Genomic DNA, 918,757 nt, shown 5'->3' with positions numbered 1-918,757 from the left:
CTCCGCGCCCGCCTACTACAAGAGCAAGTGGTGCGTCGACGACTCCGACGGGGACGGCCGCGAGGAGGACACCGGGCTCGCCGGCGTCGGGACGAAGGGCGCCCAGGGCGCCAAGAACACCGACGAGGCCGCGCGGAACGAGGCCGCCAACTGGGTCTGGGCCGCCTACGCCCAGCTCGACCCGAAGTCCAAGGTCAAGATCGGCAAGGCCAAGCCCTTCACCACCAAGTCGGGGCTCTCCGGCAGTGTCGCGGAGGCCACCGCCCTGGAACTGGCGAACAAGGAGAAGTGCGACAGCGACGGGAAGTCCATCGCGTTCTCCTTCAAGAACGCCAAGGGTGACTTCTCGACCTGGGCCCTCTACGCCGCCACCGGCGTCAAGGACGAGCTGCCGGACACGACCATCCAGCAGATCCTGAGCACGGTCCGCCTCGCGGGTGAGCCCACCGGCTGACACCCGCACCGCGCAACGCGTTCCCCCACCACCCCGCCTCGCCCGAACCGCCCGCCGGGAGCCTCAGCCGACGCTGAAGGCCCCGTCGGGCGGTTCGGGCGAGGCGACCGCGTCCGCGTCCGCCACCGGACGGGCCCCGTCGGTGAACCGGGCCAGCGCGGCGCCGTGGGTGACCCGCGCCGGGAAGGCGTCAGCGGCGCAGCGGCGGACGAGCGGGTCCACGTCGATCGGCGCGTACGAGGCGAGCAGGACGACGTTGCCGAAGCGCCGCCCGCGCAGCACGGCCGGTTCCCCGACCAGCGCCAGCTCCGGGAAGACGGCGGCGAAGTTCGCCACCTGCGAGCGGAGGAAGGCGAACGGCGCGCTGTCGGCCAGGTTGGCCGCGTAGATCCCGTCCGCGCGCAGGGCCCTCCCGGCCGCCCGCGCGTACTCGACGGACGTGAGGTGCGCCGGAACCCGGGAGCCTCCGAAGACGTCCGCGATCAGGAGGTCGACGGAGGCGGGAGCCGTCGCCTCCAGCCGCGCACGGGCGTCGGCCGCGTGCAGGGTGATGCCGCTCCCGCCGGGCAGCGGCAGATGTTCCCGGACCAGCCCCAGCAGCCCCCGGTCGGCGTCGACGACGTCCTGCCGCGAGCCGGGGCGGGCCGCCGCCACATAGCGGGGCAGGGTCAGCGCGCCGCCGCCCAGGTGCAGGACGTCCAGCGGCGCGCCCGGCTCCGCCGCGCCGTCCACGACGTGGGCGAGCCGTCTCACGTACTCGAACTCCAGATGGGACGGGTCGTCGAGGTCGACGTAGGACTGGGGCGCGTCGTCGACCGTGAGCAGCCAGGCCCGGTCGCGGTCCACGTCGGGCAGCAGCCGGGCGGTGCCGCAGTCGACCTCGCGGATGACGGGTATCGGCTCGTTCACCTCTCCATTGTCGCCTCCCCCGCACTGCGGCCCGCCACCCCGGACCAGGGGTGACGGGCCGCGTCGGGCTCAGAGCAGCTCGGTGACCGTTCCCGCGCCGACCGTGCGGCCGCCCTCGCGGATCGCGAAGCCGAGGCCGGACTCCAGCGGCACGTCGCGGCCCAGCTCGACGGTCATGGTGACCGTGTCGCCGGGGCGCGCGACCGCGGCCTCGCCGAGGTCGACGTCCCCGACGACGTCCGCCGTACGGATGTAGAACTGCGGCCGGTAGCCGGTGGCGACCGGGGTGGTCCGGCCGCCCTCCCTCGCCGACAGCACGTACACCTGCGCGGTGAACCGGCGGCTGGGCGTGACGCTGCCGGGCGCGGCCACGACGTGGCCGCGCCGGACCCGGTCGCGCTCCACCCCGCGCAGCAGCAGCGCGACGTTGTCCCCGGCCTCGGCGGACTCCATCGGCTTGCCGAAGGTCTCCAGTCCGGTGACGACGGTCTCGACGTCCGCGCCCAGCACCTGGACCCGGTCACCGACGCGGACGGTGCCGCGCTCGACGGCACCGGTGACGACGGTGCCCCGGCCGGTGATGGTCAGGACGTTCTCGACGGACAGCAGGAACGGGGCGTCGGTGTAGCGCACCGGCATCGGTACGTACGTGTCGACGGCGTCCAGCAGTCCTTCGATGGCCGCCGTCCATCGCGGGTCGCCCTCCAGCGCCTTGAGCCCGGAGACCCGGACCACGGGGACGGTGTCGCCGCCGTACCCGTGCGCGGAGAGCAGCTCGCGGACCTCCAGCTCGACCAGGTCGGTCAGCTCGGGGTCTCCCGCGTCGGCCTTGTTGAGGGCGACGACGATGTGGTCGACGCCCACTTGACGGGCCAGCAGGACGTGCTCGGCGGTCTGCGGCATGATCCCGTCGAGCGCGGAGACGACGAGGATCGCCCCGTCGAGCTGCGCCGCACCCGTGACCATGTTCTTGATGTAGTCGGCGTGGCCGGGCATGTCGACGTGCGCGTAGTGGCGGGTGTCGGTCTCGTACTCGACGTGCGCGATGTTGATGGTGATGCCGCGCTGGGCCTCCTCGGGGGCCCGGTCGATCCGGTCGAAGGACACGTAGGAGGTGGAGCTGCCGCCGCGCTCGCTGAGGACCTTGGTGATGGCGGCGGTGAGGGTGGTCTTGCCGTGGTCGACGTGGCCCATGGTGCCGATGTTGAGGTGCGGCTTGGTGCGCACGTAAGCCGTCTTGGACATGGCTCGTTCCTTCTGAAGCACGCGAAGCTGAGAAAAGACTGAAGACCCCAGGGCCCCGCCGACCCTCCCCTTGCGGGGTCCGCCGGACTGTCGGGGGAGGGTCAGCTTCGGGCGCCGTCGAAGGGTGCTGCGGCAGCGGCGAACGCCACTGCGACTGCGACTGCAGCGACTGCGGCTGCGGCTGCGGCGAATGCGGTCGGGGCGAATGCCTCGGCGGCCGCGTCGTTCACGGCAGCCTTCGGCGCGTCCGCGACTGCGGACGGCGCTGCGAGGAAGGCGTACCGGAACATGCCCCTGATCATGGCCGGGCGCGGCGGCCACGTCGAATGGTTTTCCGACGCCCACGGGGTGTTGGGGCTCAGAGATGCTTGAGCGCCTCGCGCACGGAGAGCGGCGACAGCCGGGTCCGCGCGCCGTCGACGAACTCGCGTACGGCGGCGGGGTCGGTCCTGGCGTACTCGCGCAGGGCCCAGCCGATCGCCTTGCGGATGAAGAAGTCGGGGTGGTCCGCGCGGCGCAGGCAGTAGCCGAACAGCCGGTCGGCGTCGGTGGCCTCCTTGTAGCGCAGCTGGTGCAGCAGGGCGGTTCTGGCCGCCCACAGGCTGGGGTCGTCGATCCACCGGTCCATCTCCCGGGCGAGCGCCGGGTCGGCCGTGACCAGCGGGCCCGCGACATGGGCGGCGAGCAGGTCGACCGTGTCCCACCAGGGGACGGTGGTCACCAGGTGGTGCAGGACGGGCAGGAAGCCGGAGGAGCAACGGCCCGCGTGGCGGCGCAGGTAGTCGACGGCGAAGTAGTGGTACTCGCGCTCGGGCAGCCGCCAGCAGCGCAGCGCGATCGCCGTGCAGTCCCGCTCGTCCGGCCGCGCGGTACCCGCCAGCACGGTCCGCGCCAGAGCCCGGCGCTCGGGGGCGGGGATCCCGAGGAAGGGTGCGACGTGCTTCATGTACGCGGCGGCGCCCTCGGCCCGTACGGGGTCGGCGGCGGGGGCATAGGCGGCGACGAGCCGCTCCAGGACGACGTCGGCGAGGCTGCTGACCGGCGGGGCGGGGATGTCGGCGGCGGGGGTCACGGGACGCACATTACGGCGATCACACATCCTTTTCGGTTACTCTCCCCGAATGTTCGACCCCGTCCCCGCCGCCCGGCCCGCCGCCGGTCCGGCCCTGCGCCTCTCCCGGGCGCTGTTGTCGCCGTGGTCCCGTTTCTCCCTGCTCGTCGTCGTCCTGCTCGGGGCCGCGTCGACGATGCTGCTGTTCGAGCCACAGCGGCTGCTGGCGTCCGGCTGGCCGCCCCAGCTGACCGGGGGCACGGCGGCGATGGCCTTCGGCCTCGCGTACGGGGCACTGACGGTGGCGTTCGTGCCGCGCCCGCTGCTCAACATCGCCGCGGGCGCGTTGTTCGGTGCGCAGACGGGGCTGGCGGCGGCGCTCGCGGGCACAGTCCTCGGAGCGGGCGTGTCGTTCATGCTGGGCCGGGTGCTGGGTCAGGACGCGTTGCGAACCCTGCTGCGCGGAAGACTGCTGACGGCTGCGGACGGGGTGCTGAGCCGGCACGGCTTCCGGTCGGTCCTGGCGCTGCGGCTCTTCCCCGGCGTGCCGTTCGCCGCGGCCAACTACTGTGCGGCGACCTCCCGCATGGGCGCTCCGCCGTTCCTGCTGGCCACCGGTCTCGGGTCGATCCCGAACACCGCGGCGTACGTGATAGCCGGCAGCGAGGCCGCGTCGCCGACCTCGCCGGTGTTCCTGGCCGCCATGGGCTTCATCGTGCTGTCCGCTCTCGGCGGGGCGCTGGTGGCCTGGCGCAGACGCCACGGGCTGGGCCGGGACACACCGGACAGCTGAGCGTACGACGGCACGTGGATGACCGGTCCAGTCGGTCTGACGTTCACCTTCAGGCGATACGCTGCCCGCGACCTCGATGTCCTTGACCGCACTCCGCACTTTGCACACAGCTGACGGGCCCAGTCGTCCGTGGCCGATGCACGATCACCTCCGGGATGGCCTAAGCCCCATGAGCTGGTTCGAATCATTCGTCCTGGGACTTGTTCAGGGACTCACCGAGTTCCTGCCGATCTCCTCCAGCGCGCATCTGCGCCTGACGGCCGCGTTCGCCGGCTGGCACGACCCGGGGGCGGCGTTCACCGCGATCACCCAGATCGGCACCGAGGCGGCGGTGCTCATCTACTTCCGCAAGGACATCTCGCGCATCCTGTCGGCCTGGTTCCGGTCCCTGACGGACCGTGCGATGCGCAGCGACCACGACGCCCAGATGGGCTGGCTGGTCATCGTCGGCTCGATCCCCATCGGGGTGCTGGGACTCACGCTCAAGGACCAGATCGAGGGCCCGTTCCGCGATCTGCGGCTGATCGCGACGACGCTGATCGTCATGGGCATCGTGCTCGGCGTCGCCGACCGGCTGGCCGCGCGCGACGAGACGGGCGGCAGGCACCGGGTGGTGAAGGAACGCAAGACGCTCAAGGACCTGGGCGTCAGGGACGGTCTGATCTACGGGGTCTGCCAGGCGATGGCGCTGATCCCCGGCGTCTCCCGCTCGGGCGCGACGATCAGCGGCGGCCTGCTGATGGGCTACACCCGCGAGTCGGCCGCCCGCTACTCGTTCCTCCTGGCCATCCCCGCGGTGCTCGCCTCGGGCGTGTACGAGCTGAAGGACGTGGGCGAGGGGCATGTCTCCTGGGGCCCGACGATCTTCGCGACTCTGGTGGCCTTCTTCGTGGGATACGCCGTCATCGCGTGGTTCATGAAATTCATCACCACCAAGAGCTTCATGCCCTTCGTGTGGTACCGGATTGTACTGGGCATTGTGCTGTTTGCGCTGGTGGGAGCCGATGTACTGAGCCCGCACGCAGGTGAATCCGGCGGCTGACCGGGCCGCCGCACGGGTCGCGATCTAGCATTTCCGTGCACCTGATTGCAGCATCGCGCCATGATCATCTCCCACTTGTCTCCCACTCATCTCCCACCGGGGAGGCGGGATACGCCCCACTAGGACGTGTGCGTCCGCAAAGTAGGGGATGACGCGGAAGGGTCCGCACGGCTGTGCGGACCCTTCCGCACAGCGGGTGGAGCGGGTCAGCTGAGATTCAGGTCCGGCCTAGGCCGGACCTTCGCCACGAGGAAACGCGGCCGCTCATCCACCGTGTCCCAGGCATCGCCGGTGAGGTCGACCGACTGTAGGGCCAGCCGTCCGCGTCCAGGGCGATCCGGGTACTCCGAGCTGTCGACCAGGTCCCGAGCGAGCCGGTCGAGGCCGCGTCCAGCACCAGTTGACGCTCCGCACGGCTCGGCGGAACCCGGGGACCAGCCGCTGCACCGCCGTTCGTCAGGGCACCACTTGCGGGGGCCCTGACCTGTGACGACAAGTACGGGGGGCTCCACTGCGACATCGCGAGCCTGGTGTCGGCCAACCTCGACCCGATGCTCAAGCTGACGTGCACCACTCCGCCGAAGCCGCTCGTCCATGGACCACGTCGTCCGGATCCACGCCCAGATGATCACTGGCGTCCGGCGCGTCGGACCCACACGGGCCGAGTGAGAGGTCCGGTCGCCGACTACGCTGACACCAGCGTTGGGCCCGCGTCCGCGACGATCCGGGATGAAGGCCCCTGACCTCTTCGAGGCGCCTGGAGGAAACCGTGACCGCCGAACTCCCCGACTGGATGATCCCGCCCAGGATCAGCGGCTGGGAAGCCGATGACCTCGACCGCCTCGCCCAGGCGCCGCGGCACACCGAACTCATCGACGGAGCCCTGATCTTCATGATGTCGCCGCAGCGCTCCTGGCACGCCCGGCTGGTGGAGAACCTGACCTTCGCCCTGCGCCAGGCCGCCCCCGACGGGTTCGACGCCGAGCGAGAGATGACCGTCCGGCTCGACAAGAAGAGCCGCCCCGAGCCCGACATCCTGCTCACCACCGCCTCCTACGACCCCGACCGGACCTGGTACGCGCCCGAGGACGTCGCCCTGGTCATCGAGGTCGTCTCGGAGGAGTCGGCGGACCGCGACCGGTCCCTGAAGCCCTTCAAGTACGCACAGGCCAGGATCCCCCACTTCTGGCGCGTCGAGGACGAGGCCGGCGCCCCCACCGTCCACACCTACGAACTCGACGTCATGACCAGCAGCTACGTGGCCACCGGCATCCACCGCAACCGGTTGAAGGTCTCCGTCCCCATCCCCCTCGGCATCGACCTCGACAGCCTCGTACCCTGACTCTCTGCCGGACGCCGGGGCACGGTTTCACGAGCCGCGAGCCGCCTCACGACCCAGCAAGGACGAAGGCGAACGGTTCGCGGGGCTCGTAGCGGCAGGTCACATCGCCGACCAGGCTGTCGCCGGTCGAGTCGAGGCGGGCGGCGCGGGTGAAGTCGACGTGGTCGAGGCGGGTCCAGACGATGTCGGGGCTGAAGGAGGACTCGCAGGCGTAGACGCGGTGAGTGAGCGAGGGTGCGCCGGATTGACATGGAGGTGCTCGGGCGGGCTGCCTCCGTCGTGCCCGGCAGCGTCGGGGCGCCGCCGAACACCTCGTACCGTTTCAGATGGTCGAGCTACTGATCAAGCGGCTGCGGACCGGGCCGCCCGGGGCGCCGCGGTCGACCAGGACTGTCCCTTGAAGGTCTGGTTGATCGACTCTCTGACCTGCCGCAGCGGCTTGAACAGATGCGCCCCGGCCCGCTCGGCTTCTCCCTTGCGGGCCGACCGTAACAGCACCAGCTCACGCTCGGTCAGGTCCCCCTCGAACTCGCGGCCGTAGTAGTTCTCGTCACCGGTGATCGTCTGCCGGGAGCGGGAGGCCGTCACGTCCGGCGCGGTGTCGAGCATGTCGCGCAACGTCTCGCGCTCGTCGGCCTTGGCACCGGTCAGTGCGAACAGCACAGGCAGCCTGCCGATCGTGCACACCTGGTGCAGCCGTAGTCCCCAGAAGTACCGGGAGTGCGACGCGCAGTAGCCGTACTGCGCCCAGCCGGCCAGGTCGGAGCGCTTCGCGGTCTCTCGCGAGCAGCCACAGCCGACCGGGGTGGAGTCGACCACCCAGACATCGTCGCTCCACAGCGTGGTGTCCGCCGCCAGGATCCGGATCATGCGGGTGACCAGCGACGAGGCCGCTGGCAGCCGCTTGTTGTAGCCGGACTGGCCGGGTACGTAGGGGAACATGCCGCGGAAGTCCGCCGCGACACGGCGCAGCCAGCGCCGCTCGGAGGTGTGGCCGAGCAGCGCCGACATTACGGCGAGGGTGAGCAGTTCGGAGTCACTGAGAGTGGGTGCGATCCCGACCGCCGGGCGCCACGGGGCAAGTTCCGGCGAAGCCTGCAACGTGTCGTCGATCCGGACGTAGAGTGCCGTTGCGAGGGTGTTCAGGTCGTTCGTCACAGACTGACCGTGGACACCCTCGCCCCACGTCCGCAGGCGCACCGGATCAGCAGACCGGCTGAGCCGGGGGATGGGCCTCGTGCCAGGCGTCCCAGATGTCGCTGCGGAGTCGGCCTCGCGGTGGCACGTCCATCCCCTGGTCCTTGGCCCACCGCCGCACCTCGGCCACCGGCGGTGTCGGCGCGGATTGTGAGGGCTCCGGTCGGTGGCGCGCGGGGACAACGGGCTGGGCGGGCGGCTGGAGCAGGGTCTCGGGGTTCGTGGCGGTGAATCCGCGGCGTTCGAGGATGCGGCGACGCTTGTGGTGCATGCGTTCCAGCCAGGGCACGTCCGCGTCGAGGTAGTCGTGGGCCTCGACGTGGGACTTCTTCGTCTCGGTGTTGCGCATGATCCGGCCGACCTGCTGAATCACCCGTCCCTTGAAGGAGATCGGGCTGGTGAGGAACAGGGTGTCGAGTCTGGGGGCGTCGAATCCTTCGCCGGCCAGCTTGTCGATGGCCAGCAGCACCGGCGGGGTGGTCGTTTCATCGGCCAGGCGGGTGCGGACCCGGGCTCGCTCGGCCGGCGGCATACCGCCGTGCAGGAGCAGCGGTTCGATGCCGTGCGCGGCAAGGGACGTGGCGAGTTGGTGGAGGTGTTCGACTCGGTTGCTCAGGGCCAGGCTGCACCGTCCGCGCCGAGAGGCGTCGGCGATGTCGGCGGCGATCTGGGTGTTGGGGTCGCAGTTCGCGGCGAGTTCGCTGTAGATCGCCTGGAAGGAGGCGCCGTCGTTGCCCGGCTCGTCGGTGGTGAACGAGGTGGGGTGGACGATGAGGTGCTTGGCGAAGGCGCTGGTGTCGGCGATCTCGTGTCGGATGGGTCCGCACTGCATGGTGATCAGCGGATCCATCTGATCGGCCCGATACGGGGTGGCCGACAGGCCGATCCATCGAGGGGCGCGGGCTTTGCGGATCGCGGCCTCGGCCCCCTGGGCGCCCACGGCGTGGCACTCGTCGACGACCACCAGGCCGTAGCCGTCCAGCAGGCCGTCGGGGGCGTCGCGGTGGCTGAGTGTCTGCAGCATGATCAGGTCGACCACGTGGCTGCGGCGGTCCTTGCCCGCGCCCAAGGAACCGACGCGGCCCTCGCCGAGATCGAGGAACGTGGCCAGACGGTCCTGCCACTGGGACAGCAGCTCGGAGCGGTTGACGATGATCGCGGTGGGCATCTTGTGGTGGGCGATCAGCGCGCAGGCCATCACGGTCTTGCCCGAGCCCGGCGGCGCCACGAGCACTCCGCTGGTGTGACCCTTGACCGCGTCGACCACGCGGGCTTGCACTTCGGTCAGCTCGCCGGTGAAGAATGCGCTGATCAGCGCGGCGTCCGCAAGTTCGCTGGTGACCGTGAGTGTGCCGCCGGCGGCGGCGATGAGCTGGGCCGCTTCGTCGCGCAGCCCGCGCGGCAGCCTCAGCCAGTCCGGGTCGGTGGCGTCGAAAGAGCAGACCAGGCGCGGGGTGTCCCAGGTGGAGTACCGCTGGCTCTGGCGTCGGTAGAACTCCGGGTTGTGGAACGACGCCGTGTGCTTGAGCGCGGCAAGCAAGGCGGCCGGCAGGCCCTTGGTGGAGATCGCGAGCATCGCCGACAAGCGCGCCTCGACGACCTCGGGGGCCTTGCCCAGCGCGCGCCGCCGGGGCTTGGGCGGCAGGACCGGCGCGGTCGCCGACGGGCCCGCCTTGACCTCGCCGAGCTTGTCGACGAGCGCCTCGACCTGAGCCGGGGAGAGCCGCTCGGCCTGGGACAGGTGCGCGAACTGGTCGGGGTACGGCTCCCAGGTGTGCGGGTCGCAGAACACCGTGGTGCCCTTGAGGCGGGAGGCCCCCTGCAGCGGGAGCGCGATCAGGTTGCCGAAACGAGCGTTGCCCTTGGCGTTCGTCGGCAGCAGGTCTTGGGCGGGGAAGAGCCGGTCGTAGCTGGACAACGTCATCTGCCCGCGGACGTCGATCGCCCGGCGCAGCAGCGCCATCCCGAGCGTGCGGGCGGTGACCGCGGCGACGGGGTCAGTGAAGAAGGTCCACACGTGCGCGCCCGCCCCGGAGCGGGAGACCTCCACCAGGGCGGGGACACCGGCGTCGTGACAGGCGGAGGCGTAGGCGGCCGCATCGCCGCGCCAGTCGCTGCCGTCCTTGCCGTCGAAGTCGACCGCCAGAAGCCGGCAGGTGTCATCAGCCAGCAGCGGGTACATCCCCAGGTGGGTCTCCCGGGCGCCGGGCTCGGGGCGGGAGAGGTGGTTGTAGACGGCCCGGTCCGTCAGCGGCCAGAACACCCGCTCGGCATCGGCCTTGTTCTTGGCGAACGGGTTGTCCTCGGCGGGGCTCCAGCCCGTCCGGCCCGACTTCGCGCTCACCCACCGGGTGGCGTAGACGTCCTCGCGGCCGGCGAACAGCGCCCGGAACAGGGCGATCTTGGCCTCCGTCCCGGAGGACGCGTCCGCGTACGGCAGCCCGTGGCCGCCTTCCGTGATGACCGGTGGGGGAGGCTCGGGGACCGGAGCCAGCGCCCGTGGCGCGTCGGGTGCGGGAACTCCCAGCCGGGTGCGCAGACGCCGATTCTCGGCTCGCACCTCGGCGAGCTCCGCGCGTAGTCCGGCGTTTTCTTCGAGCGCCACATCGAGGCGGATGCGCAGTTCGGCCAGGTCGTTACAGTCGTACCAGTCCTCCACCCCTCCATGATCCGGATCCGCGTCCGTGGAGAGGCCGTTTTCGCGTAGATTCCCACGGGGTGATCGAGCCGATGGCCTACCCGTCCGGCGCCGGTCCGCCGGCCGCCCAGGCTTGCGCGGCCGCGAGGTACCGGCAGGTGGCGATGCGCGGCCAGCCGGGACGCGGCGGCATCCGCGTCCCGGGTGCGGACTGCCGTTCCAGGCGCGCGAGCCGCGGGGCTTGTCTGTCCCCTTTCAGCCGCGGGGCCGGGGCCATTTCTCCCGCAGCCACGCCAGGTCGGTCTCGGCGCGGATGCGGGCCGCTTGCTCACGGGTGAACACCGCGTTCGTCTTGGTCAGGACCAGGGTGTAGGGGCGTCTCTGACGCCGGGTGGTGTGGGACACGGGCAGGCCGGCCAGATCGATACGGCTGTGGATGTGGCGGCGCCGGTCCTTCGCGAGCGGCCAATCCATGACCCGACGGGTGCGGGAGGTGAGGAAGGCGTCGAGGTCGGGGCAGAGGCCGCAGCCGGACCGACAGGTACCGGCCGGGGTGAGTGACCAGTCGTCCGCCGCGCGTACGGGGCGAGTGACGGCCGTGGTGAGCCGGGCCTCGCAGTGGTCGGCGAGCGTCTGGAAGGCGTGGGCCGCGGGTGCCCCGTCTCGTACGGTCGTCGGTCGGTGGGCCGCAGTGCGCAGGGCCGGGAGCAGGCATTGCAGGGCGGTGTCCGGCAGGCCGCACAGCGCGGTGCCGATGGTGTCGGCGGTTTTCGGGTCGCACGCCTGCAGGATGCGGGCCAAGGGAGCTCCCAGCCGTTCCATGCCCCCGCGGCGCTCCACCTCGCGGCCCACGTCGAGCCAGCCGGTGAGCTGCTGCTCGGCCGCTTGCCACACGCCCTCCACCAGCAGTGCCGCCACCGCGTCTCCGTCACCGTCAGCGGTCCGCAGCGCGGCACAGAGGCCGGGCAGAGACTCGAGCCACGCTGCGCGATCCGCCCCGGTGTACGCGGCGACCGGGCCGAACCAGCTGCCGACGGCCTCGCGCGACCACGTCCGCCCGTACCGTGCGGCCGCTTCCGCGAGATCGGGGACGTGTCGCTCGCCCAGGGTCTCCACCCCGAAGGGCGCAAGGAGCATCGCGGCGGTGTCCGCTTCCTCCAGTCCCACCGCGACGTGCAGGGCGGCAGTAAAGAGTGGAGCGGCCGCTTCGCCCGAAGCGCGATGCTTCCAGATCGGGGCGAGCGACCGGGCGAGCGTACGCGCCAGCTCCAACTCCCCGGTGTCCAGGTGGCCCTGGAGTTCTCGCAGGGCTCCCTCGGAGCCGGCCTCGGCGCGTGCCGCGAACGAGCGTTGCCGGGGCCAGAGCACCACTGCGGCCCGCCGGTACCAGCGGTCCAGGGTGTTGCCGTAGTTGCCCATGTAGCCCTCGTACTCGGACTGGTAGGGCGTGAGGTCCCTGTTCTCGGTGGTGGCGCACACCTCGGCGTAAGAGACGGGCAGGGAGATCTGCTCACCGTCGGCGCCGTCGGGGCGGGTCCACCAGTCGAGGGTGATCTCGTCGTCGATCAGGTCGCCCAGCTCGTAGTCGGAGAAGTCGCCACTGCGGCGGCGCTCGGCCCCGGGCTCCCCCTCGGGGTCGAGGAGGCACTCACCCTCGCACTCCTCGTCCTCGCAGCCGTCGAAGTGCTCGACATCGCCGTAGTAGTCGTAGCGGTCGTAGGGCGGTACGGCGTCCCAAGTCTCCTTCACCTCGGCCAATGCGAGGACCGCCTCGCAGCCTGCCTGCCCGGCGGCCTGGCGGAGCCGGGTGGCACGCGTGGCGTCGGCACCCTTGAGGCGGTCCCAGTCCAGGCCACGCTGGGTGTACTCGTGGTCCAGCAGGTACACGAGGCGGTTCGGGGGCGCCGTTTTCCGGCGGCCGTAGGCGTAGCGCTCTTCGGCCGGCTCGGTGAAGTGTTCGGTCAGGCAGTGGGCCAGGTCGGCGGCCGGGCCACCGCCGTCCTCGCCGGCCGGGCGGGTGCGTTCGGCGAGGAGGTTCATGGTGAGGGTGACGCGGTAGCCGGACTTGACGGGCTTGACCTCGTGCAGGCAGTCCGCGTAGTAGGCAGCGAAGGTCAGCTTCTCCCGGGACGCCTGGTGGACGACGCTCCGGCCGGCGTGGGAGACGACGAGTTCGCCGCCGGTGTGGTGCGAGGGCAGCGAGACCACCAAGGTGCCCACCATGGAGTCGTCCTTCTCGGAGTCCTGGTGCGGCAGGAAGAACTGGCCCTTGCCGTAGACGAGCAGCGCGTGCGGTTCGGCCCGCAGGACGGTGGTGGGCGGCAGACCGAGCGCGGTACGGACGCCGTCGAGGACGTCGCTCAGGGTGCGGTCCCAGTCGGGGCCGCCCAGGGTGATCCGGTCCGGGGTGATCTCCCAGGTATCTCGCACGCTGGTGTCGGCCAGGGTCTGCTCACCGCGGCCGAAGCGGGCCTGCCGGGCCTGCGCGATCAGCTTCTTGGTGACCGGAGCGCGCAACGGCAGGGGCAGCGCCCCGACGCCGTCGACCTCGATCCGCAGCGCGCGGGCGGACATCTCGATGCGGGTGCTGAAGTCCCCGCATCGCTCCGAGGCATCGAGCAGCTTCGCCAGCTGCTTGCGTGCTCCGTGTCCCATGGTGTTTCGTTCCCCCGGTCGGCAGCGTGCCATTCCCTCTGTCCCGGAAACCCTAGCGCTGCTGGAAGTCCCTGCTCATCGAACAGGGACCCCCATTGCCGCAACGCACTGAGGTCTCCCGGCCGTCAGGCACGCAGCAGGGTGACGGTGCGCCCGGAGGGCGTGGTCTTCTGCGAGAAGGCGGTGCGCTCGTGGACCGGGGCTGCCTGCGGGCGGGTGTCGAAGACGACGAGGGTGCCCGTGGACAGCTCCATGCGGTCCAGGTAGTCGTCCAACTGCGCCAGCCCCTCGGCGAGGGGGTCGGTGCGGCCCTGGCGCCACACCTTCAGCTCCAGCGCCTCGCGCTGCACCGCCCGCGAACCGTCGGCAGCGGTGTACGGCTGGCGAATCAGCAGGTCCACGCGCCGTCGGCCGACCCCGTACTCCCGGTCGATGAAACCCGCCCCGTTCACGATCCGGTGCAGGTAGGCCATCATCACCAGCTGCGCCGCCGCCTCCGGATACGTCGAGCTAGTGGCCAGGATCTCCCCGTTCTCCCGCCAGAACTCCGCGAACGAACGCAACAGCTTGTCCATGTCGATCCGGCCGTCCGGCAACCGGAAACTACTCGGGATGGCGGTGATGACCGATTCCGTCCTGACGCCCAGGACCCGAACGATCACCTCCTTGTAGATCGGGTTGGCCACCCGCACCGGCGAATCCGCGGCGATCAGCCCCAGGTCACGAACGTAGGCCAGATCGTCGTCGTAGGTGCTCGCCTCCTGCGGCAGCTCGCCGGCGATCAGCGGCTCGATCACCCGCCGCACCCGGTCCTCCCCCAGCCGCGCGGCCAGCGAGTCCAGATGCGTCGCACGCGCCAGGATCAATCGCTCCTTCGCCTCATCCACATGCTCCGCCGTGACCGGCGTATCCGATGGGATCGCCATCTCCTCGACGATCTCCCGGGCCAGCGCGTTCACCAGCCACGGCTGGCCCTGGGTACACCAGAAAGCACGCTGGACCGCATCCGGGGTGAACTCCTGCCCCGTCTCCGTGGTGTGCTGCCCGTACAGCTCGACAACCTCGGGCTCAGTGAAGTCACCCAACCGCAGCGAAGCGACCTTGATATTGAACGGACTCGACGTGCCAAGACGTCCCGGGTCCCCACCTGAGGCCGCCTTGTAGTCGCGCACATCCCGCAGCCCGCACAGCACCACCGCATCCGGGAAGCCGCCACGGCTGACAGTGAAGCCGTCGCGCAACTGACGCAGCACACTGCGCAGACTCTGTCCCTGCAGCGCGTCGATCTCGTCGAAGAACAGCACCAGCGGACGCGGACAGTTCCGCACCCACTCAGTCAGCCCCCGCGTGAGCCGGGACCCGGGCACCGCGTCGGGCCAGGAGGCGGGGGGCGCGAGCTCATCAGGAAGCCCAGCGGACTCCGCGGACCGCCGAATCGCCTCCAGCACCAGCAGCTCGGCCTGGCCGTACTCCTCCCCGGCCACCTCCGCGCTCTCGCACGAGAAGTGCAGCGCCGCGTACCGGCCCGACGCCGTCAGTTCCCGGGCCATCGCCGCCAGCACCGTCGTCTTCCCGGTCTGCCGTGGCGCGTGCACCACGAAGTACTGGCCCTGCTCGATGTACCCGCGGGCCCTGGGCAGCCGCTCCTGGGCCGGCACCATGTAGTGACGCGTGGGGACGCACGGCCCGGCCGTATTGAAGTAGCGCATACCTCGCACGCTAGCCGACGGCACCGACAACCTGAGGCGACCGTGCCCCCGACCACCGGCTACACCGCCCCGTACGGGCACGAGTGCCAGAGCAGCGGTGCCCCGGTGCGGAGATCACCCGGCGGGCAGACGCAGAAACGCGGCCAGCGCCCGCTGGGGCGCGGTGACCGCTGGAGCGCCTCCGGAGACCGCCAGGGCATGCAGGTCACCGCGGCACAGCTCTTCACGTGCCGATCAGCTCATCCGGCGCACCGTTGTCGTCCCAGTCGGCCTCATGCATCCTGCCCTTGCCGACAATCTCATCCGGGCTCGTGAGCAACCGGGGCGCGCGCACTGCGGCCAGTGCCTTGTCGGACAGTTCGGCCGCGGGTCAGGGGCCGGTTCCCCGCGACCGCGAACGCCCGTAAGCGGCTGTACCTGCTTCGCCACGGCGGCAAGGAATGGCTGGACGAAGATCGACACAGTCGCATCGCCGTGGAGACCCGCATGGGCCGCGAGGTCGCCGGCGTGGAAGGTCTCTACTCGCACGTTGCCCTGGCCGTGGAGCAGGAGATTGCCGATTCGCTGCAAAGCAGGTGGCTGCGCTTCGCGGCCAGCGAGAGAGCACTGGAAGGCGCCATCTCTCACTGCCCTACTATTCGATCTTGAAAAGTGGTAAAAAACAGCAGGTCAAGACCGCTCAGGACACGTCGACATAGTTGTTCATGAGATTCATCACCACCAAGAGCTTCATGCCCTTCGTGATCTACCGGATCCTGCTCGGCATCGTCATCTTCGCGCTGGTCTGGTCCGGCGCGCTGAGCCCGCACGCGGGCGAAATCCGGTGGCTGAACCGGGGCCTCACAGGTAGCACCGAGGACCTCGCGCTGTACCGGGAGAATTTCCGGTGCCGTCTGCCGGAGTCGATTCCTTGACGTGCGAGTTGTACAGCCGCTCGCGGCGCGGAATCGCGCCCCTCTCGTTCTTGGGCGCGGCGTCGTACTCGGCCACGATCCGCAGCTGTACTCGGGACTGAAGGAGCGGCGCTTCGGCCGGGGGGTCGGGTCCGGCGGGGTTGGTGCTGGTCATGAGGGGGTGGTTCTCCTGTCGTGCCCTCTCAGGCCAACCCCGCGAAGCGGGACGTCTCACTCAAGGCTGACAGAGAGGGACCGCCGACACGAGACTCGTGAAGGCTGCCTCCAGGAGGCTCACCTGCGTGAGGCCGCCGCCAAGGGAGGAGCAGCAGGCGTCGATGCCCTCGTACAGCACCACCAGGCTCAGCTCGCGGCGTGGTCCGCCGCGCTGGACGAGTTCATCGCCTCCGTGCACACCACTGAAGACCTGCCCGGCTGGGCCGAGCAAGTCGTTGCGGAAGAACTCTGGGAGATTCACCAGAGCCGCGAGTTCCTGACGAGCGCCATCATGAAGTACCACCACGGCGACCTCGCCCGCACCCCGACACTGTCCTCGACAAACCGAGCTTCGAGTTGTCGACGGTCACCATCAGGCCGGCCCCGTAGCCTGCTCGACAACCTGACCACCGCTCTCGCCCGGCCCGGCCCGCCGCCTCATACCGCAATGCCCTCGACTCGGTCCCCTGTGCACCGCCGGCCCCGGAGATGCAGTTGGGCCGACCGGCGGCGGAGGGGACCCCGAACTCGGTCCCGTATCGGCCTCGGACACCTACCGGCGTACGCGCCAGGCCATGACCACGACACCGAAACCCGCGTAGCGCCCAGCAGGGCCATGCCCCCGGATGGGGCATCACCGCCAGCTGGACGACGGCCGCCGCTGCGCACACCCGCCGGTCGGACGCCCTCACGGCCGACCGGCCCCGGTCTCGGCGTCCTTCAGGATGCCGATCCATCCAACTCAGAGGACCTGGCGTGTGCGGCCGGGACGATCCAGGTCCAGCGGTCGGCTGCCTGCGAGTCACGGAGCTTCGGCCGGGGCCAGCCGAGGGGCTGCTTCAGGAGGCGGAAGTGTGCTGCACGTCGAAGCGGCGGAGAAACGCCTGCCAGCACCGGTCAACGTCATCCGTGGCAGCGCCAGTGCCCGAACACCACAGCAAGACGGGCTTGTTCACCCCTCCCCCGGGCAGCTTCTCGACTGTCAACCGGATGACGGTGCTCTCGATGACGGACAGCGGGCCCTCGTGGCGAGCCACGCGGCCCGGCGGGTCAGCCCGGGATGGAGCCGGTCCCACGCCTGCGCGGTCGCCGTCCCGTACCGGTCGGTGTTGGTGACGGTCGCCTCGGTGGCCTCGCCCCAGGTCTCGGGCCGCCCGAAGACGTTCCCAGGTACGTCCGTACGGGGGCGAGGCTCAGTCGTCCACCTGTCGCGCCGCCTCCGTCAGAGGCGCAGTCGCCGCCGTCGCGGCGTCGTCCGGAACCGGGCACGGTAGTGGGTGGGGGAGAGACCCAGCGTCGGCTGGAACGCCCGGCGCATCGTCTCGGCCGAACCGAACCCCGCCTCGTCAGCCACCGCCTCGATGGGACCGGTGCCGGAGGTCAGGAGTGCCTGGGCGGCCTCCAGGCGTACGGACTCGACGTACTGGGCCGGCGAGAGTCCGGTCTCGCCGCGGAACGGCCGGCTCAGATGCCGGACCGAGACTCTGCCGAGCCGGGCGAGTGTGGCCGGAGTGTGGGCACCGCCCGGATCGGCGCTCACCGCGGCCATGGCTGCCCGGGCGCGGCCGCCGTGGTGCGGGTGCCGGCCTTCACCGTGCGCAGCTCTCCCTGGGCGCGCTCCAGGTCGGCCCTGGCCTTGGCGACCTTCTCCTCGGCTTGGCGCTGCGCGGCCTCGACTTCCTCTGGATGCACTGGAGATGGCGCGCGTTACTGCCGTCGGCGTTCACTACTCTCGGGCCAGGAGCTTGCCACCATCCGGACGTGGGCGCGCTGCGAACGCGGGCCCCCTCGGAGACCTTCAAGGGATCACCGGGAAGGTATGCCCTCCGCGTTTCCCCCGGTGCCGATTGCAAGATGTATCCCGACCACGACCACCGCGATCCTGTCGCGGTCGTTCACGACCTGATCACCGCGGTCGCCCCGGGCGCCGACTGTGATGCGGTCGGCGAGGCTCTGCGCCGGACGGCGCCCGACCGTCCCCACTATCGCCAGCGAGGGGTCTGGGCCTTGGAGGAGAATCCCCGGCTGCTGACCGGGGACGTGCCATTGCAACCCCACCACGTCAGGGCGGCCGCGTTGATCGCCAGGTGCACCGTGTTCACCAGCGCGTCCACAAGCCCGGACGGGACGGTCACCGGCGATCCTGGTCTGCCTGGTCACAGAGGGACACACCCTCCGAAGCGAAAGTTGCTTTTCCATCACGAACAGCTCCCCGCCGCACCTTGTCCGACGTCGGACTTGCAGGTCCCCCCGAAACTCTCATCCGCTATATGGCGACGCGTCAGTTGCGTTGCATGCGGGAAACGTTCACAGTCGCCGCTCCTCCGACTTCTACGTGAATGTTCCACCGGAGGGTCGGTCTCTATGGCCTGATTTTCCATGACTCCTCATGGTGCGGCACCTCCCTTCCCTGTTACTTGCCTCGACGGTGATCAAGCGGCTTTGCTTCTGCTTCCGTTTTGGGTGAGCGATACATGTGGAGAGTTCTTGTGACCAGGAGGTGGCCTCGCCGTCGGCGGGGCGATAGATCCGGCACCGGCAGACGCGCGATCGCCGGGATGGTGGCCGCGGCTCTCATCGGAGGACTTCCCGCACTGGCGGGGGCTCCGGCCGCGGCGGCGGACGAAGCCGTCCTCTCGGAGGGGCACAAGGCTCTCGCGGAGGCCAAACAAACCGGACAGCGTGTGGAAGTCGTCGGTGAGCGTACGGAACGCGCGACGACTTATGCCAACCCGGACGGCTTCTCCTTCACTCTTGAAGAGTCGTCCGTACCCATCCGCGTGGCCAGGCCGGGCGGAGGCTGGCAGGAGCCGGATGACACGCTGGTCCGCAAGGCGGACGGTTCAGTTGCCCCCAAGGCGGCTGCCGTGGACATCGACTTCTCCGGCGGCGGCGACGGCACCGATCTGGTGATGATCTCCAAGCAGGGCCGCTCCCTTCAGTTCGGCTGGCCGGGGAAGCTCCCCGAGCCCGAGTTGGAGGGTTCGAGTGCGCTCTACAAGAACGTGCTGCCGGACGTGGACCTCAAGATGACTGCCACCGTGGAGGGGTTCCGCCAGGTCCTGGTGGTCAGAACTCCCGAGGCGGCGAGCAATCCGAAGCTCCGTGAGATCGAATACGGGCTCAAGGCTGATGGCCTGACCGTGCGCGGCATGCCGGGTGAGACCATGGCCGCGACCGACGAGTTGGGGCGCACGGTGTTCCGCGCCCCCGCCGCGCAGATGTGGAACTCCGCAGGACTGGCCGATGCCTCCTCCAGTCCGGCAATCCTCCGATCGGCCCCGGCCCCGGCTGAAGGGCCGACCGGCCCCTCGACCACCGGTACGGAGGGCGGGCACTCGGGCGAGGGGTACGTCGACCGCTCGCAGCAGCCGGGCCAGGGCGACCTCGTCGCGGACATGGAGACGAGCATCGACCGGGACTCGGTGTCGGTCGTCCCCGATCCGGAACTGATCCGCGAGACGACTCCCGATCAGTACCCCCTGTACATCGACCCGACGGTGACGTGGGGAGAGTCGGAGCGCACACTTCTGCGCTCCGACGGCTACGAATCGTACGGCTGGGGCAACGGTTCGGACGGCCGCGGCGCGGGCGTGGGTAAGTGCGGCACCTGGAGCGGCTACTACTGCGGCCCCGGCTATGTCCAGAGGCTGTACTTCGAGTTCTCGCCCGCCAACCTCAAGGGCAAGCAGGTCCTGGACGCCACGTTCCGTGCCACGGAGACCTGGTCGTTCACCTGTGACGCCCGCTGGGTTGACCTGGTCCGTACGAACAACATCTCCGCGTCCACGACCTGGTCGTCACGACCCAAGGAACTGGACTGGATGGTCGACCGGCACGTCTCGGCCGGGCGGGGCACGGCGTGCAGCCCCTCGCAGCCGGCGGCGGCCATCGAGTTCAACGACAATCCGAAGGAGACCAACGAGAATCTCACCCCGACGGTGCGGGACTTCGCCGCGGGCAAGTTCTCCCGGCTCACCCTGGAGCTGCGAGCGCATGACGAGTCCGACACTTCCGCCTGGAAGCGCTTCAAGAACGACGCCGTGCTCGCCATCACGTACGTCGGCCTGCCGGACAAGCCGAGCAACATCGGTGTGGTCGCCGGCACCGGACAGGTGTGTTCGACCAGCGAGTCCGCTCCCTCGATCGTCTCCGACCCGACCCCGGCCCTGACGGCCACCCCGCAGACCAAGGCGGGCGGCGAGTCCGGTGCCAAGCTGCGGATCTTCTACGACGTCGACCACAAGAACAGCGACGGCACCTGGTCCGACACCCCGGCGGGCAACGGCGAACTGCGGCCGACCAGTGGCTTCGTGGGCGACAACGTCAAGCAGACGCTGTCGTGGTCGACACTGAGTGAGGGCAAGCTCTACCGCTACCGGGCCTGGACTCGCTCGTACTACGACAATGGGACGGACTACCTGGCCGGCCCGTCGAACGCCTCGACCACCGGCTGGTGCTACTTCCAGGTCGACCCGACCGCCCCCAAGGCACCGAAGATCACGTTCGGCGCGCCGTACAGCGAGTGCACCACCAACACCTGCCAGGCGGCGGGCGGGCCGGGAGCCAAGGGGACCTTCGGCTTCGCTCCGGCGACCGGGGACACCGACATCGTCGCGTACCAGTACCGGCTGACGCAGACCTCCGGCTGGACGCCACTGAGCGGAGCCACGGTGACCGCCACGGTCACCCCGGACCGCTCGGGTACCTACCGGATTTACGTGCAGGCCAAGGACGGCCTGGGTCGCTGGGGTGCGGAGAACGTGGTGGACTTCCTGGTCGCCGCGGGCGCCGGCCCCGTCGCGCGGTACCACTTCGACGAGTCCGCCGGCACCGCGCTGGACGCCACTGCCGCCGGCCATGACGCGTCCCTGGGCGGTGCCGCCACCCGCGACGACCGCGGTCGGCGCGGGCTGGTCACCCACGATGCCGACGGCACGAAGCTGCCCGCGCCGGTCACGGACAGGGGCCTCGCCCTCAACGGCAGCGGCGGGTACGCGGCCAGCTCCGGCCAGGTCCTGGAGACCCGCTCCTCCTACACCGTCTCCGCCTGGGTCCGCATGGATCAGACCGGCCGCAACCGCACGTTCGTCAGCCAGAACGGCACCCACCGCAGCCTGTTCTACCTCGGCTACGAGCAGAGCGGCGGTGCGTGGACCTTCCGGGCAGTCGACAACGACGCTCCCAAGGACGGCAGTTGGGCCTACAGTCGGGTGAAGTCCTCAGCCCCTGCCACCCTGGGCGTGTGGACCCATCTGACCGGCGTGTACGACGCGACGGCCAAGACCGTGGCCCTCTACGTCAACGGCCGGCTGCAGGGCACCGCCCCCTACACGACCGCCTGGGCCTCCACGGGGCCACTCCAGATCGGCCGCGTCCTCTGGTCGGACGTGTACACCGACCCTGCTCTCGGATCCATCGACGAGGTGGCCGTCTGGCAGCGGACGCTGAGCGCCGCCGAGATCGCCGACGAGGCGAAGCTGCTCACCTCCGACGGTTTCGCCGGCGCCGAGCTGGTGGCCGACTGGTCGGCCGCCCAGGGCAGCGGCACCACCGTCCCGGACGGCGCCTCCGGCTACGGGCGCACCCTGACCCTCTCCGGCGGGGCCACCGTCTCCGGCGGCCAGATAGTGCTCGACGGCACGGACGACGCGGGTACAGCCCCCGGGCCGGTGGTGGACGACACGGGTTCGTTCACCGTCACCACCCTGGCCGAACTCGACAGTGCCGCACTGTCGGCCAAGAACGTCGGGTACACCGGCCAGGTACTCGGCCAGCGCACCGCCGACGGCTCCGCTGGGGCCTGTGGTTCAAGCTGACAGGCAAGGAGACGGTCCTCGACGAGGAGACCTTCGAGGAGCGCACGGTCCCGGTCGGCACATGGCACTTCGGACGTCTCAACAGTGACGGCACCCTCACCTCGGCGGCGTCGAGCGCCCCCGCTGCGCTCGACAGCCCGGTCCGGCTGACCGGTGTGTTCGACACCCATGACGGCGGAGAACCGAAGGTCGGCCTGTACCTCGGTCACAACCGCCAGGGCGACGCCGCCCCGTTCACCCCGGCGCCCGGCTCCGGCGAGTTCGCCGTCGGCACGGCGTTCGACGACGGCTCCTGGCAGCACCACCTGCCTGCCCGCCTGACGGACCTGCGTGTGTGGGCCGGTGCCATGGCCTCGCCGACGCAGATCACCGAGTTCATCGGCGACTGACCCTCCTCGAAGGGCCGTCGTCGTCCGACGGCCCCTCGAGGGGCTGCGTACCCCATGCACAGCCTCGGCGGTACGCCCCTGCGGCAGGCCCAGGTCGGGCCTGCTCCGGTTCGCCCGGTCCGCGCACGCTGCGCCTGCCGCCGACTCCACCTGTCGTCCCCCGCTTCAGGGACCTGACGAAGAAGGCACTCATGACATTCGGCATACCCGCTCCGACGAGGCCACCGGGCAGAACGGAGCGGCGCAGAGCCCGCTTCCGGGCCCGACCGGTGGCGACCGTCCTGTCGCTGTTGCTCGCCATCCCGGCCGGTCTGACCCCGGTTGCCGCGGCAGCGGAGGCCCTCGGCCGTCCCGATGTGCCGGACACCCGGCCGAGCAAGGTCGAGGAGGTGTCCGGGCGCGGGGCGAAGAAGGACCGCGCGCGCGTGGCCAAGGAGAGGAAGGCGGACGGCACACTCGCCCGCAAGGCATCGGCCGAACGCAGGGCCTCCTGGCCCTCCGGCGGAAAGGCGACCGTCGACCTCGTCCCGGGCGAGTCCGGCGCCGCCAAGCCGGGCGGACTGCCCGTCAGTGTCTCCGCCGGCAAGAACAAGACCAGCGCGAAGAACGCCGGCGGCGCCGTCGAGGTGACGGTGCTGGACCAGGACGCGTCCCGGCGTGTCGGCATCACCGGCGTCCTGCTGACCGCCGCCGCCGAGAAGCCCGGCCAGGCCGATCTACGCATCGACTACCGCACCATCGCCAGCGCCGTGGGCGGCGGCTGGGGCGGCCGGCTCCGGCTCGTCCAGCTTCCCGACTGTGCGCTGACCACGCCGGAGAAGGCGAAGTGCCGGGCGCAGACCCCCGTGAAGTCTGCCAACGATCTCTCCGCGCACACCCTGACAGCGGCCGTTTCGCTCGACCGCGCCGACGTGGGCGGTGTGTCCACGCAGAGCGTCGAGAGCGGCTCCGTTTTCGCCCTGACCGCTTCCGGCGGCTCGGGCCCGTCCGCGTCCGGAACAGGAAACTACGCAGCCACCCCGCTGGCGGCTTCATCGTCGTGGGAGGCCGGCAAGAGTTCGGGATCGTTCTCCTGGTCCCATGACTTCCCGCTGCCTTCGGCGGCCGCCGGACCCGCCCCGTCGCTCTCCCTCTCCTACGACTCGGGCAGCATCGACGGACGCACCGCCACCAGCAACAACCAGGGCAGCGCGACCGGTGAGGGCTTCAGCATCACCGAGTCCTACGTCGAGCGGGCCTACGGCAGCTGCGACAAGGACGGCCACAGCGGCTTGTACGACCAGTGCTGGAAGTACGACAACGCCAGCCTGGTGCTGAACGGCAAGTCCTCGAAGCTGGTGAAGGACGCCACCACCGGGGCGTGGCGGCTGTCCGACGACGACGCGTCCAAGGTGATCCGTTCCACCGGCGCCGACAACGGCGACGACAACGGCGAGTACTGGACCGTCACCACCGGCGACGGTACGAAGTACGTCTTCGGCCTGAACAAGTTCGACGGCGCCACCACCCAGCGCACCAACTCCGCGTGGACCGTGCCGGTGTTCGGCGACGACTCCGGCGAGCCCGGCTACTCCAAGGGCTCCACGTTCGCCGACCGCTGGGCCACCCAGGCCTGGCGCTGGAACCTGGATTACGTCGAGGACCCCTACGGCAACGCCGCCACCTACTGGTACACCACCGAGACCAACCACTACCCCCGCAACAAGGCGACCACGGCGAACGCGTCCTACACGCGCGGCGGTTACCTGAAGGAGATCCAGTACGGTCTCCGCGCCGACGCCCTGTTCACCGACAAGGCCGACGCGAAGGTCACGTTCGCGCACGCCGAGCGCTGCACCGCCGCCGACTGCGGCACGCTGACCGAGGCGACCGCCGAGAACTGGCCGGACGTCCCCTTCGACGCGCTCTGCGCCAAGGACGCCGCCGACTGCTACACGACCTCGCCTTCCTTCTTCTCCCGCAAGCGGCTGACCGGCGTCAACACCTTCACCTGGAACGCCTCGACCACCGCCTACGATCCGGTCGACTCCTGGAAGCTCACCCAGCAGTACCTCGACGGAGGTGACATCGGCGATTCCTCCGATCAGGTGCTGACCCTGAAGTCGCTCCAGCGCACCGCCAAGGCCGGCACCGCCAAGGCCGTGACTCCCGTCACCTTCACCTACCAGCTGCTGCCCAACCGGGTGGACGCCACCGACGACATCCTGCCGCTGACCCGGCCCAGGATCTCCACCGTCACCTCCGAGACCGGCGCCATCACCACGGTCACCCTGTCCGCACCCGAGTGCGTCCGCAGCGAGGTCCTCGGTGCCGCCGAGGACACCAACAGCCGCAACTGCTACCCGCAGTACTGGAACATCAACGGCGCACAGGAAGCCTCCATCGACTGGTTCCACAAGTACCGCGTCCTCGCCGTGACCACCTCCGATCCGGCCGGTCACAACGAGACGGTCGAAAACTCCTACTCCTACGCGGGCGCCGCCTGGCACCACAGCGACTCCCCCTTCACCCCGAAGGCCGAGCGCACCTGGTCCGACTGGCGCGGCTACCGCCAGGTCACCGTCCACAGCGGCGCGAAGGGCACCACTCAGCCGCAGCACAAGACAGTCTCCCTGTACATGCAGGGCATGAACGGCGACAAGAACAAGGACGGCACCACCAAGTCGGTGAAGCTCGCACCGCTGACCACTCCCTCGGTCGGCCTCGCCACCCTCACCGACAGCGACCAGTACTCCGGACAGCTGCGCGAGAAGGTCGTCTACAACGGCACCCAGCCGATCTCGGTCACCGCGAACCAGCCCTGGTCCAAGGAGACCGCGCGCCAGACCGGCGTACCGGACTCCGCCGACCACGTCGCCCGGTACGTCCGCACAAAGCAGACCACCACCTACACGTATCTGACCGCCTCGGACTCCTGGCGCCGCCGGGCCGTCCAGACCACCTTCGACGGCTACGGCATGCCGGTCACCGTCTACGACTCCGGCCTGTACGGCACCGCCGGGGACGAGACCTGCACCCGCACCTGGTACGCCCGCAACACCGCTGCCGGACTGACCGACCTGGTCTCCCGCAGCCGCACCGTGGGCGAGAAGTGCACCGTCGACGACGCCGACCTCGACCTGCCCGCCGACACCGGCACCCGCGGCGACGTCCTCTCCGACACCGCTACCGTCTACGACGACCCGAACGCCACCACCTGGACCGAGGACCAGACCCCCACCAAGGGCCTCGCCACCTGGACCGGCCGCGCCAAGAGCTACACCAGCACCGGCGCGCCGAGTTGGCAGACGCTCGCCACCGAGACGTACGACGTCCTGGGCCGCACCCTGTCGACCACCGACTCCGCAGGCCACACCTCGTCGACGGCCTACACCCCCGCCACCGCGGGCCCACTGACCCGGACCATCAAGACCGACGCCAAGGGCTTCCGCACAGTCGACTTCCTCGACCCGCGGCGTGCCGTCCCCGTCCGCTCCTACGACGCGAACCTGAAAAAGACCGAGCGCACCTACGACGCCCTCGGCCGACTGACCGCCGTCTGGGGCCCCAACCGCTCCAAGAGCGGGGGCCAGGCAGCGACCACCACCTTCACCTACCGGATGCAGGCGAATGCCCCGTCGTGGGTGGCGTCCTCGTCCCTCAAGGCCGACGGCACGAGCTACAACACCAGCTACGCGCTGTACGACGCACTCCTGCGTCCGCTGCAGACGCAGGCGCCCTCCCCGCAGGGCGGCCGGCTGCTGACCGACACCCGTTACGACTCGCGCGGCCACGCCCACGAGACGTACACGGACATCTTCGACCCCACCACCTTGCCGAACGGGACGTACACCCGCGCAGAGTACGGCGAGGCACCGACGCAGACGGAGACCGTCTTCGACGGCGCCGGCCGCACCGTCTCCAGCACGCTTCTCGTCTACGGCGTCGAGAAATGGACCACCACGACGAGCTACACCGGTGACTCCACCGCCACCAGCGCCGTCCAGGGCGGCACGGCCACCCGTACCATCACCGACGCCCGCGGACGGATGGTCGAGTCCCGCGAGTACACGTCCACCAGCCCCGCCGACCCCCAGTACGGCGGCACGCTCGGCAACGGCTACGCCTCGGTGAAGTACACCTACACCCTCGACGACAAGAAGAGGTCCATCACCGGCCCCGACGGCGCCAAGTGGACGTACGGCTACGACCTGTTCGGCCGCCAGACCACCACCGGAGACCCGGACAAGGGCACCTCGACGACCGCGTACGACGCCCTCGACCAACCCGTCAAGACCACGGACGCCCGTGGCACGGCCGTCGTGACCGCCTATGACGAGCTGGGCCGCGAGACCGGCACCTGGAAGGGCTCCAAGACCGACGCCAACCAGCTGACCGCCCGCACCTACGACGGCGTTTTCAAGGGCCTGCCCGACAGCACGACCCGCTACGTCGGCGGCAAGACCGGCGCCGCGTACACCAAGTCCGTCACGGCCTACGACAGCCTGTCCCGGCCGACCGGAACCCGCCTCACGCTGCCGTCGAACGACCCGCTCGTCACCGCAGGCGCTCCCGCGACCGTCGACTTCACCAGCTACTACAACATCGACGGCACTCTGCAGAACAGCTCCGAACCGGCGCTCGGCGGGCTGCCCTCCGAGATCGTCGACTACGGCTACAACGGCCTCGGCAACGTCACCTCGGTCACCGGCACCACCGGCTACCTGCGGGCCGCCGACTACTCGGCCCTGGGCCAGGTGCAGCAACTCACACTCGGCACCGGCGGCTCGGGCGCCAAGAACGTCTACGTCACCAACACCTACGAACAGGGCACCGGCCGACTCACCCGCAGCCACGTCACGGACCAGACGCACCCCTACATGCTGCAGGACCTGACCTACGGCTTCGACGACGCCGGCAACATCACCTCCATCGCCGACCCGACCACGCTCGGCGGCAGCGCCGCCGCCGAGACCCAGTGCTTCGCCCACGACGGCCACCGCCGCCTCACCGAGGCCTGGACCCCGTCATCGCAGAAGTGCTCGGACACCCGCAGCGCCACCGCCCTCGGCGGCCCAGCACCCTACTGGACCAGCTGGTCGTACAACGACGCGGGACAGCGCACCCGCCAGACGCAGCACACCGCCGCGGGAGTCACCGCCACCGACTACTGCTACACCGGTGCGAAGCCCCATACCCTCACCGGCACCAGCAGCAACGGCTGCGCGCTGTTCACCCCCGGCTACGCGTACGACGCCACCGGCAACACCACCAAGCGCCCCGGTACGACCGGCAGCCAGGACCTCGCCTGGTCGCCCGAGGGCAAGCTCACCAAGGTCACCGAGAGCGGGAAGGACACCGACTACCTCTACGACGCCGACGGCACCCTGCTGATCCGCGCCACCGAGAGCGGCGAGCGGGTCCTCCACCTCGGGGCCACCGAACTGCACCTCAAGGCCGACGGCACCACCTGGGCCAAGCGCACCTACGACGCGGCCGGCCAGACCATCGCCGTCCGCACCAATGAGTCGGGCACACACAAGCTGTTCTACCTCGCGGGCGACCACCACGGCACACAATCCCTGGCGATCGCCTCCGACACCCAAGCTCCGCTCAAGCGCCGCAGCACCCCGTTCGGCGCTCACCGTGGCACCACCACGGGCGGCGACTGGCCCACGGACAGCGGCTTCCTCGGCAACACGGCCGACAAGCGCACAGGTCTGACCCACATCGGGGCACGCGAGTACGACCCGTCGACCGGCCAGTTCATCAGCGTCGACCCGCTCCTCGCCCTCGACCAGCCCCAGTCGCTGAACGGCTACAGCTACGCCAACAACTCCCCGGTCACCTTCTCCGACCCGGACGGACTCCGCCCGCTCGGCCCCACCGGCGAGGGCATCGACCGTGACAACCAGTGGGCCAAGGACCGCGGCATGGACGCCGGGTACACCTACGACAACGGCAAGTGGAACTGGAAGCAGACACCCAAGTCCGACCCCGAGTCCCAGAAGAAGTACGCGGCCTACCAGGCCAACCCCACCCACTACCTCATCGACGACAACCACGCCCAGCAGCGCGCCGCACAGCAGCGCGACGACCGCCAGAAAGCCCTCGACGAGGCCAAGGCCAAGGCGGACCGAGAACAGCGCAAGAAGGACGGCGTCTGGGTCAGCCTGATGAAGGGCAACTTCAGCAACGCCTGGGACAACACGAAGGACAACGTCAGCAACGCCTGGGGCAGCGTCAGAGACTCCGCGTTCGGCCAGTGGGTCGGTGACAACTGGCGGACCATCGCCGATGTTGCTGCCTTCGCGGCCTGCTTCGTCTCACTCGGGATCTGTGCCCTGGCCGCCGCCGTGGTGATCACCGCCAAGGCACTGGCGGACTTGAAGACGCACGGGCTGGACTACGCAGGAGAACAGTTCTCGAACAACCTGCTCATGGGCACGGTCGGTCTGGGCGCCGGAGCCGCCGCCGCAATGTCCTGGAAGGCGGGCGTAAACTCAGGACGAATCACCGAGTACCTGTCCAGAGGTCGCCACGCAGCGGGAAGAGGCAGGCACGCGGCGCCTGGCCGTGATCCGTTCGTCCGCGGTACGGAATTCGTCGTCGGGGGCAGCGCGGGTGTCGCAACCTGCGCCATACCGTCCATCGCCGGCCCGAGCTACTGCTGACATGAGGCGGGAAGAACACATGACGGACGACGTCGTAACGGTCTCCTATCGGGAGATGGCCGAGGCCGCCACAAGTCAGGCCGCCTACCGCAAGCTGGAAAAGCCGACCCTCCGACCGGAGGCCGACGTCCGGCGAGTCGCCTGGTGGCGCGTGCGAGGACTACAAAGAACCGCCCACGCACCCATCCTGCTCACGATCCTTGGCACGGACGCCCTCGCGGTCTACGCGACCCAGGTGGTTCCGGACGACGACCGGCCGTTCTGGTTTGCACTCGTGCCTCTCATATCGCTGGGGGTCCTGGCATTCGTACTCACCGGAGTCCGGCGCGCCCGGCACCTGGCCAGGGTCGCGCGACAGGAGCCGGGCCGGACCATGCGGTACCTATTGCTCCACAGCTACGTGTCGGGAGCCCCCTGGCTGGTGTTCTTCCCGCTCACCGGAGGTGACGAGGCCGAGCCGATCGGGACACTGCCCCTGAAGTACGGGCCGACCCGGGACCTGTACCGCGACCTCCCGGCTCCGGTCGGCGAGGCCACGCTGTGCGGGGACGCGACGTACCGTTCCGTGACCGTGCCCTGGATCGACGGCCAAGTCGTATGGCCGTCCGCCGGGTACGGCGAGATTTGCCTGGGCAGCGACCACGACATGCGCTTCGTCAGTGAGCTCATCCGCCCCGAGTAGCAGGACCCACCCAGGCCCCGCCCCTTCGCCGGACCAGGCGGAGGGGCGGGGCCTGGGGCCCACCCGTTCGTCCGCGGAATCGAGTTCGGCGTCGGAGGTGGCATGGGCATCGCGACCTGCGCCATATCGTCCGTCACCGGCTCGAGCTACTGCTGACATGAGGCTGGGAGAACACATGACGGACGACGTCACAGCGGTTTCGCACCGGGAGATGGCCGAGGCCGCCACCAGTCAGGCCGCCTACCGCAAGCTGGAGAAGCCGACCCTCCGGCCGGAGGCGGATGTCCGGCGGGTCGCCTGGTGGCGGGTACGAGGGCTGCAGAGGGCCGCGCACGCGCAGACCCTGCTGATCGTCCTTGTCATGGATGCCATGGCCATCTACGCGATCCAGGTGTATCCGGACGATCTGCCGGTCTGGTTCCCCACCCTGCCTCTGATCACCCTCATCGGGGTTGGGTTCGTCGCCATCGGTGTACGGCGCGCCTGGCGCATGGCCAGGGTCGCGCGCCGGGAGCCTGGACAGACGGTGCGGTACCTGTTGCTGCACAGCTACACCTCAGAAGCCCCTTGGCTGGTGTTCTTCCCGCTCACCGGTGGTAAGAACGCCGAGCCGATCGGGACGCTGCCCTTGCAATACGGGCCGATCCGGCACCGGTTCCGGGACCTCCCGGCACCGATCGGCGAGGCCACGCTGTGCGGGGACGCGACGTACCGTTCCGTGACCGTGCCCTGGATCGATGACCAGGTCGCGTGGCCGTCTCACGGGTACGGCGAGATCGACCTGGACAGCGCGCATAGAATGCGCTTCGTCACGGAGCTCATCCGCCCCGAGTAGCAGCACCTACCCGAGCCCCGCCCCTTCGCCGTACCAGGCGGAGGGGCGGGTTCGGTCCTCTCCGCATCCCTGGGACCTCCATCAAGATCAGCAAGAGCGTATTCCCCATGTCACGCAAAAATTCCGACGAGACTCTGCGGCGGATCTCTCAGAAGATCCTTTCCTGGTCCCTCACTTTCATTTTCGGGGCCGTGGCAGCCGGACTCGTTGCGGCGGGTTTCTCCACGGGCTTCGCAGCAGGTCCGCTGTCAGGCGTGGCCGTCTCCCTCGGAATCGTCGCCCTCACACAGCGTGTCAGCGGCTCTCGTATCACACTGCGCACGGACAGCCTCGTCGTCATCAATCCGCTGATGACCTATGCGGTCCCTTACGCGGACATCGCACGGATAGGCGGAGGCGGAGGCGGGACGCTGAACATCCTCACGCGCGCGGGACACGAGATCCACGCGACCTCCTTCGGAGGCTCCTTGATCGACAATTTCGTTGGCTCCGCAGACCGGGCGGTCGAACGCATCGAGGCGCGTGTCAGGCAGCACCGCTCTCATGCAAGCACTGCCCCGATGTCGAAGAAGTTCAGGATCTCCTGGTTCGCCGACCTCTGCACCCTGGGCGCCGTGGTCTGCGGGGCGGCGGCCGGCCTCGTCGGGACCTGAGGGCGGAGCCCTCAGACCCCCTGCCCCAGTCCGCGACACCTGTCGCGCATCCGACACTCACCAGTGCATACCGCTGAGCTGGGCATTCGCAGTGCCGTCCGGGCTTGCACGTCTCCCACCCCCGAAACAAGCGACGTGGCGGGTTCGTACTCGACGGTCGAGTCGGCGCACGGCTCGGCGAGTTCGAGGAGGGCCGCGTGTTCGGTCTCGTCGGCGGTCAGGCCCCAGCGGAGTCTGGTGGCGGTCCAGTCGGCGAGGTAGGTGCACGTTGCGGACTGGGCGGGCGGCATCCAGGCGGCCGGGTCCTTGTCTGGTTTCGACCTGCTGGTCTTCGCGGTCACCACGACCAGGGAGCGCTCCGCGTCGAGGTCGTTGGCGTAGGCCTCGCGGCGTTCGGGCGTCCAGTCATGGGCGCCGACTGGCGGGGAGCGTCATTGCAGAGGTGCGGTATTCGAGGCTGCCCCCTGGGTCGTCGTACACCACGCGGGCGAATCCGGCGGCTGAACCGGGGCGGCGGACCTGTTCGAGGAGAGTGCGGGGGCCTGCTTCCAGCCGGGCAGCGCCTCGGGTCCGTGGCGTCGGTGAGGCATCACGAGCGCGGTGCCCGGACAGCTGCCGTCGGCGACGGTGATGGGTCGGGCCGGCGTGGATGACGGCCTGGCGAGCTGCCGCATCGTCACATGCGGACGTCGGCAAGCCGCGTCCGGGAGCGCCTGACGCACCGATGAGTTTTCTGCGCTGCGGGAGTCCTAGGGGCGGTAACGCACACCACGGTGGTACGGCCCCCAGATGAACCGGAGAGATGAACATGGCAACAGCGCGAGACCAGTCACCCAGCACCGAGGCCCGTGTCGTCTCGGCGGACGGCACCGAGATCGCCTTCGAGCAGTCGGGCAGCGGTCCGGCCGTGGTCCTGGTCGCCTCGGCGCTGGCGGACCGCTCGGACACGGCCAGACTCGCGGCTCTCCTCGCCCGGCACTTCACTGTGATCAACTACGACCGGCGGGGACGGGGGGCCAGCGGTGACGCTCCTGCCTACGCCCCCGACCGCGAGATCGAAGACATCGCCGCGTTGGTCGAACACGTCGGCGGCTCAGCGTCACTGTTCGGCTCGTCCTCCGGAGCGGTCCTCGCCCTGCGCGCGGCCGCTGCCGGGGTGAACGTCGAACGCCTGGCTCTCTACGAGCCGCCGTTCGTCGTCGCCGAAGGCGACGACGGGCCGCCGAGGGATCTCGCCCAGCAGATCAGCGCGATGCTCGCGGAAGGCCGGCGCAGTGACGCGGTCAGGTACTTCATGACCAGAGTGCAGGGCATGCCCGGCATCGCCGTGTTCTTCATGAAGCTCATGCCGAAGATGTGGGCCAACCTCACCGAGCTGGCCGGCACTCTTCCCTATGACATCGCGGTCATGGGCGACACCCAGCAGGGCAAGCCGCTCGACACCGAGGAGTGGAAGGGGGTGGCCGCACGCACCCGCGTGCTGACCGGGGGGAAGAGCCCGGCCGCGTTCCGGCGCGCCGCCCTCGCCGTCACCGAGATCCTGCCGCAGGCCGACCACCGCACTCTGCCCGGACTCAACCACGGCGCCGTCGTCATGGCCCCGAAGAAGATCGCCCCGGAGATCATCGAGTTCATCAAGGGATGAGCTGATCGTTCGAGCAGTTCGGCGCCCCTCCAGGCGCTCGGAGCGGAACGCGTCCCACCTCCGACCGGCCGCCGAACCCCGAACGACCAGAACGTACGAGACGGCCCTCTGGCCCTGTCCCGGCGGAGCGGGTGCGGCTTGAGCCGCACCCGCGCGTTCGCCGTGGTGGGCGTCGGCCCGATCACGCGGCGGGCCCGCCGGCAGGCGGCCGGGGAAGCACGCCTTACGGTATGCCCCCTGCCGCACGCATGGCCCGGCGACCGCGACACCGAGGCAGGAGGGAGGAGCCTGCGGCCCCGCCCGAAGCCCTCACCCAGGTCTACGCCCGCACCTGGATCAGCGCGTGGGTACCGCTCGTACGCCAGGCATCCCCATCCCGTTCGAGATCATCCACGGTCCCCTGCTCCAGGCCGACGATGACATCGGACTTCAGGGTCCGGAGCGCCGCGACGGCCCCGGGGAAGTACCGGGTGCGTTCGGCGAAGGGGGTCGTGGGGTGCCACTGCTGGTCGCCCACCAGACGGCGGTAGTTGAGGTCGCCCTTCAGGATCGTGAGCGCGGCGCCCTCGAACGCGGCGCGCAGGTCCTCGGGCATCTGCCCGTACGGCAGCGGAGCGCAGAAGAACGGGTGGGTGCGGACCTCCAGGATTCCGACGGCCATGGCTGTCCAGAGGCGGCCGCCGATGCGGCCGGCTTCGCCGGGGGCCCGGGTGAGGCGCCGAAGGCAGTCGACCACGTCAGCCGTCATCGCGTCGGAGACGTAGTACGGGTCGGGCTTGACGTAGAGCACAGCCCCCTCGGCGTGCCCGTGTTCGAGGAGATGGTCGATGAGGATGAGGTCGGGAATCAGCTCACGTCCCGCGTTGTCGGCCACCACGGCTACGGTGGCCGAGGCGCCGGCGGGCAGGAGCTGCCACAGCGTGGCCCCGTCGTCGGCGACCAGCCCTCGGTTCGCGGCGCCGGTCGTTGCCGCCTCCCCCGCCGAGATGCTGAAGCCGAGGTCCGCGCGGTTGCCCCAGAGCGACGCGTGCAGCAGCGCCGTGGCCCGCTCCTGGACCGGAACGTCGGCGAGCGCGTCCAGGGCCCGCAACTCCTCCTCCACTGCCCCGCCTCGCAGTTCGGCCTGCTTGAACGGGGCGAACGGGTCCACTCCCTGCCACGGCCCGTCGCCGAAGTACCCGACCGCGCCGAGCAGCTTGCGGTAGAAGTAGCTCTCCGCCCACAGGAACGGGGCGTCGTACCACGAACGCCCGAAGTGCTCCCGGCCCCAGTCCGCCCAGCGCTCGCAGTCGTGCTCCGAGGGGCCGAGCGGCTCGATCACACCGTTGGTGATCTCGTCCAGCAGGGCGTCGAGGGCCTCGCGCTGTCGGCGGCCGTACGGGAAGGCGTCCCGTACCTGCTGGATGAGCGCAGGGTGGCGCTCGGCCAGCACGCCCCGGGAGAACGAGCCGGGCTCGTTGCTCAGGATGACCGGTGCGCCGATCGCACCGCCCGAGTCACGGGAAGTCTTCTCCGTCATGGTGTCCCAGCCCTTCGGTTCTCGTCCACGTCTCCATGATCCCCGGGCTCACGACGCCGGCCGCACTGGCCACCAGCACCTCGCCCGTCGTCGGCTCGAAGGCCGCGCAGTGCAGTGCGGCGTCCGCCCGGGTCGTGGCGATCTGGCCACTGCCCGCCGGGCGACCACACACGCAGAAGCTGGTTCGGCACACGGGTGAGTCGGCGGGCCGAGCCACTCGCCGTGCGTCGACCGGGACTCCGGAAACCGGCATCAGTTCGAGTACAGAACGGGCGATCGGGACTTCCTCCACCTTTTTGTCACACCTCCGTCACCACCAGAACAACCAGCCCCTCCCTCGCCGACGAGTCGCTACGGTCATGCCTCCACGAACCGCACAAGGGGGACACATGACGTACCAGCAGCCGCAGCCCGGTCAGCCGCAGCAGCCCGGGTGGGGGCAGCAGCCGCCTCCGCCGCGGAAGAGGAAGACCGGAAAGATCATCGGATTCGGGTGCCTCGGGATCGTCGGCCTGATCGTCCTCATCACCGTGATCGCCATGGTCGCCAGTGGCGGGGGCGACGGCAACGAATCGTCGACCATGAAGCCGTCGGCCGCCCAGGGGGAAGCGACGAAGGACGAACCGAAGGAAGAGGAACCGGCCGAGAAGGCTCCCGTGACCGTCACCGCGAAGGCCGTCGCGTTCAAGAAGAGCGTCCTCGCCCAGGGCGACGACTACACCAGCGTCCGGGTCACCATCACGAACAACAGCAAGAACGACATCGAAGTCAACCCGCTGTACGTCACCATCACCGACACCGACGGCAGCAAGCACACCGTCGAACTCGGCGTCGACGAGGACCAACTGGACGCCATGACGCTCTCCCCCGGCGAGAACGTCACCGGAACCGTCACCGCCGAGGGCACGTTCGACGCCCAGTACGTGACGTACACCGACGGTCTCATCGGCGACAGCGTCCGCGGCGACGTCTCCTGACCCGACGGATGTGCGCCCCGCCCGGGAGCAGCCGGGCGGGGCGATCCAGCAGCGCAGCAGCCAGCAGCGCGGATAGATGGTTCCACCGTACGGCGGGGGTCTGACAACGCCGGTGATGTCAGGGCGCCGTGGGCATCAGGGCACCGTGGGCATCAGGACACCGTCGGAGTCAGGCCGGTGGCGGACAGGACCGCGTCGACCGTCTCGTCCACGGTCGGGGCCGCGCTGTCGATCCAGATCTTCTCGTCGGCCAGCTCGTCGCGCATCGCCGTCTCCAGGAACGACCAGTCCGTCGTGAGCCTCTTGTCCCGGGCCAGGTTGCGCTCCCGGGCCTTCTCCGCGCCCGGGGCCAGGATGACGCGGTGCAGCGGTCCCGCGGTGAGCGTGGCGCGGTAGAAGTCGAGGTGGGCGCGGCGTACGACGACATCGTCGATGACCGGGAGGAAGCCCGCGGCGACGAAACTGTCCGCCAGCAGGCACGCGTTGCGGGCGCGCAGGAAGATCTGGCGGTCCGCCTCCTCGTCCGGGTCGGGCGAGGGCCACCGGCCGCCGGAGACGATGAGTTCCTGGAGGGCGTCCACCTCGATGTGGGCGGAGGCGGCGAACCGGGCGGCGAGCGCCGCGGCCACCGTGCTCTTGCCGCTGCCGGGAATGCCCGTCAGCAGGACCGCGCCCGCCGCCGGGGGTTTCGTGTCCACCGGCACTTCCGCCCACGCCATCCCCGTACTCCCTCGTCCCGTCAGTACACGTCCCGTACGTATCTGCGGTCCGAGGCTAGCTGTTTGACCTGGGCGGTCGCGGCGTCGGGGTCGAGCCCCCCGTGGGCGACGGCGATGTCACGCAGCGCCCGGTCGACGTCCTTGGCCATACGGGAGGCGTCACCGCAGACGTAGAGGTGGGCGCCCTCGCGGAGCCAGGACCAGAGCTGGGCTCCGTGCTCGCGCATCCGGTCCTGGACGTAGACCTTGGCCCGCTGGTCGCGGGAGAAGGCGGTGTCCAGTCGGGTGAGGGTGCCCGAGCGGCTCATCGCGTCGAGCTCCTCCCGGTAGTAGAAGTCCGTGGCGCGGTGCTGCTCGCCGAAGAACAGCCAGTTGGCGCCGGGGTGGCCGAGTGCGCGGCGTTCCTCCAGGAAGCCCAGGAACGGGGCGACTCCCGTGCCGGGGCCGACCATGATCATCGGGGTGGCCGGGTCGGCGGGCGGGCGGAAGCGGTCGTTGCGCTGGACGAAGACCGGGACGGGGCTGTCCGGTCGGCCGTCCGCGAGGAACGTGGAGGCGACGCCCTTCCGCGTCCGGCCGCGGTCGCTCCCGAAGCGGATCACGGAGACCGTGAGACGCATCCGGTGCGGGTCCTCCAGCGGGCTGGAGGCTATCGAGTACAGCCGGGGCCGCAGCGGTCCCAGGACCTCGGCCCAGGTGGCGGCCGTGGCCCGGACCGGGTGCTCGGCCAGCACGTCGACCGCCTGGCGCCCCCACGTCCACCGGTCCCGCTCGCCCTTGTTGCCGGGGCGCAGCAGCTTCTTGAGGGACCGGTCCCCCGTGCGCTCGGCGACCAGGCGCAGCAGGTCCGGGGTGATGCGGGTGATGTCGAGGTGGCGGTGGAGGGCCGTCTCCAGCGCGACCGTGCCGTGCCCCTCGACGTCCACCTCGGCCGCGGGGTCGAGCCCGGTGACGGCAAGCCACTCGGCCACCAGGTCGGGGCAGTTGCGCGGCTGTACGCCGAGGGCATCCCCGGCCGTGTACGTCAGGGGCGTGTCGGCGTGACGCGTGTCGATCGTGAAGGCGCGGACCTCCTTCGTGGCGCCGGGCCGGCTCAGGAGGCGGTTCGCGGTGAGGAGGGCGGTGACGGGTGCCGCCCTGGAGGGGCGGGCGGGCTGGTTGCCGGCCGGGGGCGCCGTCGCCGCTGCGGGCCTCGTCGGCGGCGCCGTGGCCTCCGGCCCCGAGGTGCCCTCCGGTGGCGTCGCCTCCAGTGCCACCCTGACTTCCTTGAGCCACTGGCCGAAGGGCTGCTCGTACTCCGGTTCGCAGTCGGTGCGCGGGACCAGCCGCTCGGCGCCCAGTTCGCCCAGGCGTTCGTCCAGGCGGCGGCCGTGGCCGCAGAAGTCGTCGTACGCGGAGTCGCCGAGCGCGAGTACGGCGTAGCGGACGTCTTCCAGCCGCGGGGCTTCGGGGGCGTTCAGCGACTCCCAGAAGCCGGAGCCGTTGTCGGGGGCGTCGCCGTCGCCGAAGGTGCTGGTGACGACGAGGACGTCGGCCGGGCTCGGCAGTGCGGCGGGCGTGCCGTCGTCCATGCCGAGGAGCGTGGTGCGGTACCCCTCGGCGGCCAGCGTCCGGGCGGCCGTCGCTGCGGCCTCCTCGGCGTTGCCGGTCTGCGAGGCCCACAGGACGACGACCGGGCGGCCGCCCTGTTTCTCCGGGGTGCTCTCCGGTGGCGCGGTCCCGCTCCCGGGTCCCGGGGGGTCCGGGAGCCGGGAGTAGGCGCCGGCCAGCACTCCGTCGACCCACAGGGCGTGGTCCGGGGCGAACGGTGCGTCGGCCGGAAGCACCGGGGTGCCTGCCGGGCGGGCGCCGAGGCCCGCCAGGAATCCGGCCAGATAGCGGCGTTCCGCGTCCGTCAGGTCCGGTGGGGCGGTCTCCGGCAGCCCCAGGGCTCCCGCCAGCCCCGTCAGATCGGCGAGCCCCGTCCGCTCTCCCGATCGCGTGGGCCGCCCCGTAAGCCCCATCCGGTCCGCGAGCCCCGCAGCGTCCGCACGAGCCGTCCGGTCCGGCGTGGCGGGAGCCGGCCGCACCGCCGGAGCCGCGACCTTCGCCAGCCGGACCGCGCACACCTTCAGTTCCGGCTGGAACGAGATCGGATCGACCGCGTCGTTCGTCACGGCGTTCACGCCGAGGTACTCGCCGAACAGGTCGTTCCAGTGGAACGGCGCGAAGCACTCCCCCGGCGCGACCCGGTCCGTGATCCGGGCCGGGAGCACCGCGCGGCCGCGGCGCGAGGCGACCTCGACGCCGTCGCCCTCGGCCAGTTCCAGGGCCGTCGCGTCGTCGGGGTGGATCTCCACGAAGGGGGCCGGGTCCAGCCGGTTCAGTCTGGTGATCTTCGCGGTCTTGGTGAGGGTGTGCCACTGGTGCTGGAGCCGCCCGGTGTTGAGGAGGTGAGGGAAGTCCTCGTCGGGCAGCTCGGCCGGCGGCAGGTGCGGGCGGGCGTGGAAGACGGCTCGGCCGCCGGGCAGCGGGAAGGCGAGCCTGGGCACGCGGCCGTCGGACCGTACGGTCAGCTCCTGGCTGACGCCGTCGTTGAGGTAGCGCACCGGGTTGCGGGCGGGCCCTTCGACGTCCGCGCTCGGCCACTGGACGGGCGTCTCACGCAGCCGCTCGTACGTCACGCCCCGCAGGTCGTAGCCGGTGCGCGGGTTCCAGGCCCGGGTGATCTCGGCGAAGACCTCCTCGGCGCTCGTGTAGCCGAAGGCGTCCTCGTACCCCAGGGCGCAGGCGACCTCGGCGATGATCCGCCAGTCCGGCCACGCCTCGCCGGGAGGGTCGGTGGCACGGCGGGAGAGGGTGAGGGTGCGCTCCGAGTTGACCATCACGCCCTCGGACTCGGCCCAGAGGGCGGCGGGCAGGACGACATCGGCGTACGCGTTGGTCTCGGTGTCGGCGAACACGTCCTGGGTGACGACGAATTCGGCGGCCTCCAGGCCCTCGATGACGGTCCGGCGGTTGGCGACCGAGGCGACCGGGTTGGTGCAGATGATCCAGCAGGCCTTGATCTCCCCCTCGGCCATGCGCCGGAACATGTCGACGGTGCCGCTGCCCGAGCCGTCCGCGCGCAGGGTGCCGGTCGGGACGCCCCACAGCTCCTCGGTGAAGGCGCGGTCCTCGTCGGACAGGACCGATCGCTGGCCGGGCAGTCCGGGTCCCATGTAGCCCATCTCGCGGCCGCCCATGGCGTTGGGCTGGCCGGTGAGCGAGAACGGTCCGCTGCCGGGGCGGCAGATCGCGCCGGTCGCCAGGTGCAGGTTGATCAGCGCGTTGGTGTTCCAGGTGCCGTGGGTGGACTGGTTGAGCCCCATCGTCCAGCAGCTCATCCACTCCCCCGCCTCGCCGATCCAGCGGGCCGCCTGCCGGATGTCGTCCTCCGCGATGCCGGTGATCCCCGCGACGACGGCGGGCGGGTAGTCGCGGAGGAAGGCGGGCATCCGCTCCCAGCCCTCGGTGTGCTCGGCGATGAAGGCGGGGTCGGTGTGCCCGTTCTCGACGAGGAGGTGCAGCAGGCCGTTGAGGAGGGCCAGATCGGTACCGGGCCTGATCCGCAGGTGCAGGTCCGCCTTGGCGGCGGTCGCGTTGCGGCGGGGATCGACGACGATCAGCTTCGCTCCCGCCTTGACGCGCTCCATCATCCGCAGGAAGAGGATCGGGTGGCAGTCGGCCATGTTGGCGCCGGTGACGAGGAAGACGTCGGCGTGGGCGAAGTCCTCGTACGATCCGGGCGGCCCGTCCGCGCCGAGGGACAGCTTGTAGCCGCTGCCCGCGCTCGCCATGCAGAGCCGGGAGTTCGACTCGATGGTGTTGGTCCGCAGGAACCCCTTGGCCAGCTTGTTGGCGAGGTACTGCGCCTCCAGCGTCATCTGGCCGGAGACGTACAGGGCGACCGCGTCCGGGCCGTGGGTGTCCAGCACGGACCGCAGCCGGCGCGCCGTCTCCGCGATGGCGGCGTCCCGGCCGAGCGGGGCGGGCTGCTCGCTGCGGTCGGCGCGGGCCAGGGCGGTGGTCAGCCGGCCGGGGGCGGCGAGGAGGTCCGCCCCGGTCGCCCCCTTGGTGCACAGCCGTCCGGCGTTGGACGGGTGCGCTTGGTCGCCGGACGCCTTCACGACGGTGCGGCGGCCGTCGGGTCCGGCGGCGACGTCGAGGACGATCCCGCAGCCGACACCGCAGTACGAGCAGACCGTACGCACCCGGTCGGTGGCGGGGGCGTCCGGCGGCGGGGGCGGCACGGTCATGTGCGGGGCCCTTCGGGGGCGGGCGTTCCCGGAGGGACGCGGGGCGGGCGGTGGTCGCTCCCGAATCTAGGAAAGGCCCGTTACCCAGGGATGACACCGGGCTGACGACGCCGGTTACGTCGCCTGCACACCGGCCGGGAACCGCCCGTGAGGCCCTTCCCGCGCGCCGTGGGGCCCGGTCCGTCGGGCCCGGTCCGTCGGGCCCGACGGACCGGCCGGTGATCACCCGGGAACTTCCCGGCCGGGGCGGCCGACTACTGAAGAGACACCGGGTGCGGACGGCCTCCCGGTGACGCAAGCGGCGGCCGGTGCGACGGCACGGCCGCCGGAACGACCGCCGCAGTACACCCACGGGGCCCGGGCCCGGGAGGAGACCGCGAGGCATGCACTGGTACGAGGACGACGCGCTCTGGTCGGATTTCGCCGCGACGATGTTCCCACCGGCACGGGCCGGGTCCGCCGCCGCCCTGGTCGCGTCCTCCCCGCTGCTGGACTTCCCGCCGGGCACGAGAGTCCTGGACCTGTGCTGCGGCCCCGGCCTCTTCGTGGTGCCGCTGGCGGGCCGCGGGTACGAGGTGACGGGCGTCGACCTGTCCCCGTCGATGCTGGAGAGGGCCCGTACCGCCTGCGACGCGGCGGGCGCAGCCGTCCGGCTGGAGCGCGCCGACATGCTCACGTACCGGGAGCCGGGCGCCTTCGACGTGATCCTGAACGTCTTCACGTCCTTCGGCTACTTCGACGAGGCCGAGGACAACCTGCGGGTGCTGCGCAACGCCCGTGAAAGCCTCGCACCGGGCGGGCAGCTCCTGGTGGACGTGATGGGCAAGGAGGTGCTGGCGGGCTGGATCGGGCGGCCGAAGGCGGTCGACCTGCCCGACGGCGCCTACGTCGTCCAGCGCGACACCGTCCTCGACAGCTGGCGGCGGCTGCGCACCGACTGGACGCTGGTGCGCGGCACGACCGCCCGCACCGCCTCCATCACCTCCTGGCTCTACTCGGCGGCCGAGCTGCACGCCCTCTTCGAGAGCGCGGGCTTCACCGACGTGGAGTGCTTCGGCGGCTTCGACGCGTCCGGCTACGACCAGCACTCGGACCGGCTCGTCGTGCGCGGGCGGCGCACGTGAGGGCCGGGGCGGACGCCCGTCCGCGCAGTTCCACCGCCGCGGTGGTCCACGGCCACATCACCGACGCGGTGAAGACCCCCGACCTGGTCCGGCTGACCGACGACGTCGTCCTCGCCCGCTTCGAGACGATGAAGGTGTACGCGGCGCTCGGCGCGGTCCGTTCACTGCTGCGCCGGGGCCGGGTGGTCCCCGGGCAGACCCTGGTCGACAGCTCCAGCGGGATCTACGCGCTGGCCCTCGCCATGGCCTGCCACCGCTACGGGCTGCGCTGCCACATCGTCGCCTCCACCACCGTGGACGCCACGATGCGGGCGCAGTTGGAGATCCTCGGCGCGACGGTCGACGCGATGCCGCCCTCGCAGAGCCTGCGTCTGGACCAGGAGCTGCGCGTCCGGCATGTGCGCCGGCTGCTGGCCGAACGGCCCGACTTCCACTGGATGCGGCAGTACCACGACGGGATCCACCACGAGGGCTACCGGGAGTTCGCGGAGCTGCTGGCCGGGGCGCTGCCGGAAGGTCCGCTGACCGTGGTCGGGGCGGTGGGCACGGGTGCGTCGACCGGTGGACTGGCGCGTGCGCTGCGGGAGTCGGGGCGCCCGGTGCGGCTGGTGGGCATCCAGCCGTTCGGCAGTGTGACCTTCGGGAGCGAGCGGTTCGAGGACCCGGAGGCGATCATCGCGGGCATCGGCAGCTCGATCCCGTTCGGGAACGTCCGCCACGAGCTGTACGACACGGTCCACTGGCTGGACTTCCGCCATGCGATGGCCGGGGCGGTCGGACTGCTGCGGGAGCACGCGGTGTTCGCGGGACTCTCCACCGGAGCGGCCCATCTGACGGCCTCCTGGGAAGCGGCCCGCGACCCCGGGCGGCTGCATCTGGTGCTGGGCGCAGACACCGGACACCGGTACGCGGAGCGGGTGTTCGCCCGGCACGCCGAGGCCCTGGACCCGGCGGGACTGCGGCCCCGGACGATCGCTTCGCCGGACGACCTGCGGCCGCCGTGGTCGGTGATGGAGTGGGCCGGGCGGGGCGCTCCGGAGGCCGCCAGGACCGCCGAGGGGACGTGGGCCTCCGAGGGGGCCCGGACCGCCGAGGGCGATGTCCCTTCCCCCTCCTCGTCCCCTTCCTCCCCGTCGCCTTCCCCGTCTCCCTCCCCTTCCTCCGTACCGAGCGTGGAGCTGCTGCCATGACGATCGTCGCACTGGAGTCCCTGTCCTTCGGTCTGGGGCGGATGGCGGAGGCCGCCGCACGGGCGGGGCACCGGCTGTGCCTGCTGACCGGTGACCGTGCGGTCTACCGGCACGAGTTGGCGGTGCTGCCGCCGGACGCGCTGGACGTCGTCGATACCGACACGTGGGACCAGGACGCCGTCCGCCGGGCGCTGGCCGCCGTGCCGGACCTGGCCGGGCTGATCAACACGACGGACACCTGGAGCCTGCCGGCCGCCGAACTCGCCCGCGAACGCGGACTGCCGGGGCCGGATCCGACGTCCGTGGCGCTGCTCCGGGACAAGCGCCGGGTCCGGGAGACGCTCCACGCGCGCGGGCTGAGCCGCAGCACGGCCGTAGCCGTCCCGCCGGGTCCCGAAGGCGCCGGGGAGGTGCTGCGGGCAGTGGGGCTGCCCGCGGTCCTGAAGGACTCGGCGGGCACCTCGTCGCGCCACGTGTGGGTCGTGCACGACGAGGAGGACCTGCACCGGGCCCTGGCGGACGCGGCCGGACAGCGCCTGACGGGAACGCTGTTCGCCGAGGCGTTCCTCGCCGGTCCGCTGTACAGCGCGGAGACCCTCAGCTGGGACGGGACGACCCGGCTGCTCGGGGTGCTGAGCCGCCAGACGTCCCGGGCCGCGGTGGTACGGGAGGAGGCGGCGGCGTTCCCGGTGGCGCTGCCGGAGGCCGAACGGGCCGGGATCGAGACGTGGGTGGGCCGGGTCCTGGCGGCGGCCGGGCACGAACGGGGCTTCGCCCATGTGGAGTTCATCCTGACCGCCGACGGACCCGAACTGGTCGAGATCAACCGGAGGATCGGTGGTGCGCTGGTCGGCGAGGTGCTCTGCCGCACACTGGGGACCAATGTCTACACGGCGATGACGGACGAGGCGCTGGGCCGCCGCCCGGCGCTGCTGGACGCCCCGCTCGACGCCGAAGGCCCCGCGTACGGCTTCGTGTTGGTGTACCCGGAGCGGCCCGGAGTGCTGAAGGGCTGGCTCGGTCTCGACGAACTCGCCGCGTTTCCCGGGTCGGTGGAGTGGTTCCCGGTGCGTGAGCCCGGCGAGAGCGTGGTCCACGTCGGCGACCAGCGCGGCTGCACGGGCATGGTGCTGGCCGAGGGGCGGACGGCGGAGCTGGCCCAGCACCGGGCGTGGAGCGCGGCCGTGCGGGTGCGCCCGGTCGTGGCCGCGGCGCCGTGAGCACGGTGCGGTGAGGCCGCTGCCCGCGAAGGCGTCCCCCGAGTCGCGTGTGCGGCGGCCGTTCTCCGGTCCTCAGCGGTTCCTGCTGGCGGGCTCGTTCCTGATCACGCTGGGCAGCTTCGCCGTGCTGCCCTACGTGTCGGTGCTGCTGCACCAGCGGCTGGGCATCGGCCTCGGCACGGTCGGCCTCGTGCTGGCGGTGGCCTCGCTGATCCAGTTCGCCGGGGGTGTGGTCGCGGGTCCGGTGGTGGCGCGGATCGGGCTGCGGCACTCGATGCTGCTGGCGCTGGCGCTGCGTACGGCGGGGTTCGCGGCGTTCGTCCCGGGGCTGACGCGCCCGGTGCTCGCCGTCGGGGCGCTGCTGCTGGTGTCGGCGGGCGCGGCCCTGTATCTCCCGGCGAACAAGGCGTACTTGGTGGAGGGGGCTCCTGAGGGGGGCCGCCCGCGGCTGCTGTCGGCGAGCAGTTCGGCGTTCAACGCGGGGATGGCGCTCGGCCCGCCCGCCGCCGCGCCGCTCGTGCTGGGCTCCCCCGGGGTGCTGTTCGCCTGCGTCGCGGGGCTGTTCGCGCTCGTCGGGGCCGGGCACGCGCTGCTGCCGCCGGGGCGGCGGACCGGGGCGAGGTGCCCCGGTCCGCCGCCCCGGACCGGGTGCCGGACGCGCCGCGCCCGGGGCCCTCGCCGTTCGTGGTGACCGTGCTCAGCGTGTACGCGTTCATGTTCTTCCAGCACTATCTGGCGCTGTACGCGGTCCCGCGGACGTCGGCCGCCTTCTACGGGGCCGTCCTGACGGGGTACGCGGCGCTCCTCGTCGTCGCGCAGCCGCTGCTGGCGGAACGGGTCGCCGCGCTGAGCTACCCGGCGGCGCTGCGGTGGGGGTTCGGGGCGATGGCGGCGGGCATGGCGGCGATCGGCGCGGGAGGGCACGCGGGGATCGCCGTGGGCGGGGTGCTGCTGTGTCTCGGGGAGATCGTGCTCTTCCTGAAGAACGACCTGGAGGCGCTGGCCCGTTCGGTCGCCGCCCCGGCGAGCGTGTTCGGGCGGCAGCGGCTGGCGGCGGGCATCGGCGCGTTCGTCAGCGGGGTGGTGGGCGGTCAGCTGTACGGGGCGGCGGAGGCGGCGGGTTCGGCGCGGGGGTTCTGGGCGGTGGTGTGCCTCCAGTGCCTGGTGCTGCCGTCGGCCCTGCTGCTCCGCCGCCGTACCGCCCGGGACCGTGCGGGGCCCCGGGCGGAGGGTGCTTGAACCGGAGGCCCCCTAACCTGCTGTGACGAGGTCGGCCGGGCCGGCCGGTTCCCCGCGCCACAGTCCGGCGAGTTCGCGGCGGGCCCGCGCCACGCGGGAGCGGACCGTGCCGACCGGGCAGCCCGCGGCGGCCGCGGCCTCCTCGTAGGACGCGCCCAGCAGTTGGGTGAGGACGAAGGCCTGGCGGCGGGCCGGGTCCAGCCGGCGCAGGGCGTCCAGCACGGCCGCGGACTCGTCGAAGCCCGGCAGATGACGGGGCTGGGCGCGTTCCGCCGCGGTCTGCCAGTCCGCGGTGTCGGCGGCCCGGGGGCGTACGGCGGCGGCCCGGTGCCGGTCGATGACGACGCGCCGCGCGATCGACATCAGCCAGGTCCGGGCACAGGAACGCCCCGCGAACCGGGCCAGTCCGCTCATCGCCCGCAGGTAGGTCTCCTGGGCCAGGTCGTCGGCGCCCGGGGAGTCGGAGCTGAGGTAGGCGACGAAGCGGCGCACGTCCTCGTAGGTCGCCCGGACGAAGCGGTCGGCGGCCTCCCGGTCCCCGCCGCCCGCGGCCAGCGCCCAGTCGGTGATCTGGCCGTCGTTCCGGCGGGCGGCCGGGACCCGGGGGCGGGGCGTACGAGTGGCGGACGCGCGGAGGACCGGCGGCCGGGAGACGGGGGGCCGGGCGGTCGGCGCGCCGGCCGGCGGTGGTGCGGGAGCGGCGGCGGACCGTACGCCGGCCAGGGGTACGGCGGGTTGCGCTGCGGTCGGTGGTGCGGGTGCGGGAGGTGTCACGGCAGTCCTTCGCGTCCTTGCGGAGCCGGGGCAGCGGTCGCCCGGCTCCGGTGACCGGTTCCGCTCCGGACGCGCCGCGGGGGCGGGGCCCGGTGAACCGGCATGCCTGTCACGGGTGTGCGCGAGGGCGCACACCCGTACCGCCTCCGGCGCGCGGAGGACGGATGAGGTCAGAGGGAGCGGAGGCCCGGCGGGGGCCCGCGCCGCGACAGGGTGTGCAGGGCGAGAAGTTCCGGGGACGGCGGCCGGCCCGACGCCGGGTGCGCCGCCGGGCGGGCGGTGCCGGGGCGGGCGGCGTCGCGGCCCACAGGCGCCAGGCCGTCCGCAGCGGGGCGCGGACGAAGAGCACCAGGCAGCGGCCCAGCCGGGTGATGGCGACCTCGCCGCGCCACAGCCACCAGCCGCAGACCAGCCCGGCCAGCGCGTGGGCGAGGGCCATCCCGAGCGTGAACACGGCCCCGTCGAACGCGGCCAGAAGGCCCATCAGGTCCGACGGGCCGCCGATCGGGACCTCGTGCGCGGAGTGGTCCATCGCGCCCGCCGCGTGATGCCCGCCGCCCGCGTGCCGCGCGCCCGCGCCGGGCGGCGCCCACGGTCCGGCGCCGGAGAAGACAGCGTGCAGTCCCAACTGGCCCAGGACATGGGCGGCGACGGTCACGGGAGCGCTTCGCCGCCGCGCGGCGAGCCACCATCCGGCCCCGCACACCGGCAGCAGCGAGGCGGCCTGGACGAGCAGGGGCAGGGGCGCGCCGGACATCAGCGCATGTCCGAGTCCGGACACGGCGACGCACACGACCGCGAACAGCGCCGTGCGCCCGAGTCGGAGTGCGGTTCCGGCCCCCATGGCGGTCATGGTGCCAGCCGCACCCGCCCCGGCGAGAAGGGCACCAGATGCCGAAACAACGGGAGTTCACCTCGTTTGCCCCACCGGCACCGCAGCGTGATCCATGTCACACGACAATGGAGGGAACTTTTCTCTCCCGCCGCCCGACTGCTCCAACAACGCGTCTGCGTGCGCCTCGTGGCCCGGGGCCGCCGCACCCGCCCCCCCACCCCCGCACCGAAGAGGCCGCATGACGAATCCGCCCCCCGCCCCCGAACCGGCAGCGGCCGCAGAGACGTCCGAAAGCACCGCACCCGGCGACCGCCAGGTCCCCGGGCCCCGCCTGCCGGGAGAGCCGAGACGGCCGACGCTCCGCTCGGATCTCCGGTCCTCGTGGCCCGACGGGCTGGTGGCGCTCGTCATCACCGCGGCGCTCTTCGTCCTGCTCTACGTGCGCATCCGCAACAAGACCTCCTCCACGGTCACCGTGATGCCGTTCATGGCCGACGCGGGCGGCTTCTGGATGTACTTCCTCAGCCAGGCGTTCGGCTGGTCCGCGCTGCTCTGGGCCTGGGGCACGGTCATCCTCGGGCTGATGCTGTCCGGGCCGCGGCCGGGCCGCCTGCCGCTGTCGGGCCCCCGGCTGGAACGCCTGCACCGCACCACCAGCCTCAACACCATCGCGCTGATCGCGGCCCACGCCCTGCTCTTCGCCGCCGAGCTGGTCCGCCACGACACGGCCGCCTGGAACTCCGCCGTCGCCACCGCCTTCGTGGAGGCCTTCGTCCCCGGCGGCTACGACTCCGGGACCGGGCAGGTCGCCATCCCCGTCGGCCAGGCCGCGCTCTACCTCGCGATCCCGCTCGGTCTGCTCTTCTACGTGCGCCACCGCATCGGCCCCAAGACCTGGCGGGTGCTGCACCGCTGCGTGATCGTCGTCTACGTCCTCAGCGTCTGGCACACCCTGCTGTACGGGACCAACGTCTGGTACGACGGCTGGTTCCGCACCAGCGTCTGGCTGCTCCAGCTGCCGATCGCCGCGCTGCTGCTCCTGCGGCTGCTGCGGCCCGCCCGCCGCTCCGAGAAGCTGCCCGGCCGGCCCGGGACGACCGCCGGGGCCCGTACGGGGTGGACACTGCGGCTGGGCGGGCGGCTCGTGGTGGCGGCGATCGTGGTCGCCCTGGTCGCCGTGGTGGCCAGTGGCAGGGACGGCGGGCGCAGCGTGCCCCCGCAGGACACCTCCTCCACCCACAACCACGACTGACGGACCACCGGACCACCGGCCGCGGAGGGCGTGGGGTACCACGGGCGAGCGCTGTCGGCCCGGCGACGTACGCTCAGGGCATGACCACGCATGATCTTCCCGTGATCGCCGCCGTCGACGGCTCCACGCACAGCCGGCAGGCACTGGACTGGGCCACCCGCGAAGCCGTACGGCGCGGACTGCCGCTGCTGATCGTCCACGTCCGCCCGCTCACCCGGCAGGTCGACGAGGAGACCGGGCGGCGCGAGGCCGATGCGCTCCTGGCCGAGTCCGTGCGCCGCAGCGCGCTCATCGCCCCGGAGCTGCGGCCGTCGACGCTGGCCCCGCTGGACTTCCCGTCGGCGGCCCTGGTCTCGCTGGGCCGGGACGCGTCGATGATCGTGGTCGGCTCACGCGGACTCGGCGGCTTCCGCTCCCTGATGATCGGTTCCAACAGCCTCGCCACCGCGTCGATGGCGAGCTGTCCCGTCGTCGTGGTGCAGGACGACCGCCCCGAGGGGGACGACGGCAGGGGCGCGGACGCGGACGCCTTCACCGACATCGTGGCGGGGGTGGCCGCCGACGAGAGCAGCGAGGCGGTCCTGGAGTTCGCCTTCGCCACCGCGGCCTCACGGCCGGGTGCCCGGCTGCGGATCGTCCACGGCTGGACGATGTTCTCCTCGATGCTCGCGGGCGGCCCCGTCCTGGACCGACGGGAGGCGGCGGGGTCCGCCGCCCGGACCCTGGCCGAGCTGACCTCGGGCTGGCACGAGAGGTATCCGCAGGTGGAGATCGTCCGCGAGCCGGTCAACGGCTCCGCCTCGCGCACCCTGGTGACCGCGTCGGCGACGGCGGCCCTGACGGTGATCGGCCGCCGGAGGGGCGGCGAATCGCTCGGGCTCGGGCTGTCCCCGGTGGCGCAGACGGCGGTCACGCATGCGCTGGGGCCGGTCGCCGTCGTCCCCTGCTGAGGCTGTTCCGCCTCCGTGGACGCAGGCCCCTTGGCGTGGCGGGCGGCTTGACCGAGACTTGACCGATGACTCAGCGTGCGGCGCTCGCGACCGTGATGGACCGGCTCGCCATCGACGCGGTGATCACCGGATACGCGGTGGCCGTCGACGACGGGGCCTGGTCGGACTACGACGCCCTGTTCACCCCGGACGGCCGCGCGGACTACCGGGGCGCGGGCGGGGTGGAGGGCCCGGCCGGGGAGGTCGCCCGGTGGCTGGAGGAGACGATGCGTCTCTTCCCCGTACGCCAGCACCTGATCGTCAACCGCCGGATCGACCTGGAGGACCTGGGCGGTTACGCGGGTGACCGGGCCGAGGTGCGGGCCGACTACCTCAACCCGATGTGCCTGGCCCGGCAGGCGGCGGACCGCCCGGACGGAGCCCCTCCCGGCCGGTCCGGCACCGCCACGCCCGACTTCGTGACCGGCGGCCGCTACACCTTCACGCTGCATCGAGCGGAGGCGGGCTGGCTCATCCGTACGGTCACCGTCCACGAGAAGTGGCGCCGGGCACCGGGCCCGTAGAGCCGCACGCCGTGCCCCGCTCGGCCCGCGTCCTGTGTCCGGCGGGGATCACCTCCCCCACACTGGGTACCCAGGGGTCGACGCGGCGGTGGCGGTCGCCCGCCCGCGCAGGACCGAGGAGGGCACGGCATGCGAATCCGCGGCGGGCGTCTCCGGGTCGGCCGGAACGCGGCCGACACCTCCGGAAGCAACGGCTCCGGCGGTGGCGGGCCCGTCGGCGGGCCGTCCGGGGGCGCCCCCACCGGGAGCCACACGACCGGAGGACCCACGCCCGGCGGCGGGCCGCCCGGTGACAGGCCGCCCGGAAACGACACGACCGGGAGCGACCCGACCTGGGGCGGCGCGGCCGGGGGCGACACGGCCGGGAGCGACGCGGCCGGGAGCGAAGCGGCCGGAGGACGCACGTCCGGACCCACCTCCGGAGGCCGGTCCTCGGCGGGCGGCCCGGACTCCGCCGGCGCGGGCCGGCTCGTGTCCCCCTGGCCGCGGGCCGCCGCGCTGCTGCTCGCCGGGGCGCTGCCCGCCCTGGCCTTCCCCGCACCCGGGCTCTGGTGGTTCGCCTACCTGGCGCTGGTCCCCTGGCTGTTGCTGATCCGCACGGCACGCTCGCCGCGCCGCGCCGTGCTGGACGGATGGATCGGCGGGATCGGGTTCGTCATCGCCGTGCACCACTGGCTGGTGCCGAGCCTCCATGTCTTCATCGTGCTGCTGGCCGCCCTGCTCGGGCTGCTCTGGGCCCCCTGGGGGCTGTTGGTGTCCCGGCTGCTCGGCGGCTCCCCCTCCGCGCGGCGCGCCGTGGCCGCCGTGGTCGTCGTGCCCTCCGGGTGGCTGCTGATCGAGCTGGTGCGGTCCTGGGAAGGGCTCGGCGGGCCCTGGGGGCTCCTCGGCGCGAGCCAGTGGGAGGTCTCCCCCGCCCTGCGGGTCGCCTCGGTGGGCGGGGTGTGGCTGGTCAGCCTGCTCGTGCTGGCGGTGAACACCTGCGTGGCGCTGCTGATCGCCGCTCCCCCCGCCCGTAGGACCGCCGGGGTCCTGCTCCTGCTGTGCGCCCTGTCCGTCACCGCGATCTGGGCCTGGGCGCCCCGGCCCGGATACGCGGACACGGTCAGGATCGCCGTCGTGCAGCCGGGGATCGTGGCGGGGCCGGGAAGCGTCGCGCGCCGCCTCGACCGGGGCGAGGAGCTGACCCGCGCACTGGCGGGCCGGGGGGTCGACCTGGTGGTGTGGGGCGAGAGCAGCATCGGGGCAGGAGTGTGGGAGCGCCCGGAGACCGCTCGGCGGCTGGCGGAGCTGTCCCGCCGGGTCGGCGCGGATCTGCTGGTCAATGTGGACGCCCGGCAGACGGACGGCTCGGGGCGGTCGGGGATCTTCAAGTCGGCGGTGCTCGTCGGTCCCGACGGGCCGACCGGCGACCGCTACGACAAGATGCGTCTGGTCCCCTTCGGCGAGTACGTCCCGGCCCGCTCCCTGCTGGGCTGGGCGACGTCCGTGGGGAAGGCGGCGGGCGAGGACCGGCTGCGCGGCGACCGCCAGGTGGTGATGACCGTGCCGGACGGGGAGCGGGGGCTGCGGATCGGCCCGCTGGTCTGCTTCGAGACGGCCTTCCCCGACATGAGCCGCAGGCTGGTGCGCGACGGTGCGCAGGTGCTCGTGGCCCAGTCCGCCACCTCGACGTTCCAGGACAGCTGGGCCCCGGCCCAGCACGCGTCGCTGGGGGCGCTGCGGGCAGCCGAGAACGGCCGCCCGACGGTCCACGCCACACTCACCGGGATCAGTGCGGCGTACGGGCCCCGGGGTGAGCGGGTGGGCCGCCCGCTCGGCACGGGCGCGAGCGCGGCGGAGGTCTTCGACCTGCCGCTGGCCCGCGGGGAGACGCTCTACGGACGGTTCGGCGACTGGCCGGTGTACGGGGCGTTCGCGGCGCTCGCCCCGGCGGACGGCGTCGAGGAAGGCGTGCACGCAGGCCTCGATGCCGCGCTGCCGGGCCACCGGCACCCAGTCACCGCGCCGGCGCACCGAGGGCCGCCCCTTGTGGTCGACGATGTCGGCGAGGTTGAGTACCTGTCGTTTGGTGTCCTGGCCGGAGACTTCGAGGATCTCCTCGGTCGATCCGTTCAGCCGGTTCATCATGCCGATCGCGGTGAACCCGTCGCCGGACAGCTGGAGCACCACGTGGTGCATCAGACCGTCCACGATCCGGGCCCGCACAGTGGTGTGGTCGACGGTGCCCGGGGCCAGGAAGCGCAGGGTGTCGACGACATGGATGAAGTCGTCGAGGATCATCGTCCGGGGGTCCTCGGGCAGCCCGACCCGGTTCTTCTGCAGGAGGACCAGTTCACGCGGGTGCTCAGCGCACTGCGCGTAACCCGGGGCGAAACGGCGGTTGAAGCCGACGGCGAGGCTCACCCCGCGTTCCTCGGCGAGGTTCACCAGCCGTTCGGACTCGGCGTACTCGTAGGCGATCGGCTTGTCGACATAGGTGGCGACACCGGCGTCGAGGAGGCGTTCCACGATCTGCGGGTGCACGGCGGTCGGGGCGTGGACGAAGGCCGCGTCCAGCCCGGCGCCGAGAAGGGAGTCGAGGGTCTCGTGCCGTCCCTCGTCCGGAACCCGGTGGGCGTCACCGACCGCCCGGAGCGTGGCGGGGGTACGGGTCTGCAGGTGCGGTTCGACCCCCGGTACGGCGGTGAGCACCGGCAGGTACGCCTTCTGCGCGATATCGCCGAGTCCGATGCAACCGATCTTCACGAGGGTCTCCCTGTCGCCGTGCCGGGCCGCTGTGCGCGGCTGTGCGCGCCCGGGCAGCATACGTCGCCGCCACCTCGGGCCCTGCTGCCGGCCGGCCCGCAAAACCCCTGGCCAGGCCCATGTTCAAGGACCACCCTGTCCCCATGACTTCTGCCGGACGCCCAGAAGCCGCGATCAACGCCGCCGAGGACCCGCTGCCGGAGGGCCGGCCGGACCACCACCGCGAGACGCCCATGGCGCAGTGCGCGGGGCTCGCGGACACGCGACCGGGCCGGGCGTCCATGCCGCCCTCCGCGTTCAGAGCCACCGGGCCCGGATTCTCCCCGGGCCTCCGACGGGCCCGGTCCGACGCCGGTGGCGCCGTCCCCGGTCGGCACGGTGCGGTGCAGTGCGGGGTGCTGTGCACGGTCGGAGGCGCAGGAGGCCGTGCACGGTCGGCACAGTGCGGTGCACCGTCTCTGGTCCGTGGGGTGCGCCGCCCCCGGTCCGTGCGGTGCGCCGGCCCCGGTCGGCACGGTGCCGGGGCGTCGTGCTGACCGGGTCACTCGTGCGGGCCATTCCCCGCCCACCGGGTCCCCCGGAGCGGGCTCGCAGCGCAGAGTTACCCGGGTGCAGAGAACCAGAATCACCGCGCGGCTCCTGGCCGGGTTGGCGGTCACCGCCGTCTCCGGATGCGTCTCGGTGGGGCCCGGGACCGCTCCGTCCCCGCCTCCCGGTCCGGGAACCACCGGGTCGGCCCAGGACGTGGCTCCGCAGGTCGTGCAGCCGCCCGGCCACGAGGAGCTGGCGGTCGTACCGGATGCGAGCAGGCCGTCCGCCCGCGCCGCCTCCCCCGCGCCTCCGGCCGCGGGTTCCCCCTCGGAAGCCGGGCGTGCCGGACCCGCGGGTGCCGCCCGGCCGCCCGGGCGCGCGGATCCGCCGCGGCGGCGGGCACCCGACCGGGCTCCGGGGGTCCCGTCCGTCGCCGTGCCGGACCTGCCAGGCGTCCCCGGCGGCGCTGACGTGTGCGCGCTCGGCCGCGGATACGGCGGCTGGCCCGCGGACAGCCCGCAGGCCCGCATCTGCTCGGAGGCGTACGGCCACTGACACTCCTGCCCGCCTGCCCGCCTGCCTGCCCGCCTGCCCGCCTGCCTGCCCGCCTGCCCGCCTGCCCCGGGGATCCTGTCGGCTCCCCGGGGTCACTGCTCCCGCAGACGGAGCTCCAGGCGGTCGATCGCCGCGCGGACCCCGCCGCCGTACCCGTCGTCCGCGAGGGCTTCGGCGGCGGCGCGGGCCCGCTGAAGGTGGATGCGGGCGGAGTCGGGGCGCTGAAGCTTGAGGTAGTCCGCCGCGAGGTTGAGATGCAGTGAGGGGTAGAACGCCCGGACGGCCGGAATGTCCTGGTGCTCCGCCGCCCATCCGCATGTCGCCCCCTCGGCGGCCGTCAGGGCGCGCAGGTCCCAGGCCAGCTCGTCGCCGGGATCGTCCTGGGTATCGGCCATGTAGTGCGCGAGGGTGCAGCGGTGGAGCGCGTCGCCGTCCGCTCCGAGCTCCGCCCAGAGCGCGCCGAAGCGGTTGCGGGCCTCCTCCCGGTCGCCTCCATGGAGCAGCATGATCGCCTGGCCGATCCTGGTCATGACGGCGTCCTCGGACGCCTCCTGCTGCTCCACCACTGCGGTCTCCTCGTCGCGCGTCCAGCCCGTCCAGCCCGGCCCCCGTCCGGCCGGCCACCCGTCCGCCCAGCGCCAGGCCCCTGGCAGCGGGCTTCCGTACCCGACGCTAGCGCCTGTCTGACAAATGATTACCCGTGGACTCGCGGAGCCAGAGGATCAAGGAAGCCAGGACAACTCCGGCACGGTAGCGGTCGCCGGGCTTGTCGAACCGGGTCGCGATCGCGCGGAACTGCTTGAGGCGGGCGAAGCATCCTTCGACGACGTTGCGGTCACGGTAGGTGACCTTGTCGGAGGCCGGCGGTCGGCCGCCGAGGGCTCCGCGTCGGTGGCGGTTCGCCGCCTGGTCCCGGCGCTCGGGGATCGTGGCAGCGATGCCCCGGCGCCTCAGCAGATGGCGGATGGCCCTGCTGGAATATGCCTTGTCACCCAGCACACGGTCCGGTGTCGTGCGCGGACGGCCCGTGCCGAGGCGCGGGGTGCGAATGCCGTCGAGGACCTGGCCGAACGCCGTCGCGTCGTTGACGTTGCCGGGCGTGAGCACAATCGACAGGGGCAGGCCCCGGCCATCGACGGCGAGATGGACGTTGGTGGTCAGTCCGCCTCGGGAGCGGCCGATGGCCTGGCGCGCCTGCGAGCGGCCCGGATCTTCCAGTTCGTCCCCGTTCGCATCCCCTTTTTGCGGGCGCCGACTGCGTGCTGGTGGACTCGGTTGATGGTGGAGTCGACGGAGACGCTCCATTCCACCCGGCCCACCGCGTCATCGCGGACCTGAACGTGCTCCAGCAACCGTGCCCAGGTGCCGTCCGCCTCCCAGCGGGCGAACCGCTCGTAGACGGTCTGCCAGGGCCCGAACCGGTCGGGAAGATCCCGCCACGGAGCCCCGGTCCGCAGCCGCCACAGCACCCCGTTGACCACCTGCCGGTGATCACGCCACGGACGGCCCCGTCCGTCCACCTGAGGCTAAAGGGGCTCTATCCGCCTCCATGCCGCATCCGTCAACTCACCTCGACCTGCCACAAGATCAATTATCAGACCGGCTATATAGTCCTGCCCGTGGCGAATCGTCAGGACGAGACCAGGACGGCCTACGACGGTGTCGTCGAGCTGTACTCATCGCTGTTCGCAAACCGGCTGGAGACACAGCCCTTCTCCCGGGCCATGATCGGCACCTTCGCCGAACTGGTGCGCGCGACGGGCAACCTGCGGACAGCGGACGTCGGGTGCGGGCCCGGACATCTGACAGCCATGCTGCACGAACTCGGCCTGGACGCCTTCGGACTCGACCTTGCCCCCGGCATGGTCGACCACGCCCGGCAGGCCCATCCGGCGCTGCGCTTCCAAGAGGCGCGGATGGAATCCCTGCCGATCGAGGACGCCGCGCTCGGCGGCGTACTGGCCCACTACTCAATGATCCACACCCCTCCGGGAGAACTACCGGAGCTGCTCGCCGAACAGGTACGCGTCCTGGCACCGGACGGTCTGATCCTGGTCTCCTTCTTCGGGACTGACGAACTAGAACCGGTCCGGTTCGACCACAAGGTGGCGCCCGCCTACAGCTGGCCGGTGGATCGCCTCGCCGAACTGCTGGGCGATGCTGGGCTCGATCCCTTCGCCCGGCTGCTCCACGATCCAGCCTCTGATCGGGGCTTCCTCGACGCCCATCTACTGGCCCGCCGTTCGTAGCCACTGCCCAGTCCCCCCCAGCCGATCGGCGCACCTCCGGATTGCCAGCTCAGCCGAATCTCGCTGATCAGACCGGAATTGTCAGTCACCCCCTAGAGATCGTCTTCAAAGGTGATCAGGTGATGAGGGATCATGCTTGTCATGGTGCGTCGTCATGAGCTTTCGGATGCCGAGTGGGCTGTGCTGTCGCGGTTGCTGCCGAGTTCGGGGACTGCGGGGCGGCCTCGTTCGGACGACCGGCTGGTACTGAACGGCATCGTGTGGAAGCTGCGGACCGGATCAGCCTGGCGTGATGTGCCGGAACGTTATGGCTCCTGGCAGACCTTGTACACACGTTTTCGCAGGTGGGCGCTGGACGGGACGTTCTCGCGCATGCTGCGGGCCGTCCAGGCGGAGAAGGACGCGGCCGGGGACATCGACTGGCTGGTGTCGGTCGACTCCACCATCGTTCGGGCCCACCAGCATGCCGCCGGCGGCAAAAGGGGGCGGTCGACAGGGACGAAGCGGGTGATCACGCCCTCGGCCGATCCGTGGTGGACTGAGCACGAAGGTCCACCTGGCCTGCGACGGGCGCGGCCGTCCTCTCGGCTTCGTCCTGTCGGGCGGCAACGCCAACGACTGCACCCGCCTCGAGAAGGTGATGGACTCGATCAGCGTGCCCAGAGTCGGGTCCGGGCGTCCACGCTCCCGGCCCGACCACGTGGTCGCCGACAAGGGCTACAGCTCTCGAAAGATCCGCGCCTACCTGCGACGACGCGGCATCCCCCACACGATCCCCGAACGCGCCGACCAGATCCTGGGCCGGCTGAACCGCAGCACACGCGGCGGACGGCCGCCCGGTTTCGACCGGTGCATCTACCGCCGCCGCAACGTCGTCGAGCGCTGCTTCAACCGCCTCAAGCAGTGGCGCGGACTGGCCACCCGCTATGACAAAACCCGCGAGTCCTACCAGGCGGCCGTCACCATCGCCTCCATCATGCTCTGGATCTGACCTTTGAAGACGATCTCTAGCGCCGGGCTTCCCCGCAACCGGTCAGACACGGGCGCGGGGATGCCACCGCGGGGGATTCCGTCAGCCGAGGTCGGGGATCCGCCAGTCGATCGGCTGGTGGCCCTGGGCGGCCACGGCCTCGTTGATCTGCGTGAAGGGGCGGGAGCCGAAGAACTTCTTGGCGGACAGCGGCGAGGGGTGCGCGCCCTTCACCACGATGTGGCGCTCCTCGTCGATCAGGGGCAGCTTCTTCTGCGCGTAATTGCCCCAGAGCACGAAGACCGCCGGGTCGGGCCGGTCGGCGACGGCGCGGATCACGGCGTCGGTGATCTTCTCCCAGCCCTTGCCCTTGTGGGAGTTGGCCTCGCCGGCCCGGACGGTGAGCACGGCGTTGAGCAGGAGGACGCCCTGCTCGGCCCAGGGCATCAGATAGCCGTTGTCGGGGATGGGCAGGCCCAGCTCCTGCTGCATCTCCTTGTAGATGTTGCGCAGCGACGGCGGCGTCCTGACGCCGGGCCGCACGGAGAAGCAGAGCCCGTGCCCCTGGCCCTCGCCGTGATACGGGTCCTGGCCGAGGACGAGGACCTTCACCCGGTCGTAGGGCGTGGCGTCGAGGGCGGCGAAGACCTGCTCGCGCGGCGGATACACGGGCCCCCTGGCCCGCTCCTCCTCGACGAAGTCCGCCAGCTCCTTGACGTACGGCTTCTGCAGTTCTTCGCCGAGGACGCCGCGCCAGGAATCGGGCAGCAGGTCGATATCGGTCACGTCCACAACCTCCGGTGAGCAACAGGTTCTTGATCCAAGAACCTACCGGCCACCACTGACAACGGGCCCCCGAGGAGGCCCGTCGTCGCTTCCGCCGGGCCTCTACCAGCTGGCCTTGCGGTACAGCTCCCACATCTGCATGACCGTCTGCGGGTCGAGGGCCCGCTCACCGCCGCCGATGTCCTCGCCCGCGGCGATGTACAGCTTCCCCTGCCACAGCGGCAGCAGGCGGACGTCGTCGACGAGGATCTCCTGGGCCCGCTCGAACTGCTTGCTGACCGCGCCCCGGTCGCTCTCCTGCCGCGAGGCGGGGATCAGCTGCTGGGTGATCTCCTTGTTGATGTACGGGCTGCCGGTGACGGGCTCCTGGCCCACGAACGGGGCGACGAAGTTGTCGGGGTCCGGGAAGTCGGGGAACCAGCCGCGGCCGAAGACCGGGTACTCGCCCTTGTTGAAGCCTTCCTGGAACTTCTGCCAGGGTTCGCCCCGCAGGGTGATCTTGAAGAGTCCGGATGCCTCCAGCTGCCGCTTGAGCTCCTCGAACTCGGGCTCCGTGGCGGAGCCGTAGCGGTCAGTGGTGTACCAGAAGGTCATCTTCACGGGCTCGGTGACACCGGCCTCGGAGAGGACGCTCTTCGCCTTCTTCACATCCGGGTCGCCGTAGGCGTCGAAGAAGCTCGTAGTGTGCCCGGCGATACCCTTGGGGATCATGGAGTAGAGCGGCTCGGCGGTGCCCCGGTAGACCTTGGCGACCAGCGCGTCGCGGTCCACGACGTGGGCGATGGCCTTGCGGACGGCGGGGTTCGCGGCGGCCGGGTCCTTCGGGTTGAAGACCAGGAAGCGGATGTCCGCGCCCGTGCTCTCGACGATCTGGAGGCCCGCGTTGTCGTCCTTGTTGTCCTCCAGGCTGACGACCTCCTCGGCGGTCAGACCCCGGTAGGTCGCGTCGATCTCGTCGGCCTTGAGCGCGCTCACCATGTCGGCGGACTTCTCGAAGTAGCGGATGGTGACCGCGTCGTTCTTCCGGTTGGCGAAGCCCTTGTAGTTCGGGTTCTTCTTCAGCTCGGCGGTCTTCCGGTCCGCGTAGGACTCCAGGAGGTACGGGCCGGAGCCGGTGACCTTGCCGTCGTCGCGGATCTTGTCACTGCGGTAGTCGCCGGGGGCGACGAGCGACATGGCAGGCGTGGCCAGGATGAACGGGAACGTGGCGTCGGACTTGTTCAGGTGGAAGACGACCGTGTCGTCGCCCTTGGTCTCGATCCGGTCCAGCGAGCCGAGCATCCCGGCCGGGCCGCCCTTGAAGTGGATGTCCACGATCCGGTCGATGGAGTACTTCACGGCCTCGGCGTCGAGCTTCTCGCCGTTGGAGAACGTGAGGTTCTTCTTGAGCGTGCACCGGTACGCCATGCTCGTGGCGTCGGTGAACTTGCACTCCTCCGCCGCGTCCGGCTCCGGGCTGGTGCTGCCGGTGGGGAAGCTCACCAGGGTCTGGTAAACGTTCCGCATCAATTCCCAGGAACCGTCCCAGGCCGCCGCCGGATCGAGCGTGGACGGGGAGCTGGTCGTCCCGACGGTTATCCTCTGGTCCGTTTCCGATCCGCTGTCGGAAAGGAGACCGCAGCCGGCCAGCAGAGAAAGGGAAGCTAGGGCTGCAGCAGCCTGCAGACTGGCCCGGTAGAACACGTGCACGCTCCTCGATCAGCCATGGGTCGGCAGACCATACCGCAGCGCCCCACCAGGTCAATCCGCGGACCCGGCGGGGCACTTGGCTCAATCAGGGCCAAATCGGGCCAGGCCGCTCTCAGCCCACGCCCGCGTTGAGGAAAATTCCTCCGTCGACCACAAGGGTCTGCCCGGTGATCCAGTCGGACTGCGCGGAGGTCAGGAAGGCCGCCGCACCTCCGATGTCCTCGGGCACGCCGAGCCGGCCCAGCGGGTAGGCGGCGGCCGCCTCCGCTTCGCGGCCCTCGTAGAGCGCCTCGGCGAACTTCGTCTTGACCACGGCCGGGGCGATCGCGTTGACCCGCACGACCGGGGCGAACTCGTGCGCCAGCTGGGCGGTCAGATTGATCATGGCCGCCTTCGACATCCCGTACGCGCCGATGAACGGCGACGGGGCCACGCCGGCGACCGAGGCGATGTTGACGATCGCCCCGCCGTTCTCCTTCTGCCAGGCCTTCCAGGTCTGCTGGGCGAAGCCGAGCGCCGAGATCACATTGGTCTCGTAGACCTTGCGGGCCACGTTGAGATCAAGCTCGGCCATGGGCCCGAAGACCGGATTCGTCCCGGCGTTGTTGACCAGGTAGTCGACCCGGCCGAACGCCTCCATCGTGCGCTCCACCGCCGCGGCCTGGTGCGCCTCGTCGTGCGCCTTGCCGGGAACGGCGATGACCCGGTCGGCGCCGAGCCGCTCGACGGCCTCCTTGAGGGCGTCCTCGCCCCGTCCGGTGATGGCGACCCGGTCGCCGCGGGCGACGAGCGCCTCGGCGATCCCGTAGCCGATGCCCCGGCTGGCGCCCGTGACGAGGGCGACCTTTCCGCTGTCCTGCACCGTCATGATGTCCGCCGCCCTTCGGCTCAGTTGAGGGGTCCGCCGGCCACGTACATGACCTGGCCGGAGACGAAGCCCGCGTCGTCGCCCGCGAAGAAGGCGATGGCGTTGGCGACGTCCTCGGGACGGCCGACGCGCTGGACCGGGATCTGCGTGGCGGCCGCCGCCTGGAACTCCTCGAAGCCCATGCCGACGCGCTCTGCGGTCTGCGCGGTCATCTCGGTGACGATGAAGCCGGGCGCGACGGCGTTGGCGGTGACGCCGAACTTGCCGAGCTCCTTGGCGAGCGTCTTGGTGAGGCCCTGGAGCCCCGCCTTGACCGCGGAGTAGTTCGCCTGGCCCCGGTTGCCGAGGGCCGAGGAGGAGGAGAGCGAGACGATCCGGCCGAACCCGGCCTCGACCATGTGCGCCTGGACGGCCTTGGCCATCAGGAACGCGCCCTTGAGGTGCACGTTCATCACGATGTCCCAGTCGGACTCGCTCATCTTGAACAGCAGGTTGTCGCGGAGCACGCCCGCGTTGTTCACGAGGATCGTCGGCGCGCCCAGCTCGGCGGCGACCCGCGCGACGGCGGCTTCCACCTGACCGGCGTCCGACACGTCGCAGCCGACGGCCAGCGCGGCCCCCCCGGCGGCGGTGATCTTCTCGACCGTGTCCTTGCAGGCCGCCTCGTCGAGATCGAGTACGGCGACGGCGCGGCCCTCGGCCGCGAGGCGTACGGCGGTGGCGGCGCCGATGCCCCGCGCCGCTCCCGTCACGATGGCGACGCGCTGCTCGGTGGTGGACATGCTTGGTTCTCCTCGCCCTTGGATAGCGGCCCAGCGGACATCGGGGTGTTCCCGGCCGGCCCTGACACTTCCCGGCGGAAAGGAGCCCTCGACGGCTGAGCAACCGCTTAGTACCTTCAGCAGTCGAGACGCTAGAAGCCCTGGCACCCGGTGTCAACGGCGCACGCCCCGGCGGGCCGTACGTCACACCGGGCGGGAGGGCCCGCCGGTGGGCCGCCGAGGTCCCGCCGGGGCGCGGATCAGCGCACGAGGAGGTCGAGCAGCCGTTCCACCTCACCGGCCGGGTCGGCGGTCAGCCCGCTGTGCACCGCCCCGGGCTGGACGACCGTGGAGCGCGGGGCGATCAGCCACCTGAACCGCCGGCCGGCGTCGTCGCCCGCCGCCTGCCCGGCTTCCGCGCCTCCTCCGCAGACCCCTTCGACAGCCCGCAGGGCGGCCCGGACCCCGATGACGTCGGCGTCCGGGTCCAGTGCCCTCAGCTTCGCCTCGTCGAGATGCGTCCGGGCGGCGACGAACGACCGGGCCCGGCAGTAGACGAGCACTCCGGCGTTGAAGCACTCACCCCGCTCGACCCGGGGCACGACGCGCAGGAGCGCGTACTCGAAGACGTCGCGCCGCGTCATCGGCCGCCCTCCTCACCGGTGCGGGCGACCGCTGCCGCGCGGTCGTCCTCCGCGGCCCGGTTCCGCCGGGGCGGCAGCCGGTCGGTGAGCCAGCCCGGGGCCTGGGAGGGCCGGGTCGCGGTGGGCGCGTCCAGCGTGATCCGCTCGTGGATCGTCGCGGCCCGCGCGAGCAGCGGGGCGACGTAGGCCCGGCGCACCGCGTCGGCGGAGTCGAAGCCGGGCTCGTCGGCCAGCCAGACGTCCGGCACATCGGCGGCCACCTCGGTGAGCAGCTCCTCGGTGACCAGCGGGGCGAGCTCGGCGGCCGCAGCGGCGATGTCCGGGCCGAACGGGGCCAGAACATGATCCGAGGCGTTGTACGGCTTGGCCGCGGACGCCTGGGCACCCGGCCAGTTGTGGTGCCAGATCATGGTCGCGCCGTGGTCGATGAGCCAGAGGTCGCCGTGCCAGACGAGCAGGTTGGGGTTGCGCCAGGAACGGTCCACGTTGTTGATCAGCGCGTCGAACCAGACGATCCGGCCGGCCTCGGCCGCGCCGACCTCGTAGGCGAGCGGGTCGAAGCCGAACGAGCCCGGCAGGTAGTCCATGCCGAGGTTCAGTCCGCCGCTCGCCTTGAGCAGTTCCTGCACCTCCTGGTCCGGCTCGGCCAGCCCGATGACCGGGTCCAGCTCGATGGTCACCAGCTCCGGCACCCGCAGTCCGAGCCGACGGCCCAGCTCGCCGCAGATGACCTCGGCGACGAGCGTCTTGCGGCCCTGTCCGGCCCCGGTGAACTTCATGACGTACGTGCCGGAATCGTCGGCCTCGACGATTCCGGGGAGCGAGCCGCCCTCACGCAAAGGCGTGACGTAACGGGTCGCTACGACCTCTTCCAGCACTTTCCCAGGCCACCCATCTCTTCAGCCTTGCCATCCACGGACCATTTTCCGGGGCGTCGGGCAGGGATCAGCGGTCGGCGGCGCCGGGGAGCATCCGGGGAGCTTCGGCCGCGGGCCTGCCTCCCCCGCTCCCCCAGCAGACCGTCGATGACGCCGCGCCGTTGCCGCCGGCCTCCGGCATGAAGTGAGCATAGTAACCGAGGGTGATCACCGCCGAGGAAATACCCGGGCCACCGAGCCACCGACGCAACCCACATGAGTGGTCGAACACGGCATCACAGCCGGTCCCATCAGACCGCAGAAGGGGAAAGCCCGGCGTTCGCATACGAGTTCGAGATTTCGCCCGCCTCCACCCGTTACGGGGACACGGGAACGCCCGTTACCCGATCACCAGTCCGCATCCGCCTTCGAGGAGTCCCCATGATTCCCGTACACCTCCCCGCCCTCCTTCGTCCGGCGTTCGAACACTCCACCGGCTCCTCGGGCGCCACCCCGCTCTCCGTCGTGGGCGACTGCTTACGGCCGGGCGAACCGCTTGTTCACGCTGCGCGGCGCGAAGCGAAGGAGGAGACGGGGGTCCGGCTCAGCGCGGACCAGGAGTTCTGCGGCCTCACCCACCACCACGCCGAGCCGGACAGGAACGAAGGGCTCTTCCGGGTGCTGACGGAGCGACCGTCACGCGACTGCCGTCCCTCTACGGCCACGATCTCGCACACGCTCACCCACGGCCCGTCCTGCCGGACCGTCGACCGGCCTGCGGGAGGCGCCCGGTGAAGAGGTTCTTCGGGCCCGTCAGGATGGCCGACCCGCAGGTGTCCGACGCCGAGCGCGAGCTGTTCGGCGGCCCCCTGCGCTATGACATGGGCTGGTCCCAGCACGAGCACGCCACGTTGGACCTGACCATGATGTCCGCGCTGCGCTCCATGCCGTCCCTCGTCGGCGCCACGCTGCGCATGGCGTGGCAGGCCGACCGGCGTGCCCTGCTCGCCGTCGGGGTGAGCGAGGTCGGCCAGGGCATCGCCGCCGCCGCCGGCCTGCTCGCCGTGAACGCCGTCATGCACGCCCTGCTCGCCGGCAGCGGCAGCGTCGGCGAGCGTCTGCACGCCTTGCTGCCCGCTCTCCTGGCCGCCGCGGTCATCGGTGCCGTCAACTCCGCCCTGTCCGCATGGTCCACCTCCCGCGCCGGACGGCTGGAGCCCAAAGTCGAGCGGATCGCCACCACCCAGTACCTGGCCGCCGCCGCCAACGTGGAACTGGAAGCCATCGACGACCCCGACTTCCGGCGCCTGGTCGACATCGCCCAGCACGGCCCCGGCGCCGCCCGCCGCATGATCGGCGCCTGCGTCGCCGCACTGAACGGCCTCATCTCCCTGGTCACCATCGCCGGCGTGCTGGCCGTGCTCCACCCGGTGCTGCTGCCCCTGCTGTTCCTCATCGCCGCCCCGCGCGGCTGGGGCGCGATGCGCGTGGCACAGGAGCGGTACGTGTCGGTGATGAGCTGGATCGAGCACGTACGGGCCGGCCGTCTGATCGGCAGTCTGCTCACCGAACGCACCGCCGCCCAGGAGGTCCGCCTGCACGCCGTCGGCGCCTTCCTCCTGAGCCGCTACGAGCGGATGGCCGAGAGCGCCGAGGCCGAACAGGAACGCCTCGCCTCCAGCAAGGCCCTGACCGAATGGGTGGCCTCCGCTCTCTCCGGCCTGGCGATGGCGGCCACCTACGGCGCCATGTTCTGGCTCATCACGGCCGGGCACATGAGCCTCGCAGTCGCCGGGACCGCGGTCATCGCCGTACGTACCGGTTCGGCGAGCCTGGGTGCGCTGGTGATGAACATCAACCAGCTCCACGAGGAAAGCCTCTACGTCCGCGACCACGGCCGCTTCCTCACCCAGGCCCGCCGGCGGACGCTGCCCACCGGCGGTGCGCCCGTCCCGGAGCGCGTCGCGGAGGTCGTTCTGGATGAGGTCACCTACCGCTACCCCGACCGTGACACCCTCGCGCTGGACCGGGTGTCCCTGACCCTGCCGATGGGGTCGGTGACCGCGGTGGTGGGCGAGAACGGCTCCGGCAAGAGCACCCTGATGAAGATCCTTTCCGGCATGCTGCTGCCCACCTCCGGAAGTCTGCGCTGGGGCGGGGAGGATGTCACCGGCCTCGACCGGGCCCAGGTCTTCTCGCGGGTCTCTCTGCTCACCCAGGATTTCCAGCGCTGGCCCGTGACCGCCGCGATGAACATCCGTCTCGGCCGCCCCGACCACCCCGCGGCGGAGGAGGACCTGGAGCCCTCGGTCGCCTATGCCGCCGCCGGCCCCGTCATCGCCAAACTCCCCGACGGCCTGCGCAGCCTGCTGGCCCGCGTGTTCCGCGGCGCCATCGAACTCTCCGGCGGAGAATGGCAGAAAGTCGGTCTGGCCCGCACCCACTGGCGCAGTTCGACATCAGAAGCCGACGGCGTCCTGATCGTCGACGAACCGACCTCCGCCCTCGACCCCGAAGCCGAGATCCGAGCCTTCGACCGCATCCGCCGGCTCGCCGCTCCCCACCGAGCCGTCGTCCTGGTCACCCATCGTATGTCCGGCGTCCGCCACGCCGACCAGATCCACGTCCTCGACAACGGACGCCTCACCGAACACGGCACCCACGACCAGCTCATCGCAGCCCGCGGCCGGTACGCCGCCATGTTCGACGCCCAGGCCGCCCAGTATGCCCCGAGCGCGACCATCCCACGCCCCACCGCGCCCACCGTGCCGGACCAGGGATGACCCACTCGACCGGAAGGCCGGCTGCGACCGGGCCACCGACCACGGACCTCGATGAGGCCACCGCCCCGCGCCACCAGCCGGCCGACCGGCCCACCACCGGCGGACACCTCCGCACCCCCGCGGTCGACCGCGGGGGTGCGCACCGAGCCCCGGCACGCCTTCGCCCGGCCCTGCCGATGCAGCCCCACGCCGTTGTCGCACCACGACATCCGCAGCACCGTCGATGCCTACCTCGCTCGCCGCCCTCACGAGCGCGAACAGCGCGGTGTCCTCCCGGACACTGCCGGCCGAGCTCACGCGACCCTGCTCACCTCACGACACGGATGTCGGCTATTCTCCGATCCGCTCAGGGCATCCGAAGCGGAGACCGCGTCACTGCACAGACGCCGCACCCGGACGGCGGTCACGTTGCGGGGCAGCGCAAGCCGGCTTCTGAGAGCACGGCGGATTCACGGCGGCCGTAAGCCGCCCTACGAATGGGGTGGGGATTGTCCAGACATCGGCTGTCCAAGAAGGGCCGCTACATCACCTGGGCGACGACGGGTGTCGTCGCGGCTGCGGGCGCCGGGATCGCAGCGGAGACATCCATGGCGGCCGGCGTTTGGCCCGCCCAGAAGACGTACACCGGTCGAGCCTTCGATACGTGCGCTGCACCCTCGCTCGCGGCGATGAAGGCGTGGAACACGAAGTTCTACGGTGCCGCCGCTGTCTACATCGGCGGTAAGAACCGTGGCTGCGCCCAGCCCCATCTGACGAAGTCCTGGGTGAAGTCGGTCAATTCGACCGGCTGGAAGCTCATCCCGCTCTACGTGGGGGCGCAGCCTCCCTGCCAGAAGAGCGCGAATCCGGAGAGGTTCACCGCTTCCACGGCGGCCTCCGTCGGTGCACGTAACGCGAAGGACGCGGTGGCCAAGGCATCAGCGCTCGGGATGAAGGCGGGCAGCCCGATCTACCTGAACATGGAGTCGTACGACATCACCGACAAGGCGTGCAACGACGCCACCCTCACCTACGTACGCTCCTTCACCAAGACGCTGAGGAACGCAACCTACCGAAGCGGCCTCTACGGCTTCAGCAGCTCCAGCGCCAAGGCCATCGCCACCGCCCCGAACAAGACGGACCTGCCAGGCAACCTCTGGTACGCACTGTGGAACAAGAAGAACACGACCACCACCGACTGGCCGTGGAACCCCGCTCAGTACACCAACCACAGCCGCGGCCATCAGTACATGGTCAACAGCAGGGAAACACGGGGCGGTTACACCATCACAGTCGACCGCAACGCATGGGACGCCCCGGTCGCGATCATCGGCTGAGCCTGGATCCGCCGCGCGAGTTCCGATCTTCGGTCCTGGGTGGGCCCGGCTTGACCCTTCGGGTTGAGGGCCGCGCGTTGGACCGGGTGGCTGTCCGGTGCGAGATCTCCGAGGTGTCCGTACGGGCGCTCCACGGCAGGTAGTGGGGCGCTGTCGGGCGCCTGACGCGCTGCCGGGGTTGCGTCGTGCGGTCCGTTGGCATTTCTGGCGCCGTTGACGCGTAGGCGCGCACGCCCGACCACGGCTACGGCCTGGCGGGCCGGGTCTCCGCCGTGAGGGCGCGGTCGTCGGCGTGAACATCGCGGTCGCAGGGCACGTACCTCTGACCGACGTACCCGACACGGGGACACCGACGAAGGGAAGGCCGCGATGAGCGCAGCGCAGGAGCACCGGAGCCTCCTCGGACGCCGCAGGGTCATCGCCGCGGCGGGAGCGGCCGGAGCGGCTGCCGCCCTCACCGCGTGCGGCGGATCGGACGATGCGAAAGGGTCCGAGACGGTCGAGCAGCCCGGGAGCGGGGGCGAGGAGCAGGGCGGTGCGGTGCTCGCCGCCACCGCCGACATCCCGGAGGGCGGCGGAGTGGTCTTCGCGCAGCAGAAGGTGGTGGTGACCCAGCCGAAGCCGGGCGAGTTCAAAGCCTTCTCGTCCACGTGCACCCACCAGGGCTGCGCGGTCAAGGACGTGTCGGCCGGGACGATCACCTGCCCCTGCCACAACTCCACCTTCGACGCCGCCACGGGCAGTCCGACCGGCGGGCCCGCCACGCAGCCGCTGCCCGCCCGCGAGATCACCGTCGAGGGCGACTCGATCAGGCTGGCGTAGCCGCGCCCTGTCTGCGGGGTCGCCGCCAGCCGCCGAGGACCGCGTCCGTGGTGGTGACGGTGGCGACCAGGGCCAGGGTGTTGCGAACCATGGCGGGGGTGTACTCGGCGGGCACCCCCGCGATGGCGTCGGCCGGGACGACGGCCGTGTAGCCGAGGTTGACCGCGTCGAAGACGGCGTTGGGGATGGCGATGTTGGCCGAGACGCCGGTGACGACGAGCGTGCGGCAGCCGAGGTTGCGCAGCAGCGGGTCGGCATCGGTGCCGGTCAGGGGCGAGAGTCCGTGCAGGCGGCGGACGACGAGATCCTCGTCGGCCACCTCGATGGGGGGTGCGACCCGGACCGCGGTGCTGCCGGTGTGCTGCTGCACGGGCAGCCGGGCGGCGGCGTGGAACAGACGGGCGTTGCGGTTGCCGCCGCGCCCGTCGGGCCGGCTCTCGGCGATCGCGTGCATGACCTGGACGCCGCTCGCGTGGGCGGCGGCGACAAGGCGGGCGATGTTGGCCAGCGCGCCCGACGAGCGTGCGACGGCGGCGAGTTCGGGCAGGGCGCTGTCCGGCCCCACGACGCCCTGCTGGCATTCGACGGTCAGCAGGACCGTGGTGGCGGGGGCGAGCAGCGCGGTGAGCCGCTCGTGCGATTGCCTCGACGGCACCAGCACTCCTCTCCTGTGTCCCCGGCGGGTTCCGGGGACGGACCGGGCGCGCGAGAGTAGCGGCCATTGCGTCATGGAGGAAGAGCGTCCATGATTCCTGGATTCCTGACACCCGGTCAGCAGCGTGGACATCGAGGAGAGGGCGGCCATGACCGACACCCAGCGACGAGGCCGCCGGATCATGATGACGCCCGAGGAGCGGGACGCGTATCTCGGCCAACAGCGTACCTGCCGGGTGGCGACACTCGGCGCGGACGGCGCCCCGCACATCGGCGCGCTGTGGTTCGTCTGGGACGGCGGCTCGCTCTGGCTGTACTCCATCACGCGCAGTCTGCGCTGGTCCCAGCTGCGCGAGGACGCCAGGATCGCCGTGGTCGTGGACGACGGCGAAGCGTACGAGCAGCTGCGCGGCGTGGAGCTCACCGGCCGGGCGGAGTTCGTCGGGGAGGCGCCCCGGACGGGCGAGCCCTGCCCCGAACTGCTGGAGCCGGAGCGGCTGTTCCCGGCGAAGTACTTCGGTTTGACGGAGATGCCGCACGACGGGCGGCACGCCTGGCTGCGGCTCACTCCGGAGAAGATCACCTCCTGGGACTTCCGCAAGCTCGCCGGCCTCCGCTGAGCACCGGCCCCGGAGATCATCGCGCTCCGAGCGCGACCCGGAGGTCGTCCCGGCCGGGGCTCCCCCCAGCCCGAAGGCTCATGCGCCTCCGGCCGCCACACCCGCCCCCGCCGCACGCAGTGCCGCCACCGCGGCACGGACCGACGGGCGGCGGTCCGCGTCCGTGCGCCACACCGCGTGGACGTGCCGCCGCATGGTCTGCCGCACCGGGACCAGGCGCACCCCGTCGGGCACGGGGCCGCGCCCCAGCCTGGGGGCCACGCAGACGCCGAACCCGGCCGCGATCAGAGCGAGTTGCGTGTGGTGCTCACCGGCCAGATGGGCGATACGCGGTTCGATGCCCCGGGAGCGCAGGGTGAACATCAGCCAGTCGTAACAGAATTCGCCCTCCGGCCAGGAAACCCATGGATCGTCCGCGAAGTCCTCCAGGTCCACTTCGTCGCGGTCCGCCAGCGGGTGCTCCACGGGCATCGCGATGTCCGGTGCGTCGTCCAGGAGTTCGGCCTTGGTCAGCCCACCGGGCACGGGCAGCCGCTTGTTGCTCCAGTCGAGCACCACGGCCAGGTCCACGTCCCCGCGGAACACCGCCCGCACCCCTTGCTCGGGCTCCAACTCCAGCGTACGGACGGTGAGATCGGGGTGATCCGTGCGCAGGGAGGTGAGCGTGGCGGGGAAGAGCCCCCGGGCCGCGGTCGGGAAGGCGCAGATCCGCACCTCGCCGACGACCTCGCCCCGCTGGGCCTCGATGTCGGACTGGGCGAGCTCCACCTGCGACAGGATTCGCGCGGCATGGTCCGCGAGCAGCCGGCCGGCGTCGGTGAGGCGGACGCCTCGGCCGTTCCTGGCGAGCAGCCGCTGCCCCACCTCGCGCTCCAGCTTGGCCATCTGCTGCGAGACCGCCGACGTCGTGACGTGCAGCCCGTCGGCCGCGCCGCTCACCGAACCGTGCCGGGCGAGGGCGTCCAGGGTACGCAGCCGCTCCAGGTTCAACATGTAAGCGATGCTACATGGTCCACCGCAGAAACATTCGCTTGTTCTACGACGTCTCCTTCGTCAGGGTGGACCTCATGAGCGCTCCCTGCGAGCCGAGGGCCACCGCCCCGGCATCCGCCCCGCCCCCTCCCGTCCCGACCGCACCGTCGGCGCCGGGCACCACACCGGCGCCGGCCGCCCGGCGCCCGGCTCTCGACTGGCGGATCCGGTTCGCCGGGCTCTCGCTCATCTGGGGGTTCAGCTTTCTGCTGATCAAGGTCGGGACCGAGGGGTACGCCCCGTTCCAGGTCACTTTCGGCCGTCTGCTGGCGGGTACGGCGGTACTGGTCGCCGCCATGGCGATGCGCCGGGAACGACTGCCGCGTTCGGCCCGGACCTGGGGGCACCTCACGGTCGCGGCGCTTCTCCTCAACGCGCTGCCGTTCTCGCTCTTCTCCTACGCGGAGCTGACGATCCCCTCCACGCTGGCCGGGATCTGCAACGCGACCTCGCCTCTGTGGGGCATGGCGCTCTCGGTGGTCGCCCTGTCGGAGGACCGCCCGACCCGCCGCCGGGTGGCAGGTCTGGGCGTCGGCTTCCTCGGTGTCCTCACGGTGCTGGGCGCCTGGCAGGGCTTCTCCGGCCTGGATCTCCCGGGCACGGGCATGGCCCTGCTCGCCTCGCTCTGCTACCCGGTCGGCTGGATCTACGTCCGGCGTACCCTGGCGGGGACCGGATCGTCGACGCTGGCGCTGACCGGCAGCCAACTCTGCCTGGCCACGCTGCAACTGGCCGTGGTGACCCCGCTGTTCACCACGGCCCCCGCTTCCTTCCCTCTTCTGCCCACGCTCTCCGTCATCGCCCTGGGGGCGCTGGGCACGGGCCTCGCGGTCCTGCTCCAGTACGGCCTGGTCCAGGAGGTCGGTCCGACGACGGCACAGATGGTCACGTACTTCATCCCGGTGATCGCGACGGCGGCGGGCGTCGCACTCCTCGGCGAGCGGCTGAGCTGGAACACCCCGGTCGGAGCGCTGGTCGTCCTCGCCGGGGCGGCCCTCACCCAGAGCCGCCCCCTCCGGACCACCGCCCCGGCGCGGGCCCCGGGCCAAAACCCGAGCCCGCCGGACGCGGACCCCGCCCGCCTCAGCCGTAGCTGACGGGCCGGGCGGGCCCCGCGGCGGCGGCCACCGCGTCCGCCAGGGGACCGATGTCCGCCGCGGCCAGCGGGGAGACGGTGAGCCGGACGGCCTGGGGCGTGTCCAACCGGAAGCGGGCCCCCGGGGCCGCCGCCCAGCCCGCGTGGAGCAGCCGGGCGACGGCCCCGGTCTCGTCGCTCACGGGCACCCACACGTTCATCCCGCTGCGGCCCCGGGCACTGACCCCCCGCTCCGCCAGTGCCTGGATGAGCGCGTCCCGGCGATCACCGTAGGAACGCGCGACCGTACGGGTGTCGACGGCGCCGGACGTCCACAGCTGGAGCACGGCGCGCTGCAGCAGCCGGCTGACCCAGCCGGGCCCGAGCCCCTGCCGGCCCTCCACCCGGTCGACCGTGACGGCGTCCCCCGTGAGCGTGGCGACCCGCAGATCCGGGCCGTACGCCTTGGCCACGGAGCGGATGAACGCCCAGTGGTCGCTCACCCCGGCGAGCGGGCACAGCGGCAGGTCGACGATGGCGTGCCCGTGGTCGTCCTCGATCAGCAGCACGTCCGGGTGGCGGGCGAGGACCGCGCGCAGTTCGCGGGCGCGCGGGGCGTCCACCGACGCACCGGTCGGGTTCTGTGCCCGGCACGTGACGACGAGGGCCCGCGCCCCGGCCCGCAGCACCCGCTCCACCTCCGCGGCCAGCGGCCCGGAGTCGTCCACGCCGACCGGCGCGACGCGGAGCCCGAGCGCCGGTACGAGGTCGAGCACGCTGCCCCAGCCGGGGTCCTCCACGGCCACCGTGTCGCCCGGCCTGAGATGCGCCGCGAGAACCCGCTCGATCCCGTCCAGGGCGCCGGAGGTCACGGCGACCGGCCCGGCGGGCACCCCGTCGGCGTCCAGCGCCGCGCGGGCGTACGCGGCGAACTCCGGGACCACCGGAGCCTGCCCGTACAGGCCGCGGCTCTCCGCATCTGCGGCGGCGGCCGCGGCGAGCGCCGGTCCGAGGCCGGGCAGCAGCTCCGGATCGGGATTGCCCGTGCCGAGGTCCCGGACGCCCGGCGGCGCCTCGATCCGCAGGGAGCCGCGCGAAGTGCTGGCCGGGGCGTCGCGCACCCGGCTCCCACGGCGGCCCGCCGTCTCGATCACCCCGCGCTCGCGCAGCGTCCGGTAGGCGGCCGCCACGGTGTTGGGGTTGACCTCCAGACGCGCGGCCAACTCCCGCATGGGCGGAAGCACATGCCCCGGCGGGAGGTCTCCGGAGCCCACCCCGCGCTCGATGGCGGCAGCGATCTCCGATGCACGCCGCCCTGTGATCCGATATTCTCCTAGCACAAACAATATTATGCACTAATGCAATGGAGATGGCCATGTCGCACACCGCAGTGCCCGAAGGCACCGCTTCCGGGGCCCCGGGATCCGGCGTCCCCGCCCCCTACACGCCCACCGACCGCACGGTCCCCACCCGGGCCAGGGACCGTGCCTCCTACGACCGGGAGCTGGTCCACTCGATCCTCGACGAGGCCTACCTCTGCCACCTGGGCTTCGTGCGCGACGGCGCTCCGGTCGTCCTGCCGACCCTCTTCGGCCGGGTGGGCGAGCGGCTGTACGTCCACGGCTCTACGGGTTCGCGACCGCTGCGGGCGGCGAACGGTGCGGATCCGGGGCTGCCGGTCTGCCTGACGGTCACCCATGTCGACGCGCTGGTGCTGGCCCGGTCCGCCTTCCACCACTCGCTGAACTACCGCTCGGTGGTGGTGCACGGCACGGCCGTGACCGTGACCGACCCCGAGGAGCTGCGGCTCGCCCTGGACGCGATCGTGGACCAGGTGGTGCCCGGCCGTTCCCGGGACTCACGCCCGGCCAACGGCAAGGAGCTGGCCGCGACCGCGGTGATCCGGCTGGACCTGAACGAGGTGTCCGCGAAGGTCCGCACCGGCGGCCCCAACGACGAGCCCGAGGACGGCGCCCTCCCGCACTGGACCGGCATCGTGCCGCTCACCCGGGGCTACGCTCCGCCGGTCCCGGCGGACGACCTGGACCCTGCCGTCGGCATACCGGACTATCTGTCAGCATTCTGACGACGGCGGAGACCGGCCGTCACGACGTCACCGACGCGGAAGCCGGCCACACCCCGGCCACACGGGCGCAGGCCCCCCGCACGCCACAACCACGCAGGCGGAGGCCGACCAGACCCCCACCGGCGCACAGGCGCGGGCCGGCCACACACCAGGGACAGACGCAGGCCGGCCAAGCGCCACGGGCACGCCAGGCGGAGACCGGCCGCCACAGGTACGGGGCCTCCGCCGACGCCTTCCGGCTCTCGCCGGAAGAAGCCCGTCACACCACCGCGGGCTCCTTCCGGCGGGCGACCGCCGCGCCGCGCGCCTCGGCGAGGGCCAGTCCGGCCACGGCGGTCAGCAGGAGCAGCGTGCCGAGGACCGTGGCCACCGTCAGCCGCTCCCGCAGGACGGTCACCGCGATGACGGCCGCGCTCACCGGCTCCAGGAGCATGATCACGGAGACGGTGGCCGCCCGGACGACGGCCGCTCCCGCGAAGTACAGCGCGTAGGCGAGGGCCGTGGGGACCGCCGCCACATAGACGATCAGCCACAGCACCTGCCCGGTCTCGGCGGTGTGCGGCACCAGCCCTTCGGCCAGGGCCATGGGGAGCAGGCCCACCGCTCCGATACCGAACGCCCAGGCGCTGGTCGTCAACGGGTCGCCGCCACCACCGTCCCGCCCGAGCCACCGGGTGAGCAGGGTGATCGCCGCGTACCCGGCGGCGGACAGCAGCGCGAGCAGCACCCCGGCCGGCACCACGTCACCGCCCTCGCCGCCCAGGACCAGCACGACGAGTCCGGTCAGAGCCCCGGTCACGGCGGCGAGACCGCCCCGGCCGAGGCGTTCGCCCAGCAGCGCCCGCGCCCCGACGGCGATCAGGACGGGCCCGGCGCCGAGCGTCACGACGGTGCCGACGGCGAGGCCGGTGACCTCGACCGCCGCGAAGTACGCGCTCTGGAACACCGTGAGCCCGATGCCGGTTCCGAGGATGCGGAGCACCCGGCGACGCCGGGGCTCGGGCTCACGGGGCGTACGGCGGGGACGCAGCGCGAGCGCGCCCGCGAGCAGGACGAGACCGCCCGCGCAGCGCCAGAAGGACAGGGCGAGGGGGCCGAGATCACTGACCCGGAAGATCAGGGACGCGGCCGCGCCGGCGGTGCCCCAGGCGACTCCGGCGACGACGAGATACAGCAGGCTCCGCCCGACGGGCAGCGCGGATGAAGCGGAAAAGGGCATGTGACTTCTCCAGCGGAAGACGGGGTGACAGGTCGCTCGGCTCCGCACGCGGGCAGCGACGAGCCGCTCGGGGACTGCCCGAGCCCGGTCTTCGTCAGGAGTGGCCGCGCGCGCTAGGCGGCAGGCGGCGGCAGCACAGTCAGATGCATGGCGATCACACTAATGCGGGGCCCGGCCGTGCGACAACTCCCCCTCGACCGGCCCGGCCACCGCCCCGGTTCCGGCTCCGGCGGCCACCGGACCCGAGGGCGGCTTCGGGGCGGTGGACTGCGCGATGAACGCACCGGACAGCACGACGAATCCCCCGATGAGCTGCGGCGCGGAGAGGTGCTCGCCGAGGAGCACCCAGGCCAGCCCGGTGGCGATGACCGCTTCGAGGCAGGCGACGACCCCGGCCACCTGCGGCGAGAGCATCCGGACCGAGACGACCCCGGTGACGTACGCGAGGACGGTGGCGAGCAGCACGATCCAGCCGAGCAGCAGCCAGGCGGGAACGTCGGTGCCGTTCATGCGCGCGCTGCCGCCGAGCAGCGCCCAGTCCATGCCCCAGGGGCGGGAGACGACCGTGAGGACGGCCGCGCCGGTGATCAGTCCGTACGCGATGACACCGACGGGGTGCGGGGGTTCGGCCTGTTCGCCCTCACCCTCCCCGGACCGGCCGTCCTGTCCGCCGTGGTCGGACAGGACGAAGTACCCCACCTGGCAGCAGGCGGCGCCGAGGGCGAGCAGCAGTCCGAGGAGATCGAAGCTGAGCCCGGCCCAGACCTCGACGACACAGGCGAGTCCGCCGACGGCCAGCACGACACCGACGGCGGCGGCCCTGGTGACGGGCCTGCGCTGCACGAAGCGGACCCAGCCGAGGACCAGCGCGGGGGCGAGATATTCGACCAGGAGCGCCACCCCGACGGGAATGCGGGAGATCGAGGCGAAGTAGAACGCCTGGACCCCGGCCACCGCGAAGAGACCGAACCCGGCGAGCAGGGCGGGACGTTCCCGTACGAGATACCGGTGGCGCCAGGCGACCGGCAGCATGACCACGGCGGCGCCGGCGACACGGAGCCAGACCACGTGCAGCGGGTCGAGCCCCGCCTCGATCAGCGGCTTGGCCGCCACTCCCGAACCACCGAACGCAAAGGCCGAAAGCAGGGCGAGCCCCAGCCCTGCGCTTCTGCCCTGAAACCTCGAAGACGCGTGCATCGGCACATCATGGCACCGGCCGACAGCACCGTCATCCTCGTGACACCTGTCGAGACGGCGCCCCGGGGCGCGAGCACCAAGCGCCTCAGCCGCGCCGCGCCTCCCCGGCCGCGAGCACCCCCGCCACACGCCCGGACAGCCACCCGGCGTCCACGCCCCCGCGGGCGAGCACCTCCACCGCGCGGGACTCGGCGTCGGCGGCCAGCGCGGCGAGCAGGTCGAGACCGGCGGCCCGGCCCTCGCCGCGTGACGCCGCGCGGTACAGCGCGTCGTCCATCGCGGCCAGCGCCGAGGGCGACCAGCCGTCGGCGGCCGGTGCACGCACCACGGGCACGGCCCCGGAGTCCTCGACGGAGCCCTGCCAGCGGAGTCCGTAGCCGATGCTGCGCTGGACGAGATAGCCGAGCACCCTGGCCAGCTGCGGCCCTCCGTCGAATGCCTCACGGACCTCGGGGTCCGTCTCGATCAGGGAGTGGAGGAGGTGGGCGGTGTCGACCTGACGGTCCCCGTCCCGCAGCGCGCGCCTGCGCGCACCGGTCAGCACCGCTGCCAGTTCATGGGTGAAGCGGGCATCGAGTTCGGGATGGCTCGGTGCGGGCTGTTCAGGGATCCGCGGCGTCCGGTTTTGCACCCCTCTACCCCATCAGTCCCCGGGCCGAAAGGCATCGCCGGAGCGACCCATTACGCATCCCACCGAAGTTGGGCACGGCAGAGCGATCCGTCATCCTTGCGGATGAGATCGCGCCCGACGACGCAACCCTGCGGCCTGCGGGGCGCGCGCCGCCTTGCATCGCACGCCCCGCAGGCAACCGCGGACCGCCGCACACACGTCCCACACGCCACAACGCACACAGCGGGGAAGGAAGGGGAGGAACGGGTGTTCTGGATGGTCGCGCTGCTCGCCCAGGACGGGCTGCAGTACGTCTACCGCGTACACGCACCCGACGACGCCCTGCCCGCCGATCTCTTCTGGACGGCCTTCCACTGCCACGACGACGGACCCCACCCCCGGGCGTCGGACCGCTTCGACGCCGCGGTGATCTGGTGGCACCGGCAGCCCCAGCAGATCTGACGGTTCATCAGTATTGAAGGTTGGCGCGGCCCCCGCTACGTTCCACGCCACCGATACCGGACGGACCAGGGGTGGTCGCATGGCCGAAGTCAGCGCCGAGGCACGCATCGAGGCACCCGCCGGAAAGGTCTGGGACCGCCTGACGGACTACGCGTCGTACGGGGAGTGGAACGCCACCCACACCGACTTCCCCGGGGGCGGCCCGGCCGAACTGAAGCCCGGAGCCGCCTACGAGGAGAACATGAGGCTCATGGGCTTCCCGGCCGAGGTGTCCTGGACGGTCGACGCCCTAGAGCGGGGCCGCCTGCTGGCGACCCGGGGCAAGGGCCCGATGGGGGTCAACCTGGCCATGCGGTACTCACTGACCCCGGAGGGCGACGCCACGACGGTACGCATCGACGGGGAGTTCACCGGCGCGGCGGTCTCCCTGATGGGCGGCAAGCTCACGGACTCCGCGACGGCGGCGCTCCAGGAGTCACTGCGCAAGCTCGGCGGGCTCGTGACTCCGTGAGCCACACCCGGACGCTACGCACAGGGACCCCGCGGCATTCGTCACCGCGGGGCCCCGCACGCACCGTCCGCCCGTCCGCCGCGCCGCACCGCCTGCCACGCGGAGCCCGGCGCTCACCTCAGTGCTCGCCAGTGCTCGTCAGTGCTCGTCAGTGCTCGTCGGCGAGGATCAGGTAGAGCTTCTTACGCGCGTCGTTGATGACGGTCAGCGCCTTCTGCCGCTGATCGGCCGAGCCGGTCTTCCAGACCTGCCCGAACGCCTCCATCAGACCGAATCCGGCTTGCCGGATCTCATGAACGCCCTCCCAGTCGACACCGCGCCCGGCCTCCTCCCACGGAGCCTCGGGGCCGGTCTCGGCCTCACTCCGCCCGGATTCGGTGAGCGTGAACAGCTTCTTGCCACCCTCGCTGGCACTGACGATCAGCCCCTCGTCCTCCAGCAGCTGAAGCGTCGGGTAGACGGAGCCGGGGCTGGGCCGCCAGGCCCCGCCGCTGCGCTCGCCGATCTCCTGGATCATCTCGTAACCATGCATCGGACGGTCCTTCAGCAGAGCCAGGATCGACGCACGCACGTCACCGCGCCGCGCTCGCCCCCGACCGCCGCCGCCACGGCCGCGCCCACCACCGAAGGGACCACCACCGAAGGGCGGCCCGAACGGCCCGAAAGCGGCCCGCCGGCCGTCCCCCTCGCCTCGACCGTGATGACCGGGCCCGCCGTGCCCCGGCCGGTGCTCGTATCCATGTCCGTGTGAACGCATCGCTACGCCCCTTTCCATCATTGATCTGTCGCGATGCGTCAACGATATATCGGAAACTATCGGACGGCAAGGCTGCGGGATCACGCATGGCCGATGCCCTGTGTCGTGGGTGTCGACGACCGCAGACGACGCTCACGCCGTTCGACGGGCCGATACTGTGCGGCGATGACAAGAAGCGAGCGGCTCGCCGAGCAGCTGGACTGGCACTGGCGCGAGAACCTGCGGCCACGGCTGGACGGCCTCACGGACGAGGAGTACTTCTGGGAGCCGGTGCGTGACTGCTGGAGCATCCGCCCGCGCGGCAGATCGACCGCCCCCGGGCCGACGGGCTCGGGCGAATGGACGATGGACTCCGCGCCCCCCGCCCCGGCAACGGCGCCGACCCCGGCACCGGTGACCACCATCGCCTGGCGGCTGGCACACATCATCGTCTCGTGCCTGGGCTATCGGGTCGCATGGTACTTCGGCGGCCAGGACGTCGACTCCCGGACTTTCGCCTACGCAGGGACCGCGGGCGAGGCGTTGAAGCAGCTCGACGAGATGTACGGGAGATGGAACGCGGGAGTCCGCGGGCTCTCGGACACCGACCTGGACCATCCGCCCACGGTGGGCCCTGAGCGGTTTCCCCTGGAGAACAGGGTCCTGCACGTCAACAGGGAGCTGATCCATCACGGCGCCGAGATTTCCCTGCTGCGCGACCTCTACCGCCGGCAGGACGGAGCCGTACCGCGCCGCATATGACCTTCGACGACCGGCGATCGGGCTTCGGAAACCTACGGGACCGCGGTGGCGGCCTGTGGCTGATGCCACCGCGAAGCCGTACCGCTTGGCCCACGCTCTTGTCGCCTGACGCGGCCACGTCGCCTTCCCCGGCCCGGCCCGGCGCACGAACCGGGCCGGGGAAGGCGGAGCGGGCCTGACCTGACCGGGCAGGCCTGGGCGGTGGGCGGGACAGCTTCGTTCGTTCCCCTGCGAACGGCCGACCGAAGCGCTACCGCTCCCTGCGGCGGCCGCCCCGCCGAAGCGCTCGCGCTATGACCTGCGCCACAAGGCCACGAGCCGCGGGGGTCGCCACCGGTGCCGCCGTACGGACAACCCGCCTCCCTCCCCCGCCAGTCCATCCGGCACGGCCCCCGGGACGGCGCGTCCCCCCACCGCCGGGCGACTCAGGTCACCCTTCCCCGCTGCCGCGCACCCCTGGTACAGATGGTGAGAATTCACCCCCCGCACCGGAAGCGCAGCCATGCACCAGGACAGGACAGCCGAGCTCATCCCCTTCACCATCGACCTGACCTTCGAGGAAGCCCGGCGACGGGCCGAGGTGGTCGCCGCGCTGGGGCCCGACTGGGATCCGGCGGCCGTCCTCCGCAGCGAGAACGAGGCCTACGCCCTGCTGTACTCCGGCCTGGACGCCGAGCAGCAGCGCACCTACGACCGGCTGGTGGCCGCCGGTGTCCTGCCGGAGGAGGATCCCGGCCGTGCGGCTGCCCGTTGACCCGCAGGCGGACCCGGCCCGCCGCGCCTGGGTGGCCTGCCCCGCCTGCGACGACGCCCGCCACTGCACGATCTGCGCGGACCGCCGCACCTGCGGCGAGCACTGGCGCCACCTGATCGCCAACAGCGGCCCGGTCCTGCACCTCCAGTGCCCAGGCTGTGCGCACATCTGGTCGCTGGACACCCGGCCCGGCCTCCCCCACCGCAACGGCGGCACCCCCAGCCGCTGAGGCCCCGGCCGCCTCCGGAGCCGCCGGAGAGCCAGGGGCCAGACACCGTGAATTGGCCTTGGCCGCTCTCCGCGCGGCCGTCCTACGGTCGGCGTATGAGGATTCGCATCGTCGACGCGTTCACCGACCGCCCCTTCTCCGGCAACCCTGCCGGTGTGCTCCTGCTGGAGAGCGGCGCGTACCCGGCCGCCGAACGCCTTCAGGAGATCGCCGCCGAGGTCAACCTCTCCGAGACGGCCTTCGCCCACCCGCTGCCGCCGGGCGGCCCGGCGGACTGGGCGCTGCGCTGGTTCACCCCGGTCACCGAGGTCGACATGTGCGGGCACGCGACGCTCGCCACCGCCCACGTCCTGCACACCGCGGGCCTGGTAACCGGCCCGGTGCGCTTCATGGCGCGGTGCGGGATCCTGAGCGCGACCGCCCACGGGGCCGGCGGCATCACCCTCGACTTCCCCACCGCCCCGCTGTCCGAGGAGCCGGTGCCGTACGGACTCGCCGACGCCCTCGGGGGCGACCCCGTGTCGGTGCACGACACCGGCGAGCTCATCGGTGACCTGCTGGTCGAGCTCCGCGACGAGGCGACCGTACGCGCGCTCGCCCCGGACTTCGCCGCCCTGGCGACGCACTCCCGGCGCGGCGTCATCGCCACCGCCGCGGCCGAGGAACCCGCCCGGGGCTACGACTACGTCTCGCGCGGCTTCTTCCCGCGCGTCGGCGTCGACGAGGACCCGGTCACCGGCAGCGCCCACACCGCGCTGGCCCCCTTCTGGTCGGCCCGCCTCGGCCGCGACGACCTCATCGGGCTCCAGGCGTCGGCCCGCTCGGGGCTGGTCCGCACCACCCTGCGCGGTGAGCGCACCCAGCTGACCGGCACCGCGGTCACCGTGATCGACGGCGAACTGCTCACCTCGCTCTGACGCCGGTCGGCAGCGGCTGCCGACCGGCGTCCGAGAAGGTCCGCCGACCGGTATCGGCGGACGGCGAGCGCGACGTCCACCACGGCGGCAGGGCGACGGCCGCGACGTTCGTCTTGGCTCAGCAGCTGTTCTCAAGGCTCGGCAGAGGCTTTACCTCGCGGGCTTCCCTGGTCGCGCCTGCCTGCCGAGGCCCAGAAGGCGCAGGGCACACCGTGCCCGGGGGAGAGATCGAAGCTTTTCCTGCTTGGCCCGGAAATGAGACGGCCGACCCCGGCCTGGCCGGGGTCGGCGATCGCTGCCTGTCTCTTCGTCTTTCGGTCGCGCCTTCCAGTCTGTCGGTGGGGCCGGGGTGAACGCTGGGACGACTGGATCGGTCTTGTCAGTGTCCTCTGTTGCCGTATCCGTCGTCCCCGTGGCCGTAGCCGTAGTCATCTGTGGGGTGCGGGGTCGGGGTGGGTGAGGGAGGTGTGCTGTGTTCCTTGTTGGTGAGGGTGCAGGTGACGGCGTCTCCTGCTTCGAGGGTGACCTGGTCGTTGGTGACCGGTACGTCGTCGCCTTCGGAGTCCTCACATTCCCAGCCGGTCGGCCGGTAGCCCTCGGGGCCGCCGGTCTCGCCGAGCGTGTAGGTGCCGGAAGGCACCGTCACGTCGGTGACGGCCGCGCTGCCGCTGGTGCCGGAGAGATTTTCGGGGCCGTCGGCGGACAGGGTCCAGTCGCCGGGTTGCGCGGTTCCGCCGTGCTGGTTGATGACGCGCTTGACCAGGGTCAGCCGGGACTCGTCCTCGTCGAGACAGCTCACGGTGTTGCGTACGGTGAACGTGTTCTCGGTCTCGGTGAGCTGCGCCTCGTAGGGCAGGGGTTCGTCGGCCGGGCTGCCGTTGGCTGAGACGATGCGGCTGCTGTCCAGAGTGCACGCGTTGGGTACCGTGACGGTCTCGGCGATCGTCGTGGTGTCGCCGAGGGTGTAGCCGTCACGGTCCGCACCCCACTCCTGGGAAGTGGGGCCGTCGGCACCAGGGCCGGTCAGGGTGAGGTTCGCTTCGTAGCCGTCCGGGCGGTCGTCGTGCTCGTACGGCACTCCGTCGATGAGCCATTCCTTCTCGACGGTGATCTCGGCTTCCTCGTCCTGCTGAGGCCGGTTGTACATGGTGCAGCTGACTGCGGAGAGGCGGGGGACGTCCACGCCGAAGCCGGGGTTTCCGGTCGTTCCGGTGTTGGTGACCTGTACCGGTTCGCCGGTGTCGAGATCCGTGCAGACGGCGTTGAGTCCGCCCTGGGTGATCAGGTCGTAGCCGGGGCGCTGGTCCTCGGTCACGGCGATGTCCGCGGAGTCGGTGCCGGCCGGGTAGGTGGGGTTGAAGGAGACAGCACCCGTACGGTCGGCTGTGGTCTCCTGGGTGTCGGGGAGCCCGCCGATGCCGGGGGTCGTGGTGGTCGCGGTGAACTCCCAGCCCTCGCCGGCAGGTGTGGACCCGGTGACGTCCTCACCGGTGTTGTCCTCGGGCACGATCTGCTTGACCACCGACAGCGTCCCGGCGCAGTTGCTGAGTGCGAGTTCGGTGAGTGCCTGGCCGGCGCCGGCGAAGTCGGCGGTCTGGTAGTGGTCGGCGGTGAGCGGATTGCTGCCGTCGAAGGCTTCCGGTCCCGAGATGGCTCGGAGGTTGAGTCCGGACACGCCTTCGACGCCCCGGCCGACGCCCACGGCGACGACGCGGGAGCCCTTGGCCTTGACCGCGTTGGCGGCGAAGATCCCGCCTTCGACGTCGGCGAAGTGGGTGTGGGATCCGTCGCCCTGACGAGGGTTGTTCCAGTAGGTGGGGTTGCCGTCGGTGAGGACGACGACCGCGTCGTACCGCGGGTCGGCGTTGGCGACCGCGTACAGGCCCTGGTCCCAGTTGGTGCCCGAGCCCAGGGCCCAGTCGGCGTACAGGTCCTTGAAGGCGTCGGCCCCGGATTGCGTGGAGACCGGCATCAGCTCGGGGTGGTTCGCCGTGCCTGTGCTGGGTGAGCCGCGGTCGAAGGAGAAGAGCGCCATCCGGGAGGGGGTCTGGGCCAGCGCATCGGTGAACCCGTTCGCCGCCGCCTTCAGATCGGGCAGCGCGCTTCCCACGGAAGCGGAGAGGTCCAGGACGAGGGCGACGTCCAGGCCGCACTGCTCGGGGAGTTCCGGGTTGTTGCGGGACTGCTGCCAGATCCCGCCGGAGGCTACATACGGGGTGGCCGCGTAGTCGCTGCTGAACATGAAGTCGCCGGTGGAGGAGTACGTCCGACCGTCCTCCAAGGCGGGCGTCGGGAACCGGTACGAGGACTGCACCGACCCCGACCCGCTTCCCGCCCCGGTCCGCAGGGAGGTGTTGGTGTACCAGCCGGCCGGCGCCCCGTTCTCGGGCTGACCGACGTAGTAGCGGGCACCCTCGTTGGCGCCGCCGCCATCCGTGTCCGGTACGACGAAGCTGCAGTCGCCATCCGCGTCAGATGTGCACTGGGCCCACGGCGCGGCGATGGGTGTGGCGGCATCTTCCGACGAGTACAGGGCCAGACTCACCCCGGCCAGCGGGCCGACTGCCGAGCCCCCGGTCCGGTCACCGCCCGTCTTCACCGTGATGACGGAGCTGCCGGGCACAGGTGGTGGGACCGTGGCATAGGCGGCGGCCCCCAACGACGCGGCGAGCGCCAACACACCCGCCAGCACGCGGCCGCCGGACCGGCGTCTTCCGGCATGGCGGCCCGGCTCGGCCAGGCCCTTCCCGGGCACACGCATGAGTTCCCCTTTTTACGAAGAATGAGAAGAGACCTCATGCAAACAAGCTTCAGGAGCGGGACAGCCGAATTAACCCATTGGTCGGCGGTGCGGGGACGGACCATCGGCCCCACTGCCAACCCGGGTGGCCACTCTGCTGCCCCCTGACACTTCCAGCGAACTTTCGCCGGCCGCTCCCGCACGCCCGGGCCTGAGCGAAGGAGGAGCTTTCAGGGCGTCGGCAGCCAGTCCACCCGGCCCGCGAGCAGCGCGTACCCGACGAACGCCCCGATGTCCAGGAGCGCGTGCGCGACCACCAGTGGACCCACCCGGCCCCAGCGCCGGTAGAGCAGCACGAAGACGACGCCCATCACCACGTTGCCGAGGAAACCGCCGATCCCCTGGTACAGGTGGTACGACCCGCGCAGTACGGAGCTGGCCACCAGGGCGGCCGTCGGCGTCCAGCCCAACTGCCCGAGTCTGCGGAGCAGATACCCGACGACGATGACCTCCTCCACCACGGAGTTCTGGATGGCCGACAGGATCAGTACGGGGAACTTCCACCAGACGTCGGGCAGGGATTCGGGAACGACCGTCAGATTGAACCCGGTGGCGCGGGCGACCAGGTAGAAGGCGAGGCCGGCGCTGCCGATGCCGGCCGCGACCAGGGTTCCCCGGCCGAGATCGGACCAGGGCCTGTCCCGGTCGAAGCCGATGGCCCGCAGGCCCGCTCCCTCCCTGATCAGCAGATGCGCGACCAGCGCGACCGGCACCAGAGCCGTTGCGATCCCGAACATCTGCCATGCCAGATCAAGCCATGGACGGCCCGGGGCGTACGAACCGTTGAGCGTCGCCGCCTGGTCCTTCAATCCTCCCGGTTTCGTCAGCGATCCGATGAAACTGATGAGGGCCGACAGTACGCTGGCCCCCAGAGAGAGCGCCAGGACCAGCACCACCTCGGACCGCAAGATCGTTCGTGACACGGCCTCTTGGGAAGAAGAATCAGCCACGCGCCCGGCCTCCACCTGCACACCTGCCTTCTGTTCTGCCATCGCGTCTCATGCCACCGACCATCCCGCCAGGGTCTCGAATACAGGTACGAAGATCATGTGCGACAGGCCGGGGGACGACCACTCATCGCTGATGGCCGGGTCCCCCATTCCCTTCTCTGATCCTCCAGGAGGGGTGTCACCGACATGGGACGTCATAGCTTGCCCGACAGCCACATGGCGGAGGCACGCCGGGTCACCCGAGCACGCGGCATCGGCGTCGTACGGTCGCCGTCGCCACCCTGCTCGTGCTGGCCGTGGCGACGGGGACGGCCGTCGCGGCCTCGGACGGCCTGTCGTCGTTCTCCGAGTCCTGCGAGGACTCCGCGGTGCACCTGTCCGTGGTCGCGTCCCCGGACATCGCCCCGCCGTACGTTCCCTGGCCGAGCAGGCCCGCGCCGACGAGGTGAAGGCCGACCGCCTCTGCCCGGCGGTGCAAGTGCGGGCCCGCGGTGCGCACGAGGGCGCCGAGGCCCTGGCGGCGGGGGGCGAACCCGACTTCCAGATCCGGCTGCCCGACTCCGGCCTGTGGCTGGAGCGGGCCAAGGGGTTCGGCGAGGGCATCCCCGTCTCCCCGTCCGACCCGGTGGCCACCTCGCCGGAGGCCGTGGCCGTGGTGCCCTCCGCCTCGCGGGACCTGGGCCGGCCCCGTAAGACGTACCCCTGGGCCGAGTTGGTGGCCGGGGTCCTCGGGTCGGACCGGGTGCGCCTCGGCGCCGCGGACCCGGCGCGACCCTGGTGACCCTCACCGACGGCTCCCACTCCGACTCCGACGAGGACGCGAACAGCGTGACGCGCAGCGGGCTCGTCACCGAGCTGCTCGTCGCCGAGCTGAAGGAACTCGCCGACCCCCGAGCGCCCCGTCCCGGTCATCACGACCGCAGTCGGACCCGACGCGGACCGCGACGACGTCGCCGGGATCGCCCGGGTCACCGGCGGCGACGGCTACGAGGTGAGCGACCCCGTGGAGATCCGGGCGGTGATCCAGGCCGATATCCGGGCGGCGATCCGGGCGGTGATCCTCCAGGCGATCATGGCGCCGGGACGGAACCGCCATGCCGCCCGCGAGTGACGGTCCGGGACCAGCCGCAGCGCCCGGGAGAGACAGTCCGCGGAGCAGCCACAGCACCCAGAAGTGACGGCCCCGGGACCAGCACCGCACCACCCCTGAGCGGCGGACGCAGGGCCAGCCGCACCGGAGCGGCGGGCCTCCTGCCGGTCCCGTCCGCTGCCCGCTCACGCCGCCGCCTCAGGGTGCCGGGAACCCCACCGGCCAGGTGTGCACCGGCTCCCCGGCGTGCATCAGCTCGGCGTAGCGCCGCGTCATGGCCGCGAGTGCCGCGTCCCGTCCGAGCCCGGCCTCCAAGGCCCGGTCGTACGTGGCGACCTGCCACGAGGCCCCGTTGACGCGCCGCTTGCACCGCTCCTCGATCACCCCGAGACAGCGGTCCCGGTCCGCCGGCTCGATGTGCCAGGCGTCCAGTCCGGCGGCGGCCAGCGGCAGCAGCTCCTCCAGCACCAGCTGCACGGCGGGAACCCTGGCCAGTCCACCGGAGCGGCCCGAACGGGGCCAGAGCATCTCGGCCTCGATGCCGTGCCGGCAGGCCTCGGTGAAATTCTCCTCGGCTGCCTCGAACGGCAGCCGGCTCCACACCGGCCGGGACTCCTCGGCGAGCGCCCGTACGAGCCCGTAGTAGAACGCGGCGTTGGCGACCACGTCGGTGACCGTCGGACCGGCGGGCAGGACGCGGTTCTCCACCCGCAGATGGGGAACACCGTCGGCGATCCCGTACACCGGGCGGTTCCAGCGGTAGACGGTGCCGTTGTGCAGCACCAGCTCGCCCAGCTCGGGCACCCCGCCCTCGTCCAGGACCTTCAGGGGGTCCTCGTCGTCGCAGATCGGCAGGAGCGGCGGGAAGTACCGCAGGTTCTCCTCGAACAGCTCGCGGGCGGAGCTGATCCAGCGCTCCCCGAACCAGGTCCTGGGGCGTACGCCCTGGTTCACCAGCTCCGGCGGCCGTACGTCGGTGGCCTGCTGGAACAGCGGCGGCCGGGACTCGCGCCAGAGCTCCTTGCCGAACAGGAACGGGGCGTTGGCACCCAGCGCGATCTGGACGCCCGCGATCGCCTGCGCGGCGTTCCAGACGTCGGAGAACCGGGCCGGTGTCACCTGGAGATGCAGCTGGACCGAGGTGCAGGCCGACTCCGGGGCGATCGAGGGCGACGTACAGACCAGTCGCTCGACGCCTTCGATGTCCAGGGCGAAATCCTCCCCCCGGGCGGCCGCCATTTGATCGTTGAGCAGGGTGTAGCGGTCCACGTCCGAGAGATTCGCCGACACCACGTCGTGCTGCCCCAGCGTGGGCAGGATTCCGATCATCACGATCCCCGCGTCCACCTCACCCGCCTTCCGGTGGGCATAGGCGAGGCCGGTCCGCAACTCCTCCGAGAGCTGATCGAATACCCGGCCGCCGAGACGGTGGGGGACTATATTCACTTCGAGATTGAACATCCCCAGTTCGGTTTGGAAATCCCGGCTCGCGATGCGCTGGAGCACTTGCTGATTCATCATCCGGGGCATCCCGTCGGAACCCGCGAGATTCAGCTCTATCTCCAGCCCCATCAAGTTCCGCGGACGGTCGAACCTCCGCTCCTCGAGAAGTCTCCCCAGCCCCTCCAGGCACCGGTTGAGCTTCGTCCGGTACGCCTGTCGATCGGACAGGTCAACGGCTCCCGCCACGACCTTCTCCCCCATCGAGGGGTCCCTCCTCCAGTGGGCGGCCCGCGACCCGGGCCGCTCGCATCACGATCGATAATGCCCAGCGGGAGTGATCCGTAACGCCCCCGCGGGCCTCCGAAACCCGATAGTCTGGTTGCAGGAGACCGGGGGCACATTCCCGCGGCATGCGGCGCGGGGCATTTTCGGCCGGATCATGCGTGGCGAAAACACCGATGAGTTTCGGCCGTCCGTGCCACCGGAAGGTCCCCAGGTCGGCGTCGGCCGCGCCCGATCAAATCCTCAGGAATACCGCGATTCGAAGGCCGGATGGCGCCTTGCGGGACATATCCCCGACTGCTAGCGGAAACACCGTGTGAACACGCGTCATATAAACTGCGCTCAACGAGGCAGAGAGTTGATACGACTCGCCCGTCACCGGCCTTCTCCGGCCCGTACGCCGACAGCGCCGTCTGCACCCGCCCAAGCTCCACCGTGTCTCCGAAGTGAGAGGCGACCCACTATGCCGCTGCATGTTCCCCCGGCTCCCGCGCCCGCCCTGCGCAGCGTTCTCGCGGCCCTCGGTTCTCCCACCGCCGTCCGCGAAGCCCGAACCCCCGCCCTGCGGTCCGTCCAGGGACCGCTGAGCCCCGAACTACCGCTTCCCGTGCACGTGCTGGACCGGATCGCTCCCACCGGGACGGCGCCGCTCACCCGGCTGGCGGCCTGGCGGTTCCTCATCCGGAGCGAGGGCCGCGCGGTCGCTGCGGCGGACACCGTGCTCACGCCCGACGGCTGGACGTTCTCGCACTTCTTCGAGGGCCCCTATCTCGCCTCGACCGAGCTGGCCGTCCGGCAGGCCGAGGCGTCGTCCACGGGCTGCCAGGCGCGGCTGCTGTCGATCCCGGAGCTGTACATGCTCACCCTGTGGCTGCACGGCGACACCACGGCGGATCCCTCCGGCGGAGTGCTCGCGCCTACGGACGTCCTGGTGCCCCTGGCGCCGGCCCCGCCGGGCATCGCGGCCCACCGCCCGCACCGGGTCGCCGATCTGCTCCCCGTGATCTCGCTGCGGGTGTCCCCGGGGCCGCTCCTCAGCTCGGCCTGAGCGACGTCGGCAGGACCCGGGCACGGCGCCCCCGCGGCGCCTCTTTCCGCCCCCGCACTCCGGGCGGCGGGGAAGGGGCCACCGCGGGGGCGCCGTGCTGTCCGTTCGGACTAGTCCCATCCGGCCACCCCGAACCACCCGGAGGGACAGTGCAGTTGCGGTGAACCGTCCGCGCGGGTGATGCGTCATGGGAGGAGTACGGGTGCTGCGGCGAAATCCCTGCGGATTCTTCCTCGTGGGGCAACACTGGGACCGGACCGACTGATACGGGGGCGGCCATGAACGACTCATCCAGCCGCAGGACCTTCGACTCGACGCAGCGAAAGAACGCATCCATGTGCCAGCACCAGCCACCCTGCCCCACCGCCGATTCGCCCGACCGGGAGGCCGCCCGTCTGACGGCCCACCACCCCGAACAGGGATGGAGTCTCCTGTGCAACGGCGTCCTGCTCTTCGAGGACACCGGCGAGCTGCTGCCCGACGGGCAGATCATCGCGCCGCACCGGCCGTCGGCAGCCGGCCGCGTGGTGAAGGCCGCCTGAGAGCGGTCGTACCGAGAGAGCCGACGGCCCTGCGGGAAGCGGTACGAAAATAAGGGGCCGGCCCGGAGAGATCTCCGCACCGGCCCCGACGCGTGTCCGGCGCGCACCGCTCACGGCGCGCGCCCTGCGACAGGCGGATTCAGTTGTCGTACTCGTCCAGCGGCGGGCAGGAGCAGACCAGGTTCCGGTCGCCGAAGGCCCCGTCGATGCGGCGCACCGGCGGCCAGTACTTGTCGGCGGCGGACACTCCGGCGGGGAAGACGGCCTCCTCACGGCTGTAGCCGTGCTCCCAGTCACCGCCGAGCACGGCGGCGGTGTGCGGGGCGTTGGACAGCGGGTTGTCGTCCGCGCTCCACTCCCCCGACGCGACCTTCTCGATCTCGGCGCGGATCGCGATCATGGTGTCGCAGAACCGGTCGAGCTCCGCGAGGTCCTCGCTCTCCGTCGGCTCGATCATCAGCGTGCCGGCCACCGGGAACGACATGGTCGGCGAGTGGAAGCCGTAGTCGATCAGGCGCTTGGCGACGTCGTCGATGGAGACACCGGTCGCCTTGGAGATCGGGCGCAGGTCCACGATGCACTCGTGCGCGACCAGTCCGGCCGGGCCGCTGTACAGGATCGGGAAGTGCGGCTCCAGGCGCTTGGCGATGTAGTTCGCGGCCAGCACGGCGACCTGCGTGGCCCGCTTGAGGCCCTCGTCGCCCATCAGGCGGACGTACGCCCACGAGATCGGCAGAATGCCCGCGGAACCCCACGGGGCGGCGGAGATCGGGCCCACACCGGTCTCCGGGCCGGCGCCGGGCTGGAGCGGGTGGTTGGGGAGGTACGGGGCGAGGTGGGCGCGGACGCCGACCGGGCCGACGCCAGGACCGCCGCCGCCGTGCGGGATGCAGAAGGTCTTGTGCAGGTTCAGGTGCGAGACGTCGCCGCCGAACTTGCCGGGCTTGGCCAGCCCGACCAGCGCGTTGAGGTTGGCGCCGTCGACGTACACCTGGCCGCCCGCGTCGTGCACCTCGCCGCAGATGTCGGCGACGTGCTCCTCGAACACTCCGTGCGTGGACGGGTAGGTGATCATGAGCACGGCCAGCTCGTCGCGGTGCAGCTCGATCTTGGCGCGCAGGTCCGCGATGTCGACCTCACCGTCGTCGGCGGTCTTCACCACGACGACCTTCATGCCGGCCATGACGGCGCTGGCGGCGTTGGTGCCGTGCGCGGAGGACGGGATGAGGCAGACGGTGCGCTGGTCGTCGCCGTTGGCCCGGTGGTAGGCGCGGACGGCCAGCAGACCCGCGAACTCGCCCTGGGAGCCGGCGTTGGGCTGGATGGACACCGCGTCGTAGCCGGTGACCTCCGCCAGGCGCTCCTCCAGCTCACGGATGAGGGTGAGGAAGCCCTGCGCCTGCTCGGCCGGTGCGAAGGGGTGCAGCGCGCCGAACTCGGGCCAGGTGATGGACTCCATCTCGGCGGTCGCGTTCAGCTTCATGGTGCAGGAGCCGAGCGGGATCATGCCGCGGTCCAGCGCGTAGTCGCGGTCGGCGAGCCTGCGCAGGTAGCGCAGCATCGCGGTCTCGGAGCGGTGCTGGTGGAAGACCGGGTGGGTCAGGATGTCGTCGGAGCGCAGCAGCGCCTCCGGCAGCGTGTCGGCCACCGTGGCGTCCAGCGCCTCGACGTCGCCCTCGGCGCCGAAGGCCGCCCAGACGGCGGAGATCTGGGAGCGGGTGGTGGTCTCGTCGCAGGCGACGGAGACGTGGTCGGCGTCGACGAGGCGGAGGTTGACCCCGCGCTCGCGGGCGTCGGCGACGATGCCGGCGGCCTTGCCGGGAACCCGGACGGTCAAGGTGTCGAAGAACGCGCCGTGCACGACGTCGGCGCCCGCGGTGCGCAGACCGGCGGCGAGGATCGCGGCGTAGCGGTGGGTGCGGCGGGCGATCGTCCGCAGCCCCTCGGGACCGTGGTAGACCGCGTACATCCCGGCCATCACGGCGAGGAGGACCTGCGCGGTGCAGATGTTGCTCGTGGCCTTCTCGCGGCGGATGTGCTGCTCGCGGGTCTGGAGGGCCAGGCGGTAGGCCTTGTTGCCGTCCGCGTCGACGGAGACGCCGACGAGGCGGCCGGGCAGGGAGCGGGCGAACTTCTCGCGGACCGCCATGTAGCCGGCGTGCGGGCCGCCGAAGCCCATCGGGACGCCGAAGCGCTGGGTGGTGCCCACCGCGATGTCGGCGCCGAGCTCGCCGGGCGAGGTGAGCAGGGTGAGAGCCAGCAGGTCGGCGGCGACGGTGACGATCGCACCCAGCTCGTGGGCCTGCTCGATGACGGGCTCGATGGCGCGCACGGCACCGGAGGCGCCCGGGTACTGGAGCAGCACACCGAAGACACCGCGCTCGGCGATCTCGGCGGGGATGCCCTCGCTCAGGTCGGCGACGACGACCTCGACGCCGGTGGGCTCGGCGCGGGTCTCGATGACCGCGACGGTCTGGGGCAGGGTGTCGGCGTCGACCAGGAAGACGCCCTTCTTGACCTTGCCGACGCGCCGCGCGAGGGCCATCGCCTCGGCGGCCGCCGTGCCCTCGTCGAGCAGGGAGGCGCCGGAGGTGGGCAGCCCGGTCAGCTCGGCGACCATCGTCTGGAAGTTCAGGAGTGCTTCGAGCCGGCCCTGGGAGATCTCCGGCTGGTACGGCGTGTAGGCCGTGTACCACGCGGGGTTCTCCATGACGTTGCGCAGGATGACGGGCGGCGTGAAGGTGCCGTAGTAGCCGAGGCCGATCATCGGGGCCAGGACCTCGTTGCGGTCGGCCAGCGAGCGAAGCTCGGCCAGCACCTCCGCCTCGGTGCGCGCCGAGGGGAGGTTCAGGGCCTCCGCACTCTTGATCACGTCGGGCACGGCGGCGGCGGTCAGCTCGTCGAGGGAGCCGTAGCCGACCTGGGCGAGCATCTTCGCCTGCGCCTCGGCATCGGGGCCTATGTGGCGCTGCTCGAACGGAATGCCCTGCTCCAGCTGGGAGAGCGGAGTGCGACGGGGGGTCATGTGGAGGCCTCCTGGTCTGTCACGACCTGCGAGGGGCACCGCGGCGCGGGTGCCCGGACGGCCTCCCCCTCTGTCATCTCAACCTGAGAGCTTCACCGGCCCGCCCGGGGCGAGCCGATTTTCACCGTCGGTGAGGGTCGGGTCCACTTGGGCCTGCGCCCGCACGGATCCGCCCTGCTTTCCAGAGTGACCTCGTCCGTGCGGTACGGGGGCCTGAGAGATTCCGGGGAGGAGTTGCTCCTTCGGCGCCTCCGGCTTCTCCACCGGAGGACTCTCCCGCACGGGGTCAGCAGCCACTGCCAGCCTACCAGCGGCCCCCGCGCCGGAGCTCTCGAGTGGCCGACACCACGGATCTGCATTTGTCTGGTGCTGTGGAGCGACAGGGACCGCCGTGAGCAGTCCGCGACCAGTGGGAGGCACCGTGCAGACGGATATCGATCCACGCCGCCTGATCGGCCGCAAGGCGTTCGATCGCAAGGGCGCCAAGATCGGAACGGTGGATGAGGTCTATCTCGACGACGCGACGGGTGTGCCCGAGTGGGCGGCCGTGCGCACCGGACTCTTCAGCAGGGACGCCTTCGTCCCGCTGGAGCCCAGTGAATTCGTCGAGGACGCCCTGCGCGTCCCCTTCGACCGGGCGTTGATCAAGGGCGCCCCGGACTTCGGCGTCGGCCGGCACCTGTCGCCCGAGCAGGAGCTGCAGCTCTACCGGCACTACGGGCTGGACTCCTCTCCCCCGGAGAAGGCGGCGCCGGACGACCGGGACTTCGGCAGGCTGGCGGGCCAGGAGGAGTAGTCGGGCGGCTCGCGGACGAGCGGCAGCGGGTCGGCGGGCCGCAGCAGGGGGTCGTCGGTCCGGAAGGTGAGGACCCGGCCGGGTGCGCTCCACGGTTTTTCGAACCGGACGGTGACCCGGCCGATCCCGCTCCCCTGTACCCAGCCGTGTCCGTGCTCCTCGTGGTGCACGTCGTGTCCGGCGGGCCAGCGCCGCGCGGCGAGCTGCTCGGCGCCGTCCGCCGCGGGCTCCGGGACGGTCTCCTCCGCGCCGCCCTCCGCGGCCGGCGCCTCGTGTTCCGCGGCCCGCCGCGCGAGCTCCCGGGCGTCGGCGGCCTGGGCGAACAGGTCCTCCTGGGTGTAGTCGGCGAGCCCGGTCACGCCGACCCCGAGAAGCCGTACGCCACCCGTGGTGTCGACGGACTCCAGCAGCCGCCCCGCCGCCTCGCGGACCACGGTGGGGTCGTCGGTGGGGCCTCTGAGCGTCTCGGAGCGGGTCAGCGTGGAGAAGTCGTAGCGGCGCACCTTCAGCACCACCGTGCGGCCGGACCGGTCGGCGGCGCGCAGCCGCTCCACGCACCGCACGGCCAGTCGCTCGACCTCCGCGCGCACCCGCACCCGGTCGTGCAGGTCGACGTCGAAGGTGTCCTCCACCGACACGGACTTGGCGTCCCGCTCGGCGACCACCGGCCGGTCGTCGAGCCCCAGCGCCATCCGGTGGAGCCCGTGGCCGTGCGCCTTGCCGACCAGCCGTACGAGCTCCGCCTCGCCCGCCTCGGCCAGGTCGTGGACCGTGGTCATCCCGGCACGCCGGAGATGGTCACCGGTGGCCGGACCGACCCCCGGCAGGATGCGTACGGACAGGGGGGCGAGCAGCTCGCGCTCGGTGCCCGGCTCGATGAGGACGAGTCCGTCCGGCTTCGCCTGCTCGGAGGCGATCTTGGCGAGCATCTTGGAGCCCGCGAGTCCGACGGAGCCGCTCAGACCGGTCACGGCGCGGATGGCCGTGCGCAGCCCCTCCCCCGTGGCACGGGCCGAGGCCGGGTCGTCGGCTGTCCCGCCGGCTTCCAGGTCCACGAAGGCCTCGTCCAGGCTGAGCGGCTCCACGAGGGGAGAAAGCCGCCCCAGCAGCTCCATGACCTGGTCGCTCACCGTCCGGTACAGGGAGAAGCGGGGCACCAGGTAGGCCGCGTTCGGCGCGAGCCTCCGGGCCTGGGCGGTGGGCATCGCCGAATGCACGCCCAGCCGCCGGGCTTCGTACGAGGCGGTGGCGACCACTCCCCGGGGACCGAGACCGCCCACCACGACCGCCTTGCCACGCAGACTCGGTTTGGCCGCCTGCTCCGCCGACGCGTAGAAGGCGTCCATGTCCAGGTGAAGGATGGTGGGCGCGGGTCTCACACCGTCGATGCTGCCCTACGGCACTGACAACGGGCCGGTCCGGCACCCCGTGGGGCACCGGACCGTCCCGTGTCCGCCGCAGGGCCGCGTCGTGCGCGCCGCCCGCCCGGGGCGCTCAGCCCGCGCGGTTACGCCGCCGGGCCAGCTCGTCCGCGGGGTTGTGGCCGATGAGCGTCTCGCCGGTGTCGACGCGCTCGCCGTGCAGCTGGGAGAGCGCCGCGTCCACGTCCTGCCACACGACGCCGACGGCGATTCCGAAGACCCCCTGCCCGCCCTGGAGCAGGCTGACGACCTCGTCGGGCGAGGAGCACTCGTAGACCGAGGCCCCGTCGCTCATCAGCGTCATGCGTTCGAGATCCCGGAAGCCACGGTCCCGCAGGTGCTGGACCGTGGTGCGGATGTTCTGCAGTGCGACCCCGGTGTCCAGGAACCGCTTGACGATCTTGAGGAGGACCACGTCCCGGAAACTGTAGAGACGCTGGGTGCCCGACCCGTAGGCCGGGCGCACACTGGGCTCCACCAGTCCCGTACGTGCCCAGTAGTCCAACTGGCGGTAGGTGATCCCCGCCGCTGCGCACGCCGTCGGCCCGCGGTAGCCGATGTCCTCGGCACCGCTCGCCGCCTTGCCGCCCCCTGCCACCACCGCCGGCTGAACCGGCTGCCTGATGGCGTGGTCGGCTCCACTGCCGTGCTGCGGATACGGCCCACCCGCCGCCGTACCGTCGCCGCTGCTTCTCACGCCGACCTCCGTCCTTGACCTGCCCACTCGAAGGTAGGCAGTCACCCGGGGTGCGTCAACGATCGCCACACTCGGCACGCCGAGTGATAATCACCCTGAGAGTGGTTTCCCGTGTCTCGTTTCCGGGAAAGGCTTGTCGGATGCGCTGACGGCACCGCCTCGCGGGACGGTCACTGACTGTTCGTACCGAAGTCCTCCGGAGAGATCTGGTCGAGGAATTCGCGGAACTTCTCCACCTCGTCCTCCTGCTCGTCGGGGATCGCGATACCCGCATCGTCCAGCACGCCGTCACTGCCGTAGATGGGCGTGCCGGTCCGCAGGGCGAGCGCTATGGCGTCGGAGGGCCGGGCGCTCACCTCGACTCCGCTGGCGAAGACGAGCTCCGCGTAGAAGACCCCTTCGCGCAGGTCCGTGATGCGGACCTCGGTGAGCTCCTGGCCCACGGCCTCGAGCACATCCTTGAACAGGTCATGGGTCAGCGGCCTGGCGGGAGCCATGCCCTGCTGGGCGAAGGCAATCGCGGTCGCCTCCCCCGGACCGATCCAAATGGGGAGGTACCGGTCGCCTCCCACTTCACGCAGGAGAACGATCGGTTGGTTGGAGGGCATTTCCACCCGGACACCGACAACGTCGAGCTCGTTCACACAGCAACCCTAGGACGTGCTCGCCATGTTTGGGTAGTCGGGCACCGCCGAGGTCAGTGCAGACGGGTGCGCAGGGCACTCTGCACGAGCGCCGCGTGCAGCCGTACGGACAGCTCGGCGAGCTCGTTCGCGGTGGCCTCGGCATGGGCTCTGGTCTGCGGATTACGGTGCCGCCGCAGGGGCGCGACCACCTGCTCCACCAGGCCCGCCTCCCGGTCAGCAGCGGCACGCATGGCCCGAAGATGACGTGGTTCCAGACCGAAACGACCCAGATCCGCCACCAGCTTGGCCACGGTCACCATCTCGGCGTCGTAGCCGCCGTCCGGGGACGGCACGATGAGCCCGTAGGACTCCCACTCGGTCAGCCGGTCATCGTCGACCTCGGCGGCCGCGAGCAGCTCGGCCCTCCCGATCCGGGCGGCGGTCGTGGCACCCGGGCCGGCCTCCCACACCCCGTCGCCGAGGTCCCGCTGCGCACCGGGCGAGGGCAGAGCGGGCTGCTCCCCCCGGGCCAGCGCGTCCAGGTGCTCCCGGATGACCTTCAGCGGCAGATAGTGATCCCGCTGCATCCGGAGCACCTGGGCGAGGCGCTCCACATCACGCGGAGCGAACTTCCGGTATCCGGAAGGAGTGCGCTGCGGCTCGATGAGCCCCTCGGCCTCCAGGAACCGGATCTTGGAGATGGTGACTTCGGGAAACTCCTCACGCAACTGGATGAGCACTGTCCCGATGCTCATCGGTCGCGCTTCCGCGGTGGCGGTGCCGTGTCCGGCACCGCCTGTCGGTGTTCGCAGCATGGGCCTTCCTGGGGGTCCCCCCGGACGGCGTCCGGGGGCCGGTCACACGCCCCGCGGGCTGGCGTAGAAGACCAGGCGGTACTTTCCGATCTGGACTTCGTCGCCGTTGGACAGCGGGACCGAATCGATGCGCTCACGGTTGACGTAGGTGCCGTTGAGGCTGCCGACATCGCCCACGGTGAAGCTACCTTCCGGGCTCCTGTGGAACTCCACATGGCGCCGCGACACGGTCACGTCATCGAGGAAGATATCGCTCTGCGGGTGACGGCCGGCCGTGGTCAGATCGCTGTCGAGCAGGAAGCGGCTGCCGGAGTTCGGGCCGCGCCGCACGACCAGCAGCGCCGAGCCCGCGGGCAGGGCGTCGACCGCGGCCTGGGCCTCCGGAGAGAGCGAGGGCAGAGCGGTCTGCCCGGTCGCCTCCGCCTCGTACGCCTCAAGGCCGGAGATGGAGATCGTGGACGTCGTCTCCGAGGGGCGCTCGGGAACGCCGCCCCGCAGCGGCGCACCGCAGTTGGAGCAGAACTTGCCGGTCTCCGCGTTGCGGTGACCGCACCTCGTACAGACCGGCATCGACGAGCCCTCCGGGGTGAACCCTCCACCCGCAGTCGAGGCTGATGGTGCGCCGAAACCTATGCGTCCGGCACCGGCAGGGTCAACAGCCGACACGCCGTCACCCCCCGGGGCTCCGGACACCTCGTCGCGGAAGAGCGGACGCTCCGCCTCCTGCTCCTCGCCCTGAGCGTGGCGCGGAGCGCGATGGCGGGCAGCACTGTTGCTGTCCTCGCGTGCACTCTTCCCGAACAACTTCGCAAACAACTTCACGGGCGATTCCCCTTGACCGACATAGACCCGCCCGTGGGGCAGGACGAACCCTGATTGAACACACCTGCCGACCCGGACATCTTCACAACGTCCGTATCCACCCGACAGTTTCCACCACGCACCACCAATCCGGTGCGGCGACCCCCCGCAACCGTCCGACCTGGTCGAGCGGCCCCCACGCTCACCCCGTTCACGGGGAGGACGACCGAGCGTAGTCAGGCTGCTGCGCAGGTCGCAAGGCGTCGACGACGATGTCGTCGGACCTCTCCACGAGCACGGTGGCCTGCTCCTTCTCCAGTGTCTGGACCACACCGCCGGGGATGTTGAGGGCGGGCTCCAGATCCTGCGGCTTGCCGATCACCGTGAACTCGTACGGTGCTTCGATCTTCTTCCCGTCGACCTGGACGTTACCGGCCTCCCCGGAGAAGTAGGTGTTGGCGACCACCCGCACCCCGTTGACCTGAATCGCCTCGGCCCCCGCCGCCCTCAGCTCCTGAAGGGCGTCGAGCAGCATGTCGGGCGCGACCGCACGCGCGGGGTCGGTGATGGTCAGCGTGATGCCGGGACCCTGCGCCGCGACGGTGCCCGCGAGGATGCCGAGCTGGCGCTCCTTCTCCAGCGTCTGCTTCCGGGCCTCCTCCGCCTGGTCGGAACTGTTCTCCAACTCGGTGCGCTGGTCGTCCAGGCGCTGCTTCTCGTCCTCCAGGCGCTGGGTCCGGTCGTCGACCTCGTCGAGGATACGGACCAGGTCCTCCTGCCGGGCGCCGCGCAGCGCGCTGTCGTCGCTGGTGGACCGCACCTGGATGGCAAGCCCCAGGCCGAGCCCGAACAGCAGCACGGCGACGATCAGTTGGGCCCGGCTGAGCCGCGGCGGCCACAGGCCCGCCTTGAGCCGCTGCCGGCCGGTCGCCTCCGTGGCCGGGGGCGGCGTCGCGGGGGCGTCCGGGACGGCGGACGCGCCGCCCTCGGGCCGTTCGCTGCGGGGGGTCTCGTCGTTGTTCATCGGCTCGTTGTTCATCGGCCTCACGCCCGGAAGACGTGCCGGCGGATCGCGGCGGCGTTGGAGAAGATCCGGATACCGAGCACGACCACCACGCCCGTGGAGAGCTGCGCGCCGACGCCCAGCTTGTCGCCGAGGAAGACGATCAGCGCGGCCACCACGACGTTGGAGAGGAACGAGACCACGAAGACCTTGTCGACGAAGATGCCGTCGAGCATGGCCCGCAGACCGCCGAACACGGCGTCGAGCGCGGCGACCACCGCGATCGGCAGGTAGGGCTCGACCACCGCCGGCACCTCGGGCCGGACCAACAGTCCGACCACGACTCCCACGACGAGGCCCAGTACGGCGATCACGATGTGCCCTTCCCTGTGTCTGCCGCACCACTGCCGGCGGCCTTCGGTTCTGCTGTACGGACGATCAGGCTCGGCGCCGCCGGAAGCTGGACCTTCGCCTGGTCGGAGATGCTGGTGCGGATGTCGAAGCTCTCCTTGAGCGCCTGCAGGTACTGGCCGTCGGCGCTGTCCTGGAACGCGGTCGCGAGCTTCTTCCCGTCCCCCACCGCGAGCACCGTGTACGGCGGTACGAGCGGTCTGTTGTCGACCAGTATGGCGTCGCCGGCGGCGCGGATGGCCGACAGGGCCGTCAACCTTTGCCCATTGATGGCGATGGCCTCGGCACCGGATTCCCACAGGCCGTTGACGACGCGCTGCATGTCGCGGTCGCGCACCCTTCCGGTGTCGGCGAAGCCCGAGGACTCCCGGGGGCCACCGCCTCCCTGACCGGCCTTCTTCGCGTCGTCGACGATCAGCTTCACGCCGGGGCCCTCGACGGGGGTCGCCCCGGCGAGCAGGGCCACCAGGTGTCCCGTGTCCCCGCCGTGCCGCTCAAGTGCCTTGCGCTGGCGTTCGCTCACATCGGCGCGGAGCTTGTCGACGTTCGACTCCAGGGTGTCCGCGGCCTCCGTCTCGGCATTGATCCGGTCGATCAGCTCCTCGCGCTCCTTGGCCACGACCGGGGCCGAGATCCGCGCCTCGGCGGCGCCGAGGGTCACGACCAGGGCGGCCACCACCAGTCCGGCCGCCAGGCCGAGCTTCGACGTGAGCGTCCGGGGCAGCCCCGCACTCCCGTCGGCCTTGCGCCGCGCCGAGGCCTCCGCGTAGCCGTCGTCGAGGCTGTGGTCCATCACGTTGTTCAGCAGCGACATGGAGGCGTCGGGGCGCGCGGACGGCGGGGCGGTGCTCCGATCGGGGGACTGCTGCGACATGCCGCACATCGTCGCACGTCATCACGGCTGCCGCCGAATGGCCCCACCGGTGCGCCGCGTCCCCTGCCCGGGGGACGCGGCGCACCGGCGCTCACCTCAGTCTCCGGCGCTGTCCACGACGGCGGCCCACTCGTCGAGGAGGGCCTGGGCCGAGGCGTCGTCCGGACCCTCCGCCCACAGATGGGTGACGGCTTCCGCCCGGTCGGGCAGGACCATGACCCACCGACCGTCCGCCTCGACCACCCGGACCCCGTCGGTGGTGTCCACACTGCGGTCCCCGGCCGCTTCCACGACCCGGCGCATGACGAGCCCCTTGACGGCCCAGGGCGTCGCCAGGTCGCGGCGCAGGACGTGCGCCCGCGGGATGCGGGCGTCGATCTGGCTCAGGGTGAGCTGGGTACGCGCGACGAGGCCGATGAGCCGGACGAAGGCGGCGGTCCCGTCGAAGACGCTGCTGAATTCGGGAACGATGAACCCGCCGCGCCCGTCTCCTCCGAAGATGGTGTCTTCTTCACGGCCCACCCGGGTCAGGTCGTCGGGCGAGGTGGTCGTCCACTCCACCTGGGTGCCGTGGTAGGCCGCCACCTGCTCGGCGACGCGTGTGGTCGTCACGGGCAGGGCGACACGACCGCTGCGCCGCTCGGCGGCAACGAGATCGAGGAGGACCAGCAGGGCCCGGTCGTCCTCGATGATCCGGCCGAGTTCGTCGACGAGGGAGAGCCGCTCGCCGACCGGGTCGAACCGCACCCCGAAGGCCGCTCGCGCCGAGGACACGATCTCCCCGAGGCGGACCAGACCGGCCCGCCGGGTGTCGGCGGACTCGGTGGGCCGCGCCTCGTCGAGCCCGGGGTTGATCGTCAGGGCGTCCACTCCGAGCCGTCCGAGCAGGCTGGGCAGAACGAGCCCGGCGCTTCCGTTGGACGCGTCGACGACGACCTTGAGCCCGGATTCCGCGATGCCCTCGACGTCGACGTTCCGCAGGAGGGAGCCGGTGTAGGAGTCGAAGACGCTGGACGGGAAGTGCAGGTCACCGATCTCCCCGGGGAAGGCACGGCGGTACTCCTGACGTGCGTAGACCCGGTCGAGCTTGCGTTGCTGCGCCTGCGAGAGGTCCGCGCCCCGCTCGTCGATGAACATGATGTCCACGGAGTCCGGCACGCCGGGCGACGTACGGATCATGATGCCGCCGGCGCTGCCCCGGGCGGTCTGCTGGCGGGCGACGGGCAGCGGTACGTTCTCCAGGTCGCGTACGTCGATGGCGCTGGCCTGGAGGGCCGAGATGACGGCCCGCTTGAGAGCACGGGCGCCTCGGGAGTGGTCACGGGCGGTCGTGACCGTGGAGCCCTTCTTCAGGGTCGTGGCGTAGGCCCCCGCGAGCCGCACGGCCAGTTCGGGGGTGATCTCGACGTTCAGGATTCCGGAGACCCCGCGCGCCCCGAAGAGGTGCGCCTGTCCCCGGGACTCCCAGATGACCGAGGTGTTGACGAACGCGCCGGCCTCGATGGTCTTGAACGGGTACACCCGGACGTTGCCCTGGATGATCGACTCCTCGCCGACCAGGCATTCGTCACCGATGACGGCGCCATCCTCGATGCGGGCCGCACGCATGATGTCGGTGTTCTTGCCGACCACGCAGCCGCGGAGGTTGCTGTGCTGTCCGATGTAGACGTTGTCGTGCACCACGGCCTTGTGGAGGAAGGCCCCCGTCTTGACGACGACGTTCGATCCGACGACCGTGTGCTCGCGGATCTCGACGTCGGCCTCGACCTTGGCGTAGTCGCCGATGTACAGCGGACCGCGCAGCACGGCGTCGGGGTGGACTTCCGCTCCTTCGGCGACCCACACCCCGGGGGAGATCTCGAAGCCGTCGATCTCCACGTCGACCTTGCGTTCCAGGACGTCGGCCTGGGCTTTCACGTAGCTCTCGTGGGTGCCGACGTCTTCCCAGTAGCCCTCGGCGACGTAGCCGTAGATGGGCTTGCCCTCCTTCATGAGCTGAGGGAAGACGTCGCCGGACCAGTCCACCGAGGTGTCAGCCTGGACGTAGTCGAAGACTTCGGGCTCCATGACGTAGATGCCCGTGTTCACGGTGTCCGAGAAGACCTGCCCCCAGGTCGGCTTCTCCAGGAACCGTTCGACCTGCCCGTTCTCGTCCACGATGGTGATGCCGAATTCCAGCGGATTGGGAACCCGGGTGAGACAGACCGTGACGAGCCCGCCCTTTTCCTTGTGGAAGGCGATGAGGTCGGTGAGGTCGAAGTCGGTGAGCGCGTCACCGGAAATGACGAGAAACGTGTCGTCCTTCAACGCCTCCTCGGCGTTCTTCACACTGCCCGCGGTGCCGAGCGGCTTCTCCTCGTTGGCATAGGTGAGCTCCATTCCAAGCTCCTCGCCGTCCCCGAAGTAGTTCTTGACGAGGGAGGCGAGGAACTGGACGGTCACTACGGTTTCGCTGAGCCCATGCCGCTTGAGCAGCCGCAGGACGTGCTCCATGATCGGCCTGTTGGCCACGGGCAGGAGCGGCTTGGGCATGCTCGAGGTCATGGGGCGAAGACGTGTGCCTTCGCCACCAGCCATCACGACGGCCTTCATGTCGGAAACGTCCTCCTAGAAGAGACGACGGTCAGCCGACTTCGCCCGTCGGGGCATCATTCACACCATCTGCCGCGGGCCGGCCACATTGCGCGGCACCGCATCAACGAGCTCAATCGGCTACTGCGTCCGCCTTCACGAGTCGGCGGACCTGAACCACATAGAGGATTCCTGCCCACCAGTAGAGCGTTGTACCCCATCCTGCGAACGCCCATCCGAAAACGGCAGCCAGTGTGGACAGCCAACCACTCCCGTCGCTGAGCAGCAACAAGGGGAAGGCGTACATCAGGTTGAAGGTTGCAGCTTTCCCGAGGAAGTTGACCTGCGGCGGCGGATAGCCGTGACGGCGCAGGATGGCCACCATCACGAGAAGCATCAGTTCCCGGGCCAGAAGCAGCGCGGTGACCCAGAGGGGCAGGATCTCCCGCCAGGTGAGGCCGACCAGGGTGGACAGGATGTAGAGACGGTCGGCCGCCGGGTCCAGCAGCCGGCCGAGGCTGCTGATCTGGTTCCACTTGCGGGCGAGCTTCCCGTCGAGGTAGTCGCTGATGCCGCTGAGCATCAGGACCAGCAGCGCCCAGTTGTCGCTGTTGGGCCCTCCGAAGACGGGGCGAAGAATCAGCCACAGGAAGAGCGGTACCCCGACAAGGCGAGCCATGCTGAGGATGTTGGGGATGGTGAGGACCCGGTCCGTCTGGACCCGGGTCTCCTGGACCTCCACCCGGGAGCCTCCTGTGAAGAACGTGCCAATGATGCCTCCTGACCTTACCCTCAGCTTCCGCCGTCGGATGCAGGGGGGTGTGCGGGCGGGTGGCCTGCTGGTTGGGCCCGGAACGCAGAAAAGCCCCGCACCATCACGGTGCGGGGCTCTCCCACAATAATTGTTCGGCGGCGTCCTACTCTCCCACAGGGTCCCCCCTGCAGTACCATCGGCGCTGAAAGGCTTAGCTTCCGGGTTCGGAATGTAACCGGGCGTTTCCCTAACGCAATGACCACCGAAACACTATGAAACAATCAAACCAACCGGACAACAACACAGCCGTTCGTTATTTCAGAACTAACACAGTGGACGCGAGCAACTGAGGACAAGCCCTCGGCCTATTAGTACCAGTCAGCTCCACCCGTTACCGGGCTTCCACATCTGGCCTATCAACCCAGTCGTCTACTGGGAGCCTTAACCCCTCAAAGGAGGTGGGAACACTCATCTCGAAGCAGGCTTCCCGCTTAGATGCTTTCAGCGGTTATCCTTTCCGAACGTAGCCAACCAGCCATGCCCTTGGCAGAACAACTGGCACACCAGAGGTTCGTCCGTCCCGGTCCTCTCGTACTAGGGACAGCCCTTCTCAATATTCCTACGCGCACAGCGGATAGGGACCGAACTGTCTCACGACGTTCTAAACCCAGCTCGCGTACCGCTTTAATGGGCGAACAGCCCAACCCTTGGGACCGACTCCAGCCCCAGGATGCGACGAGCCGACATCGAGGTGCCAAACCATCCCGTCGATATGGACTCTTGGGAAGATCAGCCTGTTATCCCCGGGGTACCTTTTATCCGTTGAGCGACAGCGCTTCCACAAGCCACTGCCGGATCACTAGTCCCGACTTTCGTCCCTGCTCGACCCGTCGGTCTCACAGTCAAGCTCCCTTGTGCACTTACACTCAACACCTGATTACCAACCAGGCTGAGGGAACCTTTGGGCGCCTCCGTTACTCTTTAGGAGGCAACCGCCCCAGTTAAACTACCCATCAGACACTGTCCCTGATCCGGATCACGGACCCAGGTTAGACATCCAGCACGACCAGAGTGGTATTTCAACGACGACTCCACAACCACTGGCGTGGCCGCTTCACAGTCTCCCACCTATCCTACACAAGCCGAACCGAACACCAATATCAAACTGTAGTAAAGGTCCGGGTCTTTCCGTCCTGCTGCGCGAAACGAGCATCTTTACTCGTAGTGCAATTTCACCGGGCCTATGGTTGAGACAGTCGAGAAGTCGTTACGCCATTCGTGCAGGTCGGAACTTACCCGACAAGGAATTTCGCTACCTTAGGATGGTTATAGTTACCACCGCCGTTTACTGGCGCTTAAGTTCTCAGCTTCGCCACCCCGAAGAGCAGCTAACCGGTCCCCTTAACGTTCCAGCACCGGGCAGGCGTCAGTCCGTATACATCGCCTTACGGCTTCGCACGGACCTGTGTTTTTAGTAAACAGTCGCTTCTCGCTGGTCTCTGCGGCCACCCCCAGCTCAAGCAGCACGTGCTATCACCAGAAATGGCCCCCCTTCTCCCGAAGTTACGGGGCATTTTGCCGAGTTCCTTAACCATAGTTCACCCGAACGCCTCGGTATTCTCTACCTGACCACCTGAGTCGGTTTAGGGTACGGGCCGCCATGAAACTCGCTAGAGGCTTTTCTCGACAGCATAGGATCATCCACTTCACCACAATCGGCTCGGCATCAGGTCTCAGACTCCATGCACGACGGATTTACCTACCGTGCGTCCTACACCCTTACCCCGGGACAACCACCGCCCGGGCTGGACTACCTTCCTGCGTCACCCCATCGCTTACCTACTACAAGTCTGGTTCATCGGCTCCACCACTACCCTCAACTCCGAAGAGATCGGGCCGGCTTCACGGACTTAGCATCGCCTGATTCAGTACTGGGCGTTTCAAAGCGGGTACCGGAATATCAACCGGTTGTCCATCGACTACGCCTGTCGGCCTCGCCTTAGGTCCCGACTTACCCTGGGCAGATCAGCTTGACCCAGGAACCCTTAGTCAATCGGCGCACACGTTTCTCACGTGTGTATCGCTACTCATGCCTGCATTCTCACTCGTGAACCGTCCACAACTCGCTTCCGCGGCTGCTTCACCCGGCACACGACGCTCCCCTACCCAACCCAACGGGCGTTGGCCCTCATGCTGGATTGACACGACTTCGGCGGTACGCTTGAGCCCCGCTACATTGTCGGCGCGGAATCACTTGACCAGTGAGCTATTACGCACTCTTTCAAGGATGGCTGCTTCTAAGCCAACCTCCTGGTTGTCTCTGCGACTCCACATCCTTTCCCACTTAGCGTACGCTTAGGGGCCTTAGTCGATGCTCTGGGCTGTTTCCCTCTCGACCATGGAGCTTATCCCCCACAGTCTCACTGCCGCGCTCTCACTTACCGGCATTCGGAGTTTGGCTAAGGTCAGTAACCCGGTAGGGCCCATCGCCTATCCAGTGCTCTACCTCCGGCAAGAAACACACGACGCTGCACCTAAATGCATTTCGGGGAGAACCAGCTATCACGGAGTTTGATTGGCCTTTCACCCCTAACCACAGGTCATCCCCCAGGTTTTCAACCCTGGTGGGTTCGGTCCTCCACGAAGTCTTACCTCCGCTTCAACCTGCCCATGGCTAGATCACTCCGCTTCGGGTCTAGAGCGTGCAACTCAAACGCCCTGTTCGGACTCGCTTTCGCTACGGCTTCCCCACACGGGTTAACCTCGCTACACACCGCTAACTCGCAGGCTCATTCTTCAAAAGGCACGCAGTCACGACTGACAGCACAAGTGCTGCCAGCGACGCTCCCACGGCTTGTAGGCACACGGTTTCAGGTACTATTTCACTCCGCTCCGCGGTACTTTTCACCATTCCCTCACGGTACTATCCGCTATCGGTCACCAGGGAATATTTAGGCTTAGCGGGTGGTCCCGCCAGATTCACACGGGATTTCTCGGGCCCCGTGCTACTTGGTGTCTCTCAAACAAGCCGCTGATGTTTCAGCTACGGGGGTCTTACCCTCTACGCCGGACCTTTCGCATGTCCTTCGCCTACACCAACGGTTTCTGACTCGTCTCACAGCCGGCAGACCATGACAGAGAGATCCCACAACCCCGCATACGCAACCCCTGCCGGGTATCACACGCATACGGTTTGGCCTCATCCAGTTTCGCTCGCCACTACTCCCGGAATCACGGTTGTTTTCTCTTCCTGAGGGTACTGAGATGTTTCACTTCCCCTCGTTCCCTCCACACTGCCTATGTGTTCAGCAGCGGGTGACAGCCCATGACGACTGCCGGGTTTCCCCATTCGGAAACCCCCGGATCACAGCTCGGTTGACAGCTCCCCGGGGACTATCGTGGCCTCCCACGTCCTTCATCGGTTCCTGGTGCCAAGGCATCCACCGTGCGCCCTTAAAAACTTGGCCACAGATGCTCGCGTCCACTGTGCAGTTCTCAAACAACGACCAGCCACCCACCACCCCGTCCGAAACCGGACGAGTTCACTGGGACCGGATCAGAAGGCTGCCTTACGGCCGTACCCTCAGACACCCAACAACGTGCCCGACACAACCGATCCCTCACCACGTTCCACGCCGAAGCAGTACTAGCAGTGATCAACCTGTCGTGCCGAATAGTCAACGTTCCACCCATGAGCTGACCACCGTCGGACATCTGCCGACGTAGTGGCTCTGGATTCCTTGCGGAATCTAGATGCTCCTTAGAAAGGAGGTGATCCAGCCGCACCTTCCGGTACGGCTACCTTGTTACGACTTCGTCCCAATCGCCAGTCCCACCTTCGACAGCTCCCTCCCACAAGGGGTTGGGCCACCGGCTTCGGGTGTTACCGACTTTCGTGACGTGACGGGCGGTGTGTACAAGGCCCGGGAACGTATTCACCGCAGCAATGCTGATCTGCGATTACTAGCAACTCCGACTTCATGGGGTCGAGTTGCAGACCCCAATCCGAACTGAGACCGGCTTTTTGAGATTCGCTCCGCCTCGCGGCATCGCAGCTCATTGTACCGGCCATTGTAGCACGTGTGCAGCCCAAGACATAAGGGGCATGATGACTTGACGTCGTCCCCACCTTCCTCCGAGTTGACCCCGGCAGTCTCCTGTGAGTCCCCATCACCCCGAAGGGCATGCTGGCAACACAGAACAAGGGTTGCGCTCGTTGCGGGACTTAACCCAACATCTCACGACACGAGCTGACGACAGCCATGCACCACCTGTATACCGACCACAAGGGGGGCACCATCTCTGATGCTTTCCGGTATATGTCAAGCCTTGGTAAGGTTCTTCGCGTTGCGTCGAATTAAGCCACATGCTCCGCTGCTTGTGCGGGCCCCCGTCAATTCCTTTGAGTTTTAGCCTTGCGGCCGTACTCCCCAGGCGGGAACTTAATGCGTTAGCTGCGGCACCGACGACGTGGAATGTCGCCAACACCTAGTTCCCAACGTTTACGGCGTGGACTACCAGGGTATCTAATCCTGTTCGCTCCCCACGCTTTCGCTCCTCAGCGTCAGTAATGGCCCAGAGATCCGCCTTCGCCACCGGTGTTCCTCCTGATATCTGCGCATTTCACCGCTACACCAGGAATTCCGATCTCCCCTACCACACTCTAGCTAGCCCGTATCGAATGCAGACCCGGGGTTAAGCCCCGGGCTTTCACATCCGACGTGACAAGCCGCCTACGAGCTCTTTACGCCCAATAATTCCGGACAACGCTTGCGCCCTACGTATTACCGCGGCTGCTGGCACGTAGTTAGCCGGCGCTTCTTCTGCAGGTACCGTCACTTGCGCTTCTTCCCTGCTGAAAGAGGTTTACAACCCGAAGGCCGTCATCCCTCACGCGGCGTCGCTGCATCAGGCTTTCGCCCATTGTGCAATATTCCCCACTGCTGCCTCCCGTAGGAGTCTGGGCCGTGTCTCAGTCCCAGTGTGGCCGGTCGCCCTCTCAGGCCGGCTACCCGTCGTCGCCTTGGTAGGCCATTACCCCACCAACAAGCTGATAGGCCGCGGGCTCATCCTTCACCGCCGGAGCTTTCAACCCCGTCCCATGCGGGACGAAGTGGTATCCGGTATTAGACCCCGTTTCCAGGGCTTGTCCCAGAGTGAAGGGCAGATTGCCCACGTGTTACTCACCCGTTCGCCACTAATCCACCACCGAAGTGATTTCATCGTTCGACTTGCATGTGTTAAGCACGCCGCCAGCGTTCGTCCTGAGCCAGGATCAAACTCTCCGTGAATGTTTACCCGTGATCGGGTGCACACACACGAGAGCGGAACAACCGGTCGGAATGAGACCGGTTGTTCACAGCGTCCTCGCTGTGTATTTCAAAAGGAACCGCGTCCCGACCAAAACGGCCGGAGACGGGGTATCAACATATCTGGCGTTGACTTTTGGCACGCTGTTGAGTTCTCAAGGAACGGACGCTTCCTTCGGTCCCGTATCACCGGGCCCCTCCGGGCGCTTCCCTTCATTTTTTCTTTGTCTTGCTGTCTTGCGTTTCCGACTCTATCAGACTCTTCCGTGTCCGATTCCCGGTCGAAGCGGGCCGTGCAGTTTCGCTTTCCAGGTCCACCGCTTTCGCGCTTTTCCTTTCCGGCGAGTCCGACTCTATCAGGCCTTTTCCGTCTCCTTGACCACGGCCTGCGGGCATGCCGAAGGAGGGTTCATGGTTAGGATCTGGCTTGAAAGTCGCCGCCGACCCCCGACTCAGAGTCGCGTTGGGGTCAGGCAGGGGTACGACAGTACAGGCCGTCGGGGACCGAGGCAAATCGTTTCTGGTGCACCCCTAGGTCTGCCAAGCGGTAGGTCTCGGGCGGAACCGGGACTTCATATGACTTACTCTGCTGAGCAGTACGCCGTCCCCCATCAGTCGCGGCGGCGACACCTGAATCTCCACCCCCTGGGAGGCTCCCCATGACCAACGTGACGTCCCCTCTTGCTGGACGCGCCATCGGACTCACCGCGGTTCCCGACCCGGTCTTCTCCGGCGCGATGGTCGGTCCCGGCACCGCCATCGACCCCGTACGTGAGCCCTCCGAGGCCGTGTCCCCGGTCGACGGCATCGTCGTCTCCCTTCACCCCCACGCGTTCGTCGTCGTCGACGCCGACGGGCACGGGGTCCTGACGCACCTCGGTATCGACACCGTCCAGCTCAACGGCGAGGGCTTCGAGCTCCTCGTGAACAAGGGGGACACCGTGACCCGGGGTCAGGGCATCGTGCGCTGGGACCCGGTCGCCGTCGAGGCCGCCGGCAAGTCACCCATCTGCCCGATCGTGGCCCTGGAGGCCACTGCCGAGTCGCTCTCCGATGTCCGTGAGGACGGGGACGTGAAGATCGGCGACACGCTGTTCGGCTGGCAGTAGCGCTCGGGCGCAGTCACCAGCCAGTTGCACAACCACCGCGGTGACTCGGTCACCGCACAACCGGAGACGGGTGAAATGGAGACAACGCTGCGAGGCGTCGGCGTGAGCCACGGTGTGGCCATCGGCGAGGTTCGGCACATGGGTACGGCGGTGCTGGAGCCGCCCGCCAAATCGATTCCCGCCGAGGAGGCCGAGCGCGAACAGGGGCGGGCTCGGCAGGCGGTGGAGGCCGTGGCGGCCGATCTGGTCGCGCGCGGCAATCTGGCCGGTGGTGAGGCACAGCACGTGCTCGAGGCGCAGGCCATGATGGCGCAGGACCCCGAGCTGATGTCCGATGTCGAGCGGCGTATCGCCGTGGGCAGCACCGCCGAGCGCGGGGTGTACGACGCGTTCGCCGCGTACCGGGCGTTGCTCGCCAATGCCGGGGAGTACCTGGCGGGACGGGTCGCGGACCTCGACGACGTACGGAACCGGATCGTGGCCCGGCTGCTCGGCGTGCCGATGCCCGGCGTGCCGGACAGTGACGAGCCGTACGTGCTGATCGCGCGGGACCTGGCGCCGGCCGACACCGCGCTCCTCGACCCGACGCTGGTGCTCGGTTTCGTCACCGAGGAGGGCGGTCCGACGAGCCACAGCGCGATCCTGGCTCGGGCGCTCGGAGTTCCGGCCGTGGTGGCACTGCCCGGCGCCGGGGAGCTGGCCGAGGGCACGGTCGTCGCGGTGGACGGCAGCACGGGTGAGATCTTCGTCGACCCGAGTGCGGAGAAGCGGGCCGAGATGGAGGCCGCCGCCGCCGCTCGTCAGGCCGCGCTGTCCGCCGCGACCGGTCCCGGTGCCACGTCGGACGGGCACAAGGTGCCGCTGCTGGCCAATGTCGGCGGTCCGGCCGATGTGCCCGCTGCGGTCGAGGCGGGGGCCGAGGGCGTCGGGCTGTTCCGTACCGAGTTCCTGTTCCTGGACGACAGCAAGCAGGCTCCTTCCGAGGAGAAGCAGGTCGCGGCCTACCGCGCGGTGCTGGAGGCGTTCCCCGAGGGGCGTGTCGTCGTGCGCGTGCTGGATGCCGGCGCCGACAAGCCGCTGGACTTCCTGACCCCGGCCGACGAGCCGAACCCGGCGCTCGGCGTCCGTGGCCTGCGGAGCCTGCTGGACCACCCCGAGGTGCTGCGTACCCAGCTGACCGCGCTGGCGAAGGCCGCCGAAGGGCTGCCGGTGTACCTGGAGGTCATGGCCCCCATGGTGGCCGACCGCACCGACGCCAAGGCGTTCGCGGACGCGTGCCGTGAGGCCGGGCTGCGGGCGAAGTTCGGCGCGATGGTGGAGATTCCGTCGGCCGCTCTGCGGGCGCGGTCGATCCTCCAGGAGGTCGAGTTCCTGTCGCTGGGCACCAACGACCTGGCGCAGTACACCTTCGCGGCGGACCGTCAGGTCGGCGCGGTGTCGCGGCTCCAGGACCCGTGGCAGCCGGCGCTGCTGGATCTCGTGGCGCTGTCCGCCGAGGCCGCTCGTGCCGAGGGCAAGAGCTGCGGTGTCTGCGGGGAGGCCGCCGCCGATCCGCTGCTGGCGTGTGTGCTGACGGGTCTGGGTGTCACCTCGCTCTCCATGGGGGCGGCGTCCATTCCTTATGTGCGGGCCACGCTGGCCAAGTTCACGCTGGCGCAGTGCGAGCGGGCGGCGAACGCCGCTCGGTCGGCCGACTCGGCCGACGAGGCGCGCAGCGCTGCGCAGGCCGTGCTCTCGGGCGAGTAGGCGCGCTGGGGCAGCGGTTCTTGAGGGAGGGGTCTTCCGCCGTCGGCGGGAGGCCCCTCCCTCTTCTTTGCCGCTCGTCGTGTCTTCGTGTCGGTGTCAGTGGTGGGTTTCCGGTGGCTCGGCTCCGATGTCGAATCCCGCGCAGTACTCCACGCCGGATTCCGGGGAGACGGGCTCCCCGGTGTCCGCGTCCGTGCAGTAGGCGTTGAAGACCTCGCCTGCGGTGAGCGGGGCGAGGCCGCCGTGGGCCAGACGCCAGCCGTGGACGCGGTCGGGGCTGTCGGGGGCGCTGGTGCGCAGGACCACTCCCCCGCGTGATGCGAGGGCGACGGCCACCGCGAGGACGGTGGCGAACTCGGCGCCCTCCGCGCTGTCGAGACGGGCCGGTCCGGCGCGGTCGCGGTGGGCGTGGAGCACGGCCAGGAGCTGGTCGCTTTCCGTCGGGACGCTGCACACCAGGTGGTGGGTGCCCGGCCCCGATGTCTCCAGCAGCCGCATCAGCAGGTGCGAGGCGCGGTCGAAGGCGGCCCTTCTGATGTCCTGGCCGCAGTCGGCGCAGGTGCCGAGGTCGGCGAGGAGGAGGGTGGCGTACTCCCAGGTGGCCTGGCGGACCGCGCGGGAGACCAGGACGGGGATGAGGTCGCCGATGTCCTGGCCGGTGTAGGTGACGGTGGCTCCGGCGGCGGCGATCTCAGCGGTGAAGCGGCTGCGGCTCGCCCCGGTGTCGGCGTCGAGGCCCGACTCGGCGCAGAACTCCTCGTAGTCCTCCGGGTCGAAGAGGGCCACGGTGGTGTGCACGCCTTGGGCCGTGAGCGCTTTGAGCAGGGCCTCGACCTGCTGGAGGTAGACGGTGTGGTCGTCGAAGGGGAAGGTGCCGTAGCGCCGCATGGCCGCGAAGTCCTGGGCGTCGACGAGGAGGCCGACGGTGCTGGGTGCTTCGCGGCGCAGGGTGCGTCGCAGGGTGGTGGTGTGCGGGGTGCCGTGCCTCCTGCCGCGTTTCTTGCCGTGTGCCGCCTGGTGCGAGGCGTTGTGCTGGGTGCTGCGCCTGGTGTTGTCGGTCTGCGCCATGTGTCCCCCTGTGCGCGGTGAATCCTTGCTCACTCAGCGTAATCAGGGGGACTGACAGTGACGTCACGCGCGGCGCTTGGCCGCCAGGTCTGCGTAGAAGTGGAGGAGGTCGAGGTTGTCGACGGAGCCCGGGTTGACCGCCTTGGCCAGCTCGGTGCCCTGGAGCAGGCGCTTGACCGGAACTTCGATGCGCTTGCCGGTGAGGGTGTGCGGGATGGCGGGGACCTCGATGACCTCGTCCGGGACGTGGCGCGGGGAGAGGTTGTCGCGGATGGTCTGCTTGATCGCGGCGCGCAGGTCGTCGTCGAGGGTGGCGCCTTCGGTGAGGTGGACGAAGAGCGGCATCCAGTAGCCGCCGTCGGGTTCTTCCAGGCCGATGACGAGGGACTCGCGGATCTCGGGGAGCCGTTCGACGGCTTCGTAGATGTCGGCGGAGCCCATGCGGACGCCCTGGCGGTTCAGGGTGGAGTCGGAGCGGCCGTGGATGATCACCGAGCCGTGGTCGGTGATGGTGATCCAGTCGCCGTGCCGCCAGACTCCGGGGTACATGTCGAAGTAGCTGTCGTGGTAGCGGCTGCCGTCGGGGTCGTTCCAGAAGCGGATGGGCATGGAGGGCAGCGGGTTGGTGACGACCAACTCGCCGACCTCGTTGACGAGGGGTTTGCCCGCCGGGTCCCAGGACTGGAGGTCGGTGCCCAGGCACGGGGCCTGGAGTTCGCCGATGTGGACGGGGAGGGTGGGGACGGCTCCGGCGAAGCAGGAGCAGACGTCGGTACCGCCGCTGACGGAGGCGATCCAGAGATCCTCGGCCACCTCGTCGTGGAGCCAGCGGAAGCCGTCGGGCGGGAGCGGGGAGCCGGTGGTGGCCACGCACTGGACGCGGGAGAGGTCGAAGTCGCGGCCCGGGTGGATGCCGGCCTTCCGGCAGGCCATGACGTAGGCGGCGGAGGTGCCGTAGAGGGTGGCGCCGGTCTGTTCGGCGACCCGCCACTGGGCGCTGACGTCCGGATGGCCGGGGCTGCCGTCGTACAGGACGACGGTGGTGCCGGTGAGGAGGCCGGAGACGAGGAAGTTCCACATCATCCAGCCGGTGGACGTGTACCAGAAGAAGCGGTCCTCGGGGCCGAGGTCGCAGTGCAGGCCGAGCTGCTTGAAGTGTTCGAGCAGGATGCCGCCCTGGGACTGGACGATGGCCTTGGGCAGGCCGGTGGTGCCGGAGGAGTAGAGGACCCAGAGCGGGTGGTCGAAGGGGACCTGTTCGAAGACCGGTTCGGTGTCGGCGGAGGTGAGGGCGGCCCAGGCGAGGGCGCATTCGGGGGCGTCGGTGCCGAGCAGCGGGATGTGGACGACGGCGCGCAGGGTGGGCAGTTCGCGGCGGAGCTCGGCGACGGTCCCGGTGCGGTCGTGTTCCTTGCCGCCGTAGCGGTAGCCGTCGACGGTGAACAGGACGACGGGCTCGACCTGCTGGAAGCGGTCCAGCACGCTGCGGGCGCCGAAGTCGGGGGCGCAGGAGGTCCAGACGCCGCCGACGGCGGCGGTGGCGAGGAAGGCGACGACGGCCTGGGGGATGTTGGGGAGGTACCCGCTGACGCGGTCGCCGGGGGTGACGCCGAGGGCGCGGAGTTCGGCGGCCAGGGCGCCGACCTGGCGGCGGAGTTCGGCCCAGCTGATGGGGACCTGGGTGTGGGTCTCGTCGACGTACAGCAGGGCGGGGGTGTCGGCGCGGGCCGGGTCCTCGGCGGTGCGCAGGGCGTGCTCGGCGTAGTTGAGGGTGGCGCCGGGGAACCAGGTGGCGCCGGGCATCGCCCGGTCACCGAGGACGTTCTCGTACGGAGTGGAGAAGCGGATGTCGAACCACTCGGCCACCGCGCGCCAGAAGGTGTCGAGCTCGTCGACGGACCAGCGGTGCAGGGCGGCGTACCCGCCGTCGGCCGGGGCGCCGTACCGGGTGGCGGCCCAGTTCTGGAAGCGGGTGACGGCCGCGGCCTCGATGCGGTCGGGGCCGGGCTGCCAGAGCGGGGCGTCGGGCGTGGCTGCGGTCATGAGGGCTGCTCCCTGGCTGTACGGGTCCGCGGGGTGGGCGTCGGCGCGCACGGGCTGGGGTGTGCGCGTGAGCGGCTGACACGGACGATGCCATGTGATCGTCTGCGGCACCAGGGTGGCCCCCGTCCGCGGGGCCGGCGAGGAGCGGCGGCCGACATGGGTGAACGGGAGTTGAACGGAGGGTTCTGCGGTCGGGCGGGGTGGCAGGGTGTGCGCCATGGACGGTCGTGACCTGGTGCGTCGGGTGAAGTTGGTCGGTTCCGTGCGGGGGCTGCGCACGGTGCGTTCGGCGTGGCGGCGCAGGGCCGCGGACGCGGCGGCGCTGCCGGCGCGCGGGGCGGAGCGGGCCCGGGTGCCCGGAGCGGCGACGGGTGCGGAGCCGGAGCCCGGTGGGGGTGTGGTGCGGTTCGCCCGTTCGGAGCTGCGCATCCGTGTGTCGGTGGGCGGTGCGGTGTTCTGGGCGTGGGACGGCGCGGAGCCGCTGCCGTCGTACGCGGTGGCGGGCGAGGCTCCCGCGCCGGACGAGCGGGCGCTGCTGGAGCCGGGCAAGGACGGCGGCTGGCAGGTCGTCGCGGAGCGGCTGACGGTGGAGGTGTCGCGGACCGGGGCGGTGGAGCTGCGGACGCCGGGCGGGGTGCTGTTGCGGCGTGAGCTGCCGCCGCGCTGGTGGGAGCCGGAGGGCGGGGGGCCGGTGCGGTGGGTGCAGCGTTCGGAGGTGCCGGCGGACGCGCGGTTCTTCGGGCTGGGCGGGCGTGCGGGCGGGCCCCGGTTGCGGGACGGGGTGTACCGGCTGTGGAACACCGATCCGGGCGGGCGTTTCGGTCCTGGTGACGACCCGCTGTATCTGACGATGCCGGTGCAGATGGTGGTGTCGGACGCGGGGACGCATCTGGCGTTCCACGACAACAGCTGGGCGGGGCGGGTGGTCCTGCGGGAGGGTGAGGAGGGTGCCGGTTCGGGGCATGACCGGCCGGGCGCCTGCGAGGTGCGGATGGAGGGCGGGCCGCTGCGCTGCTGGGTGGTGGTGGGGACGCCGGCCCGGGTGCTGCAGGGGTGGACGGCGCTGACGGGCGCGCCGGCGCTGCCGCCGTCCTGGGCGCTGGGTCCGCAGCACGCCCGGTGGGGGTTCGGTGGCCAGGAGGGGGTGCGGCGGGTCGTCGACGGGTACCGGGAGCGGGGGCTGCCGCTGTCGGTGCTGCACCTGGACATCGACCACTACGACCGGCACCGGGTGTTCACGGTGGACCGGGAGCGGTTCCCCGATCTGCCCGCGCTGGCGAAAGAGCTGCGCGAGGACGGGGTCCGGCTGGTGTCGATCGTGGATCCGGCGGTGAAGGCGGAGCCCGGCGACGCGGTGTTCGACGCGGGCCGGCAGATCGGTGAGCACGGTGCCTATGTCCGGGACGCGCGGGGTCGGGTGGTGGTCGGGGAGGTGTGGCCGGGGGCCTGCGCCTATCCGGACTTCACTGATCCGCTTGTGCGGGATTGGTGGGGATCTCTGTACGAGGAGCGGCTTGCGCAGGGCTTCTCGGGGGTGTGGCACGACATGAACGAGCCGGTGTCCTTCGCGGCGTTCGGGGACCCTTCGCTGCCGCGTTCGGCCCGGCACGTCCTGGAGGGCGCCGGGGGCGATCACCGCGAGGCGCACAACGTCTACGCGCTGGCGATGGCGCGGGCCGGGTACGAGGGGCTGCTCCGGCTGCGGCCCGAGGAGCGGCCGTTTCTCTTCTCGCGGTCGGGCTGGGCGGGGATGCAGAGGTACGGGGGTACCTGGTCCGGTGATGTGTCGACGGGGTGGCAGGGGCTGCGCGCGTCGTTGTCGCTGGTGCTGGGGCTCGGGCTGTGCGGGGTGCCGTACTCGGGTCCGGACGTGGGCGGGTTCGACGGGTTCCCGTCGCCCGAGCTGTATCTGCGGTGGTTCCAGCTGGGGGCGTATCTGCCGTTGTTCCGTACGCACTCGGCGATCGACGCGGGGCGGCGGGAGCCGTGGGAGTTCGGGCCCGAGGTGCTGGAGCACGCGCGGGCGGCGCTGGTGGAGCGGGAGCGGCTGCACCCGTACTTCGTGTCGCTGTCGCAGGTGGCGCGGCTGACGGGTGCGCCCTATGTGCGCCCGGTGTGGTGGGGTGCGCCGGGCGACCGGGCGTTGCGGGAGTGCGAGGACGCGTTCCTGCTGGGCGATGCGCTGCTGGTGGCTCCGGTGCTGGAGCCGGGGGTGCGGCGGCGGGCGGTGCGGCTGCCGCGGGGGCGGTGGTACGACACGGTGACCGGGCGGGCGTACGAGGGGGCGGGCCAGGTGCTGGTCGACGCACCGCTGTCGGGGGTGCCGGTGCTGGCGCGGGCGGGCGCGGTGCTTCTGGTGCGGGGGGCGGACGGAGAACCGGAGCTGGAGGTGTGGGCGCCCGCGCCGGGGCGTACGGGCGGGGGCCTGGTGGTGCGGGATGCCGGCGACGGGTGGGCACAGGCGGAGGTCGAGCGGTACGCGACGCGGTGGGAGGGGGATCGCGTGGTGGTGGAGCGGGACGGCGGGGAGAGGGAGGTCGACTGCCGGGTGCGCGTGCGGGGACTCGGGCGGGCGGACGGCCCGGGGACGGCTTCCGGGGCTTGAGTCCGCTGCCGGGGCTTGTCCGGCCCGGGGCGGCGGGCGTGACGGGGTGCTCCACTGCCGGGGCCGGCGTCCGTGCGGGCCGGGCCCCGGTCCGGCGGCCCTGGACGGAACGCCCGGCGCCCTCCTCAGCCGTAGCGGCCGGTGAACCAGGCGCCGGCGGCTTCCGTGTGCAGGGGGAACGCCAGGGGCCGGGGGGCGTAGAGGATCTCGTAGCCGGATGTCTCGCCGGTCGGGACCGACGGCGGGAGGCTCGCGAGGGGGCGGGCCGGCAGGAGGCCGAAGACCAGGAGGTGGCCTGCCGTGTCGCTGAGGACGTCGGCGAGCCGGACGTCCCGGGCGGTGGCCTCGATGCCGGTCTCCTCGTGGAGTTCGCGGGCGACGGCCGTACGCCAGTCCTCGGCGTGGTCGACGAATCCGCCGGGCAGGGCCACACCGCCCTTCTGCGGTTCGATGGTGCGGGTGATGACGACGAGTCCGGTGGCGCTCGGGCCGTCGACCGGGAGCAGGGCCACCGCGACGGGGAACGGGTTGCGGTAGGCGGTGGTGTCGCAGCGCGTGCAGGTGCGGGGCCAGGCGTCGTGGGACGGGAGGGCGGGGTAGGGGCGCCGCAGGTGCCGCAGTGGGAGTCCCGTGTGTACGGGGGGCGCGGCTGCTGCGGGGCGGTCGGTGAAGGGCGGTTGCCGGGTTCGGACACGGGCGGGACTGTAGCGGACGGGTTCTTCCGTGCGGACCGCCCAGCTGATAGACGGTGTGCCCATGACAGGAATGCGTACCGCTCCGCGCGCCCTGGCCATGGCGGCCGCCGCCCTCCTCGCCGCCACCGCCCTCTCCCCCACGGCTCAGGCGCGTCCCGGACCGCGAGCGCCCGAGGGGTTCGTGGCGCTGCGTTCGGTGGCTCCGACGATCATCCAGGAGATGCGTTACACCACGGCGCACACCTTCATGGGTGAGCGGGTGGACGGGTACCGGCAGCCGGTGTGCATCCTGACCCGGCCCGCCGCGCGCGCCCTGCACCTGGCACAGAGAAGGCTGTTGCGTCAGGGGTACGCGCTGAAGGTGTACGACTGCTACCGGCCGCAGCGGGCCGTGGACCACTTCGTACGGTGGGCGAAGGATCTCGACGACCGTTCCATGAAGCGGGAGTTCTATCCGCGGGTCGACAAGTCCCGTCTGTTCGAGGACGGTTACATCGCCGAGAAGTCCGGACACAGCCGGGGCAGCACGGTGGATCTGACCCTGGTCCGGCTTCCCGCCCTGCCGACCAGGCCGTACCGTCCGGGTGAGAAGCTGACGCCCTGCTTCGCGCCGAAGGACGAGCGGTTCCCCGACAACTCGGTGGACATGGGGACGGGGTACGACTGCTTCGACACCCTCTCGCACACCGACGACCCCCGGATCCGGGGCGCCCAGCGCACCAACCGGCAGTTCCTCAAGCGGACGTTGACCGAGGTGGGCTTCGTGAACCTGCCGGAGGAGTGGTGGCACTTCACCTACCGGCCCGAACCGTTCCCGGACACCTACTTCGACTTCCCGGTGGACCGCAGGGTGGCAGGCAGGTCCCGATGAGGAACAGGCGACCGGGACCACCCCCGTGGGCTCCGGCCGCCCGTTCTTCATCTCGGACGCGAAAGGGGCGTGTTCGGTTGCCGGTCGGGCGGCTACCGTGCCCGTATGTCACAGCAGACGTTCGACACGTACGAGGAATTCTGGCCGTACTACGTCGCGATGCACTCCCGGGCCGCGACCCGGTGGGTGCACCTGACCGGCACACTGACCGGACTCGCGCTGACCGCCTACGGGCTCGCGCGGGGCCGGAAGCGCTACCTGGCCGCCCTGCCGCTGATCGGGTACGGCACGGCATGGCCCGCGCACTTCCTGATCGAGAAGAACAACCCGGCCACGTTCGGGCATCCGGCGTGGTCGCTGCGCGGCGACGCGCAGATGATCGGGATGATGCTCGCGGGGCGGGACGCGGAGCTGGCGGAGACCGCGGCGAAGTGGCTGGCCAAGCACGGGGAGCGTGGAGAGGACCTGCTCGGCTGAGGTTTCCCCGGGCCGGCCCTCTCGCCCGTCGCGGTCGCCCGTGGCACACTTCTGACGTTCCGTCAGATCCAGTGCCGGGAGGGGCCTTGTCGCGCACGCGTACACCCGTGGTGGCCGGCTGGTTCACCGAGGACGCCGCGGAGGAGGACTTCCGGCTGCTGGGCACCCGCTGCTCCGGCTGCCGGACGGTCCACTTCCCCCGGGAGGACGGCCACTGCCGCAACCCGGGCTGTTCCGGCGGGGAGTTGGAGGAGACACCGCTGTCGAAGCGGGGCACGGTGTGGTCCTGCACCGACGGGCGCTACCGGCCGCCTCCGCCCTACGTCAGCGATCCCGGCACCCCCTGGACCCCGTACACCCTGGTCGCCGTCGAACTGGCCGCCGAGCGCATGGTGGTGCTGGGGCAGGCCGCTCCCGGGGTGGGTGTGGCCGATCTCCCCGTGGGCTCGGTGGTGGAGGTGGTGCCGGGCGTCCTGGACGAGGACCCGGCGACGGGCACCGTGCACACGACCTGGCACTGGCGGCCCCTCGCGGCGGGCGGGGACGCCTCATGAGCGGCGACGTGGCCGTCCTCGGAGCCGGGATGCACCCGTGGGGCAAGTGGGGGCGCGGCTTCGTCACGTACGGCCGGATCGCCGCGCGCGCCGCGCTCGCGGACGCGGGCATCGGCTGGCCGGAGGTCCGGTCGGTGGTCGGCGCCCAGACGGTGCGCGGGGGCTATCCGGGGTACGTGGCGGGCGCGACGTTCGCCCGGGCGCTCGGGTGGCAGGGGGCGCGGGTGGCGTCCGTGTACGCCGCGTGCGCCTCCGGGGCCCAGGCCGTCGACACGGCGCGGGCGCAGATCCTGTCGGGGCTGGCGGAGGTGGTGCTGGTGGTGGGGGCCGACGCGGCGCCCAAGGGGTTCTTCGCCCCGGCGGGCGGGGAGCGGCCCGACGATCCGGACTGGCTGCGCTTCCGGGTGCTCGGCGCGACGAACCCGGCGTACTTCGGGCTCTACGCCCGCCGCCGCATGGCGCTGTACGGGGACACCCCGGAGGACTTCGCGCTGGTCAAGGTCAAGAACGCGGCGGCCGGGGCGCTCAACGAGTACGCCCGCTACCGCGCCCCGGTGACGGCCGAGGAGGTCGCCGCCTCCGCCATGGTGGCCGATCCGCTGCGGTTGCTGGACATCTGCGCCACGTCCGACGGGGCGGCCGCGCTGGTGCTGTGCAGCATGGAGTTCGCGCGGCGCCGCGGGGTGCGTGACCCCGTGCGGATCCGGGCCGTGTCCACCGTGACGCCGACCTTCCCGAGGGCCGTCCTGGACCTGCCGGACATCGGCACGGACTCGGCGGTGGCGGTGGATCCTTCCCCCGTGAGCTTCCGCTCCTCGATCGCACGGACCGCGTACGAGGAGGCCGGGATCGGGCCGGAGGATCTCTCCCTGGCCGAGGTCTACGACCTGTCCACGGCCCTGGAGCTGGAGTGGTACGAGGACATCGGGCTGTGCGCCCCGGGCGAGGGGGCGAGGCTCCTGCGTTCGGGGGCGACCGGGCCGGGCGGCCGGGTCCCGGTGAACGCGAGCGGGGGTCTGGCCTCGTTCGGCGAAGCGGTCCCCGCCCAGGCCATCGCGCAAGTGTGCGAGCTGACACGGCAGTTGCGGGGGCGGGCCGGGCAGCGGCAGGTGCCGGGCGCACGGGTCGGCATCACGGCGAACCAGGGTCTGTTCGGGCACGGGTCGGCGGTGGTGGCGGTCCGCTGAACCCGGCGCCCCACCAGGTTTTCCCCGTCCTTGACTTGACTGTCCGTCATCGCGGCAGAACACTCGGGACCCGGCGCGCCGGGCGACGTGCGGCTCGTACCCCTGTCGGCGGGGGTACGGGCCGTACGCGTACCGGGTTGGCTCCCCCGCTCAGGTGGCGACGGGCTCGCGGGCCCGTAGCGCACGCTCCTGGGCGTGTTCCACAACCGTGACCAGGACGTCACGCACGGAGGACCGGTCCCGGGCGTCGCAGACGAGGAGCGGCACCTCGGGGTCGAGGTCGAGGGCGGCCCGTACGGTCTCGGTGGGGAACCGCTCGGCCCCCTCGAAGGTGTTGACGGCGACCGTGAACGGGATCCGCCTGCGCTCGAAGTAGTCGACCGCGGCGAAGCAGTCCTCAAGACGCCGGGTGTCGGCGAGGACGACCGCGCCCAGGGAGCCCTGGGCCAGCTCGTCCCAGAGGAACCAGAAGCGGTCCTGGCCGGGCGTGCCGAACAGGTAGAGGACCAGGTCCTCGCGCAGCGTGATCCGCCCGAAGTCCATCGCGACCGTGGTGGTCGACTTCGACTCGACCCCGGCGAGATCGTCCAGCGGGCGGCCCGCCTCGCTGAGGTGTTCCTCGGTGCGCAGCGGTCTAATCTCGCTGACCGAGCCGACCGCGGTGGTCTTGCCGACGCCGAACCCTCCCGCCACCAGGATCTTCAGGGTGACGGGCTCGACGGGCCGCTGCTTGGCGCGGCTAGAGCGCCCGAAGGCCATTGATTACCTCGCGAAGAATGTTCACGTCCGGCAGTTCGGCCGGCGGAACGGGACGGGTGACGTGCACCAGCTCGTCCTCGACGAGATCGCCGACCAGGACCCGTACCACCCCTACGGGAAGGTCGAGTTCGGCGGCGATCTCGGCGATCGACTGGGGCCTGTCGCTGCAGAGTTCGACGATCGCCACGTGTTCGGGGGCGAGCGTCTGGTCCCGGCCGGGGTCGTCGGCCGCCGGTTCCGGCACGACGAGCGCGATCAGGTCGAGGCGGTGACGGGATGCGCTGCTGGTCCGCCCGCGGGTCATCGCGTACGGGCGGACCACCGGCCCGGCGTCCGCGTCGTACCACCGGGAGGCCTGGGGGTCGGCGGTCCCGTCCGGGGATCCGGGGCCGGCGCCCCGCGGGGAGTCGGCGCTCATGCCCGCCACACTCAACCTCCGGCGGGCATACCGGTCGTCCGTGGGGCGTTGGCGAGATGGGCCCCCACGCGCTTGACCATCAGGGTCATCTCGTACGCGACCTGGCCCACGTCGGAGTCGGCGTCGGCCAGCACCGCGAGACAGCTGCCGTCGCCGGCCGCCGTGACGAAGAGGAACGCCTCGTCCAGTTCGACGACGGTCTGGCGCACCCGGCCCGCGTCGAAGTGGCGGCCGACGCCCTTGGCGAGGCTGTGGAACCCGGAGGCGACGGCGGCGAGATGCTCGCTGTCCTCGCGGGTCAGGTCCGCCGAGGCGCCGGTGGCGAGTCCGTCGCTGGAGAGCACCAGCGCCTTGCGGATACTGGCGACGCGCTGGACGAGCTCGTCGAGCAGCCAGTTCAGTTCGCCCGAGCCGTGGCGGGCGGGGTTGTGTGCTGCGGCGTTCGGTGCGGTCATCGACCGTCCCCTCCCGGAGTGGTTCCTGGTGCTGTGCCGCCGGGAACGCCGGTGTTCTCGGCGTCCTCGGCGGTTTCGGTGGGCGTGGTGTTCGCGGTGCTGCCGGCTGTCCTGGGGTTCGCGGCTTCGATGGGTTCGGTGGTCGCGGTGGAGCCGGTCGTCCTGGGGGTCCCGGCGGGTTCGGAGGTCGTGGTGCTGCCGGCCGTCCCGGGGTTCGCGGCTTCGGTGGGTTCGGCGTTCTCCCGGCGGCCGCGCTGCCAGCCTCGCTGGAGCGAGGCCATACGGTCGCGCACCTCGTCCGCGTCGCGCTCGGCGTCGTCGTCGGCCGTGTCCACCACCCCCACCCGCTGCACCGTGCGCTCCGCGGAGTCCTCACGGAGCCGGCGGGCGAGGCTGGCCTGCCGGACCCGCCGCGGGAGTCCGCCGATGGTGTCGGGCGCCGCCGGGGCGTCCGGCGCCGGGGCCTCCTCGCGCCCGCGCGCCGGCGTGCGGGGTCGCTCGGGTGCGTACGACGGCTCGGTCGAACGGGACGGCCCGGCGGGGCGGGGATCCTCGGGCGTACGGGAGACGCCCGACCCGCGGGAGACGTCCGACGGACGCGACGCGACGTCCGGCGTACGGGAGACCCGCGGGGCGCGGTGGGCGGCCGCTCGCACGGTCCAGGGGGCGTCGGCGGAACGTGTCCCGCCGGCCGCCTCGGGCGCGCGGTCCGCGGTGCGCGGAACCGGGCCTGTGGCACTGCCGGACGGCGTGACCGCGTCGTCGTCCGGTGCGTCGACCCGGCGCCCCCGGTCGGTGACCAGCGTCGGCGGGGTGCGGCGGGGCAGCGGTGCGGGACCGGCCGGGCGCATCGGACGGACCTGTGCGGTCGGCCCGTCGCCGTGGTCGCCGGCCTGCTGGTGCTGGTCCCGGTCGGTGTCCCGGCGCGGACGGCCGCCGTGCTTGTCGCGGCGGGGACCACGGTCGCCGTGCGCGTCACGGCCGGGACCACGGTCGCCGTGCTTGTCGCGGCGGGGATCACGATCGCCGTCGCGGGGTACGTCCCGGGCTCGGAAGATGCCGCCGCGCTCGCTCTCGGTGTCCTCCAGGTCGGACACGCCGTCCAGGACGGGTCCGAGGGCCGGGTCGAGGGCCGGATCGGGTGACCGGTCCAGCGGGTCGCCGGTGAAGTCCAGCGGACCGACCGGGGCTTCCAGCTCGACCGGCCCGTCCAGGACGCCCGGTCCGGTGAGGCCGGTGGGTACCGGCGACAGGACCGTGGACCTGCCGTTGACACGGCGCTCCCCGCCGGGGGCCGGGCCGGACGCGCCCGGCTCCGCCCCCGGGTTCGGGCCGCTGCCGATGGCCCGCTCGGCCCGGCGGTCCAGGCGGAAACCCGTGCCGTGGGTGTCGGGGGCGTCGGTGAGCAGGGCCGCCGGGATGAACACGACCGCGGTGGTGCCTCCGTACGGCGACTTCTGCAGGGAGACCCGGACGTTCTGGCGCTGGGCCAGCCGGCTGACGACGAACAGGCCGAGCCGGTCGGTGTCGGAGAGCTCGAAGTCGGGGGTCTCGGCGAGCCGCAGGTTGGCGTCGAGGAGGACCTCGGGGGCCATGCCGAGACCGCGGTCGTGGATTTCGAGCGTGAAGCCGTTGGAGACCCGTTCACCGTGCACCTGGACCGCCGTGTGCGGAGGTGAGAAGACGGTGGCGTTCTCCAGGAGTTCGGCGATCAGGTGGGTGAGGTCGGCCACGGCGGGGCCGCCCACCCCGATCCGGGCCAGGCGGCGGACCTCGATGCGTTCGTAGTCCTCGACCTCGGCGACGGCGGCCCGCACCACGTCCATCAGCTGGATGGGCTTGCGCCACTGGCGGGAGGGGGCGGCGCCGGAGAGGATCACGAGCCCTTCGGCGTGCCGCCGCATGCGGGTGGTGAGGTGGTCGAGGCGGAACAGGTCGGCCAGTTCGTCGCTGTTCTCGGTGCGGCGCTCCATCGCGTCCAGCAGGGTGAGCTGGCGGTGGAGGAGGACCTGGTTGCGGCGGGCGAGGTTGACGAAGACCTCGGAGACGCCGCGCCGCATGTCCGCCTGCTTGACGGCGGCCTCGACGGCGGCCCGCTGGAGGGTGTTGAGGGCCTGGCCGACCTGGCCGATCTCGTCGGGCTCGTAACTGAGGTGCGGGGCCTCGGTCTCGACGTCGACCTGTTCGCCCGCGGCCAGCCGGCGCATCACGCTCGGCAGCCGGACACCGGAGACCTCGTGGGCGTCCTTGCGCAGCCGGGAGAGGTCCCGGACGAGTTCACGGCCGATGCGGACGGAGACGAAGACCGAGACGACCAGGGCCAGGAAGCCGAGGATCCCGGCGATGCCGGCCTGGGCGAGGACCCGGTAGGCGGCCGGTTCGGCCCGGTCCTGGAAACGGTTGCCCATCTCCGTGGAGTCGCCCGCGAGCCGGTCGAGGACGGGCACGGCCGCCTCTTCCCAGCGTTCGGCGTCCACGGCGCCGGGGCGCTTCGCCGGCCCGGCGTCGATCAGGGCGTCCTCGGCGGTGCGCAGGGGTTCGGTGCCGGGGCTGGCCCAGAACTGCTCGACGCGGCGGCGTTCGGCGGCGGGGAGGTTCTCCAGGCTCACCTCGTAGAGCAGCTCGCGCTGCGCCACGAGGCCGGATATCCGGCGCAGTTCGGCGGTGGTGAAGCGGCCCGTGATGAGGCCGGAGGCGACGAGCGCGTCCTCGCGCGACAGCATCTCGCGGGCCCGTGAGACGCCGACCAGGGCCCGCATCTGCTTGTCCATCGACACGTTCTCCAGGGTGTGGAGTCCGTTGAGGAAGCGGTACGAGGGATCGACGAGACCGTTGTAGAAGTCCAGCGCCTTGGCCCGGCTGATGGTGCGCTTCTCGACCGATTCGCGCAGCGCCTCCAGTCCGTCGACAGCGCTGAGGATCGCCTCCAGGCGGCTGCTGTCGGCGGCGCTCAGCGCGTCCCGGACGTCCTCGGCCCGGGCGTTCGCCCGGACTTCGCCCACGATGCGGTCGGTGGCGGCACGTCGGCCCATGAGGACGGGAAGCGCGTCGGAGGCCCGGGGGTCGGCCAGGAAGACCAGGGTCTGCCGTCGCTCTGCCTGGACGGCGCGGACGGTGTCCTCCAGCGGTTCGCTCACCTTCTCCACGATGGATCCGGCGCTCATCAGTTCGTCGGCCTGGCGGCCGGTGATGTAGGTGGCGAAAACCCAGAGGCCCGTGAGGGAGACGAGCGGCACCAGCAGCAACGCCACGATCTTCCTGCGGATGGACTTCCCGCGAAAGCGCATGGCCTCCCCCAGATCGGCCCCGCACGGAGACAGCGGGGGTTGTCTTCTCCGTCAATAAACGGCGCGAGCCTACTACTGACACCGAGACAACTCGAAGACACGTCCGGATGATTTTCAGCCGTACACCCTTGATTTGATCATGAGTTGTCACGGTTTTCCCGGCGATGAAATTCGCGAAAGCGGCAGAGAGCACGGGCCCGGCTGCGCGACTCCGGCACATATCAGTTGGCTGGAATTCTTCGCTCCGTGAGCTCTTGTGCCCTCCGCGTGCTTTTTCGGGGGAATCTTCGGCACGGGTGGTTCGTCCGTATGTACGGGGCAGACGCACGGTGGGGTCGTGCGCGGCAGGACGGACGTGTCCGCCCGCGTAGAACCGGCGCAAGCCGGGCAGCCACCCTGAAGTCGGACAGTGGCGGGGAGATGAAGACCGTGAGTACGCAGGAACGCGGGAGTGCCGCGGCATCGGGTGCCGCGCGGACGGAGGCCGGCGAGGGGGCACGGGTTCCGCGGCCGTTGTGGGTGGAGGAGCCGGCCGCGAAGTGGCGGATGCCCGATGCGGTGCGGACGGCCGCCGTGCGCGCCGTTCTGATCATGTCGGTGACGATCATCCAGGCGATGGTCGCGTTTCTGAGCACGCTGACCGGCTCCTGGCTGGCCTTCCCGATGGTGCTCAGCAGTGTGGCCAGCACGGTGGTCGCCACCTGGGCGGTGCTCGACGTCTGGGTCACGAGGCAGGTGTGGAACCAGCGCAACGGCGTGGTGTCGGTGCCGAGCAGCACAGCCCGCCGGATACGCCGTGAGCGGCGCCGGTCCCGGCGGGCCGAGCGGGCGGCCGAGCGCGACGGCACGGGCGGCGGCATAGGCGGCCGCCACAGCACCGGCGGCCTCTCCCGCGCCTGACGGGCTCGGCCGGCGACGGCGGCCGTCCCCTCCCGAGCGCGAACGACCGGGACGGCTCCGGGTCCGGTCGAGCGCCCGGGGCTCAGGCCTCGGGCTCCGGTGCTTCCGGGAGCTCGGCCGCGGCCTGCTCGTCCCGTTTGAACATCCGGGTCGCCGTGATCTCGCCGTGGATGCTCTCGCCCTCCGGGTCCTGCTGCGGCAGACCGGGCCGCAGGTGCTCCTCCACGCTGATGTACTTCAGCCCGGCCCGCAGATCGGCGTCGTTGCGCAGCCGGATGACGAGGGGGAATTCGGCCAGGGCGGTCGTGTCGAACAGGCCGGTCGTGTAGAGCAGTTGGACGCCCAGAGCGTCCGAAACGGCCCGCTGGAGCTCCAGCAGATACGTGGCGTTGGCGCGGCCGATGGGGTTGTCGAGGAAGAGGGTGCCCGCGTGCCGGTGGCGGTCGCGGCCCCGGTCGTTGCTGCGCAGGGCCGCCATCGTGCAGTAGAGGGCGATGGCGGCGGTGAGCAGCTGACCGCCGGAGAAGACGTCGCCCATCTGCCCGACCGGGACGCGCTCGGCGCGCAGCACGGCGTCCGGCTTCAGGATCTCCACCGCGATGCCCTTGGGCCGCAGGGCCGCCTCGACCCCTCTCAGCAGCAGGGACATGCCGTCCCGGCGCAGATCGGAGTTCTTCTTGAGGGCGGCGCTGGTGGCCTCGTCGATGACCTCGCCGAGGCGTTCGGTGAGAGTGGCCTGGTCGGGTTCCTCGAAGCGGATACGGAGGAACTCCTGCCCCGACCACTCCCCCAGTCCTTCGGGGAGCTGGGAGAGTCGCTGGGCGGAGCGCAGGGTGGTGAGCGCCGACTCGACGAGTCCGCGCAGCCGGTCGACGATCGAGTCGCGGTTGCGCTCCAGCTGGACGAGCTCGTCGGTGAGGACACGCAGCCGGGGGGCGAAGGCGTCGGCCCACTTCCGGGCGTGCTCGGGCAGCGCGGAGGCCGGGAGTTCGCGGATCTGCTGGCGGGCGGGGGTGCGGACCTGTTCGTAGCGGGTGGAGTTGGCGTGCCGGACGAGGATGTCGCTCGCTTCCCGTACGGCGCTCTCGGCGGCCGAGAGGTCGGCGTTGCAGCCGCGCAGGGAGCGGCGGGACTCGGCCGCGGACTGCCGGGCCTCTTCCAGGCTGCCGGGGTACGGGCCGGGGTCCTCGGCGCCCTCCTCCGCGCCGTGGTCGCGCAGGAGGTCGCGCAGGAGGGCCGCGGTCTCGTCGAAGCCGCCGGCGGAGTCCTCAGCGGTGCGGTGGGCGTGCAGCAGCTCGCTGTGGGCGGCGCGGGCGCTGTCGAGAGTGGCGGTCGCGTCGGCCAGTTCGGCGTTGGCGGTACGCAGGAGGGCCTGGGCGCTCTCGGCGTCGGCCGGGACCAGGTCGTCCGGCAGCTCGGTGTGATGGGGGCGGTCGTCGTCGGGGGCGAGCCGTTCGGCTTCGCCGCGCAGCCGTCCCAGGTGCTCGCTGGCGGTGGAGGCGCGGGTCTCCAGGAGCTGGACATGCGCTTCGGCGCGGGCGGCGGCGGCCTGGCGGGACGGGCCGTCGGCCCCGTCCGTGCCCTCCAGGAGCTGGGCGGCGCGGGTGCGGACCTTGTTGGTGAGGCGGTCCAGTTCGGCCAGGGCCGCGCTCTCGTCGCTCTCGGCGCGGGCCTGTTCGGCGCGCAGATCGGCGCCGACGCCGACCTTCTCGTAGAGCTGGGACGCGGCCCGGTAGGCCTCGCGCAGGGTGGGCAGGGCGGTGCGGTCCTTCGACGCGTCCTCCTCGGGGAGGACTTCGGGGACTCCGGCGATCTCGGCGCGCTCGGCCCGCAGGGCCCGGGCGGTGCGGCGGGCGTCGTCCCCGGCACGCTGGGCGGCACGGCGGTCCTCGTCGGCGGCGCGGGCGAGGTCGAGGCAGACGGCGGCCCTGGCCTCGGACTCGGCGGCCTCGTCGGCCAGCTCGCGCAGGCGGGCCTGCCAGCCGGAGCGCTCGCGCAGCCGGTGGGCCAGGCCTGCCAGGGCGTCGGCGGCGCGGCGGGCCCGCTGGGCGGCCTCCTGGCGTTCGTCGCGGACCCGGGCGGTGTCGGCGGCGGACTCGTCGGCCTCGGCACGGGCGGTGCGGACCTCTGCGAGGGCGGCTTCGGCGCTTTCGGCGGCGGTACGGGCCGTGGCGGCGGCCTCGGCCAGTTCGGCGAGCATGCCGGGCGGGCAGTCGGCGCGCCAGGACCCGATGCGGGACGCGAGGGCGCGGTCGCCGGAGAGCCGGGCGGCCAGCGTCCTGATGTCCTCGTCGCGGGCGGCGGCGCGGCTGCGCAGCGCGTGGCGCTCCTCGTCGGCGGCGTGTTCGTCGTGCATGGCCGGGTTCGGCGGGACGAGGAAGACGCCGTCGCCCGGGGTCTCGGCGCCGGGGGCCGGAACGGGGGCGAGGAGGGCGGCGGCGGTACCGACGGCCACGGCCGAGCGGGGCAGCAGAGCGGCGCCGGCGAGGACTTCGCGGGCGCGGGTGTGGGCGTCGGGGTCGGTGATGACGACGCCGTCGACGAGTTCGGGGCGGGCGGCGAGGACGGCGGCGTGATCGGCCGGGTCGACGGCCTGCGCCAGGTAGCGCCAGCCGGGCAGGGCGGGGATGCCGTGTTCGCCGAGGTACTCGACGGTGGCCAGGACGTCGGGGCCGGGCGGGAGCAGTCCGCCCTCGCCGAGCGCGCCGAGGATGCGGGCGTCGTCGGCGGCGGCGGTGCGCAGGTCGAAGAGGCGGCGTTCGGCGGCGGCGACGGACTGGTCGAGGAGGTCGCGCAGTTCGTCGGCGCTGCGGTCGAACTCCTCGGCGGTCAGGGGCTGCTGGGCGGCCGGCTGGTCGGCGAGGGCGACGGCGCGGTCCGGGGAGGCGTCGGGCGCGGTGCCCGTGCCGTCGCCGCGGTGGCCGGTCGTGGTGTCGTCTCCGGTGGGGGTGGCGCGGGCGGCGCCCTGGTCCGGGCCCGGCGCCTCGTCGCCGGACTCCCGGCGGGGGTGCGGGACGCCGGTGCCGGTGGGCAGGCCGAGCAGGTCCGCGAGGCGGGGTCGGCGGCGATCGACACGGCGGCCAGGTACTCGTCCTCGTAAGCCCGCTCGGCGGCCTTGGCCCCGTCGGCGGCGCGGGCGGCGGCCAGCTCGGCGCGGCTCTCGGCGGCGGCCGCCTCACGGGCGGTGTCGGCGGCGGAGCGGGCGGCTTCGCGAGCGGTGTCCCAGGCGGCGACGGCGGATTGTTCGGCGTCGCTGGCGGCGAGCGCCGCGCGGGCGGGGTCGGCGTCGGGCGCGGTGTCGTCGAGCCAGCCGGCCCGGACGGCTTCGGCGGTCTCCTGGCCGACCTCCGCGAGGCGCTGGCGCAGGTGTCCGGCCTCGCTGCGGGCGCGCTGGGCCTCGGTGGCGGCGACGGTGGCGTCGCGGTGGGCGCGCTCACCGGTGGCCTGGAGGGTGCCGGAGCGCTCCTCCTCCTCGTTGGCGAGGCGTTCGCCCTCCTCGGCGGCCCTGTGCAGGGCGCGGACGAGGTCGGTGGCGGCGGCGGAGCGGGCGGCGAGGGCGGGGGCGGCGTCGCGTTCGGCCTCGCGGATGGCGGCGGCGACCCTGGCCGAGCGGTCGGCGGCGGCGCGGTGGCGCAGAACGGCTTCGGCGGCCTGCCAGGCGGCGTGCAGGGTGCGGGCCTCGACCAGCTCCTTGCGTCCGGCGGCGGCGCTCTTCTCGGCCGCGGTCAGGGCCAGCGAGGCGTGCCGGTAGGCCAGTTCGGCGGCGATCAGGGCGCGGCGGCCCCGGGTGGACTCGGCTTCGGTGACGGTGTGCGCGGCGGCGGTGACGCGCTCGGCCAGCTCGGCGGTGCGGCCGCGCTCCTCGGCTGCGCGGACGGAGAGGCGGCGGGCCAGCGTGCGGGTGCGTCGTTCGGCCCCGGCGTGGATGTCGCGGGCACGGGCGCGGGTGTCGGTGGCCTCGACGATCCGGCCGAGGAGGTCGACGGAGCCTGCGGTGAAGTCGCGTTCGGCGGTCAGCTCGGCGCGGCGGCCCAGCTTGTTGCCGAAGCCGCTGACCAGGTCGGCCAGTCCGTCGGTGTCGCGGGTGTCGGTGACGGCGCGCAGCAGGAGGTCGGTGAAGTCGGAGTCCTTCTTCACCGCGAAGAGGCCGGCGGCCTCACCCTCGTCGGCGTTCATCTCGCGCTGGTAGCGGAAGAGTTCGGGGTCGAGGCCGAGGTCGCCGAGGTGTTCGTTCCAGCGGTCGTGGATCTCCTCCCAGTGCACGTCGAGGTGCGCGTAGAACTTGCCCGCGTCCATCAGCGCGTCGCGGAAGCCCTTCATGGTGCGCCGCCTGCCGCGGGCGCCGGAGGCGCCTTCGGCGGGGCGGCCCACGGCGGAGGCCTCGGCGACGGGCAGGCTGTCCAGGCTGAGCCCGGGGCCGGGGCGGAACGAATACCAGGCCTCGGCGAACTTGCGCGGGTCGTTGGAGACCTGGCGGCCCCGCCATTCGCTGACCTTGCCGACGACGACGCACTCACCGGTGAGGGTGTGCTGCCACTCCAGGGCGACGTGCCCGCAGTCGTCGGCGAGGAGGAACTTGCGCAGCACGCCGGAGCTGGCTCCGCCGAGGGTGTTGCGGTGGCCGGGGAGCATCACCGAGAAGATCAGCTTGAGCAGGACGGACTTGCCGCCGCCGTTCTCCAGGAAGAGGACGCCCGCGGGCGCGGGGCGGCGGGGCGGGCCGACCGGCTCCTCCTCGAAGAACTCCGCCTGGGCCGGAGCGGGGTTGGGGACGGGTGCGCCGACGCCGCGGAGGTCGAGGACGGTGTCGGCGTAGCGCGCACCGGCAGGCCCGATGGAGTAGAGACGGACCCGGGACAACTCGTACATGGCGGCGGACTCTCGTCGTTCGGTGAGCGGGGGTGAAGCGATGGGGGGGGTGCGGGGTGTTCGGGGTCAGGAGTGGAAGGGCAGGCCCGCGTCGGCGGCCAGCTCCACACTGTCGGGGTCCGGCGGCGGCAGGAGGGTGGCGGAGCCGTCGGTCACGGGGACCACGCCGAGCTCCAGCAGCTCGGCCATGGCGGCGCTGCCCGCGAGGTCGCGGACCTGGAGCTGGTAGCGGGCGGTGGTGCGGTAGGCGCCGCCCGCGTCGTCGCCGGTGCGCTGGAGGAAGCCGGAGTCGGTGAGGAAGGCGACGGCCTTGCCGATGATGCCGGTGGTGGATCCGGCGAGCCGGCGGGCGTCCTTGGTGGCACCGGTGGCGCTGCGGCGGGCGTAGATCCGCCAGCCGGCCTCCAGCCCGGGGGCGTCGCTGGCGGGGTCGGTGTTGTCGCCCTGTTCCTCGGCGCGTTCCTCCAGCCGTCGGCAGGCCTGGCGTACGAAGGCGTCGACGCCGTTGACCGTGATACGGCCGATGTAGGCGTCGTCGGCGAGGTCCTCGGGGCGGGGGAAGGCGAGGGCGGCGACGGCCAGGTGGGCGAGGCCGTGCAGGAACCGGTCGGCGGCGTCGGAGGAGGCACGGCGGGCGTAGTCGCCCATGCGGACGGCGAAGACGGAGTCCTCGCCCGCCGTGACGGCCATCCCGGCCCGCGGGGAGACCTCCAGGACGACGAGGCCGAGGCCGGTGGCGACGGCGTCGGCGAGCCGGGCGAAGGCGCTCTCCTCCCGGTAGCGGCGCAGCAGGTCGGCGTACTCGGCGTCCCGGGCGGGCAGCAGCTTGGGCTGGAGCCCGAAGGAGACCAGGCGGGCGGCGTCGGCGGCGTCGGCCGGGGTGACGGGGGCCGGTCCGGCCGGCTCGGCGGTGAGCGGAGAGCTGTGCGCCGCATCGGCGGCGTAGGGCGTGGCGGGAGCCCCGTACGGCGTGGCGGACCCGGCGTGCGCCGGGGGCTCGGTCCACGCGTCGGGGTGCTCGGCGTCGTGGTCGCTCACGGCTGGGACTCCTCGGTACGGATGTGGTGCGGGTGCGCGGGGCGGACGGAGCTCGGGACGGGAAGGGCGGTGGCAGGAGCGGGCCCGACCGCGACGGGAAGGGCCGCACGGGGCGCGGGGCGGCGGGTCACGAGGCCTCCTGGCGGTCGGCTGCCATGCCGACGGCGTCCAGCAGCGCGGTGCCCACGATGAGGTCGGCACCGCCGAACTCGGGGTCCTCCAGCTCCGCGCCGTCGTCCACGGCGAAGAGCAGGCGCCGCTCACCCTGGCGGTAGGCGGTGCCGACGGGCGGACTGGCGGCGTGGACGGCGAGGAGGGCGACCAGATACGGCAGATCGGCGTCGCCGGTGCGGCGGGCCTCGGCGAGCAGTCCGGAGAGCCGGCGCGGGGCGTCGTGCTCCAGGTCGAGCAGGGTCATGGCGCGGGCGAGCTGCTCCTCGCTGAACCGGCTGTCGTCGGGGGTGGCGATCAGGTCGGGCTCGGGCATCTCCGCGCCCAGGTGCTCGCGCTCCAGCGGCGGGGTGAGCAGCAGGTCGACCAGGTCCCCGACCCGTACGGACGTGGGGGTGCGCAGTCCGGTGCCGTGGGCGAAGAAGGCGTCGGTGGCCCTGGTGGACTGCTCGACGGGGAGCGGGAGGAGCGGGGCGAGGAGCTGCCCGTACAGATCGAGCCCCGCGTGGCGGGCGGGCGGGGCGAAGGCCTGCCGGTCCTGCTCGGCCCGGAAGAGCGGACCCGCTTCCAGCAGCCGGGACTGGAGCTGGGTGTGGCGGCGGATGCAGTCCTTGACGATGTCGACGAGCTCGGCGGCCCGGCGCTTGTGCTCGGGGTCCTCGGCCTCGTCGCGGGCCTTGCGGATGTTGGTGAGGATCGCGTTCTCGTGGCGGTAGCGGTCGGCCACGTGGTCGAGGGCCTCGGCGATCATGTCCGGGACGGTGTGGAGCCAGTCGACCGCGCGGACGTTGCGCCGGGTGGCCTCCAGGGTGCGGCGCAGGGTCTCGGCGTACTGCACGGTGCGGTAGCGGGCCTGTTCGGCGGCCAGCTGGGCGTCGGCGAGGCGGCCCCGGCTGATGAGGACCTCCAGCTTGACCTCGGCGGCGATCTGGGCACTGGTGACATCGGTGTCCAGCGCTCCGACGAGGACGTTGACCGCTTCGTCGGTGGCGCGGAGGTAGACCGTGCCGCCGTAGCCGGGGACCTCTTCGACGAGCTTGAAGTCGTAGTCGCGGCGGACGTAGACCCCGGCGGTGTCGAAGGTGCCGTAGACCGCGCGGAAGCCGCGGTCGACGCTGCCGACGTTGATCAGGTTCTCCAGGACCCAGCGGGCGACCCGCTCGTGCTCGGCGGCCGGGCGGTCGGGGGCCTGCGCGGCGATGCGGGGCAGCAGCCTGGCCACTATCTGGTCGTGGTCGGCCCCGGTGTCGAAGTCCATGTTGAGCGTGACGTGGTCGATCGCGGCGAGGGCGACCTCCGCCATGGCGTACACCGTGTACTCGCCGGCCAGATTCGCCTTGCGGACGTCCAGGTCGTGCAGCGGCGCCGTGCACGCCAGGGCGCGCAGCCGCCGCGCGAGCCCCTCGTCGGCGGCGGGGCCCGGGGCAGGCCGCGGCCCCGCGCTGAGCTGCGGCGCAGCGGTGTCCGTGTTGGCAGGCGAAGTCACGTGGGACAGATTAGGTCCTCGCACGGACAACGGTCGAAACGGCGTTTATGCGACCGGCGTCAGGCAGCCCCGGCACGGCTTCCGGGCGGCCCGGCGCCCCCTGCCCCGCACGCGGGTCACGCCCCCGGCGGCCCGTATCCCCCGCCGCCCGGTGTGCGCACCACGAGCACGTCCCCGGCGTCCAGTTCGGCGGTGTCGCACCCTTCCAGCGGGACCACTCCACCCCCGGCCCGCTCGATGTACTGCTCGCCGAGCGCGCCCGGTTCCCCGCCGCCCGCTCCGTACGGCGGGACGCGGCGGTGGCCGGAGAGCAGGGCGATCGTGACGGGTTCCAGGAAGCGGATGCGGCGCTCGACACCGTGGCCGCCGTGCCACCGGCCCGCTCCCCCGCTGTCCTCCCGTACGGCGAAGGACTCCAGGCGGACCGGCAGCCGCCACTCCAGGATCTCGGGGTCGGTGAGCCGGGAGTTGGTCATGTGGGTCTGGACGGCGTCGGCGCCGTCGAAGCCGTCCCCCGCTCCGGAGCCGCTGGCGATCGTCTCGTAGTACTGGACGTGGTCGTTGCCGAAGGTGAGGTTGTTCATGGTCCCCGAGCCCTCGGCCTGGCCGCCGATCGCGCCGTACAGGGCTCCGGTGACCGCCTGGGAGGTCTCCACGTTGCCCGCGACGGTCGCCGCCGGAAAGGCCGGGTCGAGCATCGAGCCGGGCGGAATGGTCACGTGCAGGGGCTTGAGGCAGCCGCTGTTGAGCGGGATGTCCTCGCCGACGAGGGTGCGGAAGACGTAGAGGACGGCGGCCATGACGACGGAGCGGGGCGCGTTGGTGTTGCCGGGCTGCTGGGGGGAGGTTCCGGTGAAGTCGAGGTGGGCGCTGCGGGCGTCCCGGTCCACGGTCAGGCGGACCTGGATCACGGCTCCGCTGTCGGTCTCGTAGCGGCAGTGGCCGTCGTGGAGTCCGGCGACGATGCGGCGTACGGACTCCTCGGCGTTGTCCTGGACGTGACCCATGTAGGCGTCCACGACGTCGGCCCCGAACTGGTCGGTCATCCTTCGCAGTTCGGCGATGCCCTTCTCGTTGGCGGCGATCTGGGCGCGGAGGTCGGCGAGGTTGGTGTCCGGGGCGCGGGAGGGGTGGGGCGCGGAGGTGAGCAGAGCGCGGGTCTCCTCCTCGCGCAGCCGGCCGTCGCGGACGAGCAGCCAGTTGTCGAAGAGGACGCCCTCCTCGTGGATCGTCCGGCTGAAGGCGGGCATGGAGCCGGGGGTGATGCCGCCGATCTCGGCGTGGTGGCCGCGCGAGGCCACCAGGAACCGCAGCGTCCCCTCGTCGAAGACGGGCGTGACCACCGTGACGTCGGGCAGGTGGGTGCCACCGTGGTACGGGTCGTTGACCGCGTACACGTCGCCGGGGCGCAGGGCGCCCCCGTTGCGCCGGAGCACCTCCTTGATGGACTCCCCCATGGAGCCGAGATGGACCGGGATGTGCGGGGCGTTGGCGATCAGGTTGCCCTCGGCGTCGAACAGCGCGCAGGAGAAGTCGAGGCGTTCCTTGATGTTGACGGAGTGGGCGGTGTTCTCCAGGCGGACGCCCATCTGCTCGGCGATGGACATGAAGAGGCTGTTGAAGACCTCCAGCATCACCGGGTCGACCCGGGTGCCGACGGCGGTGCGTTCGGGGCGGGGGCCGCGGCGGGTGAGGACGAGGTGCCCGGTGGGGGCCGCTTCGGCCTGCCAGCCGGGGTCGACGACGGTGGTGGCGTCGTCCTCGGCGACGATCGCGGGCCCGGTGACGGTGGCGCCGGTGTGCAGCTCCGCCCGCCGGTGGAGAGGGGCGCGCTGCCACCTCCCCCCGGCGTACAGGTCGACGGTGTCGGCCGGGCGCGGTGGGGTGTCGCTGGCATCGGGGCCGGCGGCGGGCTCGGTGCCGGCGGCCGCGCCGGCGGCCCCCGTGGCGTCCACGGCACCGGTCGCGCCGGTGGCTTCGACCGAGACCGTCTCGACGACGACGGGCTTGTCCATCGTGAAGCCGAACCGGGCCCGGTGGGCGGCGGCGAACGCCTCGGCCATGGCGCTCTCCGTGTCCAGGTCCACCGGCAGCGCCGCGTCCGTCCCCGCGTACCGCAGCAGGACCCGGGCCCGGGTGGTGATCGCGGAGTCGGGGACGCCGTCGGCGCGCAGGGCTTCGCGGGTACGGTCGGCCAGTTCGGCGCAGAGCCGCTCCACACGCTGCCGGCAGACCGCGTCGAGCTGTTGCTCCACCGACTGTTCACGCATCGCGGTCGCGTCGGCCAGGCCGATGCCGTACGCGGAGAGCACCCCGGCGAGCGGGGGCACGAGGACGGTGCCGATGCCGAGGGCGTCGGCGACCGCGCACACGTGCTGGCCGCCCGCGCCGCCGAAGCCGGTGAGCGCGTAGCGGGTGACGTCGTGGCCGCGCTGCACGGAGATCTTCTTGACGGCGTTGGCCATGTTGAGCACGGCGATCTCCAGGAAGCCCGCCGCCACCTCGGCCTCGTCCGGCCGTCGTCCGGTGGCGTTCCCCACCTCGTCGGCGAGGTGGGCGAACCGCTCGCGTACGTGGCCGGCGTCGAGCGGAAGGTCCCCGTCCGCGCCGAAGACGGCCGGGAAGTGGGCGGGCTGGACGCGGCCGAGCATCACGTTGGCGTCGGTGACGGTGAGGGGGCCGCCCCGGCGGTAGCAGGCGGGACCGGGGTCGGCGCCGGCCGAGTCGGGGCCGACGCGGTAGCGGCTGCCGTCGAAGTGCAGGACGGAGCCGCCGCCGGCCGCGACGGTGTGGATGCTCATCATCGGGGCCCGCATGCGGACCCCGGCGACCTGGGTTCCGAGCTCGCGCTCGAACTCCCCGGCGTAGTGCGAGACATCGGTGGAGGTGCCGCCCATGTCGAAGCCGATGACGCGGTCGTGGCCGGCCTGCCGCGAGGTGCGGACCATGCCGACGACGCCTCCGGCCGGTCCGGAGAGGACGGCGTCCTTGCCGCGGAAGCGGGCGGCTTCGCGCAGGCCGCCGTTGGACTGGAGGAACATCAGCCGGATCCCGTCGAGGCGGGCGGCGACCTCGTCGACGTAGCGGCCGAGGACGGGTGAGAGGTAGGCGTCGACGACCGTGGTGTCACCGCGGGGGACGAGCCTGATCAGCGGGCTGACCTCGTGGGAGCTGCTGACCTGGGTGAAGCCGGCCTCCCGGGCGGCTGCGGCGACGGCCCGTTCGTGGGCGGGGTTGCGGTAGCCGTGCAGGAGGACGACGGCGGCGCTGCGCAGGCCCTCGGCGCGGGCGGCGCGCAGCTGTTCTCGTACGGGGCCGAGGTCCAGCGGCCGTACGGTGCGGCCGTGGGCGTCGATGCGTTCGGGGACCTCGATCACGCGCGCGTGGACGGTCCCGGGCAGGACGATGTGCCGGTCGAAGAGGCGCGGCCGGTTCTGGTACGCGATCCGCAGCGCGTCCCGGAAGCCCTCGGTGATCAGCAGGACGGTCGGTTCGCCCCGCCGCTCCAGCAGGGCGTTGGTGGCGACGGTGGTGCCCATCCGGACGGCGGCGACCCGGTCGGCGGGAACCGGTTCGCCGGGGCCGAGGCCGAGGAGCAGCCGGATTCCGGCGACGGCCGCGTCGTCGTAGCGGCCGGGGTCGTGGGAGAGGAGCTTGCGGGTGATCAGCCGGCCGTCGGGACGGCGGCCCACGACGTCGGTGAAGGTGCCGCCCCGGTCGATCCAGAACTCCCAGCGTCCGGTCATGGCGCCATTCTGTGCCCGCGCCCATGACCTCGCAGGGGCGGGAATCCCTCCGCGTGACCGGCCGGGGCGCTCTCCGGCAGGCGGAATCGGTCACCCCGACCGCCGTGACGGCGAACGCCGTTATCCGGTCCGGCTCCAGGGCGGCGAGCACGTCCGTCAGCGCGCCCGGCAACGGATCGTCGGGCGCGTCCCGGTCGTCCGCCCGGCCCCCGACCGCCTCACGAGCCCGTTCGACGAGCCCCCACCACTCGTTGCCGTCCATGGTGAAAAGCCCAGGAGGAGGGTCTGACAACGGCCCTCCTCCCAGCGTCCTCGAGTTCCGGCCTCAGACGGCCGACGCGTCCGGCCCGATCCGGCTGCGTACCGCCGTCTGGACCTCGGCCTCCTCGGCCGGGTCGGCGGCGAGGCGGCGCAGGCGTTCGGCGACGCGGATGTCGCCGGTCTCGGCGTGCAGAGCGGCCACCTCGCGGGTGGTCTCCTCGCAGTCCCAGAGGCACTCCACCGCGAATCCGGTCGCGAAGGACGGGTCGGTGGCGGCCAGTGCGCGGGCGGCCCGGCCGCGCAGATGCGAGGAGGACGTCTCGCGGTAGACGTGGCGCAGGACCGGGGCGGCGCAGGCGATGCCCAGGCGGCCGGTCCCGTCGACGAGGGTCCACAGCCGGGGGGCGTCGGGTCCGTCGCCGCGTACGGCCTCCCGGAGCGCGCCGAGGACTTGGGGAGCGTCCTGGGCGGTGCCTCGGCAGGCGAGCACTCCGGCGGCCGAGGCGCCGAGTGCGTCGGGGCGGTGGGCCCAGCGCCGGGCCCGCTCGACGACGTCGTCTCCGGTCATCCGCTCGAAGGCGGCGATGGCCGTGTGGGCGACGGTGCGCGAGGGGCTGGCGGCGGCGGCCTCGATGAGGTCGAGGACGACGGGGTCGGCGGCTTCCGCGAGGTAGTGCAGGGCGGCGCAGCGCGCGCCTTCGGGGCCGCTGCGGGCGGCTTCGACGATCTGGGGGAGGTCGTCGGGTCCGGCGACGGCGGTGAGGCAGCGGGCCGCGGGGACGTGCAGTTCGCTGCCGCGTTCCAGGGCCTGCTGGGCCCAGTCGAAGACGGCCTGGACGCTCCACCCGGGGCGGGGCCCCCCGGGGCGCATCTGGCGCTGCCATCGGTCGAACGAGCCCTGTTCAGCGGCGGCCCGGACGCGGGCGCCGACCGCTTCGCGCGGGTCGTCGGCCCACAGCCGCCAGGGGCGGGGCTCGAAGGCGTCGCGTACGGCGGCGGCGAGGTCGGCCGCGCCCTCGTCGGTGGCCGGGAAGCGGGCGAGGACGGGCAGGGCGAGGGAGCGCAGGCCGGCGTCGTCGTCGCGCAGGGCCAGCTCGTCCAGGGCCCAGGCCCAGTTGGCGCCGGTCGCCGCGTAGCGGCGGAGCAGGGCCAGGGCGTCGTCGCGCCCGTAGGAGGCGAGGTGGCCGAGGACGGAGAGCGCCAGACCGGTGCGGGAGTCGTCGGTGTCGATGTGGTCGTCGGGATCGGCGAGGTGCCGCTCGATCTCCTCGATACCGCCGTCGAGGTCGAGGTAGAGGCGCGCGTAGTAGAGGGAGCGGTTCTCCACCTGCCAGTCGTGGCGGGGGTCGCTCACGACGCAGTGGTTGAGGGCCGCGAGGGCCTCGGGGCGTGGTGCGGCGAGCGCGTGGAGCGTGCCGTCGCCGCGGCCCCTCTGCAGCAGACCGAGCAGGGTGCCGCTCGGCGCTATGAACGGATCGAACATGGGAGAAAGCCTCACATCAAGCTGTCGACGCGACCGGGACTGTGCAGTGCCCCGTGCCTCTCGGCACGTGGGGGGTGTCCGGGGACACCGCTACGCCGCGCAGTGACATGATCGGCCGACCGCCGTCTTTCGCCTGGTGTAGAGCATCTTCCTCTGCCTCTCGTCGGTGGCCCTGAGCGGGCCCGCGACGTCATGATGACCCAGCCATTTCGCCACCGCGACCACATTTACGACGGACCGGTCAGCAAAGCCCACGGCGGACGCGCCCAGCGGCGCCCCCGCCGGCGTCTCACCGCACACCGAAGCGTTCCAGCAGGTCGGACTTGCCGAACATCCGGGCCGTGTCCAGCGCGGACGGCGTTCCGGCGGCCGGGTCGGCGCCGGCGGCGAGCAGGGCCTCGATGACGGCGTCCTCCCCCTTGAAGACGGCTCCGGCCAGCGGCGTCTGGCCCCGGTCGTTGGCCCGGTCCGGGTCGGCCTCGCGGGCGACGAGGGCGGCGACCGTGGCGGCGTGCCCGTGGTAGGCGGCGAGCATGAGCAGCGTGTCGCCCCGGTCGTTGGTGAGGTTGGCGGGGACTCCGGCCTCGACGTACGCGGCGAGGGTCTCGGTGTCGCCGGCGCGGGCCAGGTCGAAGACCTTGGTGGCCAGCTCGACCACCTCGGGATCGGGGGTTTCGCTCATCGGGGCGGGCCGCCTTCCTTGACTGCCTCCACGACGGCTCACCGCCGCGGTCGACCTGGTGGGGAGTACGGCGGGGGGACCGTACGAGTGAATCGACAGGGTACTGCTCCCGGGCCGACATGACCCGGCCCGGATACGGCAAGGGATCACCGCGGCTGATCCTGCCCGGCACGGGCCGGGTGATGCCGCTCCCCGGGAGCCGACTTCTGTGAGCCAGTCAAGTGAAAGCGCGAGATATTCACTCGATTGCACCTTTTGTCGTATAGATACTTCCCGTGATCCTGGAAGGACTCATGGTGACTGTCCCCTTCAACCAGGAGAGAACCGCTCATGATCCTTTCCATCTCCGGCGTGGTCCTGCTCGCCATCATCGTCTTCCTGTTCTTCAAGAAGGACGGGCTCAAGGCCTCCCACGCCATCGTCTGCGCCCTGTTCGGCTTCTACCTGGCCGGCACCGCCATCGCGCCGAGCATCACGGCGGGCGGGGCGAGCCTCGCCGGCCTGCTGGGCGGGATCAAGTTCTGACGCTCCGCAACCGCTCCCACCCCTTCAGGAGACCGACGTGGCCCGGCGACCACTCCCCCGCATTCTGAGCAGCGGCAGCGCTTCGATCACTCGCAGCAGAGAGATCGCGCGCACGGCCGCCGACAGCGCCACCGATGTCCTCCATCCGCTGATCACGGTGGTCCGCGGCCTGCGGCTGCTGGCCGTGTCCGGCCGGCAGAAGTGGGTCGCCACCCCCAAGGAACGGCGTGGTCCCAAGCTGTTCCTCGGCGCGGCCTGCGTGCTGGCGGTGGCGCTCGTCCCGTACGGGCCGATCCTGGCCCTGATCACGGTGATGGGCGCCGCCGCGTGGAAGGGGCGGGAGCGGACCCCGGCGCCGACCGGGCCCGACGAGTCGGAGACCGCACGGCTGCGGTCGCTGTACGAGGCGCTCGTGCCGTACTTCTCCACGGCCGAGGACCCCGATCCCCTGTTCGCCCACGGCGGCGACTGGTCGAAGGCCTTCGACGCGTACACCTTCGACGAGGACGGGCGGCTCACCCGCCTCCGGATCTCCTACCCCGCGTACTTCGCGGACGGCGAGGCCGCGGCCCGCTCCCGGATCGAGCAGTTGCTGCACACCAAGTCCGGCCGGGGACGCGAGTACCGCTTCGGCTGGGACGAGGAGGCCAACCGGCTCGTCATGACCGTGCTGGACGCGCTCCCCACGACGATCGCCGCCCAGCGCTTCGTCGCCGCACCCGGCGAGACGGTCCTCGGCTTCACCGATCCGGACTCCGTCTCCCGCACCGTTCCCGTGCGCGACGGCGTCGCCACGGTGGACGCCTCGCCGGTCGTCTGGCGGACCGGCGGCCGCTCCACCGAACCGCATCTTCTGGCCGTCGGACAGCCCGGCGGCGGCACCACGACCCTGATCCGCTCGATCGCCCTGCAGGCCCTCCAGAACGGCGACGTGATCATCGTCGACGGCGGCGGGGCCGGTGAGTACGCCGCTCTCACCGGCCGTGACGGCGTCCTCGCCGTGGAGTCCGGGCTCAGCGGGGCGCTGTCCACACTGGAATGGGCGGCGCACGAGACGGAGCGCCGGCTGATCACGGCCAACCTGGCCCGCCAGAGCGGCCGTCCGGCGCCGGACGACATCCGCCGCCCGCTGTGGATCCTGCTGGACCGACCCGGCGTGCTGGGCCACCTGGCGGCGGCCGAGGGCAGGACCGACCCGCAGGAGATGCTCCGGATCCCGCTGCGGCACGGCCGGGCCGCGCAGGTCACCGTCGTGCTGGCCGAACAGTTCGACGCACTGGACGGCCTCTCGGAGACCGTCCGGAACCACACCCGCGCCCGCGCCGTCCTCGGGACGGCCTCCCCCGAGCAGATCGAGGCCGTCCTGGGCTCCGGACCGCACACCACTCCCCCGCCCGAGGTCCCGGCGGGGCGCGGCTACGTCCGGCTCGGCGCGGGCCCGGTGCTGCGGCTCCAGGTGCCCGCCACCCCGGACCCGTACGACGACGCCACGAGCGATGCGCACCGGCAGGCGGTGCTGGACCTGCTGCCCGGCCGGGGCGACCCGGTGGAGACGCCGCCCGCGCGGGATGCCGCCGACGAGGGCCCGGCCACCGCACCGGTGCCCGTGGCCGCGGAGACGACGGCCGTTCCGGTGGAGGCGTTGGTCGCCGAGGCCCGGCCGTCCGAGCGGCTGGCGAAGGCGCAGCCGGCGGGCGCCGAGAGCTGACCCGGCACCCGCGAACGGCGCGGCGGGCGGGGAGCGGACCGGACGGCCCACTCCCCGCCCGCTCCTGTCACGTCGGTCCTCGGTGCACCGCGTCGCTGTCACACCGGGTCCTCAGCGCCCGCGCGACGCCGTAACGCCCGGCCCTCGGCGCACCGCCGACGCCGTCACGCCCGGCTCTCAGTGCCCGCCCGACGCCGCCACGCCCGCCCCTCAGGCCACGAAGGAGCGCGGGGTGTCGGCTCCCGCACCCGCCCCGGAGCGCACCAGGTCGACCGCCGCGGCCAGGCGTACCGCCGCCTCGTCGGCGACCGGCCCGCTCACCGTGAACGGCAGCCGTACGTAGCCCTCGAAGGCCCCGTCGACCCCGAAGCGGGGGCCCGACGGCACACGGACTCCGACGCGTTCACCCGCCACGGCCAGCCGCGATCCGGAGATCCCACCGGTGCGCACCCACAGCGTCAGCCCACCGCGCGGCACGGTGAACTCCCAGTCCGGCAGCTCCCGGCGAACCGCCGCGACCAGGGCGTCCCGGTTCTCCCGGGCCTGGCTCCGCCGGACGTCGACGGCCTGCTCCCAGCCACCGGTGCCCATGAGCCAGTTGATGGCGAGCTGCTCCAGGACGGGTGTGCCCATGTCGGCGTAGGCACGGGCGGCGACCAGACTGCGGATGACGTCGGGAGCCGCGCGCACCCAGCCGATGCGCATGCCGGCCCAGAAGGCCTTGCTGGCCGATCCGACGGTCAGGACCGTGCCGCCGGCCGGATCGAAGGCGCACACCCGGCGCGGCATGTCGGTGCCGGTGTCCAGGCGGAGTTCGTTCATGGTCTCGTCGACGACCAGGACCGTTCCGGCGGACCGGGCGGCCTCCACCAGGTCACGGCGCTGCTGCTCGTCGGCGAGCGCGCCGGTGGGGTTGTGGAAGTCGGCGACCACGTACGCGAGGCGGGGCGCGGCGTCCCGCAGCACCTGGCGCCAGCGGTTCATGTCCCAGCCGCCGAGCCCCTCCTCCATGGCGACCGGGACGAGGCGGGCGCCCGTCTCGCGCATCAGCTGGAGGATGTTGGCGTAACTGGGCGACTCGACCGCGATCCGCTCACCACGGCCGGCGAAGAGGTGGCAGATCGCGTCGATGGCTCCCATCGCGCCGGTGGTGACCATGATCTGCTCGGGCATGGTCGGGATGCCGAGGGAGGTGTAGCGGTCGGCGATCATCTGACGCAGCGCGGGCAGCCCGGCCGGGTAGTCGCCGTGTGTGTGGGCGTACGGCGGCAGCTCCTCCAGCGCCCCCTGGACCGCCCGGGTCAGCCACGGCTCGGGCGCGGGCAGGGCCGCGCAGCCCAGGTCGATCATCGAGCCGAGCGACTCCGGCGGCAGCGGTTCGAGGCCGCGGGCGGGCAGCGGATTGCCGGCCGGGACGGCGGTCCAGCTGCCCGCGCCGCGCCGCGACTCCAGGAAGCCCTCGGCACGCAGGGCCTCGTAGGCGGCGGCGACCGTCGTGCGGCTCACGGACAGGGCGAGGGCCAGTTCGCGTTCGGCCGGGAGCCGGGCGGCGACCGGGACCCGCCCTTCCAGGACGAGCAGCCGTACGCCGTCGGCGAGCGCGCGGTACGCGGGCGGCTTGCGGCCACCGGGCCCGGTGGGCCGGGCCTGTTGTGAGCGGAGCTGCCGGGCGAGCTGGGCCGCTCCCACCGTCGATGTCCACTGCGCCATCGAAATCAGTCCACCTTCCTCGAATTGGCCATCGTTGGTGGCCGATCCCCTGCCACAGAGTGACACGAAGCAGTCCACCACCACTACTCCAGGGGGCACGACGTGGCCAGGACCACCGACCGGAGCACCACTCGTCTCACCCGGCGGCTGGTCCAGCTGTACGCGGGGCTGGCGCTGTACGGGGCGAGTGCCGCGCTCCTGGTGCGCGCGGGGCTGGGCCTGGAGCCGTGGGGGGTGCTGCACCAGGGTCTCGCGGAGCTGACCGGGATCTCGATCGGCGTGGTGTCGATCATCGTCGGTGCGGTGGTGCTGCTGCTGTGGATCCCGCTGCGTCAGCGGCCGGGGCTCGGCACCGTCTCGAACGTCTTCGTGGTGGGGCTGGCGATGGACGGCACGCTCGCGGTCGTCGGCGACCTGGACGGGTTCGGTGTGCGCATCCCGGTGATGGTGCTCGGCATCGTCCTCAACGGCGTGGCGACCGGGCTGTACATCGCGGCCCGGTTCGGCCCCGGCCCGCGGGACGGTCTGATGACCGGGCTGAACCAGCGCACCGGCCGCTCCATCCGGCTGGTCCGTACGGCGATCGAGGTGGCGGTCGTGGTGACCGGCTTCCTGCTGGGCGGTTCGCTGGGGGCCGGCACGGTGCTGTACGCGCTGGCCATCGGCCCGCTGGCCCAGCTCTTCCTGCGGCTGTTCGCGCTCCCCGAGGCCTGCGGCCCGGGTCCCGTCGTCGCCTCGGGCGATCCGGACACCCCCGCGCCGGCCGCCGGTTCCGGGCCCGTTGCCGCTCCGGCATCCGAACAGGCCATACTGCCGCAGTGAATCCGAGCCACCCCTATCTGGACCACCCGACGCCGATCGCCTTCGCCCATCGCGGCGGGGCGGCGGACGGCGTGGAGAACACCGTGACCGCCTTCCGCCGGGCGTCGGACGCGGGCTACCGCTATTTCGAGACCGATGTCCACACCACGGCGGACGGCCGGCTGGTCGCCTTCCACGACGCGACACTGGACCGGGTCACCGACGCCCGGGGCCGGATCGCCGAACTGCCCTGGAGCGAGGTGAGCCGGGCCCGGGTCGGGGGCGGCGAACCGCTCCCGCTCTTCGAGGAGCTGCTGGAGGAGTTCCCCGAGGCACGGTGGAACGTGGACCTCAAGGCCGAGTCGGCGCTGGAGCCGCTGCTCGGCCTGATCCGCCGGACCGGCGCGTGGGACCGGATCTGTGTCGGCTCGTTCTCGGAGGCGCGGGTGGCCCGCGCGCACCGGCTGGCGGGCCCCCGGCTGGCCACGTCGTACGGGGTGCGGGGCGTCCTGGCGCTGCGCCTGCGTTCCTTCGGGATCCCGGCGGCGCTGCGCGCGGGCGCGGTCTGCGCGCAGGTCCCCGAGCGGCAGGGGTCCGTCCCGGTGGTGGACGCCCGCTTCGTGCGCACCGCGCACGCGCTGGGGCTCCAGGTGCACGTCTGGACGGTGAACGAACCGGAGCGGATGGCGGCGCTCCTGGACCTCGGGGTGGATGGCATCATGACCGATCACATCGAGACGCTGCGTACGGTGCTGAGCGAGCGGGGGGCCTGGTCCTGACGCCCGGTCCGTCCACGTCCACCGGGGACGAACGAGGGGACGCGGGATGAGCACCGGGACCGCAGGGAAGGCCGATCCGTCCGGACGGCCGCCGGACGGCACGACCGCCGCCGCGCGCAGGCGCGAGCAGCAGGGCTGGTACTTCTACGACTTCGCGTGCTCCGTCTACTCCACCAGTGTGCTGACCGTCTTCCTCGGTCCGTATCTGACCTCGGTCGCCAAGGCCGCGGCGGACGGGGACGGATTCGTCCACCCGCTGGGCATACCCGTGCGCGCGGGCTCGCTGTTCGCCTACTCGGTCTCGGCGTCGATCGTGGTGGCCGTGGTCCTGATGCCGATCGTGGGCGCGGCGGCGGACCGTACGGGGCGCAAGAAGCCGCTGCTGGCGGCGGCCGCGTACACCGGGGCGGCGGCGACGGCCGGGATGTTCTTCCTGGACGGCCACCGCTATCTGCTGGGCGCGTTCCTGCTGATCGTGGCGAACGCGTCGATCTCCGTGTCGATGGTCCTGTACAACGCCTATCTGCCGCAGATCGCCGGGCCGGAGGAGCGCGACGCGGTCTCCTCGCGCGGCTGGGCCTTCGGCTACACCTCGGGGGCCCTCGTCCTGGTCCTCAACCTGATCCTGTACACCGGTCACGACTCCTTCGGGCTCGCGGAGTCCGAGGCGGTACGGATCTGTCTGGCCTCGGCCGGTGTGTGGTGGGGGGCGTTCACCCTCGTACCGCTGCGCCGGCTGCGCGACCGGCGGGTGCGGCCGGACGGCGAGGGGGCGGTCGGCTCGGGCTGGAAGCAGCTGCGGGCCACCCTGCGCGACATGCGGCGCCACCCGCTCACGCTCTCGTTCCTGCTGGCCTACCTCGTCTACAACGACGGGATCCAGACGGTGATCTCGCAGGCCTCCCTGTACGGCTCCGAGGAACTGGGCCTGGATCAGACGACGCTGATCGTCGCGGTGCTGCTGGTGCAGATCCTGGCGGTGGCGGGGGCGCTCGGCATGGGGCGGCTCGCCCGGACGTACGGCGCGAAGCGCACGATTCTGGGGTCGCTGATCGTGTGGACCCTGATCCTGCTCTCCGCGTATCTGCTGCCCGCCGACGCGCCGGTGTTCTTCTTCGTCCTGGCGGCGGCGATCGGCCTGGTGCTGGGCGGGAGCCAGGCCCTGTCCCGGTCGCTGTTCTCGCATCTGGTGCCGCGCGGCAAGGAGGCGGAGTACTTCTCCGCGTACGAGATGAGCGACCGCGGGCTGAGCTGGCTCGGGCCCCTGGTGTTCGGTCTGGCGTACCAGCTGACCGGCAGCTACCGGGACGCGATCATCTCGCTGGTGGCGTTCTTCGCCCTCGGCGCGGTGCTGCTCGCGCGGGTCCCGGTGCGGCGTGCCGTGGAGGCCGCGGGCAACCCCGTGCCGCAACGGATTTAGACGTTGAAGTCAAAGGCCGGTAGTATACGTCTTTGGCCTGCCCGGAGGACCGTTACTGCCAGTGGAAACGGCTCAACCATTGGGTGACAACAGCCACCAGAGGTGACAAACCGGGCATGGGCGGGTACTCAACCCAGACAAAGCAGCGGCACGACGGGCGACGTATGACCCGCAACGGGAATCTTTACCGCCGACCGGACGTTGACCGGATGACGACGACAGCGACATTTTGTCCTGTGGGCGACAAGCCCGGGAGGCACGATTCATGAGTGAGCGAGCTCTCCGCGGCACGCGACTTGTGGTTACCAGCTACGAGACGGACCGCGGCATCGATCTGGCCCCGCGCCAGGCGGTGGAGTACGCATGCCAGAACGGACATCGATTCGAGATGCCGTTCTCGGTAGAGGCAGAGATTCCGCCGGAGTGGGAGTGCAAGGCGTGCGGCGCCCAGGCACTCCTGGTGGACGGGGACGGCCCCGAAGAGAAGAAGGGCAAGCCGGCGCGCACGCACTGGGACATGCTCATGGAGCGGCGCACCCGCGAGGAGCTGGAAGAGGTGCTGGCCGAGAGGCTGGCGGTTCTCCGTTCCGGAGCCATGAACATCGCCGTGCACCCGCGGGACAGCAGGAAGTCTGCCTGACCGCCGGCACAGCAGCACAGCACCAAGAGCCGCGGGCCGTGACACAGAATCTGTGTCACGGCCCGCGGCTCTGCGCGTGCACCCCTCGGGAAGTGGGGCCCGCGGGCCGGCCCGCGTCAGGGCGTGAGGGGCGGACGCCGGTCCTGGGGGCCTTCGGGGTTCTCGCCGGGTCCGCCGGGCGGCCGGGGGTCGTCGTCGCGGACGACCTCGCCCTGGACGACCTTTCCGTCCGGGCGGTGCATCCGGGCCTGCTGGAACGCGTCGCCGAGGCTGCCGGGCGTCGCCGCCCGCATCCGGCGTTCCAGCGAGCGTTCCGCGTACCGGCTGATCATGGTGCGCACCGGCGGTACGAGCAGGAGCAGCCCGGCCGCGTCCGAGATCAGGCCGGGGATCAGGAGCAGCAGCCCGCCCAGCATCAGCAGCCCGTTGCCGCGGGTGCCCTTGCCGCCCGCGGGGACCGTCGGCGGCGTGGCGGAAGCACCGGGCTGTCCCGGCATCTGCTGGAGGGTCTCGGTGAGGTTCCTGAAGGCGCGCCGGCCGGCGCTCTTGATGACCACGGCGCCGAGCGCGGCTCCGGCCACCAGGATCAGCAGAACCGTGAGGCCGCCCGCGGCCGAGGCGACCAGGGTCAGCAGCCAGATCTCCAGGACCAGCCAGGCGGCCAGGGCCAGCGGCAGGAATCGACGGGCGCGCGAGCGCCGGGGACGGGTCGGGGGCGGAGTGCCGGTCGTCATGCCCCCAGTGTGCCCGTACCGGCGTGCGGGCGGCGTAAGGGGGTGATCATGAAGCGGACTGTCGGCGAACCCCGGACGCGCCGCCCTCGGTCACGGGCCCGGGGCCGTCAAGGGTTCTTGCGGCCCAGGACCTTGTTCGCACGGGAGGTGATGCCCCAGCCGGTGACCCGCCAGAGCGCCTCGACGAGGATGTCCCGGCTCATCTTCGAGTCGCCGACCTCCCGGTCGACGAAGGTGATGGGGACCTCGACCACGTGGTAGCCCGCCTCGACCGCGCGGCGGGCGAGGTCCACCTGGAAGCAGTAGCCCTGCGAGGCGACCTCGCCGAGCCCGAGGCCGTTCAGCGTCTCGGTGCGGAAGGCGCGGTAGCCGCCGGTGACGTCGCGGACGGAGAGGCCGAGGGCGAGCCGGGAGTAGAGGCTGCCGCCGCGCGAGATGACCTCGCGGCTCCGGGGCCAGTTGACCACGCGGCCGCCCGGCACCCAGCGGGATCCCAGGACCAGGTCGGCGCCCTTGAGCGCGGTGAGCAGCCGGGGCAGTTCCTCGGGCTGGTGGGAGCCGTCGGCGTCCATCTCGACGAGGACGCCGTAGCCGTGCTCGGAGCCCCAGGCGAAGCCCGCGAGGTAGGCGGCGCCGAGCCCTTCCTTGCCCTTGCGGTGCAGGACGTGGACGTGGTCGTCGGCGGCCGCGAGCTCGTCGGCCGCCTTGCCGGTGCCGTCGGGGCTGTTGTCGTCGGCCACCAGGATGTCGGCGTCCGGGACGGCGGTGCGCACCCGGTCGACGATCGGCTTGATGTTCTCGACCTCGTTGTAGGTCGGAATGATCACCAGAACCTTGCCGAGCGGGCCGAACTGCCTCTGACCGCCGTCGTTCACTACTGCCCCTTAGAGTCCGTACACAGAGGGACACCATATCCAGCGCACGAGCCGGAAGGTCGCGCCCCCACGGGGGAACTGCGGATCGGGGCCCGGCGCCCTTCGGGCCGGCCCGGGGCCCGCTGGCTGCGGGTCGACCGAAAGCCGTTGTCTACTGAACGTCCGGGCCCCACCCGGATCCCACCCTCCGTCCGGCTGAATCCTTCCCTCGCCCCCGAGGCGCGGGCGCTGAACCTGGCTGTCAGCGGTGGTGCGCCGGTGCGGCACACCACCCCATGACCCAGCGGCGTTCGACGACTGCGTGGAGGTTTAACCGGTCGGACGTCCTGTGGTGGACCCGGCCGAACCTACCGGCCCGTGGGCGCTTTCTGTCAACAGCCGTGCGACCTGCGACTTTTTCCGAAATAGCCTGGTCAGTGCCGAAGGGTCGCAGGTCGCGGACCAGCGAGCGGGCCATCGATCGGCGGTACGAAATGTCCCGACGTCACTCGTTCGGTCGCACGTAGACCGTTTGTCCGAGGACGACGGTCCGCAGGCAGACGGGCAGGTCGGCGCCGGGCGTCAGGTCCGGCAGGCCGGGCGTGCCGGACCGGGGGTCGGTGGACCAGCGGGCGACCCGGTCGTCGGGGGCCTGGACCAGCAGTTCGGCGGTCCGCCAGACGGCGTAGTCGGCCGGGGCGCCGGGCACCAGGAGGCCCGCGTCGTCGCGGCCGATGGCGCGCCAGCCGCCCCGGGTGTGGGCGGTGAACCCGGCGCGGACCGAGACGCGGTGCTCCGGGGTGCGGTGGTGGGCGGCGGCCCGCACCGTGCCCCAGGGGTCGAGCGGGGTGACGGGGCTGTCGGAGCCGAAGGCGAGCGGCACTCCGGCACGCAGCAGCGCGGCGTACGGGTTGAGGGACGCGGCCCGTTCCGCACCGAGGCGTTCGGCGTACATCCCGTCCGGGCCGCCCCAGGCGGCGTCGAAGGCGGGCTGGACGGAGGCGGTGAGGCCCAGCTCCGCGAAGGCCGCGATCGTCTCGGGGGTGAGCATCTCGGCGTGCTCGACGCGGTGCCGGGCGGCCCGGATCCGGTCGAGGCCGAGCGTCCCGGCGGCGGCCCTGACCCCGTCCACCACGGCGGTGACCGCTGCGTCGCCGATGGCGTGGAAGCCCGCCTGGAGTCCCGCCTCGGTGCAGGCGGTGACATGGGCGGCGATCCGGGCGGCGTCCAGATGGGCGGCGCCGGTGTGCGGGGCGTCCGTGTAGGGCTGGTGCAGGCAGGCGGTGTGCGAGCCGAGCGAGCCGTCGACGAACAGGTCTCCGGCCGCTCCGATCGCACCGAGTTCGCGGATGCGACGGGCGTCCTTCTCGTCCGCGATCTCCTCGGCCCACAGACCGAAGACACGGGGTCCGGGCCGCTCGGCGGCCAGCGCGAGGAGGGCGGCGAAGTCCTCCTCGTCGGAGATCTCGGGCCCGCCGCACTCATGGACGCTGCCGATGCCGAGGGAGGCGGCCTGGTCGAGGGCGGCGCGCTGGGCGGCGGCCCGCTGGGCGGCCGGGAGCGCGTCGTGGGCGGCGGCCCGCACCGCGTGGTGGGCGTCCCCGGTCAGCGGCCCGTCCGGGTGGTACCCGCTCATCGCGGTGACGCCGGGGACGAGGTCCAGGAGGGCCGTCGTGACGACGGCGGAGTGCACGTCGACGCGCGGCAGGTAGAGGGCCCGGCCGCCGGCCGCCTCGTCGAGCTCGGCGCGGGAGGGGTGACGGCGCTCGGGCCAGCGGGCGGCGTCCCAGCCGTGCCCGAGCAGCACGTCCCCGGGGGCGCGACCGCGGCCGAACGCGCGGACGAGGGCGAGCGCATCGGCCAGGGTGCGGGCGCCCGAGAGGTCGAGCCCGGTCAGGGCCAGACCGGTGGCGGTGGTGTGCACATGAGCGTCGGTGAACGCCGGGGTGACCAGGGCGCCTTCGAGGTCGACCACCTCGTCCACGCCGCTCGCGAAGGCGTCGGCGGCCCCTTCGGACCCCACCCAGGCGACATGCCCGCGTTCGACGACCATCGCGGTGGCGAACGGGTCGGCGGGGCTGTGGACGTCTCCGCCGCGCAACAGGACGGTGCGCTGGTCGGGGGTGCTCCGGGGAGCGGTGCTCTGGCTCATGGGACCAGTCTCGCGCCTGGCGTCCGACGCCCGGACCGCGGCCCCCTCCCCAGGGTGAGGGCCCGCGCCCGTCGGCACGGCGGGCGGGGCCCGGACGCGCGGTCCCCGAGGCACGGATCCGCGGGACAGCCGCCCCGCACCCGGGCCCGGGGCTTCAGATCCGCGGGGGGCGGGCCTCGTACGGGGTGGACAGGACGACGGTGGTCCGGGTGGACACGCCGGCGAGCGTACGGATCCGGGTGAGCAGGTGCTCCAGCTCCAGGGGGGTCGACACCCGCACCTTGAGGATGTAGTTCTCGTCCCCGGCGACGCTGTGGCAGGCCTCCAGTTCGGGCACCCCGGCGAGCCGCTCGGCGATGTCGTCGGGGGCGCTCGGGTCGAACGGCTTCACCGAGATGAACGCGGTCAGGGGCAGCCCGACGGCCTCGGGGTCGACGACCGCGGCATAGCCGCGGATCACCCCGCGCTGCTCCAGCCTGCGGACACGCTGATGAACCGCCGAGGTGGACAGGCCCGTGGCCTTGCCCAGGTCGGTGTAGCTCATCCGCCCGTCCTTGACGAGCAACTCCACGATCTGACGGTCCAGCTCCTCCATGCGGATCAACCTATGGCCCCGGGCACCGCTCGGCACAGTCGCGCGGGTCACGGAACGGCACCTGCGGGCGACATGTGACGAACGCCACAGAGTCACGGGTCGGTAGCGGGGTGCCTCGCGATTACCGGCCACGCGCGGCGGGAAGTGCTTGCTGTGGTCGAGGCCGTGGCGCCTTGTCGGCCCACCCGAGGGGGGAATTTCCATGCAGAGCCTGAAGCTCACCGAACGCAGCGAACCGGAGCCTGTCGATCCGGACGACGACGGCGGCTTTGACGCGTACGACATGTTCGAGATGGTCCGGGTGATCTGCCCGGACTGCGCCCAGCCCATCGCGCTGCTGGCCGACGAGGACGTCCTGCCGGAGCACGCCCGGTGCCCCACGCCGTGGAACCCCTTCGTCCTGACGGTCTGCGCCGGAACCGGCCGGGCCGCGGCCGAGGCCCGGCCCGCCGACGAGACGCTCGAACTCCAGGAGCAGGAGGCCGGGCTGCTGCTGACGCTGCCCCAGGGCCTCGACTGGCGGATGCAGCCCTTCTCGCACGCCGGAGGCCCCGGCTCCCGCCCGCTGCGGGTGCCGCGCATGCGGCGCGAGGCCGCCTGACCCGCACCCGCACGCCCTGCCCGGCACCACGACGGCCCGCCGCCGTGGTGCCTGCGGCGCTTCCGCTCCCCGTACGCCGGTCCGGGGTGCGGACCCCGCGAACGAGCGCTCGAATCGGCAGGGCAGTGACCCGGGCCCGCCCCGCGGCGTTGGCCCCGTATGACCACACTGCGTTCACCCGTCGGTTCGGGTCGCCGCCGACTCGCCGCGCCCACCGCTGAAGAATCGGTTCGGCAGACGGGAGCACCGGCACAGCCACTGCCCCGCTCCACGGGGAACTCGCCCCTGGGCGCCCCCGCGGATCCCCCGATCTACAGCGCGCTGCTCAGACAGTGGGAGAGCGCCGGAAGAACCGTGCCGGGGCGCCGCGACCCGGAGTGGAACCAGGCCGCGGCCCTTCCCGCGTGGCCCGATGGGCCCCTGCGGTTCAGCGCGTCTCGGGACCCGCGAGGTGGCGTGCGATGACCATGCGCTGGATCTGATTGGTGCCCTCCACGATCTGGAGCACCTTCGCCTCGCGCATCAGCCGTTCGACCGGGAAGTCGAGTGTGTAGCCGTATCCGCCGAGCACCTGGACGGCGTCGGTGGTCACCCGCATGGCCGCGTCCGTGCAGAACAGCTTCGCCATGGCGGCCTGCCGGGAGAAGGGCTGCCCCGCGTCCCGCAGCCGTGCCGCCTCCAGATACAGCGCCCGGCCGGCCTCGACCTGGGTGGCCATGTCGGCGAGCATGAACCGCAGCCCCTGGAAGTCCGCGATGGGGCGGCCGAACTGGCGCCGGTCGGTGGCGTAGCGGACGGCCTCGTCCAGGGCTGCCTGGGCGACCCCGATGGCGCACGCGGCGATGCCGAGCCGCCCGGAGTCGAGGGCGGACAGGGCGATGGCGAACCCCTGGCCCTCCTCGCCGATGCGCCGGTCGCCGCCGACCCGTACGCCGTCGAAGTGGAGCTGCGCGGTGGGCGAGCCCTTCATCCCCATCTTCTTCTCGGGAAGAGCGGCGCTCAGCCCCTCGGCGTCGCCGGGGACGAGGAAGGCCGTGATGCCGCGGGCGCCCTCGACGCCGGTCCTGGCCAGCACGGTGTAGAAGTCCGCGACGCCGCCGTGGGTGATCCACGCCTTCGTCCCGGTGATGACCCAGTCGTCGCCGTCCCGTACGGCCTTGGTGCGCAGCGAGGCGGCGTCGGAGCCGGAGGCGGGCTCGGAGAGGCAGTAGGCGCCCAGCAGGCCGCCGGAGAGCATCGCCGGGAGGTGCGCGGCCCGCTGCTCGCCGGTGCCGTATCCGGCGAGTGCGTGGCAGGCGAGGGAGTGGACGCTGACGCCGAGTCCCACGGTGAGCCGGGCGGCGGCCAGCTCCTCCAGGACCTGGAGGTAGACCTCGTAGGGCTGGTCACCGCCGCCGTGTGCGGAGTCGTACGGGAGTCCGAGAAGTCCGGACTCGGACAGGAGGGTGAAGACCTCCCGGGGGAAGACGCCCGCTTCCTCCTCCTCGGCCGCCCGGGGAGCGATCTCCTTGGACACGATGTCGCGGACGAGCGCGACGAGCTGCCGGGACTCCTCGGTGGGCAGACGGCGTTCCACCGGCTGCGGGGCACGGTCGGACATGACGGCGCTCTCCTCCCTGTCGGGCGTTGCGGCGGTCGCGCGCTCGGGGTGGGAGAGGCGCCGCCGGGTGATCCCCCGGAAGTGACCCCGGGAAAAACAGACTGCACAGCTGATCCTGCCCTCCCGGGTCACGGGGGGCACGGTCATCGGCTGTGGCGGTTGAGTATGCCCGATCGGACGCCTCCCGTCACGGGGGCAAAGGGCAGGTCGGAGGGGTGAAGGGGCCGGGAACGATCAGTGAATTGGTCCGAACCATTGACCCAACTGGTCTAGTCCTTCTACGGTTCCACCGAACGCCTACCGCGTCCATGTCAAGCCGGACACGGTCGCCCGGAGCGCCGGGCACAGTCGCCCGGCGTTCGGCGGGCACCCCCCACCCACGCACCAGCCCTCCCCCACGAGGAGCCACGATGCTCAAGCCCCACCGTCCCCGCGCCCGGCTCCGGGCACTCGCCGCGGCCGCCTGCACCGCGGCCCTCGGCGCCACCCTGCTCGGCGTCGCGGGCACGTCCCCGGCGGGCGCGGCCCCCACCGCCCGGCCGGCCACCACCGCACAGGAGGCGGCCCCCACGGCCGCTGCGGGCGGCAAGGTGATCGGATACTTCACCAACTGGGGTACGTACGACCGCGATTACCACGTCAAGGACATCGAGACGTCGGGTTCCGCGGACAAGCTGACCCACATCAACTACGCCTTCGGCAACGTGACCGGCGGCAGGTGCCGGATCGGCGACGCCTACGCCGACCACGAGAAGGCGTACACCGCCGAGCAGTCCGTCGACGGGGTCGCCGACACCTGGGACCAGGAACTGCGGGGCAACTTCAACCAGTTGCGCAAGCTGAAGAAGCTCCACCCCGACCTCAAGGTGCTGTGGTCCTTCGGCGGCTGGAGCTGGTCCGGCGGCTTCGGTGAGGCCGCGCAGAACCCGGCCGCGTTCGCGAAGTCCTGCTACGACCTGGTGGAGGACCCCCGCTGGGCCGACGTCTTCGACGGCATCGACATCGACTGGGAGTACCCCAACGCCTGCGGGCTCACCTGCGACACCAGCGGCCGCGACGCGTACGGCAACCTGCTGGGCGAGCTGCGCAAGGCCTTCGGGAACGACAACCTCATCACCTCGGCGATCACGGCGGACGGCTCCGACGGCGGCAAGATCGACGCGGTGGACTACGCGGGGGCGGCGAAGCACCTCGACTGGTACCTGCCGATGACCTACGACTTCTTCGGCGCGTTCGCGGCGCAGGGCCCCACGGCCCCGCACTCCCCGCTGACCTCCTACCCGGGCATCCCCTCGGAGGGGTTCAACTCCGACGCCGCGATCTCCAAGCTGAAGGGGCTGGGCATCCCGTCGGAGAAGCTGCTGCTGGGCATCGGCTTCTACGGCCGCGGCTGGACCGGCGTCACCCGGTCCGAGCCGGGCGGCACCGCCACCGGGGCGGCGGCGGGCACGTACGAGCCGGGCATCGAGGACTACAAGGTCCTCAGGAACAGCTGCCCGGCCACGGGCAAGGTCGCGGGCACGGCGTACGCGCACTGCGGGAACGACTGGTGGAGCTACGACACCCCGGAGACCATCGGCACCAAGATGGCCTACAAGAACGAGCAGGGCCTCGGCGGCACGTTCTTCTGGGAGCTGAGCGGTGACACGGCGAACGGCGAGCTGATCAAGGCGATCGACTAGCGGGCACCGCAGGCACCAGCCGTGGGGCGCCCCGGACCACCTGGTGGTGGTCCGGGGCGCCGTCCGTTGCCCGGTAGGGCGCTCAGTGCCCGCTGCTCTCGTAGTGGCGGGACTGCCGCTGCCAGAAGCGGTACGCGACGTACATGAGCACGGCTCCGATGGCCGGAGCGCCCCAGGCGAGCCATTCCGGTACGGCGAGTTCCTCTTCCCGGTCCATCAGCACGGTCGCCGGCAGGTAGGCGACGAAGGCCAGCGGGAAGACGAAGGTCAGCCCGAAACCGGCCACCGGACCGAAGATCTTCAGCGGATAGTTGCCGAAGTCACTGAAGATCATGTCGATGGCGAACTTGATGGGGGACACCCGCTTCATCCGGAAGACCAGTGCGGAGGCTGCCAGTTGCAGGGAGCCTTCCACCAGCGCACCGCCGACGACCGCCAGCAGGAGGAAGCCGACGGCACCCGGCGACCAGTCGACCGGCGCCGAGGCCGAGGCGATGGCCAGGAGCACCGCCCCGCCCGCCAGGTCGCCGAGCGAGCTCAGCCGCACCCTCCGGGTGAGGAGCTGGACCAGGGGCGACACCGGGCGGACCAGGTAGCGGTCGTACTCCCCCTCGATGACGACCTCGTCGACGTGGACGAGCTGGTGACCGGGGAGCAGCCACAGGCCGTGGGCCGTGAGCCTCATTCCGTAGAGGAAGGCGATCTCCCCGAGCCCCCAGCCGCCGACCTGCCCGAAGCGGTCCAGCACCGCCCAGATGAAGGCCAGCCCGACACCCTGGTAGAACAGGCCGCCGATGATGTTGATGAACAGGTTTCCCCGGTACTGGAACTCGGCCCGGAACGCCGCACCGGCCAGCAGCAGATAGACGCGCGGTCCTCGCACAGCCCCTCACCCCCCCTGCGACATGACGCGGCGCCGGGCGCGCGACCACACGAACGCGGCCAGGGCGCCGAGCGCGGCGATCCAGACGAGCTGCACCCCGAGGGCGGCCACGATGCCGGCGCCCTCGATCCGGCCCAGGTAGACGGCGGCCGGGGTGTACGCGGTGGCCTGGAAGGGCAGCCACTCCGCGGCCGCCCTGACCGGGCCCGGCATGAACCACAGCGGGACGAGGGCTCCCGAGAAGAACTGCGCGACGAAGCGGTAGGCCATGAGGGCGCCGCTCACCTCCAGGGTCCAGAAGGAGACCATGCCGAGCAGCAGCCCGAGCAGCTGGTTCACGAGCAGCGCGCCGATCAGTGCCACGGGGTAGGCGAACCCCGCGGCGGCGGAGGCGGGCGCCTCGCCGGCGCCCAGCAGCAGGGCGAACGGCAGGGCCACCACCAGGACCGGGACGGCGGCCGACGCCCACCCGAGCTGGCCGGCGAGCATCTGCCCGGGGAAGCCGACGGGCCGCAGCAGGTCCACGGCGACCTTCCCCTCCCGGACCCGCTGGTCGATGGGTGAGGACCGCCACGGGCTGACGAGCTGGTACTGGAGCGTCGTCAGGGTCGCGTACGCCGTCATGGTGGTGAGGCCGAGCCCGTCCACCTCCTCACGGCCGTCGTAGAGGGCCTTCCAGACCACCGTCAGCAACCAGATCTGGAGCAGCATCATCACGAAGGACGACAGATAGGCCGTGCGGTAGGTCAGAGCGGCGCGGAACTCCATCCGGGCACAGGCGAGATGGGCCTTCAGCAGTGTCCCCCGCGGCTGGCCCGCGCTCGGGCGGGCCTTCGAGATCGCCGGGGCCGTCATCCGCGATCCGCGTAGATCCGGTGGATGACGCTCTCCAGCTCGGGTTCCACGATCGACAGATCGCTCACGCGGTGCCGGGCCAGCACCGCCGCCACCAGTTCGGCGGGCGGTGTGCGGACGGGGTCGAAGCGCAGCCACACCTTTCCGCCCTCCCGGCGGACGATCTCCGCTCCCTCGACGCTCTCCAGCCGGTCGGTCTGCACCACGAGTTCACGGTGCGGGGCGTAGCGGGTCTTCAGCTCGTCCACCGCCCCGTCGTAGGCGACCCTGCCGTGGTCGATGAGGATGATCCGGTCGCAGAGTTGCTCGACGTCGTCGAGGTCATGGGTGGTGAGGACGACCGTGGTCCCGGATGCCCGGTTCAACTCCCCCACGAAGGTGCGGATGCGCCCCTTGGCGACGACGTCGAGCCCGACGGTCGGCTCGTCCAGGTAGAGGATCTCCGGGTCGTAGAGCATCGCGGCGGCGAGGTCGCCGCGCATCCGCTGCCCCAGGGAGAGCTGGCGGACGGGCGTGTCGAGGAACGGGCCGAGGCCGAGCACCTCGCTGAACTCCCGCTGCTTCTCGCGGAACCGGGCCTCCGGCACGTCGTAGAGGCGGCTGATCAGCCAGAGCGAGTCACGCAGGGGCAGGTCCCACCAGAGCTGGCTGCGCTGACCGAAGACCACGCCTATCCGGCGGGCGTTGCGGGAACGGTCCCGCCAGGGCGTGTCCCCGGCGACCGTGACCGTACCGGACGTGGGGACGAGGATGCCGGTGAGCATCTTGATGGTGGTGGACTTGCCCGCCCCGTTGGGGCCGAGGTAGCCGACCATCTCCCCTTGCCGGACCGTGAAGTCGATGCCGTCGACCGCCCGCTTGACGACCTGCTCCCGGGTCAGCAGCGTACGGATGCCCGCGAAGGCGCCCTCCTGCCGCTTGGGCCGACGGAACTCCTTGACGAGGTCTGCCACCTCGATGACGGGCATGTGCGCCTCTCCTGGATCGGCCGGGCCCCGTCCGGGCGGGGTCGAGCTGAGAGTGTGCACACGGGGACTTGGTCCAGTCCAATCAATTCCCGCTGGGCGGGCCTTGCTTGGGCGGCGGGAAGGGGCTCCCGCCGCCCGCGCTCACAGCCGGGGCGGGGCGCTCTACAGCAGCCCGAGCCGGGTGACCAGCATCGCGAGGACGACGACGAAGGCCCAGCCGGCGTTGTGCTCCATCACCTTCGGCCCGTCTCCGGGGCCACCGGTACGGGCCCGGCGGGCGTGGTGTGCGTGTGCTGCGGCGCTGGTCGCGGTCATCGGCGTCTCGCTCTTCGTCCGGCTGTGGCAGGGGCCCCGCCCCCTGGTGACCCGACCAGCGTGCCAGCACCCCGGGGCGTACAGAACGAGATCCCGGTCACGGCCCGGTGCGGCCCGAGCGACCGGGGCCTGCCGCTCCCCCGTCACCGCACGGAGAACGCCGCCGGGGCCGGGTCGCGGGCCCAGGTCCGGCGTGGCCGACGCCACAGCGTGCCGCCCCGCGGTCCCGGCCCGCGGGCCCGTGCCGCACGCCGAACCCGCCGCCGAGACCTCCGGGGCGGCTGGCTACCTTGTGTCCATGCGTGCACCGGGCGGCCTGCCGAGGCGAGCGGCCAGGGGCCTGCTCTGCGGTTCGGCGTGCCTGGTCCTCGGTGCCACGAGCCACGTCGCGGCGGGCGGACACCTGCCCGGCGCGGGGGTGCTCGCGCTCCTGCTCCTCGCCCTGACCGTGCAGGGCGCCCTGCTGCTCGGCGGCCGGAGGCGTCGCTTCGACGTCGTGGTCCTGGTGCTCGGGGCGACCCAGTTCGCCCTGCACAACGCGTTCCACTTCCTCCCGGCCCCCGGTGGAGGCCCGCACGCCGCGATGCCGGCCGGGCACGGGCACCAGCACCACACGGCCGGGGTCTCCACAAGCCCCGGCCCGGACTCCGGGCACGCCATGGACGCCGGGATGCCCCTGGCCCACGCGGCGGCCACACTCGGGGCGGCCCTCTGCGTGCTGTACGGGGAGCGGGTGCTGCGACGCCTCACGGCTCTGCTCGCCCCGCGCGTCGTCCTCCGGACGGCCCCCTCGCTCCCCTGCCCGCCCCGGTCGCGCCCCCTACCGCCGGTGGTGGTGCGCATCAGGTTCGGAACACTCCTCGCCCGGTCCCGGTCGCGGCGCGGGCCGCCCGTGACGTCCTCGGCCTGACCCACCTCCTCATCTGCCACGACGCCGGAACCGGTCCGGCGTCCCTCAGGCATGCGTGCGGGAGCGGTCGGGCGCGCGTCCGTCACCGTCCGCCTCCAGAGGAGCGCCCATGTCCCACAGAACCGAAGAAGTACCGCAGTGCGAGCAAGAGCCGAACGAGCAGGAGGGGAAGGCCCGTGTCGCTGCCGCCGGGAAGCCGGAGGGCCCCGCGGCATCCTCGTCCGAGCGGCCCGGCCCGGCCCGCTCCTGGGGGGAGCTGCGGCACCTCCTGCTCCGGCTGCACTTCTACGCCGGGGTGCTCGTCGCCCCCTTCCTGCTGGTCGCCGCACTGACCGGGCTGGCCTACACCCTGACCCCGCAGCTCGACCGGCTCGTCTACGGCGACCAGCTCCGGGTCGACCGGGTCGGGGACCAGGTGCGCCCGCTGGCCGAGCAGATCTCCGCCGCGCGGTCCGCGTACCCCGAGGGCACACTGGCGTCGGTCATCACCCCGCCGGGTCCCCAGGACACCACCCGGGTGGTGCTCACGGTGCCGGAGCTGGGCGAGAACCAGCGCACGGTGTTCGTCGACCCGTACACCGCCGAGGTGCGGGGCGAGCTGACGACCTGGTTCGGGTCGACACCGCTCACCACCTGGCTCGACGACCTGCACCGCAATCTGCACCTCGGCGAGACGGGCCGCCTGTACTCCGAGGTCGCGGCGAGCTGGCTGTGGGTGGCCGTCGCGGGCGGCCTGGTGCTGTGGCTCGGGCGCGCCCGCGGTCGGCGCGCCACGTCCGCCCGGGGTGTGCTGCTCCCGGACCGCAAGGCCAAGGGGGTGCGGAGGACCCGGGGTCTGCACGCGGCCACCGGTGTGTGGCTGGCGCTGGGGCTGCTGTTCCTGAGCGCCACGGGACTCACCTGGTCGCAGTACGGCGGGGAGCGGTTCGGGCGGCTGCTGGACGCGGCGAACGGCAGCGCCCCGGCTCTGGACACGGCGCTGCCGGGCGCCGGGGCTCCCGCCGGGGACCACGCGGAGCACGCCGGGCACGGCGGTTCCGGCCCGGCGACCGCCGACGCGGATCCGGCGGAGTTCGACGCGGCCCTGGCGGCGGCCCGGGGCGCGGGACTCGGCGGGACCGTGGAGGTGACGCCGCCGGCGGACGCGGCGAGCGCGTGGGTCGTGGCGCAGACCGACAACACCTGGCCGGTGCACTACGACCGGGTGGCCGTGGACACCACGAGCGGAGAGATCACCTCGCGCACCCGCTGGGCCGACCACCCGATCCTGAACAAGCTCAGCAAGCTGGGCGTGCAGGGCCACATGGGGGTGCTGTTCGGGGTCGCCAACCAGATCGTGCTGGCGCTCACGGCCCTCGGTCTGACCGCGGTGATCGTCTGGGGCTACCGCATGTGGTGGCAGCGCCGACCCACCCGGGGCGACCGGCCCGCGCCGGTCGGCAAGGCCCCCGAGCGCGGGGCGTGGCGGCGGATCCCGCTGCCCGCCCTCGTCCTGGGCGTCCCCGCCGTGGCCGCCCTGGGCTGGGCGCTGCCGGTCCTGGGAGTGACCCTGGCGGGGTTCCTGGTGGTCGACGCGGTGGTGGGGGCGGTGCGCCGACGCCGTACCGCGTGACGGTTGCGGGGTGAGGCTCCCGGGGCGGGCGGCGAGGAACGCCGGCCCCGGGGGCGAGCCGTCACTTGCGGCCGACGCCCGCGTACATCGCGACGTCCGGCGTCGGCGCCGGGGCCCGCCACGCGGAGCACGACACCACCCCGGGCGCCAGCAGTTCCAGTCCGTCGAAGTAGCGGGCGACGGCGTCCGGGGTGCGCTGCGTGAGCTTCGGGGTGCCGTGCTCGTTCCAGAACGCCACCGCCTCGTCGACGTCCGGCATGTCGGGGTGGGTGACCGTGTGGGACAGGACGAGGTGGCTGCCGGGCGCGAGGGCGTCCATGAGCCGGCGCACGATCGCGTACGACTGCTCGTCGTCCTCGATGAAGATGACGACTCCGAGCAGCATCAGTGCCACCGGCCGCGAGAAGTCGAGCGTCTTCGCGGCCATGGCCAGGATGTCGTCGACGTCCCGCAGATCGGCGTCCAGGTAGTCGATGCGCCCTTCGGGCGTCCCGACCAGCAGCGCCTGGGCGTGCGCCAGGACGAGCGGGTCGTTGTCCACGTAGACGACGCGCGAGTCGGGGGCGACGCGCTGGGCGACCTCGTGGGTGTTGTCGGCGCTGGGCAGCCCCGTTCCGATGTCCAGGAACTGCCTGATGCCCTCCTGCTCGGCCAGATGGCGCACCGCCCGCCCCAGGAACAGCCGGTCCGCCTTCGCGTACGCGCCGATCCCGGGGTGCAGCCCCCGGATCTCGTCACCCGCCGCCCGGTCGACGGGATAGTTGTCCTTGCCGCCGGTCCAGTAGTTCCATATCCGGGCGGTGTGCGGCCGGGTGGTGTCGATGCGCGATTCGATGTCGGTCACGCGTTCAACATAGCGCGCCCCTCCGGCAACTCCGTTGCTCCGGGGGCGCTTTGCCCCTGCCCGGTCCGTCCGCGGCCGCCGCCCGGACGGCCACGGCGTCCGGCGGGCTCACAGCAGCCCGAGCGAGCGCAGCACGCGTTGCCGGCTCGGCGCGGGCCGGTCGGGCCAGTAGACGTAGCAGACGCCGCCCGTGCCGCTTCTGACCTTGCCGTTCGCGTCGTAGCGCTTGGTCCTGAGCCAGATGTTCTCGAACTCGCGCCTGCGGTAGACCCGGCGTACCGCGTCGTTGTCGGGTGACGCGGGGTCGTTCGCGACGACGTCGCCCCCGGGGGTGAAGCCGATGACCGTCATCAGGTGGCCCGACGTGCCGTATCCGGCGCCGGTCAGCTCCTCCTCCAGGAAGGACTGGGAGGTGATGACGGGGATCCCGGCACGGACCAGCCGCTCCACGTCGGTGAGCGATCCGAGCCGGGTGACGACGGCGTTCATGTCGCGGTACGTGGCGGCGTAGGCGGCGTTGAACGGCCAGTTGCCGCAGCCCTCGTACTGGTAGTCGTAGGTGTGGCGGGCGGCGTGGCAGACCTGGGGGTCGGGCAGGCCGGGCTTGACCCAGGCCAGGTCCTTCGGGGTGGGCTTGCGGCCCCAGTACTCGATGATCATCTGCGAGGAAGTGGGGCTGCACCACGCCTCGCCGCCGTTGTCGTACTCGGGGTACTGCCCGATGTGGATGTTCTGCGAGTAGCGGGGCACGGGCAGTTCGCGGGCCGGGCCGGGGGCGCTCGCGGGCACGGTGAAGCGGTCGGGCACGTCGGAGGCCATCGCGCCGACCCGCCACACGGTCGGGCTGAGACGGCTGCCCGGAGCCCGGTACAGCGTCAGCCGCAGCCGGAAGGAGACCAGGCGTACGCCGCTCGCCGGGTCGTCCACCGAGAGGGTGTCGGTCCACACGGTGCTGTGCGGGTCGCCCTGGCCGTCGACCGAGGTACGGCGGATGTCGCCGTCGCCCGCCGCCCAGCGGCCCATCACGAACCAGGGGGTCGCGGTGCCGTCGGCGTACCGGCCGCTCAGCTCGACCTGGATCCAGGTGCCGGCCGGGGTACGGGCGTTCCAGGAGGCGATCACCTCGGTGGCCGGGACGGCGGAGCGGTGGACGGGCGAGGTCCAGGTGGCGTAGTCCCAGGCGGCCGTCCGCCCGGTGTGCGGGTCGGTGTGGTCGATGCGGCCGACAGGGGTGGCGATCACCAGGCCGGGGCGGGCGCCGTGGAGGATGCGGGTGCCGTCGCCGGCGCCGCGGCGCCAGTCGGTGCGGGTGTGCCAGAAGCGGTTGTCCACGAGGGCCGCCGGGGTCGCTGAAGGGGCTGCGGGCGCGGACGGGGCGGCGGACGAGGGCGCGGCGGCGGAGACCACCGTGCCGGCGCTCGCCGCGGCGGCGAGCGCGGCGGTCAGAACGGTTCTGCGCGAAGTCGGACTGGTCATGGGTCGTGACCCCCGGTCGGATGCGGAAGGTGGTCTGCGGGTGCCGTGCGGTGCGGTGCGGTGCGGTGCAGTGCGGTGCGGTGCGGTGCGTCAACTATCCCGTTCCCGGGCCGGATCGGGCCAGCGGTTCGGCAGCCGTCGCCGCACCCGTAAGGGTCTGGACCACTGGCATGACCTGCGGCGGTTCCCCGGCGCCCGCGTGCCGGAACGTACCCTGGGGCCATGGACGACCTGGCCCGCCACGCCGATGACCTCACCGCACTGCCCCCCTCCTGCGGGCCGGTCCGGCTCGTCGCGGTGGACGGGCACGCCGGTTCGGGCAAGAGCACCTTCGCCGACCGCCTCGCGGCGGCGCTGGGCGGCGCCCCGGTCCTCCATCTGGACGATCTCGCCACCCACGAGGAGCTCTTCGGCTGGACGGGGCGGCTGCGCGAGCAGGTGCTCTCGCCGCTCTCGCGCGGCGAGCGGGCCCGCTACGCCCCGTACGACTGGACGGACCGCCGCTTCGGGCCGGCGCGGGTGCTGGAGCCGGCCCCGGTGGTGCTGGTGGAGGGGGTCGGTGCGGGACGGCGGGAGGTACGGCCGTGGCTGGCGGCGCTGTGCTGGATGGAGCTGGACCGGGAGACGTCCTGGGAGCGGGGCCGCCGCCGGGACGGGGCCGGGCTCACCGCATTCTGGGACGGGTGGACCCGCGCCGAGGAACGGCACTTCACCGAGGACCCCTCGCGGCCGTACGCCGACACTCTGGTACGCCAGTTGCCCGAGGGGTACGCGTGGCTGCCGGGGCCCCGCGCAACATCGGGAGCGAACCGGAACGTCACATACCGTAGCCAGGGCGTCCCGCCATACTGAGCAGTCGGAAATCGGCCCGGAAGTGCCCCAACTCTGCTTGACCGGGGAGCCGTGCTGGTCTTACGTTCTCATTGTGCGGCTTTTCGGAGCCCCCGCAGACGCGAAGCCCCCGGTTGTTCCCCCGTGATCGGGGGCTTCGCCCTGTGCTCTCCACACCGCTCCGGCGACCACACAGAGCGATGCACTCACCCTCGGTGACCACCCCTGAGGGTCGGCTGTCGCGCGCCCCCCGCCTCCGTGCGCGGGTACGATGCACCTCGGTGTGGTCAATTCCCTTCCTCCACGCCGTGATTCAGCACGCTCAGATGGGCATGCTGTGCGGGCGGGACATCCTGGGGGCACGGTTTGTGGGGGACCTGATGGACATCGGCACACAGGGCGCTGGAGCCCCCGCCGACCTCGCCTGGCTGCGTGGCCTGGACGCCTACACGATGGGCGCCTACCCGCAGGCCGAGGAGGAGTTCAGGGCCGCGGTGCGGCTCGATCCCGGCATGGCGGACGGCTGGCTCGGCCTCCACGCGCTGCGCATCGACACCACCACGGCCCTGTTACGCATGTACCGGCACCGCGACCGGTTCGGCGAACAGCGCGCCCGCCACCGTCGCACGCTCAACTCCTGGTACTGGCTCGGCTGGTGGGTGCAGCCGGTGCTGGAGAGTCCGCGCGACCTGCTGCTGGCGCACGCATCGCACTGGCTGGACGGGCGCCATGTACCGGAGCTGGACCGGGCGTTGGCCGGACTGCCGCCGGTGGACGCGGACCCGCAGGTGCGGTTCCTGCACGCGTGCCGCTCGTATCTCGTCAAGGACTGGGAGCAGTTGGTGCGGTGCACCGAGCAGCTCGTGGACGATCCGATCCTGGGTATCGAGGCGGGCCTGTTCGGCGGGATGGCCCGGGTGCGGCTGGAGATGTTCGGGCAGGCGGAGCCGCTGCTGTCGGCCGCGCTGATGCGCTGTCGCAGCGAGCAGCCGCAGCGCAAGGAGCTGCGCTACTGGCTGGCGCGGGCCCACGAGGGCACCGGGCGCAGCGCCGCGGCCCTGCCGCTGTACCGGGCGGTGCACCGGGTGGACCCGGCGTTCATGGACACCTCCGCCCGGCTGGCGGCGCTCGTGGAGGGTGACGGGTTCGACGAGTCGGCGGATCTGGCCGCCGTGTCCCTGACGGGCTTCGGCGCGGGGGCCGGGGCGCAGCCGGAGGGCGACACGCCGCTCGGCACCGACCTGGTGGACGGTCGCGAGTCCTGGCCGGTGGGCGAGGCGGGGCTGCTCGGCGACGATCCGGGCTCCGGTCCGCCCGTCCCGCCCGGGGGAGCCCGGCGCACCAGGACCCGCAAGCCGCCGCCCTTCCCGGCCGGGCCCAGCGACCCCGCCCTGCTCGCCGAGGCGCTGGCGCAGCTGGAGCGGATGGTCGGCCTCGAACCGGTGAAACGGCAGGTCAAAGCGCTCTCGGCGCAGTTGAACATGGCCCGGTTGCGGGCCGAGCAGGGCCTGCCCGTGCAGCCGCCGAAGCGTCACTTCGTCTTCTCCGGCCCCTCCGGCACCGGGAAGACCACGGTGGCCCGCATCCTGGGCCGGGTCTTCTACGCCCTCGGGCTGCTCGGCGGCGATCATCTCGTCGAGGCCCAACGCTCCGATCTGGTCGGGGAGTTCCTCGGCCAGACGGCCGTCAAGGCGAACGAGCTGATCGATTCGGCGCTCGGCGGGGTGCTGTTCGTCGACGAGGCGTACAGCCTGGCCAACTCCGGTTACAGCAAGGGCGACGCGTACGGCGACGAGGCGCTGCAGGTGCTCCTGAAGCGGGCGGAGGACAACCGGGACCACCTCGTCGTCATCCTCGCGGGGTATCCGGAGGGCATGGACCGGCTGCTCGCCACCAACCCGGGGCTCTCCTCCCGGTTCACCACCCGGGTCGACTTCCCCAGCTACCGGCCCCTCGAACTCACCGCGATCGGCAGCGTCCTGGCCGCCGAGAACGACGACGTGTGGGACGAGGAGGCGGTGGACGAGCTGCGCTCCATCAGCGGCCATGTGGTGGACCAGGGGTGGATCGACGAACTGGGCAACGGCCGCTTCCTGCGGACGCTGTACGAGAAGAGCTGCGCCTACCGTGATCTGCGGCTCTCCGGATATCAGGGGGAGCTGACCCGGGAGGACCTGTCGACGCTGCGGCTCGCGGACCTGATGCAGGCCTACGGCGAGGTGCTGTCGGGGCGCGGTCCGGTGGGCCGGGGCAGACAGGAGCCGGGCACGGTGTGAGGGCCGGGCCGGGCGTTCCGCTGCCGGCCCCGGGAGGGTGTCCGACGCCGCCCGCCCGCGCGGAACCGTCGGACGCCCCCCCCAGCCGCCTCAGTGCACGAGGGCCCCGGGCGCGGGCCGCCCGGGTGTCCCGGGGACGTCCACCGTACGGCGGGGCACGGACACCGGCCCGGTCGGCGACCCGCGATCGGCGCATCCGATCCGTCCAGCGAGTGCGTACATCACCAGGGCGGACGTTCGGCCCCGGTCGCCATCGGACGCCAGGTCTGCTGCGGGACCGCGCGGTCGGCGTCCTCCAGTTCCAGGACGTCCTTGACGTGAAGGTAGCCCATGAAGGGGCCGCCGCCCTCGGCGCAGACCGGGAAGCGGGAGAAGCCGGTGCGTACGGTCAGTTCCTCGATCCGGCGCGGGGTCACCGACGGGTCCACGGTGACCAGGGACGCCCGCTCCAGCAGGACGTCGGCGACGGGCCTGCTGCCCAGTCCGAGGGCGTCCTCCAGGCGTTCCGCGGCCTCCGGTCCGAGGAGGCCGGCCTGTCCGGAGTCCTCGACCAGCCGGTTGAGCTGCTCGCTGGTGAAGACGGCCTCCACCTCGTCCTTCGGCTCGACGCCGAAGAGCCGCAGCACCAGGCCGGCGCAGGCGCCGAGCGCGGTGGTGACCGGGCGGCAGAGCCGGGCGAAGGCGACCAGGCCGGGGCTGAGCAGGAGCGCGGTCCGCTCGGGCGCCGCCATCGCCAGGTTCTTCGGGACCATCTCGCCGATGACCAGGTGCAGGACGACCACGGACAGCAGCGCGAGAGCGAAGCCGAGGGGGTGGACGAGCCCGTCGGGGACGTGTGCCGCGTGGAAGACCGGCTCCAGGAGGCGGGCGACGGTCGGCTCGGCGACGGCTCCGAGGGTGAGGGAGCAGACGGTGATGCCGAACTGGGCGGCGGCCATCATCTGCGGCAGGTTCTCCAGGCCGTGCAGGACCGTGCGGGCCCGGCCCGACCCCTGGGCGGCCAGCGGTTCGATCTGGCTGCGGCGGACCGAGACGAGGGCGAACTCCGCACCGACGAAGAAGCCGTTCGCCAGCACGAGGAAGACGGCGAGGAGGAGTTGGAGCAGGCTCATCGCGCGGCCTCCAGCGGGCCCCGTGCGGCCGGTCGGGGCAGCGGGCCGGGCGCCCGGGTGAACCGGACGCGTTCGGCGCGGTTGCGGCCGACCTGGCGGACGGTGATCCGCCAGCCGGGGAGTTCGGCCCGGTCGCCGGGGGCGGGGATGCGGCCCAGGAGCTCCGCGACGAGCCCGGCGACGGTCTCGTACGGTCCGTCGGGGACGTCCAGGCCGCCGCGGCGCAGGGTGTGGACCCGGCAGCTGCCCTCGGCGTCCCACGCGGGGCGGCCGTCCTCGGCGGTGGCGGCGGTCAGCTCGGGGCGGCCGGCGCCCTCGGCGTCGTGCTCGTCGCGTACCTCTCCGACGAGCTCCTCGATGATGTCCTCCAGGGTGACGACGCCGGCGGTGCCGCCGTACTCGTCGACGACCACGGCTATCGGCTGTTCGTGGCGCAGCCGCCGCAGCAGGTGTTCCACCGGCAGCGTGCCGGGCACCAGGAGCGGGGCGACGGCGATGCGGCCGGCCGGGGTGCGCAGGCGCTCGTGGACGGGGACGGCGAGGGCGTCCTTGAGGTGGACCATGCCGATGACCTCGTCGATGCGGTCCCGGTAGACCGGGAAGCGGGAGAGGCCGGTGGCACGGGTCAGGTTGAGGACGTCCGCCGCGGTCGCGGAGGAGTGCAGGGCGCTGACCTTCACCCGGGGGGTCATGACGTGCTGGGCGGTGAGACCGGCCAGCGAGAGGGTCCGGACGAACAGGTCGGCGGTGTCCTGTTCCAGGGCCCCGGCCTCGGCGGAGTGCCGGGCGAGGGAGACCAGCTCGCCCGGGGTGCGGGCGGAGGCCAGTTCGTCGGTGGGCTCGACGCCCAGGAGGCGCACCAGCCGGTTGGCCAGGGCGTTGAGGAGGGTGATGACCGGTCGCAGGAGGGCCGCGAAGCGGGCCTGCGGTCCGGCGACGAAGCGGGCCACCTGGAGCGGCCGGGAGACGGCCCAGTTCTTGGGCACGAGTTCGCCGACGATCATCTGGACGGCGGAGGCCAGCAGCATCCCGACGACGACCGCGACGCCGGAGACGGCCCCGGCGGGCAGTCCGGTGGCGGTGAGGGGTGCGGCGAGCAGCTGGGCGAGGGCCGGTTCGGCGAGCATGCCGACCACCAGGGAGGTGATGGTGATGCCGAGCTGGGTGCCGGAGAGCTGGAAGGAGAGTTCGCGCAGGGCGCGGACGACGGTACCGGCCCGTCGGTCGCCCTCGGCGGCGGCGCGTTCGGCGTCGGGCCGGTCCACGGTGACGAGACCGAACTCGGCTGCCACGAAGAAGCCGTTGGCGAGGATGAGGAGGAAGGCCGCCGCGAGGAGCAGCAGGGGGGTGGTCATGAGGCCGCCGCCTCCGGGAAAGGGGCGGCGCAGGTACTACCGGACGATCCGTCCATTGCTGGAGGGAGTCACTCCTTGGGTCGCAGGAAGAACCCCGCGGGCCCGGTGGGGCCGTGGTACGGGCGGGGCGGGGCGCACGGGGCGCCGCCGCCCACCAGAGTAGACAAGAAGGCCCCGCGCCGGGCAGGGGATCAGCCGGCGGAGGGAGTGTCGCCGCCGGCGGCGCCGCGCGTCTCGGCGAGGGAGCGCAGGGCGCGGGCGTCGCGGATGGCCTGCTGCTTGGCGAGGCCGGGCTGGATGCCGAGGGCGGGCAGGCTGGTGCCGTCGCTGAGGTCGAGGAAGACCCAGGGGTCGCCGGAGCGCAGGTTGACGCGGAGGATCTCCTCCCAGGCCAGCCTGCGGGTCCGGGTGAGGTTGACGACGGTGACCCCGGTGTCGTCGGCGGACACCCGCGGCCTGCTGAGCAGGGCCAGGACGCCGAAGAACAGCGCCGCGACGAAGACGAAGCTGGCCCGCTCCCCCGGGTTGAGCCGCTCCAGCATCAGTGCGATGACGGTGATGACCAGGAACATCGCCAGGCCCACGCTCAGCAGGACCACCCGGGTGAGGGTGGGCCGGAAGGTGACCGGCAGGGTGGGGGTTTCGGGCCTGGGCGCGGACATGGGGTCTTCTCTCGGGAGGTGCGGGCGGCCGGGAGCCGTCAGAGGCGGCAGGCGTGGATGGCCGTGGTGAGGATGGCGCGGGCGCCGAGCTCGTACAGGTCGTCCATGATCCGCTGGGCCTCCTTGGCGGCGACCATGGAACGGACGGCGACCCAGCCCTCGTGGTGCAGCGGGGAGATGGTCGGGGACTCCAGGCCCGGGGTGAGGGCGACGGCGCGCTCCAGGTGCTCGACGCGGCAGTCGTAGTCCATCATCACGTAGGACCGGGCGACCAGGACGCCCTGGAGGCGGCGGAGGAACTGCTGCACCTTGGGGTCGTCCGCGGGGGCGCCGGTGCGGCGGATCACCACGGCCTCCGACTTCATGATCGGCTCGCCGATGATCTCGAGGCCCGCGTTGCGCATGCTGGTGCCGGTCTCGACGACGTCGGCGATGACCTGGGCGACGCCGAGTTCGATGGCGGTCTCGACGGCCCCGTCGAGGTGGACGACGGAGGCGTCGACGCCCTCCTCGGCCAGGTGCTTGGCCACGATGCCCTCGTAGGACGTGGCGATCGTCATGCCGGTGAAGTCCTGGGGGCCGCTCGCCGTGCCGGGCTTCGTGGCGTAGCGGAAGGTGGAACGCGCGAATCCGAGCTGGAGGATCTCCTCGGCGTCGGCTCCCGAGTCCAGCAGGAGGTCACGTCCGGTGATGCCGATGTCCAGCTTGCCGGAGCTGACGTAGATCGCGATGTCGCGCGGCCTCAGGTAGAAGAACTCGACCTCGTTCGCCGGGTCGACGAGGACCAGTTCCTTCGACTCCTTGCGCTGCCGGTAGCCCGCCTCATGGAGCATCGCCATCGCAGGCCCGGAGATTGCACCCTTGTTGGGAACGGCGATGCGCAGCATGAGGTCAGGTTTCCTTTGGGCGAAGGGGGTGTGGGACGGGCGGGGTGTGCTCAGAGATGGGCGTAGACGTCGTCGAGGGAGATCCCGCGGGCGACCATCATCACCTGGACGTGGTACAGCAGCTGGGAGATCTCCTCGGCGGCGGCTTCCTTGCCCTCGTACTCGGCGGCCATCCAGACCTCGGCGGCCTCCTCGACGACTTTCTTGCCGATGGCGTGGACGCCCTTGTCGACCAGTTCGGCGGTGCGGGAGGTCGCGGGGTCGCCCTCGGCGGCCTTGAGCTGGAGCTCGGTGAACAGCTCTTCGAAGGTTTTGTTGGCCATGATGGTGCTCAGAATACGGGGTCGCCGGAGCGCACTCAGCGCCAGGGTTCGCTGACGGTGCGCAGCGTGGCGGCGGTGGCGACGGCGGCGGTGACCGCTTCGTGCCCCTTGTCCTCGTTGGACCCTTCGAGGCCGGCCCGGTCGAGCGCCTGCTCCTCGGTGTCGCAGGTCAGTACGCCGAAGCCGACGGGAACACCGGTGTCGACGGTGACCTGGGTGAGGCCGAGGGTGACGCCCTGGGAGACGTACTCGAAGTGGGGGGTGCCGCCGCGGATGACCACGCCGAGGGCGACGATCGCGTCGTAGCCGCGTCCGGCGAGCACCTTGGCCACGACGGGCAGCTCGAAGGAGCCGGGGACCCGGAGCAGGGTCGGCTCGTCGATGCCCAGCTCGTGCAGGGCGCGCAGCGCGCCGTCGACGAGCCCGTCCATGACCTTCTCGTGCCACTGGGCCGCGATCACGGCCACGCGCAGGTCGCCGCAGTTGCGTACGGACAGTTCGGGTGCACCCTTGCCGCTCATGTCTCTCCTGTTGCTGATCAGAAAATGTTCGTCACTGGTTGGCGCAGGTCGACGCCGGGGTTCCGTCGAGCCACGGCAGATCGTGGCCCATCCGGTCGCGCTTGGTGCGCAGGTAGCGCAGATTGTGCTCGCCCGCCTGCACGGGCATGGGCTCGCGTCCGGTGACGGCGAGTCCGTGGCGGACGACGGCCTCGGTCTTCTCGGGGTTGTTCGTCATCAGTCGCAGGCTGGTGACGCCGAGGTCCGCGAGGATCCGGGCGCCCGCCGCGTAGTCGCGGGCGTCGGCGGGCAGGCCGAGCTCCAGGTTGGCGTCGAGGGTGTCGACGCCGCGCTCCTGGAGTTCGTACGCGCGGAGCTTGGAGAGCAGACCGATGCCGCGTCCCTCGTGGCCGCGGAGGTAGACGACGACGCCCCGGCCCGCCTCGGTGATGCGCCGCATGGAGGCGTGCAGCTGGGGGCCGCAGTCGCACCGCTGGGACTGGAAGATGTCGCCGGTCAGGCACTCGGAGTGGATCCGGACGAGGACGTCCTCGCCGTCGCCGATGTCGCCGTGCACCAGGGCGACGTGCTCGACGCCGTCGGCGATGGAGCGGTAGCCGTACGCGGTGAAGTCGCCGAACGCGGTGGGCAGCCGGGTCCGCGCCTCGCGGCGGACGGTCGGCTCGTTGCTGCGGCGGTAGGCGATCAGGTCCTCGATGGAGATGATCGTCAGGCCGTGCTTGCGGGCGAACGGGATCAGCTCGGGCAGCCGGAGCATCACACCGTCCTCGCCCGCGATCTCGACGATCGCCCCGGCGGGGCGCAGTCCGGCGAGCCGGGCGAGGTCGACGGCGGCCTCGGTGTGGCCGTTGCGGACGAGGACGCCGCCGGAGCGGGCGCGCAGCGGGAAGATGTGGCCGGGCCGGACGAAGTCACCGCTGCCCGCGACGCCGCCCGCGAGCATCCGCAGCGTGGTGGCGCGGTCGGCGGCGGAGATGCCGGTGGTAACGCCGTGGGCGGCGGAGGCGTCGACGGAGACCGTGAAGGCGGTCTGCATCGACTCGGTGTTGTCCTCGACCATCTGCGGCAGTTCGAGGCGTTCCAGTTCGTCGCTCTCCATGGGCGCGCAGATCAGCCCGCGGCACTCGCTCATCATGAAGGCGACGATCTCGGGCGTGGCCTTCTCGGCGGCGATGACGAGGTCGCCCTCGTTCTCACGGTCCTCGTCGTCCACGACGACGACGGGACGGCCCGCGGCGATGTCACGGACGGCCTGCTCGACCGGGTCCAGGGAGAGGTTCTCGGGGAGCGGGTCGTGGTCGGGGTGCAGCCAGGTGGGCTGGGCAGTCATGCCGTGGCTCCTTCCAGAGCGGGGGTCCGCGTACGCAGCCACCAGTCGCGCATCCCCCACAGGACGAGGGCGCCGTAGATGACGTAGACGAAGCCGGAGAAGGCGAATCCGTTGGCGAAGTTCAGGGGGACGCCGACGAGGTCGACGAGCAGCCAGGCGAACCAGAACTCGACCATGCCGCGGGCCTGGGCGTACATCGCGACGACGGTGCCGACGAAGATGTAGGCGTCCGGCCAGGGGTCCCAGGACAGGGTGGGGAAGGCGGTGAACAGGCCGCCGACGGCGAGGGTGCCGAGCGCGGCGGCGCCGATCAGCACGCCCCGCTCGCGCCAGGTGGCGAAGCGGACGGCGATGGAGCCGTCCTGCGCCTGCTGCCTGCCGCGGTTCCAGGACCACCAGCCCCACAGGGCGACGACGATGACGACAAGCTGCTTGCCCGCGCTGCCGGAGAGGTGTGCGGAGGCGAAGGCGACGAGCAGGATCACGCCGGAGAGGAGCTGGGCGGGCCAGGTCCAGATGGAGCGCCGCCAGCCGAGGGCCAGGGCGATCAGGCCGATGATGTTGCCGATCATGTCCGACCACTTGATGTGCTGGCCGAACACGGTGAAGGCCTCGGAGTTGAGCCAGGACGCGGCGTTCATCGGGGGTCCTGTCCGGCCCGGTCGCCGAGCATCCGCTCGACGTACTTGGCGATGACGTCCACTTCCAGGTTGACCGGGTCGCCGGGCTGCTTGTGGCCGAGCGTGGTCAGGGCGAGGGTGGTCGGGATGAGGCTGATGGTGAAGAACTCGGCCGCCGCGTCGACGACGGTGAGGCTGACGCCGTCGACGGTGATGGAGCCCTTCTCCACGACGTAGCGGGTCAGCTCGGGCGGCAGGGAGACCTTGACGATCTCCCAGTGCTCAGAGGGGGTGCGCTCGACGATGGTGCCGGTGCCGTCCACGTGGCCCTGGACGAGGTGCCCGCCGAGCCGGCCGCCGAGCGCCATCGGGCGCTCCAGGTTGACCCGGGAGCCGGGGGCGAGCGCGCCGAGGCTGGAGCGCTTCAGCGTCTCGGCCATCACGTCGGCGGTGAACTCGCCGTTCTCGGTGTCCACGACGGTGAGGCAGACGCCGTTCACCGCGATGGAGTCGCCGTGCTTAGCGCCCTCGGTGACGAGGGGGCCGCGCAGCCGGAAGCGGGAGGCGTCGGCGAGCTGCTCGACGGCGGTGACCTCACCCAGTTCTTCGACAATTCCGGTGAACACTCAGTTTCCCTTCCGAGCAGGGGCCGGGGCGGCGGGGACGGCGGTGACGCGGAGATCGGGGCCGATCGCCGCGGTCTCGGTCACGTCGAGGCGCAACGCCTGGGAGATGGTGGAGATTCCGGCGTCGGCGAGGGCGGCGGGGCCCGCGCCGAGCAGGACCGGGGCGAGATAGCCGACGACCTTGTCGACCTTTCCCGCGGCGACGAAGGAGCCCGCGAGGGTGGGGCCGCCTTCGAGGAGTACGGAGCGGACGCCCCGGGTGTGCAGGGCTGCGAGGAGCGCGTCGAGGTCGAGGCCGGGTCCGGTGGCGGCGCGGGGCAGCCGCAGCACGGCGGCCTCGGGGAGGTGACCGGCGGGGGCGTCGTCGGCGACGGCGATCACGGTGGGCGCGGTGGCGTCCAGGACCCGGGCGCCGGGCGTGACGGCGGCGGCGTTCGTGTCGACGACGACCCGCAGCGGCTGGGTGGCGCCGTCGATGCCGCGTACGCCCAGCTGGGGGTCGTCGGTACGGGCGGTGCCGGAGCCGACGAGCACGGCGTCGGCCTCGGCGCGCAGCCGGTGGACGTCGGCGCGGGCCTCGGGAGAGGTGATCCAGCGGCTGGTGGCGTCGGCGGCGGCGGTACGGCCGTCGAGGGTGGCGGCGTACTTCCACAGGACGTACGGCCGGCCGAGGCGCACGGAGGTGAGCCAGGCGGCGTTGCCCGCCTCGGCCTCGTCGGCGAGGAGGCCCTGCTCCACCCGGACACCGGCCGCGCGCAGGGTGTCGGCGCCGCCGGTGGCCTGCGGGGTGGGGTCGCCGACCGCGTACACGACCCGGCTGATCCCGGCGGCCAGGAGGGCCTGGGCGCAGGGGCCGGTGCGGCCGGTGTGGTCGCAGGGTTCGAGGGTGACGTAGGCGGTGCCGCCACGGGCCCGGTCGCCGGCCGCGCGCAGGGCGTGGACCTCGGCGTGCGGCCCTCCGGCGCGCTGATGGAAGCCGTCACCGGCCACGGCTCCGGCGGCGTCGGTGATCACGCATCCGACGACCGGATTGGGGCTGGTGGAGCCGAGACCGCGGGCGGCGAGGGCGATCGCTCGGCGCATGGCGGTGATGTCGGCTGCGGTGTCCACCGGGTCCTCCTGCCTCTTCGGGCACGGACTCCGGGGCCTGTCGATGACGACAGAGAGAGCGGATCTCCAGCGGGAACGCCGTACCCGAGGACGGGAAACGCCAGGAACGCACGGCGTCCGGGAGTCCTCCCGGCCATGCGTCCGCCGACGGCGGCGTACCGATGACGAACCGCCGCGCACTGCCTCCCATCCGGACTTTCACCGTCGGTCCAGGAATTTCACCTGGTCAACCGGCCGCTGGCTGCGGACGGGTCGCGGACTGTAACCGCCGGTTCGGAATTGCACCGACCCCGGAGTGCGCTGCTACTGGTACGGAACCAGTCTGCCACGGACAGCTCTCGGCCATGCGGGTGAGCAGTGTGGGCTGGGTCACAGAAGTCCGGGGCGGACCCCGGAACGGGTGGCTCATTCTCGTCGGAGATGAGCACGACAACGTCGTCATGCGCGAAGTTGAGCCCTGAAGGTCCGTACCTATTGACGCACTGGTCTAGTCCTTTTAATCTCTGCGTCACCTCGGAGGTTCGGTCCCACGGTGGGCGCACACCGGGACCCCGACAGACCCACCCCCTTTTCGCCAGTTGTGTTCTGCCGACCTCCCCAGGAGGAACGACCACATGCTGTCCCCCACCCGAGCGAGAGCCACGCTCCTCGCCGCCGGCGCCGCCGTCGCCGGACTGCTGCTGAGTTCACTCGCCGCAGGCCCCTCGGCCGCGGCCGACCAGAACTCCTGTCGCCCCGACGGGCTTTACCAGACCCCCGGCGTCAACGTCCCGTACTGCTCCGTCTACGACGCCGACGGACGCGAGAAGATGGGCGCCGACCACCAGCGGCGCGTCATCGGGTACTTCACCAACTGGCGTACCGGCAAGGACGGCAAGGACGCCTACCTCGTCCCGGACATCCCGTGGGACAAGGTCACCCACCTCAACTACGCCTTCGCGCACGTCGACGGCTCCAACAAGCTGTCGGTCGGTCCGGACAGCGCGGACAACGCCTCCACCGGGATGACCTGGCCCGGCGTCGCGGGCGCCGAGATGGACCCGACGCTCCCCTACAAGGGGCACTTCAACCTGCTGACGAAGTACAAGAAGCAGCACCCGAACGTGAAGACCCTGGTCTCCGTCGGCGGTTGGGCCGAGACCGGCGGCTACTTCGGTCCCGACGGCAAGCGCGTCGACTCGGGCGGCTTCTACTCGATGGCGACCAACGCCGACGGCTCGGTCAACCAGGCGGGCATCAACACCTTCGCCGACTCGGCCGTCGCGTTCATCAAGAAGTACGGCTTCAACGGCGTCGACATCGACTACGAGTACGCGACCACGATGAAGGACGCGGGCAACCCGCTGGACCACACGCTGGCCAACGGCCGCCGCGCGGGCCTGGTCAAGGGCTACGACGCCCTGATGAAGACGCTGCGCGAGAAGCTCGACCGCGCGGGCGAGGCCGACGGCAAGCACTACCTGCTGACCGTCGCGGCCCCCTCCTCCGGCTATCTGCTGCGGGGCATGGAGACGTACCAGATGCAGAAGTACCTGGACTACGTCAACATCATGTCCTACGACCTGCACGGCGCCTGGAACGAGTACGTCGGGCCCAACGCCTCGCTGTTCGACGACGGCAAGGACAACGAGCTGGCACAGGCGGGCGTGTACACCACCTCGCAGTACGGCGGCGTCGGCTACCTCAACACCGACTGGGCCTACCACTACTTCCGCGGCTCGATGCCGGCCGGCCGCATCAACATCGGCCTGCCGTACTACACCCGCGGCTTCAAGAACGTGCAGGGCGGCACCGACGGCCTGTGGGGCAAGGCGGCCACGACCGACTGCCCGGCGGGCGCGGGGCTGACCAAGTGCGGTGACGGCGCGGTCGGCATCGACAACCTGTGGCACGACAAGGACACCAACGGCAAGGAATCGCCCGCCGGTTCCAACCCGATGTGGCACGCGAAGAACCTGGAGAAGGGCATCGTCGGGGACTACGTCACCGACTACGGCTTCCCCGCGAACACCCAGCTGACCGGCACGTACGCCCGCAAGTACGACTCCACGCTGGTCGCCCCGTGGCTGTGGAACTCCGAGAAGAAGGTGTTCCTCTCCACCGAGGACGAGCAGTCGGTGAAGGCCAAGGCCGACTACGTCGTGGACAAGGGCATCGGCGGCACGATGATCTGGGAGCTGGCGGGCGACTACCAGTGGAACGCGGCGAAGGGGCAGTACGAGACGGGCTCCACGCTGACCACCGCGATGTACGACGCGTTCAAGTCGGCCACCCCGTACGGCGCGAAGCGCTCCACCATCGACCTGCCGTCCGAGGCGCTCAACATCGACGTCTCCTTCGGGCAGTTCCCGCTGGGCGACTCCAACTACCCGATCAGCCCCAAGCTGACGATCACCAACCGGACCCAGGCCACGCTGCCCGGCGGTACGGAGTTCCAGTTCGACTACTCCACCTCCGCCCCGGCCAACGCCAAGGACCAGTCCGGCTTCGGCACGAAGATCATCCGCAGCGACCACACGGCGGCCAACAACATCGGCGGCCTGAAGGGCGACTACAACCGCGTCTCGCTGAAGCTCCCGTCCTGGCAGAGCCTGGCCCCCGGCGCCTCGGTGCAGCTGGACTTCGTCTACTACCTGCCGACCTCGACCCCGTCGAACTGGACCGTGAACTTCGGCGGGAAGACCTACGCGCTCGCCGGTGACCTGGCCCGCGGCACCACGGTGGTCGAGCCCGGGACCGGCCCGACCCCGACCCCGACCCCGGACCCGACCGGACCCACGCCGACCCCGACGCCCACGGAGCCGGGCGGCAGCTGCTCGGCCCCGGCGTGGAACGCGACGACCGAGTACGGCGGCGGCTCCGTCGTCAGCCAGGACGGCCACCAGTGGAAGGCCTCCTGGTGGACGAAGGTTGAGAAGCCCGGCACCACCGGTGAATGGGGCGTCTGGAAGGACCTCGGCGCCTGCTGATCCCCGCTGTGCCCGTCCCGGCCCGGCGTGAGCGGTTCTCCCCGCTCGCGCCGGGCCGTGGGCCGTTCTCCCGGCCGGCCCCGGATCCCCCGCCCTCCCGGACGGCGTACGGGGGCGAACCGGCCCGGTCAGCCCTCCGGGGCGAAGAGCGCGTCCTGCGCCGCGTCCCGGGCCGCGATCAGCGCACCGCGCAGCACCGCCCCGTCGCCCAGCGAACCGGCGCGGACCTCGGTGCGCAGAGGTGACAACGCGGCCAGCCGCTCCTCGACCCGGGCGGCGAGCGCGTCCCCGCCCGCGTGGCCGACGGCCCCCGCGAGCAGCACGCAGCCGGGGTCGAGCACCGAGACGACGGCGGCCAACCCGAGGGCGAGGCGGTCGGCGACCTCCTTCAGGAAGGGATCGCCCGCCTCCCCCGCCGCCAGGGCGGCCCGCACCGCGTCCACGGCGGCCGCCTCCTCCTCCCGCCCCCCGGCCACGGTCCCGCGGTCCACGAGTCCGTGCGCGGCGGCGAGTTCGCAGAGCGCGGCGGAGCCGGCCAGCGAGTGGAACCCGCCCTCGCAGTTGACCGCGGACGGCAGCCCGCCCACCCCGGGGACCGGCAGGAAGCCGATCTCCCCCGCGCCGCCGGACGCCCCCTGGCGCAGCTTGCCGTCCAGCATCACGGCGGCCCCGACCCCCTGGCCCAGCCAGAGCAGGACGAAGGTCTCCCGGTCGTGGGCGGCGCCCTCCCGGTGCTCCGCGACGGCCGCGAGGTTCGTCTCGTTCTCCACCAGCACGGTGGCCGGAAGCCGCCGCTGGAGCTCCCGGACGAGGCCCCGGTGCCAGTCGGGCAGACCGGAGCTGTCACGCAGTTCGCCGGTGCCGGGGTCGATCAGCCCCGGCGCCCCGATCCCGACGCTGTGCAGGGGAACCGCCCCGGCGGCCCGGGCGGTGCGCTCCAGCAGGGCGGCGGCCCGCTCGACGGCGGGCCCGGTGGCGGTGTCGCTGCCGATGGGCAGCGAGTCCTCGGCGAGCGTCGCCCCCAGCAGGTCGGTCACGACCACGCTGACGCTGCCGAGGCGCACGTCGAGCGCGGCGAGATGGGCCCGGTCGGCGACGATCCCGTAGAGCTTGGCGTTGGGACCGCGACGGACGGCCCCGGACTCGCCGACGACCCGGATCAGACCGGCGTCGCGCAGCCGTTCGACGAGGTCGGCGACGGTGGGCCGGGAGAGTCCGGTCAGCGTCTTGAGCTGGGTGGCCGTCAGCGGGCCGTCCTGCTGGAGGAGCCGCAGGGCGAGCCGGTCGTTGATGGCCCGAGCCGTGCTCGGAGATGCGGGCATACCGGGATCCTTCCAGATGGCCGCCCCGCCGCTTTTCCGGGCCGACGCGTACCGACTATTTATCAGGCAGGGTTCCTGATAGTTTACGCCACGCATGGTCGCGGAAGCGCCGGGAGAGCCGGAACCGCCGGCATCAGAGGATTCCCAGGGGAGGGCTCGACGGCATGACGAAGGACTCGACCGTCACGGTCTGCAGCACACAGCGGGTGAAACGGGCGCGCATCGCCACCGCCGCGGTCTTCACCGTCCACGGGGCGGTGACCGGCAGCTTCGCGACCCGGGTGCCGTGGATCCAGGACCACGCCGGGGTGAGCGCGGGGCAGCTCGGTCTGGCGCTGGCCTTCCCCGCGATCGGCGCGTCGGTCGCGATGCCGCTCGCGGGCCGGATCAGCCACCGGTTCGGCGCCCGGACCGCGCTGCGGGGGCTGCTGGCGCTCTGGACGCTGGCGCTGATCCTGCCCGCGCTGGCACCGGACCTGCTCACTCTCTGCGCCGCACTGTTCGTCTACGGGGCGACGGCGGGAATGTCCGACGTGGCCATGAACGCGCTCGGCGTCGAGGTGGAGAACCGCCTCGACAAGTCGATCATGTCGGGGCTGCACGGCATGTGGAGCGTCGGCGCGCTGGCCGGTTCGGCGGCGGGCACGGTCGCCGCCCACACCGGGACGGACGCCCGGACCCACCACCTTTTCGCGGCCCTGGTGCTCACGGCGCTGGGCCTGATCGCCTGCCGGGACGTCCTCGACATCCGGAGCCGCACGGACGAGGAACCGCCGCCGAGGTTCACCACTCCGCCGAAGTCGGCCCTGGTCATCGGGGCGGTCGGCTTCTGCGCGGTGTTCGCCGAGGGGGCCAGCCTGGACTGGTCGGCGGTCTACCTGCGGGACGTCCTGGACGGTTCGGCCGGCCTCGCGGCCGCGTCCACCACGGCGTTCGCCCTGATGATGGCGGTGGCCAGGATCGCCGGAGACCGGATCGTCGACCGGTTCGGCGCGGTCCGCACGGTGCGGACCGGCGGGATGACGGCCACCGCGGGCGGGCTGCTGGTCGTGTTCGCCCCCTCCCCCGCCGCCGCGATGTGCGGCTTCGGGCTGCTGGGCCTCGGGGTGGCGGTCGTGGTCCCGCTGGCCTTCGCCGCGGCGGGACGCAGCGGGCCGAACCCCAGCCAGGCCATCGCGGGCGTCGCCACCATCACGTACACCTCCGGTCTCATCGCCCCCTCGGCGATCGGCTCGCTGGCCGAGGCGACCTCGCTGGTGGTGTCGTTCGGCGTGGTGACGGTGCTGGCCCTCGGCCTGGTGCTGGGCGCCGGGGTGCTCCGCTCGGCCGACCGGAAGGTCGCGGGGTCCCGGATCGGCGGGGGTACGAAGGCGACGAGCGCCACCGGCAGCTGACCCGGGGCCGGGGTGCGCGAGAGGGAGACCGCTCGGCGCCGGCCCGGCGTGACGGCGTGCGACGGGCGACCTCCGCGCGGCCCCCGCCGGGCGCACCACTACCATGGCGCTGATCTTTTCCGCAGGTGAACTCCGAACCCCGGGTCGCAGACCGGTCGGCACACCGAGCAGACCTTCAGGGAGCAACCATGAGCCTCGGCGTGCGCTGGACCTTGCACGGCGACGGGAAGACCCCCGCGCCCGGGGCGGTGGTCCGCCCCGACGAGCGGCTCTCCTGGCCCCGTACGTTCGGGCTCGGCGCCCAGCACGTCGTCGCGATGTTCGGGGCGTCGTTCGTCGCCCCGGTCCTGATGGGCCTCGACCCGAACCTCGCGATCATGATGTCCGGGGTCGCGACCGCGATCTTCCTGCTGGCGACCAGGGGCCGGGTGCCGAGCTATCTGGGCTGCTCGCTCTCCTTCGTCGGTGTCGCGGCCACGATCCGGGCGAGCGGCGGGGACAGCGCGACCGTCACGGGCGCGGTGCTGGTGGTCGGCGCGGCGCTGTTCCTGGTGGGTCTCGCCGTGCAGCGGTTCGGCGCACGGATCATCCACGCGGCGATGCCGCCGGTGGTGACGGGTGCGGTCGTGATGCTGATCGGCTTCAACCTGGCACCGGTGACCGCCTCCACCTACTGGCCGCAGGACCAGTGGACGGCACTGGCGGTGATGCTGTTCACCGGCCTCGCCGTGGTGTGCCTGCGCGGTTTCCTCTCCCGGATCGCGATCTTCCTGGGGCTGGTCTTCGGGTACGTGCTGTCCTGGGTGCTCGACCTGGCGTTCGGGAAGATCCACTCACCGGCCGGCGGGGCGGAGGCCGTGGACCACTGGCGCCTGGACCTCTCGGCCGTCGGACAGGCCGACTGGATCGGGCTGCCGTCCTTCCACGCGCCCGCGTTCGAGTGGTCGGCGATCCTGGTGGCGCTGCCGGTGGTGATCGCGCTCGTCGCGGAGAACGCCGGGCACGTCAAGGCCGTCGGCGAGATGACCGGCGACCCGCTGGACGACAAGCTCGGCACCGCCATCGCGGCGGACGGCGCGGCCTCCATGCTCTCCACCGCCGTGGGCGGTCCGCCCAACACCACGTACTCCGAGAACATCGGCGTGATGGCCGCGACCCGGGTCTACTCCACCGCGGCGTACTGGGCCGCGGCCTGCTTCGCCCTGCTCTTCGGCCTGTGCCCGAAGTTCGGCGCGGTCGTCGCCGCGATCCCGGGCGGGGTGCTCGGCGGGATCACCGTGATCCTGTACGGTATGATCGGCCTGCTCGGCGCGCAGATCTGGCTCAACGGCCGGGTGGACCTGCGTAATCCGCTCAACCTCGTCCCGGCCGCCGCGGGCATCATCATCGGAGTCGGCGGGGTCAGCCTGAAGATCACCGACACCTTCGAACTGGGCGGCATCGCGCTCGGCACGATCGTCGTGATCACCGGCTACCACGTGCTGCGGGCCTTCGCCCCGGCCCACCTCAAGCCCCAGGAACCGCTGCTGGACTCGGGCACGTCGGCGTACGACGAGAAGCCGGGCGCCGAGAAGAGCTGAACCGTCACGGGTCGGGCCCCGGGGCCGGACCGCACGGGGACCGGACCGGGGACAGGCCCTGTGCGAGCCCGCCCCGGGAGCAGTCCGCACGGGGACCGGCCCCGCGATCGGACGGTACGGGGACGGCCGGGGCTCACCCGGTGGCCAGGGCGTAGGCGTACTCCGGGGTGAAGGAGCCCGCCGCGCCCGAGCAGCCGTCGGACTCCCCCGGCAGCTTCACCCACAGGTACGCGTCGATCCGGGCCTCGCCGGTGCGCGTCGTCGGGGTGCGCCCGAGAGCGCGGCCCGCCGGGTCGCACCACTGGCCGGCGGCGGGCGCCCCGTTGCCGTTGCGGCTGGTGTCGATCACCGCTCCGAGTCCGGCCGGGCCGCCGAGTGCGGCGAGGACCGCGCGGGCGTAGGCGGTCTCGTCGGCGGTGCGGTGGAAGTTGGACACGTTGGTGAAGATGCCGTCGCCGTCGGTGGCCGCTCCGGCGGCCCGGAGGGCGGCGGCCTGCTTCTCGGGGGTGTGCCAGCCCGAGTGTCCGCCGTCGAAGTAGACCCGGGCCCGCGGGCCGGCGGCGCGCAGGACCCGGCCGGCGCGGGCCAGGGAGGCGAAGCGGGCGGCCCGGCCGGAGGCGCTCAGGCAGTCGGAGAGGGCGATGGCGTCCGGCTCCAGGATCACGATCGCCGCACCCGCCCCGAGCCCCTGGGCGAACTCCCGTATCCAGGCGTCGTACGCCGCGAGGTCCGGGGCGCCGCCCTTCGACGCACCGCCGCAGTCCCGGTCGGGTATCGCGTACGGGACGAGTACGGGAATCCGGCCCGCGGCGGCCGCGCCCCGGGTGACGTCGCGGACCTGCCCGGCTATCTCGCCCGGGTTGTGGGCGGCGAACCAGACGGCGGCGGGCTGCGTCGCGATCCGGGACTCGATGACCGGGCGGCGCGGATCGTCGGGGTGGGCCCGCACCCAGTCCAGCACCTGGGAGCGCGGGTGCCGGAAGAGGCGGCTGCGCGGTGCGGGGGCGGGTGCCGTCGTCCGGGCGGGCGGAGGCGCGGGGGCGGCGCTCGGGCGGGCCGGGGTGTCCGAGGGGACGGCGCCGGAGCGGAGCGCGCGGAGGAGGCGGACGGGGCCGGGGCCGCGGGCGTGGGCGTGGGCACGGCGGGGAGGGGCTGGAGGACCGGCGAGGGCGACGGTTCGGGGCGGGCCGTGTCGCGCCCCTCCTGGTGGCCCGCGTCGATCAGTCCGGCGGTCGCGCCGATCGCCACGACCGCCGAGGCGACGGCCAGCAGGGCGTGGCGGTGGGCCGCGCGGCGGCGTTCACGGTGAGCGGTGCGACGTCGTACCCGGGTGCCCGGCACTCCTCGATCCCCTTTTCCGGCACCGCTGTTCGCCCGTTCCGATGAATACCCGGCCGGTCGGCGCCGTGGCGAGCCTACGGCTGGGACGCTCCGCGCATGACGCAGATCGAGCAGTCCGCAGTACCGGCCCCGGCCGGCGGCCCGACGACGGGCGGCGCCCGGATGATCGAACGTATGCGGGAATTGCGGTCGAGGTGGCCGTCGGGGGACGGGGTGGCGGTCTTCCACCGGCTCTATCTGGAGGCCCTGGAGACGGCCGGTCCGGAGCCGGGCAGGGGCGGCCCCGGTGGCCGGGAGGCCGCCGCCCTGCTGGGCGGACGCTGCGCCGGGCGCTATCTGTCGGCCGCCGAGACCGCCATGGCGGGCGGGCGGCCGCCGGAGTGCTGGCGGCCGTTGCTCCCCTGCCGCCGCCATCCCGGCGTACGTCCGCTGCAGTTCGCGCTCAGCGGTCTCCAGGCCCACGTGGGCCACGACCTGGTCCTCGCCGTGGTGGACACCTGTCGTACGCTCGGCTGCGATCCACCGGACCTGGAGGGGGAGTTCGAGCGCGTCGGTGATCTCCTCGCATTGCTGGAGGAGCTAATCCACGACGAGCTGATGCCGGGACCCGACCTGCTGCGCATCGCGGATCCGCTGACCCACCTGGTGAGTTCCTGGAGCCTGGAACGGGCCCGCGAGGCGGCCTGGTCGGCGGCCCGGACGCTCTGGCGGCTGCGCGGATTCCCTTCGCTGGCCGAGGAGTTCCGGCAGCGTACCGACGCGGGCGCGGGTCTGGTGGGGCGGCTCCTGCTCACCCCCTGCCCCTGACGCCCGCGCCGGCGCGGCTCCGGCTCAGTCCTCCGGCAGCTCGACCGGGGCGATCTCGTCGAAGACGTCGCCGGGGCCGGGGTTGGTCGCGTCCGTGGCCCCGCCGAACTGGTGCATGACGCCCCACACGGCGTTCAGCGCGGTCTGCACGGCGCCCTCGGCCCAGCCGGCCGTCCAGGAGATGTCGTCCCCGGCGAGGAAGATGCCCCGCTTGTCCTCGGGCAGCCGGTCCTGCATGAAGTGGGTGAACAGCCGCCGCTGGTAGCGGTAGTGGCCGGGCAGGTTGGCCTTGAACGCGCCCATGAACCAGGGCTCGTTCTCCCAGGAGACGGTGACCGGGTTGCCGATGATGTGGCTGCGGATGTCGACGTTCGGGTAGATCTCGCCGAGCGACTTGAGCATGACCTCCATGCGCTCCTTCGGGGAGAGCGGCAGCCACTTCAGGCTGTCGTCGCACCAGGTGTAGGAGAGGCAGATGACGGCTGGCCTGTCCGGTCCGTCGTCCAGGAGGTACGTCCCCCGGGTCATCCGGTCGGTCAGCGTCATCGACAGGGTGTCGCGGCCGGTGGTCGCGTCCTTGTCCAGCCAGAACGGGCGGTCGACCGGCACGAACAGCTTGGACGACTCCATGTAGTGGGTGCGCTCCATCGCCGTCCAGTGGTCGATCGGGAAGAGCGCGTCATCGCAGTCGATCTTCGAGAGGAGCAGCCAGGACTGGCCGGTGAAGACCGCGGCGCGGAAGGTGCGGATGTCGCCGGTGGCGTCGGTGACCGTGATGCGGTTGCCCGCCGTACGGGTCAGCCGGGTGACCGCGCCGCGCGGCTCGCCGTCGTGCAGGGAAGACAGCGAGGTGCCGAGCGGCCAGTGGACGATCTTCTGCGGCTCGCGGTCCCACAGGCGCAGCGGGAGCTGCTGGCTGCCGCCGACGATGCCGCGGTGGTGGTCGTCGGCCTCGGTGTAGACGACGCGCAGGATCTCCAGGATGGAGTTGGGGAAGTCGGTGTCCCAGCCGCCGGTGCCGAAGCCGACCTGGCCGAAGATCTCGCGGTGCCGGAAGGACGTGAAGGCCTCGGACTCGCAGAGGAAGCCGTAGAAGGTCTGGTTGTCGAGCCGCTCGACGAGCTGCGACCAGATCTCCCGGATGCGCGGGACGTCCCGCTCGCGCAGCGCCCGGTTCATGTCGGAGAAGTCGGCGCCCTCCTCCAGACAGGCGTTCCAGGCCTCGGCGACGTCGCGGTAGACCTGCGGCAGGTCGTCGATGGTCTCGGCGTAGTGCGACTCGCCCTTGAGGTCCACGACGGTCGAGGGCGTGGCCGGGGACAGCGGGTTGGGGAAGGGCCGGGTCTCCAGCCCCACCAGGTCGATGTAGTGCTGGAGCGCCGTGGAGGACGGCGGGAAGCGCATCGCGCCCATCTCGGCGGTGAGGTCGCCGTCGCAGCCGTCGAAGCCGACGGTACGCAGCCGGCCGCCGATCCGGTCGGCCTCGTAGACGACGGGCTTGAGGCCCATCTTCATCAGTTCGTACGCGGCGATGACGCCCGAGAGTCCGCCGCCGATGACGGCGACCTCCTGGCCGTGCTCGGTCGCCGGAATCTGCCCGAGTCCGGCCGGGTGGGCGAGGAAGTCGTCGTACGCGTACGGGAAGTCCGGCCCGAACATGGTGATCGGCGGGGCGGCGGCGTCGGTGTGCTGGACGGCATTGGGCACCGTGGACGTCATGGGGTACGGACTCCTTGCGCGGTACGGAAGTTCGGGGAGGGGCGGGCTCAGGCGAGGGAGCCGTAGAGGCCGGGACGGCGGTCCGCGAGATACGGGTTGGCGGCGCGCGAGGCGGCCAGGAACTCCGGGTCCACCTCGCCGGTCACGAGTTCCTCGCCGCGGCCGGCGCGGGCGCGGACCATGCCGTCGGGGCCGGCCAGGCAGCTGAGCCCGACGAACTCGAACTCCCCTTCCGGGCCGGTGCGGTTGACGTAAGCCACGTACATCTGGCTCTCGAAGGCCCGTACGGGCACGACGGATTCGGCGACGAACTGGAAGGGGTGCATCTGCGCGGTGGGCACCAGCAGCAGATCGGTGCCGGCCAGGGCGTGCGCCCGGACGTTCTCGGGGAACTCCACGTCGTAGCAGATCAGCAGCCCGATGCGCAGGCCGTCGAGGTCGGCCTGGACGACGCTCTGCTCACCGGGGGTGAACCACTCCTGCTCGAAGCAGCCGAACAGGTGGGTCTTGCGGTAGTTCGCGAGGCGCGCGCCGTCGGCTCCGACGAGCTGGGAGGCGTTGAAGATCCGCTCCCCGTCGCGCTCCGGGTAGCCGTAGAGGACGGCGAGGCCGTGGCGTACGGCGATCTCGGCGACCGCCTCGGAGCCGGGGCCGTCGGCGGGCTCGGCCAGGACGGGCACGGCGTCGCCGATGGCGTATCCGGTGAGGAACAGCTCGGGCGCGACCAGCAGCCGGGCTCCGGCATCGGCGGCCCGGCCGGCGGCCTCGTCGAGCACCTTCAGGTTCTCGGCGACGGCGCCGGGCCGTCCGGAGCTCTGGAGCAGGGCGGTGCGCAACGACGGCATGGCTGACCTCGGGCGGTGCGGGCGGGGTGGGGAGACGTATCGAAGGTACGTGGCCCGGATCGGCCCGGACAAGGCGCGAGTGTTGCGCGTCGACCGTTGATTCGTTGCGCGGTCAGGTCCCAGGACGGCGAATCGTTGCGTCGGGCATCATCGCAGGTCAGCGAGGTGATGTGCACCACTGGCCGGGGCGGTCTCCGGGGCGGATCAGGCCGGCGGGGCCTCCGCGGAGTAGCGGCGCAGCAGCGGTGAGAGCACCAGCACCGACTTCGTGCGTTCCACGTACGGCTCCCCCGCGATGCGCTCCAGGACCTGTTCGAAGTGGCGCATGTCGGCGGCGAAGACCTGCACCACCGCGTCCGCCTCGCCGGTCACCGTGGAGGCCGAGGCGATCTCCGGGTAGCGGGCGAGGCCCTGCTTGATGGCGTCCGGGGAGGTGTTGCGGCTGCAGTAGATCTCGATGAACCCCTCGGTTTCCCAGCCGAGCGCCGCGGGATCGACCCGCACGGTGAAGCCGGTGATCGCGCCCTCGGCGCGCAGCCGGTCGACGCGGCGTTTCACGGCGGGGGCGGAGAGGCCGACGACGGCGCCGATGTCGGCGTAGGAGCGCCGGGCGTCTTCGGCGAGGGCGTGGACGATGCGTTCGTCGAGGTCGTTCAGGCGCACGTCGGGCGGTTCACTTCTCTGCGTGGGTCGGCTTGCGGGAGGCGGCGCGTGCCGCCTCCCGCAGTAGACCACGGACCACCGCCGTGGGCGCGCCCGGTGCGGCGGGGCGGGCCGTCAGAAGGGGAACTGCGAGCGGCCGTGCTGGATGGAGATCCACTTCTGGGTGGTGAAGGCCTCGATCATCGAGTCGCCGTTCAGCCGGCCGAGACCCGAGCTCTTCTCGCCGCCGAAGGGGACGATCGGCTCGTCGTGGACGGTGCCGTCGTTGATGTGGATCATGCCGGTGTGGATGCGCTGCCCGACCCGGACGCCGCGCTCGATGCTGCCGGTGTGGACGGCGCCGCTGAGGCCGTAGGGGGTGTCGTTGGCGATCCGGACGGCCTCGTCCTCGCCGTCGAAGGGGATCAGCAGGGCGACGGGCCCGAAGATCTCCTGCTGCAGGACGGGCGAGTCGGCGGGGAGGCCGGTCAGCACGGAGGGGCTGACGAGGTTGCCGTCGGCGCGGCCGTGCAGCAGGGCCGTGGCCCCGGCCGCCACGGTCTGGTCGACGAGCTTGGAGACGGACTCGGCCTGCGAGGAGTTGATCAGCGGGCCGATCCGGGTGGCCGGGTCGGCGGGGTCGCCGACGGTGAGAGAGGCGACCTTGGCGACGAACTTCTCGGTGAACTCGGCCTCGACGGCACGGTCGACCAGGATGCGGTTGGCGGCCATGCAGACCTGGCCCTGGTGGACGTACCGGCTGAAGACCGCCGCGTCCACGGCGTAGTCCACGTCCGCGTCGTCGAGCACGATCAGGGCGCTGTTGCCGCCGAGTTCGAGGACGGCGCGCTTGAGGTTCCGGGCGCAGACGGTGGCGACGTGGCGGCCGACCTTGTCCGAGCCGGTGAAGGAGATGACCTGCGGCACGGGGTGCTCCAGCAGGGTGTCGCCGATCTCCGCGATGTCGGTGATCACGACGTTCAGCAGTCCGGCGGGCAGCCCGGCGTCCTCGAAGACCTTGGCCAGCAGGGTGCCGCCGCAGATCGGGGTGTTCTGGTGCGGCTTGAGGACGACGGCGTTGCCCAGGGCCAGCGCGGGCGCGACGGACTTCAGCGAGAGCAGGAAGGGGAAGTTGAACGGGCTGATGACGCCGACGACGCCGACGGGCACGCGGTAGACGCGGTTCTCCTTGCCCTCTGTCGGCGAGGGGAGGATCTGCCCGGCGGGGCGCAGCGCCAGCTGGATCGCCTCGCGGAGGAACTCCTTGGCCAGGTGCAGTTCGAAGGCGGCCTTCAGCCGGGTGCCGCCGAGCTCGGCGACGATCGCCTCGCCGATCTCCTGCTCGCGCTCCTCGACGATGCGCAGCGCCTTCTCCAGCACGGCCCGCCTGCTGTACGGGTTGGTGTCCGCCCAGGCATGCTGCGCCTGCTCGGCGGCCCGGTAGGCCTGGTCGACCTCGTCGGCGGTGGCGACCGGGATCGAGGCGAGCTTCTCCCCGTCGAACGGGTTGAAGTCGATGATGTCCCAGGACCCCTTCCCCGGCCTCCACTCGCCGTCGATGTACTGGTGGGCCAGGTCAGTGAAGAAGGACATGAGATCCCTTACCGCAGAGAGGCAGGCAGCTGAGTGCGGTTCATATTACTGAGATTCCAACGGAGTTGAAGCGCGCCCCCGGCCATGCGCGCACGTACCGGAAACGACCGCGCCCCCTCCGGCGTCGAACAGCCGGAGGGGGCGCAGTCGTTGCGGTGATCGCGGGATCAACTCCAGCTGGCGTGCAGCGGCTTGCCCTCGGCGTAACCGGCGGCGCTCTGGACGCCGACGACGGCCTTCTCGGTGAACTCCGCGAGGGAGCCGGCACCGGCGTAGGTGCAGGAGGAGCGGACCCCCGCGATGATCGAGTCGATGAGGTCCTCGACTCCCGGGCGGGCCGGGTCGAGGAACATCCGCGAGGTGGAGATGCCCTCCTCGAAGAGCGCCTTGCGGGCACGGTCGTAGGCGGACTCGTCCGAGGTGCGGTTCTTCACGGCGCGGGCCGAGGCCATCCCGAAGGACTCCTTGTAGAAGCGGCCGTCGGCGGACTGCTGGAGGTCGCCGGGCGACTCGTACGTGCCCGCGAACCAGGAGCCGATCATCACGTTGGACGCGCCGGCGGCGAGCGCCATGGCGACGTCGCGCGGGTGCCGGACGCCGCCGTCCGCCCAGACGTGCTTGCCGTGCTTCTTCGCCTCGGCGGCGCACTCCAGGACGGCGGAGAACTGCGGGCGGCCGACGCCGGTCATCATCCGGGTGGTGCACATGGCGCCGGGGCCGACGCCGACCTTGATGATGTCCGCGCCCGCCTCGATCAGGTCGCGCACGCCTTCGGCGGCGACGATGTTGCCCGCGACGATCGGGACCCGGGGGTCGAGGGCCCGGACGGCCTTCACCGCGCTGATCATGGATTCCTGGTGGCCGTGGGCGGTGTCCACCACGAGGACGTCGGCGCCCGCGTCCAGGAGCTGCTTGGCCTTGCCGGCCACGTCGCCGTTGATACCGACGGCGGCCGCGATGCGCAGCCTGCCCTCGGCGTCGGTGGCGGGGGTGTAGAGCGTGGCGCGCAGGGCGGCCTTGCGGGTGAGGATGCCGACGAGGCGGCCGTCCGCGTCGACCGCGGGGGCGAGCTTGCGGTTGGCGCCGTCGAGCCTGGTGAAGGCGTCGCGCGGGTCGATGTCCGCGTCCAGCAGGACGAGGTCCTTGGTCATGACCTCGGAGAGCTGGGTGAAGCGGTCGACGCCGCTGAGGTCGTGCTCGGTGACGACGCCGACGGGACGGCGGTCGGCGTCGACGACGACGCCCGCGCCGTGCGCCCGCTTGGGGAGCAGCGACAGCGCGTCGGCGACGGTCTGGCCGGGGGCCAGCTCGATCGGGGTGTCGAGGACGAGGTGGCGCGTCTTGACCCAGGAGATGACGTCGGTGACGACCTCGATCGGGATGTCCTGGGGGATGACGACGAGGCCGCCGCGGCGGGCGACGGTTTCGGCCATCCGGCGGCCCGCGATGGCGGTCATGTTGGCGACCACGAGCGGGATGGTGGTACCGGTCCCGTCGGGCGACGCGAGGTCCACGCCCTGGCGGGAGCCGACCGCGGAGCGGCCCGGGACCATGAAGACGTCGTCGTACGTGAGGTCGTACGGGACCGCGGGGGACTCTGTGTAGCGACCGGTACCCGGCTCAAGAAAACGCATAACACTCATTTTTTCATACGAAACCGTGCAGGTCGCCTTCCCGAAGACACAGCAAAAGACCCCCGCATTCGTCTGATCCTCCGAAGAGGCGGCCGGGGGTCCCGGGCAAGTGAACCTGCCTTACCCACGGACTGTACCCGAACGGGATTCGAATCATTCGTGATCACCATCCCTGGACCGGGTGACAAGGGGTCAGGTAGCTTCAAAGCCGCAGGTCTCGGGGGTGTCGGAAGCGCCGGTCCGGCTCGTCGGCACCCCTGGGCACACCGTATGACCGGAGAGGATCCCGATCCGCCTGTGGACAGCGAACTGCCGGACATCTACTGCCCGTTCCCGCAGCGGACCAATCCGCACGTGGAGCACACCCGGGGGCATCTGGACGCCTGGACCAGACGGACGGGTCTGGTCCACCGCGAGTCCGCGAGGAACCGATTCGAACAAGCCGATTTCGGGGCGTTCGTCGGCATGGTCTACCCGACGGCCGACGAACACCACCTCGATCTGGTGGCCGACTGGTTCGTCTGGCTCTTCCTGGTCGACGACCAGCTCGACGACGGCCACCTCGGCCGTTCACCCGAACTGGTGAGAAGCGTGGTCGACCGGATGCGCGCGGTCGTCGACGGCTCCGCCCCCGACCCGCTGCCGGGCGAAGACGTCCCGGCCGCCGTCACCGCCCTGGCCGACCTGTGGAAACGTACGACGCCGAACGCGGCCCCGCACTGGCGCACCCGGTTCGCCTGGCATCTGGTCACCTACCTCACGACCGCCACGACCTGGGAGGCGGGCAACCGCGCCGAGGACGTGGTGCCCTCGGAGGAGACGTACATCGCCAAACGGCGGCACACCGGGGCCATCCACGTCTGCATGGACCTCATAGAGATCGTGGCGGGCATCGAGGCGCCGGAGTCCCTCCACAACGACCCCCGTTTCATCACCGCCCTGGAAGCCGCGTGCAACCACGTCTGCTGGGCCAACGACGTGTACTCCTTCGAGAAGGAGCAGGTGCTCGGCGAGATCCACAACCTCGTCCACCTGGTCCGCCACCATCGGGGCCTCGGGGAGCAGCAGGCGCTGGACCACGTCGCGGAGCGGCTCGCGATGGAGACCGAGCGGTTCCTGACCGCCGAGGACGAGTTGCTGGAGCTGTATCCCGAGCTGTCCGGGCTGCTGGTGCCCTACCTCGACGGGATGCGGAGCTGGATGCGCGGCAACCTGGACTGGTCGCGCCGGACGCCCCGCTACAACCCGGCGGACGTGGCGCAGTACGAGGAGCCCGAGGAGTACCTGGAGGAGACGGTGCTGGGCGTCCCGCCCGCGCGCACCGGGGCAGCCGCCCCCGCCCCGCGCGCGGCCAAGGTCCCCCCGGTCGGCTGAGGGGTCCACAGGACGAGAGGCCGAGGGCCGTGCACCCCAGCAGGTGCACGGCCCTCGGCATGTCCCCGGTTGCGCTCCCGCCGGGTCCGCGTCACTCCCCGTCGGGGTCGGCCCGCTCCAGCGCCGGGCGGACGCCCGCGGTGGACTCGGTGAGCAGATAGTCCGCGGCCGCGGTGTCCGTGACCAGGCTGGTGACCAGGCCGGATCTCAGCACCGCGCCGATCGCCGCCGCCTTGCGCTGACCGCCCGCGATCGCGACCACCTCGGGGATCCGGCGCAGCCGGTCCGCCTCCACCGTGATGCAGCGCTCCCCCAGGTCGCGGCCGACTCTGCGGCCGTCGGCGTCGAAGAGGTGCGCGGACATCTCGGCGGCGACGCCGAGCGAGGCGTAGTGGGCGCGCTCCTCGTCCGAGAGCATGTCGTGGACCGTGGAGATGCCCGGCTCCCAGGAGCCGATGGAGACGGCGGCCACCGTCACCTTGTCGAAGTACTCGAAGGCGCGGGCGATCCCCGTCTGGTCGCGCAGCGCGGCGGCCGTCGCGGGGTCCGGCAGCAGCATCGGGGCGTAGATGGGGTGGGCCTCGCCGCCCGAGACCTGGGCCGCCCGGCGGACCGCCTCGACGGAGCCGCGCTCGGCGGTGCCCGCGTCGTACACCCCGGTCAGCTGGACGACCGTGCAGGGCGGCAGCCGGTCGAGGGCGGCCGCCATGTGGATGGTGGAGCGGCCCCAGGCCAGGCCGAGCACGTCGCCCTCGGCCACCAGCTCGCCCAGGAGGTCGGCGGCTACCTCGCCCAGGTTCTCCGGATCGGCGGCGTCGTCCTGCTCCTCGGCCGGGGACTCGACGACCACCGCGTGCCGCAGCCCGTAGCGGGCGCGCAGGGCGTCGGAACGTTCGGCGTCCAGCTCGGCCGGGACCCGGATCTCGATGCGTACGAGATCACGTTCGAGGGCGGTCTCCAGAACCCGGGCCACCTTGAAGCGGCTCACGCCGAACTCCTCGGCGATCTGGATCTTGGACTTGCCCTCCAGGTAGAACCGGCGGGCCATGGCCGCCGCCTGCACCAGCTCCGCGGGTCCCATCCGCATGGCTGACCGACCCGCCGAGATGCCAGACACCGCGATCTCCTCACTGCTGTTCAACGCCCGATACGCCGTTCATCCTGTCAGATCCGGCGATCCTTGATCGGCCCTGTCGGACCGCGTTCATCTGCCCTTGGTTCAGTGGTCGCACGCCCAGGGGGCCGCGGCCGTCGCCACGTCCGCCAGGGCCCGCAGGTCCCGCACCGCCGTCGCCGGGTCCGCCGCCCCGTAGACCGCGGAACCGGCCACGAAGACGTCGGCTCCGGCCTCGGCGCAGCGCTCGATGGTGGTGGCCGAGACCCCGCCGTCGACCTGGAGCCACAGTTCGAGACCGTGCTTGCTGATCAGCTCCCGGGTGCGGCGGATCTTCGGCAGCATGATGTCCAGGAAGGACTGGCCGCCGAAGCCCGGCTCGACCGTCATGATCAGCAGCATGTCCAGCTCGGGGAGCAGGTCCTCGTACGGCTCGATGGGGGTCGCGGGCTTGAGCGCCATGGAGGCGCGCGCGCCCTTCGCCCTGATCTCCCGCGCGAGGCGCACCGGCGCCGCGGCGGCCTCGGCGTGGAAGGTGACGGACCCGGCGCCGGCCTCCACGTAACCGGGAGCCCAGCGGTCCGCGTCCTCGATCATGAGGTGGCAGTCCAGCGGAGTGTCCGTCGCTTTGCTCAGCGCCTCGACGATCGGCATGCCGAGGGTCAGGTTGGGCACGAAGTGGTTGTCCATGACATCGACATGGAGCCAGTCCGCGCCCTCGACGGCCTTCGCCTCCTCGGCGAGACGGGCGAAATCGGCGGACAGGATGCTGGGGTTGATCTGCGCCATGACCCAAGCCTGCCACGTCTGCGCCCGGTTCCCCTCCTCGATCCCCTCCGAAGCCTCACACGGCCCTCACAGTCCGCACATTCTGGGCATTTTGCCAGCGCTTTACTGTTCTTTTGCCGTACGGACAGCGGTCCTGACGCGGTGATATTCAGCCGGTCCGGCGCAGCAGAGCCAGATACATCGCGTCCGTGCCGTGCAGATGCGGCCAGAGCTGGACGTCGGGCCCCTCGCCCAGGGCGGGCACCCCGGGCATCAGCGGGCGGGCGTCGATCCACTCCGCCTCGACCCGGTCCCCTCCCCTGCCCCTGAGCACGTCCTCGACGACCACCCGGGTCTCCGCGAGATGCGGCGAGCAGGTCGCGTAACCGACCGTGCCGCCGACCCGTACGGCCTTCAACGCCTCACGCAGCAGGCCGCGTTGGAGCGGGGCGAAGGCCTCCAGGTCCTCGGCGCGGCGCCGCCAGCGGGACTCCGGGCGGCGGCGCAGCGCTCCGAGGCCGGAGCAGGGCACGTCCATCAGGACGCGGTCGAAGGCGCCGGGCCGCCACGGCGGGCGGGTGCCGTCGGCGGTGATCACCTGGTACGGGCCGGGGTTGCCGGCGAGCGCCCGCTCGACCAGCCGGGCGCGGTGCGGCTGCTTCTCGGCGGCGAGCAGGGTCGCGCCGCGCTCGGCGGCCAGCGCCGCGAGCAGGGCGGCCTTGCCGCCGGGGCCCGCGCAGCCGTCCAGCCAGCGGGTGTCGCGGCCCTCGACGGGGACGGCGGCCAGGGCGGCGGCGACCAACTGGCTGCCCTCGTCCTGGACGCCCGCCCGGCTCTCCCGGACGGCCTCCAGCGCGCCGGGCTCGCCGCCCTCGGCCATCCGCACGGCGTACGGGGACCAGCGGCCGGGCAGGGAGTTGTCCTCGCCCAGGTCCTTGACCAGCTCCTCGGTGGTGGAGCGGCCGGGGCGGGCGACCAGGGTCACCTCGGGCCGCTCGTTGTCCGCCTCCAGCAGGTCCTCGATGCCCGCCCGGCCGCCGCCCAGCGCGTCCCAGAGGGCGGAGACGATCCAGCGGGGGTGGGAGTGGACGACGGCGAGGTGGTCCTCGGCGTCCTCCTCGTACGGCGGGGCGACCCTCTCCACCCAGCCGTCGAGGTCGTGCGCGGTGACCTTGCGCAGCACCGCGTTGACGAACTTCGCACGCCCCTCCCCCAGCACCACCCGGGCCAGCTCCACGCTGGCGGAGACGGCCGCGTGGGTGGGGATGCGGGTGCCGAGCAGCTGGTGGACGCCCATGTTCAGGACGTCCAGGACCGGCGGGTCGACCTCGCGCAGCGGCCGGTCGATGCAGGCCGCCACGATCGCGTCGTACGTGCCCTGGCGGCGCAGCGTCCCGTAGACCAGCTCGGTCGCCAGCGCCGCGTCCCGGCCGTCGAAGTCGCCCTTGGCGCGGGCCTTCTTCAGCAGCGGGGGCAGCACGAGGTTGGCGTACGCGTCCCGTTCGTCGACGGCCCGCAGCGCCTCGAAGGCGAGGAAGCGGACCGGGTCCTTCTTGGGCCGGCGGTGGGGCTTGGCGGGACGGCGACGCGGCTGGTCGTTCACGTGAAAGGTGCTCCGCTGACGGTGAGAGGGGCGAACCCTCCCAGCGTACGACGCCGTCCGCGGCCTCCCGACCGGCGGCCCGGGACCGGGCTCCGGGCCCGCCGCGGAGGTCGTCCCGGGGCCCGCGGCGTCCCCCGGCTCCGCGCCGGGTCCGCGAGCCCCTACAGGCCCAGCAGCTCGCCGTGGGCGATCCGGACACCGCGCGCCCAGTCGGCCGCCCGCATCGGCTTCTTGCCCTGCGGCTGGACCCAGAGCAGCTCGACGGCGTGCGATCCGGTGCCGGCGTACACGTTGTTCTTGGCGGCCGACAGCTCGCCGGGGGCCAGGTCCGTGCGGTCCAGGACGGGGGTCGCCTGGATCAGCTTGAGACGCTCGCCGCGGAACAGGGTCCAGGCGCCGGGGGCCGGGGTGCAGCCGCGCACCACCCGGTCCACCCGCAGAGCGGGCGCGGACCACTGGACCTGGGCGTCCTCGACGGTGATCTTCGGGGCCAGGGTGACGCCCTCGCGCGGCTGGGGCACGGCGTGCAGTGTGCCGTCCTCGATGCCGTCCATGGTGGCGGCCAGGAGCCCGGCCCCGGCGAACGCGAGCCGGGTGAGCAGGTCGCCGCTGGTGTCGGTCGGGCGGATCTCCTCGGTGAGAACGCCGTAGACCGGGCCGGAGTCCAGCCCTTCCTCGATCAGGAACGTCGACGCACCGGTGACCTCGTCCCCCGCCATCAGCGAGTGCTGCACGGGGGCGGCCCCCCGCCAGGCGGGCAGCAGGGAGAAGTGCAGGTTGACCCAGCCCCGGGCGGGCACGTCCAGGGCGGCCTTGGGCAGCAGGGCGCCGTAGGCGACGACCGGGCAGCAGTCCGGGGCGATCTCGCGCAGCCGGGCGAGGAACTCCTCGTCCCGGGGCTTCGCGGGCTTGAGCACCTCGATCCCGGCCTCCTGAGCCCGCTCGGCCACCGGGCTCGCGACGAGTCGGCGGCCCCGCCCGGCGGGGGCGTCGGGACGGGTCACGACGGCGGCCACCTCATGGCGGCCGGAGGCGATCAGGGCGTCCAGGGCGGGGACGGCGACTTCGGGGGTGCCGGCGAAGACGAGCTTCATGGGTGGCTGACTGCCTCTCGGGCCAAGACGTACGGTGACGAGCAGCACACCAGTCTAGGGTCTCGGGCCGGACCGGGCCCGGCCGCTCCCCGGTGGCGGGGGCGGCGGCCCTCTGGCGCGGGGGCGGCGACCCGGGGGCGTACGCGCGCCGCGCGCGCCCCGTGCATATGCACATACGCCCCGATAGCGTGACCACATACCCGGCTCGGGCGTTGGTCAAAGGAGATTGACCGAAGCGGGCCGCCCCGATTGCGGCCCGATCCCTTTCAACGCCGGTTCGAGAGGCTTCTTCATGGCCGACCACGCAACGCACGACGCCCAAGCGCGGGCCAGTCTGCATCTTCTGGTGCGGGACATCGAGCGGGTCAGGCGGCAGGTGGACGCGCTGCGCACCCTCACCGCCCAGCTGGGCAACGTCTACCGTCCGCGCCGCTCCGGCCCTTCCGCGGGCTTCGTCGTCTACGGCAGGGCCCCGGCCCCCACTGTCCGCCTCGCCCAGGAACTGCGGGACAGCGTCGAGACCCTGGTGACCGCGGCGGTGGACTTCGACCGCTCGCTGGGCTTCTCCTGGGACGCGGTGGGCTCCGCCCTCGGCGTCACCAAGCAGGCCGTCCACCGCCGTTATGGAACGCGCCGCGCCACCCCGCAGCCCGCCGCCGAGACGGGCGGCGAGAACACCGCCGTGCCGCGCCCCGTCTCCGTCGGCACCGGCTCCGCCGCCAAGGGGTCCGGCTCCCCGGTGCCCTCGGTCCCGGCGGCCCGCTCGATGCCGCCGCAGCCGTCGGCGGCCCCGCAGCCGGCCCGTGAGGAGCTGCGCCCCGGCGCGTTCCCGGGCCCGCGCAACGGCTGACCGCACGCCGCCCTTCTGCCCCTCCGTGCCGGTCGCACGGCGGGGCAGTCCTCTGTCCGGAGCCCCTTGTGCCCGGGGGCCCGCCCGAGTCCGGGGCCCGCCCGAGTCCGGGGCCCGCCCGGGTCAGCGCCGTGGAGCGCTGCCCCGAGGGCTCGGCCCGCGGGACTCCGGCGGCACCCTCAGCCGATGTCGGGCGGGTCGATCCTGATGCGCAGGGGATCGCTCGCGCCCTTGGCCGTCCGGGCCGCGAGTGCCGTCTTCACCGCGCGGGCGAGCACCGCGCCACGCCCCGGGACGACCCGGATCAGGACCCGCTCCCAGGTCTCCCCCGGCGGCGCGTCGCCCGGCCTGCGGGCCCTGCCGAGCCCGGCCGAAGGGACCGGCACCGGTCCCAGGATCTCGGCCTCCGGGGGCAGCTCCGCGGTCCGCAGGAACGCGGCCAGGGCCTCGGGCGGGCCGGCCACCGAGGCCATCCGGGAGACCGGCGGGAAGCCCAGCTCGGCCCGCTCCGCCAGCTCCCGCCGGGCGAACCCCGCCGGATCCCAGCGGACCAGCGCCTGGACCGCGCGCTCCGTCGGCTCGGCCACCACCACCACCGTGCCGCCGTCCTCCTGCCCCCGCACCAGCGCCGACGCCGCCAGCCACCGGCGCAGCGCTTCCTCCCCCGCCCGCAGATCGGGCCGCCCGAGCATGGCCCAGCCGTCCAGCAGCAGGGCCGCCGCGTACCCGCCCTCGGCGACGGGCTCCGCGCCGGGCGTGGAGACGACCAGGGCCGGGGCGTCGGGGACCGCGTCGAGGATGTGGTCGCGCCCGGAGGTGCGGACGGGCACGGCGGGAAAGGCCCGGCCCAGCTCCTCCGCGGTGCGGCGGGCGCCGACGATCCGGGCGCGCAGCCTGGTGGAGCCGCACTCCGCGCAGTTCCAGGCCCGCTCGGCCTGGCCGCACCAGGCGCAGTCCAGATCCTGCTGGTCCGGCGCCTCCAGGGGACCCGCGCAGTGCTGGCAGCGGGCGGGGGTGCGGCAGCGTTCGCAGGCGAGGCGGGGGGCGTAACCCCGCCGGGGGACCTGGATCAGCACCGGTCCCGTGCGCAGACCGTCGCGCACCGCCCCCCAGGCGAGGCTGGGCAGCCGGGCGGAGCGGGCGGCCCCGTCCCGGGCCAGCTCGCCGTCCCCGACCGTACGGACGAGGGGCGCGGCCCGGCGCAGCCGCTCGCGGTCCGCGAGAAGCGGCAGCGCCCAGCCGCTCTCCACGAGCTGGGCGGCCTCGACCGTGCAGCTGGTGCCGCCGAGCAGGAAGCCGCAGCGTCCCTGGGCCGCCCGCAGCTCCAGGACCTCGCGGACATGCGGGAAAGGGGCGTTGTCGTCGCTGTGGCTGGAGTCGCCGTCGTCCCAGACGACCACGAGCCCGAGGTCGCGGACGGGGGCGAACATGGCGGCCCGGGTGCCCACGACCGCCCGCACCGAGCCCCGGCGGACCGCGAGCCACTGGCGGTAGCGCTTCTCGGGACCGGATTCGGCGGTCAGCAGGGCGTGCCGCCCCGCGCCGAGCGTCTCGGTGAGGGCCGCGTCGACCCGTGCCGCGGAGCGCCCGTCCGGGACGACGACGAGGGCGCCGCGCCCGGAGGAGAGCGTCGCCGCCACGGCTTTGGCGATCTCCGCGGGCCAGTGCGGTCCGGGCAGGGCGGTCCACACGGCGCGCGGGGCGCCGCCCTCGGCCAGCGCGCGCAGGAAGGCGGGGCCCTGGGCGTACCGCTCCCAGGTGCCCGTCTCCGGGGGCGGAGGCGGCGGCAGCGGGTCCGGGGAGGGCTTGGCCTCGGCGCGGCCGTTGCGGGGCGGGACGGCGAGCTGGAGCACGTCCGCGAGGCTGCCCGCGTACCGGTCGGCGACGGCGCGGCAGAGGGCGAGCAGCTCGGGCCCGAGGACCGGCTCCGGGGAGACGACGGAGGCGAGGGCGGCCAGCGCGCCCCGGTAGTCGGATTCGGCACGGCGCTCGACGATGAAGCCGTCGATCAGACCGCCGCCCTCGCGCCGCCCTCCCTGGACGTTGCGCCCGCCGGCTCCGAACCGGACCCGGACCCGGACGCCCGGCTGCGCGTCGGCGTCCAGCTCCCGGGGCACCGCGTAGTCGAAGTACTGGTCGAGGTGGAGAACGCCCTTGTTGACCAGGACGCGGGCGACGGGCAGCCGCTCGGCGAGGGGCGCGCCGCGCCAGGTCCGCGGCTTGGCACGCGGCACCTTGGCCCGGCGCACGGTCTCCCGGATCAGCGCAAGCTGCTCCGGGGCCCCGGCACCGGGGTCGGCGGACTGCTCGTTCTCGCTGCTCACAGCTGCATTCCTACCAGAGGCCACGGACAGTCCCGCAGGGCACGGAGCGGCGCGGAGACACGGCGGCGGGGCCCGGACACCCTGTTCGGTGTCCGGGCCCCGCCGTCACTGTCCGCCGGTGCCGGCCGGGTCCTTACAGACCCGCTGCCGCGCGCAGGGCTTCCACGCGGTCCGTGCGCTCCCAGGTGAAGTCCGGCAGCTCGCGGCCGAAGTGGCCGTACGCGGCGGTCTGGGCGTAGATCGGGCGGAGCAGGTCGAGGTCCCGGATGATCGCGGCCGGGCGGAGGTCGAAGACCTCGCCGATCGCGTGCTCGATCTTCTCGGTGTCGACTGCGGCGGTGCCGAAGGTCTCGACGAAGAGACCGACCGGCTCGGCCTTGCCGATCGCGTACGCGACCTGGACCTCGCAGCGGGCGGCGAGACCGGCGGCCACGACGTTCTTGGCGACCCAGCGCATCGCGTACGCCGCGGAGCGGTCGACCTTGGACGGGTCCTTGCCGGAGAAGGCGCCGCCGCCGTGGCGGGCCATGCCGCCGTAGGTGTCGATGATGATCTTGCGGCCGGTGAGGCCGGCGTCGCCCATCGGGCCGCCGATCTCGAAGCGGCCGGTCGGGTTCACCAGCAGGCGGTAGCCGTCGGTGTCCAGCTTGATGCCGTCCTCGACGAGCTGCGCGAGCACGTGCTCGACGACGAACTCGCGGATGTCGGGCGCGAGCAGCGAGTCCAGGTCGATGTCCGAGGCGTGCTGCGAGGAGACGACCACCGTGTCCAGCCGGACCGCCTTGTCGCCGTCGTACTCGATGGTGACCTGGGTCTTGCCGTCGGGGCGCAGGTAGGGGATGGTCCCGTTCTTGCGCACCTCGGACAGCCGCCGGGAGAGGCGGTGCGCGATGTGGATCGGGAGCGGCATGAGCTCGGGGGTCTCGTCGCAGGCGTAGCCGAACATCAGGCCCTGGTCGCCCGCGCCCTGCTTGTCGAGCTCGTCCTCGTCACCCTCGACCCGCTTCTCGTACGCGGTGTCGACGCCCTGCGCGATGTCCGGCGACTGGGCGCCGATCGACACCGAGACGCCGCAGGAAGCACCGTCGAAGCCCTTCTTGGAGGAGTCGTAGCCGATCTCCAGAACCTTGTTGCGCACGAGGTTGGGGATGTCGGCGTAGGCCTTGGTGGTGACCTCGCCCGCGACATGCACCAAACCGGTGGTGATCAAGGTCTCGACGGCGACCCGCGAGGAGGGGTCCTCCCGCAGGAGCGCGTCGAGAATCGTGTCGCTGATCTGGTCAGCGATCTTGTCGGGGTGACCCTCGGTGACGGATTCCGAGGTGAAAAGACGGCGGGACACATCGCTCCCTGGGGTTGCAGCGGCTGCTGGCTGATCATGGGTGGTCCGTCCGAGAGCTGCGCTCGGCGCGTACCGTCGGCCAGTTTATCGGTCACTTCCGGCGACCGGGCCAGGTGTCTCGCCCTTTGGGAGGTTCGTGAGGTGCGCCACACAGAGCCCCAGTAGGACAATTCACCCCGCTCGGCCGCCGTTTTCCGCGTTATGGGGCGATTTCGCTCGGCCGAAGGGCTGACGTGGACGGCGACGGAAACCTGGCGGAAACCAGATCCCAGACCGTGTCGGCGAGTGCTTCCTTCGGGCCGTACGGCACCGGAGTCTCCTGGCCGTCGGCAGCGAGGACGACCGCCTCGTTCTCCTCCGAGCCGAAGGTCTTGTGCTCCCCCACCTCGTTGACCACGAGAAGGTCGCAGCCCTTGCGGCGGAGCTTGGCGCGGCCGTTGGCCAGCACGTCGTCGGTCTCGGCGGCGAATCCGACGACGATCTGGCCGGGCCGGGCCCGCTCCCCCGCGACCTCGGCGAGGATGTCGGGGTTGCGGACCAGGGTGAGCGCGGGCGCCTCCTCGCCGTCCTTCTTCTTGATCTTGCCGGCGGCGTACTCGGAGGGGCGGAAGTCGGCCACGGCGGCGGCCATCACCACGGCGTCCGCGTCGGCGGCGGCCTTCACCACGGCCTCGCGGAGCTGGACGGCCGTGCCGACCCGCAGCACGTCGGCCCCGGCCGGGTCGGGCAGCCCGGTACCGGTCTCGATCAGGGTGACCCGGGCCCCCCGGGCCACGGCGGTACGGGCCAGTGCGTACCCCTGCTTGCCGGAGGAGCGGTTGCCCAGGAAGCGCACCGGGTCGAGCGGCTCGCGGGTACCTCCGGCACTGATGACCACATGGCGGCCCGCGAGGTCGGGCTCCGGAACACCGCGCGCCAGCACCCGGCGGCAGACCTCGAAGATCTCGCCGGGGTCGGGCAGCCGGCCCTTGCCGGTGTCGACCCCGGTGAGCCGCCCCACGGCCGGCTCGATGACGACGGCGCCCCGGCGGCGCAGGGTGGCGACGTTCTCCTGGGTGGCCGGGTGCTCCCACATCTCGGTGTGCATGGCGGGGGCGAAGACCACCGGGCAGCGGGCGGTCAGGAGCGTGTTGGTGAGCAGGTCGTCGGCGAGCCCGTGGGCGGCCTTGGCCAGCATGTCGGCGGTGGCCGGAGCGACCACCACGAGGTCGGCCTCCTGCCCGATCCGCACGTGCGGAACCTCGTGCACGTCCTGCCAGACCTCGTCGGAGACCGGGTGGCCGGAGAGCGCCGACCAGGTGGCCGCCCCCACGAAGTGCAGCGACGCGGCGGTCGGGACGACCCGTACGTCGTGGCCCGACTCGGTCAGCCGGCGCAGCAGCTCGCACGCCTTGTAGGCGGCGATGCCCCCGCTGACCCCCAGGACCACCTTCGGCTTGTCCACTGCGTCTCCCCGCACTCGGCACCGTAACGGCAACATGTGCGTCCCATGCTGCCTCACCGCGCGCGGCGCGTTCATCCGGGCCCGGACACGCCCCAGGCCCGGCGGACGGGCCGCCGGGCCTGGGGTGAGGATGCTGCGGTGCCGCTGCGTTACTGCGCGGGGCCTTCGATGGCCTCGGAGGTCAGCAGGCCCGCGTTGATCTCGCGGAGCGCGATCGACAGCGGCTTCTCGTGCACGTGGGTGTCGACGAGCGGACCGACGTACTCGAGGAGGCCTTCACCGAGCTGCGAGTAGTACGCGTTGATCTGACGGGCGCGCTTGGCCGCGTAGATCACCAGGCTGTACTTCGAGTCGGTGGCCTCGAGGAGCTCATCAATCGGCGGGTTGATGATGCCCTCGGGCGTGGTGATGGAAGAGGACACTCTCTGCCTTCCGAAGGGGGTGTAGATCAAAGATCCGGGCGATCGTGACGACTGCCGGAATCTAGGCCTGAAGCATCAAGGCTAGCAGCTCGCGTGCCACATCCTCGACGGAGGTGTTGACGAGCGTCGTATCGAACTCCGCCTCGGCGGCCAGCTCGACCCTGGCGGCGGCGAGCCGGCGCTCGATGACCTCGGGGGCCTCGGTGCCCCGGCCGGTGAGCCGGCGCACCAGCTCCTCCCAGCTCGGCGGGGCCAGGAAGACCAGGCGCGCGTCGTCCATCGACTGGCGGACCAGCCGGGCGCCCTGGAGATCGATCTCCAGCAGGACCGGCTCGCCCGCCTCCAGGCGGTCCAGCACGGCCCGGCGGGGGGTGCCGTAGCGGTTGCCCGCGAACTCGGCCCACTCCAGCAGCTCGCCGTTGGCGATGAGCTTGTCGAACTCCTCGTCGTCCACGAAGAAGTAGTGGACGCCGTTGCGCTCCCCGGGGCGCGGCTTGCGCGTCGTCGCCGACACGGAGAGCCAGACCTCGGGGTGCACGGAGCGCATATGGGCGACGACCGTGCTCTTGCCGACCCCGGAGGGGCCGGAGAGCACGGTCAGCCGCGGACGTACGTCCGGGGGTACGGGGGACGTCCCCCGGGATGTTGCAGCCATGGAGCGATTATCCAGGTTCTCAGGGGTGCCTGAGAACGTCAGGCGGCGCTGCCGCCGAACTCACGCTCCAGGGATGCGATCTGGTTGGAGCCAAGACCCCTGACCCGGCGGCTCTCGGAGATGCCGAGACGCTCCATGATCTGCTTGGCGCGGACCTTGCCGACGCCCGGCAGGGATTCCAGCAGGGCGGAGACCTTCATCTTCCCGATGACGTCGTTCTCCTGGCCCTGCTTGATGACCTCGTGGAGGGAGGCGCCGGAGTGCTTCAGTCGATTCTTGACCTCGGCCCGCTCCCGGCGAGCCGCGGCGGCCTTTTCGAGCGCGGCTGCGCGCTGTTCAGGGGTAAGGGGCGGAAGAGCCACGCCTACGTCACCTCGGATGTCGATCTGTCGGATACGGACCGGCGGGGAAGCCGGACGCCTCCCCACCAGGTGAGAGCCGGACACGCTGTGCTCGGCCGCTCTTCGACGGAGACTAGCGCCAAGGGCCGCTGTAGTCAGCGAGAACAGACGAAAAGTCCTGGTCAGCTGTGGCCGACCAGGATTTTCCCGACATATCGACCAGGTTTCTGGTCAGTATTTCGTCAACACGCTGTAAACGTGTCAGGGTCAACTGCCGGAGACCGCGCGGCGGACCTCGTCCGCGAACCGTTCGGCCGCTTCGCGCAGCCCGGACGCGTCCGGGCCGTGGCGCAGCACGCCCCGGCTGACGCTGGGCACCACGTTGCCCACCGCGTCCCCGAAGACCGTCACGAGATCCGCCGGGGTCGCCCCCTGGGCGCCGATGCCCGGCGCCAGCAGCGGCCCGTTGACCGCCAGGTCCACCCCCGCGTCGCCGAGCGTCGCGCCGACCACCGCGCCGACCGAGCCGAGCGGGGCCGCCCCCGCGTTCTCGGCGGCGATGTGGTCGAGCATCAGCCGGGCGAGCGAGCGGCCGTCGGCGGCCGTGGCCCGCTGGACCTCGGCGCCCTCCGGGTTGGAGGTGAGGGCGAGGACGAAGACGCCCGCGCCCGAGACGGCGGCGGCGTCCAGCGCCGGGCGCAGCGAGCCGAAGCCCAGGTACGGGGAGACCGTGACCGCGTCGGAGAAGAGCGGGGAGTCCTTGTCCAGATAGGTCGCCGCGTAGGCGCCCATGGTGGACCCGATGTCGCCGCGCTTGGCGTCCATCAGGACGAGGGCGCCGGCGGCGCGGGCCTCCTCGACGGCCTTCTCCAGAACGGCGATGCCGCGCGAGCCGAACCGCTCGAAGAACGCGGACTGCGGCTTGAGCACGGCGACCCGGTCGGCCAGCGCCTCCACGACGGTCCGGGTGAAGCGCTCCAGGCCCGCGATGTCGTCGTCCAGGCCCCAGGAGGTGAGCAGGGAGGCGTGCGGGTCGATGCCGACGCAGAGCGGCCCGCGGGTGTCCATGGCGTGGCGCAGGCGGGCGCCGAAGGGTTCGAGGGGGGTCACAGGGCGGCCTTCTTCCGGGTCTCGGCGCCGACGGCCTCGGCGAGGGTGGCGTACGGGGAGGCGGCCAGCCGGGCGGCGAGCCCCCGGTGGATCGCGCGGGCGTAGAAGGGGCCCTCGTAGATGAAGGCGCTGTAGCCCTGGACGAGGGTGGCCCCGGCGAGGATGCGCTGCCAGGCGTCCTCGGCGTTCTCGACGCCTCCGACGCCCACCAGGGTGATCCGGTCCCCCACCCGCGCGTACAGGCGGCTCAGGACCTCCAGCGAGCGTTCCTTGAGGGGGGCGCCGGAGAGTCCGCCGGTCTCCCCCAGCAGTTCGGGTCCCGACGTCAGGCCCAGGCCCTCGCGGGCGATGGTGGTGTTGGTGGCGATGATGCCGTCCAGGCCCAGCTCCACGGCGAGGTCGGCGACGGCGTCGACGTCCTCGTCCGCGAGGTCCGGGGCGATCTTGACGAGCAGCGGGACGCGCCGGGTGGTGACGGTGCGGTCGGCGGCCTCGCGTACGGCGGTGAGCAGCGGGCGCAGCGACTCGGTGGCCTGGAGGTTGCGCAGGCCGGGCGTGTTGGGCGAGGAGACGTTGACGACCAGGTAGTCGGCGTGGGCGGCGAGGGCCTCGGTGGACTTCACGTAGTCGGCGGCGGCCTCGGCCTCGGGGACGACCTTGGTCTTGCCGATGTTGACGCCGACCGTGGTGCGGAAGACGGGGGTGCGGGCGGCGAGACGGGCGGCGACGGCGGCGGAGCCCTCGTTGTTGAAGCCCATGCGGTTGATCAGCGCGCGGTCGGCGACGAGCCGGAAAAGGCGCTTCTTGGGGTTGCCGGGCTGCGGTTCGCCGGTGACGGTGCCGATCTCGATGTGGTCGAAGCCGAGCATCGCCATGCCGTCGATCGCGACGGCGTTCTTGTCGAATCCCGCGGCGAGGCCGAAGGGGCCGTGCATCCGCAGGCCGAGCGCCTCGGTGCGCAGCTCCTTGTAGCGGGGGGCGAGGGCGGCGGCGGCGAAGGTGCGCAGGACGGGGATCCGGGCGGCGAGGCGGATCCACCGGAAGGCGGCGTAGTGGGCCCGCTCGGGGTCCATCCGCGTGAAGACCAGCCGGAAGAAGAGCTTGTACATGGAAAGAGGTCCTTGGGGCTCGGTGGGCGCGACGGGGCTCGCAAAGAGGGGGACACCGCTTCGGTGTCCCCCTCTTCCGGCCGCTAGTCGCGGGCCGCTGTCAGATGCTCGGCGTGTTCCTGGAGCGAACGGACGCCCACGTCGCCGTGGTTGAGGGCGTCGATGCCCTGGACGGCGGCGGCGAGCGCCTGGACCGTGGTCAGGCACGGCACGCCGCGGGAGACGGCCGCGGTGCGGATGTCGTAGCCGTCGAGGCGGCCGCCGGTGCCGTACGGCGTGTTGACGATGAGGTCGACCTCGCCGTCGTGGATGTGCTGGACGATCGTCTTCTCGCCGTTCGGGCCGGGGCCCTCGGACTGCTTGCGCACGATCGTGGCGTTGATGCCGTTGCGCTTGAGGACCTCGGCGGTGCCGGAGGTGGCCATCAGCTCGAAGCCGTGGGCGACGAGCTCGCGGGCCGGGAAGATCATCGAGCGCTTGTCCCGGTTGGCGACCGAGATGAACGCGCGGCCCTTGGTGGGCAGCGGGCCGTACGCGCCGGCCTGCGACTTGGCGTACGCCGTGCCGAAGACCGAGTCGATGCCCATGACCTCACCGGTGGAGCGCATCTCCGGGCCGAGGACCGTGTCGACGCCCCGGCCGTGGATGTCGCGGAAGCGCGACCACGGCATCACGGCCTCCTTGACCGAGATCGGCGCGTCCAGCGGCAGCGTGCCGCCGTCGCCGGTCTTCGGCAGCAGGCCCTCCTCGCGCAGCTCGGCGATGGTCGCGCCCAGCGAGATGCGGGCCGCGGCCTTGGCGAGCGGGACGGCGGTCGCCTTCGAGGTGAAGGGGACCGTGCGGGAGGCGCGGGGGTTGGCTTCCAGGACGTAGAGGATGTCACCGGAGAGCGCGAACTGGATGTTGATCAGTCCGAGCACGCCGACGCCCTTGGCGATGCCCTCGGTGGAGGCGCGCAGCCGCTTGATGTCGAAGCCGCCGAGCGTGATCGGGGGCAGGGCGCAGGCCGAGTCGCCGGAGTGGATGCCGGCCTCCTCGATGTGCTCCATGACGCCGCCGAGGTAGAGCTCGTGGCCGTCGTAGAGGGCGTCCACGTCGATCTCGATGGCGTCGTCGAGGAAGCGGTCGACCAGGACCGGCCGGGAGGGGCTGATCTCGGTGGACTCGGCGATGTAGGCGGCGAGGCGCGTCTCGTCGTACACGATCTCCATGCCGCGGCCGCCGAGGACGTAGGACGGCCGTACGAGGACGGGGTAGCCGATCTCGTCGGCGATGGCCTTGGCCTCGCCGAAGGTGGTGGCGGTGCCGTGCTTGGGCGCGGGCAGTCCGGCCTCGGCGAGGACCCGGCCGAAGGCGCCGCGGTCCTCGGCGGCGTGGATCGCCTCCGGGGAGGTGCCGACGACGGGCACGCCGTTGTCCTTGAGCGCCTGCGACAGGCCGAGCGGGGTCTGGCCGCCGAGCTGGACGACCACACCGGCGATCGGGCCCGCCAGCGATTCGGCGTGCACGATCTCCAGGACGTCCTCCAGGGTGAGCGGCTCGAAGTAGAGCCGGTCGGAGGTGTCGTAGTCGGTGGAGACGGTCTCCGGGTTGCAGTTGACCATGACGGTCTCGAAGCCCGCGTCGCTCAGGGCGAAGGAGGCGTGCACACAGGAGTAGTCGAACTCGATGCCCTGGCCGATGCGGTTGGGGCCCGAGCCGAGGATGATCACGGCCGGCTTGGTCCGGGGCGCGACCTCGCTCTCCTCGTCGTAGGAGGAGTAGAAGTACGGCGTCTTCGCGGCGAACTCGGCGGCGCAGGTGTCGACCGTCTTGTAGACCGGGCGGATGCCGAGCGCGTGCCGGACCTCGCGGACGACGTCCTCGCGCAGCCCGCGGATCCCGCCGATCTGGGCGTCGGAGAAGCCGTGCCGCTTGGCCTCGGCGATCAGGTCGGCGTCCAGGCGTTCGGCGGCGGCCAGCTCGTCGGCGATCTCCTTGATCAGGAAGAGCTGGTCGACGAACCAGGGGTCGATCTTCGTGGCGTCGAAGACCTCCTCCTGGGTGGCTCCGGCGCGGATCGCCTGCATCACGGTGTTGATGCGGCCGTCGGTCGGGCGGACCGCTTCCGCGAGGAGTTCGGCCTTGTCGCCGACCGGGCCGGTGAAGGCGAACTGCGAGCCCTTCTTCTCCAGCGAGCGCAGGGCCTTCTGGAGGGCCTCGGTGAAGTTCCGGCCGATCGCCATGGCCTCGCCCACCGACTTCATGGTGGTGGTGAGGGTGGCGTCGGCGGACGGGAACTTCTCGAAGGCGAAGCGGGGGGCCTTGACCACGACGTAGTCGAGGGTCGGCTCGAAGGACGCCGGCGTCTTCTCGGTGATGTCGTTGGGGATCTCGTCCAGGGTGTAGCCCACGGCCAGCTTGGCGGCGATCTTGGCGATCGGGAAGCCGGTGGCCTTGGAGGCGAGCGCCGAGGAGCGGGAGACGCGCGGGTTCATCTCGATGACGATGACCCGGCCGTCGGTGGGGTCGATGGCGAACTGGATGTTGCAGCCGCCGGTGTCGACGCCGACCTCGCGGATGATCGCGATGCCGATGTCGCGCAGCCGCTGGTACTCGCGGTCGGTGAGCGTCATCGCCGGGGCGACGGTGATCGAGTCGCCGGTGTGGACGCCCATCGGGTCGAAGTTCTCGATGGAGCAGACGACCACGACGTTGTCGTTGCGGTCGCGCATCAGCTCCAGCTCGTACTCCTTCCAGCCGAGGATGGACTCCTCCAGGAGCACCTCGGTGGTCGGGGAGAGCGTCAGGCCCTGGCCGGCGATGCGGCGCAGTTCCTCCTCGTCATGGGCGAAGCCGGAGCCGGCGCCGCCCATGGTGAAGGAGGGGCGGACGACGACGGGGTAGCCGCCGAGGGTGTCGACGCCGGCGAGGACGTCGTCCATGGAGTGGCAGATCACGGAGCGGGCGGACTCGCCGTAGCCGATCTTCTCCTTGACGGCTTCCACGACGCCCTTGAAGAGGTCGCGGTCCTCGCCCTTGTTGATCGCCTCGACGTTGGCGCCGATGAGCTCGACGCCGTACTTCTCCAGGACACCGTTCTCGTGCATGGAGATCGCGGTGTTCAGTGCGGTCTGGCCGCCGAGGGTGGGCAGGAGCGCGTCGGGGCGCTCCTTGGCGATGATCTTCTCGACGAACTCGGGGGTGATCGGCTCGACGTAGGTGGCGTCGGCGATCTCCGGGTCGGTCATGATCGTCGCCGGGTTGGAGTTCACCAGGATGACGCGCAGGCCCTCGGCCTTGAGGACGCGGCAGGCCTGGGTGCCGGAGTAGTCGAACTCGGCGGCCTGGCCGATGACGATCGGACCGGAGCCGATGACCAGGACGGACTGGATATCGGAGCGCTTAGGCACGCTGGCCCTCCATCAGGGAAACGAAGCGGTCGAAGAGGTACGCGGCGTCGTGCGGGCCGGCGGCCGCCTCGGGGTGGTACTGGACGCTGAACGCGGGCCGGTCCAGGAGCTGGAGCCCCTCGACGACCTGGTCGTTCAGGCAGACGTGGGAAACCTCGGCGCGGCCGTACGCGGTGTCGGAGACCTGGTCGAGGGGGGCGTCGACGGCGAAGCCGTGGTTGTGCGCGGTGACCTCGACCTTGCCGGTGGTGCGGTCCTGCACCGGCTGGTTGATGCCGCGGTGGCCGTACTTCAGCTTGTACGTGCCGAAGCCGAGCGCGCGGCCGAGGATCTGGTTGCCGAAGCAGATGCCGAAGAGCGGGGTGGACCGTTCCAGCACGCCGCGCATGAGGGAGACCGGGTGGTCGGCGGTCGACGGGTCGCCGGGGCCGTTGGAGAAGAAGACGCCGTCGGGCTGGACCGCGTACACCTCTTCCAGGGTGGCGGTCGCGGGCAGGACGTGCACCTCGATGCCGCGTTCGGCCATCCGGTGCGGGGTCATGCCCTTGATCCCGAGGTCGATCGCGGCGACGGTGAACTTCTTCGTGCCGATCGCGGGGACGACGTAGGCCTCCTTGGTCGCCACCTCGGTGGAGAGGTCGGCGCCGGTCATCTCGGGGGCCTGGCGGACCTTGGCGAGCAGGGTGTCCTCGTCGGGAATCGCCTCGCCGGAGAAGATCCCGACGCGCATCGCGCCGCGCTCGCGCAGGTGGCGGGTGAGGGCGCGGGTGTCGACGCCGCTGATGCCGACGACGCCCTGGGCGGCCAGCTCCTCGTCCAGCGAGCGCTGCGAGCGCCAGTTGGAGGGCTTGCGGGCGGGGTCGCGGACGACGTAGCCGGAGACCCAGATGCGGCCGGACTCGGGGTCCTCGTCGTTGACGCCGGTGTTGCCGACGTGCGGGGCCGTCATGACGACGACCTGGCGGTGGTACGAGGGGTCGGTGAGCGTTTCCTGGTAGCCGGTCATGCCGGTGGAGAACACCGCTTCGCCGAAGGTCTCCCCCACGGCCCCGTAGGCGCGGCCGCGGAAGGCGCGGCCGTCCTCCAGGACGAGTACGGCGGGGGTCTGTGCCCCCCGGGTGGAGAGGGTCATCGTGCGGTGCCTTCCGTCGTGGTGCTGGTGAGTTCGGTGGCGGCCGGGGTGCCGGTGAGCCGGTTGACGGCGTCGACCCAGGCCTGGTGCTCGGCGGCGCGGTCGGAGCGGAAGCCGGAGTCGATCAGCTTCTCCCCGTGCGCCCAGGTGATGATCAGCAGGCCGCCCTCGGGGAGGACCTTGCCCGCGAGCGCCTTGTCGAGGCGGGCCTCGCGCAGGGCGCCGGCCGGGATGAAGAAGTCGGCCGCCCCGGGGCGTACGACGTCCAGGCCGCGGGCCGTGAGCGTCAGCTCGGTACGGCTGCGGGTGCCGAGGCCGTGGGCGACGATCCGGTCGAGCCACTGCCCCGCGGTGGTGGAGGCGTGGTAGCGCCCCTGGAGCGTCAGCAGCGTCTCGTCGTCGGCGAAGTCCTCGGGGGTGGCCCGGAGCTCCGGCAGGTCCGACTGGAGGCCGGCGCGCCACTTCCAGCCCTGGCGCATCAGCCAGTAGACGAGGGCGATGAAGACGAACAGGCCGATCACCCAGGCGATGCGGGCGGCCCAGTCCGTCACTTCCGCCGACTTCTGCTCGGCGGCGAGGTGGTACAGGGGGGTCAGAGTTGTCACGCGAGCTTCCCGTCGACGACCGTGGCACGGCCCCGCAGGAAGGTGTGGGTGACGCGGCCCGGCAGCTCGCGGCCCTCGTAGGGGGTGTTGCGGCTGCGGGACGCGAAGCCCGCGGGGTCCACGGCTCCACGGTATGCCGGATCGACCAGAGTGAGGTTGGCGGGCTCACCCGCCGAGACGGGACGGCCGTGTCCGTCGAGCCGGCCGATGGCGGCGGGGCGGAACGACATGCGGTCGGCGACGCCCGCCCAGTCGATCAGACCGGTGTCCACCATCGTCTGCTGGACGACCGAGAGCGCGGTCTCCAGGCCCACCATGCCCATGGCGGCCGCGGCCCACTCGCAGTCCTTGTCCTCGTGCGGGTGCGGGGCGTGGTCGGTGGCGACGCAGTCGATCGTGCCGTCGGCCAGGGCCTCGCGCAGGGCCAGGACGTCGGCCTCGGTGCGCAGCGGCGGGTTCACCTTGTAGACCGGGTTGTAGGTGCGGACCAGCTCGTCGGTGAGAAGGAGGTGGTGCGGGGTGACCTCGGCGGTGACGTTCCAGCCCTTGGACTTGGCCCAGCGGACGATCTCCACGGAGCCCGCGGTGGAGAGGTGGCAGATGTGGACGCGGGAGCCGACGTGGGCGGCGAGGAGGACGTCGCGCGCGATGATCGACTCCTCGGCGACGGCGGGCCAGCCGCCGAGTCCCAGCTCGGCCGAGACGATGCCCTCGTTCATCTGGGCGCCCTCGGTGAGGCGGGGTTCCTGGGCGTGCTGGGCGACGACGCCGTCGAAGGCCTTCACGTACTCCAGGGCGCGGCGCATGATCACGGCGTCGTCGACGCACTTGCCGTCGTCGGAGAAGACCTTCACCCCGGCGGCGGAGTCGTGCATGGCGCCGAGTTCGGCGAGCTTCTTGCCCTCCAGACCGACGGTGACGGCGCCGACGGGCTGCACGTCGCAGTAGCCGGACTCCTTGCCGAGCCGCCAGACCTGCTCGACGACGCCGGCGGTGTCGGCGACCGGGAAGGTGTTGGCCATGGCGTGCACGGCGGTGAAGCCGCCGACGGCCGCGGCCTTGGTGCCGGTGAGGACGGTCTCGGAGTCCTCGCGGCCGGGCTCGCGCAGATGGGTGTGCAGGTCGACCAGGCCGGGCAGCAGGATCTGCCCCTCGGCCTCGATCACGGTGGCGCCGTCGGCGTCGAGGCCGGTGCCCACCTCGGCGATGGTCTCGCCGTCGATCAGGACGTCCCCGGGCTCGCCGCCGAGGATCCGCGCACCGCGGATGATGATCTTGCTCATGGTCACTTGTTCTCCTCGGTACGGGCGGGGGCGGCGGACAGCGCGGTGTCGGAGCCGCCGAGCAGCAGGTAGAGCACGGCCATGCGGATGGAGACCCCGTTGGCGACCTGCTCGACGACCGTGCAGCGGTCGGAGTCGGCGACCTCGGCGGTGATCTCCATGCCGCGGACCATCGGGCCGGGGTGCATGACGACGGCGTGCTCGGGCATCTTCGCCATCCGCTCGCCGTCCAGGCCGTAGCGGCGGGAGTACTCGCGCTCGGTCGGGAAGTAGGCGGCGTTCATCCGTTCGCGCTGCACACGCAGCATCATGACCGCGTCGGACTTCGCCAGCACGTCGTCGAGGCTGTAGCTGACGTCGCAGGGCCACTGCTCGACGCCCACGGGGACGAGGGTGGGCGGGGCCACCAGGGTGACGTGCGCGCCGAGCGTGGTGAGCAGATGGACGTTGGAGCGGGCGACACGGCTGTGCAGGATGTCGCCGACGATCGTGATGCGGCGGCCGTCCAGGTCGCGGCCGAGCCCGGCGTCGGGGCCGACGAGCCGGCGGCGCATCGTGAAGGCGTCCAGCAGGGCCTGGGTGGGGTGCTCGTGGGTGCCGTCCCCGGCGTTGACCACGGCCCCGTCGATCCAGCCGGAGGTGGCGAGCCGGTAGGGGGCGCCGGAGGCGCCGTGCCGGATGACGACGGCGTCGGCGCCCATCGCCTCCAGGGTGAGCGCGGTGTCCTTGAGGGACTCGCCCTTGGAGACGGAGGAGCCCTTGGCGGAGAAGTTGATGACGTCGGCGGACAGCCGCTTGGCGGCCGCCTCGAAGGAGATGCGGGTCCGGGTCGAGTCCTCGAAGAAGAGGTTGACGACGGTACGGCCGCGCAGGGTGGGGAGCTTCTTGATCGGCCGGTCCGCGACCCGGGCCATCTCCTCGGCGGTGTCGAGGATCAGGACGGCGTCGTCGCGGGTGAGGTCGGCGGCCGAGATGAGGTGACGCTTCATCTGGGGTTCTCCGGGTGGCTGGAGGGAGGTTTCAGGCATGCGGGCGCGCGGAAGGGCGCCGTACGTCCCCGATGAGGGCGTACGGGAGGGTTCCGGGCTACTGCGCGTCCGCGGGGGCGGCCTGCTGGACGCCGAGCAGTACGGCGTCGCGGCCGTCCTCCTCCGCGAGCTGGACCTTGACCGTCTCCCGCAGCGACGTGGGGAGGTTCTTGCCGACGTAGTCCGCGCGGATGGGCAGTTCCCGGTGGCCGCGGTCGACGAGGACCGCGAGCTGCACCGCGCGGGGGCGGCCGATGTCGCCGAGCGCGTCGAGGGCGGCGCGGATCGTGCGGCCGGAGAAGAGCACGTCGTCGACCAGGACGACCAGGCTGCCCTCGATCCCCTCGCCGGGGATCTCGGTGCGGGCCAGGGCGCGCGCCGGGCGCAGCCGCAGGTCGTCGCGGTACATGGTGATGTCGAGCGATCCGACCGGCGTCTTCCGGCCGGTGATCTGTTCGAGTTTGTCGGCGAGCCGACGGGCGAGGAACACGCCCCGGGTCGGGATGCCGAGCAGCACCACGTCGTCGGCGCCCTTGGCGCGTTCGACGATCTCGTGGGCGATACGGGTCAGCACACGGGCGATGTCGGGGGCCTCGAGAACGGGGCGCGCCGCGTTGCCGGTGGCGTCGTGCTGTGCGTCCATAAGAAACGGACCTCCTTCTCCGCCTCACGGGACGGATCGTTAAAGGACGTCGAATTTGCGTCATCCACGCTACCAGGGCTTGCGCCCGGCCCTGGACCCACCCCCGGGAGGCGCCGGTCCGGACCATTCGGCTTGACGCAGCCAAGTAACGCTGCGTAACCTCACAGTGAGTTACCAGCCACGCGGCGGAGCCGCACACTGTTCCAGCGTCCGGGGAGCCATATGTCCAGCGAATACGCAAAACAGCTCGGGGCCAAACTCCGTGCCATCCGCACCCAGCAGGGCCTCTCCCTCCACGGCGTGGAGGAGAAGTCGCAGGGCCGCTGGAAGGCCGTCGTGGTCGGTTCGTACGAGCGCGGCGACCGTGCCGTGACCGTGCAGCGCCTCGCCGAGCTGGCGGACTTCTACGGGGTCCCCGTGCAGGAGCTGCTGCCCGGCACGACGCCGGGCGGTGCCGCCGAGCCGCCGCCGAAGCTCGTCCTGGACCTGGAGCGCCTCGCCCACGTCCCGCCGGAGAAGGCCGGTCCGCTCCAGCGCTACGCGGCGACCATCCAGAGCCAGCGCGGCGACTACAACGGCAAGGTGCTCTCGATCCGCCAGGACGACCTGCGCACGCTGGCCGTGATCTACGACCAGTCGCCGTCCGTGCTGACGGAGCAGCTCATCAGCTGGGGTGTGCTGGACGCCGACGCGCGCCGCGCCGTCTCCCACGACGAGGGCTGAGCGAGCGGGGCCGGACCCCACAGCAGAAACGTGCCGCCGGGTGGGCGGGGACCTTCGGGTTCCCGCCCACCCGGCGTTCTGCGTGCCCACGCGTCCGCACGGCTCGGGCGCGCGTCCGGTCCGCATGACCCCGGGTGCGTCTGCTCCGCACGGCCCCGGGTGCGCCGAAGGGCCCACGGCAGTCGGCCGTGGGCCCTTCGCGGTGTGCGGCCGCATCGCGGCCGCCGGGGCTACTGCTCCCGGCGGAGATTCGGCTTGAGGTCCTTGAAACGGGCCAGCAGGCCGTTCACGAAGGACGGGGAGTCATCGGTGGAGAACTCCTTGGCGAGCTGGACGGCCTCGTCGATCACCACGGCGTCCGGGGTCTCGTCCATCCAGATCAGCTCGTACGCACCGAGCCGCAGGATGTTGCGGTCGACGACCGGCATACGGTCGATCTCCCAGTCCACGGCGTAGGTGACGATGAGGTCGTCGATCCGGTCCGCGTACTGCGCGTACCCCTCGACCAGCTCCATCGTGAACTCACCGACCGGCGGCTGACGGTCGTCGGTCCGCGCGTGCCGTACCCAGTCCGCGAGGACGGTCCGCACGGGCTCACCGCGCTGGTCGGCCTCGAAGAGAATCTGGAAGGCGCGCTTGCGGGCCTTGTTCCGGGCGGCCACGGTTAGCTGTTCACCCGGCCGAGGTAGTCGCCCGAGCGGGTGTCGACCTTGATCTTCTCGCCGGTGGTGATGAAGAGCGGCACGCCGATCTCGTAACCGGTCTCCAGCGTGGCGGGCTTGGTGCCGCCGGTGGAGCGGTCGCCCTGGACGCCCGGGTCGGTGTGCTGGATCGTCAGCTCGACGGCGGCGGGCAGCTCGACGTAGAGCACCTCGCCCTCGTACTGGGCGACGGAGGCGGTGAAGCCCTCGATCATGAAGTTGGCGGCGTCGCCGACGGCCTTGCGGTCGACCATGAGCTGGTCGTACGTGTCCATGTCCATGAAGACGAAGTACTCGCCGTCCATGTACGAGAACTGCATGTCGCGGCGGTCAATGGTGGCCGTCTCGACCTTCACGCCGGCGTTGAACGTCTTGTCGACGACCTTCCCGGAGAGCACGTTCTTGAGCTTGGTGCGCACGAAGGCAGGGCCCTTGCCGGGCTTGACGTGCTGGAACTCGACGACGGACCAGAGCTGGCCTCCGTCGAGCTTGAGCACCATGCCGTTCTTGAGGTCGTTCGTGGAAGCCACGGTTGCGGAATCTCCTGGACTGAAGCTGGTGGAACGGCCAAGGATCCGCGCTAGAGCGCGAGCAGCTCCTTGGTCGTCATGGTGAGTAGCTCGGGTCCGCCGTCCGCCTCGGGGCGCACGACGAGCGTGTCATCGATCCGGACACCGCCCCGGCCCGGGAGGTGGACCCCCGGTCCGACGGTGACCGGCACACAAGCGTCCAGTTTACCCATGGCTGCCGGTGCCAGTTGCGGGTCCTCCTCGATTTCGAGCCCCACACCGTGCCCGGTCCTCGCCGGAAGGCCCTCCCCGTACCCCGCGGACTCCAGCGGATGCCGCGCCGCACGGTCCACGTCCCGGTAGGCGACACCGGGTGCGAGGGCCTCCCTGCCTGCCCGCTGAGCGGCGAAAACGAGGTCGTACAACTCGATCTGCCACTCGGCGGGGGCGGTGCCGATGACGAACGTACGCCCGATCTCGCACCGGTAGCCGCGATAGCGCGCACCGAGGCGCACGGAGAGGAAATCTCCCTCCTCCACCCTCCGGTCGGAGGGCTGGTGGCGTCCCTGGCCGGAGTTGGGTCCGGTGGCCACGGAGGTGGCGAAGGCGGGGCCGTCCGCGCCGTGGTCGACGAGGCGGCGCTCCAGTTCCAGGGAGAGGTGGCGCTCGGTGCGGCCGACCAGGATCGATTCGAGGAGTTCACCGAGGGCCTGGTCGGTGATCTCGGCGGCGATCCGGAGGCAGCCGATCTCCTCCTCGTCCTTGACGATCCGCTGCTGCTCCACGGTGTGGCCCAGATCGGCCAGTTTCAGCCGCGGGGCGGCCTTCTCCATGGCCCGGTGCCGGGCCACGGTCAGGTCGTGCTCCTCGACGGCGAGCCGCTGGGCGCCCGTGGCGGCGGCGAGACCGGCGGCGGCGACCACCGGGTCCTCGTCGGGGACGGGCAGGAGGTCGATCCGCAGCGCTTCGTCGGGCCGCCCGTGGGCGCCTTCACCGGCCGGGGCGCGGGGGCAGAGCAGAACGTCCTCGCCGGGGCCGAGCAGCAGCACGGCGCCGGGGGGCGCTCCGCCCGCGAGATAGCGGACGTTGGCGGGGCGGGAGACCAGGGCGGCCGCGGAGCCCGCGGCGGCACACCGGTCGCGGAGCAGCCCGCGTCGGGCAGCGTGCACCTCTGACATGGTTCGAGCGTACGAGCGGCCGCGGTGGCCCGCCCGGCCGGCGCATCCGACCGGGGGGCGGGGCACTCCCGCTACCAGGCGGGCGGGCTCGCGATGGAGCGGGCCAGCACGTCGTCCAGGACGCGGGCGGTGGTCTCGACGTCGTAGGTGGAGTTGTCGATGATCGGGAGGCCGGAGCCGTACCAGCCGGCCATCCGGCCGTGGATACGGGCGACCTCCTCGTCGGAGAGGCGGCGGTTGCCGCTGCGCTCCGCGTTGCGCTCCAGGACGATCTCCAGGCCGGGCAGCAGGACCACGGGCAGCAGGCCGGGCCCCACATGGCGCTTCCAGCCGCCGAGGCCGACGACCGGGCGGTCGGGGAAGACGGCGTCGTCGAGGATGCAGGATATGCCGTTGGCGAGGAAGTTGCGGGCGGCGAAGCCGCAGGTGCGGCGGGCCAGGCGGTACTGGGCCTCGGAGTGGTCGTTCCAGCCGGCCTGCGGGTCGGCGAAGCCGGAGCGGACCCATTCGCGGACGTCGTCGAGGGAGACGTGGGCGGTGGGCACCCTGCGGCGGGCGGCCCAGAGCTTGGCGACGGTGGTCTTGCCCGCTCCGGCCGGGCCGATGAGCAGCACGGCGAGCGTGGCGCCGCCGGTGCCGGGCTCGGCGGGAGGGGCGGGCAGCGGCACGGGGCCGCCCGGGGGCAGCTGGACGTGACCGGTGTGCCCGGCGGCCTCCCGGGCGGGGGCGTGGGGCCGGTGCCGCTCCAGCCGGGTCCCGGGCCTGCCCGGGGCCGGGCGACGGCTGGGCGTGGCCGGGAGGAGCCTGGCCGGGGGCCGGGGGCGGCGGGGCCTGGTGGGGAGCCGACGGGGGCGAGGGCTGTGTCCGGCCGGGGCCCGGGGGCGGCGGGGATATCGGAGGCGGGCCGGGGTGGCCGGGGTGCTGGGCCTGGTACGGCCGGCCGACGTGCCCGCTACCGGGTCCGTGGGGCGGCAGCGGGGCCCCCACTGCGTGCTGCATCCGGTGCCACTCCGTCTCGTCACTGCAACTGGCGCTGCTGGGAGGGCTACCGTACCTTCCCGGGCCGGGGCGGGGTGAACGGCCCGGGAGGGTGCGATAGGCCCGTCGGCCGCGCGACGGGGCGGACGTACGGCGCGGGTGTCAGTCCGTCAGTTCGTCGGCCAGAGCGCGCAGGGCGAGCCGGTAGGAGCCGATGCCGAAACCGGCCACCGTGCCCGTGGCCACCGCGGCGACCACCGAGGTGTGGCGGAACTCCTCGCGGGTGTACGGGTTGGAGATGTGCACCTCGATCAGCGGGGCGGTGCGCTGGGCGGCCGCGTCCCGCATGCCGTAGGAGTAGTGCGTGAACGCGCCCGGGTTGAGGACGACCGGGACCGATCCGTCCGCCGCCTCGTGGAGCCAGCGGATCAGTTCGCCCTCGTCGTTGGTCTCCCGTACGTCGACGTCGAAGCCGAGCTCCTTGCCGAGCGTGGTGCAGGTGTCGACGAGTCCGGCGTAGGAGGTGGCCCCGTAGACGTCGGGCTCGCGCGAGCCGAGCCGGCCGAGGTTGGGGCCGTTGAGGACGAGGACCCTGCGGGTCACGCGGAGACCTCCCCGTAGGCGGCGAGCAGCACGGCCGGGTCGGGGCCCTCCAGGACGGTGGGCTTGCCGATGCCGTCCAGGACGATGAAGCGCAGCAGGTCGCCGCGGGACTTCTTGTCGACCTTCATGTTCTCCAGCAGCTTGGGCCACTGGTCGCCGCGGTAGGTGAGCGGCAGGCCCACCGACTCCAGGATCGTCCGGTGCCGGTCGGCGGTGGCGTCGTCGAGGCGTCCGGCGAGCCGGCCCAGCTCGGCGGCGAAGACCATGCCGATGGAGACGGCGGCCCCGTGACGCCACTTGTAGCGCTCGTTCTTCTCGATCGCGTGGCCCAGGGTGTGGCCGTAGTTGAGGATCTCGCGGAGTCCGGACTCCTTGAGGTCGCTGGAGACGACCTCGGCCTTGACCCGGATGGACCGCTCGATCAGCTCGGCGGTGTGCGGCCCGGAGGGGGTACGGGCCCCCTCGGGGTCGGACTCGACCAGGTCGAGGATGACGGGGTCGGCGATGAACCCGGCCTTGATGACCTCGGCCATGCCGGAGACGTAGTCGTGGACCGGCAGCGATGCGAGGGCGGCGAGGTCGCAGAGGACCCCGGCGGGCGGGTGGAAGGCGCCCACGAGGTTCTTGCCCTCGGCGGTGTTGATGCCGGTCTTGCCGCCGACGGCCGCGTCGACCATGCCGAGCACGGTGGTGGGGATCGCGATCCAGCGCACCCCGCGCAGCCAGGTGGCGGCGACGAACCCGGCGACGTCCGTGGTGGCCCCGCCGCCGATGCCGACGATGACGTCGGTGCGGGTGAAGCCGGTCTGGCCCAGCGCCTTCCAGCAGTAGGCGGCGACCTCGGCGGTCTTGGCCTCCTCCGCGTTGGGCAGCTGGATCGCGATGGCCTCGTACCCCTGTTCGGCGAGGTCCTCACGGACCGCCTCACCGGTCTCGGCGAGCGCTTCCGGGTGCAGGACGGCGACCCGCTTCGCGCGGTCGCCGATGAGCTGGGGCAGCTCGCCGAGGAGCTGGTGGCCGACGAGGACCTCGTACGGGTCGGAGCCCGCGGAGCCTGCGACCTGGATGCGGGTGGGACCCTGCTGCGTCATGCCGGTGTTCTCCACGCCGGGGGCGGCTGGGCCCTCCGGCAGTTCCAGTGCGTCGATGATCGCCTGGGCGACCTCTTCGGGGGTGTGCTCGTCGGTCGCGACGACGGTACGGGCGACCTCCTCGTACAGATGGCGGCGGGCGTCCATCAGCTCGCGCCACTGCCGGCGCGGGTTGACCGCGAGCAGCGGGCGGGCCGCGCCGAGCCCGACGCGGCGGACGGCCTCGTCCACGTCCATGGAGAGGTAGACGACCGGCCGGCCGGCCAGCAGCTCCCTGGTCGCCCCGTCCAGGACGGCCCCGCCGCCGAGGGAGAGGACGCCCGGGTGCCCGGCGACGGCCGCGGCGACGGCGCGGCGCTCCAGGGCGCGGAAGTGCTCCTCGCCCTCGTCGTAGAAGATCTCCGCGATCGGCTTGCCGGCCTCGGCGACGACGTCCGCGTCGGTGTCCCGGTAGGTGGTGCCGAGCCGGGCGGCGAGGAGTTCGCCGACGGTGGACTTGCCGACGCCCATCGGGCCGACGAGGACGACCAGGGGGCCGCTCATCGGATCTGGAGGTGGTCGAGGTACGACTGGACGTTGCGGCGGGTCTCGGCCACGCTGTCGCCGCCGAACTTCTCCGCGACCGCGTCGGCCAGGACCAGGGCGACCATCGCCTCCGCGACGATGCCCGCGGCCGGGACGGCGCAGACGTCGGAGCGCTGGTGGTGGGCCTTGGTGGCCTCGCCGGTGGTGACGTCCACGGTGGCCAGCGCGCGCGGCACGGTCGCGATGGGCTTCATCGCGGCGCGGGCGCGCAGCAGCTCACCGGTGGTCAGGCCGCCCTCGGTGCCGCCGGACCGCCCGGAGGTCCGCTTGATGCCGTCCTCGGTGTTGACGATCTCGTCGTGCGCCTTCGAGCCGGGGACCCGGGCCAGCTCGAAGCCGTCGCCGACCTCGACGCCCTTGATCGCCTGGATGCCCATGAGGGCCGCGGCGAGCCGGGCGTCCAGGCGCCGGTCCCAGTGCACGTGCGAGCCGAGCCCGACGGGCACGCCGTACGCGAGCACCTCGACGACGCCGCCGAGGGTGTCGCCGTCCTTGTGGGCCTGGTCGATCTCGGCCACCATCGCCTTGGACGCGTCGGCGTCCAGGCAGCGGACCGGATCGGCGTCCAGCTTCTCCACGTCACCGGGGACCGGGACGACGCCGTAGGGCGCCTTGGCCGCGGCCAGCTCGACGACATGGCTGACGATCTCGATGCCCGCGGTCTCCTTGAGGTAGGAGCGCGCGACGGTCCCGAGGGCCACGCGGGCGGCGGTCTCCCGGGCGCTGGCGCGCTCCAGGACCGGCCGGGCCTCGTCGAAGCCGTACTTCTGCATCCCCGCGAGGTCGGCGTGGCCGGGCCGGGGCCGGGTCAGCGGGGCGTTGCGGGCGAGCTGGGCCAGCTCCTCGGGGTCGACCGGGTCGGCCGCCATGACCTGTTCCCACTTGGGCCACTCGGTGTTGCCGATCATGACGGCGACCGGGGAGCCCATGGTGAGCCCGTGGCGTACGCCGCCGAGGAAGGTGACCTCGTCCTTCTCGAACTTCATCCGCGCACCGCGGCCGTAACCGAGCCGCCGCCGGGCCAGCGCCTCCGCCACCATCTCCGTGGTGATCGGGACACCGGCGGGAAGACCCTCCAGCGTCGCCACCAGTGCGGGTCCGTGCGACTCCCCCGCGGTCAGCCAGCGCAACCTGCTCAACGGTGCTCCTCTTGCTCGCGCCTGAAATCCAACGGCGCCACCGGGTGCGCGGCCCTGGCCCGCCACCCCCGATCCTCCCACGAACGGGCACACGATCCGGTCGCCGGTCCAGCAGACGGACCGGCGACTCCCACGAAGCCTCGTGGCCGGCCGTCAGCGGGAAGCGAGCGCGGCTTCCCCGGCGTGCCGCATGGCGGCCAGGGGCGCGGGGATCCGGCCGGTCATCTGCTCGACCTGCAGCAGCGCCTGGTGCACGAGGAGGTCGAGCCCGCCGACGACCGCCCCGCCGCGGGCGGACCACGCGGCGGCCAGGGCGGTGGGCCACGGCTCGTACAGCACGTCGAAGAGGATGCCCGGGGCGCGGGGGACGGAGCCGGTGAAGGGGTCGGTGGCGCCCGCCGGGGTGGTGGCGATGACCAGGGGTGCGCTCAGTGCCGCCGCCGCGTCCGCCCAGTCGGCGGTGATGACGTCGACCCCGAGCCGCTCGCCCCAGCCGCGCATCTCCCCCGCCCGCTCGGGGCTGCGCACGTACGCCGTGACCGGCCCGGCGCAGACCACGGCGAGCGCGGCCAGCGCGGAGGAGGCGGTGGCGCCGGCGCCGAGGACGGCGGCGGATTCCACCTTGTCGACGCCGCGTTCCCGCAGGGCGGCGACCATGCCGGGGATGTCGGTGTTGTCGCCCACGCGGCGGCCGTCCTCGGTGAACACGACCGTGTTGACGGCCTCCACGGAGGCGGCCGTCGCGCTGACCTCGTCGAGCAGCGGGATGATCGCGCGCTTGAGCGGCATGGTCAGGGACAGCCCCGCCCAGGAGGCGTCCAGCCCTTCGACGAACCCGGGCAGCGCCGCCTCGTCGACCTCGAACCGGTCGTAGGACCAGTGCTCCAGGCCGAGTTCGGCGTAGGCGGCGCGGTGCAGGACCGGGGAGAGGGAGTGGGCGATGGGCGAGCCGAGGACGGCGGCCCGGCGTGGCTCGCTCACTGGCCGGCCTTCCCGTCCTCGTACTCCCGCCGGTTCCTCTCGTGCTCTTCGTTGGTCTCGGCGAAGACGGTCTTGTCCTCGTTGATCGAGACGAAGTAGTACCAGGGGCCCGGTGTGGGATTCATGGCCGAGTGCAGGGCGTCCGCGCCGGGGTTGCTGATCGGGCCGGACGGCAGCCCGATGATCTTGTACGTGTTGTACGGGTCGTCGATCTTCCGGAGGTCGTCGACGGCACCGACGTCCAGCGTGCTCTCGTTCTTGATGTAGTTGACCGTGGAGTCGAATTCCAGCCGTCCGACGGTCTCCATGTTGCCCGGCTTGAGCCGGTTGTAGACGACCCGCGCGACCTTGTCGAAGTCGTGCTTGTACTTGCCCTCGACCTGCACGAGGCTCGCGACGGTCACGAGCTCCCACGGGGTCTTCAGGCCGAGCTTCTTGGCGCTGGCCTCCAGGTCGACCTTCCCGTACTCCTTGTTCGCCCGCGTGACCATCCGCTTCAGCGCGTCCTCGGGCTTGGACCCCTTGGCGACCGGGTAGGCCGCCGGGTAGAGGAAGCCTTCCAGCGGGTCCTTCACGTCCGGGTTGTCGTCCGCCCAGTCCGGCAGACCGAGGCTCTCCGCCTTGGTCTTGGCGATGTCGGCGGTGGTGCCCTTCTTGAGCTCGAGCCGCTTGTCGATCATCTCGTAGACCGTCGCGTTGCGCGTCCCCTCGGGGATCACGAACGGGTTCTGGCTCTTCGGGTCGAGCATCAGCGAGATCGCGCTGGCCGCCGACATCTCCTTCTTCAGGAGATAGACCCCGGCCTGGAGGGACTTGCCCTTCGGGTTGTCGTTCTGCGCCGCGACGAACGCGTCGGAGGACTTGATGACGCCCTTCTTGCGCAGGATGTTGGCGATGTCGTACCCGAACGCGCCCTCGGGGATCTCGACCTCGACCTGCTCGCCGGTGCCCGACCCGGTGTAGTCGGCCGGGGCGCCGAACTGTTTCTGCCAGAAGGTGTAGCCGACGTAGCTGACACCACCGAGGCCGCCGACCAGGACGACGGAGACCACCAGGCAGGCGACGCCGCTACGGCTCTTTTTCTTCTTGCCCTTGCCGCCCCGGCGCTCGTCGCCCCCGCGGTCGCGGCGCGAGGAGCGCGATCCGTCGTCGTCCGGGTCATCGTCGTCGTCGCGCGGCTCACGGCCGGCCGGGGCGTCCGCACCGGTGAAGAAGGGGTGCGTCTCCTCCTGCGGCTCGTCCGCACCCCAGTCCGTCGGCTCCTGCCGGGACTGCTGCTGTCCGGGCGCGGCCTCGCGGCGGCCGGGGGGCTGCGGCGGAGGGTAGGCCTCCGGCGTGCCGTAGTGGTCCTGGCCCGTGTCGTACGCGCCCGGGTGCTGCGCGTACGGGTCCTGGGGCTCGGCCCCGTACGCCATGGCGGACTGCTGACCGGTGTCCCAGCCGCCGTTGTACTGGGGCTGGGCACCGGGCTGCTGCGCGTACGGGTCGTGCTGGGGCGCACCGTACTGCTGGTGGTTCTGCTGCTGGTCGTACTGCTGATGCTGCTGACCGTACTGCTGATGCTGCGCGTACGGCTCCTGCGGCTGATGGCCCTGGTACTGCTGGGCATAGGGGTCCTGCTGGTAGGACTGCTGCTGGTCGCCGTACTGGCCCTGGCCGTGGGCGGCCTGCCGGCCTCCCCATCCCTGGTCCCCGTACAGGGGATCCTCGGGATGCCACGGTTCGGAGCCGGGGCCCCGGCCATACTCAGTCATCGATCCCCTAGAGCCGCGAGACGACGTTCCGTCTCTTCGCTTCGCTGTGCGGTTTATTCGAACACCGCCGCATCGCGCGGAACGTTACCGTATCGCGATCAGACAACCACTTCGACGCCCTCGCCCGGGGGATTACCTGACGCCCGTTCGGACTCCAGAGCGTTCTGGAGGATCACCACAGCGGCAGCCTGGTCGATGACAGACCGGCCCTTCTTGGACTTCACGCCCGAGGCGCGCATGCCCTGGGCCGCCGTCACTGTGGTCATCCTCTCGTCCACCAGCCGCACCGGGACCGGCGCGATCGACCGGGCGAACGTCTGCGCGAACTCCCGGACCTTCGCGGCCGCGGGGCCCTCGCCGCCGCCGAGCGAGCGCGGCAGGCCGAGGACGACCTCGATCGGCTCGTACTCCTCGACGAGTCGGCGGAGCCGCCGGTGGGCGGCCGGGACATCGCGTCCCGGCACGGTCTCCACCGGCGTGGCCAGGATCCCGTCGGGGTCGCACGAGGCGACCCCGATCCTCGCGTCCCCGACGTCGACGGCGAGCCGCCGCCCTCGGCGCATCTGCGTCATCTCCGTCGTCACGCCGTCTCGGTGACGAGGCGTTCGACCGCGGCGACGGCGTCCGCGATCGCGGCCGGGTTCGTGCCGCCGCCCTGGGCGACGTCGGGCTTGCCGCCGCCACCGCCGCCGAGGGTCTTCGCGGCCGTACGGACGAGGTCACCGGCCTTGAGACCCCGCTCGCGGGCGGCCTCGTCTGTGGCGATGACGGTGAGGGGGCGGCCGTTGGCCGTGGTGAACAGGGCCACGACGGCCGGGCGGCCGCCCTGGATGCGTCCGCGCACGTCCAGGACCAGCTTGCGCAGGTCGTCGGCGGAGGTGCCGTCGGGGACCTGGCCGGTGACCAGGGCGACACCGCGGACGTCCTGGGCGGACTCGACGAGCCCGGCGGCGGCCGCGAGGACCTTCTCCGCGCGGAACTTCTCGATCTCCTTCTCGGCGTCCTTCAGCTTGCCGAGCATGCCCGCGATCTTCTCGGGCAGCTCCTCGGGCCGGCCCTTGACCAGCTCCTGGAGCTGGGCGACGACCGTGTGCTCCTTGGCGAGGAAGTTGTAGGCGTCCACGCCCACCAGTGCCTCGATGCGGCGCACGCCGGAGCCGATGGAGGACTCGCCGAGCAGCTTCACCAGACCCAGCTGGGCGGTGTTGTGGACGTGGGTGCCGCCGCACAGCTCCTTGGAGAAGTCGCCGATGGTGACGACGCGGACCCGCTCGCCGTACTTCTCGCCGAACTCGGCGATGGCCCCCTGCTTCTTGGCCTCGTCGATGGACATGACCTCGGCCTGGACGTCCAGCTCCCGGGAGAGGACCTCGTTGATCCGCTGCTCCACGTCGGTGAGGACCGTGCCGGGGACGGCCGCGGGCGAACCGAAGTCGAACCGGAAGCGGCCCGGGGAGTTCTCGGAGCCGGCCTGGGCGGCCGTCGGGCCGAGCGCGTCGCGCAGCGCCTGGTGGGTCAGGTGGGTGGCGCTGTGGGCGCGGGCGATGGCCCGGCGGCGGGTGGCGTCGATGGAGGCGAAGACCGGCGCCCCGACCGTGACCTCGCCGACCTGGACGACGCCCTTGTGGACGTGGACGCCGGGGACCGGCTTCTGGACGTCGCGGACCTCGATCACGGCGCCCGTGTCGAGCCGGATGCGGCCGGTGTCGGCGAGCTGGCCGCCGCCCTCGGCGTAGAAGGGGGTGCGGTCGAGGACGACCTCGACCTCGTCGCCCTCGGTGGCGGCGGGCGAGGGCACGCCGTCGACGAGCAGACCGACGATGGTGGACTCGCCGGCCACGCTGGTGTAGCCGGTGAACTCCGTGGCGCCGGAGGTGTCCGCGACCTCGCGGTAGGCGGAGAGGTCGGCGTGACCGGTCTTCTTGGCGCGGGCGTCGGCCTTGGCCTTGTCGCGCTGCTCCTGCATGAGGCGGCGGAAGCCGTCCTCGTCCACGGAGAGCCCCTGCTCGGCGGCCATCTCCAGGGTGAGGTCGATCGGGAAGCCCCAGGTGTCGTGGAGCAGGAACGCCTTGTCCCCGGCCAGGACCTTGCCACCGGCGGCCTTGGTCTCGGTGACCGCGGTCTCCAGGATGTTGGTGCCGCCCTTGAGGGCCTTGAGGAAGGCGGCCTCCTCGGCGAGCGCCACCGTCTCGATGCGCTTCCGGTCGGTGATCAGCTCCGGGTACTGCAGCCCCATCGTGTCGATCACGACGTCGATCAGGTCCTTGACGACCGTGCCGGTGGCGCCCAGGAGGCGCATGTTGCGGATGGCGCGGCGCATGATGCGGCGCAGCACGTAGCCGCGGCCCTCGTTGCCCGGGGTGACGCCGTCACCGATGAGCATGACCGACGTACGGATGTGGTCGGCGACGACGCGGAGCGAGACGTCCGTGGACCGGTCCGCGCCGTAGCGGACGCCGGTCAGCTCGGTGGCCTTGTCCATGACGACGCGCAGGGTGTCGGTCTCGTACATGTTCTGTACGCCCTGGAGGATCATCGCCAGGCGTTCGAGGCCGAGACCGGTGTCGATGTTCTTGGACGGCAGGTCCCCGAGGATCGGGAAGTCCTCCTTGCCGTCGCCCGCACCGCGCTCGTACTGCATGAAGACCAGGTTCCAGATCTCCACGTAGCGCTCGTCGTTGACGGCCGGGCCGCCCTCGACGCCGAACTCGGGGCCGCGGTCGTAGTTGATCTCGGAGCAGGGGCCGCAGGGTCCGGGGACGCCCATGGACCAGAAGTTGTCCTTCTTGCCCAGACGCTGGATGCGCTCGGCGGGGACGCCGATCTTGTCGCGCCAGATGGCCTCGGCCTCGTCGTCGTCGAGGTAGACGGTGATCCAGAGCTTCTCGGGGTCGAGGCCGTAGCCGCCGTCCTCGACGGAGTTGGTCAGGGCCTCCCAGGCGAGCTTGATGGCCCCTTCCTTGAAGTAGTCCCCGAAGGAGAAGTTGCCGCACATCTGGAAGAAGGTGCCGTGGCGGGTGGTCTTGCCGACCTCTTCGATGTCCGGCGTGCGCACGCACTTCTGCACGCTGGTGACGCGCGGGGCGGGCGGCTTGACCTCGCCGAGGAAGTACGGCTTGAAGGGAACCATGCCCGCGGGGACCAGCAGCAGAGTCGGGTCGTCCGCGATGAGCGACGCCGAGGGCACGGCAGTGTGACCGCGCTCCTCGAAGAAGCTCAGCCAGCGGCGGCGAATTTCAGCCGACTCCATCAGTGGTCCTCATTCCGGTTGTTCGAGTTGTCGGTGTGGTTGGTGGTGCCGGTGTTCGGCGTGGAGGGAAGCCTGCGGTACGCCTTCGCGTGCGCGGCGGGTTCGGCGGCTTCGACGGCCCAGTGGCGTTGCACCGGAAGATCCTGGTCGACCGGGGCCTCCAGACCGAGGGCGCCGCCCAGTTCGGCTTCGCGCCGGACCATGCCCTCGCGTACGTCGAGGGCGAAGTCCTTGAGCTTGTGACCGGTCTCGATCGCCTTGTCGGCGGCCTGGGCCGCGAGGCTCTCGGGGGTCAGCTGCCTGAGCTTGCGGTTGACCTTGGTGGTGGCCCACACACCGGCGGCTGCGCCGGCGGTGAACCAGAACGTGCGGCGGAACATCGCTCGATCAGTCCTTCTGTCCGCGGGCGTCTCGGCGTTCGCGCCTGCGTCCGCGCGCCGAGGGTACGGTCCGGCCGACGATCACCGCACGGCGGGCGGAGCCGCGGCCCCGCGCCGGCTCCGGCTCGGGCTCGCCGCGGCGGCCGAGCGCCTGCCGTACGCCGTAGCCGAAGGCGGCGACCTTGACGAGGGGGCCGCCGAAGGTGGAGGCGACGGTGGTGGAGAGCGCGGAGGCGTTGGAGGTGACCTCCTGGACGTCACTCGCGATGGCGTCGACCTTGTCCAGCTGGGTCTGCGCGGAGCGCACCGTCGCCGAGGCGTCGGCCAGCAGCGGAACGGCCTGTTCGGTCACGTCCGCGACGAGTTTGGTGGTCGCCCTGAGCGTCTGGGCGAGCCTCACCAGCACCACGGCGAGAAACGAGACCAGGATCGCCCAGAAGACGGCCACGAGAATCCCGGCCACCTCTCCACCGGACACTGTGCACCGCTCTCTGCTTGTCGATCGCCCCCTTCGGGGGCTTGTCTGCGTCGGTGCCGCCCGGCTGCCGCCGGCGCGCCCGATCGTCGTCCCACGAGCCTATCGCGCCGCGCATCTCCTCCCCTACCGCATTCCCCGCGGGCCGGGCGGGAGTTGTCCGGCGAGATTGTACGGAGAGCTTTCAAGCCAGTACGCTCCGTGTTTCATGCGACGCCTGCAGGACCCCTGCCCGAATCCCGACGATCCCGACGCCTCTCCCGCGGCGGCGCCCGGCACCCTGCCGGCCGAACTGACCCGGTTCGTGGGCCGCGAGGGCGAACTGGCGGAGCTGGACGGGCTGCTGGAGGAGTCGCGCCTCGTCACGGTCGCCGGGGTGGCGGGGGTGGGCAAGACCCGGTGCGTCATCAGGGTCGCCGCGCTCCGGGAGAAACGGTACTGCGACGGGGTTCTGCTGGCCGACCTGTCCACCGTCCGCGATGCCGGCCTGCTGGAACACGCCCTGATCGACGCCCTGGGGCTGACCGATCACACCAGACGGCCGCCGCGCGCCGTCCTCGTCGGGCATCTCCGCGAACGCCGGACCCTGCTGGTGATCGACAGCTTCGAGCACCTCGTCGACGCCTGCGCCGACCTCGTCACGGATCTGCTGCGCCGGGCCCCTGGCCTGCAGGTGCTCGCGGCCGGGCGCTGCCCGCTGCGGGTGGAGGGGGAACGGACGTACCCGCTCGCCCCGCTGGCCGACGGGGACGCGGTGGAGCTCTTCACCGAACGGGCGCGCGGGGTCCGGCCGGACTGGGCGCCCGCGGCGGACGAGCGGGCGACCGTACTGGAGCTCTGCCAACGCCTGGACGGCATTCCGCTGGCCCTGGAACTGGCGGCCGGGCGGCTGCGCGCCCTCTCGGTGGAGCAGGTGCTGCTGCGCCTCGACGACCGGTTCCGGCTGCTGACCGGCGGCCGCCGCGGTGCGCCGCCGCGCCACCGGACGCTGCGGACGGCGATCGGCTGGAGCCATGAGCTGTGCACGCCCGAGCAGCGGCTGCTGTGGGCGCGGCTCTCGGTGTTCGCCGGGCAGTTCGACCTGGAGGCCGCCGAGTACATCTGCGGCGGGGCGGACCTGCCCGCCGACTCGGTGCTCGACGTACTGGACGAGCTGATCGCGCAGTCGGTGGTGGAGCGCGAGGACGGCCCGGCCGGGGCCCGCTACCGACTGCTGGCCACGGTCGGCGCCTACGGGGCGCAGTGGCTGGCGGCCGCCGGGGACACCCCGCGGCTGCGACGCCGGCACCGGGACTGGTTCCTGGGGCTCGCGACCTGGTGCGAGCTGGACTGGTTCAGTCCGCGCCAGGCGGAGGTGGCGGCGCGGATCGACGGCGAACTGCCCAATCTTCGCCGGGCGATGGAATATTCGATGGAGAGCCCCGACGAGGTGCATCTCGCGCAGCATCTGGCGGGCACCCTGTGGTTCTACTGGGCCGGCTGCGGGCGGCTGTCCGAGGGGCGGCACTGGCTGGACCATGTCCTGGAGGAGCCGGCTCCGCACCACGCCGCGCGGCTGAAGGTGCTCTGGGTGCTGGGCTATGTGGCGGTGTTGCAGGGCGACGCGGTGGCCGCGATCTCGGCGCTCCAGGAGTGCCGGGAGGAGGCCGAGCGCTGCGGGGACGCGACGGCGCTGGCGTACGCGGTGCACCGGACGGGGTGTCTGGCGATCGTGACGGACGACATGCCGCGCGCCGAGGAACTGCTGCGGGAGGCGCTCGGGCGGTACCGCGAGGTCGGCGAGCTGAACAGCAACGTCCTGATGGCGCAGGTCGAGCTGGCCATGGCGGTGGCGTTCCTGGGCGATCTGGACGCGGCGGCGGTGATCTGCGACGAGGTCCGGGAGATCTGCGAGGACCACGGGGAGCGGTGGGCCCTGGCGTACGCGCTGTACGTGCTGGCGTACGCGGCGCTGCGGCGGGGCCGGCCGGCACGGGCTCGGCAGATGCTCGGCGAGTGCCTGACGATCGGCCGGACGTTCAACGACCTGCTGGGCACGGTGCTGTCGCTGGAGCTGCTGGCGCTGGTGACGGCGGTGGAGGGGGACGCCGGGGAGGCCGCCGTGCTCCAGGGCGCGGCGGAGGGCATCTGGCCGTCGGTGGGGCTGCAGCTGTTCGGCTCGGCGTTCTACGGGCGGCCGCGGGTGGAGTGCGAGGAGCGGGCGCGCCGGGAGCTGGGGAAGGCGGCGTACGAGGAGGGGCTGCGGGCGGGCCGCCGGCTGGATCCGGTCACGGCGGTCGACCGGGCCCTGGCGGGTGGCGGACCGGGCGCACCGGCGGACGTACCGGGCGCGGGCGGGGTACCGGGGCCCGCCGGGCCGGGAACGCGAAGGCCCGCCGCCTCCCGGATGACAGGGAGGGGCGGGCCGGAGCGCTGGTGAGAGCGGCTACGCCTGGATCAGCGGGCGTAGTACTCGACGACGAGCTGCTCGTCGCAGATCACCGGGATCTCCTTGCGGTTCGGGTCCCGGTCCAGGCGGAAGGCCAGGGCCTTCAGGTTCACCTGGAGGTAGCGCGGGGTCTCGCCCTCGGTGTCGTAACCACCCTCGCGGGCCACCTGGAAGGGGACCTTGGAGCGGCTGCGCTCGCGGACCTGGACGATGTCGTCCGGGCGCACGCGGAAGGACGGCTTGTCGACCTTGCCACCGTTGACCTCGATGTGGCCGTGGACGACCATCTGACGGGCCTGGTAGATGGTGCGGGCGATGCCCGAACGCAGGACCAGGGCGTCGAGACGGCGCTCGAGCTCGACGACCAGCGCCTCGCCCGTCTTGCCCTCGGCCTTGCGGGCGCGGTCGTAGGCGCGCGCCATCTGGCGCTCGCTGATGTCGTACTGCGCACGCAGGCGCTGCTTCTCCAGCAGACGGACCTTGTAGTCCGAGTTCTGCTTGCGGCCACGGCCGTGCTCGCCCGGCGGGTACGGACGAGCTTCGAAGTACTTGACAGCCTTGGGCGTCAGGGCGATGCCGAGGGCACGCGACTTCTTGACCTTGGGACGCGACTGGTTAGGCACGTTCTCCAGACCTCCGTTGTAGGTTAGGTTAGGCTTACCTTACTCAAGGAGATCGCATGTCTCGCCCTGGGAACACCACTCACGTCACGGACAGCACAGACAGCGGCAGCACCTCGAAGAAGGGTGCTGCTACGACGGAAGGCCGATCAGATCGTGGTCAGCCGCGTCCCAGCGGGCCAGAGATCACTCGGATGCCGTCAGCAGCCGAGCGCACACGAACTCTCGTACAGAGTACCTGCTCCGCGCAGCTGCTCGTACCGGGGCTCGATCCGGCCCGGGCCGGCCACCCGGTCCCGGACAGCCGGACCGTGGGGCCCGAGGGGGACGTGTTCCTCGAATTCCCCGCGGATTCCCCGGCGGTACGGGCCGCGACGCACGCACAGGGCGACGAGCTGACCGCCGTGCTGGAGATCACGGACGTCGCTCCCGTCTCCGTACCGCACCGGATCCGCGGCCGCGCCCGGGTCTCCGGCTGGCTCACCTCCGTCCCCGGCATCGCCGAGCCCGGCCGGATGATGCTGCGCCTGGAGTTCGGCGAGGCGTCCGTGGACGACCTCTGGGGCGCCGAGGGCATCGAGCCGGAGGACTTCCGCGACGCGGCCCCCGACCCACTGGCCCGCCACGAGGCGGAACTGCTCCAGCATCTGGCGTCCGCCCACGAGGAGCAGCTGCGCACCCTGTGCGGGCTGCTGGGCGAGCGGACCGCCCGGACCTGCGCGCCGGACCGGCCGAGCGCGGTGCCCGTGGCGCTGGACCGCTTCGGGCTGCGGGTCCGCTTCGTCGAGAGCCGGGACGCGTGCTTCGACGCCCGCTTCGAGTTCCCCGAGCCCGTGCGGGACGTCACCGGGCTGCGCCGCGCCCTCCACACCCTCTTCGAGGCGGCCGCGTCCTGACCGGGACGGGGTGAGAACCTCTTACCCCTGCTCGCCGGCCTCGCCGGCGCGGCCGAGGCGCTCGCGGACCCGCTCGACGACGTCCGCGTACCGCGCCTCGGCACCGTAGCGGGTGGGTGTGTAGTACTGCCGGCCGCGGACGGCGTCCGGGGCGTACTGCTGCGCGGCGATACCGCCCTGCACGTCGTGCGGGTAGACATAGCCCTGGGCGTGGCCGAGCTTGGCGGCGCCCTTGTAGTGACCGTCGCGCAGATGGGCCGGGACGGGACCGGCGAGGCCTCTGCGCACGTCGTCCTGCGCGGCGAAGATCGCCAGCGTCGCCGCGTTGGACTTGGGGGCGAGCGCCAGCGCGATGGTGGCGTGGCTGAGGGTGAGCGCGGCCTCCGGGAAACCGATCATGGCGACGGCCTGGGCGGCCGCCACCGCCGTCGGCAGCGCGGTGGGATCCGCGAGCCCGATGTCCTCGCTGGCCGAGATCATCAGCCGTCGGGCGATGAACCGGGGGTCCTCCCCCGCCTCGATCATCCGGGCCAGATAGTGCAGCGCGGCGTCCACGTCGGAGCCGCGGATCGACTTGATGAGGGCGCTGGCCACGTCGTAGTGCTGGTCGCCGTCACGGTCGTACTTCACGGCGGCCCGGTCGACGGTCGCCTCGACCGTCTCCAGCGTGATCTCCGCCTCCTGCGTGGCGATGGCCGCACCGGCCGCGGCCTCCAGCGCGGTGAGCGCCCGGCGCGCGTCCCCGCCCGCGATGCGCAGCAGATGCGCCTCGGCGTCCTCGGGCAGGGCGACCGCCCCGCCGAGGCCCCGTTCCTCGGTCAGCGCCCGGCGCAGCAGGGAGCGCAGGTCCTCGTCGGTCAGCGGCTCCAGGGTGAGCAGCAGGGAGCGCGAGAGCAGCGGAGAGATGACCGAGAAGTACGGATTCTCCGTGGTGGCGGCGATGAGGGTGACCCAGCGGTTCTCCACGGCGGGCAGCAGGGAGTCCTGCTGGGCCTTGGAGAAGCGGTGGATCTCGTCCAGGAAGAGGACGGTCTCCTTGCCGAACCCGCCGGTGGCGCGGCGCGCGCTCTCGATGACGGCCCGGACCTCCTTGACGCCCGCGGTGATCGCGGAGAGCTCCACGAAACGCTTGTTGGTGGCCTTGCTGACCACGTACGCCAGGGTCGTCTTACCGGTGCCGGGCGGGCCCCACAGGATGACGGAGGACGCCCCCGCCGGACCGCCCCCGTCGCCGACGAGGCGGCGCAGGGGCGAGCCCGGCTTCAGCAGATGCTGCTGGCCGACGACCTCGTCGAGGGTGCGCGGACGCATCCGGACGGCGAGGGGGCTGCCGGACGGGTCCTTCTCCTGGCGGTCTTCGGCGGCTGCGGTAAAGAGGTCGGGCTCCACGCCATGAAGCCTAAGCGACCCCGCTGACAGGGCCGCCTACGGGAGTGGCCCGGCGATCAGCTGGTCCAGAAGTCCCACCAGCGGGTCAGGATCAGCATGCCGATGATCCCGATCCACATCACCGGAAGCACCCAGGGGAATTCGGTGAGCCCGCTGCGCAGCCAGGCCGGGGCCGGGAGGATGCGGTGCTTGACGTTGTGCGTCGTCACGTAGCAGAACATGACGATGGTGGCGACCCAGGCCAGGCAGCACCACAGGCAGAGCGAGTTGATGTTGTACAGCGACTGGTACTGGAGCCAGGTGCAGAAGCCCACGCCGAACAGCGTCCCGGCGTTCAGCCCGAGCCAGAACCAGCTGCGGTAGCGGGCGCCGGCGAGCAGGCCCATCCCGATCGCGATGACCATGCCGTACGTGACCAGACCCAGCATCGGGTTGGGGAACCCGAACGCGGAGGCCTGCTCGCTCTTCATGATGTTGCCGCACGCGACGACGGGGTTGAGGCTGCAGCCGGGGGTGAAGGAGGGGTCCTCCAGCAGCTTGAACTTGTCGATCGTGATCACCCAGGAGGCCAACAGGCCGGCCGCTCCGGTGATCACCAGAAGCAGGGCCAGACCGCGTCCGGCCCCGAAGGTGCCCTTGGGGCCGCCCTCGTCCTGATCGGAGGAGAGATCGTGGTCTACCGCTGCAGTCGTCATATCGCCGTTCCGTCACCGAGTGGTCAGCCGGGCAAGGTCATTGTGCCGCACCCCCGTACCGGTCCACCGTTCGATGGACATAAAGATGTACGTCCGGTGGGCCGCGGACCGCCGGCCGCACGGAAGGCTCGGACCCATGACGGAACTCGTGGTGGACGTGCGCGGACTGCGCAAGCGATACGGCGGTGTGACCGCGCTGGACGGCCTGGACCTGGGCATCCGGCGCGGCGAGGTGTGCGGGCTGCTCGGCCCGAACGGCGCCGGGAAGAGCACCTGTGTGGGAGTGCTCCAGGGGCAGCGGGACCGGGACGGCGGCCAGGTGGAGGTTCTCGGCGTCGACCCCGCGACGGCCGACCGCCGTCAACGGTCCCGGGTCGGGATCGTCTGGCAGGATGAATCCGCTCCCGCCGAGTTGACGGTACGGGAGACGGTCCGGCACTTCGCCCGTTACTACCCGCGTCCGCGCGACCCCGACGAGACCATCGCCCTGGTCGGTCTGGAGGCGAAGGCGGGATCCCGGACCAAGGCCCTCTCGGGCGGTCAGCGCCGCCGTCTCGACGTGGCGCTCGGAGTGATCGGCTCCCCCGAACTGCTCCTGCTCGACGAGCCGACCACCGGTTTCGATCCGGCCGCCCGGCGGCAGTTCTGGGAGCTGATACGGCTCCTCGCGGACGACGGCACCACCATCCTCCTGACCACGCACTACCTGGAGGAGGCCGAGGCGCTCGCCGACCGCCTCGTGGTCGTCGCCTCGGGCACCGCGGTCGCCGAGGGCACGCCGGCGGAACTGCGGACCCGGTACGGCACCCGCGCCACGGTCAAGTGGACGGATTCCGACGGATCGCCGCGCTCCGAGGAGACCACGACGCCGGCCCGTACGGTCACCGCGCTCGCCGGCCGGTTCGGCGGAGAGGTCCCGGGACTGCTGGTCACCCGGCCCACGCTCGAGGACGTCTACCTGCGGCTCACCGGGCAGTCGGAGGCCGTCCGATGACCGCGCGGGACACCACCGGCCTGCCGGGTGCGTGGCGCCTGGGTCTGCTGCGCGGCGGGCTGGAGCTGAAGCAGTTCTTCCGCCTGCGCGACCAGGTCGTCTTCTCGCTCGCCTTCCCCGTCGTCCTCCTGGTGCTGCTCGCCTCGATCTTCGGCGGCGAGGTGGCGGACGGCGAGGTCCCCGTCTCGCGGATCTACGTGGCCGCGATGCTCGGGGCGGGCATCATGGCGACCAGCTTCCAGTCGCTCGGCATCTCCATCGCGATCGAGCGCGACGAGCGGCTGCTGCGCCGGCTGATCTCCACACCGATGCCGCCCGCCGCCTACTTCCTGGGAAAGGTGTGGCTGGTCCTGGTCACCGGAGCCCTGGAGGCGGCCGTCCTGCTGACGGTCGGAGTCGGACTGTACGATCTTGACCTGCCCGGGGACGTGTCCAGCTGGCTGACGTTCGGCTGGATCTTCCTCCTCGGGACGGCGGCCTGCGCGCTGCTCGGCATCGCGATCAGCAGCCTGCCCGGTTCGGGCCGGAGCGCGGGCTCGGTGGTCATCCTGCCGTTCCTGGTGCTCCAGTTCGTCTCCGGCGTCTACATTCCGGCGAGCCAACTCCCGGACTGGATGCTGAACATCGGCGCCCTGTTCCCGCTGAAGTGGATGTGCCAGGGCTTTCGCGGGGTCTTCCTGCCCGAATCGGCCGCCGTGCTGGAGCAGGCGGGCGACTGGGAGTTCGGCCGGATCGCCCTGGTGCTGGGCGCGTGGTGCATCGGAGGATTGCTGCTGTGTCTGCTGACGTTTCGCTGGAAGAGCCGGCGCGACGGCTGACCGGGGCGGACGGCGCGCGCGACTCCGACGTCTGGGTCCGGTCGCTGCGCCCCTGGGACGGATACTTCGCCGTCGTCTGGGCGGTCACGCTCGCCGTGGTCCTCGGTGCCGCCCAGCCCTCGTGGCCGTTGCGGGCGGTGGCGGCCTCGATCGTGGCGCTGAACCTGCCCTGGTACGTCCTGGTGGGCCGCCCGGCCGTGCTGGACGACACCGGGGGCCAGGGGCCCGCCCGCCGGTACGTGGTGGGGGCGATGCTCCTGTTCCTGCCCACGGCGGTCCTGGTGAACGAGACGCAGCTCGTCACGTTCGCGCTGGCCCCGCAGTGCTTCATGCTGCTGCGGCTGCGGGGTGCGCTGTGGGTGCTGGGCATCATGGGCGCGGTGCCGTTCGCGGGCTGGACGCTGCTGTGGCGGCCGTCGTTGGGCGAGGGGGTCTTCCGGCTGCTGCTGGCGGTGGCGACGTTCGCGTTCAGCGCGTTCCTGGGGCAGTGGACGATGCGGATCATCGCCCAGAGCCGGGACCGGGCCACGCTGATCGCCGAGCTGGAGGCGGGCCGCGAGGAGATCGCCCGGCTGTCGGCGGCACACGGGGCGCTGGCGGAGCGCGAGCGGATGTCGCGGGAGATCCACGACACGCTGGCCCAGGGGTTCACCAGCCTGCTGATGCTCTCCCAGGCCGTCGAGTCCGAGCTGGAGCACGATCTGCCGCAGGCCCGGCGGCATGTCGCGCTGATGACCCGCACCGCGCGGGAGAACCTCGCCGAGGCACGGGCCCTGGTGGCCGGCGGATCACCGGCCGATCTGGCGGGCAACTCGCTGCCGGACGCCCTGAACCGGCTGACCGACCGGCACACCGCGCAGACCGGCGCCCCCGCCCGTTCGACGGTGACCGGCGGCGTCCGTCCGCTGCCGACCGCGTACGAGGTCGTCGTCCTGCGCGCCTGCCAGGAGGCTCTCGCCAACACCCGTAAACACGCGGGCGCGTCCGTGCCGGTGACCGTGCTGCTGACGTACTCCTCCGACGCCCTGACCCTGTCCGTACGGGACCAGGGGCGCGGCTTCGACCCCCGCGCGCCGCGCGAGGGCTACGGCCTCGACGGCGTACGCGCCAGGACCGAGGAGGCGGGCGGCCGCGCGACGGTCAGCAGTACGCCGGGCTCCGGTACCTCGGTGACGGTGTCCCTGCCGCTGCCACCGGCCGCCCCGTCCGCGGGCGGCGCCCAGCATCCCAGAGGGAGTTCCTGATGATCCGAGTCCTGCTGGCCGACGACCACCCCGTCGTACGGGAGGGGCTGCGCGGGATGCTCGATGCCGAGCCGGACCTGACCGTGGTGGGCGAGGCGTCCAGCGGTCCGCGTGCCGAGGCGCTCTGCGCGGAGCTGCTGCCGGACATCGTGCTGATGGACCTGCGGATGCCGGGCGGCGGCGGCGTCGCATCGATCCGCCGAATCCGCGCGGCCGCTCTGCCCTGCCGGGTCGTCGTGCTCACCACGTACGAGAGCGACAGCGACATCCTGCGCGCCGTGGAGGCCGGCGCGTCCGGCTACCTGCTCAAGGACCTGGGGCGGGCTGAGCTGGCGGACGCGATCCGGGCCGCGGCCCGGGGCGAGACGGTGCTCGCGCCGACGGTGGCGACCCGGCTGGTGGACCAGTTGCGCGAAGCGCCGGAGGTGCCCCGGCTCTCGGAGCGCGAGACTCAGGTGCTGCGGCTGGTGGCGGAGGGGTGCACCAACGCGGAGATCGGGCGGCGGCTGTTCATCGGGGAGTCGACGGTGAAGACCCATTTGCTGCGCGTCTTCGGCAAGCTCGGCGTCAGCGACCGTACGGCGGCGGTGACGGGGGCGATGCGCCACGGGCTGCTGTAGACGGGTGCGGCGCGGGCGGGAGGACCTGGTGTCCTCCCGCCCGCGCCGCTTTCACTCGCTGCCGGCTCAGCCGAGCCGCTTCGCCAGCTCCGCCGCGGCCTCGGCCAGCGGTACGGCGGTCTGCTCGCCGGACTCCATGTCCTTGAGCTGGACGACGCCCTCGGCGAGATCGCGCTCGCCCGCGACCAGGGTGTAGCGGGCGCCCGAGCGGTTGGCGCTCTTCATCGCGCCCTTCAGGCCCCGGCCGCCGAACGCGAAGTCCGCGGCGATGCCCGCGCGGCGCAGCTCGGTGACGACGCCGAACAGCACCCGGCGGGCCTCCTCGCCGAGCGGGACCGCGTAGACGCTGGTGGTGGCGGGCAGGTCCAGCTCGACGCCCTCGGCCTCCAGGGCGAGGACCGTGCGGTCCACGCCGAGCGCCCAGCCGACGGACGGCAGCTCGGGGCCGCCGATCATCTCGGAGAGGCCGTCGTAGCGGCCGCCGCCGCCCACCGCGGACTGCGAGCCGAGACCGTCGTGGACGAACTCGAAGGTCGTGCGGGTGTAGTAGTCGAGACCGCGCACCAGCTTCTCGTCGTCCTCGAAGGCGACCCCGGCCGCCGTGAGCAGGGCGCGGACCTCTTCGTGGTACGCCTTGCACGGGTCGCACAGGTGGTCGCGGAGCTTCGGGGCGCCGGCCAGCTGCTTCTGCACGTCGGCCCGCTTGTCGTCCAGGACGCGCAACGGGTTGATCTCGATGCGGCGCCGGGTCTCCTCGTCGAGGTCCAGGTCGCGCAGGAAGCTCTGGAGCGCCTCACGGTAGGCCGGGCGGCACTCCTTGTCGCCCAGCGAGTTCAGCAGGATGCGGAACTCGCGCAGGCCCAGCGAGCGGTAGGCCTGGTCGGCGAGGATGATCAGCTCGGCGTCCAGGACCGGGTCCTCGGTGCCGATGGCCTCGGCGCCGACCTGCGAGAAGTGGCGGTAGCGTCCCGCCTGCGGGCGCTCGTAGCGGTAGTACGAGCCGGAGTACCAGAGCTTGACGGGGAGGTTGCCGGCCTTGTGGAGGTTGCCCTCCAGGGCCGCGCGCAGGACGGAGGCGGTGCCCTCGGGGCGCAGCGCCAGCTGGTCGCCGCCCTTGGTGGTGAGGGTGTACATCTCCTTGGTGACGATGTCGGTGGACTCGCCGACTCCGCGCGCGAACAGCTCGACGTTCTCGAAGCCGGGCGTCTCGATGTAGCCGTAGCCGGAGTCGCGCAGGGGCGCGGAGATCGCCTCGCGCACCGCCAGGAACGTCGCGGAACGGGGCGGGGTCAGGTCGTACGTGCCCTTGGGGGCCTGAAAGGTGCTCACGTGATTACGTCTCTCGTCTACAGTCCTCGGCGCGGCGCCGCGTCCAGTCCGTTCAGGAACGGATTCGTGGCGCGCTCGCGGCCGATGGTCGTCTGGGGGCCGTGGCCGGACAGCACCACGGTCGAGTCGTCGAGCGGCAGGCACACACGGGCCAGCGACTCGAGCAGCTCGGCGTGGTCGCCGCCGGGCAGGTCGGTGCGTCCGACGGAGCCGGCGAAGAGCAGGTCGCCCGAGAAGAGGACCGGCGGGATGTCCGCGGCCTCGGGCATCCCGAACGTCACCGACCCCTTGGTATGGCCGGGCGCGTGCGAGACGCCGAACTCCAGACCGGCCAGGCTCAGCTTCGCCCCGTCGGTCAGCTCCTCGATGTCGTCCGGCTCCCCCACGGTGAGCTCGCCCATGAGCGGCATCCCGATGGAGCGGCCGAGCGCCTTCTCCGGGTCGCTCATCATGTAGCGGTCCTCGGGGTGGATCCAGGCGGGGACGTCGTGGGCGCCGCAGACGGGCACGACCGAGGCGACGTGGTCGATGTGGCCGTGGGTGAGAACGACGGCGACGGGCTTGAGCCGATGCTTCTTCAGCGCTTCCTCGACTCCCTGGGCGGCCTGGTGGCCCGGGTCGATGATCACGCACTCCTCACCGGCGGCGGGGGCGACCAGATAGCAGTTGGTCCCCCAGGCCCCGGCGGGGAACCCGGCAATAAGCACAATCGTCCTTAATGTTCGGCGGAGGATGCGGCCCGCAGTACAAGGATGCGGCGGATCAGAGCCTACCGGCGCTCCTCATGACACAGGTAACCCATATACGGTACGGGCAGCTCAGGCCCCCATCCGACGATCCACGACGTAACAAGGAGCCCAACCGGTGTCCAGCAGCGAACAGCGGCGGCGGCAGCTCGCCCGGGAGAAGTTCGAGCGCCAGCAGAAGCGCCGGGAGGAAGCCCGCCGCAGGACGAGGCGCATCACCGCGATCGTCGCGGCCTCGGTGGCCGTGGTCGCCGTCGTGGGCGTGAGCGCGTTCGTCGTGGCGGGCAAGGACGACGACAAGGACAAGAAGAGCGAGGCGGCGGCGACCGAGAGCCCCACTCCGGAGCCTTCGGAGAGCGAGAGCAAGGCCCCGCTCCCCGCGATGAAGATCGACAAGAAGGCGACGTACACGATGTCGCTCACGACGAGCCAGGGCGACATCGCGTTCTCGATGGACGCGGCGAAGACCCCGCAGACCGTGAACTCCTTCAAGGCGCTCGCCGACAAGGGCTACTTCGACGACACCAAGTGCCACCGGCTGACCACCCAGGGCATCTTCGTGCTCCAGTGCGGCGACCCCAAGGGCGACGGCACGGGCGGTCCGGGCTACAACATCCCGGACGAGAACCTGGACGCGCTCGGCAAGGCGGGCGACGACGGTACGGTCGTCTACCCGCCGGGCACGGTGGCGATGGCCAACACCGGCCAGCCGGACTCCGGCGGCAGCCAGTTCTTCCTGGTCTACAAGGAGACCAAGCTCCCGCCCACCTACACGCCGTTCGGCACGATGGACGACGCCTCGCTGAAGGCCGTCGAGAAGGTCGGCGAGGCCGGGGTCGAGGGCGGTGCGGGCGACGGCGCCCCGAAGAAGGCCGTGACGGTCGAGAAGGCGTCCGTCGAGAAGAGCTGAGGCTGCCGGACGGCGACCGGCGGGGAAGGGCCTTCGCACGGGCGGAGGCCCTTCCCCGCCCGTGCGGAGAATTTCAGCCGCGCTGAGTGCGGACAGCCGGGCGGCCGGTCGCCTAGATTGGCGTTGTGCAGGGCGGGCGATGCCCGCCCCAGGAAACTGTGGACGATGCCCGGGGGCGAACCCCCTCGCAGGCATCAGGTGGAGGAGGCGCTGTGAGCAGCGACCCGTGGGGCCGCGTCGACGAGACGGGCACCGTGTACGTGCGTACAGCCGAGGGCGAGCAGGTCGTCGGATCGTGGCAGGCCGGTTCCCCCGAGGAGGCTCTGGCCTATTTCGAGCGCAAGTACGACGGCATGGTGGTCGAGATCGGCCTCCTCGAACGACGAGTGAAGACCACCGATCTGTCGGCCAAGGACGCGACGACGGCCATCGGCCATCTGCGGCAGCAGGTCGACGAGCACCACGCCGTGGGCGACCTGGACGCGCTGCGCAAGCGGCTGGACGCGCTCGTCGCGACGGTCGAGGCGCGGCGCGAGGAGCGCAAGGCGCAGAAGGCCAAGCAGACCGACGAGGCCAAGCAGGCCAAGGAGGCGCTGGTCGCCGAGGCCGAGGAGCTGGCGCGGAGCGAGCAGTGGCGGTCGGCCGGCGAGCGGCTGCGGGCACTGGTGGACACCTGGAAGGGTCTCCCCCGCCTCGACCGCAAGTCGGACGACGAGCTGTGGCACCGCTTCTCGCACGCCCGCTCGGCGTTCTCCAAGCGGCGCAAGGCCCACTTCGCCGCGCTGGACGCCCAGCGCGAGGAGGCCCGCAAGACCAAGGAGAAGCTGGTCACCGAGGCGGAGTCGCTGTCCGGTTCCACGGACTGGGCCGGCACGGCGGCGCGCTACCGCGACCTGATGACCGAGTGGAAGGCGGCGGGCCGCGCCCAGCGCGACGCCGAGGACGACCTGTGGAACCGTTTCCGCGGTGCCCAGGACATCTTCTTCGCCGCCCGCAGCGAGGTCTTCGCGGAGCGGGACGCCGAGCAGGGCGAGAACCTCAAGCTCAAGGAGGAGCTCGCCGCCGAGGCCGAGAAGCTGGTGCCGGTGAAGGACCTGAAGGCGGCCCGCGCCGCGTTCCGGTCCATCAACGAGCGCTGGGAGGCCATCGGTCACGTGCCGCGTGACGCCCGGCCGAAGGTGGAGGGCCGGATGCAGGCCGTGGAGCGCGCGCTGCTGGAGTCGGAGGAGTCCGAGTGGCGCCGGACGAACCCGGAGGCGCGGGCCCGTGCCGCCGGTCTGACCGGTCAGCTCCAGGCCGCCGTGGACAAGCTGCGGGGCCAGATCGACACCGCGCGGGCGCAGGGCAACAACGCCCGCGCGGACAAGCTGGCCAAGGAGCTGGAGGGCCGCCAGGCGCTGCTGGACCAGGCGCTGAAGGGTCTGGAGGAGTTCGGCGGCTGAGCAAGCAGCACGTCGAGCCCGGTAGCGGGTGGGCCCCGGTACGCGACGCGTACCGGGGCCCACCCGTGTGCGCGGTCACGGGGCGGGATGGTCCCGCGTGCGGCGGGCCGCGCCCGCGACGGACAGCGCCAGCACGGTCAGGGCGGCGCCGGTCCACAGCACGCTCGTGGTTCCGATGCCGTCGACGGCGAAGCCGCCGAGGAGCGCGCCCAGGGCGATGGACAGGTTGAACGCCGAGACGTACAGCGAGGTGGCCGCCTCGGTGGCGTCCGGCGCCGCGTCGAGGATCCAGGTCTGGAGGGTGACCGGCACCGCCCCGTAGCCCAGCCCCCACAGGACCAGGACCGCCCCGGCGGAGAAGGCACCGCTGCCCGCGAGCGCGAGGAGGACCATGGCCGTCGTGAGGACCGCCGAGATGCCCGTGACGCAGCGCCGGAGATGGCGGGTGACGAGGGCTCCGGCGATGAAGTTGCCGCAGATTCCGGCGACGCCGAACGTCAGCAGCAGCACGCTGATCGAACTCTCGGCCACTCCGTCGCCCTGGAGGACCGGCCGGACGAAGGTGTAGGCGAGGAAGTGGCCGGTGATGACCAGGAAGGTGAGGGCGATCCCCACCCGGACACCGGCGTTGCCCCGGAAGACCTGCGGCAGGGCCGGAAAGGTGACGGTCCGCCCGGCCGGGACCCCGGGCATGAGGAAGAGCATGCAGGCCAGGGAGACCAGCCCCAGGATGCCCACGGCGGCGAACGCGGTGCGCCATCCGCCGAGATCGCCGATGAGCGTTCCGCCGGGCACCCCCAGGACGGAGGCGGTCTCCACCCCGCCGAAGATCACGGCGGTGGCCCGGGCGACGTGCCTGGCGGGCACCAGCCGCAGGGCGATGCCGCCGGCGATGGACCAGAAGCCGCCGACACTGACACCGATCAGGAAGCGGGCGACGAGGACCACCGTGAAGCTGGTGGCGAAGGCGGAGGCCAGATTGGCCGCGCCCATCAGACCGATCAGGACCACCAGGACGATACGGCGGTCGATGTGCCCGGCCGCCACGGTGACCAGGGGTGCCGAGACCGCGGCGACCAGGCCGGGCACCGTCACCATGAGCCCGGCGGTGCCCTCGGAGATGTCGAGGGCCCGGCCGACGGGGGTGAGCAGGCCCACGGGGAGCAGCTCGGAGGTCATCAGGGAGAAGATCCCCAGGGTCACCGCCAGGACGGCGAGCCAGCCCCGGACGGGCGAGCGGACGGTGTCCGCGGCCGCCCCGGTCCCGACGGTGGTCACGGGGTACCGGGCGTCTTGCGGGTGGTGACGTTCATCCGGTTCCAGGCGTTGACGGTGAGGACGAGGGCGATGAGCTGGGCGAGTTCCTTCTCCTCGAAGTGCCGCGCGGCCGCCTCGTACACCGGGTCCGGCACTCCCCCGGGCAGCAGGGTGACGGCTTCGGTCAGGGCGAGAGCGGCCCGCTCCTTCCCGGTGTACAGGCTCGACTCCTCCCACGCGGAGAGCTGGTGCATCCGCTCCTCGGTCTCCCCGGCCCTGCGGGCGTCAGCGGTGTGGTAATCGATGCAGTAGGCGCAGCGGTTGAGCTGCGAGGCGCGGATCTGCACCAGTTCCAGCAGGACGGGGTCGAGCCCTTCGCGGGCGGCGGCGTCGAGGGCGAGGACGGCCTTGAAGACCTGGGGGGATACGGCGGCGAAGTTCATGCGCTCAGGCACCTGGAACGTGGTCATGGAAGGACCGTAGGCGCGGAAGCGACCTGCACCGGGGTGCATTCCCCGGGCGAAATCATGGGTCAATCGCCGGCAATCGGCACGCGGTGGCCGTAGGGGACGACAGGCCGTGGCGTGACCTCGGAGCGGTCACGCCACGGCATCGGTCCCGGGGGCGCTCAGGGCCTGCGGGCGGAGGTGACCCGGTAGACGTCGTAGACGCCCTCCACCCCGCGTACGGCCTTCAGGACGTGCCCCAGGTGCTTGGGGTCGCCCATCTCGAAGGTGAAGCGCGAGGTGGCCACCCGGTCGCGGGACGTCTGGACGGCCGCCGACAGGATGTTGACGTGCTGGTCGGAGAGGATCCGGGTGACGTCGGAGAGCAGCCGGGAACGGTCCAGCGCCTCGACCTGGATGGCGACCAGGAAGACCGAGGACTGGGTGGGCGCCCACTCGACGTCGAGGATCCGCTCGGGCTGCTGCGACAGCGACTCCACGTTGACGCAGTCCGCGCGGTGCACGGAGACGCCGCTGCCCCGGGTGACGAAGCCGATGATCGGGTCGCCGGGGACGGGCGTGCAGCAGCGGGCGAGCTTGACCCAGACGTCCTCGACGCCCTTGACGACGACGCCGGGGTCCGCGTTGGCGCGGCGCTTGCTGCGGCCGCCGTGCGAGGGCGGGGTGGACTCGGCGATGTCCTCGTTGGCCTCGTCGTGGCCGCCGAGGGCCTGCACCAGCTTCTGGACGACGCCCGCCGCCGCGACATGCCCCTCGCCGATCGCCGCGTACAGCGAGGAGATGTCGGGGTAGCGCATCTCGTGGGCGAGGGTGACCAGGGAGTCGCCGGTCAGGATGCGCTGGATCGGCAGGTTCTGCTTGCGCATGGCCCGCGCGATGGCGTCCTTGCCCTGCTCGATGGCCTCGTCGCGGCGCTCCTTGGAGAACCAGGCGCGGATCTTGTTGCGGGCGCGCGGCGACTTGACGAAGCCGAGCCAGTCCCGGGAGGGTCCGGCGCCGGCCGCCTTGGAGGTGAAGACCTCGACCAGGTCGCCGTTGTCGAGCGTCGATTCGAGCGGGACGAGCCGCCCGTTGACGCGTGCTCCTATGGTCCGGTGGCCGACCTCGGTGTGGACGGCGTACGCGAAGTCGACGGGGGTCGCGCCGGCCGGCAGCGCTATCACGTCGCCCTTCGGCGTGAAGACGAAGACCTCGTTGCGCGACAGGTCGAAGCGCAGGGACTCCAGGAACTCGCCGGGGTCCTCGGTCTCCTTCTGCCAGTCCAGGAGCTGCCGCAGCCACGCCATGTCGTTGACGGTGTCCTGGCCGCGGCCGGTGTTCTTGGGGACGTCGGTGCGGACCTTGGAGGCGCCCGCCACGGCCTCCTGCTTGTACTTCCAGTGGGCGGCGATGCCGTACTCGGCGCGGCGGTGCATGTCGAACGTACGGATCTGGAGCTCGACGGGCTTGCCGCTGGGGCCGATCACCGTGGTGTGCAGCGACTGGTACATGTTGAACTTGGGCATCGCGATGTAGTCCTTGAACCGCCCCGGGACCGGGTTCCACCGGGCGTGGACGGTGCCGAGCGCCGCGTAGCAGTCGCGGACGGTGTCGACGAGGACGCGGATGCCCACCAGGTCGTAGATCTCGGCGAAGTCGCGGCCCCGCACGATCATCTTCTGGTAGACGCTGTAGTAGTGCTTGGGGCGGCCGGTGACGGTGGCCTTGATGCGGGCGGCGCGCAGGTCGGCCTGGACCTCGTCGGTCACTATGGCCAGGTACTCGTCGCGCTTGGGGGCCCGCTCGGCGACGAGGCGGACGATCTCGTCGTACATCTTGGGGTAGAGGATCGCGAACGCGAGGTCCTCCAGCTCCCACTTGATGGTGTTCATGCCCAGCCGGTGCGCCAGCGGGGCGTAGATCTCCAGCGTCTCGCGGGCCTTCTTCTCCTGCTTCTCCCGCTTGAGATAGCGCATGGTGCGCATGTTGTGCAGGCGGTCCGCGAGCTTGATGACGAGGACCCGGGGGTCCTTGGCCATGGCGACGACCATCTTGCGCACGGTCTCGGCCTGGGCGGCCTCGCCGAACTTGACCTTGTCCAGCTTGGTGACGCCGTCGACGAGCAGGGCGACCTGGTCGCCGAAGTCCCGCTTGAGGGTGTCCAGACCGTACTCGGTGTCCTCGACGGTGTCGTGCAGCAGGCCGGCCATCAGGGTCGCCGGGTCCATGCCGAGCTCGGCGAGGATCGTGGTGACGGCCAGCGGGTGGGTGATGTAGGGGTCGCCGCTCTTGCGCTTCTGGCCCCGGTGCCAGCGCTCGGCGACCTGGTAGGCCTTCTCGATCTGGCGGAGCGTGGCCGTCTCGATCTTCGGGTCGTTGCCCCGGACCGTCCGCAGCAGCGGTTCCAGGACCGGGTTGTACGGGCTGGAGCGCTGTACGCCCAGCCGGGCGAGACGGGCCCGCACGCGGTTGGAGGAGCCGCCGGAGCGGGAGGCGGATCCGGCCGCGGCCCCGGCCTTCGCGGGGGGCCCGGGGGCCGGGGGCTTGGCGCGGCGGGGCCGGCTTCCTGGCCGGCGGCTGCGCGGGGCCCGTCGTCCCGGCCGGCTTCGGCGGGGCCTCGGGGCGGCGGGCTTCACCGGAGGAGTGGCGGCCTTCGCCGCCCGGGGCGCGCGGGATCGGCGGCCGGCTCGGCGGGCGCGGGCTCCGGCGCGTTCGAGGGCGCAGCCTTCTCGGGCGTGGCGGGGGCCGCCACGGGCTTGTCGGGCTGCGGGGCGGCGGCTGACTGGGCCTCGTCTGGCAAGAGCGCTCCTCGTGCGGATCCGGGGTACCCGGAGAGCCCATGGTATCGATCCCCCGGCGGGACCTCGTCCGGGGACGGGGGATGGGGGACGGGAAAGCGGGCACCGGAACAGATCCGGTGCCCGCCCTTGTATATCGTCCGCCGCACGACGTGCGGTCCCTGAGACAGCCGACTCGTCTTCGTCAGGTCACCGGGACGGCGGGTGGGGTCCTATCGCCATTCGAGGAGCGAGGCGCCCTTGATCTTGATCATCTTGTTCGCGGCCACGTTGCCCCACGGCACCTTGATGGCGCCCGTCTTGCCGCAGCCGGCGTTGTGCCACTTGTCCCGGCCCTTGCTGTCGAAGCCGAGAACCTGAATGCACGGCTTCCCGCGGGTGGCGCTCCACTGGTACACCGCCTTGTACCCCGGGCGTCCGAAGATGGAGCACTGGTCCTTGGCGGTGCTCCACTTGCCCGGAAGCCCGCCGGCCTTCTTCCACTTGCTGGGGCAGGACGCCGCGAGCCCGATCGTCGTTTCCGTGACCGTCGGCGCCGCGCTCTGAGGAGCCTTGGTCTGCGGAGCCGCGATCGCCGGGGCGGTCGCGCCCGACAGCGCCGCAGCGGACATGAGAGCCACGGCCCCCGTGGCGAGCTTGTGCGAGATCTTCATGAATCGTTCCCTCGGGTATAGCTAAACCCCCTTGCGGGGGTGGTCACCCCAGAGTCAACAACCCTCACTTTGTTCCCACCAGCAACATCCAAGCCAACCGAACGCACACTTGAGACAAAAGTGGACCACCTGCCTCCAAGGAGAGAAAGCAGCAGCTCAGCAGGGCGGAGAACACAGAAGAGGGCTGCGGGTCCATGACCCGCAGCCCTCTTCTTCCTCGCTACGTTGCGCCTGCTATGACTCACGCTCGGCGTCTTCAGGCAGTGGCCGGAGAACTGACGTCAGCCACTGTGATCACGGACGGTCGTCAGAGCGAGATCAGAGCCTCCAGTGGGGCGCCGGCGAGGCCCGGCTCCAGGCGGGCGCGGCCCGCGAGGAAGCCGAGCTCCATGAGGACCGCGACGCCCGCGACCTGGGCGCCTGCACGCCGGATGAGGTCCAGCGAGGCCTCGGCGGTGCCGCCGGTGGCGAGGACGTCGTCGATGACCATGACGCGGTCCTCGGCGTCGAGGTCCTCGGCGTGGATCTCGATCTCCGCGCTGCCGTACTCCAGCTCGTAGGTCTGGCTCAGCGTGGCTCCGGGGAGCTTTCCGGCCTTGCGGACCGGGACGAAGCCGATGCCCGCCCGGACCGCGACGGGCGCGGCCAGGATGAAGCCGCGTGCCTCCAGGCCGACGATCTTCGTGGCTCCGTGCCGTACGCACAGCTCCGCGAGGACGTCGGTGAGGGCCGTGAAGGCGACCGGGTCCGCGAGCAGCGGGGTGATGTCCTTGAACACCACGCCCGGCTTCGGATAGTCCGCGACATCGCGGATCCGGCTGAGCAGCAGCTCCCTGATGGATTCGGTGGTGCTCGTCATCGCTCAGCGCTTCCCGGGGGTGCGGTGCGACCGGGGGCGGCCGATCGCGGTGCCGGCGGTCTCGGCGTCGTCGCGCCGGTCCTCGGGGCCGTCGTCGGGGGAATCGCCCTTGGCGGCCGCGGCGGCCCGCTTGGCCAGGACCCGCTTCTTCAGCGCCTTCATCTGCGGGTCGCGTTCCTTGAGGTCGGCGACGAGCGGCGTGGCGATGAAGATCGAGGAGTAGGCGCCGGCGGCGAGACCGACGAACAGCGACAGCGAGATGTCGTTCAGCATGCCCGCGCCGAGGACGCCGCCGCCGATGAACAGCAGACCGGCCACCGGGAGCAGCGCCACCACGGTGGTGTTGATGGAGCGGACCAGGGTGCTGTTGATCGACCGGTTGGCGATCTCGCTGTACGTGTAGCGGGTCTGCTTGGTGATGTCCTTCTGGCCCTCCTTGAGGCTGTCGAAGACGACCACCGTGTCGTACAGGGAGTAACCGAGAATGGTCAGCAGACCGATCACCGTGCCCGGGGTGACCTCGAAGCCGACGAGGGCGTAGACGCCGACCGTGATGGTGATGTCGTGGATCAGCGCGATGAGGGCGGCGACGGCCATCCGCCACTCGAAGGCGATGGCCAGATAGATCACCACCAGGACCATGAACACCCCGAGGCCGGTCCACGCCTTGTTGGCGATCTGCTCACCCCAGCTGGGGCCGACCAGGTCCGCGTTGATGTCGTTGGCGGGGATGCCGAGCTCGTCGGAGAGGGTCTCCTTGATCTCGTTGGCCTTCGCGGTGTCGACCTCGGTGATCTGGATGCGCAGACCGCCGTTGCCGAGCTCCTGGACGATGGCCTGGTGCCCGGACGCCTCGGTCGCCACGTCCGTGGCCTGGGCGGTGGAGATCTGGGCCTTGGTGTCGGTCGTGAAGACCGCGCCGCCCTGGAACTCGATGCCCATGCGCAGGCCGCCGACCGCCACGCCGATGATGGCCGTGATGGTGATCAGGATCGAGACGCCGTACCAGATCTTGCGGTTGCGGATGAAGTCGTAGCCGACCTCGCCGCGGTAGAGCCGGGCGCCGAGATTGCCGAGTCGCGACATCTCACGCCTCCTTCGGTTCGGTGGGGGCGTTGACACGGCGCGAGCGGCGCAGCGGCGGCTGGGCGCCGAGCCGCTTCGGGTCCAGTCCGGACCACGGGCCGCCCTTGGAGAAGAACTTCGTCCGGCCCATGAGCGTCATCAGGGGCTTGGTGAAGAGGAACACCACGACGACGTCGAGCAGCGTGGTGAGGCCGAGCGTGAAGGCGAAGCCCTGCACCTTGCCGACGGTGACGATGAAGAGCACCGCGGCGGCCAGGAACGACACGAAGTCGGAGACCAGGATGGTGCGGCGGGCACGCGGCCAGGCGCGCTCGATGGCCGGTCGCAGCGTGCGTCCCTCGCGGATCTCGTCTCTCACGCGTTCGAAGTAGACGATGAAGGAGTCCGCCGTGATGCCGATGGCGACGATGGCGCCGCAGACCGCCGGGAGGTTCAGCGCGAAGCCGATGGCCGGGCCCAGCAAGGACATGATCGTGTACGTCAGGATGCCGGAGACCAGCAGGCTCAGCAGCGCGATGAACGCGAGGCCCCGGTAGTAGACGACCAGGTAGATGATGACCAGCGCCAGACCGATCGCACCGGCGATCAGGCCCGCCTGGAGCTGCTCGCCGCCGAGCGCGGCGGTCACCGTGGTGACACTGACCTCCTTGAAGGTCAGCGGCAGGGCGCCGTAGGAGAGGATGTTGCCGAGGTCCTCGGCCGACTGCTGGTCGAAGCTGCCCGAGATCTGGGCGTTCTTGCTGAGCGCCTGACTCACCGAGGGAGCGGAGACGACCTCGCCGTCCAGGACGATACCGAACTGGTTCATCGGCGGCTGCTGCTGGGCGAGCCGGCCGGTGATCGTCTGGAACTTCTTGGCGCCGGCGGAGGTGAACTCCATCGACACGATCCACTGACCGGTGCGCTGGTCGATGGCGGCCTTGGCCTCGTCGACGTCCTTGCCGGAGACCTCGGCGGGGCCGAGGATGTACTTCTCGTAGCTGCCCGGAACGTTCGAGCCGCAGGCGACGATCGAGTCGGTGGGCTTGGCGTCCTTGCCGGCCTCGGTCCGCTGCTTGGGGTCGGTGCAGTCGAGCTTGGCGAACTCCTCCTGGAGCTTGGCCGTGGCCGGGTCCGCGGAGGGCGACGCCTCGGGGGACTCCGACGCCTTCGGCTCATCGGAGGCGCTGGGGGTCGGGTCGTCCTTCTTCAGGCCGCCGGTGACCGCGCGGCCCTGGGTGGTGGCGCTCGCCGAGGGGGTGGCCTCCGAGCCGGTGGCCTCCTCGCCCTGGGGCTTGTCCTCGCCCGTCGCCCCGTCCTCGCCCTGGGCGGACTCACCGGGCTTCGGCGTGGCGGAGGCGGAGGGGGTGGCGGAGTCGGAGGGCTCCGGCGTCCCGGGGCCGCTCGCCTGCACCGTCAGCACCGGCCGGAAGTAGAGCTGGGCGGTGGTGCCGACCTGCTCCTGGGCCTGCTTGGAGTTCGTCCCCTTGGGGATGTTGACGATGATGTTGCGGTCGCCCTGGGTCTGGACCTCGGCCTCGGAGACGCCCAGACCGTTGACCCGCCGCTCGATGATGCCGACCGCGGTGTTCATGTTGGTCTTGTTGATCGCGTCCGGCTTGCCGGGCTGGTTCTGCGCTTCCAGCGTGATCGACGTGCCGCCGGCCAGGTCGATGCCCAGCCGGGGTGTGGTGTGCCCGGACAGGAACATCCCGCCGGCGAGCGCGACCATGACGATGAGGATCAGCGCCAGGGAACGCCCCGGCCTGCCCTGACCGCTGGACGGCCCTCGGCCCTTCTTGGGTGCTGCCACCTTCTCGTTTCTCCCTGTCCAACCGCCCCGCGCCGGGTACGCGCCCGAGCGGCCACGAAGTGTAGTGGGGACCCTGCCCCCGCAGACGACCGCACGGTCCCGGGGACGCCCCGCGCCGGTGGGCGCGCGACGTCCCCGGGATCGTGTGAACTACTTGGAGTCGGCGTCGCCGTCGGTCTTGCCCTCGCCCTTGGCGTCCTTGGTGTCCTTGACGTCCTTGGCCGCCGCGTCCTCGGTGCCTGCGTCGTCGGCCGCGTCGTCCTTGCCCAGGTCGATCTTGGCGACCTCGGCGTCGGCGTCACCGGTCAGCGAGGAGGCGTCGTCGGGCACGACGGTGCCGTCCGCGTCCAGCTCCGGGTCGTCGCCGTGCACGATGCGGTTGTACTCCGCGTCGTCCAGGACGGCGCCGATGGCGTTCTTCGCGTAGACGGCGTGCACGCCGGGGGCGACTTCGAGGAGCACGGTGTCGTCGTGGACTTCCTTCACGGTCGCGTACATGCCCCCGATCGTGCGGACGCCGGTACCGGGCTGCATGTCGTTGCGCATCTGGGCCGCCGCCGCCTGCTTCTTCTTGGCGGAGCGGGTCATCAGGAACATGGCCCCGATGAGCACGATGAAGGGGAGGAGAGTGATGAGATCCACGGGACGGGAATTCCTTCGCACGACCGCGACTGGAATGCGGCCTCTATATACGGGGGTGGGTACACCGACCGGTTAGGGCGGCATCGGCGGAGTCTAGATGAGTCCGCATCGATGGAACAACGCCCAGCATGGCACCCGGGTTCCTGTCCGCGCGAACCTGTGAGGGATCACGCCCCGAACAGGCCCTGTTGTCCCTTTGCTCCGTGCTGCGGCGGGACGAGTCCCAGATGGGCCCAGGCAGCGGGGGTGGCGACCCGGCCGCGCGGGGTCCTGGCCAGCAGTCCTTCCCGTACGAGGAAGGGCTCGGCGACCTCCTCGACGGTCTCGCGCTCCTCCCCCACGGCGACCGCGAGGGTGGACAGTCCCACGGGGCCGCCGCCGAACAGCTTCAGCAGGGCGCCGAGGACGGCGCGGTCCAGCCGATCGAGTCCGCGGGCGTCAACCTCGTACACCTTCAGGGCCGCCGCGGCGATCTCCCGGTCGATCGCTCCCTCCGCCTTGACCTGGGCGTAGTCGCGGACGCGGCGCAGCAGCCGGTTGGCGATACGGGGGGTGCCCCGGGAGCGTCCGGCGATCTCGGCGGCGCCTTCCACGTCGATACCGACGTCCAGCAGGCGGGCGGAGCGGTGGACGACGCGCTCCAGCTCGGCGGGGGCGTAGAACTCCATGTGCCCGGTGAAGCCGAAGCGGTCGCGCAGCGGGGGCGGCAGCAGTCCGGCCCGGGTGGTGGCGCCGACCAGGGTGAAGGGGGGCAGCTCCAGCGGGATCGCGGTGGCGCCGGGGCCCTTGCCGACGATGACGTCGACCCGGAAGTCCTCCATCGCCATGTAGAGCATCTCCTCGGCGGGCCGGGACATGCGGTGGATCTCGTCGAGGAAGAGGACCTCGCCCTCCTGGAGGGAGGAGAGGATCGCCGCGAGGTCGCCGGCGTGCTGGATGGCGGGGCCCGAGGTGATGCGGATCGGGGCGTTCATCTCGGCGGCGATGATCATCGAGAGGGTGGTCTTGCCGAGTCCGGGGGCGCCGGAGAGCAGCACGTGGTCGGCGGTGGCGCCGCGGGCGCGGGCCGCCTTGAGGACCAGGTCGAGCTGCTCGCGGACCTTCTCCTGCCCGACGAACTCCTCCAGGTCCTTGGGGCGCAGCGCCGCCTCGACCGCGGTGTCCTCGCCGTCGGCGTCCGCGTCGACCAGCCGGTCGTCGAAGACCGGGCCGGTCGCCTGGTCGGTCTCGGGTCCGGTCTCGTCCCAGTTCATCAAGGGCCTCTTCGGTGGTTCGGTGCCGGTCAGCGTGCGCGGTTGAGAGTCTGCAGGGCGGCCCGCAGCAGCTGGGGAACGTGGGGCGTGGTGCCTTCGGCGACGGCGGCCTCGGCCTGCGGGGCGACGGCGTCGACGGCTTCGTCGGCCTCGCGGGTCGCGTAGCCGAGGCCGATCAGGGCGGCCTGGAGCTGGTCGCGCCAGCCGGCGGTGTGGGGGGTGCCGACGCCCTGCTGGCGGATGTGCGCGCCGGCCGGTTCGCCCAGCCGGTCCTTGAGCTCCAGCAGCAGCTTCTGGGCGCCCTTCTTCCCGATGCCGGAGACGGCGGTCAGGGCCTTCTCGTCACCGGTGGAGACCGCGAGGCGGAGGGCGTCGGGGCTGTGGGTGGCGAGCATCGCCTGGGCGAGCCGGGGTCCGACTCCGCTGGCGGTCTGGAGCAGCTCGAACACCTGCCGCTCGTCGTCGTCCCGGAAGCCGTACAGCGTGAGGGAGTCCTCCCGGACGACGAGGGAGGTGGCGAGCCGGGCCTCCTTGCCGACGCGCAGGTCGGCGAGGGTGTGGGGGGTGCACTGGAGGGCCATGCCGATGCCGCCGACCTCGATGACGGCCGTGGTCGGGGCGAGGGCGGCCACCGGGCCGGAGACGAAGGCGATCATGCGGTGCGGCCTTTCAGCGGGCGGGGCGTGCCGGGGGTACGGGGGGTGCCGGTCGCGCCTGTCGTACGGGGGGTTCCGGTCGCGCCTGGGGTGGTGTCGGGTGAGCCGGGCCCGGATGTCCGGGGCGTGCGGGAGACACCCGGCGTGCGCGGGGCGCCGGGTGTGCGGGAGGCGCCCGGGGCCCCGGGTGAGCCGGACGTGCGGTGGGCCGCCACCGCCTGCTGGAGCCGGTTCTGCGCGGGCGCCCGCCAGATGTGGCAGATAGCGAGGGCCAGGGCGTCGGCGGCGTCGGCGGGCCTGGGCGGGGCGTCCAGCCGGAGCAGGCGGGTCACCATGGCGCCGATCTGCGCCTTGTCAGCGCGGCCCGATCCGGTGACGGCGGCCTTGACCTCGCTGGGCGTGTGCAGGGCGACCGGGATGCCCCGGCGGGCGGCGCAGAGCATGGCGACGGCGCTGGCCTGGGCGGTGCCCATCACCGTACGGACGTTGTGCTGGGCGAAGACCCGCTCCACCGCCACGTAACCGGGGGCGTACTCGTCGAGCCAGGCTTCGATGCCCCGCTCCACGGCGACGAGCCGGTCGCCCAGCTCCGCGTCGGAGGGGGTGCGCACGACGCCGACGCCGAGCATGGTCAGCGGGCGGCCCGCGACTCCCTCGACCACGCCGACACCGCACCGGGTCAGTCCCGGGTCGACACCCAGAACCCGCATGAAGCCCCCCCTGTCCTCGCCGCTCACGACGCCCACTCGTTCACCTGTTCCCGCAGGCTATCGGCTCGCACTGACAAAGCCGCGCAACCACATGACGACGGGCCGACGGGGTGTCCCCGTCGGCCCGTCGTACCGTGCTGCGCCGGCCGCGCCTCAGGCGTCGACCTTCTCCATGACCTCGTCGGACACGTCGAAGTTGGCGAAGACGTTCTGCACGTCGTCGCTGTCCTCCAGCGCGTCGATGAGTTTGAAGATCTTGCGGGCGCCCTCTTCGTCCAGCTCGACCTGCATGGTCGGCAGGAAGTTGGCCTCGGCGGAGTCGTAGTCGATGCCCGCCTCCTGGAGGGCGGTGCGCACCGCGACCATGTCGGTGGCCTCGCTGACCACCTCGAAGGTCTCACCGAGGTCGTTGACCTCCTCGGCGCCCGCGTCGAGGACCGCGCCGAGGACGTCGTCCTCGGTCAGCTCGCCCTTGGGCAGGATCACGACGCCCTTGCGGTTGAACAGGTACGAGACGGAGCCCGGGTCGGCCATCGAACCGCCGTTGCGGGTCATCGCGACCCGTACGTCGGACGCGGCACGGTTGCGGTTGTCGGTGAGGCACTCGATGAGCACCGCGACGCCGTTGGGGCCGTAACCCTCGTACATGATCGTCTCGTAGTCGGTGCCGCCCGCCTCGAGACCGCCGCCGCGCTTGACGGCGGACTCGATGTTCTTGTTCGGGACGGAGCTCTTCTTCGCCTTCTGGATGGCGTCGACGAGCGTGGGGTTGCCATCGGGGTCGACGCCGCCGGAGCGGGCCGCGACCTCGATGTTCTTGATCAGCTTCGCGAAGAGCTTGCCGCGCTTGGCGTCGATCACGGCCTTCTTGTGCTTCGTCGTAGCCCATTTAGAGTGGCCGGACATCTGCCTTCTCCTTCGCGTCACCAAAATCGAGTCGAACCCGAGAGATCCTACCGGGGTCCGCTCACTTCACTGCGCGCACCATGTCCACGAACAGAGCGTGCACGCGGTGATCGCCGGTCAGTTCGGGATGGAACGACGTGGCGAGGGCGTTTCCCTGGCGTACGGCCACGATGTGGCCGCCGTGCTCGGCGACGATCTCGGCCCCGGCGCCGACGGACTCCACCCAGGGGGCGCGGATGAACACGCCCTCCACGGGGCCGCCGCCGATCCCGGCGACCTCGACCGCGGCCTCGAAGGACTCGTTCTGCCGGCCGAAGGCGTTGCGCCGCACGATCATGTCGATGCCGCCGACGGTCTCCTGGCCCGAGCGCGGGTCCAGGATCTTCTCGGCCAGCATGATCATGCCCGCGCAGGTGCCGTAGACCGGCATCCCGGCCGCCACCCGCTCGCGCAGCGGCTCCATCACGCCGAAGAGGACCGCCAGTTTGGACATGGTGGTGGACTCGCCGCCGGGGATGACCAGGCCGTCGACCTCCGCCAGCTCCTCGGGGCGCCGGACCGGCCTGGCCAGGGCGTCCGCCGAGGCCAGGGCGATCAGGTGCTCCCGTACGTCGCCCTGGAGCGCCAGGACGCCGATCACAGGGGTGTCACTCATCAGTGGTTACCAGCCGCGGTTGGCGTAGCGCTCGGACTCGGGCAGGGTGTCGCAGTTGATGCCGACCATGGCCTCGCCCAGGTTGCGGGAGGCGTCCGCGACGACCTTCGGGTCGTCGTAGAAGGTGGTGGCCTTCACGATGGCGGCGGCGCGCTTTGCCGGGTCGCCGGACTTGAAGATGCCGGAGCCGACGAAGACGCCCTCGGCGCCGAGCTGGCGCATCAGCGCGGCGTCGGCCGGAGTGGCGACGCCGCCGGCGGAGAACAGGACCACGGGCAGCTTGCCGAGCTCGGCGACCTCCTTGACCAGCTCGTAGGGGGCGCGGAGGTCCTTGGCGGCGGCGTACAGCTCGTTGTTGTCGAAGCCGCGCAGACGCGCGATCTCGTTCTTGATCTGGCGCAGGTGGCGGACGGCCTCGACGACGTTGCCGGTGCCGGCCTCGCCCTTCGAGCGGATCATGGCCGCGCCCTCGGCGATGCGGCGCAGGGCCTCGCCCAGGTTGGTGGCGCCGCAGACGAAGGGGGTGGTGAAGGCGAACTTGTCGCTGTGGTTGATCTCGTCGGCCGGGGTGAGGACCTCGGACTCGTCGATGTAGTCGACGCCGAGGGACTGGAGGACCTGGGCCTCGACGAAGTGGCCGATGCGGGACTTGGCCATGACCGGGATGGAGACGGCCCCGATGATCTCCTCGATCATGTTGGGGTCGGACATCCGGGCCACACCGCCGTCCTTGCGGATGTCGGCGGGGACCCGCTCCAGGGCCATGACGGCCACGGCGCCCGCGTCCTCGGCGATCTTCGCCTGCTCGGCGTCGACGACGTCCATGATCACGCCGCCCTTGAGCTGCTCGGCCATGCCGCGCTTGACGCGGGCGGTGCCGGTGGCGGGGGACTCGGCGGACTGCGGGGTGCTGGGAAGCGTGGACACGGGACCTCACTCGGTGAAAGACGCTGGATGCTGCATCGCCGAGCAAACGCTGTGGGAGCAGGCCACAGCAAGGGCCAATGACCAGGCCGTGGATCGTTTTGGCCTGGGATCTCCTCCCCCGGCCGCTCCCCGGCTCAGGTGCCGGGCCGGTCCGCGAGGGCCACCGGCGGGGCGTCGTCCATCTCGAAGGCGAGCGGGAACGGGGCGTGCCCGGCCAGCCGGAGGAGCCGGACGGTGCGGTGCCGGCGCAGGGCGCGGGCGGCGCGCACGGCGTCGTTGTGGAAGCGGCGGGCCATGGGTACGCGGCGTACGGCGGCGGCCAGTTCGGTGGCCGCGTCCTCGCCGCCGGGGATCTCCTTCACCGCGTCGACCTGGGCCGGTTCGCCGAAGACGGCGCGCAGGGCGGTGCTGAGTTCGCTCTCGGCGACCTCGCGGTGGTCCTCCTCGGCCTGCCGGGCGGCGTGCGCGGCCTCGTACAGGACGATCGAGGCGGCCGGGTCCAGGACACCGGAGGTGGCCAGCTCCTGGGTGACCGAGGCGCGCCGCAGCAGTTGGGCGTCGAGGGCGGCGCGGGCGGCGTCGATCCGGGAGTGCAGGCGGTCGAGCCGGCCGGCGGTCCAGCTGAGGTACACGCCGATCGCGATGAGCGCGACGACGATCCAGACGATGAGGGTTACGGTCACGGGCCCACACGCTACCGTCGCGCGGGGCCCGCTTCACCAAAGGCCCCGGGGCCGCGTACCGGAGCCCGGTCCGTGCCGCCGCGGGCCGCGGGGCGGTCAGTCCCGTGCGAGGCCGAACCGGGCCCGCAGTCCGGAGCGTTCGTCGGCGGCGACGGACGCGGCCCCGTCGGTCACCGTCTCGTACACCGCGAGGATGTCGGCCCCCACGGTCGCCCAGTCGAAGCGCCGAACATGGGCCTCGCCGCGCTCGCGCAGCCCCTTCCGGCGTTCCGGGTCGCCCAGCAGCCGGATCGCGGCGTCGGCCAGCGCGTCGGCGTCCTCGTTGGCGAACAGGTCGCCCGCCGTGCCGTGGTCCAGCACCTGCGCGAAGGCGTCCAGGTCGCTCGCGAGGACCGGAGCCCCGGCCGACAGCGCCTCGACCAGGATGATCCCGAAGCTCTCGCCGCCGGTGTTCGGGGCCACGTAGACGTCGACGCTGCGCAGCAGCCGGGCCTTGTCCTCGTCGCTGACCATGCCGAGGAACTCGACGCGCCCACGCAGTTCCTCCGGCAGCGTGGCCACCGCCTCCTCCTCGTCGCCGCGCCCGGCGACCAGGAGCCGCGCCCCGGGGCGGGCCGCGAGGATCGCGGGCAGCGCCTTCATCAGGACGGGCAGGCCCTTGCGGGGTTCGTCGATGCGGCCGATGAAGCCGAGCGTCTGGCCCTGCCACTCGGCCTTCGGCTCGGCCTCGGCGAAGAAGCCGACGTCGACGCCGTTGGGGATGACGACGGCGTCCCCGCCCAGGTGCTCGACCAGGGTGCGCCGGGCGTACTCGCTGACCGCGATCCGGGCGCTGATCTTCTCCAGCGCGGGCTGGAGGATCGGATACGCCGCGATCATCGCCCGGGAGCGCGGGTTGGAGGTGTGGAAGGTGGCCACGATCGGCCCCTGCGCCGCCCAGCAGGCCAGCAGGCCCAGCGAGGGGGAGGTCGGCTCGTGGATGTGGATCACGTCGAACGTGCCGTCGTGCAGCCAGCGCCGCACGCGGGCCGCCGACAGGAAGCCGAAGTTCAGCCGGGCGACGGAGCCGTTGTACGGGACCGGGACGGCCCGGCCCGCCGAGACCACGTACGGCGGGAGCGGGGTCTCGTCGTCGGCGGGGGCCAGCACGGAGACCTCGTGGCCGAGCCGGATCAGGTGTTCGGCGAGGTCCCGGATGTGGAACTGCACGCCGCCCGGTACGTCCCAGGAGTACGGGCAGACGATGCCGATCTTCACGTGGGTTCCTTCCGGGGATCCAGGTCGTCCAGCCAGAGGCGCTGGAGCATGTGCCAGTCCTCCGGGTGCTCGGCGATCCCGCCGGCGAAGGCGTCGGCCAGTGCCTGCGTCATCGCGGAGGTCTTCTCGGTACGGGTGCCCTCCCCGGGCACCTCGACCGCCGGGTGGACACGGGCGCCCATGACCGGCGTGCCGTCGTACCAGAGGGTGACCGGCAGCAGCAGCGCTCCCGTCTGCTGGGCGAGCAGCGCCGGGCCCGCGGGCATCCGGGCGGTGGCGCCGAAGAACGACACCTCGACGCCGGAGGCGGACAGGTCCCGGTCCGCGACCAGGCAGACCAGGCCGCCCGCGCGCAGCCGCCGGGCCAGGGTCCCGAAGGCGGCCCCGCCGCTGTGCGGCAGGACCTCCATGCCGAGACCCTCGCGGTAGGCGACGAACCGGTCGTAGAGGGTGGCGGGCTCCAGCCGTTCGGCGACGGTGGTGAAGGGGACCTTGAGGTCGGTGGTGACCCAGGCGCCCGCGAGGTCCCAGTTGCCCAGGTGGGGCAGGGCGAGGATCACGCCGTTCCCGGCGTCCAGGCCCTCCGTCAGCAGGTGGGCGTCCTTGACGTCGATGCTCGCCCTGATCCGCTCCGGGCTCCAGGTCGGCAGCCGGAACGACTCCATCCAGTAGCGCATGTAGGAGCGCATCCCGGCCCGCGAGAGCTCGGCCAGCCGCGCCGGGCCGGCGTCGGGGACGACCCGCGCGAGGTTGGACTCCAAGCGCAGCACGCTCTTGCCGCGCCGCTTCCACGCCTGGTCGGCGATGGTCCGGAAGAGGCGGGCGGCGGCGGGCTCGGGCAGCGTCTTGACCGCGCTCCAGCCCAGTCCGTACAGCCCGTCGGTGAGCCGGCCCTTGAGCGTGCTCACCGGTCCGCCTCGCTCCCCCGCCCGGCGGAGCCCGCGGCATCCGAGGCGGCCGGTCCCGCGGCGGCCGGTCCCGAAGCGGCCGGTCCCGAAGCGGCCGGTCCCGAAGCGGCCGGTCCCGCGGCAGCCGCCTCGGCGGCGTCCGCCTCCGCCGATTCGCGGCGTACGGTCACCACCCGCTGGATCAGCGTGACGAGGCTGCCGGCCGCGACGATCCACAGCGCGATCGGGAGCAGGACGTCGATGCCGGGGACACCGAACGCGTGCAGCCCGGCGAGACCGGCGGCGACCAGCGAGATCACCAGGCGCTCGGCGCGCTCCACGAGGCCGTTGACCGCGACCGGCAGCCCGATCGACTCGCCGCGCGCCTTCGTGTAGGAGACCACCTGGCCGCTGGCCAGGCAGAAGATCGCGACGGCGCAGAGGACGGTGTCGTCCCCGCTGCCCGCGTACCAGAGGGCGAAGCCCGCGAAGATCGCCCCGTCGGCGACCCGGTCCAGCGTCGAGTCGAGGAACGCGCCCCACCGGCTGGAGATCCCGGCCTGCCGCGCCATGTTGCCGTCGACGAGGTCGGAGAAGACGAAGATCGTGATGACGATGGTGCCCCAGAAGAACTCCCCCATCGGGAAAAAGACCAGCGCACCTGCCATCACTCCGGCCGTGCCGATGAGAGTGACCGCGTCGGGGCTGACCCCGAGGCGGAGCAGCAGAGCGGCGAACGGTGTGAGGACACGCGTGAAGAATGCACGCGCGTACTTGTTCAGCATGGCCTTCCCGAGGGTTCGGTTCGCCGGGCGGCCCCTTCGGCCACCGGCTGGCCCATCGTAGTCACGGCCGGCCCCTTCCACCGGACGGGCACCCGCCGCCGGGTGTCAGCCGGGCCGGGCCCGGAGCGCGGTCCACGGGGGCGGCCGCCCGCGCGCGACCTGTGGACGGGGCCGCGCCCCGGTGCCACGCTCGAAGGACCGCGGGTGTCGCCGAGACCGCCGCGGCGGCCTCCCCACCCCCGTGACCACCGCTGCTTGGCGCGCGGTCGCCCCCGCACCGCGCCATCGACCGGGAGGCACGCACCATGGGCGACAAGGCACACGCACACCCCGGAGCCGCCGGAGGAGCACCGGCGGCCGGCCATCCCTCCGCCGTACGGAACGTGGTGCTGGTCGGCCCCAGCGGATCGGGCAAGACCACCCTGGTCGAGGCGCTGGCCCTGACGGCCGGAGCCGTGAACCGGGCCGGCCGGGTCGAGGACGGGGCGACCGTCTCCGACTACGACGAGATCGAGCGGCGCCGACGGCGTTCCGTGCAGCTCTCGCTGGTCCCGGTGGCCTGGGACGGCTGCAAGGTCAATCTGCTGGACACCCCCGGCTACGCGGACTTCGTCGGGGAACTGCGGGCCGGTCTGCGTGCGGCGGACGCGGCCCTCTTCGTCGTCTCGGCCGCCCAGGAGGCCCAGTCCGTGGCGGCGACCACCCGGGCCGCCTGGGAGGAGTGCGCACGCGTCGGCATGCCGCGCGCGATCGTCGTCACGCACCTGGACACCGCCCGCACCTCCTTCGAGGACATGACCCGGATCTGCGCCGAGAACTTCGGCGGCGACGACCCCGACGCCGTACTGCCGCTGTACCTGCCGGTGCTGGGTCCCGAGGCGGCCGACGGGCACGCCCCGCTGACCGGGCTCACCGGACTGCTCAGCCGGCGGATCCTCGACCACTCCTCGGGGGAGCGCACCGAGCTGCCGCCCGCGCCCGGGCAGGAGGAGCCGCTGCGGGCGGCCCGGAACCGGCTGATCGAGGGGATCATCGCCGAGAGCGAGGACGAGTCGCTCATGGACCGCTACCTCGCCGGCGAGGACATCGACGTCGCGACCCTGATCGCCGATCTGGAACGGGCCGTCGCCCGGGGCGCCTTCCACCCCGTCCTCACCGCGGCCCCGGCGGCCGATGGCGCCCGCCAGGGCATCGGCACCGTCGAGCTGCTGGAGCTGATCACCCGCGGCTTCCCGACCCCGCTGGAGCGCACCCCGCCCGTCGTCACCACCCCGTCGGGCAAGCCCCGGCCCGCGCCGGTCTGCGACCCCGGCGCACCGCTGGTCGCCGAGGTCGTCAAGACCTCCTCCGACCCGTACGTGGGCCGTGTCTCGCTGGTCCGCGTCTTCTCCGGCACCCTGCGCCCCGACGACTCCGTGCACCTGTGCGGCCACGGCCTGGACGCCACGGGGCACGCCCCGCGCCCCTGCCACGAGGGGGAGATCCGCGTCGGGGCGCTCACCTCGCCGTTCGGCCGACGGCAGAGCGCGCTGGACCGGTGCGTCGCGGGGGATCTGGCGTGCGTGGCCCGGCTCGGCGAGGCGGAGACCGGCGACACGCTCTCCCCGGCCGGTGACCCGGTCCTGATCGAGCCCTGGTCGACGCCCGACCCGTTGCTGCCGCTGGCCGTGCGGGCGCACGGCAAGGCGGACGAGGACAAGCTGTCGCAGGGTCTGGCCCGGCTGGTCGCCGAGGACCCCACACTGCGCCTCGAACAGAATGCGGACACCGGCCAGGTGGTCCTGTGGTGCCTGGGCGAGGCCCACCAGGAGGTGGCCCTGGACCGGCTGCGCAGCCGTTACGGCGTCCAGGTCGACGCGGAGCCGTACCGGGTGGCGCTGCGCGAGACGTTCGCCGGGCGGGCCACCGGGCGCGGGCGGCACGTCAAACAGTCCGGCGGACACGGCCAGTTCGCGATCTGCGAGATCGAGGTGGAGCCGCTGCCGCCGGGCTCCGGCGTCGAGTTCGCCGACCGGGTCGTCGGCGGTGCGGTGCCGCGCCAGTTCATCCCCTCGGTGGAGAAGGGCATCCGGGCCCAGGCCGCCAGGGGGCTGTCCGCCGGGCACCCGCTGGTCGACGTACGGGTCACGCTGCTGGACGGGAAGGCGCACTCGGTGGACTCCTCGGACGCCGCGTTCCAGACCGCCGGGGCGCTGGCGCTGCGCGAGGCCGCGGCCTCGTCCCGCATCCAGCTGCTGGAGCCGGTCTGCGAGATGAGCGTCCTGGTCCCCGACGACTACGTGGGCCCGGTGATGAGCGACCTGTCGGGGCGGCGGGGCCGGGTCGTGGGCACCGAGCAGAGTGCGGGCGGTCGCACCCTCGTACGGGCGGAGGTGCCGGAGATCGAGGTCGGCCGGTACGCGGTGGACCTGCGTTCCCTGTCGCACGGCACCGGTCGCTTCGACCGTTCGTACGCCCGGCACGAGGCGATGCCGCCCCAGATCGCCGACCGGGTCCGCGCGGAGCCGGCGAACGGGTCACCGGGCACGTGAGCGGCGGCCCGGCAGGCGGCCCGCGGGCGGTTTCCCCCGGCGCGTGACCGGCGCACTGTCGCACACGCGGTCCTGTTCGCGCCGGTGACCGGCGGTGGTGTGATCCGGACGATACGCTGTGGTCGCAGCTCAGAAGGTATGCCTCGTACGGTAGTTGGGCACACCGCAGGAGCAGACGTGCGGCGAGTGGGGGCGACAAGGTGGCCAACGACGGATTCGACTTCTCACCCGGGGCCCAGATCCCGATCCAGGGCGCGGGCAGTCAGTCCGTGGCGACCAACGCCCTGGCCTCGGCGGCCTACCGGGACAGTCCGGTGGAGGCGATCCTCGACGCCAACAGCGAGTGGCACAAGTCGGAAGTGAAGTCGGGCTCCTCCAAACTCTTCAAGTCCGACTACTTCAAGCCGAATCTCGGTGAGGCGTTCGCCCGAGCCGTCCAGGAGCGCATGCTCGGCGGAGCCCGCAAGGCGCTCATCCAGTCCTTCGGCACCGACCCGCAGACCGTGGTGGAGCACTGCCTGTCGGCGAACAACCTGCGCAAGGCCCGCGACACCCGTCTCACCCTGGTGACCGTGGTGTTCGGTGTGCTGTTCCTGCCCGGCATGCTGGCCTGGGTGCTCGCCTTCCGGATCCGGGACGCGCTCAACAAGTCCAAGGACTCGGCGTTCAAGGCCGTCGGCACGGTGCTGCTGGCCGCCTTCGGGGTCGGCGCGCTGGTCCTGGTGGTGAAACTGCCGCTGGACGGCTTCTGGGCGCTCTACTTCCGGGGCGCGGTCATCGCGCCGGTGATCGGCTGGGTGCTGGCCAAACGGATCGCGGAGACCTCGGCCAAGGACCTGCGGGCGCGCTGGGAGGGCCTTCTCTCCGGCACCGGAGTGATCGCGAAGATCCCCGAGGCCGTGCCGAAGAACCCCAACGAGACCGCGCGTGAGGCCCTGCGCCAGGGTCTGGAGAAGCTGTCGGCCGAGCAGCAGTCGAACGCCGTCTTCTACGCCGGTCCCAAGGGCGTCCTCGGCATGGGCACCCGCTGGGGCAGCTGGCAGCTGGCGGAGGAGCTGGTCCCCGAGGACCCGACGAAGGAGATCCACCAGTTCCGCAGCTGGGACCTGATCCGGATCATCCACGACCAGCTGAAGATGCTGGAGCGCGGGCCGCTGAACACCGGAGGCTTCCCCAAACCGTCCGTGAAGCACTGGATCGTCTCGCCCATCGGGGAGAACGCCGACGCCGTCACCCGCCCCGAGGGCGAGGACGTCGCCACCTTCCAGGTGAAGCCCCACGAGATACAGCGGATCTGCAACCACCAGCAGTTCGGCAGCGGCGACCGGCACTACCTGGGCGTGCAGTTCACCCTGTGGGACGGTCAGCTGGTGATCACCATGATGATCACCGTCACCGTGCTCCACGAGACGCTGCGCATCGAGGTCACCGGCCATGCGCTCGGCCCGGTGCACGGCCTGTTCCTCACCAAGCCGGCGGCGAAGACGAAGACGGTCAACAAGACCGTGCGGTTCTGGGAGACCCGGGACGTCCAACTGGCGCTGGTGGACGCCAAGGAGGTCGTCCGGCTGGCGCTGCGCGCGCCCCTCACCTGGTATCCGCCGCTGCTGGACTACCTGGGCGGGAAGATCGTGCTGCCCGAGCCGTTCGGACTGCGGCACGCGTGGGCGGCCAAGCCCTGGAACCACCGCTTCATGGCGGACGACGCGATGCGCGCCGCCACCCCGGTGCTGCGGGCGGTCCACTCGGCGGCGATGCGGGTGCTCGCGGAGAACGGCGTCGACACGGAGCGCTTCGACAGCCGCTCGATGGTCCTGAGCGGCCTCGTCCAGGACCCGGCCCCGCGCAAGGCCGACGTCTACGACGCCTGACCACGGCGTCACCGGGAGGGGGGAGGCCCGGCCGGGCCTCCCCCCTCCCGCTGCACCGCTCGCTCAGCCGGCCGGCAGTTCGCCCGTCGGCCAGACGTCGGCCAGCATCGCCCGGGTGTCGCCCAGCAGCTGGGGCAGCACCTTGGTGTGGCCGATGACCGGCATGAAGTTGGTGTCCCCGCCCCAGCGCGGCACCAGGTGCTGGTGCAGGTGGGCGGCGATCCCGGCGCCCGCGACGGAGCCCTGGTTCATGCCGATGTTGAAGCCGTGCGCCCCGGAGGCGGCGCGCAGCGCGACCATCGCCCGCTTGGTGAAGTCCGCCAGTTCGACGGTCTCGGGGCCGTCCAGCTCGGTGTAGTCGGCGACATGCCGGAAGGGCACGACCATGAGGTGGCCGCCGTTGTACGGATACAGGTTCAGCACCGCGTAGACGCGCTCGCCGCGGGCCACGATGAGCCCGTCCTCGTCGGATTTCGCCGGGATCGCACAGAACGGACAGCCGTCCTCGGCACCCGGACCGCTCGGCTTGTTCTCACCCTGGATGTACGCCATCCGATGGGGCGTCCACAGACGCTGGAATGCGTCGGGCGTCCCCACGCCGATCTGCTGCTCCGGCTCACTCGTCATGCCGGTCAGCATATTGCGTCACCCCGGCCGAGCGTGTCGCCGGGGCCGCACCGCCCGGCCGCCCACGATGCTGAGGCGATGAGCGACCGAACCGCCCCCGATCCCCCCACCCGGCTGGCCCGCTGGGAGCAGCGCACGGAGGTTCCGCTCTTCGCGGCGGGGCTGCTCTTCCTGGCGGGGTACGCGGTCCGGGTACTGACCCCGCACGCGGCCCAGCCCTGGAACGACATCGCGCTGGTCCTCGTCTGGTCGACCTGGCTGCTCTTCCTCCTCGACTACGTGACCCGGCTGCGGCTCAGCGGCCTGGGGGTGCGCTTCGTACCGGCCCACTGGCTGGACACCCTGGTCCTGCTGCTGCCGCTGCTGCGCCCGCTGCGGATGGTGCAGGTGTACCAGGCGGTGCAGCGCCGCCGTGACCGGCCGCGGCTGAATCTGTACGCGCGGGTCATGGCGTACGCCGGTCTGACCGCCGTCCTCCTCGGCTTCGCCGCCGCGCTGGCGGTCTACCACTTCGAACACACGGCACCCGGCGCTTCCATCCGCAGCTTCGGCGACGCGGTGTGGTGGGCCTGCGCGACGCTGACGACGGTCGGCTACGGGGACGCCACTCCGGTCACGTTCGGGGGGCGGGTGGTCGCGGCGGGGCTGATGGCCGGCGGTCTCGCGCTGCTCGGAGCGGTGACGGGGTCGTTCTCGTCGTGGCTGATCCAGGTGTTCACACGGGAGGACGAGAAACGGCCCCCGGAGCGGGGTTAGCGCTCCGGGGGCCGAGCCCCGCCGGTACGGGGACCAGGTCGGCATCTGCCACGTCCGGTCGATCGCGTCCGGATCATCCCCGCCGGTGCGGGGAGCGGCTCACACCTGTACGCGGTCCTCGACGGCCTTCGCGATCTTGGCGAGGGCCTCGTCGACCGGGATGCCGTTCTCCTGCGAACCGTCGCGGTAGCGGAAGGAGACGGCACCGTTGGCCATGTCCTCGTCACCGGCGATGATCATGAACGGGACCTTGTTCTTCTGCTGGTTGCGGATCTTCTTCTGCATCCGGTCCGAGGAGGCGTCCACATCCACCCGCAGCCCCTGCTTGCGCGCCGTGGCGGCGAACTCCTGGAGGTAGGGGATGTGGGCGTCGCCGATCGGGATGCCCACGGCCTGCACCGGGGCGAGCCAGACCGGGAAGGCGCCCGCGTAGTGCTCCAGGAGCACGGCGAAGAAGCGCTCGATCGAACCGAACAGGGCACGGTGGATCATGACCGGGCGCTGCTTGGAGCCGTCGGGACCGGTGTACTCCAGGTCGAACCGCTCCGGCAGGTTGAAGTCGAGCTGCACGGTCGACATCTGCCAGGTGCGGCCGATGGCGTCCCGGCACTGCACGGAGATCTTCGGGCCGTAGAACGCGGCGCCGCCCGGGTCCGGGACCAGGGGCAGGCCCTGCTTCTCGGCGACCTGGCGCAGCGTCTCGGTGGCCTCGTCCCAGGTCTCGTCGGAGCCGACGTACTTCTCCGGGTCCTTGGTGGACAGCTCCAGGTAGAAGTCGGTCAGCCCGTAGTCGCGCAGGAGGTTGAGCACGAAGGTGAGCGTCCGGTCGAGCTCCTCGGCCATCTGCTCACGGGTGCAGTAGATGTGCGCGTCGTCCTGCGTGAAGCCGCGCGAGCGGGTCAGGCCGTGCACGACGCCCGACTTCTCGTACCGGTACACCGTGCCGAACTCGAAGAGGCGCAGCGGCAGTTCGCGGTAGGAGCGGCCGCGCGCGTCGAAGATCAGGTTGTGCATCGGGCAGTTCATCGGCTTGAGGTAGTAGTCCACCCCGTCGTCGAGCTGCATGGGCGGGTACATGCCGTCGGCGTACCAGTCCAGGTGGCCGGACTGCTCGAAGAGCTTGCCCTTGGTGGCGTGCGGGCTGTAGACGAACTCGTAGCCCTCCTCCTCGTGCCGGCGGCGCGAGTAGTCCTCCATGGCCCGGCGGATGACGCCGCCCTTGGGGTGGAAGACCGCGAGGCCGGGGCCGATCTCGTCGGGGAAGGAGAAGAGGTCCAGCTCGTTGCCGAGCTTGCGGTGGTCGCGCTTGGCGGCCTCCTCCAGGAACTCCAGGTGCGCCTTCAGCTCGTCCTTGGTGGGCCAGGCGGTGCCGTAGATGCGCTGGAGCATCGGGTTCTTCTCGCTGCCGCGCCAGTACGCCGCCGCGTTGCGCATCAGCTTGAACGCCGGGATGAACCGGGTGGTGGGCAGGTGCGGGCCCCGGCAGAGGTCCTTCCAGCACAGCTCGCCGGTCTTGGCGTCGAGGTTGTCGTAGATGGTCAGCTCGCCGCCGCCCACCTCGACGTTCGCGCCGTCGTCGGAGGAGGCGGAGCCCTTGATGCCGATGAGTTCCAGCTTGTACGGCTCGTCCGCCAGCTCCTCGCGGGCGTCCTCGTCGGAGACCACACGGCGGGAGAACCTCTGGCCCCGCTTCTGGATCTCCTGCATCTTCTTCTCGACGGCCTTGAGGTCCTCGGGGGTGAAGGGCTTCTCGACGTCGAAGTCGTAGTAGAAGCCGTCCTTCACCGGCGGACCGATGCCGAGCTTGGCCTCGGGGAAGAGCTCCTGCACGGCCTGGGCCATGACGTGCGCGGTGGAGTGGCGCAGGATGTCGAGGCCGTCCGGGGAGGAGATCTCCACGGGCTCGACGCTCTCGCCGTCCTGGAGCTCGTACGACAGGTCCTTCAGCTCGCCGCCGATGCGCGCGGCGACGACGGTGCGCTGACCGGGGAAGAGCTCACCGGCGGTCGTGCCCGTCGTCACCACGCGCTCTTCCCGCTCGGAATCGCGTTGGATGATCACACGGACGTCTGACACCGGTCTCTCCTGTCTGAGGGGGCGCCGGCCTTCACATGGCCAGGCACTGCGAATCGTACCGAGCCGTACGCCCCCGACGCGAACGCCTTAGGACCGGCCCTACGGCTCCTCCCCCGCGCACGCCTCCTCGAAGAAGTCGACGTTCTCCTGGAGCGCCTTCATCAGCCGGTCCCGCTCCGCCTCGTCGACCTGGACGGGCGCGACCTGCGAGGCCCCGGTGAGCCGCCGGAAGCCGCCCCGGTTCTCCAGCCGTCCCTCCACCCGCAGGGGCAGCCCCACCAGGTGGGCGTGGCCCGCGATGCGGTACGCCTCCTCGTCGAGCTCGACACGGACGTGCGTGACCTCGGCCCCGGCCAGCACCCGCAGCCGTACGACCCCGGCGCCGCGCGGCCCGGAGCGGCGCAGCCGGACCACCGCGCCGGTCAGCCGGACCCGCACGGCGGGTTCGTCGCGGACGTATCGGGCCCCGGCCGCGCGCAGGGCGGGCAGGTCGCCCGGGGAGAACTCGACGGGCGCGGGACGGGCCGGGCAGCCCTCCGGGGTACCCGCGGCGGGCGCCCACCGCAGGTCGATCCGGGCCCCTTCCGAGCCGCGCACCAGGGCGATCAGCGCCTCGGTCAGCTCCCGGCCGACGCCCGCCGCGATCGCGCTGTCGAAGGCCTCCGTGCGGCCGGTGGCCCGCTGGTAGTCCACGGCCTCGCGGGTGGCGTGCAGGGCGTGGCAGAGCTGGACGGCGACGGCGCGCCCCGAGGCGACGGGGACGTACGCGGTCAGGCCGCGGCCGTCGGCGCCGGGTCCGATCAGGGCGTCGTCGAGCGCGGCCCGGGCCTTCCTGCGGTGCCGCGCGCCGTGGTAGCCGACCCGGCCGCGGGCCGCGAGGGCTCCGGCCATGAGGACCTGCCGGGCGGCCGACCGCAGCTCCTCCGCCTCCGCCCAGCCCGCGGCGCCGGCCGCGTGGGCCGCCGATTCGGGGACCTCGCGCCGCCAGCGGATCTCGTCGCTGGGCACGGCGAGGGAGACGAGGACGTCGCGGGCGGAGGGGGCGGCGCTGCGGCCGAGGGCGAGGAGGGCTTCCTCGATCAGCTCCGCGCTGTCGGGGAAGGCCGCGCTCTCGGGCACCAGCAGGCTGGTCGACCCGGCGGCGGCTCCGGGCGGGGTCCAGCGGCCGTAGCGTCCCGGCGCTCCCCCGCGCCGCTGCCAGCCGTGCCGGCGCAGCAGTGCCCCGAGGACGGCGGGCTCGGGCAGTTCGGTGCTCGCGCCGGCGAGCGGCGGGGGCCAGGCGGTGGGGTGCGAACGGGCGGCGGGCAGCCCCGCCGCGCCCGTGGGCTCGTCCGTCGACCGGTGCATCAGGGTCTCCCTCCGGCCCCGACCCGGGCCATGATGTCGCAGAGTGCGCGGTCGTCGAAGATCCGCGAGGTCGGGATGCGCACAGTGGTCCGGTACCGGCCCGTCACCGCGTGGCCGGCCAGATTGGTCCAGTAGCAGCAGTGGCGCAGGTCGAGGCCGCCGGGCCCGGCGCGGAGCCAGTCGTCCTGGCTGCGGGGCACGATCATCACGACCAGGATCTTGTGCACCGTCACCGGACTGCGGGCGAGCTTGACGAGGTGGGCGTTGTCGAGGGTGAAGGAGAACGCCCCGCCCGCCGGGTGCGGCGGGATCTGGTAGGTGCACTTGAGCTGCACCTTGATGGTCACTTCGTCGTCGACGGTGTGGGCCGGGGCGCCGTGGCTGACGTGCCAGTCGATGCCGTTGTCGGGGAAGGGCTGGGACAGGGAGCATCCCGCCGCCGCCGCGACGGCGTGCAGGTAGCCCACCTGAAGGGTCTCCATGCAGGCGGTGGTGGCGAGGGAGCCGCGCAGCGGCGCGTCCGGCTGCTGCGGCGGCCGGGGCCCGAAGGGCCCGGCGCGGGCGGTTCCCCCGGGGTCGGGCTGCGCGAGCGCCATGGCTCCGTGTGCCTTCCGGGCGTGCCGATCGATGGCAGGTGGTCTGCCGGCGGGTTTCGCGGACTGGGCGGATCGACGGACGTCGGCGGCAACTTCCCGGCGTCACACCTGTGTTGTCACCGCATCGGACCGCCCGCAAACGGCGTATCAGGCAAACAGCCCGGGTATCACCGATATCGGGCAGAGGAATCATTCCATCTGCCGTGCGGGTGCGAGGAGTTCGGGGATGATGCATTGGTTCGAGGGGCCACTGGCCGCTTTTGACACGGAGACGACGGGCGTGGACGTCGAGCGGGACCGGATCGTCTCGGCCGCTCTCGTCGCGCAGGACACCGCGGGCGGTCGCGTCCGCGTCACCCGGTGGCTGGTCAATCCGGGGGTTCCGGTCCCGCCCGGGGCGAGTGAGATCCACGGGCTGACCGACGATCACCTCCAGCGCAACGGGCGCTGGCCCGCCCCGGTGATGGACGAGATAGCCCGGGCGCTGACGGAGAGCTGCGGGACGGGCCGGCCGCTGGTGGTGATGAACGCCCCCTTCGATCTGACGCTGCTGGACCGGGAGTTGCGGCGGCACCGGGCGTCGTCCCTGACGAGGTATCTCGACGGGGTGCCGATGCGGGTGGTGGACCCGCGGGTGCTGGACAAGCATCTGGACCGCTACCGCAAGGGCCGTCGTACGCTCACGGATCTCTGCGCGCGGTACGAGGTCGTGCTCGACGGGGCCCATGAGGCGGCTGCCGACGCGACGGCGTCGCTGGAGCTGGTACGGGCGGTGTGCAGGCGCTTCTCGACCCGGTTGGAGCGGCTGTCGCCGTCGGAGCTGCACACCCTGCAGGTGACCTGGCACGCGGCCCAGGCGCGCGGCCTGGAGGCCTGGTTCGCGAAGAGCGGGACGCCGGAGGCGGTGGACCCGTCGTGGCCGCTGCGTCCGGAGCTGCCCGCCGCGGCGTGAGGCCGCGGATGGCCCGGACACGCGAAAGCCGGCCCGCGTCATGCGTGCGGACCGGCTTTCCCCGGTGGGCGATACTGGGTTCGAACCAGTGACCTCTTCGGTGTGAACGAAGCGCTCTCCCACTGAGCTAATCGCCCGGGAACGGGTTGAACCATACAGGGCTTCGCGGGCTTCGTTCAAACCGCTTCCGACCCCGCTCCCCTCAGAGCGTCCCGGCCCGGAAATGAGTATCCGCGCGCATGTACGGACGGGGTGGCCGGGGCCACACTCCCGTTCATGGAACATGTGCTGCCACCCGCCGAGGAACTGGCCCGCCTCGACCGTGAACTGGCCGAGCTGGAGGCCCGCCGCGCCCGGCTGCTGACCCGGCGCGCCTGGCTGCTCGCCGCGCTCCGGCCGCCCGCGCCGTCGGCCGCCCCGGGCTGGAACCCCTCCGCCTGGGGCGCGCCCGGCACCGGCCGCCCGGATGCTCCGGCCCGGCCCTGGGGCAGTGTTCCGCCGAAGGGCCCGTCCGCGCCGCGCGGCGCGCAGAACGTCCTGCTGACGCTGGGCGGTCTGCTGCTGACGGTCGCGGCCATCGCGTTCACGCTGGTGAGCTGGGGCTCGATGGGGATCGGCGGCCGGTCGGCCGTGCTGGCCCTGGTGACCGCGGGGGCCCTGGCAGCCCCGGCGGTGCTCCTGAAGCGGGGCCTGACCGCCACCGCCGAGGCGCTGACCGCCCTGGCCCTGGTGCTGACGCTGCTGGACGCCTACGCGGTGCACGCGGTGGCGGCCCCGGACACGGACGGGCTCGGCTTCACCGCCGGCGCCGCCGCGGTGCTCGCGGCACTGTGGACGGGGTACGGGCTGGCACTGGGCCGGCTCCACCTGCCGCTGCCCGCCGCCGTGGTGCTGGCCCAGTGGCCGCTGCTGTTCGGGGCGTGGGCCGCGGGCGCACCGGCGTCGGTGGTCGGGTGGGCGCTGTTGGCCACGGCGGTGCTGGACGGGGCGATCGCCCTGTGGGGCAGGGGCACCGGCGCCCGGGTCACGGCGTGCGTCGGCGGGTCGGTGATGGGGGCTTCGGCGCTGCTGGTGGGCCTGACGCAGTCCGTGACGGCCTCCGGGCCGCTGGGGGCTCTGGCGCCCGGGGCGCTGCTGCTGACGGCCGCCGCGGCGGCCCTGGCGGGCGTGGCGCGCACCGAGGGGTGTCGCGCGGGCGGGCGGTGTGGTGGCCGGTCTCGCCGTGGTGGCCGCGGTGGGCGGCGTACCGGCGGCGGCGCTGCCGGAGGGCTGGCGCGTCCTCGCGTACGTGTCGGCCGCCCTGGCGCTGACGGCGGTCGTACGGACCGGGCTGCCGGGCAACGCGGCGCTCGGGGTGCTGGTGGCGTCGGCCGCGGTGGTGGCCGGGGCCCTGGTGGGGGCCCTGCCGGGGCTCGCCGCGGTCCTGCTCGGCCCGGTGACGCTGCTGCCGGACGCGTGGGCGGGGCCCGAGGAGGGCTTCCGGGCCGCGCTGGGGTCGACGCTGCCGTGGCCGGAGCTGAGAGCGGCCCCGGTCGTGCTCGCCGTGACGGCCGCGCTGCTGGGGTCGGCGTACCGGTGGTGGCCGTCCTGGGCCCGGATCGCCGAGCCGTTGATCGCGCGGGAGGCGCCGGGGTCGGGCGCGACGGCCGCTCCGGGGGCTTCCGGGGCGCCGGGCGCCGGGGTGGCCGCTGGAGCAACGCACGGCGCGGGAACGCCGGACGCACCGGACTCCGGGACCCCACGGGCGGGCGGCACCGTCGTCCCGGGCGCTCCAGGAGCGGCGGGAGCCGGCGGCACGCCGGTTCCGGAGCGGCCGGACGCGGGGACCCCGGTCAGGGCGGCCGCTCCGGGGCTTCCGGGGCGCCGGGAACAGGCGGCCGGGCAGGGGCGGGCGGTGCGGCGGGCACGCCCGCCGCGGCGGCGCCCGGACCGGAGCCCCTGGTATGCCGGAGGCCCGGCGGAAGCGCCCTGGTACACCTGTGGGGCGTCCGCGGCCCGCGGCCGGCCGGCCGCGGCGGCCTGCGCGGGGCCGCCGGTGCGGCGGCCGCGGTGCTGGGCTGGGGTGCGCTGCTGCTGGCCGGGGCCGTGCTGGATGTGCCCTACGCCGTCGCGGTGGGCGGCGAGACGGTCCTGGTGGCCGGTCTGCTCGCCCTGGCCGTGCACGGCACGGACGGCGGCCGGGACGGTTCGGCGGCGGTGCGGGTGACCGCGCTGGTGGTGGCACTGGCCGGGGCGGTGAGCGCCGGGCTGCTGTCGCTGGCGTCCGAGGGGGCCTCCTACGCGGTGTTCGGCGTGCTGGCGGCCCTGTTCGCCGGGGCGGCGGTCCGGGCGCGGGGCGGGGTGCCGCGTGCGGTGTTCGCGGTCGCCGCCACGGCCGGCTGCACCGTGCTCACGGGGTTCGCGGGCCGGTCCCTGGGGCTCGCCCCGCACGAGGCCGCCCCGCTGGTGCTGCTGGTGCCCGCGCTGACGGTCCTGCTGGGGGCCGGGCTGCGGCGGGACCCGGTGGCAGCGCCGGTGGAGCTGACGGGAGCGCTGGGGGCGCTGGTCGCCGTGGGGCTGGCGGTGCCGGACGCGCCGTTCCTGGCCCTGGTGCTGGCCCTGTGCGGGGTGCTGGCGGCGGGTGCGGCGGTGCGGCCGGAGCGGCGGCCGGTGGCGGGTCACCTGGCGGCGGCGCTGTTCGTCCTGGCCACCTGGGTGCGGCTGGGGGCCTCGGAGGTGTCGTTCCCGGAGGCGTACACGCTGCCGGTGACGGTGCCCGCGCTGGTGGTCGGGTTCCTGCGGCGGCGCAAGGACCCGGAGGCGTCGTCGTGGACGGCGTACGGGCCGGGGCTCGCGGTGACGCTGCTGCCGAGCCTGGCGGTGGCCTGGACCGATCCGGACTGGCGGCGGCCGCTGCTGCTGGGGGTGGCGGCACTGGTGATCACGCTGCTGGGTGCGCGCCACCGCCTCCAGGCGCTGCTGCTGCTCGGCGGGGCGGTGCTGGCGCTGGACGGGCTCCACGAGCTGGCGCCGTACGTGGTGCAGGTGGCCGGGGCGCTCCCCCGCTGGCTGCCGCCCGCCCTGGCCGGGCTGCTGCTGCTCGTGGTGGGGGCGACGTACGAGCAGCGGCTGCGCGACGCCCGTCGACTGAGGGACGCGCTGGGGCGGATGCGGTGAGCGGTGCCGGTCCGGGGCTCGCCGTGGGCAGCGGCTCCCCGGACCGGCGGGAGCGGGCAGCGCAGAGGGCCCGGGAGACGGATTCCGTCTCCCGGGCCCTCTGTCCGGGTGGGCGATACTGGGTTCGAACCAGTGACCTCTTCGGTGTGAACGAAGCGCTCTCCCACTGAGCTAATCGCCCGGGCGCACCGCAAACATTACCCCATGTCAGCGGCGCTCCCGGACCGTCCTCGGGCTACTCGCCGATCTTCCACGGCATGGTGATGCCGAACTTCCAGACGTAGACGCCGACCAGGACCGCCACGATCACGAACCCCGCCGTGGTGAGGATGATGTTGCGCCGCCGGACCTTGGGGTCCAGAGCCCGCTGCGCGGCCTCGGTGACCTTGCGCTTGGTCCAGCGCAGCACCAGCTGGGCCCAGACGAACTCGGTCGCCCAGATCGCCATGCCGGCGAAGATCACCAGCCAGCCGGGGCCGGGGAGCACCAGCATGAGCACGCCCGCGACCACGACGCCCAGGCCGACGATGAAGACGCCGACCTGCCAGCTCAGATGCAGCGCCCGGGACGCCTTGATGAAGCCCGGAGCCCGCGAGCCGAGCTCGCGTTCCTCCCGGTCCGAATCCCCCGTGGCGGACGCCGGGGGCGCCTGCTCGGCGACCCTGTTCCGCTCGTCACTCTCCGCGTTCATGAGCCCAACTTACCCGACCCGCACCGGTCACACTTTTGTCACTGGAATGGCCGAGTAACGCAAAGTTACACGCCGCTGTGCGAGGGACCCGAAGCATCACAAATGGGTCAGAGGGGTTTACAACGCCACCGTAGGTGGCATGTCGATTTCGCCGACGTGCGAATCCCCGAGCGCACACTGAGCGAAAGGCCCTGGCGCTTATGAACACCACGGTCAGCTGCGAGCTGCACCTGCGCCTCGTTGTGTCGAGCGAGTCCTCACTGCCTGTACCCGCGGGCCTGCGGTATGACACGGCCGATCCCTATGCCGTGCACGCCACCTTCCACACCGGAGCGGAGGAGACGGTCGAATGGGTATTCGCCCGCGACCTCCTCGCCGAGGGGCTGCACCGGCCCACCGGCACCGGTGACGTCCGCGTCTGGCCATCTCGTAGTCACGGTCAAGGCGTCGTCTGCATCGCCCTGAGCTCCCCAGAGGGAGAAGCCCTGCTCGAAGCCCCGGCGCGGGCCCTGGAGTCGTTCCTGAAGAGGACCGACGCCGCGGTTCCACCCGGCACCGAGCATCGTCACTTCGATCTCGACACGGAGCTCTCCCACATCCTGGCCGAGAGCTGAGCCAGGCAGAGAGCCGCTCGACGCCGTCCGACTCGGGGCGACGGCGTCGTGGCGACAACCGCATAGGGCAGACACCGGCGCCGTCGTCGCGGAATCCACCGCGGCGACGGCGCCGGTGCGCTTTCCCCCTCCCGGTCCCGGCCACAGGAGGAAGGTGTCGTTCCGCTCCTGGCCGGACGCGCACCGCCCCGGGGGCCGGCGGGCCGAGCCAGTAGAGTCAGCCGCCATCGGCAGGCGCCCGCCCGCCGAAGGCCAGGGAGCGAAACGTGCTGATCCCTCACGACACCCGTATCGCCCTCGACACGGTGGTCGACCTGATGAACACCGCGCCGGACAGCGAGCCGCCACCGGACGGGACCGGGGACGGGCTCACCGATGTCGCCGCGCTGTACGCCTTCGCCGAGCGGCATCACATCAGCGGGGTCGGCACGCTCGGCGGGAAGGACCTCACCGCCGTGCGGGACGTACGCGACCGTTTCGCCGAGGTCTTCGCGGCCCCCGACCCCCGCACCGCGGCCGATCTGGTCAACCGGCTCGTGGCGGCGGCCGGGACCACCCCGCAGCTCACCGATCACGACGGCTACGACTGGCACGTGCACTACTTCGCGCCCGACGCGTCGATCGCCGACCATCTCGCGGCCGACTGCGGCATGGCGCTGGCCTTCATCATCGTGGCGGGCGAGCAGGAACGGCTGCGGCGCTGCGAGGCCCCGGACTGCGGGCACGCGTTCGTCGACCTGTCGCGCAACCGCTCCCGCCGCTACTGCTCCAGCCGTACGTGCGGGAACCGGCTCCACGTAGCCGCGTACCGGGCCCGGCGCAGGGAAGCCGCGGGCTGACGCCGTCACCGGCGCAGCCCCGCGCGGCGGCGCGGCGCGTCACAGCATGAAGAGATCGTGCAGGGCGGCCATCAGCAGCAGCACCCCGATGACCGTCAGGAAGATCATCAGAGGCGGCTGGGAGAGCGCGAAGAGGCAGCCGCGGGGCTCTTCGGCGGGGCGTGCGGGGGCTTCGCCCCGGGAAGTATCCACCATCTCGGTGTGATCATGACGCACGCATGGCCGGGATAACGCTCAACCAGCGTCATTACCCCGGGAGTTCACCGTCCCGTGGCCATCGAAAATCGCTCCGGCGTACGGGTTGCCGTCAGGCATTCGGGCCTGGCGGTTCCGGGCGCCCGGAACCGCCAGGCCCCGGAGCCTCAGATGCCGTGCTTCTTGAGGATCGCCTCGATGTCGCTGAAGTCGTCACCGGGCGCGACGGCCTCCTGCTTCTTCTTCGGCTTCGACGGGGACTGCGCCGCGGCCCCGGCTCCGCTCCCCGCGCCGAGCGAGGGGGCGGAGGCACCCGGGGCGACCGCCTCGTTCCGCCCGGCCGCGCGCGCGGCCTTGCGTTCCGCACGGGTGGTGCCGCTGCGGCGCTCGATGGCGCGGGTGGTCATGAACAGCAGCCAGGAGAGCCCGAGCACCCCGAAGCCGAGCCAGACACTGGGCTTGAAGGCGATCCCGGCGACCCACTCGACGACCCCGGTCAGCACGAGCCCGACCGGGACGAGAGAGTAGGCGGCGATTCTCGTGGCCGCGAGGAACCGCTTGCGGTAGGCGGTCACCGCGGCGATGCCCAGCCCTGCCGCCGACACCGCGGAACAGATGGTCTCGGCAAGCATCACGGCCTCCAGGCGCAGGGGGTACGTCCCTTCCATCCTGCACCGGCGGGCACCGTCGGGGCCACGGCGGCGGTCCACATCAGGGACTTTTCAGGGCCGGACTCCTCCCCAGGGGGTGGGGCCCGGAGCGGATTGGGCCGCGTTCGTCCGGCCTGGAAGACTGGACCCATGAGCGATTCCACTCCTGCGGCGCCGGTCGTCCTCGACCTCTGGTGCGATCTCGAATGCCCCGACTGCCACCGCGCCCTCGACGATGTACGCGCCCTGCGCGCCCGGTACGGGGACCGCGTCGAGATCCGGCTGCGGCACTTCCCGCTGGAGAAGCACAAGCACGCGTTCGCCGCCGCCCAGGCCGCCGAGGAAGCCGTGGAGCAGGGCCAGGGCTGGCCGTACATCGAGGCCCTGCTGTCCCGGACCGACGACCTCGGCCGCACGGGCGATCCGGTGCTCCTCGACGTGGCCCGCGAACTGGGCCTGGACGCGGAGGAGTTCGACACGGCGCTGATCGACGGCCGGCATCTGCTGATCGTCGACGCCGACCACGCGGAGGGCAAGGCGATCGGCGTCACCGGCACGCCCACCTATGTGATCGGCGACGAGCGACTGGACGGCGGCAAGAGCCAGGAGGGGCTGCGCGAGCGGATCGAGGAGATCGCCGACCGGATCCTGGCCGCCCGGGAGCGTTAGCCGGACCGCCGGGGCAGGGCGTGCGGCCCGCTCCGGCCCGGCTTCCCGGCCCCTCCCGGCTCCCGGCTCCCGGCTCCCGGCTCAGTCTTTCGGGCTCCGGCTCCGGCTCCCCGGCTCGGGAGCGGCCGCTACAGCGCCTTCGCCAGGTTGTACCGCGTCGGCACGTAGCCCAGGGACTCGTACAGCCGCAGGGCCGGGGTGTTGGAGGCGAAGACGTGCAGGCCGAGCCGGTCCGCGCGCCAGGCACGGGTGATGTCCTCGGCGAGGAGCATCAGGGCCCGGCCGTGGCCCCGCCCCCGGTGCTCCTCGCGCACCTCGACGTCGAAGACGTATCCGCCCGTGCCACCGCCCGGCTCCAGCTCCCGCAGGGCCACCCACACATGGCCGACGACCTCTCCGGCCCGCACCAGGACCTGGAAGCGCGTTCCCTCGGTCGCCAGTCCGTCCGGCAGGTGGGCGGCGTGGTCGGCCTCGGACTTGAGCCGGGCCTGCCCGGGCTCGACGCCGCGGTCGATCCAGCCCTGGGCGTACGCCCCCACCGCGCCCTGCCGCCAGTCGGCGAACTCCTCCTCGCTCATGTCACGCGCGGTGAGGCCCGCGGGCAGCGGGACGGCGTCGGGACCGAGGTCCTTGGCCATGTTGCGGCTGCGTTCGGTGTAGCCGAGGGCGGCCGCGAGGCGTCGGGCCGGGTCGTTGTCGGCGGGGACCTCCACCCGTACCCGGGTACAGCCCCACCCCCGCAGCACCTCCTCGGCGGCGAGCGCCGCGATGACGCCCCGGCCGCGCCTGCGCCGGGACTCCTCCACGCTGAGGGAGCGCAGCACTCCGGCGGTCGGGCCGAACGCGTCGTCGGTGCTGATCGCGACGGAGCCGACGGGCCGCCCGTTGTCGCACACGTCGTAGTGGCGGGCCCGCGCGCCGTCGGCGCCCTGCTGAAGCGGCCCGGACGGCCGGAGTGTCGTCGTCATCAGAGGTGTGTATCCCCCGGACGACACCCCGTCACGCGCTTTACGGGTCGAGGTCGTCGCCCGACCGCTCGGCGAAGATCCGCATGGCCTTCGCCGTCACCGGGCCGATCCCGGGCGTCGGCTCACGGCCGTCGACCCGGTGCACCGCCTGGACGTCGCGGAGGGTCGAGGTCAGGAACACCTCGTCGGCCTCGGCGAGGACGTCCATCGGCAGGTCGGTCTCCTCGGCCCCGGTCCACTCCACGGTCAGGGCGCGGGTGATGCCGGCGAGGCACCCGGAGGCGACCGGCGGGGTGTGGATGCGGCCGCCCAGGACGACGAACACGTTGGAGCCGGTGCCCTCGCAGAGCCGGTCCGCGGTGTTGGCGAACAGTGCCTCGGACGCGCCCGCCGCCCGCGCCCGCGCCAGGGCGACGACGTTCTCCGCGTACGAGGTGGTCTTCAGCCCGGCGAGCGCGCCGCGTTCGTTGCGGGTCCAGGGCACGGTGATCACCGCTGTGCTGTCCGGGCGGCGGCTCACCCCGTCGAGGGCGACGACGAGGCTCGTCCCGTTCTCGCCCCGGTCCGAGCCGAGCGGGGACAGCCCGCCCGTGTAGGTGATCCGCAGGCGTCCCAGGGCGACGGGGTTGGCGTCGATGACCGCCCCGACGGCGTGCCGGACCTCGTCGTGGTCCGGGTCGGGCAGGCCGAGGCCCTGTGCGGACCGCGTGAGGCGGTCGAGGTGCCGGGTCAGCGCGAAGGGGCGCCCCTCGCTCGTACGCACCGTCTCGAAGATGCCGTCGCCCACGGTCAGTCCGTGGTCGAGCACCGAGAGCCGGGCGTCGCCGGCGTCCCGCAGTGCGCCGTTGACCCAGATCCTCATCATGCGGTCCTTCCTGTCTCCGGATACGTCCCCGACGCTACAGCGAGCAGCCGGGAGGCCTTGAGTTCGGTCTCGTCCCACTCGCGCTCCGGGTCGGACCCCCAGGTGATACCGGCTCCGGTCCCGAAGCGCAGCAGCGGCGCGGGCCCCGTCCGGTCGATCCAGAACGTCCGTATGCCCACGGCGAGCGATGCGGTGCCCCGGTCGGCGTCGACCCAGCCGATCGCCCCGCAGTACGGCCCGCGCGGACCGCGCTCCAGCTCGGCGATGATCCGCAGCGCGCTGGACTTCGGCGCGCCGGTGACCGAGCCGGGCGGGAAGGCCGCCGCGAACAGCTCCGGCCAGCCCGCCCCGTCGGCCGGCCGGCCGCGGACCGTGGAGACGAGATGGACGAGGCCCGGGTGCTTCTCGACCACGCAGAGATCGGGCACGCTCACACTGCCGGTGGCGCAGACCCGGCCCAGGTCGTTGCGGACCAGGTCCACGATCATCACGTTCTCGGCGTGGTCCTTCTCCAGCAGATCGTCCTCGGTCCGGCCGGTGCCCTTGATCGGCCCGGACTCGACGGTTCCCCCCTCGCGCCGGAGAAAGAGCTCCGGAGAGGCGGTGGCGATCTCCACACCGTGTCCGGGCAGCCGGATCGTGCCCGCGTACGGGGCGGGGTTGCCGCGGGCGAGCAGGGAGGTCAGGGCGTCGACGTCGGCCCCGGCCCCGCCGTCGGGGAGCGGCGCGGACAGCACCCGGCAGAGGTTGGCCTGGTAGACCTCGCCCGCCGCGATGTGTTCACGGATCCGCCGTACGCCCGCCGTGTAGGCGTCACGGTCCAGCGAGGAGGTCCAGTCCCCGGCGGCGGGACCGCGCCAGGCACCGGGTACGGGAGGGGGCACCTCTTCCCTGCGGACATCGGAGAAGCGGGCGCAGACGATACGGCCCTCGAAGTCGGCGGATACCGCCCAGAACCCGGACGAGTCGAGCGCCGCGGGGTCGTGGGTCACATCCTGCAGACCGGAGGCTATGAGGCCGTCGAAACGGGCCAAGGGGGCGAGGTCGGACACGCGACCGAGTCTAGGACGGCGTGCGGTGACCTGCGCCGGGGCGAGGACCGGGCCGGGGGCGCCGCAGCACGCTGCACAAACGCGTTTTTGTACTGGCCCAGGAATCCGCTAGAGTTCAACACGTCGCCGGGACGCGCAAGCGGACCGGGAAAGACAAGCGGACGTAGCTCAGTTGGTAGAGCGCAACCTTGCCAAGGTTGAGGTCGCCAGTTCGAACCTGGTCGTCCGCTCGCAGAAGGTGGGGGATTCTTCCCGAGCCCCCACCCCTGGTGGAGTGGCCGAGAGGCGAGGCAACGGCCTGCAAAGCCGTCTACACGGGTTCAAATCCCGTCTCCACCTCCAAGGACGATTAGCTCAGCGGGAGAGCGCTTCCCTGACACGGAAGAGGTCACTGGTTCAATCCCAGTATCGTCCACTGATCCGTAAGGATCACCGGTCCGCAAGGATCCCCGCGCGATTAGCTCAGCGGGAGAGCGCTTCCCTGACACGGAAGAGGTCACTGGTTCAATCCCAGTATCGCGCACGCAGTACACACGAGGTAAACGCAGGTTCACCTGCGCGATTAGCTCAGCGGGAGAGCGCTTCCCTGACACGGAAGAGGTCACTGGTTCAATCCCAGTATCGCGCACCAGCAAGAGCCCCCGGTCGTATCCACGGCCGGGGGCTCTTTCGTCGTACGGCCTCCCTCGCCCGGTGGGGCCCGGAGTCCGGGCCCCACCGATGGCGGTTCAGGAGGAGAACAGCATCCGGCCGAAGCCCTTCTGGCGGCGGTGGCCGTAGTGACCGCCGTACTGCGGCGCACCCCAGGCCGGGGCGTGGGCGGCGGGAGGAGCGGCCGGGTAGGCCTGCTGCGGGGCGGGAGGAGCGGGCGGAGCCTGCTGGACCCACTGGGACTCCAGGCGGGTCAGCGACTCCAGCTCGCCGTAGTCGAGGAATATCCCCCGGCAACCGTTGCACTGCTCGATCTGAACACCGTTGCGGTTGTACGTGTTCATCTGGGCGTGACATTTCGGACACTGCATCATCGACTCGGCTCCTCGCCCTCGTTGTGCCGTCGCCGGAATGTCTGCCCGGCCACGGTCCGTTCACCCTACGACGCGGGGCCGGTGGCCAACTCGGGCGGCAACGTAGCGATTCGGGCACAGGATTCGATCATCAGCAGTTCGTGCTCGTCCGGATCCCGTTGTTCCGCGGCGCACTTGGCGAGGGCGACGGCCGCCGTCTGCACCGTCAGCGCGCGGGCCGGGACGTCCAGCGCGGGCCAGGGGTCGCCGTCGGCGGGGACGGCCGGTCCCCCGGCGGACCGGTAGGCGTCCAGGAAGGTGGACCAGTCCTCGGGGGCCAGAAGTCCGGCCGCGTACCAGGCGGCGGGCCGGCCGAGGTCCCAGGCGGGGTCGCCCATCCCGGCGTCGTCCATGTCGATGAGCAGCCAGGGCCCGCCCGGGGCGGGGTGGCGGACGAGCTGGCCGAGGTGCAGGTCTCCGTGGCACAGGGCCTCGGCCCTCGGCGCGGGGGCCTCTCCCCGCGCCCACGCGGGCAGAGCCCGCCAGCCGGCCAGCACGGCAAGAGCGGCCGGATCGCGGACCTCGCCGACCGGATCGCGAGGCAGAGGTGCCGCGTCGCAGGCCCGGGGCGCCGCGTCGCCGGGCAGGGCGGGCCCGACGCCGGGCAGGGCGGCCATGTCCCCGGCAGCGGGGAACACGCGGCCGGGCGCAGGATTCACGTCGCCGGGCGCGATGGCCGCCCCGCCGGAAACCGGAGGCGTGTGGCGGGGCGGGAACGCGGCGTCACCGGGAAGGGCGGTCCCGCCTTCGTCGAGGGCCGCGCGCATCCGGGCGACCGCCCGGGCCGCCTTGGCCGGACCGCGCATCGGCGGCAGCGGGAACGGGGGCTTCGTCCGGTGGAGGCGGGCGAGCAGACCGGCGGCATCGGCCCAGGGAGCCGCGCCGGGATCGGTGGGGTCCACGGGCGCGCCGAGCGGCCAGAGGGTGACCGGACGGGCGGTGGGCGCGGCGGGCGCCGGGGCGGTGAGCGGCGGCAGCAGGATGCCGGCCAGCTGCGGGGCGGCTGCCAGGGCGACCCGGGCGGCCAGCGCCTCGCGGTCGGTGTCCGCGGCATGGGCCTTCGCGACGATCGCGCCGCTGCGCACCACCGTGCCGTCGGGCCGGTCCGCGAGGACCTGCGGCGGTTCGCAGACGCACGGCGTCCGCGCGGGGTGGGAGAGTCGGTGCGCGAGCGTGCCGAGGTCGTGGACGACTGAGCTCTGGGTGGTGGTCAACGGCTCCCCCGGCGACGGTCGGCCCCGGCCGTGGCACCGGGCCCGCCGTGAGCGTAACGCGCGAGCCGGTCCGAGCCGCGGCGGTGCGCGGGGCGGCGGCCCGGCGCAGGGCACGGGGCCAGGGAGTGCCCCGGGTTCGGAAGACACTCCGCGCGGGACCTGCCGGGAGCATCCGGCACCGACATCCGGCCCCGGACAGCGCGATGCCCGGTCAGCTCCCCAGCTGACCGGACAAACGCTGCCGTCCGCCGCACCCCCGTCCCCACGGGGCTGTTGGCCGGATGTGCGGGTCCGGACCGCTCTTCCGGACCCCGGGCGCCGCTCAGCGCCCCAGCATCACCGCCACGGACGACGCCTGTGTGACCACCGCGTCCCAGCCGCCGAAGACGACCGCCAGCAGGGCCGCCAGAGGAAGGACCATCGCCGTCGCCACCAAGGGGTGACGGGTGCCGGACGGGCGGGCGCCGGACAAGGCGTACGCCTTGCGCCCGCGCATACGGACCACCGTCCGCGCTGCCGTGTCCGCCATGGTTCCTCTCCTGACCTGTTCGGGAAGCGGCGGGCGTGACCTCGGGGGACGAGTGCTGCGCCCACCGCTTGATCCCCACATTAGGCAGGCGGCGGGCACAGGGCGTCATGCCCGCGTACCGAATGCCGGGCCTCCCGGAGGATGAGTGGCCGTCGGTCGGCGTACTCCCCTGGGTGGAGACGGACGGCCGGAGGGTGGGGTCATCCCGGAGGGGCTCCGGGAACCGGCTGGTGCCCGGCCGGCCCGGCCCGGAGCCTCGGAAGGGTGACGGAGGGTGACTTCACTCACGTCCGCGCTCCCCCGGCGGTGGGCCGTTCCGTGCCCGACCGCCAGGTCCCTCTCCACCCCGCGTACCGGGGCGGTGGTCGCGACCTGGGCGGCGGCCGCGACCCGGCGTTCCCACCGTGATCCAATCCCCCTGCCCCGTCGGCCGTTTGGGGTGGCCGTCCGGCCGACGGGCCCGGATCCCCGGCGCACTGACCCCTCTTCACTTCTCCCGCCCGGCACGGACAATCGAAACCCCGGCGAGGGCGCGGCCTCTGAGCACGCCGGGCGCGGGGTACGTAAGCTGTGCCCCGTCAGGCGGACCAGGCAGCGGGGATGGGCAGACGATGGCGATGATGCGGCTCCGGCGCGAGGACCCGCGTCTCGTCGGCTCGTTCCGGCTGCACCGGCGGCTCGGCGCGGGCGGCATGGGCGTCGTCTACCTCGGCTCCGACCGGCGCGGCCAGCGGGTCGCGCTCAAGGTGATCCGGCCCGACCTGGCCGAGGACCAGGAGTTCCGTTCCCGGTTCGCGCGCGAGGTGTCGGCCGCCCGCAGGATCCGCGGCGGCTGCACGGCCCGGCTGGTCGCCGCCGACCTGGAGGCGGACCGCCCGTGGTTCGCCACGCAGTACGTGCCGGGCCCCTCGCTGCACGACAAGGTCGCCGAGGAAGGCCCCCTGGCCGCCGCCGAGGTCGCCTCGATCGGGGCGGCGCTCTCCGAGGGCCTGGTGGCGGTGCACGAGGCGGGGGTGGTCCACCGGGACCTGAAGCCGTCGAACATCCTCCTCTCCCCCAAGGGCCCCCGGATCATCGACTTCGGTATCGCCTGGGCGACCGGGGCGAGCACGCTCACCCATGTCGGTACGGCGGTGGGATCGCCGGGGTTCCTGGCGCCCGAGCAGGTCCGGGGCGCGGCGGTGACACCCGCGACGGACGTGTTCTCCCTCGGTGCGACCCTGGCGTACGCGGCGATGGCCGACTCCCCGTTCGGGCACGGCAGTTCCGAGGTGATGCTGTACCGCGTGGTGCACGAGGAGGCACAGCTGCGCGGGGTGCACGACGCCTTGGCCCCGCTGATCAGCGCCTGTCTGGCGAAGAATCCGGAGGAGCGGCCCAGCACGCTGCAACTGTCCATGCGGCTCAAGGAGATCGCGGCGCGCGAGGCGCAGGGGCTGCACGAGAGCAGGCCGCCCGTCCAGCGTTCCGCCCCGGACACCGAACGTCCGACGGGACGGATGGCCGATCCGTACGCCGATCAGCACACCCGTCGTTCGGAGGGCCCGTCCGGCTCGCGCCCCCAGCCGGGCAGGCGTGGCGCGCCCGTGCGTTCGGGGCCGCCGCGCACCGGGGGCTCGCGCTCGCAGCAGGCGTCGCGCAACACGACGCGCTCGGGTGGCAGGCCGGGGAAGCGGCAGGGGTCTCCGGCCGGGACGAACGGACGCCCGAGCACGCGTTCCGGAGGCCGCACGACCTCGGCGGGTCGGCGTCCGGCCAATCCGCGGCTGCTGCGCCAGCGGCTGGTGGTGTTCGTCGTGGTGACGCTGCTGGTGGCGCTGGGCATCGCGGCGGCCCAGGGCTGCCAGGGTCCTGCGCGCGGGCTGGGCGGCAGCGAGCGGCCGGGCGGCGTGTCGCAGGCACGGCCGTGGGCCGGCGCGGCGTCGGACGGTTCCGGGGCCGGTTACGGTTCCGCCGGTCGGTCCGGAATCGCACCCGCCGCCCCGACGGCCACCGGGTCCTGAGGCCGGCACCCGGAGGGGGCGAGGCCGTCGTCGCCCGGCGCTCCGGACGACCGGTGGCCACCGCGTCCTGAGACCGACGCCCCGACCGGGCGGAACGATCCTCGCTCAGCTCTCCGAACGCGCCGTGGCCGCCGCGTCCTGACACCGACGCCCCGACCGGGCGGAACCACCCCCGCTCAGCTCCGGACGACCGGTGGCCACCGCGTCCTGACACCGACGCCCCGACCGGACGGAACCACCCCCGCTCAGCTCTCCGGACGCCCCGTGGCCACCGCGTAGAAAGCGACCGCTGCGGCGGCGCCCACGTTCAGTGAGTCGACGCCGTGCGCCATCGGGATGCGGACCCACGCGTCGGCGGCCATCAGGGCACGCGTGGACAGCCCGTCGCCCTCGGCTCCGAGCATCAGGGCCACCCGCTCCAACCGGTGCGGGGCCGCGTCGTCGATGCTGGTGGCCTTGGCGTCCGGGGTGAGGGCGAGGAGCCGGAAGCCGGCCTCCCGTACCGCTTCCAGCGACTTGGGCCAGGCGTCGAGGCGGGCGTAGGGGACGGAGAAGACCGCGCCCATCGAGACCTTGACGGAGCGGCGGTAGAGGGGGTCGGCGCAGTCCGGGGAGAGCAGGACCGCGTCCATGCCCAGGGCCGCCGCGCTGCGGAAGATGGCCCCGATGTTGGTGTGGTCGTTCACCGATTCCATGACCACGACCCGGCGGGCGGTGGCGAGCAGTTCGTCGGCGGCGGGCAGCGGCTTGCGCTGCATGGAGGCGAGCGCGCCGCGGTGGACGTGGTAGCCGGTGACCCGTTCGGCCAGCTCGGGAGCGACCGCGTACACCGGGGCCGGGACCTCGTCGATGACGTCGCGCATGGCGTCGACCCACTTGGCCGAGAGCAGCATGGACCGCATCTCGTACCCGGTCTGCCGGGCGCGGCGGATCACCTTCTCGCCCTCGGCGATGAAGAGCCCTTCGGCGGGTTCGCGCCGTCGTCGCAGCTCGACGTCGGTCAGGCCGATGTAGTCGCTCAGCCGGGGGTCGTCGGGGTCGTCGACGGTGATGAGATCTGCCACAGGGTGATACTGCCTTGTCCGGTGTGTGGTGCCAACGCCTGGGAGGGAGCCGCGTAACCGCGGGTTACGGGGCGGGTGCGGGCTCTCGCCTATTCGGCCGTGTCCTGGGCGGGGGCCGGTGCCGAGTCCGGGCCGACCGCGACGACATCGCCGATGACGATCACGGCGGGCGGGCGCACCTCCTCGGCGACGGCTCGCTCGCCGACGTCCGCGAGGGTGGCGTCGACCCGGCGCTGGGCAGCGGTGGTGCCCTCCTGGACAAGGGCGACCGGAGTGGCCGGGTCCTTGCCGTGGGCTATCAGGGCGGCGGCGATGGCGCCGATCTTGTCGACGGCCATCAGCAGGACGAGGGTGCCGCGCAGTCGCGCGATGGCCGCCCAGTCGACCAGCGAACGCGGGTCCTCCGGCGCGACGTGCCCGCTGACCACGGTGAACTCGTGGGCGACGCCCCGGTGGGTGACCGGGATGCCGGCCGCGCCGGGGACGGAGATGGTGCTGGAGATGCCGGGGACGACCGTGCAGGGGATGCCTTCGGCGGCCAGTGCCTGGGCCTCCTCCATACCGCGGCCGAAGACGAACGGGTCGCCGCCCTTGAGCCGGACCACGGACTTGCCCGCCTTGGCGTGCTCGATGAGCGCCTGGTTGATCGCCTCCTGAGCCATGAACCGGCCGTACGGGATCTTCGCCGCGTCGATCACCTCGACGTGCGGCGGGAGCTCGTCGAGCAGGTCGCGGGGGCCGAGGCGGTCGGCGATGACCACGTCGGCCTGGGCGAGGAGGCGGCGGCCCCGGACGGTGATCAGATCCGGGTTGCCGGGGCCGCCGCCGACGAGCGCGACGCCGGGAGTGCGGGTGCGGTGGTGCGGGGCCGCGAGGGTGCCGTCGCGCAGGCCTTCGACGATGACGTCGCGCAGGGCGGCGGAGTGCCGGGGGTCGCGGCCCTGGGGGGTGGTGTTGAGGACGGCGACGGTGATGTTCTCGATGCGGCCGGTGGCGGGGGTCCAGGCGGTGGCGGCCTCGGCGTCGTCGGACCGGACGCACCAGGTGCGGGTGCGCTCGGCCTCGGCGGAGGCGGCGTCGTTGGCCGCGAGGTCGGAGGAGGCGACGAGGGCGTACCAGGTGTCGGCGAGGTCACCGTCCTGGTAGCGGCGGCGCTCCCAGCGGATCTCCCCGGCGTCCGCCATCGCCTCGACGGAGGGCGTCGCGGAGGGGGAGATCAGGGTGATGACGGCCCCGGTGGCGATGAGCTGCGGCAGCCGGCGCTGGGCGACCTGTCCGCCGCCGATGACGACGACGCGGCGGCCGTACAGGCGCAGGCCCACGGGGTACGCGGGTCGGTCGGTGCGGTCGGCGTGACCTGAGCGGTCGGCGTGGTCTGCGTGCTCGGCCATGGCGGTACGGCTCCTCATGCGGGTGCTGCGTTGCGTGCCGCTGCGGCGGTGAAGCGGCTGTGACGTGCGGAAAGCGGGGTGCGGGTGGGAACACGATACGGGGTGGGGGTGCGCGGGGCCCCTTCTCCCCTGCCCCGCCCCGTCCCGAAACCGGCCTTGCGCCCCGGCCCCCGCTCTTCCGGCGCCGGAGGGGCTGGAGGAGCGGGGGCCGCAGGAGCCGGAGCGGGTCCCGGAGGGGCTGCGGCGAAGCGCCGGGGGCGGCTGCGCCGGAAGGCGTTCTACTTCTCCGTCACGCCCGCCGAGTCGAAGGTCGCCACCTCGTGCATCGCCCGCGCCGCGCTCTGCACGATCGGCAGCGCCAGCAGCGCGCCGGTGCCCTCGCCCAGCCGGAGGTCGAGGTCGACCAGGGGGCGCAGGCCCAGCTTGTTGAGCGCGGCGACGTGGCCGGGCTCCGCACTGCGGTGGCCCGCGATGCAGGCGGCCAGCGACTCGGGGGCGATGGCGCGGGCGACCAGGGCGGCGGCCCCCGCGCTCACGCCGTCCAGGATCACCGGCGTACGCAGGGAGGCTCCGCCGAGGAGGAAGCCCGCCATCGCCGCGTGCTCCAGGCCGCCCACTGCCGCGAGCACGCCGATCGGGTCGGCCGGGTCAGGCTGGTGGAGGTCGAGGGCGCGGCGTACGACGTCGACCTTGCGGGCGTGCATCTCGTCGTTGATGCCGGTCCCCCGGCCGGTCACCTCGGCCGCGTCGATGCCCGTGTAGAGGCAGATCAGCGCAGCCGACGCCGTGGTGTTCGCGATGCCCATCTCGCCGGTGAGCAGCGCCTTGTTGCCCGCCGCCACCAGGTCCCGGGCGGTCTCGATGCCGACCTCGATCGCGGCCAGGACCTCTTCGCGGGTGAGCGCGGGGCCCGTCGTGAAGTCGGCCGTACCCGGGCGCACCTTGCGGGGCAGCAGACCGGGGGTGGCGGGCAGGTCCGTCGCCACTCCGACGTCCACGACGCAGACCTCCGCGCCGACCTGGGCGGCGAAGGCGTTGCAGACGGCTCCGCCGCCGAGGAAGTTCGCCACCATCTGGGCGGTTACCTCCTGCGGCCAGGCGGTGACCCCCTGGGCGTGCACCCCGTGGTCACCGGCGAAGATCGCGACGGCCGCGGGCTCCGGGACCGGCGGCGGGCACATCCGGGAGAGGCCGGACAGCTGCGCGGAGATGATCTCCAGCATGCCGAGCGCCCCGGCGGGCTTCGTCATCCGCTTCTGGCGCTCCCACGCCTCGCCGAGCGCCTTCGCGTCCAGCGGGCGGATCGCGGAGATCGTCTCCTGGAGCAGATCGTGCGGCTCGGCGCCGGGCAGCGCGCGGCGCCCGTACGTCTCCTCGTGGACGACCCAGGACAGGGGGCGGCGCTTCGACCAGCCCGCCTGCATCAGCTCGGGTTCCTCGGGGAACTCGTCGACGTAACCGACGCAGAGGTAGGCCACGACCTCCAGGTGTTCGGGCAGGCCCAGCGCGCGGACCATCTCCCGCTCGTCGAAGAAGCTGACCCAGCCGACGCCCAGGCCCTCGGCGCGGGCGGCGAGCCACAGGTTCTCGACGGCGAGGGCCGAGGAGTACGGCGCCATCTGCGGCTGGGTGTGCCGGCCGAGGGTGTGGCGGCCGCCGCGGGTGGGGTCGGCGGTGACGACGATGTTGACCGGGGTGTCGAGGATCGCCTCGATCTTCAGTTCCTTGAACTGCTTCGCCCGGCCCTTGGGCAGCGACTTGGCGTAGGCGTCGCGCTGGCTCTGGGCCAGTTCGTGCATGGAGCGGCGGGTCTCCGCGGAGCGGATGACGACGAAGTCCCACGGCTGCGAGTGGCCGACGCTCGGCGCGGTGTGCGCCGCCTCCAGCACCCGGAGCAGGACCTCGTGCGGAATCGGGTCGCTGCGGAAGCCGTTGCGGATGTCCCGGCGTTCCCGCATGACCCGCAGCACCGCTTCGCGCTCGGGGTCGTCGTAGCCGGGGGCGGGCGGGGTGTCCGGCTGCTCGGCGGCCTCCACCGGCTCCAGCGCCTCACCCCGTTCCCCGGGCAGCGGCGGCGTCACCGGCTGCTGCGGCGCCTCGGCCGGTGCGGGGGACTGCGGCTCCACGGGCTCCGGCTGGGACTCCCCGGGCTGCCCTTCGGTCGCCTGCGGCTCCGGCAGGAGTTCCGGCGTCTCGATGACCTCGGGGCCGGTGCCGTCCTCGGCGTCGGGCGTGACCGCGTGGGCCGCCTCGGGCTCCGCCGCTGCCACGACCGGCTCGGCCTCGGGGGCGGCGGCCGGGGCCGCTTCCTGCTCCGGCGCGTCGCCCCCGGCCGTTGCGTCGGCCACGGGCCCGGCCGCCTCGGCGGGCTGCTCGACGGGGCCTCCGCGACGGTCTCCTGCTCGGGCTGCACGGGCTCGGGGGCGGCCGGCGCAACCGGCTGCTCCTCCGCCACGGCGGTCTCCGGGGCCGCCACCGCCTGCGGGCTCTCGGCCACCGCCACGGCCGGAGCGGGCTCGACAGGCTGCTCCGGCTCGGGCTGGGCCACCTCCTCGGGCTGCGCCGCGGGCTCCGGCTGGGCCTCCCGCTCGGGCCGCAGCGCGGGCTCCGGCTGGGCCACCGGCTCGGGCTGCACCGTCGGCGCGGGCTGGGCCACCTGCTCCGGCTGGGCAGCGGACTCCGGCTGGACCACCGGCTCGACGACGGGCGGTTCCTGTACGGGGGCCTGGGGTTCCGGGGCGGCGGCTTCCGCGGGCGCGGCGGGCGTCGGGGCCTCAGGGGTCACCACGGCACCGCTCTGTGCCTCCAGCGGTTCCCCGGGCTCCGGCGTCTCCTGTGCGGTCACTCCGTCGGCCGGGGCCTGGACGGGGGCTTCCGCCGGTGCGGCCGGGGGCTGCGGCTGCGCCGCCTCGGGCTCCGGCACGTGGACCGGCCCTGCGGACGGCATCACCTCCGCGACCGGCTCGGGAACGACCGTTTCTGCCGGGACGGCCTGCGGGGCCGGCTCGGGCTGCGCACCGGGAGCGGGCTGTACCGGCTGGGCCGACTGCTCGACCGGGGCCGCCGGGACCTCCTCGGGGGCGGGCACGGCCGCCTGGTCCGTCGGCTGAGCCGGCTGGACCGGTTCAGCCGCCTGCACCGGCTGCTCGGCCTGCTGGGCGACCGCGGGCTCCGCCACCGGCTGTCCGGCCGTGACCGCCTGCTCCGGCTGCGGAACCGGCGCGGGGGCCGTCTGCCCGGGGGTCTCCGGCGCGGGAGCCACAGGCTCCGCGACGGGCTGCTCCGGCTGCGCCCCCCACGGGGCGCCGGCCTGCGGCGGGATCTCTCCCAGCTGCGGGCCCGGCAGGGCCGAGGGGTCCTCGGCCGGGGTGTCGAGGTACTCGGGGCCGTTCGCCGGCGGGCCCGCGTGGCGGGCGGGCGGGGCGGTCCGGGTGGCCCCGGCGGGCCCCGGTCGGCCAGGAGCGCACGACGCCCCCTGCGTACCAGCGCCGTACGACGGGGGGTCGGCGGCGGCCGGACCCCGGTGCAGGGGCCTGCGGGCGGGAGCGGCGGCGGGCGCGCCCACCGGTGCGGGGGCGGGCGCCGGGATGCGTACGCCGTTGAGGTCGACGGAGCCGGAATCGCGGCCACCGGTCTCGTGCGTGCTGGGCGTCTCCACGGCGGGGGCCGTCTGGACCTGCTGCGCGGAGACCTGCGGCTGGGCCGGGACCGGGCCGTGTTCGGCCACGGGCGGCTGCGCCGTCGCGGTCTGCGCGAAAGGCTGGCCCTGCGCGGGGGCGGGGGCGGCCTGCTGGTCGCTCCAGGCGCCCTGGGAGGTCGGCATCAGCAGGAGGTCGTCGTCCTCGGGGCTGTGCTCGGAGGGGTCGAGGAAGGTGTGCGCGTCCGGGGCGGGGACGCCCGGCTGCTCCACCATGCCTGCGTTCTCCGGCAGTCCCTCGCCCGGGATCTGGCCGGTGTCAGTCATGCGTACCCCTCGCCCATCGTCAGTGCTCCTTCGGCCCTTCGCCCGGGACGCCGCACCGCGGCACGCCGGTGCTCGTCATCAAGAACGAGCGGGCTCGCCGCGCGGCACGACACGCCCGCGGGCTTCCTATTCTCGCGGCCGATCGCCGCCGCGACAGGCAGTTCTGCCACGGCTCACTGTGGACTGCGCCACGTTGCGCGTCCCCCGGGTTGTGCCGTACCACAGCGCGGACCAAAACAGTCCACTTTTCCGGACATTGGCGAACGAAACGACGAACGCCCGGGCGTGGTACAACAATCGGCCAGCCTACCTCGCGTACCGGGCGTAACGGATCAGGGGGCGAGGTCCGAACGCCCTGCGGAGAGAAGGAACACGACGGACCTCTCCCGCTCGGTCCACACCTCGGTGTCCAGGTCGACGGACTGGAGCAGCGAGCACTCCACGGTGTAGCCGTTGCCGGTGAGGGCCGCGCCGAGCGCCTCGGCCTCGTCCCGGTGGGAGGCGTGCGTGACGATGCGTTCCGGCCGCCGGTCCATGACGGCCCGGACCACCGGCACTCCCCCGCCGCCGATCCGTACGACGTCGGGTTCGGGCAGCCGTTCGAGGACGGGCGGGGCGCTGCCGCGCACGACCTGGACGGGGACGCCGAAGGCGCGGGCGGCGGCCTCGGTGCGGGCGCAGGCGGCCGGGTCGGCGTCCACGGCGATGACGGCCGCGCCGAAGCGGGCCGCCTCGACGGCGAGGGCGCCGCTGCCGGAGCCGATGTCCCAGAGCAGGTCGCCGGTGCGGGGGCCGAGGCGGGCGAGCTGGGCGGCGCGCAGGCCGGGGAACTCGCCCTCGCCGGACTCCTGCATGCGTTCGGCCCCGGCGGCCCGGTAGGCCCGGGCGGGCAGGGCCCAGCCGCGTATCCCCTGGGGGTAGGCGGGCCCCCGGCCGGCGATCCAGGCGCCGGCCGCGGTGGTCTCGGGTCCGCTGCCGACGACGATCACGACGTTGGGGTCGCGCCAGGTGTGGTCGGCGGCCTTGTCGGAGGTGAGGACGGTGACGCGTTCGCGGCCGGTGCCCAGCTCCTCGCAGATGACGAAGGTGCGGTGGACGCCGTCGAGGAGGAGTGCCAGTTCGGCGGGGCCCGCGCCCGGTGAGGTGAGGACGGCGACCTTGTGGTGGGCGCGGCAGACGTTGACCGCGCGGCGCAGGGTGCGGGGGTGGGCCACGACGATCTCGGCGTCGTCCCAGGGCATGCCGGCCCGGGCGAAGGCGGTGGCCACCGAGGAGACGGCGGGGACGACCTCGACCTCCAGGCCGTGCTCGCGGGCCCGCAGCGTGCGGACGACACCGAAGAAACCGGGGTCGCCGTCGGCGAGGACCACGGCGCTGCCGCGGTGTCCGGCGATCCTGCGGGCGGCGAGGTCGACACTGCCGAGCCGGATGCGTTCGGCGTTCGGCGGCACTTCCGGCAGCGCCAGGTGGTGTGCGGCGCCGGCGACGAGCGTGGCGGCCGAGAGCGCGGCCGTGGCCGCTCCGGGCAGTGGCGAGCCGTCCCAGCCGATCACCGTGACCCGGTCGGCCATCGTCGTCTGTCTCCTGGGGTGTCGGAGGGGCGGGGCGTTCGCCCGTGCGGTGCGGGGCGTCTTTCCCGTGGTGCGGGACGCTTCTCCTGCGGTACCGGGCAGGGGTGAGAGTACCTGGTCCGTACCGCGGGGCGACGGGGGGCCTCGGGCACTACTTCCAGTCGTTGTAGGTGCCGTAGCCGCCGGCGTCCGCGAGCTGTTCGGCGACCCCTTCGAGGTCCTCGGGGAGGAGTCCCCAGACGATCAGGTCGGTGCGGATGTCGGTCCAGCCGCCGTCGGTGCCGTTCTCGGTGCGGGTGCGGGCGATACGGGCGTTGCGCAGGACGCCCTCGCTGATGCAGCCGAGCTTCTGGGCGACCTGCTGGGATGCGGTGTTGTCGGCGGGGGTGCGCAGCTCGATGCGTTCGAAGCCCTGGTCGCGGAAGAGCCATTCGGCTATGGCGAGCACGGATTCGGTGGCGTACCCCTCGCCGCGGGCCCAGGGGGCGGTGATGTAGCGGACCTCGGTGGAGCGGGTGCGCCAGTCGGTGTTGAGGAGGCCGACGCTGCCGACGAGCCGCTGGGTGAGGAATTCGGTGACGGCGAGGGCGATGCCGTGGCCGCCGGTGCGTTCCGCGGGGGCGATCCTGCGGACCCAGCGTTCGGCGTCGACCTGGGTGTACGGGTTCGGGCCGTCCATCCACGCGACGACCGCCTCGTCGTTCATCATCTCGATGTACGCGGGGATGTCGGCCATCTCGAAGGGGCGCATCACCAACCTGTCCGTGCTGATGGAGATGGACGGAAAGGTGGTAGTCATGCGCAGCTCCATGCCGAGGACCGGGTAAAGGCACAGCATGCAGCATCGGGTCCGCCTTGCGCATGGGCGGGTCGGCACGACGGAGCCCCGCGCCTCCGGGCGGGAGGTGCGGGGCTCCGTCGGCAAGTGCCGGGCGGGTGTCAGGACTTGGCGGGGGCGCCGAAGGCGGGGACGATCGAGCCCTGGTAGGTGTCCTCGATGAACTTCTTGACCTCGTCGGAGTTGAGGAGCTTCGCGAGCTTCTCGACGCGCGGGTCCTTCTCGTTGCCGTCCTTGACCGCCAGGAAGTTGGCGTACGGGTTGCCCTCGGCCTTCTCCAGGGCGAGGGAGTCCTTGCCGGGCTTCAGTCCGGCCTCGATGGCGTAGTTGCCGTTGATGACGGCGGCGTCCACGTCGTTCAGGGCGCGGGGCACGGTGGCGGCCTCCAGCTCCTTGAACTCCAGGCCCTTCTTGTCGGTGATGTCGCTCAGCTTGGCGCTGGTGCCGACGCCGTCCTTGAGGGTGATGAGGCCGTTCTCGGCGAGCAGCTGGAGGGCGCGGCCGCCGTTGGTGGTGTCGTTGGGGACGGCTATGGTCTGGCCGGCCTTGAGGTCCTTGAGGCCCTTGACCTTGTTGGAGTAGAGGCCGAGCGGCTCCAGGTGGACGTCGACCACCGGGACGATGGTGGTCTTCTGCTTGGCGTTGAAGTCGTCCAGGTAGGGCTTGTGCTGGAAGAAGTTGGCGTCGACCTGGCCGTTCTGGGTGGCGGTGTTCGGCAGGACGTAGTCCGTGAACTCCTTGACCTCCAGCTTGAGGCCCGCCTCGTCCGCCAGGTTCTTCTTGACGAAGTTCAGGATGTCGGCGTGCGGGGTCGGGGACGCGGCGACGACCAGGGCCTTGGAGGTGTCGGCGTTCGCGCCGGTCTCGCTCGTGGATGCCGGGTCGGAGGACGTACCGCAGGCGCTGAGGCCGATGGCGAGGGCCGCGGTGGCGGCGGCGGCCGCGGTGATCTTGATGTTCTTGCGCACGAAAAGTGCCTCTTTCTTGTGGTGGTGCGCCCGGACAAGGAGTTCGGGCTCGGTGGGGACGGAAAGTCTTGGGGGGCGGGCCTCAGGAGGCGGTGCGGCCGCGGCGGGCCAGCAGCCGGACGGTGAGGTCGCCGATCAGCTGGATCACGGTGACGATGACGATCAGCAGCGCGACGGTGATCAGCATGAACTGGTTGTCGAAGCGCTGGAATCCGTAGGTGACGGCCTTGGAGCCGAGCCCTTCGCCGCCGACCGCACCGGCCATCGCGGAGTAGCCGATGAGCACGATGAGGGTGGTGGTGACACCGGAGACGAGCGAGGGCAGGGCCTGCGGGAGGAGCACCTTGCGGACGATCGTGGGGATGGAGCCGCCCATCGACTGGACCGCTTCGACCAGCCCGTGGTCGACCTCGCGGATCGCCGTCTCGACGAGCCGGGCGAAGAACGGGATGGCGCCGACGGCGAGCGGCACGATCATCGCGGTGGGGCCGATGAAGGTGCCCACGACCCAGGTGGTGAAGGGGATCAGGGCGATCAGCAGGATGATGAAGGGCAGCGAGCGGCCGATGTTCACGATGACGCCGATGACCTTGTTCACCAGGGTGTTCTGGAGCAGTCCGCCCTTGTCGGTGAGGACCAGCAGGACACCGAGCGGCAGTCCGCCGGCGACGGTGACCAGGGCGGACCACAGCACCATGTAGAGGGTGTCGTAGGTGCCCTGGGCCAGCAGGGGCTGCATTTCGGACCAGGTCACTTGACGGCCTCCTTGGTGATCGTGGCGGGCGTCTGCTCCGGTACGAGGGGGGCGGCGGCCGTCGCGGCGCTCCCGCCGTCGACGACCTCGGCCTGGAGGCCCTGTTCGCGCAGGAAGCCGATGGGGACGACGTTCTCCTCGAACCGGCCGGGCAGTTCGATGCGCATCCGGCCGATCTGCTTGCCGCCGACGGTGTCCATCGCGGCGCCGAGGATCGAGATGTCGATGTTGTACGTCCGTGAGAGCTGGGAGATGACCGGCTGGGAGGCCGACTCCCCCTGGAAGGTGACGTCGACGACCGTACGGTCCGGGCCGGAGGCACTCCCGCCGACCGGGAACAGTTCCTGGGCCAGTTCGGAGCCGGGGGTGGCGAGGAGTTCGCCGACGGTCCCGGACTCGACGATCCTGCCGCGCCGCATGAGCGCCGCGGAGTCGCAGATGGTCTTGACGACGTCCATCTCGTGGGTGATGAGCAGGACGGTGAGGCCGAGCTGCTGGTTGAGGTCGCGCAGCAGCTGGAGGACGGAGCGGGTGGTCTCGGGGTCGAGCGCGGAGGTCGCCTCGTCCGAGAGCAGCACCTGGGGGTCGCCCGCGAGGGCGCGGGCGATGCCCACGCGCTGCTTCTGGCCGCCGGAGAGCTGTCCGGGGTAGGCCTTCGCCTTGTCGGCGAGGCCGACCAGGTCGAGCAGCTCCCCGGCCTTGCGGGTGCGTGCCTGGCCGGAGACGCCGAGGATCTCCAGGGGCAGTTCGATGTTGTCCAGGACGGTACGGGAGTCCAGCAGGTTGAAGTGCTGGAAGACCATGCCGATGCGGGTGCGCGCCCGGCGCAGCTCGGCGCTCGCCCGCCGGCCGCGGCCGGCGAGGGCGGTGAGGTCCTGGCCCGCCACCGTCACGGTGCCGGAGGTGGGGCGTTCCAGGAGGTTGACGCAGCGGATGAGGGAGGACTTGCCGGCGCCGCTCTGTCCGATGACGCCGTACACCTCGCCTTCGCGGACGTGCAGGTCAACGCCGTCGAGTGCGGTGACCTCACGGTCGCGCGACTGGTAGACCTTCGTGAGGCCCGTCGTGGTGATCACAGGGGTTTTCCGTCACTGTCGAGTGCGCGGCGCGGTGTCCGCCGGGCACGGGGCATTCGTCGAGGAGACTGTTCGGGCTGGTGGGCCGGGTGTCGTCTCGGCATGGCTACGGGCGGCGATCGGCCGGGGCAGCGCATGCGCGGGCAGGCTCGTTCCGTGGACTGCGAACGGCACGGCTCGGGTCTCGCTTCGGGGCGCGAGGCTCAGGCGGGGGCCCTCAGAAGGCGCGCATTCGACACATACAACGAGCACCGGGCGTGCTGATCGCCTCGGTCGCAAGGGTGCGGCTGCTCGTCGTGGTCATGGGCCCAGTAAAACAGACGTGAGGTCGCCGCGATCTCGGCTGTCCGCATAGCGGACAGTTCTGGATGGCCGGATCCGCGCCCTCCGCTTCACCCCTCCTCTTCCTCTCAGACGCCCGTGACCTGCGAGAACGAGGAGGAAGCGAGGGTGCCCCCGAAGGGGCCCGGCCCTTCGCGGAGCGGAACCCTGTCCGCCGGTTGTGTTCAAGGCCACCTTCGCGCGAGCGGGGCGGCGGCGGCTCGCGCGGGGGCCGGGGCCGCACGCCGACGGGCGCTCGGCCCGTAATACCCTCGACTCATGCTTGACGCCCTGACGGTCGCGGTCGCCGTGACCGCGCTCGCCCTCGCCGCCTGGTGCGGACACGCCGCCTACCGGGACCAGCCGACGAAGGACTGGCATTTCATCGGGATGGCGGTCGTCTCCGTGCTGGCGCTGGCCCAGTTGGCGGTGGGCGTCGTGCAGCTGGCGCGCGGGGAACGGCCGGAGCAGGGCATGGCGGTCTTCATCGCCTATCTGATCGGGTCGTTCGCCGCGGTGCCCGCGGCCGGCTTCCTGTCGCTGACCGAACGGACCCGCTGGGGTTCGGTCACGGTGGCGGCGGGCGCGGTCGTGCTGGCGGTTCTGGAGGTCCGGCTCTATGACATCTGGGGAAACTGACGTGAGCGACACCGACCGCCCCGAGGCGGCCACGGCCCCGAAGCCGGCCTTCGAGCTGGGCACCGGTCCCGGCCGGGTCCTGGTCTGGTTCTACGGGGTGTTCACGGTCGCGGCGGCCTCGCGTTCGATCGTCCAGATGATCATGGACTTCGACCGGGCGCCGCTGGCGTACGCGCTCTCGGCCGTCGCTGCCGTGGTGTACGGCTTCATCACGTACTCGCTGGTGCGCGGCGGGGAGAAGGCCCGCCGGGCGGCGCTGGCGTGCTGCGCGGCGGAGCTGCTGGGTGTGCTGGTCGTCGGCGCGTGGACGCTGGCCGAGCCGGCCGCGTTCCCGGACGCGACGGTGTGGTCGGACTTCGGGATGGGCTACCTCTTCATCCCGGTGATCCTGCCGGTCACCGGGATGATCTGGCTCCGCCGCGCGAAGACGGCGGCGGTCTGAGACCGGGGCTCCGCCCGGCCCCCTCCGCCTCACCTCGCGCGGCGGCCCGTCAGGCGCTGGCCACGAAGTCCCGCTCGGCGGCGTCCTTCTCCAGCAGGACCATCTGTACGCCGTCGGCTCCCGTGACGGCCCCGACCTGGGCGTATCCGGCCTTCCGGTAGAGCCGCAGATTGGTCTCGCTGCGGTGGCCGCTGTGCAGCCGGAAGCGGGTCGCCGACCGCTCGGCGGCGAGTGCCGACTCGGCGGCCAGCAGCAGCCGGGCGCCGAGACCGTGCCCCTGGAGCCGGGGGTGGACGCAGAGCTTCCCGATCAGGCCCGCGCCGTCGGCGTCGGTGAACCCCCGGACCGCGCCGACGACTTCGTCCCCGAGACGGGCCACGAGCACCAGGTCGTCGGCGACTTCGGCGCGCAGTGAGTCGAGGCTCTGGACGAGCGGGGCGATCCGGTAGTTGTCGTACAGCTCGGCCTCGCGCTGGAAGCAGAGGTACTGAAGTCTGAAGATCTGCTCGACGTCCTGTGCCGTCGCCGCCGAGATGGTCACGCTCATGCCCATGTGTGCACGCCTCCCGCTCACCTGTCCGCCGGTTGCCTACCGCTCCCTATCCCCGCACGGATGGGGCGACAACCTCCGCAGCCAGCATTCTGCGCAGACATCCAAGGCAACGGGAACGGATCGGACCCAAACTCCCCTGTGACATACCCAACTCCCCTGCGATTTCCCGGTAGGTCGGGTCGCCGGGGTCGAGTAACGCCTCCAGCAGCCGGGGGCAGCGTCCCGGCAGCCGGGCCATCGCGGAGCGCAGGGCCCGGCGTTCGGCCGCCCCGAGCGCGGCGCGTTCCGGGCAGTCGGCCGGCCCGGCGGCGGGTTCCGCTCCGGCGTACGGGCGTTCCCGCCGGGCCGTGCGGCGGGCGCGGCGGGCCTCGGACCGTACGGTGTCGCGGACCCAGCGGGCGGGGTCGGCGGGCGGCCCGGCGGCGGCCCGGCGCTCCAGGAGCCGGACCCAGACGCCCTGTTCGAGGTCGGCGGGATCGACCCCGGCGGCCGGCGCCTCGGCCCTCGCCTCCGCGCGCACCAGGGGTTGCAGGGCGCGGACGACGAGGACGGCGGAGGCGGCCGGGCCGGGGTCTTGGTCGAGAGGCGTCATGCTCCGGCGGACGTGCCGGTGGGGGCGGCCGGTTGCTCCCGGCACACCGCACCACCCGACCGGGGCATGACGCGGACGTACGGCTGACGGGGCGCCCCGCGCCGCGGCCCCGGCGAGGCCACTCGCGCGGGAGGCCTCGCCGGGGCCGCGCCCGCACCACGCCGTACCCGGGTGCCTCGCGACCCGTCAGCGTTCCGCGTGGTCCGCCGCGGCGAGCAGCGCGGTGTCCGGGTGGTCGGCGAAGATGCCGTCGATGCCGGTGGCGAAGTAGGCCGCGCAGGCGCCGAACACGTCCCCGTAGGCGTTGGGATCGGTGCCGCGGCGGAAGTCGGCGGGCAGGAAGCTGTTCTCGTTGCGCAGCGTGTACGGGTGCAGCAGCAGGCCCTTGGCGTGCGCGTCCCGTACCAGCGTCGTCGGGGTGGTGAGCCGCCCCGACGCGTCCTTGGGGATGACCAGGTCGAGTGTGGGTCCGATGCCCTGGGCGAAGGAGGCCATCCACGCCAGACCGGCGGGCTTCACCAGGTCGGCGACCGTGCGCGGGTCGCCGGACTCGACGAAGTCCCAGGGGCGTGTCCGGGGACCGGACAGCAGGACGACGCGCGGGGTGTCGACGAGCCGGGCGAGGCGCTGGATCGAGCCGGGCTCGAAGGACTGGAGGATGAGCGGGGAGTTCCTGCGGTCCCGGCCGTGCCGGCGCAGCAGGCGGGCGAGCGGCTCCTCCAGGCCGAGGCCGAGCTTCCGGAAGTAGGTGGGGTGCTTGGTCTCGACGTAGAGCCAGACGGGCTCACCGCGCTTGCGGCCCTCCTTCTCGGCCCAGCGCAGGACCTCCTCGAAGGTGGGGATCGTCCACCGGCCGTCGTAGAGGGTGTTGTCCGGGCGGTTGGCCGGGATGCGCTCCGTGGCCCGCAGGGTCTTGAGTTCGGCGAGGGTGAAGTCCTCGGTGAACCAGCCCGTGGAGGAGACGCCGTCGACGCTCTTGGTGGTCCGGCGGCCGGCGAACTCGGGGTGGTCGGCGACATCGGTGGTGCCGGTGATGTCGTTCTCGTGACGGCAGACGAGATGGCCGTCCTTGGTCGGCACGAGGTCCTGCTCGATGATGTGCGCGCCCAGGTCGAGGGCCAGCTGGTAGGAGCCGAGGGTGTGCTCGGGGCGGTAGCCGCTGGCCCCGCGGTGGCCGATCACCGTCGGCACGGGCAGATCGCGCAGCGATCCGTGGCCGTGGCCGCGGCCCCGCTCGGCGGCCTGGGCGGCGGCGGGCAGGCCGAGGGCCGCGGTGCCGAGGACCGCGGCGCCCAGAAGGGTCCGCCGGCCGGGGGTCTTCCGTGCACGCTCCGACATGAATGCTCCTCGCTCGGTGATGTCCGGGACCGGTCGAACGAGGCCCGATCGTAGGCTGGGAGACGTACGGGAGGACGGACCTTCGGCCAACGTGGCGGAAACACGGGTCAACACCGTGTATCCGCTCCGTGAACCCGATGTGCGATCAGCGCATACCCGCGAGTATCGTCCTCACCTGCACCGACCATCATCCGTCGGCACCGGCCACCGCCCGTTGGACCCGTTCCCTCGCGGCCGGCCCGGCCACGACACCGGAGGAACCGTTGTCCCGTCTCACGGTCATCAAGGCAGTGCTCGGACCGATTCTGCGCCTGATGTTCCGCCCCCAGGTGGAGGGCGCCGAGAACATTCCGGGGACCGGGCCGGTGATCCTCGCGGGCAACCACCTGACCTTCATCGACTCGATGGTCATGCCGGTCTGTGTCGACCGGCCGGTGTTCTACATCGGCAAGGACGAGTACGTCACCGGCAAGGGCTTCAAGGGCCGCCTGATGGCCTGGTTCTTCACCGGCTGCGGCATGATCCCGGTGGACCGGGACGGCGGCCGGGGCGGGGTCGCGGCGCTGATGACGGGCCGCCGGGTGCTGGAGGAGGGGCAGGCCTTCGCGATCTACCCCGAGGGCACCCGCTCCCCCGACGGCCGCCTCTACCGGGGTCGTACCGGCATCGCGCGGCTGACGCTGATGACGGGTGCGCCGGTCATCCCGTTCGCGGTGATCGGGACCGACAAGCTGCAGCCGGGCGGCGCGGGGCTGCCCCGTCCGGGCAAGGTCACGGTGCGCTTCGGGGAGCCGATGGAGTTCTCGCGGTACGAGGGCATGGACCGCGACCGCTACGTGCTGCGGGCGGTGACGGACTCGGTGATGGCCGAGGTGATGCGGCTGTCCGGCCAGGAGTACGTGGACATGTACGCCACGAAGGCGAAGGCGGCCTGACCGCGCGGCGACGCGTACGACGACGGGCCCGCACCCCCGGCCGGGGGTGCGGGCCCGTCGTCGTACGGCCTGCGGACACGCTTCGGCCCGTACGCCCTACGGGTGCTCGACGCCGTCCTCCAGCTTCTGGCCCCGCAGCAGGAACCAGGCGGCGACCGCCGCCGCCAGCAGGACCGCGGCGCCGACGCCCGCGGCCGACCGCAGTCCGTCGACGAACGCCTCCTGGGCCGCCGAGACCAGCGGCCCCGCCTGGGCGGCGGGCAGCGCCGCGGCCGATTCGACCGCCCCGCCCAGGGACTCGTGGGCGGCCGCCTCGACGTCGGCGGGGATGCCCCCCGGGGTCGGGAAGCCCCGGTAGACGCCGGTGACGATGGAGCCGAGCAGGGCGATACCGAGGGCCGCGCCCAGTTCGTAGGCGGTCTCGGAGACGGCGGACGCGGAGCCCGCCTGCTCCTTCGGCACGCTGGAGAGGATCACGTCGGCGGTGACGGTGAAGGAGAAGCCAGCTCCGACGCCGACGACCAGCAGCATGGTGCCGAGCAGCGGATACGCGGTGTGCTGGTCGAGCAGGGTCACACTGCCCAGGGCAAGACCGACCGCGGCCAGGCCGCCCGACACGACCGAGCGGACCGAGAAGCGGCGGGCGGCGAATCCGGCCAGCAGACCGGCGGTCACCGCGCCGATCGCGGCGGGCAGTTCGGCGAGTCCGGCCTCCAGCGGCCCGCGTCCCTGCACCAGTTGCAGGAACTGCGAGAGGAAGAAGACCAGGCCCGACAGACCGAGGATGGTCAGCAGATCGGCGAGGACCGCGCCGGAGAAGCCCCGGTGGTGGAAGAGCCGCATGTCCAGCAGGGGCGCGGGCAGCCGCAGCTGCCTGCGGACGAACCAGGTCAGCGCGGCGACGCCGAGGACGGCGGCCAGGGCCGAGTCCCAGCTCACTCCGTGCGAGGCCGTCTCCTTGATGGCGTACACGACACCGATCATGCCGACGAGGGAGAGCCCGACGCTGAGCATGTCCCACGGGCCGGGGGCCGGGTTCCGGGACTCGGGAATCAGCTTGATGCCGACGACCACGAGGACGGCCATCACCGGCAGGTTGATCAGGAAGACCGAACCCCACCAGAAGTGCTCCAGCAGGAATCCGCCGACGACCGGGCCGACGGCCGCGCCCGCCGAGGCCATGGCGCCCCAGATCCCGATGGCGAGGCTGCGCTCGCGCGGGTCGTGGAAGAGGTTGCGGATCAGGGCGAGCGTGGACGGCATCAAGGTCGCGCCCGCGACACCGAGCAGCGCCCGGGCCACGATCATCATCTCGGGCGTGGTCGCGTACGCGTTGAGGACGGAGACCGCGCCGAAGGCCACGGCGCCGACCAGCAGCAGCTTCTTGCGCCCGATGCGGTCACCGAGGCTGCCCATCGAGACGAGCAGACCGGCGATGACGAAGGAGTAGACGTCCCCGATCCACAGGAGCTGGGTCCCGGTGGGCTCCAGGTCCTCGCTGAGGAACGGTGTGGCGAGACCGAGGACGGTGGCGTCCACGGCCACGAGCAGCACGGCCAGGACGAGGACGGCGAGCGCGATCCACCGCCCCGGGCGGCGTACCGCGTCCGTGGTGTCCGGGTTCTTCTCCGTGCTGATCATTGCTCCACGCTCCGGCGTGCTCCGCCGAGCAGCAGCTCGACGATCATGTACTGGAAATCCTGTGCGGCGACCCGGCCCGCCTGGATGGACCAGGCTCCGGTGCCGACGAGCCCGTAGAGGGCCTCCGTCAGCCAGGCGGGGGTGAGGTCGATACGGAACTCGCCCCGCTCCTGGCCCCGGCGGAAGAAGGCGGAGACCCGGGCGTCGGCGCGGTCCCAGCCCTCGTTGACCTCGTCGCCCTCGAAGAGCTGGTTCTCGTTGACGAGGAAGGACAGCAGCCCGGCGCTGGGCTCGACGGCCGCGATGAGGCGGCGAAGCCCCTCCTCCGACGTGCCTTCGTCGAGCCGGGCGGCGTCCAGGGCTGCCTCGAACTCCTGGATGCCGAGGTTCTCCAGCGCCTTCACGAGGGCGTCACGCCCGGCGAAGTGGCGGTGGAGGGTGGCCCGGCCGATGCCCGCCGCCCTGGCGACCTCGTCCATGGTGGCGGTCGATTTGCGGGTCAGCAGGGCGGCGGCGCTGCGCAGCACCTGCTCACGGTCGAGAGTCATGAGACGACCATAACCCATGTGAGACATTCTCGTCTCATCGAAGAGCATGCGCGCTCACACCTGAGGCAGTGGGAGCGCACGGAGCGGCCGGGCGGAGGCCGTGACGGGCCGAGCGGAGAACGGGGCGCGCCGAGCGGAGACCGGGTGCGGGCCCGAGCGGAGAACGGGGCGGGCGGAGCGGAGACCGGGGCGGGCCGGGCCGGGTGAGGTGAGAGGGGGTGGGCCGGGCCCGCCGACGGGATGTCAGTGCCAGGGGAGCGCGGCGCGGTGCCGCCAGTACGCCTCCGGCTCCTCGACCAGGGCGTCGAGGCTCGCCCGCTGCTCGTCGTCCAGGTCGACGACCGCGGCGTGCAGGTTGCCGGAGAGCTGGGCGGCGGTGGCGGCCCCGGAGAGCACGACGCCCGCCCAGGGCTGGTGCAGCACGAGCGCGAGGGCCACCGCGTCGCCGCCCACCCCCGCCCCGGCGGCGATCTCCTGGAAGACGGCGGGGGCCTCGTCCCCGGCGAGCCGCCCGTTGGCCATGCCCTCCTTGACGATCACGGTGAGCCCGGCGTCGTGGGCCTCGGCGAGCGCGGGCGCGGCCGAGGTCTCCAGGGCGTTGTAGGTGGCCTGGACCGTACGGAAGAGGGGTTCGCCGTCGACCGTGACGGCGAGGGCGGCCCGGATCGCGTCGGCCTGGGCGGGCCCGCTGGTGGAGAGACCGACGGTGACGCCGTCGGCGGCCAGGGCGGCGAGCCGGCCGAGCAGCTCCTTGTCGGTGAGCACCGGGCTGTCCGGGGTGACGGAGTGGACCTGGTAGAGGCTGAGCCGGCCGCCGAGGAGGTCGCGGGTCTCGGCGTACTGGCGCTCGAAGGTGGCGAGGCTGTGGTCCTTGACCTCGTGGGCCTCGGCCTCGACGCTCCAGTCCGCGGTGTAGGTGTAGCCCCATTTGCTGCCGACGACGAGGTCGGTGAACGAGGGCCGGGCGTCCAGCCACTCGGCGAGGAACTCCTCGGCGCGGCCGTAGGAGCGGGCGGTGTCGACGTACCGGACGCCCTGCGCGTAGGCCGCGTCCAGGAGTTCGTGGGTGCGGGCACGCAGGGCGTCGGGGCCGCGGTCGGCGGGCAGGTCGCGGTCCCGGTGGAGATTGATGTAGCCGGGCCTCCCCACGGCGGCCAGGCCGAGTCCGATGTGGGCGGTCGGGGTCGTCGCGGCGGCCAGGGCGGCGAAGGGCATCGCGGGCTCCTCGGGGTCGGGTTTCGGTTACTCCTACCCCGGTGAACGTAGCTCGCGACACCCTTCGTGGACCTCTTACGACACCGCCGCCACCTGCGCCGACCTGCCCTCTACCGGCGCGCGGTCGCCCAGGCGTGCTGGGCGGCCAGGTCCTCCTTCACCTCGGCGAGCTGTACGGCGACGGCGGACGGGGCCGTCCCGCCCCGGCCGTCGCGGGAGGCGAGGGCGCCGCGCACGTTGAGGACCGTGCGGACCTCGGGGGTGAGGTGCTCGGAGATCTTCGCGAACTGCTCGTCGGTGAGCTGGTCCAGCTCGATGCCGTGCTGCTCGCACTCCTTGACGCAGGCGCCGGCCACCTCGTGCGCCACGCGGAACGGGACGCCCTGCTTGACCAGCCACTCCGCGATGTCCGTCGCGAGCGAGAAGCCCGCCGGGGCCAGCTCCTCCATGCGCTCGCGGTTGACGGTGAGGGTGGCCATCATGCCGGTGAAGGCGGGGAGCAGGACTTCCAGCTGGTCGCAGGAGTCGAAGACGGGCTCCTTGTCCTCCTGGAGGTCCCGGTTGTACGCGAGCGGGAGCGCCTTCAGCGTGGCGAGGAGGCCGGTCAGATTGCCGATGAGGCGGCCGGACTTGCCCCGGGCCAGCTCGGCGATGTCCGGGTTCTTCTTCTGCGGCATGATCGAGGAGCCGGTGGAGAAGGCGTCGTGGAGGGTGACGAAGGAGAACTCCTTCGTGTTCCAGATGATGACCTCCTCGGCGATCCGGGAGAGGTTCACCCCGATCATCGCGGTGATGAACGCGAACTCCGCGACGAAGTCCCGCGAGGCGGTGCCGTCGATGGAGTTGGCGGCCGATCCGTGCTCGAAGCCCAGGTCGGCGGCGACCGCCTGCGGGTCGAGCCCGAGCGAGGACCCGGCGAGCGCCCCGGAGCCGTACGGGGAGACGGCGGTGCGCTCGTCCCACTGACGCAGCCGTTCGGCGTCCCGGGACAGGGACTGCACGTGGGCGAGCACGTGGTGGGCGAAGAGGACGGGCTGGGCGTGCTGGAGGTGGGTCCGGCCCGGCATCGCGACGTCGGCGTTGGCCTCGGCGAGGCCGACCAACGCGCCCTGGAGGTCCGCGATCAGGCCGCCGATGGTCCGGGCGTGGTCGCGCAGGTACATCCGGAAGAGCGTGGCGATCTGGTCGTTCCGGGACCGCCCGGCGCGCAGCTTGCCGCCCAGGTCGGGGCCGAGGCGCTCCAGGAGTCCGCGCTCCAGGGCGGTGTGGACGTCCTCGTCCGCGATGGTTCCGGTGAAGGAGCCGTCCGCGACATCGGCTTCGAGCTGGTCGAGCCCGGCGAGCATCCGGGTCAGCTCGTCCTCGGTGAGCAGGCCCGCCTTGTTCAGGACGCGGGCGTGGGCACGGGAGCCGGCGATGTCGTACGGGGCGAGCCGCCAGTCGAAGTGGACGGAGGCGGACAGCTTGGCCAGCGCCTCGGCCGGTCCGTCGGCGAACCGCGCGCCCCAGAGCCGGACGTCACCGTTGTTGCTGCTCACTGCGTGCTCCTCAAGAAGGCGAAGGCGTGGGGCCAGGGTGCGGATATGCGGCCGCCTCCCTGCCGCGTGACGACGGGGAGGCGGCTGTACAACGAGAAGGGGTCAGGCGAGGTCGCGCTTGGCGGCGATCTTGGACGAGAGGCCGAAGATCTCGATGAAGCCCTGCGCCTTGGACTGGTCGAAGGTGTCGCCCGAGTCGTAGGTGGCGAGGTTGAAGTCGTACAGCGACTCCTCGGACTTCCGGCCGGTGACGACGGCGCGGCCGCCCTGCAGGGTCATCCGGATGTCACCGGTGACGTGCTGGTTGGCCTCGTTGATGAAGCCGTCCAGGGCCCGCTTGAGCGGGGAGAACCACAGGCCGTCGTAGACCATCTCGCCCCACCGCTGCTCGACCTGCCGCTTGTAGCGGGCCAGCTCGCGCTCGACGGTGACGTTCTCCAGCTCCTGGTGGGCGGTGATCAGCGCGATCGCGCCGGGCGCCTCGTACACCTCACGGGACTTGATGCCCACGAGCCGGTCCTCGACCATGTCGATCCGGCCGATGCCCTGGGCGCCGGCCCGCTCGTTGAGCTGCTGGATCGCCTGGAGGACGGTGACGGGCCGGCCGTCGATGGCCACGGGCACGCCCTCCTTGAAGGAGATGACGACCTCGTCGGCCTCCCGCGGGGTGGCGGGGTTGGAGGTGTACTCGTAGATGTCCTCGATCGGCGCGTTCCAGATGTCCTCCAGGAAGCCCGTCTCGACGGCCCGCCCGAAGACGTTCTGGTCGATCGAGTACGGCGACTTCTTGGTGGTCGCGATCGGGAGGTTCTTCTCCTCGCAGAAGGCGATCGCCTTGTCCCGGGTCATCGCGTAGTCCCGGACCGGGGCGATGCACTTCAGGTCGGGGCCGAGCGCGGAGATACCGGCCTCGAACCGGACCTGGTCGTTGCCCTTGCCGGTGCAGCCGTGGGCGACGATCCCGGCGTCGTGCTTGCGGGCGGCGGCGACGAGGTGCTTGACGATGGTCGGCCGGGAGAGGGCCGAGACCAGCGGATAGCGGTCCATGTAGAGGGCGTTGGCCTTGATCGCCGGGAGGCAGTACTCCTCGGCGAACTCGTCCTTGGCGTCCGCGACCTCGGCTTCGACGGCACCGCAGGCGAGCGCGCGCTTGCGGATGACGTCCAGGTCCTCGCCGCCCTGGCCGACGTCCACGGCAACGGCGATGACCTCGGCGCCCGTCTCCTCGGCGATCCAGCCGATGGCGACGGAGGTGTCCAGGCCGCCCGAGTAGGCGAGTACGACGCGCTCGGTCACGGGTTTCTCCTTACGGTGCAATCACTGATGGGTATAACTATGCAGTCCTCTGTATTGTTTGTCAAAGTCGCAGGTCAGAGCAGGCTGCACGCCCTGGATGTGGTCGTACGGGAGCGGCTGACGCCGTTGCTGGACAACCCGAGCCCGGCCGTGGTGCGGGCGGCGACCCGGGCGCTGCTGCCGGAGGCCGCCGGGATTCCGGAGCACCTGCTGCGCGAACGGAGTGCGCCGGAGAGGCCGCGCGCGGTGCGGGTGGCGGCGGACCGGCTGCTGCGGGCGGCGGGGCGGCAGCGGACTCCGGAGCCCGGGTACCGGTGACGCCCTGCCCGGGGTGCACCGCCGGGCTGGACGGGGCGGGTCCCCGGGAGTACGCCGCTGGGCCGTACGGAGCAGGTGCGGTGGGGCGTCGCCCCTGGCCGCCGTAGGGTCCGGAGCATGCGCAGATCACTGGTGACCGCCGCCGTACTCCTCGCCCTGGCCGGCTCCCTCGGGACCACGCCCGCCGGCGCCCTCGACGTACCGCCCCTGCCGGACCGGCTGGCGGACACCGGGGGCGGCACGCAGCTGATCACCGCCGAGGCTCCCGGCACCGCATCGACCACCGGCACGGTCACCTGGTGGGAGCGGCGCGGGGGCCGGTGGGCGCAGGCGGGGTCCGCGCCCGCGCGGTTCGGGGCGAACGGGCTGGCCGAGGGCGCCACCCGGGAGCAGGGCACCAGCACCACGCCGACCGGACTGTACGACCTGCCGTACGCCTTCGGTATCGAGGCCGCCCCGGCGGGGACGACGTATCCGTACCGGAAGGTCAACGACGACTCCTGGTGGTGCCAGGACAACGACTCGGTCGCGTACAACCGCTGGGTGGAACCGCGACCCTCCCACTGCCGGGCGGCGGAGGCCGAGCACCTGGTCGCCTACGGCACGCAGTACGCGCGGGCGCTGGTGATCGGGTTCAACTACGAGCAGCCGGTGCGGGGCCGGGGCGCGGGGATCTTCCTGCATGTGAACGGACGCGGGGCGACCGCGGGTTGCGTGTCCGTACCCGCCGGCGCCATGGCCGAGATCCTGGCGTGGGCCGATCCGGAGCGGCGGCCGCACATCGCGGTCGGGACCTCGTCGGGCCCGACCGCGATCACGCGCTACTAGGGACTGTCGTCGGACGACTGCGCCCGCCGCGCGGCGGCCCGGCACGCTCAAGGGGCGCCGCGCGGCCGCCCTTCGGGCGACGACGGCAGGTCGACGACAGGTCCGGGGTAGGGGGGAACGGCTCAGCGGTCGTTCTGGGCGAGCCTCAGCAGGTGGTCGGCCAGCGCCTGACCGCCGTTCGCGTCGCGGCTGATGAGCATCAGGGTGTCGTCGCCCGCGATCGTGCCGAGGATGTCGTGCAGTTCGGCCTGGTCGATGGCCGAGGCGAGGAACTGGGCCGCGCCCGGCGGCGTACGGAGCACCACCAGGTTGGCCGAGGCCTCGGCCGAGATGAGCAGTTCGGCCGAGAGCCTGCGCATCCGCTCCTCCTTGGCGGAACCGCCCAGCGGTGCCTGCGGGGTGCGGAATCCGCCCTCGCTGGGCACCGCGTAGATCAGCTCGCCGCCGGTGTTGCGGATCTTCACCGCGCCCAGCTCGTCGAGGTCGCGGGAGAGCGTCGCCTGAGTGACGCTCAGCCCGTCGTCGGCCAGCAGTTTGGCCAGCTGGCTCTGCGAGCGGACCGGCTGCCGGTTCAGGATGTCCACGATCCGGCGGTGGCGGGCGGTGCGGGTCTGCGGCACGGACGGCCCGCCGTGCTCGGATTCCTGCGCCTCGGTCATCGTCGTCGCCTCATTCTCCGGAGGTTCATGCTCCGGATCGTCCGTCCCCGTGTGCCGCGTCGAGAGCGCCCGGCAGGATCTCCAGGAACGCGTCCACCTCCGCGTCACCGATGATCAGCGGCGGCATGAGCCGCACGACATCGGGGGCGGGCGCGTTCACCAGGAGGCCGGCTCCCTGGGCCGCCTGCTGCACCTGCGGTGCGAGGGGTCCGGTGAGCACGATACCCAGCAGCAGGCCGCTGCCGCGGACATGGGATACCAGCGGGTGTCCCAGCGCCTCCACTCCGTCGCGGATCTTCTCGCCGAGCCGCTTGACCTGGTCGAGGACGCCCTCGGCCGCGAGGGTGTCCAGGACGGCGAGCCCGGCGGCGCAGGCGACCGGGTTGCCGCCGAACGTGGTGCCGTGGTGACCCGGCTCCAGCAGGCCGGCCGCCGGGCCGAAGGCGACCGTCGCGCCGATCGGCAGCCCGCCGCCGAGCCCCTTGGCGAGGGTGACGATGTCCGGCTCGACGCCTTGGTGCGCCTGGTGCTCGAACCACTGGCCGCAGCGCCCGATCCCGGTCTGCACCTCGTCGAGGACGAGCAGCGTCCCGGTCGCCCGGGTGATCTCCCGGGCTGCCTCCAGATAGCCCTTGGGCGGGACGACGACGCCGTTCTCGCCCTGCATCGGCTCGATGACGACCAGCGCCGTCTCCTGGGTGACGGCCGCGCGCAGGGCGTCCGCGTCCCCGTACGGGACATGGGTGACGTCACCGGGGAGCGGCCGGAAGGGCTCCTGCTTCGCCGGCTGGCCGGTCAGCGCGAGCGAGCCCATCGTCCGGCCGTGGAAGCCGCCGTCGGTCGCGACCATGTGCGTGCGCCCGGTGAGCCGCCCGATCTTGAACGCGGCCTCGTTGGCCTCCGCGCCGGAGTTCGCGAAGAAGACCCGGCCCTGACGCCCGAAGAGCTGGAGCAGCCGCTCCGCGAGGGCGACCGGCGGCTCGGCGATGAACAGGTTCGACACGTGCCCGAGGGAGGCGATCTGGGTGGAGACGGCCTCGACGACGGCGGGGTGGGCGTGGCCGAGGGCGTTGACCGCGATGCCGCCGACGAAGTCGAGGTAGCGGGTGCCGTCCTCGTCCCAGACGTGGGAGCCCTCACCGCGGACCAGGGGCAGGCGGGGGGTGCCGTAGTTGTCCATCAGCGCACCCTGCCAGCGCGCGGTGAGCCCGGTCGCGGGCCCGGTGCCGGTCGTCATGATTCCCCCAGTTCAGGACCTGTGTGTACGGCGATGGGGGCGTCCGGCACGACCATCGTGCCGATGCCCTCGTCGGTGAAGATCTCCAGCAGGATCGAGTGCTGGACCCGGCCGTCGATGACACGAGCGGTCTCGACGCCGTTGCGTACGGCGTGGAGGCAGCCCTGCATCTTGGGGACCATGCCGCTGGACAGCTCGGGCAGCAGCTTCTCCAGCTCGCTCGCGGTGAGCCGGCTGATCACGTCGTCGCTGTGGGGCCAGTCCTCGTACAGCCCCTCGACGTCCGTGAGGACCATCAGCGTCTCGGCGTTCAGGGCGGCGGCGAGCGCGGCGGCCGCGGTGTCGGCGTTGACGTTGTAGACGTGGTGGTCGTCGGCGGAGCGGGCGATGGAGGAGACGACCGGGATGCGGCCGTCGTCCAGGAGCGCCTGAATGGCCCCGGTGTCGATGGCGGTGATCTCCCCGACCCGGCCGATGTCGACGGACTCGCCGTCGATGGTGGGCCGGTGCTGGGTGGCGGTGATGGTGTGGGCGTCCTCGCCGGTCATGCCGACGGCGAGGGGGCCGTGCTGGTTGAGGAGGCCGACCAGTTCGCGCTGGACCTGTCCGGCGAGGACCATGCGGACGACGTCCATCGCCTCGGGGGTGGTGACCCGCAGCCCGGCCTTGAACTCGCTGACCAGGCCCTGCTTGTCGAGCTGCGCGCTGATCTGGGGGCCGCCGCCGTGCACGACGACGGGCTTGAGGCCGGCGTGGCGCAGGAAGACGACGTCCTGGGCGAACGCGGCCTTCAGCTCCTCGTCGATCATGGCGTTGCCGCCGAACTTGATGACGACCGTCTTGCCGTGGTGCCGGGTCAGCCAGGGCAGCGCCTCGATGAGGGTCTGCGCCTTCGGGAGTGCGGTGTGCTTCCGCGCCGTCGTCATGAGCTGTACGCGCTGTTCTCGTGGACGTAGTCCGCGGTGAGGTCGTTGGCCCAGATGACGGCCGACTCGGCGCCGGCGGCGAGGTCGGCGGTGATCCTGACCTCGCGGTAGCGCATGTCGACGAGGTCGCGGTCCTCGCCCACCTGGCCGTTCTTGCAGACCCAGACGTCGTTGATGGCGACGTTGAGCTGGTCCGGCTCGAAGGCGGCCCGTGTGGTGCCGATGGCGGAGAGGACCCGGCCCCAGTTGGGGTCCTCCCCGTGGATGGCGCACTTGAGGAGGTTGTTGCGGGCGATGGAGCGGCCGACCTCGACGGCATCGTCCTCGGTGGCCGCGTTGACCACCTCGATCCGGATGTCCTTGGACGCGCCCTCGGCGTCGCCGATGAGCTGCCGGGCGAGGTCGTCGCAGACAGCCCGTACGGCTTCGGCGAACGCGTCCTGCTCCGGGGTGATGCCGCCGGCGCCGGAGGCGAGGAGCAGCACGGTGTCGTTGGTGGACATACAGCCGTCGGAGTCGACCCGGTCGAAGGTGGTCCGGGTGGCGTCGCGCAGGGCCGCGTCCAGCCGCTCCGCGGGCACGTCGGCGTCGGTGGTGAGGACGACGAGCATGGTGGCGAGGCCCGGGGCGAGCATGCCGGCGCCCTTGGCCATGCCGCCGACGGTCCAGCCGTCGCCGCCCGCGACGGCCGTCTTGTGGACGGTGTCGGTGGTCTTGATGGCGATGGCGGCCTTCTCGCCGCCGTGCTCGCTCAGCGCCGCGGCGGCCTGCTCGATGCCCGGGAGGAGCTTGTCCATGGGGAGCGGGATGCCGATGAGCCCGGTGGAGGCGACGGCGATCTCGCCGGCGCTGTGGCCCTCCAGCACCTCGGCCGCCTTCTCGGCGGTGGCGTGGGTGTCCTGGAAGCCCTTGGGGCCCGTACAGGCGTTGGCGCCACCGGAGTTGAGGACGACGGCGGAGACCTCCCCGCCCTTGAGGACCTGCTCCGACCAGAGGACGGGGGCGGCCTTGACGCGGTTGGAGGTGAAGACGCCCGCGGCGGCGCGGCGCGGGCCGTGGTTGACCACGAGGGCCAGGTCCGGGTTCCCGCTCTCCTTGATTCCCGCGGCGATGCCCGCCGCCGAGAATCCCTGTGCTGCCGTGACGCTCACGGTGCGACTCCGATCGTCGAAAGTCCGGTGTCCTCGGGGAGCCCGAGGGCGATGTTCATGCTCTGGAGGGCGCCGCCCGCGGTGCCCTTGGCGAGGTTGTCGATGGCGCAGACGACCACGATCCGTCCGGCGGCCGGGTCGAGCGCGACCTGGACCTGTACGGCGTTGGAGCCGTACACCGCGGCGGTGGCGGGCCACTGCCCCTCGGGCAGCAGATCCACGAACGGCTCGGCCGCGAACGCCTTCGCGTAGACCGCGCGCAGGCTCTCCGCGCTCACCCCGGGATTCGCCTTCGCGCTGCACGTGGCGAGGATGCCGCGCGGCATGGGGGCGAGGGTGGGCGTGAAGGAGACGGTGACCGGCTGCCCGGCGGCGGCGCTGAGGTTCTGGATCATCTCGGGCGTGTGCCGGTGCCCGCCGCCGACGCCGTACGGGGTCATGTTGCCCATGACCTCGGAGCCGAGCAGATGCGGCTTGGCCGCCTTGCCCGCCCCGGAGGTGCCGGACGCGGCGACGACGACGGCCTCCGGCTCGGCGATACCGGCCTCGTACGCCGGGAAGAGCGCGAGGGAGACGGCGGTCGGGTAGCACCCGGGCACCGCGATCCGCTTCGCCCCGGCGAGCGCGGCCCGCCCGCCCGGCAGCTCGGGCAGCCCGTAGGGCCAGGTCCCGGCGTGCGGGGAGCCGTAGAACGCCTCCCAGTCCGCCGCGTCCTTCAGCCGGAAGTCGGCCCCCATGTCGACGACGAGGACCTCGTCCCCGAGCTGCTCGGCGACGGCGGCGGACTGCCCGTGCGGGAGCGCGAGGAAGACGACGTCGTGCCCGGCGAGCGCCTCGGCGGTGGTGGGCTCCAGCACCCGGTCGGCCAGGGGCCGCAGGTGCGGCTGGAGCGAACCGAGCGCCTGCCCGGCGTTGGAGTGGCCGGTGAGGGTGCCGATCTCGACCTGCTGGTGCGCCAGCAGAAGACGGAGGAGCTCCCCGCCGGCGTATCCGCTCGCCCCTGCCACTGCTGCTCGTACCACCATCGGTAACCCTCCTGATCGATGGCATGACTATACGCATGCGCGCACTTTTATGCAAAGAGTTGATGGAGGCAGCACGGAACGCGCTTGCGACTGAGCGTTCCACCTGGCGGCTGAGCGCCGGTGGTGGCGGGGTCACGCACTTCCGTCGGTGAGCGGCGTGGCACTGCGCGTCAGGTGCCACATGTTCGCGTCGGGCGTCACCGTGCCTGGAACGCGGTGCGGTACGCGTGCGGTGACGTGCCTGCCACGCGGGCGAAATGGTGTCGCAGCGTCACCGCGGAACCGAAGCCACTCGCGTCGGCGATGCGCTCGACCGGAAGGTCGGTGGTCTCCAGGAGTTGCTGGGCGCGGCGGACGCGAGCGCGCAGCAGCCACTGCTGCGGCGTGGTGCCCGTCTGCGCGCGGAAGTGCCGGTTGAGGCTGCGTACGCTCATCGCCGCGTGACCCGCGATATCCGCCAGCGTGAGCGGGCGGTGCAGGTTGCCGGCCATCCAGTGCAGTGTCGGGCCCAGCAGGGTGGAGCCGGTCGCCGCAGTCTCCGGCGGCTCGATGAACTGGGCCTGCCCACCGTCGCGTCGCAACGGCATCACGGTACGGCGCGCGGTGGCCGCCGCACAGTCCGCGCCCAGGTCGCGGTGGACCAGGTGCAGGCACAGGTCCAGCGCTGCGGCGACACCGGCCGACGTGATCAGGTCGCCGTTGTCGATGAACAGGACACCGCTGTCCACGGCCACGCGCGGATGACGGCGGGTGAGTTCGTCCGCGTACTGCCAGTGGGTGGTGACCTTGTGCCCGTCGAGCAGACCGGCGGCGGCGAGTGTGAACGCGCCGACGCACACCGAGGCCATGCGGGCGCCGCGGGCTGACGCGTCACGCAGCGCCGTCACGACGGGGCCGGGCGGAGGGTCGAGGAAGCCGGCGTGGGCGGGGACGATGACGGTGTCCGCCTCCGTGAGTGCGTCCAGCCGGTACGGCACCTGGATCTGAAACGCGCCGTGTTCCGGTGAGGTGGTGACGGTCGGCTGGGGGGCACACACCCGCAGCCGGTAGTGCCGGGTGGCGGCGACCTCGTTGGCCGTGCCGAAGACCTGGCCGGGTACGGACAGCTCGAAGGGCAGGACGCCGTCGAGAGCGAGGATGGCGATGACCGTCATGGCCAGAAGTTAGCGCATGCTGGCATTCCAGCCACTGTCCGGGAGGCTGGGGCTGCCGCAGGATCGGAGCAACCCCGACCTGCTGAGGAGCCCACTGTGGACCTTTCCCTCCCCGACCCGTGTGCGGACTTCGACCTGCCGCGTACCGAGCTGGCCTCACGTGCGCTGCGGTTCGTCGCGGACGCCGAGCCCGGCTTCCTGTACCGGCACAGCGTGCGCAGCTATCTGTTCGCCCGCGCCCTGGCCGAAGCGCGGGGACTGCGGCCCGGCGCCGACTACGACGACGAGGTGGTGTTCCTGGGCTGCGTCCTGCACGATCTGGGCCTGTGCGAGCAGGGCAACGGAGGCCAGCGGTTCGAGGTGGACGGCGCCGACCTGGCCGCCCGGTTCCTGCGGGAGAACGGGGCGGACGAGGCGCGGGTCGCGGTGGTGTGGGACGCCGTCGCGCTGCACACGTCGGACGGGATCGCGCACCGCAAGGGGCCGGAAGTCGCGCTGACCCAGGCAGGCGCCGCCGTTGACGTGCTGGGACGCGGCGGGGAGCAACTGCCGCCAGGCTTCGCGGACCGTGTCCACGCCGCGTTCCCCCGGGACGACCTGGCCTACGCGATCACCGACGCGATCGTCACGCAGGCCCTGGAGAACCCGGCCAAGGCCGGCCCGTTGAGCTTCCCCGGCCAGGTACTGCGCCGCCATCTGCCGGAAGGCACCTTGCCCGACTGGCACGACCTGATCGCCCACTCAGCATGGGGTGACCGGCCTGTGGGGAATGCGGCGGGCGCCGGGACGGCCCCATGACGCCGTCTCCGGGACGGACACGTGTGAGGAACCGGCCGGTCAGCCAGGCGGCGACTTCGAGACGATGAGGGGCGTACAGCCCCCGATCTTGAGCGGCCTGACCTCGGCGTGGGCCTCGGCGGATGATCCCCGAGGCGTCGCCGAGGGTCCTCACTGCTCTCCCCGACGGACGAATCCGGGCCTGTGCCGTGGGCGCCGACGGCTCCGGGACGCTGAGGCCCCGCAGCGGTGTTCCCGCCGCGGGGCGGCGAGGAGGGCGTGGCGTCGGCGGTCCGGCCGGTCCTGGAGCGGGCCGTATACACGACGCGGAACAGAGTCGTGTGCCCCACGCGCGCCGGCGACCTCGCGGGGGCCTCGGACTTCGAGCCGCGCTCCGACGTACGCCGGGGCCACCGGCCCGGCTGCGCGCTGTCGCTGGACGGTCCGGCGGTGTGGGCCCACCGGCCGGACGCGATGGCGGGACGCGGGGACGGCGAGCCCGCGGGATATCGCGACGGGGGCGCGCTACGGCACGTCGTACCGCACGAGTGCCCTGGCGACCGGGGTGCCGCTGCGCCGCGCGTACGTCAGCCGTTCCCGTACCTCACGCAGTGCCCGGGGGCGGTACCCGGGCCCGCCGCAGCAGCTCTTGTGAAAGCCCACGCCCGCGTTCAGCAGCACGGCCAGGGCCCGCCATGCCGCGATGTCCCGGCGCCGCGGTGCCGCGAAGGCCGAGCCCGCATGGATCATCGGCTCCGCGCAGTTCGGGCAGATCCGCTGCCTCGTCGTGTCGTGGGGCTGCTTGTACGAAACCCGGCAGGAGAGGCAGACGTACGACGTTTTCCCGTGGCCCATCGGTTCAGCCTAGGGACGGTGCGGGGCGGCGGCCAGCGGTTTCCCGGGCTCCGCGGCAGCGAGGGTCCGGGTAGCCGCACGGTCCTCGTCGTCGCGTCGAGGGCGGAACGCGTGTCGTCACGGACGGGGGGACGTCCGGGGCCCGGGCCCCGGGCCCCCGAAGGACATCGGACAGAGGCGATACTGGTCCTGGCAGTCGCCTCGCCGGGCGGGCTCGGGCGGTGAGGTCCCGTTCTTCCGTCGATGCCTCCGTCGACGCCTTCGAGGGGAGCCGTTCATGACCACGGCGAAAGACCTGTTCATCATCGCGATGGACCCGGCACCGGAACACACCGTGGGGCAGGGCGATCTGTCGCTCGCCCTCGCCGGTGCCGAACTGCTCGACCTCCTCGACGCGGGGGCCATCACCGTGGACGGCGACCTCGTCGTACCGGGCGGGTCGCCGGTGCCGGACGACCGGCTGCTGGCCGGGGCCGCCGCGGGGATCACCCGGCAGCCGCCCTACGAGCGGATCGAGGACTGGCTGTGGCGGAGGGGCCGGGACCTCGCGGCCGCCTACCAGGACGCGTTGGAGGAGGCCGGCGAGCTCACGCGGAAGCGGAGCGGCCTGTTGCCGTTCGGCCCGAAGGAGGTGGAGCTGACGGACACGCCCGCCCGCCGCCGGGCCGTGGCCCGCCGGGACGAGGGAGACCCCGTCCTCGCCTCCCTCGCGTCGGCCGTGGGCCTCGGCAGCGAGCCGTCCGACGACGAACCCCGCCCCGGGGACGAGACGGTGACCACGGTGGTCGCCACCGTCCATGAGGCGGTGATGGAGCTGGAAGCCGTACGGCAGCGGCGGACCATCGAGAACACCGCCTTCGCCAACGTCTGGCGCGGCCCCTGAGCCGGGACCCCTCTCCCCCGGTTTGACCTTGACACGGTGACAAGCCCTTCACTGCTCGCCGAGGAGGTGGTCTCGATGACGGTCACGGGGCAACACGGGACGGGTGAAGTACGGGCGCTGCGCGCGTTGGGCGACGAGCGTCCGTCGGTGCGGCTGAGCGCGGCCCTGACGCTCGGCTCGACACCGGACCCGCGCTTCGTCGGCCCGCTGGTCGAGCGGTGCGCGGTCGAACAGGAGTTCCTCGTCCGCGACATGCTGACCTGGGCGCTCACCCGGCACCCGGTCGCCGACACCCTGCCCCTGCTGCTCCGGGAAGTCCGCTCGGAGCGTTCGCGGGCGCGGAGCCAGGCGCTGCACACCCTGTCCAAGGTCGGGGACCCGCGGGCGTGGCCCGCGATCACCCGGGCGCTCCTGACCGACGCCGACGACGAGGTGGCACGAACCGCCTGGCGGGCTGCGGTCGTGCTCGTACCGGAAGGGGAGGAGGACGCGTTGGCGGCGGTGCTGGTGACACAGCTCGGGCGCGGGGAGCAGGAGACCCGGCTGAGCCTCAGCCGGGCACTGGTCGACCTGGGCGGCGCGGTGACGCCGTCCCTGGACTCCGCGCTGCGATCCCCCGATCCGGACGTACGAGCGCACGCGCTCGCCACCGAGCGGCTGCGGCACGCCCCGGACACCGGGTTCGCCTTCGCCCTGGAGGAGGCGAAGCGCGTCGTGGCCCTGGGCGGGGCGGGGGCCGGCAGCGGTTCCGGGGGCTTTGCCGACCGCGACGGTTCGGGCGGCTCCGGCGGCTCGGGCGGTCCCGGAGCTCCCCGCGGCTCGGGCGGTCCCGGCGACCCCGGCGCTCCCCGCGGCTCGGGCGGATCCGGCGACCCCAGCGGATCGGGCAGCCCCGGCGACTCCGGCGGCTCCGGCGGCTCCGGCAGCTGTGACGGGGAAGGGCCGTAGCGCGTGTTGATCGGTGAGGTCGCCCGGCGGTCAGGCGTCAGCGCCCGCATGCTCCGGCACTACGAGTCGCTCGGTCTGGTGCGTCCCTCGGGCCGCACCGGGTCCGGTTATCGGGAGTACTCCGGGGAGGACGTCCGGCGCATCTTCCATATCGAGAGCCTGCGGGCGGTGGGGCTGTCGCTGCGGGAGATCGGGCGGGCGCTCGACGATCCCGGCTTCACCCCCTCGGCACTCGTCGACGACCTGATTCTCCGGACACGCGAGCGCATCGCGGCGGAGACCGAGTTGCTCACCCGGCTGGACCGCGTGCGCGCCGCGGACCCGACCGCCTGGGAGGATGTCCTCCAGGTCCTGGCGCTCCTGCGGGCCCTCGGGTCCGCGAGTGCCGGCACCCGCCAGCGCGCGGCCCTCGCCTCGGTCGACGAGGTCCCGGTGGAGGCGCTGGCCGAGGCGGCGCTCGGTGAGGGCGACCCGTACGTCGCCGGGGCCCTGCGCTGGGCCCTGTCGCGATCGGGTGGCGGGGGTGCCGCCCTGCTCGCGGAGGGGCTCTCCTCCCCGGTGGCGGCGGTGCGGGAACGTGCCGTCCGGTCCCTCGCGGGGCTGCCCGGCGCCGAGGCATCCGCACTGCTCCGGGACGCCCTCGCGAGTTGCGACGCCGTGGTGCGGAGCCGCGCGGCCCTGGCGCTCGGGGCCCAGGGGGAGACCGCCGCGACGCCGGTGCTGGTCGACATGATCGTGGCGGGACGAAACGACACCGAAGCGGCGGACGTGCTGAGCGTGCTGGCCGGTGACGACGCGGCGGCGGACGGGATCGCCGCCCTCCTCGCCGACCGCATCCGCGACGAGGCCAGTGGGCCGCCCGCGCGTGGGCGGCTGACCCAGGCGCTGGCCGGCATCCCCGGTGCCACGGCCTCAGGTGCCCTCACGGAACTGCTGGGCGACGCCGACCCGGCCGTCGCGCTGACCGCCGCCTACCTCCTCCGGCTGCGCGGCGACGGGTGAGGTCCCCCGGGACGGCCGGTCCAGCAGGAGCGGGATCACCAGGGCGGGAAGCAGCCAGACGAACACGATGAGGCGGTAGCCGAGGAGCTGGGCCGTATTCGGGTGGCCCGCCTGGTTCAGGAGGCCCGCCACACCTGCCGCCAGCGCGACGGGCAGCACCACGGAACGCCGCCTCAGCATCGCCCTGGCCGAGAGCGCGAGCAGGACGGGAAGCACGGGATACGTGACCTGGCGCCGCAGCCACGCCGACCAGAAGACCCCCTCCTGCATGAAGAAATCGGGCCAGGGGTTGGGCAGATCGGGGCGCTGGTAGTGGTGGGTCAGCAGGTCCTGGGCGCTGTCCTGGCCCATCGGCCAGGACAGCAGGTGCGCCCCGGCGTAGACGCAGACCGTCAGGCCGGCGCAGAGTCCGGCCGTCCGGAGGTCGCACGCGAACCGCCGCCGCTTCAGCCGGAGCCACCCGGACCGGGCGAGGAAGACTCCCGCGAGCGCGGCCGCCAGCAGGAGAGCCTGCGAGTAGCGGACGAGGAACATCAGGGCGAGGCCGCCCGCGACGAGCGCCGCGCCCGTGCGGGGTCCCGCGGCGGCCGCCCGGACCACCGGCCACGGGCCCGTACGGGTACCCGATCTCCCGTCCGTACGGGGCCGGTCCCGCAGGAGCAGGACACAGCCGAGGACGACCACCGTGCCCAGCGCCAGCGAGAGCCCGTCGCTCAGGGGGTTCATGGCGACGGTGCCGGTGGGCAGGGCGAGATACAGGGCCTGCCCGGCCAGGCCGGCGCGCCGGGAAGCGCCCGCCGCGCGGAGGGTGAGCAGGACACAGACACTTCCCGCGAGCGCGACGGCGAGTCCCGCCAGCCACAGACCCCACGTGACACCGAAAGCGGCGGTGAAGGGGACCAGGAACAGCGGATACCCCGGCCTGGCCTCGAAGATGGCCATGAACCGCCGGTTGGCGAACGGCGCGGTCATCCCGGACGTGTTGCCGTGGCCGGACCAGTACGCGACCGAGTCGTTCAACCGGCGCACGCACTGCTCCTCCGACTCCCCCGCGCCCCTCCTGCTGGTCCACGGGATGGTGGGCAGGGGCGCGTGCTGCGCGCTGTCGCAGGAGTACGCGATGGCCCTCCGGCCCGCCTCCTCACGGCTCTCGCCGCTGAGGCTGAGGGCGTAGGAGAGGTAGTTCTTCGTGTCGGGCGAGGCCCGGCCGGTGACCGCCGTCAGCTGGAGTCCGGTGAAGGCGAGGGCGATGAGCAGCACCCCGATGAGGCCCAGGTGCTGTTCTCTGCGGATGTTCGGCATCGGTCGGGCGCTCCCCTGCGTACGGCGGTCGCCTCATCAACGAGAGAACCGGCGCAGGGTGGCGTTCCGGGGCGCTTTGCGAGCGGGTGGGGCGGATTCGGGGACACGGCGCGATTCCGGTACGCGTGTGGGGAAGTCGGTACGGGCTTCCGAACACGCGTACCGGAAGTCGGTACGGGCTTCCGCACGCGCGTACCGGAAGTCCGCGGGTGCCCGAGACACGCGTGCCCGCGACGCAGGTGCCGGGAGTCGGGAGTCGACGCGGCTCCGGAATCGGCGCGGCTCCGGGAGTCGGCCCAGATCCAGGAATCGGCGCAGAAGCGGAAATCGGCGCGACGCCGGGAATCGGCGCAGGACCGGAAATCGGCGCGACGCCAGGAATCGGCGCGGCTCCGAGAGGCGGCGGGCCTGCCGGTCCCGACGGCTCCGGCGTGCCCTACCGGCCGCGCGGCTTCTTGCGCTTGCCGCTCTGGCCGCCGCCCCGGCCGCCCGGTGAGGGCTTCCTTCCCGCCGCGGGCTTGTTCCGGCCGCCGACCGTACCGGCCCGCTTGCCCTGGGCCTTCTCCTTGGCCTTGGCCGTGGGGCGCTGCGCAGTGGCCGCGCGGCCCCGGGTGCTGTTGACGGTGCGGCCCCGGACGATCCCGATGAACTCCTCCACCAGGTCGGGAGCCTCCTCCGCCTGGGGCCACGACAGGGCGACGCGTGACGCGGGGGATTCCGGGACCGGGCGGTAGGTGAGGTCCTTGCGGTGGTGCAGCCGGGCCAGGGACTGCGGGACGAGGAGGACGCCCACCCCTGCCGCGACCAGCTCGATCGCGTCCGCCGTGGTGGCCGGGCGCTCGACGGCGGGACGGCCGGGCAGCGTCTCCCAGCCGAGGACGTCGTCCAGCGGATGCAGCACGATCTCGTCGGCCAGCTCCGCGAGCGACACCTCCTCGGCGGCGGTCGCCACGTGGTCCTTGGGGAGCACCACGACGGTCGTCTCGGTGTAGAGGGGGATCGCGGCCAACACGTCCCGGTCGACCGGCAGCCGTACGAGACCGGCGTCGGCCCCGCCGTCCGCCAGCAGCCCGGGGGCGTCGGCGGCGGTGGCCTGGACGAGCTCCAGGGGGGTGCCGGGCAGCCGCTCCTGCCAGATCCTCACCCACTTGGTGGGCGTCACGCCGGGGACGTACGCGAGCCGGAAGGATGAGGGGATGTCCGAGCCTGTCACGGAACCAGGCTACCGGTCGGTGGTCGGAGGTTTGTCCCATGGTCGATACCCTGGACCCATGACGTCGCACAAGACCGCCCAGACCATGAAGCCCGCCACGGCGGCGAAGAAGCTGGGTGTGTACCTCCAGGCCACGCCCGCCGAGTTCCAGGAGGGTGCCGTCTCCCGCACCGAGCTCAACGCCCTCCAGACCGACCCGCCCGCGTGGCTGGTCGAGCTGCGCCGCACCGGTCCGCACCCCCGCCCGGTCGTCGCCGCGAAGCTCGGCGTCTCCATCGCCGGGCTCGCCCGCGGTGGGGTCACCGAGCCGCTCACGACGGAGCAGATCGACGCGCTGAAGGACGAGATGCCCGAGTGGCTCCGGAAGGAGCGTGCCACGCAGGCCGAGGTGCGCAAGGAGGCCGCGCGCATCAAGGAGCGCAACGCCGAGCGGGCCGCGCGCTCCGGCGAGCAGCGGTGAGCGGGGCCCGGCCCGCGGTCAGCGCGTGAGGTCCGGCTCTTCCGTGATGCCGCCGGCGGCCGCCTCGCGGTGACGCGCCGCGGTTCACCTCAGTACCGCCACGGGCCCGTGGCCGGTCCGCCCCGCCGACGCGTACGTCGCAGGCGCGGCCCGGCCACGGGCCCGTCGGGTACCGGATCGGTCGTCGGGTACCGGTGCGGTCAGAGAACGCCGGACTCGGCGATGGTGACCTTCGCGCTGGTGCGGCCGCTGCCGGAGCCGAGCGCCTCGATCTTGCGGACCAGCTTCATGCTGTCCTCGTCGGCGACCTCGCCGAACACGACGTGCTTGCCGTCCAGCCACGGGGTGAGCACCGTGGTGATGAAGAACTGCGAACCGTTGGTGTTCGGGCCGGCGTTGGCCATCGAGAGCAGGCCCACGCGGTCGTGCTTGAGCTTGAAGTTCTCGTCGGCGAACTTCTCGCCGTAGATGCTCTTGCCGCCGGTGCCGTCGCCGCGGGTGAAGTCACCGCCCTGGAGCATGAAGTCCGTGATGACGCGGTGGAAGGACGAGCCGGCGTAGCCGAAGCCCTTCTCGCCGGTGGCCAGCGCGCGGAAGTTCTCCGTCGTCTTCGGGACGACGTCGTCGAACAGGTTGAACGTGATCCGCCCCGCGGGGGCGTCGTCGATGGTGATGTCGAAGTAGACCTTGGTTGTCATGGTGACATCCTCACATTCCTGGCAACCGCAGGTGAAACCCGGGTTGGGTCGGCACGTCGGATGTCCGGATTCCGCTCACCCTCCGGCGGCTGACCCGTGGGCCGCGTACACGGCGTTCACCAGGGCCGTCTTGCGCGGGTCGTCGGCGAGCCGGGAGCCCATCCGGTTCATCACGTACCCGAGGGCGATGGAGGCGTCCGGGTCGGCCAGTCCGCAGGAACCGCCCGCGCCGTCGTGTCCCAGCGCCCTCGGGTCGGGGCCGTAGGAGCGGTTGTCGCCGCTCAGCCAGAAGCCGAGGGCGATCTCCGTCTCGTGCCGGAAGCCGTCGCCGAGGACGAGGTCGCGGCAGGCCCCCTGCCCTTCTCCGGCGCGGGTGGCCGCCTTCTCGGAGAGGACCCGGCGGCCGTCGAGGCTGCCGCGTCCGGCCAGGATCCCGTAGAGAGCGGCGACGGCCCGCGCGGTGCCGTGGCCGTTGGCGGCGGGGATCTCCGCGGCGCGCCAGGCGGGCGTGTTGGCGACGGCCCGGCCGGTCGGCGGATTGAGCAGGGAGGCGACGGCCACCGGGGTCATCCGGTCCAGGAGGGCCGCCTGGGCCGCCCGGTCGGGGCGTTCCTGGACGAGTTCGGCCAGCCGGTGCGTCTCGCTCTCCGGGAGGCCGAAGCCGAAGTCGATGCCCAGCGGTCCGGTGATCTCCTGCCGGAGGAACTCCCCGGGCCGCAGTCCGGTGATCCGGCGGACGACTTCGCCGACGAGGAAGCCGTAGCTGATCGCGTGGTAGCCGGAGCGGGTCCCCGGCTCCCACCAGGGGGTGGTGGCGGCGAGCCGGGCGCAGGCCGTCTCCCAGTCGTACAGCTCCTCCAGCGTGAGCGGGGTGTCGGGGCCGGCCACTCCGGAGCGGTGCGAGAGGAGGTGGCGTACGAGGACGGACTCCTTGCCGTTCGCGGCGAACTCCGGCCAGTGGTCGGCGACCGGGGCGTCGAGGTCGAGCAGTCCTCGGTCGGCCAGGAGGTGGGCGCAGAGCGCGGCCGGGCCCTTGCCGGTGGACCAGACGTTGACCAGGGTGTCCCGTTCCCAGGGGCGGGTGCGTGCCGCATCGGCCCAGCCGCCCCAGAGGTCCACCACCGTTGCGCCGTCGACCAGGACGGTCACCGCGGCCCCCAGTTCGCCGCGCTCGGTGAAGTTCTCCTCGAAGGCGTCGCGGACACCGGCGAACCGGTCGTCGCAGTGGCCGTGGATCTGCGGCACGGAGCCTCCCTCGTCGCGGGCGCGGTTCCGGCGGCGCAACCGGCCGCCCCGCGCAACGTACCGACTGGTCGGACCGGAGGGAAGGGGCCGAGCCCCGGGAGACGGGAAGCCCGAAAGCCGGGAAGACGGGAAGACGGCGAGCAGGAGCGCCCGGGGAACGGGACGGCGGGAAGCGGTGGCGCCCCGGGTACGGCGAGACGGAAGGAAGCGGCTTCCCGGGGAACGGCGCAGCCCGCGCTGCCCCTCGACCGGATCAGCGGATGCCCGACGCCTCCAGGCTCAGGCTCCAGCGTCCCGGCAGGCCGGTCAGGGTGATCGTCGACAAGGGGCGGACATCGACGTTCCAGTACGTCGCGGGCGGGGCGTTCAGGGCGTAGACGAGGGCCGCCCGGATCACGGCGGGTTCGGCCACCGCGACGACGAGGGCGTCGTCGGCGGGGCGGGTGTCCAGCCAGCCGCCCACGCGCCCGATGAAGCCGAGCATCGACTCTCCGCCGTGCGGGGCGCTGCGCGGGTCGGCGAGCCAGTGGTCCACGGCCGCTGGTTCCCGGGCGGTGACCTCGCCCAGGGTCATCCCCCGCCAGCGGCCCATCTCCCAGTCACGCAGGGCCGGTTGCGCCATCGGAGCGAAGCCGAGGGCGTCCCCGGTGGCGCGGCTGCGCGGGGTGGGCGAACAGTAGCGCAGCTCGGCGGCGCCGAGCGGGACGAGGGTGTGCGCGACGAGCTGCACCTCGTGCCAGCCGGCCTGGTCGAGCGGCCGGTCGTCGTCGAAGCGTTCGGCCAGCCGGGAGGAACTGCGCGCCGCTGCGACCAGGGAGACCCGAAGCGTCATGGCGGGATCGTGGTGCCGAACGCCTGTTTGGTCAAGAGGGCTGGTGCCCCGGGCGTCCCGTTCAGCCGTCCCGAAGCCCGTCGAACGCGGTACGGAGACGGCGGACGCCCTCCGCGATCTCGGCCGCTCCGGAGACCCCGGCGAAGCTCAGGCGGACGTGGCCGGCCGGGGGTTCGGCGCAGAAGAAGGGGCGTCCGGGGGCGATGGCGACCGAGGCGCGCAGCGCGGCGGAGACGACGGCCGGCTCGGCGGCGCCCGCCCCCGCACCGCCGCCCGGGAGGCGGAGCCAGAGGCTGCCGCCGCCCGCCGGGATGTGCGGCAGCGCGAGTTCCGGCAGCTCGCTGCCGAGGGCGGCCGTCATGGCCGTACGGCGACGCCCCAGATCGGCGGCGACGGCGGTCAGGTGACGGCCCCAGGACGGGGAGCCGACGAGTTCCAGGGCGGCTTCCTGGAGCGGCCGGGGCACGAAGAAGCTGTCGACGACCTGGATAGCCCGCAGGCGCTCCAGCACGGGGCCGCGGGCGGCCAGGGCGCCGACCCGGAGGCTGGGCGAGGTGACCTTGGTCAGGGAGCAGACGTGGACGACGGTCCCGTCCGGATCGTCGGCGGCCAGGGGCGCGGGCAGCGGCCCCGAGTCGTCGTGGACGAGCCTGCGGGCGAAGTCGTCCTCGACCACGAACGCCCCGGCCGCCCGCGCGATGGCCAGGACCTCGGGGCGGCGGGCGGGGGCGAGGGTGGCCCCGGTGGGGTTCTGGAAGAGCGGCTGGGCGACGAAGACCCGGGCGCCGGTGGCACGGAACGCGTCGGCGAGCAGCTCGGGGCGGACCCCGTCGGCGTCCATCGGCACGGGGACGGGGCGCAGTCCGGTGGCGCGGGCGGCGGCGAGCATCCCCGGGTAGGTCGGCGACTCCACGAGGACCGGGGCGCCCGGCGGGGCGAGGGCCCGCAGGGCGGTGGCCAGGGCGCCCTGGCCGCCTGCGGTGATCAGGACGTCGGCGGCGCTCACGGCGGGGCCGATCTCGCGGGCGAACCAGGACCGCAGCTCGGGCAGCCCGTCCGTCGGGGGGCGGCTCCAGGCGCCCGGCCGGCGGCCCGCGCGGGCCAGGGCGGCGGAGAGCGCCCGCTCGGGCTGGAGCGAGGCGTGGAGGTATCCGCCGTTGAACTCGATGACGCCGGGCGGTGGGGCGGCGAGGGTGACCAGCACCCCGGAGGCGTCGACCGTACGGGGCACCACCTCGGGCCCGCCGTCGCCGCTCAGCGACACCTCCTGCCAGGAGGTGTCCCCCGGGGCGGGCAACGCGGCGCGGGGCTCCGCCCGGAACGCGCCGGAGCCGGGGCGGGTCGTGACGAGCCCCTCGGCGGCGAGCTGGGCGATGGCGCGGGACACGGTGACGGGGCTGACCCGGAACCGTTCGACGAGCGCACGGCTGGACGGCAGCTTTCCACCGGGAGAGTAGCGGTTCAGCTCGGCCCGCAGGGAAGTGACCAGTTCGGTAACGCTGCTACGCTCTTGCATGAGAGCACAGGATAGCGCTACCCCGTCCGCAGCGATAGCGGTCGCCGGTCCGTCGGCCACCGCGCACCCCGCTTCGGCGGCCCCCGGGGCGGGGCCGTCGACGGCAACCGGAACCACCCGGGCGGCGAGCGGCCCGCCGCCGGGACCGCCGGCCGGCTCCTCGGCCGGCCCCGCGTCCCCTTCCCCGCCCGGTTCTTCGTCCGGCTCCTCCGCCGACCGGAGCGGCACCGTGCTCGCCGGGCTCGGCGTCGTCGCGTTCTCGCTCACCTTCCCGGCCACGGCCTGGGGCCTGGAGAGTTTCGGCCCCTGGTCCCTGGTGGCGCTGCGCAGTGTGCTCGCCGCCCTGATCGCGGGCGGTGTCCTGCTGGCCGCCCGCGTACCCCTGCCCGCGCGCCGTCACTGGGGCGGGCTCGCGGTGGTCGGGGGCGGGACGGTGGTGGGCTTCCCGCTGCTGACGACACTGGCCCTCCAGACCTCCACCACCTCGCACGCGGCCGTGGTGGTGGGCCTGCTGCCGCTGACCACGGCGGTGCTGGGATCCCTGCGCACCGGTGAACGGCCCTCACGGCTGTTCTGGGTCGCGGCGCTCGCCGGGGCGGCCGTGGTGATCGCCTTCACCGTGCAGCAGAGCGGCGGAGCCCTGACCACCGGAGACCTGTATCTGTTCGGCGCGCTGCTGGTCTGCGCGGCGGGATACACCGAGGGCGGCCGGCTGGCCCGGGTGATGCCGGGGTGGCAGGTGATCGGCTGGGCTCTGGTCCTGTGCCTGCCGCTGGCGGTGGCGGGCAGCCTGGTGGCCCTGCCGCTCGAACCGGTACGCCTGAACACCCACGGCGTCCTCGGGCTGGTCTGGGTCGCCGCCGGATCGGCCTTCCTCGGCCTGTACGTCTGGTATCGGGGGATGGCGGCGATCGGGGTGGCCCGCGCCAGTCAGCTCCAGCTCGCCCAGCCGCTGCTGACGCTCGGGTGGTCCTTCCTCCTGCTCGGCGAGGAGCTCTCGGTGGCGGCCCCGGTCGCGGCGGTGGCCGTACTCGTCTGCATCGCCGCCACCCAGCGGGCCGGCCGGCGCGCGGGGGCACGGTCCCGGACCGTTCGCTCAGGAGGAGAATCCCGGCCCGCACGGTCATAGACTGGTCGGAACGGACACCGTCTCCCCCTGTGAGGAGGTCGCTCCCGATGGAGGCACACGCGGGCGACCGGCTGCTGATGCACGGCAGGACCGTGGGACAGCACGACCGGGTCGCCGAGATCATCGAGGTGCTCGGTGACGGGGGCGCTCCCCCGTACCGGCTCCGCTTCGACGACGGCCACGAACACCTGATGTCACCGGGCCCCGACAGCGTCGTCCAGCACCGGGAGGCGTCGAGGGACGAGCGGGCACGGTAGCGGCGCCGGGGCCGGTGACCGCAGGGAAGGGCTCCGGCCCCGGCGGCGGCGGGCACGCGCCCGCCGCCGCACCACGCCCGCCCGCGCAGCGGCCCGGAGGGGTCAGCCGGCGGACCGGCCCCGACGGCGGGCACGGGCGCGGACCCGGTTCGGGTAGAGCCGGACCCGGTCCGGGTAGTGGTCGGCCACCACGCGCCGCATGGCGCCGATCCGGTCCGCCATCACGCTCCTCCCGGAGAAGAAGACATGGCCGCCCGCCTCCTCGTACTCCCGGGCGAGGGTGAGGTGGCGGGAGAGTTCCGCCGGGTCCTGCCAGGCGTCGGCCTGGGCGGGGTCGCCCGCCTTGTAGAGCGCCTCGCCCACGTACAGCTCGACGCCCGTCCCCCGTACGGTGGCGCTCCACCAGGCGAGGACCTTCGCGTAGTCGGCGGCCTTCTGGCCGATGTGCCAGTAGATCTGCGGGCAGATGTAGTCGATCCACCCCTCCTCGACCCACTTGCGGGTGTCGGCGTACAGGTCGTCGTACGTCTGCACGCCGGCCCGCGTGTCCGACCCCCGCGGGTCGGTCTCCTTGTTGCGCCAGACCGCGAAGGGGCTGATGCCGAAGCGGATGTGCGGCTTCACCGCCCGGATCCGCTCCCCCGTCTCCCGCACGAGCCGGTCGATGTTGTCGCGCCGCCAGGCCGCCCGGCCGGCGAAGCCGCCGCCGTACCGCTCGAAGGCGGCGTCGTCGTCGAAGGCCTGGCCGGCCACCGGATAGGGGTAGAAGTAGTCGTCCCAGTGCACGGCGTCGATGTCGTAGCGGCGTACGGCGTCGAGCATCGCGTCCTGGACGAAGCGGCGGACCTCCGGCAGCCCGGGGTTGTAGTAGAGCTTCCCGCCGTACGGCACGGTCCAGCCCGGGTTGAGCCGGGCCGGGTGGGAGGCGGTCAGGCGTGACGGGTCCGTGTGGTTCGCCACGCGGTACGGGTTGAACCAGGCGTGCAGTTCCAGGCTCCGGTCGTGCGCCGCCCGCACCGCCGTGCCGAGCGGGTCCCAGCCCGGGTCCTCGCCCTGGGTGCCGGTGAGGCACTCGGCCCACGGCTCGTACGGCGAGGGCCACAGGGCGTCGGCGGTCGGCCGGACCTGCAGCACCACCGTGTTGAGCCGCAGCTCCACCGCCCGGTCCAGGTGGGCGAACAGCTCGGCCTCCTGCTTCGCCGCGGTGAGGCCCGGCTTCGAGGGCCAGTCGATGTTGGCGACGGTGGCGATCCACATGCCGCGCACCTCGCCCGCCGCCCACGGAAGCCCGCCGCCCTTGCGCCGTCCCGACGGCGAGGCGACCGCGTCACCGGCGGTCGTCATCGCCGCCAGCAGCCCGGCCGCGCTCAGGACGAACGCCCTTCTCGCCACACCCGTGCGCCGCATCCCGGCCCACCTCTCTCCGCCGTGTCCCGCATCCGACTCCGATGTCTCCACGTAACCGCATGATGCCCATCCGTAGCCGTCATGACCCGCGGGACGCTCGCGTCGGCCCTCGGAGTAACGTCGTGGGGTCGGGGCGGGCACCGGAATCACACGGGACCCTGCGATACGGAGAACAGCGAAAGGCACGAGGTGACGGACCTTATGGCCGACATTGCACGCGTCGGAGTGGTGGGCTGTGGCCAGATGGGCGCAGGTATCGCGGAGGTGTGCGCGCGCAGCGGCCTCGAAGTGAAGGTCGCCGAGACCACCGGCGAAGCGCTGGAGATCGGCCGCACCCGCCTGCACAACTCCCTCTCGAAGGCCGCCGAGCGCGGCAAGATCACCGCGGAGGAGCGGGACGAGACCCTCGGCCGGCTGAGCTTCACCACCGACCTCGGGGAGTTCGCCGACCGCGATCTCGTCATCGAGGCCGTCGTGGAGAACGAGCAGGTCAAGACGGAGATCTTCCAGGTGCTGGACCAGGTGGTGACCCGGCAGGACGCGATCCTGGCCTCCAACACCTCCTCGATCCCGCTGGTGAAGCTGGCGGTCGCCACCTCGCGCCCGGACCAGGTCATCGGCATCCACTTCTTCAACCCGGCACCGGTGCAGAAGCTCGTCGAGCTCATCCCCGCGCTGACCACGTCGGACGAGACGATCAAGCGCGCCGAGGCCGTGGTGCAGGACGTGCTCGGCAAGCACCCGATCCGCGCCCAGGACCGGTCCGGCTTCGTCGTGAACGCGCTGCTGATCCCGTACCTGCTCTCCGCGATCCGGATGTTCGAGTCGGGCATCGCCAGCCGCGAGGACATCGACAACGGCATGGAGATGGGCTGCGCCCACCCGATGGGTCCGCTCAAGCTGGCCGACCTGATCGGCCTGGACACCGTGGCCTCGGTCGCGGACTCGATGTACGCCGAGTACAAGGAACCGCTGTACGCCGCTCCCCCGCTGCTCCAGCGCATGGTCGACGCGGGCCGGCTGGGGCGCAAGACGGGGTCGGGATTCTACCCGTACGCCTGATTCACCCGGGACGTCCCCCGGCGTCGACCGGAGCCTGCCTTCGCGCCGCCCGGTGCGCGGCTCCGCGTTGCCCGGAGCCGCGGATCTCCCGGCCGGCCGGAGGACACGTCCGCATCGCCCGGAACGTCTCGCGCCCTCGCCCGGCACGTGCGGGAGCCGGTCCCGGTCACCCCGGGGCCGGCTCCGCGCGTGTGCGGGGTCTCGGCTGCGGAGACCGGGTCAGCCCAGTCTCAGGTGGTGCAGCATCAGCAGCGCGGCCGCCATGTTCGCGGCGGGCACCTCGCCCCGGGCGATCATGTCCGGGACCACCTTGAGGGGTATCCACTCGCGGCGCGACGACTCGAAGGAGTCCTGCGGGTGGCCGGTCCAGTGCGCCTCGTCGGACCAGTAGAGGTGGTGGCGGGCGTCGGTGAGGCCGTTCGACGGTTCCACGGTGAGCAGGGGGCGCAGCTCGCCGGGGCGCCAGCCGGTCTCCTCCTCCATCTCGCGGGCCGCCGCGGCCGCAATGTCCTCGCCGTCCTCGACGACGCCCGCGGCCAGCTCCCACCCCCAGCTGTCGGTGATGAACCGGTGCCGCCAGAGCAGCAGCACCTCGTTGGCCTCGTTGACGACGGTGGCGGCCGCGACGGGGCGCAGCCGGATGACGAAGTGGTCGAGGTGGCTGCCGTCGGGGAGTTCGACATCCGCCAGGTTCACCCGGAACCACGGGTTCTGATACACATTCTGTTCGCTTAAGTTCGTCCACTGCACGGTTCTGCCGCCTTTCGACATGTTGGGGTCAACATGTCAGCAGGCTCGGCTGCCGAGGGAACGAACGGCGGGGCGTCGGCGGAGCTCACAGAGGCACGCGGAGCGCCTCGTCGATGAGACCGGCGGTCCCCACGGCGTCGGCGCAGCCGCTCGCGGCCAGTTCGCGCCGGACCTGCCGCAGCCGGTCGCGCAGCCGCTGCGACTCCATGCCCCGGGCCCGTACGGCCATTTCGGCGGCTGTACCGGCCGCGCGGTCGGCCTCGCCCTGGAGCAGCTCGATATGGCTGAGCATCGCGAGCCGGTGCACGCGCCCCCGGTCGTGCGCCGGGGCGCGCACCGCGGAGGCCGCGTGCTCCCGGGCGGCGGGCAGGTCACCGAGCCCGATCAGCGCCTCGGCCACCTGGACGTCGACCAGGCCCGGCTGGACGTACCCGGTCTCGTCCGGCTCCCGTCCGCTGTGGATCCGGCCCGCCTGGGCCTCGGCCCGCCCGATGCAGGCACGGGCGCTCGCCGCGTCGCCGAGCCGGGCGTACGCCTTGGCCTGCATGGCGTGCAGATCGGCGGCGAGGGCCGGGGTGATGTGACCGCCGGCGGCCCGCAGCGCGGCCTCGGCGAAGGCGATGGAGCGGCGGTGGTCGCCGAGGAACAGCGACTGGGTGACCAGCAGGGCGATCACATAGCCCCCGAGTCCCCGGTCCCCGCTGGACTTGGCGAGCCGCAGCGCCTGGTGGAAGTAGCGCTGGGCGAGCCCGTGGGCGTCGGAGTCGTAGGCGCAGATGCCCGCCACCGCCACCAGTCCCGCCGTCGCCCGGTGCAGCCTCCGGCCGAGCGCGTCGCTGTGGCCGCCGCGCAGCAGCGGGGCGGCCTCCGCGTTGAGGAAGCGGACGATCCGGGACCTGGTCGCGATGCCGCCCGTCTTGCGGTACATCTGCTCGTAGTGGTCCCGGGCCGCCTTCAGCATCGCTATGTCGGCGGGGCTCACCCGGCCGGGACCGGGACGGGAGACGTCGGTGTCCTCCGGCGGGTTCTCCCACTCCCAGACCGGCATCACCGCCGACGTCCCCGTGACGGCGGGGACGGCGGCCAGATGCGGGCGCTGCTGTTCGTCGGAGCGCCAGAGCGCGGTGGCCCGCTCGACGAAGCCGCAGAGGGAGGCACTCGCGGTGCCGGTGCCGGTGTCGGCCCCCGCGGACGCGGCCGAGGTGCCCATCCCGATGTCGTCGAGCCCGACGGGCCTGCCCAGCCGTCCGGCCAGCACCTCGCAGATGAGGTCCGGCACCTGGCCGCGCGGGCGCTGGCCCTTGAGCCAGCGGGACACGGCGGTGTGTTCGTACCGCAGGTTCAGCCCGCGGGCCCGGCCCTCCCGGTTGACGTGACCGGCGAGGCCCGCCCGGGAGACACCGGACTCCTCGATCAAGGCTTCGAGCAGGACATTGGGCTCCATCGTCCCCCCAGGTGCGTGTCGCGATGAGCCTAGTGGAGCACGATTCACACGGGGTGTGAACGGAATGCCCGAACCCTCCTGCTGTGCGCTCTGCCGCGCGGGTCCGGGGCTCGGTTGAATGAACTCCCTCGCAAGAGGCGGCCGGGTCGTCGGCTCCCCCTCGTAACGGCCCACGACCCGCACCCGCGCCGTCCGCACCGCTACCTGCCCGACACTCCGAGGCGGTGCGGGCGGCGCACGGACCGCACGGCCCACTGACCGACGACGAAGGAGGGTGGCTGCGGAAACGGCGGCACGGAACCGCGCTTCCTCCCGGTTCCCGCGCCGAGGTCCGCGTGCGGTCCCCCGCCGCCCGGCGGGACAGGAAGAAGGGGCGTGTCCGGTGGCCGGACACGCCCCTTCTCGACGCCGCGGCGCCTGCGGGTCACGCCCCGCGCAGCACCGCGCCCGTACGCTCGGCGGCCAGGGCCACCGCGCTGTCGCGGGCGGCCGAGGCCTCCTCGACGGTCAGCGTGCGGTCGGCGGCGCGGAAGCGCAGCGCGTACGCCAGGGACTTGTTGCCCCCGCCGATCTGCTCGCCGGTGAAGACGTCGAACAGGCGCAGCGATTCGAGCAGCTCACCGGCGCCCTCGCGCAGTGCCGCCTCCACGTCGGCGGCCGGGACATCCCCGGCGACGACGAGCGCGACGTCCTGGGTCGCCACCGGGAAGGTGGAGATCCGGGGCGCCTGGAGCGCGCCGTCGACGGCCTTCTCCAGGACGTCCAGCTCCACCTCGGCGGCGCAGGTCCGCTCGGGCAGGTGGAGCGCCTTGATCACCCGCGGGTGCAGTTCGCCCGCGTGTCCGAAGAGGGTCTCCTCGCCGTTCACGTTGACGTACAGCGCGGCGCAGCGGCCCGGGTGCCACGGGGCGTGCTGGTCGGCGCGGACGATGACCTCGACACCGGCCTCCGCGGCGATCAGGCGGGCCGCCTCGACGGCGTCCGCCCAGGTCGCCGGGGTGCCCTTGCCCCACCAGCCGGCCTGCTCGCGGGCGCCCGCGAGGACGACGGCGGCGCGGCGCGGCTGACGCGGCAGGGCCGCGTCCAGTCCGGCGATCTCCTCGTCGGTGGGGCGGCGGTCGACGGGCAGCCGGACCGCCTGCGTCTCCTGACCCGTGGCTGGGGCCTCCCCTGCTCGAACGGAGCTGAGAGCTTGGGGAAGGAAGACCAGGCCCGTCTCGAAGAGCGCCAGGTCGTGGCTGCCACGGCCGTCGTTGCGGCGCAGTGCGCCGAGGAGGCCCGGCAGCAGCGTGGTGCGCAGCGCCGGCTCCTCGTCGGAGAGCGGGTTGACCAGCTTGACCGTGCGGCGGCGGGCGTCGTCCGCCTCCAGGCCGAGCTGGTCGAGGACCGCGTCGCCGATGAACGGGTAGCTGAGCGCCTCGACGTAACCGGCTCCGGCCAGCACCCGGCCGATGCGGCGGTGCAGCCGCTGCCGGTCGGTGAGACCCCGCCCGGAGGGGGGCATGGGCAGCGTGGAGGGCAGGTTCTCGTAGCCCTCCAGCCGGATGACCTCTTCGGCGAGGTCGTTCGGCTCGTTCAGGTCGGGCCGCCAGGACGGGACGGTGACGATCAGCTCGTCCTGCCCGTAGACGTCGCAGCCGACCTGCTGGAGGCGGCGGACGACGGTCTCACGGCCGTACGCCACACCGGCCACCTGGTCCGGGTGGTTCGCCGGCATCGCGATGGTGCGCGGCGCGTGCGGCGAGGTGATCTCGGTGACCCCGGCCTCGGCGGTGCCGCCCGCGAGGAGGACCAGCAGGTCCACCGTGCGCTGCGCCGCTGCTGCGGCGGCCTCCGGGTCGACGCCGCGCTCGAAGCGCTTGGACGCCTCGGAGGACAGCTTGTGGCGGCGCGCGGTGCGGGCGATCGAGATCGCGTCGAAGTGCGCGGCCTCGATGACGACCTCGGTGGTGAGGGCGTGCTCGCCGTCCGCGTCGGCAATCTCGGTGTTGGCGCCGCCCATGACGCCCGCGAGCCCGATGGGGCCGCGGTTGTCGGTGATGACCAGGTCCTCGGCGTCCAGCACGCGGACGGTGCCGTCCAGCGTGGTGAGCTTCTCGCCCTGGGTGGCGCGGCGCACGCCGATCGGCCCGTCGACCCGGTTGCGGTCGTAGGCGTGCAGCGGCTGGCCGAGCTCCAGCATCACGTAGTTGGTGACGTCGACGGCCAGCGAGATCGGGCGCATCCCGGCCTTCTGGAGGCGGCGCTGCATCCAGATCGGGGAGCGGGCCTCGGGCTGGAGGCCGGTGACGGTGCGCGCGGTGAAGCGGTCGCAGCCGATCGGGTCGCTGATCTGGACCGGGTAGCCGTACGCGTTCGGCGCGGGCACGTCCAGCAGCGCCGGGTCGCGCAGCGGCAGCCCGTAGGCCGTCGCGGTCTCGCGGGCGACCCCGCGCAGGGACAGGCAGTAGCCCCGGTCCGGGGTGACGGCGATGTCGAGGACCTCGTCGACGAGCTGGAGCAGCTCGATCGCGTCGGTGCCGGCCTCGTGCTCCGGCGGCAGCACGATGATGCCGTGTGTGCCGTCGTCGCCCATGCCGAGCTCGTCGGTGGAGCAGATCATGCCGTGCGAGGTCTTGCCGTACGTCTTGCGGGCGGCGATCGCGAAGTCGCCGGGCAGGACCGCGCCCGGGAGGACCACGACGACCTTGTCGCCGACGGAGAAGTTACGGGCGCCGCAGACGATCTCCTGCGGCTCGCCGGTGCCGTTGGCGGTGCCGACGTCGACGGTGCAGAAGCGGATGGGCTTCTTGAACCCCTCCAGCTCCTCGATGGTCAGGACCTGTCCGACGACCAGGGGGCCCTTGAGGCCCGCGCCGATCTGCTCGACGGTCTCGACCTCCAGGCCGACGGAGACGAGCTTGGCCTGTACGTCACGGCCGGTCTCCGTCTCCGGCAGGTCGACGTACTCCCGCAGCCAGGAAAGCGGGACGCGCATCAGATCTCCATCCCGAACGGCCGGGTGAACCGGACGTCACCCTCGACCATGTCTCGCATGTCTTCGACGTTGTGGCGGAACATCAGCATCCGTTCGATGCCGAACCCGAAGGCGAATCCGCTGTACTTCTGGGGGTCCACACCGCAGGCGGTGAGCACCCTGGGGTTGACCATGCCGCAGCCGCCCAGCTCGATCCAGCCCTCGCTGCCGCAGGTGCGGCAGGGGCGGTCGGGGTTGCCGACGGACTCGCCGCGGCAGACGTAGCAGACCATGTCCATCTCGGCGGACGGCTCGGTGAACGGGAAGAAGTTCGGCCGCAGCCGGGTCTTCATGTCCGGCCCGAAGAGCGCCTGGACCATGTGGTCGAGGGTGCCCTTGAGGTCGGCCATGGTCAGGCCCTCGTCGACGGCGAGCAGCTCGATCTGGTGGAAGACCGGGGTGTGCGTGGCGTCCAGCTCGTCGGTGCGGTAGACCCGGCCGGGGCAGACCACGTAGACGGGGGGCTTGCGCTCCAGGAGCGAGCGGGCCTGGACCGGGGAGGTGTGCGTTCGCAGCACGACGCCGGACTCGTCACCCTCGGTGGCCTTGCCGTCGGGCGTGGTGCCCTGGACGAAGAAGGTGTCCTGCATCTGGCGCGCCGGGTGGTCGGGCACGAAGTTCAGGGCGTCGAAGTTGAACCACTCCGCCTCGACCTCGGGGCCCTCGGCGATCTCGTAGCCCATGGCCACGAAGACGTCCGCGACGCGCTCCATGATCGTCGTCAGCGGGTGGCGGGCGCCGGCCGGGGTGCGGTCGTAGGGCAGCGTGACGTCCACGGCCTCCTCGACGAGCACCCGGGCGTCGCGCTCGGCCTCCAGCTCGGCCTGGCGGGCGGCCAGTGCCTTGGAGACGGCGCCGCGGGCCCGGCCCACGCGCTTGCCCGCCTCGGCCTTGGCCTGCGGGGGCAGGGCGCCGATCTCGCGGTTGGCGAGGGACAGCGGCGAGGTACCTCCGGTGTGCGCGGTCTTCGCCTGGGCGAGCGCGTCGAGGTCACCGGCGGCGGCGAAGGCGGCGAACGCCTCGTCCCGCAGGCGCTCGATCTCTTCCGGTTTCAGTGCCTCGACCTCGACTGGGTCGTACGACTTGTTCGGTGCCGACATCTCTTCCCGTGCTTCCGATTGGCTGATGGCGCGACCCCGCTCGACGACTGGAGGACGCAAAGGTGCCAAAGGTCGAGTCTAAAGGCCGCAGGACGGTCGGGGCGCCCGTGGGCCGCTCACGCCAGGTAGGCGGGCATGCTCACGGGCAGAATAAATCGGAACTCGGCTCCGCCGCCGGGCCCCCGGTCGACGGTGATGGTGCCGCCGTGGGCCTCGACGATGCCCTTGACGATGTAGAGGCCCAGGCCCGTGCCGCCGCGCTTGCTGCCCCGCCAGAAACGGGTGAAGACGCGGCTCATCGACTCCTCGGGGATGCCGGGGCCTTCGTCGCTCACGGTGACAGCCGTTCCCGTCTCGTCGTCGGCGCCCGGCGCGGGTGCCGGGGCGATCTCAATGGTGACGGTTCCCTCGCCGTGGCGCACCGCGTTTTCCAGGAGGTTGCCGAGGACCTGGTCGACCTTGTCCGGGTCGGCCCACAGGTCGGGCAGCGGTCCGCGGGTGCGGACGAGGAAGCGCTCGGCGGCCTGTCCGCCGGTGATGAGCGCCTGGATGTGCCGGGCCACGGCGGCGGAGATGTCGACGGGCTGGCGGCGCAGCTCCAGGCGTCCGGAGTCGATGCGGGAGATGTCTAGCAGTTCGGCGATGAGCCGGGTGACCCGGCCGGCGTCGGCGTCGACGGTCTCCAGCATGAGCCGCTTCTGGTCGTCTGTGAACCGCTCCCACTTGGCGAGCAGCGTGGCGGTGAACCCTTTGACGGAGGTCAGCGGGGAGCGCAGCTCGTGGGCGACGGTGGCGATCAGCTCGGCGTGGCTGCGTTCGGTACGCCGACGGGCCTCGGTCCCCCGCAGGCAGACCACGACCCGGCGGACCGAACCGGTCGGGTGCTCGCGGACGTAGCGGGCGGAGACCAGCACCTCACGGCCGCCGGGCAGCAGCAGATTGCGCTCCGGCTGGCCGTTGCGGGTGGCGAGACCGCCGTACGGATCGGTCAGCGGCCACCAGCGCTTCCCCTTGAGGTCCTCCAGCGGAAGGACGGCGTCCAGTGGACGGCCGATCGCGTCGGCGCGGGAGGTGGCGGTGATCCGGGCGGCGGCGGTGTTGAAGCAGACGACGTGTCCGCGCTCGTCGGCGACGACGAGACCGTCGGGAAGGTCGTCCGGGTCGAGGCCGCCGACGAGGCCGTCCGGACCGGCCCCAGGACCGGCCGGCGCCTCGGCCGCGGTGCGCACGGCGGTGGTGCGCGCCGGTCGCGGCGAGCTCATGCCGACAGCCATCTTCCCGTATCCCCACCTCTCGAACAGGTGCAGTGGGCCCCCGAGTTCGTCACCCTACTAGCCGTCGGCGAACCGGCGACACCCTGTGGGGGCGCGGAGGGGAGTGCGCCGGTGGAAGGGGGCGCGGGATTGGCCGGGACCGGGTGCTGACGGGCCGTGAGGACGGCGCTCGCGCTACGCGCCGGGGGCGCGCCGCGGACGCTGCGCGCGGGCGGAGGCGTAGAGGCAGACGGCGGCCGCGGTGGCGAGGTTGAGGCTCTCCGCCTTGCCGTGGATGGGGACGCGGACGACGGCGTCGGCGAGCGCCCGGGTCTCCTCGGGAAGCCCCCAGGCTTCGTTGCCGAAGACCCAGGCGGTGGGGCCGCCCATGGTGCCCGCGTCCAGCTCGTCGTCCAGATCGTCGGTCCCGGCCCCGTCGGCGGCGAGGATCCGCACCCCGGTGTCGCGCAGGCCCTGGACGGCCTGGTCGACGGGGACGCCGACGGCGACGGGGAGGTGGAAGAGCGAACCGACCGAGGCCCGTACGGACTTGGGGTTGTAGAGGTCCACGGAGGCGTCGGTGAGGATCACCGCGTCCGCGCCCGCGGCGTCCGCGCAGCGCAGGACCGTACCGGCGTTCCCGGGGTCGCGGACGTTGGCCAGAACGGCCACCAGGGTGGGCCGGGCGTCCAGGATCTCCTGGAAGGGGGAGTCCAGGAAGCGGCAGACGCCGATGAGGCCCTGCGGGGTGACGGTCTGGGAGACGTCGGCGAGGACGTCGGCGTCGGCGAGGTGGACCCGGGCGCCCGCCGTGTGGGCGGCCTCGACGATGTCGGCGTACCGGTCGGCGGCCTCGGGGGTGGCGAAGAGTTCGATGAGGGTCGGCTCACCGTCGCCGCCCCGGTGGGCGGCGGCCTCGCGCACGGCCTGGGGCCCCTCGGCGATGAACCTGCGCTCCTTGCCCCGGAAGTTGCGGCGGGCCAGCCGGCGGGCGGCGGCGACGCGCGGGGAGCGCGGGGAGATCAGTTCGGGGGTGCCCATGGTCGGCGGCGAGCCTCTCTGCGTACGGCTGTGGCGGGGTGGGTTCGGAGGGTGTCCGGCGGATCGCGGCGTGGTCCCGGCCGCGGTCCGGACGGAAGGCCCTGCGCGGGGGCAACGCACCGGACCCGCAGACGGCGTGCGCCTGCGGGTCCGGTTCACGTACCTACCTGGAAGGGGGTGCCTGGATCAGGCGGCCTTCGGGGCGTTGACGTCGCTCGGGAGGGCCTTCTGGGCGACCTCGACGAGGGCGGCGAACGCGTTGGCGTCGTTGACCGCGAGCTCGGCCAGGATCTTGCGGTCCACCTCGATGTTGGCGGCCTTCAGACCCTGGATGAGGCGGTTGTACGTCATGCCGTTCTGGCGGGCAGCGGCGTTGATGCGCTGGATCCACAGCTGACGGAAGTCGCCCTTGCGCTTCTTGCGGTCGTTGTAGTTGTAGACCAGGGAGTGGGTGACCTGCTCCTTGGCCTTGCGGTACAGGCGCGAACGCTGACCGCGGTAACCGCTGGCCTGCTCGAGAATCGCCCGGCGCTTCTTGTGGGCGTTGACTGCCCGCTTGACGCGTGCCACTTGTTAACTCCTTGTAGCGGGGCCGTGGGTGTCTTCACACGGCCCGGAAACGAATCGGTCCCGGTCTGATCGAGGTCGCGCCTCCGGGGTGAGCCGGAGGCCGGGCCTCACTTGCCGAGAAGCTTCTTGATCTTCTTGGCGTCGGCCGGAGCCACGACGACCGTGCCGGTCAGCGAGCGGGTCTTCTTGGACGACTTGTGCTCGAGCAGGTGGCGCTTGCCGGCCCTCTCGCGGAGCACCTTGCCGGAGCCGGTGATCTTGAAGCGCTTGCTGGCACCGCTGTGCGTCTTGTTCTTCGGCATCGCGCCGTTCTCTCCTCGTCAGTGGCGCCCCTCACGGTGCGGAGCACCGGACTGCAGGGGCGTCAGATCTCTATGGGTTCCGGGATGACCCGGGGGCGCCTGGGTGGCGGCCCCCGAAGGTCACGCCTCGGAAGGTGTGTCGGCCGGAGCCTCGGCGCTCTCGGAGGCGTCGGAGGAACTCTGACGCCCCGCCTTGCGGGCGGCCTGGGCCTCACGGGCCTCGGCCATGGCTTCGGTCTTCTTCTTGTGCGGGCCCAGAACCATGATCATGTTCCGGCCGTCCTGCTTCGGGTTGGACTCGATGAAGCCCAGGTCCTCGACGTCCGCAGCGAGACGCTGAAGGAGTCGGAAGCCCAGTTCGGGGCGGGACTGCTCACGACCACGGAACATGATCGTGATCTTGACCTTGTCACCCTGCTTGAGGAACCGGACGACGTGACCCTTCTTGGTGTCGTAGTCGTGCGGGTCGATCTTCGGCCGGAGCTTCATCTCCTTGATGACCGTGTGCGCCTGGTTCTTGCGCGCCTCACGGGCCTTCATGGCCGACTCGTACTTGAACTTGCCGTAGTCCATGAGCTTGCACACGGGCGGACGGGCTGTCGCCGCCACCTCGACCAGGTCGAGGTCGTACTCCTGTGCCAGTTCCAGGGCCTTGGCAAGCGGAACAATCCCGACCTGCTCGCCGCTGGGACCGACAAGTCGGACCTCGGGAACACGAATCCGGTCGTTGATGCGGGGCTCGGCGCTGATGGATCCTCCTCAGTAGCACCACGCGACCGCCTGGCGGACAGCCGCGTAACGTCTTATAACGTCAAGACCAACCGCGCCGGAACCGCAAAAATGCCCCGGACGGGACACAAGGCGAGGCTCCAGGAACTACCGGAACACCGCCGCGGTGAACCGCGGGGCTATCGGGCGGGCCCATCGTCCGTACGGAACGATGGTCTCCGCCTGACCGGTGACCCGCCGTCCTTCACGGACGGCCAGGTGGGAGATCGGAGCCTCCACTTGTGGGCCGGGCACATGCATGTCCGGCCGGTCGTTCTCCCAGACTACCGCACGATCCCCGGCGGCCGCACCACGGCGGCCGGCGGGACGCCCGCGGACGGGAGGGCGGTGGCCTGGCCTTATCGTGTGGGCATGAGCGACGCGACCCCCAGCACTGAGAACCCCGGCTTCGACGACATGGCCCGCGACATCGCGGAGGTCCCCGCGGTCGAGGTGATCGTGACGGTCGCCGTCAACCTGATGAGCGCGGCCGCCGTGAAGCTCGGCCTCACCGAGGAGGGCGAGCAGCACATGGACCTCGACGAGGCCCGCAAGCTGGTCCAGGCGCTGGCCGGGCTGCTGGACGCGAGCGCCACGGAGATCAGCACCTTCCACGCCTCGCCGCTGCGCGACGGCCTGAAGTCGCTCCAGCTGGCCTTCCGCGAGGCCTCGCTGGTGCCGGACGAGCCCGGCCACGGCCCGGGCGAGAAGTACACCGGTCCCGTCTACGGCTAGCCGCCCCTCCCCCGTACGCCAGGGAGCCCGCCGCCCCCCGTGGGGCGGCGGGCTCCCGCGCGCGTGCGGGCCACGGGTCCTCAGATGGCGTCCTCGGTCTCCTCGGGCAGGACGTTGGGGAAGGGATGGGTGAGCCGGTGGGCGTAGGCCGCGATCGCTCCGCCGACCAGCGGCGCGACGATGAACAGCCAGAGCTGGGAGAGGGCGGCGCCGCCCGCGAAGAGCGCCGGGCCGAAGCTGCGCGCGGGGTTGACCGAGGTGCCGGTGAGCGGGATGCCGACCAGGTGGATCGCCGCGAGCGCGAGGCCGATGGGCAGCCCGTCGAAGCCGGTGACCGCGACCTTGTGGGTCACCGCCAGGACCACGTAGACGAGCAGGAACGTCAGGACGACCTCGGCGAGGAAGGCGCCGCCGATGTTGATGCCGACGGCCGACCGGTCGCCGTAGCCGTTCGTACCGAACTCGCCGCTGGTCTCCAGACCGGGGATCTGCTTCGCCAGCAGGAACAGCAGGGCCGATCCGACGATCGCGCCGAGGAACTGCGCCACCCAGCGCTCCGCGGCCGAGCGGATGTCGATGCGGCCGGCCATATACATGCCCAGCGTCACCGCCGGATTGACGTGGCAGCCGGAGATCGGGCCGAGCGCGTAGGCCAGCGCGAGGAGGGTGAAGCCGAAGGTGAGGGCGATGCCCACCGTGCCGAGGTATTCGACGGCGACCACCGCGGACCCCACGGCGAAGAACACCAGCAACAGGGTGCCGAGAAACTCTGACGCCACGATCCGCTTCTGCATGGAACCACCTCGCGATGTCGTCCGGTACGTCGGATTCATCCGATTTTCCCGACAATTCTCACGGTGCTGGGCGCCGAGCGCTCGTCGGACCGGGCAGGGCTCGACGCTCAGCGGGCGAAGAGAGGCTCTCCCGGCATGGCCGTCCCGGCGGGGAGAAGAGCCAGATCCAGGCCGCTGACGAGCCGGGCCCGCAGCACCTCGCTGGCCGACAGGGCCTGTGCGACGCGCCGGGCCGCTTCGGCGGGCACCGCGTCCGGGGCGAGGACGAGCGCGAGGGTGCCGTCCGCACTGCCGGGGCCCAGGTGGGCGCGGACCACGGCGGGGTCGGCGGCCACGATCTCCCGTACGGCCTCGATCACGGCGGGGTCCCGGAGCGGGTCGGTGCTGGTGCGGTTCTCGGCCAGCGCCAGGAGCGCCTGCCCGCTCAGCTCGAACGCGACGGGCCCGGCGAGGTCCAGCACGACGGTGTCGGCCTTCTCGTGGGCGGCGGCCTGGAGCGCCTGGTGCAGCGGTACGGCGACGGGGCGGGCCTCGGGGTCCCAGAGCGCCAGCGAGGCGGTCGAGGTGAAAGCGGGGAGCGCGCGGCGGTCGCCCGCCTTCAGGGTGGGGACCGCCATGTCGCTGGTCTTCTCGCGCCGCAGCCCCTGCTCGTCCTCCTCGACCTCGCCGAGGACGGCGACGACGGGCACCAGGAGCCGGGCGTCCCGCAGGGCCGTGAGAACGGGGCCGACGGCACTGCGGTCCCGGGACCAGGCATCGAGTGCCCTGGTCAGGGCCGGGGAGGCCGAGCCGTCGTCATCGGAGAAACCGGGGTCCGGGATGTTCTTGAGCTCCACGGGACGAGGGTAGTGCCTGGGAGTCGGCGCCCCGGCGGTCGGGCTCGGTGTACGCCGGAGGGGCGACGGCGCTCAGCGGCTGCCGGGGGCGTTCCGGCCGCGCCACAGGACGACGGCGGCGGCCAGCAGTGCCGCGCCCAGGCCGCCGGCGAGCGGGGCGGCCCGGTCGGCCGCTCCTCCGGCGGTACGGGGCGGGGTCGGGCCGGCGCCGAAGTACCGCCCCCGGTGCCCGGCCGGTGCGGCCTGGGCGTCCAGGTCCGCCGGGCGCAGCCGGGCACCCGCCTCGATGGCCTCCGCGGGGTCGACGATGCCGTAGCCACGGGCGTCGTCGCGGCCCTGTGCGGGGCCGTCGCGGGCGGTGTCGGCGAGGAGCTTCTTGATCTGGGCCGGTGAGAGACCGGGGTGGGCGGCACGGACCAGGGCGACCGCGCCGGAGACGAACGCGGCGGCGGCGGAGGTGCCCCACTCGATGTAGTAGCGCCCGTCCGGGTTGGCGACGACGATGTCGACGCCGGGGGCGCTGACGGTGGCGTACCAGCGGCGGGTGGAGAACGAGGCGTGGGTGCCGTACTCGTCGACGGCGGCGACCGCGATGACCCCCGGGTAGGCGGCGGGGTAGGAGATCCGGTCCCCCTTCTCGCCGCCGTTGCCCGCCGACGCGACCACGGGGACGCCCTTGGACAGGGCGTACTGGATGGCCGCGTCCTCGCCGGGGTCCGGGTGGGCGGACTTGCTGTCGTCGCCCAGGGAGAGGTTGATGACGTCGGCGCCGTTGTCCGCGGCCCAGCGGATGCCGTCGGCGAGGGCGGCGCCCCGGGTCTTGCGGGCCTTGGCGCGGGCCGGGTCCTTGGATTCGAGGATGACCCGCACCGGGAGGATCCGGGCTTCGGGGGCGATGCCGAGGACGCCGTCGGTGCGGCCGGGACCGCTGCCGCGTCCGGCGATGATCCCGGCCATGGCGGTGCCGTGCAGGGCCCAGGAGGAGTCGCCGCGGCCGGCGCCGAAGCCGACGAGGTCCTTGCCGGGGAGCACCTGGCCCGTGAGGTCGGGGTGGGCGTCGTCGACCCCGGTGTCCAGGACGGCGACGGTGACGCCCGCGCCCCGGGTGGTCTGCCAGGCCCGGTCCGTGTGCAGGGCGTCCAGGGCCCACTGCTGGTCGCGGATGGCGTCGGCGTGGGCGGGCCCGGCGGGGGTGAGGACGAGGACGGCGGCGGCGCAGACCGCGGCGAGGGCCCGGCGGGGTCGTCGGGTCATCCGGGCTGCTCCGTGAGGTCGGCGACGGCTGTGCGCAGTCCGCGTTCCACCCGGTCCGCGATGCCTTTCGCCTCGTGGCCGAGCCCGGCCTGGGCGACGTCCGTCCCGGCGCCGGAGGCCATGGCGTCGGCGGCCGGCTGCGGTTCGGCGACGGCGCGGCCGTCCGCGAAGCCGGAGACGGCGAGGACGACGACCGGGATCTCGGTGAGCGGGTTCACCGTCCAGCTCGCGCGCTGCGCGTCGCCGAAGGGGGCGGCGGGGGTGCCCTCGGGGGCGTAGGTGCGGGGCAGGAGGTCCTTGCGCGCGCCGAGCCTCTGCTCGGTGAACCGGGTGCGCAGGGCCTGCATGCCGGAGGGGTCGGCCTCGGTGAAGACGAGGCCGACGGTGGTGACGGCGGAGCGGGTCGCGTCGGTGTAGGTGGCACGCACCAGCCGCTCGCAGCCCACGGACCGGAGCGTGGTGAGGAGCAGCGGGTCGAGACCGTCGGCGCAGGGGCTGTCGGCGGCCACGGCGACCCGGTTCCAGGTGCGGTCGGTGCCCCCGGGGCCCGCGCCCCGGCCCTTCAGGGTGCGCGGAAACAGTGTGTCGACGGGGACGCTGTGCCAGGCGGCGCGGGCGGCGGTGTAGGGGCTCCGGGTGGTCCCGGCCGAGGAGTCGCCGGTCAGCCAGGCGCCGGTGGCGGCCCCGCCGATCAGCCCGAGGCCGAGGACGACGCAGACGGCGGCCGCTGCCGTCCGCCACCGCCGCCGGGGCCGGACCGGGCGCAGCCGGGTGGTGGTCTCGGCGGGGGTCTCGGGGAAGCCGTGGCGGACGGGCGTCCGGTAGCCGCCGGCGGGCGGCACAACGGCCCCCGGCACGAGCGCCGGGCCGACGGCCCCGACGGGACCACGCCGGGAGACGGGGGCCCCCGGGGCCGGGTCGGTGCTGGGCGGTCCCGGGTGCGAGGGGGCGGGCACGGGAGGCGGCGGAGGTGAGGCGGGTGGTGGGGGCGAGGAGCTCACGGGAGCCTGCGGGGGCGCGGGCGTCGTGCTGACCTCGGGCCGCCGGGCGGGCGGGGCCTGGCGGCCGGTGGCGGGCGTTGGGCTCACGGGAGCCTGCGGAGGCGCGGGAGCCCCTGGGGCGCGGGCGTCGCGCTGGCCTCGGGCCGCCAGACGGGCGGAGCCTGACGGCCGGCGGCGGGCGTCGGGCTCACGGGAGCCTGCGGAGGCGCGGAAGCCCCTGGGGCGCGGGCGTCGCGCTGGCCTCGGGCCGCCAGACGGGCGGAGCCTGACGGCCGGCGGCGGGCGTCGGACTCACGGAGCGGTCGGGGTGCTCGGCGGGCGGACCAGGGCGCGTCGGGCCCATGGCGGGCGAGGCGGGACGCTCGGCGCGCGGGCCGGGGTGCGCAGAGCTCGCGGCGGGCGGACCAGGGCGCGTTGAACCCGCGGCGGGCAGGCCGGAGCGAGTCGGGCCCATGGCGGGCGGGACGGGACGCTCGGCACGCGGGCCGGGGTGCGTGGAGCCCGCGGCGGGCGGACCGGAGTGCGGCGCGGCTGCCTGCCGGTGCGACGCGCCCTGCTGGGTGAAGGCCGCCGGTGGGCCGGGGCGGTCCGACGGCGCGGACGCCGCGCTGGGCGCCGGAGGCGTCGCGGCTCCCCCGGCTCCGGACACCGGAAGGGCCGCGGAGGCGGGAGCTCGATGAGCCGGGGGTGCCGGGGCCGGAGGTGCCGGGGCAGCCGGTGTGACGGGCGCGGGCGGTGACGGGGGCTTCGCGGGCGTGGGAGCGGGCGGGGCGGTCGGGCGGGGCGGGACAGGAGCGCGCTGCGCTTCGGTACTCATCCGGCCCCCTGCTGACACATCCTCGTACCGACCACGGATCACCGCCGCTGACAGGCCCGTTGGTGCTCGCGTGCAGGTCACTCTACGGGCTGCGGACGGACCGCGGGGAACGGGACGGTCCGCCCGCGGAGGATCTGTCCCGATCGTCCCCCTACCCAGCCGTAGCGGCTCTCTGGCAAGCTGCGGCCATGACTGCCCGCGCCGCTGACCGGACCCGCTACAACCGGGCCACCGCCCATCTCGACGCCCCGATCGCCATCGTGGACCTGGAGGCGTTCGACGCCAACGCCGACGATCTGGTGCGGCGGGCGGCGGGGAAGCCGGTCCGGGTGGCGAGCAAGTCGGTGCGGTGCCGGGCGCTGCTGGAGCGGGTGCTCGCGCGCCCCGGGTTCGCCGGGATCATGTCGTTCACGCTCGCGGAGTCGCTGTGGCTGGCGCGGGCCGGGTTCGAGGACGTCCTGCTGGCGTATCCGTCGGCGGACCGGGCCGCCTTCGCGGAGCTGGCGGCCGATCCGAAGCCGGCCTCGGCCGTGACCGTGATGGTGGACGACCCCTCCCAGCTGGAGCTGATCGACGCCTCCCGGGCCGGTGGGCGCGAGGAGATCCGGGTCTGCCTGGAGCTGGACACCTCGCTGCGGATGCTGGGCGGCCGGGTGCGGATCGGGGCGCTGCGGTCGCCGCTGCGCTCCCCCGCCCAGCTCGCCGAGCTGGCCCGCTCGGTGACGCGCAGGCCCGGCTTCCGGCTGGTGGGGCTGATGGCGTACGAGGGCCACGTCGCCGGGGTCGGGGACGCGGTCGCCGGGCGGCCGCTGCGGTCCCGGGCGATCCGGCTGATGCAGGCCGCCGCCCGCAAGGAGCTCGCGGTGCGCCGGGCCGAGGTGGTCAGGGCGGTCAGGGCGGTCGCGCCGGAGCTGGAGTTCGTCAACGGCGGTGGCACGGGCAGTGTGCAGCACACGGCGGCCGAGAGCGCGGTGACGGAGATCGCCGCCGGTTCGGGGCTGTACGTGCCCCGGCTCTTCGACAACTACACGTCCTTCACCGCCCGGCCGGCCGCGCTGTTCGCGCAGCCCGTGGTGCGTCGGCCCGGTGTGGGCGTGGTGACGGTGCTCGGCGGCGGCTATCCGGCGTCCGGGGCGGCCGGGGCGGACCGCTCGCCGGTGCCGTATCTGCCGGAAGGGCTGCGCTACGACCCGCAGGAGGGCGCGGGCGAGGTGCAGACCCCCCTGCTGGGCTCCCCCGCCGACGATCTGCTGATCGGCGACAAGGTCTGGTTCCGGCACGCCAAGGCCGGGGAGCTGTGCGAGCGCTTCGACACGCTGCACCTGATCGAGGGCGACCGGGTCACGGCGGACGTTCCGACGTACCGGGGCGAGGGGCGGACCTTCCTCTGACCGCGCCCGCTCCGCCCCGGCGCCCGGTCAGGCGCTGATCGGCGCACCCACGCCTCCGCCGGCCGCGCTGTCGCCGCGGTGGTCCCGCGTGCCCGGGGTCAGGTGCTGCGGCCGGTCAGGGACAGCAGATCACGGGCGGGTCCGGTGGGGCGGTGGCCGCCGGGCCAGACGGCGCGCAGCTGGCGGCGCAGCCGTACGCCCGCGACCGGGACCTTGACGAGGCGGCGGGAGGACAGCTCCTCGCCCAGGGCCAGTTCGCTCAGGACGCAGGGGCCCGCGCCGCTCTCGGCCGCGCCCTTGACCGCCGTGGTGGAGGAGAGTTCCAGCAGCGGCCGGGCGAGGCCGCCGTGCACGGCGAGCGCGGCGTCCAGGACCTGGCGGGTGCCGGAGCCGTGTTCGCGCAGGATCAGCGGGGTGGCGGCGAGTTCGCCGGGCAGCAGCGGGGCACGGCGGCGGGCCCAGGCATGGGTGGGGGCGACCACGACGACGAGGCGGTCGTGGGCGATGACCGTGCCGTCCAGGCCCTCCGGTGTCGACAGGCCCTCGACGAAGCCGAGGTCGGCCTCGCCGGTGACCAGGCGGCGGGCGACGGTGGCGGAGTTGCCGACGAGGAGCGAGACCGCGGTGTCCGGGCGCTCACCGCGCAGGGCGATCAGCCAGCCCGGCAGCAGGTATTCGGCGATGGTCATGCTGGCGGCGACCCGCAGCCGGGAGTCGCGGCGGTCGCGCAGTGCCTGCGTGCCCGCGTCGAAGGCCTCGGCCGCCTCGACGACCCGGCGCGCCCAGTCGGTGACCAGCGCGCCCGCGTCGGTGAGCCGGGAACCGCGCGGGGAGCGGTCCAGCAGGGCGACGCCGAGCTGCCGTTCCATGGAGCGGACGCGGCTGGAGGCGGCGGGCTGCGTGATGCCCAGGTCGCGGGCGGCTCGGCCCAGGCTGCCGTGCCGGGCGACCGCGAGCAGCAGTTCCAGCGCCCCGAGGTCGGGGACCCGGTGGGACAGGGGGACGGGGGGCGCCTGAGGCTCGTCGCCGGTCATAAAGTCAGCTTATGACCTCATAGGGGAGCGGTCCCTGGTGGGGGTGGGAGCACCCGCGAAGAATCGTGGCATGGCCATCTTTCCGCAGACCCGGGCACCCGTTCAGCCGTCCTCCGGCACCGCAGAGCCGGTGGCCGCGCATCCGGAGCGGCCACCGGCCCTGCGGCACATCGGCCCGAACTGGTACGCCGTCGTCATGGGCACCGCGATCGTCGCGGGGGCGGGGGCCGCGCTCCCCGTCCACGTCCCCGGCCTGCGGGCCGCGGTCACGGTCGTGTGGGCGGTGTCCGTGCTGCTGCTGGCCGCCGTCCTGGCCGCCCGGGCCGGGCACTGGCTCCACCACCGCGACCAGGCCCGCGCCCACCTGCTGGATCCGGCCGTGGCCCCGTTCTACGGCTGCCTGGCGATGGCGCTGCTGGCCGTCGGCGGGGCCACCCTGACGGTGGGCGTGGACGTGATCGGCGCCCGGGCCGCGCTCGCGGCGGACGTGGTGCTGTTCGTGGCGGGTACGGCGGTGGGGCTGGCCGCCGCCGTCGTGGTGCCGTTCCTGATGGTCGTACGCCACCGCCCCGCGCCCGGGACCGCGTCGCCGGTCTGGCTGCTGCCGCTGGTCGCCCCGATGGTGTCGGCCTCGCAGGGTGCGCTGCTGGTGCCGCACCTGGGGTCCGGGCAGGGGCGCGAGGCTCTCCTGCTGGCCTGCTACGCGATGTTCGGGCTGTCGTTGCTGGCCACGCTGGTGGTGCTGCCGCTGGTCTTCGGGCGGCTGGTCCACCACGGTCCGCTGCCGCTCGCGCTGACCCCGACGCTGTTCCTGGTGCTGGGGCCGCTCGGGCAGTCGACCACCGCCGTCAACCAGCTGGCCGACGTCGCCCCGGGGGCGGTCGCGGCCCCCTACGCCTCGGCGTTCGGGGCGTTCGCCGTGCTGTACGGGGTGCCGGTGATGGGCTTCGCGCTGCTGTGGCTGGCCCTGGCGGTCGCGATGGTGGTGCGGGCGGCCCGGAACGGGATGGGCTTCGCGATGACGTGGTGGGCGTTCACCTTCCCCGTCGGTACGTGTGTGACGGGGGCGGCGGGGCTGGCGCGGCACACCGGCCTGGACGCGCTGACCTGGCTCGCGGTGACGCTGTACGCGTTCCTGGCCGTGGCGTGGGCGGCGGCCGGGACGCGCACGGCGCGGGGGCTGTTCAGCGGAGCGCTGACGGCAGCACCCGTGCCGCCTCGGCCAGCGACGGCCCGTACCAGGTGAGCAGCCGCCCGTCGACGAGCGCGGCGGGCAGGGCGGGGAACGCCTCGGGCCCGTCGTCGGCGGTGAAGCGGTAGGGCTCGTCGGGCAGCACGACCAGCTCGGCCCCGGAGGCGTTGAGCTCGTCGAGCGGGATGCGCGGGTAGCGCTCGGGGTGGCCCGCGTACACGTTGCGGACGCCGAGGCGGGCGAGGAGGTCCCCGGCGAAGGTGTCGTGGCCCAGCACCATCCAGGGCCGGCGCCAGACCGGTACGACCGCGGGGCGGGGGCCCTCCGGGGGCGCGGGCAGGGCGGCCCAGGCGGCTTCGGCCTCGTCGAGCCAGGCCGGCCGGTCGAGCCCGCAGCCGCCGACGAGGACGCGGTGGAGTTCGGCGAAGGCCTGGTCCAGGGTGCGGACCTCGGTGACCAGGACGTCGAGCCCGGCGGCCCGGAGCGCGTCGAGGTCGGGGGCCCGGTTCTCCTCCTCGTTGGCGATCACGAGGTCGGGGGCGAGGGCGGCGATCGCGGCCACGTCCGGGTTCTTCGTGCCGCCGATCCGGGCGGCGGCGAGGTCCGCGGGGTGGCTGCACCAGTCGGTGACGCCGACGAGCAGCCCGGGGCAGGTGACCGCGACGGCCTCGGTGAGCGAGGGGACCAGGGAGACGACGCGCGCGGGCACTGCGGTCCTCCCCCTCAGCGGCGCGGGTCGAAGGTGGCGTCGATGTGCTCGGCCACCGAGACGACGAGGAGCCTGGTGCCGGGCACGGTGGCGCGCCAGCGGTGGCGGACCCCGCCGGAGAGGAACAGGGTGTCGCCGCTCTCCAGCCGGTGCGCCTGCCCCTCCGCCTCCACGTCGACGGCGCCCGCGACGACGTACATCAGCTCGTCGTTGCGGTGCTGGAACTCGCGGCCGAGGTCCGGTTCGCCGGAGAACTCCAGGGCGCTGAGCTGGTGGCGGCCGCGCACCAGGCGGCGTACGCCCTCGCCCTCCTCGCCCCGGACGACGTCCACGGCGCGTGCCGAGTCGGCGGCGGCGTGGAGCTTCCCGGTGGTGGTCTCCAGCGCTTCGGCGACCCGGTCGAGGGAGCGGGCGCTGGGGCGGGCCCGTTCGTTCTCGATCTGGCTGAGGAAGGGCACGGACAGCCCGCTGCGCTCGGCGACCGCGGCCAGCGTGAGGCCGAGGGTTCGGCGTCGACGCCGGACCGCGGCGCCCACCCGCGGTGTGTCCTTGTCGTCCATCTCCGAAGCTCCCTCCCGCCCCCGCCCATCCTCGCGGTTGCGAGCACCTTACGCACATGGTTGCGCACGACGTCCGGAAAACGACCTCCGGGCAGCCGGAAAGGGGTGGCCCCGCCCGAAGGCGGGGCCACCCCTTTCCTGCCGGTGCTTTCGTGCCCGTGGTCCCTACCGGGGAGCCATGGTGTCCGCGATGCCCGGGTTGTCGTCCATCCAGGCCTTCACGGCTTCCTCCTCGTGACCCGCGCCGCGCTTCTGGATCTCGTTCTCCAGTCCGCCGAGCTGTGCCTCGGTGAGCTTGAAGTCCTTGAACCACTTCGTCAGCTGCGGGTACTGCTGCGGGAAGTCCTTGGAGGCGATGGTGTGCAGCCGGTCGCCGTCCCCGAACGTCTTCTTGGGGTCCTTGAGCTTGGTCATGCCGAACTCGTTGTACGCCCAGTGGGGGGTCCACAGCAGGACCGCGACGGGCTCCTTCTTGGCGTACGCGCGCTTCAGCTCGGCCAGCATGCCCGGCGTGGAGGAGTCGAGGACGTCGAACTCCTTGTCCAGGCCGTACTGCGGCAGGACGTTCTTCTTGAGGTTCTCCATGGCGGCGGCGCCGGGCTCGATGCCGACGATCCGGCCCTGGAAGTCGGCCCCCTTGCCCTTCAGGTCCGCCAGCGACTCGACGTCCTTGACGTAGTCGGGGACGGCGACCTCGACGGAGGTCGGCCCGTACCAGGAACCGATGTCGGTGAGCTGGTCACCGTACTTGTCCCAGTAGTTCTTCTGGGTGTACGGCAGCCAGCCGTCGAACTGCACGTCGATCTGACCGCGGGACATCGCGGCGTACATCGGCCCGACGTCGAACTGCTTGAGGTTGATCGTGTAGCCGCGCTCCTCCAGGACCGCCTTCCACAGGTACGTGGCGGCGATGTCCTCCTCCCACGGGAACCAGGCGACCTCGACCGGGCGCTTGCGCTCGTCGCCGGCCGCGGCCGCCCCCTTGTTCCCGGGTGCGGGAGCCCACGTGTCGACGACGCCGGAGTTGTCCTTCAGCCAGGTGCGGACGGCCTGCTGCTCCTTGCCGGAGCCGGCCTTCTGGATCTCGGCCTCCAGGCTGGTGAGCTGGTCCTCGGTCATCTCGAAGCTCTTCAGCCACTGGGCGACCTCGGGGTTGTCCTGCGAGAAGCCCTTGCGCGCGAGGGTGTGGATGCCGTCGCCCTTGCCCCACAGGCCCTTGGGGTCCTTGAGCTTGGTGAGGTCGAACTGGTTGTACGCCCAGTGCGGCGACCAGAGCGGAACGACGATCGGTTCCTTCTTGGCGTACGCGCGCTTCAGCTCGGCCAGCATGGACGGGGTGGAGCCGTCGATCAGCTTGTACTCCTCGTCCAGGCCGTAGCCCGGCAGGAGCTTGTCCTTGAGCAGGCCCATCTCACCGGCGCTCGGCTCGATGCCGACGATGCGGCCCTGGAACTCGGAGGCCCGGCCCTTCAGGTCCTCCATGGACGTGATGTCCTTCATGTACGCGGGGACGGCCAGCTCCAGGGAGGTCGGGCCGAACCACGAGCCCATGTCCTCCAGCCGGTCCTGGTACTTCTCCCAGTAGCTGGCGTGGGTGACCGGCAGCCAGGAGTCGGTCTGGAAGTCGATCTGCCCGTTGGCCATGCCGGTGTACAGCGCGCCGGCCTCGTACTGCTTGACGTCGACCTCGAAGCCGCGCTGCTCCAGCATCTCCTTCCAGAGGAACGTGGAGGCGATGCCCTCGTCCCACGGGATGTAGCCGATGCTGATCTTCTTGCCGTCGCCGATCCGCGCGTCCTTGCCGGCGGTGTCGTCCTGGGAGCCGCCGAAGACGCTCATGCCGCCCGCGACGAGGGCGAGGGCGACGATGGCCGCGACCGCGACCACGGGCTGCGGGCGGTAGGTCCAGATCCTCCAGCCCTCGGCCATCGCACGGGCCTTGGCGACCGCGCGGCGGCCCAGCGGGGAGACCACGGTGCCGAGCGCGCCGGTCATCCGGTCCAGGTACATGGCGAGGATGACGATGGAGATGCCCGCCTCGAAGCCGAGACCGACGTCGACGTTGCCGATGGCACGGTAGACGGAGCCGCCGAGGCCGCCGCCGCCGACCATGCCCGCGATGACGACCATGGACAGGCCGAGCATGATGACCTGGTTGATCCCGGCCATGATCGTGGGCAGCGCGAGGGGCAGCTGGACACGCAGCAGGGTGTTGCGCGAGGTGGTGCCGAAGGCCTCGGCCGCCTCCACGAGCTCGCCGTCGACCTGGCGGATGCCGAGTTCGGTCATCCGGACGCCCGGGGGCAGCGCGAAGATGATCGTGGCGATGATGCCGGGGACCACGCCGACGCCGAAGAAGATGACACCGGGGATCAGGTAGACCATGGCGGGCATGGTCTGCATGAAGTCCAGGACCGGCCGGACCACCGCGCTGACCGCCTTGGACCGGGAGGCCCAGATGCCCAGCGGTACGGCGATGACCAGGGTGACGAGGGTCGCGACGAGCACCAGGGTGAGGGTGTCCATCGCCTCGTCCCACAGTTCGACGGAGTCGATGAGGGCGAATCCGACGAAGGTGAGGAGGGCGGCGGGCAGGCCGCGCAGCCACCAGGCGATGACGGCGACGATGCCCGCGAAGAGCAGCGGCGCGGGGGCGGACAGGACGGCGGCTATGCCGTCGAACATGCCGCCGACGATCGAGCTGATGGCGTCGAAGAGCCAGACGAGGTGGGTCTGCAGCCAGTCGACCGCGGAGTCGACCCACTCGCCGAGGGGAAGCCTAAACACCGGCCACCTTCTTCACGTCGGCACCGGCCGCGGGCGCGGTGTCACGGGGGGCTTCGGCCGGGGCCATCGGCTCACCGAGGACGGCGAGCAGCCGGGAGCCGGGAACGACGCCGACGAGCTTGCCCTGGGCGTCGGTGACGGCGACCGGGTCCGGGCTCTGCGAGCAGAGCGCGAACAGGTCGATGATCGGCGTGGACTCGGCGACCGCGGCGGGGGCGGCGTCGAGCACGTCCTGCGGCGTGCGCAGTTCGCTGCCGTCCGCGGCCTTGCCGCCCATCACGGTGTGCGGCTCGGCCATGATCGCGCCGGCGGTGAGCACCCGGGAGCGGTCGACGTCCTGGGTGAAGGAGGCGACGTAGTCGTTGGCCGGGGTGACGAGGATGTCCTCGGCGCTGCCGAGCTGGACGATCCGCCCGTCGCGCATCACGGCGATCCGGTCACCGAGGCGCATGGCCTCGTTGAGGTCGTGGGTGATGAAGACGATGGTCTTCTTCAGCCGCTTCTGGAGCTCCAGGAGCTGGTCCTGCATGTCACGGCGGATCAGCGGGTCGAGCGCGCTGAAGGACTCGTCCATGAGCAGCAGGTCGGCGTCGGTGGCCAGGGCGCGGGCGAGGCCCACGCGCTGCTGCATACCGCCGGACAGCTCGTCGGGCCAGGACTTCTCCCAGCCTTCGAGGCCGGTGAGCCGCAGCGCCTCGGCGGCGCGCACCTCGCGCTCCTCGCGCGAGACGCCCTGGACCTCCAGGCCGTACGCGGCGTTCTCCAGGACGCTCCGGTGGGGGAAGAGCGCGAAGTGCTGGAACACCATGCTGATCTTGGTGGAGCGGACGTCGCGCAGCTCGCGGGGGGTCAGCGCGGTCAGGTCCTGGCCGTCGAAGAGCACCCGGCCCGCGGTGGGGTCGAGGAGGCCGTTGAGCATCCGCAGCAGGGTGGACTTGCCCGAGCCGGACAACCCCATGACGACGAAGATCTGGCCCGGCTCGACGGTGAAGGAGGCGTCGATCACCGCTGCGGTCGTTCCGTCGGCGCGCAGTTCGTCGCGGTCCGCGCCGCTCTCCAGTTTCCCCACGGCTTCATCGGGTCGTCTGCCGAACACTTTGTACAAGTGCTCGGCTTGCAGCCTGGACACATACACCTCACGCGTTGAACCGAAAAAACGGTCTGCCACCCCCGCCGGCAGACCGTGGAGCGATGCGGGTTCTGTCCGCGTGGCACATGCACTGGTTGAAACTGCGACATGGTCCGCTCCGGTGGCGCGCATGCCCGCGCTTACACAGCCCAAACACGACCGTGACCCACGTCACCGGCCCGCGACGGAGCGCGGGTAAGCGGTTACCGGGAGCGACTGTCGGCGGAGTGGGGCATCATCGGGTCCGTGACGCGACGCCTGATGCTCCTCGACACCGCATCCCTGTACTTCCGTGCCTACTTCGGGGTGCCCGATTCGGTGCGCGCGCCGGACGGCACACCGGTGAACGCCGTGCGCGGCCTGCTCGACTTCATCGGCCGCCTGGTGCACGACCACCGGCCGGACGAACTGGTCGCCTGCTGGGACAACGACTGGCGTCCGCAGTGGCGGGTCGACCTGATCCCGACGTACAAGGCGCACCGGGTCGCCGAGGAGACGCCCGCCGGGCAGGCGGACGAGGAGGAGGTCCCCGACACGCTGTCGCCGCAGGTCCCGGTCATCGAGGACGTCCTGGCGGCGCTCGGGATCGCCCGGGTCGGCGTCACACCGTACGAGGCGGACGACGTCATCGGCACGCTCACGGCGCGGGCCGAGGGCCCGGTCGACATCGTCACCGGTGACCGCGACCTGTATCAGCTGGTCGACGACGCCCGCCGGGTGCGCGTGCTCTACCCCCTCAAGGGCGTCGGCACGCTCCAGGTGACCGACGAGGCGTGGCTGCGCGAGAAGTACGGCGTGGACGGCGCGGGGTACGTCGACCTGGCGCTGCTGCGCGGCGACCCGAGCGACGGGCTTCCGGGCGTCCCCGGCATCGGCGAGAAGACGGCGGCGAAGCTGCTGGACACGTACGGCGATCTCGACGGGATCATGGCGGCGGTGGACGATCCGAAGGCGAAGCTGACCCCCTCGCAGCGCAAGCGACTGGACGCGTCGCGGGCCTATGTCGCCGTCGCGCCGAAGGTGGTCCGGGTGGCCGGGGACGTGCCCCTGCCCGACTTCGACCCGGCCCTGCCGCGCGAGCCGCGCGATCCTGCCGCACTGGAGGCGCTGGCACGGCAGTGGGGGCTGGGTGGCGCGATCCAGCGCCTGTTGAGCGTCCTTCAGCACTGAGGGGTCGACCGGGACACCGGCCGGGGTGTTAACTTAGGCATACCTAAGTCTTCGATCCAGGGAGTACCTCGTGGCAGAGCGGCCGGCCCGGCAGGCACCCAAGGCCCAGGGGGCGCAGGTCGTGCGCACCGAGCAGATCACGCCGCACATGGTGCGGGTGGTCCTCGGCGGCGAGGGGCTCGCGGACTTCTCCCTCGCCGGCTTCACCGACCACTACATCAAGCTGTGCTTCGCACCCGAGGGCGCGGACTACGCGCACCCGTTCGACATGGCGGCCGTCCGGGAGTCGTACCCGCGCGAACTGTGGCCCACCACGCGTACGTACACGGTGCGCTCCTGGGACCCGGTCGCCCGGGAGATGGCCGTCGACTTCGTCGTGCACGGCGACGAGGGCCTGGCGGGACCGTGGGCGCAGCGGGCGCGGGCGGGCGACCAGGTGACCTTCCTCGGCCCCGGCGGCGGCTACGGCCCCGACGCCTCGGCGGACTGGCACCTGCTGGCCGGCGACGAGAGCGCGCTGCCGGCGATCGCGGCGGCGCTGGAGCAGATGCCCGCGGGCGCGCTGGTGCACGCCTTCGTCGAGGTGCCGGACGCCTCGGAGGAGCAGAAGATCGTGACGCCCGACGGGGTGGCGGTGACCTGGCTGCACCGCGGCGACCGGCCCGTCGGCGAGCTGCTGACCGCAGCCGTGAAGGAACTGGACTTCCCCGAGGGCGAGGTCCAGGCGTTCGTGCACGGGGAGGCGGGCTTCGTGAAGGAGATCCGCCGCCACCTCCGCATGGAACGGCAGATCCCGCTGTCGCAGCTGTCGATCTCGGGCTACTGGCGCCTCGGGCAGAACGACGACGCCTGGCGCGCGGTGAAGCGCGAGTGGAACGAGCAGGTGGAACGCGAGCAGGAAAGCGGCACGCAGGCCGCTTGACGGCCCCGGGCGGCGTCCTGACCTCGCGACGCCCTGCCCGCGCGACGTCGGCACCGCTGAGGCATCGCCCCCGAGGGTCCGGCCACCGGGCCCCGGCCGCCGGGCTCCGGACGACTGACCCGTCACGTCGCCCGCCGCCCCGGGAGAGGACCGCCGACCTCCGGGCCGAGCCGGCCCCGGGGCCCGGCCGCCGCAGGTCGCGGGCCGGGCTCTCCGCCCGGCAGACGGCCGCCGACGGTCGGGCCGGCCCTGACGTCAGGCACCCGGAGCGCCCACCTCCGGCCCCCCGGCACCCGTCGGCCCCACCGGCCCCGACAGGTGTTCCGGCGATTCGAAGCGCCGGAAGGAGGCGTCGATGTGGGCCAGCCTCCGCAGCGCGCCGAACATCGCCTCGCCGAGGACGGTCCCCACCACGACGCTCTCGACCAGGTCCTCGCGCGCCACCCGCCGCTGCACGTAGTCGAGATCGGCACGGGCGACCGGTTCGGCGGCGTCCGCGTAGACGTCCAGCAGGTCGGCGTACCCACCGTGCCCGGCCCTGCGCAACGCGCACAGCACCCCCGCCAGCGACTCGGCGGCGGGACACCGCTCGTCGGCCTGCCAGCCGCGTCGCCGCACCAGCTCGGCCACCTCCTCGCGCGCGTCCTCCAGTTCGGGCCCCGCCGCCTCCCCTCCGGTCGGCGTGACGCGGTCCGCCGCGGCCCCCAGCACCTCGTGCACCGGCTGCCCGGGGTCGTCCATGGCCTCCAGGACCTCGCCGATGGCGGCGAGCGAGAGGCCGCCGACATCCAGTAGGGCCCGGATCAGACGCAGTCTCCGTTCGTGCCCGGGGCCGTACTGCGCCTGGTTCGGGCTCGTCAACTCCCCCGCGGCCAGAAGCCCTTCTCGCAGGTAGTACTTGATCGTCGGCACCGGAACCCCGGACCTGCGACTCAATTCACCGATACGCACCGCGCGTTCGCCTTTCCGCCCTTGCCAGAAACCGCCCCCATCATAGATAGTCCCCCTATCGGATAGCGGACAGCACGGCTATCCATATGAATCATCGGCACAGGGGGTCCCTCATGTCGTCATGGCGCACCTGGCATCGTCCCTTGGTCGTCTTCTCCGCCGCGATGGCCGCTCTCGCGGTGGCCTCCGCCGTCGGCCTCGTGGTCGACGACCGGGTTCTGGCCGGAGCGCCGATCTGGGCGAAACCGTTCAAGTTCAGCGTGTCCTTCGTCGCGTACTGCCTGACGCTGGCCTGGATGCTGACGCTCCTCACGCACGGGCGACGGATCGGCCGGTGGGCGGGGCACGCCGTCGTGCTGACGGGGCTGACCGAGATGGTGATCATCACCGTGCAGGTCGTCCGCGGGAAGCGCAGCCACTTCAACACCGCGACCGCCTTCGACACGGCACTGTGGAACGCGATGGGGCTGACCATCGTCGTGCTGTGGGCGGCCACCCTGGTGATCGCCGTCCTGCTCCTGCGCGCCCGCGTCCCCGACCGCCCGACCGCCCTCGCCGTCCGGGGCGGGCTGCTGATCGCCCTGGCCGGCGCGGCTCTCGGGTTCCTGATGACGCTGCCGAGCGAGAGCCAGCGGGCCGCCGGGGATCTCGACGCCGCCGAGACGATCGGCGCGCACTCCGTGGGCGTACCGGACGGCGGACCGTCGATGGCCCTGACCGGCTGGTCGACGACCGGCGGCGATCTGCGGGTCCCGCACTTCGTGGGCATGCACGCCCTCCAGCTGATCCCGCTCCTCCTGATGGCGCTGGTGCTGCTCGCGCCCCGCCTCGCGACGCTGCGCGACGCCGGGGTACGGCTGCGTCTCGTCCGGGTCGCCGTCGGCGGATACGCGGCGCTCGTCGCGCTCATCACCTGGCAGGCACTCCGCGGCCAGCCCCTGGTCCATCCCGACGGGATCACGCTGGCCGCCGCCGGAGCGATCCTCGCGGCGACGGCGTACGGCGCCTGGAGGGCGCTACGCCTGGCCGACCCCGCCGCCCCGTCCCGTACCGCCGCCGAACAGGAGCCCGTGGCATGACCGCTGCACTCTTCGAGATCACCTTCTATCTGGCCGCCCCCTTCTGGCTGCTGATGATCTTCGCCCCGACCTGGTCCGGCACCGCCCGCGTCGCCGCGTCGCCGCTGACCGTGCTGCCGCTGCTCGCCGTCTACACCACCCTGGCCGTCCCGGTGTTCCCGGAGCTCTGGACGGCGGTCAGCGACCCGGACATCGACACCTTCCGCGATCTGGCGGCACTGGCAGACGGGGCGGGCGCCCTCTGGGCGCAGGTGATCGCCTGGGACCTCCTGGTCGGCCAGTGGATGTACCTCCAGAGCCGCGAGCTGGGGCTCTCGCCGCTGCTGACGGGCCCGCTGCTGGTGCTGACGATCCTGCTGTCGCCCTTCGGTCTGCTGGTCTTCCTCGCCGTGCGTGCCGTCCGTCTGCGGCGGCGCGAACCGGTCCCCGGCTGAGTCGGCGCACCCTCCCGGACCCGGGGTCTGGCAAGATCGCGGACACTCGACCAATCCACATGGCGTCCGGCTCCGAATGAAGTGCGGAACCGACGATCGCCCCGGAAGGAACCCGCGTGAAGGAAGCCGTACACATCAGTGGGGTGCCCTCACCCGGTCCCGATCTCCAGGAACTCCTGGTGCGGGTCGCGCGGGGCGACCAGGAAGCGTTCGCCTCGGTGTACGACGCGGTGAGCGGGCCCGTGCTCGGTCTGGTGCGCAGCGTGCTGCGCGACCCCGCGCAGTCGGAGGAGGTCGCGCAGGAGGTGCTGGTGGAGGTGTGGCGCACCGCGCCCCGCTTCCAGGCCTCCCGGGGCAGCGCGATGAACTGGGTGCTGACCCTGGCCCACCACCGGGCCGTCGACCGGGTCCGCTCGGCCGAGGCCGCCGCCGCCCGGGAGCACAAGGCGGCACTGCTGGAGCGGACGCCCGCCTTCGACGAGGTGTCCGAGCAGGTCGAGACCCGGTTGGAGAGAGAACAGGTGCGGCGGTGCATGCGCACCCTGTCCGAGCTGCAAAGGGAGTCGGTGACCCTCGCCTACTACCGGGGCCTGACCTACCGTGAGGTCTCCGAACTCCTCTCCGTGCCGCTGGGCACCATCAAGACACGACTCCGCGACGGCCTCATCCGGCTGCGCGACTGCCTGGGGGTGAGCGCATGAGCACGGCCGAACTGCACACGCTGACCGGGGCCTACGCCCTGCATGCGCTGCCGGAGTCCGAACAGCGGGCGTTCGAACGGCATCTGGAGGACTGCGAGGCCTGCACCCAGGAGGTGCGGGAGCTGTCGGCCACCGCCGCCCGGCTCGGACTCGCCGTCGCCGAGACCCCGCCGCGCGACCTGCGCGACAGGGTGCTGCGGGAGATCACGACCGTACGCCAGGAGGCTCCGGCGCACGGCAGGCGCGAACGGACCGGCGGGCGGGGGCGCACCGGACGGTGGTACGGCTACGCGCTCGCCGCCTGCGTCGCGGCGGCCGCCGCGTTCGGCGGGGTCGCGGTCTGGCAGAACCAGCTGGCGCAGGACGCGCGCCAGGAGGCGAACCAGGCCCAGCGGCAGAACGAGGAGCTGGCACAGGTGCTCTCGGCCCCGGACGCGAGGACCTCGTCGGGCGAGCTGACGGGTGGGGCGCGCGGCACCGTCGTCGTCTCGCAGAGCCAGAACCGCGCGGTGTTCCTGGCCTCGGGGATGGCACCACCGCCGAGCGGCAAGGTCTACCAGATCTGGTTCAACGACGAGGGCACGATGCGCTCGGCCGGGCTGATGGACCCGCGGGCGAGCGACGACGCGGTCCTGCTGGACGGGCCGGTGGACCAGGCGTCCGGGATGGGCATCACGGTCGAGCCCGCCGGCGGCTCCGCCGAACCGACCTCGTCCCCGGTGGCGCTGATGGACTTCCCGACCGCCTGACGTACCGCCCACGAGTACCGCAAGGGAGCACATGTTCCATGAGTAGTGTCGCGGTGGTGCTGTTCACCTCCGACCTGCGTCTGCACGACAATCCGGTGCTGCGTGCCGCCCTGCGGGACGCGGACGAGGTCGTCCCGCTGTTCGTGCGGGACGACGCCGTCCACCGGGCCGGTTTCGACGCGCCCAACCGGCTGGCGTTCCTCGCGGACTGCCTGGCGGACCTGGACTCCGGGCTCCGCGACCGCGACGGGCGGCTGGTCGTCCGCCGGGGCGGGACGGCCCGCGAGGTGAAGCGGGTCGTCGAGCAGGCCGGGGCGCGGTCCGTGCACATCGCCGCCGGGGTCAGCGGGTACGCGGCACAACGCGAGGAACGCATCCGGGAGGCCCTCGCGGGCACCGGCTGCGAGCTGCGCGTCCATGACGCGGTGGTCACCGCGCTCGCTCCGGGCCGGGTGGTCCCGACGGGCGGCAAGGACCACTTCGCGGTGTTCACCCCGTACTTCCGCCGTTGGGAGGCGGAGGGAGTACGGGGCACACTGGCCGCTCCCCGCACGGTCCGGGTGCCCGACGGGGTGTCCGGCGACGCGCTCCCGGACCGGGACGCCGTCAAGAACCTCTCCCCCGGCCTCGCCCGGGGCGGCGAGGACGCGGGCCGCAAGCTGGTGACGTCCTGGCTCCACGGCCCCATGGCCGACTACGAGGACGGCCACGACGACCTGGCCGGCGACGCGACGTCCCGGCTCTCCCCGCATCTGCACTTCGGTACGGTCTCCGCCGCCGAACTGGCCAACCGGGCACGGGAGAAGGGCGGCGCCGGCGGCGAGGCCTTCGTGCGGCAGCTGGCCTGGCGCGACTTCCACCACCAGGTCCTCGCGGCCCGGCCCGACGCCGCCTGGTCCGACTACCGGCCGCGCCACGACCGCTGGCGCGGCGACGCCGACGAGATCGACGCCTGGAAGTCCGGGCGGACGGGCTACCCGCTGGTGGACGCGGCGATGCGGCAGCTCGCGCACGAGGGCTGGATGCACAACCGGGGCCGGATGCTGGCCGCGAGCTTCCTCACGAAGACGCTGTACGTGGACTGGCGGGTCGGCGCCCGGCACTTCCTGGACCTGCTGGTCGACGGGGACGTGGCGAACAACCAGCTCAACTGGCAGTGGGTGGCGGGCACGGGCACGGACACCCGCCCCAACCGGGTCCTGAACCCGGTGATCCAGGGCAAGCGCTTCGACCCGGACGGCGCTTACGTACGGCGGTGGGTGCCGGAACTGGCGGAGGTGGAGGGGTCCGCCATCCACGAACCGTGGAAGCTGGAGGGCCTGGACCGGGCGGCGATCGACTATCCCGACCCGGTGGTGGACCTGGCCGAGGCCCGGTCCCGCTTCGAACGTGCGCGGGGCCTGGACTGACCCGTACGACCACCCGGAAGGGCCTGTTCCGCGCGGCTGCGGAACAGACCCTTCCGGGTACTCACGCCCGACGCGGCGGCCGCGGGAAGAAGCCGCTCGTCCGGGCCCGGTACTCGGCGAACCCGGGCCGGTCGGCCATATGACGCTCCAGCAGGGCCGCGCCGCTGCCCTTGGTCAGCAGGAAGCTCATCACCAGCGGGGCGACGACGGTGGCGGCAGCGGCGGCCGGCGCCTGGCAGACGAAGAGGAAGAGTCCCCACCAGACGCAGAAGTCGCCGAAGTAGTTCGGATGGCGGGTCCAGGACCACAGTCCCCGGTCCATGATCTTCCCCTTGTTCGCGGGGTCGGCCTTGAACCGGGCGAGCTGGGCGTCACCGATCGCCTCGAAGGCCAGCCCGACCGCCCACAGCAGCACCCCCGCCCAGGCCCACAGGGCGAGCGGCGCGGTGAGGTACTGGGCGGCCTGGACCGGGAGCGAGATCAGCCAGACCAGCGCGCCCTGGAGCAGGTACACCTTGCGCAGGGCGTACAGCTGGGGGTTGCCGGGGGCCTTGGCCAGCATCTTCTCGTAGCGCGGGTCCTCACCGTGGCCCTTCCCGCGCCGCCCGATGTGGATCGCGAGGCGCAGCCCCCAGATGACCGTCAGCGCGGTGACGAGCAGTCGGCGGGCGTCGTCGCCCTCGCCCGCCGAGAGCCCGTAGGAGACCAGCGCGACGGCGGCGAACCCGATGCCCCAGGCGACGTCGACGATCCGGTGCACGCCCTTCCGCAGGGCGACGGCGAAGGTGACGAGCATGACGGCGAGGGCGGCGACGGCCGCGCCCGCGAGTCCGCTCGCGAACGCGGCCCAGGAGAAGCCGCTCATCGCTCCTCCCGCGGCCCGGCCGGTGTGTACCAGTCACGCCGGGTGGCGGGCATCGCGGCGGAGCCGACCGGGTCGGGCCGTACGGACAGGATCTGGTCGACGCCCATCCGCCGCTCCTCGAACGCGAGCGCGCCGCCGACGAGGTAGAGCCGCCACACTCGGGCGGTCTCCTCCCCCACCATGGCGACGAACTCCGCCCAGCGGTCCTCCAGGGTGTGCCGCCACGCCTCCACGGTCCGTACGTAGTGCTCGCGCAGCGACTCGACGTCCCGGACTTCGAGACCGGCGCCCTCCAGGAGGCCGACGGTCTCGCCGAGCGGCCGCATGTGCATGTCGGGGGCGATGTAGGACTCGATGAACGCGCCGCCGCCGGGGGCGGTCGTTCCCCGGGACATCTGCTGGACCAGGGCCCGGCCGCGGGGGCGCAGCACGTCGTGCAGGATCCGGGTGAACGCCGGGTACTCGGCGTCCCCGACGTGCTCGCCCATCTCGATGGTGGAGACGGCGTCGTACACGCCCAGGGTTCCGGGCCGCTCCGCGATGTCGCGGTAGTCGATGTTCAGCACGTCGACGAGGTCGTCGAGACCGCGTTCCGTGACCTGCTGCCGTACGTGGGCGGCCTGTTCGGCGGCGAGGGTGACGGCGGTGACGCGGACGCCGTGGTGCTCGGCCGCGTACAGGGTCAGCGAACCCCAGCCGCAGCCGACGTCCAGCAGCCGTGCGCCGGGCCGCAGTCCGAGCTTGCGGCAGATCAGCTCCAGCTTGTCGCGCTGGGCGTCGGCCGGGCCGTAGCCGGGGGCGTCGCTGGTCCAGTAGCCGCAGGAGTACGCCATCGTCTCGTCGAGGAGCAGGGCGTAGAAGGCGTTGGACAGGTCGTAGTGGTGGCTGATCGCGGCCCGGTCGCGGGCCTTGCTGTGCAGCTCTCCGCGGAGCCCCGCGCGGGCCGCGGGCACCGGCGGGCGGGGGCCGACCGCACCGAGGCGCAGAGCCAGGCCGGCCGCCTTGACGCGGTCGGCGAAGGCGGGCGCGGGCGCGGTGAGGCCGCGTTCGCGTACGGCACGGCGCATGGCGCGCAGCCCGTCCCCGAGGTCGGCGTCCAGGTCGATGTCACCGGTGATGTAGGCCTCGGCGAGGCCGAGTTCGCCCGGCGCCCACAGCAGGCGGCGCAGGGCCCGGCGGGTCCGCACATGGACGGTGGGGGCATCGCGGGGCCCGGTCTCGCTGCCGTCCCACATCCGTACCCGGACCGGCAGTCCGCCGCCGAGGAACCGCTCGATCAGCGGTTCGACGCGCTGGGCGGCCCCGGTCGGGGTGCGCCGGGCGGGCGGCCTGGTGGCGGAGGTGGTCACGCGGTCTCCTCACGGGTCAGCAGCAGTTGCTGCACATCGAGATAGCCGGAGCGGAAGCCCGCTTCGGAGTAGGCGAGGTAGAAGGTCCACATGCGGCGGAAGACGGCGTCGAAGCCGAGGGCGTCGACCTCGGCGGCCCGCTCGGTGAACCGCTCGCGCCACAGCCGGAGCGTCTCCGCGTAGTGCGCGCCGAACCGGGTGCGCTGGGTGGTGCGCAGCCTTGTGTGCTCGGTGGTGACCCGCTCCACCGCCTCGGTGGAGGGCAGCAGTCCGCCGGGGAAGATGTACTTGTGGATCCAGGTGTACGTGGAGCGGCTGGCGCGCAGCCGGTCGTCGGGCATGGTGATGGCCTGGAGGGCGACCCGGCCGCCGGGGGCGAGCAGCCGGTCCAGGGTCTGGAAGTAGACCGGCCAGAACTCCTCGCCGACCGCCTCGATCATCTCGACGCTGACGATGGCGTCGTAGTCGCCGGTGACGTGGCGGTAGTCGCTCAGCCGGACCTCGACGCGGTCCTCGAACCCGGCTTCGCGGATGCGGGTCCGGGCCAGTTCGCGCTGTTCGGCGGAGAGGGTGACGGTGGTGACCCGGGCGCCGCGGGCGGCCGCGCGGATGGCCAGTTCGCCCCAGCCGGTGCCGATCTCCAGCAGGCGGGTGCCGTCGGTGACCCCGGCGGCGTCGAGGAGCCGGTCGATCTTGCGGTGCTGGGCGGCGGGCAGCAGGTCGTGTTCGGCGGGGAAGCCGCGGAAGACGGCGGAGGAGTAGGAGAGCGTCTCGTCGAGGAAGAGGGCGAACAGGTCGTTGGACAGGTCGTAGTGGTGGCTGATGTTGTCCCGGGAGCCCTCGGGGGTGTTCATCTGCGCGGCGGGCCTGCGCAGGTGCCAGAGCCCGCGCAGGCGCTGCAGCGGCCCGGGGACGAGTTCGGCCGCGTTGTCGGCGAGGACGGTGAGCACGGCGACGAGGTCGGGAGCGTCCCATTCGCCGGCCATGTAGGACTCGCCGAAGCCGATGAGCCCGCTCGCTCCGATCCGCCGGAAGAAGGCGTCGGGGTCACGGATGTCCATGAGCGGCCCGCCGAGGCCGATGTCGTCCCGGCCCGCGAGCCGGGCGCGCAGGGGGAGCTTGCCGAGCGCATGGCGCACGATGCGTTCGGCGACGGCGGTCCGGGCGCGGGAGGCCCGGGGCGGGGTGACGATGTCGGGCCAGCGTTCCGGGTCGGTCCCGGGGATGTGCTCTGCCGGCAGCGCCGAGGTGGGAGCGGTCACTGCATGCCTTCCTGAGTGCGGTGCGGGGGACGGGGTTGCACGGGGAGCCCGCGCAGATAGAGCCGGATGCCGTGCAGGCGGATCGCGGCGGAGACGAGGACGGTGGAGAGGGGGTGGCGCAGGGCGAGACGGACCAGTTCCCGGGGGGTGGCCGGGCGCCGGGCGCCGCGTACGGTCGCGGTGAACGGGCGGGCCCCCTCGCGTTCCAGACGGACGCTCAGGTCGAGCCGGGATCCTGGCTCGGGCAGCCGCATCCGGTAGCCGCCGTCCACGGGGAAGAACGGGGAGACGTAGAACTCCTTGCCGGTGACGGCCCGGTCCTTCCCGTCGGGCTGCAGAAGGTAGCCGTGGCGTCCGCCGTACGTGTTGTGCACCTCGGCGACGACGCAGAGGGGACTGCCGTCGGCGCGGTGGCACCAGTAGACGGTGATCGGGTTGAAGACGTACCCGAACACCCGGGCCTGGGTGAGCATGGTGACGGTGCCGTCGCCCAGCTCCACGCCCCGGGCGCGCAGGAAGCGCTCCAGACCGGCCCGGATGGTGGGGGCGGTGCCGCCGAAGTGGTCGCGGGCGTCGAACCGGGCCAGCGGTCGCAGGGCGCGCGGCAGCCGGGGCGGCCGGTCGGGGTCGATCAGCCACAGATAGGTCCGGTGCCGGAACGCGTACTTCGTCGGACGGTTCCGTACGTGGGTGATCGTGCACGGGTAGAGGGCGCTCACCACCGCACCCCCAGGGCGGCGGCGGCCTCGACCCCCGAGCGGCAGCCGTCCTCGTGGAAGCCCCAGCCGTGGTACGCCCCCGCGTAGGCGGTGACGGGACCGGACAGGGTGTGCAGCCGGGCCTGGGCCGCGACCGACTCCGGGGTGTAGACGGGGTGCTCGTAGACCATGCGGGCGCGGACGGTGTCCGGGTCGACCCGGTCGGCGCCGTTCAGCGTGACGACGAAGGTGTCCGGGGCGTCGAGCCGCTGGAGCCGGTTCATGTCGTAGCTGACGGTCACCCGGTCGGCGTCGGCGGCGCACGAGGGCATCAGGTAGTTCCAGGAGGCCCTGGCCCCTCGGGCGCGCGGCAGCAGCGTGGTGTCCGTGTGCAGCAGGGTCGGGTTGCGGGAGTACCGGAAGGCGCCGAGCGTGGCGCGCTCGGCGTCGGTCGGGTCGGCGAGCATCCGCAGCGCCTGGTCGGGGTGGGTGGCGATAACGACGGAGTCGTACGGGGTGGTCGTGCCGTCCTCGGTGGTGATGTCGACCCCGTCCGCGTGCCGGGTGACGGCGCGCACCGGGGTCGAGGTGTGCACGGCGGCGAGCTGCTTGACGACGAGGTCGACGTAGGAGCGCGATCCGCCGGTGACGGTGCGCCAGACCGGCGAGTCGCCGATGGTGAGCATGCCGTGGTGGTCGAGGAAGCGGAAGAGGTAGCGGGCCGGATAGCGCAGGGCGGTGACCGGGTCGCAGGACCAGACGGCGGAGACCACGGGCGTCAGGAAGTGGGCGTGGAAGTACGGCGAGAAGCGCCCGCGCCGGGCGAACTCCCCCAGCGTCATGCCGCTCCCGTCGCTCTCCGGCAGCGCCAGCAGGGCCCGGGCGGCACGGTGGAAGCGCGGCACCTCGGCGAGCATCCGCAGATAGGGGCCGCGCACGGCGGAGCGCGGCTGCGCGAAGAGCCCGGCGGGACCCCGGGCCCCGGCGTACTCCAGACCGCAGCCCTCGCACCGTACGGACATGGACATCTCGGACTCCTGGGTGGCGACGCCCAGTTCGTCGAAGAGCCGCAACAGGTGGGGGTAGGTCCGCCGGTTGTGCACGATGAACCCGGAGTCGACGCGGTGCACCCGGCCGTCGGACGCGGCCAGATCGTGGGTGTGGGCGTGGCCGCCGACGCGGTCGTCGGCCTCGTACAGCGTCACCTCATGAGCGTCGCGGAGAACATGTGCGGCGGTCAGTCCCGCCACCCCGGCTCCCACCACGGCCGTCCGCCGCCGTGCCCCTGCCATTCCGGCTCCCTCCGGTCCTCACACCTGGTCGGAGCACTACGGGAGCGCCCCTCAGGTGGCATTCGTGGCCGGTGGCCGAGCGGATTGGTCGATCACCGGATCTGCTCCGAACGGGTGAATGAGGAACCGCCGACCAATCCGCCGGCCGCCCTGGCGCCGAACCCCTTGCGTGAGAGAAGAGCCGGACCGGCGTACGGACGGCCGTGGCGTATCCGCCCCGGCGGTCGCGCTCGGCGCGTGCCGTGGGAGCCGCGGGACCGCGGCCTCCCGGACGGGCGCCCGCCGCCCGGGCCTCCCTCTCTCCGCACGAAACTTCCGATCCAGGAGAAACACCATGAACACCCTCCTTTTCCGCCGCGCAGCCGTAGCCGTGTCCGCAGCAGCCGTGCTGCCGCTGGCGCTGGCCGCCTGCTCGTCGGACGACTCCTCCAAGGACTCGGCGGCCGGCTCCAGCGCCAGCGCGTCCGCACCGGCGAGCCCCTCGGCCGATGACTCGGCGACCATGAACGAGCCGTTCGGCCCGGCCTGTTCGTCGGTGCCGAAGGAGGGCGCGGGTTCGTTCGACGGCATGGCGAAGGACCCGGTCGCCACGGCCGCCTCGAACAACGAGGCGCTGTCGACGCTGGTGGCCGCCGTGAAGCAGGCCGGTCTGGTCGACACGCTCAACAACGCCGAGAACATCACGGTGTTCGCCCCGACCAACGACGCCTTCGCGAAGATCCCGAAGGCCGACCTGGACGCGCTGCTGGCCGACAAGGCCGAGCTCACGAAGGTCCTCACCTACCACGTGGTGGGCGAGAAGCTGACGCCGCAGCAGCTGGAGAAGGGGTCGTTCGACACCCTGGAGAAGAGCAAGCTGACGACGGCCGGCTCGGGCACGGAGTACACCGTGAACGACTCGTCCAAGGTCGTCTGCGGCAACGTCCAGACCGCCAACGCGACGGTCTACATCGTCGACACGGTCCTGATGCCGCCGCAGTAGTCCTCCACCGGTTCCCCCATCGACGAGGGGCGGGCAGCCACGTGCACCGTGGCCGTCCGCCCCTCGTCGTGCGCGGGTGGGACCGACTGAGAATCCCACCGAAAATATCGCCGGAAATGTACACATAAGCACCGGATAAGCGCACCATGGAGAGGAAGAGAGAAGGGTGCCTGCCGCATCCATCCGCACGGCGGCGGGGCCCGCAGGACCGAAGGAGACGAAATCTCATGAGCAACGTCTCACACGCGAGGAGTGACTTGTCGGGCCACCCCGACGCCTCCGAGATGCGTGCACGGTACGACCGCGTGATGGGCGGCCGCGATGTGGCGCTGGTGGACGCGCCGGTGTTCCTCGTCGGCCTCTACTGCGCCGTTTCGCCGTGGGTGCTCCACTTCACGGCGAGCCAGCCGGCTCTGGTCACGCACAACCTGGTGATGGGTATCGCGATCGCGGTACTGGCTCTCGGCTTCACCGTGATGCCCGAGCGCATGTACGGCCTGAGCTGGGCGATCTGCGCCATCGGGGCGTGGATCATCGTGTCGACCTGGGTGGTGGGCACCAGCCCGGACGCCGGAATCGTGATCAACAACATCATCGTCGGCGGACTGACGGTCCTGCTGGGCATGGTCTGCGCAGGAGCGGCGATGAGAACCCGCAGCACGTGACCGACCCGGTCGGCCCCGGCCCCCTTCCCCGCCCCTCCGGTGCCTGAGGGGCGGGGTCCGGGGCCGCTCCCCGGTTCCCGGAGGGGGCGGGCGGCGGAACGAGCCCGCCGCAGACGCCCCGCTCCCCGCCAGGCCCCCGCTCACCCCACCGAGCTGTACGCCACCACGCCCCGCAGCACGGCGTCCACCGCCTTGCGCGCGCTCTTCGCCACGCTGGAGGCCCCCTCCCCCGCGTCCCGGGGCGCCGCCGCGGCGATCTGCCCCAGCACGTCGATCACCTGCTTGCACCACCGCACGAAGTCCCCCGCCGGCATCTCCGCCTCGCGCAGCACCTCGTCCAGCGTCCGGCCGGAGGCCCACATGTAGACCGCCCAGGCGAAGCCCAGATCGGGCTCGCGCTGCCCGACCCCTTCCGCCTGGTTGATCTTGAAGTCCTCCTCCAGTGCGTCCAGCCGACCCCAGATCCGCACCATCTCGCCCATGGCGACCTTGGCGGGCCCGGACGGCAGCTTGGGCGCGACCGCGTCATCGGCCTGCCGCGCCTCGTAGACCAGGGCCGAGACGCACGCGGCGAGCTCGGCGGGGTTGAGCCCCTCCCAGACCCCCTCGCGCAGGCACTCGCTGGCCAGCAGATCCAGCTCGCCGTAGAGCCGGGCCAGCCGCCGCCCGTTGGCGGTGACCTCGTTGCCCCGGAGATAGTCCAGCTCGGTGAGGAGCGCGACGATCCGGTCGAAGGTCCGGGCGATCGTGTTCGTCCGCCCCTCGATCCGCTTCTCCAGCTGCCGGGTGTCCCGTTGCAGCCGGTGGTAGCGCTCGGCCCACCGGGCGTGGTCCTCCCGCTCGTCGCACCCGTGGCAGGGGTGGGCGCGCAGCTCGGTGCGCAGCCGGGCGATCTCGCGGTCGTCGGCGGCCGGCGCCCGTCCCCTGCGGTGCCGGTCGGGCACGATGTGCCCAGCCTTGGACCGCAGTGCGGAGGCCAGATCACGCCGGGACTGCGGCGAGCGCGGGTTGAACGACTTCGGAACGCGCATCCGGTCCAGCGCCTCGACCGGCACCGGGAAGTCCATCGAGGCCAGCCGCTTGACCTGCCGCTCGGCCGTCAGCACCAGCGGCCGCGGCCCGTCGTGGTGGTCGAAGCCGCGGTGCCCGTTGGCCCGCCCGGCGGGCAGCCCCGGGTCCAGCACCAGCGCCAGTCCCGCGAACTTGCCCGTCGGGACGTGGATGACGTCGCCGGGCTTCAGCTTCTCCAGGGACGAGGCCGCCGCGGCCCGCCGCTGGGCCGCGCCCTGCTTGGCCAGCTCCGTCTCCCGGTCCTTCAGGTCGCGCCGCAGCCGCGCGTACTCCTCGAAGTCCCCCAGGTGGCAGGTCATGCCCTCCTTGTAGCCCTCGAGGCCCTCCTCGTTGCGCTGCACCTGCCGGGAGATACCGACGACGGACCTGTCCGCCTGGAACTGGGCGAACGAGGTCTCCAGCAGCTCGCGCGACCGGTGCCGCCCGAACTGCTGCACCAGGTTGACCGCCATGTTGTACGAGGGCCGGAAGCTGGAGCGCAGCGGATATGTCCGCGTCCCGGCGAGGCCGGCCAGCGCCGTCGGGTCGAGGCCGCGCTGCCACAGGACCACCGCGTGGCCCTCGACGTCGATGCCGCGGCGTCCGGCCCGGCCGGTGAGCTGGGTGTACTCGCCGGGGGTGATGTCGGCGTGCTGCTCGCCGTTCCACTTGACGAGCTTCTCCAGCACCACCGAGCGGGCGGGCATGTTGATGCCGAGCGCCAGGGTCTCGGTGGCGAAGACGGCCTTCACCAGGCCCCGGACGAACAGCTCCTCGACGACCTCCTTGAACGTCGGCAGCATGCCCGCGTGGTGGGCGGCGATGCCCCGTTCCAGCCCTTCGAGCCATTCGTAGTAGCCCAGGACATGGAGGTCCTCGCCGGGGATGGACGCGGTCCGCTCCTCGACGATCTCGCGGACCAGCCGGCGGTTGTCCTCGTCGTTGAGCCGGAGTCCGGCGTACAGGCACTGCTGGACGGCGGCCTCGCAACCCGCCCGGCTGAAGATGAACGTGATCGCGGGGAGCAGCCCCTCGTTGTCCAGCCGGTCGATGACCTCGGGCCTGCCGGGCGTCCAGATCCGGCCGCGCTGCCGGCGCTCGCGTTCGCGGTCGGCCTCGCGCACCATCTTGCCCCGGCGGCGGTCCCGGGGGTTGTAGGTGTTCTGGCTCTCCTGGCGGGCGAGCCGGACCAGATCCGGGTTGACCTCGCGGCGTCCGGCGCCCCGGCCGCCGTGGTCGGTCCCCTCCTCGAAGAGGTCGTACATCCGGCGTCCGGCCATCACGTGCTGCCAGAGTGGCACCGGCCGGTGCTCGGAGACGATGACCTCGGTGTCGCCGCGCACGGTGTCCAGCCAGTCGCCGAACTCCTCCGCGTTGGACACGGTCGCCGAGAGGGAGACCAGCGTCACCGACTCGGGGAGGTGGATGATCACTTCCTCCCACACCGCGCCCCGGAAACGGTCGGAGAGGTAGTGCACCTCGTCCATGACCACGTAGCCGAGGCCGGACAGCGACTGGGAGCCCGCGTACAGCATGTTCCGCAGGACCTCGGTGGTCATCACGACCACCGGCGCCTCGGAGTTGACGCTGTTGTCGCCGGTCAGCAGACCGACCTTGTCCGCGCCGTACCGCTTGACCAGGTCGGCGTACTTCTGGTTCGAGAGCGCCTTGATCGGCGTGGTGTAGAAGCACTTGCGGCCCTGCTCCAGGGCCAGGTGCACGGCGAACTCGCCGACGATCGTCTTGCCCGATCCGGTGGGCGCCGCGACCAGCACCCCCTTGCCCGCCTCCAGGGCCTGGCAGGCCTCGATCTGGAACGGGTCCAGGCCGAAGTCGTACATCTCCCGGAAGGGCCCGAGGGCCGTCGCCATCTCGGCCGCACGGGCGCGGGATGCCTGGTATCGCTCAGCTGGTGAGAGGTCCTCTGTCATCTTGGCTACGAGCCTACCCGCCACCTCCGACAGTCAGCCGGATCTTTAATTCGCCCGGGCCTTCGACCCGGCGGCCCCCGGTCGGTGCCCGGTGAGCACCCGCACGGCTCCCGGTACGCAGGTGGCGGTGAGCGGCAGCGCGCCCATCGGTTCACCGTCCGCGTACGCCGTGATCCCGGCCGCCGCCAGCTCGATCGAGGAGACCCGGTGCACCGTGACGGCCCGGTGGCCCAGATGCGTGCCCCGGTAGACCTTCGGGAACACCTTGAGCAGCTCGGTGCGGGTGCACTCCCCGACCACGGTCACGTCGAAGAGCCCGTCGTCCATTTCGGCGTCGGCGCAGATCCGCATGCCTCCGCCGTACGTGGTGCCGTTGCCGACCGCGACGAGGGTGGCCTCGATGTCGGCGGCCTCGCCCCCGTCGAGCCGGATCCGGTACGGGATCGGCTTGAAGGCGGCCAGTTCGGCGAGGATCGCGAGGTCGTACGTGAACCGGCCGCCGACGAAACGCATCCGGTTGCCCCGGTCGTTGACCCGGGAGTCGAAACCGGAGGCGAGGACGGAGCCGAACCAGCGGTCCCCGACCCGCCCCAGGTCGATCGCGCGGTCGCCGCCCTCCTTCAGGGCCCGAGCGGCCAGCCGTCCGGCGGCGGCCGGGTCGCGGACCGGCAGGCCCAGCGCACGGGCGAAGTCGTTGCCGGTGCCGACGGCGACGACCCCGAGCGGGGTGCCGGTCCCGGCGACGGCCTGGAGGGCGAGGGACATCAGCCCGTCCCCGCCGACGGCTATGAGCGCTCCGGTCCCCGCCGCCACCGCCTCGCGGGCCCGGCGCAGGGCGTCGTCGGCATCCTCGCCCAGCACCGTACGGACGGAGAATCCGGCGTCCCGCAACGCGGAAGCGGCCGGCTGCGCGGCGTGCGCGCCCCGGCCGCGTCCCGCGGTGGGATTGACGAAGAGGGTGATCTCGCTGGTCACCCTTCCGGACCCTACAAGGTCAGGTGATGTCGTCGTAACCGTTCAGCCGCTGCGATCCGGGCCCGTCCGCCTCACCGGTGGCCTGGCCGGGCACCGCGGGGCGGGAGGACGAGACGTTCTCCACGCGGCCGACGGGCTCGGGCGTCAGGTCGAGCTGCGAGGCCTCGTCGTCGCCGAGCTCGGCGTCGGGGTTGTTGCGGTCGCGGCGCTTGTCGTTGAGCAGGGAGAAGCCGACGGCGACGAAGTAGAGGAGTGCGAGCGGTCCGGCGAGGAGCAGCATGGAGAGCGGTTCGCCGCCGGGGGTCGCGATGGCCGCGAAGGCGGTGAGGCCGACGATCATGCCGCGCCACCAGCCGAGCATCCGCTTGCCGGTGACGACCCCGGTCATGTTCAGCGCGATGAGCAGCAGGGGCAGCTCGAAGGCGAGACCGAAGACGAGGACCATGCGGACCAGGAGATCCAGATAGCTGTCGAGCTCGATCTGGTTCTGGACGTTGTCGGGGCTGAACCCGAGCATGATCTCGGCGGTCTGCGGCAGGATCGCGTAGGCGAGGTAGCCGCCGGAGAGGAAGAGGGGGGCGCCCACCACGGCGAAGGCGTAGGCGTAGCGCTTCTCGCCCTTGTGCAGTCCCGGGGCGACGAAGGCCCACAGCTGGTACAGCCAGACCGGCGTGGCGAGCAGCACGCCGGACATCAGGGCGACCTTGAGCGCGTTGGTGAACGGCGCCAGCAGGGTGTTGGTCTTCAGCAGCGCGCAGGGCTTGCCGTTGACGGCGACGACCACGCCGTCCTTGCATCCGACGGACTCGAGCAGAGGGCGCAGCAGGAAATCGTAGATCTCCTTCTGGAAGAACGCCGCCACGATCGTCACCACGACGATCGCCAGCACGGCCTTCAGCAGCCGGTTACGCAGCTCACGCAGGTGATCGAGGAGGGGCATCCGCCCCTCGTCGTCCTTCTCCTGCTTGCGGGCAGACTTGAGCAACCCACTTCCCTCGTCTCGTGCGGCGGCTGTCGGCGGAGCGCGTCAGCGGTCAGCTCTGGGTGGTGGGCTTGGCCTCGTTGACCGGGCGGGAGCTGGTGACGTCTCCCGGCGCGGCCTGGATGGTGCGCGCGGTGGTGGACTGCGGCGGGACCGTGTCGTCGGTGGTCTCCGCGGCGGGCGCCGCGGCGGCCGCGTCGTCCTTCTTCATCGCCTTGGCCTCGCTCTTGAGGATGCGGGCCGACTTGCCGAGCGAGCGCGCCATGTCGGGGAGCTTCTTGGCACCGAAGAGCAGCAGGATGACAGCGATGATCAGAACGATCTCGAGGGGCTTCAGATTGCCGATCATGTGCGACTTCCTTCTCACTGAGGCGGCTGGGGGGTGGGCTCGCTACCCGTTCGACCGGGCATACGTCCGATCCTTGCGCTTGGCAGCGATCGTAACCCGCGGGGGTAAACGCGAGGCAATGCCCGCGCGTACTCCGGCTTGCGGCCCCGCACCTCCCTGCCTGGGCCGACCCATGCAGCGTACCTCCCGGTGCTGTCGGGCATGAGGCCCCGGGGCCGGTCGTCGGGCTGCCGCCGCGGCCCGCGTACGGCCGCTCGACGGTCTGCGCTAGCGCAGGCCGTCACCGGTGGCCGCGAGGCGGGTGGCGGCCCGCTCCAGGTCCTCCGACGCCCGGTTGATGCGCTCGGTGGTGTCGGTGACCTGGCGGCCGAGACGCCGCGCCTCGACGAAGACCTTGATGCCGAGGACGCCGAGGACGGCGATGCCCAGGAATCCGAGGGCGATGGCGAGCATGGGCCAGAACATACGGGCTGCCTCTCTTCCCGCGAGCTTGTCGCGGGCTTCCGGCGGGCGGGGGGCTGCGGTCGGCGCTACCGGGCGGTGTGCAGGCGCAGGGTCCGTACCCCGCCGCCGGTGAGCAGTTCGATGATGCGCTCGCCGGCGGGCTTGCGGACCGAGGCGCCGCACTCGGGGCAGGTGAAGGTGTAGAAGGTCGTGCGGCGGCTGGCGCCGATCGCCAGGCGCAGCGCGGAGGCGGCCAGTTCGAAGCGCCCGCGGCAGTCGGGGCAGGCGGCCCGGAACCGTACGGCGGCGGGGACCGGCACGGGGACGGGGCCCGCGCCCGAGCCGGGCGTCGCGCGTATCTCGGTGCCGGACAGAGCCTCCGGGCGGACTCCGGCGGCGGCCGGGAACAGGGGTGTCCGGTTCATCGTCGTCTCCCTCCCCGGTCCCTCAGACCGCTTCCTCGTAGGCGGCGAGCGCCTCGCGGGCGGCCTCGCGGGCGCTGTCCGCGAGCTCCGGCGGGGTGACGATGCGGCCGTCGCCGCCGAGCCGCAGGGCGAGCCGGCGCAGCGAGGCCGGGTCCGGGGTGCGCAGGGTGATGCGCAGACCGCCGTCGGGCAGTTCCTCGGCACGGTCGTGCGGGTAGTACTCGGCGACCCAGCGGCCGCCGGTACCGACCTCGATCACGACCTCCGGGTCCTCGGCGGCGGGCTGGACCAGACCGGCGGACAGGTCGCGCAGCTCCAGCTCGGGCGGTGCGGCGGGGGCGTCCAGGAGGCGGATCTCGGCGACGCGGTCGAGCCGGAAGGTCCGGCGGGCCTCGGAGAGCCGGCACCAGCCCTCCATGTAGGTGTGGCCGACGGCGAAGAGCCGGATCGGGTCGACCTCGCGCTCGGTGAGTTCGTCGCGGGCGGGCGAGTAGTAGCGCAGCCAGAGCCGGCGGCGCTCGGAGATGGCCCGGTCGACGTCGGCGAAGACGCCGCCCTCGGCCTCGAAGGTCACCGAGAGCCGGGAGCTGGCCGCGCCGGACTCGCCGGCGGCCGTCTCCAGCTTGGCGGTGGCACGGACGAGGGCCTCCCGGTCGCTTTCGCGCAGGCCGGGCAGGGTGGCGACCGCGCGGGCGGCGACGAGCAGCGCGGTGGCCTCGTCGGCGGCGAGCCGGAGGGGCGCGGCGACGTCGTCCGGGTTGTGCCACCAGATGCGGTCGCCGTCGGTGTCGATGTCGAGGAGGTCGCCGCCGCGGAAGCTGGTGCCGCACATGGGCAGGACGTCGAGGTCGGAGATCAGCTCGTCCTCGGTGATCCCGAAGGCCCGCGCCACGTCCTGGACGTGGGCGCCGGGGCGTTCGCGCAGATACGTCACCAGGGACAGCATCCGGCGGGTCTGGTCGATCGCGTTCGTGGCCATCGTGTCGGCTCCCCTAGTCCTTGGCCACGGCTCGGAGCCGGTCCACCACATCGGCCCGCAGATCGGCGGGCTCCTCCACGACGACGTCCGGGCCGAACTCGACGAGCCAGGCGTCGAGTCCGTGTCCGTACGGGATCTCCAGCTCGTCCCAGCCGTCGCCGCGGTCCCGTACGGCGGTGGCACGGGCGCGCAGCGGGTAGCCGGCGCCGGCGCGGAGCCTGATCCGGGCGGTGCGGGTCGCGGTCTCGCCGGCCCAGCTCTCGACGGTCTCGCGGACGGTGACCACGTCGGGCACCTCGGCGCTGAAGGCTCCGGCGCGGGAGCGGACCCTGCCGGTGATGCGGGAGAGCCGGAAGACGCGTTCGGCGCCCCGCTCGCGGTCCCAGCCGGCCAGATACCAGTGGCCGCGCCAGCATTCCAGGGTCCAGGGTTCGACCTGGCGCTGCTCGGCGCGGGCGGAGTTGGCCTTGCGGTAGTCGAAGGTGACGGGGCGGCGGTCGCGGCAGGCCAGCATGAGGGGCTCGAAGGCGGCCTCGTGGACGGGGATGCGGGGTTCGAGGGCGCTGTGGACCTCGTAGGCGTCCTCGGCCTCGGGCATTCCGGCGGCGCGCAGCTTCTGCAGGGCGCCGCTGGCGGCCCCGGCGAGGCGGGCCTGCTGCCAGACCTTGGCGGCGAGGCCGAGGGCGGCGGCCTCCTCGGCGTCCAGAGTGATGGGGGGCAGCCGGTTGCTGTCGCGGCGGGCGAGGTAGCCGGTGTCGCCGTCGAGGTTCTCGACGGTCTCGATGACGAGTCCGAGCTCGCGCAGATCGTCCTTGTCGCGCTCGAACATCCGGTTGAAGGAGTCGTCGGTGCCCGCTTCGAGGTAGGCCTCGATGGACCCGCGGAGTTCGCGCTTACTGAGGGGGCGCCGGGTCCCCAGCAGGCACAGCGCGAGGTTCATCAACCGCTCGGCCTTGGCAATCGCCATCGACGCCCTTTCTCCGGTGCTCTACGACGGTCGACCGTACCGCCCCGGGGTGTGGGGATCCAAAGCCGGGCTGTCGCGCGGAGCGCGCCCGGGGGGCCGCCGCAGAGCGCCGAGGGCCCCCGCCGTGCGGCGGAGGCCCTCGGTGCGTGCGGCGGAACGGATCAGGCCGCGACGAGGTCGCAGACGAAGATCAGCGTCTCACCGGGGGCGATCTTGCCGCCGGCGCCGCGGTCGCCGTAGGCGAGGTGCGCGGGGATGGTCAGCTGGCGGCGGCCGCCGACCTTCATGCCCTGCACGCCCTTGTCCCAGCCGGAGATGACCTGGCCGGCACCGAGCTGGAACTGCAGCGGGGTGCCGCGGTTCCAGGAGGCGTCGAACTCCTCGCCGGTGGAGAAGGAGACGCCCACGTAGTGGACGGAGACGGTCTGGCCCGCCTGGGCGACCGGGCCGTCGCCCTCCCAGATGTCCTTGATCTCCAGATCGGCCGGCGGCTCGCCGCCCGGGAAGTCGACCTCGGGCTTCTCGATGCTCACTGAACTGCTCCTAAAAGAATCTTGGGGAAAGCCCCACAAGTCTCGCACGGGTCCGCGCGCCCGCCGGACGTCGCCGGGGGTGTCTCAGACCGTGCCGAGGATGTCGACCACGAAGACCAGGTTGTTCTTGGCCAGCTGGTTGGAGGGGTCGGCTCCGTAGGCCTGGTTGGGCGGGATGGTCAGCAGGACGCGGTCGCCGACGTGCTTGCCGACCAGACCCTTGTCCCAGCCCTGGATGACGCCGCCGACGCCGATGGGGAAGGCGCTCGCGCCGCCGTGGTCCCAGGAGGAGTCGAACTTCTCGCCGTCCTCCCACTTCACCCCGGTGTACTGGACGACCAGCCCTTCGCCGGCCTTGACCTCGGCGCCGTCGCCCTTGATGAGCACCTGCTCCTTGAGGTCCTTCGGGGCCTTCTCCCCCTTGGGAATGGTGATGGTCGCGGCCTTCTGCGAGGCGGCCTTCACCTCGGGCATACCGGCCTCGCTCGCGGCCTGGTCGCCCTTGGCCTCGCCCTTCTTGTCGACCTTCTTGGCGTTGACGATGTCGACGACCCAGACCAGCGGGTCGCTGGGCTTGATCCCGGACTGCGGGTTCAGCTGCTCGCCGACGATCGCCTCGGCCGTGCCTTCGACCTGCACCCGGCTGCCGACCTTGTGGCCGGCCAGCGCGTCCGCGACCTTGGTCGGCAGCATCTGCCCCTGCTGGCCGACCTCCTGCACGACCTGGGCGCGGGGGGCCTCCGGGTCGGCGCCCTGCCGCTCCGCCCAGGTGGAACCGAGCGCCTCGATGTTGCCGGCGAAGTCCAGGCGGACGATGTCGCCCTTCTTCACCTCGGCGCCGTCACCGGTCGAGACGTCGCTCGCGACGACCTCGTCGGAGACCTTGGCGTCCTTGGCGATCTCGATCTTGGGCTCGGCGCCGAACTTCCCGGAGACCTCGGCGACGGGCCCCGAGTTCTTCGGTGCTGCGTCGTCCTCGGAATCGGAACCGCAGGCGGCGGTGATCAGCAGAGCGGGCACAGCCAGTACGGCGGCGACACGCCGGGCAGTTTTCGTGGGGATCATCAGTCCAACTCGCTTAGGGGGCTCCGGGCACTCCCGCCACTCTACGACTTCGCCCCAACGGCAACACGGGTACCGACACGGCTGTACGCCGGGACCCACGGCCCCGGCGTACAATGCGTCCTTTTTCCCACGAGCCCCGTGCGGGCGGGCCCGTCACATGCCGGCGATCAGCTTCTCCACCCGCTCGTCGACGGAACGGAACGGGTCCTTGCACAGCACCGTCCGCTGCGCCTGGTCGTTGAGCTTGAGGTGGACCCAGTCGACGGTGAAGTCCCTGCGCTGTTCCTGGGCCCGGCGGATGAAGTCGCCGCGCAGCCGCGCCCGGGTGGTCTGCGGGGGCACCGACTTGCCCTCGAAGATCTTCAGGTCGTTGCAGATGCGGGCCGCCTGTCCCTTCTTCTCCAGGAGGTAGAAGAGACCGCGCCGGCGGTGGATGTCGTGGTAGGCGAGGTCTATCTGGGCGACCCGCGGGTTCGACATGGTCATGTTGTGCTTGGCCCGGTACCGCTCGATGAGCTTGTACTTCATGACCCAGTCGATCTCGGTGTCGATCCGGTCGAGGTCCTGCGCCTCGATCGCGTCCAGGGCGCGGCCCCACAGCTCCAGGACCTGGTCGACGGTGCCGGTGCGGATCCCCCGGCGCTCGACGAAGTCCACGGCCTTCTCGTAGTACTCCCGCTGGACCTCGATGGCCGAGGCCTCCCGGCCGCTGGCGAGGCGCACCTTGCGCTGTCCGGTGAGGTCGTGGCTGACCTCGCGGATCGCCCGGATCGGGTTCTCCAGGGTCAGGTCCCGCATCACGGTGCCCGCCTCGATCATGCGGAGCACCAGGTCGGTGGCGCCGACCTTGAGCAGCATGGTCGTCTCGGACATGTTCGAGTCACCGACGATGACGTGGAGGCGGCGGTACCGCTCGGCGTCGGCGTGGGGTTCGTCGCGGGTGTTGATGATCGGCCGGGAGCGCGTCGTCGCGGAGCTGACGCCCTCCCAGATGTGCTCGGCACGCTGGCTGACGCAGTAGACCGCGCCGCGCGGGGTCTGGAGCACCTTGCCGGCGCCGCAGATCAGCTGCCTGGTGACGAGGAACGGAATGAGGATGTCCGCGAGCCGGGAGAATTCTCCGTGCCGGGCCACGAGGTAGTTCTCGTGGCAGCCGTAGGAGTTTCCCGCCGAGTCGGTGTTGTTCTTGAAGAGATAGACGTCGCCCGCGATTCCCTCCTCGTGCAGGCGGCGTTCGGCGTCGACGAGCAGGCCTTCGAGAATGCGCTCGCCCGCCTTGTCGTGGGTGACCAGTTCGGTCACGTTGTCGCATTCCGGGGTTGCGTATTCCGGATGCGATCCCACATCGAGGTAGAGGCGGGCGCCGTTCCGCAGAAAGACGTTGCTGCTGCGGCCCCATGACACGACACGGCGGAAGAGGTAGCGCGCCACTTCGTCAGGTGACAGTCGGCGCTGTCCCCTGAACGTGCACGTGACGCCGTACTCGTTCTCCAGCCCGAAAATGCGGCGGTCCATGACTGAACATTACGCCTTGTGGCCCGAGCTGAAACCGGGTTCGACGGCACCGTTTCGATCATTTTCCGATCCCGTCACGACGGCGGCGGTGCGGACGGGGGCCGCGAGGACCTTCCCGGTGGCCAGCAGGACGACCAGGGCGGCCACTCCCCCGGCCCCCGCGACGGCGAAGCTCCAGGCGGTCGAGCCGAGTTCGACGGCCGGTCCGGCGACGGCCGTGCCGGCCGCGGCGCCTACGCCGAACGTGGTGACGAGCCAGGAGAACGCCTCCGTCACCGTGCCGCGCGGGGCGTGCCGGTCGACCACGATGAAGGAGCAGGCGATGGCCGGGGCGAGGAAGACCCCGGCGAGGGCGGCGAGGGCGGTCATGAGCGGCACCGAGGGGGTGAGCGTCAGCGGCAGATAGCCCAGCGCCAGCAGTCCGACGACGACCCTCAGCCGCTTCTCCGGGGCGCCGGCCCACTGCCGCGCCCCGTAGGCCAGTCCGCCGATCAGCGCGCCGAGGCCGAGCGCGGCCATCAGCCAGCCGTACACCGCCTCCCGCCCGTGGTCGTCGGCGTACGCCACCCCGGCCACGGTGATGGAGCCGAGGGCGAGTCCGACGAAGAAGAACGCGCCGAGGAGCGCGAGGAGTCCGGGTGAGCGCAGCGCGCCGAGCCAGTGCGCCTCGCGGGGCGCGGAGCGCCAGGTGCGCGAGGGCTCGGACAGGACGACCGAGAGGGCGCCGAGGACGCCGATGGCGTTGATGACGAGCAGGGCGGCGGCCGGGGACCAGAGCGAGACGAGCAGCGTCACCAGGAGCGGTCCGACGGTGAACATGATCTCCTGCGCCACGGCGTCCATCGCGTACGCCCGGTGCACCTGGCCCTCCCCCTCGAGGACGCTGGGCCACAGGGCCCGCAGGCCGCCCTCCAGGGGCGGTGTGGCGACTCCGGCGACGATGACGGCCAGGTAGGCCAGCGGGAGCGAGCCGAGGCCGGCGAGGGCCAGCAGGGCCATCCCGAGCGCGGAGAGCACGGCGGCCGGGAGCTGGACGCGCGGCTGCCCGTACAGGTCGACCGCGCGGCCGAGCAGCGGCTGCCCGACGGCGGTGGCCAGGCCGTACGCGGCGGCGAGCGCGCCGGCCAGAGTGTAGCTGCCGCCCTCCGCGCGGACGAACAGCACGATCGCGATGTGCGCGGTGCCGTTCGGCAGCCGCCCCACCAGGGTGCCCGTCAGCAGCCGGGCGGCATGCCGCGCCCGGAGGATGTCCAGATATCCCGCGGCCATTCCCGCCCCTCTCCGCCCCGGCCGGCCCCGCGCCCGCCGAAGTGTTACGTATAACGTCGAGGCCCATACGTACCATGTGCGCAGTTCGCGGGTCCACCCCGCGTCGCCACCACGACGTCCCGCACGGAGGCACGAGTGACCAGCGCGCAGCAGCCCGGCCCCGCCCGGCCCACCAGTCGTGACGTGGGCCGGGCGGCGGGCGTCTCCCAGGCGACGGTCTCCCTGGTCCTGGGCGGCAAGTGGCCCGGCCGGGTGTCGGAGGTCACGGCCCAGCGGGTGAGGGACGCCGCCGCGGAGCTCGGCTACCGGCCCAACCTGGCGGCCCGCAGTCTGCGGCTCGGCCGCACCAGGACGGCGCTGCTGGTGGTCCCGGCGCTCACCAACGAGTTCTTCGCCCGGGTGTACGCGGGGGCGGCGGCGCTCGCCGCCGAGCACGACTTCGGCGTGGTGCTCTATCCCTCACCGGACGGCACGGGCCCGGCCCGGGACCCCTTCGCCTCGGCCCGCGCGGCCCTCGACGGGGTCATCGCGTCCTCGATGGCCGCCGACGCCCTGGACGCGCTGCACGGGGCGGATCTGCCGCTGGTGATGCTGGACAGCGATCCCTCGGACACCGGGCCGGCCGCCCATGTGAACCTCGACATCGCGGAGGGGATGCGGCAGGTGACGGCCCATCTGCTGGGGCTCGGCCACCGTCGTTTCCTGCATCTGGCGTCCGCCGTGGACACCTGGACGTTCGCGGTGCGCGCCGAGGCCCTGCACGGCGCGCTGGAGGCGGCGGGGGACGCGACGGTGCGCACGGTACGGGCCCCGCTGGACGTGGGGGCGGGGCGCGAGGCGGCCGAGCGGGCGCTGGCGGTCACCGGGGAGCGGCCCACCGCGATCGTCTGCGACGACGACATCCTGGCCGCCGGAGCCTGCAAGGCGGCCCGCAGGCTCGGGCTGCGCGTGCCGGACGAGCTGTCGGTGACCGGGTTCGACGACCTGGCGCTGGCGACCGCCCTGGAGCCGGAGCTGACCACCGTGCGGCTGCCGGCGGAGCAGGTCGGGGAGCGGGGCATGGAGGCGCTGCTCGCCGTGCTGGGCGGCCGCCCCGCCGGGCAGGGCGTTCTGCCGGTCCGGCTCGCCGTCCGCGGCTCCACGGCGCCGCCGCCCGCCGCCCGGACATGACGGTGCCCCCGGGCCGCAGCCCGGGGGCCTGTCGATTCACGACCGGTTACGCGTCGGTCCCCTCCGTGGAGCCGGAGGCGCCGCCGGTGCCGGTGTCGGAGCCGTCCTCGGCGTCGGACGGGGCGTCCGTGGGTGTGGCGGCCGCGGCTTCCGCCTCCAGCAGCCGGGCGAGCTGACGACCGACGATCCGCTTGAACTTGCGCTGCTGGGGACGGGTGCGGTCCAGGACCGCGACCTCCAGGCGCTCCGCGGGGATCTCCCGCTCGCCGCCTCCCGGCTCCCGCGAGAGGGCCTGGACGGCCAGCTTGAGCGCTTCGGCGAGCGTCATGCCGTCGCGGTGGCGCTGGTCGAGGAAGGAGCTGATCTGTTCGGAGTTGCCGCCGACCGCGACCGAGCCGTGCTCGTCCACGATCGATCCGTCGTGCGGCAGCCGGTAGATCTGGTCGCCCTCGGGGTCACTGCCGACCTCGGCGACCACCAGCTCCACCTCGTACGGCTTCTCGGCCGCGCTGGAGAAGATGGTGCCGAGCGTCTGGGCGTAGACGTTGGCCAGCCCACGGGCCGTCACATCGTCCCGGTCGTAGGTGTATCCGCGCAGATCGGCGTAGCGCACCCCGCCGATGCGGAGGTTCTCGTACTCGTTGTACTTGCCGGCGGCGGCGAAACCGATCCGGTCGTAGATCTCGCTGAACTTGTGGAGCGCGCGGGACGGGTTCTCGCCGACGAACACAATGCCGTCGGCGTACTGCAGCACAACGAGGCTGCGACCACGGGCGATGCCCTTGCGGGCGTACTCCGCCCGGTCGGCCATGGCCTGCTGGGGTGAGACATAGAACGGCGTCGACACCGGCTATCCGTCCCTTCCTGTCAGTGACGAGTGCATCGGAAAAAGGCTCGGAGTCCGGGTCAGAGCAGCGCGGCGCGCGGGCCGTCGGGCTGCTCCAGTCGGCGTTCCAGGATGGAGCGCGCGATCTCGGAGGACTCCTGGTCGGTCAGCCTCCGGAAGCCTTCGTCGGTGATGACGGTGACGATCGGATAGATGCGGCGGGCCACGTCCGGGCCTCCGGTCGCCGAGTCGTCGTCGGCCGCGTCGTACAGCGCCTGCACGACCAGGGTGAGGGCCTGCTCCTGCGTCAGGTCCTCCCGGTAGAGCTTCTTCATCGAGCCGCGGGCGAAGATCGACCCGGAGCCGGTGGCGGCGTAGCCGGTCTCCTCGGAGCGGCCGCCGGTGACGTCGTAGGAGAAGATGCGGCCCTTGTCGCGGTCGATGTCGTAGCCCGCGAAGAGGGGGACCACGGCGAGGCCCTGCATGGCCATGGCGAGGTTGGAGCGGATCATGGTGGAGAGCCGGTTGGCCTTGCCCTCCAGGGAGAGCTGGGCGCCCTCGACCTTCTCGAAGTGCTCCAGCTCCAGCTGGAAGAGCTTGACCATCTCCACGGCCAGTCCGGCGGTGCCCGCGATGCCCACCGCGGAGTACTCGTCGGCCGGGAAGACCTTCTCGATGTCGCGCTGCGCGATCATGTTGCCCATGGTGGCGCGCCGGTCGCCGGCCAGGACCACGCCACCGGGGAAGGACGCGGCGACGATGGTCGTCCCGTGCGGCGCCTCGACGGCCCCCTGGAGCGGCGGCAGGCTGCGGTTGCCCGGGAGCATCTCGGGCGACTGGTCGGACAGGAAGTCCATGAACGAGGACGAACCCGGCGTCAGGAAGGCAGCTGGTAGACGCCCGGTGCTACGAGTGTTGGCTTCCACGCGTTTCCCTCCAGGTATGCGATGGCCCTGCGCAAGAGAGTCAGGATCATCCCCCAACTTGCCGATGGCCGAATTGCAGTTGATGCGGCTTGTGCCACGGACCCTACCCGCCCCGCGGGAGTGATCCACATGTTCGGCGAGGTATATCCGTGCCGATCCGGCGGCCCGCGGGCCGGGCCCGGTCGGCGAGCGGGGTGACGGCCGACGCCGTCACCCCGCTCCCCGTCAGGCGTTCACATCCGTGGACTACTGTCCACCCTTCTGGACGAACGACCGTACGAAGTCCTCGGCGTTCTCCTCGAGCACGTCGTCGATCTCGTCCAGCACCGAGTCGACGTCGTCGCTCAGCTTCTCCTGTCGCTCCGCGAGGTCCTCGGACGCCTGCGCGTCCTGCGCCTGCTCCTCGACCTCCTCGGTGGAACGTGTCGCCTTCTGCTGTCCGCCGCCGGTGTCCTTGGTCGCCATGTAGCTCACCCCGCTCGGTTCGAAGCAATCGAAGCTCTTGATCAGACCCTACCCACCGGGTCCGACATTTGGCCCGGTAGTTGGTGCAAGCCCGTGCCTCAGGTGATTGATTCCCAGCCCGGAGGCCTTTCAGCCGCCCGACAGCGTCCGGACCAGCTCGTCCGCCGTACGGCAGCGGTCGAGGAGGTCCTTCACGTGCTCCCTGGTCCCGCGCAGCGGCTCCAGGGTGGGCACCCGCTGGAGCGAGTCGCGGTCCGGGAGGTCGAAGATCACCGAGTCCCAGGAGGCCGCCGCCACATCGTCGGCGTACTGCTCCAGACAGCGGCCCCGGAAATAGGCCCTGGTGTCCTCCGGAGGCGCCGTACGGGCCCTGGTGACCTGCTCCTCGACCAGCAGGCGCTTCATCTTCCCGCGTGCCACCAGACGGTTGTAGAGGCCCTTGTCGGGCCGTACGTCGGCGTACTGGAGGTCCACCAGATGCAGCCGGGGGGCGTCCCAGTCCAGCGCGTCGCGGCGGCGGTAGCCCTCCATGAGCTCCCGCTTGGCGATCCAGTCCAGCTCCCCCGACAGGCTCATCGGATCGGTCTCCAGCCGGTTGAGGGTGTCCTCCCAGCGGGTCAGGATGTCCTTGGTCTGCTCGTCGGCGTCGGCGCCGTACCGCTCGTCGACGTATTTGCGCGCCAGCTCGAAGTACTCCATCTGGAGCTGGACCGCGGTGAGTGTCCGGCCGCTGCGGAGCGTGATCAGCTGCCGCAGCTCCGGGTCGTGGGAGACCTGGTGCAGGGTCCGCACGGGCTGGTCGACCGCGAGGTCGACGGTGATGAACGCGTCCTCGATCATCGACAGCACCAGGGACGTGGTGCCGAGCTTGAGGTAGGTGGAGATCTCCGAGAGGTTGGCGTCGCCGATGATCACATGGAGCCGGCGGTACTTCTCGGCGTCGGAGTGGGGCTCGTCCCGGGTGTTGATGATGGGGCGCTTGAGCGTGGTCTCCAGTCCGACCTCGACCTCGAAGTAGTCGGCGCGCTGGCTGATCTGGAACCCGTGCTCGTTCCCGTCCTGCCCGATGCCGACCCGGCCCGCGCCCGTGACGACCTGGCGCGAGACGAAGAACGGCGTCAGATGGCGCACGATGTCCGAGAACGGCGTCTCCCGCTGCATGAGGTAGTTCTCGTGCGTGCCGTAGGAGGCGCCCTTGTTGTCGGTGTTGTTCTTGTAGAGGTGGATCGGCTGGGCGCCGGGGATGGCGGCCGCCCGCTCGGCGGCCTCGGCCATGATCCGTTCGCCGGCCTTGTCCCAGAGCACCGCGTCGCGCGGATTGGTGATCTCCGGGGAACTGTATTCGGGGTGCGCGTGGTCGACGTAGAGCCGGGCGCCGTTGGTGAGGATGACATTGGCCAGGCCGATGTCCTCGTCGGTGAGCTGGCTGGAGTCGGCGGTCTCACGGGCGAGGTCGAAGCCTCGCGCGTCACGCAGCGGGTTCTCCTCCTCGAAGTCCCAGCGGGCGCGTCGCGCCCGGTGCATCGCCGCCGCGTAGGCGTTGACGATCTGGGACGAGGTGAGCATGGCATTGGCGTTGGGGTGACCGGGGACGGAGATCCCGTACTCCGTCTCGATGCCCATTACTCGCCGTACGGTCATGCGGCCCTCCTTGCCCGGCGTCGGCTCCTCCCGGAGCGACGCTCACGTACCGCTGCTGTGTCCGGTGCGTCCGTGCGGTGCCCGTCACCGCACTGCGCGACTCGGCGGTACCGCAGAGCCTAGAGCGCCTCTGCGCCGGTGGGGAGCTCCATTACGAGTTTGCTCCGGCATGGCCGGAACGGGGGAATGAAACCGGCTGCGGAAGCCCTCCGGGGCTTTCCGCAGCCGGTCCGGGTATTACAGGTACTGGCCGGTATTGGCCACCGTGTCGATGGAGCGTCCGGTGTCCGCGCCCTGCTTTCCGGTGACGAGTGTGCGGATGAAGACGATCCGCTCACCCTTCTTGCCGGAAATCCTGGCCCAGTCGTCCGGGTTGGTGGTGTTCGGCAGGTCCTCGTTCTCCTTGAACTCGTCCACGCAGGCCTGCAGGAGATGAGCCACCCGCAGCCCCTTCTGGCCCTGTTCCAGGAATGCCTTGATGGCCATTTTCTTTGCCCGGTCGACGATGTTCTGAATCATCGCGCCGGAGTTGAAGTCCTTGAAGTACAGGACTTCCTTGTCGCCGTTGGCGTACGTGACCTCGAGGAAGCGGTTCTCCTCGGACTCCGTGTACATCCGCTCCACGACCGACTGGATCATGGCGTGGGCGGCGGCCTCGCGCGAGCCGGTGTGCTCGGAGAGGTCGTCCGCGTGCAGCGGGAGCGACGGGGTCAGGTACTTGGCGAAGATGTCCTTGGCCGCCTCGGCGTCCGGACGCTCGATCTTGATCTTCACGTCGAGCCGGCCGGGGCGCAGGATGGCGGGGTCGATCATGTCCTCGCGGTTGGAGGCGCCGATGACAATGACGTTCTCCAGGCCCTCCACCCCGTCGATCTCGGCGAGCAGCTGCGGGACGATGGTGTTCTCCACGTCCGAGCTGACGCCGCTGCCGCGGGTGCGGAAGAGGGACTCCATCTCGTCGAAGAAGACGATGACGGGGGTGCCCTCGCTCGCCTTCTCCCGCGCCCGCTGGAAGACCAGACGAATGTGCCGCTCGGTCTCACCGACGTACTTGTTGAGCAGCTCGGGGCCCTTGATATTGAGGAAGTAGCTCTTCCCCGCGGGCTGCCCGGTGACCTCGGCGACCTTCTTGGCGAGCGAGTTGGCGACGGCCTTGGCGATGAGCGTCTTGCCGCAGCCGGGCGGGCCGTAGAGCAGGATGCCCTTGGGCGGGCGCAGCTCGTGCTCCCGGAAGAGGTCGGGGTGCAGATACGGAAGCTCGACCGCGTCGCGGATCAGCTCGATCTGGTCGCCCAGGCCGCCGATCTTGTCGTAGTCGATGTCCGGGACCTCTTCGAGGACGAGCTCCTCGACCTCGCTCTTGGGGACCACCTCGTAGACGTAGCCCGACCTGGAGTCCAGGAGCAGGGCGTCGCCGGAGCGGATGGTGATGTCCAGCAGCGGCTCGGCGAGCCGCACCACCCTCTCCTCGTCGGTGTGCCCGACCACCAGGGCGCGCTCGCCGTCCTCCAGGATCTCCTTGAGGGTGACGATGTCCCCGGCCCGCTCGAACTCCATGGCCTCGACCACGTTGAGCGCTTCGTTGAGCATGACCTCCTGGCCACGCCGCAGGTCCTCGAGCTCGACGCTGGGGCTGACGTTCACCCGGAGCTTGCGGCCCCCGGTGAAGATGTCGCAGGTGCCGTCCTCGTTGGCCTGCAGGAAGACGCCGAAACCGGCGGGCGGCTGGGCCAGCCGGTCGACCTCTTCCTTCAGGGCCACGATCTGGTCACGCGCCTCACGGAGCGTGTTGGCGAGCCGCTCGTTCTGAGCGGACACGCCCGCCAGGTTCGTCTGCAACTCGACGATCCGCTCTTCGAGAATCCTCGTATGCCGCGGAGAGTCGGCGAGCTTGCGGCGCAGGACGGCGATTTCCTGCTCGAGATAGGCAACCTGGCCGGCTGGGTCCTCGGACCCGCGCGCGGGCCGGATGCCGCGGTTGATGTCGTCGTCGTGGGCTGCCACGGTCCTCACCTCCTCCATGGGGAGCTGGACGCTTCCTGACCCTACCTGGGTGGGTGATGATTGAAACCCCTAGATCACAAAGACTGCGGGGCGTGTCCGATCTTCACCCTTGCGCTCTCCCTCACGTCAAGGGAATACCCACCCTGCGGCACCGGAAAGCCGCCGGTTGTATCGTCGAGTTGTTCAACACCCGTCAGGGCTGGCTCCAATTGGTTCGGATACGCAGGAACGGCAGGACACATGACCGTGCAGCAGGACTCGCCGGGCGACAGTGACACGCAGGACCTGGAGGTCTGGATCGACCAGGACCTCTGTACGGGGGACGGCATCTGCGTGCAGTACGCCCCCGATGTCTTCGAGCTGGACATCGACGGCCTGGCGTATGTGAAGAGCTCCGACGACGAGCTGCTGCAGGCCCCGGGGGCGACCACTCCGGTGCCGCTGCCGCTCCTCCAGGACGTCGTCGATTCGGCCAAGGAGTGCCCCGGCGACTGCATCCACGTGCGGCGCGTCAAGGACAGCGTCGAGGTGTACGGGCCGGACGCCGAGTAGCCGGACGCGAGCGGGCCACGGCGGCGCTCAGACGCTGCGGGCGAGCTCCCCCGAGCTGCGGACGAAGCTCTGCCCCTTCCACCGCCAGGAGGCCTGTTCCTCCTGGTCGGGACAGCAGCGCGGCACCTCCAGCGAGGAGTAGCCGAGGAGCGTCGCCGAGACGACGCCGTCGCGTACGGCGAAGTCCCCGACGGTCTTCCTGTCAGCGGGGTCCACCAGGGTCGCCACGACCCGGGGTGCGGCCCCGCTCGCCTGTGTTAGGACGTAGATGCCGCCGGGCGGGGTCCCCGATCCGGCGGCGCAGTGCACCACGGCGACGGTCTCCGGCCGCCCGTCGCCGTCGAGGTCGCCGGGGGCCTGTTCCGCGACCGTCGTCCCGGCGCCGCCGCACTGGAGCGGGAAGTCGACTCCGGCCGGGTCCGGGGCGGGCACGGGGGCGCCGTGCCGCGTGGTGGTCCGCTGCTCGGAGTCCGTGGCGGTCGCCGTGGCCGTACGGGGCTGGAGCAGCCCGGCCAGCGCGACGACGCCCGCCATCGCCGCGGCCGTGGCGAGCCAGTGCAGCGGCTTGGCGGCGGTGTGGGCGAGGTCCGGGAGCGCGGAGGTCTGCACGCGGTATGTCTCCTGATGGTTCCTGGGAGCCCGGTGAAGGGGTGGGGACACCCCGAGGGGTTGCCCGGCATCGTGCCACACCTCACACCCGGGCGGAACGGCGGGGCGACGAAAAGGCGCCGCCGCGCCGTTCCCCGGTCGGTCGGGGAACGGCGCGGCGGCGCCGGTGCGTTGCGCGGGTCAGCCGCTGTCGGCCGCGGAGCCTCCGCGACTCCGGCCGCCCGGTCCCTCGTAGTCCTCGCCGTAGGCGCCCTTGGAGGGGCGGCGGCGGCGCAGCGGCGGCTCGACGCCGTCCGCGAGGCGGCGGGCGGTGACCAGGAAGCCGGTGTGGCCGATCATCCGGTGGTCGGGGCGGACGGCGAGGCCCTCCACGTGCCAGTTGCGGATCATCGACTCCCAGGGCTGCGGTTCGGCGAAGCAGCCGATCTCGCGGATGGACTCGACGGTGCGCGAGAGCTGGGTGGTGGTGGCGACGTAGGCGCAGAGGATGCCGCCGGGCACCAGGGCCTTGGAGACGGCCTCCAGGCACTCCCAGGGGGCGAGCATGTCCAGCACGACGCGGTCGACGTCGGTGTCGGAGAGGTTGTCCTGGAGGTCTCCGACGGTCAGCTGCCAGGCGGGGTGCGGCGAGCCGAAGTAGCGCTCGACGTTCTGCTGGGCGATCTCGGCGAAGTCCTCGCGGCGCTCGTAGGAGTGCAGCATGCCCTGCTCACCGATGGCGCGCAGCAGGAAGGTGGAGAGCGATCCGGATCCGACCCCGGCCTCCACGACGCGGGCGCCGGGGAAGATGTCGGCGAAGGCCAGGATCTGGCCCGCGTCCTTGGGGTAGACCACGGCGGCGCCGCGGGGCATGGACAGGACGTAGTCGGGGAGCAGGGGGCGCAGCGCGAGGTAGGCGACGTTTCCCGTGGTGCGGACAACACTGCCCTCGGGAGCACCGATCAGCTCGTCGTGCTGGAAAGAACCCTTGTGGGTGTGGAAGTTCTTCCCGGCTTCGAGCGTGAAGGTGTAGTGGCGTCCCTTGGGGTCGGTGAGCTGTACCTGGTCCCCGACCTTGAAGGGCCCACGTCGGCGGGCGGCACCGGTCGGTTCAGACATGTGACCAGCCTACCGGTGATTCCGGGGCCTCCTGCCGCCCGTCTCCCCGCGGGGAAGCGGTCCGCAGCCCGTGCGGAAGGGGCTCAGGCGCCGGGGCGGGCCATGGCCTTGACGAAGGCGCGCTCGACGTCGGCGGTGGAGAGGACGCCGTAGATTTCGCCGGTCTCCTCGACGACCAGGTACTCGGTGGCGGGAGTGGCCTTGAGCCGGTCCAGGAGGGCTTCGCCGGTCAGTTCGGCGGGGATCCTCATGCCGTCGGTGAGGTCCTGGGCCAGGCCGCTGACCGCGACCCAGGGGCGGCGGTGCTCGGGGACGCCGACGATGGCGGCCTCGCGGACGACTCCCTGGGGATGGCCCTGTCCGTCGACGACGACCAGGGCACGGGCTCCGGCCTCGTTGGCCCGGCGCAGCGCTTCGGAGAGCGGGGTGGCGGACTCGACGGGGACGGCGCGGCGGGTCAGGGTGCGGGCCCTGAGGTCGGGGAGGTGCTCGCGGAGGCGGGCCATGCGCAGGCTGTTGCCGGCGCCCGTCCAGATGATGCCGGCGAGGATCGCGGCGAGCAGCGCGTCCATGACGGTCTCGACGCCGCCGATGTCCTGGGGGGTGCCGCCGAGGGTCCCGGTGTGGGTGAGCAGCGGCAGTCCGACGAGGACGGTGACGGCGAGGCCGCGGCCGACCCAGGCGGCGGCGACGGTGCCGCTCATGGGCTTGCCGGTGATCTTCCAGACGACGGCGCGGAGCATCCGGCCGCCGTCCAGCGGCAGCCCGGGCAGCAGGTTGAAGGCGGCCACGATGAGGTTGGAGATCATCAGACCCGCGAGCAGGACACCGGGGACGGTGCCGGGCTCGACGAGCTGCATCGCGCCGTAGAAGACGCCGCCGAGGACCAGGGACAGGAGCGGCCCGACGAAGGCGAGGACGAACTCGCGGCCGGGGGTCTCCGTCTCCTTCTCGATCTCCGAGACGCCGCCGAAGAACTGGAGCTGGATGCGGCGGACCGGGAGTTTGTAGCGCAGGGCGGCGACCGTGTGGGCCAGTTCGTGGACGAGCACGGAGGCGTAGAAGGCGATGGCGAAGAACAGGGCGACGAGATAGCGGGCGCCGCCGAGCTCGGGCAGCACGCGGTCGAGCTGGCCGCCGAAAACCCAGGTGATCAGCGCGGCGACGACGAACCAGCTGGGGGCGACGTAGACGGGCACGCCGAAGGGGCGGCCCATGAGCAGGCCGCCGCCCGGCTCCACGGGGCGTTTCGGCTTGCCGTTGTCCGGGTCGGTGCCGGGGGCCGTTCCCCCTGCGCCGGGCTGCGGCCGCCCGCTGTCGCCGCTGTCGTCCACGGGGTCCCTTCGGTTCGGTGCGTGGCCTGTGCCACGATCATGCAGTGTGCGAGGGTCTGCCGTCGATGGTATGCCGCTCGGTGTCAGTGGGGGGCCTTAGGGTCGTGAGACATGACCTCCGTGCCGCGGCCGCCTCAGCCGCCTACGTCCCTGTCGCCGTCGCGCGCGAGCGATTTCCTGCAGTGCCCCCTGCTCTACCGCTTCCGGGTCATCGACAGACTGCCGGAGAAGCCCAGCGAAGCGGCCACCCGCGGCACGCTGGTCCACGCGGTGCTGGAGCGGCTCTTCGACGTACCGGCGGCCGACCGTACGGCGCCTCGGGCGCGGGCGCTGATCCCCGGCCAGTGGGACCGGCTGCTGGAGTCGAAGCCGGAGCTGAGCGATCTGTTCACCGGAGACGCCGAGGGTGAGCGCCTGACGCGCTGGCTGGGTGAGGCGGAGCAGCTGGTGGAGCGGTGGTTCTCGTTGGAGGACCCGACGCGGCTGGAGCCGGCCGAGCGCGAGATGTTCGTCGAGACGGAGCTGGAGTCGGGGCTGCGGCTGCGCGGGGTGATCGACCGGGTGGACATCGCGCCGAGCGGCGAGGTCCGGATCGTCGACTACAAGACGGGCAAGGCGCCGCGGCCGGAGTACTCCGACGGGCCGCTGTTCCAGATGACGTTCTACGCGCTGGTGATCTGGCGGCTGAAGGGCGTGGTGCCGCGCCGTCTCCAGCTGGTCTATCTGGGCAGCGGGGACGTGATGACGTACGACCCGGTGGTGGCGGACCTGGAGCGGGTGGAGCGCAAGCTGCTGGCGCTGTGGGAGGCGATCAGGCGGGCGACGGAGACCGGGGACTGGCGGCCCAGGCCGACGAAGCTGTGCGGCTGGTGCGACCACCAGGCGGTGTGTCCGGAATTCGGCGGGACTCCCCCGGTCTATCCGCTGTCGGTCCGCCCGGCGGATTCGGGTGAGGATGACCAGGGCAGAATGGGCCCGGTCCGGGCCGAGGCCGGCCGATCCGTGGCCCTTGAGGGCCCCTAAGGAGTTCCTGTGGCGATCCGCGTCCTTCTGGTCGACGACCAGCCCCTGCTGCGCACCGGTTTCCGGATGATCCTGGAGGCGGAAGGCGATCTGGCGGTGGTCGGCGAGGCCGGTGACGGTCTGCAGGCCATCGACCAGGTGCGGGCGCTCCAGCCCGATGTGGTGCTGATGGACATCCGGATGCCGCGGATGGACGGGGTCGAGGCGACCCGGCAGATCACCGGTCCCGGTAAGGACGGCCCGGCGAAGGTGCTGGTGCTCACCACCTTCGATCTCGACGAGTACGTGGTGGAGGCGCTGCGGGCGGGGGCCAGCGGCTTCCTGCTGAAGGACGCCCCGGCGGCCGAGCTGGTGCAGGCGATCCGGGTGGTGGCGGCGGGCGAGGCCATGCTCGCGCCGAGCATCACGCGTCGGCTGCTCGACAAGTACGCCGACCATCTGCCGTCCGGCGAGGAGCCGGTGCCGGACGCCCTGCACACGCTGACGGACCGTGAGGTCGAGGTGCTGAAGCTGGTGGCGCGGGGGCTGTCCAACGCGGAGATCGCGGCGGAGCTGTTCGTCAGTGAGACGACGGTCAAGACGCATGTGGGCCATGTGCTCACCAAGCTCGGTCTGCGCGACCGGGTGCAGGCCGCGGTGTACGCGTACGAGAGCGGGCTGGTGCGTCCCGGCGCGCAGTAGCGCGGCCCCGTACCCGCGCCGGGCGGTACGGGCCTCCTCGCCCGAGCCGTCCGGCGCGAGGACGCCGTCCGGCCCGCGCCTCTCCTCGCGACGGGAGGGGTGCGGGCCGGACGGGGATGCGCGGTCGGCGCTCAGGCGCTGTGCCGGTTGAGCTCCCAGAGCTGGAGTTCGGCGGTGGCGCTGACGGAGCGCTCCACCCCGGCGATCCCGTCGCGGGAGGCCACGTACTGCTTGCCCTGCCAGATCGGGAGCACGGGAACGTCGTCGGCGACGATGTCCTGGAGCTTCTCGTAGGTGGCGGCGGCCGCGGTGCGGTCGGCCTCGCGGCGGGACTTCGGGATGAGGACCTTCTCCGCCTCGGGCGACCGGTAGGGCGAGTTGAGGAAGTTGTTGGCGTCCAGGAAGGGCGCGGTGTAGTTGTCCGGGTCCGGGAAGTCGGGGAACCAGCCCATGCCGTAGGCCGCGTAGTCGCCGCGCTTCTGCTCGGGACGGTACGTCGACCACTCCTCGCCCTCGACGGAGACGTCGAAGAGGCCGGAGCTGTTCAGCTGCTCCTGGATCGCCTTGAACTCGGCGGCGGTGGCCGGGCCGTAGTGGTCGTTGGTGTAGTGCAGGGTGAACTTCACCGGCGTCTTGATGTCGGCGTCCCGGAGGATGGCCTCGGCCTTGGCGGTGCTGGGCTCGCCGTACTTGTTGAAGAAGGCGTTGGTGTGCCCGGCGATGCTGGACGGGATCAGCGAGTACAGCGGTTCGGCGGTGGTGCCGTACACCTTGCCCGCGATTTCGCCCCGGTCGATGATCTGCGCCATGGCCTGCCGGACGGGCTTGTCGACCACGGGGTTCTCGGTGTCGAACCCGAGGTAGCTGATGGCCAGTCCGGGCAGCTCGGTGAGGTCGATGCCCTCCTTGGGGTCCACGAGCATGCCGTGGGCCTGCTCGGGCGACATCGCCCGGGTCATCAGGTGGATCTTCTCCTGGTCGAGCGCCTTGCCCATGGCCTCGGCGTCGGGGAAGAGGTCCATCTCGACCTTGTCGTTGAGCACCTTGAGCTCGCCCTTGTACGAGGGGTTCTTCTCGAAGGCGATCTTGACGACCCGGCCGTCCTCGACCTGCGGCTTCATGGTGTACGGGCCGGAGCCGTCGACCTGGAAGCCGGCGCGCGGCTCGTCCGCCGGGTACTGCGCCTTCGGGACGATGCCGGCGGCGGGGGTGGCGAGCTTGTACGGGAAGGTCGCGTCGGGCGTCTTCAGGTGGAAGACCACCTGGTCCTCACCCTTGGTCTCGATCATGTCGATGTTGGCGAGCAGGCCGACCGGGCCGCTGTCCGCATCGATGTCGATGACGCGCTGGATGGAGTGCTTCACGTCCTCGGCGGTGACGGGGGTCCCGTCGGCGAAGGTGAGGCCCGCCCGCAGGGTGCAGCGGTAGCTCTCGTTCGCGGTGTCGGTGAAGGTGCAGCTGCGGGCGGCCTCGGGCACGGGCTCGCCGCCGCCGTTGGGCACCGTGGTCAGGGTCTGCACGGTCTGGCGCAGGACGTTCCAGACGCCCGTTTCGTAGCCGATGGCCGGGTCGAGCGGCGCGGGGTTCTCCTTGGAGGCCACGAGCTGGTCCGTGGTGCCGACGACGATGGCCCCTCCGCCACCGGCGCCGCTGTCCGTGCTGCCGCAGGCGGCGAGCACGGGGGCGAGCAGGCCGACGACGGCCGGCAGCACCAGGGTCTTGCGGTTCATCTGGACGTTCTCCCTCATCCCGGCAGGTGAGGAATCCAAGGTAGTAGCCGCCGGTGAGCCCTCCGACCGCCCGGCGAACCGTCCGCGCCCCTCCGGCCACCAGCAAGGCGGACATACGATCATCATTGCGGACGGCTCGCCCGTTTCAGCGAGGCACCGAAGGCCTCCGCGTGAGCAAGGTCACTCGACCGGCCTCTTCACAGAATCACCCTGCGACTGATCCGCATCCACCGGACACTGCCGGAACGCACACAGGAGGGGACAGGAGATCCACCGTTTGTTCACATGCCCGTGCTCGGGCCGCTCAGCCGGTGCCGCTCGCCCCGGTGATCAGCCCGCGCAGGAAGGCGAGGTCGACCTCTTCGAGGGAGCCGACGACCACGCGCCCGGCAGCCGGGGCGATGGGCGCGACGGACGGCACGGCGACCACCCGGCAGCCTGCGGCCTCGGCGGCGGCCACGCCGGTGGCGGTGTCCTCGATGACCGCGCAGCGCCAGGGGTCGGCGCCGAAGCCCGCGGCGGCGGTGAGGTAGGGCTCGGGGTGGGGCTTCGTCCGGGCGACCTCGTCCCCGGCGACCGTGAGGGCGAAGTGGTGACGGCCGACCGATTCCAGCACCCGGTCGATGATCCGGCGATGGGAGGCCGAGACGAGCGCGGTGGGCACCTCGTACACGGCCAGTTCGGCGAGCAGCCGCTCGGCGCCCGGCATCAGCGGCACTCCGCGCCCGATGCGGGCCTCGAATCCGTCGTTGAGCAGCACGGTCAGCTCGTCCAGCCGGATGTCGGCGCCGGTCGCGTCGATGAGGTAGCCGGCGCTGCGGGTCATCGGACCGCCGACGACGACGTCCCGCCAGGACTCCTCCAGCGGGTGTCCGAGGCCGGCGAAGACCTCCTTCTCGACGTCCCACCAGAAGCCCTCGGTATCGACCAGGGTTCCGTCCATGTCGAGAAGGACCGCCTGCAGGGCGGCCTCTTCGGCCGTGCGGGTCAAGGACGCGGGGACCGTACTGGTCATCCGGCACACCTTCCGTAAGGGACGAGAAGGCCGGCCGCCATTCCCGGAAGTGGGAGGGCGACCGGCCTGCACTGGACCGACCAGTGTACGACGCGTCGCCCCGCGGTGCGCGACAGACGCGTGGCCGCGGGGCGAAGACCGTCCTACCGGGCGTTGAAGTACTTGGCCTCGGGGTGGTGGATGACGAGGGCATCGGTGGACTGTTCCGGGTGGAGCTGGAATTCCTCGGAGAGGTGGACGCCGATCCGCTCCGGCTGGAGGAGGTCGGCGATCTTGGCCCGGTCCTCCAGGTCCGGGCACGCACCGTAACCGAGGGAGAACCGTGCGCCGCGGTACTTCAGCGCGAACATGTCCTCCACGTCCTGCGGGTCCTCCCCGCCGAAGCCCAGTTCGCTGCGGACGCGGGCGTGCCAGTACTCGGCGAGGGCTTCGGCGAGCTGGACGGAGAGGCCGTGGAGTTCGAGGTAGTCGCGGTAGGAGTTGGCGGCGAAGAGGTCGGCGGTGGCTTCGCCGATGCGGGAGCCGACGGTGACGATCTGGAGGCCGATGACGTCCCTCTCGCCGGATTCCTCGGGGCGGAAGAAGTCCGCGAGGCAGAGGCGGCGGCCGCGGCGCTGGCGGGGGAAGGTGAAGCGGGTGCGCTCGGAGCCGTCCTCGTGGAGGAGGATCAGGTCCTCGCCCTTGGAGACGCAGGGGAAGTAGCCGTAGATCACGGCGGCTTCGAGGAGGTTGTTGGACTGGAGGTGGTCGAGCCAGCCGCGCAGACGGGGCCGTCCCTCGCTCTCCACCAGCTCCTCGTACGTCGGCCCGTCACCGGTCCTGGCCTGCTTGAGGCCCCACTGGCCCTTGAACAGGGCGCCCTCGTCGAGCCAGGAGGCGTACTCCTTGAGCGGGATGCCCTTGACGACCCGGGTGCCCCAGAACGGCGGGGCCGGCACGGGGTTGGTGGTGGAGACGTCCGAGCGCACCGGGCCCTCGGGCTCCTCGACCTGGAGCACCGCGGTGCCGGTGTCTTTCTTGGGGACGCGGCGCTGTTTCAGTTCGGGCAGGGCGGCGCCCGGGACGCCGCGCTTGACGCCGATGAGGGCGTCCATGAGGCGCAGGCCCTCGAAGGCGTCGCGGGCGTAGCGGACCTCGCCCTCGTAGATCTCGTGCAGGTCCTGCTCGACGTAGGCCCGGGTCAGGGCGGCGCCGCCCAGGATGACGGGGAAGTCGGCGGCCATCTTGCGCTGGTTGAGCTCCTGGAGGTTCTCCTTCATGATCACGGTGGACTTGACCAGGAGTCCGGACATGCCGATGACGTCGGCGCGGTGTTCCTCGGCGGCTTCCAGGATCGCGGAGACGGGCTGCTTGATACCGAGGTTGACGACGTTGTAGCCGTTGTTGGAGAGGATGATGTCGACGAGGTTCTTGCCGATGTCGTGGACGTCACCGCGCACGGTGGCCAGCACGATGGTGCCCTTGCCCTCGTCGTCGGACTTCTCCATGTGCGGTTCCAGATGGGCCACCGCGCTCTTCATGACCTCGGCGGACTGCAGGACGAACGGCAGCTGCATCTGGCCGGAGCCGAACAGCTCACCGACCACCTTCATCCCCTCCAGGAGGGTGTTGTTGACGATGTCAAGGGCGGGGGTGTGCTGGAGGGCCTCGTCGAGGTCGGCCTCCAGGCCGTTCTTCTCGCCGTCGATGATGCGGCGCTGGAGCCGCTCGTCCAGCGGGAGGGCCATCAGCTCCTCGGCCTTGCCCGCCTTCATCGACTTCATGTTGACGCCCTCGAACAGCTCCATGAGCCTCTGCAGGGGGTCATACCCCTCGGCCCGGCGGTCGTGGATGAGGTCGAGGGCGACCTTGACCTGCTCCTCCTCCAGCCGGGCGATCGGCAGGATCTTCGAGGCGTGCACGATCGCGGAGTCCAGCCCCGCCTTCACACACTCGTCCAGGAACACCGAGTTCAGCACGACCCGGGCCGCCGGGTTCAGCCCGAAGGAGATGTTGGACAGACCCAGCGTCGTCTGCACCTGCGGGTGGCGCTTCTTCAGCTCCCGGATCGCCCCGATCGTCGCGATACCGTCGCCCCGCGACTCCTCCTGCCCCGTGCAGATGGTGAACGTCAGGGTGTCGATGAGGATGTCGGACTCACGGATGCCCCAGTTGGCGGTCAGGTCCTCGATCAGCCGCTCCGCGATCGCGACCTTCGTCTCCACCGTCCGGGCCTGCCCCTCCTCATCGATCGTCAACGCGATCAGCGCAGCCCCGTGCTCCGCCGCCAGAGCACTGACCCGCGCGAACCGGGACTCCGGACCGTCACCGTCCTCGTAATTCACCGAGTTCAGCACCGCCCGGCCGCCGAGCTGCTCCAGACCGGCCCGCAGGACGTCCAGCTCGGTGGAGTCCAGCACGATCGGCAGGGTGGACGCGGTCGCGAAGCGGCCGGCCAGCTCGGTCATGTCCGCGACGCCGTCGCGACCCACGTAGTCGACGCAGAGGTCGAGCATGTGCGCGCCCTCGCGGATCTGGTCGCGGGCCATCTCCACGCAGTCGTCCCAGCGGGCCTCCAGCATGGCCTCGCGGAACTTCTTGGAGCCGTTGGCGTTGGTGCGCTCGCCGATCGCCAGATAGGCGGTGTCCTGGCGGAAGGGGATGTGCTGGTAGAGGGAGGCGGCCCCGGGCTCGGGGCGCGGGTCGCGTTCGGTCGGCGTCAGCTCACGGGCGCGGTCGACCACGGCCTTCAGGTGCGCCGGGGTCGTACCGCAGCAGCCCCCGATCAGGGAGAGGCCGTAATCCCGGACGAAGTGCTCCTGGGAGTCCGCGAGGCCGTCGGGGCCGAGCGGGAAGTGCGCGCCGTCCTTGGTGAGGACGGGCAGGCCGGCGTTGGGCATGCACATCAGAGGCGTACGGGAGTGGCGGGCGAGATAGCGCAGGTGCTCGCTCATCTCGTCCGGGCCGGTCGAACAGTTCAGGCCGATCAGGTCGATGCCCAGCGGCTCCAGGGCGGTCAGCGCGGCCCCGATCTCGGAGCCCAGCAGCATGACGCCGGTCGTCTCGAAGGCGAGGGAGCAGATCAGCGGCACCTGGAGGCCGACGGCGTCCATCGCGCGGCGGGCGCCGATGATGCTGGCCTTCGTCTGCAGGAGGTCCTGGGTGGTCTCGACGATCAGCGCGTCGGAGCCGCCCGCGAGGAGGCCCTCGGCGTTCTGCTGGTAGCCGTCGCGCAGCACGTCGTACGTGGTGTGGCCGAGCGAGGGAAGCTTGGTGCCGGGGCCGATCGAGCCGAGGACCCAGCGCTGGCGGCCATCCTTCGCGCCGAACTCGTCGGCGACCTCGCGGGCGATCCGGGCACCGGATTCGGAGAGCTCGAAGATCCGGTCCGCGATCTCGTACTCGTTGGCGGCGGAGTGGTTCGCGCCGAAGGTGTTGGTCTCGACGCAGTCGACGCCGACCGCGAAGTACTCCTCGTGGACCGACCGCACGATGTCGGGCCGGGTGACGTTCAGGATCTCGTTGCAGCCCTCGAGCTGCTCGAAGTCCTCCAGCGTGGGGTCCTGCGCCTGGAGCATGGTGCCCATCGCCCCGTCGGCCACCACCACACGGGTGGCGAGCGCCTCTCGGAGCGCTTCTGCGCGGGTCCGGCTGTCGGCGGCGGATGTCGGCAACGAGGCCATGGATGATCTCCCAGGGATGCGACGGCTGTCGGCTTTGCGTCCTTCTCGGGGAAGGCGCACGTCGCCAGCCTAGCCCGAGGGCGGCCGGGTCCGTAGGGGCGTCCAGAGGGCGAAACGCGTACGGCCTGCATGCTGTGACGGGTGCGACACCTGCGGCCGGTGGCGGAGACTTTTCCCCGGAGTCCGGCGCAGGTCGGCATCGACCGATAGTGTTCAGCATTGTCGAACCACGATGGAGGAGTACGGCGCGATGGCCAAGAACATCCAGTCGCTGGAGCGGGCGGCGGCGATGCTGCGCCTGCTGGCGGGCGGCGAGCGCCGGCTCGGGCTCTCCGACATCGCCTCCTCGCTGGGGCTGGCCAAGGGCACCGCGCACGGCATTCTGCGCACTCTCCAGCTGGAGGGCTTCGTCGAGCAGGACACCGCGTCGGGCCGCTATCAGCTGGGCGCGGAGCTGCTGCGGCTCGGCAACAGCTATCTGGACGTCCACGAGCTGCGGGCGCGCGCCCTGGTCTGGACGGACGACCTGGCCCGGTCCAGCGGCGAGAGCGTCCACCTCGGGGTGCTGCACCAGCACGGCGTGCTCATCGTGCACCACGTCTTCCGGCCCGACGACAGCCGCCAGGTGCTGGAGGTGGGGGCGATGCAGCCGCTGCACTCCACCGCGCTGGGCAAGGTGCTGTCCGCGTACGACCCGGTGGCGCACAGCGAGGTCATGGAGGCGGAGCGCCGCTCCTTCACCGGGCGCACCGTCACCGAGGCCGGCGCGTTCGAGTCGATGCTCGACCTGATCCGGGCCCAGGGCTGGGCCGCCGACGCCGAGGAGACCTGGGAGGGCGTCGCCGCCGTGGCCGCCCCCGTCCACGACCGGCGCAGGATGCCGGTGGGCGCGGTCGCCGTGACCGGCGCGGTGGAGCGCGTGGCCCCGGACGGGTCGCTGCGCCCCGAGCTGATCGCCGCCGTACGGGACTGCGCCCGCGCGGTCTCCCGGGATCTGGGCGCCGGACGCTTCTGAGGGCCCGCACGGCCCCCCGCAGCCCCCGGCCCGGCCCATCCCCCGCCCCGGCCCCCGCTCCGCTCACGCCCGTGCCGGACACCCCTGCGCCCGGCACACCCGGCCCGTATCGGCCCCGCAAGGCCCCGGCAGGCCCCGGCAGGCCCCGGCAGGCCGAGCCTGTCGCGCAGCGCCCGGTAACGATCCCGTCGCGCACCGAGTCGTGGACCACAGAACCCTTGACGCTTCCTTCACTTCGGGGAAACACTGCCGTTCAACGGTCGGCATTGTCGAACGCCTAACGGCAATACGCGTTAGGGTGTGACAGTGCCAAGGGCCGGCCAAGCCCTTACAGATGGGCTGCCCACGCTTCGTGGATACCCATCTGGGGCGCGGAACACCGGCGGGACCGGTGATCCGTCTCCCCTGGACGAAGGACAAAGGAGTCGCGGGTGTCCAGCTCCGACATTTTCATCGGCGAGACCATAGGTACCGCCGTACTCATCCTGCTCGGCGGCGGTGTCTGTGCCGCCGTCACGCTGAAGAGCTCGAAGGCCCGCAACGCGGGCTGGCTGGCCATCACCTTCGGGTGGGGCTTCGCCGTGCTGACCGGCGCCTACCTCGCCGGCGGCGTCTCGGGCGCCCACCTCAATCCCGCGGTCACGGTCGGCCTCGCCATCGAGGGCGGCACCGCGTGGGGCGACGTTCCCCTCTACCTCGGCTCGCAGCTGCTCGGCGCCATGATCGGCGCCCTGCTCGTCTGGGCGGTCTACTACGGCCAGTTCCACGCCCACCTCACCGACCCGGAGATCGTCACCGACCCGACGGGCGACGAGGGCATGGTCGACCAGGACGCGGCTCCCAAGGCCGGACCGGTGCTCGGGATCTTCTCCACCGGCCCCGAGATCCGCAACGGCGTGCAGAACGTCGTCACCGAGATCATCGCCACCGTCGTGCTGGTCCTGGCGATCCTCACCCAGGGCCTCAACAACGAGGGCAACGGCCTCGGCGTGCTCGGCGCGCTGATCACCGCCCTGGTCGTGGTCGGCATCGGCCTCTCGCTCGGCGGGCCGACCGGCTACGCCATCAACCCGGTCCGCGACCTCGGTCCGCGCATCGTGCACGCGCTGCTGCCGCTGCCGAACAAGGGTGGTTCGGACTGGGGCTACGCGTGGGTACCCATCGTGGGTCCGCTCGTCGGCGGAGCGCTCGCCGGCGGGCTCTACAACCTCGCCTTCGCCTGACCCGCGCCGGGTATCAGCGCCGTAACCCCTCTCACCCACAGACTTCCGGGAGCACACCGTGACCGACGCACACACCACCGGGCCGTTCATCGCGGCCATCGACCAGGGCACCACCTCCAGCCGCTGCATCGTCTTCGACAAGGACGGCCGGATCGTCTCCGTCGACCAGAAGGAGCACGAGCAGATCTTCCCGAAGCCGGGCTGGGTCGAGCACGACGCGACCGAGATCTGGGAGAACGTCCAGGAGGTCGTCGCCGGGGCCATCGTCAAGGCCGGCATCACCTCCGCCGACGTCAAGGCGATCGGCATCACCAACCAGCGCGAGACCACCCTGCTGTGGGACAAGAACACCGGTGAGCCGGTGCACAACGCCCTGGTCTGGCAGGACACCCGCACCGACGCGCTCTGCAAGGAGCTCGGCCGCAACGTGGGCCAGGACCGGTTCCGCCGCGAGACCGGGCTGCCGCTCGCCTCGTACTTCGCCGGCCCCAAGGTCCGCTGGCTGCTCGACAACGTCGAGGGGCTGCGCGAGCGCGCCGAGCGCGGCGACATCCTCTTCGGCACCATGGACTCCTGGGTCATCTGGAACCTGACCGGCGGCACCGACGGCGGCGTGCACGTCACCGACGTCACCAACGCCTCGCGCACCCTCCTGATGAACCTGCACACGATGACGTGGGACGAGAAGATCCTCTCCTCCATCGGCATCCCGGCCGCGGTGCTCCCCGAGATCCGCTCCTCCGCCGAGGTCTACGGCAACGCCAGGGGCGGCGTCCTGGACGGCGTCCCGGTGGCCTCCGCGCTCGGCGACCAGCAGGCGGCACTGTTCGGCCAGACCTGCTTCTCCGAGGGCGAGGCCAAGTCCACGTACGGCACCGGCACCTTCATGCTGATGAACACCGGTGGCACCCCGGTGAACTCGTACAACGGGCTGCTCACCACCGTCGGCTACCAGATCGGCGACAAGCCCCCGGTGTACGCGCTGGAGGGCTCCATCGCGGTCACCGGTTCGCTGGTGCAGTGGATGCGCGACCAGATGGGCCTGATCAAGTCGGCCGCCGAGATCGAGACGCTGGCCTCCTCGGTGGAGGACAACGGCGGCGCGTACTTCGTGCCCGCCTTCTCCGGCCTCTTCGCCCCCTACTGGCGTCCCGACGCCCGTGGTGTCATCGCCGGTCTCACCCGCTACGTCACCAAGGCGCACATCGCCCGTGCCGTCCTGGAGGCCACCGCCTGGCAGACCCGCGAGATCAGCGACGCCATGACGAAGGACTCCGGCGTCGAGCTGACCGCGCTCAAGGTCGACGGCGGCATGACGTCCAACAACCTGCTGATGCAGACGCTCGCCGACTTCCTGGACGCGCCCGTGGTGCGCCCCATGGTCGCCGAGACCACCTGCCTCGGCGCCGCCTACGCCGCCGGTCTCGCCGTCGGCTTCTGGCCGGACACCGACGCGCTGCGCGCCAACTGGCGCCGGGCCGCCGAGTGGACCCCCCGCATGGACGCGGACACCCGTGCCCGCGAGTACAAGAGCTGGCTCAAGGCCGTCGAACGGACCATGGGCTGGATCGAGGACGAAGAAAGCTGACGAGGAGCATCATCATGACCACCCTGCAGAGCGTTCCCGCCCTCGGAACGCACCCGGCCTCCGGCTCGCTGCCGAGCCGCGCCGAGACCCGGGACCAGCTGTCCCGGGCCACGTTCGACCTCCTGGTCATCGGCGGCGGCATCCTGGGCATCTCCACCGCCTGGCATGCCGCGCAGTCCGGGCTGCGGGTGGCCCTGGTGGACGCCGGTGACTTCGCCGGCGCCACCTCCTCCGCCTCCTCCAAGCTCCTCCACGGCGGTCTGCGCTACCTGCAGACCGGCGCGGTGAAGCTGGTCGCGGAGAACCACTTCGAGCGGCGCGCGGTCTCCCGTGAGGTGGCCCCGCACCTGGCCAACCCGCTCACCTTCTACCTGCCCGTCTACAAGGGCGGCCCGCACGGCGCGGCCAAGCTCGGGGCGGGCGTCTTCGCCTACTCCGCGCTCTCCGCGTTCGGCGACGGCGTCGGCCACGTCATCTCCCCGGCCAAGGCCCAGCGCGACGTCCCCGAGCTGCGTACGGACGACCTGAAGGCGGTCGCGGTCTACCGCGACGACCAGATGAACGACGCCCGCATGGCCCTGATGACGGTCCGCGCGGCCGTCGACGCGGGCGCGGTCGTCCTCAACCACGCGGCCGTCACCGGGCTCCGCTTCACCCGGGGCCGGGTCACCGGCGCCGAGCTGAAGGACAGCACCGACGGCACCGAGTTCGGCGTCGACGCGCGCCTCGTACTGAACGCCACCGGCCCCTGGGTCGACCACCTGCGGAAGATGGAGGACCCGAACGCGGCCCCCTCCATCCGCCTCTCCAAGGGCGCGCACCTGGTCCTCAAGCGCACCCGCCCGTGGCGGGCGGCCCTGGCCACCCCGATCGACAAGTACCGCATCACGTTCGCACTGCCGTGGGAGGACATGCTGCTCCTGGGCACCACGGACGAGGAGTACGAGGGCGACCCGGCGGACGTCTCGGTGACCGAGGCGGACACCGCGCAGATCCTCGACGAGGCGGCGTTCTCGATCAGGGACCAGCAGCTCTCGCGCGATCTGATCACGTACTCCTTCGCCGGTCTGCGGGTGCTTCCCGGCGGTCCCGGCGACACCTCCAAGGCCAAGCGCGAGACGGTCGTCACCGAGGGCCGCGGCGGGATGCTGTCGGTCGCGGGCGGCAAGTGGACGACTTTCCGCCACATCGGCCGTACGGTCATGACCAAGCTGGCCGCCCTGCCCGGGCACCCGCTGGCCGAGGACATGGAGCCGATGAACCGGCTGCCGAGGAAGCTGCCGCTGCCCGGCATCGCCAACCCGAACGCGGTCGCGCACCGGCTGCTCGTCGACGGCCCGGCCCCCGGCCCGCGCATGGCGCCGGACACCGCCCGGCACCTGGCCACGCACTACGGCTCGCTCGCCTTCGACATCGCCCGCCTGGCGAACGAGAACCCGGAGCTGGCCGAGCGCGTCCACCCGGACGCCCCGGAGATCTGGGCCCAGGTCGCCTACGCCCGGGACCACGAGTGGGCCGAGACGGCGGACGACGTGCTGCGCCGCCGGACCACGCTGACGATCCGGGGCCTGGCCACGGACGACGTGCGCGACGGCGTCGAGAAGCTCCTGGCCGACCGGGACTGATCCTCCGGCCCCTCCCCCACGGGTACGCGGACGGGGGCGACTTCCTCGCGGGAGTCGCCCCCGTTCCCGCTGCGGGAGGGGCTGACCGGGGTTCACCCGGCCGTGCAGGAGGGCTGCGGGCGGGGGTCGGGAAAGCCGTAAGGTTGCTCCGTACGCATGGAGACATCGGAAGGAGGCCCGGGTGATCGAGCTCGAGTCGGTGCCCGAGCTGGTCGACCCGGTCATGGTGGCCGCGTTCGAAGGCTGGAACGACGCCGGGGACGCCGCCTCCACAGCGGTCGGTCATCTGGACCGGGAGTGGAAGGGCGAGGTGTTCGCGGCGCTGGACGCCGAGGACTACTACGACTTCCAGGTCAACCGGCCCACGGTGTGGCTGGACGGCAACACGCGGAAGATCACCTGGCCGACGACGCGCCTGTCCGTGGTGCGGGTGGGCGGCGACAAGCCCCGCGACCTGGTCCTGGTGCGCGGGATCGAACCGTCGATGCGCTGGCGGTCGTTCTGCAACGAGATCCTCGGCTTCGCCCACGAGCTGGGCGTCGAGATGGTCGTCATCCTGGGCGCGTTGCTCGGCGACACCCCGCACACCCGGCCGGTGCCGGTGAGCGGGGTCACCTCCGACGCGGACCTGGCGCGGACGATGGACCTGGAGGAGACCCGTTACGAGGGGCCCACCGGCATCGTCGGAGTCCTCCAGGAAGCGTGCACGCACGCCGGGGTGCCCGCGGTCAGCCTGTGGGCGGCGGTCCCGCACTACGTGTCGCAGCCGCCGAACCCCAAGGCGACGCTCGCCCTCCTGAACCGGCTGGAGGATCTGATCGGGCTGCGCATCCCACTGGGCGAACTGCCCGAGGACGCGCGGGCCTGGCAGCTCGGGGTGGACCAACTGGCCTCGGAGGACAGCGAGGTCGCGGAGTACGTGCAGACGCTGGAGGAGGCGCGGGACACCGCGGAGCTGCCCGAGGCGTCCGGCGAGGCCATCGCCCGGGAGTTCGAGCGCTACCTGCGGCGGCGGGACGGCGGTCCCGGGCAAGGACCGGGCGGCCACGCCACGGAGAGTGGGGACGCCTCCTATCTGCGCGACCCGTCCAGCGGCCGTACCCGCCCCCCGAAGCCGCCCCGTCCGGAGACCGGGCGCGGGAAGTCCTCCGACGACAAGGGCGCCAGGGGGCCCGACGACGCGGCGGGATCCGACGGCGACGAGGGCTCCGGCGGCCGTCCCGAGGAGGACTGACCGGGGCGCCTCGCGAACGGCGGTGCGCCGCACGGGAGACGATCCCGTGCGGCGCACCTGTTCGCCGGGCCGGACGTGCGGCTCAGGCGCAGTGGAACCTCGCCGCCGCCCAGTCGCCGTGGTCCCCCGCCTTGGACGCGTCGGTGTCGGTGACCTTCAGCCGCACGTGGCGTACGCCGTCGAGCTTCACGTCCACCGGCACGGTCGCCGAGGCGCCGGTCAGCTTCGGTGAGGTCCACAGCACCTCGCCGTCGCCCTCCACGGAGAACGCGACCTCTCCGTAGCCGTTGATCTCGTCGTCGATCCCGACGTCGGCGGTGAACGCGGTGCACCGCCCGCCCAGATGGAGGGCGATGTCGGAGTCGGCGTGGGTGCCGATCCCCTTCTCGTACGTCTTCCCCGCGAGGGTCAGCGTGTTCCCGTCGTCCGCGCCCGACTCCCCGTTGGAGCGGTCGCGTTCGGCGGGACCGTAGCCGTTGGTCTCGGAGAGCCAGACGAGATCGCTCGCCCAGGCGTCGCCCTCCGGGGCCGGCGGCAGGACGGAGACGGCGAGCCGCTGCTGACTCGTGCGGGTCTCACCGGCGGCCCGGTAGCGCGCCCGTGCGGTCAGCCGGGTCTCACGGACCTCGGCGTCCTTCGCCGGGGTGAGCTCCACCTCGACCCGGCGGGTGGTGCCCGCCGGGATGCGGCCCGGGACCTCGGCGGCGGCGGTCCGCCAGCCCTCGGGGACCTGGAGGGAGACCGTGGTGTCGGTGAGAGCGGACCGGCCCGCGGTCACATCGACCAGGACCGTGCCGGGCGTGCCCGCTCCGGCCTCCTGTCCGGTGGGCACGGTGAGGACGGCGGCGGCCGAGGCCTTCTTCCCGCCGACCGCGCTGGTGCCCAGCAGCTTCACGGTGAACTTCTCCGCGGTGCTCAGGGGCGCGGTCTTCACGTGCACCACGCCGCCGCGGTCGTCACGGTCGTACCACCAGCCCTGCCGGGCCTGGTCGTACGCGGCCTTCGAGGTCAGCTCGGGCAGCTTCCGGCCCAGCTTCACCCCACGCGGCTCGGAGCCGGTGTGCACGGTGAACTCGTAGGGGCGGGCGGTCTGTTTGCCGGCGAAGTCGCCGCGGCTCTCGTTGATCGTGACCGAGACGTCGCCCGCGCCGCGCTGCGGGGCCCGGACGTCGGCGCGCTGGGTGGCGTACGCGCCGTCGCGGTGCTCGCGGGTGACGCCGTCGTCCTCGTACAGGGTGAAGGAGCTGTTCCCCTGCGGGTAGACGTCCCAGGCGAGCGGGGAGTCGGCGGTGCGGTCGCGGTAGGAGCGGATGCCCGGCCACATCGGGACGGCCGCGCCCGCCTTCACGAACAGCGGCAGGGTGTCGAGCGGGGCGCTGTAGGAGTCGATGGTCGTGGGGCCCTGATAGGTGCGGCCGCTCCAGTAGTCGATCCAGGTGCCCCGGGGAAGGTATATGTCCTTGCGCTCGGTGGTGTCCTGGTAGACGGGTGCCACGAGGAAGTGCTCGCCGGAGAGGAACTCGTACTTCGCGGCCTCCGTCGACGCCTTCGGGTCGTCGGGGTACTCCAGGACCAGCGGGCGGACCATGCCGACACCGGTCTCGGTGGCCTCGTGGGCGTAGGAGTACTGGTAGGGCAGCAGCGACTCCTTGAGCTTGAGGTACGCGCGGTTGACGGAGGTGTACGGCTCCCCGTAGCGGAACGGCTGCTTGTCCATGGCGGCCCAGCCGTCCATGGTCATCGTGGTGCCGAGGAACATCTTCCACTGGAGGTCGCGGGTGTAGGTCTTGGCGCTTCCGCCGAAGATCCCGTCGACGTCACCGGTGGTGTAGGCGAGTCCCGACATGGTGGCGCCCGCGTAGGTGGGGATCTGCCAGCGGATGTACTCCCAGCTGCCGGACTGGTCGCCGGACCACTGGACTCCGCAGCGCTGCGCGCCCGCCCAGCTCTCCGGGGCCCAGGTGAAGCCGCGGGCGTCGCTGTGGTCCTCGATGCCCTGGTAGGCGTCCTTGCAGGCGTCGAGGGCGAGCTTGTAGCCGGGGCCGACCCAGGCGACGTCCAGCTTGGCGACCCGCTGGCCGGCCTTGACCTGGGCTTCGAGGTCGTCGATACCGTCCTCGGTCCACAGGCCCAGCTCCATGTTGCGGTCCTTCAGCCCCTGCGCGGTCTCCTCCAGGTCCTCGTAGCCGCAGCCGTAGCCGTCGTTGACGAGCATCCAGCCGTTGGGCATGTCGTTCTCGACGTATCCGTCGGCGACCTTCAGCGAGTCCAGGGTGCGGCGCTCGCCCCGGTTGGCGTTGTGGAGGTAACAGTCGGCGTCGCCGATCTCCATGCCGTAGACGGGCGGCAGGAACGGCTTTCCGGTGAGGTCGGTGTACTGGCCGATGACGTCCTTGGCGGCGTCGGCTCCCTCGCCCGCGAAGTAGTAGGCGTCGAAGCGCTGTTCCTGCGCGCTGGTCGTCACCGGGTCGGTGAACGTGTAGGTGCCCGGGGCGTAGGTGTTGCGGAAGACGCCGTAGCCGGCCGAGGACAGGTAGAACGGCACGGAGTTGGGGTGGCCGCCGTCGTCCCAGTTGTAGTCGACGGCGACCTGGACGGTCTTGTCGCGGTGGGAGGTGTTGCCGCGGCCGTTCTGCATCCCGGCCCCGTAGAACTGCTCGTTCGCGCCCCGGGCCAGCGTCTGGACGGTCTTCTCGCCCGTCCAGCTCAGGCCCTTCGTCTCGGACCAGATCCGGCTGCCGTCCGCCCGGTGCAGGGCGAAGCGCAGCGGCTTCTTGTAGGCCCGCAGGGTGACCTCGCCCGTCGACAGCTCGTAGCGGTCGCCGCGCTCCTTCCAGCGGGTCCGGGGCGGCTCGCCCTGCGGGAGGACGATGTCGTCGCCGGTGGGGTCGGTGAACTTCCCGTCCGGGGCGAGCTCGATGCGGAAGGTCTCCTTCGAGACGAAGGTGACCCGGGCCTCGGCCTGTCCGGCGGTCAGCCGGTAGACGGCCCCGTCCGCGCGGAAGCCGGTCACGTCCCCGACGGTGGTGGTCCCGGCGCTCTCCGTGGCCTCGGTGCTCTCCGGCGGGGCCTCGTCGGCGTGGGCCCCGCCGGGTCCCGTGAGGACCGCGAGCAGTCCGAGCAGGGCAGCAACCACTGCCGCTCTCATGCGCGTTGATGTTTGCATAGAGAGCTTTTAGCGCAACTTCGAGCACATGACCATGGACAAAAAGGAACCGGCCCCGAACTTCGTAGAGAAGTCCGAGGCCGGTTCGAGCCATCGGGCGGGCGGGAGAACCGCCTACAGCGCGACCCCCAGCAGGGCGTCGACCGTACGCGAGACGAGACCGGGCGCGCCTTCGTCGGTACCGCCCTCCGCACTCTGGAGCGCGGCCCAGCGGTCCACCGCGGCGAGCGCGGCGGGGCTGTCCAGGTCGTCGGCGAGGGCCTCGCGGACCTCCTCGACCAGCGCGTCGGCGGACGGACCGTCGGGGCGCGAGACGGCGGCCCGCCAGCGCGCGAGGCGCTCGACGGCGTCGGCCAGCACCTGGTCGGTCCACTCCCAGTCGGAGCGGTAGAGGCGGGAGAGCAGCGCGAGCCGGATGGCCGCCGGGTCCACGCCGTCGCGGCGCAGCGCCGAGACGAAGACCAGATTGCCGCGCGACTTGGACATCTTCTCGCCGTCCAGGGCGACCATGCCCGCGTGGACGTAGGCGCGGGCGAAGGGGTGCTCGCCGGTCAGCGCCTGGGCGTGCGAGGCGCCCATCTCGTGGTGCGGGAAGGCGAGGTCGGAGCCGCCGCCCTGGATGTCGAAGCCCATACCGAGGTGGTCCAGCGCGATGGCGACGCACTCGATGTGCCAGCCCGGGCGGCCGTCGCCCAGGGAGGCCCCGTCCCAGCTCGGCTCGCCCGGGCGGGCGGCCATCCAGAGCATCGGGTCGAGGGGGTTCTTCTTGCCGGGGCGCTCCGGGTCGCCGCCCCGCTCGGCGGAGAGCAGGCGCATGGCCTCGGCGTCGAGCCGGGAGACCTCGCCGAAGTGCGGGTCGGCGTCGACGGAGAAGTAGGTGTCGCCGTCCAGGTCGTAGGCGGCGCCCGCGTCCCGGAGCCGTTCGACGAGGGGCACGATGCCCGGTATGGCCTCGACCGCTCCGATGTAGTGCTGCGGGGGCAGCATCCGCAGGGCGGTCATGTCCTCACGGAAGAGTGCCGTCTCGCGCTCCGCGAGCCCGGTCCAGTCCAGTCCGTCGCGCACGGCCCGCTCCAGCAGCGGATCGTCCACGTCGGTCACGTTCTGGACGTAGTGAACCTGCCGCTTGGTGTCGAGCCACACGCGCTGAACGAGGTCGAACGCGTTGTAGGTCGCCGCATGACCCATGTGGGTCGCGTCGTACGGCGTGATGCCGCAGACGTAGATGCGGGCGACGGGACCGGGGGCAAGGGTGATCCGTCCGCCGGTCGCGGTGTCGTGGATCCGAAGGTCGCGGCCCTTGCCGGGCAGGGCGGGGACCTCAGAAGCGGGCCAGGCATGCATGTCATGAGCGTAACCGGACGTTGCTTCCGGATACGAACCGGCTCCGCAAACCTGTCCGAAGAGGCACTCTTGCGCGGATCTCTCGGCAGAGGTATAGGCGCGGAGCGCGGCAGGCGCGCGCTACACCGGCGGCCAGGGAATGGGCGGCCACTGGCCGCTCGGCCGCGGGTGCACGGCGGCCTTGAGCAGCCCGTCGATCCGCCCCCGCAGGGCCTTGTTCTCGGCCGGTGTGATGAGTTCGGCCATCCGGGTGGCGAGGGCTGCCCCCGGCGCCAGCGCGGCGGCGAGCCGGCCCAGCACCGCCAGGGACTCGTCGGTGAGCGGTTCGCCCGCCCAGCCCCAGAGCAGGGTGCGCAGCTTGTCGTCGGCGTTGAAGGTGACGCCGTGGTCGATGCCGAAGAGCCGCCCGCCGGGCGCGGGCAGCAGATGCCCGCCCTTCCGGTCACCGTTGTTGATCACCGCGTCCAGCACCGCGAGCCGCCGCAGCCGGGGGTCGTCCGCGTGCACCAGCAGCGCGGTCTTCCCCTCCCCCACCTCCGCGAAGCCCACCGCTTTCCAGCCGTCGCCCGGCTCCTCGCCCTCGACGAGCGCCAGCAGCTCGGGCGCCTCCTCACCGTCCGCGGGGCTCTCGATCCAGAGCTGGACCATGCCCTGCCCGTACGGCCCGTCCCGCAGCACGGTCGGCGGCACCAGCTCCCAGCCGGTCGCCCGGGAGATCTCGTACGCCGCGACCTCCCGCTGGGCGAGCGTCCCGTCGGGGAAGTCCCAGAGCGGCTGCTCGCCGGCGACCGGCTTGTAGGCGCAGGCGCGCTCCTCACCGTCGTACGCCACCGTGCAGTGCAGCACCGCGTTGGACGCCCCGCCGACCCGGCCGAGGACGGTGAGCGTGCCCTCGGTGAGCAGGGTGAGCAGCTCGGGGTCCGTCAGGCTCCGCGACGGTATCCGTTCTGGCGCGGGCATACGTGTCCTTCCGGATCGAGCGGCAGGCTGCACAGCGGGCACGGCGGGCGGCCGGCGTTGACGACGTCCAGGGCCCGCTTGGCGAAGGCGCGGGCCTGGGCGCCGCTGAGCCGGACGCGCAGCATCGGCGGGCCGTTCTCCTCGTCCTGGAGGAGCTTCTCCTCGGCCTCCGCGAGGTCGTCCTCGGAGTCCGCGTCGAGTTCGACGAGGGCCTGCGCCTCGACGATCATGCGCTGTTCCTCGCCGTCCCAGGCCAGGGCCATGGTGCCGACCCGGAACTCCTCCTCGACGGGCACGTCGAGCGGCGCGGTGTCGGTGACGTCGGTGGGCGCCACGGCGGGCACGGGGGAGTTGCCGCCGGTGCGGCGTACGACCTCGTCGAGCAGTTCGTCGATCCGCTCGGCGAGCGCGGCGACCTGGGTCTTCTCCAGGGCGACGCTGGTGACCCGGCCCTGGGAGGACGCCTGCAGGAAAAACGTACGGCGGCCAGGCAGCCCGACCGTACCGGCCACGAACCGGTCCGGTGGGTCGTAGAGGAACACCTGACGGGACACGTCCTGCTCCCTTGAGCTTCGATGGTGGTTGGGCGGCGCTACGGCGCGTCCACCCTACTGCCCGGAGCGATCACGGCGCGCCCGCGCCGCCCCCGACCGCCGCGTCCGCCGAACCGTCACCGGTGGGGGACGCCGCGGCGTCCGCCCCGGCGGTGTGTTCGCGGGGCGCCAGGGAGCCGAGGTCGCCGGTGTCGCCCAGCCGCAGGAGGAAGGGCCGCAGCCGGGTGTAGCGGATCGCGGTGACCGAGCAGGGGTCGGCGTGGACGCGCTGGAAGAGGTCCAGGTGCATGCCGAGCGCGTCGGCGACGAGGGACTTGATGATGTCGCCGTGCGAGCACATGACGTACGTGGCGTCCTCGCCGTGCTCCGCCTCGACGCGCTCGTTCCAGTGGCGTACGGCGTCGACGGCGCGGGCCTGCATGGCGCGCAGGGACTCGCCGCCGGGGAAGGCCGCGGCGGAGGGGTGCTGCTGGACGACCGACATCAGCGGCTCGTCGGCGAGTTCGGCCAGTTTCCGGCCCGCCCAGTGGCCGTAGTCGCACTCGCTGATCCGGTCCTCGACGTGCAGGGGCAGACCCGGGCGCGCGTCGAGGAGCGGCTGGAGCGTCTGCCGGCAGCGCTCCAGGGGGCTGCTGACGGCGAGGACCGGGGCCACGGCGGCGAGCCGGCCGGGGAGGGCCGCGGCCTGTGCGGCGCCGCGTTCGTCGAGGAGGACTCCGGGAGTGCGGCCCGCGAGCACTCCGGCGGTGTTGGCCGTGGAGCGTCCGTGGCGTACGAGGATCAGCGTGGGCATACCCGCCAGCGTACGTCCGAGGTGCGTGGGAACGGGGTCACGGGGAAGAATGCCCGCCGTGATCGTGGACTGTGCCATCTACCGGGACGGGCGCCGCATAGAGCGGCCCGAGGACTTCTCCGAGGCTCTGGACGAGGCCCGGGACGCGCTGGACGCGTTCCTGTGGATCGGGCTGCACGAGCCGACGGAGGCGGAGTTCGATCGGGTACGGGACGAGTTCGGGCTGCACCCGCTGGCCGTGGAAGACGCGCTGCGGGCGCACCAGCGGCCCAAGCTGGAGGTGTACGACGACTCGCTGTTCGTGGTGCTCAAGCCGATCGTCTACGAGCCCGCGAGCGACACCGTCAGCGCCGACGAACTGATGGTCTTCGTCGGCGACTCGTTCGTGGTCACCGTCCGGCACGGCGAGGGGGCCCCGCTCGCGGCCGTGCGCCGGCGGCTGGAGTCCGAGCCGAAGGTCCTCAAGCACGGCCCGACGGCGGTGCTGTACGCGGTGAGCGACGCGGTGGTGGACCACTACATGGACGTGGCCGGGGAGCTCCAGGTGGACCTGGAGGAACTGGAGGCACAGGTCTTCGCACCGAGCGGCGGCGACTCGAAGAACACCGCGGCCCGGATCTACACCTTCAAGCGGCAGGTGCTGGAGTTCCGCCGGGCGGCCGGTCCGCTGGCGGCGCCGATGGCCCGGCTCTCGGCCGCGGGCGTGCCGTTCGTCCACGAGCACGCGCAGCCGTTCTTCCGGGACGTGGCCGACCATCTGACCCGCGCCAACGAGCAGGTGGAGGGGTTGGACCGGCTCCTCTCGGACATCCTGTCGGCGCATCTGGCGCAGATGGGCGTGCGGCAGAACGACGACATGCGCAAGATCTCCGCCTGGGCGGCGATGGCCGCCGTCCCGACGATGGTGGCGGGCATCTACGGCATGAACTTCGACACCATGCCGGAGCTGCACTGGCCGTGGACGTACCCGTTGGTGGTCGCGCTGATGGGACTCACGGTGTACGGGCTGTACCGGCTGTTCAAGCGGCGCGGCTGGCTCTAGGCGTTCCGTCCCGGGAGGTGGCGCACGGGTGAGCCGGGCGTCGCGCGGCAGGCGAAGGGCGGCAGGCGGCGGTTCGACGACAGGGCCTGGGAACGGTCGGGCCGACGGCGTGCCTCAGGCGTACTCGTGCTCGGGCGCCGCGGGGCTGCCGAGCGCGTCGCGCCGCTTCGGCATCTCCAGGGTCACCATGCGTCGCCAGCCGACGAGGCGCTCGTACGCGTACACCGCGTGGATGCCCGCGGCGAGAACGGCGGCCCTGGGCCGGGACCAGCCGAGGATGCGGCCCATCTCGGCCATCACCGCGAGGCTGACGTCGCGGTAGACGCGGATCTCGGCCAGGGCGCACTCGCGCATGATCCGCTGGATGGTCCGGCCGTGACCCTCGCGGGCGAGGGCAAGGAGCTCCTCGTGGCAGTAGGCGAGGTGGTTGTCCTCGTCGTTGGAGATCATCTTCACCGCGCGGCCGATGTCGGGGTGGTCGGCGAAGTACCGGCGGAGCACCCGCATCTGCTCGGAGGCGCGCTGCTCGGTGATCCGGCTGTGGGCCAGATAGGTGATGATGTCGCGCTCGGTGAGCCGCTCCTCGCCGCGCAGCCGGGAGTGCGCGAGGCCGATGCCCTGCCGCTCCAGGAGCATCGTGTAGTCGGTGTCCGGGGGGACCTCGACGGGCGGCAGTCCGCGCTTCTTCAGCAGGGCGTTGAAGATCCGGCCGTGCTTGTCCTCGTCGGCGCCGTGCCGGACGATCCTGGGGGCCAGCTCCCGGCGCCCCTCCGGGACGAGGGCGGCGATACGGGCGTTCTCCCAGCCTCCCTGGGCCTCACCGCTCGCGGCGATGGAACAGAAGAGCCGGTAGGACTCGTCGTTGTCCAGGATCTCCTGGAACAGGGTCTTGGCAGAGAGCATGGGACCACCTCCGTACCCGTGCTCCGCGGCGCCCGGATCCGCGGAGCGGTAGTTCGCAGGACGAGTCAAATGCGCCGCGGGGCGGTCGGCAACCGGAGGGGGCACGCACTCCGCGCGCCGGGGGCGCCGGCCGGGACGCCCGCCGGGGCGGCGTAACCGTCGGGGGCGTCGCGCGTTGTTCCTGCTGACGGCCGTGGCGGGGAAGACCCCCGAGCCCCCACCACGGCCGTAGTGCTGCCCGCGGGGGGTTACGCGAGTCCGGAGCGCTCCAGGGCGTCCGTGCCGGCGCGCAGGGCGGTGAGCCGCTCCTCCAGGGTGAAGCCCGCGGGGGCGAGGTTGAGCGTGGTGACCCCGGCGGCGGCGTAGGCCTGCATGCGCTCCGCGATCCGCTCGACGGGGCCGAGCAGCGCGGTCTGGTCGATCAGCTGGTGCGGTACGGCTGCGGCGGCCCCGGCCTTGTCCCCGTCCAGGTACTTGTCCTGGATCTCGGCGGCCTCCTTCTCGTACCCCATGCGCTGGGCGAGCTGGTTGTAGAAGTTCTGCTTCCGGCTGCCCATCCCGCCGACGTACAGGGCGGTGTACGGGCGGAACATGTCGGCGAGTCCGTTCACGTCGTCGCCGACGGCCAGCGGCAGCGTCGGGCTGACGTCGAAGCCCTCCATGGTCCTGCCGGCCTTCTCCCGGCCCGCGCGCAGCGGCTGGATCGCGGTCTCCTCCAGGTGTTCGGCGGAGGGGAAGATCAGCAGGGCGCCGTCCGCGATCTCACCGGTCTGCTCCAGGTTCTTGGGGCCGATCGCGGCGATGTAGAGCGGGATGTGCTCGCGCTGCGGGTGCACGGTCAGCTTGATCGGCTTGCCCGGTCCGCCGGGGAGCGGCAGCGTCCAGTGCGCGCCCTCGTACGACAGGCGCTCGCGGGTCATCGCCTTGCGGACGATCTCCACGTACTCACGGGTGCGGGCCAGCGGCTTGTCGAACCTGACGCCGTACCAGCCCTCCGAGACCTGCGGGCCCGAGACGCCGAGGCCGAGCCGGAAGCGGCCGCCGGACAGCGAGTCGAGGGTGGCGGCGGTCATCGCCGTCATGGTGGGCTGACGGGCCGGGATCTGCATGATGGCGGAGCCGACGTCGATCGACTCGGTCTGGGCCGCGACCCAGCTCAGGACGGTCGGGGCGTCGGAGCCGTACGCCTCGGCCGCCCAGCAGACGTCGTAGCCGAGCCGGTCGGCCTCCTGCGCGACGGCGAGGTTGTCGCCGTCCATGCCGGCGCCCCAGTAACCGAGATTGATGCCGAGCCGCATAACCGCTCCCCTTACTGATCAGTAACGTCCCTTTCTCCGGACTCTAGCGCGGGCGGCGGCGATCCGGCAGGCCCGGCGGACCTCGGGTTGTCCACAGCCCCTGCACCCCGTGGGGCCCTGGCCAGTAATCTCAGCGCCCATGGAGCAGAGGCATCTCGGCCGTACCGGCCTTCGCGTGTCCCGGATCGGGCTCGGCACCCTCACCTGGGGCCGGGACACGGACGAGCACGACGCCGCCGACCAGCTGAAGGCCTTCTGGGACGCGGGCGGCACCCTGGTGGACACCGCCGATGTGTACGGGGGCGGCGAGGCCGAGTATCTGCTCGGGCGGCTCGTCGGCAGCCTGGTCCCCCGTGAGGACCTGGTCATCGCGACGAAGGCCGGAAACGTCCCCGACCCCCACCGCCGCGTCAACGGTTCGCGCGGGCACCTGCTGGCCGCCCTGGACGCGTCGCTGGAACGGCTCGGCACGGACCACGTGGACCTGTGGCAGGTCCACGCCTTCGACCCGGCGACCCCCCTGGAGGAGACCCTCCAGGCGGTGGACCTGGCCGTCTCCTCGGGCCGCGTGCGCTACGCGGGCGTGTCGGACTTCTGCGGCTGGCAGCTGGCGAAGGCGGGCACCTGGCAGCTCGCCGCGCCCGGGGTGCGCACCCGGCTGGCCAGTACGCAGATGGAGTACTCGCTGCTCCAGCGGGGCATCGAGCGCGAGGTGCTGCCCGCCGCGCTGGACCTCGGGATCGGGCTGCTGCCGTCCTCCCCGCTGGGACGCGGCGTGCTCACCGGCAAGTACCGCCAGGGCACCCCGGCCGACTCCCGGGGCGCGTCCGAGCGGCTCGCCCCGTTCGTCGAGCCGTATCTCGACGACACGGCGGCCCGGGTCGTGGACGCGGTGGCGACGGCGGCGGACGGACTGGCGACGAGCCCGCTCCAGGTGGCCCTCGCCTGGGTCCGGGACCGCCCGGGAGTGGCGGCGCCGATCCTCGGTGCGCGCAACGCCGGGCAGCTCACGGAGGCTTTGTCGGTGGAGGCGCTTAGTCTTCCCTACGAGATCTGCCAGGCGCTCGACGACGTGTCGGCGCCCGTGCACCGCTATCCCGACCAGGACTGGAGCACGCTGTGACTGCGCTTCCCGGGGAGACCCCCGGCACCGGCGGTACGGACACCCCGCAGGAGGCCGTGTCCCCGCCGGACGGGGCCGGGGCCCAGGAGCCCCCGGCGGATACCGGCCCCGCGGGCGACGGGGACGCCGTCGCCGCCTCCCCGGGCGCTGAGGCCGAGGCCGCCGACGCCGCGGGCGACGGGGCCGAGGCCGCCGGATCAGCGAGCGCCGAGGACGGGTCCGCGGCCCGGGAGCCCTCGGCGGACGCCGAGGACGCGGCGGGGACCCGGGCCGCCGACGCCTCGCCCGACGCCGGACTGTCGGAGGCGCAGGCCGAGCTGGCCGCCCAGCGCGAGCTCCGGGAGCGCATCGAGCAGCGCAAGGCGGCGAAGACGGGACCCATCGCCGCGGGCGCGGGTCTGAGCGGCACCGCCGCCGATCTGCTCGCGGCCGTGCGGGCGGTGGAGAGCGGTGAGAAGGCGGGCGCCGCGTTCTACGCGCCACCCGCCGCAGCGCAGGCGCCCCGGCGTCCCGCCCCGTCCGCCGCCCAGCCGCCCCGGACCCCGCGCCCGAGGCCGCCCCCGCCCCGCAGGCCGCCTCTCCGGAGGCCCTGGACGCGGTGCGCGCGGTGCTCGCGGAGGGCGGGGCCCCCGAGGCGCTGGCCCGCCCGGCCGTCGGCACGCTGGGCGAGCAGGCGGCCGGGCTGCTGCAGGCCGATCCCTGGCAGCTGCTGGCCGTGCCCGGTGTGCGGCCGGAGCAGGCCGACGGCTTCGCTCGTGCGCTGCTGGGCGCGGACTGCGGCCCGGACGACCGCCGCCGGACGGCGGCCCTGGTCGGCTGGGTGCTGGAGCGCGCCGCCCTCCAGGGCCACACGGCCCTGGACGCCGAAGCTGTCCGGGCTGCGCTCGCCGGGCGTGCGGTGAGCGACCCGGAGGCGGCGGTGCGCGAGGCCGTCGAGGAGGGTGTGGCCCTGCTCTTCCAGGAAGGGGAGGAAGAGGAGCCGGAGGAGGCCGGGGCGGACGCGGCCGAAGCGGAGGAGGGCGGCCTCGCCCCGGACGCCGGTACGCCCCGCGAGCCGGTCCGGGTCCTGCTGGGCCTCGACCGCTACGCCCTGGCCGAGGAGAGTCTCGCCGACGGCCTGGCCCGGCTGGTCAACACCTGCGAGAAGGCCGCCGACTGGGCGGAGGCCGCTGCCGGAGCGCCGAGCCCGTCGGCCGCCGAGCTGATCCGTACGTCCGCCGCCGCGGGTCTGGTCGCGCACACCGGCGGCGAGGCGGCCCGGGGCGAGCCCGCCGCGCTCATCGCCGCGGCGCGCGGCCTGGGACTGCGGGCGTTCGGCGCGGCCCACAGCGAGGACGGGCGGCGCAGGCTCGCCGCGGCCACCGGTGATCCGGACACGGCGGTCACGCTGGCCGGCCTGCTGTCCGGTGCTCAGGGCCCCGGCCGGGACGAGGACGGGGCGCTCGCCCTGGACCTGCTGGTCGTGCTGGACGCCCCGCAACTGGACGTGGAGAGCGCGGCGGTCCTGGTCGAGGCGCTGGCCGACGGCGCCCGGCTCGTGCTGAGCGGTGATCCGGGCGTGCTGGGCTCGGCGGGCGCCGGGCGGGTGTTCGCCGATGTGCTGGCCGCCCGCACCTGCCCCCAGGTCGTCTCCCGCACTCCGGACCCCGGCCCGATCGGGGAGCTGGTCTCGGGCATCGGCATCGGCGAGCTGAACCAGGTCGACGCCCCGGGCAAGGAGGTGGTGATCGTCCCGGTCCGGGATGCGGGCGAGGCCGTCCACCGGACCGTGCAGCTGGTCGCCGACTCGGTGCCCCGGGCCTTCTCGATCCCCTCCGACGAGACCCAGGTGATCACGGTGGGCCATGGCGGGGCCGCCGGGACCAGGGTGCTCAACGAGGCGCTGAAGCAGCGGCTCAACCCGGGCCCCGGCCGGTTCGGCGGTTTCGACCCGGGCGACCGGGTGGTTCATGTACCGGCGCCCGGCCGGGCGGTGCCCGGGGTGGTGCGCTCCGCCGACGCCGAGGGGCTGCATCTGGACTGCGGGGGCGTCCCCGTCGTCGTACCGCAGGAGCGGGTGGAGTCGTCGGTGCGGCACGGCTGGGCCCTCAGCGCCCACCAGGCGGCCGGGATGCGCTGGCCCGCCGCGGTGGTCGTGCTGCCGGGCGACGCGGCACAGGGGCTGAGCCGGCCGTGGGTGTACACCGCGTTCGGCCGGGGCGAGCGGCACCTGTCCGTGGTGCACGGAGTGGACCAGGCACTCCCCCACGCGGTGGCGCAGATCCCGGCCCAGGAGCGGACGACCCGGCTGCGCCCGCTCCTGGAGGCGCTCCCGACGCCCGACGCGTCTTCCTGAAGGCCCTCGCAGCGGTGGGCCCCGGCGCGATACGCGCCGGGGCCCACTGTCGCGTCCGGTGCGAGGCGGGGAGGGGCTCCGGTCAGCGGCCGCGCACCGCCGGTCCGGCGAAGTCCTCGTCGGGGTCGTCCTCCTCGTCGAAGACCGCGCTGACGTCGAAGCGGCAGACGACCCGTTCGGGGTCGGCGTCCTCGAACGGGGCACCGAGCCACTCCCCCGGTTCAGGAGCCGCTTCCCCGGCCGAGACCCAGAGGGTGGAGTCCCCTTCCTCCAGGCCGAACTCCTTGTGCCGGGAGGCGATCTCGTCCGGTTCGTACTCGCCGAAGAGCACGCCGAGCGCGGCGTGGACGCTGGTGCCGACCACCGGGGTCGTGTCCTCGCCGCCCGGACCGACGTCGGCGTCGGCCAGGCGCTGTGCCTGGGCCAGGAGGCGCGGGGGCTCCGCGACCAGGTAGTCGCGGCGGATCAGGACACTGAGCGCGCTGGGCTCCGCGGGACCGGCGTAGGGCGGCAGGGAGTCGTCCGCGCCGGGGATCTCGAAGGGGGTGACTTCGTCGTAGCGGTCGTAGAGGAGTTCGTCGTAGACCTCGGCGGCAGCGGCCAGGGCGTTGAACGCGTCGTAGACGGCGGGGTCGTCGTCCCCGGTACGGCGTTCGACCGCGTCGAGGTGACGGTCGATCGCGGCTTTGACCGCTTCGGCGGCGGCACGTACCTCGGCAGCGGTGGGCTGCGCAGCATCAGACATAGTGCAGACGCTATCCGTAGCGGGCCCGTGCCCGCACAATAGATGCGATGCCGGAATACGAATTCATCGACGTGTACGTGCCGCGCGGGGTCTCCCGCAAGGACGCGGCCCGACTCCTGACCGACCACGCCGAGTACGGACACTGGGAGCTGGACCGCCTGACGCTCCGCAGGGACGGCAGCCGCAGGGTGCGGCTGCGCCGGCGGATCATCCGCCAGCTGCGGGCGACCTGGTGACATGGAGCGGGCCCCGCGGTGGCGGGGCCCGGTCCCTTGCGTGCGTTGTGCCGTGCTGTGCGCGCCCGGATCAGGCGGCGCTGCGCGAGCGGCGGTAGAGCACCGATCCCGCGCCGGCGAACAGCAGCCCCGCGCTGGCCGGGATGAGCATGCCGAGCCCGTCGCCACCGGTCTGTGCGAGCTGCTCGCGGGGCACGTTCCGGGTCTCGGGGGCGTTCGGCTCGGGCGGCTGGCTGACCGGCGGGTCGACCGGCGTCTCCGGCGTGACCGGGGGCTCCTCCGGCTGCTCGGGCGGCGGGGGCGGCAGCTCGGCGTCGTTGGAGCAGCTGTTGCCGAAGACCGGGTTCAGCAGTCCGCCGATGGTGACGCTGTTCCCGCAGAGGTTCACGGGGATGTCGATGGGCGCCTGGACCGAGTTGCCGGAGAGGATGCCGGGCGAGCCCTGGGCGGTCCCCTCGGCGGTGGCGCCGCCGCCCGGGGCGCGGTGGCGGCCCGTGCCGGGCTCGGAGGTGCGGTCCGAGGCCGTGGTGTCGCCGGCCTGGGCGCCGTTGCCGGAGCCGCCGGGGACCGAGCGGTCCTGGGCGCCGTCGGACCGGTCGGACCCGGACCGGTCGGACCCGGATCGGTCGGTCGGCGCGGACCGGTCGGATGCTGCTGATCCGTTTCCGCAGTCGTTGCCGCTGGCGGGGTTGAGCAGTCCGCCGACGCTGACGGAGTTCCCGCAGACGTTGACCGGGACGTCGATCGGGACCTGGACCGAGTTGCCGGACAGCACGCCCGGCGAGCCGGTGGCGGCGCTCGCCGCCCCGGAGTCGGCGTGGGCGTATCCGCCGCTCAGTGCGAGCACTCCGCCCGCAGCCGCCATGGTGATCAGGCCTTTACGAGTGACCTGTCGCATAGGTTCGTTTCCTGCCTTCTGGCTTCCGAAAAACCCCCGGACATGACCGTGCGGGAGCCGAATGCCGAACGGTCCCGGAGTGCATGGAGTGCACTCCGGGACCGGTCGAGCTCAAACCCTTACGGGTTGACGTTCAACGATCAGGCGTTGACGCAGGTGTTGCCGAAGGCGGGGTTCAGCAGACCGATCACGGAGACCGTGTTGCCGCACACGTTGACCGGCACGTGGACCGGAACCTGGACGACGTTGCCGGAGAGCACGCCGGGGCTGCCGATGGCCGCACCCTGGGCGCCCGCGTCGGCGGAAGCCATGCCCGCACCCGCGAGAACGAGGCCACCGGTGGCAGCCGCAACTGCGACGACCTTCTTGATCATGATTCCTCCTAGTTGGAAAGTGCGGTCCCAGCCGCGGACCGCAAACCTTGTAACGAGGAGAAATGCGCGGGGCTACGTGTGAACGGCGCCTTTCACCCGTTCGGACATGTCCGCACAGGTGGACGAATCGGCGGTGAATCGGTCATGGACCGGTCAGGAGTGGTCGATGAACCGGTCGAGCACCCGCACGCCGAACTGGAGCCCGTCGACCGGGACCCGTTCGTCGACGCCGTGGAACATCCCGGCGAAGTCCAGCTCCGGCGGCAGCTTCAGCGGGGCGAAGCCGAAGCCCCGGATGCCCAGGTCGTCGAAGGACTTGGCGTCGGTGCCCGCCGAGAGCATGTAGGGCACGGCGCGGGCGATCGGGTCCTCGGCGACCAGCGCGGTCTGCATGGCGTCGACCAGGGCCCCGTCGAACGTGGTCTCCAGGGCCTTGTCGGCGTGCACGTCCTCGCGCCGGACGTTGGGGCCGAGAATCCGGTCCAGGTCGGCGAGGAACTCCTCCTCGTACCCCGGCAGGTACCGGCCGTCGACATGGGCGGTCGCCTGGCCCGGGATGACGTTGACCTTGTAGCCGGCACCGAGCTGGGTGGGGTTGGCCGTGTTCTGGAGCGAGGCGCCGATGAGTTTGGCGATGCCGCCGAGCTTGGCGAGCGTCTCGTCCATGTTCTCCGGGTCCAGCTCGGTGCCCAGCGCGTCGGAGAGCTCGTCCAGGAAGTGCCGCAGCGTCTTGGTGACCCGCACCGGGAACGTGTGCCGGCCCAGCCGCCCGACCGCCTCGGACAGCTCGGTGATGGCGTTGTCCTTGTGGATCATCGAGCCGTGTCCGGCGGTGCCGTCCACGGTCAGCTTCATCCAGTGCATGCCCTTCTGGGCGGTCTCCACCAGATACAGCCGCAGGTCCTCGTTGACGGTGAAGGAGAAGCCGCCGACCTCGCTGATCGCCTCCGTGACGCCCTCGAAGAGGCCCGGGTGGTTGTCCACGAGATAGCGGGCCCCGTACGTGCCGCCCGCCTCCTCGTCGGCGAGGAAGGCGAGCACGATGTCGCGCGGGGGCTTGCGGCCGGTGCGCATCCGTTCGCGGACGACCGCGAGGGTCATCGCGTCCATGTCCTTCATGTCGACCGCGCCCCGGCCCCAGACGCAGCCGTCCGCGATCTCTCCGGAGAACGGGTCGTGCGTCCAGTCCGCCGCGTTGGCCGGGACGACGTCGGTGTGCCCGTGGATGAGAAGCGCCGGGCGGGAGGGATCCTCCCCCTGGATCCGCGCGACGGTGGAGGCGCGCCCCTTGTGCGACTCGAAGATCTGCGGCTCCAGGCCGACCTCCGCGAGCTTCTCCGCGACGTACTCGGCGGCGAGCCGCTCGCCGGGGCCCGAGTGGTCGCCGTAGTTGCTGGTGTCGATCCGGATCAGGTCACGACAGAGGTCGACGACCTCCTGCTCGGCCCTGCCCGTGCCGGCCCGGCCCGTGCTGCTCTCGCTCACGCTGCTTCCCTCCGCTGTCGCTGTGCTGCTCCTTCTCATCCTCCCGCGCCCATGGCGTACACCCAAGGCCGCACACCCCCCGTCACACAGCGTTCACCGCCACCGGGGCGTGATCGAGCACCCTCGAATGTTTGCTATGGTTTTCCACGTCGGAACGGGCACGGCCCGCGAGACAGACACCTTGTCCGGGTGGCGGAATGGCAGACGCGCTAGCTTGAGGTGCTAGTGCCCTTTATCGGGCGTGGGGGTTCAAGTCCCCCCTCGGACACCAGCAGGAGCCCCACTTCGGTGGGGCTCTTTTGCGTCACCGGGCGATCACGGAGAGGGGCGGGCATGCGGGGTCGCAGGAAGCCGCCCGCCTCCCCCCTTCCCCAGCGGGACGGGATCGATGCCGTACGGGTGCGGCTTCCGGAGGATCTTGAGGGGCGGTGGGCGTCCGTCGGGGAGCATCTGGCCGAACGGTTCGGCGGGGCGATCGGGGCGGACCGGGTGGCCGGGATGCTGGATGCCGGGCGGTTCGTGGGCGCCGACGGGGTCGCTGCGAAGGGCTCGGAGCCGTACGCCGCCGGACGGTATCTCTGGTTCCACCGGGACTTCGCACCCGAGGAGCCGGTGCCCTTCCCGGTCGGGGTGGTGTACCGGGACGAGCGGATCGTGGTCGCGGACAAGCCGCACTTCCTGGCGACGATGCCCCGGGGGCGGCACGTCACCGAGACCGCGGTGGCCCGGCTGCGGCGGGAGCTGGACCTGCCCGCCCTCCAGCCCGCCCACCGGCTGGACCGGCTGACGGCGGGGCTGGTGCTGTGCGTGGTGCGGCCGGAGGACCGGGGCGCGTACCAGACGCTGTTCCGGGACCGGCGGGTGCGGAAGGAGTACGAGGCCCTGGCCCCGTACGACCCCGGCGTGGCCCTCCCCCGGACCGTGCGCAGCAGGATCGTCAAGGAGCGCGGGGTGCTCGCCGCCCGGGAGGAGCCGGGCGAGGCGAACAGCGAGAGCCGGGTGGAGCTGGTGGAGCACCGGGGCGGGACGGGACGGTACCGGCTGCTGCCCGCGACCGGGCGGACGCATCAGCTGCGGGTCCACATGAACGCCCTGGGGCTGCCGATCGTCCACGATCCGCTGTATCCGGTGGTGGAGGCGGAGGGGGCCGCCGACGACTTCTCGCGGCCGTTGCAGTTGCTGGCGAGGGTGCTTCGGTTCACCGATCCGGTCGGCGGGGAGCCGCGCCGCTTCGAGAGCGGGCTGCGGCTCTCCGCCTGGCCGGAGGGGTGAGGCGGGCGGCGCTCAGTGGCCGCGCTTGATCCACGCGTCGAGCTGCGGGGCCTCCGCGCCGATGGTGGTGGGGTCGCCGTGGCCGGTGCGGACTGCCGTGTCGCCGGGGAGGGTGAGCAGCCGGTCCCGGATCGAGTCGATGATCGTGGGGAACGACGAGAAGGACCGGCCGGTGGCGCCGGGGCCGCCCTGGAAGAGGGTGTCGCCGGTGAAGACGACGCCCAGCTCGGGGGCGTACAGGCAGACGGCTCCGGGGGCGTGGCCCGGGGTGTGCAGGACCGTGAGCGTGGTGCCCGCCACGGCGATCTCCTGGCCGTCCGTGAGAGCGCCGTCGGGGGTGTGCTCCGGGTGGGTCTGCAACCAGAGCGGCAGGTCCTCCGGGTGGAGCAGGATCGGGGCGCCGGTGGCCGCCGCGAGGGCGGGGGCGGCGTCGATGTGGTCGTTGTGCGCGTGGGTGCAGACGATGGCGCGCAGCGTACGGCCGCCGAGCGCGGCCTCGATGGCGGCGGCGTCGTGGGCGGCGTCGATGACGATCGCCTCGGTGTCGTCGCCGACGATCCAGACGTTGTTGTCGACGTCCCACTCGCCGCCGTCGAGGGCGAAGGTGCCGGAGGTGACCAGGTGGTCGATGCGGGCGGCCATCAGAGGACCACCACCGAGCGCAGGACGTCGCCGTCGTGCATGCGGGCGAAGGCCTGCTCGACGTCGCCCAGTCCGATGGTCTCGGTGACGAAGGCGGCCAGGTCCAGGCGGCCCTGCTGGTGGAGGTCGACGAGCATCGGGAAGTCGCGGGAGGGCAGGCAGTCGCCGTACCAGGAGGACTTGAGGGAGCCGCCGCGGCCGAAGACGTCCAGGAGCGGCAGTTCGAGCTTCATGTCGGGGGTGGGGACGCCGACGAGGACGACCGTTCCGGCGAGGTCGCGGGCGTAGAAGGCCTGTTCGTAGGTCTCGGGGCGGCCGACGGCCTCGATGACGACGTCGGCGCCGTTGCCGTCGGTGAGGGCGCGGATCGCCTCGACGGGGTCGGTGGTGCGGGAGTTGACGGTATGGGTGGCGCCCATCTTCTTCGCCGTCTCCAGCTTGCGGTCGTCGATGTCGACCGCGATGATCTTCGCCGCTCCGGCCAGCCGGGATCCGGCGACGGCCGCGTCACCGACGCCGCCGCAGCCGATGACGGCGACGGAGTCGCCGCGGCCGACCTGGCCGGTGTTGATGGCGGCGCCGATGCCCGCCATGACGCCGCAGCCGAGGAGTCCGGCGACCTCGGGGGCGACCTGGGGGTCGACCTTGGTGCACTGACCGGAGGCGACGAGGGTCTTCTCCGCGAAGGCGCCGATACCGAGGGCGGGCGACAGCTCCGTGCCGTCGAGCAGCGTCATCTTCTGCTTCGCGTTGTGGGTGTCGAAGCAGTACCAGGGGCGGCCGCGCAGACAGGCGCGGCACTGGCCGCACACGGCACGCCAGTTGAGGACGACGAAGTCACCGGGGGCGACATCCGTGACGCCCTCGCCGACCGACTCGACGACGCCTGCCGCCTCGTGGCCGAGGAGGAAGGGGAACTCGTCGTTGATGCCGCCCTGCTTGTAGTGCAGGTCGGTGTGGCAGACGCCGCACGCCTGGATCTTCACGACGGCCTCACCGGGACCGGGGTCCGGGACCACGATCGTCTCGACCCTGACCGGCTCGTTCTTCCCCGGTGCGATGACCGCCTGCACCTGCTGTGCCATAACCGTGCTCTCCCTGCTCCCGCGCTTCGCGAAGATCGAACGCGGACCACCGTACGCCTCGGGAGACCTCCTACGGGGCGAGGACGTCCAGTTCGTGCAGGGCGCCGACCGCGATCTCCTTGGTGAGCCGCTCGGCGGCCTCCGGGTCGCCCTCGCGGACCGCCTCGGCGAGCCGGACGTGCAGGGTGACGGCGGCCGGGTCGGGGTCCTCGAACATCACCTGGTGGTGGGTGCGGCCCGCGAGGACCTCGGCGACGACGTCCCCGAGGCGGGCGAACATCTCGTTGCCGGAGGCGTTGAGGACGATGCGGTGGAAGGCGATGTCGTGTTCGAGGTAGCCCTCCAGCTGCTGGCCGCGCGAGGTGGCGACCATGCCGAGGGCGCGTTCGGTGAGCTCGGCGCACTGCGCGGCGGTGGCGTGGCGGGCCGCGAGCGAGGCGGCGACCGGTTCGATCGCGGAGCGCAGGACCGTGAGGGAGCGCAGCTGGCGGGGGCGGTCGGCGCCGGCCAGCCGCCAGCGGATGACCTGGGGATCGTACACGTTCCAGGTCTCGGTGGGGCGGACCGTCACCCCGACACGGCGGCGGGACTCGACCAGGTGCATCGATTCCAGGACCCGGATGACCTCGCGGATCACCGTACGGGAGACGTCGAAGCGCTGGGCGAGCTCGTCGGTGCGCAGCACGCTGCCGGGCGGGCACTGGCCGGAGGAGATCTCCAGACCCAGGGTGTCCAGCACATGCGTATGCAACCCCTGGCTCTGTGTGGTCATGGGTCAAGCCTACGGGGCGGCCCGCCGGAACAATACGTACGACGTTTACGTCACAGGCTCTTGAATAAGTCGTACCTAATGGGTTTCAGTAGCGCGACGGACCGATGTCGAAGAAGACAGCGAGACACACCCCATGAACACCGCACCCCCCATGAGCACCCCCCACGTCGTCGTGGTGATGGGCGTGGCAGGAACCGGCAAGACCACGATCGGCCCCCTGCTCGCCGCCGCCCTGGGCGTCCCGTACGCCGAGGGCGACGACTTCCATCCCCCGGCGAACATCGCCAAGATGTCGGCCGGCACCCCCCTGGACGACGACGACCGGTGGCCCTGGCTGGACTCCATCGGGCAGTGGGCGCACGGGCGGGCGGGGCTCGGCGGGGTCGTCTCCAGCTCCGCGCTCAAGCGGGTCTACCGGGACCGGCTGCGGGACGGGGCGCCGGACGCCCTCTTTCTGCATCTGACAGGTGACCGGGCGCTGATCGAGGAGCGGATGGCGGACCGCAGGGGCCACTTCATGCCCACCGCGCTTCTCGACTCGCAGTTCGCGACGCTGCAGCCGCTCCAGACCGACGAGGCCGGAGTGAGTGTCGACGTGTCCGGCACCCCCGAGGAAATCACCCAGCGAGCCGTCGCCGCGCTGCGCCGGTTCGACAGTTAAGGACCTTCACCGTGACCAGTCTCAGCGTCGAGATGCTGGCAGCGGACGCCGCCGAACCGATCACCTCGGCAGGCAACGCTCAGTTGGGCATCGCCGTCCTGGCGGGCATCGCCGTCATCGTTCTCCTCATCACCCAGCTCAAGATGCACGCGTTCCTGGCGCTGACCATCGGTTCGCTGGCGCTCGGCTCCTTCGCGGGAGCCGCCCCGGCCGACACGATCGCCAGTTTCACCGCGGGCCTCGGCTCGACCGTCGCGGGCGTGGGCGTCCTGATCGCGCTGGGCGCGATACTCGGCAAGCTGCTCGCCGACTCCGGCGGGGCCGACCAGGTCGTCGACACCATCCTGGCGAGGGCGAGCGGCCGGGCCATGCCCTGGGCGATGGTCCTGATCGCCTCGATCATCGGGCTGCCGCTGTTCTTCGAGGTCGGGATCGTGCTGATGATCCCGGTCGTGCTGCTCGTCGCGAAGCGCGGCAACTACTCCCTGATGCGGATCGGCATCCCCGCGCTCGCCGGGCTCTCGGTGATGCACGGGCTGATCCCGCCGCACCCCGGCCCGCTGGTCGCGATCGACGCCCTGGACGCCAATCTCGGCGTGACGCTGGCGCTCGGCGTGCTGGTCGCCGTCCCGACGGTGATCATCGCCGGTCCGGTCTTCTCCCGTTACGCCGCGCGCTGGGTGGACATCAAGCCGCCGGAGAAGATGATCCCGCAGCGCCCCTCCGAGGAGCTGGACCGTCGTCCGAGCTTCGGCGCCACCCTGGCGACGATCCTGCTGCCGGTCGTCCTCATGCTGCTGAACGCGCTCGTCGAGATCGTGGTCGACGACCCGCAGAACGGTCTCCAGAAGGTCACCATGGTCATCGGTTCGCCGCTGATCGCCCTGCTCGCGGCCGTCCTGGTCGGGATGTTCACGCTCGGCCGGGCCGCCGGGTTCACCAGGGACCGGCTGGCCGGCACCGTCGAGAAGTCCCTCGCCCCGATCGCCGGGATCCTGCTCATCGTCGGCGCGGGCGGCGGCTTCAAGCAGACGCTGATCGACGCCGGGGTGGGCGGGATGATCCTGGACTTCTCCGAGAACTGGTCGATCCCCGCCCTGCTGCTGGGCTGGCTGATCGCCGTCGCGATCCGCCTCGCCACCGGCTCGGCCACGGTCGCCACGATCTCGGCCGCCGGTCTGGTCGCCCCGCTGGCCGCCGACATGTCGACCTCGCACGCGGCGCTGCTGGTGCTGGCCGTCGGCGCCGGTTCGCTCTTCTTCAGCCATGTGAACGACGCCGGGTTCTGGCTGGTGAAGGAGTACTTCGGCATGAACGTCGGCCAGACGGTGAAGACCTGGTCCGTGATGGAGACGATCATCTCCGTGGTGGCGATGGCGTTCATCCTGCTGCTGTCGCTGTTGCTGTAGCCGGTTCCGTACGGGACGAACACGCTTCGGCTCGGCACAGAGACCGGTTGCCCCGGCACGAATGAACGCTTCCGTACGGCACGAGGACCGGTTCCGTGCGGCAGCGGGAGCGCGAGACGCCCGCCCCGGTACGTACCGGGGCGGGCGTCTCGCGCTCCCGCGCTTTTGGTACGGGGAGGTCAGCGGCGGGCCGACTCGCTCTCGGCCGCCTTCTCCAGCTGGAACGCCTCGTTGCCGAGGCCGATCCGGGCGTGCACCGCGGGCTTGAGCGAGCGCAGCACCGCCCCGTACACCAGGCCGCCGGCGAGCGCGAGGATGATGACGCCGGGCAGCAGCCAGTTGAGCACCGAGCCGGGTCCGGAGCCGACGAGGACGTCGAAGTCGCGGACGGTGAAGACGGCGATCGTCAGGAGCGCGAGTCCGGCGAGGGCGGAGGCGAACAGGCGCGGGGCCTGCGCACGGCCCGCGCCGCGCTTGACGAAGAAGGCGATGACGGCGAAGGAGGCCGCGGCCATCAGCAGGATGATGCCGAGCGCGCCGACGTTGCCCATCCAGGTGAACAGCCGCAGGACGGGGACCGTGGGGTCTCCGGCCGGGTTGTCGTCGGTGAGCGCGAACGCCGCGATGACGGCCACGGAGACGGCGGACTGAAGCAGCGAACCGGTGCCGGGAGCGCCGCTCGCCCGGTTGGTGCGGCCGAAGCCGGCGGGCAGCAGTCCCTCGCGGCCCATCGCGAACGCGTAGCGGGCCACGACGTTGTGGAAGCTGAGGAGCGCCGCGAACATCCCGGTGACGAAGAGGATGTGCAGCACATCGGTGAAGGTGGAGCCGAGCCGCTCCCCGGTGAGGCCGAACAGCATGCCGGGGCCCTCCTTGAGGGAGGTGCCGGCGATGGAGCCGGGTCCGGCGGCCACGGTCAGGGCCCAGGAGCTGATGGCCAGGAACAGCGCGGCGTAGCCGACCGCGAGGAACATCACCCGGGAGACCACGATCTGCGGGCGGCTGGTCTCCTCCGCGTACACCGGGGCCTGCTCGAAGCCGACGAACGCGGCGATGCAGAAGCAGAGGGCGGTGCCGAGGCCGGCGCCGGTGAGGGTCTCGGGGTTGAAGGCGTGCAGCGACAGGCCCTCGGGGCCCGGCTTGCTCACGGCGGCGATGTCGAAGATCACGACGAGGGCGCACTCGATGACCAGCAGGACGCCGAGCACCTTGGCGTTGAGGTCGATCTTCAGCCAGCCGAGGACGCCGACGACGGCCGCCGAGACCAGGGCCGGTATCCACCATGCCAGCTCGATGTCGAGGTAGGTGGCGAAGATGCCGGCGATCTCGAAGCCGAGGATCCCGTAGATGCCGACCTGCATCGCGCTGTAGGCGACGAGCGCCACGAGCGACGCCCCGGCTCCGGCGGTCGGACCGAGCCCCCGGGCGATGTACGCGTAGAACGCCCCGGCGTTGTGGACGTGCCGGCTCATCTCCGCGTAACCGACGCTGAACAGCATCAGGACGGCGCCCAGGATGATGTAGAGCAGCGGCTGGCCGACGATGCCCATCACGCCGAAGACCGTGGGCATCACGCCCGCGACCACCATCAGCGGGGCGCTGGCCGCGACCACCGAGAGCAGGAGGCCGGGGGTGCCGAGCCGGTCGGCGCGCAGGGCGCGTTCCTCGCCCTTGTAGGTGTTGATCCCGCCGGTGTCCGCCGTCCCTCCGGTGGTGCCGGTCCCGCTGGAAAATGAACTGCCGGTCGACATGACGGGATGGGTCCCTTTCTCGTGGTTCCTCGTGGCGGGGTGGTGCCCTTCGTGCTGTGCTCCGTGCTGTGCCGCGGGGTTCACGGGGTGCCGAGCGCGTAGGTGCGCGCGGCCGTGAACGCCGCGTGGGGTTCCCGGCCGGAGTAGGACCAGGGCGCGGGGGTGGCGTAGGAGCCGATGCGGTGGAAGAGGGCGGCGGCCTCGGCGGGCCGGCCCTCGCAGACCTTGGCGTGGGCCAGGAAGTTGAGGTCGAGGCGGTGGCGCGGGTGGTCGTCGCGCTCCCACTCCAGCCACCAGTCGAAGGCGGCTTTCATCACCTGGCGGGCCCGGCGGCCGGACCAGTGTCCGGAGTGCGCCGGGTCGTCGGGCTCGATGCCGGCGGCGACCAGGACGCGGTAGCGCTCGGCGTGGGCGACGACCGGGAGCACGGCCAGCGGGGAGTCGGCGGGGGCCAGTTCGGCGGCCCAGGCGGCGAAGTCGTACACCTCGTGGAGCGGGTCGTGGCCGCTCTCGGGGTTGCTCTCGGCGAGCAGGGCCGCCATCACGTGGTGGGCGTGGTGGTGATCGGGGTGGCGGGAGCGCACCTCCTCGAAGAGCCTGCCGGTCTCGTCCACGCCGTCGTCGCGGCCCCGGTCCAGCAGGAGCAGCGCGAGCCAGGGGGTGGGGTCGTCGGGGGTGAGGCGGGCGGCCGCCAGACAGGCCTCCCGGGCGCGGGCGGCGTTGTTCGCCCTGGCCTTGGGCCGCAGCGCCCGCATGACCCGGGCACAGGCGAGCAGGACGGCCGCGTCGGCGCTCTCGGGCTCGACGAGCAGCCAGTCACCGGCCCAGTCCTCGGCGGACGAGGTCTCGGCGAGAGCGAGTACGCGATGTCCGCGGCGGTCCCAGTCCTGGCCGGTGGCCACCAGCAGGGTGCGCGCCTCGGACCACCTGCCCTGGACGAACTGTCCGCGGGCGGCGATGAGTTCGTCGTCGTCGAGGGCCGGGTCGAAGACCTGGTCCGAGCGGCTGCCCCGACGGCGGGAGCGGCCCAGGGGCGGCGGGGGCGGGGACATTGCCGCGGGCTTCCTTCGATGCGGTGTGCGAGCAGATGATCGCGCACAGCAAATCGGCAGGCCATGCCCCACGTCAAGGGGCGCTTTCCGGCAACTGCTGCCATGTGTCCGTCAGTTGGCTGGATCCCGTCGCCCTGCCTGCGGCATCGGCGCAGCGTGCGGGTGCGACGGGCGGGGCGCGGGTGACGCCTGACACACTGCCTGCATGGAGCCACGTGAACCCCTCGCCCCCTTCCTGCTCGCCTTTCCCGGCCCGCTGCGCGACCGGTTGGTGGCGGCGGTCCTGTCCGGCGAGAAGGTGTCCACCACCGGGCTGCTGTGCGAGTACGAACTGGAGCAGGAGGAGTTGCCTCCGGTCGGCGAGCGCTCCGCGCTGATCGATTCGGAGGGGCGGGAGGTCGCGGTGGTCGAGGTGACCGAGGTACGGGTGCTGCCGCTGGGGGCCGTCGATCTGCAGCACGCGCTGGACGAGGGCGAGGGGTACACCTCGGTCGCACAGTGGCGGGCGGGGCACGAGCGGTTCTGGCACAGCGAGGAGATGCGGGAGGCGTTGGGGGACCCGGCGTTCACGGTGGACGACGGGACGATGATCGTCGCGGAGCGGTTCCGGGTCGTCGAGCGGCTGGAGTGACCGCCGGGTCTCAGCCCCGGACGCGGTTCCCCGGTCGGCGGAGGACCGGGGAGGGGAAGAGGCTCACAGTGCCTGGGCCGCCGCCCTGCCCGCTGCCCTGCCCGAGAAGATGCAGCCGCCCAGGAACGTGCCCTCCAGGGAGCGGTAGCCGTGGACTCCGCCGCCGCCGAAGCCCGCCGCCTCGCCCGCCGCGTACAGGCCGGGGAGCGGGGTGCCCTCGGCGGTCAGGACGCGGGAGGACAGGTCCGTCTCCAGGCCGCCGAGGGACTTGCGGGTGAGGATGTTGAGGCGGACCGCGATCAGCGGGCCCGCCGCCGGGTCCAGGATCCGGTGGGGCTTCGCGGTGCGGATCAGGCGGTCGCCCAGGTAGGCGCGGGCTCCGTGGATCGCGGTGACCTGGAGGTCCTTGGTGAAGGGGTTGGCGATCTCGCGGTCCCGGGCGGTGATCTCGCGGCGCAGCCCGGCCGCGTCGATCAGGCCGTCGCCCGTCACCGCGTTCATGCCCCGGACGAGGGCGTCGAGATCCTTCTCCACGACGAAGTCCGCGCCGTGGTCCATGAACGCCTTCACCGGTGCGGGCACGTCCGCGCGGGCCCGGCCGATCACGTCACGGACGGACTTGCCGGTCAGGTCCGGGTTCTGCTCGGAGCCGGAGAGGGCGAACTCCTTGCCGATGATGCGCTGGTTGAGCACGAACCAGGTGTAGCCGTGGCCCGAGCGCATGATGTGTTCGAGCGTGCCGAGCGTGTCGAAGCCGGGGAAGAGGGGGACCGGAAGCCTCCTGCCGCGCGCGTCCAGCCAGAGGGAGGAGGGGCCCGGCAGGATCCGGATGCCGTGCCTGGCCCAGATCGGGTTCCAGTTCTCGATGCCCTCGGTGTAGTGCCACATCCGGTCGCTGTTGATGTGGTGCGCGCCCGCCTTCTCGGCGATGCCGAGCATCAGCCCGTCGACATGGGCGGGGACGCCGGAGAGCATCTTCTCGGGCGGGGTGCCCAGCCGCTCGGGCCACTGGGCGCGGACGAGGTCGTGGTTGCCGCCGATGCCGCCGGAGGTGACGATCACCGCCTGGGCCTTCAGCTCGAAGGCGCCGGTGGCCTCCCGGCTGCTCGCGGTGCCGCGCTCGGCGGCGCTGGGCTCCAGGATCTCGCCGGTGACCGTGTCGAGCGCCCCGGCCGTGCGGGCGAGACCGGTGACCCGGTGGCGGAAGCGCAGCTGGACGAGGCCCTTGGCGACGCCCTCGCGGACGCGGCGCTCGAAGGGGGCGACGACACCGGGGCCGGTCCCCCAGGTGATGTGGAAGCGGGGTACGGAGTTGCCGTGCCCGGTCGCGTCGTAGCCGCCGCGTTCGGCCCAGCCGACGACCGGGAAGATCCGCAGCCCCTGCTGGTGGAGCCAGGAACGCTTCTCCCCGGCGGCGAAGTCGACGTACGCCTCGGCCCATCGGCGCGGCCAGCGGTCCTCCTCCTCGCGGTCGAAGCCCGCCGTGCCGAACCAGTCCTGGAGGGCCAGGTCCCGGCTGTCCTTGATCCGCATCCGGCGCTGTTCGGGCGAGTCCACGAGGAAGAGCCCGCCGAAGGACCAGTGCGCCTGGCCGCCGATGGACTGCTCGGGCTCCTGGTCGAGAAGGATCACGGAGCGTCCGGCGTCGACCAGCTCGGCGGCGGCCACCAGCCCGGCGAGTCCCGCCCCGATCACGATCACATCAGCGTCGTACGCCATGGGTTCCGTCCTGTCGGGGAGGGGGTGCCGGGCGACAAGTTACCCGTGCGTCAGATCTTGGGTACCCGCCGCTGCCACGTCAACCGTCCGGGTGCTGTTGGATGAGGCGCATGACGCCCTCTGACGAGATTCTGGACATCGTCGACGAGAACGACGAGGTCATCGGGCAGGCCCCGCGCGGCGAGGCGACCGCGCGGGGGCTGCGGCACCGCTGCGTCTTCATCGAGGCGCGGGACGCACGGGGGCGGACCTTCGTCCACCGGCGCACGCCCACGAAGCTGGTCTTCCCCTCGCACTACGACATGTTCGTCGGCGGGGTCGTCGGTGCGGGCGAGTCGTACGACGAGGCGGCGCTGCGCGAGGCGGAGGAGGAGCTGGGCGTCTCGGGGCTTCCCCGGCCCGAGCCGCTGTTCCGGTTCCTCTACGCGGACGGTGGGCACACCTGGTGGTCGGCCGTCTACCAGGTGCGGTGCGAGCTGCCGGTCTCCCCGCAGGCGGAGGAGGTCGCCTGGCACACGTTCCTGGACGACGCCGAGCTGGAGCGGCGGCTCGGCTCCTGGCCCTGGGTGCCCGACGGCCTTGAGGCCTATCGGCGGCTGCGGGAGCATCGGGCGGGCTGACCCGGGGCCTGCGGCCGCGCGGAGGGCCGGAGGCCGCTGGAGCCGTGCCGGCCGGACGTCGCACGGCGGGCGGCGGGCGGCGGGCGGCGGGCGGCGGGCGGCGGGCGGCGGGCGGCGGGCGGCGGGCGGCGGGCCGATGCCAGGCCCTAGGGTTTCCGTGTGAACAAGATCGCGCAGAGTGTACGGCTGTGGTTCGCGCCGCAGCGGATCCGCGAGGAGGGGGACACCCCCGACTACCGGTTCTCGCTGGCCAACGAGCGGACGTTCCTCGCCTGGCTCCGCACGGCTCTGGCGCTGATCGGCGGGGGTTTCGCCGTCGATCAGTTCCTGCCGGAGCTGATGTGGGGCGTACGGGCCGCGCTCGCGCTCGGGCTGCTGGCCGCCGGGGTGCTGTGCGCGTTGCGGGCGGTCAACCACTGGGTGCGGTGCGAGCGGGCGATGCGGCGGGGCGAGGATCTGCCGGTGTCACGGTTCCCGACCTTGCTGAGCCTGGTGATCGCCGTCGTCGCCCTGGCGATGGTGGTGGTGGTCCTCTTCGGCTGGGAGGGGGTGTGACGGCGGCGGCGGACCGGGATCCGGGGCTGCAGCCGGAGCGGACGCGGCTGGCCTGGCGGCGCACGACGCTGACCGCCACGGTCGTCGCGCTGCTCGCCGGGCGGCAGGCGCTGCACAGCGGGGCGACCCCGGCGGCGCTGGTCGCGGTGGCGCTGAGCGCACTGGCCTGGCTGGGGTTCCTGACGGTCGCCCACCGCCGGGTGACCGTGCTGGGGGTGGCGCGGCCCGAGCAGCTCGCGCCGCGCGGGGCGCTGACGGCGGCACTGTGCACGGTGGCGCTGGCGGTGTTCGCCGCGGCGATGCTGTTCTGAACCCCTGAACCCCTGAACCCCTGAACCCCTGAACGCCTGAAGGCCGACGCCGTCCTACGACGCGTCCCAGTCCACCGTGACCACGATCTTGCCGCGGGTCCGCCCCTCCTGGTTGAGCCGGTACGCCTCGGCGGCCTCCTCCAGCGGGAACACCCGGTCCACGTGGACGGTGACGATCCCCCGCTCGGCCAGCTCCGCGACCTGCGCCAGGTCCGCCGCGTCGGGGCGCACGAAGGCGTAGTGGCCGCCGTAGGAGAAGACCTCGTCGTCCGCGATGGAGGCGAGCCGGCCGCCCGGGGCGAGGGTGTCGGCGGAGGCCTTCAGCGCGTCGCCGCCCACGGTGTCGAAGGAGGCGTCGAAGCCCTCGGGGACCAGCTCCCGCAGCCGTTCGACGAGGCCCTCGCCGTACTCCACGGGCTCCGCGCCGAGGCTCCGCAGGTGCTCGTGGTTGCGGGGGCTCGCGGTGCCGACGACCCGGCAGCCGGCGTGCCGGGCGATCTGGACGGCGAGCGATCCGACGCCGCCGGCGGCCGCGTGGACCAGGACGGTGTCGCCCTCGCGGATCTTGAGAGTGCGGTGCAGCACCTGGTACGCGGTGAGCCCGGCCAGCGGCAGACCCGCCGCCGCCTCGAAGCTCAGGCTCAGGGGCTTGCGGGCGAGGGTGCGCACGGGGGCGGCGACGTATTCGGCGAACGTACCGCGCGAGAGGAAGTCCTCGCGCACGTAGCCGATGACCTCGTCGCCCACCGCGAACTCGTCGACGGCGATGCCCGGTTGCACGACGACCCCGGAGACGTCCCAGCCGGGGATCACCGGGAAGACGGCGTCGAGGGCACCCTGGAGGTAGCCCTCTCGGGCCTTCCAGTCGACCGGGTTGACCGCCGCGGCCCGCACCTTCACCAGGACGCTGTCGGGGCCGACCTTGGGGTCGGGCCGCTCGCCGTACTCCATGACGTCGGCGGAGCCGTACGCGCTGTAGCTGATCGCCTTCATCCCTCGACCTTCCGCGCAGGCCGGGGTCGTCGCAACTCAGGCGGTACGGCCGTGGGTCCCGGCCTCCCCGACGCGGGCTCCGGGCGGGTGCCGTCACCGTTCTCGGACACGGTGCGCCACCGGAGTCCGGCCGCCTTCCCGGGCGGTCGGTCCCGAAGGGCACTGGACGACATACCGACTGGTCGGCATCATGGTTCCCGACCGTTCCGTCCCGGGGTCCCGTCACCCTGACCCGTCACCTCGTCCCGTCGCCAGTCGCCCGGAGGTACGCACCATGAGCTCAGTCCCCCCACCAGGTCTCGACCCGGAGCTGCTGCGCGGCCATCTCGACCGTGAGCGACCGGGGCTGGTGAGCGGGCCCCTCGAAGCGCGGCTCATCGAGGGCGGCCGCTCGAACCTCACGTACGTCGTCGGTGACGGGACCGGGCAGTGGGTGGTGCGCAGGCCTCCGCTCGGCCACGTGCTGGCGACCGCGCACGACATGGCGCGCGAGCACCGCGTGATCAGCGGTCTGCATCCGACCGCCGTCCCCGTGCCGGAGCCGCTGCTGCTCTGCGAGGACGACTCGGTGATCGGCGCGCCGTTCTACGTGATGGAGTACGTCGAGGGCACCCCGTACCGCACCGCGGAGCAGCTCGCCCCGCTGGGCCCCGAGCGCACCCGGGCGGCGGTCCTCGGGCTCGTCGACACCCTGGTCGATCTGCACGCCGTGGATCCGGGGGCGGTCGGGCTCGGGGACTTCGGGCGGCCCGAGGGCTTCCTGGACCGGCAGCTGCGGCGCTGGGGCAAGCAGCTGGACGCCTCCCGCAGCCGTGACCTGGCGGGCGTCGACGAACTGCACGCGGCGCTCGGCCGCGCGCTGCCCTCCTCCCCCGCGCCCACCGTCGTCCACGGCGACTACCGCCTGGACAACGTCCTGATCGGCTCCGACGACCGGATCAAGGCCGTCCTCGACTGGGAGATGTCCACCCTCGGCGATCCGCTGACCGATCTCGGGCTGCTCGTGATGTACAGCTCCGATCTCGGGCTGCCGGAGTCGCCCGTCTCCACCACCAGCGGGGCGGCCGGGCACCCGTCCCCCGCCGAGCTCGTCGAGCGCTACGCGGCCCGCTCGGGCCGGGACACCTCCGCCGTCTCCTGGTACACCGCGTTCGCCTGGTTCAAGCTCGCCGTGATCCTGGAGGGCATCCACTACCGCTACACCCTCGGCCAGACCGTCGGCGCGGGCTTCGACCGGATCGGCGAGCTGGTCCCCGTCTTCATCGCGCACGGCCTCACCACCCTCCAGGAAGGCTGAACCCTCATGGACTTCGCATTCGACGCCCGTACCGAGGAACTGCGCGGCAGGCTGCTCGCGTTCATGGACGAGCACGTGTACCCGGCCGAGCAGGTCGCCGAGGAGCAGCGGGCGGGGCTCGCCTCACCGTGGGACACCCCGGCCGTCGTCGGGGAGCTGAAGGCCGAGGCCCGGCGGCAGGGGCTGTGGAACCTCTTCCTGCCGGACGCGGAGTACGGGGCGGGGCTGACGAACCTCCAGTACGCCCCGCTCGCGGAGATCACCGGACGTTCCCCGCACCTCGCGCCGACCGCGACGAACTGCGCCGCCCCGGACACCGGGAACATGGAGGTGCTGTTCCAGTTCGCCACCGACGACCAGAAGAAGCGGTGGCTGGAGCCGCTGCTCGCCGGGGAGATCCGCTCCGCGTTCGCGATGACGGAGCCGGACGTGGCGTCCTCGGACGCGACGAACATCGAGACGCGGATGATCCGGGACGGCGAGGACTACGTCGTCAACGGCCGCAAGTGGTACATCTCCGGGGCGATGAACCCGGACTGCGCGGTCTTCATCGTGATGGGCAAGACCGACCCGGACGGCGAGGACATCCGCCGCCAGCAGTCGATGATCCTCGTCCCCCGCGACACCCCGGGCGTCGAGGTGCGCCGGGCGATGCAGGTGTACGGGTACGAGGACCACGCGCACGGCGGCCACGCCGAGGTGGTCTTCCACGACGTCCGGGTGCCCGCGGCGAACCTGATCGGCGAGGAGGGCGGCGGCTTCGCCATCGCCCAGGCGCGGCTGGGACCGGGCCGGATCCACCACTGCATGCGGCTGATCGGGATGGCGGAGCGGGCCATCGAGCTGATGTGCCGGCGCGCGGTGACGCGTACGGCGTTCGGCAGGCCGCTGGCCTCGCAGGGTGTCGTGCAGAACTGGATCGCGGACGCCCGGGTCACGGTGGAGCAGCTGCGACTGCTGGTGCTGAAGACGGCCTGGCTGATGGACACCGTGGGCAACAAGGGCGCGCACACCGAGATCCAGGCCATCAAGATCGCCACCCCGCGCGCGGTCGTGGACATCCTGGACTCCGCGGTGCAGTTGTACGGCGCGGGCGGGGTGAGCCAGGACTTCCCGCTGGCGGAGCTGTGGGCGTCGGCGCGGACACTGCGGCTGGCGGACGGCCCCGACGAGGTGCACCAGCGGTCGCTGGCCCGGCGGGAGATCAAGCGGTACGTCTGAGGGGTGCGGTGCGGCCCCCTCCCGGGATGCTCGTCGGGAGGGGGCCGCATCCTGCACGCGGGAGGGCTCAGAAGGTGAGCTTCCAGCTGTCGATGTAGCCGGTGTCGTACCGGGCGACGTCCTGGACGCGGAGCTTCCAGGTGCCGTTGGCCACCTCGCTGGAGGCGTTGACCGTGTACGTCGTGATGACGTTGTCGGCCGAGTCGCCGCTGCTGGAGTTCTTCAGCCGGTACGCGCTGCCGTCCGGGGCGATCAGGTCCACGACGAGGTCGCCGCGCCAGGTGTGCTTGATGTCGACGCCGACCTGAAGTGCGGCCGGCGCGTTGCCCGTCCGGCCGGTGACCGCGATCGACGAGGTCACCGCCGCCCCGGCGTCCGGAATGGCCACGTCGGTGGTGTTGCTGAACACGTCCCCGTCCGTGGGCGGTTCACCGGTGCCGGAGGACAGGGTCCAGACGGCGTGGGCGGCGGCGTCGCTGTTGCGGTCCAGGGCGGTGTCGTTGATGTTGCTCAGGTTGTCGCACGAGGAGTGGTAGCAGCGGTCGAAGGCCTGGCCCGCCGTCCCGCCCCACTTCTGCGCCTGGGCGGAGGACTTGGTGTAGCCCGCGCCGGTGAAGAGCCCGCCGACGGGGACGCCCGCGTTCTTGAACGGGGCGTGGTCGGAGCGGCCGTCGCCCTCGGTCTCGATCTCGGTGGGGACGCCCAGGCCCGCGAAGTAGTCCTTGAAGGTCTTCTCGATGACCGGGTCGTCGTCGTAGACGAAGTAGCCGGCGTTGGGCGAGCCGATCATGTCGAAGTTGAGATAGCCGGAGAGCTTGGAACGCTCGGCGGACGGCAGGTTGTTGACGTAGTACTTCGAGCCGATCAGGCCCAGCTCCTCCGCACCCCACCAGGCGAACCGCAGGTGCTTGTCGGGCTGGTACCCGGCGCGGGAGACGGCGAGCGCGGTCTCCAGCACGGCGGCCGAGCCGGAGCCGTTGTCGTTGATCCCGGCCCCGGAGGAGACGGAGTCGAGGTGGGCCCCGGCCATCAGGACCTTGTTGGGGTCACCGCCGGGCCAGTCGGCTATCAGGTTGTAGCCGGTGGCGCCGTTGGAGGTGAACTGCTGGAGCGAGGTGCTGTATCCGGCCGCGTCGAGCTTGGCCCTCACGTAGTCGACGGACGCCTTGTAGCCGGGGCGGCCGTGGGCGCGGTTGCCGCCGTTGTTCGCGGCGATGGTCGAGAGCTGCGAGAGGTGGGCCTTGACGTTGGCCACGGGGATGTCGGGGGCCGCAGCGGCGGCCGCCGGTGTCGGTGCCCCGGCGGCCTGGACGGCCGGCGCGCCGGCCCCGAGGGCCACGGCGAGGGCGACGGCGGCGACGGCCGCCGGGGATCTGCGCAGGGTGGAACGGTTCGGTCTCATTCACGGGCTCCGGATTCCGTTGGGGATTGACGGAACGTGCGGGGGGTCCCCGGCCGCGCGAAGATCCGGCCGGGTCCTGGAGCGTGGGCCTCGACAGGCGGCCCGGAGGTGCGCGATGCGTGACCGATGCTCAAGGAAATGACAGTGTCCCGTCAAGAGCGGAAACCGGACAGGTCCGTTCTATTAACGAACGGGCCCCTCGTGGCGAACGGACCTCTCCCCGTGAACGGCGACACCTGCGGCGGAGGCCGGACATACCTCATACATCCAGACTCGCCCCGCCCGGTCGGGCGGGCCAGTGGATCACCCCCGCGGTGCCGCGGACCCCGGCGCGGGCCCTACGGCCGCAGGGCCCGCAGCAGCAGGTCCGCGAGGTGGTCGGCGACCTCCTGGCGGGTCAGCGGGCCGTCCGGGCGGTACCAGGTGGAGAGGTGGTGGACCGAGCCGAAGTGGTAGTCGACGACCAGGTCGGCGGGGGTGGCGGAGGAGAACACGCCGCTGTTCTGCCCCTCCTCGATCAGCGCCCGGAAGCGCTCGTGGTAGCGGCGGCGCTCGACGCGCACCTGCTTGTTCTTCTCGGGGCTCAGGTGGTGCATGGAGCGGAAGAAGATCGCGGCGTCGTCCAGGTTGTCGATGGTCGTGACGACCACGTCGGCCGCCGCGTCCCGCAGCCGCTGCTCAACGGGGGCCTCAGCACCCGCGAAGGCGTCGAGCCGCTCCTGCTGAAGCCGCAGCACCCGGGCGTACACCTCCTGGAGCAGGTCCTCCTTGGAGCCGAAGTAGTGGTAGAGCGCCCCCTTGGTGACGCCCGCCGCCTCGACGATCTCCTGGACCGATGTGCGGTCGTACCCGCGCTCGGCGAAGAGCCGGGTGGCGGCGGCCAGCAGCCTCTGGGGGACGGGAGTGCCGTTCTGGTCCGTCGCCTTGGACATGAGCCGCCACCTTCCTTTCGTACTGTGCGTGTGCTGTTTCGACGCTGTTCTAACGGAGGGAACGCAGTTCCCGCCTGAGGATCTTCCCACTCGCCGTCTTCGGCAGCTCGGTCAGGATCTCCACCTCGCGCGGATACTTGTACGCGGCGAGCCGTTCCTTGCAGTGGGCGCCCAGTTCACCGGGGGCCACCGAGCTCCCCGGACGCAGACTCACGTACGCCCGGACCGTCTCCCCCCGGTAGGCGTCGGGCACGCCGACGACGGCCGCCTCCCGCACCGCCGGATGGGTGTAGAGGACGTCCTCCACCTCGCGGGGCCACACCTTGAACCCGGAGGCGTTGATCATGTCCTTCTTGCGGTCCACGACGTACAGCCAGCCCGCCGCGTCCATGAATCCGATGTCGCCGGTGCGCAGTTCGCCGTCCGGGAAGGCGGCGGCGGTGGCCTCGGGGAGGTTCCAGTAGCCGGAGACGACCTGCGGGCCGCGCACCGCGATCTCGCCCTGCTCCCCGAAGGGCACCTCCCGCCCCTCCTCGTCCAGGATCCGGACGACGGTGTCGGCTCCGGGGACGCCGACGGAGAGGGTGCCGGAGACCGGGTCGACGGGGGCCTCCCGCTCGGGCGGGACCGAGGCGCAGGGGGCGGTGCACTCGGTGAGCCCGTAGCCGTTGCGGATGTACGGGCCGAAGCCCGCGCGGAACTTCTCCACGAGCGCGGGCGGCAGGGGCGCGCCGCCCGAGGAGATCACCCGGAACGAGGCGAAGTGGTCCGGGGTGGCGTCCGGGTGCGCGGCCAGTGCCATGAACGCGGTGGACGGGCCGACGGTGTAGGCGGGGCGGTGGGCGGCGAAGGCTTCCAGGACGACGCCCGCCTCGAAGCGGTAGGCCAGGACGAGGGTGCCCGCGTTGGCGACGCAGGCGGCGAGCTGGCAGACCATGCCGGTGATGTGGAAGAGCGGCGCGAGCGCGAAGTAGGCGGAGCCCTCGGCGATCGGATGGCCGGTGCGCTGGCGTTCGGCGTTGACCATGATGTTGCCGTGGGCGTTCATCGCGCCCTTGGGGGTGCCGCTGGTGCCGGAGGTGTAGCTGATCAGCGCCGTGTCGGCGGCGGTGAGACCGCGGTTCTCCGGGGCCGGGTTCCCGGCGCGGGCGGCGGCCAGCAGGTCCTCCGCGAGGTCGTCGGGGCCGGGAGCCGGGAGCCGCTCGAAGCCGAGGACGCGCGGGTCGTTCACGCTCTGGAGGTCCAGCTCGCAGGCGGTCAGCGCGATACGGAGGCCGGGGGCAGCCGCCGCGGTGTCCCGGAGGTACGCCTCCCACGCGCGGTCCGAGCAGATCAGCGCGGTGACCCCGGCGTCCGCGAGAACGTGGCCGACCTCGCCCGCCTTGTACATCGGATTGAGCGGTACGACGGTGGCTCCCGCCTTCCACGCGCCGAGCAGCGCGAGGACGAAGTGCGGGCTGTTCTGGAGCATGATCGCGACCCGGTCGCCGTGGCGCAGCCCCCGGGCGGCGAGGTGCCCGGCCACCGAGTCGGACAGCTCGTCGGTCTCGCGGTAGCCGAGCCGTCCGTCGAAGTAGGCCAGGGCCGGGCGGTCCGGGGCCCGGTCGACGGCCGCCCGCCAGGCGTGGAGCACGGTCGGGGGCGGGGTGACGGGGGCGCGCTGGGCCGCGCTGAGCAGGGCGAGCCAGGGCCGGGCGGCGTAGCCCGAGCCGCCGGCGGCAGGGGCGGCGGATTCGGGGCCGGGGATACCGGGGGCGGCGGGGGCCTCGGGCCCGGGGGCGCCGGGGAGCGGGGGGCCTGAGGGCGGCTCGGCTCGGGCTCGGGCTCGGGCTCGGGTGGCCGGGCGGTCGGAGGAAGGTGCGGCTCCGGAGGACTCTGCTCCGGAGGACGGATTGCCGGAGGACGCGGCTCCGGAGGCCGGGGAGCCGGACGGCATGGCAGCTCCGGCGGCCGGGCGGTCGGAGGACGGATAGTCGGAGGACGCGGCTCCGGAGGCCGGGGGGCCGGACGGCGTGGGGTCGCTCATGCTCCGCTCCCCTCCTCCCACTGCCGCTGGAGCCGGTTCATCCCGCGCATCCACCGGTCGGGGTCGGCGGCGCGGGCCTGGTAGTACCCGGCCACCTCGGGGTGCGGCAGGACCAGGAAACGGTCGGCGTCCATCGCCTCGAACAGCGCCTCGGCGACGGCGTCCGGCTCGATCGCGCCGGGGGCCAGGACCAGTTCGCCGGCCGATCCGGCGGCGGTGAGCATGTCGGTGCGCACGCCCTGCGGGCAGATCGCGTGGACCTTGATCCCGCGGTGGCGGTAGGTGAGCGAGAGCCACTCGGCGAAGGCCACCGCCCCGTGCTTGGTGACGCTGTACGGGGCCGCGCCGATCATCGTCAGCAGACCGGCGGCCGAGGCGGTGGTGACGAACCGCCCGCTGCCCCGTTCCAGCCAGTCCGGCAGGAGGGCCCTGGTCGCGCGGACGTGGGCCATCACGTTGACGTCCCAGGCGGCGGCCCAGACCTCCTCGTCGGCGAACGCGTCACCGGGCGAGGCCAGACCGGCGTTGGCGCAGTAGACGTCGACCGTGCCGTCCAGCGCCTCCCGGGCCGCGTCCACGATGCCCGAGGCGTCCCCGGCGACGGCGGTACCGCCGATCTCCTTCGCGAGCGGTTCGATCCGCGCGAGGTCGAGGTCGTTGACGACGACCCGCGCCCCGCCGGCGGCGAACCTGCGGGCCAGAGCGGCTCCGATACCGCCTCCGGCCCCCGTGACCACCACACCCGCGCCCTGCACCGTACCCATCGCCATCCCGCCTCTCCGATCCGGCTGCACCAGCAGACTAACCGGTCGGTATGTGATCGGGAAGAGGTCGGGAGAGGCCGGGCAGGAGCACGGAGGGCGGCTCGGGGAATCGGTGCGGCCCAGGTCGTTCCGCGTGGCCCCGGCCCGCGCTAGCGTGCGTGGCCATGACAGTCGGCGCGATCATGGAGGTAGCGGAATGAGCCTGTCCCGACGTGGTGTGCTGGCCGCGGGAGGCGCGATGGGAGCGCTCGCGGCGACGGCGGCCGGTACCGGTGCCGCCTCCGCCGCCCCGGAGCACGGGCGCGGGCACGGCCGGGTCCGTACCGGCTTCGACCGGCTGGCGGCCGACGGCTACCGGCTGCTGCGGGGGCAGAAGGTCGGGGTCGTCACCAACCCGACCGGCATCACCGCGGACGTCGGGCACATCGTCGACGCGATGCACCCGGACGAGCGGGTGAACCTGACCGCCGTCTTCGGCCCCGAGCACGGGTTCCGGGGCACCGCGCAGGCGGGCGGCTCCGAGGGCCGTTACGACGACCCGGCGACCGGGCTGCCGGTCTACGACACGTATCTGAAGAGCGGGCGGGACCTCGCGGACATCTTCACCGCGTCGGGCGTGGACACGGTCGTCTTCGACATCCAGGACGCGGGCGCCCGCTTCTACACGTACATCTGGACGCTGTACGACTGCATGGAGGCGGCGGCGCTCGCGGGCAAGCGGCTCGTCGTGCTGGACCGGCCGAACCCGGTGACCGGGCGGGCGGCGCTGGGCCCGGTGCTGGACCCGGCGTTCGCCACGTTCGTCGGCCGCCGGGAGATCGCCCAGGCGCACGGGATGACGGTGGCGGAGCTGGCGCTGTTCTTCAACGCGGAGTTCCTGCACGAGAATCCGGTGCGGCTCGAGGTGGTGACGATGTCGGGGTGGCGGCGCTCGGACTTCTTCGACGACACCGGGCTGCCGTGGGTGCCGCCCAGCCCGAACATGCCGACGCCCGAGACGGCACTCGTCTACTCCGGCACCTGCCTCTTCGAGGGCACGAACCTCTCCGAGGGCCGGGGCACCACGCGCCCCTTCGAACTGCTCGGCGCCGAGGGCATCGACCACCGCTGGGCGGCCGCGGCGAACGCGCTGAAGCTGCCGGGGGTCGCCTTCCGGGAGGCGTACTTCGCGCCGGTGTTCTCCAAGTTCCAGGGCAGGACGGTGGGCGGGGTGCAGCTCCACGTCCGGGACCGGGAGGTGTTCGACCCGGTCCGCACCGGGATCGCCCTGCTGGTGACCGCGAAGCAGACCTGGAGCGGCTTCGCCTGGCGTCCGGACCACTGGATCGACAAGCTCACCGGGAACACCCGGGTCCGCACGATGATCGACGCGGGCGCGGACACGGACCAGGTCGTAGGGGCCTGGCAGCGGGACCTGTCGGCGTTCCGGGCCAAGCGGCGGAGGTATCTGCGGTACGGGGGTTAGGGAGTGACGTGCGCGGCGGGCCGGGGCTCACGGGGCCGACCCGCCGCACACGCCGGCGCGCCCTGGTCCAGCTCCATGTCGCCGAGGTACTCGCCGTCGTCCGTGAGGCCCCGCTTGCGGTAGCCGAGCCGGAGGTAGAACTCCTCGGGCCCGCCCTCGCCGGGCTTCCAGGTCACGGTCGAGACCGTCCCGCCGCGCCGGCGGATCTCGTCGTTCACCGCCCCGACGGCGAAGCGCCCGTAGCCCCGGCCCTGCTCCCCCGCGGCGACGGCGAGCCGCCAGAGCCCGGAACGGGGCGGGGCGTCCGGCACCCCGGCGTCGAAGTCGAACGGCAGGCCGAAGAACGCCATCACGAACCCGACGGCACGCTCACCGTCACAGATCAGCCGGGGCCAGGCGAGGCCGGGGTGCACGTAGGCCTCGGCCAGGGACTGGGCGACCGGGGAGACGAACCCGCGCTGCTCGGGTGCGACTTCCAGCCGACAGGCGTCGAGCACGTTGTCGGCGGTGATCTCTTCCAGGCGCGGTCCGGCTGTCGTCATGGGGGAACCCAACCGCACGGGCTCGCGTCGGCGCCAGGAGATTTCGCCACCCGCGCGAGCGGCGCACGCCCGCGCACCACCGGCCCGTGCGCCGCTCCGCTCCCGTCCGCGGCACCCCGCCCCACATGGAGTTTCTCGGCCAATGGGCGGATCTCATCTTTCGATGGAGCCGAAACGGGCAGGCGTACGTCCATTCCATGACGTCCAAGGACGAGCGGCGGAGGTGGCGGTGTCATGGCCGGTTTCCGGAGTCTGGCGAGACAGGTCCGAGATCCGCGGGGTGATCTGGCCCTGCGGCGGTATTCGCTGCGGAAGTGTCTGGAGAAGTTCGCCCCGTACGGGCACCGGGCGACCTGGGACCATCTGTGCGCCCGGCACGGGATCGACCCCGAGGACCGGGAGCCCGATCCGGTGCGCCTGCTGCGCGCGCTGGACGAACTGGAGGAGGCGCGGGCGGTCTGGCTCGCGTACGAGGCGGGGTTCGCCGAACGGCGTCGGCGCGAGAAGCACGCGGGGCTGCGGCGGCCCGGCGCGTTCGACGACTGGCACCGGCGCACCTGGGGCGGTCACGGGGTGGCCCGCTGCACCGACCCGGGTGTCCATCCCACCGAGCCGCTCGCGGAGGTCCTGCGCCGCCTGATCGCGGGGCTGGGCTCCGGCCCCGGTTCGGCCTGTCCGGTCTGCGCGGACACCGGCATCGAGTGGCGGCAGGTGCGGGGGGAGGAGCCGTGGGCGGGCCCGGTGTGCACGGGCTGCGGGATCGCGGTGCCGCAGCCCGCCCTGACCGACCGCACGCTGGCCAGGGCCCGGCTGCTGCGGCACCGGAGGCCGCCCGCCGCTGCCCCAGCGACAGCGGCAGCGGCCGCGTGACATGACGTGACGTGACAGCGGACGCCGTCCGGTACCCCGGCACCGCGGTACTGCGGCGCCCCGCTACTTCGGCACCTCGGTACTAAGAACGGTGTTCGGCCGACTGCTTGCTTTCGGGCATCAGGCGGGAGCCGGTGATCTTCTCGCCGGTGATGTCGCCGGGGTTGGAGAGCACGCAGGTCTCCAACGACAGACAGCCGCAGCCGATGCAGTCGGTCAGATGGTCGCGCAGGCGGCGCAACTGCCCGATGCGGTCGTCCAGTTCCTTGCGCCAGGCCGCGGAGAGACGGGCCCAGTCCTCGCGGTTCGGCGTGCGCTCGTCGGGCAGTTCGGCGAGGGCGTCCCGGATCGTGGCCAGGGGAATGCCGACGCGCTGGGCCGCCCGGACGAACGCGACCCGGCGCAGCGCGTCACGGGAGTACCGGCGCTGGTTGCCGCTGGTGCGGCTGCTGGTGATCAGGCCCTTGGACTCGTAGAAGTGCAGGGCCGAGACGGCGGCGCCGCTGCGCGCCGAGAGCTGGCCGACCGAGAGTTCGTGGAGTGTCTGCGGGATCTGGGGCACCCCTCAAACCTACTGCCATGTCGTTGACAGGAACGCGCCGCCCAACGATGCTGAGCAAGCGCTTGGACATCGCGCCGGACGGCGCGTCGAGCCGGAAGGCAGGAACCGGGAACATGGCAGAGCCGAGGATCTTCACGTCCGCGCAGGAGCTGCGGGACGGAGTGGGCGAGCAGCTGGGACACAGCGACTGGCTGGAGATCGAGCAGAAGAGGATCGACCAGTTCGCCGAGGCGACCGGCGATCACCAGTGGATCCACGTGGACCCGGAGCGGGCGAAGGACGGGCCGTTCGGCACGACCATCGCGCACGGCTATCTGACGCTGTCGCTGCTGCCCGCGCTGGTACCGCAGGTGATGCGGGTCGAGGGCATGAAGATGGGCATCAACTACGGGACCAACAAGGTCCGCTTCCCCTCGACGGTCCCGGCCGGCTCGCGGCTGCGGGCCAGCGCGGTGCTCCGGGAGGTCACGGAGGTGGGCGGCGGCGTACAGGTCACGGCGGTCGTCACCGTCGAGCGCGAGGGCGGCGAGAAGCCGGCCTGCGTCGCGGAATCGGTGTCCCGCTACTACTTCTGACCCGCCCGAAGGCGGCCTCGGGACACCTCGTCCGGGCCGCCGGAGCCAGGGCCTGTCGTCAGACTGCCGCCTGTCGGGCCCCGACCATCCGCAGGACGAGGCCGGCGTACAGCTCGCCGACCTCGTCGGGCGTACGGCTGCCCTGGGCGTTGAACCAGCGGGCCACGTCGATGCAGAGGGAGAGCACCGCCAGCGTGGTGCCGGGGACGTCGGGGACGTCGAACTCGCCGTCGCGCACCCCTTCCCCGATGATCCGGCGCACCACCGCGTCACTCCTGCGCCGCAGCGCGACGATCTCGGTGCGGTGCTCCTCGCCCAGCGCGTCGAGCTCGTACTGCACGACCCGGGCGGTGGTGTGGCGCTCCGCGTGCCAGCGGACGAAGGAGCGGACGGCTCCGGCGAGCCGTTCGGCGGCCGTGCCGTCCCGGTCCGCCTCGGTGTCGAGGACGTACAGCGCCCGCTCGTGACCGATCTTGCTGATCCGGTGGAGCAGCTCTTCCTTGGTCTTGAAGTGGATGTAGAGCGCGGCCGGGCTCATCCCGGCCCGGCCGGCGATGTCACGGGTGGTGGTCGCGTGGTACCCGCGCTCGGCGAAGGCTTCCACGGCGGCGACGAGGAGCCGCCTGGCCGCCTCGGGAGTGACCTCGCCCCACGGCGTGTCCTCGCCGCTCGTCTCCTCCGCCGCACACATCGCCCAGGCCCCTCTCCGTCAACAGGACGAACACCATACCCCGAACCTGAGCAAGCGCTTAGGGAGTGTCCGGAGGAGAGGTCCGCGCCGACGGTGCGCGGTCAGAGCTTCTGGAACGGGTCGTGCTCGGCGAGGATCTTGTCCAGCCGGGCCTGGTCGACCCGGCTGTGGATCTGTCCGGCCTCCTGGCGGTCCCTGATCACCTTGGCGAGCGTGAAGCAGGACGTGACCAGGTAGAGCACGCCGATGGCGAGGAATCCGCGCACCCAGGCGTCGGCGTCGAGGAAGAAGATGCCGAAGGCGACCGCGCCGATGGCCACCATGAAGGAGGCCACGGCCTGGAGGTAGAAGGCGGCGGTGCTCTGCTGCTTGACCGATGTCGTGTCACTCATGGGTCCAGCTTCCGCCGGCGTGGCGCACGCCACATCCGCGTCCGTACTCAGGCCGGATCAGGCAGGTACTCAGACACCCGTACGAGAGCGACACCCGTACGCGTGCGGGCGGCCAGAGGACACGGACGCCGGTCAGAAGGCGGAGACCCCGGTGAGCGCCCGGCCGATGATGAGCTTCTGGATCTGGCTGGTGCCTTCGTAGAGCGTCATCACGCGGGCGTCCCGCAGCAGCTTGCCGACCGGGTACTCGTCGATGTAGCCGTAGCCGCCGAAGACCTGGAGGGCGTTGTTGGCGCAGCGGACGGCGGCCTCGGAGGCGTACAGCTTGGCCTTCGAGGCGGCGGTGGCGAAGTCCTGGCCCCGGTCGACCAGATCGGCCACCCGCCAGGTCAGCAGCCGGGCGGCGTCCACGTCCACGGCGATGTCGCTCAGCAGCTCCTGGACGAGCTGGTGGCGGGCGATGGCCTTGCCGAACTGCTCGCGCTCACCGGCGTAGCGCACGGCCGCGTCCAGGGCGGCCTGGGCGATGCCGACACAGCCCGCCGCGACCGACATGCGCCCCTTGGCGAGGGCGGACATGGCGATGGAGAAGCCCTTGCCCTCGGGGCCGAGGAGGCAGGATGCCGGTATCCGGACGTCCTGGAGGGCCAGTTCGGCGGTGGCCTGGCCGCGCAGGCCCAGCTTGCCGTGGACGGTGCGCCGGGTGAGTCCGGGGGTGTCGGCGGGGACGAGGAAGGCGGAGACGCCGCGGTGGCCGGGGGCGTCGCCCGTCCGCGCGAAGAGCAGGACGACATCGGCCCAGGTGCCGTTGGTGATGAACATCTTGGTGCCGTTGATGACGTAGTCACCGCCGTCGCAGACGGCCCTGGTGACGAGGTTCCCGGCATCGGAGCCGGTACCGGGCTCGGTGAGGCCGAAGCAGCCGATCGCCTCGCCCGCCGTCAGCGCGGGAAGCCAGGCGCGCTTCTGCTCCTCGCTCCCCCAGGACGCGATCGTCTTGGCGACGAGGCCGAGCGACACCGAGACGATGCCGCGCACCGAGGAGTCGCCGCGCCCCAGCTCCTCGGTGACCAGGCAGTAGGACAGGTGGTCGCCGCCGGAGCCGCCGTACTCCTCGGGGACCGTCAGCCCGAGGAAGCCGAGGCCGCCGAGCTTCTTCACGATCGACCTGTCGACACTCTCGGCCCGGTCCCACGCGACGACGTGCGGGGCGACCTCCCGGGCGACGAAGTCCTCGGCCAGTTTCCGGACGGCTTCCTGCTCCACGCTGAGCGCCAGGTCCATCGTGCGCCACCCCGCTTCCGACGATCGCTTAATTAGCACTGCTAGTTTCTGGTTCGCAGGGCCTACTATGAGCCGCATGGCCCGACCGCGCAAGCCCCTCCTCAGCAGAGACCGCATCGTCGAAGCGGCGAGCGCGCTCGTGGACGCCGAGGGCCTCGACGCCGTCTCCACCCGTCGCCTGGCGGCCGTCCTGGGGGTGAGCGGCCCCTCGCTCTACAACCACTTCCGCAACAAGGAGGAGATCCTCGACGCCGTCGCCGACGCGGTCTCCGCCCAGGTCGACCTGTCGATGTTCGAGGAGGCGGATCCGCGCGACTGGCGGGAGGCCCTGCACGACTGGGCGCTGTCCTACCGGGCGGCCCTCGCCGCGCATCCGCACATCGTCCCGGTCCTCGCCCGGGGCCCCGGACGCCGCCCGGTGGGGCTGCGGGTGGCCGACGCGGTGTTCGGGGCGATGGTCGGGGCGGGCTGGCCGCCCGCGCAGGCGACCCGGATCGGGGCGCTGATGCGGTACTTCATCACCGGTTCGGCGCTGGGCTCCTTCGCCGGGGGCTTCGTCGACGACGAGACCGCCTACGACCCCGCCGACTACCCGCACCTCGGCCAGGCCCACCTGCTGGCCGACCACCGCCGCCAGGTCGACGAAGGGGCCTTCGAGACGGGGCTGCGGGCGCTGCTGGAGGGGCTGGCGATCCAGTACGAGCAGTACACGCGTCCGGCGTCCGGCGACGCGGCGACGGTCCGGGCGGCGCAGGACCGACCGTGACGCACGCCGGGCGGAGCACCCGCTCGGGGACGGAACCGGCGCCCGGACCGGTCTGCGCCACCGCTTTCCGGACACGGCCGGGGCGCCCCGTACCACCGTTCCGGTTCCGCCCTCGCACGCCGGACACGCTGCCACGGCGCGCCGGTTGACGGGGACCGGCCCTTCGGTGGGGAGCGAAACGTTTCGGCCTTACGGTCGTGGCCATGACGACGAACCCGGCCCCCCTCTCCGTCTCCCCGCCGGCCCACCGCCGGCGGGCCGGCGCCGCCGCCTGCACCACGGTCGTGCTGTGGGCCTCCGCCTTCGTCTCCATCCGCAGCGCGGGCGAGGCCTACTCCCCCGGCGCGCTGGCCCTGGGCCGGCTGCTGGCGGGCACGCTCGCGCTCGGGACGATCCTGGCCGTCCGCCGGGAAGGGCTCCCGGGGCGCGGAGCCTGGCCCGGGATCATCACCTCGGGGGTGCTGTGGTTCGGGCTGTACATGGTCGCCCTGAACTGGGGCGAGCAGGAGGTCGACGCCGGAACGGCCGCGATGCTCGTGAACATCGGGCCCATCCTGATCGCCCTGCTCGGTGCCCGGATGCTCGGCGAAGGGCTGCCGCGCCGGCTGCTGCTGGGGATGGGCGTCTCGTTCGCGGGTGCGGTCGTGGTGGGGCTCGCGATGTCCGGGGACGGCGGCTCCTCCGTCCTGGGCGTGGTGCTGTGCCTGCTGGCCGCCGTGGCGTACGCGGCGGGCGTGGTGAGCCAGAAGCCGGCCCTCGCGCACGGTTCCTCGCTCCAGATCAACACCTTCGGCTGCCTGACCGGGGCCGTCGCCTGTCTGCCGTTCACCGGGGTGCTGGTCTCCGAGGCCGCCGACGCCCCGCTGTCCGCCACCCTGAACATGGTCTACCTGGGCGTCTTCCCGACCGCGCTCGCCTTCACCACCTGGGGCTACGCGCTGGCCCGGACCACCGCGGGGAGGATGGGCGCGACCACGTACGCGGTCCCGGCGCTCGTCGTGGGGATGGCATGGGTGCTGCTGGACGAGGTGCCGACCCCGCTCGGCATCGTCGGCGGGGTGCTGTGCCTGGCCGGGGTGGCGGTCTCCCGGAGCCGTCAGCAGACTGGGCCCACACGCGGAAATCCGGCCCGGCCGGTGGAGGGATCCCGTCATGACGAGGAGTGCCAAGCGGAGCGGACGTAGCGGGAACGGGGCGGCCCGGGACGAGCCCGCCGCCCCCGAGGAGCACGGCCCCGGAGCGGGCGCCCCCGGGGGCCGTGACGCCCCCGGGGCGGCCGCGCCCGGGAGTCCGGACGGACCGGGGAGGGACGCGCGGGCGGCGCGTCACGGCGGGGCGTATCTGGACGGGTTCGGCGTGGTCGACAGCGGGGACGACGATCCGGTCCTCCTGACGCCGGAGGGCCACGCCCGGGACGCCTGGCGCGAGGACTACCCGTACGACCGCAAGCTGCGCCGCCGTGACTACGACAAGGCCAAACGGGCGCTCCAGATCGAGCTGCTGAAGCTCCAGCACTGGGTGAAGGAGCGCGACGAGCGGCTGGTGATCCTCTTCGAGGGCCGGGACGCGGCCGGCAAGGGCGGCACGATCAAGCGGTTCACCGAGCATCTCAATCCGCGTGGGGCACGCGTGGTGGCGCTGGAGAAGCCGACCGAGCGCGAGCGCACCCAGTGGTACTTCCAGCGGTACGTGGCGCATCTGCCGAGCGCCGGGGAGATCGTCCTCTTCGACCGCTCCTGGTACAACCGGGCGGGCGTGGAACGGGTGATGGGGTTCTGCACGACCCGCGAGTACCTGGAGTTCATGCACCAGGCGCCCGGGTTCGAGCGGATGCTCGCCCGGGACGGCATCCACCTGGTGAAGTTCTGGTTCTCCGTCTCCCGCAACGAGCAGCGCAACCGGTTCATGATCCGGCAGATCGACCCCGTACGGCGGTGGAAGCTGAGCCCCGTCGACCTGGCCTCGCTCGACAAGTGGGACGAGTACACGGAGGCGAAGGAGCTGATGCTCTTCCACACCGACACGGCCGACGCGCCCTGGACGGTGGTGAAGAGCAACGACAAGAAGCGGGCCCGGCTGGAGGCGATGCGGCATGTGCTGGACCGCTTCGACTACCCCGGCAAGGACCCGGAAGTGGTGGGGAGGCCGGACCCGCTGATCGTGGGCCCGGCCTCCCGGCTGTTCGAGGAGGGTGAGACGGAGGCCCGGCTGCTGGGGCCGGTCGCCTCGCCCTCCCGGACGACCAAGCGTTAGAACACGACGAGCGCCCGGCCGCCCTTGCCCGCGATCATGTTGTCGAAGGCGGCGGGGATGCCCTCCAGGCCGATGTGCTCGGTGACCATCGTCGAGAGGTCGAACCGGCCCGCGCGGATGTGGTCGGCGAGCACGGGCAGGTCACGGGCCGGATCGCTGTTGCCGTAGACGCAGCCGGTCAGGGACCGGCCCCAGTGGAAGATCTCCAGGGCGTTGAAGGTGACTTCCTGGTCCTTGCCGCCGATCCCGACGACCGTGGTGCGGCCGCCGCGCCGGGTGGACTCCCAGGCGGCCCGGATGGTCGCGGGCCGGCCGACGCACTCCACCGCGACGTCCGCGCCCTGGCCGCCGGTGAGCTTGCGGATCTCGCGCGGGGTGGTGGCGGAGGCGATGACGTAGTCGGTGGCGCCCGCCCGCCGGGCCAGCTCCTCCTTCGCCGGGGAGACGTCGACCGCGATGACCTTGGACGCTCCCGCGATCCGGGCGGCCTGGAGCACGGCGAGACCGACGCCGCCGATCCCGAGGACGACGACGCTCTCGCCCTCGCGGACCCGGGCGCTGTGGTGGACCGCCCCGTAGCCGGTCAGGACCGCGCAGCCGAGGAGGGCGGCGTCCGTGAGCGGGATGCCGTCGGGGGCGGGGAGGACGCAGTTCGCGGCGACGACGGTCTCCTGGGCGAAGGCCGCGACGTTGAGGCCGGGGTGGAGGCCGGTGCCGTCCGCCGTACGGGCGTGGAGCCGGGAGACTCCCTTGAGGGCGTCGGCGCAGAGCCACACCTCGCCGATTCCGCAGTGGAAGCAGACGCCGCAGGAGGGGGCCCAGTTGAGGACGACGCCGTCGCCCGGCGCGACGTGCGTGACACCTTCGCCGACGGCCAGGACGGTACCCGCTCCCTCGTGGCCGAGGACGGCCGGAACGGGGACGCGCATGGTGCCGTTGGACAGGGACAGGTCGGAGTGGCAGACCCCGGCGGCGGCGAGGGCGACACGCACCTGACCGGGGCCGGGCTCCGGCAGGACGATGTCGGTGATCTCCAGCGGAGCTCCGACGGCGGGCAGTACGGCGGCGCGGACCACGAACAGGCTCCTTGTACGGGATGGGGTGCGGGGGGTCAGAACTGGAGCGACTTGGTCTGGAGGTACTCCGCCAGACCGTGCGGGCCCAGCTCGCGGCCGACTCCCGACTGCTTGTAACCGCCGAACGGGGCCAGCGGGTTGAACCGTCCGCCGTTGATGTCGACCTGTCCGGTGTCCATCCGGCGGGCGAAGGCCACCGCCTCCTCGTCGTCGGCGGCCCACACGGCCCCGGCGAGTCCGTACACGGTGCCGTTGGCGATCCGGAGCGCGTCGTCCACGTCCTCGTACCGCAGGATCGAGACGACCGGGCCGAAGATCTCCTCCTGGGCGATCGTCATGTCCGGGGTGACATCGGCGAAGACGGTCGGGCTGACGTAGTAGCCGGTCTCCAGGGGCGCGTCCGGGCCGCCGGCGATCAGCCGGGCCCCTTCCTCGACGCCCCGGGCGATGTAACCGCGCACCCGGTCCTGCTGCTTGGCGTTGACGAGCGGACCGACCCGCTCCCCGACCACGTACTTGGTGACGGCGTTCGCCGCCAGCTCCACGGCCTCGTCGTACCGTTCGGCGTCCACCAGCATCCGGGTCCAGGCGCTGCACGTCTGGCCGGAGTTGGTCATCACGTTGGCGATGCCGACGTTGACCGCCTTGGCGAGGTCCGCGCCGGGCAGGATCACATTGGCGGACTTGCCGCCCAGCTCCAGGGCGACGCGCTTGACCGCGGCGCCGGCGGTGGCGCCGATCTGCCTGCCGACGGCGGTGGAGCCGGTGAACGAGACCAGATCGACGTCCTCGTGGGCGGCGAGCGCCTGGCCCGCGACCGGTCCGAGGCCGGTGACGAGGTTGAAGACCCCCGGCGGCAGACCGGCGGCCTCGGTGGCCTCGGCGAAGAGCTGGGCGGTGAGCGGGGTGTCCTCGGCGGGCTTGAGGACGACGGTGCAGCCCGCGGCGAGCGCGGGGGCGACCTTGGCGACGATCTGGTGGAGCGGGTAGTTCCAGGGGGTGATCGCACCGACCACGCCGACCGGCTCCAGCAGGACGGTGGAGTTGCCGATCCGTTCCTCGAAGGCGTGGCGGGCGGCCAGTTCGGCGTACGAGGCCGCCACCAGGACGGGCACGGCCGCGTGGACCATCTGCGACAGCGGCAGCGGTGCGCCCAGCTCCGCCGTGATCGTCTCCGCCATCACGTCCTTGCGGGCGGCCAGCGCGTCGGCCAGCGCGGTGAGCCGGGCGGCGCGCTCGGCGGGCGGTGTCGCGGCCCAGGCCGGGAAGGCGGCGCGCGCGGCGCGCACGGCCGCGTCGACGTCCTGTGCCGTCCCCGCCGGTACGTGGGCGATGACCTGCTCGTCCGCCGGATTCACGACCGCGATCGTGTCCCGGCCGACGGCGGGCCGCCACGCACCGTCGATGTACATCTGGTCATGGGCCTGCATGGCTGATTCCTCCCGGACGTGCTGTGCGGAGCGCCGAAGCCGTGCGGCGGGCGCGGGGCGCACGACGACCCGCCCAAACTAGCGCCGTTAGTTTTCCGGCGCCAGAGAGCCTTCCGAGACGCTGGTCACGCCGCCGCACCCGTGGCACCGGGGAGGCCGGGCCGCCGGCCGGCCTCGCGCCTCTCCTCGCCTCCTCGCCTCCTCGCCTCCTCGCCTCCTCGCCTCCTCGCCTCCTGCGAAGGTCTCCTCCCGGTCTACCCGGCTCCAGGGGCGGGCATCCGGCTTCCGGCTTCCGGCTTCCGGCTTCCGGCTTCCGGCTTCCGGCTTCCGGCTTCCGGCTTCCGGCTTCCGGCTTCCGGCTTCCGGCTTCCGGCTTCCGGGCGAGCCTTGCCGGAACGGCATGATCCCTTGCCCCCGCATCGGCAGACCGGACAAGACTGGGGCAGACCGGCGAGCCCGCACCCGCGTCGCCCTGACCGAGGAGGCACCATGACCGACACCCCCCGACCCCGCCCCCGGCGCCGGGACACCCCGCCGCCCCGGACCGGCCACAGCGAGGCGGAGGTGTTGCGCGGCTTCCTCGACTACCTGCGCACCTCGGTCGCCGCGAAGGTCGAGGGGGCGCCCGACCCGGAGGCCCGGACCGCCGGGGTTCCCTCGGGCACGAACCTGCTGGGCCTGCTCCACCATCTGACCTTCGTCGAGCGGGCCACCTTCCTCGGGGACCCCGTCACCGACTGGCCGTCGACGTTCCACGCCGCCCCCGAGGACGGCGTGGCCGAGGTCGTGGCCCGCTACCGGGAGACGGTCGCTGAGTCGAACGCCGTCCTGGACGCGTGCGGCGACCTCGGCGCGCCGCTGCCCCGGCCCCGGCCGGACAAGCCCTCCCCCAGCGTGCGCTGGGCCCTCGCCCACCTGATCGAGGAGACCGGGCGGCATGCCGGACACGCCGACATCCTCCGGGAGCTGATCGACGGTTCGACCGGTCGCTGACGGTCCCCTCGGCGGGCCGCGGCTCCGTGCGGACCTCGGTGCCGGGGCGCCACGGCCGGCCCCCGCCGGGCCCGGACCGCGGCCGGCCGGTCATCACATGATGCCGAACAGGATGCCCGACGCGAGCACCACGAGGGAGGTGAGGACCGCCCACTTGACGGTGAAGCGGGTGTGGTCGCCGAACTCGACCTTCGCCATGCCCACAAGGACGTACACGGCGGGCACGAGGGGCGAGGACATGTGCAGGGCCTGACCGGCCAGGGAGGCGCGGGCGATCTCCAGCGGGGAGACCCCGTGGGCCGCGCCCGCCTCGGCGAGGACGGGCAGGACGCCGAAGTAGAAGCCGTCGTTGGACATGAAGTAGGTGAGCGGCAGGCTGAGCAGGCCGGTGACGATCGCCATGTGCGGGCCCATCGCCTCGGGGACCGCGCCGACGACCCAGTCGGCCATGTGCTCGACCATGCCGGTCCCGGTGAGGACCCCGGTGAAGACGGCGGCGGCGAAGACCATGCCGGAGACGTTGAGCACGTTGTCGGCGTGCGCGGCGATCCGGGCCCGCTGGTCGGGCATGTGGGGGAAGTTGACCGTGAGCGCGAGGGCCGCGCCGAGGAGGAAGAGCACCGGGATCGGCATCAGTTCCAGGATCATCGCCGTCAGCAGGGCGGCGGTCAGTCCGGCGTTGAACCAGTAGAGCCCGGGGCGGAGGGTGGGCCGGTTCGGGTCGAGACCCTGGAACTCCTCGTCGTCCCCGTGCTGGTCCTCCGTACCGCCGGCAGGGGCGGGGGCCCCGGTTCCCGTACCGCCCGGGGAGGCGGCGGCGCCCTTGCGGAGGCGGTCCTTGCGGCCGGTGCCGCCCGTACCGCCGGTGCCGCCCGTACCGCCGATGCCGCCCGTACCGCCGATGCCGACGGGCACGGTCTCCTGCTCCGGCTCCCGGGCGGGCGCCTCGCCGAGGGTGAGCGTCCCCAGGCGCTTGCGCTCCCGGATGCCGAGTGCGTACGCGAGGACGAACACGGCGAGCAGGCCCATGGCCAGCGCCGGGATCATGGGGACGAAGATCTCGGAGGCGTCCAGTTTGAGGGCGGTGGCCGCGCGGGCGGTGGGGCCGCCCCAGGGCAGGGTGTTCATGACGCCGTTGGCGGTGGCCGCGACGCCGGTCATCACGACCAGGCTCATCTTCAGGCGTTTGTAGAGGGGGTACATCGCCGAGACGGTGATCATGAAGGTGGTGGAACCGTCGCCGTCCAGCGAGACGACCGCGGCGAGCACCGCCGTACCGACCACGATGCGCATCGGGTCGGCCTGGCAGAACCTCAGGATGCCCCGGACGATGGGGTCGAACAGGCCGACGTCGATCATCACGCCGAAGTAGACGATGGCGAACATGAGCATGGCGGCGGTCGGGGCGAGGTTGCCGACCCCTTCGATCACGTAGTCGCCGAGTCGGGCGCCCTGCCCGACGGCGACGCAGAAGAGTGCGGGGATCAGTACCAGCGCCGCGATCGGCGACATCTTCTTCGTCATGATCAGGACCAGGAAGGTCGCGATCATGGCGAAGCCGAGGATGGTCAGCATGGGGGCTACCTAACGTTCAACCGTGAACTCCCACCGGTCCCGGCGGTCGGTCCGGCTGACGTTAGGGGCCCTCCCGCAGCGTTAACAAGATGTTGACCCGTGAGCAATACGAGCAAAACCCCAGGTCAACGGGGTGACGCTAGGGGGCTGGGGTCACGGAGACCGGAATGGCGTTGAGGACCGCCGTGCCGGACAGCGGGTCAAGGAGCGTGCCGTCGAGCAGCTGGTTGACGTTCGCCCCGGGGTGGGCGGCGGCGACGGCCATCCGGGTGCCGGGGCGGCTGTGCCCCCAGCCGTGCGGGAGGCTCACCACGCCGGCGCGCACGGTGTCGGTGATCTCGGCGGGGGCCTCGATGCCGCCGCCGGACGACTCGATGCGTGCGGTGTCCCCGTCGGCCAGCCCGATGCGGGCCGCGTCGTCGGGGTGGATCTGGAGGGTGCAGACGTTGGATCCGCCGGTGAGCGAACCGACGTTGTGCATCCAGCTGTTGTTGGAGCGCAGATGGCGGCGGCCGACGAGGACGAGCGGGGCGGGCCGGCCGTCCAGCGCGCGGCGCAGGCGCGGCAGATCGGCGGCGATCGGCCCCGGGAGCAGTTCGACGCGGCCGGAGCGGGTGCGCAGGACCTCCGGGAGGCGGGATGTCAGCGGGCCGAGGTCGATGCCGTGCGGGTGGTCGAGGAGCCGCTGGAGCGTCAGCTTGTACGGGCCGAGGCGCAGCAGCAGGTCCAGTCGCCGTTCGGGGCCGCTCTCGCCGGTGAGTGGAGCGGCCGCCTCCGGTGGGGCCCCGGCCCGGGTGAGAGCGGTGTCGAGGGCCAGGTCGTCGACGGCAGAGGGCGGCGCGCCGTGCATGCCGCTCACCGCGAGGATCAGCCGGGCGTGGATCTCGCTCTCGTCCATCCGATCCTCCTCCAGGGGGACCGCGGCGCGGGTGTAGCGGACCTGGTTGTGCACGGCGAAGTTGTTGAACGCGAAGTCGAAGTGGGCGCTCTGGGAGGGCGGCGGAGGAGGCAGGACGACGTCGGCGTGGCGGGAGGTCTCGTTGAGATACGGGTCGACGCTGACCATGAAGTCGAGTCCGTCGGCGAGGGCCGCGTCGAGCCGGTCGCCGTCGGGCGCGGAGAGTACGGGGTTGGCCGCGATGACCACCAGGGCCCGGATGCGGTCCGCGCCCGGGGTGTCGATCTCCTCGGCGAGGGCGGCGATGGGCAGTTCGCCCTTGGCCTCGGGGTGCCCGGAGACCCGGCTCGACCAGCGGCCGAGCGCGAAGCCCTTGCCGGGGACGGGGTTGCCCTCGCCGGTGGCGGGGCTGCGGGTCCCGGAGGCGGCGTTACGGGTGCCGGATCCGGTGACGCGCGGGGCGCGGGCGGTGGCGGAGAGGGGGAAGAGCGCACCGCCGGGCCGGTCGAGGTTACCGGTGAGGATGTTGAGGATGTCCACCAGCCAGCTCGCCAGGGTGCCGTGCTCGACGGTGCAGCTGCCGATGCGCCCGTAGACGGCGGCGGTGGGGGCGGCGGCGAGTTCGCGGGCGATGGCGATGATGGTGTCCGCGTCCACGTCGCACGCGGCGGCGACCGCGTCCGGGGTGAAGTCCGCCAGGGCGGCCGCGAGTTCGTCGAGGCCCTCCAGGTGCCCGGCGAGCGGCCCGGGGTCGGCGAGCTTCTCCTCGATGAGGGTGTGCGCGAGCGCGGCCAGCAGCAGGGCGTCCGCGCCGGGCCGGATCGCGACGTGCCGGTCGGCGAGGCGGGCGGTGCGGGTGCGGCGCGGGTCGATGACGGTGAGGGTGCCGCCGCGTCGGCGCAGGGCCTTGAGCCGTCCGGGGAAATCGGGGGCGGTGCAGAGGCTGCCGTTGGACTCCAGCGGGTTGGCGCCGATCAGGAGGAGATGACCGGTCCGGTCGAGATCCGGTACGGGAATGGCGTTCGGGTCACCGAAGAGGAGGCCGCTGGAGACGTGCTTGGGCATCTGGTCCAGGGTGCTGGCGGTGAACACGTTGCGGGTGCGCAGGGCCCCGAGCAGCAGTGGCGGGTAGAGGAATCCCGCCATCGTGTGCACGTTGGGATTGCCGAGGACCACGCCGACGGCCTGCGGCCCGTGGGCCTTCACCAGGTCCGGTATCCGCGCGGCGATGAGGTCGAACGCCTCGCTCCAGGTCGCCTCGCGCAACTCCCCTTCCTCGCCGCGCACGAGGGGGGCGCGCAGCCGGTCGGGGTCGGCGTCGAGCCCGCCGAAGGAGGCCCCCTTGGGACAGATGAAGCCCCGGCTGAAGATGTCGTCGCGATCGCCGCGCGCCCCGGTGACCGTGGTCCCCTCGATGGTGAGGGTGAGGCCGCAGGTGGCCTCGCAGAGGGGGCAGATACGCGGTGCGGTACGGGAGTCGTCGGACATGGGCCCTCCCCGGGGCGGCTGCGGTGACGGCACGCGGACATGGGCCGGGCGGGGATGCGGGAGCCCCGGAGGTCCTGGCACGGGCGAGCATACCGACCAGTACGCACGGCGGGGAGGTGTCGCACGGAGAACACGGCGGACGGGCCGCACCAAGGCCGGACGAGCCTCGGGGACGGACGCCCCGCAGGGCGGACGGGTGACCGCGCACGAGAGCCGGAGGGGCCTACGAGCAGGGCGGCCCCGAGACGGGCGGCTCAGTCCAGCGTCTGCGCGAGATAGGCCCTGACCAGGGTCCGGGTCTCGGCGACGATGGCCGCGTCCCCCGAGGGGTCCGTACGGAAGGCGAGTTGCAGCAGCGCGTCCGCGGCCTCGACGCTCACCAGGATCACCCGGGACAGCCCCTCGTCGGGCCGGCGGCCGAGGTGCCCGGCGAGCAGGACGGCGAGCCGGTCCGCCAGACGCTGGTTGGCGTCGTCCGCCGCCCCCTCGGCGGGCAACGGCGGCCCGAAGTCGACGAGCGCGAACCCGGGGACGCTCCGCTTCATCGCCAGGTACTCGTCGAGCACCGCGTCGATCGCGGCACGCCAGTCGGCGGCGGGAAGGTCCGCCAGCCGGGCGGCGATCCGGTCGGCGTAGGTGTCCAGGTTGCGCAGCGCGAGGGCGTCGACGAGTGCGCGTTTGTTGGAGAAGAACCGGTAGACGGAGCCGATCGGCACCTCGGCGCGCTCGGCGACGGCCCGGGTGGTGAGCTGCTCGTAGCCGGTCTCGTCGAGGAGGCCGGCGCAGGAGTCGAGTATCCGGGCCAGCCGGTCGGCGCTGCGCTGCTGCACGGGGGCGCGGCGGAGGTTCGGATTGACATGGGGCTGAGGAGGCACGGGCCCATGATGCCGTGCCCCGCGCAGGTCCCGGACACCGGAGGCAGCCGGGCCGGACCTCGGTGACAGCGGGGCGGGCACCGGAAACAGGGGGCCGGACCTCGGAGACGGCAGCGCGGGCACCGGAATCAGCGGACCGGACGCCGGAGACGGCAGCGCGGACACCGGGGGCACCGGAGGCGGCAGGGGTGACACCGCAGCCCACCGGCACCGAATGGCGCGATGTTTGCCGTTGACGCACCCCCCTCCTATTCCTACGGTAGTGCATAGGATTCGTCGTCCGGCGGATCCCACAGCTTTCTTGGGCACCGGGAGTGCGGGATGAGCGCGATCGACCAGGCGAGGAAGACGGCCGAGGGGCTGGCGTACTCCTCCGGCTTCGGCAACGAGCACAGCTCGGAGGCGGTGCCGGGGGCGCTCCCGCACGGGCGCAACTCCCCCCAGCGCGCCCCCCTCGGGCTGTACGCGGAGCAGCTGAGCGGCTCCGCGTTCACCGAACCGCGCGCGGACAACCGCCGTTCCTGGCTCTACCGGATCCGCCCCTCGGCCGCCCACCCGGCGTTCACCCGTATCGACAACGGCGCCCTGCGCTCGGCTCCGTTCACCGAGACCGTGCCGGACCCGAACCGGCTCCGCTGGAACCCGCTGCCCGACCCCGCGCCCGGCACGGACTTCCTGAGCGGACTGTGGACGCTCGGCGGCAACGGCGACGCCGCACAGCGCGCCGGGATGGCGATCCACCTCTACCACGCCGACTCCTCGATGACGGACCGCGTGTTCAGCGACTCCGACGGCGAGCTGCTCATCGTCCCGGAGCGCGGCGGGCTGCTGCTCCGCACCGAGCTGGGCCTGCTGCGCGCCGAGCCGGGCCACATCGCACTGATCCCGCGCGGGGTCCGCTTCCGGGTGGAACTGCTGGAGGAGACCGCGCGCGGCTACGTCTGCGAGAACTACGGCCGCCCGTTCGCGCTGCCCGACCTCGGCCCGATCGGCGCCAACGGCCTGGCGAACGCCCGGGACTTCCTCGCCCCCGTCGCCGCGTACGAGGACCACGAGGGCCCGGTGGAGGTGGTCAACAAGTTCTGCGGGAACCTCTGGTCGGCGACGTACGACCACTCGCCGCTCGACGTGGTCGCCTGGCACGGCAACCACACCCCGTACGTCTACGACCTGCGCCGGTTCAACGTGATCGGCACGATCAGCTACGACCACCCCGACCCCTCGATCTTCACGGTGCTGACCTCGCCGTCCGACACCCCGGGGCTGGCCGGTGTGGACTTCGTCGTCTTCGCCCCGCGCTGGCTGGTCGGCGAGGACACCTTCCGCCCGCCGTACTTCCACCGCAACGTGATGAGCGAGTACATGGGTCTGATCGACGGGGCGTACGACGCGAAGGCCGACGGCTTCGTCCCCGGCGGCGGCTCCCTCCACAACATGATGTCGGCGCACGGGCCGGACCGGGAGACCTTCGACCGGGCGAGCGCGGCGGAGCTGAAGCCCCAGAAGGTCGACGACGGTCTGGCGTTCATGTTCGAGACCCGCTGGCCGGTCACGGCTACGGAACAGGCGGCCTCCGCCGGTCATCTGCAGCGCGGTTACGACGACGTGTGGCAGGGTCTGACCCGCGACTTCCGGCCGTAGCCGACGGCGCGAAGGGCCCGGACAGCCGGGACGGGACGGGACGGGGACGACATGACCGAGAGCCAGGAGCGGGCCGGGGCGGACAGCGGTGCGCAGCAGCCGGGCCCGCAGGCCGCCTTCGCCCCCGACTCCCTCGTGCTGAACCGGAAGCTGCCGCTCTGGTACCAGGTCTCCCAGTCCCTGCGGGCCTCCATACTGGGCCGCCCGCAGGACGCCTCCGCCCGGCTGCCGACGGAGGAACAGCTCGCCGCGCACTACGAGGTCAGCGTGCTCACGATGCGCCAGGCGCTCAAGGAGCTGGAGGCGGAGGGGCTGATCAGCCGGCACCGGCGGCGCGGCACGTTCATCGAGCCGCGTGCCCGGCGGGTCTCCCCGGTCCGGCTGCTCGGTTCGGTCGACGCGATCGTGGCCCAGCAGTCCGGCGAGGCGACGACGGTGCTCGGCCACGGCCCGGTCCCGCTCCCCGGCGACCTCGCGGAGTACTTCCCCGACTGCGACGAGGTGACCTGCTACCGGCGGCTGCGTCGCGACGGCGGGAGCGACGAGCCCACCAACTGGGCGGAGAACGCGGTGCGCCCCGACATCGCCGCCCGGATCGACGTGGCCGACCTCGAACGCTGGCCGATGACGAAGGTCCTGCGCGACGTGGTCGGGGTCAGGATCTCCCGGATCACGGACACGGTGGAGGCCCGGCTGGCCGACCCCGTCACCGCCGAACTGCTCCAGGTCCCGCTGCTCAGCCCGATCCTCCACTACACGGGCGTGACGTACGACGAGGAGGGACGCGTGGCGGACGTGGCCCGGATCCGCTACCGGGGCGACCGGTTCTCCTTCTCCGTGACGGTGGAGGCCCACTGACTCCGCCCCGGGGGATCACCGCCCGCCGTTACGATGCCAAGGGCCACGGCGGTCCGGCCACGGCCGACGGGCCACCGGGCGGGGTCACCGCGGCCAGGTCACGGCGGACAGGTCACACCGGACAGGGGAGGGACGACTCGGTGGCAGCGCGCAGGACGGCGGCGGCCGGATCCGGCGGGGGCGCGGAGTCCTCGCCGCACGACGCGTTCGTCCCCCTGGACGAGCTGATGCCGTGGTCGGTACGGCCGCTGAGAACCGGCCGCGCCTGGGTGAGCGGCCCCGACCCCGTGGCGCTCCGGACCCGCTGGGAACGGCTGGCCGGCGCCGACGCCGCCGAGCAGGAACGGCTGTTCGCGCCCACCCGTTCCCGTACGCCGCACACCCCGGTCGCGGCCCTGCCCGGCCGGCCGGCCGGTACGGCCCGCTTCGCCCGGGACCCGGGTCCCTGCCCCGACCCCGTACGGATCCTGCACGGCCCCTACGACGAACAGTGGCTGCTCCCCGACCACCGGCTGATCGACGCGGCCCGTCCGGAGCTGTGGCGGGTCGCCGACGGGCAGCAGCTCTTCGCGGTCGAACACAGCTGCGCACCCGAGGACGCCGGGCCCGCCCTGTCCGTGACCGCTCTGCTGCCCGACGGGCATTCCCCCGCCGGGCGGCCCGGCCGGATCAGACCGCTCCACCGCAGACCCGGCGGCACGGAGCCCAACCTCGCGCCGGGGCTGCTGGAGCTGCTGCGCGGGCGGCTCGGCGGCAACGGCGGCGCGGAGCCGGACGCGTTCACCCCGGAAACGGTGCTGGCCTGGGTCCTGGCCGCCGCCCGGCCCTCCCCCACCGGCGCTCTGGTCCCGTTGCCGGCCGACGCGGAGGTGTGGTCGGCGGGGGTGGCGCTCGGCCGGGAACTGCTGCGGCTCCAGTCGCGCGGGGCCCGGGGCGGGGAGCGGCCCCGGCTGCCGGGCGGGCGCAGGCCCTATGTGCGGGCGGCGCTTCCCGCTCGCCCCGCGGAGCTGTCCTACGACGCCGAGGAGGAGGCACTGATCGTCGGCGCCGGCCGGATCTCGCCGGTGCCGGCGGCAGCCTGGGAGTTCACGGTGGGCGGGGTGCGGGTGCTGGAGCTCTGGTTCGGCCGCCGGGCGGCGGCAGCGGCGGGCCGGGGGCCGGACGGTGCGGTGGCGGACGGCCTCGATGCGGTCGGGGCGCGCGGCTGGCCCCGGGAGTGGACCTCGGAGCTGCTCGAACTCATCACCGTACTCGCGCTGCTGGACGGTACGACCGGTCCCCGCGAGGAGTTGCGGGCCGCTCTGGACGCGGGCCCGCTGATCGGTCCGGGCGAGCTGCGGGCGGCGGGCGTGCTGCCCGTCCCGCCCTCGGCCCGTCGCCCCGCATCGGTGCTCGGGCACCAGGAGGAGGGCCCGGAGGGCCAGTTCGCCCTGCTGTGACGGGGCCCCCGGGAGGCGGGTTCGCGTATCCCGGAGCCCGTCGTGGCGGAGGGATCGGGGCGGAGGGTGGCGAAAGTCCCGGTCAGCGGGTATGCACGGGGGCATGAACACCTTGCCCCTCCCCCTCGACGGCATCACGGTGGTGGCCGTCGAGCAGGCGGTCGCCGCCCCCTTCGCCACCCGGCAGCTCGCCGACCTCGGAGCCCGGGTCATCAAGGTGGAGCGCCCGGACGGCGGTGACTTCGCGCGCGGCTACGACACGGCGGCGCGCGGTCTCGCCTCGCACTTCGTCTGGTGCAACCGCGGCAAGGAGTCCCTCGCCGTCGATCTCAAGGACCCGCGCGGCCTCGCGGTGGTCCGTGAACTCGTCGCCGAGGCCGATGTGTTCGTCCAGAACCTGGCCCAGGGGGCGGCAGCCCGCCTCGGGCTCGACGCCGCCTCGCTCTGCGCCGCGCATCCGCGGCTCGTGGCCGTCGACATCTCGGGGTACGGGGCGGAGGGGCCGTACGCCCACAAGCGGGCCTACGACATGCTCGTGCAGTGCGAGGCCGGGCTCGTCTCGGTGACGGGGACGGCGGAGCAGCCGGTGAAGGCGGGGGTTCCGGCGGCCGACATCGCGGCGGCCATGTACGCGTTCTCCGGGGTCCTCGCGGCGCTGCTGCGGCGGGCCACCACGGGGCGGGGCGGACCGGTGGAGGTCTCCATGCTGGACGCGCTGGCCGAGTGGATGGGCCACCCGCTGCACCAGGGGATGCACGGTGCCGCGCCCCCGCCGCGTACGGGACTCGCGCACTCGGTGATCGCCCCGTACGACGCCTTCGCCACGGCCGACGGGGAGCAGGTGCTGCTCTCCGTGCAGAACGACCGGGAGTGGCGACGGCTGGCGGAGCAGGTGCTGGGGCGGCCCGAGCTGGCCGAGGACCCGGACTTCGCGACGAACGCGGCACGGACCGCGAACCGGGAGCGGACCGACGACGCGGTGGGCCGGGCACTGGCGGGCCTGACGGGCGAGGAGGCGCTGGCCGGCCTGGAGGCGGCGGGTATCGCCTGCGCCCGGCTGAACACGGTGGCCGATGTGGCGGCACATCCGCAGCTCGCGGCCCGGGACCGGTGGCGGGAAGTGGGTTCACCGGTGGGGCCGTTGCGGGCGCTGCTGCCGCCGATCACGCTGCCGGGCGGGGAGAATCCACGGATGGGTGCCGTACCGGCGCTGGGCGAGCACACCGACGCGCTGCTGCGAGCCCTGGGGATGACGGACGAGCAGACGTCGGTACTGCGCCGGGACGGAGTGATCGCCTGAGCGGGTCCGCCCCGAGCGGCGGGCCGGTCCGGGGCGGGCGAGCCGGGCCGTGGGTCAGCGGCGGCTGCCGAAGAGCGAGCGCCGCAGCCGCCGCAGCGGGGCGAAGAGCGACACGCGGGCACTCCTGCTCCGGCGGGTGTGCCCTGCATCACGCGAGGTCAGCTCGCGCATCAGCAACGTCGCTTCGGCCGCCTCGCGCTGCGGGACGACGGGGCCGCCGAGCACCGCGAGATGGCGGTCGAGGCGCGTACTGGTCGCACCGCTCCCGCATGTGATGGCAGGCACACGCGGCCTGCTTCGCACCGTTATCTGTTCCATGTCACTCCCCACCCGTACGAGGGCACCCGGTCCGGGCAGGTTAACCCTATCGTCCCGCGGTGACACCCGTGTATCCCGGCCACACGATTGCGCACACATATACGGAGGTTGACGGCCCGTTACCGAATTGGCGCGACCTCAGGGCGACTTGGGGCGGTTCGACAGGTTTGCCCCGTGGGGCGCGGCCGTTCAGCCCCGAAGCGGGAGACCTCGACGGGCGAGGACTCCCGCACGAGGCGGTCCGGCAGGGGAGCCCGCCCGCCGGGGAGATGGGGGAACGCCCCGGCGGGAGAGCGAGGGAACGCGCCTGTCAGAGAGCGGACCTGAAGACCGGGAGATAGCCTCCCGACTGCCCGGCGGCGGTGGGGTGGTAGGACTCGCCGATATTGAGCCAGTTCACGCTGTGCAGCCAGGAGTTGCCGGAGCAGATCTCGTGCCCGGTGAAGGTCGTCCTGACGTCACCGAAGGTGAAGCCGTGGTCCGCCGCGCGCTTGGCGGTGGCCGCGTTGAGGTGGTCGGACGCACCGTTGATGGCGGCGCGCTCCTTCTCGCTCAGACCGACGATGCACCCGCCGCCGAGCTGGTAGAAGCGGGGGTATCCGAGGACGACGACCTGCGCGGAGGGCGCCTTGGAGCGGATGGCCGAGTACACGGAGTCGAGCCTGCCCGGGAGGGTGGAGTCGACATAGGCACGGGCGGTGGCGATCCGGTTGAGGCAGGTGGCCTCGGACTGGAGGACACAGGTCGTCATGACGTCGGCGAATCCGGCGTCGTTGCCGCCGATGGAGATCGAGACGAGGTCGGTCGAGGCGTTCAGCTTGCCGAGCTGACTGCCCGTGACGTCGTTGGTCCGGGCACCGGAGCAGGCCGCGAAGGCGAAGGACGAGGGGGAGTTGGCGGCCGCCCAGAGGGCGGGGTAGGCGCGGCTGCTGCGCTTGCAGCTGGAGCCGTCGTAGCTGCCGGCTCCGACACCGGAGGAGTACGAGTCACCGAGGGCGACGTAGTCGACGGCCGCGGTGGACGCGTCGGCGTTCGCGACCCCCGCACCGGTCAGGGCGAGTGCGGCACCGAGCAGGAGAGAGGACGAGAACGCCACGAGTCTGGACAATTTCATGGGACCTCCTTGAGCAGGGGGTATCTGCCTACTCCGTAGTAGCAGCACCCTCGCCCGACCGGAAGTGTTCATGCCAAAAATGAGGCGGAGTGCTTCCGTCCGCCCCCGGCGGTTCAACAGGCGCTCACCGTCGCTCCGCTGTCGCTCCGTCGGGTGTCGCGCGGTCGGGCGTCGCTCTGTCGGGACCCACCGGGTGTCGCGGCCGTGGGGTGTCGCCCGGTCAGCTGTTGTCCGGGGAGCTCTTGTGCGGGCCGTTGCTGTGCGGGCAGTTGTCGCACCGTCGGGTGTCGCTCGGTCAGCTGTCGCGCCGTCGGCTTGCGCCGTCGCCGGCCGGCCCTCCGCCGGCTGCCGGTGCGAGCGCGCCCGGCCCGCGCCGGGAAACCGGGTGCGCGGGGCTCCCCCGTGCCGGATCATGAACGCCATGCCCGACTCCCCCGCATCCGCTCTGCCGATCCGGCTCACCGTCGACGACAGCGACTCCCCTTCCGACGTCGTCGACGCGCTCTTCCTCGGCCGCTTCACGACGGGCGAGCAGCCCCACTCCCACAGCTCCTCCCTCGACCGGATCAAGGCCGGGGCGACGCTGCTGCCGCCGGACGCCCGCGTGCTGCGGACCACCCGCGACGGCACCCGCAGCTCGGTGCTGGCGGAGGGCGAGGGCTGGACCCTGCTGGCCTCCCGCTGGAACCGGGGCGCGGACGTCACCGTGACCGCGACCAGCGCGGAGCTGGCGGAGAAGGTGCTCGGCCAGGCCACGGACGGGGCGCGGGACGAACCGGAGCCCCAGCCCGACAACGTGACGATGGGCTTCTGGTACGTCTCGCCGACCCGTGGCCCGCACCGCACCACCCGCCGGATCGCCGCCGGGAGCTGGGACGAGGTCCGCCCCAACTACACCGCCCCGGTGGCCGATGCCCTGGACCGGCTGATGAAGGTCACACCGGACGACATCGCGGGACGGCTGCTCCTGCTGCACGGCCCGCCCGGCACCGGAAAGACGTCCGCGCTGCGTACCCTGGCCCGTTCCTGGCGCGAATGGTGCCAGGTCGACTGTGTGCTGGACCCCGAGCGTCTCTTCAGCGACGTCGGCTATCTGATGGACATCGCGATCGGCGAGGACGACGGCACGGAGAAGGGCCGGTGGCGGCTGCTGCTCCTGGAGGACTGCGACGAGCTGATCCGCGGCGAGGCCAAACACACGGCGGGCCAGGCCCTGTCCCGGCTGCTGAACCTGACGGACGGGCTGCTGGGCCAGGGCCGTAACGTCCTGGTGGGGGTCACCACCAACGAGGACCTGGAGCGGCTGCACCCGGCGGTCGTCCGGCCCGGCCGCTGCCTGGCCAGGATCGAGGTCGGTCCGCTGACCCGTCAGGAGTCGGCCGCCTGGCTGGGTACGGACGAGGGGGTGGGCCGGGAGGGCAACTCCCTGGCCGAGCTGTACGCGCTGCGCCGCGGCATCGGCCCCGCGTCGGTGCCGAAGCAGGACACGGGGACGGACGCGGGGCTGTATCTCTGACGCCGGGCCACAGTCCGGCCCCGGCGGGGGAGCGACGTCCGCCCGAGGACACCGCCCTGCGTCCTCACGGCCGCGGGGACGGGGTCCGCCCCGAGGGCCACTACTCGCGGGCCGACGGCCGCCGCGGGTCAGTCCCCGTACGCCGCTCGTACCGCGTCCTCGACCAGCGACAGGGCCTGCTGCCGGGAGAGGCCGAGCCGCCCGGCGGTCTCCGCGTACTGCTGCGCGGCGGTCGCGGCCCGCTGTTCGGCCGCCCCCCCGGCGGCAGCGACGAAGGTTCCGTTACGCCCCCGGGTCTCGATCACCCCGTCCGCCTCCAGGGCCCGGTAGGCCTTGGCGACGGTGTTGGCGGCGAGGCCCAGCTCCTCGGCGAAGCCGCGTACGGTCGGGAGCCGGTGGCCGACGGGCAGCGCACCGGAGCGGGCCAGTTCGGAGATCCGGTGGCGCAGTTGCTCGTACGGGGCGATGCCGGAGTCCGGGTCGAGGACGATCTTCTCAGTCACGGGCCGATTGTCCCCCACCGGCGGGAAAAGGGGAGGCGTTCGGGGCGCGGCTGCGCATACGGTCCCCCGCATGACTGTGATCGTGCGTGATTTCCGCCCCTCCGACGCGGAGGCCTGGACGCGGGCCCGCCGGGCCTCGGTCCCGTGGATGGTGGCCACCCCCGGACAGGTCGTCCACGACCTGGCGAACGCCCATCCGGACAAGCACTACCGGCTGCTGGTCGCCGAGGAGGACGGCGAGATCATCGCCACGGCCCAGGCGGGCATCGCCCACGAGAGCCCCGAGCCCGGTCAGGGCTACTTCACCCCGCACACGCTTCCCGGCCGCACGAACCGCGGCGCGGGCTCGCTGCTGCTGCGCACGGCGGAGGACCACCTGGCCGGTGTCGGGGCCACGGCGCTGTACGCCTGGGTGCTGGACAACCCGGAGAGCCTGGAGTTCGCCCGCAAGCGGGGCTACGAGCCCAAGCGCTCGGCCTGTTTCCAGCGGCTGGACCTGGCGGGCGGTGCGCTGCCCCCGCGCCAGGAGCTCCCGGCGGGCGTCGAGCTGCGGACGGGAGGCGACTTCGCGGACGACCCCCGGCCGCTGTTCGAGGCGGACGCCGCGGTGACGGCGGACGAGCCGAGCGACATCGCCGTCGAACTCGACGACTACGAGGACTGGCTGACGAACGTCTGGCGGCACCCGTCCTTCGACCAGGGGCTCACGTCGGTGACACTGGTGGACGGGAAGGTGGCGGCGTTCAGCGCGGCCACCACCGACGGCGAACGCACCTATCTGAGCGCCATGACCGGCACGCTGCGGGAGTTCCGGGGGCGGGGCCTGGCGAAGCTGGCGAAGAACGACTCGCTGCACCGGGCTCGGGCGGCCGGCTACACGGACGCCTACACCTCCAACGACACGGGCAACGGCCCGATGCTGGCCGTCAACCAGTGGTTCGGCTACCGGGTCTGCGCGACGGAGGTGCGCCATGTCCGCACCCTGTGACCCCTCTGAGCCCCGCGCGGGCAGCCCTGAGGAACTGGTCGTCGCCCTGACCAAGGCGGGCCGCACCAAGATCCGCTATCCGGCGCAGCTGGTCCGGGACGACGGCGTCCGCGTGACCGTCCGGGCTCCGTGGGCCGCGCCCGGCGTGCGGAACTTCGGCTTCGTCCGCTTCGAGCCGGGCGACGTGTTCACCGAACACTACTGGCGGGACCGGTGGTTCGCGGTGAAGGAGGTCCGCACCGGCGACGGCGGGCTCAAGGGCTGGTACTGCGACATCACCCGGCCCGCCGTGCTCGCGGACGGGGTGCTGTCGGTCGAGGACCTGGACCTGGACCTGTGGGTGTCGGCCGACGGCTCGACCGTACTGCGGCTGGACGAGGACGAGTTCGAGGCGAGCGGTCTGGCCGAGCGTGACCCGGCGGCGGCCCGTGCTGCGGCCTCGGCGCTGGACGAGCTGGAAGGTCTGGCGAGGGCCCAGGTCCTGGCCCCTCTCCTGACCTGACCGGCTCCTTCCCCTCCCCGGCGAAGGCCGGCGGCGGCCGGGAACGCGTCCGGGCGCGGGGGCGCCGACTCCAGGACGGACCGGGTCCCCGTGCGGCCCCGGTCGCCGGCCCGGGTCGCGGGTGCGCAGGGCTCAGGGTCGTCCCGCACGTACCCGGCCGCCCGCGCCGACCCGGATCGCGGGTGCGCAGGGCTCAGGGGCCCGGCCGGAAGACAGCGGCGCCCCGGCACCCGAGGGCGCTGCCCGGCGCACGGAGACCACCCGGCCCAGAGGCGCGGCCCGGCGCACGGACACACCCCCCTCCCCGTGGCCCGCCCGGCGCACGGATGCGCCCCGGCTCAGGGGCCCGGCCGGGAGGCGGCGACCAGCTCCACCTCGTATCCCGCCGGGTCCTCCAGATAGGCGGCGAGATGCCCGTCGCCGCCCGCGTACGGATGGCGGTCGGGGAACAGCAGACGCCAGCCGTACGCCGGGGCCTCGGCCGTCAGGGCGTCCAGGGCGTCCCGGTCCGCGATGTGGAACGCCAGGTGGTTGAGCCCGGGACGGCGGCGGTCGTGATCACCCGCGACCAGGTCCGGGGACTGCTCCAGCACCACGTACGCGTCGCCGCGTCGCCAGCTGCGGCCGTGCGCCCACTGCTGATACGGGACATGACCGAGGCGGCCCAGCAGCCAGCCCCACCTGCGCTCCGCCGCCGCCAGGTCCGCCACCCACAGCTCGATGTGGTGAACCCGGCCGGTCGTCTCCCGGGCGGCCGGCAGCGGGACCGCCCGCCCCGCACCGCCCGGAACGTAGACGATCGGCTCCCCGTCCCGATGCCAGTGGATCAGGAAGTGCTCGCCCGCCCGGTAGCCGTCCAGGCCCGCACGGCAGTACGCCACCATGTCGTCCGGCAGCGCGGCCAGCGGGAACCAGTCCAGCTCCGAGCACTTCTCGGGCTCCGCGTTGCGCGGCGGCCGCCCGGGGTCGTACTCCGCGACGAAGAACCAGCCCATGCGCGCCCCGCCGCCGGGGCCCCGGTGCTGCATCACCAGGGCCACCCGCAGCTCGTCGGGGTCCAGAGCGAGGCCGATCTCCTCCGCGGCCTCCCTCACCATCGCCTCGCGAACGTCCTCTCCGTCCTCCGCGTGGCCGGAGGGCAGGTGGAGCAGTCCGTCCGCATAACCCGTGTTGGAGCGGCGGGCCAGCAGGACGTCCGCGCCCCGGCGAAGGATCAGATGGACGTCGACGACCTCGGTGTGCCGATGGGGCGGCATCGCGCGGGCGACGAGCGCATAGCGTTCGTCGTCGACCTTCTTGCCCCAGAGCCGGCTGTCGGGGGCCAGGTCCTCGTGGTGGATGCGCTCGGTGTGCGCCGAGAGCAGGGCGGTGAGCGTGGTGGCGGAGAGGCCGGTACCGCCCCACACGCCTTCGACCAGGACGAGCCGCCCGCCCGGCTTCAGCAGGGCGAACCAGTGCTCCAGAGCCGCCGCCGGGTCCGGGAGCAGCCAGACGACGTGCCGGGCCAGGACCACGTCGAACGCCCGCTCCCCGACCGGGGGCCGGGCGGCGTCCCCGACGAGGACCTCCGCGCCGGTCCCGGCGAGCTTGGTGCGGGCCAGATCGGCCATGCGCGGCGAGCGGTCGACGGCGGTGACGCGGTGGCCCTGGCCTGCGGCGAGCAGCGAGAGACTGCCGGTGCCGCACCCCAGATCCAGCACATCGCCGCGGGTGGCGGGCAGCCAGCTCTCCAGGCGCCCGGCCCAGGCGTCGCGCACCGCGGGGTCGAGCAGCCCGTGGTCGGGCTCCTCGTCGAAGGATCCGGCCGCCGCGTCCCAGTCGATCGTGGTCATGGTTCCGATGCTCTCAGCCGCCACTGACAGTGCGGGGCTCCTCTGCCGCTTTCCGGCCACCGCGCAGTCGTGCGGTCGGCCGACCGGTCAGCGGCCAGGCCACGATCGGGGCGATTCCCGCCGCCCGCGCCATGAGCATCGGGGCGAGGTGGTCCGGGCCGCCGGGTGTCGGGGCGCCAGGCCGACGGCGTACCGTCCGAGGCGTCCTGGGGCGGGGATCGGAACGGGTTTCTGAGCGCACGCCTAACCACCCCTTAAAGGGACCATAAGGATCGCCATCACCCCCTCCCAGCAGGGGTTTTCGTCCTTCCGAGCGGCTAGCTTGCTGATCGCCACCCCCCGACAGCAGTGCCGTACCGAAGGAGATCCACCCATGACCGCTCGTCGCAAGGCCGCCGGAGTCCTCGCTCTCGGACTCGCACCGCTCGCGCTGGCCGGGCTGACCGCCACGCCGGCCGTCGCGCACGGTTCGCTGACCGACCCGGTGAGCCGGGTGTCGGCGTGCTTCGCGGAGGGGCCGGAGAATCCGAAGTCGGCGGCGTGCCGGGCAGCGGTCGCGGCGGGGGGCACGCAGGCGCTGTACGACTGGAACGGGGTCAACATCGCCAACGCGGCGGGCAAGCACCGGGAGCTGATCCCGGACGGCAAGCTCTGCAGCGCGGCCAACGACAAGTTCAAGGGACTCGACCTGCCGCGGGCCGACTGGCCGGCCACCGCGCTGTCGGCGGGCAAGCACACCTTCCGGTTCCGGGCGACGGCGCCGCACAAGGGCTCGTTCGAGCTGTACATGACCAAGCCCGGTTACGACGCGACGAAGCCGCTGGCCTGGTCGGACCTGGAGGCGGAGCCCTTCGCCGAGGCCACCGACCCGGTGCTGGAGAACGGTTCGTACGTCTTCGACGGGACGATTCCCGAGCGCTCGGGGCGGCAGCTGGTCTACACGGTCTGGCAGCGTTCCGACTCCCCCGAGGCGTTCTACGCCTGCTCGGACGTGACGTTCGGCGGCGGATCCGCGGGCGGCGGACCGGCGGAGAAGGAGGAAGGGAAGGAGGAGCAGGGTTCCGGTGGAGACGCCGGTGCCGAGGCTCCGGCTCCCGCCCCCTCCGCCCCGTCCGAGAAGGCGATCACCGAGGGCGCCGCGAAGTCCTCCGTCGAGCACAACGGCCACGGTGACGACGACGCGAGCACCGGGGCGAAGGTCACCGCCGCCGCTCCGGCCGCTCCGGAGACGAAGGCCGAGGGCAACGCCCCCGAGGTCAACACCGCGAACGAGGACGAGGTGCTGGCCGAGACCGGTGGCTCCGGCAGCAGTGCGTACCTGGCGATCGGGGGCGCCGGGGTGCTCGCCGCCGGTGCGGCCGTGCTGTTCGCCTCGCAGCGCCGGCGGGCCGCCGCCGCGACGGGGCGCCACAGCCGCTGACCGCAGCGCCCCCTCCGTACCCCTGCCGCGTCCCTCCGGGACGTCGGGCGCAGCAGGACCTGACGGGCCGGGGTCCGCCGTCCGTACCGTCGGACGCCGGACCCCGGCCCGTTGCCGAGCGGTGGGTCAGCCGATGACGGAGGCGCAGGTGGTCCGGGTGGCGCGTGCCGGGTCGAGGGCGTTGGCCACCTCGTGGAACGCGATCCGGTCGATGGTCCCGATCGCCACGTGCTCGGAGAGGTCGAGCGGGCACAGGTCCTGGAGCAGCACGTTGCGTACGTTCGGCCCGTCCAGGTACTGCGTGCGGTACGGGGTCACGACCTCGTCGTACTTGGTCGCGATGACGGTGTAGCGGACGCCGGGGACGGTGTCGCCGCCCGCCGTGAGCTTGGTGATGAAGGGCGATCCCGCGACCTGGTCGGCGAGTCCGGGGGTCTTGTCGCTGATGAACTTCTCCACGCCGGGGAAGTACGGCAGCAGTCTGGTGAGGCCGAGCAGCGTGGTGCCGTGGTTGTCCGGGGCGATGCCGACGAGGGCGTTGACCTTGTCGGCGCCGCCGAGGAACTTCAGGTAGTAGTTCGGCATCATGCCGCCCTGGGAGTGGCCGACGATGTCGGCCTTCGGGGCCCCGGTGGCGTCGAGCACCTTGTCGACGAACACGTCGAGCTGTTCGGCGGACTTGTCGATGGGTCCGAGGCCGTGGAAGAACGGCACGCCGGGGAGCTGACCGTAGTCGAGGGAGAAGACGCAGTACCCCCGGTTGACCAAGTAGGGGGCGAGGACGAGCCAGTTGTCGACGGAGTTCCCGAAGGTTCCGTGGACCAGGACGACAGGCCGGGGATGGGCGGCGGAGGGCTTGCAGGAGTAGTTGTTCCAGCCTCGCGATGTGGCCGCTTCGGCGGCCGGGGCCGCGTTCGCGGTGGCCGCGGGGGCGACGAGAACGGTGAGGGCGAGAAGCAGGGCGGCTAGCAGACTGCGCGTGCGGGGAACGCGCGCAGCACGGATCCAGGGCAGCATCGTGGGGTCTCCTTGCGGCTCAAGGGAGGTGCGATGGCGGTGCGCCCTGTGGCCCGGACCACAAGTTCTGTGTGCTCATGCCAAGTTACGCACGAGTAAGCCGACGAGGGAAGTTACGCGTCGGTAAAAACTGACGCACCCCCGGGCCGGGCCGCGTAACGGAGCGGACCGCCACCAGGACCCGGCGGCGGCCCCGGCTGACGCGCAGACCAACCCTCCGTACCGGCGCGACAATTCCCGATGTCCACTCGGCGCACCATCTAGGCATGACGCGTTCATGACGACATGCTGCTCCTGTCCCTCGCACCACCCGGCGAGGAACACCTCAGGAGCAACTCCTTTCACCCCCACGGAGGTCGTCCATGCGTCGTCGCTTCACGGTTCCGCTCGCCGCCGTCGCCCTGTCGCTCCCCCTCGCTCTGGGCTCCGCGGTCTCCGCCTCGGCCGCCCCCGCCGACAAGCCGCAGGTGCTCAGCTCCTGGACCCAGACCAGCGCCTCCAGCTACAACGCCTGGAACGCGGCCCGCAACAACCAGGGCGCCTGGGCCGCATACGGCTTCGACTGGTCGACGGACTACTGCAGCAGCTCCCCCGACAACCCGTTCGGCTTCCCGTTCAAGAACGCCTGCGCCCGCCACGACTTCGGGTACCGGAACTACAAGGCCGCGGGGACGTTCTCCGCCAACAAGGCGCGGCTCGACTCCGCCTTCTACGAGGACCTCAAGCGCGTGTGCGCCCGCTACTCGGGGGCGACGAAGACCTCGTGCACCAGCACGGCCTGGACCTACTACCAGGCCGTGAAGGTCTTCGGCGTCTCCCCGGCGGACGCCGGCGCCCGCACCCTGCCCCGGGCCGCCTGAGCCCGCCCCCGTCAGGGCAGGGGGAAGGGCCCCCGGTCACGAACCGGAGGCCCTTCGCCGCTGCCGTCGTACGTGGCGCCTCAGCCGATCTCGGCGCCGTAGGCGGCCAGCGCCTCCGGGACCGGCTGGAAGAAGGTCGTACCGCCCGAGGAGCAGTCGCCGCTGCCGCCCGAGGTCAGCCCCAGCGCGGTGTCGCCCGCGAAGAGGGCGCCGCCGCTGTCGCCAGGCTCGGCGCAGACGGTCGTCTCGATGAGGCCGTTGACGATGTCGCCGTTGCCGTAGTTGACGGTGGCGTCCAGCCCGGTGACCTCGCCGTCGTGCACCTGGGTGGTGGAACCGCTGCGGGTGACCGCCTGGCCGACCGTGGCGTCACCGGCCCGGGTGATCGCCCGGGTGGAGCCGTCGTAGAGGTTCACCTCGCTCGGGTGCTCGACGTCCGAGGTGTACTTGACCAGGCCGTAGTCGTTCTCCGGGAAACTGGAGCCCTCGTTCGCCCCGATCTCCGCACCGCCCTGGGAGTCCGACCAGCTGGTGACCGACTCGGTGCAGTGGCCCGCGGTCAGGAAGTACGGTTCGCCGTCCTTGACCACGTTGAAGCCGAGCGAGCAGCGGGAGCCGGAGCCCCAGATCGCGTCGCCGCCCGCGATCAGCGGCTTGAACTCACCCGTGGTCCTCGTGAGTTCGGCCTTGCCGCCGAGACCGTCGACGACGGCCGAGAGCTTCTTCCAGGTGGCGCCGTCGACCGTGCTGTCAGCGGTGACCTTCACCTTGTTGGTCACCGGGTCGACCGCCCAGGACGTGCCCGGGATCGTCGCCCTGTCGGCGAGGGTCCGCCGGGCCGACTTCAGCTCGGCGAGGGAGTTCTCCACGATTCTGGCCCTGGCGCCCGCCTGGCGGACCTGCTCGGCGCCGGCCTCGTCGACGACGTTCACGACGAGGGCCTTCGCCGTGGTGTCGTAGTACGAGCCCGCCGCGTCGGCACCCAGATCACGGTCCAGGGTGTCGGCGAGCTTTCCGGCCGCGCTCGCGCTGAGGGTCTTGGCCGCGAACTGCGGCACATCGTCACTGGCGTTCGCGGACTGGAACGTGAATCCCGCTGCGACCAGCGCGACGACGGCCGAGCCGGCCAGCGTCGCGCGCTTCCTGGACATGCGTCGATGCTTCAACGTCGACCTCCTGTGGGGCCGTGCACGAAGCATGTGGGGTGCCCGTACACGGAGGATGGGGCGCCCACTATTCCGAGGCCGGGAAACGCACACAAGGCCGACTTCCGGACGGGCACACGACACCGACGCTTCGCCCTCGGGTCGTTCACTTACCCACGGTCACGCCAAGTCGGTTCCCTTCGCAAACACCCGGTGCAACCGTCGACGGCCCCAGGGTGAGGACTAGTCCTGTCCGATTCTCGCCCCTCCTCGGTCCGGATGCTGGTGCGCTCCGTCCGGATGGCGACGGGCGTCGTCCCCGCCGGCCCCCGGGGCCTTCGCAGTTCCTCGTCGACGAACGGTCCCCGTAACGCCTCTGATGGGTCATCATCGAAACGGCGGCAGGCACCGGGAGCGCAACGGGTCCGGGCCCGCCGGGTGACGGGGTGACCGAGCGGGGGAGGCACGGGTGCGCGATCGGGTGCTCGCGGCGGACGGGCGGCATCTGCTGGTCGAGCGGATGGGAGATCCACGGGGAAGACCGGTCTTCCTCCTCCACGGCACCCCGGGCAGCAGGCTCGGCCCCGCTCCCCGCGGCATGGTCCTCTACCATCGCCACACGCAGCTGATCGCCTACGACCGCCCGGGCTACGGCGGCAGCGACCGGCACGAGGGCCGGCGGATCAGCGACGTCGTCGCCGACGTCCGCGCCATCGCCGACGCGCTGGGACTGGAGCGCTTCGCCGTGGTGGGCCGCTCCGGCGGGGCACCGCACGCCCTGGCCTGCGCGGCCCTGCTGCCGGAACGGGTCACCCGGACCGCGGCCCTGGTCAGTCTCGCCCCGTGGGACGCGGCCGGGCTCGACTGGTTCGACGGGATGACCGCGTCCAATGTGCTGGCGTACTCCACGGCGGCCGACGACCCGGAGTCCCTGGCGCGGTCCTTCACCGTCCGCTCGGCGCAGATCCGGCGGGACCCGGTCCGGCTGCTGGACGATCTGCGCCGGGAGCTGACCGACTCCGACCGGCTGGTGGTCAACGACGCGGGCATCCGCTCCATGCTGCTGCGCAACTTCAGCGAGGGGCTGCGCCATTCGGCGTACGGCTGGATCGACGACGCCATCGCGTTCTGCCGCCCCTGGGGGTTCGATCCGGCCCGGATCACCGGCGAGGTGCTGCTCTGGCACGGAGTGAAGGACGTCTTCGCCCCGGTCGGCCACTCCCGCTGGCTGGCCGGTCAGATCCCCGGGGCCACCACCGTACTCGAACCGAGAGCGGCGCACTTCGACGCGTTCCCGATGCTCCCCCGCATCCTCGACTGGCTGCTGGAGGACCGGGAGCACTGCGGCGGGGCCTGACCCCGGGCGCCGTGTGCCGGGAGGCCGGTCCTCCCGGCACACGGCGGATCACACCGACATCGGCTCCAGCTCCCGCCGGAACCGCTCCTCGGTCCGGGCCATCCGCACCAGCGGATGGTCGCCGCCGAGCTGACGCGACAGCTCCACGACGAGCTCGGACCGCAACTGGGCCGCCTCGGCCCCGCGTCCCATCGCATCGAGCGTGACCGCCATGTTCGAGGTCATGGCCAGGGTCTCCGGATGGTGGGTACCGAGCGCCTCGCGGAACTGTCCGGAGAGCCGCTGCTCCGTCTCCAGCACGATGTCCAGCTCACCCCGGTCGGCCGTCGCACTGGCCAGGTTCATCACGCAGAACAGGGTGTTGGGGTGCTCCCGGCCGAACGTCTCACGCATGGCGGCGACGACCAGCGTCAGCACCCGCTCCGCCGCCTCCGGCTCGCCGGCCCCCGTCAGATAGACGCCGAGGTTGTTCTGCGCCGCCAGGGTGTACGGGTGCTTGTCACCCGGCACCTTCATGTACTGGTCGACGACCTCCTGGGCGGTGTCCCGCGCCTCGGCGCTCTCCCCCGCCGCGAACAGGTCCGCGGCGAGGTTGAGGTCGCAGGCCAGCGAATCAGGGTTGGCGGTGGTGTACTTCGCGCGGTAGCGGGCCCGGGTCGCCACCGTGAGACGGTGGGCGTCCTCCAGCCGGCCCGCCCTGCGCAGCGACACCGCGAGGCTCTTCGCCGCGCTCAGGGTGGCGGGGAAGCTCCGGCCCATCGTCTCCTTGAATCTGTCGTACGTGGTGCTGAGCAGCGCCACCGAGTCCTCGTACCGGCCGACCTCCCGCAGGTCGCGGGCGAGGTTCATGGCGGACGACAGGCTGTAGGGATGGTCCGGGCCCAGCACCTGGGAGCGGAGGTCGTAGACGTCCTGGTCGATCTCCCGGGCGCGGGCGTACTGGCCGACGCTGCGCAGGTTCAGGGCCAGATTGTTGGCCGCGGCCAGGGTCCGGGGGTGCGAGGCGTGGAAGATCTGGCCGAACCCCTCGTGGGCCTCGGTCGCCATCTCGATCGCGCGGGCGTAGTCCCCGAGCAGGCCGAGGTCGATGGCCAGGCTGCTGGTGGTCATGTACGTGTGGGGGTGCTCGGCTCCCAGCACCTCCCGCTGCCGTTCCAGGGTGGTCTCGTCCAGCTCCCGCGCCTCCACGTAACGCCCTCGTGTGCGCAGGATGTTGGAGATGTGGAAGCAGAGGTAGAGGTACTGGAGATCGCGCTCGCCCAGTTTCTCCCGCCAGATCTCCCGCAGCTCGTCGCCGAGGGCGCCGGCGGTCCTGACGTCACCGCGCTTCCAGAGGTAGCGGACCCGGTCGATCAGCAGCCTGCGGGTCTCCGGCTCCTTGCAGTTGCGGGCGTCGGAGGGGCCCAGGTGCGGCCAGATCGTGGCGAAGCGCGGCCAGGTCTCCGGATTGTCTATGGGCTCGTCGTCGTCGGGCCGGGCCCCGGCGAGGACGCGGTGGACGACGTGCCGGGCCTCGCGCTGCTCCTCCTCGCTGAGCTGGGCCTTGATCACGGCCTGGACGAGGCGGTGCACCTGGACGGAGTTGGAGACCTGGTCGACCTTGGCCAGGGCGAAGCGGCCGATCTCCCGGATGACCCGGCCCAGTACCAGCTTCTCCTGGAGCGAGGAGTCGTACGGCTTCAGCGCGTCGATCATCTCCTTGCTGTAGAGGAGGTTCGCGGAGATCGGCTCCGGTGCGAAGAACGCGCAGAGCTGGAGCAGCCGTACGGCGGCGGGCGAGCGCTCCTTGAGCCGGGCGATGGAGATGTTCCAGGTCGCGGCGACCGGTTGCGGGTAGCCGGCCGGCTGGTTGAGCGCGAGGACCTGGGGCGCCTGTTGGGCGAGCTGTTCGAGATAGGTGTCGATGGGGGTGGCGGTCTCCGCGATCCAGGCGGCCGCCTGTTCCACGGCGAGCGGCAGGTCCCCCACCGCCGTCGCCACCTGGGCGGCGTCCTCGTCGCTGAGCCCCGGGGCCCGGCGCTGGAGGTGCTCGACCGACTCCTCACGCAGGAAGACGTCCACGGGCAGCGCGTCCCCGTGCTGGGACCAGCTCTGGTTGCGGGAGGTCACCAGGATGTGGCCGGAGCCTCCCTGCGGGAAGTAGCGGCGCAGCTGCTCGGGGTCGTCCGCGTTGTCGAAGACCAGCAGCCAGCGGTCCGAGGGCACCCCGCGCCGCAGCAGGTCGACGGCCTCCTGGGAGGCGGCCGCCATGTCGTCGCCGCCCTGGGCGCCGAGCCGCCCGGCGAGTTCGGCGAGCGAGGCGACGACGTCGTCCGGCTGCTCGGACGATATCCACCACACCAGGTCGTAGTCGGCCATGAAGCGGTGCACGTACTCCAGGGCCACCTGGGTCTTGCCGACGCCGCCGAGTCCGTAGAGCGTCTGCGGCTGCGGCAGGACGACGGCCAGGCCGCCGCCGAGCTGGTCGCGCATCCGCTCCAGGACGAGCGAGCGGCCGGTGAAGCCGGGGTTGCGGGGCGGCGCGTTCCAGATCCTCGGCACGGTGCCCGGGAAGCGGGGGCCGGGCGAGACCCCGTCGGCCACCTGCACCGGGCGGTCCAGGGCGCGCATCACGGCGGTGGTGGCGTGCACCTCGTCGAGCCGGAACAGGTCGACGGGATTGCGGTCGATGTACGGAGAGGTCAGGCGTACGTCCCCGACCCGCAGCGGGAGCAGTCGACGGCGGCCGCTGCCGACGGCCTCGGCGGCGGTCCGTTCCCACAGCTCGACCGCGCGCTGGGATTTCAGATACGCGCTGGAGAGCAGGACCACGGTGCGCGCGGCGCTCTCGGCGGGGGTGTCGGCCGGGTTGTCGGCCGGCTGTTCGGCGGAGACGTCACGCGGAACGACGCGGAATCCGGCCCGGGTGAGAATCGATTCGAGCCAGTCGGCCCACATCCGGTTCTCCGCCACGTAGCTGAGGTGGAGGTCGGCGGGCAGGGCGGGCCTGCGCCGGGTGAAGGCGTCGCGGATCCGCAGCCGGACCTCTTCGCCGACCGGGGGCATCGCGGTGATCTCTCGGTCGGTGATGACCGCGGTGAGCCGTTCGAAGGCGGAGAGCAGCGAGTTGGTGAGTCCGGCCTCGTCGCCGAAGGTGGCGAGGGTCTCCTCGTAGGCGTAGTAGGGCCGGTACGGGATCTCCACCGCCCCCCAGTAGGCGGTGAGTTCGTCACCGGACAGATCGCGCGGCAGCCGGTCGAACTTGAGCCGGGCCAGCGCCCGTCCGGCGTCGGCCTTCTCCTTCTCGCCCTCGTCGATCCGCATCGGCACGGGGTAGATGGAGATGGGGCGGCCCGTGTTGCGCTCGGCGATCTGGCGGGCGACCGAGGCCGCGCCGTCGATGGACTGGTCACTGAGGGTGAAGCAGTCGACGAGTACGTCCGGGAGGTGCACGGTGCAGATGTCGGCGATGTCGCTGAGGCCGGTCCGGCTGTCGATGAGGACGTAGTCGTAGTTGGCCTTCATGTCGTCGCGCAGGGCGTCGAAGAAGTGGCCGCCGCCGAAGCGGTCGTAGAAGTTGTCCCAGTCGAAGGTGGAGACGGTGGCGCTGTACTCGCGGTTCTGCCGTCCGGCGGACACGAAGTCGAGCGTGCCGCCCTGCGGGAACTCCCAGCCGAGCGACTCCGGGGTCAGTGACACGGCGTGCGGCTGGATGCGGGCGTAGTCGCGGTGCCAGTCCTCGGCGCGCTGGGCGGGGCTGGTCGCGGCCCAGGCGTACTCGGTGATCAGGTCGATCACGCCGGTGGTGGCGCCGAGGGTGGCCGGGTCCAGGAAGGGGTGGAAGAACCGGTGGAGCCCGGGGGCTTCCAGGTCCCAGTCGACGGCCAGCACCCGCTTGCCGTTGGCCGCGAGGATCCAGGCGGTGTTGGCGAGCGCCATGGTGCGCCCGGTACCGCCCTTGTACGAGTAGAAGGTGACGATGCGCCCGTCACGACCGGCACTCATAGGTCCTCCGCTTCCGTCGCAGGGTCGTGCGGGTCGGGTAAGTAGCTCGTGTCGCCCATGGGTCCGGTGAGCCGGGTCCGCTCGCCGGATCCGCCGCCCGGTCCGGGCGGGTAGGCCTTCGCGTGCTTCAGATACTGCTGGGCGGCCACCTCGACCACCTGGGGCAGGAGCTGGCCGAACGCCTCCATGGTGGGCACTCCTTTCGCCGCGGCGCGGCAGAGGGCCCGGCCCTGGCCCATCTTGACGGGCATCACCGCTTCGAGCTTCTCGGTGAGCTCCGTCTCCGCCGCCCTGCTCTGGTGGTCGTCACGGCTCCAGGGCACGACCAGGGTCACCCAGGGACGGTTCTCCGCGTCGAACGCGGCGAGGCGGCGGCAGTGGTCCGCGTCCCTCAGGGCCCAGCGGTCGACGAGCAGGATCTCGGGGGTGCTGGGCGGGGCCTTGCCGTCGTGCCGGTCCTCGTCGAACGAGGTGATGACGGCCTGGTAGTTGAGCGAGCGGACCAGTTCCTCGGCCACATAGGCCAGCGGCCGGACGGAGGCGGGGTAGTACGGGTTCCAGTCCTGGGGATGGTCGCCGTAGTGGTCGCTGCTGCGCCCCTCGGGCAGATCGTGGCGGGTGGGCGCCGCGATGGTGATCTGCATCGGCCGGGGTGCGCCGACCCCGCTGCTGGGGGAGCCGAAGGCGCTGGGGGCCAGGCGGTAGTCGACCGGCCGGCCGGTGTCGATGCGGACCGTGTCGGCGACGCTGACGATGCGTTTGGCCAGTTCGTAGACGGCCCGTTCGTATTCCTCGGCGAAGAGTCTGAGCTTGATCAGACCGTAGAGGCCGTCGCTGACGTACCGTTCACCGAAGTCACGGTGGTTGAACTGCAACCGTTCGGCCGAGCCGGGCAGTTGGCTCGGCGGCACCGGCACCCAGAGCGCCGGGACGATGGCCTCGGCCGGCTGGTTGGAGCGGGCCCGGTGGTGGATGGCCCGCTGCTCGAAGGCGTACCACTCCTTGCCGCACATCTCACTGGCGAAGTAGCGCGGCGAGAACAGCGGAACGAAGACCCGGCAGGTGGCGAGGACGTCGCCGAGCCGTTCCGACCAGCCCTCGCCGGAGCGTATCTCCCGGTCCATGAATCCCGCGGGCGCGCCGGCGGGTAAGTCGGTCATGGCCATCACGTGGCCGCAGAGATCCTGGAACAGCCGTTCGACCCACATGTCGGGGTCCGTGCCGGCGCCGTACCCGGGCGTATGGGCGTAGCTCAGAAAGAAATACGGTCGATGGCCCACCGCTCGCTGGTGCGTCGATGCGTGCACACGACCCCCGTCCTGTATGAGCACTCGCATCCCGCAAGGAGGAAGGGAGTGCCAGCGAACTCATCATTCCGGAGCCGGCCGCATTCCAGCCCCCTGCCGTTCGGTCATTCGAACGTCTTTTTCCGGTCAGACGCCAGAACGTTCTCCCCCAGGGCCGGACGGCGAGAGGCTCCTGCCGCGTTTCCTCCCGGCCGCACTCCGTGTTCCGCTGATCTCCTTGCGGACAGCGGCGATCAGCTGTTTTCCGTCGACCGTCACCTCCGCCGCGTTTTCGATCATGTCGAGCGCTTCCGGAACACCCGTGAGAAAGCGCGGATCGTAGAGTCCGAGCCCCGCCCGTTCGAATGTCTCGGCCAGCAGCCGGGAGAACGGGACGTGTTCGCTCCCCCAAGGCGTTCGATGGTCCCAGGTACCGTCCAGGGCGTAAAGATCCGTCACTTCGCCGAGCGCCCGCAGTTTCGCCCGGCGGAATCCGCTGAGCAGGCCGAGGGCCAGCTCCTCCGGCACGTCATGTGCCGCGCCGCCCAGTGCGCCGTAGCCGTGCCGGCCGGGACGGGCCCCGCCGGCGGCCAGCGGAGTCACCGTGGTGAGCGTGCGGGCCGCCTCGGCCGCCTGTTCCGGAACGGCGTCGGCCAGCAGCTCCCAGGCCTCGGCGAACCGGTGCGCCCAGGTGTCAACGGCCTCCGGGGCGAGGCGGCCGGCCGCGGGCGCGTCGAAACAGTCGCGGAAGGGATCGAGGTCGTCCAGCAGAAGTGCCGGTGCCGCCCCCTGGCGCAGGACGCGCACCGGATGCCAGTGCGGGCCCTCGTGCGGCGGCACGACGCGCAGTTCCGCGCCGGGCGCGTCGCCCGGCCGCCGGACGAGGAAGCCCTCGCCGGCGACGCGCACCGTCGCCGTGCCCCGGGCTCCCGGACCGCCGAGGACCGCCGTGCCGAGGGTGGGCAGATACAGGCGTCCGTCGCGGTACGCAACCGGAACGGGCACGTCGATCCGGGCCCGCACCGCGGCGGCGGCCACGGTGGTGGAGAGCCGTTCGGCGGCAGGCCCTGTCAGGGCGCGCCCGGCCCGGACGTCCTCCAGGGCATCGAGCAGCCAGGTACGGGTATAGGGGTGCGCGAGCACGGCGTCGAGCGCCTCCGCCCCCGATTCCTCGGCCTCCACCTCCGCCGCCAGCCTCCAGGCCTCGTCCCAGAGCTCTCCGCCCCGCCCGTCGAGGGTGTCGTGGACCACCGCGAGCAGGGTCCGCGTCAGGTCCTGCTGGGCGGCGAGCAACGCGTCCGGCACCCGGACGGCGGACGACTCGGCGGCGGCGGTCGTCCGTTCCTCGATGCCCTGGATCAGGGCGGCCAGGTCGTGGCAGTAGACCGACGGGTTGTCGAAGCCGGTACCGGAGCGGTAGCGGTGGGTGTAGAGCCCACCGCCGCATGAACGTACGACGGGGCAACGGCGGCAGGTCTCGCTGACCCCGGCCAGCCCGAGCTGCCGCGCCCGGACGCCGGGGTGGGCGGCGACCTCGTCGAAGCTGTTGCGGAAGACGTCGAACCCGGTGGAGGCGGCGCCCTCGTAGGCGCTCTTGAGCGAATCGACCTGCTCCAGCGTCCCGTCGGTCTCGATGACGACCAGATCGGTGGGGGCGAGGCCCAGGGACTCGGTGAGGCTGGGACCACCGCTCAGGGTGGAGAGCACCGAGGAGAACATCCGCACGGGCATGGGGCGGCCCCGCTCCGACCAGCGGTCGAAGACCGCGAGGAGCCATGCGGCGTACGCGGTGGGCGAGCCGTCCGGCCGCGCGGGCGGGTCGTCCCAGGTCGCGTGCGGCAGCAGGAAGTCGACGAGCGGAGGCCCGAGGGCGGCGAGGGCGTCGTGCACGGCCACCGGGTCGTTGTGGATGTCGACGGTGCACAGCAGGCCGAGATCCAGATGACGGTAGCGCTCCTCACGGAGCAGGCCGACCGCTCGCATCACCATCGGGTGGCTGCTGCGCCCGTCGGCGAAGCGGCGGTGGCGGTCGTTGGCGGCGCGGTCGCCGTCGAGGGAGATCCCGACCCGGACGTGGAACGCGTCGAAGAGGTCGAGATAGCGGGGGCTGAGCTGGACGCCGTTGGTGTGGATCCTGAGGTCCAGCTCAGCGATGCCGTTCAGGGCCGAGCCGAGCTCCTCACAGACCCGGCGCAGTCGCGCGGGCCCTGCCAGGAGCGGTTCTCCGCCGTGCAGGATCACTGTGACGGAGGGAAGTGCGTGAGTCGTGGCGTGCTCGGCCAGACGCCGGGCCGTCCAGGAAATCGCCTCGTCGGAGATGACCTTCGGGCGGGTCAGCCAACTCTGATCTGCGTGTTCGTAGACATAGCAGTGATCACAGGCCAGATCACACCGGGAGTGCACCTTGAGAACGAATTCACGGAAAGGGACCAGGGGTCCTGTCATTCCCTCATTCTAGCCACTCCTGATGGCTGCTCAGAGAGCCGAACTGAAGGTGGAGATCCGGGTCGAACGGTCCGTGGTCGCAGCGCATACACGGCTGAGCTTCCTGGCGGCCTCGGCGCTGCGGGCGTCCGTGGACGCGAGGGTCGCGCGGGTCTTCGCGGAGGCGAAGGCGGGGGTGGTTCCGTAGGTCTTCACGGCCGTCCTAGGGGGATCCTGAAGGGGTCTGTTTCCAGACATTGATGGGGGCGCCGGATTTCGTGTCATCACACATCCCGGCACGCGCACTTTACTACCGCTCAGCCCCTTGCACATGCCGACGGTCCAGCCTTCTCACCGGATTCAAAAACCGGAAACAGACCTCCCGTTGGGCCGCTCGGGTGAGCGGGGGGGGCGGCCGGCGGGGGGCGTCGGCAGGGACCCGCTCCGCCGGCCGCCGGCCCCTGCCGGAGAGAGGCATGCCGCCGGTTCCCGGCCGGTCGTGCGCTCAGGGGGCCTCGTCCGGCTCGCGGTCCGCGGGCCGGGAGCCGCGCATGCAGTCCAGAACACGTTCGTGGCTGTCGCCGACGACGTCCGTGACCCGCACCCGGATCTGGAGCACCTCCACCCGCTCGACGCAACGCCGGGAGAACACCCCTGCCTCCACGGTGTCGTACCCTCCGGCTCCGACCAGGGGGAAGCCCGGCCCGAAGGCGATGAGCCGGTAGTCCCGGCCGGACGTGAGACCCCCTGCGGCCAGGACCTCGACGGCTTCCGCGAGATCCGTCCAGGGCGCCGCCGACTCGGCGACGGGTGCGCCGCGCAGGACGGCCCGGCACTCCCACTTCTCGATCACGGCGATGTGCTGCCCGCCGTTCAGCACCCCTACGCGCCAGGCGGGTTCCCCGTCGGCGAGCAGGCCCTCGCGCCAGGCCCCGCGCCAGCCCAGGTAGGGGCGGACCGTGCGGGCGTACTGGGCCCGCGCCAGGACCGCTCCGGCCGCCACGGCGAGCAGGCTGCCCAGCGCCTCCATGTCCATCATCTGCAGCCGCCAGGGCCACTCGGCGCGGGCGCCGGGAGAGACGTTCGCCCGGACGATCTCCCACAGCAGGATCAGGACCAGGGCAGCGAGCAGCACCAGCGGCCCGGTGAAGAACAGCGGGCTGCGGCGCACCCTGCGCTGGCTGTCCGCGATCGGCACGCCGTCCTCGCCCGCCCCTGGCCCCCGGTCCACCACGATGCCCCCTCCCCTCACCGACGGCGATCGCACCGCCGGAATTTCAGGCAGCAACTCGCCGTATTTTCGCCACAGTTGGGCAACCCTGCCACAGTCCTGCGCGGCGAGGAAGGACGCCTGCGCCGAGGTGGCCGAACCTCGTCGCGGCAGCTGCCGGAGAGGCCGGGACGCTCTTGCCGGGCTCCGGCCTCCCCCCTACTCTCGTGGCCCCGGACGGGACGGGCGCGCCGGCCTGCCGGGTCATACGACAACTGCAGACGGAGGCGACCATGACGGCGTTGCCCGAGCCGCTGAGATCCATGGTCTTCAGGAACGACGACCTGCCGGAACTGTTCCATCACACGGACGCGGTCGCCGTGGCCCGCCAGCGCGAGGCCGTGAACACCACCCGGGTGCAGCTGGCGCTGCTCGTGGCCGGCACGGTGCCCGCCGCGCTGCCCTGGCACGCCGATGACGGGCCCGCGACCCGGGCGCTGTACGGCGCGGCGGTGCTGGCCTATCTGGGCGTGCTCTTCACGACCTTCCTCGCCTCCCAGCGCAAAGCAAAGTCGCATTGGCAACTCAACCGCTCCGCAGCCGAGTTCATCAAGTCGAACTGCTGGCGTTACGCGGTGCACGGCGCCCCGTTCGACAGCGCGTCCGAGCACCCGGAGGCGCTGTTCGCCAATCGTGTGGAGGACGGCCTCCAGGAGCTGCGGAAGGTGGGCTGGGCCGACCCGCGCGAGGAACTGCCGGATTCCGGCGGCCTCATCACGGAGTCCATGCGCGCGTTACGGAACAAGGCCTACACGGTCCGCAAGGAGACATATGTCCGGGACCGGCTCATCGAACAGCGCCGTTGGTACCGCCGTCGCCGGCACGCCTCCCGGCACGGGGCCCTCATGTGGTCCGGCGCCATCGTCGCGCTGACGCTCCCGGCGCTGGCGCTGAGCGTGCTCCAGGTCTTCGGGGTGGGCCGGTCGTTCGGCCTGACGGGAGCGCTGTCCGCTGCCGCGGCGGCCTGTCTCGCCTGGAACGAGATGCGCCGGCACCATCCGCTGATCTCGGCGCACTCGCTGGTGGAGCAGGACCTGGAGTCGATGCAGGCCGCCATGGAGACCACGCTCACCGAACGGCACTGGCCGGCGGCGGTGTTCGAGACGGAGCGGATCGTGTCGCCCGAGCACACGGACTGGCTGGTCCGGCACCGCGTGTGACGCCCCGTTCTCGCAGCCCGTGACCCGAACTCGGTCTCGCCCCTTGGGGGATGCCTTCGGCGGCCCGCGGCCGCACGCCGATCGGCCGCCGATCCGCTGCCGGCCGGGCACCGCGTGCGTGCGCTGACCGGGTCGTGCACCGTGTGTTGCCCCCTGACCGGGCCCTGCATCGCGTGTTACCCCCTGGCCGACTCCTGGACCGCGTGCGCCACTGGCCCGGCCGGGCACCGCGTACAGCACCCGGCTGGGTTCTGGACCCCGTACGGCCACAGGCCGGCCGGGCACCGTGTACGCCCCTCCGGCAGTCCGGCGCCGCGTGTGGCCCCCCGCCCCGAGCCACCTCGGACCAGCCGGGCCCGGCCCGGGGCACGCCGCACAGGATGCCGTCGCCCCGGCACCGGTCAGCCGCGCAGCACCCCGTCGCGCCAGATCACGGTGACCGGGCGGCCCAGCGTGCGGGCGTACGTCACGATGTCGCCCGTACCGCCGAGGCCCCGGGCGGGGAGGCCGTCCCAGACCGCGAGCAGCCGGTCGCAGTGGTCGGCGATGTAGGCGCCCGCCGCGTAGTACGCCTCGTCGGTGGAGTGCGGGAAGCCGAGCCGGACCTCCCGCGCCGCGCGCGCCTTGAGCGTCCGGTAGCGGGCGAGGTCGGCCGCGTTGTCGAAGCATGCCTCGTAGTCCCCACTGGGGATCACGGCGGTGAGTTCGGCGCCGCAGGTGAGAGCGAGGTCGGCGAAGAGCTGGTCCGCGCCGACGGCCAGACTGGAGAGTGCCTGGGTGGCACGGTCGAAGCCGCACAGCGCGGCCCGCATTCCGGCGAGCACATCCGCTTCAGCCTCGGCGGGGATGGAGCGGTGACCGGTCACTCCGATGCGATACACGGACCTGCTACCCCCTGATGCCGGCGGCGCACCCCGGAGCGCTCCCGCACTCCCTGCCGCCCCGCCCCGTCCCGACCGTCCGTCGTGGCGACATCCTCTCAAGAGCTGCCCGGCGAACGGGAGCCCCCGTCCGGAATTCCGGACGGGGGCACGTTTGTACGGACAGGGCCGTACCTGATCGGCGGTGCCGGTCAGTACACGCTGACGCCGTACGCGTTCAGGGCTTCCACGACCGGCTGGAAGAAGGTCGTGCCACCGGAGGAGCAGTTGCCGCTGCCGCCGGAGGTGAGACCGATCGCCCGGGTGCCGGAGTAGAGCGGGCCGCCGGAGTCGCCGGGCTCGGCGCACACGTTGGTGCGGATCATGCCGTAGACGACGTCGCCGCCCCCGTAGTTGACGGTGGCGTTGAGTCCGGTGACCGAACCGCTGTGCGTGCCGGTGGTGGAGCCGCGACGGGTGACGGACATGCCGACCGTGGCGTTGGCGGCGCTGGTGATGTCCTGGTTGCCGACGGTGCCGCTCTTGGTGATGCTGCTGTTGGTGTAGCGCACGATGCCGTAGTCGTTGTTCGGGAAGCTCGATCCGGCGGTCGTGCCGAGCACCGTGGTACGGGCCGAGTTGGCCCACCAGGTGGACGCACCGTCGGTGCAGTGACCGGCGGTGAGGAAGTAATAGGTACTGCCGCGGCGGACGTTGAAGCCGAGGGAGCAGCGTCCGGTGCTCGAGTAGATCGCGTCGCCGCCGGAGATCAGCTTGGTGAACTTGCCGGGGGTGCGTTCGATCCGCAGTGCGTCGGCGTTGGCGCCCGCCGACTTCCTGATCCGGTTGATCTCCGCCTGCGAGACCGTGCTGTCGACGGTGACGACGAGGCGCTTGGTCTGCGGGTCGATGTTCCAGGCGGTGCCCGCGATGTCGGCGCCGAGCACGGCGTCGCTCGCCGCGGTCAGCTGGTTGGCGCTGAACGTTCGGGGGGTTTCGGCGTTCGCGGTGGGGATGGCCATGGCCGCGACGGCGGCGAGCCCCGCGAGGACGGCCGTGGAGCGGACGCGTCTCGCCGTGGTGGAGCGGTTGTTGGTGCGCTTGATCCTCACGTCGGGTTCCTCCGAGGGGAATCGGGGGCCCACCTGTGGGGTGGCGGGCCCTTGAGGCGCAGTCGGGGGCCTGCCCGGATTCCGGACTTGCCGTGCCCCTGACAATCGCTGACCGGAGTATCGAGGCCCCCGGAAGGGCGGCGCAAGAATGCCTTTCGGCCACACGGGTCCCCCACGCCTCCGGCCCCGGGAGCCGCGGGCGGCCGGGGCCGGAGGGGTCTCACGCGGGTCAGGCGTCGACCCGGTTCCGCTCCCCCGCCGGAACCGCCACGGTGAGCGTGTTGCCCGGGGGCGGGAAGGGGCAGATGAAGTGGTCGGCGAAGGCGCACGGCGGCAGCAGCGCGCGATTGAAGTCGACGCTCACGCTGCCGTCGGCGGCGGGCGCGCCGGGCCGCAGGAAGCGGAAGCGGTAGCTACCGTTCCCGCTGGTCGCATCGGCGAAGACGGCCCACAGCGAGCCGTCGGGCTCGACCGCGACCTGGAGCGTGTGCTCCCGCCCGTCCACCGTGAAGGCGATCTCCCCGCCGAGCCCGAGACCGCGCTCGACCCCGTCCGCGTTGGCGACCCGCACGGTCCGGCCGGCGGACGGGCGGAAGGTCCCGGGCAGCGCCCAGCGGGGGTCGTACGGGGTGGCCTCGATGGTCGAGAAGGCATGCCGGGCCGGGGACCCCGGGTCGAAGTCCCGTACCGCCCAGAGTCCTTCGCGACGCAGGACCACGAGACGCCGCGCCCCCTGCGCGACCCGGGAGTCGTCGATGGGGCCGCGGTCCGCGCCGAGCCGGACCTCACCGGTCAGGGGCTTTCCGTCGACGACGACGCCCTCCTCGGCCGCGGCGGTGAGGACCACGTGGTCGCCGTCCTCGCGCCAGTGACCGGGGACGGCCGGAATTCGCCCTTCCGGGTAGTCGGAGAGCCAGTGGGTTCCGGTGAGTGAGAGCGGGCCGTACGGGGCGGCGACGGCGACGACGCGCCCCGCGTGCCACCGCTGCCAGTCCCGCGCGGCGTCCGGCCCGCCGCCGCCCTGTTCCTGCTGGTGTGCGTCCGTGCTCATGCGGTCAACCTTTCCATACGGGCACCGGGAGGCCGGGGTGCGACCGCGGGAAATGCCGCTCGGCCTCGGCGAGGCGCGGCGGCGAGCGGCGGGACGGCGGCGGGCGGCGGCAAACGGCGAGCTACGAGCGGCGACCGGCAGCGGGCAGCGGCAAGCAGAAAACGGCGGCACGCGGCGGGCAGCGACGAGCGGCGGCTGGCGGCAAACAGAGAACGGCGGCAAGCCACGAGCGGCCGCTGGCCGCTGGCCGCTGGCCGCTCAAGGAGGTTCGCCGCGCCAGGCCCGGCCCCGGCCGTCGGCCTCGCCGCCGTACGCGGCCGGCCGCGCCGTCACCCTCGTCGGCGCCGCCGCCCCGGCCCGCCCCCGGGATGCCGTGCCACCGGCGTACGAAGTGACCCGGCGTCAGCCGCGGGGGCCTCAGCAGTCGCAGCCGCAGGAATCGCCGCAACAGCAGCAGCCCTCGCCGCACTGGCCGCAGCAGTCGCACGCCTCGCAGCAGTCGCCGCAGTTCTGGCACGGCGCCTGCCGCCGCTCCCTGCTCCAGGGGTCCTCGAAGCTCCCGCAGCACATCTGGCAGGTGCAGGCGAGCCCGACCCAGACCAGGCATCCGGCGATCAGGCCGCGCCGGTCGCGGGGCGGCTGCGGCGGAGGGGTCGGGGAGCCGGGGCCGCCGGGGGCGTGCGGGGTGCCGGGCGGCGCACCGTACGGATGGCCGGGAGGGGGCCCGAAGGAGCCGTCCGGGGTCAGCAGCCCCTGACCCTCCCGGTGCGAGCAGGAGGAGGTGCCGAACGCCCGGTCGACCGAGCGGCGCAGTTCGTGGGCGAGCAGGACGTGGACGAGCCTGCCGTCGGTGAACTCCACCTCCCGCAGCGCGAGCCGCACGCCGTGCAGCGCGTCGTCGCAGAGCCGGCGCGCCTCGGCGAGCGGGGTGCCGGTGGCCGTCAGCGGGTTCCAGGCGCCCGACGCGGCGTCCGCCTCACGGTCCTCGACGGCGTCCAGCAGGTGGGCGAGCCGCCCGAAGAGCCGGCCGGCCTCCGCGAGGGGCGCGGCGTTCTGCGGCCTCCCGGCGAGGTGGGCGGTGTGGGCGAAGGCGGCGGCGGTGGCGGTCTCGGTGGGTTCGGTGACCGTCAGCAGCGGGGTACCGGGCCCGGCGAGCGTCTCGATCCCGGTCTGCCGGTCGACCGCGTCGACCAGGAGGGCGGTGTCGAAGCCGAGGGCCGCACCGGTCCGCGCACCGGCCCGGTCCCACCCCGCGGCTACCCGGCGCGCGGCGGCGGCGACCGGGCGGCGGGCCAACAGCCCGTCCCGGTCCGCGACGTGGTCGCGCACCTTGGCCGAGGCCAGGACGAGCGAGACGGCGGCGGCGAGCTTGGCCCCCTCCCCCTGGGCGACCGGCGCGGTGCGCATGGCGCGCAGCGGGCAGGGGCCCGCGGTGCGTCGTCCGCCGGCGGCGAGACCCGTCTGAGCCTCCGTCAGGACGGAGACGATGAGGCCGTCATAGTTCGTGACGATACGGGCGAACTGTCCGTGATCCGCCCTCAGAGCCAGGCAGAGACCGCAGAGATGGGCGGTCCACTCGACCCTGAGGCCTTCGGAGAGGCGGTGGATGCAAGGCCTGACCATTCCGAACACGACGATCCCCCGGGAGCCGTTCAGCCGGTGCGCGACGCTCGCGCACCGAGGCGTCGTGCATCGTATCCAGCCACCCGTTCACCCGTCCGTCGGCAGGATCACCCGTACGGCTCGAAGCGTCATATTTTCTTTTCGCAACCCCCCTTATGCGGGGCGAACCCTGACGAATCGCCACATCCTCTGCACCAGTAGCGTCACGAATCGCCTGCGAGCCGACTATCTACTTGGCGCGCTATCCGCATCATGGACGACCATAGGGATACGAAAGAGATGCGGAACGACACGGAACCGCGGTGAGAGGAGGCGTCCATGGGATCGGTGCGCAAGGCGAGTGCCTGGCTGGGCCTCGTGGAGGACAGCGACGAGCGGTACTACGACGACGAGTACAACGAGGGCGCGGAGACCGGCACGGGCCACCAGGCGGCCTGGGCCACCGACCCGCGGGTGCAGGTGGCCGCCGAGGCGGCCGAGGAGCAGGACCGCCGGATCGCCACCGTGACCCCGGACAGCTTCCGGGACGCCCGGGCCATCGGCGAGCTCTTCCGGGACGGCGTCCCGGTGATCGTCAACCTCACGGCCATGGACCCCGCCGACGCCAAGCGCGTGGTGGACTTCGCCGCCGGGCTGATCTTCGGTCTGCGCGGCTCGATCGACCGGGTGGCCACCCGGGTCTTCCTGCTCTCCCCCGCCGACACCCAGGTGGTGGCGGGCGAAGCCGCCGGCCGCAGGACCGACGGCTTCTTCAACCAGAGCTGAGCAGGGCGCTCGCCGGAAAGTTCCGGTCAACGCCGCCGGCCGGCGTGCGCGTCACGGCGCACCTCCGTCACCGGAAGGCGTCGAGACCGGTGAGCGCCTTGCCCAGTACCAACTGGTGCATCTCCACGGTGCCCTCGTAGGTGAGCACCGACTCCAGGTTCGTCGCGTGCCGCATGACCGGGTACTCCAGCGAGATTCCGTTGGCCCCGAGGATCGTGCGCGAGGTGCGGCAGATCTCGATCGCCTCCCGCACGTTGTTGAGCTTGCCGAAGCTGACCTGTTCCGGCCGGAGGCCGCCCGCGTCCATCCGGCGGCCCAGGTGGTGGGCGAGCAGGATGCCCTTGTGCAGCTCCAGGGCCATGTCGGCCAGCTTGGCCTGGGTGAGCTGGAAACCGCCGATCGGACGGCCGAACTGCTCCCGGGTCCGCGCGTAGTCGAGGGCCGACTCGAAGCTGGACCGCGCCGCCCCCATGGATCCCCAGACGATGCCGTAGCGCGCGTGGCTCAGACAGCTGAGCGGGCCGCGCAGCCCCTTCGCGTCCGGCAGCACCGCGTCAGCCGGCAGCCGGACCTCGTCCATCACCAGCTCGCTGGTGACCGAGGCGCGCAGCGACCACTTGTGATGGATCTCCGGGGCCGAGAAGCCGGGGGCGTCGGTCGGCACGACGAATCCACGGATGCCGCGGCCGTCCTCGCCCTCGTCGGTCTGCGCCCAGACGACGGCGACCCCGGCGACCGAGCCGTTGGTGATCCACATCTTGCGGCCGCTGAGGACCCAGTCCGCGCCGTCGCGCTTGGCGTACGTCCGCATCCCCGCCGGGTCCGAGCCGTGGTCGGGTTCCGTCAGGCCGAAGCAGCCGATGATCTCGCCGGAGGCCATGCCGGGCAGCCACCGCTGCTTCTGCTCCTCGGAGCCGAAGCGGTGGATCGCGTACATGGCGAGCGAGCCCTGTACGGAGACGAGCGAGCGGATTCCGGAGTCGGCGGCCTCCAGCTCCAGGCAGGCCAGCCCGTACTGGACGGCGCTCGCCCCGGCGCAGCCGTAGCCGTCCAGCGACATGCCGAGCGCGCCCAGCGCGCCGAGCTCGCGGGCCAGCTCACGGATGCCGGGCAGCTCGCCCTTCTCGTACCACTCGGCGATGTGCGGCAGGACACGGTCGGTGGCCCAGGTGCGGACGGTGTCGCGGATCGCGAGGTCGTCCGGGCCGAGCAGGTCATCGATGCCGAGGGGATCGGCGGCGTCGAACGGGGGGAGCTTCGACGGCTTCGCGGACGCGGTGCTGGACATGAGGGTGCCTCCGGCGGCTCGCACGGTGCTCGGAGGGACCGGGAGACGCCCGCCCTCCGAAAACTAGCAGTGGTAGTCAGGGCGTCGTGCTGACGTTACGGGTCAGTGTGCCGCTCGTCCAGAGCCGGCCGCTTCGGCCGGTTCGCGGCGCGCGGGCACCATCGGGCGCGGGAGGGGGCGGTCCCGGCCGGACGGCCGGGGGGTGCCGGCGGCTTCCACCGCGTCGGCCGTGCTCCGGCGGCAGGCCTCCTTCGGCGGGCAGTCCATCGCCTTCGGCAGCCGCAGAGCGGCCAGCGCTCCGAGCAGCAGGAGCCCGGCGCTGACGACGAGCGTGAGGTGGAGTCCGCCGATGAAGGCGTGCCGGGCCGTGGAGCGCAGCAGATCGCCCATCGGGCCGCCGAGCTGCGCGGCGACCTGGTAGGCCTCGCCCAGCGAGTGGGAGGCCTCGGACGCGGCGCGGGCGGGGACGCCCTTCTCGCGGAGGGAGGCGAGGCCGGGGGCGTAGGCCGCGTTCATGACGCTGCCGAGCAGGGCGATGCCGAGGCCCGCGCCCAGCTGGTAGGAGGTCTCGCCGATCGCCGCCGCGCCACCCGCCCGCTCCGGTGGTGCGTCGCTGAGCATCGACTCGTACGCCCCGAAGAGCGTGGTCTGGAGTCCGAAGCCGAGCAGGACGAACGCGGCGGTCAGCAGGGCGGGCCGGTCGTGCTGGCCCATCGCGGTGAGGACCAGGACCGAGGACGCCGTGAGGACGAAGCCCCAGCCGACCATCCGCCGGGGGCCGAAGCGGCGCAGGGTGTACGAGCCGGTGGCGCCCGCGGCCATCGCCGCGAAGGTCAGCGGCAGGAGGCGCAGCCCGGTCTCCAGCGGGGTGAGCCCGAGCACCAGCTGGAGGTACTGGACGGCGATCAGCTGGAGGCCGACCAGCGCCAGCATCGCCAGCACGATGCAGCCGACGGCGGTGGAGAAGGCCGGGCGGGCGAACATCGCGACGTCGATCAGGGGGTGCCTGCGGCGCTTCTGCCGGCGGACGAAGAGGACCAGGAGTGCGAGACCGAGGGCCGACGGGCCGAGCGCGACCGGATCCAGCAGCCCCGCGCCGCCGCCCAGGCGCTTGACGCCCAGGACCACGCCGAGCACCCCGGCCGCGGCCATCAGCGCGCCCAGCACGTCCCACGGGCCGTCGTGACCGCCCCGCGACTCGGGCAGCAGCCAGCGGCCGAGCGGCAGGATCACCGCCATCAGCGGGATGTTGATCAGGAAGACCGAGCCCCACCAGAAGTGCTCGACCAGGAAGCCGCCGACGACCGGCCCGGTGGCGGCGCCGACCGCGGCGACCGCGGTCCACACGCCGATGGCGAGCGCCCGCTCCCGGCGGTCGGGGAAGACCTGGCGCAGGATCGACAGCGTGGCGGGCATGATCATCGCGCCACCGACGCCGAGGAGTGCGCGGGCCGCGATCAGGACGCCGGAGGTGTCGGCCGTCGCGGCGAGTGCGGAGGCGAGGCCGAACAGCGCGTAGCCGATCAGCAGCACGCGCCGCCGTCCGATCCGGTCACCCAGCGTGCCGAAGAGGATGAGCAGCGAGGCGCAGACGAGGGGGTACGCGTCGACGATCCACAGCAGGGCCGTGCCGCTCGGGCGGAGGTCCTCGGTGAGGGAGGGCACCGCGACGTGGAGCACGGTCGCGTCGAGGGCGACGACCAGAAGGCTGAGGCAGAGGACGACGAGGACGACCCAGCGGTTGGTGTCGTCGGCGGCTTTGCGCAGCCGGACCCCGGCCGTGGTCGTCCCGGACATCTGCGTACCTCCCGATGAGTCCCTCGCGCTCGGCGGACCGGCGGCGACGTGGGGTGTGCGTCCCTCGGGCCCGGCATCGGCGGACGAGTGATTCGCCAGCGTACGCGAGTTCGGGGTGGTCACACGTGGTCCACGTCATACCCCGGCCCGCCGCACAGTGTGGCGTACGCCATGCCGGGCACGGTCGGGGGGCTTCGCTCCGGAGGACCGGCCGGTCCGTCGCGGCCGGTCCGGGGACGGCGGAGGCACAGGCGGCGGGGCGGCACGCGCCTCCCCCGAATGGCGGGATCAATTGCCGCGGATTCCGGTGGGCCTCATTTTCCGCGAGATCAAACACGCTTACGAACGGAACCCGGGCCCTATTGGGGCCAAGATCACGGGGATTCTTCCCGACGCCCGGAAAAGACGCCGTTCCGAGACAAAGTCCACATCACATCGTCATCACAAAGCGGCGGGATTGGCATGCTTGCACGCTCACTCGCTGTAACGTCGATTGGGTGCGTACCGACATCTTTGCCCGGCTGGACCGGGAGCCGGAACCGCCGAAGATAGAGGCACCGCGGATGAGCCGTCACCGCATCGCCCTCTTCGGCGGGACGTTGGCGTTCTATCTCGCCATCGTCTGGGCGGTGCTGATCACGTCCTGGCTGGTCGCCCTGGACTGGAAGGTCATGCTGTTCCGGCCCTACCAGCAGTGGCCCGAGCTGCACCCCTTCCTGGACTACTACGTCGTGCTCGGCCAGCGCGGCCCCACGGCGGTGATGGTCGCCTGCTGGCTGGGCTGGCGCTCCTGGCGTCAGCACACGCTCCGGCCGCTGCTGGTCCTCGGCACGTCCCTGCTGCTGCTCAATGTGACGGTGGGCGCGGTCAAGCTGGGGCTCGGGCGGCTGGGCCCGCACTACGCGACCCGGATCGGATCGGCCGAGATGTTCGCCGGTGGCGATATATTCCCCTCCGGGCACACGGCGAACGCCGTCGTGACCTGGGGAATCCTCGCCTATCTGGCCACCACGCCCCGTGCCAGGCGCTATCTGTCGGCGGTCTCCGCGACGGTCTCGCTGGGGGTCGGCCTCACCACCGTCTACATCGGTACGCACTGGCTCAGCGATGTCCTGCTGGGGTGGGCGGCCGGGCTGCTCATCCTGCTGGCGCTGCCGTGGTTCGAACCGCTGATCGCCCGGACCGAGCACTGGGTCTTCGCGATGCGCGAGCGGTGGCGGGAGCGTCGCGGCGGGGGCCGTCCGGCGCCGGTGCCCGACGCCGCGCCGCAGCCGGTGCTGCTGCCGCAGTCGATGGCCACCGACGGCCTCACCGCCGAGGCCGAGGCCAAGGCCGCCCCGGCCGAACCGGTACGTGCCGCCGGGCATCCGGCGGCCACCAGAGCCCGCGCCCACAGCGGGCACCCCGCGCGGCCGGGCGGCATGCCGGTGGCCGCGGCGGGCGTCCGCCGTCCGCCGCCGCACACCGAGCGGGGCCCGCGCGCTGGCAGCCCGGCCCGCCCGATGACCGGCGGCTGACACGAGCCCGTACGGACGTCGAAGGCCCCGACCTCGGTCGGGGCCTTCGGCGTCGCGGGTGCCGGGCCGGACGCGGGAGCGGGTCAGCCCACCCAGCAGCGCGTCACGGTGCCGTCCTCGACCTGGAAGTTGATGCGGCCGTGGCGGAACTCCATGGTCAGGAACGTGCCCGGGGGAACGGCCCGGACGGTGTCCCAGCCACGGCTTCTGGCCTGCCGCTCGGCGGTGTCGGCGGCGAGGCCGACATACGCGTCGGCGTCGTCGTCCGGCTGTGCGGGAGGGGTCGGTAGAGATGCCATGCCCTCACCGTAGGCGGCCCCGGACCGTGACGGAAGGCAGGGCCCCGGGGCGTCCCGAACCATCTCCGCATGCCGTGTCTGTCACGCTTGTGTCACAGGATCCCCACACGTGAATACGCGGTTCTCTTCACCCGGACGGACCGGCGGGAAGCACCGGCACGCATTAACCGGGCACTGTTGTTCACCGGCGCGGGGATGACGCCGGAACCCTTCCGGAATCATGGGGTGACCTGCTTCTTTCACGATCGGAGCGTGAGATCGTCGGAATGGCCGGAGCACCGGAATTTCTCTCCCCCGTAAACCTTCATTTCCCTGTCACCGGGCCCGCGGCCGGTCGAGCACCCGGGTGAGCCGTTCCTTCGCTTCCGCCGGGATCTCGGTCGGCTCCGGCGGTCGGCCACGTCGCAGTCGATTCCCGTCCGCGGGCGGTCTTCCTCAGCGGTCCGCGGGGGCCGGCTCCAGCCGCAGGCAGAGGTCGTTGTCGACGGTGTAGCAGGGAGTGGCGAGCACCCCGGGGGCCGCCGGGTGGCTCGGGTAGACGAAGGACCTGTTGCGGGACCACACGTCGTCGAGGATCCGCGAGATCCTCACCCCGTCCGCGCCCGCCGCCGGGACCAGCCACAACTGCCAGAGCCGGGCCTCGGGCACCGGAGCGGCGGCGGGCGCCGCGTAGGGCAGGGTGAAGGCGAAGGACCCGGCCGGTCCGTCCGGGTCCGGGGCGGTGAGCGGAACACGGTGCACCCGGTCCGGCTCCCCCGGCAGCCGGGCCTCCACCGCGGCCCCCTCCCCCGCCTCGACGCCGTACAGCACGCCCCGGACCGTCATGCCGGCCGGGCCCGCGAGGACGGCGCCCGCCTCGGCGTGGGGGGCGCGGACCCAGGAACGCACGGCGAGCCGGCCGTCGAGGGTCGGGTACGGGACCCGGGCGCTGACGCTCGCGGCTCCGGTGTCCGGGCGGCGGTCGACGAGGGCCCGCAGGTCGCGCAGCCCCGGTTCGACGACCGCCTCGGCGGACTCGTCCCCGGGCTCCTCCACGTACGCGTCCCAGCGCCCCTCGGCCAGCTCGGTGGTGGCCGGGAGCACCGCCCGCAGCCGTCCGGGCGACGGCCTGCTGAGCGGTATCCGCACCGTGCCGCCGGGCTTCCGGCCCGCCGCGCCCCGGCGCCGCAGGAGCAGGACGGCGTCGGGGGCGGGGGCCGGGGCGGTCAGGTCGAAGGTGAGGGTTCCGGTGCGATCGGCGGCGCAGTCGGCCCGTACGGCGGTGGAGCTCATGAGGTCCTTCCCTTGCGGAGTACGTCGGCGGCCTTGTAACGCAGGGCGTACGCACCGTCGAGGACGCTGCCCCGGGTGCGGTGCAGCGCGGTGCGCAGGGCGCCGTGCCCGTGCCCCTGGTTGCCGCGCGCGACGAGTTCGGTGAACAGGCGCTCGTGCTGCTCGGCGACCCGTGCGGGGTCGAAGCGGGCCGAGGCCTTCAGCGCGGCGCCGCCCATCCGCCGACGCAGTCCGTCGTCCTCGATGAGCTGGAGCAGCGCGGCGGCGATCGCGTCCGGTTCGCCGACCGGCACCAGGCGGCCGTCGACGCCGTCCTCGATGATCTCGGCCGGTCCGTGCGGGCAGTCGGTGGCCACGACCGGCAGTCCGCCGCGCATCGCCTCCACGATCGTCATGCCGAAGGACTCCCGCTCCGATGTGACGGCCGCGATCGACCCCTTGGGCCACTCGGCCTCCATCGGGTTGACCGAGCCCATCAGGAACACGTGGTTGTGCAGCCCGAGTTCGTCGACGAGGGCGCGCAGGGCCGCTCGTTCGTCCCCGGTCGCGTCCCCGCCGCCGTAGATGCGCAGCCGCCAGTCGGGGCGGGCCGCGGACACCTGGGCGAAGGCCCGCACCAGATGGTCGTAGCGCTTGACCCGGTGCAGCCTGCCCGCCGCGACGACCCACTTCAGGTCGCCGTCCGCGGGCGGGCAGGCGGGCTCGGGGACGGCGTTGGGGATGGCCTCGATCCGGACGCCCGGCAGGCGCAGCCGGCTGCGGTAGTCGTCCGCGTCGGCGCGGGTGACGGTGGTCAGCGCGTCGAGCAGCGTGTAGCGGTGGGCGATCTCGCGGCGCAGCCGGTAGCCGTGGCTGTCGAGCGTGAGGTGCTCCTGCCCGACGCGCACCGGTCCGCGGCGGGTCTGCCGGCTGAGGTGCACGTTGAGTCCGGGGCGGGTGCCGACGACGACGTCCGCCTCGACGCCCTGGAGATGGGCCGCGATCCGGGCGTCGGTGAGCCGGCTGTACTGCTGGTACCTGCTGTCGCCGCGTGGGAACACGGTGGCGGGCCGGGCGTGTTCGGCGCGCTCGCCGTCGTAGGCCGCGCTCTTCTTCCGCAGGTCGACGAGGTGGCGCAGCGTCACGCCCTCGGGTGCGCCGAGGACGGGGGCGTCCCGGTGCCGGAAGACGGACACGATCTCGACGTCGTGCTGCTCGGCGAGGGTCCGGGCGAGCGTGAACGTCGTCCGGATCGTCCCTCCGATTCCGTAGGCATTGTGCAGAAGAAAAGAAATATGCATGATGAAGCTGTTTCCCCTGTCGACCCGGCCTCGGCGAGACTGCCACTTCTCCGCGGATTCACGTCCGAAATACGCCGGGAAATCCCGGAGCATCCGCGAGATGGCGCACAGGATTCCCGACTCCGTCGCCGGACTCCCCCCTGACCTGCAAGTTCCGGAGGATGTTCATCCGTTTCCCGCGGGTCCGGAAGTGCCGGGTCCGGTCCCCGGGCCCATCCGGTGCGGCGGAATACCCCCCGTCCGCGACCCGTTCACCCATGCTTTCCTTCGAGGTTGACGAAGGAAAATGCCGGGAGGTTGCCTGCGTCCCGGAAAAAAGTTCCGGGACGTTCCGCGGGAGCCGTACGCCGGGCGCGCGGCAGCCGTCCGCCGGACCCGTGGGAGCCGTACGCCGGACAGTCGACGTACCGATGTGTCGACCTCGCTCCCACTTCCGTCGGCCCAGGTGCGTGACCCCGGCCACGGATCCCGCGTTGTCTCTTCATGAGCCGGGAACAGCCCGGCCCACGCACCGAGTTCGAGGAGCCCCCGTGCCGCGCATGCTCGACGTCAGCCAGGACGTACGCGCCGAGATCGGCGACGACGAAGCCGACCGGCTGCTCGTCGGCGACAACGCCCCGGGCAGTTACGACTGCACCTCCTGCCGGACCCCCGGCGACTCCGACCAGGAACGCACCAGCACGGTGCTGTTCGTCGGCGACGAGACCGCCGTCCTCGCGTTCGCCCATGCGACGTGCATCCCGTCGCAGGTCGTCAGGGTGGCGGAGGACCAGCTCCAGGGCGCGGTGCGCAGTATCACCGGCAGCGAGCAGAAGGACACGGAGGGGCTCATGCCCGAACAGGCCGTCCTCGGCATCACCAGCGGACTCGTCCTCATCGAGGACGACGTACGCCCGGCCCTGGTCGTCGAACCGACCGGCCCGGTCGCCCGGCCCGGCACCGACGGCAGCGGAGGCGACGAGTTCCTCCAGCTGCTGCTGGAGCAGGGCTTCCGGCCCGCGCCCGACATGAACCAGCTGCCGGAGGTCCTCGCGGGCTGGTCCGTGCTGCTGGCCGTCGGTCAGCTGCACGCCGTGCTGCAGCCGAGCGCCGGCGGCGGCAACCCGGTCGCCTGGTGGCAGGCCCACCAGCCGCTCCAGGTCACCGAGGGCTGGCGGGCGGCGGTCAACAAGTCGCAGCAGGTCCTCGTCTTCGCCGCCCCGGCCGGCACCATCGGCCAGCAGCCCCGCGAGGACCTGCTGCGGGACGCCCTGGAGAAGGCCGCGGTCAACGGGGTCCTGGTCGCCGCCGCGATGCCGCTGGCCGGGACCTGATCATGTCCGCCGGGCCGGGCCGCCCCCGCCGGACTGCGTTTTCTCCGGCGGGGCCGCATCCGACGGGCCGTGAGGTCGTTGGCACCTACGTGCACTCATACGACTCCCCCCGCCACCATCAGAGTCAGATCCCTGCCATGCGTCCCGCGCAGGATCCGTCGGGGGGCCTGTCCCCCACCCCGATCTACGACGCGCTGTACTCCGAATACCGGCGCTCGTTCCGGGCGTTGCCGGGTGACCGGAGCGGCGAGGAGAATCTCGGATTCTCGGCCTTCGGGGCCGGCTTCTTCGCCTCCAGGACCCCGCTGAACAGCCACTCCGTCCCCTCCTCGCACGGCGGGCACGGCGGCCAGAGCGGGAGCGGCGCACAGAGCCAGCGCACGACCGGCAGCCTCGGTTCGTGGCAGCGGGTCGGGCGCCATGCGGGGCGGCACCGTCCCGCGGCGCTGCCGCCGGGGTCACGGGACTCCTGAGGCGCGACGGACCAGGGCCGCGCGTCGCTGAGGCCGTCTGACGCAGGCTGTGTACGACGAAGCCCCGGGCCGCTCTCGTGAGAGCGGCCCGGGGCTTCGTCGTACGTCACCGCTGCTTGTTGCGGCCGCGCTTCTCGCGGACCCGGACGGAGATGTGGATCGGCGTGCCCTCGAAGCCGAACTCCTCGCGCAGCCTGCGCTCCACGAAGCGGCGGTAGCCGTGCTCCAGGAAGCCGGAGGAGAAGAGCACGAAGCGCGGGGGCTTGGTGCCCGCCTGGGTGCCGAAGAGGATGCGCGGCTGCTTGCCGCCGCGGACCGGGTGCGGGTTGGAGGCGACGACCTCACCGAGGAAGGCGTTGAGCCGCCCGGTGGGGACACGGGTCTCCCAGCCCTCCAGCGCGGTCTCGATGGCCGGGACCAGCTTCTCCATGTGGCGGCCGGTGGCGGCGGAGACGTTGACCCGCGGGGCCCAGGCGATCTGCGCGAGCTCCGTCTCGATCTCGCGCTCCAGGTAGTAGCGGCGCTCCTCGTCGAGGGTGTCCCACTTGTTGAAGGCGACGACGATGGCGCGCCCGGCCTCCACGGCCATGGTGATGATGCGCTGGTCCTGCACGCTGATGGACTCGCTGGAGTCGATCAGGACGACGGCGACCTCGGCCTTCTCCACGGCGGCGGCCGTACGCAGCGAGGCGTAGTAGTCGGCGCCTTCCTGGAGGTGGACGCGGCGGCGGATACCGGCCGTGTCGATGAACTTCCAGGTGATGCCGCCGAGGTCGATCAGTTCGTCGACCGGGTCGCGGGTGGTGCCCGCCAGCTCGTTGACGACGACCCGGTCCTCGCCGGCGACCTTGTTCAGCAGGGAGGACTTGCCGACGTTCGGGCGGCCGATCAGGGCGATGCGGCGGGGCCCGCCGAGCGCCGTGCCGAACTTCTGCGCCGGGGCGTCCGGCAGGGCTTCCAGGACCGCGTCGAGCATGTCGCCGGTGCCGCGGCCGTGCAGCGAGGAGACCGGGTAGGGCTCGCCGAGGCCGAGGGACCACAGGGCGGTGGCGTCGGCCTCGCCGCTCTGGCCGTCGACCTTGTTGGCGCACAGGACGACGGGCTTGCCGGCCCGGCGCAGCAGCTTGACGACGGCCTCGTCGGTGTCGGTGGCGCCGACGGTGGAGTCGACGACGAAGACGACCGCGTCGGCCGTCTCGATGGCGTACTCCGCCTGGGCGGCGACGGAGGCGTCGAGGCCCAGGACGTCCTGCTCCCAGCCGCCGGTGTCGACGACCTTGAAGCGGCGGCCGGCCCATTCGGCCTCGTAGCTGACGCGGTCGCGGGTGACGCCGGGCTTGTCCTGCACGACGGCTTCGCGGCGGCCGATGATCCGGTTCACCAGGGTCGACTTGCCGACATTGGGGCGGCCGACGACGGCGAGCACGGGGAGCGGGCCGTGACCGGCCTCGTCGAGCGCGCCCTCGACCTCCTCGGGGTCGAAGCCTTCCTGCGCGGCGAGCTCCATGAACTCCGCGTACTCGGCATCGCCAAGTTCTCCGTGCTCGTGGCCCGAGCCGTCGGAGTGAATCTGGTCGTTCATGAAGTCCGTTCCTCTTTGCATCATCATCGATGGACCGCGATCAGCGCGGTCCACTACTCAAGTCTGGCCTATCGCCCGGTGAGGCGCTTGGCACTGTCCAGGTGGGCGGTCAGCTTCGCCTGGATCCGCAGGGTCGCCTCGTCCAGCGCCTTGCGCGTACGCCGCCCGTCGCCGCCGCTCGCGTCGAAAGCGTCGCCGAAGACGACGTCGACCCGGCTGCGCAGCGGGGGCAGCCCCCGTATCAACCGTCCGCGGCGCTCGGTGCTTCCCAGGACCGCCACGGGGACGATCGGTGCCCCGCCCCGTACCGCGAAATAGGCGAGTCCGGCCCGCAGCGAGGCGAAGTCCCCTTCGCCCCGGGTGCCCTCCGGGAAGATCCCGAGGGCGCCGCCGTCCGCCAGCACGCCGAGGGCGTGGCTGATCGCGGTGCGGTCGACGACCCGGCGGTCCACCTCGATCTGCCCGATGCCGTGCAGGAAGGGGTCGAGGGGGCCGACGAACGCCTCCTTCTTGATCAGGAAGTGCACCGGGCGGGGTGCGGTGCCCATCAGCATCGGTCCGTCGATGTTGTGGGAGTGGTTCACCGCGAGGATGACGGGTCCGGCGGCGGGCACCCGCCAGGCGCCGAGGACCCGGGGCTTCCACAGCCCGTACATCAGGCCGATGCCGATGGTGCGCCCGATGGCCGCTCCGCGCAGCGTGGGTGCGCCGGTGGCATCGCTCACGCGGCGACCCGCTTCCCCTCGACGAGGGTGACGACGCACTCGATGACCTGCTGGAGGGTCAGCTCGGTGGTGTCCACCTCGACGGCGTCGTCCGCCTTGGCGAGCGGGGAGGCCTTGCGGCCGGAGTCGGCGGCGTCCCGCTTGATCAGGGCCTCCCGCGTGGCGGTCAGGTCGGATCCCTTGACCTCGCCGCTGCGGCGGGCGGCGCGGGCCTCCGGGGAGGCGGTGAGGAAGATCTTGAGGTCGGCGTCGGGCAGCACGGTGGTGCCGATGTCCCGGCCCTCCACGACGATGCCGCCGGCGGCGGCCGCGGCGATGGAGCGCTGGAGCGCGGTGATGAGCGTGCGCACCTCGGGGACCGCGCTGACGGCGCTGACGTTGGAGGTGACCTCCTGGGTCCGGATCGGGCCCGAGGCGTCCTCGCCGTCGACGGTGATCGTCGGGGCGGCGGGGTCGGTGCCGGAGACGATCACGGGCTTGGCGGCGGCGGTGGCGATCTCCTCCGGGTTGCTCACGTCGATGCCGTTGGTCAGCATCCACCAGGTGATGGCCCGGTACTGCGCGCCCGTGTCCAGGTAGCTCAGGCCGAGCGCGGCGGCGACGGCCTTGGAGGTGCTCGACTTGCCGGTGCCCGAGGGCCCGTCGATGGCGACGATCACGGAGGAGCGTGCGGTTTCCACGGTGGTGGACACCTTCCTGGTACACGGGGTGGGGACGGACGGGCCAGGGAACGGCCTCGTACCAGGTTACCGAGTGCCGGAGGCGCCCATGTACCCCGTACGGGTGGCGGGCCCGGTACCGGCAGTGGGCCCGTGCGGGTGGCGGGCGCCGTGCGGGTGGCGGGCTCAGCCGCGGATGGACCAGCCCCGTTCCTGGAGGGCCGCGCCGAGGACCGGGGCGGCGCTGGGCTCGACCATGATCTGGACGAGGCCCGCCTGCTGGCCGGTGGCGTGCTCGATGCGGACGTCCTCGATGTTGACCCCGGCCCGGCCGGCGTCGGCGAAGATCGCCGCCAGCTCGCCCGGCTTGTCCCCGATGAGGACGGCGACGGTCTCGTACGCGGTGGGGGCGGCGCCGTGCTTGCCGGGGACCCGGACGCGGCCGGCGTTGCCGCGCCGCAGAACGTCCTCGATGGCGTGGGTGCCCGCGCTCCGCCGGTCCGCGTCGGCCGAGCCGAGTCCGCGCAGCGCGGCCACGGTCTCCTCCAGGTCGGCGGCGACCCCGGCGAGGACGTCGGCGACCGGGCCGGGGTTGGCGGAGAGGATCTCCACCCACATCCGGGGGTCGGAGGCGGCGATCCGGGTGACGTCGCGGATGCCTTGGCCGCACAGGCGTACGGCGGTCTCGTCGGCCTCCTCCAGCCGGGCGGCGACCATCGAGGAGATCAGCTGCGGGGTGTGCGAGACGAGGGCGACGGCCCGGTCGTGGGCGTCGGCGTCCATGACGACGGGAACGGCCCGGCACAGGGCGACCAGCTCCAGCGCGAGGTTGAGCACCTCGGTGTCGGTGTCCCGGGTCGGGGTCAGGACCCAGGGGCGCCCCTCGAAGAGGTCGGCGGTGGCGGCCAGCGGACCGGACCGCTCCTTGCCCGCCATCGGATGCGTGCCGATGTACGGCGTGAGGTCGAGGCCGAGCGCCTCCAGCTCGCGGCGCGGGCCGCCCTTGACGCTGGCGACGTCCAGGTAGCCGCGGGCCGCCCCGTCGCGCATGGCGGCGGCGAGGACGGCGGCGGTGTGCGCCGGCGGCACGGCGACGACCACGAGGTCGACCGGGCCGGCGGGCGGCTCCTCGGTCCCCGCGCCCAGCGCGGCGGCGGTGCGGGCCGACTCGGGGTCGTGGTCGGCGAGGTGCACATGGATGCCCCGGCCCGCCAGCGCGAGGGCGGCGGAGGTGCCGACGAGCCCGGTTCCGATGACGAGGGCGGTTCTCACTGGGCGATGTCCTTGCGCAGGGCGGCGGTGGCGCCGAGGTAGACGTGGCTGATCTCGGCACGCGAGAGGTAGGTCTCGACGTGCACGAGGATACGGACCACGCGGGGCATCGCCCCGTCGATGTCCAGCTCCTGGGCGCAGATCAGGGGTACGTCGACGATTCCGAGGCCGCGCGCGGCGGCGGCCGGGAAGTCGCTGCGCAGGTCCGGGGTGGCGGTGAACCAGATGCTGATCAGGTCGTCGGCGACGAGCTCGTTGCGTTCCAGGACGGCGGTCAGCAGTTCGCCGACCCGCTCGCCCATGTGCCCGGCCTCGTCCCGCTCCAGCTGGACGGCTCCCCGGACCGCTCGTACCGCCACGTCGTTCTCCTCGTTCCTCGCTGCTCTCCGGTGCCTGGGCCGGGCGCCCTCCGGCGCGGCCCGTAGCTCTCCTCAGCCTAGATCGACAGCGGCGGAGCCGGTCACGGTGTTCCGTCCGTGAGACGGGCGGACGGCGGCCGCCCCGGCACGTCCCGCCACCCGGTCGGGGGCATGGTCCGCCCGGTTGCTTCGCCCGGCGGCCCGCCGCCGCCACGATGGCCCCCATCACCGTCACCGAAGGAGAGACCCCTCATGAACGCACGGAGAAGGACGGTGCTGGCCGCGGGTGCGGCGGGCGCCGCCGCCCTGGCCACCGGCTGCGGATCCTCGGACGGGGGCGGCGGCGAGGACGCGAGCCCGGCTCCGAGCGCGCCGGGGGACGCCACGGGCGGAGCGGAGCTGGCCCGGACAAAGGACATCCCGGTCGGCGGCGGCACCGTCTTCAAGGAGCGCAAGATCGTGGTGACCCAGCCGACGGAGGGCGACTTCAAGGCGTTCTCCGCCGTCTGCACGCATGCGAGCTGTCTCGTCTCGACGGTGAGCGACGGCACCATCAACTGCCCGTGCCACGGCAGCAGGTACAGCATCACGGACGCAGCGGTCGAGGCCGGCCCGGCGCCCCGGCCGCTGCCCGCCGAGCAGATCAGCGTCTCGGACGGGGCGATCCGGCTGGGCTGAGGCGGACCCGAAATCCGGGGGCGCCGCGGCCCGCTCCCCCGTACGCTCGCGGCCATGATCACCGCCACCGACGAGGCGCTCGTACGCGACCACACCGTCTACGCCTGCGTGGTGGGCTCGCGTGCGTTCGGACTCGCCACCGAGGACAGCGACACGGACCGGCGTGGTGTCTTCCTCGCGCCGACCGAGCTGTTCTGGCGGTTCGAGAAGCCGCCGACGCATGTCGAAGGGCCCGCGCCGGAGCAGTTCTCCTGGGAGCTGGAACGCTTCTGCGAGCTGGCGCTCCGGGCCAACCCGAACGTGCTGGAGTGCCTGCACTCCCCGCTGGTGGAGTACGAGGACGACACCGGCCGGGAGCTGCGGGCGCTGCGCCGGGCGTTCCTGTCCCGTCGGGCGCACGGCACGTTCGTCCGGTACGCGCTGGGCCAGCGCAGGAAGCTGGAGGCGGACGTCCGGGTGCACGGCGCGCCGCGCTGGAAGCACGCGATGCATCTGCTGCGGCTGCTGGCGAGCAGCCGGGACCTGCTGCGTACGGGTGAGCTGCGCATCGACGTCGGCGAGGCCCGTCAGGAGCTCCTGGCGGTGAAGCGGGGCGAGGTGTCCTGGGCGGAGGTGGAGCACCGGATGGACCGGCTGGGCGAGGAGAACGACGAGGCGGCGGCCCGGTCCCCGCTCCCGGCGGAGCCGGACCGGGCGGCCGTGGAGGACTTCCTCGTCCGGACCCGGCGGGCCTCGGCCGCGCGGGCTGAGCCCGGCCCGGCCGGCACGACGCCCCCCAGGGCCTCCGGCGGGCTCAGAGCGTCCGGGGACCGCCCGCGCCGGCCGTGAGCTCGGCGAGCTTCTGGAACTCGCCCAGGTCGTAGTTGGCCAGGGTGGAGTCGAGGTTGGTCAGCGCCCCGAGGCGCTCGACGAAGCCCTGGGGGTCGTACTCGATCTGGAGGGTGACGCGGCTCGACGTGTCGTCGAGCCGGTGGAAGGTGACCACACCCGCGTGATGGACCCCTTCGACCGTCTTCCAGGCGATGCGGTCCTCGGGGACGACCTCGGTGAGTTCGGCGACGAAGTTCTTGTCCGCACCGGGCAGCGACAGCTGCCAGGCGAAGCGCCGCTCGTCGATCGGATCGACGCGCCGCACATGGCTCAGGAACCGCGGCCACTGGGTGACGTCGCTCCACAGGGACCAGGTGACGGCCACCGGGGCCTTGATGTCGACGGTCTCGACGAGCGAGGAGGACACGGGTACCACCAGACCTTCGTACGGGAACGGGTTCGCCCTCTCGTACCCCCTCGCCCGCCGCTCAGGCGTCCCAGAGTGCCGCGAGGGACAGCAGGTCGCTGCGGTACTCGATGCGCTCGGCCCACTCCTTGGGCCAGGCCGCGGCGCCCAGGTGGGCCCCGGCCAGCGCTCCGGTCAGGCAGGCGATGGAGTCGGAGTCGCCCCGGGTGCAGGCGGCCCGGCGCAGGGCGGTGACGGGCTCCTCGGGGAAGAGCAGGAAGCAGTGCAGTGCGGTGGCGAGGGCCTCCTCGGCGATCCAGCCGTCGCCGGTCCGCTCGCAGGGGTCGGTCTCCGGCGACGGGTCGCGCAGGGCGTCCCGGACGGTCTCCAGGGCCGCCAGGCACTCGTCCCAGCCGCGCTGGATGTACGCCTGCGGGGTGGCGTCGCCCGCGTGGCGCCAGAGGTCGCCGAGCCAGCGGGTGTGGTAGCGGCCCCGGTTGTCGCAGGCGTAACTGCGCAGCTGACCGATCAGGCCGAGGGGTTCGGCGCCCTGGGCGAGCAGGAACACCGCGCGGGCCAGCAGGTCGGAGGCGGCCAGGGCGGTGGGGTGGCCGTGGGTGAGGGCGGCCTGGAGCTGGGCGGCGCCGGCCCGCTGCTCCGTGCTGAGGCCGGGGACCAGGCCGACGGGGGCGACCCGCATGTTCGCCCCGCAGCCCTTGGAGTGCGTCTGGCTGGCCTCCTGCCAGATCCGGGTGTGTTCGAGCAGCCGGCAGGCGGTGAGGCAGGTGTTGCCGGGAGCGCGGTTGTTGTCCGGCGCGTGGTACCAGGCGATGAACTCGGCGCCGACCGGGCCCACCAGCCGTTCGGGGGTGAGCAGTCCGCTGTCCATGGCGGTGCGGATGCCCCGGCCCAGCGCGATCGTCATCTGGGTGTCGTCGGAGACGACGGCGGGCTCCAGGAGGGGGATGTGCCGCCAGGGGCCGAACTTGGCGAGGATGGAGGGCACGTCGTTGAACTCGGTGGGGAAGCCGAGCGCGTCGCCGAGGGCGAGCCCGGTCAGGACGCCGGTCGCGGCCTGCTTGGTCAGGGGCGGGATGGCGAGGGTCATCGGTCGTGTCCTTCCGTTGCGGAGGGGGAGGCGTCGGCGCGCGGCGGGCGCAGGAGCGGCGGGTGCAGGGCGGTGGCGTCGCCCGCCCGGTAGAGGGCGGCGGGTTTGCCCCGGCCTCCGGTGCGGCGCGGCGGGCCGCCGACCGGCCGGACGAAGCCCGGCGCCCCCAGCACCTTGCGCCGGAAGTTGGGGCGGTCCAGCTCGACGCCCCAGACGGTCTCGTAGACCTGTTGGAGCTCGCCGAGGGTGAACTCGGCGGGGCAGAACGCGGTGGCCAGGCAGCTGTATTCGAGCTTGGCGCCGATCCGGTCGCGGGCGTCCGTGAGGATCGTGTCGTGGTCGAAGGCGAGGGGCCCGGCGGCTTCCGCGTCCCACCACCGGGCGCTCGCCGCGTCGCCGCCGCCGCGCGGTTCGGGCAGGTCCGGCAGGAGGGCGGCGTACGCGACGGAGACGACCCGCATCCTCGGGTCGCGGTCCGGGGCGGTGTAGGTCCGCAGCTGTTCGAGGTGGAGGGCGCCGACCGTGTCCGGGCCGAGGCCGGTCTCCTCGGCCAGCTCGCGGCGGGCGGCGTCGCCCGCGGACTCGCGGGGCAGCAGGAACCCGCCGGGCAGCGCCCACCGCCCTCGGAAGGGTTCCTGGCCGCGTTCGACGAGCAGCACGTGCAGCCGTGCGGCACGGACGGTGAAGACGGCGAGGTCGACGGTGACCGCGAACGGGGCGAAGGCGTGCGGGTCGTAGCCCTCGGGGGCGGGGGTGATCATCGCTCCTCCGGGAGGGGTGCGGCGGCGTCCCGGCCGGTGTCCGGGAGTCCGTCGATGAGGACATGACCGAGGGCTGCTCCTGCGGGCGCCCGCAGGAAGGCTCGGTACCCGACGGGGTCCGGACGCGCGGCGGCACCGGACCCGGGCACCTCGGTCCGGACGGCCGGGGCGCCCGGGTCCGCCGCCAGGGGCCGGTGCGGGGGGTCGAGTACGTCCACGAGGCTCACGGGCCCACCCCCTCTTTAATAGTCATTCCGACTATAAAAGATGGGCGGGGACAGCAAAAGGCCCGCGGCCGTTTCCGTTCGGGAAGCTGAACAGAAACGGCCGCGGGCCCTGGGAGCGCGCTGCTAGAGACCGACCTCGCGCATCAGCATGCCGACCTCGGTGTTGGTGAGGCGGCGCAGCCAGCCGGACTTCTGGTCGCCCAGCGGGATCGGCCCGAAGGACGTCCGCACGAGCCGCTCGACCGGGAAGCCGGCCTCGGCCAGCATCCGGCGCACGATGTGCTTGCGGCCCTCGTGGAGGGTGACCTCGACCAGGTAGTTCTTGCCGGTGTTCTCGACGACGCGGAAGTGGTCGGCGCGGGCGTACCCGTCCTCCAGCTGGATGCCGTCCTTGAGCCGCTTGCCCAGGTCGCGCGGCAGCGGGCCCTGGATGGCGGCCAGGTAGGTCTTCTTCACGCCGTACTTCGGGTGCGTGAGGCGGTGGGCCAGCTCACCGTGGTTGGTGAGCATGATGATGCCCTCGGTCTCGGTGTCGAGCCGGCCGACGTGGAAGAGCCGCGTCTCGCGGTTGGTCACGTAGTCGCCGAGGCACTGGCGGCCGTCCGGGTCCTCCATCGAGGAGACGACCCCGGCGGGCTTGTTCAGCGCGAAGAAGAGATACGACTGGGCGGCGACGGTGAGCCCGTCGACCTTGATCTCGTCCTTGTGCACGTCGACGCGCATGCCCTGCTCGACGACGATCTCGCCGTTGACCTCGACGCGGGCCTGCTCGATCAGCTCCTCGCACGCGCGGCGCGAGCCCATGCCGGCCCGGGCGAGGACCTTCTGCAGCCGCTCGCCCTCCTGCTCGGCGCCCGGGTGGGTCTTGGGGAGCTTGATGTCGGGCTTGTTCGCGTACCGGTCGCGGTTGCGCTGCTCGATCTTGGCGTCGAGCTCACGGGGGCGCGCGGGACTGCCGCCGCGCCGGAAGCCGCCGGCGCCACCGCCCTGCGCGGACTTCGGGCCGCCCTTGGCGCCGCCGCGGGCCGCCGCGCCCCGGCCCTTGCGGGGACCGTCCTGGCCGCCCCGGGCGCCGGGGCGTCGTTGCCGACGTCGTAGCGGCGCTCCTCCGGGCGGGGGCGGCGGGGTCGCTGGCCCTGCTGCTCGTCGCGTCCGCCCTGGAAGCCCTGACGGCCGCCCTGGCTGCCGGAACGACCGCCCTGGCCGCTGCCGCCGCGCCCGCCGCCCTGGCCGCCGGAGCGTCCGCCCTGGCCGCCGGCCTGGCCCTGGCGGAAGGAGCCGCCGCCGCCCTGGCCACGTCCGCCGCCGCCCTGGCCGCCGGGGCGTCCGCCCTGGCCACCGCTCCGGCCGCCGCCGCTTCCGCTGTTCCTGCCACTGCTTCGCATCAAAATTCCGTCTTGTCGTCTGCGTGAGTATCCGGGGTGTCCGGTGCGTCCGGATCGAACGACGGCACACCCTCTAGCGTCTCAGCCTCGATCGCGTCCGCCTCCGGGAGGAAGGGCGCGAGCTCCGGGAGCTCGTCCAGGCCTCGCAGGCCCATGCGCTCCAGAAAGTAGTTCGTCGTCCTGTACAGGATCGCACCTGTTTCGGGTTCCGCGCCCGCCTCGGCCACCAGCCCCCTCTGGAGGAGGGTCCGCATGACCCCGTCGCAGTTCACTCCGCGCACCGCGGAGACCCGCGAGCGGCTCACCGGCTGCCGGTACGCGACGACCGCCAGGGTCTCCAGCGCGGCCTGGGTGAGCCGGGCGTGCTGGCCGTCCAGGACGAAGCCCTCCACGGCCGCCGCGTACTCGGGCCGGGTGAAGAAACGCCAGCCGCCCGCGACGAGCCGCAGGTCGAAACCCCGGCGCTGCACGGTGTATTCGTCGGCCAGCTCCCGCAGCGCGTCCGCCACGGCCCTGCGGGGCCGCTGGAGCACCTTGGCGAGGTGGTCGACGGTGGCGGGCTCGTCGACGACCATGAGGACCGCCTCCAGGGCGGGCTTGAGGTCGAGGGAGGCGACCGCGCTCCCGTCGTGCGCTCCGCCGTCCTGTGCGGGCTGCTCGCTCATTCCCGTACGCCCTCCTCGTCCGTGCCGCCGTTCAGCTCCTGGTCGAACTCGTCCGTCACCACGGGCTCCGCACCCTCCCCGCCGCACCAGGCCACCAGCAGGTCGCCGAGCGCCTCGTCCTGGTCGAGGGTGACGGCCTTCTCGCGGTACAGCTCCAGGAGGGCCAGGAACCGGGCCACCACGGTCAGGATGTCCGGCGCGTCCTCGGTCAGCGTCCTGAAGCTGACCGCCTCCCCGGCCGCCCGCAGCCGCTCCACCACCAGGCCCGCCTGCTCCCGGACGCTGACCAGGGGGGCGTGGATGTGGTCCACGTACACCTGGGGCTTCGGCTTCGGCTGCATCGCCTTCACCGCGAGCTTCGCGAAGCCCTCGGGCCCGATGCTGATGACCACCTCGGGCAGCAGCTCGGCGTACTGGTCCTCCAGGCCGACCGTACGCGGGTGGCGGCGGGCCTCCGACGTCAGGCGGCCCTGGAAGATCTCCGCGATCCGCTTGTACGCGCGGTACTGGAGCAGCCGCGCGAAGAGCAGGTCCCGCGCCTCCAGCAGCGCCAGGTCGGCCTCGTCCTCGACCTCGGCGGCGGGCAGCAGCCGGGCGGCCTTCAGGTCGAGGAGGGTGGCGGCGACGACGAGGAACTCGGTGGTCTGGTCGAGGTCCCCGTCGGGGCCCATCGCGCGGATGTACGCCATGAACTCGTCGGTGACCTTGGACAGGGCGACCTCGGTCACGTCCAGCTTGTGCTTGGAGATCAGCTGGAGGAGAAGGTCGAAGGGGCCCTCGAAGTTCACGAGGCGGACGGTGAACCGCTTGTCGCCCGTCTCCGGAGCCGCCTCCGGCGCGACCGCTTCCGGTCCGGCCGCCTCCGGTCCCGCAGCTTTCGGCCCCGCCCCGGGCTCGGGCTGCGGCCCGGCCGCGGCGGGCCACGCACCGGGCGCGGGCTCCGGTTCCGGTACGGGATCCGGACCGACCGCCACCGCTACGGGAACGCGCTCCGGCTCCGGTACAGGCTCCGGCTCAGGTACAGAGTCCGGCTCCGGCTCCGGGAACGCCGCCACGCCCGGGCCCCGCCCCAGGGCGCGGCGGCGCGGGGCGGCGGGGTCGTCGGGCGTCGGCATGGGGGTCCAGGGGTGGAGCGGCGGCGGATGCCGACGGTCGTCGGGTCCTGCGGGGCAGGCTACCCGCGCCGTGCCGCTCAGCGGCCGCGCAGCCGCCGTACGAGGATGCTCGCGTCGCCCCGGGACTCCAGGTCCGCGAGGACCACCGCCACCGCCTCGCGGACGATGCGGCCGCGGTCCACGGCCAGGCCGTGTTCGCCGCGCAGGACGAGCCGGGCGTGTTCGAGGTCCATCAGCTCCTCGGCGGAGACGTAGACCGTGATCTTCTCGTCGTGGCGCTCCCGGCCGCTGGGGCGGCGGTTCGCGCCGCGTGCGCCGCCGCGCCTGCGCTGGGGCTGGACCGCCGGGGCTGCTCGGCGGCGGGCCGCTCACCGGCGGCCTTCGCGGACGGGGCGCGCTCGCCCTCGCCGCCGCGGCCGCGCGAGTCGCCGCCGTCGGCGTCGGCCGCGGTGTGCTCCTCGCGGTCGGCGGACGGCCCGGCCTGGCCGGAGGGGTCGCTCTCGCCGGCGGGCGCGGGCACCCGCGGCTCGCCGTTCGCCTTGCGCCGGCGCTCCGCGGGGGAGGACGGCTGGAGGCCCATCCCGCCTCCGGTGGTACGGAACAGTTCGTCGGCCCCGGGCAGACTCACTCGGCGTGACACCGGGCGAGCACCTCCCTGGCGAGCTGGCGGTAGGCGGCGGCGCCGACCGAGTTGGAGGCGTACGTGGTGATGGGCTCGCCGGCGACCGTGGTCTCCGGGAAGCGGACCGTGCGCCCGATGACCGTGTGGTAGACGTGCTCGTCGAAGGCCTCGACGACGCGCGCCAGGACCTCGCGGCTGTGCACCGTGCGGGAGTCGTACATGGTGGCGAGGATGCCGTCGAGCTCCAGCTCCGGGTTGAGCCGCTCCTGGACCTTCTCGATGGTCTCGGTGAGCAGCGCCACCCCGCGCAGCGCGAAGAACTCGCACTCCAGCGGCACTATGACCTTGTGAGCGGCCGTCAGGGCGTTCACGGTGAGCAGGCCGAGGGAGGGCTGACAGTCGATCACGATGTAGTCGTAGTCGGCCATCAGCGGCTTCAAGGCGCGCTGGAGCGTGGACTCACGGGCCACCTCGCTGACGAGCTGCACCTCGGCCGCGGAGAGGTCGATGTTGCTGGGGAGCAGGTCCATGTTGGGGACCGCCGTCTTGAGCAGGACGTCGTCGGCCGCCATGCCCCGCTCCATGAGCAGGTTGTAGACGGTGAGGTCCAGCTCCATGGGGTTGACCCCGAGGCCGACGGAGAGCGCGCCCTGCGGGTCGAAGTCGACGAGCAGGACCCGGCGTCCGTACTCCGCGAGTGCGGCGCCCAGGTTGATGGTCGACGTGGTCTTGCCGACGCCGCCCTTCTGGTTGCACATCGCGATGATCTTCGCGGGGCCGTGGTCCGTCAGGGGACCCGGGATCGGGAAGTACGGCAGGGGCCGTCCGGTCGGGCCGATGCGCTCGCGGCGCTGGCGCGCGGCGTCGGGCGCGAGGGTGGCCGCGTACTCCGGATCGGGTTCGTACTCGGCGTCGGGGTCGTAGAAGTGCCCCTCGGGCACCTCGGCGAAGTCGGCGAAGCGGTCGGTGTCCCGGCTGCTCTCGTTGCCGGCCGTGGCGTTCACGTTTGGGCCGTCCATCATCTGGGGGGCTGTCGTCATGTGCTGTTGGGTGGCGAAGGTGCGGACCGCGACGGAGCCGACAGCTTCGAGCCCGGTCGGGCTCAGACCCCGTGCAGGCATCCCTGGTTGACCACCCCCAGGAGTAATTGTCGACTCATTCACAAGTCGTCTTACCTCCTTGGGCGTGACCAGGAAACTTATCGATAGGTCAGCGTGGCACCATGCCGACGATTGGCGACTCTATGGCGTGTCACCGGTCCGCAGCAACACAATCCGCCGGACCCGGCCCGATGTGTCGGCAATCGAACACCTCGCTGTCAAGGGTGCACAGCGACCAAGCCGCACATTTCACCGCCGTACGAAACGGGTAAAGGGTTATGTTCGGCGCGAGTTGCGCAAGGGCCTCACGCGGCCCGGCACGCGTCCGGCCGGACCTCGCGTGGCAAGGTCCGGCCGGGGTGCCGATGTTGACGGATGCGGTTGACCCGTCAGCCGAGGAGCGTGCTCAGCTCGACGTGCGGGAGACCGTGCGCCTCGGCCACCTCGCGGTAAACCACCTGTCCCTCATGGGTGTTGAGCCCCTTGGCCAGAGCGGCGTCGCGGCGCAGGGCCTCGGCCCAGCCACGGTTGGCGAGCTCCACGATGTAGGGAAGCGTCGCGTTGGTGAGCGCGTAGGTGGAGGTGTTCGGGACCGCGCCGGGCATGTTGGCGACGCAGTAGAAGACCGAGTCGTGGACCGGGAAGGTCGGCTCCGCGTGGGTCGTGGGACGCGAGTCCTCGAAGCAGCCGCCCTGGTCGATCGCGATGTCGACAAGGACACTTCCGGGCTTCATCTTGGCGACGAGCTCGTTGGTGACGAGCTTGGGGGCCTTGGCTCCGGGGATCAGCACGGCGCCGATGACGAGGTCGGCCTCGATGACGGCCTTCTCCAGCTCGAAGGCGTTGGAGACGACGGTCTGCACCTTGGTGCCGAAGATCTTGTCGGCCTCGCGGAGCTTGTTGATGTCACGGTCGAGCAGGGTGACGTGGAAGCCGAGGCCCACGGCGATCTGGGTGGCGTTCCAGCCGGAGACGCCGCCGCCGATGACGACGGCCCTGCCGGCGTGGGTGCCGGGGACGCCGCCGGGCAGCACGCCACGGCCGCCGACCGAGCGCATCAGGTGGTACGCGCCGACCTGCGGGGCGAGGCGGCCCGCGACCTCGGACATCGGGGCGAGCAGCGGGAGAGCGCGGTTGGCGGTCTCGACGGTCTCGTACGCGATGGCGGTGGTGCCGGAGGCCAGCAGCGCGTCGGTGCACTCGCGGGAGGCGGCGAGGTGCAGGTAGGTGAAGAGCGTCTGGTCCTTGCGGAGGCGGTGGTACTCCTCGGCGACCGGCTCCTTGACCTTGAGCAGCAGATCGGCGGCGGCCCACACCTCGTCCGCGGTGGCCAGGATCTGCGCACCGGCGGCGACGTACTCCGCGTCGGGGATGGACGAGCCGACGCCGGCGTCGTGCTCGATGACGACCTGGTGGCCGTGGCGGACGAGCTCATGCACTCCGGCGGGGGTGATCGCCACCCGGAACTCGTTGTTCTTGACTTCGCGGGGGATGCCGACCTTCACGTCGATCACGGTCCTTGGCTCGGAGGGTCATCCGGGCACAACGGTGCACACCCGGACATTTACAGCATAGATGGAGACGCCGTGGAGGAACACGGCAGAGCCAGTCTAATGAAGGACTTCGCGCTGTCTAGCCTTACAAAGCTTTAATTTTCTGTCGAAGCACTACGGATTTCGCAGGCTGAGGCCTCCTCGCCCAGCAATCTGTCGGCTGCGCCCCGGTGCAACCGGGCCGCAGCCGGATCGCCGAGCCGGTCCAGCGTGTCCGCCAGCCGCAGCTGGAGCGCGGCCTGAAGCCGCACGTCACCGGCGCGCCGGGCCAGCTCGACGGCCTCCCGGCAGGTGTGCAGCGAGTCGTGCGGCCGGCCCGCGTACTCCTGGACCCGCGCCGCCTCGCTGAGGGCGCGCGCCTGGGCGGCCTGGTCTGCGAGCCTGCGGTGGCCGAAGGCGGCGGCGCGCCAGTTCCGCAGGGCCTCGCCGTAGCGCCCGGCGTAGGTGTGGACCGCCCCGAGCCGTCCGTAGAGGCGGGCCTCGTCGGCCCGCTCCCCCTGGGTGAGGCGCTGGGAGAGCGCCCGGCCGTACCAGTCGGCGGCCCGGTGGTAGTCCCCCAGCTCCTCGTACGCGCCGCCTACGGATTCCATGGCGCGGCCGGTGGCGTACAGGTCCTTCGCCGCTTTCCCGGCGTCCAGCGCGGCCCGGTAGCGGGTCAGCGCCTCCCGGGTGCGGCCGGTGCGGGCGTCCAGGTCGGCGAGGTTGAGCAGGGCGGCCGCCTGTTCGCGGGGCAGCTCGCGGCGGAGCGCCACGTCCAGGACGAGACCGTGCAGCCCGTACAGGTCGGGGGCTGCCTCCTCCGTCCCCCGGTGGGCGGCCAGCGCCCGCACCAGGGAGGCGATCAGGCGACGGGCCAGGGTGTCCAGCTCGCCGTCGGCCACGGCGAGCCGGGCCGAGGCCAGCAGAGCGGGGCGGCGGACCCGCAGCCAGGCGCCCGCCTCCTCGGCGTTCGGGAAGCGCAGGGAGCGGGGCAGTCCGACGAGCCTGCCGTGGGCGGTGGACCCCTCCGGCTCGGCGATCGCACGGCAGGCCTGGAGCCGGCGCACGGTCCGCTCCAGCATCCGGGCGCGGGCGAGCTGGATCTCGGCCGGGCGGTCCCGGTCCTCCAGGAGCGCCCGCAGCAACGGGGCGAGGCAGCCGGGCACCGCGTACTGGGGGTGGGCCGCGCCGTCCGTCCGCAGCAGCCCGAGCTTCACGAAGTCGTCGAGGGTGGCACGGGCGGCGGAGACCGAGCAGCCGGCCAGCGCGGAGGCGGTGTGGGCGTCGGCGAGTCCGGCCGGGGCGAGGGCCAGCAGACGCAGTATCCGGGCGGCGGTCTGCGGCAGGGAGTCGTGGACGAGCCGGAAGGCGCGGGCCAGCGGGCGGGCGCCGACGGGCTGCTGCTCGTCGGGGTCGGGCAGCTCCCGCAGCTGCCCCGCGACATCGGCGACCGAGACCATGGGGTGGGCGGCGAGCAGACCTCCCACCAGGGCGAGTGCCGCGGGCTGCCCCCCGCACTCCTCGGCCAGCCGCTCCGCGGTCCGGGGGTCGACGGTGATGCGGACCTCGCCGATGGCGCGGGCCAGCAGCCGCACCGCCGCGCCCTTCTCCAGTCCGCCGAGGGTGCAGGGCCGTACGTCGGGGATGCCGGTCAGCGGCCCGGTCGCGGTCGCCAGGACCAGGCAGTCGGGATCGTCCGGAAGCAGCGGGTCGACCTGTTCGGCGTCGGCCGCGTCGTCGAGGACCAGGACGAGGCGGCGCCCGGCCAGCACCTCGCGGACCCGTTCGGACAGCTCGTCCTGGTCGGCCCCGGGCGGGACCGCGACCCCGAGGAGGCCGAGGATCTCACCGGCGGTGCGCTCGGTGGGGACACGTTCGCCGTCGGGGGCGGTGAGGCCGACCCGGAGCACCCCGTCGGGGTAGTCGCCGCGGCCCGTGCCCGCGACGGCCCAGGGCAGCGTGCCCGTGGCGGCCCGGGCGGCCCCGGCGGCGTCGGTTCCGGTGAGTGCCCCGGCCAGCTCCTCGGCGAGCGCGCTGCGGCCTGAGCCGGGGCGGCCCGCGATGAGCAGGACCCGGGCGCGGGGGGCCTTGCGACCGGCCAGGGTGTCCAGTCCCGCCCGTTCGATGTCCGCCCGCAGATCCTTCAACTCCCGTTCGCGGCCGAAGAATCGGGGTGGGGCGGCACCGGACGGCCCCTCGGCCCCCGAGGCCTTCGCCGGGCCGCTGGTGTCCACCGCCTGATCGGTCACGAGCCACGCTCCACTTCGCTGCGCGCGATACCCGCCGGAACTCCGGTCGGGCGCGGTTCGAGCGTAGTTCAGCGGCGGGGACGATCACTGCGGAGCGGGGCAGGACCGAACCGGATATCCCCCGATCGGATCAGCATCTGACCCGCTCACACTTTCTTCAGCTCTTCACTTCTTCACTTTTTCGGCTCGCGCGACAAACCGGGGCCGGGACCGGCACCGGCACCGGCACCGGACGGCACGTCAGACCTCGAAGGGCCGGGCCGGCCACGGCGCTTCGGCGGGGCGCAGCGCCTCGACACCGTCGCCCGCGCGCACGGCGGTGAGCGCGAGCACCCCGACGACCAGACAGTTGTTGTGCAGGTCCCCCGCGATGACCGAGCGGACGAGCTCGTCCAGCGGCACCCGGGCCTGCTCCATGTCGGCCTCCTCCTCGGCGACCGCGTACCGCTCGCCCTCCGCCTCGGAGAGGTCCCGGGCCAGGAAGATCCGCACGGCCTCGTCGCAGCCGCCGGGCGTGGTGTAGACGTCGGTCAGCACCCGCCAGTCCTCGGCCTTGACGTGCGCCTCCTCGTACAGCTCGCGCTGTGCGGCGTGCAGGGGGTTCTCGCCGGGGATGTCGAGCAGTCCGGCCGGGATCTCCCAGAGCCGGTGACGTACCGGGTGGCGGTACTGGCGCAGCACGATGACCCGGTCCTCGTCGTCGATCGCGAGGACGGCGACGGAGCCCGGGTGGACCTGGTAGTCACGGCCGTGGACGGAACCGTCGGGCATCACCACCTGGTCGGTGCGGACGCTGGTCTTCTTGCCGGTGAAGGGGGTCACCGTCGCGGTGACCTGCCACTCCTCGGGCGTGTCCTGGATACCCATGTGCCTACGTCCTCCCACGAACCAAAAGGAAACCGGGGTACCGATCCGTTGCGGATCCGTACCCCGGTCAACCGTAATGCCTCGGTGTTACGCGTCCGTGCCCTGCGCGGCGGCGACCTGGCGTGCGACGGCGGCCTTCACCAGGCCCGCGAAGAGCGGGTGCGGGCGGGTCGGGCGCGAGCGCAGCTCCGGGTGCGCCTGGGTGGCGACCAGGTAGGGGTGGACCTCGCGCGGGTACTCGACGTACTCGACGAGCTTGTTGTCCGGGGAGGTGCCGGAGAAGACGAGTCCGGCCTTCTTCTCCAGTTCGGCGCGGTAGCCGTTGTTGACCTCGTAGCGGTGGCGGTGGCGCTCCTCGACGTAGGGCTCACCCGCGTAGGCCTCGCGCACCAGGGAGCCCTCGGCGAGCTTGGCCGGGTAGAGGCCGAGCCGCATGGTGCCGCCGAGGTCGCCCGCGCCCTCGACGTAGGCGAGCTGCTCCTCCATCGTCGAGATGACGGGGTGCGAGGTGGCGGCGTCGAACTCGGTGGAGTTGGCGTCGGGGATCTCGGCGAGGTTGCGCGCCGCCTCGATCACGATGCACTGGAGGCCCAGGCAGAGGCCGAGCAGCGGGACCTGGTGCTCACGGGCGTAGCGGATGGCGCCGACCTTGCCGTCGACGCCGCGCTCGCCGAAGCCGCCGGGGATGCAGATCGCGTCCACGTCGCCGAGGTGCTCGGCCGCTCCGGCGGGGGTGCGGCAGTCGTCGGAGGTGACCCACTTGACCTTGACCCGGGCCTTGTTGGCGAAGCCGCCGGCGCGGATCGCCTCGGTGACCGAGAGGTAGGCGTCGGGCAGGTCGATGTACTTGCCGACCAGGGCGACGGTGACCTCGTGGTCGGGGTTGTGGACCCGGTCCAGCAGGTCGTCCCAGGTGGTCCAGTCGACGTCGCGGAAGGGCAGGTCGAGCTTGCGCACGACGTAGGCGTCCAGGCCCTCGGTGTGCAGCACCTTGGGGATGTCGTAGATCGACTTGGCGTCGATCGCGGCGACCACGGCGGCCTCGTCGACGTCGCACATCAGCGAGATCTTGCGCTTGATGGCGGTGGGGACCTCGCGGTCGGCGCGCAGCACGATGGCGTCGGGCTGGATACCGATGTTGCGCAGGGCGGCGACCGAGTGCTGGGTGGGCTTGGTCTTCAGCTCGCCGGAGGGGCCGATGTAGGGCAGCAGCGAGATGTGCACGACGAAGACGTTGTCCCGGCCGACCTCGTGGCGGACCTGACGGACGGTCTCCAGGAACGGCAGCGACTCGATGTCGCCGACCGTGCCGCCGACCTCGGTGATGACGACGTCCACGTCGTCGGTGGCCATCCGGCGGATGCGGTGCTTGATCTCGTTGGTGATGTGCGGGATGACCTGGACGGTGTCGCCGAGGTACTCACCGCGCCGCTCCTTGGCGATGACCTGGGAGTAGACCTGGCCGGTCGTGACGTTGGCGGAGCCGTCGAGGTCGACGTCGAGGAAACGCTCGTAGTGGCCGATGTCCAGGTCGGTCTCGGCGCCGTCGTTGGTGACGAACACCTCACCGTGCTGGAACGGGTTCATCGTGCCGGGGTCGACGTTGAGGTAGGGGTCGAGCTTCTGCATGGTGACCCGCAGGCCACGCGCCTTGAGCAGGGCACCCAGGCTGGAGGCAGTCAGACCCTTGCCGAGGGAGGAGGCGACACCCCCGGTGACGAAGATGTGCTTGGTCGTCGTGGATGTGGGCTGCATGGCCAAAGGGGGCTCCCGTGGTCGCGATTCTGAGGTGCGTACAGCAGCCGAACCGGGGATTCCGGGGGCGCCGACGCTGCGGTTCGGGGGCCTCGTCCGCTGTCAGAGACGACCACCGTCCACGGGCTACCAGGGTAACAGCGACGGCGGGAGGCTGCTTCCGGCCACACCCTGCACAAGGGCGTCACACCATCACCCCAGTCAATTCACGTCCCACCCGATCAGCTCAGAGATCTTCCGGGCACCGTCGCGCGGATCTTCGCGGTGCGTCGTATCCTGCTCAAACACTCGCTGCCGAGACGGCCGGGCGGCGGCACCACCCAGGCCGCCCACCGGTACAGGAACTCGTCGGATCTTCCCGGGTGAAAGACCCTACGACCCCCTTGACCCGCAGTAAGCGCCCTTTGACAGGGCGACATGGCCGTTCGACTGGAGACGCACGTGGCCGGGCGCATCGAGGATTACGCACTCATCGGAGACATGCAGACCGCCGCCCTGGTCTGCCGGGACGGCACAGCGGACTGGCTGTGCCTCCCCCGCTTCGACTCACACGCCGTCTTCGCGGGGCTGCTGGGCACCGAGGAGCACGGCTTCTGGCGCCTGGGGCCCGCAAGAGCGGAAGGAACGGAACCAGCCAACGCCGACCGTCGGAGCTACCGCGGCGACTCCCTCATCCTGGAATCGGAGTGGGACACACCGCGCGGCACCGTACGGGTGACCGATTTCATGCCCCCGCGTGACGGTGCCCCCCAGCTCATCCGGATCGTGGAAGGTGTCAGCGGCCGGGTGCCGATGCGCTCGGAACTGCGGATGCGCTTCAGCTACGGCCGGGTGACGCCGTGGGTGCACAAGGTCGACAACCGTACGGTCGCCGTCGCCGGACCGGACTCGGTCTGGCTGGACACCGAAGCGGAAACGTATGGCCAGAATCTGACCACGTACTCCGACTTCACGGTGGGCCCCGGCGACCGGGTGGCCTTCACGATCAGCTGGCAGCCCTCGCACCACGAGCCGCCCGCCCTTCCCGAGCCGGAGAACTCGCTGGAGGCTACGGAGAACTTCTGGCGCGAATGGGTCGAGCAGTGCACGTACCACGGGCCCTACCGGGAGGCGGTCGTCCGCTCCCTGATCACGCTCAAGGCCCTCACGTACGCGCCGACCGGCGGCATCGTCGCCGCCCCGACGACCTCGCTTCCCGAGGAGATCGGGGGCGTACGGAACTGGGACTACCGCTACACCTGGCTGCGGGACGCCGCGATCACCCTCTCCTCGCTGCTGCGCACCGGCTACCGGGAAGAGGCCCGGGCATGGCGTGAGTGGCTGCTGCGGGCGGTGGCGGGCGACCCGGAGAACCTCCAGATCATGTACGGCATCGCCGGTGAGCGCGAGCTCGGCGAGGCGGAGCTGGACTGGCTGCCCGGTTACGAGAACTCCACCCCGGTCCGCGTCGGCAACGGCGCCGCCAACCAGCTCCAGCTGGACGTGTACGGCGAGGTCACCGAGGCACTGCACCTGGCGCACATGACGGGGCTGACCCGCAACGACTACGCCATGGGCCTCCAGCTCAAGCTGATCGAGTATCTGGAGAAGCACTGGGAGGAGCCCGACGAGGGCATCTGGGAGGTGCGCGGGCCGCGCCGCCACTTCGTGCACTCGAAGGTGATGGCGTGGGTCGCGGTCGACCGGACGATCAAGCTGATCGAGTCCGGGGACGCGGACGGTCCGCTGGAGCGGTGGTACGAGCTCCGCGACGACATCCACCGGGACGTCTGCGAGCGGGGCTACGACAAGGAGCGCAACACCTTCACCCAGTCCTACGGGTCGAAGGAGCTGGACGCCTCCTTGCTGCTCATCCCGCAGATGGGCTTCCTGCCGCCGGACGACAAGCGGGTCATCGGCACCATCGAGGCGATCCAGCGGGAGCTGTCCACGGAGGACGGCTTCATCCTGCGTTACCCCACCGAGGGCGAGGACGCGGGGGTCGACGGTCTGGAGGGCGACGAGGGCGCGTTCCTGGCCTGCTCGTTCTGGATGGCGGACGACCTCGCGATGATCGGCCGGGTCGACGAGGCGCGCCAGTTGTTCGAGAAGCTGCTGTCGCTCCGCAACGACCTGGGCCTGCTGGCCGAGGAGTGGGACTCGAACCTCCAGCGCCAGGTGGGGAACTTCCCCCAGGCGTTCAGCCACGTCCCGCTGATCGACACGGCCCTGCGGCTGACGGCGAGCGGCGCGTACGTGGGCTGAGCCCGCACACGGAATCCGGGCCTCCCCTGCGATGCGCGCCCCGTGCCCCGGGCGGTAGCGTCCTGAACAGGACGACCGCCCGGGGCACGGGCGTGGAACAAGGGGAAAGCGGGCCGGGTACGTGGAGAGCCACAGCGGAATCACCGTGCAGCGGGCGCTGGAGCTGCCGGGGCTGCGCGCCGGGCTCCCGGAGGTGGTGGCCGGCGCCGACCGGCTGAACCGCACGGTGCGCTGGGTGCACGCGGGCGAGGTCCCGAACATCGCCTCGCTCCTCAAGGGCGGCGAGCTGCTCCTGACGACCGGGCTCGGTCTGGGCGCCCGCCCCGCCGAACAGCGCGCCTTCGTCCGGCGCCTCGCCGACCGGGGCATCGCGGCCCTGGTGGTGGAGCTGGGCCCGCGCTTCGGCCGGCTGCCCGCCTCCATCGTGGACGCCGCCCGCGCGGCCGGGCTGCCGCTGGTCCAGCTGCACCGCGAGGTGCCGTTCGTCGCGGTGACCGAGGAGGTCCACACCGAGATCGTCAACGGGCACTACGCACTGCTCCAGCAGGCGGAGGAGGTGCACCGGCGGGCCACCCGGGCGCTGCTCGACGGGGGCGGGGTCCCGCAGGTCCTCGGGATCCTCGCCGACTTCACCGCCAACCCGGTGTTCCTGGAGACCCCCGACGGTCAGCTCCTGTACGCGGCGTCCACGGGGACCGGTCCGGTGGGCGCGGACCCGCTCCAGGTCTGGGAGGGCATGCGCGGCGACCGGGCGGCCCGGGAGTCGCCGCCGGCCGGTGCGCTCCTGGTGGACGTGCCCGGCGGCGGGCCCGAGACCGGTGCGGTACGGGCGCGGCTGGTCCTGCTCGCCGTGGCCGGGCCGCTGGCGACCGTGCACCGGATGGCGGCGGAGCGTGCGGCGGGCCTGCTGGCGGTCGTGCTGATGCAGGCCCGGCAGGAGGAGGAGCTGGCCGCCCGGGGCCGGGGCGACTTCCTGACCGACCTGGCGGAGGGCCGGATCGCCCCGGAGGACGCCCCAGCCCAGGCCCGGGTGCTCGGATTCCGCCCCGGCGGGACTCCGCTGCTCCCGGTGGTGATGCGGCTGGCCCCCGAGCTGTCCCCGTCGGGCAACTGGGCGCTGCTGGCCCGTGCGGTGCTGGAGGAGCTGGCCTCGGTCGGGGTGCCGGTACTGCTCGGCGTACGGCCGGTGGAAGGGCGGGTTCCGCTGCTGCTGGGGCTGCGTTCGGAGGGGGAGCGCACGGCGGTCGCGGACCGGGTGGCGGCGGCGCTGCGGGCGGGCGTGGAGCGGGCCGGGCTCGACCGGGCGGGGTCGCAGCCGCCGGTGGTCGTGGTCGGCGTCGCGGGCGGCTGGGCCGCGGCGGGCGCCGGGCTGCGGCACGCGTCGGAGACGGCCACGGCGGCGCAGGGTCTGGACGACCGGCCGTGGTACGACGCCCGGCGGCTCGACATCGATCTGCTGCTGTGGCGGTTGCGGGACCATCCGGACCTGGCGGCGTTCGTGAACCGGGCGATCGGTCCGCTGCGCGAGCACGACCGCACCTCGCGCCCGCCGTTGCTGCCGACGCTCCAGGCCTATCTGGCGCACACCGGCCGCAAGGCGGAGACCGCCCGTGAGCTGCACCTCAACCGCCAGACCCTCTACAACCGGCTGGCCCGGATCGGCGAGCTGCTGGGCACGGACCTGGACGACCCGCAGACGGTGCTGGCGCTGAGCCTGGCGCTGCGGGCCCGCCGCCACACGACCTGACGGGGCCGGCCCGGCGACCGGCCGGGGAGGGGCGCCGGGCTCAGCGGCCGCGCCCCGTCGCCAGCGGCTGGGCCAGCTCGTCGTAGACGCTGAGCACATGGGCGATCGTGTCGTCCTCGGTGGGCCAGCCCGCCGCCTGCACCCGCCCGGCGCCGGCGAGCCGGGCCCGCGCCGCCGGGTCCCCGAGCAGCATCGCGACCGCGCGGGCGAGTGCCTCGGCATTGCCGTACGGCACCAGCTCGGCCGCCTCACCGACCAGTTCGGGTACGCCGCCGACCGCGGTGGCGACGAGGGGCACCCCGGACCGCAGTGCCTCCTGCGCCAGCAGGGAGCGGCCCTCCCACCGGCTCGGCAGCAGGGCGAGATCGGCGGCGGCGATCAACTCCCCCACGCCGTCCCGGGATCCGATGAGTCGGACGGGCAGTTCCTCGTCCCTGATCCGTCGTTGCAGGGCCTCCCGGTCCCGCCCCTCCCCCGCGATGACGAGCAGCGGCACGGGGTCCAGCCGCCGCCAGGCGCGGGCCGCGTCCAGCAGGGTGCCGAAGCCGTGATCCGGTACGAGGCTGCCGACGGCCATCAGCAGCGGCCGTTCCACCACGCCCAGTTCGGCCCGCACCTTGCCCGCGTCGAGGGCTCCGCCCGGGGGCGGGGGCGGGATCGTGGCGGGGGCGAGCCGGGCATCGCGGGCGCCCCGCTCCCGGGCCCGGTCCACCAGGTCGGAGGAGGGGGCGAGGACCACGGCCGCCGCCCGTGCGGCGCGTCGTTCCAGCAGGTGCAGGATCTGGCGGCGGGCGCCTTCCGCGTACCGCCGGGTGTGCCAGGTCATCACGAGGGGCACGGTCCGGCCGCTCAGTGCGAGGGCGGTACGGGCGGCCGCGTGGAGTCCGTGGGCGTGGACGACGTCCGCTCCGGTGCAGGCGGCCCGCAACGTGGCGACGGCGGCCGGGTCGCTGCGCCGGGGCACCGGCAGGAAGCGGGCTCCGGCCGCCGTGAAGTCGTAGGCGCGGTCCACGGCGGCCGGCGCGCAGACGGTCACCTGCACCCCGCGCGCCACCAGCCCGGCGGCCAGCGAACCGACGTGCGCGCTGCTGCCCGCACTGCCGCCGCCCAGGACTTGGACCGTACGCAGCTGTGACACGTTGATTGGCTCCCCGGGGCTCCGGAGTCGGCGGTAGGGACAGCGCCAAGGATGCCAGCCCGTACGCGCGTTGCGGCACCGCCGTAACGTTGCTGCCGCACTCACGGCGACAACCGACCACACCACATCACCCTCACGGGTGAATCACGCAGGAAAGGCGGGACGCAGGGCCGCCGTCGTCAGGGGAAGGCGGACACGGGCGGACGCGTTACCGCCCCCGCCCGCACGCCCGCACGGGAGGTGCGGGCGCCGGACGGCCCCGCACCCCCCGGCCTCACCCGTCGGCGCGGGCCGTGGCCAGCAGTTCCTCGGCGTGGGCGCGGGCCGTCTCGGAGTCCTCCTGGCCCGCCAGCATCCGCGACAGCTCACGGACCCGGTCCTCGCCCTCCAGGACGGTGACGCCGCTGCGGGTCACCGAACCGTCCACGGTCTTCTCGACCAGCAACTGCCGGTCGGCGAAGGCCGCGACCTGCGGCAGGTGGGTCACGACGACCACCTGCGCGGACCTGGCGAGCTTGGCGAGCCGGCGGCCGACCTCGACGGCCGCCTTGCCGCCGACGCCCGCGTCGACCTCGTCGAAGAGATACGTCGGCACGGGGTCGGAGCCCGCGAAGACGACCTCGACGGCGAGCATCACCCGGGACAGCTCACCGCCCGACGCGCCCTTGGCGATCGGCCGGGGCTGGGCGCCCGGGTGCGGGGCGAGGAGCAGTTCCACCTCGTCGGCGCCCGAAGGACCGTAGACGACGCTCCGCCCGCCGATGTCGATACCGGAGGCCTCGTCCGCCGCCTGGGTCTGCCGGATGGCGAAGGAGACCCGGGCGTGCGGCATGGCGAGCGAGGCCAGCTCCTCGGTCACCGCCTCCGCGAACCGGGCGGCGGCCTCGGTCCGGGCATCGGTCAACGCCTGCCCGAGATCGGAGAGTTCGGCCCGCAGCGCAGCGTGCTCGGCGGTCAGCTCGCCGATCCGATCGTCGTCGCCCTCCAGCTCGGTGAGCCGGCCCGCGCCCTCCTGGGCCCAGGCCAGCACGGACGCGATGTCCTCGCCGTACTTGCGGGTCAGGGCGGTCAGCGCGGCCCGGCGCTCCTCCACCGCGGCCAGCCGCAGCGGATCGGCGTCGAGCTGGTCGGCGTACCCCGCCAGTTCACCGGAGACGTCGGCGAGCAGGATGGAGATCTCCCCCACCCGGTCGGCCAGCGCGGCCAGCGCCGGGTCGTGGGCCCGGACCCCGTCCAGGGCCTGTCCGGCGGCGGCGACCACGGTGGTGGCGTCGACGCTCTCCGGGTCCTCCGGGTTCCCCGCCAGCGCGGTGTGCGCGAGCGAGGCGGCGGAGGCGAGGGCCTCGGCGTGCCCGAGCCGCTCCGCCTCGGCGGCCAGCTCGACGTCCTCCCCCGGCAACGGCTCGACGGCGGCGACCTCGTTCAGTCCGAAGCGCAGCAGATCCGCCTCCTGGGCCCGCTCCCGGGCCCGGGTGGTCAGCTCCTCCAGCTCGGCGGCGACGGCGCGCAGCCGCCGGTAGGCGGCCGCGTACTTGGCGTGCGGGACCGCCACGCCGTCCCCGGCGTACCGGTCCAGGGCGCCCCGCTGCCGGGCGGGCTTGAGCAGGCCCTGCTGGTCGGTCTGGCCGTGCACGGCGACGAGTTCGTCCGCCAGCTCGGTCAGGACCCCCACCGGCACGGATCTGCCGCCGAGGTGGGCCCGTGAGCGTCCTTCGGCCGACACGGTACGGCTGATCAGCAGCGCACCGTCGTCGAGTTCCGCCCCGGCCTCCTCGGCCCGCAGCGCCGCCGCGTCGCCCCCGGACACGGTGATCCGGCCCTCGACGACCGCGGCCTTGGCCCCGACCCGTACGAGGGCGGGGTCCGCGCGCCCGCCGAGCAGCAGCCCGAGGCTCGTGACGACCATGGTCTTGCCCGCACCGGTCTCACCCGTGACCGCGGTGAAACCGGGTGACAGCTCCACCACCGCGTCGTCGATGACTCCGAGCGACCGTATCCGCATCTCCTCCAACACGGACATGACCTTACGAGGTCCCGGGCCGGGCGCGCGACGGCCCCCGCTCCCGGATTCACTCTCCCGGGTAGGACGGGGGCCGCGCCTGCTCCCGGTGACCGTCAGTGGGGCGCGCCCCGCCACCCCGAGACGGGCAGCGCGAACTTCGCCACCAGCCGGTCGGTGAACGAGGCCTGGTGCAGCCGCGCCAGCCGGACGGGCACCGCGCCGCGCCGCACCTCGACCCGGGCGCCGGCGGGCAGCTCCACGGTCCGCCGCCCGTCGCACCACAGCACCCCGTGGGGCGTGTGCGGCTGGACCTCCACGGCGAGCACGGAGGTGGGCGAGGTCACCAGCGGCTTGGCGAACAGCGCGTGGGCGCTGATCGGGACCATCAGCAGCGCCTCGACCTCGGGCCACACGACGGGCCCGCCCGCGGAGAAGGCGTACGCGGTCGAACCGGTCGGGGTCGCGCAGACGATCCCGTCGCAGCCGAACCCGGTGACGGGACGGCCGTCGATCTCCAGGACGACTTCGAGCATCCGCTCGGGCGACACCTTCTGCACGGCCGCCTCGTTGAGCGCCCAGTCGCTGTGGACGACGTCGCCGTTGCTGTGCACGAGGACGTCGATCGTCATGCGTTCCTCGACCTCGTAGTCGCGGGTGACGACCCGGGAGACCACCTTGTCGAGGTCGTCGCGCTCGGCCTCGGCGAGGAAGCCGACGCGTCCGAGGTTGACGCCGAGCATCGGCACCCCGGAGGCCCGGGAGAACTCCGCGCCGCGCAGCAGGGTGCCGTCCCCGCCGAGGACGATCAGCAGTTCGCAGCCGTCCACGGCGGAGGGGCTGGTGTCGGTGACCGTCTCCACGGCGTCCGGCAGCGGCAGATCGGCGGCCTCGTCCGCGGAGACCCGTACGCCGAGGCCGTTGCGCAGCAGCCCCTGCACGACGAGCTCGGCGCTGCGGATCGCGGCCGGGCGGCCGGTGTGCGCCAGAAGGAAGACGGTTCGTGCCGTATCGGTCGTCACATTCGTCGTCAACGGGGCCCCTCCGCCACTGCACGGTCGACATCCGCGGGATCCAGCTCGGGAGCGCCGGCCCGCAGCCACAGAAAGTACTCGACGTTCCCCGAGGGTCCCGGCAGCGGACTGGCCGTCACCGCGCGCACGCCGAGCCCGAGCTCCCCGGCACGCCGCGCCACTTCCCGTACCGCTTCGGCGCGCAGCTCCGGGCTCCGGACCACGCCGCCGCTGCCGAGCCGCTCCTTGCCCACCTCGAACTGCGGCTTGACCATGAGGACCAGGTCCGCGTCGGGCGCGGCGCAGCGGGCGAGGGCGGGCAGCACGAGCCCCAGCGGAATGAAGGACAGATCTCCCACCACCAGGTCGACCGCCTCACCGTCGATGTCCTCCAACGTCAACTCCCGTACGTTGGTACGGTCCTTGACGACGACCCGTTCATCGGACCGCAACGACCAGGCGAGCTGCCCGTAGCCGACGTCCACCGCGACGACCTGCCGGACCCCGGCCCGCAGCAGCACATCGGTGAACCCGCCGGTGGAGGCCCCGGCGTCCAGCGCCCGCCGCCCCTCGACGGCGAGTCCGAGCGGCACGAAGGCGGCGAGCGCCCCGGCCAGCTTGTGCCCGCCGCGCGAGACGTAGTCCGGGTCGCCGTCGTCCTGGGTGACGACGATCGCGGCCGCCGTCTCGACCTGGGTGGCGGGTTTGGTCGCGGTGGTCCGGCCGACGGTGACGCGCCCCGCGGCGATCAGCTGGCTCGCGTGCTCGCGCGAGCGGGCGAGCTTGCGGCGTACCAGCTCGGCGTCGAGGCGGCGACGTGCCACTCCTGCCACGTTCGGTTCAGCTCCTGTTGTCGTGACGCGTGTCGTGCGTGCGGTGCGTGTGCTGCGTGTCGTGCGCGCGCGGCGTGGGCGTGGGTACGGGACCGGGTGCGGCGGCCGGACGGGAGTCCAGCGAGGTCAGTTCGGCCCGCAGCCCACGGTGTACATCCTCGTACACCTCGATGTGCCCGTCCGCAGGGAGGTGGTCGGCGTCGGCGAGCCGCTCCAGCCGGGCGTCCACCGCGCCGTGGCCGGTGGGGGTGCGCACGACCCCGAGCGGCGCGGGCCCGGCGGGCTCGAAGGAGGGTGCCGTCACGGCGGGCCCACCGTCCGCCGGCTGCCCGTCCACCGGGGCGTCGGGCGTGCTCACGGGCGGTGTCCCCGCTTCCGGCGTCCAGTCGCTCATGCCGAAACGCTACCGCGACCCGGCGGTGTACCGTCGAGCACGATGGCGACCATGGCGGAGTGCCGCAGCGCACTGAGAAGACTGTCCGACAACCTCGCAGCCGCCGAGGGCGACGTGCGCAGCGCGGCTGCCCTCGACCGCTCGCTGAGCTGCCACATCAAGGATCTCGACATCACGTTCACCGGCCGGCTGGCCGATGGCCGGATCCAGGTGGCGGACACGGTCGAAGGACCGCCCGGGGAGAAGGCGGAGATCAGGCTCGCGATGACGGGCGACGACCTGGTGGCCCTGGTGGACGGCGACCTGAACTTCGCGAAGGCGTGGGCGTCGGGCCGCGTACGTCTGGAGGCGGGCTTCCGGGACCTGCTGAAACTGCGGTCCCTGCTGTAGGCCGAGCCCGTCCGGCGATGGAGGACGAGCCTCTCAGGCGGCAACCTTCCGCGCCTTGCGCGCGGCCGGCACCACGAGCGGCGTCCCCGTCTCCGGATCGTCGATCACCTGGCACCGCATCCCGAACACCCGCTCCACCAGCTCCGCGTCGACGACCTCCGAAGGCGCCCCCTCGGCGACGATCACCCCGTCCCGCATCGCGATGAGATGCGTGGCGTACCGCGCGGCGTGGTTCAGATCATGGAGGACGGCGACCAGGGTGCGGCCCTGCGTCTCGTGCAGCTCGGCGCAGAGGTCCAGTACGTCGATCTGGTGCTGGATGTCGAGGTACGTCGTCGGCTCGTCGAGCAGCAGCAGCGGCGTCTGCTGGGCCAGCGCCATGGCGATCCAGACCCGCTGGCGCTGCCCGCCGGACAGCTCGTCGACGTGGCGCTCGGCCAGCCCGGCCACACCGGTGGACTCCATCGACTCGTCGACCACCCGCTCGTCCTCCGGCGACCACTGCCGCAGGAGCCCCTGGTGGGGATAGCGGCCACGGGCGACTAGGTCGGCGACGGTGATCCCGTCGGGGGCGGTGGAGGACTGCGGCAGCAGCCCCAGCGTCCGGGCGACCTTCTTCGCCGGCAGCTGGTGGATGGTCTGCCCGTCCAGCAGCACCTGTCCCCGGCTCGGCTTCAGCATCCGGGCGAGGGCCCGCAGCAGGGTGGACTTGCCGCAGGCGTTGGGGCCGACGATCACCGTGAAGGAGTGGTCGGGAATCTCGACCGAGAGGTTCTCCGCGATGACCCGCTGGTCGTATCCGAGGGTCACCGATTCCGCGGTGAGGCGCTGCATGGTCGTACTCCCGGAGTCGGTGAGGTGGAGCGGTACGGCGCGGGGCACGGGCGGACCACCGGCAGCACCAGGTTAGGTTAACCTATCCTCCGCCTGGCGCCGCGGGTCCCGGTGGCCTCCCCGACGCCCAACCCCCTCGCGGGGCAGGGACATCGGGCGGCAGCGGGCGGGGTGATCCGGAGCCTCGAACCGCCCCCAGCCGAGACCGGTTCGGACGGGGCGGATCCAGGCGGGACCGATGCGGACGGGTCGGATGCAGGCACGTCCGGTGCGGGCGGGTCCGGGTGCAGGCAGGTCCGGTGCGGCTGCTCCCGGCTCGGAGGGGTACGACTCGGAGGGGTACGGCTCCAAGCGTGGCAGAGCGGTTCAGAGCTGAAGGCTCGCGAGGGCCTTCCCCGCGTCCAGCCCGCACACACCCGCACCTGCGAACGCCCAGGCCGCCGCGCAGAGCGCCCGCAGCCCGTCGAGCGCGTCGCCTTCCCCCTCCAGGGCCAACGCGTCCCCGCGCACCAAGGCCGTCCAGCCGCCGCAGCGGTACGCGTCCATGTCCGGGGTCACCTCGGGCTGCCCGGTCAGCAGCCCCCGCAGATCGCGGTCCACATAGGTCGGCCGGTGCTCCGGCGGAGCGGCGAGGAGCTGGGCCGCTTCGGTCACCCCGGTCAGCACCAGCAGTGAGTCCACGCCCCCGTTGAACGCCCCCTCGATGTCCGTGTCCAGCCGGTCCCCGACGACGATCGGCCGCTGCGCCCCGGTCCGCAGCACGGTCTCGCGGTGCATCGGCGGCAACGGCTTTCCCGCCACCTGCGGCTCGGCCCCGGTGGCGATCCGGACAACCTCGACAGCGGCCCCGTTGCCGGGTGCGATGCCCCGGGCGCCCGGGATGGTCAGATCGGTGTTGGACGCGAACCACGGCAGCCCGCGCCGGACGGCGTAGCTCGCCTCGGCGAACCGGCCCCACGTCATGTCCGGCCCCCCGTACCCCTGGACCACGGCGGCCGGGTCGTCGTCCGCCGACTCCACCGGCTCCAGACCGCGCTCCCGCAACGCGACCCGCAGGCCCTCGCCACCGATCGCCAGCACGCGCGCCCCGGAGGGCAGCTGGTCGGCCACCAGCCGGGCGACGGCCTGGGCGGAGGTGATCACGTCGGAGGGTTCGGCGGGCACCCCCAGCTCCGTCAGATGCTCCGCCACCGCGTCCGGCGTCCGCAGCGCGTTGTTGGTGACGTACGCGAGGTGCATGCCCCCGGCCCGCGCGGCGGCCAGCGAGTCGACGGCGTGGACGATGGCCTCGCCGCCGGCGTACACCACCCCGTCGAGGTCGAGGAGAGCCGTGTCGTACGCCTCGTTCAGCGCCGTGGCGCTCCCCGACGGCCGAACGCGGTCCTGCTGGTGGCTCATATGACTCGCTCCTCTTCGCTCTGCGTCTGCCCCGATCATCGCGTATGCCCCAGGCACACATACGATGCCCTGATGAACACTTCAGGTCCCGTCGACCAGGGGCTGCGGCTGTTCCCGTTCCGCGGACTGCGATACGTCCCCGAGCGGGTCGGCAGCCTTGCCGCCGTGACCTCGCCCCCGTACGACGTGGTCGTGCGGCCGGACGGGCTGCACCACCTGGAGTCGGCGGATCCGCACAACATCGTGCGCCTCATCCTCCCCCAGGCCGGCACGGCCCGGGACCGGCACCGGCAGGCGGCCGACACGCTGGACCGCTGGCTGGCCGAGGGGGTCATCGCCCCGGACCCGGACCCGGTGCTGTACGTCTACGAGCAGCGCAACGACGAGATCCTCCAGCGCGGCCTGATCGGCGCCCTGGCCCTCTCCCCCGCCGACGAGGGCATCGTGCTGCCCCACGAGGACGTCATGGACGACGTCGTCGAGGACCGCGCGGAACTGATGCGTACGACAGGGGCCCATCTGGAGCCGCTCCTGCTGACGTACCGCGGCGACGGGGACAGGCAGACGGGGGCGGGGGCGGTGATCGACCGTACGGTGCTGCGGGAACCGCTGCTCGCCACGACGACGGAGGACGGCTTCCGGCACCGGCTGTGGGCGGTGACGGACCCGTCGGACCGGCGTGAGATCGAGACAGACCTCGCCCGGCACCAGGCGCTCATCGCGGACGGCCACCACCGCTGGGCGACCTACCTCCGGCTCCAGCGGGAACGGACCGCCCCGGGCCCCTGGGACTACGGCCTAGTCCTCCTCGTCGACACGGCCCGCCACCCGCTCCAGGTCCGCGCCATCCACCGGCTCCTGCGCGGTCTGCCCCTCTCCCGGGCCCTGAAGGCGCTCTCCGGCCACTTCCGCCTCCAGCGGGTCGACGGGCCGCTCCCCCGGGCCCTCGATGTCCTGGCCGAAGCGGCGGCCGCCGGCAATGCGTTCCTCCTCGCCGGCGACGGGGGCTTCCACCTGGTGGACCGCCCGGATCCGGCCCTGCTGGCCCGCACCGTCCGGGCGGACCGCCCCCATGCCTGGCGCACCCTGGACGCGACGGTCCTGCACTCCGCACTGCTCGACGAGGTGTGGCGGATCCCCGACGCACCCGAACACATCGGCTACATCCACGACACCGCGGCAGCCGTCGAGCAGGCGGAACGCCTCGGCGCCACGGCGGTCCTGATGCATCCCGTACGCGAGGAGGTCGTCCGGGACCTGGCCCGCCAGGGCGTGACGATGCCGCGCAAGTCGACGTCGTTCGGACCGAAGCCGGCCACGGGCCTGGTCATGCGGAGTCTCGCGCTCGACTGACCACCGGCCGGACAGTGAAGCGGGGGCGGCACTCCGGTCGGAGTGCCGCCCCGCTTCTCGTCTCAGCGATCAGGCCTGGCCGGAACCGTCCGCAGGTCCGTCCTCGTCACGAGGCTCGGCCTCGTCGGCCGCGTCCGCATCCTCGTCATCGAGGGCGTCGACGAACTCGACACCGTCCAGCTCGGCGAGCCGGTCCGACGCGTCCGTGGAGCCGTCCTTGTCGGCCTCCAGCGCCTTCCCGAACCACTCCCGCGCCTCGTCCTCGCGCCCGGCTTCCAGCAGGGCGTCCGCGTACGCGTACCGCAGACGCGCGGTCCACGGCTGCACGGAGCTGGACGCCAGCTCGGGGCTCTGGAGCGTCACGATGGCGGCGTCGAGCTGGCCCATGTCCCGTCGGGCGCCGGCGGCCACGAGCCGCATCTCGACCTTCCCGGCCTTGTCCAGCTTCTGCACCTCGGGCTCGCCGGCCATGGCCATCGCCCGCTCGGGCCGGCCGAGCCCGCGCTCGCAGTCCGCCATGACGGGCCACAGCTCGACGGACCCGGTCATCCGCCGGGCCGCCCGGAACTCGGCGAGCGCTTCGGTGTACCGCTGCGTCGCGTACGCCGCGAACCCGGCCGCCTCACGGACGGCGGCGACGCGGGAGGCGAGCCGAAGGGCGATCCGGGAGTACCCGTACGCCTCCTCCGGGTCCTCGTCGATCAGCCGGGCCACCATCACGAGGTTGCGCGCGACATCCTCGGCGAGGGTCTTCGGCAGGCTCATGAGCTCCTGGCGCACGTCCTTGTCGATCTCGTCGCCCGTGACGTCCTCCGGAATCGGCAGCCGCTTGATCGGCTCCCGGTCCCGGTCACGGTCGTCGCGTCCCCGGAAACCTCCGCGGTCCCGGTCATCGCGCTGACCACCACGGTATCCACCGCGGTCCTCGCGGCGGAAGCCACCGCCCCGGTTGTCGTCCCGACGGAAGCCACCACCGCGGCTGTCGTCACGGCGGAACCCACCACCGGAGCCGCTCCTGTCACGGTCACGGTCGTCCCGGCGGAAACCGCCGCCGGAGGGCCGGTCGTCGTCACGGCGGGGACCGCGCGGGCGGTCATCACGCCGGTCGAAACCGCCGCCGGGGCGGCCACCGCGGTCATCGCGCCGGTCGAAGCCACCGCTGGGGCGGCCACCGCGGTACCCACCGCGGTCGTCATCACGACGGGGACCGCGATCCCGGTCACGGTCGCGGTCGTCCCGACGGAACCCACCACCACGGTTGTCGTCGCGACGGAAACCACCACCAGAAGGCCGGTCGTCGTCACGGCGGGGACCGCGCGGACGGTCATCACGCCGGTCAAAGCCTCCACGGTTGTCATCCCGACGGAAGCCACCACCACGGTTGTCGTCGCGACGGAAGCCGCCACCAGAAGGCCGGTCGTCATCTCGGCGGGGACCGCGCGGACGGTCATCACGCCGGTCGAAACCACCACGGTTGTCGTCCCGGCGGAACCCACCACCGGAACCACCCCGGCTGTCGTCCCGGCGGAAGCCGCCGCCGGAAGGCCGGTCGTCGTCGCGGCGGGGACCGCGCGGGCGGTCATCACGCCGGTCGAAACCGCCGCCGGGGCGGCCACCGCGGTCATCGCGCCGGTCGAAGCCACCGCTGGGGCGGCCACCGCGGTACCCACCGCGGTCGTCATCACGACGGGGACCGCGATCCCGGTCACGGTCGCGGTCGTCCCGACGGAACCCACCGCTACGGCTGTCGTCGCGACGGAAACCACCACCAGAAGGCCGGTCGTCATCTCGGCGGGGACCGCGCGGACGGTCATCACGCCGGTCGAAACCACCACGGTTGTCGTCCCGACGGAACCCACCACCGGAACCACCACGGCTGTCATCACGACGGAAACCACCACCGGAAGGCCGGCTGTCGTCTCGGCGCGGGCCCCGGTCGCGATCCCGGTCGTCGCGGCGGTAGCCGCCACGGTCGTTGTCGCGTCGAGGTGCGCCGGAACCGGACCGGTCGTCACGACCACCGCGGTAACCGCCCCGGTCACCGCCGTCCCGGCGACGCGGCTCGCGCTCCGGACGGTCGTCGGGAGAGTTGGTGGACATGGGTGTGACTCCTGTCTTCGGGTACCACAGACATTCTCGCGCAGCCGACCAGCCGACGCGCTCCAGAAAAACAAAAGGACCCCTGGTCCCAGCGTGAACGCTGGGACCAGGGGTCCTTGAAAGATTGTTCGGCGGCGTCCTACTCTCCCACAGGGTCCCCCCTGCAGTACCATCGGCGCTGAAAGGCTTAGCTTCCGGGTTCGGAATGTAACCGGGCGTTTCCCTAACGCAATGACCACCGAAACCCTATCGGGTTCTAGCGAACAAGCACACTCTTCAATTAAGTAGTGAAACTGTTCAACCGGTGCGATAACTGTTCGCAACCCGGGAACAACACAGTGGACGCGAGCAACTGAGGACAAGCCCTCGGCCTATTAGTACCAGTCAGCTCCACCCGTTACCGGGCTTCCACATCTGGCCTATCAACCCAGTCGTCTACTGGGAGCCTTAACCCCTCAAAGGAGGTGGGAATACTCATCTCGAAGCAGGCTTCCCGCTTAGATGCTTTCAGCGGTTATCCTTTCCGAACGTAGCCAACCAGCCATGCCCTTGGCAGAACAACTGGCACACCAGAGGTTCGTCCGTCCCGGTCCTCTCGTACTAGGGACAGCCCTTCTCAATATTCCTACGCGCACAGCGGATAGGGACCGAACTGTCTCACGACGTTCTAAACCCAGCTCGCGTACCGCTTTAATGGGCGAACAGCCCAACCCTTGGGACCGACTCCAGCCCCAGGATGCGACGAGCCGACATCGAGGTGCCAAACCATCCCGTCGATATGGACTCTTGGGAAGATCAGCCTGTTATCCCCGGGGTACCTTTTATCCGTTGAGCGACAGCGCTTCCACAAGCCACTGCCGGATCACTAGTCCCGACTTTCGTCCCTGCTCGACCCGTCGGTCTCACAGTCAAGCTCCCTTGTGCACTTACACTCAACACCTGATTACCAACCAGGCTGAGGGAACCTTTGGGCGCCTCCGTTACTCTTTAGGAGGCAACCGCCCCAGTTAAACTACCCATCAGACACTGTCCCTGATCCGGATCACGGACCCAGGTTAGACATCCAGCACGACCAGAGTGGTATTTCAACGACGACTCCACAACCACTGGCGTGGCCGCTTCACAGTCTCCCACCTATCCTACACAAGCCGAACCGAACACCAATATCAAACTGTAGTAAAGGTCCCGGGGTCTTTCCGTCCTGCTGCGCGAAACGAGCATCTTTACTCGTAGTGCAATTTCACCGGGCCTATGGTTGAGACAGTCGAGAAGTCGTTACGCCATTCGTGCAGGTCGGAACTTACCCGACAAGGAATTTCGCTACCTTAGGATGGTTATAGTTACCACCGCCGTTTACTGGCGCTTAAGTTCTCAGCTTCGCCACCCCGAAGAGCAGCTAACCGGTCCCCTTAACGTTCCAGCACCGGGCAGGCGTCAGTCCGTATACATCGCCTTACGGCTTCGCACGGACCTGTGTTTTTAGTAAACAGTCGCTTCTCGCTGGTCTCTGCGGCCACCCCCAGCTCAAGCAGCACGTGCTATCACCAGAAATGGCCCCCCTTCTCCCGAAGTTACGGGGGCATTTTGCCGAGTTCCTTAACCATAGTTCACCCGAACGCCTCGGTATTCTCTACCTGACCACCTGAGTCGGTTTAGGGTACGGGCCGCCATGAAACTCGCTAGAGGCTTTTCTCGACAGCATAGGATCATCCACTTCACCGCAATCGGCTCGGCATCAGGTCTCAGACTCCATGCACGACGGATTTACCTACCGTGCGTCCTACACCCTTACCCCGGGACAACCACCGCCCGGGCTGGACTACCTTCCTGCGTCACCCCATCGCTTACCTACTACAAGTCTGGTTCATCGGCTCCACCACTACCCTCAACTCCGAAGAGATCGGGCCGGCTTCACGGACTTAGCATCGCCTGATTCAGTACTGGGCGTTTCAAAGCGGGTACCGGAATATCAACCGGTTGTCCATCGACTACGCCTGTCGGCCTCGCCTTAGGTCCCGACTTACCCTGGGCAGATCAGCTTGACCCAGGAACCCTTAGTCAATCGGCGCACACGTTTCTCACGTGTGTATCGCTACTCATGCCTGCATTCTCACTCGTGAACCGTCCACAACTCGCTTCCGCGGCTGCTTCACCCGGCACACGACGCTCCCCTACCCATCCATACTCCCGTTGAGGATATGTGTATGAATGACACGACTTCGGCGGTACGCTTGAGCCCCGCTACATTGTCGGCGCGGAATCACTTGACCAGTGAGCTATTACGCACTCTTTCAAGGATGGCTGCTTCTAAGCCAACCTCCTGGTTGTCTCTGCGACTCCACATCCTTTCCCACTTAGCGTACGCTTAGGGGCCTTAGTCGATGCTCTGGGCTGTTTCCCTCTCGACCATGGAGCTTATCCCCCACAGTCTCACTGCCGCGCTCTCACTTACCGGCATTCGGAGTTTGGCTAAGGTCAGTAACCCGGTAGGGCCCATCGCCTATCCAGTGCTCTACCTCCGGCAAGAAACACACGACGCTGCACCTAAATGCATTTCGGGAGAACCAGCTATCACGGAGTTTGATTGGCCTTTCACGCCCTAACCACAGGTCATCCCCCAGGTTTTCAACCCTGGTGGGTTCGGTCCTCCACGAAGTCTTACCTCCGCTTCAACCTGCCCATGGCTAGATCACTCCGCTTCGGGTCTAGAGCGTGCAACTCAAACGCCCTGTTCGGACTCGCTTTCGCTACGGCTTCCCCACACGGGTTAACCTCGCTACACACCGCTAACTCGCAGGCTCATTCTTCAAAAGGCACGCAGTCACGACACAAGAAACAAGTTCCTTGTGCGACGCTCCCACGGCTTGTAGGCACACGGTTTCAGGTACTATTTCACTCCGCTCCCGCGGTACTTTTCACCATTCCCTCACGGTACTATCCGCTATCGGTCACCAGGGAATATTTAGGCTTAGCGGGTGGTCCCGCCAGATTCACACGGGATTTCTCGGGCCCCGTGCTACTTGGGTGTCTCTCAAACAAGCCGCTGATGTTTCAGCTACGGGGGTCTTACCCTCTACGCCGGACCTTTCGCATGTCCTTCGCCTACACCAACGGTTTCTGACTCGTCTCACAGCCGGCAGACCATGACAGAGAGATCCCACAACCCCGTATACGCAACCCCTGCCGGGTATCACACGCATACGGTTTGGCCTCATCCAGTTTCGCTCGCCACTACTCCCGGAATCACGGTTGTTTTCTCTTCCTGAGGGTACTGAGATGTTTCACTTCCCCTCGTTCCCTCCACACTGCCTATGTGTTCAGCAGCGGGTGACAGCCCATGACGACTGCCGGGTTTCCCCATTCGGAAACCCCCGGATCACAGCTCGGTTGACAGCTCCCCGGGGACTATCGTGGCCTCCCACGTCCTTCATCGGTTCCTGGTGCCAAGGCATCCACCGTGCGCCCTTAAAAACTTGGCCACAGATGCTCGCGTCCACTGTGCAGTTCTCAAACAACGACCAGCCACCCACCACCCCGCCCGAAACCGGACGAGTTCACTGGGACCGGATCAGAAGGCTGCCTTACGGCCGTACCCTCAGATACCCAACAACGTGCCCGACACGACCGATCCCCCACCACGTTCCACGCCGAAGCAGTACTAGCAGTGATCAACCTGTCGTGCCGAATAGTCAACGTTCCACCCATGAGCTGACCACCGTCGGACATTTGCCGACGTAGTGGCTCTGGACCCCCGAAAGGGTCTAGATGCTCCTTAGAAAGGAGGTGATCCAGCCGCACCTTCCGGTACGGCTACCTTGTTACGACTTCGTCCCAATCGCCAGTCCCACCTTCGACAGCTCCCTCCCACAAGGGGTTGGGCCACCGGCTTCGGGTGTTACCGACTTTCGTGACGTGACGGGCGGTGTGTACAAGGCCCGGGAACGTATTCACCGCAGCAATGCTGATCTGCGATTACTAGCAACTCCGACTTCATGGGGTCGAGTTGCAGACCCCAATCCGAACTGAGACCGGCTTTTTGAGATTCGCTCCGCCTCGCGGCATCGCAGCTCATTGTACCGGCCATTGTAGCACGTGTGCAGCCCAAGACATAAGGGGCATGATGACTTGACGTCGTCCCCACCTTCCTCCGAGTTGACCCCGGCAGTCTCCTGTGAGTCCCCATCACCCCGAAGGGCATGCTGGCAACACAGAACAAGGGTTGCGCTCGTTGCGGGACTTAACCCAACATCTCACGACACGAGCTGACGACAGCCATGCACCACCTGTATACCGACCACAAGGGGGGCACCATCTCTGATGCTTTCCGGTATATGTCAAGCCTTGGTAAGGTTCTTCGCGTTGCGTCGAATTAAGCCACATGCTCCGCTGCTTGTGCGGGCCCCCGTCAATTCCTTTGAGTTTTAGCCTTGCGGCCGTACTCCCCAGGCGGGGAACTTAATGCGTTAGCTGCGGCACCGACGACGTGGAATGTCGCCAACACCTAGTTCCCAACGTTTACGGCGTGGACTACCAGGGTATCTAATCCTGTTCGCTCCCCACGCTTTCGCTCCTCAGCGTCAGTAATGGCCCAGAGATCCGCCTTCGCCACCGGTGTTCCTCCTGATATCTGCGCATTTCACCGCTACACCAGGAATTCCGATCTCCCCTACCACACTCTAGCTAGCCCGTATCGAATGCAGACCCGGGGTTAAGCCCCGGGCTTTCACATCCGACGTGACAAGCCGCCTACGAGCTCTTTACGCCCAATAATTCCGGACAACGCTTGCGCCCTACGTATTACCGCGGCTGCTGGCACGTAGTTAGCCGGCGCTTCTTCTGCAGGTACCGTCACTTGCGCTTCTTCCCTGCTGAAAGAGGTTTACAACCCGAAGGCCGTCATCCCTCACGCGGCGTCGCTGCATCAGGCTTTCGCCCATTGTGCAATATTCCCCACTGCTGCCTCCCGTAGGAGTCTGGGCCGTGTCTCAGTCCCAGTGTGGCCGGTCGCCCTCTCAGGCCGGCTACCCGTCGTCGCCTTGGTAGGCCATTACCCCACCAACAAGCTGATAGGCCGCGGGCTCATCCTTCACCGCCGGAGCTTTCAACCCCGTCCCATGCGGGACAGAGTGGTATCCGGTATTAGACCCCGTTTCCAGGGCTTGTCCCAGAGTGAAGGGCAGATTGCCCACGTGTTACTCACCCGTTCGCCACTAATCCACCACCGAAGTGATTTCATCGTTCGACTTGCATGTGTTAAGCACGCCGCCAGCGTTCGTCCTGAGCCAGGATCAAACTCTCCGTGAATGTTTACCCGTGATCGGGTGCACACACACGAGAGCGGAACAACCGGTCGGAATAAGACCCGTTGTTCACAGCGTCCTCGCTGTGTATTTCAAAAGGAACCGCGTCCCGACCAAACGGCCGGAGACGGGGTATCAACATATCTGGCGTTGACTTTTGGCACGCTGTTGAGTTCTCAAGGAACGGACGCTTCCTTCGGTCCCGTATCACCGGGTCCCTCCGGGCGCTTCCCTTCGTTTTCTTCTTTGTCCTGCTGTCTTGCGTTTCCGACTCTATCAGACTCTTGCGTGTCCGATTCCCGGTCGAAGCGGGCCGTGCAGTTTCGCTTTCCAGGTCCACCGCTTTCGCGCTTTCCCTTTCCGGCGTTTCCAACTTACCAGACTCTTTTCCGTTCCGTTTCCGGTCCGAATTCGATTTCCGGTGGCCTGTGGAGTGGCCTTGCCTTTCGGCGTGTCCACTACGTTAACCGATTCTCTCGGCAGCTCATAATCGAGCCGAAGGGGCGAATGACGAGCATGCCGAATTCGCACCCGCCAGGGGTGATTCGTAGGTAGTGGTGTGGCCGCTTCGAGTGGCTCGGTCCGGTCCGATGGACTGCGCCGAGAGCTGTACCCGTGTCAAGCGACTCGGACTACCTTAGGTGTCCGCCGAGGGCGCGTCAAGTCGCCTTCTGGGTCGGCCGATGACGAGGCGCGTGGGCACGGTAGGGACTCACTGTGGGGTCCTGGTCGATCCAGAAGCGCCACGGCTGGTGGGCTCCGTCGCCGCCCACTCCGGTGCGGGGTCCGCTCCGGACGAGGTCACGGGGCGGCGGGGTCCCGTGCAGGACGGACAGCGCCGGGGTGGGGCCGCCGAAGAGATCGCTGCCGTTCAGGCTGCGGTCGACGTCCAGGGCGGTGGCGAGGCGGGCCGGTCCTTTGGCCAGTTCCTTGTCGTTGCGGGCCGAGACACGTCGGTCACGAGCAAGGTGGGCGCCGACGTTGATCTCGCCGGCCCGGAGCAGGACTCCGCTCGCGTGTCCCTCCGGACCGCACACCAGGTTGAGGCAGTGCCACATCCCGTACGTGAAGTAGACGTACGTGTGACCGGGCGGACCGAACATCACGCTGTTGCGGGCTGTGCGACCGCGGAAGGCGTGCGAGCCGGGGTCGATCCCGCCCGCGTAGGCCTCCACCTCGGTCAGGCGCAGTTCGATCGTGCCCGTCGGCTCCCGGCGTACGAGGGTGCGGCCGAGCAGGTCCGGCGCGACCTCCAGGACGTCGCGGTCGAAGAAGTCCCGCGTCAGCGGAGTGCGGTCGAGGCTGTCCGTCATGGCGTCCGAGGGTACTGGGATCGCTGCGGCGGGAACCGGCTACCGTCGTGGCGCGTATGTAGGGGTCAGGACCAAGAAGGAGTGACTATGGGCTTCAAGCGGCTGCTCGCGAGCATGGGTGCCGGCGGTGCCTCGGTGGAGACCGAGCTGACCGAGGTGAACGTCGTCCCCGGTGGGGTCGTGCAGGGCGAGGTGCGGATCCAGGGCGGTTCGGTCTCCCAGCAGATCGAGGGGCTCAACGTCGGGCTCCAGGCGCGCGTCGAGGTGGAGAGCGGCGACCAGGAGATCAAGCAGGACATCGAGTTCACCAAGCTGAACCTCGGCGGCGCCTTCGAGGTGCAGGCGGGCGCGGTGCACGTGGTGCCGTTCGGCCTGGAGATCCCGTGGGAGACGCCGATCACGATGTTCGGCGGCCAGCACCTGCGCGGGATGAACATCGGCGTGACCACCGAGCTGGAGATCGCCCGCGCGCTGGACTCCGGTGACCTGGACCCGATCAACGTGCACCCCCTCCCGGCGCAGGAGGCCATTCTCGACGCCTTCCGGCAGCTGGGCTTCGGCTTCCGCAGCGCGGACATGGAGCGGGGCCACATCCGCGGGACGCGGCAGCGGCTGCCGTTCTACCAGGAGATCGAGTTCGTCCCGCCGGCGCAGTACCGCGGGCTGAACCAGGTGGAGCTGACCTTCGTCGCCGACGACCGGGAGATGGACGTCGTCCTGGAGATGGACAAGAAGGGGGGGCTGTTCAGCGAGGGCAGCGACTCCTACCGCGCGTTCCAGGTGGGACTGCACGACTACCAGCAGACCGACTGGGCGGCGTACCTCAACCAGTGGCTGGCCCAGGTCGGCGGTCAGCGCAACTGGCTCTAGGCGGCGGGACGCCCTCCGGAACGAGGGCGGTACGCCCCCTACAGTCGGGGAAGAAGGCAGACGAACCGATCAGGAGAGGTGCGAGACGTGACCGAGTCGAACAGGGCCCCGCTGCCGCATGACTTCCATCCGGAGGTGCCGGAGTTCACCGTGGTGAGCGACGACCTCGCACCGGGGGCGGTGCTGGGCGACGCGCAGGTGCTCGCGGCCGGGAACACTTCGCCGCACGTGCGGTGGGAGGGTTTCCCCGAGGGGACCAAGAGCTTCGCCGTGACGTGCTTCGACCCGGACGCGCCGACGGGCAGCGGATTCTGGCACTGGGTCCTCTTCGACCTGCCGGCCTCGGTGACCGAGCTGCCGGCCGGTGCGGGCAGCGGGGAGTTCAAGGGGCTGCCGGAGGGGGCCGTTCAGGCGCGCAACGACTACGGGGCGAAGGAGTTCGGTGGCGCGGCTCCGCCGGCCGGTGAGAATCACCGGTATGTGTTCACCGTGTACGCGGTGGATACGGAGAAGCTCGGGATCGACAGTGATTCCTCGCCCGCGGTGGTCGGGTTCAACCTCCGGTTCCACACGCTCGGGCGGGCACAGCTGATCGGTGAGTACCGGGCTCCCGCCGGCGATTAGTTCGTCTGCTGTTTGCCCTGCTCTGGTCTTGGATAGACCAGAGCAGGGCATTTTTTATTGCGTTGTCCATCGCGGCCTGCCCAGCCAGAGTTGATCCGGGCCTGCCAGGGGGCGGGCGGCACACGGGAGGTGGGCAGGATGCGTGACACGTTGGTTCTCAACGCCAGCTTCGAGCCGCTGTCGACGGTGACGCTCAACCGTGCGGTGGTGCTGATCCTGACGGACAAGGCCGTCGTCGAGCAGTCGCATCCCGAACTCCGTATGCGTGGTGCCGCCGTGGACATTCCGGCGCCCCGGGTGATCAGGCTCTGCCGGTACGTACGGGTGCCGTTCCGAAGACAGGCCCCGTGGTCCAGAAGAGGTGTGCTCGTACGGGACCAGTACCGGTGCGCGTACTGCGGGCGGCGGGCGTCCACCGTCGACCATGTGGTGCCGCGTGCCCAGGGCGGGCAGGACACCTGGCTGAACACGGTGGCCTCCTGTGCCGAGGACAACCACCGCAAGGCGGCCCGGACGCCGGAGCAGGCGGGAATGCCGCTGTTGAAGCAGCCGTTCGTCCCCTCCCCCGCCGAGGCGATGCTGCTGGCGATGGGGTCCGGCAGCCGCGCCGAGCTGCCCGAGTGGCTGGACCGGGCGGCCGCCGCCGCGTAGTCGGCGTACGTCCGGTGATACGGCATGGGCCCGTCCCTCCCCGGGGCGGGCCCATGCCTGTCAGCGGAGCAGCAGTTGCACGATGGCCATCGTGCCGACGGCCACGATGAGGGCGCGCAGGACGGTGGGGCTCAGCCTGCGGCCGACCTTGGCGCCTATCTGGCCGCCGATGGCCGAGCCGACCGCGATGAGGACGACGGCCGTCCACTCGAAGTCGGCGACGAAGAGGAAGAACAGCGCGGCGACGCTGTTGACGATGGCGGCCAGGACGTTCTTGACGGCGTTGAGGCGCTGCAGGGTGTCGTCGAGCAGCATGCCCATGAGGGAGAGGTAGATGATCCCCTGGGCAGCGGTGAAGTAGCCGCCGTAGACGCTGGCGAGCATCAGGCCGGTGAACAGGAGGGGGCCGCCGTCGGTGCGGGCCTCGGTGCCGGAGTCCTTCCGGCGGCGCTGCACGGCCTTGCTGATGCGGGGTTGCAGGATGACGAGGACGAGCGCCATGGCGACGAGGACGGGGACGATCGTCTCGAAGGCCGTGGAGGGCAGGGCGAGCAGGAGGGTGGCGCCGGTGACGCCGCCGATGGCGGCTCCGATGCCCAGTTTGATGATCCGGCGGCGTTGGCCGGCCAGTTCCTTGCGGTAGCCGATGGCTCCGCTGATGGAGCCGGGGATGAGACCCAGCGCGTTGGAGACCGTCGCCGTGACCGGGGGGAGGCCGGTGGCGAGCAGGACGGGGAAGGTGATCAGGGTGCCGGAGCCGACGATCGTGTTGATCGTGCCGGCTCCGACTCCGGCCGCGAAGACGGCGAGTATCTCCCAGATGGACAAAACCATCTCCTTCGTGTCAGTGACGCCTCCCCGCCATCAAGGTCGAGGGGCCTCACTGATCATGCACGAAGGGGTTTCCGGGTCAGGAGACCGGGGGTTCCTCGCGCCGTTCCGTCGCGGGGGCCGGGATGCCGCCCCTGGCTCCGCCGCCGCTGCCACCGTTTCCGCCGTCGCCGCCGGTGTTGAAGCCGGGCACGCCGCCACCGAGGTTGCCGAAGGCACCGCTGAGGCCCTTGAGGGCGTCGCCGATCTCGCTGGGCACGATCCAGAGCTTGTTGGCGTCGCCCTCGGCGATCTTCGGCAGCATCTGGAGGTACTGGTACGAGAGGAGCTTCTGGTCCGGGTCTCCGGCGTGGATGGCCTCGAAGACCGTGCGGACGGCCTGGGCCTCGCCCTCGGCGCGCAGGGCGGCGGCTTTGGCCTCACCCTCGGCGCGCAGGATCGCGGACTGCTTCTCACCCTCGGCCGTGAGGATCTGGGACTGGCGGATGCCCTCGGCGGTGAGGATGGCGGCGCGCTTGTCGCGGTCGGCGCGCATCTGCTTCTCCATCGAGTCCTGGATGGAGGTCGGCGGCTCGATCGCCTTGAGTTCGACGCGGTTGACGCGGATGCCCCACTTGCCGGTGGCCTCGTCGAGGACGCCGCGCAGGGCCGCGTTGATCTCCTCGCGGGAGGTGAGGGTCCGCTCCAGGTCCATGCCGCCGATGATGTTGCGGAGGGTGGTGACGGTGAGCTGCTCGATCGCCTGGATGTAGCTGGCCACTTCGTAGGTCGCGGCGCGGGCGTCGGTCACCTGGTAGTAGATGACGGTGTCGATGTTGACGACCAGGTTGTCCTGGGTGATCACCGGCTGCGGCGGGAAGGGCACGACCTGTTCACGGAGGTCGATCCGGTTGCGGATCGAGTCGATGAACGGGACGACGATGTTCAGGCCCGCGTTCAGGGTGCGGGTGTAGCGGCCGAATCGCTCGACGATGGCGGCGCTGGCCTGCGGGATGACCTGAATCGTCTTGATCAGGGCGATGAAGACGAGCACCACCAGAATGATCAGAACGATGATGATCGGTTGCATCGTGTCTCTCGTGCCCTTCGGTTGGCCGGTGGATCGCGGTGATCGGGGCCGGTTCTCATGGGGTGGGTGGTCGGCGGATTGCGGGCCGGACCGGGCTCCCCTGATGATCGGCATGATCGACTTCGAGTCTGGCAGACCTGGGCCCGCCCTGTGCGCGCTTCGGTCACATGACGACGGCCGTCGCTCCGTCGATGTCGACGACGTCGACCTGGCTGCCGGGCTCGAAGACCTGGTCGGCGTCGAGGGAGCGGGCCGACCAGACCTCGCCGGCGAGCTTGATGCGCCCGCTGTCGCCCGCCACCCGTTCCAGCACGACCGCCTGACGGCCCTTCAGGGCGTCGATGCCGCTGGCCTGCCCGGTCTGCCCGGCCCGGTGTCTGGCGGCGAGCGGGCGCACGACGGCGATCAGCGCGACCGACACCAGGACGAAGACCAGCACCTGGGCGACGACTCCGCCGCCGAGGGCCGCGACGGCCGACGCGGCCACCGCCCCGACGGCGAACATGCCGAATTCGGGCATCGCGGTCAGGACGAGGGGGATGCCCAGTCCCACCGCGCCGATCAGCCACCAGATCCATGCGTCGATGTCCACATGGTCATCGTAGGACTGTCGGTGCGTCACCGACAGGGCGCACGGGGGCCAACTCCGGTGAAATGCCTGCCGATCGGGGTGGGGAGGGTCAGGAGAGCGGCAGGCCGTGGGCGGTGTAGCGGTCGCCGGTGTGCTCGACGACGAGCGGCAGCCCGAAGCAGCGGGAGAGGTTGCGGGAGGTGAGCTCGGTCTCCATGGGGCCGGCCGCGAGGACCTTGCCCTGGCGGATCATCAGGACGTGGGTGAACCCGGGTGCGATCTCCTCGACATGGTGGGTCACCATGATCATGGAGGGGGCGTACGGGTCGCGGGCGAGGCGGCCGAGGCGGCGGACGAGGTCCTCGCGCCCGCCGAGGTCGAGTCCGGCGGCGGGCTCGTCGAGGAGCAGCAGCTCGGGGTCGGTCATCATGGCGCGGGCGATGAGGGTGCGCTTGCGCTCTCCTTCGGAGAGCGTGCCGAACTTGCGGTCCAGGTACTCGGTCATGCCGAGGCGGTCGAGGAAGGCGCGGGCGCGCTCCTCGTCGACGGCTTCGTAGTTCTCGTGCCAGGTGGCGGTCATGCCGTACGCGGCGGTGAGGACCGTCTGCAGGACGGTCTGGCGCTTGGGCAGCTTGTCGGCCATCGCGACGCCCGCCATGCCGATGCGGGGGCGGAGCTCGAAGACGTCGGTGCCGACGCCGCCGAGCTTCTCGCCGAGGACGGTGGCCGTCCCCTTGCTCGGGAAGAGGTAGCTGGAGGCGAGGTTGAGGAGGGTCGTCTTGCCGGCGCCGTTGGGGCCCAGGATGACCCAGCGCTCCCCCTCCTTGACCGACCAGGAGACGTCTTCCACCAGAGCGCGTCCGTCGCGGACCACGGATACGTCCACCAGCTCCAGTACATCGCTCATGGCGCGTTGTCTCCCCAAGCAGTCTCGTCGATCGTCGCGTGCCGGTGGGCACGGCTCCCAGGGAAAACCTACGCCACCGGGCGAGTGGATCGGGCGTGAGGTCCGTACCCCAGGCACGGCCCCGGTGTTCCCTAGGCTGTCGGCATGCTTGTCGAACCACGTTCAGGGTTGTTGGCCGCTTGGGGAAACGCGCTTCTGGCGGGACTCGTCTCACCGGACGAGGCGGCCCTCGCGATTGTCGGAGAGGACGCGGTGCACCGCGTCGAGGGACTGCCGGGTGAGGCGGGGCCGGTCGGGCTCACGCTGGCGCTCGGCCGGCTGAGGGGGCTGGGGGCGACCGGATTCCGGGTGGCCCTGCCGGTGCCGGGGCATCCGCTGGGACTGAGCGGTCCGCCGGACTTCAACGCGCGGGCGCTGGAGGCGGAGGAGGCGGTCGTCGCGTACGGGGTGCCGTACGGGCTGGTGCCGGAGGTGAGCGAGGCCGGGCCGGAGGGGGACCTGCACGTCGAGGTGGTGTGGCGGGTGCTGCCGGTGCGGGAGGCGCCGCCCGCGGATGTGCCGTCGCTGGGCGAGGCGGAGCGGGAGCTGGCGGAGGCGCTGCGGGATGCGACGGCGGTGCTGTCGCGGCTGGACGTGGCCGGTTCCGGGCCGGTGGCGGAGGCGGCGGTGGACGCGTACCGGGCGCGGGTGGAGCGGGGTCGCGGGCGCGACGTGCTGGCGCCCGGGTATCCGCCGCGGGCGGTGCGGGTGCTGGAGATGGCGCAGCGGGTGGGCCTGCTGGTCTCGGTGGCGTACGAGAACGGTCACGGCGGTGCGGTGAGCGCATCGGAGATCGCGGCGCGGGGGGAGGCGTTGCGGCCGGTGGAGCGGGTGGCCCGGCGGGCTCTGGTGGCGGCGTACAACGCGTATGTGGAAGGTGGGGAAGTGCGGCGGTAGGGGTGCGGGCCCGTTGTCCCCGAGCGCCGGACGGGCTGGGGTGGCGTGCCCCGGTTCCGGTACGGGAGTCCCGCTGGGAGGGGTCCGTCCTCGTGCCGTGGACGGGCTGAGGGTCCCGGTCGGGCCGGGACGGGACCCGGGGCGGGGCGTCCGTGGGCATGCGGGAGCCCCGCCCTCCGTGGTTCCGTCCTCGGACACCGGGCGGCTGGAACAGCGCGCCGGTCCGGCGGGAACAGCCGGGCAGCGGACGGGGAGCGGGCTGGGCGGGGCTTCCGGCGTCAGGGGCCGGTCAGTGGTTCACGCCGTGGTTGCCGAAGGCCGGGTTGAGCAGGCCCACGACGTTGACCGTGTTGCCGACCACGTTCACGGGGACGGCGACCGGAACCTGTACGAGGTTGCCGCTGGCGACGCCCGGGGAGTTGGTGGCCATGCCGTGGGCGTCGGCACCGCTGTGGCCGGTGGCGGAGGCCGCACCGGCGCCGGCGGCGATGAGCCCGCCCGCGATCATCGTGACGGCGGCGGCCTTCTTCAGCTTCTTCACTTCAGTTCCTCCCAGAGAGGCTGCGGCAAGCCGCCGCAGCACGTCCTGGAGAACGCCGTGCCGCCCGGAAGGATGCGCCGTTCGGGTGACATACACCCGACAGTATGAATCTCGGACCGCACGGGAACCGGCGTCAGCCCGCCGCTCCGTGGCGTACCGCCCACAGCGCCGCCTGGGTGCGGTCGGCCAGGTCGAGCTTCATGAGGATGTTCGACACGTGGGTCTTGACCGTCTTCTCCGAGAGGACGAGCGCCCGGGCGATCTCCCGGTTGGACCGGCCGTCCGCGATGAGGCCGAGGACCTCGCGCTCCCGCTCGGTGAGGGTGCTCCCCCGGCCCGTCCCGGTGCCCGCCTCCTCCTGGGTGAGGAGGGCCCCGGCGACCTCCGGCTGGAGCAGGACGTGACCGGCGTGGACGGAGCGGATGGCACCGGCCAGGGCGTCCGGGTCGACGTCCTTGTAGACGTATCCGGAGGCTCCCGCGCGCAGGGCGGGGACCACGGTGCGCTGCTCGGTGAAGCTGGTGACGATGAGGACCCTGGCCGGGTTGCCGGCCTCGCGCAGCCGGCGCAGCGCCTCGATGCCGTCGGTGCCGGGCATCTTGATGTCCATCAGCACCACGTCGGGGCGCAGTTCCTCGGTCCGGGCCACGCCCTCCGCTCCGTCGGAGGCCTCGCCGACGACCTCGATGTCGTCCTGGATCTCCAGGAACGTGCGCAGTCCGCGCCGGACCACCTGATGGTCGTCGACCAGCAGCACCCTGATGGTCTTGTCAACCACCGGGGACCTCCATCTCGATCGTGGCGCCCTTGCCGGGCTCCGAGGCAACGGTGAGTCGGCCGCCGACGCTGTTCGCCCGGTGGCGCATGGAGACGAGGCCGAGGTGGCGTCCCGCCCGCCGGACGGCGGTGGGGTCGAACCCTCTCCCGTCGTCGGTGACGCGCAAGACGGTGGCGGTGCCGCGCCGGGCCAGGGTGACGCCCACGCGCTGTGCCCCGGAGTGACGCAGGGCGTTGTGCAGGGCTTCCTGGGCGACCCGCAGCAGTGCTTCCTCCTGGGCGGCGGGCAGCGCGCGCACGCCGCGGCTCTCGAAGGCGACCTGGGCCCCGTGCGCCCGGTCCAGGACCTGGATCTGGGTACGGAGGGTGGCGATCAGGCCGTCCTCGTCGAGGGCGGCCGGGCGCAGTTCGACCACGGCCGCCCGCAGTTCGTCGACGGCTTCGGCGGCGAGGTCGGCGACCTGCTGGAGCTCGCCCTTGGCACGGACGGGGTCGCGGTCGACGAGGGCGGCGGCGGCCTGGGCGGTGAGGCGGAGCGAGAACAGCTTCTGGCTGACCGCGTCGTGCAGTTCGTGGGCGAGGCGGGAGCGCTCCTCGGCGATGGTCAGTTCGCGGCTGCGCTCGTAGAGGCGGGCGTTGGTGAGGGCGATCGCCGCGTGCTGGGCGAGGATCGAGAGCAGTTCCTCGTCCTCGGCGGTGAAGCCGCAGCCGCCCACGGGCTTGGGGCACGTCTTGTTGGCGAGGAACAGCGCGCCGATGATCTCGTCGCCGTCCACGATGGGCAGGCCGAGGAAGTCGGACATGTCGGGGTGGGCGTCGGGCCAGCCCTCGAAGCGGGGGTCCTCGCGGACGTCGGCGAGCCGTTCGGGCTTCGCCTGGTGGAGCATCGCGGCGAGGATGCCGTGCTGGCGGGGCAGCGGGCCGATGGCCTTCCACTGCTCGTCGCTGACGCCGTCGACCACGAACTGGGCGAAGCCGCCGTGGTCGTCCGGGACGCCGAGGGCCGCGTACTGGGCGTCGAGCAGTTCACGGGCGGAGGCGACGATCGTCTTCAGCACGTCGCCCACTTCGAGGTGCCGGCTCATGGCGAGCAGCGCGGCACTCACCGCGGCGAGGCCCGACGGTGGGCGATGACTCATGGGATCACCGTACCGGCGGGGCCCGGCGGCCGTATCGGGCCCGGGTCGGTGTCCGGCGGCCGTGGGCCTAGGACCGGTCGGGGCGGCCGCTCCGCCGGAGGGCGTAGGACCTCCCCGGACCTACGCCGAAGTGCCGGGTACGGGTGCGGCTCCAGGGCGAGGCGCCGTGCGGGCGGGGCTTCCTACGGTGAGGTCGCCGGGGGCTCCCGGCGAACGTCGAGGGTGCGAAGGGGACGGTCACCATGCCGGTCGCGATGATCACGGGTGGTTCGAAGGGGCTGGGACGGGCGTTGGCGGAGGCACTGGCCGGGGAGGGCTGGGACCTGGTGCTGGACGCCCGGACCGCCGGGGTGCTGGAGGAGGCGGCGCGGGAGCTGCGCGGGCGGTACGGGAGCCGGGTGGCGGCGGTGCCGGGGGACGTGACGGACGCGGCGCACCGGGCGGATCTGGTGGCGGCGGCCGGGGCGCTGGGCGGTCTCGACCTGTTGGTGAGCAACGCGAGCGTGCTGGACGCGGAGCCGCTGGTCAGGCTGGACGCGGTGCCGCTGGAGGGGCTCAGGCGGGCGCTGGAGGTGAACGTGGTGGCGGCGCTCGGTCTCGTGCAGGAGGCGTTGCCTGCGCTGCGGGCCTCGGCGGCGGGGTCGGTGGTGGTGGTCAGCTCGGACGCGGCGGCGGAGCCGTACCCGACGTGGGGTGGATACGGGGCGTCGAAGGCGGCGCTGGACCAGCTGGCGGCGGTGCTGAGCGTGGAGGAACCGGGGCTGCGGGTCTGGGCGGTCGACCCGGGTGACATGGCGACGGACCTGTACGCCGCGGCGGTGCCGGAGGGGGCGGACGAGGTACGGCCGTCGCCTCGGAGCGTGGCGCCCGCGTTCCTCCGGCTGGTGCGGGAGCGGCCGGCTAGCGGGCGGTACACGGCCCCGGCCCTGCTGGAGGGGTCGGCGGGGCAGGGCGGGGACGCGCGATGACGGCGCGGAGGTCGTACGAGGGCGATGTCGCTCTCGCCGCGCTGGGACCGGGCGGAGCGGAAGGCTCCCGGCCGGGCCCGGCCGGCGCGGGGGCGACGGGCGCGGGCTCCGGGGCGCGGGCGTGCCCTCACCGGACCCGGGCGGGGCCGGGCCCGGTGCGGCGGCCGGCGTGGTCTCCGGGCTGTCCACCGCGCGGCCGGCCGGTGCGGGGGCGGCGGCGGGCGCGGGAGCCACCGCTCTGGAGGCTCTGCGAGTGCCGGACGCGTTGTCGGCACGTGTGCCGGCCGAGCAGCGCGGGGCAGGGCGGGACGACGTGCGGCTGCTCGTTTCCCGGGGGCGGGCGGTCGCGCACCACGCGTTCCGGGAGCTGCCTGAGCAGTTGCGGGCCGGTGACGTGCTGGTGGTGAACACGTCCATGACGCTGCCCGCGGCGGTGAACGGCCGGGTCGGCGGGGAGCAGGTCGTCGTGCACTTCTCGACACGGGGTGCGGACGGCCGGTGGGCGGTGGAGCTGCGGGCGCCGGCGGGGGCTGGGGTGACGGGGCCGCGGCCCGGTGGTCCGGCGGGGGCGGTGGTGCGGCTGCCGGGCGGGCGGGCCCTGGTGCTGGAGGAGCCGCTCGGGCCCGCGGCCGGGGCCCGGCTGTGGTGGGCGCGGGTGCCGGAGCGGGTGCCGGAGCTGCTGCACCGGTACGGGCGGCCGATCCGCTACGGGTACACGGACCGGGACCAGCCGCTGTCGGCGTACCGGACGGTGTTCGCGGTGCCCTCCCCGGACGGGAGCGGTTCGGCGGAGATGCCGAGCGCCGCGCGCCCCTTCACGGTCCCGCTGGTGGCGGAGCTGGTGCGCCGGGGGGTGCTGTTCGCTCCGTTGTCCCTCCATACGGGGGTGGCCTCGGCGGAGGCGCACGAGCCGCCGTACCCGGAGCGGTTCGCGGTGCCGGCGGCGACGGCATGGCTGGTCAACGCCGTACGGGAGGCGGGTCGCGGGCGGGTCGTCGCCGTGGGGACGACGGCCGTGCGCGCGCTGGAGTCGGCGGTCGGCGCGGACGGGGCGGTGCGGCCCGCCGACGGGTGGACGGACCTCGTGGTGACGCCGCGGCGCGGGGTCCGGGCGGTGGACGGTCTGCTGACCGGGCTGCACGAGCCGCGGGCCTCGCATCTGCTGATGCTGGAGGCGGTGGCGGGGCGCGAGGCGTTGCGCCGCGGGTACGAGGCGGCGCTCCAGGAGCGGTACCTCTGGCATGAGTTCGGGGACGTCCACCTCATCCTGCCGGATGAGGAACGTAACGCTCCGAATTGCTCCAGCAACGAATGGTGAGACTGTTACCTCCCCGATGTGAGCCCAGGCATAGGGTGCACGTCACTTACGAACACACCTAGTGGGCCCATAAGGGTGTTTTGAGCAGGCGCGAATGAGGGTCATTTCGGACTAACGGGACCCTTCTCCACTACCCGGCTTCGTACGTCACACCTTTGCCTCAGGATTTTGCTGCCGCTAAGAATTGCTCTCGTCCCCGACGGAGGTGCGCATCACCGCCTCCGGTCTCGTCCTCCGTGAGGACACCTGAGCATTCGAAGAGGTAGCCCTACATGTCTGCGACTCGCATTCCCCGTCGTCTCCGTCGTCTGAACAAGGTCCAGAAGATCTCCGTGGCCGGTGTGTCGGCCCTGGGCGTCGCCGCCCTGACCTTCTCGCTCGTCCCGTCGAACGCCGATGCCGAGATTGCCCCGCAGGCGGCAGCCGCCGCTGCGCCCGTGGCCTTCACCAACGCCACGGGTACCGCCCAGGCCAAGACCGTGCAGAACAGCATGATCGAGCAGCACTCCACCGCCGAGAAGCTCGTGAAGGCCGCCGACGCCGCCAAGGCGAAGGCCGCCGCCGCGGCCAAGGCCAAGGCCGCGAAGGCCAAGGCCGAGGCCGACGCGAAGGCCAAGGCCGCTGCCGACGCGAAGGAGAAGGCGGAGAAGGCCGCCAAGGCCAAGGCGGACGCGAAGAAGCGCGCGTCCGAGAAGGCCAACCGCTCCACCGCGCGCAAGCCCGTCTACGCCAACAACCTGGACGGGTGGATCCGCGAGGCCATGGCGATCATGAAGAAGGAAGGCATCCCGGGCTCCTACGACGGGATCCACCGCAACATCATGCGCGAGTCCAGCGGTAACCGCTGGGCCATCAACAACTGGGACATCAACGCCCGCAACGGCGTCCCGTCCAAGGGGCTGCTCCAGGTGATCCAGCCGACCTTCGACCGCTACCACGTGGCGGGCACCAAGAAGGACCTGTACGACCCGGTCGCCAACATCGTCGCCGCCTGCAACTACGCGGCCGACCGCTACGGCTCCATGGACAACGTGAACAGCGCGTACTGATCCACCCGGCACGGTCGTGCCCAACGCCGGAGGCCGGCACCCCGCGGGGTGCCGGCCTCCGGCGTGCGTTCCCGGTGCCTACTTGCGCATGACCTCGGGCTCGTGGCGGCGCAGCAGGCGCGCGACGGCGACCGCGCAGAGGGCTCCGATCGCCAGCAGCACGAAGAGGTTGATCCCCCACTGGGGCGCCGTGGCCTCCCAGAGCGGGTCCAGGTCGGTCGGGTTCTTCGGGTCCCACGGCGGCATCAGGTTGGCCAGGTCCAGCGTGGTGCCGGCCGCGGCCACGCCCCAGCGGGACGGCATCAGCCAGGTGAGCTGCTCCAGGCCCGGCGTCCCGTAGACCTGGAAGAGGACCCCGGTGAACACCAGCTGGACGATCGCGAACATGACCAGCAGGGGCATGGTCATCTCGGAGGTCTTGACCAGCGCGGAGATCATCAGGCCGAACATCATCGAGGTGAACCCGAGGGCCACGATGGAGAGGCAGATCTCGACGGCCGGAGGCATGAGCAGCCCCTCCTCCGGCAGGTCACGGACGGCGAAGCAGATGCCGCAGAGGATGACGCTCTGGAAGGCCGTGATCACGCCGAGCACGATCACCTTGGACGTCAGATAGGCCGAGCGGGAGAGGCCGGTGGCCCGTTCCCGTTCGTAGATGACGCGTTCCTTGATCAGTTCTCGTACGGAGCTGGCCGAGCCGGCGAGGCAGATGCCGACCGCGAGGATCAGCAGGATCATTCCCGCCTTGCCGTTGAACCGGGTCGGCGGGGTGGGCGCGGCCAGTCCGAAGTCCGCCGGGATGACCGCGGCCAGCACGCCGATCACCGCGGGCAGCGCCACCATCAGGCCGAGGAAGGCCTTGTCCGAGGCGATGACGGCGACGTACCGGCGCACCAGGGTCCACAGCTGCGTGCCCCAGGTCTGCGGCTTCGGCGGGCGTATCTGCTGCGGGGACGGCATGGTGACCGGCTGGGCCGCGACGGCGTCGATGTCGGCGGCGTACATCTGGTAGTGCTGCGATCCCCGCCAGCGGCCCGCCCAGTCGTAGTCGCGGTAGTTCTCGAAGGCGGAGAAGACGTCGGCCCAGCTGGTGTAGCCGAAGAAGTTCAGCGCTTCCTCCGGCGGACCGAAGTAGGCGACGGAGCCGCCGGGCGCCATCACGAGGAGCTTGTCGCAGATCGCCAGCTCGGCGACCGAGTGCGTGACCACGAGCACCGTGCGGCCGTCGTCGGCGAGGCCCCGCAGCAGCTGCATGACATCGCGGTCCATACCCGGGTCGAGGCCGGAGGTCGGCTCGTCCAGGAAGATCAGCGACGGCTTGGTGAGCAGCTCCAGGGCGACCGACACGCGCTTGCGCTGGCCGCCGGAGAGCGAAGTGATCTTCTTGTCCTTGTGGATGTCGAGCTTGAGCTCCGTGAGGACCTCGGTGATCCGCGACTGGCGCTCGGCCTCGGTGGTGTCCGCGGGGAAGCGCAGCTTGGCCGCGTACTTGAGGGCCTTGGCCACGGTCAGTTCCTTGTGCAGGATGTCGTCCTGCGGGACCAGGCCGATGCGCTGGCGCAGTTCGGCGAACTGCTTGTACAGGTTCCGGTTGTCGTAGAGGACGTCGCCCTGGTTGGCGGGCCGGTAACCGGTGAGCGCCTTGAGCAGGGTGGACTTTCCGGAGCCGGACGGGCCGATGACCGCGATGAGCGACTTCTCGGGGACGCCGAAGGAGACGTCCTTGAGGATCTGCTTCCCGCCGTCGACCGTCACCGTGAGGTGGCGGGCGGAGAAGGAGACCTCACCGGTGTCGACGAACTCTTCCAGCCGGTCGCCGACCAGCCGGAACGTCGAGTGGCCGACGCCGACGATGTCGTTCGGGCCGATGAGGGCCGAGCCGGACTTGTGGAGCGGCTGGCCGTTGACGTACGTGCCGTTGTGCGAGCCCAGGTCGCGGATCTCGAAGCGGCCGTCGGGCGTCGCGTGGAACTCGGCGTGGTGGCGGGAGACCTGGAGGTCGGAGACGACCAGTTCGTTCTCCAGCGCACGGCCGATGCGCATGACCCGGCCGAGTGCCAGCTGGTGGAACGTGGTGGGGCTGCGGTCGCCGTAGACCGGCGGCGCCCCCGCGGCGCCGCCCTGTCCCGGTCCGCCCTGCCCGGGGCTCTGCTGGTGGGGCACGTTCTGGTGCGGGACCTGCTGCTGGGGCGCGTGCTGCGGCTGCTGCCAGGCCAGGTGCTGGGCAGCGGCCTGGTGCTGGGCGGGTGGCTGGTGCTGGGCGGGTGCCTGTTGTCCGTGCGGGCCGGCGGCGCCGCCTCCGGGCTGCTGGTGGGGCTGGTGCGCCGGGGCCTGGTGGGCGCCGGCCGCCTGGCCGCCGGCCACTCCGGCGTCCGCGGCGGCGCTGAGACTCACCCGGGGTCCGTCCGTGGCGTTGCCCAGGTGCAGCACCGAGCCGACGCCGAGCTCCGCCTGCTGGATCCGCCGGCCCTGCTCATAGGTGCCGTTGGTGCTGCCGTGGTCCTCGACGGACCAACTGCGGCCGTTCCAGCTGATCGTGGCGTGCCGCCACGACACCCTGGCGTCGTCGATCGTCAGGTCGCCCTGGGGATCACGCCCGAGGGTGTACGACCTGGACGGATCGAGCGTCCAGGTGCTGCCATTCAATTCCAGTACGAGTTCCGGCACTCCGCGCCCCACTAGTTGTCCCCCGTGATACCCCCGTCGCAGGGAGTCTAGGGATGCTGAACATCGTGGGGAACTATTCCAGGACCAGTCCCCGATCCGAAAGTCGAGCGGGCCAAGACCGCGCGGAGACCCGCCCGAACACCCCGATACCGGGGGGTCAAAGGGTCATGGACGTGGTCAGGCGAGGAGGAAGAGCTGGTACCGCCCAGAAGGTGTTGAGCGCTGTGATACCGGCAGATACACGGCATCTGGTACGGCCGAGCGCAAGACCTCTACCGGCCAGATCCGGACACGCTGCCCTCGGCACCGGTGCGATTGCGTCCGGCACTCGGGACGGAGGGCCGGAGGAGGGGGTGGGACCGATACGGTGGAAGCACCATGAGCGCATCTCAGCCACCTCAGCCTCCCTCGTCTTCTGAGCCCTCTGAGTCTCTTGAGCCCCTTGGTCCCCGCCGGGGCGACGGGCCCGGCGACGGGCCCCCTCCGGGCAGCGACGCACCCACGCTGCTGGTCAAGATCTTCGGCAAGGACCGTCCCGGTATCACCGCCGGGCTCTTCGACACCCTCGCCGCGTACGCGGTCGACGTGGTGGACATCGAGCAGGTCGTCACCCGTGGCCGCATCGTGCTGTGCGCCCTGGTCACCGCGCCCACGGCGGGCGGGACCACCGAGGGCGACCTGCGGGCGACCGTGCACAGCTGGGCCGACTCCCTGAAGCTGCAGGCCGAGATCATCTCCGGCATCGGCGACAACCGGCCCCGCGGTGACGGCCGTTCCCATGTGACGGTGCTGGGACACCCGCTCACCGCGGAGTCGACCGCCGCCATAGCGGCCACCATCACCGCGACCGGCGGGAACATCGACCGGATCTTCCGGCTGGCGAAGTACCCGGTCACCGCCGTCGAGTTCGCGGTGTCGGGGACCGGTACGCCCGAGCTGCGGACGGCGCTGGCGACCGCGGCCGCGGAGATCGGCGTGGACGTCGCGGTGGTCTCGGCCGGGCTGAGCCGCCGGGCCCAGCGGCTGGTGGTCATGGACGTCGACTCCACGCTGATCCAGGACGAGGTGATCGAGCTCTTCGCGGCGCACGCGGGCTGCGAGAGCAAGGTCGCCGAGGTGACCGAGCAGGCGATGCGCGGGGAGCTGGACTTCGAGCAGTCGCTGCACGCCCGGGTCGCACTGCTGGCCGGGCTGGACGCCTCGGTCGTGGACAAGGTGCGCACCGAGGTGCGGCTCACCCCCGGGGCCCGCACCCTGATCCGTACGCTCAAGCGGCTCGGCTACCAGGTCGGCGTCGTCTCCGGCGGTTTCACCCAGGTCACGGACGACCTGAAGGAGCGGCTCGGGCTGGACTTCGCCTCGGCCAACACCCTGGAGGTGGTGGACGGCAAGCTCACCGGCCGGGTCGTGGGTGAGGTGGTGGACCGGGCGGGCAAGGCCCGGCTGCTGCGCAGCTTCGCCGAGCAGGCGGGCGTACCGCTGGCCCAGACCGTGGCGATCGGGGACGGGGCGAACGACCTCGACATGCTGAACACCGCCGGGCTCGGCGTCGCGTTCAATGCCAAGCCGCTGGTCCGCGAGGCGGCGCACACCGCGGTGAACGTGCCGTTCCTGGACACCGTGCTCTATCTGCTCGGCATCACCCGGGAAGAGGTCGAGGCGGCGGACGGCCTCGTCGACTGAACCCGTCCGGACGAAGGACCGGGCCCCGGCACCGCAGTGGTGCCGGGGCCCGCTGCGTACTCAGTCGTTCGGGGTCCAGTACTCCGTGAGCCGGCCCGCTCCGTGCTCCACGCTCTTCCAGGAGCCGGGGAACTCCACCACGGCGTAGGCGGCGGTGGGGAATCCGTCCCGGGTCATCCGGGCCAGGGTGTCGCCCTCGGCCGAGCCGGAGAGGGCGTCGGCGGCCCCGTGCATCCCGGGGTTGTGGCCGATGACCAGGAGGTTGCGCACCTCGTCGGGGGTCTCGTTGAACAGGGCGATCAGTTCGCCGAGGGAGGCCTCGTAGAGCCGCTCCTCATAGACGGTCCGGGGGCGCTGGGAGAATTCATGGACGGCCAGCTTCCAGGTCTCCCGTGTCCTGGCGGCACTGGAGCACAGGGCCAGATCGAAGTCGATGCCGGAATCGGCGAGCCTGCGGCCGGCGACGGGCGCGTCCTTCCGGCCGCGCTCGGCCAGCGGGCGCTCATGATCGGAAGCCTGCGACCATTCCGCCTTGGCATGCCGGAGAAGGACCATCCTGCGAGGTGTCTCGACGCTCATACATCTCAGCTTCGCATGAAACGTGCCCTCCGGCGCAGGGTGTTGACGGGCCCGTCCGGACCGTGCACGCGCTGGTCCGGGGCGGCTTCGGCTCAGCGGAACAGCAGCCGCAGGGTCAGATCGATCAGCTGTCCGAGTGCGGGGCCGGTGGTGGCGGCCTGGGCCCGTCCGGGGCTGAGGATCATCAGCAGCAGTGCGGCGAACGCGACGGCGGGCAGGGCGACGGCCCACCACGGCAGCCGTATCTCGACACTGTCGGCGGCCGGTCGGTGGGACCTGGGGTGCGTCGGTGCCGGCATGTCCGCCTCCGTGAAGTCATCGGTTCGTCACGCAAGAACCTACGGAACGGGGACGGCCGGTCCCATCCGGTGACCCACCCACTTCACCCTGACCCTGGCCCCCTAGGGGGAGGGGGGCCAGCCCCACCCCCTGGGGGATTCGGCGGCGTCAGGGCGAGGCGATCGTGGCGATCACACCGATGACGACGGTGACGAGGAGCATCGCCCCGAACACGAGGAGAAGCTTCTTCTGGCCGTTCTGGGGATTCGGATCGAGCACGGGCATGAGGTCAGTGTCGCATCTCAGCACTCGTCCTCGATCGTCCGGTCCCGGCCGGCGAGGATCCCGGCCGCCATCTGGGGAATCATGAGGCCCGCCATCAGGGCGATCGGCAGGCCCCAGCCGCCGCTGTGCTGGTAGAGGACGCCGACGAGCAGCGGGCCGGGGATGGACAGCAGGTAGCCGGTGGACTGGGCGAAGGCGGAGAGGCGGACCACGCCCGCGCCGGACCGGGCCCGCATGCCGATCATGGTGAGGGCGAGCGGGAAGGCGCAGTTGGCGACCCCGAGGAGCAGGGCCCAGGCCCAGGCTCCGGCGGCGGGGGCGAGGTAGAGGCCGCTGTAGCCGATGAGGCCGCACAGGCCGAGGACGACGACGATGGGGCCCTGGTTCCTGAGCCGGGAGGCGACCCGGGGGATGACGAAGGCCAGCGGGACGCCCATCGCCATGGTGACCGCGAGGAGGAGTCCGGCCGTGCCGGCGGAGACCCCGGCGTCGCGGAAGATCTGCGGCATCCAGCCCATGGTGATGTAGGCGGCGGTGGCCTGGAGGCCGAAGAAGCAGGCGAGGCTCCAGGCGGTCCGGGAGCGGGCGATCTTCAGGGGCGGCGCATCGGTGGTGTTCGCGGCGGCCGGCGCCGGCCGGTCCGGGGCCGGGGTGCGGTCGCGTACGAGGACGACCCAGGGCAGCACGGCGACGGCGGCGAGCACGGCCCAGACGACCAGACCGGTCTGCCAGTTGCCGCCCAGCGCCCCGGTGACCGGGACGGTGACAGCGGCGGCCAGGGCCGTGCCCAGAGCCAGGGCCATGGAGTAGAGGCCGGTCATGGTGCCGACGCGGTCGGGGAACCAGCGCTTGACGATCACCGGCATCAGGATGTTGCTGACGGCGATGCCCATCAGGGCCAGCGCGCTGGCGGCCAGGAATCCGGCGGTGGAGCCGATGTACGGGCGGACCACCAGGCCGGCCGCGATGGCGGCCATGCCCGCGCAGACGACGGCGCCCGCGCCGAAGCGGCGGGCGAGGCGCGGTGCCATGACGCCGAAGACGGCGAAGCAGAGCGGTGGTACGGAGGTGAGGACACCGGCCACGCTGCCGCTCATGTGCAGCCCTTCGCGGACCTCTTCGAGGAGGGCGCCGAGGCTGGTGATGGCGGGGCGGAGGTTGAGCGCGGCCAGGACCAGTCCCACGGCGATGAGGCGCAGCAGCCACGGCGAGGGCCCGGCGGCGGTTCCGGGGAGCGGCCGGGTCCGGGGGTCGTGGGGCGTGCGCGCGGTGGCCTCGCGGTTCAGGGTCGGGGTCTGCGTCTCGTCGTCCGGCATGGAGCCATCATAGAATCATGGGATGATTGATTGTCCAATCCGGCCATAGCCCGGGATCCCCCGCGACCGTCGAGCGGATACGGGAGAGAATCGGGCCCGGACCTCAAGCTCACGAGCAAGGAGCACCATGGCGCTGACGTCTCCCCGGCGTTCGGCACTCTCCGACCAGGTGATCGCCCAGTTGCGGAACCAGATCACCTCGGGCGAGTGGCCGGTCGGCTCACGGATTCCGACCGAGCCCGAGCTGGTCGAGCAGCTGGGCGTGGCCCGCAACACCGTGCGCGAGGCCGTGCGGGCCCTGGCGCACAACGGGCTGCTGGACATCCGGCAGGGCTCGGGCACGTACGTGATCGCCACGAGCGAGCTGGCCGGGGTGATGCACCGCAGGTTCGCGGCGGCGGACCCCCGCCATGTCGCGGAGCTGCGCTCGACGCTGGAGTCGTCGGCGGCCCGGCTGGCGGCCACCCGGCGCACGGACCGGGATCTGCGGCAGCTGGACGCGTTGATGGCACGCCGGGAGGAGGCCTGGGAGTCGGGTGACGCGGAGGCGTTCGTGGCGGCGGACGCGACGCTGCACCTGGCGGTGGTGGCCGCATCGCACAACGACGTCCTGACCGGGCTCTACGCCGACCTCGGAGACCTGCTGCGCGACTACCTGCGCGGCGACGTGGGTCCCGAGCTGCGGCCGGAGAACCACATGGACCACGGCCGGCTGGTCGAGGCGATCCGGGCCGGGGACACGGAGACGGCGGCGGCCGAGGCGGCGAGCCACGCGCTGCACTGCCTGACGGACCGGGTGTAGGGCCGTTCAGGCCGGGGCCGGGCGGTGACTGACCCAGGCGGTCGCGATCTCCTTCCAGCAGCGGTCCTCCAGCCGTACGGTGCGGCCGGGCTCCACCGCGACCGCCGCGCCGTCCGCGTCCACGTCCCACCAGCGCTCGCACTCGGTGTGCAGCTGGACCAGGTCGGTGGAGGGATACGGGTTGTGGCAGTACGCGACGACCCGCGACCCCTCGACGGACGTACGGCACTCCGATCCGGCGGGCTCGGGCTCCGGGGGCGCCCCCGGCGTACCGGAGTCGGCCCCCCTGGCGGCGTGCACCCCCAGGGGTACGGCGAGGGCCGAGGCGGCCAGCGTGGCGGCCAGCAGGAGACGGGTGCGGCGACGCGTGGGGCGCACAGCGGTCTCCCTCCCGCAGCCTGACCAGAAGTCCGGTTCCTCCATATTCTGCGGTGGATCGGCGGACTTTTCGACCGGAGCGGCCACGCACGGCGACGGCCCCCGGCCGCGTCACCGCCTCCGGGACGGGAGGGGTGACGCGGCCGGGGGCCGTCAGGCTCGGAATGTGCCCGGTCAGGCGCCCATCATGTGCACGCCGCTGTCGACGTGGATGATCTCGCCCGTGGTGCGCGGGAAGAAGTCGGAGAGCAGGGCGACGATGCTGCGGCCGGCCGGCTCCGGGTCGTTCATGTCCCAGGCCAGCGGGGCGCGGGTGTTCCAGACGTCGGCCAGTTCCTCGAAGCCCGGGATGGACTTGGCGGCCATGGAGCGGATCGGTCCGGCGGAGATCAGGTTGCAGCGCAGCCCGTCCTTGCCCAGGTCACGGGCGAGGTAGCGGGAGGTGGCCTCCAGCGCGGCCTTGGCCGGGCCCATCCAGTCGTACTGCGGCCAGGCGTACTGGGCGTCGAAGGTGAGGCCGACGATCGAGCCGCCCTCGCTCATCAGCGGCTTGCAGGCCATCGCCAGCGACTTCAGCGAGAACGCCGAGACGTGCATCGCGGTGGCGACGGACTCGAACGGGGTGTTGAGGAAGTTGCCGCCGAGCGCGTCCTGCGGCGCGAAGCCGATGGAGTGGACGACGCCGTCGAGCGAGCCGAGCTCCTCGCGGACCAGGCCCGCCAGCCGGTCCAGGTGCTCCTGGTTCGTCACGTCCAGCTCGATGACCTTGGCCGGCTTCGGCAGCTTCTTGGCGATGCGCTCGGTCAGGGTGGGGCGCGGGAAGGCCGTCAGGATGACCTCGGCACCCTGCTCCTGGGCCACCTTCGCGGCGTGGAACGCGATGGACGACTCCATCAGCACCCCGGTGATGAGGATGCGCTTGCCGTCGAGAATTCCGCTCATGGTGATCAGTGACCCATGCCCAATCCGCCGTCAACGGGAATGACGGCTCCAGTGATGTACGACGCGTCGTCGGAGGCGAGGAAGCGCACGGCGGCGGCGATCTCGTCGGGCCGCGCGTAGCGGCCGAGCGGCACCTGGGCCACGATGCCCTTGCGCTGCTCCTCGGTGAGCACCTGGGTCATGTCGGTGTCGACAAAACCGGGGGCGACGACGTTGAAGGTGATGTTCCGCGAACCGAGTTCACGGGCCAGCGACCGGGCGAAGCCGACCAGCCCGGCCTTGGAGGCGGCGTAGTTGGCCTGACCGGCCGAGCCGAGGAGGCCGACGACGGAGGAGATGAGGACGACCCGACCCTTCTTGGCGCGCAGCATGCCACGGTTGGCGCGCTTGACGACCCGGAAGGTGCCGGTGAGGTTGGTGTCGAGGACGGAGGTGAAGTCCTCCTCCGACATCCGCATCAGCAACTGGTCCTTGGTGATGCCCGCGTTGGCGACCAGCACCTCCACGGGCCCGTGCTTGTCCTCGATCTCCTTGTAGGCCTGCTCCACCTGTTCGGCGTCGGTGATGTCGCAGCGGACCGCGAGGACACCGGCTTCGGTGAGGTCCTGAGGGGGCTCGCCGGAGCGGTAGGTGATCGCGACCTGGTCGCCGTTGTCGGCGAAGGCGCGGGCGATGGCGAGGCCGATGCCCCGGTTTCCTCCGGTGACGAGAACCGAGCGGCTCAACGGATCACCCTTTCCTTGGCGGTCTGGTGCGTGTTCCCGGGCGGTCGGGTACGTCGAAAACCTATCGGTACCGCCCCTCTTCCAGAGAATCGGCCTCTGACAGCGCCACCGGGCCGCGACTGTTGGATCCCTACAGAAGGAAGACGCCCTGGCCTCACTCGGGAGGACGCGTCCAACGCGCCCTGTGACTACGTTGAGCTATACGCGCAATCCGTCCCGGCGTGTCCGCAAGGTCCACGCTTGTCGCCACACGCGCCCAGCTGACAAGCTGCGCCACAGGGTGCGCCCGCACCCTCACTCTCCGCCCTTCTCCTCCTCCATGCTGTCAAGGAGCCGCCGGGCGAGGACAGCGAGCGTTTCCCCCTCCTGGGTCGCCCAACGGGCAGTGCCCTGGTTCGAGACTGGGCGCCCTTCCCAGCCCGCCAGCTCCCACATACGTGCGATGAGTCCACTGGGCGAGTACGAAAGCCCGTCGGCGGCCCAGACGATCGGGCGCGTCCGATTGGTCCGGGTCCACTTCCCCAACGCCCGACGCGGATTGGCAGCCAGCCATTCGGCCAGCGCTTCCTTCTCCGGCTGAAGGTACAGGGCCAGGTGAAGGGGGGCGCCTTCGTCCAGAGCGCCACTGTCGACGATTACGTGCACGGCGTTGGGCCTACGTCGCTTGCGCGGCTTGCTTTCCTGCCGCCGGTACTTCGCAGCAGCTTCTCCGATCCCGCCCCCTTCAAGAGCTGCCAGAACCGCGGTGCCGAGCTCAGCGGCCTGCCCAGGGTCGGCGCACACGCGCTGGATACTCGTCCGGGCTCCTACCTCGTCGTCCAGAACCTGTACGAGTACGGGTACCACGCGCTTAACGAGATCAGAGACCTGCGCCACCGCCTCAGCGGCCCAGGTCAGAGACTGGTCCGGCTCCCCCATACCGGCGTCCTGAGCGAGCAGCCGCCGGAACACCAGGTGGGTGATGAGGAAAGCACCGTCGTCGACCACTGCTGCCGCACGCCCGGCGTACTGCTCGCGCTCCGTGCGGAGAGCCGTTCGCACCGCCCGCAGGACCTTCACCGCGTTCCAGATCTCGTACACGCCGGGCACGGAGCGGAAGAGGGGGTCGTAGATACCGCTGCCGCCCCGCTCCCACAGCACATCGGTGGAACCGGCCGCCACAAGCCGCGCCGCGAACCGGCTGCCGGTGTGGGCGCAGGCCAGCGCACACGTGGCCTCCACGACGGAGCAGCCCTCGTTGTCCTGCGGTTCGAGTTCGCTACGGCGCACGCTGTAGACGAGGCCGAGTTCTGCCCGGAACTCGGCCATGAGCTCCGCCTGGACGGGGTCGAGGGCGATGCGGTCCCGTTCAGTGATGTGGTTCTGCCGGTTGGTGGCCTGGGTGGTCCGGTTGGCGAAGTCGGCGTCGCCGCCGGTGACGATGAAACGGACGGTGACCTGGGCGAGTTCGGCGTCCTCAGCCTGCTGGGCCGCGTCAATGACCGAGCGCACGGTCTGGGCACCATTCACCACACTGGCACCGTGGGCCGTCAGGCGGACCGGGTGACGTTCAGGGAACTTCTGGGACACGGGTACGGCGTCCACGGAGTCACACAGAACCGTGATGCCGTTGTTGAAGTACCAGAAGTGGGACGGTTCCTCGGTAAGAGTGTCCACCAGTTCCTTGTTGATGGGGGTAAGACCCAGCGGATTGCGGATGTTGCGGGCGAACAGCTCGTTGCCGTGCTCGGCCCAGGTCGCGATCTCCTCCGCCTGCACGATCCCCTCGTACGAGAGGTAGGGCGAGGTCACACTGAACCAGGGGCGCAGCGTCATTTCCAGGGTGACGGGTTCGCTTCGTTGGTCCTCACGTACCAGAGCATGAACCTCCGGGGCGTGCAGGAACGTGTGATCGACGTAGTCGCCGTGGGAGTTGAACTCGCTCTCACCGTTCTTGATGGCCCGCAAAACGCCCGGCGCGGGCGGCTCGGTGCCCATGAGGACGATCACCTGCGTGATCCGGGTCGCCTTCTCACCGATGAGTTCGTGCGCCCGCTTGGCAAGTATCTGGCCGCGCGGGTTGAACTGGGCGGACTCTCCCGAGTCGATCAGGGTCAGCCCCGCGAAGAGCTTCTGCACCGCGACCTCGTTCGCCTTTGCCGTCCCGTTCGGACTCCACTTGGCCTGTACGAGGTAGATGTGTGCCGCTGCCTCATCGATGGCAATGGCGTCGATCCCCTGGTCCTGGCCGCCGTCAATGACACAGTCGGCCGCCTGCTCAGCCGCCCATCCGGTCATGATCCGCACGGCGTGCGCCGACAGCGCACGAGAGCGGAAGGCGGACGCGGTCTGCTCCGGCGGCCGGTTGCCGAAGTCGCTCATGTCGATGAGGTCGGCGTACTCTTCGTCGAAGGCGCGCTCGGTCTGGCGGACCTGGGTGGGAACATCGGGTTGCTGGGGAGTGGCGTTCATGGTGGTCTTCCTGTCCGGCCGGCTGCGCGTGGATGACGGGTGTGGCGGTCTCAGCCGAAAGAGTCCAGGACCGCTTCGAAGCTCCGCTGCGCGTCGCCGAGGTGGTCGATGATCGAGCGCGCGATGTCGCGTGGATCGCCGGAGTCGTCCGGTGCGTCGGCGAGGTTGGCCCGCAGGTCGAGGCTGGCGCCGGGACTGTCCAGGATCTTCTGTACGGCGTCGCGGTCGTAGCGCTTGAAGCGCGACGATTCGGCACGCCCGGTGAACCGTTCCTTCCCAGGACGGAACGCCTCCAGGAAGTCCGCGAAGTCGTCCTCGGAAAGAGGGTTCTCGGTGTCCGTGTGGTGAATGTCGCGAGCGTCGTACACCCAGAGCTCGTCGGTGTTCGGCTCGCCGGTCGGAGGCCTCACCGACTTGGTGAAGAAGAGGACGTTCGACTTCGAGTTGGTGTCGTGGAACATGCCGGTGGGCAGGCGCAGCAGTGTGTGCACGGTGCAGTTCTTCAGCAGCTCCCTGCGGATGGTTGCCGCGGCACCGCGCTGGAAGAGCACACCATCGGAGACAAAGACGGCCGCCCTGGCACCTCGGGGCAAAGTGATGGCCAGGTGCTGGAGGAAGTTGGCCGGAAGTGTGGCGTTCTGCGCCCAGAAGTCGTCCCGCTGCTCCGTGTTCGTCTCCACGCTTTTGAACGGCGGGTTGCAGATGGCGACCGTCGCGACCACGTCCCGTTCGTGCCGACGCACCAGTCGGTCCTTCACCCTGAGCGAGTCCGCGCGCAGGACCGGGGGGACGTCGTGGAACTGGCGCCCGGTGTTCAGCAGCACGTTCATCGTCGCCAGGCGGCACATCTGTACGTCGATGTCGGCACCGGCTATGGCGGAAGCGTCGACGCGGTCCCCGTGCGCCGCCATCTGGCGGTGCGCGGCGATCAGACTGGTGCCCACCCCGACGGCCGCATCGATCACGCGGTCCTCAGGAGTGAGGGCAAGCGCCTCGACTATGACCTTCAGTAGGTACGGAGGGGTGAGGAACTGGCCCGTCTCCCGCTTGGCCCGGATGTCGTCGCGGCAGTCGCCGATCAGCAGGGAGAAGGCCGCGCCGAGTTCATCCCGCTTCACATCCGCCCAGCGATACGGATCGAACTCCTCGATGATCAACCGTCCGAGTTCTGCCATCCGGTCCACGGGCCAAGGGCGGGACTCCTGGAACAGAACACTGGCGATGGCCCGGCGCGGGTCCTCCGGATTCGGCCTGCCGAGCTCGGCCATCAGCCGGGTCAGCGTGGCGTGCAGACCCTCCCCACTAGCGAGAACGAGGTTCGGCCAGCTCTCCGCCGGGGCAATCGGCCGGCTTGCGAACATCCCGGACCGCTGGGTGTGTTCGTGGTCGAGCTTAAGGAATAGCAGGTAGGCGATGTGCTCGGTGAATTCTAGCCGGGTCAGCGCCTTGGCGCTGGTCTTGAGTTCGTAGAAACGCTGCCAGCGCTCGAAGATCCTCTTCGCCGTCCAGTACGTCTCTGGCCCTCTCGCCCCGACTCCATCGCGCTGCGCTGCCATGCCCCGCCCATCCTCATACGTCCCGGTCCGAGTCGATACGCCGACCGGCCGTTCACCGACCCAGGCAGACGCCGACTGCGGCGGCCGAGGCTCTTGACAGGACATCGGCCCCGGACGCCCGGGCCGCAGGCGATCAACTCCGTCCCATCGTAAACATATCTTCACGATCAGTACGACAAGATTGGCGGTCGGTGACAGGGAAGCGCGTCAGCTCCCGTCTCTCCCTCAACGGAATCCGGCAGCGCATCCGCTTCCGGACCGCCCCCGCGACCCGCCGCCACGGCGCGAGCAGGTCGGCCATGGGCAGCCTGCACCCTCTGAGCCCGTAGTGAAGGGCACGACGGTGGGCCCGTGGTTCCGGGAGAACCACGGGCCCACCGTCGTTCCTACGTTTCGCTACCCGACGGCGGTGCATCCTTCTTCAGGGCCTGGGCCACGGCAGTGAACTCGGCCAGTGCCACTTCGAGCTCGTCGACGATCTCCTGGGCGATCACGTCCGGAGACGCATACGCCGCGGTCGTGGCGCAATCGGACTTGAGGACTGTGAGGTCGAGGTTGACTTTGTCCCGTGAGATCAGCTCGTCGTACTCGTAGGCGCGGAAACGGCCGCTCGGGGTGCGTTTGGTGAGGTCCGTGCCGCCGGAGTGGTAGGCGGCGACGAAGTCGTCGAGGTGTTGACGGCCCAGCTGACGCTGCTTGAGCGTGAAGCGCTGTTCGGTGCGGAAGTCGTAGACCCAGAGCTTGCGGGTGCCGGGGCGGCCTCCGGTGCGCTGGCCCGTCTTATCGAAGAACAGGACGTTGGCCTTGACGCCATTGGCGTAGAAGATGCCGGTTGGCAGGCGCAGGAGGGTGTGGACGTCGCAGAGGTTGAGAAGGTTCCTGCGAATAGTCTCGCCGGCGCCGCTCTCGAAGAGGATGTTGTCGGGGAGGACGAGGGCAGCCCGGCCGTTGGTCTTCAGCAGGTTGTAGATGTGCTGGACGAAGTTGAGCTGCTTGTTGGTCGTCTGCGCCCAGAAGTCGGTGCGAGCCGTGTACGACTGGCCGGTCACCGAGCCGACACCGAAGGGCGGGTTGGCGAGCACCATGTCGTAGTGCCGCTTCGGAGGGCGGGCGAGTGAGTCCTGAATGGTGATGAGCGGCTTGGCCTCGGAGTTTCCGATGCCGTGTAGCAGCATGTTCATCAGGGCGAGGCGGCCGGTCTCGCGGACGAGCTCGTAGCCGGTGATCGCACCGGTTTGAAGGGCTCGTCCCTTGTCGCCGTAGAGTTCGTCCTCGTAGTGCTGGACGAGGTGGGCGTGCGCCGCGATGAGGAAGCCGCCGGTGCCGCACGCGGGGTCGGTGATGGTCTCACCGGGCTTCGGCCGCACGCAGTCGACCATCGCGTCGATGAGGGGGCGGGGTGTGAAGTACTGACCCGCGCCGGTCTTGCGGTCCTCGGCTCCGCGCTGGAGGAGGCCTTCGTAGGCGTCGCCCTTGAGGTCCTGGTTCTCGGTGGTCCAGGTGTAGGGATCGATCAGGTCCTTGATCAGCCGTTCGAGGACCGCCGGTTCCTGGATCTTATTCTGCGCCTTGGTGAAGACCTCGCCGAGCATGGTGCCGCCGCGCTGGCCGAGGTCTTTGAGGATGAACTCGTAGTGGTCGAGCAGCGCCTCGGCGGACCGGGTCATCAGGCTCTTCCAGTCCCGGCCCTCGGGCACGAGAGGATGTTCGGGAGCATTGCGCCGGAAGACGGCCGGACGGCTGGCACGCTCGTCGGCCATCTTCAGGAAGAGGAGGTATGTGAGCTGCTCGACGTAGTCGAGGGTCGAGACGCCGGAGTGGCGGAGCAGTTCGCAGTACGACCAGAGGCGGTTGACGAGGGTGGAGGTCGAGACGGGGGCCGCCGAGGCAGCCTTGGTCTCGCCCTTGGCTCCGGCCACGCGGGGGGTGGCCGCGCCGGGTGCGGACTCGGCCTCCACGTTGGCGGAGCTCTCGGAGGCTGGGGTCTCAGTACTGCTGCTCATGATCGTGCTCACAGGGGAAGTGTGTCCTGGGTACCGGCCGGAACCGGCCGGCCGGGGGTCTCAGGTGCGGCAGGGGATGCCTTGCGGCGCGCGCGCTCACTCTTGGCCGGTTTGATGTCGGCGGCCCGCTGAACGCGAATTCGGTCGAGGAGGGCGGAGGCGGGCTCATCGTCGGGGTCCTGGGGGACGAGGGTGCCGGTGAAGGCGGCGTGGAGGAGGGCGTTACGGAGACGCCTGGCTTCGTAAGCCTGCTCGTCCAGTGGCGCTTTCAGCGGGATCACTCGCCTCATTGCATCCGAAACAGCTGCCGCTACACGTTTCTGACCCGCGCCTTGGGGAGGGATGGGAATTCGAGCGGAGCGGACAGCCCTCTGCGAGATATTCCGCATCGAGTCACTTGTCCCCGTGGCCGCAGCAGAGTACTGGGACCGCACTGGCCGGGACAGGAGGACTTCAATGAGCCAGTCCTTGTCCACGCCGGCCTTCGGCACCAACCGCAGACTCTTGTCGCTCAGCATCAACTTGGCGCGAGTGCCACGGACCATAACAGGGGCGCCGACGTAGTCAACGGTGTTCGCACGGCTCACAAGAATGTCGCCGTCGCGAATCTCATAGCTCGGATTCGGTTCACGTTCGGGGGGCAGCGCCTTATTTTCCCCTTCTCTGAACTCACCCCAGGTCATGGCACTGACCTTGATGACTCCCCATTCACCATCACGGGCCACCCTTGGAAGGCACGCAAAGGACTTACCTGCCTCAATTCTCTCGAGGACGTTCCCCACCGTGCCCCATGTCCAACCCTCGGGCAGCGAATTTCCACTTGTCGGCCATACGCATCGAAAACGCGCCGCGTGGACAAGATCGTCAAGCTTCGCAGCGGCCAAAGTCAAAGCTGCCTCTCCCGCCTCGACACGTGCCAGCTGATCGTCCAGCTTTGCGACGATGCGGTGCTGTTCGACGAGGGGTGGCACGGGGAGCTCCAGCTCCGCTAGATAGGGGCGCGGAACGCGACGCTGACCCACGGCACCGACCATGTGTCGCTCCGCTTCCGTCCGAACATGCGACTGCAGCAAGAAGTGCATCAAATATTCGGGGAGTATGGCTCCACGGCTCCGCAGCACATGAAACTCCGTGCTTCCCAGAGCGCGCCCACCAGTCAGCCCCTGCGCCTTCGCGATCTTCCCGTTCTCCATACACGGCGTGATCTTTGCGAAAAGTACGTCGTTCTCCTGGAACCTGGTGAGCGACTTCTTCTTCAGATCGCCATATCGCACCTGCACCGATGCGTCCATGCGTCCCGACACGGCCTCGACAGCAGCCATCGGAACCTGCGAGATTAGATCATCGTCGCTCGGTTCCTCATCAAAGCTCCGTGGATTCACGTCGCACAGTTCGCCAATGGTCGCCCGCACCCATCCCTTCGGCAGCTCCCTCGCAACGCCCTCCTCGACCCCCGAGCCCTCGGGCTCCGGCCCCGTTCCCGAGTCGGTCGTCACGCGCTCAGCTCCCTGTCTAGTTCAGTGATGATGTGTTCGGCCCTCTTTCCCCCGAATTCGGCGATGAAGCCGTCCGTACCATTGTGTTTGGTGAAAGGGGGGTAATCCAGGTCAGCGGTGTCGAAGCGTACACGCCTGGCCGTGGCTTCGGCGATGCGGTCGAGCCACCAGCGCTGACGCGTCGTGAACCGGTTGCCCATCTGTTCCTGGCGGGCGATCCACGCCCGGTAGCGCTCCCGCACCACCTCCTCGTACGGACGTGGAGCCGGCGCCCCCCGCTCCGCGCCGCCCGCAAGCTCGTAGCGGAGCAGAGCAAGCAGATCGGAGACCGAGCGTGTGCGACGGGCGCCGTCGGTCACCGCCTCGCCGAGTCGCTCGTACGCCTGCCAGAGCCGGTCCGGGGTCCAGGCACGCGGTGGACGGGCAATGCTGCGGGCCACGTCGTCAAGCCTGTTCATGGCTGTGCTCGGTGGCACGTCCGAGCCAGCGCTGAACGCGATGGACATGGCCGCGATCTCGTCCCGATTGTCGGCGATGTACTGGCGCCAGTCCCGGACGGTCCGCAGCGCCGAGTCCTCGTCCTCCACAACCGCGCCCGCCCCGAGCAGCTCGTCCGTGCCGGTCTCGTCGTAGAGGATGTCCTTCGCCCGCCGCATCTCCAGCAGCCGAGCCCGCAGCGGTGGCTGGGCGGCGAGGGGCCGCACGGCCCGTTCGACGAGGTCGCGTACCGCGTGCTCGGGGTCGCGGCCAGCGCGCTGGGCAGCCTCGCGGGCCTCCAGTTGCCGGTCCGCCGAAACGGCGTCGACCATTTTATGGACGATCTTCGTCAGCTCCAGTCCACCGCTCAGACGCTGAATCTCGGCCCGCTCCTCGTCCGTCATCTGAATGTCGAGTTTAGCGAGGCGGGCCGCTAGGGTGGAGACCTCTTCTTCCTCGATGGTGTTCGCGGCGGTCTTGCGGAGCAGCTTCTCGAGGCTGATCTGTTTGTCGGTGTGACGTTCCAGCGGTGCCGCGTCGACCTTCGGCTTCTTCGTCACACCGACCGCGTCCACGATCACGAAGCGGGTTTTCGGGCCCACGCCGGGGGTGACCTTCTCGAACTCCGTGAGGGACAGAGTCCGGGCGCCGCGCCCCTTCATCTGCTCGAAATAGGCCCAACTCTTGACGTCCCGGAGGAAGAGCAGGCACTCCAGCGGCTTGACGTCCGTGCCGGTGGCGATCATGTCGACCGTGACCGCGATGCGAAGGTCGGGAAGATTACGGAAGGCGGCGAGGCGTTCCGTGGCGTTGCGGGCAGCGCTGGTGATCTTCGCGCAGAAGTCGTTGCCCTTACCGAAAACGTCGCGGACAACCTCGACGATCTCCTCCGCGTGATTGTCGTTCTTGGCGAAGACCAGCGTCTTGGGCACGTAAATCTCGTCCCACAGCAGAGCTCCCGTGGCCGGCTCGCGCTTCGCCCGCTCGGGAAAGATCTCCGTGAACAACCGGTCGTGAAAGGTCTGGACGACCGTACGGAGCTGGTCCTTGCTGATGACCCCGACACCGACCTGGTTCGCGCCATACGCGATGTCCTCGTCGATGTCCTCGTAGCGCTGGCGGCGCGTGCGGCGGTCACGGACCGGGATGGTGCCCTGTGCGATGACGCCGCCCTGGGCGGTTATCCGCGTCTCGATCTCGTAGACGGAGAAGTCGACGTTGACGCGGTCGGCCACGGCCTCCTGGTATGAGTATTCGCTGACAAGGTTGCCGTTGAAGTAGCCGAAGGTCTGGGCGACGGGGGTGGCAGTGAGGCCGACGATAAGTGCGTCGAAGTATTCGAGGACGGAGCGCCATTTGCCGTAGATGGAACGGTGGCACTCGTCCACAATGATCAGGTCGAACGCCTCCGGGGGGATGTCCGCGTTGTAGCCGACGTCGATGCCGCCGGGCACATCGATGTCGTACTCGATCTCCCCGTCCCATTGCACGGCCCCCGGCAGGCTCGCACCGGTGAGCTCCATGTAAAGGCGCTGCACGGTGGAGATCACGACCTTGGAGGACGTGAGCATGCCCTCCGCGCCGAGACGCTGGACGTTGTAGAGGTCGGCGAACTTGCGATCGGTGTCCGGGGTCTTGAAGTTCTCGAACTCGGCGAACGCCTGCGCGCCGAGGTTGTTGCGGTCCACGAGGAACAGGACGCGCTCGGCGCGGGCGTGCTTGAGGATCCGGTACGAGAATGTGACGGCCGTGAACGTCTTGCCGGCGCCTGTGGCCATCTGGACGAGGGCACGGGCCTGGCCCATGCCCTGTTGCCCCTTGCCCAGTGCCAGCGAGTTCTCCACGCCGCGTACCGCTTTGATCTGTGCGGGGCGCAGGGGGCGTTCCTCGAGGTCGGGCATGCGGTGGCGCAGCCTGGCACGGTAGCTGGGAGCCTGCTCGTCCTCCTCGGCCTGGCGCACCCAGCGGGCCAGGGTGCGCGGCTGGTGGAAGGAGAAGATGCGGCGGGTGCGGGAGTCCGGGTCGAGAACGGACCGGAAGCGGGTCTCGCCGCCGTCGCTGACGTAGCGGAACGGGAGCGGGGTGCGCCAGGCGTTGAAACGCTGCTGGGCGTCGGTGAGATGGTCGGCGTAGCGGTCGGCCTGGGTCTCCGCGGCGGATAGGTCGGCGCCCTCACGCTTGGCCTCGATGACGCCGACGAGCTTGCGGTCGACGTAGAGGGCGTAGTCGGCGCGGCCCTGGGCCGTAGTGACCTCGCGGACGGCTACACCATTGCCCCGGCGGTCGCCCCGGATGTGAAGGTTAAGGTCCGCGCCGCCGTCTTGGACGTCCCAGCCGGCTGCCGCGAGCATGGCGTCGAGTCGCTTGCGGACCTGCACTTCGCTGAGCGGTTCGCGGGATGCCTGCTCCGCGTTGTCAAGGAGGCGGGCGCGCTCGGCGACGGCCGCCGAGGCGGCGGCTCGGTCGGTGATGGCGGTGTGACGGCGGTCGAGCTGGGTCGCCTCGGCAGCGGCCTGGAGCTCCTTGAGCTGATGCTGCATGGCGGCGACCGCGCGGGCCATTTCCTCGCGCTCGGCGTGCGCCTGGGCGAGCTCGCGTTCGACGACGCTCCGGGCGGCCTGTTCGGCCTGGGCCTGGGATGCCTGGTCGTGGTAGCTGAGACGGGCCTCTTCCAGTTCTCTGCGTGCCTGGGCGACATCCTGGAGAAGACGGGCGTTCTCGGCGGCGGGGGTGTGGTCGGGGCTGGGCGGCACGAACGGCAGGTGCTCACGTGAGCCGGTGAGCAGCCGGTGGTACCAGACTCCGAGGCGGAAGCAGGTACGCAGAGCTCGGAAGGCGTCGTCGGCGTCGTCGAGCCCCGAGTGGTTCGCGTCGTTGCCGAGGGTGCGCACCTCGTGGAAGGCGGTGCCCACGTCGCCGTGGAGGTAGCCCTCCCGCTCCAGGGCTCGCAGCCGGTCGAACTGGGTGGTGCCTTCTGCGCGGACCCGCCCTCGGCTGACCAGGTCGGCCGCCATGGCCTCGGCGAACTGGCGGGATTTGATCAGAGACGTGTTCGGGTCACTGAAGACATGACTCTCGGCGGCGCTTCCATAGACGACGAGCAGCGGGAGGTGCGGCAGCAGGAAGCCGAAATTGCGGGTCCGTCCTGCCAAGCGTACAAGTCGGGGGTCCGACGCCTGCGGCACCCCGTCTGCGCTGCTCATGGAGTTGATACCACCTTCCAGTAGTACGAGAGCCACCGCCACTCGTACGCTGTGATCACCCGTCGAGCCTAACCGGCGATGCTCCCTGCCGCTGGCTTCTGCCCCCGGTTCCGGGACCGCCCCGCTCCGGTCTCTCGCCGCTGTCGAAAAGCCCCACCACGACGCGGGCGTCATGATTCACTCACCCGGACTGCGCATGACCATGAGGGGAGGCCGCACATGGCCAACGAGATCGATCCATCGTTTCTGGCACTGCCGTCGCGCGCGCTGGCCGACGCGGCGCTCGCCCGAGCGCGGGCCCTGGGCGCGACGCACGCCGACTTCCGGCTGGAGCGGGTGCGCAGCGCCTCCTGGCGGCTGCGGGACGCGCGGCCGGCCGGGGCGTCGGACAGCACGGACCTCGGGTACGCGGTCCGGGTGGTGCACGGCGGAGCCTGGGGGTTCGCGTCCGGGGTCGATCTGACGATGGACGCGGCCGCGAAGGTGGCCTCGCAGGCCGTCGCGATGGCCAAGCTGTCGGCGAAGGTGATCGCCGCGGCCGGCTCGGACGAGCTGGTGGAGCTGGCGGACGAGCCGTCGCACGGGGAGCGGACCTGGGTCTCGGCGTACGACGTCGACCCCTTCTCCGTACCGGACGAGGAGAAGGCGGCGCTGCTCGCCGAGTGGAGCGGGCGGCTGCTGGGAGCGCGGGGCGTCGCGCACGTGGACGCGTCTCTGACCACCGTGCACGAGAACAAGTTCTACGCGGACACGGCGGGCACCGTCACCACGCAGCAACGGGTGCGGATCCACCCGCAGTTCACCGCCGTGGCGGTGGACGGCACGACCGGTGAGTTCGACTCGATGCGCACGATCGCCCCGCCGGTGGGCCGGGGCTGGGAGTATCTGACCGGCACCGGCTGGGACTGGGGCACCGAGCTGGAGGAGATCCCCGGGCTGCTGGCCGAGAAGATGCGGGCGCCGGGCGTCGAGGCGGGGGCGTACGACCTGGTCGTCGATCCGTCGAACCTGTGGCTGACGATCCACGAGTCGATCGGCCACGCCACCGAGCTGGACCGGGCGCTGGGGTACGAGGCGGCGTACGCGGGGACCTCGTTCGCCACCTTCGACCAGCTCGGCAAGCTGGCGTACGGCTCCCCCGTGATGAACGTGACCGGAGACCGCACGGCCGAGCACGGGCTCGCGACCGTCGGGTACGACGACGAGGGCGTCGCGGCGCAGTCGTGGGACCTGGTGAAGGACGGCACGCTCGTCGGCTACCAGCTGGACCGCAGGATCGCCAGGCTCACGGGCCTCGGCCGCTCCAACGGCTGCGCGTACGCGGACTCGCCGGGCCATGTCCCCGTCCAGCGCATGGCGAACGTGTCGTTGCGGCCGGATCCGGGCGGGCTGTCCACGGAGGACCTGATCGGCGGGGTCGAGCGCGGGATCTACGTGGTCGGCGACCGGTCGTGGTCCATCGACATGCAGCGCTACAACTTCCAGTTCACCGGGCAGCGGTTCTTCCGGATCGAGAACGGCAGGCTCGCCGGACAGCTGCGCGATGTGGCGTACCAGGCGACGACCACGGACTTCTGGGGCTCGATGGAGAAGGTCGGCGGCCCCCAGACGTACGTGCTCGGCGGCGCGTTCAACTGCGGCAAGGCCCAGCCGGGCCAGGTCGCGGCGGTCTCGCACGGCTGCCCCTCCGCCCTCTTCCGGGGCGTCAACATCCTCAACACGACGCAGGAGGCCGGGCGATGAGCCGCGTCAGCAAGCCGTACGAGATCGTCGAGCGGGCTCTGGAGCTGTCCACCGCGGACGGCCTGGTGGTCATCGCCGACGAGCAGTCCTCCGCCAATCTGCGCTGGGCGGGCAACGCGCTCACCACGAACGGGGTGACCCGGGGGCGGACCCTGACCGTCATCGCGACCGTGGACGGGGCCGAGGGAACCGCCTCCGGTGTCGTATCGCGGTCCGCCGTGACCACGGACGACCTGGAGCCGCTGGTCCGCGCCGCCGAGGCCGCCGCCCGGGGCGCCGGTCCGGCGGAGGACGCGCAGCCGCTGGTGAGCGGGGTGCCCGCCTCTCCCGACTTCACGGACGCGCCCGCCGAGACCGGCTCGGAGGTCTTCGCGGACTTCGCCCCGGCGCTCGGCGAGGCCTTCGCGCGCGCCCGTTCCGGGGGCCGTGAGCTTTACGGCTTCGCCAACCACGAGCTGACCTCGACGTACGTGGGGACGTCGACAGGGCTGCGGCTGCGGCACGACCAGCCGAACGGGACGCTGGAGCTGAACGCGAAGTCGCCGGACCGGACGCGTTCGGCGTGGGCGGGCCGGGCGACCCGGGACTTCAAGGACGTCGACCCGGCGGCCATGGACGCGGAGCTGGCACAGCGGCTGCGCTGGGCCGAGCGGCGCATCGAGCTGCCCGCCGGGCGGTACGAGACGCTGCTGCCGCCGACCGCGGTGGCGGACCTGCTGATCTACCAGCTCTGGTCGTCGACCGCGCGGGACGCGGTGGAGGGCCGGACGGTGTTCTCCACGCCGGGCGGCGGGACCAGGCTGGGCGAGCAGCTCGCTCCGCTCCCCCTCACCCTGCGCAGCGACCCGCACGCCCCGGGTCTGGAGTCGGCGCCGTTCGTGATCGCCCACTCCTCCGGCGACAGCGGTTCCGTCTTCGACAACGGGCTGCCGCTCGCCCCGACGGACTGGGTCCGGGGCGGGAGGCTGGAGCGGCTGACCACGACCCGGCACTCGGCGGGCCTGACCGGCCTCCCGGTCGCCCCGGGCATCGACAACCTGCTCCTGGAGGGCGGCGGCGAGCGGTCCCTGGAGGAGATGGTCGCCGCGACGACCGGCCGGGCGCTGCTGCTGACCTGCCTCTGGTACATCCGCGAGGTGGACCCGGCGACGCTGCTGCTGACCGGGCTGACCCGGGACGGCGTCTATCTGGTCGAGGACGGCGAGGTGGTCGGCGAGGTGAACAACTTCCGGTTCAACGAGTCGCCGGTGGACCTCCTGTCGCGGGCCTCGGAGGCCGGGCGTACGGAGAGGACGCTGCCGCGCGAGTGGGGCGACTGGTTCACCCGGGCGGCGATGCCGGCGCTGCGCATCCCGGACTTCAACATGAGCTCGGTCAGCCGGGGAGTGTGACCCGCCTAGACTGCATGGTGAAATTCAACGGTTGAATTTCGATGGCGTACCAAGGAGACACGGAACCGTGACGGACATCGTCGACGAGCTGAAGTGGCGCGGGCTGTTCGCCCAGTCCACTGACGAGGACGCATTGCGCAAGGCTCTCGCGGACGGTCCCGTCACCTTCTATTGCGGCTTCGACCCGACCGCGGCCAGCCTGCACGTGGGGCACCTGGTGCAGGTGCTCACCATGCGGCGGCTCCAGCAGGCGGGGCTGAAGCCGCTGGCACTGGTCGGCGGGGCGACGGGCCAGATCGGCGACCCGCGGCCCACCGCGGAGCGGACGCTGAACGACCCGGAGACCATCGCGGCGTGGGTGCAGCGGCTGCGGGGGCAGATCGAGCCCTTCCTCACCTTCGAGGGCCCCAACGCCGCGACCATGGTGAACAACCTGGACTGGACCGCGGGCCTGTCCGCGATCGAGTTCCTGCGGGACATCGGGAAGCACTTCCGGGTCAACAAGATGCTCACCAAGGACTCGGTCGCCCGGCGGCTGGAGTCGCAGGAGGGCATCAGCTACACCGAGTTCAGCTACCAGCTGCTCCAGGGCATGGACTTCCTGGAGCTGTACCGCCGGCACGGGTGCACCCTCCAGCAGGGCGGCAGCGACCAGTGGGGCAACCTCACCGCGGGCATCGACCTGATCCACCGGCTGGAGCCGGGGGCGGTCGTGCACGCACTGGCGACGCCGCTGATGACGAAGGCGGACGGCACGAAGTTCGGCAAGTCCGAGAGCGGCGCCGTGTGGCTCGACCCGGAGATGACGACGCCGTACGCGTTCTACCAGTTCTGGCTGAACGTGGACGACCGGGACGTCTCCCGCTACCTGCGCATCCTCAGCTTCAAGAGCCGCGAGGAGCTGGAGGAGCTGGAGAAGCTGACCGAGGAGCGGCCGCAGGCCCGTTCGGCGCAGCGGGCGCTGGCCGAGGAGCTGACGACGCTGGTGCACGGCGGTGCGCAGTGCGCTGCCGTGATCGCGGCGTCGAAGGCGCTGTTCGGCCAGGGCGACCTGGCCGAACTGGACGAGGCGACGCTGAGCGCGGCCCTGTCCGAGGTGCCCCACGCCACCGTCGCCGAGCTGGGCCCGCTGGTGGACCTGCTGGTCGAGGTGGGGCTCGCGCCCAGCAAGTCGGGGGCGCGCCGCACGGTCAAGGAGGGCGGCGCCTACGTGAACAACGTGAAGGTCGCCGACGGCGAGATCGCGCCGGATGCCGGGGAGCTGCTGCACGGGCGCTGGCTGGTGCTGCGCCGCGGCAAGAAGAACCTGGCGGCCGTGGAGGTCAGCCCGGCGGGCTGATCCCTCCCGCCCCCTGGCGCTCAGCACGACGCCGCGGCCGGACACGCTTTCCTCGCGTGTCCGGCCGCGGCGCTTCGGTGGAGCGGTGGGGCGGTCAGGTTCTCTGACTGCGACCGCCCCGGATCTTCTGCCAGGCCATGTCACCGACGGCGACGACCGCCACGGCACCCGCGAGCTGGAGTACGTGACGGATCCAGTCGATGCCCTTGGTGTCCTCCACACCGATCCAGGCCGCCACGGCATTGCCGAGGATGCTGCCGAGGATGCCGAACACGGCCGTCAGCCAGAGCGGGATGTCCTGCTTGCCCGGCAGGATCGCTCGGGCGATGACGCCGAGCACCAACCCCACGATGATTGCCCACAACCAGCTCATTTTCGCCTCCTCGTACGGCGCGGAGTGCGCGTCCGCCCAGTCTCGGCCCGCCGTCCGGGCGTCCGCATGCCCGGTTGCGCCGTCCGGGGGACCCCGGATCTCACCCGTCGGGCGGGCCCCGGTCGCCTGCCCGGCGTATGCCGGGCGTACCGTGGATGCGGCCCGGTCCGTGAGCGTCCGGCGACGACATCTGGTGGTGGAGCATGCTGCGGAAGAACGCGGATTCGGAGGTCATCCGGATCACGGGCGCCCGTCAGGGGCTGACGGAGGACGTCCGCGGCCGGCAGCGGCGCTATGTGATCTCGATGTCGGTGCGCACGGTGTCGGTGGTGCTGGCCGCGGTGCTGTGGAACGTGGAGCGGCATGTGGCGATCGTCGCCCTCGTGCTCGGCGTCCTGCTGCCGTACGTGGCGGTGGTCATCGCCAACGCGGGCCGGGAGAACGCCACTTCGCTGCCGACGACGTTCGTGCCGATGCCGATGCGCCCGGCTCTGGAGGCGGCCCCGGCGGCCGGTTCGGCGGAGTCGGGGGACGCGCGGGGGGCGTCCGGCCGGGTCCCGCCGCCGCATGAGCCCGGCTGAGACCCCGCGGTGTGCGGAGGTCGGGAAAAGCTCAGATCAATCATGACGTTCGGTGCACCGCACCCCGGTGCCCGTGACATACTGCGAAAGCGCTCCGCATCCCCCGTCGGAGCGAAAGACCGACGCCGGGCAGCTCCCCCCGTGGCTGCCCGGCGTCGCCTTTTCTCCGGCAGGGGCTGCGTCGCGGACGCGTGGGCGGAACGGCGTCAGTGGACCGGCCGAGCAGCTGACTTGGCTCGCGGGCCCCTGATCTAGGCTGGGACCCGTGATCTTCCCCGAGACGTCCGCCGAGAGCCCCACCGGTGCCCCGCTCTGTTCGGCCAAGGGCTGCCGGGCCGCCGCCGTGTGGGTGCTGGCCTGGAACAACCCGAAGCTGCACACGCCCGAGCGGCGCAAGACCTGGCTGGCCTGCGAGGAGCACCGGGAGCACCTGTCCTCGTTCCTCGATGTACGGGGTTTCCTCAAGGACGTCGTGGCGCTGGAGGACTGGGCTCCCGGGCCCGGGAGCGAGGGCCCGCGCAACGCCTGAGCCCCGGCTGGCGGGGCGCCTGGGCGTCGGCTCGGGGAGACAGCCCGGGTACGAGCCCCCGGGACTCCTGAACATCGGCCCGAGCATCGGCTGGCGGCAGTCCCGGACGTCGGCCCGAGCGTCGGCTCGTAGCACTCCCAAGCGTCGGCCCGCGGCAGCCCCGAGCATCGGCCCGCGGGGCTCCCGGGCGTCAGCCGCCGATCGCCGACATCGGGCGGTCGGGCTGCAGGAAGGACGGGTCGTCCAGTCCGGAGCCCGCCTTCTTGCCCCACATCGCCGCCTGCCACAGCCGGGCGATCTCCTCGTCCGGCGCGTCCCCGCGCAGCGCGCCGCGCAGGTCCGTCTCCTCGCGGGCGAAGAGGCACGTGCGGACCTGGCCGTCGGCGGTGAGCCGCGTACGGTCGCAGGCCCGGCAGAACGGCCGGGTGACGGAGGCGATCACGCCCACGCGGTGGGGGCCGCCGTCGACGGCCCAGCGCTCGGCGGGGGCGGAGCCGCGGGACGCGTCGTCTTCGGGGGTGAGGGTGAAGCGGGTGCGCAGCGAGGCGAGGATGTCCCCGGCGGTGATCATGCCGTCCCGCTTCCAGCCGTGCTGGGCGTCCAGCGGCATCTGCTCGATGAAGCGGAGCTCGTAGTCGTGGGCCACGGCCCAGGCGAGCAGCTCGGGGGCCTCGTCGTCGTTGAGTCCCGGCATCAGCACGGAGTTGACCTTCACCGGGGTGAGCCCGGCCTCGTGGGCGGCCTCCAGGCCGTCCAGCACGTCCGTGTGGCGGTCACGACGGGTGAGGGTCTTGAAGACGTCGGGGCGCAGGGTGTCCAGCGAGACGTTGACCCGGTCGAGGCCCGCGGTCTTGAGGGCGGCGGCGGTCCGCTTGAGCCCGATGCCGTTGGTCGTGAGGGACATACGGGGGCGGGGGGTGAGCGCGGCGCACTGCTCGACGATGGAGACGAGGCCGGGGCGCAGCAGCGGCTCGCCGCCGGTGAAGCGGACCTCGGTGATGCCGAGCGAGGTGACGGCGATCCGGATCAGGCGCACGATCTCGTCGTCGGAGAGCAGCTCGCTCTTGCCGAGCCACTGAAGGCCCTCTTCCGGCATGCAGTAGGTGCAGCGCAGATTGCACTTGTCGGTGAGTGACACGCGTAGGTCGGTGGCGACCCTGTCGTAGGTGTCGATGAGCACGGTGGGTCCCTCCCCCGGGTGGTCCGCGGTGGCGCGGTCGCTCTTCTCGGTCTCCGGTACTTCCGAGCCTACGTGAGACATGTGACAACGGCGTGGCCCGTTTGCCACGAGGTGCGGCCGGGCCGCGTCGTAGGACTCTACGACGCGGCCCGGCCGCGGGTGGTGGGTGAAGGCCCGAAGGGCACCCGCCCCCGGTGTGACCAGGCGTGACCCGTGGGATGCCCCCGACGGGTCACCGGGGTGACCCGGTGAGGCCACGGGGTGCCCCGTAGTGGTCCGGGACACCCCGGTGCGGTCCGGGGCCGCGCTCAGTGGGCTCCGACGCCGGTGAGGGACTTGACCTCCAGTTCGGCGTACTTGTCGGTGTCGGCCTTCTCCTTGGAGACCAGCGAGCCGATCCAGCCGAGCAGGAAGCCGAGCGGGATCGAGATCAGGCCGGGGTTGTCCAGCGGGAACCAGGCGAAGTCGACGTCGGGGAACATCGAGCTGGGCTCGGAGGAGACGACGGGCGAGAACAGCACCAGCAGGACGGAGGAGGCGAGGCCTCCGTAGATGGACCACAGGGCGCCCTGGGTGGTGAAGCGCTTCCAGAAGAGGCTGTAGAGGATCGTCGGCAGATTGGCGGAGGCCGCGACCGCGAAGGCCAGGGCGACGAGTCCGGCGACGTTCAGGTCGCGGGCGAGCGCACCGAGCGCGATGGAGACGATGCCGATGGCGACGGTGGCCCAGCGCGCCGCGCGGACCTCCTCCTTCTCGGTGGCCTGCCCCTTGCGGATGACGTTGGCGTAGATGTCGTGCGCGAAGGACGAGGAGGAGGCGAGGGTGAGTCCGGCGACGACGGCCAGGATGGTGGCGAAGGCGACCGCCGAGATGACCGCGAGCAGGATGGCGCCGCCGGTGGACCCGGAGCCGCCGCCGATCTCCAGTGCGGCGAGGGGCGCCGCGGTGTTGCCCGCCTTGTTGGAGGCGATGATGTCGTCCGGCTTGAGGATCGCCGCGGCGCCGAAGCCGAGCACGATCGTCATCAGGTAGAAGGCGCCGATGATGCCGATCGCCCAGTTCACGGACTTACGGGCGGCCTTGGCGGTGGGCACGGTGTAGAAGCGGATCAGGATGTGCGGCAGGCCGGCGGTGCCGAGGACCAGGGCGATGCCGAGCGAGATGAAGTCCAGCTTCGAGACGCCGTCGGCACCGTACTTCAGGCCGGGCTCCAGGAAGGCGCCCCCCTTGCCGCTGTTGCTGGCGGCGGTGCCCAGCAGGTCGGAGATGTTGAAGTTGAACTTCAGCAGGATCAGGAAGGTGATGAGCAGGGTGCCCGCGATGAGCAGGACGGCCTTGACCATCTGGACCCAGGTGGTGCCCTTCATGCCGCCGACGGTGACGTAGAGGATCATGAGCACGCCGACCAGGGCGACGATGAGGATCTTCCCGGAGTCGCTGGTGATGCCGAGCAGCAGCGAGACGAGGACGCCCGCTCCGGCCATCTGGGCCAGCAGGTAGAAGATCGAGACGACGATCGTGGACGTGCCGGCGGCGGTGCGGACGGGGCGCTGGCGCATCCGGTAGGCGAGGACGTCGCCCATCGTGTAACGGCCTGAGTTGCGCAGCGGTTCGGCGACCAGGAGCAGGGCGACGAGCCAGGCGACGAGGAAGCCGATGGAGTACAGGAAGCCGTCGTACCCGAAGAGGGCGATGGCCCCGGCGATACCGAGGAAGGACGCGGCGGACATGTAGTCGCCGGAGACCGCGAGTCCGTTCTGGAATCCGGTGAACTGGCGGCCGCCCGCGTAGAAGTCGGAGGCGCTCTTGGTCTGGCGGCCGGCCCACACGGTGATGAAGAGCGTGGCGACGACGAACGCGGCGAACAGCGTGATGATCAGCGGCCGGTGCTCGCTCGCCCCCTCGGTGGCGGCGAGCTGGACGGTGGGATGGAGGGCGTGGGCGGCGCTCATGCGTCGGCCTCCATACGGGACTTGATCGCCTCGGCCTTGGGGTCGAGCTTGTCGGCCGCGTGCCGGGAGTACAGCCAGGCGATGAGGAAGGTGGTGGCGAACTGGGCGATCCCGAGCACGAGCGCCACGTTGATGTTGCCGACGACCTTGGTGGCCATGAATCCGCCCGCGTAGTTGCAGAGCAGGACGTAGAGCAGGTACCAGGTCACGAAGGCGATGGTCAGGGGGAAGGCGAAGGACCGGTGGGAGCGGCGCAGGTCGGCGAACTCCGGGCTCGACTGCACCGCGACGAACGCCTCGGTGGTGGGCTGGACAGGTCCGTTGGGCGATGGGCCCCCGGGGGGCGGTGCATCGGTAGCCACGGAATCTCCTCGCGACGCGGGTGCGGTGATCTGGGGGACGTGGGGTGTCACAGGAGGCCTCTCTGCCGGCGGGGGACGGTGATGTACCTCCTGGACAACGGCACGGAGGGCGCGACGAAGCGGTTCACGGTGTCTTTCGCCTTCTCGTTCGCCTTCCCGGGGGTGTCGCCGCAGGGCCGGTCGGCGGGGCGTCACCCGCTCACATTCGGCCGCATCGGTCACTCTTCGAACTCACTTGCCCGTAAACGTTGATGTGCCGGGATGATCAGCGATAGCTTCACTCGTCATGTACGCGACCGAACACGCCAGGTGTCCGGTCGTTCGGCACGGATGATGTGGAGAACCCATGGCTCATCTGGCATCGAGACGGACCCGCGCACTCGCGGTGCCTCTCGGACTCGCACTGACCGCCTCGATCGGCTTCCTGCCGACGGCGACGGCCGCGGCGGCGCCCACCGGCGAGCAGGCCGCCGTGAGCGTGCGGACCGACGGACCGAAGCTGTCGTACGTGGTCAACGTCCGGGGCGGCCACGGCACGGTGAAGAAGGTCAAGAAGGCGATCGCCAAGGCGGGCGGCACCGTCGTCATCACCTATGAGCAGATCGGCGTCATCGTCGTCCACTCGCAGAACCCGGCCTTCGGCGAAACGATCCGTCGCGCACGGGGCGTGGAGTCGGCGGGCGCCACCCGCACGAACCCGATCGTGCCCCAGGCCACGAAGGACGTCGGCTCGATAGCGGAGCCGCTCACCGCCGAGCAGGCGGCGGCCGCCGCCGCGGACGCGAAGGCCGGCGAGGACCCGCTGGAGCCGCTCCAGTGGTCGCTGCCCGCGATCAAGGCGGACAAGGCGCACCAGAAGTCGCTGGGCTCGAGGAAGGTGACGGTCGCCGTCATCGACACGGGCGTCGACGACACCCACCCGGACCTGGCCCCCAACTTCGACGAGCGCGCCTCGGCGAACTGCGTGTCGGGCGCTCCGGACACCACCGCCGGCTCCTGGCGTCCGGCGGCGGGCGAGAGCGACCACGGCACGCACGTCGCGGGCACCATCGCCGCCGCGAAGAACGGCTTCGGCGTCACCGGTGTCGCGCCGGGCGTGAAGGTGTCGGGCATCAAGGTGTCGAACCCGGACGGGTTCTTCTACACCGAGGCCGTCGTCTGCGGGTTCCTCTGGGCCGCCGATCACGGCGTCGAGGTGACCAACAACAGCTATTACACCGACCCGTGGCTGTTCAACTGCAAGAACGACGCCGACCAGGGCGCCCTGGTCGAGGCGCTCACCCGTGCCGTGAAGTACGCGGAGCGCAAGGGCACGGTGAACGTCGCGGCGGCGGGCAACTCCCGTCACGACCTGGCGGTCGACGCGATTGAGGACACGACCAGCCCGAACGACACCGAGCCGGTCACGCGGACGATCGACCCGAGCATCTGCCTGGACATCCCGACCATGCTGCCGGGCGTCGTGACGGTCTCCGCCACGGGCGCGAAGGGCCTGAAGTCCTCGTACTCGAACTACGGCAGGGGCGTCATCGACGTGGCGGCCCCGGGCGGCGACTCGACGGTCTACCAGACCCCGGACGCGCCCGCCGTCAGCGGCCTGATCCTCTCCACGCTGCCGGGCGGCAAGTTCGGCTACAAGGCGGGTACGTCGATGGCGTCCCCGCACGTCGCGGGCGTCGTGGCGCTGATCAAGTCGAAGCACCCCTACGCTTCGCCGGCCGCCGTCAAGGCGCTGCTGACGGTGGAGGCGGACGCGAAGGCGTGCGGCGAGCCGTACGACATCAACGGTGACGGCGTCATCGACGCGGTCTGCGAGGGCGGCAAGAACTACAACGGCTTCTACGGGGCCGGAGTGGTGGACGCGCTGGACGCGGTGCGCTGGTAGCAGCACACCGCGGTACGGCCGAGGGGCCGGGGGAGAACGTTCTCCCCCGGCCCCTCGGGCATTCCTCCGGGCTCACGCCCACGGCTTTCGCCGGTTCACGCCCTCGCAGGTCGCCGGTTCACGCCTTCGGCGTCCGCCGCGTGAGCACCCCGAAGGTCAGCAGGGCCTGTGCGGCGATGTAGGTGAGCATCACCCAGAAGTCGGGGGCGGGCGCCTGCGGCCACTCGGCGATGCCGGTGGCGATGAGGGCGTCGGAGAGCAGGAAGAGCCCGCCGCCGACCGCCGCGTACGTGCCGAACACGCCCGCCCGCCAGGCCATGGCGGTGAGCAGCAGGCTGTAGCCGGTGAGCGGGATCCGCAGGTCCGCCGGGAGGTCCGGCCAGATCAGCACGAGGAAGACGACGAGGACGACGGCGTACCCGGCCCCCGTGACCAGGCGCGCCGGGGACCGGGAACCTCCCGGGTCCCGGCCCTCCCCCCGCCCGAACAGCGTCAGGTAGCAGACGTGGCCGACGGCGAACGAGCCCATGCCGACGAGGAAGGCCAGGTCGTGATCGGCGAGCAGGAAGACGTCGCCGCCCCACCCGAACAGCAGGGCCGCGACGAGGAGCCGGGGTGCGCCGCGCAGCGCCGCGTACCCGGCGAGCAGCGGCATCAGCAGCGGCTTGGCGATCAGGTGGATGGTCCCGGCCCCGGCGATGAGCCCGGCCAGGTCGGCCGCGGCGACGAGAAGGAAGGTGAGGAGCACGGGGCGGGCGAAGCGCTCGGCTCGCCCGCCGGCCGCGGTGGCGTCGGAGCGGGCGGCGGTGGCGGTCACAGGGCGCGTTCCGGGGCGGTGGCCTGCGGCGAGGGCAGGCTCTCCGGCGTGGACGTGGCGGGTGCGAGGGTCGTGGTGACCGAGGCGGACGCGAGGGGCGTGGCCGCCGCGGTGTCCGTGGGCGCCGTGGCCGCCGCCTTCGCCTGTGGCGCCTCCGTCCTCGCCCGTCCCGCCTTCGCCGCCGGCTGCCAGCCCGGCCCGCGGAAGACCCGGCCGGCCCGCTCGCCCCAGGTGTCGGCGGCCCGGACGTCCCGGGCGATGGCGGCGTACTCGTGGGTCGCGACGCGCAGCGGGTTGTAGGTGGAGATGTTCTTGGTGAGCCCGTAGACGGGCCGCTCGGCCTCCTCCGCGAAGGAGCCGAACATCCGGTCCCAGATGATCAGGATGCCGCCGTAGTTGCGGTCCAGGTAGCCGCCCTGCGAGGCGTGGTGGACGCGGTGGTGGGAGGGCGTGTTGAGGACGTACTCGAAGGGGCGCGGGAGCTTGCCGACCCGCTCGGTGTGCACCCAGAACTGGTAGACGAGGTTGGCCGACTGGCAGAACGCGAGCGCCGCCGGGTGGACGCCGCAGGCGATCAGCGGCAGGTAGAACGGCCAGACGGTCGCGGACGTCCAGGGCTGGCGCAGCGCGGTGGTGAGGTTGAACTTCTCGCTGGAGTGGTGCACCACGTGGCAGGCCCACAGGATGCGGATCACGTGGTGGCCGCGGTGGGACCAGTAGTAGAAGAAGTCCTGGGCGAGGAGCATCAGCAGGACGGTCCACCACAGCACGGGCACCCGCAGCGGCGTCAGCTCGTAGACGCCCATGTAGATCGCCAGGATGGGGATCTTCCACAGCAGGTCGAAGCCCAGGCTGCCGAGCCCCATGGTGACGCTGGTGGCGGCGTCCCTGGTCTCGTATCCGGCCGCTTCCTCGTCCGGATGGAGGCGGTAGCTGACCATCTCGATCACGGTGAGCAGCACGAAGGCCGGTATTGACCACAGCACGACATCGGGCAGGTTCGGCTCCATGCGAGCACCGTAGAGCCGTCGGTCGGTGAGGGCTAGAGGTTGTTACCCACAAGTATGCGAGACCTGCTGTCAGCAGTCTTTGGCACCTTCTGCCAAGAACCCGCGTCGCGGGATCTGCGGGACACGGGCAGCCGAGAGAGAGGAACGCGCTTGTCCGACAGGGAGGTTGCCCCCTTCCCGACCGAACGCCTCGCACGTCGCCCCCGGCCCGCCCCCCGAAGGACCGCCGAATAGGGGACTGTCAGTCGCGGCCCGTATTCTCTGTGACCATGCTCGACGACCGCCAGACAGCCGCACCGTGGCCGACCGCCTACCCGCAGGGGTACGCGGTCGTCGACGTGGAGACCACCGGCCTCGCCCGCGACGACCGGATCATCTCCGCCGCCGTCTACCGGCTGGACGCCCTGGGCGACGTCGAGGACCACTGGTACACGCTGGTCAACCCGGAGCGCGACCCCGGGCCCGTCTGGATCCACGGACTGACGAGCGACGTGCTCGAAGGCGCGCCGCGCTTTCCCGAGGTGGCCGAGGAGTTGTCCGCCCGGCTCGCGGACCGGGTGCTCGTGGCGCACAACGCGGCGTTCGACTGGTCGATGATCGCCCGGGAGTACGCCCGGGCCTCGGTCGTCGCCCCGGTCGAGCAGAGGCTGTGCACGATCGCGCTGGCCAAGGAGCTGCGGCTGCCGCTGCCCAACCACAAGCTGGCCTCCCTCGCCGCGCACTTCGGGGTCGTCCAGCAGCAGGCCCACCACGCCCTGGACGACGCGCGGGTGCTGGCCGAGGCGTTCCGGCCGAGTCTGCACGCGGCGGCCCGGGGCGGGGTGCGGCTGCCGTTGCTGGAGTGCCGGCCGCTGACCGAGTGGTCCGACTCCCCCGTCACCCCGCGCGTCGGGTATCGGACCGCGCGGCAGCCGAACAGCTGGCGGCCCTCGCGCAAGCGGCCGGCCTGCCCGTATCCCAACCCGGGGCGGTACGAGAAGGAGAAGCCGCTCAAGCAGGGGATGCGGGTGGCCTTCTCCGGGGACACCTCGGTCGACCGGGAGCTGCTGGAGGACCGGGCGATCGAGGCCGGGCTCCATGTGGCGACGAGCGTGTCGCGGCTGACCAGTCTGCTGGTGACCAACGATCCGGACGCGGCCACCTCCAAGACGCAGAAGGCCAGGTCCTTCGGCACGCCGATCCTGGAGGAGAGCGCCTTCACCCATCTGCTGCGCGATGTGGCCCCCGCCGACCGGGCGGTCCTGCCGCAGCAGGCGTCCGCGCCGCCGGAGCCGACCGCGTCATCGGAGTGAACCGGGCACGACTCGCCCGGCAGCCGCTCGCCCGGGGCGGCCCGGCGTCCCACCCTGTGGCGCATGGCACGTTGTGAGGTTTGCGGAAACGACTACGGCATGTCCTTCGAGGTGCACGCACAGGGTGCGGTGCACGTCTTCGACTGCTTCTCCTGCGCCATCCACCGCATGGCGCCGATCTGCGAGCACTGCCGGGTCCAGGTGATCGGGCAGGGCGTCGAGGCCGACGGGCACTGGTACTGCGGCGCCCACTGCGCCCGCGCGGAAGGGAAGGCGGGCATCGTGGACAAAGTGTGATGGATCGCCTGATGGCCGGGCTTTCCCGGCAGTACCCCTGAGTGCCGCACCCCATGACCCCGGCTGTACGGTCATGGGGTGTACCGCTTCCTGTTGACCCGGCAGTGGGTGATCCTCACCCTGCTCGGTCTCGCGCTGATCCCGACGATGATCGAGCTGGGTTTCTGGCAGTTCCACAAGCACGAGCACCGGGTCGAGCAGAACGCGCTGATCTCGCGGAACCTCGACGCGCGGCCGGTCCCGGTCACCGACCTCACCTCCGCCGGGCACACCGTCCCCCGCACGGACTACTGGCGGACGGTCACCGCGACGGGCACCTTCGACACCGAGCACGAGGTGGTCGTCCGCCGCCGGACCTCGGACGACGACCGCATCGGCGTACACGTCCTCACCCCGCTGGACCTCAAGGACGGCGGCACCGTCCTGGTCAACCGGGGCTGGGTCCCGGCCGCGCCGAACCAGACCGCCTTCCCCGACGTGCCGCCCGCGCCCCGGGGAGAAGTGACCGTCACCGGACGTCTCAAGGCGGACGAGACGACCGGCAGCAGCGGCATCAAGGACCTGGCGGGGCTGCCGGACCGGCAGGTGATGCTGATCAACAGCGAGCAGCAGTCCCAGCTGCTGTCCCGGCAGGTTCTCGGCGGATACATCGAGCAGACCGGGCCCACGCCGCCGGGTGAGCTGCCCGAACGGATCGCCCGCCCCGACGACAGCTCGATCGGCCCGCACATGGCCTACGCCGTCCAGTGGTGGCTGTTCGTCGCGGCCGTCCCGGTCGGCTGGATCGTTCTCGTACGCCGCGAGAGGCGCGACCGCGAGCAGGCCGCGGCCGGGAAGGCGACGGCGGACGCCCCCGGGCAGCCCGAACCGGCGAGCGCCTGAGACATGCTCCACACCCGTCGGGGCACGCGGGCTGGTTGACGGAGGCCCGGTTCGGGAAAACGCCAGGCGTGACCCCACGTATCGAGGACTACGCCCTGATCGGCGATCTCCAGACCGCCGCGCTCATCGGCAGGAACGGTTCCGTCGACTGGCTCTGCCTGCCCCGCTTCGATTCCGGCGCCTGCTTCGCCGCCCTGCTCGGCACCGAGGAGAACGGCCACTGGCGCATCGCGCCCCGGGGAGCGGGCCCCTCGGACACCTGTACCCGGCGCGCCTACGTCAAGGACTCGCTGGTCCTGGAGACGTACTGGCAGACGCGGACCGGCACGGTGAAGGTCATCGACTTCATGCCGCAGCGCGACAAGGCGCCGGACCTGATGCGGATCGTCGAGGGCGTCAGCGGCACCGTCGACATGAGCTCGGTGCTGCGCCTGCGCTTCGACTTCGGTTCCGTGGTGCCCTGGGTCCGCAAGTCCGACGATCACCGGGTCGCCATCGCCGGGCCCGACTCCGTGTGGCTGCGCAGCGAGCCGCCCGTGAAGACGTGGGGCCAGCAGTTCAGCACCTGCTCCTCGTTCACCGTCACCGAGGGCGAGAGCGTGGCGTTCGTGCTGACCTGGCACCCCTCGCACTCGCCGCGCCCGAAGCTGGTCGACCCGCACAAGGCGCTGAAGCACACCCTGCACGACTGGGCGAAGTGGACCGCGCGGTGCACCTACGAGGGGCCCTATCGCGAGGCCGTACTGCGTTCGCTGATCACGCTCAAGGCGCTGACGTACGCCCCGACCGGCGGCATCGTGGCGGCCCCGACCACGTCGCTGCCGGAGGAGATCGGCGGCGTACGGAACTGGGACTACCGCTTCTGCTGGCTGCGGGACGCCACACTGACCCTCGGGGCGATGGTCTCGGCCGGCTATCTGGAGGAGGCGGCGGCCTGGCGGGACTGGCTGCTGCGGGCCGTCGCGGGGGACCCGGCCGACCTCCAGATCATGTACGGGCTGGCGGGCGAGCGCCGGCTGCCCGAGGTGGAGCTTCCCTGGCTCGCCGGGTACGACCAGTCCCGTCCGGTGCGGACCGGGAACGCGGCCGTGCGGCAACGTCAGCTCGATGTGTACGGCGAGGTCATCGACGCGCTCCGGCTCGCCCGCGTCGCCGGGCTCGACGACAAGCCGCACGCCTGGAACCTCCAGCTCAGCCTGCTCGGCTTCCTGGAGTCGACCTGGCGCGAGCCGGACGAGGGGCTGTGGGAGATCCGCGGCGCGCGGCGGCACTTCGTGCACTCCAAGGTGATGGCCTGGGTCGCCGCCGACCGGGCGGTCCGCTCGCTGGAGGAGAACCCGGAGCTGCCGGGCGACGCGGACCGGTGGCGGGCGATGCGGGACGCCGTGCACGCCGAGGTCTGCGCGAAGGGGTACGACCCCAAGCGGAACACCTTCACCCAGTCCTACGGGTCGCGGGAGCTGGACGCCGCGACGCTGCTCATCGTGCGGACCGGTTTCCTGCCGCCGGACGACCCCCGGGTGATCGGCACGGTCGAGGCGGTCCGCGACGAGCTGGGCAGCGACGGGCTGGTCCGCCGCTACAGCACGGACGGCGGTTCGGTGGACGGGCTGCCGGGCGACGAGGGAGCGTTCCTCGCCTGCTCGTTCTGGCTGGTGGACGCGTTGCAGCGGATCGGCAGAACGGACGAGGCGCGGGAGCTGTTCGAGCACCTGCTCCAGCTGCGCAACGACATGGGGCTGCTGGCGGAGGAGTACGACGTGGCGGCGGGACGGCAGCTCGGCAACTTCCCGCAGGCCTTCAGCCATATCGGACTGGTGAACTCGGCTGTCGACCTCGGCGGGGACGACCCGGCAGGATAGGGCCATGGATCTTGGATTGAAGGACCGCGTCTACATCGTCACCGGAGCGACCCGGGGCCTCGGCAACGCCACGGCACGGGCGCTGGCCGCCGACGGCGCGAAGGTGATCATCACCGGCCGGGACGAGCAGTCCGTCGAGGAGGCCGCCGCCGAGCTGGGCGGGGACGTGCTGGGGATCGCCGCGGACAACGCCGACCCGAGCGCCGCCCAGCGCCTGGTGGACACGGCGCGGGAACGCTTCGGGCGGCTCGACGGCATCCTCGTCAGCGTCGGCGGGCCCGCCCCCGGCTTCCTGGCGGACAACACGGACGACCAGTGGCAGACGGCGTTCGAGACGGTGTTCCTGGGCGCGGTACGGCTGGCCCGGACGGCCGCGGCCGCGCTCGGTGAGGGCGGGGTGATCGGCTTCGTGCTCTCCGGTTCGGTCCACGAGCCGATCGCGGGGCTGACCATCTCCAACGGGCTGCGTCCCGGCCTCGCCGGCTTCGCCAAGTCGCTCGCCGACGAGCTGGGCCCGCGCGGTATCCGGGTGGTGGGCGTGCTGCCCGCCCGGATCGACACCGACCGGGTCCGCGAGCTGGACGCGCTGTCCGGCGACGCGGAGGCCGCCCGCACGGCGAACGAGGCACGGATCCCGCTGCGGCGCTACGGGACGCCCGAGGAGTTCGGGAAGACCGCGGCCTTCCTGCTCTCCCCCGCCGCCTCCTATCTGACGGGCATCATGGTCCCCGTCGACGGCGGATTCCGGCACGGCTTCTGACCGCCGGGACTCCCGGCCGTACGCCCCTGGGCCGTCAGGACACCCGTTCCGCGCGGTGCTTGACGGCCTTGAGGCGCACCTCGGCGGGAAGTTCGTCCAGACCGGCCGAATCGCGTGCGTGCGCCAGCGCCCCGTCGGCGACCGCCTGCAGCGTCCCGAGCGGCGCGGCGTGCGGCTCCAGCTGCAGCCGGAGCCGGGACCGGGGCGCGGTGCGGCGGCCGGTCAGCATCGCCTGGGCGCGGGCCACTCCGTCCAGTTCGCCCGACTCCGCGGCGAGCACGCCCTCCAGGGCCCGGCCCCGGAGCCGGGCGCCCTCGCCGTCGCCGCTGTCCACCAGGACCTCGGTGAGCCGGCCGCGGCGGAACTGGGCGAGGAACCACCACAGGGCGAGGACCACCAGGACGGCCAGGACGGCGATGACGGTCGGCCACCACCAGCCGTCGTCGCGCCAGCGCTGCCGGTCGGCCGCGCTCAGCAGCACATCGCCCCTGCCGTCCCAGGGCCACCAGGACGGTACGGACGCGCCGAGGCCGGTGGCGAGCACGGCCCCGCCGACGACCACCAGCACCAGCCCGGCCAGGGCCAGCAGGACCCGGTTGACGGTGGAGCGCATGCGGCTCATCCCTTCTTCGCCGGTCGGTGCACCTGGACGGAGAGGGCCGGGGGTCTGGCGAGGCCCAGTTCCAGGACGGCGTTCTCCAACGCGGCGTCCAGGTCGCCTTTCACGTCGTCGAGCTCCCGGAAGTGCGAGAGTGCCCGCACCTTCGCCTTCCGCCGCCCCATCCTGACCCGTACGGACTGCACACCGGAGACCTCCACGGCGCGGTCGCGCAGCACGAGGGCCGCGGCGGTGCGGTCGAGTCCGGCCCGGACGTCGGCGCGGTCGCGGCGCATCGGCAGCAGGTCGCGCAGTCCGGGGGTGAGGGCCAGCAGCATCAGCCAGAGGCCGAGCGCCGCGGCCACCCCGGCTCCGATGAGCACGGGGGTGTCCTCGAGGCGCTGTTCGGCCAGGCCGTCGGCGAGGGAGCGCCGCCACTGCATGGCCGGATGGCCGGCCCGTACGGCGGCGATGTCGTAGAGGAGCAGTCCGGCCGCGCCGAGCAGCACGAGGGCCGACAGGGCGGCCGGGACCCGGCGCGCGGACCAGAAACGGCCGGCCCGGCCGTCGCCCTGGTCCAGAGTGGGGACCGGTTCGCGCGCCTCACCCGGCGCGTCCGGGGCCGGGGTGTGCGCGTCGTCGCTCTGCTCCACGGTGGGCATCCGCCGGGTGGAGCCGGTCGGGTCGCCGGGTTCGGTCATCGGATCCTCCCGTGTGCGGCGTTCGCTCCGGCGGGATGCAGCCGCTCGACCTGGACGGCCACTTCGGGCACCTCCATGCCGGCCAGTGTCGTGACCCGTTGGGCGACCCGGCGGCGTACGGCACCGCACTGGCGGCCGATGTCGCTGGGATAGCCGAGCTCCAGACTGACCCGGACCCGGGCCGTGTCACGGTGCACGGTGACCGTGGCACGCGGCGGTGCGCCGTCCGCGGGCGGTTCCTCGACCGCCTCCTTCGCCGCGTGGGCGGCGATCTTGGCGACGACACGGTCGGCGATCCGGGTCTCGCCCCGTTCGGCGGCGGCGACCCGGCCGGTCACCGCCGTCACCGTCGCCGGTCGCCGCGCTCGCGACTCCGGAAGAAGTCGCCGGGCTCCAGGTCACCGTCCAGGAAGCGGCCGGCGATGAAGCCGATCGCGCCCAGCGCGGCCACCAGGACGAAGGCTCCGAAGCCGCCGAAGTATCCGGCGAACCCGAGCGCCATGCCGGCCAACAGGCCGGCGACAGCCATGCTCATCGTGTCTCTCTCCTCAACTGCCGTGCGACGGAGGTGCGGAAGGGCTACTGGACCCGCTGCTCGGTCTCGTCCTCGTCGTCGTCCTCGTCGGGCAGCTTGACGTCGCTGACCGCGATGTTGACCTCGACGACTTCGAGGCCGGTCATCCGCTCGACCGCGGCGACGACGTTCTCGCGGACGTCGCGGGCCACGTCGGCGATGGACACGCCGTAGTCGACGACGATCTCCAGGTCGAGGGCCGCCTGGGACTCGCCGACCTCGGCCTTCACACCGCGGGTGACGGACTTGCCGCCGCCGGGGACCCGGTCGCGGACCGCGCCGAACGTGCGCGACAGGCCGCTTCCCATGGCGTGGACGCCGCCGACGTCGCGTGCCGCCATCCCGGCGATCTTCTCGACGACGCCGTCCGCGATGCTGGTACGGCCCCGGGTGCCGGGGTCGCCGCCGCCGCGTTTGCCGAGGGACTTGTCGCCCGAACCGCCGGTGGGGTTGTTGCGCTGTGAGCTCTCGGTCATCGCCACTCTTCCCTTCGGGACAGGGTTGGACTTCCTTGCCCACGTTAAGTGCGCTTTCCCCATCCCGCGCCGTGGATGCGGCAGGCTGGGGCGATGACGACGGCGCGGGGCCCGTGGAGGGCCGACGGATGGACCGCTGGGGTACGGGAACGGCTGGGGCTCGGCCGGCTGCTGCCGCTGGGCACTCCGGCGGACGGCGTGTGGATCGCGGAGACGGCTGCCGCGTCGGTGCTGCGCGGGGCGGCGGCCCGTCCCGGGGCGGTGCTCGGGGAGCTGCGGATCGGTCTGGCGGAGGAGGCGGCTCCCGGGGAGGGTACGGGGGCGGGCGCCGGGGACGCAGCGGCGCCGGGCGCCGAGGACGGAGCCGGTGCTCCGCGGGCCCCGGAGGGCCGGGGCGGCTCGGTGCGGCCCCGGCTCCGCCGAGCGCGCTGCCGCCGGGGCCCCTGCGGATCGAGGCGGAGTTCTCGGCGGCCCCGGACCGGCCGCTGCCGGACACCGCGGCGGCCCTGCGCGCGGCGCTCCTGACGGCCGCCGCGGCCCGGCTGGGCCTGGAGATCGCCGAGGTGGACCTGACGGTGACGGCATTGCTGGAGGACGGTACGCCCGATCAGGTGACCGAGGCTCCGGCCACGTCGACGGCCCGTGCTGCGGAGCCGGAGGGCACGGTGGCGGCGGCCGCCGCCGGAGCGCCGGGCGTGGTCTCGCTGACCCGGGTCCTCGGCAGCCCGGTGCACACCGCCCGGGACCACGTACGGGTCGAGGTGGCGACGGCCGGGAACAGCCGGGCGCTGGATGTCGCCCGGTCGGTGCGTAGGGCGGTGGCGGCGGCCACGGAGACGCGGCTGCCGGTATCGGTGCTGGTCACGGACGTGGTGGGGCCGGGCGGGGCTCCGGCGACGGAACCCGGCCCGGCTGCCGGGTGACGGCGACGGTGGCGAAGCGGGCCGGGCCACCCGCCGACCGGGCCGGGCGGAGGCTCCGGGTGATGACGCGCGGCGAGACAGCTCCGACCGGCCCCCTGGTGGGGTCCTGCGGTGCCGAAGCCCCGCCGGAACGCCGCGTGACGGCGACGATGACGCCGACACCCTCGCGCCGGGCGGCGGCGATCGGCGGCGGGGCGTCGCGTCCGGCCATGCGGTCGGTACGACGGGGGACGGCGTCCGGCGGCACGGTCGGGGGCCGTGTGGGGGGGGGCCGCCGTTCGCGGTGCCTCCCGGGATGTCAGTCGGTGATCCCCGCCAGGTCGCGGAGCCGACGGCCCTGGGCGGCCCGCTCCGCGACGCGCTGCTGCTCGTAGTCGCGCGAGAGCGCGCCGGCGAGGAGAGCCTTCGTCTCGACGACGGCGTCGCGGGGCGCTGCCACCAGGGCCGCGGCCAGGTCCCGGGCCGCGGCGTCGAGCTGGTCGGCGGGGACGACGAGGTTGGCGAGGCCGGTGCGCTCGGCCTCCTCCGCGTGGACGAAGCGGCCCGTGGCGCAGATTTCGAGCGCGCGGGCGTATCCCACGAGGTTCACCAGGGGGTGGGTGCCCGTGAGGTCGGGAACGAGGCCGAGGCTGGTCTCGCGCATGGCGAACTGCACGTCCTCGGCGACGATCCGCAGATCGCAGGCGAGGGCGAGCTGGAAGCCGGCGCCGATGGCGTGGCCCTGGACCGTCGCGATCGACACGAGGTCGTTGCGACGCCACCAGGTGAACGCCTCCTGGTACTCCGCGATGGTCGCGTCGAGTTCGGCCTCCGGGCCGCGCGCCATGTCGAGGAACGACGGCTCGCCGTCGAAGCCTTCGGGGGTGAAGGCCTGCCGGTCGAGGCCCGCGGAGAAGGACTTGCCCTCGCCGCGCAGGACCACGACCCGAACCGTGCCGGGCAGCACCCGTCCGGCCTCCGTCAACGCCCGCCACAGAGCGGGAGACTGAGCGTTGCGCTTGGCCGGGTTGGTGAGCGTCACCGTGGCGACGGCGTCGTCGACGGTGAGCCGTACGCCGTCCTTGTCGAGCACAGGGTCGATCGAGGTCATGGGGCGCCTCCGGATGGGGTGCAGTCAGCACTCGGTAGTAAGTGACTGAACAGTAACCACCCGGACGACCTTGCGGTCAGCCGGGTGGCCACCCCTGTTCCGTCGGTTCCGGATGACGCCGACGACGAAACCTCGAAGGCCCTCAGGCTGAAGCGGCCTTCTTGCCCCGGGTCGCGCCGCCACGTCCCCGCAGCGTCACTCCGGACTCACTGAGCATCCGGTGGACGAACCCGTAGGAGCGGCCGGTTTCCTCGGCCAGCGCCCTGATGCTCGCACCGGAGTCGTACTTCTTCTTCAGGTCTGCCGCGAGCTTGTCACGCGCGGCGCCGGTCACCCGGCTGCCCTTCTTCAGAGTCTCAGCCACCCGTGCCTCCTCGGGGAAGTGCGCTCTGGACTTCTCATGATCACCCCTTCCGCGCTTCCTGGCCACCCATTCGGCAAGGTCGGTGCGAGCGGTTTCCCGGACGAAAGGGGCTTCGACACGAGCGGAATCCCTGATTCCCATCGCCGTACCAGGGCGTACGGCCCTGACCGGCCGGAGAACCGGCAGGTCAGGGCCGTACGGGGAAGGACGTCCGGAAAAGGGGTGCGCGACGGATGAGCGCCGGGCGCACCACCGGAGTACGAGACGCCCTCACACAGATGACGGAGCGCGCGTAGGCCGAATGATCCATCCCCGGCGGATCGGGCGGGCCCCCGGTGGATCAGGCGAGGGCGACGAGGTCGCGGTAGTCCGCTCCCCAGAGGTCCTCGACGCCGTCCGGCAGCAGGATGATCCGCTCCGGCTGGAGTGCCTCGACAGCACCTTCGTCGTGCGTGACGAGGACGACGGCGCCCTTGTAGGTGCGCAGCGCGCCGAGGATCTCCTCGCGGCTGGCGGGGTCGAGGTTGTTCGTCGGCTCGTCGAGCAGGAGCACGTTGGCGGAGGAGACGACCAGGGTCGCGAGCGCGAGCCGGGTCTTCTCACCGCCGGAGAGGACGCCCGCGGGCTTGTCGACGTCGTCGCCGGAGAAGAGGAAGGAACCGAGCGTCTTGCGGACCTCGACGAGATCGAGGTCGGGCGCGGCGGAGCGCATGTTCTCCAGGACCGTGCGCTCCGGGTCGAGCGTCTCGTGCTCCTGGGCGTAGTAGCCGAGCTTGAGGCCGTGGCCCTGGATGATCTCGCCGGTGTCGGGCTTCTCCGCACCGCCGAGGAGGCGCAGCAGCGTGGTCTTGCCGGCGCCGTTGAGGCCGAGGATGACGACGCGGGAGCCCTTGTCGATGGCGAGGTCGACGTCGGTGAAGATCTCCAGCGAGCCGTACGACTTGGACAGGCCCTCCGCCATCAGCGGGGTCTTGCCGCAGGGGGCGGGCTCGGGGAAGCGGAGCTTGGCGACCTTGTCGGCGACCCGGACGGCCTCCAGTCCCGCCAGCAGCCGGTCGGCGCGCTTGGCCATGTTCTGCGCGGCGACGGTCTTGGTGGCCTTGGCGCGCATCTTGTCGGCCTGCGAGTTGAGGGCTGCGGCCTTCTTCTCGGCGTTCTGGCGCTCGCGCTTGCGGCGCTTCTCGTCGGCCTCGCGCTGCTGCTGGTAGAGCTTCCAGCCCATGTTGTAGATGTCGATCTGGGACCGGTTGGCGTCGAGGTAGAAGACCTTGTTGACGACCGTCTCGACGAGCTCGACGTCGTGGGAGATCACGACGAAGCCGCCCCGGTAGGACTTGAGGTAGTCGCGGAGCCAGACGATGGAGTCGGCGTCGAGGTGGTTGGTCGGCTCGTCCAGGAGCAGGGTGTCGGCGTCCGAGAAGAGGATGCGGGCCAGCTCCACGCGGCGGCGCTGACCACCGGAGAGCGTGTGCAGCGGCTGGCCGAGGACCCGGTCGGGCAGGTTGAGCGCGGCGGCGATGGTCGCGGCCTCGGCCTCGGCGGCGTACCCGCCCTTGGTGAGGAACTCCGTCTCCAGGCGCTCGTACTTCTTCATCGCCTTCTCGCGGGTGGCGCCCTTGCCGTTCGCCATCCGGTCCTCGTTCTCGTGCATCTTGCGCAGGATCTCGTCGAGACCACGGGCGGAGAGGATGCGGTCCCGGGCGAGGACGTCGAGGTCACCGGTGCGCGGGTCCTGCGGGAGGTAGCCCACCTCGCCGGACGTGGTGATGGCGCCGGCCGCGGGGGCGCCCTCGCCCGCGAGGCACTTGGTGAGGGTGGTCTTACCCGCTCCGTTGCGCCCGACGAGGCCGATGCGGTCGCCCTTGGCGATGCGGAAGGAGGCGGATTCGATGAGGATGCGGGCGCCGGCGCGCAGCTCGATGCCGGAAGCGGTGATCACGGGAAAACTCCAGGGCAGTCAGGACGGCGGAGGGACGAGGGCGGAGGTCTCTCGACGCCGCTAATGCACAAGGAGATAGGCCATACGGCCCATTCTACTGGCGGTGCGCAACTGCTTTTCCGCGTGCCCGGCGGGCCCGGACCGGCGGGCACGCGGCCCCGGGCGGCACGCCGTTGTCAGTCCCCGGTGGAAGACTGAGACACAGATCACATCGGAGGGATGTGACCGGCAGGAGAGGTGCGTGTCATGGCAGGCGCGGCGAGCGGGGTTGCGACGATCTACCCGACGATCCTCTACGACGACGCGAGGGCGGCGATCAGAACGCTGACCCAGGGTTTCGGTTTCACCGAGGAGGCCGTCTACGAAGGCGAGAACGGCGGTGTGCTGCATGCCGAGCTGTCCCTGGGCAACGGCAGGGTGATGCTCGGCTCCACGGGACGCGAGGGCGTTTTCGCGCGGGCGATGGCGGGCGCGGGCCCGGCGGGGGTGTACGTGGTGGTCGACGAGGTGGACGAGCACTGCGCCCGGGCCCGGGAGTTCGGCGTGGAGATCCTGATGGAGCCGACCGACCAGGACTACGGCTCCCGGGACTACATGGCGCGGGACGCCGAGGGCAACGTGTGGAGCTTCGGGACGTACGCCCCGGGGTCCGCCGGCTGAGCGAGGGTCCCGGGGCGCGTGCGGGTCAGGCTCCTCCGGTGTGCACCTGGAAGGCGGCCCGGCGGACCGCTTTGGCCAGGGCCGGGTCCGGGTGGGCCGCGGCCAGGGCGACCAGGACCTGGACGGTGCGGGGGTGGCCCACGGCCCTGACCTCGTCGAGGAGGGCCGGGACGGTGCCCTGGACGGCGGAGTCGAGGTGGCGCACCAGCAGTCCGGTCTCGCCGTGGTCGGCGACGGCGGCGGCCGTGTCGACCCAGAGCCAGGTGGACTCCTCACGGCTGAGCACGTCCTGGGCGTCGTCGGGGTCGTTGCCCTCGTACTCGGCGAGCCAGAGCAGCGCGTAGGGACGCAGCGAGGGTTCGGCGAGCACGGCGCGGACCTCGGGCTCCGCGGGGGCGCCGACGACGCGCAGCGCCTCGAAGGCCAGTCCGCGCAGCAGGGCGTCCTCACCCCGGGCGACGGCGAGCAGTTCGGCGACGGCGCTTCGGATGGTGCGGGCGGCGAGCCAGGCGCGGTATTCGTCGCGGGCCGGGCCCGGGGTGAGCCGGGCGCAGCCGAGGAGCATGTCGGCGGCGGACTGCTCGATGTTGCCGGCGGGGCTCTGGGCGGCGACGCAGATCTGTTCCAGCTTGACCCAGACCGCCCAGTTGCCGAGCGGGGTGAGGGTGGCGTGCCCTCTGCCGAGGGTCAGCGCCCCGACGGCGGCGAGGCCCTCCAGGGCCCAGTCGAGCAGCAGGGCGTTGAGGTCGGCGCTCCGGTCGGGTCCCGCAGTGGCGGCGGCCCGGCCGGCGTCCGTCCCGGCCGGGGCGGCGGAGGCGGTTCTGCCGGGCCCCAGGGGCACTTCGCAGCGCTCCTCGTGGAGTTCGGCGACGCGCTGGCCGAGGAGGTCGAGGAGGGCGGGGACGGTGACGGGCCCCGCGGAGAGCTGGAGGAGGGAGAGCACCTGGGGCACGGCCTCGATGGCTTCGGCGACCGCGCCCGCCTCGACGCCTTCGGGGGCGGCGTGGACGAGCGACCAGGCGTCGAAGAGCGCGACCCAGCCGCGCAGCACGGCGGAGTCGTCCCGGTCCCAGGCGCGCAGCCGCCAGCCGGGGCGGGCGGTGTCGCCGTGGAGTTCGACGAGTCCGGCCAGCCGGGCCCGGTCCCAGCCGGCGCGGACCTGCGCCGGGGAGAGCTCCAGGGCGGTGGCCGCGCGTTCGAGGGCGTGGGCCGCGAGCGGGGTCGCGGTCCCCGGCCCCGGGGTACCCGCGGCCCAGTGGGCGATGCGTACGGCGTCGGCGAGCACCGCCCTGGCCTGGCGGGCCAGTTCCGCGCGGGGCGGGGTGCCCTCGGGGGGCCGGGGAGCCGGCCTGGTGCGCCGGGTGGTCACGGCCTTGCGGGCGGTGGCAAGGGGTCGCGGGCGGACAAGTCGCAGCCTGGAGTCGCGCGGAGTACGGGACGTCACGGGAGCAGTCTTGCCCCTGACGGCCCGAAAGCCCAAACGGAAGCCGTTTCCCCGGTACGCGAAAGGTTCCCCGGGCGCGGCGGCAAGGGGCGGAGTTCACTCCATCGGCTCACATCAGAGGCGTGAGGAAGCGCCGCAGGGTCTCCTCGTAGCGGGCCGGACCGGCGTTCCACATCGACCCATGCGGAGCCTGCGGTACGGCGTGCAGGCTGACCAGGTCCGGGCGGCGGGCGGCGAGTTCGCGGGAGGGGTCCCAGGGGGCGATCGTGTCGTCGGGGCCGTGCAGGATCAGGGTCGGGGTGCGCAGGGAAGCCGGTACGGAGGTCTCCAGCACCGGAGTGGCGGCCATCCCGGTGCGGCCCTGGGCGGCGCGGACGGCGAGCGGGAGCAGGGCGGCCGGGACCCCGCGGGCGGCGGCCAGGGCGCGGAGGGTGACCGGCCAGTCCAGCACCGGGGAGTCCAGGACGATGCCGCTGATCCGGTCGCGGAGCGGGGACTCGACGGCGGCGTACAGGGCCATGGTGGCGCCGGTGGACCAGCCGTGGACGATCACGTTGCGGGCGCCGTAGCGGAGGGCGTAGCGGAGGGCGGCGTCTAGGTCGCGCCACTCGGAGGCGCCGAAGTGGCCGAGGCCCTCGGCGGGGCGGGGAGCTCCCGGGTCGCCCCGGTAGGCGAGGTCGAGCACGGGGAAGCGCTGCTGGTGCAGGAACCCCATGAGGTTCATGGGGTGGGCCCGGGTGGCGCCGAGGCCGTGCACGGTGATGACCCAGGTGTCGCGCGCGCCGGGGACGTACCAGGCGGGCAGGGTCCCGAGCTCACCGGGGATCTCGACCTCCTGGTGGTCGAGGCCGAGGTCGCTGCCGGGGTCGCCGCCGTACAGGGCGGGGGTGAGCCGGACCTTCACGCCGGGTTCGAGCGTGCCCCTGCCGACGCTCTCCAGCCTGCGGACGACGGTGTCGGCACCCTCGGACGCCCCCTCCACGACGGGGCCGACGACCGCGTGGACCCCTGGCCCGACGAGGCCCCAGGTGCCGGGCCGCAGCGCCGAGAAGGAACGGGTCAGGGTGACCTGCCCGGCCGCGGTGGCGTGCACGGTGAGTCTGCGGTCGGCGGGCAGGGGGCGTTCGGGCGTCGCCTTGAGGGCGACGTCACCGGCGTACCGGCCGGCCGCGACCGCTGCCGCGCCGACGCCGAGGATCGAGGTGACGGCCGCTGCCGTCGCGGTTACCGGGCGCACCGCTCCAGTGTCGTGGGCCGGGAGGCGGCCTGCCAGTGGGCGGGGGCCGTCCGGGGGCGGGGTCCGTCCGGGGCCGGGGGCTGCCCCGGGACGCGGGGGCCCAGGGCGGGCCGCCGGGACGCGGGAGGGTGCCCAGGGCGCGCCCTCCAGGGCCGGGGCTGCCCAGGGCGGCCCTCCCGGGGCCGGGCTGCCCGGGCGGGCCCTCCGAAACGGGCTGCCGGGGGCGGCTCGGGACGCCGACGGCCTCGGACCCGACCTCGGGCGGCCCGGGCCCCGGCCCCGGGCGGCCCCACACCGATTCTCGCGCGGCGCGGGAGCCGGCCCGAGGCGACGCGGGACCCGGCCTCCTGCGGCTCAGGGCCGAGCCCAGGGCGAAGCGGGACCACGACCCGGGCGGCGCGGGACGGGGGCCGGGCGACGCCGGGACAGGGACCCGGGCGGCGCGGGACGGGGCCGGGCGACGCCGGGACAGGGACCCGGCCGACGCGGGACGAGGACCCGGCCGACGCGGGGCAGGGACCCGGCCGACGCGGGGCAGGTTCTCGGCCCCTCCCCGTCAGCCGGGCTGGCCGTATCCCTTGAGCGCCTCGGTCACCTCGGCCAGCTGGGCGGGGGTGAGCAGCGCCGGGCTGCGGCCCGGCAGCGAGCCGGCGGTGAGCCAGAGGTGGCACAGCCACTCCAGTTGGGCGGTGCGGTCGTAGGCCTGGTCGAGCGTGTCGCCGTAGGTGACGGTGCCGTGGTTGGCGAGCAGGCAGCCGGTGCGGCCCCGGAGCGCTTCGAGCATGGCGTCGGCCAGCTCCGGGGTGCCGTAGCGCGCGTAGGCGGCGGTGCGGACGGGGCCGCCGAGGAGGGCCGCCGCGTAGTGCACGAGCGGCACCTCGGCGACGAGGGTGGAGACGGCGGTGGCGTGCACGGCGTGGGTGTGCACCACGGCGGCGGCGTCGGTGGAGCGGTAGACCGCCAGGTGGAGGGGGAGTTCACTGGTCGGCCCGAGATCCCCGAGGACCTGTCGGCCGGCCAGGTCGACGCCGACCGCGTCCTCGGGTCCGAGCCGGTCGTAGGGCACCCCGCTGGGGGTCACCAGGACGAGGTCGCCGACACGGGCGGACACATTGCCCGAGGTTCCGACGACGAGGCCGTCCGCCGCGCTCCGGCGGGCCGTGTCGACGACGCCCTGCCAGGCCCGGCGGACGGATTCCGGCTGCTGCTCGCTCATGGGGCGAGCGTAGGGGTGAAGGCGCGCAACCGGAACGTCACACGGGGGGGGTGACGGGGATCTCTTCGCGACGCCGAACAGCCGCTCAAAATGTTCGCCAAAGGGCGGCAAAGACCAGTCCACGCCGCGCCTCACCGGCCTCGCGCCACCTCACCCGCACACAAGCGGAAGCATCCCACTCCGCTTGGGGTCACCACAGCGCCCTGCCCAGTTCATCTTCCGTTCACCCAGGTTGCCTACGGTCCACGAGCCACTGACGTCGAACGATTGCCTGGGTAAATGGAACACATCACGCTGCTGCTTGCGATTGTGGTCGTAACAGCTCTCGTGTTCGATTTCACGAACGGTTTCCACGACACCGCCAACGCGATGGCGACCACCATCTCGACCGGCGCGATGAAGCCCAAGACAGCGGTGGCCATGTCCGCCGTTCTCAACCTGATCGGCGCGTTCCTGTCGGTGGAGGTCGCCAAGACGATCTCCGGCGGGATCGTCAACGAAGACGGCATCAGAACCGAGGTCATCTTCGCGGCGCTCGTCGGCGCCATCCTGTGGAATCTGCTGACCTGGCTGCTGGGGCTCCCCTCCAGCTCCTCCCACGCCCTGTTCGGCGGTCTGATCGGCGCCGCGGTCATGTCGGCCGGCTGGTCCTCGATCAACGGCGGCACCGTCGTCACCAAGGTGCTGCTCCCCGCGATCGCCGCCCCGCTGGTCGCCGGTATCGCCGCGATGCTGGCCACCCGGCTGACGTACCGGATCAACCGGAACGTCACCGACCCCAACCAGCAGAAGTCGACCGCCAAGGGCTACCGGGCCGGGCAGATCGCCTCCGCCGGTCTCGTCTCGCTCGCCCACGGCACCAACGACGCCCAGAAGACGATGGGCATCATCACCCTCGCCCTCGTCACCAGCGGCGTCCTGGCCCCCGGCTCCAACCCGCCTCTGTGGGTCATCGTCTCCGCCGGCATCGCCATCGCGCTCGGCACCTACCTCGGCGGCTGGCGCATCATCCGCACCATGGGCAAGGGCCTGACCGACCTGAAGCCGCCGCAGGGTTTCGCCGCCCAGACCAGCGCGGCGACCGTCATCCTGGCCTCCTCGCACCTCGGCTTCTCGCTCTCCACCACGCAGTCCTGCTCCGGCGCCGTGATGGGCGCGGGCCTCGGCCGCAAGGGCGGTGTGGTCCGCTGGTCCACCGCCACCCGGATGTTCGTCGCCTGGGGTCTGACGCTGCCGGCCGCGGGTCTGGTCGGCGCGGGCGCCGAGTTCCTGACCAAGCAGGGCACGTGGGGCATCACCGTCACCGCGATCCTGCTCGTGGGCGGCTCCTTCGCGATCTGGCTCGCCTCGCGCCGCCAGCCCGTGGACCACACCAACGTCAACGACACGGACGGCGACGAGCCCCAGGGCGTCGTCACCACGGCCATCGCCGCGGTCCAGCCGCCGCCCGTCGGGGCCCCGGCCTCCGACCTCACGACCACCATCCCGGCCCCGGCCTCGGCGCCCGACGACCCGGCCCGGCCGCCGGCCAAGGTGTAAGGACAGATCAGCATGAAAATCGACTGGGCAGCTCTCGCCTCCGTCTTCGGTGTCAGCCTCGTGGTCACCGTCGCGCTGGTCGGCCTCTTCACCCTGGGCATCGTCGCCCTCTCCAAGCAGTCCGCGACGGCCGAGGGCCGCGCGTCCGGCGGGACGATCGCACTGGCGCGCACCGGCGCGTACGCCTGCTTCGGGCTGTGCGTGGCGGCGGTCTCGTACGGGATCTATCTGATCGTCGCCTGACCCCCCACCTCGCACTCCCCCGGGCCGGACACACCTCGTGTGTCCGGCCCGGTGTGCGTCCGCCCACAGTCGAGCCCCGCAGGTCAACAGCGAGTTGACGGCTGTTCTCGGGGCGTGGTGGACTGCCGGAGCCATTTACGGCGACAGCAGAGGAAGCCGGTGCGAATCCGGCGCGGTCCCGCCACTGTCACCGGGGAGCACTCCCCCACATCGGACGTCACGGCTCGCGGTACGCGGGCTGGAAGGCCGGGGGAACTGCGGATCCGGGAGCCAGGAGACTCTCGTCGCCGGTCACGTCGAACCAGGGCGCGGACCCTGAGTGAGGACCTGTGCCATGCCCGGCCGCCGTGTGCCGTTCCCTGCGCCGCCCGCTGTGTCCCTCCGTGCCGGAACCCCTCGTCCCGCGACGGGCTGAGCCGTGCGTGCCGACCGTGTCTTCGCCTGCGGCGCCACGGCCGGGCTGATCGCCGACGCGCTGCTCGGCGACCCCCGGCGAGGCCACCCCGTCGCCGGATTCGGCCGCGTCGCGGCGCGGGTCGAGGCCCTGTTGTGGCGTGACGACCGCGGCCGGGGCGCGCTGCACACCCTGGTGTGCGCCGGAGGCGCCGTCGGGGCCGCCGCGCTGGCCGCCCGCGCCGTCCGCGAACGCCCCGCGCTCGCGCTCGCGCTGACCGCCGCCACCGCCTGGTCCGTCGTCGGCGGAACGTCGCTGGGCCGGGAGGCCCGTGCCATCGGGGGTGCGCTGGCCTCCGGGGACCTGGAAGCGGCCCGGGAGCGGCTGCCACATCTGTGCGGGCGCGATCCGCACTCCCTGGACGGGCCGGGCATCGCCCGCGCCGTCGTCGAGTCGGTCGCCGAGAACACCTCGGACGCCGTCGTCGGCGCGCTGGTGTGGGGGGCGATCGGCGGGGTGCCGGGGCTCGTCGGCTTCCGGGCGGTGAACACGCTGGACGCGATGGTGGGCCACAAGTCGCCCCGCCACCGGCGTTACGGCTGGGCCTCGGCCCGCCTGGACGACGTGGCGGGGTGGCCGGGCGCCCGGCTGACAGCCGTGCTGGCCGTGGCGGCCGGCGGGCGGCCCGCCCAGGCCGTACGCGCCTGGAGAGCGGACGCGCACCGCCACCCGAGCCCGAACGCGGGCCCGGTGGAGGCCGCCTTCGCGGGGGCGCTCGGCGTACGGCTGGGCGGCACGCTCGCGTACGCGGGGCGCGTCGAGCACCGGCCGGTGCTGAACGGGGCGGCCGGGCGGGACGTGCGGGGCGCGGACATCGAGCGCGCGGTGCGGCTGTCGCGCCGGGTGGGCGCCCTGGCCCTGGGGGTGTGTGTGGCGGGCCGCCTGACGGCGGGCCACCTGGTCGCGCGGCGACGGGCCGCCGGACGGATGCGGGGGCGGGCATGAGCGGAACGGCAGGCCGCGGGACGGCACGGTCGCGTGCGGTACGCGGTACGGGAGGAGAGGGGGCGGGGATGAACGGCGGCGGGCTCCTGGTCGCGGGCACGACCTCGGACGCGGGCAAGAGCGTCGTCACGGCGGGCATCTGCCGGTGGCTGGTGCGCCGGGGCGTGAAGGTCGCGCCGTTCAAGGCGCAGAACATGTCCCTCAACTCCTTCGTGACCCGCGAGGGCGCGGAGATCGGGCGCGCCCAGGCGATGCAGGCGCAGGCCGCCCGGGTGGAGCCGACGGCCCTGATGAACCCGGTGCTGCTGAAGCCCGGGAGCGACCGCTCCAGCCAGGTCGTCCTGATGGGGAAGCCGGTCGGCGAGATGAGCGCCCGGGGGTATCACGGGGGCCGTCAGGAGGCGCTGCTCGGCACGGTGACGGACTGCCTGGCGGAGCTGCGGTCGACGTACGACGCGGTGATCTGCGAGGGGGCCGGTTCGCCGGCCGAGATCAACCTCCGGCGCACCGACATCGTGAACATGGGGATCGCGCGGGCCGCCCGCTTCCCCGTGCTGGTCGTCGGGGACATCGACCGGGGCGGGGTCTTCGCCTCGTTCTTCGGGACGACGGCGCTGCTGGGCGCCGAGGACCAGTCGCTGGTCGCGGGCTATCTGGTGAACAAGTTCCGGGGCGACGTCTCGTTGCTGGAGCCGGGGCTCGACATGCTGCACGGGCTGACCGGACGGCGGACGTTCGGCGTGCTGCCGTACGCCCACGGGCTCGGCATCGACGAGGAGGACGGCCTGCGGGTCTCCCTGCGGGGTGCGGTGCGCGAGTCGGTCGTGGCGCCGCCCCACGGGCAGGACGTGCTGCGGGTCGCGGTCTGCGCGGTGCCGCTGATGTCCAACTTCACGGACGTGGACGCGCTGGCCGCCGAACCGGGCGTCGTCGTGCGGTTCGTGGACCGGGCGGAGGAGCTGGCCGACGCGGACCTGGTGATCGTGCCGGGGACGCGCGGCACGGTGAAGGCGCTGGCCTGGCTGCGTGAGCGCGGTCTCGCGGAGGCGCTGGTGCGGCGGGCGGCCGAGGGGCGTCCGGTGCTGGGGATCTGCGGCGGTTTCCAGGTGCTCGGTGAGCGGATCGAGGACGAGGTGGAGTCGCGGGCGGGGGTCGTGGACGGGCTCGGCGTGCTGCCCGTGCGCATTCGCTTCGACCGGGACAAGACGCTGGCGCGGCCGGTCGGTTCGGCGCTGGGCGAGCCCGTGGAAGGGTACGAGATCCACCACGGGGTGGCCGACGTGCGGGGCGGGGAGCCGTTCCTGGACGGGTGCCGGGTGGGGGCGGTGTGGGGGACGCACTGGCACGGGTCGCTGGAGAGCGACGCGTTCCGGCGGCGGTTCCTGGTGGAGGTGGCCCGGGCCGCCGGACGGCGGTTCGTGCCCGCGCCGGACACGAGCTTCGGGGTGCTGCGGGAGGAGCAGCTGGACCGGCTCGGGGATCTGGTGGAGGAGCACGCGGACACGGACGCGCTGTGGCGGCTGATCGAGGGCGGGGCGCCCCCCGGGCTGCCGTTCGTGCCGCCCGGGGCGCCTTCGGTGCCGGGTGGCGCGGGTGCGGATGGTGTGGCGGGCCGGGGCGCCGCTCCGGCCCCCGCTCCTCGATCGCCGGAGGGGCTCGACCATGCCGGGTCCACCGGGGCGAGGGGCGAGGGGCCTGGTGCGACCGGTCACGCAGAAGCTGAACAGCATGTCGACGAGGAGGCCTTGTGAGTACGCCGTATCCCTTCACCGCGATCGTCGGGCAGGACGACCTGCGGCTCGGGCTCTTGCTGAACGCCGTCAGTCCGGCCGTCGGCGGGGTGCTCGTGCGGGGTGAGAAGGGGACCGCCAAGTCCACCGCCGTACGGGCGCTGGCCGCGCTGATGCCGGAGGTCTCCGTCGTACCGGGGTGCCGGTTCTCCTGTGACCCCGGCTCCCCCGATCCGGCGTGTCCCGACGGGCCGCACGCTCAGGCCGCCGGTGTGTCGCGGGCCGCGCGGACTGTGGAGCTGCCCGTCGGGGCGTCCGAGGACCGGCTCGTGGGGGCCCTGGACATCGAGCGGGCGCTCTCGGAGGGAGTGAAGGCGTTCGAGCCGGGGCTGCTGGCCGACGCGCACCGCGGGATCCTGTACGTCGACGAGGTCAACCTCCTCCACGACCACCTGGTGGACCTGCTGCTGGACGCGGCGGCCATGGGGGCTTCGTACGTCGAGCGCGAAGGCGTCTCCGTACGGCATGCGGCACGGTTCCTGCTGGTGGGGACGATGAACCCGGAGGAGGGCGAGCTGCGGCCGCAGCTGCTGGACCGGTTCGGGCTGACCGTCGAGGTCGCCGCGTCCCGGGACACCGACGAGCGGGTGGAGGTCGTGCGGCGGCGGCTCGCGTACGACGACGACCCCGAGGGCTTCGCCGCGCGCTGGGCCGAGGAGGAGGGCGCCCTGCGCGAGCGGATCGCCGCCGCGCGCGTCCTGCTGCCCCGGGTCGCGCTGAGCGACGGCGTACTGCGGCAGATCGCCGCCACCTGCGCCGCGTTCGAGGTCGACGGGATGCGGGCGGACATCGTGATGGCCCGGACCGCCACCGCGCTCGCCGCCTGGGCGGGCCGCGAGGAGGTCACCGCCGACGACGTCCGGCAGGCCGCCCTGCTGGCCCTCCCCCACCGGCGGCGGCGCAACCCGTTCGACGCGCCGGGCCTGGACGAGGACAAGCTCGACCGGACCCTGGACGAGGCCGACGGGGATCAGGGGCAGGACACCGACGGCGGTGACGACGATCCCGACCCGGGTCCCGACGGCGGGGGCGACGGTGGTGGGGGCGGTGGCGTGCCGCCGCAGGCCGACGGGGAGGACCGTACGCCGCCCCGGGGCCCGGCGGACGACACGCCGTCCCCGGCGCCCGAGGGTGCGCCCGACGCGCCCGGACGGACCGCCGGGGCGAGCAGCGGCCCGTGGCCGCCGCCGAGCCGTTCCGGACGAAGGTGCTCAGCGTGCCGGGGCTCGGCGAGGGCGCTGCCGGGCGGCGCTCCCGGGCGCGTACCGAGCATGGCCGTACCACCGGCGCGCGGCGGCCCGAGGGGGCGCTGACCAAGCTGCACCTGGCCGCCACCGTGCAGGCCGCAGCCCCGCACCAGCGGGTCCGCGGCCGGTCCGGGCGCGGGCTCGTGGTGCGCCGGGACGACCTGCGGCAGGCGACCCGGGAAGGACGTGAGGGCAACCTCGTGCTGTTCGTCGTGGACGCCTCCGGGTCGATGGCCGCGCGGCAGCGGATGAGCGCGGTCAAGGGAGCCGTGCTGTCGCTGCTGCTCGACGCCTACCAGCGGCGGGACAAGGTCGGTCTGGTGACCTTCCGGGGCAGGGAGGCCGATGTGGCGCTGCCGCCGACCTCGTCCGTCGACGCGGCCGCCGCCCGGCTGGAGTCCCTGCCGACCGGGGGCCGCACGCCGCTGGCCGCCGGGCTGCTGAAGGCCCACGACGTGCTGCGGGTGGAGCGGCTGCGCGATCCGTCGCGGCGGCCGCTGCTCGTCGTCGTCACGGACGGGCGGGCCACCGGCGGGCCGGAGCCCGTGGCGCTCGCGGGGAGGGCCGCGCGGCTGCACCGGGCCGAGGGGACGGCCTCGGTCGTCGTGGACTGCGAGTCGGGGTACGTACGCCTCGGTCTCGCCGGGGAGCTGGCCCGGGACCTGGGAGGCGCCGCCGTCACGCTCGACGAGCTGCGGGCCGACTCGATCGCCGGGCTCGTCAAGGACGTCACCGCAGCCGGGAGGGCCGCTTAATGCCGCAGGGACAGCCGATATCGGTGCCGGACGACGGACTCACCACCCGTCAGCGCCGCAACCGCCCGCTCCTGTTCGTCCACACGGGCGTCGGGAAGGGGAAGTCGACCGCCGCCTTCGGGCTCGCGCTGCGGGCCTGGAACCAGGGGTGGCCGATCGGGGTGTTCCAGTTCGTGAAGTCGGCGAAGTGGAAGGTCGGCGAGGAGAACGCGCTGAAGGTGCTGGGCGCGAGCGGCGAGGGCGGCACGGTCGACTGGCACAAGATGGGCGAGGGCTGGTCCTGGGTCCAGCGCGACGGCCAGCTCGACAACGAGGAGAAGGCCCGTGAGGGCTGGGAGCAGGTCAAGCGGGACCTGGCGGCCGAGACGTACAAGCTGTACGTGCTCGACGAGTTCGCCTACCCGCTGCACTGGGGCTGGATCGACACCGACGAGGTCGTCGAGGTCATGCGGAACCGGCCCGGCACCCAGCATGTGGTGATCACCGGCCGCAACGCGCCCGACGCCCTGATCGAGGCCGCCGACCTGGTGACCGACATGTCGAAGGTCAAGCATCCGATGGACGCGGGGCAGAAGGGCCAGAGGGGCATCGAGTGGTGAACGTGCCCCGTCTGGTCATCGCCGCGCCTGCCTCCAACAGCGGCAAGACCACCGTCGCCACCGGTCTGATGGCCGCCTTCGCCGCGCGCGGGTCGGCCGTCTCACCGCACAAGGTCGGTCCGGACTACATCGATCCGGGCTACCACTCCCTGGCGACGGGGCGCCCCGGCCGGAACCTCGACGCGTACATGTGCGGGACGGATCTCGTCGCCCCGCTCTTCGCGCACGGGGCGGCGGGGTGCGATCTCGCCGTGGTCGAGGGCGTGATGGGGCTGTACGACGGCGCCTCGGGGCAGGGTGAGCTGGCGTCGACCGCGCAGGTGGCGAAGCTGCTCAGGGCCCCGGTGGTGCTCGTGGTGGACGCGTCCTCGCAGTCGCGGTCGGTGGCGGCCCTGGTCCACGGGTTCGCCTCGTGGGATCCGCAGGTGCGGATCGGCGGGGTGATCCTGAACAAGGTGGCCTCCGACCGGCACGAGGCGCTGTTGCGGGACGCGCTGGACGAGTCGGGGCTGCCGGTGCTCGGGGTGATCCGGCGGGCGCCGCAGGTCGCGACGCCCTCCCGGCACCTGGGTCTGGTCCCGGTGGCCGAGCGGCGGAGCGAGGCGGTGGACGCCGTACGGGCCATGGGCGAGCGGGTGCGCGCCGGGTGCGATCTGGACGCGCTGCTGGCGCTGGCCCGGACGGCTCCCGCGCTGCCGGACGAGCCGTGGGCACCGGCGTACGCCCCTGCGGAAGGCCCCCGGCCCGTCGTCGCCGTGGCCGGCGGGGCGGCGTTCACCTTCGCGTACGCGGAACACGCCGAGCTGCTGACGGCGGCCGGTGCGGAGGTCGTGACCTTCGACCCGCTGCGGGACGAGAAGCTGCCGACGGGTGCGGCGGGGCTCGTGATCGGTGGCGGGTTCCCGGAGATGTACGCCCCCGAGCTCTCGGCCAACGAGCCGTTGCGGCGGGCGGTCACGGCACTGGCCCGGAGCGGGGCGCCGGTGGCCGCGGAGTGCGCGGGGCTGCTGTATCTGGCCCGGGAGCTGGACGGGAGGCCGATGTGCGGGCTGCTGGACGCCGAGGCCCGGATGTCGGAGCGCCTCACGCTCGGGTACCGGCAGGCGGTGGCGGTCACGGACAGCCCGCTGGCGCCGGCGGGGACCCGGGTGCGGGGTCATGAGTTCCACCGCACGGTGCTGGACCCGGCGGCGGGGACCACGCCGGCCTGGGGCATGCACCAGCCGGAGCGGCGGGTCGAGGGGTACGTCCAGCGGGGCGTCCACGCGAGCTATCTGCACACCCACTGGGCCGCGTCGCCCGAGGTGGCCCGGCGGTTCGTCGAGCACTGCCGGGCGCTTCCGGCGCGGTGAGCGGTTCGCCGCCCGGCCTCGCGGGCCGCGTGCTGCCGGGCGCTGTCGGCGCGTTCAGCGACGGCGCGTGCGGCGTGCGGGGGCGTCGGGGGCGTACGCGCGGCTCACTCGGCGATGCCGACGACCAGCCAGATGAAGCCCACGCCCCCGATGGTGCAGAGAAGGGTGGAGCGGGCGGGATGGGTGTGGTGCGCCTCGGGAAGGATCTCCGCAGCGGCCAGGTAGAGCAGGGCTCCGCCGAAGAAGCCGAGATAGCCGCCGAGCAGTTCCTCCGGAAGGGTGAACAGCAGCGTCGTCGCCGCGCCCACGACCGGTGCCACGGCGGCCGCGAACAGCATCAGGAGCGCTTTGCGGCGGGCGTTCCCGTACAGACTGGTGAGGGTGTACGTGTTGAATCCGTCGGCGAAGTCATGACTGATCACCGCCAGCGCGACGGCCACGCCCATGGAGCCGCTGACCTGGAAGGCGGCGCCGAGCGCGATGCCGTCCATCAGGCTGTGGCCGACCATCGCGGCGGCCGCCGTCAGCCCCACCTGCGGTACGCGGTCGCCGTGGTGCCCGCCCGCCCCGTGCGCCACCTGGCGGGCGGAGAGCAGCCGCTCGACCAGATGGGCCGCCAGGAAGCCGCCCACGAACAGCAGCAGCGCCATCGGGACCCCGAGCACCGGCTCGCCCGCCGCCTCGATCGCCTCGGGCAGGAGGTCGAGGCCGACCACGCCGAGCATCAGCCCGCCCGCCAGGCCGAGCACCAGATGGCGGCGGTCGGTGACGCGCTGGGCGACCCAGCCGCCGGCCAGGGTCATCAGGAACGCGCCGAGCGCGACGAACACCGCCATGGGGCCTTGCTAGCCGATCGGGCCCCCTCCGCGCATCTCAGGGTGTCCTTACCGGCGGCGCTCACCGCGTCCCTCCCGCCCGCTGCCGTGCCGCGTGTGCCGTGCGCTGTTGTGCCGCGCATACCGCCCGCCTCCGTGCTTCGTATACGGAGCGGTCCCGCGCCCGTCCCCGCACCACCACCGAGACGTATGACCTGAAAGGCAGGACTCCGCCGATGACCGGAGCATCCCTCGGCCCCGGACCCGAGTCCGGCGCCCGCAGTCTGGTGGTGGGGGTCGGCGCACGGCGAGGTGCCTCGGGCGACACGGTGTTCGCCCTCATCGAGGCGGTGCTGAGCGGGGCGGGGCTGGAGATGGCGGACGTGCTGGAGGTGGCCACGGTCGACGCCAGGGGGGACGAGCCGGGGATCGTGGGAGCGGCGGCCCGGCTCGGCGTGCCGGTGCGGACCCATCCGGCCGGGGCGCTGGCCTCGGTCCGGGTGCCGCACCCCTCGGGGGCGGTGCGCGCGGCGGTGGGGACGGCGTCGGTCGCGGAGGCCGCGGCGCTGATCGAGGCGGACGAGCTGGTGGTGCCCAAGACCCGGGCCCCGGGCGGGAAGGGGGTGGCGACCTGTGCGGTGGCCCGCCGTTTTCCGGCCGCCGACAGGACTTTCGGTGTTTCCGGCGGGAAAACTTCCACCTCACCGGTGACGGCAGGCTCCCGCCCGTTCACCATGGCTGCCATGAATCCCCCCACGCATCCCCCCATGCGGAACATCGAGAGCGCCGGGCCGGACCTGCGGCACCACGGCGACGCGGAGGTCCGCGGCGAGAATCTGACCGATCTCGCCGTGAACGTCCGTACCCACACCCCTCCCCCGTGGCTGCGCGAGCGGATAGCCGCGTCGCTCACCTCGCTGGCCGCCTATCCCGACGGGGCGTCCGCGCGGGCCGCGGTCGCCGGCCGGCACGGGCTGCCGGTGGAGCGGGTGCTGCTGACGGCGGGCGCGGCCGAGGCGTTCGTCCTGATCGCCCGGGCCCTGCCGGCCCGTCGGCCGGTCGTGGTGCACCCTCAGTTCACGGAGCCGGAGGCGGCGCTGCGGGCGGCCGGGCACGAGGTGGGGCGGGTCCTGCTGCGGGCCGAGGACGGTTTCCGGCTCGATCCGGCGGCGGTCCCCGAGGAGGCGGACCTCGTGGTGATCGGCAATCCGACGAACCCGACGTCCGTGCTGCATCCGGCGGCCCTGCTGGAGCAGCTGGCCCGGCCGGGGCGGACCCTGGTGGTCGACGAGGCGTTCATGGACGTCGTGCCGGGCGAGCGCGAGGCGGTGTGCGACCGGACGGACATCCCGGGGCTCGTGGTGCTGCGCAGCCTCACCAAGACGTGGGGGCTGGCCGGGCTGCGGATCGGTTACGTGCTGGCCGAGCCGGAGACGGTGGCGCTGCTCGCCGAGGCGCAGCCGCTGTGGCCTGTGTCCACCCCGGCGCTGGCGGCGGCGGAGGCGTGCATGGAGCCGCGGGCGCTGGTGGAGGCGGCTCAGGCGGCGGACCGGATCACGGTGGACCGGGCCCATCTGCTCGCCGGGCTGGCGGAGTTCAGCGAGGTCGAGGTGGTGGAGGCGGCCCGGGGCCCGTTCGTGCTGGTGCGGCTGGAGCGGGCGGCGGAGGTCCGGGAGCGGCTGCGGCTGCTGGGCTTCGCCGTCCGGCGCGGCGATACCTTCCCCGGGCTCGGGGCGCGGTGGCTGCGGCTCGCGGTCCGTGACCGGGCCACGACCAATCGTTTCCTCCAGGCCCTGGACCAGGCGGTGCAGGCCCTGCCGACGCGATCGGGGCGCTGAGGGAGCCCCGCACGGGGTGAGGCGGCTTCGGTCCGGCGGACGACGCCGCGCACAGGTGGTGCCGTCGGTCCGGCGGACGCCGCCGCACCGGGTGGGGGCGGCGTCCGTCCGGCGAACGCCGCCCCCGTCACACGGATCAGCTCTGGCCGCTGCTGCGCCTGCGCGCCAGCACGGTGGCGCCCGCGCCGACGGCCAGGAGGAGGGCCGCGCCGCCCGCGATGTACGGAGTGGTCGAGCTGCCTCCGGTCTCGGCGAGGTTGGCCTCGACGGGGGCGGTGCCGGTGTCGGAGCCGGTCTGCGTCTTCACGTCGCCGTCGCCCTTTCCGCCGTCACTGCTGCCGCCGTCGCCGCCGGTGCTGCCGTCGCCGCCGCTGTCGCCGCCCGTGGCCCCGCCGTCGGTGGAGCCGCCCGCGGTGTCGCCCGGCTCCTCGGGGGTCTGGGGCCCCGCCGGGGTCTCGCAGGTCGCCTCGGCGAGGGTGACCTCGCCGTTGACCTCGGCGACGTTGAGCTGGAGCGGGTTGACCGCCACCTTGAGCCGGAGCGCCGTCGCCGCCGCCGTGCGCTCGGTGGTGACCGTGTGGGACAGGTCGAGGGAGACCTCACCGACGCCCGGGACGGAGACCTGGGTCGGTCCGCCCGCGCTGAGCGTCACCTTCTTGCCGAGCACCTTGACGTGGCCGAGCACGTTCGACTCGGCGACGGGCTGCTTGCCGGTCTCGCAGGCCGCCTTGGAGGTGACCTTCTGGACCTCGACGAGCGGGAGCGCCGCGAGTCCGGGGACGTGGATCCGCGCCTTCGCCAGATGGGTGTAGCCCTCGGCCCCGTGCTCGTCCACGGTCGCTTCGGCGGTGGCCACGTCGGCACGCAGCACGTTGACCGGGCGGCCCTCCACTCCGTCCAGGTTGACGCTCAGTGCGGTCTTCTCGGCGCTGGCCGGGGCCTGCACCTCGTTGAGCGTGACCTTGAGGGGCACCTGGAGGGACTTGTTGAGGAGCGAGACATCGAGCCCGGTGCGGAGCACGACCGCGCTCGCCCTGCCCTCACCGCCGGTGGTGGGCGTCGCCGGGGCTGCGTGCGCGGGGACGGCGGCAAGCAGAGCGACGGGGGCGGCGGCGACCGCCACGGCGGCGAGACGGAAGGTGTTGCTGTTCAAGATCGTGGAACCCCCACAAGAGACATGGAGCCACCGGCGCAGCCCCATGGGGGACATGGCCTGCGCCGGTGACGTCGACTCCGTGAATCTTTACGCACTGAGGGTGAACTGACGGACACCTGGCGTGAGTTCACCCCAATGGGGGTTTTCCGCGCGCACATTCGAATCTTTCGGCACGCGTGTTCCCTCCTGTCCCTCCCCGTCACCCGTCTCACGCGGAAGGGGCCGCGGCGCGTGAACGGGCCGGGCTGTATCAACGAGCCGGGGGCCGCATCCGTCACTGCCCGTCAACGCGCCGCCGTTCAGCCGACGACCCGCCCGTTCAGGACGACGTGGCGGGGCGCCGCCAGCACCCGCACGTCCGCGCGCGGGTCCTCGTCGTAGACGACCAGGTCGGCCGGAGCTCCCTCGTCGAGGCCCGGCCGCCCCAGCCAGCGCCTGGCTCCCCACGCGGTCGCGGAGAGCGCCTCCAGCGGCGGGATGCCCGCCCTGACCAGCTCGGCGACCTCGCCCGCGACCAGGCCGTGCGCCAGCGAGCCGCCCGCGTCGGTGCCGACGTAGACCGGGATTCCGGCGTCGTACGCGGAGCGCACGGTGTCGTAGCGGCGGTCGTACAGCTGCCGCATATGGGCCGACCAGCGGGGGAACTTGGCCTCGCCGCCCGCCGCGAGGTCGGGGAAGGTGGCGATGTTGACCAGCGTCGGGACGATCGCGACGCCGCGTTCGGCGAAGAGCGGGATGGTCTCCTCGGTGAGTCCGGTGGCGTGCTCGATGCAGTCGATGCCCGCCTCCACCAGATCGCGCAGCGACTCCTCGGCGAAGCAGTGCGCGGTGACCCGGGCGCCCAGGCGGTGGGCCTCGGCGATGGCCGCCTCGACCTCGCCGCGCGGCCAGCAGGCGGTGAGGTCCCCGGCGTCGCGGTCGATCCAGTCCCCCACGAGCTTGACCCAGCCGTCGCCGCGCCGGGCCTCCTGGGCGACGTACGCGACGAGGTCGCCGGGCTCGATCTCGTGCGCGTAGTTACGGATGTAGCGGCGGGTCCTCGCGATGTGGCGGCCGGCCCTGATGATCTTCGGCAGGTCCTCGCGGCAGTCGATCCAGCGGGTGTCGGAGGGCGATCCGGCGTCCCGGATCAGCAGGGTCCCGGCCTCCCGGTCGGTGAGCGCCTGCTTCTCGGCGGTCGCCGCGTCGACCGGGCCGTGCCGGTCCAGACCGACATGGCAGTGCGCGTCGACGAGGCCGGGCAGCGCCCAGCCCCGCACCGTCTCCGCACCGTCGGCGCCGGGCGGCCGCTCGTAGGTGATCCGTCCTCCCACGGCCCACAGTTCGTCCCGCACCTCGTCCGGGCCGACGAGCACCCGGCCCTTCACCCGCAGCACCGGCCGCTCCTTCCCCTCACGCACTTCGACCACCCGTCCGATCACTCACCCGATCACTCATACGCGGCACTGTACGAGGCCGCCGGCGGGCCGTCGGTAGGCTGCCAGTGCCTTCCGACCGTCGGACGAACCCGAAGAGAGCCCCCACCGTGACGCACCCCTTCCTCGATCTGCCCCCGCTCACCGCCGGCCACTTCGCGGCGATCGAGCGGCGCGTGGCCCGGCTCCTCGCGACGGAGCAGGACGTCGTCATCACCCAGGGCGAGGCGCTGCTGCCGCTGGAGGGCTGCATCCGCAGCGGCGCGCGGCCCGGCTCGACCGCGCTGAACGTGGTCACGGGCCCGTACGGGCAGACCTTCGGCAACTGGCTGCGGGACTGCGGCGCCCAGGTCGTCGACCTCGCGGTGCCGTTCCACACGGCGGTGACCGCCGCCCAGGTCGCCGAGGCGCTCGCCGAGCACCCGGAGATCGACTTCGTCTCGCTGGTGCACGCGGAGGCGGCGACCGGCAACACCAACCCGGTCGCGGAGATCGGCGAGGTGGTCCGGGCCCACGGCGCGCTGTTCATGCTGGACGCGGTCGCCTCGGTGGGCGCCGAGCCGCTGCTGCCGGACGCCTGGGGCGTCGACCTGTGCGTGATCGGCGCGCAGAAGGCCATGGGCGGACCCGCCGGGGTCTCCGCGGTGTCGGTGAGCGCGCGGGCCTGGGAGCGGATCGCCGCCAACCCGGCCGCCCCGCGCCGCTCCTACCTGTCGCTGCTGGACTGGAAGGAGCGCTGGATCGACGGCGGCCGCACGGCTCTGCCGCACGCCCCCGCGCAGCTGGAGATGCTGGGCCTGGAGGCATGTGTCGCCCGGATCGAGGACGAGGGACCGGAGACGGTGATGGCCCGCCACGCCTCGGCCGCCGCGGCGACCCGGGCGGGAGCGGTCGCCCTGGGCGGCGGGCTGGAGCCGTACGTCCACCGGGCGCGGGACGCGGCCCCGGTGGCGACGACGCTGCGCGTCCCGGCGGGGACGGACGCGGCAGCCCTGGTCGCGGCGGCGCTGGCGGCGGACCCCGCGCTGCCGCTGGTCGCGGGCGGCGGGGCGCTCTCCAAGGAGATGATCCGGGTCAACCATTACGGGGCGGATGCGACGCGGGGCGCGGTGCTGTCCTCGCTCGCGGCTCTGGGGGCGGCGCTGACCGATGCGGGCCTGCGGGTCGATATCGAGGCTGCCCGCCGGACCGTTTCGGAAACCTGGCCGGCCCACTGAATTCTCCACGATACGGGGAGCTGCTTTATCGAAAGCAGCTCCCCGTATTCTTTTGCCCGCTATCTCTTCGGCTAAACGCAGAAGTTTCTGCGCGGGTCGAGCTTCACGATTCGGACACGTAGCAGGAGAGTTACGATCCTGTGACCGACCCCACAGGCGCGGCGTTATGACCGATTAATTCGGGACAAAGTGGAAGAAAATGCCCCCGGATCATGGGGTGGCTCGCGCACGCCTGATAACACACACAAGCCCTTCACCCAACCCCTTGCCTCGATGCAATTTCGAAATTTGCTGGGTAAATTCAATTCACATGACCGCCGCACCAGCAGATTTTGCCCGTGCCCGAAGCGAATTCCTCAGTATCGATGCGCCGCGAGTGGAGGACGGAGCCGCGATCTGGCGCATTGCCCGCGACTCCAAGGTCCTGGACCTGAACTCCTCGTACAGCTACCTGCTGTGGTGCCGTGACTTCGCCGCGACGTCCGTCGTCGCCCGTGGCGAGAGCGGCGAGCCCATCGCCTTCGTGACGGGCTACATCCGGCCCGACCGCCCCCAGACCCTCGTCGTCTGGCAGGTGGCCGTCGACGCGGCCCACCGCGGCAAGGGGCTGGCCGCGACGCTGCTGGACGCGCTGACCGCCCGGGTCGCCGCCGACCAGGGCCTGTCGTCCGTGGAGACGACGATCACCCCGGACAACACCGCCTCCGACCGGCTGTTCACGTCCTACGCCCAGCGGCACGACGTGGCACTGGAGCAGGAGGTCCTCTTCGACGGCGACCTGTTCCCCGAAGGGACCCACCTGCCCGAGGTGCTCTACCGGATCGGTCCGTTCACCACCTGAGCACGCCCGGGCACGCCCTCCGGCGTACCCGACCCGTACGCCCGCCGCCCGACCCCCGTCCGGCGCACCCGACCCGTGCGCCCGGTTCCCACGACTTTTCGCGTCGGCCGACCACCCGGCGCGGTCCCGGCCGCATCCGTGCGGCGGGGAGCACCAGACCACCGCCCGTCACACCCCCTCACGCAGGAGACCCGCTGTGACCATCACCCCGCCCGAACTGAGCGTCTTCGAGACCCTGGAGTCCGAGGTCCGCAGCTACTGCCGCGGCTGGCCCGCCGTCTTCGACCGCGCGCAGGGCGCCCGGCTGACCGACGAGGACGGCCACTCCTACCTGGACTTCTTCGCCGGCGCCGGCTCGCTCAACTACGGCCACAACAACCCGGTGCTGAAACGAGCGCTGATCGACTACATCGAGCGCGACGGCATCACCCACGGCCTGGACATGGCGACCACCGCCAAGCGGGGGTTCCTGGAGACGTTCCAGAACGTGATCCTGCGCCCGCGCGACCTGCCGTACAAGGTCATGTTCCCCGGCCCGACCGGCACCAACGCCGTCGAGGCGGCGCTGAAGCTGGCCCGCAAGGTCAAGGGCCGCGAGGCCGTCGTCTCGTTCACCAACGCCTTCCACGGCATGTCGCTGGGCTCGCTGGCCGTCACCGGCAACGCCTTCAAGCGCGCCGGGGCCGGGATCCCGCTGGTGCACGGCACCCCGATGCCGTTCGACAACTACTTCGACGGCACGGTCCCGGACTTCCTGTGGTTCGAGCGGCTCCTGGAGGACCAGGGCTCCGGTCTGAACAAGCCCGCCGCGGTGATCGTGGAGACGGTCCAGGGCGAGGGCGGCATCAACGTCGCCCGTGCCGAGTGGCTGCGGGCGCTGCAGGAGCTGTGCCACCGCCAGGACATGCTGCTGATCGTCGACGACATCCAGATGGGCTGCGGCCGTACCGGCGGCTTCTTCTCCTTCGAGGACGCCGGGATCACCCCGGACATCGTCACGCTGTCGAAGTCCATCAGCGGCTACGGGCTGCCGATGTCGCTCTGCCTGTTCAAGCCGGAGCTGGACATCTGGGAGCCGGGCGAGCACAACGGCACCTTCCGCGGCAACAACCCGGCCTTCGTCACGGCCGCCGCCGCGCTCCAGGCGTACTGGGCGGACGGCCAGATGGAGAAGCAGACCCTGGCCCGCGGCGAGCAGGTCGAGCAGACGCTGCTGGCCATCTGCGCCGAGGAGCCGAGCGCGCAGTTCCGCGGCCGGGGCCTGGTGTGGGGCATGGAGTTCGAGGACCCGGCACGGGCCTCGGCGGTCTGCGCCCGCGCCTTCGAGCTGGGGCTCCTGCTGGAGACCTCCGGCCCGCAGAGCGAGGTCGTCAAGCTGCTGCCGCCGCTGACCATCACCCCCGAAGAGCTGGACGAGGGGCTGCGCACGCTGGCCCGCTCCGTCCGTGAGACGGCCTGACCCGGTACTGCCGGGGCAGGTGGAAGAAGAGAGGCCCCGGGCCGTGAGGCCCGGGGCCCGTGCAGAGAAGAGAAAGGCAACCGCTCACCGTGATCGTCCGATCGTTCAGTGACATCGAGAACACCGACCGGCATGTGAAGGCCGCGTCCGGCACCTGGGAGAGCAAGCGCATCGTGCTCGCCAAGGAGAAGGTGGGCTTCTCGCTCCACGAGACCGTGCTGTACGCGGGCACGGAGACCTCGATGTGGTACGCGAACCACATCGAGGCGGTCCTGTGCACCGAGGGCGAAGCCGAACTCACCAACGACGAGACCGGCGAGAAGCACTGGATCACGCCCGGCACGATGTATCTGCTGGACGGGCACGAGCGGCACACCATGCGGCCCAAGACCGACTTCCGCTGCGTGTGCGTCTTCAATCCCCCCGTCACCGGGCGGGAGGACCATGACGAGAACGGTGTCTACCCACTGCTGACCGAGGAGGGCTGAACCATGACCACCGAAGTACGCGCCGATCTGTACCCCTCGCGCGGCGCCGCCGAGATGACCACTCCCCGCCAGGACCCGGTCATCTGGTCCGCGCCGGGCGCACCGGGCCCGATCGCCGCCAAGGACCTCCAGAGCTACGAGCACGACGGCTTCCTCAGCATCGAGCAGCTGATCACGCCGGACGAGGTCGCCGTCTACCGGGCGGAGCTGGATCGCCTGGTCACCGACCCGCTGATCCGTGCCGACGAGCGCTCCATCGTGGAGAAGCAGACGCAGAGCGTGCGGTCCGTCTTCGAGGTCCACAAGATCAGTGAGGTCTTCGCCGGGCTGGTCCGCGACGAGCGGGTGGTGGGCCGGGCCCGCCAGATCCTCGGCTCGGACGTGTACGTCCACCAGTCCCGGATCAACGTGAAGCCGGGCTTCGGGGCCTCGGGCTTCTACTGGCACTCGGACTTCGAGACCTGGCACGCGGAGGACGGTCTGCCGAACATGCGGACCGTGTCCGTGTCGATCGCGCTGACGGAGAACTTCGACACCAACGGCGGGCTGATGATCATGCCCGGTTCGCACAAGTCGTTCCTCGGCTGTGCGGGCGAGACGCCGAAGGACAACTACAAGAAGTCGCTCCAGATGCAGGACGCCGGCACCCCGTCCGACGAGGCGCTGACGAAGATGGCCGACCGCCACGGCATCAAGCTCTTCACGGGCAAGGCCGGTTCGGCGACCTGGTTCGACTGCAACGCCATGCACGGTTCCGGCGACAACATCACGCCGTACGCGCGCAGCAACGTCTTCATCGTCTTCAACAGCGTGGAGAACGCGGCGCAGGAGCCCTTCGCGGCTCCGATCCGCCGCCCCGAGTTCATCGGGGCGCGGGACTTCACCCCGGTGAAGTAGCGCGACGCGCGGGCGAAGGGGCCGGGACGGCGTGCCGTCCCGGCCCCTCGCGTGTGCCGCGCGGGACCGCGGCGCGGGCGGTACGCCGGACCGGTCGTCGCGAAACCCGCTGGACCGGAGGCGAGCCGGCGGCGAGGGTGTCCGGCATGACCTCCCACATACGCCACATCACGATCGACTGCGCCGACCCCTACGCGCTCGGCGGCTTCTGGGCCCGGGCGCTCGACGCGCCGCTCTCCGGCGAGGACCGACCCGGCGACCCGGAGGTGCTGCTGGAGACCCCCGGCGCGGCGGTCCTCTTCGTGCGGGTGGCCGAGAAGAAGCAGACCAAGAACCGCGTCCATCTCGACCTCCAGCCGCAGGACCGCTCCCGCGACGCGGAGGTCGAGCGGCTGCTCGCGCTCGGCGCGACCCTCGTCGGCGACCACCGCAGGCCGAACGGGCGGGGCTGGGCGACGCTCGCCGACCCCGAGGGCAACGAGTTCTGCGTGGAGTGCGGCGCGGCCGAGCGGGCCGCGCTGACCGGGAGTCGGCTGCCGGTGACCGCCGACGACGTGACGACCGCCGTACGGCTCGCGGTGGACGTGCTGGCGAAGGCCCCGGCGGAGCGCTGGGAGGACCGGGCGGGATCGCTGGAGTGGACCTGCTGGGAGACGGCGGAGCATCTGGGCGACGATCTCTTCGCGTACGCGGTGCAGTTGGGCCTCCGCACCCCTCCCCTGGATCGCGAGGTGCCCTACCGGTGGACGCCGGAGCGGTCGGGCGGACCGTACAACGCGGTCTTCGCCGACCGGGAGGCCGGGCCCGCCGGGCTGCTGGCGACGGTGGAGGCGAGCGGGGCGCTGCTGGCCTCGATGGCGCGGACGACACCGCCCGAGGTGCGTTCGTACCACGGATACGGGATCTCCGACCCGGAGGGCTTCGCCGCGATGGGTGTGGTGGAGACCCTGGTGCACGCCCATGACCTGGCACAGGGCCTGGGGCTGGCGTGGGCGCCGCCCGCAGCGCTCTGCGACCGGGCGCTGGCCCGGCTCTTCCCGGACGCGCCCCCGGGCGGCGACCGGTGGGCCGTGCTGCTGTGGGCCACCGGCCGCGCCGGGCTGCCGGGCCACCCGCGCCGCACCGCGTGGCGGTGGGACGGGCGGCCCCTGGAGGATCAGACGGCGTCGAGCGCCGGGTAGTCGGTGTAGCCCCGGGCGTCGCCGCCGAAGAAGGTCGACGGGTCGGGGGTGTTGAACGGGCCGCCCGCCTTCAGCCGGGCGGGCAGGTCCGGGTTGGCGAGGAAGAGCGCCCCGTAGGAGATCAGGTCGGCGACGCCGTCGTCGATCACCGTGTGGTCGCCGGGTCCGGTGGGGCCCTCGGAGTGCACGTTGATGACGAGGGCCCCGGAGAACGCCTTGCGCAGGGCGAGGGTCAGCTCGCGGATCGGGGTGGCCTCCAGGATGTGCAGATAGGCGAGGCCGAGCGGCTCGATCGCGCGGACCAGCGCGGTGTACGTGGCCTCCGGCGCGGGCTCGTCGATGTCGTTGTACGGGTTGCCGGGCGAGATGCGCAGCGCGGTGCGCTCCGGGCCGATCTCGGCGGCGACGGCCTTGACGACCTCGGCCGCGAAGCGGGTGCGGGCCTCGTCGGAGCCGCCCCACGCGTCGGTGCGCCGGTTGGTGTTGGGGGCGAGGAACTGGTGGATGAGGTAGCCGTTGGCGCCGTGCAGCTCGACCCCGTCGAACCCGGCCTCCACGGCGTTGCGGGAGGCGGAGACGAAGTCGGCGACGGTCTGCCGGATCTCGGCCTCGGTCAGCTCGTGCGGCTCGACGAGGTCCTTGGGGCCTTCGGCGGTGAAGATCTGGCCCGTGGCCCTGACCGGGGAGGGGGCGACCGGGACGAGTCCGTCGGGGAGCAGGACCGGGTGGCCGATGCGGCCGGCGTGCATGATCTGGGCGAAGATCCTGCCGCCCCGCGCGTGCACCGCGTCGGTGACCGTACGCCAGGAGGCGACCTGCTCGGCGCTGTGCAGGCCGGGCGTGGAGGGGTAGCCCTGGCCCACCACGGAGGGCTGGATTCCCTCGGTGATCACGAGGCCGGCCGAGGCGCGCTGGGCGTAGTAGGTGGCGGTCAGCTCGGTGGCGGTGCCGCCCTCGCCGGCCCGGCTGCGGGTCATCGGGGCCAGTGCGATGCGGTTGGCCAGGCGCGTGCCGGACAGGTCGACGGGGTCGAAAGCGGTGGTCATGGGGGTCTCCCGGAATAGGTATGTGGTCGGCCAATGAATGCCGCCGGGGGCAACTGTAACCCATTCATTGGCCGACCAAGGTAAAGTGGCCCGAATACGTCGGGCATCATCGGAAGCCGTCACCGAGGCCACCACCGCGGCCTCCGCTCACCGCCCGAGGACCTCAGGAGCCCGCCATGACCACCGGCCGCGCCACCCCCGCGGAAGACGCCTGTACGAACGCCCGGCCCACGGCGGCGCTCGGCGGGCCCGTCAGCCACGCCGTCTCGCGGGTGGCCCGGCTGCACCGGATCGCGGCGGGCAAGGCGCTCAGGGGGGTGGACCTCTACCCGGGACAGGAGCTGCTGATGATGCACCTGTGGGACCGGGGGGCGGTCCGGCAGACCGAGCTGATCCGGGCCCTGGAGCTGGACCCCTCCACGGTCACGAAGATGCTCCAGCGGCTGGAGCAGACCGGGCATGTGCGCCGCCGCCCCGACCCGGCCGACCGGCGGGCCGTGCTGGTCGAGGCGACGGAACAGAGCTGCGGGCTGCGCGCCGCGGTACGGGCCGCGTGGGGCAGCCTGGAGGAGGACACGCTCGCGGGCCTGGACCCGGCCGAGCGCACGGAGCTGGTCCGGCTGCTGGCGAAGGTCGAGGAGAACCTCTGCCGGGAGACCGAGGACTGCCCCGACCGGCGGTGAGCCGCGGCCGGCCGAGGCGTGCCCGTACGGCTCAGGCCAGGAAGTCCAGCAGCCGGTCCACGTCGGCCTCGGTGTTGTAGAGGTGGCAGGAGATCCGCAGATTCCCGGCCGGGGCGGAGACGGCGATCCCGGCCTCGGCCAGTGCGGGCTGACGGCCGTCGAGTCCCGGCACCGCGACGATCGCCGACTCCCCGGGGACCGCCTGGTGCCCGAGAGCGGCGAGCCCCTTGCGCAGTCGGGCGGCGAGCCCGGTGGCGTGCCCGTACAGGGCGTCGGCGCCGGCCTCCGCGAGCAGCGCGAGGGAGTGCTCGGCCCCGTGGTACGAGAGGAAGGCGGGCGGCTCGTCGAAGCCGCGGGCGGTGGGGGCGAGGCGCTCCAGCGGGCCGTAGTTGCTCGTCCAGGGGGCGCCCGCGGAGACCCAGCCCGCGAAGAGGGCCGGCAGGGTGTCCTGCGCCTCCTCGGTGACGGTCAGGAACGACGTACCGCGCGGGCAGAGCAGGAACTTGAAGCCGCCGGTGACGGTGTAGTCGCACGCGCCGGCGTCCACCGGGAACCAGCCCGCCGCCTGGGTGGCGTCCAGCAGAGTGCGGGCCCCGTGCGCGGCGGCGGCCGCACGCACGGCGGCGAGGTCGGCGACCCGGCCGTCGGCCGACTGCACGGCGGAGAAGGCGACCAGCGCGGTCGAGTCGCGGACGGCAGCGGCGAGGTCCGCGAGGGGCACGTACCGCATACGCAGATCACCGCGGAGCGCGAACGGGCTGACCACGGAGGAGAACTCACCCTCGGGGCAGAGGACTTCGGCGCCGGGCGGCAGTGAAGCGGCGATCAGGCCGACATGGACGGTGACGGAGCTGCCGGTGGCGACCCGGTCCGGGTGGACCCCGACGAGCCGGGCGAAGCCGGCCCGCGCCGCCTCCACGGCCTCGAAGCTGCCGGCGCCCACCCGGCGGCCCGCGGCGTTCTCGTCGGCCAGGGCCTTCACGGCGGCGATCGTCCGGCGGGGCAGCAGGCCCCAGCTGGAGGTGTTGAGGTAGGTGACCTCGGGCGCGAATTCGGCGGCTGCTGCTTGGATGGGCGCGAGGATCGTCATGCGTCCACCCTGAAGCCCCCTCAACTCAAAGTCAATTACAGATAGTTAAGGGTCACACCAAAGATATTCTTATGGTTGGCGACCGGCCGGGTCCCGGTGCCGCCGTTCGGCTCCGGGGCCCGGCCCCGGTCTCAGCTCCGCGGAACCTCGCAGGCTCCCTCCGCGTCGCAGGCCGCCGCGTCCCCGCCGACCGTGGTGAGGGCGGTGGCCGGGCGGTCCTTCCATGCCTGCTCCAGCGCCTGGACGAAGACCTCGGAGGGCTGGCCGCCGGAGATGCCGTACCGCCGGTCGAGCACGAAGAACGGCACGGCGTTGGCGCCCAGTTCGGCCGCCTCACGTTCGTCGGTCCGGACGTCGTCCGCGTACGCCTCGGGGTCGGCGAGCACGGCGCGGGCCTCGTCGGCGTCGAGTCCGGCCTCCTCGGCGAGGGCGATCAGCACCTCGTCGTCGAAGACGGAGCGCTCCTCGGCGAAGTTCGCCCGGTAGGCGAGGGTCAGCAGCTCGTCCTGGCGGCCCCGGGCCTTGGCCAGGTGCAGCAGCCGGTGGATGTCGAACGTGTTGCCGTGGTCGCGGCCCTCGGTGCGGTAGCCGAGCCCTTCGGAGTGCGCGTTGGCGGCGACGCCGGCCTCCATGGCGGCGGCTTCCTCACGGGTACGGCCGTACTTCCGGGCCAGCATGTCGATCACGGGCGCGGTGTCGCCCTTGGCCCGGGAGGGGTCGAGCTCGAAGGACCGGTGCACCACCTCGACCTCGTCCCGGTGGGCGAACTCCGCGAGGCCCTTCTCGAAGCGGGCCTTGCCGATGTAGCACCACGGGCAGGCGATGTCGCTCCAGATCTCGACGCGCATGACTCTTCTTCTCTCCCAGACTCACGGGGGGCGTGCGGAGAAGCCCTCCGTACGTCACGTCTCTGTCCGAACACCGAACCTGACCAGGTGATTCCCGGGCCGCGAACCGCTGGCGCCCGGAGCGGAAATCGGGAAGGCTCGCGCGCATGGTCTCAGTGGTGCAGAACGTGGCGATCGACTGTGTGAACGCGTACGAGCTGGCGCGGTTCTGGAGCGAGGTGACCGGCCGTCCGCTGCATCCGGAGGACGAACCGGGCATGCCGGAGACGCAGGTGATGATGGCGGAGGGACCGATGCTCTATTTCCATCAGGTCCCCGAGGAGAAGAAGGGCAAGAACCGGCTCCATCTGTGCCTGCGCCCGTCCTCCTCGCGCGAGGAGGAGGTGGAGCGGCTGCTGACCCTCGGCGCCACCCTCGTCGCCGACCTCCGCAACCCGGACGGCTCCGGCTGGGCGGTGCTCGCCGACCCCGAGGGCAACGAGTTCTGCGTCCTGCGCGGCGACCGCGACCGGGCCGCGACGGCTTCCTGACGTCCGGGGCGGCCCGCGAGACGCTCCGGCGGGCCCGCGAGACGCTCCGGGTGAGGGCTCACGCGCGGCGTCCGTCGACCCGGCGGGGCAGGCCGAGCGGGTTGTCCTCGCGCAGCTCGGCCGGGAGGAGGGACTCGGGGGTGGACTGGTACGTGACCGGGCGCAGCCAGCGTTCGACCGCCGTCGCGCCGACCGAGGTGGAGGTGGACGTGGTGGCCGGGTAGGGGCCGCCGTGGTGCTGGGCGGGGGCGACGGCGACCCCGGTCGGCCAGCTGTTGACGAGGACGCGTCCGGCGAGCGGGGTGAGGGCCGCGAGCAGCTGCCCCGCGTCGGGGTCCCGGCCCTCGTCGGTGGCGCACTGGAGGGTGGCGGTGAGGTTCCCCGGCAGTCGGGCGAGGACGGCGGCGGCCTCCTCGGTGGAGCCGTACCGGGCGATGACCGTGACCGGGCCGAAGCACTCCTCCAGCAGCGCGTCGTGCGGGCCCTCGGCGGTGAGCCGGGCGGCGGGCACGGTGAGGAATCCGGCGGAGACGGTGTGCTCGCCGGCCGCACCGGGGGTGACCGGGGCGCCGACACCGGGCAGCGCGGCCCGCTCCCGTACCCCGGCGACGAAGGCGTCCCGCATGCGGTGGTCCAACAGGACGGCGGAACCGGTCGAGCTGACCGTCTCGGTGAGGGTCTTCAGGAGCTGGTCGCCCGCCGCGCCCTCGGGGACGAGCACGAAGCCGGGCTTGGTGCAGAACTGGCCGACCCCGAGCGTCATCGAGCCGCCGAGGCCCGCGCCGATCTCCCCGGCGCGCGCCACCGCGGCGGCCGCGGTGACGACGACCGGGTTGAGGGAGCCGAGTTCGCCGTGGAAGGGGATGGGCACGGGGCGGGCGGCCGCCGCGTCGAACAGGGCGCGTCCGCCGCGTACGGAGCCGGTGAAGCCCGCCGCGCTCACCAGCGGGTGGCGGATCAGTTCGACTCCCGCGTCGAACCCGTGCACCACCGTGAGGACGTCCTCGGGCAGCCCGGCGCGGGCGGCGGCGCGGCGCAGGACCGAGGCGCAGAGTTCGGAGGTGGCCGGGTGGTCGGGGTGCGCCTTGACCACGACGGGGCAGCCGGCCGCGAGCGCGCTGGCGGTGTCGCCGCCGGGGACGGAGAAGGCGAGCGGGAAGTTGCTCGCCGCGTAGACGGCGACGACCCCGAGCGGGATCCTGTAGCGGCGCAGGTCGGGCCAGGGCGGGGTCCGGGCGGCGTCCGGGTGGTCGATGCGGATGTCGAGGTAGTCGCCTTCGTCGACGACCTCCGCGAAGGCCCTGAACTGGGCTGCGGTGCGCGCGAGTTCGCCGGTGAGCCGGGCGGGCCCGAGGGCGGTCTCCGCGTCGGCGGCCTCAATGATGTGCGCGCCGGACTCCTCCAGCAGCCGCGCCGCCGTCCGCAGGAACGCGGCCCGCGCCACCCGGTCGGCGAGGGCGTCCCGCACGGCGTGGGCCGATCCGGCCGCGCGGTCGACCTCCTCGGCGGTGGCCTCCACGGCGACCTGCTCGCGCGGGTTCCCCGTTCGGGGGTCGACGCTCCAGACTGGTACTGCGCTCACCGTGATTCCCTTCCGTCGCGCGACCGGTCACCGGCCGGTCCCCGATCGCCGTCCCGCCGCCGCCCCTCGCCGTCCCCCGGCGGCCCGGCCGACGGCGGCCGCGTCTCAGCAGGTGTTCGGTATTCTGAACAGAGTTCCTGGTCGTGAATGCCCTGGACTCTATTTCCGGGCGTTCCGTGTTGGCAATCGTGTGGCGGCTTCTCGGACGGCGTCCCGGACGGGAGGCTGATGAGCTGGAGAAGAAGGGGGCGTGGGCGATGTCGGTCGCCGAGTCCGGTGGGGCACAGGTCAAGTCCGCGGTACGGACCGTGGAACTCCTCGAATACTTCGCGGGGCGGCCCGGCATGCACACGCTGGCCACCGTCCAGGAGGCGGTCGGCTACCCCAAGTCCAGCCTCTACATGCTGCTGCGCACCCTGGTGGAGCTGGGCTGGGTCGAGACGGACGCGACGGGCACCCGGTACGGGATCGGTGTCCGCGCCCTGCTGGTCGGCACCTCGTACATCGACGGCGACGAGGTCGTGGCCGCCGCCCGGCCGACGCTGGACCGGCTGTCCGACGACACCACGGAGACCATCCACCTGGCCCGCCTCGACGGGACGAACGTGGTCTACCTCGCGACCCGGCAGTCCCAGCACTACCTGCGCCCCTTCACCCGGGTCGGGCGCCGGCTGCCCGCGCACTCCACCTCGCTGGGCAAGGCGCTGCTCGCCACCCACAGCGACGAGCAGGTCCGCGCGCTGCTGCCCGAGACGCTGCCCGCGCTGACCGAGCACACCATCACGGACCGCGAGAAGCTCATCGGGGAACTGCGGCTGGTCCGCGAGCAGGGCTATGCGGTGGACCGCGAGGAGAACACCCTCGGCCTGCGCTGTTTCGGGGTCGCGATCCCCTACCGGACCCCCGCCCGTGACGCCATCAGCTGCTCGGTGCCGGTCGCCCGGCTCACGACGGGCCACGAGCAGACGGTGAAGGACGCCCTGTTCGACGCCCGGGACCGGCTCGCCCTCGCGACGCGGCGGCTGTGATGGCCGAGATGTCGCTGCGCGCGGTGGAGGACGCCGACCTGCCGCTGTTCTTCGCCTGGATGAGCGATCCGGACGCGACCCGGGTCGCCGCGTTCACCGCCGAGGACCCCACCGACCGCGCGGCGTTCGACGCCCGCTGGACACGGATCCGGTCCGGGTCCGGCGGGGTGGTGATGCGCACGGCGGTGGCCGACGGCGTCGTGGTGGGCCATGTCGGTGCGTACGGGGAGATCGGCGACCGCCAGGTGACGTACTGGATCGACCGTGCGCACTGGGGCCGCGGGCTGGCGACGGCCGCGCTGCGGGCGTTCCTCGACGCGACGCCGACGCGCCCGCTGCACGCACGGGCGGCGGCCGACAACCTCGGCTCGCGCCGGGTGCTGGAGAAGTGCGGCTTCGTGGTGACCGGCGCGGACCGGGGGTTCGCCCGGGCCAGGGGCGAGGAGATCGACGAGGTGCTGGTGACCCTCCGCGCGTAGGGACCGCGCGGTACCGCCGGACGCGTCTCTTCCGCTCGATCCCTGGGTCGTCGACTCGTCTGCGGCGGCTTCATCGTCCAGGGCCTCGCCCTCGGCACCCCCTTCGCGCTGTACGCCAGGGAGCGCTGGGGCCGTCCGTGGCGGGCACGGCTGCGGGACCTGCCGGAGAGCCCGACCACGCCCGCCCTGCGCGCGACGGCCGTCGCCGCCGCGTCGGCGGCCCTGGTCCCCGGCGTCACCCACCTGCTGCGGGCCACCGGTGCGACCGCCGGTCCGGGCTGCGGCCGATGGCGGCGGGGCTGGCCGACGCGGAGGTCGCGGACCGGCTCTCGGTGGGCCCGGCGACGGCGAAGACGCAGGTGGCGGCGGTCCTCGCGAAGACCGGTGCGCGGTACCGGACCCAGGCGGTCATCGCGGCCTACGAGTCCGGGTTCATCACCCCGGGCTGAGCGCCGCGGCGGGGGCGGGCCGGGTGAGAAAACGGTGAGAAGGGGCACGGAAGGGAACGACCGGAACCAGCCTGCTCGTCCCTTGAGCGGGATGAACAAGACCATCAGGCGCGCTTCGGTCTTCTGCCTGCTCATGGTGCTCGCCCTGCTGATGCGGGCGACCTGGGTGCAGGGTTACCAGGCCAAGGCGCTCGCAGACGACGAGCACAACCGGCGGAACACGATCGCGCAGTACGCGCAGCCGCTCGGGGACATCATCGTGGCCGGTGCACCGGTCACCGGATCGAAGGGGACCAGTGGCGGCGACCTCCGTTACCAGCGCACGTACACCCAGGGCGAGCTGTACGCGGCCGTCACCGGCTACAGCTCGCAGGCGTACGGGGCGACCCAGCTCGAAGGCATCCACAGCGGCATCCTGGACGGCACGGACGACCGGCTGAAGAACCCGAAGGACCTGATCACCGGCGGGCAGGCGAAGCCGGGCAACGTCCTCACCACCATCGACCCGGGGGTCCAGAAGGCGGCGTACGAGGCGCTCGGCGACGACAAGGGCGCGGCGGTGGCGATCGACCCGGAGACCGGCCGGATCCTCGGCATGGTGTCTACCCCCTCGTACGACCCCTCGAAGATCAGCGGGACGACGGACGGCGACGCCTGGCGCGAGCTGCTGGACGATCCGGACAAGCCGCTGGTCAACCGGGCGCTGCGGCAACCGCTGGCGCCGGGGTCCACGTTCAAGCTGGTGGTCGCCGCGGCCGCGCTGGAGAACGGGCTCTACGGCTCGGTCGACGAGCGCACCGACAGCCCCGACCCGTACACGCTGCCCGGCACCAGCACCGTCCTGCGCAACGAGAACACGTCCGCCCCCTGCGAGAACGCGACCCTGCGCACCGCGCTCCAGTACTCCTGCAACAACGTCTTCGCGAAGGCGGCGGCCGATCTCGGCCAGGACAGGGTCAAGGAGATGGCGGACGCGTTCGGGTTCGACACCGAGAAGCTGGACGTGCCGGTGCGGGCGGCGAAGAGCGTGTATCCGACGGACATGGACGAGGCGCAGACGGCGCTGACCGGGATCGGCCAGTTCGAGGTCACCGCGACCCCGCTCCAGATGGCGATGGTCAGCTCGGCCCTGGCCAACGGCGGCGAGCTGGCGGCGCCGCACATGGTCGCGTCGGTGACCGACGGGGACGGCACGGTGCTGGAGGAGACCAAGGACGGCGACACCAGGCGCGTGGTGGAGGAGAAGACCGCCGAGCAGCTCCGCAGCGCGATGGTGACCGTGGTCGAGGAGGGCACCGGCACCAACGCCAGGATCGCCGGGGCCGAGGTCGGCGGCAAGACGGGCACCGCGCAGAACGGCGTGGACAACAGCAACACCCCCTACGCCTGGTTCACCTCGTACGCGAAGGACGACAGCAGCGGCAAGGAGGTCGCGGTCGCGGTGATCGTCGAGGACTCCGGCTCGGCGCGCTCCGAGGTCAGCGGCAACGGTCTGGCCGCGCCGGTCGCACAGAAGATGATGAAGGCGGCGCTGGAGCGGTGAGCGGGCCCCCCGGAGCCCACGGAAGCGGGGTCGCCACGGGCTGAATCGGCTCCCCGGACGGCCCCGGGGCCCATCGCGCCGACGGGCGCCCCCGTGCCGACAGGCCCTGACTAGGGCATCCGCCCGATGCCGCCGGACTGCCTTACTCCCCATCATGAGCCGCACACGGCGCGGACACGGAGCGTGGAGTGGAGGGGGCGGCATGGGCGGTTCGGCGGTGGTGGGGGTCCTGCGGGACCGGACGGCGGGGCGCTGTCTGGCGGGGGTGGTGGTCTCCGGTTTCGGTACGTCGGCGATGTGGCTCACGGCGGGAATCTGGGTCAAGTCGCTGACCGGGTCGGACAGTCTGGCGGCGCTGACGGTGGGCGCGATGTGGGCTCCGGTGCTGGCCGGTCCGGCGCTCGGTGCGCTCGCGGACCGGATGGACCGGAGGACCTTGCTGGTGCGGGGCAATCTGGTGATGGCCTGTCTGCTGGTCCCCCTGGTGCTGGTGGGATCGGTCCACGCCCTCCGGCTGCTCTTCGCGGTGCTGGTGCTCCACGGGGCGATCGGCGTCCTGCTCGGCGCGGCGGAGTCGGCGCTCGTCGCGGGGACCGTGCCCGCCTCGCTGCTGGCGGATTTCAACGGGCTGCGGATGACAGCCAACGAGGGCATGAAGCTGGTCGCCCCGCTGGCGGGCGCGGGGCTGTACGTCCGGTTCGGCGGCCCGGCCGTGGCGCTGTCGGCGGCGGCGACCTGCGCGCTGGCCGCCCTGATCTTCGCCCGGCTGCCGAAAGGAGAAGCGCCCCGGCCCCCGGACCGGCACTCGGCCCGGGGGCCGGAGTCTCCCCCGGGCCCGGAGCCGGCCCCTGGGGCGGACTCGGCCCCGTGCGCGGAGTCGGCGCCTGCCCTCCAGGGGCGCCCGGCCCCGGCTGCTTCCTGGCGCGACGAACTCGCCGCCGGGCTGCGGCGGATCCGCGGCTCGGCCGTCCTGCGCCCGCTGGTGACGGCGGGTGCGGCGACGATGCTGTCGGCGGGGGTGAACGGGGCACTGACCTTCGCGTACGTCGACGAGGTGCTCGACCGCACCCCGGCGTACGCGGGGGTGCTGTACGCGGTGCAGGGCGCGGGTTCCGTGACGGTGGGGCTCCTGGCGGGGACGCTGCTGCGCCGACTGCCGGAGCGGGTGTTCGCGGCCGGCGGGATCCTGTTGTTCGCGCTGGGGGCGGGGGCGCGGACGGTGCCGTCGGACGCGGTGGCCCTGGGGGCGAGCACGGCGATCGGGTTCGGTCTGCCGTGTGTGCTGATCGCGGCGATGACGGCGGTGCAGCGGGAGACGCCGGACGCGGTCCTGGGACGTACGGCGGCCACGGCGGGCTCCCTGATGACGGCGCCCAACGCGGTGGCCCTGTTCCTGGGGGCGGGGCTCGTCGCGGTGGTGGACGTGCGGGTGCTGACGGCGGCGGCCGGAGCCGGGGCGGCGGCAGCCGCGGTGGTCCTGGCGGCGGGCGCGCGACGGCCCCGTGACTCCCCCGCCTCACCCCGACCGTGAGAGGACGGGGCCCGGTCGCACCCGCCGAGCGGGCGTGCGGTCGGCCGTCCGGGCGATGCAGCGCGGCCACGGCTGCCTCCGGCTCCGGGCGGAGGCGGGTCCCGCGTGGGCGGCCCTTTCGTGACGGACCCGCCGCTTCCGGCCGTGAGCCGCCCGGAAGCGGCGACGAGGACGACGGACGGAGAGACGACGGACGGAGAGACGACGGACAGAGGGCGGGGACGACGGAAATCCGGGCGACGCGGGCGTCCGCGGACGGGCAAGATACGGCCATGTCGAGACCTTCCGGATTCCAGTACGAGCAGCAGGGCGACCAGAGTGTCACCATCACCCACCACGGCAGGCCCGCGGGCACGCTGCGCGGCGGCCGGGCGGAGAAGTTCCTGGCGGAGGTGGAGGAGGGTGACGCGCAGCTGGTGATGGCGCGCTGGACGGGCGCGTACAAGCACGGCAACGAGCGCACGGCCCGCAACCACCCGCGCAACCGCCGCTGAGCCCGTTCCGCGCCTGTCCGGCTGTTCCGGGGGCCGTACCGGGTCCATTCCGGAGCCGTACCGGGTCCATTCCGGGGCCGTACCGACGGCCGAAAAGCATCTGGTGGACGAGGGGCAAAGGTAAGGGAACGGCAAAGCCGGGTCGTTCGTTACCCCGTGCATGACCGCAATGACCCCCGGCTCGAACATTCCCCTCTCCGCCGCCCGCGTGGCGGTGGACGTCGCCGCTCCGGTGCGGCTCGACGTCTCGGGCCTGCTGCTCACCGCCGACGGCAAGGTGCGCTCCGACGACGACTTCATCTTCTACAACCAGCCCTCGGGCCCCGGCGTGACCTACCGCGCCGGCGGGGGCTCGGCACCCGACGCGATCGTGGTGGACACCACCGCCGTCCCGCCGGGCATCGAGAAGATCGTCGTCACCGCGAGCCCGGACGCCGCGGGCCAGACCTTCCAGGGCATCGAGCCCACCGCCACCGTGCGCAACGCGGACGACGGCAGCGCGATCGCCACGTTCACCCCGCCGCGGCTGGGCGCCGAGACGGCGCTCGTGGTCATCGAGATCTACCTGCGCAACGGCGCCTGGAAGGCCCGCGCGGTCGGCCAGGGGTACGCGAACGGGCTGGCCGGGATCGCCACCGATTTCGGCGTCTCGGTCGAGGAGCCGGCGGCCCCGGTCGCCCAGGCGGTTCCGGCGGCCCCCGCGCCGGTCGCCGCCCAGCCGCCCGCCCCGGTCGCCGCCCCCGTCGACCCCAGGATCGCGCCGCCCGCCCCGGCGGCGCCGGCCGCGGGATCCGGCAAGATCAACCTGGACAAGGGCCGGGTCAGCCTCCAGAAGAACCAGACCGTGTCCCTCGTGAAGGGCGGCGCGCCGCTGCTCTCCCGGGTCCGGATGGGGCTGGGCTGGGAGCCCGCGTTCCGCGGCAAGGACATCGACCTGGACGCGTCGGTGATCGCCTACGGCCCCAACCGCAACCACCTGGACAGCTGCTACTTCGGCAAGCTGACCATCCTCAACGGGGCGATCAAGCACTCCGGCGACAACCTCACCGGTGAGGGCGCGGGCGACGACGAGACGATCGTCGTGGACCTGGGTCGGATCCCCGCCGAGGCGACCGGCCTCGTCTTCACGGTGAACTCGTTCACCGGCCAGAAGTTCAACGAGGTCGCCAAAGCCTACTGCCGGCTGATCGACGACGCCTCCGGCGAGGAGCTGGTCCGCTTCGACCTCACCGGCGCCGAGCCGCAGACCGGGGTGATGATGGCCAAGCTCATCAAGCAGTTCACCGGCGAGTGGGAGATGACCGCGATGGGCGAGTTCGTGAAGTCGCGCACCGTGCGGGGCATGGTGAAGCCCGCGGCCAAGGCGCTCTAGACGCGTCCGGGGCACCTGGACCGGTCGGGTCCAGGTGCCCCGGATACGGCGAAGCCGGGCGCCTCAGAGCTTGGTCAGCTTGGAGTAGGGGCTCAGGATCCTTCCCTGGCGCCCCGAGAAGTCGATGAGGACCGCGTCGTTGTCGCCCTCGACAGCAAGAATCCTGCCGAGTCCGAACTGGTCGTGCGAAACCCTGTCACCGACATCGAAGCATTCGACCGGTGGGGCCTCCTGGGCCGGGCGGTTGAAGGGACTGGACGGCAGGTGACGCCGGGAACCGGCTGACTGTTTCATCATGTCGAGTATGCGCCTTGTGAAGGCCCGACGCCATGCCCCTCTGCCGCTCGGCCCCCAGACGTACCGGATTCGTGACCCGCGCCCACCGGCCCCGGTCTGGGCTTTCCCGGCGTCCGGCGGCGGATCCACACGGGAATGGGCACCGGAAAAGCACCCCGAACGTGTGGCGGGTCCACCGCCGTCCTCCGCCGTACTCCGGTGTCCTGCGCCGGTCCCCACCGGTCCCCACCGGTCTCCGCCGGTCCCCACCGGTCTCCGCCGGTGTCCGTCGGCAGGAGCGGAGCTCAGCGGAAGAGCCGCGCTCCGCTCCCTACCCGCTCAGCCACCCGCACGCGACCGGGCCTTGAACGCCGCCTTGCGGGCCTCCTTGGCGGCCTTCTTGTCGCTGTGCAGCCGGCCCATGGCCTCCAGCACATCGGCGGTGGCCGGATGATCGACGCGCCAGACCTCGTCGAAGAAGCCGCTGTGCTGGGCGGAGAGGCCCTCGATCAGGCCCTGGAGCTCGTCCAGTTCGCCGTCCGCGTCCAGGTGGGCGGCGATGGTGTCGATGGCCAGCCAGAAGATCATGTCCTCCGGCGGGGCGGGCACGTCGGCGGCGCCGTGCTCCGCGAGCCAGACGCGGGCGAGGCCGCCCAGTTCCCGGTCGCCGAGCACCGCGCGTACGGCGGGCTCCGCCTCGGGGCCGGCCAGGGCGAGGGCCTGCTGGCAGTGGAGGCGGCGCAGCGGTCCGCCCTCGTCCGTGCCGCGCGCGGCGGCCAGCAGTTCGGCGGCCGCCGACACCGCGCCGTCGGCGTATCCCGCGAGCCAGAGCTTGACCTCGGCGCGGGCGGTGGACTCCGGGTAGAGGGCGATGCCGTCGAGGAGGGCGTCGGCGCCCTTGTCCGCGAGGTCGCCGACGGCGGGGGCGTCCACCCCGGCCTCCAGCATCCGGGCCCGGACGCCGTACAGGCCGAGAGGGGTGAGCTTGACCATGCCGTAGCGGGTGACGTCGTCCTCGTCGCCCCCGACGGCGTCCACCGGCGCCTCGCCCTCCTCGACCATCAGCGCCTCGTCGACCGGCCGGTACTCGACGATCCCGATGGGTTCGAGCAGCCGGAACTGGTCGTCGAGGCGCATCATCGCCTCCGACACCTGCTCCAGGATGTCGTCGGTGGGCTCGCCCATGTCGTCGGGGACGATCATCGACGCGGCGAGGGCGGGCAGCGGGACGGGGCCTTCGCCCGCGCCGTTGTCCGCGAGGGTGAGCAGGTAGAGGTTGCCGAGGACGCCGTCGAGGAACTCCGCCTCGGCCTCCGGGTCCCAGTCCAGGGCGTCGAAGTCGATCGAGCCGTCCTCCCCGACGAGGTCGGTGAAGTCGTCCAGGACGGGCGCGGTGGCGTCGGCGTGCACGGCGTCCAGGCCGTCGAGCCAGATGGACAGGACGTCCTGCGGGGAGCCGCCGGTGAGCAGGGCCAGGTTCTCGCCCGCTGAAGCGGTCCCCTCGGCGTCCTCCTCCTCGGGGTCGGTCACGTCGAGGAGTCCGGTGTCGACGGCGAGCCGCCAGGCCTCGCTCGCGTACGCGGCGCCGTCCTCGTCGGCCGCGAGCCCGAGATGCTCGGCGGCCGCGGGCAGTTGCGCCTCAACGAGTTCGCCGCCCGCGCCGACCCGGGTGTCGGGACCGGCCCACCGGGCGAGCCTGACGGCCCGGACGAGCAGCGGAGCGGCGAGCGCGTCCCGTGCCAGTTCGGCCTCGGAGTTGAGCCGCACCGGCGGCAGGGAAGGGCGCTCTGCGGACATCGGGGGTTCTCCTCGGTGCGTGCTCGGGAGCATACGGAGTGCGTACGCGGTTCAGCCGCCCAAGCCTAGACGTATTTCACCGCATGCCGCCCACGGCTTCGACCGCTCGCCCCCGGCGTCCTTCTTTCCCGTCGCCCGCCGCTCCGGCCCGCCTTTGGGTCCTACGTACGCGCACCGGCGTGCGGTTCCATGCTGAGCGCGGGGGTGTAGCGGTTCACGCCGCCACCGGTCATACCCGGGTACTTCTGGACGCGTTCCCAGAGCGGGGACGGGGAACCGATGCCCTCACCGGGTGCGGCGAGAGCCGCGCGGCCGCGTCGATCTCGGCGTTGCGGGTGTCGCGCGCCTCTCGTACGAAGTCCTGGTAGGCCTGTTCGCCGGTCCACTGGGAGTAGTGCATCAGGGTGGCGCCGTCCTCCCCGGCGTGGACGCTGTAGGAGAGCAGTCCCGGATGCGGCCACTCCCGGCTCCCCCAGACCTTCCGAATCGCGTCGACGGCCTCCTGCTGCCGCTGCGGTGTTCCGACGTTCCAGATGCTGACCTTGGCGATCGAGGCATCGGGGCGAGCCGGGTCGGGGCGGTCGGTGACATGCGTGGTCATCACGGTGTTCCCCTCTCCCGCGCACCGCTCGGCGCGCGGGAGAACCACGCTCACACCTCAATCCCGCTTGAGGTCAAGCCCATCGCGCGCCCGATACCGGCGGACTCCGTTTGCCCGGGGCTTCGGCGGGGGCGGTCTGGGTCACGCATACCGTCCCCACGGCCACCCCTGGTGTCAGCCGCCGAGTTCGGTGCGCCAGGCCGTCGTGTTGAGTTCGTCCATCAGCCGGATGTCGTGGCCCTCCAGCGGGAAGACCCGCACCGGCAGGCCGGGGGCGGCGGATACGGCCAGGGCATCGCCCTCGACGAGATCGCCGCCCTCGGGAGTGGAGACCCAGGCGAGGATCGACTTCACGGAGAGGCCGGGGTCGAGCACGAGCTTCTTCGGGCCCGGGTCGCTGCCGAAGTACGAGCCGTCCTCGTTGACCTTGACGGGGAGCGGATTGCCGTCCTCGTCGAGGGCCTGGACCCAGGGATAGCCGTCGACGGCGTAGGGCTCGCGGCCGCAGTTGGTGAGGGTGAGCACGACGGCCCGGTGCATCATTCCGGTCTCCACCGGGCCCATGTCCACCACGACCCCGGAAGAGGGGCACGTCCCGGGCGGGGCGGAGGTCGGCCCGGTCTGCGCCGGGGCGCCCTGGGCGGGGGCGTCCGCGCCCGGCGCGGGGGTCGGGGGCAGCGTCTCGGCGCGGACGGCGCCGGGCCCGGAGGCGGAGGCGGACGGCGTGGGGTCCGGCCGTTCGCCCTCGCCGGCCGGGACGAGGAAGCCGGAGCAGCCGGTCAGTGCCGTCAGCGTGGCCGCGAGCAGGGCCGCCCGGACCTGTCTCCGTACCCGTACGCGCTCGTTCATGTCGCCCACCCCTCGACGCGGCCGGTCGTCCGCGCGTTCGATCGTGTCAGAGGGACCGGAGGAGCGGCACCGGCCGCCGCACCCTTCAGCATCCCTTGCCGTTCACCACAAGGAGATCTAAGTGGACCTTGACGGTTCCCGCGCGGAGACTTCCCCCATGACCGCCACCGCACCGCGCCCCTTCGGCCGGACCCTCTGCGCCATGATCACGCCCTTCACCGCCGCCGGGGCCCTGGACCCGGACGCCGCCCGCGCGCACGCCGCGCGCCTGGTGGCCGGGGGCTGCGACGGCATCGTCCTCAGCGGGACCACGGGCGAGTCCCCCACCACGACGGACGCCGAGAAGTCGGCCCTGCTGCGGGCCGTCCGGGCGGAGGTCGGTGACGGCGTGCCGCTGCTCTCCGGTGTCGGGGGCCCCGACACCGCGGCCGCCCTGCGCCTGGCCCGGCAGGCCGAGGAGGCGGGCGCGGACGGGCTGCTGGTGGTGAGCCCGTACTACAGCCGCCCGCCGCAGGCCGCCGTCGAGGCGTACTTCCTGCGGGTGGCCGAGTCCACCGGTCTGCCGCTGATGCTGTACGACATCCCCGGCCGCACCGGTGTCCGGATCGAGCCGGAGACCTTGCTGCGGCTGGCGGACCACCCGAGGGTGGTGGCGGTGAAGGACTGCTCCTACGACCTGCTCGGCGCGACGAGGGTGCTGGCCCGCACGTCGCTGGCGTACTACTCGGGCTCCGAGGAGCTGAATCTGCCGCTGTACGCGGTGGGCGGCGCGGGCTACGTCAGTACGGTCGCGAACGTGGCCCCGCGTCAGATGCGGGCGCCCCTGGACGCGTTCGACGCGGGCCGCACCGACGAGGCGGCCCGGCTCAACGGGCTCACGGCGGGGCTCGTCGCGCTGATGATGGCGAGCGGGCTGCCCGGGACGGTCACCGCGAAGGCGCTGCTGGACGCCGGGCCGGTCCGGGAACCGCTGCAGCCCGCCGGGCGCGAGGCGGCCGACGGGCTGCGGAAGGCGTACGAGGAGGTCCTCGCCGCCTGAGCGAACGGGCGAACGGGTCAGTTGTGGGCGTGCAGGACCTCGTTCAGACCGCCCCAGACCGCGTTGTTCGGGCGGGCCTCGACGGTGCCGGTGACCGAGTTGCGGCGGAAGAGGATGTTCGAGGCGCCGGACAGCTCGCGGGCCTTGACGACCTGGCCGTCCGGCAGCGTGACGCGGGTACCGGCGGTGACGTAGAGGCCGGCCTCGACGACGCACTCGTCGCCGAGCGCGATGCCGACGCCCGCCTCGGCGCCGACCAGGCAGCGCTCACCGATGATGATGCGCTCCTTGCCGCCGCCGGAGAGGGTGCCCATCGTGGAGGCGCCGCCGCCGATGTCGGAGCCGTCGCCGATGACGACGCCCGCGGAGATCCGGCCCTCGACCATGGAGGTGCCGAGGGTGCCCGCGTTGAAGTTGACGAAGCCCTCGTGCATGACGGTGGTGCCGGCGGCGAGGTGCGCGCCGAGCCGGACGCGGTCGGCGTCGGCGATGCGCACGCCCTGGGGGGCGACGTAGTCCGTCATGCGCGGGAACTTGTCGACCGAGGTGACCTGGAGGTGCAGGCCCTCCGCGCGGGCGTTGAGGCGCACGCGCTCCAGGTCGTCGACGGCGACCGGGCCGAGCGAGGTCCAGGCGACGTTGGCGAGCAGCCCGAAGAGGCCGTCGAGGTTCTGGCCGTGCGGCTGGACGAGCCGGTGCGAGAGCAGGTGCAGGCGCAGGTAGGCGTCGTGCGCGTCGAGCGGCTTGTCGTCGAGCGAGGAGATGACCGTGGACACGGCGACGATCTCGACGCCGCGCCGGGCGTCCACGCCGATCGCCTTGGCGGCGCCCTCACCGAGCCGGTTCACGGCCTCGTCCGGGGTGAGCCGCGTCGTACCGGCCGGGCCGGGGTCGGAGGTCAGCTCGGGGGCGGGGAACCAGGTGTCGAGAACGGTGCCGTCACCGGCGACGGTGGCGAGGCCGGCGGCGACGGCGCCGGTGGTACGGGCAGAACCCTGGGAAGTCGTGTCGGTCATGAACAGCAACCTAACCGGCCGGGGCCCGCTCGGGCGAACCGGTCTCAGCGTGCGGCCCCCTTCCCGCCGCCTCCGCCCGCTCCCCGGGTCCGGGCAGCCGCCGCGACGCCAGCACCGCTCCCCCGGCGGCCGCCGCGAGCAGGGCGCACACCGGCCACAGCAGCGCGGGGGCCGCCGCGTACAGGGCACCCCCGAGCGGCGGGGCGAGCACCTGCCCGCTGATCGACGCACCGGCGTACAGGCTCTGGAAGCGGCCCTGGGCGTGGCCGGGCGCCTGGTCGGCGACATAGGCGGTGGCGGGGGTCTTGTAGAGGATCTCGCCGAGGGTGACCGAGAGCATCATGGTGACGGCGAGGAGCACGCCCGCGCCCGGGATGAGGACGGCGTAGCCGAGCCCGACGAGCAGGAGTCCGGTGCCCACGAGGCCGAGCGGGGCGCGGCGGCGCAGGGCGTGGGCGGCGGGCAGTTCGAGGCAGAGGATGACGCCGCCGTTGAGGGCGAGCAGCCAGCCGTAGAGCTGGGTGGTGTGCCCGTGGCCGGCGAGGAAGACCGGCAGGGTCGAGTACTGCTGCCGGTAGACGGTGTCGACGACCACGATCGCGGTGAGCAGCACGAGGACGGCGGGCCTGGCCTGCAGTTCGCGCCAGAGGCCCGGGGCGTCCGGGTCGTGGGAGCGCACCGCGTGGGCGCTGCCGCGGGCGGGCAGGATCCGGGCGGCGTAGAGCGCGAAGAGCAGGGTGCCGAGGCCGTCGGCGACGAAGAGCCAGTCGTACGAGAGGCGGGTGGCGACCAGCGCGCCGAGTGGCGGGCCGATGGCGAAGCCGCCGTTGGAGGCGAACCGGAAGAGGGCGAAGCTCTGGCGGCGGCTTCCGCCCTCGGGTACGGAGACCGCGACGAGGGCGGCGTTGGCGGCCCGGACGACGCCCGCCGCGTACTGGGCCACCGGGAGCACCCCGTACAGGGCGGCGACCGGCAGGAGGGGCAGGACGACGAGCGCCGTGCCGCTGACGCAGGCGCCGGTCAGCAGGGCGCGGCGGTGGCCGAACCGGTCGCCGAACCAGCCGCCGGTGAAGTTCCCCGCGACCAGGCCGATGCCGCCGACGCCGCTGATGACTCCGGCCTGGGTGACGCTCAGGCCGCGCGGCCCGACGAGGTACACGAAGAGATAGACGAAGGTGAAGCTGACGACGGCGTTGAGGAACGCCCCGAGGGCCAGCAGCCGTACCGTCCTCGGCACTCCGCGCACCATGCCCGTCCCCCGCCCCTCGGTACGACTCCCGCGCATCCGCAGTGAGTTCCTTATGGGAACGGACTATGGCAGCATGATTCCATCGGGGTCAACCGAAGGGCCCCGGCAGGGTGGGCGGGGCGGACAGCGGCCACAACCGGAGGACGACCATGCCCCAGCGCACCCGCCTGGCCGACGCCGACTGCTCGATCGCCCAGGCGCTCGACGTCGTGGGCGACTGGTGGACGCTGCTGATCGTGCGGGACACCGCGCGCGGAGTGCACCGGTTCGACGCGCTCCAGCGGGAGCTGGGCGTCTCGCGCAAGGTGCTGACCGAACGGCTGCGCCTGCTGGCCGACGCCGGCGTGCTGACACGGGAGCCGTACCAGGACCGCCCGGTCCGCTACGAGTACCGGCTCACCCCGCGCGGCCGGGCCCTGCTGCCCGTGCTGATCGCGCTCCAGGACTGGGGCGACACCTGGGTCCTGGGAGAAGGGGAGACGATGGCGACGACGACCGAGGCCTCGCAGGAGGCCGCCCGGGTACGGGCGCTGAAGGGGACGCGGCTGCCGGAGCTGCTGCTCCCGGGGAACGACGGCCGGCTCCACGACCCGGTCGCCGGTACCCCGTACACCGTCCTGTACTGCTTTCCCAGCGCCTACGCCGCCCGCGACGCCTATCCGCCGGGCTGGGCGGGGATTCCGGGGGCGAGCGGCTGCACCCTCGAATCGTGCACGTACCGCGACCAGCTGGCCGAGTTCACCGCGGCGGGCGCGACGGTGCACGGGGTGTCGGCGCAGCGCCCGGACGAGCAGCGCGCGTTCGCGGAGAAGGAGGGGCTGCGCTTCCCGCTGCTGTCGGACGCCGACCTGGCCCTGACGGCGGCGCTGCGGCTGCCGACGTTCCGGGCGGCGGGCGTGAGCAGGCTCAAGCGGCTGACGCTGGTGGTGGACCGGGAGCGGACGGTCCGCGAGGTGCTGTACCCGATCACGGACATCGGGGCGAGCGTGCGGGAGGCACTGGAAGCGGTGCGCCGCGGGGCGGACCGGGCGGGATCGTGACGGGACCGGGCGCCGCCGCCCCGTCCGGCCGGGCCCGGACGGCGGTCAGGCCTCGCCGCCCGCGACGATCCGCTCCAGCATCACGCGGGTGTACGGCGCGTCGAACGTGCCCCCGGTCAGCAGCACCTGGAGGCAGACGCCGTCCATGAGGGCGACGAGGGCCCGCGCGGTCCGCGGGTCGGTGCGCCGGGACAGCAGCGCGACCGCCTCCTCGGTCCACTCGGCGGCGACGGGACGCAGTGCGGGGCGGCGCAGGGCGGCGAGGTAGAGCTCGTACTCCAGCTCGATCGCTCCGCGTTCGCCCGCGAACCACCGGTCGAGCAGCCGGGTCAGCTCCGCCGCGAGACCGGCGCCCTCCGCGCCCCGCCCCGCGCCCCCGTCCGCGGCGAAGAGGCCGCTGGAGCGCAGCGCCTGGACGAAGTTCTCGTTGCAGCGACGCAGGGCGGCGACGAGGAGTTCGTCGAGCGAGCCGAAGTGGTACGTGGTCGAGCCGAGCGGCACGTCGGCCTCGGCGGCCACGGTGCGATGGCTGAGCCCGGCTATGCCGTCGGCCGCGATCACGGTCAGCGCCGCGTCGATGATCCGCGTCCGCCGCCCCGGGTCGTACCGGCGGGCCATCAGTGCGCCCCTCCCAGATTCAGGACGACGACACCGGCGACGATCAGGGCGATGCCCGCGATCTTGACCAGGCTGCTGGACTCGCCGAGGAACAGGATCCCGATGAGGGCGACCGCCGCGGTGCCGACGCCGGCCCAGATGGCGTACGCGGTGCCCACGGAGAGGGTCTTGAGGGTCTGGGCGAGCAGGGTGAAGGCGATGAGGTAGCCCGCCACGGTGCCGAGCGAGGGCCAGAGCCGGGTGAAGCCCTCGCTGTACTTCATGGCCGTCGTCCCGGCCACCTCCGCCGCGATGGCGCCGGCGAGCAGTCCGTATGCGTATCCCATGTGTACGACTGTACCCAACGTTGCGTACGGCCGTACATATCATCGGAGCGGGTCGGGGACGTTACGGTGTCCCGACCGACCGAACGGCCCGGTACAGCGGGCCGACGACACGACGGAGAAGCAGTGGCGCAGGATGCAGGGTGGGGCGGCGGCCCGTACGGGGGCGCACCTCACGGTGGGGGGCCCTTCCACGGAGGCGCGCAGGGACCGGGCGGCGGCTGGCACGGCGGGTGGGCCGCACCGCCCAAGCCGGGGGTGATACCCCTGGCGCCGCTGAGGATCTCGGACATGCTCAGCGGCGCCTTCACGACGATCGGGCGGTACTGGAAGCCGCTGATCGGTATGGCGCTGACGTTGTTCGGCGGGGCGACGCTCGTGATGATCGTCGCGCTGGTGGTGGCCGGCTCCGCCGTCGCGAGCCAGTGGGACGAGCTGACGTCCCGTTCCCCGGGGTCCCCGGACGCGGCCCACGTGGTCCCGCTGGGCATCGCGTTCGGTGTGCTGATGATCCTCGGCATGATCGCCTATCTGCTGGCGTCGGCCGTGGTGCAGGCGGCGGTGCCCGTCGTCCTCCAGGAGGCCGTCCTCGGCCGGCCGGTCCGCTTCGGGGAGGTCTGGAAGCGGGCGTGGGCGCGGGTCTGGTCGATCATCGGCACGGTGTTCCTGACCGGGCTGATCCTGCTCGTCCCGATGGCGCTCTTCCTGGCCGGCTTCGCCGGGCTGATGGTCTACACGATCTCACTGGGCGACGAGGACGGTGTCGTCCCGCTGATCGTCGTCGGACTCATCGGCGCGCTGCTCATCGGCCCGTTCGCGGTCTGGCTCTGGGTGCGGTTCTCCCTGGCGCCGACGGTGGTGGTCTTCGAGCACCAGCGCCCGGTCGCGGCCCTGCGCCGCTCGGCCCAGCTGGTGCGCGGCACCTGGTGGCGCGTCTTCGGCGTCGCGCTGCTGGCCTACGCGCTCGCGTCCATGATCGGCTACATGGTCCAGATGCCGTTCCAGATGATCGGCCTGCTCCCGGGCATGTTCCAACCCGACGAGGTGGGCGCCGACCCGAGCGGCGGGGAGCTCATCGCCCTGTTCGGCGGCCTGATAGTGCTGTCGTTCGTCAGCCAGCTGATCGCCCAGCTGTTCACGGCGGTCTTCCCGCCGCTGGTGACCGGCCTGCTCTACGTCGACCTCCGCATGCGGACGGAGAACCTGGGTCCGGTCCTGGCCGAGGCGGCCGGATCGACGCTGCCCGAACAGTACGGCCCGCCGCCGCCCGCCCACGTCTGACCCGCTGCCGTACGGGAAACGGCCGTGCCCGCCAGGGATTCCTGGCGGGCACGGCCGTTCGCACGGTGCTCGGAGCACGGGATCAGACGTTGAACCCCAGCGCGCGGAGCTGCTCGCGTCCGTCGTCGGTGATCTTGTCCGGGCCCCACGGCGGCATCCAGACCCAGTTGATCCGGAGCTCGTTGACGATGCCGTCCGTGGCGGACTTCGCCTGGTCCTCGATGACGTCGGTCAGCGGGCAGGCCGCGGACGTCAGGGTCATGTCGAGGGTGGCGATGTTGGCGTCGTCGACGTGGATGCCGTAGATCAGGCCGAGGTTGACGACGTCGATGCCCAGCTCGGGGTCGACGACGTCGTACAGCGCCTCGCGGACCTCCTCCTCGGAGGCCGGCTTCATGGTCGCGGTCTCGTTGTCGCTCATGCGGTCTTCCCTTCGGACAGCGCCTTGGCCGTCGCGTCCTTCCACGCCATCCAGCTCAGCAGCGCGCACTTGACCCGGGCGGGGTACTTGGAGACACCGGCGAACGCGACGGCGTCCTCCAGCACCTCCTCCATCGCGTCGTCCGGCTCCAGCTGGCCCTTGGACTGCATCAGCTCCAGGAAGGCGTCCTGGATCCGCTGCGCCTGGGACAGCTCCTTGCCGACGAGCAGCTCGTTCAGCACGGAGGCGGAGGCCTGGCTGATGGAGCAGCCCTGGCCCTCGTAGCTCACATCGGCGATGGTCTCGCCGTCGTACTTCACGCGGAGCGTGATCTCGTCGCCGCACGTCGGGTTGACGTGGTGCACCTCGGCGTCGCCGTCCCGCAGGCCACGCCCGTGGGGGTGCTTGTAGTGGTCCAGGATCACTTCCTGGTACATGGAATCAAGCTTCACCGTTTACGCCCTCAGCCGAAGAAGTTCCGTACGTGCTCCAGGCCGTCCACCAGGGCGTCGACCTCGGCGGGCGTGGAGTACAGATAGAACGACGCTCGCGTCGTCGCGGGAATTCCGAACCGCAGGCAGACCGGGCGCGCGCAGTGGTGGCCGACCCGGACGGCGACGCCCTGCTCGTCGAGGACCTGGCCCACGTCGTGCGGGTGGATGTCGCCGAGCGTGAAGGAGATCGCCGCGCCGCGGTCCTCGGCCGTCGCCGGACCGATGATCCGCAGGTCGGGGACCTCCAGGAGGCGCTTCACCGCGTACTCGGTGATGGCCTTCTCGTGGCTGTGGATCCGCTCCATGCCGATCGAGGTGAGGTAGTCCACGGCCGCGCCGAGGCCGACGGCCTGGGCGATCGGGGGCGTACCGGCCTCGAACTTGTGCGGAGCGGGGGCGTACGTCGACGAGTGCATCGACACGGTCTCGATCATCTCGCCGCCGCCGAGGAACGGAGGAAGGTCCTCCAGGAGCTCCTGCCGTCCCCACAGCACGCCGATGCCCGTCGGGCCGACCATCTTGTGGCCGGTGAAGGCCACGAAGTCCGCCTGGAGCGCCTGCACGTCGAGCACCATGTGCGGGGCCGCCTGCGAGGCGTCGATGCAGACCAGCGCACCGACCTGCTGGGCGCGGCGGATGATCGTCTCGACCGGGTTGACCGTGCCGAGGATGTTGGAGACCAGCGTGAAGGAGACGATCTTCGTCTTCTCGGTGATGATCTCGTCGATGTTCGACAGGTCGAGGCGGCCGTCGTCGGTGATGCCGAACCACTTCAGCTTCGCGCCGGTGCGCTGCGCGAGCAGCTGCCACGGGACGATGTTGGAGTGGTGCTCCATCTCCGTGGTGACGATCTCGGTGTCACGGTCCACCCGATAGGGCTCGTCCGCCCAGCCGAGCATGTTCGCCACGAGGTTCAGCGACTCCGAGGCGTTCTTCGTGAAGATCACCTCGTCACGGCTGGGTGCGTTGATGAAGGCGGCGACCTTGTCGCGGGCGCCCTCGTACAGCGCGGTGGCCTCCTCGGCGATCGTGTAGACGCCGCGGTGCACGTTCGCGTTGTGGCGCTCGTAGTACGTGTTGAGCGCGTCGAGGACCTGGCGCGGCTTCTGCGAGGTCGCCGCGGAGTCCAGGTACACGACCTTCTTGCCGTCGTGGACCGTGCGGTCCAGGAGCGGGAAGTCCTTGCGGATCGCCTCGGTGTCGAGGAGGCCGGAGAGCCCCTGTCGGGCGTCAGTCACGCGGAAGCGCCACCCTTCGTGTAGGCCTCGTAGCCCTCGTTCTCCAGCTGGTCGGCCAGCTCGGCCCCGCCGGAGGCCGCGATCCGGCCGCCCGCGAAGACGTGGACGTAGTCGGGCTGGATGTACTTGAGGATGCGGGTGTAGTGGGTGATCAGCAGGGTGCCGACCTCGCCGGACGAGCGGACCCGGTTGACGCCCTCGGAGACGGTCTTGAGCGCGTCGACGTCCAGGCCGGAGTCGGTCTCGTCCAGGACGGCGATCTTCGGCTTGAGGAGCTCCAGCTGGAGGATCTCGTGGCGCTTCTTCTCACCACCGGAGAAGCCCTCGTTGACGTTGCGCTCGGCGAAGGCCGGGTCCATCTGGAGCTCGGCCATCGTCTCCTTGACCTCCTTGACCCACGTCCGCAGCTTGGGGGCCTCGCCGCGGACGGCGGTCGCGGAGGTGCGCAGGAAGTTGGAGACCGAGACACCGGGGATCTCGACCGGGTACTGCATGGCGAGGAACAGGCCGGCGCGGGCCCGCTCGTCGACGGACATCTCCAGGACGTCCTCGCCGTCCAGGGTGACCGAACCGCCGGTGATCGTGTACTTGGGGTGACCCGCGAGCGAGTACGCGAGGGTGGACTTGCCGGACCCGTTGGGGCCCATGATGGCGTGGGTCTCGCCCTGCTTCACGGTCAGGTCGACGCCCTTGAGGATCTCCTTCGTGGCGTTGTCGGCCTCGACGGTGACGTGCAGGTCGCGGATTTCAAGCGTTGCCATGGGTGACTCAGGACTCCTGGGTGACGGAGACGAGCACATCGTCCCCTTCGATCTTTACGGGGTATACGGGGACGGGGCGCGTCGCGGGAAGGCCGGACGGCTTGCCGGTGCGGAGGTCGAACGACGATCCGTGCAGCCAGCACTCGATCGCGCAGTCCTCCACCTCGCCCTCGGAGAGGGAGACGTTCGCGTGCGAGCAGATGTCGTTGATCGCGAACACCTCGCCCCCGGTGCGGACGACGGAGACGGGTGTGCCGTCGAGCTCCACCCGCTTGGGGGTGTCGTCCTCCAGCTCACTCAGCGCACAGACCTTGACGAAGGACATCAGACGGACGCCTTCAGCTCGGCCTCGATCTTCTCGATGAGCCGCTCCTCGACGTCCGGCAGACCGATCTGCTGGACCAGCTCGGCGAAGAAGCCGCGCACGACGAGGCGGCGGGCCTCCTCGGCCGGGATACCGCGGGACTGGAGGTAGAAGAGCTGCTCGTCGTCGAAGCGGCCGGTCGCCGAGGCGTGGCCGGCGCCGACGATCTCGCCGGTCTCGATCTCCAGGTTGGGCACGGAGTCGACCCGGGCGCCGTCGGTGAGGACGAGGTTCCGGTTCATCTCGTAGGTGTCGGTGCCCTCGGCGGCGGCCTGGATGAGGACGTCGCCGATCCAGACGGCGTGCGCGCCGTCGCCCTGGAGGGCGCCCTTGTACACCGCGTTCGACTTGCAGTGCGGGGTGTTGTGGTCGACCAGGAGGCGGTGCTCCTGGTGCTGGCCCTTGTCGGTGAAGTACAGGCCGAAGAGCTCCGCCTCGCCGCCGGTGGCCGCGTAGGCGACCCGGGGGTGCAGGCGCACGACGTCGCCGCCGAAGGTGACGACGATCGACTTGAACGAGGCGTCCCGGCCGACCAGCGCGTTGTGCTGGCCGACGTGGACGGCCGTGTCGTCCCAGTCCTGGACGGAGACGACGGTCAGCTTGGCGCCGTCGCCCAGGACGTAGTCGACGTTGGCGGCGAGCACCGCGTCACCGGTGTGGTCGATGACGACGACGGCCTCGGCGAAGGCGCCCAGCTCGATGAGCTGGTGGCCGAAGGCGGTGCCGCCCTCGCCGTGCACGGCGATCCGGATCGGCTCGGTGAGCACGGCTTCCTTGGCGACCGTGACGACCGAGGCCTGCTCGAAGGCGCTGTACGCCTGGGCGGCGACCCGGTCCACCGGGGTGCCGGCCTTGCCGAGCCGGGAGTCGTCCCGGCCGACGGTCTCGACGGTGACACCCTCGGGGGCCTCGATGGCGACCTTGACGCCGCTGCCGGTGGCGACGGCGGTGCCGTCGTGCAGCCCGCGCAGGCGCTCCAGCGGCGTGAAGCGCCACTCCTCCTCGCGGCCGTGCGGGACGGGGAAGTCCGCGACGTCGAAGGAGGGGGGAGCGCTCATGCGCGTGGCGACGGTCGACTCCGCGGCGACCGCGATGGAGCCGGCGGTGGTGGAGCCCACCGGAGTGTTCTGAGCCTCAGCCATGGCTGTCGTAGTGCTCGCTTTCTCAGTCAAGAAGGGGGGTGGTTCGGTGGGGCGGGGACGGCCGCGGACGGCCGTCCCGGTGGTCCTCGGGCGAGGCCCTAGCCGACCGAACCCTCCATCTGCAGCTCGATCAGCCGGTTGAGCTCCAGGGCGTACTCCATGGGCAGCTCCTTGGCGATCGGCTCGACGAAGCCGCGCACGATCATCGCCATGGCCTCGAACTCGGTCAGCCCGCGGCTCATGAGGTAGAAGAGCTGGTCCTCGGAGACCTTGGAGACGGTCGCCTCGTGGCCCATCGACACGTCGTCCTCGCGGACGTCGACGTAGGGGTAGGTGTCCGAGCGGGAGATCGTGTCGACGAGCAGAGCGTCGCAGAGGACGTTGGACTTGGCGCCCGGCGCGCCCTCGCCGATCTCGATGAGTCCGCGGTAGGACGTGCGGCCGCCGGCTCGCGCCACCGACTTGGAGACGATGTTCGAGGAGGTGTTCGGGGCCATGTGGACCATCTTGGCGCCGGCGTCCTGGTGCTGGCCCTCGCCCGCGAAGGCGATGGAGAGGGTCTCGCCCTTGGCGTGCTCGCCCATCAGGTAGACGGCCGGGTACTTCATGGTGACCTTGGAGCCGATGTTGCCGTCGACCCACTCCATGGTCGCGCCCTCGTAGGCCACGGCCCGCTTGGTGACCAGGTTGTAGACGTTGTTCGACCAGTTCTGGATGGTCGTGTAGCGGCAGCGGCCGCCCTTCTTCACGATGATCTCGACCACGGCGCTGTGCAGCGAGTCCGAGGAGTAGATCGGGGCGGTGCAGCCCTCGACGTAGTGGACGTAGGCGTCCTCGTCGACGATGATCAGCGTCCGCTCGAACTGACCCATGTTCTCCGTGTTGATACGGAAGTAGGCCTGGAGCGGGATGTCCACGTGGACGCCCTTGGGCACGTAGATGAACGAGCCGCCGGACCACACCGCCGAGTTCAGCGAGGCGAACTTGTTGTCGCCGACCGGGATGACCGTGCCGAAGTACTCCTTGAAGAGCTCCGGGTGCTCCTTCAGCGCCGTGTCGGTGTCCAGGAAGATGACGCCCTGCTCCTCCAGGTCCTCGCGGATCTGGTGGTAGACGACCTCGGACTCGTACTGCGCGGCGACACCGGCGACGAGGCGCTGCTTCTCCGCCTCGGGGATGCCCAGCTTGTCGTACGTGTTCTTGATGTCCTCGGGCAGGTCCTCCCAGGAGGCGGCCTGCTTCTCCGTGGAGCGCACGAAGTACTTGATGTTGTCGAAGTCGATGCCCGACAGGTCCGAGCCCCAGCTGGGCATGGGCTTCTTGTCGAAGAGCTTGAGGCCCTTGAGCCGCAGCTTCAGCATCCACTCGGGCTCGTTCTTCTTCTCCGAGATGTCGCGGACGACCGCCTCGGAGAGGCCGCGCTTGGCCGCCGCGCCTGCCGCGTCGGAGTCGGCCCAGCCGAATTCGTACGTACCCAGACCCTCGAGCTCAGGGTGGGCAGTCTCCGTGGGGAGCGTCATGCGGGGTTCCTCCCGGCCGTGCTTGCAGATGCTGAATGGGTGGTCTGTGGGGGTGCTGCGTGGCCGCTTCGCGGCACGTAGGTCGTGCACACGCCGTCGCCGTGGGCGAGGGTGGCCAGCCGCTGCACGTGGGTCCCGAGGAGGCTGGAGAAGAATTCCGTCTCCGCCTCGCACAGCTGTGGGAACTGCTCGGCGACATGCGCCACCGGGCAGTGGTGCTGACACAGCTGTTCGCCCTGCTGCGGGCCCGGCGCGCTTCGCGCCGTAGCAGCGTACCCGTCGGCGGACAGGGCCTTGGCCAGGGCGTCGGTGCGCCCTTCGGGCTCCGCTGCCTCGACCGCCGCGCGGTAGGCCTCGCCCGTCGCGGCCATCCGGGCGCGGGCGAAGGCGGCGACCGCCTCGTCCCCGCCGGATGCGGCGATGAAGCGCAGGGCGTCGGCGGCCAGCTTGTCGTAGGACTGGTCGAAGGCGTCCCGGCCGCAGTCGGTCAGGGCGAACACCTTGGCGGGCCTGCCGCGGGTCCGCGCCCCGTACACCCGCTGTTCACGGGCTTCGACGACATCGTCGGAGACGAGGGCGTCCAGGTGGCGGCGGACGGCGGCCTGGGTGAGGCCGAGGCGCCCGGCAAGGTCCGCGACGGTGGAGGGGCCGTGGTCCAGGATGGAGCGCGCGACCCGGTTGCGCGTCGAACGCTCACCGGTCGCGAGTTCCTCCTGAGGAGCCCGTCCGTCGTATTTCACAACACCATTGTTGCGTAATTCGTTCGACCCTGACAACCACGGTCCGAAACGATCTACGGTGTGGTTCGTCACTTAGGGTTACCTAATCTGGCCCCGGGGGCGGGCTCCCCCGGGACCCTGCCTAGACTTCCCTGCCATGGAGAACGAGCCCGTCGTACAGGTCACCGGCCTGGTGAAGCGGTACGGCGCGAAGACCGCGGTGAACGGCCTCGACCTGGCCGTCGCGGCCGGCGCGGTGACCGCCGTCCTCGGCCCGAACGGCGCCGGGAAGACCACCACCATCGAGACCTGCGAGGGCTACCGCCGCCCCGACGCGGGCACCGTACGGGTCCTCGGGCTCGACCCGGTCGCCGACGCGGAGCGGCTGCGTCCGCGGGTCGGGGTGATGCTCCAGTCCGGCGGCGTGTACTCCGGCGCCCGCGCCGACGAGATGCTCCGCCACATGGCCAGGCTGCACGCCCACCCCCTCGACGTGGACGCCCTGATCGAGCGCCTCGGCCTCGGCGACTGCGGCCGCACCGCCTACCGGCGGCTCTCCGGCGGCCAGCAGCAGCGGCTCTCCCTGGCCCTGGCGGTCGTCGGCCGGCCCGAGCTGGTCTTCCTGGACGAGCCGACCGCCGGGCTCGACCCGCAGGCCCGCCGCGCCACCTGGGACCTGGTCCGCGAGCTGCGCGCCGACGGCGTGTCCGTGGTGCTGACCACCCACTTCATGGACGAGGCCGAAGCGCTCGCCGACGACGTCGCGATCATCGACGCGGGCCGGGTCATCGCGCGGGGCAGCACCGAGGAGCTCTGCCGGGGCGGCGCGGAGAACACCCTGCGCTTCACCGGCCGCCCGGGGCTCGACCTCGGCTCCCTCCTCAAGGCGCTGCCCGACGGGTGCGGGGCGGCCGAGCCGCTGCCGGGGACGTACCGGATCACCGGGAACGTCGGCCCGCAGCTGCTGGCCACCGTGACCTCCTGGTGCGCCCAGCACGGCGTGATGCCCGAGGGCATCGCGGTCGAGCAGCACACCCTGGAGGACGTCTTCCTCGAACTGACCGGCAAGGAGCTGCGCGCATGAGCGCCGGTACGTACACCCCGCGCCCCGGCGCCGCCCCGCTCCCCCGGATGATCGCCGCGCAGACCGCGCTGGAGACCCGGATGCTGCTGCGCAACGGCGAGCAACTGCTGCTGACGGTGATCATCCCGACGCTGCTGCTGGTGCTGTTCAGCGCGGTCGACATCGTGGACACCGGCGCGGGCGAGTCGGTCGACTTCCTCGCCCCGGGCATCCTGGCGCTCGCCGTGATGTCCACCGCCTTCACCGGCCAGGCCATCGCCACCGGCTTCGAACGCCGTTACGGGGTCCTCAAGCGGCTGGGAGCCTCCCCACTGCCCCGCTGGGCGCTGATGACCGCGAAGACGCTGTCGGTGCTGGTCACCGAGGTGCTCCAGATCGTGCTGCTGACGGCGATCGCCTTCGCGCTCGGCTGGTCGCCCGAGGGCAGTCCGCTCTCGGTGCTGCTGCTCCTCGTCCTCGGGACCGCCGCGTTCTCCGGGCTCGGGCTGCTGATGGCGGGGACGCTGAAGGCGGAGGCGACGCTCGCCGCCGCCAATCTGGTCTTCCTGCTGCTGCTGGTCGGCGGCGGGGTGATCGTGCCGCTGGACAGGTTCCCGGGCGCGGTGCAGTCGGTGCTGGGCCTGCTGCCCGTGTCGGCGCTCTCGGAGGGGCTGCGGGACGTCCTCCAGCACGGGGCGCCGATGCCGTGGGCCCAGGCCGGGATCCTCGCGGTGTGGGCGGCGCTGGGACTCGGCGCGGCGGCGAAGTTCTTCCGCTGGGAGTAGCGCGCGACGGCAGGGATCTTCACGGGCAAGCCGCCACGAAACACCCCCTCGTGAAAACGCGCACAAGCCCCGTCCTACGATGGTCCGCGTGGAAACCCCCATCTCCCTGATCGCCAAGCGCTGGACGCCGTCCACCCGGGTGGTGAAGCGCGCCGCGCTCTCCGCCGTCGTGATGAGCGTCCTCATCATCGTCACCGGCGGGGCCGTCCGGCTCACCGGTTCGGGGCTCGGCTGCGACACCTGGCCCAAGTGCACCGACGACAGCCTGTTCGCGACGCCCGAGCAGGGGCTGCACGGTGCGATCGAGTTCGGCAACCGGATGCTGACCTACGTGCTGTCGGCCGCCGTCGGCTGGACGATCATCGCCGTCAGTGCGGTGAAGCCGCGCCGCCGCAAGGTCACCCGGCTGGCCTGGTCGCAGTTCTGGATCGTGCTGGGCAACGCCGTCCTCGGCGGGATCACGGTCTGGGCGGGGCTCAACCCGTGGACGGTCGCCGGGCATTTCCTGCTGGCCAACGCACTCCTGGCGATCGCCGTGATCACCTGGGTGCGGGTCGGCGAGGGCGACGGCCCGCCGCGCCCCCGGGCCCCGCTGCCGGTGCGCCGCCTGTCCTGGGCGATCCTGGCGACCACGGTCGTCCTGATCGTGCTGGGGACCTCGGTGACCGGTTCCGGCAAGCACGCCGGCGACAGCAGCGACGTACCGCGCATGCCGTGGGACTGGTCCGCCGCCGCCCATGTCCACGCCGTCGCCGCCTGGGTGGTCTGCGCCCTGGCCATCGCGATGTGGCTGGCCCTTCGGGTGGTCGACGCGCCCGCCGACACCCGGGCCCGCGCCCGTGACCTGCTGCTCGTCCTGCTCGCCCAGGGCGCGATCGGGTACGTGCAGTACTTCAGCGATGTGCCCGAGATCCTGGTCGGCGTCCACATGTTCGGCTCGGCCATCATGTGGATCGCCGTGGTCCGCCTGGTCCTGAGCATGCGTGAGCGCGGCGACGACACGCCCGCTCCACTGCCCGGCCCGTCCGCCGAGCGCCCGGAGACGGCACCGGCGACGGCCGTCTGACGGACACCTGTACGACGCCTGAGGGGCGGCGGGGGCCTGCCGCCCCTCAGCCGTGCCTCCGCCCCCTCACCGTTCGCACAGCCCGTACACCCGGCGCGCGTTGCCCGACCCGATCATCGTGGCGACCCGGGCCGCGTCCTGCCGGGTCCACGCGCCGTCGTCGACCCAGGCGCCCAGCACCCGCCCCAGCGCCTCGCGGAACTGCCGCGCGGCCACCAGGTGCAGTTCCGGCAGGGCCTGTGCCCCGCTGGAGAACAGCAGCTTGCCGAACGGCGCCAGCTCCATGACCTCCGCGAGCACGGCCGCCGCCCGCGCCCCCGTCCGCGCCGGTACGGCCCCGAGGTCGGCGTAGACGTGCGGATGCCGCCCGGCCAGGGCGGCGGTCTGCCGGTGGTACGGGTAGCCGTACAGGAGAACGAGATCGCAGCCGTACCCCTCGGTGGCGGCGGCGAAGTCCGCGAGGCAGGCCGGGTCCGCCGTGCCCAGGCGCAACTGGAGCGGCAGCCCGCAGGCCACCGCGGACCAGCGCAGATGGTCCAGCAGCTCCGGCTCGACGGGAGCACCGCCGCCCTCCCGGCCCGCCATGCCCCGGCGGGCGGCCCGGCGCTCCGTCTCCCGCCGGGCCAGCCAGCGCCCGGCCGCCGCCCGCAACCGGAACGGCTCCGGCGGCTCGGGGGCGGCGTACGCGGCGGCGCCGACGGAGGTGAAGGCGACGGCCGAGGAGGCGGCGGTGTGCACGGCCTCGCCGAGGTTGACCAGGAAGGCCTCGACGGTGCCCGACGTGTCGGCGACGTGCTCGGCGAGGACCTCCAGCCGGACGATCTCCCGGGCCTCGGAGCCGGCAGCCGTGGCCATCTCGGCCGGTCCCGTGAGGTCGCCGGGCAGGCCCGTGTCGACGAGGTGGGCGGAGACCCCGGCGGCGCGCAGCAGGCGGCGGGAGGTCTCGGCGACGCCCAGTTCGCGCCGCCTGGCCAGATAGCGGGCGGGCGGGCAGTGCGCTTCGAGGCCGAGCAGAGGCGGGCACCACCGGCGTACGGCGAAGCCGGTCTGGGTGTCGAAGAAGGTGGTGCCGGGGGCGGCCGGGGCGCGCGCGGCGCCGAGCCGGGCCTCGAAGGTTCCGAGGCCCAGCTCGGCGCGGAGCACTCCGTGGCAGTTCTGGTCGACCAGATCGGCCACGGGCACGGTGTCGGTCATCCGGGGCTCCCTGGGACGGCGTGGGTACGCACGGCCTAACGGGTGAGCCCCGGGTGAGGTGTTGCTCCGGGGGTCGCACGAGGGGCCCGAGAGGATGTCCGGGCGCCCCTCGGGCCGGGGAGGACCGCGTCAGCGGTCGTTGGACGGGCCGCCGACCTGGATTCCCGCCATCCGGGACCACTCGTAGGGGCCGGTGCGCACCTTGAGCGCGAACTCGCCGTCGAACGCGTCGTGCATCGTGATGCCGGACTTCGCGGCCGCGCTCTCGGCCACCGCGTAGGTCGGGGCCACGAGGTCGCCCCAGGCGCCGTCCTGGCCGACCAGGACGATGCGGGCGCCCGCCTGGCCGATGTAGGCGAGCTGTCCCTCCGCGCCGCCGTGCTGCTTGGCGAAGGCGCCGATCTCGCGGGCGAGCTTCGTCGCCCTGCGCCCGTCGCGCGCCGCCTTCCTGGCGTCCGTCCGTGAGGTCTGCTCGGTGTCCGCTGCGTCTGCTGCCGTCTCTGCCATGAACAGGATGCTACCGACGGGTAGATGAACTGGCGACGGCGGGTCGCGTGGCTTGTGCCACGCGACCCGCCCGTCTGCCGGAAGCGGGGCCTGTCAGCGGAGGAAGGGGTCCACCGCGACGGCGAGGAAGAGGAGCGAGACGTAGGTGATGGACCAGTGGAAGAGCCGCATCTCCTTGAGCTTGGCCCCGGTCACCCCGGCCTTGGCGCGGTTCTGCAGGCTGTGCGCCTCCCACAGCCAGGCGCCGCCGGAGAGCAGCGCCACCGCGGTGTAGAACCAGCCGGTGTAGCCCAGCGGGGTGAGCAGCAGCGAGACCGCGACCATCACCCAGCTGTAGAGGACGATCTGCTTGGCGACGACGCGGTTGGTGGCGACGACGGGGAGCATCGGGACGCCGACCCGGGCGTAGTCGTCCTTGACCTTCATCGAGAGCGGCCAGTAGTGCGGCGGCGTCCAGAAGAAGATGACGGCGAAGAGGATGACGGCGGCCCAGGAGACCGTGTTCGTCACGGCCGACCAGCCGATGAGGACCGGCATGCAGCCCGCGATACCGCCCCAGACGATGTTCTGGGAGGTGCGGCGCTTCAGCAGCATCGTGTAGACGACGACGTAGAAGAGCAGCGCACCGAGCGCGAGGGCGGCCGAGAGCCAGTTGACCAGCAGCCCGAACCAGAGCGTGGAGAACACCGCGAGGCCGATGCCGAAGGCCAGGCATTCACGCGGGGTGACCATGCCCGTGACCAGCGGGCGCTGCGACGTCCGGTCCATCAGCGCGTCGATGTCCCGGTCGATGTACATGTTGAGCGCGTTGGCGCCACCCGCGGAGAGGTATCCCCCGATGGTGGTCGTGAGAACGAGCCACAGGTCGGGTACGCCCTGGGCAGCCAGGAACATCACCGGAACGGTGGTGATGAGCAGCAGCTCGATGATCCGTGGCTTGGTAAGCGCCACGAATGCCTTGACGCGGGCCCCGAACGGGCGATGGCCCCCTGGGCTGGGAGTCAAGGCGACCCCTGCGGGTCGGGACTCGACGGCCGTCACGCACACCCCTGACAGAGAAATCCCAGCAAGCTCCGGGCTTGAGGCCCTTGTGAAGACTTGCGCGAACTCGACCACTCTAGACGTTGGGGATACACCGCCCTTCGCGGGGGTGGGGTCGTGTTGGGGGTGACTGTTCGCCGGATGCTCATTCCGTCGGGAGGCGAACTCCACGGGTCGCCCACACCCTGGAAAGTGCACGGAAAGTGCGTCCGGCAACGGGGGTAGGCTCGACAGCGCCCGGTGCGGTAACAGTCACCGGTTTACAACAGTGGAGAGGAGCCCTGACTCAGGGTGAGCATCAAGCCGACCACCACAGACCTCCAGTGGACCGATGTGGACCAGCGGGCCGTGGACACCGCCCGCGTCCTCGCTGCGGACGCCGTACAGAAAGTCGGGAACGGCCACCCGGGCACGGCGATGAGCCTGGCTCCTGCCGCGTACACCCTGTTCCAGAAGGTGATGCGGCACGACCCCGCGGACGCCGAGTGGACCGGTCGCGACCGGTTCGTCCTCTCCGCCGGCCACTCCAGCCTGACGCTCTACATCCAGCTCTACCTGGCCGGCTACGGGCTGGAGCTCGACGACCTGAAGGCTTTCCGCACCTGGGGCTCCAAGACGCCGGGCCACCCGGAGTACGGCCACACCACCGGGGTCGAGACGACGACCGGGCCGCTGGGCCAGGGTGTCGCCAACGCGGTGGGCATGGCGATGGCCGCCCGCTACGAGCGCGGCCTCTTCGACCCCGAGGCGGCCCCCGGCGCCTCCCCGTTCGACCACATGGTGTGGGTCGTCGCCGGTGACGGCTGCCTCCAGGAGGGCATCTCGGCCGAGGCGTCCTCGCTGGCCGGGCACCAGAAGCTGGGCAACCTGGTCCTGCTCTGGGACGACAACCACATCTCCATCGAGGGCGACACGGAGACCGCGGTCTCCGAGGACACCATCAAGCGGTACGAGGCGTACGGCTGGCACGTCCAGCGTGTCGACCAGCTGCCGAGCGGCGACCTGGACCCGGCGGGTCTGTACGCGGCACTGCAGGCGGCCAAGGCCGAGACCGAGCGCCCCTCGTTCATCGCGGCCCGCTCGATCATCGCCTGGCCCGCCCCGAACGCGCAGAACACCGAGGCCGCGCACGGCTCGGCGCTCGGTGACGACGAGGTCGCGGCGACCAAGCGGGTCCTCGGCTTCGACCCGGAGCAGACCTTCGAGGTCTCCGACGAGGTCATCGGCCACACCCGTCAGGCCCTGGACCGCGGCCGTGAGGCCCGCGCCGAGTGGGACAAGTCGTTCGCCGCGTGGCGTACGGCCAACCCGGAGCGCGCCGCCTCCTTCGACCGGATCGCCGCCGGCGAGCTGCCCGAGGGCTGGGAGGAGAAGCTCCCCGTCTTCGAACCCGGCAAGGGGCTGGCCACCCGTGCCGCCTCCGGCAAGGTGCTCCAGGCGCTCGGCGAGATCGTGCCCGAGCTGTGGGGCGGCTCCGCCGACCTCGCGGGCTCGAACAACACGACGATCGACAAGACGTCGTCGTTCCTCCCGGCGGGCAACCCGCTGCCGGAGGCCGACCCGTACGGCCGCACGATCCACTTCGGCATCCGCGAGCACGCGATGGCCGCCGCGATGAACGGCATCGCGCTGCACGGCAACACCCGCGTCTACGGCGGCACCTTCCTGGTGTTCTCCGACTACATGCGCAACGCGGTGCGGCTCTCCGCGCTGATGCACCTGCCGGTGACGTACGTGTGGACGCACGACTCGATCGGCCTCGGCGAGGACGGCCCGACCCACCAGCCGGTCGAGCACCTGGCCTCGCTGCGCGCCATCCCGGGCCTGAACATCGTGCGCCCGGCGGACGCCAACGAGACCGCCATCGCCTGGCGCGAGATCCTGCGCCGCTACACCAAGGTGTTCGGCAAGGGCACCCCGCACGGTCTGGCGCTGACCCGCCAGGGTGTGCCGACGTACGAGGCGAACGAGGACGCGGCCAAGGGCGGTTACGTCCTGTTCGAGGCCGAGGGCGGCCGGCCGCAGGTGCTGCTCATCGCGACCGGTTCCGAGGTCCACGTCGCCGTCGAGGCGCGCGAGCAGCTCCAGGCGGCCGGGGTGCCGACCCGGGTGGTCTCGATGCCGTCGGTCGAGTGGTTCGAGGAGCAGGATCAGGGTTACCAGGACAGCGTGCTCCCGCCGTCGGTGAAGGCGCGCGTCGCCGTGGAGGCGGGCATCGGCCTGACCTGGCACCGGTACGTGGGCGACGCCGGCCGGATCGTCTCGCTGGAGCACTTCGGGGCCTCCGCCGACGCGAAGGTGCTGTTCCGTGAGTTCGGCTTCACGCCGGAGCACGTGGCCGCCGCCGCGCGGGACTCCCTCGAACGTGCGGCTGAGCTCGAAGCCGCAGCACGCTGACGCCGGTAGATACGACTAGTAGGAGATGCAACTCATGACAGACGCACTCAAGCGCCTCTCCGACGAGGGCGTGGCGATCTGGCTCGACGACCTGTCGCGCAAGCGGATCACGTCCGGCAACCTGGCCGAGCTGATCGACCAGAGCCATGTCGTCGGCGTCACCACCAACCCGTCGATCTTCCAGAAGGCGATCTCCTCGGGCGACGGTTACGAGCAGCAGCTCGCCGACCTCGCCGCCCGCAGGGTCACCGTCGAGGAAGCCCTGCGCATGATCACGACGGCGGACGTCCGCGACGCCGCCGACATCCTGCGCCCGGTCTTCGACGCCACCGGCGGCCAGGACGGCCGGGTCTCCATCGAGGTGGACCCGCGCCTGGCCCACAACACCGCGGCCACCGTCGCCGAGGCCAAGCAGCTGGCCTGGCTGGTCGACCGGCCGAACACGCTCATCAAGATCCCGGCCACCAAGGCGGGCCTCCCGGCGATCACCGAGACGATCGGCCGGGGCATCAGCGTCAACGTGACGCTGATCTTCTCGCTGGAGCGCTACCGCGCGGTCATGGACGCCTACCTGGCGGGCCTGGAGAAGGCGAAGGCCGCGGGCCTGGACCTCTCCAAGATCCATTCGGTGGCGTCGTTCTTCGTGTCCCGCGTGGACACCGAGATCGACAAGCGGCTGGACGCGATCGGCTCCGACGAGGCGAAGGCCGCCAAGGGCAAGTCCGCCCTGGCCAACGCGCGCCTGGCCTACGAGGCGTACGAGGAGGTCTTCTCCTCCGACCGCTGGGCGGCCCTGGACAAGGCGCAGGCCAACAAGCAGCGTCCGCTGTGGGCCTCGACCGGTGTCAAGGACCCGTCGCTGAAGGACACGCTGTACGTCGACGAACTGGTGGCGCCGAACACGGTGAACACCATGCCGGAGGCGACGCTGGAGGCCGTGGCCGACCACGGTGAGATCACCGGCGACACCGTCACCGGCGGCTACGACCGGGCGCGCGCCGACCTCGACGCCGTCAAGAAGCTCGGCATCTCCTACGACGACGTCGTACAGGTGCTGGAGGACGAGGGCGTCGAGAAGTTCGAGGCGTCCTGGAACGACCTGCTCAAGTCGACCGAGGCGGAGCTTTCGCGCCTCGCCCCCTCGGAGGGCTGACCACTTTGTCTGCTGTTCCCGGAGCCAACCCGCTCCGTGACGCACAGGACCGACGGCTCCCGCGTATCGCGGGGCCGTCGGGCCTGGTCATCTTTGGCGTCACGGGCGATTTGTCCCGTAAAAAGCTGATGCCTGCCGTCTACGACCTGGCCAATCGCGGCCTGCTGCCACCGGGCTTCTCGCTCATCGGCTTCGCGCGCCGCGACTGGGAGAACGAGGACTTCGCGCAGGTCGTCCACGACGCCGTCAAGGAGCACGCCCGTACGCCGTTCCGCGAGGAGGTCTGGCAGCAGCTCATCCAGGGGATGCGCTTCGTCCAGGGCAACTTCGACGACGACGAGGCGTTCGAGACGCTGAAGGCGACCATCGAGGAGCTCGACAAGGCGCAGGGGACGGGCGGCAACTTCGCCTTCTACCTCTCCGTGCCCCCGAAGTTCTTCCCCAAGGTCGTCCAGCAGCTGAAGAAGCACGGCCTGGCCGACCAGAAGGAGGGCTCCTGGCGGCGTGCCGTCATCGAGAAGCCGTTCGGTCACGACCTGGCCAGCGCGCAGGAGCTCAACCAGCTCGTGCACGACGTCTTCCCGCCCAACGAGGTCTTCCGGATCGACCACTACCTGGGGAAGGAGACGGTCCAGAACATCCTGGCGCTGCGGTTCGCCAACACGATGTGGGAGCCGATCTGGAACCGGTCCTACGTCGACCACGTGCAGATCACGATGGCCGAGGACATCGGCATCGGCGGCCGGGCCGGCTACTACGACGGCATCGGCGCCGCCCGTGACGTCATCCAGAACCACCTGCTCCAGCTGCTGGCGCTGACCGCGATGGAGGAGCCCGGCTCCTTCCACCCGAAGGCCCTGGTCGCCGAGAAGCTCAAGGTGCTCACCGCCGTCGAGCTGCCCGAGGACCTCGGTCTGCACACCGTGCGCGCCCAGTACGAGCACGCCTGGCAGGGCGGCCAGGAGGTCCTCGGCTACTGCGAGGAGGACGGCATCGACCCCAAGTCGACGACCGACACCTACGCGGCGATCAAGCTGACGATCAACAACCGCCGCTGGGCGGGCGTGCCGTTCTACCTCCGGACCGGAAAGCGGCTCGGACGCCGGGTCACGGAGATCGCGGTCGTCTTCAAGCGCGCCCCCTACCTGCCCTTCGAGTCGGGCGCGACCGAGGAACTGGGCGGCAACGCCCTGGTCATCCGGGTCCAGCCGGACGAGGGCGTCACCGTGCGCTTCGGCTCCAAGGTGCCCGGCACCTCGATGGAGGTCCGGGACGTCACGATGGACTTCGCGTACGGCGAGTCGTTCACGGAGTCCAGCCCGGAGGCGTACGAGCGGCTCCTCCTGGACGTCCTGCTCGGCGACGCCAACCTGTTCCCCCGCCACCAGGAGGTCGAACTCTCCTGGACCATCCTCGACCCGATCGAGGAGTACTGGGACAAGCACGGCAAGCCCGCGAAGTACGCGGCCGGCACCTGGGGTCCGGCCGAGGCCGACGAGATGCTCGCACGTGACGGACGGAGCTGGAGGCGGCCATGAAGATCGATCTCACGGAAACCACGTCCAGCAAGATCAACCAGGCGCTGGTCTCGGCCCGCCGGGCGATCGGCACCCCCGCCATCGGCATGGTGCTCACGCTGGTCATCGTCACCGACGAGGAGAACGCCTACGACGCGCTCAAGGCGGCCGGCGACGCCTCGCGCGAGCACCCCTCGCGGATCATCGCGGTGATCAAGCGGGTCAGCCGCTCGCCGCGGGCCCGCCGGGACGCGCGGCTCGACGCCGAGGTCCGGGTCGGTTCCGACGCCGGGACCGGCGAGACCGTCGTCCTGCGCCTCCACGGCGAACTGGCCAACCACGCCCAGTCGGTCGTCCTGCCGCTGCTGCTGCCGGACGCCCCGGTCGTGGCGTGGTGGCCCGAGGACGCCCCCGCCGACCCGGCGAACGACCCGCTCGGGGCGCTGGCCCAGCGCCGGATCACCGACACCTACTCGGCGGAGCTGCCGCTCGACGAGCTGGCGGTGCGGGCGGCGACGTACAGCCCCGGCGACACCGATCTGGCCTGGACCCGGATCACGCCGTGGCGCTCGATGCTGGCCGCCGCGCTGGACCAGCAGCCGGCCGAGGTCATCGCCGCGACCGTCGAGGGCGAGAGCGACAACCCGAGCTGCGAGCTGCTGGCCATGTGGCTCGCGGACCGGCTCGGCGTCCCGGTGGAGCGCACGCTCTCCCGGGGCCCCGGTCTCACCGCGGTGAGGATGGAGACGAAGAACGGCGTCATCGTCCTGGACCGGCCCGACGGTTCGCTGGCCACGCTCTCCATGCAGAACCAGCCCGACCGCGCGGTGGCGCTCAAGCGCCGGGAGACCGCCGAGCTGCTGGCGGAGGAGCTGCGCCGGCTCGACCCGGACAACACCTACGCCTCGGCGGTGAAGTTCGGCGTCGACAAGCTGCACTCGGGCGGCGAGGTGATGGCCGGGCCGGCCGGCGGCGCTGCGGACACGGCGGAGAAGGCGGAGAAGTCCGCCGGGGCCAAGGCCCCCGCCGCGAAGAAGGCTCCGGCCAAGAAGGCGGCCTCCAAGTGACCCCTCCCCAACTGGTCGTCCACCGCGACAAGGAGCTGATGGCCCAGGCCGCGGCGGCCCGGCTGATCACGAAGATCGTGGACGCCCAGGCCTCCCGGGGCCACGCCTCGGTGGTGCTGACCGGCGGGCGCAACGGCAACGGCCTGCTGGCCGCCCTCGCCGCCGCGCCCGCCCGGGACGCGGTCGACTGGTCGCGCCTGGACCTGTGGTGGGGCGACGAACGGTTTCTGCCCGAGGGCGACCCGGAGCGCAACGTCACCCAGGCCCGCGAGGCGCTGCTCGACGCGGTGCCCCTGGACCCGGCCCGGGTGCACGCGATGCCCGCGTCCGACGGCCCGTACGGCGACGACGCGGACGCGGCGGCCGCCGGCTACGCCGACGAACTGGCCGCCGCCGCGGGCCCCGAGGACCACGGCCCGGTGCCCACGTTCGACGTGCTGATGCTGGGCGTCGGCCCGGACACGCACGTGGCCTCGCTCTTCCCGGAGCTGCCCGCGGTACGGGAGACCGAGCGCACCGTCGTCGGGGTGCGCGGGGCTCCCAAGCCGCCGCCGGTCCGCGTCTCGCTCACGCTGCCGGCGATCCGCGCGGCACGCGAGGTGTGGCTGCTGGCGGCGGGCGAGGACAAGGCGGAGGCGGCGGCCATCGCGCTGTCCGGGGCCGGCGAGATCCAGGCCCCGGCGGCGGGCGCCTACGGCCGCAGCCGCACGCTGTGGCTGCTGGACGCGGCGGCGGCCTCGCAGCTGCCGCGCGCGCTCTATCCCCCGGCTTCCGCCTGAGCCGCGGACGACCCGAAGGCCCGGCCCGCTCCTCACGAGCGGGCCGGGCCTTCGGCATGCCGGGCCGGTCACCCGGAGGCCGGCCCGGCGGTGTCACTCCGACGAGAGTTCGGTCTCCACACCGCCCTCCTCCAGCACGGTGAGGAGGACGTCGGTGAAGTCTCCGCCCAGGCTTTCGCGGGAAGCCGCGAAGTTCCGCCACAGCAGGCGGAACGGAGCAGCTCCGTCGCCCCGCATGCTCCGCAGACAGTCGTGGACCGCGTCGAGGTTGGAGCCGAAGTAGCCCCCGGGCCCGTTGACGGCTTCGCCCAGGGCGCAGTAGAGGCCGTCCCTCGTGGTGATTCCGGTGCCGTCGACGACCGCCGTCGCATCGGTCCCGTAGCGGGTCGCGCGCCGTCCGGCCGCGAACCACGCGGTCTGCACGACGTGCAGCCGGCTCTCGTGCCAGTCGGACGGGCACCGAGCCCATTCTCCGCGCTCCACGGGTCTCCCCGTGGCCCACTTCCGCCAGATCTCTCCGGCCCGGGGGTATTCGCAGGCATAACCGAAGGAGTAGTCGAGGTCGGGGCGGTCGGCGCCGGACGCCCCCGGCTCGTACCGGAAAACGGCGGAAGCCCTCCCGATGACGTACGTCCCGATCTCTCTCCCCTGCCGGTCGACGACCTGCAGCTCGGCGTGCTCGGCCTTCCGCCGGGCGCGGTCGACCTGGTGCGCCCGGACAAAGGTGACGGTGACGGTCTCCGGCGGCTCCGGGTCCTCCTCCATGAAGTAGCCGCGAAGGTCCTCGGCGGCCAGCAGGACTTCTCCTGTCTCCTGGTCGACAAGTCGGTACAGAACGTCCTGCGCGTCGTCGGCGCCGTCGCTCTCGGGGCTCATACGTACTGTTCCGTTCAGGGGAGAGAGCCGGAACCGCGCGATCCTGCGCAGCCCCGACAGGCGGGAGTCCCCGAGTGCCACGGCGCTCGGGGACTCCATCGGCCGTTCGGCCGGGGTGGGGGCCTGGGCTAGCGGGCCGCCCAGCCGAATCGGGCGCCGGTCGCCGGGAGTCCGCCGGTGCCGGGCTCGTACGCGGTCACCGGGGCGATCACGCCGCCCGCGGTCACGTTGGAGATCGGCAGGGCGTACAGGGCGCCGTGGGCGGAGGGGCCGTACGGCATGCCGACGTACAGGTGCGTGCTGGTGAAGTGCAGGCTCCGGCCGAGGTGGTGGCCGGTGCCCGGGGAGACCGGGATGCCGTCGCCGTCGCCGGCCTCGAGCCAGCGGTCGGCCGCGCCGGCCGCGCCGAACGGCGAGAAGGTCGTCACCGCGCCGGCTCCGGCGACCGTTCCGATGGCCTCGCCGGGTGCGCCGACCGCGATCCGCATCGTGCCGGTGCTGCCGACCTGCCGCGGAGCGGTGTTCACGACGGCCACGGTTTCCGCGAAGCGGTCTCCGGTCTCGGCCGTACCGGTGACGTCGTCATCGTTGGTGCCCGAGTTGAGCGAGCGCAGGTAGGTCCAGGTGCCGGAGGCGTCGATGCGTACGAGGATCGCCCGGCCGGCATCGACCCGGTCGGAGCCGTCCACGGTCAGATCCTCGCCGGGCGATCCGATCACGAGCACCGACGCCCGGTCCTGCGATGCACCCGAGACCCGGTAGTCCGCCATGGCGACGGAGGCGCCGAACTCGTCGCCGGGCTCGGCCGCCCCGGAGACGGATTCGGTGTCCTGGTCCAGCCCGCCGACGACGGTGGGCATGCCCTGCGCGTCCAGGGTGTGGCCGAAGAGGGCCACCGCGCCGGACTCCTTGTTCGTCCCGATGGCCTCGCCGGGAACGCCGACAGCCAAGTGATGGGCGTCGCCGGTGACGCTGGAGCCGAAGGCGTCGTCCGCCTCCACCCCGCCGGGCACACCGGGCTTGTCCTGGTGCAGGGAAACGCTCGTGCCGCCACGGACGTAGAAGGCCATTCCCGCGGCCTTGACGGCGCCGAGGGCCTCTCCGGGGACGCCGATCAGCAGCCACGGTTCCCCGGCGGCGGTGGTGCCGGCCGCGACGGAGTGGCCCATCCGGTCGCCCGCTTCGGAGGCGGAGCCGGCGATGGCACCGGATCCGACACCCTGCTCCAGGTGCGTGTACTTCTGGGTGCCGGTGCCCAGGCCGCCGCTGCCGCCGTAGAGCACGTCGACGAAGCCGGCGTTGGCCTCGCTGCCCACGTCCTCGGCGGGGATGCCGACGACCAGGTCCGTGTATCCGTCCTCGTTGTAGTCGACGGTGGCCAGGGACTCCCCGAACCAGTCACCGTCCTCGGCCCCTCCGGGCACCCAGTCGAGGTCCTGGTTGATCTCGGCGGTGCCCTTGCCCCCGCCGTGGACGATCCGGACGAGTCCCGCGGCCACGTGACCTCCCACGGTGGCCTTCGGGTCGCCGATCGCGATGTCCTCGACCCCGTCCCCGTTGAAGTCGGTGATGCGGGCCTTCCCGGTCTGGCTCTCGACCCAGGACGTCAGGTCGTCCACCCGGGCGGCCACGCCTCCGGTGGCGGTCACGGTCTCGTCCGTCCCGAAGCAACCGCCCTGGAAGGAACGGCTGACCAGGGCCGCGAGGGTGGCCGTGCCACCGGACGAACGGACCACGGGGCCGCCCGAGTCACCGGCGCAGGCGGCGGCCCCGTCCTTGCCGGTGACCGCCGCCGTGGTGCCGTCGGCGGAGTCGACGGTGTAGGTGCCGGTGTGCAGCTTCAGGGGCGCCCACTCGTCCTGGGTCCGCCCGTATCCGGCGAACGCCAGCTCCTCACCGGCGGTGGGGGCGGTGGTGGCCAGAGCGATGGGGGTGACAGCGGTGACGGGCCGGTTCAGCCGGGCCAGGACCACGTCCCGGTCCGTTCGCGGCACGAGCTCCACGATGCGGCGCTCGGCGCCCTGGGTGCCGGTCAGGTCCGCGCGCCCGATGACGGCGGTGGTCCTCTGCCGCGGTACGCCCGCCGGGACGGCCGTACCGGCGGCCGGGTCCTCGGCGAAGCAACTGGCCGCGGTCAGCAGCCATTCGGCGTCGACGAGGGTGCCGGAACAGCCGCGGTCGTGGTCGCCGACGGTGATCTCGGCCGTGTACGCATGGGCGGTCCCGGCGGCGGTCCCGCCGGCGACGGAGGAGGCGGGCGTGGCCGCGAGCACGATCGAACCCGCGGTGAGGGCTGCGACCAGCACGGAGGAGCGTAGAGTAGCTGTACGTTGCATATATGTTCCTTTGTCGCGATACGAACCAGGATCGTGGTGCGTGATTACTCGGTGGTCCGGATCTCCACCAGCATGTGCTCACGGCCTTGGGCGTCCGCACTCCCACCCACCACGGTCCACGCGTTCTTGGTGATGTCGAACGACTTCTTCTCGGCACCGACGGTCCTGTCGACTTCGGTGGTGCAGTCGTTGCCCTGGATGGAGTGCGCGGCCGGAATTTCCATCGTCAGCCACCCCGAATGACCGGTGACGGCAAAAGCAGATCCTCTTGTCGCCCTGCCGGTGCGCCCACACCTCGACGAGGCAGGCGCCGGTGGCACGGTCCGCGAGAAGGATGGGCCGCCCCGCGCTTCAGCAGGACCCTCTGCTCCGCGGGGAACTCGTCGACCCGCGGGGGGACATGTGCCGTCACTCGGATGCTCACCTCTCGGTTCTCGGCCGGTCCGCCGAAACGACCGGAGCGAGAACGTCGACAAGATGTTCACTTTGACGCGTCACGTGAAAGCAATCCCCCCGGATTCTGCCCCGAAGATCCACTTCGGCGGGGCCATGTTGCCCGAACGTTCACACCCTGTCCACCGCAGGAAAATGACGAAAGAGGGCAAACGGTGGCGCACTCATGTGACACCCGACACGTTCTTGAACATTCGCGCAACTGCCCGCGGCGACTCCGCAAGAGCAGAGCCGCATAAAAAGGCCCGTACCGTTTCTACCGAGCGATCCGGGCTTGTGGCATGAAAAACTCGGCCCATGGTGCATATAGGAACCGTGGTGATGGGTGCGACCGACGTGAGCAGAGCAGCCGCCTTCTGGAAGGCCGCGCTCACCTACACCGAGCGCGAGCCGGGGACGGAGGACTGGGTGGTGCTGGTCCCCGTCGAAGGGCCCGGCGTCGGTGTGGCGTTGGGGCGCTCCGCCTCTCCCGTCCAGGAAGTCCCCCGGGTCCACCTCGACCTCTACTCCGACACCCAGAAGGCCGAGGTGGAGCGGCTGGTCGGACTCGGGGCGACCAGGGTCGCGTGGGACCTGTATCCGCCGGACCCGGACTTCGTGGTGCTCGCCGACCCCGAGGGCAACCGCTTCTGTGTCATCGACACGACGCACGGCGGCTGAAGGGCCCGCGGACGGCCGTCAGGGCCTCACGCCCGGCAGCGCGCGGGGCGGCGCCCTTCGCCCCGCGCCCCGCGCCCCGCGCCCCGCGCCCCGCGCCTCAGAGGATGATCTGGTCCGTGTCCTGGTGCAGCTTGGTGATCGCGGTCCGGCAGGCGCCGACGAACCGGTCGAACTCGTCGGTGGTGCTGCCGGCCCGGCCCGCCCGGGTGTTGGTCCCGAACATGGCCGCGCGCAGGTCCGTGGTGAGTTCCAGCTGGGCGCCCTTGGACAGCATGGTGCGGTTGACGGGGTTGCGGGGGTTGACTCCGGCCAGGTCGGGGACCTCGTTGCCGTCCCGCCAGGCGACCCCGATGAGGTCGAACTCGCTCTTGAGCAGGGTCTTGAAGCGGGTGTTCAGCCCGCCGACGACCACGGCCTTGGGAACGGTGCCCGCCTGAGCCGCCGTACAGCCGTGCAGGCTCAGGACGTTGAGGCTGCTCGCGGCCATGGAGATGGCCACGTGATCGTCGCAGTTCTTCGCCGTGACGTGCAGATCACGGTTGCCGGAGGACCGCAGTCCCTCGAACATCCAGTAGTCGTGCACCCCGTGGCCGTCCGCGAGCGGGACGAGGGTGTCCGGGTGGTAGCCGGCCATGGCGAGGCACAGCTCGGAGGTACCCATCTCGATACCGCCGCCGTGCATGGCCATGACGGTGGTCCGGTTGTACGGGTACGTCTGCGACAGCGAGGCGTCGGCGTACGCGTGTCTTCTGTACCGGCGGGCGAACTCGACGCCCTCCTCCCCCGCGAGCTGGGTGTAGAGGTCGGTGTTGGAGGTGTAGATGTCCAGGTCGCCGGTGGCGTGGGCGGGGGTCGCGGTGAGCGAGCCGAGCAGCGGGCCGCCGACGGCGGCGGTGGCGAGGGCTGTGAGCACCGTGCGACGGTGGGTGAAAGTCATGATCGACATCGTCGCGCAGACGGGGCCGGAAGCACAGCGGCGGGACGGTGCTTTCCCTCACGCTCCGTCGGCCGGCGACGGGGGTGCCCCCTCCGCCCGTGAGGCGGGGGCGCGCTCCAGGAAGGGCTCCAGCAGAACCGGGACCGCCTCGGCGGCGAAGGTGAGGCCCTCGGAGGCGTCGGTGTCGTACGCCGTGTACGCACCGCCTCCGGCCGCGGTCGTGGCCGTGACGCTCAGCAGACCGGCCCGGCGCTGGAACACCGACTGCCGCACCGTCCAGCCGATCACCCCGGCCCGTTCCAGGGCGGCCGTGGAGCGGCGGACCGTGCCGGAGCGGGTGACCAGGTAGCGGCCGGAGAGCGCGTGGCCGAGCGCCCGGTACGCGTCCAGGGCGAGCACCACCGCCAGCGGCACGAGGACCAGCGCGCAGCCGAGCGCGATCCACAGCAGCACGGGCGTGAGGAGCACCCCGAGAAGGGCGAGCAACAGGACCGGGCCGAGGGCCGCGGCGAGGGACCGGCGCAGCCGGCGGCCCCGGGCGGCGCGGGGGTGCGGGGTGAGCGCCGCACCGGTCGGGGTGGCCGCCTCCCGCAGGACGCCGGCGGCGACGGAGTCGGCCCGGGGCCGGGGTGCGGCCGGGAGCAGGGTGTTGTGGTCGGCGTTCCTGGCCTCGTGGTCCTGGGCCAGGCCGGTGGTGATGGCGTCGAGGCGGGCCGCGCCGAACAGCCGGACGCCCAGCGGCTCGACCAGGTCGACGCCGCGCAGCCGGGCCTCCTCGACGGAGAGGGACCGGGAGGTGAACAGGCCGCGCCGGACCCGCAGCGTGCCGCCCGGTTCGCGCTCCAGGCGGTAGTTCCACCACATCTCGACCCAGAGGCCGAGCGCCCCGACGACGCCCGCGACCAGGGCGGCCAGGAAGAGGACGACGACCACCCAGGGCAGCGGAGTCTCCCGGAAGCGGTCGCCGGCCCACGCGATGACCTGGCCCTGGGCCCCGATCCAGTCGCTGACCTGCAGCACGGCCCCGGCGGCGGCCCCGCCGAGCATGGGGGCGACGAAGGAGACCGGGGCGTAGCGGATCCAGCGGGGGTCCAGGACGGCGAGTTCGCCCTCGCGGTGAACGCCTCCGGTCGGTACGGCGGCAGCGCGCTCCAGGAGGAGGCGGCGCAGTCGTTCGCCCTCGGCGCGTGCGACCGGATCCAGTTCGAGGGTGGACTCGGAGCCCTGTTCGCCGGTGCCGATCCGGACGGTGACCAGACCGAGGAGACGGAGCATCAGGTTGGCGGTGAGGTCGACCGTACGGATGCGGTCGCGGGCCAGGGAGCGGCGCTTGACCAGGAGAAGACCGGTGTGGAGGTCGACGCGCTCCTCACCGACGCGGTAGCGGGTGCGGTGCCAGCGGACCCGGTCGGCGCCCGCCGCGACCCCGATGACCAGGACAGCTCCGGCGAACACCTGGAGCACGGCGGCGGGGAGGCTGGACCAGCGGGTGAGGCCGAGTGTGACGGGGACGGCGGCGCCCGCGACGACCCCCGCCACGACGAGGGCGGTGACCAGGACCGTACGGGGGTCGAGGCGGTGCCAGTCGGCGGGCGGGGCGGCGGTGCTCATGTGGCGTCGCCGGGGGTGTCACGGGTGATGCGGGTGAGCCGCTCGGCCAGGCCGGCGGCGACCTCGTGGTCCAGGCCCTCGATCCGTACCGCGCCCTTCGCGGAGGCGGTGGTGACCGTGACGGTGGCGAGCCGGAAGAGCTGCTCCAGCGGGCCGCGCACGGTGTCCACGGTCTGGATCCGGGACATCGGGGCGATCCGCCACTCCTGCCGGAAGTACCCGGTGCGGACGTACACCGCGTCCTCGGTGATCTCCCAGCGGTGCGTGCGGAACCACCACAGAGGGAGGAGGAGGGCGATCGCCGTGCCCGCCGCGGCCAGGACGGCGGCGGGCAGCAGCAGCCAGAGGCGGGCCGGCTCGATCAGCGCGCCCAGCACCGCGAGCGGCACGACGGGCACGGCGGTCGTCAGCAGCCACTGGGCCCGCCACCAGCCGACGGCGCGCCCGTTCAGCGTGTTGCGCGGCGGTCGCAGCCGGACCGTCTCCCCCTCCCCCTGTGGCATCGGCTCAGCGTCCGCGCAGGGTGCGGTAGGCGTCGACCAGGGCGGCGGTGGAGCTGTCGAGCTGCCCGGCGTCCGTGCTTCCGTCACCGGTCAGCAGCGGCTCGATCTTCTTCGCGAGGACCTTGCCGAGTTCGACGCCCCACTGGTCGAAGGAGTCGATGTTCCAGATGGCGCCCTGGACGAAGACCTTGTGCTCGTACAGCGCGATGAGCTGGCCGAGGACCGAGGGGGTCAGCTTGTCGGCGAGGATCGTCGTCGTGGGGTGGTTGCCGCGGAACGTCTTGTGCGGGACCAGCTCCTCGGGCACGCCCTCGGCCCGGACCTCCTCGGGCGTCTTGCCGAAGGCCAGGGCCTGCGTCTGCGCGAAGAAGTTGGCCATCAGCAGGTCGTGCTGGGCGATCAGGCCGGGCAGCAGGTCGTGGACCGGGGCGGCGAAGCCGATGAAGTCCGCCGGGATCAGCTTGGTGCCCTGGTGGATCAACTGGTAGTAGGCGTGCTGCCCGTTGGTGCCGGGCGTGCCCCAGACGACCGGACCGGTCTGCCAGTCCACGCGGTCGCCCTCGCGGTCGACGGACTTGCCGTTGGACTCCATGTCGAGCTGCTGGAGATACGCGGTGAACTTGGACAGGTAGTGGCTGTAGGGCAGCACCGCGTGGGACTGGGCGTCGAAGAAGTTGCCGTACCAGACCCCGAGGAGGCCCAGCAGAAGGGGGGCGTTCCGCTCGGCGGGGGCCGTGCGGAAGTGCTCGTCGACGAGGTGGAAGCCCTCCAGCATCTCGCGGAAGCGGTCCGGGCCGATGGCGACCATCAGCGAGAGGCCGATCGCCGAGTCGTAGCTGTAGCGGCCGCCGACCCAGTCCCAGAACTCGAACATGTTGGCCGTGTCGATGCCGAACTCTTCGACCTTCTCGGCGTTGGTCGACAGCGCAACGAAGTGCTTCGCGACGGCGTCCTGACCGGCCCTCAGTTCGGTGAGCAGCCAGTCCCGGGCGGAGGTGGCGTTGGTGATGGTCTCGATCGTCGTGAACGTCTTCGAGGCGATGACGAAGAGCGTCTCGGCCGGGTCGAGGTCGCGGACGGCCTCGTGGAGGTCGGCGCCGTCGACGTTGGAGACGAAGCGGAGGGTGAGGTCGCGGTCCGTGAAGGAGCGCAGCACCTCGTAGGCCATGGCGGGGCCGAGGTCGGAGCCGCCGATGCCGATGTTGACGATGTTCTTGACGGGCTTGCCGGTGTGGCCGGTCCACTGCCCGGAGCGGACCTGGTCGGCGAAGGAGGCCATCTTGTCCAGGACGGCGTGCACCGCCGGCACGACGTTCTCGCCGTCGACCTCGACGACCGCGTCGCGCGGGGCGCGGAGCGCGGTGTGCAGGACGGCCCGGTCCTCGGTGGTGTTGATCTTCTCGCCGCGGAACATGGCGTCCCGCAGCTCCGCGACCCCGGTGGCGGCGGCGAGCTCGCGCAGCAGGCGCAGCGTCTCGTCGGTGACCAGGTGCTTGGAGTAGTCGAGGTGGAGGTCGCCGACCCGCAGGGTGTAGGCGGTGCCCCGGTCCGGCTGCCGCGCGAACAGCTCGCGCAGCTGGGGCGCGCCGAACTCCTCACGGTGCTTGGCGAGAGCCGTCCACTCGGGCGTCTGGTTGAGCTTGGTTCGGCTTGCTGCGTTCATCCGGGATATCAGCCCACTTCTCACTCGTCATCAGCATCCCCGCTGCCCCTCCAACCTAATTGATCGAGGAGGCCGGCGGCGTGGAGGAGGAGGGTGGCGCGGGAACGCGATACGGCCGGACACCCGTGGGGTGTCCGGCCGGTGAACGACGGGGGTTTCCGTGGAGCTGTGCGGGCGAGGTGTCAGATCTCGCCGCGGAGTTTGGCCAGTGCCTCGGCGAGGATCGCTTCGCCGTCCTCGTCGCTGCGCCGCTCGCGTACGTACGCCAGATGCGTCTTGTACGGCTCGGTGCGGGGCGGGTCGGGCGGGCTGTCCTTGTCCTGGCCGGCCGGGAAGCCGCAGCGCGGGCAGTCCCAGGTGTCCGGCACCTGCGCGTCATGGGCGAAGCTCGGCTGCGTCTCGTGCCCGTTCGAGCACCAGAAGGAGATGCGGAGGCGCGGCGCCGACTCGCCGCGCTCTGCCTCCCCCATCGGCCCCGCTCCGACCCGGCTTCCCCGGATCGCGTTGCCACTTGCCACGGTCGTAACTCCCTGCGTGATGGTGCTCGAAGGATGCCCCAGTCTACGTAAGGCCCAACGCGCGTCCAGTGGAAGGAGTTACACCGTTACCGGAATCGCGGAACGGGTCGTTCAGTCGAGCTTGATGAGCAGACCGAGGACGACGATGCACGCGAACCAGACCAGACCGACCACCACGGTGATCCGGTCGAGGTTACGCTCGGCGACCGAGGAGCCACCGACGGAGGACTGCATTCCGCCACCGAACATGTCGGAGAGGCCGCCGCCCTTGCCCTTGTGCATGAGCACCAGCAGCATCAGCAGCAGGCTGAAGACGATCAGGGCGATCTGGAACGCCAGAATCACGGCTGGTCCCTACTTTCCGGATTTCTCGAATACTGCCTGTACGTACTGCGGGGGCCGGAGGATGACCACCCTCTCGGCCCCCGCAAGGGTACGACGGATCGGCGCTACCGCATACTCACTGGTCGCGGAAGCGGACGATCTTGACGAACTCGTCGGCGTCCAGCGCGGCGCCGCCGATGAGGGCGCCGTCCACGTCGGGCTGCGCCATGATGGCGGCGACGTTGCCGGACTTGACGGAGCCGCCGTACTGGATGCGGACGGCGTCGGCCAGCTCCTGCGAGTACAGCTCGGCGAGACGGCGACGGATCGCGCCGCACACCTCCTGGGCGTCCTCGGGGGTGGCGACCTCGCCGGTCCCGATGGCCCAGACCGGCTCGTAGGCGATGACGATGGTCTCGGCCTGCTCGGCCGGGATGTCCTTCAGGGCGCCGTCGAGCTGCGCGAGGGTGTAGGAGACCTGGTCACCGGCCTTGCGGATGTCCAGGCCCTCGCCGACGCAGAGGATCGGGGTCAGACCGTTCAGATAGGCGGCCTTCACCTTGGCGTTGCAGATCTCGTCGCTCTCGCCGTGGTACTGGCGGCGCTCGCTGTGGCCGACGGCCACGTAGGTGCAGCGCAGCTTGGCCAGCATGGGGCCGGAGATCTCACCGGTGTACGCACCGGACTCGTGCGCCGAGATGTCCTGGGCACCGTACTTGATCTTCAGCTTGTCGCCGTCGACCAGGGTCTGCACGGAGCGCAGGTCGGTGAAGGGCGCGAGGACGGCGACCTCGACGTCCTCGTAGTCCTTGTCGGTCAGCGCGAAGGAGAGCTTCTGGACGTGGGCGATGGCCTCGAGGTGGTTGAGGTTCATCTTCCAGTTGCCCGCCATCAGCGGGGTGCGGGTGGTCATGAAAGGTCAGTCCTCCAGTGCGGCGAGCCCGGGAAGCGTCTTGCCCTCGAGGTATTCGAGGCTCGCGCCGCCACCGGTCGAAATGTGTCCGAAAGCATTCTCGTCGAAGCCCAGGATGCGGACGGCCGCGGCGGAGTCGCCGCCGCCGACGACGCTGAAGGCCGGGGAGTCGACGAGCGCCTGGGCGACCGCGCGGGTGCCGTCGGCGAAGTCGGGGTGCTCGAAGACGCCCATCGGGCCGTTCCAGAAGACGGTGGCCGCGTCGGCGAGCTTCGATGCGTAGAGCTTGTTGGTCTCGGGCCCGTTGTCCAGCCCCATCTGCCCTTCCGGCATGGCGTCGGCGGCGACGGTGGCGGGGTGGGCCGGGGCCTTGGTCTTGAGGTCGGGGAAGGCGGGGGCGACGACGACGTCGACGGGGAGGACGAACTCCACGCCCTTCTCCTCGGCCCGGCGCAGGTACTCCTGCACGGCGGGGATCTGGTCCTCCTGGAGCAGCGAGCTGCCGACCTCGTAGCCCTTGGCCTTGAGGAAGGTGTACGCCATGCCGCCGCCGATGAGGATGCGGTCGGCCCGCTCCAGCAGGTGGTCGATCACACCGAGCTTGTCGGAGACCTTGGCGCCGCCGAGGACGACCGCGTACGGGCGCCGGACGTCGGTGGTCAGCTTCTTCAGGACGCCGACCTCGGTGGCGATGAGGTAGCCCGCGTAGTGCGGCAGCCGGGCCGGGAGGTCGAAGACCGAGGCGTGCTTGCGGTGGACGGCGCCGAAGCCGTCGCCCACGTACGCGTCCGCGAGCTCGGCCAGCTGATCGGCGAAGGCGCCGCGCTCGGCGTCGTCCTTCGAGGTCTCGCCGGCGTTGAAGCGCAGGTTCTCGATGACGGCGACCCGGCCGTCGGCGAGGCCGGCGACCGCGGCGCGGGCGGACGGGCCGACCGTGTCGGTGGCGAAGGCGACGTCGGCGCCGAGGAGCTCCCCGAGGCGGGCGGCGGCGGGGGCCAGCGAGAAGGCCGGGTCCGGGGCGCCCTTGGGGCGGCCGAGGTGCGAGGCGACGACGACCCGCGCGCCGGCCTCGGCGAGCTTGGCGACCGTCGGGAGGACGGCGCGGATGCGGCCGTCGTCGGTGATCGTGGTGCCGTCGAGCGGCACGTTGAGGTCGGCGCGGACGAATACCCGCTTGCCCGCGACCCCTTCGGCGAGAAGTTCGTCGATCGTCTTCATCTGGTCTTCCGTTACTCCTTGCAAGGACGGATGAACATGCTAAGAGGCTCGACCGACGCGTCGTTGCGCCGGTCGAGCCTCCCGCTCACATCGTTGTGCCTGCCGACCCGAGGATCAGAGCTGTTCGCCGACGAAGACCGTGAGGTCGACGAGGCGGTTGGAGTAGCCCCACTCGTTGTCGTACCAGCCGAGGATCTTCACCGAGTTCCCCTCCTGGACCATCGTCAGGGAGGCGTCGAAGGTGCAGGACGACGGGTCGCCGACGATGTCCGAGGAGACGATCGGGTCCTCGGTGTACGTCAGGAAGCCCTTGAGGGCGCCGTCGTCGGCGGCCTTCTTGAAGGCCGCGTTGACCTCGTCCTTGGTGACCTCGCGCTGGAGGGTGACGACCAGGTCGGTGGCGGAGCCGGTCGGGACCGGGACGCGCATCGCCATGCCGTCGAGCTTGCCCTTGAGCTGCGGGAGGACCAGAGCGGTGGCCTTGGCGGCACCGGTGGTGGTCGGGATGATGTTCTCGGCGGCGGCGCGGGCACGGCGCAGGTCCGAGTGCGGGAAGTCCAGGATGCGCTGGTCGTTGGTGTACGCGTGGACCGTCGTCATCAGGCCCTTGACGATGCCGAAGTTCTCGTCGAGGACCTTGGCCATCGGCGCCACGCAGTTGGTGGTGCAGGAGGCGTTGGAGATGACGTTGTGCTCGGCCGCGTCGTACTGGTCCTGGTTGACGCCCATCACGATGGTGATGTCCTCGTCCTTGGCCGGAGCCGAGATGAGGACCTTCTTGGCGCCGCCCGCGAGGTGCTTCTCGGCGTCGGCCTTCTTGGTGAAGATGCCGGTCGACTCGATGACGATGTCGACGCCCAGCTCGCCCCAGGGGATGTCGGCCGGGTTGCGCTCGGAGAGCACCTTGATGGTGTGACCATCGACGGTGATGGTGTCGGCGGTGTGGCTGACCTCTGCCTTGAGGCGGCCCAGGATGGTGTCGTACTTCAGCAGGTGGGCCGTGGTCGCAGTGTCACCCAGGTCGTTGACAGCCACGATCTCGATGTCCGCACCCTGCTCGAGCAGCGCGCGGAAGTAGTTGCGACCGATGCGGCCGAAGCCGTTGATGCCTACGCGGATCGTCACGAACCGATCTCCTCGTTAGGTACGCCGGTTTTCGACGCCGGCGAGTTGTATAGGGATGTCCCCGACCGGTTCCGACCCTACCTCTCCGAGGGCCGGGGAGTGACATCGAGAGGTGCACTGTGCGCCACCGGAAACGACCGGAGACCCGTACTCGCCAGTAGGAGTACGGGTCTCCGGTTCGCCCGCCGGGGCAGGGGTCCCGGTGACGCGGGACCGAGGTCCCGGCGGGTCGGGGACCAACGTCCCTCGCCCGCCGACGAGTCAGCCGACCAGGCCGTCGGCGAGCTCCTCGCTGAGGGTCGCCTCGGTCCCCGGGATGCCCAGGTCCTGGGCCCGCTTGTCGGCCATCGCGAGCAGCCGGCGGATCCGGCCGGCGACCGCGTCCTTGGTCAGCGGCGGGTCGGCGAGGGCGCCCAGCTCCTCCAGGGACGCCTGCTTGTGCTCCATGCGCAGCCGTCCCGCGGCGGCGAGGTGCTCGGGGACCTCCTCGCCGAGGATCTCCAGCGCGCGCCCCACCCGGGCTCCGGCGGCGACCGCCGCACGGGCCGAGCGGCGCAGGTTCGCGTCGTCGAAGTTGGCGAGGCGGTTGGCCGTGGCGCGGACCTCGCGCCGCATCCGGCGCTCCTCCCAGGCGAGCACGGCGTCGTGGGCGCCGAGCCGGGTCAGGAGGGCGCCGATGGCGTCGCCGTCGCGGACGACGACGCGGTCCACGCCGCGCACCTCGCGGGCCTTGGCCGCGATGGAGAGCCGGCGGGCCGCGCCGACCAGGGCGAGGGCCGCCTCGGGCCCCGGGCAGGTGACCTCCAGGGAGGAGGAGCGGCCGGGCTCGGTGAGCGAGCCGTGGGCGAGGAAGGCGCCGCGCCAGGCCGCCTCGGCGTCGCAGGTGGCCCCCGAGACCACCTGCGGGGGCAGCCCGCGGATCGGCCGGCCGCGGCCGTCGACCAGACCGGTCTGGCGGGCCAGCTGGTCGCCGCCCGCCACCACGCGGACGACATAGCGCGACCCGCGCCGCAGTCCGCCGGGGGCCATCACGATCAGCTCCGAGCTGTGCCCGAAGATCTCCAGGATGTCGCGCTTGAGGCGGCGGGCGGCGTTGCCCGTGTCCAGCTCCGCCTCGATCACGATGCGGCCGCTCACCAGGTGCAGTCCGCCCGCGAACCGAAGAATCGCCGAGACCTCTGCCTTCCTGCAGCAGGTCCGGGTGACGGGAAGATGAGAGATTTCGTTCTTCACCGCTGGCGTCATCGCCATGGGCCGATCCTTCCATGCATCCGGAAAATACGGTCGTACGCGGCGGCCAACAGCTCCTGATCATGGACCGGAACGCCGTCGGGCGATGCCACCGGCGCCAGCTCGACCGCGGCTCCGAGCCGCTGGGCGGCGTCGGCGAGGGACTCACGGTCGGGCACGGCGGCCTCGTCGGCCAGCACCACGTCCAAGGCGAGTTTAGGGGCGTGTCGCCCCAAAACCTCCAAATGACGCTGCGGTGAGAAGCCTTCTGTTTCGCCGGGCTGGGGCGCGAGGTTCAGCGAGAGGACCTTGCGGGCCTTCGTGGTGACCAGGGCGTCGAGCAGCTCCGGCACGAGCAGGTGCGGGATCACGGAGGAGAACCAGGAGCCGGGGCCGAGGACCACCCAGTCGGCGTCCAGGACCGCCGCGACGGCCTCCGGGACGGCAGGCGGGTCGGGCGGGACCACGTGCACGGACTGCACCTCACCGGGCGTGAGCGCCACCGTGGCCTGGCCGCGCACGGTGACGATCGCGTCGGGCAGCTCGGGGTCGTGGCCCTTGACCAGCGCCTGGAGCTCCAGCGGGACGGCCGACATCGGGAGCACCCGCCCGTGCGCGCCGAGCAGCTTGCCGACCAGGTCCAGTGCCTGCACGTGGTCGCCGAGCTGCTCCCACAGGGCGACGATCAGCAGATTGCCGACCGCGTGGTCGTGGAGGTCGCCCTTGGACTCGAACCGGTGCTGGACGACCCGGGACCAGGTGCGGCCCCAGTCGTCGTCGCCGCACAGGGCGGCGAGCGCCTTGCGGAGGTCGCCGGGCGGCAGCACGCCCAGCTCCTCGCGCAGCCGGCCGCTGGAGCCGCCGTCGTCGGCGACGGTGACCACGGCCGTGAGATCGCCGGTGATCCGGCGCAGCGCCGTCAGGGACGCCGAGAGGCCCATGCCGCCGCCGAGCGCGACGACCTTGGGCTGAGCACCGCGCTTGCGGCCCGAGAGCGCCGAGGTGGCGCGGCTCAGGCGCCGCATCCGCAGATTGCGTCCGGTCACTCTCGCCCCATGTCGCGGTGGACGAGGACGGTCTCGATGCCTTCGGCGGCGAGGCGGGCGGAGAGCTTCTCGGACATGGCGACCGAGCGGTGCTTGCCGCCGGTGCAGCCCACGGCGATGGTCACGTACCGCTTGCCCTCGCGGCGGTAGCCCGCGGCGATCAGCTGGAGCAGCTCGGTGTACTGGTTGAGGAACTCCTTGGCTCCCGGCTGGTCGAAGACGTAGTCGGACACCTCCTCGTTGACGCCGGTGAAGGGGCGCAGCTCGGGGACCCAGTGGGGGTTGGGCAGGAAGCGGCAGTCGACGACCAGGTCGGCGTCGACGGGCAGGCCGTACTTGTAGCCGAAGGACATCACCGTGGCCCGCAGCTCCGGCTCGGACTCGCCCGCGAACTGGGCGTCCATCTTGGCCCGCAGCTCGTGCACGTTGAGGCTGGAGGTGTCGATGACCAGGTCGGCGTCGCCGCGCAGCTCACGGAGCAGGTCGCGCTCGGCCGCGATGCCGTCGACGATGCGCCCGTCGCCCTGGAGGGGGTGCGGGCGGCGCACGGACTCGAAGCGGCGCACGAGGGCGTCGTCGGAGGACTCCAGGAAGACGATCCGGCGGGTGACGTGCTTGGCCTCCAGGTCGGCGAGGGACTCGCGGAGGTTGTCGAAGAAGCGCCGGCCGCGTACGTCGACGACGACGGCGATCCGGGCCACGTTGCCCTGGGAGCGGGCTCCCAGCTCGACCATGGTGGGGATCAGCGCGGGCGGCAGGTTGTCGACGACGAACCAGCCGAGGTCCTCCAGACACTTGGCGGCGGTGCTGCGCCCGGCGCCCGACATCCCGGAGATGATCACCAGCTCGGGGATGGCCGCGTCACCCGTCTCGTTCGGGGTGTTCGTACTCACGTGTGCTGCTCCGTCTGCTCGGTGTGCTCGGTCTGCGGTGTTCTGTGTGGTCTCGTGGCTGTTCTCGGTCATGAGCTGCCCCCGTCGTCCTCTTCCATGATCTCTCCTGTGGCCGTGTTCACGGCCGGGGCCGCGGGAGCGGTCGAGGCGAGGGCGGCGGCCACCGATTCCGCCGTCCTTCGCCCTATCCCGGGGACCTCGCAGATCTCGTCGATTGTCGCTTGCCGGAGCTTCTTCACCGAGCCGAAATGCTTGATCAGCGCCTGCTTGCGGGTCTCGCCGAGGCCGGACACCTCGTCGAGGGGGCCGGAGCGGATGCGCTTGGCGCGCTTGGCGCGCTGATACGTGATGGCGAAGCGGTGCGCCTCGTCCCGGACGCGCTGGAGGAGGTAGAGGCCCTCGCTGGAGCGGGGCAGGACCACGGGATCGTCGTCGTCGGGGAGCCAGACCTCTTCGAGGCGCTTGGCGAGGCCGCAGACGGCGATGTCGTCGATGCCCAGCTCGTCCAGGGCGCGCCGGGCGGCGGCGACCTGGGGCTGCCCGCCGTCGACGACGACGAGCTGCGGCGGGTAGGCGAACCGCTTGGGACGGCCGTCGTCCTCCCGGGGCTCGGCACGGGCGTCCTCCGGGGACGCGCCGTCTCCGGGGGCCGGGGCGGCGGTGCCGACGGTGCTGAGGTCCGGGGCGGCGGAGGCTGGGCCGTAGACGGGAACCGTGGCCGGGGCGGCGGGGGCCGGGCCGGGTGCGCTGCCGGTGAGGGTGGGACCGGGCGCGGAGCCCGTGGGGGCGGGGCCCCCCGCCGGGGTGTCCTCCGGCTGCTCCTCCCACTCCCCCGTGCGTTCCTTCTCCTGGAGGTAGCGCTTGAACCGGCGGCCGATCACCTCGTGCATCGAGCGGACGTCGTCCTGGCCCTCGAAGCCCTTGATCTGGAAGCGGCGGTACTCGCTCTTGCGGGCCAGACCGTCCTCGAAGACCACCATGGAGGCCACCACGTCGTCGCCCTGGAGGTGGGAGATGTCGTAGCACTCGATGCGCAGCGGCGCGCTGTCGAGACCCAGCGCCTCGGCGATCTCCTCCAGGGCGCGGGAGCGGGTGGTCAGATCGGAGGCGCGCTTGGTCTTGTGCAGCCCGAGGGCCTGCTGGGCGTTGCGCTGGACCGTGGCCATGAGGTCCTTCTTGTCGCCGCGCTGCGGGACGCGCAGGCTGACCTGGGAGCCCCGGCGCTCGGCGAGCCACTGGGAGACCGCTTCGGGGTCCTCGGGCAGGGCGGGGACCAGGACCTCCTTGGGGACGGCGTCGCCGCGCTCCTCCCCGTACAGCTGCTGGAGGGCGTGCTCGACGAGGCCGGAGGTGTCGACCGCCTCGACCTTGTCCGTGACCCAGCCGCGCTGGCCTCGCACCCGGCCACCGCGTACGTGGAAGATCTGGAGGGCGGCCTCCAGCTCGTCCTCGGCGACGGCGATCAGATCGGCGTCGGTGGCGTCGGCCAGGACGACGGCGCTCTTCTCCATGGCCCGCTTGAGGGCCTCGGCGTCGTCCCGGAGCCGGGCGGCCCGCTCGTACTCCATCTCCTCGGCCGCCTGCATCATGTCCTTCTCCAGGCGGCGGATGTAGGTGCCGGTGCGCCCGGTCATGAAGGCGCAGAAGTCCTCGGCCAGCTCGCGGTGTTCCTCGGGGGTGACCCGTCCGACGCAGGGGGCCGAGCACTTGCCGATGTAGCCCAGCAGGCAGGGGCGGCCGGTGCGCGCGGCGTTCTTGAAGACTCCGGCGGAGCAGGTGCGGACGGGGAAGACCCGGAGCATCAGGTCGACGGTCTCGCGGATCGCCCAGGCGTGGCCGTACGGACCGAAGTAGCGCACGCCCTTCTTCTTGGCGCCGCGCATGACCTGGACGCGGGGGAACTCCTCGTTGAGCGTGACCGCGAGGTAGGGATAGCTCTTGTCGTCGCGGTACTTGACGTTGAACCGGGGGTCGAACTCCTTGATCCAGGAATACTCCAGCTGGAGCGCCTCGACCTCGGTGGAGACGACGGTCCACTCGACGGAGGCGGCGGTGGTGACCATCGTGCGCGTACGCGGGTGCAGGCCCGCCAGGTCCTGGAAGTAGTTGGCCACGCGCTGGCGCAGGTTCTTGGCCTTCCCGACGTAGATCACCCGGCGGTGCTCGTCGCGGAACCTGTAGACCCCCGGGGAGTCGGGGATCTGTCCCGGCTTGGGGCGGTAGCTGGAGGGGTCTGCCATGTCTCACACCCTACTTGCGGGCAGTGACAGCGCGTCGTCCTCGCGTGGTGCCGCGCTCCGGAGTGCCGTGGGGTGCTCCGCACCCCGGAGCGCGGGCCGGTGGGCCGCTGGAGCCGGTGCTCAGGCGTCCGTGGCCGGGGATCGCCCGGTACGGCTCCGGCGGCGCAGCGCGGCGGCCCCGCACAGGGCCAGGGCGAGCAGCGCCCCGGCCCCGGCGGTGGTGGAGACCGCGGTCAGGGCCGTGTCGGGGCCCTGGGCCGCATTCGCGAGTGCGGCGCCCTCGGCGCGGTCCGGGGTCGCCCGGTCCGCCGCCGGGCCGGAGACGGGGCCGGGGGCCGGTGCGGGTCCGGTGGCTGCTTCGGGGCCCGGGGCCGCTTGGGGGCCGTAGCCGCCCGCCTGGCCGGAGCGGGCGTATCCGGACCCGGGCAGCTTGTCGCCGTACGCCTCTTTCACCCGGGTCCGGTAGGCGTCGAGCGTGGTGCCCTTCGCTCCCACAGCGGTCCTCGCGTCCTGGTCGAGCGGGAGGACCCGGGAGTCGTCGTGGACGTACCAGGCGTCGATCTGCGGTTCACGGAAGACCGTGCCGCCGGGGAGTGCGCGGGCGCCCCGGGCGGCGTAGCGGGCCTCGTCGTCGCCGGTGGCGATGTTCACCACCTGCCAGTCGCCGTCGGCGCCCGCCTCGGGAAGGGTCCACAGGGAGGCCTTCTGGCCGTCGGAGGAGACGGCGGTGCTGGCCAGGTAGTCCAAGGTGCTCGGGGCGGCTCCGGGCTCTCCGGCGACGAAGGCGGCCGAGAGCGTGCGCACGGGCACGGCCTCGCCCGCGATCCGCGGTGCGCTCGCCTTCCTGCTCACCGCGCCCTCCCGGGCGAAGAACCGGGACAGGGTGGCCAGGGTGGCCGGCTCGGTCGCGGCCTCGTGGGCGGCTTCGAGGGTCGACGCGCTCAGTTTCGGCGGGGCCGCGCGGCCGTCGTCGGCGAGGGCGGGAGCGGCGGCGGTGAACAGGGCGGTCGCGGTGAGCGCGGTGGCGACGGCGAGGCGCCGGGTGGTGGCCGCCTGCCGCGCGGCGGGCGTGCGCCGGGTGGTCGCGGTGCTCCGTGCGGTGGAGGTCCGCCGGGTGGTGGAGTTCATGTCCTCACGCCCCGATCCGGTAGAGCGAGTGGGTCCAGGAGAACTGGTTGTTGTTCACGTACCAGGCGTGCGAGGCCCAGTTGTAGCGGTCGCTGGAGGGCCAGGGATCGCCCCAGTAGACCCAGCTGTTGGCGTCGTCGTACCCGTAGATGACATGCATGTGGCCGCCGCCGGACGACCACTGGATCCGGGTCTCGACGGGGCGCCGGGCGGATATCTCGGTCTGCACGGTCGTATAGCGCAGCCAGCCGGTGACGTAGCTGCCGGGCCTGATCCCGGCCCAGGACAGGCCGGTCTGGACATGGCCCAGGGTGGCCTGGGAGTTGGGGCACTGGGTGTTCTGGCTGCGATTGAAGGCGGCGTTGCAGAACTGGTTCTGGGAGTAGCCGCGCCCGAACCAGGTGGCGATGGTGTTGCCGCCGGCCGCCCAGCACCAGTTGCTCTGCTGCTGCGCCTGCATGGTGATGTTGAGCCGCTGAGCGGCGGCGACGCTGGAGCCGGTCGTGGCGGGGGGCTGGGCGGCGGTGGCGGTGGCGGTGGCAGCGGGGACGGCGAGCAGCGCGGCGGCCACGAGGGCGGTGAACGAGAGCCTTTCGCGCCTCCCGGACCTCCCTGACCTTCCGTGCCGTCTGGGGCTGACTTTTCGGTTGCGCATGGCGTTCCTCCCGAAACGGGGGTGGGGATCGGAGGAGCGCGTCCGGACGCTGACGAAGAGCATCCGGCGTTGTCCGGAGCAGGTCAACACGCTTCAATGCGAGGTGACATCACGGTGTGAACGGCACGGCGTCGGTGTGAACGGCACCGCCCCGGTCACCTGCTCCCCCGCATCCCCCGGGGTCGGTGTCGCCACTCCCCACGTGAACGTTCACCGGAGGCCCGCCCATGCGGCAGACCGAGACCGACACCGAACTGGCGCGGGTTCTGCGGACCGGACCGTTCCATCTGGCGTTGCGCACGGCCCTGTCGGTGCGCGGGCTGCCGCTCCAGCGGGTGCAGCACCACCTGGCGCACCGGGGCGTCAAGCTCGGGGTGACCAGCCTCAGTTACTGGCAGCAGGGGGTGCGCCGCCCCCGGCGGGCCGAGTCCCTGCGGGCCGTTCGGGCACTGGAGGAGGTGCTCGCACTGCCGGAGGACTCACTGTCGAGGCTGCTGCGCGACGGCGACGCGCCGGGCGAGACGGACCGCCCGGCGGGGCGTTCGTACCGGTCGCTGATGGAGGCGTCGGGCTCGGTGGAACGGCTCCTCGCCGCGATGGAGTCCCCCGTGGACGGCGGGCTGCACACGGTGGGACACCAGGAGCGGGTACGGATCGGGGCCCGCCGGGAGCTGGCCGGCCGCACCTCCCGGCATGTGGTGCGCGCGCACCGGGACGGCGTGGACCGCTATCTCGCGGTGTACCGGGGCGACCCCGGCTGCGACCCTTCGCGGATCGCGGTGCGGGCGCTGGAGAACTGCCGGACGGGCCGGGTCCGCTGGGACGGGGACACGGGGGTGCTGGTGGCGGAGCTGCTGTTCGACACCCGGCTGCGGTCCGGCGAGACGTACCTCTTCGGATACGGCTTCCACGACGGTACGGGGGGATCGAGCGGCGAGTACGTGCGCGGCTTCACCTTCGGGGGCGGCCAGTACGTGCTCCAGGTCGGGTTCGACGAGGCCGCGCTCCCGGTGCGGTGCCGCCGCTTCGTCCAGGCGACGGCGGGGGCGGCGCGCGGGGCCCGCGGGGACCTCACGCTGACCGGCCGGCACCGGACCGTGCACCTGGTGGAGGAGGGCGTACGGCCGGGCCTGATCGGGATCGACTGGGACTGGGAGTGAAGGTCCGGCCGGCCACCGGGCTCCCGCCGGCTGGTGTGCCTGCGGGGCCCGCGGTGTGCGTTTCCGCCCGGTGCCTGCGGCGTGGCCGGGCCCCGGTGAGCCTGCGGGCCGGTGTGCCTCGCGGCCGAGTGCCTGGGGCGTGGCCGGGTCCCGTGAGCTGGTGAGCCTGGCGGCCGGTATGCCTGGCGGCTGGTGCCTGGGGCGTGGCCGGGCCCGGGGAGCTGGTGAGCCTGGCGGCTGATGCCTGCGGGGCGGACGAGCCCCGTGTGCTGCTCCGGAGGGGCCGGACTGCGGCGCGGCCGGCGGCGCCGTGCCTCTCGGGGTGCCGGGCTGGGGCCCGGCCGTCCGGCGCTCGTGGTTCAGGCGTCGGGGCCCGCGACGAGCTTTCCGCCCTCGGCGGTGACCGGGACGGCGGGGAGCGGCACGGTGGCCGGGCCCTCGATGACCTCGCCGGTGGTCGTGTCGAAGCGGCTGCCGTGGCAGGGGCAGTGGCCCTCGGTGCCTTCGATCTTGGTCAGGACGCAGCCGCCGTGGGTGCACTGGGCGCTGAACGCCTTGTACTCGCCCTGGGCCGGGCAGCTCACGAGGAGGCGCTGTTCCCGGTAGAGCTTGGCGCCGCCGACCGGCACCTCGGAGGCCGCACCGAGGGCGACGGGTGCGGTCGGTGTGGGGTTCTTGGCATGCCCGAGCTTGGACTCGGTCGAGCAGGCGGCCGCTCCGAGGCCGGCGGCACCGGCGAGCGCGGCGCCCTTCAGCACGGTACGGCGGGCGGCGGGCAGGCCGGGCATGCGGACTCCACGGGGTGTCGTTCGAGGCGGATCGCGGTGGATCACGGCAGTCGGGGTCGCCGGACGGGCGCGGAGCGACGACGGCGGCCGCGTGCACCGGTGACAGAACCGACGATACCGGCGGGGAACGGGAGCCTTGTGGCCGGGCCGGTCGAGAGGGGGGACGGCCACGGCCGGAACCGAGCGCCGAAGTGGAGTGGGGCGACCCCCGGGGGCGGTCCCAGCGCAGCCCCCGGAGGCCCAGGACAGTCCCGGGATCGTCCAGGAACGCAGCAACGCCCGGGATCGCCCCCGGCCGCCGCGTGGCCTGCCCGGGGCGGCCGGGGCAGGCCGCCCACGCCGACGGCGGCGCCCCCCGTCGCCCTCCCGGGGGGGCCGCCGTCGGTGATCCCGGAGGCTCAGGCCTTGCGGGCTCGGGTCGTCTTCTTGGCGGCCGCGGCCTTGGTGCCGGTGGCCGTGGCCTTCGCCTTGGTCGCCGCGGCCTTCTTGGCGGCTGCCGACTTCGTCGTGGCCGCCGTCTTCTTCGCCGGGGCGGCCTTGCGGGCGGCCGTCCCGCGGGGAGCCCCGCCCGAGGGCACCGCGGCCTCGGCGATCCGGTCCGCGTCCAGAATGCCCTGGAGGAACTTCCCGGTGTGGCTGGCGGGCACCGAGGCGACCTGCTCCGGTGTTCCCTCGGCGACGACCAGTCCGCCGCCGTTGCCGCCCTCGGGGCCCATGTCGACCACCCAGTCGGCGGTCTTGATGACGTCGAGGTTGTGCTCGATGACGATCACCGAGTTGCCCTTGTCCACCAGACCCGAGAGCACCGTGATCAGCTTGCTGATGTCCTCGAAGTGCAGACCGGTGGTCGGCTCGTCCAGGACGTAGACCGTGCGGCCGGTGGAGCGCTTCTGGAGCTCGCTCGCCAGCTTGACGCGCTGCGCCTCACCGCCGGAGAGGGTCGGCGCGGACTGGCCGAGCCGGACGTAGCCGAGGCCCACGTCATTGAGGGTGCGCAGATGGCGGGCGATCGCCGGGACGGCCTCGAAGAACTCCAGGCCCTCCTCGATCGGCATGTCCAGCACCTCGGCGATGGACTTGCCCTTGTAGTGGACCTCCAGGGTCTCCCGGTTGTAGCGCGCACCGTGGCAGACCTCGCACGGGACGTACACGTCGGGCAGGAAGTTCATCTCGATCTTGATCGTGCCGTCGCCGGAGCAGTTCTCGCAGCGGCCGCCCTTGACGTTGAAGGAGAAGCGGCCCGGCAGATAGCCGCGCACCTTCGCCTCCATGGTCTCGGCGAACAGCTTGCGGACGTGGTCGAAGACTCCGGTGTACGTCGCCGGGTTGGACCGGGGGGTCCGGCCGATCGGCGACTGGTCGACGTGCACCACCTTGTCGACGAGGTCGTCGCCGTCGACCCGGGTGTGGCGGCCGGGGACCGACTTGGCGCCGTTCAGCTCGCGGGCCAGGTGCGTGTAGAGGATGTCGTTGACCAGGGTCGACTTCCCGGATCCGGAGACGCCCGTGACAGCGGTGAGCACGCCGAGCGGGAAGGAGACGTCGATGTCCTGGAGGTTGTTCTCCCGGGCGCCGTGCACGGTGAGGGAGCGGTCCGGGTCGACCGGGCGGCGGGCGTCCGGGGTCGGGATGGACCGCTTGCCGGACAGGTACTGGCCGGTGATCGAGGCCTTGTTCCCCAGCAGCTCCTTGAGCGAACCGGAGTGGACGACCTTGCCGCCGTGCTCACCGGCGCCGGGGCCGATGTCCACGACCCAGTCGGCGACCTTGATGGTGTCCTCGTCGTGCTCGACGACGATGAGCGTGTTGCCCATGTCACGCAGCCGGACCAGGGTCTCGATCAGCCGGTGGTTGTCGCGCTGGTGCAGGCCGATGGACGGCTCGTCCAGGACGTACAGCACGCCGACCAGGCCGGAACCGATCTGGGTGGCCAGCCGGATGCGCTGGGCCTCGCCGCCGGACAGGGTGCCTGCCGCACGGTTCAGCGAGAGGTAGTCCAGGCCGACGTCCACCAGGAACTTCAGCCGCTCGTTGACCTCCTTGAGCACCCGTTCGGCGATCTTCTTGTCGCGGGCGTTCAGCTTGAGGCGGCCGAGGAACTCGGCGCACTCGCTGATGGACATCGCGGCGACCTCGGCGATGGACTTCTCCATCACCGTCACCGCGAGGACGATCGGCTTGAGCCGGGTGCCCTCACAGGTGGGGCAGGGCACCTCGCGCATGTAGCCCTCGAAGCGCTCCCGGCTGGAGTCGCTCTCGGCCTCGGTGTGGCGCCGCTTGACGAACTGCACCGCGCCCTCGAAGGCGGGGGTGGTGTAGGCGCGCTCGCGCCCGTAGCGGTTGCGGTAGCGGACCTCGGTCTGGATCTTGTGACCGAAGAGCAGGGCCTTCTTGGCCCGCTGCGGCAGCCCGGCCCAGGGGATGTCCGTACGGAAGCCGAGGGCTTCGGAGAGCGCGCCGATCAGACGGCCGAAATACTCCTTGGTGTGCCCGTGGGACCAGGGGTGGATGGCTCCCTCGTCGAGGGACTTCTCCTCGTCCGGGACGATCAGCTCCGGGTCGACCTCCATGCGCGTACCGATGCCGGTGCAGTCGGGGCAGGCGCCGAAGGGCGAGTTGAAGGAGAAGGAGCGCGGCTCCAGCTCCTCGAAGGAGAGGTCGTCGTACGGGCAGTAGAGGTGCTCGGAATACATCCGCTCGCGCTCGGGGTCGTCCTCGGGGAGGTCGACGAAGTCGAGCACGACCATGCCGCCGGAGAGGCCGAGCGCGGTCTCGACCGAGTCGGTCAGCCGGCGCTTGGCGCTGTCCTTGACGGTGAGGCGGTCGACGACCACCTCGATGGTGTGCTTCTCCTGCTTCTTGAGTGCCGGCGGCTCGGCGAGCTGGATGGTCTCGCCGTCCACCCGGGCGCGGCTGTAGCCCTTGGTCTGGAGATCGGCGAAGAGGTCGACGAACTCGCCCTTGCGCTCGCGCACCAGCGGCGAGAGGACCTGGAAGCGGCTGCCCTCGGGCAGACCGAGGACCTTGTCGACGATGGCCTGCGGCGACTGGCGGGAGATGGGGCGACGGCACTCGGGACAGTGCGGCTTGCCGATCCGGGCGAAGAGCAGCCGGAGGTAGTCGTAGACCTCGGTGATGGTGCCGACCGTCGAGCGCGGGTTGCGCGAGGTCGACTTCTGGTCGATGGAGACGGCCGGGGAGAGACCTTCGATGAAGTCGACGTCCGGCTTGTCCATCTGGCCGAGGAACTGCCGGGCGTACGAGGAGAGGGACTCGACATAGCGACGCTGCCCCTCGGCGAAGATCGTGTCGAACGCGAGGGACGACTTGCCCGACCCGGAGAGCCCGGTGAAGACGATGAGGGAGTCGCGGGGGAGGTCGAGCGAGACGTTCTTCAGATTGTGCTCGCGCGCGCCACGGACGATGAGACGGTCGGCCACGCCGGTCCGCACCTTTCTAGAGAGAAGCGGGGGAACTGAGCCCCTCTCCCAGGGTATGGGGGGCGCCACAGCGGTGTACGAAGCTTTCGATTCCGAGCGTATAGCACGTACATTCGATTTACGGCCATGCTTCCCCTCCTTCACCCGAATGAGTGGCGGGGCTAGGCTCGGCCGCATGATGGATCATGCGCACGACCTGGGAGCTGTACGCGAAGCGACCGAACGGCTGCTCGACGCAGTCGGAAAACTGGACGACGCCGCTGTCACCGAGCCGTCACGGCTGCCCGGATGGAGTCGGGGCCATGTTCTGGCCCACCTGTCACGTAACGCCGACGCGCTCGGAAATGTTCTCCGGGGCCTCCCGATGTACGCGAGCAGCGAAACCCGCGACGCCGACATCGCCGACGGCGCGTCCCGCCCGGTCGCCGAGCAGCTGGCCGACCTGCGGGAGACCGCGGACGCCCTGCGGGCGGTCAGCGGCGAACCGGCCGACTGGTCCCGGACGGTCACCCTGCGCAACGGGGTGACGGATTCCGCGTCCCGGGTCCCCTTCCGGCGCTGGGTCGAGGTGGAGCTGCACCACGTCGACCTCGGCATCGGCTACGAGCTGGAGGACCTCCCCGCCGAGTTCACGGAGCGGGAGATCGCCTTCCTCGCCGATCGCTTCCTGGGCAACGAGAGCGTGCCCGCCACCGGGCTGACCGATCTCGACGGCCGCACCTGGAGCACGGGCGGCGGACCGCCGAGCGACCTGGTGACCGTGCAGGGGCCCGCCGCGGAGCTGCTGGGCTGGCTCTGCGGGCGCCGTGACGGCTCCGCCCTGACGGTGGCCGGAGGCCCGCTGCCCACGCTGCCCCCGCTATAGGCTGAGCCGTATGACGTACAGCGGAGCGGTGAAGGTCGGCGGACCGGCGAGCGTGCACGAACTGACGGATCTGATGATCTCCAAGGTCGCCGTCGGCGCGATGGACAACAACGCGTATCTGCTGCGCTGCCGGGCCACCGGCGAGCAGTTGCTGATCGACGCGGCCGCCGAGCCGGAGACCCTGCTCGCGCTGATCGGTGACGACGGGATCGCGTCCGTCGTCACCACCCATCGGCACGGGGACCACTGGCAGGCGCTGGCCCAGGTGGCCGGGGCGACGGGCGCCCGGACGTACGCGGGCCGCTACGACGCCGAGGGCATCCCCGTGCCGACCGATGTCCTGGTCGAGGACGGCGACACCATCACCGTCGGCCGGGTCGAGCTGACCGCACGCCACCTGGTCGGCCACACCCCCGGCTCCATCGCCCTGGTCTACGACGACCCGCACGGCGCCCCGCACCTGTTCACCGGGGACTGCCTCTTCCCGGGCGGGGTCGGGAACACGCACCAGGACCCCGAGGCCTTCGCGAGCCTCCTGAGCGACGTCGAGACGAAGCTGTTCGACGTGCTGCCCGACGAGACGTGGGTCTACCCGGGCCACGGGCACGACACGACGCTCGGCGCCGAGCGTCCCCAGCTGCCCGCCTGGCGCGCCCGCGGCTGGTGACACCGCGCCCCCGGCCGCACCTTCCGCACACCCGCGGCTTCCGCGCACGCGCCCACTGGGCGCGCGCATCTTCCGCGCAGGCGCCCTCCCCGTGCGTACGCGCGTTCCACGCATACGAAAGCGGCCGGAGTGGACGGAATTCACCGTGTCCACCCCGGCCGCCGCCGGTGTCTCCCTGGGCCGCCCGGGGCGGCTCCGGGTCAGTTGAGGGTCTTGCTCTCCTCGTCGGCGGAGCCCGCGGTCTCGGCCTTCGCGGCCTCCTCCGCCTCGGCCGCCGCCTGCTTCTTGCTCGCGATGAGGCTGGTGATCGTGGTGATCACCAGGACACCGCAGATGACGGAGAGCGAGAACGGGATGGAGATCTCGGGCGTGTGCACCCCGGACTCGTGCAGGGCGTGCAGCACCAGCTTGACGCCGATGAAGCCGAGGATCACCGACAGGCCGTAGCTGAGGTGGACCAGCTTCTTCAGCAGACCGCCGATGAGGAAGTACAGCTGACGCAGGCCCATCAGCGCGAACGCGTTGGCCGTGAAGACGATGTACGGGTCCTGGGTCAGGCCGAAGATCGCCGGGATGGAGTCCAGGGCGAACAGCACGTCGGTCATACCGATGGCGAGCATGACCACCATCAGGGGCGTCATGATGCGCTTGCCGTTCTTCTGGATGAAGAGCTTCGTGCCGTGGTACTGGTCGGCGACGCCGAAACGCTGCTCGATCTTCTTGAGGAGGCGGTTCTCCTCGAACTCCTCTTCCTCCTCGCCGGCACGGGCCTCCTGGATGAGCTTCCAGGCGGTGTAGATCAGGAACGCGCCGAAGATGTAGAACACCCACGAGAAGTTCGCGATCACGGCGGCACCCGCGGCGATGAAGATCGCCCGGAGCACCAGGGCGATGAGCACACCGATCAGCAGCACACGCTGCTGGAGGTGCGAGGGCACCGAGAACTTCGCCATGATCAGGACGAAGACGAAGAGGTTGTCGACGCTCAGCGACTTCTCGGTGATGAATCCGGCGAAGAACTCACCGGAGGCCTGGCTCTCGCCGACGACCATGAGGCCGATCCCGAAGAGGATGGCCAGCGCGATCCAGACGACCGTCCAGATCCCGGCTTCCTTGGTCGACACGTCATGGGGCTTGCGCCCGATGAAGAAGTCGACGGCGATGAGGGCCGACAGACCAACGATGGTCAGGGCCCATACGGTCCATGAAACGTCCACTGCGCCTCCGGCAGTTCGCTACGGCTACTGAATCAGCGTCGTCGCTGCCGGAGGTCTCTTCCATCCCTGCGTGCCGTGCACGCCTGGACCGACGCCCCGGGACCGACTGCGGTCCGTATTGACGGGTACGTCGCGTAAGGAGTACTCCCCTCCGTTCTCCGAAGAGTACAGGCATCACCAAGGTTTGGTAAAGAAAAGGGTAAAGGGATCGCCAAAACGCCAGGTCGGGGCGGTTCGACCGGTCAGCGGCCGGCGGCTCTGCGGGCCGCTGCCACCGCGGCCAGGACCTGCTCCAGGACGCGGCTGCCCTGCGGGATCGTCAGCGGCTCGTACGTCCAGGCGTGCCCGACCCAGGGGTCGGCGAGGTGGTTGTCGGCGACCGGGGTGATCCGCAGCAGCGAACGCCACAGCGGATCGAGGACCGGCCCGTACGCACGGGCCTCCTCCCGGTCCGCGACCATCAGGAGGTGCACCCCGACCGCCGGTCCCTCGTCGGCGAGGTAGCGGAGCTGGGTGACGGCGCGGTCGTCAAAGCCGTGGGGGAAGTCGTTGACGACCAGGAGCTGCTCGCCGGTGTCCAGGTCGGGCGGGAGCGAGTCGGCCGCCCCGCCCCGCACCGCCATCTGCACCAGGTCCACCCGCCGGGTGAGGTGGGCGAGAACCGAGGCCACTCCCCCGGGCCCGGCGGCGGGCGGTCCGGCGAGGACGCCCGCGTCGACCAGCGGTGCGAGGGGGCCCGCCGCCGACCCCGCGGGGTCGATGACGTGTACCGCGAACTCCCCGGGCGGGTACACCGCCAGCAGCCGGGCCGCGTGGGCGACCGCGGTCTCCATCGCCCGGCCGCGCAGCCGGTCCGGCTCGATGACGGCGGCGGCCTCGGACGCGGTCCGGCCACTGTCCACCCACATCCCGCGCTCCAGGGGCAGCCGGACGAGCAGCGGGATACGCAGGTCGGTGCGCTCGGGCAGATGAAGATCTCCGATGCGCAGGGCCATCGGCATCTCCATGGGGATGCGGTGGGCGTGCCAGACGGGGTTGCCCCAGCCGGCGTACGCCGCCGGGAGCGCGGGCTCGACGACGGCCGCCTCGGCGGACAGCTGGTCCAGATCCCGGTCGAGGGCCTCCCGGGCCCGGGAGGCCAGCTCGTCGCGCTTGGCACGGGCCGCCTCGCGGGCGTGGTCGCCCGCACCGCCGATCCGGTTGCGCGGGTCGGACAGGGCGCGGTCGAGCTCCTGGTCCATCCGGGACTCGGCGAAGTCCACGGCGCTGCGGTGGGCGGCGACGGCGCGGGCCAGATCCTCGAACATGCCCCAGATCTGGTTGTAGAGGCGCTCGTCCATCGACCAGCCGGTGGCGTCACCCGCAACCGGCTGAGCGGGCTGTCCCGGCTGGGCGGGGGGCGCGCTGGGAGGCGGAGTGGGGGGCGCGGCGTGCTGTCGCCGCGGGTGCACGTAGTCGATGGGCCCTCCGGTGGAGGATCCCGCGGTGGGAGTCCCCGCGGCAGCCGGTCCGGGGGCGGTGCGCGGCTGGGTGCTGTGCGGCTGAGTGGTGTGCGCCGGGCCGGAGGGGCCCTGCGGCCGGGTGGCGGGCGTCGCTCCGGTGGTGGCCGGGTCGGCCGGCGGCCCGGGAGTCCCCGGGGCCGGGGGCGGCGCGGTCGGACGGAGGTCGGCGGAGCCCGTCGCGTGCCGTACGCGGTCGCCTTCCGGAGTCCGGGGCGGTGGCGGGGCCACCGCGCGGGTCAGGCCCCGGGCGACGGCCTCCTGGACCGTGGCGGCCAGGGCGGCGGCGTCGGTCACGCCCTGGTCAGCGAGCATCTCGGCGAGCCCGCCCGCATACCCCTGTCCGACGGCCCGGACCTTCCAGGCGGCCTGGCGGCGGTAGAGCTCCAGGGCGCTGACCGCGGACTCGGCGTCCAGATCGGTGAGCGTGAAGGTGGCGATGCCGGTGCCGTCGACTCCGGTGACGGCGACGAAGGGAGCGGGGACGGCGCCGAACCGCACCGGGCCGCCGACTCCGACGGGCAGCGCGAGCAGCACGGTGACCCGGTGGACGCCGGTGGGCAGGGCCTCCAGATCGACGGCCAGCCGGTGGTCGGCCGCCGCCTGCTGGGAGACGTCGAGCCCGGGGAGCTGGGGCGAGCCGGGGTGGGCGATCCACTCGATGCCGTGCACCGTGCCCCGTTCGTCGCCGAGGGTGGCCCCGGCCACGACAGGCGTGCCCGCCGACACCCGGATCTCCAGACGGGTCTGGGGCAGGACGTGGTTCTGCCCCCGGACCAGCTCGGCCGTCATTGCCCTGTCCCCCTCGACGAGCGCCCGTGCGCCGCTGCGGGCGCCGGGCCGTGCGATGCCGTGTTGCTGCTGCTTCTGCTGCCTACTGCCGTGCTGTGCGTGGGGCGGCTCCCGGCGGCCTGTGCCGCCGGGAGCCGCCCCCGCCTGGCGCCACGCCGGCCAGGCCCCGGGCGTGTCCGGTTCCTACAGGTGCGGAAGGATCGACGGCATCAGGTCCTGGAAGGTGCGGCCGTTGGCCGGGTTCCCGAGGGCCGTCATCTTCCAGCCGCTGCCCGCGCGGTGCACCTTCGCCATGATCTGGGCGGTGTACTGGCCGCCGCCGTCGAGCGTGTACCGGGCGAGCTCCTGGCCGTTGGTCTCGTCGACGATGCGGCAGAAGGCGTTCTGGACCTCCTGGAACGTCTGCCCGGTGAAGGAGTTCACCGTGAAGACGATCTGGTCGATGTGGACCGGGACGCGCTGGAGGTCGACGAGGATCGCCTCGTCGTCGCCGCCGGAGCCGGCCCCGCCGACCAGGTTGTCACCGGTGTGCTTGACCGAGCCGTCGTCGCTGACGAGGTGGCGGAAGAACACGACGTCGACGGGCTGCTTGTCGGCGAAGAGCACCGCCGAGGCGTCCAGGTCGACCTCACGGGTGCGCGAACCGAACAGGCCACGGCGCGGAGCCGCCTGCCAGCCGAGCCCCATGCGTACCGCGGTCAGGGTCCCCCCGTCGGTCTTCTCCAGGCTGATGGCCTGCCCCTTGGTCATATTGACCGTCACGCGCTGTCCCCTCTCGGCATTGCCCCGCAGCCATCCGTGTGCGGTTTCCCCGCACCCTACGCATTCCACCCCGGGCGGCAGCAGGTTCGGTCCGTTTTCGTGTCGGTCTTGCAACACACCGGGCGCGTCCCGCCCGGTGCCGGCGGAAACGGCGCACGCCACCGCGCGGGCACCGGACGGGCGGCGGCGAGCGTCGGCGGCGGCCTCCGACGAACGGCAGGATCAGGCCATGCCCGCTTCCTTCATCTGCCGCAGCTCCTTCTTCAGTTCGCCGACCTCGTCGCGCAGCCGGGCGGCCACCTCGAACTGCAGATCCGCGGCGGCAGCCCGCATCCGGTCGGTCATCTCCTCGATGATCCCGGCCAGTTCGGTCGCGGGCCGGTCGCCGGTCACCGCGCCGGGCCCGGCGGCCTTGCCCTTCGCCGCCCCCTTCGCCCCGCCCTTGGCCGCCTGGCCGCCGAGCGCGGGCACCGGGGCCTTGGTCTCCTTGCCCTGCCGGTAGCCGGTGCCGAGAAGCTGTTCGGTGTCGATCTCCTCGCGGGCGATCGTCGCGACGATGTCGTTGATCTTCTTGCGCAGCGGCTGCGGGTCGATGCCCCGCTCGGTGTTGTAGGCGATCTGCTTCTCGCGGCGCCGGTTCGTCTCGTCGATCGCCTGCTCCATGGCCGGGGTGACCTTGTCGGCGTACATGTGGACCTGGCCGGAGACGTTGCGGGCGGCGCGGCCGATGGTCTGGATGAGCGAGGTGCCGGAGCGCAGGAAGCCCTGCTTGTCGGCGTCGAGAATGGCCACGAGGGACACCTCGGGGAGGTCGAGGCCCTCGCGCAGCAGGTTGATGCCGACGAGCACGTCGTACTCACCGGAGCGCAGCTCGCGCAGCAGCTCGATGCGGCGCAGGGTGTCGACGTCGCTGTGCAGATAGCGGACCTGGATGCCGAGCTCCAGGAAGTAGTCGGTGAGGTCCTCGGCCATCTTCTTGGTGAGCGTGGTGACCAGGACCCGCTCGTCGCGCTCGGTGCGCTCCCGGATCTCGTGGACCAGGTCGTCGATCTGGCCCTCGGTGGGCTTGACCACGACCTCGGGGTCGACGAGGCCGGTGGGGCGGATGATCTGCTCGACGAACCCGTCGCCACGCGAGAGCTCGTACTTCCCCGGGGTGGCGGAGAGGTAGACCGTCTGGTCGATCCGCTCCAGGAACTCCTCCCACTTCAGCGGCCGGTTGTCCATGGCGGAGGGCAGCCGGAACCCGTGGTCCACGAGGGTCCGCTTGCGGGAGGCGTCGCCCTCGTACATCGCGCCGATCTGCGGGACGGTGACGTGGGACTCGTCCAGGACGAGCAGGAAGTCGTCCGGGAAGTAGTCGAGGAGGGTGTTGGGGGCGGTGCCGGGCGCGCGGTCGTCGAAGTGCATCGAGTAGTTCTCGACGCCGGAGCAGGTGCCGATCTGGCGGAGCATCTCGATGTCGTACGTGGTGCGCATGCGCAGGCGCTGGGCCTCCAGCATCTTGCCCTGCTTCTCCAGCTCGGCCAGACGCTGCTCCAGCTCCTGCTCGATGCCGCTGACGGCCCGCTCCATGCGCTCGGGCCCGGCGACGTAGTGGCTGGCGGGGAAGACGTGGACGGTGGGGTCCTCGCTGATGATCTCGCCGGTGAGCGGGTGGAGCGTGGAGAGGTTCTCGATCTCGTCGCCGAACATCTCGATGCGGACGGCGAGCTCCTCGTAGACCGGGAAGATCTCGATGGTGTCGCCCCGGACCCGGAAGGTGCCGCGCGTGAACGCCAGGTCGTTGCGGGTGTACTGCATCTCGACGAAGCGGCGCAGCAGCTGGTCGCGGTCGATCTCCTCGCCGACCTTGAGCTGGACCATGCGGTCCACGTACTCCTGGGGCGTCCCGAGTCCGTAGATGCAGGAGACGGAGGCGACCACGACGACGTCGCGCCGGGTGAGCAGCGAATTGGTCGCGGAGTGGCGCAGCCGCTCGACCTCCTCGTTGATGGAGGAGTCCTTCTCGATGTAGGTGTCCGACTGCGGGACGTACGCCTCGGGCTGGTAGTAGTCGTAGTACGAGACGAAATACTCCACCGCGTTGTTCGGGAGGAGCTCACGGAACTCGTTGGCCAGCTGGGCGGCGAGCGTCTTGTTCGGCGCCATCACCAGGGTGGGGCGCTGCAGCTTCTCGATCATCCAGGCGGTGGTCGCCGACTTTCCGGTGCCGGTCGCGCCGAGCAGGACGACGTCCTTCTCATCGGCGCGGATACGCCGCTCCAGCTCGGCGATGGCCGTCGGCTGGTCACCGCTGGGCTGGTAGGGGCTGACGACCTCGAAGGGCCGCATGGAACGTTCGATGTGGGAAACGGGCCGCATGCAACCACCGTACGGCTCCCCACTGACAACGGCCTCGGATCAGCGGTACCAGGCTCTTCCCGCGTCCTCCCGGGCGGTGCTCCGCGGGCGCCGCCCGCGCCCGCGCGGATCCTGCCGCACGTGCCGTCGCGCCCGCGGGACCATGCGGTCCCGGGTGTCCCCCGGGCGGCCTCGGAGGCGGAGGTCCGGACCGGGCCCGCCCGCCACCGCCCTGGGGTCGAACAGGAGCACCACGGCGGCGAGGAGCAGGAAGCAGCCGGGGCCCACCAGCATCGGGCCGATCATCTCGGCGGGCCGGTCTCCGGGCAGGACGGCGGACAGGTCGGAGGACAAGGTGGCCGGCAGGTGCAGGTGCACGTCGAGCGCCGCCATGCCGGTGTAGTGCATCCCGGTGACCGCGACGGCCATCAGGACGCTCGCGCCGAGGCCGGAGAGGGCTCCCCGCAGTGTGACGGCCGCCCACAGCGCGGCCGTGGCGGCGCACCCGGCGATCAGCACCGAGAGGACGACCAGGGGGATGTCGTACGCGAACCTGGCGGCCATGCGCATGCCCGCCATGCCGAGATAGTGCATCGAGGCGATTCCGAGGCCGGTGATCGTGCCGCCCGTGATCAACGCCATGCGGGTCGCGCCCCGGTACCCGACAATGAAGATGCCGATGCCGGTCATCACCACGGCCACGGCAAGGCCGGCGAAGGTGAGGGGCTTGTCGTAGGAGATCGGCGTCTCCTGGACGGTGAAGCCCGTCATCGCGACGAAGTGCATGGTCCACACCCCGGATCCGATGGACAGCGAGCCCAGCGCCAGCCAGCCGACCCGACAGGAGCGTGTGGCGTGCAGGGACCGGGTGGTGCAGCGGAGCCCGAGGGCGGCTCCCAGGGCGGCCATGAGGAACGCCGCGACCGGAGTCACCAGGCCGTAGGTGAACCCGTCGACTGTTCCCTGCATACGCGTACGCCCTTCGAGAAGGCCCGGGGTCGAGGAGGGTCCCCAAGGGGCGAGTCCCGGCAGACAGACAAAAGAAGGCGCATCTTATCGGCACGGCCGCACGCCGTGCTCCGGCGGTGGTCCCCGGGACCGAGGGTTCCGTTCATGTCGCGGCCATCGCCACCCCGCCGGGTGTTGGCGGGCCGCTGTCACTCTCTGCGTGTCCGCACACTCCCGACGTGAGGAGTCCCCGTGTTCGTCCGTACCGCAACCGCCTCCACCACGGCCGTCGCCCTGCTCGGCGCAGGCGCCCTGCTGCTGCCCGCCGACCGGCCCGAGACCCCGGATCCGGTCTCCGCGCAGCGGGCGAACCCGGTCGTCGTGGCCCACCGGGGAGCGTCGGGCTACGCCCCGGAGAACACCCTCGCCGCCGCCGACGCCGCGGACGCGCTCGGCATCGACTGGGTCGAGAACGACGTCCAGCGCAGCCGCGACGGCGTGCTCGTCGTGCTGCACGACACCAACCTGAAGCGCACGACGGACGTCGAGGAGGTCTTCCCCGACCGGGCGCCGTGGGCGGTGAAGGACTTCACCGCGGCGGAGCTGGCGGAACTCGACGCGGGCAGCTGGTTCGGGGAGCAGTTCGCCGGGGCCCGGATCCCGACGCTCACCCAGTTCCTGCACCGCCTGGAGCGCAACCGGCAGAAGCTGCTCCTGGAGATCAAGAGCCCGGCGACCTACCCGGGCATCGAGCGCGACATCATCCGGACCCTGGGCCGGTCGGGGTGGCTGGACCGCTCCCACGTGCGGAACCGGCTGGTCATCCAGAGCTTCGGCGCCGACAGCGTGAAGACGGTGCACGCCCTGCGCCCCGACATCACGACCGGCTTCCTGGGCACTCCGGCGGTGGCGGATCTGCCCTCGTACGCGGCGTTCACCGACCAGATCAACCCGTCGTACGCGACGATCGGCGCCGACTACGTGGCGGCGGTCCAGCGGCTGAAGGGCCCGCACGGCAAGCGTCTGCGGGTGAACACGTGGACGGTCAACAAGGCCGCGGACGCGGTGAAGGCGCGTGACTACGGAGTCGACGGCATCATCACCAACTTCCCCGACGTGGTGCGCGACGCGACGAGCTGACGCCGTGCTGTCGAACTGACGCCGTGCTGTCCAGCTGACGCAGTCACGTCGGGCCGGCGCTGTTGCGTCGGGCCGGCGCTGTTGCGTCGGGCCGGCGCTGTTGCGTCGGGCCGGCGTCGCGGCGGGCCGGCGTCGCGGAGGGGCGGTCACGTCGTCGCGACGGGGGCACGCCGTCGCGCCTTCCGCCGGCGGCCTGTCCGCACCGACCGGCCCGTCGCTGTCAGTGGCGGGTCCTACGGTGGTGGGCATGGACAGCTACGAGGTCGGAGGAGAGCCGACCGTCGCATGGGACGTCGTGGACAGCGGCGTCGGCCCGCTGCTGCTCGCGGCGACCGCGACCGGCCTGGTGACCGTGGCCTTCCACGCCCGCCCCGCCGTCCGCGACGCGACACTCGACCGGTTGCGGACCAGGTTCGGCACGGAACCGGTGGCGGCCCCCGGCTCCGCCCGGCTCGCCGAGCCGATACGCGAGCTCGCGGCGTACTTCGCGGGCGCGGCGCGGGACTTCGACCTCGCCCTGGACTGGTCGCTGACCTCCGGCTTCCAGCGTGAGGTGCTCCGCGAGCTGGCGTCCGGGGTGCCCTACGGGACGGTCGTCGGGTACGGCGAGCTGGCCGCGCGGGTGGGCCGGCCGGAGGGGGCGCAGGCGGTGGGCGCGGCCATGGGCGCCAACCCGCTGCCGGTGGTGGTGCCGTGCCACCGGGTGGTGGAGAGCGACGGGGGCCTGGGCGGGTTCGGCGGCGGTACGGAGACCAAGCGACGGCTGCTGGCACTGGAGGGGGTGCTGCCGCAGCCGCTGTTCTAGGTCCACACCGGCCCGGGGTTCCAGGGGCCGAGTGGCCGCGTGTGCCGGAGGGCTGGGCGTTGCGCAGGGCCGGGCGTTCCGGGCGAGGACAGGGGTGTTCGGGGACCAGGGATGCCCGGAGGGGGCTGAGAGGCCGGATGTTCGGGAGGTCCAAGGGCCTGCGTGTGCCGGAGGGCTGGGCGTTCCGGGGGCGAGGGTTCCGGGAGGCCGGTTCAGCCGCACGGCGCCGGGGCTCCGGCCAAGAGGGCCGGCAGCGTCGGGGCGCTCCTCGCGAGGGCGCTTCACCCTCCCGGGTGCACGGCGGCGGCCGGGCGGTGACACACTGCGCCGGTGACGCGTCCCCTCTCCTCTCCCCCGGTCCCGGCCGTCGGCCTGCCCGCTCTGCAGCGGCGGACGTCGGCCGTGCTCGTCATCAGCCAGATACTCGGCGGCCTCGGCGTGGCCATCGGGATCGCCCTGGCCCCGATGCTCGCCGCCGAGGTGAGCGGATCGGAGGCGCTGTCCGGCCTTGCGCCGACCGCGTCCGTCCTCGGCACGGCGCTGCTGTCTCTGCCACTGGCCGCCCTGATGACCTCCCGGGGCCGCCGGGCCGGACTGACGGTGGCCTATCTGATCGGTGCGCTGGGCGGCGGGCTGGTGGTCCTGGCCACGATGCTGCCGAGCTTCCCGCTGCTGCTGCTCGGCATGGCGGGGTTCGGCGCGGGGTCGCTGGCCGGTCTTCAGGCACGGTTCGCCGCGGCCGACCTCGTGGGGCCGGAGCGGCGGGGGCGGGCGATCTCCACCGTGGTCTGGGCGACCACGATCGGCTCGGTCCTGGGCCCCAACATCTCGGCCCCGGCGAGCCGGCTGTTCCGCGGTACGCCGGTGCCCGAGGCGGCCGGGCCCTTCCTCTGCTCGGCCGCGGTCTTTCTGGTCGCCGCACTCGTCGTGGCGCTCGCGCTGCGCCCGGATCCGCTCCTCACCGCCCGGGCCCTGGCTCCCGAGGGCCCGGCGGGGCCGCCGAAGCGCTCCCTGCGCTCCGGGATCGAGGCCGTGCGCGTGTCCCCCATGGCGCGGCTCGCCCTGGTGACGATCACCGTGTCGCACACCGCCATGGTGTCGATCATGGTGATGACCCCGGTCGACCTGAGCCGGCACGGTGCCGGTCTCCAGCTGATCGGGCTCGTCATCAGCGGGCACATCGCGGGCATGTACGCGTTCTCGCCGGTGATGGGGTGGCTGGCCGACCGGTTCGGCCGACTGACCGTGATCGGGCTCGCCGTCGGACTGCTGACCTGCGCCGCGCTGCTCGCGGGCACGGCCGGGCCCCGGCACGGGCAGACCGCGGCGGGCCTCTTCGTGCTGGGGCTCGGCTGGTCGGCGGGGATGATCGCCGGTTCGGCGCTGCTCACCGACGCGGTGCCCCGGTCCGCCCAGGCGGCGGTCCAGGGGCTGAGTGACCTGACCATGAGCGCGGCGGCGGGCATCGGCGGGGCGGCGGCCGGAGTGATCGTCGCCCAGTGGGGGTACGGGCTCCTCAACGCGCTCGGCGCCGCGCTGCTGCTCCCGGTCGCCGCGCTCGCCCTGCGCCGGAGCCTGCGGCGGCCGGCAGCGGCCGACGGCTGACCCGCGCCGCACGACCGGCGGAACGGCCGAACAGCCGATCGACCCGTCCGCCTGCCGACCTGCCTGCCGACCTGCCGACCTGCCCTCAGAGGCTGATGTGGTACGCCTTGCGGAGCGTCTCGTGAACGGTCCAGGTCGTCCGGTCACCCTCGCGCAGGACGCAGGCGTCCCCCGGGCCGACCTCCAGCGTCGCCCCGCCCTCGACCGCGACCGTCGCCCGGCCGCTCACGACCACGAACAGCTCGTTCGCCTCCGTGTCGGTGACCACACCGGGCGTGATCTGCCAGATGCCCCGGATCTGCCGGCCGTCGGGCGACTCCCACAGCACCTTGCCCGTCACCACGGGGTCCCCCGAGACGACCTGCGCCGGATCGAGGGGTTCCGGTACGAGTTCGGCATCCGGGATGTGCACGGCGAAGGAGGCGGGGGCCTGGTCATGTGTCGTCATGGCCGGTCACCTTAGCGACCACTTCCGGCCAGCTGGTGACCGGGACCCGTCGGAGAACGTCCGGCCGTGGTTTGCGCCCCTCGCACCCGCGACAGGGATGGGGCATGCCTCAGAACTCACCAGAACCCTACGAGCCGGTGCTCTCGGCGGAGGTGCGCTCGGCGCTGCATACCGGTCTGCCCGTCGTGGCGCTGGAGTCGACGATCATCGCGCACGGTCTGCCGCGCCCCCGCAACCTCTCCGTCGCCCGCGAGCTGGAGGGGCTCGTACGGTCCGCGGGCGCCGTTCCGGCCACCGTCGCCGTTCTCGACGGCCGGGCCCGTGTGGGCCTCGGCGAGGACCAGTTGGAGCGGGTCGCCGAGGACCCAGCGGTACGCAAGCTGGGGCACCGTGATCTCGCCCCGGCTCTCGCCGCCGGGGCGAGCGGGGCGACGACGGTGTCCGCGACGGCGTTCCTGGCGGCACGGGCGGGCGTCGGCGTCTTCGCCACGGGCGGGCTCGGCGGCGTACACCGGGAATGGGCCGCCGACCAGGACGAGTCGGCCGATCTGCGGCTGCTCGCCCGTACCGGGATCACCGTGGTCTGCGCGGGGATCAAGTCGATCCTCGACGTCCCGGCGACCCTCCAGCGGCTGGAAACCCTCGGCGTCTGCGTCGTCGGCTACGGCACCGGGCACTTCCCCGGCTTCTATCTGAGCAGCTCCGGTGAACCCGTCGACTGGACGGTGCGCAGCCCCGAGGAGGTGGTGGAGGTGATCCGGGCGAGAGAGGCGCTGGGCGGGCCGGCCTCCGCGCTGATCGTCGCCAACCCCGTGGCGGAGGCGGACCAGCTGGATCCGGCCCTGCACGACCGGGTGCTGGCGGAGGCGCTGGACGCGTGCCGGGAGCGGGGCATCTCGGGGCAGGGCGTGACGCCGTTCCTGCTGGACCAGTTGATGCGGAGGACCGGAGGCGCGTCGCTGGAGGCGAACCTCGCGGCCGTACGCGGGAACGTGACGCTCGCGGCGCGGATCGCCGTCACGGCGACGGACACCCCATGAACGGTCCCGGCGGTGGAGGCGCGGTGCGTGGTCGCGGTGAAGCGGTCCCGCCGAGCGGCGACGACCCCGGACACCCCGTGGGCGCCGGGCACCCCGTGGGCCTCGGGCACCCGGTGAGTGCAGGTCACCCCATAGGCCCCGGACAACCCGTGGGCCCCGGACACCGCGTGAACCGCCCGGAGGCCGGGGGTGGGCTCCTGGTGGTGGGGGACGTGGTCACCGATGTGGTGGCGCGGCACGGTGCGGCGCTCACGCACGGTACGGACACGAAGGCCCGGATCCGCACTCTGCCGGGCGGCGCGGGCGCCAACGTCGCCTGCTGGGCCGTGCGTTCGGGCTGTCCGGAGGTCCGGCTGCTCGCCCGGGCCGGGGCGGAGTCCGCAGCCTGGCACCGGGAAGCGCTGGAGGCGGCGGGGGTACGGGCGTTCCTCGCGGTGGACGACGAGGTGCCTACGGCGACCGTCATCGCCCTGGTCGACGCGGCGGCGGAGCGCACGTTTCTGACCGATGGCGGGGCGGTCCTGCGGCTCGCCGCCGAGGACTTCGCGCCCACGATGCTCGACGGCGTGGGACGGCTGCATCTCTCCGGCTATCTCCTGTTCGCCGCGGTGAGCCGGGCAGCCGCCCTGCTCGCCCTGCGCACCGCCGTGGAGCGGGGAATTCCGGTGAGCGTGGACCCGGCGTCGGCCGGATTCCTCGGGGAGCTGGGGCCGAAGCGCTTCCTGGAGTTCGCGGAGGGAGCGGAGTTGCTCCTGCCGAACGCGGACGAGGCCCGGCTGCTCACCGGTCTGCCCGAACCGGACGCCTCGGCGGCCGAGCTGAGCCGGTGGTTCCCGCTGGTCGTGGTCACCCTGGGCGCGGGGGGTGCCGTGGTGGCCGCCGGGGGTGAGGTGATCGGCCGCGTTGCCGCCCCGCCGGTGCCCGAGCCGGTCGACTCGACGGGCGCGGGTGACGCGTTCACCGGCGGGTTCCTGGCGGCCCTGCTGGCCGGCGCGGACGAGGTGACCGCCGCGACCGAGGGCTGCCGGGCGGGGGCGGCGGCCGTGGCCACGGTGGGCGGGCGGCCGCCGGTGCACTGAGGACAGGTGCCTGACCACGCGCACGACGGCGCCCGACACCGGCCGGGCATCGCAGCACGGTCGGCGGGGCCCACGATCGACCGAGCACCCACGCACACGGCGAAGCCCACCGCCGGCCCGGCACCGCGCGGCTCACCCGCTCGTCGGCAGCCCCGACCAGGCCGGGTGCGCGGGATCATCCGCCCGGACCACCACGTCCGCCCGTTCCGTGGGCGCCGCCTCGTCCTCGTACCGGGCGAAGGCGGGCAGGGTCCAGCGGTCCGGCTCCGCCGTGCGCCGCCGCAGCGCCCCCGGCGACAGCCGCAGATGGACGGTGAGCGCGAACGGGAACCAGTGCCCCAGCAGGAACGGGCCGTGCACGACGACCACCCCGCCCTCGGGCAGCGCGTGGTACGGGGTGCGGGTGGCACGGTCCGTCACGGAGTCCCAGAGATCGGGCAGCACCCGCCCGGAGCCTCCCGCCTCCAGCGGCCCGAACACCTCGCGCCACAGCGCCCCGGTGTCGAACCAGCCGTCGAGGTAGGCGTCCGCGTCCTGCTTCCCGTACTCGAAGCGCAGACTCGCCGGGCGCAGGAACCCCTCGGTGGGGACCACCAGGACCGAGCGGCCGAGCAGCCGCAGTTCCTCGGCGAGGCGCTCGGCGGCCTCGCCGGTCCGGGCGGCGGGCGCACCGTCAACCCCGAGGGCGAGCCGGGGGCCGCCGCCGTCCGCGGACAGCCCGTCGCCGTACCGGGCCAGTTCGCGGGCCAGCCGTTCCCAGGTGATCGCTTCGAGTCGCACGGCTCCATCATCGCCGGTCCGGCGGAAGACTTCTCCGGGCGTGAACTCCGGAGGAACGGCATCGCCGGGGGTCACTCCCCGCGCAGCTCCGCCGCGAGCGGGCCGTCGCCCAGCACCTGCGCGCGGCCGTCCTTCACCGCCTCGACGAGGGTCGCCTCACCCCGCGCCAGCTCCAGGCAGACCTCCGCACCGAGGACGATCCGGGCGTCGGGGCGGTCGGCGGGACCGTAGCCGTACACCGCCGCGTACGGCTCGGGGCCCGGCGGCGCGAACTCCGCTCCCCCGCCGACGCGGAGGTGGAACACGCCCTCGTCGAGACGGACTTCGAGGATGCCTTCCCGGGTGAGTCCGGTGACAGCGCCGAGCAGCGGCAGGGCGGACCAGTGGGCCCGCACCGCGTCGGTGGGGCGGCGCTCGGCGAGGGCGGGGGCGCCCCATGCGGCGAGGGCGGTGAGGACGGGCAGGAGGCCGTGGCCGCGCTCGGTCAGCTCGTAGACGGAGGCCGCCGACGGGGGCGGCAGCTTGCGGCGCAGGGCGAGTCCCGACTGCTCCATGTCCTTCAGCCGGGAGGCCAGCACGTCGGTGCTGACGCCGGGCAGGTCGGCGTGCAGGTCCGTGTACCGGCGCGGCCCGCCCAGCAGTTCACGGACGATCAGCAGCGTCCACCGGTCCCCGACGGAGTCGAGGGCGCGGGCGGTCGCGTCGAACTGGTCGTAGCTCCGGCGACGGACGGGGCGTGCTGCTGGACGTGCTGCTGGCTGCTGCTGACGTGGCATGCGACGCAGTCTAGACATGTTGTTGGACTTTCCAAGCTCCAGCTTGGTAAAACCAAGTATCGCAATTCGGCTCGGGAGGCAGCGCATGGAGTTCCGGCAGTCCAGCAAGCTCAACGAGGTCTGCTACGAGATCCGGGGCCCGGTCATCGAGCACGCCAACGCCCTGGAGGAAGCGGGCCACAGCGTCCTCCGGCTCAACACGGGCAACCCCGCGCTCTTCGGCTTCGAGGCGCCCGAGGAGATCGTCCAGGACATGATCCGGATGCTGCCGCAGGCCCACGGCTACACCGATTCGCGCGGCGTCCTCTCGGCCCGGCGGGCGGTGGCCCAGCGCTACCAGTCGATGGGGCTGACCGAGGTCGGCGTGGACGACGTGTTCCTCGGCAACGGGGTCTCCGAGCTGATCTCGATGGCCGTGCAGGCGCTGCTGGAGGACGGCGACGAGGTGCTGATCCCGGCTCCGGACTTCCCCCTGTGGACGGCGGTGACCACGCTCGCGGGCGGCAGGGCCGTGCACTACGTCTGCGACGAGGAGTCCGACTGGAACCCGGATCTCGCCGACATGGCCGCCAGGATCACCGACCGGACGAAGGCCGTCGTGATCATCAACCCGAACAACCCCACCGGCGCGGTCTATCCGCGCGAGATCCTGGAAGGCATCCTCGATCTGGCCCGGCGCCACGGGCTGATGGTGTTCGCCGACGAGATCTACGACCAGATCCTGTACGACGGCGCCGAGCACCACAGTGCCGCCGTCCTCGCCCCGGACCTGGTCTGCCTGACCTTCAGCGGCCTGTCGAAGACGTACCGGGTGGCCGGGTTCCGCTCAGGCTGGATGGTGGTGTCCGGCCCGCGCCAGCACGCCCGCAACTACCTGGAGGGCCTGACCATGCTGGCCTCCATGCGGCTGTGTCCCAACGCGCCCGCGCAGTACGCCATTCAGGCCGCGCTCGGGGGCCGGCAGTCCATCAAGGAGCTGGTGGCCCCGGGCGGGCGGCTGCACGAGCAGCGCGACCGGGCCTGGGAGCGGCTGAACGAGATCCCCGGCGTCTCGTGCGTGAAGCCGAAGGGCGCGCTCTACGCCTTCCCGCGGATCGATCCGAAGGTGCACGAGATCGTCGACGACGAGAAGTTCGTGCTCGACCTGCTGCTGCGGGAGAAGATCCAGGTGGTGCAGGGCACCGGCTTCAGCTGGCCGCGCCCGGACCACTTCCGCATCCTGACCCTCCCGTACGCCGACGACCTCGACGCGGCGATCAGCCGCATCGGCCGCTTCCTCAGCGGATACCGACAGTGAGCCCCCGCCCGTCCTCTCCGGCGTGCGCTCCTCGCACACCCCGGTCGCCCGGGACGCCGGCCGGGGCATCCATGGCCGGTCCCCCGTAGAGGGGACCGGCTCGGTCCTCCGGGAGCCGGCGGGTGGGGGCCCTGGGCCCATGCCTCGGCCGCTTCCAGGGCGGGCAGCTTGCGGACGAAGGTGTCGAGGCCGGTCAGCCGCTTCCCCGGAAAGAGGGGCGACTCGCCGCTGACCAGGGCTTTTTCACCGTACGTAGTGCGGGTCGTCGTCCCCGGCCGTGTCCGGGACGAAGTCGCCGGCGAGCAGGGCTTCGAGGGCGGACACCGGGTCGGGGTCCGGGGCGGCGCGCGGCCACCAGTCGTCGACGCCGGGGTCGGACTCGTAGCCGTACCAGCGCAGGTCCTGGCCGAAGCGGAGCTGGAGCGAACCGGCCGGGTGGGTGAGGTGGTTGCGCCACGGCGTGAAGCGCGGGAAGCCGGCGGTGAAGAGCGCGGGCCGGGCCCGGTCGAAGGGACCGGCCGGCGGGTCCCACGGCGTCTCCAGGGCGGCCAGGCCCTCGGCCTCGCCCTGGCGCCAGGCGGCGACGGCACGGGCCAGGTCGGTGGTGGTGCGCCCGGTGGCGTACGCCAGCTCGCGGTAGAGCGCGCGGGTGGAGGCGGTGAGTCCGGCGGTCGGACGCGCGGCGGCGATACGGACGGCGTCCTGCCATGCGGAGAGCCCGGCCAGCGGATCGCGGCCGGTGACCAGCAGCGCGTGGGCGCGGGCGACGGCGTCGGTGGCCAGGTGATCCAGGCCCAGCGGGTCACGGGCACCGGGCAGGTCCGGATACGACGGTGGCTGTCCGGGGTGCGGCGGAACGGGCCGGGGCGGCGGGAGCTGCGGCAGGAAGCGGGTGGCGAAGGCCTCGCCCGCATCGACCGAGGGCATGGCCGGGGCGGCGGGCCGCTCGCGGGCGGAGTGCTCGGCGTTGCGCCGGCCGAGCGCCTCCAGGAGCTCGCGCTCGCCCCGGCCCCGCATCAGCAGCAGAACGAACGGGTCACGGTCGAGCAGCAGCGCCGTCTGGAAGCAGAGAGCGGCGACATGCTTGCAGGGCCGCCCGTGGTCGGGGCAGGTGCAGCTGGGGTCGAGGTCGTCGGCGGCGGGCAGCAGCCGGACCCCGGCCTCCTCGGCCGTACGGGCCAGGGAGTGCGGCATCTCCTTGGCGAGCAGCGCGGACAGATGGCCGGGCCGCTCGGCGACCGCGTCGAGCAGAGCCTCCCAGCCCGGGTCGGCGAAGGTGCGCAGGCGCAGTTCGGCGCGGTAGGGGCGGGCCCGGCTGCCGTGCACATAGGCGACGACGCGGCCCGGAGTGACGGTGATCGCGGCGACCTGACCGTCGTCGGCGTACGCCCGGCCGCGGGCGAGGCGGGCCTCGTCCATCGACAGGGACTCCAGCGCTTCCACCCAGGCCCGGCCCCACCAGCTGGCCGCGAAGGGCTCGCCCTCGGCGGAGGTACGGGCGGGCACCGCCTCGAAGGTGCGCCGCAGGTCGTCCGGGCCGATCCGGGCACGCGGGGCGGATCTCCGGGCGGCCGGGCCGGTGGTCGGACGGGGGCTCATGCGGGCCTCCGCAGGGACACGAGGTCGGCGAGGTCACGGTCGCTCAGCTCGGTCAGGGCGCTCTCCCCGCTGCCGAGGACCGCGTCCGCCAGAGCCCGCTTGGACTCCAGCAGCTCGGCGATCCGGTCCTCCACCGTGCCCTCGGCGATGATCCGGTGGACCTGGACGGGCTGGGTCTGGCCGATCCGGTACGCCCGGTCGGTCGCCTGCTCCTCCACGGCCGGGTTCCACCAGCGGTCGAAGTGGACGACATGGGCGGCGCGGGTGAGATTCAGCCCCGTGCCGGCCGCTTTGAGGGAGAGCAGGAAGACGGGAACCTCGGCGGACTGGAAGCGGTCCACCATCCGCTCCCGCTCGGCCACCGGCGTACCGCCGTGCAGGAGCTGGGAGGGAATCGCGCGGGAGGCGAGGTGCGCGGAGAGGAGCTGCGCCATCGACACGTACTGGGTGAAGATGAGGACCGAGCCGTCCTCGGACAGGATCGTGTCGAGCAGTTCGTCGAGGAGGGCGAGCTTGCCGGAGCGGCCGCTGAGCCGGGTGGGCCCCTCCTTCAGATACTGCGCCGGGTGGTTGCAGATCTGCTTGAGCGAGGTCAGCAGCTTCATGATCAGACCCCGGCGGGCGATGCCCTCGGCCGCCTCGATCTGCGCCATCGTCTCGCGGACCGCAGCCTCGTAGAGCGTGACCTGCTCACGGGTGAGGGAGACGGGGTGGTCGGTCTCCGTCTTGGGCGGCAGCTCGGGGGCGATGCCGGGGTCGGACTTCTTGCGGCGCAGGAGGAAGGGGCGCACCAGCCGGGACAGCCGCTCGACCGCCTCGTCGTTGCCGAGGCCGGCGGCGGTGTCCGTGCTCTCCACGATCCGGGCGTGCCGGGCACGGAACGCCTTGAGCGGGCCGAGCAGTCCGGGGGTCGTCCAGTCGAGGAGCGCCCACAGCTCGGAGAGGTTGTTCTCGACGGGGGTGCCGGTGAGGGCGACCCGGGCGGGGGCCGGGATGGTGCGCAGCGCCTTGGCGGTGGAGGAGTGCGGATTCTTGACGTGCTGGGCCTCGTCGGCGACGACCAGGCCCCAGCTCTGCCCGGCGAGCTGGGCTGCGCTGGAGCGCATCGTGCCGTAGGTGGTGAGGACGAAACCGCCGTCCGGGTCGCTCAGGCTCCGGTCCGAGCCGTGGAAGCGGCGCACGGGCACGCCGGGAGCGAAGCGGTTGATCTCGCGGTGCCAGTTGCCGAGGAGGGAGGCGGGGCAGACGACGAGGGTGGGCGAGGGGTGCGCCCGGTGCAGATGGAGGGCGATGAGGGTGATGGTCTTGCCGAGGCCCATGTCGTCGGCGAGGCAGCCGCCGAGCCCCAGCGACGTCATCCGGTCCAGCCAGGCCAGGCCGCGCAGTTGGTAGTCGCGCAGGGTCGCGTCCAGACCGGGCGGCGGAACGACGGCCGTGTCGTCGGCGAGGAGGCGGGTCCGGAGCGCGGCGAGCGCCCCGGCCGGGACGGCGTCCACCCGCTCGCCGTCCACCTCGGCGCTGCCGGTGAGCGCGACGGCCAGCGCGTCCACCGGATCCAGGAGCCCCAGCTCCCGCTTGCGCGCCTTGCGTACGAGGGCGGGGTCGACGACCACCCACTGGTCGCGCAGCCGCACCACCGGGCGGTGCGCCTCGGCCAGGAGGTCCATCTCGGCCTCGGTCAGCCGCTCGTCGCCCAGGGACAGCTGCCAGTCGAAGGCGAACAGGTGCTCGGCGTCGAAGAAGGACGTGCCGTCGGTGGCCGATCCGGGCGCGGGCCGCACGACGGCGGCCGCGGTGAGCGAGCGGGCCAGCTCGCGCGGCCAGCGCACCTCGACCCCGGCGGCGGCCAGCCGGGCCCCGGCGTCGCCCAGCAGCTCGTACAGCTCGTCCTCGGTGATCGTGAGCACATCGGGGACGGGCTGACCCAGGAGTCGTTCCAGCGGGGTCCAGACACGGGCGGCACGGCGCAGCGCCAGCACCGCGTCGACCTGGGAGCGCGGCCCGAACGGCTCGTCCGCCCCGCCGTTCCACAAGGCCGCCGCGTCCACCACGTGGGTCGGGTCGGCGAGGCTGTGCACCTGCACGATCGCCGCGGCGGCGGGGCGGGCCGCCGGGTCGTCCGCGCTCTGCGGCCGGGCGGGGCCGCCGGCGGTCTCCGCCTCCTCGCGGCCGACGGTGAGCGCGTAGGTGTCGGCGGTGTCGAACAGCTCGTACGCGGAGAGATCCAGGCGCAGCGAGACCCGCACGCCCGCGTCCAGGCCGGAAGCCACCTCGACGGCCCAGGCGGCGGCCCGGGGCAGATGCTGGGGCTCCCGGGCGGCGAACGGCGCGCCCATCGCGAACGCGGCGGCCGGCGTGCGCGGCAGCGTGTCGGCGACGGCGTCCAGGAACGCACCGGCCAGCGTCTGGGGATCGGGCAGCCCGGGCGGCTCGGAGCCGGGGACCGGCACGGCGTGCCCCTCGGGGGGCAGGGCGGCGGCGATCGCCCGCAGATGCGCCACGTCCTCGGCGTCCGACGGGCCGGCCCGCCAGGCGTCGTGGCCGTCCGCCGTGAGCCCGGGGAGGATCCGGCCGCGCGCCACGAGGTGCAGGGCGTGCAGGGCCGCCGCGCCCCAGCAGCGCGTGGCGGGGTGGGCGGACGCCTGCTGCCGGGCCCGGACGAGCAGCGGCAGCGCGTCGGCCACGGACAGCAGGGCGGCGGGCACCTCGGTGGAGCGGACACCTCCGGGCCCCGCGGTGTCGTCCGGCCGGACGACCGTGAGCCGGACGGAGGTGTACGGGACGGTGTCGTGGCGCACGGTGGCGTCGGCGTACGCCGAGGGGGTCCCGCTCCGCTCGGGCGCGCAGCCGGACTCCCACGGGCCGCCGTCGGGGAGGGGGCCGCCGTCGGTGTGGGGGTCCCAGAAGGCGATGCGGCCTTCCCTGGGCACCGGTCCGGGCAGGAAGACCGCGGGGTGGCGCAGCAGGCGGGCCGCGTCGGCGGTCCGGGGCGCACCGGCGGTCCGGGGCGCGCCAGCGGTGTCCGGGGCCGTGTCCTCACGGGTCCGCTCCGTCATGCCCACTCCCCTCCCGCTCGATCTCCGGCGCCCGAGACCCCGATGGCCGGGGCTCCGGTCTCCGTCGGCACGGAGTCCTCTCCGTCCGCACGGAACGTACTGACTCAGCGAGTCTAGGCGGGAGGTCTGACACCGCGGATGCCCGGCGCATCGCTCCAGGTCAGCGGCGGCTCGCCCGGCCAGGAGCACGTCCTGTGCGCCCCGGCTCCGCGAGCGGCCCGCCACGCTCGGTGAGGGCCGGAGGGCTGCGGTGGGTGTCCCCCGTCATGCGGCGGCTCGCCCGGTCGGCCGCGTCCGGGATGCCGCCGGCCGCCGGGCCGGGCAGGGTGGCCAGCGCCAGCACGTCTTTTCCGACGTTCCGACTTCGCCGGACGAGCACCGGACGAGCAGACGAGGACCCGCCCATGTCCGTGACCGCTACCGTTCCCCGCCGCCGACACCGTCTCGGACTCGCCGCCGGAGTCACGCTGCTCGCCCTCGCCGCCACGGGCTGTTCCGGGCTGGGCCGCACCGCGGTGGGCCCGGTGACCTACACGACGGAGCGCGAAGCGGTGATCCAGGTGAACAGCCCGTCGGTACGCGGCTGCCACCGGATCGCCCCGGCGGGGGCCCACGAGGTGGAGAACGGGACGCTGGTCGACGTGATCCTCTACCGCACCCGTGACTGCACGGGTGCGGGGACGACCTATGTGCCGACCCGGTTCAGCGATGTGACGGCGCCGGGCAGCGGCCCGTGGCGCAGCTACAGCTTCGTGCACTGACCGGCGGACGCCGACGCGTCGAGCAGGGCCCGGCCCCGGTCGGTCCCGCCGGCGCGTCGAGCAGGGCAGGGTCGGTCCGGTCCCGCCGGCGCGTCGAGCGGGGCAGGGCCGGTCCGGGTCAGGGCGCCGGGCGGGCCGTCAGCCAGGTGCCGTCGTCGGTCAGGGTGCGGTCCACCGGGAGACCGGCCGCCGCGAGGTGTCCGGTCAGGTCCTCGTCGGACAGCTCCCCGACAGGAAGGTCCGCGTCCACCGCGCGTCGTCGACGTGACACCCGGCGCGTACCGAGCGCGCACCGTCGCCCACCGCAAGCACCGAGACGATCCGGACCAGGCAGCCGGAGGGGTCGGTCCGCTCCCACGGAAGCCCCGAGCGGTGCGCCGCGCCCTCGCGCGGGACGAGGACGATCCCGTCGTCCCGCACCTGGGCGCGGCAGGCGCGCAGCACCCCGTCGCGCACCCGGTGCTCGCCCGCGAGGAGCAGGAACGAGCCGTCCACGGGTGCGGTTCCCGCACCGCCGCCGCCCCTTCCGCCGCCCTCTCTTCCGGCGCCTTTCCGTTCCGGCGCCGGGTGGGTCCATGCTGGAGGGTGAGGTGATCGCCATGCGTACGGGCAGTGAACCCGTGACCGCCCGCAGTCCCCTGCGGATGCGGCTCTGGCTGAGCCTGTGGGGAACGGCCTGGGCGCTTTTCGGCCTGGTGGCCTTCGCGATGAACGGGCGGCCGGGCTGGGCGGCGGCCTGCGCGGTGGTGCTGGTCCTCGCCGTGGTGGATCTCGGCGTGATCACGTACCGCATGCGCCAGGGCCCGCGCTACCAGCCGGGGCGGGACGTCCCGCCGTACGAGCCGGACCGCGGCGAGGGCCGGACGCGCGGGCGGCTTGCCGACGGCGGACGGCCGGGCGGCGGACGAACCGATCCGCCCTCCCGGCGCCCCTGATACGCCTCCTCAGTCCCGCTCCTCGAACCTCGCCGCCCGCAGGTACTCCGGCTTCGGGTCCAGCGCCGCGGCCAGGCGGAAGTGCCGGGTCGCCCGTTCCGGGTTGCCGGACCGTTCGAAGGTGCGGGCCAGAGCGAAGTGGGCGAACGCGTTGTCCGGCTCGCGCTCCAGCACCAGCTCGAATTCCAGCTCGGCAGGGCGCAGTTGGGCGGCGGCGAAGAAGGCGCGGGCCCTCAGCAGCCGGGCCGCGGTGTTCTCCGGGTGCGCGGCGATCACCGAGTCGAGGAGCTTGACGGCGCCCCGGGGGTCCCGGGCGTCGAGCAGTCGCTCGGCCGCACGGAAGTCGATGACGTCGGTCTCCGGGTTCCTTTCGGGCACGGTCGTGTCCCTTCCTCTCCTGGCGCTCTCGTCGCACGGGTGGAACATCCGGCCCGGTCGCGTTGTTCCGGCAGGAGCGGTCCCGCCGGGCCGCGCTCAGCGGGCGGCGGCTCTGCGGACCAGCTCGTCCCAGACCTCGCGGACCCGGGCGTCCAGCGCCTCGCGCGGTCCGTCGTTGTCCACGATCAGGTCGGCGACGGCCCGGCGCTCCTCGCGGGTCGCCTGGGCGGCCATCCTGGCACGGGCGTCGGCCTCCGTCATGCCGCGCAGCGTCACGAGCCGGTCGAGCCGGGTCTCGGCGGAGGCGTCGACGACCACGACCAGGTCGTAGAGGGGAGCCAGCTTGTTCTCGGTGAGGAGGGGGACGTCGTGGACGACGACGGCGTCCTCGGGAGCCGCCCGTTCCAGCTCGGCGGCGCGGGCGCCCACCAGGGGGTGGACGATCGCGTTGAGGGCGGCCCGGCGCCCGTCGTCGGCGAAGACGAGCGCGCCGAGCGCCGGACGGTCCAGGGCGCCCTCCGCGGTCAGGACGGCCGGCCCGAACTCCTCGACGACGGCCGCGAGTCCGGGCGTTCCGGGCTCGACGACCTCGCGGGAGATCAGGTCGGAGTCGATGAGGACGGCACCGTACGAGACGAGCAGCCGCGACACTTCGCTCTTGCCGGCGCCGATGCCGCCGGTCAGGCCCACTTTCAGCATGGGCCGCAGCCTACGGGCCGGTCCCGGCCGGTCAGCCCTCGCCCTCCCGCTCGGCGAGGAACCGCTCGAACTCGCGGCCGATCTCGTCGGCGGACGGCAGGTCGGCCGGCTCGGCGACGAGGTTGCCACGCGTCTCGGAGCCGGCGACGGCGTCGTACTGGTGCTCAAGGCCCTCGACGAGGGAGACGAGTTCCTCGTCGCCCTGCCGGACCTGCCGGTCGATCTCGGTCTGCGTGCGGTGCGCCTCGGTGCGCAGGGAGTGCGCGAGAGCGGGCAGCACCAGACCGGTGGCGGCGGTGATCGCCTCCAGCGCGGTGAGCGCCGCGTCCGGGTAGGCGGAGCGGGCCACGTAGTGCGGTACGTGGGTGGCGACCCCGAGGACGTCGTGGCCGGCCTCCATCAGCCGGTACTCCACGAGGGCCTCGGCGGATCCCGGCACCTGGGCCTCGTCGAAGGGGCTGCGGTGGCCGGGCATCAGGTCGGTGCGGTTGCCGTGCGGGGTGATGCCGACGGGGCGGGTGTGCGGGACGCCCATGGGGATGCCGTGGAAGTTCACCGCGAGCCGGACGCCGAGGCGCTCGACGATCTGCTCGACGGCGGCCGCGAACCGCTCCCACTCCACGTCCGGCTCCGGGCCCGACAGCAGCAGGAAGGGCGCGCCGGTCGCGTCCTGGACCACCCGGACCTCCAGGGAGGGCGCCTCGAAGGACGCCCAGCGGTCGCGCCGGAAGGTGAGCAGGGGGCGCCGTGCGCGGTAGTCGACGAGCCGGTCGTGGTCGAAACGCGCGACGACCTGGTGCGGCAGCGTCTCCAGCAGGCCCTCGACGATCTGCTCGCCGGTCTCGCCCGCGTCGATGTAGCCGTCGAAGTGGTAGAGCATGACCAGGCCGGCCGACTCCTGCGCCAACGCCATGTCGACGACGGCCAGGCCCTTCGGCTCCCATTCGTACAAACTCTGCGGATCAGGCACGGTTACCGCTCCTCCTCGTGTTCCTAGGCAAGAACACGGCCGGCGGCGCACGCATTCCCCACCTCTGATCCTTCCCCTCCGGGACAGGGCACAGCACGTCAGTTGCCGCCGCCGCAGGGACCTTTCACCGGGTGCGCCACCACCCGCCGATATTGGTCCAGACCTTGACGCACCCTGTCACCGTCCCTACCGTCACTGGGCAGCACGTTCAGAGACACGCCCCTCATTCATGTACGGGAACATCTGGACTCCTCCCACGGGAAGGCACCCCCATGCGCACCCGATCCCCCCTCACCGTTCTGCTCGCCGCCGCCCTGGCCGCCGGTGGCCTCACCCTGGCCGGCGCCGCACCCGCGCACGCCGCGGTCATCGACGTGAGCACCGCGGCCCAGCTCAAGTCGGCGCTCACCACCGTCTCCCCCGGCGACACGATCCGGCTCGCCGACGGCACGTACACCGGTAACTTCAAGGCCACCCGCCCCGGCACCTCCGGGGCGCGGATCACCCTGACCGGTTCCAGCGGGGCGGTGCTCACCGCGGGCGGAGGCTACGGGCTGCACCTCAACGGCGCCTCGTACTGGACGGTCCACGGGGTCACGGTCAGGGGCGGGCAGAAGGGCATCGTGACCGACGCGGCGAACGGTGTCGTGATCGACGGGGTGACCGTGCACGACCTCGACATGGAAGGAGTCCACTTCCGCAGGTCCAGCAGGAACGGCGTCCTGAAGAACTCCCGGATCCACGACACCGGGCAGAACGGGCGCGGCATGGGCGAGGGTGTGTACGTCGGTTCCGCCGGCGACCTGTCCGACCGGAGCGACAACGCGCAGATCCTGAACAACACCATCGGGCCGGACGTCGGCGGCGAGTCCGTCGACATCAAGGAGGGCACGACCGGCGCGCGGATCATCGGCAACACCTTCGACGGCCGGGGGCTGACCGGCGCCAACTACGACGACTCATGGGTCGATGTGAAGGGCAACGACGTCCTGGTCGAGGGCAACAGGGGGTCGCGCACCACCAACAACGGCTACGAGACGCACACCCAGCAGAGCGGCTGGGGGTGCGGCACCGTCTTCCGGAACAACTCCTCGGACCTGACCGGCGCCACCGGCGACCGGCGGCTCGCCATCAACGTGACGAACCAGAGCTCCAGTTGCCGCACCACGGTCCACGCGAGCAACACCGTCACCGGCGGCAGGGGACTGACCAACATCGCCGTCACACCGTGACGGACCGACCACGCGAGTGAGGCCCGCCCCCCGAAGGGAACGGGCCTCACTCCATGCTCCGCAGCTACCGCGACCGATCAGCCGCCGGGGTCAGAGCGTCAGCTCTGGCCGCCCGCGAGCTTCTCGCGCAGCGCGGCCAGGGCCTCGTCCGACGCCAGGGCGCCGGAGTTGTCCGCCGACTCCGAGGAGTACGAACCGCCGCCGCCACCGCTGCCGCCGGAGGCGGCCGGAGCAGCGCCGGCCGGGGCCGCAGCACCCTCGGCCGCAGCGGCCTCGTCGGCCTCGCGGGACTTGATGACCTGGGCCTGGTGCTGCTCGAAGCGCTGCTGCGCCTCGGCGTACTGGGTCTCCCAGATCTCGCGCTGCGCCTCGAAGCCCTCGAGCCAGTCGTTGGTCTCGGGGTCGAAGCCCTCGGGGTAGATGTAGTTGCCCTGGTCGTCGTACGACGCGGCCATGCCGTACAGCGTCGGGTCGAACTCGACCGAGGCCGGGTCGCCGCCGAAGGACTCGTTGGCCTGCTTCAGCGAGAGGCTGATGCGACGGCGCTCGAGGTCGATGTCGATGACCTTGACGAAGATCTCGTCGTTGACCTGGACGACCTGCTCCGGGATCTCCACGTGGCGCTCGGCCAGCTCGGAGATGTGGACCAGACCCTCGATGCCCTCGTCGACGCGGACGAACGCACCGAACGGAACGAGCTTGGTGACCTTACCCGGGACGACCTGACCGATCTGGTGCGTACGGGCGAACTGCTGCCACGGGTCTTCCTGCGTCGCCTTGAGCGACAGGGAGACGCGCTCGCGGTCCATGTCGACGTCGAGGACCTCGACGGTGACTTCCTGGCCGACCTCGACAACCTCGGAGGGGTGGTCGATGTGCTTCCAGGACAGCTCGGAGACGTGCACGAGACCGTCGACGCCACCCAGGTCCACGAAGGCACCGAAGTTGACGATCGAGGAGACGACGCCGGAGCGGACCTGACCCTTCTGCAGGGTGGTGAGGAACGTCTGGCGAACCTCGGACTGGGTCTGCTCGAGCCAGGCACGGCGGGACAGGACCACGTTGTTGCGGTTCTTGTCCAGCTCGATGATCTTCGCCTCGAGCTCCTTGCCCACGTAGGGCTGGAGGTCGCGGACACGACGCATCTCGACGAGCGACGCCGGGAGGAAGCCGCGGAGGCCGATGTCGAGGATGAGACCACCCTTGACGACCTCGATGACGGTACCGGTGACGATGCCGTCCTCTTCCTTGATCTTCTCGATGGTGCCCCAGGCACGCTCGTACTGAGCGCGCTTCTTCGAGAGGATCAGGCGGCCTTCCTTGTCCTCCTTCTGGAGAACCAGGGCCTCGATCTCGTCGCCGACCTTGACGACCTCGTTCGGGTCGACGTCGTGCTTGATCGAGAGCTCGCGGCTCGGGATGACACCTTCGGTCTTGTAACCGATGTCGAGGAGAACCTCGTCCCGGTCAACCTTGACGATGACACCGTCAACGATGTCGCCGTCGTTGAAGTACTTGATCGTCTCGTCGATCGCCGCGAGGAACGCGTCCGCGTCGCCGATGTCGTTGACCGCAACCTGCGGAGTGGTGGCGGTGGTCTCGGTGCTGCTCGTCATGTGGGAAAGGGCTCCGGTACGGACAGAGAGTCGTAGGTACTGCTACGCCGAAAGCCCGTATCGCCTCTGCAGAAGCCGGACAGCCTGGAAAGCGCGCAATCCGTTTCCGGAGAGGCGCCTCGACAACCGAGGGGACATGCAACAGACGCGAGCGCGGCCTGCTAGGTCTGAGGCGCGCAGGCTCGCAGCGCAACTTGTAGCATACGGGGGCAGCCGGACAGGGTCAATGCGCGAAGACGCACACCCGGGGCGCATCGCCCCAAACCCGGCGCAACTCGTGTTGTCCGAGGCCACATCGGCCCGAGAACACTACGGCACGGCGCCGCGGGCGCACCTCCGCACTCCCGGGTACCCCGGGGTCCGGACCGCACGCGGCGGGTGAAGGCAAACTACAACGACGGGCACGATGAGCCAAGAGATCCACGGGGCCTTCTCCCCGGAACCCGCCGAGTCCCCGGAGCCGGAAGCCACGCGCCGGGCGGCGGACGAGGCCGAGAGCAGCCGGGCCAGCCGCGGCTGGTGGGACCGCAACGCCGACGCGTACCAGAGCGACCACGGCGGCTTCCTGGGCGACGACCGCTTCGTCTGGGGCCCCGAAGGGCTGGACGAGGCGGACGCCGCCCTGCTGGGGCCCGCCGCCGCTCTCCAGGGCCTGGACGTCCTGGAGGTCGGGGCCGGGGCCGCCCAGTGCTCGCGCTGGCTGGCCGCCCGGGGCGCGCGCCCGGTGGCGCTGGACCTCTCCCACCGCCAGCTCCAGCACGCCCTGCGCATCGGCGAGGGGATCCCCCTCGTGGAGGCGGACGCGGGCCTGCTGCCCTTCCGGGACGCCTCCTTCGACCTGGCCTGCTCCGCGTACGGGGCGGTGCCGTTCGTCGCCGATCCCGTACGGGTCTTCCGCGAGGTCCACCGGGTGCTGCGGCCCGGCGGGCGCTGGGTGTTCTCCGTGACGCACCCGGTCCGCTGGGCGTTCCCGGACGAGCCCGGACCCGAGGGGCTCTCCGTCGCCGCCTCCTACTTCGACCGCGTCCCCTACGTCGAGCAGGACGAGGCCGGCAACGCCGTCTATGTGGAACACCACCGAACGCTCGGCGACCGGGTCCGGGACGTGGTGGCTGGCGGTTTCCGGCTGGTCGATCTGGTCGAACCGGAATGGCCCGCCTGGAACAACCAGGAGTGGGGCGGCTGGTCCCCGCTGCGCGGCAACCTGATCCCGGGCACGGCGATCTTCGTCTGCGAGCGGGACTGACCGCTCCGGCCGCGGCCGCCCGTACGACACTGGGGGCGTGATCCGTACCGAAGCCCTGGACCGCCTGCCCGTCCGCACCGCCGTGCCGGCCCTCCGGCGCGCGCTCGACGACCGGGGCGTCGCCGTCCTGTGCGCCCCGCCCGGCACCGGCAAGACGACGCTCGTCCCGCTGGTGCTGGCCGGGCTGACCGGGGAGCGGCCGGTGCGCCGGGTCCTGGTCGCCGAGCCGCGCCGGATCGCCGCGCGGGCGGCGGCGCGGCGGATGGCCTGGCTGCTGGGCGAGCGGCCGGGCCGGCGGGTGGGCTTCACGGTGCGCGGCGAGCGCGTGGTGGGGCGGGAGACGGTGGTGGAGGTCGTGACCACGGGGGTGCTGCTCCAGCGGCTCCAGCGCGACCAGGAGCTGCCCGGGGTCGATGTGGTGATCATCGACGAATGCCACGAACGCCATCTGGACGCGGACACGGTGGCCGCCTTCCTCCTGGACGTACGGGAGACCCTCCGGCCGGATCTGCGGCTGGTGGCCGCGTCCGCGACCACGGACGCGGAGGGCTGGGCGTGGCTGCTGGGCGACGCTCCGGTGATCGAGGCCGAGGGCGTCTCGTACCCGGTGGAGGTCCTCTGGGCGCCGCCCGCGCGGCCGGTGAAGCCTCCGCACGGGATGAGGGTCGATCCGGCGCTGCTGACGCATGTGGCGGCGACCGTGCGGCGGGCGCTGGCGGAGCGGGAGGGGGACGTGCTCTGCTTCCTGCCCGGCGTCGGGGAGATCGGCCGGGTGGCCGGGCAGCTCACCGGGGTGGACGCGGAGGTGCTCCAGGTGCACGGGCGGGCTCCGGCCGCCGTGCAGGACGCGGTGCTGGCCGGGTCCGCCGAGGGGCGGCGGGTGGTGCTGGCGACCTCGGTGGCGGAATCGTCGCTGACGGTCCCGGGCGTCCGGGTCGTCGTGGACTCGGGGCTCGCCCGGGAGCCACGCACCGACCATGCCCGCGGGCTGAGCGCCCTGACGACCGTCCGGGCCTCCCGGGCGGCCGGACGGCAGCGCGCCGGGCGGGCGGGGCGGGAGGCTCCGGGGACGGTGTACCGGTGCTGGGACCAGGCCGAGGACGGGCGGCTCGCGCGCTTCCCGGCCCCGGAGATCAAGGTGGCCGACCTCGCGGCGTTCGCGCTCCAGGCGGCGTGCTGGGGTGATCCGGACGCCTCCTCGCTCGCCCTGCTGGACCCGCCGCCGGCCGGGGCGATGGGCGCGGCCCGGCAGGTGCTGGAGGCGGTCGGCGCGGTGGACGCGGACGGCCGGGCCACCGACCGGGGCGTACGGATGTCCCGGCTGGGGCTGCATCCCCGGCTGGCGCGGGCCCTGCTGGACGGCGCGCGGGAGGCCGGGGCGCGGCGGGCGGCGGAGGTGGTGGCGCTGCTGAGCGAGGAGCCGCCCCGGGAGTACGGGGACGACCTGGCGGCGGCGCTGCGGACGGCCCGCCGGGGCCAGGACGCCTACGCGGCGCGCTGGAAGCAGGAGGTGCGGCGGCTGTCGGCCCAGGTGGAGGGCGGGAGCACGGGCACGGGCCCTGGACCCCGTACTGGCACCGGCCCCGGTACTGAGACGGGCACCGGCACCGGCAGATCGTCGGGGGCCGGGGCCGCCACGGGCTCCGCGACCGAGTCGCTGCACAGCTCCGGCTCCGGCGAGAGTCGCTCCGATGACGCCGTCGTCGGGCTGGTCGCCGCCCTGGCGTTTCCCGAGCGGGTGGCGCGGATCCGGGGCGACGGGGCGTTCCTGATGGTGTCGGGCACGGGCGCGGAGCTGCGGGAGGGGTCTCCGCTGCGCCGCTCGCCCTGGCTGGCCGTCGCGGTCGCGGACCGGCCCTCCCACGCGGCCTCCGCGCGGGTGCGGCTGGCGGCGGTGCTCGACGAGGACACCGCGCTGCTCGCCGCCGGACAGCTGCGGGTGCGGGGCGAGGAGGTCCGCTGGGTCGACGGAGAGGTGGCCGCCCGGTCCGTGGACCGGCTGGGGGCGGTGGAGCTGGCGGTGCGGCCGCTGAAGCAGCCCGACCCGGAGCTGGTGCGCGGGGCTGTGGTGGAGGGGTTGCGGCGCGAAGGGCTCGGGCTGCTGCGCTGGAACCGGGAGACCGAGCAGCTGCGGTCGCGCCTGGCGTTCCTGCACCGGGTGCTGGGGGCGCCGTGGCCGGACGTGTCGGACGGGGCGCTGCTGGCGGATCCGGACGCGTGGCTGGAGCCCGAGCTGTCGCGGGCCCGGCGCCGGTCCGATCTGGGCCGGATCGACGCGGGTCAGGCCCTGCGGCGGCTGCTTCCCTGGGCGACCGGTGAGGCGGCCCGGCTGGACGAGCTGGCGCCGGAGCGGATCGAGGTGCCGAGCGGCTCCCGGATCCGGGTGGAGTACGGCGGGGACCAGCCCGTACTGGCGGTGAAGCTCCAGGAGTTGTTCGGGCTGTCCGAGACGCCCCGGGTGGCCGGGGTGCCGGTCCTGGTGCACCTGCTCTCCCCCGCCGGGCGCCCGGCGGCCGTCACGGCGGACCTGGCGTCGTTCTGGCGGGAGGGCTACTCGGCGGTGCGGGCGGAGCTGCGCGGCCGCTACCCGAAGCATCCGTGGCCGCAGGACCCCGCGACCGTACCGGCGACGCGGTACACCTCGGCCCGGCTCAGGCGTTCGTAGCGCTCCTCGGCCGACGGGAGCGGGCCTCCAGCCAGAGCGCGAGGGCGAGCAGCCCGGCGCCGAGCACCAGGAAGCCCCGGGGCAGGTACGAGGTGAGCAGGAGGACCAGGACGCGCTGGGACTTGACCAGGTCGACGGTGTCGGCGATGTAGTCCTCGCGCATCTTCACATGGCCGGCGAACGCGGTGACGGTGTCCTCGGGCATGCCCATCTTCTTGGCGTCGCGCAGCTCTTCGCGGTGGATCTCCTCGCCGTTGACGGGAGCTCCGGTGACGGGGTCGACCCAGAACATGCGCCGGGTGGTGTACCAGCGGGTCATGCCGGTCTGCGCGATCTGCTCGGCGGTGACGCCCTCGATGGGCATCTTCTTCGGCATCGGGACCTCGGTCCACGGGATGGTCTGCTCGAAGTAGTAGACCTCCAGGCCGCGGAAGGTGCGGGTGCCCTTGTAGTGGATGGGGGCGGTGGTGCGGGTCTGGGCGTCGAAGTACGCGTAGTCCCGTTTCTCGGTGAGGAAGGGCCACTTGAACTCGATGCCCTCGCGGCGGACCGGGTCGCCGTCGACCATCTCACCGGTGGCGTTGACGGGGGCCTGGGTGTGGGCGTCGAAGATGTAGCGCTCGGGGATGGCGGAGACGGTCCTGCCGTCGGGCCCCTGGATGTAGGAGAGAGCGTCCCAGACGACGACGTCGCGTCCGGCGCTGCGTTCGATCTTCTCGGACTCCTCCACGTTGCCCTTGAGCGTCTGCACGATGGTGACCTTGTCGACCTCCTTCGCCCGGAGGGTGGTGTAGTCGAGGAGGGTCGCGGGCTTCGCTTCCAGGACGACTTCCTGGTACTGGCCCGGCGGGACCTTGGCCAGGCGCGGGAAGGCGTACCAGCGCAGCAACGGGGACAGGGCGGCGAAGAACACGGCGAAGGCCAGGAGTACGAGACCGGCTCGGCGGCGCATGGCGGTGACCTCTTCCCTCTGCGGCGGCTATCTCTTCGGTCCCGGGACGGTGGTCAGCAGGGGTTTCGGGGAGGTCTCCCCGGCCGGGGAGCCGATGGCGGAGACGGTGAACACGAGCGCGAGGGCGGCGGCCAGTCCGATGGCGGCGGCGGCGAGGGCACGCATGCTCGGCCTCCCGGGGCGGTGGTCCGGTGACGGCTGCCTGATGGGCCGTCAGGGTGGGGCACCGTAGCAACCGGGGCGCGAGATGAGAACAGAGCGGACAGCCCCTCGGCCGGGTGGCCGAGGGGCTGTGCAGAGGTCGTGCGACCGCTGCGCGGCGGGGCGGGACGGGGTCAGGGCTTGGTGGCCGCGGGGGTCTGTGTCGGTTCCGCGGAGGGCGTCTCGCCCGGCGTGGGCGCCTCGCCCGGCTCGTTCGGCTCGGTCGTCTCGCCCGGCTCGGTCGTCTCGCCCGGGGCCGGCTTCTCCGGGGCCTCGACGGTGAGTTCGATGACGACCGAGGCGCCGCCCTCGGTGGTCAGGCGCAGCAGATAGGTGCCCTCGTGGTCGTCGGCGAAGATCTCCGGGAGCCGCAGTTGCCCGTCGGCGTCCGTCGTCAGCGTGGTGAGGGTGCGGACCGGCTTGCCGTCCGCGTCCTCCTCGAAGTGCGGGCCCTTGTCGTTCTCGACGGCGCCCAGGCGGTCCTTGACCATGGTGGCGGTGACGGCCACTCCGGCCGCGGCGACGTCCTGGTAGGTGGCCTTGACGGTGACGGCGTCCGCGAACTTCTCGCCGGGGGCGGCGGTGAGCGCCTTCTCGTCGGTCCGGGCGATCGCGTCGGCCTGGCGGGCGGTGACCCTCGCCGCGTACGTCAGGGTACGCGCCCGGCCGGTGCCCGCGACGGCGGTCACGGTGAACTCTCCGGCCTTCTCGCCGGCCCGGAGCTTCGGTGCGGTGGCGGTGCCGTCGCTTCCGGTCCACACCGTCACGGTCTTCTTTCCTTCGGCGAAGAGCGTGCCGGTGTCGCCGGTGACGGTGAAGGTGACGGGCACCTTGGCGAGCGGGGCGCCTGCCGCGTTGCGGGCCAGGACGGAGACCCGCTCGTCGAACTCCTGGCCCGCGGTGGCGCGCAGCGGGCCGGTGCCCGCGTTCTCCAGGGAGCCCAGGGTCTCGGACGGCGGCGTCGGCTTGGGGGTGGGCGGCTTCGGGGTGGGCGGCTTCGGCGTCGGGTCGGTGGAGCCTCCGCCGCCGGGCTTGGAGGGGTCCGGGCTCGGCTTGCCGCCGGGCTTGGACGGGGTCGGGCTCGGCGTGCCGCCGGGCTCGGCCGGGGAGGGCTTCGGGCTCGGGGTGGTGCCCGTGCCGCTACCGGTGCCCGGACGCGGGCTCGGGCTGGGGGTGCTCGGGGAGCTGGGGAGCGTGCCGGTGCCGTCGGGGATCTCGTGCGTACCGCGCTGGTAGTAGGAGAACCAGGAGCGGACCGTGCGCAGGTACTCCGTCGACCGGTTGTAGCTCAGCACGGCCCGGTCGAGGTCGGCGGAGAGGGCCAGATCGCGGTCGTTGGCGCAGAGGTAGCGGCCGGCGGCGAGCGCCGCGTCGTAGATGTTGTTGGGGTCCTTGCGGCCGTCGCCGTTGGCGTCCTGGCCCCAGGAGGCCCAGGTCGAGGGGATGAACTGCATCGGGCCGACCGCGCGGTCGTGCACCGCGTCCCCGTCGTACGCCCCGCCGTCGGTGTCCTTGATCAGCGCGAAGCCCTGGCCGTTGAGAGCGGGGCCGAGAATGCGGGGGCTGGCCGTGCCGTTGGCGTCGACGCGCCCGCCGCGGGCCTGGCCCGACTCGACCTTGCCGATGGCCGCGAGGAGTTGCCAGGGCAGCCGGCAGGAGGGGTCGGTGGTCGCGACGGTCCGCTCGGCCTGCTTGTACGCGGCGAGGACGGACGCCGGAATGCCGGCTTCCGAGCTGCCCGCCGCCGGGAGGACGTTGGACGCGGTGGGCTTGTCGGGCGAGACCAGGGGCGGAAGGTCCGTGTAGTAGGGCGAGTTGCCGGTGGCCGCGCCGTCGGTCCCGCCGTTCGCGGTGTCCTCGCCCGCGGCCTGCGGGTCGCCGCTGCCCACGGACCCGTCGGCCAGGGTCGCCGCGGGAGCCTGCGATGCCGCGAGCGCCGCCACGGCCGCCGCCGCCACGGCTGTGGTCGTGGCTCCCCTGCGCAGACGTCGGCGCATGTGCGCTGCCATACGTTCCGGTCCCTCCCCCTCGAAGGCTGCTCGCGCTCCCCAGCGCAGCGACTCCCGCGACCCTACGGCACCTCGTGTCGCCCGGGCACCGAGGGCTGACCGCTTCTTACTGTATTTTCACGTTCACGGGCGCGCGTTGTCCGGTGGGGCACCCGAGGGTGCCCCGGCGGTCCCCCATACTTGCCGCCATGCCGTTCACGCTCAGTCATGCCGCCGCCGTGCTCCCGGCGATCCGCCGGGACGGGACCGGCCGGTGGCCGCTGTTCCCCTCGGCTCTCGTCGCCGGTTCGTTCGCGCCCGACATCACCTACTTCGCGGACACGGTGGTCCCGGGGGCGATGGAGTTCGGGTCGTTCACGCACACCTTCGCCGGGACCGTCACGGTGAACGTGGCCATCGCCGCCGTGCTGGTCGCGGTGTGGGCGCTGCTGCGTGAGCCACTGGTGGCGCTGTTGCCGGTACGGGTTCGGGGCCGCGTCCACGCGTTCGTCCGGGGGCGGCGGTGGACGCGGGCCTCCTTCGGTCCTTCCGGCTGGCTGTGGTTCGCCGTCTCGGGTGCGCTGGGCGCGGCCACGCATGTGGTGTGGGACGCGTTCACCCACCACAGCCGGTGGGGCACGGAGCTGCTGCCGTTCCTGAACCGGAGCGTGGGCGGCCTTCCGGTGTTCCAGTTCGTGCAGTACGGGAGTTCGGCGCTGGCCCTCGTGGTCATCGGCTGGTTCGCCGCCACCGGACTGCGGCGGACCCCGGCTGTCCCCGCGCCGGTGGAGGTGCCGGTGCTCGGCCGCCGGGAGCGGTGGGGCGCCCTCGGTCTGCTGGCCCTGTGCGTGCTGGCCGGTGTCGTCCACCGGTGCGTCCGCTGGTACGCGCACTTCGGCCGGGTGGAGAGCCCGCTCGACATCATTCCGACGGCCTGCTTCGGCGCGGGCGCGGGGCTGGCGGCCGGACTGCTGCTGTACGGGGTGTGGATGCTGGTGCGGCCCGGGGCGCGGGGGCGCGGCCGGTCCGGGTCCGTACCGGAGGAGTCCCGGACGGCGGCGCCGGCCGGCCGGGGGTAGCGACGGAGGAGCGCGACAGCGGAGGGGCCCGGAACCGTGGTGCGGCGTGGTGCGGTTCCGGGCCCCTCCCCTGTCGATGGCCGCCGCTCGGCGCGAGGCAGCGGCTCGGCGCATGGCGGCTCCTCAGCACGTGGCGATGCCTCAGCGCGTGAGGTGGCTCAGTGGGCGGCGGACTCCCAGTCCTTGCCGACGCCGACCGAGACGTCGAGCGGAGCACGCAGCTCGACCGCGTTCGCCATCTCGTGGCGCACGATCTCCTCCACCTGCTTCCGCTCGCCCTTCGCGATCTCCAGGACGATTTCGTCGTGGACCTGGAGCAGCATCCGCGAGGTCAGGCCGGCCTCGGTCAGCGCCTTGTCCACCCGCAGCATCGCGACCTTCACGATGTCCGCCGCGGTGCCCTGGATCGGGGCGTTGAGCGCCATGCGCTCGGCGGCCTCGCGGCGCTGGCGGTTGTCGCTGTTCAGGTCGGGGAGATAGCGGCGACGGCCGAGGATCGTCTCCGTGTAGCCGGTGGCCCTGGCCTCCTCGACGACCCGGTGGAGGTAGTCCCGCACCCCGCCGAACCGCTCGAAGTAGGTGTCCATCAGCACCCGGGCCTCGGCGGGGTCGATGCCCAGCTGCTGGGAGAGGCCGAAGGCGGAGAGGCCGTAGGCCAGACCGTAGGACATGGCCTTGATCTTGCGGCGCATCTCGGCGTCGACCGCGTCCTTCTCGACGCCGAAGACCTGCGAGGCGACCGTGGTGTGCAGGTCCTCGCCGGAGGTGAACGCCTCGATGAGGCCGGCGTCCTCGGAGAGGTGCGCCATGACCCGCAGCTCGATCTGGCTGTAGTCCGCCGTCATCAGCGTCTCGAAGCCCTCGCCGACGACGAAGCCCCGGCGGATCGCCCGGCCCTCGTCGGTGCGGACGGGGATGTTCTGCAGGTTCGGGTCGGTGGAGGAGAGCCGGCCGGTCGCGGCGACCGTCTGGTTGAACGTGGTGTGGATCCGGCCGTCGGCGGCGATCGTCTTGATCAGGCCCTCGACGGTGACCCGCAGCTTGGCCTGCTCGCGGTGGCGCAGCATCAGGACCGGCAGCTCGTGCTCGGTCTGCGCGGCCAGCCAGGCCAGCGCGTCCGCGTCCGTGGTGTAGCCCGTCTTGGTCTTCTTCGTCTTGGGCAGGCCCAGCTCGTTGAAGAGGATCTCCTGGAGCTGCTTGGGCGATCCGAGGTTGAACTCGCGGCCGACCGCCGCATGCGCCTCCTTGACCGCCTGCTGCACGGTCCCGGCGAACTGCTGCTCCATGCCTTCCAGATGGGCCCGGTCCGCGGCGATGCCGTGCCGCTCCAGGCGGGCCAGCAGGATGGAGGTCGGCAGCTCCATGTCGTGCAGCAGCTCCGCCGCGCCCACCTCCTTGAGCCGGGTGGTGAACGCGTCGCCCAGGTCGAGGACGGCGCGGGCCTGGGCCATCAGGGCGTCCTGCTCGGCCCGGTCGTCCGCGCCGAAGGCCAGCTGTCCGTCGGAGGCGGCGGCCGGGGCCAGCTCACGGCCCAGATACTCCACGGCCAGCGCGTCCAGGGCGAAGGACCGGCGGCCCGGCTTCACCAGATAGGCGGCGAGCGCGGTGTCCATGGCGACGCCTTCGAGCCGCCAGCCGTGCTCCGGCAGGACCCGCATGACGTTCTTCGCGTTGTGCAGGACCTTGGGCCGGGCCGGGTCCGACACCCAGGCGGCGAACGCCTGCTCGTCGGCCTCCTCCAGCTGCGTCGGGTCCAGCCACGCGGCGGCCCCGGCGGCGGCGGCGAGCGCGATCTCGGTGACCGTGCCGGCCCCCAGTGACCAGGTGTCGACGGTCATGACGCCGAGCGGCTGCGCGCCGTGCTCCTGAAGCCACGGGGCGACCTCGCCGGAGCCGAGCACGGCCCCGTCCAGCTCGATCCCGGCGGCGGGCGCGGGCGGCTCGGCCTCGGCCGCCCCCGGGTCGACGGCGAGGAGGCGCTCGCGCAGGCTCGGGTTGCGGATCTCCAGTATGTCGAGGACACCGGTGACCGCGGTGCGGTCGTACGGGGCGCGCTCCAGCTCGGCCGGGGTCTTCGGGAGCTCCACGTCCCGGACCATCTCGGTCAGCACGCGGTTCATCCTCACCGCGTCCAGGTGGTCGCGGAAATTCTGCCCGGCCTTGCCCTTGACCTCCTCCGCCCGTTCGACGAGCTCGGCGAACGAACCGAACTGGTTGATCCACTTCGCGGCGGTCTTCTCACCGACGCCGGGGATGCCCGGGAGGTTGTCCGACGGGTCGCCGCGCAGAGCGGCGAAGTCCGGATACTGCTGCGGGGTGAGCCCGTACTTCTCGACGACCTTCTCCGGGGTGAACCGGGTCAGCTCGGAGACGCCCTTGGTGGGGTACAGCACGGTCACGTTGTCCGTGATCAGCTGGAAGGAGTCCCGGTCGCCGGTGACGATCAGCACCTCGAACCCGGCCGCCTCGGCCTGCGTCGCCAGCGTCGCGATGACGTCGTCCGCCTCGAAACCGTCCACCGCGAACCGGTCCGCGCGCATCGCGTCCAGCAGCTCTCCGATGAGCTCGACCTGCCCCTTGAACTCGTCGGGGGTCTTGGAGCGGTTCGCCTTGTACTCCGGGAACTCCTGCGCCCGCCAGGTCTTGCGGGACACGTCGAACGCGACCGCGAAGTGCGTGGGCGCCTCGTCACGCAGGGTGTTCGCCAGCATCGACATGAAGCCGTACACGGCGTTCGTCGGCTGCCCCACCGCCGTCGTGAAGTTCTCCGCGGGCAGGGCGAAGAACGCCCGGTACGCCAGGGAGTGCCCGTCCATGAGGAGCAGGCGCGGTCGGTTGTCTGCCGTCTTCTTCGATGCCGTCTCAGCCACGCCCCCGATCCTGCCACGCCCCACTGACAATCCGGACCGGCACGGCCTTGCACGGCCGTGACAGGATCGGTGGTGAGAACGGTGAGGACAGGGAGACGCCTCGCTCCTGTGGAAGAGCGCTCGAAGGGGAGCAGCATCATGGCCACCAAGCCGCCGACCGGTGACCCGGTCCAGGACGCCCCGCAGGTCGAAGCGGCCCCGCACGCCGCCGCCGGGCTGCCCGCCGTCGCCCACTCGCTGCGCATCGCGACGCGGCAGATGGGTGTGCGGCGCACCGCGCGGACCCTCCTCAAGGTCAACCAGAAGGACGGCTTCGACTGCCCCGGCTGCGCCTGGCCCGAGGGCGACGAGCGGCACACCGCCGAGTTCTGCGAGAACGGCGCCAAGGCGGTGGCCGAGGAGGCGACCCTGCGCCGGGTCACCCCCGGCTTCTTCGCCGCGCACCCGGTCGCCGACCTCGCGGAGCGCAGCGGCTACTGGCTGGGCCAGCAGGGCAGGATCACCCACCCGGTGTACCTCCCCGAGGGCGCCGACCGGTACGAGGCCGTGACCTGGGAGCGGGCGTTCGCCATCATCGCCGAGGAGCTGACCGCGCTCGGCTCCCCCGACGAGGCCCTCTTCTACACCTCGGGCCGCACGAGCAACGAGGCCGCCTTCCTCCTCCAGCTCTTCGCCCGCGAGTTCGGCACCAACAACCTCCCCGACTGCTCCAACATGTGCCACGAGTCGTCCGGCTCGGCGCTCACCGAGACCATCGGCGTCGGCAAGGGCAGCGTCTCCCTGGAGGACCTCCACCAGGCCGATCTGATCATCGTCGCCGGTCAGAACCCCGGCACCAACCACCCCCGGATGCTGTCCGCCCTGGAGAAGGCCAAGCAGTCCGGAGCGAAGATCATCTCGGTGAACCCGCTCCCCGAGCCCGGCATGGAGCGGTTCAAGAACCCCCAGACCCCGCACGGCCTGCTCAAGGGCACCCCGCTCAACGACCTCTTCCTCCAGATCCGCATCGGCGGCGACCAGGCCCTCTTCCGCCTCCTCAACAAGCTGATCCTGGCGACCGAAGGCGCCGTCGACACCGCGTTCGTCGCCGACCACACCCACGGTTACGCAGAGTTCGCCGAGGCCGCCGAAGCCGCCGACTGGGACGGGACGCTCAGGGCCACCGGCCTCACCCGCGCCGAGATCGAGCAGGCGCTCGCCCTCGTCCTCGCCTCCGAGCGCACCATCGTCTGCTGGGCCATGGGCCTCACCCAGCACAAGCACTCCGTCCCCACCATCCGTGAAGTCGTCAACTTCCTTCTGCTGCGCGGCAACATCGGCCGCCCCGGCGCCGGGGTCTGCCCGGTGCGCGGCCACTCCAACGTCCAGGGCGACCGCACCATGGGCATCTTCGAACGGCCGGCGCCGGCCTTCCTCGACGCCCTCGACCAGGAGTTCGGCATCACCTCGCCCCGCCACCACGGCATGGACGTGGTGCGCTCCATCCAGGCGCTCCGCGACGGCGAGGCGAAGGTCTTCTTCGCCATGGGCGGCAACTTCGTCGCGGCCACCCCCGACACCGCCGTCACCGAGGCGGCGATGCGCCGCGCCCGCCTGACCGTCCACGTCTCGACCAAGCTCAACCGCAGCCACGCGGTCACCGGGACCCGGGCCCTGATCCTCCCGACGCTGGGCCGTACCGACAAGGACGTCCAGGCGGGCGGCAGGCAGTTCGTCACCGTCGAGGACTCCATGGGGATGGTCCACGCCTCCCGCGGCAACCTCACCCCCGCGAGCCCCCACCTGCTCTCCGAACCGGCCATCGTCGCCCGCCTCGCCCGCGCGGTCCTCGGCGCCCGCTCCCGTACCGACTGGGAGGGGTTCGAGCGGGACTACGCCGCCATCCGCGACCGCATCTCCCGCGTCGTCCCCGGCTTCGAGGACTTCAACACCCGCATCGCCCGCCCCGGCGGCTTCACTCTCCCCCACGCCCCCCGCGACGAGCGCCGCTTCCCCACCGCCACGGGTCGCGCCAACTTCACCGCAGCCCCCGTCGAGTACCCCGAACTCCCCGACGGCAGGCTGCTGTTGCAGACCCTGCGGTCGCACGACCAGTACAACACCACCATCTACGGACTCGACGACCGCTACCGGGGCATCAAGGGCGGCCGACGCATCGTCATGGTCAACCCCGAGGACGCCGCCGCCCTCGGCCTCACCGACGGCGGGTACACCGACCTGGTCGGCGAGTGGAAGGACGGCGTGGAACGGCGCGCGGAGGGTTTCCGCATCGTCCACTACCCCACTGCCCGGGGCTGTGCCGCCGCCTACTACCCGGAGACCAACGTCCTGGTCCCCCTCGACTCCACGGCCGACACCAGCAACACCCCGGCCAGCAAGTCCGTCGTCATCCGCTTCGAGGAGCCCCGGAGCACCTCCGGCAGCGACTGAGCACCGCCGCGCCCCGAGCGTGCGTGGTCGTGGCCCGCCGCGTGGCCGTGCACGGCCACGCGGGCCGGACGCAGGCGTCCGGCCCCGGCCCAGGGCACGCGCGATGGTGAGGCGGTGGGCCTTCCGGTCGGTGTGGACGTCGCGGTCCCCACCGGACCCGGAAGGCCCTCACTCCGTTCGACCGGCCCCGGCCGAGCCCACGGCACCGACCGCAGCCTCCCGGGGCGGAACACCCGGACCACGACCGGCGACGCCGCAACCCCCCGGTGGCACGGTGGACGCCCGTTGACAGGGGCCGGGAGAATCCACCACAGTCCTTCGCGTCGGATGGAGGCGCCGTGCGCGACACGACGAGACCGGGCCCGGCCGGGCCGGCGAGCGAGGCGCCCGCCCCCCGTACCCAGGTGCCCCCGGCGGAGAGGCCCGGCGGCGAGGAGTGGGTCCGGGCCTTTCGCGACGGGCCCTTCAGCCAGGCGCTGTCCCTGGCCATCCGGAACAGCGGGCTGACGCTGGAGCGCCTGCGCTACCGGCTGCAGCGGCAGGGGGTCCGGGCCAGCACCACGGCGCTCAGCTACTGGCAGCGCGGCGAGAACCAGCCGGAGCGGCCCGAGTCGCTCCAGGCGGTGGTGGCTCTGGAGAAGATCCTCGGGCTGCCGTCCGGTGCGCTGCTGGCGCTCATCGGACCGCCGCGGCCCCGGGGCCCGCATCTGCGTCACAGCCCGGGTTCCCTGAGCACCCGGCAGGTCTGGGACCACCCGGCCGCGTTCGTGGCGGTCCTGGCCATGATCGACGCCACCCCGCTCGACCTGCACGCGTTCGTGCCGCTCAGCGCGTACCACGCGGCCCTGGTGGACGCCGAGCGGTGCCACGCGGGAATCGTCCGGCACCGGACCCTGCGTGCCACCAGGGACGGGGTACGGAGGCTGGTGGTCGCCCTGCACGAGCCGGAGCTGCGTTCCAGCCCCCGGGTGACCGACACCCAGGCGTGCCGCCCCGGGCGGCAGCGGTTCGACGCGGACAGCGGGTTCATGGCCTATGAGCTGCTGCTGGACCGGGAGCTGCGGGCGGGCCAGTGCATCCGCGTGGCCCACACGGTCCGCTTCCCGCCGGGCGTCCGGTCCACCGTCGCGGACCTGCGGGTCCGCACCAGTCCGCCGGAGCTGGTGCAGGAGGTCGTGTTCGACCCGTCCACGCTGCCGGCCCGGGTGCTGTACTTCCACCGCGCCAAGGTGTCGGCCTCCCGGGAGGAGACGAACGAGCTGTATCCCGGCGTCTCGGGCGTCGTCCAGCACGTCGCCGCGTCGCCGGTCCCGGGCATCCACGGCATCCGGTGGCAGTGGGGCTGACCTGCCCGCGCCCCCGCCCCTGGACCAGGCGTGACCTCCACCGCCCCCTGCCTCCGTACCCGGCACGACCTCCACCGCCCGGCCCCCGTACCCGGCGTGACCTCCACTGCTCCCGCCCTCCGTACCCGTAACGCCCCCGTACCGTCCTCGTGCCCTGGGCCGTCACCCGGCGGGGGCCGCCGGCCGCCCGGCGGCCCCGCATGACCGGCGCGCCCGCATCGCACCCGTGACCGGCCGGTGCCCGCCGCAGGCCGACGGCCGGCACCCCTCGCGCCCCGGTGAGCGGTCGGCGTGCACCGCTGACCGGTCACCGGCGGGCCGGTCCCGCCTCCGCCGGTCCGTCCGCCACTCTCTGGATGTCCGGCGCCGTACGGCCCTCCGATCGCGCCGCTCCCGGGGACGGGAGCGCGAAGGGGCCCCGGCCGGGGACCTGGATCCCCCTCCCACCTGGGAGGTTCCGGCTTCCGGGGGCCCCCGGGTGACCGGGCCGCGAGAAGGGCGGGGTCCCGGTGCGGGCCGGCTGTCCGGAGAGTTGCCGCCCCGGGTCCGCCGCGCACTGTCAAGGGCCGCGACCGGAGCAGTACGTTCCCCGCCATGGCCGCGCCCCGTCCCGGACCGTGCTCGCCCGGCGGGTGGCGGCGGCGTTTCCGTTTCCCACCCCCCACGGAGGCTTTCAGCATGGGCACTTCCCGACCACGTTCGCCGTTCTCGGCGCGGTATCTGCTCACCGCGGCCACGGCCCTCGTCCTGACCGGCGGCGGACTGACCGCCGCCCACTCCCTGACCGCCCGCGACGCCGCGTCCGGCCCGCCCGCCCCGGCGGCGCTGTCCGGCTCAGCGACCGCCGAGGTACCCCAACTGGCGCAGCGGGCAGCCCACTTCGGCCGCACGGAGGTGGCCGGCCGCACCGGCGACCAGCAGGCCCGCGCCGCCCACCGGATCTGCGACGACGGCGCGCGCTGGCTGCGGGTCCGGTTCGACGCGCTCGAACTGCGCGGCACGGACACCGTCACCCTGCGGGGATCCCGCGGCGGCGAGCAGACCCTCACGGCCGGAGCCGGGGCCGGACGGGCCTTCCACACCCGGGCCTTCGAGGGCGACTGCGTCACCGTCGAGCCCGCGCTCACCACACCGGGCAGCCACTTCACCGTCGACGCCTACCAGTCGGGCGAGCGGCCGCTCGCCGCCGACACGGTGACCCTGGCCGCGGCCGGCGACATCTGCGGGACGGCCTGCAACCAGACGGCCGAGGTGGTGGCCGCCATGGCGCCCGCCGCCGTGATCACGGCCGGCGACAACGCCTACGACTCGGGCAAGCTCTCGGAGTTCAAGGGCAGTTACGACCGCTACTGGGGCCGGTTCAACTCCCTGGTCCACCCCACCCCGGGCAACCACGAGTACCGGACCAGCGGAGCCTCCGGGTACTTCGACTACTACGGCGGCAAGAACGTCGAGACCGGCGGCAAGGGCAAGGGGTACTACAGCTTCGACGTCGGCGACTGGCACCTGGTGGCGCTGAACTCCAACGTCTCGATGAGCACCGGCAGCACCCAGGAGAAGTGGCTGCGGGCCGACCTCGCGGCCAGCGGCAAGCCGTGCACGCTGGCCTACTGGCACCACGCCCGGTTCTCCTCGGGTGACCACGGCGACACCAGCGGCACCTCCCCGCTCTACAAGGCCCTGACCGACTACAAGGCCGATGTCGTCGTCACCGGCCACGACCACCACTACGAGCGCTTCGCCCCGTCGATGGCCGACGGGCGCAAGGACACCGCCAACGGCGTACGCCCCTTCGTCATCGGCACCGGCGGGCGCGCGCTCTACTCCTCCACCGGAAGGTCGGCGGCCACCTCGGAGAAGTTCGACAACAAGACCTTCGGCGTCGGCCGGTTCGACCTGTCGTCCACCGGCTACTCCTTCACCTTCAAGCCGGTCGCCGGGCGGACGTTCACCGACTCGGTCTCCGGCGCCTGCCACGCCAAGGGCGACGGCGGCCCCGGACCGACACCCACCCCCACGCCCACGCCGACGCCCGCGCCGGGGCCGATCGTCTCGGGCCGGACGTACAAGATCGACAACGTCAACTCCGGCCTGGCACTGGACAAGCCGACCAGCGGGGAGCACCTGGTCCAGTGGGACGGCGGAGCCTACGTCAACCAGCGCTTCACCCTGACCGGTGACGCCGACAGCGGCTACCAGATGAAGATCAAGTCCAGCGGGCGCTGCGTGGCCGTGGCCTCCACCGCGGACGGGGCCGCCGCCGTGGACGCGACCTGCTCGGACGAACCGGGGCAGCGATGGCGGGTCACGGCGGACGGCTCCGCCTTCCGGCTGACCTCCGTCCACAGCGGCATGTGCATGGACGTCTCGGGGAGTTCGACCACCCGGGGGGCCCGGATCGTGCAGAACGGGTGCGACGGCCGGGCCAGCCAGCGGTGGGTCCCGACCGCCGCCTCCTGATCGCGGACGCCCGAGGAGGGTCGTGGTGATGTACCTCTCGCACACCCGGGCCGCCGACACCCACCGCACCCGCCGTCCCGGCCGCTCCGGCGGCCGGGACGGCGGGGCGGGGCCGGGTCGCCGGATCCCGGGGACGGTGCTGGCCCTGGGAGCGGTCAGCCTGCTCACCGACGCTTCGGCGGAACTCGTGACGGCGATGCTGCCCCTGTACCTGATGTACGGGCTGGGCATCGGCTATCTGCGCCTCGGCGCCCTCGACGGGCTCTACACCGGGGCCACCGCGCTGTTCCGGCTCCTGGGCGGCTGGGCCGCCGACCGGCTCGGCCGGCCCAAGGCCCTGGCCGTCACCGGCTACGGCCTGTCGGCACTGACCAAGCTCGCCCTGCCCGCCGCGGGCTCCTCGGCGACGGCCATCGGCACCCTGGTCGCGGCGGACCGCACCGGCAAGGGCATCAGGACCGGTCCACGCGACGCCATGATCGCCGCCTCCGTCCCGGACGGCGACCTGGGCCGCGCCTTCGGCGCGCACCGGGCGATGGACACCTGCGGCGCGCTGATCGGTCCGCTGCTGGCGTTCGCGGTGCTGCTGGCGGTGCCCGGCGGCTACGACACCGCCTTCCTGGTCAGCTTCTGCCTGGCCGCGGCCGGGGTGGTGGTCCTGGTGTGCTTCGTACGACCGGACCCGGCCCCCGGCCCCCCGGCACCCGCCGCCCCCGGGCCCGCACCGCCCCGCGTACGGCTGTTCGCGGAGGCCCTGTCGCGGGACGTCCGCCGCTGCGTCCTGGCCGCCGGGCTGCTCGGCCTGGCCACCGTCGGCGACATGTTCTTCTTCCTGGCCGTGCAGCAACGCGCCGAACTCCCCGTGCGGGCCCTGCCGCTGCTCCCGCTCGGCACCGCCCTCGTCTTCATGGCGGCCGCCGCCCCGCTCGGCCGGCTGGCGGACCGGATCGGCCGCTGGCGGCTGTTCCTCGGCGGCCACGCGGTGCTGCTGACCGCGTATCTGCTGATGCCGGCCGCGCCGGCGGGCTGGTTGCCACCGGTGCTGGCACTGGGCCTGCACGGGCTGTTCTACGCCGCCACCGACGGGGTCCTGATGGCCCATGTGGCCCCGGCGATCCCCGCCGGGGCGCGGGCGACCGGACTGGCCGCCGTACAGACCGCCCAGGCCCTGGCACGGGCGGGAGGCGCGGTGGCCTTCGGAGGGCTGTGCGCCGTGGTGGGCCTGGGAACGGCCTTCACGCTCTACGCCGCCCTGCTCGCCGCCGCCGTCGCCGTATCCGCACACCTGGGACCGAGGAGGACCGCGCCATGACCGGGTCCAGCACCACGACCGGACCGGACACCGCAGCGGCGGACACGGAGGGCCGCCGCAGCACCGACCGGTCGCGCCGGATCGCCGGGGCCGTGCTGGTCGCCGCCCTGCTCGCGGCCGCGATCGGGGCGGTGGCCTGGCGCCGGCAGCCGGCCGCGGAGAGCGCCGGGCCACTGCGGCTGGAACGGCCCGGCACGGTCCTCCTGGTGGCCGGCCCGACCCACCGGGTACGCCAGCTCGACCGCACGGGCCGGGTACTGGGCAGCGGCCCGGTCTGCCAGCGCGCCGCCACCGCAGCCGGTGTGCTGACCTGCCTGCGCGCACTGCCCGGGCCCATGGCCACCGAGCTGCGCGTCTACCGCGCCGGGAAGGACCGGCCGGTGCTCACCCTGCCGGTGTGGGGCGAACCCAGCCGCACCCGGGTGTCCCCCTCGGGCCGGTGGGTCGCCTGGACGGTCTTCCGCAGCGGCGACTCGTACGCGCAGTCCGGGCAGTTCTCCACCACGGCGGGCGTCTACGACCTCCGCACCGGGGCCCACCACGGTTCGCTGGAGGACTACGCGGTCTTCGTGGACGGCAGGCCGTTCCACCGGGAGAGCGTCAACTTCTGGGGGGTGACCTTCGCCGCCGACGACCGCACCTTCTACGCGACCATGGCCGCCGACGGCACCACCTGGCTGATGCGCGGCGACCTGCGCACCCGCCGGCTCACCGCGCTGCGCCGCAACGTCGAATGCCCCTCACTCTCCCCGGACGGGACCCGGATCGCGTACAAGAAACGGGCCGGCACCCGCTGGCGGCTGCACGTGCTGGACCTGCGCCGGGGATCGGACACCGCGCTGGCCGAGACCGCGGACATCGACGACCAGGCGGCCTGGCTCGACGGGAAGACCGTCGGCTACGCGAAGCCGGGCCGGAACGGCCCCGAGGTGTTCGCCGTCCCCGCCGACGGCTCGGGCGCCCCGCGGGCGCGGTACGAGGGGGCTTCGCCGACCATCACCACCGAGCCCGCGGGAGAGGGCACTTCGCCGCCACGGCCCGCCGCCCTGCCCTGAGCGCGGCGGCCCGGACCGCCCAGGACACCGCTGCCGCGAACCCGCCGGACCCGCGTGACCGAACCGCAGGCTAAGCGTCCGCTCAGCCGTCTGATAAGAACAGTGCAGACAGCGACGAACCCGCGCAGACGAACGGAGCCGGACCCATGGGCGAGCACACCGCACCCCTCTTCCCGCAGGAAGTCATCGACGAGTACGCGGCACTCGGCATCGACCTGCCCGCCCTCTTCTCCGCCGGCCACCTCGGCGAACGCATGGGCGTCACCATCGTCGAGGCCGCCGCCGACCGCGTCGTCGGCACCATGCCCGTCGAAGGCAACACCCAGCCCTACGGCCTCCTCCACGGCGGAGCCTCCGCCGTCCTCGCCGAAACCCTCGGCTCCATCGGCTCCATGCTCCACGGCGGCGCGAACAAGATCGCCGTCGGCGTCGACCTCAACTGCACCCACCACCGAGGCGTCCGCAACGGCCTCGTCACCGGCGTCGCCACCCCCGTACACCGGGGCCGCTCCACCGCCACGTACGAGATCGTCATCACCGACGACCAGGACAAGCGGGTCTGCACCGCACGCCTGACCTGCCTGCTCCGCGACGCCCCCACGCCCGCAGCGGGCTGAACCGTCACAGCACGCGAACGGCCCGCCGGCCCCGACCGGCGGGCCGTTCGCCGTCTGCGACCCAGACCGGCGACGGTCGCACCGACGGCGACCACACCGCATTCCGGATCGCGCATCCCCATATCCGGCACGTTTCAAGGAAGTTGACAGCAAGACACCGTCAACACCCTTGACGGAGACACCGGTTCCATGACCTGCTTCCACAGCGAAGCCGACCCGAAGACGCCGCACACATCCCCCACACATGTAACACTGCGTAACGTTTGCGCGATACACGAAAACCCCGGCACCCCCCACCCCCGCGCACCCGGCCACCCCCGCCCGCCACCTCCCCCCACCCCACGCGCCCACACCCGCGCGACAGCACCAAGATCACCTCAAGCCCCTTAGCAGAGCTGCGCGTTCTCACCATGTGAGCCATGCGCAGTCCAGGCGAAACCCGCACATCCCCTCACAGGAACCTCAAGCCTTGCTCAAGGGCATAACAAGAGAGTCACATCCGCAGCCGACCCATCCCGATGACCCCCGGCTGCGCTTAGAGTCACCGCCAGTCACCGCGCCGCCGGGCGCGTCTGCTGCACGGCCCTGTACCACCCCAGTACGGCCCGGCGATGATCACGGCACCTCATGCCCGAGGAGCGCCGCGCCAGGGAAAGGACCCTCTCGTGCGACACCGTTCTTTGCTCATACTCACCGCAGTGCTCACCACCGGAGCACTGACGCTCACCGCCTGCGGGTCGCGCGACGACAGCAAGAGCGGCGACAGCGGCGACGGTGGCACGCAGACCGTCGTCATCGGCATCGACGCCCCGCTGACCGGCGACCTCTCCGCCCTCGGCCTCGGCATCAAGAACTCCGCCGACCTCGCCGCCAAGCAGGCCAACGCCACCAAGCACGTCGACGGCATCACCTTCAAGGTGGAAGCCCTCGACGACCAGGCGCAGCCCTCCTCCGGACAGCAGAACGCCAGCAAGTTCGTCGCCAACAAGGAAGTCCTCGGCGTCGTCGGCCCGCTGAACTCCTCCGTCGGCGAGTCCATGCAGAAGGTCCTCGCCGACGCCAAGCTCGTCCAGGTCTCCCCCGCCAACACCTCGCCCTCCCTCACCCAGGGCCAGAACTGGAACGGCGGCGAGAAGGCCCGCCCCTTCGCCTCCTACTTCCGCACCGCGACCACCGACGCCGTCCAGGGCCCGTTCGCCGCCCAGTACCTCTTCAACGACGCCAAGAAGAAGAAGGTCTTCGTCATCGACGACAAGAAGACCTACGGTGCGGGCCTCGCCGGCACCTTCAAGGCCGAGTTCGAAAAGCTCGGCGGCAAGGTCGTCGGCACCGAGCACATCGACCCCGAGACCAAGGACTTCTCCTCGGTCGCCACCAAGGTCAAGAGCGCCGGCGCCGACGTCGTCTACTACGGCGGCGAATACCCCGCGGCCGGCCCCCTCAGCAAGCAGATCAAGAAGGCCGGAGCCAAGATCCCGCTCGTCGGCGGCGACGGCATCTACAGCGGCGAATACCTCAAGCTCTCCGGCGCCGAGGGCGTCGGCGACCTCGCCACCTCCGTCGGCGCACCGATCGACACCCTCCCGTCCGCCAAGGAGTTCGTCGCCAACTACGAGAAGGCCGGCTACAAGGAGCCCTTCGAGGCCTACGGCGGCTACTCCTACGACGCCGCCTGGGCCATCATCGAGGCCGTCAAGGCAGTCGTCGAGGCAAACGACGGCAAGCTCCCGAGCGACGCCCGCGAGAAGGTCGCCGAAGCCACCGGCAAGGTCGACTTCGAAGGCGTCACCGGCAAGGTCTCCTTCGACGAATTCGGCGACACCACCAACAAGCAGCTCACCGTCTACGAGTACAAGGACGACGCCTGGGCCGCCGTCAAGTCCGGCGAGCTCACCAGCTGACCAGCTAAACCCACCAGCCTGAACCACCACCGCAGCGCGGGGCGCCGCACCAAGCGCCCCGCGCCGCTCTATATCCGGCGAAAGACACGGAGGACCCGCGGTGAACGAACTGCCGCAACAGCTGGTCAACGGCCTGCTACTCGGATCGATGTACGGGCTCGTCGCCATCGGCTACACGATGGTCTATGGCATCGTCCAGCTCATCAACTTCGCCCACGGCGAGATCTTCATGACCGGCGGCTTCGGGGCCCTCACGGTCTGGCTCATACTCCCCAGCGGCACCAGCGTGCTGCTCGCACTCCCCCTCATGATCATCGGCGCGATCATCGTCGCCACCACCATCGCCGTCGGAGCGGAACGATTCGCCTACCGACCCCTCCGCGGCGGACCACGCCTCGCCCCCCTCATCACCGCCATCGGACTCTCCCTCGCCCTCCAGCAGGCCGTCTGGGCCTGGTACCCCGGCGCGAAGTCCGCCCGCACCTTCCCCGAAATCCCCGGCGGCCCCTTCGAACTCGGCCCCGTCACCATCCAGACCGGCGACGTCTTCCTCCTCATCGCCGCCCCCCTGTCCATGGCCATCCTCGGCTACTTCGTCATGAAGACCCGCACCGGCCGCGGCATGCAGGCCACAGCCCAGGACCCCGACACCGCCAAGCTCATGGGCATCAACACCGACCGCATCATCGTGGTCGCCTTCGCCCTCGGCGCCGCGTTCGCCGCCATCGGCGCCGTCGCCTACGGCCTCAAATACGGCGAAGTCCAATTCCGCATGGGCTTCCTCCTCGGCCTCAAAGCCTTCACCGCAGCCGTCCTCGGCGGCATCGGCAACATCTACGGAGCCATGATCGGCGGCCTCACCCTCGGCGTCGCCGAAACCATGGCCGCCGCCTACATCTCCGAAGTCCCCGGCCTCGAACAACTCGGCGGCCAGTCCTGGGCCAACGCCTGGGCCTTCGTACTCCTCATCCTCGTGCTCCTCTTCCGGCCCCAAGGCATCCTGGGCGAGCGCGTCGCGGACAGGGCGTGACCACCATGACCACCACACAGAACACCACCACAGCCACCACCCCGGCGCAGGCCGCCCCCGCCCCCCGCCGCCCCCTCACCCTTCCGCCCGCCGCCGCACGGGCCACCGCCGTCGCGGGCGGCGCACTCACCGTCGTCTCCGCCTTCCTCGCCTGGACCTGGACCTCCGCCTTCCCCGGCGACCTCACCGTCTACGGCTACCCCGGCGGCCTCCAGTGGCTCGTCCTCGTCAGCGGCGCACTCCTCACCCTCTTCAGCCTCTCCTCCTACGGGATCAAGGGCCTCACCTGGCTCACCCCGCAGGGCGCCGACGCCGCGATGCGGCTCGCCGCCTACGCCGGACTCGCCACCGCCTGGTTCACCATGATCGCCATCAGCGTCCAGCTGGGCGGCCTCGCCAACCTCGAACCCGGCGGCTACCTCGCCCTCGTGGCCACCCTCATCGGCTGGCTCGGGACCCGCTCACTCCCCTACGAGCGCCCCGAAACCACCCCCGCCGACCCCGAGGACAACACCTTCGGCCGGTTCAAGCACACCCTCGGCAACCACTGGACCGTCTACAAGGGCGCCTTCGCCACCGAACCCGCGCGCCCCACCAAGACACTCCCCTCCTACGTCGAGATCCTGATCGTCGTCGCAGTCCTCGCCCTCGGCCTGGTCGTCTTCACCTACGGCATCACCACCGAATACGACGAACTGTTCATCGGCTTCCTCATCACGGCCGGCTTCGGCTTCGGCGCCATCGGCAAAGCCGGACTCATCCAGCGCGTCTCCACCCTCACCGCACGCCACCGCAACGTCACCCTCGCCGGCGCCTTCGCCGCCGCCGCGGCCTTCCCGTTCACCCAGTCCGACGACCAGTACGCCACCATCGGCGTCAACATCCTGATCTTCGCGACCGTCGCCCTCGGCCTCAACATCGTCGTCGGCCTCGCCGGACTCCTCGACCTCGGATACGTCGCCTTCCTCGGCGTCGGCGCCTACGCCGCCGCCCTGGTCTCCGGCTCCCCGACCTCACCCTTCGGCATCCACCTGCCCTTCTGGCAGGCCATCCTCGTCGGCGCCGTCGCCTCAATGATCTTCGGCGTCCTCATCGGCGCCCCCACCCTCCGACTCCGCGGCGACTACCTCGCCATCGTCACCCTCGGCTTCGGAGAGATCTTCCGCATCGGCGTCCTCAACCTCGACGGCACCTCCGGCCCCGACATCACCAACGGCTCCAACGGCATCTCCTCCATTCCGAACCTCAACCTCTTCGGGTTCGACTTCGGCGCCACCCACAGCATCGCCGGATTCACCATCGGCCGCTTCGCGAACTACTTCTTCCTGATGCTGCTCGTCACGCTCATCGTGGTCGTCGTCTTCCGCCGCAGCGCCGAATCCCGCATCGGCCGAGCCTGGGTCGCCATCCGCGAGGACGAGACCGCCGCCGAAGCCATGGGCATCAACGGCTTCCGCACCAAACTCGTCGCCTTCGCCCTCGGCGCGACCCTCGCCGGGCTCGCCGGAGCCGTCCAGGCGCACGTCACCTACACCGTGACACCCGAGCAATACCAGTTCGCGCACGCGGTCCCGCCCAACTCGGCCTTCCTCCTCGCGGCGGTCGTCCTCGGCGGCATGGGCACCATCAGCGGACCGCTCGTCGGCGGCGCCCTCCTCTTCCTCATCCCCGCGAAACTCCAGTTCATGAGCGACTACCAGCTCTTCGCCTTCGGGCTCGCCCTGGTCCTCCTCATGCGCTTCCGCCCCGAGGGCCTCATCGCCAACCGGCGCCAGCAACTGGAGTTCCACGAGAAGGACGAAGCACCCGCCACTCTCACCAAGGCAGGGGCCTGACGATGACCACCGACACCACCACCGCCGAGCCCACCACCGTGAGCACCCCCGGCGAAACCGTCCTCGACGCCCGCGGCGTCACCATGCGGTTCGGCGGCCTCACCGCCGTCCAGTCGGTCGACCTCACCGTCAACTCCGGAGAGATCGTCGGCCTCATCGGCCCCAACGGCGCCGGCAAGACCACCTTCTTCAACTGCCTCACCGGCCTCTACACCCCCACCGAAGGCGAAGTCCGCTACAAAGGCACGATCCTCCCCCCCAAGTCCTTCAAGATCACGGCGACCGGCATCGCCCGTACCTTCCAGAACATCCGGCTCTTCTCCAACATGACCGTCCTGGAGAACGTGCTCGTCGGACGCCACACCCGCACCAAAGAAGGCCTCTGGTCCGCCCTCCTGCGCGGCCCCGGCTTCCACCGCGCCGAAGCCGAATCCAAGGCCCGCGCCATGGAACTGCTGGAATTCGTCGGCCTCGACCACAAGGCCGAACACCTCTCCCGCAACCTCCCCTACGGCGAGCAGCGCAAGCTGGAGATCGCCCGCGCCCTCGCCAGCGAACCCGGCCTCCTCCTCCTGGACGAGCCCACCGCCGGCATGAACCCCCAGGAGACCCGCGCGGCCGAAGAACTCATCTTCGCCATCCGCGACAAGGGCATCGCCGTCCTCGTCATCGAGCACGACATGCGCTTCATCTTCAACCTCTGCGACCGCGTCGCCTGCCTCGTCCAGGGCGAAAAGCTCGTCGAAGGCACCGCCGCCGAGGTCCAGGGCGACGAACGCGTCGTCGCCGCCTACCTCGGCGAACCCTTCGAAGGCGACCCCGGCGCAGCCGAAGTCGCCGAAGTCGAAGCCGCCGAAGCAGCCGAAACCGCCGCAACGGACACCACCGCGGCCACTCCGGCCACGACCGGCGACAGCACCAGCAAGGAGAACGACCGATGACCGCACTTCTCGAAGTCGAGGACCTGCGCGTCGCCTACGGCAAGATCGAGGCCGTCAAAGGAATCTCGTTCAAGGTCGAGGAAGGCGAAGTCGTCACCCTCATCGGCACCAACGGCGCCGGCAAGACGACCACCCTGCGCACCCTCTCCGGACTGATCAAACCGCTCGCCGGCCAGATCAAGTTCAACGGCAAGTCCCTCCGCCGCACACCGGCCCACCAGGTCGTCTCCCTCGGACTCGCCCACTCCCCCGAGGGCCGCCACATCTTCCCCCGCATGACCATCGAGGACAACCTCCGCCTCGGCGCGTTCCTCCGCAAGGACAGCGACGGCATCAACAAGGACATCCAGCGCGCCTACGACCTCTTCCCCATCCTCGGGGAACGCCGCAAGCAGGCCGCAGGCACCCTCTCCGGCGGCGAACAGCAAATGCTCGCCATGGGCCGCGCCCTCATGTCCCAGCCCAAACTGCTCATGCTCGACGAACCCTCCATGGGCCTCTCCCCGATCATGATGCAGAAGATCATGGCGACCATCACCGAACTGCGCCAGCAGGGCACCACCATCCTGCTCGTCGAGCAGAACGCCCAGGCGGCGCTCTCCCTCGCCAACCACGCGCACGTCATGGAGATCGGCAGCATCGTCCTCTCCGGCACCGGACAGGACCTGCTCCACGACGACTCCGTCCGCAAGGCGTACCTCGGCGAGGACTGACACCCCAGCCGTACGGAAGAGGCCCGCACCCGGTTCGCCCGGGTGCGGGCCTCTTCCGTACGCACGCGTACTCACGCGTGGTGGACGCGGCTACTCCGCCGGCTTCTTCTTCTCCTCGGCGTCCGCGATCAACGCCTCCGCGAGCTGCTGCATCGACATCCGGCGGTCCATCGACGTCTTCTGGATCCACCGGAACGCGGCCGGCTCGGAGAGCCCGTAATCCGTCTGCAGGATGCTCTTGGCCCGGTCCACCAGCTTCCGGGTCTCCAGCCGCTGGGACAGATCCGCGATCTCGCTCTCCAGCGCCTTCAGCTCGGCGAACCGGGAGACGGCCATCTCGATGGCGGGCACGACGTCGCTCTTGCTGAACGGCTTCACCAGGTACGCCATGGCCCCGGCGTCCCGGGCCCGCTCGACGAGGTCGCGCTGCGAGAACGCGGTGAGCATGAGGACCGGGGCGATGGACTCCCCGGCGATCTTCTCGGCGGCGGAGATCCCGTCGAGGACCGGCATCTTCACGTCCAGGATGACCAGGTCCGGCCTGTGCTCCCGGGCCAGCTCGACGGCCTGCTGCCCGTCACCGGCCTCACCGACGACGGAGTAGCCCTCCTCCTCCAGCATCTCCTTGAGGTCGAGGCGGATGAGGGCCTCGTCCTCGGCGATGACGACGCGGGTCGTCAGCGGCGGGACGTGCGACTTGTCGTCGTCGACGGCGTCTACGGGCTGGGGCGACTCGGGGGTGGTCACGGGGCTCCTCGGTATGGGCAGATACTGCTGTCACGAGCCTACCTAGCTCCTGTAAGGTAGTGACCCGCAGGGGAGCAAAATACCTTGCTTTCCAAGGCCCCAGTACTCCAACTGGTTAGAGAGGCCGCTCTCAAACAGCGGACAGTGTGGGTTCGAATCCCACCTGGGGCACTTTTCCTTGGAATCCAAGGCGCAGGGTGGTTCGCTGAACTTCACTTGATCTGATTACGCGCGCCTCTTTCCCCGCCGAAGGCACGTTTGCGCGACAAAACTCGGCAGCATGTACGACATCGGAACTCGCGAGCGGACTCTGGCTCTGGTCGCCCAGGGGCGAAGCCTCAATTCGGTGAGCAAGCAGACCGGCGTATCACGCGCCGCGATTCGCTCATGGCAGGCACGCCTCGAACCACTCGCCACGACCCCATGCCCCAGGTGCGCCGACACTCCCACCTCCATCGAGAACCCCTCCTCTTATGCCTACTTGCTGGGGCTCTACCTCGGAGACGGCTGGATCAGCACGTCCCGGAGCGGGGTGCACTTTCTCCGGATCGCCTGCGATGACGCCTGGCCAGGTCTCATCGACGCCTGCGCCGAGGCCATACAGCTCGCCCGACCGGACAACAAGGTCTTCCGACTCCAGCGAGAGGGCTGCAAGAACATCACCTGCTGGAGCAAGCACTGGCCCTGCCTCCTACCACAGCACGGCCCCGGCAAGAAGCACGACCGCCGGATCGCCCTCGAACCATGGCAGCAACTGATCGTGGACGCCCACCCCTGGGAGTTCATCCGCGGGCTCATCCACTCCGACGGCTGCCGCATCACGAATTGGGCCACGCGGATGGTTCGCGACGAACGCAAGCGCTACGAGTACCCCCGGTACTTCTTCACCAACAAGTCCGACGACATCCGCACACTCTTCAGCGACACGCTCACCGCCGTCGGCGTCGAGTGGACGACCCTGACACGCGGCGGCAAGCCGCTCAACATCTCCGTAGCCCGACGGGCATCCGTCGCCCTCATGGATGCGCACGTCGGGCCGAAATACTGAGCCGCTCTACTTCGGGCTGTCGTCCTCGCCGATGTGGTGGACGCGGACCAGGTTCGTGGAGCCGGGTACGCCGGGCGGGGAGCCCGCGGTGATGACGACCACGTCACCCTTGGCGCAGCGGCCGATGCGCAGGAGCTGTTCGTCGACCTGGGCGACCATCGCGTCCGTGGAGTCGACTTCGGGGCCGAGGAAGGTCTCGACGCCCCAGGTGAGGTTGAGCTGGGCGCGGGTGGCTTCGTCGGGGGTGAAGGCGAGGAGCGGGATGGGTGAGCGGTAGCGGGAGAGGCGTTTGACGGTGTCGCCGCTCTGGGTGAAGGCGACGAGGAACTTGGCGCCGAGGAAGTCGCCCATCTCGGCGGCGGCCCTCGCTACGGCGCCGCCCTGGGTGCGGGGCTTGTTGCGTTCGGTGAGGGGCGGGAGGCCTTTGGCGAGGAGGTCTTCCTCGGCGGCCTCGACGATGCGGGACATGGTGCGCACGGTCTCGATGGGGTATTTGCCGACGCTGGTCTCGCCGGAGAGCATGACGGCGTCGGTGCCGTCGATGACGGCGTTGGCGACGTCGGAGGCTTCGGCGCGGGTGGGGCGGGAGTTGTCGATCATCGAGTCGAGCATCTGGGTGGCGACGATGACCGGTTTGGCGTTGCGTTTGGCGAGCTTGATGGCGCGCTTCTGGACGATGGGGACCTGTTCCAGGGGCATTTCGACGCCGAGGTCGCCGCGGGCGACCATGATGCCGTCGAAGGCGGCGACGATGTCGTCGATGTTGTCGACGGCCTGGGGTTTTTCGACTTTGGCGATGACGGGGAGGCGGCGGTTCTCTTCGTCCATGATGCGGTGGACGTCGTCGATGTCGTGTCCGGTGCGGACGAAGGAGAGGGCGATGAGGTCGGCGCCGGTGCGCAGGGCCCAGCGGAGGTCGTCGATGTCCTTGTCGGAGAGGGCGGGGACGGAGACGGCGACGCCGGGGAGGTTGAGGCCCTTGTTGTCGGAGACCATGCCGCCTTCGATGACGGTGGTGTGGACGCGGGGGCCGTCGACGCCGGTGACTTCGAGGGTGACGCGGCCGTCGTCGACGAGGATGCGTTCGCCGGTGGTGACGTCGGCGGCGAGTCCGTCGTAGGTGGTGCCGCAGATGTCGCCGGTGCCTTCGCCTTCGAGGGGTTCGACGGTGATGGTGAAGGTGTCGCCGCGTTCAAGGAGTACGGGGCCTTCGCGGAAGCGTCCGAGGCGGATCTTCGGGCCTTGAAGGTCGGCGAGGATGCCGACGCTGCGGCCGGTTTCCTCGGACGCCTTGCGCACGTGGTGGTAGCGCTCTTCGTGTTCGGCGTAGCTGCCGTGGCTGAGGTTGAAGCGGGCGATGTCCATTCCCGCTTCGACCAGGGCCTTGATCTGGTCGTACGAGTTGGTTGCGGGTCCCAGGGTGCAAACGATTTTCGCTCGGCGCATGGTTCGAGCCTAAACCTTACCTACGGGTAGGTATTTGGCTACGCATGACACCTCAACAACCTTTGGGTGAAGGGTTATTGACAAGTGTTGAATTGTGCGGCGGGGTGCTCTGATGAGCGTTTTTCAGAGGTTCGGCGGGATGAGGGTGAAGGCCGCTTCGACTTGGGCGTCGACGTTCTGGCGTACGGGTTCGAGGTCGACGGGGGCCGCGTCGGTGGCGGTTTCGACGTGGGCGGAGCGGAGGGCTCCGGCGCCTCCGTAGGCGGCGGTGGCGAAGGCGGGTCCGCCGGTGGTGCCGGTGTCACTGAGTTCGAGGAGGGCGCCGATGCGGGTGTCGAGGGCTTCGGCGTATTCGCGGGCGCGTTGGAGGGCTTCGTGGACGGCTTGGCGGCGGGCGGCGGCGTGGTGGGGGGAGGTGGGGCGCAGGGCCCACCAGGGGCCGTCGATGCGGGTGAGTTCCTGGTCGGCGAGGCGGGCGACGAGTTCTCCGAGGGTGGTGAAGTCGCTGAGGGTGGCGGTGAGTTGGATGCTGCCGTGGTAGGCGCGGATGCGTTCGCCGCGGCCGTGGCGGGCGAGTTCGGGGCGGATGGTGAGGGTGCCGGTTTCGAGTTTTTCGACGGTGTCGCCGTGGCTCTTGATGAGGTCGAGGGTGGTGGTGTTGCGGCGGGTGAGGTCGTCGAGGGTGGTGCGGCGGTCGGTGTTGCGGGCGGTGAGGGTGATGGTGATGTGGGCGATCTCGGGGTCGACTTCGAGGTGGGCTTCGCCGCGGACGGTGACGCGGGGGGCGGTGGGGGTGCCGTGGGAGGGGTGGGGTGCGGAGGTGGGGTTTCGGTCATGTGTTCACTGTGGCACGGCGGGTGGTGTCGCGGGGTGTGTGTCGGGTGGTCATCGGATCGAAACGTGCGCGGGGTGTTGCGGGTGTGGGGTGCTGGGCCAGAATCTACGCGCGTTGCCGTACTGAACGAGGAGTGAAGAGATGCCGTTGAACCGTAGGACGTTTCTGGGCCGTTCGGCCGCCGCGGGTGCGGGTGTGGCGATGGCGGGCGGTGCGGTGGCCGGCTCGGCGGGTGCGGCGCAGGCCGCGGGGCACGGGCCGGGGCGCGGACGGCCGGCGAAGCGGTACTCGTTCACGGTGATGGGCACGACGGACCTGCACGGGAACGTCTTCAACTGGGACTACTTCACGGACAGGGAGTACGACGACTCGGCCCGCAACGACGTCGGTCTGGCGAAGATCTCGACGTTGGTGGATGAGGTGCGCCGGGAGAAGGGCCGCCGGAACACGCTGCTGATCGACGCGGGTGACACGATCCAGGGTACGCAGTTGTCGTACTACTACGCGAAGGTCGATCCGATCACGGCGCGGCGCGGCCCGGTGCATCCGATGGCGCGGGCGATGAACGCGATCGGTTATGACGCGGCGGCTCTCGGGAACCACGAGTTCAATTACGGCATTCCGGTGCTGCGGAAATTCGAGGAGCAGTGCGATTTCCCGCTGCTGGGGGCGAATGCGCTGGATGCGAAGACGTTGCGGCCGGCGTTCGCGCCGTATGTCATCAAGCGGATGCCCACGCCGTGCGGGCGTGATGTGCGGGTGGCGGTGCTGGGGCTGACGAATCCGGGTATCGCGATCTGGGACAAGGCGCATGTGGGCGGGAAGATGGTGTTCCCGGGGCTGGAGGAGCAGGCGGCGAAGTGGGTGCCGAAGCTGCGGTCGATGGGTGCGGACGTGGTGGTCGTGTCGGCGCATTCGGGTTCTTCGGGGACGTCGTCGTGGGGTGATCAGTTGCCGTACGTGGAGAACGCGGCGGCTCTGGTGGCGGAGCAGGTGCCGGGGATCGACGCGATTCTGGTGGGGCACGCGCATGTGGAGATCGCCGAGCACTTCGTGACGAACAGGGAGACCGGCAGGCGGGTCGTGCTGTCGGAGCCGGCGAAGTGGGGGCAGCGGTTGACGCTGTTCGATTTCGATGTGGTGTGGGAGAAGGGCCGCTGGGTGGTGGAGAGGGCGGGTTCGCGGGTGCTGAACTCCAACACGGTGGCGGAGGATCCGAAGGTGACGTCGCTGCTGCGCCGCGAGCACGGCAAGGTGGTGGAGTACGTCAACCAGGTGATCGGTACGTCGGCGGTGGCGATGTCGACGGCGGACGCGCCGTGGAAGGACGAGCCGGTCATCGATCTGATCAACGTGGTGCAGACGGAGACGGTGAAGGCGGCGCTGGCGGGTGGGGAGTACGCGGCGTTGCCGGTGCTGTCGCAGGCGTCGTGCTTCTCGCGTACGGCGGGGATTCCGGCCGGTGATGTGACGATCAAGGATGCGGCGGGGCTGTATCCGTTCGAGAACACGCTGGAGGCGCGGCTGATCACGGGCGCCCAGTTGAAGGATTATCTGGAGTATTCGGCGCGGTATTACGTGCGGACGGCTGCGGGGGGTCCGGTGGACACGGCGGAGTTGACGAACGCGGACGGGATTCCGGACTACAACTACGACGCGGTGTCGGGTGTGACGTACGACATCGACATCGCGAAGCCGGTGGGTTCGCGGATCGTGGGGTTGTCGTTCGAGGGGGAGGCGGTGGATCCGGCGGCGCGGTTCGTGTTGGCGGTGAACAACTACCGGGCGAGCGGTGGGGGGAACTTCCCGCATGTGCCGGGTGCGCAGCAGGTGTGGTCGCATTCGGACGAGATCCGGAACACGATCATCGGGTGGGTGCGGGAGAAGGGTTCGGTGGATCCGGCGGCGTTCGCTTCGGTGGGGTGGCGGTTGACGCGTGAGGGGACGCCGGTTTTCCCGTAACTCTGTTGGATGTGTGAGCTGTTGGTTCGGCCCGGGTCTCCGTCGGTGGGGCCCGGGCCGTTCGCTGTGCCCCGGGGTCAGAGGGTCTGGCTCAGGGGGATGAGCGCGGGGGTCTGGGCGGGGATGGCCGGGGGGTGGGGGGTGAGGCCGAAGGTGGTGAAGGCGGTGCGTTCGGGGAGGGGGTAGGGGTTGGCGCCGGTGAGGTTGTTGAGGATGGTGGCGCTGCGCCAGGCGGCGAGGCCGAGGTCGGGGGCGCCGACTCCGTGGGTGTGGCGTTCGGCGTTCTGTACGTAGACGTGTCCGGTGACGGTGGGGTCGAGGACGAGGCGGTACTGGTCGTCGATGCGGGGGCGGTGCGAGGCGTCGCGGCGGAGGTAGGGGTCGAGGCCGCCGAGGACGGCGTCGAGGGGGCGTTCGCGGTAGCCGGTGGCGAGGATGACGGCGTCGGTGGTGAGGCGGCTGCGGGTGCCTTGCTGGGTGTGTTCGAGGTGGAGTTCGACGCGGGTGTTGGCGAGGCGGCCGGCGGTGCGGACGTGGACGCCGGGGGTGAGGGTGGCTTCGGGCCAGCCGCCGTGGAGGGTGCGGCGGTAGAGCTCGTCGTGGATGGCGGCGATGGTGTCGGCGTCGATGCCTTTGTGGAGTTGCCACTGCCGGGGGACGAGTTCGTCGCGGGCGGATTCGGGGAGCGCGTGGAAGTAGCGGCTGTAGTCGGGGGTGAAGTGTTCCAGGCCGAGTTTCGAGTACTCCATGGGGGCGAAGGCCTGGGTGCGGGCGAGCCAGTGGATCTTCTCGGCGCCTTCGGGGCGGGCGCGCAGGAGGTCGAGGAAGATCTCGGCGCCGGACTGGCCGGATCCGATGACGGTGATGTGGCCGGCGGTGAGGAGCCGTTCGCGGTGGCGGAGGTAGTCGGCGGAGTGGAGTACGGGGACGGATGGGGCTTCGGCGAGGGGTTTGAGGGGTTCGGGGACGAAGGGTTCGGTGCCGATGCCGAGGGCGATGTGGCGGGTGTGGGCGCGGCCGAGTGCTTCGGCTTCGCCGTCGCGGTCGAGTTGGGTGAAGTCGACTTCGAAGAGGGCGCGGTCGGTGTTCCAGCGGACGGCGTCGACCTGGTGGCCGAAGTGGAGGCCGGGGAGTTGTTCGGTGACCCAGCGGCAGTAGGCGTCGTATTCGGCTCGTTGGATGTGGAAGCGCTCGGCGAAGTAGAAGGGGAAGAGGCGGTCGCGGGTGCGGAGGTAGTTGAGGAAGCTCCAGGGGCTGGTGGGGTCGGCGAGGGTGACGAGGTCGGCGAGGAAGGGGACTTGGAGGCTGGCTCCGTCGAGGAGGAGGCCGGGGTGCCAGTGGAAGGCGGGGCGCTGTTCGTAGAAGGTGGCGGCGAGGGGGCGGGGGTCGCCGGGGGCGGCGGGGACGGTGTGGGCGAGGGCGGCGAGGGAGAGGTTGAAGGGGCCGATGCCGATGCCGACGAGGTCGTGTGGCTGGTCGGCTTCGTGGGCGGGCCGGTCGGTCATCGCGGGGTGTCGCCTTCCGTGGGGTGGGGGGTGGGGTGGGGTGGGGCGGGGGTGGCGGACCGTTTCTGGGGACGGTCTCCGGTGCGGGCGGTGCCTGGGGGGCCGGTGCGGCCTGTACGGGCGGTGGTGCCTGGCCGGCCGGTGCGGGCGGTTCCTGGGCGGCCGGTGCCTGGGGGGCGGCCTCCGGTGCCGCCGGTGCGGGCGGTGCCTGGGGGGCCGGTGCGGGCGGTGGTGCCTGGGCGGCCGGTGCGGTTTCTCGTGGCGGTGGTGCGGGCCGCGCGTCCGGTGCGGGCTCGCCTGTCATCGGGGCGGGCACGGCCCCGGGTGCGGTCTCGCGTGCCGCCGGGGGGCGTGGGCCGGTGCGGAGGTCGGCGGTGGTGCCGGTGACCAGGTCCAGGAGGGCTTGGAGGTCCTCGGGGGTGGCGTGGGGGTTGAGGAGGGTCGCCTTGAGCCAGAGGCGGTCTTCGGCGTGGGCGCGGCCGAGGACGGCGTGGCCGCGTTGGAGGAGGGTGCGGCGGACGGTGGCGACGGTGTGGTCGTCGGCGCCTGTGGGGCGGAAGAGGACGGTGCTGATGGTGGGGCGGTCGTAGAGGTCGAGGCTCGGGGTGGTGGCGATGAGGTCGGCGAGGTGGTGGGCGGTGGCGATGGTGCGGTCGATGAGGTCGGCGAGTCCGGTGCGGCCGAGGGCCTGGAGGGTGACGGCGATCTTGAGGGCGTCGGGGCGGCGGGTGGTGCGCAGGGAGCGGCCGAGGAGGTCGGGGAGGCCGGCTTCGGTGTCGTCGTCGGCGTTGAGGTAGGGGGCGTGGTGGTGGAGGGGGGTGAGGTGGTGGTGTTCGGGTACGGCGAGGAGGCCGGCGGATGCGGGCTGCCAGCCGAGTTTGTGGAGGTCGAGGGTGACGCTGTGGGCGCGGTCGAGGCCCTGGAGGAGGGGGCGGGCGGTGGGGCTGAAGAGGAGTGGTCCTCCGTAGGCGGCGTCGATGTGGAGTTCGGCGTCGTGGGTGGCGCAGAGGTCGGCGATGGCGTCGAGGGGGTCGATCTCGCCGGTGTCGGTGGTGCCGGCGGTGGCGCAGACGAGGAGGGGGCGGTGGAGTTCGGTGAGGGCGTCGTCGAGGGCGGCGGGGTCGAGGGTGCCGGTGGGGGCGGGTACGACGACGGGTTCGGGGAGGCCGAGGAGCCAGGCGGCGCGGGCGATGCTGTGGTGGGCGTTGGCGCCGCAGACCGTCTGGACGGGGCCGTGGCGTTCGCGGGCGAGGAGCAGGGCGAGCTGGTTGGCCTCGGTGCCGCCGGTGGTGACGACGGCGTCGGGTGAGGGGGCGTGGGGGTAGATCTCGGTGGCGAGTGCGCTGGTGAGGTCGGCTTCGAGGGCGGAGGCTGCGGGTGCCTGGTCCCAGGAGTCCATGGAGGGGTTGAGGGCGCTGGCGGCGAGGTCGGCGGCGGCTGCCAGGGCGAGGGGCGGGGTGTGCAGGTGGGCGGCGCAGTGGGGGTGGGCGGGGTCGGCGGCGCCTGCTGCGAGGGCGGTGACGAGGGCGCGCAGGGCGTGGTGGGGGCCGGTGCCGTGGTCGGGGATGAGGGGGTGGGTGGCGGTGCGGGTGCGGGGGGTGACGGTGTCGGGCCCGCCGGCGGGGAGGGGGCCGCCGCGGAGGGCCGCGCCGTCGTGGAGCGCGGCGAGGACGGTGTCCAGGAGGGGGCGCAGTGCGGCGGGGCCTGCGGTGCCTCCGGCGAGGGGCGGGGTGGGCATGGGTGGGGTGGTCCTTCGGGTACGCGGGGGTGGTCGTGCCAGCTTGTCCCCCGTTTTGGGTGGCGCGGCCGAAGAGCCCAACGATTCGAACTCGAAAGGGGTACTGGCGGCCGGTGCGGGCGGGTCGGGGCGGCCGGGGGTGGTATGGGTGTGCGACTGCTGGACCGGTGTACGGGGGTGGGGGTGCCGGGGGTGTGCCCGGCACCCCGGGGCGGAGTGCGGGAGTCACGGGTCGGCGTACAGAGGTGCCGGAAACCGGACGGGGGCCAGGAATTGGGGGCCAAGGATGCCAGGAGCCGGGGGGGGCGGCCAAGGGCCCGAGGCCGAGGGCGAGAACGGGGCCACGGGAGCCAGGGGCCAGAGTGCCAGGACCAAGGGCAAGGACCGGGGGCCACGGGGGCTAAGGACCGGGGACTAAAGGGCCCGAGGCCAAGAGGAAGACCGGGACCACGGGGGCCAGGGGCCAGGGGCCATGGCCAGGCCGCGGCCCGTGGGCCGGGGCCAGGCCCGTGCCGTGGCCCAGGCCCGTGCCAGGGGCCCGGGGCCGCGTCAGAGGCCCGGGGCCGGCCCGCGCCCCTTGCGGAGTTCTTCAGGACGCTGGAGTACCCGGTCCGGATCCGGGTGCCCGAACCACTCGCTGAGTGCGATCACGCGGTCTCGGAGGTGCTGAACGAGGTGGGGTGCAGGCCGCCCGTCTCTCGCAGCGGTCGGCGGTGTTGCACCCGGGCCGGTCTGGTGACGGCCCGGCGGGAGGGGTCGGCGGTCCACTACACGCTGGCCGATCCGGGGGTGGCGGAGCTGCTGCGGGTGGCGCGGACGATTCTGACCGGGGTGCTGGCGGGCCAGGCTGAGTTGCTGGCCGATCTGCGGTCGGGGAGCGACGGCCCGGACGATGGTGGTCCGGGCCGTCGGGAGACTTCTTAGGGGTCGGCCGACGAGTGGGGTCAGTCGGCGGGGGCGACGGCCGAGCGTACGGCGAGGGCGCGGCGGAGGTCGTCGAGCTGGTCGACGAGCTTGCGGCGCAGGGCCGGGATGAGGTCCGGGTCGTCCAGAGCGCGCAGGCCGGTGCTGAGGCTCATGGGGTCGGCGGCGTACACCGGGAAGGCGTGTCGTCCAGCGGCCTCGGCGATGGCGGGGCCCCGGCGGGCGGCCAGCGCGATGGCGTCCGGGTAGAAGCGGGGCACGTAGGCGTCGGTCAGTTCTTCCTGGCCGGGCTGCCAGAAGCCCTGGGCGGTGGCGGTGAAGAGGTAGTTGGACAGGGTGTCGTCGGTGAACAGGGCGTCCCAGGCGGCGGCCTTGGCCTCGGGGGTGGGCAGCGCGGCGCGGCAGCGGGCGGCTCCTTCGCGGCCGCTGGCGCTCGGGTCCGCCGCCAGCTCGGCGGCGATGGCGGCCTCGTCGGTGGCGCCGAGGACGGCGAGGCGGGTGAGGATGCGCCAGCGCAGTTCGGGGTCGAGCTCGGGGCCGCCGTGGACGGTGCCTTCGTCGAGCCAGCTGCGGAGCGTGTCCGGCTGGGTGGCGGCGTCGATGAAGTGGCGTACGGCGATGAGCCGGAGACCGGGCTGTGAGCCGTCCTCGGTGCGGCGGATGAGGTCGCGGCAGAGGTCGGTGAGGGTGGCGCGGGCGGCGGCCAGGTCCTCGGGGACGGTGTAGCGGTCGACGACCTGGCCGGCGGCGAAGGACAGGACGCCCTGGGCGAGGGCGAGGTCCGTCTCGTACGGGAGGTGGGTGCGGGCGGCGGCGAGGTAGGCGGCCGGGGGGAGTTCGGCGTCGCGGACCATGTCGCGGGCGGTGTTCCACAGGACGGCGCGGGTGAGGGCGTCGGGGATGCCGGAGAGGCCGGCCAGGGCGGTGTCCCAGGAGGCGGTGTCCAGGCGGATCTTGGCGTAGGTGAGGTCGCCGTCGTTGAGGACGACGAGGGCGGGGCGGCGGCCGGGGCGGATCACGGGTGTTCCGTCGCCGGGTACGTCGGTCTCGAAGCGGTCGCGCAGGGCGAGGTGGCCGGGGCCCGCCTGGGTGTTCAGGGCGTGGTCGTAGGCGCCGACGGTGATGCGGTGGGGGCGGGAGCCGTCGCGGGTGACGGTGAGGGCCCAGGACTGGCCGTTGCCGTTCGCCGGGGGCCCGGCCGGGTCGGTGGGGGCGGGGGTGCCGATCTCGGCGGTGAGGGTGTCGATGCCGGTGGTGCGCAGCCACTGTTCGGCCCAGGCGTGGACGTCGCGGTCGGTGGCGGAGGCCAGGTTGTCGATGAAGTCGGCGAGGGTGGCGTTGGCGAACCGGTGGCGGGCGAAGTGGGTGTTGATGCCGGCCAGGAAGTCCTTCTCGCCGAGCCAGGCGACGAGTTGGCGCAGCGCGGAGGCGCCCTTGGCGTAGCTGATACCGTCGAAGTTGAGGAGGGCGGAGGCGGTGTCGGGGACGGCGTCGGGGTCGGGCGCGACGGGGTGGGTGGAGGGGCGCTGGTCGGCGTCGTAGCCCCAGCCCTTGCGGGCGACGCCGAAGTCGACCCAGGTGTCGGGGAACAGGGCCTCCCCCGCGCGGGCGGAGTTGAGGGCTCGGGGAAGCGTGGCTTCGGTGAGGGTCTGGTAGCCCATGTACTCGGCGAAGGACTCGTTCAGCCAGATGTCGTCCCACCAGGTCAGGGTGACGAGGTCGCCGAACCACATGTGGGCCATCTCGTGGGCGATGACCATGGCGCGGGTCTGGCGCTCGGTGTCGGTGACGGCGGAGCGGTAGACGAACTCGTCGCGGAAGGTGACGAGTCCGGGGTTCTCCATGGCGCCGGCGTTGAACTCGGGGACGAAGGCCTGGTCGTAGGAGTCGAAGGGGTAGGGCTCGTCGAACTTCTCGTGGTAGCGGTCGTAGCAGGCGCGGGTGATGTCGAGAATCTCGTCGGCGTCGGCGTCCAGGTACGGGGCGAGGGAGCGGCGGCAGTGGATGCCGAAGGGCAGTCCGGCGTGCTCGGTGGTGATCGAGTGCCAGGGTCCGGCGGCGACCGCGACGAGGTAGGTGGAGATGAGGGGGGTGGGGGCGATGGTCCAGTGCCCCTGCCCGGTGTGTTCGGCGACGCCGTTGCCGAGGACGGTCCAGCCCGTGGGGGCGGTGACGTCGATGGCGAAGACGGACTTGAGGTCGGGCTGGTCGAAGGCGGCGAAGACGCGCTGGACGTCCTCCATGAACAGCTGGGTGTAGAGGTAGGTCTCGCCGTCGGTGGGGTCGGTGAAGCGGTGCATGCCCTCGCCGGTGCGGGAGTAGTGCATGGCGGCGTCGACGCGCAGTTCGTGGGGGCCGGCGGTGAGTCCGGTGAGGGGGTAGCGGTTGCCGTCGAGGAGGGCGGGGTCCAGGGGCTGTCCGTCGAGGCTGATCGAGCGCAGGGTGGCGGGCTTGACCTCGACGAAGGTGTCTCCGGCCGCGCGGGCGGTGAACCGGATGGCGGTGGCGGAGTCGAAGGTCTCCTCGCCGGTGGTGAGGTCGAGGGCGATCGTGTACCGCTCCACGTCGATGATCTGGGCTCGGGTCTGCGCTTCGTCGCGCGTCAGTACGGACATGGCCCCATGCTGCCGTACGGGGAACGGCGGGCGCAGCGGGGTTCTCCCTGGGCGGACGGGCGGGCGGGCGGCGGTCGTCGTGCCGGGCGGACACCCGCCCGGGGGCTGTTGCCGCTTACCATCGTGTCGGCGCGGCACACCGAGTTCCGAGGACGTCCTCATGACGCTCACGCCTGCGCCCGAACCTGTCGTTCCGAGACCCGGTTGCGAGGTCCGGCCCACCGCGATCGGTCCCGGAGCACCGGAGTCCCCGCACGGGCCCGAGGCCGGGCCCGGCCCTGACCCCGGTCCGGGGTGCGGTCCAGGTCCCGGTCCCGGTCCTGATGCTGCTGCCTGTCGCGATGCCAGTCCCTGTCGCGATGTCGGCCCCTGTCGCGATGTCGGCCCCTGGCGCGATGCCGGTCCGGGCCGCGGCGCCCGTACCGGTTCCGATGCCGGCCCCGGTCCCGACGCCGGTCCCCTGCTGCCGCGGGCCGTCTGCGAGGCGGCGCTGACCGCGCTGCTGCTGTTCCTGATCGTGACGGCGGTGCGGTGGCTCGTCGGGCCGGACCCGGGGGCGGCGGCCGCCCGTCCGGCGGTACTGGGCGGGGTCGTCGGGACCCTGCTCGCCCTGTTCATGATGTCCCCGCCCGGCCGCTGCTCGGGCGGCCATCTGAACCCGGCCGTCACGCTGGCGCTGTGGCGGCTCGGGGTCTTCCCCGGCCGTGAGGTCGTGCCGTACGCCGTGGCGCAGTCGGCCGGATCGGTGGTCGGGGTGTGGTGCGCGGGGCTGGTGTGGGGGCAGGTCACCGGGCGCCCGCCGGTCCGCCACGCCTCGGTGCGGGCCGATCCGGCGTGGGGGGACGCGGCGGTCCTGGCGGCCGAGGCGGGGGTCCTGGCCGGGTCGACGCTGATGCTCGCCGTGCTGCTCGGGTCGCCGGGCGGGCGCCGGGTGCTGCCGTACGCGGTGGGGCTGACGACGGCGGTGGTCATCGGGGTGCTCGGCCCGCTGAGCGGCGGATCGGCCAACCCGGCGCGGCAGTTCGGCCCGGCGCTGCTGGCCGGGGAGACCGGTCGGCTGTGGGTGTACGTGCTCGGACCGGCCCTGGGTGCGGTGCTCGGGGCGTGGCTCGCGGGGCGGGCGGGACTGCGACGGCCGCCCCGGTAGCCGCTCAGGCGTTGCGGGCCCGGTCGTTCTCCGTCTGGCCGTTCTCCGCCTCCTCGGCGATGCGCTCGTGGTGGCGGATCACCTCGGCGATGATGAAGTTCAGGAGCTTCTCGGCGAACGCCGGGTCGAGGTTGGCGCTCTGTGCCAGTTCCCTGAGCCGGGCGATCTGGCGGGTCTCGCGGGCGGGGTCGGCGGGCGGCAGCTTGTGGTCGGCCTTGAGGCGGCCGACCTGCTGGGTGGCCTTGAAGCGTTCGGCCAGCATGTGGACGACGGCGGCGTCGATGTTGTCGATGCTCTCGCGCAGCCGGTTCAGCTCGGCCCGGACGGTCGCGTCGATCTCGCTCGTACTCATGGTCAGCGAGCTTAGACGTCCGCTCTCACGGCCCGATCGTCGGCGGGTCGTGGGGGTCGGGCACCTGGTCGCTCCAGCCGCCGGGCACACTGCGGCCCTGCTGTTCGCGGAAGCGGACGGGGGCGGTGCCGACCCGGCGGGCGAAGATCCGGGAGAAGTAGGCGGGGTCGTCGTAGCCGACGCGGCGGGCCACGGCGGCGACCGGGAGGTCGGTGGTGGCGAGGAGTTCCTTGGCCCGGCCGAGGCGGATGCCGAGCAGGTAGTCCTTGGGGCTGCATCCGGCGCCGCGCCGCACCGCGGTGCGCAGTTCGGCGGGGGTCATGCCGTGCCGGGAGGCGTGCTGGGCGACGGTGAGCGGCTGGTAGGCGTCGCGGGCGAGGGCCTGGAGCACCGGGTCGCCGTCCGGGCCGAGGTCGGCGCGGGCGCGGCGCAGGGAGACGAGGAGTTCGTGGACGGCCGCTCCGGTCTCGACCTCCAGGAGGGGGTTGCCGCGCCGGGCGGCGCGCACGATGCGCCCGACGGCGGCGCGCGGGGCGGCGGTGTCGGCGAGGGGGACGAGGGGGCGGTCGGGTTCGATGCAGCCGAGTTCGGTGTACGTGGCGGTGGCGGGGCCGGTGAAGTCGACGAAGCTCTCGTCCCAGCCGGTGTGGGGGTCGGCGCCGTAGTGGTGGGGGGTGCCGGGGGTCAGCCAGATGAGGCTGGGGCCGGTGACGGGGGTGCGGCGGCCGTCGGGGCCCTTGAACCAGCCGGTGCCGGAGTTGACGATCACGGCGACGTGGTGGTCGAGGGTGCGGGGTCCGACGGTGGGCAGCGCGCCGTGCTGGAGGCCGACGCCGAGGCAGACGAGGCCCAGGCGGTGGTGGAGGGGGCTCGGGGTGAAGAAGCGCATCCAGGTGTGGTACATCGCGGTCTTCCCCTCCCACACGGGCCTTCGCTGCCGGACCGGGCCGGTCCTTCGCGTCCGGTCGGCGGCCGGCTGCGTCCAATCAACAGCGATCTTTGTCCATGGACCCGGTGCGCGCCAGGGGTGACAGTGGTCGGACCCATCGCCCCGGGGCCGCCGGGTGCGGCCGAGCACAGGAGCGTAACGGCACCATGACCGACTTCACCGTGGGCGACGACGGCTTCCGGTTCGACGGGGAGCCCGTACGGCTGCTGTCGGGCGCCCTGCACTACTTCCGGGTGCACGAGGAGCAGTGGGAGCACCGGCTCGCGATGCTCGCCGCGATGGGTCTGAACTGTGTCGAGACGTACGTGCCGTGGAATCTGCACGAGCCCCGGGAGGGCGAGGTCCGGGACGTGGGGGCGCTCGGCCGGTTCCTGGACGCGGTGGAACGGGCGGGGCTGTGGGCGATCGTGCGGCCGGGTCCGTACATCTGCGCCGAGTGGGAGAACGGTGGTCTCCCGGTGTGGGTGACGGGCCGGTTCGGGCGGCGGGTGCGCACCCGGGACGCGGCGTACCGGGCGGTGGTGGAGCGGTGGTTCCGGGTGCTGTTGCCGCAGGTGGTGCAGCGGCAGGTGGCGCGGGGCGGCCCGGTGATCCTCGTCCAGGCGGAGAACGAGTACGGGAGTTTCGGCAGCGACGCGGTGTATCTGGAGTGGCTGGCGGGGCTGTTGCGGGAGTGCGGGGTGACGGTCCCGTTGTTCACGTCGGACGGCCCGGAGGACCACATGCTGACCGGGGGTTCGGTACCCGGGCTGCTCGCGACGGCGAACTTCGGTTCGAGGGCGCGGGAGGGCTTCGCCGTGCTGCGCCGGCACCAGCCGAAGGGGCCGCTGATGTGTATGGAGTTCTGGTGCGGCTGGTTCGGGCACTGGGGGGCCGAACCGGTGCTGCGCGACGCGGAGCAGGCGGCGGGGGCGCTACGGGAGATCCTGGAGTGCGGGGCGTCGGTGAACCTCTACATGGCGCACGGCGGGACGAACTTCGCGGGCTGGGCGGGGGCGAACCGGGGCGGTCCCCTTCAGGACGGGGAGTTCCAGCCGACGGTGACGTCGTACGACTATGACGCGCCGGTCGACGAGTACGGGCGGGCCACGGAGAAGTTCCACCTGTTCCGGGAGGTTCTTCAGGGGTACGCGGCGGGGCCGTTGCCCGAGCTGCCGCCGGAGCCGGTGGGGCTGGCCGGGCCGGTGCGGGCGGAGTTGACCGGGTGGGCGGGGCTCGGGGACGTCCTGGAGGTGCTGGGCGGTCCTGAGGCGGATTCGGGGGTGCCGCCGACGCTCGAGGAGCTGGGTGTGGACCGGGGTCTGGTGCGTTACCGGGTGTCGGTGCCGGGGCCGCGCCAGGCGTATCCGCTGGGCGCCTCGGGGCTGCGGGACCGGGCGGTGGTGTCCGTGGACGGGGTGCGGGCCGGGGTGCTGACCGAGGAGTGCGGCACGCTGCCGGGGCCGGTGGCGGGGCCGGCGGAGGTGGAGCTGTGGGTGGAGTCCCTGGGCCGGGTCAACTACGGGCCGCGGCTCGGTGAGCCGAAGGGGGTCACGGGCGGGGTGCTGCACGAGCGGCAGTATCTGCACGGGGTACGGGCCCGGGGGCTGCGGCTGGACGCCTTCGAGGAGCCGGGCGCGGTGGGCGCGGTCCCGTTCGGTTCGGTGGAGACCGCCGCTGGGGCGGGCGACGCGGGGCGGACGGGGCTGTTCCGGGGGGAGTTCCCGGTGGAGGGCGCGGCGGGTGTCGGGCACGCGGGGCTGGAACTGCCGGGCTGGACGCGCGGGTTCGTCTGGGTGAACGGCTTCTGTCTGGGCCGGTACTGGTCGGCGGGCCCGCAGCGGACCCTGTACGTGCCGGGCCCCGTGCTCCGCGAGGGGGCGAACGAGGTGTGGGTGCTGGAGCTGGAGGACGCGGGCGAGCCGTGGGTGGAGCTGGGTCCGGGGGCGCCCGTTCGCGCGGGCTCCCCCGGGGTGGGTCAGCGGTGATCAGCGGACTGACGGCGGACGATCGGGTGGATCGGGTCCGAGCGGTGGCTCAGGGCCGCACGGCCTCGGGTCCGAGCGGTGGCTCAGGGCCGCACGGCCTCGGGTCCGAGCGATGGCTCGGGTCCGGGCCGGTAGGTCGCTCCGCCTCCGGCACGGAAGCCACATCAGTCATGCGTTCGACGAGAGCGCGCCGATGAGGTGCCGGGTGACCGCTGGCACGAGGTGCAGCTTTCGGCCACGATCATCCGGCGGCTTTCCGGCCCCTCTCCCCCGCCCGGCATACAGTGGAGATCCGTCGACCGTCGCGGATGGGGGATTCCGGCGTGACGAACAGTTCTCCGGGCGCACCCGTCGTCCATGGCTTTCCCCATCTGGACACGGTCCGCTCCGCCGTCACCGCGCTCTACCGGCGGCTCTCGGCGGACGGCGTGCGCGCCTACGCCACCAGCCTCGCGCCCGTCGACGCCGCGTTCGGGGACGAGGACGATCTGCATCTGGGAGCCCAGCGGGTGGCGCGCTCCCTGGTCCAGCACCTGCGCCTCCCCGACGCCCGGATGATCGTCGGCTTCCGGGCGATGGAGCACGCGGCGAGTGTGGAACTGACGGCGGGGCCCGAGTACTTCATCGAGCTCAACGACCGCTTCCGCACCCACCGCAGGGACATCGGGGCGGCGCTCGCGCACGAGGTCACCCATGTGCTGCTGCACCGGCTCGGTCTGGAGTTCCCCGGGACGCGCGCCAACGAGATCCTGACCGACACGACGACGGCGTACCTGGGCACGGGCTGGCTGCTGCTCGACGCGTTCCGGGAGGACGCGACCTCCCGGCAGAAGCTCGGCTACCTGACCCCGGAGGAGTTCGGATACGTCCTGGCCAAACGGGCGTTCGCCTTCGACGAGGACCCCTCCCCGTGGTTCACCAGCCCGCAGGCGTACACCGCGTACACCGAGGGGCGCCGGCGGGCCCTGGAGGATCTGCGGCGGCCGCCGCTGACCGCCGCCGGCTGGGCGGGCCGCCGTCGCTACGCCAAGGACCGGCGGTATGCCCGGGACCACCCCGGCACCGCCCCGGACCCGAGCGTCGCGTACGCCTTCGAGACCGGTGCCGGAGGGCTGCGCGTCTCCTTCCCCTGCCCCACCTGCCACCAGCGCATCCGGCTGCCCGTCCGGGGCCGGGTGAGCGCGCGCTGCGGGCTGTGCCGTACCCGCCTGGAGTGCGACACCTGACCTCGGGCGTTGTCCGTGACTCCTCGTAGGGTCGGAGGATGACGAACGAGCCGATCAGGGACGAACCAAGCCTGTTCGACGCGCTGCACGAGGACGAGAACGCGCTCGTTCGGGTCCTGCGCGCGGGTGCGCGGGCCGAGGCGAGCGACGCGGAGGGCACGACCGCGCTCTACACGGCAGCGGTCCAGGACCGCCCCGGGATGGTGCGGCTGCTGCTCGCTGCCGGGGCCGACCCCGACCGGGCGAGCGGGCCCGAGGCCGGTGACCTGCCGCTGTGCGGGGCGGCGTGCGGCGGGCACACCGAGGTGGTGGAGGCGCTGCTGTCCGCCGGGGCCCGGCCGGATCTGCGCGAGGACTTCGGCTTCACCGCGCTGCGCTGGGCGGTCGGGCTGGGGCACGCCGCGACGGTCGAGGCGCTGCTCGCCGGGGGCGCGGACCCGCTGCTGCCGGGCCCGCGGGGCGAGGCGATGCTGGTGCTGGCGGCGCAGCGCGGCTCGGCGCGTACGGTGCGGGCGTTGCTCGCGCACGGCGCGGCGGCGCAGGGACAGGAGTCCGTGGTCGCGGCGGCCCTGGCACAGGCCCGGCACATCGCCGGACTCGACGCGGAGCGGGAGCTGCTGCGGCGGCTTGAGGAGATGTACGGCACCGGGCTGGAGACGGCGGTGCTCCGCGAGCGGCGGGACGGCGAGGAGACCGTGGCGGTGGAACTGCTCCGGGACGGGGTGCCGTCGGCGGGGGTGGACCAGCACACGGGGCACGCGGAGATCGTGGACCTGCTGGAGGGTCGGGCGTCCTGAGCCGTGGGCCCGCCGGGCCTGATCCCGCCGCGCCCTCGCGGCTCACCGCCTGTGCTGCCACGCCTCCCGCGTCAGCCCGTATTCCACCTCGCCGTGTTCGGAGCCCTCGATGGGCTCCGGCCAGTCCTCGGTGTAGGCCCGCAGAAGGCTCAGCCCCGCTTTCTCCATCACGCGCCGGGACCCCGTGTTGACCGCCATGGTGTTGGCGGTGACCCGCCGGACCCCGAGGTCGGTGAACGCCTTGTCGATCAGGGCGCGTGCGCCTTCGGTGGCGTACCCGCGGCCCCACGCGGCCCGGGCCAGCCGGTAGCCGAGCTCGGCCGCGGCGGGGTCGCGGTCGTCCAGGGGCCGGAGTTCGAACCAGCCGAGGAACTCCCCCGTGTCCTTCTTCCGCGCGATCCAGTAGCCACGGGTTCCGGTGCACGGGTGGTCGTGGAGGAGCCTCGGCAGGGTCCGGTCCCGGATGTCCTCGGCGCTGGTGGGCCGGCCGCCGTTGATGTACCGCATGACGGCGGGGTCGTTGTCGAGGGCGAGCAGGTCGGGGGCGTCGGCGGCCGTGGCCGGGAGAAGGGCGAGCCGGCCGGTCTCCAGGAAGATGCGCATGGGGCGATCCTCACCACGCGCGACCGGGCCGCGCCACCGGATATCCGTGGCCGGGCTCCGGGCACCGCAGGCCCCCGAAGTCCGGTTGCGCGGCATCCTCCGAGCTCCGGTACGCCCCGGAGGGCTCCGCCGCGCGGTGCAGGGCTGCGGTACGCGGCGGAGGACCGCGTACGCGACAGGCCGAGGGGCGCGCCGTGCGCCACGGACCTCAGGGCGCCCCGTAGACCCGCCCCGGCTCCTCCGCGTGCGCCAGCAGCCGGCGCACCGTTTCGCCCGCCTCGGCCGGGGACCTGCGCGCGCCCCGGTCGTCGGTGGGGCCGGGGCGCCAGCCTTCCATGACGGTGATGCGGCCCGCCTCGGCCTCGAAGACGCGGCCCGTCACGCCGTCGCTCGCGGCGGAGCCGAGCCAGACGACGAGGGGCGAGACGTTGGCGGGGGCCATGGCGTCGAACTCCCCCTCCTCCGGGGCCGCCATCGCCTCGGCGAAGGTCTGCTCGGTCATCCGGGTCCGGGCGGCGGGTGCGAGGGCGTTGACCTGGACCCCGTACCGGCCCAGCTCGGCCGCCGCGACCAGGGTCAGGGCGATGATTCCGGCCTTGGCGGCCGCGTAGTTGCCCTGGCCGACACTGCCGAGGAGTCCGGCGCCGGAGCTGGTGGCGATCACCCGGGCGACCGGTGTGCGGCCCGCCTTCGCCTCGGCGCGCCAGTGCGCGGCGGCGTGTTTGAGGGGCAGGAAGTGGCCCCTGAGGTGGACCCGTACCACCGCGTCCCAGTCGTCCTCGTCCAGGTTGACCAGCATCCGGTCGCGCAGGAATCCCGCGTTGTTGACCAGGGTGTCGAGGCGGCCGAAGGCGTCCAGGGCGGTGTCGACCAGGGAGGCCGCGCCCTCGGCGGTGGCGATGTCGCCGCCGTGGACGACGGCTTCGCCGCCGGCCGCCACGATGTCCTCGACGACCGCGTGGGCAGGGCCTGGCGCCTCGTCTTTCGGTGTTCCGCCCCCGTCCGGCCCGACGCCCAGGTCGTTGACGACGACCCGGGCCCCTTCGGCGGCGAAGGCCAGGGCGTGGGCGCGGCCGAGACCGCGCCCGGCGCCGGTCACGGCGACGACCCGGCCCGCGCAGAGTCCGGCGCGGTGTGCGGTGGGTCCGGTCATCTCATCTCCCCGGTCAGTGGGCCTGGTTGGCGGGCGGGGCACCTGCTACCGTCAACCTAACAAACGTTTGGTGGAAAGGTAGCTGATCCTCCGATGACTGTCTCCACCTCCTCACCCTCCGGGACCGACGGCGTCCGCGTCGTCACCGTCGACCATCCGCCCGTCAACGCGCTGCCCGTACAGGGCTGGTACGACCTGGCCGACGCCGTACGGGCGGCGGGCCGCGACCCGGAGGTGCGCTGCGTCGTCCTGGCCGCCGAGGGGCGCGGCTTCAACGCGGGCGTGGACATCAAGGAGTTGCAGCGCGATCCGGGGCACGCGTCCCTGATCGGCGCCAACCACGGGTGTGCGGAGGCGTTCGCCGCGGTGTACGCGTGCGAGGTGCCGGTCGTCGCGGCGGTGCGGGGGTTCTGCCTGGGCGGCGGGATCGGGCTCGTCGGGAACGCCGACGCGATCGTGGCGGGCGAGGACGCGGTCTTCGGCCTGCCGGAGCTGGACCGGGGCGCGCTGGGCGCGGCGACGCACCTCGCCCGGCTGGTCCCGCAGCATCTGATGCGCACGCTGTACTACACCTCGCGGACCGTCACCGCCGCGGAACTGCACGCTCACGGCTCGGTCTGGCAGGTGGTGCCGTCCGACCGGCTCGACACCGCTGCACTGGCGCTGGCGGCGGAGATCGCCGCCAAGGACGGCCGTCTGCTGCGGCTGGCCAAGGCCGCGATCAACGGCATCGACCCCGTCGACGTACGGCGCAGCTACCGCTTCGAGCAGGGGTTCACCTTCGAGGCGAACCTCTCCGGGACCGCGGCCCGGGTCCGCGGCACCTTCGGCAAGGAGGCCTGAGCCGTGACCACCGCCCCGCCCCCGCGCGACAAGACGATGACACCCGAGGAGGCCGTCGGCCGGCTGAGCAGCGGGATGACGATCGGGATCGGCGGCTGGGGGTCGCGCCGCAAGCCGATGGCCCTGGTCCGGGCGCTGCTCCGGTCGTCGGTCGGCGATCTCACGGTGATCTCCTGCGGCGGCCCGGACATCGGCCTGCTCGCCGCGGCGGGGCGCATCCGCCGCCTGGTCACGCCGTTCGTGACGCTCGACTCGATCCCGCTGGAGCCGCACTACCGGGCGGCCCGGCAGCGCGGGGCGTTCGCACTGACGGAGATCGACGAGGCGATGTTCCTGTGGGGGCTGCACGCGGCGGCGAACCGGCTGCCGTTCCTGCCGGTGCGGGCGGGGCTGGGCTCGGACGTGATGCGGGTCAACCCTCAGCTGCGGACGGTGACGTCGCCGTACGAGGACGGGGAGGAGTTCGTCGCGATGCCCGCCCTGCGGATGGACGCGGCGCTGGTCCACCTCAACCGGGCGGACCGGCGCGGCAACGGCCGGTACCTGGGGCCCGACCCGTACTTCGACGACCTGTTCTGCGAGGCGGCGGACGCGGCGTACGTCTCCTGCGAACGTCTGGTGGAGACGCGGGAGCTGACCGAGGGCGCGGGGGCGCTGCCGACCCTCCTGGTGCAACGGCACTCCGTCACGGGGGTCGTGGAGACGCCCGGCGGGGCGCACTTCACCTCCTGCGTCCCCGACCACCCCCGCGACGAGCCGTTCCAGAAGGCGTACGCGGCCGCGGCGGCGGACCCCGCGGCCTGGGCGGACTTCGCCGCGCGCTTCCTGCCGCCGGACGGTGACGAGAAGAGCTACCGGGAAGCCGTCCGCGTCTGGCACGAGGAGCAGGGATGAGCGCGTCCGCCGTGGAGAACGTCACCCGTGCCGAGTACTGCGTGATCGCCTGCGCGGAAGCCTGGCGGGGCGACGGGGAGATCCTGGCCAGTCCGATGGGCGCGGTGCCGTCGGCCGGGGCCCGGCTGGCCCGGCTGACCTTCGCCCCCGATCTGCTCCTCACCGACGGCGAGGCGACGCTCGTCGGCCCGGACGGCGAGCCGGAGGGCTGGCTCCCCTACCGCAGGCATCTGACCCTGGTCACGGGCGGACGGCGGCACGTGATGATGGGCGCGAGCCAGATCGACCGCTTCGGCAACCAGAACATCTCCTGCATCGGCGACTGGGAGCAGCCGGCGCGCCAGCTCCTCGGGGTACGCGGCGCCCCCGTCAACACCCTGAACAACCCGGTGAGTTACTGGATCCCCCGGCACTCCGCCCGGGTCTTCGTCGAGCGGGTCGACATGATCTGCGGGGTCGGGCACGACAGCGCGCGGGCGGCGGGCCCGTCGGCCACCCGGTTCCACCGCATCCCCCGGGTGGTGAGCGATCTCGGGGTCTTCGACTTCGCGACGCCGGACCGTTCGATGCGGCTGGCCTCCCTCCACCCGGGCGTCACGGTCGACCGGGTCCGCGAGGCGACGGGCTTCGCGCTCACGGTCCCCGCCGACGTCCCGTACACCCGCGCCCCCTCCCCCGCCGAACTGGCCCTGATCCGCGAGGTCATCGACCCGGACCGCACCCGGGACCGGGAGGTGCGGGCCTGATGCGCACCGCCCTGACCGGCCTCGTCGGTGTCCGGCACCCGATCGTGCAGACCGGGATGGGCTGGGTGGCGGGCCCTCGCCTGGTCACCGCGACCGCGCGGGCCGGGGCGCTCGGCATCCTGGCCTCCGCGACCATGACGCCGGAGCAACTGCGTTCCGCCGTACGGGAGGTGAGGTCCCGGACCGACGCGCCCTTCGGGGTGAACCTGCGGGCCGACGCGGGGGACGCCCGGGAGCGGGTGCGGATCATCGTCGAGGAGGGCGTCCGGGTGGCGTCGTTCGCCCTCGCCCCGTCGAGGGAGCTGATCGCCGAGCTGAAGGACGCGGGCGTGGTCGTCGTCCCGTCGGTGGGGGCCCGGCGGCACGCGGAGAAGGTCGCGGCCTGGGGTGCGGACGCGGTGATCGTGCAGGGCGCCGAGGGCGGCGGCCACACGGGCGAGGTCGCCACCACGGTCCTGCTGCCGCAGGTCGTGGACGTGGTGGACATCCCGGTGGTCGCGGCGGGCGGCTTCCACGACGGCCGGGGGCTGGTGGCAGCGCTGGCGTACGGGGCGGCGGGGGTCGCGATGGGGACCCGGTTCCTGCTGACCTCGGACTCGACGGTCCCGGACGCGGTGAAGGCCCGCTATCTGGCGGCGACCGCGAAGGACATCACGCTGACACGGGCGGTGGACGGGCTCCCGCACCGGATGCTCCGTACGGAGATGGTGGCGGAGCTGGAGGGCGGTGGGGGCCGGCTGCGAGCCCTGTACGGGGCGGTGCGCCGGGCGTCCCGCCTCCGGCGGCTGTCCGGCCTGAGCCGGCTGGGCATGGCCCGGGACGGGCTGGCGATGCGGCACGGCAAGGAGCTGAGCTGGAGCCAGGTACTGCTGGCGGCGAACACGCCGATGCTGCTGAGGGCGGCGATGGTGGAGGGCCGGACGGACCTGGGGATCATGGCCTCGGGCCAGGTGGCAGCCCTGATCGAGGACCTGCCGAGCGTGGCGGGGCTGGTGGAGCGGGTGATGGCGGACGCGGAGACGGCCCTCGCGGCCCTGGGCGCCCCGTCAGGCCCGTCCGGCGACTGAGGACGCTCTGCCCGAGGCCGAGGGCCGGGCCGCCCCGTCAAGCCCGTCCGGCGATCGAGGACACCCGCGCCTCAGACCGGGCCGGGCCGCCCCATCGAGCCTGTCCGGCGATCGAGGACAGCTCGCGCCTCGGGCCGGGCCGCCCCATCCAGCCCGTCCGGCGATCGAGGACAGAACCCCTCCCGGGGTGTTCGGGGCTCTGCACCGGAGCCCGGTCCTCCCTCGCCGGACGGCTTGACGTGCCGCGCCTACGCGGCCCGGCGACGCCGCGAAGGGGCACCGGACCGTGCAGGGGCACCGGACCGTGCCGCACCGCCCTGCGCGCCGGCGCCGGAGCCGGCACCGCCGCCGCCCGATCCGCGCCGTCCCCGGCCCCGGCTCCCGGAGCGCACCGCTCCGCCGCCGGAGCCCGACCGGGTCCGCTGCTTCGGCGGGGTCGGCTGCGGCACCTCGATCACGACCGCGACGCCCGACGGCTCACGGGCACCCGTGATCCGGGACAGCTCCTCGTCGCCGGAGGTGACCTGTGTGGTGCGCGGTGCGATGCCCGCGTCCCGCATCAGCCGGGTCATCTCACGCTTCTCGGCGGGCAGCACCAGCGTGACGACGCTGCCGGACTCCCCGGCGCGCGCCGTGCGCCCCCCGCGGTGCAGGTAGTCCTTGTGGTCGGTCGGCGGGTCCACGTTGACGACCAGGTCGAGGTCGTCGACGTGGATGCCGCGGGCCGCGACGTTCGTCGCGACCAGTGCGGTGACCTGGCCGTTCTTGAACTGGTCCAGCGTCCGGTTGCGCTGCGGCTGGGAGCGCCCGCCGTGCAGGGCGGCCGCCCGGACACCGCTGGCGAGCAGCCGCTTGGCGAAGCGGTCGGCGGCGCGCTTGGTGTCGACGAACATGATCACCCGGCCGTCACGGGCGGCGATCTTCGTGGCGACGGCCTTCTTGTCGGTCTCGTCCAGGACGTGGAGCACGTGGTGCTCCATCGTGGTGACCGCACCGGCGGACGGGTCGACGGAGTGCACGACCGGGTCGGTGAGGAACATCCTCACGAGCCGGTCGATGTTCTTGTCGAGGGTCGCGGAGAACAGCATGCGCTGCCCGTCCGCCTCGACCTGCTTGAGCAGGGCGACGACCTGCGGCATGAAGCCCATGTCGGCCATCTGGTCGGCCTCGTCGAGGACGGTGATGGCGACCTGGTCCAGGCGGCAGTCGCCGCGCTCGATGAGGTCCTTGAGCCGGCCCGGGGTGGCGACGAGCACTTCGGCGCCGCGCCGCAGGGTGGCGGACTGCCGGGTGATCGACATGCCGCCGACGACGGTGGCGAGCCGCAGGTTCACGGCGGTCGCGTACGGGGTCAGCGCGTCGGTGACCTGCTGGGCCAGCTCACGGGTGGGGACGAGGACCATGGCGAGCGGGGCGCGCGGCTCGCTGCGGCGGCCGGCGGTGCGGGCCAGCAGCGCCAGGCCGAAGGCGAGCGTCTTGCCGGAGCCGGTGCGGCCCCGGCCGAGGATGTCGCGGCCGGCCAGCGAGTTCGGCAGGGTCGCACCCTGGATCGGGAACGGCTCGGTGACGCCCTGCGCGGCGAGGGTCTTCAGCAGCGCGGCGGGCATGTCGAGGTCGGCGAAGGCCTCGACGGACGGCAGCGCGGGGGTCACGGTCTCCGGCAGAGTGAACTCGGCGGGGGGTGCGACGGCGGGCTTGCGGCGGGCTGCGGGCTTGGAGCCGCCCTGGGGCCGGGAGCGGGGTGCGGCGCCCCGGCCGTTCGAGGGCGCCTGGGAGCCGGCGCCCTGGCCGCGGCCCCGGCCACGGGCCGGTCGCGAGCGGGGGGTGCGGTCCTGGCGTTCGGAGCGTTCGGAGCTGGTCATGCGGAATTGCCCTCCTGGGGGATTCCTGGGCAACTGCCGAATGGGGTGCTGCGATGTGCCGGCCCGGCCGTTCCCAGTGCGCCCCCAGGACGTGCGCACGGAACGGCTTGTCTGCTCGGACAGCACAAACCGGGGCCCGCACCGTGACGGTGCGGGCCCCGGTCAGCGAGGTACGCGCGCGGCGATCAGGCCGGGGTGATGTTCTCGGCCTGCGGGCCCTTCTGGCCCTGCGTGACGTCGAAGGAGACCTTCTGGCCCTCCTGCAGCTCACGGAAGCCGGAGGCGTTGATGTTGGAGTAGTGGGCGAAGACGTCGGCGCCGCCGCCGTCCTGCTCGATGAAGCCGAAGCCCTTTTCCGAGTTGAACCACTTCACGGTGCCGGTGGCCATGTCATTCTCCTAAAACAGGTGCAGTGCCGGAAATCCGCACTGTACGGATCCCAAGTCGCCGCATTGAGCCCCATCCGGAGAAAGCCGGAAACAATAAAGCGCCTGACGAAGCATTCCCGTCAGGCGCGCATAATGTTTATGGGTACCAAAACTGCAACGGGAAACACCTTAGCACGTCCTCCCCCGCTGTGGTGGATCATGACACGCCGGAGCGGGACGGCACCGGCGCTCAGAGCCGCTCGACGATGGTGACGTTGGCCTGTCCGCCGCCCTCGCACATGGTCTGGAGCCCGTAACGGCCGCCGGTGCGTTCCAGTTCGTGGAGCAGGGTCGTCATGAGCCGTGCCCCGGTGGCGCCGAGCGGGTGGCCCAGGGCGATGGCTCCGCCGTTGACGTTGACCCGCCCGGGGTCCGCGCCGGTCTCCCGGAGCCAGGCGAGGACGACCGGGGCGAACGCCTCGTTGATCTCGACGAGGTCGACGGCGTCGAGGGTGAGGCCGGACTTCTTCAGGGCGTACGCGGTGGCGGGGATCGGGGCCGAGAGCATCCGGATGGGGTCCTCGCCCCGGACGGACAGGTGGTGGATGCGGGCCCGGGGCGTGAGGCCGTGGTCGGCGACGGCGCGCTCCGATGCGATGAGCAGGGCGGCGGCCCCGTCGGAGACCTGGGAGGAGCAGGCGGCGGTGATGGTGCCGCCCTCGACGACGGGGGACAGCCGGGCCATCTGCTCCAGGGTGGTGCTGCGGCGCGGCCCCTCGTCGGCGGTGACGTTCCCGTACGCGACGGTCTCGCGGGCGAAGCGGCCCTCGTCCAGGGCGCGGACGGCCCGCCGGTGGGAGGTGAGGGCGAACTCCTCCATCTCCCGGCGGCTGATGCCCCACTTCTCGGCGATGAGCTGGGCGCCGTGGAACTGGTTGACGGGGGCGTCGCCGTAGCGGGCGCGCCAGCCTTCGCTGCCCGCGTACGGCCCCTGGGTGAGGCCGAGGGGTTCGGCGGCCTGCCGGGAGGCGAAGGCGATGGGGATCTGGGTCATGTTCTGGGTGCCGCCGGCGACGACGAGGTCCTGGGTGCCGGAGAGGACGGCCTGGGCGGCGAAGTGGACCGCCTGCTGGGAGGAGCCGCACTGGCGGTCGACGGTGACGCCGGGAACCTCCTCGGGCAGTCCGGCGGCGAGCCATGCCGTACGGGCGATGTCGCCGGCCTGCGGTCCTACGGTGTCGAGGCAGCCGAGGACGACGTCCTCGACGGCGGCCGGGTCGACGCCCGCGCGGCGGATCAGCTCCTTGAGGACGTGGGCGCCGAGGTCGGCGGGGTGGACGGCCCCGAGGCCCCCTCCGCGCCGGCCGACGGGGGTGCGGACGGCTTCGACGATGTAGGCCTCGCTCATGGCTGCTGCTCCTCACGCGGGCGAAGGGGGCACGTGTACCGGACGGGTCCCAGGGCCTGTCGTCTCACTGCCGCCCTCCGGGCGACGGCGGCAGTGAGACGACAGGCCCTAGGTACGCGGGGCGATCCCGTCCAGCACCATCGAGAGGTACTGGCGGGCGATCTCCTCGGGGCTGTGGTGTCCGCCGGGCCGGTACCAGGAGGCGGCGACCCAGACGGTGTCGCGGACGAAGCGGTAGGTGAGGCGGACGTCGAGGTCGCCCCGGAAGACCCCCTCGGCCACACCGCGCTCCAGGGTGCCGAGCCACGCCTTCTCGAACCTGGTCTGCGAGTCGGCGAGGTAGGCGAAGCGGGGCTGGGTGGCGAGGTGCCTGGACTCCTTCTGGTAGATCGCCACGGCGGGGCGGTGCCGGTCGATCTCCCGGAAGGACTCGGTGACCAGCGCCTCGATGGTCTCGCGGGGGCCGAGGCCGGCCGCCAGGACCTGGTCGTAGCCCTGCCAGAGCTCGTCGAGGAAGGTGGAGAGGATCTCGTCGATCATCGATTCCTTGGAATCGAAGTGGTAGTAGAGGCTGCCCGCGAGCATCCCGGCCTCGTCGGCGATGCGGCGCACGGTGGTGGCGTTGTATCCCTGGGCGGCGAAGACCTCGGCGGCGGTGGCGAGCAGTTCCCGGCGTCGCTCCGGCGTGGGGGTCACCTGGGGCTTCTTCTTGGTAGGCACCCGGCCATTGTCCGCCCGCCGCCCGGGTGTTCACGCAGATGCCCATGCGGGTGCTCACGCACGCTGGCTGCTGACGGGGACGACCTCGCCGGTCATGTACGAGGAGTAGCCGCTGGCGAGGAAGACGATGACGTTGGCGACCTCCCAGGGTTCGGCGTACCGGCCGAAGGCCTCCTTCTCGGTGAGTTCGGCGAGGAGTTCGGCGGAGGTGACCTTGGCGAGGTGGGGGTGCAGGGCGAGGCTGGGGGCGACGGCGTTGACGCGTACGCCGTAGTCGGCGGCCTCGACGGCGGCACAGCGGGTCAGGGCCATGACTCCGGCCTTGGCGGCGGCGTAGTGGGCCTGGCCGCGCTGGGCCCGCCAGCCGACCACGGAGGCGTTGTTGACGACGACCCCGCCCCGCCCGGCGGCCTTGAGGGAGCGGAGGGCGGCGCGGGTGCAGCGGAAGGTGCCGTTCAGGGTGACGTCGAGGATCTTCGTCCACTGGCCGTCGGTCATCTCGGTGAGTTCGGCGGTGCCGCCGAGTCCGGCGTTGTTGACGACGATGTCGAGGCCGCCGTGGGTGCGCTCGGTGTGTGCGAAGAGGGCGGCCACCTGGTCCTCGTCGGTGACGTCGCAGGCCAGGGCGGTGACGCGGTCGGGGCCGAAGGTGTCGGCGAGGGCACGGACGCTCTCCTTCAGCCGCCGGGCGTGGGCGTCGCTGACGACGACGCGGGCGCCCTCCTCCAGGAAGCGGCGGGCGGTGGCGCCGCCGATCCCGGCCCCGGCGGCGGCGGTGACGACGGCGGTGCGGCCGGCCAGCAGTCCGTGTCCCGGCAGGTACGGCGGTGCGCTCATCGGCCCATCCCCCTGGCTTCTCGTGACGCCTCGACGGTGCTGGGACCATAGGTTAACCTACCAAACACTTGTTAGGGAACAGCCTCACGGAAGGCGGACCCCCATGGATCTGGCGCAGACAGCCCGGACCGAGGCGCTGCGGACCGAGGCCAGGGCCTGGCTGCGGGAGCACGTACCGGCCCGGCCGCTGCCCTCCCTGGAGACCGGGGAGGGGTTCGCCGCGCACCGGGAGTGGGAGGCTCTGCTGCATTCCGGCCGCTGGTCGGCGGTCGCCTGGCCCGAGGAGTACGGGGGCCGGGGCGCGGATCTCTTCGGCTGGCTGGCGTTCGAGGAGGAGTACTGGGCGGCGGGCGCGCCGGGCCGGGTCTCGCAGAACGGGGTCAGCCTCCTCGCGCCGACCCTTCTGGCCCACGGCACGGCCGGGCAGCGGGCCCGGGTGCTGGGGCCGATGGCGAGCGGCGAGGTGGTCTGGGCACAGGCATGGTCGGAGCCGGAGGCCGGGTCGGACCTGGCGGCGCTGCGGTCGCGCGCGGTGCGGACGGAGGGCGGCTGGCTGCTGACGGGGCAGAAGACGTGGTCCTCACGGGCGGCGTTCGCGGACCGGGCGTTCGGGATCTTCCGTACGGACCCGGGGGCCGCGAAGCCGCACCAGGGGCTGACGTATCTGATGTTCGGGCTGCGGGACCCCGGGGTGACGGTCCGTCCGATCGGTCGGCTGGACGGGAAACCGGCCTTCGCCGAGATCTTCCTCGACGAGGTCTTCGTGCCGGACGAGGACGTCATCGGGGAGCCGGGGCAGGGCTGGCGCATCGCGATGGCGGCGACCGGCGACGAGCGGGGGCTCACCCTCCGCTCCCCCGGCCGCTTCCTGGCCGCGGCCGGCCGGCTGACGGAACTGTGGCGCCGGGCGGGCGACCCGGGGGACACGGCCCTGCGCGACCGGGTGGCGGACGCGGTGATCGGGGCGCGGGCCTATCAGCTGTTCACGGCCGCCTCCGCGTCGCGGTTCGCGGCGGGCGCGGCGCTCGGTCCGGAGTCCAGCCTGAACAAGGTGTTCTGGTCGCGTTACGACATCGCGCTGCACGAGACGGCACTCGACCTGCTGGGCCCGGACGCGGAGCGGGCAGACACCCCGTGGGCGGAGGGATACGTCTTCGCCCTCGCCGGGCCCATCTACGCCGGGACGAACGAGATCCAGCGCGACATCATCGCCGAGCGGCTGCTCGGCCTGCCGAAGGGACGGCGCTGATGCGTTTCCTGCTCACCGACGAGCAGCGGGAGTTCGGGCGCTCCCTGGACGCGCTGCTGACGGCGGCGGACACCCCGGCGGTGCTGCGGGCGTGGGCGGCCGGGGACCACGGTCCGGGGCGGGACCTGTGGGGGCGGCTCGGGGACGCGGGGGTGTTCGCGCTGGCGGTCCCGGGGGCGTACGGGGGTGTCGGGCCGCTGCCCGTGGAGACGGCCGTCGCCTGCGTCGAGCTGGGGCGGCACGCGGTGCCGGGACCGGTGGCGGAGACCCTGGCGGCCGGGGCGCTGCTGGCCGGGGCGGGCGGGACGGCGGCCGATGAGTGGCTGCCGGGGATCGCCTCGGGTACGGCGGTGGTGTCGCTGACCCTGGAGGGGTACGGGCCGTACGCCCCGGACGCGGACGCGGCGGACGCGGTGTTCACGGTGACCGGCGACGCCCTGCGGCTCGCCCCAGGCCCCGGGGAACCGTCGGCGTCGGCGGACCCGGCGCGCCGGCTGTTCCGGCCCGAGCCGGGCGGCGCCCCGGTCGCCAAGGGCCCGGCGGTACGGGCGGCGGCACGGGCGGCGGGCGACCGGGCCGCCTTCGCCACGGCGGCCCTGGCGCTGGGCTGCGGGGAGGAGCTGCTGCGGGCGACCGTGGCGTACGTGAAGCAGCGCACCCAGTTCGGCGTGCCCGTCGGCTCCTTCCAAGCGGTCAAGCACCGCCTCGCGGACACCCTGCTCGGCCTGGAGTTCGCCCGCCCGCTGCTGTACGGGGCGGCGGTTGAGCTGGCCTCGGAGTCCTCCCGGCCCGGGGCCGGGGCGGGATCGGCCAAGGGGTCGCCCGGGGCCGGGGCCGCGGTCGCGGCGGCGAAGGTGGCGGCGGGCGAGGCCGGGTACGCGGCGGCCCGTACCGCGCTGCAACTGCACGGCGCGATCGGCTACACCGAGGAGCTGGACCTGGCCTGGTGGCTGCGCCGGGCCCGGCCGCTGCGGGACGCCTGGGGGACGCCGTCCGCGTGCCGGGCCCGGGTGCTGGCGGGGTGAGGGCGGCCTGCGGCCGGGCACCCCGGCCGCAGGTGCCGTGGTCACTTCCGGCGCGCGGTGCGCAGCGGTTGCCCCGGCCGCCAGGACTGGATGACCAGGAAGTCGCCGTCGAGACCGGTCCGGACCACCTCGGTCAGCTCGGCCCGGAAGAGGTGGAAGGGCTCGGGCGGAGTGGCCTCCTCGATGAAGCGGGCGATCACCTCGGGGTCGGTGATCTCCACGGCCCGGCCGCTGACCCGGACGTCGCCGTCGTTCATCTCGGCGTCGGGGCCCGGGTTGGCGTGGAGCGCGAAGCGCGGGTCGCGGCGCAGGTCCAGGGCCTTGAGCGAGTCCGGCATCATGCCGAGCAGCATCTCGCCGAAGCGGAAGTCGGCCTCCAGGCCGGTGACCCGGGGCGAGCCGTCCTTCCGCAGGGTGGCGAGGACGTGGTGCTTGTAGAGGCGGAAGCGGCGTTGGACGGTGTCGGCGAAGTCGGGTTCGGCGGTGGCGAAACCGTCCCAGGAGACGGGTGAGGAAGGCGTCATGGACGCCATGGAACACCGGATACCCGACACCTGCTGTCGGTGTTCGCGCGCGACATGCAGACGCGTCCCGGCGAGCCGGACGCCACCGCCGCACCACCTCGACGCCTCAGGCGTGGTTCTCCGGAGCCCGCCGGGTGAGCCTCACCATCACCTCGTCGTACTCCTCGTCGACGCGGCGGCTCTCCTCCACGAAACCCATCCGCGCGTAGAAGCCGCGAGCCCCCGTGTTCTTCTCGTACACCTCAAGGGTCAATGAGCCGTGCAGCGCCGCCGCGTGCTCGACCAGGCGCCGCCCCACCCCGGTGCCCTGTGCCTCCGGGGCCACGAAGAGGCCGCCGATCTCGGCGTCCAGGAGTCCCAGCAGGGCCACCACCCGGCCGTCCGTCTCGACGACCCAGTTCTCGGCGTGGACGAGGTAGATCTCGCGCATCTTGCGGGCGCGCTCACCCCCGCCCTCGCCGGGGATGAAGGGGTGGGCCGGACCGCCGGCACGGGACCAGACGTCCATCGCCGCGTTCTCGTCCGCGGCGGCGTAGCGGCGGATCACGGTGCTTCCGGATACGTTGTCGAGCATGCCTGGACCGTATCCCGCGGTGAGGAGATCGGTGCCCGTTTTCCGGCCCGCCAAGGGCCGGTCGGTCACGTGCGGGAGAACGTGGTCAGCACCGCATGGCCCATCGTCCGCAGGACTCCGGGCGACTCCCCGGCCGCCAGCACGGCGTCGTAGCGGTCCAGCCGGACACCGCCGCCGCCCCCGCCCTCCAGCTCCGTGCCGTCGTCGAGGGAGACGGCGAGCACCGCGCCGCCCTCCGGCGGCAGCAGGCGGACGGTGCCGCAGACGACCGCGGTCTCCGCCCGCGTACGGGCCCGGCGGTACATGACGTTGAGGTTGACGACGGGGCCGCCCAGCAGGAAGCCCTCGGTGGGCAGGTCGCCGGGGAAGCCGTGCGGCCACAGGGGCTCGTCCACGATGTGGTGCTCGCCCCCGACGACGAGGTCCATGCCGGCGCCCTCGACCACGGTGAGGATGCGGTCCACCCCGGGGAAGGCGGAGAACGGCCCGTCGGCGGTGACGTCCGCGAGGCTGACGCGCCAGTCGAAGGCGTCGGCCCCCGCGCCCCCGGGGCCGGTGGCGATCTCCCGGGTGAGCCCGCCGCCGTTCTTCCAGGGGGCGGGGGTCAGGTCGGCGGCGCGCAGGATGCGCGGGGTCACCGGACGATCCCCTGCTCACGGGCGGCGGCCAGCCAGAGCGGGAACTCGGCGACGAGCCGGTCGTACAGCTCGCGGTCCGGGACCTTCCGGGGGTCGGGGCCCGCGTGGAAGTAACCGGCGTTGTCGACGGGCCGCTTGGCGGGGACGGCGAGTTCGTCGAGCTTGCGCAGGAAGTCGAACTGGTTGCTGCGGGTGTTGCCGAAACCGACGAACTGCCAGAACACGGGCAGCTTGGCGGCCTTGCAGAGATAGCGCTCGGCGGCGAGCTTGTTGATCGGTCCGCCGTCCGTCTGGAAGACGACCAGGGCGGGCTCGGTGGAGCCGCTGTCGAGGTAGTGGTCGATGACGGCGTCCATCGCCAGGTGGTAGCTCGTCTTCCCCATGTGGCCGAGGCTTTCGGCGATCTCGTCGATCCGGCCGTGGTGGTTGTCGAGGGCGATGTCGGTGACCGCGTCGACGTCGGTGGAGAAGAAGACGACGGGGACCGTGCCGTCGTCGTCGAGGTGGGACGACAGGCCCAGGACCCGGTCGGCCAGTGCCTGGACGCTGCCGTCACGGTAGTAGGGCTTCATCGAGCCGGAGTAGTCGAGGACGAGATAGACGGCCGCGCGGTGACCGCCCAGGCCGTGCTTCTCCAGCGAGACCCCGGCGCTCTTGTAGAGGCTGACGAGGGCCGGAGCCGTCTCCTGGACCTTGGTCAGGCTGATCGCCGGGCCTCTTTCGGCCACGGCCGTGTCCGCTCCGCGCATGACGGCTCCCCCCGTTCGGTCTTCGCCGGACCTTGAGCCTAGGCGACGGCCGGGCCCCGGGCACACGGCCCGTCGCAGCGGTTCGCTATCTTGATCGCCGCCGCCCCCACCGGCTCGTTGCCCACCCCCAGCGAAGGAGCCGGCCATGGAGGCCGCCGCCACCACGTGCTACCGCCATCCGTCCACCGAGGCGTATGTCCGCTGCACCCGTTGCGACCGCCGCATCTGCCCGGACTGCATGCGGGAGGCCTCCGTCGGCCATCAGTGCGTGGAGTGCGTGAAGGAGGGGCAGCGGTCGGTGCGGCAGCCCCGTACCGTCTTCGGCGGTGCGGTGTCCCGGGCGGCGGCACCGGTCGTGACCTACGTCCTGATCGCGCTCAACGTGCTCGCCTACCTCGGCGAAGTGGTCCGGCCGGAGATCGTGGACCGGTTCGCGGTGCTGGGGGCGGCCCTCACCGGGCCGGACGGCGAGCAGTACTACTACCGGGGCGACACCTTCCCGGGGTACGAGCTGACGGGCGTCGCGGACGGCGAGTGGTACCGGCTGGTGACCGGGGCGTTCCTGCACCTGCCGCCGGACGCGTCGTTCGGGGTGATGCACCTGCTGTTCAACATGTTCGCGCTGTGGAACATCGGCCGGGCGGTGGAGGGGCAGCTCGGCCGGGCCCGCTATCTGGGGCTGTACCTGCTGTCGGCGGTGGGCGGCTCGGTACTGGTCTACCTGCTGGCCCCGGACACCTCCACCGTCGGCGCCTCCGGTGCGGTCTTCGGCCTGGCCGCCGCGTACTGGGTCATCCACCGGCGGCTCGGCCATGACATGGCGGCCGTCAACCGGTTCATGGCCGGGTTCCTGATCTGGATGGTGCTCTCGGCGCTGTTCACCTCGTGGCAGGGGCACCTGGGCGGGCTGCTGACCGGGGCGCTGGTGACGTACGGGCTGGCCTACGCGCCGGCGAAGCTGCGGACCGGGCCCCTCCAGCTCGCGGGCGGGCTGGTGCTGCTGGGGCTGTTCGCGGTGGCGGTCGCGGTGAGGACCTCGGCGCTGACGGGCGGCTGAGAGGACCGGGCGGAACCGGACCCGCCACGGGCCCCGGACCCGCCACGGGCCCCGGGCCGGACCGGGCCCGGACGCGCCACGGCGCCCACTGAGTCCGGTCGGGGACAGGCGGGCGCCGCGTTCAGTTCCGCACGCCGTTGTACGGGACGTATCAAGGGGGCTCCCCCGGGCCGCGTGGCCCAGGGGGAACCCGGGTGGTGCTCAGACCAGCAGGGAGCGGTCCGTCGGGCGGATCGGGGCCGGCAGGGCGCTGGTCCCGGTCAGGAAGCGGTCGACTCCGCGGGCGGCGGAGCGGCCCTCGGCGATCGCCCAGACGATCAGCGACTGGCCGCGTCCCGCGTCACCGGCGACGTAGACGCCGTCGACGTTGGTCGCGTAGCTCTCGTCGCGGGCGACGTTGCCTCGCTGGTCGAGCTCCAGGCCGAACTGCTGGACCAGACCGTTGGACTGGTCGGTTCCGGTGAAGCCCATGGCAAGGGTGACGAGCTGCGCGGGGATGCGCCGCTCCGTGCCGGGCTTCTGCTCCAGCTTACCGTCCTTGAACTCGACCTCGACCAGGTGGAGGGCGGCCACGTTTCCGTCCTCGTCGCCCTCGAAGTGGGTGGTGGAGACGGAGTAGACCCGCTCGCCGCCCTCCTCGTGCGCGGAGGTGACCTTGTAGAGCATCGGGAAGGTCGGCCAGGGCTGGTTGGCGTTCCGCTCCTCGCCCGGCTTGGGCATGATCTCCAGCTGGGTGACGGAGGCCGCGCCCTGGCGGTGGGCGGTGCCCACGCAGTCGGCGCCGGTGTCGCCGCCGCCGATGACGACGACGTGCTTGCCCTCGGCGGTGATCGGGGGAACGGTGAGGTCGCCCTCCTGCACCTTGTTGGCCAGCGGCAGGTACTCCATCGCGAAGTGGACGCCGTTCAGCTCACGGCCGGGGACCGGCAGGTCGCGGGAGACGGTGGCGCCGGCCGCGATGACGACGGCGTCGTAGCGGCGGCGGAGCTTGGCGGCGTCGATGTCCTGGCCGATCTCCACCCCCGTACGGAACTTGGTGCCCTCCAGGCGCATCTGCTCGATGCGGCGGTTGATGTGCGACTTCTCCATCTTGAACTCGGGGATGCCGTAGCGCAGCAGGCCCCCGATGCGGTCCGCGCGCTCGTAGACGACGACGGTGTGGCCGGCCCGGGTCAGCTGCTGGGCGGCGGCGAGTCCCGCCGGGCCCGAGCCGATGACCGCGACGGTCTTGCCGGAGAGGCGCTCGGGCGGCTGCGGGGTGACGTCGCCGCTGTCCCACGCCTTGTCGATGATGGAGACCTCGACGTTCTTGATGGTGACGGCGGGCTGGTTGATGCCGAGCACGCACGCGGACTCGCAGGGCGCCGGGCACAGCCGCCCGGTGAACTCCGGGAAGTTGTTCGTGGCGTGCAGCCGCTCGGACGCGGCGGTCCAGTCCTCGCGGTAGGCGTAGTCGTTCCACTCGGGGATGAGGTTTCCGAGCGGGCAGCCGTTGTGGCAGAAGGGGATGCCGCAGTCCATGCAGCGGCCGGCCTGCTTGCTGATGATCGGGAGCAGCGAGCCCGGAACGTAGACCTCGTTCCAGTCCTTGACGCGCTCGGCCACGGGGCGGGTCTGGGCGACCTCGCGTCCGGTGGTCAGGAAGCCCTTGGGGTCAGCCATGGGTCGCCGCCTCCATCATCTTCTCGGTGGTCTCCTGCTCGGAGAGACCGGCGAGCTCAGCGGCGTCCTTGGCGGCGAGCACTGCCTTGTACGTGGACGGGATGATCTTGCTGAAGCGGGCCACGGCGGTGTCCCACTCGGCGAGGAGCTTCTCGGCGACGGTGGAGCCGGTCTCCTCGTGGTGGCGGCGCACGACGTCGTGCAGCCACTGCTTGTCGGTGTCGTCCAGCTCCTCGACGGCGCCGAGGTTGCCGACGTTGACGTGGTCGCGGTTCAGGTCGATGACGTACGCGATACCGCCCGACATACCGGCGGCGAAGTTGCGGCCGGTCTCGCCGAGGACGACGGCGTGGCCGCCGGTCATGTACTCGCAGCCGTGGTCGCCGACGCCTTCGGAGACGACGAGGGCTCCGGAGTTGCGGACGCAGAAGCGTTCGCCGGTGCGGCCGCGGAGGAAGATCTCGCCGCCGGTCGCGCCGTAGCCGATGGTGTTGCCGGCGATGGTGGAGTACTCGGCGAGGTGGTCGGCGCCCCGGTCCGGGCGGACGATGACCCGGCCGCCGGAGAGGCCCTTGCCGACGTAGTCGTTGGCGTCGCCCTCCAGACGCAGGGTGATGCCGCGCGGCACGAACGCCCCGAAGGACTGGCCGGCCGAGCCGGTGAAGGTGATGTCGATGGTGTCCTGGGGCAGGCCCGGGCCGCCGAACTTGCGGGTCACCTCGTGGCCGAGCATCGTGCCGACGGTCCGGTTGATGTTGCGGATCGCGACCTGGGCGCGGACCGGGCGGGCGGCCTCGGGGCTTGTCGCGCCCAGCGCGTCGGCGGCCAGCTTGATGAGCTGGTTGTCGAGCGCCTTCGTCAGGCCGTGGTCCTGCTCGACGATCCGGTGGCGGACCGCGCCCTCGGGCAGTTCGGGCACGTGGAAGAGCGGGGCGAGGTCGAGGCCCTGCGCCTTCCAGTGCGAGACGGCCCGGTCGGTGTCGAGGAGCTCGGCGTGGCCGACGGCCTCCTCGATGGAGCGGAAGCCCAGCTCGGCGAGGAGTTCGCGGACCTCTTCGGCGATGAACTCGAAGAAGTTGACGACGTACTCGGCCTTGCCGGAGAAGCGGTCGCGCAGCACCGGGTTCTGGGTGGCGATGCCGACCGGGCAGGTGTCCAGGTGGCAGACGCGCATCATGACGCAGCCGGAGACGACGAGCGGCGCGGTCGCGAAACCGAACTCCTCGGCGCCGAGGAGGGCGGCGATGACGACGTCGCGGCCGGTCTTGAGCTGGCCGTCGGTCTGCACGACGATGCGGTCGCGCAGGCCGTTGAGCAGCAGGGTCTGCTGGGTCTCGGCGAGACCGAGCTCCCAGGGGCCGCCCGCGTGCTTCAGGGAGGTGAGCGGGGACGCGCCCGTGCCGCCGTCGTGGCCGGAGATGAGGACGACGTCCGCGTGGGCCTTGGAGACACCGGCGGCGACCGTGCCGACGCCGACCTCGGACACGAGCTTCACGTGGATGCGCGCGACGGGGTTGGCGTTCTTCAGGTCGTGGATCAGCTGCGCGAGGTCTTCGATGGAGTAGATGTCGTGGTGGGGCGGCGGCGAGATGAGGCCGACGCCGGGCGTCGAGTGACGCGTCTTGGCGACCCACGGGTAGACCTTGTGGCCGGGCAGCTGGCCGCCCTCGCCGGGCTTGGCGCCCTGGGCCATCTTGATCTGGATGTCGTCGGCGTTGACCAGGTATTCGCTGGTCACCCCGAAGCGGCCGGAGGCGACCTGCTTGATGGAGGAGCGGCGCTCCGGGTCGTACAGGCGCTCCGGGTCCTCGCCGCCCTCGCCGGTGTTGGACTTGCCGCCGAGCCGGTTCATCGCGATGGCGAGGGTCTCGTGGGCCTCGCGGGAGATGGAGCCGTACGACATGGCGCCGGTGGAGAAGCGCTTGACGATCTCCGAGGCGGGCTCGACCTCGTCGACGGAGATCGGGGCCCGGTCCGAGGTGAAGCCGAAGAGGCCGCGGAGCGTCATGAGGCGCTCGGACTGCTCGTTCACCCGGTCCGTGTACTGCTTGAAGATGTCGTAGCGCCGGTTGCGGGTGGCGTGCTGGAGGCGGAAGACCGTCTCCGGGTCGAACAGGTGGGGTTCGCCCTCGCGCCGCCACTGGTACTCGCCGCCGATGTCCAGCGCGCGGTGGGATGCCGCGATGCCGGAGGCGGGGTACGCCTTGGTGTGCCGGGCGGCGACCTCCTTGGCGATGACGTCCAGTCCGGCGCCGCCGATCTTGGTGGCGGTGCCGTTGAAGTACGCGGCGACGAACTCCTCGTCGAGGCCGACGGCCTCGAAGACCTGGGCGCCGCGGTAGGAGGCGACGGTGGAGATGCCCATCTTGGACATGACCTTCAGGACGCCCTTGCCGAGCGCGTAGATCAGGTTCCGGATGGCCTGCTCGACCTCGATGTTCTCGATGAACGTCCCGGCGCGGACCAGGTCCTCGACGGACTCCATCGCGAGGTACGGGTTGACCGCGGCGGCGCCGTAACCGATGAGCAGCGCGACGTGGTGGACCTCGCGGACGTCCCCGGCCTCGACCAGCAGGCCCACCTGGGTGCGCTGCTTGGTGCGGATGAGGTGGTGGTGGACGGCGGAGGTGAGCAGCAGCGAGGGAATCGGCGCGTGCTCGGCGTCGGAGTGCCGGTCGGAGAGGACGATGAGGCGGGCGCCGTCCTCGATGGCGGCGTCGACCTCGGCGCAGATCTCCTCCAGGCGCGCGGCCAGCGCGTCACCGCCGCCGCTCACCCGGTAGAGACCGGAGAGGGTGGCGGCCCGCATGCCCGGCATGTCGCCGTCGGCGTTGATGTGTATCAGCTTGGCGAGCTCGTCGTTGTCGATCACCGGGAAGGGCAGCGTGACGCTGCGGGCCGCGGCGGCGGTCGGCTCCAGGATGTTGCCCTGGGGGCCGAGCGAGGAGCGCAGCGAGGTGACGAGCTCCTCGCGAATGGCGTCCAGCGGCGGGTTGGTGACCTGGGCGAAGAGCTGGGTGAAGTAGTCGAAGAGCAGCCGCGGGCGCTCGGAGAGCGCGGCGATCGGCGAGTCGGTGCCCATGGAGCCGAGCGGTTCGCCGGCGGTGCGGGCCATCGGCGCGAGGATGACGCGGAGCTCTTCCTCGGTGTAGCCGAAGGTCTGCTGGCGGCGGGTGACCGAGGCGTGGGTGTGCACGATGTGCTCGCGCTCGGGCAGGTCGCTCAGCTCGATCTCGCCGGTCTCCAGCCACTCCTGGTAGGGCTGCTCGGCGGCGAGGGACGCCTTGATCTCGTCGTCCTCGATGATGCGGTGCTCGGCGGTGTCGACGAGGAACATGCGGCCGGGCTGGAGGCGGCCCTTGCGGACGACCTTGGCCGGGTCGATGTCGAGGACGCCGACCTCGGAGGAGAGCACGACGAGGCCGTCGTCGGTGACCCAGTAGCGGCCGGGGCGCAGCCCGTTGCGGTCGAGGACCGCGCCGACCTGGACGCCGTCGGTGAAGGTGACGCAGGCCGGGCCGTCCCAGGGCTCCATCATCGACGCGTGGTACTGGTAGAAGGCGCGCCGGGCCGGGTCCATCGAGTCGTGGTTCTCCCACGCCTCGGGGACCATCATCAGCACGGCGTGCGGCAGCGAGCGGCCGCCGAGGTGGAGCAGTTCCAGCACCTCGTCGAAGGAGGCCGAGTCGGAGGCGTCCGGGGTGCAGACGGGGAAGATCCGGTCGAGCTGCGCCTGGCCGAAGAGGCTGGAGGCGAGCTGGGACTCGCGGGCCTTCATCCAGTTGCGGTTGCCCTTGACCGTGTTGATCTCGCCGTTGTGCGCGACGAAACGGTACGGGTGGGCCAGCGGCCAGCTGGGGAAGGTGTTGGTGGAGAACCGGGAGTGGACCAGGGCGACCGTGGAGGCGAAGCGGCGGTCGGAGAGGTCCGGGAAGAACGGCTCCAGCTGCCCGGTGGTGAGCATGCCCTTGTAGACGAGGGTGCGGGCGGACAGCGAGGGGAAGTACACCCCGGCCTCACGCTCGGCACGCTTGCGCAGGACGAACGCCTTGCGGTCCAGGACGATGCCGGCGCTCTCGCCGTCGGCGACGAAGACCTGGCGGAAGGTGGGCATGGTGGCGCGGGCGCCGTTGCCGAGAAGTTCGGGGGTGACCGGGACGTCGCGCCAGCCGAGGACCTTCAGGCCCTCCTGGGCCGCGATCTTCTCGATCGTGCGGACGGCCTCGGTGGAGTTGTCGGCGGGCAGGAAGGCGATGCCCACGGCGTACGAGCCGGCCTCGGGAAGTTCGAAAGGGGTCTCGGCGCGCAGGAAGGCGTCCGGGACCTGGCAGAGAATGCCGGCGCCGTCGCCGGAGTCGGGCTCGGAGCCGGTGGCGCCGCGGTGTTCGAGGTTGCGCAGCACGGTCAGCGCCTGCTCGACCAGCTCATGGCTGGCCACACCGGTCAGAGTGGCCACGAACCCGACGCCACAGGCGTCGTGCTCGTTACGGGGGTCGTACATCCCCTGCTGGGCGGGGCGACCGTCCATGGGCGACCAGGCGTCGATACGCATCGGCTCTCCCGTCGTCGTCGTGGCATGTGCAGTGCCGAGGGACGACGTTGGCCCTCTGCGAAATTTCGTGCAGGTTACATGATGGGGCGCTTCTCAAGAAGCGGAAGGCTTGTTCCAACATACGGACACCGTGGTGACCGGAAGTGACTGGGCGATCCAGAGGCGACCGGCTGACCAGGGGTGGGTCGCTGTCGGAACGATCGGCGCCCGGGGAGTCGCAGAGAGCAGGCGTCGTTGCCTGCGGTGCTTACGGCTCTTGCCCGGCGGTACGCGAAACGAAACCACCGAGTTACGGCTACTTATGTGTAGCGCTGCATAGCGTCTCATTTTACGGCCGCGGGGCCGCTCGCGCCCAGTGGGCGGTGCCAGGACGTACGTCACAGGGGTTGCGGGGCGGTTGCGCCGTTCGGGCGACCCGGTTACGCCGGTCGCCCGGCCGCTCCGGCCGCCGCGCAGTCCGGCCGCTCCGCCCCCGCGCCGTCCGGTCCGCCCGCCGCGCCGTCCGGCGACACCGTTCGGCGGGCCACCCTCGGGGGTCACCCGACGGCGACGCCGAACAGGGTGCCGAGTCCGTACGTCATCGCGGCCGCCGTGCCGCCGAGGGCGAGCTGCCGCAGCCCGCTGAACCACCAGCTGCGGGCCGTCACCCGGGCCACGACCGCGCCGCAGGCGAAGAGGCCGAGAAGCGCGAGGAGCACGGCGGGCCACAGGGCGCTCGCGCCGAGGAGATAGGGCAGGACGGGCAGCAGGGCGCCCAGTGCGAACGCGCCGAACGACGAGACGGCGGCGACCAGCGGCGAGGGCAGGTCGCCGGGGTCGATGCCCAGCTCCTCGCGGGCGTGTATCTCCAGCGCCTGCTCGGGATCGCGGGACAGCTGCCGGGCCACCTCGCGGGCCAGCGGCGCGTCCACCCCCCGGGACTCGTAGAGCGCGGCCAGTTCGGCCATCTCGTCCTTGGGGTGCTTGCGGAGTTCGCGGCGCTCGACGTCCAGCTCGGCCTGGACCAGGTCGCGCTGCGAGGCGACGGAGGTGTATTCGCCGGCCGCCATGGAGAACGCCCCGGCGGCCAGGCCCGCGAGCCCGGTGATCACAATGGTCTGCTGGGAGACCGCACCCCCGGCGACGCCGGTCATCAGGGCGAGGTTGGAGACCAGGCCGTCCATGGCGCCGAAGACGGCGGGACGCAGCCAGCCACCGTTGACGTCCCGGTGGGTGTGGTTGTCCCGGTGCGCCTCGTGCAGAACGGCATCGGTCTCGATGATGGCCACGACTCACTTCTCCCCTGCTGAGTACAAATTTCGACAAAGTCCAAGGTACGCCGTCCGGGCGATCGCCGCCAGCAAGGCAGGGCTGGCTTACCACCGCTCTGACCTGCGAGGAAAGGCCAGCCTCAGCTTCCTTAGGGGCCACCCGAACGGCTCCATCACGCCGCTGTCCCGACGCCGGGCGTCCTCCGCGTGGCACAGATACGGACAGGCCCCGGGAACGGACCCGGTCGGGCCCGGCCCGGACGAACGCCCGCCGCCCCCGCACCCCGCTTCGACCGGATCGGATCCGACGCCCACTCCGCACCGACCCACCAGGAGGCTCTGCGCCCATGACCCGCATCGCGGTGCTCGGCAGCACCAACATGGACCTCGTCGCCTACACCGCCCGCGCCCCGCGGCGCGGCGAGACCGTCACCGGACGGGAGTTCCGGACGATCCCCGGGGGCAAGGGCGCCAACCAGGCCGTCGCCGCCGCCCGCGCGGGCGGGGAGGTGATGATGATCGGCGCGGTCGGGAACGACGCGTACGGCGCACAGCTGCGCGACGGGCTGGAGCACGCGGGCGTCGACACCGACCTCCTGCACACCGCCGAAGGCCCCAGCGGCACCGCGCACGTCGTGGTGGACGACGCCGGGTCCAACGCGATCGTGGTGGTCCCCGGCGCCAACGGCGTCGTCACCGCGCTCGGCCCCGGGGAGATCGCGGCGATCGCCGCGTCCGAGCTGCTGCTGATGCAGCTCGAACTCCCGCTGTCCGCCGTGGTGGAGGGCGCCCGCGCCGCCCGCTCCCAGGGCGTGCGGACCATCCTCACCCCCTCCCCCGTACAGCCGCTGCCCGACGAGCTCCTCGACCACATCGACCTGCTGGTCCCCAACGAGCACGAGGCGGCCGAGCTGTCCGGGCAGGCCGAACCGCACGCCGCCGCGCAGATCCTGCTGCGCCGGGTGCCCGAGGTGATCATCACGCTCGGCGCGAGGGGAAGCCTGTACGCGGCCCGGGGCGGGGAACCGGTGCTCTTCGAGGCGCCCTCGGTGACCGCCGTCGACACGACCGGGGCCGGGGACACGTTCGTCGGGGCGCTGGCCGTGGCGCTCGGCGAGCGGCGTCCGGTGGCCGAGGCGCTGGCGTTCGCGTCCTCGGCGGCCGCGCTCTGCATCCAGAAACGGGGCGCGTCCACGTCCATGCCCTACCGCGGCGAGATCGAGGCGGCGTGACCGGCACCGGGTCAGGGGCCCTCGCCGGGCCGAGGACGTCGGCCTCACCGGCCCCTTCCCGGGAACCACTGCCGGACGGGCCGTTCGGGGACACGACGGCGACGGTGGCGGCGCGCCGGACCCCGGCGGCCCCTGGGGTGCTTCGCGGGTCCGTGAGGCAACCGGACGGGTAGGGAGCGCGAGCGCGCCGGACCCCGGACGCCGGGTCCCGGGCCGCAGACGGCAGACGGCAGACGGCGGATGGCAGACGGCAGGGCGACAGCGACCCCTACGGTCTGCCGTCGAGCCGCCCCCGCTCGGACGGCGGACGGTCCGGTGGGATCTCACGGTCCGCGTCCGCGGGCGGCTGTTCCCGGGGACCGGCGGCGGACTCCCGGTTCGCCGCTCTCCGGAGCAGCGCGAAGACGCCCCCCAGGAGCACGAGGCCGGCCGGGAAGGAGAGGCCCACGACTGGCGGGGGGAGGGGGGTCACCTGGTCGAGGAAGGCCGCGAGGTTCAGCACGGTGTGCAGGGCGACGGCCGCGAGCAGCCCCAGCGGCCAACGGCACCGACGGCCCGCGAAGCCCCACAGCACCACGGCGGTCATCGCACCGTGCCCGAGTGACGCGAAGACCCGTTCCGTGGCGAAGCTGTGCAGGTCCACCACGGCCGGGCCGGGCCCGTCCGCCCTGACCATCGTCCAGCCCACGAACCCGGCCTCCCCCACTCCGAACCCGCAGCCGAGCGCCAGTCCCGTCCGGAGCCAGGACCGGGCGAGACGGGCCCTGACCCGCGGCAGGAACGCGGGCAGGGCCTTGACCGCTTCTTCGGAGACGGGCGGCAGGAGCAGGGCGAAGACCAGGAACCAGAGCGGTGAGGCAGCCGTGACCTCGGCCCGGGTCGAACCGGCTGCCGCAACCGCCTCGGCGACCGGCGCCTTCACCAGCAGGTTCACCAGAGGGCTGGAGCCCGACGCGCAGCAGAACAGCAGGACGTAGAACCGTTCCTTGCCGGTCAGCTGCCACAGGACCACCCCGACACCCACCGCGAGGGCGAGCACGGTCGACGCCATGAGGACCCAGGTCACCGAGCCGGACTCCCAGTGCCGGGAGCGGGGTCGGCGGCCCTCGCGACGCGTACGCCCGCCATCGGATCAGCCCTTCGCGAAGTCGGTCGTCGGCTGCGCGGCGGACCGGGAGCTGCTCCGCGCCACGGGCTCGGGGTCCTTCTCCGGCGCTTCGGCCACCGGGCGGGCCCCCGCGGGCCGCGTACGGGTGCGGACACCCCCGGGACCGCGGGCGAGCCGCCGGCCGAGGGCTGTGGAGCGCCACCGCCCGATCAGCCGGTCGACCCAGCCGAAGGGTTCGTCGAGGGGGCGCAGCAGCAGCACCAGGCAACCGAACATGGCGAGGGCGAAGCTGCCGAGGCCCATCAGCAGGCCGATGGCGAAGTGCAGGGACACCCCGGCGGCCAAGAGGTACGGACGGACCGATCGTTTGGCGAAGAGCCCGAGCACCATCGCGAACTCGATGACGAGAGGTCCCCAGGTCAGGGCGATGACACCGAAACTGGTGCGGGTGATCGCGTCCGTCAGCGGGGAGATCCAGCCCGGCGCCCCGAAGTAGGGGTCGCGGAGCCAGTAGAAGAGCGAGGTTCCGTCGGCCCACTCCGTATGGCTGAGTTTGGCCACCGACGACTGGAAGTAGAGCCCGGCCACCTGGATCCGGATCACGACCGACGCGGACCAGGCGAAGAGCGACCAGCCGCGGGAGCCTCCTTCGCGTGCGACCCGGTCGGGCCCCGCGCCCCAGTGCCAGGTGCGGGAGTCCCCGAGAGCGATCGGGATCATCAGCAGGGCCACGACCGCCGCGATCTGGTCACCGCCGTCGGGGGCGGTGACGTTGGCCTGGAAGCTGAAGGTGATCCACCAGTGCGGAATCGCGGTGTAGCGGGGCCGCCATCCGGAGACCACGACAAGGAGGACGAGAATGGAAACCAGTCGTGCGAACCCCACATTCTCACCAGGCATCGCACAGTAGATACCGATGGCGGAGGGGCCGTCGCACTTGGGAAAGTCGGGGACTCCCTGGGCCGGCAGGAAAAGAGAATCGGTGCCGGTGGCCAGCAGAGTGGACAGTGTACCGAGAGCGATGAGCGTCCTGGCCAATCCGTAGACGTTGGTCCACGGCGACAGGGAAGCGATGCGAGAGGCGAAAGCGTCCCATCTTGCGGTCAGCATGCGACCTCCAGGACCGCTACCTTCCCGGGCATTTTCATATCTCCCTCGGAATCCGACCACGCCCATGGCAGGACTTCCTGCTGGGTGACACCGACGGCTCCGCACAGAAGCGGCCGGGGCACCGGAGCCTTCGCGGCGATCGGATCCCCGAAAGCGGACAGGCAGCGTGCCAGATCCCCGTCGTCACAGGTTTTCCAGGCACTGGGGCTGACCCGTGCCTGGAGCTGGCCGAGTTCGACGCCCTGGGCCCGCGACGTGCGGTTGAAACCGAAAGCGTTCCGCGCTTCGGAATGCGGTGCGAGCAGGGCGTCGTTCCATTTCCCGCCGGAATCCCGGGTCCAGACCTCGATCTTGGCGTCGCGAGGAGACTTGGTGAAGAAGGCCCAGCCCTGGGGCGTCACCACCCGGACGGTCCGCTCCATTCCGGCCTGACCGGGTAGCTGGACGGCATTGCTGGGCAACTGGGTGTGCAGCACATAGCCGCCGACCAGCGTCCAGAAGGCGATGACGGCGATCAGCAGCTTGCCCATCCCCGGGTTGGCGGGGGGCTCCTGGTTGCCGGGTGGCTCCCCCTTGCCCGCTGCGACCCGGCGAACTTCCTCCGGCACGGTTCGTTCCCTTCCTCGCCTGGTGATCCGCGGACCGGGGCCGGCCCCTCCCTCGCGCACGGAGGCAGGCCGGCCCCGGCCTCATCTCGATGGAGCGCGTGGCCCGGCGCACTACGGGCGGGCCACCCCGTGCCGTCAGACCTTGAGCTCACCGGCCGCCTGGTGCACCCAGCGCTCGCGGCTGATGGTGTCGCCGGCCTTCGGGCTGACGCTGTCGACCCAGTTGACCTGGTAGGCGACGTTCGCGGACTCGTAGGCGTTGACGAAGTACACGACGTTGCCCACGCCGAGGACGACGACGAGGACGACGCACTGGGCACCGAGGTTGTCCTCCGCCTTGGCGGGGGCGCCGTACTCGGACCGCATCGCACCGACGGTGTTCTGGCTCGCCTCGGTGAGGATGCGGTTGACTCGCACCTCGTTGCCGCTCTGCATCTCCGAGCCGAACCGGTCGAAGAAGGTGCTGTCCTTGGCCTTGATGACGTCGACCACCGTGTCGGCCACCTCCGCCGACTCGGCCGACGACGTCTTGCCGCGGGCGAGCGTGAGGTCGGGGTGCGCCTTCGCCACCGGCCCCTGGCCGAAGAACAGACCTTCGTAAAGGGTTTCGCCATTCACCGGGGTCGCGGCGGATACGGCCGGCGTGTTCCCGGTCGCGGCCGACGCCGACACGGGTCCCAGACCGGCGAGCGCGACAGCCGCCACCGTGCCCATGACCACTCTCTTACTGGAAATCTTCACGCGTGATTTTCCCTCCGTGCAGACCGATGCCCATTACGGGGTGCCGATTGCCGACCTGAAGACGGTCTCAGGCAACGACGCTCTCCGCTACGGCACTTTCGGGAGGGGTGGCACTTCCAGCAGAACACAGTTGACGATGGTAAAGAACGGCGACGGCGACCGCTTCCATGCGTGAAACCAGACCCAGTTTCTCCAGAAGGTGGGAAATATGCCCCTTCACGGTACGTTCGGCGATTCCCAGACGTCGCGCCAGGGTGCGGTTGGACGCACCGGCCCCCAGGGCGACGAGAACCTGCCTCTCCCGCGATGTGAGAAGGCCGATTTCCGGAATTCCTCCGTCCTCTTGAAGGATCCCGCAGTCGCATTGACGCAAGGGCGGTGCGGAATCCACCCGACCGTCCCGCAATTCCTGAACCGCGTGCACTTGAACCCCCGTTCACTTGCTGTTCAGCGAGGCCGAAGACTCACGCCTTCAATCGCTTTCGAGCCATCGATGCTAAACGAGCCGCCTGCGTCGCGGGCGGCCCCGCGGCCGATCCCGGCGTCATCCGGACAGCCCGGTACGCGAGAACCCCGGAGGCCCTGACCGGGCTTCCGGGGTTCTTCTCCTGATCAAGTTCTGACAGGTCGAGTCGCTACGGGCGGTGGCGCGGCCCCCCTTCCGCACCAGGGGAACCAGGGGGAACAACCGCACCGGCGGCCACTAGGACTGGCGTGAAATCGACCCTCTGTCGTCGGAGTCCTCGGAGCCCGCCTCATCCGCCTGGGCCTTCGCGCCGTCGGAGCCCGCCGCGTCGGCACGGGTCTCCGGGGAGTCCGTGGCATCGTCCTGGGAGTCATCCGCGGAGCTGTCCGTGGAGTTGTCCGTGGACGCGGCAACCCCCTTCGCAGCTCCGCCGTCCGCGGCGTCCTGGTCCGGCTCGACGATCTCCTCGCGGCCCGGGCGGAGCTTCGCGGAGATGACGATGTAGGCGACGGCGAGCGTGAAGACGATGATCGCGGTCCACACGTTCAACCGGAGGCCGAGGACGTGGTGAGCCTCGTCGACCCGCATGTACTCGATCCAGCCGCGACCGGCGCAGTAGGCCGCGACGTACAGCGCGAAAGCCCGTCCGTGGCCCAGCTTGAAACGACGATCGGCCCACATGACCAGCAGGGCGACCCCGACGCACCACAGCGATTCGTAGAGGAAGGTCGGGTGGTAGGTACCCGCGACCCGGTTCGGGCCGTCGCTGATCTCCAGGGCCCAGGGGAGGTCGGTCGGCTTGCCGTACAGCTCCTGGTTGAACCAGTTGCCCCAGCGGCCGAACGCCTGGGCCAGGGCGAGCGCGGGCGCCGTCGCGTCGGCGAAGGGGGGCAGCGCGATACCACGCCGCCGACAACCGATCCAGGCTCCCAGCGCCCCCAGGGCGACCGCGCCCCAGATGCCGAGACCGCCCTCCCACACCTTGAAGGCGTCGACCCAGTTGCGGTTCTCACCGAAGTACAGCTGGTAGTCGGTGATCACGTGGTAGAGCCGACCGCCGAGCAGCCCGAAGGGAACGGCCCAGACGGCGATGTCCCAACTCGTTCCGTGCTTCCCTCCCCGGGCGACCCAACGGCGGTTCAGAACCCACAGGCCGAAGAAGAGGCCGACAATGATCGCGAGTGCGTAGCCGCGCAGCGGAATGGGTCCGATTTCGAGGACGCCGCTCGACGGGCTGGGAATGGAGGCAAGGTTCATGGCGAGACCGACGGTACCCTGCCGGGTGGTGCCTGCGGCAAGCCACCCCGCATCATCCGGGTAACGAGGACCGCGTCAGAGCCGGGCCGGGAGCCCGGTCAGGAGCCGGTTTCCGAGGGCGGGGCCGCCGGGTCGGACACCCCCTCCTCCGGTGTGGCCGGGGTGGCGGTGCCGGGCTTCTTGCCCTTGTTGGCCTCGGCGACCCACTTCTTCAGGTTCTCCGGGGAGATCTGCTCGTCGCCCTTGCTCGGGAAGACGGACTCCCCGTTGAGCAGCACCGTCGGCGTGCCCGGGAAGCCGCCCTCGCGGAACGCCGTATCGGACTTCTTCACCCAGCTGTCGTGGTCGCCGTCCTCCACACAGCTGCGGAAGCCCGGCGTGTCGAGCCCGTCGACCTCGCCGGCCAGCTCGATCAGCCGGCTGTTCTTGCCGAAGGCGTCGTCCGGCTCGGGAGGCTGGTTGCTGAAGAGGACGTCGTGATACGGGATGAACTTGCCGGCGTCCTGGGCGCAGGCCGCGGCGTTGGCGGCGCGCAGTGACCCGCTGCCGCCGAAGTTGCCGTCGATGATGGTGGCCAGGTGGTACTCCACCCTGATCCGGCCCTCATCGGCCAGCTCGGCGATGGTGTCCCGGAAGACGGTCTCGAACTGGGCGCAGACCGGGCAGCGGAAGTCCTCCCAGATCGTCAGCGTGGACGGGGCGTCGGCGGCGCCAACCGGCAGAGTCAGGGCGTCCTCGCCCATCGCGCCCGACGGGGCGACCGCCGGGCCGGCGGCGGAGCTGTCGTCGTCCTTGCCCGCGTTGGCCGCGATCAGGCCGACCACGGCGGCCAGGCCGAGCACCCCGACCACCGCCGAGGCGACGATCAGCGTCCGGCGGCGCTTCTCGCGCCCCTTCTCCCGCTCGCGCTGCTGGGCCAGGCGCTCGCGCGCGCTTCTGTTTCCTTCAGGAATCTTGTCGCTCACACCCGGGGAACGAACCGGGGAGGCACCTGCGCGCCTCCCCGGTCCACAATCCACCCATTCGGGTGGTCACGGGCTCAGCGCTTTCGAACACCTTCGGCGAGTTCGCCCGCCAGGGAACGGACGGCGGCCAGGCCGGCGGCCTCGTCGGGGGCGTCCAGCATGGCCTTGACGAAGGCCGAGCCGACGATCACACCGTCGGCGAATCCGGCGACCTCGGCGGCCTGCGCCGCGTTGGAGACACCGAGGCCGACACAGACCGGCAGGTCGGTGGTGGCGCGGGTGCGTCCCACCAGCTCCTGGGCCTGGGCGCCGACGGAGGCGCGGGTGCCGGTGACACCCATCAGGGACGCGGCGTAGACGAAGCCGCTGCCGGCCGCCGTGATGGTGGCGAGGCGGGCGTCCTGGCTGCTGGGGGCGACGACGAACACGGTGGCCAGGCCGTGCTTGTCGGCGTGCTCACGCCACAGCGCGGACTCCTGGACCGGCAGGTCGGGCAGGATGCACCCGGCGCCGCCCGCCTCGGCCAGCTCGGCGGTGAAGCGCTCGACACCGTAGCGGTCGATGGGGTTCCAGTACGTCATGACGAGGATCGGCACGCCGGTGGCCTCGTACGCCTCGCGGACCGTGCGCATCACGTCGGCGATGCGGACGCCGCCGCGCAGGGCGATGTCGTCGGCGGTCTGGATGACCGGTCCGTCGAGGACCGGGTCGCTGTGCGGGAGCCCGACCTCGACGACGTCCGCGCCGCCCGCGACGACCGCCTTGACCGCTTCGACACCGCCGTCGACGGTCGGGAAGCCCGCCGGGAGGTAGGCGATGAGCGCCGCCCGGTCCGCGGCCTTCGCGGCGGCCAGCGTGGTGTTCAACAGCTCGATGTTGCCGCTCACTTGGCGTCCCCCTCGATCTCGGCGCTGTCGCTGCCGGCGTCCGCCTCGACGGCGGCGTCGGTGTCGTAGAGCCCGAAGTAGCGGGCGGCGGTGTCCATGTCCTTGTCACCGCGGCCGGACAGGTTGACGAGGATCAGCCCGTCCCTGCCCAGCTCCTTGCCCAGGTCCAGGGCCCCGGCGAGGGCGTGGGCGCTCTCGATGGCCGGGATGATGCCCTCGGTGCGGGACAGCAGGCGCAGGGCCTGCATGGCCGCGTCGTCGGTGACCGCGCGGTACTCGCCCCGCCCCGCGTCCTTGAGGTAGGAGTGCTCGGGGCCGATGCCGGGGTAGTCGAGCCCGGCCGAGATGGAGTAGGGCTCGGTGATCTGGCCCTCGTCGTCCTGGAGGACGTAGGAGCGGGAGCCGTGCAGGATGCCGGGCTCCCCCGCGGTGAGGGTCGCCGCGTGCTCGCCGGTCTCCACCCCGTGCCCGGCGGGCTCGCAGCCGACGAGGCGGACGCCCTCGTCGGGGATGAAGGCGTGGAAGAGGCCGATGGCGTTGGAGCCGCCGCCGACGCAGGCGACCGCCGCGTCCGGGAGGCGCCCGGCGCGCTCCAGGAGCTGGCGGCGGGCCTCGACGCCGATGACGCGGTGGAAGTCGCGGACCATCGCGGGGAAGGGGTGCGGGCCCGCGACAGTACCGAAGAGGTAGTGGGTGCGGTCCACGTTGGCGACCCAGTCGCGGAACGCCTCGTTGATGGCGTCCTTCAGGGTCCGCGAGCCGGACTTCACGGCGACGACCTCGGCGCCGAGCATCCGCATCCGGGCCACGTTCAGGGCCTGGCGCTGGGTGTCGATCTCGCCCATGTAGATGGTGCAGTCGAGGCCGAAGAGCGCGCAGGCGGTCGCGGTGGCGACGCCGTGCTGGCCGGCTCCGGTCTCCGCGATGACACGGGTCTTGCCCATGCGCCGGGTGAGGAGGGCCTGGCCCAGCACGTTGTTGATCTTGTGCGAGCCGGTGTGGTTCAGGTCCTCGCGCTTGAGGAAGATCCGGGCGCCGCCCGCGTGCTCGGCGAAGCGCGGGACCTCGGTCAGCGCGCTGGGGCGGCCCGTGTAGTTCACCATCAGCTCGTTGAGCTCGGCGGCGAACGCCGGGTCGGCCTTGGCCTTGTCGTACTCGACGGCGACCTCGTCCACGGCGGCGACGAGCGCCTCCGGGATGAACTTGCCGCCGTACGCGCCGAAATAGCCCTCGGCGCTGGGGATCAGACCCTCGGGGTCCGGAACGAAGAACTCGGACGTCATGCGACGTGCTCCTTGGCATGGCAACGGGTGGGTTCACCGTGTGCGCGAAGCGGCGAGCGCCACCGGGACCGGCGTGCGGTCCCGGTGGTGCGGTCGTACGTACGAACGTGCTGGGGTCCTGCGGTACGTCGGCCGGGGCTCGCCTACAGCGCGGGCCCCGGGCGCCATCGCATGCCGTTGACCTGGCCGGGCTCGTCGCCGATGACGTACCGCACCCGCCGTCCGTGCACGCGCCGGGCGGGGCGCGGCAGCCGCGGGGCGGCAGCCGCGCGCCAGGGGGCGTGCGGGTCCCGGGCCGGCGCGACGGCGGAACGCAGGCCCGGCCGGGTGCGGGCGACGGGACGGTCGGTCATGGTGGTGGGTCTCCCGGTCAGCCGCGGCCGTGGCGGAGGGCCGGGTGGGCGCCCGCGGCGACCAGGTCGGCGACGGCGGCGCGCGGGTCGCGGCCGGTCACCAGGGACTCGCCGACCAGGACGGCGTCGGCTCCGGCGTTGGCGTAGGCGATCAGGTCGTGCGGACCGCGGACGCCGGACTCGGCGACCTTGACGATGTGGTCGGGGATCTCGGGGGCGACCCGCTCGAAGGTGGAGCGGTCGACCTTGAGGTCCTTCAGATTGCGCGCGTTGACGCCGATGATCCTGGCTCCGGCGTCCACGGCGCGCTCCGCCTCCTCCTCGTCGTGCGCCTCGACGATCGGGGTGAGGCCGATCGACTCGGCGCGCTCGATGAGGGAGACCAGGGCCTCCTGGTCGAGGGCGGCGACGATCAGGAGGGCGAGGTCGGCGCCGTAGGCGCGGGCCTCCCACAGCTGGTACGAGGTGACGATGAAGTCCTTGCGCAGGATCGGCGTGTCGACCTTGGCCCGGACGGCCTCCAGGTCGGCCAGCGAGCCGCCGAAGCGGCGCTCCTCGGTGAGGACCGAGATGACGGACGCGCCGCCCGCCTCGTAGTCCGCGGCGAGCGCGGCCGGGTCGGCGATGGCGGCCAGGGCCCCCTTGGAGGGCGACGAGCGCTTGACCTCGCAGATGACGGTGACACCCTCGCCGCGCAGGGCGGCGACTCCGTCCTTGGCCTGGGGGGCGCGGGCGGCGCGCTCCTTCAGCTCGTCGAGGCTGACGCGCGCCTGTCGCTCCGCGAGGTCGGCGCGAACGCCGTCGATGATCTCGTCGAGCACACTCACGCGAGCGGCCCCCTTCCGGAACGGTGAATAGGGAACAGGATCAGCCGTACCGATGGTATCCGCAGGAGGGCCCAGGGTTCGCATCCGGCCACGCCGCGTCCCACCAGCTGGGCATTTCGCGGGCCGGCCGTGCGTTTCAGGGGGCCAGCGCCGAGCCGAACGGCAGATTCCGGACGACGGTGAAGACCAGCAGGACGGCTCCCACGCCCCACCACCAGGCGGGGGCCAGGGCGATCCGCAGGGGCTGTCCGCGCCAGGCCCGGACCAGCCAGAGGGCCCAGACGCCGGCGAAGAGGACGTAGCCGACGGTGGCGATCGCGTTGGCGGAGAGGGCCCCGCCGAGGTCACCGGTGATGAAGGCGTGGGCGCTGCGGAGTCCGCCGCAGCCGGGGCAGAGCACCCCGGTCAGCTGGAGCAGCGGGCAGACCGGGTAGTGGCCGGGCTCGTTGGGGTCGACGGTGCCGACGTAGGCGAAGGCGCCGGTGACGGCGGCGAGGATGCCGAAGGGGGTGCCGAGCCAGCGCACCCGGCCCGGCCGGTGTTCGAGGACGGAACCGTGGTCGTGGGGCTGGTGCACCCGTGAGGTCCCTTCGCCCGGGGATGCCGAGGCCTCCGGGCCCGCCTCTCCGGGGGCCCCGTCCCGAAGCGCCGGACGGGCTGGGGGGTCGGGGGTCGGGCAGACCGTCAGGGGCGTGTTCCGGGGGCCGTCGCCCCGGGGGTCGGGGTCCGGCGGCTGGGCTGCGGCGGGGGGAGTCGAGGCGTCCACCCGCCGATTGTCCCCCGCCGACGCGAAAAGGCGCAGCCCCACCCGGGGCTGCGCCTGTCTGCGTGTCGGGCGCCGGGACGGTCCGGCGGCCGGATCAGTGGGAGGTCTGCGCCTGTCCGGCGCGCGCCCTGGCCGCGGCCATCTCGGCGGACTCCTTCTGCGCGCCGAGACCGGCGGCCCGCATGGCGAGGCCCACGAGTCCGCCGGCGAAGACCACGACGACGCCGGCCCAGAAACCGAGCGGGTTGGCCGCGACCATGAAGACGCCTGCGACGCAGAAGCCGATGAACGAGATGATGACACCGGTCCAGGCGGCCGGGGTGTGTCCGTGGCTCGTGCCCGCCATGAGTTGCTCCTCGTTGGTGTTGCGCTGTGGGTGACGCTGTAGGTGGGGCCGCCGCCCGGGGGACGGCTCGGGTCCATTGTCCCGTACGGGCCGCCGGGGGGTGAGCGTGGGGTCCACGCCCGGGACCTGCCCCGCGGATCGGGGCCGGGTCCGCCGGAGGCACTCACCCGTGTCGAGAACGCGGCACGCAGGTCACCGGCGTCCCGGGACACCACACCTAGCGGGTGGGGTCCTCGCCGCGGTCCAGGGCCTTCCACAGGTCCTCGGGCCGGTCCGGGTCGGGGGCGGTGCGGGACTGCCTGCCGGGGCGGGGGGTGCCGTCGCGCTCGTACTTCCCGGACATGGCGGGCCAGCGGCTGCCGTAGCGCAGGGCGAGGAGCCCGGCCAGCAGGATCAGCAGGCCGCCGGCGGCCGTGACGTAGGGCCAGGCGGTGTGGCTGAGGGCGTGGATCGTGGCCGCCGCGTCGCCGGTGGTCCTGGCCGCCTCCTCGTCGAGGGTGGTGCTGTCGGAGGCGCCGGCCCAGGCGCTGAGGGCGGCGCCGAGGCCGCTGAGGGCCAGGAGCGCGGCGACGATGCGGCGGCCCGCGCCGCGTACGGCGAAGACGGCGACGAGCGCGGCGAGCCCGACGATGGCGAGCGCGGCGGGGGCGCCCGTGACGTCCCGGCCGTCGGCGGTCAGCGGCAGCGCGCCGCCGCCGGTGGCCGCCCGGCCCTCGGCCCAGGTCTGCCCGGAGGCGAGAAGGACGACGGTCGCGCCCGCAGCGCCCAGGAGCAGACCGGCCGCGAGGGACCGGCGGCTCCCTTTCGGGTCGGGCGCGGCGCCGGACGCGGAGTCGGCGGTTCGGGCACGGGGCTGGGGTACGGGAACAGCACTCACGCCCTCCACTATCCCCTACCGCCCCGATGCCCGTGGAGCCGGTCGGCCCTCAGCGCCTCAGCGGTCGTGGAGCCGGTTGGCCGTGTGGACGGCGCGGAGCACGGCCGCCGCCTTGTTGCGGCATTCGGTGTCCTCGGCGACCGGGTCGGAGTCGGCGACGACGCCCGCCCCGGCCTGCACGTACGCGGTGCCGTCGCGGAGCAGGGCGGTGCGGATGGCGATGGCGGTGTCGGAGTCCCCGGCGAAGTCGAGGTAGCCGACGCAGCCCCCGTACAGTCCCCGGCGGCTCGGCTCCAGCTCCTCGATGATCTGCATGGCACGGGGCTTGGGGGCGCCGGAGAGGGTGCCCGCGGGGAAGCAGGCGGTGAGGACGTCGAAGGCGGTGCGGTCCTCGGTGACGCGGCCGGTGACGGTGGAGACGATGTGCATCACGTGGGAGTAGCGCTCGATCGACATGAAGTCGACGACCTCGACGCTGCCCGGTTCGCAGACCCGCCCCAGGTCGTTGCGGCCGAGGTCGACGAGCATCAGGTGCTCGGCACGCTCCTTGGGGTCGGCGAGCAGTTCCTCGGCGAGCGCCTGGTCCTCCTGCGGGGTGGCGCCGCGGTGCCGGGTCCCGGCGATCGGGTGGACCATGGCCCGGCCGTCCTCGACCTTGACGAGGGCCTCGGGGCTGGAGCCGACGACGTCGAACCCGTCGAAGCGGAAGAGGTACATGTACGGGGACGGGTTGGTGGCCCGCAGGACCCGGTAGACGTCCAGCGCGCTCGCGGCGCAGGGGGTCTCGAAGCGCTGGGAGGGCACGACCTGGAAGGCCTCGCCCGCCCGGATGCGCTCCTTGATGTCGTCGACGGCCTCCTGGTAGGCCTCGCCGCCCCATCGTGCGGTGTACGGGGGCAGCTCGGACGGGGGCAGGACGGCCGGGGCGTTCTCGACCGGGCGGCGCAGGTCGCGCTCCATCGCGTCGAGGCGGGCGACGGCGTCCGCGTATGCCTCGTCGACGCCGGTGGCGAGGTCGTTGTGGTTGATCGCGTTGGCGATGAGCAGGACGGTGCCGTTCTGGTGGTCGAGGACGGCGAGGTCCGAGGTGAGGAGCATGGTGAGCTCGGGCAGCTCCAGGTCGTCGCCGCCGTGCTCGCCGATCTTCTCCAGGCGGCGCACGACGTCGTAGCCGAGGTAGCCGACCATGCCGCCGGTGAACGGGGGCAGGCCCAGGTCGCTCACCAGGTCGCGCGGGGTGTGCAGGGTCTCGACGGTGGCCCGCAGCGCGTCCAGCGGATCGCCTGCCACGGGGACGCCGACGGGAGGGGTGCCGAGCCAGTGGGCCTGGCCGTCGCGGGTGGTGAGGGTGGCGTCGCTGCGGACGCCGATGAAGGAGTAGCGCGACCAGGTGCGGCCGTTCTCGGCCGACTCCAGCAGGAAGGTGCCGGGGCGTTCGGCGGCGAGCTTGCGGTACAGGCCGACCGGGGTGTCGCCGTCCGCGAGGAGGCGGCGGCTGACGGGGACGACGCGCCGGTCGACGGCCAGCTTGCGGAAGGTGTCGAGATCCATGGCCGGACCTTAGCTGTCGAGGAGGACGTCGGCGTCGAAGCAGGTGCGGTCGCCCGTGTGGCAGGCGGCGCCGGTCTGGTCGACCTTGACGAGGACGGTGTCGGCGTCGCAGTCCAGGGCGACGGACTTCACGTGCTGGACGTGGCCCGAGGTGTCGCCCTTGACCCAGTACTCCTGGCGGCTGCGCGACCAGTAGGTGCAGCGGCCCGTGGTGAGGGTGCGGTGCAGCGCCTCGTCGTCCATCCAGCCGAGCATCAGCACCTCACCGGTGTCGTACTGCTGGGCGATGGCCGGGACCAGGCCGTCGGCGCCGCGCTTGAGACGGGCGGCGACGGCCGGGTCGAGGTTGCCGGCGGGCGGGGTGCGGTCGGGCGTGCTGGTCATGGGGCCATTGTGCCGTGGCGCCGGGCGTCTCCCGGCCGGACGTCCACTGGGCGGACCGGGGGTGACGGTCGTACGCTGGCGGGCATGTCGACCCATGCGAAGCGTGAACGTCTTCTGCTCGCCGATCTGTTGGAAGCGGCCGGTCCCGAGGCCCTGACCCTGTGCGACGGCTGGAAGACCCGCGACCTGGCCGCCCATGTGGTGGTCCGCGAACGCCGCGCGGACGCGGCGGGCGGGCTGCTGGTGAGCGCCCTGAAGGCCCGGATGGAGCGGGTGCAGGCGGAGTTCGCGGCGAAGCCGTACGAGGAGCTGATCCAGCTGATCCGTACCGGACCGCCCCGGTTCTCCCCGATGGCCCTGAAGCAGATCGACGAGGCGGCCAACACGGTGGAGTTCTTCGTCCACGCGGAGGACGTGCGCCGGGCCCAGCCCGACTGGTCGCGCCGCGAGCTGGACCCGGTCTTCGCCGACGTGCTCTGGTCCCACACCGAGAAGGCCTCCCGGATGCTGGGCCGCAGATCCCCCGTGGGGCTGGTGCTGCGCCGTCCGGACGGCCGGACGGCGGTGGCCCACAAGGGCACCCCGGTGGTGACGGTGACCGGGGAGCCGGGCGAGCTGCTGCTGTACGCGTTCGGCCGGCAGGAGTCCGCGGATGTGCGGGTGGAGGGCGACGAGGCCGCAGTGGAGCGGCTGCGGAAGGCCGAACTGGGGATGTGACGCGGGACGCGTGCCGGGGCGGGCGGCCGGTGGTCCGGCGGGTGTCCGGCCGGGTGTGGCGGACCCGGCCGGGGCGGTCGAGCCGACGCACGCGGTGACAGCGGTGGCGCGCCACCGTGGGGCCCGAGCCAGGGCGGCGATGGGTCGCGGCGGGCGAACGACCGGCGGGCGGGCGGCCCGAACTCCTCAGCCGCCCACGAGCCGTCGTGCCGCCAGGGCCAGCGAGACCTCGACCGCGTCCCGGGGGCGGGTGAGGCAGCGGCCGGTGAGCTGTTCGAAGCGGCGGAGCCGGTTGAGGACGGTGTTGCGGTGGCAGTAGAGCCGGGCCCCCGCCCGCTGGGCCGAGCCGTCCGCGTCCAGCCACGCGGTGAGGGTCTCCACGATGACGTCGCGGTCGGTGGGGTCCAGTCGCTCCAGCGGCCCCAGCACCCGGTCGGCGAGCGCTCCGGCGAGCGCCGGGGACGACACCACCAGGGCGTCCGGGAGATGCTCGTCGAGCAGAACGGTCCCCCCGGAGGCCGGACAGGCGCGCAGCGCGGTCTCCGCCAGCCGCCGGGCCTCGCCGAGGGCGGCCAGGCCCTCGACGGCGGAGCCGATCCCGGCCCGGGTCCCGGGCGGCACGTCCAGGGTGGCGGCCAGTTCGCTCAGTTCGCCGGACGGGCCCGTCAGCGGCAGGATCGCGAAATCGGCGTCCGGGCCCGGGTGCCAGAGCACCGCGCCACCCGGCTCGGCGGCGGGCAGGGCCGGCGACGGGCGGGCCACGCCTTCCGGACCGGGCAGGGGCGCCGAGGGACGGACTCCACCCTCCGGACCGGGCAGGGTCACCGACGGACGAGCCACGCCTGTCGGACCGGGCAGGGACACCGACGGACGAGCCACGCCTGTCGGACCGGGCAGGGACACCGACGGGCGGACCCCACCCCCCGCACCGGGCAGGGGCGCCTCCGCCCCGCCCACCGCAGCGGCCGGGGCACCCCCCGTCGCGCCGCGGTGGTTCCCCGCCACGGCGAGTACGGCGTACCGGCCCTGCTCCGGCAGCCCCAGCATCTCCGCCGCCTCGGCCAGGTCCGCGATCCGGGCGGTCCCGTCGAGCAGGGCGGCGACCATGAGCCGCTGCCGGTTCTCGCGCCGCCAGGACAGCCGCCGCTCGGCCTGGCGGTAGGCGTCGGCGACGACCCCGCAGTGCTCGTCGACGAAGTTCCACACGTCGGCGGCGACATGGACGAGCAGCCGGATGTCGTCGGGGTCGCGGCGGGCGGTCTCGTCCACCAGGTCCTGCCAGACCATCGCGCCGCCCATCCGGAAGGCGTGCAGGACGGCGTCGAGCGGGACGCCCTGCTCGGCCCGGACCTCCCCGATCCAGCGGGAGGTGCGGTGGGCGGACTCCCGGAACTCGCGGGGCTGGATCAGGGAGCCGACGTTGTGCCGCAGGGAGTGGTGGACCTCCTGCCAGACCTCGGCCCGGTCGGAGTCGATCGCCGCCCGGTAGGCGGGCTCCTGGGCGTACAGGGCCTCGACGAGCCGGTCGGTGAGGGCGGGCAGCGACGCGACGAGGACCCGGGCGGCCCGGTGCAGCACCTCGACGGCCTCGCGGTCGGCCAGGGACCGGAAGCGGTGCGGCAACGGCGGTACCGGAGAGGAGCCGCGCAGCGCCCCCGTCCGCGAACGTACGACCTGTGGCATGGCGGCCTCCACCGGGAATCGGCCGGCCGCGCGAGCGGCGGGCCCGGCGCAGCGGCCCCGGGCGGGGGGCGAGCGCGGCGAGACGATCCTGACGCCCGCAGAATGACATACCGCCCAGTCGGTACCTAGGGGTCTGCGCGGAACTCGTCATCACGGTCTGGCAACCTCCCGGCCGCGGCGGGGCCGTGACGGGGTTCAGGGACGCGACAGCCTGGCCAGTTCGGTGCGGGAACGGATGCCGAGGGCGGCGAAGACGTTACGGAGGTGGTGGTCCACCGTGCGCGGGCTGAGCGAGAGCCGCCGAGCCACTTCGCGGTTGGTGTCCCCCTCGGCGACGCAGCGGGCGATGCGCTGCTGCTGAGGGGTGAGCCCCGCCAGCGGGTCGCCCTCCCGGTCCGGACGCGCCCCGGCCGGCTCCCCCGCCGCCCGGAGCTCCCCCGCTGCCCGGTCCGCCCAGGCGCGGGCCGAGCAGCGCTGGAAGCCGACCAGGGCGTCGCGCAGCGGGTCACGGGCCTCACGGGTACGCCGGCGGCGGCGCAGCCACAGCCCGTACAGCAGCCGGGTACGGGCCCGCTCGAACTCCCCGCCGGCCTGCTCGTGGTGGGCGAGGGCCTCGCCGTAGCGGGCGTCGGCCTCGCCGGCGGGGGCCAGAAGGGCGCGGCAACGGGCCAGTTGGGCGGGCGCGCCCGGGTCGGCGGCCCGGTCGGCCCAGGTGGCGAACTCGTCGACGGCGGTGTGGAGTTCACGGGACTGGGCGGGCAGCCGTCCGTCCAGTACGGCGGCCTCGATCCAGCAGGGCACCGCGAGGGTCCGGGTGGCGAAGTGGCCCCGCCCCGGTCCGGACCCGACCAGGGGGGCCAGCCGGGCGGCCGCGTCGCCCGGCCGCCCGGCCGCCAGGTCCGCCCTGGCGCGTGCCCAGGTGGCGAGGGTCGCGGCCTGGGTCAGCCCGTGGGGGCCGGCCCCGGCCAGCGCGGCGTCGGCATGCGCGGCGCAGGCCTCGCCGGGTCCCTCCACGGAGGCGGAGAGGGCCAGTACGGCGTGCAGATGGGCGGCGGTGTTGGACTGCCCCGTACGCCGGGCGGCGTGCAGCCCCTCCAGGGCGTGGGCCCGCGCGCCTGCGTGCCGCCCGGCCCGGAGTTCGGCGTACGCGAGGTGTTCGAGCGCGTGGGGCAGCAGCGCGTCGGGGCCCCTGGTCCGTACGGCCGCGAGCGCGCGGGCGCCCGTGCGGCAGGCGGCGGAGACGTCCCCGAGGACCAGGGCCGCGACACCGGCCCGCAGCAGCGTGGCCGGGTCGCCGGTGTCCCCGGCGACGGCGAGAGCCCGGCGGAGGTGCGCGTGCCCTTCGGCGGTACGGCCTTCGAGCACGGCGCTCATGCCGCCCCGGTAGTGCGCCAGCCGCTCGTCGGCCGGGGTGCGGGTGAGGCTGTGCATGACGTCGAGGTAGCCGACGGCGTCCCCCGCCGCCCAGGCGGCCTCGGCGGCACCGAGGAGGGCGTCGCGGGCCCGGCCGGGATCGTGCGGCACGAGGAGCGCGGCTGCGGCCTTCAGGACTTCCCGCGCGTCGGCGACGGGCCCGGAGCGGAGGGCCAGCATGCCGTGGACGTAGGGGGCGAGGCCCGGCGCGCTCGCGGGGGCGGTGGCCGGGTCCGCGTCCGCCGCGGGGTCCGCTCCTCGCCAGCAGGGCCCGGGCCAGGGCGGGTCGCCCGCCAGCCGCGCCTGCTCGGCCGCCGCGGCGAACCGGGCGGCGCGCAGCGCGGGCCCGGTGGAGAGCAGGGCGGCGCGGGCGAGGGCGGTGGAGCGCTCGGCGTGCGACGACGGCGCGACGGCGGCTGCTTCGAGCCGCGCGGCCAGCGCGGCGTCCGGTCCGGGCGCGGCGCAGGCCCACTGGACGAGGGCGGCGAGGGGGAGGGCGGGAGGGTCGCTACCAACCGTCCCGGCGCGGACCTCCGGAAAGCCCGGCTCAGGCACCTCCGAGACCTCCGGGCCGCCCGGCTGCGGGCCCTTCCGCCCCTCCGGGACCCCTGGAAGAACGATGGCGGAGCTCGCCCCCGGGGCGCCCGGGTCCACAGCCTCCGGGAACGACCGTGTCCCCGGGGGTTCAGGAAGTGCGGTGGCAGAGCGTGCCTCCAGGGAGGACGGCTCAGGGAAATCCCGCGCCTCCGGGACCTCCAGGCCTCCCGCCTCCAGAGCCTCCGGGCCGCCCGGCTCCGGGACCTTCCGCCCCTCCGGGGACAACCGCGCCCCCGGGGCCTCCGGAACCGCGCCGGCGGAGTACGCCGCCGGGGCAGCCGCCTCCAGGCTTTCCGGGGCGCCCGCCCGCAGAACCGCCGGGGCACACGCCTCCAGAAGCTCCGGGAACCCCCGCAGCCGGCGGGCCCCAGGGCTCCCCGGACCAGCGTGGGCGCCCCCGCCCCCGCCGCCGGTCTCCACCAGCACCGTGGCGAGCAGTTCGTGGGCGGCCCGGCGGCGGGACCAGGGGGCGCGGTCGAGCACGGCACGGGCGGCTAGACGGTGGGCGAAGTGCACCCGGCCGCCGGTCCGTCGCAGGAGGCCGCCGGTGCCCGCGCCGTCGAGAAGGGCGTCGTCCAGAAAGGCCCGGGGCAGTCCGGCCCGAGTGCCCGCGCGCAGCAGGAGCAGCATGTCCGCCCCGGCGCCGGCCGGCTCGTGCTCCTCGGCCGCCGCGGCCAGCAGGAGCAGGGTGCGGGCCCGGTCCGGGAGGCGGTCGAGGCGTTCGGCGTGGGCCGCCGGCAGCGCTTCGCCGCCGGGCAGGGGCCAGGGCAGCGGGGTCCGCCCGGCGAGCTGGTCCGGGGTGAGGCGTGCGGTGAGCCCGGTCAGCAGAGCGGGGTTGCCGCCCGCCTCGCGGAGGAGTTCGGCGCGCACGACCGGGTCGGGCCCGTCCGTGCCGGAGGTCAGCCGGTCCAGGAGCGCCGAGGCCGCGTCCTCCTCCAGGGGCGTGAGGTGCAGGGCGGGCAGCCCCTCGAAGGCGGCGCCGTCGGCGGCCGAGAGCAGGAAGGCGATCCCGCTGCCCGTGAGCGGTCCGAGCGCGGCGAAGGTGAGCGCGGCCCGGGACACGGGGTCCCAGGCGTGCGCGTCGTCGACGCAGACCAGGAGCGGCCGGCCGTCGGCGAACTCCCGGAGCCGGCCGGCCAGGGCGTCGGTTGCCGCGCCGGAGGACCCGGCACCGGCCGGCACAGCGACGGTCCCGGTGCCCGTGGGCAGGGCGGCGGACGCGGAACCCGTGCTCCGGGCGAACGCCGCCGGTCCCGCACCTGCCGTGCCCGGGCCGAGCAGGGCGCCCAGTCCGCCGCAGGGCACGGCGCGTTCGGCGGTGGCGGCCCCGGCGTACAGCACGGGGCCCCGGGCCCGGTGCGTCGCGGCTGCCGCGCGCAGCAGTGCCGTGCGGCCGAGACCGGGCGGCGCGACCAGCACCAGCGCACCCCCGACGCCTCTCCGTAACAGCGTCAGCAGATGCTCGAGAGTGCCGAGTTCGTCCTCCCGGCCGTACAGCCGGAGCGGACTGCGCACGGTCGTCGATGAGGTCACAGCCGCACGGTACGGATCCGTCGGCGGGTGCGGAAGCGCCGCGTCCGGAGGCGGCCCGGTGCGGTGCGGGCTCCCAGCCGCGGCCCTGCCGCGCTGTGCTCCGGCACAGCGCGGCAGGGGGTGCCGGCGGCGGACCGTCCCGCGCTACGCGGTGTGCGGGCAGGTGCCCCGGTACTCCGCGATGGTCAGGCTCGGCCGTGGGAGCGGGCAGAGGAACTGCTCGTAACGGGTGTCGTCGTCGATGAATCGCTTCAGCCAGGAAATGCTGTACTTCGCGATGGTCGTGTCGGAGGTGTTCGGGGTGAAGTGCGAGGCGCCGCGCAGCTCCAGGTAGGCCTTGTCCAGGGAACCGGGCATGGACTCGTAGAACAGTTCGGAGTGCGTCGCGACCGGGGCGATCGTGTCGCCGTCCGCGCCCACCACGAGGGTGGGCGTACGCAGTTCGGGCCAGGTCTTGTCGATGTTCCAGCCGGTCAGCGGGATGGCCGCCTTCAGGGACGGACGGCTCTTGGCGGCTTCCAGGGATCCGCCTCCGCCCATCGAGTGCCCCATCACGCCCAGGCGGCCGGCGTCCACCCGGGACCGCACCGAACTGCGCTCGGTCAGGTAGTCCAGGGCGGCGAGGAGCTGGCGGCCCCGGCTGTCGGGCTGGTCCAGCGTGGTGTTGGTGTCGATCGTGAAGACGACGAAGCCCTGGGAGGCCAGGCGCGGCCCGAGCCAGGCGATCGAGGACTCGTACGCGGTGAAACCGGGCGAGATGACGACCGCGCCGAACGTGCCGTCCGCGGTGGTCGTCGGGTAGTGGATGGTGCCGCCGCCGAATCCGCTGACGAGCGAGGAGACGGAGGTGCGGGAGGTGGCGTACGGGCCCCGGCTCGCCTCGATGGAGGAGGTGGAGGGGGCCGGGCCGCGCTCGTAGGGGTTGTCGGCGGCCTGGGCGCCCGGGGCCAGGGCGGTCATCAGGAGTCCGGCGGTGGCCGCACCGGCGGTCACCAGACTCGTCACCGTACGGGAGCGACCCGCGGACGTACCGGAGCGGCTCGGGCGGGAGGGGCGCGGGGGGATGGTGCCGGAGGGGAGGTGCTGCTGCACGGGGGGATCCTCTCGGTGGTGGCAGAACCGCACCGCGCGGGGTCCACGGACCCGTCGTCCGGGGCCCGGGGATGACACCGCGTGGTCGCCGACGTCGTTCGCCGGCGGTCGCCACTCTCACCCTGCGTCCCGGGGGCACGCATCGGCGGTATCACCGGTCTCGGCAGACCGGTGACACCGCCCGCACCGTGTACGCGCGCCTCAGCGGACCGGGTGCCCCGCGTCCCGCAGCGCGCCCTTGACCTCGGAGATCCGCAGGTCGCCGAAGTGGAAGACGGACGCGGCGAGCACCGCGTCGGCGCCCGCCCCGATCGCCGGGGCGAAGTCGGCGAGCCGGCCGGCGCCGCCGGAGGCGATGACGGGGACGGTGACGTGGCCCCGGACCGCCTCGATCATCTCGGTGTCGTAGCCGTCCTTGGTGCCGTCGGCGTCCATCGAGTTGAGCAGGATCTCGCCCGCGCCCAGCTCGGCGGCCCGGTGGGCCCACTCGACGGCGTCGATGCCGGTGCCCTTGCGGCCGCCGTGCGTGGTGACCTCGAACGTGCCCCCGGGGGTGCGGCGGGCGTCGACCGAGAGCACCAGGACCTGGCGTCCGAAGCGTTCGGCGATCTCACGGATGAGGTCGGGGCGGGCGATGGCGGCGGTGTTGACGCCGACCTTGTCCGCCCCGGCCCGCAGCAGCTTGTCGACGTCCTCCGGGGTGCGGACGCCGCCGCCGACCGTGAGCGGGATGAAGACCTGCTCGGCGGTACGGCGGACCACGTCGTACGTCGTCTCGCGGTCGCCGCTGGAGGCGGTGATGTCGAGGAAGGTCAGCTCGTCGGCGCCCTCGGCGTCGTACAGCTTGGCCATCTCGACGGGGTCGCCCGCGTCGCGCAGGTTCTGGAAGTTGACCCCCTTGACGACGCGGCCGTTGTCGACGTCGAGGCAGGGGATGACCCGTACGGCGAGCGTCACTTCGCACCTCCCCGGTAGGCCTCGACCTCGACCTCGACGACCAGGCTCGGGTCCACGAACCCGGACACGATGAGCATCGAGGCGGCGGGGCGCACGGCGTCGAACAGCTCCTTGTGGGCGCGGCCGACCTCGTCGACGTCCCGGGCGTGCGTGAGGTACATCCGGGTGCGGACGACGTCCTCGCGCCCCAGACCCAGCTGCTCCAGCGCCGCGAACGCGACGTCGAAGGCGGTGACGGTCTGCTCGTACGGGGAGCCCGCGGCGATCTGGCCGTTGACCACGGAGGTGCAGCCGGCCACCAGGACGAGCCCGCCCGGGAGTTCGACCGCCCGTGAGTAGCCGAACTTCTCCTCCCAGGGGGCGCCGGTGGAGATCCGGCGCACGGCGGCCGGGGCGTCGGCGTCCGTCATGCGGCGACCGCCTTGAGCGCCTCTTCCAGCGTGAACGCCTTCGCGTACAGCGCCTTGCCCACGATCGCGCCCTCCACGCCTTCGGGGACGAGGAGGGAGATCGCGCGGAGGTCGTCCAGGGACGAGACCCCGCCGGAGGCGACGACCGGGCGGTCGGTGGCGGCGCAGACGTCGCGCAGGAGGCCGAGGTTGGGGCCTTCCAGGGTGCCGTCCTTGGCGATGTCGGTGACGACGTAGCGGGCGCAGCCCTCGGCGTCGAGGCGGGCGAGGGTCTCGTAGAGGTCGCCGCCGTCGCGGGTCCAGCCGCGGCCGCGCAGGGTGGTGCCGCGCACGTCGAGGCCGACGGCGATCTTGTCGCCGTGCTCGGCGATGACCTTGGCGACCCACTCGGGGGTCTCCAGGGCGGCGGTGCCGAGGTTGACGCGGCGGCAGCCGGTGGCGAGCGCGGCCTCCAGCGAGGCGTCGTCGCGGATGCCGCCGGACAGCTCGACCTTGATGTCCATGGCCCCGGCGACCTCGGCGATCAGGGCACGGTTGTCGCCCGTGCCGAAGGCGGCGTCCAGGTCGACGAGGTGCAGCCACTCGGCGCCGGCGGACTGCCAGGCGAGGGCGGCCTCCAGCGGGGAGCCGTAGGAGGTCTCGGAGCCGGACTCGCCGTGGACGAGGCGGACGGCCTGGCCGTCGCGGACGTCGACGGCGGGGAGCAGTTCAAGCTTCGGCATTACAGCGTCTCGATCCAGTTGGTCAGCAGCTGGGCGCCGGCATCGCCGGACTTCTCGGGGTGGAACTGGGTGGCCCACAGCGCGCCGTTCTCCACGGCGGCCACGAACCGTTCGCCGTGCGTGGCCCACGTGACCTTGGGGGCACGGATCTTGGCGTTGGTGACTTCGAGGGTCCAGTCGTGCGCCGCGTAGGAGTGCACGAAGTAGTACCGGGCCTCGGGGTCCAGACCGGCGAAGAGCCGGGAGTCCTCGGGGGCCTCCACGGTGTTCCAGCCCATGTGCGGGACGACGTCGGCCTTCAGGGGGCCGACCGTGCCGGGCCACTCGTCCAGGCCCTCGGTCTCCACGCCGTGCTCGATGCCCTTCTCGAAGAGGATCTGCATCCCGACGCAGATCCCCATCACGGGGCGGCCGCCGGAGAGCCTGCGGCCGATGATCCAGTCGCCGCGGGCCCGCTTCAGCCCCTCCATGCAGGCGGAGAAGGCGCCCACGCCGGGGACGAGCAGCCCGTCGGCGGCCATCGCGCGGTCGTAGTCGCGGGTGATCTCGACGTCCGCGCCGGCGCGGGCGAGGGCCCGCTCGGCGGAGCGGACGTTGCCGAAGCCGTAGTCGAAGACGACGACCTTTTTCGTGTCAGTCACGGTGTGCCTCTCAGTCCCACAGGCCCTGGATCCGCAGGATGCCCGCCACCAGGCACATCACGGAGCCGATGGACAGCAGCACGATGACGCCCTTGGGCATCCCCTGCTTGGCGAAGGAGTAGACGCCGCCGGCCAGGAAGAGGCCGACGACGATCAGAAGGGTGCTGAGGCCGGTCACAGGGCGCCCTTCGTGGAGGGCAGGATGCCGGCGGCACGCGGGTCGTGCTCCGAGGCGTAGCGCAGGGCGCGGGCGAGCGCCTTGAACTGGCACTCCACGATGTGGTGGGCGTTGCGCCCGTACGGGACGTGGATGTGCAGGGCGATCTGCGCCTGGGCGACGAAGGACTCGAAGATGTGGCGGGTCATCGTCGTGTCGTAGGTGCCGATCATCGGGGCCATGGTGTCCGGCTCGGTGTGCACCAGGTAGGGGCGGCCGGAGAGGTCGACGGTGACCTGGGCGAGGGACTCGTCCAGCGGGACGGTGCAGTTGCCGAAGCGGTAGATGCCGACCTTGTCGCCGAGGGCCTGCCGGAAGGCGGCGCCGAGCGCGAGCGCGGTGTCCTCGATGGTGTGGTGGGTGTCGATGTGCAGGTCGCCCTCGGTCTTCACCGTGAGGTCGAAGAGGCCGTGGCGGCCGAGCTGGTCGAGCATGTGGTCGTAGAAGCCGACCCCGGTGGCGACGTCGACCTTTCCGGTGCCGTCGAGGTTGATCTCGACCAGCACGGACGTTTCCTTGGTGGTGCGTTCCACGCGGCCTACGCGGGGGCTCATGCGTCGTGCTCCTTCTTGAGTTCGCGTACCGCATCGAGGAACGCGTCGTTCTCTGCCGGGGTGCCCGCGGTGACCCGCAGCCAGCCCGGTACGCCGTTGTCCCGGACCAGGACGCCCTTGTCGAGGATCCGCTGCCAGACGGCGTGGCTGTCGTCGAAGCGGCCGAACTGGACGAAGTTGGCGTCCGAGTCGGTGACCTCGTAGCCGGTGGCGCGCAGCTCGGCCACCAGCCGGTCGCGTTCGCTCTTGAGCTGCGCGACGTACCCCAGCAGCGTATCGGTGTGCTCCAGGGCGGCGAGCGCGGTGGCCTGGGTGATCGAGGAGAGGTGGTACGGGAGCCGGACCAGCTGGACCGCGTCGACGACGGCCGGGTCGGCGGCGAGGTAGCCCAGGCGCAGCCCGGCCGCGCCGAACGCCTTGGACATGGTCCGGGAGACGATCAGGTTGCGGCGGCCCTCGATCAGCGGGAGCAGCGAGGGGCGGTGGCTGAACTCTCCGTACGCCTCGTCGACGACGACGATCGACGGCCCGGCGGCCTGGGCGGCGTCGTACAGGGCGAGGACGGTCTCGGCCTCGACGGCGGTGCCGGTGGGGTTGTTGGGCGAGGTGATGAAGACGACCTCGGGGCGCTGCTCGGCGATGGCGGCGCGGGCGGCCCCGACGTCGATGGTGAAGTCGTCCCTGCGCGGCCCGGAGATCCAGCCGGTGCCGGTGCCCCGGGAGATCAGGGCGTGCATGGAGTACGAGGGTTCGAAGCCGATGGCGGTGCGGCCGGGCCCGCCGAAGGTCTGGAGCAGTTGCTGGAGGACCTCGTTGGAGCCGTTGGCGGCCCAGACGTGGGCGGCGGTCACCTGGTGCCCGGCGGTGCGGGTCAGGTAGCGGGCCAGCTCGGTGCGCAGCTCGACGGCGTCCCGGTCGGGGTAGCGGTTGAGGTCGCGGGCGGCCTCGCGGACCCGCTCGGCGATCCGCTCGACCAGGGCTTCGGGGAGCGGGTAGGGGTTCTCGTTGGTGTTGAGGCGTACGGGGACGTCGAGCTGGGGCGCCCCGTACGGGGACTGGCCGCGCAGTTCGTCGCGGATGGGGAGTTCGTCCCAGGGGTTACGGGGGGTGGTGCTGCCGTTCGTCACTGCTGCGGGACCTTCCAGCCGAACCTTGCCTTCAACGCGGCGCCGTGGGCGGGGAGGTCCTCCGCCTCGGCGAGGGTCACGACATGGTGGGTGACCTCGGCGAGCGCGTCGCGGGTGTAGTCGACGATGTGGATGCCGCGCAGGAAGGACTGCACGGACAGGCCCGAGGAGTGGCAGGCGCAGCCGCCGGTGGGCAGGACGTGGTTGGAGCCCGCGCAGTAGTCGCCGAGCGAGACGGGGGCCCAGGGGCCGACGAAGACCGCTCCGGCGTTGCGGACCCGGTCGGCGACGGCGGCGGCGTCGGCGGTCTGGATCTCCAGGTGCTCGGCGCCGTACGCGTCGACGACCTTGAGGCCGTCCTCGACCGAGGAGACCAGGACGATCGCGGACTGGCGGCCGGCGAGCGCGGGCTCGATGCGGTCGGTGACGTGCTTGGTGGCGGCGACCTGCCCGGTCAGCTCCGCCTCGGTGGCGGTGGCCAGCTCCGCGGAGTCGGTGACCAGGACGGCGGCGGCCATCGGGTCGTGCTCGGCCTGGCTGATCAGGTCGGCGGCGACGTGCACCGGGTCGGCGGTGGCGTCGGCGAGGATCGCGATCTCGGTGGGCCCGGCCTCGGCGTCGATGCCGATGCGGCCCTTGAGGAGGCGCTTGGCGGCGGCGACGTAGATGTTGCCGGGGCCGGTGACCAGGTTGACCGGTGAGCAGTCCTCGGTGCCGTACGCGAACATCGCGACGGCCTGGGCGCCGCCGGCCGCGTACACCTCGTCCACGCCGAGCAGGGCGCAGGCGGCGAGGATCGTGGGGTGCGGGAGGCCGCCGAAGTCCTTCTGCGGCGGGGAGGCGACGGCGACGCCCTCGACGCCCGCCTCCTGGGCCGGGACGACGTTCATCACGACGGAGGAGGGGTAGACCGAGCGGCCGCCGGGGACGTAGAGGCCGACACGCTCGACGGGGACCCACTTCTCGGTGACGGTGCCGCCGGGGACGACCTGGGTGGTGTGGGTGGTGCGGCGCTGCTCGCGGTGGACGAGGCGGGCGCGGCGGATGGACTCCTCCAGCGCGGCGCGGACGGCGGGGTCCAGCTCCTTGAGGGCCTTCGCCAGGGCGTCGGCGGGCACCCTGACCGACTCGATCCGGACACCGTCGAGCTTCGCTCCCCAATCGATCACTGCCGCGGAGCCACGATGGCGTACGTCCTCGCAGATGGGCCGCACCGTCTCCAGGGCGGCTTCCACGTCGAACTCGGCACGGGGCAGCAGGTCGCGCAGGGCTCCGCCCTCGGGGAGGGCGTCGCCGCGCAGGTCGATTCGAGAGATCACACGGCAATTCTCTCAGACCGCTCCGGGCGGCCGGTCGCCCGTATCACTGGCTGATACCGGCCGTCCGTACCACTGGCTGATATGTGTCTCGGCCATGTCCGGCTGTCACCGCTGACCTCGGGCTTCCACGGCGTCACACCAGGGCATAACGGCTCTACGGCATGTGTGCCCACGAGGGCATGGCGGAAGCACCACAGCATGCGTGCACGGAGGGAGCGGCCGTGACCGAGCCGCACGAAGGCGACATCCCGGACGGCCTCAGCGCAGCGGAGCTGGGCATGTGGCAGTCCTTCCGCAACGGGACCACCTACGACTTACGCACCTACGACACGGCCCGCAACGACCCGTTCACCCCGCAGACGTGGGGGCCCGAGCGGAGCGTCGGCGCGCGCACGGTGGCGCGGCTGCTGCTGGCCGGGCCGCCGGCCCGGCCCGGCCGGGTGGCGGCGCTGAAGCTCCGGGGGGTGCGGATCACCGGGAAGCTGGATCTGGCGGGCGGGCGGGTCTCCCCGTACGTGGAGCTGACCGGCTGCCGTTTCGAGCAGGAGGTGGTGCTGCCGGAGTGCCACTTCACGACGTTGCGGCTGGTGGGCTGCGCGCTGCCCCGGCTGGAGGCCGCGCGGCTGCAGACCGAGGGCGATCTGCATCTGCCGCGCTGCCGGGTCGACCGGGGCATCCGGCTGACCGACGCCCAGATCGGCACGGATCTCCTGATCAACCAGCTCAGCGTCGGCCCGGACCGGCACGGGCGGGCCGTCGTCGGGGACGGCATGACGGTCGCGCAGGACCTCCAGGCCGAGATGATCGAGACGCTGGGCGAGCTGAGCCTGCGCGGGGCGAAGGTGGGCGGTTCGCTGAGCCTGCGCGGCAGCCGGCTGCGCGCGGCGGAGGACCGGCGCGCGCTGAACGCCCCGCAGCTGACGGTGGAGCGCACGCTCTACATGACCGAGGCGTGGGTGAGCGTCGACACGGGGAACCAGGGCACCACTCCCCCGTACGGCGTGGTCTACGCCCCGACCCCGGCGCGCGGCACCCGCTCGCAGATCTTCGAGAGCAAGGGCGGGGTGCGGCTGGACGACGGGCGTTTCGGGGACGCGGTGGACCTGCACAAGGCCCGGTTCACGATGACCCGCCAGGAGGAGCTGTCGCTGCGCCGGATCGTCACGCCGGAGCTGCGGTTCAACGCGGAGCGCCCGGAAGAGGGGCGGGTCGTGCTGAACGGCGCGAAGGTGGTGACGCTGATCGACCTGTCGACGAGCTGGCCGGGCCCCGGGGGCCTGGCGATGGGCGGCTTCGTCTACGAGAACCTCGTCCCCTACGGCCACTTCCCGCTCTCCCGGCGGCTGGAGTGGGTGCAGGCCGCGACCCCGGAGTACGTCCCCGAGCCGTACGAGCGCCTGGCCGCGGTGATGCGCAGCTGCGGGGAGGACGCGGACGCGCGCGAGGTGCTGCTCGCCAAGCAGCGCCGCCGCCGCGAGACGCTGCCGCCCGCCGCGAAGGCCTGGGGGTACCTCCAGGACTGGACGGTGGCGTACGGCTACCGGCCGGGGCGGGCCGCGGTGTGGATGGCGGTGCTGTGGGCGGCGGGTACGGCGGCGTTCGCGCAGCACGCCCCGCCGTCGGTCAAGGGCGACGAGCATCCCCAGTGGAACCCCGCCCTGTACGCGCTGGATCTGCTGATCCCGGTGATCAACCTCGGGCAGGACGGCTACTGGCGGATGGAGGACGCCTGGCAGTGGGCCGCGGCCGGCCTGGTGCTGGTGGGGTGGGTTCTGGCCACCACGGTGGCGGCGGGCGCCTCGCGGATGCTGCGCCGGGGCTGACCGGGGCGACGGGACGGACGGGGGCGGAGGCCGTACGGGGACGGAGGCGCAAGCCGCCACCGTGCGGTACCGGCGGTCGGAGGCCGGGCCCCTTCCGTCGCCGGGCTCGGTGACCACAGGGACGGATGGGGCTCCCGAGTGGTCGCAATCAAGCCAGCTGCGAGCCTTTCCTTTGCCCTTTCTTGACCGAGCCCGATACAACCCCTCCACTCGGCACAGAAGCTTCACAGCTCGCCTCTGGCGCGCTCCTCACCAGCGCTTTTCAATGGTCTGCACCATGGCTTTCCTTCGCGCTCTGCTCAGTACCGCGCGCATGGTCCGGCACAGCCCGCCGCTGTCCGCCGGCCTGTCCGCGGATGACGCGGTGCTGCTCGACGCCCCCGACGAGCGGCTCTCCCCCGCGCTGGTCGCCGCTGCGCTGGGCGACCACGGGCCGGCCGCCAAGCTGCTCGCCGCCACTCGGGACGCCGCCGACTGGGAGAACCGGGACCGCTATCTCGGCCGGCTCGTCGCCTTCGCCCGCGGGCGGGACGACTGGCTCGTCGACTGGCTGGCCGCCGCCCCCCGCGACCCGGACGCGCTGCTGGTCAAGGCGGAGCTGTCGGTCCGCCGGGCCTGGGAGTCGCCCGCCCGCGCGGAGCACCTCCGCGAGGTCGGCCCGCTGATCACCGCGGCCGCCGACGCGGACCCGCGCGACCCCGTGCCGTGGCGTCTCGCCCTGGACCACGCGCGCGGCACCCACGCCACGCACACCGCCTTCGAGTCGCTGTGGGAGCAGGCCGTACGGCGCTCCGCGCACCACTACGGCTGCCATGTGGCGGCGCTGCGCTACCTCTCCGCCGCCTGGTACGGCTCGCACCGCGAGTGCTTCGACTTCGCCGAGCAGGCCGCCGCGGACGCGCTGCCCGACTCCCTGGTGCAGGCCCTGCCCGTCCGGGCGGCCTTCGCGCTGCTCCTGGACACCCAGGCGGCGGGCCGGACCACCTCGGTGCTGGAGGAGCGGATCGACGCGGCGGCGGACCTGGCGATCACGTTCTCGGCCGCCCACCGGCCCGGTGATCCCTGGCCGGCCGAGGTCCGCAACCTCCTCGCGTACGTCCTGCTCGCCCGGGGCCGCTGGGCGGAGGCGCTGCACCAGTTCCAGCTGATCGGGCTGCACGCGACGTCGTTCCCGTGGTCGTCGGTGTCCGAGGACGCGCTCGGCAGGTTCCTGGACGCGCGGGACGGCGCACGCCTCCAGGTGGCCTCCCTGACCCCGCTGCGCGGCCGGGCCGGTCACGGCCGCCCCAGGGGCCATTACGCTTGAGCGTTGTGACCACCGCCCGCCTTCCCCTTTTCCCGCTCAACGCGGTGCTGTTCCCCGGCCTGGTGCTGCCGCTCAACGTCTTCGAAGAGCGATATCGCGCCATGATGCGGGAGCTGCTGAAGAGCGACGAGGACGAACCTCGCCGCTTCGTCGTGGTGGCGATCCGCGACGGCCGCGAGATCGCCCCGACGGCCACCGGCATGCCGGACCCGGCGGCCGCGCCCCCCGAGCGCGCTCCGGCGGACGGCTTCGGCCCCGATCCGATCCAGACCTTCCACCGGGTCGGCTGCATCGCCGACGCGGCGACGATCCGCGAGCGCCCCGACGGCAGCTTCGAGGTCCTGGCCACCGGCACCACCCGGGTCAGGCTGCTGTCCGTCGCGGCGGACGGCCCGTATCTGACCGCCGAGGTCGAGGACCTGACCGAGGAGCCGCCCGCCGGGGACGAGGCCGACGAGGCCGGAGCCCTGGCCGAGGGCGTCCTGCGGGCCTTCCGCTCGTACCAGAAGCGGCTGGCGGGGGCGAGCGAACGCTCGCTCGCGACCGGCGCCGACCTCCCCGACGACCCGTCCGTGATCTCCTACCTGGTCGCGGCGGCCACGGTCCTGGACGTCCCCACCCGACAGCGCCTGCTCCAGGCCCCGGACACCGCGACCCGGCTGCGCGAGGAGCTGACCCTGCTGCGCAAGGAGACGGCGGTCATCCGCCATCTGCCCTCGCTGCCCGCGACGGACCTGACGCGGGCTCCCACCCACCCCAACTGACGAGGACCGGCCCCCGTTGGCGAAGAAGCCCAGGAAACAACAGCAGGGCGGTACCCCCGCCACGGTCGCCCTGACCGCGGCGGGCGCCGCGTTCACGGTCCACGCCTACGACCACGACCCGGCGTCCCCGTCCTACGGCGAGGAGGCCGCCGAAGCCCTGGGCGTCTCCCCCGACCGGGTCTTCAAGACCCTGGTGGCGGAGGTGGACGGCGCCCTCACGGTCGCGGTGGTCCCGGTGGCCGGTTCCCTGGACCTCAAGGCCCTGGCAGCGGCGGTGGGCGGCAAGCGCGCCACGATGGCGGACCCGGCGGCGGCGGAACGCACGACGGGCTACGTCCGGGGCGGCATCTCCCCACTGGGCCAGCGCAAGCGCCTGCGCACGGTGCTGGACGCGTCGGCGCGGACGCACCCCACGATCTGCGTCTCGGCGGGACGCCGGGGCCTGGAGGTCGAACTGTCGGCGACGGATCTCGCGGAGCTGACGGGGGCCACGTTCGCGGAGATCGCACGGGGCGGCTGAGCCCCGCCGGGGGGAGCGGAGCCCCGAACCCCGAGCCCGGCCCGCCCGGCGCCCGAGGAGCGGAGTCCGGGGTGGAGCGCCCTGTCCCGGCAAGGCGCGGGCCGGGGAAGAGACCCGCCGCGGGTGCCCCTGCGACAACCGGCGTGCCCTCAGGGCAGGTCCCGGCCCGGCCCGGCACCCCCCGCGGGCGGCGACGACGGAGCCCCGGACGCCGGACCCGCCAGGGGCCCCTGCACCGGCCCGTCGTGGTACCCCGCGTACCCCGGCCAGTCCGGCTCCGGGTCCCGCGGCCCGAACGCCGCCGTCAGCAGCAGGTGGATCCCCATCGCCGCGAACGGCCACGCCAGCACCGCCACCCACACCGTGTGCAGCTCCAGCGGGGCGTCGAACGTCACGCCCTGCCCGGCCTCCCGGGCCCGCGCCACCACGTCGGAGGACGGCCCCAGCCAGACGCCGACCCGCCACGCGATCAGCGAGGCGAGCAGCGCGCCCAGTGCCAGGCCGACGACCACGAACACGCCCCCGCGGCGCAGCCGCCAGAAGACGAGGGCCGCCGAGACCATGCCGAAGCCGAGGGCCAGCAGGACGAAGGTGCCCTCCGCGCCGATCGCCTCCTCGCCCTCGCTGTTCTCGAGGAAGACCGCCGTGTCGTCGGAGACCAGGGGAACGCGCGGCGCGAGCCACAGCCACAGCAGCCCGAGGGCGATGCCCGAGACCGCGACCAGGACGGCGACGACAGCGGCCTGCCGGAGTTCGGTGGCCGTGTCCGGGTCGTCCGGGGAGGACGCGAGGCGGGAGCCCGAGGGCGGGGCCTGCCAGGGGTCGTGGGGGCCGGGCTGGTGAGGCGGCGTCAGAGGTGCGGTCACCGTGCCATCGTGCCAGGCCACCCTGTGCGGCGCCTCACCGGATACCGCACCCGGGGCGTGGACGGCCGGCCGGACACGGCCGAGGGAGCCCGGCCGCGCGCGGACGCGGGCGGCGGGAGGGAGCGGAGGGACGACCGAGCGGTGCCGTGCGGCGGCCTACCGGACGGCGGCCCGCCGGTACGCCCACGTCGCCACGGCCAGCGAGAGCACCCCCACCGCCGCGCAGACCGCGAGGAAGAAGGCGATGACCCCCCAGTCCGGGCGGGCGTCGAAGGACCGGGCCAGCGCCTCGACCCCGTACGTCGAGGGCAGCAGGTCGCGCGCCCACCCCACCGGCTCCGGGAGCCGCTCGGCGGGCAGGACCCCGAGGAGCAGGGCGGCGGACATGCCCAGCTGGCCCAGCAGGGTCGCCAGCTCCGGACGCGGGGCCAGCAGCCCGAGGGCCGCGCCGAGTCCGGCCAGGGCGGCGCCGGAGAGCGGGACGACGGCGGCCAGCACCCACAGGTGCGTCATCGGCAGCTGGAACAGCACGCTTCCGGTGATCGCGGTGAAGACCGTGCCGGGCACCGTGAACGAGGCGTACGCGGCGGCCGCCCCGAGCACCACCGCGGCGGGCGGCACGGGCAGGGTGGCGTAGTGGTCGAGCCCGCCGCCGGCCCGCAGCTGGCCGAAGTACTGGGCGAGGAGGTTGAGCGCGACGAACGCGACGACCAGGACGCTGGACCCCGCGACCACCGCACGGGCCTCCGCGCCGCCGTCCACGACGCCCCGCATCAGGATCATGATCCCGACGGACTGGAAGGTCGCCACGAAGAGCAGCGGAATCCGGGCGACGCGGGCCCGGGAGAGCTGGGCGCGGTAGACCGCCGCCAGGGAGGGCAGCAGCCGGGCGCGCGGAGCGAGGGGCGCCGCGACGGTGCGGGCGGGACCGGTGCCCGAGGTGCCGGGCGCGGGCCGGGTGCGCGTCGCCGCGGTCCCGGCCGGAATGATGCTCGTCACCTGAGGCCGCTCCCCTTAGACACGTCCAGCACGTCAAACCCGTTCCACACACCCCGTACACCGCGTACGGGGAACCCGTCCGGCACGTCCGGCCGGTTCCCTCCGGCGCGTACGTCCACCGCGCCCCGCGCGTTCACGTCCTCCGCGGCACGTACGCCTCTCACGCCTTCACCAGCCCCTCGGTCGCGGCGCCGGCGTCGCCCCCGAGCGCGAGGTAGACATCTTCCAGGCTGGGGGTGGCCAGGGTGAAATCGTCGAGGGCGGCGAAGGCCGCGCCGCCCGTCACCGCGGCGACCGCGGCCCGTGCCTCGTCCGGCCCGAGCCGCAGCACCCAGCGCCGGCCGGACTCCTGGGCGGACGCCCGCAGCGCCGCCACCTCGGGGACGTCCAGCGGGGCCCGCTCGCGCCAGACCAGCTCGACGCGGACCTCCCCGGCGACCCGTTCCTTGAGTCCGGCGGGAGTGTCGCAGGCGATGACCCGGCCGCGTTCGAGGACGGCGACCCGGTCGAGGACGGTCTCGGCCTCGATGACGTTGTGGGTGACGAGCAGGACCGTGGCCCCGCGTTCCGCCCGGCGGCGGTCGACGGCGGCCCAGACGGCGCGGCGGGCGACCGGGTCCATGCCGGTGGTCGGTTCGTCGAGCACCAGGACGGGCCGGTCGCCGACCAGGGCGGTGGCGAAACAGGCGAGGCGGCGTTGACCGCCGGAGAGCTTCTTCAGGGGCCGCCCGGCGATCAGGGTGAGGCCCAGCTCCTCCAGGACGGCGTCGCGCTCGGCGCGGGCCTCCCGGACCGGGAGGCCGCGCAGCCGGCCGGTGGTCTCGGCGGCGAGGGAGACGGTCAGTTCGTCGAGGGCGGTGGACTCCTGCCCGAGGTAGCCGATCAGCCGGGAGGCCCGCTCGGGGTGGCGTACGAGATCGTGGCCCAGCACCTCGACACTGCCGGAGTCGGGCCGCATCAGCCCGGTGAGCTGGCGGACCAGGGTCGACTTGCCCGCGCCGTTGGGGCCGAGCAGCCCGAAGATCTCGCCGCGCTCGACGTCCAGGCTGATGGCGTCCGTGGCACGGACCTCGGGAGCCGCGGGTGCGCCTCGGCGGCCCCGGGTCGCGGGGTAGGTCTTGACCAGATCGCGCACCGCGCACACGGTGCCGGTGTCCCGCTGCGCCTGTGCTGTGCCCGTACTCACGAGGTACGAGGGTACGGGGTCACATGCCCCGGTTCGCGCCCGGGGCCGTCCCGCGTCGCCGCCCGGACGGCGGGCGGCTCCCTCTCCTACTCCCCCGCCGGTACGTGCTCGGCGGCGGCGCGTACGTCGATCTCCCGCCAGAAGCCGGCCCGGATCGCGTAGCGGTCGTGCTCGTCGATCTGGTCGTCCTTGTGCGCGAGGAGTCCGAAGCGGGCCGCGTACCGCAGGAGTTCGCCGTCGATCCGGTGCGGGATGCGCGGGTAGAGGGTGGAGAGTCTTTGCAGGTGGACGGCTTCCGGGAGGCGCTCCATCCAGCGGCGGGCGAAGACCTGGCCCACCTCGAAGGGGTCGCCGCCGACGGTGGTGATGTCCTCCTCCCGGTCGGCCCAGCGCTGTTCGGCGCTGGTGACCTGGGCGAGGGTCGGCAGGGACGCGGTCTCGGCCGGCTCGCCGAGGGGGCCGCCACGCTCCACCCACCCCTTGTCGGAGGACCAGCGCAGCGTGGCGCCCGCGGGCTGGGCCGGCTGCTGGCGGTCCGGGTGGGAGGCGTGGGCGCGCAGCGCGGCCAGGTCCTTGGGGGTCGGCACGCCTTTGTGGGCGGCGGGCGCTTCGGTGGCGGCGGGCGCGCTCTCGGCGGGCTCCGCCGAACGCGCCTCCGAAGCGGCACGGGCCGCTTCGGAGGCGCGTTCGGCGGAGGCGGCGAGGGCGGCCTCGGGCAGCGGTGCGGAGAGGATCGCGGCGATCTCGGGCCGGGTGGCGGGCTGCGGGGCGCAGGCGCCGCCGAGGTCCTTGGCGCGTACGGCCTTGGTGATCCAGGCACGGTCGAGGACGCGCCGTTCGTCGGCCTCGGCGACGAGGTCCTCGGACTGGTTGTAGTCGCCGTCGGCGGCCTGCACGGCCCAGAGGTGGACGGCGACCCCGTGTTCCTTGGCGGACATCAGGCCGGGCAGCAGATCGCCGTCGCCGGTCACCAGGACCACGTCGGAGCAGGCCCGGTTCCTGGCGAGTTCGGTGAGCTCGGCGTGCATGGCGGCGTCGACGCCCTTCTGGGCCCAGCGTCCGTCGCTGCGGGTCAGGGCGCCCAGCCGTACGGTCACGCGGGGCATCACACGGAGCCGGCGGTGCTCGGGCTGGGGCACCCGGTCGGGGGCGCCGTCGAACCAGTAGATGCGCAGCAGGGGCTGCTGGGTGTCGGCCTCGGCCCGCTCCCGCAGGCCCTGGATGAGGGCGGTGTGGTCGACGGTGATGCGGGAACGGGCGGGCTCTCCGGCCAGCAGACTCGCGGCTGCGCCCAGCAAGTAGCCGGCGTCCACCAGGACGACGCAACGGTCCACGCGTTCCACCCTCTTCCAGAACTGGGGAACGGTTCAGCGGCCCGTTCCTCGATGGCCGGGTCCGCCTTCCCAGGGTTTTCTTCGAGTCTGCCCGACCACGCGGGGGTTAACGGCCGGAACTGGATCATCGGCGTGGCGGATCCGGAAAGGAGGCGGAAAAGGAAGGGAGGAGCGGGCGCGGGAGGACGCCACTGCGGTAACCGCTACGCACGGTAATGATCCAACATGCGGTGTTTGCGGCGTCGTGTGAGTCTGACAGCGGTCCTGGCCCCACCAGGATTCCCCACAGGAGGCATTCACCATGGCCAAGAACAAGAACCGCAAGCAGGGCAGCCAGCACGACCGCGCGTCCGCGTCGGAGCGTAGCGCGGAGCAGGCCAAGTCGACGGCGTTCGAGTCCCAGAACCAGGCGCAGGCGCAGGCCCAGGGCAGCCCGTCCGACGTGGCGCGCAAGCACCAGCGACGCTTCGGCCACAACTGACCCGTCGGCCGCTCGCGGTGGTGACAGGCGTTCGAGAACGGCGAGAGGGGCGTCCCGCACCGGCGGGGCGCCCCTCTCGTCGTCGTGCGGGTGATCCGCCCGGGGCTCAGCCGGCCAGGCAGGACGGGCCGAGCAGGACCTTCAGGTCGCCGAAGAGCGCCGGATCGGGCTTGACCCGGTGGCGGTCGAGACGGAGCACGGTGGTCTTGCGGGGGCCCTGGAGCCTGATGCGCACCTCGGTGTCGCCCCGGTGGTGGCTGAGGACCTCGCCGAGCCGGGTGACCATGGGCGGGGTGATCTTCACGGTGGGGATGGTGAGGACCACGGGCGCGTTGGTCCCGGCGTTGGAGATGTCGGGGACCTGCATCTCCATGGCGACCAGCCGGGGCACGTCCTCGCGCTTGTCGAGGCGTCCCTTGACGAAGACGACGGTGTCCTCGACGAGCTGGGTGGAGACGAGCTGGTAGGTGGCGGGGAAGAACATGCACTCGATGGAGCCCGCCAGGTCCTCCACGGTGGCGATGGCCCAGGCGTTGCCCTGCTTGGTCATCTTGCGCTGGAGGCCGGAGATGATGCCGCCGACCGTGACGACGGAGCCGTCGCTGTAGTCCCCGCCGGTGAGCTGGGAGATGGCGGCGTCGGCCTTGTCGGACAGCACGTGTTCCAGGCCGAAGAGCGGGTGGTCGGAGACGTACAGGCCGAGCATCTCCCGCTCCTGGGCGAGCAGGTAGGCCTTCTCCCACTCGACGTCGGAGAACTCCACGTCCAGGCCGAAGCCGGGCTCGCTGCTCTCCTCCTCGCCCATGCCGCCGAAGAGGTCGAACTGTCCCTCGGCCTCCTTGCGCTTGACCTGGACCACGTTGTCGATCATCGGCTCGTGGTGGGCGACGAGACCCTTGCGGGTGTGGCCCATCTCGTCGAAGGCGCCGGCCTTGATGAGCGATTCGACGGTGCGCTTGTTGCAGACGACCGCCTCGACCTTGTCCAGGAAGTCGGGGAAGGTGCTGAACTTCCCCTTCGCCTTGCGGGACCGGATGATCGAGTCGACGACGTTCTGGCCGACGTTGCGGACGGCGGTCAGGCCGAAGAGGATCACGTCGTCGCCCTGGGCTGCGAAGTTGGACAGCGACTCGTTGACGTTGGGCGGGAGCACCTTGATGCCCATGCGGCGGCACTCGTTGAGGTAGACCGCGGACTTGTCCTTGTCGTCCTTGACCGAGGTCAGCAGGGCGGCCATGTACTCGGCGGGGTAGTTCGCCTTGAGGTAGGCGGTCCAGTAGGTGACCAGGCCGTACGCGGAGGAGTGCGCCTTGTTGAACGCGTATCCGGCGAACGGCACCAGGACGTCCCACAGCGCCTTGATCGCCGCGTCGGAGAAGCCCTTGTCCTTGGCGCCCTTCTCGAAGAGGACGAAGTTCTTCGCCAGTTCCTCGGGCTTCTTCTTGCCCATCACGCGGCGCAGGATGTCGGCTTCGCCGAGCGAGTACCCGGCGACGATCTGGGCGGCCTTCTGGACCTGCTCCTGGTAGACGATCAGGCCGTAGGTGAGGCCGAGGACCTCCTTGAGGGGCTCCTCCAGCTCCGGGTGGATCGGGGTGATCTCCTGGCGGCCGTTCTTGCGCTCCGCGTAGTTCGTGTGCGAGTTCATGCCCATCGGGCCCGGCCGGTAGAGGGCCGAGACGGCGGAGATGTCCTCGAAGTTGTCGGGCTGCATCTGGCGGAGCAGGGAGCGCATGGGCCCGCCGTCGAACTGGAAGACGCCGAGCGTGTCACCGCGGCAGAGCAGTTCGTAGGTCTTGGGGTCGTCCAGCGGCAGCGAGAGCATCTCCAGGTCGATGCCCTTGTTGGACTTCACCATCTTGATGGCGTCGTCCATGATCGTCAGGTTGCGCAGGCCGAGGAAGTCCATCTTCAGCAGGCCGAGCGACTCGCACTGCGGGTAGTCCCACTGGGTGATGGTGACGCCGTCGGTGTGCCGGACCCAGACGGGGGCGTGGTCGACGATCGGCTCGCTGGACATGATGACGCCGGCGGCGTGCACGCCCATCTGCCGCACCAGGCCCTCGACGCCCTTGGCGGTGTCGATGACCTTCTTGACGTCCGGCTCGCTCTCGTACATCCCCCGGATCTCGCCCGCCTCGCTGTAGCGCGGGTGCTTGGGGTCGGTGATGCCGTTGAGGTCGATGCCCTTGCCGAGGACGTCGGCGGGCATGGCCTTGGTGAGCCGGTCGCCCATCGCGTACGGGTAGCCCAGGACGCGCGCGGAGTCCTTGATGGCGTTCTTCGCCTTGATCTTGCCGTACGTGCCGATCATGGCGACCTTGTCGGCGCCGTACTTCTCGGTGACGTACCGGATCACCTCGACGCGCCGGCGCTCGTCGAAGTCGATGTCGACATCGGGCATGGAGACGCGCTCGGGGTTGAGGAACCGCTCGAAGATCAGCCCGTGCTCGATCGGGTCGAGGTCGGTGATGCCCATGGCGTACGCCACGATCGAACCGGCGGCGGAGCCTCGGCCGGGGCCGACCGCGATGCCGTTGTTCTTGGCCCACATGATGAAGTCGGCGACGACCAGGAAGTACCCCGGGAACCCCATCTGGATGATGATGTCCATCTCGTACTCGACCTGCTTCTGCCGGTCGTCGGGGACCCCGTTCGGGAAGCGGCGGGCCATGCCGGTCCGGACCTCCTCCTGGAACCAGGTGATCTCCGTGAAGCCCTCGGGGATCTCGAACTTCGGCATGAGGTTCTTCGCCTCGAACATGCCGGTGGTGTCGATCTGCTGGGCTACCAGGAGGGTGTTGCGGCACCCCTCCTGCCAGGCGTCGGAGGAGTCGACGGCGTACATCTCGTCCGTCGTCTTGAGGTAGTAGCCGGTGCCGTCGAAGCGGAAGCGGTCGGGGTCCGAGAGGTTCTTGCCGGTCTGGATGCAGAGCAGGGCGTCGTGGGCGGTGGCCTCGTGCGCGTACGTGTAGTGGGAGTCGTTGGTGACGAGCGGCGGGATGTCCAGCTTCCTGCCGATCTCCAGCAGCCCGTCGCGGACCCGGCGCTCGATCTCGATGCCGTGGTCCATCAGCTCCAGGAAGTACCGGCCCTCGCCGAAGATGTCCTTGTAGTCGGAGGCCGCCTGCACCGCCTCGTCGAACTGGCCGAGCCGCAGCCGGGTCTGCACCTCGCCCGAGGGGCAGCCGGTGGACGCGATGAGCCCCTCGGACCACTGGGAGATGGTCTCCTTGTCCATCCGGGGCCACTTCTGGAGCCAGCCCTCGGCGTACGCGTCGGAGGAGAGCCGGAAGAGGTTGTGCAGCCCCGTCTTGTTGGACGCCCAGATGGTCTTGTGGGTGTAGCCACCGGAACCGGACACGTCGTCGCGCTTCTGGTGCGGCTGCCCCCACTGCACCTTGCGCTTGTGCTTGCGCGACTCGGGGGCGACGTACGCCTCGATGCCGATGATCGGGGTGACGTCCGCCTTCTTCGCCGAGTGGAAGAAGTCGTAGGCCCCGTGGAGGTTGCCGTGGTCGGTCATCGCGATGTGCGTCATGCCCATCTCGTTGGCCGCCTCGAACATGTCCTTGAGCCGCGCCGCACCGTCCAGCAGCGAGTACTGGGTGTGCACGTGCAGGTGCGTGAAGGGCGGCTTGGTCACGGCGTCGGGCCTCCGGGAAGTCGGGCGATGACGGACGGGGGGACAGCGTGGAAGTCTACGACGTGACCGAGTCGAACGACGGGCACTCCCGGCTCCGGCCGAGCGTTGGAGAAGGCGGAACACCTGTCCGTTTTGTCATGCACTCGGTCACGTGGATCGAGCGTTCGGTCCCGTGGCCCGGCTACCGCAGGAGGCAGTAAGAGATGTCGGAAACGCAGACCGGCGCAGCGCAGCGCGGGAAGCAGATCCTCACCGTTTTCGACACCGCCTTCGGGGAGCTGCTGGCCGCCGATCCGGCCGCCTTCCGGGTCAAGTTCCGCAAGATGGCGGGCTCGGCGTTCGCCTTCTACCGGGGCACGGCGTGCCTGTTCTACAGCGACCTGGAGCGGGAGCGGCACGGCGGCCCGTTCCTGGACGAGCGCACCGGCCGGGTGTGGATCCACGGCGATCTGCACGCGGAGAACTTCGGCACCTACATGGACGCCAACGGCCGCCTCGTCTTCAACGTCAACGACTTCGACGAGGCGTACGTGGGCCCCTTCACCTGGGACCTGAAGCGGTTCGCCGCCTCCGTGGCGCTGATCGGCTACGCGAAGGCGCTCGCCGACGAGCAGATCACCGAGCTGGTCCAGGTCTTCGCCGCGTCCTACCGCGAGCGGATCCGCGCGCTGGCGACGGGCGCGAAGAACGACGAGGTGCCGCCCTTCACCCTGGACACCGCGGACGGTCCGCTGCTGGGCGCGCTGCGCGCCGCCCGCTCGCGCACCCGCTTCTCACTGCTGGACTCGATGACGGAGATCCGGGACTTCGAGCGCCGGTTCGCGGACGGCGGCGGGGCGGTCGACCTGGACGCCGCGACGCGCTACAAGGTCCTCGCCGCGTTCGACGGCTATCTGGAGACACTGCCGGAATCGAGCCTGGCCCGCCCCGACTCCTACCGGGTCAAGGACGTGGTGGGCCGCCGGGGCATCGGTATCGGCTCGGCCGGGCTCCCCTCGTACAACATCCTCCTGGAGGGCAACAGCGACGCCCTGGAGAACGATGTGGTGATCTACCTCAAGCAGGCGCAGACACCGGCGGTCTCCCGGCACATCACGGACGCCGCCGTGCGGGAGTACTTCCAGCACGAGGGGCACCGCACGGTGATCTCGCAGCGGGCGCTCCAGGCGCACGCGGACCCGTGGCTGGGCTGGACCGAGCTGGACGGGGCGGGCCAGCTGGTCGCCGAGGTCTCGCCGTACGCGGTCGACCTGGACTGGTCCGACATCGACGAGATGGACGAGATCGGGGCGGTCGTCGCGGATCTGGGCCGGGCGACGGCCACGATGCACGGGGCGGCGGACGACGAGAGCGGCCACTCGCTGGTGCCGTTCTCCACGGAGCGGGCGATCGACGCGGCCATCGCGGCCGACGAGGAGGGCTTCGCCCCGCTGCTGGTCGATTTCGCCCACAGCTACGGGGCGCGGGCCCGCGCGGACCACCAGATCTTCGTGGACCTCTTCCGCAACGGAAAGATCCCGGGCCTTTAGGGCGTGTCCGGTCCTGATCCGGCGGACACCTCCCGGGCCCGTCGTCGGGCCCGGGAGGCGCCGGGCGAGACTCTCAGCCTCTTTTAAGGTCCGCTTACCTCGGCGCATGACACACTTTCCGGCGATGGACATCTCAGGGACGCAGCTCAGAGTCGCGCGCGCGGCGGTCTTCACCGCGCTCGTCGTGACCCTGTCCACGGCGTCCCATGTGCTGCTCTCCGGGGTACCGCTGCCACTGACCGCGGTGGCCCTGCTGACCGCCGCGGTGTTCGCCGCGGCCTATGCGCTGGCCGGCCGGGAGCGCGGCTTCGGGGCGATCGCGGGGCTGCTGGTCCCGCTGGAGCTGGCCGCCGACACGCTCTTCACCACGGGCCAGAACCTCTGTTACGGGGCGGCAGGCGGCCCGGTCACCGGCCCACTGCGCGCGGTGGGCCTCGACGTCCTGTGCGGCGGCGGTGAGGTCGGCACGGGCGGGGCCCGGATCGCCGGCGTCGGCGCGGTGGGCACCCCGCTGGCCGGTGTGGCCGGTGCGGGCGACCGCGCCGCGGCCCTCCTCGCCCAGCCCGGGCCCGCGGTGCCGTGGCTGCTGCTCGCCGCCCATGTGGCGGTCGGGCTGCTCGCCGCGGCCTGGCTGCGGCGCGGCGAGGCGGCCCTGGCCGGGCTGGTGCGGACGGCGGCCCTGCTGGCGTTCCGGCCGCTGCTCACCGCGGTCGCCGTGGTCCACGCGGGGGTACGGACCGCGGCCCGGCGCTCCCGGCCCGCGGGGCGTCCGCACCCGCCGCTGACCGCCCGTTTCCTCGTGCACTGTGTGGGACGCAGAGGCCCGCCGCTCACCGCGTCCGCCGCTGCCTGAGGGCACGGCGACGCGACGACGGCACCACCGCCCACTCCCCACACACGTACACACGGAGATACCGACATGAGCAAGCGCAACAGCCAGGCGAACAAGGCGGCGGCCCGCGAGCGGCTGCGCGCCGAGCGCGAGCGCCAGGCCAAGAGGGACAAGACCCGCAAGCAGGTCGTCGTGGCGGTCTCGGTCGTCGCCGCCCTCGCCGTGGTCGGCGGCATCAGCTACGGCGTGGCGCAGCTGAACAAGCCGGGCGCCTGGGAGGCGGCCGCCGACGCGAAGAACGTCACCGCGCCGAAGAACACCTCGGGCGAGGACGGCACCACCGTGGTCGTCGGCAAGTCGAGCGCGAAGAAGACCCTGGAGCTGTACGAGGACTCGCGCTGCCCGGTCTGCGCCACGTTCGAGCAGGGGGTCGGCGAGACCGTCTCGAAGGACGTCGAGGACGGCAAGTACAAGGTCCGGTACGTCGGCGCGACCTTCATCGACAACACCGACAACGGCGAGGGCTCCAAGAACGCCCTGAGCGCGCTCGGTGCGGCGCTGGACGTGAGCCCCGAGGCCTTCTTGGAGTACAAGGCCGCGCTGTACTCGGCCGAGTTCCACCCCGAGGAGAGCGACGACAAGTTCGCCGAGGACAGCTATCTGATCGAGGTCGCGGACTCGGTCGACGCGCTGAAGGGGAACAAGGACTTCCAGAAGGACGTCGAGGACGGCACGTTCGACGCCTGGGCGATGAAGATGTCGAAGACCTTCGACGAGAGCGGGGTGCAGGGCACGCCGACGCTGAAGATGGACGACAAGAAGGTCACCGCCGAGGGCAGCGAGAACGCCCCGATGACGGCCGACGAGTTCACCAAGGCCATCGACAAGGCCCTGAAGGGCTAGCGTCTCCCCACCCGGCCCCGGCAGACCGCCGCCGGGCGACGGTTTCCCGACGGGCGGGCGAACTTCCGTTGTTCGCCCGCCCGTTCGCCGTACGCGCCCGTAAGGTGATCGGCCGTGACCACACGACACCTTTCCTCGCCGAGCCGCCGCACGGTCGTCCGGGCCGCCGCCGCGAGCGCCGCCGCCGTCCCCGTGCTCGCCACCGCCACCACCACATCGGCGGCTCCCGCCCCGGCCGCGGGGGCGCCCGCCTTCCTCCACGGCGTCGCCTCCGGTGACCCGCTGCCGGACGGCGTCCTGCTCTGGACGCGGGTCACCCCCGAGCCCGGCGCCGAGCCCGGATCGGGGGCGGGACCGGACACCCCGGTGCGCTGGGAGGTCGCGGAGGACCGGGAGTTCGCACGGATAGCCGCGAACGGCGTCACCGTCGCGTCCGCCGCATCGGACCACACGGTGAAGGCCGACGTCCGCGGGCTGCGCCCGGCCACGGCGTACTACTTCCGCTTCACCGCGGGCGACGGCGTCCGGTCCGCCCTGGGACGCACCCGTACCGCCCCCGCGGCCGACGCCACCACCGCCGGTCTCCGCTTCGGCGTGGTGTCGTGCGCGAACTGGGAGGCGGGCTGGTTCTCCGCGTACCGCCATCTCGCCGCGCGGCCGGACCTGGACGCGGTCCTGCACCTGGGCGACTACCTCTACGAGTACGGCACCGGCGAGTACACCACGCGGGGCACGGCGGTGCGCGAGCACCGGCCCGCCCACGAGATCCTGGACCTGGCCGACTACCGCACCCGGCACGGCCACTACAAGACGGACGACGACCTCCAGGCGCTGCACGCCGCCCACCCGGTGATCGCGATCTGGGACGACCACGAGTTCGCCAACGACGCGTGGTCCGGTGGGGCGCAGAACCACACCCCGGAGACGGAGGGTGCCTGGCGGCAGCGGGTGGCGGCGGCCAAGCAGGCGTACTTCGAGTGGATGCCGGTCCGCGCCTCCACCGAGGGCACCGTCTACCGGCGGCTGCGCTTCGGGCGGCTCGCCGATCTCCATCTGCTGGACCTGCGCAGCTTCCGCTCCGAGCAGGCGTCCGTCGGCAGCGGGAAGGTGGACGACCCGGCGCGCACGATGACCGGGCGGGCCCAGCTGGACTGGCTGAAGGCGGGGCTCGCCGGATCGGACGCCGCCTGGAAGCTGGTGGGGACGTCGGTGATGATCTCCCCGGTCGCCTTCGGGGCGCTCCCCGCCCATCTGCTGGAGCCGCTGGCCGGGCTGCTGGGGCTGCCGAAGGAGGGCCTGGCGGTCAACGTCGACCAGTGGGACGGCTACACCGCCGACCGCAAGGAACTGATCTCCCACCTGCGGGACCGGGCCGTCGCGGACACGGTGTTCCTGACCGGCGACATCCACATGGCCTGGGCCAACGACGTGCCCGTGCGGGCGGCGACCTACCCGCTGTCGCCGTCGGCCGCGACGGAGTTCGTCGTCACGTCGGTGACCTCGGACAACCTCGACGACCTCCTGAGGGTCGCCCCGGGCACCGTGTCGCCCGTCGCGGCGGCGGCCGTGCGGGCGGCCAACCGCCATGTGAAGTGGGTCGACCTGGACTCGCACGGCTACGGCGTCCTGGACGTCACCGCGGAGCACGCGCAGATGGACTACTACGTGCTGTCCGACAAGACCGCCCGGGACGCCACCTCGTCGTGGGCCCGCTCCTACCGCACCCGGCGGGGCACCCAGCGCGTCGAGCGGGCCGACCGCCCGGTGCGCTGACAGGCGCCCCGGGGGCTACAGCGTGGCCAGGAAGCCGAGCGCGACCTTCCAGGTCTGCTCGGCGGCCGCCTGGTCGTAGTCGGGCAGATCGGGGTCGGTGAACAGGTGCCCGGCCCCGGGGTAGCGGTAGATCTCCACGTCCGCACCGGTACGCTGCATCTGGAGGTACCAGCTGTTCAGCCAGTCGTGGGACTCGAAGGGGTCCGGATCCGCGACGTGCAGCTGGACGGGGAGTTCGTCCACCGCGGCGTTCTCGGCGATGTCCGAGGTGCCGTGGAACAGCAGCAGCCCCCGGGCCTTCGCGTCACCGAGCGCAAGGGTCTGGGCGGTCGCCGCGCCGAGGGAGAATCCTGCGTACACGAGGCCCTGGTCGGAGTGGGGCGCCGCGGCGAGCACCGCGCGCTTGAGCAGTTCGTCCTTGCCGGTCTCGTCCTGGTAGGCCATGCCCTCTTCCACCGTGTCGAAGGTGTGCCCCTCGAACAGATCGGGCACGCGCACCTCATGGCCGGCGTCCTTGAGGCGCGCGGCCGCGGCGTGCACGGCGGGCGTGAGCCCGTACGTCGAGTGGAAAAGCATGATGTTCATGGGCCCCATGGTGCCAGTTCGCACCTGCTGAGGGCCGCTCGAAGGCTTGGGAGGACGAGGGAATGGAGAGCGTGCTGCGCCCGCTGATCGTCATCGGCGGTTCCGTGGTGATCACTCTGCTGGTCGGCTGGCTGGTGGACCTGCTGCTGCGGCGGGCCGACAGCCGGCACCACGAAACCCCGCTGTGGGGGCTGCTGCGGCGCTGCCGGCCTCCTTTGCAGGTGGTGGTCATCACGGCGCTGCTGCGCGGCAGCTACCGCGCCACGAAGATCGACTGGGTGCGGGACCACCGGGACGGGATCGGCCAGGTGCTCACCCTGGTGCTGATCGGCGCCTCCGCCTGGCTGGTCGTGCGGATCGCGGCGACGGTCGTGGAGGCGAGCTACGCCCGCTACGCGGCCTCCACCCGCGACCCCGCCCGGGTCCGCCGGGTCCGTACGCAGGTGACGCTCATCCAGCGGGTCGTCATAGCGGTCGTGACGGTCGTCGCCATCGCCGCGATGCTGCTGACGTTCCCGCCGATGCGGGCGGTGGGCACCTCGATGCTCGCCTCGGCCGGTCTGCTCGGCATCGTCGCGGGCGTCGCCGCCCAGTCGACGCTGGGGAACCTGTTCGCGGGGCTCCAGATCGCCTTCGGGGACACGGTCCGGATCGGCGACACCGTGGTGGTGGACGGCGAGTGGGGCACGATCGACGAGATCACCCTGACGTTCCTCGCGGTACGGACGTGGGACGACCGGCGGATCATGATGCCGGTCTCGTACTTCACGAGCAAGCCCTTCGAGAACTGGTCGCGCGGCGGGGCGCAGATGACGGGCACGGTCTACTTCCACCTCGACCACTCCGCTCCCGTCGCGGCGATGCGGAAGAAACTGCGGGACCTCCTCGGGGACATCGCCGCCTGGGACGGCCGGGACTGGTCGCTGGCGGTCACCGACACCACGCCGACCACGATCGAGGTGCGCGCGGTGGTCACGGCGAAGGACGCGGACGACATCTGGACGGCGCGCTGCGCGGTGCGCGAGCAGTTGATCGGCTGGCTGCGCGATCACCATCCGTACGCGCTGCCGCGGGTCGCCACCTCGCCCGCCGCGCTGCCGCCGGGCGAGCAGTGGGCGGATCTGACCGGCGCTGGTCCGACGAGCCGGGTGCGGCGCAACGGTTCCGCGCCGCCCGTCGAGCGGGAGGACTCCAAGGCTCCGCGGACGGGCCGCGGCTGAGCCGCGGCCCCGGCCCGCTCACCGCAGGGAGCGGAAGTCCAGGTACCGCAGCACCCGGTCCACGACCTCCGGGTCGGAGCCGGGTTCGCTGCGCGCGGAGAGCACCTCGTGGCGGGCGGCCGACATCATCTCGCGCTGGACGCGGCCGATCGCCTTGAAGCGTTTCGCCCGCTGGGCGTAGGCCTCCCGCCGCTCCTCGTCGATCATGTCGGGGCTGATCCGGGCGCCGATGTCGTACGCGGCGCGCTGGAGCCGCTCCAGGACCTCCTCGGGGAACTCCTCGACCTCCTGGATCTCCTTGAGCCGGTACTTGGCGGCCTTGGCGGCCCGGATCGCGAGGTCCCGCTCCAGGGCCTCCTCGGCGGCGGTGTCGGCCCCGACGTCCAGCTTGCGCACCAGCCAGGGCAGGGTGAGCCCCTGGAAGACCAGGGTGGCCATGATCACGGCGAACGCGATGAAGATGATCTCCTCGCGGCCGGGGAAGGGCTGTCCGTCGTCGGTCTTCAGGGGGATCGCCAGGGCCAGGGCGACGGAGGCCACTCCGCGCATCCCGGACCACCACATCACGACGGTCTCCCGCCAGCTGGTGGGGATCTCCTCGCTGACGTCCCGGCGGGTGTGCAGCCGCTTGGCGAGCCAGGTGGCGGGCAGCAGCCACAGCAGCCGTACCCCGACGACGACCGCGACGATCGCGAGCCCCCAGCCGACCATCTCCAGGGCGTGCCCGTCGGCGGTGCCGAACACGGTGTGCAGCTCCAGGCCGATCAGCCCGAAGGCGACGCCGGTGACGAGGGTGTCGACGATGTCCCAGAAGGTGCGTCCGGTCAGCCGGCCCAGCACGTCGTCGGCGTCGGCGGTGTGCTCGGCGAGGAACAGCGCGGTCGTCAGGACGGCCAGTACCCCGGAGCCCTCCAGCTCCTCCGCGAGGGCGTAGGCGACGAAGGGCACCAGCAGGGTCAGCCCGACCTGGAGCGTGGCGTCGCCGAGCAGGTTCATCAGCTTGATGGTGAGCCAGCCGATCGCGAGTCCGACGGCGACGGCGACGACGGCGGAGAGGACCAGCAGCCCGAAGGCCTCGGGGAGCGAGAAGGTGCCGCTGACGGCGGCGGCGATGGCCACGTGGTAGAGCACGATGGCGGTCACGTCGTTGAAGAGCCCCTCGCCCTCCAGGATCGACACCAGCCGGCGCGGCAGCCCCACCGAGCCGGCCACGGCCGTCGCCGCGACCGGGTCGGGCGGGGCGACGAGTGCGCCGAGCGCGACGGCGGCGGCGATCGGCAGGCCCGGCACGATGGTGTTGGCGACCGCGGCGACGGCGGCCGTGGTGACGAAGACGAGGGCCACGGCCAGCAGGAAGATCGGCCGTTTGTTGGCGGCGAACTGCCGCCAGGAGGTGCGCTGGACGGTGGCGTAGAGCAGCGGCGGGAGCAGCGCGGGGAGGATGATCTCCGGCGGGATGTCCACGTTCGGGACGAACGGCGCGAACGCCATCGCGATGCCCGCGAGCGTCATCAGCACCGGCGCGGGAAGCCCGAGCCGGTCGCCGAGCGGCACCGTGACCACGGCTCCGAGCAGCAGCAGGAGCAGCAGGGACATCTGTTCCACGGAGGGGCCTTCCGGAGCGTGCGGGTCCGGCAGGTCACGAGCGGCCGAACAGGGCTTCCACCCTGCCACGCGGGCGGCGCGTTTCCGCCGATACCCCCCGGGACCCGGCCGGTGCCCGTTCCCGGCGCCCGGACCGGACGGAGGCCCCGCCACGGCACCCGGGCCGGGTCACCCCCCCCTCCCGGCGCCCAGGCCCGGCGGGTGCCCGTTCCCGGCGCCCGGACCGGACGGAGGCCCCGCCACGGCACCCGGGCCGGGTCACCACCCCCTCCCGGCGCCCAGGCCCGGCGGGTGCCCCTCCCCTTCCCGGCGCTCAGGCCGGGCGGGTCTCCCCTTCCTGGCGCTCAGGCCGGGCGGATCTCCCGCCGCATGGCCCGGTGCGGCATGCCCGCGTCGGGGAACTCCGGGCCGTACGCGACGTAACCGAGCCGCTCGTAGAAGCCGAGGGCGTGCGTCTGGGCGTGCAGGTCGACGGCGGCCAGGCCCAGCTTCCGCGCCTCGTCCTCGATGGCCACGACGAGTGCCGCGCCGACGCCGAGGCCGCGCGCTCCCCGGCTCACGGCGAGCCGGCCCAGCGACCCGACGGTGAGGTCGCCGCCGGTCTTCCCGGCCGCGTCCGCGCCGTGCAGCAGCCGTCCGGTACCGAGCGGGGTGCCGTCGGCGGCGACGGCCAGGACGTGCACGGCGGTCGCGTCGTAGGCGTCGTACTCCAGGTCCTCGGGGACGTTCTGCTCGCCCACGAAGACGTCCTTGCGGACCTGGAAGCAGGCCGCCCGGTCAATCTCCTCGACGGCCCTGCGGGTGCTGTACGGGGTCGGGGCGCCGGTCACTGGCTCTCCGCGGAGATGGTGTCGAGGGCGTGCTGGAGGTCGGCCGGATAGCTGCTGGAGAACTGCACCCAGCGCCCGTCGGCCGGGTGCTCGAAGCCCAGGCGGACGGCGTGCAGCCACTGCCGGGTCAGCTTGAGGCGCTTGGCCAGCGTCGGGTCGGCGCCGTAGGTGAGGTCACCGACGCAGGGGTGGCGGTGGGCGGACATGTGGACCCGGATCTGGTGGGTGCGCCCGGTCTCCAGCTTGATGTCGAGGAGGCTGGCGGAGCGGTAGGCCTCGATCAGGTCGTAGTGGGTCACCGACGGCTTGCCCTCGGCGGTGACCGCCCACTTGTAGTCGTGCTGGGGGTGGCGGCCGATGGGGGCGTCGATGGTGCCGCTCATCGGGTCCGGGTGGCCCTGGACGAGAGCGTGGTACTTCTTGTCGACGACCCGGTCGCGGAACTGGGCCTTGAGCAGGGTGTAGGCGCGCTCGGACTTGGCGACGACCATCAGGCCGGAGGTGCCGACGTCGAGGCGGTGCACGATGCCCTGGCGCTCGGCGGCACCGGACGTCGAGATCCGGTAGCCGGCGGCGGCGAGACCGCCGATGACGGTGGTGCCGGTCCAGCCGGGGCTGGGGTGGGCGGCCACGCCGACCGGCTTCATGATGACCACGATGTCGTCGTCGTCGTGGACGATCTCCATGCCCTCGACGGGCTCGGCGACGATCTGGACCACAGGGGCCGCCTGCGGCATCTCCACTTCCAGCCAGGCACCGCCGTGGACCCGCTCGGACTTCCCGGCCACCGAACCGTCCACCTGGACCTTCCCGGCGGCGGCCAGCTCGGCGGCCTTGGTCCGGGAGAAACCGAACATCCGGGAGATGGCGGCGTCGACGCGCTCGCCCTCCAGGCCGTCGGGTACGGGCAGGGTGCGGATCTCGGGGTGCGTGCTCACCCGTCGAGTATGCCTTGCGCGGCACGCTCCCCGTCCCGCCCGGTCAGTCCTTGTGGACGGTCCCGTCGGGGTCGAGGCCCTTGAAGGACAGGATCACGATGAGGATGCCGCCGCAGACGATGGCGGAGTCCGCGAGGTTGAAGACGGCGAAGTGCTTGGGGGCGATGAAGTCCACCACCGCGCCCTCGAACACGCCGGGCGCCCGGAAGAGCCGGTCGGTGAGGTTGCCGAGGGCACCGCCCAGGAGAAGACCCAGGGCGATGGCCCACGGCAGGCTGTAGAGCTTGCGGGCCAGCCGGACGATCACCACGATCACACCGGCGGCGATGATGGTGAAGATCACGGTGAACGCCTCACCGAACCCGAACGCGGCCCCCGCGTTCCGGATCGCCCGGAACTGGAGCCAGTCGCCGATGATGTCGATCGGCGGCTGATGCTCCAGCTTCGCGACCACGATCATCTTCGAGACCAGGTCGAGCAGGTAGGCGACGACGGCCACGCTCAGGAGAACGAGGACCTTCCGCCTGCCCCGGCCCGCGTTGACGGCGGCGTCGGCGGCCGTGCTGCCGCCCTCGTCCGTGCCCTCGGCCTCGGGATCGTCCGGCGTACCGATGATGCGCTCCGCCTCTGCCACGTAAGTCCCTCAACCCTAGGTGCCTGCCTTCGGATGAGGGTACGACACACCTGTGCGGATCAGCCGCGCCGCTCCTGCTTCTGCTTGTCCTCGACGCACAGGGTCGCCCGGGGGAAGGCCTGCATGCGCGCCTTGCCGATCGGCTTGCCGCAGATCTCGCACAGCCCGTACGTTCCCGCCTCAAGCCGGGCCAGCGCCCGCTCGGTCTGCTCCAGCATCTCCTGGGCGTTGGCGGCGAGCGACAGTTCGTGCTCGCGGGTGATGTTCTTGGTGCCGGTGTCGGCCTCGTCGTCGCCCGCGCCGTCGCCCGAGTCCCGCATCAGCCCGGCGAGGGCCGCGCCGGAGGCCTCCAGCTCACTGCCGAGCCGCAGGATCTCGCTGCTCAGCAGGGTGCGGGCCTCGGTGACCTCCTCGGGCGTCCAGGGATCCTCGCCGGGCCGGACGGCCAGCTCGTCCGGGGCGGCGGCACGGGCGGGCGGCACGGGGGCCGTGGCCTGTGCGCCTGCTGCCGGACGACTCGCGCTCTTCTTGGCTACCACCGTGGGGGCTCCCGTCTGCTCGGCGGCCCGGGCCGCCTCCGTGGCCGCCGGTGCGGCCTTTTTCGCGGTCTTCTTGGCGGTGCTCTTCGAGGCGGCGGGCTTGTCGCCGGCCGCCGCCTTCCTGGCCGCGGTCTTCTTGGCGGCGGCCTTCTTCACCGTCTTCTTCGCTGCCTTCTTCGCCACCATGGCCGCGGCCCCTTCACATATTGTGATCTTGCTCGCGAATCGTGCTGGGACGATAAATCGACTCCAGCCCCGCGGCAACGGGGCACGCCGCCCACTCGCCTCCCCCGTGTCCGGTCGTGGCGCGCCTGCCTCCGTTGTTCCCAGCTCCCCGCCCGGTAATCCGGCCCGCGGGTCCCGCCGGGAAGTGCATGTACCCCGTCCCGCCACTCGGGTCACGCCCACGCGCCCCCGATAAACCGGTCGGCCGTCGCCCGTACGGCCCCGTACACTGGCCCCAGCGAGAGGCATCGACGGGACGAGTAGCGCCGTACGCAGCCAGCAGCGACCCGGGGACGGTGGGAGCCCGGGGGCGAGCGCGGTGTGAAGATCACCCCTGAGCCGCCGGAAGAACGCCAGGAGACGCGGGGCACACCCCCGGCACCAGGCCACTAGACCCGGCATCGCGACCCCAATGAGGGGGCCACGGGCCGTGCCCGGGGCCAAGGAGGGTGGTACCGCGGGAGCCGAGACGCTCTCGTCCCTCCGACGGAAGTGGAAGACATCCGCCGGAGGAAGCCGCACATGACATCGCCGCAGTACCGCCAGGTACCCGCCCAGGTCGACCTGCCCGCGCTGGAGCACGCCGTGCTCGACTTCTGGCGGGAGAACAAGGTCTTCGCCAAGAGCCTCGACCAGTCCGAGGGCCGTCCGGAGTGGGTCTTCTACGAGGGCCCGCCCACCGCCAACGGCATGCCGGGCGCCCACCACATCGAGGCCCGCGTCTTCAAGGACGTCTTCCCCCGCTTCCGCACGATGCAGGGCTACCACGTCGGCCGGAAGGCGGGCTGGGACTGCCACGGCCTGCCGGTCGAGCTCGCGGTGGAGAAGGAGCTGGGCTTCAACGGCAAGAAGGACATCGAGGCGTTCGGCATCGCCGAGTTCAACGCCCGGTGCCGTGAGTCGGTGACCCGGCACACCGACGCGTTCGCCGAGCTGACGACCCGCATGGGCTACTGGGTCGACCTGGACGACGCCTACCGCACGATGGACCCGGAGTACGTGGACTCCGTGTGGTGGTCGCTCCAGCAGATCTTCGACAAGGGCCTGCTGGTGCAGGACCACCGGGTCGCCCCCTGGTGCCCCCGCTGCGGCACGGGCCTGTCCGACCACGAGCTGGCCCAGGGCTACGAGACGGTCGTTGACCCCTCGGTCTTCGTCCGCTTCCCCCTCACCTCCGGCCCGCTGGCCGGCGAGGCGGCGCTCCTGGTCTGGACGACCACCCCGTGGACCCTGGTCTCCAACACGGCGGTCGCCGCGCATCCCGAGGTCCGCTACGTCGTCGCGACGAACGGCGAGGAGAAGCTCGTCGTCGCCGAACCGCTGGTGGAGAAGGCGCTGGGCGAGGGCTGGGAGGTGACCGGCCAGTCGTTCACGGGTGCCGAGATGGAGCGCTGGAGCTACGAGCGCCCCTTCACGCTGGTCGACTTCCCGGCCGAGGCCCACTACGTCGTCAACGCCGAGTACGTCACCACCGAGGACGGTACGGGTCTGGTCCACCAGTCCCCCGCGTTCGGCGCCGACGACCTCGTGGTCTGCCGCTCCTACGGCCTCCCGGTGGTCAACCCGGTCCGCCCGGACGGCACGTTCGAGGAAGACCTCCCCCTGGTCGGCGGCGTCTTCTTCAAGAAGGCCGACGAAGCGCTCACCGCTGACCTGGACGCGCGCGGCAAGCTCTTCCGCCACGTCCCGTACGAGCACAGCTACCCGCACTGCTGGCGCTGCCACACGGCGCTGCTCTACTACGCGCAGCCGTCCTGGTACATCAGGACGACGGCCGTCAAGGACCGTCTGCTCCAGGAGAACGAGAAGACGAACTGGTTCCCGGACTCGGTCAAGAACGGCCGCTTCGGCGACTGGCTGAACAACAACGTCGACTGGGCGCTGTCCCGCAACCGCTACTGGGGCACGCCGCTGCCGGTCTGGCGCTGCGAGGACGACCACCTGACGTGCGTGGGCTCGCGCGCGCAACTGACGGAACTCACGGGCACGGACCAGTCGGGTCTCGATCCCCACCGCCCCTTCATCGACGAGATCACCTTCACCTGCACGCACGAGAACTGCCAACTGGAGGCGTACCGCGTCCCGGAGGTCATCGACGCCTGGTACGACTCGGGTTCGATGCCGTTCGCGCAGTGGGGCTACCCGTACAAGAACAAGGAGATCTTCGAGAGCCGCTACCCGGCGCAGTTCATCTCGGAGGCCATCGACCAGACCCGCGGCTGGTTCTACACGATGATGGCCGTCGGCACGCTGGTCTTCGACAAGTCGTCCTACGAGAACGTGGTCTGCCTGGGCCACATCCTCGCCGAGGACGGCCGCAAGATGTCCAAGCACCTGGGCAACATCCTCCAGCCGATCCCGCTGATGGACCAGCACGGGGCGGACGCGGTGCGGTGGTTCATGGCGGCGGGCGGCTCCCCCTGGGCGGCACGCCGGGTGGGCCACGGCACGATCCAGGAGGTCGTCCGCAAGACGCTCCTGACCTACTGGAACACGGTCGCCTTCCAGGCCCTGTACGCGCGTACCTCCGGCTGGGCCCCGTCGGCGGCCGACCCGGCCCCGGCCGACCGCACGGTTCTGGACCGCTGGCTGCTGAGCGAACTCAACGCGCTGGTCGACCAGATGACCGTCGCGATGGAGGGGTACGACACCCAGCGGGCCGGCAAGCTGCTCTCGGCGTTCGTGGACGATCTCTCCAACTGGTACGTACGCCGCTCGCGCCGCCGCTTCTGGCAGGGCGACAAGGCGGCGCTGCGCACACTGCACGAGGTCGTCGAGACGGTGACCCGGCTGATGGCCCCGCTGGTCCCGTTCATCACGGAGCGGGTGTGGCAGGACCTGATCGCCCCGGTCACCCCGGACGCCCCGGAATCGGTGCACCTGGCGTCGTGGCCCCGGGCCGAGGTTTCGGCGATCGACCCCGGCCTCTCCTCCCACATGGCGCTGGTGCGCCGCCTGGTGGAGCTGGGCCGGGCGACGCGCGCCGAATCGGGGGTGAAGACGCGCCAGCCCCTGTCCCGCGCACTCGTCGCGGCGAACGGCTTCGAGTCCCTCTCCCCCGAGCTGCGTGCCCAGATCACCGAAGAGCTGAACGTCACATCCCTCGCCTCGCTCTCCGAGGTGGGCGGCTCGCTGGTCGACACCACGGCCAAGGCGAACTTCCGGGCGCTGGGCAAGCGGTTCGGCAAGGGCGTGCAGGCGGTGGCCAAGGCCGTGGCGAACGCGGACGCGGCCGCGCTCTCCCTGGCGCTGCGCGAAGGCACGGCGTCGGTGGAGGTGGAGGGCGAGCAGGTCACGCTCTCCCCCGACGAGGTGATCATCACGGAGACCCCGCGCGAGGGCTGGTCGGTCGCCTCGGACTCGGGCGCGACGGTGGCCCTGGATCTGGAGATCACTCCGGAGCTGCGCCGGGCGGGCCTGGCCCGTGACGCGATCCGCCTGATCCAGGAAGCCCGCAAGAACAGCGGCCTGGACGTGGCGGACCGCATCGCCGTCCGCTGGACGACGACCTCCCCGGCGACGGCGGAGGCCCTGGTGGAGCACGCCCCCCTCATCTCCGAGGAGGTCCTCGCCGAGGACTACGCACAGGGCGAGGCGGACGACACGTACGGCACCCCGTTCGAGGACGAGGGTCTGGCCCTGACGTTCCGCCTGCGCAAGCAGTAGGGGAAGCAGCCCGCACCCAGGGGCAGGGCCCGCCGGAATACACTCCGGCGGGCCCTTCTTCATATCCCCGAACCCCGCCCGCCCTGTGTACGAGGGCACGGGGGCTTGGGGCAACGCCCCGGTTCCGGGAAGGGGAGGGCGGGAGAGAGGGAGCAGCCCCGCCGTACGGCGCACCCCGCCCGCACCCCGCGCCCCGCAGGCACGGCAGAGGGCCGGGCCCCGGGAAAACCCGGGGCCCGGCCCTCTGCCTGCCGACGGCTACGCGCTCAGCGAGCGCGCACCGCTCAGTTGTCGTCCTCGTCGATCAGGAATCCCCGCATCGGGGAGGGAGCCTGCTGCTGCATCGGCTGCGGCGCCTGCGGCCGCACCGGCGCCATCGGCTGCGTCATGGCCGGCGACATCTGCTGCTGACCGCCGTAGGACGGACCGCTGCCCATGGACTGACCGCTGCCCATCTGCTGGCCGCCGTGGCCACCGTGGGTCGAGCCGCCCATGGAGTGACCCATCGCACCCGCACCGGCCGGAGCCAGCGAGGGGGACGGCGGCAGCGAAGCGGCAGCCGGCGTCCGCGGCGGGGCGAGCGAGTCGTCCGCCTGGGTCTCCAGCTGGCGCAGCTGGCTCTCCAGGTAGGACTTCAGCCGCGTACGGTACTCACGCTCGAAGCCACGCAGATCCTCGACCTTGCGCTCCAGCGTCGCGCGGGCCGACTCCAGCGAGCCCATCGCCACGCGGTGCTTCTCCTGGGCGTCCCGCTCCAGGGCGTCGGCCTTGGCCCGCGCGTCGCGCTCCAGGCCCTCGGCGCGGCTGCGGGCCTCGCCGACGATCTTGTTGGCCTCGGAACGGGCCTCCGCGATCGCCTGGTCCGCGGTCTGCTGCGCGAGGGAGAGGACGCGGGCGGCGCTGTCGCCCCCGGGACCCTGCCCCTGACCCTGCTGCTGCATCTGCTGCATCTGCGGCGGCTGCATCTGCTGCTGGGGGTGCTGACCCATGGGGCCGCCCATCGGGCCGCCCATGGGGCCGCCCTGCATCGGGCCGGGGCCGTGCGGTCCCTGCGGACCGGGGCCGTGACCACCCTGGGGGCCGTGACCGCTGGGACCTGCGGGCAGCTGCGGCGCGCCACCGGGCAGCTGGGGCGGGCCCATCTGCGGGGGCTGCTGCTGCTGCTGCGGAGGTCCAGATATGGCGGCGGGAACGGGTGCGCCGGGGCGCTCCTGCTGCTGCTCCGGAGGCTTGCGCATACCCTGCTGCTGTTGCTGCTGCTGGTTCTGCGCGGCGGCGCGCGTAGCAGCGGCCAGCTTGGCGCGCAGGTCCTCGTTCTCACGGAGCAGACGGGTCAGCTCGGCTTCGACCTCGTCGAGAAAGGCATCGACCTCGTCCTCGTCATAGCCTTCTCGGAGGCGGACGGTCGTGAACTGCTTGTTCCGCACGTCCTCGGGGGTCAACGGCATCTCTTCTTCACCTCTACGTAGTCGTCGGCAGTCGGCAAGACCGTATCGCTCACAACCTGACCACAACGCTGATCAGGATGTAGACGATGATCATCAGAACGAAGAAGGACAGGTCGAGTGCCACGCCCCCGAGACGCAGCGGCGGGATGAACCGCCGCAGAAGCTTGAGCGGTGGATCGGTGACAGTGTAGGTGGCCTCAAGTACGACCACCATCGCCTTGCCGGGTTGCCATGAACGTGCGAACTGGAAGACGTAGTCCATGACCAGCCGGAAGATCAGCACGATGAGGAAACACATCAGCGCGATATAGACCACATCCAGTGCGACGCCCATGTCTCGCGCTTCCCTCTCCCCTGGCTCTCGTCAGCTCCGGCCTCGCGGCCGGCTCCGGCCTCGCGGCCGGGTCGTTCCCGGTGTCGTGTTCTCAGCTCTGGTTGAAGAATCCGCCCTCTGCGATGCGGGCCTTGTCCTCCGCCGTGACATCGACGTTAGCAGGCGACAACAGGAACACCTTCTGCGTCACGCGTTCAATGCTGCCATGGAGACCGAAGACGAGTCCCGCGGCAAAGTCGACAAGTCGCTTCGCGTCCGTATCGTCCATCTCCGTGAGGTTCATGATCACCGGAGTGCCCTCGCGGAAGTGTTCCCCGATGGTACGGGCCTCGTTGTAGGTCCTGGGGTGGAGCGTGGTGATGCGGTACGGCTCCCGCTCGGACACGGCCTTGGGCATGATCACCGGTGCGTTCTTCTCCATGTTCGGACGTTCTGGTGTGATGGATGCCACGGGTGCGATCCGGGCGGGTCGCACGGTTTCCGCAGGCAGCTGAACCGGCTCACGCTGAGCGGGCGGCTGCACCACTCGCACCGGTTCGTCCCTTTCGCGCTCGCGCTCCCTCTCCCGCTCCACCTGGTGCGGGGGCTGGTGTCGCCGCCGGTCGCGCTCGGGCTCCGGCTCAGGTTCGAATTCGTCATCGGGGTCGAACCCCGGACCGTCGTACCCATCGTCCTCCACGAGGCCGAGGTAGACCGCCATCTTGCGCATCGCGCCGGCCATGCTCCGAGTCCTCCGCTCTGTGGTGGATCGGCATTCGTCACCAAGTGCCCGCGATCCACTGTGGTCTGCCCGCCAGAAGTGGGAATGACCATATTTTCTGCTGTGGTCCGACTTGCTTCGCGACGTTACCCGAGCCGGGGTCGGACTCCGAGTACCGCCGTACCGACGCGTACATGTGTCGCTCCGGCCGCCACCGCGTCCTCCAGATCCCCGCTCATACCTGCGGAGACCATGTTCGCAGCCGGATGACCGGTGCGCAGGCGGGATGAGATTTCCATCAGCCGGTCGAACGCGGCCCGTTGCCGGCCGGCGTACTCCCCGGCCAGCGGCGCCACGGTCATCAGCCCGTCGAGCCTGAGTCCGGGGGCGGACGCGACCGCGGCCGCCAACTCCTCGACCCCGTCCGGTGCGACACCGCCGCGCTCACCGCGCTCACCGCTCTCCGCGTCCAGGGCGACCTGGATCAGACAGCCGAGTTCACGGTCCCCGCGCACCGCCGCGGCGGAGAGAGCGGTGACCAGCTTGGCGCGGTCCACCGACTGCACCACATCGGCATAACCGGTCACGGAGCGAACCTTGTTCGTCTGCAGTTGTCCGACAAAGTGCCATGTCAGCGAAAGATCCGCACAAGCGGCGGCCTTGGGCGCGGCGTCCTGGTCACGATTCTCCGCGACATGGCGCACACCGAGTTGATGCAGGATCCGCACATCGCTCGCGGGGTAGGTCTTGGTGACCACGATCAGGGTCACGTCCTCCCGCTCGCGCCCCGCGGCGGCGCAGGCGGAGACGATCCTCTCCTCCACCTGTGCGAGATTCGCCGCGATGTGAGCCTTACGGTCCGTCATGCCCTATCCGTCCAGCCAGACATATCCGGCGAGCCGCCCGGTGGTGCGGTCGCGGCGGTACGAGAAGTGGTCGCCCGATTCGAGGGTGCAGGACGACGAGGAGTGCCGGTCCGTCACGCCGAGAGCGGCGAGCTGGGCGTGGACTCCGCCGGTGACGTCCACCGCCGGGGTGCCCCAGCTGGTCTCCGACCAGGCGCCGGGGACGGCCTCGGCCACCTCGGTCCGCATCGCCTCGGGCACTTCGTAGCACCGACCGCAGACGGCCGGTCCGGTGTGCGCGACGATCCGGGAAGGGCGTGCGCCGAGCGCGACCATGGCCTCGACCGCGGCCGGGACGACTCCGGCGACCAGTCCCGGCCGCCCCGCGTGCGCCGCTCCGACGACTCCGGCGACCGGGTCGGCGAGCAGGACGGGGGTGCAATCGGCGGTCAGGACCGCGAGCGGCAGTCCGCGCCGGGCGGTCACCACCGCGTCCACGGCCGGAATCTCCGCGTCCGTACCCCAGGGCCCGTCCACGACCGCGACGTCCCGCCCGTGCACCTGGTTCATCCAGACGACGAGCTCCGGGTCGATGCCGAGCTCGCGCGCGGCACGCTCCCGGTTCGCGCCGACGGCGGCGGGGTCGTCTCCGACCGCGCCGCCGAGGTTGAGTTCGCCGTACGGAGCGGCGCTCACTCCGCCCCACCGGTCGGTGAAGGCGAAGTGAGCGCTGCCCGCGACGGTGTCCGTCCGGTGCTGATCTATCACTTCAAGAAGTCCGGTACGTCCAGCTCTTCGGCCTGGGCGTCCTGGTAGGGACGGGCCGGCGGGACGTGCGGCGGAGAGACGGGCGGCAGCGCGCTCTCGCTCGAAGTCGACGCGGGAGCGGGAGTGGGAGCGGGCTCGGCCGGGGCCGGGGTCTCCTCGCGCGGGGGCACGGAGCCCAGTCCGCCGGCCGGGCGCGCGGGCTCCGGTGCGGACCGCACCGGGGCGGCCGGCTCCTCACGCTTGGCGCTGTTCGCACCGAGCACGTTCTCCCGGCGGGCGGGCGGCTGTCCGCCGTCGAAGCCCGCGGCGATCACGGTGACCCGGACCTCGTCCCCCAGGGCGTCGTCGATGACGGCGCCGAAGATGATGTTGGCCTCGGGATGGGCCGCCTCGCTCACCAGCTGGGCGGCCTCGTTGATCTCGAAGAGACCGAGGTCGCTGCCGCCGGAGATGGAGAGCAGGACCCCGCGGGCGCCGTCGATGGAGGCTTCCAGGAGGGGCGAGGAGATCGCCATCTCCGCCGCCGCCACCGCACGGTCGTCGCCGCGCGCCGAGCCGATGCCCATGAGCGCCGATCCGGCCTCGGACATGACCGACTTGACGTCGGCGAAGTCGAGGTTGATCAGGCCCGGGGTGGTGATGAGGTCGGTGATGCCCTGGACACCCGAGAGCAGCACCTGGTCGGCCGACTTGAAGGCGTCGAGCACGCTGACCTGGCGGTCCGAGATGGACAGCAGGCGGTCGTTGGGGATGACGATGAGGGTGTCGACCTCTTCGCGGAGCTCGGCGATGCCGTCCTCCGCCTGGTTCGCGCGTCGCCGGCCCTCGAAGGTGAACGGGCGGGTGACCACACCGATCGTCAGGGCGCCCAGCGAGCGGGCGATGTTGGCGACGACCGGTGCGCCGCCGGTGCCGGTGCCGCCGCCTTCGCCGGCGGTGACGAAGACCATGTCGGCCCCCTTGAGGACCTCCTCGATCTCCTCACGGTGGTCCTCTGCCGCCTTACGACCGACTGCCGGGTTCGCCCCGGCGCCGAGGCCCCGGGTGAGTTCGCGGCCGACGTCGAGCTTGACGTCGGCGTCGCTCATCAACAGGGCCTGTGCGTCCGTGTTGATCGCGATGAACTCGACGCCCTTGAGGCCGACCTCGATCATTCGGTTGATGGCATTGACACCACCGCCGCCGACACCGATGACCTTGATGACTGCGAGGTAGTTCTGCGGTGCTGCCACGTCGAAGGCCTCTCGCCTCGAGTTACGTGTCGTCGCTCTGCGGTGGCCCCGCGGCGACGACTGATGTCGATGGGGACGGTCCGAATGCCGACCCAAACCCTAACGTTCAAGTTTAGGGTTACCAGTGTGTCTGCTTCCTGGACTCTTCCGAACAGGACACTAAGTCGACAAGTGGCGCCCGTTCAACGAACACGCCGAACCTCCCGTTTTTCTTTTCACCCTATGTGATCACCCGTAGCGCTGACCAACCAGGGTGCTGGCCAGCACAAATGCCCGTCAACTCCCCGATACCGCCGGGGCGGTGGGAGCGCTTACGTCGAACTGTCCCGCTTTGGGCTCCGCCTTCATGAGCGCGGTGAGGATGCGCGCCTTCGCCGTACCGTTCTCGCCGCTGCCCCAGAACACCTCGCGATCCCGGGTGAGCCGCAGGGAGATCGCGTCGAACGAGGCGACCCGGAGGGCCTCGGTGTCCTTGGCGACCGCCGCCGGAAGGTCGCCGGTGACCCGGACCGCTTCCCGCAACAGACGGTCACCGCCGAAGCGGCGAAGGCTCGCGGACGGTTCGGGCTCCAGCTCCAGCAGGGGCACACCCTTCGGGGCCCGGTCCACGGTGGCGAAGCGCACGCCCTTGGCGTCCACTTCGACGAACTTCCCGTCCTTTTCGACCAGAAGGACCGGCTTTCGCTCCGTCACCTTAAGTCCGATTCCGTTCGGCCAGGACCGAACGACATCAACTCTGTCGATACGAGGCAACTTCTGGCGCAACCGACGCTCCATCGCGTCGGTGTCCACGGAGGCGAGCGGGGCGCCGACCGGCGTCGCGGCAACCGCTTCCACCTCTTCGCGGGTCAGGACATCGACCCCGCTCGTGGTGACCTTCTCGACACGCAGCCAGGAGGAGCCGTAGAGGGCCCAGATGACGAACGCAGTGAGCAGGGCGACTGCGACGCCGATGAGGATCAGCAGGGCACGGCGGCCGATCCGGGGCCCCTCGGGGCCGATGTGCGGCGGGCGGGCGGAGGTGTCCGCCCGCCCGGGTGCGCCGCGCTGGGCGGTCGTCGGTCCGGCCACGCTCGCTCCTTCACCGGAACCCGGGACGCCCGCCCCGGGTCCGGACCGCATCGCGCCGTACGCCTAGCGGCGCGCGGCAATCGCTTCGTACACCATGCCGACGAGCAGGTCGTCGGCGTCGCGCCGGCCGAACTCGGCGGCGGCGCGGGACATTTCGTACAGCCGGTGCGGATCCGACAGTACCGGCAGGACGTGGGACTGCACCCACTCCGGGGTGAGCGCCGCGTCGTCCACCAGCAGGCCGCCGCCGGCGTTGACCACCGGCTGGGCGTTGAGCCGCTGTTCGCCGTTGCCGATGGGCAGCGGGACGTAGGCGGCGGGGAGCCCGACGGCGGAGAGTTCGGCGACGGTCATCGCGCCCGCGCGGCAGAGCATCATGTCGGCCGCGGCATACGCGAGATCCATCCGGTCCACGTACGGTACCGGGATGTAGGGCGGCATCCCGGGCATGTTGTCGATACGCGGCAATTCGTTCTTCGGGCCCACCACATGGAGGATCTGGATTCCCGAGCGCTGGAGCAGCGGCGCGACCCGCTGGACCACCTCGTTGAGGTGGCGCGCGCCCTGCGAACCGCCGGAGACCAGCAGCGTGGGCAGGTTGGGGTCGAGGCCGAAGGAGGCACGGGCCTCCGGCCGGACCCGGGCGCGGTCCAGGGTGGCGATGGTGCGGCGCAGCGGGATGCCGATGTAGCGGGCGTCACGCAGCTTGCTGTCCGGGGTGGAGACGGCGACCCCGTGGGCGTACCGCGAGCCGATCTTGTTGGCCAGGCCCGGCCGGGCGTTGGCCTCGTGGACGACGATCGGCACGCCGGCCCGCTTGGCGGCCAGGTAGCCGGGCAGGGCGACATACCCGCCGAAGCCGACCACGCAGTCCGCCTTGGTGCGCTCCAGGACCTGCTCGGCGGCCTTGATCGTGCCGCGCAGCCGGCCCGGGACGGTGATCAGTTCGGGCGTGGGCTTGCGCGGCAGCGGGACGGCCGGGATGAGCGCCAGTTCGTACCCCCGCTCGGGTACGAGCCTGGTCTCCAGGCCGCGTTCCGTACCGAGGGCCGTGATTCCCACGGTCGGGTCCTGCCTGCGCAGGGCGTCTGCGAGGGCAAGCGCGGGCTCGATGTGTCCGGCGGTCCCCCCGCCGGCGAGTACGACATGCACCGAAATTCACCGCTCTCCGGACGGGCGCTTCTTGACGCGCCGTCTCATCGTCTTCCATCTCACCCCGGGCTTCCGCATGGCCAGGGCCGCCTTCGCCGCGGGGTCCTCCCGTGCGAAGGTGATCATCAGCCCGACCGCGAACATCGTCGGCAGCAGGGCCGATCCCCCGTAGGAGAACAGCGGGAGCGGAACCCCGGCGATCGGCAACAGGCCGAGCACCGCACCGATGTTGATCACGGCCTGGGCCGTGATCCACGTGGTCACGCCTCCCGCGGCATACCTCACGAAGGGGTCCTCCGTGCGTCCGGCCACGCGGATACCCGCATAGCCTAGAGCCGCGAAGAGGGCGAGCACGGACAGCGTCCCCGCCAGACCCAGTTCCTCACCGGTGATCGCGAAGATGAAGTCGGTGTGGGGTTCCGGCAGTTGGCCCCATTTTTCCACACTCGCACCGAGCCCGGAACCGAACCATCCGCCGGAGGCCAGAGCATAGATTCCGTGCGCCGCCTGCCAGCAGCCGCCCTCCGGGTCGGGTTCGCTCACTCCCATGCAGGCGAGCCGGGACATCCGGTTGGGGCTGGTCCTGATCAGCAGGAACGCGAGCACCGCGGCGAAGCCGAGAACCCCGGCGAAGAGCCGGGTCGGGGCGCCGGCCAGCCAGAGGAGACCGAACAGGATCGCCGTGAGAATGATCGCTGTTCCCATGTCGCCGCCGAGCATGATCAGCCCGAGCAGCATGAAGGCGACCGGGACGAGCGGCACGAGCATGTGCTTCCACTGCGTCAGCAACCGCTTGTCCTGCTTGCGGGCCAGCAGGTCCGCCCCCCACAGGATGAGGGCCAGCTTGCCGAACTCGCTGGGCTGGAGCTGGAACGGGCCGCCCAGGTAGAGCCAGTTCTGGTTGCCGTTGACCGACATCCCTATCCCCGGCACCTGCACCAGGACCATCAGGAAGACGGTCACCATCAGTATCGGGTAGGCCAGCCCCCGGTGGAGCTTCACGGGCATCCGGGCGGCGATCAGCATCAGCGCGCCCCCGATGACGGCGGCGAGGAACTGCTTGCCGAAGAAGTACGTCGAGGGCTTGCTGATGTCCAGTGCCTTGATCATCGAGGCGGAGTAGACCATCACCAGGCCCAGCACGGTGATCAGGAGGCTGGAGCCGAGGATCACGTAGTAGGCGGTCAGGGGGCGGTCCCAGGCCCGCCGCGCCCGCTCGTAGGCCCGGCGCGGTCCGCCGCCGCGTCCGGGGCCCGGGGTACGGGAGCCGGACCCGCCGCGTCCGGAGGCGCGGGGCGTCTCGGGGCGCCGGGCGCCGGTGGCGAGCCGTCCGCGCAGGGCCAGCCCGGGGGGCAGGGAGACACCGACGGGGGCGGGCGCATCGGTGAGGGGGCGGGGCACCCGGGCCCGTGCGCTCTCCCGCCGTACGGCGAATCTCTCGTCGGCCGGCATTGTCGCTGTCCCCTCCACTGCTCGTGCCCGGGGCCGGTGACCCCGGGCGCGGAGGCCCGGTCGGTCAGGCGCTCTCGTCGGCGCGTGCGCGGACCGCCTCCGCGAACGCCTCGCCCCGCTTGTTGTAGTTGGTGAACATGTCCATCGAGGCACAGGCCGGGGCCAGCAGTACCGTATCGCCCGGCCGGGCGAGCTCGGCGGCCCGCGCGACCGCTTCGGACATCGCCCCAGTGTCGGTCCGTTCGAGGTCGACCACCGGGACTTCGGGGGCGTGTCGCGTCAGGGCTTCGTGGATCAGGGCCCGGTCGGCGCCCATCAGGACGACGCCGCGCAGCCGCTTCGCCGCCCCGGTGACCAGTTCGTCGAAGGTGGCGCCCTTGGCGAGGCCTCCGGCGATCCAGACGATCGAGTCGTAGGCGGCCAGGGATGCCTCGGTGGCGTGGGTGTTGGTGGCCTTGGAGTCGTCCACGTAGGCGACTTCGCCGATGTCCGCGACGTGTTCGATGCGGTGGGCGTCGGGGCGGAAGGCGCGCAGCCCGTCGCGGACGGCCGCCGGTTCCACGCCGAAGGCGCGCGCGAGGGCGGCGGCCGCGAGGGCGTTGGCGATGTTGTGCGGGGCGGGCGGGCTGACGTCGTCGACCTCGGCCAGCTCCTGGGCCTGCTGCTGGCGGTTGGCGACGAACGCCCGGTCGACGAGGATCCCGTCGACGACGCCGAGCTGCGAGGGGCCCGGGGCGCCGAGGGTGAAGCCGATGGCGCGGCAGCCCTCTTCGACGTCGGCCTCGCGGACCAGGTCCTCGGTGGCCGGGTCGGCCACGTTGTAGACGCAGGCCACGGTGTTGCCCTCGTAGACCCGGCCCTTGTCGGCGGCGTACGCCTCCATCGAGCCGTGCCAGTCGAGGTGGTCGGGGGCCAGGTTGAGGACGGCGGCGGAGTGGGCGCGCAGGGAGGGCGCCCAGTGCAGCTGGTAGCTGGAGAGTTCGACGGCGAGGACGTCGTACTCCCTCTCGCCGAGCACCGCGTCCAGCAGCGATACGCCGATGTTGCCGACGGCCGCGGTCCGCAGGCCCGCCGCCTCCAGGATGGAGGCCAGCATCCGTACGGTCGTGGTCTTGCCGTTCGTGCCGGTGACCGCGAGCCAGGGGGCGGCCTTCCGGCCGTTGTCCCCGCGCAGGCGCCAGGCCAGTTCGACGTCGCCCCAGACCGGGACGCCCGCCTCGGCGGCAGCCAGGAAGAGCGGCTTGTCCGGCTGCCAGCCGGGGGCGGTGACGACGAGTTCCGTGGACGGCGGCAGGGTGGCGCCGTCGCCGAGGCGCACGGTGATCCCGAGCGCCTCCAGTTCGGCCGCCTGTGCGCGGGCACGTTCGTCGTCGCCGTCGTTGACGACGGTGACGAGCGCGCCGCGCTCGCGCAGGGCCCGGGCCGCGGGGATTCCGCTGACGCCGAGCCCGGCGACGGTGACGTGCTTGCCCTGCCAGTCCACGGTGCTCACTTCTTGGCTGCCCATCCCGCGTAGAAGAGGCCGAGTCCGACGATCACGCACATGCCCTGGATGATCCAGAAGCGGACCACCACGAGGACTTCGGACCACCCCTTGAGTTCGAAGTGGTGCTGGAGCGGCGCCATGCGGAACACGCGCTTGCCGGTCATCTTGAAGGAACCGACCTGGATGACCACGGACATGGTGATCATCACGAAGAGGCCGCCGAGGATGGCGAGCAGGAACTCGGTGCGGGACAGGATCGCGAGGCCCGCGAGCGCGCCGCCGAGGGCGAGCGAGCCGGTGTCGCCCATGAAGATCTTGGCGGGAGAGGTGTTCCACCACAGGAAGCCGAAGCAGGCGCCCATCAGGGCGGCAGCGACGACGGCGAGGTCGAGCGGGTCGCGCACCTCGAAGCAGGCGCTGGGGTTGGTCAGGTTGTCCGCGTTGGCGCAGGACTCCTGGAACTGCCAGAGGCCGATGAAGGTGTAGGCGCCGAAGACCATCACCGAGGCACCGGTGGCCAGACCGTCGAGGCCGTCGGTGAGGTTCACGCCGTTGGACATGGCGAGGATCATGAACAGCGCCCAGACGCAGAACAGCACCGGGCCGATCGACCAGCCGAAGTCCTCGACGAACGAGAGCCGGGTGGAGGCCGGGGTGTAGTTCATGGAGTTGGGGAACTGGAGCGAGAGCACCGCGAACGCGATGCCGACGATCAGCTGTCCGGCCATCTTCGCCTTGGCGCGCAGACCCAGCGAACGCTGCTTGACGATCTTGATGTAGTCGTCGAGGAAGCCGACGAGGCCCATGCCCGCCATGAGGAAGAGCACGAGGACACCGGAGTAGCGGATCTCCTCACCCGTGATGACCTTCGCCAGGAGGTACGCCGCGATCGTCGCCAGGATGAAGGCGATGCCGCCCATCGTGGGCGTGCCCTTCTTGCTGCCGTGGGTGCGCGGGCCGTCATCCCGGATGAACTGCCCGTAGCCCTTGCGGGCCAGCAGCTTGATCAGCAGCGGGGTGCCGACCAGGGTCAGGAAGAGCCCGATGGCCCCCGCGAAGAGGATCTGCCTCATCGGCCGGCGACCTCGCCCTCGGTCGCGTTCTCCAGCAGTGCCTGGGCGACCTTCTCCAGGCCGACCGACCGGGACGCCTTCACCAGCACGACGTCTCCCGGGCGCAGTTCACTGCGCAACAGGTCGACGGCCGCCTGCGCGTCGGACACGTGCACCGACTCCTCACCCCACGAACCCTCGTTATAAGCGCCCAGTTGCAGCCAGGAGGCTTCTCTCCCCCCGACAGCGACGAGCTTGCTGACGTTGAGCCGGACGGCGAGCCGTCCGACCGCGTCGTGCTCGGCGAGCGACGCGTCACCGAGCTCGGCCATCTGACCGAGCACCGCCCAGGTGCGTCCCCCGTCGGCCCCTCGGGCCTGGCCCATGGCGGCCAGCGCACGCAGTGCGGCCCTCATGGATTCGGGGTTCGCGTTGTAGGCGTCGTTGACAACCGTCACACCGTCCCCGCGCTCGGTGACCTCCATGCGCCAGCGGGAGAGGGTGCCCGCCTCCGAGAGCGCATCGGCGATCTCGGTCACGGACATGCCCAACTCATGGGCGACGGCGGCCGCGGCGAGCGCGTTCGACACGTGGTGCTCACCGTACAGGCGCATGGTCACGTCGCTGCACCCGGTGGGTGTGTGGAGCTCGAAGGCGGGGCGCCCGTCGGGGGTCATCCGGACCTTCTCGCCCCGTACGTCCGCTTCGGGGGCTTCTCCGAAGAGCAGGACGCGGGCCTTGGTGCGCGAGGCCATGGCGCGGACGAGGGGGTCGTCGGCGTTGAGCACGGCACAGCCGTCCTCGGGCAGGCCCTCGACCATTTCGCCCTTGGCCTGGGCGATGGCCTCCCGGCTGCCGAACTCGCCGAGGTGCGCGGAGCCGACGTTGAGGACCAGGCCGATCCGGGGCGGGGTCAGTTCGGTGAGGTAGCGGATGTGGCCGATGCCGCGGGCGCCCATCTCCAGGACCAGGTGCTCGGTCTCGGCGGTGGCGGTCAGGGCGGTGAGCGGCAGTCCGATCTCGTTGTTGAGGGAGCCGGGCGTCCAGACGGTCGGACCGTGGCGCTGGAGGAGCTGCGCGATCAGGTCCTTGGTGGACGTCTTGCCCGCCGAGCCGGTGAGGGCGACGACGCTGGTGCCCAGGCGTTCCACGGCGGCTCGGGCGAGGGCTCCGAGCGCGCCGACGACGTCGTCCACGACGATCGCCGGAACGCCGACGGGGCGGGCCGCCAGCACGGCTGCCGCGCCCGCCTCGACGGCGCGCTGGGCGTAGTCGTGGCCGTCGACCCGCTCGCCGGCGAACGCGGCGAACAGGCTGCCGGGCGCGACCTCGCGGGAGTCGATGACGACGGGCCCGGTCACGGTGACTGCCGGGTCCGGTATGTCGTGCGGCTGCCCGCCGACGATTTCGGCGATCTCGGCGAGGGAAAGGGTGATCACTCGGTCATCCCTGACTGTTGTTCTCGTGGTGCGGGGCACGGTCGGCGCCGGGGTGCGCCAGGGACCGCTCGATGGCTGCGTGCAGGACCTTGCGGTCGTCGAAGGCGCGGACCACTCCGTGGACGTCCTGGCCCTGCTCGTGGCCCTTGCCCGCCACCAGGACGGTGTCGCCGGGTTCGGCGCGGGCGACGGCGGCGGCGATCGCGGCGGCCCGGTCGGCGTCGACCAGCACGTCGCCGCGTTCGTGGACGGGGACCTCGGCGGCCCCGGAGAGCATCGCGGAGAGGATCGCGAGGGGGTCCTCGGAGCGGGGGTTGTCGGAGGTCAGGACGGCGGTGTCGGCGAGCCGGGCCGCCGCGGCGCCCATCGGGCCGCGTTTGGTGGTGTCGCGGTCGCCGCCGCAGCCGAGCACGATGTGCACCTTGCCCTCGGTGACCTTGCGCAGGGAGCGCAGGACGGACTCGACGGCGTCGGTCTTGTGCGCGTAGTCGACGACGGCGAGGTAGGGCTGTCCGGCGTCCACCCGCTCCAGCCGGCCCGGGACCCCGGGGACGGCGGCCACGCCGTCGGCGGCGATCTGCGGGTCGATGCCCGCGACGGCCAGCGTGACGATCGCGGCGAGGGTGTTGGCGACGTTGAACGGGCCGGGCAGCGGGGCGCGGGCGGCGATCCGTTCGCCCTTGGGGCCGACCGCGGTGAAGGTGCTGTCCCGCGGTCCGACCTCGACGTCCTCGGCGTGCCAGTCGGCGTCCGGGTGGCCCTCGGCGGAGAAGGTGGTGACCGGGACGCCGGACTCGGTGATGAGCCTGCGGCCGTACTCGTCGTCGAAGTTGACCACTCCGCGGTGGCTGCGCTCGGGGGTGAAGAGCTGCGCCTTGGCCTGGAAGTAGTCCTCCATGCCGGAGTGGAACTCCATGTGCTCCGGGCTGAGGTTGTTGAAGACGGCGACGTCGAAGACGCAGCCGTCGACCCGGCCGAGCACCAGCGCGTGGCTGGAGACCTCCATCGCGACGGCCTCGACGCCGCGCTCGCGCATGACGGCGAACAGGGCCTGGAGGTCGGTGGCTTCGGGGGTGGTGCGCTCGGACTTGATGCGCTCGTCGCCGATCCGCATCTCGACGGTGCCGATCAGCCCGGTGGGGCGTCCGGCGGCGCGCAGCCCGCCTTCGACGAGGTACGCGGTGGTGGTCTTGCCGGACGTTCCCGTGATGCCGATCTGGAGCAGGCCGATGCCGGGCCGCCCGTAGATGTCGGCGGCCAGCTCGCCCATCACGGCCCGCGGGTTCTCGGTGACGAGGACCGGGAGGCCGGTGGCGGTGGCGCGTTCGGCGCCGGTGGGATCGGTGAGGACGGCGACGGCGCCCAGGCCCGCGGCCTGGGCCGCGAAGTCGGCACCGTGCATACGGGCGCCGGGCAGGGCCGCGTACACGTCTCCGGGGCGCACGGCCCGTGAGTCGTGCGTGATGCCGGTGACGTCACCGCTCCCGGCGGTCTCGACGCCGAGCCGGTCGGCCAGCTCGCCGAGGGGGGTGGGCCGGAGCCGGTCCGGTCGGGGCGCTCCCGGGTAGGTCACAGGCGCGTCCTTCTGAGAGGTTTGGGACTGATCAGCGTGGGGCACGGCGGTGAGCGTACCGGGCCGGTGCGTGCTCTCGCCAAGCGAGGGACCCTGGTTCCGGTGGTTCACGTTCCGGTTCCCGGGGTCGGGGGTGATCGTTGTCACTGAGGGTTCCCTTGGAGGAGATGCTCGCGCATCCCCGTGTTCACTCGCCGGGTTTGAAGGACACCGGCAGCCGAGGCGGCTCGCTGCCGGACGGTGGGGTCTGGAGCGTCTTGAGCGCGAACTCCATGACCTGCTTGTAGATCGGGCCGCAGATCTGGCCGCCGAAGTAGCTGCCCTTGGTGGGGTTCTGGATCGCGCAGTAGACGGTGATCTGCGGGTCGTCGGCGGGGGCGAAGCCCGCGAAGGATGCGGTGTAGCCCTGGTAGACGCCGCGGACGGGGTCGACCCGGTTGGCGGTTCCGGTCTTGCCCGCGACCCGGTAGCCGGGGATGGCGGCCTTGGTACCGGTTCCCTCACGGTCGTCGACGACGGACTCCAGCATGGCCGCCAGGGTCTTGGCGGTCTTCTCGCTGACCACCCGGTTCTCCTCGGGCGCCTCGGCCGGGGTGAAGCGGCCGTCGGAGCCCTTGGTCCCGCGTACGAGGGTGGGGGCGACCCGTACGCCTCCGTTGGCGACCGTGGAGTAGACGGATGCGGCCTGGACGGCGTTGACGGAGAGGCCCTGGCCGAAGGGGATCGTGTACTGCTGGGAGGTCGACCAGTCCTTCGGGCGGGCCAGCAGGCCGGGCGATTCGCCGGGGTAGCCGAGCCCGGTCTTCTTGCCGAGGCCGAACTTCCGCAGGTAGTCGTAGAGGACCTGGTTCGACTCGGCCTGGGTCTTGCCGAGCTGACCGGTCGCCAGGATGGTGCCGATGTTGCTGGACTTGGCGAGGACCCCGTTGAGCGTCAGATACCAGGTGGGGTGGTCGACGTCGTCCTTGAAGAGGCGGTCGCCCCGGTGCAGCCGGTTGGGGACGGTGACATGGGTGCCGGGCGTGGCGACCCCTTCCTCCAGCACGGCCGCGATCGACATGATCTTGCTGGTGGAGCCGGGCTCGTACACGTCCTGGAGGGCCGCGTTGCCGAGGGAGGCCGCGGTGGCCTGGGAGAGGTCGTTGGGGTCGTAGCCGGGGGCGTTGGCCATGGCCAGCAGCTCGCCGGTCCTCGTGTTCTGCACGATGACGTAGCCCCGGTCGGCCTTGGACTTGGCGACCTGGTCGCTGATGGCCTTCTGCGCGGCCCACTGGATGTCGCGGTCGATGGTCAGCTCGATGTCGGAACCGGGCACGGCCGGGATCTCGCTGCTGCCCGCGGTGGGGACCCGCCGGCCGCCCGCCTGCGCGTAGCGGATCCTGCCGTCCTCGCCCGCCAGCTCCTTGTTCAGCTGTGACTCCAGGCCGCCGCCGCCCTTCCCGTCGGCGCTGACGAAGCCCAGTATCCCGGCGGCGAGGTCCCCGTTGGGGTAGACGCGCCTGGTCGTCGGCTCCTGGAGGACCCCGGCCAGGACGTTGGCTCCGGGGCCGCCCTTCAGCTTGTCCTCGGACGCCTTCTCGGCGAAGACGGCCTTGAGGTCCTTGATCTGCTTCCAGACCTGGGGGGTCTGCCGGTAGGCGAGGACGGTGTAGCGGCTCTTGGGCGCCGAGAGCTTCTTGACGAGGTCGTCGACGTCCTTGCCGAGGATCGGGGCGAGCAGCGCCGCGGCCTGCTGCGGGGCGTCGGGCGCCTTGCTGTCCTCGGGCGTGAAGAGCTTGGGGTCGGCCGTGATGTTGTGCGCGTCCACGCTGGTGGCGAGCGCGATGCCGTTGCGGTCGGTGATCTCGCCGCGTTCGGCGGCGACCGTGTACTCCAGGTAGCGGTTCTTCTCGGCCTTGGCCGCGTAGGCGCTGGCGTCGACGGCCTGGACCTGGAGCAGCCGGGCCACGAAGGCCAGCATGACGAGCGTCAGCCCGAGGCTGACGAGCCGCAGGCGGGGGCGCGGGCTGCCGAGGCGCAGGGAGCGGGGTGGGGTGCCGCGCCGGGTGGTGCGCCCGGGGCGGGGCGGGGCGGCGGGCGGACGGGCGGGCGCCGGAGCGGCCGGATCCGGAGGCCCCGGTGCGGGGCGGGCCGGGCCGGGTACGCGGCGGCGCGGCGGTTCCTGGGCGGCACTGCGTCACCTGCCGGGGCTCGTCGGGGGCGGGCTGTTCTGCGCCGGGGCGTCGGGCCCGGTCGCGGAGGGCGACGGGGAGCCGGAGGCGCCGGCCGGCGCTTCGGAGGCGGAGGGCTCGGCGGCCGCGGCGTCGGGGTCCGACGAGGCGTCGGGGTCGCCCTCCGTGTCGGGGTCCGGCGAGGCGTCGGCCGGGGCTTCGGGGCTCGGGGTTGGGCTGGGGGGCGGCGCGGTCGCCTCCGTGGGCTTGCCCTGGACCGTGCCGTCGGGGTTCAGGAAGGCGGGGCTGCCGCCGGGGACCATGCCGAGTTCCCGGGCGCGCTGCTCCAGGGCGTCGGGCTGGGACCGGCTGTCGACATCGCGCTGGAGTGCCTGCTGCTCGTCGGTGAGTTCGGTGGTGTCCCGCTTCAGCTCGCTGAGCCGGAAGGATCCCTCGTTGAGCGCGGAGTTGAGCAGGAGCAGGGTGATGAGTCCGCCGGCGAGGAGCACGACGACCAGCAGGACGAAGGGCGTGCGGGCCGCGCTGCTGGGCCCGGTGGTCGGCATCAGCCGGGCGAGCCGGGCGGCCCGCCCCTTCAGCGGTGCGGCCGGTTTGCTCACCCCGCGACTCCCCCGCTGCGGCGTCCGGCCCCGGTGCTCATCGCTCCTCCTCGCGGATGCGCTCGGCGCCGCGCAGCCGGGCGGGGGCGGCGCGCCGGTTCTCGGCGACCTCCTCCTCGGTGGGCAGCTCGGCGCCCCGGGTGAGCTGCTTCAGCCGGGGCTGGTAGCGCTCGGGGACGACGGGGAGTCCGGGGGGCGCGGTGTTGGCGGCGCCGGCCGCGAAGACCTGCTTGACCAGCCGGTCCTCCAGCGAGTGGTACGACAGGACCGCGATGCGGCCGCCGACGGCGAGGCTGTCGACGGCGGCCGGGATGGCCCGCTCCAGGACGCTCAGCTCGCCGTTGACCTCGATGCGCAGGGCCTGGAAGGTCCGCTTGGCGGGGTTGCCGCCGGTGCGCTTGGCGGCCTGCGGCAGCGCGTCGCGGATCAGCTCGACGAGCCGGGCGCTGTTGCTGAACGGCTCCTTCTCGCGCTCGCGCACGATCGCGGAGACGATCCGCTTGGCCTGCTTCTCCTCGCCGTACGCGCGCAGGATCCGCACCAGCTCGCCGGGCGGGTAGGTGTTGAGCACCTCGGCGGCGCCCATCCCGGTGGACTGGTCCATGCGCATGTCGAGCGGGGCGTCCTGGGCGTAGGCGAACCCGCGGTCGGCCTCGTCCAGTTGCATGGAGGAGACGCCGAGGTCGAACAGGACGCCCTGGACCTTGGGGATCTGGAGCCGGGCGAGGACCTCGGGGAGTTCGTCGTAGACCGCGTGGACGAGGGTGGCCCGGTCGCCGTAGGGGGCGAGCCGCTCGCCGGAGAGGCGGAGGGCTTCCTTGTCACGGTCCAGGGCGATCAGCCGCGCGGTGGGAAAGGCGGCGAGCAGGGCCTCGCTGTGGCCGCCGAGGCCGAGGGTGCAGTCGACGACCACGGGGTCCGGGCGGGCCGGGTCCCCGAGAGCCGGGGCCAGCAGGTCCAGACACCTCTGGAGCATCACCGGGACGTGTCGGGTCTGGCTCAATGCGCCCTCTCAGGCTCTGTCCCGCGGCCGGCACGTACGTCCTGGTCCCCGCCCGCTCCGAAGGGGAGGCCCGCCGGCGCCGGGGAAGGGGCGTCGGCCGACCGGGAGCGGGAGAGGGCCGGGTCGCACGTACGCCGCACATCACGGGGAAACACGGAGTATGCAGGAGGTGCGGGGGTGCGACGGGGCGGTGGAGCGGGAGTGTGGTGGTTGACTTCGCGTTACTTTAGTCCACCCTGCCATTCGATCGATTCGCGATCAACGAACCGCGCAACGCGTCGCATCACCCGACCGGATGCGGCGAACCCACCCGAACGGGTGCACCCGGGGGGCCTGTGGGTTAGCTCACAACAAGTCGCGTTGATGTTCTTTGTCCGCTCTCACAGCCCGCCCGTGCCAGGTCGGAAGGCTAACGTCGTAGCCATGTCGACTTCTGCTCACTCCCCCGCCGAGTCCGTGACGTCCACCGCTGCGGCGGTCCGCGAGGGGGGCCAGGTCACCGACCGCCTCGTCGCACTGAACTCCGAGTACGCGAAGGACTTCCGCGACCCGGGCATGGACGCGCGCCCCGTCCTCCAGGTCGCCGTGGTCGCCTGCATGGACGCCCGTCTCGACCTGCACGCCGCGCTGGGCCTGGAGCTCGGCGACTGCCACACCATCCGCAACGCGGGCGGTGTGGTCACCGAGGACGTGATCCGCTCGCTCACCATCAGCCAGCGGGCGCTCGGCACCCGCAGCGTCATCCTCATCCACCACACCAACTGCGGCCTGGAGTCCCTCACCGAGGGCTTCCGGCAGGACCTGGAGCGCGAGGTCGGCCAGCGTCCGGCCTGGGCCGTGGAGGCCTACACGGACGCCGACCAGGATGTGCGCCAGTCGATGCAGCGGGTGCGGACCTCGCCGTTCCTGCTGCACACCGACGACGTACGCGGATTCGTCTTCGACGTGACCACCGGTCTGCTGCGGGAGATCGACTCCGTTTCCTGAACGGATCCGCGTCGCTTCCCGGCCCACCGCCGCACCTCACGCACACATCGCCGTACCCCCGCGGCGCCGGAATCGTGACAGACACTGCCTTTTCGCACCCACTTATCCACAGGCGAGTGACATGAAGCGGTAACGGCAACAAGAATGCGGGGGTGACCTCCTCCGGGTCTTCCGGAGGAGTGTCCGATTTTCCGGGGTGGGCCGCGCGGACACGCGCGACGGCCTGTGCGCAGAAGGGCCGAGGAGGGCCGGGTGACGACCTATGACGATCGAGCGAGCCTCACGGATCTGACCACCACCGCAGAGCGGGTGCGCAGGTCGGTGGAGGATGTGATCGAGGGCAAGCCCGAGGTCGTACGGCTATCGCTGACCGTGCTGCTCGCCGAGGGGCATCTCCTCATCGAGGACGTTCCCGGGGTCGGCAAGACCATGCTGGCCAAGGCGCTGGCACGGTCCATCGACTGCTCCGTGCGGCGGATCCAGTTCACGCCCGATCTGCTGCCCTCGGACATCACCGGCGTGTCCATTTTCGACCAGCAGCGGCGGGACTTCGAGTTCAAGCCGGGCGCGATCTTCGCCCAGATCGTGATCGGCGACGAGATCAACCGGGCCTCGCCGAAGACGCAGTCGGCGCTGCTGGAGTCGATGGAGGAGCGCCAGGTCACCATCGACGGGCACACCTACGAGCTGCCCGACCCGTTCATGGTGGTGGCCACGCAGAACCCGGTCGAGATGGAGGGCACCTACCCGCTGCCCGAGGCTCAGCGCGACCGCTTCATGGCCCGGGTCTCCATCGGCTACCCGAACCCGGAGGCCGAGCTCCGGATGCTCGATGTGCACGGGGGTCTCTCGCCGCTGGACGACCTCCAGCCGGTGGCCCACGCCCACGACATCGTGAAGCTGATCGACGCCGTCCGTACGGTGCATGTCGCCGACGCCGTGCGGCGCTACGCCGTGGAGCTGGTCGCGGCCACCCGCACCCACCCCGATCTCCGGCTCGGCGCCTCCCCGCGCGCGACGCTGCATCTGCTGCGGGCCGCGAAGGCGTCCGCCGCGCTCAGCGGGCGCGACTACGCCCTGCCGGACGACGTCCAGGCGCTGGCCGCACCGGTGCTCGCGCACCGGCTGCTGCCCACCGCCCAGGCTCAGCTGAACCGCCGCACGGCGGAGCAGGTGGTCGGGGAGATCCTCCAGCGCACCCCCGTACCGACCTCGGCCGGCGGCACCGCGCCGCCCGCGCAGGAGCCGGGCCGCCCGCTGTACCACCAGCAGCAGCCCGGGGCACGGCGGCTGTGATGGCGGCCGGCGAGCCCGGCGCCGTGGAGGACGGCGGACGCAAGGGCGGTCTCCGGGCCGCCCTGGGCGGACTGACCACCCGGGGGCGGTCGTTTCTGGCCGCCGGTCTCGCCGCCGCCGTCTGCGCGTACGTCCTGGGCCAGAGCGACCTGCTGCGGGTCGGGCTGCTGCTCGCCGTGCTGCCCCTGGTCTGTGTGACCGTGCTCTACCGCACCCGCTACCGGGTCACCGGCACCCGGCGCCTCTCCCCCTCCCGGGTGCCCGCGGGCGCGGAGGCCCGGGTGCATCTGCGGATGGAGAACGTCTCGCGGCTGCCCACCGGTCTGCTGATGCTCCAGGACCGCGTGCCGTACGTCCTGGGGCCGCGCCCCCGCTTCGTCCTGGACCGGGTGGAGCCGGGCGGCCGGCGCGAGGTCTCCTACCGGGTCCGCTCCGACCTGCGCGGCCGCTATCCGCTCGGCCCGTTGCAGCTGCGGCTCAGCGACCCCTTCGGGATGTGCGAGCTGACGCGTTCCTTCAGCGCGTACGACACCCTCGTCGTCATCCCGCGCACGGTGCCGCTGCCCGCGCTGCGACTGGCGGGCGAGGCCTCCGGATACGGCGACGGGCGGCAGCGCTCGCTCGCGCTCGCGGGTGAGGACGACATCATTCCGCGCGGCTACCGGCACGGCGACGACCTGCGCCGGGTCCACTGGCGCTCCACCGCGCGCCACGGGGAGCTGATGGTGCGCCGCGAGGAACAGCCACAGCGGGCCCGGTGCACGGTCCTGCTGGACACCCGGCAGATCGGCTATCAGGGCGCCGGGCCGGACTCGGCGTTCGAGTGGGCGGTCTCGGGGGCGGCCTCCGCCCTCGTGCACATGCTGGAGCGTGGCTTCGCCGTGCGGCTGCTCACCGACGACGGCAATGCGGTGCCCGGCGAGGGGACCGACGGATTCGCGGGCTCGACCCAGGAATCCGCGGACTCGGCCGGGCTGATGCTGGACACGCTCGCCGTGGTCGGCCACTCCGACGGCGGGGGCCTCAGCCGCGCCCATGACGTGCTGCGCGGTGGCAGCGAGGGGCTGCTCGTCGCCTTCTTCGGTGATCTGGACGAGGAGCAGACCGCGGTCGCGGCCCGGATGCGGCAGCGGGCGGGCGCCGGTATCGCGTTCGTCCTGGACAGCGCCGCCTGGGCGGGCGACGGGAGCGCGGCGGGTGCGGCCGAGGACCGGCTGCGACGGCTGCGCGAGTCCGGCTGGACGGCGGTGCCGGTGGAGCCGGGTGACGAACTGCCCGCGCTGTGGCAGCTGGCCGGCGGGATGCGCACGGACACGCCGTCGGCCCCGAGCGGCGGCCCGACCGGTTTCGCGGGGGGATGGTCATGAGCGGACGGACCAGGCTGGCGCTGAGCGCCTATGCGGCGACACTGCTGGCGGCGGGGGCGCTGATCCCGCTGGTGGAGGGCGTCGGCTGGCTGGTGCAGGCCGCGGTGCTGCTCGGCGTCCAGAGCGGGGTGGGCGCCCTGGCCCGCCGGGTGCCCGTGGCCCGGACGCTGACCGTCGCCGCCCAGGCGCTGGTCACCCTCGTGCTGCTGACGCTGGTGTTCGCCCGGGACCACGCCCTGCTGGGTGCGGTGCCGGGCCCGCAGGCCGTCATGCGGCTCGGCGAGCTGCTGGTGGCGGGCGGTGAGGACGTCGGTACGTACTCCACCCCCGCGCCGCTGACCGACGGCATCAAGCTGCTGGTGGTCGGCGGGGTGCTGCTGATCGGTCTCCTGGTGGACGCCATGGCGGTGACCTTCCGCAGCGCGGCCCCGGCCGGACTCCCGCTCCTCGCCCTGTATTCGGTCGCGGCCGGTCTCTCCGACGGAGGGGCGGGCCGGCTGTGGTTCCTGCTGGCCGCCTCCGGCTATCTGCTGCTCCTGCTGGCCGAGAGCCGCGACCGGCTCTCCCAGTGGGGCCGTGTCTTCGGCGGGGCCGCGCGGACCAAGGGCGGCCTGGCCGACGGACTGTCCGGTACGCGCTCCGGCTCCTCCCCCGTGCGGACGGGGCGGCGGATCGGCGTGCTGGCGCTCGGCATCGCCCTGGTGGCCCCCCTCGCCCTGCCCGCGCTGGACAGCGGCCTGCTCGGCGGCAACGGCCCGGGGAACGGCAGGGGCAGCGGCGGCGGCACCATCTCCGCGGTGAATCCGCTGGTCTCCCTCCAGAACAACCTCAACCAGCCGGAGAACCGGGAGGTGATGACGTACCGCAGCAACATCGAGAACCCGCAGAACCTCTATCTCCGCATCCTGGCCCTGGACGAGTTCAACGGCAGCGAGTGGCGCTCCTCCACCCGACGGCTGACGGACGTACCCGACCGGCTTCCGCAGCCCGCGGGGCTCGGCGGGGACGTCTCGGTCACGGAGGTCAGGACGAACATCTCCGCCTCGCGCTCCTACCAGCAGACCTATCTGCCGCTCCCCTACCCGGCCAGCGAGGTCCGGGTCGACGGCCGCTGGCGGTACGAGCCCGAGGGCCGCACCCTGGTCGGCGACGACGGGCAGACCACGCGCGGCGCGCAGTACGAGGTGGGCAGCCTGGTCGTCGAACCCACGGCGGAGCAGCTCGCGGCCGCGGGGCCGCCGCCCGAGGAACTGCGCCGTGAGTACACCCGGCTCCCCGGCTCGCTTCCGGAGGTGGTCGCCGAGACCGCCGCGCAGGTGACGGACGGTTCGGCCAACGCCTACGAGCAGGCCGTGAAGCTCCAGGACTGGTTCGCCTCCGAGGGCGGCTTCACCTACGACACGACGGTCACCTCGGGCACGGGGTCGTCCGCCATCGCCCGGTTCCTCCGTGACAAGGAGGGCTTCTGCGTCCACTTCTCGTTCTCGATGGCCGCGATGGCCCGGACGCTGGACATTCCGGCCCGGGTCGCGGTGGGCTTCACCCCGGGGACCATGAAGTCGAACGGGGCGGTCTCGGTCGGTCTGCGCGACGCGCACGCCTGGCCCGAGCTGTATTTCGAGGGCATCGGGTGGACCCGGTTCGAGCCCACTCCGAGCCGGGGCAGCACCCCCTCGTGGACCCGCCCCGACTTCCCGACGGACACCCCGAGCGACGCCGCCGAGCCCTCGGCGGACACCTCGGCCGACCCCTCCGCGGCGCCGTCCGCCGACGACAGCTGCCCGCCGCTGCTGCGCCAGGAAGGCGGGTGCGGGCCCTCGCAGGAGGCGGGAGCGGCGGTACCGACCGACCGGGGCACCCCGCTCGGGACGGTGCTGCTGGTGGTCCTCGCGGCCGCCCTGGTCCTGGTGCTGCCGCTGTCGCCGCTGCTGTGGCGGATCCGGGCGAGGAACCGCCGGCTGGGCTCCGGGGGGCGGACGCCCGCCGACGCCGCCGCGCGGACGCTGGCCGCCTGGCGGGAGATCACCGACACGGCCTGGGACCACGGCATCCCTCCGGACGAGTCGCTGACGCCCCGGAAGGCGGCGGCCCGGATCGTGCGGCTGGGCCGGCTCGACACTCCTGCGGCCGAGGCCGTGCACCGCATCGCGGGCTCGGTGGAGCAGGTGCTGTACGCCGCCGAGCCGCGCCCGGCGGCCGGTCTGGCCGAGGACGCGTCGGCGGTGCGGGCGGGTCTGCGGGGATCGGCGGGCCGCGGTGCCCGGCTGCGGGCGACACTTCTGCCCCGCTCGTCCGTCCGGGTGGTGTGGGCCGCCGCCGACCGCCGGACGGCGCTCGCGGAGCGGTGGGCCGGCCGGGCGGGAGCCGGCCGCTGGACGGCCCGGCTGCGTCGCCTCACGCGCCAGCACGGCTGAGACGGGCGACGGTCCCGCCCGGGAGGTCCTCCGGCCCGGCCCCGCGGGCTCGGGCCGGAGGACCTCCCGGCTCTCGCGGGTCCCGGCGGCGCCACCGCGCGGAGCCGTGCGCCCTACCGCCCGGAACACCGTCCGGCAACGGCTGAGGGGCGGCCGCGAAAACGCGGCCGCCCCTCACCCATCTGTGTCCTGAGTCGCACGCGCGCCCTGCGGGAGCGCGCCCCCGCGGGAAGGCGAGGGCCGACGCGTACTCCTACTGGCCCTGTTCGTCGCGGCGGCGCTGCCACCGCTGCTCGATGCGGTTCATCATCGACCGGCGCTGTCTCGGTCGGCGGCGTGCACCGCTGTCCCCGCCACCTGCGGCCGCCGGCTGCTGTTCACCGGGCTTGGGCGCTTTGCGCCAACCGGTGACCGCGAGCACGGCACAGCCGAGCATGACGAGGAACCCCACCACGCTGATCCAGATCTGCTGGGCGACCATTCCGGCCATGAGGAGCGCGATACCCACCAGGAAGCCTGCGACCGCCTGGTAGACCCTTTTGCGGGTGTACGTACGCAGCCCGCTTCCCTCGAGCGCTGTCGCGAACTTGGGATCTTCGGCGTACAGCGCTCGCTCCATCTGCTCGAGCATGCGCTGCTCGTGCTCCGAGAGCGGCACGGGATCCTCCTCGTCGTCGGCCGCGGGGGCGACCGGTATGCGGCCCTTCCAGGATAGGCAGGGATTCGCCCCCGTGAAACCCGCCCTCTAGCGTTCAGCCAGTCCGGACCGCTATGTCGGCTCGGCTGTTGAGGCGTAGATTCCCCGACGACCGATCCGCCATGCCGGATGGTGTCACCCGATCATACGGGGCTTGCGCCCGGTACGGGGGTCCTGAGTCCCACTCCGTGCGCAGCTTCGTTGCTGATCAGTGGCGCTTCTCGCCCAGCACGTGCAGCTGGGTGGCGACCGAGTGGAACGCGGGCTGCTCGGCGGCGGCCGCTTCGAGCTTGAGGAGCGCCTCCACGGCCCCCGGCTCGGTGTCCACCAGGACACCCGGCACGAGGTCGGCGAAGACCCGGACGCCGTGCACCGCGGCGATCTCCATCCCGGCCTCGGAGACCAGGCCGGAGAGCTGCTCGGCGGTGAACCTGCGGGGCACCGGGTCGCCCTCGCCCCAGCGGCCCGCCGGGTCGGTGAGCGCCTGCCGGGCCTCGGTGAAGTGTCCGGCGAGCGCGCGGGCCAGAACGGCTCCGCCGAGGCCGGCGGCGAGCAGGCTGAGCGCGCCGGAGGGGCGCAGCGCCGCGACCGCGGTGCGGACGCCCTCGGCGGGCTCGTCGACGTACTCCAGGACGCCGTGGCAGAGCACCGCGTCGAAGCCCTCGCGCTCGACGACGTCGAACAGGCCGAGGATGTCGCCCTGGACCCCCCGGACCCGGTCGGCGACCCCGGCCTCGGCGGCACGGCGCTCCAGGGCGAAGAGTGCGTTGGGGCTGGGGTCGACGACGGTGACCCGGTGGCCGAGCCTGGCCGCGGGCACGGCGAAGTTGCCCGTGCCGCCGCCGGTGTCCAGGACGTCCAGGGCGTCCCTCCCGGTCGCCTTGACCTGACGGTCCAGAGCGTCCTTGAGGACCTCCCAGACCACGGCGGTACGGAGGGAGGCGCGGGGGCGCGGCTGGTCCGACACGGCAGATGACTCCTCGGCACGATGCCGCCGGGGACGGCGGAGCGTGGACAGTGCGGGTGGTGATGTGAGCGGTCACCACCCTATTGCCTCGCCCCGCCGTCCCGGGCGCGGCGTCGCCCGGCGCACGGCAGTCCGGCGCCGGGCTCCGGGTCATCCGCCGCCGGGGCGCCCCGAGCGGGGTTGCGGAAGGACCGGCTGGAGCACGAGGAGCCGTTCCACCAGGCGCAGGAACATGGCCGCGTCGCGCAGCAGGTCGTCGGCGTCGCGCGTGCTGGCGGCGCCCGGCATGCCGGCCTCCGCGCGGGCCCGGCGCTCGGCGCCCGAGGCGAAGAGGGCGCTCCATTCGGTCAACTCCGGGGCAGTCTCCGGGAGCACGTCCCAGGCGCTGCGGATTCGGTCGCGGCGGCGCTTGTTCGTCTCGGGGCGGCCGCGGGCGGCCAGCACGGCCGCCGCGGTGCGCAGGGCGGCGAGGTGGGCGGTGGCATACCGCTCGTTGGGCTCGCGGAGTGCGGCGGCCTCGTCGAGGCCGGAGCGGGCTTTGGCGAGCAGATCGAGGGCGGCGGGCGGCGCCGAGGCGCGGCGCTGCACGGGGTGGACATCGCTGGAGGCGCCGGTCAGTGAGGGTGCAGGGCTGACTGTGCGGCGCCGCGGGGCGGCTGCTGCGGACGAGCTGGCCATGACGAACCTCCTGTCGTCGTGTGACGGCTCCGTGGCCGTCTGTGTCCATGGTGGCGGGCCCCACTGACAATCGACCGTCGGTCGGCTCTGACCTGCTGTTTTGCTTCGAGCGCGAGTTCGGACTACCTTTTTGGACTGACCAGTCAGTTTAAAAAGGGGAGGGTCGCTGTGGAGAGCCCGCACGGGGCGGCTGTCAGCGCCGAGGACTTCGGACTGGAGGGACCGCGTGGCCGGGTCTTCCGGAACGTGACGTTCAGTGCCGAGCCGGGGGAACTGGTGGCCATCGAGGGACCGTCGGGATCGGGCCGCACCTGTCTGCTGCTCGCCCTGACCGGCCGGATGCGCACCACCGAGGGCCACGCGCAGACCGGCGGGCTGCACCTGCCGAAGCAGGCCGCCGCCGTCCGCAGGATCGCCGCGCTGGGCCCGGTGCCGGGCGTCAGCGAGCTGGACCCCGCCTTCACCGTCGCCGAGCACCTGGGCGAACGCGCCCTGCTCCAGGGCCGCTACGGCTCCCCCCTGCGCGCCCTGCTGCGCCCGCGCGCCGAGCGCCGGGCCGCCGCCGAGGCCCGGGTCGACGAGGCACTGGAGGCCGCGGGGCTCGACCCCGCCACACTGCCGAAGTCGGGACGCACCTCCGTCCGCGACCTGGAACGTCTGGAGGCGCTGCGGCTTTCCGTGGCGCTGGCACTGATCGGCAGGCCGCGGCTGCTGGCCGTCGACGACACCGACCTCAAGCTCTCGGACGCCGAACGCGAGCAGGCCTGGGCGCTGCTGCGCTCGGTGGCCGACGCCGGGACCACGGTGCTCGCCGTGTGCAGCGAGGCGCCCGGGAACACTCGGGTCGTACGCACCGCACCCGCCGTACAGGAGTCCGCCGGAGAGCCCGCCGCCGAGGAAAACGCCCCCCAGGAACCCACCACCGAAGAGGAGACGGCCGATGCGTTCGCCGAAACTGGCCGCGCTTGAGCTGAAGCGGTTCGGGCGGGGCAAGCTGCCCGCCGCCGCGCTCGTCGCCCTGCTGCTCCTGCCGCTGCTCTACGGCGCCCTGTACCTGTGCTCGTTCTGGGACCCGTACGGGAAGCTCGACAAGCTGCCCGTCGCCCTCGTCAACAACGACAAGGGGGCCACCAGCGACGGCAAGCGCATCACCGCCGGGGACGAGATCAGCGAGAAGCTGCTCGACTCCAAGGTCTTCGCCTGGCACGAGGTCAGCTCCGCCGAGGCCGACAAGGGTGTCGAGGAGGGCACGTACTACCTCTCGCTGACGATGCCGTCGGACTTCAGCAGGAAGATCGCGTCCAGCGGCGGGGACTCCCCCGAGACCGGCGCGCTCCAGGTACGGACGAACGACGCCAACAACTACATCGTCGGGCAGATCTCGAAGACGGTCTTCGGTGAGGTGCGCAACGCCGCCTCCACGAACGCCTCCCGGGGTTTCCTGGACCGCATCTTCATCAACTTCTCCGATCTGCACGACAAGACCGCCGAGGCGGCCAAGGGCGCCGACGACCTCAAGGGCGGCATCTCCAAGGCCAAGCAGGGCTCGAAGGACCTCGCGGACGGCCTCAAGGACTCCAAGGCGGGCAGCAAGAAGCTCTCCGACGGGATCGTGAAGCTGAACCAGGGCTCCCGCGACCTCGCGACGGGCTCCCAGCAGGTCGCCGGAGGCACCCGGATCCTGGCCGAGAAGGTCAACGGGATCGCCGGTGACGTGCGCCCCTTCTTCAAGGACAACGGGAAGTCCATCCAGGACACCGCACGACTGGTCGCCGACACCTCGGCGGCCGTACGGCACAACCTCGACGTGCTCGTGAAGTCCGCGCCCACCGCGGCCTCCGGCGCCAGGAAGGCCGCCGACGAGCTGGCCGAGATCCACCGGACGCAGTGCGAGGAGGCCGAGGAGCCCGACGCCACCGCCTGCCCGCCGCTGGAGCGCGCCAAGGTCACGGCCGAGGACGCCGCGAAGATCGCCGCCGATGTGAACACCCTGGTCACGAACCAGAACGGCGACCTCAAGAAGCTGAGCAACCAGCTGGTCACCTTCCAGAAGCAGGCCGAGGCGCTCGCCAAGCGGGTCCCGACGCTGGACGACGACCTGGCGACGGCCGTGGCGAAGGTCAACGAGCTGAACACCGGCGCCCAGAAGGTCGCCAAGGGCGCGCAGGCACTGCACGCGGGCCTCGGCACCGCGCAGACCGGCTCCAGCAACCTGGACACCGGCGTCGGCAAGCTGAAGACCGGCGCGGAGAACCTGGACGGCGGGCTGTTCCGGCTCGGCGACGGCTCGGCCGAACTGGCCCAGGGCCTCAACGACGGCGTGGACAAGATCCCGGACTACGACAAGAAGGACCGCGACGCACGCACCGACGTGATGGCCGACCCCGTCCAGCTGGCCTCCAAGTCGCTGCACGAGGCCCCCAACTACGGCACCGGCTTCGCCCCGTACTTCATCCCGCTGTCCCTGTGGGTCGGCGCGATGGTGGCGTACATGCTGATCCAGCCGCTCAACCGGCGGGCGCTCGCCGCCGGGGCCTCCTCCTGGCGGATCGCGTTCGCCGGCTGGCTCCCGGTCGCCGCCATCGGTACGGCCCAGGTCGGCGCCCTGATGGCCGTCCTGCACCTGGGGCTCGGCCTCCAGATGACCCACGCCGCCGGAACGATCGGCTTCCTGACCCTGGTGACCTGCTGCTTCGCCGCGATCGTGCAGTGGCTGAACGCCTGCTTCGGGGCGGCCGGGCGGATCCTGGTGCTGGTGGTGCTGATGCTCCAGCTGACCTCGGCCGGGGGCACGTACCCCGTCCAGACGAGCCCCGGCTTCTTCGGTGCGATCCACCCGTACCTCCCCATGACGTACGTGGTGGAGGGGCTGCGCAGGCTGATCACCGGCGGCCCGCTCACCCCGGTATGGCTGGGCTGCGCGGTGCTGGCGGCCTTCACCGTCGGCGCGCTCGCCCTGACCGCGCTCACCGCCCGCCGCAAGCAGGTGTGGAGCCTGAGCCGGCTGCACCCGGAGCTGAGCCTGTGAGCGCGCCCGCGGTCACGTCCCCGGGTACGCCCGGGCCTGGAAGAATCGGACCCATGGAAAGCAGTGGCACCACGCGCCGCCAGGCCACCCGGCAGAAGCTCTACGAGGCGGCGGTGACGCTCATCGCCGAGAAGGGCTTCTCGGCGACCACCGTCGACGAGATCGCCGAGCGCGCCGGGGTCGCCAAGGGCACGGTCTATTACAACTTCAAGAGCAAGACCGAGCTGTTCGAGGAGCTGCTCCGGCACGGCGTGGGGCTGCTCACCGCCTCGCTGCGGGCCGCAGCCGAGGAGTCCGAGGAGCGTGGCGGCACCCGCGTCGAGGCGCTGGACTCGATGATCCGGGCCGGGCTCGCCTTCATCGACCGCTATCCGGCCTTCACCCAGCTGTACGTGGCCGAGCTCTGGCGGACCAACCGCGCCTGGCAGTCGACGCTGCTGGTGGTGCGTCAGGAGGCCGTGGCGGTCGTCGAGGGCGTCCTGCGCGACGCGGTGCGCAGCGGTGAGCTGAGCGAGGAGATCGACATCCCGCTGACGGCGGCCGCGCTGGTCGGGATGGTGCTGGTGGCGGCGCTGGACTGGCAGGCGTTCCAGCCGGAGCGCTCGATCGACGAGGTCCACTCGGCCCTGTCGCTGCTGCTGCACGGGCGGGTCAGCGGCCACTGAGGCCGCACGCCCGGGAAGGCGCCGGGCAACGCCGAAGACGCCGGCCGACGAGATTCGCATCCCCCGCGAACCTCTTCGGACCGGCGTCTTCCGTGCTTCCGGAACCCGTTCCCCGTGACCCCGTATGTCCCCCGTGGTCCCCGGGATCCGTCGCGCACCCCCGTTGCGTCGGGGGAACCGCACCGTTCCGCCGCCCCGTGCCGGCGGTCCTGGCGCAGCGCCCCTTCCGTGGTCATCACTCTGCCGTCCCCGCAGGTCGGGGCCTATCCGTGCGGGTACTCATCTGCACGCCTAGGTACGCGTACTCAGAGCTGCGCCCGCGACCTCACCCGGCTCCGGCGGGAGGTCGTTACGATCGCCTGCGTGTCTGTCATCCCTCTCGTGTTCACCAGCGGCTGGGCGAGCGGGATCAACGCGTACGCGGTGGTCCTGCTGCTCGGCCTGTTCGGCGCGACCGGCGTCTCCGACGAGGTGCCCGCCGCGCTCCAGCGCACGGACGTCCTGATCGTGGCCGGTGTGCTCTTCCTCTGCGAGGCGGTCGCGGACAAGATCCCCTACGTCGACTCGGTCTGGGACACCGCGCACACGGTCATCCGGCCGGTGGCCGGGGCGGTGGTGGCGGCGCTGCTGGCCGGGGAGAGCGGTTCGCTGCCGGAGCTGGCGGCCGGGGCGATCGGCGGGTCGACGGCGCTGATGAGCCATCTGGTGAAGGCCGGTACGCGGATGGCCGTCAACACCTCCCCCGAGCCCTTCAGCAACATCGGCCTGAGCATCGCCGAGGACCTCGGGGTCGCGGGCATCGTCACCTTCGCGGTGTTCAACCCGGTGGCGGCCGCCGTGATCGCGGCCGTGCTGCTGGCGCTCGGGATCGTCACCGTGCTCTTCCTCGCCTCGCGGATCCGCCGCTTCCTGCGCCGCCGGGCGCAGCGCCGCGCGGAGAAGCGCCCGGCCCCGGCGGGCGGGCTCCGGCCTGACGGCTGAGGTGTCGGCGCCGGTCGATAAAGTCACCGGCATGGCACGAATTGCGGTGATCGGCGCCGGGACGGGCGCGATGGCGGCGGCCGCCCGGCTGGCCGTGGCGGGCGAGAAGGTGACGGTCTACGAGCGGTCCGCGGGCTACGGCGGCTCGGTCGGCCGGTACGAGCACGAGGGCTTCGTCTTCGACACCGGCCCCGGGCTGCTGCATCTGCCCGCCGTCCAGCGGGACCTCTTCGTGAAGACCGGCAAGGAGTCGCTGGAGCAGTCCGTGACGCTGACCCAGGTCGACCCGGCGAGCCGCCATCTCTTCCCGGACGGCACGGCGGTGTCCCTGCCGAACGCCTCCCGGGCCGGGGTGGCCACCGCCCTGGACGCGGCGTTGGGCGCCGGTTCCGGGGAGCGCTGGAGCGACTTCATGGACCGGGCCCGGGACGCCTGGGACCGCTCCCGGCGGCCGCTGCTGGAAGAGCCGCTGCGCGCGGACCACCAGGTGCTGGGGCGCGATCCGTATCCGGCGGTGCGGCAGCGGCGGCTGCTGCGCCCGGCCCGGCAGGCGTCCACGGTCGCGGAGATCGGCGCGTGGGAGCTGGCGGACGGGCGCCTGGCGGCCCTGCTCGACGGGTACGCGTTCGCCCACGGCCTCGACCCGCGCACCGCCCCCGCGAGCGCCGCCCTGGTGCCCTACATGGAGCAGACCTTCGGCAGCTGGTACGTGATGGGCGGGATGCGGGAGCTGGCCCGTGCGGTGTACGAGCGGTGCGTGGCCCGCCGGGTGGAGTTCGTCTTCGGAGCCGAGGTGGTGCGGGTCGTCGAGAAGGACGGCCGGGCGGCGGGCGTGGAGCTGGCGGACGGCGAGGTGGCCGGGGCCGACCGGGTGGTGCTCGGGGTCCGGCCGCGTCCGGGGCTGGTGCCGGATCAGCGGGCGTGGGGCGCGGACGACGTGCCGGTCCGGGCGGGCTCGGGCGCGGGCTCGGCGGGCCGGTTCACGGTACTCCTGTCGCTGCGCGGGGCCAGGGAGGCGGATGCGGTGCACCGGACCGTCGTGCACAGCGCGGAGGGGACGGCGGAGCAGGAGGCGGTGTTCGGGGGGCGGGTCGCCGGCCACCCCACGGTGACGGTGCTGCGCCCCGACGATCCCGCGACCCGCCCGGACCCGGAGCACGAGGCGGTGACGCTCACCGCGACGGTGGCTCCGCAGGGGCCGGTCGACTGGCGCGACGCACAGGTGCGGCAGCGGTTCGCCGATGCCCTGGTGGAGCGGGCGGGGGCGGCCGTTCCCGGGCTGCGGGAGCGGATCCTGCACACGGAGATCCGTACGCCGGCGGAGACCGAGGCGGAGACGGGGGCCGAGGGCGGTGCGGTGCCGCCGCCCGCGCTGGCCGGGGCGGACGGCGCGTATCTGCACCCGGGCAACGCCACCCGGCTGCCGGGGCTGTATCTCGCGGGCGGCTGGGCGCATCCGGGCGGCGGTCTCCCGCACGCCGGGATGTCGGGGACGCTGGTGGCCGGGCTCGTGGTGGAGGGCGAGGGCTTCCGCGGCTCCCGCTGAGCGGCACGGCCGCCGGTCCGCCCCCGGCCGGCGGCGCGTTCAGTAGCGGTACTGCTCGTTCTGACCGGTGTCGTAGCCGTTGCCGTACGGGGCGGGCCCGGTGGGCTGCTCCGGTGGCGTCGGGGAGTACGGCTCGGTGTCGCGCTGCTGCGGAACCCAGACACCGCCGGGCGGGGTGTCGGTGGAGTACGCCCCGGCGCCGTAGGGGTCCTCGCCGTAGCTCTGGGCGTAGGGGTCGGCGTAGCTCTGCTGCCCGCCCTGGCTGTCGTAGCCGTCACCGCCGCCGTAGGCGTCGTAGCCGTAGGAGGGGGATCCGTTGGTGGTGCCGATGTACGGATCGGAGTAGGCGGCGTAGTTCTGCTCGCCGGTGCCGTAGTCGTACGTCCCGGCGTAGGGGTCCTGGGCGGGCTGCTGGTCGTAGCCGGTGTACGGGTCGTACGCGGTGTGCTGCGGGAGGTCCGAGGGGTCGGCGTCGTGGCCCTGGTCCTGGTGTGCGTGGCCGTCCCGGTCGTAACCGGTGTCCCCGTACACGCCGTACTGGCCGGTGTCCTCGGGGAGCGGCTGCGGTTCGTGGACGGTCGGGACTGCGGAGGGCCGGTCGTACCCGGCCGGGGCGTCCGGCTCCGCGACCTCCAGGCCGGAGACCTCCAGCGTGGGTTCCTTCACGGCCGCGCCCCCGCCGCGCCTGCGGCGACGACTCTCCCCCGGGCTGCCGCCGATGGCCCAGCCGGTGGAGAAGCCGCGCCGGAAGGACAGCGTGACGAAGGTCTGGCCGGTGGCGAAGGCGAGCGTCCCGACGACGATGACCGGGACGGAGGCCAGCAGCACACCGACCACCACGCCGAGGAAGCCGCCGAAGGCGAGCAGCCGCCAGCGCAGTCGCGCCTTGTACTGCAGCAGCACCTCACCGAGCAGCCACAGCGCCACCAGGCCGAATGCGATGTAGAGGACCGTCCAGCCCACGCCCGCCCCCTCCTTCGGCCGTCGCCGCTTCGGGGGCGGGTACGACCGGTCACGACTGCTTGTGCAGTCCGAGTTTCTCGTAGATCTCGAGCGTCGCCGTCGAGTTGTTGAGCGTGATGAAGTGCAGCCCGGGCACACCCTCGGACAGCAGCTTCGCGCAGAACTCCGTTGCGAACTCGATGCCAATGGAGCGTACAGCGGCCGGATCGTCCTTGACGGCGAGGATGCGCTCTTTCAACGACGCGGGCACGGTCGCGTTGCTGAGCTGGGAGAACTTTTCCCATTGCTTCACGCTGGTGAGGGGCATGACCTCGGGAATCACCGGCGTTTCGCAACCCGCAGCGACCACGCGGTCACGCATTCGGAGGTAGTCCTCCGGGCGGAAGAACATCTGGGTGATGGCGTAATCCGCGCCCGCCCGGCACTTGTCCACGAAATGACCGATGTCCGTCTCCCAGTCGGTGGACCGGGGGTGCATTTCGGGAAATGCCGCGACGCCAACGCAGAAGTCCCCCGATTCCTTGATGAGGCGGACGAGGTCGGCAGCGTACTTGACCCCCTGCGGGTGCTCCACCCACTCGCCCATCGGGTCGCCCGGCGGGTCGCCGCGCACGGCGAGGATGTTCCTGATGCCCGCGTCGGCGTACTGGCCGATCATGTTGCGCAGTTCGGCGATCGAGTGGTTGACCGCGGTGAGGTGGGCGACGGGAGTGAGGGTGGAGTCCGCCGCGATCTCCTGGGTGGCCTTGACCGTCCCGGCGCGGGTGGAGCCTCCGGCGCCGTACGTCACGGAGACAAAGCTCGGGCGGACCGCCTCGACCCGGCGCAGCGCGTTCCAGAGGTTGCGCTCGCCTTTCTCCGTCTTGGGAGCCCAGAACTCGAAGGAGTAGGACGTCTTGCCGGTCGCCAGCATGTCACGCACGGTGCGCGCGTGATCCGTCCTGGTGGAGGCTGTTCCGAGGGCCATAAGGGGAGGTTAACCAAGGGGTGGACACTCCCCCAACCAGAGCGGGAAACTTTGTCTGGTTTTGTCGGACTGTTGTCCACTCCTCGGACATTCCTCGGCCCCAGACCCCCGAAAAGGCGCCGGGTGGGAGTCCCGGTGGCCCGCCGTTCGCGGCCCGGGACTCAGACCGCGTGGGCCCGGACGCGACGGGCCAGCTCGGCACTGGCGGCGGCCGGGTCGTCGGCCTCGGTGATGGCCCGGACGACGACGACGCGGCGGGCTCCGGCGCCCAGCACCTGGTCCAGATTGCCCGCGTCGATCCCGCCGATCGCGAACCACGGGCGCGGTGTGCCGAGGGAGGCGGCGTGGCGCACGAGGCCGAGGCCGGGGGCGTGCCGGCCGGGCTTGGTGGGGGTGGGCCAGCAGGGGCCGGTGCAGAAGTAGTCCACGCCGTCCTGGGTGGCGGCGGCGTCCACCTCGGCCTCGGCGTGCGTGGAGCGACCGATCAGCCGGTCGGCGCCGATGATCGCGCGGGCGGCGGGGACGGGCAGATCGCCCTGGCCGAGGTGCAGGACGTCGGCGCCGATGGCGTGGGCGACATCGGCGCGGTCGTTCACGGCGAGGAGCTTGCCGTGCCGGCGGCAGGCGTCGGCGAACACCGCGAGGTGCTCCAGCTCCTCCGCGGCCTCCATGCCCTTGTCCCGGAGCTGGACGATGTCGACGCCGGAGGTGAGCACGGCATCGAGGAAGGCGGGGAGGTCACCCTGCCGCTTGCGGGCGTCCGTGCACAGGTAGAGCCGGGCGTCGGACAGCTGCTCGCGAGGCGTGGACATAGCGAAACTCCCCCGTGGTCGTCACGGCGGACGGACTTCCCCCGTGGTCGTGACGGTGCACGGGCCGCGTCGGACGGCCCGTGCACCGCTTCCTGTCGTATCGGATCAGACGGCGAGCGCCTGGGCGCGGCGCTTCACCTCCGTCCCGCGATTCTCGCTCAGCGCCTGCGCGGGGGTGCCGGGCAGGGTGGGGTCGGGAGTGAAGAGCCACTCCAGCATCTCTTCCTCGGAGAAGCCGTCGTCCTTCAGGAGGGTCAGGGTGCCGGCGAGGCCCTTGACCACCTTGCTGCCGTCGATGAAGGCGGCGGGCACCTGGAGCGTCCGGTTCTCACCACGGCGTACGGCGATGAGCTGGCCCTCCTTGACCAGCTGGCGTACGCGCGTCACCTCGATGTCGAGCATCTCGGCGATGTCGGGAAGGTGGAGCCAGGCAGGGACGAGAGCATCGGTCTTTGCGTCAATCTCGGTCACAGGGACAAGCGTGCCACCTGGGACTGACAGCCGGTAGCCGGGCCCGACCGTACGGGGGGCGTCGGCGGCGGCTCCGGGATGGTCAGAGGGCGGTGGACTTCAGCGGTACGGCGGGGTCGGCGACCTTCTCCGGGTCGAGGGCGGCCCCCGACTCGATGAGCCTGCGGCCCTGGGCCAGATCGCGCGGGCGGCCCACGGCGAGCACGGCGGCCAGCGCGCCCTCGCGCAGCCAGCACACCGACCAGGTGGCGTCCGCCCCGTCACCGCGCCACAGCAGGGTGTCGGCGCCGGCGTGGTGGCCGGCGTACTGCACGAAACGGCCGAACTGCTCGGACCAGAAGTACGGGACGGGGTCGTGGATCGGGAGCGGCAAGCCGCTCTCCGCCGCCATGATCGCGGCGGCGGCGGTGCGCGGCCCCTGGAGGGCGTTGTCCCAGTGGTGGACCAGCAGGCGGGTGCCGTAGCGGGCGGAGGGGAAGGAGGCGCAGTCGCCGACCGCGTACACATCGGGCAGCGAGGTGCGCAGGGCGCTGTCGGCGGTGACCGAGCCGTCCGGGCCGAGCGCGATCCCGGAACCCGTCAGCCAGGCGGTGGCGGGGCGCGCGCCGATGCCGACGACCACGGCCCCGGCGGGCAGGATGCGGCCGTCGGCGAGGAGCACGGCTCCCTCCGTGACGCGCTCGACCCGGGCCCCGGTGAGGAGTTCGGCGCCGCTCTCGGCGTACCAGGCGGCCATCGGGGCGGCCACCTCGGCGGGCAGGGTGCCCGCGAGCGGGCGGGCCGCGGCCTCGACGACGGTGACGGCGCAGCCCGCGGAGCGGGCCGCGGTGGCGAACTCCGCGCCGATCCAGCCCGCCCCGACGACGACCACGTCGTGCCGCCGGTCCAGGACGGGTCGCAGCCGGGCCGCGTCGTCGAGGGTGCGCAGCAGATGGACCCCGGGCACACCCTCGGTGCCGGGCAGGGTCAGGGGTTCGGCGCCGGTGGCGAGGATGAGGGCGTCGTAGCCGACGGGCCCGTCCGCGGTGTCCAGCACATGGTCGGCGGCGCGCAGGGCGGTGACGTCCAGGCCGAGACGCAGGGTGATGTCCAGCGCCTCGAAGTCGACGTCGAAGGCGGAGTCCTCGGCCTTGCCCAGCAGCACGGCCTTGGACAGCGGCGGCCGGTCGTAGGGCTGGTGGGGCTCGGCCCCGATGAGGGTGACGGGACCGGCGAAGCCCGCCTCGCGCAGGGCGACGGCGCTCTGCACCCCCGCCATGCCGGCCCCGACGATCACGACGTTCCGGACCGGACTCTTCTCCGTCTGCTGCTCGCTCACCCGTCCACCCTAACCATCTGACGAAGCGTCAGGAACAGGGCCGCCGGAACGAGGGCCCTCAGGAGGCCACTTCCTCCACCACGCTCGTCCCGCCGCCCTCCTGGGACTCCCATTCCCAGCGCTCCTCCAGCCTCACCCGGCCGTCCGCGAGATCGACGACGGTGGAGAGGCAGTGCCCGCCGGAGGTCGTTCCGTCCTGCTTGAGCTGGACGTAGCGGAAGTCCAGGGCGTCCCCGTCCCGGGTGCCGACCAGGTGGCCGCGGACGACGTCACCGCCGGTGTACTCGGCCCAGATCCGGCCATCCCGCTCGTGGTACGTGAACCGGGTGCGGGTGCCGACCTGGCCCGGGGCCTGGTCGGCGACGGGCGCGAGGACGAGTCCGTCGAGCGAACGGGCCATGATGTGCGCTCCCCTGCGAGCCGGTGGGCGGTCGGGTTTAGGGTGGCCACGGTAGAACACTCGCGGGAGCCCGGACGCACCGGGCTGAGAGGGAGGCTGGACGGCCTCCGACCGTACGAACCTGATCCGGGTCATGCCGGCGAAGGGAGGGGCTGGACACTCATGCGCGTCTCGGGGAAGACCCACGGAGCCTCGGGGGAAACGGGAACCCCAGGATCCGACGTCCTCGTCATCGGGGGCGGCATCATCGGCCTGGTCACCGCGTGGCGGGCCGCACAGCGCGGACTGACGGTCACCGTGGCCGATCCCGCACCGGGCGGCGGTGCCGCGCGGGTCGCGGCGGGCATGCTCGCCGCCGTCACCGAACTGCACTACGGCGAGCAGATGCTGCTCGGACTCAACCTGGCCTCTGCCGCCCGCTATCCGGCGTTCGTCGAGGAGCTGGAGGAGGCGAGCGGCCGGGACACCGGTTTCCGGAGCTGCGGCACGCTCGCCGTGGCGCTGGACTCCGACGACCGGGCGCACCTGCGCGAACTGCACGCCCTCCAGGAGCGTTCGGGGCTGGAGTCGGTGTGGCTGAGCGGCCGTGAGTGCCGCCGCCTGGAACCGATGCTGGCCCCGGGCGTCCGCGGCGGCCTGCGGGTCGACGGCGACCACCAGGTGGATCCGCGCCGGCTCGCCTCGGCACTCTTGACCGCGTGCGAGCGGGCCGGGGTCGGGTTCCGCCGGACGACCGCCGAGCGGCTCACCGTCGAGCGGGGCCGCGCCACCGGGGCGTCGCTCGGGGACGGCACGGAGTGCGCGGCCGGTCAGGTCGTGCTGGCCGCGGGCAGCCTCAGCGGCCGGCTCGCGGGACTACCGCCGGAGCTCGTCCCACCGGTCCGGCCGGTCAAGGGCCAGGTCCTGCGGCTCACCGTGCCCCCGGCGTACGCCCCCTTCCTCAGCCGCACCGTGCGCGCCGTGGTCCGGGGCGGCCACCTCTACCTCGTCCCGCGCGAGAACGGCGAGCTGGTCGTCGGCGCCACCAGCGAGGAGATGGGCTGGGACACCACGGTCACCGCCGGCGGGGTGTACGAGCTGCTGCGCGACGCCCACGAGCTGGTGCCGGGCATCACCGAGCTGCCGCTCACCGAGACCCGGGCCGGTCTGCGGCCCGCGTCGCCCGACAACGCCCCGCTGCTCGGCCCGACCGCCCTGCCCGGCCTCCTGCTCGCCACGGGTCACCACCGCAACGGCGTCCTGCTGACTCCCGTCACCGGGGACGCGCTGGCCGACGCCCTCACCACCGGCGAGCTGCCGGAGCCGGCCCGCCCCTTCGCCCCCGGCCGCTTCGCACCCGCCGCCCCCGCACTCCAGGAGCAGCCCGTATGACCCAGCAGCCCACTCCTCCGGAAGCCACCGCCCCGCCGCGAGCGGCAGCACCGCAGACCACCGCGACGGCCACCGTCTCCGTCTCGGTGAACGGGGAAGCGCGTGCCGTTCCCGCCGGGACGGATCTGGGCGCCCTGGTCGGCGCCCTGACCCCGGCCCGCTCCGGCGTCGCCGCGGCCGTCAACGAGAGCGTCGTCCCGCGCGGCCGGTGGGCCGCCACGACACTCGGCGAGGGCGACCGTGTCGAGGTCCTGACAGCCGTACAGGGAGGCTGACCATGTCGGACGACGTCTTCACGCTGGGACCGGCCACGTACGGATCCCGGCTGATCATGGGCACCGGCGGGGCCCCGAGTCTGGAGGTGCTGGAGCGTTCGCTGATCGCGTCGGGCACCGAGCTGACCACGGTCGCGATGCGCCGGCTGGACCCGACCGTGCAGGGGTCGGTGCTCTCCGTGCTGGAGCGGCTCTCCATCCAGGTGCTGCCGAACACCGCGGGCTGCTTCACCACGGGTGAGGCGGTGCTGACCGCCCGGCTGGCCCGGGAGGCGCTCGGCACGAACTGGGTCAAGCTGGAGGTGGTGGCCGACGAGCGGACGCTGCTGCCCGACCCGGTCGAGCTGCTGGACGCGGCGGAGATCCTGGTCGACGACGGGTTCACGGTGCTGCCCTACACCAACGACGACCCGGTGCTCGCCCGGAAGCTGGAGGACGTGGGATGCGCGGCGATCATGCCGCTCGGCTCCCCCATCGGCTCGGGGCTCGGCATCCGCAACCCGCACAACTTCGAGCTGATCGTGGAGCGGGCCGGGGTGCCGGTGATCCTCGACGCCGGGGCCGGGACCGCCTCGGACGCGGCGCAGGCGATGGAGCTGGGGTGCGCGGCCGTGATGCTCGCATCGGCGGTGACCCGGGCCCAGGAGCCCGAGCTGATGGCGGGTGCGATGCGTCACGCGGTGGAGGGCGGGCGGCTCGCGTACCGGGCGGGCCGGATTCCGCGCCGCCACTTCGCCGAGGCCTCGTCCCCGGTGGCCGGGCGGGCGGCGCTGGATCCGGAGCGCCCGGCGTTCTGAGAGCCGGCAGGGGCCCGGGGCGCCGCCCCGGGCCCCGGGCCCTGGCCTCTCCAGCTCCCACGCGGCACACGCCACCCGGGCTCCCGCCCCACCCCGGGCACACGTCACGCCGGGCCCCCGGGCGCGCGACCGGGGAGCGTGTCCCTGTCACGGATCGGCTGCAGAACGGCCCCGGGAGCGCCCCGGCCCGCCGGGGGTGCTGGTGGCGGCTCGTAGACTCTCGGGGTGGACACGACCCTCCAGGACCCTCTCGTCGGGCAGCTGCTCGACGGCCGGTATCGCATTGAGGCGCGCATCGCCGTCGGCGGGATGGCCACGGTCTACCGGGCCGTGGACACCCGACTGGACCGGGTGCTCGCCCTCAAGGTGATGCACCCGGCGCTCGCCACCGACGTCTCGTTCGTCGAGCGCTTCATCCGGGAGGCCAAGTCGGTGGCCCGCCTGGCGCACCCCAATGTCGTGGCGGTCTTCGACCAGGGTGCTCAGGGCGCGTACGTCTATCTGGCGATGGAGTACGTGGCGGGCTGCACCCTGCGCGACGTGCTGCGCGAGCGCGGGGCCCTCCAGCCCCGGGCCGCGCTGGACATCCTGGAGCCGGTCCTCGCCGCACTCGGCGCCGCGCACCGGGCCGGGTTCGTGCACCGCGACATGAAGCCGGAGAACGTGCTGATAGGGGACGACGGCCGGGTGAAGGTCGCCGACTTCGGCCTGGTCAGGGCGGTCGGCACGGCCACCGACACCACCGGCTCGCTGCTGGGCACGGTGTCGTACCTGGCGCCCGAGCAGATCGAGCACGGCACCGCCGACACCCGCAGCGACGTGTACGCCTGCGGGGTCGTGCTGTACGAGATACTGACCGGCGCCAAGCCGCACACCGGCGAGAACGCCGCCCAGGTCATCTACCAGCACCTCAACTCCGACGTCCCGGCCCCGTCCGCCGCCGTCCCGGGGCTCCCGGTCGCGCTGGACTCCCTGGTGGCGAGCGCGACCGCCCGCAACCCCGAGGTGCGCCCGCACGACGCGGTGCTGCTGCTGGCCGAGACCCGTGAGGCGCGCGCCGGGCTGACCGACGCCGAGCTGGACGCCGTACCGCCGCAGGCGCTGTCGGACTCCCGCGACGGCGCCGACGACCGTACGAGCGTGATCCCCCGGGCCCTCGTGGAGGACGGCGACGGGGACGGGGTGCACCGCACCAGCCGCCTGGCGACGCCCCCGCCGGAGCCCGCCGCTCCGCACCGGCGCCGGGCCGGCCGGCGGGGTCCGTTCGGCGGCCCGCACCGCAAGCTGATCATCGCGCTCACCGCCGTTCTGCTGGCCCTGGGGATCGGCACGGGCGTCTGGTACATCAACTCCGGACAGTTCACCCAGGTCCCCTCGCTGCTCGGGCAGACCCAGCAGGCCGCCGAGCAGCGGCTCGCGGACGCCGGGCTCGGGCTGAAGGGCGTGGACCGGGTCTTCAGCGACACGGTCGAGCGGGGTGAGGTCGTCAGCAGCGCCCCCGCCTCCGGCGACCGGATCCGTGGCAACGGCTCGGTGCGGCTCGTCGTGTCGCGGGGCCCGGAGATCGTCCGGGTGCCCGATGTGGCCGGCGCCTCCCTCGCGGACGCCCGGCGCGCCCTGAAGAAGGTGGGCCTGGTCCCGGGGATGGTGACCAGGGAGTTCAGCGAGGACGTGGCCCGCGGCGAGGTGATCGGCACGGATCCCCGCGCCGGCACCGACCGCCGTCCGGACACGGCCGTGGCACTCGTCGTCAGCAAGGGCGCCCCGGTCGACGTCCCGGACGTCACCGGGCTCTCCGCCGAGGAGGCCACCGCCGAGCTGGAGGCCGAGGGGCTGAAGGCCGAGGTGCTGCCCGGCCGGGTCCACTCCCCCGAGGCCGCGGGCGAGGTGACCGAGCAGTCCCCCGGCGAGGGGACCGAGGCCGCCGAGGGCGACACGATCCAGCTGACCCTCTCCAAGGGCCCCCGGATGGTGGACGTCCCCGACGTCACCGGCCGGGACGTCGACGAGGCGCGGAGCACCCTGGAGGAGGCGGGCTTCGAGGTCGAGGTCGACCGGCCGTTCCTCTCCTTCAGCGACACGATCGCGAGTCAGTCCGTGGACGGCGGCGAACAGGCCCCCGAGGGCTCCACCATCACCATCAAGACCAAGGGGTTCTGACACCTGATGGACGTTCTGCGGAACCCGGTGGGCGGGCACGTCCCGGTGGCCGGCGGCCTCGCCAAGGTCGGCCTGGAGTACGCGCGCGAGCTGGCGGCGGAGACCGTGCAGGTCTTCGTGGCGAACCCGCGCGGCTGGGCGACGCCCGCCGGGAACCCGGCGCAGGACGAGCTGTTCCGCGCGGAGTGCGCGGCGGCCTCGATCCCCGCGTACGTGCACGCCCCGTATCTGATCAACTTCGGCTCGCACACCGGGGCGACGGTGGAGAAGTCGGTCCAGTCGCTGCGGCACTCGCTGCGGCGGGCCCGGGAGATCGGCGCGCTGGGCGTGGTGGTGCACACCGGTTCGGCGACCGGCGGCCGGCCGCGCGACGCGGCGCTGGCCCAGGTGCGGGAGCACATGCGGCCGTTGCTGGACGAGCTGACCCGGGACGACGATCCGGATCTGCTGCTGGAGTCGACGGCCGGCCAGGGATTCTCGCTCTGCTCCCGGACCTGGGACTTCGGACCGTACTTCGAAGCGCTGGACTCCCACCCGAAGCTGGGCATCTGTCTGGACACCTGCCACATCTACGCCGCCGGGCACGACCTGACCGGTCCGACGGGGATGCGGCAGACGCTGGACCTGCTGGTGGAGACGGTCGGCGAGGGACGGCTGAAGCTGATCCACGCCAACGACTCCAAGGACGTCGTGGGCGCCCACAAGGACCGGCACGAGAACATCGGCGCCGGTCACATCGGGGCTGAGCCGTTCGCCGAGCTGTTCGCCCATCCGGCGACCGAGGGCGTACCGCTGATCATCGAGACGCCCGGCGGCAAGGAGGGGCACGCGGCGGACGTGGCGCGGCTCAAGGAGCTGCGCGGGAGCCGCCCCGGCGGCCGGAAGACGCTCCGCGCGTAGAGCCCTCTACAGCTCCGGGCCGTCGCCCGGCTCCTCCTGGTAGGAGTAGCGCTGCTCGGACCAGGGGTCGCCGATGTTGTGGTAGCCCCGCTCCTCCCAGAATCCGCGCCGGTCCGCCGTCATGTACTCGATGCCCCGGACCCATTTCGGGCCCTTCCAGGCGTACAGGTGCGGGACGACGAGGCGGAGCGGGAAGCCGTGCTCGGCGGTGAGGAGTTCGCCGTCCTTGTGGGTGGCGAAGAGGGTGTGCTCGGAGGCGAAGTCGGCCAGCCGCAGGTTCGAGGAGAAGCCGTACTCGGCCCAGACCATCACATGCGTGGCGTCGGGGGCCGGCGGTGCCAGATCGAGGATCGCGCGGGCGGGGACGCCGCCCCATTCGGCGCCGAGCATGCTGAACTTCGTCACGCAGTGCAGATCGGCCACCACGGAGGAGAACGGCAGCGCCGAGAAGTCCTGGTGGCTCCAGCAGTGCTTGTCGCCGTCGGCGGTGGCCCCGAAGACCCGGAACTCCCAGCGTTCGGGCTTGAACTTGGGAACGGGCCCGTAATGGGTGACCGGCCATCCGCGCTGCAGTCGCTGTCCTGGTGGAAGCTCCGACTGCGCTGCTCCGCGATTCTCCCGGTTCTCCGGCTGACCCATGCCTCCATGGTGACAGACAGGCAGGGGTGGTCATGACCGGGGAGGGTCTTCACCGGGGCAACTCGTACTAAGCCTGCACTTACTGGACGGCCGCTGAGCGCGGTGCGAGGATCTGGCCAACTTGCCAGATCGATCACCGGTTGGAAGGAGCCTTTGCCATGCAGGGCGACCCCGAGGTCCTTGAGTTTCTCAATGAGCAGCTGACCGCCGAACTGACTGCGATCAACCAGTACTTCCTGCACGCCAAGATGCAGGAGAACTTCGGCTGGACCAAGCTCGCCAAGTACACCCGGGCCGAGTCCTTCGACGAGATGAAGCACGCCGAGATCCTCACCGACCGGATCCTGTTCCTGGACGGACTGCCGAACTACCAGCGGCTGTTCCATGTCCGGGTGGGCCAGACGGTGACCGAGATGTTCCAGGCGGACCGCCAGGTCGAGGTGGAGGCGATCGACCGCCTCAAGCGCGGCATCGAAGTGATGCGCGCCAAGGGCGACATCACCTCCGCGAACATCTTCGAGTCGATCCTGGAGGACGAGGAGCACCACATCGACTATCTCGACACCCAGCTGGAGCTGGTGGAGAAGCTCGGCGAGCCGCTCTACATCGCCCAGCTGATCGAGCAGCCGGAGAGCTGACCGCGACCGGCCGCTCGGGCGGCGCCGGACGACTAAGGCGGCGTCGGACGACTCAGGCGGCGTCGGAGAGGACCGGGCGGGTGGTGGAGGCGATCACCGGTTCCTGCCGCTGGTCGAGCAGCTCGCGGCGCGGGCAGTCGCCGCGTCCCAGCAGAGCCTGGATGCGGCGCACACAACCTCCGCAGTCCGTGCCGGCCTTGCAGGCCGACGCGATCTGCCGGGGGGTGCAGGCACCGGCGTCCGCATGCTTCTTGACCTGGGCCTCGGTGATCCCGAAGCAGGAGCAGACGTACATGCGGTTCACCTCCCTGCGGGTCGGTCGCTGGCGCCGTCCCGCTCTTCGTCGGTGAGGCTAACCTAACCTTACCCGTCCCCCGGGTGGCGCAAAAGCCCGGGGGACGACTGTGGGGCACGGATCACATGGATCCGTGCCCCACAGGTGTGTCCGGCGAGGACTCCTACTGGTCGCGGTACATCTCGGCGACGAGGAAGGCCAGGTCGAGCGACTGGCTGCGGTTGAGCCGGGGGTCGCAGGCCGTCTCGTAGCGCTGGTGGAGGTCGTCCACGAAGATCTCGTGGCCGCCGCCCACGCACTCGGTGACATCGTCGCCGGTCAGCTCCACGTGGATGCCGCCCGGGTGGGTGCCGAGGCCCTTGTGGACCTCGAAGAAGCCCTTGACCTCGTCCAGGACGTCGTCGAACCGGCGCGTCTTGTGGCCGGACGCGGCCTCGAAGGTGTTGCCGTGCATGGGGTCGGTCACCCAGGCGACGGTCGCACCGGAGGCGGTGACCTTCTCGACCAGCTCGGGGAGCTTGTCGCGGACCTTGTCGGCGCCCATACGGACGATGAAGGTCAGCCGGCCGGGCTCGCGCTCGGGGTCGAGGCGGTCGATGTAGCCGAGCGCCTCGTCGACGGTGGTCGTCGGGCCGAGCTTGATGCCGATGGGGTTGCTGACCTTCGAGGCGAACTCGATGTGCGCCCCGTCCATCTGGCGGGTGCGCTCACCGATCCAGACCATGTGGCCGGAGGTGTCGTACAGCCGGCCCGTGCGCGAGTCGGTGCGGGTCAGCGCCGTCTCGTAGTCCAGCAGCAGCGCCTCGTGCGAGGCGTAGAACTCGACCGCCTTGAACTCGGCCGGGTCGGTGCCGCACGCCTTCATGAAGTTGAGCGCGTTGTCGATCTCGCGGGCCAGGGCCTCGTAGCGCTGGCCGGCGGGGGACGACTTCACGAAGTCCTGGTTCCAGGCGTGGACCTGGCGCAGGTCGGCGTAACCGCCGGTGGTGAAGGCGCGCACCAGGTTCAGCGTGGAGGAGGACGCGTGGTACATCTGCTTCAGCCGCTGCGGGTCCGGGACCCGGGCCTCCTCGGTGAAGGCGAAGCCGTTCACCGAGTCGCCGCGGTAGGTCGGCAGGGTCACGCCGTCGCGGGTCTCGGTCGACTTGGAGCGCGGCTTGGAGTACTGGCCCGCGATCCGGCCGACCTTGACGACCGGCACGGAGGCGGCGTAGGTCAGGACGGCGCTCATCTGGAGCAGCGTCTTCAGCTTGGCCCGGATGTGCTCGGCGGACACGGCGTCGAAGGCCTCGGCGCAGTCGCCGCCCTGCAGCAGGAACGCCTCGCCCTTGGCGACGGCTCCCAGACGGGCGCGCAGCTGGTCGCACTCGCCCGCGAAGACGAGCGGCGGATACGACGCGAGGTCCGCGAGTACATCGCGCAGCGCCTCGGAGTCGGGGTACTCGGGCTGCTGCGCCGCGGGAAGGTCTCGCCAGGTGTTGCCACCGGCGACGGAGGTATTGGCGTTCACGGTCACGTGTACAACATTACGGGGTCCCCGGGGGCGTCCATCCGAACGCTCAACAGGTGAGACACCCCCTTCGGCGCCCGGATCGTCCGCTAGGGTCGGGGCATGTCGACGCAACCGATCCGGATCTCGATCCAGAACTGGTGGTGGACCGCTCATCCGGCGGCCCGCTGACTCATCGCGTCGACACGTCGCGAAGGCCGCCCGAGGGGCGGCCTTTTCCGTGTCCAGGAGCCGTTCCTCTCCCTGTGAACCCCGTCGGGTCCCGCGTGGCCCCCGTACGGACCGTCCGGAAGGAATGTGCTCCCATGTCCCAGACCTCGCCCCGATCCGCCTCCGCCCTCATCGGCCGACTGCTCGCCGAGGACGCCCCGCCGTTCGCCCTGCTGCGCCGCCGCACTCCCGGGCGTGACCACGATCACGTCGAACTGCTGATCGGTGGGGTGCGGGAGGTGGACCGACTGGCCGATCTGCCGGTGGGCGCGTCGCCCGCGCTGGCCCTGGTGCCGTTCCGGCAGATCGCCGAGCGCGGCTTCGACGTCCGCGACGACGGCACCCCGCTGAGCGTGCTGGTCGCCGACGAGTCGTACGAGCTGGGGCTCGCGGAGGTGCTGGCGGCGCTGCCCGCGCATGACGTGACCGTGACGGACCACGGCTTCGACGTGCCCGACGAGGAGTACGCGGACGTCGTGCGCAGGGTGATCCGGGACGAGATCGGGCAGGGCGAGGGCGCGAACTTCGTCATCCGGCGGACGTTCCGGGGCGAGATCCCCGGGTTCGGGCGGGCGGACGCGCTGGCGCTGTTCCGGCGACTGCTGGCGGGCGAGCGGGGCGCGTACTGGACGTTCGTGGTGCACACAGGCGGCAGCGGGCCCGAAGGGCCCTCCGTCTCGGGGCGGCGGCGGGCGACGGGCGGGCGGGTGCTGGTGGGCGCGAGCCCCGAGGTGCATGTCCGGATGTCCGGCGGGACGGTCGTGATGAACCCGATCAGCGGGACGTACCGCTACCCGGCCGAGGGGCCCACCCCGGAGAGCCTGCTGGCGTTCCTCGCGGACCGCAAGGAGAGCGAGGAGCTGTCCATGGTGGTCGACGAGGAGCTGAAGATGATGTGCACGGTGGGCGACATGGGCGGGGTGGTCGTCGGGCCCCGGCTCAAGGAGATGGCCCACCTCGCGCACACCGAGTACGAACTGCGCGGGAGGTCCTCCCTGGATGTGCGGGACGTGCTGCGCGAGACGATGTTCGCGGCGACCGTGACGGGCTCCCCGGTGCAGAACGCGTGCCGGGTGATCGAGCGGTACGAGGCCGGGGGCCGCGGCTACTACGCGGGGGCGCTGGCCCTGCTGGGCCGGGACGCGAACGGGGCGCAGACGCTGGACTCGCCGATCCTGATCCGTACCGCCGACATCGCCCCCGACGGTTCGCTGAGGGTGCCGGTCGGGGCCACGCTCGTGCGCCACTCGGACCCGGAGGGCGAGGTCGCCGAGACGCACGCCAAGGCGGCCGGGGTCCTGGCCGCGCTGGGTGTGCGGCCGGGCCGCCCGGCGGCGGAGGCGGACCGACCGCGGCTCGCCTCCGACCCCCGGGTGCAGGCGGCGCTGGACGACCGGCGCGGGGGGCTCGCCCCGTTCTGGCTGCGGATGCAGGAACGTGTCCGGGAGCTGTCCGGCCACGCGCTGGTGGTGGACGGCGAGGACACGTTCACCGCGATGCTGGCCCATCTGCTGCGGGCGTCCGGTCTCGAGGTCTCGGTGCGCCGGTACGACGAGCCGGGGCTGCGCGCGGTGGTCCGGGCCCACGAGGGGCCCGTGGTGCTGGGCCCCGGACCGGGAGATCCGGGCGACCTGGGCGACCCCAAGATGCGGCTGCTGCGGGAGATCGCCGCCGGGCTGGTGCGGGACCATCGGCACGGGCTGCTCGGGGTCTGCCTGGGGCATGAGCTGATCGCGGCGGAGCTGGGTCTGGAGATCGTCCGCAAGGCGGTGCCGTACCAGGGGGCGCAGACCAGGATCGAGCTGTTCGGGCGGCCGGAGACGGTGGGCTTCTACAACAGCTTCACCGCCCGGTGCGACGACCCGGCCGCCGCCGAGCTGGCGGCGCACGGGATCGAGGTGAGCCGGGACGAGGCGAGCGGGGAACTGCACGCGCTGCGCGGGCCGGGCTTCGCCTCGGTGCAGTTCCACCCGGAGTCGGTGCTGACCGTGCGGGGCGCGGCGATCGTGACGGAGCTGCTGGCGGGGCTGCCCGTGCCGCGCTGAGCCCAGGGCCTGTCGTCGAACTGCCGCCTGCCGCGCGGCGTCTGGCCCTAGGCGTTCCTCGGCACGAGGACGTTCTCGCTGCGGCGGCGGGCCAGGTGGTCGGCGACGTTCCGGACGGTCGCGTCGATGATCTGGCCCACCGCGTCCTCGGTGTAGTACGCCTGGTGGGAGGTGACGATGACGTTGGGGAAGGTCACCAGCCGGGCGAGGGTGTCGTCGTCGATGCCCTCCAGGGACTTGTCGAGGAAGAACAGCCCGGCCTCCGCCTCGTACACGTCGAGCCCGACGCCGAGGAAACGGCCCGCGCGCAGTTCGGTGACCAGGGCGGCCGAGTCGATGAGGCCGCCGCGGCTGGAGTTGACGAGGATCGCGTCGTCCTTCATCGCCCGGAGGGCGGCCTCGTCGACGAGGTGCTCGGTGGCGGGCAGCAGCGGTACGTGCAGGCTGATCAGGTCCGCCTCGGCGAACAGCCGCTCCTTCTCCACGTACTCCATGCCCAGCTCGACGCAGGCCGGGTTCTCCACGACGTCCCAGCCGAGCAGCTTCATGCCGAAGCCGTGGGCGATCCGGGTGAACGCCTCGCCGATCTTGCCGGTGCCGAGCACGCCGACGGTCCGGCCGCGCATGTCCCGGCCGAGCAGCCCGTCGAGGCGGAAGTCGAAGTCCCGGGTGCGGCTCGCGGCCCGGATGATGCGCCGGTTGACGGCCATGGCGAGCGTCCAGGCGAATTCGGCGACCGAGTACGGCGAGTAGTACGAGACCCGGGCGACGCGCAGGGCGAGCCGCTCGGCGACCTCCAGGTCGATGTTGTTGAAGCCGGTGGAGCGCTGGGCGATCATCTGCGTGCCGCCCGCGGCGAGCGTCTGGAGTACCGGGGCGCTCAGGTCGGCGTTGACGCTGGTGGAGATGATCTCGTGGCCGGCCGCGATCGGGGCGGTGTCCCGGGTGAGGAAGACGTCCAGGCAGCGGACCTCGTGCAACCCCTCGAAGGCCTTCTCGATCAGGGGCTTCTCGTCGGACTGCACACCGAAGGCCAGGATTTCCACAGGGTCTCCCGAGCTGTGTCTGGGGACGGAACAGGGCAGGGCCGGTCAGCGCGAATATACGGCCCCGGCCCCGGCCCCGCCGGGTCAGGCGTCGTCGAGGCCCCGCTCGATGGCGTACCGCACGAGTTCCACCCGGTTGTGCAGCTGGAGCTTGCCGAGGGTGTTCTGCACGTGGTTCTGGACGGTGCGGTGGGAGATGACCAGCCGTTCGGCGATCTGCTTGTACGACAGTCCCTTGGCGACGAGCCGCAGCACCTCGGTCTCCCGGTCGGTGAGCTGCGGGGCCTTGGGTTCGTTCGAAGCCACGGGCGCGGGGTCGGAGGCGAGCCGGCGGTACTCGCCGAGGACCAGGCCGGCCAGTCCCGGGGTGAAGACCGGGTCGCCGGCCGCGGTGGAGCGGACGGCGTCGGTCAGCTCCTGGGTGGAGGCGGACTTCAGCAGATAGCCGGTGGCTCCGGACTTCACCGCCTCCAGGACGTCGGCGTGCTCGCCGCTCGCGGAGAGGACCAGGACCCGCAGGCCGGGGTGGGAGCCGACGAGCTCCTTGCAGACCTGGACGCCGGGCATGGCGGGGAGGTTCAGGTCGAGGACCAGGACGTCCGGGCCGACCGCCCTGGCCCGGCGTACCGCCTGGGCGCCGTCCCCGGCGGTCGCGACGACGTCGAAGCCGGACTCGGTCAGGTCGCGGGCGACCGCGTCGCGCCACATGGGGTGGTCGTCGACGACCATGACCCTGATGGGCCGGTCGGGCGCCCCCTGCGCGTCCTGCGGTGTGTTCTGCGTGCTCATCGGGCCGATCCTGCCTTCCCCCGGGAAACCCTCGGTGCTCTGGGAACCTTCAACTCGACCTCGCAGCCCTGTCCGGGCACCGAGATCAGCTCTGCCGTGCCGCCCAGGTCGCGCAGCCGGCCGCGGATGGAGAGCGCCACTCCGAGCCGCCCCTCCCCCTCCGCCTGGGCGAGCCGCCCCTCGGGGATGCCGGGGCCGTCGTCGCGGACCGTGACGATCACCTCGTCCGGCTCGTCCTCGACCAGGATCCACGCCTGGGCGTCCGGGCCCGCGTGCACCCGGACGTTGTCCAGGGCGGCGCTGACGGCGGCGGCCAGCTCCCGGGCCGAGGCGGCGGGGAGCAGCACCGGGGCGCCCGGCTCGGCGAAGCTCGTCCGGGACCCGGCGTGCGGGGCGAGCAGGGCGCGCAGGTCGCAGAGGGCCTGGCCGGCGGGCCCCTCCTCCTCGTCGACCTCGACCGTGCGGACCACGGCGCCCGCCGCGGTGTCCTCGGAGATCCGGGTGGGGGGCACGAGGCCGCTGGAGACCAGGGTGCGCAGGGCGACCTCCTGCTCCCCGGCCATCCGGCCCAGGTCGGCCGCCTCGCCGCCGATGGCGGTGCCGCGGCGCTGGACCATGGCGAGGACCTGGAGCACGCTGTCGTGGATGTCGCGGGCGAGCCGTTCGCGTTCGCGGGTGGCGGCCTCGATCTCCAGGGCGCGGGCGAGGGTGCGCTCACTGGCGCGGGCGACCTCGACGACGTACCCGATGGCGATGGAGGCGACCCAGACCAGCAGGACGTTGTGGTAGGTGTCCCGGCTGGGTTCGCCGCGCTGGATGATGTTGGCGGCGGCGACGAACGTGGAGGCGAAGGCCGCCCACCGCCAGCCGCCCTTGATGGCGAAGGCGAGGACCGCGCCGGCCGTCCAGATCGACGGGAGCGTCGGCCCGTCGAAGGACTGGGAGTCGACGTCGGCGAGCGGGGTGAGGAGGATGCCGGTCAGCGCGACGACCAGGTCGGCCCCGAGGAAGCGTTTGGTGCAGTTGGCCGCCGAGCGGACCTTGGGAAGGGTGGCGAGCGTCCAGACGCAGAGGAACGCCAGATAGGCGACGGCGACCCAGGGCCGCTCGAACCTCTCCCGGCCGGCGTTGTCCTTGCCGAAGACCGCGAGCAGTACCGCGTAGACCATCGTCAGCACGCGGTAGCCCGTCAGCGCACGCCACAGCGGCAGCTCGACCGACATCCGGACGACCCGCTCACGCTTGGCCATGGGCACCCCCCACCCGACGGTTCGACGACGCGGCTACGCGCCGGGCCGTTCCGCTCCGTCCTCGTTGCGCCCGGCGGCCTGCTTCCGCTCCCGCTTGGCCTCCTCGGCCCTGGCCTTCGCCTCGTCGGCGATCTGGCGCTTGGCGGCGGTGGCGTAGATGTCGACGTACTCCTGGCCGGAGAGCTTCATGATCTCGTACATGACCTCGTCGGTGACCGAGCGCAGGATGAAGCGGTCGCCGTCCATGCCCTGGTAGCGGCTGAAGTCCAGCGGCTTGCCGATCCTGATGCCGGGGCGCATGAGCTTGGGCACCACCTGGCCGGGCGGCTGGATCTTCTCGGTGTCGATCATGGCGACCGGGATGACGGGCGCTCCGGTGGCCAGGGCCACCCGGGCGAGGCCGCCGGGCTTGCCGCGGTAGAGCCGTCCGTCGGGCGAGCGGGTGCCTTCGGGGTAGATGCCGAAGAGGCCGCCGCTCTCGATGACCTGGATGCCCGCCTTGATCGCCGCCTCGCCGGCGCCGCGGGCGCCGGAGCGGTCGACGGGGAGCTGCCCGACGCCCTTGAAGAACGCGGCGGTGAGCTTGCCCTTCACGCCGGGCGAGGTGAAGTACTCGGCCTTGGCGATGAACGTGACCTTGCGGTCCAGCACGGCCGGGAGGAAGAACGAGTCGGAGAACGAGAGGTGGTTGCTGGCGAGGATCGCCGGACCGCGCTCGGGGATGTTCTCCAGGCCCTCCACCCACGGCCGGAAAGCGAGCTTCAGGGACCCGCCGATGGAGAACTTCATGGCGCCGTAGATCAACTCTGGTTCCTCCTGTGTGCTGTCGCTAGAGACTAGCCTGTGGCGTCGCGGCGGCCTCGGCCCGGCAGGGGCTCGCCTCCGGGGCGGGGCCCGCGGGGGTGCTTCACGGGGGCGTGACGGCCCTGGTCGGTGTCGGTCCGGTCGCGTACGGTGAAGTCATCCGTCAAGCACTCCCCCAGGTGCGCCCTCCCCCGCCCCGTCCCACGAACAGGAGACCCTGGTGCCGGTCCTCCCTGGAGCCGAGCCGTTCCGCCACGAGGGCGGAGAGGTCGGCGTCCTCCTCTGCCATGGCTTCACCGGATCCCCGCAGTCACTGCGCCCCTGGGCCGATTATCTCGCCGAGCGCGGACTGACGGTCTCACTGCCGCTGCTGCCGGGCCACGGCACCCGCTGGGAGGACATGGCGGCCACCGGCTGGCAGGACTGGTACGCGGAGGTGGACCGGGAGCTGCGGCTCCTCACCGAGAGGTGCGAGCAGGTCTTCGTCTTCGGGCTCTCCATGGGCGGCGCGCTGTCCCTGCGGCTCGCGGCCCGGCACGGGGAGGCGATCAGCGGTCTGGTGCTGGTCAACCCCGCCAACAAGGTGCACGGCCTCTCGGCGTACGCGCTGCCCCTCGCCCGCCACCTCGTGCGCACGACGAAGGGGCTGGCCGACGACATCGCGCTGCCGGGCTCCCACGAGGTGGGGTACGACCGTGTCCCGCTGCACTGCGCCCACTCGGTACGGAAGTTCTTCCGCCTGGTCGACGGGGAGCTGCCCCAGGTGACCCAGCCGGTGGTGCTTCTGCACAGCCCGCAGGACCATGTCGTGCCGCCCGCCGACAGCGCCCGGATCCTCAGCCGGATCTCCTCCACGGACGTCTCCGAGATCTTGCTGGAACAGAGCTACCACGTGGCGACGTTGGACCATGATGCGGAGCGGATCTTCGATGAGAGCTACCGGTTCATCGGCCGTCTCGCACCGAACGTCGGGATGAAGGGGAGCACGTCCGGTGGCTGAGCACGACGCGGAACGCACAGGCAGCGACGAGGAGCGCGAACCGCGCCCCACGGGGCCCGCGCCCGTCCCGGAGGGGACGGAGCGGGCGGGGGCCGGGGGAGCGGAGCAGGAGCGGGAGCGGCCGGTCGACGAGGACGCGGCGTGGGCCGCGATCGTCGCGGGGTACGGGGAGGAGCCGCCGGACCCGCCGGGCGCCAAGCCGTTCAAGTCCGTCGAGGACCTGGCCCTGCTGGAGGACGACCAGCGCAATGTGACGGGGTCCTGCGACGGCCCGGCCGGGGGCCCGGCGGACAAGGGGTCCGACAAGACGCCCCCGAAGCCGCCGGAGAAGAAGGCGCTGGGCGGTTCGGTGGTGTTCGCGCCCGGCGTCGCGGGGCCCCGTGACTACGAGCTGCCCGAGTCCAAGGACGACGGCATCGGCGAGGCGGACGACGGGGACGAGGGCCACTTCGTGCCCCCGGAGCCGCCGCCGCTGCCGGAGGCCGACGTCACGGCGAAGTTCGCCTGGCTCGCGGTGATCGGCGGGCCGGTGCTGATGCTGATCGCGGTGCTGTTCCAGTGGGAGATGACGTGGTGGCTCACCACGCTCTGCATCGGAGGCTTCCTGGGGGGCTTCGCCACCCTGGTGGCCCGGATGCCGCACGACGACGATGACGACACCTACGGCGACCCGGGGCGCGGCGCGGTCGTGTAGCGGGTGGCCCCGCGGATGACCGCGGTCACCCCGCGGCGGGCACCCTGAGGGCGGCCAGGACCGGCAGATGGTCCGTGGCCGCCCTCAGGTCGTCCTCGCCCACCCCGGGCAGCCCGCTCGGCACCCCGCAGCCGAGCACCTCGATGCCCGGGGTCGCGAAGACGGCGTCGATGCGCTTGCGGGGCCGGCCGGGCGGGAACGTCGGCCCGCCGCCCCACGGGGCGACGGCCCGGCAGTCCTGGAGCGGCCCGGCCAGGCGCCCGAACGCCTTCCCCGTCGGTACGTCGTTGAGGTCGCCGCCCGCCACGGCGTGTTCCACGCCCATCGAGGCCAGCCGCTCCAGCAGCAGGTCCGCCTGGGCGAGGCGTTCGTCGTGCTGGAGGCTCAGATGGCAGCTCAGCACCCCGAGCCGGGCTCCGGCGATCCGCACGACGGCGGTGGCGAAGCCCCGGCGGTGCAGACCGGGCGTACGGGGCAGCAGGACGTCCTCGGTGCGCTCGGCCGCCACCCGCAGCGAGCACAGCAGCAGGGGTCCGGCGGCGGTGGCCCCGCCGCTCAGCACCACGAGGCCGCTGCTCTTCGCGAGCCGGGCCGCGGCCTTGCGCCAGCGGAAGAAGCGCGGGGCCTCCTGGACGAGGACCAGATCGGGTGCGCAGGCGCGGATGACGCGGGCCAGGGCCGCGGTGTCGTCGCGCAGGGAACGGACGTTGTAGCTCAGCACTCTGATGACGGCTGAACCGTCCGGCTCGGTACGGGAGTCGGGCAGGGGCGTCAGGACCATGCGGGCCACGATACGGCGGACGCCCGCCGCTGCCCCGGAGGGCGGCGACGGGCGTCCGATGCGTCGTGGCGGACCTGGCCTCAGCCCTGGCGGGCCAGGTCGGCCGCGCCCACGAGCCCTGCCTTGCCGCCGAGTTGGGCGGCGAGCACCTGGGCGTGCGGGCGCCACTCGCCGCCGATCAGCCAGCGCCGGAACGACTTGCGGATCGGTCCGAGGACGAGCTCGCCCTCGTCCGAGACGCCGCCGCCGACGATGAACGCGGACGGGTCGAACAGCGAGGCGAGGTCGGCCAGTCCGGCGCCGGCCCAGCGGGCCAGCTCACGGAACGAGTCCACGGCCACCGGGTCGCCCTGGCGGGCGGCCTCGCTGATGTGCTTGCCCTCGATGCCCTCCACCGAGCCGTCGCCGAGGCCGAGCAGGACGGCGGCGTTCTCGGGGGTGGCGTTGGCGCGCTGCTTGGCGTACCGGACGAGCGCGCGGCCGGAGGCGTACTGCTCCCAGCAGCCCTGGCTGCCGCAGCCGCAGAGCAGACCGTCCGGGACGACCCGGATGTGGCCGAACTCGGCGGCCACGCCGAAGCGTCCGCGGCGCAGCTTGTTGCCGATGATGATGCCGCCGCCGAGGCCGGTGCCGAGCGTGATGCAGATGACGTCGTCGTGGCCCTGTCCGGCCCCGAAGCGGTATTCGCCCCAGGCCGCGGCGTTGGCGTCGTTCTCGACGACGACGGGGAGGCCGACGCGCTGCTCGACCTTGTCCTTGAGCGGTTCGTGACGCCAGTTGATGTTCGGTGCGAAGAGGACGGTGGCGCGCTTGTCGTCGACGTACCCGGCGGCGCCGATGCCGACGGCCTCCACGTCGTGCCCCTCGCTCGCCCCGGCGACCGCCGCGCAGATCGCGTCGACGATGCCGTCGGCCGTCGGCGGGGTCGCCACCTTGAACGTCGAGAGGATCCGGCCCTCTTCGTCGACCACTCCAGCCGCGATCTTCGTGCCGCCGATATCGACGCCGATGGTGAGTCCCATGAATCCCTCAGTTCCGGTCGAGCCCCGCTAGGGCAACCGTACCCGAGGCCGCGCCCGGTACCGGCCGGAGCCGGTCAGTCCAGATCGATGCGTTCGGTGCCGGAAGGGCCCTCGTCGCGGGGGTCGGACGGGTCGTCGGCGGCCTTCTTCGAGGGGCCCGCGGTGCCCGACGCGCCCTCGGTGGTGCGGGTCCAGCGGCTCTCCTGGCCCTCGACCGCGGAGCGGTAGGCGGCCAGCAGTTCACTGCCGGCGGCGGCGAGGTGGTCGAAGACCTGGGGGTTGCGTTCGATGACCGGTTCCACGGCGGACTTCGCCTGCCGGATGGCCTGCTGGACCGCGGGGGCGGCGACGCCGAACAGGGGTGTCTGGAGCGAGGAGACCTTGTCGGCGACGGCGTCGACCAGCTTGCGCAGCTCCTCGGCGGCGGATCCGGGCGGCGGGCCGTACTGCGCGCGGCGGCGGGCCTGCTCGGCCGCGAGGTCCTCGGCGCAGGCGTCGGCCCACGCGTCGCCGTCGACGGGACGATCGGTGGCTTCACTCATGGCGGACTCCTGCGGCGCGGGCGGCCGGCGTTCGGCCTGCGGTTCACGTACTACCGACGTTACCCGAATGGCCGCACGGCGTTCAGGAGGTACGCGGCCACAGGGCCGGGTCCGGGGTGAACCGCACGCGCAGCACCCCGTCGGCCAGTGCCGCGCCGGACACCGTGCAGCGGCGCAGCGCGGAGGCGATCCGCACGATCCGGTGGAAGGGGCCGACGGTCAGGAGCAGTTCGTCGCCCCGGCGGACCAGGCGCAGGTCCTGCTTGGCGGCCCCGGGCAGCGGCAGGCACCAGGCGATGGCCGGGGTGCCGTCTCCGGCGTCCTGCTCCTCCTCGGTCCACCAGGGGTCGCCGGCCCGGCCCGGTGTCCGGTCGTCGGGGGCGGGGATCTCCAGCGCGGCCAGGTCGTCCGGGCCCTCGGGGTCCCGGCCCAGGTGGGCGGCCTCGTGCACGGGCAGGTCCGGGGCGACGTCCTGGTGCCAGTGGTCCAGGCACTTCTCCTGCTGGGCGGCGAGCCCGGCGAACCACGGGTCCGGGGAGTGCCGGGGCAGCACCCGGGAGGCGACCAGCAGGTCGGCGCGCAGTCCGTGCAGGGCCAGGCCGGTCCGGGCGGTGCGCAGGGCGTCCTCGGCGGCCGGTCCCGGCTCGGCGACCAGCCGGAGCGTGGTGGCCTCGTCCTCGATGAGGGCCTGGACGGCGGCCAGCTCCTCGTCCTTGCGGGCGGCGGCCTCGTACAGCCACTGCGCGGGCATCGGGACCCCGGCGAGCTGGGCGAGGACGGGGCGCAGGGCGCGGGCGGCCTGGCGTTCGGCGGGGAGCAGCCGGCGCAGATAGCGGCGCAGCTGTTCCGGGAGGGCGAGCAGGGCCAGGGCCTCGGTCAGCGGCGGGAGGTCGACGACGAGGGTGTCGTAGCCGGACAGGTCGCCCTCGGCGGCGCGGCGCAGCGTGTGCAGCAGGGCGAGCTGCGGGGAGCCGGGGAGTTCGGTGATCTCGTCGCCGTCGAGCCGGCCCGCGCCGAGCAGGTCGAGGACGCCGGAGGCACGGTTCTGCAGCTCGGTGAGTTCGGCGCGGAAGTGCTCGCCCGAGTCGATGCGGACGTGGTCGAGGCGGTCGGTGACCGGGGTGGGTCCGGTGGCGGCCGGGAAGCCGGGTATGGCCTCGGCGGAGAGCAGCAGGGTGCGGCTGCCGCAGCCGGCGGCGGCCAGTGCGGTGGCCGCCGCGACGGTGGTACGGCCCGCGCCGCCGGGGCCGGTGACCAGGACCGTACGCACGTCGCTCAGGCCCCGGGGGCGGACTCGACGCGCTTCTTCAGACCGGCGAGGGCGCGGTCGATGATGACCTTCTCCGCCTTGCGCTTGATCATGCCGAGCAGCGGGATCTTGACGTCGACGGCGAGCCGGTAGGTGACCTCGGTGCGCTCGCCGCCGGCGAGGGGGGTGAGGGCGTAGGTGCCGTCCAGGGAGCGCAGCATCTGGGACTTGACGAGGCTCCAGCTGACCTCGCTGTCGCCGTTCCAGGTGTAGGCGAGGACGTGGTCGTCCTTGATCGCCCCGGCGTCCAGGACCAGGCGGACCTGCTCGGCGCGGCCCTGGTCGTCGGTGGCGAGGACCTCGGCCTCCTTGACCTCGCCGGTCCACTCCGGATAGCGGGCGAAGTCGGCGATCACGCCCATGACGTCGGCCGGCGCCGCCTCGATCGTGATGCTCGAGCTGGTGTGTTCAGCCATCGCCGTGGCCCTCCAGTGCGGTGATACCGGTCGCTGTCGGCAGGAGCCTGCCGCTGTGCAGGCTATCGCGTGCCCGGGGCGCCCCGGTCCACGGCCCGGCCGCCCGCGCTCACCAGGTCAGCGCCCAGGGCGTCCCGGTCGAGGCGAAGTGCCCGACGTTGACGCACTCGGTGGTGCCGATGCGCATCCGGCGGACCAACGGCTGGTGAACATGGCCGAAAAGCGCGTACCGGGGGCGGGTGGCGCGGATCGCCTCCAGCAGGGCGGTGCTGCCGCGTTCGAAGCGGCGGGCGACGGTGTCGTAGGTCAGCTCGGGGACCTCGGGCGGGATGTGCGAGCAGAGGACGTCGACCGGGCCGAGCGCCTCGACCTTGGCGGCGTACTCCTCGTCGCTGATCTCGTACGGGGTGTTCATCGGGGTCCTGAGGCCGCCGCCGACGAAGCCGAAGACCCGGCCGCCGATCTCGACGCGTTCGCCGTCGAGCACGGTGGTGCCGGGGCGGGCGTACTCGGACCAGAGGCCCGGGACGTCGACGTTGCCGTAGGTGGCGTACGTCGGGGTGGGGAAGGCCGCGAAGAGTTCGGCGTACTGCTTGCGTACGGCGCCGAGGATCTCGGTGTCGCGGTCGCGGCCGGCCCACAGCTCGCGGCCGAAGGCGCGGGCCTCGTCGTAGCGGCGGGCGGTGCGCAGGGCGACGATGCGGCTCGCGTTCTCCTTGCCGAACAGGTCGGGGAAGATGCCGCGCGCGTGGTCGGCGTAGTCGAGGAAGAGCACCAGGTCACCGAGGCAGATCAGCGCGTCGGCACCGTCCCCCGCACGGGCCAGGGCCTCGGTGTTGCCGTGCACGTCGCTGACCACGTGGATCCGGGTCCGCCTGGTGGCCGGGTCCCGGCTGTCCGGTTCGCTGCCTCGCATGCGATCACCCTAGAGTGCCCCTCCGGCCTGGGGTAGACCGTCCGGACCTGCGGTTACTTCCACGTCGGGATGGCGGTGGACTACTGTGCGCGAAAGGGCCATTTATATGTGTGATGCATAAGACATCTGGCCGGAACCCCCTATCCGGAACCGCGTACCGGTGGGTAACGTCCGGGCAGTCCAGTCGTGCTCTCCCCACTGAGCACCCGCCATTCTTGGACCGCAGCCGGTGCGTCACACAGAGCCGTGGCACCGGAGCCCGATGAGGAGCAGCAGTCTTGCGCGAGTTCAGCCTTCCGGCCCTGTACGAGGTCCCGACGGACGGCAACCTGACGGATCTCATCCGCCGCAATGCCGCTCAGCATCCCGAAGTCGCGGTGATGAGCCGCAAGGTGGCCGGCGTCTGGACGGACGTCAGCGCCACCCGGTTCCTGGCCGAGGTGAGGGCCGCCGCCAAGGGGCTGATCGCCTCGGGTGTGCAGCCCGGCGACCGGGTCGCCCTGATGTCGCGCACCCGTTTCGAGTGGGTGCTGCTGGACTTCGCGATCTGGAGCGCGGGCGCGGTGACCGTGCCGGTGTACGAGACCAGCTCCGCCGAGCAGGTGCAGTGGATCCTCGGTGACTCCGGGGCGGTGGCGGTGCTCGTGGAGAGCGACGCGCACGCCGCAGCGGTGGCCTCGGTACGGGACTCCCTGCCGGAGCTGGCGCACGTCTGGCAGATCGACGCGGGCGGCGTGGAGGCGCTCGGCAAGGCCGGCGCGGAGGTCTCCGACGAGACCATGGACCTGCGGATGGTCAGCGCCAAGGCGGACGACCCGGCGACGATCGTCTACACCTCGGGCACCACCGGCCGCCCCAAGGGCTGTGTGCTCACCCACCGCAGCTTCTTCGCGGAGTGCGGCAACGTGGTGGAGCGGCTGAAGCCGCTGTTCCGTACGGGCGAGTGTTCGGTGCTGCTGTTCCTGCCCGCCGCGCACGTCTTCGGCCGGCTGGTCGAGGTGGCCTCGGTGATGGCCCCGATCAAGCTCGGCTGCGTCCCCGACATCAAGAACCTCACCGACGAGCTGGCCGCCTTCCGGCCGACGCTGATCCTGGGCGTGCCCCGGGTCTTCGAGAAGGTCTACAACGCGGCCCGCGCCAAGGCGCAGGCGGACGGCAAGGGCAAGATCTTCGACCGGGCCGCCGACACGGCGATCGCCTACAGCCGGGCGCTGAGCACCCCGCAGGGCCCATCGCTGGGCCTGAAGCTCAAGCACAAGCTCTTCGACAAGCTGGTCTTCGGCAAGCTCCGCGCGGTCCTGGGCGGCCGGGGCGAGTACGCGATCTCCGGCGGCGCCCCGCTGGGCGAGCGGCTCGGCCACTTCTACCGGGGCATCGGCTTCACGGTCCTGGAGGGCTACGGCCTGACCGAGTCGTGCGCGGCCACCGCGTTCAACCCGTGGGACCGGCCGAAGATCGGCACGGTCGGCCAGCCGCTGCCCGGTTCGGTCGTGCGGATCGCGGACGACGGCGAGGTGCTGCTGCACGGCGAGCACCTGTTCACCGGTTACTGGAACAACGAGGCGGCCTCGGCGGAGGCGCTCGCCGACGGCTGGTTCCACACCGGGGACATCGGCACGCTCGACGAGGACGGCTACCTCTCGATCACCGGCCGCAAGAAGGAGATCATCGTGACGGCGGGCGGCAAGAACGTCGCCCCGGCCGTCATCGAGGACCGGATCCGCGCGCACGCCCTGATCGCCGAGTGCATGGTGGTCGGGGACGGCCGCCCGTTCGTCGGCGCGCTGGTCACCCTGGACGAGGAGTTCCTGGGCCGCTGGGCCGAGGAGAACGGCAAGCCGGCCGGCTCGACGGCCCTGTCGCTGCGCGAGGACGCGGAGCTGCTGGCCGAGGTGCAGCGGGCGGTGGACGACGGGAACGCGGCGGTCTCCAAGGCGGAGTCGGTCCGCAAGTTCCGTATCCTCCCGGCCCAGTTCACCGAGGAGGCGGGGCACATCACGCCGTCGCTGAAGCTGAAGCGGAACGTGGTGGCGAAGGACTTCGCGGACGAGGTGGAGTCGATCTACCGCGCCTGAGGAACCCCCTGGGGATCACGGCGAAGGGGCTCGCGCTTGTCGAGAAGCGCGAGCCCCTTCGTCATGCGTACGGGCCCTTCGGCGTCCGCACGAGCCTGTTCCCCGCGCGCGCACGGCCCCCGCCGGCATCCGTACGGGCCCCTTCGTCATGCGCACGGCCCCCGTTGGCATCCGTACGAGCCTGTTCCGCGTGCGTACGGCCCCTTCCGCGTGCGTACGGTCACAACAGCGTCTTGAGCTTCTCCGCCAGCAGGTCCCAGCGCCACTTCTCCTCGACCCAGGCCCGGCCGCGCTCCCCCATCCGCTGCCGCAGCTCCGGGTCGCCGAGCAGCGTGACGATCCGGTCGGCCGACTCCTCGGCGCTGCCGCCGCGCACCACCCAGCCGGTCTCGCCGTCCAGCACCGCGTCCGGGGCGCCCCCGGAGTCACCGGCCACCACGGGCAGCCCGGTCGCGGACGCCTCCAGGTAGACGATGCCCAGGCCCTCCACGTCGAGCCCGCCGCGCCGGGTCCGGCAGGGCATCGCGAAGACGTCTCCGGCCCCGTAGTGCGCGGGCAGCTCCGCCCACGGCACCGGCCCGGTGAACCACACCGAGTCCGCCACCCCGGTCTCCTCGGCCAGCCGCTTCAGGTCCTCGGCGTACGGGCCGCCGCCGACGATCAGCAGCACCGCGTCCGGGATCCGCGCGAGGATCCCGGGCATGGCCAGGATCAGCGTGTCCTGGCCCTTGCGCGGCACGAGGCGCGAGACGCAGACGACCACCGGGCGGTCGGTCAGCCCGAGGCGGGCCCGGACCCGGTCGCCGCCGGAGCCCGGGTGGAAGGTCTTCTCGTCGACACCGGGAGGCAGTTGGACCATGCGGCCGGCCGCGTCGGGGGTGAGCGCGGCGGCGATCCGGGAGCGGGTGTACTCACCGAGATAGGTGATCGTGTCCGTGCCCTCGCCGATCCTGCGCAGCAGTTGCCGGGAGGCGGGCAGTTGCGCCCAGCCCGCCTCGTGGCCGTGGGTGGTGGCCACCAGGCGGCGGGCGCCCGCGCGGCGCAGCGCCGGGGCCATCAGGCCGAGCGGGGCGGCGGCGCCGAACCAGACGGAGGTGCAGCCGTGTTCGCGCAGCAGCTCGGTGGCGCGGCGGGTGATACGCGGGGTCGGCAGCAGCATCGTCGTCCGGTCGCGGACCACGGGGTACGGCTGCTCGGCGTCGAAGGCGGCGGTGGCCGCCGTGCCCTCCTCGCCGCGCTTCCAGGTGGAGGCGTAGACGACGACCCTCTCGGGATCCAGGCGCAGCGCCATGTTGTGCAGGAACGCCTGGATGCCACCGGGGCGGGGCGGGAAGTCGTTGGTCACGATCAAGGTCTTGTCCATCGCCGCCGACAGTACCGAACGGCCGCGCTTCACCGCTGAGGCGCTCTCCCGACGGCATCATGAGCCGCTGGGGGCCCGGCCGGACACGAGCGACGACGAGGGCGGCGGCGATGACGACGGGACGAGCACCCACCGGCACCGGACCGTGGCCGTACGCGGTGTGGGCGCTGACCCGTGCCTGGCTGCTGGCCTGCGTGTTCCACGTGGTCACGGTGCCCGGTCCGGACGTCACGGTGGACGTCTCGGTGATCTACCGGGGCTGGTACGAGGTGCTGCTGGCCGGCACGTATCCGCTGGACGACGTCACCTGGCAGTACCCGCCCGGGGCGGCCCTGGCGGTCCTCTCCCCCGCCCTGCTGCCGTTCTGGGAGTACGCGACCGCGTTCTTCGTGCTGGTGCTCGTCTGCGACGCGCTGGTGCTGGGGCTGCTGCGGTACGCGGGGCGGCGGCCCGGGATGCGGGCGGCGGGCGCCTGGGTGTGGGTCGTGGGGGTGCCGCTGCTGGGCCCGACGGTCTACGCCCGCTACGACCTCATGGTGACGGCGGTCGCGGTGGCGGCGCTGCTGGCGGGCGTGCGCAGGCCCCGGGCACTGGGTGCGCTGGCGGCGTTCGGGGCGCTGCTGAAGGGGTGGCCGGCGCTGCTGCTGGTGGGGGCGCGGAAGGGCCCCCGGACACGGGCGGCCTGGACGTCGGCGGCGCTGAGTGCGGCGGGTCTCGCGGCGGCGTTCGCGCTGTGGCTGCCCGGGGCGTTCGCGTTCCTGGCCTTCCAGCGGGACCGGGGCACCGAGATCGAGTCGCTGGGCGCGCTGGTCTTCCATGCGGCGCGGCAGTTCGGCTGGGAGGGGCGGGTGGAGCTGCGCTACGGCTCGGTGGAGTTCGTCGGGCCGCAGGTCGGGCTGGTGTCGACGCTGGCGCTGGGGCTCGCGGTCCTGGCGCTGGGCTGGCTGCTGCTGTGGCGGCTGCGGGCACGGCTCTTCACAGCGCGCACCCCGGCCGACGCGGCGTTCACGGCGGTGCTGCTGTTCACGGTGACCAGCCGGGTGATCAGCCCGCAGTACGTCGTGTGGCTGGTCGGGCTGGCCGCGGTGTGCCTGGTGTTCCGGGGGACGGTGATGACCCTGCCCGCGGTGCTGGTGCTGGTGGCCGCGGGGGTGACGCTGCTGGAGTTCCCGATCGGTTTCGGCCGGGTGGTGGCGAGCGACGCGTGGGGGGTGACGCTCCTGGTCGTACGGAACGGGCTGCTGGTGGCGGCCTCACTGGTCGCGGCGCGGCGGCTGTGGCGGTCGACGGTGCCGGGCGGAGCGGGCGCGGAGGCGGCCCCGAGCGCGGTCGGGGGTCAGCCGAGCCGGGTGGCGAGGTAGTCGCGCCAGTCGGCGGTGAACTGCTCGGAGGTGGTGTCGAGCACCGCCTCCAGGGCCTTCTCCACCGCGCCCTCGCGCCCGTCGTGCGCGCCGACGGTCTCGTAGAAGGCGATCAGCTTCTCCTTGCCCCAGCGCTCCGCGATCAGCTCGCAGGCAAGCCAGCCGCCCTCGTACGCCCCTGCCAGCTTCGCCGGGTCGCCGTCGAACCCGAAATCCGGGTCGGCGGGGAGTTCGGCGGGGGTCCGGCCGCCGCGGA

784 protein-coding genes, 9 tRNA genes, 6 rRNA genes, 28 pseudogenes and 4 riboswitches (2 of these 831 running past the window's edge) are annotated in these 918,757 nt (G+C 72.1%); of the genes and pseudogenes, 302 read left to right on the top strand and 525 right to left on the bottom strand.

The annotated features are described in order from the left end of the window. Positions 1-454 carry the 3' portion of a hypothetical protein gene (locus KME66_RS30345; RefSeq protein ID WP_216328073.1) on the top strand. Its footprint begins 638 nt before the window's first position, so the window shows 454 of its 1,092 coding nt (coding positions 639-1,092); its start codon lies beyond the left edge, outside the window; it ends in the stop codon at positions 452-454. 63 nt (positions 455-517) lie between these two features. Here the strand turns inward: KME66_RS30345 and KME66_RS30340 are convergent, their stop codons facing one another. The 3 genes from KME66_RS30340 to KME66_RS30330 form a co-directional block, all read right to left on the bottom strand. Continuing rightward, on the bottom strand, positions 518-1,363 hold the full coding sequence (locus KME66_RS30340; RefSeq protein WP_216328071.1) for a spermidine synthase: 846 nt from the start codon (positions 1,361-1,363) through the stop codon (positions 518-520). Between the two features lie 69 nt (positions 1,364-1,432). Then, positions 1,433-2,608, bottom strand: coding sequence for an elongation factor Tu (gene tuf / locus KME66_RS30335; RefSeq protein ID WP_073224695.1), 1,176 nt, complete (start codon positions 2,606-2,608; stop codon positions 1,433-1,435). A 358-nt stretch (positions 2,609-2,966) separates the two neighbouring features. Next, positions 2,967-3,707, bottom strand: coding sequence for a DNA alkylation repair protein (locus tag KME66_RS30330; RefSeq protein ID WP_216328070.1), 741 nt, complete (start codon positions 3,705-3,707; stop codon positions 2,967-2,969). Positions 3,708-3,729: 22 nt separating this feature from the next. Between KME66_RS30330 and KME66_RS30325 the strand changes: the two genes are divergently transcribed. From KME66_RS30325 to KME66_RS30315, 3 genes are all read left to right on the top strand, one after another. After that, entirely contained in the window at positions 3,730-4,452 is a 723-nt protein-coding gene (locus KME66_RS30325; RefSeq protein WP_073224690.1) for a TVP38/TMEM64 family protein, read from the top strand. A gap of 169 nt (positions 4,453-4,621) precedes the next feature. Next, the gene (locus KME66_RS30320; RefSeq protein ID WP_216328067.1) at positions 4,622-5,494 is read left to right on the top strand and encodes an undecaprenyl-diphosphate phosphatase; all 873 of its coding nucleotides are present in this window, start codon (positions 4,622-4,624) and stop codon (positions 5,492-5,494) included. A gap of 769 nt (positions 5,495-6,263) precedes the next feature. Continuing rightward, positions 6,264-6,836 carry a Uma2 family endonuclease gene (locus tag KME66_RS30315; protein WP_216328065.1) on the top strand — a complete coding sequence of 191 codons (573 nt, stop codon included), beginning with the start codon at positions 6,264-6,266 and terminating at the stop codon, positions 6,834-6,836. A gap of 342 nt (positions 6,837-7,178) precedes the next feature. Here KME66_RS30315 and KME66_RS30310 read toward each other — a convergent pair whose 3' ends face one another. From KME66_RS30310 to KME66_RS30295, 4 genes are all read right to left on the bottom strand, one after another. Continuing rightward, positions 7,179-7,994, bottom strand: a complete 816-nt coding sequence (locus KME66_RS30310; RefSeq protein ID WP_253208513.1) for an IS982 family transposase — start codon at positions 7,992-7,994, stop codon at positions 7,179-7,181. Between the two features lie 46 nt (positions 7,995-8,040). After that, a complete protein-coding gene (locus KME66_RS30305) occupies positions 8,041-10,692 on the bottom strand; it encodes a DEAD/DEAH box helicase family protein (RefSeq protein WP_216328064.1) in 2,652 nt (883 codons plus the stop codon). Positions 10,693-10,926: 234 nt separating this feature from the next. After that, positions 10,927-13,326, bottom strand: coding sequence for a 2OG-Fe(II) oxygenase (locus tag KME66_RS30300; protein WP_216328061.1), 2,400 nt, complete (start codon positions 13,324-13,326; stop codon positions 10,927-10,929). A 125-nt stretch (positions 13,327-13,451) separates the two neighbouring features. Continuing rightward, the gene (locus KME66_RS30295) at positions 13,452-15,035 is read right to left on the bottom strand and encodes an ATP-binding protein (RefSeq protein WP_253208512.1); all 1,584 of its coding nucleotides are present in this window, start codon (positions 15,033-15,035) and stop codon (positions 13,452-13,454) included. A gap of 486 nt (positions 15,036-15,521) precedes the next feature. Between KME66_RS30295 and KME66_RS30290 the strand changes: the two genes are divergently transcribed. Together KME66_RS30290 and KME66_RS30285 are read left to right on the top strand one after the other, a co-directional pair. Next, a complete protein-coding gene (locus tag KME66_RS30290) occupies positions 15,522-15,683 on the top strand; it encodes a hypothetical protein (RefSeq protein ID WP_216328059.1) in 162 nt (53 codons plus the stop codon). Between the two features lie 56 nt (positions 15,684-15,739). Next, a complete protein-coding gene (locus KME66_RS30285; protein WP_216329832.1) occupies positions 15,740-15,949 on the top strand; it encodes a hypothetical protein in 210 nt (69 codons plus the stop codon). A 214-nt stretch (positions 15,950-16,163) separates the two neighbouring features. Here the strand turns inward: KME66_RS30285 and KME66_RS30280 are convergent, their stop codons facing one another. The 4 genes and pseudogenes from KME66_RS30280 to KME66_RS30270 all read right to left on the bottom strand — a co-directional run bounded on the left by KME66_RS30280 (position 16,164) and on the right by KME66_RS30270 (position 17,836). Further along, positions 16,164-16,406, bottom strand: coding sequence for a hypothetical protein (locus KME66_RS30280; RefSeq protein ID WP_216328058.1), 243 nt, complete (start codon positions 16,404-16,406; stop codon positions 16,164-16,166). Between the two features lie 488 nt (positions 16,407-16,894). Next, positions 16,895-17,243, bottom strand: a pseudogene (locus tag KME66_RS34625) (transposase); the annotation flags it as partial. A 123-nt stretch (positions 17,244-17,366) separates the two neighbouring features. Further along, the gene (locus KME66_RS30275) at positions 17,367-17,684 is read right to left on the bottom strand and encodes a helix-turn-helix domain-containing protein (RefSeq protein ID WP_253208511.1); all 318 of its coding nucleotides are present in this window, start codon (positions 17,682-17,684) and stop codon (positions 17,367-17,369) included. After that, positions 17,681-17,836 (bottom strand): hypothetical protein, encoded by a 156-nt coding sequence (locus KME66_RS30270; RefSeq protein WP_216329830.1) that lies wholly within the window; start codon positions 17,834-17,836, stop codon positions 17,681-17,683. Before KME66_RS30270 ends, KME66_RS30275 begins: the two co-directional genes overlap by 4 nt. An 866-nt stretch (positions 17,837-18,702) precedes the next feature. Here KME66_RS30270 and KME66_RS30265 point away from each other — a divergent pair. The 6 genes from KME66_RS30265 (at position 18,703) to KME66_RS30245 (ending at position 31,175) form a co-directional block, all read left to right on the top strand. Then, positions 18,703-21,963: a LamG domain-containing protein gene (locus KME66_RS30265; RefSeq protein ID WP_367303635.1), complete on the top strand. Its 3,261-nt coding sequence runs from the start codon at positions 18,703-18,705 to the stop codon at positions 21,961-21,963. 155 nt (positions 21,964-22,118) lie between these two features. Continuing rightward, positions 22,119-22,352: a hypothetical protein gene (locus KME66_RS34620; protein ID WP_367303634.1), complete on the top strand. Its 234-nt coding sequence runs from the start codon at positions 22,119-22,121 to the stop codon at positions 22,350-22,352. 191 nt (positions 22,353-22,543) lie between these two features. Then, positions 22,544-29,005, top strand: a complete 6,462-nt coding sequence (locus KME66_RS30260) for an RHS repeat-associated core domain-containing protein (protein WP_216328053.1) — start codon at positions 22,544-22,546, stop codon at positions 29,003-29,005. 19 nt (positions 29,006-29,024) lie between these two features. Then, on the top strand, positions 29,025-29,687 hold the full coding sequence (locus KME66_RS30255) for a hypothetical protein (protein ID WP_216328051.1): 663 nt from the start codon (positions 29,025-29,027) through the stop codon (positions 29,685-29,687). A 175-nt stretch (positions 29,688-29,862) separates the two neighbouring features. Then, positions 29,863-30,522, top strand: coding sequence for a hypothetical protein (locus KME66_RS30250; protein WP_216328049.1), 660 nt, complete (start codon positions 29,863-29,865; stop codon positions 30,520-30,522). Between the two features lie 107 nt (positions 30,523-30,629). Then, positions 30,630-31,175: a hypothetical protein gene (locus KME66_RS30245; RefSeq protein WP_216328047.1), complete on the top strand. Its 546-nt coding sequence runs from the start codon at positions 30,630-30,632 to the stop codon at positions 31,173-31,175. Between the two features lie 137 nt (positions 31,176-31,312). Here KME66_RS30245 and KME66_RS34270 read toward each other — a convergent pair. Beyond that, positions 31,313-31,591, bottom strand: a pseudogene (locus tag KME66_RS34270) (HNH endonuclease); the annotation flags it as partial. 392 nt (positions 31,592-31,983) lie between these two features. On the opposite strand from KME66_RS34270, the gene KME66_RS30240 reads away from it, so the two are divergent. Then, a complete protein-coding gene (locus tag KME66_RS30240) occupies positions 31,984-32,820 on the top strand; it encodes an alpha/beta hydrolase (protein WP_216328045.1) in 837 nt (278 codons plus the stop codon). A gap of 319 nt (positions 32,821-33,139) precedes the next feature. Here the strand turns inward: KME66_RS30240 and KME66_RS30235 are convergent, their stop codons facing one another. Then, positions 33,140-34,339, bottom strand: coding sequence for a damage-control phosphatase ARMT1 family protein (locus KME66_RS30235; RefSeq protein ID WP_216328043.1), 1,200 nt, complete (start codon positions 34,337-34,339; stop codon positions 33,140-33,142). 389 nt (positions 34,340-34,728) lie between these two features. Between KME66_RS30235 and KME66_RS30230 the strand changes: the two genes are divergently transcribed. After that, positions 34,729-35,316, top strand: coding sequence for a DUF4352 domain-containing protein (locus tag KME66_RS30230; protein ID WP_216328041.1), 588 nt, complete (start codon positions 34,729-34,731; stop codon positions 35,314-35,316). A gap of 152 nt (positions 35,317-35,468) precedes the next feature. Here the strand turns inward: KME66_RS30230 and KME66_RS30225 are convergent, their stop codons facing one another. Next, positions 35,469-36,035, bottom strand: a complete 567-nt coding sequence (locus tag KME66_RS30225) for an AAA family ATPase (protein WP_216328039.1) — start codon at positions 36,033-36,035, stop codon at positions 35,469-35,471. A 20-nt stretch (positions 36,036-36,055) separates the two neighbouring features. After that, on the bottom strand, positions 36,056-40,312 hold the full coding sequence (locus tag KME66_RS30220; RefSeq protein ID WP_216328037.1) for a bifunctional nitrate reductase/sulfite reductase flavoprotein subunit alpha: 4,257 nt from the start codon (positions 40,310-40,312) through the stop codon (positions 36,056-36,058). A gap of 383 nt (positions 40,313-40,695) precedes the next feature. Between KME66_RS30220 and KME66_RS30215 the strand changes: the two genes are divergently transcribed. The 4 genes and pseudogenes from KME66_RS30215 to KME66_RS34615 all read left to right on the top strand — a co-directional run bounded on the left by KME66_RS30215 (position 40,696) and on the right by KME66_RS34615 (position 45,085). After that, positions 40,696-41,436, top strand: a complete 741-nt coding sequence (locus KME66_RS30215; protein WP_216328035.1) for a class I SAM-dependent methyltransferase — start codon at positions 40,696-40,698, stop codon at positions 41,434-41,436. Continuing rightward, positions 41,433-42,626: a pyridoxal-phosphate dependent enzyme gene (locus KME66_RS30210; RefSeq protein WP_216328033.1), complete on the top strand. Its 1,194-nt coding sequence runs from the start codon at positions 41,433-41,435 to the stop codon at positions 42,624-42,626. The genes KME66_RS30215 and KME66_RS30210 overlap by 4 nt, the downstream gene beginning before the upstream one ends. After that, positions 42,623-43,846, top strand: a complete 1,224-nt coding sequence (locus tag KME66_RS30205) for an ATP-grasp domain-containing protein (protein WP_216328031.1) — start codon at positions 42,623-42,625, stop codon at positions 43,844-43,846. The genes KME66_RS30210 and KME66_RS30205 overlap by 4 nt, the downstream gene beginning before the upstream one ends. Positions 43,847-43,856: 10 nt before the next feature. Beyond that, positions 43,857-45,085, top strand: a pseudogene (locus KME66_RS34615) (MFS transporter). A 12-nt stretch (positions 45,086-45,097) separates the two neighbouring features. Here KME66_RS34615 and KME66_RS30195 read toward each other — a convergent pair. Both KME66_RS30195 and KME66_RS30190 read right to left on the bottom strand, forming a co-directional pair. Further along, complete coding sequence (locus KME66_RS30195; protein WP_073225101.1) at positions 45,098-45,655, bottom strand: sigma-70 family RNA polymerase sigma factor; 558 nt, start codon at positions 45,653-45,655, stop codon at positions 45,098-45,100. Between the two features lie 374 nt (positions 45,656-46,029). Continuing rightward, positions 46,030-46,703 (bottom strand): annotated as a pseudogene (locus KME66_RS30190) (hypothetical protein). Between the two features lie 229 nt (positions 46,704-46,932). On the opposite strand from KME66_RS30190, the gene KME66_RS30185 reads away from it, so the two are divergent. The 4 genes and pseudogenes from KME66_RS30185 to lnt form a co-directional block, all read left to right on the top strand. Beyond that, positions 46,933-47,946 carry a ferric reductase-like transmembrane domain-containing protein gene (locus KME66_RS30185; protein ID WP_216328029.1) on the top strand — a complete coding sequence of 338 codons (1,014 nt, stop codon included), beginning with the start codon at positions 46,933-46,935 and terminating at the stop codon, positions 47,944-47,946. Positions 47,947-48,026: 80 nt separating this feature from the next. Further along, positions 48,027-48,896 carry a universal stress protein gene (locus tag KME66_RS30180; protein ID WP_073224667.1) on the top strand — a complete coding sequence of 290 codons (870 nt, stop codon included), beginning with the start codon at positions 48,027-48,029 and terminating at the stop codon, positions 48,894-48,896. Positions 48,897-48,961: 65 nt separating this feature from the next. After that, the gene (locus KME66_RS30175) at positions 48,962-49,459 is read left to right on the top strand and encodes a nuclear transport factor 2 family protein (RefSeq protein WP_216328028.1); all 498 of its coding nucleotides are present in this window, start codon (positions 48,962-48,964) and stop codon (positions 49,457-49,459) included. A gap of 129 nt (positions 49,460-49,588) precedes the next feature. After that, positions 49,589-51,385 (top strand): annotated as a pseudogene (gene lnt / locus KME66_RS30170) (apolipoprotein N-acyltransferase); the annotation flags it as partial. Here the strand turns inward: lnt and KME66_RS34610 are convergent. Further along, a pseudogene (locus tag KME66_RS34610) lies at positions 51,380-52,204 on the bottom strand (Gfo/Idh/MocA family protein); the annotation flags it as partial. The pseudogenes lnt and KME66_RS34610 sit on opposite strands and share 6 nt — an antisense overlap. Positions 52,205-52,813: 609 nt before the next feature. Here KME66_RS34610 and KME66_RS30160 point away from each other — a divergent pair. Then, on the top strand, positions 52,814-53,290 hold the full coding sequence (locus KME66_RS30160) for a hypothetical protein (protein ID WP_216328026.1): 477 nt from the start codon (positions 52,814-52,816) through the stop codon (positions 53,288-53,290). Between the two features lie 92 nt (positions 53,291-53,382). On the opposite strand, the gene KME66_RS30155 is transcribed toward KME66_RS30160, so the two are convergent. Continuing rightward, positions 53,383-53,856 carry a hypothetical protein gene (locus tag KME66_RS30155; protein WP_216328024.1) on the bottom strand — a complete coding sequence of 158 codons (474 nt, stop codon included), beginning with the start codon at positions 53,854-53,856 and terminating at the stop codon, positions 53,383-53,385. 106 nt (positions 53,857-53,962) lie between these two features. Next, positions 53,963-54,810 (bottom strand): IS5 family transposase gene (locus KME66_RS30150; RefSeq protein WP_253208508.1). Its coding sequence is split into 2 segments (ribosomal slippage): positions 53,963-54,525 and positions 54,525-54,810, totalling 849 coding nucleotides; the frame shifts between segments, so codons are not numbered across the junction. Positions 54,811-54,909: 99 nt separating this feature from the next. Between KME66_RS30150 and KME66_RS30145 the strand changes: the two genes are divergently transcribed. Together KME66_RS30145 and KME66_RS30140 are read left to right on the top strand one after the other, a co-directional pair. Continuing rightward, positions 54,910-55,539: a class I SAM-dependent methyltransferase gene (locus KME66_RS30145; RefSeq protein ID WP_216328023.1), complete on the top strand. Its 630-nt coding sequence runs from the start codon at positions 54,910-54,912 to the stop codon at positions 55,537-55,539. A 144-nt stretch (positions 55,540-55,683) separates the two neighbouring features. Next, positions 55,684-56,530, top strand: a protein-coding gene (locus KME66_RS30140; RefSeq protein ID WP_253208625.1) for an IS5 family transposase whose coding sequence is annotated in 2 segments (ribosomal slippage) — positions 55,684-56,051 and positions 56,050-56,530 — 849 coding nt in all. Because the reading frame shifts where the segments join, the coding sequence is not laid out codon by codon here. Positions 56,531-56,611: 81 nt separating this feature from the next. Here KME66_RS30140 and KME66_RS30135 read toward each other — a convergent pair. The 6 genes from KME66_RS30135 to KME66_RS30110 all read right to left on the bottom strand — a co-directional run bounded on the left by KME66_RS30135 (position 56,612) and on the right by KME66_RS30110 (position 62,135). Then, positions 56,612-57,295, bottom strand: coding sequence for a uracil-DNA glycosylase (locus KME66_RS30135; protein ID WP_073225095.1), 684 nt, complete (start codon positions 57,293-57,295; stop codon positions 56,612-56,614). Positions 57,296-57,397: 102 nt separating this feature from the next. Beyond that, entirely contained in the window at positions 57,398-58,978 is a 1,581-nt protein-coding gene (locus tag KME66_RS30130) for an ABC transporter substrate-binding protein (protein ID WP_216328021.1), read from the bottom strand. Between the two features lie 118 nt (positions 58,979-59,096). Further along, entirely contained in the window at positions 59,097-59,852 is a 756-nt protein-coding gene (locus KME66_RS30125) for an SDR family oxidoreductase (RefSeq protein WP_216328019.1), read from the bottom strand. 20 nt (positions 59,853-59,872) lie between these two features. Continuing rightward, entirely contained in the window at positions 59,873-60,634 is a 762-nt protein-coding gene (gene fabG / locus KME66_RS30120; RefSeq protein WP_216328017.1) for a 3-oxoacyl-ACP reductase FabG, read from the bottom strand. A gap of 239 nt (positions 60,635-60,873) precedes the next feature. After that, positions 60,874-61,257 carry a DUF3037 domain-containing protein gene (locus tag KME66_RS30115; RefSeq protein WP_216328015.1) on the bottom strand — a complete coding sequence of 128 codons (384 nt, stop codon included), beginning with the start codon at positions 61,255-61,257 and terminating at the stop codon, positions 60,874-60,876. Continuing rightward, positions 61,254-62,135: a HipA family kinase gene (locus KME66_RS30110; RefSeq protein ID WP_216328013.1), complete on the bottom strand. Its 882-nt coding sequence runs from the start codon at positions 62,133-62,135 to the stop codon at positions 61,254-61,256. The genes KME66_RS30115 and KME66_RS30110 overlap by 4 nt, the downstream gene beginning before the upstream one ends. Before the next feature lie 420 nt (positions 62,136-62,555). Between KME66_RS30110 and KME66_RS30105 the strand changes: the two genes are divergently transcribed. The 4 genes from KME66_RS30105 (at position 62,556) to KME66_RS30090 (ending at position 67,035) form a co-directional block, all read left to right on the top strand. Further along, complete coding sequence (locus KME66_RS30105) at positions 62,556-62,909, top strand: NUDIX domain-containing protein (RefSeq protein WP_216328011.1); 354 nt, start codon at positions 62,556-62,558, stop codon at positions 62,907-62,909. Positions 62,910-62,932: 23 nt separating this feature from the next. After that, the gene (locus tag KME66_RS30100) at positions 62,933-64,897 is read left to right on the top strand and encodes an ABC transporter ATP-binding protein (RefSeq protein WP_216329688.1); all 1,965 of its coding nucleotides are present in this window, start codon (positions 62,933-62,935) and stop codon (positions 64,895-64,897) included. A gap of 488 nt (positions 64,898-65,385) precedes the next feature. Further along, complete coding sequence (locus tag KME66_RS30095; protein ID WP_216328009.1) at positions 65,386-66,213, top strand: glycoside hydrolase domain-containing protein; 828 nt, start codon at positions 65,386-65,388, stop codon at positions 66,211-66,213. 369 nt (positions 66,214-66,582) lie between these two features. Beyond that, positions 66,583-67,035: a Rieske (2Fe-2S) protein gene (locus KME66_RS30090; RefSeq protein WP_073224641.1), complete on the top strand. Its 453-nt coding sequence runs from the start codon at positions 66,583-66,585 to the stop codon at positions 67,033-67,035. Here KME66_RS30090 and KME66_RS30085 read toward each other — a convergent pair. Further along, complete coding sequence (locus KME66_RS30085) at positions 67,022-67,690, bottom strand: cysteine hydrolase (RefSeq protein WP_216328007.1); 669 nt, start codon at positions 67,688-67,690, stop codon at positions 67,022-67,024. The genes KME66_RS30090 and KME66_RS30085 overlap by 14 nt on opposite strands. A 148-nt stretch (positions 67,691-67,838) precedes the next feature. Here KME66_RS30085 and KME66_RS30080 point away from each other — a divergent pair, with 148 nt between their 5' ends. Continuing rightward, complete coding sequence (locus KME66_RS30080) at positions 67,839-68,309, top strand: pyridoxamine 5'-phosphate oxidase family protein (RefSeq protein WP_216328005.1); 471 nt, start codon at positions 67,839-67,841, stop codon at positions 68,307-68,309. Positions 68,310-68,387: 78 nt separating this feature from the next. On the opposite strand, the gene KME66_RS30075 is transcribed toward KME66_RS30080, so the two are convergent. Next, the gene (locus tag KME66_RS30075) at positions 68,388-69,302 is read right to left on the bottom strand and encodes a LysR family transcriptional regulator (RefSeq protein WP_216328003.1); all 915 of its coding nucleotides are present in this window, start codon (positions 69,300-69,302) and stop codon (positions 68,388-68,390) included. 74 nt (positions 69,303-69,376) lie between these two features. Here KME66_RS30075 and KME66_RS30070 point away from each other — a divergent pair, with 74 nt between their 5' ends. Further along, on the top strand, positions 69,377-70,438 hold the full coding sequence (locus KME66_RS30070) for a DMT family transporter (RefSeq protein WP_253208507.1): 1,062 nt from the start codon (positions 69,377-69,379) through the stop codon (positions 70,436-70,438). Here the strand turns inward: KME66_RS30070 and KME66_RS30065 are convergent. After that, entirely contained in the window at positions 70,425-71,756 is a 1,332-nt protein-coding gene (locus KME66_RS30065) for an aminotransferase class I/II-fold pyridoxal phosphate-dependent enzyme (protein WP_216328001.1), read from the bottom strand. The genes KME66_RS30070 and KME66_RS30065 overlap by 14 nt on opposite strands. Positions 71,757-71,791: 35 nt before the next feature. Between KME66_RS30065 and KME66_RS30060 the strand changes: the two genes are divergently transcribed. Continuing rightward, on the top strand, positions 71,792-72,502 hold the full coding sequence (locus tag KME66_RS30060) for a pyridoxamine 5'-phosphate oxidase family protein (protein ID WP_216327999.1): 711 nt from the start codon (positions 71,792-71,794) through the stop codon (positions 72,500-72,502). 259 nt (positions 72,503-72,761) lie between these two features. On the opposite strand, the gene KME66_RS30055 is transcribed toward KME66_RS30060, so the two are convergent. From KME66_RS30055 to KME66_RS30045, 3 genes are all read right to left on the bottom strand, one after another. Then, on the bottom strand, positions 72,762-73,721 hold the full coding sequence (locus KME66_RS30055) for an EamA family transporter (RefSeq protein ID WP_073224630.1): 960 nt from the start codon (positions 73,719-73,721) through the stop codon (positions 72,762-72,764). Positions 73,722-73,880: 159 nt separating this feature from the next. Further along, complete coding sequence (locus KME66_RS30050; RefSeq protein ID WP_216327998.1) at positions 73,881-74,918, bottom strand: EamA family transporter; 1,038 nt, start codon at positions 74,916-74,918, stop codon at positions 73,881-73,883. A gap of 85 nt (positions 74,919-75,003) precedes the next feature. Next, positions 75,004-75,549: a Clp protease N-terminal domain-containing protein gene (locus KME66_RS30045; protein WP_079185697.1), complete on the bottom strand. Its 546-nt coding sequence runs from the start codon at positions 75,547-75,549 to the stop codon at positions 75,004-75,006. 246 nt (positions 75,550-75,795) lie between these two features. Here KME66_RS30045 and KME66_RS30040 point away from each other — a divergent pair, with 246 nt between their 5' ends. Beyond that, positions 75,796-75,990, top strand: a complete 195-nt coding sequence (locus KME66_RS30040) for a hypothetical protein (RefSeq protein WP_073224627.1) — start codon at positions 75,796-75,798, stop codon at positions 75,988-75,990. A 79-nt stretch (positions 75,991-76,069) separates the two neighbouring features. Then, positions 76,070-76,501, top strand: a complete 432-nt coding sequence (locus KME66_RS30035; RefSeq protein ID WP_216327996.1) for an SRPBCC family protein — start codon at positions 76,070-76,072, stop codon at positions 76,499-76,501. Between the two features lie 148 nt (positions 76,502-76,649). On the opposite strand, the gene KME66_RS30030 is transcribed toward KME66_RS30035, so the two are convergent. Next, the gene (locus tag KME66_RS30030) at positions 76,650-77,258 is read right to left on the bottom strand and encodes a PadR family transcriptional regulator (RefSeq protein ID WP_216327994.1); all 609 of its coding nucleotides are present in this window, start codon (positions 77,256-77,258) and stop codon (positions 76,650-76,652) included. A gap of 165 nt (positions 77,259-77,423) precedes the next feature. On the opposite strand from KME66_RS30030, the gene KME66_RS30025 reads away from it, so the two are divergent. The 4 genes from KME66_RS30025 to KME66_RS30010 all read left to right on the top strand — a co-directional run bounded on the left by KME66_RS30025 (position 77,424) and on the right by KME66_RS30010 (position 79,899). Continuing rightward, a complete protein-coding gene (locus KME66_RS30025; RefSeq protein ID WP_216327992.1) occupies positions 77,424-77,999 on the top strand; it encodes a DinB family protein in 576 nt (191 codons plus the stop codon). Between the two features lie 502 nt (positions 78,000-78,501). Further along, the gene (locus KME66_RS30020; RefSeq protein ID WP_073224619.1) at positions 78,502-78,753 is read left to right on the top strand and encodes a DUF6400 family protein; all 252 of its coding nucleotides are present in this window, start codon (positions 78,502-78,504) and stop codon (positions 78,751-78,753) included. Further along, the gene (locus KME66_RS30015; protein WP_216327990.1) at positions 78,737-78,982 is read left to right on the top strand and encodes a hypothetical protein; all 246 of its coding nucleotides are present in this window, start codon (positions 78,737-78,739) and stop codon (positions 78,980-78,982) included. The genes KME66_RS30020 and KME66_RS30015 overlap by 17 nt, the downstream gene beginning before the upstream one ends. Positions 78,983-79,077: 95 nt before the next feature. Then, positions 79,078-79,899, top strand: a complete 822-nt coding sequence (locus KME66_RS30010; protein WP_216327988.1) for a PhzF family phenazine biosynthesis protein — start codon at positions 79,078-79,080, stop codon at positions 79,897-79,899. Between the two features lie 379 nt (positions 79,900-80,278). On the opposite strand, the gene KME66_RS30005 is transcribed toward KME66_RS30010, so the two are convergent. Together KME66_RS30005 and KME66_RS30000 are read right to left on the bottom strand one after the other, a co-directional pair. Next, positions 80,279-82,660 (bottom strand): VWA domain-containing protein, encoded by a 2,382-nt coding sequence (locus tag KME66_RS30005; RefSeq protein WP_216327987.1) that lies wholly within the window; start codon positions 82,658-82,660, stop codon positions 80,279-80,281. 209 nt (positions 82,661-82,869) lie between these two features. Next, positions 82,870-83,649 (bottom strand): CPBP family intramembrane glutamic endopeptidase, encoded by a 780-nt coding sequence (locus KME66_RS30000; RefSeq protein WP_216327985.1) that lies wholly within the window; start codon positions 83,647-83,649, stop codon positions 82,870-82,872. Between the two features lie 296 nt (positions 83,650-83,945). Between KME66_RS30000 and KME66_RS34250 the strand changes: the two genes are divergently transcribed. Next, the gene (locus tag KME66_RS34250) at positions 83,946-84,098 is read left to right on the top strand and encodes a hypothetical protein (protein ID WP_253208506.1); all 153 of its coding nucleotides are present in this window, start codon (positions 83,946-83,948) and stop codon (positions 84,096-84,098) included. A 29-nt stretch (positions 84,099-84,127) separates the two neighbouring features. Next, complete coding sequence (locus KME66_RS34245; RefSeq protein WP_253208505.1) at positions 84,128-84,430, top strand: hypothetical protein; 303 nt, start codon at positions 84,128-84,130, stop codon at positions 84,428-84,430. A gap of 507 nt (positions 84,431-84,937) precedes the next feature. Here the strand turns inward: KME66_RS34245 and KME66_RS29990 are convergent. Then, a complete protein-coding gene (locus KME66_RS29990; RefSeq protein ID WP_073224612.1) occupies positions 84,938-86,443 on the bottom strand; it encodes a glutamate--cysteine ligase in 1,506 nt (501 codons plus the stop codon). A 484-nt stretch (positions 86,444-86,927) separates the two neighbouring features. Between KME66_RS29990 and KME66_RS29985 the strand changes: the two genes are divergently transcribed. Further along, positions 86,928-87,512, top strand: a complete 585-nt coding sequence (locus KME66_RS29985; protein ID WP_216327982.1) for a hypothetical protein — start codon at positions 86,928-86,930, stop codon at positions 87,510-87,512. A gap of 335 nt (positions 87,513-87,847) precedes the next feature. Beyond that, a complete protein-coding gene (locus tag KME66_RS29980; protein ID WP_018516173.1) occupies positions 87,848-88,054 on the top strand; it encodes a DUF5999 family protein in 207 nt (68 codons plus the stop codon). 139 nt (positions 88,055-88,193) lie between these two features. On the opposite strand, the gene gcvP is transcribed toward KME66_RS29980, so the two are convergent. Next, positions 88,194-91,079, bottom strand: coding sequence for an aminomethyl-transferring glycine dehydrogenase (gene gcvP / locus KME66_RS29975; RefSeq protein ID WP_216327979.1), 2,886 nt, complete (start codon positions 91,077-91,079; stop codon positions 88,194-88,196). A 191-nt stretch (positions 91,080-91,270) separates the two neighbouring features. Then, positions 91,271-91,368: riboswitch (glycine riboswitch) on the bottom strand. Between the two features lie 132 nt (positions 91,369-91,500). Between gcvP and KME66_RS29970 the strand changes: the two genes are divergently transcribed. Further along, positions 91,501-91,875 carry a PRC-barrel domain-containing protein gene (locus KME66_RS29970; RefSeq protein ID WP_073225074.1) on the top strand — a complete coding sequence of 125 codons (375 nt, stop codon included), beginning with the start codon at positions 91,501-91,503 and terminating at the stop codon, positions 91,873-91,875. Here the strand turns inward: KME66_RS29970 and KME66_RS29965 are convergent. The 13 genes from KME66_RS29965 to KME66_RS29905 form a co-directional block, all read right to left on the bottom strand. Further along, positions 91,794-93,254: a DNA polymerase IV gene (locus KME66_RS29965; RefSeq protein WP_073224604.1), complete on the bottom strand. Its 1,461-nt coding sequence runs from the start codon at positions 93,252-93,254 to the stop codon at positions 91,794-91,796. The genes KME66_RS29970 and KME66_RS29965 overlap by 82 nt on opposite strands. Before the next feature lie 115 nt (positions 93,255-93,369). Then, positions 93,370-93,993 carry a MerR family transcriptional regulator gene (locus tag KME66_RS29960; protein ID WP_216327976.1) on the bottom strand — a complete coding sequence of 208 codons (624 nt, stop codon included), beginning with the start codon at positions 93,991-93,993 and terminating at the stop codon, positions 93,370-93,372. Positions 93,994-94,163: 170 nt separating this feature from the next. Continuing rightward, a complete protein-coding gene (locus tag KME66_RS29955; protein WP_006123076.1) occupies positions 94,164-94,637 on the bottom strand; it encodes a bifunctional nuclease family protein in 474 nt (157 codons plus the stop codon). A gap of 53 nt (positions 94,638-94,690) precedes the next feature. Further along, positions 94,691-95,434: a MerR family transcriptional regulator gene (locus KME66_RS29950; RefSeq protein WP_073224601.1), complete on the bottom strand. Its 744-nt coding sequence runs from the start codon at positions 95,432-95,434 to the stop codon at positions 94,691-94,693. 42 nt (positions 95,435-95,476) lie between these two features. Next, entirely contained in the window at positions 95,477-96,256 is a 780-nt protein-coding gene (locus tag KME66_RS29945; RefSeq protein ID WP_216327973.1) for an FHA domain-containing protein, read from the bottom strand. 190 nt (positions 96,257-96,446) lie between these two features. Then, entirely contained in the window at positions 96,447-97,259 is an 813-nt protein-coding gene (locus KME66_RS29940) for a DUF881 domain-containing protein (RefSeq protein ID WP_178379097.1), read from the bottom strand. A 20-nt stretch (positions 97,260-97,279) separates the two neighbouring features. Continuing rightward, entirely contained in the window at positions 97,280-97,612 is a 333-nt protein-coding gene (locus KME66_RS29935; protein WP_003970459.1) for a small basic family protein, read from the bottom strand. Further along, positions 97,609-98,523 (bottom strand): DUF881 domain-containing protein, encoded by a 915-nt coding sequence (locus KME66_RS29930; protein ID WP_073224595.1) that lies wholly within the window; start codon positions 98,521-98,523, stop codon positions 97,609-97,611. The genes KME66_RS29935 and KME66_RS29930 overlap by 4 nt, the downstream gene beginning before the upstream one ends. Positions 98,524-98,619: 96 nt before the next feature. Continuing rightward, complete coding sequence (locus KME66_RS29925) at positions 98,620-101,115, bottom strand: mannose-1-phosphate guanyltransferase (protein WP_073224593.1); 2,496 nt, start codon at positions 101,113-101,115, stop codon at positions 98,620-98,622. A gap of 112 nt (positions 101,116-101,227) precedes the next feature. Then, positions 101,228-101,836 carry a CDP-alcohol phosphatidyltransferase family protein gene (locus KME66_RS29920; RefSeq protein ID WP_073224591.1) on the bottom strand — a complete coding sequence of 203 codons (609 nt, stop codon included), beginning with the start codon at positions 101,834-101,836 and terminating at the stop codon, positions 101,228-101,230. A gap of 162 nt (positions 101,837-101,998) precedes the next feature. Beyond that, positions 101,999-102,115: ribosomal RNA gene (rrf, locus tag KME66_RS29915) — 5S ribosomal RNA — on the bottom strand. 81 nt (positions 102,116-102,196) lie between these two features. Next, positions 102,197-105,315, bottom strand: a 23S ribosomal RNA gene (locus KME66_RS29910). Between the two features lie 297 nt (positions 105,316-105,612). Beyond that, a 16S ribosomal RNA gene (locus KME66_RS29905) occupies positions 105,613-107,139 on the bottom strand. The 16S, 23S and 5S rRNA genes sit together here, the layout of an rRNA operon. 677 nt (positions 107,140-107,816) lie before the next feature. On the opposite strand from KME66_RS29905, the gene KME66_RS29900 reads away from it, so the two are divergent. Together KME66_RS29900 and ptsP are read left to right on the top strand one after the other, a co-directional pair. Next, positions 107,817-108,266: a PTS glucose transporter subunit IIA gene (locus KME66_RS29900; protein WP_010057444.1), complete on the top strand. Its 450-nt coding sequence runs from the start codon at positions 107,817-107,819 to the stop codon at positions 108,264-108,266. A gap of 75 nt (positions 108,267-108,341) precedes the next feature. After that, positions 108,342-110,012: a phosphoenolpyruvate--protein phosphotransferase gene (gene ptsP, locus KME66_RS29895; protein WP_073222597.1), complete on the top strand. Its 1,671-nt coding sequence runs from the start codon at positions 108,342-108,344 to the stop codon at positions 110,010-110,012. A 96-nt stretch (positions 110,013-110,108) separates the two neighbouring features. On the opposite strand, the gene KME66_RS29890 is transcribed toward ptsP, so the two are convergent. Both KME66_RS29890 and KME66_RS29885 read right to left on the bottom strand, forming a co-directional pair. Beyond that, positions 110,109-111,080 carry a hypothetical protein gene (locus KME66_RS29890; protein WP_216327970.1) on the bottom strand — a complete coding sequence of 324 codons (972 nt, stop codon included), beginning with the start codon at positions 111,078-111,080 and terminating at the stop codon, positions 110,109-110,111. 63 nt (positions 111,081-111,143) lie between these two features. Further along, positions 111,144-113,123 carry an acetoacetate--CoA ligase gene (locus tag KME66_RS29885; RefSeq protein WP_216327967.1) on the bottom strand — a complete coding sequence of 660 codons (1,980 nt, stop codon included), beginning with the start codon at positions 113,121-113,123 and terminating at the stop codon, positions 111,144-111,146. Positions 113,124-113,340: 217 nt separating this feature from the next. On the opposite strand from KME66_RS29885, the gene KME66_RS29880 reads away from it, so the two are divergent. Continuing rightward, complete coding sequence (locus KME66_RS29880) at positions 113,341-115,728, top strand: glycoside hydrolase family 31 protein (protein WP_216327965.1); 2,388 nt, start codon at positions 113,341-113,343, stop codon at positions 115,726-115,728. Positions 115,729-115,853: 125 nt separating this feature from the next. On the opposite strand, the pseudogene KME66_RS29875 reads toward KME66_RS29880, so the two are convergent. Then, positions 115,854-116,422, bottom strand: a pseudogene (locus KME66_RS29875) (NUDIX domain-containing protein). A 71-nt stretch (positions 116,423-116,493) separates the two neighbouring features. Here KME66_RS29875 and KME66_RS29870 point away from each other — a divergent pair. From KME66_RS29870 to KME66_RS29855, 4 genes are all read left to right on the top strand, one after another. Next, on the top strand, positions 116,494-117,294 hold the full coding sequence (locus KME66_RS29870; protein ID WP_216329686.1) for a M15 family metallopeptidase: 801 nt from the start codon (positions 116,494-116,496) through the stop codon (positions 117,292-117,294). Positions 117,295-117,399: 105 nt separating this feature from the next. Further along, positions 117,400-117,771: a DUF962 domain-containing protein gene (locus KME66_RS29865; RefSeq protein WP_216327962.1), complete on the top strand. Its 372-nt coding sequence runs from the start codon at positions 117,400-117,402 to the stop codon at positions 117,769-117,771. An 86-nt stretch (positions 117,772-117,857) separates the two neighbouring features. Next, positions 117,858-118,325, top strand: coding sequence for a Zn-ribbon domain-containing OB-fold protein (locus KME66_RS29860; RefSeq protein ID WP_216327960.1), 468 nt, complete (start codon positions 117,858-117,860; stop codon positions 118,323-118,325). Continuing rightward, positions 118,322-119,512 carry a lipid-transfer protein gene (locus KME66_RS29855; RefSeq protein WP_216327957.1) on the top strand — a complete coding sequence of 397 codons (1,191 nt, stop codon included), beginning with the start codon at positions 118,322-118,324 and terminating at the stop codon, positions 119,510-119,512. The genes KME66_RS29860 and KME66_RS29855 overlap by 4 nt, the downstream gene beginning before the upstream one ends. 150 nt (positions 119,513-119,662) lie before the next feature. On the opposite strand, the gene KME66_RS29850 is transcribed toward KME66_RS29855, so the two are convergent. From KME66_RS29850 to KME66_RS29835, 4 genes are read right to left on the bottom strand one after another with little or no spacing between them, the layout of a single operon-like run. Continuing rightward, on the bottom strand, positions 119,663-120,271 hold the full coding sequence (locus tag KME66_RS29850; RefSeq protein WP_216327954.1) for an ATP/GTP-binding protein: 609 nt from the start codon (positions 120,269-120,271) through the stop codon (positions 119,663-119,665). Continuing rightward, on the bottom strand, positions 120,252-120,689 hold the full coding sequence (locus KME66_RS29845; RefSeq protein WP_073222654.1) for a DUF742 domain-containing protein: 438 nt from the start codon (positions 120,687-120,689) through the stop codon (positions 120,252-120,254). The genes KME66_RS29850 and KME66_RS29845 overlap by 20 nt, the downstream gene beginning before the upstream one ends. Before the next feature lie 11 nt (positions 120,690-120,700). Next, the gene (locus KME66_RS29840) at positions 120,701-121,144 is read right to left on the bottom strand and encodes a roadblock/LC7 domain-containing protein (RefSeq protein ID WP_073222581.1); all 444 of its coding nucleotides are present in this window, start codon (positions 121,142-121,144) and stop codon (positions 120,701-120,703) included. Continuing rightward, the gene (locus KME66_RS29835) at positions 121,141-124,431 is read right to left on the bottom strand and encodes a nitrate- and nitrite sensing domain-containing protein (protein WP_216327951.1); all 3,291 of its coding nucleotides are present in this window, start codon (positions 124,429-124,431) and stop codon (positions 121,141-121,143) included. Before KME66_RS29835 ends, KME66_RS29840 begins: the two co-directional genes overlap by 4 nt. A gap of 429 nt (positions 124,432-124,860) precedes the next feature. On the opposite strand from KME66_RS29835, the gene KME66_RS29830 reads away from it, so the two are divergent. Then, positions 124,861-125,331, top strand: a complete 471-nt coding sequence (locus KME66_RS29830; protein ID WP_236726340.1) for a hypothetical protein — start codon at positions 124,861-124,863, stop codon at positions 125,329-125,331. An 82-nt stretch (positions 125,332-125,413) separates the two neighbouring features. Here KME66_RS29830 and KME66_RS29825 read toward each other — a convergent pair. The 7 genes and pseudogenes from KME66_RS29825 to KME66_RS29800 all read right to left on the bottom strand — a co-directional run bounded on the left by KME66_RS29825 (position 125,414) and on the right by KME66_RS29800 (position 139,067). Continuing rightward, positions 125,414-130,200: pseudogene (locus tag KME66_RS29825) on the bottom strand (hypothetical protein). A gap of 66 nt (positions 130,201-130,266) precedes the next feature. Continuing rightward, complete coding sequence (locus KME66_RS29820) at positions 130,267-131,238, bottom strand: hypothetical protein (RefSeq protein WP_216327948.1); 972 nt, start codon at positions 131,236-131,238, stop codon at positions 130,267-130,269. A 127-nt stretch (positions 131,239-131,365) separates the two neighbouring features. Continuing rightward, positions 131,366-132,895: a hypothetical protein gene (locus KME66_RS29815; RefSeq protein ID WP_216327945.1), complete on the bottom strand. Its 1,530-nt coding sequence runs from the start codon at positions 132,893-132,895 to the stop codon at positions 131,366-131,368. 116 nt (positions 132,896-133,011) lie between these two features. Then, positions 133,012-136,641, bottom strand: coding sequence for a hydantoinase B/oxoprolinase family protein (locus tag KME66_RS29810; protein WP_216327942.1), 3,630 nt, complete (start codon positions 136,639-136,641; stop codon positions 133,012-133,014). A gap of 73 nt (positions 136,642-136,714) precedes the next feature. Continuing rightward, positions 136,715-136,903: pseudogene (locus KME66_RS34240) on the bottom strand (hypothetical protein); the annotation flags it as partial. A gap of 63 nt (positions 136,904-136,966) precedes the next feature. Next, positions 136,967-138,385 carry a HEAT repeat domain-containing protein gene (locus KME66_RS29805; protein WP_216327939.1) on the bottom strand — a complete coding sequence of 473 codons (1,419 nt, stop codon included), beginning with the start codon at positions 138,383-138,385 and terminating at the stop codon, positions 136,967-136,969. A 289-nt stretch (positions 138,386-138,674) separates the two neighbouring features. Further along, positions 138,675-139,067 (bottom strand): ankyrin repeat domain-containing protein, encoded by a 393-nt coding sequence (locus tag KME66_RS29800; RefSeq protein ID WP_216327938.1) that lies wholly within the window; start codon positions 139,065-139,067, stop codon positions 138,675-138,677. 330 nt (positions 139,068-139,397) lie between these two features. On the opposite strand from KME66_RS29800, the gene KME66_RS29795 reads away from it, so the two are divergent. Beyond that, on the top strand, positions 139,398-139,592 hold the full coding sequence (locus KME66_RS29795) for a hypothetical protein (RefSeq protein ID WP_006123109.1): 195 nt from the start codon (positions 139,398-139,400) through the stop codon (positions 139,590-139,592). 37 nt (positions 139,593-139,629) lie between these two features. After that, on the top strand, positions 139,630-141,300 hold the full coding sequence (locus KME66_RS29790; RefSeq protein WP_216327935.1) for a hypothetical protein: 1,671 nt from the start codon (positions 139,630-139,632) through the stop codon (positions 141,298-141,300). A 210-nt stretch (positions 141,301-141,510) separates the two neighbouring features. Here the strand turns inward: KME66_RS29790 and KME66_RS29785 are convergent, their stop codons facing one another. Further along, positions 141,511-143,010 carry a PLP-dependent aminotransferase family protein gene (locus KME66_RS29785; protein ID WP_216327933.1) on the bottom strand — a complete coding sequence of 500 codons (1,500 nt, stop codon included), beginning with the start codon at positions 143,008-143,010 and terminating at the stop codon, positions 141,511-141,513. Positions 143,011-143,112: 102 nt separating this feature from the next. Between KME66_RS29785 and KME66_RS29780 the strand changes: the two genes are divergently transcribed. From KME66_RS29780 to KME66_RS29765, 4 genes are all read left to right on the top strand, one after another. After that, complete coding sequence (locus tag KME66_RS29780) at positions 143,113-143,832, top strand: YitT family protein (protein ID WP_216327931.1); 720 nt, start codon at positions 143,113-143,115, stop codon at positions 143,830-143,832. Then, positions 143,829-144,590 (top strand): glycerophosphodiester phosphodiesterase, encoded by a 762-nt coding sequence (locus tag KME66_RS29775; protein ID WP_073222570.1) that lies wholly within the window; start codon positions 143,829-143,831, stop codon positions 144,588-144,590. Before KME66_RS29780 ends, KME66_RS29775 begins: the two co-directional genes overlap by 4 nt. A 46-nt stretch (positions 144,591-144,636) precedes the next feature. Then, entirely contained in the window at positions 144,637-146,010 is a 1,374-nt protein-coding gene (locus tag KME66_RS29770) for an MFS transporter (protein WP_073222569.1), read from the top strand. A gap of 265 nt (positions 146,011-146,275) precedes the next feature. Then, positions 146,276-146,650, top strand: a complete 375-nt coding sequence (locus KME66_RS29765) for an RNA polymerase-binding protein RbpA (RefSeq protein WP_003959706.1) — start codon at positions 146,276-146,278, stop codon at positions 146,648-146,650. A 116-nt stretch (positions 146,651-146,766) separates the two neighbouring features. Here the strand turns inward: KME66_RS29765 and fxsA are convergent, their stop codons facing one another. The 4 genes from fxsA to KME66_RS29745 all read right to left on the bottom strand — a co-directional run bounded on the left by fxsA (position 146,767) and on the right by KME66_RS29745 (position 150,985). After that, positions 146,767-147,384: an FxsA family membrane protein gene (fxsA, locus tag KME66_RS29760; protein ID WP_216327929.1), complete on the bottom strand. Its 618-nt coding sequence runs from the start codon at positions 147,382-147,384 to the stop codon at positions 146,767-146,769. Positions 147,385-147,491: 107 nt separating this feature from the next. Next, complete coding sequence (locus KME66_RS29755) at positions 147,492-148,259, bottom strand: polyprenol monophosphomannose synthase (RefSeq protein WP_073222567.1); 768 nt, start codon at positions 148,257-148,259, stop codon at positions 147,492-147,494. Positions 148,260-148,743: 484 nt separating this feature from the next. Further along, entirely contained in the window at positions 148,744-150,390 is a 1,647-nt protein-coding gene (locus KME66_RS29750) for an amidohydrolase (RefSeq protein ID WP_216327927.1), read from the bottom strand. 154 nt (positions 150,391-150,544) lie between these two features. Then, positions 150,545-150,985, bottom strand: a complete 441-nt coding sequence (locus KME66_RS29745; RefSeq protein WP_073222565.1) for an Lrp/AsnC family transcriptional regulator — start codon at positions 150,983-150,985, stop codon at positions 150,545-150,547. A gap of 202 nt (positions 150,986-151,187) precedes the next feature. Between KME66_RS29745 and KME66_RS29740 the strand changes: the two genes are divergently transcribed. Beyond that, positions 151,188-151,586, top strand: a complete 399-nt coding sequence (locus tag KME66_RS29740) for a hypothetical protein (RefSeq protein ID WP_073222564.1) — start codon at positions 151,188-151,190, stop codon at positions 151,584-151,586. A 427-nt stretch (positions 151,587-152,013) separates the two neighbouring features. Here the strand turns inward: KME66_RS29740 and KME66_RS29735 are convergent, their stop codons facing one another. Then, complete coding sequence (locus KME66_RS29735; RefSeq protein ID WP_216327925.1) at positions 152,014-153,186, bottom strand: acyl-CoA dehydrogenase family protein; 1,173 nt, start codon at positions 153,184-153,186, stop codon at positions 152,014-152,016. Between the two features lie 410 nt (positions 153,187-153,596). Between KME66_RS29735 and KME66_RS29730 the strand changes: the two genes are divergently transcribed. Then, positions 153,597-154,868 carry a glycoside hydrolase family 18 protein gene (locus tag KME66_RS29730; RefSeq protein WP_073222562.1) on the top strand — a complete coding sequence of 424 codons (1,272 nt, stop codon included), beginning with the start codon at positions 153,597-153,599 and terminating at the stop codon, positions 154,866-154,868. 82 nt (positions 154,869-154,950) lie between these two features. On the opposite strand, the gene KME66_RS29725 is transcribed toward KME66_RS29730, so the two are convergent. The 4 genes from KME66_RS29725 to KME66_RS29710 form a co-directional block, all read right to left on the bottom strand. Next, positions 154,951-155,751: an ABC transporter permease gene (locus KME66_RS29725; protein WP_216327923.1), complete on the bottom strand. Its 801-nt coding sequence runs from the start codon at positions 155,749-155,751 to the stop codon at positions 154,951-154,953. Positions 155,752-155,757: 6 nt separating this feature from the next. Continuing rightward, the gene (locus KME66_RS29720; protein WP_216327921.1) at positions 155,758-156,606 is read right to left on the bottom strand and encodes an ABC-2 family transporter protein; all 849 of its coding nucleotides are present in this window, start codon (positions 156,604-156,606) and stop codon (positions 155,758-155,760) included. After that, positions 156,603-157,574 carry an ATP-binding cassette domain-containing protein gene (locus tag KME66_RS29715; protein ID WP_216327917.1) on the bottom strand — a complete coding sequence of 324 codons (972 nt, stop codon included), beginning with the start codon at positions 157,572-157,574 and terminating at the stop codon, positions 156,603-156,605. Before KME66_RS29715 ends, KME66_RS29720 begins: the two co-directional genes overlap by 4 nt. A gap of 162 nt (positions 157,575-157,736) precedes the next feature. Next, positions 157,737-157,889: an SCO1431 family membrane protein gene (locus KME66_RS29710; protein ID WP_216327913.1), complete on the bottom strand. Its 153-nt coding sequence runs from the start codon at positions 157,887-157,889 to the stop codon at positions 157,737-157,739. 418 nt (positions 157,890-158,307) lie between these two features. Here KME66_RS29710 and KME66_RS29705 point away from each other — a divergent pair, with 418 nt between their 5' ends. Further along, entirely contained in the window at positions 158,308-158,799 is a 492-nt protein-coding gene (locus tag KME66_RS29705) for a hypothetical protein (RefSeq protein WP_216329684.1), read from the top strand. Positions 158,800-158,908: 109 nt separating this feature from the next. Continuing rightward, a complete protein-coding gene (locus tag KME66_RS29700; protein ID WP_216327910.1) occupies positions 158,909-160,411 on the top strand; it encodes a PepSY domain-containing protein in 1,503 nt (500 codons plus the stop codon). 61 nt (positions 160,412-160,472) lie between these two features. Here the strand turns inward: KME66_RS29700 and KME66_RS29695 are convergent, their stop codons facing one another. Both KME66_RS29695 and KME66_RS29690 read right to left on the bottom strand, forming a co-directional pair. Continuing rightward, positions 160,473-161,255: an SAM-dependent methyltransferase gene (locus tag KME66_RS29695; RefSeq protein ID WP_216327908.1), complete on the bottom strand. Its 783-nt coding sequence runs from the start codon at positions 161,253-161,255 to the stop codon at positions 160,473-160,475. 108 nt (positions 161,256-161,363) lie between these two features. After that, complete coding sequence (locus KME66_RS29690) at positions 161,364-162,731, bottom strand: peptidase C39 family protein (protein ID WP_216327905.1); 1,368 nt, start codon at positions 162,729-162,731, stop codon at positions 161,364-161,366. A 222-nt stretch (positions 162,732-162,953) separates the two neighbouring features. Between KME66_RS29690 and KME66_RS29685 the strand changes: the two genes are divergently transcribed. Next, positions 162,954-163,583 carry a uridine kinase gene (locus KME66_RS29685; protein ID WP_216327902.1) on the top strand — a complete coding sequence of 210 codons (630 nt, stop codon included), beginning with the start codon at positions 162,954-162,956 and terminating at the stop codon, positions 163,581-163,583. A gap of 359 nt (positions 163,584-163,942) precedes the next feature. Continuing rightward, positions 163,943-165,838 carry an AAA family ATPase gene (locus tag KME66_RS29680; RefSeq protein WP_216329682.1) on the top strand — a complete coding sequence of 632 codons (1,896 nt, stop codon included), beginning with the start codon at positions 163,943-163,945 and terminating at the stop codon, positions 165,836-165,838. 90 nt (positions 165,839-165,928) lie between these two features. Here KME66_RS29680 and KME66_RS29675 read toward each other — a convergent pair. From KME66_RS29675 to ribD, 10 genes and pseudogenes are all read right to left on the bottom strand, one after another. Then, a pseudogene (locus KME66_RS29675) lies at positions 165,929-166,950 on the bottom strand (hemolysin family protein). Then, positions 166,947-168,305, bottom strand: coding sequence for a hemolysin family protein (locus KME66_RS29670; protein WP_216327899.1), 1,359 nt, complete (start codon positions 168,303-168,305; stop codon positions 166,947-166,949). Before KME66_RS29670 ends, KME66_RS29675 begins: the two are co-directional and overlap by 4 nt. A gap of 191 nt (positions 168,306-168,496) precedes the next feature. Continuing rightward, positions 168,497-168,967, bottom strand: a complete 471-nt coding sequence (locus KME66_RS29665) for a PH domain-containing protein (RefSeq protein ID WP_073222553.1) — start codon at positions 168,965-168,967, stop codon at positions 168,497-168,499. A gap of 38 nt (positions 168,968-169,005) precedes the next feature. Continuing rightward, positions 169,006-169,854 (bottom strand): ATP phosphoribosyltransferase, encoded by an 849-nt coding sequence (gene hisG, locus KME66_RS29660; RefSeq protein ID WP_073222551.1) that lies wholly within the window; start codon positions 169,852-169,854, stop codon positions 169,006-169,008. A 50-nt stretch (positions 169,855-169,904) separates the two neighbouring features. Then, positions 169,905-170,177, bottom strand: a complete 273-nt coding sequence (locus tag KME66_RS29655; RefSeq protein ID WP_003970410.1) for a phosphoribosyl-ATP diphosphatase — start codon at positions 170,175-170,177, stop codon at positions 169,905-169,907. Between the two features lie 35 nt (positions 170,178-170,212). Then, positions 170,213-170,698, bottom strand: coding sequence for a 6,7-dimethyl-8-ribityllumazine synthase (gene ribH / locus KME66_RS29650; RefSeq protein ID WP_003970409.1), 486 nt, complete (start codon positions 170,696-170,698; stop codon positions 170,213-170,215). 31 nt (positions 170,699-170,729) lie between these two features. Continuing rightward, a complete protein-coding gene (locus KME66_RS29645; protein ID WP_216327896.1) occupies positions 170,730-172,028 on the bottom strand; it encodes a bifunctional 3,4-dihydroxy-2-butanone-4-phosphate synthase/GTP cyclohydrolase II in 1,299 nt (432 codons plus the stop codon). Then, positions 172,025-172,669, bottom strand: coding sequence for a nicotinamide mononucleotide transporter family protein (locus KME66_RS29640; protein ID WP_073222547.1), 645 nt, complete (start codon positions 172,667-172,669; stop codon positions 172,025-172,027). Before KME66_RS29640 ends, KME66_RS29645 begins: the two co-directional genes overlap by 4 nt. Then, positions 172,666-173,274: a riboflavin synthase gene (locus tag KME66_RS29635; RefSeq protein ID WP_216327893.1), complete on the bottom strand. Its 609-nt coding sequence runs from the start codon at positions 173,272-173,274 to the stop codon at positions 172,666-172,668. Before KME66_RS29635 ends, KME66_RS29640 begins: the two co-directional genes overlap by 4 nt. After that, positions 173,275-174,384, bottom strand: coding sequence for a bifunctional diaminohydroxyphosphoribosylaminopyrimidine deaminase/5-amino-6-(5-phosphoribosylamino)uracil reductase RibD (ribD, locus tag KME66_RS29630; RefSeq protein WP_216327890.1), 1,110 nt, complete (start codon positions 174,382-174,384; stop codon positions 173,275-173,277). It abuts the gene before it with no gap. 172 nt (positions 174,385-174,556) lie between these two features. Beyond that, positions 174,557-174,687, bottom strand: a riboswitch (FMN riboswitch). 311 nt (positions 174,688-174,998) lie between these two features. On the opposite strand from ribD, the gene KME66_RS29625 reads away from it, so the two are divergent. Beyond that, the gene (locus KME66_RS29625) at positions 174,999-177,353 is read left to right on the top strand and encodes a chitinase C-terminal domain-containing protein (RefSeq protein ID WP_216327888.1); all 2,355 of its coding nucleotides are present in this window, start codon (positions 174,999-175,001) and stop codon (positions 177,351-177,353) included. A gap of 128 nt (positions 177,354-177,481) precedes the next feature. On the opposite strand, the gene KME66_RS29620 is transcribed toward KME66_RS29625, so the two are convergent. After that, positions 177,482-178,675 (bottom strand): ROK family transcriptional regulator, encoded by a 1,194-nt coding sequence (locus KME66_RS29620; protein ID WP_073222538.1) that lies wholly within the window; start codon positions 178,673-178,675, stop codon positions 177,482-177,484. A gap of 164 nt (positions 178,676-178,839) precedes the next feature. On the opposite strand from KME66_RS29620, the gene KME66_RS29615 reads away from it, so the two are divergent. After that, positions 178,840-180,069, top strand: a complete 1,230-nt coding sequence (locus KME66_RS29615; RefSeq protein WP_216327885.1) for an MFS transporter — start codon at positions 178,840-178,842, stop codon at positions 180,067-180,069. A gap of 188 nt (positions 180,070-180,257) precedes the next feature. Next, positions 180,258-181,649 (top strand): solute carrier family 23 protein, encoded by a 1,392-nt coding sequence (locus KME66_RS29610; RefSeq protein ID WP_216327883.1) that lies wholly within the window; start codon positions 180,258-180,260, stop codon positions 181,647-181,649. Between the two features lie 133 nt (positions 181,650-181,782). Here KME66_RS29610 and KME66_RS29605 read toward each other — a convergent pair. Then, a pseudogene (locus tag KME66_RS29605) lies at positions 181,783-182,990 on the bottom strand (glycoside hydrolase family 6 protein). A 96-nt stretch (positions 182,991-183,086) separates the two neighbouring features. Here KME66_RS29605 and KME66_RS29600 point away from each other — a divergent pair. Then, positions 183,087-183,797, top strand: a complete 711-nt coding sequence (locus tag KME66_RS29600) for a DUF5995 family protein (RefSeq protein ID WP_216327879.1) — start codon at positions 183,087-183,089, stop codon at positions 183,795-183,797. Positions 183,798-183,821: 24 nt separating this feature from the next. On the opposite strand, the gene KME66_RS29595 is transcribed toward KME66_RS29600, so the two are convergent. From KME66_RS29595 to KME66_RS29575, 5 genes are all read right to left on the bottom strand, one after another. Next, positions 183,822-185,516, bottom strand: coding sequence for an NAD(P)/FAD-dependent oxidoreductase (locus tag KME66_RS29595; protein WP_073222530.1), 1,695 nt, complete (start codon positions 185,514-185,516; stop codon positions 183,822-183,824). Between the two features lie 47 nt (positions 185,517-185,563). Next, the gene (locus KME66_RS29590; protein ID WP_073222528.1) at positions 185,564-186,361 is read right to left on the bottom strand and encodes a carbon-nitrogen hydrolase family protein; all 798 of its coding nucleotides are present in this window, start codon (positions 186,359-186,361) and stop codon (positions 185,564-185,566) included. 204 nt (positions 186,362-186,565) lie between these two features. Continuing rightward, a complete protein-coding gene (locus KME66_RS29585; RefSeq protein WP_018490190.1) occupies positions 186,566-187,024 on the bottom strand; it encodes an Lrp/AsnC family transcriptional regulator in 459 nt (152 codons plus the stop codon). Between the two features lie 114 nt (positions 187,025-187,138). Further along, positions 187,139-188,596: an aldehyde dehydrogenase family protein gene (locus tag KME66_RS29580; protein WP_216327876.1), complete on the bottom strand. Its 1,458-nt coding sequence runs from the start codon at positions 188,594-188,596 to the stop codon at positions 187,139-187,141. A 167-nt stretch (positions 188,597-188,763) separates the two neighbouring features. After that, positions 188,764-190,230 carry a GuaB1 family IMP dehydrogenase-related protein gene (locus KME66_RS29575; RefSeq protein WP_216327873.1) on the bottom strand — a complete coding sequence of 489 codons (1,467 nt, stop codon included), beginning with the start codon at positions 190,228-190,230 and terminating at the stop codon, positions 188,764-188,766. A 297-nt stretch (positions 190,231-190,527) separates the two neighbouring features. On the opposite strand from KME66_RS29575, the gene KME66_RS29570 reads away from it, so the two are divergent. Continuing rightward, positions 190,528-191,604: a terpene cyclase gene (locus KME66_RS29570; RefSeq protein ID WP_216327870.1), complete on the top strand. Its 1,077-nt coding sequence runs from the start codon at positions 190,528-190,530 to the stop codon at positions 191,602-191,604. A gap of 91 nt (positions 191,605-191,695) precedes the next feature. Here KME66_RS29570 and KME66_RS29565 read toward each other — a convergent pair whose 3' ends face one another. The 4 genes from KME66_RS29565 to fmt all read right to left on the bottom strand — a co-directional run bounded on the left by KME66_RS29565 (position 191,696) and on the right by fmt (position 196,183). Further along, on the bottom strand, positions 191,696-192,691 hold the full coding sequence (locus KME66_RS29565; protein ID WP_073222521.1) for a sugar-binding transcriptional regulator: 996 nt from the start codon (positions 192,689-192,691) through the stop codon (positions 191,696-191,698). Positions 192,692-192,823: 132 nt separating this feature from the next. Continuing rightward, on the bottom strand, positions 192,824-193,507 hold the full coding sequence (gene rpe / locus KME66_RS29560; protein WP_216327867.1) for a ribulose-phosphate 3-epimerase: 684 nt from the start codon (positions 193,505-193,507) through the stop codon (positions 192,824-192,826). A 148-nt stretch (positions 193,508-193,655) separates the two neighbouring features. Then, on the bottom strand, positions 193,656-195,089 hold the full coding sequence (locus KME66_RS29555; RefSeq protein WP_216327864.1) for a transcription antitermination factor NusB: 1,434 nt from the start codon (positions 195,087-195,089) through the stop codon (positions 193,656-193,658). 161 nt (positions 195,090-195,250) lie between these two features. Further along, a complete protein-coding gene (gene fmt / locus KME66_RS29550; RefSeq protein ID WP_216327861.1) occupies positions 195,251-196,183 on the bottom strand; it encodes a methionyl-tRNA formyltransferase in 933 nt (310 codons plus the stop codon). Positions 196,184-196,475: 292 nt separating this feature from the next. Here fmt and KME66_RS29545 point away from each other — a divergent pair, with 292 nt between their 5' ends. Continuing rightward, complete coding sequence (locus KME66_RS29545; protein ID WP_073222640.1) at positions 196,476-197,033, top strand: hypothetical protein; 558 nt, start codon at positions 196,476-196,478, stop codon at positions 197,031-197,033. A gap of 179 nt (positions 197,034-197,212) precedes the next feature. On the opposite strand, the gene KME66_RS29540 is transcribed toward KME66_RS29545, so the two are convergent. The 14 genes from KME66_RS29540 to pyrR all read right to left on the bottom strand — a co-directional run bounded on the left by KME66_RS29540 (position 197,213) and on the right by pyrR (position 213,863). Continuing rightward, the gene (locus KME66_RS29540) at positions 197,213-199,357 is read right to left on the bottom strand and encodes a primosomal protein N' (RefSeq protein WP_216327858.1); all 2,145 of its coding nucleotides are present in this window, start codon (positions 199,355-199,357) and stop codon (positions 197,213-197,215) included. Between the two features lie 133 nt (positions 199,358-199,490). Continuing rightward, positions 199,491-200,699 carry a methionine adenosyltransferase gene (gene metK / locus KME66_RS29535; protein ID WP_073222513.1) on the bottom strand — a complete coding sequence of 403 codons (1,209 nt, stop codon included), beginning with the start codon at positions 200,697-200,699 and terminating at the stop codon, positions 199,491-199,493. A gap of 199 nt (positions 200,700-200,898) precedes the next feature. After that, complete coding sequence (gene coaBC, locus KME66_RS29530; RefSeq protein ID WP_216327855.1) at positions 200,899-202,143, bottom strand: bifunctional phosphopantothenoylcysteine decarboxylase/phosphopantothenate--cysteine ligase CoaBC; 1,245 nt, start codon at positions 202,141-202,143, stop codon at positions 200,899-200,901. 149 nt (positions 202,144-202,292) lie between these two features. Then, a complete protein-coding gene (gene rpoZ / locus KME66_RS29525) occupies positions 202,293-202,565 on the bottom strand; it encodes a DNA-directed RNA polymerase subunit omega (protein ID WP_003970369.1) in 273 nt (90 codons plus the stop codon). A 61-nt stretch (positions 202,566-202,626) separates the two neighbouring features. Beyond that, a complete protein-coding gene (gmk, locus tag KME66_RS29520; RefSeq protein WP_216327851.1) occupies positions 202,627-203,220 on the bottom strand; it encodes a guanylate kinase in 594 nt (197 codons plus the stop codon). Between the two features lie 38 nt (positions 203,221-203,258). Further along, a complete protein-coding gene (locus tag KME66_RS29515; protein ID WP_014157387.1) occupies positions 203,259-203,582 on the bottom strand; it encodes an integration host factor in 324 nt (107 codons plus the stop codon). 246 nt (positions 203,583-203,828) lie between these two features. After that, the gene (gene pyrF / locus KME66_RS29510; RefSeq protein ID WP_073222506.1) at positions 203,829-204,671 is read right to left on the bottom strand and encodes an orotidine-5'-phosphate decarboxylase; all 843 of its coding nucleotides are present in this window, start codon (positions 204,669-204,671) and stop codon (positions 203,829-203,831) included. Continuing rightward, positions 204,668-205,780, bottom strand: coding sequence for a quinone-dependent dihydroorotate dehydrogenase (locus KME66_RS29505; RefSeq protein WP_073222504.1), 1,113 nt, complete (start codon positions 205,778-205,780; stop codon positions 204,668-204,670). The genes pyrF and KME66_RS29505 overlap by 4 nt, the downstream gene beginning before the upstream one ends. A gap of 83 nt (positions 205,781-205,863) precedes the next feature. Further along, positions 205,864-209,172 (bottom strand): carbamoyl-phosphate synthase large subunit, encoded by a 3,309-nt coding sequence (gene carB, locus KME66_RS29500; protein ID WP_216327848.1) that lies wholly within the window; start codon positions 209,170-209,172, stop codon positions 205,864-205,866. Further along, positions 209,165-210,304 (bottom strand): glutamine-hydrolyzing carbamoyl-phosphate synthase small subunit, encoded by a 1,140-nt coding sequence (carA, locus tag KME66_RS29495; RefSeq protein WP_073222499.1) that lies wholly within the window; start codon positions 210,302-210,304, stop codon positions 209,165-209,167. Before carA ends, carB begins: the two co-directional genes overlap by 8 nt. Further along, a complete protein-coding gene (locus KME66_RS29490) occupies positions 210,301-210,909 on the bottom strand; it encodes a hypothetical protein (RefSeq protein ID WP_216327831.1) in 609 nt (202 codons plus the stop codon). The genes carA and KME66_RS29490 overlap by 4 nt, the downstream gene beginning before the upstream one ends. Then, complete coding sequence (locus KME66_RS29485; protein WP_216327826.1) at positions 210,906-212,192, bottom strand: dihydroorotase; 1,287 nt, start codon at positions 212,190-212,192, stop codon at positions 210,906-210,908. The genes KME66_RS29490 and KME66_RS29485 overlap by 4 nt, the downstream gene beginning before the upstream one ends. A 2-nt stretch (positions 212,193-212,194) precedes the next feature. Continuing rightward, positions 212,195-213,181 carry an aspartate carbamoyltransferase catalytic subunit gene (locus KME66_RS29480; RefSeq protein WP_006123178.1) on the bottom strand — a complete coding sequence of 329 codons (987 nt, stop codon included), beginning with the start codon at positions 213,179-213,181 and terminating at the stop codon, positions 212,195-212,197. 97 nt (positions 213,182-213,278) lie between these two features. Next, the gene (gene pyrR, locus KME66_RS29475) at positions 213,279-213,863 is read right to left on the bottom strand and encodes a bifunctional pyr operon transcriptional regulator/uracil phosphoribosyltransferase PyrR (protein WP_073222491.1); all 585 of its coding nucleotides are present in this window, start codon (positions 213,861-213,863) and stop codon (positions 213,279-213,281) included. Positions 213,864-214,085: 222 nt separating this feature from the next. Here pyrR and bldD point away from each other — a divergent pair, with 222 nt between their 5' ends. Next, positions 214,086-214,586 (top strand): transcriptional regulator BldD, encoded by a 501-nt coding sequence (gene bldD, locus KME66_RS29470; protein ID WP_003970358.1) that lies wholly within the window; start codon positions 214,086-214,088, stop codon positions 214,584-214,586. Positions 214,587-214,816: 230 nt separating this feature from the next. Here bldD and nusB read toward each other — a convergent pair whose 3' ends face one another. The 13 genes and pseudogenes from nusB to KME66_RS29405 all read right to left on the bottom strand — a co-directional run bounded on the left by nusB (position 214,817) and on the right by KME66_RS29405 (position 228,198). After that, positions 214,817-215,248 (bottom strand): transcription antitermination factor NusB, encoded by a 432-nt coding sequence (gene nusB / locus KME66_RS29465; protein ID WP_073222488.1) that lies wholly within the window; start codon positions 215,246-215,248, stop codon positions 214,817-214,819. Positions 215,249-215,250: 2 nt separating this feature from the next. After that, positions 215,251-215,817, bottom strand: a complete 567-nt coding sequence (efp, locus tag KME66_RS29460; protein WP_073222485.1) for an elongation factor P — start codon at positions 215,815-215,817, stop codon at positions 215,251-215,253. A 50-nt stretch (positions 215,818-215,867) separates the two neighbouring features. Beyond that, positions 215,868-216,974, bottom strand: coding sequence for a M24 family metallopeptidase (locus KME66_RS29455; RefSeq protein ID WP_216327823.1), 1,107 nt, complete (start codon positions 216,972-216,974; stop codon positions 215,868-215,870). A 71-nt stretch (positions 216,975-217,045) separates the two neighbouring features. Beyond that, a pseudogene (locus tag KME66_RS29450) lies at positions 217,046-217,973 on the bottom strand (AAA family ATPase). A gap of 141 nt (positions 217,974-218,114) precedes the next feature. Continuing rightward, positions 218,115-218,555, bottom strand: coding sequence for a type II 3-dehydroquinate dehydratase (aroQ, locus tag KME66_RS29445; protein WP_073222477.1), 441 nt, complete (start codon positions 218,553-218,555; stop codon positions 218,115-218,117). After that, complete coding sequence (gene aroB / locus KME66_RS29440; RefSeq protein ID WP_216327819.1) at positions 218,552-220,189, bottom strand: 3-dehydroquinate synthase; 1,638 nt, start codon at positions 220,187-220,189, stop codon at positions 218,552-218,554. Before aroB ends, aroQ begins: the two co-directional genes overlap by 4 nt. After that, entirely contained in the window at positions 220,186-221,370 is a 1,185-nt protein-coding gene (aroC, locus tag KME66_RS29435; protein WP_216327817.1) for a chorismate synthase, read from the bottom strand. Before aroC ends, aroB begins: the two co-directional genes overlap by 4 nt. Before the next feature lie 153 nt (positions 221,371-221,523). Beyond that, complete coding sequence (locus KME66_RS29430) at positions 221,524-222,351, bottom strand: shikimate dehydrogenase (protein ID WP_216327814.1); 828 nt, start codon at positions 222,349-222,351, stop codon at positions 221,524-221,526. Then, complete coding sequence (mltG, locus tag KME66_RS29425; RefSeq protein WP_216327800.1) at positions 222,348-224,105, bottom strand: endolytic transglycosylase MltG; 1,758 nt, start codon at positions 224,103-224,105, stop codon at positions 222,348-222,350. The genes KME66_RS29430 and mltG overlap by 4 nt, the downstream gene beginning before the upstream one ends. Before the next feature lie 98 nt (positions 224,106-224,203). Further along, positions 224,204-224,677, bottom strand: a complete 474-nt coding sequence (gene ruvX, locus KME66_RS29420) for a Holliday junction resolvase RuvX (RefSeq protein ID WP_178379025.1) — start codon at positions 224,675-224,677, stop codon at positions 224,204-224,206. An 8-nt stretch (positions 224,678-224,685) separates the two neighbouring features. Further along, positions 224,686-227,355: an alanine--tRNA ligase gene (gene alaS / locus KME66_RS29415; protein ID WP_216327797.1), complete on the bottom strand. Its 2,670-nt coding sequence runs from the start codon at positions 227,353-227,355 to the stop codon at positions 224,686-224,688. Then, entirely contained in the window at positions 227,355-227,735 is a 381-nt protein-coding gene (locus tag KME66_RS29410) for a DUF6167 family protein (protein ID WP_073222460.1), read from the bottom strand. The genes alaS and KME66_RS29410 overlap by 1 nt, the downstream gene beginning before the upstream one ends. A 7-nt stretch (positions 227,736-227,742) precedes the next feature. Continuing rightward, positions 227,743-228,198 carry a DUF948 domain-containing protein gene (locus KME66_RS29405; protein WP_073222458.1) on the bottom strand — a complete coding sequence of 152 codons (456 nt, stop codon included), beginning with the start codon at positions 228,196-228,198 and terminating at the stop codon, positions 227,743-227,745. 220 nt (positions 228,199-228,418) lie between these two features. Between KME66_RS29405 and KME66_RS29400 the strand changes: the two genes are divergently transcribed. Next, positions 228,419-230,629 carry a regulator gene (locus tag KME66_RS29400; protein WP_216327795.1) on the top strand — a complete coding sequence of 737 codons (2,211 nt, stop codon included), beginning with the start codon at positions 228,419-228,421 and terminating at the stop codon, positions 230,627-230,629. 17 nt (positions 230,630-230,646) lie between these two features. Here the strand turns inward: KME66_RS29400 and rpsD are convergent, their stop codons facing one another. Then, a complete protein-coding gene (gene rpsD, locus KME66_RS29395) occupies positions 230,647-231,261 on the bottom strand; it encodes a 30S ribosomal protein S4 (RefSeq protein ID WP_073222454.1) in 615 nt (204 codons plus the stop codon). Positions 231,262-231,452: 191 nt separating this feature from the next. Between rpsD and KME66_RS29390 the strand changes: the two genes are divergently transcribed. Then, positions 231,453-232,154: a DUF2470 domain-containing protein gene (locus KME66_RS29390; RefSeq protein WP_073222452.1), complete on the top strand. Its 702-nt coding sequence runs from the start codon at positions 231,453-231,455 to the stop codon at positions 232,152-232,154. 21 nt (positions 232,155-232,175) lie between these two features. On the opposite strand, the gene KME66_RS29385 is transcribed toward KME66_RS29390, so the two are convergent. Together KME66_RS29385 and KME66_RS29380 are read right to left on the bottom strand one after the other, a co-directional pair. Continuing rightward, positions 232,176-233,543, bottom strand: a complete 1,368-nt coding sequence (locus KME66_RS29385) for a replication-associated recombination protein A (RefSeq protein ID WP_216327792.1) — start codon at positions 233,541-233,543, stop codon at positions 232,176-232,178. 56 nt (positions 233,544-233,599) lie between these two features. Next, on the bottom strand, positions 233,600-234,238 hold the full coding sequence (locus KME66_RS29380; RefSeq protein ID WP_073222447.1) for a vitamin K epoxide reductase family protein: 639 nt from the start codon (positions 234,236-234,238) through the stop codon (positions 233,600-233,602). Positions 234,239-234,374: 136 nt separating this feature from the next. On the opposite strand from KME66_RS29380, the gene KME66_RS29375 reads away from it, so the two are divergent. Genes KME66_RS29375 through KME66_RS29360 form a run of 4 tightly spaced genes read left to right on the top strand, consistent with a single transcriptional unit; the run spans position 234,375 to position 237,914 of the window. After that, on the top strand, positions 234,375-235,232 hold the full coding sequence (locus tag KME66_RS29375; protein WP_216327788.1) for an ABC transporter ATP-binding protein: 858 nt from the start codon (positions 234,375-234,377) through the stop codon (positions 235,230-235,232). Further along, positions 235,229-236,050 carry an ABC transporter permease gene (locus KME66_RS29370; protein ID WP_073222445.1) on the top strand — a complete coding sequence of 274 codons (822 nt, stop codon included), beginning with the start codon at positions 235,229-235,231 and terminating at the stop codon, positions 236,048-236,050. The genes KME66_RS29375 and KME66_RS29370 overlap by 4 nt, the downstream gene beginning before the upstream one ends. Continuing rightward, complete coding sequence (locus tag KME66_RS29365) at positions 236,008-237,294, top strand: sensor histidine kinase (RefSeq protein ID WP_216327785.1); 1,287 nt, start codon at positions 236,008-236,010, stop codon at positions 237,292-237,294. The genes KME66_RS29370 and KME66_RS29365 overlap by 43 nt, the downstream gene beginning before the upstream one ends. Continuing rightward, complete coding sequence (locus KME66_RS29360; RefSeq protein WP_073222441.1) at positions 237,294-237,914, top strand: response regulator transcription factor; 621 nt, start codon at positions 237,294-237,296, stop codon at positions 237,912-237,914. Before KME66_RS29365 ends, KME66_RS29360 begins: the two co-directional genes overlap by 1 nt. Before the next feature lie 66 nt (positions 237,915-237,980). Here the strand turns inward: KME66_RS29360 and hisS are convergent, their stop codons facing one another. Continuing rightward, positions 237,981-239,243: a histidine--tRNA ligase gene (gene hisS, locus KME66_RS29355; RefSeq protein ID WP_073222439.1), complete on the bottom strand. Its 1,263-nt coding sequence runs from the start codon at positions 239,241-239,243 to the stop codon at positions 237,981-237,983. A 17-nt stretch (positions 239,244-239,260) separates the two neighbouring features. Further along, the gene (locus KME66_RS29350) at positions 239,261-239,950 is read right to left on the bottom strand and encodes an MBL fold metallo-hydrolase (RefSeq protein ID WP_073222436.1); all 690 of its coding nucleotides are present in this window, start codon (positions 239,948-239,950) and stop codon (positions 239,261-239,263) included. Between the two features lie 157 nt (positions 239,951-240,107). Between KME66_RS29350 and KME66_RS29345 the strand changes: the two genes are divergently transcribed. After that, entirely contained in the window at positions 240,108-240,899 is a 792-nt protein-coding gene (locus KME66_RS29345; protein WP_073222434.1) for a peptidylprolyl isomerase, read from the top strand. 212 nt (positions 240,900-241,111) lie between these two features. Continuing rightward, positions 241,112-242,341, top strand: coding sequence for a DUF349 domain-containing protein (locus KME66_RS29340; RefSeq protein WP_073222431.1), 1,230 nt, complete (start codon positions 241,112-241,114; stop codon positions 242,339-242,341). A 75-nt stretch (positions 242,342-242,416) separates the two neighbouring features. On the opposite strand, the gene KME66_RS29335 is transcribed toward KME66_RS29340, so the two are convergent. The 18 genes and pseudogenes from KME66_RS29335 to pgsA form a co-directional block, all read right to left on the bottom strand. Continuing rightward, on the bottom strand, positions 242,417-243,619 hold the full coding sequence (locus KME66_RS29335; RefSeq protein ID WP_216327770.1) for an MFS transporter: 1,203 nt from the start codon (positions 243,617-243,619) through the stop codon (positions 242,417-242,419). Then, a complete protein-coding gene (locus tag KME66_RS29330) occupies positions 243,616-244,068 on the bottom strand; it encodes a carboxymuconolactone decarboxylase family protein (RefSeq protein WP_253208503.1) in 453 nt (150 codons plus the stop codon). Before KME66_RS29330 ends, KME66_RS29335 begins: the two co-directional genes overlap by 4 nt. Positions 244,069-244,226: 158 nt before the next feature. Then, positions 244,227-246,509 carry a bifunctional (p)ppGpp synthetase/guanosine-3',5'-bis(diphosphate) 3'-pyrophosphohydrolase gene (locus tag KME66_RS29325; protein ID WP_216327767.1) on the bottom strand — a complete coding sequence of 761 codons (2,283 nt, stop codon included), beginning with the start codon at positions 246,507-246,509 and terminating at the stop codon, positions 244,227-244,229. A 545-nt stretch (positions 246,510-247,054) separates the two neighbouring features. Then, positions 247,055-247,495 (bottom strand): hypothetical protein, encoded by a 441-nt coding sequence (locus KME66_RS29320; protein WP_216327764.1) that lies wholly within the window; start codon positions 247,493-247,495, stop codon positions 247,055-247,057. A gap of 307 nt (positions 247,496-247,802) precedes the next feature. Next, the gene (locus tag KME66_RS29315) at positions 247,803-248,354 is read right to left on the bottom strand and encodes an adenine phosphoribosyltransferase (protein ID WP_216327761.1); all 552 of its coding nucleotides are present in this window, start codon (positions 248,352-248,354) and stop codon (positions 247,803-247,805) included. Between the two features lie 3 nt (positions 248,355-248,357). Then, complete coding sequence (secF, locus tag KME66_RS29310; protein WP_073222420.1) at positions 248,358-249,440, bottom strand: protein translocase subunit SecF; 1,083 nt, start codon at positions 249,438-249,440, stop codon at positions 248,358-248,360. A gap of 1 nt (position 249,441) precedes the next feature. After that, the gene (gene secD / locus KME66_RS29305) at positions 249,442-251,232 is read right to left on the bottom strand and encodes a protein translocase subunit SecD (RefSeq protein ID WP_216327758.1); all 1,791 of its coding nucleotides are present in this window, start codon (positions 251,230-251,232) and stop codon (positions 249,442-249,444) included. A gap of 150 nt (positions 251,233-251,382) precedes the next feature. After that, complete coding sequence (gene yajC / locus KME66_RS29300) at positions 251,383-251,874, bottom strand: preprotein translocase subunit YajC (RefSeq protein ID WP_073222415.1); 492 nt, start codon at positions 251,872-251,874, stop codon at positions 251,383-251,385. Positions 251,875-252,041: 167 nt separating this feature from the next. Continuing rightward, positions 252,042-253,127, bottom strand: a complete 1,086-nt coding sequence (ruvB, locus tag KME66_RS29295; protein ID WP_216327753.1) for a Holliday junction branch migration DNA helicase RuvB — start codon at positions 253,125-253,127, stop codon at positions 252,042-252,044. Positions 253,128-253,156: 29 nt separating this feature from the next. After that, entirely contained in the window at positions 253,157-253,783 is a 627-nt protein-coding gene (gene ruvA / locus KME66_RS29290) for a Holliday junction branch migration protein RuvA (RefSeq protein WP_216327750.1), read from the bottom strand. Between the two features lie 122 nt (positions 253,784-253,905). Further along, a pseudogene (gene ruvC / locus KME66_RS29285) lies at positions 253,906-254,493 on the bottom strand (crossover junction endodeoxyribonuclease RuvC); the annotation flags it as partial. Between the two features lie 153 nt (positions 254,494-254,646). Beyond that, a complete protein-coding gene (locus tag KME66_RS29280; protein WP_073222405.1) occupies positions 254,647-255,399 on the bottom strand; it encodes a YebC/PmpR family DNA-binding transcriptional regulator in 753 nt (250 codons plus the stop codon). Between the two features lie 61 nt (positions 255,400-255,460). Then, a complete protein-coding gene (gene pdxT / locus KME66_RS29275; protein WP_073222403.1) occupies positions 255,461-256,054 on the bottom strand; it encodes a pyridoxal 5'-phosphate synthase glutaminase subunit PdxT in 594 nt (197 codons plus the stop codon). Between the two features lie 6 nt (positions 256,055-256,060). Beyond that, on the bottom strand, positions 256,061-256,981 hold the full coding sequence (pdxS, locus tag KME66_RS29270; protein WP_073222401.1) for a pyridoxal 5'-phosphate synthase lyase subunit PdxS: 921 nt from the start codon (positions 256,979-256,981) through the stop codon (positions 256,061-256,063). Between the two features lie 134 nt (positions 256,982-257,115). After that, positions 257,116-257,664 (bottom strand): hypothetical protein, encoded by a 549-nt coding sequence (locus KME66_RS29265; protein WP_030800034.1) that lies wholly within the window; start codon positions 257,662-257,664, stop codon positions 257,116-257,118. 96 nt (positions 257,665-257,760) lie between these two features. Beyond that, positions 257,761-258,921, bottom strand: a complete 1,161-nt coding sequence (locus KME66_RS29260) for a glycosyltransferase family 4 protein (RefSeq protein ID WP_216327744.1) — start codon at positions 258,919-258,921, stop codon at positions 257,761-257,763. Next, entirely contained in the window at positions 258,918-259,829 is a 912-nt protein-coding gene (locus tag KME66_RS29255) for a phosphatidylinositol mannoside acyltransferase (protein ID WP_073222396.1), read from the bottom strand. Before KME66_RS29255 ends, KME66_RS29260 begins: the two co-directional genes overlap by 4 nt. Then, positions 259,826-260,593 (bottom strand): phosphatidylinositol phosphate synthase, encoded by a 768-nt coding sequence (gene pgsA, locus KME66_RS29250; RefSeq protein WP_216327741.1) that lies wholly within the window; start codon positions 260,591-260,593, stop codon positions 259,826-259,828. The genes KME66_RS29255 and pgsA overlap by 4 nt, the downstream gene beginning before the upstream one ends. Positions 260,594-260,898: 305 nt before the next feature. Here pgsA and KME66_RS29245 point away from each other — a divergent pair, with 305 nt between their 5' ends. Continuing rightward, on the top strand, positions 260,899-263,124 hold the full coding sequence (locus tag KME66_RS29245) for an elongation factor G-like protein EF-G2 (RefSeq protein WP_216327738.1): 2,226 nt from the start codon (positions 260,899-260,901) through the stop codon (positions 263,122-263,124). 200 nt (positions 263,125-263,324) lie between these two features. Further along, a complete protein-coding gene (locus KME66_RS29240) occupies positions 263,325-264,995 on the top strand; it encodes a hypothetical protein (protein WP_073222389.1) in 1,671 nt (556 codons plus the stop codon). A gap of 63 nt (positions 264,996-265,058) precedes the next feature. Here KME66_RS29240 and KME66_RS29235 read toward each other — a convergent pair whose 3' ends face one another. After that, positions 265,059-265,634 (bottom strand): HIT domain-containing protein, encoded by a 576-nt coding sequence (locus tag KME66_RS29235; RefSeq protein WP_216327735.1) that lies wholly within the window; start codon positions 265,632-265,634, stop codon positions 265,059-265,061. 66 nt (positions 265,635-265,700) lie between these two features. Between KME66_RS29235 and KME66_RS29230 the strand changes: the two genes are divergently transcribed. Beyond that, positions 265,701-266,378, top strand: a complete 678-nt coding sequence (locus tag KME66_RS29230; protein ID WP_216327732.1) for a potassium channel family protein — start codon at positions 265,701-265,703, stop codon at positions 266,376-266,378. 99 nt (positions 266,379-266,477) lie between these two features. Here the strand turns inward: KME66_RS29230 and thrS are convergent, their stop codons facing one another. The 3 genes from thrS to KME66_RS29215 form a co-directional block, all read right to left on the bottom strand. Further along, entirely contained in the window at positions 266,478-268,454 is a 1,977-nt protein-coding gene (gene thrS / locus KME66_RS29225; protein WP_216327729.1) for a threonine--tRNA ligase, read from the bottom strand. A gap of 99 nt (positions 268,455-268,553) precedes the next feature. Continuing rightward, the gene (locus KME66_RS29220) at positions 268,554-269,801 is read right to left on the bottom strand and encodes a hypothetical protein (protein WP_216327726.1); all 1,248 of its coding nucleotides are present in this window, start codon (positions 269,799-269,801) and stop codon (positions 268,554-268,556) included. Continuing rightward, complete coding sequence (locus KME66_RS29215; RefSeq protein ID WP_073222378.1) at positions 269,801-270,397, bottom strand: DUF4365 domain-containing protein; 597 nt, start codon at positions 270,395-270,397, stop codon at positions 269,801-269,803. The genes KME66_RS29220 and KME66_RS29215 overlap by 1 nt, the downstream gene beginning before the upstream one ends. Before the next feature lie 226 nt (positions 270,398-270,623). On the opposite strand from KME66_RS29215, the gene KME66_RS29210 reads away from it, so the two are divergent. Then, entirely contained in the window at positions 270,624-271,349 is a 726-nt protein-coding gene (locus KME66_RS29210) for a 3'-5' exonuclease (protein ID WP_073222375.1), read from the top strand. A 65-nt stretch (positions 271,350-271,414) separates the two neighbouring features. On the opposite strand, the gene KME66_RS29205 is transcribed toward KME66_RS29210, so the two are convergent. Continuing rightward, positions 271,415-271,486 (bottom strand) — tRNA-Val (locus KME66_RS29205). A 139-nt stretch (positions 271,487-271,625) separates the two neighbouring features. On the opposite strand from KME66_RS29205, the pseudogene KME66_RS29200 reads away from it, so the two are divergent. After that, a pseudogene (locus KME66_RS29200) lies at positions 271,626-274,505 on the top strand (SCO7613 C-terminal domain-containing membrane protein). A 109-nt stretch (positions 274,506-274,614) separates the two neighbouring features. Here the strand turns inward: KME66_RS29200 and KME66_RS29195 are convergent. Next, positions 274,615-274,686: transfer RNA gene (locus tag KME66_RS29195), tRNA-Val, on the bottom strand. A gap of 54 nt (positions 274,687-274,740) precedes the next feature. Further along, the gene (locus KME66_RS29190) at positions 274,741-275,196 is read right to left on the bottom strand and encodes a TIGR02611 family protein (RefSeq protein ID WP_216327724.1); all 456 of its coding nucleotides are present in this window, start codon (positions 275,194-275,196) and stop codon (positions 274,741-274,743) included. A gap of 200 nt (positions 275,197-275,396) precedes the next feature. On the opposite strand from KME66_RS29190, the gene KME66_RS29185 reads away from it, so the two are divergent. Continuing rightward, the gene (locus KME66_RS29185) at positions 275,397-275,810 is read left to right on the top strand and encodes an SsgA family sporulation/cell division regulator (RefSeq protein ID WP_003959770.1); all 414 of its coding nucleotides are present in this window, start codon (positions 275,397-275,399) and stop codon (positions 275,808-275,810) included. 266 nt (positions 275,811-276,076) lie between these two features. Next, complete coding sequence (locus KME66_RS29180) at positions 276,077-276,649, top strand: CGNR zinc finger domain-containing protein (protein WP_073222364.1); 573 nt, start codon at positions 276,077-276,079, stop codon at positions 276,647-276,649. A gap of 39 nt (positions 276,650-276,688) precedes the next feature. Here KME66_RS29180 and KME66_RS29175 read toward each other — a convergent pair whose 3' ends face one another. Next, positions 276,689-276,844, bottom strand: a complete 156-nt coding sequence (locus KME66_RS29175) for a hypothetical protein (protein WP_010057260.1) — start codon at positions 276,842-276,844, stop codon at positions 276,689-276,691. A 167-nt stretch (positions 276,845-277,011) separates the two neighbouring features. Beyond that, entirely contained in the window at positions 277,012-277,476 is a 465-nt protein-coding gene (locus KME66_RS29170) for a hypothetical protein (RefSeq protein ID WP_073222636.1), read from the bottom strand. A gap of 168 nt (positions 277,477-277,644) precedes the next feature. Between KME66_RS29170 and KME66_RS29165 the strand changes: the two genes are divergently transcribed. Then, the gene (locus KME66_RS29165; protein WP_216327723.1) at positions 277,645-278,163 is read left to right on the top strand and encodes a DsbA family protein; all 519 of its coding nucleotides are present in this window, start codon (positions 277,645-277,647) and stop codon (positions 278,161-278,163) included. A 128-nt stretch (positions 278,164-278,291) separates the two neighbouring features. Here KME66_RS29165 and KME66_RS29160 read toward each other — a convergent pair whose 3' ends face one another. From KME66_RS29160 to KME66_RS29150, 3 genes are read right to left on the bottom strand one after another with little or no spacing between them, the layout of a single operon-like run. Further along, entirely contained in the window at positions 278,292-279,131 is an 840-nt protein-coding gene (locus KME66_RS29160) for a GNAT family N-acetyltransferase (RefSeq protein WP_073222356.1), read from the bottom strand. A gap of 40 nt (positions 279,132-279,171) precedes the next feature. After that, complete coding sequence (locus KME66_RS29155) at positions 279,172-279,993, bottom strand: aminotransferase class IV (protein ID WP_216329679.1); 822 nt, start codon at positions 279,991-279,993, stop codon at positions 279,172-279,174. Then, positions 279,993-281,048, bottom strand: coding sequence for a chorismate-binding protein (locus KME66_RS29150; RefSeq protein WP_216327721.1), 1,056 nt, complete (start codon positions 281,046-281,048; stop codon positions 279,993-279,995). The genes KME66_RS29155 and KME66_RS29150 overlap by 1 nt, the downstream gene beginning before the upstream one ends. A 157-nt stretch (positions 281,049-281,205) precedes the next feature. Here KME66_RS29150 and KME66_RS29145 point away from each other — a divergent pair. The 5 genes from KME66_RS29145 to KME66_RS29125 all read left to right on the top strand — a co-directional run bounded on the left by KME66_RS29145 (position 281,206) and on the right by KME66_RS29125 (position 281,679). Beyond that, positions 281,206-281,278, top strand: a tRNA-Gly gene (locus KME66_RS29145). Positions 281,279-281,316: 38 nt separating this feature from the next. Then, a tRNA-Cys gene (locus KME66_RS29140) sits at positions 281,317-281,390 on the top strand. A gap of 1 nt (position 281,391) precedes the next feature. Continuing rightward, a tRNA-Val gene (locus KME66_RS29135) sits at positions 281,392-281,463 on the top strand. A 36-nt stretch (positions 281,464-281,499) separates the two neighbouring features. Further along, positions 281,500-281,571: transfer RNA gene (locus tag KME66_RS29130), tRNA-Val, on the top strand. Between the two features lie 33 nt (positions 281,572-281,604). After that, positions 281,605-281,679, top strand: a tRNA-Val gene (locus KME66_RS29125). Positions 281,680-281,776: 97 nt separating this feature from the next. Here the strand turns inward: KME66_RS29125 and KME66_RS29120 are convergent. The 3 genes from KME66_RS29120 to KME66_RS29110 all read right to left on the bottom strand — a co-directional run bounded on the left by KME66_RS29120 (position 281,777) and on the right by KME66_RS29110 (position 283,855). Beyond that, the gene (locus tag KME66_RS29120; RefSeq protein ID WP_073222349.1) at positions 281,777-282,073 is read right to left on the bottom strand and encodes a zf-TFIIB domain-containing protein; all 297 of its coding nucleotides are present in this window, start codon (positions 282,071-282,073) and stop codon (positions 281,777-281,779) included. A 65-nt stretch (positions 282,074-282,138) separates the two neighbouring features. Next, positions 282,139-283,326: an aminoglycoside phosphotransferase family protein gene (locus KME66_RS29115; RefSeq protein ID WP_216327719.1), complete on the bottom strand. Its 1,188-nt coding sequence runs from the start codon at positions 283,324-283,326 to the stop codon at positions 282,139-282,141. 322 nt (positions 283,327-283,648) lie between these two features. After that, on the bottom strand, positions 283,649-283,855 hold the full coding sequence (locus KME66_RS29110) for a hypothetical protein (RefSeq protein WP_073222340.1): 207 nt from the start codon (positions 283,853-283,855) through the stop codon (positions 283,649-283,651). A 611-nt stretch (positions 283,856-284,466) separates the two neighbouring features. On the opposite strand from KME66_RS29110, the gene KME66_RS29105 reads away from it, so the two are divergent. After that, entirely contained in the window at positions 284,467-285,858 is a 1,392-nt protein-coding gene (locus KME66_RS29105) for a serine/threonine-protein kinase (RefSeq protein WP_216327718.1), read from the top strand. 245 nt (positions 285,859-286,103) lie between these two features. On the opposite strand, the gene KME66_RS29100 is transcribed toward KME66_RS29105, so the two are convergent. From KME66_RS29100 to KME66_RS29065, 8 genes and pseudogenes are all read right to left on the bottom strand, one after another. Continuing rightward, positions 286,104-286,922, bottom strand: a complete 819-nt coding sequence (locus tag KME66_RS29100) for an RNA methyltransferase (RefSeq protein ID WP_073222334.1) — start codon at positions 286,920-286,922, stop codon at positions 286,104-286,106. A gap of 89 nt (positions 286,923-287,011) precedes the next feature. After that, positions 287,012-288,313 (bottom strand): uroporphyrinogen-III C-methyltransferase, encoded by a 1,302-nt coding sequence (gene cobA, locus KME66_RS29095; protein WP_216327703.1) that lies wholly within the window; start codon positions 288,311-288,313, stop codon positions 287,012-287,014. A 278-nt stretch (positions 288,314-288,591) separates the two neighbouring features. Then, a pseudogene (gene cobT / locus KME66_RS29090) lies at positions 288,592-292,277 on the bottom strand (nicotinate-nucleotide--dimethylbenzimidazole phosphoribosyltransferase). Between the two features lie 332 nt (positions 292,278-292,609). Then, positions 292,610-293,848, bottom strand: a complete 1,239-nt coding sequence (cbiE, locus tag KME66_RS29085; RefSeq protein ID WP_216327700.1) for a precorrin-6y C5,15-methyltransferase (decarboxylating) subunit CbiE — start codon at positions 293,846-293,848, stop codon at positions 292,610-292,612. 151 nt (positions 293,849-293,999) lie between these two features. Continuing rightward, positions 294,000-294,686 (bottom strand): GNAT family N-acetyltransferase, encoded by a 687-nt coding sequence (locus KME66_RS29080; protein WP_073222322.1) that lies wholly within the window; start codon positions 294,684-294,686, stop codon positions 294,000-294,002. Between the two features lie 101 nt (positions 294,687-294,787). Further along, positions 294,788-295,654 carry a MetQ/NlpA family ABC transporter substrate-binding protein gene (locus KME66_RS29075; RefSeq protein WP_073222310.1) on the bottom strand — a complete coding sequence of 289 codons (867 nt, stop codon included), beginning with the start codon at positions 295,652-295,654 and terminating at the stop codon, positions 294,788-294,790. Between the two features lie 82 nt (positions 295,655-295,736). Next, on the bottom strand, positions 295,737-296,408 hold the full coding sequence (locus tag KME66_RS29070) for a methionine ABC transporter permease (protein ID WP_073222307.1): 672 nt from the start codon (positions 296,406-296,408) through the stop codon (positions 295,737-295,739). Continuing rightward, positions 296,405-297,484 (bottom strand): methionine ABC transporter ATP-binding protein, encoded by a 1,080-nt coding sequence (locus KME66_RS29065; RefSeq protein ID WP_216327697.1) that lies wholly within the window; start codon positions 297,482-297,484, stop codon positions 296,405-296,407. Before KME66_RS29065 ends, KME66_RS29070 begins: the two co-directional genes overlap by 4 nt. A gap of 600 nt (positions 297,485-298,084) precedes the next feature. Between KME66_RS29065 and KME66_RS29060 the strand changes: the two genes are divergently transcribed. Next, entirely contained in the window at positions 298,085-298,444 is a 360-nt protein-coding gene (locus KME66_RS29060; RefSeq protein ID WP_215110157.1) for a hypothetical protein, read from the top strand. A gap of 1 nt (position 298,445) precedes the next feature. After that, entirely contained in the window at positions 298,446-298,886 is a 441-nt protein-coding gene (locus KME66_RS29055; protein ID WP_216327694.1) for a hypothetical protein, read from the top strand. Positions 298,887-298,935: 49 nt separating this feature from the next. Here the strand turns inward: KME66_RS29055 and KME66_RS29050 are convergent, their stop codons facing one another. From KME66_RS29050 to KME66_RS29040, 3 genes are all read right to left on the bottom strand, one after another. After that, positions 298,936-299,439 (bottom strand): GNAT family N-acetyltransferase, encoded by a 504-nt coding sequence (locus KME66_RS29050; protein WP_073222296.1) that lies wholly within the window; start codon positions 299,437-299,439, stop codon positions 298,936-298,938. Positions 299,440-299,485: 46 nt separating this feature from the next. Then, entirely contained in the window at positions 299,486-300,031 is a 546-nt protein-coding gene (locus KME66_RS29045; protein ID WP_073222293.1) for a sigma-70 family RNA polymerase sigma factor, read from the bottom strand. Between the two features lie 186 nt (positions 300,032-300,217). Beyond that, a complete protein-coding gene (locus KME66_RS29040) occupies positions 300,218-301,369 on the bottom strand; it encodes a glycerophosphodiester phosphodiesterase (protein WP_216327691.1) in 1,152 nt (383 codons plus the stop codon). 263 nt (positions 301,370-301,632) lie between these two features. On the opposite strand from KME66_RS29040, the gene KME66_RS29035 reads away from it, so the two are divergent. Beyond that, complete coding sequence (locus tag KME66_RS29035; protein ID WP_216327688.1) at positions 301,633-302,304, top strand: 1-acyl-sn-glycerol-3-phosphate acyltransferase; 672 nt, start codon at positions 301,633-301,635, stop codon at positions 302,302-302,304. A 96-nt stretch (positions 302,305-302,400) separates the two neighbouring features. On the opposite strand, the gene KME66_RS29030 is transcribed toward KME66_RS29035, so the two are convergent. From KME66_RS29030 to KME66_RS29010, 5 genes are all read right to left on the bottom strand, one after another. Continuing rightward, a complete protein-coding gene (locus tag KME66_RS29030) occupies positions 302,401-303,945 on the bottom strand; it encodes an MFS transporter (RefSeq protein WP_073222288.1) in 1,545 nt (514 codons plus the stop codon). Further along, positions 303,942-304,493 carry a TetR/AcrR family transcriptional regulator gene (locus tag KME66_RS29025; protein WP_073222285.1) on the bottom strand — a complete coding sequence of 184 codons (552 nt, stop codon included), beginning with the start codon at positions 304,491-304,493 and terminating at the stop codon, positions 303,942-303,944. The genes KME66_RS29030 and KME66_RS29025 overlap by 4 nt, the downstream gene beginning before the upstream one ends. A gap of 243 nt (positions 304,494-304,736) precedes the next feature. Beyond that, positions 304,737-305,708 carry an aldo/keto reductase gene (locus KME66_RS29020; protein ID WP_216327686.1) on the bottom strand — a complete coding sequence of 324 codons (972 nt, stop codon included), beginning with the start codon at positions 305,706-305,708 and terminating at the stop codon, positions 304,737-304,739. 110 nt (positions 305,709-305,818) lie between these two features. Next, positions 305,819-307,246, bottom strand: a complete 1,428-nt coding sequence (argH, locus tag KME66_RS29015) for an argininosuccinate lyase (RefSeq protein ID WP_073222278.1) — start codon at positions 307,244-307,246, stop codon at positions 305,819-305,821. A gap of 102 nt (positions 307,247-307,348) precedes the next feature. Next, entirely contained in the window at positions 307,349-308,542 is a 1,194-nt protein-coding gene (locus tag KME66_RS29010) for an argininosuccinate synthase (protein ID WP_073222275.1), read from the bottom strand. Between the two features lie 39 nt (positions 308,543-308,581). Between KME66_RS29010 and KME66_RS29005 the strand changes: the two genes are divergently transcribed. Both KME66_RS29005 and KME66_RS29000 read left to right on the top strand, forming a co-directional pair. Continuing rightward, positions 308,582-308,860, top strand: coding sequence for a hypothetical protein (locus tag KME66_RS29005; protein ID WP_253208502.1), 279 nt, complete (start codon positions 308,582-308,584; stop codon positions 308,858-308,860). A gap of 117 nt (positions 308,861-308,977) precedes the next feature. Then, the gene (locus KME66_RS29000) at positions 308,978-309,688 is read left to right on the top strand and encodes a L,D-transpeptidase family protein (RefSeq protein ID WP_073222271.1); all 711 of its coding nucleotides are present in this window, start codon (positions 308,978-308,980) and stop codon (positions 309,686-309,688) included. Between the two features lie 122 nt (positions 309,689-309,810). Here KME66_RS29000 and KME66_RS28995 read toward each other — a convergent pair whose 3' ends face one another. The 6 genes from KME66_RS28995 to KME66_RS28970 form a co-directional block, all read right to left on the bottom strand. Continuing rightward, on the bottom strand, positions 309,811-310,347 hold the full coding sequence (locus KME66_RS28995; RefSeq protein ID WP_030589768.1) for an arginine repressor: 537 nt from the start codon (positions 310,345-310,347) through the stop codon (positions 309,811-309,813). Positions 310,348-310,372: 25 nt separating this feature from the next. Beyond that, positions 310,373-311,584, bottom strand: coding sequence for an acetylornithine transaminase (locus KME66_RS28990; RefSeq protein ID WP_216327683.1), 1,212 nt, complete (start codon positions 311,582-311,584; stop codon positions 310,373-310,375). Beyond that, positions 311,581-312,510, bottom strand: a complete 930-nt coding sequence (gene argB / locus KME66_RS28985) for an acetylglutamate kinase (protein WP_073222263.1) — start codon at positions 312,508-312,510, stop codon at positions 311,581-311,583. Before argB ends, KME66_RS28990 begins: the two co-directional genes overlap by 4 nt. Beyond that, positions 312,507-313,661, bottom strand: coding sequence for a bifunctional glutamate N-acetyltransferase/amino-acid acetyltransferase ArgJ (gene argJ / locus KME66_RS28980; RefSeq protein WP_216327680.1), 1,155 nt, complete (start codon positions 313,659-313,661; stop codon positions 312,507-312,509). The genes argB and argJ overlap by 4 nt, the downstream gene beginning before the upstream one ends. After that, complete coding sequence (gene argC / locus KME66_RS28975; RefSeq protein WP_216327676.1) at positions 313,658-314,686, bottom strand: N-acetyl-gamma-glutamyl-phosphate reductase; 1,029 nt, start codon at positions 314,684-314,686, stop codon at positions 313,658-313,660. Before argC ends, argJ begins: the two co-directional genes overlap by 4 nt. 197 nt (positions 314,687-314,883) lie before the next feature. Next, on the bottom strand, positions 314,884-315,840 hold the full coding sequence (locus KME66_RS28970; RefSeq protein WP_216327674.1) for a GlxA family transcriptional regulator: 957 nt from the start codon (positions 315,838-315,840) through the stop codon (positions 314,884-314,886). 96 nt (positions 315,841-315,936) lie between these two features. On the opposite strand from KME66_RS28970, the gene KME66_RS28965 reads away from it, so the two are divergent. Beyond that, the gene (locus KME66_RS28965; protein WP_216327672.1) at positions 315,937-316,638 is read left to right on the top strand and encodes an HD domain-containing protein; all 702 of its coding nucleotides are present in this window, start codon (positions 315,937-315,939) and stop codon (positions 316,636-316,638) included. Between the two features lie 504 nt (positions 316,639-317,142). Here the strand turns inward: KME66_RS28965 and KME66_RS28960 are convergent. Beyond that, entirely contained in the window at positions 317,143-317,472 is a 330-nt protein-coding gene (locus KME66_RS28960; protein ID WP_073222245.1) for a deoxyxylulose-5-phosphate synthase, read from the bottom strand. Positions 317,473-317,749: 277 nt separating this feature from the next. Between KME66_RS28960 and KME66_RS28955 the strand changes: the two genes are divergently transcribed. The 3 genes and pseudogenes from KME66_RS28955 to KME66_RS28945 all read left to right on the top strand — a co-directional run bounded on the left by KME66_RS28955 (position 317,750) and on the right by KME66_RS28945 (position 320,305). Then, positions 317,750-318,355: a GPP34 family phosphoprotein gene (locus tag KME66_RS28955; protein ID WP_216327670.1), complete on the top strand. Its 606-nt coding sequence runs from the start codon at positions 317,750-317,752 to the stop codon at positions 318,353-318,355. A 75-nt stretch (positions 318,356-318,430) separates the two neighbouring features. Then, positions 318,431-319,090 (top strand): annotated as a pseudogene (locus KME66_RS28950) (HEAT repeat domain-containing protein); the annotation flags it as partial. Positions 319,091-319,306: 216 nt separating this feature from the next. Then, positions 319,307-320,305: a MerR family transcriptional regulator gene (locus KME66_RS28945; protein WP_216327667.1), complete on the top strand. Its 999-nt coding sequence runs from the start codon at positions 319,307-319,309 to the stop codon at positions 320,303-320,305. Here KME66_RS28945 and KME66_RS28940 read toward each other — a convergent pair. Continuing rightward, positions 320,216-321,607, bottom strand: a complete 1,392-nt coding sequence (locus tag KME66_RS28940) for a hypothetical protein (protein WP_216327665.1) — start codon at positions 321,605-321,607, stop codon at positions 320,216-320,218. The two genes, KME66_RS28945 and KME66_RS28940, sit on opposite strands and share 90 nt — an antisense overlap. 436 nt (positions 321,608-322,043) lie before the next feature. After that, positions 322,044-322,820, bottom strand: a complete 777-nt coding sequence (locus tag KME66_RS28935) for a LysR family substrate-binding domain-containing protein (RefSeq protein ID WP_216327663.1) — start codon at positions 322,818-322,820, stop codon at positions 322,044-322,046. Between the two features lie 58 nt (positions 322,821-322,878). On the opposite strand from KME66_RS28935, the gene KME66_RS28930 reads away from it, so the two are divergent. Then, entirely contained in the window at positions 322,879-323,280 is a 402-nt protein-coding gene (locus KME66_RS28930) for a DUF5997 family protein (RefSeq protein WP_216327660.1), read from the top strand. Positions 323,281-323,480: 200 nt separating this feature from the next. On the opposite strand, the gene KME66_RS28925 is transcribed toward KME66_RS28930, so the two are convergent. From KME66_RS28925 to KME66_RS28910, 4 genes are all read right to left on the bottom strand, one after another. Beyond that, positions 323,481-323,978, bottom strand: a complete 498-nt coding sequence (locus KME66_RS28925; RefSeq protein WP_030712369.1) for a peptidylprolyl isomerase — start codon at positions 323,976-323,978, stop codon at positions 323,481-323,483. 75 nt (positions 323,979-324,053) lie between these two features. Further along, positions 324,054-325,223 (bottom strand): serine hydrolase domain-containing protein, encoded by a 1,170-nt coding sequence (locus KME66_RS28920; protein ID WP_216327656.1) that lies wholly within the window; start codon positions 325,221-325,223, stop codon positions 324,054-324,056. A gap of 253 nt (positions 325,224-325,476) precedes the next feature. After that, positions 325,477-326,055 carry a histidine phosphatase family protein gene (locus KME66_RS28915; protein ID WP_216327653.1) on the bottom strand — a complete coding sequence of 193 codons (579 nt, stop codon included), beginning with the start codon at positions 326,053-326,055 and terminating at the stop codon, positions 325,477-325,479. 61 nt (positions 326,056-326,116) lie between these two features. Further along, positions 326,117-327,571 carry a PLP-dependent aminotransferase family protein gene (locus tag KME66_RS28910; protein WP_216327650.1) on the bottom strand — a complete coding sequence of 485 codons (1,455 nt, stop codon included), beginning with the start codon at positions 327,569-327,571 and terminating at the stop codon, positions 326,117-326,119. Between KME66_RS28910 and KME66_RS28905 the strand changes: the two genes are divergently transcribed. Together KME66_RS28905 and KME66_RS28900 are read left to right on the top strand one after the other, a co-directional pair. Next, positions 327,570-328,700 (top strand): DMT family transporter, encoded by a 1,131-nt coding sequence (locus KME66_RS28905; protein ID WP_216327647.1) that lies wholly within the window; start codon positions 327,570-327,572, stop codon positions 328,698-328,700. The two genes, KME66_RS28910 and KME66_RS28905, sit on opposite strands and share 2 nt — an antisense overlap. Before the next feature lie 47 nt (positions 328,701-328,747). Next, on the top strand, positions 328,748-328,957 hold the full coding sequence (locus KME66_RS28900; protein ID WP_216327645.1) for a DUF1918 domain-containing protein: 210 nt from the start codon (positions 328,748-328,750) through the stop codon (positions 328,955-328,957). Between the two features lie 102 nt (positions 328,958-329,059). On the opposite strand, the gene KME66_RS28895 is transcribed toward KME66_RS28900, so the two are convergent. Next, the gene (locus KME66_RS28895; RefSeq protein WP_216327642.1) at positions 329,060-330,364 is read right to left on the bottom strand and encodes a glycoside hydrolase family 10 protein; all 1,305 of its coding nucleotides are present in this window, start codon (positions 330,362-330,364) and stop codon (positions 329,060-329,062) included. A gap of 201 nt (positions 330,365-330,565) precedes the next feature. On the opposite strand from KME66_RS28895, the gene KME66_RS28890 reads away from it, so the two are divergent. Then, complete coding sequence (locus KME66_RS28890) at positions 330,566-331,426, top strand: 3-hydroxybutyryl-CoA dehydrogenase (protein WP_069744329.1); 861 nt, start codon at positions 330,566-330,568, stop codon at positions 331,424-331,426. Between the two features lie 219 nt (positions 331,427-331,645). On the opposite strand, the gene KME66_RS28885 is transcribed toward KME66_RS28890, so the two are convergent. From KME66_RS28885 to infC, 9 genes are all read right to left on the bottom strand, one after another. Next, positions 331,646-332,176: an NUDIX domain-containing protein gene (locus KME66_RS28885; protein ID WP_073222203.1), complete on the bottom strand. Its 531-nt coding sequence runs from the start codon at positions 332,174-332,176 to the stop codon at positions 331,646-331,648. 85 nt (positions 332,177-332,261) lie between these two features. Next, positions 332,262-333,620, bottom strand: a complete 1,359-nt coding sequence (locus tag KME66_RS28880) for a transcriptional regulator (RefSeq protein ID WP_216327640.1) — start codon at positions 333,618-333,620, stop codon at positions 332,262-332,264. A 424-nt stretch (positions 333,621-334,044) separates the two neighbouring features. Continuing rightward, entirely contained in the window at positions 334,045-336,597 is a 2,553-nt protein-coding gene (gene pheT, locus KME66_RS28875) for a phenylalanine--tRNA ligase subunit beta (RefSeq protein WP_216327637.1), read from the bottom strand. Continuing rightward, positions 336,597-337,736 carry a phenylalanine--tRNA ligase subunit alpha gene (gene pheS / locus KME66_RS28870; protein WP_216327634.1) on the bottom strand — a complete coding sequence of 380 codons (1,140 nt, stop codon included), beginning with the start codon at positions 337,734-337,736 and terminating at the stop codon, positions 336,597-336,599. The genes pheT and pheS overlap by 1 nt, the downstream gene beginning before the upstream one ends. Positions 337,737-337,852: 116 nt before the next feature. Then, a complete protein-coding gene (locus tag KME66_RS28865) occupies positions 337,853-339,010 on the bottom strand; it encodes an ATP-binding protein (protein WP_216327624.1) in 1,158 nt (385 codons plus the stop codon). Positions 339,011-339,184: 174 nt separating this feature from the next. Continuing rightward, positions 339,185-340,030: an RNA methyltransferase gene (locus tag KME66_RS28860; protein WP_073222190.1), complete on the bottom strand. Its 846-nt coding sequence runs from the start codon at positions 340,028-340,030 to the stop codon at positions 339,185-339,187. A gap of 186 nt (positions 340,031-340,216) precedes the next feature. Beyond that, positions 340,217-340,600, bottom strand: a complete 384-nt coding sequence (rplT, locus tag KME66_RS28855; RefSeq protein WP_018103794.1) for a 50S ribosomal protein L20 — start codon at positions 340,598-340,600, stop codon at positions 340,217-340,219. Between the two features lie 107 nt (positions 340,601-340,707). Then, the gene (gene rpmI, locus KME66_RS28850; protein WP_003970213.1) at positions 340,708-340,902 is read right to left on the bottom strand and encodes a 50S ribosomal protein L35; all 195 of its coding nucleotides are present in this window, start codon (positions 340,900-340,902) and stop codon (positions 340,708-340,710) included. Between the two features lie 120 nt (positions 340,903-341,022). Beyond that, positions 341,023-341,652 (bottom strand): translation initiation factor IF-3, encoded by a 630-nt coding sequence (gene infC, locus KME66_RS28845; RefSeq protein WP_216329669.1) that lies wholly within the window; start codon positions 341,650-341,652, stop codon positions 341,023-341,025. A gap of 390 nt (positions 341,653-342,042) precedes the next feature. Between infC and KME66_RS28840 the strand changes: the two genes are divergently transcribed. Then, positions 342,043-342,405, top strand: coding sequence for a DUF1844 domain-containing protein (locus KME66_RS28840; protein ID WP_216327607.1), 363 nt, complete (start codon positions 342,043-342,045; stop codon positions 342,403-342,405). Positions 342,406-342,485: 80 nt separating this feature from the next. Here the strand turns inward: KME66_RS28840 and KME66_RS28835 are convergent, their stop codons facing one another. The 4 genes from KME66_RS28835 to KME66_RS28820 all read right to left on the bottom strand — a co-directional run bounded on the left by KME66_RS28835 (position 342,486) and on the right by KME66_RS28820 (position 346,131). Continuing rightward, positions 342,486-343,199 carry an MIP family channel protein gene (locus tag KME66_RS28835; RefSeq protein ID WP_216327605.1) on the bottom strand — a complete coding sequence of 238 codons (714 nt, stop codon included), beginning with the start codon at positions 343,197-343,199 and terminating at the stop codon, positions 342,486-342,488. A gap of 107 nt (positions 343,200-343,306) precedes the next feature. After that, complete coding sequence (locus KME66_RS28830) at positions 343,307-344,035, bottom strand: SseB family protein (protein WP_073222179.1); 729 nt, start codon at positions 344,033-344,035, stop codon at positions 343,307-343,309. Positions 344,036-344,107: 72 nt separating this feature from the next. Then, positions 344,108-345,289 (bottom strand): type VII secretion-associated serine protease mycosin, encoded by a 1,182-nt coding sequence (gene mycP / locus KME66_RS28825; RefSeq protein WP_216327588.1) that lies wholly within the window; start codon positions 345,287-345,289, stop codon positions 344,108-344,110. Continuing rightward, positions 345,286-346,131, bottom strand: a complete 846-nt coding sequence (locus KME66_RS28820; RefSeq protein WP_236726338.1) for a hypothetical protein — start codon at positions 346,129-346,131, stop codon at positions 345,286-345,288. The genes mycP and KME66_RS28820 overlap by 4 nt, the downstream gene beginning before the upstream one ends. A 1,164-nt stretch (positions 346,132-347,295) precedes the next feature. Here KME66_RS28820 and KME66_RS28815 point away from each other — a divergent pair. Continuing rightward, complete coding sequence (locus KME66_RS28815) at positions 347,296-348,498, top strand: amino acid deaminase/aldolase (protein WP_216327586.1); 1,203 nt, start codon at positions 347,296-347,298, stop codon at positions 348,496-348,498. 98 nt (positions 348,499-348,596) lie between these two features. On the opposite strand, the gene KME66_RS28810 is transcribed toward KME66_RS28815, so the two are convergent. Further along, complete coding sequence (locus KME66_RS28810) at positions 348,597-349,532, bottom strand: LysR family transcriptional regulator (protein WP_216327584.1); 936 nt, start codon at positions 349,530-349,532, stop codon at positions 348,597-348,599. Between the two features lie 70 nt (positions 349,533-349,602). On the opposite strand from KME66_RS28810, the gene KME66_RS28805 reads away from it, so the two are divergent. Further along, the gene (locus tag KME66_RS28805; protein WP_216327581.1) at positions 349,603-350,778 is read left to right on the top strand and encodes a TDT family transporter; all 1,176 of its coding nucleotides are present in this window, start codon (positions 349,603-349,605) and stop codon (positions 350,776-350,778) included. Here KME66_RS28805 and KME66_RS28800 read toward each other — a convergent pair. The 4 genes from KME66_RS28800 to KME66_RS28785 form a co-directional block, all read right to left on the bottom strand. Then, positions 350,717-351,433 carry a helical backbone metal receptor gene (locus tag KME66_RS28800; protein WP_216327578.1) on the bottom strand — a complete coding sequence of 239 codons (717 nt, stop codon included), beginning with the start codon at positions 351,431-351,433 and terminating at the stop codon, positions 350,717-350,719. The genes KME66_RS28805 and KME66_RS28800 overlap by 62 nt on opposite strands. Positions 351,434-351,447: 14 nt before the next feature. Then, complete coding sequence (locus KME66_RS28795) at positions 351,448-351,993, bottom strand: helix-turn-helix domain-containing protein (RefSeq protein ID WP_073222161.1); 546 nt, start codon at positions 351,991-351,993, stop codon at positions 351,448-351,450. Positions 351,994-352,158: 165 nt separating this feature from the next. After that, positions 352,159-354,780 (bottom strand): ABC transporter permease/substrate binding protein, encoded by a 2,622-nt coding sequence (locus tag KME66_RS28790; RefSeq protein ID WP_216327576.1) that lies wholly within the window; start codon positions 354,778-354,780, stop codon positions 352,159-352,161. After that, complete coding sequence (locus KME66_RS28785) at positions 354,773-355,909, bottom strand: glycine betaine/L-proline ABC transporter ATP-binding protein (RefSeq protein ID WP_073222155.1); 1,137 nt, start codon at positions 355,907-355,909, stop codon at positions 354,773-354,775. The genes KME66_RS28790 and KME66_RS28785 overlap by 8 nt, the downstream gene beginning before the upstream one ends. Positions 355,910-356,170: 261 nt before the next feature. On the opposite strand from KME66_RS28785, the gene KME66_RS28780 reads away from it, so the two are divergent. Beyond that, entirely contained in the window at positions 356,171-357,079 is a 909-nt protein-coding gene (locus KME66_RS28780; RefSeq protein WP_216329667.1) for a 5'-3' exonuclease, read from the top strand. 70 nt (positions 357,080-357,149) lie between these two features. Continuing rightward, positions 357,150-358,001, top strand: a complete 852-nt coding sequence (locus KME66_RS28775) for a siderophore-interacting protein (protein WP_216327574.1) — start codon at positions 357,150-357,152, stop codon at positions 357,999-358,001. A gap of 255 nt (positions 358,002-358,256) precedes the next feature. On the opposite strand, the gene KME66_RS28770 is transcribed toward KME66_RS28775, so the two are convergent. Beyond that, positions 358,257-358,913: a MerR family transcriptional regulator gene (locus KME66_RS28770; RefSeq protein ID WP_253208501.1), complete on the bottom strand. Its 657-nt coding sequence runs from the start codon at positions 358,911-358,913 to the stop codon at positions 358,257-358,259. 152 nt (positions 358,914-359,065) lie between these two features. Here KME66_RS28770 and KME66_RS28765 point away from each other — a divergent pair, with 152 nt between their 5' ends. The 5 genes from KME66_RS28765 to KME66_RS28745 all read left to right on the top strand — a co-directional run bounded on the left by KME66_RS28765 (position 359,066) and on the right by KME66_RS28745 (position 363,324). Next, positions 359,066-360,031 carry a hypothetical protein gene (locus tag KME66_RS28765; protein WP_253208500.1) on the top strand — a complete coding sequence of 322 codons (966 nt, stop codon included), beginning with the start codon at positions 359,066-359,068 and terminating at the stop codon, positions 360,029-360,031. Further along, entirely contained in the window at positions 360,028-360,465 is a 438-nt protein-coding gene (locus tag KME66_RS28760; protein WP_216327569.1) for an ABA4-like family protein, read from the top strand. Before KME66_RS28765 ends, KME66_RS28760 begins: the two co-directional genes overlap by 4 nt. A gap of 116 nt (positions 360,466-360,581) precedes the next feature. Continuing rightward, positions 360,582-361,166, top strand: a complete 585-nt coding sequence (locus tag KME66_RS28755; RefSeq protein ID WP_073222133.1) for a sigma-70 family RNA polymerase sigma factor — start codon at positions 360,582-360,584, stop codon at positions 361,164-361,166. Next, positions 361,163-361,915 (top strand): anti-sigma factor, encoded by a 753-nt coding sequence (locus KME66_RS28750; RefSeq protein ID WP_073222129.1) that lies wholly within the window; start codon positions 361,163-361,165, stop codon positions 361,913-361,915. The genes KME66_RS28755 and KME66_RS28750 overlap by 4 nt, the downstream gene beginning before the upstream one ends. Before the next feature lie 38 nt (positions 361,916-361,953). Then, positions 361,954-363,324: a deoxyribodipyrimidine photo-lyase gene (locus KME66_RS28745; RefSeq protein WP_216327566.1), complete on the top strand. Its 1,371-nt coding sequence runs from the start codon at positions 361,954-361,956 to the stop codon at positions 363,322-363,324. Between the two features lie 61 nt (positions 363,325-363,385). On the opposite strand, the gene KME66_RS28740 is transcribed toward KME66_RS28745, so the two are convergent. Genes KME66_RS28740 through KME66_RS28720 form a run of 5 tightly spaced genes read right to left on the bottom strand, consistent with a single transcriptional unit; the run spans position 363,386 to position 368,790 of the window. Next, positions 363,386-364,189: a DUF1295 domain-containing protein gene (locus tag KME66_RS28740; RefSeq protein ID WP_073222124.1), complete on the bottom strand. Its 804-nt coding sequence runs from the start codon at positions 364,187-364,189 to the stop codon at positions 363,386-363,388. Continuing rightward, positions 364,186-365,538 (bottom strand): cyclopropane-fatty-acyl-phospholipid synthase family protein, encoded by a 1,353-nt coding sequence (locus tag KME66_RS28735; RefSeq protein WP_216327563.1) that lies wholly within the window; start codon positions 365,536-365,538, stop codon positions 364,186-364,188. The genes KME66_RS28740 and KME66_RS28735 overlap by 4 nt, the downstream gene beginning before the upstream one ends. Beyond that, positions 365,535-366,800 carry a cyclopropane-fatty-acyl-phospholipid synthase family protein gene (locus KME66_RS28730; protein ID WP_216327561.1) on the bottom strand — a complete coding sequence of 422 codons (1,266 nt, stop codon included), beginning with the start codon at positions 366,798-366,800 and terminating at the stop codon, positions 365,535-365,537. The genes KME66_RS28735 and KME66_RS28730 overlap by 4 nt, the downstream gene beginning before the upstream one ends. Next, complete coding sequence (locus KME66_RS28725; protein WP_216327558.1) at positions 366,797-367,519, bottom strand: DUF1365 domain-containing protein; 723 nt, start codon at positions 367,517-367,519, stop codon at positions 366,797-366,799. The genes KME66_RS28730 and KME66_RS28725 overlap by 4 nt, the downstream gene beginning before the upstream one ends. Then, the gene (locus tag KME66_RS28720) at positions 367,516-368,790 is read right to left on the bottom strand and encodes an NAD(P)/FAD-dependent oxidoreductase (RefSeq protein ID WP_216327555.1); all 1,275 of its coding nucleotides are present in this window, start codon (positions 368,788-368,790) and stop codon (positions 367,516-367,518) included. The genes KME66_RS28725 and KME66_RS28720 overlap by 4 nt, the downstream gene beginning before the upstream one ends. A gap of 334 nt (positions 368,791-369,124) precedes the next feature. Between KME66_RS28720 and KME66_RS28715 the strand changes: the two genes are divergently transcribed. Next, positions 369,125-369,772 (top strand): fasciclin domain-containing protein, encoded by a 648-nt coding sequence (locus tag KME66_RS28715; protein ID WP_073222108.1) that lies wholly within the window; start codon positions 369,125-369,127, stop codon positions 369,770-369,772. A gap of 227 nt (positions 369,773-369,999) precedes the next feature. Continuing rightward, positions 370,000-370,437: an SPW repeat protein gene (locus KME66_RS28710; protein ID WP_216327537.1), complete on the top strand. Its 438-nt coding sequence runs from the start codon at positions 370,000-370,002 to the stop codon at positions 370,435-370,437. Positions 370,438-370,577: 140 nt separating this feature from the next. Here the strand turns inward: KME66_RS28710 and KME66_RS28705 are convergent, their stop codons facing one another. The 12 genes from KME66_RS28705 to KME66_RS28650 all read right to left on the bottom strand — a co-directional run bounded on the left by KME66_RS28705 (position 370,578) and on the right by KME66_RS28650 (position 382,921). Beyond that, on the bottom strand, positions 370,578-373,418 hold the full coding sequence (locus tag KME66_RS28705; RefSeq protein WP_216327534.1) for a DEAD/DEAH box helicase: 2,841 nt from the start codon (positions 373,416-373,418) through the stop codon (positions 370,578-370,580). Positions 373,419-373,463: 45 nt separating this feature from the next. Beyond that, the gene (locus KME66_RS28700; RefSeq protein WP_216327531.1) at positions 373,464-374,393 is read right to left on the bottom strand and encodes a diacylglycerol kinase; all 930 of its coding nucleotides are present in this window, start codon (positions 374,391-374,393) and stop codon (positions 373,464-373,466) included. 19 nt (positions 374,394-374,412) lie between these two features. Further along, positions 374,413-375,378 (bottom strand): twin-arginine translocase subunit TatC, encoded by a 966-nt coding sequence (tatC, locus tag KME66_RS28695; protein WP_216327528.1) that lies wholly within the window; start codon positions 375,376-375,378, stop codon positions 374,413-374,415. Positions 375,379-375,427: 49 nt separating this feature from the next. Then, positions 375,428-375,724: a Sec-independent protein translocase subunit TatA gene (gene tatA, locus KME66_RS28690; RefSeq protein WP_216327525.1), complete on the bottom strand. Its 297-nt coding sequence runs from the start codon at positions 375,722-375,724 to the stop codon at positions 375,428-375,430. A gap of 267 nt (positions 375,725-375,991) precedes the next feature. Next, on the bottom strand, positions 375,992-376,189 hold the full coding sequence (locus KME66_RS28685) for a hypothetical protein (RefSeq protein WP_069738798.1): 198 nt from the start codon (positions 376,187-376,189) through the stop codon (positions 375,992-375,994). 65 nt (positions 376,190-376,254) lie between these two features. After that, entirely contained in the window at positions 376,255-376,593 is a 339-nt protein-coding gene (locus tag KME66_RS28680) for a hypothetical protein (protein WP_216327522.1), read from the bottom strand. Between the two features lie 22 nt (positions 376,594-376,615). Beyond that, positions 376,616-377,572, bottom strand: coding sequence for a YafY family protein (locus tag KME66_RS28675; protein ID WP_073222088.1), 957 nt, complete (start codon positions 377,570-377,572; stop codon positions 376,616-376,618). A gap of 13 nt (positions 377,573-377,585) precedes the next feature. Continuing rightward, positions 377,586-378,539: a YafY family protein gene (locus tag KME66_RS28670; protein WP_216327520.1), complete on the bottom strand. Its 954-nt coding sequence runs from the start codon at positions 378,537-378,539 to the stop codon at positions 377,586-377,588. A 161-nt stretch (positions 378,540-378,700) separates the two neighbouring features. Beyond that, entirely contained in the window at positions 378,701-379,072 is a 372-nt protein-coding gene (locus KME66_RS28665) for an FKBP-type peptidyl-prolyl cis-trans isomerase (protein ID WP_006123371.1), read from the bottom strand. A gap of 84 nt (positions 379,073-379,156) precedes the next feature. Beyond that, on the bottom strand, positions 379,157-380,137 hold the full coding sequence (locus KME66_RS28660) for an FKBP-type peptidyl-prolyl cis-trans isomerase (RefSeq protein ID WP_216327502.1): 981 nt from the start codon (positions 380,135-380,137) through the stop codon (positions 379,157-379,159). A 153-nt stretch (positions 380,138-380,290) separates the two neighbouring features. Then, positions 380,291-381,652, bottom strand: a complete 1,362-nt coding sequence (gene pafA, locus KME66_RS28655; RefSeq protein ID WP_073222078.1) for a Pup--protein ligase — start codon at positions 381,650-381,652, stop codon at positions 380,291-380,293. A gap of 9 nt (positions 381,653-381,661) precedes the next feature. After that, the gene (locus KME66_RS28650; protein ID WP_073222074.1) at positions 381,662-382,921 is read right to left on the bottom strand and encodes an MFS transporter; all 1,260 of its coding nucleotides are present in this window, start codon (positions 382,919-382,921) and stop codon (positions 381,662-381,664) included. A 135-nt stretch (positions 382,922-383,056) separates the two neighbouring features. On the opposite strand from KME66_RS28650, the gene KME66_RS28645 reads away from it, so the two are divergent. Beyond that, a complete protein-coding gene (locus tag KME66_RS28645; protein ID WP_216327499.1) occupies positions 383,057-384,091 on the top strand; it encodes a LacI family DNA-binding transcriptional regulator in 1,035 nt (344 codons plus the stop codon). Between the two features lie 46 nt (positions 384,092-384,137). Here the strand turns inward: KME66_RS28645 and prcA are convergent, their stop codons facing one another. The 6 genes and pseudogenes from prcA to arc form a co-directional block, all read right to left on the bottom strand. Next, the gene (prcA, locus tag KME66_RS28640; protein WP_216327496.1) at positions 384,138-384,938 is read right to left on the bottom strand and encodes a proteasome subunit alpha; all 801 of its coding nucleotides are present in this window, start codon (positions 384,936-384,938) and stop codon (positions 384,138-384,140) included. A 59-nt stretch (positions 384,939-384,997) separates the two neighbouring features. Beyond that, positions 384,998-385,843: a proteasome subunit beta gene (prcB, locus tag KME66_RS28635; RefSeq protein ID WP_073222063.1), complete on the bottom strand. Its 846-nt coding sequence runs from the start codon at positions 385,841-385,843 to the stop codon at positions 384,998-385,000. Then, positions 385,795-385,981: pseudogene (locus KME66_RS34235) on the bottom strand (endonuclease domain-containing protein); the annotation flags it as partial. The gene prcB and the pseudogene KME66_RS34235, both read right to left, overlap by 49 nt. Before the next feature lie 108 nt (positions 385,982-386,089). Continuing rightward, positions 386,090-386,308 carry a ubiquitin-like protein Pup gene (locus tag KME66_RS28630; RefSeq protein ID WP_003970166.1) on the bottom strand — a complete coding sequence of 73 codons (219 nt, stop codon included), beginning with the start codon at positions 386,306-386,308 and terminating at the stop codon, positions 386,090-386,092. Between the two features lie 129 nt (positions 386,309-386,437). Then, positions 386,438-387,949: a depupylase/deamidase Dop gene (dop, locus tag KME66_RS28625; RefSeq protein ID WP_216327491.1), complete on the bottom strand. Its 1,512-nt coding sequence runs from the start codon at positions 387,947-387,949 to the stop codon at positions 386,438-386,440. Positions 387,950-388,186: 237 nt separating this feature from the next. Then, positions 388,187-389,953 (bottom strand): proteasome ATPase, encoded by a 1,767-nt coding sequence (arc, locus tag KME66_RS28620; protein WP_073222057.1) that lies wholly within the window; start codon positions 389,951-389,953, stop codon positions 388,187-388,189. Between the two features lie 240 nt (positions 389,954-390,193). On the opposite strand from arc, the gene KME66_RS28615 reads away from it, so the two are divergent. Beyond that, positions 390,194-390,505 carry a ferredoxin gene (locus tag KME66_RS28615; protein ID WP_030590055.1) on the top strand — a complete coding sequence of 104 codons (312 nt, stop codon included), beginning with the start codon at positions 390,194-390,196 and terminating at the stop codon, positions 390,503-390,505. A gap of 27 nt (positions 390,506-390,532) precedes the next feature. On the opposite strand, the gene KME66_RS28610 is transcribed toward KME66_RS28615, so the two are convergent. The 3 genes from KME66_RS28610 to KME66_RS28600 form a co-directional block, all read right to left on the bottom strand. Next, a complete protein-coding gene (locus KME66_RS28610) occupies positions 390,533-391,114 on the bottom strand; it encodes a hypothetical protein (protein ID WP_073222055.1) in 582 nt (193 codons plus the stop codon). Positions 391,115-391,294: 180 nt separating this feature from the next. Continuing rightward, positions 391,295-392,212, bottom strand: a complete 918-nt coding sequence (locus KME66_RS28605; protein WP_073222050.1) for a tRNA (adenine-N1)-methyltransferase — start codon at positions 392,210-392,212, stop codon at positions 391,295-391,297. 83 nt (positions 392,213-392,295) lie between these two features. Then, a complete protein-coding gene (locus tag KME66_RS28600) occupies positions 392,296-393,546 on the bottom strand; it encodes a site-2 protease family protein (RefSeq protein ID WP_216327488.1) in 1,251 nt (416 codons plus the stop codon). A 177-nt stretch (positions 393,547-393,723) separates the two neighbouring features. Between KME66_RS28600 and KME66_RS28595 the strand changes: the two genes are divergently transcribed. Both KME66_RS28595 and KME66_RS28590 read left to right on the top strand, forming a co-directional pair. Beyond that, positions 393,724-394,569: a PD-(D/E)XK nuclease family protein gene (locus KME66_RS28595; RefSeq protein ID WP_253208624.1), complete on the top strand. Its 846-nt coding sequence runs from the start codon at positions 393,724-393,726 to the stop codon at positions 394,567-394,569. Positions 394,570-394,578: 9 nt separating this feature from the next. Next, positions 394,579-395,250, top strand: a complete 672-nt coding sequence (locus KME66_RS28590) for a response regulator transcription factor (protein ID WP_006123389.1) — start codon at positions 394,579-394,581, stop codon at positions 395,248-395,250. 131 nt (positions 395,251-395,381) lie between these two features. On the opposite strand, the gene KME66_RS28585 is transcribed toward KME66_RS28590, so the two are convergent. The 3 genes from KME66_RS28585 to metH all read right to left on the bottom strand — a co-directional run bounded on the left by KME66_RS28585 (position 395,382) and on the right by metH (position 401,657). Further along, entirely contained in the window at positions 395,382-396,980 is a 1,599-nt protein-coding gene (locus tag KME66_RS28585; RefSeq protein WP_216329661.1) for an ABC transporter substrate-binding protein, read from the bottom strand. Positions 396,981-397,284: 304 nt separating this feature from the next. After that, complete coding sequence (locus KME66_RS28580; RefSeq protein ID WP_073222042.1) at positions 397,285-397,995, bottom strand: HAD family phosphatase; 711 nt, start codon at positions 397,993-397,995, stop codon at positions 397,285-397,287. A 143-nt stretch (positions 397,996-398,138) separates the two neighbouring features. Continuing rightward, entirely contained in the window at positions 398,139-401,657 is a 3,519-nt protein-coding gene (gene metH / locus KME66_RS28575) for a methionine synthase (protein ID WP_216327481.1), read from the bottom strand. A 232-nt stretch (positions 401,658-401,889) separates the two neighbouring features. Between metH and KME66_RS28570 the strand changes: the two genes are divergently transcribed. The 5 genes from KME66_RS28570 to KME66_RS28550 all read left to right on the top strand — a co-directional run bounded on the left by KME66_RS28570 (position 401,890) and on the right by KME66_RS28550 (position 408,342). Beyond that, complete coding sequence (locus KME66_RS28570; protein ID WP_178379014.1) at positions 401,890-402,672, top strand: IclR family transcriptional regulator; 783 nt, start codon at positions 401,890-401,892, stop codon at positions 402,670-402,672. A gap of 431 nt (positions 402,673-403,103) precedes the next feature. Further along, positions 403,104-403,895: an MIP/aquaporin family protein gene (locus KME66_RS28565; protein ID WP_216327478.1), complete on the top strand. Its 792-nt coding sequence runs from the start codon at positions 403,104-403,106 to the stop codon at positions 403,893-403,895. Between the two features lie 58 nt (positions 403,896-403,953). Further along, positions 403,954-405,483: a glycerol kinase GlpK gene (gene glpK / locus KME66_RS28560; protein WP_216327475.1), complete on the top strand. Its 1,530-nt coding sequence runs from the start codon at positions 403,954-403,956 to the stop codon at positions 405,481-405,483. Between the two features lie 14 nt (positions 405,484-405,497). Continuing rightward, positions 405,498-407,108 (top strand): glycerol-3-phosphate dehydrogenase/oxidase, encoded by a 1,611-nt coding sequence (locus KME66_RS28555; protein WP_073222025.1) that lies wholly within the window; start codon positions 405,498-405,500, stop codon positions 407,106-407,108. A 181-nt stretch (positions 407,109-407,289) separates the two neighbouring features. Further along, complete coding sequence (locus KME66_RS28550; RefSeq protein WP_073222022.1) at positions 407,290-408,342, top strand: PAC2 family protein; 1,053 nt, start codon at positions 407,290-407,292, stop codon at positions 408,340-408,342. An 82-nt stretch (positions 408,343-408,424) separates the two neighbouring features. Here KME66_RS28550 and KME66_RS28545 read toward each other — a convergent pair whose 3' ends face one another. The 5 genes from KME66_RS28545 to KME66_RS28525 all read right to left on the bottom strand — a co-directional run bounded on the left by KME66_RS28545 (position 408,425) and on the right by KME66_RS28525 (position 415,159). After that, positions 408,425-411,508 (bottom strand): NPCBM/NEW2 domain-containing protein, encoded by a 3,084-nt coding sequence (locus KME66_RS28545; RefSeq protein ID WP_216327472.1) that lies wholly within the window; start codon positions 411,506-411,508, stop codon positions 408,425-408,427. A gap of 114 nt (positions 411,509-411,622) precedes the next feature. After that, positions 411,623-412,852 (bottom strand): cysteine--1-D-myo-inosityl 2-amino-2-deoxy-alpha-D-glucopyranoside ligase, encoded by a 1,230-nt coding sequence (mshC, locus tag KME66_RS28540; RefSeq protein WP_216327468.1) that lies wholly within the window; start codon positions 412,850-412,852, stop codon positions 411,623-411,625. A 120-nt stretch (positions 412,853-412,972) separates the two neighbouring features. Further along, positions 412,973-413,812: an SCO1664 family protein gene (locus KME66_RS28535; protein ID WP_216327465.1), complete on the bottom strand. Its 840-nt coding sequence runs from the start codon at positions 413,810-413,812 to the stop codon at positions 412,973-412,975. After that, complete coding sequence (locus KME66_RS28530; RefSeq protein WP_030114163.1) at positions 413,776-414,366, bottom strand: DUF3090 domain-containing protein; 591 nt, start codon at positions 414,364-414,366, stop codon at positions 413,776-413,778. The genes KME66_RS28535 and KME66_RS28530 overlap by 37 nt, the downstream gene beginning before the upstream one ends. 70 nt (positions 414,367-414,436) lie before the next feature. Continuing rightward, entirely contained in the window at positions 414,437-415,159 is a 723-nt protein-coding gene (locus KME66_RS28525) for a histidine phosphatase family protein (protein ID WP_073222006.1), read from the bottom strand. A gap of 49 nt (positions 415,160-415,208) precedes the next feature. On the opposite strand from KME66_RS28525, the gene corA reads away from it, so the two are divergent. Further along, on the top strand, positions 415,209-416,201 hold the full coding sequence (gene corA, locus KME66_RS28520; protein ID WP_073222002.1) for a magnesium/cobalt transporter CorA: 993 nt from the start codon (positions 415,209-415,211) through the stop codon (positions 416,199-416,201). A 114-nt stretch (positions 416,202-416,315) separates the two neighbouring features. On the opposite strand, the gene KME66_RS28515 is transcribed toward corA, so the two are convergent. Next, on the bottom strand, positions 416,316-417,104 hold the full coding sequence (locus tag KME66_RS28515) for a hypothetical protein (protein ID WP_073221999.1): 789 nt from the start codon (positions 417,102-417,104) through the stop codon (positions 416,316-416,318). A gap of 248 nt (positions 417,105-417,352) precedes the next feature. Beyond that, entirely contained in the window at positions 417,353-418,402 is a 1,050-nt protein-coding gene (locus tag KME66_RS28510) for an LLM class F420-dependent oxidoreductase (RefSeq protein WP_216327462.1), read from the bottom strand. A gap of 139 nt (positions 418,403-418,541) precedes the next feature. Between KME66_RS28510 and KME66_RS28505 the strand changes: the two genes are divergently transcribed. Further along, positions 418,542-419,525, top strand: coding sequence for an aldo/keto reductase (locus tag KME66_RS28505; RefSeq protein WP_216327459.1), 984 nt, complete (start codon positions 418,542-418,544; stop codon positions 419,523-419,525). Then, a pseudogene (locus KME66_RS28500) lies at positions 419,522-421,860 on the top strand (helix-hairpin-helix domain-containing protein). Before KME66_RS28505 ends, KME66_RS28500 begins: the two are co-directional and overlap by 4 nt. A gap of 82 nt (positions 421,861-421,942) precedes the next feature. Here KME66_RS28500 and KME66_RS28495 read toward each other — a convergent pair. Beyond that, positions 421,943-422,605, bottom strand: a complete 663-nt coding sequence (locus KME66_RS28495; RefSeq protein ID WP_073221987.1) for a hypothetical protein — start codon at positions 422,603-422,605, stop codon at positions 421,943-421,945. A gap of 47 nt (positions 422,606-422,652) precedes the next feature. On the opposite strand from KME66_RS28495, the gene KME66_RS28490 reads away from it, so the two are divergent. Further along, a complete protein-coding gene (locus KME66_RS28490) occupies positions 422,653-422,841 on the top strand; it encodes a DUF5703 family protein (RefSeq protein WP_006123409.1) in 189 nt (62 codons plus the stop codon). A gap of 70 nt (positions 422,842-422,911) precedes the next feature. Here the strand turns inward: KME66_RS28490 and KME66_RS28485 are convergent, their stop codons facing one another. From KME66_RS28485 to KME66_RS28475, 3 genes are all read right to left on the bottom strand, one after another. Beyond that, the gene (locus tag KME66_RS28485; RefSeq protein WP_216327456.1) at positions 422,912-423,739 is read right to left on the bottom strand and encodes a chaplin; all 828 of its coding nucleotides are present in this window, start codon (positions 423,737-423,739) and stop codon (positions 422,912-422,914) included. 140 nt (positions 423,740-423,879) lie between these two features. Next, positions 423,880-424,113: a chaplin ChpH gene (gene chpH, locus KME66_RS28480; protein ID WP_006123411.1), complete on the bottom strand. Its 234-nt coding sequence runs from the start codon at positions 424,111-424,113 to the stop codon at positions 423,880-423,882. A gap of 153 nt (positions 424,114-424,266) precedes the next feature. Then, a complete protein-coding gene (locus KME66_RS28475; RefSeq protein WP_073221982.1) occupies positions 424,267-425,598 on the bottom strand; it encodes a M20/M25/M40 family metallo-hydrolase in 1,332 nt (443 codons plus the stop codon). A gap of 183 nt (positions 425,599-425,781) precedes the next feature. Between KME66_RS28475 and KME66_RS28470 the strand changes: the two genes are divergently transcribed. Further along, a tRNA-Leu gene (locus tag KME66_RS28470) sits at positions 425,782-425,869 on the top strand. 62 nt (positions 425,870-425,931) lie between these two features. Then, positions 425,932-426,870 carry an RluA family pseudouridine synthase gene (locus KME66_RS28465; protein ID WP_216327453.1) on the top strand — a complete coding sequence of 313 codons (939 nt, stop codon included), beginning with the start codon at positions 425,932-425,934 and terminating at the stop codon, positions 426,868-426,870. Positions 426,871-426,882: 12 nt separating this feature from the next. Here KME66_RS28465 and KME66_RS28460 read toward each other — a convergent pair whose 3' ends face one another. From KME66_RS28460 to KME66_RS28450, 3 genes are all read right to left on the bottom strand, one after another. Further along, on the bottom strand, positions 426,883-427,512 hold the full coding sequence (locus KME66_RS28460) for an MBL fold metallo-hydrolase (protein ID WP_216327451.1): 630 nt from the start codon (positions 427,510-427,512) through the stop codon (positions 426,883-426,885). Further along, positions 427,512-428,597: an S-(hydroxymethyl)mycothiol dehydrogenase gene (locus KME66_RS28455; RefSeq protein WP_073221969.1), complete on the bottom strand. Its 1,086-nt coding sequence runs from the start codon at positions 428,595-428,597 to the stop codon at positions 427,512-427,514. The genes KME66_RS28460 and KME66_RS28455 overlap by 1 nt, the downstream gene beginning before the upstream one ends. 70 nt (positions 428,598-428,667) lie before the next feature. Then, a complete protein-coding gene (locus KME66_RS28450) occupies positions 428,668-429,369 on the bottom strand; it encodes a FadR/GntR family transcriptional regulator (RefSeq protein WP_073221966.1) in 702 nt (233 codons plus the stop codon). A 151-nt stretch (positions 429,370-429,520) separates the two neighbouring features. Here KME66_RS28450 and KME66_RS28445 point away from each other — a divergent pair, with 151 nt between their 5' ends. Both KME66_RS28445 and KME66_RS28440 read left to right on the top strand, forming a co-directional pair. Beyond that, positions 429,521-430,030, top strand: coding sequence for a gluconokinase (locus tag KME66_RS28445; protein ID WP_216327449.1), 510 nt, complete (start codon positions 429,521-429,523; stop codon positions 430,028-430,030). Positions 430,031-430,041: 11 nt separating this feature from the next. Then, a complete protein-coding gene (locus KME66_RS28440; RefSeq protein WP_216327446.1) occupies positions 430,042-431,439 on the top strand; it encodes a GntP family permease in 1,398 nt (465 codons plus the stop codon). Positions 431,440-431,618: 179 nt separating this feature from the next. Here the strand turns inward: KME66_RS28440 and KME66_RS28435 are convergent, their stop codons facing one another. Further along, complete coding sequence (locus KME66_RS28435) at positions 431,619-433,190, bottom strand: APC family permease (RefSeq protein WP_216327443.1); 1,572 nt, start codon at positions 433,188-433,190, stop codon at positions 431,619-431,621. 80 nt (positions 433,191-433,270) lie between these two features. Continuing rightward, on the bottom strand, positions 433,271-434,242 hold the full coding sequence (locus tag KME66_RS28430) for a hypothetical protein (protein ID WP_073221953.1): 972 nt from the start codon (positions 434,240-434,242) through the stop codon (positions 433,271-433,273). 205 nt (positions 434,243-434,447) lie between these two features. Here KME66_RS28430 and KME66_RS28425 point away from each other — a divergent pair, with 205 nt between their 5' ends. Then, a complete protein-coding gene (locus KME66_RS28425; protein WP_216327440.1) occupies positions 434,448-434,873 on the top strand; it encodes an ASCH domain-containing protein in 426 nt (141 codons plus the stop codon). 63 nt (positions 434,874-434,936) lie between these two features. Here the strand turns inward: KME66_RS28425 and KME66_RS28420 are convergent, their stop codons facing one another. Further along, positions 434,937-436,592, bottom strand: coding sequence for an FAD-binding dehydrogenase (locus KME66_RS28420; RefSeq protein ID WP_216327437.1), 1,656 nt, complete (start codon positions 436,590-436,592; stop codon positions 434,937-434,939). Positions 436,593-436,702: 110 nt separating this feature from the next. Here KME66_RS28420 and KME66_RS28415 point away from each other — a divergent pair, with 110 nt between their 5' ends. The 3 genes from KME66_RS28415 (at position 436,703) to KME66_RS28405 (ending at position 438,078) form a co-directional block, all read left to right on the top strand. Beyond that, positions 436,703-437,212, top strand: a complete 510-nt coding sequence (locus KME66_RS28415) for an NUDIX domain-containing protein (RefSeq protein ID WP_073221943.1) — start codon at positions 436,703-436,705, stop codon at positions 437,210-437,212. A 159-nt stretch (positions 437,213-437,371) separates the two neighbouring features. Further along, positions 437,372-437,767, top strand: coding sequence for a DUF202 domain-containing protein (locus KME66_RS28410; RefSeq protein WP_216327434.1), 396 nt, complete (start codon positions 437,372-437,374; stop codon positions 437,765-437,767). Then, the gene (locus KME66_RS28405; RefSeq protein WP_073221933.1) at positions 437,764-438,078 is read left to right on the top strand and encodes a DUF202 domain-containing protein; all 315 of its coding nucleotides are present in this window, start codon (positions 437,764-437,766) and stop codon (positions 438,076-438,078) included. Before KME66_RS28410 ends, KME66_RS28405 begins: the two co-directional genes overlap by 4 nt. Positions 438,079-438,132: 54 nt before the next feature. On the opposite strand, the gene KME66_RS28400 is transcribed toward KME66_RS28405, so the two are convergent. Next, positions 438,133-439,071, bottom strand: a complete 939-nt coding sequence (locus KME66_RS28400; RefSeq protein WP_216327432.1) for an NADP-dependent oxidoreductase — start codon at positions 439,069-439,071, stop codon at positions 438,133-438,135. A 274-nt stretch (positions 439,072-439,345) separates the two neighbouring features. Here KME66_RS28400 and KME66_RS28395 point away from each other — a divergent pair, with 274 nt between their 5' ends. Continuing rightward, positions 439,346-440,368, top strand: coding sequence for a phosphotransferase family protein (locus KME66_RS28395; protein ID WP_073221927.1), 1,023 nt, complete (start codon positions 439,346-439,348; stop codon positions 440,366-440,368). Between the two features lie 6 nt (positions 440,369-440,374). Further along, positions 440,375-441,589: an acyl-CoA dehydrogenase family protein gene (locus KME66_RS28390; RefSeq protein WP_216327429.1), complete on the top strand. Its 1,215-nt coding sequence runs from the start codon at positions 440,375-440,377 to the stop codon at positions 441,587-441,589. Between the two features lie 67 nt (positions 441,590-441,656). On the opposite strand, the gene KME66_RS28385 is transcribed toward KME66_RS28390, so the two are convergent. The 4 genes from KME66_RS28385 to KME66_RS28370 all read right to left on the bottom strand — a co-directional run bounded on the left by KME66_RS28385 (position 441,657) and on the right by KME66_RS28370 (position 446,719). Beyond that, positions 441,657-442,991: a M28 family metallopeptidase gene (locus KME66_RS28385; RefSeq protein ID WP_216327426.1), complete on the bottom strand. Its 1,335-nt coding sequence runs from the start codon at positions 442,989-442,991 to the stop codon at positions 441,657-441,659. 338 nt (positions 442,992-443,329) lie between these two features. Next, positions 443,330-443,923 (bottom strand): TetR/AcrR family transcriptional regulator, encoded by a 594-nt coding sequence (locus KME66_RS28380; RefSeq protein ID WP_073221917.1) that lies wholly within the window; start codon positions 443,921-443,923, stop codon positions 443,330-443,332. A gap of 49 nt (positions 443,924-443,972) precedes the next feature. After that, positions 443,973-445,949, bottom strand: a complete 1,977-nt coding sequence (locus KME66_RS28375; RefSeq protein WP_253208499.1) for a class I adenylate-forming enzyme family protein — start codon at positions 445,947-445,949, stop codon at positions 443,973-443,975. After that, positions 445,946-446,719, bottom strand: coding sequence for an SDR family oxidoreductase (locus tag KME66_RS28370; protein ID WP_216327423.1), 774 nt, complete (start codon positions 446,717-446,719; stop codon positions 445,946-445,948). The genes KME66_RS28375 and KME66_RS28370 overlap by 4 nt, the downstream gene beginning before the upstream one ends. 190 nt (positions 446,720-446,909) lie before the next feature. On the opposite strand from KME66_RS28370, the gene KME66_RS28365 reads away from it, so the two are divergent. Next, complete coding sequence (locus KME66_RS28365) at positions 446,910-448,178, top strand: exo-beta-N-acetylmuramidase NamZ domain-containing protein (RefSeq protein ID WP_073221914.1); 1,269 nt, start codon at positions 446,910-446,912, stop codon at positions 448,176-448,178. Here KME66_RS28365 and KME66_RS28360 read toward each other — a convergent pair. Continuing rightward, complete coding sequence (locus KME66_RS28360) at positions 448,175-448,720, bottom strand: GNAT family N-acetyltransferase (protein ID WP_216327420.1); 546 nt, start codon at positions 448,718-448,720, stop codon at positions 448,175-448,177. The two genes, KME66_RS28365 and KME66_RS28360, sit on opposite strands and share 4 nt — an antisense overlap. 234 nt (positions 448,721-448,954) lie before the next feature. Here KME66_RS28360 and KME66_RS28355 point away from each other — a divergent pair, with 234 nt between their 5' ends. Then, entirely contained in the window at positions 448,955-449,590 is a 636-nt protein-coding gene (locus tag KME66_RS28355; protein ID WP_216327417.1) for a hypothetical protein, read from the top strand. An 82-nt stretch (positions 449,591-449,672) separates the two neighbouring features. Here the strand turns inward: KME66_RS28355 and soxR are convergent, their stop codons facing one another. After that, a complete protein-coding gene (gene soxR / locus KME66_RS28350; RefSeq protein ID WP_073221908.1) occupies positions 449,673-450,152 on the bottom strand; it encodes a redox-sensitive transcriptional activator SoxR in 480 nt (159 codons plus the stop codon). 113 nt (positions 450,153-450,265) lie between these two features. Here soxR and KME66_RS28345 point away from each other — a divergent pair, with 113 nt between their 5' ends. After that, positions 450,266-450,727, top strand: a complete 462-nt coding sequence (locus tag KME66_RS28345) for a MaoC family dehydratase (RefSeq protein ID WP_073222615.1) — start codon at positions 450,266-450,268, stop codon at positions 450,725-450,727. Between the two features lie 58 nt (positions 450,728-450,785). Here KME66_RS28345 and KME66_RS28340 read toward each other — a convergent pair whose 3' ends face one another. From KME66_RS28340 to KME66_RS28330, 3 genes are all read right to left on the bottom strand, one after another. Beyond that, positions 450,786-451,418, bottom strand: coding sequence for a TetR/AcrR family transcriptional regulator (locus KME66_RS28340; protein ID WP_073221905.1), 633 nt, complete (start codon positions 451,416-451,418; stop codon positions 450,786-450,788). A gap of 101 nt (positions 451,419-451,519) precedes the next feature. After that, positions 451,520-451,810 carry a YiaA/YiaB family inner membrane protein gene (locus tag KME66_RS28335; protein WP_073221900.1) on the bottom strand — a complete coding sequence of 97 codons (291 nt, stop codon included), beginning with the start codon at positions 451,808-451,810 and terminating at the stop codon, positions 451,520-451,522. A 132-nt stretch (positions 451,811-451,942) separates the two neighbouring features. Further along, the gene (locus tag KME66_RS28330; protein ID WP_216327414.1) at positions 451,943-453,094 is read right to left on the bottom strand and encodes an acyl-CoA dehydrogenase family protein; all 1,152 of its coding nucleotides are present in this window, start codon (positions 453,092-453,094) and stop codon (positions 451,943-451,945) included. A 76-nt stretch (positions 453,095-453,170) separates the two neighbouring features. Between KME66_RS28330 and KME66_RS28325 the strand changes: the two genes are divergently transcribed. The 3 genes from KME66_RS28325 (at position 453,171) to ppk2 (ending at position 456,113) form a co-directional block, all read left to right on the top strand. Then, positions 453,171-453,860, top strand: a complete 690-nt coding sequence (locus KME66_RS28325; RefSeq protein ID WP_073221893.1) for a TetR/AcrR family transcriptional regulator C-terminal domain-containing protein — start codon at positions 453,171-453,173, stop codon at positions 453,858-453,860. A gap of 203 nt (positions 453,861-454,063) precedes the next feature. Continuing rightward, positions 454,064-455,044, top strand: a complete 981-nt coding sequence (locus KME66_RS28320) for a DMT family transporter (RefSeq protein WP_216327412.1) — start codon at positions 454,064-454,066, stop codon at positions 455,042-455,044. Beyond that, positions 455,013-456,113, top strand: a complete 1,101-nt coding sequence (gene ppk2, locus KME66_RS28315) for a polyphosphate kinase 2 (RefSeq protein WP_253208498.1) — start codon at positions 455,013-455,015, stop codon at positions 456,111-456,113. The genes KME66_RS28320 and ppk2 overlap by 32 nt, the downstream gene beginning before the upstream one ends. On the opposite strand, the gene KME66_RS28310 is transcribed toward ppk2, so the two are convergent. Both KME66_RS28310 and KME66_RS28305 read right to left on the bottom strand, forming a co-directional pair. Next, entirely contained in the window at positions 456,110-457,189 is a 1,080-nt protein-coding gene (locus KME66_RS28310) for a Zn-dependent alcohol dehydrogenase (protein WP_073221884.1), read from the bottom strand. The two genes, ppk2 and KME66_RS28310, sit on opposite strands and share 4 nt — an antisense overlap. 35 nt (positions 457,190-457,224) lie before the next feature. Further along, positions 457,225-458,619: an aldehyde dehydrogenase family protein gene (locus tag KME66_RS28305; protein ID WP_073221881.1), complete on the bottom strand. Its 1,395-nt coding sequence runs from the start codon at positions 458,617-458,619 to the stop codon at positions 457,225-457,227. Between the two features lie 489 nt (positions 458,620-459,108). Between KME66_RS28305 and KME66_RS28300 the strand changes: the two genes are divergently transcribed. Then, on the top strand, positions 459,109-459,612 hold the full coding sequence (locus KME66_RS28300) for a DinB family protein (protein WP_216327409.1): 504 nt from the start codon (positions 459,109-459,111) through the stop codon (positions 459,610-459,612). A gap of 93 nt (positions 459,613-459,705) precedes the next feature. On the opposite strand, the gene KME66_RS28295 is transcribed toward KME66_RS28300, so the two are convergent. The 3 genes from KME66_RS28295 to KME66_RS28285 form a co-directional block, all read right to left on the bottom strand. Continuing rightward, on the bottom strand, positions 459,706-461,187 hold the full coding sequence (locus KME66_RS28295) for a CitMHS family transporter (protein ID WP_216327406.1): 1,482 nt from the start codon (positions 461,185-461,187) through the stop codon (positions 459,706-459,708). Between the two features lie 139 nt (positions 461,188-461,326). Then, positions 461,327-463,573, bottom strand: a complete 2,247-nt coding sequence (locus KME66_RS28290; RefSeq protein WP_216327403.1) for a molybdopterin-dependent oxidoreductase — start codon at positions 463,571-463,573, stop codon at positions 461,327-461,329. Positions 463,574-463,827: 254 nt separating this feature from the next. Further along, positions 463,828-464,448, bottom strand: a complete 621-nt coding sequence (locus KME66_RS28285; protein WP_178379011.1) for a TetR/AcrR family transcriptional regulator — start codon at positions 464,446-464,448, stop codon at positions 463,828-463,830. A 321-nt stretch (positions 464,449-464,769) separates the two neighbouring features. Here KME66_RS28285 and hmgA point away from each other — a divergent pair, with 321 nt between their 5' ends. From hmgA to KME66_RS28265, 4 genes are all read left to right on the top strand, one after another. Beyond that, positions 464,770-466,089, top strand: a complete 1,320-nt coding sequence (gene hmgA / locus KME66_RS28280; protein ID WP_216327400.1) for a homogentisate 1,2-dioxygenase — start codon at positions 464,770-464,772, stop codon at positions 466,087-466,089. A gap of 51 nt (positions 466,090-466,140) precedes the next feature. Continuing rightward, a complete protein-coding gene (locus KME66_RS28275; protein ID WP_216327397.1) occupies positions 466,141-466,947 on the top strand; it encodes a GntR family transcriptional regulator in 807 nt (268 codons plus the stop codon). A 140-nt stretch (positions 466,948-467,087) separates the two neighbouring features. Continuing rightward, positions 467,088-468,386 (top strand): type ISP restriction/modification enzyme, encoded by a 1,299-nt coding sequence (locus KME66_RS28270; protein WP_216327394.1) that lies wholly within the window; start codon positions 467,088-467,090, stop codon positions 468,384-468,386. Between the two features lie 103 nt (positions 468,387-468,489). After that, complete coding sequence (locus KME66_RS28265; RefSeq protein ID WP_216327391.1) at positions 468,490-469,686, top strand: CaiB/BaiF CoA-transferase family protein; 1,197 nt, start codon at positions 468,490-468,492, stop codon at positions 469,684-469,686. Between the two features lie 54 nt (positions 469,687-469,740). On the opposite strand, the gene KME66_RS28260 is transcribed toward KME66_RS28265, so the two are convergent. Continuing rightward, positions 469,741-470,004 (bottom strand): hypothetical protein, encoded by a 264-nt coding sequence (locus KME66_RS28260; protein WP_073221846.1) that lies wholly within the window; start codon positions 470,002-470,004, stop codon positions 469,741-469,743. 310 nt (positions 470,005-470,314) lie between these two features. Next, positions 470,315-471,118 (bottom strand): SGNH/GDSL hydrolase family protein, encoded by an 804-nt coding sequence (locus KME66_RS28255; RefSeq protein WP_073221842.1) that lies wholly within the window; start codon positions 471,116-471,118, stop codon positions 470,315-470,317. A 421-nt stretch (positions 471,119-471,539) separates the two neighbouring features. On the opposite strand from KME66_RS28255, the gene KME66_RS28250 reads away from it, so the two are divergent. After that, a complete protein-coding gene (locus KME66_RS28250; protein WP_216327388.1) occupies positions 471,540-472,634 on the top strand; it encodes a DUF5925 domain-containing protein in 1,095 nt (364 codons plus the stop codon). A 128-nt stretch (positions 472,635-472,762) separates the two neighbouring features. Here the strand turns inward: KME66_RS28250 and KME66_RS28245 are convergent, their stop codons facing one another. Next, on the bottom strand, positions 472,763-473,137 hold the full coding sequence (locus tag KME66_RS28245; RefSeq protein ID WP_073221837.1) for a GntR family transcriptional regulator: 375 nt from the start codon (positions 473,135-473,137) through the stop codon (positions 472,763-472,765). A gap of 70 nt (positions 473,138-473,207) precedes the next feature. Between KME66_RS28245 and KME66_RS28240 the strand changes: the two genes are divergently transcribed. Together KME66_RS28240 and KME66_RS28235 are read left to right on the top strand one after the other, a co-directional pair. Continuing rightward, on the top strand, positions 473,208-474,125 hold the full coding sequence (locus tag KME66_RS28240; protein ID WP_216327386.1) for a GNAT family N-acetyltransferase: 918 nt from the start codon (positions 473,208-473,210) through the stop codon (positions 474,123-474,125). Beyond that, a complete protein-coding gene (locus KME66_RS28235) occupies positions 474,109-474,627 on the top strand; it encodes a DUF402 domain-containing protein (RefSeq protein ID WP_216327376.1) in 519 nt (172 codons plus the stop codon). Before KME66_RS28240 ends, KME66_RS28235 begins: the two co-directional genes overlap by 17 nt. Before the next feature lie 338 nt (positions 474,628-474,965). Here KME66_RS28235 and KME66_RS28230 read toward each other — a convergent pair whose 3' ends face one another. Beyond that, the gene (locus tag KME66_RS28230) at positions 474,966-476,459 is read right to left on the bottom strand and encodes a trifunctional class I SAM-dependent methyltransferase/NUDIX hydrolase/VOC family protein (RefSeq protein WP_216327373.1); all 1,494 of its coding nucleotides are present in this window, start codon (positions 476,457-476,459) and stop codon (positions 474,966-474,968) included. A 373-nt stretch (positions 476,460-476,832) separates the two neighbouring features. Between KME66_RS28230 and KME66_RS28225 the strand changes: the two genes are divergently transcribed. Then, entirely contained in the window at positions 476,833-477,879 is a 1,047-nt protein-coding gene (locus KME66_RS28225; protein WP_216327370.1) for a lytic polysaccharide monooxygenase, read from the top strand. 126 nt (positions 477,880-478,005) lie between these two features. On the opposite strand, the gene KME66_RS28220 is transcribed toward KME66_RS28225, so the two are convergent. Next, complete coding sequence (locus KME66_RS28220; RefSeq protein ID WP_073221823.1) at positions 478,006-478,896, bottom strand: triacylglycerol lipase; 891 nt, start codon at positions 478,894-478,896, stop codon at positions 478,006-478,008. A gap of 362 nt (positions 478,897-479,258) precedes the next feature. On the opposite strand from KME66_RS28220, the gene KME66_RS28215 reads away from it, so the two are divergent. Continuing rightward, positions 479,259-479,756 carry a phospholipase gene (locus tag KME66_RS28215; RefSeq protein ID WP_216327366.1) on the top strand — a complete coding sequence of 166 codons (498 nt, stop codon included), beginning with the start codon at positions 479,259-479,261 and terminating at the stop codon, positions 479,754-479,756. An 80-nt stretch (positions 479,757-479,836) separates the two neighbouring features. Here KME66_RS28215 and KME66_RS28210 read toward each other — a convergent pair whose 3' ends face one another. Then, positions 479,837-481,015 carry a S1 family peptidase gene (locus tag KME66_RS28210; protein WP_216327363.1) on the bottom strand — a complete coding sequence of 393 codons (1,179 nt, stop codon included), beginning with the start codon at positions 481,013-481,015 and terminating at the stop codon, positions 479,837-479,839. A gap of 355 nt (positions 481,016-481,370) precedes the next feature. Between KME66_RS28210 and KME66_RS28205 the strand changes: the two genes are divergently transcribed. Beyond that, the gene (locus KME66_RS28205; RefSeq protein WP_073221813.1) at positions 481,371-482,258 is read left to right on the top strand and encodes an alpha/beta hydrolase; all 888 of its coding nucleotides are present in this window, start codon (positions 481,371-481,373) and stop codon (positions 482,256-482,258) included. Between the two features lie 48 nt (positions 482,259-482,306). Here KME66_RS28205 and fxsT read toward each other — a convergent pair whose 3' ends face one another. From fxsT to fxsB, 3 genes are all read right to left on the bottom strand, one after another. After that, entirely contained in the window at positions 482,307-486,242 is a 3,936-nt protein-coding gene (gene fxsT, locus KME66_RS28200) for an FxSxx-COOH system tetratricopeptide repeat protein (protein WP_216327360.1), read from the bottom strand. Further along, a complete protein-coding gene (fsxC, locus tag KME66_RS28195; RefSeq protein ID WP_216327357.1) occupies positions 486,239-487,579 on the bottom strand; it encodes an FxsC protein in 1,341 nt (446 codons plus the stop codon). The genes fxsT and fsxC overlap by 4 nt, the downstream gene beginning before the upstream one ends. 96 nt (positions 487,580-487,675) lie before the next feature. After that, positions 487,676-489,973: a radical SAM/SPASM protein FxsB, inactivated metallohydrolase extension form gene (fxsB, locus tag KME66_RS28190; protein WP_253208496.1), complete on the bottom strand. Its 2,298-nt coding sequence runs from the start codon at positions 489,971-489,973 to the stop codon at positions 487,676-487,678. Positions 489,974-489,995: 22 nt separating this feature from the next. Between fxsB and KME66_RS28185 the strand changes: the two genes are divergently transcribed. Further along, a complete protein-coding gene (locus tag KME66_RS28185; protein WP_178379007.1) occupies positions 489,996-490,160 on the top strand; it encodes a hypothetical protein in 165 nt (54 codons plus the stop codon). Positions 490,161-490,457: 297 nt separating this feature from the next. Here the strand turns inward: KME66_RS28185 and KME66_RS28180 are convergent, their stop codons facing one another. Beyond that, positions 490,458-491,186, bottom strand: a complete 729-nt coding sequence (locus tag KME66_RS28180) for a hypothetical protein (RefSeq protein ID WP_253208495.1) — start codon at positions 491,184-491,186, stop codon at positions 490,458-490,460. Positions 491,187-491,455: 269 nt separating this feature from the next. Here KME66_RS28180 and KME66_RS28175 point away from each other — a divergent pair, with 269 nt between their 5' ends. After that, on the top strand, positions 491,456-492,382 hold the full coding sequence (locus KME66_RS28175; RefSeq protein ID WP_216327354.1) for a DUF4231 domain-containing protein: 927 nt from the start codon (positions 491,456-491,458) through the stop codon (positions 492,380-492,382). Between the two features lie 401 nt (positions 492,383-492,783). On the opposite strand, the gene KME66_RS28170 is transcribed toward KME66_RS28175, so the two are convergent. From KME66_RS28170 to KME66_RS28155, 4 genes are all read right to left on the bottom strand, one after another. Continuing rightward, positions 492,784-493,263 carry a hypothetical protein gene (locus KME66_RS28170; protein ID WP_073221788.1) on the bottom strand — a complete coding sequence of 160 codons (480 nt, stop codon included), beginning with the start codon at positions 493,261-493,263 and terminating at the stop codon, positions 492,784-492,786. 191 nt (positions 493,264-493,454) lie between these two features. Further along, on the bottom strand, positions 493,455-494,354 hold the full coding sequence (locus KME66_RS28165) for a S1 family peptidase (protein ID WP_216327353.1): 900 nt from the start codon (positions 494,352-494,354) through the stop codon (positions 493,455-493,457). A 229-nt stretch (positions 494,355-494,583) separates the two neighbouring features. Further along, positions 494,584-495,405 (bottom strand): DUF1684 domain-containing protein, encoded by an 822-nt coding sequence (locus tag KME66_RS28160; RefSeq protein ID WP_216327348.1) that lies wholly within the window; start codon positions 495,403-495,405, stop codon positions 494,584-494,586. A 417-nt stretch (positions 495,406-495,822) separates the two neighbouring features. Further along, a complete protein-coding gene (locus KME66_RS28155; RefSeq protein WP_216327345.1) occupies positions 495,823-497,037 on the bottom strand; it encodes a DUF5685 family protein in 1,215 nt (404 codons plus the stop codon). Positions 497,038-497,346: 309 nt separating this feature from the next. On the opposite strand from KME66_RS28155, the gene KME66_RS28150 reads away from it, so the two are divergent. Then, entirely contained in the window at positions 497,347-497,793 is a 447-nt protein-coding gene (locus KME66_RS28150) for a cell division protein SepF (protein WP_073221782.1), read from the top strand. 67 nt (positions 497,794-497,860) lie between these two features. Here KME66_RS28150 and KME66_RS28145 read toward each other — a convergent pair whose 3' ends face one another. Both KME66_RS28145 and KME66_RS28140 read right to left on the bottom strand, forming a co-directional pair. Beyond that, positions 497,861-499,081, bottom strand: coding sequence for an acyl-CoA dehydrogenase family protein (locus tag KME66_RS28145; RefSeq protein ID WP_216327342.1), 1,221 nt, complete (start codon positions 499,079-499,081; stop codon positions 497,861-497,863). A 102-nt stretch (positions 499,082-499,183) separates the two neighbouring features. Next, on the bottom strand, positions 499,184-500,878 hold the full coding sequence (locus KME66_RS28140) for an MFS transporter (protein ID WP_216327340.1): 1,695 nt from the start codon (positions 500,876-500,878) through the stop codon (positions 499,184-499,186). 497 nt (positions 500,879-501,375) lie between these two features. Between KME66_RS28140 and KME66_RS28135 the strand changes: the two genes are divergently transcribed. Next, positions 501,376-502,395 (top strand): phosphatase PAP2 family protein, encoded by a 1,020-nt coding sequence (locus tag KME66_RS28135; RefSeq protein WP_216327337.1) that lies wholly within the window; start codon positions 501,376-501,378, stop codon positions 502,393-502,395. An 83-nt stretch (positions 502,396-502,478) separates the two neighbouring features. Here KME66_RS28135 and KME66_RS28130 read toward each other — a convergent pair whose 3' ends face one another. From KME66_RS28130 to KME66_RS28120, 3 genes are all read right to left on the bottom strand, one after another. Continuing rightward, positions 502,479-502,694: an I78 family peptidase inhibitor gene (locus tag KME66_RS28130; protein WP_216327334.1), complete on the bottom strand. Its 216-nt coding sequence runs from the start codon at positions 502,692-502,694 to the stop codon at positions 502,479-502,481. Positions 502,695-503,129: 435 nt separating this feature from the next. Continuing rightward, entirely contained in the window at positions 503,130-503,966 is an 837-nt protein-coding gene (locus KME66_RS28125; RefSeq protein ID WP_073221768.1) for a transferase, read from the bottom strand. Next, the gene (locus KME66_RS28120) at positions 503,963-505,246 is read right to left on the bottom strand and encodes a glycosyltransferase family 4 protein (protein WP_216327331.1); all 1,284 of its coding nucleotides are present in this window, start codon (positions 505,244-505,246) and stop codon (positions 503,963-503,965) included. The genes KME66_RS28125 and KME66_RS28120 overlap by 4 nt, the downstream gene beginning before the upstream one ends. 530 nt (positions 505,247-505,776) lie before the next feature. Here KME66_RS28120 and KME66_RS28115 point away from each other — a divergent pair. Then, complete coding sequence (locus tag KME66_RS28115) at positions 505,777-506,559, top strand: hypothetical protein (RefSeq protein WP_073221765.1); 783 nt, start codon at positions 505,777-505,779, stop codon at positions 506,557-506,559. Between the two features lie 137 nt (positions 506,560-506,696). After that, positions 506,697-507,032 carry a hypothetical protein gene (locus KME66_RS28110; protein WP_216327329.1) on the top strand — a complete coding sequence of 112 codons (336 nt, stop codon included), beginning with the start codon at positions 506,697-506,699 and terminating at the stop codon, positions 507,030-507,032. Positions 507,033-507,138: 106 nt separating this feature from the next. Here the strand turns inward: KME66_RS28110 and der are convergent, their stop codons facing one another. From der to aroH, 5 genes are all read right to left on the bottom strand, one after another. Beyond that, complete coding sequence (gene der / locus KME66_RS28105) at positions 507,139-508,614, bottom strand: ribosome biogenesis GTPase Der (protein ID WP_216327326.1); 1,476 nt, start codon at positions 508,612-508,614, stop codon at positions 507,139-507,141. Positions 508,615-508,682: 68 nt separating this feature from the next. Next, positions 508,683-509,339 (bottom strand): 1-acyl-sn-glycerol-3-phosphate acyltransferase, encoded by a 657-nt coding sequence (locus KME66_RS28100; RefSeq protein ID WP_216327323.1) that lies wholly within the window; start codon positions 509,337-509,339, stop codon positions 508,683-508,685. Continuing rightward, complete coding sequence (cmk, locus tag KME66_RS28095; protein ID WP_216327319.1) at positions 509,336-510,031, bottom strand: (d)CMP kinase; 696 nt, start codon at positions 510,029-510,031, stop codon at positions 509,336-509,338. The genes KME66_RS28100 and cmk overlap by 4 nt, the downstream gene beginning before the upstream one ends. Positions 510,032-510,184: 153 nt before the next feature. Then, positions 510,185-511,270, bottom strand: coding sequence for a prephenate dehydrogenase (locus tag KME66_RS28090; protein ID WP_216327301.1), 1,086 nt, complete (start codon positions 511,268-511,270; stop codon positions 510,185-510,187). Continuing rightward, positions 511,267-511,629, bottom strand: a complete 363-nt coding sequence (gene aroH / locus KME66_RS28085) for a chorismate mutase (protein WP_032788239.1) — start codon at positions 511,627-511,629, stop codon at positions 511,267-511,269. Before aroH ends, KME66_RS28090 begins: the two co-directional genes overlap by 4 nt. A gap of 252 nt (positions 511,630-511,881) precedes the next feature. On the opposite strand from aroH, the gene KME66_RS28080 reads away from it, so the two are divergent. Both KME66_RS28080 and KME66_RS28075 read left to right on the top strand, forming a co-directional pair. Further along, entirely contained in the window at positions 511,882-512,307 is a 426-nt protein-coding gene (locus KME66_RS28080) for a Rieske (2Fe-2S) protein (protein WP_216327298.1), read from the top strand. A 54-nt stretch (positions 512,308-512,361) separates the two neighbouring features. Further along, positions 512,362-513,135: a nucleotidyltransferase domain-containing protein gene (locus KME66_RS28075; RefSeq protein WP_216327287.1), complete on the top strand. Its 774-nt coding sequence runs from the start codon at positions 512,362-512,364 to the stop codon at positions 513,133-513,135. Here KME66_RS28075 and KME66_RS28070 read toward each other — a convergent pair. The 13 genes and pseudogenes from KME66_RS28070 to KME66_RS28010 form a co-directional block, all read right to left on the bottom strand. Continuing rightward, a complete protein-coding gene (locus KME66_RS28070) occupies positions 513,101-513,544 on the bottom strand; it encodes an SRPBCC family protein (RefSeq protein ID WP_073222603.1) in 444 nt (147 codons plus the stop codon). The two genes, KME66_RS28075 and KME66_RS28070, sit on opposite strands and share 35 nt — an antisense overlap. A 61-nt stretch (positions 513,545-513,605) precedes the next feature. Continuing rightward, positions 513,606-514,631 carry an ADP-ribosylglycohydrolase family protein gene (locus KME66_RS28065; protein ID WP_216327284.1) on the bottom strand — a complete coding sequence of 342 codons (1,026 nt, stop codon included), beginning with the start codon at positions 514,629-514,631 and terminating at the stop codon, positions 513,606-513,608. Continuing rightward, positions 514,628-515,392: an NUDIX domain-containing protein gene (locus KME66_RS28060; protein WP_216327279.1), complete on the bottom strand. Its 765-nt coding sequence runs from the start codon at positions 515,390-515,392 to the stop codon at positions 514,628-514,630. Before KME66_RS28060 ends, KME66_RS28065 begins: the two co-directional genes overlap by 4 nt. Continuing rightward, positions 515,389-515,619, bottom strand: coding sequence for a hypothetical protein (locus KME66_RS28055; protein WP_216327277.1), 231 nt, complete (start codon positions 515,617-515,619; stop codon positions 515,389-515,391). The genes KME66_RS28060 and KME66_RS28055 overlap by 4 nt, the downstream gene beginning before the upstream one ends. Positions 515,620-515,742: 123 nt before the next feature. Further along, positions 515,743-517,004 (bottom strand): annotated as a pseudogene (locus tag KME66_RS28050) (pseudouridine synthase). Continuing rightward, a complete protein-coding gene (gene scpB / locus KME66_RS28045; protein ID WP_073221738.1) occupies positions 517,004-517,669 on the bottom strand; it encodes an SMC-Scp complex subunit ScpB in 666 nt (221 codons plus the stop codon). Before scpB ends, KME66_RS28050 begins: the two are co-directional and overlap by 1 nt. Then, positions 517,666-518,784, bottom strand: coding sequence for a segregation/condensation protein A (locus KME66_RS28040; protein WP_216327272.1), 1,119 nt, complete (start codon positions 518,782-518,784; stop codon positions 517,666-517,668). The genes scpB and KME66_RS28040 overlap by 4 nt, the downstream gene beginning before the upstream one ends. A gap of 77 nt (positions 518,785-518,861) precedes the next feature. Next, positions 518,862-519,412, bottom strand: a pseudogene (locus KME66_RS28035) (hypothetical protein). Beyond that, complete coding sequence (locus KME66_RS28030) at positions 519,409-520,527, bottom strand: ParA family protein (RefSeq protein WP_073221727.1); 1,119 nt, start codon at positions 520,525-520,527, stop codon at positions 519,409-519,411. The pseudogene KME66_RS28035 and the gene KME66_RS28030 overlap by 4 nt, the downstream one beginning before the upstream one ends. Positions 520,528-520,895: 368 nt before the next feature. Further along, on the bottom strand, positions 520,896-522,011 hold the full coding sequence (gene ald, locus KME66_RS28025) for an alanine dehydrogenase (RefSeq protein ID WP_073222601.1): 1,116 nt from the start codon (positions 522,009-522,011) through the stop codon (positions 520,896-520,898). Positions 522,012-522,154: 143 nt separating this feature from the next. Then, positions 522,155-524,287, bottom strand: coding sequence for an ATP-binding protein (locus KME66_RS28020; RefSeq protein ID WP_216327270.1), 2,133 nt, complete (start codon positions 524,285-524,287; stop codon positions 522,155-522,157). 240 nt (positions 524,288-524,527) lie between these two features. Continuing rightward, complete coding sequence (locus KME66_RS28015; RefSeq protein WP_216327268.1) at positions 524,528-525,154, bottom strand: NUDIX hydrolase; 627 nt, start codon at positions 525,152-525,154, stop codon at positions 524,528-524,530. Positions 525,155-525,241: 87 nt separating this feature from the next. Further along, entirely contained in the window at positions 525,242-526,909 is a 1,668-nt protein-coding gene (locus tag KME66_RS28010; protein ID WP_073221706.1) for a CTP synthase, read from the bottom strand. Between the two features lie 417 nt (positions 526,910-527,326). Between KME66_RS28010 and KME66_RS28005 the strand changes: the two genes are divergently transcribed. Beyond that, positions 527,327-529,153 (top strand): glycoside hydrolase family 15 protein, encoded by a 1,827-nt coding sequence (locus KME66_RS28005; RefSeq protein WP_101927997.1) that lies wholly within the window; start codon positions 527,327-527,329, stop codon positions 529,151-529,153. Positions 529,154-529,274: 121 nt separating this feature from the next. Beyond that, positions 529,275-530,900, top strand: a complete 1,626-nt coding sequence (locus KME66_RS28000; RefSeq protein ID WP_073221704.1) for a PucR family transcriptional regulator — start codon at positions 529,275-529,277, stop codon at positions 530,898-530,900. Between the two features lie 40 nt (positions 530,901-530,940). Here KME66_RS28000 and KME66_RS27995 read toward each other — a convergent pair whose 3' ends face one another. From KME66_RS27995 to KME66_RS27975, 5 genes are all read right to left on the bottom strand, one after another. Then, on the bottom strand, positions 530,941-532,038 hold the full coding sequence (locus tag KME66_RS27995; protein ID WP_216327266.1) for a glycosyltransferase family 4 protein: 1,098 nt from the start codon (positions 532,036-532,038) through the stop codon (positions 530,941-530,943). Positions 532,039-532,312: 274 nt separating this feature from the next. Beyond that, positions 532,313-534,058, bottom strand: a complete 1,746-nt coding sequence (recN, locus tag KME66_RS27990; protein WP_216327264.1) for a DNA repair protein RecN — start codon at positions 534,056-534,058, stop codon at positions 532,313-532,315. 95 nt (positions 534,059-534,153) lie between these two features. Further along, positions 534,154-535,059, bottom strand: coding sequence for an NAD kinase (locus KME66_RS27985; RefSeq protein WP_073221694.1), 906 nt, complete (start codon positions 535,057-535,059; stop codon positions 534,154-534,156). Positions 535,060-535,067: 8 nt separating this feature from the next. Further along, on the bottom strand, positions 535,068-535,883 hold the full coding sequence (locus tag KME66_RS27980) for a TlyA family RNA methyltransferase (protein WP_073221691.1): 816 nt from the start codon (positions 535,881-535,883) through the stop codon (positions 535,068-535,070). Positions 535,884-535,890: 7 nt separating this feature from the next. After that, a complete protein-coding gene (locus KME66_RS27975; protein ID WP_216327262.1) occupies positions 535,891-536,277 on the bottom strand; it encodes a hypothetical protein in 387 nt (128 codons plus the stop codon). A 42-nt stretch (positions 536,278-536,319) separates the two neighbouring features. Between KME66_RS27975 and KME66_RS27970 the strand changes: the two genes are divergently transcribed. Next, positions 536,320-536,667: an SCP2 sterol-binding domain-containing protein gene (locus KME66_RS27970; RefSeq protein ID WP_216327259.1), complete on the top strand. Its 348-nt coding sequence runs from the start codon at positions 536,320-536,322 to the stop codon at positions 536,665-536,667. Positions 536,668-536,700: 33 nt separating this feature from the next. Here the strand turns inward: KME66_RS27970 and KME66_RS27965 are convergent, their stop codons facing one another. Together KME66_RS27965 and KME66_RS27960 are read right to left on the bottom strand one after the other, a co-directional pair. Further along, a complete protein-coding gene (locus KME66_RS27965) occupies positions 536,701-537,501 on the bottom strand; it encodes an ABC transporter ATP-binding protein (RefSeq protein ID WP_216327256.1) in 801 nt (266 codons plus the stop codon). A 366-nt stretch (positions 537,502-537,867) separates the two neighbouring features. Next, positions 537,868-538,899, bottom strand: a complete 1,032-nt coding sequence (locus KME66_RS27960; RefSeq protein WP_216327253.1) for an HAD-IIA family hydrolase — start codon at positions 538,897-538,899, stop codon at positions 537,868-537,870. A gap of 72 nt (positions 538,900-538,971) precedes the next feature. On the opposite strand from KME66_RS27960, the gene KME66_RS27955 reads away from it, so the two are divergent. Further along, positions 538,972-540,252 carry a DUF1015 family protein gene (locus KME66_RS27955; RefSeq protein WP_216327250.1) on the top strand — a complete coding sequence of 427 codons (1,281 nt, stop codon included), beginning with the start codon at positions 538,972-538,974 and terminating at the stop codon, positions 540,250-540,252. A gap of 69 nt (positions 540,253-540,321) precedes the next feature. Here KME66_RS27955 and KME66_RS27950 read toward each other — a convergent pair whose 3' ends face one another. From KME66_RS27950 to KME66_RS27925, 6 genes are all read right to left on the bottom strand, one after another. Further along, positions 540,322-541,017 (bottom strand): tetratricopeptide repeat protein, encoded by a 696-nt coding sequence (locus KME66_RS27950; protein ID WP_253208623.1) that lies wholly within the window; start codon positions 541,015-541,017, stop codon positions 540,322-540,324. Further along, positions 541,014-542,267: a hypothetical protein gene (locus KME66_RS34480; protein WP_216329828.1), complete on the bottom strand. Its 1,254-nt coding sequence runs from the start codon at positions 542,265-542,267 to the stop codon at positions 541,014-541,016. Before KME66_RS34480 ends, KME66_RS27950 begins: the two co-directional genes overlap by 4 nt. 211 nt (positions 542,268-542,478) lie before the next feature. Beyond that, positions 542,479-542,595 (bottom strand): 5S ribosomal RNA (gene rrf, locus KME66_RS27940). Positions 542,596-542,706: 111 nt separating this feature from the next. Next, a 23S ribosomal RNA gene (locus KME66_RS27935) occupies positions 542,707-545,831 on the bottom strand. A gap of 297 nt (positions 545,832-546,128) precedes the next feature. Continuing rightward, positions 546,129-547,656: ribosomal RNA gene (locus tag KME66_RS27930) — 16S ribosomal RNA — on the bottom strand. 655 nt (positions 547,657-548,311) lie between these two features. Next, positions 548,312-548,965: a DNA-3-methyladenine glycosylase gene (locus tag KME66_RS27925; RefSeq protein WP_216327247.1), complete on the bottom strand. Its 654-nt coding sequence runs from the start codon at positions 548,963-548,965 to the stop codon at positions 548,312-548,314. A gap of 87 nt (positions 548,966-549,052) precedes the next feature. Between KME66_RS27925 and KME66_RS27920 the strand changes: the two genes are divergently transcribed. The 3 genes from KME66_RS27920 to KME66_RS27910 all read left to right on the top strand — a co-directional run bounded on the left by KME66_RS27920 (position 549,053) and on the right by KME66_RS27910 (position 551,110). Further along, positions 549,053-549,835, top strand: a complete 783-nt coding sequence (locus KME66_RS27920) for a sporulation protein (protein ID WP_073217168.1) — start codon at positions 549,053-549,055, stop codon at positions 549,833-549,835. Between the two features lie 87 nt (positions 549,836-549,922). Then, positions 549,923-550,459, top strand: coding sequence for a YbhB/YbcL family Raf kinase inhibitor-like protein (locus KME66_RS27915; protein ID WP_073217171.1), 537 nt, complete (start codon positions 549,923-549,925; stop codon positions 550,457-550,459). 138 nt (positions 550,460-550,597) lie between these two features. Then, a complete protein-coding gene (locus tag KME66_RS27910; RefSeq protein WP_073217174.1) occupies positions 550,598-551,110 on the top strand; it encodes an HNH endonuclease in 513 nt (170 codons plus the stop codon). A 60-nt stretch (positions 551,111-551,170) separates the two neighbouring features. On the opposite strand, the gene KME66_RS27905 is transcribed toward KME66_RS27910, so the two are convergent. The 4 genes from KME66_RS27905 to KME66_RS27890 form a co-directional block, all read right to left on the bottom strand. Further along, positions 551,171-551,944, bottom strand: a complete 774-nt coding sequence (locus tag KME66_RS27905) for a sulfite exporter TauE/SafE family protein (protein WP_216327243.1) — start codon at positions 551,942-551,944, stop codon at positions 551,171-551,173. A 76-nt stretch (positions 551,945-552,020) separates the two neighbouring features. After that, positions 552,021-553,010, bottom strand: a complete 990-nt coding sequence (locus tag KME66_RS27900) for an SPFH domain-containing protein (protein WP_216327240.1) — start codon at positions 553,008-553,010, stop codon at positions 552,021-552,023. A gap of 163 nt (positions 553,011-553,173) precedes the next feature. Next, a complete protein-coding gene (locus KME66_RS27895; protein WP_216327228.1) occupies positions 553,174-553,602 on the bottom strand; it encodes an NfeD family protein in 429 nt (142 codons plus the stop codon). Between the two features lie 88 nt (positions 553,603-553,690). Further along, positions 553,691-554,488: an ABC transporter ATP-binding protein gene (locus KME66_RS27890; protein ID WP_073217186.1), complete on the bottom strand. Its 798-nt coding sequence runs from the start codon at positions 554,486-554,488 to the stop codon at positions 553,691-553,693. 144 nt (positions 554,489-554,632) lie between these two features. On the opposite strand from KME66_RS27890, the gene KME66_RS27885 reads away from it, so the two are divergent. Further along, complete coding sequence (locus tag KME66_RS27885; RefSeq protein ID WP_216327226.1) at positions 554,633-555,424, top strand: hypothetical protein; 792 nt, start codon at positions 554,633-554,635, stop codon at positions 555,422-555,424. 289 nt (positions 555,425-555,713) lie between these two features. Here the strand turns inward: KME66_RS27885 and KME66_RS27880 are convergent, their stop codons facing one another. The 3 genes from KME66_RS27880 to KME66_RS27870 all read right to left on the bottom strand — a co-directional run bounded on the left by KME66_RS27880 (position 555,714) and on the right by KME66_RS27870 (position 557,881). Further along, a complete protein-coding gene (locus KME66_RS27880; RefSeq protein WP_073217193.1) occupies positions 555,714-555,965 on the bottom strand; it encodes a chaplin in 252 nt (83 codons plus the stop codon). A 133-nt stretch (positions 555,966-556,098) separates the two neighbouring features. Then, the gene (locus KME66_RS27875; protein WP_216327225.1) at positions 556,099-556,743 is read right to left on the bottom strand and encodes a response regulator transcription factor; all 645 of its coding nucleotides are present in this window, start codon (positions 556,741-556,743) and stop codon (positions 556,099-556,101) included. Continuing rightward, positions 556,736-557,881 (bottom strand): GAF domain-containing sensor histidine kinase, encoded by a 1,146-nt coding sequence (locus KME66_RS27870; RefSeq protein ID WP_216327222.1) that lies wholly within the window; start codon positions 557,879-557,881, stop codon positions 556,736-556,738. The genes KME66_RS27875 and KME66_RS27870 overlap by 8 nt, the downstream gene beginning before the upstream one ends. A 242-nt stretch (positions 557,882-558,123) precedes the next feature. On the opposite strand from KME66_RS27870, the gene KME66_RS27865 reads away from it, so the two are divergent. The 3 genes from KME66_RS27865 to KME66_RS27855 all read left to right on the top strand — a co-directional run bounded on the left by KME66_RS27865 (position 558,124) and on the right by KME66_RS27855 (position 561,216). Then, the gene (locus KME66_RS27865) at positions 558,124-558,849 is read left to right on the top strand and encodes an SDR family oxidoreductase (protein ID WP_216327219.1); all 726 of its coding nucleotides are present in this window, start codon (positions 558,124-558,126) and stop codon (positions 558,847-558,849) included. A gap of 238 nt (positions 558,850-559,087) precedes the next feature. After that, a complete protein-coding gene (locus tag KME66_RS27860; protein ID WP_253208622.1) occupies positions 559,088-560,167 on the top strand; it encodes an S-adenosylmethionine:tRNA ribosyltransferase-isomerase in 1,080 nt (359 codons plus the stop codon). Positions 560,168-560,439: 272 nt separating this feature from the next. Further along, the gene (locus KME66_RS27855) at positions 560,440-561,216 is read left to right on the top strand and encodes a transglycosylase SLT domain-containing protein (RefSeq protein ID WP_073217209.1); all 777 of its coding nucleotides are present in this window, start codon (positions 560,440-560,442) and stop codon (positions 561,214-561,216) included. Positions 561,217-561,294: 78 nt separating this feature from the next. On the opposite strand, the gene KME66_RS27850 is transcribed toward KME66_RS27855, so the two are convergent. Continuing rightward, the gene (locus KME66_RS27850; protein WP_216327216.1) at positions 561,295-563,895 is read right to left on the bottom strand and encodes an FHA domain-containing protein; all 2,601 of its coding nucleotides are present in this window, start codon (positions 563,893-563,895) and stop codon (positions 561,295-561,297) included. A gap of 366 nt (positions 563,896-564,261) precedes the next feature. On the opposite strand from KME66_RS27850, the gene serB reads away from it, so the two are divergent. Beyond that, positions 564,262-565,566 (top strand): phosphoserine phosphatase SerB, encoded by a 1,305-nt coding sequence (serB, locus tag KME66_RS27845; protein WP_073217215.1) that lies wholly within the window; start codon positions 564,262-564,264, stop codon positions 565,564-565,566. Between the two features lie 60 nt (positions 565,567-565,626). On the opposite strand, the gene KME66_RS27840 is transcribed toward serB, so the two are convergent. From KME66_RS27840 to KME66_RS27830, 4 genes are all read right to left on the bottom strand, one after another. Then, complete coding sequence (locus KME66_RS27840) at positions 565,627-566,145, bottom strand: histidine phosphatase family protein (RefSeq protein ID WP_073217218.1); 519 nt, start codon at positions 566,143-566,145, stop codon at positions 565,627-565,629. Positions 566,146-566,237: 92 nt separating this feature from the next. Beyond that, on the bottom strand, positions 566,238-566,444 hold the full coding sequence (locus tag KME66_RS27835; protein WP_073217221.1) for a hypothetical protein: 207 nt from the start codon (positions 566,442-566,444) through the stop codon (positions 566,238-566,240). 148 nt (positions 566,445-566,592) lie between these two features. Continuing rightward, on the bottom strand, positions 566,593-566,709 hold the full coding sequence (locus KME66_RS34220; protein ID WP_006123569.1) for an SGM_5486 family transporter-associated protein: 117 nt from the start codon (positions 566,707-566,709) through the stop codon (positions 566,593-566,595). Between the two features lie 17 nt (positions 566,710-566,726). Beyond that, positions 566,727-568,025, bottom strand: coding sequence for an MFS transporter (locus tag KME66_RS27830; RefSeq protein WP_216327213.1), 1,299 nt, complete (start codon positions 568,023-568,025; stop codon positions 566,727-566,729). A gap of 127 nt (positions 568,026-568,152) precedes the next feature. Between KME66_RS27830 and KME66_RS27825 the strand changes: the two genes are divergently transcribed. Then, positions 568,153-568,827, top strand: a complete 675-nt coding sequence (locus KME66_RS27825) for a FadR/GntR family transcriptional regulator (RefSeq protein WP_073217227.1) — start codon at positions 568,153-568,155, stop codon at positions 568,825-568,827. A gap of 6 nt (positions 568,828-568,833) precedes the next feature. On the opposite strand, the gene KME66_RS27820 is transcribed toward KME66_RS27825, so the two are convergent. The 8 genes from KME66_RS27820 to KME66_RS27785 form a co-directional block, all read right to left on the bottom strand. Beyond that, positions 568,834-569,205: a hypothetical protein gene (locus tag KME66_RS27820; protein ID WP_073217230.1), complete on the bottom strand. Its 372-nt coding sequence runs from the start codon at positions 569,203-569,205 to the stop codon at positions 568,834-568,836. A 174-nt stretch (positions 569,206-569,379) separates the two neighbouring features. Beyond that, the gene (fabI, locus tag KME66_RS27815) at positions 569,380-570,147 is read right to left on the bottom strand and encodes an enoyl-ACP reductase FabI (protein ID WP_216327211.1); all 768 of its coding nucleotides are present in this window, start codon (positions 570,145-570,147) and stop codon (positions 569,380-569,382) included. Positions 570,148-570,152: 5 nt separating this feature from the next. Next, a complete protein-coding gene (gene fabG, locus KME66_RS27810; RefSeq protein WP_073217233.1) occupies positions 570,153-570,872 on the bottom strand; it encodes a 3-oxoacyl-[acyl-carrier-protein] reductase in 720 nt (239 codons plus the stop codon). Positions 570,873-571,166: 294 nt separating this feature from the next. Next, positions 571,167-573,323 (bottom strand): AIPR family protein, encoded by a 2,157-nt coding sequence (locus tag KME66_RS27805; protein WP_216327208.1) that lies wholly within the window; start codon positions 573,321-573,323, stop codon positions 571,167-571,169. A gap of 50 nt (positions 573,324-573,373) precedes the next feature. After that, entirely contained in the window at positions 573,374-574,879 is a 1,506-nt protein-coding gene (locus tag KME66_RS27800; RefSeq protein ID WP_216327205.1) for an N-6 DNA methylase, read from the bottom strand. A gap of 386 nt (positions 574,880-575,265) precedes the next feature. Further along, complete coding sequence (locus KME66_RS27795; RefSeq protein WP_216327202.1) at positions 575,266-576,882, bottom strand: class I SAM-dependent DNA methyltransferase; 1,617 nt, start codon at positions 576,880-576,882, stop codon at positions 575,266-575,268. 8 nt (positions 576,883-576,890) lie between these two features. Continuing rightward, positions 576,891-578,378 (bottom strand): restriction endonuclease subunit S, encoded by a 1,488-nt coding sequence (locus tag KME66_RS27790; RefSeq protein ID WP_216327199.1) that lies wholly within the window; start codon positions 578,376-578,378, stop codon positions 576,891-576,893. Continuing rightward, a complete protein-coding gene (locus KME66_RS27785; RefSeq protein WP_216327197.1) occupies positions 578,375-582,058 on the bottom strand; it encodes a DEAD/DEAH box helicase family protein in 3,684 nt (1,227 codons plus the stop codon). Before KME66_RS27785 ends, KME66_RS27790 begins: the two co-directional genes overlap by 4 nt. 219 nt (positions 582,059-582,277) lie before the next feature. Between KME66_RS27785 and KME66_RS27780 the strand changes: the two genes are divergently transcribed. From KME66_RS27780 to tyrS, 3 genes are all read left to right on the top strand, one after another. Beyond that, the gene (locus KME66_RS27780; RefSeq protein WP_216327194.1) at positions 582,278-583,801 is read left to right on the top strand and encodes a TldD/PmbA family protein; all 1,524 of its coding nucleotides are present in this window, start codon (positions 582,278-582,280) and stop codon (positions 583,799-583,801) included. Then, complete coding sequence (locus tag KME66_RS27775) at positions 583,798-585,192, top strand: metallopeptidase TldD-related protein (protein WP_216327191.1); 1,395 nt, start codon at positions 583,798-583,800, stop codon at positions 585,190-585,192. The genes KME66_RS27780 and KME66_RS27775 overlap by 4 nt, the downstream gene beginning before the upstream one ends. 67 nt (positions 585,193-585,259) lie before the next feature. Continuing rightward, the gene (tyrS, locus tag KME66_RS27770; protein WP_073217242.1) at positions 585,260-586,531 is read left to right on the top strand and encodes a tyrosine--tRNA ligase; all 1,272 of its coding nucleotides are present in this window, start codon (positions 585,260-585,262) and stop codon (positions 586,529-586,531) included. 94 nt (positions 586,532-586,625) lie between these two features. On the opposite strand, the gene KME66_RS27765 is transcribed toward tyrS, so the two are convergent. Continuing rightward, positions 586,626-586,904, bottom strand: a complete 279-nt coding sequence (locus KME66_RS27765; RefSeq protein WP_073217244.1) for a GlsB/YeaQ/YmgE family stress response membrane protein — start codon at positions 586,902-586,904, stop codon at positions 586,626-586,628. 203 nt (positions 586,905-587,107) lie between these two features. On the opposite strand from KME66_RS27765, the gene KME66_RS27760 reads away from it, so the two are divergent. Next, positions 587,108-587,485 (top strand): DUF3099 domain-containing protein, encoded by a 378-nt coding sequence (locus tag KME66_RS27760; protein WP_073217247.1) that lies wholly within the window; start codon positions 587,108-587,110, stop codon positions 587,483-587,485. 265 nt (positions 587,486-587,750) lie between these two features. After that, positions 587,751-588,014 carry a hypothetical protein gene (locus tag KME66_RS27755; RefSeq protein ID WP_216327188.1) on the top strand — a complete coding sequence of 88 codons (264 nt, stop codon included), beginning with the start codon at positions 587,751-587,753 and terminating at the stop codon, positions 588,012-588,014. Between the two features lie 190 nt (positions 588,015-588,204). On the opposite strand, the gene moaA is transcribed toward KME66_RS27755, so the two are convergent. From moaA to KME66_RS27740, 3 genes are all read right to left on the bottom strand, one after another. Then, complete coding sequence (gene moaA, locus KME66_RS27750) at positions 588,205-589,194, bottom strand: GTP 3',8-cyclase MoaA (protein ID WP_216329652.1); 990 nt, start codon at positions 589,192-589,194, stop codon at positions 588,205-588,207. 308 nt (positions 589,195-589,502) lie between these two features. Then, a complete protein-coding gene (locus KME66_RS27745; RefSeq protein ID WP_216327185.1) occupies positions 589,503-591,146 on the bottom strand; it encodes a cation acetate symporter in 1,644 nt (547 codons plus the stop codon). After that, positions 591,143-591,508 carry a DUF485 domain-containing protein gene (locus KME66_RS27740; protein ID WP_216327182.1) on the bottom strand — a complete coding sequence of 122 codons (366 nt, stop codon included), beginning with the start codon at positions 591,506-591,508 and terminating at the stop codon, positions 591,143-591,145. Before KME66_RS27740 ends, KME66_RS27745 begins: the two co-directional genes overlap by 4 nt. A gap of 346 nt (positions 591,509-591,854) precedes the next feature. On the opposite strand from KME66_RS27740, the gene KME66_RS27735 reads away from it, so the two are divergent. After that, positions 591,855-593,393: a S8 family serine peptidase gene (locus tag KME66_RS27735; protein WP_216327179.1), complete on the top strand. Its 1,539-nt coding sequence runs from the start codon at positions 591,855-591,857 to the stop codon at positions 593,391-593,393. 118 nt (positions 593,394-593,511) lie between these two features. On the opposite strand, the gene KME66_RS27730 is transcribed toward KME66_RS27735, so the two are convergent. Together KME66_RS27730 and KME66_RS27725 are read right to left on the bottom strand one after the other, a co-directional pair. Continuing rightward, positions 593,512-594,210, bottom strand: a complete 699-nt coding sequence (locus tag KME66_RS27730) for a lysoplasmalogenase (protein WP_216327176.1) — start codon at positions 594,208-594,210, stop codon at positions 593,512-593,514. Continuing rightward, the gene (locus tag KME66_RS27725) at positions 594,207-595,220 is read right to left on the bottom strand and encodes a sterol desaturase family protein (RefSeq protein WP_216327173.1); all 1,014 of its coding nucleotides are present in this window, start codon (positions 595,218-595,220) and stop codon (positions 594,207-594,209) included. Before KME66_RS27725 ends, KME66_RS27730 begins: the two co-directional genes overlap by 4 nt. Positions 595,221-595,483: 263 nt before the next feature. Here KME66_RS27725 and KME66_RS27720 point away from each other — a divergent pair, with 263 nt between their 5' ends. From KME66_RS27720 to KME66_RS27700, 5 genes are all read left to right on the top strand, one after another. Then, positions 595,484-596,512 carry a DEDDh family exonuclease gene (locus tag KME66_RS27720; RefSeq protein WP_073217268.1) on the top strand — a complete coding sequence of 343 codons (1,029 nt, stop codon included), beginning with the start codon at positions 595,484-595,486 and terminating at the stop codon, positions 596,510-596,512. Between the two features lie 63 nt (positions 596,513-596,575). Beyond that, positions 596,576-596,809 carry a hypothetical protein gene (locus tag KME66_RS27715; protein ID WP_006123591.1) on the top strand — a complete coding sequence of 78 codons (234 nt, stop codon included), beginning with the start codon at positions 596,576-596,578 and terminating at the stop codon, positions 596,807-596,809. Between the two features lie 78 nt (positions 596,810-596,887). Beyond that, entirely contained in the window at positions 596,888-597,691 is an 804-nt protein-coding gene (locus KME66_RS27710) for an SURF1 family protein (protein WP_073217270.1), read from the top strand. 68 nt (positions 597,692-597,759) lie between these two features. Further along, entirely contained in the window at positions 597,760-599,553 is a 1,794-nt protein-coding gene (locus tag KME66_RS27705) for a glycoside hydrolase family 15 protein (protein WP_216327170.1), read from the top strand. A 4-nt stretch (positions 599,554-599,557) separates the two neighbouring features. Then, positions 599,558-600,313, top strand: coding sequence for an SDR family oxidoreductase (locus KME66_RS27700; protein WP_216327167.1), 756 nt, complete (start codon positions 599,558-599,560; stop codon positions 600,311-600,313). A gap of 34 nt (positions 600,314-600,347) precedes the next feature. On the opposite strand, the gene amaP is transcribed toward KME66_RS27700, so the two are convergent. Genes amaP through KME66_RS27675 form a run of 5 tightly spaced genes read right to left on the bottom strand, consistent with a single transcriptional unit; the run spans position 600,348 to position 602,662 of the window. Beyond that, positions 600,348-600,926: an alkaline shock response membrane anchor protein AmaP gene (gene amaP / locus KME66_RS27695; protein ID WP_073217280.1), complete on the bottom strand. Its 579-nt coding sequence runs from the start codon at positions 600,924-600,926 to the stop codon at positions 600,348-600,350. A 5-nt stretch (positions 600,927-600,931) separates the two neighbouring features. Continuing rightward, positions 600,932-601,612: a DUF6286 domain-containing protein gene (locus KME66_RS27690; protein ID WP_073217283.1), complete on the bottom strand. Its 681-nt coding sequence runs from the start codon at positions 601,610-601,612 to the stop codon at positions 600,932-600,934. Then, entirely contained in the window at positions 601,609-601,959 is a 351-nt protein-coding gene (locus KME66_RS27685) for an Asp23/Gls24 family envelope stress response protein (protein WP_073217286.1), read from the bottom strand. The genes KME66_RS27690 and KME66_RS27685 overlap by 4 nt, the downstream gene beginning before the upstream one ends. Then, entirely contained in the window at positions 601,956-602,147 is a 192-nt protein-coding gene (locus KME66_RS27680; RefSeq protein WP_006123598.1) for a hypothetical protein, read from the bottom strand. The genes KME66_RS27685 and KME66_RS27680 overlap by 4 nt, the downstream gene beginning before the upstream one ends. Positions 602,148-602,191: 44 nt before the next feature. Continuing rightward, complete coding sequence (locus tag KME66_RS27675) at positions 602,192-602,662, bottom strand: Asp23/Gls24 family envelope stress response protein (protein ID WP_073217289.1); 471 nt, start codon at positions 602,660-602,662, stop codon at positions 602,192-602,194. A 93-nt stretch (positions 602,663-602,755) separates the two neighbouring features. On the opposite strand from KME66_RS27675, the pseudogene KME66_RS34475 reads away from it, so the two are divergent. Beyond that, positions 602,756-603,585 (top strand): annotated as a pseudogene (locus KME66_RS34475) (hypothetical protein). A 298-nt stretch (positions 603,586-603,883) separates the two neighbouring features. On the opposite strand, the gene KME66_RS27665 reads toward KME66_RS34475, so the two are convergent. The 3 genes from KME66_RS27665 to KME66_RS27655 all read right to left on the bottom strand — a co-directional run bounded on the left by KME66_RS27665 (position 603,884) and on the right by KME66_RS27655 (position 606,978). After that, positions 603,884-604,675: an enoyl-CoA hydratase/isomerase family protein gene (locus tag KME66_RS27665; RefSeq protein ID WP_073217298.1), complete on the bottom strand. Its 792-nt coding sequence runs from the start codon at positions 604,673-604,675 to the stop codon at positions 603,884-603,886. Between the two features lie 142 nt (positions 604,676-604,817). Further along, on the bottom strand, positions 604,818-605,039 hold the full coding sequence (locus tag KME66_RS27660; RefSeq protein WP_006123601.1) for a helix-turn-helix domain-containing protein: 222 nt from the start codon (positions 605,037-605,039) through the stop codon (positions 604,818-604,820). A 340-nt stretch (positions 605,040-605,379) separates the two neighbouring features. After that, positions 605,380-606,978 (bottom strand): ABC-F family ATP-binding cassette domain-containing protein, encoded by a 1,599-nt coding sequence (locus tag KME66_RS27655; RefSeq protein WP_073217301.1) that lies wholly within the window; start codon positions 606,976-606,978, stop codon positions 605,380-605,382. 246 nt (positions 606,979-607,224) lie between these two features. On the opposite strand from KME66_RS27655, the gene KME66_RS27650 reads away from it, so the two are divergent. Then, positions 607,225-607,638: a VOC family protein gene (locus KME66_RS27650; RefSeq protein WP_073217304.1), complete on the top strand. Its 414-nt coding sequence runs from the start codon at positions 607,225-607,227 to the stop codon at positions 607,636-607,638. A 25-nt stretch (positions 607,639-607,663) separates the two neighbouring features. Here KME66_RS27650 and KME66_RS27645 read toward each other — a convergent pair whose 3' ends face one another. The 3 genes from KME66_RS27645 to KME66_RS27635 all read right to left on the bottom strand — a co-directional run bounded on the left by KME66_RS27645 (position 607,664) and on the right by KME66_RS27635 (position 611,535). Then, complete coding sequence (locus KME66_RS27645) at positions 607,664-609,007, bottom strand: hypothetical protein (RefSeq protein WP_073217307.1); 1,344 nt, start codon at positions 609,005-609,007, stop codon at positions 607,664-607,666. Between the two features lie 184 nt (positions 609,008-609,191). Continuing rightward, complete coding sequence (locus KME66_RS27640) at positions 609,192-610,319, bottom strand: alpha/beta hydrolase (protein WP_216327164.1); 1,128 nt, start codon at positions 610,317-610,319, stop codon at positions 609,192-609,194. A 556-nt stretch (positions 610,320-610,875) separates the two neighbouring features. Then, positions 610,876-611,535: a class II aldolase/adducin family protein gene (locus KME66_RS27635; protein WP_216327161.1), complete on the bottom strand. Its 660-nt coding sequence runs from the start codon at positions 611,533-611,535 to the stop codon at positions 610,876-610,878. 279 nt (positions 611,536-611,814) lie between these two features. Here KME66_RS27635 and KME66_RS27630 point away from each other — a divergent pair, with 279 nt between their 5' ends. The 7 genes and pseudogenes from KME66_RS27630 to KME66_RS27600 all read left to right on the top strand — a co-directional run bounded on the left by KME66_RS27630 (position 611,815) and on the right by KME66_RS27600 (position 620,459). Then, positions 611,815-613,074, top strand: coding sequence for an inorganic phosphate transporter (locus KME66_RS27630; protein ID WP_216327157.1), 1,260 nt, complete (start codon positions 611,815-611,817; stop codon positions 613,072-613,074). 12 nt (positions 613,075-613,086) lie between these two features. After that, positions 613,087-613,317: a hypothetical protein gene (locus KME66_RS27625; protein WP_073217318.1), complete on the top strand. Its 231-nt coding sequence runs from the start codon at positions 613,087-613,089 to the stop codon at positions 613,315-613,317. Between the two features lie 148 nt (positions 613,318-613,465). Beyond that, positions 613,466-613,598: riboswitch (cobalamin riboswitch) on the top strand. Positions 613,599-613,735: 137 nt separating this feature from the next. After that, entirely contained in the window at positions 613,736-614,716 is a 981-nt protein-coding gene (locus KME66_RS27620) for a cobalamin biosynthesis protein (protein WP_216327153.1), read from the top strand. A gap of 68 nt (positions 614,717-614,784) precedes the next feature. Further along, positions 614,785-616,467: a cobyric acid synthase gene (locus KME66_RS27615; protein WP_216327151.1), complete on the top strand. Its 1,683-nt coding sequence runs from the start codon at positions 614,785-614,787 to the stop codon at positions 616,465-616,467. Continuing rightward, positions 616,464-618,508 (top strand): annotated as a pseudogene (locus tag KME66_RS27610) (putative cobaltochelatase). The gene KME66_RS27615 and the pseudogene KME66_RS27610 overlap by 4 nt, the downstream one beginning before the upstream one ends. After that, the gene (gene cobO, locus KME66_RS27605; protein ID WP_073217330.1) at positions 618,508-619,107 is read left to right on the top strand and encodes a cob(I)yrinic acid a,c-diamide adenosyltransferase; all 600 of its coding nucleotides are present in this window, start codon (positions 618,508-618,510) and stop codon (positions 619,105-619,107) included. The pseudogene KME66_RS27610 and the gene cobO overlap by 1 nt, the downstream one beginning before the upstream one ends. Then, entirely contained in the window at positions 619,101-620,459 is a 1,359-nt protein-coding gene (locus KME66_RS27600) for a cobyrinate a,c-diamide synthase (protein WP_216327148.1), read from the top strand. Before cobO ends, KME66_RS27600 begins: the two co-directional genes overlap by 7 nt. 104 nt (positions 620,460-620,563) lie before the next feature. Here KME66_RS27600 and KME66_RS27595 read toward each other — a convergent pair whose 3' ends face one another. Next, positions 620,564-621,295 carry a ZIP family metal transporter gene (locus tag KME66_RS27595; protein WP_073217335.1) on the bottom strand — a complete coding sequence of 244 codons (732 nt, stop codon included), beginning with the start codon at positions 621,293-621,295 and terminating at the stop codon, positions 620,564-620,566. Positions 621,296-621,510: 215 nt separating this feature from the next. Between KME66_RS27595 and cobC the strand changes: the two genes are divergently transcribed. Continuing rightward, positions 621,511-623,112 carry an Rv2231c family pyridoxal phosphate-dependent protein CobC gene (gene cobC, locus KME66_RS27590; RefSeq protein ID WP_216327145.1) on the top strand — a complete coding sequence of 534 codons (1,602 nt, stop codon included), beginning with the start codon at positions 621,511-621,513 and terminating at the stop codon, positions 623,110-623,112. Positions 623,113-623,248: 136 nt separating this feature from the next. On the opposite strand, the gene KME66_RS27585 is transcribed toward cobC, so the two are convergent. Together KME66_RS27585 and KME66_RS27580 are read right to left on the bottom strand one after the other, a co-directional pair. Further along, positions 623,249-624,265: an SCO1860 family LAETG-anchored protein gene (locus KME66_RS27585; protein WP_216327142.1), complete on the bottom strand. Its 1,017-nt coding sequence runs from the start codon at positions 624,263-624,265 to the stop codon at positions 623,249-623,251. A gap of 302 nt (positions 624,266-624,567) precedes the next feature. Further along, positions 624,568-625,644, bottom strand: a complete 1,077-nt coding sequence (locus tag KME66_RS27580; protein WP_216327140.1) for an amidohydrolase family protein — start codon at positions 625,642-625,644, stop codon at positions 624,568-624,570. Between the two features lie 149 nt (positions 625,645-625,793). Here KME66_RS27580 and KME66_RS27575 point away from each other — a divergent pair, with 149 nt between their 5' ends. The 6 genes from KME66_RS27575 to KME66_RS27550 all read left to right on the top strand — a co-directional run bounded on the left by KME66_RS27575 (position 625,794) and on the right by KME66_RS27550 (position 631,766). Then, a complete protein-coding gene (locus tag KME66_RS27575; protein ID WP_073217346.1) occupies positions 625,794-626,900 on the top strand; it encodes an alanine--glyoxylate aminotransferase family protein in 1,107 nt (368 codons plus the stop codon). Between the two features lie 310 nt (positions 626,901-627,210). Further along, the gene (gene ectA, locus KME66_RS27570; protein ID WP_073217348.1) at positions 627,211-627,741 is read left to right on the top strand and encodes a diaminobutyrate acetyltransferase; all 531 of its coding nucleotides are present in this window, start codon (positions 627,211-627,213) and stop codon (positions 627,739-627,741) included. 196 nt (positions 627,742-627,937) lie between these two features. After that, a complete protein-coding gene (gene ectB, locus KME66_RS27565; RefSeq protein WP_073217350.1) occupies positions 627,938-629,200 on the top strand; it encodes a diaminobutyrate--2-oxoglutarate transaminase in 1,263 nt (420 codons plus the stop codon). An 89-nt stretch (positions 629,201-629,289) separates the two neighbouring features. Further along, positions 629,290-629,688, top strand: a complete 399-nt coding sequence (locus KME66_RS27560) for an ectoine synthase (RefSeq protein ID WP_006123624.1) — start codon at positions 629,290-629,292, stop codon at positions 629,686-629,688. A gap of 3 nt (positions 629,689-629,691) precedes the next feature. Continuing rightward, a complete protein-coding gene (gene thpD, locus KME66_RS27555; protein WP_073217353.1) occupies positions 629,692-630,585 on the top strand; it encodes an ectoine hydroxylase in 894 nt (297 codons plus the stop codon). A gap of 146 nt (positions 630,586-630,731) precedes the next feature. Further along, positions 630,732-631,766 carry a VOC family protein gene (locus KME66_RS27550; protein ID WP_216327137.1) on the top strand — a complete coding sequence of 345 codons (1,035 nt, stop codon included), beginning with the start codon at positions 630,732-630,734 and terminating at the stop codon, positions 631,764-631,766. Here KME66_RS27550 and KME66_RS27545 read toward each other — a convergent pair. Next, positions 631,742-632,812 carry an alkene reductase gene (locus tag KME66_RS27545; RefSeq protein ID WP_073217359.1) on the bottom strand — a complete coding sequence of 357 codons (1,071 nt, stop codon included), beginning with the start codon at positions 632,810-632,812 and terminating at the stop codon, positions 631,742-631,744. The genes KME66_RS27550 and KME66_RS27545 overlap by 25 nt on opposite strands. A 176-nt stretch (positions 632,813-632,988) precedes the next feature. On the opposite strand from KME66_RS27545, the gene KME66_RS27540 reads away from it, so the two are divergent. Next, on the top strand, positions 632,989-633,495 hold the full coding sequence (locus KME66_RS27540) for a MarR family winged helix-turn-helix transcriptional regulator (RefSeq protein WP_216327133.1): 507 nt from the start codon (positions 632,989-632,991) through the stop codon (positions 633,493-633,495). A gap of 31 nt (positions 633,496-633,526) precedes the next feature. On the opposite strand, the gene KME66_RS27535 is transcribed toward KME66_RS27540, so the two are convergent. Together KME66_RS27535 and KME66_RS27530 are read right to left on the bottom strand one after the other, a co-directional pair. Continuing rightward, positions 633,527-634,585 carry an aminotransferase class V-fold PLP-dependent enzyme gene (locus KME66_RS27535; RefSeq protein ID WP_216327129.1) on the bottom strand — a complete coding sequence of 353 codons (1,059 nt, stop codon included), beginning with the start codon at positions 634,583-634,585 and terminating at the stop codon, positions 633,527-633,529. A 131-nt stretch (positions 634,586-634,716) separates the two neighbouring features. Further along, positions 634,717-635,433, bottom strand: a complete 717-nt coding sequence (locus KME66_RS27530) for a DsbA family oxidoreductase (RefSeq protein WP_216327126.1) — start codon at positions 635,431-635,433, stop codon at positions 634,717-634,719. Between the two features lie 146 nt (positions 635,434-635,579). On the opposite strand from KME66_RS27530, the gene KME66_RS27525 reads away from it, so the two are divergent. Then, positions 635,580-635,963, top strand: a complete 384-nt coding sequence (locus tag KME66_RS27525; protein WP_216327123.1) for a VOC family protein — start codon at positions 635,580-635,582, stop codon at positions 635,961-635,963. Between the two features lie 58 nt (positions 635,964-636,021). On the opposite strand, the gene KME66_RS27520 is transcribed toward KME66_RS27525, so the two are convergent. Further along, a complete protein-coding gene (locus KME66_RS27520; RefSeq protein ID WP_216327121.1) occupies positions 636,022-637,545 on the bottom strand; it encodes an aldehyde dehydrogenase (NADP(+)) in 1,524 nt (507 codons plus the stop codon). Between the two features lie 257 nt (positions 637,546-637,802). Here KME66_RS27520 and KME66_RS27515 point away from each other — a divergent pair, with 257 nt between their 5' ends. The 7 genes and pseudogenes from KME66_RS27515 (at position 637,803) to KME66_RS27485 (ending at position 644,441) form a co-directional block, all read left to right on the top strand. Beyond that, positions 637,803-638,573: an IclR family transcriptional regulator gene (locus KME66_RS27515; protein ID WP_073217374.1), complete on the top strand. Its 771-nt coding sequence runs from the start codon at positions 637,803-637,805 to the stop codon at positions 638,571-638,573. Further along, a complete protein-coding gene (locus KME66_RS27510; RefSeq protein ID WP_216327119.1) occupies positions 638,573-639,052 on the top strand; it encodes a GNAT family N-acetyltransferase in 480 nt (159 codons plus the stop codon). The genes KME66_RS27515 and KME66_RS27510 overlap by 1 nt, the downstream gene beginning before the upstream one ends. Positions 639,053-639,324: 272 nt before the next feature. After that, positions 639,325-639,501: pseudogene (locus KME66_RS27505) on the top strand (response regulator transcription factor); the annotation flags it as partial. 91 nt (positions 639,502-639,592) lie between these two features. Next, positions 639,593-641,044, top strand: coding sequence for a penicillin-binding protein 2 (locus KME66_RS27500; protein ID WP_216327117.1), 1,452 nt, complete (start codon positions 639,593-639,595; stop codon positions 641,042-641,044). Positions 641,045-641,246: 202 nt separating this feature from the next. Further along, on the top strand, positions 641,247-642,575 hold the full coding sequence (locus KME66_RS27495) for an MFS transporter (RefSeq protein ID WP_216327115.1): 1,329 nt from the start codon (positions 641,247-641,249) through the stop codon (positions 642,573-642,575). 272 nt (positions 642,576-642,847) lie between these two features. Beyond that, complete coding sequence (locus tag KME66_RS27490; protein WP_216327113.1) at positions 642,848-643,069, top strand: hypothetical protein; 222 nt, start codon at positions 642,848-642,850, stop codon at positions 643,067-643,069. A gap of 160 nt (positions 643,070-643,229) precedes the next feature. After that, entirely contained in the window at positions 643,230-644,441 is a 1,212-nt protein-coding gene (locus KME66_RS27485; RefSeq protein ID WP_216327111.1) for a TerD family protein, read from the top strand. A 63-nt stretch (positions 644,442-644,504) separates the two neighbouring features. Here KME66_RS27485 and KME66_RS27480 read toward each other — a convergent pair whose 3' ends face one another. The 4 genes and pseudogenes from KME66_RS27480 to KME66_RS27465 all read right to left on the bottom strand — a co-directional run bounded on the left by KME66_RS27480 (position 644,505) and on the right by KME66_RS27465 (position 647,964). Beyond that, the gene (locus KME66_RS27480) at positions 644,505-644,735 is read right to left on the bottom strand and encodes a hypothetical protein (protein WP_003969918.1); all 231 of its coding nucleotides are present in this window, start codon (positions 644,733-644,735) and stop codon (positions 644,505-644,507) included. A gap of 321 nt (positions 644,736-645,056) precedes the next feature. After that, positions 645,057-646,514 (bottom strand): hypothetical protein, encoded by a 1,458-nt coding sequence (locus tag KME66_RS27475; protein WP_073217391.1) that lies wholly within the window; start codon positions 646,512-646,514, stop codon positions 645,057-645,059. A 161-nt stretch (positions 646,515-646,675) separates the two neighbouring features. Further along, positions 646,676-647,115 (bottom strand): annotated as a pseudogene (locus KME66_RS27470) (hypothetical protein). Positions 647,116-647,289: 174 nt separating this feature from the next. Next, complete coding sequence (locus tag KME66_RS27465) at positions 647,290-647,964, bottom strand: DUF4232 domain-containing protein (RefSeq protein WP_216327109.1); 675 nt, start codon at positions 647,962-647,964, stop codon at positions 647,290-647,292. Positions 647,965-648,121: 157 nt separating this feature from the next. Here KME66_RS27465 and dapA point away from each other — a divergent pair, with 157 nt between their 5' ends. Continuing rightward, positions 648,122-649,003 carry a 4-hydroxy-tetrahydrodipicolinate synthase gene (gene dapA / locus KME66_RS27460; RefSeq protein ID WP_216327107.1) on the top strand — a complete coding sequence of 294 codons (882 nt, stop codon included), beginning with the start codon at positions 648,122-648,124 and terminating at the stop codon, positions 649,001-649,003. Positions 649,004-649,020: 17 nt separating this feature from the next. On the opposite strand, the gene dapD is transcribed toward dapA, so the two are convergent. Together dapD and KME66_RS27450 are read right to left on the bottom strand one after the other, a co-directional pair. Beyond that, positions 649,021-650,019: a 2,3,4,5-tetrahydropyridine-2,6-dicarboxylate N-succinyltransferase gene (gene dapD / locus KME66_RS27455; protein ID WP_073218726.1), complete on the bottom strand. Its 999-nt coding sequence runs from the start codon at positions 650,017-650,019 to the stop codon at positions 649,021-649,023. 10 nt (positions 650,020-650,029) lie between these two features. Beyond that, positions 650,030-651,304 (bottom strand): MFS transporter, encoded by a 1,275-nt coding sequence (locus tag KME66_RS27450; protein WP_216327105.1) that lies wholly within the window; start codon positions 651,302-651,304, stop codon positions 650,030-650,032. Between the two features lie 113 nt (positions 651,305-651,417). Here KME66_RS27450 and KME66_RS27445 point away from each other — a divergent pair, with 113 nt between their 5' ends. Next, positions 651,418-652,308 (top strand): winged helix-turn-helix transcriptional regulator, encoded by an 891-nt coding sequence (locus KME66_RS27445; RefSeq protein WP_216327102.1) that lies wholly within the window; start codon positions 651,418-651,420, stop codon positions 652,306-652,308. Between the two features lie 45 nt (positions 652,309-652,353). On the opposite strand, the gene KME66_RS27440 is transcribed toward KME66_RS27445, so the two are convergent. After that, positions 652,354-652,926, bottom strand: a complete 573-nt coding sequence (locus KME66_RS27440; protein ID WP_216327099.1) for a TetR/AcrR family transcriptional regulator — start codon at positions 652,924-652,926, stop codon at positions 652,354-652,356. Further along, a complete protein-coding gene (locus KME66_RS27435) occupies positions 652,926-653,252 on the bottom strand; it encodes a multidrug efflux SMR transporter (RefSeq protein ID WP_073217404.1) in 327 nt (108 codons plus the stop codon). Before KME66_RS27435 ends, KME66_RS27440 begins: the two co-directional genes overlap by 1 nt. Positions 653,253-653,540: 288 nt before the next feature. On the opposite strand from KME66_RS27435, the gene KME66_RS27430 reads away from it, so the two are divergent. After that, positions 653,541-654,530, top strand: coding sequence for a hypothetical protein (locus KME66_RS27430; RefSeq protein WP_216327096.1), 990 nt, complete (start codon positions 653,541-653,543; stop codon positions 654,528-654,530). Positions 654,531-654,612: 82 nt separating this feature from the next. Here KME66_RS27430 and KME66_RS27425 read toward each other — a convergent pair whose 3' ends face one another. The 8 genes from KME66_RS27425 to KME66_RS27390 form a co-directional block, all read right to left on the bottom strand. Beyond that, positions 654,613-654,951 carry a metal-sulfur cluster assembly factor gene (locus KME66_RS27425; protein ID WP_003969897.1) on the bottom strand — a complete coding sequence of 113 codons (339 nt, stop codon included), beginning with the start codon at positions 654,949-654,951 and terminating at the stop codon, positions 654,613-654,615. Then, positions 654,948-655,403: a Fe-S cluster assembly sulfur transfer protein SufU gene (gene sufU, locus KME66_RS27420; RefSeq protein WP_003969896.1), complete on the bottom strand. Its 456-nt coding sequence runs from the start codon at positions 655,401-655,403 to the stop codon at positions 654,948-654,950. Before sufU ends, KME66_RS27425 begins: the two co-directional genes overlap by 4 nt. 11 nt (positions 655,404-655,414) lie before the next feature. Beyond that, positions 655,415-656,683, bottom strand: a complete 1,269-nt coding sequence (locus KME66_RS27415) for a cysteine desulfurase (RefSeq protein ID WP_216327092.1) — start codon at positions 656,681-656,683, stop codon at positions 655,415-655,417. Further along, the gene (gene sufC, locus KME66_RS27410; protein WP_073217413.1) at positions 656,680-657,444 is read right to left on the bottom strand and encodes a Fe-S cluster assembly ATPase SufC; all 765 of its coding nucleotides are present in this window, start codon (positions 657,442-657,444) and stop codon (positions 656,680-656,682) included. The genes KME66_RS27415 and sufC overlap by 4 nt, the downstream gene beginning before the upstream one ends. Before the next feature lie 7 nt (positions 657,445-657,451). Beyond that, positions 657,452-657,769 carry a bifunctional 3-phenylpropionate/cinnamic acid dioxygenase ferredoxin subunit gene (locus KME66_RS27405; RefSeq protein ID WP_073217415.1) on the bottom strand — a complete coding sequence of 106 codons (318 nt, stop codon included), beginning with the start codon at positions 657,767-657,769 and terminating at the stop codon, positions 657,452-657,454. Further along, on the bottom strand, positions 657,769-658,950 hold the full coding sequence (sufD, locus tag KME66_RS27400; protein WP_216327089.1) for a Fe-S cluster assembly protein SufD: 1,182 nt from the start codon (positions 658,948-658,950) through the stop codon (positions 657,769-657,771). Before sufD ends, KME66_RS27405 begins: the two co-directional genes overlap by 1 nt. 98 nt (positions 658,951-659,048) lie before the next feature. Continuing rightward, positions 659,049-660,470, bottom strand: coding sequence for a Fe-S cluster assembly protein SufB (gene sufB / locus KME66_RS27395; protein WP_073217422.1), 1,422 nt, complete (start codon positions 660,468-660,470; stop codon positions 659,049-659,051). Further along, positions 660,467-661,210, bottom strand: coding sequence for a metalloregulator ArsR/SmtB family transcription factor (locus KME66_RS27390; protein ID WP_073217425.1), 744 nt, complete (start codon positions 661,208-661,210; stop codon positions 660,467-660,469). The genes sufB and KME66_RS27390 overlap by 4 nt, the downstream gene beginning before the upstream one ends. Before the next feature lie 136 nt (positions 661,211-661,346). Between KME66_RS27390 and KME66_RS27385 the strand changes: the two genes are divergently transcribed. The 3 genes from KME66_RS27385 (at position 661,347) to KME66_RS27375 (ending at position 664,103) form a co-directional block, all read left to right on the top strand. Further along, positions 661,347-662,273, top strand: a complete 927-nt coding sequence (locus tag KME66_RS27385) for an ABC transporter ATP-binding protein (protein WP_216327076.1) — start codon at positions 661,347-661,349, stop codon at positions 662,271-662,273. Then, positions 662,270-663,037 (top strand): ABC transporter permease, encoded by a 768-nt coding sequence (locus KME66_RS27380; RefSeq protein WP_216327074.1) that lies wholly within the window; start codon positions 662,270-662,272, stop codon positions 663,035-663,037. The genes KME66_RS27385 and KME66_RS27380 overlap by 4 nt, the downstream gene beginning before the upstream one ends. Positions 663,038-663,116: 79 nt before the next feature. Then, positions 663,117-664,103 (top strand): heme A synthase, encoded by a 987-nt coding sequence (locus tag KME66_RS27375; RefSeq protein WP_216327072.1) that lies wholly within the window; start codon positions 663,117-663,119, stop codon positions 664,101-664,103. A gap of 66 nt (positions 664,104-664,169) precedes the next feature. Here the strand turns inward: KME66_RS27375 and KME66_RS27370 are convergent, their stop codons facing one another. The 3 genes from KME66_RS27370 to KME66_RS27360 all read right to left on the bottom strand — a co-directional run bounded on the left by KME66_RS27370 (position 664,170) and on the right by KME66_RS27360 (position 666,851). After that, positions 664,170-665,297: an amidohydrolase family protein gene (locus KME66_RS27370; protein ID WP_216327070.1), complete on the bottom strand. Its 1,128-nt coding sequence runs from the start codon at positions 665,295-665,297 to the stop codon at positions 664,170-664,172. A gap of 129 nt (positions 665,298-665,426) precedes the next feature. Then, complete coding sequence (locus tag KME66_RS27365; protein ID WP_073217437.1) at positions 665,427-665,804, bottom strand: hypothetical protein; 378 nt, start codon at positions 665,802-665,804, stop codon at positions 665,427-665,429. A 93-nt stretch (positions 665,805-665,897) separates the two neighbouring features. After that, positions 665,898-666,851, bottom strand: a complete 954-nt coding sequence (locus tag KME66_RS27360; protein ID WP_073217440.1) for a heme o synthase — start codon at positions 666,849-666,851, stop codon at positions 665,898-665,900. A 285-nt stretch (positions 666,852-667,136) separates the two neighbouring features. Between KME66_RS27360 and tkt the strand changes: the two genes are divergently transcribed. The 5 genes from tkt to pgl are packed head-to-tail and all read left to right on the top strand — an operon-like array spanning position 667,137 to position 673,758. Continuing rightward, a complete protein-coding gene (tkt, locus tag KME66_RS27355) occupies positions 667,137-669,242 on the top strand; it encodes a transketolase (protein WP_216327068.1) in 2,106 nt (701 codons plus the stop codon). 34 nt (positions 669,243-669,276) lie between these two features. Next, on the top strand, positions 669,277-670,395 hold the full coding sequence (tal, locus tag KME66_RS27350) for a transaldolase (protein WP_073217446.1): 1,119 nt from the start codon (positions 669,277-669,279) through the stop codon (positions 670,393-670,395). A gap of 5 nt (positions 670,396-670,400) precedes the next feature. After that, a complete protein-coding gene (gene zwf / locus KME66_RS27345; protein ID WP_216327066.1) occupies positions 670,401-671,933 on the top strand; it encodes a glucose-6-phosphate dehydrogenase in 1,533 nt (510 codons plus the stop codon). Then, positions 671,930-672,979, top strand: coding sequence for a glucose-6-phosphate dehydrogenase assembly protein OpcA (gene opcA, locus KME66_RS27340; protein WP_073217451.1), 1,050 nt, complete (start codon positions 671,930-671,932; stop codon positions 672,977-672,979). Before zwf ends, opcA begins: the two co-directional genes overlap by 4 nt. Continuing rightward, positions 672,976-673,758 (top strand): 6-phosphogluconolactonase, encoded by a 783-nt coding sequence (gene pgl / locus KME66_RS27335; RefSeq protein ID WP_216327063.1) that lies wholly within the window; start codon positions 672,976-672,978, stop codon positions 673,756-673,758. Before opcA ends, pgl begins: the two co-directional genes overlap by 4 nt. 93 nt (positions 673,759-673,851) lie before the next feature. Here pgl and KME66_RS27330 read toward each other — a convergent pair whose 3' ends face one another. The 3 genes from KME66_RS27330 to KME66_RS34210 form a co-directional block, all read right to left on the bottom strand. Then, positions 673,852-674,634 carry a barstar family protein gene (locus KME66_RS27330; protein ID WP_216327060.1) on the bottom strand — a complete coding sequence of 261 codons (783 nt, stop codon included), beginning with the start codon at positions 674,632-674,634 and terminating at the stop codon, positions 673,852-673,854. Positions 674,635-674,762: 128 nt separating this feature from the next. Beyond that, positions 674,763-676,970: a trypsin-like serine protease gene (locus tag KME66_RS27325; RefSeq protein ID WP_216327057.1), complete on the bottom strand. Its 2,208-nt coding sequence runs from the start codon at positions 676,968-676,970 to the stop codon at positions 674,763-674,765. Positions 676,971-677,014: 44 nt separating this feature from the next. Next, positions 677,015-677,194 (bottom strand): hypothetical protein, encoded by a 180-nt coding sequence (locus KME66_RS34210; RefSeq protein ID WP_253208492.1) that lies wholly within the window; start codon positions 677,192-677,194, stop codon positions 677,015-677,017. Between the two features lie 526 nt (positions 677,195-677,720). Here KME66_RS34210 and KME66_RS27315 point away from each other — a divergent pair. Then, positions 677,721-678,083 carry a VOC family protein gene (locus tag KME66_RS27315; protein ID WP_216327054.1) on the top strand — a complete coding sequence of 121 codons (363 nt, stop codon included), beginning with the start codon at positions 677,721-677,723 and terminating at the stop codon, positions 678,081-678,083. A gap of 97 nt (positions 678,084-678,180) precedes the next feature. Here KME66_RS27315 and KME66_RS27310 read toward each other — a convergent pair whose 3' ends face one another. From KME66_RS27310 to KME66_RS27240, 15 genes are all read right to left on the bottom strand, one after another. Next, positions 678,181-679,020, bottom strand: a complete 840-nt coding sequence (locus KME66_RS27310; RefSeq protein WP_216327051.1) for a poly-gamma-glutamate hydrolase family protein — start codon at positions 679,018-679,020, stop codon at positions 678,181-678,183. Between the two features lie 57 nt (positions 679,021-679,077). After that, positions 679,078-680,631, bottom strand: a complete 1,554-nt coding sequence (locus KME66_RS27305; RefSeq protein WP_216327049.1) for a PH domain-containing protein — start codon at positions 680,629-680,631, stop codon at positions 679,078-679,080. Beyond that, a complete protein-coding gene (locus KME66_RS27300; protein ID WP_216327045.1) occupies positions 680,628-681,134 on the bottom strand; it encodes a PH domain-containing protein in 507 nt (168 codons plus the stop codon). The genes KME66_RS27305 and KME66_RS27300 overlap by 4 nt, the downstream gene beginning before the upstream one ends. A 4-nt stretch (positions 681,135-681,138) precedes the next feature. After that, the gene (pgi, locus tag KME66_RS27295; RefSeq protein ID WP_216327042.1) at positions 681,139-682,797 is read right to left on the bottom strand and encodes a glucose-6-phosphate isomerase; all 1,659 of its coding nucleotides are present in this window, start codon (positions 682,795-682,797) and stop codon (positions 681,139-681,141) included. Between the two features lie 182 nt (positions 682,798-682,979). Further along, entirely contained in the window at positions 682,980-683,315 is a 336-nt protein-coding gene (locus tag KME66_RS27290) for an RNA polymerase-binding protein RbpA (RefSeq protein WP_073217477.1), read from the bottom strand. A 111-nt stretch (positions 683,316-683,426) separates the two neighbouring features. Beyond that, positions 683,427-683,660, bottom strand: coding sequence for a preprotein translocase subunit SecG (gene secG, locus KME66_RS27285; RefSeq protein WP_010061274.1), 234 nt, complete (start codon positions 683,658-683,660; stop codon positions 683,427-683,429). Between the two features lie 115 nt (positions 683,661-683,775). Next, on the bottom strand, positions 683,776-684,552 hold the full coding sequence (gene tpiA / locus KME66_RS27280) for a triose-phosphate isomerase (protein ID WP_073217479.1): 777 nt from the start codon (positions 684,550-684,552) through the stop codon (positions 683,776-683,778). A 6-nt stretch (positions 684,553-684,558) separates the two neighbouring features. After that, positions 684,559-685,770 (bottom strand): phosphoglycerate kinase, encoded by a 1,212-nt coding sequence (gene pgk / locus KME66_RS27275; protein ID WP_216327039.1) that lies wholly within the window; start codon positions 685,768-685,770, stop codon positions 684,559-684,561. A gap of 114 nt (positions 685,771-685,884) precedes the next feature. Continuing rightward, entirely contained in the window at positions 685,885-686,895 is a 1,011-nt protein-coding gene (gap, locus tag KME66_RS27270) for a type I glyceraldehyde-3-phosphate dehydrogenase (RefSeq protein WP_073217483.1), read from the bottom strand. 261 nt (positions 686,896-687,156) lie between these two features. Beyond that, positions 687,157-688,146 (bottom strand): DNA-binding protein WhiA, encoded by a 990-nt coding sequence (gene whiA, locus KME66_RS27265; protein WP_006123686.1) that lies wholly within the window; start codon positions 688,144-688,146, stop codon positions 687,157-687,159. Further along, positions 688,137-689,171, bottom strand: a complete 1,035-nt coding sequence (gene yvcK, locus KME66_RS27260) for a uridine diphosphate-N-acetylglucosamine-binding protein YvcK (protein WP_073217487.1) — start codon at positions 689,169-689,171, stop codon at positions 688,137-688,139. The genes whiA and yvcK overlap by 10 nt, the downstream gene beginning before the upstream one ends. Beyond that, the gene (gene rapZ / locus KME66_RS27255; RefSeq protein WP_216327028.1) at positions 689,168-690,136 is read right to left on the bottom strand and encodes an RNase adapter RapZ; all 969 of its coding nucleotides are present in this window, start codon (positions 690,134-690,136) and stop codon (positions 689,168-689,170) included. The genes yvcK and rapZ overlap by 4 nt, the downstream gene beginning before the upstream one ends. Then, positions 690,133-692,304 (bottom strand): excinuclease ABC subunit UvrC, encoded by a 2,172-nt coding sequence (uvrC, locus tag KME66_RS27250; protein ID WP_216327026.1) that lies wholly within the window; start codon positions 692,302-692,304, stop codon positions 690,133-690,135. Before uvrC ends, rapZ begins: the two co-directional genes overlap by 4 nt. 120 nt (positions 692,305-692,424) lie before the next feature. Then, complete coding sequence (locus tag KME66_RS27245; RefSeq protein ID WP_216327023.1) at positions 692,425-693,432, bottom strand: hypothetical protein; 1,008 nt, start codon at positions 693,430-693,432, stop codon at positions 692,425-692,427. Between the two features lie 4 nt (positions 693,433-693,436). Continuing rightward, positions 693,437-694,087, bottom strand: coding sequence for a papain-like cysteine protease family protein (locus KME66_RS27240; protein WP_253208491.1), 651 nt, complete (start codon positions 694,085-694,087; stop codon positions 693,437-693,439). Positions 694,088-694,314: 227 nt separating this feature from the next. On the opposite strand from KME66_RS27240, the gene KME66_RS27235 reads away from it, so the two are divergent. Beyond that, positions 694,315-695,247: a hypothetical protein gene (locus KME66_RS27235; RefSeq protein WP_073217499.1), complete on the top strand. Its 933-nt coding sequence runs from the start codon at positions 694,315-694,317 to the stop codon at positions 695,245-695,247. Between the two features lie 359 nt (positions 695,248-695,606). Here KME66_RS27235 and KME66_RS27230 read toward each other — a convergent pair whose 3' ends face one another. Together KME66_RS27230 and uvrA are read right to left on the bottom strand one after the other, a co-directional pair. Further along, positions 695,607-696,035: a Rieske (2Fe-2S) protein gene (locus KME66_RS27230; RefSeq protein WP_073217502.1), complete on the bottom strand. Its 429-nt coding sequence runs from the start codon at positions 696,033-696,035 to the stop codon at positions 695,607-695,609. A 398-nt stretch (positions 696,036-696,433) separates the two neighbouring features. Beyond that, complete coding sequence (gene uvrA, locus KME66_RS27225; protein ID WP_216327017.1) at positions 696,434-699,475, bottom strand: excinuclease ABC subunit UvrA; 3,042 nt, start codon at positions 699,473-699,475, stop codon at positions 696,434-696,436. A 175-nt stretch (positions 699,476-699,650) separates the two neighbouring features. On the opposite strand from uvrA, the gene KME66_RS27220 reads away from it, so the two are divergent. Then, positions 699,651-700,340 (top strand): maleylpyruvate isomerase family mycothiol-dependent enzyme, encoded by a 690-nt coding sequence (locus KME66_RS27220; protein WP_216327014.1) that lies wholly within the window; start codon positions 699,651-699,653, stop codon positions 700,338-700,340. 10 nt (positions 700,341-700,350) lie between these two features. Beyond that, the gene (locus KME66_RS27215) at positions 700,351-701,007 is read left to right on the top strand and encodes an MBL fold metallo-hydrolase (RefSeq protein WP_073217511.1); all 657 of its coding nucleotides are present in this window, start codon (positions 700,351-700,353) and stop codon (positions 701,005-701,007) included. A 200-nt stretch (positions 701,008-701,207) separates the two neighbouring features. Here the strand turns inward: KME66_RS27215 and KME66_RS27210 are convergent, their stop codons facing one another. From KME66_RS27210 to KME66_RS27190, 5 genes are all read right to left on the bottom strand, one after another. After that, the gene (locus KME66_RS27210) at positions 701,208-702,224 is read right to left on the bottom strand and encodes a TerC family protein (RefSeq protein ID WP_073217516.1); all 1,017 of its coding nucleotides are present in this window, start codon (positions 702,222-702,224) and stop codon (positions 701,208-701,210) included. A gap of 242 nt (positions 702,225-702,466) precedes the next feature. Continuing rightward, positions 702,467-704,515, bottom strand: coding sequence for a TerD family protein (locus tag KME66_RS27205; RefSeq protein ID WP_216327012.1), 2,049 nt, complete (start codon positions 704,513-704,515; stop codon positions 702,467-702,469). A gap of 183 nt (positions 704,516-704,698) precedes the next feature. Continuing rightward, positions 704,699-705,277 (bottom strand): TerD family protein, encoded by a 579-nt coding sequence (locus tag KME66_RS27200; RefSeq protein WP_073217522.1) that lies wholly within the window; start codon positions 705,275-705,277, stop codon positions 704,699-704,701. Between the two features lie 222 nt (positions 705,278-705,499). Next, on the bottom strand, positions 705,500-707,641 hold the full coding sequence (gene uvrB, locus KME66_RS27195) for an excinuclease ABC subunit UvrB (protein WP_216327010.1): 2,142 nt from the start codon (positions 707,639-707,641) through the stop codon (positions 705,500-705,502). 39 nt (positions 707,642-707,680) lie between these two features. Continuing rightward, complete coding sequence (locus KME66_RS27190) at positions 707,681-708,589, bottom strand: MHYT domain-containing protein (protein WP_216327007.1); 909 nt, start codon at positions 708,587-708,589, stop codon at positions 707,681-707,683. 231 nt (positions 708,590-708,820) lie between these two features. Between KME66_RS27190 and KME66_RS27185 the strand changes: the two genes are divergently transcribed. The 3 genes from KME66_RS27185 to KME66_RS27175 all read left to right on the top strand — a co-directional run bounded on the left by KME66_RS27185 (position 708,821) and on the right by KME66_RS27175 (position 712,118). Then, on the top strand, positions 708,821-709,708 hold the full coding sequence (locus KME66_RS27185; RefSeq protein ID WP_073217530.1) for a glycerophosphodiester phosphodiesterase family protein: 888 nt from the start codon (positions 708,821-708,823) through the stop codon (positions 709,706-709,708). A 247-nt stretch (positions 709,709-709,955) separates the two neighbouring features. Then, positions 709,956-710,513, top strand: a complete 558-nt coding sequence (locus KME66_RS27180) for a methylated-DNA--[protein]-cysteine S-methyltransferase (protein WP_216327005.1) — start codon at positions 709,956-709,958, stop codon at positions 710,511-710,513. Between the two features lie 330 nt (positions 710,514-710,843). Then, positions 710,844-712,118, top strand: coding sequence for an MFS transporter (locus KME66_RS27175; protein WP_216327004.1), 1,275 nt, complete (start codon positions 710,844-710,846; stop codon positions 712,116-712,118). An 85-nt stretch (positions 712,119-712,203) separates the two neighbouring features. On the opposite strand, the gene KME66_RS27170 is transcribed toward KME66_RS27175, so the two are convergent. After that, positions 712,204-712,566, bottom strand: a complete 363-nt coding sequence (locus tag KME66_RS27170; protein WP_073217535.1) for a cupin domain-containing protein — start codon at positions 712,564-712,566, stop codon at positions 712,204-712,206. Between the two features lie 104 nt (positions 712,567-712,670). On the opposite strand from KME66_RS27170, the gene KME66_RS27165 reads away from it, so the two are divergent. After that, positions 712,671-713,606 carry a pseudouridine-5'-phosphate glycosidase gene (locus KME66_RS27165; RefSeq protein ID WP_216327001.1) on the top strand — a complete coding sequence of 312 codons (936 nt, stop codon included), beginning with the start codon at positions 712,671-712,673 and terminating at the stop codon, positions 713,604-713,606. 167 nt (positions 713,607-713,773) lie between these two features. Beyond that, positions 713,774-714,685, top strand: a complete 912-nt coding sequence (locus tag KME66_RS27160) for a carbohydrate kinase family protein (RefSeq protein WP_216326999.1) — start codon at positions 713,774-713,776, stop codon at positions 714,683-714,685. A gap of 132 nt (positions 714,686-714,817) precedes the next feature. Here KME66_RS27160 and KME66_RS27155 read toward each other — a convergent pair whose 3' ends face one another. Together KME66_RS27155 and KME66_RS27150 are read right to left on the bottom strand one after the other, a co-directional pair. Continuing rightward, positions 714,818-715,465, bottom strand: a complete 648-nt coding sequence (locus tag KME66_RS27155; RefSeq protein ID WP_216326996.1) for a uridine kinase — start codon at positions 715,463-715,465, stop codon at positions 714,818-714,820. A 71-nt stretch (positions 715,466-715,536) separates the two neighbouring features. After that, a complete protein-coding gene (locus KME66_RS27150; protein ID WP_253208490.1) occupies positions 715,537-716,241 on the bottom strand; it encodes a helix-turn-helix domain-containing protein in 705 nt (234 codons plus the stop codon). A gap of 85 nt (positions 716,242-716,326) precedes the next feature. Between KME66_RS27150 and KME66_RS27145 the strand changes: the two genes are divergently transcribed. Continuing rightward, positions 716,327-717,538, top strand: coding sequence for a pyridoxal phosphate-dependent aminotransferase (locus tag KME66_RS27145; RefSeq protein WP_073217544.1), 1,212 nt, complete (start codon positions 716,327-716,329; stop codon positions 717,536-717,538). Positions 717,539-717,781: 243 nt separating this feature from the next. Here the strand turns inward: KME66_RS27145 and KME66_RS27140 are convergent, their stop codons facing one another. The 3 genes from KME66_RS27140 to KME66_RS27130 all read right to left on the bottom strand — a co-directional run bounded on the left by KME66_RS27140 (position 717,782) and on the right by KME66_RS27130 (position 722,536). Beyond that, entirely contained in the window at positions 717,782-719,137 is a 1,356-nt protein-coding gene (locus KME66_RS27140; RefSeq protein WP_216326990.1) for an SWIM zinc finger family protein, read from the bottom strand. Beyond that, positions 719,134-722,193, bottom strand: a complete 3,060-nt coding sequence (locus KME66_RS27135) for a DEAD/DEAH box helicase (RefSeq protein ID WP_216326987.1) — start codon at positions 722,191-722,193, stop codon at positions 719,134-719,136. The genes KME66_RS27140 and KME66_RS27135 overlap by 4 nt, the downstream gene beginning before the upstream one ends. Before the next feature lie 160 nt (positions 722,194-722,353). Further along, entirely contained in the window at positions 722,354-722,536 is a 183-nt protein-coding gene (locus tag KME66_RS27130; RefSeq protein WP_216326985.1) for a hypothetical protein, read from the bottom strand. A gap of 61 nt (positions 722,537-722,597) precedes the next feature. Here KME66_RS27130 and KME66_RS27125 point away from each other — a divergent pair, with 61 nt between their 5' ends. Then, positions 722,598-722,954 (top strand): hypothetical protein, encoded by a 357-nt coding sequence (locus KME66_RS27125; protein WP_216326982.1) that lies wholly within the window; start codon positions 722,598-722,600, stop codon positions 722,952-722,954. Between the two features lie 118 nt (positions 722,955-723,072). Here the strand turns inward: KME66_RS27125 and KME66_RS27120 are convergent. Next, positions 723,073-723,443: pseudogene (locus KME66_RS27120) on the bottom strand (SAM-dependent methyltransferase); the annotation flags it as partial. An 86-nt stretch (positions 723,444-723,529) separates the two neighbouring features. Between KME66_RS27120 and KME66_RS27115 the strand changes: the two are divergent. Continuing rightward, on the top strand, positions 723,530-723,889 hold the full coding sequence (locus KME66_RS27115; protein ID WP_216326979.1) for a DUF6343 family protein: 360 nt from the start codon (positions 723,530-723,532) through the stop codon (positions 723,887-723,889). Positions 723,890-723,898: 9 nt separating this feature from the next. Here the strand turns inward: KME66_RS27115 and KME66_RS27110 are convergent, their stop codons facing one another. The 3 genes from KME66_RS27110 to KME66_RS27100 all read right to left on the bottom strand — a co-directional run bounded on the left by KME66_RS27110 (position 723,899) and on the right by KME66_RS27100 (position 725,936). Continuing rightward, positions 723,899-724,267, bottom strand: a complete 369-nt coding sequence (locus KME66_RS27110; RefSeq protein WP_073217552.1) for a tetratricopeptide repeat protein — start codon at positions 724,265-724,267, stop codon at positions 723,899-723,901. A gap of 96 nt (positions 724,268-724,363) precedes the next feature. Further along, positions 724,364-724,966: a dephospho-CoA kinase gene (gene coaE / locus KME66_RS27105; RefSeq protein WP_073217555.1), complete on the bottom strand. Its 603-nt coding sequence runs from the start codon at positions 724,964-724,966 to the stop codon at positions 724,364-724,366. Between the two features lie 31 nt (positions 724,967-724,997). Continuing rightward, positions 724,998-725,936: a PAC2 family protein gene (locus tag KME66_RS27100; protein WP_216326976.1), complete on the bottom strand. Its 939-nt coding sequence runs from the start codon at positions 725,934-725,936 to the stop codon at positions 724,998-725,000. 272 nt (positions 725,937-726,208) lie between these two features. On the opposite strand from KME66_RS27100, the gene KME66_RS27095 reads away from it, so the two are divergent. After that, complete coding sequence (locus KME66_RS27095; RefSeq protein WP_216326974.1) at positions 726,209-727,168, top strand: right-handed parallel beta-helix repeat-containing protein; 960 nt, start codon at positions 726,209-726,211, stop codon at positions 727,166-727,168. A 98-nt stretch (positions 727,169-727,266) separates the two neighbouring features. Here KME66_RS27095 and rpsA read toward each other — a convergent pair whose 3' ends face one another. Continuing rightward, complete coding sequence (gene rpsA, locus KME66_RS27090) at positions 727,267-728,784, bottom strand: 30S ribosomal protein S1 (RefSeq protein WP_073217562.1); 1,518 nt, start codon at positions 728,782-728,784, stop codon at positions 727,267-727,269. Between the two features lie 406 nt (positions 728,785-729,190). On the opposite strand from rpsA, the gene KME66_RS27085 reads away from it, so the two are divergent. Then, positions 729,191-730,030 (top strand): class I SAM-dependent methyltransferase, encoded by an 840-nt coding sequence (locus tag KME66_RS27085; RefSeq protein WP_216326972.1) that lies wholly within the window; start codon positions 729,191-729,193, stop codon positions 730,028-730,030. A gap of 37 nt (positions 730,031-730,067) precedes the next feature. Further along, on the top strand, positions 730,068-732,695 hold the full coding sequence (locus KME66_RS27080; RefSeq protein WP_216326970.1) for an ATP-dependent RNA helicase: 2,628 nt from the start codon (positions 730,068-730,070) through the stop codon (positions 732,693-732,695). On the opposite strand, the gene KME66_RS27075 is transcribed toward KME66_RS27080, so the two are convergent. The 3 genes from KME66_RS27075 to KME66_RS27065 all read right to left on the bottom strand — a co-directional run bounded on the left by KME66_RS27075 (position 732,682) and on the right by KME66_RS27065 (position 735,857). Then, the gene (locus KME66_RS27075; RefSeq protein WP_216326968.1) at positions 732,682-733,647 is read right to left on the bottom strand and encodes a DUF3068 domain-containing protein; all 966 of its coding nucleotides are present in this window, start codon (positions 733,645-733,647) and stop codon (positions 732,682-732,684) included. The two genes, KME66_RS27080 and KME66_RS27075, sit on opposite strands and share 14 nt — an antisense overlap. Positions 733,648-733,674: 27 nt before the next feature. Then, positions 733,675-733,812 carry an SPW_0924 family protein gene (locus KME66_RS27070; protein ID WP_216326956.1) on the bottom strand — a complete coding sequence of 46 codons (138 nt, stop codon included), beginning with the start codon at positions 733,810-733,812 and terminating at the stop codon, positions 733,675-733,677. Positions 733,813-733,982: 170 nt separating this feature from the next. Continuing rightward, a complete protein-coding gene (locus KME66_RS27065; protein WP_216326953.1) occupies positions 733,983-735,857 on the bottom strand; it encodes a lytic murein transglycosylase in 1,875 nt (624 codons plus the stop codon). A 188-nt stretch (positions 735,858-736,045) separates the two neighbouring features. Between KME66_RS27065 and KME66_RS27060 the strand changes: the two genes are divergently transcribed. Then, positions 736,046-736,915, top strand: a complete 870-nt coding sequence (locus KME66_RS27060) for a DUF4184 family protein (RefSeq protein ID WP_216326950.1) — start codon at positions 736,046-736,048, stop codon at positions 736,913-736,915. A gap of 158 nt (positions 736,916-737,073) precedes the next feature. Here KME66_RS27060 and polA read toward each other — a convergent pair whose 3' ends face one another. Continuing rightward, entirely contained in the window at positions 737,074-739,785 is a 2,712-nt protein-coding gene (polA, locus tag KME66_RS27055; RefSeq protein ID WP_216326947.1) for a DNA polymerase I, read from the bottom strand. Between the two features lie 138 nt (positions 739,786-739,923). Between polA and KME66_RS27050 the strand changes: the two genes are divergently transcribed. The 11 genes from KME66_RS27050 (at position 739,924) to KME66_RS27000 (ending at position 755,425) form a co-directional block, all read left to right on the top strand. Next, positions 739,924-742,215, top strand: a complete 2,292-nt coding sequence (locus KME66_RS27050) for an FdhF/YdeP family oxidoreductase (protein ID WP_216326944.1) — start codon at positions 739,924-739,926, stop codon at positions 742,213-742,215. Positions 742,216-742,553: 338 nt separating this feature from the next. After that, a complete protein-coding gene (locus tag KME66_RS27045) occupies positions 742,554-743,561 on the top strand; it encodes a hypothetical protein (RefSeq protein WP_216326940.1) in 1,008 nt (335 codons plus the stop codon). Positions 743,562-744,239: 678 nt separating this feature from the next. Next, positions 744,240-746,021, top strand: a complete 1,782-nt coding sequence (locus KME66_RS27040) for an RICIN domain-containing protein (protein WP_216326937.1) — start codon at positions 744,240-744,242, stop codon at positions 746,019-746,021. A gap of 28 nt (positions 746,022-746,049) precedes the next feature. Then, on the top strand, positions 746,050-747,333 hold the full coding sequence (locus tag KME66_RS27035) for an MFS transporter (protein ID WP_216329650.1): 1,284 nt from the start codon (positions 746,050-746,052) through the stop codon (positions 747,331-747,333). Continuing rightward, positions 747,330-748,388: a TolB-like translocation protein gene (locus KME66_RS27030; protein ID WP_216326935.1), complete on the top strand. Its 1,059-nt coding sequence runs from the start codon at positions 747,330-747,332 to the stop codon at positions 748,386-748,388. Before KME66_RS27035 ends, KME66_RS27030 begins: the two co-directional genes overlap by 4 nt. A gap of 146 nt (positions 748,389-748,534) precedes the next feature. After that, positions 748,535-749,005 (top strand): PaaI family thioesterase, encoded by a 471-nt coding sequence (locus KME66_RS27025; protein WP_073217591.1) that lies wholly within the window; start codon positions 748,535-748,537, stop codon positions 749,003-749,005. A 665-nt stretch (positions 749,006-749,670) separates the two neighbouring features. Further along, entirely contained in the window at positions 749,671-750,906 is a 1,236-nt protein-coding gene (locus tag KME66_RS27020) for a branched-chain amino acid ABC transporter substrate-binding protein (RefSeq protein ID WP_073217593.1), read from the top strand. 100 nt (positions 750,907-751,006) lie between these two features. Further along, positions 751,007-751,936, top strand: coding sequence for a branched-chain amino acid ABC transporter permease (locus KME66_RS27015; protein WP_073217596.1), 930 nt, complete (start codon positions 751,007-751,009; stop codon positions 751,934-751,936). Next, positions 751,933-753,771 carry a branched-chain amino acid ABC transporter permease gene (locus tag KME66_RS27010; RefSeq protein ID WP_216326932.1) on the top strand — a complete coding sequence of 613 codons (1,839 nt, stop codon included), beginning with the start codon at positions 751,933-751,935 and terminating at the stop codon, positions 753,769-753,771. Before KME66_RS27015 ends, KME66_RS27010 begins: the two co-directional genes overlap by 4 nt. A 2-nt stretch (positions 753,772-753,773) precedes the next feature. Beyond that, positions 753,774-754,712 carry an ABC transporter ATP-binding protein gene (locus KME66_RS27005; protein ID WP_216326929.1) on the top strand — a complete coding sequence of 313 codons (939 nt, stop codon included), beginning with the start codon at positions 753,774-753,776 and terminating at the stop codon, positions 754,710-754,712. After that, positions 754,709-755,425 (top strand): ABC transporter ATP-binding protein, encoded by a 717-nt coding sequence (locus KME66_RS27000; protein ID WP_073217601.1) that lies wholly within the window; start codon positions 754,709-754,711, stop codon positions 755,423-755,425. Before KME66_RS27005 ends, KME66_RS27000 begins: the two co-directional genes overlap by 4 nt. Before the next feature lie 90 nt (positions 755,426-755,515). Here KME66_RS27000 and KME66_RS26995 read toward each other — a convergent pair whose 3' ends face one another. Further along, positions 755,516-756,172: an ANTAR domain-containing response regulator gene (locus tag KME66_RS26995; RefSeq protein ID WP_073217604.1), complete on the bottom strand. Its 657-nt coding sequence runs from the start codon at positions 756,170-756,172 to the stop codon at positions 755,516-755,518. 96 nt (positions 756,173-756,268) lie between these two features. On the opposite strand from KME66_RS26995, the gene KME66_RS26990 reads away from it, so the two are divergent. Both KME66_RS26990 and KME66_RS26985 read left to right on the top strand, forming a co-directional pair. Next, positions 756,269-756,343 (top strand) — tRNA-Leu (locus tag KME66_RS26990). Between the two features lie 109 nt (positions 756,344-756,452). Beyond that, positions 756,453-757,220, top strand: a complete 768-nt coding sequence (locus KME66_RS26985) for a helix-turn-helix domain containing protein (RefSeq protein ID WP_216326926.1) — start codon at positions 756,453-756,455, stop codon at positions 757,218-757,220. A gap of 6 nt (positions 757,221-757,226) precedes the next feature. On the opposite strand, the gene pyk is transcribed toward KME66_RS26985, so the two are convergent. Both pyk and KME66_RS26975 read right to left on the bottom strand, forming a co-directional pair. Further along, positions 757,227-758,666 carry a pyruvate kinase gene (gene pyk / locus KME66_RS26980; RefSeq protein ID WP_073217609.1) on the bottom strand — a complete coding sequence of 480 codons (1,440 nt, stop codon included), beginning with the start codon at positions 758,664-758,666 and terminating at the stop codon, positions 757,227-757,229. Between the two features lie 123 nt (positions 758,667-758,789). Beyond that, a pseudogene (locus tag KME66_RS26975) lies at positions 758,790-759,476 on the bottom strand (SIMPL domain-containing protein); the annotation flags it as partial. Between the two features lie 166 nt (positions 759,477-759,642). Between KME66_RS26975 and KME66_RS26970 the strand changes: the two are divergent. Further along, positions 759,643-761,463, top strand: coding sequence for a 5'-nucleotidase C-terminal domain-containing protein (locus KME66_RS26970; RefSeq protein WP_073217616.1), 1,821 nt, complete (start codon positions 759,643-759,645; stop codon positions 761,461-761,463). Positions 761,464-761,540: 77 nt separating this feature from the next. On the opposite strand, the gene KME66_RS26965 is transcribed toward KME66_RS26970, so the two are convergent. Further along, positions 761,541-762,968: a lysine N(6)-hydroxylase/L-ornithine N(5)-oxygenase family protein gene (locus KME66_RS26965; RefSeq protein ID WP_073217618.1), complete on the bottom strand. Its 1,428-nt coding sequence runs from the start codon at positions 762,966-762,968 to the stop codon at positions 761,541-761,543. A 367-nt stretch (positions 762,969-763,335) separates the two neighbouring features. After that, positions 763,336-764,706, bottom strand: a pseudogene (locus tag KME66_RS26960) (aspartate aminotransferase family protein); the annotation flags it as partial. Positions 764,707-765,303: 597 nt separating this feature from the next. On the opposite strand from KME66_RS26960, the gene KME66_RS26955 reads away from it, so the two are divergent. After that, positions 765,304-765,630, top strand: a complete 327-nt coding sequence (locus KME66_RS26955) for a transcriptional regulator (protein WP_216329648.1) — start codon at positions 765,304-765,306, stop codon at positions 765,628-765,630. A gap of 20 nt (positions 765,631-765,650) precedes the next feature. Here KME66_RS26955 and pepN read toward each other — a convergent pair whose 3' ends face one another. Beyond that, positions 765,651-768,245: an aminopeptidase N gene (gene pepN / locus KME66_RS26950; protein WP_216326923.1), complete on the bottom strand. Its 2,595-nt coding sequence runs from the start codon at positions 768,243-768,245 to the stop codon at positions 765,651-765,653. Between the two features lie 526 nt (positions 768,246-768,771). Between pepN and KME66_RS26945 the strand changes: the two genes are divergently transcribed. Next, positions 768,772-769,392 (top strand): MIP/aquaporin family protein, encoded by a 621-nt coding sequence (locus tag KME66_RS26945; RefSeq protein WP_253208489.1) that lies wholly within the window; start codon positions 768,772-768,774, stop codon positions 769,390-769,392. A 4-nt stretch (positions 769,393-769,396) separates the two neighbouring features. Here KME66_RS26945 and KME66_RS26940 read toward each other — a convergent pair whose 3' ends face one another. Both KME66_RS26940 and KME66_RS26935 read right to left on the bottom strand, forming a co-directional pair. After that, positions 769,397-769,744 carry a chorismate mutase gene (locus KME66_RS26940; RefSeq protein ID WP_073217623.1) on the bottom strand — a complete coding sequence of 116 codons (348 nt, stop codon included), beginning with the start codon at positions 769,742-769,744 and terminating at the stop codon, positions 769,397-769,399. 25 nt (positions 769,745-769,769) lie between these two features. Then, positions 769,770-770,648 (bottom strand): AraC family transcriptional regulator, encoded by an 879-nt coding sequence (locus KME66_RS26935; RefSeq protein WP_073218770.1) that lies wholly within the window; start codon positions 770,646-770,648, stop codon positions 769,770-769,772. Positions 770,649-770,839: 191 nt separating this feature from the next. Here KME66_RS26935 and KME66_RS26930 point away from each other — a divergent pair, with 191 nt between their 5' ends. From KME66_RS26930 to KME66_RS26920, 3 genes are all read left to right on the top strand, one after another. Then, entirely contained in the window at positions 770,840-772,660 is a 1,821-nt protein-coding gene (locus tag KME66_RS26930) for a beta-galactosidase family protein (protein WP_216326919.1), read from the top strand. Positions 772,661-772,983: 323 nt separating this feature from the next. Beyond that, positions 772,984-773,886: a hypothetical protein gene (locus KME66_RS26925; protein WP_253208488.1), complete on the top strand. Its 903-nt coding sequence runs from the start codon at positions 772,984-772,986 to the stop codon at positions 773,884-773,886. 38 nt (positions 773,887-773,924) lie between these two features. Beyond that, on the top strand, positions 773,925-774,683 hold the full coding sequence (locus KME66_RS26920; RefSeq protein ID WP_216326915.1) for an ankyrin repeat domain-containing protein: 759 nt from the start codon (positions 773,925-773,927) through the stop codon (positions 774,681-774,683). Positions 774,684-774,725: 42 nt separating this feature from the next. Here the strand turns inward: KME66_RS26920 and KME66_RS26915 are convergent, their stop codons facing one another. Beyond that, positions 774,726-775,286 carry a GNAT family N-acetyltransferase gene (locus KME66_RS26915; protein ID WP_216326913.1) on the bottom strand — a complete coding sequence of 187 codons (561 nt, stop codon included), beginning with the start codon at positions 775,284-775,286 and terminating at the stop codon, positions 774,726-774,728. A 208-nt stretch (positions 775,287-775,494) separates the two neighbouring features. Then, the gene (locus tag KME66_RS26910; RefSeq protein WP_216326910.1) at positions 775,495-776,439 is read right to left on the bottom strand and encodes an SDR family oxidoreductase; all 945 of its coding nucleotides are present in this window, start codon (positions 776,437-776,439) and stop codon (positions 775,495-775,497) included. A 93-nt stretch (positions 776,440-776,532) separates the two neighbouring features. Between KME66_RS26910 and KME66_RS26905 the strand changes: the two genes are divergently transcribed. From KME66_RS26905 to KME66_RS26890, 4 genes are read left to right on the top strand one after another with little or no spacing between them, the layout of a single operon-like run. Next, positions 776,533-777,282, top strand: coding sequence for an enoyl-CoA hydratase family protein (locus KME66_RS26905; protein WP_216326905.1), 750 nt, complete (start codon positions 776,533-776,535; stop codon positions 777,280-777,282). Positions 777,283-777,285: 3 nt separating this feature from the next. Next, complete coding sequence (locus KME66_RS26900) at positions 777,286-778,176, top strand: CoA transferase subunit A (protein WP_073217641.1); 891 nt, start codon at positions 777,286-777,288, stop codon at positions 778,174-778,176. Continuing rightward, complete coding sequence (locus tag KME66_RS26895) at positions 778,173-778,922, top strand: CoA-transferase subunit beta (RefSeq protein WP_216326900.1); 750 nt, start codon at positions 778,173-778,175, stop codon at positions 778,920-778,922. Before KME66_RS26900 ends, KME66_RS26895 begins: the two co-directional genes overlap by 4 nt. After that, positions 778,922-779,989, top strand: coding sequence for a nitronate monooxygenase family protein (locus KME66_RS26890; protein ID WP_216326897.1), 1,068 nt, complete (start codon positions 778,922-778,924; stop codon positions 779,987-779,989). The genes KME66_RS26895 and KME66_RS26890 overlap by 1 nt, the downstream gene beginning before the upstream one ends. 248 nt (positions 779,990-780,237) lie before the next feature. Here KME66_RS26890 and KME66_RS26885 read toward each other — a convergent pair whose 3' ends face one another. The 5 genes from KME66_RS26885 to KME66_RS26865 form a co-directional block, all read right to left on the bottom strand. Next, the gene (locus tag KME66_RS26885) at positions 780,238-781,851 is read right to left on the bottom strand and encodes a DEAD/DEAH box helicase (protein ID WP_216326895.1); all 1,614 of its coding nucleotides are present in this window, start codon (positions 781,849-781,851) and stop codon (positions 780,238-780,240) included. A gap of 185 nt (positions 781,852-782,036) precedes the next feature. After that, positions 782,037-782,240: a cold-shock protein gene (locus tag KME66_RS26880; protein WP_073217653.1), complete on the bottom strand. Its 204-nt coding sequence runs from the start codon at positions 782,238-782,240 to the stop codon at positions 782,037-782,039. Positions 782,241-782,469: 229 nt separating this feature from the next. Then, complete coding sequence (locus KME66_RS26875; RefSeq protein ID WP_216326892.1) at positions 782,470-783,627, bottom strand: acetyl-CoA C-acetyltransferase; 1,158 nt, start codon at positions 783,625-783,627, stop codon at positions 782,470-782,472. A 108-nt stretch (positions 783,628-783,735) separates the two neighbouring features. Further along, positions 783,736-784,347, bottom strand: a complete 612-nt coding sequence (locus KME66_RS26870; protein WP_216326889.1) for a TetR/AcrR family transcriptional regulator — start codon at positions 784,345-784,347, stop codon at positions 783,736-783,738. Between the two features lie 54 nt (positions 784,348-784,401). After that, a complete protein-coding gene (locus KME66_RS26865; RefSeq protein ID WP_216326886.1) occupies positions 784,402-785,184 on the bottom strand; it encodes an SDR family oxidoreductase in 783 nt (260 codons plus the stop codon). A 103-nt stretch (positions 785,185-785,287) separates the two neighbouring features. On the opposite strand from KME66_RS26865, the gene KME66_RS26860 reads away from it, so the two are divergent. After that, a complete protein-coding gene (locus KME66_RS26860; protein ID WP_216326883.1) occupies positions 785,288-786,433 on the top strand; it encodes an acyl-CoA dehydrogenase family protein in 1,146 nt (381 codons plus the stop codon). Beyond that, positions 786,433-787,458, top strand: a complete 1,026-nt coding sequence (locus tag KME66_RS26855) for an acyl-CoA dehydrogenase family protein (protein ID WP_216326880.1) — start codon at positions 786,433-786,435, stop codon at positions 787,456-787,458. The genes KME66_RS26860 and KME66_RS26855 overlap by 1 nt, the downstream gene beginning before the upstream one ends. A 41-nt stretch (positions 787,459-787,499) precedes the next feature. Here KME66_RS26855 and KME66_RS26850 read toward each other — a convergent pair whose 3' ends face one another. The 4 genes from KME66_RS26850 to KME66_RS26835 form a co-directional block, all read right to left on the bottom strand. After that, positions 787,500-787,991: a pyridoxamine 5'-phosphate oxidase family protein gene (locus KME66_RS26850; protein ID WP_216326875.1), complete on the bottom strand. Its 492-nt coding sequence runs from the start codon at positions 787,989-787,991 to the stop codon at positions 787,500-787,502. Between the two features lie 97 nt (positions 787,992-788,088). After that, complete coding sequence (locus KME66_RS26845; RefSeq protein WP_073217672.1) at positions 788,089-788,556, bottom strand: GNAT family N-acetyltransferase; 468 nt, start codon at positions 788,554-788,556, stop codon at positions 788,089-788,091. Positions 788,557-788,621: 65 nt separating this feature from the next. Continuing rightward, the gene (locus KME66_RS26840; protein ID WP_216326872.1) at positions 788,622-789,194 is read right to left on the bottom strand and encodes a HutD family protein; all 573 of its coding nucleotides are present in this window, start codon (positions 789,192-789,194) and stop codon (positions 788,622-788,624) included. Next, positions 789,191-789,943, bottom strand: a complete 753-nt coding sequence (locus KME66_RS26835) for a VWA domain-containing protein (protein ID WP_216326869.1) — start codon at positions 789,941-789,943, stop codon at positions 789,191-789,193. The genes KME66_RS26840 and KME66_RS26835 overlap by 4 nt, the downstream gene beginning before the upstream one ends. A gap of 145 nt (positions 789,944-790,088) precedes the next feature. Here KME66_RS26835 and KME66_RS26830 point away from each other — a divergent pair, with 145 nt between their 5' ends. After that, the gene (locus KME66_RS26830) at positions 790,089-791,000 is read left to right on the top strand and encodes a rhomboid family intramembrane serine protease (RefSeq protein WP_216326866.1); all 912 of its coding nucleotides are present in this window, start codon (positions 790,089-790,091) and stop codon (positions 790,998-791,000) included. Positions 791,001-791,201: 201 nt separating this feature from the next. On the opposite strand, the gene KME66_RS26825 is transcribed toward KME66_RS26830, so the two are convergent. From KME66_RS26825 to KME66_RS26815, 3 genes are all read right to left on the bottom strand, one after another. Then, positions 791,202-792,662, bottom strand: a complete 1,461-nt coding sequence (locus KME66_RS26825; protein WP_073217683.1) for a glutamate synthase subunit beta — start codon at positions 792,660-792,662, stop codon at positions 791,202-791,204. Continuing rightward, positions 792,655-797,214, bottom strand: coding sequence for a glutamate synthase large subunit (gene gltB, locus KME66_RS26820; RefSeq protein WP_216326863.1), 4,560 nt, complete (start codon positions 797,212-797,214; stop codon positions 792,655-792,657). The genes KME66_RS26825 and gltB overlap by 8 nt, the downstream gene beginning before the upstream one ends. A 536-nt stretch (positions 797,215-797,750) precedes the next feature. Next, complete coding sequence (locus tag KME66_RS26815; protein ID WP_073217689.1) at positions 797,751-798,482, bottom strand: VIT1/CCC1 transporter family protein; 732 nt, start codon at positions 798,480-798,482, stop codon at positions 797,751-797,753. A gap of 329 nt (positions 798,483-798,811) precedes the next feature. On the opposite strand from KME66_RS26815, the gene rbsK reads away from it, so the two are divergent. Further along, positions 798,812-799,696 carry a ribokinase gene (gene rbsK / locus KME66_RS26810; RefSeq protein WP_216326860.1) on the top strand — a complete coding sequence of 295 codons (885 nt, stop codon included), beginning with the start codon at positions 798,812-798,814 and terminating at the stop codon, positions 799,694-799,696. 268 nt (positions 799,697-799,964) lie between these two features. Here rbsK and KME66_RS26805 read toward each other — a convergent pair whose 3' ends face one another. The 4 genes from KME66_RS26805 to KME66_RS26790 all read right to left on the bottom strand — a co-directional run bounded on the left by KME66_RS26805 (position 799,965) and on the right by KME66_RS26790 (position 803,263). Further along, entirely contained in the window at positions 799,965-800,762 is a 798-nt protein-coding gene (locus tag KME66_RS26805; RefSeq protein WP_216326843.1) for a hypothetical protein, read from the bottom strand. 66 nt (positions 800,763-800,828) lie between these two features. Continuing rightward, positions 800,829-801,914, bottom strand: coding sequence for a sporulation-delaying protein SdpB family protein (locus tag KME66_RS26800; protein WP_216326840.1), 1,086 nt, complete (start codon positions 801,912-801,914; stop codon positions 800,829-800,831). Beyond that, positions 801,908-802,522 (bottom strand): SdpA family antimicrobial peptide system protein, encoded by a 615-nt coding sequence (locus KME66_RS26795; protein WP_216326836.1) that lies wholly within the window; start codon positions 802,520-802,522, stop codon positions 801,908-801,910. Before KME66_RS26795 ends, KME66_RS26800 begins: the two co-directional genes overlap by 7 nt. Positions 802,523-802,657: 135 nt before the next feature. After that, a complete protein-coding gene (locus tag KME66_RS26790; protein WP_216326833.1) occupies positions 802,658-803,263 on the bottom strand; it encodes a hypothetical protein in 606 nt (201 codons plus the stop codon). A gap of 16 nt (positions 803,264-803,279) precedes the next feature. On the opposite strand from KME66_RS26790, the gene KME66_RS34205 reads away from it, so the two are divergent. Beyond that, the gene (locus KME66_RS34205; RefSeq protein ID WP_253208635.1) at positions 803,280-803,438 is read left to right on the top strand and encodes a hypothetical protein; all 159 of its coding nucleotides are present in this window, start codon (positions 803,280-803,282) and stop codon (positions 803,436-803,438) included. A gap of 33 nt (positions 803,439-803,471) precedes the next feature. On the opposite strand, the pseudogene KME66_RS34200 reads toward KME66_RS34205, so the two are convergent. The 12 genes and pseudogenes from KME66_RS34200 to hisI form a co-directional block, all read right to left on the bottom strand. Then, a pseudogene (locus tag KME66_RS34200) lies at positions 803,472-803,654 on the bottom strand (response regulator transcription factor); the annotation flags it as partial. A 312-nt stretch (positions 803,655-803,966) separates the two neighbouring features. Beyond that, positions 803,967-804,986 carry a prolipoprotein diacylglyceryl transferase gene (lgt, locus tag KME66_RS26780; protein WP_216326830.1) on the bottom strand — a complete coding sequence of 340 codons (1,020 nt, stop codon included), beginning with the start codon at positions 804,984-804,986 and terminating at the stop codon, positions 803,967-803,969. A 98-nt stretch (positions 804,987-805,084) separates the two neighbouring features. Continuing rightward, positions 805,085-805,951, bottom strand: coding sequence for a thioredoxin domain-containing protein (locus KME66_RS26775; protein ID WP_073217697.1), 867 nt, complete (start codon positions 805,949-805,951; stop codon positions 805,085-805,087). Between the two features lie 74 nt (positions 805,952-806,025). Further along, entirely contained in the window at positions 806,026-806,838 is an 813-nt protein-coding gene (gene trpA, locus KME66_RS26770; RefSeq protein ID WP_216326827.1) for a tryptophan synthase subunit alpha, read from the bottom strand. Continuing rightward, positions 806,835-808,121 (bottom strand): tryptophan synthase subunit beta, encoded by a 1,287-nt coding sequence (trpB, locus tag KME66_RS26765; RefSeq protein ID WP_216326824.1) that lies wholly within the window; start codon positions 808,119-808,121, stop codon positions 806,835-806,837. Before trpB ends, trpA begins: the two co-directional genes overlap by 4 nt. A gap of 143 nt (positions 808,122-808,264) precedes the next feature. After that, positions 808,265-808,474, bottom strand: a complete 210-nt coding sequence (locus KME66_RS26760; RefSeq protein WP_216326821.1) for a tryptophan biosynthesis modulator TrpM — start codon at positions 808,472-808,474, stop codon at positions 808,265-808,267. 17 nt (positions 808,475-808,491) lie between these two features. Continuing rightward, positions 808,492-809,301: an indole-3-glycerol phosphate synthase TrpC gene (gene trpC, locus KME66_RS26755; protein ID WP_073217709.1), complete on the bottom strand. Its 810-nt coding sequence runs from the start codon at positions 809,299-809,301 to the stop codon at positions 808,492-808,494. Between the two features lie 136 nt (positions 809,302-809,437). Next, positions 809,438-809,878, bottom strand: coding sequence for a DUF2752 domain-containing protein (locus KME66_RS26750; RefSeq protein ID WP_216326818.1), 441 nt, complete (start codon positions 809,876-809,878; stop codon positions 809,438-809,440). Between the two features lie 283 nt (positions 809,879-810,161). Beyond that, positions 810,162-810,413: an HGxxPAAW family protein gene (locus tag KME66_RS26745; RefSeq protein ID WP_073217715.1), complete on the bottom strand. Its 252-nt coding sequence runs from the start codon at positions 810,411-810,413 to the stop codon at positions 810,162-810,164. A 217-nt stretch (positions 810,414-810,630) separates the two neighbouring features. Then, entirely contained in the window at positions 810,631-811,299 is a 669-nt protein-coding gene (locus tag KME66_RS26740; RefSeq protein WP_216326815.1) for a TIGR02234 family membrane protein, read from the bottom strand. Positions 811,300-811,347: 48 nt separating this feature from the next. Beyond that, positions 811,348-812,841: an anthranilate synthase component I gene (locus tag KME66_RS26735; RefSeq protein ID WP_216326812.1), complete on the bottom strand. Its 1,494-nt coding sequence runs from the start codon at positions 812,839-812,841 to the stop codon at positions 811,348-811,350. A gap of 9 nt (positions 812,842-812,850) precedes the next feature. Next, on the bottom strand, positions 812,851-813,225 hold the full coding sequence (hisI, locus tag KME66_RS26730) for a phosphoribosyl-AMP cyclohydrolase (RefSeq protein WP_073217725.1): 375 nt from the start codon (positions 813,223-813,225) through the stop codon (positions 812,851-812,853). 84 nt (positions 813,226-813,309) lie between these two features. Here hisI and KME66_RS26725 point away from each other — a divergent pair, with 84 nt between their 5' ends. Beyond that, the gene (locus KME66_RS26725) at positions 813,310-813,942 is read left to right on the top strand and encodes a TIGR03085 family metal-binding protein (RefSeq protein WP_216326809.1); all 633 of its coding nucleotides are present in this window, start codon (positions 813,310-813,312) and stop codon (positions 813,940-813,942) included. Between the two features lie 186 nt (positions 813,943-814,128). Here KME66_RS26725 and KME66_RS26720 read toward each other — a convergent pair whose 3' ends face one another. From KME66_RS26720 to hisD, 11 genes are all read right to left on the bottom strand, one after another. After that, the gene (locus tag KME66_RS26720) at positions 814,129-815,625 is read right to left on the bottom strand and encodes a helix-turn-helix domain-containing protein (protein WP_216326807.1); all 1,497 of its coding nucleotides are present in this window, start codon (positions 815,623-815,625) and stop codon (positions 814,129-814,131) included. A gap of 195 nt (positions 815,626-815,820) precedes the next feature. After that, positions 815,821-819,168, bottom strand: a complete 3,348-nt coding sequence (locus KME66_RS26715; RefSeq protein ID WP_367303633.1) for a LuxR C-terminal-related transcriptional regulator — start codon at positions 819,166-819,168, stop codon at positions 815,821-815,823. A 144-nt stretch (positions 819,169-819,312) separates the two neighbouring features. Then, positions 819,313-820,260 carry a dienelactone hydrolase family protein gene (locus KME66_RS26710; RefSeq protein ID WP_216326805.1) on the bottom strand — a complete coding sequence of 316 codons (948 nt, stop codon included), beginning with the start codon at positions 820,258-820,260 and terminating at the stop codon, positions 819,313-819,315. Between the two features lie 201 nt (positions 820,261-820,461). Then, on the bottom strand, positions 820,462-821,217 hold the full coding sequence (gene hisF, locus KME66_RS26705) for an imidazole glycerol phosphate synthase subunit HisF (RefSeq protein WP_073217742.1): 756 nt from the start codon (positions 821,215-821,217) through the stop codon (positions 820,462-820,464). Continuing rightward, positions 821,214-821,627 (bottom strand): RidA family protein, encoded by a 414-nt coding sequence (locus KME66_RS26700; RefSeq protein WP_216326803.1) that lies wholly within the window; start codon positions 821,625-821,627, stop codon positions 821,214-821,216. Before KME66_RS26700 ends, hisF begins: the two co-directional genes overlap by 4 nt. After that, positions 821,624-822,349: a bifunctional 1-(5-phosphoribosyl)-5-((5-phosphoribosylamino)methylideneamino)imidazole-4-carboxamide isomerase/phosphoribosylanthranilate isomerase PriA gene (gene priA, locus KME66_RS26695; protein WP_073217750.1), complete on the bottom strand. Its 726-nt coding sequence runs from the start codon at positions 822,347-822,349 to the stop codon at positions 821,624-821,626. Before priA ends, KME66_RS26700 begins: the two co-directional genes overlap by 4 nt. Further along, positions 822,349-822,990 (bottom strand): imidazole glycerol phosphate synthase subunit HisH, encoded by a 642-nt coding sequence (gene hisH / locus KME66_RS26690; RefSeq protein WP_073217753.1) that lies wholly within the window; start codon positions 822,988-822,990, stop codon positions 822,349-822,351. Before hisH ends, priA begins: the two co-directional genes overlap by 1 nt. Positions 822,991-823,000: 10 nt before the next feature. After that, entirely contained in the window at positions 823,001-823,168 is a 168-nt protein-coding gene (locus KME66_RS26685) for a hypothetical protein (protein ID WP_010070421.1), read from the bottom strand. Beyond that, a complete protein-coding gene (gene hisB, locus KME66_RS26680) occupies positions 823,165-823,761 on the bottom strand; it encodes an imidazoleglycerol-phosphate dehydratase HisB (RefSeq protein WP_073217757.1) in 597 nt (198 codons plus the stop codon). The genes KME66_RS26685 and hisB overlap by 4 nt, the downstream gene beginning before the upstream one ends. Continuing rightward, on the bottom strand, positions 823,758-824,888 hold the full coding sequence (locus tag KME66_RS26675) for a histidinol-phosphate transaminase (RefSeq protein WP_216326800.1): 1,131 nt from the start codon (positions 824,886-824,888) through the stop codon (positions 823,758-823,760). Before KME66_RS26675 ends, hisB begins: the two co-directional genes overlap by 4 nt. After that, positions 824,885-826,207, bottom strand: a complete 1,323-nt coding sequence (gene hisD, locus KME66_RS26670; RefSeq protein WP_073217763.1) for a histidinol dehydrogenase — start codon at positions 826,205-826,207, stop codon at positions 824,885-824,887. Before hisD ends, KME66_RS26675 begins: the two co-directional genes overlap by 4 nt. Positions 826,208-826,428: 221 nt before the next feature. Between hisD and KME66_RS26665 the strand changes: the two genes are divergently transcribed. The 4 genes from KME66_RS26665 to ybaK all read left to right on the top strand — a co-directional run bounded on the left by KME66_RS26665 (position 826,429) and on the right by ybaK (position 830,620). Further along, positions 826,429-828,030 carry an oxidoreductase gene (locus KME66_RS26665; RefSeq protein WP_216326798.1) on the top strand — a complete coding sequence of 534 codons (1,602 nt, stop codon included), beginning with the start codon at positions 826,429-826,431 and terminating at the stop codon, positions 828,028-828,030. Between the two features lie 265 nt (positions 828,031-828,295). Next, a complete protein-coding gene (locus tag KME66_RS26660) occupies positions 828,296-829,336 on the top strand; it encodes a hypothetical protein (protein WP_073217769.1) in 1,041 nt (346 codons plus the stop codon). 5 nt (positions 829,337-829,341) lie between these two features. Then, positions 829,342-830,100, top strand: coding sequence for an LON peptidase substrate-binding domain-containing protein (locus KME66_RS26655; protein ID WP_216326795.1), 759 nt, complete (start codon positions 829,342-829,344; stop codon positions 830,098-830,100). A gap of 16 nt (positions 830,101-830,116) precedes the next feature. Next, positions 830,117-830,620 carry a Cys-tRNA(Pro) deacylase gene (gene ybaK, locus KME66_RS26650; RefSeq protein ID WP_073217774.1) on the top strand — a complete coding sequence of 168 codons (504 nt, stop codon included), beginning with the start codon at positions 830,117-830,119 and terminating at the stop codon, positions 830,618-830,620. Positions 830,621-830,769: 149 nt separating this feature from the next. Here ybaK and KME66_RS26645 read toward each other — a convergent pair whose 3' ends face one another. From KME66_RS26645 to KME66_RS26630, 4 genes are all read right to left on the bottom strand, one after another. Further along, complete coding sequence (locus KME66_RS26645) at positions 830,770-831,507, bottom strand: ABC transporter permease (RefSeq protein ID WP_073217776.1); 738 nt, start codon at positions 831,505-831,507, stop codon at positions 830,770-830,772. Between the two features lie 135 nt (positions 831,508-831,642). Next, the gene (locus KME66_RS26640) at positions 831,643-832,485 is read right to left on the bottom strand and encodes an ABC transporter permease (protein WP_073217779.1); all 843 of its coding nucleotides are present in this window, start codon (positions 832,483-832,485) and stop codon (positions 831,643-831,645) included. A gap of 160 nt (positions 832,486-832,645) precedes the next feature. Next, entirely contained in the window at positions 832,646-833,629 is a 984-nt protein-coding gene (locus KME66_RS26635) for an ABC transporter ATP-binding protein (protein ID WP_216329642.1), read from the bottom strand. A gap of 128 nt (positions 833,630-833,757) precedes the next feature. After that, positions 833,758-835,014 carry an NYN domain-containing protein gene (locus tag KME66_RS26630; protein WP_178378937.1) on the bottom strand — a complete coding sequence of 419 codons (1,257 nt, stop codon included), beginning with the start codon at positions 835,012-835,014 and terminating at the stop codon, positions 833,758-833,760. A 292-nt stretch (positions 835,015-835,306) separates the two neighbouring features. Between KME66_RS26630 and KME66_RS26625 the strand changes: the two genes are divergently transcribed. Continuing rightward, positions 835,307-835,486 carry a hypothetical protein gene (locus KME66_RS26625; RefSeq protein ID WP_073217784.1) on the top strand — a complete coding sequence of 60 codons (180 nt, stop codon included), beginning with the start codon at positions 835,307-835,309 and terminating at the stop codon, positions 835,484-835,486. A gap of 106 nt (positions 835,487-835,592) precedes the next feature. Here KME66_RS26625 and dnaE read toward each other — a convergent pair whose 3' ends face one another. Further along, entirely contained in the window at positions 835,593-839,132 is a 3,540-nt protein-coding gene (dnaE, locus tag KME66_RS26620; RefSeq protein ID WP_073217787.1) for a DNA polymerase III subunit alpha, read from the bottom strand. A gap of 203 nt (positions 839,133-839,335) precedes the next feature. Here dnaE and KME66_RS26615 point away from each other — a divergent pair, with 203 nt between their 5' ends. From KME66_RS26615 to KME66_RS26600, 4 genes are all read left to right on the top strand, one after another. Then, positions 839,336-840,661, top strand: a complete 1,326-nt coding sequence (locus KME66_RS26615; protein WP_216326791.1) for a DUF2252 domain-containing protein — start codon at positions 839,336-839,338, stop codon at positions 840,659-840,661. Positions 840,662-840,785: 124 nt separating this feature from the next. After that, complete coding sequence (locus tag KME66_RS26610) at positions 840,786-841,514, top strand: hypothetical protein (RefSeq protein WP_073217795.1); 729 nt, start codon at positions 840,786-840,788, stop codon at positions 841,512-841,514. Between the two features lie 66 nt (positions 841,515-841,580). Beyond that, positions 841,581-842,396, top strand: a complete 816-nt coding sequence (locus tag KME66_RS26605; protein ID WP_216326788.1) for a DsbA family protein — start codon at positions 841,581-841,583, stop codon at positions 842,394-842,396. 114 nt (positions 842,397-842,510) lie between these two features. Then, complete coding sequence (locus KME66_RS26600; RefSeq protein ID WP_216326774.1) at positions 842,511-844,169, top strand: alkaline phosphatase; 1,659 nt, start codon at positions 842,511-842,513, stop codon at positions 844,167-844,169. Positions 844,170-844,184: 15 nt separating this feature from the next. On the opposite strand, the gene KME66_RS26595 is transcribed toward KME66_RS26600, so the two are convergent. Then, entirely contained in the window at positions 844,185-844,763 is a 579-nt protein-coding gene (locus tag KME66_RS26595; RefSeq protein ID WP_073217808.1) for a dienelactone hydrolase family protein, read from the bottom strand. Between the two features lie 53 nt (positions 844,764-844,816). Between KME66_RS26595 and KME66_RS26590 the strand changes: the two genes are divergently transcribed. Continuing rightward, a complete protein-coding gene (locus KME66_RS26590) occupies positions 844,817-845,974 on the top strand; it encodes a mechanosensitive ion channel family protein (RefSeq protein WP_216326771.1) in 1,158 nt (385 codons plus the stop codon). 18 nt (positions 845,975-845,992) lie between these two features. On the opposite strand, the gene KME66_RS26585 is transcribed toward KME66_RS26590, so the two are convergent. The 5 genes from KME66_RS26585 to KME66_RS26565 all read right to left on the bottom strand — a co-directional run bounded on the left by KME66_RS26585 (position 845,993) and on the right by KME66_RS26565 (position 850,706). Next, positions 845,993-847,579, bottom strand: coding sequence for a Na+/H+ antiporter (locus KME66_RS26585; RefSeq protein ID WP_073217815.1), 1,587 nt, complete (start codon positions 847,577-847,579; stop codon positions 845,993-845,995). A gap of 344 nt (positions 847,580-847,923) precedes the next feature. Continuing rightward, positions 847,924-848,409, bottom strand: a complete 486-nt coding sequence (locus KME66_RS26580; RefSeq protein WP_216326768.1) for a GNAT family N-acetyltransferase — start codon at positions 848,407-848,409, stop codon at positions 847,924-847,926. Then, the gene (locus KME66_RS26575) at positions 848,406-849,347 is read right to left on the bottom strand and encodes an RluA family pseudouridine synthase (protein WP_216326766.1); all 942 of its coding nucleotides are present in this window, start codon (positions 849,345-849,347) and stop codon (positions 848,406-848,408) included. The genes KME66_RS26580 and KME66_RS26575 overlap by 4 nt, the downstream gene beginning before the upstream one ends. A gap of 43 nt (positions 849,348-849,390) precedes the next feature. Next, on the bottom strand, positions 849,391-849,981 hold the full coding sequence (gene lspA / locus KME66_RS26570; protein WP_216326764.1) for a signal peptidase II: 591 nt from the start codon (positions 849,979-849,981) through the stop codon (positions 849,391-849,393). 59 nt (positions 849,982-850,040) lie between these two features. Beyond that, the gene (locus KME66_RS26565; protein ID WP_073217826.1) at positions 850,041-850,706 is read right to left on the bottom strand and encodes a TraR/DksA C4-type zinc finger protein; all 666 of its coding nucleotides are present in this window, start codon (positions 850,704-850,706) and stop codon (positions 850,041-850,043) included. 561 nt (positions 850,707-851,267) lie between these two features. Here KME66_RS26565 and ileS point away from each other — a divergent pair. Continuing rightward, positions 851,268-854,411: an isoleucine--tRNA ligase gene (gene ileS / locus KME66_RS26560; protein WP_073217829.1), complete on the top strand. Its 3,144-nt coding sequence runs from the start codon at positions 851,268-851,270 to the stop codon at positions 854,409-854,411. A gap of 284 nt (positions 854,412-854,695) precedes the next feature. Here ileS and KME66_RS26555 read toward each other — a convergent pair whose 3' ends face one another. The 16 genes from KME66_RS26555 to rsmH form a co-directional block, all read right to left on the bottom strand. Further along, on the bottom strand, positions 854,696-855,859 hold the full coding sequence (locus KME66_RS26555; RefSeq protein WP_216326761.1) for a DivIVA domain-containing protein: 1,164 nt from the start codon (positions 855,857-855,859) through the stop codon (positions 854,696-854,698). 49 nt (positions 855,860-855,908) lie between these two features. Then, positions 855,909-856,193 (bottom strand): YggT family protein, encoded by a 285-nt coding sequence (locus KME66_RS26550; protein WP_006123846.1) that lies wholly within the window; start codon positions 856,191-856,193, stop codon positions 855,909-855,911. A gap of 91 nt (positions 856,194-856,284) precedes the next feature. After that, positions 856,285-856,914, bottom strand: a complete 630-nt coding sequence (locus KME66_RS26545; RefSeq protein WP_073217834.1) for a cell division protein SepF — start codon at positions 856,912-856,914, stop codon at positions 856,285-856,287. Positions 856,915-857,039: 125 nt separating this feature from the next. Beyond that, on the bottom strand, positions 857,040-857,759 hold the full coding sequence (locus tag KME66_RS26540; RefSeq protein ID WP_073217836.1) for a YggS family pyridoxal phosphate-dependent enzyme: 720 nt from the start codon (positions 857,757-857,759) through the stop codon (positions 857,040-857,042). 3 nt (positions 857,760-857,762) lie between these two features. Then, complete coding sequence (gene pgeF, locus KME66_RS26535; protein WP_216326758.1) at positions 857,763-858,506, bottom strand: peptidoglycan editing factor PgeF; 744 nt, start codon at positions 858,504-858,506, stop codon at positions 857,763-857,765. Then, positions 858,503-859,738, bottom strand: a complete 1,236-nt coding sequence (gene ftsZ, locus KME66_RS26530; RefSeq protein ID WP_073217842.1) for a cell division protein FtsZ — start codon at positions 859,736-859,738, stop codon at positions 858,503-858,505. The genes pgeF and ftsZ overlap by 4 nt, the downstream gene beginning before the upstream one ends. 276 nt (positions 859,739-860,014) lie before the next feature. Further along, positions 860,015-860,809: an FtsQ-type POTRA domain-containing protein gene (locus KME66_RS26525; protein WP_216326755.1), complete on the bottom strand. Its 795-nt coding sequence runs from the start codon at positions 860,807-860,809 to the stop codon at positions 860,015-860,017. A 63-nt stretch (positions 860,810-860,872) separates the two neighbouring features. After that, positions 860,873-861,961 carry an undecaprenyldiphospho-muramoylpentapeptide beta-N-acetylglucosaminyltransferase gene (gene murG, locus KME66_RS26520; RefSeq protein ID WP_073217851.1) on the bottom strand — a complete coding sequence of 363 codons (1,089 nt, stop codon included), beginning with the start codon at positions 861,959-861,961 and terminating at the stop codon, positions 860,873-860,875. A 6-nt stretch (positions 861,962-861,967) separates the two neighbouring features. After that, entirely contained in the window at positions 861,968-863,413 is a 1,446-nt protein-coding gene (gene ftsW, locus KME66_RS26515) for a putative lipid II flippase FtsW (RefSeq protein ID WP_236726270.1), read from the bottom strand. A 64-nt stretch (positions 863,414-863,477) separates the two neighbouring features. Next, entirely contained in the window at positions 863,478-864,920 is a 1,443-nt protein-coding gene (murD, locus tag KME66_RS26510; protein WP_178378938.1) for a UDP-N-acetylmuramoyl-L-alanine--D-glutamate ligase, read from the bottom strand. After that, positions 864,902-865,972 carry a phospho-N-acetylmuramoyl-pentapeptide-transferase gene (gene mraY, locus KME66_RS26505; protein ID WP_073217857.1) on the bottom strand — a complete coding sequence of 357 codons (1,071 nt, stop codon included), beginning with the start codon at positions 865,970-865,972 and terminating at the stop codon, positions 864,902-864,904. Before mraY ends, murD begins: the two co-directional genes overlap by 19 nt. Further along, a complete protein-coding gene (gene murF / locus KME66_RS26500) occupies positions 865,969-867,390 on the bottom strand; it encodes a UDP-N-acetylmuramoyl-tripeptide--D-alanyl-D-alanine ligase (protein ID WP_073217861.1) in 1,422 nt (473 codons plus the stop codon). The genes mraY and murF overlap by 4 nt, the downstream gene beginning before the upstream one ends. A 4-nt stretch (positions 867,391-867,394) precedes the next feature. Then, entirely contained in the window at positions 867,395-868,963 is a 1,569-nt protein-coding gene (locus tag KME66_RS26495) for a UDP-N-acetylmuramoyl-L-alanyl-D-glutamate--2,6-diaminopimelate ligase (RefSeq protein ID WP_178378939.1), read from the bottom strand. A gap of 187 nt (positions 868,964-869,150) precedes the next feature. Further along, a complete protein-coding gene (locus KME66_RS26490) occupies positions 869,151-870,923 on the bottom strand; it encodes a penicillin-binding protein 2 (protein WP_216326752.1) in 1,773 nt (590 codons plus the stop codon). A 216-nt stretch (positions 870,924-871,139) separates the two neighbouring features. After that, positions 871,140-871,733: a septum formation initiator family protein gene (locus KME66_RS26485; RefSeq protein ID WP_216326749.1), complete on the bottom strand. Its 594-nt coding sequence runs from the start codon at positions 871,731-871,733 to the stop codon at positions 871,140-871,142. A gap of 37 nt (positions 871,734-871,770) precedes the next feature. After that, positions 871,771-872,736 (bottom strand): 16S rRNA (cytosine(1402)-N(4))-methyltransferase RsmH, encoded by a 966-nt coding sequence (gene rsmH / locus KME66_RS26480; protein WP_216326746.1) that lies wholly within the window; start codon positions 872,734-872,736, stop codon positions 871,771-871,773. Positions 872,737-873,159: 423 nt separating this feature from the next. On the opposite strand from rsmH, the gene KME66_RS26475 reads away from it, so the two are divergent. The 4 genes from KME66_RS26475 (at position 873,160) to KME66_RS26460 (ending at position 878,800) form a co-directional block, all read left to right on the top strand. After that, on the top strand, positions 873,160-873,723 hold the full coding sequence (locus KME66_RS26475; protein WP_073217875.1) for a carbonic anhydrase: 564 nt from the start codon (positions 873,160-873,162) through the stop codon (positions 873,721-873,723). 252 nt (positions 873,724-873,975) lie between these two features. After that, on the top strand, positions 873,976-875,019 hold the full coding sequence (locus KME66_RS26470) for a MoxR family ATPase (protein ID WP_216326743.1): 1,044 nt from the start codon (positions 873,976-873,978) through the stop codon (positions 875,017-875,019). Further along, on the top strand, positions 875,019-876,386 hold the full coding sequence (locus tag KME66_RS26465; protein WP_216326740.1) for a DUF58 domain-containing protein: 1,368 nt from the start codon (positions 875,019-875,021) through the stop codon (positions 876,384-876,386). The genes KME66_RS26470 and KME66_RS26465 overlap by 1 nt, the downstream gene beginning before the upstream one ends. Continuing rightward, positions 876,383-878,800 carry a DUF3488 and transglutaminase-like domain-containing protein gene (locus tag KME66_RS26460; protein WP_216326737.1) on the top strand — a complete coding sequence of 806 codons (2,418 nt, stop codon included), beginning with the start codon at positions 876,383-876,385 and terminating at the stop codon, positions 878,798-878,800. The genes KME66_RS26465 and KME66_RS26460 overlap by 4 nt, the downstream gene beginning before the upstream one ends. A 253-nt stretch (positions 878,801-879,053) precedes the next feature. On the opposite strand, the gene KME66_RS26455 is transcribed toward KME66_RS26460, so the two are convergent. The 3 genes from KME66_RS26455 to KME66_RS26445 all read right to left on the bottom strand — a co-directional run bounded on the left by KME66_RS26455 (position 879,054) and on the right by KME66_RS26445 (position 881,142). After that, positions 879,054-879,458 carry a DUF3040 domain-containing protein gene (locus KME66_RS26455; RefSeq protein ID WP_006123866.1) on the bottom strand — a complete coding sequence of 135 codons (405 nt, stop codon included), beginning with the start codon at positions 879,456-879,458 and terminating at the stop codon, positions 879,054-879,056. A 247-nt stretch (positions 879,459-879,705) separates the two neighbouring features. Continuing rightward, positions 879,706-880,464: a methyltransferase gene (locus KME66_RS26450; RefSeq protein ID WP_073217883.1), complete on the bottom strand. Its 759-nt coding sequence runs from the start codon at positions 880,462-880,464 to the stop codon at positions 879,706-879,708. 150 nt (positions 880,465-880,614) lie between these two features. Next, positions 880,615-881,142, bottom strand: a complete 528-nt coding sequence (locus KME66_RS26445) for an SAV_6107 family HEPN domain-containing protein (protein ID WP_216326734.1) — start codon at positions 881,140-881,142, stop codon at positions 880,615-880,617. Positions 881,143-881,310: 168 nt separating this feature from the next. Here KME66_RS26445 and KME66_RS26440 point away from each other — a divergent pair, with 168 nt between their 5' ends. From KME66_RS26440 to KME66_RS26420, 5 genes are all read left to right on the top strand, one after another. After that, positions 881,311-882,111, top strand: coding sequence for an ATP-binding cassette domain-containing protein (locus tag KME66_RS26440; protein WP_216326731.1), 801 nt, complete (start codon positions 881,311-881,313; stop codon positions 882,109-882,111). Then, positions 882,083-884,170, top strand: a complete 2,088-nt coding sequence (locus KME66_RS26435; RefSeq protein WP_216326728.1) for a YhgE/Pip family protein — start codon at positions 882,083-882,085, stop codon at positions 884,168-884,170. The genes KME66_RS26440 and KME66_RS26435 overlap by 29 nt, the downstream gene beginning before the upstream one ends. Before the next feature lie 53 nt (positions 884,171-884,223). Continuing rightward, positions 884,224-884,835, top strand: a complete 612-nt coding sequence (locus tag KME66_RS26430) for a TetR/AcrR family transcriptional regulator (protein WP_073217894.1) — start codon at positions 884,224-884,226, stop codon at positions 884,833-884,835. Between the two features lie 363 nt (positions 884,836-885,198). Continuing rightward, positions 885,199-885,816 carry a DUF4126 domain-containing protein gene (locus KME66_RS26425; protein WP_073217896.1) on the top strand — a complete coding sequence of 206 codons (618 nt, stop codon included), beginning with the start codon at positions 885,199-885,201 and terminating at the stop codon, positions 885,814-885,816. A 31-nt stretch (positions 885,817-885,847) separates the two neighbouring features. Further along, a complete protein-coding gene (locus KME66_RS26420) occupies positions 885,848-887,362 on the top strand; it encodes an NAD(P)/FAD-dependent oxidoreductase (RefSeq protein ID WP_216326726.1) in 1,515 nt (504 codons plus the stop codon). 39 nt (positions 887,363-887,401) lie between these two features. On the opposite strand, the gene KME66_RS26415 is transcribed toward KME66_RS26420, so the two are convergent. From KME66_RS26415 to KME66_RS26390, 6 genes are all read right to left on the bottom strand, one after another. Further along, positions 887,402-888,325: a hypothetical protein gene (locus KME66_RS26415; protein WP_216326723.1), complete on the bottom strand. Its 924-nt coding sequence runs from the start codon at positions 888,323-888,325 to the stop codon at positions 887,402-887,404. A gap of 49 nt (positions 888,326-888,374) precedes the next feature. Next, positions 888,375-889,292: a methylenetetrahydrofolate reductase [NAD(P)H] gene (gene metF, locus KME66_RS26410; protein ID WP_073217905.1), complete on the bottom strand. Its 918-nt coding sequence runs from the start codon at positions 889,290-889,292 to the stop codon at positions 888,375-888,377. A gap of 161 nt (positions 889,293-889,453) precedes the next feature. Next, positions 889,454-890,104, bottom strand: coding sequence for a thiamine phosphate synthase (gene thiE / locus KME66_RS26405; protein ID WP_216326720.1), 651 nt, complete (start codon positions 890,102-890,104; stop codon positions 889,454-889,456). Positions 890,105-890,209: 105 nt separating this feature from the next. Then, positions 890,210-890,575, bottom strand: a complete 366-nt coding sequence (locus KME66_RS26400; protein WP_073217912.1) for an Rv2175c family DNA-binding protein — start codon at positions 890,573-890,575, stop codon at positions 890,210-890,212. An 82-nt stretch (positions 890,576-890,657) separates the two neighbouring features. Next, the gene (locus tag KME66_RS26395) at positions 890,658-891,833 is read right to left on the bottom strand and encodes an NAD(P)/FAD-dependent oxidoreductase (RefSeq protein ID WP_253208621.1); all 1,176 of its coding nucleotides are present in this window, start codon (positions 891,831-891,833) and stop codon (positions 890,658-890,660) included. A gap of 118 nt (positions 891,834-891,951) precedes the next feature. Beyond that, positions 891,952-892,293, bottom strand: coding sequence for a hypothetical protein (locus KME66_RS26390; RefSeq protein WP_073217919.1), 342 nt, complete (start codon positions 892,291-892,293; stop codon positions 891,952-891,954). Between the two features lie 52 nt (positions 892,294-892,345). Further along, positions 892,346-892,458, top strand: a riboswitch (TPP riboswitch). Here KME66_RS26390 and thiO point away from each other — a divergent pair. From thiO to KME66_RS26365, 5 genes are all read left to right on the top strand, one after another. Continuing rightward, positions 892,456-893,664 (top strand): glycine oxidase ThiO, encoded by a 1,209-nt coding sequence (gene thiO, locus KME66_RS26385; protein ID WP_216326715.1) that lies wholly within the window; start codon positions 892,456-892,458, stop codon positions 893,662-893,664. Its footprint overlaps the riboswitch before it by 3 nt. Further along, positions 893,661-893,939 carry a sulfur carrier protein ThiS gene (thiS, locus tag KME66_RS26380; protein WP_253208487.1) on the top strand — a complete coding sequence of 93 codons (279 nt, stop codon included), beginning with the start codon at positions 893,661-893,663 and terminating at the stop codon, positions 893,937-893,939. The genes thiO and thiS overlap by 4 nt, the downstream gene beginning before the upstream one ends. Positions 893,940-893,941: 2 nt before the next feature. Further along, complete coding sequence (locus KME66_RS26375; RefSeq protein ID WP_216326712.1) at positions 893,942-894,736, top strand: thiazole synthase; 795 nt, start codon at positions 893,942-893,944, stop codon at positions 894,734-894,736. A gap of 225 nt (positions 894,737-894,961) precedes the next feature. Further along, positions 894,962-896,896, top strand: coding sequence for a Stk1 family PASTA domain-containing Ser/Thr kinase (gene pknB, locus KME66_RS26370; RefSeq protein WP_216326709.1), 1,935 nt, complete (start codon positions 894,962-894,964; stop codon positions 896,894-896,896). A gap of 6 nt (positions 896,897-896,902) precedes the next feature. Next, on the top strand, positions 896,903-897,796 hold the full coding sequence (locus KME66_RS26365; protein WP_073217931.1) for a deoxyribonuclease IV: 894 nt from the start codon (positions 896,903-896,905) through the stop codon (positions 897,794-897,796). 6 nt (positions 897,797-897,802) lie between these two features. On the opposite strand, the gene KME66_RS26360 is transcribed toward KME66_RS26365, so the two are convergent. Further along, positions 897,803-898,435 carry a sulfite oxidase-like oxidoreductase gene (locus tag KME66_RS26360; protein ID WP_073217935.1) on the bottom strand — a complete coding sequence of 211 codons (633 nt, stop codon included), beginning with the start codon at positions 898,433-898,435 and terminating at the stop codon, positions 897,803-897,805. 158 nt (positions 898,436-898,593) lie between these two features. On the opposite strand from KME66_RS26360, the gene bfr reads away from it, so the two are divergent. After that, the gene (bfr, locus tag KME66_RS26355) at positions 898,594-899,073 is read left to right on the top strand and encodes a bacterioferritin (RefSeq protein ID WP_030117819.1); all 480 of its coding nucleotides are present in this window, start codon (positions 898,594-898,596) and stop codon (positions 899,071-899,073) included. A gap of 52 nt (positions 899,074-899,125) precedes the next feature. Here bfr and KME66_RS26350 read toward each other — a convergent pair whose 3' ends face one another. After that, positions 899,126-899,368: a bacterioferritin-associated ferredoxin gene (locus KME66_RS26350; protein ID WP_216329641.1), complete on the bottom strand. Its 243-nt coding sequence runs from the start codon at positions 899,366-899,368 to the stop codon at positions 899,126-899,128. Positions 899,369-899,531: 163 nt separating this feature from the next. Further along, positions 899,532-900,878 (bottom strand): class II 3-deoxy-7-phosphoheptulonate synthase, encoded by a 1,347-nt coding sequence (locus KME66_RS26345; RefSeq protein ID WP_073218787.1) that lies wholly within the window; start codon positions 900,876-900,878, stop codon positions 899,532-899,534. Between the two features lie 102 nt (positions 900,879-900,980). Between KME66_RS26345 and KME66_RS34605 the strand changes: the two genes are divergently transcribed. Continuing rightward, positions 900,981-901,049, top strand: a complete 69-nt coding sequence (locus tag KME66_RS34605; RefSeq protein ID WP_216329639.1) for a trp operon leader peptide — start codon at positions 900,981-900,983, stop codon at positions 901,047-901,049. Positions 901,050-901,183: 134 nt separating this feature from the next. Next, positions 901,184-903,133 carry an anthranilate synthase family protein gene (locus KME66_RS26335; protein ID WP_216326706.1) on the top strand — a complete coding sequence of 650 codons (1,950 nt, stop codon included), beginning with the start codon at positions 901,184-901,186 and terminating at the stop codon, positions 903,131-903,133. Between the two features lie 47 nt (positions 903,134-903,180). Here the strand turns inward: KME66_RS26335 and KME66_RS26330 are convergent, their stop codons facing one another. The 4 genes from KME66_RS26330 to KME66_RS26315 all read right to left on the bottom strand — a co-directional run bounded on the left by KME66_RS26330 (position 903,181) and on the right by KME66_RS26315 (position 907,007). After that, the gene (locus KME66_RS26330) at positions 903,181-904,179 is read right to left on the bottom strand and encodes a 2-hydroxyacid dehydrogenase (RefSeq protein ID WP_073217945.1); all 999 of its coding nucleotides are present in this window, start codon (positions 904,177-904,179) and stop codon (positions 903,181-903,183) included. 84 nt (positions 904,180-904,263) lie between these two features. Further along, the gene (locus KME66_RS26325; protein ID WP_073217947.1) at positions 904,264-904,968 is read right to left on the bottom strand and encodes a response regulator transcription factor; all 705 of its coding nucleotides are present in this window, start codon (positions 904,966-904,968) and stop codon (positions 904,264-904,266) included. After that, on the bottom strand, positions 904,965-906,218 hold the full coding sequence (gene macS, locus KME66_RS26320) for a DUF5931 domain-containing protein (protein ID WP_216326703.1): 1,254 nt from the start codon (positions 906,216-906,218) through the stop codon (positions 904,965-904,967). Before macS ends, KME66_RS26325 begins: the two co-directional genes overlap by 4 nt. A gap of 33 nt (positions 906,219-906,251) precedes the next feature. After that, positions 906,252-907,007 carry a 1-acyl-sn-glycerol-3-phosphate acyltransferase gene (locus KME66_RS26315; RefSeq protein WP_216329637.1) on the bottom strand — a complete coding sequence of 252 codons (756 nt, stop codon included), beginning with the start codon at positions 907,005-907,007 and terminating at the stop codon, positions 906,252-906,254. A 235-nt stretch (positions 907,008-907,242) separates the two neighbouring features. Between KME66_RS26315 and KME66_RS26310 the strand changes: the two genes are divergently transcribed. Further along, on the top strand, positions 907,243-908,022 hold the full coding sequence (locus tag KME66_RS26310) for a carboxylesterase (protein ID WP_073217958.1): 780 nt from the start codon (positions 907,243-907,245) through the stop codon (positions 908,020-908,022). Continuing rightward, on the top strand, positions 908,015-908,716 hold the full coding sequence (locus tag KME66_RS26305; RefSeq protein ID WP_216326700.1) for a hypothetical protein: 702 nt from the start codon (positions 908,015-908,017) through the stop codon (positions 908,714-908,716). The genes KME66_RS26310 and KME66_RS26305 overlap by 8 nt, the downstream gene beginning before the upstream one ends. 25 nt (positions 908,717-908,741) lie before the next feature. Here the strand turns inward: KME66_RS26305 and KME66_RS26300 are convergent, their stop codons facing one another. The 6 genes from KME66_RS26300 to KME66_RS26275 form a co-directional block, all read right to left on the bottom strand. After that, positions 908,742-909,497, bottom strand: coding sequence for an endonuclease/exonuclease/phosphatase family protein (locus tag KME66_RS26300; RefSeq protein ID WP_216326697.1), 756 nt, complete (start codon positions 909,495-909,497; stop codon positions 908,742-908,744). Positions 909,498-909,577: 80 nt separating this feature from the next. Beyond that, the gene (locus KME66_RS26295; RefSeq protein ID WP_073217968.1) at positions 909,578-910,519 is read right to left on the bottom strand and encodes an ROK family glucokinase; all 942 of its coding nucleotides are present in this window, start codon (positions 910,517-910,519) and stop codon (positions 909,578-909,580) included. A gap of 74 nt (positions 910,520-910,593) precedes the next feature. Next, positions 910,594-911,061, bottom strand: a complete 468-nt coding sequence (locus KME66_RS26290) for a DUF5304 domain-containing protein (RefSeq protein WP_216326679.1) — start codon at positions 911,059-911,061, stop codon at positions 910,594-910,596. 82 nt (positions 911,062-911,143) lie between these two features. Beyond that, complete coding sequence (locus KME66_RS26285) at positions 911,144-912,331, bottom strand: ArsA-related P-loop ATPase (RefSeq protein WP_216326675.1); 1,188 nt, start codon at positions 912,329-912,331, stop codon at positions 911,144-911,146. A 5-nt stretch (positions 912,332-912,336) separates the two neighbouring features. Beyond that, on the bottom strand, positions 912,337-912,786 hold the full coding sequence (locus KME66_RS26280) for an SRPBCC family protein (protein ID WP_216326672.1): 450 nt from the start codon (positions 912,784-912,786) through the stop codon (positions 912,337-912,339). Between the two features lie 109 nt (positions 912,787-912,895). After that, positions 912,896-913,702 (bottom strand): metallophosphoesterase, encoded by an 807-nt coding sequence (locus KME66_RS26275; RefSeq protein WP_216326669.1) that lies wholly within the window; start codon positions 913,700-913,702, stop codon positions 912,896-912,898. Between the two features lie 278 nt (positions 913,703-913,980). Between KME66_RS26275 and KME66_RS26270 the strand changes: the two genes are divergently transcribed. Next, a complete protein-coding gene (locus KME66_RS26270; RefSeq protein WP_073217989.1) occupies positions 913,981-915,777 on the top strand; it encodes a long-chain fatty acid--CoA ligase in 1,797 nt (598 codons plus the stop codon). Positions 915,778-915,997: 220 nt separating this feature from the next. Here KME66_RS26270 and KME66_RS26265 read toward each other — a convergent pair whose 3' ends face one another. Further along, entirely contained in the window at positions 915,998-917,140 is a 1,143-nt protein-coding gene (locus KME66_RS26265; RefSeq protein WP_216326666.1) for a glycosyltransferase family 4 protein, read from the bottom strand. Positions 917,141-917,250: 110 nt separating this feature from the next. On the opposite strand from KME66_RS26265, the gene KME66_RS26260 reads away from it, so the two are divergent. Beyond that, the gene (locus KME66_RS26260; protein WP_216326661.1) at positions 917,251-918,501 is read left to right on the top strand and encodes a glycosyltransferase 87 family protein; all 1,251 of its coding nucleotides are present in this window, start codon (positions 917,251-917,253) and stop codon (positions 918,499-918,501) included. Here the strand turns inward: KME66_RS26260 and KME66_RS26255 are convergent. After that, positions 918,477-918,757: the 3' end of a hypothetical protein gene (locus KME66_RS26255; RefSeq protein WP_216326657.1), read on the bottom strand. It continues 976 nt past the right edge of the window; the window shows 281 of its 1,257 coding nt (coding positions 977-1,257); its start codon lies beyond the right edge, outside the window; its stop codon occupies positions 918,477-918,479. The genes KME66_RS26260 and KME66_RS26255 overlap by 25 nt on opposite strands.

This window comes from Streptomyces sp. YPW6 (assembly GCF_018866325.1).
GTDB lineage: Bacteria > Actinomycetota > Actinomycetes > Streptomycetales > Streptomycetaceae > Streptomyces.
Note: the sequence above shows the minus strand (reverse complement) of the source record. Positions and strands in the feature narration are given on the sequence as shown.

Bases quoted from the DNA above. Each gene is read 5' to 3' on its own strand.
- KME66_RS27795 (WP_216327202.1), bottom strand. From the start codon at position 576,882: ATGAGCAGCAGTACTGAGACCCCAGCCTCCGAGAGCTCCGCCAACGTG.
- KME66_RS29785 (WP_216327933.1), bottom strand. From the start codon at position 143,010: ATGGCGCAGTGGACATCGACGGTGGGAGCGGCCCAGCTCGCCCGGCAG.
- KME66_RS28260 (WP_073221846.1), bottom strand. From the start codon at position 470,004: ATGGAACAGATAACGGTGCGAAGCAGGCCGCGTGTGCCTGCCATCACA.
- KME66_RS28910 (WP_216327650.1), bottom strand. From the start codon at position 327,571: ATGCAAGAGCGTAGCAGCGTTACCGAACTGGTCACTTCCCTGCGGGCC.
- KME66_RS30055 (WP_073224630.1), bottom strand. From the start codon at position 73,721: ATGCCCTTTTCCGCTTCATCCGCGCTGCCCGTCGGGCGGAGCCTGCTG.
- cobA (WP_216327703.1), bottom strand. From the start codon at position 288,313: ATGGCCGAGCACGCAGACCACGCCGACCGCTCAGGTCACGCCGACCGC.
- KME66_RS28145 (WP_216327342.1), bottom strand. From the start codon at position 499,081: ATGTCCAGCACCGCGTCCGCGAAGCCGTCGAAGCTCCCCCCGTTCGAC.
- KME66_RS27765 (WP_073217244.1), bottom strand. From the start codon at position 586,904: ATGAGCTGGTTGTGGGCAATCATCGTGGGGTTGGTGCTCGGCGTCATC.
- KME66_RS29545 (WP_073222640.1), top strand. From the start codon at position 196,476: ATGGCCGACCACGCAACGCACGACGCCCAAGCGCGGGCCAGTCTGCAT.
- KME66_RS28915 (WP_216327653.1), bottom strand. From the start codon at position 326,055: ATGACGCTTCGGGTCTCCCTGGTCGCAGCGGCGCGCAGTTCCTCCCGG.
- KME66_RS26315 (WP_216329637.1), bottom strand. From the start codon at position 907,007: ATGAAGTTCTCCATCGGCGGGTCCCTGAAGCTCGCTTTCCGGCCGTGG.
- KME66_RS28460 (WP_216327451.1), bottom strand. From the start codon at position 427,512: ATGGCCGCCCGCATCGACCACCTGGTCACCTCCGGCACCTTCGCCCTC.
- hisB (WP_073217757.1), bottom strand. From the start codon at position 823,761: ATGAGCCCCCGCGTAGGCCGCGTGGAACGCACCACCAAGGAAACGTCC.
- KME66_RS27300 (WP_216327045.1), bottom strand. From the start codon at position 681,134: ATGCCACAGGGGGAGGGGGAGACGGTCCGGCTGCGACCGCCGCGCAAC.
- KME66_RS29680 (WP_216329682.1), top strand. From the start codon at position 163,943: ATGGACATCGGCACACAGGGCGCTGGAGCCCCCGCCGACCTCGCCTGG.
- KME66_RS30215 (WP_216328035.1), top strand. From the start codon at position 40,696: ATGCACTGGTACGAGGACGACGCGCTCTGGTCGGATTTCGCCGCGACG.
- KME66_RS27745 (WP_216327185.1), bottom strand. From the start codon at position 591,146: ATGAGCGCCGCCCACGCCCTCCATCCCACCGTCCAGCTCGCCGCCACC.
- KME66_RS26970 (WP_073217616.1), top strand. From the start codon at position 759,643: ATGCCGTTGAACCGTAGGACGTTTCTGGGCCGTTCGGCCGCCGCGGGT.
- pafA (WP_073222078.1), bottom strand. From the start codon at position 381,652: ATGGACCGCCGCATTTTCGGGCTGGAGAACGAGTACGGCGTCACGTGC.
- KME66_RS27235 (WP_073217499.1), top strand. From the start codon at position 694,315: ATGCGGCAGACCGAGACCGACACCGAACTGGCGCGGGTTCTGCGGACC.
- KME66_RS28495 (WP_073221987.1), bottom strand. From the start codon at position 422,605: ATGTCTGATGCTGCGCAGCCCACCGCTGCCGAGGTACGTGCCGCCGCC.
- KME66_RS26905 (WP_216326905.1), top strand. From the start codon at position 776,533: ATGACTGTCTCCACCTCCTCACCCTCCGGGACCGACGGCGTCCGCGTC.
- KME66_RS28235 (WP_216327376.1), top strand. From the start codon at position 474,109: ATGTCCGCACCCTGTGACCCCTCTGAGCCCCGCGCGGGCAGCCCTGAG.
- KME66_RS28330 (WP_216327414.1), bottom strand. From the start codon at position 453,094: ATGGACCTGGCGCTCAGCGTGGAGCAGGAAGCCGTCCGGAAACTGGCC.
- gltB (WP_216326863.1), bottom strand. From the start codon at position 797,214: ATGCGTATCGACGCCTGGTCGCCCATGGACGGTCGCCCCGCCCAGCAG.
- KME66_RS28615 (WP_030590055.1), top strand. From the start codon at position 390,194: ATGACCGTGCAGCAGGACTCGCCGGGCGACAGTGACACGCAGGACCTG.
- KME66_RS26265 (WP_216326666.1), bottom strand. From the start codon at position 917,140: ATGGACAAGACCTTGATCGTGACCAACGACTTCCCGCCCCGCCCCGGT.
- KME66_RS27965 (WP_216327256.1), bottom strand. From the start codon at position 537,501: ATGCAGCGCCTCACCGCGGAATCGGTGACCCTCGGATACGACCAGCGG.
- KME66_RS28125 (WP_073221768.1), bottom strand. From the start codon at position 503,966: ATGAGCTCCACCGCCGTACGGGCCGACTGCGCCGCCGATCGCACCGGA.
- ppk2 (WP_253208498.1), top strand. From the start codon at position 455,013: ATGACGAGGAGTGCCAAGCGGAGCGGACGTAGCGGGAACGGGGCGGCC.
- KME66_RS34210 (WP_253208492.1), bottom strand. From the start codon at position 677,194: ATGGAAATTCCGGCCGCGCACTCCATCCAGGGCAACGACTGCACCACC.
- KME66_RS26545 (WP_073217834.1), bottom strand. From the start codon at position 856,914: ATGGCCGGCGCGATGCGCAAGATGGCGGTCTACCTCGGCCTCGTGGAG.
- KME66_RS29710 (WP_216327913.1), bottom strand. From the start codon at position 157,889: ATGACCGCGACCAGCGCCGCAGCACACGCACACCACGCCCGCCGGGCC.
- KME66_RS29850 (WP_216327954.1), bottom strand. From the start codon at position 120,271: ATGGCCTTCGGGCGCTCTAGCCGCGCCAAGCAGCGGCCCGTCGAGCCC.
- tal (WP_073217446.1), top strand. From the start codon at position 669,277: ATGACAGACGCACTCAAGCGCCTCTCCGACGAGGGCGTGGCGATCTGG.
- sufB (WP_073217422.1), bottom strand. From the start codon at position 660,470: ATGACGCTCCCCACGGAGACTGCCCACCCTGAGCTCGAGGGTCTGGGT.
- KME66_RS28220 (WP_073221823.1), bottom strand. From the start codon at position 478,896: ATGCTGCCCTGGATCCGTGCTGCGCGCGTTCCCCGCACGCGCAGTCTG.
- KME66_RS28505 (WP_216327459.1), top strand. From the start codon at position 418,542: ATGGAGCAGAGGCATCTCGGCCGTACCGGCCTTCGCGTGTCCCGGATC.
- KME66_RS28375 (WP_253208499.1), bottom strand. From the start codon at position 445,949: ATGAGCGACCCCACGCCGTCCGGCCCCCCGGCCTCCGGAGCCGCGTCC.
- KME66_RS28275 (WP_216327397.1), top strand. From the start codon at position 466,141: ATGACCGAGAGCCAGGAGCGGGCCGGGGCGGACAGCGGTGCGCAGCAG.
- rpe (WP_216327867.1), bottom strand. From the start codon at position 193,507: ATGGCGCAGATCAACCCCAGCATCCTGTCCGCCGATTTCGCCCGTCTC.
- KME66_RS28960 (WP_073222245.1), bottom strand. From the start codon at position 317,472: ATGGGCCACGGGAAAACGTCGTACGTCTGCCTCTCCTGCCGGGTTTCG.
- KME66_RS27760 (WP_073217247.1), top strand. From the start codon at position 587,108: ATGCTGCGGAAGAACGCGGATTCGGAGGTCATCCGGATCACGGGCGCC.
- KME66_RS29985 (WP_216327982.1), top strand. From the start codon at position 86,928: ATGCCGCTGCATGTTCCCCCGGCTCCCGCGCCCGCCCTGCGCAGCGTT.
- KME66_RS28250 (WP_216327388.1), top strand. From the start codon at position 471,540: ATGCCCGACTCCCCCGCATCCGCTCTGCCGATCCGGCTCACCGTCGAC.
- KME66_RS27835 (WP_073217221.1), bottom strand. From the start codon at position 566,444: ATGCCGGCACCGACGCACCCCAGGTCCCACCGACCGGCCGCCGACAGT.
- KME66_RS27030 (WP_216326935.1), top strand. From the start codon at position 747,330: ATGACCGGGTCCAGCACCACGACCGGACCGGACACCGCAGCGGCGGAC.
- KME66_RS29865 (WP_216327962.1), top strand. From the start codon at position 117,400: ATGTCACAGCAGACGTTCGACACGTACGAGGAATTCTGGCCGTACTAC.
- KME66_RS28490 (WP_006123409.1), top strand. From the start codon at position 422,653: ATGCCGGAATACGAATTCATCGACGTGTACGTGCCGCGCGGGGTCTCC.
- hisG (WP_073222551.1), bottom strand. From the start codon at position 169,854: ATGCTGCGCATCGCCGTTCCCAACAAGGGTGCAATCTCCGGGCCTGCG.
- KME66_RS29280 (WP_073222405.1), bottom strand. From the start codon at position 255,399: ATGTCCGGCCACTCTAAATGGGCTACGACGAAGCACAAGAAGGCCGTG.
- KME66_RS30185 (WP_216328029.1), top strand. From the start codon at position 46,933: ATGACGAATCCGCCCCCCGCCCCCGAACCGGCAGCGGCCGCAGAGACG.
- sufC (WP_073217413.1), bottom strand. From the start codon at position 657,444: ATGGCAACGCTTGAAATCCGCGACCTGCACGTCACCGTCGAGGCCGAC.
- KME66_RS26295 (WP_073217968.1), bottom strand. From the start codon at position 910,519: ATGGGACTCACCATCGGCGTCGATATCGGCGGCACGAAGATCGCGGCT.
- KME66_RS30285 (WP_216329832.1), top strand. From the start codon at position 15,740: ATGAGATTCATCACCACCAAGAGCTTCATGCCCTTCGTGATCTACCGG.
- KME66_RS27140 (WP_216326990.1), bottom strand. From the start codon at position 719,137: ATGAGCCCCCGTCCGACCACCGGCCCGGCCGCCCGGAGATCCGCCCCG.
- KME66_RS29185 (WP_003959770.1), top strand. From the start codon at position 275,397: ATGAACACCACGGTCAGCTGCGAGCTGCACCTGCGCCTCGTTGTGTCG.
- KME66_RS29400 (WP_216327795.1), top strand. From the start codon at position 228,419: ATGCGACGCCTGCAGGACCCCTGCCCGAATCCCGACGATCCCGACGCC.
- KME66_RS29235 (WP_216327735.1), bottom strand. From the start codon at position 265,634: ATGCTGACCGGCATGACGAGTGAGCCGGAGCAGCAGATCGGCGTGGGG.
- KME66_RS28660 (WP_216327502.1), bottom strand. From the start codon at position 380,137: ATGATCCCCACGAAAACTGCCCGGCGTGTCGCCGCCGTACTGGCTGTG.
- KME66_RS26435 (WP_216326728.1), top strand. From the start codon at position 882,083: ATGCGTTCGCCGAAACTGGCCGCGCTTGAGCTGAAGCGGTTCGGGCGG.
- KME66_RS28450 (WP_073221966.1), bottom strand. From the start codon at position 429,369: ATGACCACACAGAGCCAGGGGTTGCATACGCATGTGCTGGACACCCTG.
- KME66_RS28715 (WP_073222108.1), top strand. From the start codon at position 369,125: ATGAACACCCTCCTTTTCCGCCGCGCAGCCGTAGCCGTGTCCGCAGCA.
- KME66_RS29595 (WP_073222530.1), bottom strand. From the start codon at position 185,516: ATGACGTCCACGGTGCCCAATGCCGTCCAGCACACCGACGCCGCCGCC.
- KME66_RS28970 (WP_216327674.1), bottom strand. From the start codon at position 315,840: ATGACGGTCATCGCCATCCTCGCTCTCGACGGCGTCCTGCCCTTCGAG.
- KME66_RS30035 (WP_216327996.1), top strand. From the start codon at position 76,070: ATGGCCGAAGTCAGCGCCGAGGCACGCATCGAGGCACCCGCCGGAAAG.
- KME66_RS27625 (WP_073217318.1), top strand. From the start codon at position 613,087: ATGAAAATCGACTGGGCAGCTCTCGCCTCCGTCTTCGGTGTCAGCCTC.
- KME66_RS28650 (WP_073222074.1), bottom strand. From the start codon at position 382,921: ATGGCCGCGGGATATCTGGACATCCTCCGGGCGCGGCATGCCGCCCGG.
- KME66_RS27315 (WP_216327054.1), top strand. From the start codon at position 677,721: ATGGTGCATATAGGAACCGTGGTGATGGGTGCGACCGACGTGAGCAGA.
- KME66_RS29175 (WP_010057260.1), bottom strand. From the start codon at position 276,844: ATGGTGGATACTTCCCGGGGCGAAGCCCCCGCACGCCCCGCCGAAGAG.
- pepN (WP_216326923.1), bottom strand. From the start codon at position 768,245: ATGTCCGTACTGACGCGCGACGAAGCGCAGACCCGAGCCCAGATCATC.
- KME66_RS27405 (WP_073217415.1), bottom strand. From the start codon at position 657,769: ATGTCCTTCGTCAAGGTCTGTGCGCTGAGTGAGCTGGAGGACGACACC.
- KME66_RS26360 (WP_073217935.1), bottom strand. From the start codon at position 898,435: ATGGGTCAGCCGGAGAACCGGGAGAATCGCGGAGCAGCGCAGTCGGAG.
- KME66_RS26860 (WP_216326883.1), top strand. From the start codon at position 785,288: ATGGATCTGGCGCAGACAGCCCGGACCGAGGCGCTGCGGACCGAGGCC.
- pyrR (WP_073222491.1), bottom strand. From the start codon at position 213,863: ATGGACGCACAGCACGACGCCACCGGCAACGCGGCGCGCCCCGTTCTC.
- KME66_RS28225 (WP_216327370.1), top strand. From the start codon at position 476,833: ATGACCGCTCGTCGCAAGGCCGCCGGAGTCCTCGCTCTCGGACTCGCA.
- KME66_RS28900 (WP_216327645.1), top strand. From the start codon at position 328,748: ATGGAGGCACACGCGGGCGACCGGCTGCTGATGCACGGCAGGACCGTG.
- KME66_RS30075 (WP_216328003.1), bottom strand. From the start codon at position 69,302: ATGTTGAACCTGGAGCGGCTGCGTACCCTGGACGCCCTCGCCCGGCAC.
- KME66_RS28765 (WP_253208500.1), top strand. From the start codon at position 359,066: ATGTCGTCATGGCGCACCTGGCATCGTCCCTTGGTCGTCTTCTCCGCC.
- KME66_RS27305 (WP_216327049.1), bottom strand. From the start codon at position 680,631: ATGAGCACCGCCGCCCCGCCCGCCGACTGGCACCGCCTCGACCCCCGT.
- KME66_RS29890 (WP_216327970.1), bottom strand. From the start codon at position 111,080: ATGGCGCAGACCGACAACACCAGGCGCAGCACCCAGCACAACGCCTCG.
- KME66_RS29045 (WP_073222293.1), bottom strand. From the start codon at position 300,031: ATGACGCCTCTCGACCAAGACCCCGGCCCGGCCGCCTCCGCCGTCCTC.
- KME66_RS29655 (WP_003970410.1), bottom strand. From the start codon at position 170,177: ATGGCCAACAAAACCTTCGAAGAGCTGTTCACCGAGCTCCAGCTCAAG.
- KME66_RS26490 (WP_216326752.1), bottom strand. From the start codon at position 870,923: ATGCTGGCCTTCGTGGCCCGGCTGCTCCAGGTCCAGGCCGTCGACGCC.
- KME66_RS27440 (WP_216327099.1), bottom strand. From the start codon at position 652,926: ATGGCCCGCCGGTACGACCCGGGGCGGCGGACGCGGATCATCGACGCG.
- KME66_RS29930 (WP_073224595.1), bottom strand. From the start codon at position 98,523: ATGTCGCAGCAGTCCCCCGATCGGAGCACCGCCCCGCCGTCCGCGCGC.
- KME66_RS30265 (WP_367303635.1), top strand. From the start codon at position 18,703: ATGGTGGCCGCGGCTCTCATCGGAGGACTTCCCGCACTGGCGGGGGCT.
- KME66_RS26475 (WP_073217875.1), top strand. From the start codon at position 873,160: ATGTCGACTTCTGCTCACTCCCCCGCCGAGTCCGTGACGTCCACCGCT.
- KME66_RS30080 (WP_216328005.1), top strand. From the start codon at position 67,839: ATGACCGACACCCAGCGACGAGGCCGCCGGATCATGATGACGCCCGAG.
- KME66_RS29005 (WP_253208502.1), top strand. From the start codon at position 308,582: ATGCAGTCCTCTGTATTGTTTGTCAAAGTCGCAGGTCAGAGCAGGCTG.
- KME66_RS28705 (WP_216327534.1), bottom strand. From the start codon at position 373,418: ATGACAGAGGACCTCTCACCAGCTGAGCGATACCAGGCATCCCGCGCC.
- coaE (WP_073217555.1), bottom strand. From the start codon at position 724,966: ATGCTGAAAGTGGGCCTGACCGGCGGCATCGGCGCCGGCAAGAGCGAA.
- pdxT (WP_073222403.1), bottom strand. From the start codon at position 256,054: ATGAGTGACACCCCTGTGATCGGCGTCCTGGCGCTCCAGGGCGACGTA.
- KME66_RS28010 (WP_073221706.1), bottom strand. From the start codon at position 526,909: ATGCAGCCCACATCCACGACGACCAAGCACATCTTCGTCACCGGGGGT.
- KME66_RS27005 (WP_216326929.1), top strand. From the start codon at position 753,774: ATGACCACCGACACCACCACCGCCGAGCCCACCACCGTGAGCACCCCC.
- KME66_RS29715 (WP_216327917.1), bottom strand. From the start codon at position 157,574: ATGCCCGTCATCGAGGTGGCAGACCTCGTCAAGGAGTTCCGTCGGCCC.
- KME66_RS28750 (WP_073222129.1), top strand. From the start codon at position 361,163: ATGAGCACGGCCGAACTGCACACGCTGACCGGGGCCTACGCCCTGCAT.
- KME66_RS26915 (WP_216326913.1), bottom strand. From the start codon at position 775,286: ATGCGCATCTTCCTGGAGACCGGCCGGCTCGCCCTTCTCCCGGCCACG.
- KME66_RS28805 (WP_216327581.1), top strand. From the start codon at position 349,603: ATGGCCATCTTTCCGCAGACCCGGGCACCCGTTCAGCCGTCCTCCGGC.
- KME66_RS27430 (WP_216327096.1), top strand. From the start codon at position 653,541: ATGCTCAGCGGCGCCTTCACGACGATCGGGCGGTACTGGAAGCCGCTG.
- KME66_RS29880 (WP_216327965.1), top strand. From the start codon at position 113,341: ATGGACGGTCGTGACCTGGTGCGTCGGGTGAAGTTGGTCGGTTCCGTG.
- KME66_RS30115 (WP_216328015.1), bottom strand. From the start codon at position 61,257: ATGACGCGGCGCGACGTCTTCGAGTACGCGCTCCTGCGCGTCGTGCCC.
- KME66_RS27725 (WP_216327173.1), bottom strand. From the start codon at position 595,220: ATGGAGCCGAACCTGCCCGATGTCGTGCTGTGGTCAATACCGGCCTTC.
- corA (WP_073222002.1), top strand. From the start codon at position 415,209: ATGCCCGCCGTGATCGTGGACTGTGCCATCTACCGGGACGGGCGCCGC.
- KME66_RS27870 (WP_216327222.1), bottom strand. From the start codon at position 557,881: ATGAGTCATCGCCCACCGTCGGGCCTCGCCGCGGTGAGTGCCGCGCTG.
- whiA (WP_006123686.1), bottom strand. From the start codon at position 688,146: ATGGCGATGACGCCAGCGGTGAAGAACGAAATCTCTCATCTTCCCGTC.
- KME66_RS27615 (WP_216327151.1), top strand. From the start codon at position 614,785: ATGAACGGCGGCGGGCTCCTGGTCGCGGGCACGACCTCGGACGCGGGC.
- alaS (WP_216327797.1), bottom strand. From the start codon at position 227,355: ATGGAGTCGGCTGAAATTCGCCGCCGCTGGCTGAGCTTCTTCGAGGAG.
- KME66_RS28865 (WP_216327624.1), bottom strand. From the start codon at position 339,010: ATGGCTGTCGGCATGAGCTCGCCGCGACCGGCGCGCACCACCGCCGTG.
- KME66_RS28570 (WP_178379014.1), top strand. From the start codon at position 401,890: ATGGAGGAGTACGGCGCGATGGCCAAGAACATCCAGTCGCTGGAGCGG.
- KME66_RS27025 (WP_073217591.1), top strand. From the start codon at position 748,535: ATGGGCGAGCACACCGCACCCCTCTTCCCGCAGGAAGTCATCGACGAG.
- KME66_RS28395 (WP_073221927.1), top strand. From the start codon at position 439,346: ATGAGCTCAGTCCCCCCACCAGGTCTCGACCCGGAGCTGCTGCGCGGC.
- KME66_RS26395 (WP_253208621.1), bottom strand. From the start codon at position 891,833: ATGGCGGGGGTGCAGAGCGCCGTCGCCCTGCGCGAGGCGGGCTTCGCC.
- KME66_RS29375 (WP_216327788.1), top strand. From the start codon at position 234,375: ATGACGGAACTCGTGGTGGACGTGCGCGGACTGCGCAAGCGATACGGC.
- KME66_RS27515 (WP_073217374.1), top strand. From the start codon at position 637,803: ATGTCGGTCGCCGAGTCCGGTGGGGCACAGGTCAAGTCCGCGGTACGG.
- KME66_RS27245 (WP_216327023.1), bottom strand. From the start codon at position 693,432: ATGAACTCCACCACCCGGCGGACCTCCACCGCACGGAGCACCGCGACC.
- KME66_RS29245 (WP_216327738.1), top strand. From the start codon at position 260,899: ATGGGCGACAAGGCACACGCACACCCCGGAGCCGCCGGAGGAGCACCG.
- aroB (WP_216327819.1), bottom strand. From the start codon at position 220,189: ATGAGCGGCCCCCTGGTCGTCCTCGTCGGCCCGATGGGCGTCGGCAAG.
- KME66_RS27475 (WP_073217391.1), bottom strand. From the start codon at position 646,514: ATGTCCGCAGAGCGCCCTTCCCTGCCGCCGGTGCGGCTCAACTCCGAG.
- KME66_RS27735 (WP_216327179.1), top strand. From the start codon at position 591,855: ATGGCTCATCTGGCATCGAGACGGACCCGCGCACTCGCGGTGCCTCTC.
- KME66_RS29155 (WP_216329679.1), bottom strand. From the start codon at position 279,993: ATGAGGATCTGGGTCAACGGCGCACTGCGGGACGCCGGCGACGCCCGG.
- cobC (WP_216327145.1), top strand. From the start codon at position 621,511: ATGACCGGAGCATCCCTCGGCCCCGGACCCGAGTCCGGCGCCCGCAGT.
- ruvB (WP_216327753.1), bottom strand. From the start codon at position 253,127: ATGAACTGGGACGAGACCGGACCCGAGACCGACCAGGCGACCGGCCCG.
- KME66_RS27150 (WP_253208490.1), bottom strand. From the start codon at position 716,241: ATGCCACGTCAGCAGCAGCCAGCAGCACGTCCAGCAGCACGCCCCGTC.
- KME66_RS28525 (WP_073222006.1), bottom strand. From the start codon at position 415,159: ATGCCCACGCTGATCCTCGTACGCCACGGACGCTCCACGGCCAACACC.
- KME66_RS29160 (WP_073222356.1), bottom strand. From the start codon at position 279,131: ATGACGACGACACTCCGGCCGTCCGGGCCGCTTCAGCAGGGCGCCGAC.
- ruvX (WP_178379025.1), bottom strand. From the start codon at position 224,677: ATGACGCAGATGCGCCGAGGGCGGCGGCTCGCCGTCGACGTCGGGGAC.
- cbiE (WP_216327700.1), bottom strand. From the start codon at position 293,848: ATGGCCGACCGGGTCACGGTGATCGGCTGGGACGGCTCGCCACTGCCC.
- KME66_RS28835 (WP_216327605.1), bottom strand. From the start codon at position 343,199: ATGCAGAAGCGGATCGTGGCGTCAGAGTTTCTCGGCACCCTGTTGCTG.
- KME66_RS29730 (WP_073222562.1), top strand. From the start codon at position 153,597: ATGCTCAAGCCCCACCGTCCCCGCGCCCGGCTCCGGGCACTCGCCGCG.
- KME66_RS29840 (WP_073222581.1), bottom strand. From the start codon at position 121,144: ATGACCGCACCGAACGCCGCAGCACACAACCCCGCCCGCCACGGCTCG.
- KME66_RS28345 (WP_073222615.1), top strand. From the start codon at position 450,266: ATGGCAGAGCCGAGGATCTTCACGTCCGCGCAGGAGCTGCGGGACGGA.
- KME66_RS28040 (WP_216327272.1), bottom strand. From the start codon at position 518,784: ATGCCGACGCCCGACGACCCCGCCGCCCCGCGCCGCCGCGCCCTGGGG.
- KME66_RS27215 (WP_073217511.1), top strand. From the start codon at position 700,351: ATGACGTACAGCGGAGCGGTGAAGGTCGGCGGACCGGCGAGCGTGCAC.
- KME66_RS28740 (WP_073222124.1), bottom strand. From the start codon at position 364,189: ATGAGCGGCTTCTCCTGGGCCGCGTTCGCGAGCGGACTCGCGGGCGCG.
- KME66_RS30060 (WP_216327999.1), top strand. From the start codon at position 71,792: ATGTCGCACACCGCAGTGCCCGAAGGCACCGCTTCCGGGGCCCCGGGA.
- KME66_RS27370 (WP_216327070.1), bottom strand. From the start codon at position 665,297: ATGACCGACACCGTGCCCGTGGCCGATCTGGTCGACCAGAACTGCCAC.
- KME66_RS27675 (WP_073217289.1), bottom strand. From the start codon at position 602,662: ATGACCGAGAGCTCACAGCGCAACAACCCCACCGGCGGTTCGGGCGAC.
- KME66_RS29080 (WP_073222322.1), bottom strand. From the start codon at position 294,686: ATGCTGTGCCTTTACCCGGTCCTCGGCATGGAGCTGCGCATGACTACC.
- uvrB (WP_216327010.1), bottom strand. From the start codon at position 707,641: ATGCGGCCCGTTTCCCACATCGAACGTTCCATGCGGCCCTTCGAGGTC.
- carA (WP_073222499.1), bottom strand. From the start codon at position 210,304: ATGACCCTCTCCACCCGGGGGGCACAGACCCCCGCCGTACTCGTCCTG.
- scpB (WP_073221738.1), bottom strand. From the start codon at position 517,669: ATGAGCGAGCAGCCCGCACAGGACGGCGGAGCGCACGACGGGAGCGCG.
- KME66_RS27635 (WP_216327161.1), bottom strand. From the start codon at position 611,535: ATGAGCGAGCAGCAGCCGGAATCCGTCCGCCGGGCCTGGCAGGGCGTC.
- KME66_RS26590 (WP_216326771.1), top strand. From the start codon at position 844,817: ATGGAGAGCGTGCTGCGCCCGCTGATCGTCATCGGCGGTTCCGTGGTG.
- bfr (WP_030117819.1), top strand. From the start codon at position 898,594: ATGCAGGGCGACCCCGAGGTCCTTGAGTTTCTCAATGAGCAGCTGACC.
- KME66_RS30295 (WP_253208512.1), bottom strand. From the start codon at position 15,035: ATGCGCTACTTCAATACGGCCGGGCCGTGCGTCCCCACGCGTCACTAC.
- KME66_RS28940 (WP_216327665.1), bottom strand. From the start codon at position 321,607: ATGCCGAACATCCGCAGAGAACAGCACCTGGGCCTCATCGGGGTGCTG.
- argB (WP_073222263.1), bottom strand. From the start codon at position 312,510: ATGACGACGGCGCGGAAGCACACCGCACTCCCGAAGGCGCAGACCCTC.
- KME66_RS27545 (WP_073217359.1), bottom strand. From the start codon at position 632,812: ATGACCACCGCTTTCGACCCCGTCGACCTGTCCGGCACGCGCCTGGCC.
- hmgA (WP_216327400.1), top strand. From the start codon at position 464,770: ATGAGCGCGATCGACCAGGCGAGGAAGACGGCCGAGGGGCTGGCGTAC.
- KME66_RS27450 (WP_216327105.1), bottom strand. From the start codon at position 651,304: ATGCGCGGGAGTCGTACCGAGGGGCGGGGGACGGGCATGGTGCGCGGA.
- ectA (WP_073217348.1), top strand. From the start codon at position 627,211: ATGACCGCCGCACCAGCAGATTTTGCCCGTGCCCGAAGCGAATTCCTC.
- KME66_RS30235 (WP_216328043.1), bottom strand. From the start codon at position 34,339: ATGACGGAGAAGACTTCCCGTGACTCGGGCGGTGCGATCGGCGCACCG.
- metH (WP_216327481.1), bottom strand. From the start codon at position 401,657: ATGGCCTCGTTGCCGACATCCGCCGCCGACAGCCGGACCCGCGCAGAA.
- KME66_RS29110 (WP_073222340.1), bottom strand. From the start codon at position 283,855: ATGGCGGACACGGCAGCGCGGACGGTGGTCCGTATGCGCGGGCGCAAG.
- trpB (WP_216326824.1), bottom strand. From the start codon at position 808,121: ATGACGTCCGAGTTCTTCGTTCCGGACCCCGAGGGTCTGATCCCCAGC.
- KME66_RS26725 (WP_216326809.1), top strand. From the start codon at position 813,310: ATGTCGACCCATGCGAAGCGTGAACGTCTTCTGCTCGCCGATCTGTTG.
- KME66_RS30070 (WP_253208507.1), top strand. From the start codon at position 69,377: ATGAGCGCTCCCTGCGAGCCGAGGGCCACCGCCCCGGCATCCGCCCCG.
- KME66_RS29665 (WP_073222553.1), bottom strand. From the start codon at position 168,967: ATGTCCGCGCCCAGGCCCGAAACCCCCACCCTGCCGGTCACCTTCCGG.
- KME66_RS29060 (WP_215110157.1), top strand. From the start codon at position 298,085: ATGCTTGACGCCCTGACGGTCGCGGTCGCCGTGACCGCGCTCGCCCTC.
- KME66_RS29855 (WP_216327957.1), top strand. From the start codon at position 118,322: ATGAGCGGCGACGTGGCCGTCCTCGGAGCCGGGATGCACCCGTGGGGC.
- KME66_RS27165 (WP_216327001.1), top strand. From the start codon at position 712,671: ATGCCTCAGAACTCACCAGAACCCTACGAGCCGGTGCTCTCGGCGGAG.
- KME66_RS27230 (WP_073217502.1), bottom strand. From the start codon at position 696,035: ATGCCCGGCCTGCCCGCCGCCCGCCGTACCGTGCTGAAGGGCGCCGCG.
- KME66_RS29565 (WP_073222521.1), bottom strand. From the start codon at position 192,691: ATGCGGATGGGACCCGCGGAGCTGGTGCAGGCGGCGGCCATGGCCCGC.
- KME66_RS27525 (WP_216327123.1), top strand. From the start codon at position 635,580: ATGGTCTCAGTGGTGCAGAACGTGGCGATCGACTGTGTGAACGCGTAC.
- KME66_RS27950 (WP_253208623.1), bottom strand. From the start codon at position 541,017: ATGAGCCTGCCGAAGACCCTCGCCGAGGATGTCGCGCGCAACCTCGTG.
- KME66_RS29580 (WP_216327876.1), bottom strand. From the start codon at position 188,596: ATGTCCTTCTTCACTGACCTGGCCCACCAGTACATCGACGGCGAGTGG.
- KME66_RS26885 (WP_216326895.1), bottom strand. From the start codon at position 781,851: ATGACCAGCTCCGAACGCTCCGAACGCCAGGACCGCACCCCCCGCTCG.
- fxsA (WP_216327929.1), bottom strand. From the start codon at position 147,384: ATGACGACCGGCACTCCGCCCCCGACCCGTCCCCGGCGCTCGCGCGCC.
- KME66_RS26935 (WP_073218770.1), bottom strand. From the start codon at position 770,648: ATGTACCACACCTGGATGCGCTTCTTCACCCCGAGCCCCCTCCACCAC.
- tuf (WP_073224695.1), bottom strand. From the start codon at position 2,608: ATGTCCAAGACGGCTTACGTGCGCACCAAGCCGCACCTCAACATCGGC.
- KME66_RS27840 (WP_073217218.1), bottom strand. From the start codon at position 566,145: ATGAGCGTCGAGACACCTCGCAGGATGGTCCTTCTCCGGCATGCCAAG.
- KME66_RS27955 (WP_216327250.1), top strand. From the start codon at position 538,972: ATGAACACTTCAGGTCCCGTCGACCAGGGGCTGCGGCTGTTCCCGTTC.
- KME66_RS29120 (WP_073222349.1), bottom strand. From the start codon at position 282,073: ATGATGCAGTGTCCGAAATGTCACGCCCAGATGAACACGTACAACCGC.
- KME66_RS26290 (WP_216326679.1), bottom strand. From the start codon at position 911,061: ATGAGTGAAGCCACCGATCGTCCCGTCGACGGCGACGCGTGGGCCGAC.
- KME66_RS27115 (WP_216326979.1), top strand. From the start codon at position 723,530: ATGCTGGAGGGTGAGGTGATCGCCATGCGTACGGGCAGTGAACCCGTG.
- KME66_RS27925 (WP_216327247.1), bottom strand. From the start codon at position 548,965: ATGACGGACAGCCTCGACCGCACTCCGCTGACGCGGGACTTCTTCGAC.
- KME66_RS28685 (WP_069738798.1), bottom strand. From the start codon at position 376,189: ATGTTCTGGCCCATGCTCGCCATCGCCCTCGGATTCCTGGGCATCGCC.
- KME66_RS27690 (WP_073217283.1), bottom strand. From the start codon at position 601,612: ATGACCGAACCCGGCGACCCGACCGGCTCCACCCGGCGGATGCCCACC.
- pheT (WP_216327637.1), bottom strand. From the start codon at position 336,597: ATGCGCGTCCCGCTTTCCTGGCTGCGGGAGTACGTCGACCTGCCGGAG.
- KME66_RS29575 (WP_216327873.1), bottom strand. From the start codon at position 190,230: ATGCGTTTTCTTGAGCCGGGTACCGGTCGCTACACAGAGTCCCCCGCG.
- priA (WP_073217750.1), bottom strand. From the start codon at position 822,349: ATGCCGAAGCTTGAACTGCTCCCCGCCGTCGACGTCCGCGACGGCCAG.
- KME66_RS30240 (WP_216328045.1), top strand. From the start codon at position 31,984: ATGGCAACAGCGCGAGACCAGTCACCCAGCACCGAGGCCCGTGTCGTC.
- KME66_RS30205 (WP_216328031.1), top strand. From the start codon at position 42,623: ATGACGATCGTCGCACTGGAGTCCCTGTCCTTCGGTCTGGGGCGGATG.
- KME66_RS28005 (WP_101927997.1), top strand. From the start codon at position 527,327: ATGGCCGTTCGACTGGAGACGCACGTGGCCGGGCGCATCGAGGATTAC.
- ruvA (WP_216327750.1), bottom strand. From the start codon at position 253,783: ATGATCGCCTTCGTCTCCGGCCCGGTGGCCGCCCTCGCCCCGACCACG.
- KME66_RS29610 (WP_216327883.1), top strand. From the start codon at position 180,258: ATGAGCCTCGGCGTGCGCTGGACCTTGCACGGCGACGGGAAGACCCCC.
- KME66_RS29625 (WP_216327888.1), top strand. From the start codon at position 174,999: ATGCTGTCCCCCACCCGAGCGAGAGCCACGCTCCTCGCCGCCGGCGCC.
- KME66_RS29690 (WP_216327905.1), bottom strand. From the start codon at position 162,731: ATGACCAGTCCGACTTCGCGCAGAACCGTTCTGACCGCCGCGCTCGCC.
- macS (WP_216326703.1), bottom strand. From the start codon at position 906,218: ATGGCCAAGCGTGAGCGGGTCGTCCGGATGTCGGTCGAGCTGCCGCTG.
- KME66_RS28455 (WP_073221969.1), bottom strand. From the start codon at position 428,597: ATGGCACAGCAGGTGCAGGCGGTCATCGCACCGGGGAAGAACGAGCCG.
- uvrC (WP_216327026.1), bottom strand. From the start codon at position 692,304: ATGGCAGACCCCTCCAGCTACCGCCCCAAGCCGGGACAGATCCCCGAC.
- KME66_RS29330 (WP_253208503.1), bottom strand. From the start codon at position 244,068: ATGACCACGTTCCAGGTGCCTGAGCGCATGAACTTCGCCGCCGTATCC.
- KME66_RS29795 (WP_006123109.1), top strand. From the start codon at position 139,398: ATGATCCTTTCCATCTCCGGCGTGGTCCTGCTCGCCATCATCGTCTTC.
- KME66_RS30220 (WP_216328037.1), bottom strand. From the start codon at position 40,312: ATGACCGTGCCGCCCCCGCCGCCGGACGCCCCCGCCACCGACCGGGTG.
- mshC (WP_216327468.1), bottom strand. From the start codon at position 412,852: ATGCATGCCTGGCCCGCTTCTGAGGTCCCCGCCCTGCCCGGCAAGGGC.
- KME66_RS30260 (WP_216328053.1), top strand. From the start codon at position 22,544: ATGACATTCGGCATACCCGCTCCGACGAGGCCACCGGGCAGAACGGAG.
- KME66_RS29165 (WP_216327723.1), top strand. From the start codon at position 277,645: ATGAGCGATTCCACTCCTGCGGCGCCGGTCGTCCTCGACCTCTGGTGC.
- KME66_RS30255 (WP_216328051.1), top strand. From the start codon at position 29,025: ATGACGGACGACGTCGTAACGGTCTCCTATCGGGAGATGGCCGAGGCC.
- KME66_RS28355 (WP_216327417.1), top strand. From the start codon at position 448,955: ATGGCCGGTTTCCGGAGTCTGGCGAGACAGGTCCGAGATCCGCGGGGT.
- KME66_RS27890 (WP_073217186.1), bottom strand. From the start codon at position 554,488: ATGAGCGATGTACTGGAGCTGGTGGACGTATCCGTGGTCCGCGACGGA.
- KME66_RS29670 (WP_216327899.1), bottom strand. From the start codon at position 168,305: ATGACCACCCCCCTGCTGCTCCTCGCGGCGGCCTTCCTCCTCATCCTC.
- KME66_RS27595 (WP_073217335.1), bottom strand. From the start codon at position 621,295: ATGGCGGTGTTCGTCGCGCTCGGCGCGTTCCTGATGACCCTGGCCGGC.
- KME66_RS28510 (WP_216327462.1), bottom strand. From the start codon at position 418,402: ATGCGGCTCGGCATCAATCTCGGTTACTGGGGCGCCGGCATGGACGGC.
- KME66_RS29220 (WP_216327726.1), bottom strand. From the start codon at position 269,801: ATGCACCGGTCGACGGACGAGCCCACGGGCGCGGCGGGGCTGCCCGCC.
- KME66_RS28810 (WP_216327584.1), bottom strand. From the start codon at position 349,532: ATGACCGGCGACGAGCCTCAGGCGCCCCCCGTCCCCCTGTCCCACCGG.
- KME66_RS30330 (WP_216328070.1), bottom strand. From the start codon at position 3,707: ATGTGTGATCGCCGTAATGTGCGTCCCGTGACCCCCGCCGCCGACATC.
- pgk (WP_216327039.1), bottom strand. From the start codon at position 685,770: ATGAAGACGATCGACGAACTTCTCGCCGAAGGGGTCGCGGGCAAGCGG.
- KME66_RS28425 (WP_216327440.1), top strand. From the start codon at position 434,448: ATGGAGCCACGTGAACCCCTCGCCCCCTTCCTGCTCGCCTTTCCCGGC.
- ftsW (WP_236726270.1), bottom strand. From the start codon at position 863,413: ATGCCGGCCGACGAGAGATTCGCCGTACGGCGGGAGAGCGCACGGGCC.
- KME66_RS27310 (WP_216327051.1), bottom strand. From the start codon at position 679,020: ATGACTTTCACCCACCGTCGCACGGTGCTCACAGCCCTCGCCACCGCC.
- KME66_RS29750 (WP_216327927.1), bottom strand. From the start codon at position 150,390: ATGAGCCAGAGCACCGCTCCCCGGAGCACCCCCGACCAGCGCACCGTC.
- KME66_RS28060 (WP_216327279.1), bottom strand. From the start codon at position 515,392: ATGATCACCCCCGCCCCCGAGGGCTACGACCCGCACGCCTTCGCCCCG.
- KME66_RS29845 (WP_073222654.1), bottom strand. From the start codon at position 120,689: ATGAGCGCCGACTCCCCGCGGGGCGCCGGCCCCGGATCCCCGGACGGG.
- KME66_RS29170 (WP_073222636.1), bottom strand. From the start codon at position 277,476: ATGCTTGCCGAGACCATCTGTTCCGCGGTGTCGGCGGCAGGGCTGGGC.
- KME66_RS28745 (WP_216327566.1), top strand. From the start codon at position 361,954: ATGAGTAGTGTCGCGGTGGTGCTGTTCACCTCCGACCTGCGTCTGCAC.
- KME66_RS27190 (WP_216327007.1), bottom strand. From the start codon at position 708,589: ATGCAGGGAACAGTCGACGGGTTCACCTACGGCCTGGTGACTCCGGTC.
- KME66_RS27180 (WP_216327005.1), top strand. From the start codon at position 709,956: ATGGACAGCTACGAGGTCGGAGGAGAGCCGACCGTCGCATGGGACGTC.
- KME66_RS26565 (WP_073217826.1), bottom strand. From the start codon at position 850,706: ATGGTGGCGAAGAAGGCAGCGAAGAAGACGGTGAAGAAGGCCGCCGCC.
- KME66_RS30125 (WP_216328019.1), bottom strand. From the start codon at position 59,852: ATGACGGTGCAGGACAGCGGAAAGGTCGCCCTCGTCACGGGCGCCAGC.
- KME66_RS26910 (WP_216326910.1), bottom strand. From the start codon at position 776,439: ATGACCGGACCCACCGCACACCGCGCCGGACTCTGCGCGGGCCGGGTC.
- KME66_RS28890 (WP_069744329.1), top strand. From the start codon at position 330,566: ATGGCCGACATTGCACGCGTCGGAGTGGTGGGCTGTGGCCAGATGGGC.
- KME66_RS28360 (WP_216327420.1), bottom strand. From the start codon at position 448,720: ATGACGACAGCCGGACCGCGCCTGGAAGAGATCACCGCCGACAACGTG.
- KME66_RS28760 (WP_216327569.1), top strand. From the start codon at position 360,028: ATGACCGCTGCACTCTTCGAGATCACCTTCTATCTGGCCGCCCCCTTC.
- gcvP (WP_216327979.1), bottom strand. From the start codon at position 91,079: ATGACCCCCCGTCGCACTCCGCTCTCCCAGCTGGAGCAGGGCATTCCG.
- KME66_RS28230 (WP_216327373.1), bottom strand. From the start codon at position 476,459: ATGACCACGATCGACTGGGACGCGGCGGCCGGATCCTTCGACGAGGAG.
- recN (WP_216327264.1), bottom strand. From the start codon at position 534,058: ATGTCCGTGTTGGAGGAGATGCGGATACGGTCGCTCGGAGTCATCGAC.
- KME66_RS27680 (WP_006123598.1), bottom strand. From the start codon at position 602,147: ATGAGCATGGCTGTCGCCGGCCTGTTGGCCGGCATGGCGCTCGGGTTC.
- KME66_RS26610 (WP_073217795.1), top strand. From the start codon at position 840,786: ATGGACATCTCAGGGACGCAGCTCAGAGTCGCGCGCGCGGCGGTCTTC.
- KME66_RS30175 (WP_216328028.1), top strand. From the start codon at position 48,962: ATGACTCAGCGTGCGGCGCTCGCGACCGTGATGGACCGGCTCGCCATC.
- amaP (WP_073217280.1), bottom strand. From the start codon at position 600,926: ATGCGCTCCACCGTCAACCGGGTCCTGCTGGCCCTGGCCGGGCTGGTG.
- KME66_RS28300 (WP_216327409.1), top strand. From the start codon at position 459,109: ATGACCGACACCCCCCGACCCCGCCCCCGGCGCCGGGACACCCCGCCG.
- KME66_RS28840 (WP_216327607.1), top strand. From the start codon at position 342,043: ATGAGCGACGCGACCCCCAGCACTGAGAACCCCGGCTTCGACGACATG.
- KME66_RS29480 (WP_006123178.1), bottom strand. From the start codon at position 213,181: ATGAAGCGTCACCTCATCTCGGCCGCCGACCTCACCCGCGACGACGCC.
- KME66_RS26465 (WP_216326740.1), top strand. From the start codon at position 875,019: ATGGCGGCCGGCGAGCCCGGCGCCGTGGAGGACGGCGGACGCAAGGGC.
- KME66_RS28815 (WP_216327586.1), top strand. From the start codon at position 347,296: ATGACTGCCCGCGCCGCTGACCGGACCCGCTACAACCGGGCCACCGCC.
- KME66_RS30230 (WP_216328041.1), top strand. From the start codon at position 34,729: ATGACGTACCAGCAGCCGCAGCCCGGTCAGCCGCAGCAGCCCGGGTGG.
- KME66_RS26865 (WP_216326886.1), bottom strand. From the start codon at position 785,184: ATGAGCGCACCGCCGTACCTGCCGGGACACGGACTGCTGGCCGGCCGC.
- KME66_RS26855 (WP_216326880.1), top strand. From the start codon at position 786,433: ATGCGTTTCCTGCTCACCGACGAGCAGCGGGAGTTCGGGCGCTCCCTG.
- KME66_RS26335 (WP_216326706.1), top strand. From the start codon at position 901,184: ATGTCCCAGACCTCGCCCCGATCCGCCTCCGCCCTCATCGGCCGACTG.
- KME66_RS26625 (WP_073217784.1), top strand. From the start codon at position 835,307: ATGGCCAAGAACAAGAACCGCAAGCAGGGCAGCCAGCACGACCGCGCG.
- KME66_RS29990 (WP_073224612.1), bottom strand. From the start codon at position 86,443: ATGGGGGAGAAGGTCGTGGCGGGAGCCGTTGACCTGTCCGATCGACAG.
- KME66_RS28990 (WP_216327683.1), bottom strand. From the start codon at position 311,584: ATGACGACCGGCACCGGGCCCGCGACCGGGCTCACCGCGCGCTGGCAG.
- KME66_RS29320 (WP_216327764.1), bottom strand. From the start codon at position 247,495: ATGAAGATCTCGCACAAGCTCGCCACGGGGGCCGTGGCTCTCATGTCC.
- KME66_RS28120 (WP_216327331.1), bottom strand. From the start codon at position 505,246: ATGCATATTTCTTTTCTTCTGCACAATGCCTACGGAATCGGAGGGACG.
- KME66_RS29370 (WP_073222445.1), top strand. From the start codon at position 235,229: ATGACCGCGCGGGACACCACCGGCCTGCCGGGTGCGTGGCGCCTGGGT.
- KME66_RS26350 (WP_216329641.1), bottom strand. From the start codon at position 899,368: ATGTACGTCTGCTCCTGCTTCGGGATCACCGAGGCCCAGGTCAAGAAG.
- KME66_RS30090 (WP_073224641.1), top strand. From the start codon at position 66,583: ATGAGCGCAGCGCAGGAGCACCGGAGCCTCCTCGGACGCCGCAGGGTC.
- KME66_RS28030 (WP_073221727.1), bottom strand. From the start codon at position 520,527: ATGCCTGCACGGGGTCTGAGCCCGACCGGGCTCGAAGCTGTCGGCTCC.
- KME66_RS28325 (WP_073221893.1), top strand. From the start codon at position 453,171: ATGGCCCGACCGCGCAAGCCCCTCCTCAGCAGAGACCGCATCGTCGAA.
- KME66_RS29410 (WP_073222460.1), bottom strand. From the start codon at position 227,735: ATGTTCCGCCGCACGTTCTGGTTCACCGCCGGCGCAGCCGCCGGTGTG.
- KME66_RS27240 (WP_253208491.1), bottom strand. From the start codon at position 694,087: ATGCGCAACCGAAAAGTCAGCCCCAGACGGCACGGAAGGTCAGGGAGG.
- KME66_RS29390 (WP_073222452.1), top strand. From the start codon at position 231,453: ATGCCGTCAGCAGCCGAGCGCACACGAACTCTCGTACAGAGTACCTGC.
- KME66_RS27865 (WP_216327219.1), top strand. From the start codon at position 558,124: ATGCCGGTCGCGATGATCACGGGTGGTTCGAAGGGGCTGGGACGGGCG.
- thpD (WP_073217353.1), top strand. From the start codon at position 629,692: ATGACCACCGAAGTACGCGCCGATCTGTACCCCTCGCGCGGCGCCGCC.
- KME66_RS26835 (WP_216326869.1), bottom strand. From the start codon at position 789,943: ATGCGCGGAGCGGACACGGCCGTGGCCGAAAGAGGCCCGGCGATCAGC.
- KME66_RS26800 (WP_216326840.1), bottom strand. From the start codon at position 801,914: ATGCTGACCGCAAGATGGGACGCTTTCGCCTCTCGCATCGCTTCCCTG.
- KME66_RS27380 (WP_216327074.1), top strand. From the start codon at position 662,270: ATGAGCGCCGGTACGTACACCCCGCGCCCCGGCGCCGCCCCGCTCCCC.
- KME66_RS27070 (WP_216326956.1), bottom strand. From the start codon at position 733,812: ATGCGTGCCCTCGCCGCCGCCGCCATCGGACTGGCCGCCGCCCTCGCG.
- KME66_RS26845 (WP_073217672.1), bottom strand. From the start codon at position 788,556: ATGCTCGACAACGTATCCGGAAGCACCGTGATCCGCCGCTACGCCGCC.
- KME66_RS27050 (WP_216326944.1), top strand. From the start codon at position 739,924: ATGGCCACCAAGCCGCCGACCGGTGACCCGGTCCAGGACGCCCCGCAG.
- KME66_RS29870 (WP_216329686.1), top strand. From the start codon at position 116,494: ATGCGTACCGCTCCGCGCGCCCTGGCCATGGCGGCCGCCGCCCTCCTC.
- KME66_RS27540 (WP_216327133.1), top strand. From the start codon at position 632,989: ATGACCACCGGCCGCGCCACCCCCGCGGAAGACGCCTGTACGAACGCC.
- KME66_RS26615 (WP_216326791.1), top strand. From the start codon at position 839,336: ATGTCGGAAACGCAGACCGGCGCAGCGCAGCGCGGGAAGCAGATCCTC.
- KME66_RS27220 (WP_216327014.1), top strand. From the start codon at position 699,651: ATGATGGATCATGCGCACGACCTGGGAGCTGTACGCGAAGCGACCGAA.
- fmt (WP_216327861.1), bottom strand. From the start codon at position 196,183: ATGAAGCTCGTCTTCGCCGGCACCCCCGAAGTCGCCGTCCCCGCCCTG.
- hisI (WP_073217725.1), bottom strand. From the start codon at position 813,225: ATGACCAGCACGCCCGACCGCACCCCGCCCGCCGGCAACCTCGACCCG.
- KME66_RS28065 (WP_216327284.1), bottom strand. From the start codon at position 514,631: ATGACCCTCGCCATCCCGCCCCTGACCAAGCAGGCCGCGACCGGCGTC.
- KME66_RS29645 (WP_216327896.1), bottom strand. From the start codon at position 172,028: ATGACTGCCCAGCCCACCTGGCTGCACCCCGACCACGACCCGCTCCCC.
- KME66_RS26550 (WP_006123846.1), bottom strand. From the start codon at position 856,193: ATGGGCGTCGCACTGGATGTGGTCTATATCGCGCTGATGTGTTTCCTC.
- KME66_RS29315 (WP_216327761.1), bottom strand. From the start codon at position 248,354: ATGACGAGCACCACCGAATCCATCAGGGAGCTGCTGCTCAGCCGGATC.
- dapA (WP_216327107.1), top strand. From the start codon at position 648,122: ATGACCGCCACCGCACCGCGCCCCTTCGGCCGGACCCTCTGCGCCATG.
- KME66_RS28720 (WP_216327555.1), bottom strand. From the start codon at position 368,790: ATGGCAGGGGCACGGCGGCGGACGGCCGTGGTGGGAGCCGGGGTGGCG.
- KME66_RS27465 (WP_216327109.1), bottom strand. From the start codon at position 647,964: ATGAACGAGCGCGTACGGGTACGGAGACAGGTCCGGGCGGCCCTGCTC.
- KME66_RS29745 (WP_073222565.1), bottom strand. From the start codon at position 150,985: ATGGAGGAGCTGGACCGTCAGATCGTGGAGTTGCTCGTCAAGGACGGG.
- KME66_RS26555 (WP_216326761.1), bottom strand. From the start codon at position 855,859: ATGCCGTTGACCCCCGAGGACGTGCGGAACAAGCAGTTCACGACCGTC.
- KME66_RS27500 (WP_216327117.1), top strand. From the start codon at position 639,593: ATGAACAAGACCATCAGGCGCGCTTCGGTCTTCTGCCTGCTCATGGTG.
- KME66_RS26260 (WP_216326661.1), top strand. From the start codon at position 917,251: ATGACGACGGGACGAGCACCCACCGGCACCGGACCGTGGCCGTACGCG.
- KME66_RS26375 (WP_216326712.1), top strand. From the start codon at position 893,942: ATGTCGGACGACGTCTTCACGCTGGGACCGGCCACGTACGGATCCCGG.
- KME66_RS29720 (WP_216327921.1), bottom strand. From the start codon at position 156,606: ATGACGGCCCCGGCGATCTCGAAGGCCCGCCCGAGCGCGGGCCAGCCG.
- KME66_RS27785 (WP_216327197.1), bottom strand. From the start codon at position 582,058: ATGAGCAGCGCAGACGGGGTGCCGCAGGCGTCGGACCCCCGACTTGTA.
- ileS (WP_073217829.1), top strand. From the start codon at position 851,268: ATGACATCGCCGCAGTACCGCCAGGTACCCGCCCAGGTCGACCTGCCC.
- KME66_RS28880 (WP_216327640.1), bottom strand. From the start codon at position 333,620: ATGGAGCCCAATGTCCTGCTCGAAGCCTTGATCGAGGAGTCCGGTGTC.
- rapZ (WP_216327028.1), bottom strand. From the start codon at position 690,136: ATGACCGAGAACAGCCACGAGACCACACAGAACACCGCAGACCGAGCA.
- KME66_RS27125 (WP_216326982.1), top strand. From the start codon at position 722,598: ATGTCCGTGACCGCTACCGTTCCCCGCCGCCGACACCGTCTCGGACTC.
- KME66_RS28585 (WP_216329661.1), bottom strand. From the start codon at position 396,980: ATGAACCGCAAGACCCTGGTGCTGCCGGCCGTCGTCGGCCTGCTCGCC.
- murD (WP_178378938.1), bottom strand. From the start codon at position 864,920: ATGGGCAGCCAAGAAGTGAGCACCGTGGACTGGCAGGGCAAGCACGTC.
- KME66_RS28380 (WP_073221917.1), bottom strand. From the start codon at position 443,923: ATGTCCAAGGCGACGGACCAGAACGGCACTCCCGTCCCCCAGAGGCTG.
- thiE (WP_216326720.1), bottom strand. From the start codon at position 890,104: ATGTCCACGCCTCGCGAGCAGCTGTCCGACGCCCGGCTCTACCTGTGC.
- KME66_RS29765 (WP_003959706.1), top strand. From the start codon at position 146,276: ATGAGTGAGCGAGCTCTCCGCGGCACGCGACTTGTGGTTACCAGCTAC.
- KME66_RS29105 (WP_216327718.1), top strand. From the start codon at position 284,467: ATGGCGATGATGCGGCTCCGGCGCGAGGACCCGCGTCTCGTCGGCTCG.
- KME66_RS28995 (WP_030589768.1), bottom strand. From the start codon at position 310,347: ATGACCGAGGCGCAGGAATCCGAGCACGGCGGGCCGTCCGTGCCGCAG.
- rpsA (WP_073217562.1), bottom strand. From the start codon at position 728,784: ATGACGAGCAGCACCGAGACCACCGCCACCACTCCGCAGGTTGCGGTC.
- KME66_RS28670 (WP_216327520.1), bottom strand. From the start codon at position 378,539: ATGGCGATTGCCAAGGCCGAGCGGTTGATGAACCTCGCGCTGTGCCTG.
- KME66_RS26430 (WP_073217894.1), top strand. From the start codon at position 884,224: ATGGAAAGCAGTGGCACCACGCGCCGCCAGGCCACCCGGCAGAAGCTC.
- KME66_RS26985 (WP_216326926.1), top strand. From the start codon at position 756,453: ATGTACGACATCGGAACTCGCGAGCGGACTCTGGCTCTGGTCGCCCAG.
- sufD (WP_216327089.1), bottom strand. From the start codon at position 658,950: ATGGCTGAGGCTCAGAACACTCCGGTGGGCTCCACCACCGCCGGCTCC.
- KME66_RS28485 (WP_216327456.1), bottom strand. From the start codon at position 423,739: ATGCGACAGGTCACTCGTAAAGGCCTGATCACCATGGCGGCTGCGGGC.
- KME66_RS29800 (WP_216327938.1), bottom strand. From the start codon at position 139,067: ATGAGCGAAACCCCCGATCCCGAGGTGGTCGAGCTGGCCACCAAGGTC.
- KME66_RS28710 (WP_216327537.1), top strand. From the start codon at position 370,000: ATGAGCAACGTCTCACACGCGAGGAGTGACTTGTCGGGCCACCCCGAC.
- serB (WP_073217215.1), top strand. From the start codon at position 564,262: ATGAGCGCATCTCAGCCACCTCAGCCTCCCTCGTCTTCTGAGCCCTCT.
- KME66_RS28295 (WP_216327406.1), bottom strand. From the start codon at position 461,187: ATGCTGACCATCCTCGGCTTCGCCATGATCGCGACCTTCCTGGTCCTG.
- KME66_RS29600 (WP_216327879.1), top strand. From the start codon at position 183,087: ATGACGCAGATCGAGCAGTCCGCAGTACCGGCCCCGGCCGGCGGCCCG.
- chpH (WP_006123411.1), bottom strand. From the start codon at position 424,113: ATGATCAAGAAGGTCGTCGCAGTTGCGGCTGCCACCGGTGGCCTCGTT.
- KME66_RS29700 (WP_216327910.1), top strand. From the start codon at position 158,909: ATGTCCCACAGAACCGAAGAAGTACCGCAGTGCGAGCAAGAGCCGAAC.
- mraY (WP_073217857.1), bottom strand. From the start codon at position 865,972: ATGAGGCAGATCCTCTTCGCGGGGGCCATCGGGCTCTTCCTGACCCTG.
- KME66_RS30300 (WP_216328061.1), bottom strand. From the start codon at position 13,326: ATGGGACACGGAGCACGCAAGCAGCTGGCGAAGCTGCTCGATGCCTCG.
- KME66_RS30050 (WP_216327998.1), bottom strand. From the start codon at position 74,918: ATGCACGCGTCTTCGAGGTTTCAGGGCAGAAGCGCAGGGCTGGGGCTC.
- KME66_RS26760 (WP_216326821.1), bottom strand. From the start codon at position 808,474: ATGACCGACCGTCCCGTCGCCCGCACCCGGCCGGGCCTGCGTTCCGCC.
- KME66_RS26720 (WP_216326807.1), bottom strand. From the start codon at position 815,625: ATGCCACAGGTCGTACGTTCGCGGACGGGGGCGCTGCGCGGCTCCTCT.
- fxsB (WP_253208496.1), bottom strand. From the start codon at position 489,973: ATGACAGGACCCCTGGTCCCTTTCCGTGAATTCGTTCTCAAGGTGCAC.
- KME66_RS28925 (WP_030712369.1), bottom strand. From the start codon at position 323,978: ATGACAACCAAGGTCTACTTCGACATCACCATCGACGACGCCCCCGCG.
- KME66_RS29590 (WP_073222528.1), bottom strand. From the start codon at position 186,361: ATGCCGTCGTTGCGCACCGCCCTGCTCCAGAGCTCCGGACGGCCCGGC.
- KME66_RS29640 (WP_073222547.1), bottom strand. From the start codon at position 172,669: ATGAACGCCGCGTCCTGGCTCAACTCCGAGGCCTTCACCGTGTTCGGC.
- KME66_RS26300 (WP_216326697.1), bottom strand. From the start codon at position 909,497: ATGGTCCTGACGCCCCTGCCCGACTCCCGTACCGAGCCGGACGGTTCA.
- KME66_RS29030 (WP_073222288.1), bottom strand. From the start codon at position 303,945: ATGATCAGCACGGAGAAGAACCCGGACACCACGGACGCGGTACGCCGC.
- dop (WP_216327491.1), bottom strand. From the start codon at position 387,949: ATGACCGTACGGCGAGTAATGGGCATCGAGACGGAGTACGGGATCTCC.
- KME66_RS30025 (WP_216327992.1), top strand. From the start codon at position 77,424: ATGACAAGAAGCGAGCGGCTCGCCGAGCAGCTGGACTGGCACTGGCGC.
- KME66_RS28795 (WP_073222161.1), bottom strand. From the start codon at position 351,993: ATGGACGACAAGGACACACCGCGGGTGGGCGCCGCGGTCCGGCGTCGA.
- tatA (WP_216327525.1), bottom strand. From the start codon at position 375,724: ATGATCGGCAATCTGAAGCCCCTCGAGATCGTTCTGATCATCGCTGTC.
- KME66_RS27035 (WP_216329650.1), top strand. From the start codon at position 746,050: ATGTACCTCTCGCACACCCGGGCCGCCGACACCCACCGCACCCGCCGT.
- pyk (WP_073217609.1), bottom strand. From the start codon at position 758,666: ATGCGCCGAGCGAAAATCGTTTGCACCCTGGGACCCGCAACCAACTCG.
- KME66_RS29835 (WP_216327951.1), bottom strand. From the start codon at position 124,431: ATGCGCTTTCGCGGGAAGTCCATCCGCAGGAAGATCGTGGCGTTGCTG.
- cobO (WP_073217330.1), top strand. From the start codon at position 618,508: ATGCCGCAGGGACAGCCGATATCGGTGCCGGACGACGGACTCACCACC.
- ribH (WP_003970409.1), bottom strand. From the start codon at position 170,698: ATGAGCGGCAAGGGTGCACCCGAACTGTCCGTACGCAACTGCGGCGAC.
- KME66_RS28255 (WP_073221842.1), bottom strand. From the start codon at position 471,118: ATGAAATTGTCCAGACTCGTGGCGTTCTCGTCCTCTCTCCTGCTCGGT.
- KME66_RS28080 (WP_216327298.1), top strand. From the start codon at position 511,882: ATGAACGCACGGAGAAGGACGGTGCTGGCCGCGGGTGCGGCGGGCGCC.
- KME66_RS27510 (WP_216327119.1), top strand. From the start codon at position 638,573: ATGGCCGAGATGTCGCTGCGCGCGGTGGAGGACGCCGACCTGCCGCTG.
- KME66_RS29210 (WP_073222375.1), top strand. From the start codon at position 270,624: ATGATGCATTGGTTCGAGGGGCCACTGGCCGCTTTTGACACGGAGACG.
- tpiA (WP_073217479.1), bottom strand. From the start codon at position 684,552: ATGACCACCCGCACCCCGCTGATGGCGGGCAACTGGAAGATGAACCTC.
- KME66_RS28545 (WP_216327472.1), bottom strand. From the start codon at position 411,508: ATGCAAACATCAACGCGCATGAGAGCGGCAGTGGTTGCTGCCCTGCTC.
- KME66_RS28420 (WP_216327437.1), bottom strand. From the start codon at position 436,592: ATGGCGTACGACGCTGATGTGATCGTGATCGGGGCGGGACTCGCCGGG.
- KME66_RS28150 (WP_073221782.1), top strand. From the start codon at position 497,347: ATGGGATCGGTGCGCAAGGCGAGTGCCTGGCTGGGCCTCGTGGAGGAC.
- KME66_RS27905 (WP_216327243.1), bottom strand. From the start codon at position 551,944: ATGGTTTTGTCCATCTGGGAGATACTCGCCGTCTTCGCGGCCGGAGTC.
- KME66_RS27495 (WP_216327115.1), top strand. From the start codon at position 641,247: ATGGGCGGTTCGGCGGTGGTGGGGGTCCTGCGGGACCGGACGGCGGGG.
- fabI (WP_216327211.1), bottom strand. From the start codon at position 570,147: ATGAGCGGAATTCTCGACGGCAAGCGCATCCTCATCACCGGGGTGCTG.
- KME66_RS28675 (WP_073222088.1), bottom strand. From the start codon at position 377,572: ATGGCCACGAACGCGATCGACCAGACCCGCCGGATGCTGTCCCTGGTG.
- KME66_RS29740 (WP_073222564.1), top strand. From the start codon at position 151,188: ATGCAGAGCCTGAAGCTCACCGAACGCAGCGAACCGGAGCCTGTCGAT.
- KME66_RS28215 (WP_216327366.1), top strand. From the start codon at position 479,259: ATGCGTCGTCGCTTCACGGTTCCGCTCGCCGCCGTCGCCCTGTCGCTC.
- KME66_RS26325 (WP_073217947.1), bottom strand. From the start codon at position 904,968: ATGAGCACGCAGAACACACCGCAGGACGCGCAGGGGGCGCCCGACCGG.
- KME66_RS27900 (WP_216327240.1), bottom strand. From the start codon at position 553,010: ATGCAACCGATCATCATCGTTCTGATCATTCTGGTGGTGCTCGTCTTC.
- KME66_RS27485 (WP_216327111.1), top strand. From the start codon at position 643,230: ATGACCGCAATGACCCCCGGCTCGAACATTCCCCTCTCCGCCGCCCGC.
- KME66_RS29980 (WP_018516173.1), top strand. From the start codon at position 87,848: ATGTGCCAGCACCAGCCACCCTGCCCCACCGCCGATTCGCCCGACCGG.
- KME66_RS28630 (WP_003970166.1), bottom strand. From the start codon at position 386,308: ATGGCGACCAAGGACACCGGCGGCGGACAGCAGAAGGCGACACGTTCC.
- KME66_RS28365 (WP_073221914.1), top strand. From the start codon at position 446,910: ATGAGCCTGTCCCGACGTGGTGTGCTGGCCGCGGGAGGCGCGATGGGA.
- KME66_RS26850 (WP_216326875.1), bottom strand. From the start codon at position 787,991: ATGGCGTCCATGACGCCTTCCTCACCCGTCTCCTGGGACGGTTTCGCC.
- KME66_RS27700 (WP_216327167.1), top strand. From the start codon at position 599,558: ATGGATCTTGGATTGAAGGACCGCGTCTACATCGTCACCGGAGCGACC.
- KME66_RS28160 (WP_216327348.1), bottom strand. From the start codon at position 495,405: ATGAGCACGGACGCACACCAGCAGGAACAGGGCGGCGGCGGGCCGGAC.
- KME66_RS27435 (WP_073217404.1), bottom strand. From the start codon at position 653,252: ATGGGATACGCATACGGACTGCTCGCCGGCGCCATCGCGGCGGAGGTG.
- KME66_RS30180 (WP_073224667.1), top strand. From the start codon at position 48,027: ATGACCACGCATGATCTTCCCGTGATCGCCGCCGTCGACGGCTCCACG.
- KME66_RS28265 (WP_216327391.1), top strand. From the start codon at position 468,490: ATGAACACCTTGCCCCTCCCCCTCGACGGCATCACGGTGGTGGCCGTC.
- KME66_RS29380 (WP_073222447.1), bottom strand. From the start codon at position 234,238: ATGACGACTGCAGCGGTAGACCACGATCTCTCCTCCGATCAGGACGAG.
- KME66_RS29025 (WP_073222285.1), bottom strand. From the start codon at position 304,493: ATGACTCTCGACCGTGAGCAGGTGCTGCGCAGCGCCGCCGCCCTGCTG.
- KME66_RS27910 (WP_073217174.1), top strand. From the start codon at position 550,598: ATGCGTGACACGTTGGTTCTCAACGCCAGCTTCGAGCCGCTGTCGACG.
- KME66_RS29615 (WP_216327885.1), top strand. From the start codon at position 178,840: ATGACGAAGGACTCGACCGTCACGGTCTGCAGCACACAGCGGGTGAAA.
- KME66_RS27065 (WP_216326953.1), bottom strand. From the start codon at position 735,857: ATGGCAGCGCACATGCGCCGACGTCTGCGCAGGGGAGCCACGACCACA.
- KME66_RS26280 (WP_216326672.1), bottom strand. From the start codon at position 912,786: ATGGCTGAACACACCAGCTCGAGCATCACGATCGAGGCGGCGCCGGCC.
- KME66_RS26700 (WP_216326803.1), bottom strand. From the start codon at position 821,627: ATGACGGACGCCGACGCCCCGGCCGCCGTGCGCCGGATCTCCACCGGC.
- KME66_RS28465 (WP_216327453.1), top strand. From the start codon at position 425,932: ATGCGGGGTCGCAGGAAGCCGCCCGCCTCCCCCCTTCCCCAGCGGGAC.
- KME66_RS28390 (WP_216327429.1), top strand. From the start codon at position 440,375: ATGGACTTCGCATTCGACGCCCGTACCGAGGAACTGCGCGGCAGGCTG.
- KME66_RS29810 (WP_216327942.1), bottom strand. From the start codon at position 136,641: ATGACCGGACGCTGGGAGTTCTGGATCGACCGGGGCGGCACCTTCACC.
- KME66_RS28075 (WP_216327287.1), top strand. From the start codon at position 512,362: ATGATCACCGCCACCGACGAGGCGCTCGTACGCGACCACACCGTCTAC.
- fsxC (WP_216327357.1), bottom strand. From the start codon at position 487,579: ATGCGAGTGCTCATACAGGACGGGGGTCGTGTGCACGCATCGACGCAC.
- KME66_RS27490 (WP_216327113.1), top strand. From the start codon at position 642,848: ATGTCGAGACCTTCCGGATTCCAGTACGAGCAGCAGGGCGACCAGAGT.
- KME66_RS27920 (WP_073217168.1), top strand. From the start codon at position 549,053: ATGGGCTTCAAGCGGCTGCTCGCGAGCATGGGTGCCGGCGGTGCCTCG.
- KME66_RS27970 (WP_216327259.1), top strand. From the start codon at position 536,320: ATGGCGACCATGGCGGAGTGCCGCAGCGCACTGAGAAGACTGTCCGAC.
- KME66_RS27085 (WP_216326972.1), top strand. From the start codon at position 729,191: ATGAGCCAAGAGATCCACGGGGCCTTCTCCCCGGAACCCGCCGAGTCC.
- KME66_RS28580 (WP_073222042.1), bottom strand. From the start codon at position 397,995: ATGACCAGTACGGTCCCCGCGTCCTTGACCCGCACGGCCGAAGAGGCC.
- KME66_RS27855 (WP_073217209.1), top strand. From the start codon at position 560,440: ATGTCTGCGACTCGCATTCCCCGTCGTCTCCGTCGTCTGAACAAGGTC.
- KME66_RS30100 (WP_216329688.1), top strand. From the start codon at position 62,933: ATGGCCGACCCGCAGGTGTCCGACGCCGAGCGCGAGCTGTTCGGCGGC.
- KME66_RS27075 (WP_216326968.1), bottom strand. From the start codon at position 733,647: ATGCGCCGCCGAGCCGGTCTCGTACTCCTGGCCTTCGCCGTGTTCTTC.
- KME66_RS27975 (WP_216327262.1), bottom strand. From the start codon at position 536,277: ATGAGCGACTGGACGCCGGAAGCGGGGACACCGCCCGTGAGCACGCCC.
- KME66_RS26875 (WP_216326892.1), bottom strand. From the start codon at position 783,627: ATGAGCGAGGCCTACATCGTCGAAGCCGTCCGCACCCCCGTCGGCCGG.
- KME66_RS28110 (WP_216327329.1), top strand. From the start codon at position 506,697: ATGCGTCCCGCGCAGGATCCGTCGGGGGGCCTGTCCCCCACCCCGATC.
- KME66_RS27665 (WP_073217298.1), bottom strand. From the start codon at position 604,675: ATGACCTCGATCGACCCTGTGCTCGACAAGGACGGCGTACGGCTCACC.
- KME66_RS29805 (WP_216327939.1), bottom strand. From the start codon at position 138,385: ATGTTCGATCCGTTCATAGCGCCGAGCGGCACCCTGCTCGGTCTGCTG.
- KME66_RS30105 (WP_216328011.1), top strand. From the start codon at position 62,556: ATGATTCCCGTACACCTCCCCGCCCTCCTTCGTCCGGCGTTCGAACAC.
- KME66_RS27425 (WP_003969897.1), bottom strand. From the start codon at position 654,951: ATGAGCGACAACGAGACCGCGACCATGAAGCCGGCCTCCGAGGAGGAG.
- der (WP_216327326.1), bottom strand. From the start codon at position 508,614: ATGAACGACCAGATTCACTCCGACGGCTCGGGCCACGAGCACGGAGAA.
- KME66_RS26825 (WP_073217683.1), bottom strand. From the start codon at position 792,662: ATGGCTGACCCCAAGGGCTTCCTGACCACCGGACGCGAGGTCGCCCAG.
- KME66_RS27825 (WP_073217227.1), top strand. From the start codon at position 568,153: ATGGCGCTGACGTCTCCCCGGCGTTCGGCACTCTCCGACCAGGTGATC.
- KME66_RS28680 (WP_216327522.1), bottom strand. From the start codon at position 376,593: ATGAACCGGACACCCCTGTTCCCGGCCGCCGCCGGAGTCCGCCCGGAG.
- KME66_RS26940 (WP_073217623.1), bottom strand. From the start codon at position 769,744: ATGAGTACGAGCGAGATCGACGCGACCGTCCGGGCCGAGCTGAACCGG.
- KME66_RS26880 (WP_073217653.1), bottom strand. From the start codon at position 782,240: ATGGCCACCGGCACCGTGAAGTGGTTCAACTCGGAAAAGGGCTTCGGC.
- KME66_RS26830 (WP_216326866.1), top strand. From the start codon at position 790,089: ATGGAGGCCGCCGCCACCACGTGCTACCGCCATCCGTCCACCGAGGCG.
- KME66_RS28175 (WP_216327354.1), top strand. From the start codon at position 491,456: ATGACGGCGTTGCCCGAGCCGCTGAGATCCATGGTCTTCAGGAACGAC.
- mycP (WP_216327588.1), bottom strand. From the start codon at position 345,289: ATGACCCGACGACCCCGCCGGGCCCTCGCCGCGGTCTGCGCCGCCGCC.
- KME66_RS28130 (WP_216327334.1), bottom strand. From the start codon at position 502,694: ATGGCATCTCTACCGACCCCTCCCGCACAGCCGGACGACGACGCCGAC.
- KME66_RS27775 (WP_216327191.1), top strand. From the start codon at position 583,798: ATGAGCCGCGTCAGCAAGCCGTACGAGATCGTCGAGCGGGCTCTGGAG.
- KME66_RS27885 (WP_216327226.1), top strand. From the start codon at position 554,633: ATGCTTGTCGAACCACGTTCAGGGTTGTTGGCCGCTTGGGGAAACGCG.
- KME66_RS29900 (WP_010057444.1), top strand. From the start codon at position 107,817: ATGACCAACGTGACGTCCCCTCTTGCTGGACGCGCCATCGGACTCACC.
- KME66_RS28290 (WP_216327403.1), bottom strand. From the start codon at position 463,573: ATGTCCGACGACTCCCGTACCGCACCGCGTATCTGCCCCCTCTGCGAG.
- KME66_RS26890 (WP_216326897.1), top strand. From the start codon at position 778,922: ATGCGCACCGCCCTGACCGGCCTCGTCGGTGTCCGGCACCCGATCGTG.
- KME66_RS29050 (WP_073222296.1), bottom strand. From the start codon at position 299,439: ATGGGCATGAGCGTGACCATCTCGGCGGCGACGGCACAGGACGTCGAG.
- KME66_RS28955 (WP_216327670.1), top strand. From the start codon at position 317,750: ATGACCACGGCGAAAGACCTGTTCATCATCGCGATGGACCCGGCACCG.
- KME66_RS28185 (WP_178379007.1), top strand. From the start codon at position 489,996: ATGGCTGCTCAGAGAGCCGAACTGAAGGTGGAGATCCGGGTCGAACGG.
- argC (WP_216327676.1), bottom strand. From the start codon at position 314,686: ATGGTGGTACGAGCAGCAGTGGCAGGGGCGAGCGGATACGCCGGCGGG.
- KME66_RS28370 (WP_216327423.1), bottom strand. From the start codon at position 446,719: ATGGCGATGGGTACGGTGCAGGGCGCGGGTGTGGTGGTCACGGGGGCC.
- KME66_RS28415 (WP_073221943.1), top strand. From the start codon at position 436,703: ATGACGCCCTCTGACGAGATTCTGGACATCGTCGACGAGAACGACGAG.
- pgsA (WP_216327741.1), bottom strand. From the start codon at position 260,593: ATGCTGAACAAGTACGCGCGTGCATTCTTCACGCGTGTCCTCACACCG.
- thiS (WP_253208487.1), top strand. From the start codon at position 893,661: ATGACCCAGCAGCCCACTCCTCCGGAAGCCACCGCCCCGCCGCGAGCG.
- rbsK (WP_216326860.1), top strand. From the start codon at position 798,812: ATGACCCGCATCGCGGTGCTCGGCAGCACCAACATGGACCTCGTCGCC.
- pgi (WP_216327042.1), bottom strand. From the start codon at position 682,797: ATGAACGCAGCAAGCCGAACCAAGCTCAACCAGACGCCCGAGTGGACG.
- lgt (WP_216326830.1), bottom strand. From the start codon at position 804,986: ATGAACCTTGCCTCCATTCCCAGCCCGTCGAGCGGCGTCCTCGAAATC.
- KME66_RS26605 (WP_216326788.1), top strand. From the start codon at position 841,581: ATGAGCAAGCGCAACAGCCAGGCGAACAAGGCGGCGGCCCGCGAGCGG.
- KME66_RS27550 (WP_216327137.1), top strand. From the start codon at position 630,732: ATGACCTCCCACATACGCCACATCACGATCGACTGCGCCGACCCCTAC.
- KME66_RS27170 (WP_073217535.1), bottom strand. From the start codon at position 712,566: ATGACGACACATGACCAGGCCCCCGCCTCCTTCGCCGTGCACATCCCG.
- KME66_RS27715 (WP_006123591.1), top strand. From the start codon at position 596,576: ATGGCACGTTGTGAGGTTTGCGGAAACGACTACGGCATGTCCTTCGAG.
- KME66_RS27480 (WP_003969918.1), bottom strand. From the start codon at position 644,735: ATGAAACAGTCAGCCGGTTCCCGGCGTCACCTGCCGTCCAGTCCCTTC.
- KME66_RS28340 (WP_073221905.1), bottom strand. From the start codon at position 451,418: ATGTGTGCGGCGGAGGAGACGAGCGGCGAGGACACGCCGTGGGGCGAG.
- KME66_RS27375 (WP_216327072.1), top strand. From the start codon at position 663,117: ATGGTCCGCGTGGAAACCCCCATCTCCCTGATCGCCAAGCGCTGGACG.
- KME66_RS29215 (WP_073222378.1), bottom strand. From the start codon at position 270,397: ATGGCGCTCGCGCAGCCCGACCCCGGGGGAACCGCCCGCGCCGGGCCC.
- KME66_RS30245 (WP_216328047.1), top strand. From the start codon at position 30,630: ATGTCACGCAAAAATTCCGACGAGACTCTGCGGCGGATCTCTCAGAAG.
- dapD (WP_073218726.1), bottom strand. From the start codon at position 650,019: ATGACCGACACGACTTCCCAGGGTTCTGCCCGTACCACCGGCGCCGTC.
- KME66_RS29770 (WP_073222569.1), top strand. From the start codon at position 144,637: ATGAGCACCGGGACCGCAGGGAAGGCCGATCCGTCCGGACGGCCGCCG.
- secF (WP_073222420.1), bottom strand. From the start codon at position 249,440: ATGTCGCGACTCGGCAATCTCGGCGCCCGGCTCTACCGCGGCGAGGTC.
- pheS (WP_216327634.1), bottom strand. From the start codon at position 337,736: ATGTCGGCACCGAACAAGTCGTACGACCCAGTCGAGGTCGAGGCACTG.
- KME66_RS27535 (WP_216327129.1), bottom strand. From the start codon at position 634,585: ATGACGATCCTCGCGCCCATCCAAGCAGCAGCCGCCGAATTCGCGCCC.
- KME66_RS30010 (WP_216327988.1), top strand. From the start codon at position 79,078: ATGAGGATTCGCATCGTCGACGCGTTCACCGACCGCCCCTTCTCCGGC.
- KME66_RS30325 (WP_073224690.1), top strand. From the start codon at position 3,730: ATGTTCGACCCCGTCCCCGCCGCCCGGCCCGCCGCCGGTCCGGCCCTG.
- KME66_RS26365 (WP_073217931.1), top strand. From the start codon at position 896,903: ATGGACGTTCTGCGGAACCCGGTGGGCGGGCACGTCCCGGTGGCCGGC.
- metF (WP_073217905.1), bottom strand. From the start codon at position 889,292: ATGGCCCTCGGAACAGCCTCCACCAGGACGGATCACGCGCGCACCGTG.
- KME66_RS28860 (WP_073222190.1), bottom strand. From the start codon at position 340,030: ATGGGCACCCCCGAACTGATCTCCCCGCGCTCCCCGCGCGTCGCCGCC.
- fabG (WP_216328017.1), bottom strand. From the start codon at position 60,634: ATGTCCACCACCGAGCAGCGCGTCGCCATCGTGACGGGAGCGGCGCGG.
- KME66_RS27805 (WP_216327208.1), bottom strand. From the start codon at position 573,323: ATGAACGCCACTCCCCAGCAACCCGATGTTCCCACCCAGGTCCGCCAG.
- KME66_RS26540 (WP_073217836.1), bottom strand. From the start codon at position 857,759: ATGACGGACCGTAAGGCTCACATCGCGGCGAATCTCGCACAGGTGGAG.
- KME66_RS26895 (WP_216326900.1), top strand. From the start codon at position 778,173: ATGAGCGCGTCCGCCGTGGAGAACGTCACCCGTGCCGAGTACTGCGTG.
- KME66_RS27000 (WP_073217601.1), top strand. From the start codon at position 754,709: ATGACCGCACTTCTCGAAGTCGAGGACCTGCGCGTCGCCTACGGCAAG.
- KME66_RS27780 (WP_216327194.1), top strand. From the start codon at position 582,278: ATGGCCAACGAGATCGATCCATCGTTTCTGGCACTGCCGTCGCGCGCG.
- KME66_RS27830 (WP_216327213.1), bottom strand. From the start codon at position 568,025: ATGCCGGACGACGAGACGCAGACCCCGACCCTGAACCGCGAGGCCACC.
- gmk (WP_216327851.1), bottom strand. From the start codon at position 203,220: ATGGCTGCAACATCCCGGGGGACGTCCCCCGTACCCCCGGACGTACGT.
- KME66_RS27145 (WP_073217544.1), top strand. From the start codon at position 716,327: ATGGAGTTCCGGCAGTCCAGCAAGCTCAACGAGGTCTGCTACGAGATC.
- KME66_RS28400 (WP_216327432.1), bottom strand. From the start codon at position 439,071: ATGAAGGCGATCAGCTACAGCGCGTACGGCTCCGCCGACGTCATGGAG.
- KME66_RS26445 (WP_216326734.1), bottom strand. From the start codon at position 881,142: ATGGCCAGCTCGTCCGCAGCAGCCGCCCCGCGGCGCCGCACAGTCAGC.
- KME66_RS29000 (WP_073222271.1), top strand. From the start codon at position 308,978: ATGCGCAGATCACTGGTGACCGCCGCCGTACTCCTCGCCCTGGCCGGC.
- KME66_RS27650 (WP_073217304.1), top strand. From the start codon at position 607,225: ATGGCAGGCGCGGCGAGCGGGGTTGCGACGATCTACCCGACGATCCTC.
- KME66_RS29040 (WP_216327691.1), bottom strand. From the start codon at position 301,369: ATGTCGGAGCGTGCACGGAAGACCCCCGGCCGGCGGACCCTTCTGGGC.
- KME66_RS27385 (WP_216327076.1), top strand. From the start codon at position 661,347: ATGGAGAACGAGCCCGTCGTACAGGTCACCGGCCTGGTGAAGCGGTAC.
- KME66_RS26275 (WP_216326669.1), bottom strand. From the start codon at position 913,702: ATGCGAGGCAGCGAACCGGACAGCCGGGACCCGGCCACCAGGCGGACC.
- KME66_RS28015 (WP_216327268.1), bottom strand. From the start codon at position 525,154: ATGGGTATCCAGGACACGCCCGAGGAGTGGCAGGTCACCGCGACGGTG.
- KME66_RS29360 (WP_073222441.1), top strand. From the start codon at position 237,294: ATGATCCGAGTCCTGCTGGCCGACGACCACCCCGTCGTACGGGAGGGG.
- ptsP (WP_073222597.1), top strand. From the start codon at position 108,342: ATGGAGACAACGCTGCGAGGCGTCGGCGTGAGCCACGGTGTGGCCATC.
- KME66_RS26460 (WP_216326737.1), top strand. From the start codon at position 876,383: ATGAGCGGACGGACCAGGCTGGCGCTGAGCGCCTATGCGGCGACACTG.
- KME66_RS28320 (WP_216327412.1), top strand. From the start codon at position 454,064: ATGACGACGAACCCGGCCCCCCTCTCCGTCTCCCCGCCGGCCCACCGC.
- KME66_RS26735 (WP_216326812.1), bottom strand. From the start codon at position 812,841: ATGGATCTCGACACCTTCCGCAAGCTGGCCGTCGACCGGCGCGTCGTC.
- KME66_RS28335 (WP_073221900.1), bottom strand. From the start codon at position 451,810: ATGAGTGACACGACATCGGTCAAGCAGCAGAGCACCGCCGCCTTCTAC.
- KME66_RS27060 (WP_216326950.1), top strand. From the start codon at position 736,046: ATGCCGTTCACGCTCAGTCATGCCGCCGCCGTGCTCCCGGCGATCCGC.
- KME66_RS26420 (WP_216326726.1), top strand. From the start codon at position 885,848: ATGGCACGAATTGCGGTGATCGGCGCCGGGACGGGCGCGATGGCGGCG.
- KME66_RS30225 (WP_216328039.1), bottom strand. From the start codon at position 36,035: ATGGCGTGGGCGGAAGTGCCGGTGGACACGAAACCCCCGGCGGCGGGC.
- KME66_RS28305 (WP_073221881.1), bottom strand. From the start codon at position 458,619: ATGCAGGCCCATGACCAGATGTACATCGACGGTGCGTGGCGGCCCGCC.
- KME66_RS27135 (WP_216326987.1), bottom strand. From the start codon at position 722,193: ATGACGGAGCGGACCCGTGAGGACACGGCCCCGGACACCGCTGGCGCG.
- KME66_RS26745 (WP_073217715.1), bottom strand. From the start codon at position 810,413: ATGGCGGGCACGAGCCACGGACACACCCCGGCCGCCTGGACCGGTGTC.
- thiO (WP_216326715.1), top strand. From the start codon at position 892,456: ATGCGCGTCTCGGGGAAGACCCACGGAGCCTCGGGGGAAACGGGAACC.
- KME66_RS30005 (WP_216327987.1), bottom strand. From the start codon at position 82,660: ATGCGTGTGCCCGGGAAGGGCCTGGCCGAGCCGGGCCGCCATGCCGGA.
- KME66_RS30290 (WP_216328059.1), top strand. From the start codon at position 15,522: ATGGGCCGCGAGGTCGCCGGCGTGGAAGGTCTCTACTCGCACGTTGCC.
- KME66_RS27445 (WP_216327102.1), top strand. From the start codon at position 651,418: ATGCCCCAGCGCACCCGCCTGGCCGACGCCGACTGCTCGATCGCCCAG.
- opcA (WP_073217451.1), top strand. From the start codon at position 671,930: ATGAAGATCGATCTCACGGAAACCACGTCCAGCAAGATCAACCAGGCG.
- KME66_RS28930 (WP_216327660.1), top strand. From the start codon at position 322,879: ATGACGTCGCACAAGACCGCCCAGACCATGAAGCCCGCCACGGCGGCG.
- KME66_RS27325 (WP_216327057.1), bottom strand. From the start codon at position 676,970: ATGCAACGTACAGCTACTCTACGCTCCTCCGTGCTGGTCGCAGCCCTC.
- bldD (WP_003970358.1), top strand. From the start codon at position 214,086: ATGTCCAGCGAATACGCAAAACAGCTCGGGGCCAAACTCCGTGCCATC.
- KME66_RS28515 (WP_073221999.1), bottom strand. From the start codon at position 417,104: ATGCTCTCTGCCAAGACCCTGTTCCAGGAGATCCTGGACAACGACGAG.
- KME66_RS28140 (WP_216327340.1), bottom strand. From the start codon at position 500,878: ATGTCCGGGACGACCACGGCCGGGGTCCGGCTGCGCAAAGCCGCCGAC.
- KME66_RS26390 (WP_073217919.1), bottom strand. From the start codon at position 892,293: ATGGCCCGTTCGCTCGACGGACTCGTCCTCGCGCCCGTCGCCGACCAG.
- KME66_RS29620 (WP_073222538.1), bottom strand. From the start codon at position 178,675: ATGCCCGCATCTCCGAGCACGGCTCGGGCCATCAACGACCGGCTCGCC.
- KME66_RS28895 (WP_216327642.1), bottom strand. From the start codon at position 330,364: ATGCGGCGCACGGGTGTGGCGAGAAGGGCGTTCGTCCTGAGCGCGGCC.
- KME66_RS30250 (WP_216328049.1), top strand. From the start codon at position 29,863: ATGACGGACGACGTCACAGCGGTTTCGCACCGGGAGATGGCCGAGGCC.
- rpmI (WP_003970213.1), bottom strand. From the start codon at position 340,902: ATGCCGAAGAACAAGACGCACAGCGGTGCCAGCAAGCGCTTCAAGATC.
- KME66_RS30020 (WP_073224619.1), top strand. From the start codon at position 78,502: ATGCACCAGGACAGGACAGCCGAGCTCATCCCCTTCACCATCGACCTG.
- KME66_RS30320 (WP_216328067.1), top strand. From the start codon at position 4,622: ATGAGCTGGTTCGAATCATTCGTCCTGGGACTTGTTCAGGGACTCACC.
- KME66_RS28535 (WP_216327465.1), bottom strand. From the start codon at position 413,812: ATGCCCGCGCCAGAACGGATACCGTCGCGGAGCCTGACGGACCCCGAG.
- KME66_RS28780 (WP_216329667.1), top strand. From the start codon at position 356,171: ATGCTCCTCGACACCGCATCCCTGTACTTCCGTGCCTACTTCGGGGTG.
- KME66_RS27530 (WP_216327126.1), bottom strand. From the start codon at position 635,433: ATGCGCGTCGAGATCTGGAGCGACATCGCCTGCCCGTGGTGCTACATC.
- KME66_RS29020 (WP_216327686.1), bottom strand. From the start codon at position 305,708: ATGCCCTTCGCCGCCCTGGCCGCCGCGACGACCCCGACCGCCCACATC.
- KME66_RS27365 (WP_073217437.1), bottom strand. From the start codon at position 665,804: ATGGCAGAGACGGCAGCAGACGCAGCGGACACCGAGCAGACCTCACGG.
- KME66_RS27095 (WP_216326974.1), top strand. From the start codon at position 726,209: ATGCGCACCCGATCCCCCCTCACCGTTCTGCTCGCCGCCGCCCTGGCC.
- KME66_RS27800 (WP_216327205.1), bottom strand. From the start codon at position 574,879: ATGGCAGCGCAGCGCGATGGAGTCGGGGCGAGAGGGCCAGAGACGTAC.
- KME66_RS28445 (WP_216327449.1), top strand. From the start codon at position 429,521: ATGAGCACCCCCCACGTCGTCGTGGTGATGGGCGTGGCAGGAACCGGC.
- KME66_RS27630 (WP_216327157.1), top strand. From the start codon at position 611,815: ATGGAACACATCACGCTGCTGCTTGCGATTGTGGTCGTAACAGCTCTC.
- KME66_RS26920 (WP_216326915.1), top strand. From the start codon at position 773,925: ATGACGAACGAGCCGATCAGGGACGAACCAAGCCTGTTCGACGCGCTG.
- KME66_RS26930 (WP_216326919.1), top strand. From the start codon at position 770,840: ATGACCGACTTCACCGTGGGCGACGACGGCTTCCGGTTCGACGGGGAG.
- KME66_RS29940 (WP_178379097.1), bottom strand. From the start codon at position 97,259: ATGAACAACGACGAGACCCCCCGCAGCGAACGGCCCGAGGGCGGCGCG.
- KME66_RS28385 (WP_216327426.1), bottom strand. From the start codon at position 442,991: ATGAGACCGAACCGTTCCACCCTGCGCAGATCCCCGGCGGCCGTCGCC.
- mltG (WP_216327800.1), bottom strand. From the start codon at position 224,105: ATGACTGAGTATGGCCGGGGCCCCGGCTCCGAACCGTGGCATCCCGAG.
- KME66_RS28605 (WP_073222050.1), bottom strand. From the start codon at position 392,212: ATGTCTGAACCGACCGGTGCCGCCCGCCGACGTGGGCCCTTCAAGGTC.
- KME66_RS30030 (WP_216327994.1), bottom strand. From the start codon at position 77,258: ATGCGTTCACACGGACATGGATACGAGCACCGGCCGGGGCACGGCGGG.
- KME66_RS28430 (WP_073221953.1), bottom strand. From the start codon at position 434,242: ATGTCCCCGCCCCCGCCGCCCCTGGGCCGCTCCCGCCGTCGGGGCAGC.
- KME66_RS29950 (WP_073224601.1), bottom strand. From the start codon at position 95,434: ATGCTGCGAACACCGACAGGCGGTGCCGGACACGGCACCGCCACCGCG.
- KME66_RS29455 (WP_216327823.1), bottom strand. From the start codon at position 216,974: ATGTCAGAGGTGCACGCTGCCCGACGCGGGCTGCTCCGCGACCGGTGT.
- KME66_RS29885 (WP_216327967.1), bottom strand. From the start codon at position 113,123: ATGACCGCAGCCACGCCCGACGCCCCGCTCTGGCAGCCCGGCCCCGAC.
- KME66_RS29190 (WP_216327724.1), bottom strand. From the start codon at position 275,196: ATGAACGCGGAGAGTGACGAGCGGAACAGGGTCGCCGAGCAGGCGCCC.
- KME66_RS27960 (WP_216327253.1), bottom strand. From the start codon at position 538,899: ATGAGCCACCAGCAGGACCGCGTTCGGCCGTCGGGGAGCGCCACGGCG.
- KME66_RS27205 (WP_216327012.1), bottom strand. From the start codon at position 704,515: ATGACGGCCGAGCTGGTCCGGGGGCAGAACCACGTCCTGCCCCAGACC.
- KME66_RS29485 (WP_216327826.1), bottom strand. From the start codon at position 212,192: ATGAGCAAGATCATCATCCGCGGTGCGCGGATCCTCGGCGGCGAGCCC.
- KME66_RS29735 (WP_216327925.1), bottom strand. From the start codon at position 153,186: ATGTCCGACCGTGCCCCGCAGCCGGTGGAACGCCGTCTGCCCACCGAG.
- KME66_RS29685 (WP_216327902.1), top strand. From the start codon at position 162,954: ATGGACGACCTGGCCCGCCACGCCGATGACCTCACCGCACTGCCCCCC.
- KME66_RS27040 (WP_216326937.1), top strand. From the start codon at position 744,240: ATGGGCACTTCCCGACCACGTTCGCCGTTCTCGGCGCGGTATCTGCTC.
- KME66_RS34220 (WP_006123569.1), bottom strand. From the start codon at position 566,709: ATGCCCGTGCTCGATCCGAATCCCCAGAACGGCCAGAAGAAGCTTCTC.
- fxsT (WP_216327360.1), bottom strand. From the start codon at position 486,242: ATGAGTGCCGGTCGTGACGGGCGCATCGTCACCTTCTACTCGTACAAG.
- KME66_RS28240 (WP_216327386.1), top strand. From the start codon at position 473,208: ATGACTGTGATCGTGCGTGATTTCCGCCCCTCCGACGCGGAGGCCTGG.
- KME66_RS28905 (WP_216327647.1), top strand. From the start codon at position 327,570: ATGAGAGCACAGGATAGCGCTACCCCGTCCGCAGCGATAGCGGTCGCC.
- KME66_RS26660 (WP_073217769.1), top strand. From the start codon at position 828,296: ATGGTCTGCACCATGGCTTTCCTTCGCGCTCTGCTCAGTACCGCGCGC.
- KME66_RS26965 (WP_073217618.1), bottom strand. From the start codon at position 762,968: ATGACCGACCGGCCCGCCCACGAAGCCGACCAGCCACACGACCTCGTC.
- KME66_RS28435 (WP_216327443.1), bottom strand. From the start codon at position 433,190: ATGTCGACCGGCAGTTCATTTTCCAGCGGGACCGGCACCACCGGAGGG.
- KME66_RS29505 (WP_073222504.1), bottom strand. From the start codon at position 205,780: ATGTACAAGCTCTTCTTCCGGCTGGTCTTCACGCGGATGGACCCCGAG.
- KME66_RS29925 (WP_073224593.1), bottom strand. From the start codon at position 101,115: ATGAAGGCCGTCGTGATGGCTGGTGGCGAAGGCACACGTCTTCGCCCC.
- KME66_RS29230 (WP_216327732.1), top strand. From the start codon at position 265,701: ATGAGCGACCGAACCGCCCCCGATCCCCCCACCCGGCTGGCCCGCTGG.
- KME66_RS26595 (WP_073217808.1), bottom strand. From the start codon at position 844,763: ATGGGGCCCATGAACATCATGCTTTTCCACTCGACGTACGGGCTCACG.
- KME66_RS27330 (WP_216327060.1), bottom strand. From the start codon at position 674,634: ATGAGCCCCGAGAGCGACGGCGCCGACGACGCGCAGGACGTTCTGTAC.
- KME66_RS28555 (WP_073222025.1), top strand. From the start codon at position 405,498: ATGACCACCCTGCAGAGCGTTCCCGCCCTCGGAACGCACCCGGCCTCC.